A 900,594-nucleotide genomic window follows, 5' to 3' on the forward strand; every position below is an offset into this window, starting at 1 on the left:
TTGGGTTCAACGGAATAATCGTCGCCGACATTCGCATGCCAGGTATGGACGGAATGTCGCTGCTGCAGCGCGTTCACAAAATCGATCCCGACTTGCCGGTCATCTTGGTTACCGGCCACGGCGATGTGCAACTGGCGGTCAGGGCGATGCAGGAAGGGGCGTATGATTTCGCTGAAAAGCCGTTGTCGGTAGCGGCCCTGACCGCGGTCGTGGCACGCGCGATGAACTGGCGGCGTCTCGTCTTGGAAAACCGGCGCCTTCGCGGCGCCGGGCGAATCACCGAAGACGACCTAGAACTGCGTCTCGTCGGGCGCAGTCAGAAGATGGTTGACCGTCGTTACAAGATACGAGCCATTGCGCCCACCGATGCCGTCGCAATAGCGGACCGGGAATGGCCAGGCAATGTGCGCGAACTGCGCAATGCCGCGGAGCGCCACTTGCTCGGCTCAGGTTGGATCGATGACGAAGGGAGTGATCGGGAGCAAGCCGGTGCCACCCTGTCCGAGCGTATGGGCCGGTTTGAGCGCAACACCATTACCGCATCGCTGGCGGTTCATCCTGAAGGGCTCAAACCTGTTTATGAGTCACTCGGCATTTCGCGCGAAACGCTCTACGAGAAGATGCGGCGCTATGGCCTGCATAGCCACGAAAAAAGCAACGAAGAATAGCGGCAACCACTTAGATTCAGCGCAAATAATGGTTAGCTACCCGCACCGCCCTTACCCCTCGCGAGAATCCTGTTGCTAAGTAGATGCTCGGACCAGTAGGGCTGGGGCGCAGTTCTGCAACATTGAGGGATATCATGAAGAAGTTTTCGGCAGTCATCGCGTTGGCGATGCTGTGTGCCAGCGTTGTGACGGCGTCGGCGCTCGACCGCAAGGTCAAGATCAACAACAAGACGTCCTATGTGATCACCGAATTTTATGCCTCCAATACCGGTACCGAAAACTGGGAAGAGGATATTCTGGGCAGCGATGTGCTGGCTTCAGGCTCCAGCGTGATGATCAATATCGATGACGGCAGCGGTTACTGCAAATACGATTTCCTGGCCGTGTTCGATGATGGCGACCAGCTCGTCTCGGCCAACAACAATGTCTGCGAACTCGCCGAGTTCGATTTCACCGAATAATCCAGGCAAGGGAAAGCAGCCCGGGGGATCGCGGGCTGCTTTCTTTTTGGTTCGGCCTGTTCAACTTGCCGGCAAGGCAGCGCCCGGGAACCGGCGCCGCAGCCAGGGGCAAGCCCCTGCCCTACCCTCTAATGGGCGTGGTGATGCCCGCGCAAAAAGGCTTCTTCAAACGGCCGGCGGCTGACTTCCATTTCCTTGCCCGCCAGATAAACCGCCTCGGGCTGCAGCAGGGTCGAGCCTTGCCGGCGGGTGCCGACCACATCCTCGAACACATAATTGCTGTCGTACTCGCGCAGCACGGTGATATCGGCGGGCGCGCCAATACCGAGTTGCCCCAGTTCGGGCCGGCGGATCGCCAAGGCGGAGCGGCTGGTGGACATGCCGATCACCTCTGGCAGGCTCAGCCCGCAATTGAGCAGCTTGCTCATCGTATGGAGCATGTCATAGCCCGGCCCCTCGACGGCAATCACATGCACGTCCGAAGAGATCAGGTCCGGCTTGAAGCCGTCGCGCAGGGCCGCTTCCGCGGTATCATAGCCAAAGGCGCCCATGCCATGGGCGATATCGAACAGCACGCCGCGCTCCCGGGCGCGCCAGAGGGCATCGAGCACCTTGCCATCTTCGCCGATCGCTGAATTGGGATCGGGGCGATAGCAATGGGTGAGGATATCGCCGGGGCGCAGCATGTCGACGACGTCGGAATAGCTGGGCGGCGGGGTGCCGATATGGGTCATCAGCGGCAGGTCGACCGCTTCGGCCGCTTCCAGCGCCAACTCCAGCGCTGCCAGGCCCAGATCGCCGGTGACGATGCCGCCAATGCGCACCTTGACCCCAATGATGCGGTCGCGATTGCCTTCGATCTTTTCCACGCACCGGTGCACCGGCAGCATGGATCTTGCGGTGGCCTCGCCGATCGACACATCCTTGTCGAAGCCGAAAATGCCCGGGAAGGAAATGTTGAGAAAGGCGAGGATGCGATAGGGCGAGTGGTTCATCACATAATCGCGGAACCCGTCATAATTGCCGGCGCCGGCGCTGCCGGCATCCACCAGCGTGGTGCAGGCCGAGCGGCGGGCGATGAAGCCAGGATCGACGCTGAGCGACGTGGCCTTATGATAAACATGGGTGTGGATGTCGATGAGCCCGGGCGCGACGACGCACCCCGCCACATCGCGCACGGCGGCCGTGCCGGCCTCGATGGCCGGCGCCACGGCGGCAACCTTGCCGGCCTTGATGGCAAGATCGAACTGGCCATCGATGCCATTGCGTTCGTCGATGACGCGCCCGCCCTTGAGCACGAGGTCATAACTGGTTCCGGGCAAAGCCATCGGAAAGCTCCTTGAAGTGTGCCGCTCGCGGGGTGGCCCCAGGCGAGCGGCGATCGGGTGAACAGTGGTTGGTGGGGGTGGCGCCTTATTTCACCGCGCCCAGCGCCAGGCCGCGCACGAGATAGCGCTGCAGCCAGGCAAAAACGATGGCGATGGGAATGGTGGCGACGAAGGCTGCGGCCATCACATGGTGCCATTCCACCGTGTAGCGGCCCGCCACCAGCGAGAACACCTGGATGGGCAGGGTATAGCTCGCCTGGTTGCGCAGCATGGTCAGGGCAATGACGAACTCGTTCCAGGCATTGATGAAGGAGAAAATGGCGGTCACGGTGACTGCGGGCAGCGCCAGGGGCAGGAACACCTTGCGCAGCGCCTGCCAGGGGGTGGCGCCCTCCATCCAGGCGGCTTCCTCGAGGTCCTTGGGAATGGTCGAGAAATAGCTCTGCAGCATCCACACCGAAAAGGCGATGTTGAAGGTGGCGTAGACAAAGACCACGGCGTTCAGATTGTCGAGGAGCTTGAGTGCCACCAACAAGCGGAAGAGCCCGATCACCAGCACGATGGGCGAGAGCATCTGGCTGATCAGCAGGAACTGCTGCACAAAACCCTTACCGGTGAAGCGAAAGCGGCTCAGCGCATAGGCGGCCGGAATCGAAACGGCGATCGACAGCACGGTCGAGAGCACCGCGACATAGATGGAATTCCAGAGGGCCGCCCCAAAATTGGTGGCGTTCCACATGGTCACGAAATTGCTCCATTGCGGATTGCTGGGCCACCAGGTGGGGCGCAGCACTTCGCTGGCCGGCTTGATGGCGGTGATGAACATCACCGCAAAGGGAAACAGCACGGCAATGATCAGCGGCGACAGGATCAGCCAGGAGATGATCGAGCGGCGCAGCAGGCGCGAAGTCTTCATTCCCGCTCTCCCTGCATGGCCAGCCGGACATAGATGATGGTGAAGAACAGCAGCAGCGCAAACATCAGCAGCGACAGCGCCGAGGCCTCCCCGAGCTTGCCGAAATTAAAGCCCAACTTGTAGAGGTAGGTGACGAGGATATCGGTCGAATTGGCCGGCCCGCCCTGGGTGGTCGCCCAGATGATGGGGAACGAGTTGAACACGGTGATCGTGTTCATCACCACCGCGATATTGATGAAGGGCCGCAGCAGGGGCAGCGTGATGGTACGGAAAATCTGCCAGCTGCTGGCGCCTTCGAGCCGCGCCGCTTCATAAAGATCGTCGGGAATGGCCGACAGGCCACCGAGGAAAATGGTGGTGGTAAACGGGATCGACACCAGGATGCCGATGGCGATCTGCACGGGAAAGGCCGTGGCCGCCTGGGCCAGCCACTGGATGTTCTGATCGATCAGTCCGAGGCCCATCAGCGCGGAGTTGAGCATGCCGCTTTCCCCGCTCAGCGCCCAGCGCCAAACAATGGCGGTCATGGTCAGCGACACCGCCCAGGGCAGCATGATGATGACGCGGGCGAGGCCGCGGCCATAAAAATCCTCATTGAGGATCAGCGCCACCGGGATCGAGATCGCAATTGTGCCGGCAACAATGCCGACGGTCCAGATCACCGTGCGCCAGAGCGAGGCGAGGAACTGCGGATCGGCCAGCACGGCCATGAAGTTTTCGGGGCCGGCAAAACCGCGCAACTGCCCGAAGCGGTTGACATTGCTGATCGAGATTTCCCCGATCTGAAACAGCGGCCACAAGATGATGAAGGCGGCCAGCAGGAATGCGGGAGCGATCAGCACATAAGGATTGGTGAAGATCGACCGGTTCATGCGCTGGCTGGACCTTGTTGTTGGTAGCGAAAAAGACGGGGCGGCCGGTTCGGTCCGCCGCCCCGCACTGCAGATGCTAGTTGTTGGCTTCGATGATGCCGTTGATCTCGGCGGCGGCCTGGTCGAGTTCGGCCTTAATCTCGCCCTCGCCCAGATAGATGCGCTGCAGCGCATTGGAGGTGGCGGCAGCCATTTCTTCCCAGCCGGCGATCACCGGCGCGAACTGGGCGCTGGGCAGCAGGTCGGTGAAGGCCTTCAAGTCGGCGTTGTCAGCAAAGAGCGGCATGGCCGCTTCTTCGGCATTGACCGGCAGGAAGCCTTCGTTCTCGTCGAACTCGGCCCGCTTTTCGGTGGTGAAGAGGAAGTCCATGAACTTCCAGGCCGTGTCCTTGTTCTGGCTGTTCTCGAACATGATGATGGAGTCGGTGACGCCATAGGTGCCGCGATCGCCATTGGGGCCGGCGGGAATGGCGGCGACGCCATATTGCAGGTCGGGCGCTTCTTCCTTGATCTGGTTGGCAAGGAAAGGCGCCGTGATCATCATGCCGATGCGGCCCTGCTTGAAGAGGTTCTGCACGTCTTCGCGGTTGAGCGAGGTGACGCCCGGCTCGGTCAGGCCGCCATCGATCAGGTCCTTGTAGATCTGCGCGGCGGCATAGGCGGCTTCGGTGTCGAGCCCCGACGTGCCGTCTTCCTCCATCAGAGTGCCGCCCTGCGACCAGAGCGCATAATAGAAGTAGACGTCGGTCTCGATTTCCTTGCCCTGCAGGCCAAAGCCATAGGCATCGCCGCCGAGTGCCTTGATCTTTTCGGCGGCGGCCCTGAGCTCGTCCCAGGTGGCGGGCGGCTCGGCAATGCCGGCTTCCTCAAACAGCGCCTTGTTGTAGTACATGGCGCGCGCCGAGGCGGCGATCGGCAGGCCATAGGTCTGGCCGTCCATCACCGAGGGGCTGAGGAAGGTATCGATGAAGCGGGCACGGAAATCGTCGGTGATGTAGTCGTCAAGCGGGGCGGCAATGCCCTGGCTGACATAATCGATCAGCCAGCGGGTGCCGATGATGGCGAGATCGGCATTGGCGCCACCGGAAATATCGGTGGTCAGCTTTTGCTGCAGCACATCCCAGGGCACCACTTCGATCTGGATGTCGGTGCCTGGATTGGCGGCTTCGAATTCGGAGGCGGCCTTTTCAAAATAGGGGCCGGTCTTGGAGCTGTACTCGGCGACGGTCACCCGGACCGTCTGGGCATACGAGGCGCTTGCGAGCGCGATGGCAGCGACGCCGGTCGCAGCCGCGACTTTCAACCAGTGCAACGACATGAACATTCCCTTCCCATTGTGGCAGGCCTGGAAGGTTTCCCTCAGCGGACCTCCCCTTTCGCCTCGTGATAGATTTTTTCATATTCGAGGAAGTTTCAAGTGAATTGTGACGGCAATGTTGCTTTATTACATTGCCGGGGTAACCTGACGGGACAAACCCAAGGGTGAAGGGAGAGGTGAGATGGCTGAACTCAGCTTGCAGAACATTGAAAAGCGCTACGGCCCGACCCGGGTTCTGCATGGGGTCTCGCTCGACATCAATGATGGCGAGTTCATCGTGCTCGTCGGCCCCTCGGGCTGTGGAAAATCCACCTTGCTGCGCATGATCGCGGGCCTCGAGGAGATCAGCGGGGGCGACCTCTTCATCGCGGGTGCGCGCACCAATGACGTGCCGCCGCAAAAGCGCGACATCTCCATGGTGTTCCAGTCCTATGCCCTCTTCCCGCATATGAATGTGCGCGACAACATCACCTTTGGCCCGCGCATGCGCCGCGAACAATCCGAGGCCACCCAGCAGGCGCTGGGCCGCGCCGCCTCCATCCTCAATCTTGGCGATTATCTCGACCGCACCCCCGGCCAGCTTTCGGGCGGACAGCGCCAGCGCGTCGCCATGGGCCGCTCCATCGTGCGCGACCCCAAGGTGTTCCTGTTCGACGAGCCGCTTTCGAACCTCGATGCCAAGCTGCGCGTGCAGATGCGCACCGAGATCAAGGCGCTGCACCAAAAGCTCGGCACCACCATGGTCTATGTCACCCACGACCAGATCGAGGCCATGACCATGGCCGACCGGATCGTCGTCATGAATGGCGGCCGCATCGAGCAGATCGGCGCCCCGCTCGAGCTCTATGACCGCCCGGTCAACCGCTTTGTCGCCAGCTTCATCGGCTCGCCCGCCATGAGCTTTATTTCCGGCAACTATCGGCGCAACTCTCTCGGCGCGGCCATCGAGCTTGCCGATGGCGGCCTGCTGCCGGTCAACCCGGTGGATGCGCCCGATGGCACCGTGGTGGATGTCGGCATCCGCCCGGAAAACTATGTCCTCCTCGACAACGGCCCCCTGCAGTTCCAGACCGAAGTGGTGGAAACCACCGGCCCCGAAACCCATCTCTTCGGGCGCATTGCCGGCGCCGAAGTGCGCTGCGTGTTCCGCCTCAGGCTCGATCCCGCCCCCGGCACACTGCTGCGCCTCGGGGCCGAGCCCGGCCACATCCACATCTTTGACGCCACGACCGGCCTGCGCCTGCCCTCCACCGCCACGGTGCAGTGATGGCCGGCAAGCCGGGGGCCAAACCGCTTGCGCCCCAGCCGCGGATCGACATCATTGCCCGGCTCAAGGCGCGGCTCGAGGAGGGCAACCGGGCCGAAGTGCGGCTCGTCGAGGTGATCCTTGGTGACATGCACTTCGCCACCACCGCCCCCATTGCCGAGATCGCCGCCCGCGCCGGGGTCAGCGAGCCCACCGTGACCCGGCTCGCCCGCTCGCTCGGCTTTGCCTCCACCCGCGACATGAAAGTGCATATGGCCCAGGCCCTCGCCCTGGGTGGCGCCTATCTGCGCGCGGCCGAAAGCACCGAGGCCAACCACAATTCCCAACAGGTGGTCTCGACCATCTGCAGCCGCGCCCATTCCGCGCTCGACCTCATCAGCGTCGCCCTCGCCAATACTGATGTCACCGGCCTTGGCCAGCAAATCGCCGGCGCCAAGCGCATCATCGTTTATGGCACCGGCGGCAATTCCTCCATGGCCGCGGTGGAGCTGCAGAATCGCCTCTTTCGCCTCGGGCTCAACAGCACCGCCTATGCCGATCCCCAGCTGCAATCCATGAGCGCTTCGGTCTCGGACAAGCACACTGTGGTGGTGGCGTTTTCCACCTCCGGCCGGGTGCGCTCGATCCTCGATGCCGTGGCCGTCGCCCGCCAATATGACGCCACCTGCATTGCCATCACCAAGCCCGGCACCCCACTGGCTGGCGCCGTGCAGCACCTCGTCCCCTTCGTCTTTGAGGAAGACCAGACCCAGCTCTACAAGCCCTCGTCCTCGCGCTATGCCATGCTGGCCGTGGTCGACATTCTCGCCATGGCAACGGCTGAATCCATCGGCCCCAAAGTGCTGGAACTGTTGCGGCGGGTACGCCAAAGCCTCACCACCATCGAGGCGGGCGAGCCCATGCAGCCCATCGGCGACTGACCTCAGCCCAACAAAAAAGCCGGCCCGTCGGGACCGGCTTTCGCGTTTCTCTGTGCAGCGCTTAGCGCTTGGACTGCAGCAGCTTCCAGGCGCCGGTCACGGTCAGCGCAGCCAGGGCCATCTTGAGCCCGTCCCAAACGATGAACGGCTCGACAGCGCCCTTCCAGGCCGAAGCCAGCACATTGGACTGGTCGATCCAGCCCGCCTGACCCGATAGCACCAGCAGCCAGGCAAAGCCCAGCGCCAGCAGCACCGCTTCACCGGCGAGCATCGCGCCCAGCATCGGCGCGACCTTGCGCGAGGCACCGCGATCGGCAGCCCAGCCGATGATGGCAGCCATGGGCAGGAAGCCAAGGAGGAACCCACCGGTCGGACCTGCGAGATACAGCATGCCGCCGCCGGCAGCGAACACGGGCAGCCCCATCGCGCCCTGCAGCAGGTAAAGCGCCACGGTGGCAACGCCGATGCGCAGGCCAAAGGCACCGGCCAGAGCGGCCACGGCCATGCCCTGCAGGGTCACCGGCACGGGCCAGACCGGCACGTTGATCTTGGCCGCTGCCGTGATCAGCAGCGTGCCCAGCACGACGGTCGCCAGATTGGCGGCCAGCTTGGCCGTGCCTGTCTGTGGCTGGATCGCGCCGAGGAGCGTATTGGGCGTGGTCAAGGTCACGGCCATTTCATACCTTTCTGCAGATGATGCGGCTTCCGCTCGGGAAGCCATATGGTTGTCCAGTCTTAGTCTTTCGCCCTAGTGAGTGCAATGGCAACACCTCCCAAGCTCGTGTTCGAGCGCAGCTTCGATCCCCAGACCGGCAAGGCTGTTGCCGTGGCTCCAGGCTTGGTGCGCGTCACCGCGCCCAATGCCAGCCCCTATACCTTCACAGGCACCAACAGTTTCCTCGTCGGGCACGAGCAGCTCGCCCTCATCGATCCGGGTCCTGATGATTCGGCGCACCGCACCGCACTCGAGCAGGCCATCGCCGGGCGCCCGGTGAGCGCCATCATCCTCACCCACACCCATCGCGACCATAGCGCTGGCGCCGCCCAACTGGCAGCCGAACTCAACGCGCCGCTCTGGTTTGGTGGGGCGCATCGCCTGTCCCGCCCCTTGCGCCCAGGAGAAACCAACGCCCTGCGCCGCTCCTCCGATTGGGAGCTACAGCCCGACCGCGTGCTGCGGGACGGTGAAACCATCCTGGCCGGCGACCTCGAGCTCCTGGTGCATACGACGCCGGGCCATTGCGCCAATCACCTCGCCTTTGGACTTGCCGGCACCGGCACCGTGCTGACGGGCGATCACGTCATGGGCTGGAATTCCACTCTCGTCGCGAGCCCGGACGGTTCGATGGCCGATTATCTCCAGTCGCTGGAAAAGCTCATCGCTCTGCCCTATCGCCGCTATGTTCCCGCCCATGGCGGCCCCATCGAAGATGGTCCGAGCTATGCGCAGGCGCTCCTCGCCCACCGGCAGGAGCGCAACCGGCAGATCATTGCCGCGGTGGAGCAAGGGGCCCGCTCCATCCCCGCCATTGTGCGCGCGCTTTATCCCGACGTGTCCCTGCCGGTGCGCCGGGCCGCGGCCATGACCGTGGGCGCGCAACTGGAATATCTCGCCGATCTTGGCCGGTTACGGCTCCGATCCGGCCTCCTCGGCCTGCGCGTCAGTCTCTGACTCGCCGGTCTCCTCGGCCTCGGCATCCACCGGCTGGGTGGTGCTGGGATTGTCGCGCAACAGCACCGTGACCTCGTCATCGAGCGCGCTCAGGAAGCTCTCGATGCGCGTGCCATTGCTGCCAAAATCATGAAAGGCATGCAGCGAGGCCGACCGCATATCGACGCGCGAGCCTTCGGGCCCGACCTCGATGCGGAACACCGCTTCCTCGCGCCAGCCTGGCCAGGTCATGATCTGGGCATTGATGCGCCCGGGCTCGCTCCCCAGCGGCGGGCGCTGCAGGCGCAAATCCCAGCCCAGGCTCGTCACTTGGCGCAGCACCACTTCATAGGCCTGCTCGGGCGTCAGCGGATATTCGCGCGTTTCCACATTGGGAAACAGCGCCGCGATCTGCTCGCGCGTCAGCGTCCGCGGCGGCGGCATGGCGGCGGTGCCCGGCTCGAACACCAGGGGCATGGCGCCCCGCTCGATCGTGGCGATATCGGTCACGGGCGGATAGGTCAGCGCCAGATTGCCGTACCAGGCAAAGGGCGCCAGACACAGCAGCCCCATCACCAGCCCCCCAAGGGCGCGGTTCCAGCCCTGATCGCCGCTCTGCCACAAGCGAGCCAGCGCCACGATGGCCGTGCCGACCGCCAGCACGGCGATAATGCAGGCGAGCACCATGGCCACGAGGAACAGATCCCCCGTCAGCCAGCGCAGCCGGTGCATCACCACCGGGATCACCAGCACCGGCACGGCGAGCCCCCCAAGCCAGCGCGCCCAGATAGCGGTCTTTGAAGTTCTGATCAGAATGCGCACTTGGCCGCCGGTCTTGAATATGGTGCGAGCTGAGCGCGCATGTCTTGCGAAAGGATCAACTGGTTGGCAATGCTAGGGGTAAAGGCGCGTGCTGGTCCAGCCGGCATTGCGCTCCGGGCGCATAAACCGCACCCGGTCATGCAGGCGGAACTGCCCGTCCTTCCAGAATTCGATCTCGAGCGGCACGATGCGAAAGCCCGACCAGTGCGCGGGCCGCGGCACCGTGTTCTCACCCACTTTTTCCGTCAGCTCCGCCACCCGCTCGACGAGGGTTTCGCGGCTATCGAGCGGGCGCGACTGCAGGGAGGCCGATGACGCCAGTTGCGAGCCCTTGGGACGCGCTCCGAAATAGGCATCGGCTTCCTCGACCGACACCACTTCCACCGGACCGCGCACGCGCACCTGCCGCCGCAACGATTTCCAATGCATCAGCATGGCCGCCTTGGGATTTGCCAGCAGCTGGCGCCCCTTGGCACTTTCGAAATTGGTGAAGAACACAAAGCCCCGTTCGTCGCGCCCGTTCAGCAGCACCATGCGCACATCGGGCATGCCATCGGCATCGGCGGTCGCCAGCGCCATCGCATTGGGATCGTTGAGCTCGCCCTCCTTGGCCAGGGCAAACCATTCCTCGAACAGGGCGAAGGGATCAAGCTCGGAGCGGTCGCCGTCATCGAACAGCCGTTCGGTAAGTGTCTGCAACATCGACCTGTCCTTTTGCTTTTCCGCTACCCTTCGGGCCACCCAAACTAGACATTGGGAGGGGCGCTCGCCATATAGAGCTTGAACCAGAGGCTAAGCAACGCCTCGCAACCCTCAACTGATTGGAACCCATGCGCGATCCCTATACCGTACTTGGGGTGCCTCGCACGGCGAGCGAAAAGGACATCAAGTCCGCTTATCGCAAGCTGGCCAAGAAGTACCACCCCGATCAGAACCCAGACGATCCCAGCGCGCACAGCAAGTTTGCTGAGGCGACCAATGCCTATGACCTGCTCAACGACGCCGAAAAACGCGCGCAGTTCGACCGCGGCGAGATCGATGCCGATGGCAATCCGCGTCACCCCGGCTTCAACCCGGGCGCTTATGGCAGCGCCGGTGGCGCCCGCTCGGCGCAGGGCGGCTTTTCAGCCGAGGATATTCTCAAGGAATTCATGAACGGCTTTGGCGGCCAGCCGCGTGGCGCCAGCCGCAGCGCGGGTGCCGGCGGCGCCCAGTGGGATCCCTTTACCGGCACCGCCAGCACCAGTGCGGGCCTGCGCAGCAAGGGCGAGGACATCATCGTCACCGCTGCTGTGTCCCTCGAAGACGCGCACAAGGCGGCTTCCATCCCGGTGCGGATGCCCAGCGGCAAGGTGCTGTCGGTCAAGCTCCCCGAAAAGGTCGAGGAGAACCAGCAGATCCGCCTCAAGGGCCAGGGTCAGCCCAGCCCCTTTGGCGGGGAAAACGGCGATGCGTTGGTCACCGTGAAGTTCGAGAAGTCCAAGGCCTTCCGCCGCGACGGCAGCGATCTGCGCACCGATCTGCCCATCACGCTTTACGAGGCCGTGCTTGGGGTCAAGGTGCGCGTCCCCACGCTCGATGGCTCGGTCGAGCTCAACCTGCCGCCGGGCGTCGATACTTCCAAGTCCCTGCGTCTCAAGGGAAAGGGTCTTTATGGCGATGGCGACCTGTACGTGAACCTGCGGGTTGTGCTGCCCCCGGGCGGCGATCCGGACCTTGAAAGCCTGATGCGCTTCTGGCGCGACCAGAAACCCTACAAGGTTCGCGAGTAAGCTTTCGGCCCCTGCCCTAGCGCGGGGCCGCGGCGCGCTCCAGCCGGTCATTGATCGCTTCCCCCAGCCCCGTTGTGGGGATGGGCGCGACGGCAATGGTCGGCGCGCCCGTGGCGTCGAGTTCATGCAGCATGGAAAAGAGGTTCCGCGCCGCCTCATGCAAATCCCCGCTCGGGGACAGGTTGCGCATGGGCCCCGCAAAATCGGGGGCGTCGCCAAAGGCGAGATAGGCCTCGCCGTCTCTCGGAGTGGTGTTGAGCCGCATCAGCGCGCCCGGCGCGTAATGACTCTTGAGCATCCCGGGCGCCGCTACCGCCGCGTCGGCGCTGGCCTGCTCGACCTTGACCCCCAGCCGGTCCTCGATCTCGCTACGCGCCATCGCCCCCGCCCGCAGCTGCACAAGCCGCTCGCCATGGACGGCAATGATGGTGGATTCCACGCCAGCCTTGCACGGCCCGCCCTCGAGCACCGGCACCTTGCCCCCAAAACCGCGCCGCACCTGCTCGGCTGAGGTCGGCGACAACTTTCCCGAAGGATTGGCCGACGGCGCTGCCAGCGGCCGCCCCGCCGCACGGATCACTGCCAGCGCCAGCGGATGGTCGGGAATGCGGATCGCCACTGTGTCGAGCCCGGCCGTCGCTACATCGGCCAGCCCATTGCCAGCCCGCGCCGGCAGCACCAGCGTCAATGGCGCCGGCCACAACGCCGCGAGCCGCCGCGCCAGCGGCGAGAACTGCGCCAGTGCTTCGGCCATGCCAAGGTCAGCGCAATGGATGATCAGCGGATTGAACCGCGGCCGACCCTTGGTCTCATAGATCGCGAGCACCGCATCGGGGTTGGTCGCATCGGCGCCCAACCCATAGACCGTTTCGGTTGGAAAAGCGCAGAGTTGGCCGGCCCGCAGCAAGGCCGCCGCCTGTTGTGGGTCGGTGGGATCGGAAACCGTTAATCCGTCGTTCATCTTCATGGCGCTGGTTTGACAACCAAGCCCCAGCACGTCAAGACGATGCCTTCGCGGAGCCCCTCCCCTGTGACCACTCTTCTTGTCAGCCAGCCCAATTTTGCCGACCACGAGACCCCGCCCAAACATGCCGAGCGGGCCGACCGCATCGTGGCAGTGGAAGAAGCGCTGGCGCGGCCACGTTTTGATAAACTCTTGCGCCGCAACGCTGATTTCGCCGATCTGACCCTGGCCGAGCTCGTGCACAGCCCCGATTATCTCGCCGGCCTGCGCCACGCCCGCCCCCTCGAAGGTATCGGGCGGATCGATGCCGACACTTTTATCTCCCCCGGCTCCATGGACGCCGCCGCCACCGGGCTGGGCGGCGCCCTCACCGCCCTGCGCGCCGTTCTCCTCGGCGAAGTCGACAACGCCTTCTGCGCCATCCGCCCACCCGGGCACCATGCGGAAATCGCCCGCCCCATGGGCTTTTGCCTCATCAACACCGCCGCCATCGCGGCGCGTGAAGCGCAGCGCAAATACGGCGCCGAGCGCATAGCCATCATCGACTTCGACGTGCATCACGGCAACGGCACCCAGGATATCTTCAAGGACGACCCAACCGTTTTCTATGCGTCGAGCCACCAGATGCCGCTCTACCCCGGCACCGGCGCTGCCAGCGAAACCGGGGTCGGCAACGTCGTCAATGTGCCGCTCGATCCGCAAAGCGGCGGCGACGCCATGCGCGAAGCCTATCTCGAGCGCATCATCCCGGCGCTGATCGACTTTTCACCCGATCTGCTGCTGCTGTCGGCCGGCTTCGACGCCGACGCCCGCGACCCTCTCGCCCAGCTCAACTGGCAGTCCTCGGACTTCAGCTGGCTTACCGGCAAGCTCATGGATGTGGCGGAACGCCACTGTGCCAACCGGATTGTATCGCTGCTTGAAGGTGGGTATGACCTCAAGGGCCTGGCCGGGGGCGTTTCGCACCATGTCGCCATGCTGATGGACGGCGCTGTGGGCCGTCTCGAAGAATAGGATTTCCTATGGCCGAACCAACCCATGAAGACGTCAAATCCCTCAGCTTCGAGGCCGCCCTGGCCCAGTTGGAGGAAATCGTCGGCAAGCTGGAAAGCGGCAAGGCGCCGCTGGCGGAATCCATCGCCATCTACGAGCGCGGCGAAGCGCTGAAGGCCCATTGCGAAACCCTGCTGCGCACGGCCGAAGCGCGCATCGAAAAGATCACCCTGTCGCGCGATGGCCGCGCCACCGGCACCGAACCGCTGGACGCCTGAGCCATGTCACAATCGCCCAAATCCTTGCGCCGGTTCCGGATCGCTTTGTGGAGCCTTGTGGTCGTGGTCGCCTTTGGCGCCACCATGCTCTACCTGTTCCGTCCGCCGGCTCGCCCGCTGGGTCTGACCGGCCGCGAATTTGCGCTGGAATCCACCCTGGGCGGCAGCTTTACCCAGAATGATCTACGCGGCACGCCGAGCCTCGTGTTCTTTGGCTATACCTTCTGCCCCGATGTGTGCCCCACGACGCTCGCCGAAACCACGGCCTGGCGCCAGCAGCTCGGCCTTTCCCCCGAAGACCTGCGCATCATCTTTGTGACTGTCGATCCCGAGCGCGACACGCTCGAAACCGTCAAGGGCTATGTGGAAGGCTATGATCCGTCCATTATCGGGCTCGTCGGCAGCCCCGAGGCGACGGAAGATGCCAAGGCCGCCTTTGGCGTGTTTTCCGAAAAGAGTGGCGAGCCCAACGATCCCTATTATCTCGTGGACCACACCGCCTCGACCTTCCTGATCAATGCCGATGGGAGCTTTGAGGGCACGGTTGCCTATGGCGAGTCCGCCGAAACGGCTGTGGCCAAGGTCAAGCGACTGGTCGAAGATTGAGCGACCGTATCCGGCTCGACCTGGCGCTCGAGCAGCGCGGCCTGGTGCCGAGCCGCGCCCGGGCGCGGGACGCCATCCTGCGCGGCACCGTAACCATCAACGGCGTGGTCGCCCACAAGCAGAACCAGATGGTGGCTCGCGACGACAAGCTCGCCTTGAGCGATCCCGCCGCGAACTATGTCTCACGCGCCGCCCTCAAGCTCGTGGCCGGGCTGGATGCCGGGCAAATCGAGGTTTCGGGAAAAACCTGCATCGATGTGGGCGCCTCCACCGGCGGCTTCACACAGGTGCTGATGGAGCGCGGTGCCAGGCGCATTTACGCAGTGGATGTCGGACACGGGCAGCTCCATGAGCGGCTCACGGGCAGCGATCGCGTCGTCAGCATGGAGGGGGTCAATGCGCGCGACCTCACGCCTGAGCTGATCCCCGAGCCCATCGACGTCCTGGTGTCCGATGTGAGCTTTGTGTCGGTGATCAAGGTCCTGGCCGGCCCGCTAGCGCTCTGCACCCCCACGGCCGATGCCGTAGTGTTGTTCAAGCCGCAATTCGAGGTCGGGCGCCCCAATGTGGGCAAGGGCGGCATCGTCACCAATGAGCCCGCCATCGCTACGGCCTTGGAGGACGTGATCGCCTTCATGGCAGCCCAGGGCTTTGCCCATCGCCATTCCGTCACCTCCCCTATCGCAGGCGGCGATGGCAATGTGGAAACGGTGCTGATCTTTCGCCGCACGCCCTGACTTCATCCGGCCCAGGCCGGCCCAACCCGGAGCCCGGCATGGCCGCAGCTGACGACGACTATATCTATGACGAGCAGACCGGCGAATGGCGCCCGGCATCAGAAGTTGCTGCGGCACGTGCCACGGCAACGCTAAGCGTCGTGGACAGCGCCGGAACCCCGCTCGCTGATGGCGATGCCGTGGTGCTGATCAAGGACCTCAAGGTCAAGGGCGCCGGCCAAACCCTCAAGCAGGGCACGGTGATCAAGTCGATCCGGCTGACCGACAATCCCGACGAGATCGACTGCCGCTACGATGCCATTAAGGGCCTCGTGCTCCGCACTGAATTCGTGCGCAAGCGTTCGAACTAATTCCGCTCGAAGCCCAGCGCGCCATCACGCCCGGTTTGGCCGCGATGCCGCAGGAAGTGGTCGGCCAGCACGCAGGCCATCATCGCTTCGCCCACCGGCACGGCGCGGATCCCGACGCAGGGGTCGTGGCGGCCCTTGGTGATGATGTCCGTATCGGCATTGGCGGTCGTGACGGTTTGGCGCGGTTGCAGGATGGATGAAGTCGGCTTGACCGCAAAGCGGCACACCACCGGATCGCCATTGGATATCCCGCCCAGAATGCCGCCGGCATGGTTGGACAGGAAATAGGGCCGCTCGGCCCCTGCGCGCATCTGGTCGGCATTGTCGACGCCGGTCAGGCTCGCTGCATCAAAGCCGGCGCCGATTTCGACGCCCTTGACCGCATTGATGCTCATCATCGCCGAGGCGAGATCGGCACTGAGCTTCCCATAGATCGGGGCGCCCCAGCCCGCTGGTACGTTCTCGGCGACAACCTCGATCACGGCCCCGACCGAATTGCCGGCCTTGCGGATGCCATCGAGATAATCGGCCCACAGCAGTGCCGCCTCAGCATCGGCGCAGAAGAACAGGTTCTGGTCGACTTGGGACCAATCAAAGCGCGAATAGTCGATCTTGTGCGGCCCAACCTGGACGAGACTGGCTCGGATGGTGATGCCGCCCAGCACCTGCCGGGCCACGGCACCAGCGGCCACCCGCGCCGCTGTTTCACGGGCCGAAGTGCGCCCGCCACCGCGATAATCGCGGATGCCGTATTTCTGGTCATAGGTATAGTCGGCATGACCCGGCCGGTATTTGTCGCGGATTTCGGCATAGTCCTTGGAGCGCTGATCGGTGTTTTCGATCATCAGCGAAATGGGCGTGCCGGTGGTGCGCGGCCCATCGGTTCGCTCGTCCTCGAACACGCCAGAGAGGATGCGCACCTCGTCCGCCTCTCGCCGCTGCGTCGTATATTTGGATTGGCCGGGCTTGCGCCGGTCCAGGTCGCGCTGGATCATCTCAGGGGTCAGGAGCAGGCCGGGGGGGCAGCCATCCACCACCACGCCCAAGGCGGGCCCATGGCTTTCGCCCCAGGTGGTGAACCGGAACAGCTGGCCGAAGGTGTTGAACGACATGCAATAACTCCTGCTTGCCCCTGTCTGGATAGGAAAGGCCGGTCAGTCGGCCGGCGCGTTCCAGGTATCGAGCGCCGCATGCAGCGTCATGCGTCCGCCGCTGAAATGGGCGATCACCCCTTGCGGCGGTGGCCAGTTCAGCACTTCGGCGCGCTCGGTGCCTTCCACCAGGTGCCGCAACACCCGCAGCACGCCGCCATGGGCCACCACCACCGCGTTCTGCGTCAGGTCGCGGGCAAATTCGAGCAGGCGGACCGCCACATCGTCATAGTTCTCGCCGCGCTCGGGCCGGAAGCTCCAATAGGAAGCATCGCGCATGCCGGGGGCCAGCGCCTGTTCGCGGTTGATCTCCGAGTGGAGCCGCCCTTCAAGCGCCCCAAACGAGATCTCCACCAGCCGTCGGTCGTGGATCACGGGCGGAAGCGGCACGTCGAAGGCCGCGCGCATCCGGTCCATGGTCTCAGAGGCGCGGCTGAGGGGCGAGGCGAACCAGTTGAGCGAAGCGGGGTCTTTGCCGTCTCGTTCGAGCAGCTCGCGCAACAGCACTCCATTGGCGTCGGCCTGCAGCTGGCCAACCCGGTTGAGCGGAATGTCACGCGTGCCCTGGTAGCGCTGTTCGCGGTTCCAGTCGGTTTCACCATGGCGCGCGAAATAGAAGTCAGGCCATTGAAACGCATCACTCATGGGAAACTCGAAACCTTGAAGATTATTCGCTGGACGCTGGCGTGTCGTTGTCGAGCAGCTTCATGCCGACAACATTGAAGCCTGCATCCACATAGTGGATTTCACCGGTGACGCCACCCGCGAGGTCTGACAGGAGATAGGTGGCCGCGCCACCCACATCATCGATCGAGACATTCTTGCGCAGCGCCGAATTGGCTTCCTGCCAGTGCAGCATGTCGCGCAGGCCCGAAATGCCCGAAGCCGCCAGCGTCTTGATCGCCCCGGCCGAGATGGCGTTGACGCGGATGCCGTTCTTGCCCAGGTCAACCGCGAGATAGCGCACCGAAGCCTCGAGCGCGGCCTTGGCTACACCCATGACGTTGTAGTTGGGGACGTATTTGACCGCACCGTAATAGGTCAGCGTCAGCAGCGAGCCGCCCGGGTTCATCAGCGGCTCGGCGCGCTTGGCGACGGCCGTAAAGGAATACACCGAGATATCCATGGTCAGCGCGAAGTTGTCGCGGCTGGTATCGAGATAGCGACCCTCAAGCTCGTCCTTGTTGGAAAAGCCGATGGCATGCACGACGAAGTCGAGGCTGCCCCACTTTTCCTTGATCTGGCGGAAGGTCTCGTCCATCGCCGCCTCGTCGGAGACGTCGCACTCAACGAGGAAGTCGGAGCCCACTTCGGCCGCCAGCGGCTCGACGCGGCGCTTGAGCGCTTCGCCCTGATAGGAAAACGCCATTTCGGCGCCCTGGGCATGCAGCTGCTTGGCGATGCCCCAGGCAATCGAGCGGTTGTTGGCCAGGCCCATGATCAGGCCACGCTTGCCGGCCATCAATCCAGTGCTCATTATTGTTATCCCTTGCTGGAGTCGTTGGCAGGGTTGTGGCACATCGGGGGGCAAAGGGGCAAGTTCGCTGCCCCGCAATTGCACTGCACCAGCCGGGGTTTTCCATGCCACTCAGCCCAGCCGAGACCATCGCCCAGCTTCAATCCCTGCTGGGTTCCGATCAGGTGATCGCTTCCCCTGAGCGGATGGGGTCGTTTCTGCATGAGCCGCGCAAGCGCTTCCACACCCCGGCAACAGCGGTAGCCCTGCCCGGTTCGGTTGAGCAGGTGCAGGCTTTAGCCCGCTGGGCCAATGAGCATGGCGTGGGCATTATCCCGCAGGGCGGCAATACCGGCCTCGTTGGCGCACAGGTACCCCTGCGCGGCGACGAGGTAATCGTGAGCCTCGCGCGGCTTGATCGGGTGCGCACAATCGATGCCGGGGCGGGCACCATGGTTGCCGAAGCCGGCGTCGTGCTCGAAAACGCCCACCGCGCTGCCGAAGCCAAAGGGGCCATGTACCCGCTCTGGCTGGCCTCGCAAGGCTCGGCCCGGATCGGGGGCGTCCTCTCCTCCAATGCCGGCGGGGTCAATGTGCTGGCCTATGGCAATGCGCGCGAATTGTGCATGGGGGTCGAGGCGGTGCTGGCCGATGGCCGGCTCTACCAGGGTCTCAATGGGCTCAAAAAGGACAATACCGGCTATGATCTCAAGGATCTGCTGGTGGGCGCCGAAGGCACGCTCGGCATCATCACGGCCGCCACCCTCAAGATCTTCCCCCAGCCCGAGGAATATGAAACCGCCCTCGTCAATATCGCCTCGCCCGACGCGGCCTTTACCCTCTTCCAGCTGATGCGGGATCGCGCGGGGGCGCAGCTCAATGCCTTTGAGCTGATCCCGCTGATTGGCCTGCAGATCCAGTTGCGGCACGGCATGCTCGATCGCGATCCCACGGCCGGTTCCTCCCCCTGGTATGCGTTGATCGAGGTGCTACGGCCCAAAGGCGGCCGGCCGGGCCTCCTGCAGGAAGCATTGGAAGCTGCGTTCTCCCAAGGGCTGGTGGACAATGCCGTGGTCGCCGAATCTCTTGAGGACCGCACCCGCATGTGGGCCTTTCGCGAACAGATGAGCGAGTGCCAGTCGCGCGAAGGCCCCTCGATCAAGCACGACGTCTCAGTGCCCCTCGCCGCCGTGCCCCGGCTGATCGAAGAAGGTTCGGCTGCCGCCGCGCAGGTGGTGCCCGGCATCCGCCCGGTGCCGTTCGGCCATATGGGCGATGGCAATATCCACTTCAATTTCAGTCCCCCGCCCGGCGCCGACAACGGGCAGTTCATGGCGGGAGCCGAGCCGGTCCACGCCGCCATCTATGAGATCGTGCTCAAGCTCGGGGGTTCGGTTTCGGCCGAGCATGGCATCGGCCAGCTCAAGGTCGACCTCCTGCGCCAGGTCAAGGACCCGGTGGCCCTGCAGATGATGCGCGCGATCAAGGATGCGCTCGATCCCAAGGGCATTCTCAATCCCGGCAAGATGCTGGGCTGACCGGGCCCAGTCACCTGCGCGTGCCTACTTGATCGCATCTCCCCCTTGCCCCATTTCGGGGCAACCACAGGGGACCTGCCCATGCTCGATTACATTGCCTTTCTTGACGATGCCACTCGCCCGCCGCTGCAAAAGCTCGAGGGGCTGACGCCAGACCAGCGCCTACCCGGCAAGCATCTTAAGATGATCCACGATCATCTGCGCCAGAACATGGAAGTGCTCGGACGCCTGATCGAGCGCGCCTCCACAGGCGCCGTCTCGCCCGAAGAGGTGGAGAGCGAAACTTCTGGCCTCCTGATGGTCAGCAATTTCCGCCGTTTCGGCAATTTGTGCGGGCAATACTGCCAGTTCGTCGACACCCATCATTCGATCGAGGACTACGCGATCTTCCCCGCGCTGGCCGAACAGGGCGCCGCGTTCAAGGCGATTGCCGAGCGGCTGCGCGCCGAGCATGTGGTGGTCCATGAACTGCTGCTGCGGCTTGTCGATGCACTTAACGCACTGGCGAGCGAGCCCACGCCGGAGCACTTCGAGGACGCCAAGACAGTCTACCGCACGCTTGAGCGCATCCTGCTCTCTCACCTCGGCTATGAGGAAGACGCGATGGGCGATGCGTTGGGCTATTTCGGCATCGGCGTTTAGGCGGGACCATCGTCCTCAAAGCGGCTGGCATGGTTGCGGCCGCGCTCGTAATGGTGGCTAAGCGGAAAGGGTGGCAGCCAGGCTTCACGCCGAATCGTCCAGCATTCGTAGCTCGGCACCAGCTGGTTGGGGCTGTCGAGGGAGCCGAGATGCACCTCGATCTCGTCCTCCGATCGGGCAAAAACCGATGAGCCGCAAGTCGGGCAAAAACACCGCCCTGCGAATTCTCCGACCTCCCCGCTGACCGCCACAGCGTCCTGCGGAAACACTGCCGCCGCATAAAACAGCGCGCCATGATGCTTGCGGCAGTCAAGGCAATGGCAGATCCCGACCCGATAGGGCCGACCGGACGCCACCAGCCGGACCTTCCCGCACAAACAGCCGCCGGTAAACTGCTCCATTCCCTTGCTCCCCCCTAAAACAGATCGAGTTGGGCTCCCGCACCAGCGGCCTTGCGCCGTACTGGCGCGGTGGGTTCCGCCAGTTCGGGCGTTACTTCCTCGATGAGGCTCGGGTCATCAACCGCAGCCGAGTTCACCCGGGTCGAGACCGGCCGATAGCTCAGCACATTGTCGGGCAGCGGCAGCGCCAATTGCCGGGCTTCCTCGGCCCGCACATCGCGCACATCCAGCCAGCGCTCCATCGCTTCGCCATCGAGAATGGCGGGCATGCGATCATGGATCACCGAGAGCTGGTTGTTGGTGGGCACGGTGATGGTCGCGACGCTGTCGATCTCCTCGCCTTCGGGGCCCACCCAGGTGGCGTAAAGCCCGGCCAGCGCCATCGGGCGGCCATCGGCATAGGTGATGTAATAGGGCTGCTTTTTCTTGTCGGGCCCGGTGTGCCATTCATAATAACCGCTGGCCGGAATGATGCAGCGGCCATGCTTGAGCGCATCGCGAAAAGCCGGCTTTTCGGCCATGGTCTCGACCCGGGCATTGACCAGCAGCGGGAACTCGCGCGGATCCTTGACCCAGCGCGGCACGAGGCCCCAGCGGGCAAAATGCGCCTCGCGCCGCCCTGCTTCTTCCCAGATCGCCACGACCGGCTGGGTGGGCGCAATGTTGAAGCGCGGCACCATCTCCATCCGGTTGAGCAGGCGAAACAGTTCCGCCATCTGCTCGGGCGGCAGCGTTGCCGCATAGCGACCACACATATTTGCTTCTCCCTGATGCTCGCCCCAAAATAGGGGGTGCAGTGTTGAATCGCAAATGGAGCCGAGATGACGGACCTTCCAAACGCCGCCAGCGTGGCGTTGGTACGCAACGGCAAGGTGCTGTTGATCAAGCGCGCCTTTCCCCCCTATCAGCATTTGTGGACGTTCCCGGGAGGCCGTCTCGAGCCCGGCGAAACCATCGAGCAATGCGTCATCCGGGAGGTCAAGGAGGAGCTGGGGCTGGCCGTGCGCAATCCGCAGCCCGTGCTGGTCCAGCAGCTGGGCGGCGGTGGCACCTACCAGTTGGCCGTGTTCGTTTCCTCCGATTTCAGCGGCACCATCATGCCCGCCAGTGAAATCGCCGATCACAAATGGGTCGATCCCGCAGCGCTGCCCGCCTTTCGCACGACGAGCCGGCTCGACGACGTGATCCGGCAATGCCTCGCCGTTCTGTCCGGGTAATGCTAAGAGCGCCCTGCATCAGGAGAACAGGATCCAAGTGAAGCTGCGTTTCGCCCCCATTGCGGCGGCCCTTTGTTTGACCGTCGTCACGCCGGCGCTGGCGATCGACCCGCCCTATCAGCCCCGCATGGAGCGGCTCGCCGAGATCATGGGGAGCCTTTATTTCCTCCAGCCCCTCTGCCAGGCAGGCACCGAGGATTGGCGCGCAGAGATGGCCGAGTTGATCGAACTCGACGAGCCCGACGATGATCAGCGCCAGCGCCTCGCCGGGGCGTTCAACACCGGCTACACCGCCTATGCGCGCTTTCACCGCGCCTGCACGCCCAGCGCCCGCGAAGCACTCACGCGCCTGCTGACCGAAGCGGAGAAAACGGCCCGCGAGATCCACACCCGCTACGCTGAATAGGCCTGCCGCCCCGCATTAACGAAACTTGCGCAGGTTGCGTTAACCGTTCACTCATTTGTGGTGCGCCAGCCCTGTTCATCCATGTTAACCCGCTCGGCATGGCGACCAGAAAATCTCTCTTCATCACCGCGACCGAAATCGAGCTCCCCAGCAGCGAGCAGAGTGAGCGTCAGCTTGCGCTTGAATACCTGGCTGAAGCCTGGAACGGCGCGGAGGACGATGGCGTCGAATGCGCGTCCCTGGCCCATGCTTCGCTTTTTGCTGCACTCGCCACTCTGGTGAAACTGCACGGCGATGATGCGGCTGCCGAAATGGTGGCGCTGCTGCCCGACCGCATCCGCGCGGGCGAATACAATCTGGACCGCACGCTGCAATAAATTGCTCTGAACCAGGCCGTCGTGCTGCCCACGTCATAGGCGGGCGGTTGACCTTCGCCGCGTTCTTGAAAATGCTAGCGCTTCGCGCCATGTCCGAAAGCCCCGCAGCAGTCGCTGCGGGCGGACAGTCTGGGGAAGCAAGACGATCATGACCACCTATCTGCGCGCCGACCGAGCAGTGTTCCGGTTTTCGGGCGTTGACGCCCACAAGCTGCTCAACGATGTCGTCACGGGCCATATCCCCGCGCAGGGCGATGGCACGGGCGAAGCCGGAGTGGCCTGGGCGCTGCTCTCCCCTCAAGGCAAGATCCTCGCCGAAGGTCTGGCCGGTTACGCAGGCGACGCGATCTGGCTCGATGTGCACCAGTCCGTGGCCGATGATTTCTTCAAGCGCATGAAGATGTATCGCCTCCGTGCCCAGGTGGTGATCGATGATCTCCGGGAAACCCACCGCGTCGGCTTTGCCACCGAGCAGGACCCCGCCGCGATCAGCCATCTCGATCGGCTGGGGCCCGTCAGGCTTGGTTGGCGCCAGATCGCGCCGCTGGAGGCGATCAACGGCTGGGTTGCGGATGACACGGCTTATCACGAGCAGCGCATTGCTGCTGGCATCCTGCACCAGGGCAATGACTTTCCCGCCAACGACGCCTTTGCCCATGATATCGGGCTCGACCTGCTCGAGGGCATTGATTTTGCCAAGGGCTGCTATGTCGGCCAGGAAGTGGTCAGCCGCATGAAGCATCGGGGCACGGCACGCCGTCGACCCGTGATCGTTGATGGTGTGGACGCACCCTCCGGCAGCGCCGTGCTGGCGGGCGAACGCGAAGCGGGGCGGCTGGGCCAAGTGGTAAACGGCCAGGCGGTTGCCATCCTGCGGCTCGACCGGATCAGCGATCCCTCCGCCGCGACCGTCGAGGGCAAGCCTGTCCGCCTTTCCCTACCGCCTTACGCAAGCTATGCGTTTGGCGAATCAACGCCCGATGAGTAGCGTTCGGCCACCACTCTTTTAGCTTTGGGGAATCATGGCGCGCGGCAAAGACCGAGCCTGGCAACGGATGTTGTCGGGCCGACGGCTCGATATTCTCGACCCCTCCCCGCTCGATGTCGAGCTTTCCGATATCGCGCATGGCCTCGCCCGCGTCGCCCGCTGGAACGGGCAAACCCTGGGCGACTACGCCTTTTCGGTCGCGCAGCATTCGGTGCTCGTGCTCGAATTGTTTCGCGCCCACAACCCCGAGGCCGACAACACCGCCCAGCTGCAGGCGCTGCTGCATGACGCCCCTGAATATGTGATGGGCGACATCATCTCGCCCTTCAAGGCGGCGATGGGCGGCAACTACAAAACGGTGGAAGACCGGCTGCTGGGCGCGATCTATCTGCGGTTTTCGCTCCCTGCTACCGCAGGTGCAGCCTTGGGAAAACTTATCAAGAAAGCCGATCGCGAGGCCGCTTATTTCGAAGCCGTGCATCTGGCCGGCTTTTCGGCTGTTGAAGCCCAACGTTTTTTCGGCGCACCGAGCTTGCCTACCTTTGACGTTGATCAGTTCGACCGGCTGATCCGGCCCTGGCCGACCCGCGAAGCGCAGGATCGCTTCATCGCTGCGTGCGAGGCGATCCTGCCCTCCGTCTAGAGGCCCAGTCGTTAACCCTAATATTGTTTGAACTTTGCTGCGGCTGCGGCAAAAAGGTTACTGCTTTGTTAACAAGCAGCATCAAACCGCCTCAATTCGGGACGCAGCCATGAACCTACCCACGCGCCATATGCTAGTCGGAATGTGTCTGGGCGCCGTTTGCGCCACCGCCTTGGCGGCGATTGGACCTGGCATAGTCGTTGATGCAATCGCCGGGGAACGCGGAGTTGGCATCGATACGGCCAGCCTCGTGCGCTTTGATGATCGCGAGTATCAGGTGCAATATGAGGAAGGGGTGGACACCAACCCGCTCCAAACCGTCCGGGTCAAGAAGATCGAGGCGGGCCGGGTGAGTTGGGTGGATATCGCCGTCACCGCGACTGGCACCTACTCCACTGACGCGCTGGTTTCAGAGCACATCCAGTATCCGGGCATTAGCGTCTCGCCGGTTGGGCAGCCCGGTCCGGGCAACCGCTTCTCGTTCTGGGACGGCCAGAGCTGGACCTCTTTCACTCCGACCGCTGGCATGTCGATGATCTTTGCCAATGCAGCAACCGCGGTGCGGATCGGCAGAGATTTTACCTGCGTATATAGCAAAAGCTATCGCGTCTGCTGATCGGTTCTAGCCGAACAGCCAGCCGCGCTTGAACTTGTAGAACACGTGCAGCCCAACCTGCGTCAACTTTTGCATGCGGGGTGCCCAAGCGGGGCGCACATAGGTGGCGTGATAGTGGGTGGAGTCGGCAACCTCGGTCAGGTACAATTCGCCGTCCACAAAGCGCGCCGCAATGTCTTCCGCCTGCGCCCATGACTTCTTGTCCGAAATCCGCTCAGGGATGCCATCGCAGGCAAAGGAGAACTGACAGGCATTGCGCTTGTGCTGGTTTTGGAACACGACGCCACAGATCGTGCTGGGATAGCGGTGATCCTTGACGCGGTTGAGCACGACCTGAGCAACAGCGACCTGACCGCGATAGCTTTCGCCCCGCGCCTCGAAATAGATTGCCGTGGCCAGGCACCACAACTCCTTGTCGGAAACCTCGACCGCCTTGCCAGTGTCAAAGGCACCAAGAACCGGCGCATTCGCGCGGGCATAGGCGAGTTGCTCGGAGGCAACCGCCGGCATGGGCTGGCCCAAAGTCCCAGCAGTGCTGGTCGGGGCAATCCCGGCGATGGCGTCAAGGGCGGAGGAGCCGATTTCGGGATTAATGGAAGCCACCGACATGCGCGGACCCGGATCGGTCTCGGCCGGCGCTTCGATGGCTGCATCGGCGATTTGGCTTTGGCCCAAGGCTTCGGGCTGGCCGGGGGCGACACGCAGCGCCGCGAGCCGGGTGCGCACTTCCTCGAAGCTACGAGAAATTGCCAGTGCATCCTGCTTCGGACGAAGCCGATCGGTCTTTTCCGCTCGGTTGGGACCGGTAAAGCTAGCGCTCTCGAACAGGTGATCGAACGATTGTGGCGTTTGCACCGTTGTTGTACCGCCAAGACTGCCCTGGACGACAACAGGCGGTGCCGCTAACTCGCCGCTCGCATCTGCGGGACTGAAGGCGACGCTGGTGAGCCCCGCATAACTCAGTACGCCCACGAGTCCGAACGCCATAAGCTTGGCATGGGGACGGTGGCGACGAGCCGACTTGGTCGCGTGCACAGGCACGACGGACCGATTTGATAGGGCCATCTCAGCTACTCAACAAAACGCAACATAACTACTGATCGGCAAAAGTGACGCTAAGAGGCCGACAGTGAAATGATGTCTTATTAGGGTTAGCGTGGAGTAAACGCCCAATCAGGCAGTGACGTGGATGAAGAATGGCGAGAACCGGGCAAGAGGCCTTCGGGCTGATTTGTCGCAGTACTTAGCTGCAACCATCCCTCACAGCCTGCGCCTCGTCTACGAAGCTATCCACCCGAAACCGGACCGAAAGAGAACGCGAGTTCACCGGCGTGACCCGCGCCGTGATATTGGTCGCGCCCGCGAGGCTATCGACAAAGGCGGCGGCTTCCGCCTGATCCCCGATGATGATGGCGGTATTGGTCGGGTCCACCGGCAAGGTACGACTGCGGTCGGTTTGCAGATCATATTGCAGGGTCAGGCCGGCATCATTGCCCAAGGCCGATAGCGTATTGCCCGCAAAGCCAAACCAGATGCTCAACTGCCCCGCCTCACAGCGCACGGCAAGGGTTGCAGGACCGCGGCCGCTGGGGCGAGCCGGGATCAGCTGGGTGGATTCCAGCACGGCTTCCAGCGCTGCAGTGGGAGCAGTACCGGGTCTGAACAAGGCATCATAGCAGGCCAGACGCTCAACCCCATTTTGGATGCTGGCGCATTGCGCGCCATCTGACTGCCCGAACGCTGGCGCTGAAACAAAAAGAAGCGGGATGAGCGCCAGCATTGGCAGTTTGTTCACGAGCAAAATGTCCCTTCCGCCATCGGTGGCCCTGCGCTCCAACATAGGCACTCCGAGCCCGAATTTTAAGACGCTGCCTGTGCCAAGGTCAGTCGCGCCACCGGCACCCGATAGGGCGAGCAGGAGACATAATCGATCCCGAGCCCCGCAAAGTACCGCAAGGATGCTGGATCGCCCGCATGTTCGCCGCAGATGCCGATCTTGAGCGAGGGATTGGCAGCGCGCCCGCGGGCAATGGCGATGGAAATCATCTCGCCCACCCCCTTTTCGTCGATGGTGACAAAGGGATCACGCTCATAAATGCCTTTGCGCTGGTAGACGGTCAGGAAAGTGGGCGCGTCGTCGCGTGAAATGCCAAAGGTCGTTTGCGTCAGATCATTGGTGCCAAAGGATATGAAGTCCACGAGATGGGCGATATCGCCGGCCCGCAGGCAAGCCCGGGGCAGCTCGATCATGGTGCCAAAGGAAAACCGCACCCGGTCGGAGCGCAAGAGCCCGGAATTGGCCGCAATGGCATTCACCCGGTCCCGCACAAAGGCCACTTCGGTCGCGGTAGAGACAAAGGGCACCATGACCTCGATCACCACCGGCTCGTCCTGTCTTTCGCTAGCCTGACGCGCGCCGGCCATCAGCGCCTGAGTCTGCATCTGCAGCAGTTCGGGATAAGTGATGGCGAGGCGTACGCCGCGATGGCCCAGCATCGGGTTGATCTCGGCGATACGATCCAGCTGCAGCCGCAACGCCCTGACAGCCAGGCCAAGCGAAGCCGCCGTGTCCTCGATTTCTTCCTCCGTCCGCGGCAGGAATTCGTGCAGCGGCGGATCAAACAGGCGCACCGTCACCGGCAGCCCGCGCATGGTGGAAAACAGCGCCTCGTAGTCCCCGGTCTGGTAACCGATCAGCCCGTTCACCGCTCGATTGCGATCGTCGCCGTCCTCGGACAGGATCACGCGGCGCAGCGCCAGCATGCGCTCGGGCGAAAAGAACATGTGCTCGGAACGCGCCAGCCCAATACCCTCGGCACCAAAGCTGAGCGCCGTGCGGGCGGATTCCACCGTTTCCACATTGGTACGCACCGCAATGGTGCGGCTGCGATCGGACCAACCCAGCAGCGTGCCGATCGCGCCCCCGATATGGGGCTGGCTCAGCGGCAACATTCCGGCATAGACCTGCCCATCGGTGCCATCGATGGTCACCCGGTCGCCAGTGCGATAATCGCGCTCGCCGATGCGGCACACCATTTCTGTCGCGTTTACCGACATGGTCCGCACGCCCGCCACACAGGGCTTGCCGGTGATGCGGGCGATCACGCCGGCATGGCTCGACATGCCGCCACGAGCGGTGAGAATGCCGGTCGCGGCCTTCAGGCCTTCGATATCTGCGGGGCCGGTTTCGTTGACCACAAGAATGCAATGCTTGCCCCGAGCGCGCAGGCGCGCTGCGTCTTCGGCGTTAAAGACGATGGGACCGCTGGCCGCTCCCGGTGACACGCCGAGGCCGGTGGCAATGGGAATGGCGGCAGCAGATGCCTTGAGGCGCGGATGCAGCAACTGCGCCAGGCGGGCAGGCTCCACCCGTGACACGGCGTTCTGCGGTGACCAGACGCCGCGGCTCACCCGGTCCACCGCCGCTTCAAGCTCGGCCGCGGGGCTGGCCTGGACTGGCCGTGCGGACAAGAATTGTGCCTCGTTCCCGCTCACCGCGACCGAACAGCACATATGCCGCCCCGCCTTGGCATCGAGCAGGGTCACAAGGGCGGTTATGCTGTCCGGCAACGCTGGCAGCATATTGCCGTCGGTGGGAGCTGGCCCGAGCGCCCCGGTTGCCGCGTTGCGGGTAAGAAAGGACACGATGTCCCCGCCTGCCGAGCTTTGCACCAGAACGATCTGGCGCGCGCGTTCGTCATCCGGGCGCGCTTCACCCCAACCCGGCCGCGCAAAGCCATAGCTGTCGAACGCGTTCTTGATCGCACGTCCGAGGGGCCGGTTGGGATCAACGGCATCGGCCGCGCTCAGGGGGGGCGCAATGCCAGTTTTGGCAGGGAGCAGGCCCGCATTATGGGACGCCGCTGAAGTGCGCACCGCCAGATAGGGCGTTTGCCCATCATCGCCGACCAGCTTGAACAGGCACGCGATCCAGTGGGTGCGCAGTTTGGCGTCCCGGCGCGTGCGCTCGGCCTGCAGGGCCTCCCATGCCGCCCGGGTGATGCAGATCGTGGGAATGGTGGGAAAACCGGCATCGCTGACGCGGAAAATCCAGCGGGCCTTGCCCGAAAGCAATTTGAGCTGCGAGGCCGATAGGTTCGCCTTGCCCACCGCAGGGGCAATCGCAAAAATTTCCTGGGCCAAACTCACCTTGCTATCCCTGCCATGCCGCGCGGCGCATAATGCCTATGAGCTAGCCTGCCTGCAACAAGGCTTGACTTGGCCGGCTCGCGAAAGCATCTGATCTGGGATGGAAAAGCGGCCACAACTAGACATCCTGCTGTGCGCCCCTCGCGGTTTTTGCGCGGGGGTCGACCGAGCCATTCAGATCGTCGAACTCGCCCTGCAGAAATATGGCGCGCCCGTTTATGTGCGCCACGCCATTGTTCACAACAAATATGTGGTGGATGGGCTGCGCGAAAAAGGCGCGGTTTTCGTGGAAGAACTGAGCGAGATTCCGCCGGGCGATGCGCCAGTGGTGTTCTCGGCCCATGGTGTGCCCAAGAGCGTTCCGGCCGATGCGCGTAGCCGCAACATGATGTTTCTGGATGCGACTTGCCCGCTGGTGTCCAAGGTGCATGTGGAAGCACAGCGCCATTTCGAGGAAGGTCACGAAATCGTGCTGATCGGGCACCATGGCCATCCCGAGGTCGTGGGCACGATGGGGCAGTTGCCCCCCGGCGCCATTACGCTCGTGGAAGATGTGGCCGGTGCCATGGCCATTACACCCCGCGATCCGGCAGCACTCGCTTATGTGACGCAAACCACGCTTTCCGTGGATGACACCAGCGAGATCGTGGCGGCCCTGCAGTCGCGCTTCCCACTAATCCATGGCCCGCACAAGGAAGACATCTGCTACGCCACGACAAACCGGCAGCAGGCTGTCAAGGCGGTAGCTCCGCTGGTCGACGCCATGGTCGTGGTTGGCTCGCCCAACTCCTCCAACTCGCTTCGCCTCGTCGAGGTAGCCGAACGGGCCGGGTGTCGCGTCGCCATGCTGGTGGACCGCGCCAGCGAAATCGACTGGAGCCGCCTCCAAGGCATTCGCACCCTGGGTGTTTCGGCTGGCGCCTCGGCGCCTGAAAAGCTCGTTGATGAAGTCATCGAAGCCTTTGCGCAGCGTTACGACATCAAGGTCGAGGCGAAGGTCACGGCGGTCGAGAACATTGCCTTCAACGTGCCGCGGCAGCTGCGCCCCGTCGAGGTCACCGTCGCCCCATGAGTGAAGCCGTTGTGATCCATACGGACGGGGCCTGCTCGGGCAATCCCGGTCCGGGCGGCTGGGGCGCCATTCTCCAATATGGCGACAAGCGCAAGGAATTGTGCGGCGGGGAACCGCTGACGACCAACAACAAGATGGAGCTGACCGCCGCCATCGAGGCGCTTAACGCGCTTACCCGACCCTGCACGGTCGAACTGCATACCGACAGCCAGTACGTCAAAAACGGCGTGCAAAGCTGGATGAAGGGCTGGAAGCGCAACGGCTGGAAGACCGCCGACAAGAAGCCGGTAAAAAACCTCGAGCTCTGGCAGGCACTGGACGAAGCCACCAAGCGTCACACCATCTCCTGGCATTGGGTCAAGGGCCACGCCGGACACGATCTTAACGAGCGCGCCGACCAGCTCGCCAATGAAGGCATGGCACCCTACAAGACCAAGCGGGCTGCATTTACGCCACCGGTTTAGCGGCGCGCTTGGGCAGCATCCGCTTGATCACACCCCAGAGCGGGGAGACCACATAGCCCGCCACCGGAATCAGCAGCGTGCCCAGCAGCAGGCCGAAGAAAAAGTCCACAAAGGCGGTCGCCAACCATCCGGCAATGCTCGCAAACGAGCTGAAGGTGTGCTCGGCCCAGTGAGCGGCCCCTTCAATGATGTGTTCAGGCAGGTCCCAACCGAACTCGTAAAGGCCATGCGCGACAATGCTGCCGCCGACCCAGGTCATGGCGGCAGTGCCCACAAGGCTCAGCACGCGCATAAAGCCTGGCATGCCGGTCACCAGCCCGCGGCCGAAGGCGCGTCCGGCACCCGTGCGGCCCTTTTTGGCCAGCAGCAACCCAAAATCATCGGCTTTGACGATCAGCGCAACCGCACCGTAAACCAAGGCCGTGATGCCGATGCCGACCAAGGCCAGCACCATCGCTTGAGTGATGACGTTCTCGACCGGAATATTGGCCAGCGCGATGGTCATGATCTCGGCGGAAAGAATGAAATCGGTCTTGATGGCGCCAGCGACCTTCTGGTCCTCAAGGGTCTGGGCGGTGATCGCCGCCGGCACCAGTGCGGCCTCATGCGCCTCGGCTTGATGCGGCAGGAGCGCATGGAAAACCTTTTCGGCTCCCTCGTAGCAAAGATACGCCCCACCGATCATCAGCAAGGGCGTGATCACCCAGGGTGCGAAAAATGAGAGCAGCAGTGCCGCGGGCAACAGGAAGACCAGCTTGTTCTTGACCGAACCCAGCGCGATCTTGCCGATAATGGGAACTTCGCGATCAGCGGTAAAACCGTGCACATAGTTAGGTGTGACAGCGGCATCGTCGATCACCGCCCCAGCGGCTTTGGCGCCTGCTTTGGCGGCTTGCCCCGCGACGTCATCGAGCGACGCCGCGGCAACTTTCACCAGGCCCGCGACGTCGTCGAGCAACGCCAATAGTCCAACGCTCATATCTTCATTCCTGCCGCAGCTTAGATGTGGCAGGGGAAACGAGCGGGGCTACCCCCGGGGTTCCATCCGCAGCTAGCCCGAAATCTTGGAGAAATCGGCCACCAGATGCATGGTCTGGCGCAGGCGCCCCAAAAGGTTGAGCCGATTGATGCGCGTGGCCGGATCGGGATCGTTGACCAGCACCGCTTCAAAGAACGCATCCACCGGGGCGCGCAGGGCCGCCAGATCGCCCATGGCGCCGGTAAAATCATCCTCTGCCACTCGGGCCGCCACTGCCGGCTGCACCGTCGTCACGGCCGCAGCCAGCGCGGTTTCCTCGGGCAACTGCAACAGTTCGGGCTTGACCTCGCCATCATAGGTCAAGGAGAACTTCTTTTCCTCGGCGGCAAGGATATTGGCGGCGCGGCGATAGCCGGCCAGCAGATTGGTCCCGTCGGGCGAGGACAGCAGCGACGACAGCGCTTCGGCACGCTGGGTGATCTGCAGCATGTCATTGCTTTCGGGAGAGAGCACCGCATCGATCAGATCGTGACGGGCGCCTGCATCGCGCAGCGACACCTTGAGCCGGTCATGGAAGAAGGCCAGCAGGTCCGGCTCCACCAACAGCGGAAAGCGTAGGTTGTTTTCAGTGATGATCCGGATCACGCCCAAGGCGGCACGGCGCAGCGCAAAAGGATCACGCGAGCCGGTGGGCTTTTCGTTGATGCGCCAGAATTCGGTCAGCAGATCGAGTTTGTCGGCCAGCGCCACGGCGATCGCGACTGGATCATTGGGGACCTCGTCGGTAGGACCAAGCGGCTTGTAGTGCTGTTCGATGGCATTGGCGATGTCAGCAGGCTCGCCCTGCGCCAGGGCGTAATAGCGCCCCATCAATCCCTGCAGTTCAGGAAACTCACCGACCATGCCGGTGGTGAGGTCAGCCTTGGCCAGCATGGCGGCGCGCTTGGCGCGTTCGGGATCGGCCCCCACCTGCGGCGCGATCTCGCCTGCCATTTTCACCAGGCGCTCGACGCGAGCAAACTGGGTTCCGAGCTTGGCGTGGAACACGGTGTCTTCGAGCTTGGGCAGACCGTGCTCGAGCGGAGTTGCCAGATCCCCTTCGTAGAAGAACTTGGCGTCGGACAGGCGAGCGCGAATGACGCGCTCATTGCCGGCGATGATCGCGGCGCCACCGTCGATCGCGACCGTATTGGCGGTGATGATGAAATAGGGGGCCAGGCGCCCTGCCCCGTCGCGCAGGCAGAAGCATTTCTGGTTGGCGCGGATGGTGGCGATGATCACCTCTTCGGGCAATTCCAGGAACGCGGGATCGAACGCGCCCATCATCACCACGGGCCATTCCACCAGCCCCGCGACTTCCTCGAGCAGGCCTTCGTCGCCAATCACCGACAAGCCGCGCGCAAAGGCGAGGTGTTCGGCATCGCTGCGGATGATGTCCTTGCGGCGGTCGAGGTCGAGCACGACCTTGGCGCGCTCGAGCCCCATCAGATAGTCTTCAAAGCGCCGGACCCGGATGGCGCCAGGTGCAAGGAACCGGTGGCCATAAGTGGTCTGACCCGACCCAACCCCTGCAGCCTCGAAGGGGATGATGATTGGCTCGTCATTCTCGGTGCCAAAGGTCGCGGTGATGGCGCGCAGAGGGCGCACCCAGCTGGTGCTGCCCGAGCCCCAGCGCATCGACTTGGCCCAGGGAAAATCGGCGATCACGCGCGGCAGCAGGCCCGACAGAATCGTTGCGGCCTCGGCGCCGGGCTTGTGGATATGGGCCACGTAGAACTCGCCCTTCTTCGGATCGCTTTCAACCTTGGCCTGCTCGATCGAGCTCAACCCGGCCGAGCGCAAAAAGCCATCGATTGCCGGCTGGGGCGCGCCAACCTTGGGGCCCTTCTTGTCTTCATGCGTGTCGGGCGAGCGCGGCGGAATGCCCGAAACCGTCAGCGCCAACCGGCGCGGCGTCACAAACGCCTTGGCGCCTTCGTAAATGAGACCCGCATCCACCAGCGCTGTGGTCACCGCCTTGCGCAAGTCTTCGGCAGCGCGGCGCTGAAGACGGGCAGGGATTTCCTCGGAAAACAGTTCGAGCAGCAGATCGGGCATGGTTTAAACCGGGCGTTCGAGCGTGTGGGGTGTGCCTAGCAAGGGGACGAAGCCTTGTCCATTGCAGCGGCGTGCGGGGTCTGGCGCCTCAGGCGCCACCGCCCGCGGTGTGCAGCCAGGCTTCGCCACAGGCCTTGGCCAGTTCGCGAATGCGCAGAATATAGCTCTGCCGCTCAGTCACCGAGATAACGCCACGAGCGTCGAGCAGGTTGAAGTTGTGCGAAGCCTTGATCACCTGCTCATAGGCCGGCACGGCCATGGTGTGGCGGTCGCCCTCGCGGCCGGCCTCCAGAATAGCCCGGCATTCCTTTTCCGCATCGGCGAAATGACGGAACAGGATCTCGGTATCGGCCGCCTCGAAATTGTACTTGGATTGCTCCTGCTCGTTCTGCAGGAACACATCGCCATAGGTGACCTTGGAGTTGCCGCCGCCACCATTGAAGTTGAGGTCGTAAACGTTCTCGACCCCCTGCACATACATGGCGAGGCGCTCGAGCCCATAGGTGATTTCACCCGGCACCGGCGAGCACTCAAAGCCCGCCACCTGCTGGAAATAGGTGAACTGGCTGACTTCCATGCCATCGCACCAGCATTCCCAGCCCAGGCCCCAGGCGCCCAGCGTCGGGCTTTCCCAGTCATCCTCGACAAAGCGGATGTCGTGCAGGGCGCTATCAAGACCGATCGCCGCCAGCGACTTGAGGTAAAGCTCCTGAATGTCGGGTGGCGACGGCTTCAGGATAACCTGGAACTGATAATAGTGCTGCAGGCGGTTGGGATTTTCGCCATAGCGCCCGTCCTTGGGCCGGCGGGAAGGCTGCACATAAGCGGCGTTCCAGGGCTTGGGGCCCAGCGCGCGCAAGGTGGTCGCGGTATGGAAGGTGCCGGCGCCCATCTGCATGTCATAGGGCTGCAAAATCACGCAGCCCTGCTCGGCCCAGAAATTCTGAAGCGTCAGGATCATGCCCTGGAACGAGTTCTTGGGGTCCATATGGGCGGGGCGGTCAGTCATGGGCGTGGTCCCTTTGTGCGGGTCCATCCTCTATTGAGGCTGCCGGGAGCGGTCAACGGCGATTGTTCTCGTCGCCGGATCCGCCCGGCCGGTAGGTGCCGTCCGCGTCGCGCTTGAGATCGATCACACCCGGCTTGGCGCGCTCGGCCTGGTCGCGCTCGCGGCGCAGGCGCCGGGCTTCCTCATCCTGGCTCTTGAACTGGCCCTGCCAGTCGCGCCAGATCTTGCGAACACCCAGATAGATGGCCGCAGCGATGACGAGATAGACGGCGAGGCGAAGCAGAACTGCGGTCATTGGCTATAGTCCCAGCCGGGACCACAAGGCGCGGTCCTCCAGCGTAGCGGTCATGGCGGCGGGCAGTTCAGCGGCAAAGCTGAGGCGTGGCACGCCAAACCAGGACCGCTTGGGCGCAATGAACTTGAGCACGACATCGGCGCCGTACCGGGTGCGCAGCGTTGCATGCAGGTCGCCAATCGCATCCACCAGCCCCAGTTCAACGCCGCGAAGCCCGGGCCACCATTCGCCCGTGAACAGCACATCGTCGGGGGCGCGTAGCCGGTCGCCCCGCCGCGCTTTCACATGCTCGATAAACACCGAATGGATATCGAGCTCCACCGCCTTGATGCGCTCAACATCGCCCGGATTTTCCGGCAAGAAGGGGTCCAGCGTGGATTTGTTGCGGCCTGCCGTGTGCACCCGCCGCTCGATGCCGAGCTTTTCCAGTGCGCCCACAAACCCGAAGCCGGCCATGATCACGCCGATAGAGCCCACGATCGAAGAGGGATCAGCGATGATTTCGTCACCCGCCACGGCAATGAAATAGCCCCCGGACGCCGCCGCATCCTCCACGAAGACGAGAACCGGCTTGCCATGCTCGTCGGCCAGGTCGCGAATGCGCTTGGAGATCAGGCGCGATTGCACCGGCGAGCCGCCGGGAGAATTGACCACGATGGCGATGGCTGGCGCTGACTTGATGGCGAAGGCGCGCTGCAGCAAGGGCTCCACCGAAGCAATGCTCAGCCGCCCTTGGCGCTGTTCAGCGGCGATCACGCCGTGAAGCCGAACCACGGGGATAACCGTCTTGTTGCCGCCCAGGCGACGCCAGATCCGGCCCATCCAGGCGGGGGTTTGAACAGCCATCAGGTTCCTTTCACGCTCGCCGCCCCATTTAGGGTGCATCTAGGGGGATTACCAGACAAGCCGCGCCTCGCCGCGGAAGATTGCTTCAAACTCGGGCCGGAACGCCCGGCCATCTGCCTCATGGAGCGCCCGCGCGCCAAGCAGCGTCAACGGCGCCCGCGATCCCTTGATGCCGCGCAGCAGCACTCGGGTGGCAGGACCATCGGGCCGCGGGCAGAGCGGCAGGATGGTCAGCGCCCCGAACCGTCGGCCAAACGCGGCTAGCAAGGCTTGCAGCCCCTGCGCGGGATAGATGAAAATGGCCTCGCCCCCGCCCGCCGCAGCACCCGCGGCTGATTTGACCCAGAGCTCCAGTTGTTCATTTTGCATGTGCCGGGCTCCCGCCCGACCCTGTACGCGCGCCAGCGTGCCCCGGGCAGCATCGAAAAACGGCGGATTGGCGATAACCGTCTCGTAAGCATTCTCCTCGATTCCCGCCCCCTGACGCGCACTGCCCGGGCCGGCCACATCGGCATGCGCATAGCTCACCCGGTCGGCAAAGCCGTTCGCGGCCGCATTATCCTGTGCGAGCGTCAGCATGGCTTCGTCCCGCTCGGCAAGCGTGGCGCGCAGGCCCGGAGCATGCGCGAGGGCCACGAGTGCCGCGGTCCCCACGCCACTGCCCAGATCCAGTAGTGTTTGCGCGCTAGGGGGTACCGAAGCCCCTAAAAGCACGCTGTCGAGCCCCGCCCGGAAGCCCCGGGCCGGTTGGCGCACAGTGATGCGGCCGCCCAGAAAGGCGTCTGACGTCGTGGTTTGCTGTTGGACAAAGTCGCTGGTCTGGTCTAGGGACATCGCACCCAATTGGCCGGTTTTTACGCGAGCTTAAGTGGCAAGCGCATCAGGCTCAACCAGATTTGCCAGTAGGGGCAAACGAGGACCGTACCGCGTGTCTGTTGTTACGCAATCCAAACCGGCATTCAGTGCCAATGCAGTTGATCGGCTGATCGATGCTACTGCCGCTGACATGGCCAAGGTCAATGCGCTGATCCTGGCGCGGGCAGATTCGCATGTCGAGATGGTGCCCGAGCTGGCCCGCTACCTCATCGAAAGCGGTGGCAAGCGCCTGCGCCCGATGCTCACGGTGGCTGCCGCGGCCCTGTTTGGTAAGGGCACCGGCTCGGCCATCAACTTCGCCGCCGCCGTCGAGTTCATGCACAACGCCACGCTGCTGCATGACGATGTGGTCGATGAAAGCGATATGCGCCGCGGCAAGCCCGCTGCCCGCATAGTCTGGGGTAATAAGGCCTCGATCCTTGTTGGCGATTTCCTGCTTGGTCAGGCCTTCATGATGATGGTCGAGACCGGCGACATTGCCGCTCTGGGCGTGCTGTCGGCGGCTTCCGCGGCCATGGCCGAAGGCGAAGTGTTCCAGCTCGCCAAGACCGGGGACCTCACCACCACCCCCCAGGACTACGCCGAAGTGATCCGCGCCAAAACCGCGGTGCTGTTCCAGGCCGCCTGCGAAGTGGGCGCTATGTCGGGCGGCGCCGATGCGCAGGGTCGCAAGGCTCTGGCGCGCTACGGCCTTGAGCTGGGCACCGCGTTCCAGCTCGTTGACGATGTGCTCGATTATCGCGGCGAGACCGATACGCTGGGCAAGAACAGCGGCGATGACCTGCGCGAGGGCAAGATGACGCTGCCCGTTATTCTGGCGCTGGCCGATGCCAGCGAGGCCGAGCGCGCAGTGATCACCGGCGCGCTGGGCGATGCCGAGGCGAGCGACGATCAGGTGCGCAGCGTTGTTGCCATCATGGAGCGGCACGATACCCTTGGGCGCACCATAAGGCAGGCCCATGCCCATGCAGGTGCCGCCCGCGACGCGCTCAACGCCGCTCCCGCTGGCGCGATGAACGCGCTCTTGGCCGATGTGGTCGAATTCAGCGTGATGCGCCTGTTCTAGGGCCCGAGTACCGGCGCCGCGGCAATCCAATGGTCTGGCGTCGCCCGACGCAGTTCATGGGCCGCCTGATGCGCCTGCGCCCCCGAGCCGAACAGCCCGAACACCGTTGCCCCCGATCCCGACATCCGCGCCAGCATGCAGCCTGGCGCCGCTGCAAGCCGAGCAATGATGCGGCCGATCTCGGGCACCAGTTCCACTGCCGGCGCCTGCAGGTCATTGCGGGTTTCCGCCAGCCAGATGCCCAGTTGCGCGGGCCGGGTCATCGGCTCGGGCAAGGCTGGCATTGCCGGATTGTCCTTTTTGAGCAGGCGCCGGAACACTTCGGGCGTCGAGACCGGCACCAGCGGATTGACCAGCACCAGATAGCATTCGGGGAAGGCTGGCAGCGGCGAAAGGATCTCCCCTACCCCGCGCGCCACCAGAGGGGCGGATACGAGGCAGGCGGGAACATCCGCGCCCAGCCTTGCCCCCAGCTCAGCCAGTTCCGGGACAGGGATCGGCGTGGCCGACAGATCGGCGAGCAGGCGCAGCGCCGCTGCCGCATCGGCGGAGCCCCCGCCAATGCCCGCGGCCACCGGCAAGTTCTTGCGCAGCCGCATGGCGAGGCCCCGCGGCACGGCCTCAGGCCAGCGGGCGCGAAAGGCGGCCACGGCACGCGACACCAGATTGGTATCGCCCCCGCTCAGGCCACGCGCAAAAGGGCCAATGATCGCAAGACTGTCGCTGGCCGCTGGCGCCGCTTCCAGTTCGTCGGCCAAGTCGGCGAACACCACCAAGCTTTGCAGGTCGTGGTAGCCATCGTCACGCCGACGGGTGACATGCAGCGCCAGATTGACCTTGGCTGGCGCCGACTGCGTCCAATACTGCCCCATGCCCCGAACTACTGGGCGGCCGTTTGTTCGTCCAGACCATTGGCCAGCTTGGGCTGCACACGCTCCCTGACGACGCCGATATCGTCCACGGAGGCCGCCACATTCCACTGGAACTTGGCCTCGAGCCGCCGCCCCGCGCGCCAATAAGCGTCGCCCAGATGGTCATTGATCTCGGGGTCGTTGGGCTGCAACTGCACGGCCTGTTCGAGGGTCTTGACCGCTTCTTCCATGCGGCCAAGCTTGTAGAAGGCCCAGCCCAGCGAATCGACGATATAGCCATCCTGGGGCATGGCAGCGACGGCCTTTTCGATCATGGCTAGCGCCTCTACGAGGTGCATGTCCTTGTCGATCCAGCTATAGCCCAGATAGTTGAGCACCTGCGGCTGGTCGGGGCGCAGTTCAAGCGCCTTGAGGAAATCGCGCTCGGCCTCGGGCCACTGCTTGTTGCGCTCATAGGAGATGCCGCGCACATAATAGAAGCGCCAATCCGATGCATTCTCGCCGCCGGTGAGGTCCAGCGCGGTGGAATAGGCCTCGATGGATTTGGCATATTGCTCGTCGGTACGCAGGATGTCCCCATAAACCGACACCGCATCGAGGTCATCGGGCTGGGTCGCCACGATATTGCCCAGCCGGCGCAGCGCCTCGGGACGATCACCCATATTGTCGAGGTTCTGGGCGACCCGAACCACCGCGGTTGGCTTCATCGCCGAATTGGCCGGAACGCTTTCATAGATGCGGTTGGCCGCGTCATGCTGGTCGGCCGCATCAAGCACTTGGCCGAGGGCCAGCGCCACCACATCGGCAGACGGATCAAGATAAAGCGCTAGGCGCAGGAACATTACCGAGACGTCCATGCTGCTGTCGCGCGCGAGCGCCACGCCGATGCCGTGGAACATTTCGGCCGCGCCGACCTGCACATTGGCGGCAAAGATCCCAGGGCGTTGCCCGGCATCGACCGCTTCCTTGACGATGGTTACAACGGGATGGCTCAGCCCCGCATCCTGGAACTTGGCGATGGCGGCCTTGGCCTGGTCGAACTCGCCGGCATTGGCGAGCACGCGAGCATAAACCTCGACGATCCGGGCTACACCGGGCTCGGCATCGAAGGCTTGTCCCGCATAGCGAATGGCGCGCTGGTTGTCCCCGGCCGCTTCCGCCATCAGAGCGCGATGAAACACAAGGAAATCCTCAAGCCCACCCTGCCCCAGGCCATCGAGCAGCTTGTCGGCTTCCTTGACCCGATTGTCGCCAATCATCGCCCAGGCCCGCAAAATTCCCGCCGTGATGCCAACAAAACTGTCCTGGCCCACCGAGGCCAGCATGCGGTCGGCAGCGCCGTAGCGGCGCTCCTTGAGCGCTTCGGTCGCCAGCACCAGTTCGGCAAGCTGGTTGCCGGGGTCGAGCTCAAGCAGGTGCCGCGCCGTGGAGGCCGCTTCCCCGATCTGCCCATCGGCGGCAAGGCCAATAAAGGCGCGTTCCACCATGACCGGGTTGTCCCAGTCGGCCTTGGCTGCATCGCTGAAATAGCGTGCGGCTTCCTCGGTGCGCAGATCCTTGAGCGCCCCTTGCCCGGCCAGATAGGAGCCGGTCACGCTGGGGCGGAACAGCGACAGCATGTCGAGCGTGGACGTGGGGGCCGTTTGGGCCGCCAGGGGAACCACGAGGCCGGTCAGCATCAGGGCAACAAAGGCGGGTCGCGCCAGACGATTGGATAGCATTGACACGAGGCTTGGATCTCCCTTGGCCGAACCGACCCAGTTCTGGGCGGCAAGATTGGCGGTTTTGGGACCGCGCCGCAAGTGCGGCCGGTCGGCGGGTCAGTCACATTCCGCTGTAGTTAGGACCACTGCCACCTTCGGGCGGAACCCAGGTGATGTTTTGCGCGGGATCCTTGATGTCGCAGGTCTTGCAGTGCACGCAATTGGCCGGATGGATGCGAAACACCGGTTCGGCCCCTGAGCGATCCAGCTCATAAACCCCCGCCGGGCAATATAGCGGCGCCGGCTCGCCATAGCGCGGCAGGTTCACCCGCACGGGCACGCTCGGATCGGTCAATCGCAAATGATTGGGCTGGTCCTCGCCATGGGCGAGATTGGCCAGAAAAACCGAAGCGGCCCGGTCAAACACCTTTTGCCCGTCTGGGCGCGGATAGGTCTTGGGCGTCACTTCGCTCAGGGGGCGGGTGGCGGCAAAATCCGCACCCTTGTGGCGCAGCGTGCCGAGCAGCGAACGGCCCAGGATGGCGCTGCTCCACATTTCAGCGCCCGCCGCAGCAACGCCCATAGCGGTGCCAAGGCGCGACCACAGGGGTTTGACATTGCGCACGGCGCGCAACTCGTCCTCGATCCCGGTGGCCATGATGCGGCCGGCAAAATCCTCGATTGCGTCGTGCTGGCGCCCCGCTGCAATGGCGGCGCCCACCGCTTCGGCCGCCCCCATCCCCGACAGAATCGCATTGTGGATGGCCTTGAGGCGCGGCGCGTTCATAAACCCTGCCGCGCAACCAATCAGCCCGCCACCGGGAAAGACCAGCGTCGGCACCGATTGCCAGCCGCCTGTCGCCAGCGCGCGCGCCCCATAGCTGAGGCGCGTCGCCCCTTCGAGCAGCGCTGCGATCTTGGGATGGGTCTTGAACCGCCCGAACTCGTCAAAGGGCGACAGCGTCGGGTTGGCGTAATCAAGATGCACCACCAGCCCGAGGTAAAGCTTGCGGTCCGCCGCATGATAAGCAAAGCCGCCACCCGAAGTGCTGTTGTCGAGCGGAAAGCCCAGAAAGTGATCCACCCGCCCCGGCTCGTGCCGGTCGGCGGCAATTTCCCAGACTTCCTTGATCCCGAGCCCATATTTCTGTGGATCGTTCGCGAGGGAAAAATCCCCGATCACCGCCTTGGCGAGCGAGCCGCGTGCCCCCTCCGCCAGCAGGGTATATTTGGCTTCAAGCGCAATGCCTTCGGCAAAGCCCGGCTTGGGATGGCCCGCATGATCGCGCCCCAGATCGCCGGTGATGATGCCCCGCACCGGCCCATCGGGGCTGCGCAGCACATCGACAGCTGCGGTCATGGGGAAAATATCGACGCCCAGCGCCTGCGCCTGTTCGCCCAGCCAGCGCACGAGATCCCCAAGGCTGACGATCACTCCTCCTGGCGTCTGCGTTTGCGGCGGCATCAGCCAATGGGGAAAGCTCACCCCGCCGTTGGCGGTGAGGAAATGGTAGGTGTCGCGCGTGACCGCCGGGCCCACCGGCGGGCCCATTTGGCGCCAATCGGGCAAAAGGGCATCGAGGCCCCTGGGGTCCATCACCGCGCCCGAAATGATGTGGCCGCCGATCTCGGCGGATTTTTCCACCACGGTGACGCCCAGATCGGGATGGAGTTGCTTGAGGCGAATAGCCGCTGCCAGCCCCGCAGGACCAGCGCCAACGATCACGACATCGGTGGAAAGGCTTTCGCGCTCGCCCGCTTCTGCCATGAAATCTCCGTCGCCTCTTTCCACGCGCGGCTGGCCGCGGCAAACGCGGTGTGCCATAACAGAGAACATGGCCGAGATGCGACCGCTAAATCACGCCGAGATGGTCTCGGTGCTCGAATGGTATCGGGCTGCCGGTGTGGACCTGGCCCTTGGCGAAGAGCCGGTGGACCGCTTCAACCAGCGCCCGCCTGCCCGTGTTGCCCCCAGCCCCGCCGTCCCCAATCCCGCCGCCTCGCCCGCGCCGAGCGCACCCATGCCTGCACTCGGGGGCGATCCGGCCGAAGCGCGCAGCCTTGCGGCCAAGGCGCAGAACCTGGTTGAACTCGAAGAGATCCTGCGCGCCTATGATGGCTGCGGGCTCAAGCTCCGTGCCACCCAGCTGGTGTTTGCCGATGGCAATCCCCAAGCTCAGATCATGGTGATCGGGGAAGCCCCCGGCGCCGAAGAGGACCGGCAGGGGCGCCCCTTTGTGGGTCGCGCCGGCCAGTTGCTTGACAAGATGCTCGGCGCCATCGGGCTCGATCGCACCAAGGTTTATATCGCCAATACCGTGCCATGGCGTCCGCCCGGCAATCGGGTGCCCACGCCCGAGGAGCTGGCCCTATGCCTGCCCTTCCTGCAACGGCAGGTGGAGCTGGTGGCGCCCCGTCTTGTGCTCACCGTCGGCGGCCCGGCCATGCAGACGGTGTTCTCCACCAGTACGGGCATCATCAAGATGCGCGGCAAATGGAGCCCGGTGAGCATCGGCAACCATCAAACCGAGGCCATCGCCACGCTCCATCCCGCCTATTTGCTGCGCAATCCTGCGGCAAAGCAGCAGGCCTGGCGCGACCTGCTCAGCCTCAAGGCCAAAATGGACCAATTGGGCATCGGCTGACATTGGAGCTTGGGCTGGGGGATTTTGCCCCCTTAATGTCACCGTTGCGTGATCCAACCACACTCAGTCGAATCAACTCCGTTCCCCCGAAAGCGTCATGGCCTCCGTTGTAAAGATTTACGCCCTCTTCCTTGGCTCTGCCCTGCTGATGTTCGGGGGTGGCCTGCAGGGTCTCTTGCTCTCGGTTCGCGGCGCAGAAGAAGGCTTCTCGCTGCTCTCGCTCGGCCTGATCGGCACTGGCTGGTCGGTAGGCTTTGTTTCGGGCTCGCTCGTCGTGCCGCTGATTGTGCGCAATGTCGGCCATATCCGCGCGTTTTCCGTGATGGCGGCGATTGGCACGGTCACGATCCTCCTTAACCTGCTGATGGTCAACGACATCAGTTGGATTGTCTTGCGCGCGCTATCGGGCTTCTGCTTTGCCGGCGCCGCGATGATCGTTGAAAGCTGGCTCAATGAGGTGACCGATAACCGCAGCCGCGGCACGACCTTTTCGATCTATGTCACGGTCAATATGTGCTCGTCGGTGCTCGGCCAGTTCGCCATGTCCATGACCGGCACCGCCGGCTATGTGCCCTTCGTGCTGGGCGCGATCAGCTTTATTTGCGCAGTGCTGCCGACCGCCCTCACCTCGACGCCCCAGCCGCGCCCCCTATCCTCGGCGCGGCTTGATCTGCGCCTCCTTTACCGCACCTCTCCCATTGCCGCGATTGCCGCATTCTGCTGCGGCATGGCCAATGGCACTTTTGGCACCCTGGCGCCTGTCTACGGCTATGCCCAGGGGCTCGATGCGGGCGGCATCGCTTTTCTTTTTGCCCTTGCCGCCATTCTGGGGGCCTCCGCGCAAATTCCCTTTGGCCGTCTTTCTGACCGGATCGATCGCCGCCTGGTGATGATCGGGCTGTCCACCTTTGCTGCCCTCGTGGCCCTGACCCTGGTGCTGCTCAACCCCGCCGCCGGTTGGCCGATGTATGTGCTGTTCGCCGCTTATGGCTTTGCCGCCAATCCGCTTTATGCGGTGGCGGTGGCCCATGCCAATGATTTCGCCAAGGAAGGCGAGTTCGCCAAGATCGCTGGCGGCATGCTGCTGACCCTGGGTGTTGGCCTCGCCATCGGCCCCGCCGTCGCTTCCATGATCATGGGTGCATTCCAGCCGGTTGGGCTTTTTGTCGTCACGGGTATCTTCCACGCCATCCTGGCCGTCGCGGCCATTCTGCGCATGCGCATCCGCAACGCGCCCGATGCAGCTACGCGCACCCCGTTCCAGCCCATGGCCTCGGACGAGCAGGTGACGCCAGAAACGGTGGCGCTTGATCCTCGGGCCGATTTCGAGGAAACCGAACTCGACGAACAGCAGGCTGCAGCGGAGCAAAGCGATGTTTATCACGGCAAGATTTGACGACCGCGAGTTCCGGCCCCTGTCCATCGCCGTGCTCGCCGTATCGGACACCCGCACGCTCGAGACCGACACCTCCGGCGCCCTGCTTGTTTCCATGCTGGAAGCCGATGGTCATCGTTCCGCTGGCCGCAGCGTCGTGTCTGACGATGTGCAGGCGATCCGGGCGGCAGTTCAGGCCTGGGTTGCGGACCCGCAAGTGGACGTGGTGCTGACCACGGGCGGCACTGGCTTTTCCGGCCGCGACGTCACGCCTGAAGCCATCGAGCCGCTGTTCAACAAGCGCATGGACGGCTTTTCGGTGCTGTTCCACCAATACTCGGCCACCAAGATCGGCACGTCCTCAATTCAGTCGCGCGCCACGGCTGGGCTGATCGGGGAAACCTTTGTGTTCTCCCTGCCCGGCTCGCGCGGCGCCTGCCGGGACGCCTGGGAGGGCATTTTGCGCGACCAGCTCGATTATCGGCACAAACCCTGCAATTTCGTGGAAGTGATGCCACGCCTCGCCGAGCGCTGAAACGCAAAACGGCGGCCCCGAAGGCCGCCGTTCTGAAGTTCCACCAGCCTTGAGAAGCTTAGTGCCCGTGCACCATGCCCGGCGTGCCGCCCTTGGGCTTGCGCACAAAGAATGCGGCCACGATCGCGAACAGCGAGATAATCGCCCCCACGAAGAACGCCGAGCGGATGCCGCCCGCCGCTGCCGCCAATGGCTCGGCACCACCGGCCAGCAGATTGGCCGACTGCAGGGTCATCAGCGCCACAAACAACGCCGTGCCGGCTGCCCCGGCCACCTGCTGCACCGTGCCGATCACGGCGCTGCCATGCGAATACAGCTTGGGCTGGAGCGAACCGAGGCTCGCCGAAAACAGGGGCGTGAACATCAGCGACAAACCGACGCTGAAGGCCAGATGGGCGGCCAGCAGCCAGCCAAAGGGCGTGCTTTCCGTAACCATGGTCAGGCTCCACAAGACGAGGCTCACAATGGTCGCGCCGGGCACGAGCAGCACGGTGGGGCCATGTTTGTCATAGAGCCGACCTACCACTGGCGCGCAGAGCCCCATAACGAGGCCGCCCGGCAGCAGCATCAAGCCGGTCTGCAGCGTCGACAGCCCCAGCACGTTCTGCAGATAGATCGGCAGCAGGATCAACATACCGAACATCGCCATCATCATCACCGCCATCAGCACCACCGAGATGCTGAAGGTCGGCGTTTGCAGGGTGCGCAGATCAAGCAGGGCACGGTCGCGCTTCTGTAGGGAAAGCTGGCGCAGCACGAAGAGCCCGATCACCACGACGCCAAGCACCAGCGGCGCCCAGGCCGGCACGGGACCGGGATGGCTCGCAGCTTCCCCCAGCCCGCTCAGCCCATAAACCAGGCTGCCAAAACCCACCACCGACATACCGACCGAAATCACATCGATCGGCACGGATTTGGGCGTCGAAACATTGCGGATGCGCGCAAATCCCAGCGCGAGGCTCCCCAGCGCAATCGGCAAAACGAGGATAAACATCCAGCGCCAATCCAACTGCGACAGGATCAGGCCCGAAATGGTCGGGCCGATCGCTGGCGCCACCGAGATCACGGTCGAGATATTGCCCATGGTCTTGCCCCGCGTTGCGGGCGGAACCAGGTTCATCACCGTGGTCATCAGCAGCGGCATCATGATCGCCGTGCCGATGGCCTGCACCACCCGACCCGCAATCAGCAGTTCAATGCCAGGCGCGGTGGCGCAGATCAGGGTGCCGAGCGAAAACGTGCTCATGGCAGCAACAAACACCGGCCGCGTATGAAAGCGCTGCAGCAAGAAGCCGGTGATGGGAATCACCACCGCCATGGTCAGCAGAAACGCCGTGGTCAGCCACTGGCCGGCGCTTGCGGTGATCCCCAGATCGGTCATCAGGTGCGGCAGCGCCACGCCCATGATGGTTTCGTTCAGGATCACCACAAAGGCCGAAACCAGCAGCAGGTTGATTACCAGCCGATTGCGCGCGCCCAGGCCCGGCTCGGCTGCGGCGGCGGATGGGGGCACAGCATCTAAAACAGAAGCATCGCTGGACATGGTGTGCCTTTCGCAGAATTGAATTTGTTCGGTCCCGGGCAGCTGGAACACAGCCGTGACGATCGGGCCAACCCGATTTCGACATCGCCTAAGCGAGTGGGGTTCAGCGCCCTTGGCCGGGTCGGGTGGTTTAGTGGGTGCAAGCGCGCCCGTCCACCCGCCAGAACGCAGGGCAGTCTTGCATCCGGCGTTCCCCACGCCCATTTGATGGGTCTAGGCAGCTCAGCCGTTCACCCTTGTTCTTGTTTTGTTCTCGTGCGTGCGCTATGTGAATCCCACGCTGCGAGCCGTCGCGATTCGACCGGCAAGCGCAAGGAGATCGCCTCATGGCCCTTTATCAAGCGCCGTCCTTTGAAGCCCTGGAAAAGCTCAGCCGCAGCCGCGACGCCGATCTGGCGCGGCGCGAACTGGTCGATCCCAGCCGCAATCGCGGCCGGGGCGCGCAATCCAATCGCAGCGGCCGCTTCGAGCGCCAGGCCCGGGAAAGCTTTGATGACGGCTGGAACAGCGTCGAAACACTGCCCCAGTTCGAAACCATCGAGCATATCGAGCGCGCCAAGACCATCATCACCAGCAATGACAGCCCCGATATCGGCTTTGATCGCTCGATCAATGCTTATCGCGGCTGCGAGCATGGCTGTTCCTATTGCTTTGCCCGCCCCAGCCACGCGTTCCTCGGCCATTCCGCCGGCATCGAGTTCGAGCGCGACATCTATGTCAAGACCAATGCGGTGGAAGCGCTGCGCGCGGAACTCGGCGCCAAGAACTATCGCGTCAAGCCGGTGGCAATGGGCACCAATACGGACCCTTATCAGCCCGCCGAGCGCAAGCATAAGCTGACGCGCGGCATCCTCGAAGTGATGCTGGAAACGCGCCACCCCGTTACCATCACCACCAAGTCGGCGCTCCTGATCCGCGACCTCGACCTTCTGACTGAGTTGGCCAAGCTCCGGCTCGTCAAGGTCGGCATTTCCATGACCTCGATGGACCACAAGCTCAGCCGCAAGATGGAGCCGCGCGCCTCCTCCCCTGCCCGGCGGCTGGAAGCCATTCGCCTCTTGTCGGAAGCGGGCATTCTGGTTTCGGTGCTGGCTTCGCCAATGATCCCGGCGATCAATGACATGGAGCTCGAGCGCATTCTGGATGCCGCCGCGGCGCAAGGCGCCAAGGGTGCGGCTATGATCCTTCTCCGCCTGCCTGGCGAAGTGCGCGACATCTTCCGCGAATGGCTGCTGCGCCATTTCCCCGACCGCGTCCGTCATGTCCTGTCGCTGGTGCGCGATACCCGTGGTGGCAAGGATTATGACTCGCGCTGGGGCACCCGCATGACCGGCGTAGGCCCGTATGCGACCCTCCTGGCCCAGCGCTTTGAAAAAGCGCGCGAGCGCTATGGGCTCGACGCCAAGCTTCCGGGCCTGCGCAGCGACCTTTTCGTCGCCCCCAAGCTCGAAGACCGGCAGATGAGCCTCTTCTGATTTGTGATCCCGGCGCGACCTGGCGCCGGGTTGACGGCACCGGCCCTCGCCGCAATGCTGCGGCATGCTGATCGAATCACCCATCCAGCTTGAGCCCGATTACTCCCACGAGCTTGCCGCGCAGGCCCGTGGGGCGCGCGTGGTCGCGGGCGTCGATGAAGCTGGCCGCGGCCCTCTTGCGGGCCCCGTGGTCGTTGCCGCGGTGATCCTTGATCCCACCTGCATTCCACTTGGCCTCAACGATTCCAAAAAGCTGACCGAAGAGGTGCGCGAGGCGCTGTTCGCCCAGATCGTGGGCACCGCCCGGGTTTCGGTGGTGATCGCGCCCCCCTCCATCATTGCCACCCGCAATATTCGCGGCGCGACGCTCTGGGCCATGACCCAGGCCGTACACGGCCTTTGCGTTACGCCGGACCGTGTCCTTGTGGATGGGCGCGATGTGCCGATGGGGCTGCCCTGCGAAGGCCTGGCGCTGGTGGGCGGCGACGGTCGCAGCGTTTCGATTGCTGCCGCTTCCATCGTTGCGAAAGTCACGCGCGACCGGATGTGCCGGATCATGGATTGCGATGCACCCCATTTCGGCTTTTCCAGCCACAAGGGCTATTCGACGCCCCAGCATATGCGCGCCCTCAAGGACCATGGTCCCTGCCGCCATCACCGCGCCGATTTTGCCCCTGTTGCTGAAGCGCGCGAGCGGCTGGCGCTGGCGGCTGTCCCGGTCCTGCTCGCCTCTTAACTCCACGCTAACCCATTGCACACGCTCCCTTAACCCTGAGGCGCTACAACAGGAGCGTTAGTGTTGCGTTAGGGTTAAGTGTATGTTGCGTACCGCGCGTCGGGCCGAACCGGCCTTTGCGGAGGAGCCAAGGCGTCTCCCCATCGACACCATTCTTGTGGGCGATTGTATCGACCATATGAACAGCCTGCCCGCTGGCTCGGTGGACCTGGTGTTTGCCGATCCACCCTATAATCTGCAGCTGGAATCGGGCCTGACCCGTCCCGATCAAAGCCGCGTCGATGCGGTGGACGATGATTGGGACAAGTTCGACAGCTTTGCCCATTACGACCGTTTCACCCGCGCCTGGCTGGCGGCGGCGCGCCGCGTGCTCAAGCCCGATGGCGCCCTGTGGGTCATCGGCTCCTACCACAACATTTTCCGCGTTGGCGCGGCACTCCAGGATCTCGACTTCTGGATGCTCAACGACGTGATCTGGCGCAAGGCCAATCCGATGCCCAATTTCCGGGGTACAAGGTTCACCAATGCCCATGAAACGCTGATCTGGGCGGCCAAGAACCAGAAAAGCCGCGTCACCTTCAATTATGAAGCGCTCAAGCTCGCCAATGACGACACGCAGATGCGCTCCGATTGGCTGTTTCCGCTGTGCACCGGCAATGAGCGCCTCAAGGGCGAGGACGACGGCAAGGTGCATCCCACACAAAAGCCCGAAGCCCTCCTGTTCCGCATTCTCAATGCCACCACCAAGCCCGGCGACATCGTGCTTGACCCATTCTTCGGCACTGGCACGACGGGGGCTGTCGCGCGCAAGCTCGGGCGCCATTTCATCGGCATCGAGCGCGAGCAGATCTATGTGGATGCCGCGCGCAACCGCATCGCGACCATCCGGCCGGGTGTCTTTGAAGCCCTGCAATCGGTCACGCCCAAGCGCAAGGAAACCCGCATTCCCTTTGGCTCGCTGGTCGAGCAGGGAATGATTGAACCGGGCACGCAACTTTTCGACTTAACCAAACGTTACTTCGCCATGGTTCGTGCAGACGGCTCGCTCGTCTCGGGTTCCCATCAGGGCTCCATCCACAAAGTGGGTGCGCTGGTGCAGGGCGCCGAGGCATGCAACGGGTGGACTTTCTGGCATTACGAACAAGGGGGCCATATCGCTCCCATCGACGACCTTCGGGCGGATATCCGCGCGAAACTTGATTTGCTTTCTGCCTGATCCTGACCTCCAATCATTCAGGCTCTACTTCAAGGCCGCTGGTTCCAAACCGGCGGCCTTTTTCTTTGCCCGGGGTTCTCGGAGGGGCCTTTCCCAGTTGTGCTCACCGGAGCGCTCATGGCTGATGCTGGGATAAACCCTGCATAGACCCCTTCCTGGGGATCGCCATAGAGAACAACACACGCAAGGCGACGGTCCGTGCCCTTGATGCAGCTTCGTTCACGCCGTCGTCCGCTGACATGTGTCAGGCGAAGGACCCGGCATCTTTCGGCCACGGCGCTGGCAGCCAGTCACGCAGACTTTATCAATCCAACGACTGCGAGGCCCCGTCATGAAGACGCTGCGCCGCCTCAACCTCCGGCAGCCTGGTTTCTGCCCAATCGATCATCATGCGCAATGCGGTCAGCAGTTCACGGCCAAGGGGCGTAATCGCATAGGTGACCGTTACCGGCGTAGTAGGTTCAACCTCGCGGGTGATGAGCCCGTCCCGTCTAAGCGATTGAAGGGTTTGGCTTAGCATCTTCTGCGAAATGCCGCCGATTTGCCGCCTCAGTTCGTTGAACCGGGCTTCTGAATCTCCCAGCACAAGCAGGATCAGGACGCTCCATTTGTCACCGATGCGGTCGAGCAGCTTTCGTGTCGAACAGTCACTGGCAAAGACGGTTCCGCGTGCCGTTCGGGTTTCCCCGGCGTAACCTGATGTGGTGAAAGTGCCGTCTTGCATGTGTCGTTTCTACCTATAACTAAGTTTCCAATGGTTACTACCACAGGAGACGACAAATGAAAATCGCAGTACTCGGAGCAAGCGGACGCGCCGGTTCGGAAATCACCAAGGAGCTTGCACGCCGGGGGCACGCGGTGCTCGCAGTCGACCAGAACCCGGATGCCGTGCCCCGTGCTCCGGAAGTAACCGCAGTCAGTGCTGACGCATTCGATCCTGCAGCGCTTTCTAAGGTCATCGCTGGAAGTGACGCCGTCATCAGCGCCTTGCGCTTCGACGTGCCTGCCGCAACTCTATTGTCTGCCGTCAAGCAGGCCGGAATAGGCAGGGTACTGTTCACCGGGGGCGCAGGCAGTCTGGAAGTTGCACCAGGTGTACGGCTTATCGATGCGCCCGACTTTCCCGATGAAGCGAAACCCTTTGTGCAGGGTGGCATCACCTTCCTTGAAGACCTTCGTGCCGAGAAAGATGTCGACTGGATCTTCTTCTCTCCGGCCGCTGACTTTTTTGCTGGCCCGCGTCTAGATCACTACCGCCTGGGCGATGACAAGCTGGTTGTTGATGAGGCTGGTGTCAGCAAAATCAGCTTTGCGGATTATGCAATCGCCATGGTCGACGAACTTGAACAACATCGGCATAGTCGCGTGCGGTTCACTGCCGCCTACTGATTTCGCTGTAGCAATTGCCGCGGGCCGCCTGCTGCTCACTGGTAATCGTGCCACCCATGCTCCCACAATGGAGCGGAACCTGCAGGTCAGCTAGGTCACCGGCTGAGCAACCGGAAACGGGAGGACGACGGGATGCAGCTTTATGGAGTGCGCGGCTGGGGTTCGGGCATTGCGGAGGCGATGCTTACGCTCGCCGGCATGCAGTATGAACTTATCGATGTCATCGGGTTCGATCAGCCCGGTGCGTCGCGCGATGCGCTTACCGCAGCCAATCCCTTGGCGCAGATACCCACCCTGGTCCTCGCAACCGGGCAGGTCATCACCGAAAGCGCAGCTATCGCGCTTATGGTGATTGATCAGGCACCGCAGCCGGCACCGCCCCAAGACACGCCGGAGCGCCTTCGCTTTTATCGCCTGCTGATCTGGCTGGTCGCCAATGTCTACCCGACATTCACCTATGGCGATTACCCCGAACGCTGGGCACCTTCCGCCCCGTCCGAGTTGCGCGCCTCCAGTGATGCTCAACGTCAGCACCTGTATCAGTGGCTGGAAGGCGAAGTTGTCGGCCCCTTTGTCATGGGCGAGAACGTCTCGGTTCTCGATGCTTATCTAGCGGCCATGGTCTCGTGGAGACCGGGACAGGACTGGTTCAAGGCGAATTGCCCGAAGATCGCAGCGGCTGCCGAGCGCACCCGGAACCTCGATCTGCTTGCACCGATCATGAAAGCCAATGGATGGCTGTGAAGTGCAGGGCTCCGGCCTAGGCGAACTATCCATGGCCGCCGCTTAAGCCCCCTCCATCGCCGCCGCGAGCACTTTGCGGAACAGCGTTGGCAGCGCTTCCCCGTGCAGATCAGCCGGTGAACTCCACCAGCCGCTGTCAAGCCCGTCGGACTCCACTGTTGCCGACCACACTTCCAGTTCCAGCCGGAAATGGGTGAACACATGCACTACCTGGCCATGGTGGCGCCAGTCGCCGGGGGCGGGGTAGCTGGGTTCGGCCAACGCCTCGCCCCAAGGGGAGCCCGGCACTTCGCTCATTTTGGCCAGCAGCCCCTTGTCGGGCCGGGTTTGCAGATACACATCCCCCGCCCCGTCCCGCATCACAAAAGCATGCCCCCGCCGCACCGGCCGCTCCGGTTTTTCTGCCTTGACCGGAAAGCTCAGCGGATGGGCGGTGCGCAGCGCGGCGCACCCCTCCTGCAGCGGGCACAGCATGCAGAGCACCGCGCGCGGCGCACAAATAGTGGCGCCCAGATCCATCATCGCTTGGGCAAAATCCCCGGCCCGTGCCGGCACCGCTGTGCCAAGCGCCGCCCGCAATTCCTCCTTGGCCTCGCGCACCGGCACCGGCAGCGCGTAGAACCGCGCCAGCACCCGGTCGAGATTGCCATCGAGCACCGGCACCCGCTCATCCCAGCAGATCGCGGCGATCGCGGCGCTGGTATAGGCGCCGATGCCGGGCAGTTGCTGCAGGGCCGCGGCGCTGGGGGGAAAGACGCCCCCATGCTCGCGCACCACCGCCTGGGCGCAGGCATGCAGGTTGCGCGCCCGCGCATAATACCCGAGGCCCGCCCATTCCTTGAGCACGCTGTCGAGCGGCGCGTCGGCCATGTCGAAGACGGTGGGCCACAGGCTCGTGAACCGCAGGAAAAAGCTCTTCACCGCCGCCACGGTGGTTTGCTGCAGCATCACTTCGCTCAGCCAAACCCGATAAGGGTCCGGCCGCACCCCACGCGCCCGCTCGGCCGGGCTGACGCGCCAGGGCAGGTCGCGCGCATTGCGGTCATACCAGGACAGAACCGCGGCGGCATCGACGGGGCGGGAATGGGAAAGCTGCATGCCTTCCGTTTGCCCTGCCGCGGCGCCTGCGACAAGGCCGCCTTGGTCACATCGGCGCCAGCAATCGCCGGAAGGTGGCCTTGCCGCTGCCTTGTCGGGAAGCTAGTTTGCCGGCATGGTCAAGCCCCCTACCGAACCCAAGCGCCGCAACCGCGCCGTCAGCGTTGCCGATGCGATCTCGGGGGCGCTCGATCCCGTGCTCAAGAAACGCGGCTTTGCCAGCCGCGATATTCTCGAGCATTGGCGCGCCATGGCGCCCGCCCCCTACAACACCGTGGCGATCCCCGACAAGCTCAGCTGGCCGCGCGGCGAGCGCAGTGCCGACGGGGCCACGCTGTACCTGCGCTGCCAGCCCGGCCATGCGCTGATGCTGGCCCATGAAGCCCCCGCCATTGCTGCGGCGGTTAATCGTTATTTCGGCTATGTGCTGGTGGGCCAGGTCAGGCTGTCGGCCGAGCCCTTCAGCTCCGGTTCAGCTGGAAAGGCGCCTCCTCCCCCTCCGCCAGACCCGGTTGTCGAGGCGCGCATTGGCGCCGCGGTGGCGGGGGTTGAAGATGAAGGCGTGCGTGAAGCATTGCGGATGCTGGGCCTGCAACTGGCCGTGCAAGCGGAGCCGAAACGCAAATAGTGTGTTCACCCCCAGTTGATAGCTATGCCCACTTGCCGACACGTCCCGCCCGTATAGTGTCGCCCAAACAAAAACAGGAGCGTTCGCCGTGAAGTTAAACCGCCGTGACACCATTGTTCTCGCCGCCGCTGCCACCGCGCTCAGCGTATGTGGCATTTCGAGCGCCGGCGCGGCGGAAGGCGAAATGGTCGATACCGCCAAGCTGCTCGCTCCGGCCGGCGGCATCGCTGATAAGGTGCTAGGCAATCCCGACGCACCAGTTACCGTAATCGAATATGCCTCGCCCACCTGCCCGCACTGCGCTACCTTCCACAACACGGTTTATGGCCCGTTCAAGGAAGCCTATATCGACACGGGCAAGGTGCGCTTCATCCTGCGTCCATTTGTGCGCAACGTGCTCGACGCCGCCATTTTCATGCTCGCCGAAGCCTCGGGTGATGAGAATTACCACAATGTCATCGGCACCTATTTCCGTACCCAGCAGGACTGGGGCACTTCGGAAACCCCGCGCGACGCGATCCTCGAAATCGCCACCCAGCTCGGCTTTACCCAGGAAAGCTTTGATGCTGCCTTGACGAATCAAGCCCTGTTCACCGGGATGGAAGCCATTCGTGAGCAGGCGCTCAACGAGTTTGGACTCGAAGGCACACCAACCTTTTATGTTAACGGCAAGACGCTCACCGGCGACAAAACGCTTGAACAGCTGGCCGCTGAAGTCGACGCGCTGGTGCCCGCCGGTTTCACGCCAAGCAACGGCGCAGCTCCTGCCCAGCCCGCTGCAGCACCTGCGGCTCAGCCCGCTCCTGCGGCAGCTCCTGCTGCTACGCCGGCAGCACCGGCCGCAACCCCCGTTGCTCCTCCAGCGGCTCCGACCGCGGCACCTGCGGCTCCAGCTGCCACGCCCGTGGCGCCTGCCGCTCCCGCCGCGCCCTGATTGCTTGCCCACGGCTTCCCTTTCCCTAGGTGGGATCGGGAAGCCTGGGCGCAGTCTACTGCCAAGCTTCCTCAATGACCGCGGCCGGCGCGTCCTGGTGTGCCTGCCATGAAGTTCTCCCAACTTCGCCTGCATGGCTTTAAAAGCTTTGCCGAGGAAACGGTGCTTGCCATGGAGCCGGGGCTCACCGGCATTGTCGGCCCCAATGGCTGCGGCAAATCCAATCTCGTGGAAGCCATGCGCTGGGCCATGGGCGAAAGCTCCTATCGGGCCATGCGCGCTTCGGGCATGGATGATGTGATCTTTTCGGGCTCGGGGAGCCGGCCCGGCCGCAATTCGGCGGAAGTGACGCTGGTGCTCGACAACTCCGATCGCACCGCCCCTGCCGCCCTCAACACCGCCGACGAGCTCCAGGTCAGCCGCCGAATCGAGCGCGAGGCCGGCTCGGTTTATCGCGTTAATGGCCGCGAAGTGCGCGCGCGCGACGTGCAGCTGCTCTTTGCCGATGCCTCCACGGGCGCGCATTCCCCCGCCATGGTGCGCCAGGGCCAGATTGGCGAGCTGATCTCGGCCAAGCCCACCGCCCGGCGCGCCCTGCTCGAGGAAGCCGCTGGCATTTCGGGGCTCCATTCGCGCCGTCACGAGGCCGAGCTGCGCCTGCGCGCCGCCGAGCAGAACCTTGAGCGGGTCGATGACATCACCGCCCAGGTGGAAACTCAGCTCGACGTGCTCAAGCGCCAGTCGCGTCTTGCCATCCGCTATCGCGGCCTTTCCGGCGATATCCGCCGCGCCGAAGCCACGCTGTTCCATCTGCGCTGGGTCGCAGCGGTGTTTGCCGAAAAGGAATCGGAAGCCAACCAGGCGGTGCTGATCCGCCGCTTGGGTGACGCGACCAGCAAGGAACGGCAGGCCCAGGAATTGCGCGACGAGGCGGAAGCCGCACTCGAGCCCCTGCGCGAGCACGATTCGGTCGCCGCGGCCGTCTTGCAGCGCTACACCATCCTGGCCGAGCAACTGGCCGAGCAGGAACAGCGCAGCCACGAACGACGCTCCGAACTGGAACGGCGTCTGGAACAACTCGCCGCCGACCGCACGCGCGAAGAACAACAGCTGCGCGACAGCGAGACAGCGCTCGAGGCGAGCCAGGCTGAAACCGAGCGCCTCGAAAGCGAAGCCGAAGCCGCTGCTGAGGCCTTGGCCGAAGCCCAAGATGCTGCCGAGGCTGTTCGCGCCGAGGTCATCGAAGCGGAAGCACAAGCGCGTGTGGCCGAGCAGGCCCTGGCCGAAGAACAAGCCCGCCGCGCCGCCGCCCAGCGCTATCTAGAAGACGCTGCTCGTCGGGTCGCCAAGCTGCAGGCACAAGCCGCCGATTTGGCCCGCGACGCCGCCGCACTCCATGCGCGTGGAGAGGCCGACCAGACCCTGCTTGAGCAACGCAATGCCCTGCGGGCCGCACAGCAGGCCCTCGGGCAAGCTGAACGGACGACCCTTGCCGCCGAACAGGCCACCCTTGCCGCCCAGGCCCGGATCGACGTCGCCCGGCCGCGCCTTCAGGCCATTGAAGCAGCGCTGATTGCGCTCGATGCGGAAGCCTCGACCCTCCTCAAAATGCTCGATCTCACCGATCGCATGTGGCGCGCCGTGGTCGACGACCTGCAGGTCGAGCCCGGCTTTGAAACCGCCCTTGGCGCCGCGCTCGGCGATGATCTGGAAGCCTCCACCGATCCCGAAGCGCCCCTCCATTGGGGTGAGGCGCTCGATGGCTCCGATGATCCTGCCCTTCCCCAGGGCGCCGAGCCGCTCTCGCGCTATGTCGCGGGCAGCCCCGCGCTCAAGCGCCGGCTCGACCAGATCGGGGTGGTCCATGCCGCCGATGGCGCCGATCTGCAGCAGGCGCTGCGGCCAGGCCAGCGCCTCGTCACCCTTGATGGGGCCCTGTGGCGCTGGGACGGCTTTGTCGCCGCCGCCGATGCCCCGAGCCCCGCGGCGCAGCGCCTCGCGCAGCGCAATCGCCTGGCCGAACTCGATGCCGACATCACCCGCACCAAGGGCGAGCGCAACAGCTGGAAGCGCGAGGTGGAAACCCTCAATGCCGCGCTCGATCTGGCGCGCACCAATGAGCGCGATGGCCGCGAAGGCTGGCGCCGAGCCCAGCGCGCGGTCACCCAGGCGCAGGATGGCGTCAACGCTGCCGAACGGGCCCTGGCGGATCTGGCCGCCCAGCGCAGCGCGCTCGAAGCAGCGCGCAACCAGCTCGCCACCGCTATCATCGAGGCCGAGCGCAGTCGCGAGGACGCGGACGACGCGCTGGCCGAACTGGACGAAGACACCGACAGGGCGGCGCTGGCGCAAAGCCGGCAGCGCCGTCTGCGCGAGCTGCGCGACAGCGCCGAAACCGCCCGCAACCGCCTCGTCAGCCTCGAAGCCGATGCCCGCCTGCGCGACAGCCGGCTCGCCCAGTTGCAAGGGGAAGCCGCCAACTGGGCGCGCCGGCGCGATGCGGCGCTGGCCCAACTGCAAACCCTCGAGGGGCGCCGCGCCGAAGCGCAGGCGCAGCTCGACGGCAGCGACGAAACCCCGGATGGCTTTGCCGAACAGCGCAGCAAGCTTGAACGCCAGATTGAGGACGCCCGCCGCGATCACGAGGCGGCCCGGCACGAGGTTGAACTCGCCCAAACCCGCTGGCGCGAAGCCGATGCGGCCCACAAGAGCGCCGCCGCCGCCCTGGCCGAGGTGCGCATCGAGCTCACCCGCGTCGAGGAGCGCCTCAATGGCCACATGGCGAGCCTGCGCGCCGTCGAGCGGCAGGTGCAGGAAACCCTCGGCATCCCCGCCAGCCGCACCCTTGAAGCTTCGGGCATCAAGCCGCACCAGGCCCTACCCGCCGAAGCCGATACCGAAAGTAAGCTCGAACGCCTGCGCGCCGAGCGCGACCGGCTGGGCGGGGTCAATCTTTCGGCGGAAGCCGAAGCGGTCGAAACCCAGGCTCGGCTCGACGCCATGGTCAAGGATCGCAATGACCTGATCGAGGCCATCGCCAAGCTGCGCACCGGCATTGGCGTGCTCAATCGCGAGGGCCGCGCCCGGCTCACCGAAGCCTTTGAGCGCGTCAACGGCTACTTCCGCGAGCTATTCACCACCCTGTTTGGCGGTGGCACCGCCGAGTTGCAATTTGTGGAAAGCGACGATCCGCTCCAGGCTGGCCTTGAGATCATCGCCTGCCCGCCCGGCAAGAAGCCCGCGACCATGACGCTGCTATCAGGCGGCGAGCAGGCGCTGACCGCGCTGTCGCTGATCTTTGCGGTGTTCTTGTCCAACCCCGCGCCCATCTGCGTGCTCGACGAAGTGGACGCCCCGCTCGACGACGCCAATGTGGAGCGCTTCTGCAACCTGCTCGATTCCATGCGCGAACGCACCGAAACGCGGTTCTTGTGTATCACGCACAACCCAATCACCATGAGCCGCATGGATCGCCTGTTCGGCGTCACCATGGCCGAGCGCGGCGTCAGCCAGCTCGTCTCGGTCGACCTGCGCACCGCCGAAAGCTTCCTCGAAGCCGTCTAGCGCTCGCCGTGAACCCGTGCGAGGCCCCAGGGGTTGTCCCTGCGGCGAAGTGCATGAGATAGTGCGAGATGGATAAGTTGAGGCGGGTTGAGGTCAGTGCGGACGATGTCTGGGGCCAGTTCGACTGGGCCCAGCGTCCAGTCTGCTCATGCGGGGAATTGGCCCAGGCCGTGGAAGACCAACTGATCTTTGTGAGCACTGCGCTCGTGGGCGAAGGCGAGCAGGCGAGCAATCTCTTTTATCTCCTCCCCGTCGGCGGCGACGGGTTCTTCGCGCTCAACGAAGGGGTCTCCATTGCCTGCTGCCCCTGGTGCGGTGATCCAATCCGGGGCCGGCGCGGGCCCGCCTAGGACGCCTTGAGCGCCACCGCCACGGCGCGGCACTGCTCCAGATCGCCAGCGATCAGCTCGTCCACCGCCGGCGTTCCCGCCTTGATGTTCTCGACTACGCGATCGGTATAAGCGGCGAGGATCGGCTCGATTTCCCCGGCCACCTGCGCCACCGCCGCCGTAATGCTCGGGATCTGCGCTTGCTGGCTCGCCACCTGAAGGAACAAAGCACCATCTTCGGGCGCATAGATCGTCGGATCATCCGTGGCGCCCTGCCCCTGCTGCTGCAAGGCATAATGCAGCCGATAAACAGCTATGCAGCGCTTGAGGGCGGGCGAGAGATCATCCAGCCCGGATTGCTCCGCCGCCTCCGATGGGTAAGGCGGCAAACTCTGCGGATTGATCATGCCGACAAGCGGCGCCAGTTCCGCCGCCCTGCTCACCAGCACGAGGCTTGCGATCAACGTCACGGCTAGTGCAACAGGACCAAGGCTTTGCATCGGTGATCTCCCCAAGCTCGCCGCACCCTAGCGCCCGCGTAGCGTGCTGGCAAAACCCGTTGCCTGTAGCGCTGGCTCCATCACCGCTCTGCGATGGCCGGGACCAACACAAGGAGTCGATTGACGGCTCCGAGAATCTCCAGCATGTTGCCGCCACTGCGGGAGAGACTGGGTTTCTCCAGCGCCGAAGGAGCAACCGCCCCGGAAACTCTCAGGCAAAAGGACCGCAGTTTACGCGATAACTCTGGAAAGCGGACCGCACGCTGCGGTCCCACCGAAGGAGCAACCGGCGCTCAGCCGGGAAATCTCTCAGGTGTCGAGGACAGAGGGGGCACGCCATTCGCCGCAGGGCGGATGCAGTCGTGTCGCCTTGTTCATTTTCCGGGATGCGTTTATGGCCCAACTCGCCGCCGAAGCTCTCAAGACCACGCCGCTTTATGAGCGCCACCTCGCTGCCGGTGGGCGCATGGTGCCCTTTGGCGGCTATAATCTCCCCGTCCAGTACCCGCTCGGCATCATGGCCGAACACAAATGGACGCGCGACCATGCCGGCCTCTTCGATGTCAGCCATATGGGCCCGAGCTTTTTGCGGCTTAACCATCCCAGTGGCGATGCCGAGGCGGATCATGCCGCCATTGCGGCGATCATCGAGCCCCTGATCTGCGGCGACATCCTCGGCCTCAAGCCGGGCCAGATTCGCTACACCCTGCTGCTCAACGAGCAAGGCGGCGCGCTCGATGACCTGATGGTCGCCCGCTCGTCCCAGGCGGGCGGCGAACTCTATATCGTCGTCAATGCCGGCACCAAGGACGCCGATTTCGCCCGCATCGAAGCGGCCGCCGGTGATCGCGCGACCCTCGTGCGCGCCGATGCCGATCATGCGCTGCTGGCGCTGCAGGGGCCCGAAGCCGTTGCCGTACTCGGCGCGCTCGTCCCGGGCGCCGCGGAGCTGGGCTTCATGACCTTTGCCGCCTTCCCTTGGGCACACGGGCAGCTCCTTGTCGCGCGCTCCGGCTATACCGGCGAAGATGGCTTTGAAATCCTCGTACCCGCCGCTGACGCGCCCGCCCTGTGGGACCAGTTGGTGGCCGACGAGCGCGTCAATCCGATTGGCCTTGGCGCCCGCGACAGCCTGCGCCTCGAAGCGGGGCTCCCGCTTTACGGGCATGACCTCAACCCCACCATTTCCCCCATTGAAGCGGGGCTCGGCTTTGCCGTCAGCAAGCGACGCCGCGAAGCGGCTGATTTCCCCGGCGCCGCGCGCATCCTCGCTGAACGCGAGGGGCAGTTGAGCCGCATGCGTGTGGGGCTCCTCGTTGAAGGGGCCCCGGCACGCGAAGGGGCCGAAATCCTTGACGCCGCCGGCGCCCCCATCGGGGTTGTCACCAGCGGCGGATTTGCGCCATCGCTGGGCAAGGCCATCGCCCTTGGCTTTGTGCCGCCCGCCCATGCCGAACCCGGCACGAGGCTCCTTGTTGCCGTGCGCGGCCGCAACCAGCCCGCCGAGGTCGTCCCGACCCCCTTCGTTCCCCACCGCTATTTCCGCAAAGCCATAGCCAGCTGAGAGGCCTTCTCCCATGACCACCAAATTCACTCCCGAGCATGAATATATCCGCGTTGAAGGCACCACCGGCATCGTCGGCATCACGCCTTATGCGCAGGATCAGCTGGGCGATATCGTCTTTGTCGAGCTGCCCGAAGTCGGCAAGCAGCTGACCAAGGGCGCCGAAGCCGCCGTCGTGGAATCGGTTAAGGCCGCGTCCGAGATCTATGCTCCGGTGTCGGGCACCGTCACCGAGGTCAATCCGGCCCTTTCCGGCCAGCCCGGCCTCATCAACAGCGATCCTGAAGCCGAAGGCTGGTTGTTCAAAATCGCTATCGCCAATGCCGCCGAGCTCGACACCCTGCTCGACGCCGACGGCTATGCCGAACTGACGCTCTAGGCGGACTCCCTCATGCGCTACCTTCCCCATTCGGCGGCCGAACGGTCCGCCATGCTCAATGTAATCGGCGCCACGAGCGTCGAGGCGCTGTTCAGCGCCGTGCCCGCAGGTGCCCTAAAATCCTTTGATCTCGACCTGCCCGCGCACAGCCCCGAATATCTGGTCGAGGCGCATATGCGCCGGCTTGCCGGCATGAACCATGCCGCGGGGGATGGCCCGTTCTTTCTCGGCGCCGGCGCTTATCGCCATCATGTGCCCGCCACGGTCGATCACCTGATCCAGCGCTCGGAATGGCTCACCGCCTATACGCCCTATCAGCCCGAAATCTCGCAGGGCACCCTGCAGATGTTGTTCGAGTTCCAGACCCAGGTCGCCAAGCTCACCGGCATGGATGTGGCCAATGCCTCGCTTTACGATGGCTCCACCGCCACGGCTGAAGCCGTGCTGATGGCCCGCCGCCTCACCCGCCGGCGCAAGATCGTGCTGTCGGGGGGCCTCCATCCCCAATATCGCGACGTGGTCCGCTCCTATCTCAAGGACGATCCCGATCTCCTTTGCCTGTCCCCCTCCCCCGAGGGCCAGGGCGACCTGCTCGACCATATCGATGGGCAAACCGCCGCCATCGTCGTGCAGACCCCCGACTTCTACGGTCATCTGCGTGATCTGCAGGCGGCCGCCGATGCCGCCCATGCCCAGGGCGCGCTGCTGATCGTCGTCATCACGGAAATCGTGTCACTGGGGCTCATCGAAGCGCCCGGCGCCCTGGGTGCTGATATCGTCGTTGGCGAAGGCCAGTCGATCGGCAATGCCCTCAACTATGGCGGCCCCTATCTTGGGCTCATGGCGACCAAGAAGGAATTCATTCGCCAGATGCCGGGTCGTCTTTGCGGCGAAACCGTTGACGCCGACGGGAATCGCGGCTTCGTGCTGACGCTGTCCACCCGCGAGCAGCACATCCGCCGCGAGAAAGCCACGTCCAACATCTGCACCAATTCCGGACTTTGCGCCCTGGCCTTCTCCATCCATATGGCGCTCCTGGGCGAGGCGGGCTTTGTGCGCCTGGCCCGCCTCAACCATGCCAATGCGATGCGGCTGGCCGATGCACTGGCCGGGATTGCAGGCATAGAGGTGCTCAATGCGACCTTCTTTAATGAGATGACCATCCGGGTCACCCAGCCGGCTGCTGGCCTTGTCGAGCGGCTCGCCGATCGGGGAATCCTGGCTGGGGTGCCCGCGAGCCGCCTACTGCCGGGTGATCCCGAGGTGGAGAATCTCATCATTGTGGCCGCGACCGAACTCACCACCGAGTCCGATATCGCCGCCATCACCGCGGCTCTGACGGAGGAACTGGCATGAGCATGAACAATCAGGGTCGGCCCTCCGGTATCGGCACCGGCGGCAGCACCAGCGCCTCTGGCTCGGCACTCATCCCCGATGAACCGCTGCTGTTCGAGATCGGCGATACCGAGCATTCAGGGGTCGATCTGCCCGAGGTGGAGCTTGCCAGTGATCGCTTGGGCGGTTTTGGCCGCAAGGCCAAGCTTGACCTTGCCGGGCTCACCGAGCCCGAAGCCATGCGCCACTATGTGCGCCTCTCGCGCATGAACCACTCCATCGACAGCGGCATGTATCCCTTGGGCTCGTGCACCATGAAGCACAATCCGCGCCTCAACGAGAAGATGGCGCGGCTGCCCGGTTTTGCCGACATCCACCCGCTCCAGCCGGTTTCCACCGTCCAGGGCGCGCTCGAGCTGATGAACCAGCTCAGCCATTGGCTGATGACCCTCACCAATACCGCCGCTGTGGCCCTCTCCCCCAAGGCTGGCGCGCACGGTGAGCTCTTGGGCATGATGGCGATCAAGGCCGCTCAGGAAGCTGCCGGTCAGGCGCACCGCACTGTCGTGCTTGTGCCCGAAAGCGCCCATGGCACCAATCCGGCCACCGCCGCCTTCCTCGGCTATTCGGTCAAGGCCGTGCCCGCTCGCGCCGATGGCACGGTGGATGTGGAGGCCGTCAAGGCGGCATTGTCGCCCGAAGTCGCGGCCATCATGCTGACCAATCCCAACACCTGCGGCCTCTTTGAGCCCGAAGTGATCGAGATCGCCCAGGCCGTGCACGATGCCGGGGCGTTCTTTTACTGCGATGGCGCCAATTTCAACGCCATCATGGGGGTGGTCCGCCCAGGCGATCTTGGTATCGATGCCATGCACATCAATTTGCACAAGACCTTCTCGACACCCCATGGCGGCGGCGGGCCCGGTGCCGGTCCGGTGGTGTTGTCGGAGGCGCTGGCGCCCTTTGCGCCGGTCCCCTTCGTGCGCAACAGCGGTGATGGGCTGGAACTGGTGGAACATGTGCAGGACCAGGCCCTTGGCCGCGTCACGGCTTTTCACGGCCAGATGGGCATGTATGTCCGCGCCCTCACCTATATGCTCAGCCACGGCGCCGATGGCCTCGCCCAAGCCGCCGAAGATGCGGTGCTCAACGCCAACTACATCAAGGCGCGCCTGCAGCATCTGTTCTCGGTGCCGTTCCCCGATCATCCCACCATGCACGAGGCGCTGTTTGACGACAGCTTCCTCAAGGATACCGGGGTTTCGACTCTCGATTTCGCCAAGGCGCTGATCGACGAGGGTTTCCACCCCATGACCATGTATTTCCCGCTGGTCGTGCACGGCGCCATGCTGATCGAGCCCACCGAAAGCGAAAGCAAGCAGACGCTCGACCAGTTCTGCGATGTGATGGTGGAACTGGCGACCGAAGCCAAGGCCGGCAATAGCGAGCGCTTCACCGCCGCCCCCACCAAGGCCCCTCGGCGTCGGCTCGACGAAACCCGCGCCGCCCGCAGTCCCATCCTGCGCTGGGAGCCCACCGAGCTGGCGCAAGCGGCGGAATAAGCCGCTGCTGGCTTCGGCGGCGTGAATGCAGCCCCCGGCACCAGCCGGGGGCTTTTTTGTGGGCGTGCGGGACAGACCCTGAGTCGACACCCTCCCCCTTGTGGGGCTTCGCGCCGTCCGCACCGCGGCCGATCGCTCCAGTGGAGCGATGGGAGGCAAGAAGGCCATGAGGGCTATGCCCGAATGGCTGAAAGGGTGGCGGTTCTGCGTGGGTGCAGCACCGGCCCGTCGCTAGACCGCCATTTGATGAACCGCCTTTTCAGTCGACACCCTCCCCCTTGTGGGGAGGGATCAAGGGTGGGGGTTCAGGCCTATCCAAGAACTCGATGCCGGGACTCTTAGACCGACTTATCCCGGCCTGACAATCGAGCCTGCGGCACCGTCTTCAAACGCGCTTTGTGGGGCAACTCGCAAGTTGATGATGGCCGCCCCCGTGGTTCGAGGCTACGCTTCGCTGCGCACCTCACCATGAGGGCTCCGGAAAGCTCCCTGCTCTTTCCAACCTTAACTCCCACTCACCAGCCCCTCCCAGCCCTCACCCTGAGGTGCCGCGCAGCGGCCTCGAAGGGCGAGGGCGCCAGCACCAGCCCCGCAACAAAATTATCCCCGCCCCCGAAAACCTCAGGCACAATCGCTCCTGTTCCCGCACAAGCTGCGCGGTCGCGACGAACGGTCGGTGCGGGAATGCCGGGTCAGGTGGAGGTCGCTCCATCTCCTGCGGTGACGGATGATCTGGCCCGACCTCACCCCGGGCACCGGGCACATCGTGCCCTAGTCGGCGCGGGTCCAAGCCGAGGACGGTCTTTCACCACAGAGTCCCTGGGAAACATGGAGCGAGGTGAGTTCCACCTCTATCCTGCAACGCTGGACGACCGGCACCCGGACGAATCTCGCCCCATGACGCAGCGGCAACCGCAGGGTTTAAAAACCCGGGCGGCGCTTTGGCACGCCCGGTGATAGCTTGGCCTGGCTTAGCCGCGGGTATCGAAGCCGACCCAGATGGTGATCTCTTCGCCCCCGAGATAGGGAATGGCGACGTTTTCGACCACTTTGACGAACTCGGCCGACTGCGCTGGCGGCGTGATCACCACGGGAATGGAGTATTTCTCCGAGAACACGGCCTGCCCGTCGCGTTCCACCGCAAAGCGGATCGGCGCCGTCACCGATTTCTGGTCGCCCGCCGGGCCCAGCAGCACGCGGCCGACCACACCCATCTGCACCGTGATGAGACCATTGGAAACCACGCAATTGCGCGAGCTTTCCTCGATCACGCCCTGATATTGCAGTGAGCGCGGATCGCCGGTGCGGCCACTGCCGTAATAATACATGGCTTCCCCGCCCGGCCGCACCTTGATGGGCGGGCATTCGGTGGCAATCGCCGGCAGGGCATTGGTTTGCGCCTCGGCCATGGCGGCCGGGCTCGCGGTGGCGTTCTGCAGGTTCTGCTGGGCCGCCGGCGTGCCGTTGCCGCCCATCAACCCGCCCATGGAACAACCCGCCAGCAGCGCCGCAACGACGCCCGCGCTACCGGCGCGCATACCGAATTTGCCCGCCGCTCGAAGCGAAATCTTGCGCATACCGGCCTCCTAGAGCGTCGAAGGGGTGTTGGCCGCTTCCAGCGCCATCAGAATGGCTGGCGCGCCGCTGGCCGTGATCCCGGGGCCCTCCTCGGGCGCGACGATCTGTACCACCCCATCGCGGATCACCAGCGCCGAGCGCATGAAGCGCTTGCCCATGCCGGCAACGCTGAGGTCCTTGCTCAGGCCCATGGCGTCGGCAAGCTCGCCATTGCCGTCGGCCAGGAACTCGATCTTGCCCACCGCGCCCGAGGCTTCGGCCCAGGCTTTCATCACATGGTGGTCGTTGACGGCGGCGCAAACAATGCGATCCACGCCTTGGGCGCGCAGCTTGGCCTCGTTGGCGATAAAGCCAGGCAGATGATTGACGTGGCAGCCCGGGGTAAACGCACCGGGAACGGTAAACAACACCACCGTGCCTGTGCCCAGCACGGCATCGCTGGTGGTGTCAGTGCTCCCCTCGGCCCCAACAAGTTTCACCGGCACGGACGGAAGCGCATCGCCACTCTTGATCATTGCTGTTTTTGCTCCATTGCAGGCCGTCTGTGCGGCCGATACCGCCACCTTCCTGACCGGGATATGCGGCTTTGGTTAGGCATACAAGGGCGAACCCCGATTTCCTCAATCCTTGGGCGTTTGCGGCCCCTCGACCGTGCGAACCACCACATAGGGCCCGCGGCTGGTCATGAAGGTCAACTCGATCGTTTCGTTGTGCAGATCGGCCGCGCCATCTTCGCCCCGCACGGGCACCAGCACCAGGCCGGGCTCTGCCCCGCGTTGCGGGCTGCCAAACAGCGGCTCGCCTGAAGCGGTCGCGGCAATCAGCGAATCCGGCTCCACCGCCGGATCGGCAATCCGGACATCGAGGCTTTCTCCATCGGCCCCCAGTTGCACTCCGGAAATGGGCTCGCCCGACCCGTCCCAGGGAACGGGTATGGCAGCCAGCGCTTGCCGGATGCGCAATCCATTGGTCCGGTCCGGCGCATCGAGCTTCAGCGGCAGGCTGAACCGGGCCTGGGCCGGCATGCAGATATCGGAGCAGATGCCCAACAGGGCCGAGAGCTCGACCACCGGCTCGGCGCCATCGACGATCACCTCGATGGGCAGCACCGTTGGCCCGAAATAGACATAGTCGAGATAGTCCGCGGTCTCAGAGCGAGAGGGATAGGGCCAATGGATCTGCCCGCCCATTATGCCCACCGATCCGGTCCAATCGAGCTTGGTCGGCAAGCCCGTATCGCCCGGCACCCGCCAATAGGTCTTGGTGGTTGCCGGCATATCGATCTCGAGGCCCAGCATGGCTGAGCCATCGGCCCGCACTTCGCCGGTGCTGATCAGCCGGAGCTTCACCCCCGGCGCCACTTCCTGCCACGGCGTTTCGCCAGCCCAGGCGGGCGAGACGAGCACAAAAAGAGCGGCGATGAGCGGAGCGCACTGCATGGGCGGGCATTAACGCAGGATGAGGTGAAGAAAAAGCTGACGCCTCATCAGGGCTTCGTGATGCCCCCGATATGCCAACCTGACGCAGCCCAACTTGGCAGTGCCGCGGCGAATGCCTATTATAGCGCTATGACGACACTTGAAGGACAGATGCTGGTCGCGATGCCTGATATGGCAGATGAACGCTTTGCCAAAAGCGTGATCCTGCTCGTTGGCCATAACGACGACGGCGCCATGGGACTGGTCGTGAACCAGCGCATCACCGAGATGCGGTTCGCCGATATCCTCGACGAGCTCGACCTGGGCGACCCCGACGCCGTGATCCGGCTGCCCGACACCATCCGCGAACGCCCGGTAATGCGCGGCGGCCCGGTGGAAAAGGGCCGCGGCTTCGTGCTGCATTCGGCCGACTACAAGAGCGGCAATACCTATGCCGTTGCCGATGGGGTGTGCCTGACGGCAACGCTCGACATCCTGCGCGCCATGGCCTTTGGTCCTGCGCCCAAGTCAGCGCTATTCGCCCTTGGCTGCTGCGGCTGGGGCGCCGGCCAGCTCGAAAGCGAGATCAGCAATAATGGCTGGCTCACCGTCCCCTTTACCCATGACCTGGTGTTCGAAACGCCGGTGGAACAGCGCTACGAGGCGGCGCTGGCCAGCATGCATGCGAGCCTGGCCAATCTGAGCACCGAAGCCGGCCACGCCTAGCCCTGAGGGCTAGCGCGCCAGCTGGGCGCTCAGATGCTTGGTGAATTCACTGGCGCTCATCGCCGCGCCAAACACGAAACCTTGCGCCAGGCGACAATTATGCTCGCGCAGGCGCTCCAATTCCGGCTGGGTTTCCACGCCTTCCGCGATCACGGCGAGATCGAGATCGTTGGCTAGCGCAATGATGGCGCGCATGATCGGCCCCTGCGTATGTCCAGCACCATTGACGGCACTGATCTGCACGAAGTCGGGCGGAATTTTGATGGTGTCGAACGGGAAGCGGTGAAGGTAACCGAGCGAGGAGTGCCCGGTGCCAAAATCATCGAGCGCGAGCCCGATCCCCAGCTTATGCAAGGCATCGAGCACAAAGGCTGAGTGCTCGGGATTGGTCATCACCTGTGACTCCGTCAGCTCAAGCTTGAGGTGGCTGGCAATGCCGGCATTCTGGCCGAGGATCGTCCGAATGTCGTTGAGCAACGCCTCCGTCGCCAACTGCGTCGGTGACAGATTGACCGAAACGAAGAACTCCTCGGACAGGTTGGGCAATGAACTCACCCAGTCCCGTGTGTGGTAGGCCGCCTGCTCAAAGGCAATGCGGCCCAGCCGCTCGATCTGCCCCGAGCGCTCGGCCAGGGTAATGAACTCCTCGGGTGCCACCACCCCGCGCGTTGGATGGTTCCAGCGCATCAGCGCCTCCGCACCGGCGATCTTGCCGGACTGGATATCCATGATCGGCTGGAACTGCACCTGTAGCTCGCCATTCTTCATGCCGCGCTCGAGGTCCTCCTCGCTGGTGCGGTTGTAGGCCGAGATGGAGCGGGCCGAAGCGCGGTAAGCCTCGATCCGGTCGCCACCCAGTCGCTTGGCGTAGTACATCGCCAGCTCGGCATCGCGCAGCACTTCGGTGGCCGTAGCCGGCTCGCTGTCATAGATGGTAATGCCAATGGACGCTGTTAGCGTCAGGTCGCGGTCGCCGAAATTGAACGGCGCCTTGAGCGATTTGCGGATCTGCTCGGCCGTTTCGGCAATGCGCCCGGCGGTTTGCTCCGCGGCCAGCACCACGGCGAACTGGTCGCCGGTAATGCGGGCCACCGTATCGAGTGGACGCATGATGCGGGCGATGCGCCGTGAAATGGCCAGCAGCACTGAATCGGCGGCCGAATGCCCGATGCGTTCTTCGAGCTCCATGAACCGATCGATGTCGATCAGGAACACGGCCGGTTTGACTCCATTAGGCGTCCGGCCCCGCTCAAGGGCGCGGTCCAGCCGGTCAAGGAACAACTGCCGATTAGGCAGCCCAGTCAGGCTATCATGCACGGCGTCATGCAGCAGCCGCTCACGAGCCGCACGATCCTCGGTGACATCCTGGAGCGTGCCGACAATGCGGTTGACCTGCCCGTCGCCACCAAGCACCGGCTTCACCCGCATCCGGAAGGCCCGGTAATTGCCGTCATGGCCGGCAATGCGCATATCCGCCGAAACCTTGCCGCGCCGCAGCTCCACCAGGGTGTCGAATGCCGTGCGGAAGCGGTCACGATCTTCGGGATGAACGCGGTCGAGCCAGCGCTTGATCGAGCCACGCAAGGCGCCGCGCTTCTCGCCCAGGCGGGTCGCCAGTTCATCCGATACCGAAACGCGGTCGCGCTCGATGTTCCAGTCGAAAACAAAGTCGCCGGAGCCCGTCAGTGCCAGCGCCCGGCGCTCGACCTCCGACAATGTGCCAATCGACACCTGCCCTTCCGAGAAAGCGTGCTGCACGGCGGTAAAGCCGAGCAGCATGACGGCGAGCACCAGCCCCCCGCCCACCGCCGGCTGGGCCACGTCATTGGAGACCTGCCCGGAAATCACCAGCCAACTGAAAAACAGCCAGGCAATGATGATGATCCAGGTCGGCACCAGCAGCACCGCCCGGTCATAGCCGCGCAGGGCAAGCAGAAGGATCAGGAAAAAGCCCGACACGCCAAGGAGCACGAGGACGAGACGCGCAATCGTCGCGGCGATGGCCGGCTGGAAAAACGCGAAAGCAAACAGCGCCAGGAACAATGCCGCCAGGCCGAGCGCCAAATGCACGAAGCGCAGATGCCAGCGATGCAGGTTGAGATAGATAAAAAGAAAGCCCGCCAGTGTCGTGGCGATGCCAGCCTCCGAAGCTGCCCGGATGGGTTGCATTGCCCCTGCGGGCAGGCCCAGCAATCGGCCCAGCACGCCAAAATCGATCAGCAGGTAAATCAGCACCGCCCAGGCAAAGGCGGCCGTTGCAGGAAACACCCCGCGGCCCTTGACCACGAACATGATGGTCAGGAACACGGCCGCCAAGGAGGCGACGCCCAGCACCACCCCTCGGAACAGCGTGAAGGAGTTCACATAGTCGCGGTAGGCGTTGGGCTCCCAGAGATAAAGCTCGGGCAGCTCGCCGGTAGCCAGTTCAGCCACGAGCGTTACGGTCGCACCCGGATCGAGCGTAATCTCGAAAACATCGGCCTCGCTGTCGGTCAGCCGCACCGGGCGAATGCCGGCGCTTGGCGTCAGCGCGGTGATCCGCTCATTACCCAGGTCCGGCTGAAACACGCCCGAGCCTGGCAAACGGAAGAACGGGGCCACGAGGAGCCGCTCGATCTGCTGGTCGCTATCATTGCGCAGCGCAAACAGGGCCCAGTTGGGATTGGTGCCCTGCTGGCTGGCCAACACCTCGATGCGGCGGATAATCCCGTCCTCGCCGGGCGCGGTAGACAGTTGTACCCGCCCTTCGCTTCCTTGCTGGAGCTGAACCACGTCCGAAAGGTTAACGGCGTTTACGTCCTGGGGGACGGTAATAACCTCAAGGGCGGCGACGGGCGCGAGGCCCAACAGCGCGAGTGCAAGGCAGGTCGCGAGAGCAATAAGGTGACGCATCAGGGGCGATTATATCCTGCGCTAGGCTGCATTAAGGCAGTGGTCCGGCGCGTTCAGAAGCGAAGGGCGACGGCTTGGCGTGGCGACATTGCGCTGTGGTAGCCGGGAAAGCTGAATCGAACAAGCTTTGCCCAGTGTTGCTGATGCGCAACGGTGGATATCAGCGCTGTCCGTAGTGCAGCCGCTGGTAGCGTTCCTTGACCAAGCCAAACAGCACGTGGTCTTCCCAACGCCCATCAATCTGCAGGTATTTTTCGGCAAAGCCCTCCTCGACAAAGCCGTTCTTCTCAAGCACCCGCCTCGACGCCATGTTGCCGGGAAGGAATGCGGCATGGATGCGATGGAGGTCCAGCGTGTCGAAGACAAAAGGCAGGGTCACGCCCACCGCCTCGGTCATCAACCCCTGCCCGGCCCATTGCTGGCCCATCCAGTAGCCCAGGGTAACGAACTGCGCCGCGCGGCGGCGAATATTGGAAAGGGTAATTCCCCCTACCAGGACTTGGCGGTCGCCCTGGGGGTGGAAGATGAACAGGGAATAATCACTGCCCTGCTCGGCCTCTTCCCGGGCCCGCTTGACGCGGCTGGCAAATACCCGCCGCGCCAGATCGGCTTCGGTCCAACGGGGCTCGAAGGGCTTCAGGAAATCGCGGCTGGAGCGGCGCAGTTGATGCCAGGCGTCGTAATCACCATGCTGGGGCAGGCGCAGCATCACCCTTGGGCCACGCAGTGCCAGGGGCGATGTCGGAGGTGACCAAGGCCAGAGCATGGTGCCGGCTCAACGCTTCAGCAGGTCGCCGATAGCGTCGACTTCCGCCAGCTTGCCGACCGGACCGATGCCGGCAAGGGTTGGTGCCCCTGTGGTGAACAACTGCTCGGCGACCTCCTGCACGCGCTGGGCGGTGATGCGATTGATGCGCTCAACGGTTTCCTGCATCGGAATCGGACGGCCCCACAAAATCTGCTGGCGCGCCAGCTGGCCGGCGCGAGCCGAAGGGCTTTCCAGGGACATCAGCAGGCCGGCACGAATCTGGTTGCGGACGCGGATAACCTCATCATCGGTGATGGTCTCGGTCGCGCGACGCAGTTCGTCCAGCACCACGGGCACCAAATCCTCGACCTCGTCTTCCCCAGTGGCGGCAGCAACACCGAACACGCCACTATCGGCAAAGGCCCAATGGAAGGCGTAAACGGAATAGCACAGCCCACGCTTTTCGCGCACCTCCTGGAACAGGCGCGAGCTCATCCCGCCACCCAGTATGGAGGCCAGCACCTGGGCGGCGTAGAAGCCGTCGGAATTATAGGCGCGCCCTTCAAAACCCAGAACGATGTGAGCCTGCTCGTGATCGGACAGGAGGCGCTCCTCGCCGCCATGATATTCAGCACGTTGGGGCGCCGGTGCCCCATTGGGCTTGAGATCACCAAAGCGCTGGCGCGCCACGTCAACCAGGCCCTCGTGATCCACATTGCCCGCGGCGGCGATGACCATGTGGTCGCCCACGTAGTTGCGGCTCATGTATTTGCGGATTGTGTCAGGGGTGAATTCGCGAACCGAGTCAACGGTACCCAGAATGGTGCGGCCAATGGGCTGGCTGGGATACGCAGCCTGCTGGAACAGGTCGAACACATGATCGTCCGGATTGTCGCGGGCCGCGCCAATCTCCTGGACGATCACCTGCTTTTCGCGCGTCAGCTCGTCGTCATCGAATTGCGAGTTCTGGAGGATGTCGGCGAGAATGTCGGCTGCCAGTACCACATCATCCTTGAGCACCCGGGCGAAATAGCCGGTATGTTCGATCGAGGTCGCAGCGTTGAGGTCGCCCCCAACATTCTCGATTGCCTCGGCGATCTGCAGCGCCGTCCGACCCTTGGTGCCCTTGAACGCCATATGCTCGAGCAGATGGGAGATCCCGTGCTCGGCCTTGCGCTCACTGCGTGCCCCCGCCTTCACCCAGACCCCGAGCGAGGCGCTTTCCAGATGCGGCATGTCGTCGGTGAGCACCACCATGCCATTGTCGAGGGTCGTCGATTGTACGCTCAAGCAATCCTCCCGGCCGCCGCGATCTGCGAGCGCCTGTTCAGCGTTCTGTTGTGGCGGCGCGCGTTCGCGCGGCAATAAAGGCTTCCACCTGGTCCTGGTCGTTGGGCAGCACCTCGAGGCGCTCCTCGCGGCTGTGCAGATCAACCAGCCAGGTTGGGAGGGCTGGATCGATACCCGAAGCCGCAGCTACGGCCGCCGGGAACTTGGCCGGATGGGCTGTGGCCAGGGTGATCATCGGTGTGCTGGACGGCAAGTGTTCGCGTGCCACATGGACACCCACAGCGGTATGAGGATCCAGCAAGTAAGCCGCGGACTTCATGGTCTGGGCGATGGTGGCGCTGGTCTGGGCCTCATCAGTGGTGCCGGCCGCGAAGTCCCGGCGGATCTTGGCCAAAGCAGTTTCGGGCAAGCTGAAGCCACCCGACTGCTTGAGCCCATCCATCATCCGCACCACAGCGCTTGGGTCACGATCCACAGCCTCGAACAGCAGGCGTTCGAAGTTCGACGAAATCTGGATGTCCATTGAGGGGCTGACCGTGGGCACCACACCGTCTGTTTGATAGCGCCCCGTCTCGATCGCCCGGCGCAGGATATCGTTGCTGTTGGTCGCAACGACGAGCTTATCTATGGGAAGGCCCATGGCCCGTGCGCAATAGCCGGCGAAGATGTCGCCAAAATTGCCCGTTGGCACGGTGAAGCTAACCGGGCGATGCGGGCTGCCCAGGGACACGGCCGCGGTGAAGTAATAAACGATCTGCGCGACGATCCGCCCCCAATTGATGGAGTTGACGCCGGAGAGATGCACCGTGTCACGGAAGCGCGCGTGGTTGAACATGGCTTTGACGCTGTTCTGACAGTCGTCAAAAGTGCCCTCGAGCGCAATGTTGTGCACATTGGCATCGAGCACCGTGGTCATCTGCAAGCGCTGCACCGGCGAGGTCCGACCGCGCGGGTGCAAAATGAAGATGTCGGTGGTGTCACGGCCGCGGAAGGCTTCAATCGCAGCAGAGCCGGTGTCGCCCGAGGTCGCGCCAACAATGGTGGCCCTAAGCCCCCGCTGCTGCAGGATGTAATCCATCACGCGGCTGAGGAACTGCATGGCCACGTCCTTGAAGGCGAGCGTGGGGCCATGAAACAGTTCGAGCACGAAATGATTGGGCTCGAGTTCCACCAGCGGCGCCACCGAGGGGTGGCGGAACACCGCATAGGCATCATCGATAATGGTTTTGAGCGTGGCCGCGGGGATATCATCGCCAACAAAACGGCTGATAATGTCGTAAGCGACTTCCCGATAGGGCCTGCCCGCAAAGCCCGCAATTTCAGCGGCAGAAACCTGCGGCCATTCGCGCGGCACGTAAAGCCCGCCATCAGACGCTAGGCCAGCCAGCACGGCATCGGCGAAACCCAGCACGGGGGCCTGGCCGCGCGTAGAAACAAACTGCATCGAACGCAAGTGCCTTTCGAGATTTGGTGCAACCTAGTCAAAGCAGGCGCGAACCGCAAGGCAGCATCGGCCTGCTTAGCCCTGAGGCTCCTTGCGGCGGCGCTGCGCCCACAGCCAGGCCACCAGCATTACGGGCGCGACAATGGCAAAGCCAAACCAGGTATACGCGTAGCCCAGATGGTTGTTGGGGAACTCCACTATGGTCTCGCCACCCTGTGGCAGGGTTCCCGGTTCGCCCGCCACCATGTCCACATAGAAGGGGGCGAACGGCGCGAGCGCGGGATCGACCATATCGGCCAAGCGCTCGGGATCGCGGACCCATTCAACCCGATTCGAAGTGTCAGGCTCGGGCACCAGCCAACCGGCTTTTTCGCCCGGACGCAAAAGGCCCGTAATGGTCATGGGCACCCCCGCCCCCTCCCGGTCGGCCTGGGCGGCTTCGCGAAACTGCTCGGGCACAAAGCCGCGGTTCACAAACACGGTGCCACCGCCATCCAGCACGAAAGGGGTAACTACCCAATACCCCGGTCCCCCAGCGGGCCCGCGAGGATTGGTGAGACTGGTGAAGACGGCAACGGTTTGATCGGGCTGAAACGCCCCGGTCAGCGTGACGGGCTGGAAATTCCACGCCTCCAGGTCAAGCGCAGGCCACTCCCCAGCAGGAGGAGCCGGAACCGGCGGCGAATGAAGCCTGGCCTCGACCGCCGCCACCAACGCTTCCTTTTCCCCCAGCCGCTGAAGTTGCCAATTGCCCAGCCACAAGCAAACAGCGGTCAGCGCCAGCATCAGCAGCACGAAAATGCCGGTCATGGCGCGGCCGGGTCTGCGCTCACTTGCCGAAGTCATTGATGGCTCCCATGGGGGTCAAGGCCTTGATGGTTCCAGGGGAAGCCAAGCCGGGCCAGACAGAAAGAATTGCGCCGGGCGCAGGTGGGGCGGCTGCAACGGACAGAACCAGATGGTCGGCTCGACGCTGCATCAGAAAAGCTTGAGGCGCAGCTTTTGGCTGCGCCTCGCTAGAATATTGTCGATGGCGCGATCAGTGATTGATCGCCACGCCCCAGCTGCCCCACACATAAATTGAGGCGAACAGGAACAGCCAGACCACGTCCACGAAGTGCCAGTACCAGGCGGCGAACTCGAAGCCCAGATGGCGCTCTGGGGTGAAATCGCCCCGCATGGCACGGATCAGGCAGACCAGCAGGAAGATCGTACCCACCAAGACGTGGAAGCCATGCAGGCCCGTCGCCATGAAGAAGGTGGCGCCATACATGTTGCCGCTGAACGAGAAGCCAGCTTCGGAATATTCGATGGCCTGCACGACGGTGAATACCGCACCCAGCAGTACCGTCAGGATGAGACCCCACTTCAGTCCCTGGCGATCGTTCTGCAACAGCGCATGGTGCGCCCAGGTGACAGTCGTGCCCGAGGTCAGGAGCAGCAGCGTGTTGAACAGCGGCAGGTGGAAGGGATCGAACAGCTCGATGCCAGCCGGTGGCCAACTGCCTTCTGTCGCGGCCATGCGAGCATACTGCTCCACATCGTCGAGGCGGAAGAAGCCGTCGAAATAGGCCCAGAAGAAGGCTACGAACAGCATCACTTCGGAGGCGATGAACAGGATCATGCCATAGCGATGGTGCATCTGCACCACCGGGGTATGATCAACGCCGTTATTGGCTTCGCGAACGACGTCGGACCACCACGCGTACATGGTGTAAAGCACGCCTACCAGACCGATCACGAAGATCCAGGGCGTCCACTGATGCATCCAGAAAATCAACCCGACCGCGAAAACAAACACGGAAACGGACATAACGAACGGCCAAGGGCTGGGCGGTACGAGATGGTAGTCATGGTTCTTGGCAATCTCGGCCATGTTCAGCTTCCCTCGTTGTCTGAAGCATAGAAAGTGTAGGAAAGGGTGATTTCCTTGATGGTCGCAAGCTCGTGGTTATCATCGAGTTCGGGATCAACAAAGAACACGATCGGCATCTCCACCGTTTCCCCCGGCTGCAAAGTCTGCTCGGTGAAACAGAAACACTCGATCTTGTTGAAGTAGACGCCCGCCCGATCGGGCGAGACGTTGAAAATCGCCATGCCGGTAACCGGCTTGTCGGACCGATTGGTCGCCACATAGTTCACGGTATCGACCCGGCCGATCTGATCGGTGATCGAAGCGGCCGGCGTTACGGTCCAGGGCAAGGAAGATTCGACATTGGAGTCGAAGCGCACCGTCATCTCGCGAGCAATGACGCCCTTGGGGTTGTCGGCCGCAACTTGCGTCGTGCCGCCATAGCCGGTGACCTGGCAAAACAACTGGTAAAGCGGCACCGAAGCGTAAGCCAGGCCGGCCATCGACAGGACGATCGCGCCTAGCGAGATGGCGATGCGCTTGTTACGCCGGCCCGGATCGGCTTTGTGATCATGCTCAATGGTCGCCATCACAGTGCCCGATCCAAAATACCGGGCCCCATCTTGATAACGGTGAGCACGTAAAAGATCACCGCGAACAGGGCCAGGGCGGCGCCAAGTGCGATGGAGCGACGCCGGCGGGTGCGCAGGCGCGCAGCTTCGGCGGCAGGGTCCAAAGGCTGAACTTTGTGTGGCTCCTCGGGAGAACTCATGAGCCGAACACTCCAATACGCCCGACGAAACTATCGAGCAGGACTGCGAAGAAAACGACGAATAGGTAGCTCAGCGAATAGGTGAAAAGCTTGCGCGCCGCCTTGCGCATCGGCACGCCATCGGGGGCGCGGAACAGCTGCCAGGCAAAGTACAAAAAGCAAGCGCCGGTCACCACGGCCACCACGGTATAAAGCGGGCCCGCAAAGCCCAGCGCGGTCGGCAGCAGGGCCGCAACGGCGAGCAGAACGGAATAAGCGAGGATTTGCCGCTTGGTGGAGGCTTCACCCACCACATTGGGCATCATCGGAATGCCGGCCGCGCCGTAATCGCCCTGCTTGTAAAGAGCCAGGGCCCAGAAATGCGGCGGCGTCCAAAGGAAAGTAATGAGGAAAAGCGCACAACTTTCGAGCGTGATCGAGCCCGTGACCGCGGCCCAGCCGACCATTGGGGGGAAGGCGCCGGCGGCACCGCCGATGACGATGTTCTGTGGCGTCGAGCGCTTGAGCCACACGGTGTAGATCACCGAATAAAAGAAAATCGTGAAAGCGAGCAGAGCGGCGGCGACCCAGTTGGTCGCGAGGCCAAGCAGCGCTACGGAGAACACCGACAGCACAACGCCGAACACCAGGGTTTCACCACGGCTGATGCGCCCGGCCGGAATGGGGCGATTGGCCGTCCGGCTCATGACTGCATCGATATCGGCATCGTACCACATGTTGAGAGCGCCCGAGGCGCCCGCCCCAATGGCGATGCACAACACAGCGATCAGCCCGATCACCGGGTTGATGCCGCCCGGGGCAACTGCGAGGCCGACAAGGGCGGTGAACACCACGAGCGACATCACACGAGGCTTGAGCAACGCGAAGTAGTCTTCTACCCGCGCCTCGCTCGCCCCCGAGGAGATCATTGTGCTGTTGTCAACTAGTGCCACACGCCTTGCCTTAAGTTTTCCGGACCGCACTTGGGCGGTCCGGCTTGATGCTGCGCTTAGTGCGCCTTGGAGGTGTCCATATTGGGAAGGGTCGAGAACTGGTGGAATGGCGGAGGCGAGCTCAGCGTCCATTCCAGTGTCGTCGCACCCTCACCCCAGGGGTTGTCACCCGCGGGCCGCTTCTTCCGGGCGGCTTCCCACATGGCGTAGAAGAAGATCAGCATGCCGACGAACATGATGTAATAGCCGATGGAAGAGATCCGGTTCCAGAAACCATAGGCGTCGGGGTAGTCGATATAGCGCCGCGGCATGCCCGCGAGACCCAGGAAGTGCTGCGGGAAGAAGATCAGGTTCACGCCAACAAACATGACCCAGAAGTGCAGCTTGCCCAGGAACTCGTTGTACATGTGCCCGGTCATCTTGGGGTACCAGTAATACCAGCCAGCAAAGATCGAGAACACGGCGCCCAGTGACAGCACGTAGTGGAAGTGTGCGACCACATAGTAGGTGTCGTGCAGGTAACGGTCGGCACCGGCATTGGCGAGCACCACGCCCGTCACACCACCAACGGTGAACAGGAAGATGAAGCCGACAGCCCAGAGCATCGGGGTGCGGAAGGTGATCGAGCCACCCCACATCGTGGCGATCCACGAGAAGATCTTCACGCCGGTGGGCACCGCGATGACCATGGTTGCGGCCACGAAGTAGCGCTGAACATCAAGGCTGAGGCCGGTCGTGTACATGTGGTGAGCCCACACGACGAAGCCGACGAAGCCAATGGCCACCATGGCGTAGGCCATGGCCATGTAGCCGAAGATGGGCTTGCGCGAGAAGGTCGAGACGATGTGGCTGACAATGCCGAAGCCCGGCAGGATCATGATGTACACTTCGGGGTGACCGAAGAACCAGAACAGGTGCTGGTAAAGGATCGGATCGCCGCCACCTTCAGGCGAAAAGAAGGTGGTCCCAAAATTGCGGTCGGTCAGCAGCATGGTGATGGCGCCGGCAAGCACTGGCAGGGCCAGAAGCAGCAGGAACCCAGTGACCAGTACTGCCCAGGCAAACAGCGGCATCTTGTGCAACGTCATGCCAGGAGCACGCATGTTGAAGATGGTAGTGATCAGGTTGATCGCACCAAGGATGGAGCTGATACCGGCCACATGCAGCGCGAGGATCGCGAAGTCGAGCGCAGGGCCAGGGTGACCGGCGGTCGAAAGCGGTGGGTAAACGGTCCAGCCGCCACCAAAGCCCAAGCCATAGGTGCCCGTGCCTTCAAAGAACAGCGACATCAGCAGCAGGATGAACGCGGGCGGTAGCAGCCAGAACGCGATGTTGTTGATGCGCGGGAACGCCGTATCGGGCGCACCAATCATGAGGGGCGCGAAATAGTTGGCAAAGCCACCCATGGTCGCCGGCATCACGAGGAAGAACACCATGATCAGCGCGTGGGCGGTGGTGAACACATTGTACATGTGCTTGCCAGCATCGAGCGCTTCACCGCCCTCGATGCCGTAGGCCATCGCTGCCAGACCGTGGAAGATCTGGATGCCGGGTTCTTGCAGTTCCAGGCGCATCACGCCCGAAAGCAGGCCACCGATGATCCCCGCCACAATGGCGAAGATCAGGTACATGATACCAATGTCTTTGTGGTTGGTCGAATATACCCAGCGGCGCCAGCCAGTCGGCTGATGCGGATCATGCGCCACAGGAGCATGACCGGTGGCTTGGGCTTCGAGGTGAGCAATATCGGCCATTTGGAAAGGATCCCCTAACCCGTGTTCTTACTGGACTGCCGCGAGCGTTGCACTGGCGGCAGCATAGTCGCCGCCTTCAAGAGCAGCCATGAAAGTTGCAAATTCCTGCTCGGTCACCACGCGTACAGCGATAGGCATGTAGGCATGGTCCTTGCCGCACAGCTCCGAGCACTGACCGTAGTAGATGCCGGTCTCGCGAGCGTTGAACCAGGTTTCGTTCAGCCGGCCCGGCACGGCATCCATCTTGACGCCAAAGGACGGCAGCGCAAAGGCGTGGATCACACCCGCAGGATCAGCCGTCACCTGTAGGCGCACAGTGGCATTGACCGGCACGATCAACTCGTTGTCGACAGCCAGAAGACGCGGCTGGTTGGGCTTTACCGTAGGACGATCCGTGCCGTCGGTGCTTTCTTCGGCCAGCAGGAGCTGGGTGAAGCCAACCCCCTGATCGACATATTCATAATCCCAGTACCACTGCTGCCCTGTCGCCTTGATGGTCAGCGAGGGCGCGGGAACTTCCACCTCACCAAATGAGAAGACGTGCGAGCCGAGATATTTGCGCTCCCCGTCGGGGGTGATCAACTGATCAGCCAGAACACCAAAAGAGGGAATGGCAATGATGATCAGCACCACCACCGGGACCACGGTCCAGATCACCTCAACAAGAGTGTTGTGAGTGAAGCGTGCGGGGATGGGATTGGCCTTGGCATTGAACTTAACGATCACAACGATCAGCAGCACGAGCACCAGCAGCACGATCAGCGAGATCGTCCACAACAGGATGCCGTCATGGAACGCCGTGATGGAGTCCATGATCGGGGTCACCGAATCCATCAGATGGATCTGGCCCGGGGCAGCATAACCCTGGTTAGCTTGTTCCTGACTCATGGCCGCAGCCGGGAGCAGTGCGAGCGCAGCTGCCGCAGCAGCACTCAATCTTCCAAAGACTTGCCTGGTCACACAAACCCCCTATCGGCATCAACTGGTGCATCCACACCGGGATTGAGGAGGCAATGCGGCATAGCTAACGCCGCCCCGACTCAACCTCGGAGCGCAGAACTCTGGCCTGACCTAAATCACATCAAACCAAGTGAGTCCATCGCACCCGCACTGTCTAACTCTGCGTCAAAATGTGCCTGTTGCGGCATTGGTGCCTCACCCTTGCCGCAGTTGAACGCTCATGTCAGGTTACAAGGCACAGCTTTGGTTGATGGCGGGTTCACCGCTGTCCGGAAATACACGGCCATCCTGCGCGCGCGGAAGATCGGCTGGAGACAGGAAAAGTGATGCACAATATCAAGCACCATCTCGCCTTTGCAGGCGTTGTGCTCTTGGCCACGCTTGGCTGGGGCGTAGCCGCCAATGCACAAGGAACGGTGCGCGAACAGTTCGGCGATTGGCAAATGAGCTGCGATACGCCGCCCGGCGCAAGCTTTGAGCAATGCGCCATCATCCAGAATGTGATGGCCGAGGATCAGCCCAATGTCGGCCTGTCCGTGATCGTGCTCAAGACCGCCGATCGTGAAGCGCGGCTGCTGCGGGTGCTGGCGCCACTTGGCGTGTTGCTGCCCAATGGCCTCGGGCTCAATGTCGATGGCAAGGATATGGGACGCGTCGCTTTTGTGCGCTGCCTGCCCAATGGCTGCGTGGCCGAAGTGATGCTCGATGATGCGCTGATCGAAACGCTCTCGACCGGCACGGACGCGATCTTCGTGGTGTTCAAGACCCCCGAGGAAGGCATCGGCATTCCCGTGTCGCTCAACGGCTTTGCCGACGGCTTTGCCAAGCTGCCCTGATCGGGCGAAACATCCCAGAAAAAGCCGGACGAGTGCCCCGGGGCACTGTCCGGCAAGTCATCAGGAAAAGGGTCGGTGGCAAAAACCGGCCCGGGAGATGGCGGGAGCAGTTCATGAACCGCTCAGGCCAACGTAAAGGCACCGGCCGGTCTGCCGGTGCGAACTGGTTTAGCGCCGGGCGTTGCGAGCCCGCGCTGCCGAGAGGCGCATGCCGGGAGACTGGCTTGCGTGCCGAGCGGCCTCAAGAATATCGTTGCGGCCAATCCCCAGATCCTCGAGGCGGGCATCCTCGAGCTCGAGCAAGGTGCGCAGCGCAGTACGACGGACTCGCGCGGCTTGTGCCTGCGCCCAGAAACGCCGCAGGGCGAGCAGGGGACGAGGTGAAGCGGAAGCGGCCGTGACAGACCGCTCGCCGAGAAGCGAGTGCGCCATGATTGATCCTCAGAAAACACGCCAAAAACGTGGGCGAAACCGGCGACATCGGGCTGCCGGTAGGTAAGGAGTATGGGCTGGACATCTATTCGTCTAACAAATAGATTTCATCCTTCCCATCAAATACCGTGATGCACACTATGGCCGTTCCGCTGGACCTCGATCAGTTGCAGAGCTTTTGCGCCATTGCCGATTGCGGCAGCTTCACCGAGGCCGCGCGACGGGTGAACAAGACGCAGTCCGCCGTATCGATGCAGATCAAGCGGCTCGAAGAGCGCCTCGGACACCAATTGCTGACGCGCGACGGTCGCAGCGTCGCGCTGACCAATCATGGCGAGGCGCTCTACTCACGCGCCCGCAAGATGCTGCGCACCAATGCCGAGATCATCGATCATTTCTCCGAAGGGGATCTGGCCGGCTCGATCCGCTTCGGCGTGCCCGATGACTATGCGGTCAGGCTGCTGCCGGTCATCCTCTCGAACTTCCAGCGGACCCACCCCAAGATCGTGGTCGATGTCGCCTGCATGGCTTCCGAGCAATTGCTCGAGGGCATGAAAGCGGGGCGCTATGATCTGATCGTCTTCACCCAGGGGACCGGCAACACGTTCGGCGAACTCTTCCGCACCGAAAAGATGTTCTGGGTCGCCTCGCACGGCGGGCTAGCCCTGGGCAGCGACCCGCTGCCGATCGCCTGCGGGCCGCAATGCTGCATCTGGCGGGCCGATGCCGTGGAGGCGCTCAACCGGGTCAGCAAGGATTATCGCATCGCCTACACCTCCTCCAACGCTCTTGCGATCTCGAGCGCGGTGCTGTCGGACTTGGCCGTCGGGTTCCTGCCCGAGAGCGCGCTGCAGCCGGGCATGCGCGTAGTGAGCGATGACCAGAACCTGCCGCGCCTCGGCGATGCTCAACTGGCGCTGCTGCGCGCGAGCCACGCCTATGGCAGCATCTATGATGCGCTCGCCAATCATATTGTCAGCTCAATGGGCAATCTGCACGTGCAGCCCGCTACAAACGCTGTGGCCGCCGAATAGGCCGCGCACTTGACTGAGCTGCCCCTTCGGAGCACCACAATCCCATGCCCCAGCTATTGACCAATGCCGCCGAATTCACCGTGTCCGAGATCGCTCAGGCGGTGAAACGGACGGTGGAAGATGAATTCGGCTCGGTGCGAGTGCGCGGCGAGATTTCGGGCTTTCGCGGCCAGCACGCCTCTGGCCATTGCTACTTCACGCTCAAGGACGAGAACGCGGCGATAGATGCCGTGGTGTGGAAAACGAGCTACCCGCGCCTCAGCTTCAAGCCCGAAGAAGGGATGGAAGTGATTGCGAGCGGCCGGCTCACCACCTTCCCGCGTTCCTCCAAATACCAGATCGTCATCGACAATATCGAGCCCGCCGGTGCCGGAGCGCTGATGGCGCTGCTGGAAGAGCGGCGCAAGAAGCTGCTGGCCGAGGGCCTGTTTGCCCGCGAGCGCAAGCGCCCCCTGCCCTACTTGCCCCGGGTGATCGGCGTCATTACCTCACCAACCGGCGCCGTGATCCGCGACATCCTCCATCGCCTTGAGGATCGCTTCCCCAGCCACGTGCTGGTCTGGCCCGTGCGCGTGCAGGGCGACACCTGCGCGCCGGAAGTGGTCGCCGCGCTCGAGGGCTTCAACGGTCTGGCGGTCGGTGGCGCGATCCCTCGCCCGGACCTGCTGATCCTGGCCCGCGGCGGTGGCTCCATCGAGGATCTTTGGGGCTTCAACGAGGAAGCGGTGGTGCGCGCCGTCGCCAACAGCGCCATTCCGGTGATCTCGGCGGTGGGACACGAGACCGACACGACGCTCGTCGATTATGCGTCCGACATGCGGGCCCCGACCCCAACTGCTGCTGCCGAAGCGGCAGTGCCGGTGCGCGCCGAATTGATCGGCTATGTCGATGACCTCGGCGCCCGCCAGCGCGGCGCCAGCCGGCGTCTCGTCAACAACGCGCGCGATCGCTATAGAGCGGTAGCCGCCGGCCTGCCGCGCGCTTCCGATCTCGTGGCGACGCAGCGCCAACGGCTCGACCATGCTTCAAGCAATCTGTTCTCGTGCCTGCGCCACTCGGTGCAGGAGCAGCGCATGCGGCTGTCGCGCGTCGAGCCCAAGCTGCGCCCGCAGCTGCTCGAGCAGCGACACCGCGACGGCGCGGAACGTCTGCGCAACCTGAGCCATCGCGCCAATAGCGGGCTCTGCCTCAATGTGGAGCGGGCCCGCTTTACCTATGATCCTCGTGCGGGGCGGCTGGATGCAGTGGCCAGCCGGTTGCTCGAGCGCAAGCGCGCCTTGTTCGAGGCGGTGGCACCAAAGCTCTCCCCGCGCAGCTTGCAGGCCGAACTGCGGCAGGGGCGGAGCCAGCTGGCCCCACTGGCAGCACGGCTGCGCTCAAGCGTAGCCCTCGGCCTGGCTGACCGGCGAGCCGCCCTCAATCAGGAGGGGAAACTACTGGTTTCCCTCAGCTACAAGAGCGTTCTGGCGCGCGGGTTTGCGGTGATCAAGGACGAGGCGGGCAATTTGGTGCGCGAACGCGCAGAACTTCAGCCCGGGCAGACCGTGGGCATTGAGTTAACTGATGGGCAGACTTCGGCCACCATCACTGGCGCCCCGGCGACACCCCGCCGCAAGCCGCGTCCAGCCGATCCTGAGCCTCAAGCTCAGGAGAGCCTCTTTTGATCGAGGCTCGGGAGCGCTATATCGGGCCCGACTGTAAGGAGCCGCCGCATGAACATATTTGACAAAGGCTTTTCCGCCAGCGAGGCAGTTGTCCGCTATCTCGACGGCGACTATGTCGTGCTCAAGCCAGGCACCTTTGTGCGTTGCGCCATTACCGGCAAGGCCATTCCGCTCGACGAGTTGAGCTACTGGAATGTTGATCGGCAAGAGGCTTATGTCGATGCCGCCGCTGCGCATGAGGCCTATGAGCGGTACGGCCTGGGATCCTGAGCGTGGTGCCAGCCTCACCCCGCCGGCCCTTGCTGTTCATTTCGAACGGGCATGGGGAAGACGGCATCGCTGCCGCGATTATTGCCCGCTTGCCAGACGGCATGCGCGCCGAGGCCTATCCGATGATCGGGGCGGGCAATGCTTACGCCGGCATTTGCCCGATCGTTGGTCCCCGGGCGACCCTCGCCTCAGAGGGCTGGCGTAACGTCAAGGGCTCGCTGCGGCGCGACGTTGCCAGCGGCGGACTGGCAATCATCCCCCCGGCCCTGCGGTTCATGCGCCAGTGCGTCGGCCAGTATGAGCGGGTTGTGGTTGTAGGTGACATGGTCGGCGTGCTCGCAGGGCTGGTGACCGGCCATCGCGACCTGTTTTACCTCGACGTCTACAAGACCGGTGCTGCACGCCTTTATTCCGTGGCGGAGCGTTGGGCCATCAAGCGCACCTGCCGCATCGTTTTTTCTCGCAGCCCCAAATTGTCAAAAAACCTCCAGGCGCTCGATATCGACGCGCGCTGCGCCGGCAATATCATGATGGATACGGTGCCAGATGGCGCCTATGACGCTGCTGCTCGTCGCACGCGTCCGCTGGCGGTCACCCTGCTGCCCGGCAGCCGCCAACTTACCCCTGAAAGCTTTGCGCTGCAGGTTGCCGCGCTGCGCACCCTGCCTGAGGCGTTGCGCCCCGACGTCTTTCTGGCGGTTGCCGGCAGCGTCAATATCGATGAACTGGCGCGCGCGGCTGATCTGGGCCGGATTGGCCTTCACAGTCACGAAGCCAATGATCTGGGAACGCTGGGCCAAGAGGGCCTTACCATCCACCTGGCACGGGGCGCGGCCTTGGGGAGCTTGCTGGAGAATTCAGACTTGGTGCTGTCCCAGGCAGGCACGGCAACGGTTCAAGCCTTGGGAATGGGCAAGCCCGTTATCACCTTCATCAAGGCACGCGATCGCCGCTCGCGCTTTAATGACGAACAAAATCTCTTTGGAGAAGCGCGAACGGTCGTGGCGCCGCAGGCGGGCGCAATCGGGGATGCGTTGCGGGATCTGCTCGAAGATTCCGACAAGCGTGCGCAGCTTGGCGCGCTCGGCCGTGAGCGCATCGGCCCGCCCGGCGCTATCGCAGCGGTGCTCGCTGCCCTTGCCGAGGATTAGCTTGGGCGCGGGTCGAGCAAGCGGTGCAGATGCACGATGAAATAGCGGGTCTGCGCGCTGTCGACCGTCATCTGCGCCTTTTGCTTCCAGGCGGCATAAGCGGTGGCATAGTTTGGGAACACGCCAACGATGTCGACCTTGTCGAGGTCCGCAAAGGTGACGCCTTCCAGGCTGGATAATTCCCCGCCAATCACGAGGTGAAGCAACTGCTTTTCGGGCTCTGGTTTGGTGCTTGGCATAACGGGGTTTCCATCACGAAGGCTGGGGAGAATCGAGCGCCGGCTCGGCGGCGGATGGGCATCCATAGACCTTGATCAGCGCTGCATGAACAAGCGGTTTTAGGCTCATGTCACTCAGGGCCGCAAGCGCGCCGTGGCGAACATCGCGCTTGTTGAACACTGGTTGCCCCACACAGACATCGGCAAGCGGAATGCCGGCTTCTTCGAGGATCAGGGCGGCGGCTGCGATGTCCCAATCCTGCGCACCCCGACGCGAGACGGCAGCGTCGAGCTTACCCGTAGCGACCTGTACGAGGCGATATGCCAGCGAAGGCAATGAGGGACCCCTGGTGTAATCCAACCCCCCGGCGGCCAGTTCCTGATGAACCGCGGTGGGCGCCGGAATCAAAGGCAAAGCTCCGGCGCGGCGACGACGGCGCAATGGCGCTCCATTGAGGCGAGCACCTGTGCCCCGGCAAGCATCATACATTTCGTTGCGCACCGGCGCATAAACCACGCCGGCAATCGGCACCCCGTCCTCAACGACGGCCAGGGAAACGGTCCAACTATCTTCGCCGCGCAAGAACCCCTTGGTTCCATCGATTGGGTCGACCACAAACACGCGCCGACAGGTCAGGCGCGACGGATTGTCCGCCGTTTCCTCGCTAAGCCAGCCATAATCGGGGCGCGCGGCGAGCAATGAGGCCGCAAGGTAGCGATCAACCAGAATATCGGCTTCACTGACGGGCGAAGCATTGTCCTTGGTCCAGGCCTTAACCGGTGCTCGGAAAAAGCCGCAGGCAATGATGCCTGCCGAGACGGCGCTCGAGCGCAACAGTTCAAGATCTTCTTGGGCGCTGGTGGGGGCTGCATGCATGGGCCCGGTTCTAGGCCGGTGCCCGGCTTTGGACAAGGTGCAAGCTGGCCTGGGACATTTCGCCCCCATTCCTTGCGTAATGCGCACAAACCAGCAGCCGATTGGTTGGGGTTAACCGGCTCCTACACCGGGTCACATCCTGCTAACCCTGCAGGAAAACAAGATAAACTTAACCGAGCGGATTAAGGCGACAGGTAAGGGGACGCGCTAGATTGGCCGCACAAAAGAGAGCACGCAATAAGCTCTCGGGGTTAGCAGGAAGGCAGATCAAATGGGTGAAGGCTTAGCCATAGAAGGCGGTTCAGTGGTGCTGGCATTTGGCCGACCGAACGTAATCGATCGCCGCTTTGTTGCAGCAAACGATAATGGCCCCAAGGAACCGGTAAAGACCGTGACCGTGCGCAAGCAGCTCGAGCAGAGCGGCATTGTGATCAAGATCAAGGTTCCAGTGCATGAATTCATCGGCGTCGCGGTGGCGACGTCCATTTCCATCGAAGGTGCTTTGACGAGCGCGATCGAGCTGGTCCATGCGGACGAAAACCTGAACTACCGGGTGTTCGAGGAAGAGGGTAACCAGAACGTCGTCGCCGAATGGCAGAACTGGGGTCGCAAACTTCGCCTGCCGCTGTTTATCAAGGCGGGCGATGGCACCTATCTGCCCTATTCGCAGCAGGTGGACGGGGTAATGCTCGGGCAAGGGGTTGCTCGGCGCCGCCTTGCTGCCGATGCCGCTCGCCGCCCCCGCTTCCTTAATCGCCGCAAGCCCGGCCAGGGCGAAGCGAACTAGATTCCGAGTTGCCTCCAAGCACGTTGAAGGGACCAGTCGGTGGTGCGGCTGGTCCCTTTGGCGTTTTGCGCTCCCTTACCAGACCCACTCGGCAAGGAGAGCCAGGGTCAAGACAACCCCGACATAATGATTGCTCTTGAAGCGCAGCAGCGCATTGCCGGGGGCCCCCGCATCAAGGGTTTGCACCTGCCAGAACAAGAGCCCCAAGGCGATCAGCGAAAGCACGGCAAACAGCACCCCGGCGCCCACCAGCACCGCCGCCGCCAGCCACAAGACGAAGGCCGCGACATAAAAGCCGGTCACAATGGCTCTGGCGCGCTTTCCAAACAGCAGAGCGGTGGATTTGACCCCGATCAGGGCATCGTCTTCCACGTCCTGCAAGGCGTAGATCGTGTCGTAGCCGATGGTCCACAGGATACAGCCGAAATAAAGCAGCAGCGGCGCCACCGACAGCCCGCCCGTCTGGCTCGACCACCCCATCAGCGCGCCCCAGGAGAAGGCGAGGCCCAGAAAGGCCTGCGGCCACCAGGTCACGCGCTTCATGAAGGGGTAGATGGCGACCAGCACCAGCGAGGCCACACCGAGAACAATGGTGAAGGGATTAAACTGCAGCAGAATCAGCAGTCCCAGCAGCCCCTGCACCACCAGAAATACCAGCGCTTTTTTTGCCGAAACCTGCCCGGAAGGGATCGGCCGCGAGCGGGTGCGTGCGACTTTGGTGTCGATGTCGCGATCCACAAAGTCGTTGAACGTGCAGCCGGCGCCCCGCATCAGCACGGCGCCAACAAACATCAGGACGGCCGCCCGCCAATCAAAGCCGCGAAGCGGCTCGGCTACAGCAGCAAGTCCCAGGCCCCAGGCACAGGGCCAGAACAGCAGCCAAAAGCCGATCGGTCGGTCCCAGCGCGCCAATCGCGCATAGGGCTTGAGCCATGCGGGCGCGAAACGGTCAACCCAATTGCCCTGTGCGGCATCAGCCACACCCGTTCCGATCTGAGCGTCCAATGGGCTCGCCATGCTATCCTCGTTTAATTGCGCGGGCGCGGATCATTCGCCTCGTGCTGCTGCTCTACTGCGTTTGCGCGAATTAGAGTAGAGCTGACCGCGCCACGCCCCGCTGGCTGGCTTTCTGCGCTCACCGGACCTTCTCATGCCCCGCTCCCACGCCACCCTGCCCCGCCTTTATATCGAGCCCGATCTTGGGCCCGGCTCACCAATTGCGCTGAGCAAGGAGCAGTCCCTTTATCTAGCCGCGGTGCTGCGCAAGAGCGTGGGGGATGAAGTGGTGTTGTTCAACGGCCGCCACGGCGCTTGGCGTTGCCGGATGGTAGTGGATGCAAAAAAGGCCGTGGTGCTTGAGACCCTCGAGCAGATTGCCCCCCAAACGCCGCCATCGCCGCTCTGGTATGGCTTTGCGCCGCTCAAGACCGAGCGGCTCGATTATGTGATCCAGAAGGCCACCGAGATGGGAGCTGGAACCATCCAGCCGGTGCTGACCCAGTTCACCCAGGTGAGCCGGCTCAAGCATGAACGGCTCGTCGCCAATGCCGTGGAGGCGGCCGAACAATGCGAAGTGTTGACTGTCCCCGGCATTGAGCGCGAGATCACGCTTGGGTCATTGCTGGACGGCTGGAGCGAAGCTCAAGGCGAGCGGCGCTTGGTTGTTGCCGACGAGTCCGAGGCATCGGGCTCAACGCTGGATCGGCTTTTTGAGCTGCGCGACACGCCCGTCGGCCTGCTGATCGGCCCGGAAGGCGGCTTTTCGCCCGAAGAGCGCGCCCGTCTGCATGGCTCTCCGTTTGTGGTGCCGATCAGCCTCGGTCCCCGCATTCTCAGGGCTGATACGGCGGCTGTCGCAGCGTTAGCGGTGATTCAGGCTAGCATCGGTGATTGGCGATAAGCTGATTGCTTTGTCGCGGTGCAACGCTATGTTCGCGCCATACTCGACCTTCTCATTGCAAGAGCATCCCATGGCCGGCGCCGACACCCACTCGTCCCCCATCGAATCGCGCACCGACCTGATCGAGGCCATGGCGCGCGGCTGCAAACCGCAAAGCGAGTGGCGGGTCGGCACCGAGCACGAAAAGCACGTGTTCCACACCAATCCGCTCCGCCCCGTCACCTATGAAGGCCCGCAGGGCATTCGCGCCTTGCTGGAAAGGGTCCAACAACTCACCGGCTGGGAGCCCTTTTTCGATGGGGACAATCCCATCGGCCTGCGTAACAACGAGGTCGCGGGCGGCATCTCGCTCGAGCCAGGCGGGCAGTTCGAACTCTCGGGCGCCCCGCAGGAGGACCTGCATGGCACCGCGGCCGAGTTGGCCGAGCATATGCGCGTCGCCAAGGCCGCAGCCGCGCCGCTCGACATCCACTTCCTTGGGCTGGGCGTGACGCCGACCTGGTCGGTCGCCGAGATCCCCTCCATGCCCAAGTCGCGCTATGGCATCATGGCGCCCTATATGGAGCAGGTGGGCACACTCGGCACCTCGATGATGTTCCGCTCCTGCACAGTGCAGGCCAATCTCGATTTTTCGAGCGAAGCAGACATGGTGCGCAAACTGCGAGTGGCCCTCGCCCTCCAACCCATCGCCACCGCCCTCTTTGCCAATTCGCCCTTTGTGGATGGCCGCGATTCGGGTTTCCTGAGCTTCCGCTCCCATATCTGGCTCAACACCGATGCAGCCCGCACCGGCATGCTCCCCTTCGCCTTCGAAGAGGGCTTCGGCTTTGAGCAATACGCGGATTACGCGCTCGACGTGCCGATGTATTTCGTTATTCGCAACGGCCAATACGTCAATGTCGCGGGCGAAAGCTTCCGCGCTTTCCTCAAGGGCGAGTTGCCCCAATTGCCCGGCGAAAAGCCCACCATCAAGGATTGGGAAGACCACCTCTCCACCATTTTCCCCGAAGTGCGGCTCAAGCAATTCCTTGAAATGCGCGGCGCCGATATGGGCGACGAGAAATCGGTGACTGCCCTCTCGGCGTTCTGGGTTGGTCTGCTTTACGACGATATCTCCCTCGAAGCCGCCTATGAGATGATCCAGCCCTGGACCGAGGGGGATCGCGAGCACCTGCGCCGCGAAGTGCCGCGCCTGGGCCTCGACACGCCGCTCGGGCGCACCAATGTGTATGATTTCGCCGCCCAGGCCGTCGGGATTGCCGAAGCCGGGCTTGTGCGCCGCGATCGCCGCAATGCCGCCGGCAAGGACGAAACCATCCATCTGGCCCCGCTGGAAGAAACCATTCGCCTGTCCCAGTCCCCGGCTGAACGGTGGCTCGCCAAGTTCAACGGCGAGTGGAACGAGGACGTGACGCCGATTTTCCGCGAAGCCGAAATGTAGTTCCGCCTTGCTCCGGCCCACCCTCTGGTGCATCACCGCCCCAGACAGTGACGGAGGGGCGCATGCGGGTTCTGGTGATTGGTTCGGGCGGACGTGAACATGCGCTCGCCTGGAAACTGGCGCAGTCGCCACGGCTGACCCAGCTTTTTGTCGCGCCCGGCAATGGTGGCACGAGCGAGATCGCCGAAAACGTCGCCATCGACATCACCGACCACCAAGCCGTAATCGACTTCTGCAGGCTGATGGCCATCGACTTGGTGGTGGTCGGCCCTGACGCCCAGGTGGTCGCTGGGCTAGGCGACGATCTGCGGGCGGCTGGAATCGCCTGCTTTTGCCCCTCAAGGGCCGCTGGGCAGCTTGAAGGCTCCAAAAGCTTCACCAAGGCGCTCTGCGACGAGATGGGCATCCCGACGGCCGCCTATCGCCGCTTTGAGAGCCAAGGTCCGGCGCTCGATTATCTGGCCACCCAGACGGTCCCCATCGTCGTCAAAGCCGATGGCCTTGCGGCGGGTAAAGGCGTGACGGTCGCCGAAACCCTGGAGGATGCGCGCGCTGCGGTCGTGGATTGCTTCAGCGGCACATTCGGTGCCGCCGGGGCATCGGTGGTGATCGAAGAATTCATGACGGGCGAGGAAGTGAGCCTTTTCGTTCTGTGCGACGGTCAGACCATTCTGCCGCTCACCACTGCGCAGGACCACAAGCGCGCCTTTGACGGCGATACCGGCCCCAATACGGGCGGCATGGGCGCTTACAGTCCCGCCGACATTCTAACACCCGATCTCGAAGCGCGCGTTCTGCGCGAAATCATTGAGCCCACGGTGCGCGGCCTTGCTGCGCGCGGCACGCCTTACCAGGGGGTGCTCTATGCCGGGCTGATGCTCACCGATGAGGGCCCCAGGCTTGTTGAATATAATGCCCGCTTCGGTGACCCGGAAACGCAGGTGCTGATGCTGCGGCTGCAGTCGGACCTGCTGGAGCTGCTTTATGCCACGGCCACTGGCGCTCTCGCCGGGCACGAGGTGCGCTGGAGCCCCGAGACAGCCATTACGGTGATCCTCGCCAGCCAAGGCTATCCCGGTTCCTACACGACCGGGTCAGAGATCAAGGGGTTGGACGGGCTTAACCACGACGGTGTTCAAATCTTCCATGCCGGAACGCGGCGCGAGGGCGGGCGTTTACTGGCAGCAGGGGGACGGGTTCTCAACGTTTCGGCGCTTGGGGCTGATATAGCAGAGGCGCAGCGTCGTGTTTACCGATGCGTGGACCAGATTGATTGGCCAGAGGGCTTTTGCCGCCGAGATATTGGCTGGCGGGCCATCGAGCGTAACCGCGCCTAAGCCCCACACCAACGGCACGGATTTACCATCCCCGCCGCCCACCTTTGACGGCGTTCCACCCAGGCGTAAGCTGACGGCTCTGCAGCTGCGCGGCAAGGCTCTTGGGGATCATTTGCGCGGCTTACGGGCGGAGCGGAGCGGGGTGAGCACATCTGCCGGACTCAAGATCGGGGTAGCACTGGGTGGCGGATCGGCCCGCGGGCTCACCCATATTCCTTACATCGAGGCCATGGATGAGCTTGGCTTGCGGCCTTCGGTTATCGCCGGAACCTCGATCGGTGCCTTGATCGGCGCTGGCTGGGCTGCCGGTATGACGGGCAAGGAGTTGCGCGAGCACTCGACTGAAGTGCTCGGCACGATGCGGATCATAGCCGGCAAGCTTTGGGCGACCCATATCCGGCTTGGGGGCATTCTCAGAAACGGTATTCCGACCCAGCTCGATGCCACCAGCATCGTTGATGCCTTCACCCCCCTCGGGTTCCCGGAAACGTTCAAGGAGCTATCGGTGCCGCTTTATGTGGTGGCAACCGATTACCAGTCCTGGCATCAGGTCGTGTTCAACACCGGCCTGTTGCGGCCAGCCATTGCCGGCTCCATTGCCATTCCAACCTTTTTCAAGCCGGTGAGCTATGCCAATCACGTCCTGGTCGATGGGGGCGTCGTTAACCCGCTGCCGCTCGACCAAGCCGATATTGGCACCGACTTCTTGATCGGGATTGATGTAAATGGCGACCCTTCGCTGGGGCTCAACAAGACCGACCATAGGCCGATCGATATGTGGTTCGGCTCGGCCCAGATCATGATGCACTCGCTGACAGCGCATATGATGGCGGCCTATCCACCCGACATCTATATACGCCCCCATGTCTCGTCCTTCGGCATGCTTGAGTTCTGGCGGGTGCGCGAAATTTTCGCCCATGTTGATGCAGACAAAGACCGGTTCAAGCGGATGCTGTCGCAGCGCATGGAAGATTATATGCGAGGGCGGATACCGGTGATCGACAGCTCGCCGGACGTGGTGCGCTAGCGCAGCTTGGCAAAGAAGCGCTTGAGCAAGACTTCAGACCGGGCAGCTCCTAACCCTGCGATGATTTCCGGGCGATGGTGGCAACTCGGTTGGGCGAAGAGGCGAATGCCGTTCTCCACCGCACCCGCCTTGGGGTCCTCAGCACCGAAATAAACTCGACGTAGTCGCGTATGGGCGATGGCGCCGGCGCACATGGCGCATGGCTCGAGCGTCACATAAAGATCGCAGCCATCCAGCCGACCGGTGCCCCGGCGGGCGAGCGCCGCGCGGATGGCCAGCATTTCGGCATGCGCTGTGGGATCGTTGAGCACACGCATCTGGTTGCGCTCGGCCGCCAGAATCTGCACCCCTTCCACGACAACCGCCCCAACGGGAGCCTCGCCATCGGCTGCGGCTTCTTCGGCCAGCTCAAGGGCCAGATCCATAGCGGCTTGGGGCATGCATTGGTTCTCCGGGCGCATTCGTCCCGGAGGATTAGACTTAATCGGCTGGGCTGCGCAATCCGCCCACGCTGTTGCCCGAAGGGGCGCCTCCCCCGAACCATTGAATTCCGCATTAGCTTCGTGGTTGGCTTTGGTCACGTCGTCGTTGGCCTCGGGCAGTTTGGCGCCAGGGGCCGGCTTGTCGCCGTTAAACTGCCGATTGGCCGCTTCATTGGCAGCCTTGGCCTCGTCTGCCGGGCTGCCGGGCTTAGTGATTACGCTCATGGTGCGCGCTCCTTGCTGCCCCGATACAATGCAGTACGGGCCGTCATGGTTCGCTAATGTCGCCGCGCAGCACAAAAGCAGGGTCGGCATAACAGCCGGCTTGGCTTATGCTGGCTGCAAGGAGAATCGCCCATGCCGATCCGGCAACTGCCCGAAAATCTCGTCAACCGCATCGCGGCGGGCGAAGTGGTGGAACGGCCCGCGAGCGTGGTCAAGGAGCTGGTGGAGAACGCTATCGATGCCGGAGCGAGCCGCATCACAGTCACCACAGCCGGCGGCGGCAAAAGCCTGATCCGCATCGAGGATGACGGCTGCGGCATGGATGGCGACGATCTCGTGCTGTCGGTGGAACGTCACGCTACATCCAAGCTTTCGGCTGACGATCTCGACGAGATCCGCACGCTGGGGTTTCGTGGGGAAGCCTTGGCTTCGATCGGCTCGGTCGCCGAACTTTCTATCGCCTCGCGTCCGGCGGGGGCGCAAAGCGGGTTGCGCCTGTCCGTCAGGGATGGCGTGCGACACGGTCCGATCCCGCACCCGCTCAACCGCGGCACCGTGGTTGAGGTCAAGGACCTCTTCCGCAATGTGCCGGCGCGGCTCAAATTCCTCAAGTCGGACCGGGCAGAAGCCGGGGCGATCACCGAAGTGGTCAAGCGGCTCGCCATGGCCAATCCCGGCGTGCATTTCGTGCTGGGTGGAACAGATCGTTCACCCGCCAATTGGCCCGCGGTGCATGGGTCGGGTGCGCTCGAAGGTCGGCTCGCTCAGATCATGGGTGATGATTTCGCCCGCAACGCCGTGGCCCTTGCCACGCAACGCCATGGCGTCGTGGTTGCGGGGCTCGCCGGTTTGCCGACCTTTACCCGCGCCAATTCGCTGTCCCAGTTCTATTTCGTCAATGGCCGCTCGGTGCGCGACAAGGTGCTGATCGGCGCCATCCGGGCGGCCTATGCGGATTACACCTTCCGCGACCGCTTTCCGGTGGTGGCGCTGTATCTGGCGATCGATCCGGGCGAAGTGGATGTCAATGTTCATCCCGCCAAGGCTGAGTTACGGTTCCGCGATGCGGGAGCGGTGCGCAGTGCAGTGATCCGCGCGGTGGGTGAAGCGCTGACGGCAGCGGGCTGGAAGGCTTCATCCAGCGTTGCCGATGACGTGCTTGGTGCCTTCTCAGCCCCACCTCCCGCATCGGCCCCTGAGTTGGCAGAAAGCCCGGGGCTTGGCTATTCCGCCCCGCCCTATGCAGCCGCAGCGTCCTTAAATAGCAGGCAGCTTGTGGACACCCCGAGGTCGCTGCCCCGGAGCCTCGCCGGCCTTGCCGAGCCCAGCGCCAGGGTAGAAACCTTGCCAGAGGCCAGGGATCAACACGACTTTCCGCTGGGTACCGCCCGGGCACAGATGTTTGACAATTTCATCATCGCCCAGAACGGTGATGGCCTGCTGCTGATAGATCAGCATGCCGCTCATGAGCGGCTGGTCTACGAACGTTTTAAGCAGCAAATGGCGGCGGGCCCGATACAAAGCCAGGCCCACCTGATCCCGGTGGTGGTGGAACTGCCCGAGGAGGATTGCACCCGGCTCGAGGAAGCGGCCCCCGAACTGGAGCGGTTCGGACTTTATCTCGAGCGCTTCGGCCCGCGAGCGGTGGCGGTGCGGGAGACCCCTGCCTTGTTAGGCCAAACGGACGTCGCAGGACTGGTACAGGACATTGCCGATGGCTTGGCGGAGTGGGAAACCAGCTCGGCCTTGGCTGATCGGATGGAAGCGATCATCGCGCGCATGGCGTGTCACGGCTCGGTTCGCTCAGGCCGGCGGTTGCGGGTGGAGGAAATGAACGCGCTGCTGCGCGACATGGAACGTACGCCCCATTCCGGCCAGTGCATCCATGGGCGTCCAACCTATGTGGAGCTTAAACAGCGCGACATTGAGCGCCTGTTCGGCCGTACCCGCTAACCAGGTTAAGGCTGCAGCGATCACCCGGGCAGGACGTTAACCTCCTGCAGGAGGTCGAGATGAGCGTTGTTGATGAGAGGCCGGAAGCAGCCGCCCGGATCGTCCGCAAGCTACAACAGGCGATCAAGCCACTACCCCATCCGGCCGATGCGATCGAGTTCGGTAACTGCTTCGATGCATTCGGCGACGCCAAAGTCGTCCTCCTGGGTGAAGCGAGCCATGGCAGCTCGGAATTTTATGCTGCGCGCGCGGCCATCACCCGCCACCTGATCGTCAACCATGGCTTTTCCATCGTGGCGGTGGAGGCGGACTGGCCCGACGCGAACCGGATTGATCACCATGTCCGCCAGCGGCAAGGCCCTGGCTATGATGAAACCTCCTTTGCCCGCTTTCCCACCTGGATGTGGCGCAACGAGGATGTGGCCAACTTTGTTGGCTGGCTGCATACCCATAATTCAGCACTGCCATTGAGCCGGCGCGTCGAGTTCCGCGGGCTTGACGTTTATTCGCTGCGTGGATCGATCAGTGCAGTGCTGGGCTATCTCGACCGTGTGGATCCGGCGGAAGCGCGAAAGGCACGACGGCGGTATGGCTGCCTCACGCCCTGGCAAGCCGAGCCCGAATGGTATGGCCGCTCCGTCATCACCGGCGAGATCGACCCGTGCGAAGAAAAGGTGGTGGAGCAACTTACCGAGCTAATGGGTCACCAATTCAGCTACGCAGGTGAGGACAGCGCCGATTTCTTCGATGCGACCCAAAATGCCCGAGTGGTGCTCGCCGCCGAGCAATATTATCGGGTCATGTATCAGGGCTCCAACGAGTCCTGGAATTTGCGCGACCGGCATATGTTCGAGACGCTCGAGGCAGTGCTGGAGCATCGGGGTCCCGACGCCAAGGCAATTGTTTGGGCGCACAACTCGCATGTGGGCCGGGCGGCGGCTACCGAAATGGGCTGGCAGGGGCAGCTTAATATCGGCGATCACGCCAAATCGGCCTGGGGCGAGCGTGCAGTTGCAATTGGCTTTGGCACCGATCGCGGAACGGTGGCTGCGGCCGATGATTGGGACGAGCCGATGCGGATCAAGACGGTCCGTCCGGCCCGCCCCGATTCACATGAGCGGATATTCCGCGACACCGGGGTCGAGCGCGGTCTGGTCGATTGGCGCAGCGACGCTCAGCTGCGGTCGGCGTTGTCAGAACCCCGGCTGGAGCGAGCGATCGGGGTGATCTACCGCCCCGAAACGGAGCGGCAGAGCCATTACTTCAATGCCGTGCTGCCAGAGCAATTCGACGCTTTTGTCTGGTTCAATGAGACAAAGGCAGTTACGCCGCTCCCAACCGAGCGGCCCCGTGGGGTCCCCGAAACCTACCCGTTCGGGGTCTAGCGGGGCTCAGCTGAATACGCTGGCACCCCGGTCGGCTACGCCCACAAGGCTGCGCATGCCGGCGAACAGTTCGCGGCCCATACCCCATTGCTGGTTGCTCAAGTCTTCGGTGGCGGCCGGGCGGGCATGGAGTTCGGCCTCATCGCCCATGAACTGCAAGGTTCCCGCATTGGCATCGAGCCGGATCATGTCGCCGTCCCGCAGCTTGCTGATAGGGCCGCCATCGACCGCCTCCGGGGTCATATGAATTGCCGCCGGGACCTTGCCCGAAGCGCCCGACATTCGCCCGTCTGTCAACAAAGCGACCTTGAAGCCGCGATCCTGCAACACGCCGAGGGCGGGAGTGAGCTTGTGCAGTTCGGGCATGCCGATGGCCCGCGGACCCGAGAAGCGGACAACCGCGATCATGTCGCCGTTCAACTCGCCCGCCTTGAACGCCGCCTGCATTTCTTCCTGGCCGTTGAACACCCGTGCCGGAGCCTCGACGACCCGGTGCTCGGGCTTGACTGCGGAAACCTTGATCACCGAGCGCCCGAGATTGCCGGTCAGGAGCTTGAGGCCGCCAGTCTGCTGGAAGGGTGCGGCCGTGCCCGTTAGTACCTTTGGCAGGTGCGAGTGCTTGGGAGCGGGCTCGAAGCTGAGCTTGTCCTCGATTAACTTGGCTTCAACCGTGTAGTTGGAGAGGCCCTCGCCCCAGACGGTCTTCACATCTTCATGCAGATGACCCGATGCCAGCAATTCCTGGATCAGGAAGCCCATGCCGCCAGCCGCGTGGAAGTGGTTCACGTCGGCAACGCCATTGGGATAAACGCGCGCCAGCAGCGGGGTGGCGTCGGAGAGATCGGACATGTCGTCCCAGGTCACCTGCAGCCCCGCGGCCGCCGCAATGGCGATCAGGTGCATGGTATGGTTGGTGGAGCCGCCGGTGGCATGCAGGCCAACGAGCCCGTTGACGATGGCCTTTTCGTCGATCACGTGCCCCACTGGGGTCCAGTTGTTGCCTTGGGCAGTCAAGGACAGTGCTCGCACGGTAGCTTCCCGGGTCAGCGCATCGCGCAAGGGCGTGCCGGGGTTGACGAAGCTGGCGCCGGGCAGGTGCAGGCCCATGATTTCCATAAGCATCTGATTTGAGTTCGCGGTGCCGTAAAAGGTGCAGGTTCCCGGTGAGTGGTAGGACTTGGCCTCGGCTTCCAGCAGTTCGGCGCGTCCCACCTTGCCTTCCATATAAAGCTGGCGCACGCGGCTCTTCTCGTCATTGGGCAGGCCCGAGGGCATGGGCCCAGCGGGAATGAACACGGCCGGCAGATGCCCGAAGGTTAGCGCCCCGATCAGCAGGCCCGGAACGATCTTGTCGCAAATACCCAGGTAAACGGCGGCGTCGAACATGTTGTGCGACAGCGCGATAGCCGTCGCCATGGCAATCACATCGCGCGAGAACAGGCTCAAATCCATGCCAGGCTGGCCTTGCGTCACGCCATCGCACATCGCCGGCACCCCGCCGGCCACCTGGGCGGTGGCACCGATCGCAGCAGCCGCTTGCTTGATGATTTCGGGGTAGAACTGGTAGGGCTGGTGCGCCGAGAGCATGTCATTATACGAGGTGACAATGCCCAGATTGAGCGTTTTGGTGCCAGCCAGCGCCGCTTTTTCGGCAGGCGAGCAGGCGGCAAAGCCGTGGGCGAGATTGCCGCAGGACAAGCTCGAGCGATAAACCCCGGCTTGCCGCTGGGCGTCGAGACGGCGCAGATATTGGGCGCGACTGTCGCGGCTACGGGCCGCTATGCGGTCGGTGACATCCTGGATGGCTTGCTGAACAGGCATTGGAGCTCCTTGGTGGAGCCGCAAGTGGCCAAAGCGGTCAATTGGGGAGCGCTTCGGGGACTATGGGCACCAATAGACAGTTAAAGGATGGCCGGAGCGCAGCACGGCGCGAATGGGCATGTCCTCAACGGGACCTTCGCCCAACGCCGCGTCCAAAACGGCGGCCTTTTCTTCCCCCTCGATATGGAGGTAGAGCCCATCCGTTTCCAGAAGACGCGGAAGGGTAAACGTGATGCGTGGCTCGCCCGCACCAGGCGCCCGGATGGCGATGGTTGGTCCCGGCGCGCTCAGCGCCTCGGCCAGGGTATCGCCCCCGGGAAAGAAGGACGCGGTATGCCCGTCGCTGCCCATGCCGAGGACCACGGCGGCAAAGGGGCGCGGCAGCGCTTCCAGTTGAGCGTTGGTGCGCTCTACAGCTTCATCGTCGGGTGCATCGCCACCGGAATAAAGGGGCAAGAACCGCGCTACCGCGGCCGGGCCCTGCAGCATGCGCTCGTTGACCAGCAGCGCATTGGAGCGATCGTTGGTTTCATCGACCCACCGCTCATCAACAAGGGTGACCACCACCTTTTCCCAGTCGAGGTCCTTGAACTTGCCCAGGGCCTGGAAAAAGCGCGCGGGCGTCGAGCCGCCGCTCACGGCAATGGCTGCATTGCCCCGCTCGGCGATGGCTGCGCGGATACGGTCGGCAACGGCTTCGGCCAATTCCTTGGCGAGGGTGGGCTTGTCGGCAAAGGTGCGGCGGTCGAGCATGGTCTTAGTGATCTTCCTCATACCAGGTGCGGCCGTCGCGCTCGATCAGCGCAATGGCACCCGATGGGCCCCAGGTTCCGGCGGTGTAAGGCTGGGGCGGCTCACTCGAATTGTCCCAGGCCTCGCGGATCGGATCGACCCATTTCCAGGCCGCTTCCAGCTCGTCGCGGCGCATGAACAAGGTCTGGTTGCCGCGGATCACGTCCAGCAGCAGCCGCTCATAGGCCTCCGGCGTGCGCTCGGTGAAGGTCTGGGCAAAGCTCAGATTGAGCGGGACTTCGCGCAGGCGCATGCCGCCCGGCCCGGGATCCTTGATCATCATCATCAGCTTGACGCCCTCATCGGGCTGCAGGCGGATTATTAGCTTGTTGGCCTTGGGCGCGCCTTCGGCGTGATCGAAGATAGAGTGCGGGATGGCGCGGAACTGAATGCAGATTTCCGAGACGCGCTGGGCCATGCGCTTGCCCGTGCGCAGATAGAACGGCACGCCCGACCAACGCCAATTACCAATTTCGGCCTTGAGCGCCACAAAGGTTTCGGTGCGCGAACCCTTCTTTTCGCCCGGAAGTTCTTCCTGGTAGCCCTTGACCGAAGTGCCTTCCGAAGACACCGCGCGATATTGCCCGCGCACGGTCATGCGCGCTACATCCCCCGCAGTAATCGGCTTGAGCGAGCGCAGCACTTTAAGCTTTTCATCGCGCAGCGCATTGGCGTCGTCCGAGGCTGGCGGCTCCATCGCCACAAGACAGAGCAGTTGCAGCATGTGGTTCTGAATCATGTCGCGCAGGGCGCCACTCTCGTCGTAATAGCCGCGCGTTCCTGCGCCGACCGATTCCGAAACGGTAAGCTGGACATGGTCGATATGGGCCGAGTTCCAGACCGGCTCAAACAAGGTGTTGGCAAAGCGCAGCGCCAGCAGGTTCTGCACCGTTTCTTTGCCCAGATAATGGTCGATGCGATAAACCTGATCTTCTTCGAAGATCTTGGCCACGCCATCATTGATTTCCATAGAGGATGCGAGATCGTGGCCAAGCGGCTTTTCGATCACGACGCGGGCGTCGCGCCGGTAATAGCCCTTCTTCGACAAATATTCGGCTATCGGCTCGAACAGGTCGGGTGCCACCGCCAGGTAGAAGGCGCGCACGATCTCGGGATCGTCCCGCAACGCGCCGTCCAGGTCGGCCCAGTTCGCCGGGTCGCTCACATCATTGGCGACGTAGGAGAAGATCGACACAAAGCGGTCGATCGTTGCCTCATCGTGATATTCCTGCTCGACAAACTCCGTGACCGCATTCCGGGCAAGGGTCTGGAACTCGGCATCGGACAAGGGAGAGCGTGAAACGCCGATGATGCGAGACCGCTCGTCGAACTGCCCATCCTTGAACCGATGATAAAGGGCCGGGATCAACTTGCGCTTGGTCAGGTCACCAGTAGCCCCAAAAACCACGTAGTCGAACGGTTGGACCGGAATAATGCGACTGGACACGAGCTATAGTCCCTTGTTGGCGGCAGAAGCGAAGTTTTGCTTGGCGAGGATAACTGCGCCATGCAGCGGTTCAAACTGCGGCAGCGCGACGAAATTGCCATAACGTTCACGCAGGATGGGGAAGATGCGCTGCCCAAAGCCACCTACCACCGCCATCACCTTGGCGTTGCGGGCCTGGAACCAGCGAACATAGGCGTCCACATAGCCCAGTTGTACGGTCATCATCTTTTGGGCAACCGGGTCGCCAGCATCAAAGTATTCCATCAGCAGCGGGATCAGCTTGCCAAATTCTGCCGGAGCTCGCCCGATCAAGGCATCATCGCACCCTTCCGATCCGTCGCGGCTGATGATCTTGACGTCGAGATCGACCGCAAAGGACCAGCTCATGACCGCCTGGTTGTCGCCGCCCAAGGCGGCAAGCACAGCTTCGGTCAGCGGCGAGGCTTCGACCAGCCCGTCACTGGCTTCAACGGCATAGCGCACCAGTTCGCGCCCGAGGATCGCGCCCGACATCTGGTCGCCGATCTGGAAGCCCCAGCCGCCGCATTGGAAGCGCTGCCCCTCGACTACGGCCAGGGCCGCAGACCCGGTGCCGACAATGATCACCCCGCCATCATTGCCCGCCAGGGCGCCGGCATGGGCAATGTCGATATCGTCATAGACCTGCACCCCGGCAAAGGGCCAGGGCCGCGCGGCAAAAGCGGCACGGGCCGTATCCATGCGCCCACCCGCCATGCCAAAGCACGCGTAAGTATCAGCCGTGAGTGCGTGGTCGAGCCCGGCGGCGGCAAACACATCGCGGGTGCCGTCGAGGATGGCCTTGTAAGCGGGATCCGCGCCATCGATCTGTAGGTTGGAGCGCCCGTTCTTGACCTCGGCAAGCGTTTGCAGATTTTCGTCAGCCAAGCGGATGCGGCAATTGGTGCCGCCGCCGTCAACGCCAAGATAAAACCGGGGCACGCGGGTCAACTCCGTTGGAAAATCCGGGATGGTAAAGGCTTGTTTCGGCGCGGACCATAGTGCGAAAGACGCTAAGACGAAAGTAGAATAAGCGTCGGATCGTCCAGTGTGGGGCAAGCTCGCTTGCACAGCCAAATTGGCCTAATACTAGGGATCAAAGTGCGGCCGACGTTGAACCGGCCCTCATGGCTAAAAACACAAAGGTGCGATGATGCAGCGGCATGTGCTGGTTCTGGGAGGGGCGCGCTCTGGCAAAACGGCATTTGCCGAGCGGCTGGCGATTCGCTCAGGCGGCAGCCCCGCCTATCTCGCCACGGCGCAAGCGCTGGACAGCGAGATGCGCCAGCGCGTCGCCACCCACCAGCGCGGCCGCGGTGGCCGCTTCACCACCATCGAGGAACCACTGGCGCTCAGCCAGACGCTGCTGCGCGCTGGCAACAGCCATGATGTGGTGCTGGTGGATTGCCTAACACTCTGGATCACCAATCTGCTCGTCGCCAATTCCGATGTGGCCGCGGCGGTAGAGGAACTCGTCGACGGACTGGCGAAAATGGAGAAGACCCGCGTCATCCTCGTGAGCAACGAGGTGGGCTTGGGGATCGTGCCGGACAATGCGATGGCCCGAACATTCCGGGACCTCGCGGGCGCCGCCCATCAGCGCCTCGCCGATATCTGCGAGGATGTGTATTTCGTGGTTGCCGGATTGCCGATAACGCTTAAGGGCGCCACGGACGACTGATCTGCGGCTAGTCGACCAGCCATCCCAGGAGCAGCAGGACAAGGCAGGCCGCCAGCAGCACGTTAAGTGTCGCCCGGTAGAGCGCCAGCGCCTGTGCAATGTCGTTGGCTTCGAGGTCGCGCTTGCCCGACCCGAGTAGCGGCAGATCCACCACTTCGCCGCCATAGGCGCGCGGCCCACCAAGGGCAAAACCCAGCGCACCGGCAAAGGCGGTTTCGGGCCAGCCGGAATTGGGCGAGGCATGTTTGCGGGCATCGCGGCGGGTCGTTGCCGAGGCCTGCGCCGCCGAGGCACCGGGCACGAACCGGCAGGCGAGGACAATCAGCACGGCGGTGAGGCGGGCGGGGATCCAGTTGACGAGATCGTCCAGCCGGGCAGCGGCCCAGCCATAGTAGCGGTGGCGCTCGTTAAGGTGACCGATCATCGAATCTGCCGTGTTGATCGCCTTGTAGAGCGCGATGCCGGGCAGGCCCGCGATGAGCAGCCAGAACAAGGGCGCGACGACGCCGTCTGAAGTGCTTTCCCCCAGGGTTTCTACCGCTGCCCGCGCGACCCCAGCCTCATCGAGTTGTTCGGGGTCACGACCCACGATGTGGCTGACGGCTTCGCGGCCCTCGGCCAGTGAGCGGTCGAGGGCGAGAGCAACGGCGTTGACGGCGCGCCCGAGTTCCTTTTGCGCGAGAAATGGCGTCGCCAGCAGGGCTTCCGCTAGCCAGCCAAAAGGCAGCGCGCGCAAAAATAGCTGCAGGGGCAAGGTGATGGCGAGAGTTACAAAGAGCAACACGCCCAGGCCCAGCACCCCTACCCGGCGCTGCGCCTCGGGGGAAAGCCGGTCGCGGTCCGCGCGATTGTCGAGCCAGGCGATGAGGCGACCGAACCACATGACGGGGTGACCGAGTGCGCGGAGCAAAAGGTCGGGGTAGCCGAGCCAGCGTTCGAGCAGCAGCGCGATGGGGGCGATGAGGAGGTTGGTCACAGCCGGGCGGTCCGGGACAGGGCGAGGATGGCGTCGAGGTCGAGGTGGTGCTCGAGATGGGCGGCGAGGTCGTCGAGGGTTTGCTCGACGCCGGCTTCGTAGTCGAGATCGGGGGTAGCGACGGCGCCGAGAAAGGCGCGGCGGAAGGGATCGGCGGCGAAAAGGCCGTGCAGATAGGTGCCGATGATTCGCCCATCGGGGCTGATGGCGCCTTCCGGCTGGCCGGCAACTTCTGCGAAAGGGCGAGCCGTATCAAGGCCTTGGGTGACGCCCATATGCATGTGGTAGCCGCTGATGGGTTGGCCGCTTGCGGGGTGGATGGCTTGCTCGAGACGCAGTTGTTTGGTGGGGGATAAAATTGTGGTGACCTCGAGCAGGCCCAGGCCTTCGGTGGTGCCGGGGGCGCCCTCGATGCCGTCGGGATCGGCGATGGATTGGCCCAGCATCTGGTAGCCGCCGCAGATGCCGAGGATGCGGCCGCCGGCGCGGTGATGGGCTTTTATGTCGATGTCCCAGCCATTTAGCTTGAGGGCAGCGAGGTCGGAACGGGTGGCTTTGGAGCCGGGGAGGATCACCAGGTCGGCGTGGCGCGGAATGGGCTGGCCGGTCTGGACGAGGATGAGCTCGACGCCGGGCTCGGCGCGCAAGGGATCGAGGTCATCGAAGTTGGCGATGCGCGGCAGGCGGGGGACGGCGATGGTGAATCTGCCTGTACTGGCAACGGGTTGGCCGACTTCGAGCGCCAGCACGTCTTCGGCGGGAAGGCGGTGGGCGGCGGGGAAATGGGGGATGGGGCCGAGGCAGGGGACACCGGTTTTCTCAGCGAGAAAGTGCTTCGCGCCGTCGAAAAGGGTGGGATCGCCGTGGAATTTGTTGATCATGGTGGCGGCGATCAGGGCGCGGTCTTCCGGTTCGATTACGGCAAAGGTGCCGATCAGTGCCGCAATTACGCCACCACGATGAACGTCACCTAACAGAATTGTCAGGATGGATGTGGCGCGGGCAAAACCCCAATTGGCGATGTCGTTGGCCCGCAGGTTGACTTCGGAGGCACTCCCCGCCCCTTCCACCAAAACGAGGTCCACGTCGGCGGCCAATTCGCGATAGGCGGCGAGCACTTCTGGGAGGAGTTCGGCGCGGCGGGCAAAATATTCGCGCGCGGCCATGGACTGGCGGCGCTGGCCACGCACCACGAGCTGGGCGCCGGTTTCGCCTTCGGGCTTGAGCAGCACCGGGTTCATCGCGGTGAGCGGATCGCGGCGGCAGGCGCGGGCCTGCAGCGCCTGGGCGCGCCCGATCTCGCCGCCATCAGCAGTGACCGCGGCGTTGTTGGACATGTTTTGCGGCTTGAAGGGCGCGACACGCAGCCCGCGATTGGTGAAGGCGCGGCAGAGGCCGGCGACGATCAGCGACTTGCCGACATCGGAGCCGGTGCCCATGACCATGAGGGCGCGGGCGCTCATGGGGCGGCATCCACGACATGGGCATAGGAGCCCATCACCGAGCCGATCACCGCACCCATAGGCGGCAAGTTATCCCCGCGCGCGTCAGCTGCGATAAAAAGGGGCGGCAGGCGCGACTGCTTGGCGGAGGAATAGTGAAATTCGTGACCGTGCAGATTGGGGGGAAAGGGCAAGGCGCCGGTGTGGCGCAGGCGCCGATAGCCGAGAATGCGCTTGGGGCGATCGATGCGGGTGGTGACGGGCAAGAGGCCGGCCATGGCGTGTTCAGTGCCCGCTTTGTCCACCAAAGCGTCGCCCAGAACCATGAAGCCCCCGCATTCGCCATAGATCAGCGCATTGCGGTCGCGAGCGGCAAGGAGACCCGCCTTGAAGATGGATGCGGCGGCGAGGGTTGCGCCATGGAGTTCGGGATAACCGCCGGGCAAGAACACGGCGTCAGCCCCCGGCGCGGGCGGCTCGTTGGCCAGCGGGGAAAAGAACAGCAGCTCGGCCCCCTGCTCGCGCCAGCCATCCAGCAGGTGCGGATAAAGAAAGGCGAACGCCGCGTCCCGCGCAATGGCGATGCGCTGACCCAGCGGGGGCAGCGGAGTGCTCCCAGCATCGGCTGCGGCGAGGGGCGCGCCGAGTGCCTGGAGCCGATCGAGATCGAGATAGTCGCCCATGCTGGTGGCGGCCGTCTGGAGGAAATCGGCAAAACCATCGATCTCGCCGGGCAGGACAAGCCCGAGATGGCGCTCGGGGAGCGCCAGTTCGGTGTTGCGCGGAATGGCGCCAAGACAGGGGATGCCGGTGGGCAGCAGCGCTTCAAGCAGCATGCGCTCATGCTTGGCGGAAGCCACGCGATTGAGAATGATGCCGGCGATGCGCACGCCGGAACGCCAATGGGCAAAGCCGGCGACCAGGGGCGCAACGGACTGGCTTTGCTTGTCGGCATCGACCACCAGCACCACGGGCAGGTCCAACATCTGGGCAAGATCGGCAGTGGAGCCCCAGCCATCAGCGCCGGCGTCAAACAAGCCCATGACCCCTTCAACGATTAGGAGGTCGGCGCCGGTGGATTGAACGCCCGCGAGATGGCGCAGGCGACCCGGCGTCATGGACCAGGGATCGAGATTGACCGCGTCGCGGCCGGCGGCGCGACCAAGAAAAGTGGGGTCGATATAATCGGGGCCAACCTTGGCGGGGGCCACGACCGTGCCACGCGCCCGAAAGGCGGCGAGCAGGCCAAGGGTGATGACCGTCTTGCCAGAACCCGAGCGGGGGGCCGCAACCACAAAGCCCCGGCTCACGCCGCACCACCTTGCCGCAGGGCTGCGGCGGAAAAGCGGCAGGGATTGCCTTGAGGCGCGCGGGCGGAGCCGCCACAATGGCGGGGAGCGAACAAGCAGATGGCGAACAGATGAATATCCTGGTGCTGGGCGGAACGGGGGAGGCACGCAAGCTGGCCGAGCGGCTGGTGGCGCTCGGGCACCAAGTGACGACTTCGTTGGCTGGACGTACGCAGGAGCCGATGGTTCCGGCGGGACAATTGCGGATTGGCTCGTTGGGCGGGGCTGAGGGCCTCGCGGCCTTTCTCCAGGCGAGCGGGTTTGATTGGCTGATCGATGCGACCCATCCCTATGCTGCCGGAATGTCGGCCAATGCGGTTGCCGCGGCAAACGGCGCTGGCGTCCCGCTGTTGCGGCTGGTGCGGCCAGCCTGGCGCGAGCCGCCCGAGGCGCCCTGGACCCATGTGCCCGACCTGGCCGCCGCGGCCGCGGCCATCCCTGCGGGCGCCAAAGTGCTGCTGACCACCGGACATGGTGGGCTCGAGGCCTTTCTCCGTCGCCAGGATTGCCGGTTTGTGGTGCGCTTGATCGAGCCGCCGGCAAAGCCACTGCCGCCGCATGCCGAAATAATTCTGTCGCGACCACCCTACCGTCTGGAAGGGGAACTGGCGCTGCTGGAGCGGGAAGCAATCACACATCTGGTCAGCAAGAACTCCGGCGGCGCACAAACCGCCGACAAGCTCGAGGCGGCGCGCCAGCGCAGGACTAATGTGATCATGGTCGCGCGTCCAGCTTATCCGCCGGCGCGCGAGGTCGCGGATGTGGAGGCGTGCGTGGCGGCGCTGGTCGCCTGACCGGCGGGCTGGCCAAATCGATCAAGCTGCCAGTTGGGGCGGCAAAGCGCCAGGGCGCAGGTGACGCGGGCGGTTTGGCGCTTGGGCAGCAGCAGCGTGCCGGCGGCAAGGGCACAGGCTTCGGCAATGGAGGGGAGCCCGGTATGGCGCTCAACCACGCTTGATGGAGTGGGGACGGCTGCCCGTAGGGCGTGACCATCAAGCAGGCGGAGGGGAACGCCGAGCCCGTCTGCAGCAGCAAGCAGCGCCGGATCCCCGGCCTTGCGGGCATGGCTGGCAAGGGCCACCAATGTAGCCAATGGCATGCCGGCTTCCTCGAGGCATTGCCCGACAAGGGCGATGATCTCCTGTGGATCGGTTAGGCGGCGCGAGCCAATTCCGGCCAATACCCGGGCCGGCTCGGCTGGAATGGTATGCACAGTGCCCTGCCCCATGGCGATGTGGTTGCTCCCGTGTGCAGCATGAGGCTCGATGCCGCTTGCCCTGCGGCTTGTAAGCGCCCGAGCCGATAGGGGCAATCAATGCGGCGGAATGCGGCGCCGATACGACCGGGCGAATAGCTCTTAGAGGTGAGATGCCAAGCCCAGGGCGCCCCTTGCGGCGGCTCTGAAGGGGGTTGCTAGGCCAGTTGGATTAGGTACTCGGCCGGAGCGGTTATACGCGCCATGACGGGTAGATCGTCTGGCAGCCGGGGTCAATTATGACAGTTCAATGACACTGGGCCGGGGGCGACGCGGTGACCGACATAACAGAGGAGCACGCCCGCAGGCTGGACGCCGCGCCGCCGGTTGGCCGCCCTCTCCTCGTGCCGCTGCTGATCTGGGCGGTGCCGATCGGTGCTGCCGTGGTGCAGCATGGCTTGGGGACTGGACGGGGAGGATAGGATCTGGCTGCTCGACCTTGATGTGGAGCGCAGCGTTTACACCTGTCCCAACTCCTGCTGGCGGGCGTAAGCCTGATGCTGCTGGATACCGGGGCCAGGGTTTATCGCCGGGAGCGGCTGATCGGGGCGCAGTGGACGCTGCTGGGTGTGGTGTTTTTCGGGCTATCCGCCGACGAGGCGCTGAGCGTTCATGAGCTGCTGTCGGCGCCGGTAGGTTCGAGCCTTGGCACATCGGGGTTCCTGACCTTCGCCTGGGTGCTACCGGTGGCGGCGCTGTGCCTCCTGGGGTTCGTGGCCTTTATTCCCTTTTTGCGGGCGCTGCCGGGACGCGTGCGCGCGACCATGCTGCTGGCGGCAGCGTTGTTTATCGGCGGCGCCATCGGCATGGAGCTGATCGGGGGCAAGCTTTATTCGGATGCCACGGGGGATGTGACCGCCGCCTCCTATCGCCTCGTGGCGATCATCGAGGAAGCACTGGAGGGCTTGGGGGTGCTGGTGTTTATCCACAGCATCGGGCTTTACCGCGCCGACCGGTGGATCGGTCCGCCAGTGGAATGAGCCTGGGGGCGTGGCGCCCGCAGCCTGACGGCCCATTGCTGTAGCTGCTGCCACTTCGGGATGGATCCCGGCTCAAGGTCGGGACGACACTTGTGGGTAGGGCGGCTCTTGAGGCCAGTGCGAGCGTTGCGCTCGCGGGCGATGAGCCTGGACGTGCCGGTCCTGCAGGCAAAAACAGCCGCTTTCCCACAGGGGCCTTGCAGATGAAAAGCAGTTGCAAAGACAATCATTGTTGCGCTGGCCGGAACGGGCTATCAGGCCGCCCTCCCCGTTTGCCGCAGGCGCAACAAGGAGGCCGGACGGATCGAGGCCATGCAAAGAACCCTTCACATCGCTGCTGCAAGCCTGCTGGTTGGGCTGGTGGTGCTTGGCATCAAGTTCCTCGCCTGGTGGCTCACCGGATCGGTGGCGCTGTTTTCCGACGCGCTGGAATCGATCGTCAATGTGGTGACGGCCCTCACCGCATTGATCGCGGTACGGCTGGCGCAACGGCCGGCCGATGCCGCCCTGCCCTATGGCTATGGCAAGGCCGAGTATTTTTCGGCGGTGATCGTAGGCGTGATGATTATCGTGGCCGCGATCCTGATCCTGCGCGAGGCATGGGTCGGGTTTTTCCACCCCCGGCTGCCCGATGCGCCCTGGCAGGGATTGCTGCTGGCGGCGGTGGCCACGGTGATCAACCTCGTTTGGGCGGGCGTATTGCTGCGCCATGGCCGCGCGGAAGGCTCGCCGGCGCTTGAAGCCGATGGCAAGCATCTGTTGACCGATGTCGTGTCCACAATCGGGGTGCTGGTGGGGCTGGGCCTGGCGGTGATGACCGGCTGGGCGCTGCTCGACCCGATCCTCGCGGCGCTGGTCGCGGTCAACATCCTGTGGTCGGGCTGGGGCGTGGTGCGCGCGAGCGTGGGGGGCCTCATGGATGTCGCCGTGCCGGCCGAAACGCAGAAAACCATTCGCGAGGTGATCGCGACCAATGCCACCGGCGCCATCGAGGCCCATGATATCCGCACGCGGCAGGCCGGGCGCATGGTGTTTATAGATTTTCACCTGGTGGTGCCCGGCGCGCTCAGCGTCGATGAAGCGCACCGGATTTGCGACGGGATCGAAAGCAAGCTGCGCGAAGCGGTCAAGGATGCGCAGATCACGATTCACGTGGAGCCGGAAAACAAGGCCAAGCATGCCGGGATCGTGGTGCTGTGATGCGGGCCGCGGCAGTGTTGGGCCTGATGCTGCTGACGGTGCCCGCTTGGGGGCAAGAGGCGCTGCGTTACGAGAACACGCGGTTCGGCTTTGCACTGGAGGTGCCGGCCGGGTTTGTCGCGGGCGAAGGCGATGAGGCGGGGCAGAGTTTCGAGTTGGCGGGGGAAGCGGTGAGCTTGCACGCCTGGGGCGAACCGATGCGCGGCCCGTTTGCGGGAACGGTGGCGCGGATCGGGCGTGAGCTGGAACGCAGCGGCTGGCGGGCGGGGGAGCAAATGGTGACGCCGGACTGGGCGAGTTTTTCGGCCGTGAAGGGCTCGCGGATGCGGTTTGGCCGCACCATCCTCTTGTGCGACCGGCAAAGCACCGCAAGCTGGCAGATCGAAATCTCGGCGGCGCAATTTAGCGAATTGCGCCCGGTGCTGGATCGGCTCGAGCGCGCGCTGCGGCCGCTGGGTTGCTAGAACTCGATGCCGGCCTGGGCTTTCACTCCGGCGCGGAAATGGTGCTTGATCTCGGTCATCTCGGTGACGAGATCGGCAATTTCGATCAGTTCATCCTTGGCATTGCGGCCGGTGACGATGACGTGCTTGTCGGCGGGCTTGTTGCGCAGGAACTCGACCACCTCCTCGATCGGGAGATAGTCGTAGCGCAGGCAGATATTGAGCTCGTCGAGGAGGACCAGCTTGTAGCTGGGGTCAAGGATCAGCGCCTTGGCCTGCTCCCAGGCCTTGCGGGCGGCAGCAAGGTCGCGCTGGCGGTCGGCGACATCCCAGGTAAAGCCCTCGCCCATGGCATTGATGGTCACCTGATCGGGGAATTTGTCGAGCACGGTGCGCTCGCCGGTGTTCCAGACGCCCTTGACGAACTGCACGACGCCCACGCGCATGCCATTGCCCAGCGCGCGGAACACCATGCCGAAAGCGGCAGTGGATTTGCCCTTGCCCTTGCCGGTGTGGACGATGAGGAGGCCCTTTTCCGCGGTCTTGGTGGCAAGGATCTTGTTGCGGGCCTCCTTTTTCTTGCGCATTTTTTCAGCGTGGTAGGCGTCGTGCTCGGCCTCGCTCATCAGGTCGGTCTTCTTGAGCGGCTTGGCGGGCTGGTCGGTCATGGCGCGGTCTCCAGATAGGCAAAGGCCGAGTTGGAGCGCGGGGTCCAAAAACCGCGCTCGCGGGCCTCGTTGAATTTCTTGAGCAGTTCGGCATAGCCGAAGGGATTGGCGGTGGCGAGGAAGTCGCGCGTGGCGTCGTCCTCGATGAAGGCCTCGAAGGCGAGGTCGAAATGGTGGGTCTGCACGGCGCCGGAGGTGGCGGCGAAGGCGAACATGAAATCCACGGTGGCGATGATCTCGAAGGCGCCGCGATAGCCGTGGCGCTTGACCCCGGCGATCCATTTCGGATTGACGACGCGCGAGCGCATGACGTGGCTGATTTCCTCGCCGAGGGTCCGGATCAGCGGGCGTTCGGGGCGGGAATGATCGTTGTGGTAGGCGGCGGGCCGGTGGCCACTCAGCGTTTCGGCGGCGGCGGCAAGGCCACCCTCGAACTGGTAGTAGTTGTCGGAATCGAGGAGGTCGTGCTCGCGATTGTCCTGGTTGTGGATCACCGCATCCACGGCAGCGAGGCGCGCAGCGAAACCGTCGCGCTGCGGGGTGCCGACTGATTTGGCGCCATAGGCATATTGGCCCCAATCAAGGACGCGGGCGGCGAGCTCGGCCTTATTTTGCCAGGTGCCGGCATCGATGAGAGCGCCAAGCCCCGCGCCATAGGTGCCGGGGCGCGAGCCGAAGATGCGGTGGCCGGCGGCAAGGAACGCCTCGGCCTCGCTTTGTCCCTGCGCCATCAGCCCCAGCGCTTCGGCCCGCATGCGCGCGGCGAGGGGGTTGTCCTCGGTGGGTTCATCGAGGGCTCCCACAGCGCGGACCGCCCGATCAAAAAGGGTGATCTGGGCGGGGAAAGCATCGCGGAAAAAGCCCGAGATGCGCAGGGTGACATCGACGCGTGGGCGACCGAGCTTGGCGAGCGGGATGATCTCGTAACCCGAAACGCGCAGCGAGCCGGGATCCCAGACCGGTTTGACGCCGATGAGCGCCATGGCTTGGGCCAGGTCATCGCCGCCGGTGCGCATATTGGCGGTGCCCCAAACGGAGATGGCGGCCGATTGCAGATAGGTGCCGGTGTCCTGGAAGTGCCTCAGGATCAGGTTTTCCGCCGATTTGCGGCCCAGTTCCCAGGCGGTGGGGGTGGGCACGGCGCGGGTATCGACGGAAAAGAAATTGCGCCCGGTGGGCAGCACGTCGAGCCGGCCGCGCGAAGGCGCGCCGGAAGGGCCGGGGCGGACCGACTTGCCATCCAGCCCATCGAGCAGTGCGGCCATTTCGGCGGGGCCGGAGGCTTGCAGGCGCGGGCGGATGACGGTTTCGACGGTTTCGAGCACCGCGGCGGTTTGGGTCCAGCCGGGCTCGGGCGCGCGGCCGGAGACGAGTTCTGCGGCGAGGTGTTCGAGTTGTTCGACGATGTCGCCGACGGTGCGGTGACGGAGCGGAGGGACCCCCTCCCCGGCCCTCCCCTCAAGGGGGAGGCAGGCCAATGCAGATAGATCCGGGCCGGCCCAGGGCTCGCCCAGTTTGGCGGTCAGGGGGTCGAGACCGAGCTTGAGATCATCGGCGAGGGCGCGGATCAGGGAGTGCTCGGCGGGACCTTCGCCGCGGGGGACGCGGGCCAGGGCGACGATGAGGTCGCGCTCCAGTTCAGCCGCGGGCGACTGGCCAAAGACGTGCAGGCCATCGCGGATCTGGGCTTCCTTGAGGTCGCAAAGGAAATTGTCGATCTTGAGCAGGGCCGCGGTTTCGTCCTCGGGCAGGCCGATATCGCGGTCGAGCCGGCTGTCGCGGGTGAAATCAAGGATGCGGCGGCGCAGATCGGCAAGGCGGCGCCGGTCCATGCCCGAGGCGGCATAATATTCATCGAGCAGCGCTTCAAGGTCCTTGAGCGGCCCATAGGTTTCCGCGCGCGTGAGCGGGGGAATGAGGTGATCGATGATGACCGCCCCGGTGCGCCGCTTGGCCTGGGTCCCCTCGCCGGGATCGTTGACGATGAAGGGGTAGAGATGGGGCAGCTGGCCCCAAAGCGCATCGGGATAGCTCGCCGCGTCAAGCGCGGTGGATTTGCCGGGCAGCCATTCCAGCGTGCCATGCTTGCCGTTGTGGACCAGCGCCTGCGCGCCCCAGTCATGCCGCAGCCAGAGATAGGCGGCGAGATAGGCATGGGGCGGAGGCAGATAAGGGTCGTGATAGCTCTGGGTTTCGTCGAGCCCGTAACCGCGACCGGGCTGCAGCAGGATTGTGATATTACCGTAGATAAGGGCCGGCAGGTGGAAGGTGTCGTCGCGCACGAAGGGGTCGGTGGCGGGGTCACCCCAGCGGGCCGTGACCTCGGTTTGGATGGTTTGGGGCAGCGCGGCGAAGAGTTCGCGATAGCGGGCGAGCGGCAGTGTGGCTGGAGATGAGCCGCGTTGGGGGTTGGCGTTGGTGGGGCCGGATTGGAGGGCGGCGATGAGGTCGGCTGAGGAATTTGGGTAGGTTGATGGGCCTGAACCCCCACCCTCAATCCCTCCCCTCAAGGGGGAGGGAGGCGATGGAGCGGCGAGGCTGGAGTGGCGTCCCCCTCCCCCTTGAGGGGAGGGGTCAGGGGTGGGGGTTCGGGCGGCGGTGATCGCTTCCGAAATCGCGGGCCAGACGCCGTCCAGATTGCTGCCAATATCCGTGTTGGTGAAGCGGATGACCCTATAGCCCATCGCGTTCAATTCAGCGGTCCGCGCTGCATCATAGACAGCAGCGTCGGGGCTGGCGTGGGTATCACCATCGGCCTCAATGACGAGCTTGATCTCATGGGAGGCAAAATCAGCAAAGAACCGCCCAAGCGGCACCTGGCGGCGAAAGTGGTGACCCTGTTCGTTGAACTGGCGCAGCATGGCCCAGAGCTTGCGTTCAGGGGGCGAGGACTTGGTGCGCAGCTGACGCGCGCGCGCGATGTTGTGCGCGCGGGTGAGGCGGGCGTTGGTGTGGCCCACGGTCGGTCCGGACCAAAAGGATGGGCCTGAACCCCCTCCCTCGGTCCCTCCCCTCAAGGGGGAGGGAAGGGCTAGAGCCGAGGGATCGGGCGCGTTGGAAAGCGTGTACCCTGCCCCATCCAGCGCTTTGAGGATTTCTACGGTCGACTCCGGGGCGTCGTAGCCGACGCCGTTGGCGAGGCGGCCGTCGCGGAGGGGGTAGTTGGCGAGGATGAGGGCGAGTTTACGGTCCGGCCGGGGGGTGGCGCGGAGCCGGGCCCAATTGCGGGCGAGCTGGACGGCGCGCCCGATGCCGGAATGGTCGGGAGCATAGGCGCTGAGCGGGCATTGGGTGCTGGTGTGCCAGACGGCATCGGCTTTGTGGCCGACGAGAATGCCGCCGATGCGGCCATCGAGTTCGGGCATGACGAGGAACATCGCCATGTCCTTGGAGGACAGGCCCTGGGGGTCGGCCTGCCATTGCGTTGCCGAGCGGCCGGACTGGATCAACTGGATGACGGGGGCATCGGTGCCGCTGAAGGGGTCAGACTTGGTGTCGTCGGGGTCCAGCGCGAGGGCGAAGCCGGTCAGGTTGAAGATGGCGGCGGGTGGGAAGCTTTGGAGGACGTTCTGCACGAAGCGGACGCAGGCGGCTTCCTTGAGGGAAGACACGAGAATGGGGACCGGCAGGAGGCCCTGTGCTTCGATTTCGTCGACAAGGGCCTGCAGGGTGGCGGTGCCGGCGCCTTCGAGCGCGGCGCGGTAAAAGAGGATGGGGATGTATGTCTCAGCAGACCTCATCCTGAGCTTGTCGAAGGACGAGGTGGTGGCGAGATCGAGTGCCCGACCTCGTGGTTCGACGGGCTCACCATGAGGTCTTCCGTGCAGGACGCGCAGGCCGGCTTCGTCGGTGATGCCGGTGGCGGGGTGCCAGAGGGCGAAGCGGGCGAAGGGTTGGGGCGGGAGGTCGGAGAGGCGAGGCTCCGGTTCGGGCTGAGGGCCCCCCTCCCCGCCAGCCACTCGGGCATAGCCCTCTTTGCCTTCTTGTTCTGCAGCGCTCGACCGAAGCTCCTGGTTCGGCTGGACGGCCTGCACCCCCACCCTAGCCCTCCCCTCAAGGGGGAGGGAACGACCCGGAGCCTGCGGAAGCGCAAGAGCATGGAAGGCTTCAAGGATCGCGTCAGCATTGGCGGGGCCACCGGCGATGAGGAGGGCGTGGAGGCGGGTCCAGTCTTCGGGGTGGAGCGTGGAGCGCGCTTGCAGGATGGGGTCGGGATTGGCGTCGCCGGGCAGCAGGGCAAGGGGGATCTTGCCGTTGGCGCAGAGGGCGGTGATCTCATCGACGCCGTACTGGAAATAGGCGGCGCCGCCGATGAGGCGCAGGACGACGAGGCGGGCGTGACGGACGGTCTGCTCGAGCCAGAGATCAACGGACAGATTGTTGGACAGGCGCAGCGTGTTGGCGAGGCGCAGCTCGGTTTCGCCCGCGCGGTCGGCGGCGGCGGCGAGCATGGCGAGTTCGCTATCGGCCGAGGAGGCGAAGATGAAGGCGCCAGGGGTTTGGGCGAGATCGATCGCCTCGCCTTCCTGCTGGATGGCACCGGCTTGAGCGGAAAGGAGGTGCATTTTAGGCTCCCACGAAGTGCGAATTTGCGGAAGCGCCTGCACCCCCACCCCAACCCCTCCCCTCAAGGGGGAGGGGCTTCAGGCCGGTGGGTTGGGCTAGATCGTGCCCAAGGCACAATGCGGCCCCCTCCCCCTTGGGGGGAGGGCTGGGGCGGGGGTGCAGACCTGTCCCGGTGCGTGGAGCCATTCTCTTGGAACTTATGCCGCCACGGGTTCGGCGCGGCGCAGGCTTTGGGTGATGGCGGCGCGGTCCAGCGGGGATTGGCCGATGACGACGAGTGCGGTTTGCCTGGTTTCGCCAGGTGCCCAGGGGCGGTCGAAATAGGCGGTGATGCGAGGGCCGACGGCCTGGATGGCGAGGCGCGCAGCGGCGCCCGGCACGGCGGCAAAGCCCTTGAGGCGCAGCACGTCATGGGTGCGGATCGTGTCCTCGATGATGGCGAGCAGCTCGTCCTTGCCGGCGATGGCGGGGAGCCGGAGCGAAAAGCTGTCGAAATCGTCGTGCTCGTGCCCTTCGCCCTCGTGCTCGAGTTCGTGGTGGCTGGGGCGGTTGGCGATGTCGGCTTCGGAAGCCATGCCAAGGCCCAGAAGCGCCGCGATATCGACATGGCCATTGGCGGCGCGAACAATGCCGACGCCGGGGCGCAGCTCGGCGCGGATGTTCTGCTCGACTTTTTCGAGGGTGGCGGGATCCACCAGATCGGTCTTGTTGATGATGACCATATCTGCAGCCGCCAGCTGATCCTCGAAGAGCTCGCCCAAGGGCGTTTCGTGATCGAGCATTTCGTCGAGGCGGCGCTGCCGGTCGACGGCGGCTTCATCGGCGGCAAAGCGGCCCTCGGCAAGGGCGGCGGCATCGGCGACGGTCACGACGCCATCAACGGTCACCTGCGCCTTGATCTCGGGCCAGTTGAAGGCGCGGATCAGGGGCTGGGGCAAAGCCAGGCCCGAGGTTTCGATGACGATGTGATCGAATTTTTCGGGGCGGTTGAGCAGCGCCTGCATGGTGGGAATGAATTCGTCGGCCACGGTGCAGCAGATGCAGCCATTGGAGAGTTCGACCATGTCCTCTTCACGGCAGGTCTCGTCGCCGCAGCCGGCGAGGATGTCCTTGTCGACGCCGAGATCGCCGAATTCATTGATGATGAGGGCAATGCGCTTGCCCTTGGGGGCATGGGCGAGGAGGTGACGCACGAGGGTGGTTTTGCCCGCGCCCAGAAAGCCGGTGATGACGGTGGTGGGGATCTTGGTGGTCATGCGGGAGCTCCGATGGGGTGGGAAGCCTCGCGGCGGGCGAGGCGATCATTGACGAGGCCGAAGACGACACCCAGCACCAGCCAGAACACGGCTGAAGTGCCGATGGTGGCGGCGGCAAAGGCGGTGGCGAGATGGGCGGGAACGGCGCTTGGCTCTTCGGGAGCCGCGGGGGCGCCCACGATGTGCGGCGCGAGGACGAGTGCGAGCGCCACGGCAATGGCCCAGCCCGCCCGGGTCTTGGCCAGCAGCAGGCAGGCGGCGCCGGTGGCAAGGGCCGTCGCGACCCACCAGAGCTGGCGGGCGCCCAGATCGGCGGCGGGCATGCCGGGCAGTTCGGGCGGCAGGCCAAAGGCGGGCGCGAGGGTGAAGCTGGCAAAGCCGGCCAGGCTCCACAGCAGAGCATTACCGGCCGTGATGGGAATATTGGCCAGGAGGCCCACGGCGCCGATCACGAGGGCAAAGCCAGCGGCGGCGAGCAGATTGGCGAGCACGGTATAGAGGGTGCGCTCAAGACCATCCTGGGGCGCCCATTCGTCAGCGCCATAATCATGGGCCGGGGTGCCGGGGGCGTGGGTATGCTCGGCAGGCGGCTCCTCACCATGGGAATGGCCACCCTCCCCTTCGAAGCTTTCGGCATGCAGGATCAGCGGGGTGACGCGGAAATGCTGGATCGTGGATGCCACAAGGCCAGCACAAAGGGCTGCGACCAGCGCAGCAAAAAACAGATTGCGGAACATTTTTGGTCGTCTCTCGTGCCCGCCCTAGTGGCAGGGAAAGCCCATGGCGTGGCGGGTGTCGTGGGCGCCGTTGTGCAGGCGATAATCGCCGGCAAAGCCGGTGCCGACCAGGAGGGTCAGCCCAAGCAGGAGCGCAAGCGAGCCCGCGACAAGACGCTGGGACAGCGAAAGAGACTGAAGGCCAGTCGAAACAGTGGTGGTATTCATGCGGCACCCTCCGTGCGCGAAACGAAAAAGAGCTTACAAGCTCGTTGCAGTGCCGGCAGGTCTCCTGGCTTGCGGTGAATAGAGCGCCTCTCGCCTTCCCGGCAGCTTGGCTGCCAGTGGCATAAGGAGAGGAGCGCACCGCTTACAGTTGCGGGGGCAGCCACGGTTTTGGCCCCTGATGGGTAATCCGCACCGTGTTCCCTTTTGATCCCCGCGCCACAACGGGCTTGGGGAACCGACACAGGCTGTGTTCTCGCATGGCGGGCCGGAGGGGTCAATCGCGGCGTGGCGCTTGCCGGACGGGCGACTGCGGCATTATCGTGCCGCCGATTCTGGAGCCCTGCCCGCAATGAAGCCGATCAAGTTCAGCCGCGACGAAACCAAAGCCATGGTGGCGGAGATCCAGGATTATTTCCGGCTGGAGCTGGACCAGACCATCGGGCCGATGCCGGCCGAGATGCTGATGACTTTCTTTGCCGAAAAGATGGGCGCTTATTACTATAATCGCGGGCTGCATGACGCCCAGGAGCTGCTGCGCAAGAAGGTCGAGTCGATCAGCGATGCGCTGTATGCGCTCGAGCAGCCCACCAAGGGCGCGCGGTAGTCGCGATGGGCTGGAACTTTGCCACGCTGGCCCCGATCGGGCTCTTGATCGCGTCCAACCTCTTCATGACCTTTGCCTGGTATGGGCACCTCAAATTCCCCGGCACGGCGCTGTGGGTGGTGGTGCTGGCCAGCTGGGGCATCGCGTTTTTCGAGTATTGGCTGGCGGTGCCCGCCAATCGCATCGGCTACGGGGTTTATAGCGGCGCCGAACTCAAGACCATTCAGGAGGTGATTTCCCTCTCGGTCTTTGTGCTGTTCAGCGCCACTTATCTGGGCGAGCAGTTCACCTGGAACCACGGGATCGGGTTCGGGCTCATTGCGCTGGGGGCGTTCTTTATCTTCAAGGGGCCGCTGGGTTAGTTAGCCCAGGCAGTCCAGGAGCCCATTGGCGAGGCCGCGCAGCAGTTCGGGGTAAAGGTTTGGGCCTTCGGTGAGGGCCCCGCCTTCGGGGTCGAGCACACCGGCTTTGGCCGTGCTGCCCTCGGTGATGGCGGCGATGATGGTCGGCTCGAAATTGGGTTCGGCAAAAACGCAGGTGGCCCCGAGTTCGGCCACGCGGGCGCGCAGGGCGTCGATCCGCTGGGCGCCGGGCATGACGTCAGGGGTGACGGTGACGGAGCCCGCGACGGTGAGGCCGAAGCGGTTCTCGAAATACTGGTAAGCGTCGTGAAAGACGAGGAAGGGCTTGTCGGCGACGGGTGCGAGGGTCGCGGTCAGTTCGGCTTCGAGCGCGGCCAGGTCGGCTTTTTCGCGCTCGGCATTGGTGGCGTAGGCGGTGGCGTTTTCCGGGTCCGCTTGGCTGAGCGCCGCGGCGATGGCATCGACCATGTGCATGGCGTTTTGCGGATCGAGCCAGAAATGCATGTCGCCGCCGGCATGATCATGGTCGTGCTCTTCGTGGTCATGCTCGTCGTGATCATGCCCTTCGTGGTCATGGCCTTCGTGGTCATGGCCTTCGTGGTCGTGCTCATGGTCATGACCCTCGCCCTCGTGGCTGTGGGCTTCGAACGTGCCGCCTTCGCGGACCGGCAGGAGGGTGATGCCAGGGGCTTGGCTCAGCTCCACCACCTCGGCCTCGCCCGACAGCGTGGTCAGTGCATCGGCGAGAAACAGCTCCATGCCAGCGCCGGTCCAGAACACGAGATCAGCATCCTGCAGCGCGCCGGCATCGGACGGGCGCAGGGCATAGGTGTGGGGCGAAGCGGCGCCGCGAACGATGAGGGTCGGCTCCCCTACCCCCTCCATTACTGCAGCGACAAGGGAGTGCACCGGCTTGATCGAGGCGACCACATTGGGCGCGGCCATGGCCGTGCTGCCCAGCAGCAGGCTCGAAACCAAGGCAAGGGGGAGCAGCTTCATCGGCGCAATCCTGTTATGTTATTACGTTCTTGCTGCGTTATGCTATAACGTTTAGAACGCTGTCAAGCGACGTGACGGAGCTGATATGGACGGGCAGGCAGGACGCGAAACATTGATCAGCATGAGCGGCGCCGGGGTGCTCCGGGGCGCGCGCGTGCTGGTGGAAGGGGTCGACCTGGCCATCCGGCGCGGCGAGATCGTGACGCTGATCGGGCCCAATGGTTCGGGCAAATCCACCACGGCCAAGATGGCGACGGGCGTGCTCAAGCCGACAACGGGCACGGTGACGCGCCTGCCGGGGCTGCGCATCGGCTATGTGCCGCAAAAGCTGACCATCGACTGGACGCTGCCGCTGACGGTGGAGCGGCTGATGACGCTGACCGGCCGCTTCAGCCGCAGCGAAATCGAGGCGGCGCTCGATCTGGTCGGGGCGCGGCGGCTCCTCGGAGCGGCGGTGCAGGAATTGTCGGGCGGGGAATTCCAGCGCGTGTTGTTTGCCCGCGCCACCATCCGCAAGCCGGACCTTCTGGTGCTGGACGAGCCGGTGCAGGGCGTCGATTTTGCCGGCGAAGTGGCGCTCTATGAATTGGTGCGCCAGATCCGCGACAGCTCGCGCGCCGGTATCCTGATGATCAGCCATGATTTGCATGTGGTGATGGCGGAAACCGACACGGTGATCTGCCTCAATGGGCATGTGTGCTGCACGGGCACGCCAGCGGCGGTCAAGCGCAGCCCGGAATATCTCAAGCTGTTCGGACCGCGCGCGGCGGAAACGCTGGCGATTTATGAGCACCACCACGACCATGAGCACCACGACGACGGCTGCGTGGTGGCGGCTGGGGCGGTGCATGAGCATGCTCATTCGCACGGGCATGGGGGGCACCGGCATGGGCCATAGGGGCATGAAACCCGAGTATGTTGGAGGCGCCCGAACCCCCACCCTAGCCCTCCCCTCAAGGGGGAGGGAACGGGACCGCGCGTTTGGCGGGATGGGGGCGGTTCCGACGACCCCCTCCCCCGACCGCCATTCGAGCACAGCTCTCATGGCCTTGGTCGCTCAAATCGCTCCACTGGAGCGATTCGTCCCTTTGGGCCGCTCGCAAGCCCCTCAAGGGGGCGGGGAGGACAAGAGCACCGGGGGCAGTGATCTGGAGTTCTTTCCCTCTGACCGAAAATCATGCCGAGCTGTACGAGCTTGGGCCTCCCTCCCCCTTGACGGGATGGTTGGGGTGGGGGTCGTTGGAGAGGCGCAAGTATCCGGTGACTTCATCTCCCGCCCATCGATTATCGAGGAACACACACATGCTGGGTGACTTTTTCTCGCGCTCCCTCATCGCCGGGATTGGGCTGGCGCTGGTGGCGGGGCCGCTGGGGTGTTTCGTCGTGTGGCGGCGCATGGCCTATTTCGGCGACACCATGGCGCATTCGGCGCTGCTCGGCGTGGCGCTGTCGATCATCTTGTCACTCAACATGACGCTGGGCGTCTTTGCCGTTGCTGCCCTCGTCGCCGGAGCGCTGCTGCTGTTGCAGCGCCAGGCGACGCTCTCGACCGATGCGCTGCTGGGCATTCTGAGCCATTCCACGCTGGCCGTGGGACTGGTGCTGGTGGGCTTTTTGACCACGGTGCGGATCGACCTGATGGGCTTTTTGTTTGGCGATATTCTTGCCGTTTCGGTCGAGGATATCATGGTGATCTATGGCGGGGGGGCGGCAATCCTCGTCGTGCTGGCGCTGGCCTGGCGGCCGCTGCTGGCCTCGACCGTCAGCACCGAACTGGCGGAAGCCGAAGGGCTGCGCCCGGAAGCCAGCCGGATCATCCTCATGATCCTGATGGCCAGCGTCATTGCCATTGCCATGAAACTGGTGGGCGTCCTGCTGATTACCTCCTTGCTGATCATTCCGGCGGCAACCGCGCGGCGCCTAAGCGCAACGCCTGAAGGCATGGCCGCGGTGGCGGCAGGGCTCGGGGTCATTGCCGTGGTGGGAGGGCTGTTCGGCTCGCGCAACTGGGATACGGCCTCCGGGCCCTCCATCGTCGTGGCGGCCCTGTTGGTGTTTCTGGTTTCGCTCGCCGTGCCGGTCCACAAATTGTTCGGGAGGAAAATTCATGGCGCATAGCCACGCCGCACCCACTGACCTGACGCGCAACCAGGGGCTGGTGCTGGGCGCGCTGACCGGGTCCTCGGCTCCCCTCAGCGCCTATGACATTCTCGACCGGCTGCGCGAGGACGGTTTGCGGGCGCCGCTGCAGGTATATCGAGCGCTCGACAAGCTGGTGGAACGGGGCCTCGCCCACCGGCTGGAATCGCTCAATGCGTTCGTTGCTTGTGCGGACGAGCACTGCCATCGCAAGGGGCTGATCGCGTTTGCCATTTGCGAAGGGTGCGGCAAGGTCGATGAATTTGCTGACCCCGTGATCGAAAGCCGGCTGGGGGAATGGGCAGGGAAAACGGGCTTCAAGGTCGAGCGCACGACGATGGAAATTCGCGGGCGGTGCGAGGCTTGTGTGGGGGTGTAGGGGCTAGGCTCGATGCCACCCCCTCCCCCTTGAGGGGAGGGCTGGGGTGGGGGTTCGGGCGGTAGGTCTTCCCCCGTTAAGAGTTTTCCCGACGGCCTGAACCCCCACCCTCGATCCCTCCCCTCAAGGGGGAGGGAGGCGATGGGACCTCGCCGTTGGCGTAAGCGGGAAGATCTCAAGATGGGCCCCGGCTCAGGGCCGGGGTGACAGCTGGGGGGTGGGGGAGATTGGACCTCCCACGCTAAGTCCTCCTGACCGTCCAAATGCGCGATGTGCCCCCTCCCCCTTGAGGGGAGGGCTCGGGTGGGGGTTCGAGCCGTGGGTCTCCCCCGTTTCGAGTGTATCCCACGGCCGGCCCCCACCCTCGATCCCTCCCCTTAAGGGGGAGGGAGGCGATAGGGCCCGGCCGTTGGGGCAAGCGAAGAGGTATCGTGATGGCCGCGAGTCGGGGTGACGGCTGGTGGGCGGCGGGATGGTGTGCCTAAGCTTCGCCCGCTTCTTCCGGCTCGCCAAAGACCAAAAAGTGGATGGCGGCGGCGCCGTATTCGCGGCGGTCGGTGAGGGTGAAGCCGGCGGGGATGTCGAGGGTGGCGTCGCGGCTTTCTTCCCAGACGATGGTGGCCCCGGGGGCGAGCCAGTTGTTGTCGCGGAGGCCCGCAAGCGCCTGTTCGCCCAGGTTCTGCCCATAGGGCGGATCGAGAAAGACGAGGTTGAAGGGCTTCATCGAGCCGGGCACGCCCAGATCGGTGGCGTCGCGGCGCAAGAGCTTGGTGATGCCCCCGGCGCCAAAAGCCTCGATATGGTCGCGGATCAGGCCACGGGCTTCAGCGCCGGTATCGACAAAGGTGACGTGACTGGCGCCGCGCGACAGGGCTTCGAGCCCCAGCGCGCCGGTGCCGGCAAACAAATCAAGCACGCGAACACCATCCAACACCGGCCCAAGGCGGGACGCGAGGATGTTGAACATGGATTCGCGAACCCGATCGGCGGTGGGCCGGATCGAGAGATCGGAGGGCGAATTGAGCCCCTTGCCGCGAAAGCGGCCGGCAACGATGCGCATCTAGCTCAAACCCCTTTCGGCACGCTTGCGGTCAGGGTTTTGGCCGGCGGGGGCCCGATGGGCGCCCTGCCCCCCCGGCGGGACGTGGGCCACCCGCTGGCCGACCAGCACCGGCCGGACGACCGCCGCCACCGGGGCGGGCGCCACCGGAAGCACCGGGGCGGGCGCCACCGGGCTTGCCGAAGCCGCCGGGACGAGGACCGCGGGCCGGGGCCGCGCCGTCGCGCTTGGGATGGGGCTTGCCGTCGGGGCGAACCTTGGGCTTGCCATAGGTCTTGGCTTCCGAGCCGAACTCGTCGCGGCCCGGACGTGGACCACCGGGGCGAGCACCAGCGGGGCGTTGCGGCCGATCACCAGCAGGGCGAGGACCGCGCTGTGGGCGATCGCCATCGGGGCGATTGCCGCGCGGTTTGTCGGAGAAATTGCGGCCAGGGCGCGAGGGCGCACGATCGGCGTCGGAGCGCGGGGTGTAAGCGCGGGGCGCGCCCGCGGCCTCGGCGTCGGCGCGCGTGCGCGGCTGGAAATCACGCTGCGGGCGTTCGGCGTCACCGCGGCGCGGACCACGGGGCGTGCCGGTGAACTCGCGCGATGGGCGCTCGGCGCCACCTTCGGGGCGTGGCGTACGGGGCCGATCGCCAAAGGACTTGTTGCCACCAGGACGCCCACCAAAGGACTTGCCGCCGGCGCGATCGCCAAAGGACTTGCCGCCGGGGCGGTCACCGAAGGATTTGCCGCCAGGACGATCGCCGAAGGAGCGCTTGGGCTTGTCGCCAAAAGATTTTGGACCGCTGCGGTCACCATCCTCGCGGCGAGGGCCGCGGGGCTTGTCGAAGGCGGGCTTGGCGGGACGCTCGGGGGCCTTGCCAAAGCTGCGGGCGGGCTGGTCGTCCTTGTCGCGGAAGGCGGGGGCGCGGGTGGAACGCTTGGCCACGAATTCTTCTTCACGGCCATCATCAAAGATCACGCGGCGCGGTGGCGCCTCGTATTCCTCGCGCTCCTCGACGCGGCGCGGGCCGGGCTTGCGGTTGTCAAACCGACCCGGACGATCCTGGCGCGGGCGTTCGGCGCGCAGTTCTTCCTCGGTTTTTTCGGCGTGGTCAGTGAAGCGGAAGCGCTGGCGGGCGATCTCGACCGTGTTGGTGCCGCGGCCGGTCAGGCGGTCCCGCGTGGGCTTGCCGATCAGCGCATTGGCTTCAGGCATTTCGCTGTCGAAATCCACATCGGCCGCTTCGGCGAGTTTTTTGCCGAGCTGGTCGCGCAGGGTGGCCGCCCGCACGGTTTCAATGGCGCCGACGGGAATGTCGCCGAGCTGGAAGGGGCCATAGGAGACGCGGATCAGGCGATTAACCTCAAGGCCGAGCGCGCCCAGTACGTTCTTGACCTCGCGGTTCTTGCCTTCGCGCAGTGCCATGACGAGCCAGACATTGGAGCCCTGCTCGCGCTCGAGGGTGGCTTCGATGGAGCCGTATTTGACGCCATCGATCTCGGTGCCGTCCTTGAGGCGATCAAGGGCGGCCTGGGTCACGGTGCCATGGGCGCGCACGCGATAGCGGCGCAGCCAGCCGGTAGCGGGAAGTTCGAGCACGCGCTTGAGGCCGCCATCATTGGTGAGGAGCAGCAGGCCTTCGGTGTTGATGTCGAGCCGGCCGACCGACACGACGCGTGGCAGGCCGTGGGTTTCGAGCGCTTCAAAGATGGTGGGGCGCCCTTCGGGGTCTTTCTCGGTGACCACGAGGCCAGCGGGCTTGTGATAAAGCCAGACGCGGGTGCCCTGGCGGGCGGCGAGCGGAGCGCCATCGACGGTGACCCTGTCGCGGTCGGTGACGTTGAAGGCGGGGGTGATGACCTTCTTGCCGTTGACGGCGACGCGCCCCTCGGTGATCCACACTTCGGCATCACGGCGCGAGCAAAGCCCGGAGCGGGCGATGACCTTGGCGAGGCGATCGCCGGTATCGGGGGAGGCTGGTTGGTCGGCCATGAGTTCGGTGCCTTTCATGCGGGACCCAAAGGGGCGGCGCGGAAACAAGAAGCCCCGCCGCAATGGGCGGGGCTGAAATAACGGTGCGGGCTGAGCCTATCTGCTGGTCATGCTCTTCATGCTGGCATTGGGGCCGGCGCCCAAAGTGCCGGGGCTCGTGACCTGGGGCTGCTGGGCCTCGATGGCGCGGCGCACATCGGCCGGGCAGCGGCGGTCGCGCAGCGAGACCACTTCCCCGCTCGGGGTGCGGCACAGCAGATCGGCATCACCCACGCGGGTAAAATAGTCGTCAGGCGGCAGATAAAGCGGGCGCTTGCCGGTGGTGCTGACCTCCATATTGGCGCCCTGCATGCGGGCGGTCAGCGCCGAGGTTTCCTGCTCGGTCAGGGGGCGACCGGCGATGGTGCGGGTATCGACGACACGGGCATTGCGCAGGCGCTTGATCTCGGCTTCGCTCATGCCGGCGGTGTTGAGCTGGACGCGGTCGCTGTTGACGGGCAACTGGGCGGCGGCCGACTGGGTCGGAGCCGGAAGCGAGGCGGCATCGCGCGGCAGCACCAGCGGGGCGCGGGCCTGGGTCAAATCTTCCTTGGGGTCGGCGCGGTTGAGCAGGCCGACGCCGCGGGCGGTCGAAGTCATCACCTCGCGCTCGAAAGTGCCGACATCGGTCAAGGCATTGGTGCCTTCCACGGTGGTGCAGGCCGCCAAAGTCAGGGTCAGCAGCAGAGCCAAACCGGCTTTGCCCCAAAGGGAAGCTCGCTTTGCAGCAGTCTGTGGCCCGGTGGATCCCATGCGCATGAAACGTCCTTCAGAATGTCGGGAGTGCTTATAAACTAGTTCCGCGCCTAAAACCAGATTGGGGCGCGAGCATGTTCAAGCAGTGGGCGTAGCGGGGCGTGGACGGCCAACGCCCAGCATGTCGAGCAACAGCAAGACGACCCCGGCGGTGATCGCCACATCGGCCAGGTTGAAGATGTAGAACGACATCGTGCCCCAGTGGAAATGAAAGAAATCGGCAACGGCGCCGTAGATCAACCGGTCAACGCCATTGGACAGCGCGCCGCCAATGCACAGGCCCAGCCCGAGACGCAGCAGAGCACTATCGGCGCGCACCCACCAGATGGCGAGGGCGACCACGGCCACGAACATGATCAGCCCCAGGGTCCAGACCGGCAGACCATCGAGCAGGCCATAGGAAATGCCGGTGTTCCAGACGAGGACATAATCGAAAAAGGGGGTGACGCGCACCACTTCGCCCCCGCTCCAGCCGCTCATGGAAAAGGGGATGAAGGCTTCGTAGTGGTCGATGCAGGCAGCGGCAAAGAGCGAGATGCAGTTGGCCGACACCTGCATGGTCTTGTGCGCCCGATCGAGCCCGAAGACGAGCACGGCTGCGGCGAGCGAGACGTAAACGGAGGGGTCGGCAAGGGCGCGCAGGTTCATCGGGAGGCGTCCAACCAATCGAGGGGTGTCGCAGTGTTGCCCGAGGATCGAGGCTCGTTCACCCCCACCCGGCCTCCCCCACAGAGGGGGAGGTGAAGGGGCGCGCGGAGCTGAGATCGAAGCTCGGGCACCAGGCTAGAGACCGGCGTCGGCGCGTTCGCGCAGGGCCTGGGCGTCGCGCAGGGTGACGTCGGGGAAGTCGGGATCACTGCCCACTTCGGGCAGGATCTTCCAGGAGCGGGCGCAGCGCTTGCCCTCGGCCAGACCCGGCACCACCGCAACACCGGCCACGTCATCGAGGCGGAAGGCATCGGCGGGGCCTTCGCCCTCGACCAGTTCAATCGCCGAGGTGATGGCGATATCGGCCAGGTCTTCACCCTGCACTGCGGCGAGCAAAGCGGGGTCGCTGATGAACACTTCGGGGGCCGCTTCGAGCGAGGAGCCGATGCGCTTTTCGCGGCGTTCGATCTCGAGCGCGCCGGTGACGACGCGGCGCACATTGCGGATCAGCTGCCATTTGGCGGCTAGTTCGTCGTTGAGCCAGGTCGTCGGCACTTCGGGGAACAAGCGCAGATGCACCGAGGCATCGGCTTCCTTGTGCCGTTCGAGCCAAACCTCTTCCATGGTGAAAACGAGGATGGGCGCGAGCCAGGCCGTGAGGCAATCGAAAAGCCCATTGAGCACGGTGAGCGCGGAGCGGCGGCGCACCGAGGAGATCGGGTCGCAATAGAGCGCATCCTTGCGGATATCGAAATAGAACGCCGACAGCTCGATATTCATGAAATTGGTGAGCAGCGTCACCACACGGCGATAGTCATATTCCTTGTAGGCGGCGCGCACCTGCCCATCGAGCTGGGCAAGGCGATGCAGGATCAGCTGCTCGAGCTCGGGCATGTCGGCGGGCTCGGTCGCATCGGCAGGCTGGTAATGGGCAAGATTGCCCAGGAGCCAGCGCAGGGTGTTGCGCAGCTTGCGGTACGCATCCACCGTGGTCTGGACGATCTCCTTGCCCAGGCGCAGATCCTCGGAATAATCCGAGGACGCCACCCAGAGGCGCAGGATATCGGCGCCGTATTGCTTGATGATGTCCTGCGGGGCAACGGTGTTGCCCAGGGACTTGCTCATCTTGCGCCCTTCCCCATCCATGGTGAAGCCGTGCGTCAGCACGCTTTCATAGGGGGCAAAGCCGTTGGTGGCGCAGCTCTCGAGCAGCGAGGAATGGAACCAGCCGCGATGCTGGTCCGAGCCTTCCAGATACATGGAAGCGGGGAATTTGAGGTAGGGCCATTTCTGCTTGTTGCGCAGCACAAAAGCGTGGGTCGAGCCACTGTCGAACCACACATCGAGCACGTCGCGGACCATCTCGTAGTCCGCCGCGTCATAGCTGTCGCCGAGGAAGCGCTGGGCGGCGCCTTCGGCGTACCAGGCATCGGCGCCTTCGGCCTCAAAGGCCTGGGCGATGCGATGGTTGACCGCTTCGTCCTTGAGGATTTCGTTGGTCTGGCGATGCACGAAGACGGTGATCGGCACGCCCCAGGCGCGCTGGCGCGACAGCACCCAATCGGGGCGGTCTTCCATCATCGAGCGCAGGCGGTTCTGCCCCGCAGGCGGATAGAATTTGGTGGCGTCGATCGCGTTGAGCGCACGGTGGCGCAAGGTATCGCCGGCAACGCCCTCGATGGCGCGGTCCATGTAAACGAACCACTGGGGCGTGTTGCGGAAGATCACCGGCTTCTTGGAACGCCAGGAGTGGGGATAGGAGTGCTTGACGCGACCGCGGGCGACCATCATGCCGCGCTCGGCGAGCGCGGCGATCACGCGGTTATTGGCGTCGCCCTTCTTGCCGTTGTCATCGATGACTCGGGCGCCTTCGAAGCCGGGAGCCTCGGCGGTGTAAAAACCGGCATCGTCCACGGCAAAGGGGATGGAGGTGTCGATGCCGCGCTCGGCGAGGAGCCGGCCCGAGTTCATCCAGATTTCAAAGTCATCGAGGCCGTGGCTGGGTGCGGTATGCACAAAGCCGGTGCCCGCATCATCGGTGACGTGTTCGCCATCGAGCAGGGGCACATCGAAATCGTAGCCGCCGGCAAGGCCGCGCAGCGGATGGTGGCAGGCGGTGATCTGGCCGGGATCGACATCGCCAAGGCGCGTGAAGCTTTCCACCTTGGCCTTGGCAAAGACTTCGGCGGCGAGCTTGTCGGCGATGACGTATTTTTCGCCAGTCTTGGCCCAATTGCCCTCGGGGGCCGCGGTGATCTCGTAGAGGCCGTAAGCGACCTTGGAGGAATAGGAGATCGCCCGATTAGCGGGGATGGTCCAGGGGGTGGTCGTCCAGATCAGCACAAAGGCCGAACCGAGGTCGCGCACCTGGCGGGCGGTGGCGGCAAAATCAGCGCCGGCTTCGGCTGAAGCGCCATGCACGGGGAATTTCACCCAGATCGTGTCACTTTCATAATCCTGATATTCGATCTCGGCCTCGGCCAAGGCGGTGCGCTCCACGACCGACCACATCACGGGCTTGGAGCCGCGATAAAGCTGGCCGGAAGCGGCAACCTTCATCAGCTCGCGCGCGATCTGGGCTTCGGCGTCAAAGCTCATGGTCAGATAGGGATTGTCCCATTCACCGAGCACGCCCAGACGCTTGAACTCGTCGCGTTGGATATCGACCCATTGCTCGGCAAAGGCGCGGCATTCCTGGCGAAATTCGATGATCGGCACTTCGTTCTTGTCGCGGCCCTTGGCGCGATACTGCTCCTCGATCTTCCATTCGATGGGCAGGCCGTGGCAGTCCCAACCCGGCACATAGGCCGAGTTGAAACCGAGCATCTGCATGGAGCGGCTGACCATGTCCTTGAGCGTCTTGTTGAGCGCGTGGCCGATATGGATGTTGCCATTGGCATAGGGAGGGCCGTCATGGAGCGTAAACAGCGGACGATCGGCCGCTTGTTCGCGCTGGCGGGCATAAAGATCCATCTCTTCCCAGCGCTTGAGCCAGAGCGGCTCGCGATCGGGGAGCCCGGCGCGCATGGGAAACTCGGTCTGCGGCAAAAACAGCGTCGACGAATAATCGGTTTCGGTGGCGCTTGCAGCGGTATCGGTCATGGAGGCGGCAATCTTTGGGGGAGGTTGGCGGCCTTTTAGCAAGGTGAGGCGCGAGGGGCAAAGGTTGATTTGCGGTGGGCGGGGGTGATGGGGGGCCGTCAGTTCCGCGTGAATGCCGGCGGACGCGGAGGCACGGTGGGTTCTGACCATTGAGCGGAGGGTTAGAGGCAGGGGTTGATCAGTGGCCCACATAACCACCCCCTCCCCGGCCCTCCCCTCAAGGGGGAGGGAGGGCACGAGCCTAGAGGTTTGGGGTTTGAGACTCATGCCGGGTCGCACCTAAGCTCCACTGGATGGAAGGGCCGGCACCCCCACCCTCGATCCCTCCCCTCAAGGGGGAGGGAGGCGATGGCTGCGGGATTTGGCTTGCGAGGAGATATTTAAGCGCAGTGGACCCGCTTGCTGAACTCCCGCTTACGCAGAGCTTGGTGGAAGGCCTCCCCTCCGCCTTGAGGGGAGGGGTTGGGGGTGGGGGTCCATCAGTGGCCCACCGAACCACCCCCTCCCCGGCCCTCCCCTCAAGGGGGAGGGAGGGCAGGAGCCGAGAGCAAGGAGTTGGGCACGATAGGTCCCCTCCCCCTTGAGGGGAGGGCTAGGGTGGGGGTGCAGGCGGCTGAGCTTGAGTGGAGGAGCGAAGGGGAACCGTACCCAGGCCCCACTCGGAGGCAAAGCCGGAACCCCCACCCTCGGTCCCTCCCCTCAAGGGGGAGGGGAGGCGATGGCTCATGGGGCCGAGTTCTTGGGCTAGCCGACGAAACCCAGCTGTTCGTCGAGCGGGCTGAGGGGGGTGGCTTGGGTGAGGAGGGTGCGGGCTTTGCCCGAGTCGCGGTCCATGGCGGCGATCAGTTCATCGAGGCCGCTGAACACTTCCTGGCCGCGGATATGGCCGACCAGGGCGACGGTGATGGTTTGACCATAAATGTCCTCGTCGAAGTCGAAGAGGTGGGTTTCAAAGGGCGGGCGCTGGTTGTCGAACATGGGCTTGCCATAGGCGGCAACGCCGCCAAAAAGGCGATTGCCCAGGCGGGCGCGCACGGCATAGACGCCCTGGGCAAGCTGGAAGCCGTTGGGGGTCATGGTGTTTGCCGTGGGGTAGCCCAGTTCGCGGCCGCGCTGGTCCCCGCGCACAACGCAACCATCAAAGAACCAGTGGTAGCCCAAAAGCCGATTGGCCGCGGTGACCGCCCCTTCCGACAGGGCGGCGCGGATGCGCGAGGAGGAGATGGGCTCGTCGCCCTCGTCCATGAGGTCGAGGGTCTGGACGGCAAAGCCCGCCGCCTCCCCCGCCGCCTTGAGGAAAGTGGGGGTACCGCGCCGGCCCCGGCCAAAGTGGAAGTCGGAGCCGACAATGACGCCGGCGACGTTCATGGCATCGACGAGAAAGCGCGACACGAAGTCTTCCGCCTCGATCTGGGAAAAGGCGCGATCGAAGGGGAGGATGACGATGCCATCGAGCCCGAGGGCTTCCGCCAGCCGCGCCTTGGCGTCGCCATCGGTGAGGCGGAACATGAAGGGCGATGGCGCAAACACATCGCGCGGATGCGGCTCGAAGGTCAGCAGCACCGCGGGCGCCTTGGCCCGCGCCGCTTCGGTCTTGAGGGCGGCCAGGATCGACTGGTGGCCGCGATGAAAGCCATCGAAATTGCCGATGGCGACATAGGCGCCCCGCAGGGCGGCGGGGACGTCATCGAGGCCTGATAGTCGAATAAAGGCCACGCGCGCCTACCAGGTCAGGCGCGGCAGGAAGCCGGCAAGGCGGGCGCCACTGGGGGCAACGAGATCGGCGATCAGCTGCGGATCGGGGCTGCCGAAGGCATCGAGTTCGGCCGCGTGGATCGAGCCGGTGATGAACAGCAGGTCGAGCCCGAACTGGGCGGCGCCGGTGGCATCGGTGCGCACGCTGTCGCCAATGGCGAGCACGCGGCTTTTGTCGAGGGGCTTGCCAGCGGCCTGTTCGGCGAGGCGGAAGGCTTCCTCATAGATGGGGCGATAGGGTTTGCCGGCCATGTGCACGATCCCGCCCATGGCTTCGTAGAGGTCGCCCAGCGCGCCGCCGCAATAGATCAGGCGGTCGCCATGTTCCACGACGCGGTCGGGATTGGCGCAGATCATGGGGAGCTTGCGCGCGAGCCAGTGCTCGGCGCGTTCCCGATACATTTCGGGGGTGTGGGTGTCGTCATCGAGATCGGTGACCACAATCACTTCGGCTTCATCGGCCGTGGTGCGGCGCACATCGAGGCCCTCGTAGAGCGCATCGTCTTCGGTGGCGGGGCCGACATGGTGGATCGCGCGGCCGGAATATTTAGCGATCATGGTGCGGGTGGCATCGCCCGAGGAAACGATCGCGTCATAGGCGGTGCGGGGCACGCCCAGGCGATCGAGCATCTCGACGATGGGGCCCGAAGGGCGCGGGGCATTGGTGATCAGCACCGCCGTGCCGCCGGCCTCGCGATACTTGATCAGCGCGTCGACGGCGCTGGGGAAGGCGGAGACGCCATTGTGGATCACACCCCACACATCGCTCAGCACCGCATCATAGCGACCGGCAAGATCGGACAGGCCGGAAATGGAGGCGGGATGAGACGTCATGGGGAACTCCGAAATAAACTGCTGCGTGCTATGTGGCAGCTTGGGGGCGCCGATCAAGCCCAAACAGCATTGGAGTGGTGGAGTTAGCCCTCGACCCGACGCAAGGCGGGCGCGGGCTGGCGGCCGCCATCGAGCAGCAGATCGCCGCGTAGCGGGGCGGCAGCGCCGAGATGGGGGCCTTGCACGAGGGTGATGCGGTGATCGATCAGCTCGGGGATCTGTGCTTCGGCTGAAACCCCGGTGGCAAGCAGCGTCACGCCAAAGCGGGCCAGGTAATCGGCGATATCGGCGGCGTGGAAATCGGTCAGGGATTGCGGCGCTTCGAGGAAGCGCGCGGCATCGATACGCAGCGAGCGCACGCCGCGCGCGGCCAGTTCACCCACATCGAGCCGCAGCGATTGCACGGCCAGGATGCTGTAGCCTGAGCCCTTCTTGTGGACGGCGTCGGCCACGGCGCGCTCGGCGGTGGTCAGGGACAGCCATTCTGCTTCTTCGATCGCAAAGATCAGGCTGGGCGCGACGGGGCGATTGGCTTCGAGCGAAGCGATCAACCCTTCGGCGGCCTGACCGTCGCCCAGGGTCGCCCGCGACAGCGGCACAAAGAGATTGGGCCTTTGCCCGGCAGTGCGGGCCCGGCGAGCCAGGGTGATGGCTTCGAGCAAACCGATGCTTTCGAGCTGGCGCAGCACATCGGCGCCGCCCTGGCGGGGCAGGAAATCGGCCGGTTCAGCCAATGCGCCCGCTTCAAGGGCGAGGCGCGGCACCAGATCAAAGCCGGTGGGGCGGCGCTGGGGCAAGGTCACGACGGGCTGGACGTGAAAGAGCAGCCGCCCTTCGCCAAAGGCGCGCCGCACGGTTTCGAGCGGAATCGCAGGTTCGCGTGGTGGCGGCACGATGGTCGCGGCTGGGGCAGGTCGCAGCGCCGCGGGTGCGGTCTGAGGTTGGGCCGCCCTTTCCTCGATATCGGCGACGGCTTCGGCGACCTGGCGGATCACGGTGCCCAGAACGGAAATATCGGCTTCAACAGCCCCTAGGCGCGGGCCGGCATTGAGGTCGGCCATGGCGTTGATGCGCTGGCCGAGCACGGCGCCGGCCTTGGCATCGGTGGACAGGAGGCGCGACAATTCCTCGATGGCGCGCTCGAGCCGCTGCTCGGCGCGCTGGCGCAGGACACGCTCATGGGCGGTAACGGCGATGCAGCCGAAAACCAACGCGGCGAGAATCGCCTGAGCGGGCGTAAAGGCGAGCCCGAAATACGCCGCAGCTCCCGCTGCCGCCGCTGAAACCGCGATAAAGGTATAAACCAGGCCCTGCACAGCGCGATGCGATCCCCTAACGGGCGCCGGGATTCGGCCCCAATGTTCTTAGCATCGCCCCGGCCCGGGCTGGAACGGAATATTTACCCTGTTGGAGAACAATCGGCGCGCGTCGAACTATACCAAAGGCAAAGCCGCAATGGCGACAAACACTGGGGGACCCCTGGCAGTGCCGGGCCGGCTGCTCCTGATCGAGCGTGATCAGCGATCGGTGCGGCATCTCAAAGAAGCTCTCTCGGGGCAATTGCAGCCAGCGCCACAGCTTGCCCTGGCGGCCTGCGGCCGGACCGGGGCGGAAACCTTGCGGCGCGAAGCCTTTGACCTGGTGCTGGTGGATCTCGGAAGCCTTGAAGATCCCGGCACTGACGAGGCGATGGCGCGACTGGTCAAACTGGCCGATGGCGCGCTGGTGATTGCCCTGTCGGATGGTGGTTCGGTGTCGGCATCGCTGGTGGCGATGCGGGCCGGGGCGCATGATTGCCTCACCAAGCCGGTTGACGGAGCAACGCTGTTGACGCGAATCGGCGAGCTGGCACAGCGCCACGGCAAGGCCAGTGCCCTTTTGGGTGAGCCCGCCCTGCCCCCGCCCTCGGCCGATTTTGCCGGCTTTGTGGGTGGCTCAGGGGCGATGCAGGCCGTTTACGAGCAGATCATGCGGATCGCGCCTTCCCCTGCCCCGGTGTTCATCACCGGGGAAAGCGGCACCGGCAAGAATTTGTGCGCCGAGGCGCTGCATGGCAGCAGCCCGCGCGCTGGCCGCCCCATGGTCGTAGTGAACTGCGCGGCAGCCGACGCTGATTCCCTGGCACGCGAATTGTTCGGCGCCGGCTCGGATGGCGTGGGCGCGGCGCGGCGGGCGGATGGCGGCACGCTGTTTCTTGACGAAGTTGCGCAACTCGACCCCGAACTGCAGGCCAAGCTGCTGCACCTGTTGCAGACCGGCCGGATCACTGGCGAGGGCGAGGCGCCAACCAACGCCCTCGATATACGAGTGGTTTGCGCCACCAAGGAGCCGCTGACGCAGCTGATCGAAACCCGGCAATTGCGCGAAGACCTGTTTTACCGGCTGCATGTGCTGCCGATCCACCTGCCGCCGCTGCGGCAGAGGCCAAGCGACGTGTTGCCCCTTGCCCGCCATTTCCTTGAGCGGTTCGGGCGCGAGCAGGGCAAGCAGTTCTCCGGGTTTTCGCCCGAGGCGGTTGCGGTCCTGGGCGGATCGGAATGGCCCGGCAATGTGCGGCAATTGGAGAATCTGATGCGGCGCATCGCCGTGCTCGCCGATGGCGGCGAGGTCAGTGCGGCCATGGTGGCTTCGAGCGCTGCAGCGGGCGAACTGGGCCCCGGCGGCAATCGCGCCGAGCGCCGTTCGCCGGTGCGGCCAATGTGGGAGCAGGAACAGCGCATCATCGAGGATGCCATTGCCAGCTTTGGCGGCAATATCTCGCTGGCGGCAGCGGCCCTGGAGATCAGCCCCTCGACCATCTACCGCAAGCGCCAGGGCTGGGCTGGGCTGGAGGTGGCCAGCTAGCCTGCTGCCAGGGGTTGACAGGGCACGGATTTAGATCAAGCCCGGTTCAGCAATGGAGGTGAGTTGTGACCACTGGTCATGTGTTTATCGGCACCAGCCTGGATGGCTTTATCGCGCGCAAGAATGACGACATCGCCTGGCTGACGGATTACCCGACGCTTGGCGAGGATCACGGTTTCAACGCCCATATGGAACGAGTGGATGGGGTGATCATGGGGCGCGGCACCTATGAGGTGATCAAGCATTTCCGGCCGTGGTTTTATTCCAAGCCCGTGCTGGTGCTGAGCGGCAGCATCACCCAGACCGATGTGCCCGAGGAGATTGCCGACAAGGTCGAGATTGTGGATGCAACGCCCGAGGAGGCGATGCAACTGGTCGCGGGCCGAGGCTGGCGCGCGGCTTATGTGGACGGCGGCAAACTGATCCAGGCGTTTTTGCGCGCCGGGCTGATCGAGGATCTGGTGATCAGCCGCATTCCGGTGTTGATCGGCGAGGGCATTCCCCTGTTCGGGCCGCTTGGGGCCGACCTGGTGCTCGAGCATGTGGAAACCCAGGCCTTTCCATCGGGCCTGGTGCAATCGCGCTATCGCGTCCCCGGGGATGCGGCCTAAAGGCTGCTGGCCTGGCGGGCCTTGTTCCGATCGAGCCCCAGGCGGTGCTCGCGGAAGATGATGAAGATGCCCGAAGCGATCACGATCGCAGCGCCGCCCAGCATGGGCAGCGTCGGGATGTCGCCGAAAGCGAAGTAACCCACCGCCAGGCCGAGCAGCAGCGAGGTATATTCGAACGGAGCGATCACCGACATTTCGGCATGGCGATAGCTGGCAGTGAGGAGGATTTGCCCAACGCCGCCGGCAATGCCCGCCAGGACGAGGATCACGGTCTGCTCGAGCGTCGGCCAGACCCAGCCGAACGGCAGGGTCAACAGCGACAGCACCGAGCCGGTGATGAAGAAATACAGCACGATGGTTTCGGTGCGCTCGGTTTGCACGAGGCGGCGCACCTGCATCATGGCAAAGGCCGAAAAGATGGCAGCAAGCAGCGCGGCGAGCGCGCCCAGGGTTTCGCCGGTGCCCATGGCGGTTTGCCCGCTCAGGATGGTGAGCCGCGGCCAAAGCATGATGATCACGCCGACCAGGCCCACGATCACCGCCGTCCAGCGGTAAAGCTGCACCCGTTCCTTGAGCAGCACGGCGCCCAGCACCACCACGACCAACGGCGCGGCATAGCCAATAGCAATGGCCTCGGGCAGCGGCAGCATGGTGAGCCCGTAAAAGCTCAGGCCCATGGAGGCGATGCCGATAAGGCCACGCAGCACATGGCCGAACGGATTGTTGGTGTGCAGGCCGAAACGAAGATTGCCCTGCCAGGCGAGATAAACCAGCACCGGCACGATGGCGAAAAAGCAGCGGTAGAACACGAGTTCGCCCGCGGGGATGTTCTCGGCCGCCTTGATCAGGGCCGACATCGCCACGAAAACGCAGACCGAAGCAACCTTGAGGGTGATGCCGCGTAGCGGAGCAACCGTGGCAGGTGGAGAAAAAGCCGGGTTGGCCCCGCCGGAAAGTGTCACTTGCGTCTCGTTTGCGCTGGCTTAGTTGGCAGCGGCTTTTTCGAGTTTTTCCTTGGCCTGGCGGGCGGTGGCGAAGGCCTTGTGCTCGGGGCCCATGGCGCTGCCGGATTTGACAACGGCGCCGGCGGCATCGAGCAGTTCCCATTGCCAATTGGCGTTCTGGCCACTGCCGCCCTTGAGGCGCAGGCGGATCTGGAGGGGTTGAGCTGGTGTGTTCATGGCTTCCCTTATGCCCCAAGCCCTGGGGCGATGAAAGCCCCAAGGCAACCCGCAATGGCGGTTAAACCGCTGTGCGGCGATATTCGATCTTGTCGCCCCAGAAGGCGATCATATCGCGGATGGGCTCCACCAGTGGACAAGGATCGGGATAATACCAGGCAGCATCCTCGGCAGTCGCCGTCAGGGTCTTGATGGTGTAGTAGGAGGCCTCGCCCTTATAGGGGCAGGTGGTGTGGGTATCGGTTGCTTCGAGAATGCCGGGCTGGATGTCCTCGCGCGGCAGGTAAATGCGCAGCGGGGAGCCGGGCTCATCGACTTCCAGCGCCCGGATGGAATCGGCAATTTCCGCATCATCGAAGATGACATGGACGCGGCCTTCGGCCGGCCGGATCTTGATGTCCTTATCAAGACATTGAACGGGCATGATCTCGTGCCTTTCTAGCTGTGCGTATCGGTGCTCAACGCATCATCCCCGCCCGGGGTTCACCCTGCCCCGGCTTGACTCGGATGCGCCCCCTGCATATATCAGCGACACCCTGTTAGCACTCTCACTCGGTGAGTGCCAAAGGGCGCGAATTTGCAGTCCCGATGATGCTATAGGAGCAATCATGAGCTTCCGTCCCCTCCACGACCGCGTGGTCGTCCGCCGTCTCGACAGCGAGGAAAAGACTAAAGGCGGGATCATCATTCCCGACACCGCCAAGGAAAAGCCCTCCGAAGGCGTTATTGTTGCAGTTGGCCCAGGTGCCCGCGATGACAGCGGCAAGGTTGTGGCGCTGGACGTCAAGGCCGGCGACCGCGTGCTGTTTGGCAAGTGGAGCGGCACCGAAGTCAAGGTCGACGGTGAAGACCTGCTGATCATGAAAGAATCCGACATCATGGGCATCGTCGAAGCGTAAGGCTATTTGCTCGGTCAAATAGCCCGCTTCCCCTGCCCTTTTCCCTGTCTGCACTTTAAGGAGCGCCTCACATGGCAGCTAAAGAAGTAAAGTTCTCCACCGACGCGCGCGACAAGATGCTGCGTGGCGTCAACATCCTGGCCAATGCGGTCAAGGTGACCCTGGGCCCCAAGGGTCGTAACGTCGTTATCGAAAAGTCGTTCGGTGCTCCGCGCATCACCAAGGACGGCGTGACCGTTGCCAAGGAAATCGAACTGGAAGACAAGTTCGAGAACCTGGGCGCGCAGCTGCTGCGTTCGGTCGCCTCCAAGACCAACGATATCGCCGGCGACGGCACCACCACCGCGACCGTTTTGGGTCAGGCCATTGTTGTTGAAGGCGTCAAGGCTGTTGCCGCCGGCTTCAACCCAATGGATCTGAAGCGCGGCATCGACATGGCCGTGGAAGAAGTCGTGGCTTCGCTCAAGGCCGCTTCGTCCAAGATCAAGTCGTCGTCCGAAGTCGCCCAGGTCGGCACCATTTCCGCCAATGGCGAATCGTCCATCGGCGACATGATTGCCGAAGCCATGCAGAAGGTCGGCAACGAGGGTGTGATCACTGTCGAGGAAGCCAAGACTGCCGAGACCGAGCTCGATGTCGTTGAAGGCATGCAGTTCGACCGCGGCTATCTCAGCCCCTATTTTGTGACCAATGCCGAGAAGATGACTGCCGTTCTGGAAGATCCCGTGATCCTCCTGCACGAAAAGAAGCTCTCGAACCTGCAGGCTATCCTGCCGATCCTCGAGTCGGTTGTGCAGAGCCAGCGCCCGCTGCTGATCATTGCCGAAGACATTGAAGGTGAGGCTCTCGCGACCCTCGTCGTCAACCGTCTGCGCGGTGGCCTCAAGGTTGCTGCCGTCAAGGCTCCTGGCTTTGGCGACCGCCGCAAGGCCATGCTGGAAGACATCGCCATCCTGACCGGTGGCCAGGTGATCTCCGAAGATCTCGGCATCAAGCTCGAGAATGTGACTATCGACATGCTGGGCACTGCCAAGCGCGTTGAGATCACCAAGGAAAACACCACGATCGTTGACGGTGCCGGCACCCAGGAAGACATCCAGGGCCGCGTTGGCCAGATCAAGGCGCAGATCGAGGAAACCACTTCGGACTACGACAAGGAAAAGCTGCAGGAACGCCTGGCCAAGCTCGCTGGCGGTGTCGCCGTGATCCGCGTCGGCGGCTCCACGGAAGTGGAAGTCAAGGAGCGCAAGGACCGCGTCGATGACGCTCTCAACGCTACCCGCGCTGCCGTTGAAGAAGGCATTGTTGCTGGTGGTGGCGTGGCACTGCTGCGCGCTTCCAACGCAATGACCGTCAAGGGCATCAACGCCGACCAGGACGCTGGTATCGCCATCGTCAAGCGCGCTCTGCAGGAGCCCGTACGCACCATTGCCAATAACGCCGGTGCCGAAGGCTCCGTGGTTGTGGGCAAGATCCTCGAGAACTCCTCGCTCACCTTCGGCTACAACGCCGCAACCGGCGAGTATGGCGATCTGGTGCAGCTGGGCGTTATCGACCCGGTCAAGGTGGTTCGCACCGCCCTGCAGGACGCAGCTTCGGTTGCTTCGCTGCTGATCACCACCGAAGCCCTCATCGTCGAGGCTCCCAAGGACGCAGCACCGGCAATGCCGGGCGGCGGCGGCATGGGCGGCATGGGCGGCATGGACTTCTAGTCCAGCCATTCAGGCAAAAAATTCAGGATCGTTTCTTCCCAGTCACGATCTTGGTTGGAAAGGCGCAGTGGAAACACTGCGCCTTTTTCTTGCGCCGATCCCGCGCTAGAGTGAGGGCTCTCAACCCACGAGGATTGCATGCGGACGCCACGACGCGGAAGCGCTTACGACCAGGCGGAAGCCGCCTTCAAGAGCGCCACGAGCAAACCAGCTGCACCTGCGGCACCCGCCAAGGCGGCAACGCCACCGGCTGGCAAGGAACTGGTGTCGCTGCGGCTCGACCGGGCGGTGCTGGAGCATTTCCAGGAGGATGGGCCGGGCTGGCAGGAGCGCATCAACGCGGCGCTGCGCCAGGCCGCCGGGCTGGAGCCCGAGGACTAGGTTTTTTAGCGGAAGATCAGCAGGCGCAAGGCGAGGATGATCGAGACGACGACCACCAGCGGGCGGATGATCTTGGCCCCGAACCGGATGCCGATGCGCGCGCCGGCATAGCCGCCCACGACCTGGCCAACCGACATGGCGATGGCGGCTGGCCAGACCACGTCCCCGGCGATGATGAAGATGATCAGGGCCGAAAGGTTGGACGTGAGGTTGAGGATCTTGGTGTTGCCGGCGGCGCGGGTGATGCCAAGCCCGAACAGCATCACAAAGCCGATGGTGAAGAACGAGCCGGTGCCGGGGCCGAACACGCCATCGTAAAAGCCCAGCACAAAGCCCATCAGGGGCACGAAGAGCTCGAAGCGCAGCCGCGGCGCGCGATCGAGGTCGGACAAGTTGGGGGCGAAAAGGAAATACAGCGCCACCCCGATCAGCGCCACCGGCACCGCGACATCGAGCAGGGTCACGTCTATCTGCTTGACCACGAGAGCGCCAACAAGGCTGCCGGCGTAAGTAGTAAAGAGCGCGGGCACGAGCTTGCGCAGGGTGACAAAGCCGCGCCGCCAATAGGTCAGTGCCGCAAGGCTTGTTCCCACCACGCCCTGCAGCTTGTTGGTCGCGAGCGCGGCCACGGGCGGCACGCCGGCCGAAAGCAGCGCGGGCAGCGAAATCATGCCCCCTCCCCCGGCGATGGCGTCAACAAAGCCGGCCAGCATGCCAGCGCCAGCGAGCGCCAGCAGCACAAGGGGATCGAGCAGCATATCAGGGTCCGGGGGTTAGGCGGCGGGCGGAAGAGTCGGCACTTGGCTTAGCCGCCAATGGGGAGGGCTGGCAATGGGGCGCAGCGCTAGAAGTCGGCGGCGGCCCCTAACGTGCCCAATATGTTCTCGAGCGCCGCGCGACGCTCTGGCGTCCAATCGGCGCCACGCGACACAAACAAGCAGGCCTGGCTGCGCAGCATCACGCCGTCTTCCAATACGCGCAGGCCGTTGGCGGCAAGGGTCGAGCCGGTGCTGGTGATATCGACGATGATATCGGCTACGCCCGACGCGGGCGCGGCTTCAGTGGCCCCGAGGCTTTCGACCGTCCGGTATTCGGCAATGCCGGCGCGGGCGAAATGCTGGCGGGTGACGGTGATATATTTGGTAGCAATGCGCAGCCAACGGCCGTGGCGGGAGCGGAAGTCGGAAGCGACATCGGCCAGATCATGGAGATGGGTGACATCGATCCAGCTATCGGGCACGGCGACCACCACATCGGCATTGCCAAAACCCAGCTCGGCCGCAACCGCAACGGCGGCCGGCCCGACTTCGCTGGTTTCGTGGATCAGGTCGAGCCCGGTGACGCCCAGATCGATGGTGCCGCGGATCAATTCGCGCGCAATCTCGGCCGCGGGGTAAAAGCGCACGGTGATCTCAGGGTGTCCGTCCACTGCGCCCAGATAAGAGCGCGCGCCGCCGGGGCGGGTGATCTCGAGGCCACGGGCGGCGAACCAGTCACGGGTTTGCTCTTCAAGGCGCCCTTTGGAGGGCACGGCAAGGGTAAGGCCGGTCATTGCGCTAACTCGGCCTCCAAACGATCAACCCACACGGCGCAGCCGGAGGCGGCGATGGGCGCCGTAGCGCCGAGGCGCTCGAGCAGCCGATCATATTGCCCGCCCGACACCAGGACGGCGCCGCCGGGACCGCGCATCTCGAAAACAATGCCCGTATAATAATCGAGCCGGGGCGAGAAGCTGGCGTCAAAGCTCACATGCGCTTCGCCCAGATTGTCGAGATGCCGGCGAATGGTACGAATGGGGGCGCCCAGCATCAGCCGGTGCCGCGCCGCCAGGGCTTCGAGCCGGGTCAGCGCCTGCAATACGGGGCCGGAAATGGCGAGATAGTCCCGCAGCAGCGCCAGGGTTGCGGGGGGCACATGGGCGGCATCAAGCGCCTGCTGCTCGAGATAGCGGTCGGCGATTTCGGTGGGGGTGCGTCCTTCCGACAGGCTGAGGCCCGCCGCCACCATGTTTTCGGTAATCTCGCCGATCAGCGCTTCGCGCGTGGGCTGCTCGGCGCGGGGAGCGTCGGGGGCGGCCTCCAGCCGGCTGAGCAGCCGAGCCATGGCCTCGGTGTGGCCGAAGCGGTGGCGGATGCGGGGGCGCCAGGGCGCGGGCATATCGGCCTGGGCCAACAGGGCCTCGAACAAGCCAACGCCACCCAGCCGGATATGCGGGCGCACGCCATAAAGGTCGAGCGCGGCGCGGGCAAAGGTCAGCACCTGATCGAGGGCCACATCGCCATTGGGCTGCGCGACGAGTTCAAGCCCCGCCTGGTCGAATTCGGCGGGAAGGCCCTCGCGCTGGCGAAAGATCGGACCCAGATATGAAAAAGCGGCCGGCTCACCGGCGCCATTGGCGATGTAATCGGCCACGATGGGCAGGGTGAAATCGGGGCGCAGGCAGTATTCCGCGCTACTGGCACCCGAGGTCAGCAACAAGCGCCGCCCGAATTCCTCGCCGGCCAGGTCGAAATAAGGATCGGCCGGCAGCAGCAGGGGCGGCGCGGCCCGGGTGGCGCCCTGAGCCTCCACCAGGGATTCGAGCTGGGCGCGACGGTAAGCGGCGTGCGTCATGCGACCGCTCCGGATTGAGGATAAGCCTGGCTGGGTAACTCACTGAATGACCCCCTCCCCGGCCCTCCCCTCAAGGGGGAGGGAGGGCAGGAGCCTTGAGCTCCTGGTGTGCTTTCCGATCCGATCAGGGCCCCGGTCATTGCTCGCTCAGCAGCTGCTGGATGGCCGATACCAGGTCTTCGCGCTTGATCTCGAACTGGCCGGGGCGGGCGGCTTTCCATTCGGCATTGTCGGTGATGGCGGCAGCGGCCTGCTTGCCGGCTACCAGATCTTTGACCTGCAAAATGCCCCCTTCGCGCTCAAGCGAGCCTTCGATGATCACGGCAGGAGAATTGCGCTTGTCGGCATAGGCGACCTGCTTGCCGAAATTCTTGCTGTTGCCGAGGAACATCTCGGCGCGGATGCCGGCAGCGCGCAGCTCGGACACCATCGCGGCGTAGCCGGCGGTCTGGTCCTTATCCATCACCAGCACGACAACCGGGCCGACCGGTTCGGCTGACTTGAGATTGCCGGTGAGCTTGAGCGCATTGGCCAGGCGCGACACGCCAACGGAGAAGCCGGTGGCTGGGACAGGTTCGCGCCGGAAGCGGGACACGAGGCCATCATAGCGCCCGCCACCGCCCACCGAGCCGAACACCACGTCCTGACCCTTTTCGTTTTGCACCTTGAAGGTGAGTTCGATCTCGAAAACTGGACCGGTGTAATATTCGAGGCCGCGCACGACGGAGGGGTCGAGCACGACGCGGCCGCCAAAACCAGCGGCGCTGACCAAGCCAAAGATCGATGCCAATTCCTGCACGCCCTCAAGCCCGGTTGCCGAGCCGCCGATCAGGCCGGCAAGATTGTTGATGGTGGCGATGACATGGGCATTGCTGCCCTTTTCCACGCCCGGCGCGGGAGTGCCGCTTTCGAGATAGCCCAAGATGGGCTCGATCTGTTCGGCCGACAGGCCAGCGCCCTTGGTGAAGTCGCCGCTTTCGTCCTTGCGGCCGGCGCCCAGCAGCAGCTTGACGCCGTCGATGCCGAACTTGTCGAGCTTGTCGATGGCACGCAGCACGATAAGCTTTTGCTCTTCAGTGCCGACGCCGGCGGTCGCCAGCACGCCATCGAGCACCTTGCGATTGTTGACGCGCACCACATACTGGTTCTGCAGGCCGAGTGCATCCATGACATCGGCCATCATCATGCACATTTCGGCGTCCGCCTCGGGGCCGGCGGCCCCAACGGTATCGGCATCGAACTGCATGAACTGGCGGAAGCGGCCGGGGCCTGGCTTTTCGTTGCGGAACACATAACCCTGCCGATAGGAGCGATAGGGCTTGGGCAGGGTTTCGAAATTCTCGGCGAAGTGGCGGGCGAGCGGCGCAGTCAGGTCATAACGCAGGCTCAGCCACTGCTCGTCATCGTCCTGGAGCGAAAACACGCCGGCATTGGGCCGGTCGGTATCGGGCAGGAATTTGCCGAGGGTTTCGGTGTATTCAAACAGCGGCGTTTCCACCGGATCAAAGCCATAGCGCTCATAGACCTGGCGGATGGTTTGCACCATGGCATCAACGGCCGCGATCTCGCCGGACGTGCGGTCTTCAAAGCCGCGCGGCAGGCGCGGAGCGATCAGCTTGGCTTTTTGGGTCATTGGGCGGTCCTGGGGCACGCGTCGTCCTTAGCGGATCGGCCAAGGGGTGACAACAGGGGTGGGCCGGGTCAATCCAGCCCACCCCTGCCCTCACAAGGGCGGTGGCGGCGCGGGACCGCCGCCATGAGGATTGATCGGCACGTCAAGCCAGTGCGCGGGCTCCGACACGGGTCCTAGGCCGATATCGGCCCGCAGATAGGCGGGCAGGTCCGGAGGCAGGCGTGGCCGGCTCCAATAAGCGCGCAGCGCCGCGATGAGCACGGGGATGAGCCCGCGCTGCTGCACGGCATCGGCGATGGAATATTCAACGCGCAGCACAATGCTGCGCCCGTCAAACTGATGTGACATGGCTGTTCCGGACGCGATTAGGCGCCGGCCTTCTGTTGGATGGTGGTGATGAGCGGAATCCTGGCCGCAAACGACCCGATTTACGCGCATCACCGATGTGGAGGCTGGATGATGTCCAGTGGCACGAGTGCCGGCAGGGCAGAAACGGAGGGTTTAGCCTCGGTGTCGGAGCTGCATGGAATTCATTCGGCGGCGTACGCGAATGCAAACTGTCATTGCTGGTGCCTCCCGAATGGCGTTGCTGGACCCCGCTCGTTTAGCTCACGAACTTGCGAGGAGCAAGCGGGAATGCGGCAGGTTGTCGCAGAAGGTCAGGGCTGTTGCGCCCGAGCAACAACTAAGCTGGGGCGCACCAGGCTTGCCCGCGCGGCCTCGACTTCGGCACGGCAAAAGCAAGTGTGAACGTGATCATTGACCAGACCCATTGCCTGCATGAAGGCGTAGCAGGTGGTCGGGCCGACAAAGTTGAAGCCGCGCTTGCGGAGGTCCTTGGACAAGGCACGCGAGGCATCGGTTTGCGCGACGAGACGCAAGGCGTCCCAACTCAGGTCGGTGGGACGCTGGTCGGGGGCTGGCTCGAAGCGCCAGAAATAGGCGGCAAGCGAGCCGAACTCCTCGATCAGTTGCAAGGCGCAGCGGGCATTGTTAATCGTGGCGTTGATCTTGCCACGGTGGCGGATGATGCCGGGGTCAAGCAGCAGGGTTTCCACATCTTCGGGCGTCATCGCCGCAACGCGGGCGATGTCGAAATCATGGAACACCGCGCGAAAACGCTCGCGTTTGCGCAGGATGGTGATCCAGGACAGGCCGGACTGGAAGCCCTCCAGGCAGATCTTTTCAAACAAGCGCCGGTCATCGGTAACGGGGCGGCCCCACTCGGCATCGTGGTAATGCTGATAAATCGGGTCGGCGCCCGCCCATGGACACCGGTTACTCTCCGGCAATGCTTCAGGCATGGTCGTCACAACACGGGTCTTGGTTCAGTTTTAGCCAAAGCGAATTGTGGCAGCTTGGTGGCCATTAACGTTCTGGGTTTATCAGGCTTTGGGTATTTAACGCCATATTGGCCGGCAATAAACGGATTGGAGCTGTTGCTATGGGTTTACCTTACCTCAAAAGCGCCCTGGCGCTGATGCTTTGCCTTTCAGTGTCGCTGCCGGCGCAGGCCCTGCCTCCGGGTTGGCGGTTCCTGCCCCCTCCGGGCGTGACGGGCGGCTACAGCCCACCGCCGGAAGTCGTGATGGTGCGATCCAGCAATCGCATTCCCGCGCAGTTTCAACGCACCGTGGTGCAGGTCACGACCAAGGAGCGCGCCGGGACCATCATCATCGATACGTCCGAGCACTTCCTGTATTACATCCTCGGCGATGGCCAGGCGCTGCGCTACGGCATCGGCGTTGCCAAGAGCGGCTTTGAGTGGCGCGGCACGCACCGGGTGAGCCGCAAGGCGGAATGGCCAAGCTGGACGCCGCCAGCCGCCATGCTCAAGCGCCGGCCGGATCTGCCCCGCCACATGGAAGGGGGCATCAACAACCCGCTGGGCGCCCGCGCCCTTTACCTGGGCTCGACCCTGTATCGCATCCACGGCACCAATGAGCCCTGGACCATCGGGCAGAACGTCTCCTCGGGCTGTATCCGCATGACCAATGACGATGTGGTTGACCTGTATGAGCGGGTGCAGCTGCGCACCAAGGTGATTGTGCTTTAGTAAGGGTTTGTCACGCAAAATGGCGGGGCCTCGCCACCGGGGCCTCTAGCCATGGGTGCGCCCGCCATGCCTCGCTTGCTTTGCCTGCTCCGCAATTTCGGCTCCGACGAGCGCGGGGTCTTTGCCGTGATCTTTGGCTTGATGGCCATTGTGCTGGTGGCCATGGGCGGGGCCGTGGTGGATTATGTGACGCTGGAGCAGACCCGCAACCGCGGCCAGCTGGCCCTCGATGCGGCGGCACTCGCGCTGCAAGGCGAGATCTTCAAGGTTCCGATCAACAGGGCGGATATCGAGACCAAGGCCGAGGCGCTGCTGCTAGAACGCATTGGCGATGCCCGGGTGGAAGCAAGCATCGAGACGGTTCGGACTGATCCGGCGAGCGGCACCCTGTTCTTGCAAGCGCATATCAAAGTGCCCACCGCCTTTGTGCAGCTCGTGGGGGTTCCCTCACTGGAAGCGCGGATCGTTTCGGAAGCTACAAGGCAGATGCTTGAGCTGGAAGTGGCGATGGTGCTGGATAACTCCGGCTCCATGGGGCAGAGCCGGCGCATGGAATATCTCAAGGAGGCGGCCGCGTGCGCCACCAATATCCTGTTTTATGACAAGGTAAACGACGCCTGCGCACCGCTCGATACGCGCAACCCCGCGCCGAACGTGGCCATCAGCATTGTGCCCTTCACCATCATGGTCAATGTGGGCCCGCAGTTCAGCAATGCGGCCTGGCTCGACTGGGCTGGGGCATCAGCGATCGCCAAGGCGAATTTCGATAGTGACGACAATGACAGCAATGTCTTTGATGGCATCGTCGATCGCAAAAAGCTGTTCGAGCAAACCAAAGTGCCATGGCGCGGCTGCGTGGAGGCCCGGCGGGCTCCGCATGACACCACGGATGCGGCGCCGAACACACCGCAGCTCAAGTTCCTGCCGATGTTCTCGCCTGACACCAACCGGAACGGCGGTAATGATTATCTGTCCGACCTGGGCAACCTGAACATCACTGCGGGACGCTGCGCTATCGACCACTGCGTCCGCACTGTGAAACAAACCGACTGTCGCAGCATCTTTGGTTATGCCTATTGCACCGGACCGACGACGACGACTTACAGTCACCGCGTGGGCAACTCGACGACGAATTCTACGTCGAGTTGCATCGGCACCAACTGGACCAATGCGGAGGAAACACAGAGTTCCATCTCCAATGGGGTATTGACCACCACTTCGACTTTCAGCCCGCTCAGCGCGCGCGAGTTGCAGGAGCGGGTGTGCAAATACAACGGCACCACGGTCGCTGACGCGGCCGGTAGCGGCCCCAATGCCGACTGCCCGAGCGTTCCCCTGCTGCCGCTGACCCATTCGGTTACAGACGTTCTTGCGCGTATTCGGGCGATGACACCTGACGGCCAGACCAACATCCAGCAAGGGGCAATGTGGGGCGTGCATGCGCTTTCCCCCACCGAGCCGTTAACCGAGGCTCTAGTGAACACCAACGCCGCTGTGTCCAAGAACCTGATCATCATGACCGATGGGTATAACCAACCTCCCGGAAGCGACAGCTACTTTTCGTGGGGGTTTCCCAAAGACGGTCGGCTGGCGGACACCGACGGCATTCCCAACAACGAGAACGAACGCAACATTCTAAGCACGGCTGCCATGACAGCTGCCATGGATGCTAAAACCGTAACCACCTGCGCCACGGCCAAGGCGGCGGACATGAAGGTGTTCACGATTGGGCTGAGTTCCCCCAATGCGCAGGCGACCAAAGTGCTGACTGATTGTTCGTCGGGAGAAGGCTATGCCTATTTCCCAAAAACCCCGGCCGAGCTCAAGGACGTGTTCCGGCGCATTGCTGGGCAGCTGGCGCAGTTGCGGCTGGCTAAGTAACTCGGCAGCGTCGTGCCCGATGCAACAATGCCTCGCCGGGAAAGCGAGGCATTGGATGCAAGAAAAGGAGAGTTACGGGGGGCGAGCGGACTAGAACCGATAGGCAAAGCCGAAGGCGGCGAGGTGGCGGGCATCGTCCGACGAGAGATCGGTGCGGTACTCATACTGCCCACGCAGCGAAAAATTGGCGGACAGCGCCAGTTCGGCGCCGGCGCCCAGACCGGCAAAGGCATCCGTGTCCGAGTTGGTGCCGAGGTCAGCAAGGGCAAAGATCATCAGGGTTTCGCTTGGGAGAAAGCCGGCGCGGGCCAGGGCGGAGAGATCGACGCTGCCGTCGCCAAACCGGGCTACGCCCGCTTCACCGCTCAGGATCAGTTCACCAGCGGCCCAGCTATAGCCGAGAGCGGCGGCGATGCCGCCAGTGGAGTCCGGGCTGACCACGGCCTGACCCAGAACGCCGGCGTAAAAGCCGCTCCAGTCGACAGCCACTTCGTACTCGGTCGGCAGCGCCGGCACATCGAGCTGCGCAAAGGCCTCGGCGCCCTGCGCGACGGTTGGAACAGCCGCCAGCGAGATGCAGGCAAGCAGGGCAAGGGTCTTGGGATTCATGCGAAGCGCTCCGGTGATCGACGCACTTGGCACCAAACGTGGTTAACATTGCCTTAAAATATCGCGCGCAGCTAGCCGCCACTTTGCCGAACATCTTAAGGGTTTACTGGTACTCCACTGGCATTATTACCATGAATTCTGGAGTGTTTTCATGCGTTCCCCAAGTTTATCCCGCCGGTTCATGCGTACCGGCCTCCTGACTGTTGCCGCCTTTGCTTTGGCCACAAGTGTAAGCTTGGCGGACGATTGGGTCGCCGAGCGGCTGCGCGGCGGGGTGTTCGCGCTTGAAAACGGCCAATGGGTGCAGTTGCAACGCGGCGACGTGGTGCCCGACAACCGACCCATCCAGACCGCTACCGATGGGCGGGTTACCTTTACGCGTGGCAAAGAGCGGCTTGATCTAAGCCCGGGCACCCAGGTTCAGATCTTTGACGCGGCTGCCGGCGCGTTGCCCTATACTACTGTGCGCCAGTATTTCGGCGAAGTTGGCGTGGAAGCCGAAGTGCGCAATGTCGAGCACTTCGCGGTGGAAACACCTTACCTCGCAGCCGTAGTCAAGGGCACCCGCTTTTCCGTGCAAACCAGCGACACCGCATCGCGCGTCGATGTGGAGCGCGGCGAGGTTTCGGTCAGCGACAATGATAGCGGGCAGGTTGCCAGCGTTGCAGCCGGCGAGTCCGCCTCGGTCGGCCCCGAGGTCGGCGAGATCGTCACCCAGCCGACCGCCACTCCATCCAGCGCTCCCGCAGAGCCGCCCAGCATCTCCACAACAGCGAGCGAGTCGAACCCCCAACCAGACGGCGGCACCCAACCCGATCCAGGACGGCCCGGCACGACGCCATCCGACAATAACGGGGGCAGCACCGGCAATGGTGGCGGGAACAACGGGAACAACGGTGCGGGGAACGGCGGCAATGGTGCCGGCAACGGCGGGAACGGAAACGGAAACGGAAACGGAAACGGCGGAGCCGGGAACGGCAACAATGGCAATGGCAATGGCAATGGCCAGGGTTACGGCAACGGCAACGGCGGAAACAACGGCGGGGGCCAAGGCAACGGTAATGGCGGCCCCGGCAATGGCGGTCCCGGACCAGGCAATAACGGGAACGGCCATGGGAATGGCCCCGACAAGCCTGACAAGGATGATCACGGCAACGACAAGGGCAATAACGGCAACGGCAACGGCAATGGCGGCAATCCAGGCGGCGGGCCGGGTCACAACCACGATCAAGACGACAAGGGGCCTGGCAGAGGCGACAGCGGCCCTGGCTCCAACAACGGCAACGGGCCCGGTGCCAACAACGGCAAGAAGGATTAATCGCCAGCAAGCAAAAAGCTGCCGGCATCGACAGCTTTTGCCCGCCTTGCCCGGCGGGGAGCGCTTTAGCTATGCCGGGACTTGCCCCCGCTCCCTTGCAGGGCGCTGAGAACCACCGCGCCCACCAACCCGGCGATCAGCGTGGCAGCCAGGGGATGCTTTTGCGCCGCGAGCAAAGTGCTGTGGCGGCGCACATGGAAGTTTTGGTTGCCCTCGCGCTTGCCGTCCGGACGAGGCTGATAGAGATTGTCGCGCAGGCTTGGGTCGCCCGGCTCCCGGGGCGCAATCTGCAGCGGCCGCCCTACACCCTCCAGCAAACGATCCGTCAAACGCGGTGCCAGCCGTCCGGCCAGCGTAATCAGGAAACCGGCCCCCCCGACATACAACTGGCGCCGCGGATGCTCGGCGGCAAACAGGATCGCGTCCGCGACGAGCTCGGGATCGTAAAGCACGGGCGGCAGGCGCGGGGGCGCATCGAGATAATTGCGGGCATGTTCGGGGAACGGCGTATGAATGGCGCCGGGCTTGATCAGGGTGACCGAAATGGGCGCCCCCTCCTCCTCCAGTTCCATGCGCAGGGCATCCGTCGCCGCCTGCACGGCGTGTTTGGAGGCTGAATAAGGGCCCTGCAAGATCATGGTGCGGTCCGACAGCACTGAGCCCAGATTGATGATCGCGCCTCCCTTAGCGCGCAGATGGCGCGCGGCGACCAGCGAGCCCATCAGCACGCCGAAATAATTCACCTCAAATACCCGGCGATGATCCGCGAGCGTCACCTGTTGCATGGTTCCATAAGTGGCCGCCGCCGCATTGTTGACCCAGGTGTTAAAGCCACCAAAGCTGTCTATGGCCGCTTGCGCGATGCGCTCAGCCGCAGCATTGTCGGCCATATCGGCCGGGCAGATCGCGACCTCCCCTCCCCCAGCTCGCAGGCGGACCGCCACCCGCTCCAGGTCATCGGCACTGCGGGCAGCAAGCACGACTTTGGCGCCGCGGCGCACCGCCTGCTCGGCCGTAGCCAGGCCATTGCCGCTGGTCGCGCCGGTGATCACAATCACCTGCTGGCTGAGAGGTTTGAGCTTGGCAGGCATTGTGCACCTTTGAATGGAATGCCAGCTAACGCCCGCGTCCAACCCTGGTTCAGTCAAGAAGCCGCACAAGACGGTGAGCTGGCGGTTTGCGGCCAGGCGCGTTTTGAGCTAAAACTTTCGAGTCGAAAAAATTGTGAGGCCGGTGTGGTTATTCCGGCCCCTGCGCAAGCGGGATACAGTCGCTCCAGCGAACCCACGGCATCAACCCATATCGGGATGGTGCCTGGCGGAAGCGAACTTTCGTCATGTGCCGTCCTCCTTTGAGAGAACCGCAATGACCGACAAGAAGACCCTCCTCGTAGCCCAGCTCTGCATCACCTTCATGATGGCCCTTTCCATGTCCGGCATCATGGGCTTGCTGGTGATGGGGCCGACCACCGAGTGGCTGCAGGCCTGGCCACGCCAGTTCATCACCGCCTGGCCCATCGCCTTTGTGCTGACGCTGTTCACCGGCCGCATCGGCTTTGCCATTGCCCATCGCCTGGTTCGCCCTACCGCCTGATTGGTTTTTCCTCGAAAAGCCATTCGCTGAGGCAAACAAGGGCGGCGTCAGCCTTGGCTGGCGTCACCCGGCCCTGCCCCGGCAAAGCTTGCCGCTGCCGTGTCGGAATCACCGCCCGGTCAACGTCCTGTGCTTCATAGGGTGGCGGGCCAGACGAGAAAGGGAGAAGCCGGCAATGAAGGGGATAAACGAGATCGGGTGTCGCTGCGGCCAGGTGCGCCTTGTGCTGAGCGGCGCACCCATCATCAGCACCGAATGCTGCTGCAGAAGTTGCCGGCAAGCCGGGGCCCGGCTCGAACAACTGAAGGGCGCAGCGCCGATCCTTGGCGAACACGGCACCACCAGGTTCGTTCTTTACCGCAAGGACCGGGTCACGTTCCTGGGCGGGCTCGATGGTTTACGCGAATTCCGCCTGTCGCCCGAAGCAGGCACGCGGCGCGTCGTGGCAACATGCTGCAACACGCCGGTGTTTCTGGATTTCAAGGGCGGGCACTGGTTCAGCCTTTACGCTGGCCTGTGGCCCCAAGAGGCGCTGCCGCCGGTGGAGATGCGCACCATGACCTCCGACCTGCCCGATCCCTCGGTGCTTCCCGGCGACGTGCCCAATCGCAAGCATCAGTCCGTGTCGTTCTTTGCCAAGCTGTTGGGAGCATGGATGGCCATGGGTTTTCGCAGCCCCTATCTACCGGTGGGTGGCAAGCTCGAAGCCTAACGACTTGCGCCTAAGCCGAGGTGCGGCGCACGGGTGCGGTGGTGCGCACCGAATCCTGGTCGGCAGTGATCCTCTGGCCCCGCTCGGTGAGATGATAGCCGACCGCCTCGATGTCGTTCAGGCAAGCCTCGGTATCCACGGAAGGCCGCTGGGTTTCCCCCGCCACCATGTCGAGTGCACGGGTCATGGCCCATGGCCCAAACCGTTCAGGCAGATTGGCCCCGGACAGATCGGGGGAATAGCCGATGATCGATCCCTGGCCGCTGAAAACATAGACGTGCATCGCCACTCCTCTTGCTGGCCTCCATCTGCCATGAATGGCACAAAGTGTCGAGGAAGGTGCCCCGACGTACTCTGCCGGATAGCAGGAGCATCACATAGACCCACGTCCTTTAGGCGCTAGGTTTGTATGAGCTGGATTGGAGATCGCACCCCGTATGAGGAACGTTCCCAGATTCCCTACAGAAACAAACGCATACCAATCAGGAAAGCGCTCTTAAAGAAGCGCGACATAGCACCAATTTTGATGGTCGTGCCTGCGTCATTCGGCCCGCATTAAGCGTCTACGCGCCGACCCCATGACATTAAATCTCGCGAAATGCACAAAACTGCCTTCAGTCGCTAGTGCTATTCATCGGTGGTCAGCGGCGAACTCTCGTAGTCGCCTAGCACTCAGAGCCGCTGGAAACCGAGCCTGCAGAAGGAACCATCACCGCCGCTAATACTGGATCGTGTTGTGAGGAACGGCGCAGTTGACTATCGACTTCAGCAACGCGCTACTCCACAAGAAGCATTAGCTACTTGCCGATGGCTGCACGTACGGCCAAGTCAATCGTGGCACAGTTTATTCAGGCAGACTAGACCTTCTGACAGGAGGCTCAAGCGCCGCAGGGAAACGCCGATGGGGTTTGACCTCCCGGCAGTTTGATCTCCCGCCAGCAGAGACTGTTTCAATCTGCTCTGCTTGCAGGCTCAATCTGCGGACCCTCTACACTGCGGAGGTCTTCTCCATCGATCGCGTTATTGCAGCGCTGTCTTCAACAAGCCGGCCCTTGTCAAGCCGCAGTTTGCGATCCGTCATCTCGCTTAGCAGCCGATCGTTGTGGGAGGCGAAAATGAATGCCTCGTTGCTTTTGATGTAGCTAACGAGTCTATCATGAGCTTTGTGCTGGAAGTCCCGATCTGCAACGCCCATCCATTCATCAAGCAGCAGGATATCTGCGGGTTCGACTGTGCTCATAGCGAACTGCAATCGGCTCTGCATGCCTGGTGAATACGTGCCCAGAGGTAAATCAAAAAACGCCCCAAGTTCTGCAAATGATGAAACGTTATGAACATACTCTTCAAGATTCATCGTCCTGATGCCTAAGAGGGCGTACCGAAGGTGAACATTTTGCCGGCCAGTCAACGCCAGGGCCGTGCCTGCGCCAATCGTCAGCAACGACCTAATAGAGCCACTGACCTCCAGAGCACCCGAAGCTGCCGGTAACATGCCACCAATTAACTTCAACAATGTGGTCTTGCCGTTACCATTGCCACCAACGATCCCAATCCTCTCCCCGCGACGAACTTCAAGCGACACGTCATTCAGCGCGCGCAAGAACAGTTTACCAGTCCGCTTACGAATAATTCGGGGGTCATCAGCTAAGTCCCGGCTCCTGACTCCGCGCAGCGGAATATCAACCGTGACGTTCGAGATCTTGACCACGATGTCGGATGAAGGCGTAGTCATGCCACCCACCGGTATATGACCAACTCACGATTGGCAGAATAGCAGGCCCGAGAAATAAGAACTCCAGCAGCAGAGAGCGCCATTACCACCGCGACGCTAGCAAACGGCAACACACCGGACAGCAGAGGAGCGCGTACCACCTCAATGACGTGATATACTGGGTTAAAATCTACAACCCAGCGATGACTCTGTATGCGTGAAGGATTCCACAGTATGGGGGTAATCAGATAAACAGCGAATAATAATTGGGGAAGAAAACCTCGAAGCAGCCTAAGCCGATCGAAAATAAATGCGAACGGCAATGCCCACGACAACAGGAGCAAGCACAGAAGCGCGACCCCAATCAAAAAGCCAAGAACATTGCTGTTCTCAAGGGCGCTAGGATTCACGAACATGATCACGATGAAAGATGCAACCAACTTCAGCACCAGCGAAGTAGCGAACTCATAACAGGTGACGAGATAAACTATGTAGCCTGACACGGTTGGAAAGGACAGATAGCGGCTAACCTTCTCATTGGCATGAGATGCCTCTGAGATGTAGGTGGAGATCGCTTGCCACAAAGAGAACGAGACTGCAAAAAAAGGGATGAACGTATCCACCGGCTCGTTAAATACCAGAGCCATCACCATCCCTAATAACGCAACGTGAACAAGCACCGATATAAAGGGCGCGAACAATCCTATTCCCGAACTCCTGCGGTGCTCGGCGATTTCCGCGAGATACAACTGCCAAGCGAGTCCACGTTGAGTTGATAGGACCGCAAGATCTCCCAGGAAGGTCCGCTCCACCCATCGCCAGTCATTGCGAACTGGTGTCATGGGAGAACCTTAGCCAACTGTAACGCGGCATTCACATATATCTGAGAGCGTTTTTCTACGTTGTGGTTGTCAAGATATTCCTGCTGCGCGAACCTGCGACTCGCAATTTCTCCATCTCGTCGAGACAGCTTCTGCGCAAGTTCGATGTGGTTACCGATCTCGAAGAAGCTAATCATGCCGGGCTGGAAACGATCCAACTCTTTGAAGCAGTGCGTGCGTGAGCAGTACACCGGCCTTTGCATATCAAGCGCCAACGCAGCTGGGCCAGAGGAAGTTTGTCCAACCTCCGCATAAGGCAGCACCACTGCGTCACAAGCGGCCATAACTTCGTTGAACTCAGCGTTGCCCAGCGAGCCGCAGAAGTGCACTCTGTGCGCCAAGGATCCGCGAATTCTACTTGCGCCCTTACCACCCTTCTCGTCGCCTCGACGTTCCAGCGCCGTAACGAGTTTCTGCACGTATGGCTGCGCTACAGTATGGCGGGCGATGCCCTCTGGGTGAAGTCCGCCTACGACCATCAAACTGTAATTCTCAGGCAAGTGACGCATGGCACCAATCGCCACTTCGATCCCCTTATAGGGCGACAGAAAACCAAAGCAGCCGATCACAAACTTGCCTTGAACGCCGTACCGCTCCTCTAATGCGCCGCGAGCTATCTCGGAGTTCGTCAACTGCGCTCTCGTTTCCTGATCAATGAAAGAGAGCGGCTCTGCAATTATAGTGTCGGAAGGAATACCCAGCAGGGCGAAATTACTTGCTTCCCTGCGAGTCTGCACCAAGTGTCGGAACTTCTGCGGGTTTCGTCTAACCGACCGGAAAAGCCTGTCGAAGACGAAGTTGCCGCGCGAAGATCGAACAATGTTTTTGAGGCCCTGGAGGCTGAACTCAAGCTTAGCCCCCCCCATTGGAGGCACGGTGTGATAGGTGATAACAACCTTTTTGCTTGCCTCAATAATATCGTTAAGCCGCTGCCAGATTTTCAAAGGCGTTAACCCTAATAAGCCAGGCTCGAACTGCAGGCTAACCACGTCAGCGTCTCGCGCCTTATCCAGAATATCAGCAAAGAGCTTCCGCGAAGCAGCCCTAGCGTAAGGACCTTGAGCGCGGAACAAATCAACTGGCAGCGCAGCAATCTCAATGTCGAACTCATTCTGGTTACGCAGTGGCGTCTCCAGGAATTCAACGTACTGGGCGATACCACAAGGCCTGCGGTAGCTGGAGATCATAAGAAGCTTCCGCTTGCCCTGGACGGCCGCGGCTGGGTCCCGTATAATATGAGTGTGTTTCATTGAACTCTCAACATGCCAGCTACTTTGTGCAGGACCGAACACCTACTACGGAAAGCAAAATGCTAAGCCGTGCCGCATTTGGTACGACAGGCTCTTTACCATGCTATCCCACTTTTCGCCATAACATCTACGCAACACCCTTCATCCTCAGGACGCATGGCTAAGACGCCAAAAAGCTGATGACGAACATTCCTGATCCCGTTTCGCAGTCGGAGAGCAGGCCGAACTTTCCACGAAACTGAGTTATCGCGGTTTGGCGCGCCCTTGCTATTCATAATAGCTGCGCTGCACGTAAATAGCACACACTAGGCGCCCCCACCCCCACCAAAGCATTTGGGTTAGTGGTGCCCGGGACCGGAATCGAACCAGTGACACGCGGATTTTCAATCCGCTGCTCTACCAACTGAGCTACCCGGGCAGTGGCGGGGTGAACCGCCTTGGCTGAAGCCGAGGGCCTTATAGGAGATCGGTTTTGCCGGTGCAAGAGCCAAAGCAGCGTGTGGAAAACCAAATCGTGTCTTGGGCTTAGAACTCGTCGTCTTCCTCGCTGCCGTCGGGCACGCCAGCGCCCACTTCCCCATCGCCAATGGGCTCGGCCGGGATGGCGTAAGCGCCGGTAAACCAGCGGTTGAGATCCACGTCGGCGCAGCGCGCCGAGCAGAAGGGGCGGAATTTTTCCACCGGCGGCTTGCCGCAGATGGGACAGGGCTTGGTTGTGGGTAACCGGGCCATCACACGCCTGAATGGCTGGATTTGTTGAGCCAGTTGAAGTGCACGGGATAGCCCTCGCCAGCCAGCAGCGCGGCGGTCTCCGTCAGGGGCAGCCCGACAACCCCGGAATAGGAGCCCGAGAGCTTAATCACGAAAGCTCCCGCGATGCCCTGGATGGCGTAGCCGCCGGCCTTGCCCTGCCATTCGGCACTGGCGAGATAGGCTTCCATTTCGCGCACCGACAGGCGCTTGAAGCGCAGGCGCGTTTCCACAATGCGCTGGCGCTTGGCCCCGCCGGGGGTGAGCACGGTGATCGCGGTGAAGACGCGATGCGAGCGGCCCGACAAGAGGCTGAGGCAATTGGCAGCCTCTTCCATGGTTTCGGCCTTGGGCAGGACGCGCCGGCCCACCGCCACCACCGTATCGGCGGCCAGCACCAAGGCTTCGCCGCCAAAGCCGGCCGTGCGGGCCTTGTGCTGGGCAGTCAGTGCCTTGAGATCAGCCAAACGGGCTGCCAGCTTGCGCGGCAACTCGGCCTTCTCGGGGGTTTCATCGACATGGGTGGGCACCAGGTGCTCAGGCTCGATGCCGATTTGATTGAGCAGAGCCAAACGCCGGGGCGAGGCAGATGCCAGAATGAGTTCCGGACGGGTGGCCATCAAATGGCCTTACCGGAAGCGGAAAGTCAGGCGGCCTTTGGTGAGGTCATAAGGGGTCATTTCACACAACACCTTGTCCCCGGTGAGCACGCGAATGCGGTTCTTGCGCATACGACCCGAAGTGTGCGCAATGATCTCGTGATCGTTTTCCAGCTTGACCCGGAAGGTCGCGTTGGGAAGCAGCTCTACTACGGTGCCTTGAAACTCAAGGACTTCTTCTTTCGCCATGAAAACTCCTGAAAAGAAACCCAGCGGGCAGGTTCTGCCGGCCGGGGTCCTGAAATTGCGCGCAACCTAACGGAATTCAAGGGACTTGTGAACCACCGGAAACCAGTGGCTCCAATTGCTCGCGCACGCGCCGGCGCAGGCTGTCGCGAAGCTCGCGATAGGCCCCAAGAACTGTCTCGCGATTGCCTTCCACACTGGAGGGATCAGCCAGGGGCCAATGTTGGACCTCATTGGCCTCAAGGCCCTTGCGCTCCACGGCCCCGGGGGCGTCATCCGAAAGGGTGACAACGAGGTCGAAGCGGTTGGCGACGAGTTCATCCAGGATATGGGGCGTGTGCACCGACATATCAATGCCGATTTCGGCCATGACCTCATGGACGAACTGGTCGGCCACCCCGCCATTCACCCCCACCGAGCGGGCGAGCAGGCGCCCGGGGAATAGCTGGCGCGCGAGCGCAGCGGCAATGGGTGAGCGTACCGAGTTCATCGAGCACACGAATAAAACGCTCGGCAGCTCGCTTTTGCGCTGGTCGATCCGGCTGGCATAGGGCTGGACGGCGCACACAAGGGTAAAAAGGCGCCGCGCGGTGGGCAGATCGAGAATCAGCTTGTTGCGGAGCCGGGTGCGCAGCAGTTCGGCGGCCTCGTCATGCATGCCGCGACGCGCCATGTCGACGGTTTCGATCTGGAAGGGCTGGGCCGAGCGGATCGCCTCGTAATAGCTGTCGCGAATACGGAAATAATCGCGAATCAGGCTGCGGAACGGGGTCAGCGACAGGTAATGGGCCGCAATGGGCTGGAAGGTTTCGGGGTGGCGCACATCGAGCACGATATAGTTGCCGATGATCGACATATGCAGCGCAAAGGGGCCAACAGCATCCACTCGGGCGGGGCGGAAGCTGTTGTCTTCCAGGAGGTCATAGATGGCAATGCGCCATTCATGCACCTCGTCGGGATTGATCGAGGTGATGGTGTTGGGATCGAGCGTGACCGTCACGAGGCGGTCCGTTTCCGCGCTTGCCGATCGTAGCTCCATCGAAATGCTCAACGGTTTAGCCGAATAGCGATGGAGCGCCCGTGTCCTTCGAGTGCTTCCACATTGGCAATGGTTATGGCGGGCTCAGCAAGCGCCGCGAGCGAACCCGGCGTGCAGCCCAGGATCGAGGTGCGCTTCATGAAGTCGAGCACCCCCAGCCCCGAGGCAAAGCGCGCCGAGCGGGCGGTGGGCAGCACATGGTTGGAGCCCCCGACATAATCGCCGATAGCCTCGGGTGTATGATGGCCCAGGAACAGCGCGCCGGCATGGCGGATGCGGGGCACCAGCGCCTGCGGATCGTCGACGGCCAGTTCCACATGCTCGGAAGCGATGCGGTTGGCCAGTTCCACGGCTTCGCCGAGCGAACGCACGACGATGATGGCGCCAAATTCGTCCCAGCCTTCACGCGCCAGGCCCTCTTTGGGCAGCAAGGAAAGCTGGCGATCCACTTCGCTCGCAACCGTGTCGGCCAGGTCCGGCTCGGTGGTGACGAGAATGGATTGGGCACCGCCGCCATGCTCGGCCTGGGCAATAAGATCGGCCGCTACCCAGGCGGGATTGGCAGAGCCGTCGGCGATCACCAGCACTTCGGAGGGGCCGGCGATCATGTCGATGCCGACCTGCCCGAAAACCTGGCGCTTGGCCGCCGCGACATAAGCATTGCCGGGACCCACGACCTTGTCGACCCGGGCGATGGTTGGCGTGCCATAGGCCAAAGCGGCCACGGCCTGGGCACCGCCAACACGATAAATCTCGGACACCCCGGCAATGCGCGCTGCCGCCAGAATGGAGGGGCTCAGCTGCCCGTTGGGCGTGGGCACCACCATGGCGATGCGCTCGACGCCCGCCACCCGCGCCGGTACGGCGTTCATCAGCACCGAGGAAGGATAGGAGGCCAGGCCACCCGGCACATAGATGCCCACGGCGTCTACGGCCGTCCAGCGGCTGCCGAGCGTTACGCCCAGTGCGTCGGTGTAGACATGATCCTGCGGCAACTGCTTTTCGTGATGCGAGCGAATGCGGTCATGGGCGGTTTGCAGCGCCGCCACCACATCGGCGCTCACCTGGGCCGCGGCAGCGTCTATTTCTTCGGGGGTGACGCGCAGGGTCTGGGCGGTTACGCCCGCCTTGTCGAAGCGATTGGTCAGCTCCACCACGGCCGCATCGCCTGAAGTGCGCACATCGCGAATGATGCCGGCAACAACATCGCCCACCTCGACCGAGGCTTCGCGCTTCCCGCCCAGCAGGGCGGCAAACTGCGCTTCAAAATCCAAATGGGCAGTGTTTAGGCGAAGGGGCATCAGGCGGCCTTATGGTTACTCGAGACTGTGGGCTGGCTTGGCAGCGGCCGCCCAGGCGGCGCCGAGATCAGCCAGCCGGGCCTCAAGGCACTCCACCGTCAGTCGCACCGTGCCACCGCCGGCAAAGCTGAGTTCGACAATGCCAGCGGGATCGTCGGTAACCGAAAAGGTGACGGCGAGCAATTCCAGGACGCCATCGCGCGCATTGGGATCAAAACCGGCAATCGCCACATGGCTGACCCTATCGAAGTGCAGGCCGGCCCGCTTGCGCAAGCCCTTGCCGCGGGCATCGGCACTTTCCCAATCGAAGCGGTTCATCAGCAGGGCGAAGCGGCGATCGGCGCGGGCATAGCCCATGTCGCTGACCCGCACCACGGCATCCTGCACATGGGCGGAAATCACTTCCAGATCTTCGCTATCAAGCGCGAGGAGCTTCAGATCGGTCATGGGGCAAGCCTTGTATGGGTGGGAATACGCCTATCTGGGCACCCTTTAGCTGATCTACAAGCTTGCCCCCTCGCGGGCAATGTCACCACCCTCAGAAAAGCTGTGCTGGCCCGGAGCATTGCCGGGGCGCGGCAGAGCTCTTGCGTCACGTTATTGTCACAAATACAAATCGACTATGACTCAAACGCTGCTCCGACCTCCCGAGCTGACCGCCGCAGATTACCGGGAGCAGTTTCCCGAGATCACGGTTGGGCTGAACTGGGAGCGATTCGCCGCCGAACGCTGGCCCATTGAGCGTCGGATTCTGACCAATCGCCAGGAGCTGCTCGGCTTTCATACATTTTTCCGCAAGAGCCTCGGGCGGATCATGCCGCATTTCCTGCACTGGCTGGCCTCGCAGCAGATGCGGATGGGCGATGTGGTGGAGAACTTCGCCCGCATACCGGCCGAGCACCGGGCGAGCGTCGAGTATTTCGTGGCGCAGTGGGCAAGCAGCCCGGGGCCACTCCAGCTTGACCTGCCGACCTACCGGTTCGCGCCAAGCGAGCACTTCATCCTCGACGGCAATCACCGCGCCACGGCAATTGCCTTATCTGGCAAGCCATTCCGGATCGAGCTCGTGAGCGTTGTTGGCCCGCGCGAGCGGGACGCCCTGGTGGATGTGGCCTCCTGCCGCTGAGGCACTTGCCAAGAAATAGGGCCGATTCACAACAGAACCGGCCCCCGTCAGTTAGCCCGCGATGCGCTCGATCTCGGCGCCGCAGCGGCTGAGCTTGTCTTCGAGGCGTTCGAAACCCCGGTCCAGATGGTAAATGCGGTTCACCACCGTTTCCCCGCGCGCAGCGAGCCCGGCGATCACCAGCGACACCGAAGCGCGCAGATCGGTCGCCATGACCTGGGCACCCTTGAGCTGGGATTTGCCGGTGATGGTCGCCACCTGCCCATCGACATGGATATCGGCGCCGAAGCGGGCGAGCTCGGCCACATGCATGTAGCGATTCTCAAAGATGGTTTCGCGGATCTTGGATACGCCGGTAGACATGGTCATCAGCGCCATGAACTGGGCCTGCAGATCGGTCGGAAAACCCGGGAAAGGATCGGTTTCCACATCCACGGGCTGAATGCCGTTGCCGTTGCGGCGCACGCGAATGCCCTTGTCCTCGATGATGATCTCCGAGCCGGTCTGGCCCAGAATGCCCAAGGCTGACTGCAGGTGCTCGGCGCGCGCGCCGCGCAGCAGCACATCGCCGCCCGTCATTGCGGTGGCCATGGCAAAGGTGCCGGTTTCGATGCGGTCGGGAATCACATCCACGGTGGCGCCATGGAGCTTGTCGACGCCGACCACGGTCAGCGTACGGGTGCCGATGCCGGTGATGTCAGCGCCCATGGCGACGAGGCACTCGGCGACATTGGTGATCTCGGGTTCCTGGGCGGCATTTTCGATCACCGTCGTGCCCTTGGCGAGCGTGGCTGCCATCAGGATGGTGTGGGTGGCGCCAACCGAAACCTTGGGAAAAACGATATGCGCACCGCGTAGGCCACCCTTGGGGGCGCGGGCGACCACATAGCCGTCGTCGATATCGATGCTGGCGCCAAGCTGCTTGAGCCCGAACAGGAACAAATCCACGGGGCGCGTGCCGATGGCGCAGCCGCCGGGCAGTGAAACCCGCGCTTCGTGGCAGCGAGCCAGCAAGGGGCCGATCACCCAGAAGCTGGCGCGCATCTTGCTGACGAGGTCGTAGGGGGCCGTGGTGTCGACGATATCTGCCGCGAGGAACGTCATGCGCTGGCCAACAGCGTCTTCCTCGCCGCGGCGGCGGCCATGCACGGCAATATCGACGCCGTGATTCTCGAGAATACGCTCGAGCTGCTTGACGTCGGCAAGGCGCGGCACATTTTGCAGCACCAGCGGCTCATCGGTCAGCAGCGAGGCGATCATCAGCGGCAAGGCGGCGTTTTTCGCGCCCGAGATGGGGATTTCGCCCCGCAGTTCATTGCCGCCGACCAGACGAATGCGATCCATTTGGGAGAAATCCTGGGTGTGGGGCGCAAACCCCGGGAAGCGAGCGTGGTGCCTGCCCGGGCCTCGAAGCGAGAGCCTGTGGGCCGGCACCGGTGGAAACAGGCAAGATAGTTCGCCTGAAAATGGTTTACGGATCCTTGACCGGCGGTGTTGCCGGCGCAGAAGGGGGCGCCTGCGTGTCCGCATCGGCCCGAGCCTTGGCCTGACCTTTGCGGCGCTTGAGATTCTCACGCAGCTTTGCGGCCAATCTTTGCTCACGTTGGAGGGCTTGGGTGGATTTGGTCATGGTGATCAACACGAGTGAAGCTTGCCTATAAAAGCTTTTTAGCCTTGCGTCGAGCCAAGGCCTATGGCAGTAGAGCCGCGGTCGCCGGGCACTGCCCCGCAACCACCCAATGCTGCCGTAGCTCAGTGGTAGAGCACCCCCTTGGTAAGGGGGAGGCCGACAGTTCAATCCTGTCCGGCAGCACCAGTTTTCTTCCCCTACATCACGTATCTTCGCCGTGACCCGGGCTCCTGCCGGATCAGGGGCGGACCAAGTCCAGTTCCTTGCCCAGGCTTTCCATGGCGGCTGCGAGCCGGTCATGGGCCGGGATGGCGCCGGCGGCCGTCGTGAGCATCAGCTGCTGGATGTGATTGTCGTTGTAAAGGCTGATCATGAAGTCCTCGACGGGGAGCGCTTCGGCCGGCACGGCGACCGGGAGCAGTTCGAGGCGTGGGCCGTCCGGCTGTAGCGCCACCAGAGCGAAAATATCGGCCAAGGCCGGCGCGCTGGAGCGCAGCCAGGCGCGATAAGAGGGAAAATCGGGGGCGCCATGCGGCAATGGCGCGCCCGCCTCGACGCAGGCCTCCCATATCCGGTCGGGCACATGATCGAGCAGCACCGCGACGAGCCAGGCCTTGCGCAGCGACAGACGTGCGCATTGGCTTGCGGCAAAGTCGCGCTGCAGCAGGTGCCAGTGGGCGGCGAGCTGCTCCCGCGCTCCACCGGGCGCGGGTATGGCTTCCCCGTTGCTCACTGCAGATGCTGCGCGAAAAAGTCCAGCGTCCGCTGCCACGCCGTTGCGGCGCTCGCCGCGTCATAGCTGGACTGCCGCTCATCGTTGAAAAAGCCGTGCCCCGCTGGATACAAATATACCGGCACCTGCGGATAGCGGGCGCGCAACTGCTCGATTTGCTCGAGAGGAATGCCGGTGTCGCGATCGCCAAAATGCATTTCGATGGGGATGGTGGGCGCCAGATCAATGTAATTGGGGATGCCGCCGCCATAAAAACCGGAGGCCGCGGCAAGCGCGAGCCCCGCATGCGCGGCGCGCCAGGTCACCATGCCGCCAAAGCAATAGCCGGTGATGCCGACCTTGCCCGCTTCCTTTGCCACCTCAACGGCGGCGGCCACATCGGCAAGACCCTGCTCCGGGCGGAAGCTGCCAAAGAAGGCCCGCGACTTGGCGAATTGCTCGGGGCCGTAATCGTTGACCTCGAAGCCGGGGGCCCAGCGATCCTGCATGGCCGGTGCCACGGCAAGGTAACCCTGCGCCGCAAAGCGGTCGCACACGGCGCGGATATGATGGTTGAGGCCAAAGATCTCCTGGATCACTACGACGCCGCCTTTGGCGGGCCCTTCGGGATCAGCCCGGTAACCCGCAATGCGCGCGCCGTCGCTCGCCGTCAGTTCAATGGTTTGGCCCACAATATCACTCCCTTGCCTCGCCCGTGGCGCAATGTCGGCCAGATGCAGCCGGCGGCGCCATTGCACTCAACGCGTGAGCCGGCGATTGGAGCCCTTCGTTGCTGGCGTGGAAACATGGGGCCACCCCTCGCGTTAGGAGGGTTAACGGAGCAAGGAGACTGCAATGTCAAACCAACACACCGCGCGTGGGCGCGCCCAGGACCGGGCACGCGTTGCTGGCGGGCAGGACCATGAGGTTCGTTATGAAGCCCGCAAGGAAGGCGTATCCCAGGAGGAAGTGAAGGAAGCCGTTCAGGAAGTCGGCAATAGCCGCAAAAAGGTCGAGCAGAAGCTCGAACAGGGCAACTAGCCCGGCTAGAAGGGCCGCACCAGGGGCAAGGACCCGACCTCCCGCGCCACTATTCGGAGCACTCCCTAAGCGTTTGAACGCTTGTGCGGAGCGCTGCCTGCAATAGTGCTGCTGCGGGAGACCGCGCCATGCCGAGCATCGTTTATCTCGTTCCCAACCTGGCCGATCCGGCGGTGGCACGCCGCATTGCCATGTTGCGCGCGGGCGGCGCAACGGTTTCCGTTGCCGGCTTTCTGCGCGGCGGCGCGGTAGTGCCCGAGCTCGATGTGCAGCATTGCGTTTGCCTCGGACACACTTTCGACGCCCGGTTTACGCAACGCCTCGCAGTTGTCTTCCGCGGCTTGCTGCGCATCACCAGCCGCTTGGCGAACTGGCCCAGGCCGGACCTTATCATTGCCCGCAATCTCGAAATGCTGCCCCTGGCGGGGCGGCTGCAAAACCGATGGGCCCGGCAGCCCCAGCTGGTTTATGAATGCCTCGACATCCATCGTTTGCTGCTGCGCCAGGATTGGCTCGGGCGCAGCTTGCGCGCAGCGGAGCGGCACTGGTCGAGCACTGCAGCGCTGCTGATCACGAGTTCTCCCGGCTTTCTGCGCCATTATTTTGATGCGCAGAGCAGTCTTCCCACCCTGCTCCTCGAAAACAAGGTGCTGCTGACCCAGGGCACCATCCCCCCAGCCCCGCGCCCAATGCGCCCGAACGGGGTGATCAGGATCGGCTGGTTCGGGGCGCTACGCTGCCAGCGCTCCCTGGATGCGCTCGCCGCCCTAAGCGATCGCTGCGACGGCAGGGTGGAGGTCGTGCTTCGCGGCCAGCCCGCGCTGAGGGAATTTCGCGATTTCTTCGCGCAGATTGCCGAGCACCCCCATCTGCGCTTTCTCGGGCCCTACAGTGCCGCCGAACTGCCCCAGATTTATGCCGAGGTGGCTGCAAGCTGGGCGATCGATTTCTTCGAGGAAGGCCAGAACTCGGCCTGGCTGCTGCCCAACCGGCTTTATGAAGGCTGCCTGTTTGGCGCCATTCCCATCGCCGTGGCCGGCACGGAAACGGCCGGTTATCTCCAGCGCCACGGCCTCGGCGTCGTTGTGCCCGATATTGCAGCCGCGACCCTCGACAATATGGTGGCCCAACTGACGCCCGAGCGGATGGAGAGGCTGGCGGCTGCTGTTGCGCAGGCGGAGCCGACCCAGTTCGCCCATGGAGCCGAAGACTGCCGCGCGCTGGTAGCGAGGCTGGCGAGCCTTGGCAGCGCCGAGACGCAGGCAGCGGGGGCGTTGGCGTGAGCGAGGCTGTTGCACAAGTCCCCGCTGTCGACAGCCCGCCGGCTGCTTCAACAAGTGTCGATATTTGTGTTTGCACCTTCCGGCGACCGCACCTTGCCCTAACACTGGGTTCGATCGCCGCGATCGATGCTACCGGCGCCCAGATCCGCGTGCTGGTCGCCGACAATGATGCGGTCGCATCGGCAGCGTCCCTGGTGGAGGCGCAGCGCGCCGATTTTCCCTTTTCCCTGCTCTACCTTCATGTCCCCTCGGCCAATATCTCGCTGGCGCGCAATGCCTGCCTCGAGCACGCCGATGCCGATTTCGTCGCCTTTGTGGATGATGATGAACTGGTCTCGCCGAGCTGGTTGAAAGCGCTTCTGGAAACTGCCCGGCAGACCCAGGCCGATGTGGTGCTAGGCCCGGTGCGAGCGCTTTACGAGCCTTCGGTGCCCGCCTGGCAGCGCGTGGGTGATTTTCATTCCACCCTGCCGGTTCAAACCGGGGGCGGGATCCGCACCGGCTATACTTGCAATGTCCTGCTGCGCTGCACCGCTGCCGTCAAGTCGATGCGCTTTGACCTGGGCTTGGGGCAAACGGGTGGCGAAGATACCGAGTTCTTTTACCGCCTCACCGACGCGGGCGGCCACATTGCCTTTGCGCCCGAGGCCTGGGTTTATGAGCCCGTTCCGGCAAGCCGCACCGGCCTAGGCTGGCTCGTCGGGCGCCGCTTTCGCTCCGGGCAGACCTATGGAGCGCGGCTGCTCGCAACCGGCGAGAACCGGTTGCGAGCGGTAGCGCTCGCCAGCGCCAAGGCGGCGTTGTGCTTGGGACTTACCCTCGCAACAGCGTGGTCGCCCATAGCTTGGCGCAAGAACCTGCTACGGGGCGTGCTGCATCTGGGCGTCGTGGGAGGCCTTTTCGGCACCAGACAGGCCCGTCACTACGGCGCCTGAGAAGGCTAATGCGAGACCCTCTTCTCACCCGCTCGCCTTTACTCAGTTCAAGTATCCGCAACTTCACCAATACTATACGTAGTTGTACTATTCATATGCAGAAAACAACGTAATGAACTTGGTTGACCAGAATTACGCATAGACCATATGCGTTCTGGGCATTGTTTATCTTCCTCATTCATGTTTTGTTAACTCGCGGCTTGGGACGCATATTACCCTGTCTTCGAGGATTACTTTCTGCCTGGTGCCAACAGCGCGTTCATTCCGCCTTGGGCGAGACGGGCCGCCGGTGGAGCACGCCACGGAAGCAATCCGGACTGGGGTCGCGTCGATATGGTTGAGGCAAGGCACGAATGTCGCTGGTCAATTCTGATGTTTCCCGAATTCCGTCGTTCTCGGAACTGCCGCGCGGGGGCAAGCTGAAGCGCAGTTTCGATATAGGCGCCGCCGCCATCCTGCTGTTCCTGGCGCTGCCGGCCATGCTCATCATTGCAATGATGATCGCCACCTGGGATCCTGGTCCCGTGTTGTTCGCCCATGAGCGGATCGGCTATAAGGGGCGGCGCTTCCGCTGTCTCAAATTCCGCTCCATGGTGGTCAACTCCTCCGAGGTGCTTGCCCGCCATCTGGAGGCCTCGCCGGGGGCCCGAGCCGAATGGAACGCCAGCCAAAAGCTTTGCGCTGACCCCCGCATCACGCCGCTCGGTCAATTCCTGCGGATCACCAGCCTCGATGAGCTGCCGCAACTGATCAATGTGCTCAAGGGCGAGATGAGCCTTGTCGGGCCGCGGCCGATCGTTCAGGCCGAAGTGCCCCGTTATGCCGACGCGATCTCGGCCTATTGGAGCGCCAGGCCGGGGATCACCGGGCTTTGGCAGGTCAGCGGCCGCAGCGATCTGGACTATAACAGCCGCGTGGCGCTCGACGAGCACTATGTCCACACCTGGTCGATGCACAACGATCTCAGCATTTTGCTGCGCACGCTCGTCGTCGTGCTCGTGCGCAAGGGCAGCCGGTGAGTTTCGGTAGTGGTCTCCGGCCCATGGGGCGGGACCTCCGGTGACCGGGCACCTTGTGCAATCGGGGTGTGAGCCGCTGGTCAGCGTCGTCATGGCCAATCACTGTGGCGCACCCTTTCTGGCCGCCGCTATCCAATCGGTGCTCGACCAGAGTCATGCCAAGCTGGAACTAATCGTGGTGGATGATGCCTCGCGTGACAACAGCGTCGAGATCATCCGCTCCCTTGCCGCGAGCGATGCTCGCCTCAGGCTGCTTGCCCTGGCACAGAATTGCGGGCCGGCAGCCGCACGCAATGCGGGTCTCGACGCAGCACGGGGCGAATGGGTTTCCGTTGTGGATGCCGATGACCTGATCGAGCCCGACCGACTGGCGCAATTGCTGCACTTGGCCGGTGCCTTTCAGGCCGACATTGTCGCCGACGACCTGGCGTTCTTTATGGAGGGAGCAGCGCCGCATCACCGCTTGCTCGGCGGCCTGGAACTGTCGGAACCAACCAGCATCACGCCCGAAATGCTGATCACGGAACGCGCGGCGGCGCGCGGAGCCGGCGTCCAGTTCGGCTATCTCAAGCCGATGATACGGCGCCAGTTCGCCAAGACCGCGCGCTACAACGAACAGCTGCGCATTGGGGAGGACTACGAACTGCTGCTGCGCCTGGTGCTGGAGGGGGCAAGGCTTTGCGTCACGCCGCAGAGCTTTTATCATTACCGGCGGCATAGCGCGTCCCTCTCCCATCGGCTGTCGATCGATACTGCGCGCGCCATGCTGCAGAGCCATGATGACCTTGCGCGAGTTTACGCTGCAACATCTCCCGGCATCCGGGCTGCCTTCGAGCACCGGCGCCAGATCTTGAGCGAGCAACTGGCCTATGAACACCTGGTCGAGGCACTCAAGCAGCGCCGGTTCGCCCCCGCCGCCAGTGCGGTGCTGCGCCAACCGGCTCTCATCCGCCGCCTGGCTGTTTCTGCGCGCGAACGGCTCGCCCGAGGGGGACACCGTTCGTCCAATTCGGTTGAGCTGTCGCCATGACGCTCGCAGTCCATTCCCCTCGCGCTCTCAGCCCTGGCTGGCAGATGCGCCTCAATCTCGCCGCCCTGTTGAGCGCGATCTGCCTCGGCGCTCTGCAACTCGATCCGCTGCTGGGTAGCCGGGCCATCCTCCTGTTCCTGGGCTGCGGCGGCGTGTTGGTGCTTAGCAATGTGCAGCACAACATCCAGGGCCTCCTGCGCTTCTGGCTTATTCTGCTGCTGCCGCTTTATTGCTCGGCATCGACCTTGTGGTCCGAAGCGCCCCCTGACTCCTTTCGCGGTGCCATCCAGCTTTGGTTGACGGTCATCATTGCCATCACCATTGCCGTTCGGGTGCCGCCGCGCTCTGCCCTGCGTGCAATCTTTGTCGTGATGTTCCTCACCATGATCGCCAGCGTGTTGTTTGGCCGCGTACGCGCCGATATCGGCGCCTGGGTCGGCATTTTTGGCAGCAAGAATGCCTTTGCCGCTGCGGTGTCCGTCTTCCTCCTGGCGTCTCTCGCCACCCTTGGCGACCGGGCCGGCTCGGCGCTGGAACGCTGCCGGGCTGCTGCTCGCTTTGCCGCTGATCGTGCTGGCCCAATCGGCCGGGGCCATCATCGTGGTTTTGCCGGGAGCAGCCTTGATCATGATTGTGCAGCTCATGCGCTGGTTCGCTCCGACGCACCGGGTGGTGCTTGCCGCCGCCCTCCTCATGCTCGCTGCCGCCATGTCCCTGCTGATCGCCGCATACTGGAACGAGATCATGCAGCTCGTGCTCGAGAGTTCGGGCAAGGACGTTACCCTGACCGGCCGCACCGAGCTTTGGGCGGTTGCGCTCGATTTCATCAGCCAACGGCCATGGTTCGGTATGGGTTTTCGGGCCTTCTGGCTGCATGGCTTTGCGCCTGCCGAAGCCTTGTGGGCCCAGTTCGGCATCGGCAGCCGCAGTGGCTTCAATTTCCACAACACCTACCTGTCCAATGCCGTCGAGATCGGCATCGTCGGCGTCGCTCTCCAGGTGGTGCTGCTGGCAACGGCCTTCATCCTCACCCTGCGCTGGAGCCTGCGCGCGCCCTCTGCCGCCAACGCGTTCTTTGCCGGTTACCTGACCATGATCCTTTGCACCTCCATGGTTGAGGTGCAGGTGTTTTACCAGTTCAGCTTCCAAACCGTGGTGGTGCTGCTGGCCCTGGTTTACGCCATCCGCGCCGCGTCTCAAATTCCCCGCCGCAGCCCTCTGCGTTACAGCAGGTAACGCACCCCCTGCCTCACCGGCTCACGCGGCCGTTGCCCGGCGGCAAGTTTGTGGCGAACAATGCCGCCGGCCACCGCAGCCCAAGCGGGTCCCCTCAACCCCAGCTGGCGGCAAGCTGCCGCAAGGCCCTGCTGCCGCCGGGTATCGAGAAAGCAGCGGAGCTCGAACTTGGCCCGCGTTTCGCGAAGATGCACGAGCAGGGCGCTGCGGGCCGCTGGCGGCAGGTTTAGATCGCGCAGCAGCGCCGCGTCCACCTCAACCAATTGTTGCAGATCAACGGTGCGATGGCGCCCACTCAAGCTATCGGGCCGCACCAGCGCCCGATACCCGCAAGAACGCACCACCGCAAAGCGGGCGCCGCGGGCCAGCAAACGAGCATAAAGGTCATAATCTTCACCCAGCCGCAACGCGGGGTTGTAGAGGCAGCCGGTGCGCAGCAGCGTTTCGCGCCGCAGCACAGGCTTGAGGAACCCATACTCTCCCCGGTCCACCCCCGCCCGCGCCAGATTGCCGGCCACGAACGCCGCCAGACCTAGATAGAACGGCTCCCCGATCGAACGTTCGGGGAGGACGACCTCAGGATCGGCCACAAAGGCGATGTCATCGGCCAGCAGATCCCACGCCCCTTTGAACTGCGCCGGGCGCTCGAAGCGGCCGGGCAAAAAGGCGTCATCGGCATCAAGAATGGCAATGAACGGCTCGTCGCTGCTCTGGATGGCGAGGTTGCGGGCATAAGCCGGCCCCCGGTTCTGCTCGAGCCGCAATACCGTAACCCGATCCGTCCCCGCCCCTTCCCGCCGGGCGAGTTCACCAGTGGCATCGCGTGAGCCATCATTCACCACAACGACGCGCCGCACTTCCGGCTCTGCCAGCGCTGAGCGCACCGCCCGCCCGATGGTTGCGGCAGCATCCTTGGCCGCAATGATCACGCAGACGCCGCCGGCCAGGCCCCCGCCCCGCTGGCTCGCATTGGCCTCAGGCGTGCTGTCGCTCACGGGCAAGCACCTTAGCAGGTGATCGATTGGGGGAACAAGCAGCGCTCCCCAGGGGCCGTATAGCCAACCCAGTCCACGTCCATGGTCAGGGGCGCGCCTGGGTCCTGGAACTTGCCCATCCAGTCGCTCAGCGTTTCGGTGGACCACAGGCTGAAATAAAGCTTTTGCTGATGCTCGGGGGTCGGCGCCGGCTCCCCCAATTCATGCACCAGCGCCCCATTGACGAAATAGCGCACCCGCCCTGGCTCCCAGACAAAGGCATAATCGATAAACGCCTTGTCGCCCGGCTGCGGCAGCAGCGGGGTGGCCAGTTCCACGCCCTTGCCACCGACATAGCCACCGGCCTGCACCCGCGCGGGGTCCTTGAGCAGGATCTCGAAGTCGATCTCGTCATGCACCTCGCCGACGGGCGGGCCGCCATAGGTAAAAAAGGCCGCGTTCAGCCCCGGCGCCTCCGGCGGGGTCTTGAGCCGGGCTTCATATGTGCCATAGCTGAACCGGGCATGGCTTTGCAGTTCCCCGCAGCGATAGAGCCGGTTGGCGGCCGGATTGCGGGAAAACCCCACCTGCAGCACGCCCCCGGTTACCGCGATCTCGTTCTTGGACCAGCCGCAGCTTTGGTGATTGCCATTGCTCCAGCCATCGGAGGCGAACCAGCGCTCAGGGTCCAGCCTGTCGAAATCATCGAAAAAGCTCCCGCCCAGCTCGCGCTCCTCGGCGTGAACGCCGCCAAGGGCAAAACAGGAGGCCAGCAACATCACCGTCAGCGTTTGGGCAAGCATGGTGCCACCTCCGAATTGATGCGTCATGGGCTCGCAACCCTGATGGAGCGGGTGACCCGGATCACGTCGCCGGGCTGCAGTTCACTGGTTTCGGTGCCCGCGGTTTCGCTGCCGGCCCGAACAATGGAATAGCTATAAGCGACCAGCTCATCCCCTTCGGCCTGCAGCGCGGCGCCCAAAATTATGGCGTCCGTGATCAGCGCTTGCTGGGTATTAAGCTGCACATTGAGCTCGTCGATTTGCCCATCCACCTGCTGCAGCTCAGCCGTGAGCTCGGCCGTGCGATCATTGTCAAGCGCGGCAAGGTTTCGGTCGGTATCGCTGATGCTTTGCTGGGCGCGCAGAATGGCGGTGCCAATATCGAGCAGCCGGGTTTCGAGTTCCGCCACATTCTGCTCAATGGCGGACACCCGCGTATTGGCGGCAAGGCCATCACTGGCCAGCGACTTGATATTGCCCAGCTCACGGCGGGCAATCTCGAGTTGCCGCTCCACCGTCGCCTGCTTTTGCGCCAGCGTTGTCAGCTCGCGATTGAGCAGGTTGATCAACTCGCGCAGCGATGCCGCCTGCGCTTGCGCCCGGCTGGCATTGGCGCGTAGGATCGCCTGCTCTACCGCCACCACGGCGGCCCCATCCGCCACCGCGCTCAGTTCGGACGGGACCGGCACCTGGCTTTCCCCATCCAGTTCGGCGGTGAGGCGCGCGCGCCGCGCCAGCAGGCGCTGCAGCTTACCGCGGGCCACTTCCGCGCTGCCACTGGCGCTGATCAGGTCCCGTTCACCCCGCAGCAGGGCGTCGGTAGAAATGCGCTCGCCGCCTGCCAGGCTTACCGCCTTGATGACATTGAGCCCTGGGGTGAAGGGAAACTGCCCCGGCGCCTGCACATCGCCGGTCACAAAGACCGGGGCATAGGCGATGATCCCGACGGTGACATCGGGCGCGATATTGAGCCCGAAAACCTGCTGCAGCCCCTTGCTGATCTCCCCGCCCAGTTCGGCCGGCGACTTTCCCGCCGCCGCAGCCTCGCCCAGAAACGGCACCGGCACCGAGCCATTGGGGCCGATGGACGCTTCTCCGGCGAGCGCGGTCCATTCCCGGAATTCGCCGGCGCTGGGCAACCACTCCACCACCTTGATGGCAATGCGATCCGAGACACTAAGCCGATAATCGCCGGCCTTGGCCTGCACCGAGCTCGTCAGCGCCAAAACAGCGGCAAGCAGCGCCGTTCGAGCAAAGCTGCGGCTGTTCAGCGGCATGGTCGTCACCGGAATAATTTCCTTGTCGCCACAGCAGCGCGCCTCATTGTTGCAACACCAATCTGGCCTATCAGAAGCACCGATGGAGCACAGCACCGGGCTTATACTTACATCGCGCCAATATTAGCGCGCAGCTCACCCCCAGGTCTAAGATACAGATCATGCTCCAGTGCAGCAATTGCTTGCCCGATGCGCTGCACGCCCTCGGGAACCTGCAGCATGCGCACCTTGCCAGCGCTGGCGAGGGCGGCAGCGCGCCCGAAATAGGACGCCATGCTGGGACCAAACCCTGCTTCGCCAAAGCGCGCCATGTAAGCGTAGCGCAGCAGCGCCGCGAGCCCTTCGCCGGGCTCCACCATCGTCACCCCCGCCGTGTCACCGCGCCCGAGCACATAAAGGCGGCTGAGCGGCGCTGCTTCGGCCGAGAATCCTGTCGCAAGGCCATATTGCGACTTGGCAATCGCCGGGTGTAGCTGGCCCCCCTCACGCAAGGGTAGTGGTGCCAGGCCTGCAACGGCTTCATCCCAAAGCTTGAGTTGGCCGTAGGCTGGCAGGATTTCGATCCGGTTGCCGCCGGTAAAGGCCAGCGCCACCACATCATCGGAAAGCAGCGCATAGCCGGCGGCGACCAGGGCTGCGGCGGTGGTTGACTTGCCGGCGCCCTTGTCGCCCAGCAAGGCAATGCCGTACCCACCGAGCGTGGCGGCGCTGGCATGCAGCACCAGCAGGCCGCGCCGATGCAGCAGCGTTGCCATCACCGAACCCAAAAGCGGCAATGCCACCAGGGCATCGCTTACCCCCGCATTGGGATCGACCTCGATCAGGTCGGCCCTGCGGATGCGAAACGCACCGACCGTTTCCCAAGCCAGGTACTGCATTGCCGGCCCGAACTCGGCCACCACACCGGGCTCGCGACGCCTCGGATGATCTATCGCGGTCCGGCTGATCGTGAGGTCGACCCTGCCGACCGGCGCAGCGGGCAGTTGCGGCATCTCGATCTCGGACAACACCGTCAGTCCAAACAGGCGATAGCGAAAGCCCGGCTCGAGAGCAGATCCGCTCATGAGGTAGCCGCCCGGTTCTGCAGCCAAAGCGAAAGGAACAATGCGCGCCACAGCCCGAAAAGCTCACCAGCGTCGAGCCGAAGCGGGTCGGCACGGAGGCGCGCAATAGTCGACCGCACTTGGTCCATGTTCAGGAACAGGCTAACCCCGAAGCTGTCGCCGTCCAACGCGTCGAGCTCCCCTCCATGATGCTTGACGAGGCCAAGCCGCAGTTCGGAGCTGAAATCGGTCTTGTCACGCCGCCACTGCACCTGCGGCGGCAGGATGTCCTGCATGGCGCGGCGCAGCACGCTGCGCGACCACCCATCGCGCAGGATTTCGCTCGATGGCAGGCTCAGCGCGTAGCACACTAGGCTGCGGTCAAAGAAGGGAAAGCGCAGTTCCACCCCGGCAAGCGTGGCGGCGCGATCCAGCGCCTCAAAACTTTGCCCCACCGCAGGCGACGACACGTTCCAGCGGTGCAGGCTGTCCTCATCCGCATGGGCGGTCCGCAGCGCCTGCCGCCACTCGGCATAGCGATCGGCAAGGCAGCTGCGCTTCGCCAAGTCGGCCGCGACAAAGGCGGTGGGCCCCACGGCGCCGGTCTCGGGCGGCCGCAATGCCGACCAAAGCCTCTGCGCCCTCCCCGCCAGCCGGCGCCCCGGCCCATAAGCCGCAAAATAGCGCAGGAACACGCGACTGGGACTATCGTTGAACGTCGCCGCAACGCCACGCAACTCACCATAGAGTGCACCCCACCGACCCGCCTGCGCCAGTTCCGCCAGCCGGCCATAACCATGGGAGATCACCTCGTCGCCACCATGGCCGTCCAGCAGCACGGTGGCGCCCAGTTCCTTTGCGGTTTTGAACAAGCGCAGCATCTTGCCCGTGCCTGGGGCAAACAGCAGATCCGCATCACGAAGCGCCAGTTGGGAAACCCCCTGCAAGGGCGCCAGATCGTCGAAGGGAACAAAACTGGGCTGGAGCGGATAAGCGGCGAGCACGGCATCGACGTAGCGGCGCTCGCTGAGCTCGGGCGTGGCGGGATAGTCGAACGACAGGGTGTGCAGGCTGGCGCCCGGGCGCAGGCGTGCCGCAGTCGCCACGACCGAAGATGAATCGAGGCCGCCGCTCAACATGGCCCCGATCGCCGGCGCGCCGCGCAGCCGAGCCCGGACGGCTTGCTGCAACAGGTCGCGGACCGCTTCAGGAGGTGAAAGACTTGCGTCGGGAGCTGCCTGCGCTCTCCAATAGCGCCGCGTCACCAGTTCGCCGTCCTTGAGCTGCAGCCAATGGCCGGGCAGCAGGCGCCGGACCTGGCTCAAGGCGGTGGCGGCGGGATCATCCACAAAACCGGCAATGAAGCTGGCGACGCGATGCTCGTTGACCCCGTCGTCGTCGCAAATCAGGGCTCCAGGATCAGAACCGAAGGAAAGCCCGGCGCCACTTTGCGCGTAAAACAGCGGCTTCACACCCCACTGGTCTCGCGCACAGAACAGGGTCTGTGACCCCTCGTCCCAAAGGGCGAAGGCGAAATCCCCAAGCAGGCGGCTGCAGCAATCGGGGCCCCAGCGCAGATAAGCCAGGGTAACCAGCGCAATATCGCTGGCGCTGCGCTCATCGGCACCAAGCAGGTCAGCAAGTTCCGCCCGGTTGTCGAGCCGGATATCGGCAAGCCCGACGATCCCCGTCTCGGCCGCCGCGAAGTTGCTTTCAACAAAGCCCGTGCTGTGGCGATGTGCGTGCCTTAGATAAACCCGACCCCCGCTCCAACTCCCCTGCCCGTCGGGCCCGCGCATATGCAAGGCTCGGCTTTGGCGATCCAGCCACTCGGGACGTGCTACCCGGCTATGCTCGGCCAGCAGGAGGCCAGCAATGCCGCTCATTTTCTGCCAGCACCGAATTGTGCGATTGGGACGAAAGCGGCGACTTGCTGCCGCGAACCCCCGAGCTGCACCTGCCCGGCGACGCTGACCCAGGCATGGGCGGCAAATTCGCCCCGCTCGTTGTGCCGGACGCCGATCTTGAGTTCGGAAGGAACGCCGCGCCGGTGCAGCAGGATCTGGTAGGCCAGCCCTTGGGTGAGGCAACTGGCTCCGGGAACGAGTCGCGCCGCGTTGCGAACGACCCGGGCGATGCGCGGCACATCCGCCCCCGCCGCTGACCCTTGCCGATCAAGCCCAAGAAACTGGTGCTGCAACTGTTGCAACGAGGAAAAGCTGAGACCAAGGCGAACTTGGACCAGCAGGATAATGGCCTCCGCCAGCAGACGGTAGTCCGCAGCGCGCAACCGTCGCAAGCGGAACAGCAGTGATCTAGCGAACATCCACAAGCTTGGCTGCAATCAGGTCATCCAACATCAGATCGACATCCCCGGCACAGCTCGCCGCATCGACGTCGTATTCGGCCTGCACCGCCTGGATCAGTTCAGCCTTGCTTTGCGGCGCCTGCAACCGGCGCCACAGCAGCGCTCCCACGCCGTTGAGCGTGAAATATTCGTTGGCTCTCAGATCCAGCAGCGCAAGGCCGTCCCCCAGTGCCGTGGTCAGCACAGCATCGCCGTTAACGGCACGGAAGGTCAGGGTGCCGCTGGCGGCCTGGTTCAGCTCTTGGGTCAAACCCCGCTCCTGCCAAGGGCAATGTTCGCTGCCGAATGCGACGACCCAGCAGCGAATACGCGTTTACGAGAAGGTAAGGTCGCCAAAAGGGGTGCCTGTGGGAAAAGTCGCGTCCAGTGCGCTACCCGTAGATGCACCCTTGGTCACGGCTTCAACAGACCCGTGGCGGACCAGCCGCGGCACAGTATAAGTGAGTTTCGTCATGTCAATCTCCAGCCAGAACAGTTGAACTTTGTGCGCGCTTGCTGCAACACAACTGATCCTGCTCATTTGGGTCACAACAAGTCAACGCGTTATTAACTACTAGGTAGAGACACGTATATGGAAGATTGGCGTTGATTCGAGTTCTCTCGCGGGCAAACAACAGTTATCTACTTGCTGTCAGCTATCCAGCGGGGCCCGCCAATTCGCGCCGAGCTACAAACCGTGGTCCACGCGCTGCGCCAGCACTTTGCCCCTGGCGCACCAGATGGTCCCGCGCCCGGTCATGCCGGCGATTGCAGCGGAGTCTTGCGCATCGCCATCGCCAACAAGATCCTGCTTTACATCAGCGAGCCGCTCCGCCACCGATTGAGCCCGAGCGAGCAGGCCGCCGTTGCCGCCTACAAGTTCAGGACCTTCCAGATCAACTCGACGCTGCTACGCGAAAGCCTAGCGGTTTTTGCCACGCTCGAAGCCGTTCAGACTCCGTTCATCTACATGAAGGGGCCGCTGCAGCAGCGCCTGGTTCACGGTGATTTTTTCACCCGCCCGGTTGCGGATATCGACGTGCTGCTCCCCCGCCGCCATCATCGCGCCGCAGCCAAGTCATTGGAAGCATTAAACTATAGATCAGCTTCCACCTCGCTCTGGTGGCGCCTGTTCCTTGGCGAAGAGCATCTGGTCAAGACCGGAGCCTTTCCCACTACCATCGACCTGCACTACCGCCTCCAACAACCCGGCTCCCCCGCCCCTCGACGCACCAGTCAATATCTTGAAATGATTGATCAAATCGAGTTCTCAGGAACGCAGCTCCCCTGCCTTTCCCGGCACAAGATTCCTCTGATCTCAGCCATCAGCATCGCCAAGGGGCTTTACAACCGCGAAGCCACCGCCGCTCATGTATGCGATCTTTTCGTGCTGTTGCAGGACGATCTAGCGGCCCCTGCCCGGTTCCTCGCCACGGCCGCCGACCAGGGTCTGGGCGGCACGGCGCTCCTAGCGCTACGCGCCGTAACGGCGCTTTTTGCCAATGATAATCAACCACTTGACCGAGGACCACCCGTCCTGGCGAACGTCTCCGACAAGACGCTGACCCGCATGATCCTTACCCCGGATGACCCTGAGCTGGTCTGGCCCATGCGCCGGGACGTGCTGTGGGAGCTGTGCCTCGGTCAGCGGACGCAATACGCCAAGGAGGTGGCCAGGGCTCTCGCATCGGAAGCGGCATTGCGCCTGTTTGAAGGTCGGCGTCTGCCGGAGCAGAACTAACGCTTTGGCAGCATTGGCCAAACCGGCCTACGCTTTACCCCGCGCTGGCTCACGGTAATAGTTCTTGAAGGTGCTGAGATACCGTTCCGACCCATCTGGCGCACTGAAGCTGGGTAGATCTGCAAAGTTGACCTTGTTGAGTAGCGCGCCCTGAATATGGGCGGCCAGCACCGGGTCCTTCTCGAGCAACGAACGCACCAGTCGGCGCGGGGTCTTGCCCCACTGCACCACCAGCAGGAAGGCATCGGTCCAGGGCAGGACGACGTTGGCGTCAACCACCGGCGCCAAGGGCGGCAGGTCGATGACCACATAATCAAACTCCCGCCGTAGCTCACTTATGAGTTCCTGCATGGCGGTTGAACCTAAGAAATCCCGGTTCTTGGCATTAGCACCGACGCCCCCTGCTGGAAGCACCGTCAGGCCAGTTGCGTCCTCGATGCAGGTCAGACTACGCCAGTCCGCGCCTTCAGCGATCTGGAGCAAGCCTGGACGTGCTCCTGGCGCGAGGAGCCTGCTCGCGCCCTGATGCCGAAGGTCGGCGTCCAGCAGCATGACCCTTGCGCCGCCGACGGCGAGCATTTCAGCAAAGGCTATCGCGACCGTGGTTTTCCCTTCCCCCGGGAGCGCGGAAACAATGCCGACGACCCTGCTATCCTCGTTGTTCGGGGCTGCCGCATCCAGCGCCAGCTTGCCCGAACGCAGAGTTTCGGCAAAGGCGGAAGTAGGTGCGGACGGCTTCTGGCGGAGGATCAATTGGTGAGCGGTGCGGTAAACAGAGGCCCCCTTGAACCTCGTGCCCGCCTGGCCCTTACCCGCCTTGCTGCGCCGCCCACGCAGACAGGGCAGATAGCCAACAAACCTTAGCCCGAGTTCGCTGGTGATTTGTTCGCCGATGCGGAAGGAGCGGTCCCGGATTTCGCGCAGAAAGGCGAGCAGCGCGCCGATGAACAGGCCCCCCATGGTCGCGCCGACCAGCGAGAACAGCAGGTTGGGACTGGAGGCAGCTAATGGCACTTCGGCAGGGCTGATGATGCGGGCCGTCGGAATCGGAAATGACTGGCGCTGCAGAAGTTCTTCGTAGCGGGACAGGAAAGAATTATACAAGAGATTGAGAGCTTCGGCGCGTTGCTGCAATTCGTTGAGCTGCACGCGATCCTGGTTGGACTGCGAAGCCAGCGCGCTTTCCGCCGCCAGATTGTTACGCAGCTCCGCCTCGCGTCGTTCGGCAACCGCGACCTGGTCACGATAATAGTCGAGCCTGTCACGCAGCCGATTAAAAATCTCGTTCCTCACCGAATTGAGCTCAGTCTCGAGGGCAGCGATCTGGGGATGATCGAGTCCGAAATTGCTGGTGATCTCGGCGATCCGGGCCGTGATAGTGTTCTGGCGGCTGAGCAGCTCTGCGACATTGCCGGCATCATGGCTGCCGTCGGATAGCACTCGCGACTGGCCGGCCAGCCCTTCAGGACCACCTGCCAGAGTTACTTGCAGTTGCTCTGCCTGGGCCCGCATCTGCGCGGTATTGGCCTGAGCCAAGACCAGTTGTTGGGTTAGCGTTTCGGAGCGCTGGGTGACGAGATTGTCGCTATCGGCGAGGGAAAGGTCGGCGCTGCGACGAAACTCCTCGACGGTGCGGCTCGCTTCCTGCTGGCTGACGCTCAACTCCGTCAGGCGCTGCTGCAGCCAGTCGGCGGCCGTTTGCGAAGCATCGAGATTGGTGTTGAGCTGGTCCTGCACGAAAGCCTGGGCATAAGCGGTGGCGATCCGGTACGCCAAGTCCGGATCGGGGGAGCGATAGCCCAGGCCGATCACATAGCTGCGGCCCAGCCGCTCCACGAGGACATTGCGGCGCAAGAGGGCCGCGACCGTGTCGTCGGGCAATTCGGTGAGCCGCTCCGGTTCCACCGGTGGCCGGTTGAGCAGCATGCCAACGAGATCGCTGATCATGCCGCGGACGCGGCCGGTAAAAGACGGGGGCGGGTTGAGGAAGGTTTCGTCGGAGCCCAGATTTTCGCTGCGGGCCACTTCCCCGGCGAGCCGGGTGGATCGCAGCACTTCGAGCTGGTTGAGGATGTCGGTTTCGCCGCTAGCCAAGGAGAAGGCGGTTTCTTCGTCATTGATGACGGCACCGACCCGTGGATCGATCAGGATTTGGCCAAAGGAAACATAGCTGCGCGGCGCGAGCAGCAGATAGCCAATGCCGAAGCAAGCGCCGAGCAGCGCCCCGGCCAGCAAGACTGGCAATTGGCGACGCAGAGCGGTGAGGATCTTGCCGACATCGATCAAGCGGATATCGGAGGCCAGTTCGTCGTCGAGGCCAGCGCGGCGGCTCATACTGAGCGGTTCATGATGCCGGTGGCGCATGGATCCGGCAGACCAGTAGCTACTGGGTTCAGTATCCTTCAAAATGGCCGGGCTCCTGCGCTGGTGATCTCGAGCAGGACTGTTGTAGCGCCAATGGCGGGCGCGGTCTGTTGCGGCAGAATTAGGTAGATTACTTAGAAGCCCTGCCGCCGGGCGCCGAGCTTCACGCCACTTCCACGCTGAACTGCAGGCGCGCGAGGTCAGCGTAGGCGCCGTTTCGGCGCATCAGCTCGTCATGGGATCCTTGTTCGACAATGCGGCCCCGATTGATGACGAGGATGGTGTCGGCCTTGCGGATAGTGGCGAGCCGATGCGCAATGACCAGGGTCGTGCGACCGCTACGCAGCCGCGCGAGAGCGGTCTGCACCAGCCGCTCGCTGGTGGAATCGAGGGCGCTGGTGGCTTCATCGAGCAAGAGGATAGGCGCGTTCTTCAGAATAGCGCGGGCAATGGCGAGGCGCTGGCGCTGCCCGCCCGAGAGGGTCACGCCACGCTCGCCGATCCGGGTCGCATAACCCAGCGGCATCTGGGCGATGAATTCGTCGGCCAGCGCCATTTCGCAAGCCGCCACCACGGCGTCGCGACTGGCCTGCGTGTCGCCAAAGCGGACATTATCCTCGACGGTGCCGGAGAAGATCGTGGGTTCCTGCTCTACCACCGCAATGCGGCGGCGCAACTGCTGCAGGTCCGCCCGGCGCACATCCACTCCATCCACGAGAATGGCGCCGCTTTCCACGTCATAGAACCGCTGCAGCAGCGAAAAGATCGTTGATTTGCCCGCCCCCGAGGAGCCGATTAGGGCCAGGGTCTTGCCGCTTGCTGCCTCAAAGCTCAGGCGATCAAGAACTGGTTCGGGATCGGCTGGATCATAGCGGAAAGTGACACTGCGAAAGGCCAGCACGCTGGCGCCGTTGGCCGGGAACGCCTCGGGCGCCGGTGGAGACGCGATCGTTGCGGGCGTATCGAGAATTTCAACGACGCGCTCAGTTGAGCCGGCAACCACATGCAGCGAGCCCAGAACTTCCGAGAGGGTCGCCAAGGACCCCGCGCTTATCCAGGCATAAAGCAAGAACTGGGTCAGCTCGCCCGTGCTTGCCCAGCCATGAAACACGGCCTGGGCGCCCCACCAGATCACGAAGATCATCGCGGTGCTGGAGAGCAGCATCAGCAGCGATATCATCATCGCGCGTGATTTGAGGCGACCGATCTCGGAGCGGAAGCTGCCTTCGCCGATCGCCTCGTAGCGGGAGACCTCTTCGGGCTCACGGGTAAAGGATTTTACCGTTCGGGCGGCGCTCAGCACTTCGGTGGAGCGGGCCGCGAGCTCTGCCAGTGCGTCCTGGCTACGGCGAGACATGCTCCGCAGGCGCCGCGCCATAAGCAGCAGCGGCAGCATGATGAAGGGCGCCGCGAGGATCACCGCCAAGGTCAGGATAACGTTGGTCGTCACCATGAAGACGAAGGCGCCGGCCATGGTGACCAGGGCCCGCAGCGCCGTCGAGAGTGTGGCAGTGATCGCGGCCTTGATGGTGGACACATCGCCATTGAGCCGGGAAGCCAGGTCACCGACGCGGTGGCGGTCGAAGAACGCGGGATCGAGGCTCAGCAGATGGGCGAAAACGGAGCGGCGGATATCGGCGACGATGCGCTCGCCGATAAAGGCGATGTGGTAAAAGCGGACGCCGTTGGCGAGCGCGGCGGCGGCTCCGAACAGACCGATCAGCCAGGCATGCTGGCCGATCGTGCCGAGGTCGCCAGCGACAAAGCCGCTGTCGATCATGCGCCCGAACAACAGGGGGATGAACAAGGACGATACTGTCGACAGAACCAGAAAGCCGAGCGTCAGCGCCAGACGAACTGGATAGCGCAGCAGATAGGGGAGCAGGCGGCGCAGCGGTTGCAGCTTTGCCACGGCAGCCTTGCTGCGACTGCGCTTCACACCTTGCCCCCACCCGTTCCTGATCATGGACCTGCGCCGACCTCCAGGAGGCTGCAGGCATTGAGATAGCGGAGGCAGTAAGGGGTCAAGCCGGGACTAATACTGGCTGCGGGACATCACGACTGGATGGACGTTCACCGGGCCTTAACCCTGCTTGGCCAGTCTGAGCCGACAGCATCTTGCAAGGAGCAATCTATGCACAATCAGATCCAGGATCGGGCTTACGCACTCTGGGAAGCGGCCGGGCGGCCGCAGGGTCAGGACCAAAGGTTCTGGTTTGCCGCAGCCGAAGAGCTGGCGCGCACGGTCAAGCCCGCCCCGACATCCAAGTCGTCGGCGGCCAAGAAGGCGGCTGCAGCCAAGCCACGCACGGCACGGGCCAAAAAGGCCGCCTGAGGTTCAGGCTGGCAGCGCTTGCTTGCCGGCCTTTCATTCAGATCCAGTAGGGCGGCACCCCGTAATATTCGTAGAGCCGCAAGCCGTTGTCGGCGCTCCAATAAGCGTCATCGTCGCGGTCGTAGCGGGGCGCCCCTTCCATCTGCTCGCGCGTGATATCCACGCGATAGCCACCCAGCGCTTCATCATAGTCGAGCTTGGACCAGGGCAGTGGGTAGTGCTCGTCGCCGATCCCGAGAAAGCCGCCGAACTTGAGCACGGCATAGCTGACCTTGCCGCTGCGCTTTTCCAGCATGACCCGCTCGATCGAGCCAATATGCTCGCCGGACCGATCAAACACCTTGGTGCCTTCGACCTTGTCTGAACCGATCAGGTCGTGGGTTTCCTTGACATAGACGTCCTGTCCGGAAGCTTGTTCATAAGCCATTGCCTGCTCCCCTATCGCGACTGGCAGGTACAACGGCTCCTGCCCTGCCGCCGTTCCGACGGGGCGAGGTGGAGGAACCGCCGCCGCTTCCCCGCATTGCTTCTGGCAGACAAGGGCGCCTCTGCCCGGATCAAGGGAGAAAAGCTATGGCGACTGTTCCCAACCCGCCAACCCCCACCGTGGCCGAGGTGGACACGCTGATCGATGAAAATGGCTCGCCCATCGTGGTGCCCGAAGATTCGGCGCTCAAGGTCGCCGCGCCAGGAGAAGCGACGGTGGGCGCCACTGGGCCGACCAATTGGTGGCTTTACGGGCTGATCGGGCTTGCAGTGGTGATTGCGATGCTGCTGCTGATGCAGTTGTTCAATGGGGCGCCAGGAACTGATGTGCAGCCGGGCTCGCCGGTGTCCGAGCCGGTGGTGGAACCGGTCGCGCCGACGCCATAGTCGAGCAAAGGGGCAAGCGCACCTAAGCGCGCTCGCCCCAGAGAAGATCAGCGATTTATCGGGGAAATCTGGATTTCCACGCGGCGGTTCTGGGCGCGACCGGATTCGGTAGCGTTGGAAGCGATCGGGCTGGACTCGCCCTTGCCTTCGATGAAGAAGCGCCGCTGGTCGATGCCCTGATTGGCCAGGATGGTGGCAACCGCTACGGCACGGCGCTGCGACAGGCTCAGATTGTAGTTGTCGTCACCCTGCGAGTCCGTGTGGCCATAGACGTCGACGATGGTCTGGTCGAACTTCTTGAGCACCAGCGCGACAGAAACCAGGGTCTGGTTGAACTGGGGCTGCACGCTCGCCTGGTCGGTGGCGAAGGTGATGTTGGAAGGCATGTTGAGGATGATCTGCTGGCCAACGCGGGTCACGGAAACCCCGGTGCCCTGCAGCTGGGCGCGCAGTTCGGCTTCCTGGTCGTCCATGTAATCGCCAATGGCAGCGCCGGCGAGACCGCCCACGCCGGCGCCGATCAGGGCGCCCACGCGTGGGTCCCCGCCCACGGCAGCGCCGACAAGAGCGCCGGTGATGGCGCCACCGCCCGTGCCCAGAAGGGCGCCGCCGGCGGTGTTGGAGAGCTGGGATTCGCCAGTATATGGATTGATGCTGGAGCAGGCGCTGAGCGCCAGGGCGGCAAGGCCGGCAACGAGTAGCTTGGACTTCATCGAGTCACCCCTGATGGATTTGGCCGTCGGTGCGCCCTGATTATGTCATCATGGTGAACGGGTAATGAACAAAGCCTGTCAGGTATTGGCCCAGCCGCCATCGACCAGGAATTGTTGCGCCGAGATCATGGCGCTGTCCTCGCTGGCGAGAAACAAAACCATGCGAGCGATGTCTTCGGGATACACCCGGCCGGCAAGGGCCTGGCTGGCATCGATCAGTTGTTCGGCCGCCGGGTCGATCCAGTGGGTGAGCTGGCGCTCGGTCATCACCCAGCCGGGCACAACGGTATTGACGCGGATGCCGGACTTGCCCAGTTCGCGCGCCATGGCGCGGGTGAGGCCATGGGTGGCGGCCTTGGCGGTTTCGTAGACGGGAATGTTGGGCGACATGATCATCCAGCTGATCGAGCCGGTGTTGATGATCGAGCCGCGACCGGCCGCCTGCATGCCGGGGGCGACGGCCTGGATGGCAAAGAAGCTGTGCTTGAGATTGACCGCCATCCGATCGTCCCAATATTGCGGGGTCACTTCGCTCCAGTTGTGTCGCTGATCATGGGCGGCGTTGTTGACCAGCACCAAGGCATCGCCATGCGCTTCGGCAAAGCCCGCAATGGCGGCCTGGTAGGCGGCGGTATCGGTGACGTCGCAAGGGGTGAAGCGCACCTGATGGCCGGCCGCCACGAGTTCGGCAGCAAGGCTGTTGCCGGCGGTTTGTGCAATATCGACAAAGCCGACTTTGGCGCCTTGGGCGGCAAAACTGCGCACGAGGCTTTCGCCGATGCCCGAGGCACCGCCAGAGATCACGACGGGAGTGCCGGCAAGGCTTGGATAGCGGCTATATTCAGTCAAGGCTGGTATGGCTTTCTGCAGGAATTGGGGCCGGGTGAATTGAGCGGGCCTCGGTGGTCTCGAGAAGCGTCACGATATCATCAACCCGGTCGATATAGCGCTGCTCCATGGCGAAGTTCAGCGTGATATATTGGCGATTGGGCACAAAGGTGCAGAGATTGGCGCTCGGGTGGAACGAGCCGACATAAACGGGCTCCACCAGATCACGAGTCATGTTGCCATACATGCGGTGCGGCGGCACCAAGGTCAGCACCACGTCGGTGGTGCGGCTGAAGCGGAAGAACTTGTCGCCGTACAAAAAGGGCAGCAAACGAGAAATGCGCCGATGCAGCGCGAACATGCCCATCAGGATGAATTGGTAGGTCGTTGTATCGCGCGCTTCGATTTCACTCAGGGTCGCATCGATCCCACGGACATAGTCGATGAAATCAGGTTTTACGGCAAAGCCGGCCATGAGGGCGCGGACGCGGAACTGGTCGTCATCGACCTCGCTGCGTTCGGAGTTGTCCAGCATGGTATAGGCGGCGGTGATGACCTTGGCCTCGGGACCCTTTTCGGCGACATTGAGGGCCTGGGTGATCAGCCCGAACATCAGCGCGCGCTGGCGTACGCCGATGCGGTTGGCAAGGGCGCGGATGCGGCTACGGGTCATAGCCAACGAGCGGAACTGGATGTTCTTGACTGGCACATCGCTCTTGTTGGCGTAATAAAGCTGCAGCGTGGCACCCATCACCGAACCCACGGCCAGACCCATCCGGCGCTTGAAGGGCAGCTTCTGCTTTGGCTTGGCCGCTTCGGGGGTGCGGGCAATGGATTGGGAACGCGTCAACAGGGACGAATCATGTCCCTCCAGCAGCGCATGGCTCGATCGCACCAGGACCATGGAAGCATGGCCCTGCCCATCAGGGCCCCCGCGCAACGTGGCAGCATAAACGCGAAACAGCGGCAGGTCCTGCCGCTCGAAAATATCGAGCCCCTTGCCCAGCCATTTGTCGGGATAGCCCTCGAAGCTGTCGACCTCGATCACCGAAGTAATGGCGTCCAACAGGTGCTGGGGAAAAGGCTGGCCGGGCAAGGCACCCTTGAAGCCATGGGTCAGCTGGGGTGCCAGTGACACCATTTCGGCAACAAAGTTGGCCAGGCTTTCCTTGGTAAAGGCCGTTTTGGAGTAGGCCGTGAAATAAACAGTGTTCTTGGAGTTGTATAAGAACCACTGGAAATTGGTGAACAGCGCCTGCGGATCCTTGCGCACCGCTGCCGCTGCCCAATCGAGCATTGCCGGGCCTTTGCCAGCGGCGCTCGTTTCTGGAAAGTCGCTCACCCCTGTTCCCCCCCAATACCCGTTCGGGTGCTGTTGCTGTTGTTGTAAACGCTCGCAAGGCAGGCTTCAACTGCACTGCTGTTGCGCAGTTAACCCCCGATAAGTTGTCGGGATTATTGGGGGACCAAGCTCATATTTGGTCAAGCAAAGTGCGCTGGCGCATTGGCAGATGGACCGCGCTTAGTTTAGAATAGGTCTTATCTTGGCACCCGGACTCGTGGCGTTGGAACGAGTTAGCGGTCGGGTGCGCGTCGAATTGGCTCATACCCATGGTCGCGGCGTGCTCCTAAATCTATCGGGCAGCAGCGGATCGGCCTGCCGGCATAATGCAGAAGGACAGTGGGATGGACTATCGCGGAATCTTCGAAGATGCGGTGGACTCGTTGCGAGCGGAAAAGCGCTACCGAGTGTTTGCCGATCTCGAGCGGATTGCCGGGCGCTTTCCCAAGGCGATCTTTCGCGATGAAGCCGACAACGCCCGCGAAATTACCATCTGGTGCTCCAACGACTATCTGGGGATGGGCCAGCATGAGGCCGTGATCGGCGCCATGCAGGAAACGGCCGGCCGGCTGGGCGTCGGCGCGGGCGGTACGCGCAATATTTCGGGCACCAACCGGCCGCTGGTTGAGCTTGAGCGTTCGCTCGCCGACCTGCATCGCAAGGAAGGCGCGCTGGTCTTTACCTCGGGCTTTGTGTCCAACGAAGCGGCGATTTCGACCATTGCGCGCCTCTTGCCGGACTGCGTGATTTTTTCGGACCAGCTCAACCATGCCTCGATGATCCAGGGCGTGCGCCAATCAGGGATGCAAAAGCATATCTTCCGGCACAATGATGTCGCTCACTTGCGCGAATTGCTGGCCGCGACCGACCGCAAGCGCCCCAAGCTCATCTGCTTTGAGTCGGTTTATTCGATGGATGGCGACATCGCGCCCATCGAGGCGATCTGCGACCTGGCCGAGGAATTCGGCGCGCTGACCTATATCGACGAAGTGCATGCCGTCGGCATGTATGGCGCGCGCGGCGGCGGCATCGCCGAGCGCGACGGGCTCATGGATCGGATCGACATCATCGAGGGCACCCTGGCCAAGGGCTTTGGCGTGATGGGCGGCTATATCGCCGCCAACAAGTCGATCATCGATGCGGTGCGCTCCTATGCACCCGAATTCATCTTCACCACCGCCCTGCCCCCAGCCCTTTGTGCCGCAGCGCGGGCCTCGATCGAACACCTAAAGGCGTCCCAGACCGAGCGCGCCATGCAGCAGCGCCAGGCGCGGCTGCTCAAGGCAATGCTCAGCGATGCGGGCCTGCCGGTGATGGAAACCGAAACCCATATCGTGCCGGTGATGGTGGGCGATGCACGCCAGTGCAAGGCGGCCAGCGACATGCTGCTCGACAAACATAATATCTATATCCAGCCCATCAACTACCCCACCGTCCCCAAAGGGACCGAGCGGCTGCGGATCACCCCGACCCCGCTCCATACCGACGAGATGATCTTTGCACTGCGCCACGCGCTGGTCAGCGTCTGGACGAGCCTCGAGCTACCGCGCGAGCCGGCCGATGCCGCCATCACGGCGAGCAAGCTGACCTCGGGCAATCTAACGCTGCCGACCAGCGGCGGCTAAGGGGCCCAAGCGTATCCAGGCAATCTTTGATAACGTGCCCCGGCGACCGCGCCGGGGCATTGTCGTTTAAAGCCGACTACAAGGCGGGTCCTTGTGACAGCCGGCAGCGCTCCCCAAGTGAGGGGGCCTCGAGCTGGAGCACCCATCATGAAAATCGGCATTATCGGTATTGGCCATATCGGCAGCACGCTGGCGCGCAAGCTTGCCCAAAATGGCCACGAGGTTCGGGTGGCAAACTCAAAAGGTGCGGACGCGGTGAAGGCATTCGCCGACGAGATTGGCGCCATTGCCGCCGATGCAGCTGGGGCTGTTGCCGACGCTGAGGTGGTGATCCTTTCGGTCCCCTTTCCTGCCGTAACCAAGCTTGCCGCAGAGATTGCGGGCGTGCCTGCCTCGGTGCCGGTGATCGACACCGGCAACTACTATCCTGACATGCGTGACCCTCACATTGCGGCGATCGACAACGGCATGACGGAAAGCGTTTGGGTTTCCCAACAGCTTGGGCGGCCGGTGATCAAGGCGTTCAACAACATCCTGGCGGATTCATTGAAAGATCTGGGTCGGCCACGGGGGGCACCCGACAGGCTGGCGATAGCCGTGGCCGGCGACGACGATGCCCAAAAGCGCATCGCCATGAGCATTGTGGACGAAGTGGGCTTTGATCCGGTCGATGCCGGCTCACTTGACGATAGCTGGCGGCAGCAGCCGTCCACCCCTGCTTATTGCTGTGACTGGAATGCAGAAGAGACCATCCGCGCATTGGCGGCCGCCAAAAAGGGTGCCGCAACGGCCAAGCGCGACCGGCTGCCGGAACAATTTGCCAAGCTGGGCGCCAACCCCACCCATGCGCAAGTCATTGCGGCCAACCGGGAGGCCAACGCTCCATGATCAGGGCCGCAACGAAGGCCTGGTCCCCATTGTGGCAAAGGCTGATGGCGCTGGTGCCCTCACGAATGAGCCAGGACCGGAACCCCGGCTCTCCATTGCTGTTGACCCCGCAACAGCAGAAATGGAGAACGATATGCGCTTGCCCTTTGCCCTTGTTGCAGCATTGATCGCAGCGGCTCCTGCCACGACCCAGGAAGCTGGCACCACAACAGCGCTGGAAATCAACCCGCAGTCTTATACCGGCGTTTGGTACGAGATTGCGCGCACGCCCACGCCCTATCAGGAGGACTGCGAGGGCGGGGTGACGGCCACCTACAATCTGCTTGATGAAACCAGCGTGGAGGTAATCAACCGCTGCGATCGTGCTTCAGGCGATGAGCAGGGCGTGGTTGGTACGGCTGAAGTGGTCAATGGCAACTTCAACACGTTCTCGGTGGAGTTTGGCGAAGACAGCGGCGCTCCAGGCGTCAACTATGTCGTGGCGGCAGTTGGGGAGGAAGAAGGCGGGCAATATCCCTGGGCGGCCGTTTATTCGCCAGAGGGCAATACCGGCTGGATCCTGGCGCGCGAGCCCGAATTGAGTGCGAAAGAGCGCAAGGAAGCCGAGGCAGCCCTAAGCGAGGTCGGCGTAGACCTCGCGCAGCTTTCGGATACCGCTCAGCCACCACAAAGCTATGATCCGGCAGCCGAATAAGTTCGCCCCCGGGGCATTGAAAACCCGCATCGGTGGTGGGTTCGCTCACCATGGCCCGGCGGGGGACCGGATGTCCCACGAGGCGGACTGTGGTCCGCTCCACACCGCGGGGCTGGAGCGGGATGTCACGCTCCGGCTTAAGCAAAATTGCTCGCTCAGCTCGTGAGCACGATGCGCATGAGGTCGGCCGTGTTGCGGGCGCCCAACTTTTCCATCACCCGGGCGCGATGCACTTCGATGGTGCGCGGCGAAATTCCGAGCTGGCGGCCGGCTTCCTTGTTGGAGCGGCCATTGGAAATCAGCTGCAGCACTTCGCGCTCGCGCGGCGTCAGCTGGGAAAAGCCGCGCACTTCCACCGGGCGGCCCGACTGCTGGCCGCCGCCAAGATGAGCTTCGTGGCGCATGGCCGCCCGCACGGCACTAAGCAGATAATCGCTGTTGATGGGCTTGGTGACCACATCGGAGGCGCCAAGCTTCATTGCCGTGACAATGGCATCGACCTGCGAGGTTTGGGCGAGCATGAACACCGGCGTGCTGTGGCGTGCCGCCTTGATGCGCTGCAGCAGGCCCAGGCCGCTTTGGTCGCCGAGTTCGAAATTGAGCACCACGGCATCGGGACGCCGGCGCTCCATGGCGGCGGCGAAATGGGCGGCGTCCAGCGAGAAAGTTGTTTGAAAACCTTCCAGCCGGAACAGCACGCTCAGTGCTTCGCACACGGCCGGGTCGGCATCAACAATATGGATCAGTCGGTCACGGTTCAAAAAGGAATGGTAATAAGGGTGTTCGCTCATCCTGCCTCGTCCTTGATAGGCTGCGTCGCACGATCGATGCTCTCCGACACGAGGGCGACTTAATCTTAGCCTGAACTTTGGCCTTGACTGAAGATGCTGCTCGGTCATCACCCGGGTAATTTGAACTAAGTGTAGATGCAGTCCGATAAGGGGAACACGTAGGAAGAACTACCTAGGCCGATATAGGTTTATCGGCCTAGGTGAGGTCGAGTCAATGGTTTTTATTCCTATTTTCCCATGGGCTGGACCGGGCTTTGCCGAAGGGCGTCCCGGATTTCGGTGAGCAGAACTTCTTGCCGCGTCGGCTCGGCCGGGCCGGGGTCGGTAGCCTCCTCACGCTTGAGGCGGTTGATCACCTTGACCACGAGAAACAGCGCGAAAGCGATGATGAGGAACTTGACCACGGCATTGATGAAGAGGCCGATATTGAGGGTTGCAACTCCAGCGGCGCGGGCAGCTTCAATTGAGGGAACAGGAACGCCGTCGGGATTGGAAAGAACAATAAACAAATTGGAGAAATCGATGCCGCCGATCAACAATCCGATGATCGGCATAAAGATATCGTCAACTATAGACGAGACAATGGCCCCGAAAGCGGCGCCGATGATCACACCGACGGCGAGATCGATCATATTACCCCGCATGGCGAAGTCGCGAAATTCCTTGAGCATTTGAGTATCCTCTTGGCTGATCGAGTGCATCATTCATCCTCCAAGCAGCCGGGCAAAGCAATGGCCCAAGAGTTGAGCTTGCGAGGCAGACCGCAGAGGTCGATAGTCCAGCCGGTCACCAGGATTTTCAGATGCAATCGAGCCTTTTCACCGCTGAAGCGAGCCTCAGACAGGCGCTGGATTTCGTGCCCCAGGGCATTGCGGTGTTCAACAATGCGTTGCGGCTGGTGTTTTCCAACCAGCGCTACAGCACGCTTTTGATGCTGCCCGAGGAGTTGATGCGACCGGGCACGCCATTGTTCGACCTCGCGATCTGGCAGGGTGATCGGGGGGATTTCGGGCCGGGGGACGCCGCGCGCCTTGCCATCGAGCGCATCAATGCGTTGACGGCAGCACCCACGACAGTGAGCCAGCGCACCGGGATCGGCGGGCAGATGCTGGAATTCCAGTCGAGCCGGCTGCCCGATGGAGGCCTCGTGATCAGCGTGGCCGATGTGACGGCGCGCGAGGACACCGAAGGTTCGCTCGAGCGCATGAACCAATCGCTGGAAGCGCGCGTGGAGGAGCGCACGGCGGCGCTGACGCGGGTCAATGCCGAACTCGAAATTGCCCGCGCCAAAGCAGATGCGGCCAATCACGACAAGACGCGGTTCCTGGCCGCCGCGAGCCACGATCTGTTGCAGCCGCTCAATGCGGCGCGGCTTTATACCGCCACGCTGATGGAGCGCGCCAAGCTGACTGGGCTGGCCGATCTCGCCAACTCGATCGAGGCATCGCTGACAGCGGTGGAAGACATCATGGGGGCGCTGCTCGATATTTCGCGGATCGATAGCGGCGTGCTGCGGCCAGCGCCCATGCCGGTGAACGGCAATGATTTGCTCAAGCGGCTCGAGGTCGAGTTCGGGCCGATGGCGCGGGAGCGCTCGATTTCGCTGCGTATCCTGCCCACCAAGAGCGCGGTGCTGGTGGATCGCACGCTGGTGGGGCGCATTGTGCAGAACCTCGTTTCCAACGCGATCAAATATACCCCGCCTGGGGGCAAGGTGCTCGTGGGGCTGCGGCGGCGGGGGCAAAGAATGCGGCTCGATGTGGTGGATACCGGGATCGGCTTTGCCCGGGATCAGCACCGGCTGGTGTTTGCCGAGTTCTCGCGGCTGGAACGCGGCGCGCGCATGGCGCAGGGGTTGGGGCTGGGATTATCAATCGTGCAGAGGCTGGTGGCGGCCATGGGCTTGACGCTGGAGCTGGATAGCCAGATCGGGCGCGGCTCGCGCTTTTCGCTGTTTTTGCCCACGGCAAGGGCAGTTACGCCGGCCAAGGGCAATGACCTGGCGCCGGCGGAACCCGCCTTTGGCGTGCTCAACCTCAAAGTGCTATGCGTCGACAATGAGCGCTCGATCCTTGAGGCAATGGAGGGCCTGCTCACCCATTGGGGCTGCGATGTGCGCTCGGCCTTGTCACTCAAGCAGATCGACCGGGAGCGGCTGCTGGAAGGCTGGTATCCCGACCTGGTGCTGATGGATTACCATCTGGACCAGACTTCGGGGCTCGATGCCATCGAGTGGCTGCGCCACAATCTGGGCGGGCACCTGCCGGCGGCGCTGGTAACTGCCGACCGGAGCCCGGCAGTGCGCACGCTGGCCGAGGAGCGCGGGGTGGCCGTGGTTACCAAGCCGGTCAAGCCCGCGGCCTTGCGGGCGGCGATCACGGGGCTGGCCAGCCAGACCGGCCGGCCGGTCAAACGCACCGGCTGAGCGCTGCTTAGGCCTTTTCTGCGCCGGTGGCGAACAAGGCTTCGAACTGGCCGTCCTCGATCCGCGAAGCGGCGATCACCGCCTGGGTGCGGCTGTCCACGTCCAGCTTTTGCAGGATGGCCGAAACATGGGCCTTCACCGTGGCTTCGGAAATGGAGAGTTCATAGGCGATCTGCTTGTTCATCAGCCCGTCGCTGAGCATCATCAACACGCGCACCTGCTGGGGTGTGAGGGTCGCGAGGCGCCGCATCAGGGCGGAGTTGGCGTCCTCCACTCCAAGGCTTACCCCTTCCGGCACGAACACTTCGCCCGACAAGACGGTTTCGATGGCGCGGCGGATTTCCGTGGGGCCCACCGACTTGTGCAGATAGCCCGCGGCCCCCAGCTCAAAGGCGCGGCGCACGACCACCGCGTCTTCCACGGCGGAAATGATCATCACGGGAATCTCGGGATATTGCGCCCGCAACAGCAGCAGGCCGGAAAAACCGCGAACACCGGGCATGTTGAGGTCAAGAAGCACGAGGTCGCAATCCCGATCGGCATCGAGCGCGGCGCTGAGGCTGGCAAGGTCACCCGCTTCCTCGACGCTGACCGTGGCATCTCCCCCGGACAGCGTCTGCCGCAATGCGGCGCGAAACAGCGGGTGGTCATCAACAATGATGATGCGGCGGCGCGTCATGAATGGTGGTCCTCCTGGAGCTTGCCGGCAAGCACTCACCGGCACTTAGCCGCACCAGAGCTCGCCGGCATCGGCAAAATGCAACAATGCTTAACGGGATGTTTACCATGTTTTCGGCAAATGAGGGTCCCTACCTTCGTGTTGCATCGCGAGGGCTCCGCCGACACCCATCAGGGGACACCAATGGCCCGCGCCTCTTCCAAATCCGTACCGGCCGAGACAGCATCGCCATCCAAACCGGGCGAGTGGCAGGCGCTGCGCGGAGAACTGGTGGCCCTGCTCGATCAGGTGGAAGGCCGCTATGTGCAAGCAGAGCAGGCCGATCCCGCCCTCGACGGATTGGCCGAACGCGTACGGAGCCTGCGTGGCCAGGTGGAAGTACCTCAGCCGGCGATCCGCCGCAGCGAGGCGCTCAAGACCGTCAAGCGGGCTGTTGATCGCTTCACCGATCGTGAGGACGACCAGGCCGCCGAGGCTACCGATGCGCTGACGCTGGCTATCGCCGAGATTCGCGGCCGGCAGATGTCGGCGCCCGCAGCAGCCCTGCGTCGCCAAGCCAATGACATGCCTGAATTCCGCGAACTGAGCGGGCTGGTGGGCGGTCTATCAAACCGGCTGGCGCGGCTGGAAGGCGAACTCAAAGCGCAGCGCGACGGCCATGGCAATGTGCGCGAAGTTGCCAGCCAGGTCGAACAACTCACCCATGTAGTGGAACTGCTGGCTGGCGCCGTCGGGGAAACCGGGCAGGTCAAGCGGCTCGAAGCCCAGATCGGGAGCCTGGCGCGCCTGATCGGGGAAGCGCCCCAGGTTGATCTTTCCGCCATCAACACCAGGCTCGACGATGTGTCCGCGACGGTGGGCAAGCTTGCCCAGTTGCAGGCCGAGCAGATGGAGCGGGAAATTGTGCGCGAGGATCGACGCGCGCAGCAACCCCGTCCCGCCGGCGTCGAAGCGCTGGCGCCCACGATGGACGCGATCGAAAACAGCGTCCGCAATGTTTATGACCGCATCGACGCGATCGAAAAGAACGTGGCGCTGGGATCGGGCGACTTTGAACGGCTGACCGCCGAAATGGCCGCCTTCACCAAGGCAATCAAGGAGCGGGAAGCTCAGCCCGGCAAGCTCGTCGCCAAGGTTGATGCCCTTGCGGCCCGGATTGGGGCGTTTGATGCGCGCAACGACGATATCGATGGGCTCAAGGATGATATCTCGACGCTGCGCCAGGCGGTGATTGCCGGCATGGAGCCACGGTTCTCGCGCATCGAGAGCCAGCTCGAAGTGCTGACGGACCTTGCTGCCAACCCCGCCCCGGTGCCGGACAATTCGCAGGTCGAGAACCAGCTCAAGCTGTTGATGGAGCGCATGGACGAGACCGGCGCCCAGCTCAATAGCCTGGCGAGCCTTTACTCGGCCAAGGAAGCCGATGCGCCCGATCTGGAGGCGCTGGCGAACCTGGTTGCTGAGCGCACCAGCGATGCGGTGACCCGCAAGGCTCCGGCACCTGTGGCCATGTTCGGCCCTGAGAGCCTCAAGAGCATTGAGGACCGTATCGGGGGCCTGATCAAGCGGGCTGGACGCGAACCCGATATCGAAGCCCTCGCCAATCTGGTCGCAGAAAAGACCTCGCAGGCTGTGGCCGGCGTTGCCCCAACAGCCGCCCCGGGCCTGAGCGAGGAGAATCTTTCGGCCCTTGAAGGGCGCATGACGGCCTTGTTCAACACCGCCGGCAAGGACACGGCCGAACGCTTGGCGCGGCTTGAAGCCACGTTGCGGGAGCGGGAAGCGGCCCAGACCGACGCCACGGCCACTCCGGCGCGAGAAGCCAGCAAGCCCACCAAGGCTGCCGCCGAGATGGCGGGCCTTGAAGCCATGCTGACCGCACTTGCCCAATCCAAGGGCGACTCCATGCCGGCAAACCCGGCCGATGAAGCGCCACTGCTTGATCCGGGCTTCAAGGATTTCGGCCCGATCACCCGGCCAGTCGGCCGCCCGCCCCAGCCTGGCGCCACGGCGGCAATGGCTGATGCACGCCCCAGCTTTGACCCAAGCACGGTGGAGCCGCCACCGCGGCCCCAGTCGAGCTTTGGCAGCGACACGGTGGATCCGTTTGAAGCGCCTCCGGCGCCCCAACCGGCAGCCCCGTCGGTGCAGGCGACCCCCAGCCAGAGCAGCACCAGCACGTTTGTGGCGGCCGCTCGCCGCGCCCAGCGGGCCAAGGTGGAACAGCCCACCGGCATTGCTGCTGGCGGCTCGCTGATTGGCCGGGCACTTGCCCGCGTCCGGCCCGCTGCTACCGATGCAACAGCACTTGCGCCCGACACCAAAGCTGCACCCGATGAGGTTGCGGTAGCCGAAAAGCCAATCAAGCGCGAAAAGCCCAAGAAGGAGCGCAAGACGCGCCTTGCAGCGGATCCCGCACCAGAGCCCGTGCTTGATCTTGATGCGGACGGTTCCGAAGCCGAGCCGGCGCGGCAAAGCTTCCTGCTGCGTCATCGCCGCCCCATTCTACTGGCCGCCACACTGGCAGCCGTATCGATGCTGGCGCTCAACCTGGTGATGCAGCGCATGGAAGAGGCAGCGCCGCCTGCCGCCGCGGCCATGGTGCAAAGCACTCCGGAAGAGCCCGTGGCCGAGCCTGCAGTTCCACCTACGGCCGAGCCTGCGCCCGCAGCGGACGGGATCGACGTTTCCACCGGTCCGCGCGTGATCGACATGATCGACGACACCGCCACGGGCTCCATCAACCCCGGGGCCACGACCAGCTTCAGCAAGTCGAGCGACGCTGCCGCCCTGCCCGAGGCCCTGACCGAAGACGCCGTTGCGGCAGCCATGGCTTACCTGCCGCTTGATCCTGCCGCAGGCGAGCCGGCCGGGCTGGTGACGGGAAGCACTCCCGATACCAGCGCGCCGGTGCAGAGCTTTGGCTTGCCACCCGAGGCGATCGGTCCGATCGAGTTGCGCCAGGCGGCTGCCGATGGCGATGCCAAGGCCCAATTCGAAGTGGCTGCGATCTATACCGAAGGCCAGGCAATTGCCCAGGACTATGCCGAAGCTGCCATCTGGTATGAGCGCTCGGCAGCGCAGGGTTTTGGCCCCGCGCAGTATCGGCTGGGCAATCTTTATGAGGCCGGCAACGGGGTCGACAAGGACCTCGAAGTCGCCAAGCTCTGGTATCAGCGCGGCGCCGAGGCCGGCAATCGCATGGCCATGCACAATCTGGCGGCGCTTTATGCTGGCGGGCAAATGGGCGAGCAGCAGTTCGAGCTAGCTGCCGAATGGTTCGAAAAAGCCGCAATGCTGGGCATGACCGACAGCCAGTTTAACCTCGGCATGCTTTATGCCCGTGGCCTGGGCGTCGAGCAGAATCTCGAGCAGTCGTTCAAGTGGTTCTCGCTGGCGGCGCGCAGTGGCGATGCGGATGCCACCAAAGCGCGCGATGACGTGGCCAAGTCTTTGACGGCCGACGCCGTCCAGACCGTGGGTGACGAGATTGCGGCTTGGCGGGCCCAGCCCATCGATCTGGCGGCGAACTATGCTCCGATCGGGACCTGGCTGGCCAACTTCGAAGCGGGCGAAACCATCACCAAGACCGATGTTGTGGCCAAGGTGCAGCAGGCCCTCGCGAAACTCGGCTTTGATGTGGGCACGCCCGACGGGATGGCTGGCCCCAAGACAGCCGAAGCCATCAAGGCCTTCGAGCGCGGCACGGGCATGAGCGAAAGCGGCGCCATCAATCCGCGGCTGCTCGCGGTGCTGGGCAGCCAGCCGGCCTGACCCGAGCCGTTTGACACGAGCGGGATGGGCACGTAAGCCCATCAAGCATTGCGGGTTCCGGGGGTGCAAAACACTGCCGGGACCCTGCCGCGTTTTTTGGCAGGCCTGCCAGCGGGCGGCCGCCCTGGATGGATTTGGATCTTGCAGGTTTATCTGCCGATCGCCGAACTTTCCATGAACCTCTTCTTTCTCGTGGGGATCGGAGGGGCGGTCGGCTTTCTGTCGGGCATGTTCGGCGTGGGCGGCGGATTTCTCCTCACCCCGCTCCTGATCTTTTCGGGCGTGCCGGCGCCTGTTGCCGTAGCCTCGGTAACCGGCCAGGTGGTGGCCGCGTCCACCTCGGGAGCCCTCAGTCATTATCGACGGGGCGGGATCGATTTGCATCTGGCGATGTATCTCATCTTGTCGAGCGTGCTCGGCGCCTTTGCGGGCGTAGCGATGTTCTCGTTCTTGAGCGCGGCGGGGCAGCTGGACCTCGTGATCTCGCTGGGCTTTCTGGTGCTGCTTGGCTCGATCGGGATCATGATGCTGATCGAATCGAGCCGGGCCATCCTGCGGCGGCGGTCGGGCGTGGTGGTGCGGGAGCGGCAGGCCAACCAACATAATTGGATGCACGGCCTGCCCTGGCGCGTGCGGTTCAAGAAGTCGCGCCTTTATATCAGCGTGCTGCCGGTGCTGGTGATCGGACTGTTTATCGGCTTTGTCGGCTCGCTGCTCGGTATTGGTGGCGGCTTTATCATGGTTCCGGCGCTGGTTTATCTGCTGCGGGTGCCGGGCAATGTGGTGATCGGCACCTCCTCGTTGCAGGTGGTGGCGATGATGTCGGTGACGACGGTGCTGCATGCCGTGCAGAGCCAGAGCGTCGATATTCTCCTCGCCTTCTGCCTGATGGTGGGGGGCGTGGTGGGGGCGCAGTTCGGCGCTTCGGCCGGCAAGCAGTTGCGGGGCGAACAGCTGCGCGGACTGCTGGCGCTCTTGGTGCTTGCTGTCGCAATCCGCTTTGGCCTGTCGTTGGTGCTGACCCCGGCCGATCCGTTCAGCATGGCCGTGATTGGGTCACTGCAATGATCCGGCTGGTGCTCTGGCTCGTCGCCGCTTTGCTTCTCGCCGTACCGGCGCAGGGCGCGCGGCTGGTGTCCCAGCTCTCCAGCGATACGGTGGATATCACCTCGAGCTTTTCGGGCGAGCGGATGACGTTTTTTGGCACCATCGCGCCTGATGTGGGCTCGAGCCAGTTGACGGTGCCTGGGCCGTTCCATGTGGTGGTGGTGGTGGTCGGGCCGACCCAGAACCGGGTGGCGCGGCAGAAAACGCATAATCTGGGGATCTGGCTCAACACCGACCAGGTGGTGTTTCCCAACTTCCCCAGCTACTTCCATGTGCTTTCGAGCGGGCGGCTGCGCGACATCACCAATCTGACGACGCTGACGGCCGAAAAGATCCTACCCGAAGCCTATACGCTCACGCCCAATGATGCGGGCTGGTGGAAAACCGCGGTGTTCGGGCGCGAACTGGTGCGCCTGATGACCGAGCAGGGCTTGTTTGGGGTGGATGAGAACGCCATCAACTTTCCGACCGAGAACTTCTATTCCGCGCGGCTGACCCTGCCCAGCAATGCGCCGCCCGGACCTTACCTGGCGCTCACTTATGTGTTCCAGAATGGCGAGGTGATCGCACGCAAATCCGAGGGCTTTGCCGTGCGCAAGATCGGGTTCGAGCGATTTCTGGCGATCACCTCCAAGCAGTATCCGTTGGCTTACGGGCTGATCTGCGTCGTGCTGGCTCTGTTCACCGGCTGGGCGGGTGGGGTGATCTTCCGGCGCTAGCTTAGCCGCGCACCAAGCGCCTGGGACTGACCGGATACAGCCGGTCCTTGCCCAGCATGGTGACTTCGAGCGCTGGCCAATGGAAGAGGCCGACAAAGGCGGGCGAGAGGATATTGAGCGACCCCGTAGCTGCGCCATAGGCGGGCAGGATCAGCAGCCGGTTGTCGTGCACAAAGCACGGGCGACGCGTGGTCCGGCCGGCCATGTGCAGATGCGCGCCCGGGTGGAGATGGCCGGCAATGAGGCCGGGCCGGTCGCGACGTGGCTCGTGCGTCAGGTGCAGGCCGGCAAGGTCAAGATGGGGCAGGCAGCGACCGCCCAGAGCGTGGGGCGCGGGATCGTGGTTGCCGGAAAGCCAGAGCCATTCGGCCATGTCGGTCATGCCATCGAGCCGAGCACGATCGCCGTCGTTGAGGGTGCGCGAGCCTTCGTCGCGGTGAAAGCTGTCGCCCAGGGCAATAAGGCGGATCGCGCCCGTGCGGCGCAGGTCCCGTTCCAACTTGGCGAGCGTGACCCCCGTGTCATAGGGCGGCAGCATCTGGCCATGGCGGGCATAGGAGCTGAGTTTTTCCAGATGCAGGTCAGCGACCAAAAGCGTCCTTTGGGCGTGCCAATAAAGGGCGCCTGAAGGGAGCGGCTCAAACAAGTGTCCGGCAAAGCGCAAGACCGGGGTCTCCGTGATCTCGGCTGTAGATAAGACTTGGCTCAAAGCTTGTCCTTGCCCTTGGAGCGCAACTCTCCGGGCCGTCTGTATTAAACTGCTTCGCCGGAGCGCTGTTGTCCTTCGGGGCCACTCATGGCCTCGCGCATCAACTCATCGGCGGCATCTGCCATAGCTGATTCGCGCCCTTCCCCATAAATCGGCTCACGGCCGATATCGAGGAGAATTGGAACGGCCAGCGGGGAAACGCGATGGAGCGGCTTGTGGACGATGTGCTGGCGGATGCGGCGCAGCATCTGACCAAGGCGCTCGATATCGAGCAGGCCGCGGGCGGCATCGCGGCGGGTGGCTTGGATCAGGATGTGGTCTGGCTCGTGCTGGTAAAGCACGTCATAGATGAGATCGGAGGACATGGTGAGCTGCCGCCCGGTTTTCTCCTTGCCGGGATGGCGGCGTTCGATCAGCCCGGCAATGATGGCGCAGTTGCGGAAGGTGCGCTTCATCAAAGCGGATTCATCGAGCCAATCCTCGAGGTCTTCGCCCAGCATGTCTTCGGCAAAGAGTTCGTCGAGCGAAAGTCGATCGGTGCGGATCAGCGCGGAGAGATCACCGAGACCCCAGATCGCCAGCGCATATTCGGAGGCGACAAAACCAAGCGGTCGCGCACGGGCGCGTTCCAGCCGGCGCGTCAGCAGCATGCCCAAGGTCTGGTGGGCGAGCCGGCCTTCAAAGGGGTAGCAGACCATGAAGTTCTGGCTGCCGCGCGCGAAGGTTTCAACCAAGAGACTATCCGAGCGGGGCAGCACCGAGACTTCCTCCTGCAGGCGCAGCCAGTCGCTGACCTGATCGGGGAGCTTGGACCATTCATGGGGATCATCGAGCAAGCGGCGCACCCGATCGGCGAGGTAGGTAGAGAGGGGAAAGCGGCCGCCCATATAGGAGGGGATCTTGGGATCGGTGGACTGGGCCCGGCTCACATAGGCCTCGTTGTCCTTCATGCCCTCGAAGGCGACGATTTCACCGCCGAACATGAAGGTGTCTCCGAGGAGCAGGGTGCCAAAAAAGTATTCCTCCATTTCCCCCAGCACGCGGCCGCCATAGCCGATTGGGCCAGTTGTGGCGCCGCGCTTGAAGCCGCGGCCCCGCACGAGACGCACCTTGACCATGGGCTCTTCAACAATGGTGCCGATATTGAGCCGATATTGCTGGGCGACCTGGGGATGGGCGATGCGCCAGCGCCCGTCGGGCATGAGCTTCAACCGGGCATAGCGCTCATAGGCGCGCAGCGCATAGCCGCCGGTGGCGACAAAGTCGAGAATGCGATCGAACTGAGAGCGCGCCAGATCGCGATAAGGCCAAGCGCGACAAATCTCGGCAAAGAGCTCATCGGGGTGGAAGGGCTCGGCACAGGCCATGCCCAGGATGTGCTGGGCGAGAACATCATAGGCGCCCGAGGTCGGGTCCTCACTATCCTGATGGTTCTCCGAGACAGCTTCCACCGCCGCTTCGCATTCCAGCACTTCAAAGCGGTTGGAGGGGACCAGCAGAGCCTTGGACGGGTCATCGAGCCGGTGATTGGCGCGGCCGATGCGCTGGAGCATGCGCGACGAGCCTTTGGGCGCGCCAACCTGCACGACGAGATCCACATCGCCCCAGTCGATGCCGAGATCAAGCGTCGAGGTGCAGACCACGGCCTTAAGGACACCTGCAGACATAGCCGCTTCCACCTTGCGGCGCTGCTCGACCGAAAGCGAGCCGTGGTGGAGGGCGATGGGCAGCAGGTCCTCGTTCTGCGCCCAGAGGCCTTGGAATAAGGCCTCGGCCTGGGAGCGGGTATTAACGAAAAGGAGCGTAGTGCGGTGCTGTTTGATGGTCTCGTAGAGTTCACGATGGGCATAGGCCGCTGAGTGCCCGGCCCAGGGCAGCCGTTCTTCGGTCTGAAGGATCGCCAGCTCGGGCGGGGCGCCACCGCCAGCCGTCAGCAGATGCGTAGGCGCTTCTGGGAGTGGCAAGGCGATCCAGTCGCGCAAGAGATCGGGTCGCGCAACCGTTGCGCTGAGTGCGGTGATACGCATATCCGGCGCCATCCGCGCCAGCCGGGCAATGGCCAGCGACAGCAATTCGCCGCGCTTGGAGGTGACCAGGGCATGGAGCTCATCGAGCACGATACGACGCACCGAGCCAAACAGCAGCTCGGCCTGAGGGTGGCTGAGCAGCAGGGCGATCTGTTCGGGGGTGGTGAGCAGGATTTGGGGCGGATTGGTGCGCTGGCGGGCGCGGCGCGACGCGGGCGTGTCGCCGGTCCGGGTCTCAACCCTGATCGGCAGGCCCATTTCCGCAATCGGGGTTTCCAGATTGCGAGCGACGTCCACCGCGAGGGCCTTGAGCGGGGAAATATAGAGCGTGTGCAAGCCCGGGCGAGGCTCGGCAATCAGGTCGGCAAGCGTGGGGAGAAAACCGGCCAGCGTCTTGCCGGCCCCGGTCGGCGCAATCAGCAGCGCCGAGGCACTGGCATTCCAGCTCTCGAGCACCGCCAGCTGATGGGCGCGCGGGGCCCAGCCTTTGCTGGCGAACCAATCGGTGATCACGGGGGGCAGATGCGGGTGGAGTTCGGTCACAGAGGCGCCAAGGTCTTGGGCAAGATGCAAACAGCCTATATGGTGGCGGGGCGAGGCAGAAGCGAGGTAGCCGGCATGATCGAAGATCGCGAAGAGTATGTGGATCGCCGCTCCTGGCTGGAGCGCTTCATGGGCGGCCGGCCCGGGGGCGTCGTCGTACGGTTGATCCTGCTATCGCTGGTGGCAGGCTTTTTCATGTCGGTATTCGGGGTTGATGCCACCGAGATCTTCCGGGGTGCCGTTGAACTCGTACGCGAAACGCTGCGCGATAGCGCCGGGGTTGCACGCACGACGCTCAATTATGTGCTGACGGGGGCGGCGCTGGTGGTGCCGATCTGGCTGTTGCTGCGCCTCACGGCCAAGCGCCGATGACCCAGGAACTGCATCTCACCCCCGGGGAAGCGCTGGGGCGGCTGGTGCCCCATATCCTTGAGCTGATGAGCCAGAACCATGGGCGGATTGCCGTGGGCATTGCCGGGGGGCCGGGCGTGGGCAAATCGACGCTGGCGGCAGAACTCGTGACCATGATCAACGCGACCCATCCCGGGATTGCGGCCCTTGTGCCCATGGACGGGTTTCACATGCGCCATGCCAAGCTCGAAGCGCTGGGGCAGACCGATCGCAAGGGCGCGCCCCACACCTTCGAGGGCGAGGCCTTCGTCGATTTTCTGCATCAGCTGAAACGGGCAACGCAAACCATCACTGGCCCGGGCTATTCGCGCAAGATCGAGGATGTGGTGGAGGATGCCTTTGCCGTTGGCCCCGAAGTGCGGGTGCTGATCGTTGAGGGCAACTATCTGTTGTTGACGCAGGGGCCCTGGGCCGGGGTCAAGTCCCTGCTGGATTATGCCGTGTTCATCAATGTGCCGCGTGAACGGGTGGAACAGCGTTTGCTGCGGCGCCACGCAGCCGAAGGGCTGTTCACCGAGGAGCGCAATCGCGCCCACATCGCGCGCAATGACCTGCCCAATTATGACCTGGTTTGGGAGTCGCGCGACCGCGCCGATGTGATCATCGAACTCGATACCGAAAGCTGAAACTGTGCTGAACAGCCACTGGCAGCGCTGCGAAATGCCGTTATAAGCTGGGTGCTGTTGCCCCTCCCCTGCTTTTCCCCCGAGTTGATCGATGACCACGACCACGCCGCTGCGGCCGCAATATCCATTCGTGGTGCGGCATGGTGATGTGTGGAAAATCGCCCTGCCCGCGAGCCTGGCCTTTATCACCGAGCCCATTGTGGGGCTGGTTGATATCACGGTAATCGGGCGGCTGGGCGATGCGAGCCTGCTGGGCGGGCTGGTTCTGGCCGCACTGCTGTTCGATGTGCTGTTTTCCTTGGCTTATTTCCTGCGCATCGGCACGGCCGGGTTGACCGCCCAGGCGGTTGGCGCGCGTGAGGCCAATGGTGGGCTGGTGCATGCCAGCCGGGCCATCGTGCTCGCGGTGCTGATCGGCATCGCGATGATCGCCTTCGCCGGACCAATCTTGTGGCTGAGCAATCGCTTGCTTGCCCCCGAAGTGGGAGTATCCGCTGCAATGGGCGAGTATTTTGCCGTTCGCATCTGGGCGGCGCCCTTTGCGCTGTTGAACTATGCGCTGCTGGGGTGGTTTTACGGCCGGGCGCAGGCCACCACCGGCATGATGCTGCAAATGCTGCTCCATGGCATCGATATCGTACTCAGCATCTGGTTCGTGCATGGCTTGGGTTGGGGCGTGCCGGGGGCGGCCTGGGCCACGGTGATCGGCCAAGCGGTCGCGGCCCTGCTTGGGCTGGGGCTGCTGGTGCGCCATTTCGGCGGCTTGGGCCGGATCGCTCACCTTGTGCCACTGGCCGAGCTGCTCGATCCGAAGGGCCTCAAGCGCATGTTCGGCCTGAGCCGGGATCTGATGATCCGGTCCATGGCGCTGATGGGCGCCTATGCGTGGTTTGCGGCGCAGGGCACGCGCATGGGCGAGGTGGCGCTATCGGGCAATGCCTTGTTGCTGAACCTCCTCATGGTGGCCGGGTATTTTCTGGATGGCATCGCGCAGGCGGCCGAGCAATTGAGCGGCAAAGCACTGGGCGCCAATTGGCGGCCGGCCTTTGATCAGGCTTATCGGCTCAGCTTTGCCTGGGGTTTCATGCTCGCGGCAGGGCTGGGCCTGGCCTGGTTCGCCGGCGGGCCCTGGATCATTGGCCTCATGACGACCAATGCGGAAGTGCAGCAGCATGCCCTGCTCTACCTGCCCGTGGCGGCGCTCTGCGCCGTCACCTTCATGCCGGCCGTGGTGTTTGACGGCATTCTGGTGGGCACGACGCTCAATGTGCTGATGCGCAATGGCATGGTAGCGTCGCTGGTGGTGTTTTTGGCCGCAGTCGCCGTGCTGCAGCCCTTGTGGGGCAATTTGGGATTGTGGGCCGCGCTCCATTGCTGGTTTTTGGCGCGCGGAGCGATTTACTGGTGGGCGCTGGAGCGCCGCAAGGCCAGCTTGTTCGCCGCCTAGGGGGTGGTGGCGTCGCTAGCCCAGTGCTCGACACGGGTGCCGACGAGCTCGCTGATATTGGTTTTGCCCTGGGCCCGCACGGCAGCGAGGAGGCCCTGCTTGATCTGATTGAGCAGATCAAGGCCGCCGAACACCAGGGCGGAATAAAGCTGGACGGCGTTGGCGCCCGCTTCGAACTTGGCGAGCGCGGTTTGCGGCGAATGAATGCCGCCGACCCCGATGATGGGCAAATCGCCGACACGCTGGCGCGTTTGGGCCAGGCGTTGCGTAGCGCGGTTGAACAAGGGCTTGCCCGAAAGCCCGCCCGCCTCGGTGGCGTTGGCTTGGCCCTGCACAGTGTCGCGGCTGAGCGTGGTGTTGGAGACAATGAGGCCATCGAGATCGGTGGCCAGCACCACTTTGGCGATGGCGTCGAGCGCAGCCTCGTCGAGATCGGGGGCGATCTTGAGGAAAACGGGAACCCGGACGCGGCTTTTGGCGCGGGCCTGCAGCACTTCACCCAGGAGGCGGCGCAGGGCCTCGTCGCTTTGTAGATCACGCAGGCCAGGGGTGTTGGGCGAGGAGATATTGACGGTCAGGTAATCGGCGAGATCGGCGAAGCGCTGCACACCCAAGACGTAATCGGCGACGAAATCGGCGCTGTCCTTGTTGGCGCCGATATTGATGCCGAGGGCCGCGGGGACGCGAGCGTCCTTGAGGCGGGCGAAGACCGCTTCGTGGCCCTCATTGTTGAAGCCCATGCGGTTGATGACGCCCTCGCCCTCGGGCAGGCGGAACAGACGCGGCTTGGGATTGCCCGCTTGCGGACGCGGGGTGACGGTGCCGATCTCGACCATGCCAAAACCCATCAGGGCCAGGGGACGTGCCACTTCGGCATTCTTGTCAAAGCCGGCCGCCATGCCCACGGGATTGCTTAACTCAAGCCCGCACAAAGTGGTGCATAGCTCGGGCGGATCAGCCTGGGCCTGTTCGGGGCCGAGGCCCAGCCGCAGCGCCTTGATCGTGGCGAGGTGGGCGGTTTCCGCATCGAGCTTGAGCAAGGCGTCGCGCGTCAGCTCCTGAACCGGGGCGAGACGCAGCAAAGGTGAAAGGGCAGAGAAGATCATTGCACCGCCTCGGGCAGTCGGCAGGAGCCATCGGCCGCCACGGCCAAAGGAGCTTCCCAGACAATGGCTGTCGTGGGCAGGTCGGCGTAAAGATGGGGGAATAGTTGCCCACCACGCGAGGGCTCCCAAACCAGGAGTTGCGCGAGATCGGCGGTGCGCACAGCCAGCAACACCAGGTCCGACTGTCCGGCGAAGTGGAGGCGCAGGGTTTCGGGCAGTTGCGCGGCGGTGGAAAAATGCATGTAACCATCGGCAGCATCAACCGGCATGCCGGGAAAAGCCGGCGCATTCCGGTAAGGCGCGAATGCGGCCTCGGTGGCAATCTTGTAGATGAGAACGGGCGTGGTCATGGCGCGACCCTAATCACCACTTCGGCAAAGGGGCAAGCGGGTCTGACTTTACAGGCGGTGGGAAGATGTGTAGGAAATAGGACTTATTGCCTAAGAGAGACAAATTTCCTGCCGCAGTGAGTTGCCACCCATGTTGTCACACCGAGCCGTTTGGGATGGGATCGACGCCCTAGCGCGCCGGCAGCGCCTGTCCGTTTCAGCGCTAGCCAAGCTTGCGGGGCTTGATGCCACGGCGTTCAACGTGTCCAAGCGCGTGAGCAAGGATGGGCGGGAGCGGTGGCCATCCACCGAAAGCCTAGCCAAGATTCTTGAAGCGACGGGAGAGGGCTTTGATACTTTCCTGGCGGGAACCGGGGCCTTCATGCAGATGCCCGAGCGTGGATCAGTCCCCACTGTGCCACTGCTGGGTCTAGCGCAAGCAGGTTCAGGCGGGTTTTTCGACAGCGCGGGTTTCCCGGCCGGTCAGGGCTGGGAGGAGATCGCCCTCCCTACCCCGGGAGAAGCCGGGATCTATGCGCTTGAGGTGCAGGGCGACTCCATGGAGCCGCTTTACCGCGAAGGCGACCGGATCGTGGTCTCGCCCACGGAGCAGGTGCGGCGGGGCGACCGGGTCGTGGTCAAGACGCGCGATGGCGAGGTGATGGCCAAGATCCTCGCGCGGCAAACGGCCAAGCAGATCGAACTGCATTCGGTCAATCCGGCCTATGGGCCGCGCTTGATCAATACCGCCGACATTGAATGGATCGCGCGGATCATCTGGGCCAGCCAATAAGGCGGGCCGGTATGGGGGTTGGACCCCCGGCTCAGGGCCGGGGTGAGAGCGGGATGTGGCGGACGAATTTTGCCCGTGCGGGTCAGGCGGCGGTTGAGTTCAGCAGCTTGCCTTCTAGGGCGTCCTCGATGAGCCTGCGCGTTTCCCCCACGCCGTAAAGGGCGATGAAGGAGCCGAAGCGCGGGCCCTGATCCTCGCCGAGCAGCACCTGGTAGATAGCCTTGAACCAGTCGCGCAGCGGCTCGAACTTGTGGGCCTTGCCGATTTCGTAGACCAGGTTCTGCAGCGCCTCGGCATCGGTCGAGCCGGCATAGGCCTCGAGCTGGGTGCGCAGGTCCTCAAGCGCGGCGCGCTCGTGGTCGGTTGGCGCGCGGTAGATCTTGAACGGCTTAACGCGATCGTTGAAGTAGCGCACCGCATAGCCGGCGAGCTTGTCGAGCTCGGGATGGGTCACGGGGCTCGCGCCGGGGATGTAGCGCGAGATAAAGCCCCACATCACCTTGGTATCCTGGGCATTGGCAGTAGCGACCAGGTTGAGCAGCAGCGCAAAGCTGAGCGGCACGTCGGGGTTCGGGACGGCGCCGTAGTGGACGTGGAAGGCCGGATTCTCGAGCCGGGCAGCGGCGTCCTGCTCCTGGTAGGCCGCAACATGGGAGTAATAGTCGTCGACCTGGCGCGGGATGACGTCGAAGTGCAAGCGCTTGGCAACACGCGGCTTGAGGAACATGTAGAGCCCCAGACTCTCAGTTGACGCATAGGTCAGCCATTCATCGATGGTGAGCCCGTTGCCCTTGGACTTGGAGATCTTCTGGCCCTCGGAATCGAGAAAGAGCTCGTAGACATAGTGCTCGGGCGGGGTGCCGCCGAGAATGGCGCAGATCTTGTCGTAGATGTGCTGGTTGGTTTGGTGGTCCTTGCCGAACATTTCGAAATCGACGCCCAGGGCGGCCCAGCGCATGCCGAAATCGGGCTTCCACTGCAGCTTTACGTGGCCCCCGGTGACCGGGACCGTGGTGTCGCGTCCATCTTCGTCGGTGAAGGTGACAGTGCCGTCCTTGGCATTGACCTCCTTCATCGGCACGTAGAGCACGCGGCCGGAGATGGGCGAGATGGGCAGAAAGGGCGAGTAGGTTGCCTGCCGCTCGGCACCCAGAGAGGGCAGCATCACCGCCATGATGTCGTCATAGCGTTCGGCGGCGAGGCGCAGGACCGTGTCGAAGCGGCCGGACTTGTAGTAGTCGGTAGCGCTGGCGAACTCGTAGTCGAAGCCGAACGTGTCGAGGAAACGCCGGAGCATGGCGTTGTTGTGGTCGCCGAAGCTGTTGTGCTCGTTGGTCCAGGGGTCCGGCACGGAGGTCAGCGGCTTTTGCAGATGCGGCTCCATCGCCTCCTTGGAGGGCACGGTTTCCGGGATCTTGCGCATGCCGTCCATGTCATCGGAGAAGCAGAGGAGCCGGGTGGGCACCTGGTCGCGGGTGAGCAAGCGAAAGGCCGTCCGCACCATGGTGGTACGGGCCACTTCGCCGAACGTGCCGATATGGGGCAGGCCCGAGGGACCATAGCCGGTTTCGAACAGGGCTTCCTTTTTCCCGGTTTTTTCGAGCCGCGCGACGAGCTTGCGGGCTTCCTCAAACGGCCAGGCGCGGGCGGTTTGGGCAGCGTCAAAAAACGCAGGATCGAGTTCGGGCAGCGGAGCGGGCGACAATGCAACAAGCCTTTCGGAGGAGGTTTGAGCGTGTGTTGCATCCCCTGCCCCTTGCGTCAATTGCGCGGCGCTTGCCGGGCGCCGACCAACTGCCTAGGGTCGCGGGCTCAGAGACAAGGAAAAAGGCCGCTTCGTTAATGATTTCCAATCAGGCAACAACACGGCCCGATGCTCTTGCGGGCTTTGCCGAGCGGTTTCCCGGCATTCAGTTGCGCCTGCATTACGAGCGGATTGCGCCGGGAACAGCGACAGTCGGGGTGCAAGAGATCACCGACCGCGCGGCTCTTGGCGACGTTTTCACCGCCTACCGCGCCACGCAGCGGCAGGTGGAGGTGTCGATGAAGAACCCGTTCGCGCGGCCGATGCGCATCGGCGATATTGCCGCGCGGCTGGGTGAGTTTCCGGCAGCCAACCAGCAAGCCTTCATTGCCTACCGCGATCGATTTGCCCAAAACGCCGAGCCAATCACCGTTGACGTGCCAGCTTATGATCTGGGTGCGGGGCTCCTGCTGCTGCTGGACGGCAATCATCGCGCGACGGCCCTGTTCATGGGCGAGGTGCCGTTCGTGTTGCGCCTGCATGTGCTGAGCGCGCCGGTTAGCCGGCGCGTGCTCATCGACCTCAAATACTGGGATGGCGGCTGGCGCCGCTTCTTCAATAAAAGCCGACCGGGAACCAGCGCAGATAAAGCTCGTCCAGCGCACCGCTTTCCTTGAGCTCCACCAGCGCCCAATCGATGGCGTGACGGATGGCATCATTGCCGGCCGGCACGGCAATAGCCAAGCCTTCGCCGAAGAGGGCCGGCCGGAAATAGGCCGGGCCGGCAAAGCCGCAGCAGCTCAGATTTTCGTTGAGCCAGAAGGATGCGCGCATGCCGTCGCCGAAATAGGCGTCGACGGTGCCCTCGGCTACCGCGGCAAGGGCAGCCGCTTCGCTGTCAAAGCCCTGGATGGTGGCGCCCGGCAGGTAGCGGGTCATGAAGGTTTCGTGGGCGCTGCCGCGGCGCACCGCCACCGTCTTGCCCGCAAGCTGGGCCGGATCGAACTGCTCGATATCGGCGGCTCCGGTCACAAAGCGCCCTGGCAGGGCCAAGTAAGTGGTGGAATAATCAAAACGCTGGCCGTTCTCGGGCGAAAGCGCGAGGCCTGCGATCAAGGCGTCGCCCTGATTGTCGGCCAAGGCATTGGCAGCCTGATCCCAGGGCCAAGCCTGGATGGTGCAGGCGGTATCGACCTGGGTGCAGATGCGCCGAGCCAGATCGATGTTGAAGCCGATCAGTTCGCCGCTGGCGTCACGGAAGTTGAACGGCGGGAAGTCCGCCGTGGTGAGAAAGCGGATTGCCGGCACCTGCGCGAGGCTAGGCGCGATTTCCCGTGCGCTGGGATCGGCGTGATAAGGCAAGGGCTGCGCCTGTGCCAACGCTACGCCACCCAGCGCACTCGCCAACAGGACGATCAGGCGCAGAAACGCGGGGGCGCGCATCTAGACCTGATCCAGTCCGTAAAGCAGATCGGCCAGCAGATCCTCAGTTGCTTCTAGCCCCACGGAAAGACGCAGCAGGCCGGGGGTGATCCCCGATTCAAGCTTGACCTCTTCGGACAAGCGCTGGTGAGTGGTGGTGCGCGGATGGGTAATGATCGACTTGGCGTCACCCAGATTGTTGGAAATCAGGATCACCGCCAATGCATCGGCCATGCGGAATGCCGCTTCCTGGCCGCCCTCGACTTCGAAGGCGACAAGGGTGGAGCCAGCGCGCATCTGACGCATGCCGAGTTCGTATTGGGGATGATCGGGATGGTGCGGATAAAGCACCCGGCTGATCTTGGGGTGATCGCTCAGCGCATTGGCAATGGCCGCAGCCGAGGCATTGGACTGGCGCACCCGGATCGGCAGGGTTTCCAGTCCTTTAAGCAGCGTCCAGGCGTTGAACGGGCTCATGGATGGGCCGGTCTGGCGGATAAAAGTATGGATATCGCCCCCGATCCGCTCTTGGCTGCCCAGAATGGCGCCACCCATAACGCGGCCCTGGCCATCGATATGCTTGGTGGCGGAATAAACGACGAGGTCGGCACCCAGGGCCAGGGGCGACTGGTTGATGGGGGTGGCAAAGACATTGTCGACGATCAGCACGGCGCCATGGGCGTGCGCAATATCGGCAACGGCGGCAATGTCGACCAGCTCGAGCGTGGGGTTGGTGGGCGTTTCGAGAAACACCGCTTTGGTATTGGGCTGCATGGCGGCGGCAAAATTGTTGGGGTCGCGGCCATCAACCAAGGTGGAGCTGACGCCCCAGCGCGGCAAATAGTCTTCCACGACATAGCGGCAGGAGCCGAACAGGGCGCGCGCCGATACGACGTGATCGCCCGCGCGCAGCTGGCTCATTAGCGCCAAGGTCACGGCAGCCATGCCCGTTGCCGTGCCGCGCGCCGCCTCGGCTCCTTCCAGCAGCGCGATACGGTTCTGGAACATTTCGACGGTGGGATTGGAAAAGCGCGAATAAATATAGCCGGGATCGTCACCCTTGAAGCGCGCTTCGGCTGCGCCCGAACTGGGATAAACATAGCCCGAGTTCAAATATAGGGCCTCGGAGGTTTCGCCCGCCGGCGAGCGTTCAGTGCCACCATGGACCAGCTGCGTTTCGGGGGCCCTACGCGCAGGATCGAATAGCGGATTTTCGGTCTTGGACATGGTGATCTCAACAAAAAACCGGCGCGCAGGAAAGCGGCCGGTGTGAAACGGTCCTTTAGCGACTTATTTTAAGTGGCTGCAATCGGCCGGCCAAATCACCACTTCGCGCATCTAAAGGCAATTGCTCGCCGCCGTCAATTGTTGCTAGGGGTTGCGGCGAACTTGGAGAAGCGCATGGACAAGCAGGGCGACTGGCCATCGGGGGTGTTTCCAGCCCGGCTGATCGAGGCCTTGCATGCGCAAGGCGCCATCAGGACCGAGCGGGCATTCGATGCCGACCAGGTGCAGCCGGCAAGCCTTGATCTGCGGTTGGGCGCGGTGGCTTATCGGGTGCGCTCAAGCTTTTTGCCGGGCCCGGATCATTCGGTGGCCGAGCGGATCGATGCGCTCAAGCTGCATGAGATTGACCTTTCGGGCGGGGCGGTGCTGGAGCGCGGCTGCGTTTATCTCGTGCCGCTGCAGGAAAGCCTGGCCTTGCCGCCAAGCGTAAGCGCTTCAACCAACCCCAAGAGCTCGACCGGACGGCTCGATGTTTTTACCCGGGTGATCGGGGACCGCGCGCGCGGCTTTGACCAGATGCCGGCAGGCTATCACGGCCCGCTCTATCTGGAAGTGAGCCCGCGCACCTTCCCCATTCTGGTGCGCAGCGGCTCGCGGTTGTCGCAGATGCGTTTTCGGGTGGGTGACTCGCGGCTGTCCCAGGCCGAGCATGTGCAACTGCACGGCCTTGAAAAGTTGGTGTTTGGCGGCGATCATCCGGTGGGTGACGGGGTGGCGTTGTCCATCGACCTCAAGGGCGAGGGGCGCAACGGGCTGGTTGGGTTCCGGTCCAAACGGCATACGGCAGTGGTGGATGTGGATCGCAAGGGCGCGCTCGACGTGCTCGATTTTTGGGACCCGCTCTACAATCGCGGCAGCGATGAGCTGATCCTTGATCCCGACGAATTCTATATCCTGGTCAGCGACGAAGCCGTGCATGTTCCGCCCACCCATGCAGCCGAAATGGTGCCGTTTGATCCGCTGGTGGGGGAATTCCGTGTGCACTATGCGGGATTCTTCGACCCCGGCTTTGGCCATTCGCCCGCAGGTGGAACCGGCAGCCGCGCCGTACTTGAAGTGCGCAGCCGGGAAGTGCCATTTCTCTTGGGCCATCGGCAGACCATTGGCCGGCTGGTTTATGAACGCCTGGCGGAGCGCCCTGAGCGCCTGTACGGCACCGAGCTCAACTCGAACTACCAGGCGCAGACGCTCAAGCTGTCAAAACACTTCAAGCCCTATCCGTAACCGGAAAGGGCTTGAAGTGCAGACCTGTGGCTAAGTTGCCTCAGGTGATCAGGCGCGCAGCCTCTTCCTCGGTGGGAATGTGGCCGTCAGGCGTGAAGTGGTTGACGGCTTCAGGCAGGGTCTGGCTCAGGCGCTGCAGCAATTCGGTGCGGGAAAGCCCGGTTTGCTGGGTGAGTGAGGTGATTGTGTCCTCGCCCAGCGTTTCTTCCAGATCGCTGGTGTCGAGCGGCTCGTTGTTGCCGGGTCCAACCCAGCTTTGAGCCTTGTTGCCCCGTCCCGACTGGTTGAAGCTATCCATCAGATCGCCGAGACCGCCGCTCAGCATGCCACCCAGACCGCCTGCCGCGCCGCCCCCACCCAGGAGGCCACCGAGCATGCCGCCCAAATTGCCCAGGCCGCCTTGGGCGCCGGTTTGGCCGGGTTCGCCAAGACCACCCTGACCGCCCTGGCCCCCTAGCCCTCCCTGCCGACCGGCGTTGCCGAGCAGTTCGCCGAGTTTATCGCGGTTTTGATAGCCGGCTACCGCCAGCAAGCCCAACAGGGCCATCATGGAAGGGCCACGTTTCATTTTGCTTCTCCTTCAGGTGCCGCTTAGCGGCGACGGGCGATAAAGCCCCAGATTGCCAGCACGATCACTGCGCCGACGATTGCGCCAATAAAGCCTGCACCTTCATCGGCGCTGTACCAGCCGAGCGCCTGACCAAGGAAGGTCGCGACAAAGGCACCAACAATGCCGAGGATCGTGGTGAGGATAAAGCCCGAAGGCTCATTGTTGCCCGGCATGATAAACTTGGCGATGATGCCGGCAACGAAACCGATGATGATGGTCCAGATAATACCCATGACGCTGTGCTCCAAAGAGATGGTGCTCAAGCAACGCCGCCACTGCCGCGCGGTTCCCCCGCCGGGAGGTTTGACGGTTAAGGCGGGCGGAATCGCTTGACGGCTGGGGAGGTTTCGCGCATCTAGAAACCCGTGCGGGTGTAGCTCAATGGTAGAGCAGAAGCTTCCCAAGCTTACGACGAGGGTTCGATTCCCTTCACCCGCTCCAACTTTTCCATTCAGCTTGTTTGTTTGCCGGGGCCCGAGAACATGACTCAGCCGCGATTCATCATGCTTGAAGCCGCTTGTTGCGGCCATTTTTCAGCCCTTTTACAAGAACATAGCTCCCATGCAGCTTTCGGGGGGCGAAGGCGCGCTTTCATTGCTTCACATTATCGATGACCAATGAAGGGAACGCGCACGGGCTTTCTCTGGTTTCGGGTGGGGTTCGGCCCTTCTTCCCAAGCAGGTGATACGTGAGTGAACTTGAACAGCATGCAACAGAAGTCTTGAAGTTCTCGGCACGCAATGCCCGGCACAAGCGGCCAGCCTATCTGCGGGACGCCACGGTGGATTCCGATGGGAATATCGCCGTTCTCAAGCAAAGCGAGCATCTTCGGCCCTTGGTCGTTGATCTCGATGGCACCCTGTTGCGCTCTGACCTGTTGATCGAGACGGCGTTCGCCGAGCTGTCCCGGCGCCCGCTTGCGCTGCTCGAACTGATAGCCGCGCTCAAGCAGGGCAAGGCGGCGCTGAAGCATCGCCTGGCGGCGACGGCTGTATTTGACCCGGCCGTTTTGCCCTATGACGAGGAAGTGCTGCGTTGCATTCGCCAGGCGCGCGCCGAAGGGCGTCCGGTTTATCTGGCCTCAGCCAGCCATGAAGTGCTGGTTGGCGCCGTAGCAGATCACCTCGAGCTGTTCGATGGCTGGTTCGCAACCGATGAGTTGACCAATTGCGCGGGCAAGGTGAAGGCGCACAAGCTGGTGGAGGCTTTTGGGGAGAAGGGCTTCGATTACATCGGCAATGATGCGGCCGACCTGCATGTCTGGCCACACGCCGCCAAGGCCTTGGCAATCCGAGCCCCAGCGCGGGTTGGGCGGGCGCTGGCAAGTTCCAGCGACGATGTTGAGCACTTGACCCATGAGCGGGCGGGCTGGAAAGCCTGGGCCAAGCTGATGCGGGTGCATCAATATGCCAAGAACGGCCTCGTCTTTGTGCCTCTGATCACCAGCCAGATGTTTGAGCTGGCGGCATTCATGCACGTCCTCGTGGCAGCAATTGCCTTTTCGCTTTGCGCCTCCAGCGTTTACATCCTCAACGACCTGATCGACCTGCAGGACGACCGCGGCCACCGCAGCAAGCGGCATCGCCCGCTCGCCAATGGCTCCGTTCCGCTTTCGGAAGCCATGCTGGCTATCCCGGTTCTGCTCGGCATCTCCCTGGCGCTGGGCGCCTGGGTTTCCCTGCCCTTCCTTGGGGTCCTGCTGGGCTATTTTGCTCTCACCAGCGCTTATACCTTCCTGCTCAAGCGCAAGATGATTGCCGATGTGATCACGCTCGCTGGCCTTTATTCCGTGCGCGTCGTCGGCGGTGCCGTGGCTTTGTCCGTGGTGCTCTCGCCCTGGTTGCTGGCGTTCACCATGTCCTGGTTCCTGTCGCTCGCACTGATCAAGCGCTATGTAGAACTTCAGGCCCGGCGCGAAGCGAACCTGCCCGACGCCACCAGCCGCGACTATCGCAACGACGACATCCACATGGTTGGGGCGCTCGCCGCAGCAGCTTCGCTCAACGCCATCACACTGTTCCTGCTTTACGCCTCGAGCGAAAGCGTGGTCACCACCTTCAGCCGCCCGGAAATCTTGTGGTTCGTGGCGCCCATTCTGGCTTATTGGATTGGCCGGGCCTTGCTGGTTGCGCGCCGTGGGGAAATGCATGATGACCCGGTGGTGTTCGCTCTCAAGGATCGACTCAGCGTGGCAACGCTGGCGACCGCCGGCGTTCTTTTCGTGGCAGCCTTCTAGAACAAGCAGGACCTGAACCATTTGCTACCCTGTTCCCTATCCGCGTTCGCGTGAGGCAAGGCCCGCATGAGCATTGCCTTTCGCTATGTCCTGTTCGCCATTCTTTCGAGCTTGATCAATTTTGGCGTCCAGGAACTGGTCGTCACCGGGCTGCCCTGGGCGCCGCTGATGCTATCCATTCTGGCCGGAACTGCGGCGGGCTTTGCCGCCAAATATGTGCTGGACAAGAACTGGATCTTTTTTGACAGCTCAAGCTCCCACGGGGAGGAGGCGCGCAAGGTGGGACTTTACGGCCTGTTCAGCGTCTTCACCACTATCGTTTTCTGGAGCTTTGAAATCGCCGCCTGGTCCATCTGGCAGACCGACGTGGCCAAATACTCCGGCGGCGCGCTCGGCCTTGCTATCGGCTATGTCGCCAAATACTGGCTCGACCGGCGCTTTGTGTTCCGGACGGAGGCATCTTGATGCGCCTGGACGGCTGGGGACGCTATCCAAGCCTGGATGGCCGGGTTGTCGCTGCCGCGAACCCGGACGACCTCGCGCGACTCATGCGCGATGGCTCCGGTCTGGTGGCTCGGGGCAATGGCCGCGCCTATGGAGACGCCGCCATGGGCGAAGCCCTGACGGTGCTCGGCCGCAGTCTCAATCGCATGAAAGAATTTGATCCGGTCAGCGGCAATCTTACGGTCGAGGCCGGAGTGCTGCTATCCGATATTCTCGACACCTTTGTGCCACGCGGGTTTTTCCCACCGGTAGTGCCGGGCACCAAGCTCGTGACCGTGGGCGGCATGATTGCCTCCGATATTCACGGCAAGAACCATCATCGCGATGGTGGCTTTGGCGCTTATTTGCAGAGCCTTGATCTCGTGGTGCCAGGCGGCGAAACCGTTCATTGTTCGCGCGAGAACAATAGTGAGCTGTTCTTCGCTACGATCGGCGGCATGGGGCTTACGGGCATCATTGCGCAAGCGACAATGACACTGCGCACCATCGAAACAGCCTGGATCGACCAGCGCACCGTGGTTGCCCCTGATCTTGGCGCCGCGCTGCAGGCCCTCGATGACTCGAGCGAGGCGACATACTCGGTAGCCTGGATCGACTGCATTGCTGGCGGCGCAGCGCTGGGCCGCTCGCTGGTTTATGTGGGTGAACATGCTACCCGGGATCAACTTGCCGCCGCGCAATCCGAACGTGGTGTGCTGGCCCCAGCCCCTCGGGCAAAATTGGGCGTGCCGCTGGAATTGCCCAGCTGGACGCTGAACCGGGCTTCGGTCCGGGCCTTTAACGAGGTTTACTTCCGCGCGGGGTCCCGCACCGAGCAGGCTTTGGTGCACTTCAATCCGTATTTCTTTCCGCTGGACGGCGTGGACCAGTGGAACCGCATCTATGGGCGGCGCGGCTTCCTGCAGCATCAATGCGTGGTGCCGCCCGACAATGCCCATGCCGTGCTGAGCGAAATTCTCGAGCGGTTTTCGCGTTCGGGCAAGGCATCGTTCCTTGCCGTGCTCAAAAAGCTCGGGGATGGCACCGGCCCGCTGTCCTTCCCGATGCCGGGCTATACGCTGGCGCTGGATGTGCGGGTCACCGACGAGATCTTCGCGCTTCTTGATGAGATCGATGCTATCGTGGTGCGCGCCGGCGGTCGGCTTTATCTCACCAAGGATGCGCGCCAGTCACGGGATACCTTCGAGGCGGGTTATCCGCGCCTGGACGAGTTCCGGCAGGTGCGGCGCGCGGTGGGAGCCGAGGGCCGGTTGCAATCCCGTCTTTCCAGCAGGCTAGGTATATAGGCGAATGTCCAAGACGCTTCTTTTGATCGGCGCAACTTCCGATATCGGCCATGCTACGGCGGGCGCCTATGCCGCGCAGGGCTGGACCGTGCTGCTGACCGCCCGCAATGTGGCTGGTGCAGAGCGCAACCGCGCCGACCTCGCGGCACGAAGCGGCGGCGCGGTTTCGCTCCATATGCTGGATGTGACCGACAGTTCGAGCTTTGAGAGCTTCATCACCGGCCTGCCGGCCCTGCCCGACACCGTTGTGTGCGTGGTCGGCGAAATGGGTGAGCAGGAGCGCGCCCAAAGCGACCTCGACCATGCCGCCGTGGTGTTGCGGACCAATTTCGAGGGGCCAGCGCTCCTGCTCGGGTTGCTCGCCGAAAAGTTCGAAGCGCGCGGCTCGGGCACGATCGTGGGCGTGAGCTCGGTAGCGGGCGACCGCGGACGCGGGTCCAACTATGTTTATGGCGCGGCAAAAGCCGGGTTCACCGCCTTCCTGTCGGGGCTGCGCAACCGGCTGTCACAGACCGGGGTACGGGTCGTTACGGTCAAGCCCGGTTTTGTGCGCACCCGCATGACTGCCGGCATGAAACTGCCGCCAGCGCTGACGGCCGAGCCGCAAGAGGTGGGCAATGCCATCCTTGCTGCCGCGGACGGCAGCCGCCCGCGCGACGTGATCTATGTGCGCTGGATTTGGCGCTACGTGATGATGATCATCACCGCCATTCCCGAGCCGGTATTCAAGAAGCTCCGGCTCTAGCATGGTGTCGGCCGCAAGCCATTCGCGGGGTGTGCTCGAACGGGAGCGCAGCCGCTGGCGTGCGCCGGCGCTGCTGATTTTCGGGCTGGGCGTTGTGCTGGCGCTTGTTCTCGCCTTGCCGGGGGAAACGATCGCGACGAGGGGGCTGGAGGACCTGTTTTCGATCCTCGACGGCGCTCATCGCATTGCCTGGGGCCAGGTGCCGAACCGGGATTTCGATTCCGCTTTGGGGCCGCTCGTTTATTACCTGCCCGCTCTTGGGCTTGGCCTGAGCGGAAGCTATGGCGCCGCCCTGCCAATCGGCATGGGGTTGCTGCTGGTGGTGGTCGCTGCGATCGCGGCGCATGTACTGAGCTCGCGGCTGCATCTGGCGCTGGCCCTGCCCTTTGCCGCTTTTCTGTTCCTGGTCCTGGCCGTGCCCATGCATTTGGGCGAAGGCGTTACCGCGCTGTCGTTCCTGTTCTTTTATAACCGCATCGGCTGGATGTGCCTGGCGCTGCTGCTGGTGATGTATGTCGAGCCCAAGGAAGCCGTTGGTCGTGGCGTGGCGCTCGATATTGCCTGCGCCACGATCCTCGTCTTGGTGATGGTTTATACCCGCGCCACCTATGGCATGGTCGGTGGTGCGTTCCTGCTGCTGATGCTAATCACCGGCCGTTGGCGTTGGGCGGGTGGGGCGCTGCTCGCTACGCTGCTCGTTGCTGGCGGAATCGAGCTGGTGTGGCACGGCTCGGCCAGCTATGCCAGCGACGTGCTGATGGCGTTGCAGACCGGGGGCTGGTGGCGCGGAACGCAGGGTAGCATCATTGATCTGCTGCTCGGCAATTTCGCCGATTATCTGCTGTTTGGGCTGCTGGTGGCCCTGTTGTTCTGGCGGCGGTTCAACTGGCGCGACCTGTTGTTCTTTTTGTTCTGCGCCGTCGCCGGCTACTGGCTCATCAACCAGAACGAGCAGCGCTGGGGCATCCTCACCCTCCATGCGGGGGCAGCGGTGGCGGCCGAATATCTGTTGCGCAACATGGCCGCGCGCGCTGGTCGCCCGGCCGAGGCCGTGGTGAACCCGCCCGGGGTCACGCTCTACTTTGCGGCCTTGCTGCTGCCCACCATCGTGCATTGCTCGATCGCCCTGCTGCTGCATGCCGGCACGGCCTTGGTCAATGGCGGGCAGGCCCTGGCCATTCCGCGCCTCGAAGGCGTGCGGCTGGCCAATCTCTGGACCAATGGCGATTTCAATGGCAGCACCTGGTATCTCGGCACCATCACCGATGGGCTGGCCGCGCTGGAAAACCTGCCGGAGCCACCGCAAACCGTTCAGGTCCTCAACACACCCAACCCCTTCTCGCTGGCGCTGAACTTGCCACCACCGGCGGGCGACAAGCTCGATCTGCGCTGGAATGCAACGCTGAACGAAACCTTCCACCCGGCCCCGGAAGACCTCTTTGCCGATGCGGCCGTGGTGATGGAGCGGACCAGCGCGGGCGGGAGCGGACCTGTCGGCCAGCTCTACCTGCCCTATGTAACTGAAAACTATTCCCAGGTGGCGCAAACGCCCAACTGGCGCCTGTTCCGCCGCAACCCGGCGGATACCGGCATGCCGGCAGCTGCCGACCCTGCCCCGCTCGCGCCGTGATGAGCGCCCGGGCCACTGCGGCTGTGCTTGCCGGCTTGTCGCTGGTTTGCGCGCTGTTGCTGGCGCTGCCCGCCCGTACGGTCACATCGGCCTATGTGAACGACCTGCTTCTGTTTCTTGATGGGGCACATCGGGTCGCCTGGGGGCAAGTGCCCAATCGCGATTTTCACACCGCGCTTGGGCTGCTGGCCTATTATATCCCGGCGGCAGGGCTGTGGGTTTCGGGGCAAATGGGCGGCGCCCTCCCCGTAGGGATGGCGCTGCTGATCGTGCTGTTTGTGCCGCTGCTGGTGCATGTGCTGGCTGGCCGCTTGCGTCCGGTGCTGGCCCTAGCGCTTGGCGCCTTCCTTGTCCTCGTGCTGGCGGCGCCAATCAATCTGGGGGACTCGCTCTCCTCGATCACCTTTGCGATGTATTACAACCGCATCGGCTGGGTTGCCCTGGCGCTGCTCGCGGTGATGTATCTGCGGCCGCGACGGCAAACCCGTCTCGGCATCTGGCTCGATGCCGCCACGGCCGCGATCCTTGTCGTGCTGCTGATCTATCTCAAGATCACCTATGCCCCCGTAGCTCTCGCCTTCGCGATTTTCATGCTGCTTGACCGCCATCAATGGCACTGGGCGGCGCTAGCACTGCTGCTGATTGCAGTGGCCATGGCGGTGGTGGAGCTGTTCTGGCGGGGCAGCTGGCTTTACCTCCAGGACCTGCTGGAAACCGCCCGGGTGAGCGGACAGCGCGATCCCATGGGCTATGTTTATGCGCTGCTGCGCAATTTGTCCGACCTGCTGGTGTTTGGGATTTTCGCGGGGCTAGCCCTCACTCAGACGCGCAGCTGGCGCGACCTGCTGTTTTACATCTTCTGCTCGGTCGCCGGGCTGCTGATCCTGATGCAGAATGCGCATAACTGGGGCATCATCACCTTGTTTGCCGGCGCGGCGGTGGCGGCCGAAACCCTGTTGCGCGGCCTCGAGCAGCGGGGCCGCAGGCTGGCACTGAGCCCAGGCGCACCGCTGCTTTTCCTGTTCATGGTGCTGCCGGGCCTTGGCAGCCACACAGTCGCCTTGATGTCTCACTTCACCATGGCCGTTTCCGGGTGGGGAGAACCGCTGGGCCTGCCGGGTCTGGAGCAGGTGCGGTTCGGTCGCTTGTGGTCGCGCGGCGATCAGGGCTTCACCGAAAAATACATCGGCACCTTTGGCGCGGGAGCAGATGCGCTGGCGCAAGCAGGCGTTGTGCCCGAACGCGTGCTGGTGCTGGATTTCGCCAATCCGTTCTCGGCCGGGCTCAACCTCGCGCCGCCCAAGGGCGATCTTTCCTGGATGCATTGGGGGCGCAATATCAACGCGGCGGTCTTCGTGCCGCCTGAACAACTCTTCGCCGATGTGATGGTGGTGATGGTGCCTACAGTCGGCATTAATGTGGGGCAACTTGAGGGGCTCTACGGTGCTTATATAGGCGATAATTTCGTCCTGGCCGCGCAAACCGAGCTTTGGCGAGTTTATGTCCGCCCGCCCCAGCCAGGAGCACCCGCATGACGCTTGCGTCCACCAGCACCCAAGCACTTTCGCGGTGGCCCGGCACCATGACAACGGCGCGCCGGCTGGGCTGGGCGGTGCTCGCCGTGGGCGTGTTGTTTGCGGCCATGCTCGCCCTGCCGGGGCAAACGGCCACAAATAAATACGTCAACGACCTCTACATTTTCCTGGATGGCGCGCATCGGATTGTCTTGGGGCAAGTGCCCAATGTGGACTTCCACACCTCTCTCGGGCCGCTGGCCTTTTATCTGCCGGCGGCAGGACTGGCGCTGAGCGGCAGTTTGGGGGCAGCCATGCCAGTTGGCATGGCGCTGGTCGTGCTGATGTTGGCCTGCATCGGCGCACCGCTCATCGCCAGCCGCATGCACCCCATCACCGGCATGGCCGCCGCCGTCTTCCTGCTCGCCGTAGCTGCCGTGCCGGTCAATCCGGGCGAGGCAGTCTCGGACCTGTCCTTTGCCATGTTCTACAACCGGATCGGCTGGTCGGCGCTCGGATTGTTGCTGGTGATGTATCTGCGACCATTCAACGATAGCCGGCAGCAGGCGATCGTGGATGCCGCTTGTGCGGCGCTGCTGGTGTTGCTGATGCTTTACACCAAGGCGAGCTACGGGCTCGTGGGCCTCGCATTTTTGGTGTTCATGTTGCTCGATCGGCAGCAACGAGGGCGCATGGCGTTATCCCTTGGGCTTTGCGCCGTCTCTATCGGTGCGATCGCCCTGCTCTGGGGCGGCACTCTCAATCATGTCGCTGATCTGCAGCTCGCCCAGGAGGTCAGTGGTGGCTTGCCAGAGCTACAGCGTCTGGCCGAAACCATGATGGGCAATCTGGCAGATCTGGTGGTGTTTGCGCTGTTCGCCGCCCTGCTGCTGTTGGCGCGCCGCCGTTTTCGCGACCTGCTGTTTGTCGGCTTTTGCGCCTCGACGGGCATTTTGATCATCGAGCAAAACTTCCAGATCGTCGGCATTCTGACGCTCGGGGCCGGTGCGGCGGTGATTGCCGAACTGCTGCTGCGCGAGCCCAATTCGCAACGCTACCCCGCCGCGCTGAGCGGCGCCGGCGTACCGTTGCTGCTCGCGACGCTGCTGCTTCCGGTGGCTGTGCAAAATGTCTTTTCGCTTGGCGTCCATGCCGCCATGGCGAGCAGTCGTGCCGGCGAGCCTTCCCCCCTGCCTCAGTTTGGCGGCGTCCGGCTGGTTCGCCTCTGGTCGGAGGGCGCCTACCGCAACTTCGTGCGTTACCATGAAACTCTGCTGGATGGGGCCTTGGCGTTGGAGAGCCTCGACCGGCCGCTGCAGAATGTCCTGGTGTTTGACTTCGTCAGCCCGTTTGCAGCGGGACTGGATCTACCGGTGAGCCAAGGCGACAGCCCCTGGTTCCACTGGGGCCGAACGCTTGACCATGACCATTTTCCACCGGCCGCGGAGATCATGGCGGACGTCGAGATCATCATGGATCCAAAGACGCCGATCGAGCACTGGACCGCGGACGGCATGCGCGAGATCTATGCCGACTATATCGCGCAGAACTTCGAACTGGCGAACGAGACCCGCCACTGGCGCGTTTATGTGCGGCGCGGAGCAGACTTGGTTTCTGTGCTGCCATCCGAAAACAGCAGCACTATCAAGCAAAGCACCAGTGCCCAGCCATAGGCCGAGCCCAGCGTGAATTGCAGCCATGGCTCGGCGCCGAAATAGCTAAGGATCTTGGGAACCGGAACGACCAGGAGCGCGGCCACGATCCACATCGCCCAATGCTGGCGATAAGCAACGATCACGGGCAGCAAGAACAGGGTGTAGTGGATCCAACCCAAAGGCGAGGCCAGAACTGCGGCGAGGAGCCCGAGGGCACTGACCTGCATGATGCCGGGCCGGCGGAACCACGCCCAGGCTGCGAGCGCGAGCAGCAGTGCGGCGCTGAGCGCTGTCCCCAGGAAGGGCACGCCGGCACGGGCGGCAAGCCCGGAGATCGAAGCATTGGTGAGGAAAAACGCCCGTTCCCCATCAGAAACCACCAACTCAAGCCATTGGCGGTAAATTTCAGGCCCATAGATGGCGAGAGGAATGGCGCTGATAAGAGCGGCTGTAAAGACCGATACCAGGCTGGGCAGGCGCTGCCCCGACAGGAACAGCAGCACCGGCCAAACGAGGAAGTTGGGCTTCATGGCAATTACGAGCCCGATCAGCACACCGGCCCAGATGGGTTGGTCACGATCCAGCAGCAGCCAGGCGCCAACCGCAGCCAGGACCAGCGGCATATAGATCTGCCCAAGGTAAAGCGTGTCCCAAAATCCAGCGAGCCCGAAGGCCCAGGCAACGAGGACGATAGCGCGCCAGTCCGGCGCATAGCGTTGCGCCAGCAGCAACACGGCGGCGGCATAAAGCGCAACTGAAATCCAGGACCAGACCCAGAGCGAGTGCTCGGGCGGGGCCAGATCGAACAGCTGGAACAGCAGCGCGGAAATGGGGGGATTCAAGTTCGGGTTCCAGGCTTCAAAGCCCGGAAAAACCACATGAGGGGTCAGCGGCGGATAAACGCCATAAGGATTGAGGCCCTCGGCTGCCGCGCGTCCGGACGCAACAAAGGCACCGAAATCCCAGAGCCCGTGGGGCGGAAGCACGCGGCGAAGTTCGCCCGAGATCGCCCACAAGGAAAACGCGACCAAACATAGTGCCGCTGCCAAGGCCAGCAGACGGTAGGGAAACGCGGTGGACGTGCGCGCCTGCACCGGGATCAACGGAACACCTGCATAATCCTAACCCGAATAGATATACCGACGCGAACGAACCGCTTCAGGGCACAAGCCCGAAGCGGTCCTTGCTTGAGTCAGCCGCGTGCCATTATGGCGTGGCGGGAGCGGCAGGGGTAGTTGCTGGTGCAGCCGGGGTCGTGGTCGTGGGTGCTGCAGGGGTAGTGGTCGTTGCCGGTGCGGCAGGTGCCGTGGTTTCGGCCGGAGTGGTCGTCGTTCCGGTATTGGTGCCGGAATTATTCATCAGGAAGAGCGCGATGATAACCACCACGACTACGACGATGATGCCGATTATTACGTTCCTGTTCACAAGTAACCTCCATTTTGGCGCAGACTCAACTCGCCAGAGCCACATTGGCTCCCGGCTATAACCGGAATCAATTCCCCGCGATCAGCGAAGCGTTGAGCCGAGTTGTCCTTGGTCGCGAACATGCTCTTGATACGCATTTACCGCGGGGAACGGAAGGCGCTCTGTGGCGTCGGTGAGGATAGATCAACCTCACGCGGCATAAAAACCACCATGCACCTGGTCTTGCTTGGCGACTCGATCCTTGACAACGGCGCTTATGTGGAACCCGGGGGCTCCGTGCTGGAGCAGCTGCAACAGGAAGTGGGCTCGAGCGCGCAAGTCAGTCTTCTGGCCCGCGATGGGGCACTGATCGCGGGCACAATTGAGCAACTTGCCCGCGTTCCCCGTGGTGCCACGCATCTGGTGGTCAGCGCGGGCGGCAATGGTGCGCTGCGCCATACGGGCGTGCTGCTGGAGCGGGCCACATCGGTTGCACAGGCCTTGAGCAAGATCGAGCCGGTGCGGGATGGCTTTGCGAAGGGCTATCGAGCAATGCTCGACACCGCGGCCGGCCTGAAGCTGCCGATCGCGCTGTGTACCATCTACGATGTTCAGTTTGATGACCCCGTGCAGCGTCGCATGTCCAATCTGGCGCTGGGCCTCCTCAACGACGTCATCACGCGCGAAGCGGTTCGACGCCGCTGGCCCGTGATCGACCTACGTGTGCTCTTCGATGCTCGCGGCGATTATGCCAATGCCATCGAGCCCTCGGCGGCGGGCGCCGGCAAGATTGCGTTGACCACGGCACAGATCGTGCGCAACCACGATTTTGCCGGACCGTCGGCATTTTATGGAGACGCACGCTAGCGCGGGTTGGAAGCGGCCTTCTCGCTCAGAATGGCAATTGCGCGCGAGGCCCGAAAATGCGCTATTGGAGGCACGCCGGCAACTGTCCGGCACCGGAACGCGGCATCATGCAGGCATGAGGCAAGGACGTTCCGATTTTCTGTTTTGGAGGACTTATGAACAAACTGGTTTTTGCTGCGCTGATCACCGGCGCACTTGCGGTGCCAGCTTTTGCTGCCGATTACACCATCATGGCGCCCGCGGCCCCAGGCGGTGGCTGGGACCAGACCGCGCGCGCCATGCAGGAAGCGCTGCAGTCCGACGGGATTTCGGGCAATGTGCAGGTCACCAATGTTCCCGGCGCCGGTGGCACGATCGGGCTGGCGCAGTTTGTCAACCAGTCGACCGGCAATCCCAACGCCCTGATCGTGGGCGGCTATGTGATGGTCGGCGCCATTCTCACCAATGCATCTCCTGTGACCTTGGAACAGGTGACGCCCATTGCCCGCCTTACCGGCGAGGCCGTCGTGGTGGTGGTACCGGCAGCATCGGACTTGCAAACCATGGATGACCTGGTTGCCAAGCTCAAGGCCGATCCGGGCTCGGTGTCCTGGGCCGGCGGCTCGGCGGGCGGTGCCGATCACATCACGGCAGGGCTGATCGCCAAGACCGTGGGCGTGGATCCGACTGCCGTCAACTACATCGCTTATTCCGGCGGTGGCGAGGCTCTCGCAGCCCTCCTCGGCGGACAGGTCACGGTCGGCATTTCGGGCTACAGCGAATTTGCTTCGCAGATCGCGGCTGGCGAATTGCGGCTGCTGGCTGTATCGAGCGACGAACGCATCCCGGGCGTAGATGCGCCAACCCTGCGCGAAGCCGGTATCGACATGGCGCTGCAGAACTGGCGCATGGTTGCTGCCGCTCCCGGTATCACCGACGAGCAGAAGGCCTCCATCACCGCCGACATCGAAAAGATGGTGAACTCGCAAAGCTGGAAGACCACGCTTGAAACTAAGGGCTGGGTCGACACCTATCTCGCCGGTGACGAGTTCGCAGCCCAGCTTGCCGCCGATACGGCAGCGACCGAGGCCATCCTGAAAGACATCGGCCTGGTGCAATGACCTCTGGCGAACCCAATCTCTCGCGCCGCCCCGATGGGGCGGCGCTTGTCATAGCGGCGGTCCTTGCGGCGATTGCGGCGGTGATCATCTGGCAGACCAGCCAGATGCGCGTCCCGCCCATTCAGGCCAAGGTCGGACCGACCGTGTTCCCTTATGTAATTGCCGGTGGACTGCTGCTGCTTTCAGCCGGGACACTGGTTGAGGCCATGCGGGGCAAGTTTCCTGCGCGCGACCGCGACAATTACGTGCCGATCCTTTGGATCGTTGGCGGCCTTGTGGCGCAGCTGCTGTTGCTGACCACCGTGGGTTTCTCCATCGCCACCGGCGTGCTGTTTGCCTTCACCGCCCAGGCATTCGGGCGCGGCCCACTCTGGAAGACCATCCCGATCGGCATCGTCTTTGCCTTTATCGTCTGGTTCATCTTTGCCAAAGGCTTGCAGTTGTCGCTGCCTGCCGGGCCGCTGGAACGCCTTATCCCCTGATCGAGAGCTGATGTAATGGATACTTTTGGTCTTTTGGGTGAGGGCCTGCTGGCCGCATTGCAGTGGCAGAACCTGCTTTATGCACTGATTGGCGTGACGCTGGGCACCGCTGTGGGCGTGTTGCCAGGGATTGGCCCCGCGCTGACCGTCGCACTGCTGCTGCCGGTGACCTACAAGCTCGATCCTGCGGGATCGCTGATCATGTTTGCCGGCATTTATTATGGCGGCATGTATGGCGGCTCGACCACGTCGATCCTCCTCAACACCCCTGGCGAAAGTGCCTCGATCGTCACCGCGCTCGAGGGCAACAAGATGGCGCGCAAGGGGCGCGGCGGGCCGGCGCTGGCAACGGCCGCCATCGGCTCGTTTGTGGCGGGGCTGATCGCGACATTGGCGCTGGCCTTTGTCGCCCCCTGGGTGGTGAAATTTGCGCTGGCTTTCGGCCCAGCGGAGTATTTCGCGCTGATGGTGCTGGCCTTCATCACTGTCTCAGCGGCCTTTGGCGACAGCGCGCTGCGGGGGCTGACGGCGCTGTTTATCGGCCTGGGGCTCGGGGTGATCGGCATTGACCTGCAGACCGGGCAATCGCGTCTCGCCTTCGGCATCCCCGACCTCCTGGACGGCATTGAGGTGACCACGCTCGCCGTGGCTTTGTTCGCCATTGGCGAAACCCTCAAGATCGCATCGGATCGCTCGCAGGTGAACGAAGAGGTGCTCGCGGTCAAAGGTTCGGTCTGGATGACCAAGGAGGACTGGAAGCGCAGCTGGATCCCGTGGCTGCGCGGCACCGCAATCGGCTTTCCCATAGGCGCCATGCCGGCCGGCGGGGCGGATGTCGCGAGCTTTTTGTCCTATAGCGCGGAAAAGAGCTTTGCCAAGCGGCCCGAAGAGTTCGGCCAAGGCGCGATCGAAGGCGTGGCCGGGCCAGAAGCGGCGAACAACGCCTCGGCCGCGGGCACACTCGTTCCCCTGCTGACGCTCGGGTTGCCGACCACCGCGACGGCCGCGATCATGCTGGCTGGTTTTCAGCAGTTCGGGCTGCAGCCAGGGCCCCTCCTGTTCACCAACAATGCGTCGCTGGTATGGGCGCTGATCGCGAGCCTCCTCGTCGCCAATTTCATGTTGATCGTGCTGAACCTGCCGCTGATCGGCGTGTGGGTGCGGCTGCTGACCATTCCCAAGCCCTGGCTCTATGGTGGAATTTTGGTATTTGCGACGCTCGGAACGCTCGGCGCCAATGGCGGCATTTCCGGGCGGCTAGGGCCAATCAGCTATTCATTCGAGTTGCTGCTGTTATTGGCGTTCGGGATCCTCGGCTATCTGCTGCGGCGTTTTGGCTATCCGATCGCACCCGTGGTGGTCGGGCTCATCTTGGGGCCGATGGCGGAACAGCAATTGCGGCGCGCATTGGCAATCAGCCAAGGGGATCCCCTGGTGCTGTTCCACTCCCCCATCGCGATAACGCTTTATGTCGTGGCCTTGTTGGCAGTCGCCCTGCCCTTTTATCTGCGCTGGCGCGGGCGCGGGCAGATGCTGAGCCAGCTAGCGAGCGACGAGGACTAACCGGCACAGAGTGCCAAACAAAAAAGCCCGGACAACCAAAGGTCGTCCGGGCTTTTCAACGTTCTCAGGCAATTCATCGGGTCGCGGGAGGGAGGCGCGCCCCTGACCCTTGCGGGTTAGAACTTGCCGACAGAACGGAAAGCGGCCTCATCGATGCCGAGCGTACGAAGGTGCCGGGCCTTGGGCTGACGTCCTGCCTCGACTGCCGCCGCTGCGGCAGCAGCGCTGCCAAAGACGTCGGCGATGGTGCCAAGGGTCGCAAACAAATTCTTGCTGCGCAGGGTGCTCATGATCGGGTCCTCGTTCAAGCCCGACACATCGCCGGGCCGCTTTCATGACCTCAAGATGGTCCCGAGGGGCCCGATGTACCAGAGCCAAAGGGGCATTCCAGCCATGCGCGAGGATCAGCCCTACCAGCTCTTTCCCAGCTAAACCGCCGTATTTGGCACCCCTTCAACCCGAGATATGCGCCAGGCGCATTGCTCCATTACCGACCCGCGAACAACTGCCAACCGGTTCGTGCCGGCGCCGGGAGCCGCAACCGGTTACGGGAGACCGGGCGATGCCTGGTCTTACTCCAATGGAATGGCCTATTGGTTAGTTCGTGCAGAGCGCGCAAGGTCGCGGCGGCCGACAAGAGCCAGTAGAACGGCAACAAGAGTTGGACCAGCACCAGGTCGTCGCGCTCGAGGCGGCGCAAGCCCGCCCAAGTGGTCGCGACCGCACTGCCATAACCGAGCGCGAAGATCCCCAGATAAAGCAGGGACCAAAAATCCCAGCCGCTCGCCCAAGGCGAAACCCCCAGCAGCCGACGCGCGAGGAGGGTTGCGAGCAGGCCCACATGCAGGAGGGGCGCGATGATCATGCTCAGGATCATGAGCTCGAAGGCGAGCGTTCGGCCAAGGCCGGCATGGCGCAGCAAGAGTCTCGGATCGCGATTGTGGACGATGAAGGTCTGCATCCAGCCTTTCATCCAACGCGAGCGCTGAGCCATCCAGGTGCCCAACTGTGTGGGAGCTTCTTCAACGGTGCCGATATCGATGGTTTCCACCGCGTGATGCAGTCGCGCCAGCCGCATGCCGAGATCGGCATCCTCCGTGACATTGAACGCGTCCCAGCCGCCCATGCTTCGGAGGGTATCAACTCGAAAGTGGTTGGAGGTGCCACCCAGTGGCATCGGCAGACCCCAGCGCGAGAGCGCCGGCAACACAACGGTAAATAGTCCCGCATACTCGCCGGCAAACAGTGCCGTCAGCCAGTTCTCGGTGCCATTGTCGATCACCAGCCGCGCTTGCACGCATTGCAGCTGCGGTGCATCGCGGAAGCGGTGGGCGACGCGCCAGAGCTGGTCGGGATGAGGCGTATCCTCGGCGTCAAAGATCACCACAAACTCCCCCCGGCACAGGGGGAGGGCGAAATCGAGCGCCTTTGGCTTGGTCCGCGGCGCCGCGTCAGGCACGGCAACGAGGGAAAACTGGGGGTGGTGCAGTTGGGCCTGCACTGCCTCCACAGTTGTGGTCGAACTGGCCTCCACGACGAAGATGATATCGAGCTTGTCGGGTGGATAGTTGAGCGCAGTCATCGCCTCGGCAAGTTGCGGCACCATTGCGGCCTCATCGCGGAGCGGGATCAGCACGGAATAAACCGGCAGATCGGCGTCATTGCCTCGTTCGCTTGATTGGGGTGCCTCGTGGGGCGTTACTGCAAGGGCAGCGATCCGCACCAGGCGGGAACCACCAGCATCAGGATGGCGAACGGCAACAAGTAGAGCTGACTGACATAGGGCGCCATCAGCACTAAGGCCACCAGCATCACGACACCCAGCACGAAGGCAGAGCGCGCACCGGCGGTCAGCTCCAGCTGGGCTGCCGCACGCGGCCAGCGCCGGCTCAGGTTCTGCCGCGCGCTGTCGATCAGCGCCCTGCCCGCACCACGCACGAGGTAGCTGCGCAAGCTACGCTCAGGGACGAGACATAAATAACGGGCTAGTTCGGGATGCTGCCGCAGCGCGGCTTTGAGGCGTAAAAGCCCCAGGAAATCGGGGGCGCAGAACGCCACATCTCGGTCCAGCACCTTGAGGCGTACCAGCCGGACGTCCCGGAGAGCCTCCAGGCGCAACGGTTGCAACTGACCTTCAAGATGGCTTGGCACCTTGGGGTAAAAGGCCAGCCCTATCCACGCGGCGGCACGCTCCATAAGCGCGGCGTCGCTGACGCCCAGCACCGTGGCGCAATAATGCAGCGGATCAACCTCTCGCTCCAGCGCCGTTTCGAGAATGGCCCGGGCCATGCTCGCATCTAAACAGGCATTGCCGAGCACCTGCCCGATCAGTTCCACAGCATCGGACATCTCGGTCGCCGCCCCAGCCCCTAGGGGTTTATACTGGCACAGGAGCAAAGCAACGCAAGCTGCATCTGCGTAAAAAGGTTTACGCAGCAAAATGCCGCCACCCCTCGAGGGGCGACGGCAATAGCCAAATACTTCAAGGATACTTAGTGCTTGGCGTCAAACTGGTGCGGATTGAAGCGATAGGCGGTCGAGCAGAACTCACAAACCACTTCGATCTCACCGTCTACTGCCATCTCCTGACGCTCCTCGGAGGAGAAACTATTGGCCAGCATGTCCTCGATGCGATCGGCAGAACAGGTGCAGCGCTCGACCATGGGCAGCGGGGAGAACACCCGCACTCCGGTTTCATGGTAAAGTCGGAACAGCAGCCGCTCGGGCGAAAGATCAGGATCAGCCAGCTCCACGTCTTCAAGGGTCGTCAGCAACGTCTTGGCTTCGTTCCAGCCGTCCGGCTCCTCGAAGTCAGGATCGGCAGTCTCTGGATTGTCCCAATTGCCATCGCCCGGCAGGTCAGCCATCACCGACATGCCGGTTTCGGGCAGATGCTGGATCAGCATGCCGCCGGCGCGCCAATGTGGGCGGTGATCGCCCTTGCGCGTGAATTCAGCCACCGCCAGGCGCACCATGGTGGGGATCTGCTCGGATTGCATGAAGTAGGTATGCGCCACTTCCTCGAGCGAGTTGCCGTCGAGTGCAACAATGCCCTGATAGCGCTCGGTATGCGGGCCCTGGTCGATGGTCATGGCAAGATGGCCGTGACCCAGCAACTGGCCGGGCTGAAGCTTGCCTTCTTCGGCGGCCTTGGTGAGGGCCTCGCGGTCAAAGCGCGCATAGCCACGCAGGCCGTCAGGCGCATCGAAATCGACAACAATCAGGTTCACCGGGCCATCGGTTTGGGTCTGCATGATGAAGCGACCCTCGAACTTCAGCGAGGAGCCAATCAGTGCTGCCAGCACCACCGCTTCACCCAGGAGGCGGGCGACCGGGGCCGGATAGGCGTGGCGCGACAAGATAGTGTCGAGAGCATCCCCCAGGCGCACGGATCGACCACGGGTGTCGAGCTTGTCGAGCGTAAATGGCACCACGGCGTCGTCCCCGGTTTCGGGCCGGTCCAGCCCCAGGGATGACATCAGGTTCTCAGTGGCAGCAGTGTCCGTCATTGGCTTAAACTTTCGCATGGCTGGAAACCCAGGACAGTCAACCCGAACCGGTCACTGTTGTCACCGCCACCAACCCTCCGGGTCGGCAACTCAGTTCTCAATGGAGAACCGGAACAGTGCTTTGCGCATAATCCGGCCCGGCCGGCAGCACGATTTCAGTTCGTTTCGACCCCGAAGGCCCAGCACAGAATGGCTTTTTGCGCGTGGAGGCGATTTTCAGCCTCGTCCCACACAACTGACTGCGGACCGTCGATCACGTCGTCGGTCACTTCGTCGCCGCGGTGGGCAGGCAGGCAGTGCATGAACAAGGCGTTCTTGTCTGCCTGCGCCATCAAATTGGTGTCCACGCGGTAAGGTTTCAAGACCCGGCGGCGCTCGGCAGCATCGGTATCGCCCATGGAAACCCAGGTATCGGTGATCACCAGATCGGCGCCTGCTACGGCCTCGCGGGGATCCTCGATGAGATTGACCCAGGAACCGGCCTTCTTGATGTCTTCCATCAAGTCTTTTTCGGGCCAATACTCGTCGGGCACCGCGATGGTCAGCTCGCATTCAAACAGTTCGGCGGCGTTGACCCATGAATGGAGCACATTGTTGCTGTCGCCCACCCAGGCGATCTTGGCGCCCTTGATGGGACCGCGATGCTCTTCAAAGGTCATGAGGTCAGCCATGATCTGGCAGGGGTGAGCGCGGCGCGTCAGACCGTTGATCACGGGTACGCTCGAGCCTTCGGCCAGTTCCACCAGATCGGCATGGGACAGGATGCGGATCATGATGGCGTCGACATAGCGGCTCATCACCCGCGCAGTGTCCTGTAGCGTTTCTTCGCGCGACAGCTGCATTTCCTGGCCCGAAAGCATCAGGGTTTCGCCCCCGAGTTGGCGCATGCCGACATCGAAGGACACGCGGGTGCGGGTAGATTGGCGCTCGAAGATCATGGCCAGCACCTTGTCCTTGAGGAGCTGGGGGCGATCGCCCTGCTTGAGTCGGTCCTTAAGGGAAACGGCGGCGTTGAGCATGCCGCGCAGCTCGCCATAGGTGAAGTCGTCGATATTGAGAAAGTGTCTAGTGTCGCCGGTCATGTTAGCTGGGTCCGGTTGTTCTTGGCTGCGATGCAGCGATCAGTTCGTTTCTGCCTGGATGGCCTCGAGGGCGGCAGCGATCTTGCCCACCGCTTCTTCGATATCGGCCTCGGTCACGATCAGAGGCGGCAGGAGGCGCAGCACATTCTCGCCGGCGCCGATGGCTAGCAACTGGTGATCGCTCCGGAGGCGCTCGACGAAGTCGCGCACCGGGGGGGTGATCTTGATGCCGGCGAGGAGGCCCTTGCCGCGCAGTTCCAGGACCTGGTCGGGAAAGCGTTGCGCCAGTTGCTGCAGATGCCAGGCGAGGCGCTGGCCCATCTGGTCGACATTCTCGATGAAGCCGGGCTCAAGGATACGGTCGAGCACGGCATTGCCCACCGCCGTGGCGAGGGGATTGCCGCCATAGGTGGAGCCATGGGTGCCAGGCACCATGGAAGCCGCGACATCACCCTTGGCAAGACAAGCGCCGAGCGGAAAGCCGCCGCCAATTGCCTTGGCTACGGCCACGATGTCGGGCGTAATGTTGCTCCACTCAAAGGCAAAGAACCGGCCGGTGCGGCCATAGCCGCACTGCACTTCGTCGAGCACGAGCAGCATACCGTGCTCATCGCACAGCCGGCGCAGGCCCTGCATGAACTCGGGGGTCATGGCAGACACGCCGCCTTCGCCTTGAACCGTCTCGATGAGAATGGCGCAGGTCTGCGGCGTGATCAGCGCTTCCACCGCCGCCAGATCACCGGGAGCGGTGTGCTTGAAGCCAGGGACCGGCGGGCCGAAGCCTTCGAGATAGTTGGGATTGCCGCCAGCGGCGATGGTGCCCAGGGTCCGGCCGTGGAAAGAGCCGGTAAAGGCGATGATCTCATAGCGATCGGTTTCGCCCTTGGCCCAGAAGTAATGCCGCGCGGTCTTGATCGCGCATTCGAGGGCCTCGGCGCCCGAATTGGTGAAGAACACTGAGTCCGCGAATGTGGCCTCAACCAGCCGTTGACCCAGCCGCTCCTGCTCGGGAATAGTGAACACATTGGAGGTGTGCCACACCTTCTCTGCCGCTGACTTGAGCGTTTCCACTAGATGGGGATCGCCATAGCCCAGCGCATTGACCGCGATGCCGGAATGGAAATCAAGATAGGCCACGCCGTTCTGGTCATACAGGCGCATGCCTTCGCCTCGCTCAAAGGCGAGACCGGAGCGGGCATAGGTGCCGTAGAGCGCAGACATGGTGTTTGAATCCTTCTTGGTCGGCGAGCAATGGGCGGGAGCGCAGCAATTCTGCAACTACGTCCCCGAAAAATCAAAAACGCGCCATAATCTGCAGCGCGTCGCGCGGGCAATTGAGCCGTTTCGCGCGCCAAAGTCAATGTGGCCGCCGGCAAGTGCCTGATTTGACTCAAGCTTTCTTTACCCCTTCTTAACCATTCATTTTCCGGGGAAAGTGGCTGGGGACTCTTGATCCCGATTCCGCCGATAGCGTACTCTCTGACCTATCGGGAGCACGATATCTCGTGTGGCGGACCCGCTAGACATACGAAGTGTAGACGACCACGACTGCCGGAGCTTCTGGCGGGACAATGAAGGATTCTGCTTTGACAATGGTTTCGGAGACACAGCCACAAGGCTGGACAGACGACCGCGTGGAGCTCTTGAAGAAGCTTTGGATGGAAGGTTTGAGCGCCAGCCAGATCGCTGGCGAACTGGGTGAAGGGGTCACCCGCAATGCGGTGATCGGTAAGGTGCACCGGCTCAAGCTGTCGGCCCGCGCCAAGCCCACCAACACGGCGGCCCGCTCACGGCCAGCCCCCCGCCCGGCACCGCGCCGAATGTCTTCCCCTTCCACTGGATCGTCGAGCCCGATGACGGCCGCGGCAGCTTCCTCCAAGCCGCGCCAGATGGCGACCCGGCCCCAGTCCATCGGCGCTACCGCATTGGCGGTGAGCCCGGAAATGGAAAGCCAGCTTTATGTGGCGCCCGCGGCGGCTGAAATCTTCATCCCCGAAGACAAGCGCCTCAGCCTGCTGCAGTTGAGCGAGCAGACCTGCAAGTGGCCAATCGGCGACCCACTGGCCAAGGATTTCTACTTCTGCGGCGGCCACGCCCAGGAAAGCGGCCCCTATTGCGAGTTCCATTCTCGCCGCGCCTACCACCAGATCGACAAGAAGCGCCGCTGAACAGCGTCGCGACGGCGGGCGCAACGGCGCCCGCGCCCGGTGATAAGGATTGGGCGCGCGGTTGAGGCTGTTAACCCGCAGCCTCTCAGGGGCCCAGCCCCAATCCTTCTTTGCCAGAACCTAGCCCCTGCCCCGATTTCAGGCGGATAGACCTCACACCATGCCAGGTGTCAGGGCAGCAGCACGTCTACCCGCATGCCTTGGCCCAATTCGCTGCGGATGCTGAGTTGTCCGCGATGGCGGCTGACGATGTGCTTGACGATCGCCAGGCCAAGCCCGGTGCCCTTCCGCTTGCGGCTGGTTTCGGCATCGATGCGATAAAAGCGCTCGGTCAGGCGCGGCACATGCTCGGGCGGGACGCCGGGCCCATGATCCACAACGCTGACCATATGGGCAAAGCCAAGCTTGTTGGCGGGCTGCAGCACGACCTCCACCGTTTTACCGCCCGAGCCGTATTTCAGCGCATTATCGATGAGGTTCTCGAACACTTCGTAGAGCTGACCGCGATCGCCAATGGTTTGGGCCGGTCCTTCGGGCAGGCTGAGGACGATGTCGAGCCCGGCCGCTTCGGCCTGGGTTTGCAGTCCATCGCGGACTTCGCGCAGGAGGCCGGCAAGCTCGATCGTCGCCGTGGGCCGTATATGCTGGTGCATCTCGATGCGCGACAGCGACAAGAGATCATCGACCAGCTTGCTCATGCGATCGGCCTGGCCGCGCATGATGCCAAGGAACCGCTCGCGCGCAGCCGGATCATTGGCCGCCGGGCCAAGCAGGGTGTCGATGAAGCCCAGCAGCGATGCCAGGGGCGTGCGCAATTCATGGCTGGCATTGGCAATGAAGTCGCTGCGCATGGCATCGACGCGCTTGAGTTCAGTCAGGCTCTGCACCGTCATGATCAGTTGCTGGGAGTGCTCGCCGGCGCGCAGCAGGGGCGCAATCACCACTTTGTCCCAGGTCTCGGAGGGCAACGTCTCGTGAATCTCGACGGTTTGAGCACGGCCGGTCCGTTGCGCCGCTTCAACCGCCTGCACCAGTTCGGGGTTACGCAGGGCCAGGGTCAATCGCTTGCCCACGGAAATCGCTGGAAAGCGGCGCTGCGCAGCGCCATTGGCGTGAACCAAGGTCGCGCGTGCATCGAGAACCAGGCAGGGGTCGACCAGCGCATCGGCAAAGGCGGCTACAGCAGCGTCGTCTTCCGCGGCTTGCGCAGCCAATGCAACGCTTGGGGCTGTTATCAAATCCGTCGGTCGCGCCGCGATGGGGAGACAAAGAATGGTTGCCGCCAGCACGGCAAAACCTAAACAGGCGCCCCACCAGGTCAACCCGCACCAGGTTACCAGGGCCAGCAGCACGCCCGCCACGACCACCAGCAGAATAGCGGGCACAGGTAATTTCGGCGCGGCCACTGTGCCAGCTGAAAGAACAGTTTGAGGAATGTTGGCGTCGTCCATTGGCTTTGGAGTACCGACCGCCCAAGTTTGGCGGCTCTTGCGTGCTAAATAATCTCTATAACACGGTCCACGTGACAGCGGAGCGACAAGATTGAGCGATCCATTCGACGACTTCGATATCGACAATCCCAAACTGCCAGAAGCGATCAAGAAGAACGCGATGCGCTCGGGTGGTTACCCTTATGCCGACAAGCTCGACCTCGAGATCTACGAGGCGGAGATGTATGAACTCCAAAAGCAATTGGTGCTGCTGCAGGCTCATCTGCTGACCACGGCCGAGCGCGTCATGCTGGTGTTCGAGGGACGCGACGCGGCGGGCAAAGGCGGCACGATCAAGACTTATCTTTCCAATCTCAACCCCCGACACAATCTGATTGCGGCACTGCCCAAGCCCAATGATCGGGAAAGGACGCAGTGGTACTTCCAGCGTTATGTGGAATGGATGCCAGCGGGTGGCGAAACCGTGCTGTTCGACCGCTCCTGGTACAACCGGGCGGGGGTCGAACGGGTAATGGGCTATGCCACGCCCAAGCAAGTGGAGCACTTCCTCCAGGAAGCCCCCGAATTTGAGCGCCGCATCACCGATGACGGCATCCATCTGTTCAAGTTCTGGCTCTCGATCGGCCGGGAAATGCAGCTCAAGCGCTTTCACGACCGGCGTCACGATCCGCTCAAGGTCTGGAAGCTCTCGCCGATCGACATCGAAGCTTTGGGACGCTGGGAAGCCTATAGCGGGGCGCGAGACGCTATGTTCGAGCATACCGATGTGCCCCACGCCCCTTGGATGGTGGTGCGCTCCAATGACAAGCGCCGGGGACGGCTCAACCTCATCCGCACGGTGCTGCATCGGCTTGACTACGCCGGCAAGAATGTCGATGCGATCGGCCCGATCGATCCCCTGCTCGTGATGGACACCAAGTCCTTCATGGCCCTGGTGGACCAGCATTGATGGTTCAGAGGAATTCGGCGGTCGCTGCGTTGACAGCTTGCCCGAGGCTGGGGTTAGTGCGGCTCGCGAGCGGACCTGTTCGGGGGCAAAGTAGTGGTATCGTCCGATAAGGCCGTGGTGGTCACCAATGCGCGGGGCACATCGCCCTTCGTGATCGTGTGCGACCACGCTTCCAACCGCATTCCCGAACGCTATGGCGATCTTGGTTTGTCGCAGGTCCAACGGCTGAGCCATATCGCCTGGGATCCGGGGGCACTTGCCGTCAGCCGGGCCTTGTCCGACGCGCTCGACGCGCCCCTCGTGCAATCAACGGTGTCCCGGCTGGTGATCGACTGCAATCGCGCGCTCGATGCACCCGATTTGATCTGGACCTTGTCGGAAGCAACGCCGATCCTGGCCAATGAGAATTTGGATGAAGCCGAGCGGCAATTCCGCATCAGCCACTTCCACCAGCCCTACCACGCCTCCATCCACACCTTGCTGGAAGCGCGACGCCATGCCGGACGGGAAGCGGTTCTGGTTTGCGTGCATTCCTTTACCCCCGTTTACCACGGGGTAGCGCGACCTTGGCCCATCGGGTTGATCCATGGCAGTGACCAGCGCTTCACCCGGGCGCTCTATGACGCGCTCAAGGCCGAGGATCCCGAACTCAATGTCGGCTGGAACCTGCCTTATGCCGCCCAGAGCGGTGTGACCCTGACGCTGGAACAGCATGGCGACGGCCGGGGGCTTGAGGCCACGATGATCGAAATCCGCCACGACGAGATCCTCGAAGTGGATGGCGTGCAGTTCTGGTCAGAGCGGCTGGCCCGCTGCTTGGTGGCAGCGCGCCAGCGGCGCAAAGGTGCGGTGCGCGGCTAGGCTAGCGGCTCAGACTCGTACCACCTCGGCGACTGTCTGGGCAGCGCCGATTTCGTAGAGGCTATCGAGATGAGCGAGCACTGCCGCACGGAACGCGGCATTGTCCGGCAGGTCGGTGCCGAACACCTCGCTGAGAGCGACCAGACCATCGAACAGCGCTTCGGGATCATCACCGGCATCAGCCGCGATCGCCATCATTCGCATGGCGAGCGGATCGCGCACATCGATGCTTTCGCCGCTTTCATCCACACCTGTGACATAGCGCATCCAAGCCGCAACCCCGAGCGCGAGCCGGGTGAATGGCTGGTCGGCCGCCAAGCGGTCGCGGATAGTGCCAAGCAGGCGCTGGGGCAGTTTCTGGCTGCCATCCATGGCAATCTGCCAGGTCCGGTGCTGGAGGGCCGGATTGCTGAACCGCTCGAGCAACTGGTCGCGATAGGCGCCCAGATCCACGCCCGGCATGTCGAGCGTGGGCATGACTTCCTCGGTCATCAAACCACGGATCAGCGCGGCGAAAGCCGGATCGCCGACGGCGTTTGCGACATATTGGTGGCCCGCCAGAAAGCCCAGATAAGCCAAGGTAGAGTGGGAGCCGTTGAGCATGCGCAGCTTCATGCGCTCGAAGGGCTCGACGTCCTCGGCAATGGTAGCACCCGCCCGCTCAAACTGGGGCCGGCCAGCCGAGAAGCTGTCCTCGATCACCCATTGGGTGAAGGGTTCGGTCATGATCGGCCAGGCATCGGCAACGCCGGTCGCCGCCTCGATCATGGCGCGATCGGCGTCAGTCGTCGCGGGCACGATGCGGTCGACCATGGTGCTGGGGAAGCGAACATTGTCCTCGATCCAGCGGGCCAGTTCGGCCTCTCGCAACGCCGCAAAGCGGGTCACGATGCGGGCGGTGGTGTGGCCGTTGGATGGGAGATTGTCGCAGCTCATCACCGTGAATGGGGGCAGTTGTGCCGAGCGGCGGCGGGCCAGGGCTTCCACGATGATGCCGGGAGCCGAGCGGGGTTCGCTGGGATGGGCCAGATCGTAGGTGATATCGGGATGGTTTTCGTCGAGCTCGCCGGTGGCCGGGTCGTGGCAATAGCCTTTCTCGGTCACTGTCAGCGAAACGATGCGGATGGCAGGAGAGGCCAGGAGCGCCAGCAATTCCTCACGCTGGGTATTGGCATCCATGACGCTGAGGATCGAGCCGATGATGCGCGTGCTGGTGCCCGCAGCGTCGCGCACGGCAACCGTATACAGCCCATCCTGCGGCTCAAGCGCATCCTTGGTGTCAGGGCGGCGCAGGCTCGCGCCCACAATGCCCCAGCTCGGGTCCTGGGCCAGCAGATCGTCGACATAGACCGCCATGTGAGCCCGGTGGAACGCGCCGATGCCCAGATGGACAATCCCGGGTGTCACCGCACCTCGATCGTAATCGGGCACACGGACGCCTTGTGGCGGATTGGCGAGCAAGGAAGCGTTCAAACGCGGCATCGGCAAGTAAACTCCTGTAAGCGGGCGCACCATAAGCAGCTTCGCGCTTGTATGGAAGATCAACTTGGCCGCTTTCCAGCGGTGAAGCTGTCGCACCCGGTCTTGCAGCAGAGCGGCATTTGCGCTCATAAGCGGAGCCACAACAGGAGGGTTCAGTCTTGAGCAAGCGCTTCGTGAGCATCGGAGAATGCATGATCGAGATGAGCGGGGGCGAGGACCGGCAATACCGGCTCGGTTATGCCGGCGATACGCTCAATACGGCCTGGTATATGCGCGCTCTCCTTGAGCCTGAGTGGTCGGTGGACTACTTCACGGCGCTCGGCGAAGACCGCTATTCCGCCGATATCCGGGCGTTCCTTGAGCAGCACCGGATCGGCACCCAGCATATCGGCACGATCAAGAACCGCCGCCCTGGACTGTACCTGATCCATCAGGAAGGGGGGGACCGGCACTTCACCTATTGGCGCGACCAATCGGCAGCGCGACTGTTGGCCGAGGACAAGGGTGCTCTCCACGCCGCGCTCGAGGGCGCCAGCATGGTGTATTTCTCCGGTATCACGCTGGCCATCCTGCAGCCGCGGGCGCGGGGCCGCCTGCTGGGGGCTGTAGTGGCGGCACGTGAGGCGGGGGCGACTGTCGTGTTCGACACCAATCTGCGCCCGGCGCTGTGGACCAGCCAGCGCGTGATGGCGTCAATGCTGACGGCGGCCGCGAGCCTTTGCGACATCGTCCTGCCCACCCATGGCGACGAAGCGCCGGTGTTTGGCGACCGCAGTGTCGAGGAAACAGCCGAGCGTTATCTGGAGCTTGGCGTCGGGGAAGTGGTGGTCAAGGATGGTGGCAATCCCGCCCTGGTGGCGACTGCTACCGAGCGGGTTAAAGTCGCGCCACCGCCGGCCGGGAGCGTCGTCGATGCGACGGGCGCAGGGGATTCGTTCAACGGCGCTTATCTCAGCGCCCGGCTGGCCGGCAAGGGCCTGCAGGAGGCGGCAGAGGCGGCGCACCGGGTCGCTGGCATTGTGATCGGGCAGAAGGGGGCCCTGGTGGACCCGGCGCTCCTTAGCTAGGTGCGGTCGCGGTCTTCGGCCTGGTAGGTTGCGCGGGTTGCGGCTTCCGTGACGGCCTTTTCCCCGGGGGTGCGATTGCGGTTGCGCATGATGCCGAACACCACGGCGAGCGCGAGGGCGATGACGCCGATGGTGAGCAGGATCAGCCAGATGGATGGGCCGGATTGAACTTCCATTATCGATCTCCTTTTGCGCTCAACGGAGCGAGGGAGAGCATGGTTGCGCTAAAACCTGCGATCACCCGCTTCGGCCATGTAGTGCTCTTCCTCGGGGGTGCTGGTGCGGCCTAAGGCCTTGTTGCGGAAGGGAAAGCGGCCGAAGCGCTCGATGGCGTGCAGGTGATCGAGCATGAACTGCAGCTGCTCGGGATCGCCCAGCGCCTGATAGAGGCGAACCCCTTCATGCTGGATGATGATGGATTCCGAATGCATGAAGGGCAGGTAGAAAAACGGCCGCCGGATGGCTTCCACGGCATGGTCGGCATCGAGCGCCAGGGCTTCTTGTGCCAGAGCTAAGGCCATGGAATCCCAGGCGAAAGCCTGGCCGGTGCCACGATGAAGCTGGCGCGAGAACTGGTCGAGCACGATGATCTCGGCGAGGCGCCCGGCGGGGCTGTGCCGCCAGGTCCAGGCTTCTGCCTTGCCGACCCGGGCGTGGGTTTCGGCAAAGCCCTCGCTTAGGGCAGCATCGAAGTCGGGCTTGCCGCCAAACCAGTCGTCCGGGCCATGGTCGACGAACCAGAATTGCAGCACGTCATCAGCGTTTTTCATGGTTCTGCCACCTTGATGAACGGGTTCTGAACGCCTGTTCACCAGGGCTCAGCCAACCACAATATGCACGCGGTTGCCGAATGGGTCACGCGTTTCGATGCCACTCTCGATCGGGGCAATTGGAGCGCCCGAATTTTGCAGCCGCCCTTCGACAGCCGCGAGGGTCGCCGCATCGGGCACGGTGATGGTGAACCAGCGCAGGCCGGCCGAGCCGGGCGGCGGCAGCACGGCATCGGGACCCGACCAGATGTTGTAGGCCAGGGTATGGGGCATGTAGTCGAGCCCGACATCGCCCATGCCAAAGGAATGGATCAAAAGGAACCCGGCAAAGCCGATGACGTCCCGGTAAAATGTGGTGGCAAGGTTGAGGTCGGTTACATGCAGATGGATATGGCCGATCCGGGTGCCGGCCGGCATCGTTTGCTGGGGCAGCGGGTTGGGGCCGAGTTCAGCCAGCAGGCCGCGCAGGTCGATGGGGTCGCGGCCCGAATGAGGCTGACCATCGGCGGTGACCGCATAATGACCCTGGTCGGGATGGCCGAGCGTGCCGCGCCAGGGCGTCTCGAAGGTGATCTCGATGCCATTGCCGTCGAGGTCCCAGAGATAGATGGCTTCGGACACCAGATGGTCGGTGGGCGCGATGCGCACATTATGGGCGAGCGCGCGCAGCGCCAGTTGCGCGAGGTCGGCGCGGCTGGGGACGTGGATGGCCACATGATAAAGCCCGATCGTGCGCGCCACGGATGGGCGCAGGGCGCCGGTTTCGAGCACGATGAGGGGCTGATCCCCTGCCCCCAACACCAGCGCATTGCCGGTTTCCGACAGCAGGCGCAGGCCAACAACGTCGCGCCAGATGGTGAGGGCTTGGGCACGGTCGGTGACCGCAAGATGGACGGGACCCAGCCGCGTCGTCAGCGGCAGGAGGGGCTGGGAGCGGATATCGGTTTGAACGCTGGCGTCGATCATGGTCGGGCCTTTCGGAGACGGGGGTGGCTGAATGTCCAGTTGGATATAGTGCCCCTGCATTGTTCCAACCATCGGGCGCGAGGCGAAGGCATTGTTCGCTGGAGCGCCCCCAATAGTACGGCGGCGAGGAAGCGCCGGTGCAAGAACACCGCGACCCCCTCCCTCGGTCCCTCCCCTCAAGGGGGAGGGAAGGCAAGGCCTCAGCAATGGTGCAGGTAGCTTTGGCCGGTTGAGGCCTTCCTGCCGCCGATGCGACCATATTAGCGATCGAGGCGTTCAATGAGACGTAACCAAGCCGGTCAAAAGCCTTGCAACGGCAAGCACTGGACAGACTAAGCTTGGGGCTCGACCCAGCAAAGGATCAAAAGCAATGACGAAGATCATGTACACCGCACGCGCCACTTCCACCGGTGGCCGCTCCGGCCACGGCGCGACCGATGATGGCGTGCTCGATGTGACGCTGACCACGCCCAAGGAGCTGGGCGGCGACGGCGCGCGCGGCACCAATCCCGAGCAGTTGTTTGCCGTGGGTTATTCGGCCTGCTTTCTGGGTGCGATAAAGGGTGCGGCGCGCAAGACCAAGACCCCGATCAGCGAGGATTCGACGGTGACGGCTGAAGTGAGCTTCCGGGACCGCGAAGACGGCGAGGGTTTCTGGATCCAGGCGGCGCTCAAAGTGCACCTGCCGGGGCTCGACAAGGCCACCGCCGAGGATGTGGTGCAGCGCGCCCATGTGATCTGCCCCTATAGCGAAGTGTCGCGCAAGGGTTTTGAGGTGACGCTCGAAGTCGAGTAGTTTTGGGTTTTGAAGGGGTGGGGGGGCGATGAGGTTTGGGCCTCTCGTTCCCCCCCCCCGTCCCTCCCCCCGAGGGGAGGGTGACGCTCCCGATCAGCGGTGATCGACCGCTTGGAGCTGGGTGATTGCCCGCGCTTTCCTCAGGCGATCTTGAGGCCTTTGGTGAGTTCGAGGGCCTGGCGCTCGAAAAGGCGGCGGTAGATGCCGGCTTTGAGGGCGATCAGCTGGTCATGGGTGCCTTCCTCGACGATGCGGCCCTTGTCGAAGACGAGGAGGCGATCGAGGGCGCGTACGGTTGAGAGGCGGTGCGCGATGACAAGGGTGGTGCGGCCGACCATCAGGCGTTCCATGGCCTGCTGGATCAGCACTTCGCTTTCGCTGTCCAGACTCGAGGTCGCTTCATCCAGGATCAAGATACGCGCATCGGCGAGGAACGCGCGGGCGATGGCGACGCGCTGGCGCTCGCCGCCCGAGAGTTTGACGCCCCGTTCGCCCACCATGGTCTCGTAGCCCTTGGGCAGGTTCATGATGAAATCATGGGCGCTGGCCTGGCGGGCGGCCTGCTCAATCTGGGCGCGGCTGGCACCGGGGCGGGCATAGGCGATGTTTTCGGCCAGGGTGCGGTGAAACAGGATTGGCTCCTGTTGCACAATGGCGATCTGGCCGCGCAGCGAGGATTGCTGCACGTCGGCGATGTTTTGCCCATCGATGCGAATGGCGCCCGAATTGACGTCATAAAGGCGCTGGATCAGCTTGACGAAAGTGGTCTTGCCCGAGCCGGAATGACCCACGAGACCCACCCGTTCGCCCGGCGCGATCTCGACCGAGAAATCGCGGTAGAGCGCAGTCTGGTGCGAACCGTACTGGAAGGTGATGTGGTCGAACTCAATCGCACCCGCAGTGATGCGGATGGGTCTGGCGCCCGGCTTGTCGTCGATACCGAGCGGCTCATGGTTGAGGCGCACCAGTTCTTCCATGTCGTTGACCGAGCGCTGCAGGTTGCGGATGTGCTGGCCAACGTCCCGCAGATGCCCCTGCAGCACAAAGAACATGGTGAGGACAAAGGTGATGTCGCCCGGCGAAGCGGCGCCCTGGCGCCAGAGCAGCAGGGCCGTGCCGAGGACTGCGGCCTGCATCAGCGCCATCATCGCGCCCTGCACGCCGCTATTGATCGTGCCACGGGTCCAGACCCGGCGGGTGCGCGAGCGCCATTTGGCGACGACACTTTCGAGCCGGCGCTCCTCACGCTCCTCGGCGCCGAACGCCTTGACCACGGAATTGCAGCTGACGGCATCGGCCAGAGCGCCGCCCATGCGGGTATCCCAGGCATTGGCGAGGGCGCCGGCGGGGGCGACGAAATTGACCGACATCAGCACGGTGACGGTGACAAAGATGATCGAGCCGATGCCGACGACAAGGCCCATGACCGGCCAGGCCAGCCCGAGGATCACCGTGGCGCCGATCAGCATCAGCAGCGAGGGCCAAAGGGCGACCAGCAGCGTATCGTTGAGCAAATCGATGGCGCCATTGCCGCGCGTGATCTTGCGCACGGTGGAGCCGGCAAAGCTGTTGGCGTGCCAATCGGTCGAGAAGCGCTGCACCCGATGAAAAGCGGTGTTCACCACATTGCTCATGATGCGCAGGGTGAAGGGAATGATGTTGAAGTAAACGAGCTGGCGCAGCACGACCGAGCTCAGATAGAGCCCGACCATGGTCCAAAAGGCGATCACCGCCGACCACCAGAAGCTCTCGTCCTGCCCCGAACCGGAGGCCACGGCATCAACGAGGCGCCCGGCAAAAATGGGGGTTAGCGCTTCGGCCAGCGTTGCCAGCAGCACGAGGGTCGCGATGGTGGCGATGCGCCAGGGCTGGCCCCGCCAATGGGCAAAGGTGAAGCCGAGCACGTCGCGAAAGGCATCGGCGCGGAAAGGAAGCTTGTTTGACGACATTGGGGGTTTCCGGCGGCGTTGGCGCACCGGTCCTCGATGGCAATGGGAGAAACGCACAACCGGAAGGGCTTAAAGGCCCCGGAGCAAGACATCAGGTTGTGGCGGAATAAGCGGCGCCGCGAGGGGCAGCCCGGGCAACGCCTAGACTAGCGTCGACCCGATGGGGAAACGGTGATCGATACTGTCATGCAACGCCTCCCTGGCTCGGAACAGGGGATGGTTCTTAGAGGAAGAGCCGCGTTTTGCCAAGAGCCAAAACTCACGCCGATGTGAGGGGTGGTAAGGTGAGGGGCAAAAAAGCAACGGCGCAGCTTCCGGGAAGGGAAGCCGCGCCGCTGGTCGGGTTGGAGTGCCGGGGGCTCGATACAGAGTGCCCAGCCGAGAAAATCAGATCGTGTCGGTGGTGTATTCGCCATAAGCCAGGGCTGCCATGAAGGCTGCGAACATGGCAACAATTGCAGCGACGATGAGAATGGTCATTTCCGGCTCTCCGTTGTTTCTGGAGAGGGTTCTAGCCCCGGCGGGAGATGCGCTTCTTGATCTAGATCAAATGGAGTAGCGTTTTGGCTGGCCGGGCGCGGTGGGAGCGGGTAGTTTGGCCGCAGTTGTTCACTGCTTCGGTTTTATTCCATGACCACCAATGGCCCCATCGATCCCGTCAAGCTCGACAAACTGGCGCAAGTTGCCATCAAGGTGGGCCTGCAGCTGCAGCCCGGCCAGGATCTGGTGATGACCGCGCCCTTGAGCGCGGTGCCGCTGGTGCGCCGGATCACCGAGCATGCCTATAAGGCAGGCGCCGGGCTCGTGACCACGATCTATGCCGATGAGGAAGCAACGCTCGCGCGCTACAAATACGGCAGTGAGGCGAGCTTTGACCGCGCCGCGGGCTGGCTCTACCAGGGCATGGCCGATGCCTTCAAGAACAACGCAGCGCGGCTGGCGATCTCGGGCGACAATCCGATGATGCTGGCCGGCCAGGATCCCGACAAGGTGGGCCGGGCCAATCGCGCCAATTCGGCGGCCTACAAGCCGGCGCTGCAGCTGATCACCGGGTTCGACATCAACTGGAACATCGTCTCCTATCCGGGCGCGGCCTGGGCCAAGCTGGTGTTTCCCAATGACAGCGAGGAAGTGGCAGTGGGCAAGCTCGCCGACGCCATTTTTGCCGCGAGCCGCGTCGACCAGCCCGATCCGATCGCCGCCTGGGCCGAGCACAATGCCAATCTCAAGCGCCGCTGGACCTGGCTGAACGGCAAGGCGTTTTCGGCCCTGCATTATACCGGGCCGGGCACCGATTTGACGGTGGGCCTTGCCGATGGGCATCGCTGGAAGGGCGGCGCTTCGGAAGCCAAGAACGGCATCACCTGCAATCCCAATATCCCCACCGAAGAAGTGTTCACGACGCCGCACCGCATGCGCGTGGATGGTTATGTGGCGGCGACCAAGCCGCTGTCGCATAATGGCGCGCTGATCGAGGAGATGCAGGGCCGGTTCGAGGGCGGGCGGCTGGTGGAGCTCAAGGCTTCCAAGGGGCAGGATATCTTCAACAAGGTGCTCGACACCGATGAGGGCGCTCGTCGCTTGGGTGAAGTGGCGCTGGTGCCCCATTCCTCGCCGATTTCGGCGTCGGGGATCCTGTTCTTCAACACGCTTTATGACGAAAACGCCTCCTGCCACATCGCGCAGGGCCAGTGCTATTCGGATTGCTTTGTGGGCGGCAAGGATTTGAGCCAGGAGCAGATCAATGCCCAGGGCGGCAACAGCTCCAATATCCATATCGACTGGATGATCGGCTCGGACAAGATCGACATTGATGGCGTGCATGCCGACGGCTCGCGCGAGCCGGTGATGCGCGGGGGCGAATGGGCCTAGCGCGGCGCGTTTACCGCGCCATCATCGCCGCAAGTTTCTTGCTGGTGCTGGTGTGCGGCGGCATGGCCTTCGATATCTGGCGCTATGGCGAAGCGAGCTCAGCCGAGCCCGCTGACGCCGCCTTGGTGCTGGGGGCAGCGGTGATCGGGGAGCGGCCGACGCCGGTGCTCGAGGAGCGGCTGCGCCATGCCCAGGAGTTGCATGATCGCGGCCAGGTCAGGCGCATTGTCGTCACCGGAGGCCTCAGCCCCGAGGATGATTTGACCGAGGCCGAGGCCAGCCGGCGCTGGCTCGTGTCGCGCGGCGTGCCCGCGGGCGATGTTGTGCTCGAGGATCAATCGCGCACGACGATCGAGAACCTCGCCTTTGGCAAGGCGGTGCTGGAAGCGCATGGGATCGGCAGCGTGTTGATCGTGTCGGACCCCATCCATATGCGCCGCGCAATCATGATCGCGGACCGGCTGGGCGTTATCGCCAGACCCTCGCCGACGCCCACGACGCGCTATCGCAGCTGGCAAACCCAGGTGCCGTTTTTGGCCAAGGAAGTGTGGTTCATGGCGCAGTATCTCGTGACGGGGATGTAGCGGGGCTAATCCAGTGGCTTGAGGCCGGCAAGGAGCGTGGGGAGCAGCTCAGTGACGGTGGGGTGGATGTGCATCGTCTGCGTCATCGAGGTGTAGGGCAGATCGCCGGTCATCAGCTGCAGCAGCGATTGCACCACCTCGTCGCCGCGGATGCCAAGGATCGCGGCACCGAGGATGCGCTGGGTTTGCGCATCGACAAAGACCTTCATCAGCCCCTCGGTTTCGCCCCGCTCGCGGGCGCGGGCGACCTTGCTCATGGGCATGGTGGCACTGAGCACCGGGCGGCCGAGCTTACGGGCTTCGCTTTCGCCGATGCCGATGCGTCCAAGGGGCGGGTCGATGAAGAGGCCGTAGACGGTGGTGCGGCCGGCAATGGAACGGGTGCCGCCATCGATGAGGTTGTCGGCGACGATCTCGAACTCGTTGTAGGAGGTATGGGTCCAGGCGCCGCGGCCATTGATGTCGCCCATGGCCCAGATGCCGGGTACCGCCGTGCGCAGGTGATCGTCGACGGGAATATAGCCGTGCTTGTCGGCTTGGAGGCCGGCAGCGGGGAGGTCGAGGTCCTCGCTGTTGGGGGTGCGGCCGAGCGCGAGGAGGAGATGGCTGCCCGAGAGCGTGTGCTCGCCGTCGGGGCCGCGCAGGGCAAGGGCGATGCCGGGGCCGTCAGGACGGACGGACTGGACTTCCGTGTCCAGGAGGAACTGGACGCCGTCGCGCTCGAGGATCTGCCGGATGGCGGCGGAGATGTCGGGGTCTTCGCGGCTGGCGGGGCGGTCGCCGCGGGCGATGATCGTGACCTTGGCGCCAAAGCGGGCATAGATCTGGGCAAATTCCAGCGCCACATAGCTGGCGCCGGCAATCACCAGATGCTCGGGGAGCGTATCGAGTTCGAGGATGGTGGTGTTGGTGAGATAGGGGACATCAGTGATGCCCGGCCAATCGGGGATGCTGGGGCGGGCGCCGGTGTTGATGAAGAGGCGCGGGGCGGTGAGGCGGCGGTTGTTGACCTCGACTTCAGTGGGCGAGACGAAGCGGGCGGAGCCGGTGATGAGTTCGAGCCCCTCCGTGGTGCCGAGCCAGTCGGTCAGGCTTTGCACGGAAGCATTGACGACCTTGTCCTTGCGCGCCTTGACCGCCCGCATGTCGACGCGGACCTGGCCATCGAGCAGGACCCCGTAATCGGCGGCATGGCGGGCCATCCAGGCGGCGCGGGCGCTGGCGACGAGGGTCTTGGTCGGGGTGCAGCCATCATTGACGCAGGTGCCACCGAGATGGGTGCGCTCGACCAGGGCCGTCTTGTGCCCGGCCTCGGCGAGCCGCGCGGCCAGGAACGGTCCGGACTGGCCGGCCCCGATGATGATGGCATCAAACTGCTCGGCCATGGGAACCCCCTTGCTGCCCATCAGCTTAGTGCGGGATGGGCGGAGCCGCCAGCCCCGAGCGGGATGGTTAAGCGGGCGATAGCCAGTCACCCTGATCCGTCTTGCACCCGTTGTCCCCGCGGGTCAGTGTTCGGGGACCCGAAGAGGAGTGTTGTTGCATGACCCCCGAAGAGCGAATTGCCGTTTCGAGCTGGTCGCTGCACCGGCTGCTGGGCAGCACCTATCCCCATGATTTGACCAGCAATGAAGTGGGGAGGGAGGAGCTGACCTATGGCGAGGGCAGCGAAACCCTGCTCGACCTGCCTTCGGCGCTGAAACGACATGGCTATCACCGGCTCGAGCTGGTGTCGTTTCACCTGCGCAGCCGTGATCCGATTTATCTGGAAGAACTGCGGGCGAGCCTTGCGGCCTCGGATGTGCGGCTGCAGACCCTGTTGATCGATGCGGGCGACATCACCGATCCCGTGCATGGCGAGCGCGACCGGGACTGGATTGCCGGCTGGATCGAAGTCGCCAATACACTGGGCGCAGACAATGCCCGGGTGATTGCCGGCAAGCAAAAGCCGACCATGGCGGCGCTGGATCGCTCGGTGGCGGCGCTGCGCATCCTCGCTGACCGCAATGCAGGCTCATCGGTGCGGCTCGTGACCGAGAACTGGTTTGACCTGTTGTCGACGCCGCAGCAGGTGCATTGGCTGCTCGATCAACTGGAGGGACGCGTTGGATTGCTGATGGATTTTGGTAATTGGTCGGGGCCAGACAAATACGAGGCGCTGGCATCCATCGCGGGACGGGCGGAGCTCTGCCATGCCAAGGCGCATTTTTCAGATATTGGGGTTCTCGATGAGGCAGATTACTCCGCCTGCATCGTTGCGGCCGAAAATGCCGGTTACCGCGGGCCCTATACGCTGATCTACGACAATGACGTGCTGCGCGAATGGGACGGGCTGCGCCATGAGCGGGACTTCGTGATCGGCTGGTCCGAGCACGAAGAAGAGGTCTAGGGCAAGGCGGCCGCGAGCGGGGTGGTCTGGCGCGGCATGCGGTTCCAGGCGTCGAGCGCGGCGATCTTGTAGGCTTCGGCCAAGGTCGGGTAATTGAAGGCATTCTCGACAAAATAATCGAGCGTGCCGCCCAGATTGAGCACGGCCTGGCCGATATGAATGAGCTCGGTCGCGCCCTCCCCCACGATGTGGACGCCCAGCAATTTGCGGTCCTCGAGCGAGAACATCATCTTCATCATGCCCGACTGCAGGCCCATGATGTGGCCGCGCGAGGTTTCGCGGAAGCGCGCCACGCCGCTTTCATAGGGAATGCCTTGCGTGCGCACCTGCTGCTCGGTGAGCCCAACAGTTGAAATTTCGGGCACGGCATAGATACCGTAGGGGAAGAACTCGGGAGCGGGGTGCATGGCCGCGCCGCAGGCATGAAGGGCCGCAATCCGCCCCTGCTCCATGGACGTAGAGGCGAGCGAGGGAAAGCCGATTACGTCGCCGGCGGCATAGATGTTGCGCACATTGGTTTGGAACGTCGCAGGGTCGACCTTGAGGCGGCCGCGATCCTGCGGGGTGATGCCAGCGTTTTCGAGCCCCAGATTGGCGGTCGCGCCAGAGCGGCCGGCCGCATAAAGCAGCATGTCGGAGCGAATGCGGCGCCCGTCGGCGAGGATCGCGATCGGCCAGCCCACGGAATCGAGCTCGACCTGATCGACCTTGGCTCCGAGACGCAGGGTGACGCCGCGCTGGCGCAGTTCGTGGGTGAACTCCTCGATGATCTCGCGATCGATGAAATCGAGAATGGTGTCCTTGGGCTCGATGATGGTGACGGGCACATCGAGCGCCGAAAAGATGGTGGCGTATTCGATGCCGATCACGCCGGCCCCGACCACGGTCAGGCTCTTGGGTACGCGCGGCTCGAACACGAGGCTATCGCTATCCACTACGGAGCGGTCGTTGAAGGGGATATTGGCGGGGCGATAAGGGGTGGTGCCTACGGCGATCACGGCGTAATCAAAGGAAAAGACGTGCTCTTCGCCATCGGGGTCGGTGACGCTGATCCGGTTGGTATCAAGGAAGCGCGCCATGCCGCCAAAGGTGCGCACGCCATTGCGGGCGAACTGATGCTCGAGCACTTCGATCTCGTAATCGAGCGTCTTGCGCAGGCGCGAGCCGAGATCCTTGCCCTCGATCTCCTTTTTCACCCGATAGGCGAGACCATAAAAGCCGCGCTCGCGCCAACCCGAAAGGTTGAGCACGGTTTCGCGTAGGGTTTTCGAAGGGATAGTGCCGGTATGGACCGAAACGCCACCGAGGCGCAGCCGGTTTTCCACCACCAGCACCGAGCGGCCAAGCTTGGCTGCCTGCACGGCGGCACGGCGGCCGGCGGGGCCGCTGCCGATCACCACGATATCATAATGGTCCATGAAGACTCCTTGAGGTGCCGGTGACGGGAGGCGATTTCACCCTTCCAGGGCAGGACGGGCAAGACGAAGCGGCGCGAGAACGTTAAGAGTGCGGGCTAGGCGGGCGGCGCTCCGGTCAGAGCGCCGCAACCGGGGCGGGCAGGTCATAAAACTTTTGCACCACGTCCCAGCCCTCCTGGGCGGTGTCGACCACGTTGAACAGTTCAAGATCATTGGGCGAGATGGTTCCGGCTTCCGCCAGCGCCTCGAAATTGATGACCTTGCTCCAAAAGCTCGCGCCAAACAGCAAGAGCGGCACCCGGGCCATGCGGCCGGTCTGGATCAGGGTCAGCGCCTCGAAGAATTCATCAAGCGTGCCAAAGCCGCCGGGGAACACCGCGACTGCCTTAGCGCGCAGGAGAAAATGGATCTTGCGCGTGGCAAAATAATGAAAGTTAAACGAAAATTCCGGCGTGACGAAGAGATTGGGCGCCTGCTCATGGGGCAGAACGATGTTGAGCCCAATGGACGGCGCGCCGACATCGGCCGCACCCCGATTGCCCGCTTCCATGACGCCCGGGCCGCCCCCGGTCACCACCACGAATTCCTTGAAATCAAGGCTGCGCGAGGTTTCCGAAGCAAGGCGCGCGAAATCGCGCGCCACATCATAGTAGCGCGAGGCGGCTTCCAGATTGGTTTTCTGGGTCTGGTTCTTGGCGGCCCAGGCCGGCTTGCCGGGCTCGGGAATGCGCGCACCACCAAACAGGACCACGGTTGAATTGATCCCCGCTTCGCGCAGGCGGAACTCGGGTTTCAGATATTCCAGCTGGAAGCGGACGCCCCGGATGTCCTCGGAGGTGAGAAAGTCGTCATCGGCGAAAGCCAGGCGGAATGCGGATGACCGGGTCTGGGGCGTATTGGGAGCGCGCTGGGAAGCGTCAATATCCTCCTGGGAGGTACGCAACGGGGTGGGACGGCGTCTGGCCAAGAAAAGCTCCGATACGGGCAGTTGGGTTTTGTGGTGAGTTAAGCGGGCGGGGAACGCGGGGTAAAGGGTCGCACCCCACAAAGGGCTGCGCCCTTATCATATAGGTATTTGGACCCGATCTTGAAGACGATGGCCGCGGCGGCGGGCAGATTGGTCGCCTTCGAGCCGCGCGCGAGCGCGGATCAAGGGCGCGCTGCACCGGTCTTGCCCCTTGCCTTTGCGGCCATTTATTCGCATATAGCGCCTCGGGAGGTTGGCGCGGACGTGTTCCTCGCCAACCGGGTCAGGTCCGGAAGGAAGCAGCCCCAACGAGACCTGCACGGGTCGTTGCCAGCCTCCTATTTATTCCCGAGCTGAGCCAGCGGCTCCCCGGTTTTTTCCTTTTTCACCATGCATTGGAGGGCAGGATGGCGGACGCTCAAACCTCGCCTTATCTGGTGCTGGCCCGCAAATATCGCCCGCGCGACTTCTCGACCCTCGTGGGGCAGGACGCGATGGTGCAGACGCTGGGCAATGCGTTCAAGCAGAACCGCATCCACCACGCCTTTATCCTGACCGGCGTGCGCGGCGTGGGCAAGACCACGACAGCACGGATTCTCGCGCGCGCCTTCAACTATGAGGATGCGAGCGGGCGGCACCCCACGCTTGACCTCTCGGTCGAGGGCGAGCATTGCCGCGCCATCATCGAGGGGCGTCATGTCGATGTGGTGGAGATGGATGCCGCGTCCAATACCGGCATCAACGACATCCGCGAAATCATCGATTCGGTGAAATACGGGCCGGTTTCGGCACCGTTCAAAGTCTATGTGATCGACGAGGTGCATATGCTCTCGACGGCGGCCTTTAATGGGCTGCTAAAGACTCTCGAAGAGCCGCCGCCCTATGTGAAGTTCATTTTCGCGACCACCGAAATCCGCAAGGTGCCGGTGACCATCCTGAGCCGCTGCATGCGGTTCGACCTCAGGCGGATCACGCCCGAGGTGATGACGGATTATCTGCAATCGATCCTCGAGCAGGAAGGGATCGGGTTCGAGCCCGAGGCCCTAGCGATGATAGTGCGGGCCGGTGAAGGCTCGGCGCGCGACAATCTGAGCCTGCTCGACCAGGCGATCGCCCATGGCGATGGCGCGGTGACGGCCGCGACGGTCAAGGCCATGCTGGGCCTGGGGGACCGGTCGCGGATCATCGACCTCTTTGAAGAAGTGATGGCCGGGCGGATCGGGGACGCGCTGCAAACGCTGCGCGCGCTTTATGACCTCGGTGCCGATCCGCAAACGCTGATGGCCGATCTTGCCGATTTCACCCATCTCGTAACGCGCATCAAAGTGGTGCCGGCCGCGGGCGAGGATTTGTCGCTGACCCCCGACGAGCGCGTGCGGGGCGCTGAATATGCCGGGCGGCTGCCGATGCGGGCGCTGTCGCGGGCCTGGCAGATCCTCTTCAAGGGCCACGAAGAAGTGGGGCGGGCCAACAATGCCCTGCAGGCCGCCGAAATGGTGCTGGTGCGCCTGGCTTATGCGGCCGATCTGCCCACGCCCGATGAGCTGATCGCCAAGCTCGCCAACCAGCCGGCACCGGCGCCGGCGTTGCCGCCCGGAGCGCCGATGGGCCGTGGTCCGTCCGGCGGCGGGGGCGGCGGGCAGGCGATGCGCGTCGAGGCGCCGCCAGCCTTCCAGAACGAGCCGGCCGTATCGCGCCCCCTGCCCTCCCCTGAGGATGCGCCCCAGGCTTTGGCGCAGCCGGTGCTGGTGGCGACGCAGCCATCGGAAACGGTGCAACCCGCGCCGCCTCCGCTGCCAGCCATGGCCAAAGTGGGGAGCTATCGCGAACTGATTGCGCTGGCGGGCGCCAAGCGCGACGTGTTGCTTAAGCTCGCACTGGAATCGCAGATGCGGCCGGTGTCGTTCAGCGAAGGGCAGATCGAGGTGGCGCTGGCCGAAGGCGCCGATCCCGGCATCATCGCCATGCTGTCGGCGCGCCTGCAGCAATGGACGGGCTCGCGCTGGCTGGTGACCGTATCGAGCAAGCCGCCCGAGGGTCTCACGTTCCGGCAGGAGCAGCAGGAGCGGCAAAAGGCGGCGCATGCGGCGGCCCACGAGGACCCGCTGGTGCAGGCCATACTTGAGACCTTTCCGGGTGCGAAGGTTGTGAATGTGAAATTGCGTGACGATGCCGTTGCGCCCGAGGCCGATGCGGCCCCCCCGCCAGCAGAAGAGGACGAGGAATGAAAGACATCATGGGCATGATGAAGGCCGCCACCGAGATGAAGAGCAAGATGGAGGCCATGCAGGCCGAGCTCGGCGACCTCGTGGTGGAAGGCCAGGCGGGCGCGGGCATGGTGACCGTCTCGCTCAACGGCAAGGGCGAGATGCGCGGCGTGCGGATCGATCCGAGCCTGTTCAAGGACGACGATGTGGAAGTGCTCGAAGACCTGATCGTGGCCGCCCACAACGACGCCAAGAGCAAGGCGGAAGCCGAAATGCAGCGCAAGATGGCCGAAGTCACCTCCGGCCTGCCGCTGCCACCGGGCATGAAGCTGCCGTTCTAGGTTTGTTGGACTGATGTGAAGGCGCGGGGCATTCCCGCGCCCATCCCGTTGCGGCGCGTGGCGCCACCTCCTCGCCATCGGCGTCGAGGCAGGAATGATGTTGATGGCGAGCGGCGGACCCGAGATTGAACAGCTGATCCAGCTGATGGCGCGCTTGCCGGGCCTGGGGCCGCGTTCGGCGCGACGGGCGGTGCTGCAGCTGATCAAGAAAAAGGATCAGCTGATGATCCCGCTATCGGCCGCGCTTGACCGGGCGGTCGTGGCGGTGCGCACCTGCGAAGTGTGCGGCAATGTCGATACGCAAAGCCCCTGCGCCATCTGCGCCGATCCGCGGCGGGGCGCAAGCGGCATGCTGCTGGTGGTGGAGGATGTGGCCGACCTTTGGGCGCTCGAGCGCGCCGGGGTCGGTGCGGTGAAGTACCATGTGCTCGGAGGCGTGTTGTCGCCGCTCGATGGCGTTGGACCCGATGATCTGTCGATCGACAAGCTGCTGGCGCGGGCGCCCGAGTTCAGCGAGATCGTGCTCGCGATCAATGCGACGGTCGAGGGGCAGACCACCGCCCATTACATCACCGACCGGCTGGGGCATGGCACCACCAAGGTGACGCGCCTCGCCCACGGGGTGCCCGTGGGCGGGGAGCTCGATTATCTCGATGAAGGCACGTTGAGCCAGGCGCTCAAGGCGCGCACGCTGGTTTAGCGGACGCCCTTGTCGGGATCAAAGCCGTCGCCTTCTTCCCATTCGGTTTCATCGAGCGGCTCGGGCTCGTCTTCGTCATCATCGAAGGGAGCGCTGTCGGCGGCTTCCCCGGTGATGGCGGCGCGGCCATCCACATCATCGGGCGAGAGGGCATCGAGGTGGTCCTCGGGGTCCTGCGCCAGAACGCCGGTGGCATTGCCATAATCGAACTCGTCGTCGGCGTCGGATAGCGAGCCCGAGAGCTCGGCAATGGCGCGGTCGATTTCATCGAGCAGCGGATCGGTATCGGGATTGGTGGCGAGATCGCCGGCCTGGCGGGCGCGGATCTGGTCGGCCAGTTCGCGCAGGCGATCAACGCGTTCGCCGGCCGGGCGGTCCTCGCCATAAAGCAGGTCGTCCACCTCATCCTGGCTGATCGGTTGGCCGACAATGACTTCGTCGACGGCATCGGCCGGTGCGGTGTCCTGCGGCAGGATAGAGCCGGGATGGTTTGTGGGCATGGCTTGCTTCCTTGAGCGAGAGTGTTCGAAGCACACAACGCGCCGGAGCGAGCGCGGGTTCACTGCACCGATCAACTGCTTGGGGGACTGCAACGGGGCGCCGGCCGGCTCGTTGCTGGATCAACGCAAGGAGCGATTGATGAGCAAGGCACTGCAGAAGGGAACGAAGGTGACGTGGAACTGGGCCGGCAGCACGGCCGAGGGCACGATCGTGGAGCGGTTCACCGACAAGGTCACCCGCACCATCAAGGGCGCCGAGGTAACGCGCAATGCCAGCCAGGAGGAACCGGCCTTTTTGATCCGGCAGGAGGATGGCGACGAGGTGCTCAAAAGCGCCAGCGAGCTTGAGGCGAAATAGGCAGGCCTATTCGCCGGGGCAAAGTAAGCTACGGGCTCACTCGCCGGCCAGACGCGGTTGTTCCTCGAAATCCATGGCGTCGATGCGCTCGCCGCGCTTGTTGATCTTGCCGGTGGAGGTGAGGATATCGCCGATATCGCGGCTGGCCTGGTTGAAATGGGTCTGCAGCTTGTTCACCCGCTCGTCGAGACGCCCCAGATCGGCCAGCAATTCGCGCACTTCCCCCTGGATCAGGTGGGCCTGTTCGCGCATGCGCACATCGCGCAACAGGGCCTGGATCACCTGCACCGAGAGCATCAGGAGGGCGGGCGAGACGATGACGACGCGGGCGCGGGCGGCCTTTTGCACCACATCGGGAAAATGCTCGTGAATATCGGCGAAGATGGATTCGGAGGGCACGAACATGAAGGCGGTGTCCTGGGTTTCCCCCGCGATGAGGTATTTTTCGGCAATTGCCTTCACATGCACGCCGATATCACCGCGAAACTGGGTTTGCGCGGCGCGCAAGGTTTCGGGTGAGTCAGCCATGCCCAGGCGCTGCCAGCTTTCAAGCGGAAACTTGGCATCGATGACGAGGCTTGGCGCGCCATTGGGCATGAGAACCAGGCAATCGGGGCGGCTGTTGTTGGACAGCGTTGACTGGAAGGAATAGCTGTTGGGCGCGAGCCCATCGGCAATGATCGCTTCCATGCGCCCCTGCCCGAAGGCGCCGCGCGTCTGCTTGTTGGCCAGGATGGATTGCAGCGAGACGATTTCGCTCGAGAGCGAGGTCATGGTGGATTGGGCGCGATCGATGACCGCGAGGCGCTCATGCAGCTTGCTCAGGCCTTCATCGGTCTTGGCGCGGGTTTCCTGCAGGGCCTGGCCGACGCGTTGAGAGGTGGAATCGAGCCGTTCATTGACCAGCCGGGCCAGATCGGAGGTGCGCGAGCCAAAGATCTCGGACATGGTTTGCATGCGGCCCGTCATCTCCGACTGCACCTGCATAAGCCCGGCGAGATGGCGCTCCATGGCTTCCGAGCGCGCCAGCACCGCCGCAGTTTCCGCCGCCCGCGCTTGCCCGGTGCGCAGCGCCGCCAGCACGAGCACCAGCAGCAGCAGGACGATGAGCCCGCCACCCGCCGCGAGCGCCTGGAGCGGAGTGACTGCGAATTGGCCGAAAACAAGAAGCGGGCTGTCCATGCTGCTGGTTTAGGACGATTCGGGCGTTCCTCCTATGTTCTTGTGCGGCGCGGCGCCAACTGGCGACCAGTTGCGGGGGGAGTGACCCGGATTTTATAGGGCAACAACACAGGTTTAGGGAATGCCTACTCCCACCCCCCCGGCGCGTTGCGGGTGGAGCCAGGAGAGAGCCATGCCACTATATTTCTTTGATACCGATGATGGTGACGTCTTGTTCAGGGACGAGATCGGCTCTGACCTGGCTAGTGACCACGCCGCGCGCGACGAAGCCTCAAGCGCCCTGGCGGAACTGGCCAAGGACCATATTCCCGGGGCCTACCCGCAAAAGAACATCACCATGTGGGTGCGCAATGAAGAGGGTGAGCCGATCCTGCAACTGGCGCTGAGCTTTGCCATCCGGCCCCTGAAATAGCGGCGTGGGCGCTGCCGACCAGTTCGCGCAATTCAGTCGAGCTCCCCGGCGTAAGCGGCCAACTGATCAATGGTGGTGCCCCAACCTTCATCAAAGCCCAGTTCGGCGTGCTTGTGGCTATCGGCGGCGTTTTTGTGGAGGACACGAGCGGAATAGCGAGTGCCCGGCCCTTCGGGCGTAAAGGTGATGATCGCCGTCAGCGCCAGCCATGGCTCGGTGGGACGCCAGCCTTCGGCCAGGGCCGTGGTCCAGACCAGGCGCTGCTCGGGCAAAACCTCGAGAAAGCAGGCTTCCACATGGGGTTGGAATGGCCCCTCCCCTTCGCGCATGCGGGTTTCAAAGCCGCCGCCGGGGCGCAGATCGAGCTTAACCACCTCGCACTCGATGGGCGCCGGGATCCACCAGCGCGCGAGATGCTCCGGCCGGCTCCAAGCGGTCCAGACCTTGGCGGGCGCTGCGTTGATGAAGCGAGTAATGGTGAGTTCGTGGTCGCAAACAGTCATGGATTTGGCTCCTCGGACAGATGGTTTTCGACATAAGCCGCGAGCCGATCCGCCCCGGCGCTCCAGAATGCGCGTTGCTCGGCCAGCCAGCTTTCGGCTTGCAGCAGCCGCTCAGGCTCGATGCGGCAGGTGCGAATACGGCCGGTTTTTTCCGTCGCTATCAAACCGGTCTCCTCAAGCACCCGCAAATGCTTGAGAAAGGCGGGCAGGCCCATGGCGAAGGGCTCGGCTAGTTGCTTGACCGGCTTGGGGCCAGCCAGCAGCTGGCGGAGCACCGCCCGCCGTGTCGGGTCGGCAAGGGCGTGAAAGGCTCCGTCGAGGGCTGGGTCATAGTTCTCCATGTGGTGAACTATAGACATCAGTTCACCACTTGGCAAACTAAACCTGTTGCGCGTTGGTAAGGGGCGCTCAGGCGGCGTGCGGTGGGTCCTGCTCGAACTGACCGGCGCCCTTCACCGGTGTGAGCCAGGGTTCGCGGCGCTTGATCCAGCCTTCGCGGGTGGGCACGAAGGCGGCCGGGACCTGATCGAGCGAACCCAGCACGATTTCAGCGCCGGTTTCGTCGAGGTGGAAGAGCGGCGCGCCGCATTGGGGGCAAAAGCTGCGCCCCTCAAAAGTGGCGTAAGTGCCGGTGATCGAGAAGCGGTCGACCGGCCAGTCGGCATAATACAAAAAGGTGCTGCCGGTTTCGCGCCGGCAGTCGGTGCAATGGCAAAGGCCCACTTTGAGCGGTTCGCCCGTCACTTGGTAGCGCACCGCGCCACAGCGGCAACCACCCTGATAGGTTGTTGGCATGGCGTTATTCCTCCCTGTTGCGGCAACGGAACGGCCTTGGCCGGGTTCCAGCGCAGTTGACCGGAAGCGCCGAAAATACCATATCGGGAACAATTCCCTTTTTGCCTGGACGAATTAACATGGCTATCCGCCCCATTCTTGTGTTGCCCGACCAGCGGCTGCGTGCCGTCGCCGATGCCATCCCCGAGGTGGACGAGGAGATCAAGACGCTGGCCAAGGACATGCTGGATACCATGTATGACGCGCCCGGCATTGGTCTTGCCGCCCCCCAGATCGGGGTGATGAAGCGCATCGTGGTCATGGACCTGGCGGGCGAAGGCGAAACGCCCGATCCGCTGGTGATGATCAATCCCGAGATTACCAAGGTTTCCGACCAGATCCAGGTGACTGAAGAAGGGTGCCTGTCGATCCCCGAGCTTTACTATGAAGTGGAGCGGCCTGACGCGGTGACGGTGAAGTACACCGATCTGGATGGCAATGAAGTGGTTCGCGATGCCGATGGCAAGTTGGCCGTTTGCATCCAGCACGAGATCGATCATCTCGATGGCGTGCTTTACATCGACTATCTCAGCCGCCTCAAGCGCGACCGGGTGATCAAGAAGTTCGACAAGGCCGCCAAGCGCGCTGCGGGGTAGCCGCGCCACGACCACGTGGTTCGAGGCTGCGCTGCGCTGCGCACCTCACCATGAGGTCTACTGCAGGAGCGCAGTAGACCGATGATCTAAAAGTCTACCGAACTGTAGGCGTGCCCCAGGAGTTTGCCGATGCGCGTTGTTTTCATGGGCACGCCCGAATTTGCCGTGCCGACCCTGTCCGAGATCGTTTCGAGCGGGCATGAGGTGGTGGCAGTTTATACGCGCGCCCCAAAGCCAGCCGGGCGCGGGCAGGCGGAACGCAAGTCGCCGGTGCATCTGGCGGCTGAAGCGATGGGCATTCCCGTGTTGACGCCGCGCTCACTCAAGGGCCCTGACGAGCAGGGCGTATTTGCGCTCCATGATGCCGATCTCGCGGTGGTGGTGGCCTATGGGCTCATTCTGCCCAAGCCCATTCTGGAAGCGCCGCGTGAGGGGTGCCTTAACCTCCATGGCTCCTTGCTGCCGCGCTGGCGGGGCGCCGCGCCGATGCAGCGCGCGATCATGGCCGGGGACACGCAAACCGGCGTCATGGTGATGCGCATGGAAGAAGGGCTCGACACCGGCCCGGTAGCGCTGGGCGAAGTGATCCCGATCGGCCCCGATACCACGGCGGGCGAATTGCACGACACGATGATGCGCGTGGGGGCCGATTTGATGGGCCGGGCGCTGGCGGCACTCGAGCGCGGGAGCCTCGACTTCACCCCGCAGCCCGAAGCTGGCGTGACCTATGCCAAAAAAATCGAAAAAGGCGAAACCCGGATCGACTGGTCGCGGCCGGCGGCTGAGGTGCACAACCATATTCGTGGGCTGTCGCCCTTTCCGGGCGCGTGGTTCGAGATCGAGCTCGGGGGCAAGCCGGTGCGCGTCAAGGCTTTGCGCTCGAGCCTTGCTGAGGGCTCAGGGGCGCCCGGCACGGTATTGCCGGAATTGACCATTGCCTGCGGAACGGGCGCCGTGCGGCTCGTGCAGGTGCAGCGCGAAGGCAAGACCGCGATGGATGCCGCGACGTTTCTGCGCGGGGCTGGGGCCCTGCCAGCCGCCGTTGCCTGAGCCATGGCGCGGTTCAAGCTCGTTCTTGAATATGACGGAACCCCGTTTTCGGGCTGGCAGGTGCAGCCCACGCGGCTGAGCGTGCAGGGCGTGCTCGAAGACGCCATCGAGCGGTTTTCGGGCGAGCGGGTGGTGACGCAAGCGGCCGGGCGCACCGATGCGGGGGTGCATGCGTTGGGCCAGGTGGCGCATTTCGACCTTTCCCGCGCATGGGACCCGTTCCGGGTGCGCGAGGCGCTCAACTATCATTTGCGGCCCCATCCGGTGGCGGTGATATCGGCCGAAGCGGTGGACGAGAGCTTTGAAGCGCGGTTTTCCGCCACCGCGCGCCACTATGAGTACCGCATCCTCAATCGACGGGCGCCCGCGGTGATCCAGCGCAACCATGTGTGGCACCTGCCCCTGCCGCTCGCGGCCGAACCGATGCACGAAGCGGCGCAGGGCATTTTGGGGCTGCATGATTTCACCACTTTCCGGGCGGCGGAGTGCCAGGCCAAGTCGCCGCTGCGCACGCTCGACCGGCTCGATGTGCGGCGCGAGGGCGAACATATCGTCGTGGTGGCGAGCGCGAGGAGCTTCTTGCATCACCAGGTGCGCTCGCTGGTGGGCTCACTCAAGCTCGTGGGTGAGGGCAAATGGGCGCCGGAACGCTTGCGCCAGGTGCTCGATGCGCGCGACCGGCGGCAATGCGGGGCGATGGCGCCGTCAGCCGGGCTGTATCTGACCGGCGTCGACTACTAGACGGGCGGCGGCGGCACTGTCGGCATCAGCATGCCGTAGAACAGCAGCAGCCCGATGCTGGCGCCCACCAGCTGGGCGACAATGAACATCGCCACCTGCATGGGCGAGAGCGTCACGATCAGGCGGGCAATGTTGATGTCGATGATGATCACGACGATGATCACGCCGAAAAAGGCAATGCCGCCGCCATCGCCCACCAGCAGCAGGAGCAGCGACAGGAAGGCGGTGAAGAACGTGGTCCAGTTATCGGCGACCAGGAAGGGCACGAAGCCATCGGTGCGCCCGAGCTGGCGCAGCACCACATAGGCGAGAGCCGCCTGAAGCAGGAACAACACGCCATTCATCAGCAGGCCACGGGTGGCCAGGCCCGGCTCAAGCCCCAGGCCGAACAATTGCGGCACAAAGGCCGAGATCGCGTTGGCCAGGAGGAAGGCGATAAAGGAGCCGATCAGCCCGCGCTGGCTGAAATCGAAAAAGCTTGCTGCCTGCCGGTTGCCGGTCAGGAGCGCAAAGCAGCCGCGTGCCGCACTGGCCAGTTCATCGCGAAAACTCGTGGTCGGCTGGGCCAATGGTTACTCGGCAATCATAGGGGGGACGCGGCGGGGTTCAGGAGCATGTAAAGGCTCACCGGCATGCCGACAAGCAGCGCGATCGTTAAAACTGCAAATGCGACCGAAACGCCTCGGCTCCAGCCGGCCGCAACACGGCCGAGGCGATAAAGCAAATAGCCCAGCGCGAGCCAGACCAGCAGCAGCGCGGGGCCGCCGATGAGGGAAACCACCGTCCCGGCAACGAGATAGGCCACCAGCGCATAAATGCCGGGGACCAGCAAAGTGCGCAGCGGGGCCGGGCTGGCCAGAACGCGCTTGGTGATCTGGATGGCCAGCAGCAGCGCCAGGATGGACAGCGCCTGCACCACCAGCGCCGAAGCGATGCCCATCATGCTGGGCATGCCAACGCCCATGGAGGCGAAGGCGACGGACAGAAAGGCGAAAAACAGGAAGATGGACAGCGCGGCCGCGAGGCCTGGATTGGTCAGCGTGAAGTGCTGCGACCAGGCGGGGTCACCGCGCAGCAGCAGCATCCAGCCGCGCCAGGCCCGGGTGAGCGCCGCCCAAAGCTTCACGTAACCGCACCGGCAAAAAAGCGGCGCATGAATTGCGTGTAGATCTCGGTCAGCCCAGTGAGATCGGAGATGGCGATGTGCTCGTCGATCTTGTGCATACTGGGGCCCACAAGACCACATTCCACCACCGGACCATAGGGGGCAATGAAGCGGGCGTCCGAAGTGCCGCCGCCGGTGGAATATTGCGGGCGCTGCCCGGTGCAGTCCGCGATGGTGTCCGACAGCAATGCAACATGCTCGCCGAGGGAGGACAGGAAGGACAGCGAGGGGCGGCCGGTGATCTCGAACCGCACGGTGGTGCCGGCGGGATCCACCTCGGCGATGCGCTCGCGCACCCATCGTGCAAGGGTGTCGGGGGTCCAGCCATCGTTGAAGCGGATATTGAAGCGCAGCGTCCCGGCGGCGGGGATCAGATTGGCAGTGGGATTGCCCACATCGATCGAGGTGAGCTCGAGATTGCTGGCGGGGAAATGCTCGGTCGGGGTGTCGAGACGCGTTTCGCTTAAGGCGAGAGCAATGCGGGACAGTACGGGGAGCGGGTTGTTGGCTTTTTCCGGATAGGCGACATGGCCCTGGGTGCCCTCGACGGTGACGAGGCCGGAGAACGAGCCGCGCCGGCCGATCTTGATGCTATCGCCCAGGGTGGCGGCGGAACTCGGCTCGCCCACCAGGGCGAAGTCGAAACGGTGGCCTTGCGCGTCGGCCCAGGCCATGAGCTTGCCGGTGCCGTTGACCGCGTCGGCCTCCTCGTCATTGGTGATGGCGAGCATGATCGTGCCGGCGTCAGCGGGAATGGCGGCGGCAGCGGCGACAAAGGCTGCAATGCCCGACTTCATGTCGGCGGCGCCACGGCCATAAAGCTTGTCCTCGCTGGGGCGGGCGGTGAAGGGGTCACTGGTCCAGAGGGCTGGATCGCCAGGGGGCACCACATCGGTGTGGCCGGCGAACAGGAGCCGCCGACCGCCCTGCCCCCGGATCGCGAAGAGATTGTCCACCGGGTAGGAGCCGTCGCCCTCAAAGCGCAGGCGGTGGATTGCGAAGCCCAGCTTTTGCAGTTCGGTTTCGAGCAGGTCGAGCGCGCCGGCCTCATCGGGGGTCACCGAGGGGCAGGCGATCAGGCGGGTGAGGAGGTCAACGGGGTCGGTCATATCGGGATGGTTCCGGGAGCGTGGCCCCACCCCACCCTGCCTCCCCCATCGAGGGGGAGGGTAAGGAGGAGCCTGCGCTGGCGTTTTAATCGCGGAGGAGTTCGTTGATGCCGGTCTTGGAGCGGGTTTGGGCGTCCACGGTCTTGACGATCACGGCGCAGTAAAGGTTGGGGCCGGGCTGGCCATTGGGAAGGGGCTTGCCGGGGAGCGAGCCCGAAACCACTACGGAATAAGGTGGCACCTTGCCGATATGGATTTCGCCGGTGGCGCGATCGACGATCTTGGTGGAAGCGCCGATGAAGACGCCCATGGAGATCACCGAGCCTTCGCCCACGACAACGCCTTCAACGATTTCCGAACGGGCGCCAATGAAGCAATTGTCCTCGATGATGGTAGGAGCCGCCTGCAGGGGCTCGAGCACGCCGCCAATGCCGACGCCGCCGGAGAGGTGGACGTTCTTGCCGATCTGCGCGCAGGAGCCGACCGTGACCCAGGTGTCCACCATGGTGCCTTCATCGACATAGGCACCTAAATTGACGAAGCTCGGCATCAAGATGACGTTCTTGGCGATGAAGGCCGACTTGCGGGCAATGGCGCCGGGCACGGCGCGGAAGCCGGCATCGCGCCACTGATTGTCGCCCCAGCCTTCGAACTTGGTCGGCACCTTATCCCACCAGGTCGAACCTTCAGCGCCACCGGTCATGGCCTTGTTGTCATTGAGACGGAAGGACAGGAGCACGGCGCGCTTGAGCCACTGATTGACCTGCCACTCACCATCGATCTTTTCGGCAACGCGGGCCTGGCCGCTATCGAGCAGGTTCAGGGCCGTTTCAACGGCGTCACGCACTTCGCCCGTGGTTCCGGGATTGATCTCGGCGCGGTTGTCAAAGGCGGTGTCGATGATGCGGGCAAGATCGGCATGGGACATGGGGGAACTCTCGAAAGATAGGGGGTGTGAAGGGAAGGCGGGGCTCTCAGGCCGGGGCGCTCTCATGATTGCTGGCGGGATAAACGCCCAGAATGCGGAACTGGTCAGTGAAAAAGCCGAGCTCCTCAAAGGCCAGCTGCACCGACCGGTCGGTGGGATGGCCCTCGATATCGGCATAGAACTGGGTGGCGGTGAAGGCGCCGCCGACCATGTAGCTTTCGAGCTTGGTCATGTTGACGCCATTGGTGGCAAAGCCGCCAAGCGCCTTGTAAAGCGCCGCGGGGACGTTGCGCACGCGGAACACGAAAGCGGTCTTGGTGTTGCCCGGAGCGGCGCGGCGTTCCTCACGCGACAGCACCAGGAACCGCGTCGTGTTGTGGTCGGCGTCCTCGATATTGGAGGCCAGAACGTCGAGGCCGTAGATCTCGCCGGCAAAACGCGATGCGATCGCGGCAAGCGTCGGGTCGCCTTTTTGCGCCACTTCGCGGGCCGAGCCCGCGGTGTCGACCGCATTGATGGTGCGAAAGCCGTTATCGGCGATGAATTTGCGGCACTGTCCAAGCGCCACCGACAGGGACTGGACGGCGCGAATATCGGACAGTTGCGTGCCAGGAAGGCCTAGCAGGTTCATTTCCACCCGGAGATAGGTTTCCCCGATGATGAAGAGCCCGCTCTGGGGCAGCAGATGGTGGATATCGGTGATGCGGCCATACAGGGAGTTTTCCACCGGCACGACGGCGAAATCGGCGCGCCCGCTTTGCACCGCGGCCAGGGTTTCCTCGAAGGTCACGCAACCCATGACCTCGTCGAGAGGAAACACATTGCGTGCCGCCGCATGGCTGAAGGCGCCATTTTCGCCCTGAAACGCAATCTTCCTGCTCATCGATACACTCCGCTCGGCTGTGGGTGCAGCTTTTGAACCCGAGCCCGGCGGGTGTCAATTCGGCCAAGGCCCCGGCAATGAGCCGGGGCGGGGGAAATGTCGCACCACCGGATTGGGCAGTTGCGCCTTGATGGGCTTTGCGACTATCTTCCGCGCGCGGCGAACCGGGTGGTTGAGGGCAGCTTCTTTAGGCAGTCGCAAGTTGAACCCGCTTGGACTATCGTTCGTTCGGGGATGGACTGGTAGAGAGTTTCACATGGATTCGTTTGAGATTAACAAGATCATGGGCGCCGTACTCGGCACCCTGGTGTTTGTCATGGGTGCCAGCTTTGTGGCTGAAGCCATCTACCACCCCATTGAAGGGCGTGGCCCCGGCTATGCGCTTCCCGAACCCGAAGCGACCGAACTGGTGGCCGATGCAGGGCCGGCCGAAGCCGCAGCGCCCCTGGGCGTGCTGCTGGCGAGCGCCGATCCCGCGCGTGGCGCAACGGCCGTCCGCAAGTGCCAGTCCTGCCACAATTTCGGCGAGGGCGAAGGCAACAAGCAGGGCCCCCATCTTTATGCCGTTGTCGGCCGCCCCGAAGGCGCGGTGGAAGACTTTGCTTATTCCGACGCCCTGATCGCCCACAACGCCGCGGGCGATGTGTGGAGCTACGAGAATCTCGACGCCTTCCTGACCAGCCCGCGCGATTATGCGCCGGGCACCAAGATGGCGTTTGCCGGCGTGCGCAGCCCCGAAGAGCGTGCCGATATCCTGGCTTACCTGCAGACCCTGTCGCCCGATCCGGTGCCGTTCCCGGCAGCGGATGTGCCCGCGACCGAAACCGAGGCAGGCGCCGAGCCCCAGGCTGAAGAGCCGGCCGGCGAAGAAGCCGATGTTGCGCCGGCAGATCCGGTTGCGCCCAGCAATCCGGCCAGCACCGCGCCCGAAAACATCACCGTGCCAGTGGCGCCCGATGCGGCGGTGGAAACACCCGAGGAAACCATGACCGAATCACCGGTGGTGGGCACCCCGACGGGCAGCGGCACCCCCGCAGCGAACCAGGCCCCGGCCAATCCGATGGCGCCGACCCAGGCCCCTTCGCCAGCGCTGCCGAACGATCCGGGCACGCCCCCAGCCGCACAGTAAGCGGTTCAAGCCTTCATCAAGCCGCGCCCTAAAGCGCGGCTTTCTTTTTGTCTAAACCCAGGACCTTCTCATGCTGCTGCTGCACCTTTCCGATCTGGACGAGGCCGGCTGGGCCGAGCGCCTGCGGGCAGCGCTGGGCGATTACCCGGTGGTGCGGCGCGGCGACCGGTTCGATCCGGCCGCCATACGCTACCTGCTGGTGTGGAAGCCCAAGCCCGATGCATTCGAGGGGCTCGACAATTTGGAACTGGTGCTTTCCATCGGGGCGGGCGTTGATGCGCTGCTCAAGCATCCCGGCCTGCCCGATGTGCCATTGATCCGGTTCGTGGACGAGGATCTGACGCAGCGCATGACCGATTATGTGGTGGCGCAGGTGACCATGCATCACCGGCTCCATAGCCGCTTCCAGGCCGACCAGAAGGCGCGGCGCTGGAGCCAGCTTTACCCGCCCGCCGCCAGCGAAACCTGCGTCGGCATTATGGGGCTGGGCGTGCTCGGGCAGGATGCGGCGCGGCGCCTGGTGCCGCTGGGCTTTGCGGTGCGCGCCTGGAGCCGCACGCCCAAAACGGTGGACGGGGTTGAGGCATTCGTGGGCGCCGAGCAGTTCGACGATTTTCTTGCCGGCACCGATATCCTGGTGAACCTCTTGCCGCTGACGCCTGAAACTGCGGGCATCCTCAATATGGCAACCTTCCGCAAGCTGCGGCGCGGCAAGCTCGATGGTGGGCCGGCGATTGTCAATGCAGCGCGAGGCGGGCACCAGCGCGAGGCCGACATCGTCACTGCACTAGGCGACGGTACGCTGGGCGCCGCGAGCCTGGATGTGTTCGAGACCGAGCCGCTTCCGGTTGACAGTCCGCTCTGGGACATAGCCAACTGCTACCTTACGCCCCATATCGCAGCGATTTCCAACCCACAGACCGGCGCCATCTATTTTGCGCAGGTGATTGCCGATCACGAGGCCGGCAAGCCGCTGCGCAATGTGGTGGACCGCGGGCGAGGGTATTAGGAGCGGGCTTAACGGGACGCGACAGCCTCTACGAGGCTGCGCGGGGGACCGCGAGGGCGCGACAGCCTCTACGAGGCTGCGCAGGGGACCGCGAGGGCGCGACAGCCTCTACGAGGCTGCGCAGGGCTGAACGCGACAACCCTGCGGGTTGCGGCGGCCTCTACGAGGCTGCGCGGGGGTACCGCGCCTTGAGCACACCGTAGACCGCGCGGATGCCGTGGTCGGTGGCGCCGAAGGGGCGGCCGGCGCGCGCTTCAGGGGCCCAGGCCATGATGTCGAGATGCACCCAGGCGCCGGCATTGGCGACAAAGCGGCGCATGAACAAGGCGGCGGTGATGGAGCCGGCAAAGCCCCCTTGCCCGGCATTGTTCACATCGGCGATCTTGCTGTTCATCATGGCATCGTAGGGCGACCACAGCGGCATTTGCCAGAGCGGATCGTCCAGGGCGAGGCCGGCGGTCATAAGCTCGCGCGCCAGCGCATCATCGGTGGAAAACAGCGCGGGCAGTTCGGGGCCGAGCGCAACGCGGGCAGCACCAGTGAGCGTTGCCATGTCGAGCAGCAGTTCGGGGCTTTCCTCATCGGCCAGCGCCAGCGCATCGGCCAGGATCAGCCGGCCCTCGGCATCGGTGTTGCCGATCTCGACCGTCAGGCCCTTGCGCGATGGGAGCACGTCGCCCGGCCGGAAGGCGGCGCTGGCGATGGCGTTTTCCACAATGGGGATGAGGACGCGCAGGCGCAGGCCGAGCTTGGCCGACACGATGGCATGGGTGAGGCCCAAAATATTGGCGGCGCCGCCCATGTCCTTTTTCATCAACAGCATGCCGGCCGCGTTCTTGATGTCGAGCCCGCCAGTATCAAAGGTCACGCCTTTGCCCACCAGCGTCACCTTGGGATGGCTGGGATCGCCCCAGGAAAGGTCGAGCAGCCGCGGCGGCTGGTGCCCGGCCCGCCCCACGGCATGGATCAGGGGAAAGCCGGCGGCGAGCAGATCCTCGCCGACAGTGGCGGCAACACTCATGCCCCGCTCCTGGGCAAAGGCGCGGATCTGGCGCTCGAATTCTTCGGGGCCGAAATCATTGGCCGGGGTGTTGATCCAGTCACGCGCCAGGGTCGCCGCTTCCACGAGGCGCTCGACTTCGGCGGGATCGGCGCCTTCGGGCAGCGCGAGCTGCGGGGCGGGCTTGCCTTTTTTGTAGCGGGTGAAGCGATAGGCGCCGAGGCGGAACGCCACTGCCGCGAGCGTCGGATCGCCGAAGGCTCCGGCCAGGCGGTAATCGCCGGGCGCAAGCTTGGCGCCCGCCAGGCCCAGCACCATGGGGGAACGATCGCCCGCCTCGCCAAGCCCGAACAGATAAGCGCCAAGCGCCCCGTTTTCGCCTGGGACCGGCAGCAAGCGGCCGCGCTCGCCATCAAACGCATTGGCCTGCGCCCAGGCCAGCATGGTGGGGTCGAGGCCGGCCCCATCGAGCCCGCCGGGTGCAAGGCAGATGATGGCAATGGGCTGGGTCGTGGTCATGGCTTGGTCCCTGAGATCGTGCACTTTCTTAGCGCGCGTCGCGGTCCACCGGCAATCGTCAAAGCCCGACTTAACGGCGCGTTAGGGTTAATGTTCTACTAAAGCGCAGGCTTTCCTGGTTCGAGGTGTTTGCCGTGCTTGCCCTGCCCTGCCTACCCCCATTGCTGCGCTGTGCCGTGTTGGCGGGGATGACGACACTGCTGCTGGCCGGTTGTGCGTCGAACCGATCGCTGACGGGAGTGGAAACGCCCGCAGTGCAGAGTCAACAGGGGCTGGGCGAACTGACCGAGCGCTACAAGCGCCAGCCCAAGGACAAGAACCTCATCATCCAATATGCCGCCGCCCTGCGCGATGCGGGCCAAAGCGGGCAGGCCGTGGCCGTGCTGGAAGCGGGGATGACGCATCACCCCACCGATACCGAAATCACCATCGCCTATGCCAAGGCGCTGACGGCCGATGGGCGCTTTACCCAGTCGCTGGCAGTGATCGACAAGGCCATCCGCCCCGATGCGCCGGACTGGAATGCACTGCTGGTCAAGGGCGCAACGCTGGACCAGCTGGGACGCAATGAGGAGGCGCGCCGGCTTTATACGCAAGCCCTGGCCCTCGCCCCCGGGGAAGCCCCGATCGAGGCCAATCTGGGCCTGTCCTATGCCATGACCAATGAACTGCCCCGGGCCGAGCAGCACCTGCGCCGCGCCGTAACCATGCGCGGTGCCAATACCCGCGTGCGGCAGAACCTGGCGCTGGTTGTGGGCCTGCAGGGCCGGTTCGACGAAGCGCGTGCGCTTTATGCCGCCGAATTGCCGCCTGAGCAGGTGGAAAGCAACATGACCTATGTGCGCTCGCTGCTGACCCAGCAGAACCGCTGGGAACAGGTCGGGCGGGGCTGAAGCTGGAGCCGGGCTGGCGCTCGCGGGGCGCTACAAGCTGCGATCGAGCGGGAGCGACGAGCTGCGCTCGCGCTGGAGCGACGGGCTGCGCTCGCGCTGGCGCGACAAGCCATGCTTGCGCTTACATCCCCGTGTTCATTGGGGTGGCAAAAACCTTGATCATGGCGGGGGCCAGGATGACGACGAACAGCACGGGCAGGAAAAACAGGATCAGCGGCACGGTGAGCTTGGGGGGCAGCGATGCCGCCTTTTTCTCGGCTTCCGACATGCGCGATTCGCGGCCTTCCTCGGCCATGACGCGCAGGGCCTGACCCACCGAGGTGCCGTAGCGATCAGCCTGGATCAGCGCGGTCATCACCGAACGCACATTGTCGAGCCCGGTGCGGCGCCCCAGATTTTCATAGGCGCGGCCGCGATCTTCGAGAAACGACAATTCAGCGGTGGTGAGGGTCAGCTCTTCAGCAAGCTCGACGCTTTGCTGGCCGATTTCCTTGGCCACGCGCTTGAAAGCATGTTCCATCGACATGCCCGCTTCCACGCAGAGCAGCAGCAGATCGAGGCAATCGGGCCATGCCTTGCGGATGGAGGCCTGGCGCTTCGAGATGGCGTTCTGCAGCAGCAGCTTGGGCAGGTAGGAGCCCGCCAGCCCCGCGCCGATGCTGTAAAGCAGGCTTAGATAAACCGGCCGTTCGGGCGAGGGGGCCATGACAAAGAAGTAAAAACCCACCAGCACGAAAATGCCGATCGGCGTGGCAAAGCGCATGAACAAATGGGTGGTCAGGTGCCCCTGCCCGCGATAACCGCCCATGGCGAGCTTGTCGACGGTGGCATCGTCCTGGAACGCCTTTTTGAGGTCGAACCGCTCCACCACCTTTTTCATATAGGTCTTGGTTTCGGCATTACGGCGAATGGAGGAGCGGCCATCGCTTCCCAGAGCGCTGCCGCGCAGCCGCGCCATCTCCTCGGCGCGCATCTTGTCGCGTTCCAGCGCCACGCGCTTGATGCGGGTCTTCATCTCCGTCTTGACGATCAGGCTCGAGCCAAAGGTGAACACCACGGCAGCCGCGGAAACCGCGGCCAGCACGGCAATCAGGAATTCGCGCTGGGTCAAAAGCTCGACAATGTTCACAACAGCACGTCCTTGCCCAGGAGTTTAGAAATCGAACTGGATCATCCGGTTCATCACGAAGACGCCGAATGAGAGCATCACAAAGGCGACGCCCAGCCACATATTGCCAAGCGGCGTGGTAAAAAGCGGCGCCAGATAAGCGGGCGACACGACGCTGACCAGCGTGGCCACGACGAAGGGGAGCGAGCCGATGATCCCCGCCGAAGCCTTGGCTTCGGACGACATCGCCTTGACCTTTTGCTTCATCTTCTTGCGGTTGCGCAAAACGCGGGCGAGGTTCCCCAGCGCTTCGCTCAGATTGCCGCCCGCCTGTTGCTGGACGCTGATCACCACCACAAAGAAGTTGACCTCGGCCAGGGGCACGCGCTCGAGCAGCACCTGCACCGCATCGGTCATCGACATGCCAAAGCTTTGCTGGTCGAGCACGCGCTGGAATTCCGATTTCACCGGCTCCTTGGCGTCCTTGGCGACGACGCGGATGGAATCGTTGAGCGGCAGGCCGGTCTTGACGCCACGCACAATGGCTTCCACCGCGTTGGGCAGTTCGTCGAGGAACTTGTCCTGGTATTTGCGCCGCTTGCGGCTGACATACATGCGCGGGCCGAGATAAGCGCCCGCCACGGCAAAGATCGCGGCGAAATAAAACGGCACCTGCACCAGAACCAGCAGCAGGAAAATGATCACGCCGGCGATGATGCTGTTGCGGATAAAGGTCGCTGGCTTGATGGTCATGCCGGCCTGAAACAGCAGTTGCGGCAGGTGCACGCGCTTTTTGGCGTTGAGGGCATCGGTCTGGCTCTTGAGCGCGTCCTGCACGCTTTTGCGGCGCTGGTCCCGCACGCGGGCGCTGTCGGTCGCAAGGCGCGTACCCCGGTCGACCTTGAATGCGGCGCGGCGCTTGGCGGCCCTGCGGCTGCTGCCCAGGGCCGAAGGCACCAAGGCAAAGCCTGCGGCGCCGACCGCGACCATAGCCAGAAGAGCAAGCAGGAGCGCGTTCACCGGCTATGCCCCCAACAGCTCGTTCTGCTCGACATTGGCGTTTTCCAGCGCCTCGATCAGATTGGCTTCTTCGTTGAAATAGCGGGCGCGCTCGCTGAACTGGGGCTTGGTGATGCCGGTGGAGCGATGGCGCCCCAGCAGCATGCCGTTCTGGTCTTCGCCCATGATGTCGTAAAGGAAGATGTCCTGGGTCACGATCACATCGCCTTCCATCCCCAGCACTTCGGAAATATGGGTGATGCGGCGCGAACCATCGCGCAGGCGCGCGGCCTGCACGACCACGTCGATGGACGACACGATCATTTCGCGGATGGTGCGGCTGGGCAGCGAATAGCCGCCCATGGTGATCATGGATTCAAGACGCGACAGCGCTTCCCGAGGGCTGTTGGCGTGCAGCGTGCCCATGGAGCCGTCATGGCCGGTGTTCATGGCCTGGAGTAGATCGAAGCTTTCGGGGCCACGCACTTCGCCCACGATGATGCGTTCGGGGCGCATACGCAGGCAGTTCTTGATGAGATCGCGCATGGTGATCTCCCCTTCCCCCTCCAGATTGGGCGGGCGGGTTTCAAGGCGCACCACATGGGGCTGCTGCAGCTGCAGTTCGGCGGAGTCCTCGCAGGTGATGACCCGCTCGTCCTTTTCGATGAAAGCGGTGAGGCAATTGAGGAGCGTGGTCTTGCCCGAGCCGGTACCGCCCGAGATCAGCACATTGGCGCGCACGCGGCCCAGGATGCGCAGCACTTCGGCGCCTTCAGGCGAGATCGAACCATATTTCACCAGCTGCTGAAGGGTCAGCTTGTCTTTTTTGAACTTACGGATGGTGAGCGCAGCGCCATCAATGGCGAGCGGGGGCGCAATGACGTTGACGCGCGAGCCATCGGGCAAGCGGGCGTCGCAGATGGGGGAGCTTTCATCAACGCGGCGGCCAACCTGGCTCACGATACGCTGACACACATTCATCAGGTGAGCGTCGTCGCGGAAACGCACATTGGTGAGCCGCACCCGGCCGCCTACTTCGATATAGCATTTCTGGGACCCGTTCACCATGATGTCGGCGATGTCGTCGCGCGCCAGCAAGGGCTCGAGCGGGCCATAACCCAGCACGTCGTTGCAGATATCCTCGAGCAGGTCCTCCTGCTCGGAAATCGACATGATGATGGATTTGAGCGCGATGATTTCGGCGACGATGTCGCGAATTTCCTCTCGCGCCGCGTCCTGGTCCATGGTGGCCAGTTGCGACAGGTCGATGGAATCGATCAGGGCGTTGAAGATGGCCGACTTGGTGGCGAAATATTCCTTGTCGCGCTGCGCATCGACCGGGGTGCGCACATCAACCACCTCCTCGCCGCGAAGGCGCATTGCGGCAGCCTCGTCGCTGGCCCGGCGCACCGGATCGGAACGGACGGGCGCACGCTCGGGCGGCCGGGCCGGCGGGGCTACATTGACGCCGGGAGTATTGCCGCCAAAGGATGTACGCTTACCAAACATGCTCGTTGTACCGTTCTGGCCAGCGCTTGCCAAAGCGCCTCAGGCTCGCTTTTTCAGGAATGAAGGCATTTTGAGGCCGGAGGACTTGCCCGCCCCGCCCGGTGCCTGCCGGCCAGTGACGTGCAGGCCGACGGCGCGGAACACTTCGTTGATCTTGTTGTTGGCCGAGACCTCGGCGATCATCTGCCCATTATTGGCGGCCGTGCCGAAGAGAGCCGCATCAAACGGCACCTGGCCCAGTAGCTGGCATTCGATGGAATTGGCAAATTCGCTGGCGCTGATCTCGGGCCGGCGCGGCAGGCCGACCTTGTTAAGCACAAGGCTCGGGGCACTTTCGGTGGGGCGCAGCGCCTTGATGGTGTCGGACAGGTTCTTGGCGTTGCGCAGATTGGCAAGATCGGGCTCGGCGACGATCACCACCTCGTCGATGGTTGCGAGCGTGTGGCGCACCCAGGCGCTCCAGCTATGGGGAATATCGAGCACCACCACCGGCATGGACGCCTGGCACATCTCGATGATGCCTTCGAACTCGCGTTCCTCGAAATCATAGGTCTGGTCGAGGGTGACCGGTGCGGTCAGCAAGTTGATGTGGTTGGCCGCCTTGCTCATCAGGCGATCCAGCATGGTCTGGTCGACCTTCTGGTTGGCCAGCAGCGCATCGGCGAGCCCATGGGGCGGATCCTGGTTGAAGTTGAGCCCGGCGGTGCCAAAGGCCAGGTCCATGTCAACGATCAAGGAATCCTGGCGCAGCGTCTGGGACACCATCCAGGCGACGTTATGGGCGATGGTGGAACCGCCGGCGCCACCCTTGGCCGACACAAAGCCCACAGTGCGCCCGATCGGGGCGGCGCCATCGGAGGCAAAGAGTTCGGTGATGGCGCCGACAATGGTCTGGGAGGTGGCGGGCAGGACGATATATTCCGATACGCCGGAGCGGATCAGCTCGCGATAAAGCATCACGTCGTTGACATGGCCCAGAACGACTAGCCGGGTGGAGGCATCGCACACTTCGGCCAGGCGCTCCAGTTCGCGCGAAATCTCGGCGGGCTGGAGGGTGGTTTCGATGATGACCAGATTGGGCGTAGGGTTGGATTTATAGGTTTCCACTGCCCCATCGAGCCCACCATTGTGAGTGGTGAGCGCCACCTTGGACATGCGCCGGTCGTGAATGGCGCTTTCCACCAATTGGGCGGTCTGGCTGTTTTCGCAAAAGGCCTGGATGGTGATGCGCGGAATGAGGCGAGCGCCCGAGGCGATCTCGGCCGCACCTTCTTCGGTCTTGCGGGGCTCGGGGGTCAGAAAACTCATAACACTATTCTCCATTGGCGCCTGCTGCCGCATCAATCGAGCATGAAGCCGACCGAGCCGCTAAAGCCGCCCCGCATTTCGGCGCGACCGCCGACGCCATACATCTTTTCCATCTTGCCCAGGAATACCGCCTCGGCATCGCTGGCCGGTTCGCTGAAATCGGTGGGCACGGCGATGGTGCCGTGGGTGGGCTGCACCAGATATGGCGTGACCAGGATCACGAGTTCGGTTTCCTGGCTTTGGTACTGACGCGAGCGGAACAGCGCACCGAGGATCGGGATATTTCCCAAACCGGGCATCTGGTTGATGCCCTGGCTGACCCGCTCCTGCAGTAGCCCGCCGATCGCGAGCGTCGTGCCGGCTGGCAGTTCGATGGAAGTCGAGGCGCCACGCTTGCTCAGCGAGCCGTCGGTCTGCGGCTCGGACACGCTGGTTTCGACCTTGAGGCCAATCTGACCGTTGGACTTAACAATGGGGGTGAAATCAAGCTCGACGCCGTAGGGCTTGTAGTTGGTGATGCGGCGGCCGTCATCGTCGAGATCGTAATAGGGCAGTTCGCCACCGGCGAGGAAATTGGCAGTTTGGCCCGATATGGCGGTCAAGGTTGGCTGAGCCAGAATCCGCAGGGCACCGCGGGTTTCAAGGGCACGGATTTCGGCATCGATATTCACATTGGCGATGGGGAAGTTGCCCGTCGCCCCATTGGTGGTGAAGTTGGTGCCAGCAGTGGTGTTGTTGAAGCCGAGATTGACCCCCCCAATCACCGCCGTGCCGGCCAGATTGATCCCTAATTCCTTGGCGGTGTTGCGGTTGATCTCGGACACGGTGACCTGCAGCATGACCTGCTGGGCGCCCGCCACATCGATGATGTTGGCGACGTTTTTGGGATCACCCGCGAACTGAATTGCCACTTCCAGCGCACGATCCCGGTCTTCGGCGGATTGCACCGTGCCGGTCAGCACGACGCGGTTGATCTCGTCACCTGCGGCGCCCAGGGTGACGGACTCCACCTGGATATTGGAGCCTGGGATGACGCGAGCCAAGGCGCCTTCCAAGGCATTGCCGACTTGGGAAGGTTCTTCGAGCACCTTGATGTCGAGCACGCTGATGGTGCGGCCTTGGTCATCGAGAAAGAAGATGTTGGTATCGCCACCACCGATGCCCTGGACGATGGCGCGGGTGCGGGTGCGCATGATCGCTGCGGCCACGGTGGGCTGGGAGACGATCACTTCGGCTACGCCAGCCGGTAGGTCGACGATCAGCGATTTGTTGAGCGCCACGGTGGTGGAGCGAACCGCGCCATAAGCGGCAGCGGAGATGCTGAGTTGAGCGTCCTGGGCCTGCACCGGAGCGGTTGCGGCCGAAGGGATCAGCAGCGCCGCGCAAAGCGTGGGCAAGAGGCAGCGGTGAAGGGCAGAGCGGGAAAAACGGGCGGCGGGGCTGATCATGGTTTTCACCGCTTACTGGAGCACGACCGCGGCGGGCGCGGGGGGTGCAGGCTCTGGTTGGCTGACGGAGGCCGGCACGACAGCCGGGAGAGCCGCATTGGATTCAGGCACACCGACGCTGGGCTGCGCCTGAGTGTTGCCCGACATCACGCTTTGCTCGCGGCCAAAGCGGATCAAGCGCACGGTCTGGCTGCTGCCCACCGAAGTCGCGGCTTCGTTGAAATCGGCCATGGAGCGCAAGGTCAGCGACAGCTCGCCCTGACCGGTAGAATTGACGAGGGTTTCGGCCTGGGAAGGATCAAGCTCGAGCGTGGCGATGGTGGCGTTCTCGAAGGCCTGGCCCTGGATGCCCGATCCCGAGCCGGATTGGGCCGGATCGCTCTGCGTGCCGGCGCCGGTGGCGCCCACTTCGCCAAGGCGGGTGCCGATAGCGAGGACGCGCACATTGGGCAGCACCACTTCGGAGACCTGCCCCATTTCGGTGGAGCGGGTCAGGAGCACATCGACATGGTCATTGGGCACAATGAAGCCCCCCGCGGCAGTGGCGGGTGCGACCGGCACCGACACGCCGCGCTTGCCGGATGCCAGAACGGCCGAGAGATAGCCCTGCCCCGTGGTGACCAACTTTTCCTGCCGGATGGGTTCACCCGGGAAGAACTCGAACCGCGCGACGGCGCCGGTCAGCTCTTCGGGCGCCTGCGGCATGGCGGAAATGGTGACATATTCGGGCCGGATGGCGCTTTCGGGCCAGTCCTGCCATTGCACGGCCGCGCTGGACAAGCGCTCGCCGACACCAATGGGAGCGGCGGCCACCAGGATTTGCGTTTTGGTTTCAGCCGGCGCTGCCTGGGTAACCACCTGGGGGCCGGGCTGTTCGCCGCCCCGCATGACCAGGAATGCTGCAAGACCACCGGCGATCAACGCTACCAGCAACAGAATCAGACGCGCCGGCCTCATTGCCTACTCCGCTTGGTGGAGGGACACGGTTGGTCCCTTGATCCACCAAACAATGAGGCCAAAGGGTCAAAGTTTGGTTAAAGGAAGCTTGGCAATCGGAGTTAACGGGCTGCTAAGACTTGCATAATGCAACCACGAGCAGTGTTGAGCGACGTGCTCAACTGAAGACTCAGGATGCGAGGCGCTCGAATATAGCCGAATTGGAATAAACCAAGAGACCCGCCATGGCCAATGCGACGCCATAGGGGATGCCGCACTTGCGGTCATGCAGCCGCTCGAGCCAGACGAAACGGGCCAGAAATGGCGTGAGCGGCAGTTGGCGCAGTGCCAGGATGGCTAGGGTGAGCGCGCCCCCGAGCAGGGCCGCATGAACGAGGTAGGGCAGCGCCAGGCCAAATCCCAGCCACAGCGTCGTCGCAGCCGCCAGCTTAGCGTCGCCGCCCCCAATCCAGCGCATTGCGAAAAAAGCGAAGCCCACCACCAGCACCGCGAGGGCACAGGCGATATGCATCGCCACGAGTTCAGGAGGAAGGCCAATGGCCAGCGCCGTCAGCCCAAAGCCGGCCACCAGCAGCAGCACCAGCTTGTTGGAGATGCGCATGGTCAGCAGGTCCGACGAGGCTGCGAATGCCATGGCGAATGGAAAGAACAGCAGGGCAATTGTGGACAAGAGGGAACTCCACCAACGGCAATGCGGCCGGGAATGCGAGCATGGCCACCTGTGGTTAATTGATCGTCAAAAAAGCGCCAATCTGCCGGTAATCCGGAAGGCTTACCAGCATATGGAAAGAAGGCTTGCCGCAATCGCGTGCTGGCAAAAACAAGGGAAGGGCAGCATGCTGCCCTTCCTGCACCTAGCTTACAGCAAGGAAGTCGTTAAGAACCGGTAGTACCGCCGGTCGGCACGGTGACATTCAGCCGGTTGCCAATGCCGGTAAACAGGCTGCTCAGATTGCCACCCATCGTGGTGATTGCAGCGATGATCGCAACCGAGATCAGTGCGGCGATCAGGCCGTATTCAATAGCCGTCGCGCCGGACTCGTCCTGTGCGAAACGTGCGAAAATGTTCATTCCCAAGCTCCTTGCTCTCGTCATCGGGGTGACGCCATCGAGTGACAGGCCACGCATCGAACATGGCCCTAAACTATTCGGCAGCTGTTGAAATTGAGTTAAACGAAAGAGAACCCAAGTCGCGGGTTTGCTTATGATGATCAAGACCCTAACGGAAAGACTTGCACTTGAAGCAAGCAACAAGTCGCAAGTAGAGCTTGAATTTTGCTTTATTGCCTAGGTCCGCCGGCAGTAAGTTGGGTCAGGTGCAAGAACGCAGGCCTCGAGTGGCGCAAGAACAGGTTCGTTCTCCCTTTATTTACCAATCTCGGTAACTCTAGCGGCATTGTACCCGAGTCCGGACCTGCCCATGCGCTCCCGTGTCGCCGCCTGCCTGGCTGCCTTGTTCGCCCTTGCCCCCCTGCCCGCTCTCCAGGCGGCGGAAACGGGGCCGATCAGCGTCAGCGTCAACATGGCCCGGGTGCTGCGCATCAGTGCGCCGGCGGCCACGGTGATCGTGGGTAATCCCGGCATTGCCGATGTGACCATTCAGGATTCCAAGACGCTGGTGTTGACCGGCAAGAGCTATGGCCAGACCAACCTGATCATCCTCGACAATCTCGGCAACCCGATCGCGGACACACTGATCGATGTGGTGCAGATGAGCTCGGGCGTGGTGACGGTGTATCAGGGCCTGCAGCGCACGAGCCTTGCCTGCGCGCCGATCTGCCAGCCCACTATAATGCTGGGCGACCAGAATGAGTATACCGCCAATACGCTGGCCTCCTCGCAGCTGGTCGGCACCGGTACCGGCAACTAAGCCAGTTTAGCCCCGCTTAACCATCCGGGCGAAGCTTCGTTGCCGAACCCTCGATCCTAACCATGGCTTAGGGGTACAGGCTTATTGTCTCGTTGCTAAAGCGAGCACCGCGATGATCCCAACCCTTTTTGCGCCCATTGCACGAGCCAGGCGCCTGCGCGCAGGCCGTCGCTTTGCCGGCGACAGCCGGGGCGCCGTCGCGGTGGAGTTCGCCCTCCTGGCCCTACCCTTTTTTGCAATCATCGCGGCCATTCTGCAGACCTCGCTGGTGTTCCTGTCCACCCAGGTGCTGGAAAGCGCGGTGCAGGATGCGTCCCGTTTGATCCGCACCGGTCAAGCCAAGACTGCCGGTTTTGACACGGCGCGGTTTCGTACCGAGGTGTGCAGCCGGCTGTACGGGCTGTTCCCCGATTGCGCCGGGCTGCATATCCGCGTGTCAACGGTAACAAATTTCACATCGGCGACAACGACGTCCCCGGTTGACCCCAACTGTACCACCGACTGCGAATGGACTGTCCCCTCCGGCTACAATGGCGGCAACCGATCAGACGTGGTGATGGTGCAAGTTTATTACAAATACCCTATCGTGGTGGATATTGGTGGGCTGGGCCTCGCCAACCTGCCGCAGAGCCAGCGCTTGCTGGGTAGCACGACAGTGTTCAAGAACGAGCCGTTCTGATGAAGGCTTGGCAAAATCTCTCGCAACTGATCATCCGCTGGCGTCAGGACAATCGCGGAGCCGCGGTGGTGGAATTTGCCCTCATTCTGCCAATCATGCTGGTCCTATATGCTGGCTCGATCGAAGCCAGTACGCTCATCACCATGGATCGAAAGGTACAGTCGACCGCCGGCGCCGTTGGCGACCTCGTGGCCCGCTCAGATGACGTGATCAGCACCACTCAGATCAACGACTATTTTCAGGCTGCTTCGAGGATACTTGCCCCATATTCAGCAGCTAACCTCAAGCAGGTAGTAACCTCGGTGCAGATCCGGGCCGACGGAACGACGCGGGTAGATTGGTCCCTCGGTTTTAACGGAGGAACCCCGCACGCCGTCAACGCCAGCATCGAGTTGCCAAACGCCATAAAGGACATCGTGCGCAACAAATATATCATCGTTGCCGAGGCATCTGCCCCGTTTGTGCCCATGTTCGACCTAGTCTTCCAGCAGGATATTCCCCTTTACCGCCAGAGCTTTTTCATGCCCCGGTTCCAGGGCGATCGCATCCAGTGTCAGGGCTGCTAGCTCGCTTGCACGACCCCCGCCGTCGTGCCACAAGCCGGCATCTGTCCACAGCCGGAAATTGCCATGACTGATACCCTCATCCCCGTGTTCGACATTGGCGGGGTCTTTGTGGACTGGAACCCCATGTATCTGTTCCGCAAGCTCTTTGAGAGCGAGGAAGATGCATTGTGGTTTCACCAGAATATCTGCACGCCCGACTGGAACTTGGAATTCGATGCCGGCACGCTTTACTCCGAAGGCGTCGCCAAGCTCGTGAGCCGGTTCCCCCGCTATTGGCGCGAGATCCAGGCGTTCGATCACCGCTGGACCGAAACCTTTGGGCCGATGATCCAGGGCACGATCGACATCCATGACGAGTTGATCGAGCAGGAGATCCCGACCTTCGCCATCACCAACTTTTCCTGGGAAAAGTGGATGACGCGGCTGGGGGAATGGCCGTTCCTCGAAAAGTTCGACGGGGTGATTGTTTCGGGGCTCGAAGGCCTCGTAAAACCCGATCCACGCATTTACCGCGTGTTCTGCGAACGCTATGGAATGGCGCCGGAAAGCTGCGTCTTTATCGATGACAGCGAGCCCAATGTGGTGGCGGCGCGCAAGTTCGGCATGCAGGCCATTCATTTCCAGTCGGCCGAAGACACGCGCCGCGAACTCATTGCGCTTGGCCTGCCGCTGCGCGAGCGCTGAGCGGCAGACCCGAAGCGGGGCTAGCCGAAGCGGCGGCCCCGCTCGATCACCTCGATCTTGTAGCCATCGGGGTCGGTGGCAAAAAAGAAACGCGCCACGAGCGTGTCGCCGTTCTTGAAATCGACGAGCTTGCCGACCGTAATGCCCTCCGCCTGGAAGCGCTGGTGCTCGGCATCGAGATCGTCCACCACGACGGCGAGATGACCGTAGCCATCGCCCAGCTGATACGGCTCGGTGCGCCCTTTGTTGATGGTCAGTTCCAGCTCGAAGGCAACATCATCGCCGCGCAGGTAAACCAGGGTGAAATCGGGAAAATCGATCCGCTCGGCGATGTCGAGCCCAAAGGCACGGCGGTAAAACTCTACCGAGCGCTCCTCGTCGAGAACGCGGATCATGGTGTGAACGAGCTTGGCCATTTATTTGGTCCCGTACATGCGATCGCCGGCGTCGCCAAGGCCGGGCACGATATAGCCCTTGTCGTCGAGATGGCTGTCGATTGAGGCGGTGAACACCGGCACATCGGGATGGGCCGCGGTGAACCGCTTGATGCCCTCGGGCGCCGCGAGCAGGCACAAAAAGCGGATATTGTTGGCGCCGCGCTCCTTGAGCTTGTCGATGGCGGCCGTCGCCGAATTGGCGGTGGCCAGCATGGGATCAACCACGATCACCAGGCGATCGGCCAGGTTCGATGGTGCCTTGAAGTAATATTCGACGGGCTCGAGCGTTTCATGGTTGCGATAAAGCCCGATATGGGCGACGCGAGCAGCTGGGACCAGGTCGAGCATGCCTTCGAGCAGGCCATTGCCGGCGCGCAGGATCGAGGCGAAAACCAGCTTCTTGCCCTTGATGGTGGGCGCATCGATCCTTTGCATCGGGGTTTCGATCGAGACCATTTCAAGCTCGAGATCGCGCGTGACCTCATAGCAGAGCAGCAGCGAAATCTCCCGCAGCAGCCGCCGGAAACTGGCCGTCGAGGTTTCCTTGTCGCGCATGATCGTGAGCTTGTGCTGGATCAGCGGGTGATCAACCACGGTGACGTTGCTGGGCAGGACATCGGTCATGGGATCACCTGAAATTGGGGGAAAGAAAGCTGTTGCCGTGTCGCCCTGGCGGCAGGGAAAGCCACTGGGCAAGGCTTTCGCCAATATCGGCGAAGCTGGGGCGGATGCCAATCTCGCCTGGCGAGAGCGCTGGGGAAAACACCAGAATGGGGACTTGCTCGCGGGTATGGTCGGTGCCCGGCCAGGTGGGGTCATTGCCGTGATCGGCGGTGAGGACCAGGAGGTCATCGTGGCGCAGGGCCGCGATCAGCTCGGGCAGGCGCGCATCGAAATATTCGAGCGCCGCGGCATAGCCTGCGACATCGCGGCGGTGCCCGTATTCGCTGTCGAAATCAACGAAATTGGCGATGACCAGCGCGCCCTCGGGCGCCATTTCCATTGCTTCGAGCGTGCGGTTGAACAATTGCGGCAGCCCGGTCCCCTTGAGTTTGTGGGTGACCCCATGGCCGGCATAGATGTCGGAGATCTTGCCGATGGCGTAAACCGCGTTGCCGGCCTCGGCATTGCGGTCGAGCAGGGTTGGTTCGGGCGGGGCGATGGCGAAGTCGCGCCGGTTGCCGGTGCGCTTGAAGCTGCCGCGATCCTCCCCGACAAAGGGGCGGGCGATCACCCGGCCGATCTGGAGCGGCGCGGTCAGCGCAAAGGCGGTCTGGCACAGCTGGTAGAGCCGATCGAGGCCGAAATGGGTTTCGTGCGCGGCGATCTGGAACACCGAGTCCACCGAGGTGTAGCAGATGGGCATGCCGGTTCGGATCGACTCTTCGCCCAGTTCAGCAATGATTTCGGTGCCCGAGGCGTGCTTGTTGCCCAAGATGCCGGGCAGGCCCGCCTGCTCGATGAGGGCAGCCGTCAGTTCGGGCGGAAAACAGGGCTGGGTCGCGGGAAAATAGCCCCAGTCAAAGGGCACGGGCACCCCGGCGATTTCCCAATGCCCCGATGGCGTGTCCTTGCCTTTGGAGACTTCCCGGCCCACGCCGAATCGACCGCCGCGCGGTGTCGCGGACAATCCGGGCGGCACGGTGCCGGTGGAGAGCCGGACGGCGGCCCCCAGGCCCATGGCGTCGAGATTGGGCAGGTACAGCGGGCCGCTGCGAAGGGCCGGGCGGTCGGCTTTGCCAGCGGCGGCATATTCGGCGATATGGCCCAGCGTATTGGCGCCCTCGTCGCCATAGGCCGCCGCATCGGGCGCGCCGCCGATGCCGACGCTGTCGAGAATGCAGAGAATGGCGCGGGGCATGGGCGTCAGGTCCTTGGGGAAGCGGGCGGCGGCAGCACGGCGGCAATCAGCGGCTGCTCGGGCGCAGTTTCGCCCAGGCGGTAGGCAGCAACAAGGCGGCGTTCGGCCTCATCAGCACTGGCGGCGTCGCGGGCATGCAGGCGGGCGATGGGGGTGCGGTTATCCACCCTGGCGCCAAGCGGCAGCAGGTGGTCAAAGCCGACGCGATGATCGATCGTTTCCCCCGGCGATGTACGCCCGCCGCCTAATGCCACCACGGCCATGCCGACGCCTCGGGTATCGATGCTGGCCACAACACCCTCTTCCGGCGCAAACACGTCGCGCACCAGCGGTGCCGGAGCGAGATGGCGGTCCATTTGCTCGACGAAGTCCGTCGGTCCGCCCAGCGCCGCCACCATGCGGCTGAAGCGCTCGGTGGCACGGTCGCTGGTGAGCGCCCCCTCGGCCAGTTCGAGGCCCGCTGCCCGGTCGGGAACAATGCCGGCCAGCTCCGCCAGGCTGGCGGCTAAGGCCAGCGTCACCTCGCGCAGGCGAAGGTCCTGGTGCTTGCCGGTGAGGAAATCGACAGCATTGCGCATTTCGAGCCCATTGCCGGCCGCGCTGGCGAGGGGCTGGTTCATGTCGGTGATCAGCGCTGATGTGCGCAGCCCTGCCCCATTGGCGACATCGACGAGGCTTTGCGCCAGTTCGCGCGATTGTTCGAGCGTCGGCATGAAGGCGCCCGAGCCGGTCTTGACGTCCAGGATCAGCGATCCCAACCCGGCCGCGAGCTTTTTGGACAGGATCGAGGCGGTGATCAGGGGCACCGACTCCACCGTGCCGGTGACGTCGCGAATGGCGTAAAGCGTCTTGTCGGCAGGGGCGAGATCGGCGGTCTGCCCGATCACCGCGCAGCCCACCTCGCGCACCACAAGGCGGAAAAGGGCATTGTCGGGGCTGGTGGAATAGCCCGGAATGGCATCGAACTTGTCGAGCGTGCCCCCGGTATGGCCAAGGCCGCGCCCCGAAATCATCGGCACGAACATGCCCATGGCCGCAAGCATAGGCGCCAGCATCAGGGACACATTGTCCCCCACTCCGCCGGTGGAATGCTTGTCGGCCACCGGCCCCTCGAGATCGGACCAGTCGAGCACGGTGCCGCTGTCGCGCATGGCGAGGGTCAGCGCCACCCGCTCAGGCATGTCCATGCCGCGGAAATACACAGCCATTGCGAAGGCAGCGGCCTGAGCATGACTGACCGAGCCATCCCCCAGGCCGGCAATGAAGCGGGCAATGTCAGCGGGCGGCAGAGCCCGGCCGTCGCGCTTGCTGACGATGACTTCCTGGGGGAGGAAGCTCATCTACGAACCCTCCCCGCTCACGCCCCGTATGGGATCCAGACATTTTTGATCTGGGTGGCTTTGGCGAGGAAGTAGTCGCCGGCGAATTTTTCCCTGTCGGCGAAGTCGAGTTGGCGGCCCCTGGTGGTCCAGGTTTGCTTGAGATTGCCGGCCGAAACCTTTTCGAGGAGGGCAGAGGCTTCCGCCGAGCCGCAGAACCAGAGGGCGTCGACCCCGTGGTGTTCGGCCAGCGTTTTGCCCAGCGCCTCGGGATTGCCGGTGACGATGTTGACGACGCCCGCGGGGACATCGGAAGTTTCAAGCACCTGATAAAGATCGGTGACGCTGAGCGGGGCCCCCGCCGATGGCACCAGCACCACGGTGTTACCCATGGCAATGGCCGGGGCAAGCAAGCTGATCACCCCCAGCAGCGGTTGCTCGGCCGGCGCGACGATCCCCAATACGCCAATGGGCTCGACCATGGCGGCAGCGACGGCCCGCGTGGGCGGATTGTGGATGGCGCCATCATATTTGTCGGCCCAGCCGGCAAAGGCAAAGAGCCGCTCGATGCTGGCGGCCACTTCGGCTTCACCATCCCCGCCGGTTTGCGCCGCGATGCGGCGGGCAAATTCGGCGCGGCGGTAATCAAGACTTTCAGCGAGGAAATAAAGGATCTGCGCGCGATTATGGGCGGTCGTATTGCTCCAGCCCAGCGCCTTGCGCGCTGCTTCCACGGCGTTGCGGATGTCCTTGCGGTTGCCTTCGCCCACTTCCCCGATCAGGCTGCCATTGGCGCCATGCACGGGCAGCGAGTAGCCGCTATCAGGGCGGACCTGCTTGCCGCCGATATAGAGCTTGGCGGTCTGGTCGAGGCTGTCGAGTGGATTGGCCGCTGGACGCGCCGGTGCTTCGAGCGGCTCGGCAGCCGGGGCGGTGGCGAGGGGCAGGTCGTGCTCCCAGGCGGGGCGCAGATAGCTTGCCATGCCTTCGCGCCCGCCTTCGCGGCCAAAGCCGCTCTCGCGCACGCCGCCAAAGCCCACGGCGGCGTCGAACTGGTTGGTGCCGTTGATCCACACCACGCCGGCCTTGAGTTTTGGGGCAATATCGAGCGCGAGATTGATGTTCTCGCTCCAGATCGTGGCGGCGAGGCCATATTGGGTGTTGTTGGCCAGCGCCACCGCTTCCTCGGGCGTCCGGAAGCTCATCGCCACCAGCACCGGCCCGAAGATTTCTTCGGCCACCAGCGCATTGGCGGGCGAAACATTGGTGACCAAGGCGGGTTTGAGGTACGCGCCTTTGGCGGGCAGGTCGCCCTCGGCCTCAAAGACTTCGGCCCCTTGGGCAATGCCCTTGGCCATCAGTTTGCGGACGCGCTCCACCTGCACCGGGTCGATCATGGCGCCCACATCGATGGATTTATCGAGGGGATCGCCGAGGCGCAGCGTGGCCATGCGCGTCTTGAGCTTCTTGATGAAGTGCTCGGCGATGGATTCCTGCACCAACAGGCGCGAGCCGGCACAACAGACCTGGCCCTGGTTGAACCAGATCGCGTCCACCAGCCCTTCGGCTGCGCTGTCGAGATCGGCATCGTCGAACACAATGTAGGGGCTTTTGCCCCCGAGCTCGAGCGAGAGGCCCTTGCCCGAACCGGCAGTGGCGGCGCGAATGGCCTTGCCCACTTCAGTCGAGCCGGTAAAGGCGATCTTGTCGATGCCGGGATGGGCGACGATCGCCTGGCCCGTGTCGCCGGCGCCAGTGACGATGTTGACCACGCCCGGCGGCAGGGCGACCCGCTCGCAGATTTCGGCAAATAAAAGTGCGGTCAGCGAGGTGAATTCGGCCGGCTTGAGCACCACAGTATTGCCGGCGGCGAGAGCCGGCGCGATCTTCCAGGCCAGCATCAGCAGCGGAAAATTCCACGGGATGATCTGCCCGCAAACGCCATAGGGCACCTGGCCTGGAAAGCTGCGCGCGGCATGCTGGGCCCAGCCGGCATGATGGTAGAAATGGCGCGCCACCAGGGGAATATCGATGTCGCGCGATTCCCGGATCGGCTTGCCATTGTCGAGGGTTTCGAGCACGGCAAACAAGCGCGCATGCTTTTGCACCGCGCGCGCCAGCGCATAGAGATATTTGGCGCGCTCAAAGCCTGAAAGCGCGCTCCAGCCGGGGAAAGCGGCGCGGGCGGCGCCCACGGCGGCGTCCACATCTTGAGCGGTGCCGGGGGTGATCAGCGCAAGGGGTTCGCCCGTCGCCGGATTATGGGTGGGGAAGGTCGTCCCCGGCGCGGTCCACTGCCCAGCGATGAAGTGACCAAAGCGTCTGTTGTGCCTATCGAGCCAGGTGATCGCGGCATCGGCGGCTTCGGGAGCAGGGCCGTAGTCGAGGGTTTCGAAGATTTGCGCGATCTTGTTCATAACTGGCGTCCCCTTCTGGCTAGCCGCCGCGTTGTACGTCTTGCGAAAGTGCCTTGCGTCGTTCCGGATCAGAAATGCTTTCGGCACAGAACATTGCAACGAGGCGCCCTGCACTGTCCGGGCCGAACCACATTTGGTATTGATCGAACCAAACGGGTACCATTTCCACTTTGCTACACCCAAAGTCCACCCAGCAAAAATAGGCGCCTTTGAACTGAAAGCCGGCTTGTTCTTCCATGAGTTCAAGGCGACAGGTCGTGACTGCTACCTTGTCCGCGATGGTGGGAGCAGGCACGGCCTCGAACTGCTCTCCCAGGAAGCTGGCCACCGCGTTTGGTGCCGGATGGAAAGCACCGTCATCCGGAAGCAGTATGGGCTGTTGAACGCTTGCAGCTACCAGCGGCCACAGCGATACCAACTTTGGAAGGAACGGGAACATCTCACACCATCGGCTGGCGATAATCGGCGGCGTAGTGCCCGGTTACCCCATGCTCGAGCTGGCGTTCGATATCGGTGAGCAAGCTGGAAGCGCCGAAGCGGAACAGGTGCGGCTGCAACCAGTGGGCTCCCAACTCTTCTTTCATCAACGCCATATAGGAGAGCGCGTCCTTGGCTTGGGAAATGCCGCCGGCCGGCTTGTAGCCGATCTCGATGCCGGTTTCCTCGGCAAACCAGCGGATCATGCGGATCATGGCCAGCGAGGTCACGAGATTGGCGTTGGTTTTTTCCTTGCCGGTCGAGGTCTTGATGAAATCGGCGCCGGCCAGCATGCAGACCAGCGACGCCTTGGCAATATTGGTGAGGGTTGCCAATTCCCCGGTGCCCAGAATGGTCTTGATGTGGGCGTCGCCGCAAGCCTCGCGGTAGGCGCGGATCTGGTCGTACAGCCCCTGCCAGTCGCCCCTGAGCACGGTGCCACGCTCGATGACGATGTCGATTTCCCGTGCGCCATCGGCCACTGAAAGCTCGATTTCGCGCAGCTTGGTTTCAAGGGGCGCGAGGCCATGGGGAAAGGCGGTCGATACTGCCGCCACGGGAATGCCGCTGCCTTCGAGCGCATGCACGGCCGTAGCAACAAAGCTATGATAAACGCAGACCGCGCCGGGCACGATGCGCAGCTTTTCCGCGCCCAGGCGCTTGAGAATTTCGGGGCGAACCGGCTGGCGCGCCTTGGCGCAAAGCCGCTCGACCCGCGCTGGCGTGTCATCGGCATTGAGCGTCGTCAGATCGAGCAGGGTGATGGCCTTGAGCAACCAGGCGAGCTGATAATCCTTTTTCACCGTCCGGCGGGCGCCGATCGTGCCGGCCCGGCGCTCCAGCGCCGAACGGTTCATCACGGTGCGCTCGACCCAATCGAGATCAAGGGTGAAGCCGGGATTGCGGCGATGCACCGGGGCGGTTGGTTGCTGGTTGACGACCCTCAGGCTCATAATTCCTCCACCAGCGCCGGGATCAGCTGCTTGAGCTTGTCCGCGCCCGCAACGGCCATGGTCTTGGTGTGCTCATGGCTGATGTTCTCGCTCGACAGGCCCGCGCCCATATTGGTGATCGAGGAGCAGGCCCACACCTTCATCCCAAGGAAACGCGCGAGGATCACTTCTGGTGCCGTGGACATGCCGACGGCCTGGGCGCCCAGGCGGATTGCCATCTGGATTTCGGCTACAGTTTCAAAGCTCGGGCCGGAATACCAGAGATAAATGCCCTCGCCCAAATGCAGCCCCCGCCGCTCGGCAATGTCCATGGCCTTGGCGCGCAGCTCGGGGGCATAGCAATCCACCATATTGGTGAAGCGCCGGTCGGTGGCCTCCCCGATCAGCGGGTTCATCCCGGCATAGTTGATGTGATCGGAAATCATCATCAAATCGCCCGGGCGCAGCCGCTCATCAACCGAGCCGGCCGAATTGGTCAGCAGCAGGGTTTGCGCGCCCAGCTCCGCCATTGTTTCCAGCGCCGGCCGCATGGCGGCGGCATTGCCATGCTCATAATAATGCTCGCGCCCGGTCAGCACCGCGATGCGCTTGCCGCCCATCGTGCCGATCAGCAGGTCGCGGCCATGCCCCGACACCCCGCCACCGGGAAAGCCCTTGAGCTCGGCATAAGGAATGGTGATGCAATCCGCGAGCCCCTCGCCAATCGCCGACAAGCCCGAGCCCAGCACCAGGGCCGCAGTGATGGGCTCCTTGCCCGCGATCTGGCGAATGGTCTTGGCGGCTTTGGTCATATGTTTGGTCTCGTTTTTGGTTTTTTAGATGTGGCGGGTTTGGTGCGGGACCCAGACCCTTCCTGGCCCTACTTAAGGGAAGGGATACAATGCTTGGCTTAGCGAAGCGGAACGGAACACAAGGGCGGGCGGCTCCTTGCCCTCCGTCCCCCTTGAGGGGACGGTCGGGGTGGGGGTCGTTGCAGCCTTTGTGCCGGACGGGTGGCCCCCCTCCCTGGCCCTCCCCTCCAGGGGGAGGGGACGCAGGCAACCAGACCCTGCCTTCCCGAAAAACTCACTTCGGCAGGTATTCTGGCCCGAAACTGTGCGGCAGCAATTGTTCGAGCGTCGTCAGCAGCGGCTCGCCCTCGACGCCATGCGAGATCACCGTGACATCGAGATCGGCAAATTCGCGGATGCGCTGGCGACAGCCGCCGCAAGGGGTGACCGGCGCTGCCCCAGGGCCCGTCACATAGATGCGGGCAATGCGCTTGCCACCCCCCGCAATCATCGCGGCGATGGCCGAGGCTTCGGCGCAATTGCCGACGGGGTAAGCTGCGTTCTCGATATTGCAGCCGCTATAGATCTGCCCGTCATCGGCAAGGATCGCCGCGCCCACCGTGAAGCGGGAATAAGGGGCATAGGCCTTGGCGCGGATGGCTTCGGCGGCCTGGAACAGCGCCTCGTCGGTGGCATCGCTCAGCATGGCAGGGATCCTTTCGGGGGCAAGAAAGCTAGCGCTCCTTGGTATAGGCCACGCCGCCCGCCTTGGGGCCCACGGCCTTGCCGATAAAGCCTGCCAGCAGCACCACGGTCAGCACATAAGGCAGCGCCTGGATGGCCTGCACCGGCACGACGCCGATGATCGGCAGCTCGAAATTCTGCAGGCGGATCTGCAGCGCATCAAGGAAGCCGAAGAGGAGGCAGGTGAACATGGCCGGCACCGGCTTCCATTTGGCAAAGATCAGCGCGGCGAGCGCGATATAGCCCTTGCCCGCGGTCATGTTGTTGCCAAAGCCCGAGCCCTGGGCGATGGAGAAATAGGCCCCGGCCAGCCCGCAGAGCACGCCGGTGATCAGCACGGCCTGGAAGCGCAGCTTGTTGACTGAAATGCCGGCGGTATCGACCGCCTTGGGGTTTTCGCCGACCGCCCGCAGGCGCAGGCCAAAGCGGGTGCGATACAGCACATAGGCGGTGACGGCCACCATGGCGAAGGCAACATAAACCAGGATGTAGTGGCCCGAGATCAGGTCGGCATAGATGGGGCCGATGATCGGCACCCCGGACAATTCGCGCGCGAAAGGCAGCTCGATCGTGCCGAAGCGCCCGCTCGGCGGCAAGGCCGGGGTGCGCCCGCCCTGGCGGAACCATTGCTGCCCGAGAAAGGTCGTCAGCCCCGCCGCCAGCATGTTGATGGCGACGCCCGCGATCAACTGGTTGCCCTTGAGGGTGATGGCGGCCACGCCCTGCAACAGAGCGGTCGATACCGAAACCAACGTGCCGGCGAGCAAGCCCAGCCAGACCGAGCCGCTGACGGCCGCGACGGCGGCGGCGGCAAAGGCCGCAGCCAGCATCTTGCCTTCCAGCCCGATATCGAAAATGCCGGCCCGCTCGGAATAGAGACCGGCAAGGCAGGCCAGCAGCAGCGGGGTCGAGAGGCGCAGCGTCGCATCGAGAATGGACAGAACGGCCGAGATATCCATGGCTCAGCTCTCGCTCGAAACGGTGGAGCGCGCGGCCGCTTCGGCGCGCGATTCCGGGCTGATGAGGAGAAAGCTGCGCTGCAGGGCGGGCCGGAAGAGGCCTTCCATGGCACCGGTAAAGAGGATCACGAGGGCCTGGATGATCACCACCACGGTGCGATCGAGCCCCGAAATCACGTATTGCAGCTCGTTGCCGCCCTGGTAGAGCGCCCCGAACAGGAGCGCGGCCAGCGCAATGCCCAGCGGATGGTTGCGTCCCATCAGCGCCACGGCAATGCCAACAAAGCCGGCATCGGCGACGAAATCGAGCACCAGCCGGTTCTGCACGCCCAGCACTTCGTTGAACGCCACCATGCCCGCCAGCGCGCCCGACAGGGTCATGGTGATGATGATCATCTTGCTGTTGGAAATGCCGGCATAGCGCGCGGCGGTGGGGTTCTGCCCCATGGTGCGCAGGGCATAGCCAAAACGGGTATGCCAGATCAGCACGTAAACGGCGACGAGCGCCAGCAGCGCGATGACAATGGAGAGATTGACGGGCGTATAGTTGAAGGGCTCGAAGAACTGCCCCAGCTTGGGCATGCGCCCGGCTTCGGCGATCATGCGCGATTCCGGGCCCGAGACATTGGCGGGCTTGAGGACGCGGTTGAGCATGTAGATCATCAGCGCCGAGGCGATGAAATTGAACATGATGGTGGTGATCACCACATGGCTGCCGCGCTTGGCCTGCAGATAGCCCGGAATAAACGCCCAGGCCCCGCCAAACAGCGCCGCTGCCAAGAGCGCCACGGGCGCCACGATGAGCCAATGGGTGGTATCGAGCGCGGTCGCGGCCAGGATCACGCCGAGCCCGGCGACATAGGCCTGCCCATTGGCGCCGATATTAAAGAGCCCGCCATGCGCGGCGAGCGCCACGGCCAGCCCCGTGAAGATGAAGTTGGTGGTGTAATAAAGCGTATAGCCGATATTGTAGCCATTGCCGAAGGCGCCGGTCACAATGGCCCAGAGCGCCACGAACGGGTTCTGCCCGATCAGCAGCAGCACGATGCCCGACACGATGAAAGCCAGCACGAGATTGAGCACCGGCAGCAGGGCAATATCGGCCCAGCGCGGCAATGGCCGAAGCGCACTCATTGGGCGGCCTTTCTGTCGGTGACGCCGGCCATCATCAGCCCAAGTTCGCCCTCGGTCGCGGTGGCGGGATCGGCTTCGCCCACGATCTGGCCGTCAAACATCACGAGGATGCGGTCCGACAGCGAGCGGATTTCGTCGAGCTCGACGGAAACGACGAGGATCGCCTTGCCGGCATCGCGCATCCTGATGATCTGGTTGTGGATGAATTCAATGGCGCCGATATCGACGCCGCGCGTGGGCTGGCCCACCACCAGCACATCGGGATTGCGCTCCATTTCGCGCGCCAGCACGATCTTTTGCTGGTTGCCGCCCGAAAACAGCGCTGTCTTGAGGTTGATGTCGGGGGGGCGCACGTCGAAAGTGGCGATGCGCTCGGCCGCGTCGCGCTTGGCGGCGGCAATATCGAGCAAGGGTCCGCGCCCATAGGCGGGATCGTCCTGGTAGCCGAGAATGGCGTTTTCCCATTCGGCAAAGCTGGTGACGAGACCCATGCGCTGCCGGTCCTCGGGCACATGGGCGAGGCCCGCGGCCCGGGCGCGCGCCGCGCCATCATCGCCGCGCAGCGACAGCGGCTTGCCATTGAGGATCACCTCGCCTGCCCGCTGGTCGCGCATGCCGGTGACGGCTTCGAGCAGTTCGGTCTGCCCATTGCCCGACACGCCGGCAATGCCGACGATCTCGCCGGCGCGAACGGAAAAGCTGACATCCTTGACCCGCACAATTCCCAGATCGTCGGCAACCACGAGGTTGCGTACCTCAAGCAGGGTCTTGCCGGGATGGGCGGGGCCTTTTTCGATGCGCAGCAAGACGCGGCGGCCAACCATCAGTTCGGCGAGCTGTTCGGGATTGGTGTTCTTGGTGGGGAGCGTCGCCACCATTTCGCCGCCGCGCATCACCGAAACATTGTCGGTGATGGCCATGATCTCGCGCAGCTTGTGGGTGATGATGATTACCGTCTTGCCCTGGTCGCGCAGGGTTTGCAGCACCCGGAACAGGTCGTCGGCTTCCTTGGGCGTCAAAACGCCGGTGGGTTCATCGAGAATGAGCGTTTCGGCGCCGCGATACAGCGCCTTGAGGATTTCCACCCGCTGCTGCTGGCCAACCGAGATATCCTCGATCACCGCGTCGGGGTCGACCTCAAGGTCATATTCGGCTTCGAGCCGCGCCAGTTCCTTGCGCGCCCGCGCCAGGCTTGGGCGCAAAAACCCGGAATCCTCGGCGCCCAGCACCACATTTTCGAGCACGGTGAAGTTTTCCACCAGCATGAAGTGCTGGTGCACCATGCCGATGCCGAGCTGGAGGGCATGGCGGCTATCGGTGATGGCCTGCACCTGCCCGTTGACGCGGATCGTGCCGCTGTCGGCGGTGTAAAAGCCATAGAGGATGGACATCAGGGTCGATTTGCCAGCGCCGTTTTCCCCCACAATGCCGTGGATGGTGCCGCGGGCGACCTTGAGGTCAATGTCCTTGTTGGCATGGACCGGGCCGAAGCGCTTGTTGATCCCCTCAAGCTCGATGGCCCAGCCCGCTGCCGGGACAGGAACAGCGGCCGGGTCCGGCCGCTGTGGATTGGTGGGATCAATACCGCTCATTAGCGCAGGGCTTTACAGCGGGCAGTTGTTGTCGGTGGTGTAGTCATGCACCTCGATCTCGCCTGAAGCGATCTTGCCCTTGAGCTCATCGAGCTTGGCCTGGTCTTCGGGGGTGATGAGGCTCTGGTTGTTCTCGTCCACGGCGTAATCGACGAAATCGCCCTCCAGACCCAGAATGGTGAGGCCCGGCTTGAAGGTGGCGTCATCGGCGCCATTGGTGAAGGCTTCCACCACGGCATTGTCGACGCGCTTGAGCATCGAGGTCAGCACCGAGCCGGGGTGCAGATAGTTCTGGTTGCTGTCGACGCCGATCGAATACTTGCCCTGGTCGGCCATGGTCTGCAGCACGCCGAGACCCGAGCCACCGGCAGCGGCAAAGATCACGTCGGCGCCGGCGTCGGAAGCGGCGGTCGCCAGTTCACCGGCGGTCACCGGATCGTTCCAGGCAGCCGGGGTGGTGCCGGTATAGTTTTCGATCAGCTTGATGTCGGGGTTCACCGCCTTGGCGCCCTGGGCATAGCCGCAATAGAATTTGTGGATCAGGGGCACATCCATACCACCCACAAAGCCGATCGTGCCGGTTTCGGACTTCATCGCCGCGAGCGCACCGACAAGGAACGAGCCGGTATGCTCGTCAAACAGGATCGACTGGACATTGGGAGCATCCACCACGGCGTCGATCACGACGAAATTGGTGTCGGGAAATTCGGCGGCGAGCGGGGCCAGCACCGATTCCCACATGAAGCTCATCACGACGATTGGGTTGGCGCCTTGGCTGGCGAAGCGGCGCAGGGCCTGTTCGCGCTGGGCGTCGTTTTGCAGTTCCAGTTCGAGATAGTTGCCGCCGGTGTCTGCCTTCCACTTCTCGGCGCCGTTATAGGCGGCCTCGTTGAAGGACTTGTCGAACTTGCCGCCCAGATCATAGATCAGTGCGGGATCAGCAAAGGCGGCACCCGAAAGCAGTGCGCTCAGCGCGATGCCGCCGGCCAGTGCCTTGATGGAGCTTGCAAACTTCATGAGGTCGTCTCCCTGTCTCGCAATGGAGCGTTGGCGCCACGCCCAACGGTGAATTCTCCCTGCGCTCTGGGGGGATACAATCGTGCAATCCCCTTGTCCGCAAGCAAAAAAGCAGCGCCTTCAATGATCTGAACAAAGATTGACCATGCCGCCGCTCCGGTAGGCGCGGCCGGCGGCTAACCCGCCTGCTCTGGCGGTGGCAGCGGAGTCACCGCGGCGCCCATCGCATCACCGAAGCGGGCGAAAAAGCCATCGATGATCTTTTGCGCGGAGTTGCCAATAATCGCCTGTCCCAGGCGCATGAGCTGGCCCGAGGCGCCGCCGGTGGCGGTGAACACGAGTTCAGTCTGTTCGCCCCGGTCGGTCAGCACGATATCGGCCGCCCCTTCGGCGAGCCCTAACAGACCGCCCTTGCCGCGGCCCGTCAGCGTATAGCGCTCGGCCGGAACGATATTGGACAGGTTGAGCCCGCCTTTGAACACGGGATGCACCACGCCCAGATTGACCTTGATCTCGAGGTCGAGCGCTGTCGGCCCCGACCATTCGATGCGATGGCAGCCGGGAATGGCGGCTTGCAGCACCGCGGCGTCATTAAGGGCGAGCCAAACCACGGGACGGGGCGCAGCGATGAGATAACGGCCACCGAACTGCATCAGCGCACGCCCAGGGCGACGGGCGAAAAAATGGCAGCGCTGTGGCGAAAATACCGTGGTTTGCAAATGCTTTGCACTGTTTTTGCCCCTGCCCTTTACGTGCGGCTTTTTCGCACCAATATGGCCTAAATAGTCGGCCTGTGGCGCAGATGCAATTGTCACGCGTTAGGCCAGCAGCAATCTATAGCGCAACCAGGCGATCTCGCCGGTGCCGCGCAGAATCAGGAGCGAACATGGCCAGCCAAGTCACCACTGCTACGCCCACCGCCAATTCGGTGCCTTCCGCCGTTGCCGAGCAGCCGCTGCAGTATCTGGACAAGGCCGTCAACGCGATCCGAAATCTGGGGATCTGGCCAGAACAGCAGGGCGAACAGCCCATCACGGGCCTCTTGCAACAGATCACCGACCTGGATGAAACCCGGGTGATCCTGATCGGGCGCACGCTGTCCCAAGCCAGCGCCTTCAACGAGGTGGTGCGCGAGCAGGTCGCGGCCGTCAAGATCGGCGAGCGCTACGAGGACATCACCAAGGGCTTTGACTCCATCCGCGACGACGCCAAGGCGATGGTCGATCAGCTCGCGGACAACAAGATCAACCTGGTGGAACGCGTCAGCAATGTGTGGATGAAGGTCAGCCGCGGCGACATTGCCACGCGCTTCAATTCCATTCGCGACACCTATCTCGCGGTCACCGCCGACACCAAGGACCAGATCGAGCGCGAGCACACCATTCTCGAGGCCTATCGCGATTTCCGCGGGGCGCTGAAGCAAGCCGAGGTGATGGCGCTCGAAGTGCTGGCCACCGCCGAGCAGCGGCTGGAAGAAAAGAAGAATATCTTGCAGGCTGCGGCCGAGGAACTGGCCGGCTATACCGGCACTGTTCCCGCGGATCGCGCCCGCCTCGAAATGGCGCGCGACGAGCGCCTGCGCGAAATGCAGAACGAGGAAAAGCGCTACCAGATCGCCAAGGACCTCTCGGACAATTTGACCATCTCCTACAACACCTCCGAAGTGGTGATGGCGCGACTGATGCAGACCACCAATGCCAAGGAGCGGGTGTATCAGCAGTCGATCTCGTTCTTTTCCACCAATGAAACCGTTTTGACGGCCCTGTCGGCCTCGTTCACCGGCATGTTCGGGCTCAACGAATCCACCGCCACGCTCAACGCGATGAAGGAAGGGATGAGCAAGAGCCTCGAGACCCTCTCGGAAATCGGCGACCGGGTGGGCGAGGAAGCGGTGCGCGCCGGGTATGGCCCGACCGTGCGTGCCGATGCAGTCAAGAAGCTCGTCGACAGCGTCATCAACTTTCAGGAAAAGTCGCGCACCATCATCAACGAGATGCGCGTGGCCTCGACCAAGAATTCGGCCGAGATCCGCGATGCAGTTGAAGACGGCAAGCGGCGCCTCGCGACCCTCGCGACCGAAGGCAATGCCTTGCTGCTTGAATCTGGCCGCTGAGTAGGACGAGCGCGGATGCAGGCCCGACCATGAGCGATGTTCAGGCGAAGGCCCCTGCCCCTGCCCCGCTCGACGAGGTCATGCTGGCGATGGACGTGGTCGACACGCTCCGTCACCGGCAGGACCTTGCCGTGCGTGAACTCGAAGGGGTGACCCGCGAGCAGCAGCTGATCGACAAGCTGCGCGAGGTGTATCGCCACCAGGGCATCGAAGTGCCCGACCATATCCTGCGGGAAGGCGTGGCGGCGCTGGCTGAAAGCCGGTTCGTTTATGACCCGCCCACTCCGGGCTGGCGCACCACTTTGGCGCGGCTTTATGTCGGGCGCAAAAGCTGGGGCAAGCCGGTGGGCGCGCTGCTGCTGGTGCTGCTTGTGTGTGCCGTCGGCTATTTCGGCGCCTGGCGGCCTTATCAGTCGAGCCAGGCTGAGCAAGCGCGCATCGAGCTCAGCGAAGGCCTGCCCGCGCAGATGGACATGCTCTACCAGACCATTTTCGAGGAAACCAAGGTGCAGCAGGCCGTGGTGGAGGCCGAAGTGCTGCGCTCACGCGGCAAGGCCTTTGCCGCCGAAGGCAATCGCGCGGGCGCGGAAGACGCGGTCAAGCGCCTGACCGATCTGCGCGACCTGCTACGCCAGCAATATACCCTGCGCGTGATCAACCGGCCCGATCAGCAATCGGGCTTCTGGACCTTCCCCGAGATCAACACCGCCGCGACCAATTACTACATCGTGGTGGAAGCGGTGGGGCCCGATGGGGACGTGTTGTCGCTGCCGGTGCTCAACGAGGAAACCATGGAAACCGAGACCGTTTCGGTCTGGGCCATTCGCGTGCCCGAGGCGGTCTACAACGCCGTCGCCGCCGACAAGCGCGACAACGGCATCATCGAAGCCAATGAAGTGGGCCGTAAATCGGACGGGTTCATGCAGGTCGAATATCTGATGCCGGTTCTCGGCGGGGCACTGACGCGGTGGTAAAGCAATGAGCATCCGCGGACCCCAGGCCCTGGCCAGCCTCGACGAGGCCATGCGCGACATCCGGCGCGAAGAGGACGAGATATCCCGTCGCCTCGCCCGTTCGGCCGAACGGCTGAGCAAGATGCGCGAAAGCGAAGCCGAGCTGTTCCGGCAGCTGGCGCAATTACGCCTCGATCCGGGCGTGCAGGGCGAACTCGACGGGCGCATTTCGCTCGCCGAAAGCAAGGCGCGCGAAATGCTCAAGGACCATGCGCGCCATCTGAGCCAGGCCGAGGAAGGGCTCGCCGCCGCCGATGCGGAACTGGCGGGCCTTACCGAGCAGCGCGCCCAGGCGCTGGCGGAACTCGAAACAAGGCAAAGCGAGCTCAAGGCACTGGGCGCGCGCCTCCAGGCGCAGATCAGCACCGACCCTGCCTGGATCGCCAAGCGGCAGGAGGCCGAGGAACTCGCCGAGATTGCCGCCCAATCCATGCGCAAGACCGAGCAGGCGGAAGCCGACCAGGCGCAAAAGGGCAGCCCCTATCGCAGCGATCCGCTGTTCATGTATTTGTGGGAAGCCGGCTACGGCACCTCGCGCTATCGCGCCAACAATCTGGTGCGCTTCCTTGATGGCTGGGTCGCGGGGATCGTCGGCTTCAACAAGGCGCGGCCCAATTTTGCCATGCTCAACGAATTGCCGATGCGCCTGCGCGAACATGCCGAGCGCCAGATCGCCAATGCGGAAGCGGCGCAGGCCGAGCTCGACCGGCTCGAACAGGTCGCCATCGACGAAGCGGGCGGTCGCCCCTTGCGCGAAGCGCTCGCGGCCATGCAGGCCCGCATCGAGGCGATCGACGCCGAGATCGTCGCCGCCGAAGATCGCCGCGACGGCGCCGCCCAGGCGCTCGGAGCCATGGCGCAGGGGCGCGATCCCTCCTTTGCCGAAGCGCTCGATACGCTCGCGACCGAGCTGGGGCGCGAGGATATCCAGACGCTGCTGGCCGAAGCGCGGCTGACCCGCACCGGGCGCGACGACACCATCGTCGCCCAGATCGACGATGCCCGGGCGCGCATGAAGGAAGAAGACGCCGAGGTGCGCGAGCAAAAGGCGCGCCTCAAGACCCTCGCCGCGCGCCGGCGCGAGCTCGAGGACATCCAGTGGGAGTTCAAAAAGCAGCGGTTCGACGATCCCCGCTCGAGCTTTGGCGAAGACCGGCTCGTGGGCGACATGCTCAACGATTTCCTGCGCGGGGGCATTTCCGCCGCCTCCTACTGGGAGCATTGGCGGCGCTCGCAGAACTGGAACCCCGGCACCAGTGATTGGGGTGGCGGCGAAGGCCTGCCCAATAATGGGCGCAGCGCCAATCCCTGGCCGCAAGGCGGGGGCGGCTTCCAATGGCCCGAAGGCAGCTTTGGCGGCGGCAGCAGGCGCGATGGCGGCGGCGCTGGGCGCCCGCCCGCAGGCGGTGGCGGCTTTTCGCGCCCGCGCACCGGCTCGAGCGGCACCCGCAAGCATGGCGGGTTCAAGACGGGCGGCGGGTTCTAGCAACCGCCACCCGACGGTGGCCTCAGGCCGGGTTGATGAAGCCGAACACCGCAGCGGCATTGCCGCTCTGCTCGGCAAAGCGCTGGCGATGCACCCGCTGCACCAGCACCTCGCCATTCTCGGGTCCTGCCGCCAGCAGTTGCATGGTTTCGCTGATATAGTCGGCCAGTGGCATGGCGTTGGGGTCATTGGCCTGCTTTTCGCCCTGCAGCGTGGTTTGCACATAGGGCGGCGCCAGCTCGATCACCTCCACACCCGTGTGGCGCAGCTGATGGCGGAGCGACTGGGAATAGCTGTGGATCGCCGCCTTGGTGGCGCTGTAGGTCGGCGTCGAGGCCTTGGGAACAAAGGCGAGGCCCGATGACACAGTCAGCACCGCCGCCCGAGGTTGCGCCAGCAGATGGGGCAGCAAGGCCGCGGTCAGGCGGATCGGCCCCAGCAGATTGGTCGCGACCGTTGCCTCGGCAACAGCGAGGTAATCGCCCGCGACCAAATCTTCATCGACCATGATGCCGGCATTGTTGATCACGGCGTTGAGCGCGGGAAAGGCCGCGATCACCCGCTGGGCAAAGGCGCGGATCGCTTCGGGGTCGGTCATGTCCACGGTGAATGCCGCCATGCCGGGATTGGCGGCGGTGACCGCATCGAGCGCGTCCTGGCGCCGCCCGCTGATGATCACCTGATTGCCCGCGCGGTGAAAGGCTTCGGCCAAGCCGCGGCCGATGCCGGAGCCGCCGCCGGTAATGAGAATGGTGTTGCCGCTCATGCGCATGAAAACTCCCCTTGGCTTGTGTCGCCCAGAGTTAAGCCGCATACTCTCCATCGGGAAGTAGGCACCCAAAAGATCCATACGCACCCAACGGAGAGTGTCGATGCCGCAAGAAGTTTCAGCCCCCTCGATCTACCAGTGGAGCGAGCGCGCTGGCGGCAAGCCGCTCGACCCCGAACTCGATCGCCTGGTGCGCGACATCATCGGCAAGGTCGCCGACAAATGGACCATGCTGATCCTCGAGGCCCTCAATGATCACGGCACGCTGCGCTTCACCGATGTGGGACGCAAGGTCGGCGAGATCAGCCAGAAGATGCTGACCAAGACCTTGCGGCAGATGGAAGCCGATGGCCTCGTGCAACGAACCGTGCATCCGGTGATCCCACCCCATGTGGAATACAGCCTCACCCCGATGGGCCGCAGCCTGGGGGGCGCGTTTTGCGGCGTCTGGCTATGGGCAGAAGAGCATCACGCGGCTATCGAGGCCAGCCGCAAGGCCTTCGCCGAACGCAACGGGTCGGCTTAATTGGCGGTTGGGGTTGCCATCAGTTCCCAGATATTGCCTTCGCTGTCGGCGAAGTAAGCCGAGTAGCCCCATTCGGACGAGGTGCCGGGGGTAATGATCGAGCCGCCCGCCACCAGCACCTGATCGAGAACGGCATCGACTTCGGCCGCATCGGCGGCCCGGTGGCTGAGCACAAAGCCGGGCGAGCCGGCGACGGGGGCTTCGAGCCCGGCGGTCTCGGCGATCTGGGTGCGCGGGAACAGCACAAAGCTCAGTCGGTCATCGAGGAAAAACGCCACATGATCGTCCCCTGCCCCGATCTGGTCGTCGCCCAGCTCGAACAGCGCGCGGTAAAAGGCAAAGGCGCGCGGCAGATCATCGACGCCGATGGTGATGATGCTGATGGTTGGCTTCATGGGCGGCGCGCTCCTCGGGCGATCTGAATAGGCGTTATTCGTAGTAAACGCTGATGCGCTGGCCGCCGATCTCATGGACCTTGATGTCCATCTCGTAAATGCCCGACAGCACTTCGGGGCGGATCATTTCGTCGGCCGGGCCTTGGGCTGCGACCTTGCCATGCTTCATGGCGATGATGAAATCGGAATACCACGAGGCAAAATTGATGTCGTGCAGCACCAGCACGACCGTCTTGCCCAACTCGTTGGCCGCCTTGCGCAAGAGCTTCATCATGCCCATGGCATGCTTCATGTCGAGATTGTTGAGCGGCTCGTCGAGCAGCACATAGTCGGTATCCTGGCACAGCACCATCGCCACAAACGCACGCTGGCGCTGCCCGCCCGAAAGCTCGTCGAGGAACCGGTCCGACAGCTCGCCCAGATTGAGATAGCCAATGGCATCGTCGATGCGCTTTTCGTCGTCCCGCGTCAGCCGGCCGCGCGAATAGGGGAAGCGGCCAAAGGAAACGAGGTCGCGCACGGTCAGGCGCGCGGTCATGTGGTTGTCCTGGCGCAGGATGGACAAGCGCCGTGCCAAAACTTCGCTGCCGGTCTTGCTGACATCGAGCCCATCGACGGTGACGGTGCCCTTGTCCATGCTCATGAGGCGGCTGACCATGGACAGCAGGGTCGACTTGCCCGCCCCATTGGGCCCGATAATGGAGGTGATGCCGCCAGCCGGAATGGACAGCGTCACGCCATCCACCACGCAGCTGGCACCATAATGTTTGGTGACGTTGGTGGTGATGATCATCGCCCCGCCCTCCGCAAAACCAGGAAAATAAAGACGATACCACCGAGAAACTCGATGATGATCGAGAGCGCCGTATCGAACTCAAATATGCGCTCGAGCACGGTTTGCCCACCCACAAGGCAGATCACGGCCAGCAGGACGGCCGTCGGCAGCACATATTTATGCTTGCTGTTGCCCACCAGCGAATGGGCGAGGCTCGCTACCAGGAGCCCAAAAAAGGTCACCGGGCCCACGAGTGCCGTCGACACCGCCACCAGCACCGACACCATGATCAGCATGGCGGTGATGGTGCGCTTGTAATTGACCCCAAGATTGATCGCATTGGCGCGCCCGAGGGTCAGCACATCAAACACCGGGATCATCCGGATCACGGCAATGGTCACGACCGCCAGGACCGCGTAGGCGAAGAGGAGATGGTCGGTATCGACGCGCGAAAAGCTGGCGAAGAAGCTGTCCTGCAGCACGTTGAAGGCATTGGGATCCATCAGGCGCTGCATGAAGGAAATCACGCTGCGGAACATGATGCCAAAGACAATGCCCACCAGCACCAACAAGTGCAGGCTGCGCTCCTGCCACACAAAGAGCCAGGAAAAGAGCGCGCTGGCAAAGCCGATCATTACCACCATTTCGAGGAGGAAATGCAGGTCGGGATTGAGGCTGATAAGGCTGCCAATGCCGAAAAAGAACACCAGCGAGGTTTGCAGCAGCACGTAGAGGCTATCAAAGCCCATGATCGAGGGTGTGAGGATGCGGTTATTGGTGGCGGTCTGGAACAGCACGGTCGATAGCGCGACCGAATAGCCAACAAGGATCAGCCCGAGGAGCTTGCGACCGCGGAACGGGATCACGAAGCTCCAGCTGCCCTTGGCGCCCAGCGTCATGAAGCAGACGATGGAGACGAGTGCCAGCAGCGACAGGACGACGATCACCAGCACCGGCCGGGTCCAGGTGCGGCGCGAAATGCCCAGAAACGGGGCATGAGCCGTGGAGAGATCAGGCGGCACTGCGACGGGTCCTGAGCAACAGATAAAGGAAAATGACACTGCCGATGACGCCGACAACCACCCCGATCGGGATCTCATAGGGGTAGCGGATCACCCGCCCCAGAATATCGCAGGCCACCACGAAGGCCGCGCCCGACACGGCCACCCAGGGCACGGTGCGCCGCATATTGTCGCCGACCAAGAGGCTGATGACATTGGGCACGACGAGGCCGAGGAACGGGATGATGCCGACGGAGACCAGCACCACCGCGCTCGAGATCGAGACGATGATGAGCCCCAGGGTCATGGTCTGGTTGTAGTTGAGCCCCAGATTGGTGGTGAAATCCTCGCCCATCCCCGCGACGGTGAAGCGGTCGGCGGCCCAATAAGCGGCGACGGCACAAACCAGCCCAATCCACAGCAGTTCATAGCGCCCGCGCAGCACGCCGGAAAAATCGCCGAGCTCCCAGGCGAGGAGCGACGGCAGCAGGCCAAAGCGATAAGCAAAAAAGCTCGTCACCGCCCCGATAATGCCCGACAGCATGATGCCGATCAGGGGCACGAGCAGCACATCGCGGGGCGGCACGCTGCGGATTACGCGCAGGAAGAGGAAAGTGCCGGCCAGTGCGAACAGCGCCGCCACCATCATCTTGGCCATGATTGGCCAGCCCGGCGCCAGCAGCGTCACCAGCAAGAAGCCCAGCAGCGCCGATTCCGTGGTGCCCACCGTGCCCGGCTCGACAAAGCGGTTGCGCACGACGATCTGCATGACGAGGCCGGCAATGGCCATGGAGGAGCCAGCGAGCAGCAGCGACAGGGTGCGCGGCACGCGGCTGATCAGCAGCACCTGCATCGGCCGCCCCTCGGGACCACCCGAAAACAGACCCGCCAGCGTCACATCGGTGACCCCGATAAACAGGCTCGCAATCGCCAGCAGAAGCGTAGCCACACCAGCGATGATCAGCAGCGGCAAGGCCCGCATGGCACCTCGTTCTCAAATGGCAGAACCCGGCGGAAGGATCCGCCGGGCTGAATGGATTGATCGCTCTGCGCCGGTGTTAGCCGTTGAGGCCTTCCAGCACCTGATCGAGCATCAGCATCAGGCCGTTATAGCCATGCATGGTGACATAAGCGGCTTGGGGGTCGAGGTAAACAATATGACCCTCCTTGGCGGCGGTGGTCTGGTTCACCAATTCGTTGTCGAGCAGGGCGGCAGCAGCCCCGGTGTTTTCGCCAACGCCGGCATCACGGTCGACCACGAACAGCCAATCGGGGTTGGTTTCGAGGATGAACTCGAAGGAAACGCTGTCGCCACCGTGATCGCCGTCTTCAACATCGGCCATGGCCGAGGGCATGCCGAGTTCATTGTAGATCCAGGCGACGCGCGAGCCGGGTCCGTAAACGCCGACATTGCCGGCATTGGTCACGAGCACGAGCGCGGTGCCCTTGCCTTCGGCCGCAGCTTTGACTTCGGCGATCTTGGCTTCGAGATTGGCGTTGAGTTCGGCGGCCTTTTCTTCGAGCCCAAAGATCTCGCCGAGCTTGGTGATGTTGGCTTCCACGCCCTCGACCAGATCGGCATTGTCGACGGTCAGGTCGATGGTGGGCAGGATTTCGGCGGCGGTCGGGTACGCGGTGCGCGAGCGGGCGGCGACAATATAAAGATCAGCGTCGGCGGCAGCGATGCCTTCGAAATCGGGCTCCTGGAGCGAGCCGATCTTGATCGCGTCGGCGGGAACGGAGTCAGCGAGGTAAGCGGGCACATTGGACGAGGGAATGCCAGCGACCGGAACGCCGAGCGCGGTCAGGTTGTCAAAGGCTGCCCAATCGGACACCAGCACTTTTTCGGGTACGCCGGTGATGGTGGTTTCACCCTGGGGATGGGTGACGGTGACTTCCTGAGCCTGGGTGCCCAGGCTGGTAAAGGCCAGCGCGCCAGCGACGAGCGCGGCGAGCAAGGAGGGGGTGCGGGTGATGGTGTTCACGAGACTTCCAATCCAGGGTTTGGGCAAACAGCTCAGCACTGCCAGTTTAAGCTGACGTTGCTTGTCGGGTTACCTATCCGGGCGGAAGCGCCGAGTCAAAAGATAGTTGAGACAACCACTCACCTATACCGGGCGAGTGGCGCCGGGGTTTTAGTCCCTAGTGGCTGTGCTCGCCTTCGGGGGCGTCATGAGCGTGCTCACCCGCGCCATGGGCTGCGGTCGCATCGGCGGCCTGCACGGGGAGCTCGATTTCGACCTGGCCGGCATGCTCGAACACCAGGGTCACCGGCACGCTCTCGCCTTCAACGAAAGGCTGGGTCAGGCCGAGGAACATGATGTGCAGCCCGCCGGGCTCGAGCGCGACGGTTTGGCCCGCTTCGATGGTGATGCCGTCAGCCAGGGGGCTCATCTTCATGACGTCCCCGTCCATTTTCATCTGGTGCAGTTGCACCGTGCCGGCAGCGGGGGAAGTGGCGGAAACCAGCCGGTCGGCCGCATCGCCCGTGTTCTCGATGGTCAGATACCCGCCCGCGACGGGAGCATTGGGCAGGGTCGCGCGGGTAAAGGGCACCGAAATGTTGAGAGGGCCGTGATGCACCACCCCGTTATGAGCAAGGGCAGGCGCTACGAGCAGCAGGGCAGAAACGATGGCGGCGGCACGGAAACGGCGGAACATCGGAGTGATCCTGGGGTGAGCGAATGAACGGGCGCCAGCATAACGCGCCACTAGGGCGTAGGTGCATAGGTTTCGCTGACCAGCGACAAAAAGCCCTTCACCGGCGCTGAAAGGGGTGTCGAGCGGCGGCGCGCCACCAGCAATTGGCGCATGGCCCAGCCATCGGCAAGCGGCGCACAGGCGAGGTCGGTGCCGGCCAGCAGATGCAGGCTCGTCGAGCGCAAAAAGCCGATGCCAAAGCCCGCTTCCACCATGCGCACCAACGCAGGGAAACTCTCCACCCGCAGGCTTTCGGTCAGTTTGCGCCCGTCGCGCCGGGCGGCTTCGGCGAGCAAGCGATCGAGTGCGCCGGCATGGTGGATGCCCACAATGGCGTGCTCGACCACCTCGGCAAAGGCAATGCCGCTGCGGGGCTCGAGCCGGGGCGCCAGCGGATGCTCGGGCGGCGCCAGCACCCAGACGCGGTCATCCTCGAAGGGGCGGGTTTCAAAGCGGGCGAAATCGTAATTGTCCGAAACAATGGCGACATCGGCGCGGCCTTCATCGAGCGCCAGCAGCGCCCGGGCGGCGCCCATTTCCATGATGTCGAGGCCGATCCCGGCATGGTTCTGGCTATAGCGGGCCAGCAGTTCGGGCAGCCGGCCGGTCAGCGCCGAACCGGTGCAGGCGAGGCGCAGGCTGCCGCGCTGGCCGGTGGAAAAATCCACCATGGTGGCGTCGAGATCGGCGATGGCACGCAGCACGGTGCGACAGCCCTCGGCATAGGCGCTGCCGGCAGCGGTCAGGCGCACGCCATGGGCAGAGCGATCAAACAGCGCCGTGCCCAGCCGGTTCTCGAGATCCGATACACGGCGGCTGACGGCGGAGGAGGCAATGCCCTCGCGCTCGGCGGCGCGCCCAATCGAGCCGGTATCGGCCAGCAGCAAAATCAGGCGTGCGGTGACGCTGTCGAACGGTGCCATCCCATCTCCCTGGCTGAGCCCACTGATAGGGGGTTCAGAGCACCAGGGAAAGGCCGCGCGCAAGATAGAAAATGCCAATGGCCGAGACGATCCAGCGCGTCCAGCTGCGGAAATTGGCGTCGGTCACGCGCTGCAAGATCCAGTAGCCGGCGCTGGTGCCGGCCACCGCGAAAGGCGCGGCGAGCGCCACGCCCAGCCATTCTCCGGCACTCAGCACCATGGTGGCGTTCCAGTAGAACACCACTTTGGCGCCATGCGAGAGCACCTGCACGGCCGCCTTGGTCGCGACGATCCGCCGCCGGTCCATGGCGGTGCGGATGAAAAAGATATCGACGGTCGGCCCCGACACCCCGACCGCGAGGTTGAGCCCGCCCCCGAGCATGCCGCAGAGCACGGCATGATGGGGCTTGCTGGCATCGAGCCGCAGCAAATCGGCGGGAATCCACACAAGGACCGGCAAGAGGCCAATGGCGATGCAGACGGCTGCGAGGTCGGGCGTATAGCGCACAATGAAGAGGATCGTGGCCGACACCAGCAGCCCCAGCGTGATCCAGCCCATGATGCGCCAATCAATAAAGGCGCGCGACAGCCAGGCCCGCGAGCCATTGGCGATGATCTGGATGGCGCCCTGCACCGCAATGGCGGTGCCCACCGGCAGCAGCGCCAGCAGGATGCCGAGGAGGATCAACCCGCCCGCCATCCCAAAGACGCCCGACAGGGTCGAGGTCAAAAACACCGCCCCCAACAGGGCAAGCACCGCTCCAAGGCTCAGCATCAGGGCTCCCCCCTTTCAGCCGGGTTCATGCCCGGCAGGGCAGCCGCGCGCCAGCACGGATCGGGCATGGCCCGGTGCTTTCCCGGCAAAGCTGGCGCGGTCAGGTGGAGGCGGCCTTGGGGCCGGCGGCGATCACCTCTTCGGGGATGTCGTCAAAGGAGGCGTAGTTCATGTTGTAGAGCCGGGCATAAAGCCCGTTCTTGGCCATGAGCTGGTCGTGATTGCCGTTCTCGATCAGCTCGCCGTTCTGCAGCACGATGATGCGGTCGGCCCCGCGAATAGTGGCGAGCCGGTGCGCGATCACGAGCCCGGTGCGCCCTTCGAGCACAGTCAGGAGCGCCTTCTGGATCTGCCGCTCGGTATAGGAGTCGATATTGGCGGTGGCCTCATCGAGCACGAGGATCTTGGCATCGGCCACCAGCGCCCGGGCAAAGCTCAGCAGCTGGCGCTGCCCCAGGGACAGATTGGAGCCGCGCTGCTCGAGCATGGCGTCATAGCCATTGGGCAGCCGCTCGATGAACTCATGGGCGCCCACCGCCTTGGCCGCGGCAACCACCTGTTCGCGCGTGGCATCGGCCTTGTTGTAGCGGATATTGTCCAGAACGCTGCCGGTAAAGAGGAAGGGCTCCTGGAGCACCATGGCCACCTGCTCGCCCAGCGATTCCTGCGTCACATCGCGCACATCATGGCCGCCCACCAACACCGCGCCGCCCTGCACTTCATAAAAGCGGTGCACAAGGGCCATGGCGCTGGTCTTGCCCGAGCCGGTGGGGCCGACCAGGGCGACGGTTTCGCCGGGATTGACGCGGAAGCTGACATTCTTGAGCACGGGATGATCAGCGCGATAGCCAAAGGTGACGCTGCGGAACTCGACGGAGCCATCCATGTCCCCGGTCAGCGCGACCGCGCCGGGCTTGTCGGCGATGTCGACGGGGACGTCGAGCACTTCGGTGATGCGCTGGCCCGAGCTCATGGCGCGCTGCATCACCGAATACTGCATGGTGAGCGAGCGGATGGGATCGAAAAAGCGCTGGATGTAAAAGAGGAACGTGACGATCACGCCTACCTGCAGCCCGCCATTGAGCACCATAGAGCCGCCCACCACGATCACGACAGCCATGGCGATGCCGGTGAGGCTATCAACGATCGGCACCATGACCTGGGCATATTTGGATGCCGTCAGCTGGGTCTTGAGGTTGCCGAAAGCCTTGTCGTCATAAAGGTCGAAATTGACCCGCTGGCGATCGAGGTTCTGCACTGTGCGCACGCCATGAATGCCTTCGGCCAGGGCGCCGGCGGTCGAGGAATTGGTTTCGTGCGCGGCCATGAAGGCGGCACGCGCCCGCGGCAGCCAGAAAATGCGCACGACGAACAGCACCGGCATGGTGGCGAGCGTCAACAGTCCCAGGCGGAAGTCGAGGCTCAGCAGCACGACGACAATGCCGACCAGCAGCACGATGTCGCCCACCGAGATCACCGAGGTTTCCAAAAACTCCTGCATGGAATTGACGTCACCCTGCAGGCGGCTCATCAGGCGCCCGACTTCGGTCTTGTCCATGAAGGACAGCGACACGCGCTGGAGCTGGCTGAACATGGCGCGGCGCATGTCGAACAGCACGTTTTCGGCGACTTCGCCGACCACGGTTTCCTGCACATAGCTGGCGCCGAAATTGAGCAGCACCACGACGCCGAAAGCCACCACGGCCCCGATTAGGTTGGCGTGATCGCCGCCTGCGGTCATGCCGCGGTCGATGGCAAAGCCGATGATCAGCGGAATGGCCAGCTGGGTGAGGGTAAAAACGATAACCGCCGCCACCGCCAGCAGCATGCGCCGGCGATAGGGATGCACAAAGGCCCAGATCCGGCGGATGGTCTTGGGATCATAGGCCTTGCCGAAGATTTCTTCTTCGATCCGGTGCGAGCCGACGGTGGCGCGCGGCGGGCGCTGGCCGCGATCGACCGGATGGTCGTCGTCATGCTCGATAACGCTCATTGGGCCGCACTCCCCACGGCAAAGTCATCGGCATCGACCGGCTTGACCTGCAGGTCGTAGAGCGCGCGATAGCGACCATTCTGGGCCAGCAATTGCTCATGGCTGCCGCGCTCGACGATCTTGCCGCCGTCAAGAAACAGGATCTGGTCGGCATGCATCAGTGAACTCAGGCGGTGGGAGATGATGAGGGTGACGCGATCCTGCGCATAGCGCTTGATGGCGCTGCGGATGCGGTGCTCGGTGCCCGCATCAATGGCGGCGGTGGAATCGTCGAACACCATGACGGCAGGCTTGAGCACAAGGCTGCGGGCAATCGACAGGCGCTGGCGCTGCCCACCCGAGAGCGACACACCCCGCTCACCCACCACCGTGCCATATTGGGCGGGCAGGCCCATGATGTAGTTATGCAGCTGGGCGCTTTCGGCCGCCCCGGCAATGGAGCGCTCCTTGGCCCAGGGATCACCATAGGCAATGTTGTTTTCGATCGTGGTGGTGAACAGGAACGAGTCCTGCTGCACCACGGCCACGGCGCGCCGGAGCGAGGCCAGGGTCACGTCATTGACGTTCTGCCCGTCAATGGTCACCGCCCCGCCGCTCACTTCGTAAAAGCGCGAGATCAGATGGGCCAGCGTTGACTTGCCGCTGCCGGGGGCGCCGACAATGCCGATGGTCTGGCCGCGCTTGGCTTCAAAGCTCACCCCGTCAAGGGTGGGATACAGCGCGCCGGGATAGGTGAAGTGCACATCCTCAAAGCGCAGCACGCCTTCGCCTAACTTGAGCGGCTTGGCCTCGGGCTTGTCGTCGATTTCGAGCGGCTGGTCGAGAAAGTCGAACAGGCGCCCGCCACAGGTGGCAGCGCGGGCAAAGCTGTTGACCATCATGCCGAGCTGGCGCACCGGCATCTGCAGAATGGTCATGAAGGTCAAGAACGAAGCGAGGGTGCCCACGGTCATGGTGCCGTCGATGACCTTGTTGCCCCCGAACCAGAGCACCAGCCCCATGGCGGCGAAAAACGAAAAGGTCATGGCGCTGGTGTTGCGCACGCGAATGCCGACGCGGGTATGGGCGAGCTCCAGGGCTTCTGCCGAAGCGCGGTCGAACTTGGCGAGTTCGAACTTCTGGCCCGAAAAGGCGCGCACGACACGAATGCCGCCCAGATTCTCTTCCATCACGCGGGTGACGGCGGACAGCTTGTCCTGCAGCATCAGCCAGGTCTTGCGCAGGGTCAGTTGCGCGACCGAGGAGCGCCAGGCGACAAAGGGCACAAAGCTCAGGCTCAAGATGCCCAGCAGCGGATCGGTCGAGATTAGCAGATAGGCGCCCAGCCCGATCAGCACGGACAGCAGCACCATGCGCACGAGCCCTGTCGAAAAGAACATGCGCACGCCGTCGAGGTCGAGCAGACCGATGGTGATGAGATCGCCGGTATGGATGCGGTCGTGGAAGGAAAAGCTCAGGCGCTGCACCTTTTCATAGAAGGCCAGGCGCAGTTCGTAGCCGATGGTGTGGCCCACCGATTCACTGAAATAGTTCTGCGCCAGGGTAAAGAGCCCGCGGGCCACAGACACGGCTAGCAGGAGCAGCGCCGTGGTCCAGAGCGCCCGCTCGCCGGCATCGCCCGCCACCAGAATGCCCTGCGCCTCGTCCACTGCGCGGCCCAGCAGACGCGGAATGGTCAGCTGCAGGCCCGCCGCGATCACCGTCGAGCCGATGGCAATGGTGACCTGCCAGGGATGGCGCAGCGTGAGCTTGGTGATGCGCCACAAGACGCCGGTGCCTTTACCGGCATGGACAGAGGCCAGGTGAGCGCGGGGGTCAGCGCGCCCACGGACGCGGCCAGCCGAGGGGGTGGTCACAGCAGATCCAGACTTCAAAAAGGGTGCTCCGGTGGGGCGCAGGGCAGCCACCGGGTGCGACAAATCAACTCGTGGAATTATTCAACGCCCATCGTCCGTACCATTCAAGAGGCAATTTGCGCAAAAAAGCGCCACGCCCGGCGCTTTGTGACGGAACTGTCACTTAGGTTGATTGAGCTCGGGATAGATTACGGCCGAGCAGCGCCGGTTGCCGGCATCGAGCAGGGCTTGCTGCTCGGGGGAAATGGTGCCGGAAAACACCGGGTCCCACAAATCATTGGCTTTCACGGTCTCGAGCCCGCACTGGCAATAGGTGGTGCAAAGGCCGGGGGTCGTGCCGCCCTCGACGCAGGTGCGCTGGCAGGCATTGAGGAAATCGGTTTGCCGCATGGCGATCTGGGGCTGCAGCCAGCCGGCCAGCGGAAACAGCACGGCGAGCAGCAGTGGCTGATGCACGAGATAGATCAGCAGGCTCCAGCGCCCCATGACCTGCAGCACCCGCGCCAGGGCGTTGGTGGGAGCGATGGCGGCAAGGCGCGCGCTCCAGCGCGAGCCAATCAACCAGCGCCCGGCCAGAAGCCCCAGCAGCACCACGCCAAAGGAGGGAAACACCGGCACGAGATCATTGGTGGGTGGCGCCACCGTCCAGAACCCCAGCCAGGACCAGGCCTTCGCGTTGAAGAGTTCGTTGGAGAAGACGGCGGGCAGCGCCAGCACCACAACCGCGATGAGCCCGATCACCCAGGACGGCGCCCGGCGCAGCGGCAGCGCCAGGAGGGTAAAGAGCGCAATGGCGTGCAGCACGCCGAAGTAAACGAAGGTGTCGGGGAAGGCGATGAGGGTCGCGACCGTAATCGCCAGCGCTCCCAGCACCAACAACCCCCAGCGGCGCCAGAACCGGCGCCAATCGGTAGGGCCCCGGCTCCCAAGGGCGATCCCGACGCCCACAAGGAACAGGAAGCTATACAAAATGCTGCGGGCAAACAGCACCCAGCCGGGGTCATAGCCGACATCGGCGGGGATGAAGCGGAAATAGGCCAGGTCCCAGCACAGGTGATAAATGATCATCGCCAGAATGGCGACGCCACGAGCAATGTCGATTACCGGAAAGCGGGTGCGCACCGGTGGGTTGGTGAGCTCGCTCACCGCGCCCCATCCAAAATGGCAAGGAACGCCGCGCCATAGCGCTCGAGCTTGGCCTGCCCGACCCCGGGGATATTGAGCAGGTCATGCAGCTTGGCCGGCCGGGTTTGCGCCATGGCCCGCAGGGTCGCGTCGCCGAACACCACATAGGGCGGCACGCCCTGGGCCTTGGCGATGCGCAGCCGTTCGGCGCGTAGGGCATTGAAGACGCCCATATCGGCTTCGTCGAGCTCCACCGCGCCCGCCAGTTGCCGGCGCACTTCGGCCGCCTTTTTCGGCCGGTCCTGGCGCAGGGTCACCGTGCGTTCCTTGCGGAACACGGCGCGCGCCCCCTCCCCCAGCGTTAGGGCGCCATGGGCGGCATGATCGACCCGCACCAGGCCCGACGCCGTCAGCTGGCGCAGCACCGATTGCCAGGTGCGGCTGTCATGTTCCTGGCCCTGGCCGAATACCGGCTGCTGATCGTGGCCGAACCGCTCGACCTTTTCGGTTTTTTTGCCCAGCAGCACATCGATGATGTGGCCTGACCCGAACCGTTGCCCGGTGCGATAGATCGCGGCCATGGCCTTGATCGCCGCTTCCGTGCCGTCCCAGCTGGCGACGGGCGAGCGGCAGGTATCGCAATTGCCGCAAGGGCCCTCATAGACTTCGCCGAAATGGGCGAGGATCGCCTGGCGCCGGCATTCGGCAGTTTCGCAGACGCCCAGGAGCGCGTTGAGCTTGGCGTGTTCGACGCGCTTGATCTCGTCGGGCGCCCCGCCCTCGTCGATCATGCGCCGGCGCTGCACGGCATCGGCCATGCCATAGCTCATCCAGGCATCAGCGGGCTGGCCGTCACGACCGGCGCGGCCGGTTTCCTGGTAATAAGCTTCGATGGAGGCGGGGAGATCGAGATGGGCGACATAGCGCACATCGGGCTTGTCGATGCCCATGCCAAAAGCCACGGTCGCCACGAGGCACACATCCTCCTCGCGCAGGAAGATGTCCTGGTGAGCCGAGCGGATGCTGGCATCCATGCCGGCATGATAGGGCAGCGCGCGAACGCCCTTACCCTCCAGCCATTGCGCGGTGTCCTCCACCTTGGCCCGCGACAGGCAATACACAATGCCGCTTTCGCCCTTGTGCCCCTCAAGGAAGCGCAAGAGCTGAGCGCGGGCATTGTCGCGCTCGATGATGGAATAGGAGATATTGGGGCGATCGAAACTGGTCTCAAATACGCGCGCCCCACCCAGGCCCAACCGCTCGATGATATCGGCGCGGGTGGTGGGGTCGGCCGTCGCCGTCAGCGCAATGCGCGGCACGCCGGGAAAGAGTTCGGTCAGCTGCGCGAGTTCGCGATATTCGGGCCGGAAATCATGGCCCCATTGGCTGACGCAATGGGCTTCATCGATGGCAAAGAGCGCGATATCGAGCCCATCCACCATGTTGCGGAAGCCGGGCGTCGCCACCCGCTCGGGCGCCACATAAAGCAAGTCCAACTCGCCGCGGCGCAGCTGCCCGCGCACCTGGGCAGACTCTTCGGGCGACAGCGAGGAATTGAGCGCCGCCGCCGCGACCCCGGCCTGGCGCAGCGCCTCGACCTGGTCGCGCATCAGCGCAATCAGCGGCGAGACCACAATGCCCACGCCATGCCGGCAGAGGGCCGGGATCTGGTAGCAGGCCGATTTGCCCGCGCCCGTCGGAAACAGCACCACCGCATCGCCGCCATCGGCGACATGGCGCACCACTTCTTCCTGCTGGCCGCGGAAGCTCTTGTGGCCAAACACATCGCGCAGCACCGCCAGGGGATCGGGGCGAAGATCAAGCGAGGTGGTTTGGCTCAAGGCTGCTGCCATGTGATGGAGGGGCTCCGAAGCGGCGAATCCCGCCGCACCGTGCTTCGAGCATAGCTGAGCGTGACGGGCAACTCACAGCTGATTCAACAGCTAGACATAGCCCAGCGCGGTGAACTGGCTGTCGAACCACCACCAGCCCATTGCGGTCAGCGCCACCACGACGGCAAAGGCGATCCAGCCTGCCGCGGTCAGGTTCTTGTGGTCGGCCGTGCGATATTGGAAGCGCTCGCCCCCGAGCAGAAGCACCAGCCCGAAGACGAGGCATAGCGGCACCAGCGCAAAGGCGCGCAGCTGATAGTGCACCTCGGGCGCGCCGCTTTGCGCCTGCCCCAGCGGCACCAGCAAAAAGAAATACAACACCGCGGCGCCAATGGCGATCGCCGCTAATCCGCCCAGCCGCACCAAAGCACTGCGCCCCATGCCTCACCCCCGCTGCATCGCGCAACAAGGAGCGGCATGGGGCGCTCAAGAGATCAATCTGCCGCCGGCTTAGCCCCCGACGATCTCGCCGCCATTGGGGTGGAGCACCTGACCCGAGATGTAGGAGCTCTCGTCGCAAGCCAGGAACAGGTGGCAGGTCGCCACTTCATTGGGCTGGCCGGGGCGCTTCATCGGCTGGGAGGCGCCGAATTCGGCCACCTTGTCCTCGGGGAAGGTGGCGGGGATCAGTGGCGTCCAGATCGGGCCGGGCGCCACGGCATTTACGCGAATGCCCTTTTCGGCAAGGCTGCCCGAAAGCGAGCGGGTAAAGGCCAGGATCGCGCCCTTGGTCGAGGCATAATCGAGCAGCGTCGGCGAGCCGCGATAGGCGGTGACCGAGGTGGTGTTGACGATGGATGCGCCCGACTGAAGATGCGGCATTGCCGCCTGGGTCATGAAGAAGTAGCCAAAGATATTGGTGCGGAAGGTTTTTTCCAGCTGTTCTTCGGAGATATCGGTGATCTCGTCCTGCGGATGCTGCTCGGCCGCATTGTTGACGAGGACGTCGATCTTGCCAAATTCCTCGATCACCTTGCCCACGACATTGTCGCAAAAGGCCTTTTCGCCCACATCGCCGCGCAGCAGCAGGACATTCTTGCCCTCGGCCTTGATCGCGTCGGCGGTGATCTTGGCGTCCTCGGTTTCCTCGAGATAAACGATCGCGACCTCGGCGCCTTCGCGGGCAAACAGCACCGCGCAGGCTCGGCCAATGCCGCTATCGCCGCCGGTGATGATCGCGACCTTGCCGGCAAGCCGCCCGTTGCCGGGGAATTTGGGGGCAAAATCGGGTGCCGGGGTCATTTCGGTTTCCCGGCCGGGCTGGTGGTCCTGGTGCTGGGGCGGATTGATCTGATCGTCGGACATGGGGGAACCTTCTGGGTTGGGTGGGGAACTAGTGCTTGCGGCCGGAGCCGGATTGCTTGCCCCCGCCATCCTGCTTGTTGACGGTGGCCCAGGCCCGGCGCTCGGCCTCGTCTTCAGGCAGGCCACGCTTTTCGTAGCCTTCCTCGATATGCTCGGCCTTGCGCTTTTGCTTGTCGGTGTAAGCGGATTTGTCGCCTTGAGGCATGGTGGATCTTCCTCTTGCGGATCGGCAAAGGTGGACCAGCGCTGACGGGAAGGACCCGCGCGCTGCCGTCACTCCCAAGCCGTCGATAAAGGGAAAAAGATCGGGCGCCGGGGATCGTTCCCCGGCCCGCACGAAGATTAGCCCAGGGGCAGCGGCCGGCTCAAAAAGGGCGAACCCTGCTCGGCAAAGCGCCAGGGCGTATCGGCGCCCTTGGTGATGCCGATGCGCGGCCCGGTGCCGACGCGCGCCTCACCAGTTGCCGCCAGCACGGCAAAAGGCGGCTCGTCGAGCGGCAGGCCATTGTGCCTGCCATCAATCCCCAGTGCCTGGCACAGCTTGCCCGGCCCCGAACAGAGCTGGCGATCGGGCAATCCGCCCCGCCGCTCGCGCATTTGCGCGACGCCGGTGGTGGGCTCGAGCGCGCGGATCAACACCGCGCTGCCGGGCTCGCAAACGAAATTGAGGCACCAATGGATGCCGTAGATCTTGTAAACATAGGATTGGCCGGGCGGCCCGAACATCGCGGCGTTCCGCGGCGTCGGGCCCCGAAAGCTGTGCGAGGCCGGGTCGGCCCCGTCATAGGCTTCCACCTCGACCAGCCGTCCGCCGACCCCGTCGACGAGCAGGGTCGCGCCGATCAGCTCGGCCGCGACCTGCGTCACCGGACGGTTGAAAAACGCTGCGCTCAGCAACGTTTGCGCCACTCAGGGATCCTTGAAGGCGACGCAGTCGATCTCGACCTTGCAATCCACCATCATGTGCGACTGCACGGCCGAGCGTGCCGGCGGATGTTCGCCGAAATAGCTTTTGTAGACGGCGTTGAAGCTCCAGAAATCGCGGGGATCATCGAGCCACACGCCGCAGCGCACCACATGTTCGAGCCCGTAGCCGGCTTCCTCAAGGATCGCGATCAGGTTCTGGATGGTCAAATGGGTTTGCTCGACGATGCCGGTGCCAACGATCTCGCCGTCCTTCATCGCGACCTGGCCCGAGACATATAAAAAGCCGCCGGCTTCCACCGCGCGCGCAAATGGCAGGTTCTGCCCGCCCGCACCGCTTTTCTCCGCCCCATAGCGCTTGATCGGCATGTATCCGGCTCCTTTTCGATTTTGTCCTTCTGGCCAAAACCTAGCCGCTTTCGCGCCCCCTTGCGCCCCGCGACCTCCAAAAGCCTGTGCAAAATCTTTGCGGACCGCCCGCGCAGAACCCGAGCGCCGCCGCCAACTCGATCAGTCCCCTCCCCCTTGAGGGGAGGGCTAGGGTGGAGGTCCATCGGCGGGTCACCAAACCCACCCCCTCCCCAAGGAGGAGGGAGGGCAAATCACCCACATCTGGGATGAATGATCGGCCTGTTGGCCACTGATCGAAGTTAGTGCTTACCGCCGCTGCGATTGCCCTTGCCCAGGTCGCGTTCGGCCCGGACATCCTTGTCGAGCTTTTCAAAGCTTTCGATCAAACCATCGGTTTCGCCCTTGGCGCCGGCTTGCGCCTGGCGCTGGTTGACCACATTGGTCTGGTTGTCGCCTTGCAGGCTGTTCTTGCCCTGGATATCGGCGGCAAGGTCGAACTCGTCGAGGGTGGCGCCGGGCTCGCCCTGGCCGGCAGTTTTGGCGCCCTGCTGGCCGCCGCTGCGATTGCCGGTATTGCTGGAAGGATTGGCCATGTTGGTTCTCCTTTGGGTTGCACCAAAACCAACGTGTCCTTTCCCCAGATGTTCCCCCGCCATCGACTCACAGTCGCGCCAGCAAGCTTGCTGCAGTGGCGCTTTACGCCACCTGGGAGTGCACATAAGGTGGCAGCGCCGAGGGGCATGAGGGTGGGACCAATGCGCGTGATGATGCGGAGTGTCGCGGTGCTTGGCGCCACGCTGGTTGCCATGCTGGCCAGCGGGGCGCTGGCCCAGCCAAGCCGCACCGAGCTGTTGCCCGGCATCGACCTGCCCGGCTTTGATTATGCCGTGCAACAGAACACCACCATCGGGGCCTGTCAGGCCGCCTGCGAAGACGACAATCTTTGCCGCGCCTTCACCTTCAACACCGAAGCGAACTGGTGCTTTCTCAAATCGGGCAGCGCCGATGAGGTCCCCTTCGCCGCCGCCAGTTCCGGCCGCGTCAGCCATGGCGCTTCCCCCGAAGAGATCACCGCGGCCCGCCAAACCGAACTGCCCTTTCCCGCCGCCGACCTGATCGATGCAGCCCGACGCTTTGCCGCCGAGCTCGAACAAACCGATCCACCCCCGCCCAATGCCAGCTATGCCGATCTCGTGGCGGAGGGGCGTGCTGCCGCCGCCGAAGCCAATCCAGCCGCCGCCATGTTGAACCTGCGCCAGGCGCTGGCGATCAACGGAAATGACCCCGCCGTTTGGCTGGAGCTGGCAGAGCTCGCCCTCACGCAAGCTGACGCGGTGGCCGGCCAATCTGAGGGCGACAACAGCTATGATCTGGGCGTTGTCGGCACCTCGGCCGCGCTCAACGGCTTTCTGGCGTCCGAAGGGGAAGCCGAGCGCGCTTATGCCCTGTCCCTCCTCGGCCGCGGCCTCGCGCGCCGGGAAATGTGGCGCGAAGCCATTGCTACCTATCGCGCCAGCATTGCCCTTGCGAATGATCCCGCCACCGCCGAGCGGCTCGAACAAGCCGTGGCCGAACACGGCTTTCGCGTTGTCTCGCATGAGGTGGATGCGGAAGCCGTATCGCCGCGCATCTGCGTTGTGTTTTCCGATCCCCTGCCCGCTGGCAATACCGACCTGACCCCGTTCGTCATGGTCGAAAACGCCCCGACGCTGGCGGTGGAAACCGAAACCAGCCAGATTTGCCTTGATGGCGCCGAACATGGCCGCCGCTATGAGATCCGCCTGCGCGCCGGCCTGCCTTCGGCCGACAACGAGACCCTGCGCAAGGATGTGGCGCTGAGCGTTTACGTGCCCGACCGTTCGCCCTTTGTGGGCTTTGCCAACAATGCCTATGTGCTGCCCGCGGGTCTCGGTGGCGGGCTGCCGATCTCCTCGATCAATGCCGAAACCGCAGAAGCGGTGATCTACCGCATTGGCGACCGCTCCATTGCCGCCGCCGTGCGCAATAATGTGTTTCGTGGCACCCTGACCGGCTATTCCGCCGAAACCGTCGCCAATGACTATGGCGAAAAGCTCTGGGAAGGCGAGGTCGACCTTGCCACTGGCGCACGCAACGCCATGACCACCACCGCCCTTCCCGTGGCGGACGTCCTGGCCGGGGTCGCACCCGGCGCCTATGTGATCACCGCCCGGGTCAAGGACAGCAAGAGCGAATATTGGGACGAGATCGCCACCCAATGGTTCATCGTCACCGATCTGGGCCTCACCACTATTGCCGGTGAAGATGGCGTGCATGCCTTTGTGCGCTCGCTGACATCGGCCGAGCCGGTGGCCGATGCCAGCCTGCGCCTCGTTGCCGTCAACAACGAAATCCTGGGTGAAGGGCGCACGGACGCGCAGGGGCGCTTTGACTTTGCGCCGGGCCTTGCCCGTGGCACCGGCGGCCGCGCGCCCCAGTTGCTCGTCGCCGAAACCTCGGCCGGCGATTATGCCTTTCTCGACGTGTCCCAGCCCGCCTTCGATCTGACCGACCGCGGCGTCGAGGGGCGCCCCTCGCCCGGTCCGCTCGATCTGTTTGCCACCACCGAGCGCGGTGTCTACCGCCCCGGGGAAACCGTCTTTCTCACCGCGCTCCTGCGCGACAACCATGCCGAGGCGGTCAAGGACCTGCCCTTGACCCTCGAGGTCGAGCGCCCCGATGGCGTGATCGCGTCGCGCCAATTGCTGTCCGATGGGGGCAGTGGCAGCTATCACCAGGCCCTGCCCTTGGCCGCCGAAGCCATGCGCGGCTCCTGGCATCTGCGCCTTCTCGCCGATCCCAAGGCCGAGCCGCTGGCCAATATCGCTTTCCTCGTGGAAGACTTCGAGCCCGAGCGGCTGGCCTTCGAGGTCACCGCCCCCGAGGGTCCCGTTGCGCCCGGCGCAACGGCAGCCATCGATGTTGCCGCCCGCTATCTTTATGGCGCCACCGCGCCCGATCTCAAGCTTGAGGCCGATCTGGTGCTGCGCCCGCGCACCACGCTCCCGGCTTTCCCCGGCTATCAGTTCGGCCGTCTGGATGATGCCATCGAAACCGACCGCCGCCCCCTCGGCGTTGTTGCTACCACCGGTCGCGATGGCACTGCCGCCGCCGAACTCGCCATCCCCGAGTTGCCCGTCACCACCAAGCCGCTCGAAGCGCAGCTCCTGTTCCGGCTCGTCGACACCAATGGTCGCCCCGTCGAGCGCAGCCTTACGCGCCCCGTACGCGCCGCCACCAACCTCATCGGCATCAAGCCCCTGTTTGGCACCGGCGACCTGCCCGAAGGTAGCGAAGCCCGGTTCGACATTCTCGTGGTCGGCCCCGATGGCGAGCCCGTCGCCGTTACGGACCTGCAGTGGACGCTGTCGCGCATCGAAACCAGCTACCAATGGTATCGCGACGGCAGCACCTGGAAGTGGGAGGCGATCAGCACCAGCCGCGAAGTCGCCAATGGCGAGCTCGACACCACGGCCGCTGGTCCCGCCACCATCGCCGCACCCGTCGCCTCGGGCCGCTATCAACTCGACGTCGATAGCCGCGGCCCCGGTGCTACCGCCAGCAGCTACGGCTTTTATGCCGGCTACTATTATGCCGAAGCGGGCTCGGACACGCCCGACACGCTCCAGGTGGCGCTCGACAAGCCGGCCTATCGCGCCGGCGACACCGCCACGCTGCGCCTTGAGCCGCAATTTGCCGGCACGGCGCTCGTCATGGTGGTCGATCAGGGCATCATCGACATGCTGGCCGTCCCCGTCCCGGCCGAAGGCACTTCGGTCTCGCTCCCCGTCACCGAGGCTTGGGGGCCGGGCGCCTATGTCACCGCCATTCTGTATCGCCCCTCCGACGCCGCCGAAAAGCGCATGCCCGCCCGCGCGCTCGGCCTTGCCTATGCCGATGTCGATCCCGGCGATCGCGTGCTCGATGTCAGCATCGAAGCGCCCGAGGTCACCCTGCCACGCCAGCCGGTGACCGCGCGCATCAAGCTCGGCAATGTCGCGCCGGGCAGCACCGCCTATGTGGCGGTCGCCGCCGTTGATCTGGGCATCCTCAATCTGACGAATTTTGCCACCCCCGATCCCGATGGCTGGTATTTCGGCCAGCGCCAGCTCGGCGTCGCCTTCCGCGATCTTTATGGCCAGCTGATCGATCCCATGCAGGGCTTGCCCGGCGCCATGCGATCCGGGGGCGATGGTGCGGGCGTCCGGCTGGGTACGCCGCCGCCCACTTCGGTGCTCGTCGCGCTTCATTCAGGAACCGTTCAGGTTGATGGCGATGGTGTGGCCGAGGTCACGTTTGACCTGCCCGATTTCGCCGGCACCGTGCGCCTCATGGCGATGGCCTGGACCGATAACGCGCTAGGCCATGTCCAGGCTGATGTCGTGGTCCGCGACCCGGTGGTCACAACCCTCAGCCCACCCCGCTTCCTGCGGGTAGGCGACACCTCGCGCCTCCTGCTCGAAATCAACAATATCGAAGGCGCAGCAGGCACTTACGCCCTGGCCATCAGCACCGGCGAAGGCCTTGTGGCGCAGCTGCCGCAGCCCGATGTGACCCTCGCGACCGGCGAACGGGTGGCGCTTGAGGTCGCGCTTTCGGGCACGAAAATCGGCGATTTCCCGCTCGAGCTCACCATCACCGCCCCCGATGGCACCACCCAAACCAAGCTCCTGACCCTGGGCGTGCGCGCCACCAGCAATCCCGCCACCACGCGCAACCTCCTGCCGCTCGAAGCCGGCGCCACCCTTGTGCTCGACGCCAGCGATTTCAATGGCTTGCTGCCCGGCACCGGTGAGTTGACCCTGGCGGTCGGCCCCATCGCGCGGCTCGATGTCCCCTCGCTCCTCGCCCAGCTCGACCGCTATCCCTATGGCTGCTCCGAGCAGGTCACGAGCCGGGCCATGCCCTTGTTGTACCTCAACAATACCGCATCCATGCTCGGTCTGGGCACCGATACCGAGCTTGATGAGCGCATCCGCGGCGCCATCAGGAGCCTCCTCGCCAACCAGAACTCGGGTGGCGCCTTCGGCCTTTGGGGCGCCTATGACACCACGGATCTCTGGCTCGACGCCTATGTCACCGACTTCCTGCTGCGCGCCAAGGCTCAAGGCTTTGAAGTTCCTGAGCAATCTCTGGAGATGGCGCTGGATAACCTTGCCAACCAGGTCGCCTTTGCCAGCGAATTCACCGATGGCGGGGAAGGCATTGCTTATGCCCTCCATGACCTCGCCCGCGCCGGCCGCGCCGCCATCGGCGATCTGCGCTACTACGCGGAAGCCCGCCTCGACGCTTTCGCGACGCCCCTGGCCAAGGCGCAACTGGGCGCCGCGCTCGCGCTTTATGGCGATCAAACCCGCGCAGCTGCTGCGTTTTTGGCTGCGACCGACGCGCTCGCAGGGGGCGATGACCGCACCGGCTACCGCCCCGATTACGGCAGCCAGTTGCGCGACACCGCCGCCGTGCTGGCCCTGGTTGCGGAGTTCGCCCCCACCGGAATCGATCCGTCCACTCTAGCCGCTCGCCTCAGCAAGCAGCGCAATACCGCCCAATACACCTCCACCCAGGAGGATGCCTGGACTCTCCTCGCCGCAGCAGCACTGGCCGACCAGACAGCCGCCAGCAGCATCACCCTTGCGGGCGAACCCCTCGCCGGGGATATCTTCCGGCGCTGGAGTCAGCAGGAACTCAGCAACACGCCGGTCGAACTTAGCAACACCGGCACCACGCCGACCGAAGCCATGGTGGCGGTGACCGGCATCGCGGTCGTTGCGCCGCCCGCGAGCGAAAACGGCTTCAGTCTCAACCGGCAATATTTCCGCCCCGATGGCACCCCGGTCGATCCCACCGCCACCCCGATTGCCCAGAACGAGCAATTGGTGGTCGTGCTGACGGTCACCCCGACCACACTCGGCTCCGGGCAATATCTGGTGGTCGATCCCCTGCCCGCCGGCTTTGAGATCGAGAACCCGCGCCTGACGGGCGGTGAAGGCGTTGCCGGTTTTGCCTGGCTGGAAGTCGCCACCCCCGCCCATGTGGAAGCGCGCACCGATCAATATGTCGCCGCCTTCCGCTACTGGTCCGAAGCGCCCGAGTTCTCGACGGCCTATCTCGTTCGCGCGGTCACCCCCGGCCAATTCGCCCTGCCTGGGGCTACGGTGGAGGACATGTACCGGCCAGAACTGCGCGCCAATGGGGGAGCCGGGAGCCTTGAGGTTGTCCCGGCCGGGCCATGAGCCCGGCCCTTCGTCGGCGGTGGGGCGCCCGGCGCCTCCTCGCGATCGGCCTCGTGTTGCTGGTTGTGCTGGGATCGGGCGGCGCCCTTTACCTGCGCGCGACCATCGAGGAAATCCGCGCCACTCTGCCGCCCCTGCCCGATCTGGCCACCATGCCGGTCTCGAGCGTCGTGGTGGACCGCGACGGCGCGCTGCTGCGCCCCTTCACCATCGCCGGGCGCTGGCGCTTGCCAACCACTTCCGATGCCGTCGACCGGCAATTCCTGCGCATGCTGCTGGCCTATGAAGACCGCGATTTTCCCAGCCACCATGGCATCAACTGGTGGTCGATGCTGCGCGCAGCGGGGCAGTTCGTTGGCGCGGGGGGGCGGATCGTTTCAGGCGGCTCGACCCTTTCCATGCAGGTCGCGCGGCTACTGGAGGGAGAGCCGACGCGCAATGGCTGGGGCAAGCTGCGCCAGATGGTGCATGCCGATGCTCTCGAGCGCGCGCTCAGCAAGGAGCAGATCCTCGCCCTTTATCTGACCCTTGCGCCCTATGGCGGCAATCTTGAGGGCATTCGCGCCGCGAGCCTGGCCTATTTCGGCAAGGAGCCGGTCCGCCTCACCCCCGCAGAAGCTGCCCTGCTGGTGGCCCTGCCGCAATCGCCCGAAGCGCGCCGGCCCGATCGCGACCCGCAGGCGGCGCTGGCCAGCCGCAATCTGGTGCTGGAGCGAATGGTGAGCCGCGGCATTCTGACCGCCGACGATGCGGCAGCAGGCATGAGCGAACCCATCCCCACGGCCCGCCATCCATTCCCCTTGCTGGCGCCCCATCTCGCCCAGGCTGCGCTCGTGGCAGCACCCGGCCAACGCGAAATCCGGCTGACGCTCAAGCGCCCGCTCCAGGCCGCACTCGAGCGGCTGGGGGCGGTGCGAGCCGCCCAGTTGGGACCCGGCGTTTCGGTGGCGATCCTCGTTGCCGACCAGAGCAGTGGTGCCATTCTGGCTTCCGTGGGCTCGGCGGGCCTTTTTGCCGAGGACAGCGCCGGCTTTGTGGATATGACCAAGGCGGTTCGCTCGCCAGGCTCGACCCTCAAGCCGCTAATCTATGGGCTGGCCTTCGAACTGGGGCTCGCCCATCCCGAAAGCCTGATTGAAGACCGGCCCACCGCCTTTGGCAGCTATGTGCCGGTCAATTTCGGTGGCTATAGTCGCGGGACGGTCAGCATCCGCCAGGCTTTGACGGAGTCGCTGAACATCCCTGCCGTGGTGGTGCTCGACGCCGTAGGCACTGCGCGGCTGGTGTCGCGGCTGCGGCGGGCGGGCGCCGTCCCGCTCCTGCCCAAGGGCGCCGCGCCGGGGCTGGCGATGGGTCTGGGCGGCGTCGGGTTGACCTTGCGCGATCTGGTTGGGGTTTATGCTGCGCTTGGCCGCGGCGGCACTCCGGTCCGCCTGCATGAAACACTGACCCAGGCCGACGAACCACCACTGGCAGCCCCGGTGCTGGATGCCACCGCAGCCTGGTATGTCGCCGACATCCTGGGTGACGTGCCGCCGCCGCTCAATGGCTCCCCCGGCCGTATCGCCTACAAGACTGGGACCTCCTATGGCTACCGCGACGGCTGGGCGATCGGGTTCGATGGTCAGACTGTGATCGGTGTCTGGGTTGGCCGCCCCGATGGCGCGCCAGTTCCGGGCCTTTCGGGGGTGTCGAGTGCTGCGCCGATCCTGTTCGAGAGCTTTGATCGGCTCGGGGCACCCGCCGTGCCTCTGCGCCAGCCGCCTCCGGGCGTGCTGCACGTGGCGAATTCGGAACTGCCTCACCCACTGCGCCGCTTTCGGCATCCTGATGAAACAAGGGTAGCCCAGCAGAGCGGGCCAGAGATTGCCTTTCCCCTCGACGGGGTCGACCTTGATCTGGGGCTCGCAGGGGGATCCGACAGCCCCTTGACGGTCAAGATCCGCAACGGCGCCCCACCCTTTACCTTTTTCGCCAACGGCGCGCCGATCGGGAGTTCGGCCTTTGCCCGCCAGAACAGCTGGCATCCCGATGGACCTGGCTTTGTTGAACTGGCCGTGGTCGATGCCCAAGGGCGCGCAGATTCGGCCACGGTGTTTGTTCAATAACGGCCATGACTTATGTATGCTCATTTGTGATGCAACCGAACTGGTTAGCCGTTTATTTACCGTGTTAGAAATCAGTCGGGGATTGCGTGTTGATCAAACTTGAGCGCCTGTTACCCAAAACTCGGGTGCCCTGGGACGCAGTGGTGGTGACCGTGCGGGAGTCTCTGGGGCGAACTGTGGCCGATGTTGCCGCAGTGGATGTAATCGCCGACTTTCCCCTGCCGGTGCCGGCGGCCCTGGCCGCCGCCGAGGAGCTACGGCGCAAGACGGGTCTCAACCGCATCGTCGTAATGGTGGAAGACGAGCGGCTTTGGCGCAATGACTGGGGCGAACTGGCCTGAAGTCACCGAAGTTCGCCGGCCGATACCTGATAAGCTGCCGCGGGCTTTACTTTCCCACCGCGAGCGCTTATTTGTGCAGCATACGCGTTTCCAGCCCAAGCGGCTGCGGATTTTCGGCGCGGCTTCCTTCGTTTTATTGCGCAGGTTTATCAACCGCAGGCTCATGGCCGAGCGGTTATTGAGCTCGACCTGATAGGTTTGGGAAGCGCTGCCATCGCCACGATGCTCACCATCATGGTCGATTTGCCGGAGAGCTGAAACCAAAGCGCGTTGTTCGCCCTCACTCGTCGAGGGGCAGGCTTAGCGGCCAGGTTCAATGTGAACCGACCGCCGAGGCGGCGCCGGATTGGTGCCAGCCAGCCCTCCCCTTGCCGAACCATCAACCCTGCGCCCGCCCAACTCTTTTTGGCCCGCAGGAACTCGCCCCAAAGCGCCACAGGCGCTCAGCGAGTTAGCATAGCCCCCGCTCCAGTGGGGCTCCTTGAACGAGACCGAATGACACATACCGACTACACTGCCCCCGCCGAGCTTTTCCTTGGCCGTGATCACCAGACTGCCTTTGAACAGGGGGCCAAGCGGTTCCCGACCGCTGCCCAGGCCATCCGCTTTGCCGTTGAGGAAGCTGCACCCGTGAGCCTGCATGGGGCACTGCTCCAGGTGGGCACCAAGGCTTATCGTAAGCATGAACTCACTCAGCTTTACCGCAGCGCCGATTTCCCGCTGCCGCGCAAGCACTGATCAGCTTGGCGGCAACGCGCCGCACAACCTAGCTGCAAAGATCAACAGAACGGCGCCATAAGTGATCTGGCGCCGGTCTTTTGTGTCGGGGCGTGGTTTGCGGGTCGTCCGGCTCAAGCGGCAAGCTTTATTGGATCTTGACGCCCGCCTCGGCAATCACTGGCGCCCAGCGCTGCACTTCGGCCTGCACATATTCCCCCAGTTCCCCGGGTGTGGAGCCGACGACAACAGCCCCTACTTCTGCCAAACGGGCCGTCACAGCGGGATCCTTGACCGCGGCGACCGCTGCCTCATTAAGCTTGGCGATCACTTCGGGCGGCGTCCCAGCTGGCGCAAAAAGCGCATTCCAGGTGTTGGTTTCGTAACCGGGAACTCCAGATTCATCCATGGTCGGCAGGTCGGGGAAGCTGGGCGAGCGCTCGAGCGTCGTAACCGCCAGCGCCCGCAGCGTACCGCCCTTCATGTGCTCGCTCGCGGAAGGCAGATTGTCGAAGATGATCGGCACGGCGCCGCTGATGGCGTCCACCAGTGCAGGGCCCGAACCCTGATAGGGAACGTGAACCATTTCTACCCCGGCCATGGATTTGAACACTTCGCCTGAAAGGTGGAGGGGCGTGCCATTCCCTGAAGAGGCATAGGCATATTCTTCGGGCTTGCTCTTGAGCTCGGCAATCAGCTCCTCGACATTGTTGGCTGGGAAATCAGGATTGACCAAAAGCACATTGGGCACCGTCACCAGCAGGGAGATCGGCGTGAAATCGGCCACCGGATCAAAGGGCGGCGTGGTGTAGAGCGAGGCGCTGAGGGCATGGGTGGCGATGGTGCCCATCAGGATCGTGTAGCCGTCTGGAGCTGCGTCGGCCACCGCAGTGGCGCCGAGCACGCCCCCGGCACCGGCCTGGTTGACCACCAGCACCTGCTGGCCAAGTTGCTGGCTCATGGCTTCGGCAACAACGCGCCCCACCAGATCGGTGGAGCCGCCGGGTGCAAAGGGCACAACGAGGTTGATGGACTTGGTGGGGAAATTGTCTTGCGCCAAGGCTGGAGTGACCAGGGCTGAGGCGAGTGACAAGGCGGCGACAAGCAAAGACGTTGGTTGCATTTATTCCTCCCGATGAATGGGCGAAGCCGCTCTGCGGCGGACATTCGCCCGTTTGATGTAGCTTGAAAAAGCGGTCTCAGTCCTCCTCGACAAAAACCTCCTGCCGTTTCTTGCGGATATTGGGCAGCACCGCAATCACCACCGCCAGAACCGCCAGGGCGAGCAGGGTTGCCGAGATGGGCCGGGTGACAAAGATCATCGGATCGCCCCGCGAGATGATCATGGCGCGGCGCAGATGCTCTTCGAGCAGCGGCCCCAGCACAAAGCCCAGCAGCAGCGGCGCCGGCTCGCAACCGAACCGGATCAGCACATAACCGACAATGCCGAAGAACCCGATGGCATAGATGTCGTAGATGTTCTGGTTTATCGAGAAGCAGCCGATACAGGCAAAAAGCACGATGGCGGGAAACAGCGCCCGGTAGGGAATGGAGAGCAGTTTCACCCACAGCCCGATCAGCGGCAGGTTAAGCAGCACCAGCAGCACATTGCCGATCCACATCGAGGCGATGATGCCCCAGAACAGCGCCGGCTGGTCATTGATGACGTTGGGGCCGGGGGTGATGCCCTGCAGAATAAAGGCACCCACCATCAGCGCCATCACGGGATGGGCGGGGATACCCAGCGTCATCAGCGGAATGAAGCTGGTTTGCGCCGCGGCATTGTTGGCCGATTCTGGCCCGGCGACACCCTCGATGGCGCCGTGTCCGAATTCCTGCGGGTTCTTGCTCAGCCGCTTTTCGGCAGAATAGGACGCGAAGGACGCCAGGATATGCCCGCCACCGGGCAGGATGCCGAGCACGGAACCCAGCGCCGTGCCGCGCAGCACCGGCCCGGTCGAGCGGCGAAAATCCTCCTTGGTCAGCCACAGGTTCTTGACCGCCTTGATCATGACCTCGCGGCCCTTTTCGACCTCGAGATTGCGCAGGATTTCGGCGACACCGAAAATACCCACGGCAACGGACACAAAGTTGAGCCCGGAATAAAGCTCGCGAATGCCGAAGGTGAAGCGTGGCTGGCCGGTATAGATGTCCTGCCCAACCATGCCCAGCAGCAGGCCCAGCACGATCATGGCGAGGGCCTTGAGGATTGAGCCATGCGCCAGCGCGATGGAGACCAGCAGGCCCAGCACGATCAGCGCGAAATATTCGGGCGCACCGAAATTGAGCGCCGCTCGCGCCAAGGGCGGCGCGAAAAAGGCCAGCAACAGCGTGCCCACGGTCCCGGCAAAGAACGAGCCCAGGGCGGCGGTGGCAAGGGCGGGACCAGCACGGCCCTGCTTGGCCATTTGGTAGCCATCGATCGCGGTTACGGCCGAGGAGGATTCCCCGGGCAGGTTGATCAGGATCGCGGTGGTGGAGCCGCCATATTGGGCGCCGTAATAAATGCCGGCGAGCATGATCAAGGCGGTGGCCGGCGAGAGCGAAAAGGTAATCGGCAGGAGCATGGCGATGGTGGCGGTAGGCCCGATGCCGGGCAATACGCCCACCAGGGTGCCCAGCAGGACGCCGATGAAACAATAAAAGATGTTGATCGGATCGAGCGCGACGGAAAACCCAAGTCCAAGCGAAGCAATGATATCCATGGCTGTCTCCTATCGCCCGAGCCAAGGGCCGACGAGCGGCACGGAAAAGCCAAGTCCGATCACAAAGATCAGCGCGCACATCACCGTCAGTCCCACCGCCAAGATCGCGGCAAAGATGGGCGAATTGTTGCGGCTGGCCATCGCGGTGGCGAACGCAGAAATGAAGACCACGGGCACAAAGCCGAGGCCCCGGATCGTTGCGGCAAAAAAGATGATCGTGCCGAGTATCAGCACGATCGCCCGCCAGGACGGCGGCGAACGTGTTTCCTTGTCGGGCTTGCCCAGCCCGCTGATGGCCACTGCAGCGCCAAGGGCGACGAGTACACCCCCCAGCATCAGCGGCATGAAGCCCGGGCCCATGCGAAAGGCCGTGCCCACTTCATAGTGCAGGGCTTCGGTGGCGAAATAGGTGCCGAAGGCCACAAACAGCCCGCCGGAAACGAGCTCTTTAGTCGATGCATTGACCGCCATCAGCCGGTCACTCCTTTTCTGCGCTTAGATGCAGTGTCGATTCGCGAGGGCCAGGTCGCGGCGCATCGCGCCACGACCTCGACACTCGACAGCACGGGGTCCTTAGACCTCGCGCGCCTTACTCGGCGAAGACGCCGGCGGCTTCGATCACGCCTTTCCACAGTGCAATCTGGCTGGTCAGGGTCTCGGTCAGTGCTGCGGGGGTCGCTTCATCGGCAGAAACCGGGACGGTGCCTAGTTCGGCAAAGCGGCTCACCACGGTTTCGTTCGCCAAAGCGGCCTGGAGCGCGGCTTCGAGCCGGGCAATGATCGCTGCATCGGTGCCGGCAGGCGCATAAAGACCGTGCCAGACGCCGATTTCCAGTTCCAGCCCGCCTTCGACGGTGGTTGGCAGGTCAGGCAAATTGCCCAACCGCTCGGGCGTCGTGACCGCATAAGCCTTCACTTCGCCGGCCTGGATTTGGCTGGTCGTATTGGTGGTCTGGTCGCAGATCATGTCGATCTGGCCCCCGATAATGTCGGTCATGGCCGGGCCGGCGCCCTGATAGGGCACGGTGGTCATCTGCGTATCGAGCGAGTCCATCAGCAGCATGCCGCACAACTGGCTCGCCGAACCAATGCCGGCATGGGCATAGGTGATGTCCTCGCCATTGGCCTTGATGTATTCGAGCAGTTCAGCAAGCGTCGTCGGCTCGAAATCCTTGCGTGCCACCAACGTCATCGGCACCGAGGTGATCAAGCCTATCGGCTCGAAATCGGTGGTCGGATCATAGGGCAGGCTACGGTAGAGGGTCGGCGCCGTGGACATGCCGATATGGTGCAGCAGCAGCGTGTAGCCGTCATTTGGCGCGGTTGCGACCTGCCCGGCCCCCAACGTGCCGCCAGCGCCGCCCACGTTTTGCACCACGACCTGCTGGCCAAGATCCTCGCTCATCACTTCGGCGACGAGCCGTGCCACCGTGTCAGTCGGACCGCCGGCGGAGAATGGGACCACAACCGTGATGGGCTTGGTGGGATAGTCCTGCGCAAAGGCGGTGCCAGTCAGGCTGAACCCGGCAACCAGTGCGCCGGCGACGAGGGTAGTTAGAGTCTTTTTCATTATTGATCCTCCCGGGATAGCAAAGGGCAGCGAATTGCGGCCACCCCGATGCACACATCATTGCAATCGCCGTGCCAAGCGGCAGACGCAAGGCAGATATGCGGCGCGCTTCTGGCGTGCTAGCTATTCTGGCAAGAACTTGCCGCGTGGCCGCCAAGTTCAGGCAAAAACCTGCCAGGAGGATCATTGGCAAGCTGGTTTACCGCATCGGGTTTCATCAGCCGCACCCAGCTTATCTGTGCCACCGGTGCATTGGTGCTGGTGGCGGCGGTCGGCTGGGCCAGCTTTGAGCTGGCGCTGGCGGGAGCGATCAACAATGCGGGGCACGAGGCCGAGCGGCGCCTCGCCTTGTTTGATCGCACGCTCGAAGCGATCATCGAGCGCTTTCATTATCTCCCCGCCTCAGTGGCCCTCGCGGCCGAAGCGCGCGATGTCCTGCTCAGCCCGGGCGACGAGGAACTGCGCGAGCGCGCCAATGGATTCTTGTCCAAGCTCAACGACGCTGCCGGCGGCAGCGAGCTTTTTGTCATGGCTACGGATGGGCAGGTGGTGGCCGCCTCCAACTGGTGGGCCTATGACAGTTTCGTCGGCGAGAATCTGGGTTACCGGCCTTATTTCGAAGAGGCCATGTTGGACGGCGACGCCAAGTTCTACGCCGTGGGCAACGTCACGGGCGTCGCGGGATACTTTCTGGCACGCCGGATCGATGGACCCGATGGGCCATTGGGGGTTGCGGTCACCAAGATCAATCTTGGGGAGATCGAGGCCACCTGGTGGCGTTCGGGCGAGTTGATCGCCATTGTTGACGTCAACACTGTCGCGATCCTTTCCACTCGACCCGATTGGCGCTATCGCCCGCTCCTGGCGCCATCACCTGCGGAGTTGACCCGTATTACCGAACAGCGCCGCTATGGCGACGCGGGCTGGGTCGAAACCCCCATTGCTGCCGATATCTGGCCGTCGCGGCGAGCCCAGCTTGCCTACCTGACCGGCCAGGACAGTGAGACCTGGGGCCTGTTCCTGGTTGATGAAATGCGGTTGCCGACCCATCAATGGCGCCTGGTTTCGTTTACGCCGACGGCACCGCTGTTCCGGGCAGCGTGGACCGCGGCAGCCGCCGCTGCGCTCGGCGCCTCGGCCCTCCTCCTGATCCTGGCCCTTCTGTGGCAGCGGCAACGCATCGTGGCCGAACGTTTAGCCGATCACGAGCAGCTCGAGCAGCGCGTTGCCGAACGCACCGAAGCGGTCCATGTCGCCAATGAAGCGCTTCGTGCCGAGATCGCTGAGCGCATCTATGCCGAACGGGCTCAGGCCGAGGCGCAGGCGGGATTGGTGCAGGCAGCCAAGCTCGCCAGCCTCGGCCAGGCGCTGGCCGGGGTCGCCCATGAGGTGAGCCAACCCGTCGCGGCCCTCACCACCCATCTGGCCAGCGCCAAGCTCATCGCCGCCCGTTCTCCTGGTTCCGAGATCACACCGATCCTGACGACCATGGACAAGGTGGTGGATCGGCTCGCGGCCCTGACGAGCCATCTCAAAACCTTCGCGCGCAAGGACACGCGGATTGAACAACAGGCTGAGCTGGGCGCTGTGATCAGCAATGCGCTTGACCTCGTGGACCACAAGTTGCGCGCCTTTGGCATTGATGTGGAATACCAGCGCCATGGCAGCAAGCTCCTCGTGCCCGGCAACCCCGTTCACCTCGAACAGGTGGTGATCAACCTGTTGTCCAATGCGGCTGATGCCATGGAGCACAGCGCCGCCCGGGTGCTGTCCATCGGTGTGCACCAGCATGGGCGTAGCGCCGAGATTGTCGTCGCCGACACCGGCTCGGGCATCGCGCCATCAGACATCGGCAATCTCTTCGATCCGTTTTACACAACCAAAGAGGTCGGCCGGGGGCTCGGGCTCGGCCTGGCTATTTCCTATGGGCTGGTCCGAGACCTCGGTGGCGCGATCAGCGTGCGCAGCTCCCCCAAGCAAGGCTCCACCTTCACCGTTCGCCTCCCCCTCGCCCACTCTACCGTCGCGGAGAAAATTCCTGCATGAGCAATCCCCTGGTGTTGATCGTTGATGACGAGGAGATGGTGCGCACGGCGCTGGCGCAATGGCTGCGCCTGTCCGGGTTTGCCGTGCAGGTCGCGGGCAATGCCGACGAGGCCTTGCTCGCGCTCGATGACGTGCACCCCGATGTGGTGCTGACGGATGTGCGCATGCCTGGCCTTTCCGGCATGAACCTGTTGCGCACTGTTCGTGACCGCGCGCTGCCCACCGAGGTCATCCTCATCACCGGTCATGGTGACGTGCCAATGGCGGTTGAAGCCATGCGCGCGGGCGCCTTTGATTTTCTGCAAAAGCCCTATGTGCCCGACGAACTGGTCGCCAGCCTGCATCGCGCCGTGTCGCAGGCCGCGCTCAAGCGCGAAATCGCCCAGCTGCGGCGGCGCCTCGATGGGGGCGAAAATGAACTCGCCGCCCGCCTGGTCGGCGCCTCAGGGATCATGGAAGAGCTGCGCCATGCCATCCGTGAGCTCGCCCCCATTCCAACCGACGTCGTGGTGCTGGGGGAAACCGGCACGGGCAAGGAAGTGGTCGCCCGGTGCCTTCATGATTTCTCCCCCCGCGCCAAGGGCCCGTTCGTCGCCGTCAACTGCGCCGCGATCCCGGCCGAGCTCATCGAGTCCGAGCTCTTTGGCCATGAAGGGGGCGCCTTCACCGGCGCCAAGGGCCAGCGGATCGGCAAGTTCGAGTTCGCCAATAGCGGCACGCTGCTGCTCGACGAGATCGAATCCATGCCGCTCCTCGCGCAGGCCAAGGTGCTGCGGGTGATCCAGGAGCGAACGGTTGAGCGTCTGGGCTCCAATCGGCAGATCCCGCTCGATCTGCGCATTGTTGCCGCGTCCAAAGTGGATCTGCGCGCCGAGTCAGAGGCCGGGCGATTCCGCGCGGACCTGTTTTATCGCCTCAACATGGCGACGCTCCAGCTGCCCCCGATGCGTGAGCGCGGAGATGATTGCGTGGTGCTGTTCCACCATTTCCTCGCCCAAGCCGCCCACCGCTTTGGCCGGCCGGTGCCTCCGCTCCACCCCGCCGACATCAATGCCCTGGTGATGCATTCCTGGCCGGGCAATGTGCGCGAGTTGCGCGCCGCCGCCGAACGCTTTGCGCTAGGTCTTCACCCCTCGGGCCATTCGCTCCAGGCGATCCTTGATCCGCGCATCAAGGCGGTGCCAGTTTCGGGCCTGAGCCTGGCCGATCGTGTCGCGAGCTATGAACGGCACGTCATCGAGGCCGAACTGTCTCTCCACGCCGGCTCGGTCGCGGCCGTTGCCGAAACCCTCCAGGTCCCCCGGCGAACGCTTAGCGAGAAAATGACCCGCCTCGCGGTCCGAAGAAGCCTGCAGGAGACGTAAACGCATCTGGTTGCCAGCCGGCGCGGCCGCCGGCTGGCAACCGTCCCCCAAGGGAAAGCTCGCCCACTCACAACCGACCTCGCCGAGCACTGCGGCAAAGGCGGGTGGAATAATCTAAGTCATGGAAAAGGAATGGCGCGCCCTAAGAGATTCGAACTCCTGACCCCCAGATTCGTAGTCTGGTGCTCTATCCAGCTGAGCTAAGGGCGCGCAGGCCATGTCTGGCCGCTTGGTGTGGGAGGCGGTCGGAACCGCTCTCTGCAGCAAGCGCGGCAACCCATACATGGGTGATCCGGGGTTGGCAAGGCCGTGCCGGGAAAATCCACAGGGCCTCACGACAAGCGCAGCGATAAGGGCAAGATCAGCTCGAAGCGGGTTCCCTGGTCCTGTTGGGCCAGCACCAGCCGCCCGCCATGGGCCTCGGCGATTTCGCGCGCGATTGCCAGACCAAGTCCGGTCCCGCCCGCGCGGGCGGAGCCTTCAAAGGCGACGAACAAATTGTCGCGGGCGCGCGGGGGGAGTCCTGGCCCATTGTCGCTCACCGCAATAACAAGGCCATCGTCCCGCTCCCCGGCGGATACGCTGACCTGGGGCGACTCCACCTTGACGCCAGCAGCCTCGAGCGCCTCACGGGCATTCTTCAGCAGATTCACCAGCAATCGGCCGAGCTGGGTTTGGTCGACATTGAGGCGCAGCTCCTGAGGCGTTTCATTGTGGAAGCTGATCGTTGGGTGCCCCACAAGGCGGGCATCAAAGGCTGCGTCCTCCACCAGGGCACGCAACGCCACCGGCGCCAGTACCGGCAGCGCAGCGCTTTCACGGCCGTAATCCAGCACCGATTGGGCAAAGCCGATTGCCTTGTCGAGGGTGGTCACGAGACGGGGCGCGAGGCGCTGCACCTTGGGATCGTCAAGGGTGGCCACCTGGTCGGACAGCAATTGGGCCGAGGTCAGGGTGTTGCGCAAATCATGATTGATCTTGGCGACGGCGAGCCCGAGATCGGCCAGATGCTGGCGCTGACGCAGCATCGAGAACAGATCGGCCTCCATGGCGGCCAGTTCCCGCTCGGCAATGCCGATCTCGTCGCGGCGGCCGGACGGGGCCAGGATCAGGCTCGCATTTTCCGGCGCCTGCCGGAAGGCCAGCATATTGGCGGTGAGCCGGCGCACTGGATAGATGAACAGCCGGCTGACCATCAGGTAAAGAGCCACGGCAGTCAGCGCGGCGATGATGAAGGACACCAGCACAATATCGCGGGAATAATCCAGCAGGTCTTGGCGCAATGGGCGTTCGGGCATCAGCACTTCAAGCAGGCTTTCGTCGACATCCCCCTCCCCCACAATACGCAGGGTCCGTCCCGGGCCGGCAAACAGCGTATCCATGGCACCCATGATCAAGGCAAAGGGATTGGATTCGCGGATATCGGCCGTAACCACGCGGTCGGGTGTGATCGGCTCGGTCAGCTCGATCATCTGACTTTGCCCTTCGCGCCGATACACAATGGCGTTGGCACCCGCCGAGGTCAAAAGCCGATCGGTGAGGCTGCGCGGCAGGGCCGGCACATCGGGCACGGCATCGAGCACGCGGGCTGCCACCATGCCGACGCGCATGCGGTCATTGAGCCAATTGGCGCGGAAGCTGGCGACGGACGGCAGATACACCACCACCTCCACCGTCAGGATCACGGCGATGATGGTGACAATGAGTTTGATGGACAGGCCGGAGAACCGGCCCGGCATAACATTGCGCGCGGCTGTCATCCCAGCCATTATAGTCAATTGAGGCGCGCTGGTAAGCCCCGCTCAGCCTAGCAAGCGCGGCAGCTTGAGACGGCGCCGTGTGGCGGGCGCAGATGCAGTTTTGCCCTCGAACTGCTCGGCCGCGCTACGCAGCACTTCGGCAAAACTAGGATGGGGCAGCACCAATTGCGCCAACTCGACCACAGGCAGGCGCCGCTCCATCGCAAGGACGATGATGGCCAGCATTTCGGCCGCCCCAATCCCGACCAGCGCCGCACCGGCAAGGGTGCCGTCATTGTTGACCACGAGCTTGGCGGCTCCATGCGCAGCACCCGAGGCGCGGGCCTTCGGGTTCTCGCTCCAGTTGGCCCGCAAGATCTGCTGCCCGGATGCACCGTCGCGCGGCTCCGTGAGGCCGATCTGGGCCAGTTCAGGCGATGTCATCACCAGGGTGGGAGCAAGCTTTGAATTCGAGGTCTTCTTGCCCAGCAGCAGCCGGCCCAACAGCGCTTCGCCAGCGCGGCGCGCGGCATGGGGATGATTCTCGTTGGCAGCGCCGCCCACCGCGCTGACGCGATTATTGGTCGTACGACCGACCGCGCTCACCTTGATCTGCTCTGGCTGCTGGTCTGGGGGGGCGATGCCGGCCTTAGCAAGGTCCAACCCTTCGAGATCAGGGATGCGGCCCGTGGTCACCAGCAGGTGGGAGGCATCCAGCAAGGTGGTTTCGCTTCCGAAGTGCTGCAACTGCACCCCGATGCCCAGCTTGCGCGGCAAAACCGTAATTTCCACATTCTCGTGGAAGGCGATCCCCTCTTCCGCCAAGGCGCGCAGGAGAATGGCTCGGCTCTCCGCATCCGCTTCTGACAGGATCGCCCCGGGCGAGGTCAGCGTCACCTGCGAGCCCAGCAGGGCATGGACCTGTGCCAGTTCGAGAGCTGCGGCATCGCCGCCAATCACCACAAGATGGGTCAGCTTTCGCGTGTTGGCGACAATGGTGTCGGGGGTGAAAAACGGCACATCCTCCAGCCCAGGGATCGCCGGTATCTTCGGGGTGGCCCCCGTTGCAAGAATGAAGTGTTCGGCCCGGATGGTGGTCTGGCCGACAACCAGCGTTTGCTTGTCTGCAAATGCCGGGGCGCCGGTGAGGATAACAATGCCAAGCGCCTGCAAACGCTCGGTCGAGCGCTCGGGGGCTAGTTCCGCCACGACGCGACTCACCTGCTCGCTGACGGCGCGGTAGTTGATCTTGGGCGGATCGCCGGCAAGACCGACCGCAGCGCCAGTTCGCCAGCTGTGGGCGCGCGCAGCGATACCGGCCAGGGCAGCCAAGGCCACTGTCTGGGCCACTCCGTCGCCCGCCTCGGGGTGACCGCGATCCACCAGCACTACGCTCGCGCCATAGCGGCGGGCGCGACACGCCAGTTCCACGCCCAGCGATCCGGCGCCAATGATGCAGAGATCAGGTTTGCTCAGTTCCGCCATTGCCGCTGGCCAAGGTAAAGATAGCGCGTTATGGGGCGATCCGCGGTTGAAAACAACAGCGCTCCGCTCTCCCCAGCCGATCTTGCGCAAGGGTGTGGTGGCGCGTTGACTTGCCGCCCCGTTTTGCCTATAGACGCCACCAACCGGCACCGTCCGAGCCCCGCGCTTGACCTGTGCCCCCATTTTCTTGCGCAAGCAGAGCCAATAAGAGGAACCGGGCGCAGGCGCGGTTTGATGTTATGAAGCGTACATATCAGCCCAGCAAGCTCGTGCGTGCCCGTCGCCACGGTTTCCGCGCCCGCATGGCAACCAAGGATGGTCGTGCGATCATCAACAAGCGTCGCCGCGACGGTCGCAAGAAGCTCACGGCCTGAGTGCTGCTGGCCGGATGACGGCCGTGGATGAAGCCGTAAGTTCCTTGCGTCGGCTGCGTAAGCGATCGCAGTTTTTGCGGGCCGCCCGGGGCAATCGCGCCGGGCGTTCCGCCTTTTCGCTGCAGGCCATCGCCGCGGCGGATCCGGATGCGGGCATCGGCTTTACAGTTACCAAAAAAACGGGCAACTCGCCCCAGCGCAACCGCATCAAGCGCAGGCTTCGTGCGGCTGCGACCGAATGCGCGCCTTTTTTTCGGCCCGGCCATGATTATGTAATGGTCGGCAGGCCCGAAGCGCTCAGCGAGCCTTTCACTAAGCTGGTCAAGGACCTCGGCATCGCCATTGGGCGGGTGCACCAGGAGCGCTCACCAGACCAGCGCAACCCTTCGGGCCGCAGTGGCCACCGGAATCCCCGACCATGACAGACAACCGCAACGTGATCATCGCCATCATCTTGAGCATGGTGGTGCTGTTCGGCTGGCAGTTCTTTGTGGCAGGGCCGCAGCTGGAGCGCGCCCAGCAGCAGGCGCAGATCGCGGCGGAACAGGCCCAGAGCGAAGCGGCGCTCGCGACACCCGCGACCACCGAAGCGGGCACATCAGTTGCACCTGGAGCCATTGGTGCGGATGGCAACCCTTCTTATCCCGATCGCGAAACCGCTGTCGCGGCAACGCAGCGCATCACGATCGACACGCCTGACCTGCTCGGCTCGATCAACCTGACCGGCGCGCGGATCGACGATCTCGAACTCAAGCAATATCGTGAAACGGTTGAGCCGGATTCACCCATCATCACGCTGCTGACTCCGGCCGGCGCGCCCAATGCTTACTTCATCGAGCAAGGCTGGGTGGCCGCTGGCGGCGCCAATGTCCCGCTGCCCACCGCGCAAAGCGTATGGACGCTCGAAGGCGACAATACCGTTCTGACGCCCGAAACGCCGGTCACGCTGCGCTTTGACAATGGCGCGGGCCTTATTTTCCGGCGCACCTTTGCGGTGGACGAGCATTACCTGTTCACCGTCACCCAGAACGTGGAAAATCTCAGCCCCACTCAGGTGTCGCTGTTCCCCTATTCGCGGGTTGTTCGGTATGGAACGCCCAAGGTGCAGAACTTCTTCATCCAGCATGAAGGCCCGCACGGCGTCCTTGGCTCGAACAATCTCGTTTCGCTGAAATATAGCGATCTGCAGAAGGATCAGCGCCGCCAGATCGACAACACGCAGGGCTGGCTCGGCTTTTCGGACAAGTATTGGGCAACCGCCGTGCTGCCCAACCCGCAGGCCAGCATCAACGCGCTGTTCTCCTGGAAGAACAATGCCGGCTATGACGATTACCAGACCAGTTTCGTGGAAACGACGCCGGTTGTAGTGCCACCAGGCGGCAGCGCCACGCACGAGACCTATGTCTTTGCCGGCGCCAAGGAAGAAGCCGTTATTGCCTCCTACGAGCAGCAATATGGCTTTGACCGGCTGGAGCTGTTGATCGACTGGGGCTGGCTGCACTTCATCACCAAACCCATGTTCCACCTGCTGACCTTCCTGCATGGTGTTCTGGGCAATTTCGGCCTCGCGGTCCTCGCGGTGACCGTGATCGTCAAGGCGATCTTCTTTCCGCTGGCGAGCCGTTCCTATGCCTCCATGGCGGCAATGCGACGCGTGCAGCCAGAGATGAAAGCCATCCAGGAGCGCCTCAAGGACGACCGTCCCGCCCAGCAACAGGCGATGATGGAGCTCTACAAGAAGGAAAAGATCAATCCGCTGTCTGGATGCTGGCCGATCCTGATCCAGATCCCGGTGTTCTTCGCCCTTTACACCGTTATCTTCATTAGCCTTGAAATGCGGCATGCGCCATTCTTTGGCTGGATCCGCGATCTGGCTGCGCCCGATCCCACCAATATCTTCACCCTGTTCGGCCTGATCCCCTGGGATCCGACCGCCCTGCCCCTGATCGGTGGTTTCCTGCATCTCGGCGTATGGCCCGTGATCATGGGCATCACAATGTGGGTGCAGATGAAGCTCAATCCGCCGCCGCCAGATCCGACTCAGGCGATGATCTTCAACTGGATGCCAGTGATCTTCACCTTCATGCTCGGCACCTTCCCCGCAGGTCTCGTGATCTACTGGGCCTGGAACAATACGCTCTCGATCACGCAGCAGTGGTTCATCATGAAGCGGCACGGCGCCGAGGTGAACCTCCTGGGTAACATCCTCGACAGCTTCAAGCGCAAGCCCAAGGCCGCCGAGCCGCCCAAGGCGTAATCGCCAAACACCACTATCCATGCTAGAGCCCGCCGGAGCCACACCGGCGGGCTCTGCCTTTTGAATGACGAGACCCCATGAGCGCACCAGACTATTCGCCCGACATCATCGAAAAAGGACGCCTGCTCTTCGCGCGCCCCTTTGTGTTCGTGAAAGGCTGCGTACGCATCGCCGACCTGCCGCCCATGGACAAGGTCGAGATCGCCTTTGCCGGGCGGTCCAATGTGGGCAAATCCTCGCTGATCAATGCCCTCTGCGGCACTTCGGGGCTCGCCCGCACGTCCAACACGCCCGGACGGACGCAGGAGCTCAACATCTTTGAGAGCACCAGCGCAGAGCTGCGCATCGTTGATATGCCGGGTTATGGCTACGCCAAGGCGCCCGAAGACAAGGTGCGCGCCTGGACCAAGCTTATTCACCAGTATCTGACCGGGCGGGCGACGCTGCGCCGGGTTTATGTGCTGGTTGATGGCCGCCACGGCCCAAAGGACAACGACCTGACCGTGATGAACGAGCTCGACAAGTCGGCCGTTAGTTACCAGATCATCCTCACCAAAGCCGACAAGCCTTCGGCGGAAGAACTTAAAAAGGTCATCGCGGCGACCCAGGCGGCCATCGCCAAGCGCCCGGCGGCTCACCCGCAGGTGATCCTCACTTCGAGCGCCAAAGGCGATGGCCTGCGCGAACTGCGCACCGAAATAGCAATGCTGCTCGAGAGCTGAGCCCCCGCTCAGCGGCTGGCAAGGAAGCTGGCGAGATAGCCCGCCACTGCCCGGCTGTCCGATGGCGTCGTGAAGGATGCACGCGCGGCCGCAACGACATTGTCGGCCGCAACGCCCTGACGCAGTTCAGCCAAAGCCAAAGCGTAGTCGTCGGTGAATTCGGGATGAGGCTGCAGGCTGAGCGCGGCCCCGTTGCGATAGATCAGGCCGGCATTGGGCGTGAAAGGTGACGCGAGCAGTATCTGGGCTTCGGCGGGGCCGTGATCACCTGATCCTGGTGCGAACAGCTGATCGCAAAGCTTGCTGGCGCCGAGCCCATGAAGGCGGGTTTGGCCACAACATCATAGCGGTGACGCCCGATACCCCAGCCTTTCTCGGATTTGCGCACCGTGCCGCGCAGTGCATCGGCCATAATCTGGTGACCAAAGCAGACCCCGACCATGGGTGTGCTCCGCGCATAGGCCCGGCGGATGAAGTCGCGCAGCGGATCGAGCCAGGGCAGATCGTCATACACCCCGGCCGATGAGCCGGTAATCAGGATGGCTTCCACCCTATCGAGGTCGGGCGGAACGGCACCTGCTCCCACAGGCACCACATCATAGCTGAAATCGGCGCCGACTTCCTCGAACATGCGCCGGAACATCGATGATAAGGCCCGAAGCGCGAACGCAGTTCGTCGGGGACTTCGCCGGTCTGCAGGATTGTGAGTTTCATGAGGATGCCGATCGGATGAACCGTCGATCCTTATCGGACAAGCAGTTGAGCCTGCAAGACCGAGCTACGCCGTGGCGGGGACAAACCGCATGGCAACCCCATTGATGCAATAGCGCAAGCCGGTCGGGGCGGGACCATCCTCGAACACATGGCCCTGGTGGCCGCCGCAATTGGCGCAGTGCACCTCGGTTCGGGTCATGAACAAAGAATCATCCACTGAAGTGCCGACACCCCCTTCAATGAAGGTGTAAAAGCTGGGCCAGCCGGTGCCGCTATCGAACTTGGTGGCGGAGTCGAACAAGGCCTCGTCGCAGCCGGCGCAGTGGAAAATTCCGGTGCGATGCTCGTCATTGAGCGGGGAGGTGAAAGCGCGCTCGGTGCCTTCGTGGCGCAGCACATCATAGACGGCGGGCTCGAGCTTGGCCTGCCATTCGGCATCGGTGAGCTTGAACGGAAACTTGCCTTCAGCGGCGATGCTGCCGGCGGGGCGCAGCATCGAGAAGGCGCCGAGGGCTGCAACAGCACTGCCACCAAGCAAAATGGTTCGACGGGAAACGGCCACGGCATGCTCCTCAAAAACCAAAACCGCCTATGCGGGGCGCTGTTGTGCAGTCTAGGTAGCGCTTGAATGGTGCGCATCACAATATTTGGTGAGGGTCCGCCCGAAGGCGAACCCCCTCAGCGCAAGGCGGGTGCGGCCGCCCCTTGCTGATTACATGTCCGACTTGGGCGTCAGCACGGCGTCGATCACGTGAATCACGCCATTGGACTGGATCACGTCGGCAATCGTGACATTGGCGACGGTGCCGTTCTCGTCGGTAACGGTCACGCCGCCATCAGCGGCGGCGAGGGTCAGCGTGCAACCGCCAACGGTCTCAACTTCGTGCTCGCCGCCATCTTCCTCGACCATGGAGACGATGTCAGTGGACAGCGCCTTGGCCGGGATCACGTGGCAGGCAAGGATAGTGGAGAGCATTTCCTTGTTTTCGGGCTTGAGCAGGTTTTCGACAGTCCCTTCGGGCAGCGCCTCGAAGGCTTCGTTGGTCGGGGCCAGAACGGTGAACGGGCCCTCGCCCGAAAGCGTATCCACGAGGCCGGCGGCCTTTACGGCAGCAACCAGGGTGGTGTGATCAGCTGAATTGCTGGCGTTCTCGACGATGTTCTTGTCGGCAGACATGGCTGCGCCGCCGACTTCAGGATTATCCTGGGCAAAGGCGACGCCGCCAAAGGCGGTAACCGAGAGCATGGCGGTAACAGCAAGTGTGGAGAGCTTCATTGTAGAGTTCCTTCCTCGTGATTGTTTGCCCGTTATTGGCTCGGACATGGGAAGGTACGGAGGCCTGCCGTGGGCAGTTTCGGCGATTTCAGCACCGAAACCGGGAAAAGCGCTGAAACTTTTTGCCGCTCGGGTTCGTACGCCGGCAGCGCTCATTGCTTGAGAGACGACGTAGAAAAGGGCGCGAACCAGGTCGCGCCCCTGAACCGCCCGAGCTAAGCAGAGGCCTCTGCTAGATGCGAGTAACCTGGCCCTGCGCCACGATCGGGCCGGTGGCCACGCCGGTGGGCGAGCCACCCTTGGGCTCAAGCGTCAGCGCAAGGCTTGAGCCTTCGCCCCAATGTTCGAGGATTTCGGGAGAAACCTTGACCTCGATCGCCTCGCCAATGGGCACAACGCCCATGGAGATCACGCTGTCATCCTCGATGGCCCAGAGTTCGAGGTCCTGGTCGGCCGCGGTTGCCCCCGAAAGAGCCGTCAACCGCAACGTGCCCGCGCCGTCGTAAAAGGCGAGGAAGCGCACATCGCTGCCTTCGGCCTCGAGCGCCGCCACGAGTTGGGTCGCCAAAGCTTCAGACCCCAGTTCGGGGCGCAGGAGGTTGGCGCCAATGGCGATCACCGCCACCGCCGCCGCTCCGGCCGCCACAGCGCGCCAGAACGCCAGACTATCCCAGAAACTGCCCCAGCCCCGGGCTGGCTCTGGCTGGCCGAACAGGCGCCCCTCGATCCGCGCCAGCAATCGCGCCGGCACCGGCGCTTCGGCGAACTCGGCATCCAGAGCGGCGAAGCTGGAGGTCCAGAAGTGCTCTTCTTCCTGCAGTGTCCGATCATCGGCGATCATCTCTGCCACGCGACGATGCTCATCCGGCCCGAGCAGCCCGAGCACATATTCGGCAACAAGCGCGCGTCGCCCGCTGGCATCTCCGCCGCTCTGTTCACCCATGCTCATGCCGAAAGACACTCTCTTAATCTGAGCAAACTGCGCCGCAGCCAGGTTCGCATCGTGTTCAAGGGGATGCTGTGCCGCTGGGCCAGCTCCTCATAACTAAAGCCATCCAGATAGGCGCCGCGAACCGCTTCGGCCCGGTCGGGCTCGAGGGTTTGCAGGCAACTATCGATCTGCCCGCGGACCTGGCGATCAGCGGCCGCCTGTTCGGGGTTGGGTGCGTCGTCCGCAATATCGAGCGCCGTGTCGATGTCGTCGGCAACGGGGCGGCGCGCCCGGAGAATATCGAGCGAATGGTTGCGCGCCACGGCCACCAGCCAGCTGATCGGGCTAGTATGGCCAGGAACATAGCGATCGGCGCGCTGCCAGATCTTTACATACACCTCCTGGATGGCCTCTTCGGCTTCCGAGCGGTCCTTCAAGATACGCAGCACGACGCCGAATAGTTTCGCGCTAGTGCGCTCGTAAAGGCTGCGGAACGCCGCGCGATCGCGCAAGGCACAGCGGGAAATCAGCTCGGCGATCTCGGGGCTCGGTGTCTGCATAACCTGTGTTGTAGCGGGCGGCGGCAAATCCGCAAGGGCTCAGCGCATCGAGGCGCTGGCAAATGGCCGATAGCGTCTTTTCCTTTGCCGCGTCATGCTCTAGACCCTCAACCGTCTTTTGGCCCGCTTCGGGGAGAAATGGTCTGTCCATGACGCAGGAAAACAACACAGTCGACCGGTTCTCCCATGATGCGGGGATCCTGGCTCAGGCGCTGCCCTATATGCAGCGCTATGAAGGCAAGACCGTCGTGGTCAAGTATGGTGGCCACGCCATGGGCGACCAGGCCCTCGGCCAGGCCTTTGCGCGCGACATCGCGCTGCTCAAGCAATCCAAGGTCAATCCGATCGTGGTGCATGGGGGCGGGCCGCAGATTGCGTCCATGCTCAAAAATCTCGGCATCGAATCCAAGTTTGAGGGTGGCCTGCGCGTCACCGACCAGCGCACCATGGATGTGGTGGAAATGGTGCTGGCCGGCTCCATCAACAAGGAAATCGTCGCCCTCATCAATGCCGAAGGCGAATGGGCGATTGGCCTCTGCGGCAAGGACGGCAACATGGTCTTTGCTCGCAAGGCCGAAAAGAAGGTGCGCGATCCCGGCTCCCATATCGAGCGCGTGCTCGATCTGGGTTTTGTCGGTGAGCCGGTGGAAGTGGACCGCACCCTCCTTGACCTGCTCGCCCGCTCCGAGATGATCCCGGTGATCGCGCCGGTCGCTCCCGGGCGCGATGGCATGACCTACAACATCAATGCGGACACCTTTGCCGGGGCCATTGCCGGCTCGCTCGGCGCCAAGCGCCTCCTGTTCCTGACCGACGTGCCGGGGGTGCTCGACGCCAATGGCAAGCTGATCCCGGAACTGTCGGTGCGCGAGGCCAAGGCGCTGATCGCCGACGGCACGATTTCGGGTGGCATGATCCCCAAGGTCGAAACCTGCCTTGAAGCGCTCGACAATGGCGTCGAGGGCGTGGTGATCCTCAACGGCAAGACCCCGCATGTCGTGCTGGTCGAGCTCTTCACCGAGCACGGCGCCGGCACGCTGATCGTGCGCTGAGCCCCAACGCATCTCTGCTGGAATAAAAAAGGCCGCCTTTTGGGGCGGCCTTTGTGTTTGCTGCTAGTGTTCCACCACCACCTGCGCGGCCGGAGCCCCCTGCCCTTGTCCCTGCCCACTGCCGCGCTTAAACAGCGGCACTGCCAGGAGCACCAGGAAAAAGCTCGCCACCTGATACCACAGGGCAAAGCTTGCTGCATCGGCAAAGGCGATCTGGGGCGTGGTGCCTGCAGCCAGTCCCGAACCTAGGCGCCCGAAGAACAGCTCGCCCACTAGCGCAATGCCCAGGGCCCCACCTACCTGCTGGAAGGCCTGCAGCGCGCCCGAACCGGCTCCGGCATCGCGGGGCGGCACATAGCGCAGCACCAGCTGGAACAAGGACGAGAAGCCCAAACCTAGTCCAATACCGGCAATCAGCAGGGGCGCAAGAAAGCTCCAGTGATCGATGCTGTCGCGGGCAGCGGCAATGATGAAATGGAGCCACAAGATCCCCGATGACAACAGCACGCCCGAGGCCGCCAGCCGCCCCCGCAGCTGGCGCGAACCGAGGCGCCCGGCGATGAGCGACGCCAGCAGCACGCCCACGGAGAATGGCGTGTTGGTCAGGCCGGACTCCAGTGGGGTAAAGCCGAAGCCCGACTGGAGCAGCAGCGATATCACCATGAACATGCCGGGAATGCCGGAAGCAAACACGGTGATCACCAAGGCACCAAACATGAAGTCCTTGTTGGTGATGAGGTCGAAGTTGAGCAGCTGTGGCTCGCCGAGGCGCGCCCGGTTGCGCGTCCAAAGCGTAAAGAGGACGAGCCCGACCACCCCAGCCACAATCATCGCAAAGCACCAGGCCGGCCAGCCATAGGCACGTCCTTCGATGATGGGAAACACCAGCAGCACGATGCTGGCGCCGAACAGCACGATGCCGACATAGTCATTCTTGAGCCCGGCATGGCCTGGCAATCGGGGGATCAGCAGATAGCCTGCAACAATGGCGGCAATGCCCACCGGGATGTTGACGAGAAAAATCGGCTGCCATTCCAGACCGAACAGATTGGCGGAAATCAGCAAGCCACCCAGGATGGGTCCGCACACCGAAGCGAGGCCCGCCGACAAGCCGAATAGGGAAAAGGCCTGGCCTCGTTCATGGGGCGGAAAGGTCACCGTCGCGATGGCCAGCACCTGCGGCGTCATCATGGCGCCGGCAAGACCCTGGATCACGCGGGCGATGATCAGGAATTCGATATTAGGCGCCATGCCGCAAAGCGCTGAAGCGGCAGTAAAGGCGCCGACGCCCCACAGGAACATGTGGGTGCGGCCTCGCCCAGCCGCCCGAACGGCAGCAGGCCTAGGGCGAAAGCCAGCACAAAGGCGGCAACCACCCATTCGATCTGGCTGTCGGTCGCCCCCAGCCCCTCGCGCATGCTGGGCAGGGCCACATTGACGATGGTCACATCGATCAGATTCATGAAGTTGGCGATCAACAGCACGAACAGCGCCGGCCAGCGCCGGGGATCGGCCGTGTCGGGCATGGCCGCCGATGCGGGATTAGCTGTGGACATGGTCTTGCTTTCCTTGGACAGTTTGGGGGGCGCCAAAGGCGCGCTCGAGTTCGGCAAAGACGCGCTCGAGCGAAGTGCGGTGTGCGGTCCAGAGCCGCCAGTGATCGCTGAGGGCACCCGTGGCAATGAGCGCGGCCGCCAGCGGGTCGAGATCGGGGCGGAACGAGCCATCGCCGATGCCCAGCTCGAACAGCTCGACGAATTGGCTGCGCCACAAATCGTGCAGCGGCGCCATGATGGCGGCGATCGCCGGATCACGGCGACCGCGCTCCATCATTTCGGTCAAAACGATAATGAGCTCCGGCGTGTCTTCCACGATCTCGCGAAATTCCTCGAATTCGAGGCGCAATTGCTCGAGCCCGTTCTTGCCGGTGCGGGGACGCCGCTCGGCCTGGGCGCGAAAATCGGCGCGCAGGCTTTCCGCCACTAGCGCGATCAGGGCTTCCTTGCTGGGCACGTGGTAATGGAGTGTCGCGATATTGATGCCGACGCGGGCGGCAATGTCGCGCGTGCGCAAGCCCTCGAGCCCTCGCTCGACAATGATGGCGCGCGCCGCCAGCGCGACGGCACGCCGACGATCATCGCCACTGCAACGTTTGGGTAGGGGCTCGCTCGGCATGGCGCTCAACTCTGGGGAGCGGCGTCCTAGCGCACCTGCGCCAGCCAATCAATCATTTGATTGGGAGGCCCGGCTGAATTTTGCCCGTGCGTCCATCGCTGTTGACATCTGCGCCGGGGAGGCCGAGTTCCCCTTTCTGTTCGTCACCGGAGCCCGCCATGCAGGATTATGTCCGCCGGATCTTGACCTCCGCGGTTTATGAAGTTGCCCAGGAAACGCCGCTCGAGCGCTTGCCGCTGCTGTCGGCGCGCCTGGGGGCCGATGTGCTGCTCAAGCGCGAAGACCTGCAGCCGGTGTTTTCCTTCAAGATCCGCGGCGCTCATAACCGCATCGCCCAGCTCACCGCCGCCGAGCGCGTGCGCGGCGTCATCTGCGCCTCGGCGGGCAACCATGCCCAGGGCGTCGCCATGTCGGCCACGCGGCTCGGCATCCGCGCTATTGTGGTGATGCCCACCACCACGCCCACCATCAAGATCGGCGCGGTGCGGCGGCTGGGCGGCGAAGTGGTGCTGCATGGCGACGGGTTCGATGCCGCGCGTGCCCATGCCGCCGAGCTGGCCGCAACCCATGGCTATGTCGTCGTGCACCCGTTCGACGATCCCGATGTGATCGCCGGGCAGGGCACGATCGGGCTCGAACTCATGCGCCAGCAGCCCGGCTCGATCGGCGCCATCTATGTCCCAATCGGCGGGGGCGGGCTGGCAGCCGGCATTGCCGCCATCGTCAAGTTCCTGCGCCCCGATATCCGCGTCATCGGGGTCGAACCGGAGGAAGCTGCCAGCATGAAGGCGGCCATTGCCGCTGGCCATCCCGTGCCGCTCGACGAGGTGGGGCTGTTTGCCGATGGCGTTGCCGTGCGCCAAGTGGGCGACGAAACCTTCCGGCTCTGCCGCGAACTGCTCGACGACATCGTGCTGGTTTCCGCCGACGAGATCTGCGCGGCAATCAAGGACATTTTCGACGATACGCGCGCCATCGCCGAACCCGCCGGCGCCCTGGCCCTGGCCGGCTTGCGGCGCCAGGTCGAACTGGGCACGGCCCCGAAGGGCCCGCTGATCGCCATCAATTCGGGCGCCAATGTCAATTTCGACCGCCTGCGCTATGTGGCCGAACGTGCCGAGATCGGCGAGCGCGCCGAAGCGCTCCTGGCCGTCACCATTCCCGAGCGTCCCGGCAGCTATCGCGATTTCATCCGGCTGATCGGCCAGCGCTCCATCACCGAGTTCAACTACCGCTTTGCCCATGGCGAAGCCGCGCGCATCTTTGTGGGCGTCAAGCTCAGCCGAGGCGATGCGGAAAAGGCCGAGATCCTGTCCCTCCTCGCCAATGCGGGCCTCTCGGTCATCGACATGACCGACAACGAGGTCGCCAAGCTCCATGTGCGCCACATGGTGGGCGGGCGCGTCGCCAATCTGGCCGATGAGGTGATCTACCGCTTCCAGTTCCCCGAACGCCCCGGCGCCTTGCTGCGCTTCCTTGAGGGGCTGACTGAAGCCTGGAACATTTCGCTGTTCCACTACCGCAACCACGGTGCCGATTATGGGCGCGTGCTGGTGGGCATCCAGGTGCCGCCCGAAACCCGGACTGCCTTTGAAGCCCATCTGAACGCCATCGGATTTCCGTTCTGGGACGAAACGGGCAACCCAGCCTATAAACTTTTCCTTGGAACCTGAGATCGGCGGAACCAGCAGGCGCTCCGGGGCGTCATGCTGTTGCCACCAACAGCCAGCATAGTCACCCTTCACCCCACTCCAAAAAGCGGAGCCGCCATGACGCCGACCAGAAACAAGCACCTTTTTGCCCTGGCCGGGATGGCCACCCTGGCCATGCTCCAGCCCGCCATGGCCTTGGATGCGCAGAGCTTTGTTGATCGGGTGGAGGCCATCTACGAGCCGCTTGGCTATGAGCTGAGCTTTGGCGAGGCAACGCTTGAAGGCGACACCATCGTGGCCAAGGCTGTTCGCATCGGCGTTGGCGCGACGGCCGGCGAGCCGGCGCCCTACACCGTGACGACCGACATTACCTTTAGCGGCGTTACCGAGCTGGCCGACGGCGCCTATATGGCTGAAACGGTTACGGTTCCCGATATCGACACCGACTTTGCCACCGATCCGGTGGGGCACCTCACCCTCAAGGATGTGCGGCTCGAGGGCTTCTACCTGCCGGCCGGCGAGACGATCTCGGCCGATGCCGTGTTGCAGCTGGTGCGAGCGATCAAGACGGGGCCGATGACGGTGACCCGTGATGGCGCGCAGGTGGCGAGTGTCGCCTCCATGGAAGCGGTTTCGACCTTCAATCCCGAGCCTGGGACCGGGCCACTAGTGGATTTGACCTCGACGCTGGCGATCAATGACATCGATCTGGACCTGTCGACCATGAAGGACGACGACCCCGAAGCCGCCGCTGACATCGAGGCGCTGGGGCTGACGCAGGTGCAGGGCGATGTCAGCCAGTCCATGAGCTGGTCCATGGCCGACGGGCATCTGGTGGTCGATAAGTTCCTGTTCGACTTCAACGATGTGGGCGCGCTCGACCTCCGGTTCGACCTGCTCGGCGTCACGCCGGCGCTGATGGACAAGCTCGGCAAGGCGCAGGCCGCGACCGAGGCGCAGGGCTATGATCCCGAGAGCAAGGAAGCCCAGGCCGCCCAGATGATGATGGGCATGGAATTGCTGCAGGGCGTGACCCTGGTCGGCGCCTCGATCGCTTATGACGACGCATCGCTGGCCGACAAGGCGCTGGATTTGTATTCGGCAAAACAAGGAGTTGAGCGGGCTGAGCTGGTTGAAGGCCTCAAGGCCAGCTTGCCGCAGATGCTGGCGGGTACCGGCGTTCCGGCGCTGGCCGATCTCGTGACCGGGCCGGTTTCGGCGTTCCTTGATGACCCGCAGAGCCTTGAAATTGCTGTTCAACCGGCGAGCCCGACGACGCTCCTGGTGTTGACGGCTGCAGCGGCAAACCCCGCGGGATTGCTGTCGATGCTGGGGCTGGCGGTTACCGCCAACGAGTAAGCCCAGCTGCCAAAAAGGCCGGTTCGCCGGCCTTTTTCTTCCCCTGATGGTGGTGAATTCATTTAGATGAACGTGTTATGAACGGCTTATGAACGAGCTTTTGCCGCCGCGGATTGCAAGCTTATCGCATGTGCAGGATTGGGTGTTCGATCTCGACAACACCCTTTATCCGCGCACCTGCAATTTGTTTGCGCAAATCGATATCCGCATCACCAATTACGTGATGGACCTCACCCGCCTCGACTTCGAGGCGGCCCGGGCATTGCAGAAAACCTATTACCGCGATTTCGGCACGACGCTGAACGGGCTGATGCATGGCCACAAGGTCGACCCCGACCATTTCCTTGATACTGTGCACGCGATCGATTATTCGCCCGTCGCCCCCCATCCCGAACTGGTGGAGGCCATTCGCGCCCTGCCCGGGCGCAAGTTCATTCTGACCAATGGCGATGTCAGCCATGCCCGCTCGGTGCTGCGCCAACTGGGTGGCGGGGATTTGTTCGAGCATGTGCACGACATCCGCGCCATGACCTTCGTGCCCAAGCCGCACCGGCAGGCCTATGAGGGTTTTCTCAAGGCCCACGACATCGATCCCAACCGGGCGGTGATGTTCGACGATCTCGAAAAGAATTTGCTGGCGCCCCATGAGCTGGGGATGTCCACCGTGCATGTGGTGGCCGGCGAGGACTTCGTGCATGACCAGGTGGAAGCCTGGGAACTCGGTCGTGGCGCCGGCGCGCATGTGCACCATATCACCGACGATCTGGCGCGGTTCCTGCGCGAGCTGCCCTAGGGGCTGCACCGCTACATAGTGTTGAGGTGCAGGATATTGCCGTCGGGGTCCTTGAACCAGACCATGCCGAAATCGCCGGCATGGTGGATGTCGCCCCGCAGCTCCATGCCCGGATAATGTTCGAACACCACACCTTTGGCAGCAAGATCGGCGGTAATCGCCTCAAGCTCGTCGCCGACGCCCCAGACCACGGCATTGGCCTGGTTGGTGCCGGCATAATCGGAGCGGTAGACGACAAGCCGAGTGCCGCCGGTACGAAAGGTCAGCACATCGTCGTCACCCCCTTCGAGCTCCAGCCCCAAAATGGTGCCATAGAAATGCTGCGCCCGCGCGATATCGCTCACGGCAACAATCGCCGAAGAGTCTTTCTGCTTGAGCATCCCATCCTCCCTGCAGGCTTATCCTGACCATGGCTGAGATCGGCCTTATTGTGCGCCCAGTGGGGGCGATGAAACAAGCCAGCACTGCTGACCTGCGCTGCTCGTGCGGTCCCCTTCGCGCTAGGCTGAAGCCATGAGCCAATTTGCTTCCCGCCGTCTACCACCGGTTCCCGAGGAAGCCGCCAGCTTTCGCGAACGCATGCGCAATCTGCGCCATCTCGGGCGGCTCCTGGCGCAGATCTGGCGAACCAGCCGGTTCCTGACCGCTGCGAGCATTGGATTGCGGCTGGTGGCGGCGGTGCAGCCGGTCGCCATGCTTTATGTGGGCAAGCTAATCATCGATGAAGTGGTGCGGCTTTCCGGCTCGCCAGCGCCTGGCTCAACCCTGGCGGAATGGTGGGCGAGCGGGTCGCTCAACACGATCGCGGTGCTGCTGCTGATCGAGCTGGGGCTGGTGATCGGCTCGGACCTGCTGTCGCGCCTGACGGGGCTGGCGGATTCGGTGCTGGGAGAATTGCACTCCAATACGGTCAGCGTCGAGTTGATGGCCCATGCCGCCAGGCTCGATTTGCGCCACTTTGAATCGGCGGAATACCAGGATCGGCTGGAGCGAGCGCGGCGGCAGGCCGCGGGGCGCAATGCGCTCCTGAGCCAGATCTTCGGGCAGGCCCAGGATATCATCACCGTCATCACGCTGGGCGCAGGCCTGTTTGTGTATGCGCCCTGGCTGATTGCGCTGCTGCCCCTGTCCTTTGTGCCGGCGATCTGGGGCGAAACGCGGTTCAATACCCTCGCCTATTACCTTTCGCGCGGGCGCACTCCCGAGCGGCGCGAGCTGGAATATATCCGCCATGTCGGCGCCAGCGCCGAAACTGCCAAGGAGATCAAGCTTTTCGGCTTGGGCGGCTTCCTTATCAACCGGTTCCGCACCCTCGCGCAGACCATTTTTGTCGAGAACCGGCGCATCGCGATCCAGCGGGCGGGCTGGGGCGCGTTGTTCGCCGCCATCGCCACCCTCACCTATTACGGCGCCTATGGCTATATCGTTTGGCGCACCATCACCGGGGCTTTTTCCATCGGCGATCTCGCCTTTCTGTCGGGCTCGTTCCTGCGCCTCAATGGCTTGTTCCAGCGCATCCTGCTGGGCTTCACCAGCATTGCCGGCCAGTCGCTTTATCTCGACGATCTGTTCTCATTTTTCGAGATCGAGCCCACCATCGTGCCGCCAGCCCATCCCAAACCCTTTCCTCAGCCGATCCGGCGGGGCGTGCAGTTCGAGAATGTCGGGTTCCGCTATCCCGATACGGATACCTGGGCGATCCGGAACCTGAGCTTTACCCTTGCCGCCGGGGAAACCCTGGCGCTGGTGGGCGAGAATGGGGCTGGCAAGACCACGATCGTCAAGCTGATGACCCGGCTCTACGACCCCGATGAAGGGCGGATCACCGTCGATGGCGTGGATCTGCGTGACATGCTGATCGAAGATATCCACGCCCATATCGGGGTGATCTTCCAGGACTTCATCCGCTATAGCCTCACCGCACGCGAAAATATCGGCGTGGGGCGCATCGAGCTGCAAGACGACATGGACCGGATCAAGGCCGCGGCCGAGCAAAGCCTCGCCGATGGGGTGATCGCCAAGCTGCCCCTTGGCTATGAGCAGCCGCTGGGGCGCCTGTTCAACAAGGGCCGCGACCTCTCAGGCGGGGAATGGCAAAAGATCGCCATTGCCCGCGCCTATATGCGCGATGCCGAACTCATCATTCTCGATGAACCCACCGCCGCGCTCGATGCCAAGGCGGAAGCCGAGGTGTTTGCGCGCTTCAAGAGCCTTGCCGCCGGCAAAACCGCGGTGATCATCTCGCATCGGTTTTCAACCGTGCGCATGGCCGACCGTATCCTCGTGCTGGAAAACGGGGCGATCCTGGAATCCGGCTCGCACCAGGACCTGGTGGCGCTAGGTGGGCGCTATGCCGAACTGTTCGAGTTACAGGCCGCCGGTTACCGCTAGGAATGGGCATCTGAGCCCGTCCCCGCCTGGGAGCGCCGGTTTGGCCTTGGCAAGCTGCACAGAACAGCCTTAGCTCTGCCCGAGGTCCACAAGAGGTTGCATGATCACCCCGAACGACAGCCAGATCACCCTAATCGCCGAAACCTATCGTCTCCTGGGCGATCCGACGCGGTTGCGGGTAATGCTGGCTTGCCTGGCGGGCCCGATCGCCGTGGGGGACATTGCCCACACGCTCGGCGTGTCGCCTTCCCTCGTCAGTCACCATCTGCGCTTGCTGCGCTCGGCGCGCCTGGTGCGCGGCACGCGGCGTAACAAGCAGGTGTTCTACGAGGCAGAAGACGATCACATCGCCCATATGCTGACCGATATGATCGAGCATGTTGGCGAGGAACAAGGCGGCGACGCCGGGTCTTGATCACACCGGCGTGTGAGCCTTGCATCCGACATATGAACAGCTATTCATATGATAGAGGATGAGGTGAGGTCGATGAACGCAGATGGCCATGAGGGGGATGCCAACGCGGCGGCCGGTGCGAGCGCAACTGTGGCCGGGCAGGTCCACGATCACCACGAGCATGATCACGCCTCCCACAGCCATGAGCACGACGATCATGGCCATCACCATGATCATGGCGGACACAGCCACGCCCCCAAGGTCGGGGCCAATAATGAACGCGTGGTGCTGATCGGCTTTGCGTTGACGGCTGGCTTCATGCTGGTGGAAGTGGTGGCGGGATGGCTGTCGGGCTCGCTGGCGCTGATCGCCGATGCCGGCCACATGCTGACCGATGCGGCCGCCCTGCTGCTGGCCTGGGCCGCGTTCCGCTTTGGGCGGCGGGCTTCCGACGCCACGCACACCTTTGGCTTCATGCGGCTCGAAGTGGTCGCCGGGCTGGTCAATGCACTAACCCTGTTTGCCCTGGCTGGCTGGATCCTGTTCGAGGCAGTGCAGCGGGTGATGTCGCCCCAGCCGGTGCTGGCGGGGCCGATGCTGGTGGTGGCGATCCTCGGGCTGGGGGTGAACCTCCTCGTTTTCCGAACGCTTCAAGGCGGGGACAAGGACCACGTCAATATTCGAGGCGCCGCGCTCCATGTGCTGGGCGACATGCTGGGTTCTGCCGCGGCGATCGTTGCCGCCATCGCGATCTGGCTTACGGGCTGGATGCCGATCGATCCGATCCTGTCCTCCCTTGTGTCGCTGCTGATCCTGCGCAGCGCCTGGAGCTTGCTGCGCAATTCGCTGCAGATCCTGATGGAAGGAGCGCCCGGCAATGTGGTGGTGGAGGAAATCGGCCCCTATCTGACCAAGACCGTCCCAGGGCTGAGGGCGGTGCGGCATATCCATGTCTGGTCCATCACCTCCAACAAGCCCTTGGCGACGCTGGAAATCGCCCTTGCTCCCGGAGGCGACCCGGCCGCCGTAACCCGCGCCACCAAGGCGGCGCTGCTGGAAGCCTATGGCATTGCCCATTCCACGGTGGAAATCGACTGGAGCCAAAGCCCGACCCATTGTGCCCTGGGTGACGCAGCGGCACCGGCCTGAGCCCCTCCCAATTGCCCACCGCGCGCTCCCTTGGCGCCGCCCACATCCGGTTCCATCGGGCGGGCGAAAAATACCCCTTGGTCTGTTGTCGCAAACCCGTGTTCTCGGGGGGAACCAATTGGGGGTCGTTCCGATTGAGTCCCCGAACGCCACAAGGCAAATTAACCGAGGAAATCAACATGGCTGAAGAAAAGAATCTTAACGATTTGTTTCTCGATACGCTCAAGGACATCTACTACGCCGAAAAGCAGATCGTAAAAACTCTGCCTAAGATGGCCAAGGCTGCCCAGTCGCCCGAACTTGCTGCCGGCTTCGAACAGCACCGCGATGAAACCGACGTGCATATCGAACGCCTCGAGCAGATCTTCGAATTGCTCGGCAAGCCCGCGCGCGGCAAGACCTGCGACGCCATTCTCGGGATCATCGAGGAAGGCAAGTCCATCATGGACGAGTTCAAGGGCACGCAGGCGCTCGATGCCGGCCTGATCGCGGCGGCACAGGCCGTCGAGCACTATGAAATGGCCCGTTACGGCACGCTGCGCACCTGGGCCCAGCAGTTGGGGATGACCGACGCGGCCAAGCTGCTCGAGACCACGCTGGGCGAAGAAGAAGCGACCGACAAGAAGCTGACGACGCTCGCCACCGGCGAAGCCAACGCCAAGGCCGCCTGAGCCCTAGCAGGGGACTAAGATCAAGCCGGCAGGCCGCCCAAGCGGCGGGGCTGCCGGCTTGCGCATGTTGCAATAACCTACTGTAATTTCAAGACAATTAAGGGAACTTCCGTCCGCTCGCGGCATTGTGTGCTCACTTGACGTCGGCCACGGAGCGGCCAAGGCGACGTTCTCTAGAACCTAAAGGAGTCGGAGCGATGAGCCCCCAAGATCCTAGTCAATTCTCAGCAGACCAGACATCGAGCACCGGCGGCGCCGCGGGGATCGTCCCCGATCAGGCCAAGCAGGACCTGAGCGCAGCTCAAGAACAGGCCAAGCACGATTTTGCTGCGGTCAAGGAAACCGCCAAGAGCGAACTTGACGCGGTTGCCCAGCGCGCGGCCGAAGAAGTGCGCAACCTCAAGGGCCAGGCGCAGGAACAGCTTGGCGCCGCGACCGAAAAGGCCCGCTCCTTTGCCAGCGAGCAAAAGGACATGGCCGCGGGCCAGCTCAGCGGCATTGCCTCGGCCGTGACGCGGGTTGCCGATGAACTCGACAACGACCAGCAGAGCACCATTTCGGGCTATGTCCGCGACCTGGCCAATGGCCTTAATCGCGCATCCGAAACGGTCCAGAACAAGAATGTCGACGACCTCGTGGGCATGGCCCAGGACTTCGGCCGCCGCCAGCCGCTGGCCTTCCTGGGCGTTGCAGCCCTGGCCGGCTTTGTGGCCAGCCGCTTTGTGCTGGCTTCCGCCAACCGCCGCAGCGGTACGGGCGGGCAGACTTCGGGTGAAACCGGCTATACCGGCAATTCCTCCAGCTATGCCAGCTCGGGCGGTTTTGCCACCGGCGGCAGCGGTTCGGGCACCGGTTCGAGCGGTTATGGCACGGGCAGCAGCGGCTATGGCTCGACCGGTAGCACCGGTTCGACCGGCAGCACCGGCTCCAGCTATGGCTCGACCGGCGGCACGGGTTCGGGCACCGGCTCCAGCTATGGTTCCACCCCCGGCACCGGCAGTTCCTATGGATCGACCGGCGGCAGCACTTCGGGCTCGGGCTCGGGCCTAGGCTCGGGCAGCGGCTACGGCTCGGGTTCCACGGGTGGCTCGACCACCCAGAATGGGGAGAAGGATAATGTCTAACGTCAATGACAGCCGGCCACTATCCGAGCTGATCGGCGGCCTTGCCGGCGACATCTCGAACCTGTTCCACAAGGAAATCCAGCTGGCCAAGGCCGAGGCCTCGGAAAAGTTCTCCCAGACCATGGGCGGGGTCGTGTTCCTCCTCGCCGGTGCCGTTCTGGCACTGGGCGCGCTGGGCGTGTTCCTCTCGTTCCTCGTGTCGCTGATTGCAGCGTTCTTCGAGGCGCAGGGCATGGACGAGACCATGGCCACTTCCATCGGGGCGATCATCGTCACCGTGGTGGTCGGCATCATCGCTTATGTGCTGGTGAACCGTGGGCTGAGTGCCCTCAAGGCCAGCAACCTCAAAATGGAGCGCACGGCCTCTTCGCTTGGCCGTGACGCCGATGTGGTCAAGGAGAGACTCTAATGGCTTACGATGACGACAACAAAAGCTCGGCCGAACTCCAGCGCGAAATCGATATGCAGCGCAACCAGGTCGAAAACCGCATCGACCAGATCGCCGATCGCCTTTCGCCCGGCCAGTTGGTCGACGAGTTCATGGCTTACACCAAAGGCGGCGGTGGCGAGTTCATCGGCTCGCTGCAGCGCAGCGTGACCGCCAATCCCCTGCCGGTGGCCTTGCTGGGCGTGAGCCTGGCCTGGCTGATGGCCAAGCCCGGCGGTTCGTCCAAATCGGAGCGGACAACGACCACCCGCGCCTATGGCGACGATGCCTGGGATGACAGCATCAATGCGCGTCGCGGCTATGGCGCCACGGACTACGACACCGAAAGCGTTTATATCGACGAAGAGTTCTATGACGACGAAGACTATCCCGTCGCCACGATCTCGGGCTCGAGCATGCAGCGGCTGGGCAGCGTCAGCGATGATGCTGGCCGCAACTACAGCGAGTTCACCGACGATTCCGGCAAGAAGTTCCGCGCCCTGACCGACAAGACGGGCCAGCGCGCCGGCCACTTCATGGATGAGGCGGGCAATCGCTTCAAGGGCTTCGCCGATGCCGGCGGCCAGCAGGTGCAGCATTTCCGTGACGAAGCGGGCAATCTGCTCGATGCGGCCACGGGCTGGGCCTCCCATACCTGGCGCCAGGCTCGTCGCAAGCTCCATGATGCCCGCGACGCACTGAGCTCGGGTGCAAGCCATGCCGGCAGTGCCGCCAGCGGGCTGCGCAGCCAGGCAGGACATGCGGGCAGTGCCATCCGCAGCCAGGCCGGTCATGCCGGTTCGGCGATCCGCCACCAGGCGGGCTCGCTCAACCACACGCTGATGGACCAGTTCCGTGAGCAGCCCCTGGTTGCCGGCGCCCTGGCTTTTGCCGCCGGTGCCGCCCTTGCCGCCACCCTGCCTCATACCGAGCAGGAAGACGCGCTGTTGGGTGAAAGTGCCGACCAGCTCAAGGCCATGGCCGGCGAGCAGGCCAGCCAGGTTTATGAGCAGGGCCGCGAAAAAGCGACCGAGCTTTATGAAACCGCGACCGGCAAGGCTGGCGAAATCTACCAGCAGGCCAAGGAAGGCGTTTCCAACGTGGCTGGGACCGCTTCCACCTCTTCGACCGGGCAGTCCTCGACCGGCCAGGGCTCGACCGGAGAGTCGACGACCTGAGCGAAAGAAAAACAAGAGGAAGGCGGGTAACCGCCTTCCTCTTTTGGGGGGAAGAATGCAAGACACGTCATCGCTTTACGCCGGTCAACAAGGTCGGGGGCGAGACGCTGCTGCGCCCACCGAAATCCCAGCCGCGGGCTGGAAAGACATTCTCTACCGCCTGTTCCGGTCCATCAATAATGACCGGATCCTGCTCACCTCCGCCGGCGTGACCTTTTACATGCTGCTGGCGCTGGTGCCGACGCTGACCTCCGTGGTCGCGATCTATGGCCTGTTCAACAGCACCACCGATGTTGCCAACCAGGTCGATCTGCTGGTGGGGCTGGTGCCCCCGGGCGGGCTCGAAATCATCCGGGACCAGCTGACGCGTCTCACCACGGAAAGCAGCCGCACCCTCAGTTTTACCCTTGTGATCTCCACCGCCATTGCGCTTTGGAGCGCGAGCGCTGGCGTCAAGGCCATGTTCGAGGCAATGAACATTGCTTATCACGAGCAGGAGCGCCGCCCTTTCCTCAAGCTCCAACTGATTGCCCTGTTGTTCACCCTGGGTGGCGCCGTGGCAGCGATCATGGTGCTGGCGACGGTGGTGATCCTGCCCGCCATTATTGCCCTGTTGCCGACTACCGGCGGGTTTGAATGGGTGGTGCGGGTCGCTTCTTATGCCGTGATGCTCCTGGTGGTCTGGCTGAGCATCGCAGCCATTTATCGCTGGGGACCCAGCCGCGAGGAAGCCAAATGGCGCTGGATCACCCCGGGCGCCGTTCTGGCCGTGGTGTTGCTCGGAGCGACCTCTATCGCCTTTTCCTGGTATGTCACCAATTTCAGCGACTACAACCGCACCTATGGCTCGCTTGGCGCCCTGATCGCGCTTTTGACCTGGCTGTGGATTTCGGTGACCCTCGTGATCCTCGGGGCCGAGCTCAACTCGGAAGTGGAGCACCAGACCGCGCGCGACTCCACCACCGGCCCCGAAAAGCCGCTCGGCGAACGCGGTGCCCATATGGCCGACCATGTGGGGCGGGTCTGGCCGTGGGACCGCAAGAAGCTGGAAAAACCACCCAAGCCGCCGGCCGAGCGCCGGCCCCTGCCGTGGAGCAGCCTCGCCTTTTCGGCTCCGGCAGCCTGGCTGCTCGGGCGAGCCCGCAAGCGCGGCAGGAGCTGACCCATATCTAGTGCAAGCCAAACGGGAGCCTGATCCGTGATCCCAACACATGCCGGCCTGCCCGGCAAAGAACCACGGTGAAACGCGATGCCGCGCTTCTTTTTCGATATTCACGATAGCGACGGCTTGTTTCGCGACGATGCCGGGCTGGAACTAGAAAACATGGATGTGGCGGTGGGCATGGCTCGCCGCACCCTGTCCGACATGGTGCGCGACGCGTTTCGCGACTCCCAAACCACCGAGCTTTCCGTACAGATCCGCGATGGCAGCCAGGGTCCGGTAGTGCTGACCGTCAAGCTCGAAACGCGCGATGAAGCGGAGGATCAATCTAGGTGAGTGACATCAGCCAATTGGGCTCCTCAGACGTTGCTGGCAAAAGAGGATTCCCGATGAACCAAATGGCCGTCCCCGCCCACAAGACCATCCGCCGCGAACAGGAAATGAAGTTCGGCACCCAGATCACCGGATCGGGCGTGCGCTTCCGGCTGTGGGCACCCCAGGCGCAACGCGTCGAGCTCAGGCTGATCGGCGGGAAAACCCTGCCCATGGTGGCGAGCGAGCGCGGCTGGTTCGAGCTCGAAGTGCCTGGCGTGGGCCCCGGCACGCGCTACATGTTTGCCATTGACGGCGCGCTCGAAGTGCCCGACCCGGCATCGCGCTACCAGCCCGAGGATGTGGACGGACCCAGCGAAGTGGTCGATCCGCTTTCCTACGAATGGCGCGACCTAGGATGGCGCGGCCGCCCTTGGGAAGAAGCCGTCTTTTACCAGCTCCATATCGGCACCTTCACCGAGCAAGGCACCTTCCGGGCCGCAATCGACAAACTCGATTATCTGGTGGAGCTGGGCGTGACAGCGATCCAGCTGCTGCCGCTGGCCGAATTCAAGGGCGATTGGAACTGGGGCTATGACGGGGCGATGCTGTTCGCGCCCGATGCCAGCTATGGCCACCCCGATGATCTCAAGGCTCTGGTGGATGCCGCCCATGAACGCGGCCTGATGATGTTTGCCGACGTCATCTACAACCATTTCGGGCCCAAGGGGAATTACCTGCCCGCCTATGCCCCGGTGATGACCGAAAAGCACAAGACCCCCTGGGGCGCCGCCCTCAACTATGACGATGAAGGCGCCCATACCGTGCGCGACATCGTGTTTGCCAATGCCCGGTTCTGGATCAACGAATATCGCTTTGACGGACTGCGCTTCGATGCGGTGCATGCCATCCAGGATACCGGCCCTAAGCACATGCTGCAGGACCTGGCCGAGCAGACCCGGGCCGCAACCGATGGGCGCTATATCCATCTGGTGCAGGAAAACTCCAAGAACCAGGCCGGCTGGTTCAAGCGCGGCTGGCATGGCGGACCGTGGCTCTATGATGCGCAATGGAATGACGACGTGCATCATTGCCTCCATGTCGCGGCGACGGGCGAAAAGTTCTGGTATTACGAAAATTATGAAGGCCGCACCGACCTGCTCGGCCGCTCGCTGGCGGAAGGCTATGCCTATCAGGGCGAGATAACTCCGCATGAAGGCGAGCCCAAGGGCGAGCCCAGCGCTTTTCTGCCCAGCACCGCCTTTGTCGCCTTTATCCAGAACCATGACCAGATCGGCAATCGCCCCTTTGGCGAGCGAATTGGTCAATTGGTGCCGGCAGCGGTGACGCGGGTGCTGGCCACGATCTATCTGTTGTCGCCCCAGATCCCGATGGTGTTCATGGGCGAGGAATGGGACAGCAAGCGCCCCTTCCTGTTCTTTACCGATGTGGGCGAGGATCTGGCCGAGGCCATCCGCAAGGGCCGCCGCGAAGAAATGCGCCACATGATCGGGGACAGCGAGCCCGACCGGCTGCCGCCCGACCCGATGGCCGAGGCAACGTTCCGGGCCTGCAAGCTCGATTGGGAAGAGACCGACGAGGCCGGGCCCACCAGCCATTTGTCGCTTTATCGAACCCTGCTGGCGTTGCGGCGCGAGGAAATCGTGCCCCGGCTTCGCGGCATGCAAGGCTATGCCGGGCGCTACCAAATCCTGGGCGACAAGGCGGTGCGCGTGAGCTGGACCCTGGGCGATGGCTCGACGCTGGTGTTGAGCGCCAATCTAGGCTCCGAGCCCGTCAGCGGGGTCGATCTCTCCCATCCCCATCTCTGGGTCGAGGGCACTGTGAGTGGCGATACGCTCCAGCCCTGGAGTGCCGTTTATGACCTGCACCTCGCCCCCGCGCAGGGAACAACTGGGGTCCAGGACAGTTAAATCGGCACAAGAACCGGAGGCTCGAACAGTGCAACTTCACGTTTATCGTCTGGTGCCGGTGGCAAGGGAAGGCGACCCCAATTGGGGTCGCGCCGTCCCCCAGGGCGAAGTTGTGGTGCGGGCGCGCTCCTCGGGCGATGCCCGGGTGGTGGCCTCGCATGCGGAGGCGGCGGCGATTACCCTGCGCGAGCCATTGGCGACCACCCAGGTGGAAGCCAGCGCGCTACGCGACCCAAAACTTTACCATGTGGTGCAGGATGATAGCGGGCTTTACCCAAGCGACGGGCCGCGCACGGTGCTGAAGGCGATGTTCCAGGTGCCCGACGACTATATCGTGAGTTCAGACTAGGGGCTCACCCCCTAGTCGCTGCCCACATCGGCTTCGCCACCCTGCGGATCGGGCAATGAGCCGGTGCCGGGGGTTTTTTCGTTGTCGATCAGGTCTGGGCGCGCATGCGGGCCGGCGGGCGGCATGGTGGAGGGCGCATCCTTGCCGGGCTTGTGGTCGGGCTCGTCAGGCTTGGCGTCCGGGTGCTGGCTCATGGACTTAACTCCTTGTTGCCGAGGGAGAACGCGGCGTCCGAACGCCTGTTCCCTGCGCAGGGACGGGCTGCGTTATTGCCGGTTTGAAGACCTGGGCGCTCGGTGCTAGGGGTTCGCCGCGCCACCACAGCCAAAGGACGCGGATGTGAGCTCGACCGACGACATGGGCAAGGCCCCAACCCCGCTCAAGCGGCCCACCCGGCTGGGGGACGAGGTTTACAACGCCATTTACGGGCAGCTGATGTCGCGCCAGATTCCGCCAGGCGGGCGGGTATCGGTTGACCGGATGGCGCGTGAACTGGGCGTGTCGCAAACCCCAATCCGCGAGGCACTATCGCGGCTCGAGGCGCAGGGGCTGGTGGTCAAGACCCATCTCGTAGGCTATAGCGCCGCCGAGCAGCTCGATCGTGCCCGGCTCGAGCAGCTGTATGAATTGCGCTTGTTGCTGGAGCCGTTTGCCGCGGGACGCGCGGCCAAGGCGATGAGCGCGGAAGCGCGGGCCGGATTGAACAAGCTGGCCGAGGAGATGCGCGAAACCGAACAGGATCCGCCGGCGGAGGCTTATCGGCGCTTTGCGCGGCTCGACAGCGATTTCCACGATGCCATTGCCCAGGGCAGCGGCAATGAGCTGGTGCATGAAACGCTGACCAATCTGCACACCCATGTGCATCTGTTCCGCTTGTTCTACCATGCACGCGCCACCAGCGACGCGCTCGAGGAGCACCAAGGGATCATCGATGCGCTGACCGCCGGCGATGCCAAGGCTGCGGAAGCGGCGATGCGCCACCATCTGGAGCGCTCGCGCGAGCGCTTCATTGGCGCGTTCGAGCGCTAAGGCGCATGGCTCTCGCGCACCCGATGGCGCACGAGAGCTGAAAAACGGGCCGGCTTAGGCCTTGGCGGCTTCCACCTGGATTTCCACCAGCACGTCGGGAGCAGCAAGGCGCGCTTCCACCGTAGCGCGCACCGGGGTGTGGCCAGCCACGACCCACTTGTCCCACACTGCGTTCATTTCATCGAAGGCCGCAATGTCGCGCAGCCAGATCGTGGCCTTGTAGACCTGTTCCTTGCTGGTGCCGGCATCGGCCAGCAGCGCGTCGATGCGCTCGAGGATCTCGGTGGTCTGCTCGGCGACCGAAGTGCCGCCGCGCTTGTCGGCGGTGATGCCGGCGAGGAAAACCGTATTGCCGTGGATGGCAACCAGGCTCATGCGGGGGCCGACATGCTTGCGTTCGATAGTCATGGCTCTTCCTTGTTGTTCTTGGGCGCCGCGCGGAGCGGCACGCAGCCTTTCTAGGCTGGGTCGCGCCCAGGAGCCAGCCCGCAGCGCCGCTATTGTGCTGAGGGAACAAGAGGAATGGGGTCGCTGCAATTGTTCGGCACCCCCATCCTGCCCAGCAGCGTGAACCGGGGCAATGGAGGACGTGCGCACCCGGATGGAGAGGCTCGGACCCGCCAACAACCGCCAGTTTACCCTGCGCATTTACTTGGCCGTAATTTGGCGCTTGCTATGCAGGTTGCTGGCCTCGTGGCGGAGCGACACGCGGGGGATTGCAACTCCTCACATCCTTGGTTCAACTCCAGGGCGAGGCCTCCAGCATTTCGGCAGGTCCGGGGACGGCTTGGCTGCGACACGTGCGCTCCTCGGCAAGATAGTCTCTGGCAAGTGGGGGACGCGCTCCCCATCTGAGGGGTTTAGCGCGCAGGAGACGCCCATGAAGTGCCCCATCGATAACACCGAACTGGTGATGAGCGAACGCCAGGGGATCGAGATTGATTATTGCCCGCAATGCCGGGGTGTGTGGCTCGACCGCGGTGAACTCGACAAGATCATCGAGCGCGCAGCGCCACAACCCGTGGTGCCAACGCCGCAGCAGCCCTATGACGCGCCGCGCGGCCAGCAGCACCGTTATGGCGATGATGACCGTCGCGAGCAGCAGCAGCGTTATAGCGACGATGACCGCGGCTACCGCCCCAAGAAAAAGCGCGAGGGCTTTTTGGGCGAGATCTTTGATTTCTAAGGCCGCGGCAAGGCGCTAATCCGCCAGGCGCAAGATCCGGACGGGTGAGCCGGGGCGACGAGCCCCGGTGGGGCGGTCAGCTCGCCAAGCGTTCGGCGTCCAGGCTGATGGTCACGATGATGCCTTCCTCGGACCAGTCGATATGGATGGCGCCGCCAAGCTGGCCCGCAACACTGCGCCGGATCAGCTGGCTGCCATAGCCTTCGCGGCTGGGCGGGCTGACGGGTGGGCCGCCGCGCTCGGTCCAAGCAAGGGTGACTTCCTTGTCGGTGGAGCTGCCCGAAATGTCGAGCATGCCGGCTTCAACCGAAAGGGCGCCGTATTTGAGGGAGTTGGTGGCCAGCTCATGCACCACCAGCGCCAGGGTGGTGGCGGATTGTTCGCCGATCCCCATGCGCGGCACCGCGACGCGAATGCGCCCGCTAAAGGCGCCGGAATCGTCATAGGGCGCCAGCAGCACTGCGATCAGATCGCCCAGCAGGGCAGCCCGGCCCTGGTTGCCCGGCAGCGGGCGAACCACGTCATGGGCGCGCCCGAGCGCAGACAAGCGTTGGGTGAGCTCGCGCGCCATATCGGCGACGGTGGTGGTGGAGCGCGAGGTCAGATGCGTAAGCCCCGCCGCAATGGCAAGCAGGTTCTTGACCCGGTGGCTCATCTCGCCGGCCAGCAACTCATGGCCCTCCTCGGCCTGCTTGCGCCCGGTGACATCGAGAAACACACCCGACATGAAGTCGCCATGCATGCCTTCGTCATTGCCGAGGCCACGGGCCGAGACCCAGCGGATCTCCTGGCCCAGCAAGATGCGGAAGTCGATTTCATAGGCGCCGACCATCGCCCTTGTCGCGGTGAAGGCGGCGCGGACGCGATCGCGATCTGCCGGATGGATGCGCGAGGATAGATCCTCAAAGCTCACCTTGCTGGTGGGCGGCAGCCCCCACAGGACAAAGGCTTGCTCATCCATGGCGAAGGCGTCGCTGGTGACATTCCAGGACCACAAAGCGACGCCCGCGGCATGCAGCGCTCGTTTGAGGTTGTTCACCTCCCAAAGGGGGTGGCTGTGGTCGCTAAATGGCATGTCGCCTCCGTTCCCATCGGTTTGATCAGATTGCACCTGCCCGCGCCAGCTTTGTGGCGGGCAAGTGCCGCTGAAGTTCCCTTATTGTGCGGTATTGTCACGCAGGGGCAACCATTGCGGTCCCCGAGGGTTGAACCTAAAGCCCGTAGTGCACGCATTCGTGCCGCTTCCGGCAGGAACACTCCCCATGCAGCATTATCCAGCTGACGACCAGGTCGTCTCGCAGATCGAGACCGTTCGTACTGCCTTGCCAGAATGGGTCATCAGCACCGTCGAACTGGTTGAGCTGGCCGAAAATGCCGAGCGAGCCGCGGTGCAGACCAATCCCGAAACCGAGGAGCGCGCGCGCAAGCTGATCGTCGAAGTTGCCGAATGGCAGCAGAAGCTGAGCGAATGGCAGGGGCTGAACCTGTCGCCGCGTTTGAAGGCTGAACTGCGCATTCTCAAGGCAACGCTGGACGCCTCCATGGACGAGGCCAATGCCGCAGCGGCCGAACTGCACCTGCTGAACTAGCGCCCACGCCGTTGCCTTACCAAGCTGTCTGCATCGTAATCTGGATTGCCGAACCTTAACTGGCGAGCCAGGCCCAGCAGGAATCTACTTCTCCACCACCCTATGCTGGAGACAGGAAAATGCAGCGCAGAGAGGCGATGAAGCTTGGGCTTGGAGCCGGGCTGGCGGTGAGCATGGCGGCCCTTTCCGGCCGCTCCTGGGCGCAGGAGGGGGATGCGAACCTGCAGTTCGATCCCGAGGCGTTCACCGAGCTGACGACCACGATCACCACCGCCGCGGGCGACCGCGAGGTGGTGTACCATTTCTACAAGGCCATTCCCTATGTGGCCCGGCCCGTGGACGTCACCTATCAATGCCTCAATGTCTCGGTGCCGATCCGCATTGATGGGCAGGCGGTGGATGCGTCCCAGGCGCCGATCCTCTTTGCCAACAGCGTGGGTGGCTACATGCCCTCCTCGGTGGCCAATGCCAATGGCATCGATGACAGCCCGCCCATGGGCCTGCCTCCCGGCGCGGCACCAGGCGGCATTCCGGGTGGTACTCCCGGCGGCGCGCAGGTGGAAAGCGGTGGCAATGCCATGCTCGACCGCGGCCAACGCGTCAGCAATGCCAAGCTGGCACTTGCCGCGGGCTATGTGGTGGTGGAGCCGGGCGCGCGTGGGCGCACCCTGACCAACAGCAATAGCGATTACATCGGCGTCGCACCCGCCCCCATTGTCGATCTCAAGGCCGCGGCGCGCTATATCAGCGCCAATGCCGGCCGGGTGCCGGGCAACACCAAATTGATGGTGTCCTCGGGCGTCAGCGCCGGCGGGGCGCTTTCCGCGCTGCTCGGCGCTTCGGGCGATAACGCCATTTATGCCGATGCGCTGGCGGAACTGGGGGCCGCCGAGGGGAGCGACGTGATGTTTGCCTCAGGCGCCTGGTGCCCCATCACCGATCTCGAACATGCCGATATGGCCTATGAGTGGAACTGGGGTCAAAACCCCCTGCCCTCGGGGTCGCTGGTGGACGGCAAGCTGTCGAGTGCGCTGGCGGGCTTGTTCGAGGGTTACCAGGCCTCGCTCGGGCTGCAAGGTTTGGGCGATTTCGGGCCGCTCACCACGCGCACCTATGGCGATTACCTGGTGCAGACTTACCTGGCCCCGGCGGCCACGGCTTATCTCGCCGGTCTCTCGCCTACGGACCGGGAAAGCTATCTCGCCGCCAATCCGAACATCGCCTGGTCGGGCGGCAAGGCTGATTTCACCTGGGAAGAGTTCCTCGAACATGTCGGCGCCCGCCGCAAGGGCGTGCCGGCCTTTGATGCGCTCGATCTCTCCACCCCCGAAAACAACCTGTTCGGGATCGATCAGACCGAGGCGCGCCATTTCACCGCCTTTAGCCTGCGCCAAGCCATGAGCGACCCCAATGCCGAACTGGCGCTCGATATTCCCGGCAAGGTCGTCCAGATGAACCCGATGCCGTTTTTGCGCGAGGCCAATCCGACCCGCGCGAAATTCTGGTGGTACCGCGTGGGCGCCAAGGATACCGACACCGCCCTCACTGTGGTCGGCAATCTCACTGCCGCCGCGCAAAAGCTGGGCGATGATGTCGATACGGCGTTTTACTGGGATGCCGGGCATGGCGCCAATGAGGACGCCGACGCCTTTATCGACTGGATCGGGGTGATCACCGGCTATCCCCCGTTCAGCCCGCCAGCCAAGCCGCCCGGCGGGGGCACCCAGGCTTCGGCGATCGGCGTGGCTTAGGCCACGTCGAGGGCGGAAAACAGCTCCACTTCGGAGTCGTAATTGGCGAGTTCCGAAGCGGCGGTTTCCAGCAGCGACAGCCGGTGCAGCGCCGCGCGGTGCGCACCGAGCTTGGTCTTGATCTGCTCGTTGAGCCGATCCACAAACAGATTAGCCGCCCCGTCGCGCCGCTTGATGCGCGAGCGCAGGTCTTCGAGCGCCTTGATCTCGGCGTCGGCGCTTTTGCGCTTCTGCTCGGCTTCCCCCATCTGCGCCTTGACCACCGAGGTCATCTGCTCGATGAAATCCACCCGGTTGAGCGGCAGCGCCAGCCCGAGCGCGGTGCTGACGGCCGAATCAAACATATCGGCCAGGATCACCACCACTTCCTGCCGATAATCGCGAACACCGGCCTCGTCGATCTCGCCGGTTTCATCAAACAAGCGCTTGGCCACAGGATTGGACAAGATGCCAAAGGCCTGCACCACGGCGATGAAATGGGCAGCATCGCCACCCCGATCGGGATGGGCGACGCGCACGCTTTGCCGGTAAGCAGCCTTGATCGCCTTGGCGTCGGCGGCGCGCGGCACACCCAGGGTGGCGTATGGATCGGTTAGTTTCATGGAGCCAAGAATACCAGACTGTGCCCGCCCGCAGCAATCCATGCGGCGCGCTGCGGCACCTTGCCCTCCGGCAAGCTCAAAGCTGGGCCTGGGCCACCGCCACCAAGGGCGAGCGGGCGCGCGCCAGATGCTGGCCGGCGGGCGCGGCGCCCGTGGGCTCGCCATCGGCCATCACCACCACCCCGCGCAGCATGGACAGCACCGGCCAGCCATTGATGTGCAGGCCCTCATAGGGCGTGTAATCGGCGCCATGGTGGAGCCGCGCCTGCTCGATCGGGGCGCTCTTGTCTGCGTCCCAGATGACGATATCGGCGTCCGACCCCACGGCGATCACGCCCTTTTGGGGATAAAGCCCATAGAGTTTGGCATGGTTGGTGGAGCTCAGCGCCACGAAGCGCTCGAGATCGATCCGCCCTTTGGCGACGCCTTCGGAAAAAAGGATCGGCAGCCGCGTTTCCACGCCCGGAATGCCGTTGGGAATATAGCGAAAGCTCTGCTGGCCGGCAGCGCTCAGCTTGCCATTGGGATCGTCATAGCGGAACGGGCAGTGATCGGACGAGAAGATGTCGAACACCCCGGTTTCGATGCCTTCCCAGCAATCGGCCTGGCTCTGCGTATCGCGCGGCGGCGGCGAGCAGACGAATTTGGCGCCTTCCCAATCGGCGAGATCGAGATCGTCGGCCGTCAGCACCAGATATTGAGGGCAGGTTTCGCCCACCACCGCCCGGCCACGGTCCTTGGCCGCGCGAATTTCGCGCATCGCCGGGCCATTGGAGACATGGACGATCACCACCGGAACATCCACCACCTCGGCCAACGAAATGGCGCGGTGCGTGGCTTCGCGCTCCACCACCTGCGGGCGGGTGGTGGCGTGGTATTTGGGCTCGAACTTGGCCTGCGCCTCGTGCTTGCCGATAAGGTAGCGGATGGCATCCTCGTTTTCGCAATGCACCATCATCAAGGCGCCCGTTTCGCGCGCGCAATCCATGGTGGCGAGCACTTCGTCGTCATAAAGGCGCATGCCTTCATAGGTCAAAAACACCTTGAACGATGTATAGCCTTCCTCCACCAGCGCCGGCAGTTCCTGGCCCAGTACATTGGGCGTGGGGTCGGTGATGATGAGGTGAAAGCTCACATCGGCGTGGCAATTGCCCGCCGCCTGCGCATGGTAGTCCTTGAGCACTTCGCGCAGGGACTGGCCCTTTTGCTGCAGGCAGAAGGGCAGCACCGTCGTTGTGCCCCCGCACACAGCCGACAGCGTGCCGCTGGCAAAATCATCGGCCATGACCGAGCCATCGCCCGAGGGCTGGGCGATATGGACATGGCTGTCGATACCGCCGGGCACGACGATCTTGCCGGTGGCATCGATCTGCTCGCTCGCGGTACCCAGATCGGTGCCGAGCGCCGCGATCACCCCGTCGCGAATGCCGATATCGCAGCGCTGCTGCCCATCGGCGTTCACCACGAGGCCGCCATGGATGATCAGGTCGAAATGGGTCATGTCGGTTTCTTTCGGCGCAGTTAGCTCGAGGGATCGGGGGTCGGCAAAGGCGTCAGCATGATGTCCGCCGCGGCTGCGGTATTGCGGATATGGCGCTGCATCAGGCCTGCGGCCCGGTTGCCGTCATGGCGCGCCAGCGCATCCACAAGGGCGAAGTGTTCATTGGCGGATTCGGCAAAGCGCTGCGGGCGCGTCGCCGGCAGCGGATAGCTGCGGGTGGCGGCAAATTCGTCGGCCGCGCTCATACACATGTCGAGCAGCAATTTATTGGGGCACGCCGCCCAGATCGCGTGGTGGAAATCGCGGTCATGGTCGACCACGCCCACGAGGTCATTGCGGTCCCAGGCCGCGCACATCAGCGTCGTATGCTCGTTGAGGCGGGCCACCGTGGCCTGGGTGATGCCCGGCGCGACGAGATTGACCACGAGGCTCTCGAGATAAAGCCGGGTCTGGTAGATATCCTGCTTGTCATGGCGTCCACTTAAACCCCGGGGGGCGAGTTGGCCGCTGCCGCTCGGGGTCGTGCTGGCAATAAAGGTGCCCCGCCCGGGCTCGATGCGCAAAAACCCCAGGGTCTCGAGCATGGAGATGGTTTCCCGCAGGGAGGCACGCGAAATGCCGAGCTGGCGCGACAGCTCCAGCTGCGAGGGCAGTTGCTGATCGGGCTGCAACTGACCCGTCTGGATCATCTCCTGCAGCTTTTGGGCCGCAGCGCTGGTGACATTTGACCGAGCCATACTCCCCCGAACCTATTGGGCACTCGCTGGTGGATCAACCGTTAGCGCGCGGGTCGGGCCCCGTCACCAGCAATGATCACCGAATAAGCACAGATTCAATCTTGCCCAAAAATCGACGCCAAGTTAGACCGGTCAGACCGGCCAGACCAGCATGCGAGTGGGCATGGCCTGCCGTACACTAGTGGATCGTGACTGCAACACATGCCAGCGCCATCGGCGCCTTAGAAGGGGATACACGATGAGATTAAAGAGTTTTCTCGCCTCCGCTACACTGCTCGCAACCCTGGCCTTTGGCGGCCTGACCGGAGCCAGCCAGGCGGCTGACCTGACGGTTGGCGCCAATATCGGCAATGTGCCGTGGGAATTTCAGGATGCCTCCGGCACCGTTGTCGGCTTTGAAATCGACCTGATCACCGAAGTCGCCAACCGCCTCGGCAAGACCGTTGCCTTTGAGAACATCCCGTTCAACGGGCTGTTCCCCGCCGTGCAGTCGGGTCGCATCAACATGGCGGTCTCCTCGATCACCATCACCGACAAGCGCCTGGAATCGGTGAGCTTCGCCCAGCCCTATTACGACAGCGACCAGTCCCTGACCGTGCTCGCGGCTTCCGGCATCACCGGCACGGCCGACCTCAAGGGCAAGACCATCGGGGTTGATACCGCCTCGACCGGCGACATCTATGCCACCGAGAACACCGAAAAGCTCGGGCTGGCCGGCATCAGCCGCTATGAGGGCCTGACCCCCGCCATGCTCGACCTGCAGGCAGGCCGCATCGATGGCTATGTCAGCGATATTCCGGCGCTGCTTTACTACACCAAGGACAAGCCCGAGTTCAAAGTGGTCGAGCGCATCGTCACCGGCGAGAAATACTCGGTGATGTTCAACAAGGACGATCCGCTGGCTAGCGAAGTCAACGAGGTGCTGACCACGCTCAAGGGCGAGGGCTTCATTGCCGAGCTGCACGAAAAATGGTTCGGCGCTGCCCCCGAGGACACCACCTCGACGGTCGCCGTCCTCGACATGCCTGCGGCCCCCTGATCGGGCGAGCCCTTCTCAAGCGATGCGGTTCGCGCCGCATCGCCCTTCTTCTTAGCTAGGGTTGCCCGTTGGATATCGTCAAAACCTTCTTCAACTGGTCCGTCTTCGTGGACAGCCTGCCCCTGCTCCTGGCCGGGCTTTGGGTTACGGTGCAGCTGGGCGCCGCCAGCATCATTGCCGGGCTGATCCTGGGGCTCGCTGTCGCCCTGTTGCGCCTTTATGGCCCGAGCTTGGTGGCGCTGATTGCCAAGATCTATATCGACATCTTTCGCTCGATCCCGATCCTGGTCCTCTTGATCCTCGTTTATTACGCCCTGCCCTTTGTCGGCATTCGCCTCAGCTCGTTTTGGGCGGCCTGGACGGCGCTGACCTTGGTGTCGGGCGCTTATACCGCCGAGATCTTTCGCGCCGGCATCGAGGCCATTCCCAAGGGGCAGTTCGAAGCCTCCCAGGCGCTCGGGCTCAACTACCGCTACACCATGGTCGACGTGGTGCTGCCTCAGGCGGTGCGCATCGTCATTCCGCCACTGACCAATAACTGCATCAATGTGATCAAGGACACCGCGCTCGCTTCGGTCGTGGCCATGCCCGACCTCCTCAAACAAGCCACCCAGGCCCAGGCGCTTGCCGCCAATCCCACCCCGCTGATCGGCGCGGCGGTCATCTACCTGGCCCTCCTGTGGCCCATGGTCGTGGCTGTGTCCCAGCTCGAAAAGCGTTTCAAGGCAGGAACACGCTGATGGCGCCGTTTATCTCGATCAAGGGCGTCTCGAAGTCCTATGACAAGTTCCTCGCGCTCGACAATGTCAGCCTCGATATCGCGGCGGGCGAGGTCGTGTGCATCATCGGCCCGTCCGGGTCGGGCAAATCCACTCTCGTGCGCTGCGTCAACCTGCTCGAACAGTTCGGGCCCGGCGAGATCAGCGTCGGCGGGGTGCCGGTGCGCGCCGGCAAGGAACTGGCCGCGGTGCGCGCCGATGTGGGCATGGTGTTCCAGTCGTTCAATCTGTTCCCGCATCTGACGGTCAAGCGCAACGTCATGCTGGCGCCGATGCGCACCCGCAAGCTCGATGAAGCCACCGCGAGCGAACGCGCACTCACCCTCCTCAAGCGCGTCGGGATTGCCGAGCAGGCCGACAAATATCCTGGCCAGCTCTCGGGGGGCCAGCAGCAGCGCGTCGCCATCGCCCGGGCGCTCGCCATGGAGCCCAAGGCGCTCCTCTTTGACGAGCCCACTTCCGCGCTCGACCCCGAAATGGTGGGCGAAGTGCTCGATGTGATGCGTGGGCTCGCCCATACCGGGGTCACCATGATCGTCGTCACCCACGAAATGGGCTTTGCCCGCCAGGTCGCCGACCGGGTCATCGTCATGGAAGGCGGGCGCATCATCGAAGCGGGCACCCCAGCCGAAGTGTTCGACCACCCCAAGCAGCAACGCACGCAAGATTTTCTCAAGGCCGTGCTGGCCCACTAACGCCACCCGCCCCAACCAGAGACTTGATAGATGAGCCTAGATCTCGATTTCGTTCGCAACCAGTTTCCGGCCGTGGGCAAGGAATGGGCGTTCTTCGACAATGCCGGTGGATCGCAGATCCTCGGGCGCTCAGTGGAGCGGATCACCGATTTCCTCCTGACCCGCAATGTGCAGACCGGCGGGTCCTATGACGTTTCGATCAAGGCCAAGGAAGCGGTGGAAGCCAGCCGCCGCGCCATTGCGACCCTGGTCAATGCCAGCCGCCCCGAAGAAATCGTCATGGGCCCCTCGACCACCGTTTTGCTGCAGAACCTGGCCCGCGCCATGGCCAGCCAGCTCAATGCCGGCGACGAGATCATCGTCACCAATGCCGACCACGAGTCCAATATCGGGCCCTGGATGAGCCTCAAGGAACGGGGCGTCGTCATCCGCACCTGGGAGGTCAATCGCGAAACCTTCGAGCTCGAGATCGAAGACCTGCTGCCTCTCTTTGGGCCGCGCACCAAGCTCGTTGCCGTCACCCATGTGTCGAACCTTTTGGGCACGATCAATCCCGTGGCCGAGATTGCCCGCATCACCCATGAGCATGGCGCGCGCATTTGCGTCGACGCCGTGGCCTATGCGCCCCATGGCGCGGTCGATGTCACCGGCTGGGACATCGACTACTACGCCTTCAGCTTTTACAAGGTGTTCGGACCCCACCATGCCGTGCTCTACGGCAAGTATGAGCATCTGCTCGAGCTCGACGGCCTCTACCATTATTTCTATGGCAAGGACAAAGTCCCCCACAAGCTCGAGCCGGGCAATGTCAATTACGAGCTCAGCTGCGGCGCGGCAGGGATCGTCGATTACCTCGTGGAACTCGGTGGCAAGTCGAACAGCACGGGCGACGACCGGTCCAAGGTGGTGGCCGCATTCGGTCAGATCGTCGAGCATGAGCGCGTCATCGGCGAGCAGTTGCTTAGCTATCTGCGCGAGCGCAACGACACCCGCATCATCGGGCGCACCCATGCTGTGGCCGGCGCCCGGGTGCCCACGATCAGCTTTGTGGTGGATGGCAAGGATAGCGGCGAGATCGCCAAAGGGATCGACCCCTACAAGATCGCCGTGCGCTTTGGCGATTTCCACGCCCGCCGGCTGGCTGAATATCTCGACCTCATGGGCAGCAGCGGCGTCGTGCGCGTGTCGATGGCGCATTACAACAGCCCGGCCGAAGTCGATGGCCTGATCAAGGCACTCGACGCCACGCTCTAGTTTTTCCTCCAGGCGAGAACAAAGGCGGCGAGCACGGGCTTGCCGCCCTTTTTTGTTTGGCTACGGCCGTCTTTGCTATCTCCTTGTCAGCACTGGCAAAGCGTCTTGTGACAAGCCGCGTAAGATTGTTGACGGTGATGATCATGTTTCGTAGAAGCCGAAAACTGGTCAAGGAGAGTCAACAATGAAGCGCACTGCGGCAGCCCCCTTCGGACTGGCCATGGCCATGGCATGGTGTCTCGGCGCCGGCTTGGCGCTCGCCCAGGACGCAGCTCCCCCAAGCCCGCCGCCCGCAGCGGTTGCGCCAACGACCAGCACACCCGCAGCACCGGCTGCTGTGCCGACGGCGCCGGCGCCCGCTGCAGATGCCGCAACGCCGCTGCCGCCTCCCGCCACTGCTCCGGCCGACCTGCTGGCGCCCGAAGAGCCCCAAGCTGGCGTCAATGCCGACCTGCCACATGACCTTTCCCCCTGGGGCATGTTCATGGCTGCCGACTGGGTGGTCAAAGGCGTGATGATCGGCCTGCTCCTGGCGTCCGTCGTCACCTGGACGGTCTGGCTGGCCAAGACCCTTGAACTGGTTGGCGCCAAGGCCCGGCTGCGCCGCACCCTGCGCGCGGTTCAGGCCTCCACCACGCTGGCCGACGCAGCCACGGCCCTCACCGGCCGGCGCGGCGCCGGCGTGCGCCTCGTGCAGGCTGCCCAGCAGGAAGTGGCGCGCGCCCACCAGGTCATCGATTTTGCCGCCAATAGCGGGATCAAGGAGCGGGTTGCCTCGCGCCTCAACCGCATCGAAATCGGCGCCGGCCGGCGCTTGATGCTTGGCACTGGCGTTTTGGCCAGCATCGGTTCGGTGTCGCCCTTTGTGGGCCTCTTCGGCACCGTCTGGGGCATCATGAATTCGTTTATCGGCATTTCGCAGGCGCAATCGAGCAGCCTTGCCGTCGTGGCGCCCGGCATTGCCGAGGCCCTGCTCGCCACCGCCATGGGGCTCGTCGCCGCCATTCCCGCCGTCATTTTCTACAATATCTTTGCTCGCGCCATCACCGGCTATCGCCAGCAGCTGGGCGATATTTCGGCGGCCGTTGAGCGCCTCGTCAGCAGCGATCTCGACCATCGCTATGTTGCGCGCCACCATCCTGCGGTGCTCCACCCCGCAGCGGCGGAGTAAGCCCGCATGGCCGGCGGTATCCGCGAAAATTCAGGCGACGAGCTCGCCGAAACCCACGAGATCAACGTCACGCCGTTTATCGACGTGATCCTTGTCCTCCTGATCATCTTCATGGTCGCGGCGCCCCTCGCTACCGTCGACATCAATGTCGATCTGCCCGCCTCGAGCGCCGCCCAGGCCCCACGCCCCGACGAGCCGGTCTATGTCACCTTGCGGCAGGATCTGAGCCTGTCGTTGGGCAACGACCCGGTGAACCGCGAAACGCTCGGCACCGCGCTCGACGCGCTGACGCAGAGTGATCGGGAAACCCGCATTTTCCTGCGCGCCGACCAGAGCGTCGATTATGGCGAGCTCATGGGCCTCATGAACCTGCTGCGCGCCGCCGGCTATCTCAAGATCGCGCTGGTCGGGCTCGAAACCGCCCCGCCGGTCGCTGCCGCTGCACCCGCGCCATGACCGCAGCCGCCGGTTCTACCCCCATCGATGATGACGGCCGCGCCGGTTGGCGCGGCGTCCTCCTTTGGGCCGGCGCCTTTCTTGTCGTCCTGGGCACGCAAGGGGCCGGCGCCTATTGGCTCCTCAACCGCCCGCCCGAAGATTTCGCGCTCGCGGGCAACGCGCCCGAGGCCATCATGCTCGAACTGGCGCCGCTGCCAGCCCCGCCCGAGACCGCACCGGCCGAACTCCCGTCACAAGAGCCCGATCTCGCCCCCACGCCAGAGCCGGTCGAGGAAGCCGTCGAGCCCCCGCCGCCCGTACCCGAACCGATCATCGAGGAAACGCCACCCGAGCCGGCCATCGAGCCACCGTCTCCTGAGCCCGAACCAGAGCCCCTGCCGGAACCCGAGCCTGAGCCCTTGCCCGAGCCAGAGCCCCTGCCCGAGCCCGTGCCGGAGCCAGAGCCGCTGCCCGAACCCGAGCCCGTGGTGGAAGAGATCATTCCCGAGTCCGTGGAAGCACCCGAGCCCGCCGTGGTGGCGCCGTTGCCGGTGCAGCAATCGGCCCGGCTGCTGGAGCGCCGCCAGCGCCCTCGGACCACCACTCCGCGCCCGCCTGCCCAAACCGCGCCGGCCCGCACCGCTGCGCCCGCTGCCAGTGCTGCCGCCAAGCCGGCGCCCGCCGCCAGCGCCCAGCCCGCCGCGCGCCCATCGACACCCAGCGTGTCGCCGGCGCGCTGGCAGTCGCAGCTGGTGAGCTATCTCAACCAGCGCAAGCGCTATCCTCGTGCCGCGCAGAACCGGCGGGAAGAAGGGCTGGTGCAGCTCGAATTTTCCATCGATCCGCGCGGCAATGTGCTCTCGGCCCGCATCGCGCGTTCTTCGGGCTATCCCGATCTCGACGAAGCGGTGATGAGCATGATCCAGCGCGCTTCGCCCGTGCCCGCCCCCCCGGCCGAGCTCGCCCAGTCCCGCATGACCCTCACCATCCCCATCCAGTTCGAGCTGTGAGCGGTTTGGCCTGCCTCAGCCAAAACTGGTGAGGAAGGCCCCCGTCACCGTGTGGTCGGGCGCGAGATTGTAGATGATCGCGTGCCGGTCGATGCAGGTGCAGGGATGGGAAATGCCGAACTCGATCACGTCCCCCAGCTGCAGCACCACGCCTTCGGGCAGCGCCACAAACGCATGCTGGTCGTTAAGCCGCAGCACCGAGGCACCACCCAGGTCCACCTGCGCCGGCGCGCCATCGCGATACAGCGCGAGCGGGCGCGGCAGCCCCTGGTCCATCGCCACATCGCGCAGGCCCATGCCGCAGATCGCGAGCCCCGCCTCGGGCAGCGACAGCACTTCGGCCCACAGCCGCAGCGCCGGCCTGAACCCGCTCGAGGCCGAGCGCACCTGGCCGCCAATGCGGAAACCCTCACGCGCATCGAGCCCGGCAATGCCGCGCTCATAGGTGCCATGGTCATGGAAAAAGATCGCGCCGCTGCGCAGCACGAGGAGGCAATCTGGGTCGGCCGCTACCGCCGCTTCCAGCCCCTTGACCACCAGATCGAAAAACACCGAACCGCCGGCGGTCACGATCAGCGGCCGGCTGTCGCCCACCCGCGCCCGCACCAGCGGCAGGAAAGCCGCCGTCATCGCCGTCAGCGCCTCGATGCGCTGTAAGGTTTCGTTGGCATCGGCGGTCGCGGCCGCCCCTTCATAGGTCGCAATGCCCGACAGGCGGAAAGTGTCGGTTTCCGCCGCAAGGATCGCGTCGAGCATCGTGCCCGCCCCATCGGCGCTGCGCAGCCCGGCCCGGCCGGTGCCGAACTCCACCAGCAGCCCCAGCGCGGGCAGGTCGTCCCGCTCGCTCCAGGCGGCGCGAAGCGCCTCGAGCAGCGCCAGGCTATCGACGAACACGTGGATTTCCGCATCCGGGTAGCCCGCCAGCATCGCCGCAAGGCGCCGCGCCGCCGCGGGACCACCCACTTCATTGGCGAGGATCAGCCGGCGCTGACCGGCCGCCAGCAGCACCGCCGCTTGCCGAATATCGGCGACGGTCGAGCCCCAGGCCCCCGCCGCCAGCAGCGCCGCCGAGAGCGCGGTCGACATCGGCGTCTTGGCATGGGGCGCGATGGCCACGCCATGGTCGTTCACATAAGCCAGCATCTGGGCGACATTGCCCGCGAACGCCGCTTGATCGAGCGAGATCAGCGGCAGCGCCATCTTGCCATCGAACGGCTTCCAGCCCTGCGCCCCGATCTGGGCCAGCGGCAAGGGCGCGTTGCCCGGCGGGAAGCCGCGGATGCGCTCGTCGATCACCGGATTGTCGCTGTTGGCCAGGTGCAGGTCAGACATGGAAAGGCTCCGCCGGCCGTGGCCGGATTGGTTATCTTGGGGTCGCACCGGCGGTGCTAGCGTGCCCGAGGGGGGCAGGCAAGCCCACCCGCCCCTCCCGCCGTTTCAATAGGCTTTCATCGCCTGCGCCAATGGCCGCCTTTGCAAGTGCCAGGCCGGCAACAGGGCAATCACCAGTCCCAGCACCCAGATCGCCCCGGCCAGCAGCAGTTCGTCGCGCCCGATCGAGGGGCGCAGGGCAATGCCGATCTGCTGCTCGATGATCGCACTCAGCCCCAGCGACAGCAGATAGCCAAAGCCCAGCCCCAGGCTGACGCCGACGGTAAACAGCACGGCAATGAAGCCCCAGGCGATGGCGAAGATATAAAGTTTTGGCGCCCCGATGGCCCGCAGTGTCACAAATTGTGGCATCAGCAGGCGGAACAGGATCAACACGCTCGCCACGATCGAGAGCATCACCAACGCTTGGGTGACCAGGGCCATCAGCGTCATCAGTTCGCGCACATCGCCCAGCGTCTGGTAGAGTTGGATCAGCACTTCCGCGGGAAAAAACGCCATGGACTCGTCGGTGTTGTATTCCTGGCGCAGCCGGTAAGCGTCGGCGACCGAAGCGGCCTTGAGCACCGCGGCGGGCACGCCCGGCGTTTCCCCTGCAAGATACGGCCCGCCAATGGCGTGCTCGTTGTGCTCGTGGCCATGCTCTTCATGGGCATGGTCGTGCCCCTCGTGGTCGGCTTCGGCGGTTGCTCCCCCGACTTCTTCCCCCTCGCTGTGCAGCAGGCCATGCAGGTCCCACACCAGTTCCACCGGCACGACGATGGCGCGGTCCCAGGGCGAGCCGGTCGCTGCCATCCGGCCCACCACCGTGATCTCGACATCATGGCCTTCGGCATGGTCGAGATCGGCCCCCTCGTGGGTGCCATGGGCGGGGGTGAAGCTGGTGCCGATTTGCAGCGGCACCGAGGCCCCCACCACCGCTTCGTTGATGGCCTCGAACACGCGCCCATCGAGCAGCGCGTCGTTGGACAAATGAGTAACCAGCGGCGCCGTCGCGCCCACCAGCGGGGCGCGCTGATAGCTGTCGCCGAAGGCCAGCGGCGAAGTGAAGGCGGCGCGCTCGTCATTGAGCACCCGCGCGGTCATTTCGGGGGACAGCAGCCGGGAGGAACCGGGCTGCAGGTAAACCGAGGTCAGCAGCGCATCGGTGCGGCTGCTGACCGGGGCAACCACCACATCGAATTTTTCCGCCGCCTGGGCGCTGCCTGATTTCAGCGCCCGCTCCTGGGACACGATGGCCACCGAAAGCGCGGTGCCCGCCACGATCAACACGATAAAAGCCAGCACCGTCATGCGATAGCGCAGCAGCGCGGCCAGAACGATGGGCCAGGGGTTCATAGCTGCACCTCGACGCTATGGGCGGCGGGATAAGCCCGCGGTCCAGCCAGCAACTGGCCATCCTCGATCTCGAACACCTGATCGGCGCGTCGCGCCACCCGCTCGTCATGGCTGACGCAGATCACGGTTTTGCCCTGGCGGGCCAGGCGATGCAGTTCCTCGATGATGAGTTCGGCATTGGCCTTGTCGACGCTCGCGGTCGGCTCGTCGGCCAGCACAATGCCGGGCTCGAGCAACAAGGCGCGCGCCATGGCGACGCGCTGTTGCTGGCCGCGCGACAAGGCCGCCACCGGGCCCGAGCGCACCGGCACGTTGAAATGGGCCAGCAAGGCTTCGGCGCGTTCGCGCAATGCCGCTGGCGTCTTGAGATGGGTGAACCAGGCGGGCACCAGCACATTGTCGAGCGGGCCCAATTCGTCGATCAGCCGGAAATCCTGGAAGATCAGGCCGCAATTGTGCCGCCGCCAGGCGTCGCGCTTGCCTTCGCTCATCGTGTTCAGCGCCAGATCGCCCACCCGGATCGTCCCACCGCTGGGCTGCAGGATCGCCGCGATGATGTGCAGCAGCGTGGTCTTGCCCGACCCGGACGGGCCGATAATGGCGTAGAACCTGGCGGGCGCGAACTGTAGCGACACCGATTGCAGGGCCTCGATTTCCCCGCCGGTGCGATCGGCAAACCGCGCCGAAATATTGTCCAGCATGATCATTGCAGCAAGGTGCTCCTCCGCCCACCCCCGGGTGAGCCACCATCCTCGAAAGGTTGGCAATCGCTGCTGCGCCTGGCCGGTGCGCTCAGCGTGTGACGCTTCAGGGAACACCCGCCCGGGCCAGCAATCTGGGCAGTTGTTCATCGACGAATTTGCGGCTGATCGGTCCGGGATGGCTCAGCAATAGCCGGCCCTGCGGATCGATGACGAAACTATGGGGCAGCCCCACCATGCCGAGCCGATTGGCCACCAACTTGTCGGTGTCGGCGCCCGCCAGGGCATAGGGATTGCCGAGCTCGGCGAGAAAATCGGTGGCGTTTTCCGGCAGGTCGGTGACGTTCATGCCGGCGAGCACCACGCCCTCGCCGGCGGCAAGCTCCACCAGCAGCGGATGCTCGGCCCGGCAGGGCACGCACCAGCTGGCAAAGGCATTGAGCAGCGTGACCTGGCCCTGCAGCGCGCCCGCGTCAAACCCCGACCCCGCCAGTCCGTCGATGGGCTTGAGGGTAAAGGGGGGCAGCGGCGCGCCGAGCGCGAGCGCCGGGGCATTGTCCCGTTGCGCGCCAAACCACCAGAGTCCGGTGCCAATGGTGACCAGCAAGGCCAGGGCAATAACTTGACGCTTGCGCCAATGTGTCTGCCCGCTTGCTGCCGGACCCATCCCGTCGGCCCTTGCCTGTGCTAGGCCTCGTAGAAATCGGCATTGAGCAGGCGCACGCGGCTGACAAACCCGGTGGCCTCATCGGTTGCCGGGCCGATATCGAGAGTGCCCCGGGTCCAGATCAGTGTACCCGGATTGATGGCTTCCTGGCGTTCGCGCATCACCACGAAGATGATGGTGTCGATCCAGTCATCCTCGCTTTCGCAGAAGGGGCAGGATTCAACGGGCTGGTTGGACAGGACGAAAAAGTCGGAATCGACCTTGAGATGGGGCGCCATGAAGCCCTGGATCTCGACTTCGGTGCCGGCCAGTTCCTCCGCCCGGTCGGAAAAGGCCATGTCGTTGTCGTAGTCATAAAGCGAGCCCATGCGAATGCGGGTCGGCGCGGCAAAGCTCGGCAGGGTCAGGAGCGGCAGCGCAGCGAGGCCAACAAGGCCGGTGGTAAAATCGCGACGGGTGATCATTGCAGTTGTCTCCTCGAAATCGGGTGGGAGGCGGTGCAAAACCGCCTCCCACAAGAGCAAAAAACCCGCCGGCGGGGCCCGCGGGCGATTAGGACTTACTCTGCAGCCATGCCGGCATTGGCCAGCACGACAGCCAGAGTGGCCTTCATGTTGGGCAGGGTCTTGTCCTTGGCGGTTTCCAGCCATTCGTCGAGCGAATGGCCACGCCCGCCAATGCCGCTATTGGCGCCAATGGTGAGCGCAGGAATCCCCAGGCTCATGGGCATGTTGGAGTCGGTGGAGCCAAAGCCTTCGCCCTTGAAGTCACCGATCGTGGCTTCGAAGGCCGCCTTGGTCAGCTGGAAGATCTCGGTGTCCTCGGCGGTCTTGCCGGCAGGACGCAGGCCGATCTGCTCGAGTTCAACCGTGATCGGGCCTTCGGCCACGGAACGGCGGGCGTTCTCATTGGCGGCAGCCTGTTCGGCGATGACCTTCATGCGCTCATGCACCTTGTCGAGTTCGGCGGGCTCATTGGAGCGCATGTCGATATCGGCGGAAACGCTGAAGGGGATCGAGTTGACCGAAGTACCACCAGTAAGAATGCCGACGCTGTGCGTGGTCTTGGGCTCGGTCGGAACCTGGATCTGGGAGAAGGAGGTCATGAAGTCAGCCAGGGCATAGGCCGGGTTGACGAGGCCAAAGGCACCAAAGCTGTGGCCGCCGGGGCCCTTGAAGTGCACGCGATAGCGCACCGAGCCCGTACCACCCACGGTGGCGCTGCCGGCCGAGCCGCCTTCAACCGAAAAGAAGCCCTTGATCTTGTCGGCATATTCGCCCTCGTTGAAGAGGTAGCGCACGCCGCGCAGGTCGCCCGGGCCTTCTTCGCCCACGGTGCCGACAAACAGGATATCGTCCTTGGTCTGGATCCCGGCATCCTTCATGGCGCGGGCATAGGCCAGGATAATGGCTGTGCTCATCTTGTCGTCACGCACGCCGGGGGCATGGGCTTCGGTGCCCTTCCACTCGATGGTGACATCGGTGCCTTCGGGGAACACGGTATCAAGGTGCGCCGAGACGACGAGGAACTTGCCGTCGCTTTCGGTGCCCTTCCACACGCCGATGGCATTGCCTTCTTCGTCGACCTTGACCTCGGTCAGGCCCGACGCTTCAAGCAGTTCGGCATAGCGGGCGGAAATGGCTTCTTCCATGAACGGGCCGGAAGGAATCTCGGTCAGCTCTTCGAATTCGGTGATCATCTGGTCGTAATTGGCGTCGAGATACTGCACGGCAGCATCGAACTTGGGGTCGGCCAGGATGGAGTCAACAGCCTCGCCATAGGCTGCGGTATCGATGGGAGCGGCAGCTTCTGGTGCTGCCTCCTGCGCAAAGCTGGCGCCGCTCGCCAACATCGCTGCGGCCAGCGCGGCCGCCGATACAAACTTTGTACTGATGAAATTCACAGTCTTTATTCTCCCTACCTTAACCAAGCCCCAAGATCCGGCCGGGCAGAGTGGAAGAGGGATAACAAGCCCGTATTCGCCGAACCAAAGGAACTTCTCATTCCCCCATCAAACTTGGGGATTTTAAAGCTGGCAAGCCGTACTTTCAGGAAATTACGTATCTTCGCCGTAGTTCAAGGCCAACAAAGGAATTAATGTCCCCGCTTGTGGGGAGAAAGAAGTACTGCCCCGCCCCTCCGCGTGAAATGGTCTGTTCCAGCCGGCTCCGCCACTGCGCGAATGCAGCGCGATAGCGCTCCAGCACTGCGGGATTGAGCGACAAGTCGAGCGCTTCCCCGGTTTCGGCATCGCTGAGCCGCACCGGCCCGCTGCCCAGCGCTGCTGGGTCGATCTCCTGGGGCGAAGCGAGGTGGATGGCCACGATGTCGTGCCGCGCCCCCGCCAACAGCTTGAACTGGGCGTCCACCCCCTCATCCATGAAATCGCCCACCAGCACCACCATGGCGCGCGGCTTCATCTCGCTGCGCGCCTGTGCCAGCGCTTGGGAAAAGGGCGTGCGCCCGCCGGTGGGGCGTTTGCCGAGCCAGTCAAACAGCATTTCGGCCCGGCTCTGCCCCTGCAACTGGGGCGACCAATCCACCCGTTTGCCGCCAGTCACGCCCAGTTGCACCCGGTCGCCCGAAGCCAGCGCGATGAAGCCCAGGACTTGCGCCAGAACAGCGCCGAATCGGTATTTCTGCGGCTCGCCCGTGAGCATGGAGGCCGAGCCATCGAGCAGCACATAAACCGGCAATTGCCGGTCCACGAAATATTCGCGCACAAAGGGCTGGCCCAGTCGCGCCAGCAGCCGCGGATCGAGTTTGCGCACATCGTCGCCCTCCCGGTAGGGCCGATGGGCGGCAAATTCCATCCCCGCGCCCTTGTTCTGCGAGCGCCGCTCACCCACTCCCACCGAAGCCTGCGCCCGGTTGAGCCGGTAGCGCGCCACCACCAATTGCTCGAGCAGGCGCGAATCGGGTCTCACGCGACCGCCCGCACGCTTTGCTCAAAAAGCTTGCCCACCAGCGCCTCCAGCGACACGTTCTCGGCACTCCCTTCGAAATTGAGTTGCACCCGGTGCCGTAGCGCTGGCAGCAGCACGGCGCGCAGATCATCAAAGGCCACGTTGAAGCGCCCTGCCAGCAAGGCATGCGCCTTGGCCGCCAGCACCAGCGCCTGCGCGCCGCGCGGGCTCAGCCCAAAGCGGATAAAGCGCTGCACTTCGGCGCTTGCCCCCGGCGCCGAAGGCTGGGTCGCCAGCGCAAACAGCGCCACCGACCGGCGCACATGTTCGGCAATGGGCACGGTGCGCACACTTGCCTGCAGCGCCAGGATCTGCTCGGGGGTCAGCACCTGTCGCGCCACCGGCTGCTCGGCGCCCGTGGTGGCCTGCAAAATCGCGGCCAGCGTTTCGGCGCTGGGATAGCCCACATCGATGCGGAACATGAAGCGGTCGATCTGCGCTTCGGGCAGCGCATAGGTGCCTTCCATTTCAATCGGGTTCTGCGTTGCCAGCACGCAAAAGGGCTGCGGCAAGGCCATGCTGGTGCCCGCGGCGCTGACCGTGCGCTCCTGCATGGCTTCGAGCAGCGCCGATTGGGTGCGCGGGGTGGCGCGGTTGATTTCGTCGGCCAGCAGCAGCTGGGTAAAGATCGGCCCCGGCTGGAATTTGAGCACATTGCGCCCGTCCGCTTCGGGCGTCAGCACCAGCGATCCCGTGATATCGGCCGGCATCAGGTCGGGCGTGAACTGCACCCGCGAAAAACTCAGACCCGTGACCTCGGCCAGCGTCTTGACCAGCAGCGTCTTGCCCGCGCCGGGCGGGCCTTCCAGCAGCACATGCCCGCCCGCGATGAGCCCGATCAGCAATTGCTCGACAATTGCTTCCTGGCCCAGCACGGAATGACCGATCTCGCTGCGCGCCGCCCGCAGCGCCGCCAGCAGCGCGTCGAGCCCGTCGCGGTCGGCCGGCATCGGAGCGGGGCGCGTGGGGGAAAGAACTGTCATATCGGCTCCTCTGCGGCAGCCCGCCGGGGGCGGACCAGACGGGTGAAAAGATCGGAATAGCGAACCACCAGGTCCGCAATGAACACGAGGAGCGCCAGCCCCAGCCAAAGCGGCCCGGCCGGATCGAGCGACCAGCGCCCAGCCGGGGGCAATTCGAGCGCCGCGCCAGCAGCGTAGTGCCGCCCGCCTGTCGCGGCAACCAGCGCCGCCGCGCCGTCGGGGCGCCGCAGCGGATCGAGTCGGGCGGGATAATCGAGATAAACCGCGGTTTGTGCCTCCGCCTCCGCGGCATGGGCGACAAACTGGTAGGCGCCGGGCCCGCTGGCCACGAAACTGCCGCCGAACAAACCTTCCCCGGCGCGGTGCAATGGCACCACGGTTCTGCCGCCATCGGGCGCCACAGCTTCAAGCACCGGCTCTGCTGCATTGCCCGCCTCAGTCAGCCGCAAATGCACTACATCGCCCTGCCGGCTTGCGCTCAAGCGCAGCCCCGGGGGCTCGGTAGCGGGCAAAAAGCTGCGCAGCGCCTGGGTGAAGAGGCGGGGATAGTCACTGCTTCCTTGCCAGGTCCGGGTCCAGTCGCCCGCCGCATCGGTGGTCATGGCCAGCACCTGCCCGGCGCCATATTGCCAGGAGGCCAGCAGCGGCACCGGCTCGCCGAATTGATCCTCAACCATCGCGTGGGTTGTTGCCTCCGGCTTGGGCGTGGCCAGCACAAAGCCTTCGATGGGCGGGAAGTCCTCGTCCATCCCCAGGAGGAACTGCGCGTCCCGGTCTAGCCAATAGGGTTGTGCCGGCCGTTCCTCGAGCGGCTCGCCGGCCAGCAACATGGCTTCCTGCGACAGGATGGAGGGGAGCGCGGCAAAATCGGTTGTGGCGTGGAACAGCCCGCCCCCTTCGCGCGCCAGCATTTCGATCAGCTCGCGCTCCGAGCCCGCGCCGATCGCCACCGAAGAAACGGTAATATCGGCCTCCCCAATCGCCTCCATCAGCGTATCGTAATCGGCCGGCTGGCTTTCCCCGTCGGTCATCACCACGATGTGGCGGGCCGAAGCGGTCACATCGCGCAATTGCTGGTAAGCGGTGACCAGCCCGCGATACAGCGCCGTGCCGCCCCCCAAGCTCACCTGATTGACCGAGCGGGCGATGAACTCCTTGTCCGTTACAGCGGTCATCGGCACGGTCAGGCGGGCGCCCGAGTCAAAGGTCACCACCGCCACCTGGCTTTCCGGGCTCAGCAGCTCGATTGCCGCCAGCGTGGCTTGCTTGGCGACATCGAGCCGGGTCACCGGCCCCACCGGCTGCTTCATGCTGCTGGAGCGGTCGAGCACGAACACCATGGCGACGCCCGGCTTGTCGCGCGGCACCCGCGCGGAAATCGGCGAGATCGCATCGAGCGGGGTTTCCAGATAGCCGCCCGGCCCAAAGCTGTTGGGCCCGCCCAGGATCAGCAGCCCTCGCCCATGATCGGCAACCGCGGTCTGGATCAGTTCCTGCCGGGCGATGGTCAAGTGGATCGCCGGCAGGTTCATGAGGACAATCCCGGCATAATCGAGCCAGCCATCCAGCGTTTCGGGCGCCTCCGCGGCCGGCACGAGTTCGGCGTCAAAGCCCTGGTCCGCGAGCATGGCAGCAAACGCGGCGCCCTGCCCTGCTTGCCCCGCCAGCACGGCAATTCGCCCGGGCGGCAGCGCCGAAACAACGGTGCCCGCCACATTGTTGCGCGGCTCGGGGTCACCTGCCGCTACAACCTCCATCTGATAGGGCGTCAACCCCGCCGCCCGCACCGAAACCGGCACGGTGACGCGGTTGCTCCCGGTGGTGAGGGCAACATTGTCCCGCCAGATCTCGCCCCCGTTATCTCTGACCACGATCTCGGCCTCAGCCGGTGCCGGCGCCTGCACCAGCCCCACAAGCTCGATCCGGTCGCCGGCAAAAACCGGCGCGGGTGCACGCAAACTGACCGCAAGATCGCCTTGCCGGCTTTCCCCTCCCGCCACTGCATCAATGGGGATGCCGCGCTCCAGCAGACCCGCTGCGCGGCCCGGTTCAGGCCCCACATCCGCGCCCAGCACGATTCCACCCGGCCGGTCCGGCGGCAACAGTGCCGCCGCCAGTTGCAGCGCTGCGGTCCCGGAGCCGCTAAAGCCTCCCCTTGGCGGCATCTCCCCGCTCGATAGTCGCGGCTGCTCGGCCAGCACGAGAGTTTCGGCCCCAGCCACCGGTGCGGCTTCCGGGCCGACAATGGCCATCACAGCTTGGTCGGCTCGATAGATCCAGAGCGGCAGGTTGAACCAGGCCCCGAGCGCGAGGGCCAGCGTCAGCAGGCGCATGCCCAGTACGAGACGGCGGCGCCGGCCGGTCGCGCCGCGGCTCAAGAGCTCCCGGGTGGCAAAGCGCTCCTCGCCGCGCCCCGCCAGAACCGCCTCGATCAGCAACACGGCCAGGGCCGCGCCGATCAGCCAGGGCCACAGCACCACGGGGCGACCCGGCACGGCAGTGGCTGCGCCAGCGGTGGCGATCAGGCTTTCGGCGCCCAAAGGCGGGGGCACCGCCACAAGGGCGCTCCGACCCTCCCGCTCCAGCTGATACAGCCCCGCCCGGTCCGGCACAAAAGCCTCCGCCAGCGCAGTGGCCGCGCCCGTTCCCTCGTCTAGCCGCCGCATTGTTCCCCCGGCGAGGCGCACATCGAGCGGGCACGTCACCCCAATCTCGCAATGCGGCTCCACCACGGCTCCCGGCAGCGGCCCGAGCAGTTCCATCAGATTGACCGCGAGAACCGCCAGCGCCGGCTGGCCGGCCCAGCTGCTCGCCGCCGGATCAAAGCCCAGCCGGAGGTCATAGCCTTCGGGCCGCCGGGCCAGCGTCACCAGCGGCGCGTCCCCGGCCCAGGCGATGATTTCCGCATCGGTCGGCGCCGGCTGGCGATAAGCCGCCGCGAAAACGAGGCTTTGCCACCCCATGGCGCGCGACAGGGGGTGATCATCGCGCCAGCCCGTCACCGCTGCGGCAGGCAGGGCCTTCGTCATTTCCCCCGCCTGATGCGCCGCACCGATCCACACCAGATTGGTGGCGGGCGCTTCCTCGACCGCCACCCCATCGATCAACACCAGGTCAAAACGGTCGGCATCAGCGGGCAGGCTCGCCGCTTCGGTTACCGTGACGCCATCGATCGCCGCGAGCGCCTGCGCCAAGGGTTGCTCGCCCGGTCCCACATACAGAACGGCTCGCTCGGAGGGGGCAGCATTGACCACAAAATGCACCCGATCGTCGAAGCCCGCTGCATCCGGCGCCAGTTGCACCGAAACAATGCCGGCGCCCGGCACGGCCAGGCTCTGGGTAAACGCCCCCGCCGCGCCCTGCTCGAAACTCAAAAGGGTTTGCCGCTCGCCACCCTGCGGCTGGAACTCGACGCTGACGACCGTTCCGGCCATGCGATCAGAGAAGGTCACTTCACCGGCAAGGCTCCAGTCCTCCTGCCCGCCCGACGGTGGGACCAGCGCCGCCCGCACACCGGCATTGGCCGCAGGCGCTCCGACCGGCACCAGGGCCAGCCGCAAGCTGTCGTTGGGGACCAGGAAATCGGCGGGCGGCGCATCGGACACCACGATCACCTGGGTGATCTCGTCGGGGCGATGAAGTGTTTCCACCAGGGCGCGCGCGCCGGGCCAATCCGCCGCGCCGTCCTCGGGCCCAACCCGCGCCAGGGTATCGGCGAGGAGGTCGGGCAACATGGCCTGCCGCGCCAGTTCGGGGCGGGCGCTGTTGCCGGCAATGATCAGCGAATAGCGCGCCAGGTCGCCATCCCCCTCGGCATGCGCGCGGACCAGCGCTTCGGCCTCCTCGCGGCGCGTTGCAGTGCCGTTGCTCGCGCCCATGCTGGCGGAATTGTCGAGCACATAGATCCAATGCCTGATCTCGCGGTTGGCGCCCCAGAATGGCTGGCTGAGCGCCAGCACGATCAGCACCAGTGCCAGCAATTGCAGCAGCAGCAGGAGGCTTGGGCGCGGCCATTGCCACAGCGCCCGCATGCCGGTCGGCGCCATGTCGATCTGCTTCCAGATCATCAGTCCCGGCACCGTCACCGGACGACGGCGGCGCACATGCAACAGCGCGATCAGGATACCCAATGCCAGCAGACCCAACATGAATGGGGCCAGCAAACTCATGGCGCGATCTGCTCGTCGCGGCTGAACAAGCGCTTCACGGCCGGCGCGGCGCTTGGGGGAACGGCTTGCCGCACCACGGGCATGGCGTCCTGGCGCGGCCATTGCCGCTGCGCGACAGTGTCGTTGACCCGGCTTTGGCGTGCCTCGGTGGTTTCGCTGCTGCGCACCCGTTCGGCATCAATGGTTGTTCGCGCGGCCAGCGTCTGGCTTTCGGCAAACCCGGCCGGCGGCGGCAGGCTTGGCGCCGAGGCATTGGCAGCCGGACCCTCACCGGTGCCGGCCATGTTGCTTTCGGCTTCCCCCGCCCCCTCTGCAGCGCCCTCGGCCGAGGGCTGGGGAGCACTGTCATCAAAGCCCTCCTCCTCGCCCATGCCCGAGCTTTGCTGCTGGTTGGATGGCGGGGCAATGCCGAGACCCTCGCCTTCGTCTCCTGATGCCGGCAGCGTACTGGGCTTGACCTGCGCCACATCGCCCTCGGGCGCCGCGGTTTCGCCCCCAGGCTGCCCTGCGCCGCCATTGCCGCCCGCGCCCGGGCCGGGATTGCCGGCATTGTTGTCGGCGCCGGCAGAGCGGGCGGCTGCGATGCGGTCAGCCAAGCCGGTTTGGTCGCCCTCAAAGGGCGGCCAATCATGGAGCGGATTGCCATAACGATTGCCGGCCCGGTCCAACTGCTTGGCGAGTTCACCGATCTCGGCCGCGTCGGGCCCGGCCTCGTCGAGCCCATCAGCAAGGGCCTGCATCTCCGCAGCGACCGCGGCCAGTTCGGGATCGTCGCGCCGTTCGGCATCGGCCGCGATCAACTCGGCGGCGGCGGCAATGTCGCTGCCACTCACCTGGGCTTGCGCCGGAACGCTCAACCGCTCGCTGTCCCCTGCCACCGGCACGGCACCGACCCAGTGGGCGGCAATGGCCAAGGTCACGGCGAGCAGCGGCGCTGCCATGGCCCAACCCATCCGTTTCGTGAACCACGGGGCCACTTGCGCCGGGTCGGCCCGCTCGGCCGCCTGCCCGGCATCGAGCAACAAGGCCTCACGCACTGGTCCGGCTTGTGGCCCGGGCACCACTTCAAGCGCACTGGCGAGCTTTTCGGCCAGCGCATAGCGATCATCGGTTACCATCGCCAACCGCACTGGCGCGGGCGCCTTCGCGGTGATCATGGCGGCAAGAATGGCAAAACCCAGCAGCCCCGCACCCAGCCCCAGCCCGATTGCGGCACCAGGATTGCCGGCAGCCAGCGTCCAGGCAGAACAGGTAAATACGGCAATGCCGAATGCCAGCGCATAAAGCCCCGCCTCGACCAAGCGCAGCAGGCGCCAGCGATGGCGCAATTGTTCCAGCAATCGGGCCATGCTGGCCGAAGCGGACACAGGCTGTAGGTCAGAGTTCAGCCGCGACAAACTCAAGAACTGGGCAAACCACGCTTGGGCCGGTGCACATCCCCGACCTTGCCGGTGATCCGATCAACTGCACGCCCAGCCGCATATACGACTTTAGTCGCACTTGGCTGATCCAAGCAGCCGCTACCTCCATTCAGGACCCGTTCAGAACCCGTTCATCTTTGTGGCTAAAAGGCGGAACGGGCCCAGCACGACGGCAAAAGGCGCGGAAACAGGGGCGCTCGTCACACGCTTCCACTGCTATCCCGCGCCAGTATTAGCAAGTAAACGCCAGTAATTCAGCCGGTCGACCCAATCGGAAATCCATTGAACTGATCGGAGTCAACGGCCGCGACCACGGTGGTTCCGGCCACGAAACTGGCGCCCCCGCCAAGCAGAACGCTCCGGACGATTTCCCGGAAAACTTCGCGGGACCGGAATGATCCTTCCACGATCAATGCAGCCAAGTCTTCAACGCTGACAATCTGCCCGTTGAAGGCAATGTCGGTCACGCCAATGGCCTGCAGCCGCACCAATAGCCTCAGTGCATCCTGGTCGTCTCCGGCCTCGACAAAATTTTGCACCGCCTGCAGATACAGCCCTGGCTCCACGTCATAGGCAATCGCAGGCGCGGCAACGCTGGCCATCATCGTCGCCGACGCGATGGCGATGGTCAGTTTCCGAAGATCAGATCGTTTCATTTCAGGCTCCTTTGAAGTCCCGAACTCAATGTGCCGCCCCGAGCTTGGTTCAAAGATACGCCCGCAGTAGTGGCCCGCCCGTTAGTTGTTTCGTAACAATCTTAGACACGCAAACGCGATTTGGACTGTCGCCTCTCGGCGCTTCTCCTTTTCACGCAGTATGATTTTGCGCGCGTTTTGCAGTAAATAGACCTGAGTGTGCCATTTTGGGACACTCAAGCAAGGTCCAGCAGGCACAAGTCCACTGCCACTGTTGCAAGCGCTGCCCTAATCCCACCGAGCTCGCCAACACCATCCTCGGCCGGTCCTTCCACGTAAAGATTGCGGACCCGGTCACGGCCGTACAGCAGGCCGAGCGCTATCGATACCCGGGTCTGGTCGGCGAAAAACTCTGCATTGGTATGGACTTGGCCAAAGGCATGCAGCGCAGAGCTGCGGGTTTCAGGGAAAACGAAATCGCCCGACCAGTCCAGCCGCGTCAAAGGAACCGTGTCGGGTAAGCGCGGCACGACGGGCGTGCCCCGGTCGCCCCGAGCCTTCTCGCAAACAACATCGACCTCTCCGGTGGATATGGTGCGGAAATGACCATCCACATTGTTGATGTTGGCCCCCTCGCGCAACACCATCCGGATCGCGTCCGCATAGTCCACACCGATCTTTGTGCCAGCAAACTCGAAGACTTCACCGCAATAGCGTGCCGTTAATATTGCTACCGCCAGAGGTAGGCTCTGGGATTTGAGGTCAATGTCCTGCTGCCGAAAGATGATCACCGGCAACATAGGCAAAGCATCAGTATAGCAGTTGCTCGCAAGCTCCACGCGGGTTTCACCGAGAACGGGATCGTAGCTGGCCTCGAACTTCATGATCAGTGCCCCTTGGACCCAAGCGTAAGCTCGCTGAGTTCCCCGTTGGAGGCAATCTGATGGAAAAGGAGGCCGGTTTGCTGCTCAAGGCCGAACTTGAACTGGCGGATTTCATCATAGCCTTTGATCGGCGGCGAAACGAGGCAGTAGACTTGCCCCCGCTCGTTGTAGTCGGAAACGATCCGCAGGGTTTGCCCCATCGCCGAGCGCCCATTCACCATATTGAGGCAGGCCATGAGGGTGGAAAGATCGTTGAACTCTTCGGACCTGAGCACTCGCTCGCCCGCCTTGACCGCCAGGTCCTTCCAGTTGAAGGGGACCTCACGGTCCAGCTCCCCTTGCCGAACGGAAGTAAGACGGCAGGGAAGATGCAGTAACGTCTCCATCTCGCCCTTGAGCTTTCTCGCTCGTTTAAGCCCCCGCACCGGTGCTGAGCGAAAGTAGATGGGCTGGTTAAGGCCCGCTCGTCTGGTACACAGATCACCCGCAGACACGGCAAAGACCGCTTCAAGCAAGCCGCCATTGACCTTGAAGCGCCCACTGGACGGCTGATCCTCCCCGGCCCCACCCGCAGCGTCCGGCACGGCCTTTGCCGAAGCTCCGGCTGGGCCAAGCGTCGCCGCGGCGGTTGCGCCCTCACCGGTGAAGGCAGAGATCGGGACGTAGATTTGCCACTGCCCGACATAGCCTGGAATCAGCTCGGCCAGAGTATCGATCGACAGCTGGTTGCGACAGTAAACTTCGTTGTCGCTTTCTTTGGCTTTCTGCGCCAGACCTTCATTTTTGTTCCAGCCGTAAGTATTTTTCACCCTCGTGCGCGCAGTTTGCCCATTTGATGCTTGCCGCGCCGTGCCCGTTATCGTGACGTTGCTTGAATGATAACGCCGCAGGGTCACGAAGCTGCCGGTATGGCCGATCTCAAAGCCCATCACCGCCATGCGCAGGGCAAGATCGAGATCGGAGCCCAAAGAGAAAGCCTCGTCATAGGGAAGCGCCTGCAGCACATCCCGGCGATAGAAGCTGGCGGGATGGGCGGTGATCTTGCCGGTGCCCCGCAACAAGGTCGCCGCAGTACGCTGCTTGCCGCTGTTGCGCTCGATCACGCCCGTGCTCTCGTCGAAGTCGATCCAGCCCCCGTGCGAGCCATGGAGTTGCCCATTGCGCTCGAAATTGCGCAGGTGATCGCCCAGGCGGTTGGGCAGGGCAATGTCGTCATCATCGACAACGCAAATATAACGGCCGCGGGCGCCTTGGGTGATGAGGTTGCGCGCGCCGGGAATCGAGGCGATCTCCGTGGATTCGAGGCGAAGTAGCCCCCCGGCCCAAGCGATCTTGTCCAAGGACCTGCGCAGTTCCTCCACTGCCTCTGGACTGGAGCCATTGTCGATCACGAGGATTTCGAAGTCTTCGTCGATCTGGCCGCGGAAGCTGTCGATGGCTTCCCGGATCATGCGCAAATGGTTGGGGCGCTCGGTGGTGGCGATACCGAGAGTCACCAAAGGCGTACTGCCCTTGAGGACCTCTGGAGCCGCGAGTTCGGCGAAGTTGGAATGGGGAAACAGCATCGAGCGCAGCACGCTCTTATCGGTATGAGCGATTTTCTGGTTGGTTTGACGCAGCTTGAGGATGCCGTTCATGCCCGTCGAGGGTGCGTGCCAGACGTGGAAGATTTGCAGCGCTTGTGGATCGGCCCAGTGCAGGGTGCGGCCGGAACGGCGCACTCGTTCGGCGAAATCGTTGTCCTCATTGCCCCAGCCCGTGAAGCGGGAATCGACGCCGCCGATCTCCTGCCAGGTGGAACGGGAGAAGACGACGAGGCCACCCTGCCCCCATTTGGCGCGCAAGCGGCCGTTCGGGCGTCTGCCCTCGAGTACCAGTGCCAAGGCATCGCTGACGGAATAGCTTTGGTGCAAGTCGGTCGCCTGGGCGATACCGACCCCCAGCCGCCCCGCGGCAGCTTCGATGACCAGGCGCTCGAGTTCCCCCTTGCTGCTCGCCGAGATCAGCATGTCGGAATCCGCCTTGGCGATCACGTCGTTGACCGCGAGCAGAACGCCGGCATTGATGGCTTCGCCACAACTCCACACCGCGGCCTCGAGCCGAACCACGCTGGCTAGCGGCGCGATGTCGTCCCGGAGAACAATCGGCTCATCCGAGCCGAAATCGATCACCAAAATTTCGGTCAAAAAGGGCGCATCAAGCGCGGCAAAGCTGTCGATGCAGGCCTCTATCCGTTCGGTGGGCCAGTTGCGGACAGGAAGAACCAGCGAGAGCATGGGTGATATCCTTGCCGTCGAACCACCGGCGGCTCGCCGAACTCCTCAGGGATATCTTGTCTCAAGCACGGCGCCACAACGGACCTCTAAGATGACCGCGGCGCTTTGAGTTAATCACCAATCAGCAATGGTGCGATTGCAACGGCTAGTTTGTGGCAATATTTCACATCTGCCACCTGCAGCGGCCGCGAGGATGCGCGCAGCGCATCCTCGATCCGGCATGGCTTGGGCCCACCGAGGACAGGGTTGCCGGGCTGGTCCCATCACGTGGGCCCCACCCAATTGCCCCCTAGCGACTTACCGCTGGCGGGCCTTGCGCGCAGCATAACGCCGATCCCGCTCAGCTTTGCGTTCAGCCGCTTCGGCTTCCTTCGCCGCCGCAGTCGCGGCCGCGTCAGCCTCGGTATTCAGGCTCGCTTCGGCTTGGGATTGGGCGGCAGCTGCCTGTTCAGCCGCTTTGCGCTCCGCTTCGGCCAGCTTGAGGCGCAGCTTTTCGGCCTCCCGGGCCTCACGGGCCACTGCGGCGGCTTCCTTTTCCGCACGCTTGCGATCGAGCTCGGCCTGATCGGGCTTGGGGGCAGATTTCACCCGCTCAAGGAGCTGCTTCTTGGCTTCTAATGCGGTCTCCCGGCGCTTGGCAAAATTCTCTCTTTCATTCTTCACGGGCTTTCCTAACAAGGTCGTTGGCGATAATGGCGCCTTGATAAACGAAAAGCGGGCGATGTGGTGCAATTTGCCCGGTGCACAGTGTCGCTTTTTTCGAGTGCAAACGGGTCAGCGCCAAACCGGGGTTCGGAAAGCCGCCTAGCCCCAGCGTTGCCCGACCGGCACTCAGTGCTTCAGACTGCTTCCAAGGCCACCGCAATCCCCTGGCCAACCCCGATGCACATTGTAGCGAGAGCCCGCTTTTTGCCGCCGCGCGAAAGTTCTAGAGCCGCGGTTCCCGCGATGCGCGCCCCGCTCATGCCTAGCGGATGTCCAAGCGCAATCGCGCCACCATTGGCATTTACCTGCGGGGCGTCCTCGGGAATGCCCAACTGCCGCAGCACTGCGATGGCTTGACTGGCAAAGGCTTCGTTCAGCTCGATATGGTCGAAATCGGCGGGGGCCAGTCCCAAGCGGGCGCAGAGCTTTTGGGTCGCCGGCACCGGACCCATGCCCATGATGCGGGGTGGCACGCCAGCCGTGGCTCCACCCAAAATCCGCGCAATCGGGGTCAAGCCGTGCCGAGCGGCGGCCGCTTCGCTGGCGATGATCAGCGCCGCGGCGCCGTCATTAACGCCCGAGGCATTGCCGGCCGTCACGGTGCCGGCGGCAAACAGCGGGCGCAGCTTGCCCAGCGTTTCGAGGCTGGAGCCGGCGCGGGGATGCTCGTCAGTGGCAACGCTGAGGGGCTCCCCCTTTTTTTGCGCGATGGCGACTGGCACAATTTCGAGCGCCAGGCGGCCATTGGCTTGGGCGCGCAAGGCGTTTTCCTGGCTGCGCAAGGCAAAGGCGTCCTGCGCCTCGCGCGTGATTGCATAGTCACGCGCGACATTCTCGCCGGTCTGGGGCATGGAATCGACCCCATAAAGCGCTTCCATCTCGGGGTTGACGAAGCGCCAGCCGATCGTGGTGTCGTGGATCTCGGCATGACGCGAAAACGCTGTCTCGGCCTTTGGCATGACGAAAGGCGCGCGGCTCATCGATTCGGTTCCGCCCGCGATCAGCAACTCCGCCTCTCCCGCCCGGATAGCGCGGGCGGCGGTGATCACCGCATCCATCCCCGAGCCGCACAAGCGGTTGATGGTCGTGCCGGTGATGCCCACTGGCAGACCGGCCAATAAAAGGCTCATGCGCGCCACATTGCGATTGTCTTCGCCGGCCTGGTTGGCATTGCCGAAGATCACGTCGTCAACCGCTTCCCAATCGAGTTGCGAAAACTGGGCCATGAATGCCCGGAGCGGCACCGCTCCCAGATCGTCCGGGCGTACGGACGACAAGGCGCCGCCGAAGCGTCCAATTGGGGTGCGCTTATAGGCGCAGATCAAAGCGTCGGTCATTTCAGGTCCTCCGGAGCGGTGAGGTCGGAGATGTCGCCCTCGATGATCAGTTCGGCCCCGGTGAGCTCCTGCAGTTCCTCAAGGCTTACCCCGGCAAGCTTTTCGCGCAGCACAAAGCCGCGCGCGTCGATGTCGATCACGGCCAGGCTCGAGTAGACCCGGGTAACGCAGCCCACCCCGGTCAGCGGCAGGCTGCAGCGCTTGACCAGCTTGGGACGGCCATCCCGGGTGACATGGTCGGTAATCACCGCAACCCGTTTGGCGCCGTGCACCAGATCCATTGCCCCGCCCACTGCCGGCACGCCCTTGGGACCGGTGCTCCAATTGGCAAGATCGCCATTTTCGGCAACTTCGTAGGCGCCCAGGATCGCAACATCCAAATGCCCGCCGCGCACCATGGCGAAGCTGTCGGCGTGGTGGAAAAACGCAGCTCCGGGCTTGAGCGTCACAGCTTTCTTGCCGGCATTGATCAGGTCCCAGTCTTCTTCGCCCGCGGCGGGGCTCTCACCGAAGTTCAAAATGCCGTTCTCGGTGTGGAAGATGGCCTGCCGCCCCGGTGGCTGGAACTTGGCAACCATTTCGGGAAAACCGATACCCAGATTGACATAGGAGGCGTCCTGGATGTCCTGCGCGGCGCGCCAGGCGATCTGGGCGTTGGAGAGCTTGGGGGTCATGCGTAGGCTACTCCGGCGCGCATCAGCGCTTCTTCCTGTTGTGCATCTGCGATTTCAATGACCCGGTCGACAAAGAGGCCCGGGGTAATCACCTGCTCGGGATCGATCTCACCGGGCTCGACTACACGCCTGGCCTGCACGATGGTGAGTGCCGCGGCAGAGGCCATCAACGGCGAGAAATTGCGCCCCGCTTTGCGGTAGGTCAGATTGCCGTGGCGATCCGCCAGCTCCGCCTTGATCAGCGCTGCGTCGGCCTTGAGCCAACGTTCCTGCACATAACTGCGGCCATCGAACTCCCCGATCGGCTTGCCCGCGGCAAGGTCGGTGCCAAAACTGGTCGGGGTGTAAAAGGCCGGGATACCAGCGCCGCCGGCTCGGATGCGCTCGGCCAGCGTGCCTTGCGGCACCAATTCCAGCTCGATCTCGCCGGCCAGGTATTTCTCGGTGAAGGCGCGCGGATCGGCGGAGCGGGGGAACGAGCACACCATCTTGGCGACCATGCCGGCGTCGATCATTGCGGCGATGCCGATGCGGCCATTGCCCGCATTGTTGTTGACCACCGTCAGGTTGTTCGGGCTACCCGTCTGCCCGAACTGATCGATCAGCGCATGGATGAGCTCTATTGGAGCGCCCGAGCCACCAAAACCGCCGATCATCAGTGTCATGCCCGATTGGATGCCTGCCAATGCAGCAGGCAGATCGGCGACCGTCTTGTCCATGAGCAACCCCTTTGCTGTTGCGCTGGGATACCCAAATGGTGGGTTGGCCGGCAATGTGAATTGTGCGATATCTGGTCTTTGTTGACATATCGCACAACGGGCAGGTGACGGTGGCTGTATTGCAGCGCGACATGATGGGCGGGTTGGCCAAAGGGCTGGCCGCGATCGAAACCTTCACCGCCGAGCGTCCCCGCCAGTCCATTGCCGAGGTCTCCGCCGCTTCGGGGCTCGATCGCGCCACCGCGCGGCGATGCCTCCTGACCCTGGCGCAGCTGGGCTATGCCGATTACGATGGAAAATACTTCACCCTGACCCCGCGGGTGCTGCGTCTGGGAACGGCCTGTCTCGCGACAATGCCGCTGCCACAGCTGGTGCAGCCGCTGCTCGACCAGCTGTCCGAGCAACTGGGGGAAAGCTCTTCGGCCTCGATCCTTGATGGTGACGAGATCGTTTACGTGGCGCGGGCAGCGCAGCGGAAAGTGATGTCGATTGCCTTGATGCCGGGCTCCCGCTTACCCGCCTTTTGCACCTCGATGGGGCGCGTCATGCTCGCAGCCCTGCCGGAAAGCCAAGCGGCGGCCCGCTTGGCTGGACCACTGCCGCCGCGCACGCGTTACACCCGGACCCGGAGCCAGGATATCCTGGCAGAACTGGGCCGGGTGCGGGCCCAGGGATTTGCCTTGATCGACCAGGAGGTTGAGCTCGGCTTGCGCTCGATCGCCGTTCCGGTGATTACCTCGCGAGGGCAGACAGTGGCGGCCATCAATGTGGGCGTTTCGGCCAGCCAAGCTTCAATCGAGGCCCTGCCTGAGCTCTATCTCGCGGGCATGCAGTCCGTTCAGGCGGAGCTCAGGACAATGTTGCGCTGACCTATTCCCCTTAGGCGCGCCCCGGAACGTCTCGGGCCTGTTCCTCGTCCAGGGACAAAACTACCTTTCCCAACTGCTCGTTGGCATCCAGCACCGCGTGAGCCTGCTGGACCTGGGTAAGCGGGAACACCGAATGAATTCGGGTGGTCATACGGCCGGTTTCAAGAAGCGGCCAGACCTGGGCGACAAGTGCCTGCGCGATCTTTCCCTTATAAGCTGGCGGGCGCGGGCGAAGGGTGGATCCTGTGAGCGTCAGCCGACGCCGCACCAGATCGCGGATATTGACCTCGGCGGTGGGACCCTGGTGACTGGCGATGAAGACCAGCCGCCCGTCAGGGGCCATGAGATCGAGTTGCACTTGCACATTGGGGCCGGCCTGAGCGTCAAGCGCAACATCGACGCAATGTTCGCCAGCATGGCGGCGAATGGCGCCGGCCCAATCCTCGCGATAGTCGAACACGGCATCGGCCCCCAGTTGGGTGCAGGCATCCCGCTTTTCAGCGGTGCTGGCGGTTGCAAATACCCTGGCCTGCCGCAGCAGCTTGGCGATTTGAATACCCGCCATCCCAACGCCGCTGGAGCCGCCCTGAACCAGCAGCGTTTCTGCTTCGCCCAGCCGGCCCAACCGGATGATGTTGTTCCAGGCGGTGAACAGAGCTTCGGGCAGCGAAGCCGCCTCGATGAAGCTGAAGCCCGCAGGAACCGGCATACATTGCACAGCCGGCACGACAACCTGATCGGCATAAGCCCCACCATTGGTGAGGGCGCAAACTGCGTCGCCAATCGCAAGGCCCGAGACGCCCTCGCCCACCGCCGCGATCCGACCTGCAGCGTCGAGGCCGGGAATATTGGTGACACCCGGCGGCGGGGGATAAAGCCCACGGCGCTGCTGGATGTCGGGGCGGTTGACGCTCGCGGCAAGCACCTGCAAGAGGACTTCACCCCGCCCAGGCACCGGCACCGGACCTTCAACGATCTGCAGCACTTCGGGCCCGCCAGGACGGGTAATTTCAACAATGCGCAAGCTGGCTTGCTCCTGTACTGGTGGAAGGGATCACCCGCCCGCGGGCTCATGGCGGAGCGCCGGGCAAAACGCCGCCGAACCGCACTGATCAAGGGACCGACCGATGCCGGCAATGACCCCGCCGGCTTGTATACGGTTTTTTGTCGTTGCCGGTGGACAGTTATCCGGCTAATCGCGGCCACCTATCCACCCTTGCGCGGCAGCGACAAATCCGCTTTGAGTGAGTTCCGGCAGGCGGAACGGAGGGGTGGATGCGGGAGCGTGACGACGAGGTGCGGGCGGCAAGCCGGGTGCTGGCCATTCTGCAGGCCATGAACCGGGAGCCGCACTCCACCATTCTGTCGCTGCATCAAACCACCGGGCTGCCGAAGCCAACCTTGGTGCGCCTGCTCAAGACCCTTGTGGGCAATGGCTTTGTCAGTAATGACCGTCGCCAGGCAGGCTACCAGATCACCTCCCTCGTTACCTCGCTCAGCAGCGGCTTTCACGGCGACCCGCTGGTGGTAGAGGCCGGGCGCGCCTGGGCAATGGAGCTCAGCGCGCGCTTCAAATGGCCGGTTGCCATTGCGGTGTTTGACCGTAACGCCGTGATCGTGCGCTATTCTACGGTGCATGACAGCCCGATCTCGCCCTTTCACGCCACCATCAATATGCGGCTGAGCCTCTTTACCCGCGCCCTGGGCCGCGCTTTCCTCGCCGCCTGCAGCGACGCCAGGATCGAGGAACTGCTGGCCGAGACATCCGCGGCGCCGGAGTTGGAGACCCCTTCGGATCGGGATCCCGACAAGGTTCGGCGCATGGTTCGCACCATCCGTGATCGCGGATATGCCATGCGCGATCCCGGAGCCGAACCGCGCACCTCCGACACGGTGGCGGTGCCGATCATGGGACGGGGTGGGGTGCAGGCGAGCATCGGCCTGACCTATTTCCGCACAGCGACCAATGCATTTGGCTCACGCGATGATTCCGTCGCCGCGCTCAAGCGCGCTGCCGAAGGCATCAATGCCGAGGTGGAACGGCTCACCGTGCATCGTGGCTAACCGTTCCGCGCAGCGGAATCTGCGCGGGGCAGCATTGTTCGATCGACATGCTCTAGCAAGGGTCGCTGCGTTGACTCGGTCGGTGCTCGCGCGCCGTTCCTGACTTTCCTGCCATTTGGACTTCCCACCATGACAATACATGCCGACCTTCTTGCCGCACTGATCTTCCTGGTCTTTGGCGCGATCGCCACGGTGGTGGGATGGGGCTATGGCTTTGGCACCTTCTCGGCCCTGGGGTCGGGCGCCATGCCGGTGCTTGCCGGGTGCGGCCTGTTGATCATGGGGGTGGCCCAACTGGTGCAAACGGCGGCAGCACGGCGGGCTGGACAGGCCTTTGTTTCCGCCTTCCCCCCCTCCGAGATGCGCCCACTGCTGGTGATCCTGGCGGCAGTGTTGGCCTTTGGTCTGCTGGTGGGTCCCCTTGGATTGCTGCCGGCGCTCACGGCGCTGGTATGCATCAGCTGGTTCGCCGAAAGTGGCGGACGGCGGCTTGAGATGCTCGCCGTTCTGGCTGTCGTGGCAGTGCTAATCGTCGCCATCTTCTATTATGGCCTTGGCATCCCGTTCCGCCTCGTGGCCTGGAGGTTCTGAGCATGGATCTCTTTGCTTCGCTGGCCCTTGGGCTCCAGGTCGCCGTAACCCCGATCAACCTGATGTATTGCCTCCTGGGGGTGACCCTTGGAACCGCTATCGGCGTGCTGCCCGGTGTTGGACCGATCATCACCATCTCGCTGCTATTGCCGCTTACCTTCGGGCTCACGCCGGAAGCCTCGATCATCATGCTGGCCGGCATCTTTTATGGTGCGGCCTATGGTGGCTCCACCACGTCCATCCTTGTTAACTTGCCGGGGGAAGCGTCTTCGGCGGTGACCTGCATCGACGGCCACCAGATGGCGCGACAGGGCCGTGCCGGGGCGGCTTTAGCGGTAGCGGCGCTGGGCTCGTTTTTTGCCGGCACCATCGGCACCTTGCTGATCGCGCTCGCCGGGCCGCCATTGGCCCTCATCGCCATGCGCTTTGGCGCGGCAGAATATGCGGCCCTGGTTTTCGTCGCCCTGCTCAGCACCGCGGCGATGACGCGGGGTGGCGTGGTCAAGGGCGTCGGCGTGGCCCTGCTGGGGATGGCCTTCGGTTCGGTTGGCTCGGACGTGTCGACCGGCATGTTCCGGTTCACCTTTGGCATTCCCGAACTGCGCGATGGCATAGATTTCGCTGTGCTGGCAGTGGGACTGTTCGCCGTTGCCGAGATCATCGGCAATATCGGCGCGCCGCAGGGCGACGCAGTGTCCTCGCGGAATATTGGCCGGCTTTGGCCGAGCCGTGAGGACTTCCGGCGTTCCTGGCCAGCGGCGCTGCGCGGCACCGGCATGGGCGCGCTGCTGGGCGTGCTGCCGGGGGCTGGCTTGGCCATGAGCTCGTTCACCGCCTATATGGTCGAGCGCAGTGTTTCCAAGCATCCCGAGCAGTTCGGCAAAGGCGCCGTCGAGGGCGTTGCCGGGCCCGAATCGGCCAACAATGCGGCCTCCCAGACTGCCTTTATTCCCACGCTGCTGCTTGGCATTCCGGGCAGCCCGACCATGGCGCTGATGCTGGGGGCCTTCATGATCCATGGCGTGCAGCCAGGCCCGCGCATGATGGGTGACCATCCCCAGCTGTTCTGGGGGCTGATCGTTTCGATGTGGGTCGGCAATCTGCTTCTCGTGATCCTCAACCTGCCCCTGATCGGGCTCTGGGTGCGGCTGCTGCGTGTGCCCTATCACTGGCTTTATGTGTTCGTGCTCGCCTTTGCCTGCGTGGGCGTGTTCACCATGGGCTCATCGAGCTTTGACATCTATTCGCTCGTGTTCTTTGGTGCCCTTGGCTACCTGCTCAAGGCGGCAGGGTGCAACCCGGCCCTTTTCATCCTCGGCTTCATTCTGGGGCCCATGTTCGAGGAGAATTTCCGGCGCGCCATGACCTTGTCGCGCGGCGATCCAATGGTGTTCCTTGAGCGCCCGATCAGCCTGGCCTTCGTCTTGATCGGCATTGCGGTGCTGCTGGCGACCACGACTTCCTTTGTGCGGCGTGGGCGGGCGGAGGTCACCGAGTGATGGGGACGGTCGAGCAAACGGCCGGTTGCCCGAGCTTCGGGAAGCCGGCCTAGGCGACGGCGCCCGGATCGGTGTGCATGGCTTGGGATCGCTAGGGGCTGGCAGGCACGGTGGTGCCTGCCCTGCGGGATGTGTTGCCCGGCCGGTCCAGTTCTCGCGCCCCCGCGAAGTCGCCTGGGGCACGAGAACCGGTCATCACGCTTTGAGCTTGGCAAACAGGTCGTTGATGTCGTCGGCGCGCTCGAGCCGCAACAGCGATGCCAGGAGGGCGTTCGCCCGATCCGCGCCGATAACGTCATCGACATTGGCGTGGAACTTGGCGAAGTAAACACTGTCAGGCGCAGGGTTGCGGCGTGTGCCGACCATGTCCTCCACCGTATGGGTGAGGCTCCTGCCATCGGCCATCACCAGGGTCACCACTGCACGCGAGCGTGAAGTGTCGGCATCGGCCAGTGGATCTGCCACATGCACAACCTTGTCGGCGAGTGCATTGATGACCGGATTGCCCAGGCTTTCCGTGCTGTAGGAAGACTTGTTGAACCGCCCCAAAGCCAGCGCTTCCGCCACCGTATGCTGCAGGCTGATGCGGCCGTGCCAGGAGGTGCGCGGACGCCGCTTGTCCTCAACCGGCTCGCAAACGGTGCGGAAGGAGCGCCGCATGATCTCGCAGCGGATTTCGGCGATGTCCTCAAGGGCGAAGTCGTGCTGCGCCCGCAATTCAAGCGCGGCCGTAATGAAGGGCATCATCGTATAGGCGCATGGGTATAGCTTGGGCGCGATATTGAGCACTTCCCAGCGCGAACCCAGCCCCTCAACAAGGGTGTCAAAGCGGAATTGCACATCGGACTGAACATGGCTTTTGTACCAGCCAAAATTACCCTCGAACACGGCCGATGGCCCCGTCAGACCCTGCTGCGCAAGGGCAACGGCGCGGATGCCTGCGGCGGCGGCAAAGCCGACATGGAGGGTTTTGCTGTCGGCACCGTCCTGAAAGGCGCTGATCGAGCCCGCTGACAGACTGGCGGCTGTTCCAACCGCATCGGCCATGACGCCGACCGGAAGGCCACGGAGCCGGGCTACTGCATAAGCGGCGCCAAAAACGCCATAAACGCTGGTCGGGTGGAAACCCACTTCATGCATGCGCACCGGGGAAACCAGGCCCAGGCGGCACAGAATTTCGGAGCCAACCAGAACCGCTTCAAGCAGCTGCCGGCCGGTCTGCGGGGTCTTGTGCGCTTCGGCCAGTGCCGCAGCCAGAATGACGCCGGTGGGATGGATATTGCTCGCGATATGGGTGTCGTCGAACTCGAGTACCGCCGAAGCCACGCCATTGATGAAGGCGGCGCCGGCCAGCGAGGTTTCCGTAGCATCGCCAAGGGTCTGCGCGCCCCGGCCACCCCCATCGGCATCCTGCTGGGCGCGGCGGGCTGCTTCCACCGGGCGCAGCCGATGGGAGGCCAACATCACCCCAACCAGGTCAACTATGCGCAGCTTGGTGTTGTGAACCACCTCGGCGGGCGCATCATCGAGGGAAAAGCCAACGGCCCACTCGGCCAGCTGGGAACTCAAATTCGGCATGGGTGAGCCTTGATCGCAAAGAAAAAATGGCCGCAAGGCCGTTGTAAAGTACAGAGCAGTTGCAGCGCGGCGCGGGTGGAATGCAGCAGCCGCCTCGCGCCCGCGGCTAAAAATAGCCGGCAGCAGATTGCCGCCGGCTACGGGGAGTCTCGCTTATTTTGCGAGGCCGATTTCGGTCAGCACTTCATCAAACCGGTCGTACTCGGCCTGCAATGCGGCACCGAGTTCCGAGCCGGGCATGAAGCGCGGCGACACGCCGGCCTTTACCAGCTTGTCGGCAAATTCGGGCGTGTCATTGGCGGCCTTGAGGGCGTCCTCGATCATGGCAACCACTTCGGCTGGCATGTTGGCCGGGCCCATCACCATCTGCCAGCCCGTGCCGCTGATGCTGTCAATCCCCTGCTCTGCAAGGGCAGGCACATCGGGGAACTCGGCCAGGCGATCAGGACCGGGAACGGCTAGGGGGGTCAGCGCGTCCTGGCGGACCTGGGGAATGGCGGCAGCATCCATCATGAACTGCACATCCCCCGCCAACACCGCCTGCACCACCTGGGCGGCACCGGTATAGGGGATGTGCGTCGCCTCGATCCCCATCGCATCAAGCATATCGACCGTGGCCACATGCCCGGTCGAGCCAACGCCGACCGAGCCGTAGTTCAGCTCGCCTGGGTGTTCTTTGCCATAGGCGATGAACTCTTCCAGCGTGGCCACAGGCAGGGTCTTGGACGAGACCAGCATGCGCACGGCTTCGCTGACATTGGCGATCGGGGTGAAATCGTCAAAGGGGTCAAAACCCACTTCGGCCATATGCGGCGCCGTGGTGAAAATGGCATTGCCGCCCAGCAACAGCGTGGAGCCGTCGGCAGCTGCGCGCGAGACCTGTTCTGCTCCAATGGTGCCGCTGGCGCCGCCAACATTTTCCACCACGAAGTTGACGCCCAGTCGCCGGCTGAGTTCGTCAGCGACAATGCGCCCCACAATATCCCCGGCGCCACCGGCCGCATAGGGCACCACCATGGTGACGGTGTCGACGGGATAAGCCTCCTGCGTCAGGCCAGGGGCAGTTGTGGCGGCGCTCAGCAGCACTGCCAGTGCTGCGCTGCATGCGATCTTGGATTGTTTTGTCATGTTTCCTCCCGTTGGCCCTTTTGGCGCTCAGGTCCATGTTTCTGCCATGACCTTGCCGCGCCCGATAAATGCCTTGGCCGCATTTCGCATATCGGAATAGCCGCTCAAGCTCGCGCTGCATATTCCTCGCGCCGACCCGTCCTGGCCCTTTTTGGGCTTGCCGCAACTCAGTGTCCCTGCCCCTGACTTGCGGTGAGCTAATACGGACATTCTCTTACAATCGCCGTGCGTCAGCCCAAGCAAAGTTGGACCGTTCCGCAAGGAGAAACTCAGGGGTTATCTTAAGCCCTGCGGACTTCCAGAGGTGCCCACGCATTCCCCGCCCACGGGGCATGCAGTTTGTTGTCGCTTTTGTTGGCAGCGTGTCGGAACCTCGGGGTCCAGATCGTCGCTGGAGTGAGCCATGCTCGCGCCACCGATATTGAGGAGTCCAAAGATGATCCGAGCCACCATAGCTGCAGCCTTGCTGTTGACGAGTGCCATGGTTCATGCCCAGGAAGCGCCCAAGGGCGACTATGCCGAGGTGAACGGCATGCGCATGTATTACGAGGTGTCGGGCCAGGGCGAGCCGCTGGTGGTGCTGCACGGCGCTTATATGAACATCCCCGCCATGGGGCAGATCATCCCCATGCTGGCCCAAACCCACACGGTTTATGCGGTGGAGCTGCAGGGCCATGGGCGCACCAACGACATCGATCGCCCGATCACCTATCCCAACCTGGCCGACGATGTCGCCGCCTTCATGGACGCCGTTGAGCTCGAAAAGGCCGATGTGTTCGGCTATTCCATGGGCTCGGCCGCGGCCCTGCAATTGGCCATTCGCCATCCGCAAAAGGTGGACCAGCTGGTTGCTGCCTCGGTTTCCTATGACATGGCAGGCGCGCAGCCCGAATACCACGCCATGATCCCCACGATGACGCCCGAAATGTTTGTGGGCACTCCCATGGAGGACGAGTGGAAAAAACTCGCGCCTAACCCCGAGGCCTTCCGCCCCTTTGTGGAGCGCTTGATCGCGCTCGAGCATGAACCCATGGCCTGGGAGGAGGATGTGAAGGCACTCAAGCACCCGGTGCTGATCATCACGGGCGATGCAGATGTGGTGACGCTTGAGCATTCGGTAGCCATGTTCCGCCTCCTCGGTGGCGGGGCCATGGGCGATCTGGGCAATCCCCTGCCCGCCTCGCGGCTTGCGGTTTTGCCCGCGACCTCCCACACCGCGGTGATCGGGCAGGCCAACTTGCTCCATGCATTCATCGAGCCCTTTCTTCAAGGTGAAGCGCCCAAGGGCATGTTCGACAACTAAGGTTCTTTCTAGCCCTTGCCCGTCTCGGGCGGGGGCTGCCCGTTCTTGAAGCTGGCTGCGGCAGCACCTAATAAGAAGTTATGCCCAAGCCCAAAGCCGAGATGAACACTGACAACTGGCTGCGCCAGGAATGGCCGCTGCCCAGTGCCGCCACTTTGGGCTCCTTTGTGCGCGCCAAGGGGATTGTGCTGGAAATCCGGGCGCGCCTGCCGGGGCCGGTGAAAAAGTCGCTCGACCTCGAGGCGGGCCGGCTGGTTCTGAAGCTGCCCCCCACCGCCGGGGCTGAGTTTACGGCGGCGTCGACGATTGTTACCAAAGCCCTTGAAGGTATTGAAAGCCTGCCGGTGATCCCGCGCGAGATCGAGGATATCCTGACGATCTCCACCACTGAGCGCCACCGCTGGCTCAAGGATGGTCGCCTGCCTAGTGCTGGCACCCGCACAGTCAAGCTGGCCGGCCGCGCCAAGAAGATCACCTTCCACGTGTTCGATCCGCGCAAGGTCGAGGACATCCTTGATCGCGATATGGTGGTGAACTGGCGTGAAGAGGATGCGGCAACCAGAGCCGACAACCGGCGGCAGGCGGCCTGGAAGGCCAAGGTGAAGCGGGCGCAACAGAGTGGCACCGCAACTGCTCCTGCCCAAGAGAGCAGCCCTGACGAGGCCCGGCCGCAGCTGATTGGCTGGGAAGAGTTCGAGCGGGATGGTCCGCTGCGCTGATCTAGCGCTTTGTCCGGGTGGGAATATGCACCCCACCCGGAGCCAGGACGGGGCTAAGCCTTACTTGGCCGCAAAATAGTTGCCGAGCGCCTCGAAGGCCGGCAGGCTCGTCGGATCATTGGCCGAGTTGGTTGCTTGCGGATGGGAGCTGAACCGTGCGATCACCATCCGGGCTTCGGGATCGACATAGATGGACTGGCCGTGCACGCCCCGGGCCATGAAGGCGCCATGGGGGTTGTTGGTGATCCACCACATCGCCCGATAGCTCCAGCCCTTGAGCAGGTCATAGCCGGCCTTGGCAAAGGCTTCCGGGCTGCCGCCCGCACGGATACTGGTAATAGCTTCTTCGGGCACCAGTTGCTTGCCGTTGATGGAGCCGTTGTCGAGCATCAACTGGCCAATGCGGGCCAGATCGGTCAACCCCGCATTCAGGCCACCGCCTGCATAGGGCGTGCCGATCGAGTCCACCGTGTAGTACCCGGACTGATCCGCGCCCATCTGGCTCCAGATGCGTTCCGAAAGCACCTCGTTGATCGGCTTGCCGGTGACGCGGGAGATGATCCACCCCATCACGTCGGAATTAATGGTTCGATAGCCAAAGGCTTCCCCGTGTTCCCCGGATTTCTTGACGGTTTCCAGATACTGGAAATAGGTCCGGGGCCCCTTGTAGTCAGCGGGCTTGGGCAGAGGATTGCCCGCCGCCGAATAGGTCCAGATATCGGAATTAGGGTCGTTATAGTCTTCGGAATAGTCGAGCGCGGTGGTCATATCGAGCACCTGCCGCACCGTTGCATCGCCAAAACCGCTGTTCTCCAGCTCCGGGATGATCGAGCCGACGGTCGCATTCTCGTCGAGCTTGCCCTCCACCACCAGCGTTTCACCCAGGAGGCCCGTAACCGACTTGGTCACCGACATCAGGGCATGCTGGCCCAAATCGGTCAGGCAGCCTGAATAGCGCTTATAGACCACCACACCGTCATGCATGACGATGACGCCGTCCGAGTAGTTCGCCTGCAGCGACTCCGCCCATGTCATCGTGGTGTCGCCCCCGAGAGGGGTGAAGGTGATCGCATCAATGGCGGGATCGAGCACTTCCTCGAGCGGAACGGGGTCGCCGAGGCCCCGGCTCACATTGACGGTCGGCATGAGCTGGCGGAAATGGCAGACCGTCCAGCGCAGTTTGGGAAAGGCATAGGCGTCGGGATCATCGACGCGGATGATCTTGTCTTCAGGCGGCGGGGAACCAACCATCCAGCCCATCTTGTTGGGGTCAGATTCGGCGGCGTTGAGCACCGGTGCATCTTGGGCCAGCGCCGGAACCGCCAGCAGGGCGCAGAACAGGCCCGTCTTCAGGCTCAGCCTAGAAATTGACCACGACATTGACAAATCCTCCTGACCAAATCGTGTCCTTCTGGGTGATCTCGCGAATGCCTTCACCCGGGATGGACACGCTGAACCCGGCCGTCAAAAAGGCATTGGGGCTCAGAACGCGGTTGTACTCGATGAAAAAATCGTCGCTCAGATGGGCGTTGGTGACGCCCGAGATCTGGTAGGCTTCGCCGCCCACATCGATGGTCCTTGCGCCCTGTCCGAACTGAATTGGGCTGCCCAACTCATTGGCCCGAATATGGGCGTAACGCAGCGTGATCGTATCCACCTGGGTCGGCTTGACTGAAAGCGCCAGTTGGTGCGCGTTGACATTGGAATTGTTGAAGACCAGGGATGACTTGGAGCCGGTGGCCCAGGCATCGGGACTGCCTTCGTAATACAGCGGATCGAAGCGTTCGAAGCGCGAGGTCGTGGGATCGTCGCCCGAAAAGGTCTGGAAGGTGTAGGACAGCGATGGTGTCCAGGGCGCATCGGCAAAGGTGTAGCCGACCTGCGCTCGCCCGCCCCAGGCCGACATGTCGATCCGCGGATTCCATTCATAAGCGATGTCGCCGGACAGGAAGAAGTTCTCGTTGTCGGGATTGAACGGATTGCCGCGGCCATAAAGGTTGATGAAGCTGAGCCCCTTGCGTCCATCCGGGATCAATTCGGGGGCGCCGATGCCGTCGGGTGCCGCTTTGGGATAGGGCGACGTGGACTCCGGCACATGGCCAAGCGTGCCACCGACAAAAGTTTGCGTCGTCTTGTCATAGCGCAGATCGACGCCGACGATCTTGGTGCCGGTTTCGTTGTCGGGCTGCTCGTTTGGTTCAAGGTAAAATGCCGTTCCCTTGACGTCATCGAGCCCGATCGTGCCCAGGGCTGCCATGCCCCACGCCTTGTGCGGTCCGAGCTTGAGGGCGCCGCGCTCAAAGCCGTTCGAGCCGCCATTGGCCAGGAGCATGCCACTGCCGGCAACGAAATCCCTCGGCCCCAGCGACAGATCGATGGTCGGGCCGTTCTGGTTGGTGGTGCGGAGCGCCAGATAGCCTTCTTCGAGGGTGATCGCCCCGGTATTGCCGGTATCGAACGCGTCAATGCCCAAGGTGCCAGAGGCAATGGCGGACACCTTGCCGTAAAGGACCACCGAATTGTCGAGATCAAGAGTAAAGCTCAGCCCCGGCTCGATATAGCCCTCCAACCATTGCGCGTCGGTATCGACGCCGGGGGCAACCAGATCGGCCAGATCCCAGAATAGATTGTGCTCGACGACCCCGTTCACACCGGCTTGCAGATGTCCGCGCAGCATGAAGCCATTTTGGTCGATCAGCAGCAGCGGGTCCTTGCCGCCTTGGCTTTGAGTAATTTGTTCCTGGCTAGCTTCATCCTGGCTGGATCGGTCCTGCCCCAAGGCAGCCGGAACAAAAACGAGACTGGCGCAGAACAGGATCGTGGTGGCGCCTTGGGCGCAAAGATGAGGCATAACCGATACCCACCTGATGTAACACTCCGGCTTGATGCCGGGCACGGCCAGTATTCGGCTGGCTCAAGCCAACTACAATCGGGGATTCCCTGAGAGACTTAGCTTCGCGTTGCTGGCGGGGAGCTAGAGTGGGCTGAGGTTATGGCGGATGGCGTAGCGCACCAAATCCACCGCCGAGCGTGCTCCGATCTTGCGCATGATGGTGGCGCGGTGGGTCTCGACGGTTTTGATGCTGATGCCCAGCAGCTGGGCCACCTCCTTATTGCCGAGGCCTTCGGCGAGGTGGCGCACAACCTCGAGCTGGCGCGGCGTCATGGCATCGCCGCCACCTCCATCAGCCCGGCACAACGCGAGTTGCAGGCAGGCCTGTAGGTCCGCTTCGGCCAGCGCGGGCGAGAAAAATGGGCGGCCAAAATGGAGGGCACGAATGGCGCTGATGACGATCTCGGGTGGGTCGTTCTTGAACACGCACCCCTTGGCGCCGGCAAGGATCAGCTCACGAAGTTCGCTTTCCTCCCTTGGCAGTGAGAAGATAAGAACCTGGGACTCGGGACAGTCGATGCGCAACAGGTCCAGTATCCCGGTGCCCGCCAGATCCTGCATGGCGGGGTCGAGCAGCACGAGATCGGGGCGCAGCTGAAGGGCAAGCTGTACGGCATCGTGCCCGCTGCCTGCCTCGCCGCACACTTCAAGGCCAGGCTCGGCACCGATGAAGCGATGCAGGCCACTCCGGACCACCGGATATGCATCAGCCACCAATATTCTGATCAGAGGCCAGTCCATAGACTATCTCCGCCGACGACATGCCATGCCCACTACAACCTGTTGATCAAAGCAAACCATACGCCGCGCCACCCCTAATCGGTTTAGGGGTATTCATGTACTAAAGCCTGCAGAAACAGCCTAAAACTTGCCGGAGAGTCGCCGCAATCTGGGCAAGCGGGAAAGTATGGCAGCGCCAAGATGTTTAACATCACGGCGCTGGCAGGCGGTCCCACCGAGCCTGTCAGTCGGGTAGGGCGCCAGAGCGAAACCGCTATTCAGCCGCGGTTGCGGCCACGCTTTCTGCGGGCTCTAGGGCGGCGGCAACGGCTTGGTCGATGTTCTCGAGCCAGACAAATTCAAGCCGCTCGCGCACATCTTGGGGAATGTCTTCATAGTCGCGGCGGTTGCGGGCTGGCAGCAGCACCCGCTTGATCCCGGCAGCCGCCGCGGCAACCACCTTTTCCTTGATGCCGCCCACCGGCAGCACAAGACCCCGCAGCGATATCTCGCCGGTCATTGCCGTATCGCTGCGCACGCGGCGGTCGAGCAGCAGCGAAACCAGCGCCGTCGTCATCGCCACCCCGGCGCTGGGTCCATCCTTTGGCGTAGCGCCCGCGGGCACATGCACATGGATGTCGCTTTTCTCAAACAGCAAAGGATCGATCCCCAGCACGCCCGCACGGCTCTTGACCAGGCTCATCGCCGCCTGCGCGCTTTCGCGCATCACATCGCCAAGCTGGCCAGTGAGGATCAGCGCCCCCTTGCCCGGGACGCGCGTGGCTTCGATGAAGAGGATGTCGCCGCCCACCGGCGTCCAGGCAAGGCCGGTCGCTACTCCGGCAACCCCGGTGCGCATCGCCACTTCATTTTCGAAATGGGCGGGACCCAGCAGTTCCTCAAGGTCGGCGGCCTTGATGCTGACCTTTTCGGCCGTGCCTTCGGCTACCCGCATGGCGGCCCCGCGCAGGACGCGACCGATTTCGCGTTCAAGGCCGCGCACACCGGCTTCACGGGTGTAGCTGTGGATGATGGCCTTGAGCGCCTCATCATCGATCTCGGCCTGGTCGGGGCGCAGCCCGTTGGCCTCCAGCTGCCGCTGCACCAGATAGCGCCGGGCGATCTGCAGCTTTTCGGGCTCGCTGTAGCTGGCGAGGCTGATGATTTCCATGCGGTCGCGCAACGGCCCGGGAATGGTGTCGAGCATATTGGCCGTGGCGATGAAGACCACGCGCGAAAGATCGAAGGGTACGGCAAGATAATTGTCGCGGAAGGTCCGGTTCTGCTCAGGATCGAGCACTTCGAGCATGGCGGCGGAGGGATCGCCCTGGACGCCTCGGCCCATCTTGTCGATTTCATCGAGCATCATCACGCAATTGCGCGCACCTGCCTTGCGGATGCCCTGGATGATGTTGCCGGGCAGCGCGCCGATATAGGTGCGGCGGTGACCGCGGATTTCCGCCTCGTCATGCACACCGCCAAGACTGACGCGCACGAAGGGGCGGTTCATTGCCCGGGCAATGGATTGACCCAGCGAGGTCTTGCCGACGCCGGGAGGGCCGACAAAGCACAGGATCGGCGCCTTGCCATCGGGGTTGAGCTTGCGAACGGACAGATACTCGATGATCCGGGTCTTGATCTTTTCCAGACCGAAATGGTCCTCGTCAAGGATGCGCCGGGCGGCGGCGATGTCGATCGGGCTTTCCTCTGGCAGCTTCCAGGGCAGCTCGATCAGCCAATCGATATAGGTGCGGATCATGCCCGCTTCGCCGGCCGCCTCGGGCATTCTCTCATAGCGCCGCAATTCCTTGCGGCACTGGTTTTCCACCTCTTCGGGCATGCCGGCCTTGGCAATCGCCTCATTGAGATCGGCGATTTCCTGGGACTTGCCTTCGTCCTCGCCCAATTGGCGCTGGATGGCTGCCATCTGCTCGCGCAGCAGGGTTTCGCGCTGGCGCTCGTTGAGTGCGGTTCGCGTTTGCTGGCTGATTTCCTGGGAAAGCCGCAGCACCTCGACACGCTGCGCCAGGACCCGCGAAACCTTATCCATCCGCGCCGTGACGTCGAGGGTTTCGAGGATCTCCTGCTTTTCCTCGGGTTTCATGTCCATATAGGCGGCTGCCAAATCCGCCAGTTGGGACGGCGAGGTTGTGCCCTGGATGGCGGCCAGCAATTCCTGGGGCACCTGGGGCAGCAACTGCACGGCTTCAACCGCGAGGTGCTGGAGGTTGAGGAAACGTGCCTCGATTTCAGGCGAGCGCGTATCCACCTCGGGCAAATCAAGCACGCGTGCAACGGGGAACGGTGTTCCAGGGAAGTAATCGAGCACCCGGAACCGGTGCACGCCCTGGCACACCAGATGGTGCGACCCGTCGGGGGCCGTGATGTAGCGCACGATATTGGCCATAGTGCCGGTGCGGTGCAGGTCGTCGGGACCGGGATCGGCTTGCTGGGGATCGCGCTGCAGCACGATGCCGATCTGGCGTTCCTGCTTGACCGCCTGCTGGGCCGCGGCAATCGATTTGGGGCGCCCCAGCGTCAGGGGCACAACAATTCCGGGAAACAGCACCATGTCCCGGACCGCAACGATGATCAGGGAATCGCTGGGCAGTTCCAGGGGCTTGTCGTCGCTTGCGGCGCCTTGGGCATTCTGGGTATCGGTCACGGCACGATCTCCTCACCCGAGCTTGGTCAGGCTGAACACGACGCAGCCATTGGTGGCAAAGCGGCGCACGGAATAACGCCCAGGCGGCAGCGCAATGCGCCGTTCAAAGCGCCCTTGCGGCAGTTCCAGCCGATGGATCACCGCCGCACGCAGTTCGGGCGGCAAGGTCCGGCGGCCTGCCACTACCAGCGATCCATCTTCGATACCGGCTTCCACCTGTTCAGGATCGACACCCGGCAAGGCCACAAAGACCAGAACTTCGCGCTCGGTTTCCAGCACATCGATGGGCGGTTCCCAGCGCGGCTCGCGCGCGGCCGTCGCTGTCGAGATGCGAAAGAACTGGGATTGGATGCGTTCGGCGCGGGCCAGCGCCTCAAGCGCTTCGGAAAGCATCCAGTTGGGAGAGTCTGTTCTTGCCATTCGTGCTCTCCACGCGCTTGGCTTTGCCGGCACATCTAGGCTTGATGTCTGTCGGTGCGGCGGGAAGGCTTTGCCGGGTTCTTGGCGTGCCGCCGTCACACCGGACGGAGCGGGCCCACCCCATTGGGGTAGGCGGGCATTATTGCGGGCAATGCGCTCGTGCCCGGTCTGGTTCCGATCCTCGCTCGCCGCGCAGCACGCTGCCGGGCCCGCCAAAGTGCAGGAAAGAAGGGGTGCCCAAGGGGGTGGCCCCGGGCGTTCCCCCTACATGTTGGGTTCAGGGCTGCGCTTCGCCGCCCTCGATTTCACTGCGATCATGGTAAACATGATCTACCAGTCCCCAGTCGCGGGCTTGTTCGGGGGTCATGAAATTGTCGCGTTCGAGGGCCTTCTCCACTTCCTCATAGGTGCGGCCGCAATGCTTGGCATAAAGATTATGCATCCGCCGCTTAAGGCGCATGCTTTCCTCGGCATGCAGGAGAATGTCGGTGACCTTGCCCTGAAAGCCGCCGCTCGGCTGGTGCAGCATGATCGACGCATTGGGCAGGCAGATGCGGCTGCCCGGCGCGCCCGCCATCAAGAGGAACGATCCCGCGGACATCGCCATGCCCATGCAAAGCGTTCCCACCGGCGCCTTGATGAACTGCATCGTGTCATACATCGCCATGGCCGAGGTCACCGCCCCACCGGGCGAGTTGATGTAGAGGTAGATCTCCTTTTTGGGGTTTTCCGCCTCAAGAAAGAGCAGCTGCGCGCAGACCAGCGAAGCCATGTTGTCCTCGACTTCGCCATTGACGAAGATGATCCGCTCGCGCAGCAGGCGCGAGTAAATATCAAATGATCTTTCGCCCCGGCTTGATTGTTCCACGACCATAGGGACGAGCTGCATCATGTCGCGCATGGGCGATCTCCATTCAAAGCTGCTGTTTGGCTTGGGTCAGGCGGCCAGCATCAGGGGGCCGCGCCGATTGTCGTTGGCGCTGGCTGGGGCAAGCGCCGGTGCGTGGGTCAGCGTCAGCCAGGTGCCCCCTTCATCGGTTGGGGTGAGCTCGAAGGTCACGAGGCTTTCCTCTGCCCCGACGACGGCCCCCTGCCCCTGCTCGCGCCAGCGATAGGTGAGAGTATGGTTTTCCTCGGCGTTGACCACTGAAAGCTCCAGGCCCGGCGCAGGGCGCAGCCACCGCTCCAGCAACACCGGGATGGTCAGCGCCCGCCAGACCTTTTCGGGAGCAGCTTCAAGAGCGCATTCGAACACCAAGGCATCTGCATCGATCTTCACTGGTCCATCTCCTTGAGCACATCCTTGAGGGACTCGATGCGATCGGGCCAGAAGGCGCGATATCGAGCCAGCCATTGATGCAGTGGCGCCAAACCATCGGGTTCAACGCGGTAGTTGACGAAACGGCCTTCGCGCCGCTCGCTGATCAAACCCGCCTGACGCAGCACTGCCAGGTGCTGCGACATGGCGGGTTGGGATATCGCGAGGCCCTGTCGCAGTTCAGTCGCCGTCATCTCGGCGGCAGCAAGCCGCTCGAGCACACCACGACGGGTCGGATCAGCCAGGACCTTGAAGATATCCACGTCACTCATGTCCGACACATAAGCACAGACTTATGTGTCGTGGCAAGGTAGTTTTGTGGAGGGAGTTGATGAAACTGCCATCCGGGTAGGCCGCCACGCCATACCCGGCAATTTCAGCGCAGCCAGCCCAACCGGCTTTCCACCCGGCGAGCGCTGTCGCGCACCAGGGCGATGAGATCGGGGTCTTTTTGCTGCACTTTGTGTTCGGGCACCACGATGGACATGGTGGCGTGACAGTGACCGCTCCGATCCAATACGGGCGCGGCGATGCAGGCTACGGCATAATCGGACTCGCCGGCCTGGATGGAGAGGCCCTGCGCCAGCGCCTCATGGGCATTGTCGGCGAGCACCGCAGGGTCGGTTTCGGCCCGGCCGGTCGGGGACACGCGGGCGGAGCGCGCGAAGATGCCCAGCAGTTCCTCGCGTGGCAGGTGGCCGACCAGCAGCCTGCCCGAAGCAGTCCAGTTGAGCGGGCTGCGCGAGCCCACTCGAGAGCTGACATTGAACTGGCCAGTGCCATCTTCCATGGCCAGCACCACCATCATGTCCTGGTCGCGGCCGCAGATCTGCACCGTCTCGCCCGACAGCCGCGCCAGTTCGTGCATCTCCTGGGTCGCCGCGCTCAGCAAATCGAGGCTGCGCGCATAGCTCAAGCCATAATGATACATCCGCGGGCCAAACCAGATCAGCCCGTTGCTGTCGCGGTCCAGCAGATCCTTGTCGACGAGATCGTCGATGATTGCATAAATGGTCGAGAGCGGCGCACCGACCGCTCTCGCAATTTCGTAGGCAGTGGCGGATCGTTCGAGCTGCTGCAGATGATCAAAGATCTGCAGCGCCCGATCGATGCCGCTGGTGCGCGTACGGCGAACCGGCTCAGTTGCACTAAGGATGTCGCTCACTACTCTGTCCCGTCGTTCAACCGATGTGCCGCCCGTCTAGGCGTTTAGTCGAGCCACTTCAATATAGCAGCCTCTTGCGCACGCCAATGTTCATGGATTGGCGTGGCAATGATTTCATTGGAGCCGCGGGCCGCTTCGAGCTCTTCGACCAGCCGTTCGGCCACGACGGTTTCTTCATTGGGGTGCAGATTGCACGGGTCGAGGAAGAAGTGCCCATGCTCGGCTTCGTGGTCGCGCACGATGATGGGGCGCGGCCCGGTTGCTAGGGCGCGGGCAAGGTCCCAGGCGGTGATGCGTGCCAGTTCTGGATTGATCGTCACCTTCAGCCGGTCCAGCGGATTGTCGGTGGGATCGGGCACGATGATGGCGGTTACGCCCGCCTTGTCGGCCAGGGTTTCAAGCCAGAGATCGAGTGCGGCCTGTTCGCGCGCGCGGATGCCGTCGTGGTCGCGCACTTTCCAGGCTTCCAGAGCCGCGATGACGCCGGCAATGCCTTCCTTGCCCACCTTCATGCCCCGGCCGATGCCGCGGTTCTGCAGGTAGATGTTGCGGATGAATTCCTTGTCGCCGGCGCAGATACCCGAGGTCGGCCCACCCAGGAACTTGTGACCCGAGTACAGCACCACATCGGCGCCATCGGCCAGGAACTTGCGCAGGTCGTATTCGGATGCCGCATCGACGATCACCTTGACGCCGCGGGCATGGCAAATCTCGGCGAAGGTCTTGAGCGGGATCTGCGCGTAATCGACCACGTGGTGCGACACAACAAACACCGCAGCAACAGTCCGCTCGGTGATGGCGCCTTCAAGCTGATAGCCGTGGGCGCTGGTGGCCTGGCCGACCGGCACCACCTTGCCGCCGGCGATGCGAATGGCCTGTTCCACCGGCGCGCCATAGCTGACCATATGGCCGGTCTGGATCAGGACTTCATTCTTGAGGCTGCCCGCATCGGGAAGCTGCTCGATCGCCCAGAGATTGTCGCCCGTAATCGCGGCCGCTACAGCGAGACTGATCGCCGCCGAGCATGAAGCGGTGACAAAGCCGGCCTCGGCACCCGTCAGATCGGCGATGGCGTCGCTGGCGCGCCGATGCAGGGCGCCCATTTCCACGAACTCGGTGAGGACGCGCGTAATGGCATCCACGGCTTGGGGAACCACGATCGAGGCGCCCAGGGAGGTCATGGTGCCCGAAACGTTGATCACCGGACGAAGTCCCAGCTGGCTGCGAATATCCTGTGTCATGCAAATAACTCTCGATTGATGGGCTGCCCGGTTGATGCGGCAGCGATTGGGTTGGGCCGGATCGGCTCAGTCAAAGGCGACGATGGCTTCGATTTCCACGGTGATCTGGTTGGGCAGCGAGCCAAAGCCCACGGCGGAGCGCGCATGCACTCCTTGCTCGCCGAATACTTCGATCATCAGATCCGAGCAGCCATTGATGACAGCGGGATGGGCCTCGAAATCGGGCGTCGCATTGACCATGCCGAGCAGCTTGACGATGCGGCGCACGCGCCCCAGATCGCCCAGGGCCGCCTGCATCACGGCAATCAGATTGATGCCGGTAAGGCGGGCATGGGCATAGGCCGCATCAACCGAAACATCGGCGCCCACCTTGCCGGTGTGGAGCGTTCCGTCGGTCTCGGTTGGCCCCTGCCCTGACAGGAACAACAGCTTGCCATCGATCACATGGGTCACGAAATTGGCGATCGGAGAGGGCGCTGCGGGCAAGACGATCCCCAGCGCCTTGAGCCGCTCATAGGGGGACGCATCCGGGCGCGTGGCCAGCTCGGAAATGCTCATAAATGGAACTCCAACAAATACTATAGCTCGCCGTGGCGAATGCAGGCGACGTGATGATTGGCGCCGATATGCTCGACGGGCGGAACGACCCGCGCGCAAGCCTCGATGGCCATGGGGCAACGCGTGCGGAACACACAGCCCGAGGGTGGGTTGATCGGCGAAGGAATATCGCCCTGCAAGGGCACATGGGTGCGCTTGCGGGTTGGATCGGGCACGGGAGCGGTCGCGAGCAAGGCCCGCGTATAGGGATGGCGCGGATGGGCGTAAACCTGGCGCGAGGGGCCGCGCTCCATCACCCGGCCGAGATACATCACCACGACTTCATCGCAGAGATATTCAACGACGCTTAGATCATGGGCAATGAACAGCATGGTCAGACCAAGCCGCTGCTGCAACTCGCTGAGCAGGTTCAGCACTTGCGCCTGCACCGAAACGTCGAGCGCGGAAACCGGCTCGTCGGCAACGATGAAATCGGGCTCAACTGCCAGGGCGCGGGCAATGCCGATGCGCTGGCGCTGGCCGCCTGAAAATTCATGGGGAAAGCGCCGGGAATAATCGGCTGGTAGGCCAACCAGGGTCAACAATTCGGCAATGCGTTCACGCCGCTTGGTCCCGCGCGGATAACCGCGGGCATCAAGGGCTTCCCCGATGATGGCATCGATGCGCAACCGCGGATTGAGGCTCGAATAGGGGTCTTGGAAGACGATCTGCAGGCGCTTGCGCCAGTGTTTCATCTCGCGGGGCTTGAGCGCAAAGATATCGGTGCCATCAAAGATCGCCTGCCCGCTGGTGGGCTCCACCAGCCGCAGGATCGAGCGGCCGGCGGTGGTCTTCCCGGAGCCGCTTTCACCGACAAGACCCACGGTGGTGCCGCGCGCGATGTCAAAGCTCACATCTTCGACGGCATGGACGATCTGGCCGTTGCGGCCGCCAAAATGCTTGGTCAGCCCGCGCAGGCTCAGAAGGGGCTTGGTATCGACTGCCTCAATCATAGCTCATGGATCCTGATGCAGCGCGAGAAGGTGTCTGGTCCTGCCGGGATCAAGGGCGGCAGGGCCGCTCGGCAGGCTGGGATGGCCATGGGGCAGCGCGGCTCGAAGGCACAGCCTGGCGGCAGATTGGTGATGGGGGGAACCGAGCCGGGAATGGAATACAGCGCCCGGCGCTCGCCGTCCTGCCCCAGGTCGCGTGTCGCATCGGGCGTGCAGGCCAGCAGTCCCTTGGTGTAGGGGTGCTTTTGGTGGGCGAACAGCGCATTGACTGGCGCTTGTTCCACCACGCGCCCGCCATACATGACCACGACGTCATGGGCGATCTCGGCTACCACACCAAGATTGTGGGTGATGAAGAGGATCGACATGCCGAACTGCGCCTGCAGGCGCTGCAGGAGATCGAGGATCTGCGCCTGGATGGTCACGTCGAGCGCGGTGGTCGGCTCGTCGGCGATCAGCAGCGAGGGGTCGCAGCTGAGCGCCATGGCGATCATCACGCGCTGGCGCATGCCGCCCGACATCTGGTGCGGGTAGTCATCCAGGCGCCGCGCCGCATCGGGGATCTCCACATGCTGGAGCATTTCGAGCGCCTTGGCCCGCGCCTCGCTGCGGCTCAGACGGGTATGGAGCGAGATCATCTCGCCGATCTGGTCGCCCACCGTATAAAGCGGGTTGAGCGAGGTCATCGGCTCCTGGAAGATCATCGCGATTTCGCTGCCCCGCATGGCGCGAAACTGGCTGGGTGCGAAACGCGCCAGATCGTGCACCTGCTCCTTGCGATCGCGGAACAGGATCTCGCCACCGGCAATGCGTCCCGGCTTGGCCAGCAAGCCCATGATCGACAGGCTTGTGACCGATTTGCCCGAGCCCGATTCCCCGACCACGGCGAGCGTCTTGCCGCGCTTGAGATCGAAGGTCACGCCATCCACCGCCTTGGCGGTGGCGCGCTTGCTCTCGAACCAGGTCCGAAGGTCACGAACCGACAGGATGGTGTCTGCTGGCAGCGTTCCCGTCATGCAGTCCACCCGCAGCTGGGGCATTTGTGGCCCGGCGCCCCGGCGGGAATCGGGTGGTGGCGATGTGCAACCACGGCCTCGGCGCCCAGAATGGCGTAACGTGGCTCAAAGGTCTGATGCAGAGTGCTCTTGGCGCCCTGGCTGTCAGTGACCACCAGATCACCGTCCACTAGATCAAACAGGGTGAATTCGGCGGGCTTGCCCTTGACCAGCAGATTGTCCGCGGGCTTGCGGATCGCCCGCTTGGGTGCGGTGGAAGAGGCGACAACGACGTCCTCCATTCCCATGCCCAGCGACAGCAGCTTGCTCATTGTGGTGGCGAGATCCCAGACCGAGGTATCGAGCGAGCGATTGTGCAGGTCCGTCGAGATGGTGTTGGGCAAAAGACCCCGCTCGAGCGCGGCCTTACCGACATCAAACGAGAACGACGCGCCGCCATGGCCGACATCGAGGATGATGCCGCGCTTGGCGGCGTCTTCGGCCAGCCGGAACAGATCATCGTCCTCGATGATCGAGCCGCCCTGCTTGCCGTTAAAGCAGTGGGTGACGATGTCGCCCTCGCTCAACAGGCCCAGCACGTCATCATAAAGCGGAGGGGGCTCGCCGACATGCACCATTACCGGCAGATCAAGCACGCGGCTCAGTTTTTTGGCCAGCTTGAGCGGCACCAGGTCCCAGCCGCCCGAGATCACCGCGCTGGCGCGAACCTTGATGCCAATGATGACATCACGGTTTTCCCGGATCACGGCGATGGTGCGATCGAGATCGATCGAGCGCATGTCCTGCAGCTCGGTCACGCGGTTGCAGGCGACGAGGCCGATCGAGCCGAGATTGAGAAAGGCGTAGATGTTCTCGCGCGCCGGCTCGATGATGAATTCGCGAAGGCCATGGAAATTGGCTTCGCCGGCCGATCCCGCATCGACGATGGTGGTGACGCCACGCGCCGCGCCGCCCTGTTCGGGGCGAATGGAGATATCGGTGCCGCCATACCAGACATGGGCATGCAGATCGGTCCAGCCAGGTGAAATGAAGGCGCCGTTCGCGGCAACGGTCTTGGCGTTGTCGGCGGTCAGGCTCGCGCCGATATCGAGAATGGCCCCATCGGCGCCAACCAGCACATCGAGCACCGGCGGCAGTTCCGGCTGGGCGAAGCCGACGGGCTTGGCACCCTTGATCAAAAGGTTCTGCGCTTGCGGTTTGAAACGGTTATCGAACATCAGACATCCTTGGCGAGGCGCGGATCAAGAAAATCGCGCAGACCGTCGCCCACGAGTTGCAGTGAAAGTACGGTGAGGATGATGGCGCCGCCCGGGAACCACATGATCCAGGGGGCCTGTTCCAGATATTGGCGGCCCACGGAGATCATCGTGCCCCAGGTGGGGATATCGGGTGAAATACCGACGCCCAGGAACGACAGCCCGGCTTCGGCAAGGATCGCATTGGCAAAGATGAAGGTGGCCTGCACCAGCAGGGGCGAGGTGACGTTGCGCAGGACGTGGCGCACGAGGGTAACATGCGTTGGCACGCCAAGTGCCCGCGCCGCTTCCACATAGGGCAGTTCGCGGATCACGAGAGTCGAGGCACGCACGACGCGAGCAAGCCGGGGGGCATAAACCACGCCGAGCGCGATCACCACATTGGTCGCCGACGCCCCCAGCGCCGCCACCAGGGCAATGGCGAGCAGGATGTCGGGAAAGGCCATCATAGCGTCGATCAGGCGCGATACTGGCGTATCGAGCCTGCGGAAAAAGCCCGACATCAGCCCCAGGAACACCCCGATCACCGAGGCGAAAATCACCACGGCAAAGCCAACCGCGATCGAGGTGCGACCCGAATACAGCACGCGGGTAAGGATGTCGCGACCCAGATCGTCGGTGCCGAACAGATGAAGCCAGCTCGGTGGCTGCAGCCGGTTGCGCACTGACAATTGCGCGGGGTCATAGGGCGAAATAACCGGCGCCAGCAAAGCCAGCAGGATCATGGTGACGATAATCACCAAGCCCGCCAACGCCGTGGGGCGGCTGGCAATCTTCATCAGCAGATTGGGTTCGCGAAACCCGCTTTGTGCAACAGCAGCCATCAGTAACGCACCCGAGGGTCGACGAGGAGGTAGAGCATGTCGATGATGAAATTGACGAGGACATAAAGCCCGGCCACCACCAGAAGGGCACCCTGGATCAAGGGATAGTCACGGCGCAGCACGGCCGAAACAATGAGGCTGCCCACGCCGGGCAGGCCGAACACGGTTTCAGTAACGATAGCGCCCGAGATCAGCAGGGCTGCGGTCAGGCCAATCACGGTCAGGATCGGGATCAGGGCGTTCTTGAGCGCATGCTTGACCACGACACGCCACTCGCTCATGCCCTTGGAGCGGGCGGTGCGCACATAATCATCGTTTAGGACATCGAGCATCGAGGCGCGGGTGAACCGGGTGATCAGCGCCGAGCTGATCAGGCCAAGGGTCGTCGCGGGCAGCACCAGGTGATGCATCCGTTCGCCAAAGCTGGCGCCAGGGCCGCCATAGCCGGAGGTATCGAACCACCCCAGCTGTACGGCAAAAACCTGCATGAAGATCAACCCGAGCCAGAAGCTGGGGACCGAGGCCGCAAACATGGCAAGTGCGGTTGCTGCCTGGTCAAACACCGAGCCACGCCAATAGGCTGACAGCACGCCAACGGGCAAGGCGATCAGGGTCGCGATCAGCAGGGCAAATATCGTCAGGAAAAAGGTCGGTTCCGCGCGCTGCATCAGCGCTGTGGTCACCGGCATGTTGAGGAAGATGGACTGTCCGAAATCGCCGCGCAGTACGCCCCCGACATAGCTGATGAATTGCTGCGGAATGGAAGCATCAAGGCCAAGGCGCTGGCGCAAGCTGGCAATATCGGCTGCGGTTGCGTCGGGGCCGAGCATGACGGCTGCGGGATCGCCGGGCGTCACGCGCACAATGACAAACACGATGGTAACCACCAGCGCCATTACGACCAACATGCCGAATATGCGATTGAGTGCGGAGCGGATCATGATGCTCTGGAAAATCCCCGTCGAAGCTGATGGACAAAAGGCCTGCCGCGACCGAAGACGCGACAGGCGGCACGAAGCCGGATGGGGACCTATTCGGTCAGATAGGCATTCCAGAAATAGGGCCATGGGGCGGGTGTTACGCCGTCGAGAGCCGGGTTCTGTGCGGCCAGGGCATTGAAGTTGCCGACCTTGTAGCCGGGTACTTCGTCATAGATGACCTTCTGGACCTCGACGAACAGCTCGGCTCGCTTGGCCGGATCGCTTTCGGCATTGAAGGCTTCCAGAACCTTGTGCTTGGCGTCGCTCACCCACCAGCCAGGGCCAGTATCGGACATGATGCCCATCAGCGAAGGCTCGGGCAGGAACGGGCTGTGGGTGATGTAGACATCCCAAAGGGCCGGATCGGCGCGATTGGTGGTAAGCGTCGCCCACTCGACTACATCCATTTGCACCTTGAAGCCGGCAGCTTCCAGGTAAGACTGGGCAACCAGTGCCATCTTGTAGTGGAACTCATACTGGCGGCTGGTCAGGATGCGCAGCGGCTTGGAGCCATCATAGCCGGCTTCCGCCAGCAGGGCCTTGGCTGTTTCGGTGTCGCCCATGGGCTTGTAGGCTTCGGTGCCAACATCGGAATGCCAGGCATAGCCTTCGGGATACCAGGCACCCTCGGCGGTGAAGAACTCGTCCGAACCAAAGGCGGCAAACAACATGTCCTCGGGCGCGAGCGCCGCCTGGATTGCCTTGCGCACCCGGATGTCGGAGGCGAGGCCTTCGGAATGGTTCATCATGAACACGGGCCAGCCGAATGGCGCAAAAACGACCGGTTCGGTGGCGCCACCGCTGATCTGGTCGAAAGCCTCGACCGGCAGCTGATCGACATAGTCGTACTGGCCAGCCACTGCCGCGCCGATGCGCGTGTTGGGATCGGGGACCGGCACGAAGCGGATTTCGTCGAGATACTGGTGCCGCGCACCGCCATAGCCATTGCCCTCGCCTTCAAGCGACTGGTAGCCGTCGAAGCGCACGAGCTGGATATACTGGTCAGGAACGCGCTGCTCGAGCTTGTAGGGGCCGGTGCCGATGAAGCTTTCGAGCGGGTCCTGGCTGGCATTGGCCGCCGGAATGATGATTGCGGCCGCGTTGTTGAACGCAAGGAGCGGCAGCAGTGGAGCGTAAGGCTTGCTTAGCGTGATAGTAACCGTGGCGTCGTCGGTTGCGGCGATGTCGGTGATGACTTCGGCCGCCTGCTTGCCGCGGGTGGCAATCTTCATCCAGCGCTCAAGCGATGCGACCACATCGGCCGAGGTCATGACGCTGTCGTCGTGGAACTTGATGCCGGTGCGCAGGGGGATGGTATAAACGGTGCCGTCTTCCGAAATTTCGGGCATTGCTGCGGCGAGCAATGGGGTGGTGCCCCACTGGGCATCGAAGGTGTAGAGCGTTTCGAACATATGCTGGCTGACAATGCCGACCAAGTCGGCTGTCGAAGCCATCGGATCGAGCGTTGGCGGCTCCCCGATGGTTGCCACATCCACGATCCCGCCAGCCGTCTGGGCATAGGCCAGACCGTTGGCGGAACACAGGGCAACCAGGCTGGTCGCCAATGCTAGAGCAAAATGCCTCATTCCAATCCCTCCATGTTCCACAACAGCGGAACATATGTTGTTCTTACGGACTGATGGTTTCACTTCGAGCTAATTTGGTCAAGCGTCCGCGCAAAAAGAGGCTGGGCCGCTCCTGGGGGGTGGACCAAGGCTGCGTTCTTGCCTTGCTCGGTCCGAGGGCCTGCTGCTAAGCGCCGCGGGTGGCAACGTATCGCGCGGTTGAGCTTTGTAGTTGGCCAGCAAGAGATGGCATCAAGCCACTACGCAAAAGGAGCCGCATGCAATGAGCGTTGGTTTAATCGGTCTGCTCGACGATATCGCCGGCATCGCCAAAGTGGCGGCGGCGTCACTCGATGATGTCGCGGGCATGGCGATGAAGGCCGGACTCAAGGCCAGCGGCGCCGTGATCGACGATGCGGCAGTCACTCCCAAATATTTAACCGGGTTTACCGCGGATCGCGAATTGCCGATCGTGGGCAAGATCGCGGGCGGCTCGATCAAGAACAAGCTGATCTTCCTGCTGCCGGCGGCCCTGATCCTGGGGACCTTCCTGCCCTGGGCCATCACGCCCCTGCTGATGCTGGGCGGCGCCTATCTTTGCTATGAAGGCGCCGAAAAAATCTGGCATTTGATGGCCCCCAAAGCCGCCCATGCCCACGAAACCGGGCTGGAACCGGTGGCCCTTAGCCCCACCACAATGGAAGACACCAAGGTCGGCAGCGCCATCAAGACCGATTTCATCTTGTCCGCTGAGATCATGGCGATTGCCCTGGCCGAACTGCCAGGCGAAAGCTTTGTCACCCAGGCCATCGTGCTTTTCCTGGTGGCCGTCGGGATCACGGCTGCCGTTTATGGTGCGGTCGCGCTGATCGTGAAAGCCGACGATGCTGGCCTCTGGATGGCCCAGCGCGGCGGCAGCTTCACTCGGGCTATCGGGCGCGCAATCGTCAAGGGCATGCCCTATTTCATGACCGGCCTGACCATTGTCGGCACTGCTGCCATGATCTGGGTGGGCGGCAGCATCATCGTGCATGGGGTGCACGATTTCGGGCTGCACGGAGTGGGCGACCTGATCCACGACGCAGCGGTGGGCGCGGCCGCGTCCCTTGGCGGCGTGGTCGGCTGGGTGGTGGAAACACTTGGCTATGCCATTGCCGGCCTGGTTGTGGGTGCAGTCGCGATCCCGGTCGTGGGCTATGTGATTTCCCCGCTCTGGACCCAGATCAAGAAGCTGCTCCCCGGCGCCAGGGCCGTGCGAGCCTAGTTCACGGGGATTACTTGCACCTGCTTGCGGCACACTCCTCATGTGCTAGGAAAGGAAGCAACGCCGTCTGTCTATTCAGCATTTCAGTCGCAGGGAGAAGATCTGCATGCACCCTGCGACTGCTGACTTGAACCGCCGGAGACTTCCCTCAGCACCCAAGAAGAGCATTGATCATGGAACGCGTCGGCATCGGCATCATTGGCACGGGCAAGATTTCCTCGGCCTATATCGAGGCCAGCAAGCACTTCCCCATCCTCGACATCGCCGCAGTGGCCGACCTCAATCCCGTGGTGGCCCAGGCCAAGGCGGATGAATATGGGCTGCGGGCCACGACGCTCGATGCCATTTTCACCGACCCCGCGGTCGACATCATCCTCAACCTCACCATCCCCAAAGCCCATCTGGAAGTGGGCTTGCGGGCGCTGGGCGCGGGCAAGCATGTGTATTCGGAAAAGCCCCTGGGCATTTCCTTTGCCGAGGGCCAGCAGCTGGTTGCCGCCGCCCGCTCCAACAATCTGCGCCTTGGCTGCGCCCCCGACACCTTCCTTGGCGGTTCACACCAGACCGCCCGCGCCCTGGTCGACCAAGGCGTGCTCGGCACGCCAGTAGGCGGCACCGCATATTTCATGTGCCCGGGCCATGAGCGCTGGCACCCTAACCCGGCCTTTTATTATGAGGTTGGCGGCGGCCCCATGCTCGATATGGGGCCTTACTACATCACCGATCTGGTCAATCTCCTCGGCCCGGTAGCGCGCGTAGCCGGCGCTACCGCCACCCCCGTCAGCACCCGCACCATCACCGCCAAGGAGCGCGCCGGCGAGGTGATCCCCGTGCATGTGCCCACCCATGTGAGCGGCACGCTGATCTTCCAAAATGGGGCGGTGGTGCAGATCACCATGAGCTTTGACGTGGCTGGCCACCGCCATGTGCCGCTCGAGCTTTATGGCACCAATGCCACCCTGCTGGTGCCCGATCCCAATCATTTTGGCGGCCAGGTCGAGCTGTTGCGCAAGGGCGGGGAATGGGAGAACGTCGAGACCTCTCTGCCCTATGGCGAGGGCACCAATTACCGCTCCATTGGCCTGGCTGACATGGCGCATGCACTGCGCAGCAATCGGCCGCATCGCGCCAGTGGCGAATTGGCCCTGCATGTGCTCGAAGTGATGGAAGCCTTCGGCACTTCCATGGAGACCGGCCGGCATGTAGAAATGACCACCAGCGTGGAGCGACCGGCACCGATCAGCACTTCGCTCGCCGAGGGTCGCCTGGCTTAGCACACAAGCCTCGAGGAGGATGCCGCTCCCCTAGCGCTGCTGCGCCAGACGCCGCCTAGGCGTAGCCGGCGAGCATTTGCGCTATGCGTTTGCGGATCCATGGCGATTGGCCCGCTACGGCAAGGAGGCGATCGCGCAGCCATCGGGGGGCTGGCGCTTGCAGGGTCGCCAGCTTCGTCAACCGATCCGTGCGGTTCAGGACCTGTTGTGCCATTGCCCGTCGTTGCCGAGCAAAATCGTCAAGCCCGGTGCCGCCCTGATGCAGGAAACCGGCCAAGGCGGAGGCCAGCGCTTCCGCATCGCGAAGTCCCAAGTTCATGCCCTGCCCGCCGGCCGGGCTATGGACATGGGCGGCATCGCCAACCAAGAGGAACGGGCCGGCGCGGAAACGATCGGCGAGCTTGTGGTGGACCTGGAAGCGCGAGCCCCAGATCACCTCATGAACCTTCACGCCGCGGCTCGGACCGCGCAGCTCGAGCACACGCGTCACATCCGCGATGGTTGGCTGGGACGGCGCGTTTGCCAGTTGCGCGACCACCCGGAAGCGGGACCGGGACATGGGGGCAACAACCAGCGTGCCGCCTTGGGCAAAAAACAAGCTGACTTCGCTCGTCGCGATGGGCCAGTCCATGTGGACATCGGCCAGCAGGAACGAACCATAGGTCTCCCCCGGAAATTCAATGCCCGCCGCTGCGCGGACGAGGCTTTTCTCGCCATCGGCCCCGACGACGAACCGCGCCACGACGTCCGCCTGACCGGCTTTATCGTTGAAGGTGGCGAGGACCCTGTCCCCATCACGCACCAACTGGGTGACCTCCGCCGGTCGGCGCACGCGGTGGCCCAATTGTTCGAGCCGCGCGGTCAGGATCGCTTCGGTTTCGTCCTGCGGGATCATCAGTGCAAAGGGCGTCGGGCTGTCCAGCACCGAGAACTCGGCCTCGAGCAGCACCTTGTCGCGGTCGCGAACCTTGAACTTGGGCGCCTTGATGCCCTGGGCAATCAGCGGTTCGGCCACCCCGAGCCGCCCCAGGGTTTCCAGCGTTGCGGCGTGGATAACCGCGGCCCTGGAGGTGTTTTGCGCCTGCGGCAAAGCATCGACAATACGGAACTCCACGCCGGCTTGCGCCAGGCCGATGGCAGTGGCGAGGCCCGCCGGGCCGGCGCCGACGATCAGGGTGTTTATTGCTGTGCTCATAGCATTTCTCCCGTATGTAAACGCTTGCTTACATATGGATCACGCGCTATGTCAACACCTGTTTACATGAGAAGGCATGATGGTCAGGAATTCTGAAGCCACTCAGGAGCGGCTGATCGATGCGGCAAGGCGGCACTTTGCGGTGAACGGCTTTGAACGGACCACGGTCAGGGATATCGCAGCCGAAGCGGGAGTGAACGTGGCGCTGATCAGCCGCTATTTTGGGGGCAAGGACGAGTTGTTCGCCCGAGCCGTCGCCATCGATCTTGCACTGCCTGACCTCAGCGGGGTGCCAAAGGCCGAGATCGGCCGGCACTTGATCGAACACTTCTTCAAGCGCTGGGAAGGGCGAGAGGCGGACGACCTGCTCCGCGTGCTGGTCCGAACCGCTGCTACCAATAGCAGGGCCGCAGAAAAGATCCTTGCCATACTGCACGGCCAGATCCTGCCTCTGGTGGCGCGGCTTGCCGGCGAAAAGGGCGCGCAGCACCGCGCCAGCCTCATCGCTACGCAAATCCTCGGCTTGGCTTATTGCCGTTACGTGCTGAACCTGGGCGATGATCAGCTCGACCCGGCGCAAGCGGTCGCAGCCATTGGCGCTACATTGCAGCGCTACCTTTTCGAGGTTTTCTAGCAGCGGCGACTGCTCGCCCTTGCCGCGCCAACCGGGAACCCGTTCGGGCGGTTACCGGATGATGCGACTTCCCGTACCGCCGTCAAACAGGTGCAGAAGGCTGCTGTCAAAGGCAATGCCGATCCGATCGCCGGGTTGTGCGCGGATCCGCTCGCGGAACACGCCAACGAGATCGTGCCCGCCCAGGTTAAGCGTCACCTGGGTTTCCGAGCCGGTCGGTTCGACCACAACCACCTCCGCCATGGTTCCAGCCGGATCGAGACGCAAATGCTCGGGACGCACGCCAAGGGTCATCGGGCCATCCTCTACCCCCTCCGGTAGCGCTCCCAAGTCGATTGTCGTTCCATCGGCAAAGCGAAAGGCGGAGCCGGCAAGCGAGCCGGCGATGATGTTCATTGCCGGAGAACCAATAAAGCCGGCGACGAACAGATTGGCGGGATAATCATAGAGCTCCAGCGGCGTGCCGATCTGTTCGATATTGCCGGCATGCATGACCACGATGCGATCGGCCATGGTCATGGCTTCGATCTGGTCATGGGTGACATAAACGGTCGTCGTCTTGAGACGCTGGTGGTTCAGCTTGATCTCGCTGCGCATCTGCACGCGCAGCTTGGCGTCGAGATTGCTCAATGGCTCATCGAACAGGAAAAGCTGGGGACTGCGCACAATGGCCCGCCCCATCGCCACGCGCTGCCGCTGCCCGCCCGACAAATGGCGCGGATAGCGTTGCAGGTAGGGATCGAGGCCGAGCACGGTTGCAGCACTGGCCACCCGCTGCTTGATCTCGTCCCTCGGAACACGGCCGAGCTTGAGCGAGAAGGCCATGTTCTCCTCGACGGTCATATGCGGGTAAAGCGCATAGGACTGGAAAACCATCGCGATATCGCGGTCCTTGGGCGCCAGGTCATTGACCACATTGCCGGCAATGGCGATCTCGCCCCCGGTGATGTCCTCGAGCCCGGCAATCATGCGCAACAGGGTGGATTTCCCGCATCCCGACGGGCCGACGAGAATTACGAACTCCCCGTCATTGATGTCGATGTTGACGCCATGGAGCACTTCGAGGCTGCCATAGTTTTTGCGAACGTCCCGGATCGTCACGGCGCCCATCTGTTCCTCCCAGATCGATGGTCAACGGTCACGAGCCAGCAGTTTCAAGACAGCTGGCCAAGGGCTGGCGCGTGTGGACACGCGTTCCGCCCTCCTCGACGAAACAGTGTCTGCACGCCTTGCCTGCAATCCTGTCTAGAACCAAGGGGCAGCCGGTTCAAGTATATTGTGGGACAAAAGATTGACACCGCCGCAATATCTGTCCTAACTCTAGAGTATTCGCCGTCAATGATGGGACAAAAGCCCGCTTTGACTGTGATGGGAGCTAGAGCCAAAGAGCTCAGCCCCAAGGAGGATAATACAGCTTGCGATGATTGCTGACCCATAGGCTTGCTTCGCGAGCGCTTGGCCATGTTCCAACAGGAGGAAACGGAAACATGACGTCGGACAAGTTCAATCGCCGTGACATATTGAGAAGGGGCGGCGCGGCTGGCGTTGGCCTTTGGGCCGCAAGCCAGGGCCTGCCGGTTTTTGCCCAGGAGAAGCCAGAGGCCGAGCTGCCCCAAGGGAGCGCCGGCAAGCTGACGGTGATCCATCGCACCGAATATTTCGAGGCGGCACAGAACCTGTTCCGCGATGCCGTGGCCAAGTTCGCTGCCGCCAACAACGCCCAACTCGATATCTCCACCACCAATCCCGAGGCCTTTGGCGATTTCCTGGGCAAGATGTCGGCAGCCGTGCGGGCCGGCAATCCGCCCGATCTGGCCTATACCAGCACCGTTTCCATTCCCCAGATGCACCTGCTGGGCCTGCTCGAAGACGTCAATGACGTGGTCGAGGACGCCATAAGCCGCTATGGCAATGTCATGCAGGGCATCAATGCCGAAAGTATCGGCAAGATCGATGGTCGCTGGGTTGCGGTTCCCTTTATAGCCAACACCACGGGCGCCTTCTTCCGCAAGGACAAGCTGGCCGAAAAGGGTATCGACCCGGCAACCTTGCAGACCTGGGAGCAGCGCCGTGAGGCCGCTCTGGCCATCTCCGATCCCGCCAACGGCTTTTACGGCTGGGGCCTGACTGTCAACCAGTCCGGCGATGGCTGGGGGGTGGCAACCTCGATCCTCAACGCTTTTGGCGGCCACTTTACCGACGAAACCGGCATCAAGGTTGAGTTCGACTCGCCTGAAACCGTGGCAGCCTTTGAGTTCGTCCGCGAAACCTATGATCGCAACGGCAAATACGCCGCCATGTTGCCGCCGGGCGTGGAAAGCTGGGGTGACATCTCCAACAACGAAGCCTGGCTCGCTGGCAGCACCGGCTATACCCACAATCAATACTCGCTTTACGCTGCGGCCAAGCGCGACAACAACCCGGTCTTTGCCAACACCGTCATGCTGCCCCAGCCCATCGCCAATAATGGTGATCACCGCAATGGTGGCGCCGTGGGCGGTTGGCTCACCATCTTCAAGGGCGCTCCCAATGTGGAGCTTTCCAAGAAACTGGCGCTCGAACTGCTCGATCCCGTTAACTTCACGCCCATGTCCACGGTCGCCGGCGGGCTCTTCATGCCAGCCTATCAAAGCCTGTGGACCGAGGAACTCCTCGCCGCCGATCCAAACTACGCGATCATCAAGGAGCAGGTGGACACCCAGGATCCCTTTATCGGGGCCTCCTGGCCAGCACCACCGGCCGCGCAGATCGACGCCATTCGCGCTCAGGGCGTGCTGGAGCAATCCATGGGCAATGTGATCTCGGGCCGCATGACCTCGCAGGAAGCAGTGACCGACGCGCACAACAAGATCGTCCAGATCTTCGAAGAAGGCGGCATTCTCTAGCCGGCCCCCGGCGACGGGTGTCCAACAATGCCCGTCGCACCAACGCTACCAATGCTGGACATTCCGGACATCGGCGGCCACCCGCAGGTGGGAGCGTCCGGCCCGATGGAGGTGCGCATGGACGACCGCATGAGTGTAACGATGGCACCTGTTTCCCGCCGGCTCGGCCTGCGGAAGCGGCTCGATGGCATCCTGGGGATGGACTGGAAGGTCGGCTATCTCTTTGTTCTGCCCATGGTGCTGATCATGGCGCTGCTGATCTTTTGGCCCTTTGTCAGTGCCATCTTCATCAGCATGACCTCGCTCAATTTCCTGACCGGCGAAACCACCAATGTCGGTCTGCGCAATTACCAGCGGCTTTGGGCCAGCAGCGACTTCCTGCAGGCCATGCAGAACACCATCCAATTCACCTTCTGGTCGCTGAGCCTCAAATTCGTTATCGGCATGACCGTGGCGCTGATCCTCAATAGCCGCCTGCCGTTCCGGAGCCTGCTCAGCGGCATCATGCTCCTGCCCTGGATCGTCCCGGAAATCGTTACGGCTCTGGCCTGGAAGAGCATCTACGATCCCTTGTTTGGCGGGCTCAATCCGATCCTGCAGGGCGTTGGTGTCATCGACCGGCCGCTGGGCTGGCTGTCCGATCCCAATATGGCGATGGGCAGCGTCATCTCGGTCAATGTGTGGAAAGGCATTCCGTTTTTCGTCCTGCTGTTGCTGGCGGGCCTCAAGGCCGTCGATCGCGAACAGATCGAAGCGGCGCAGGTCGATGGCGCCAATGCGGTGCAGCGCTTCCGCAATGTGACCCTGCCCAGCCTGCGCTATGTGATCGTCGTCACCCTGCTGCTGTCGTTCATTTCCACCTTCAACCAGTTCGGCCTGCCCTTCCTGATGACCGGCGGTGGTCCGAGCGGGGCGACCAAGCTTTATTCCATTCTCGCCTATGAAAAGGCCCTGGGCTCGCTGCAATATGGTCCTGGCATTGCCGTCGCCTTCAGCGTCGCGCCGCTGATGGCGATCCTGATCTGGCTCCTGGCTCGCTTCATGCGCCAGGACGACCGGCGCGACGGCAGTGCCGAGCGGGGCCCCGGCTTGACCGACCGGCTGCTGGCTGGCGCGGCGCGGCTCGTCAACATCATCCTCGATCTGGTTTTCCTCCCCATCGAGCTGATCTTCGCCGGGCTCGAATGGATGGTCCGCCGCATTCGCGTTGCCACCGGGCGCCCTGCCGCCCAGCCGATCCTCCGGCGCACCGCACGGTCCAATGCCGGCCCGCTCACCCGCTTGCTGGTCCTGGTGCCGTTCCTCGCCTTCGTGATCTTCCCTTTCTACTGGATCATCACGACCTCGCTCAAATCCACGCCGCAGATCAGTGAGCGTCGATCGATCTTCTGGCCCGATCCACCTACGCTGGAGCAATATTCCTCGCTGCTGCAGGATACGCCGTTCCTCACCTGGCTGATGAACTCGGCCTTTGTCGCCGCCCTCAGCACGCTGGTGTCCGTTGCCCTGGCGTCGCTGGCGGCCTATGCGCTGACGCGGCTGCGCTTTCGTGGCGCGGGCTTGCTGACAACGTTGCTGCTCATCACCTATCTGCTGCCGGGCACGCTGCTGTTTATTCCCCTCTACCAGACCCTGACCAATCTTGGCGTCATCAACAGCCACGCCGCGCTGATCATCACCTATCCGACCTTCCTGTTGCCCTTCGCCACCTGGGTGCTGATGGGCTATTTCCGCTCCATTCCGGTGGAGCTGGAAGAGGCCGCGCGGATCGATGGCGCCAGCCGGCTTTATATCTTCTGGCGCATCACCCTGCCCTTGGCGGCGCCCGCAATCCTGTCGGTGACGCTGTTTGCCTTCACCAATGCCTGGAACGAGTTCCTGTTTGCCTTTGTGTTCATCACCAGCGAGTCGCTGCGCACGCTGCCTATCGGCCTGCAATCCATGGTGGTTGGCGATATTCTGCCCTGGGGCAAGCTGATGGCAGCCTCGCTCCTGACCGCCATTCCTGTTGCCGTGCTTTATATCTATGCGCAGCGCTTCCTGTCGGAGGGCCTGACAGTGGGGGCGGTAAAGGGGTGAACGACGCATCGCGGGTCGGAGGGGCAATTGGAGCGCTGAACGCCTCGGTGGTGCGCAGCTCCATCCCCTCCGCGGTGGACGGCATGGTCCTCAAGATCCGCGGCCTCATCTCCGATGGCGGATTGGGCGTGGGCGACAGCCTGCCGACGGAGCGGGAGTTGTGCGAGCGGTTCCAGGCCAGCCGCAACACAGTGCGCGAAGCCATGCGTATCCTCAAGGCCTATGGGGTGGTCTCGGTGCGTCCCAAGGTCGGCGCCACCATTATCGATGACCGGATGGAGCGGGCACTCGATCTGTTCTCGTTCAACACGCTCGACATCTCGCGGCGCACCTTCAACGACATCCAGGGCTTCCGCCGGCTCATCGAAGTGGGCTCGGTGGACACCATCTTCGATCAGATGCAGCCCGAGGACATCCTCGAGATGCGCAAGGTCAACGATCAGCTTCGCGCCGCCGGCTCGATCGTGGAAGCGTCCGAGTTGGATTTCCGCTTTCACCTGCGCCTGGTATCGATCCTCACCAATCGTGCAGTCACCGACGTTTATCGCATCATGAAGCCGATCATCATCCGCATCATGGAGCGCGCCAAGCAATTGCATAACTTCACCGGCGAAACCTTCGAGCAGCACGCCGCCGTGGTGGATGCCTTGGAGCAGCGGGACCGGATCCGCTACCAATATGCTCTGCAATCACACCTGCATATCGGCATCACAGCCTTCCAGGATTTTTCGGAGGAACCCTGAGGACGGGCGACGCACAGTTCAGTCTGGCCGCAGCAGCAGACCCGAGGCCAGGGAGCGGAACGCATCGACGGCCTTGGGCAGGACATGCTGAGGATTGTCGGAGGCGGCGATCCAGAGCGCCGCATTGAGGGCAGCGCCACTCAACAGCCGGGCGGCCGCTTCGGGATCAACGGGCTTGAGAACCCCGGCGGCCATGAGGTTTTCCACCGCGCGCTTGGTCACCTGCATGCAGTTGTTCTGGCTGGGCCATTGCGAGGGATCCCCCAGCACGGCCGGGCCGTCAAGCAGCACAATGCGCTGAACCTCTGGGTCGAGCGCCATCTCGATATAGGCTTCTCCCTCCGCCAGCAGCGCCGACCATTCGTCACCCGCGCGCGCGCCGATGGCTTGCGCCTTCCCGGCCATCTCGCTGTCGATCTGGTCGACCACGGCCGCCAGCAGGCCCCGCTTGTCGCCGAAATTATGGTAGAGCGCGCCCCGCGTCAGGCCAGCATCGGCGGTCAGATCATCCATGGAGGCAGCGCTATAGCCTTTGTGCGCAAAGGCCTTGCGGGCTGCGGCAACAAGCTTGCTGCGCGTTTCTTCCATCGCGTCAGCGCGGGTTTTCGCCATTTCTCGTCATCTCTTTTGTATACGCGGCGTATATCGTTTGACATACGGAATGTATGTGGGATGTTAGTGCATACGCACCGTATATCAAATCAGCATCCGGCGAAACCGCTGTTGCCGCGCCAAGTGCCGAACGGCCCACACGAAAGAGACCAAGATGAGTGAACGCCAAGCAATTTTCCCGGCCAGCCGGCACGCCCTTTACGAGCAGCATGGCTATTCCGCAGCAATCCTCTCGGGTGACCTGCTGTTTGTGTCGGGACAAGTGGGCAGCCGGCCCGACGGCAGCCCGGAGCCGGACTTTGAGCGTCAGGTCCAACTCGCCTTTGACAATCTCAAGGCGATCCTCGCAGCCGCGGGTGGCGGTTTGGACGATATCATTGACGTGACGACGTTCCACACCGATCCGGAACAGCAGTTCCCGACCGTCATGGCGGTGAAGCAACGAAATTTCACCACCACCCCCTACGCCAACTGGACTGCCGTTGGGGTGAACTGGTTGGCCGGCTTTGATTTCGAAATCAAGGTTATCGCCCGCATCCCGGCCGCGGCCGCCTAGCGAGCACCGAGCACGGGGTCTCCGTGGCCCGCCCGGCGTTCCCTTGGTCGGCCCTCGCCGCCGCTGCCGGCCCCTTCCGCGCCTCGCTGGCCGCCCGTTATTGGCGATGATGTCAGCGGCCTTACCAGGGGAGTGGCGGCAGGCTTTTTTCTCCCGCTGTCGAAGAACTCGACTGTGATCCGTCCTAGGACCGAGCGGCAAAAGGAGAACCGGTTCTGATGAAACTGCATTTTAGTCGCAACCCCAATCCGAGACTGGCAGTGGCCGTCGCCAAATATCTGGGCGCGGATATCGAGTTCCACTTCGCTGCACCCCGGGATCCAAGCCGAGCCGGGGACTATCTGCACCTCAACCCGAACTTGCTTTTGCCCATTCTCGAGGTTTCCCCGAGGCCGATTTGGGAAACGGATGCAGTTGCCTGCTTTTTGTCGCGACAGGTCGGATCGCAGTTTTGGCGCACCGATGCCGACGAACCCGAGATGATCCGCTGGATCAGCTGGGGCAAGGACAACTTCGTCAAAGCTTGTGACACCGTACATTGGGAGCGCGGCACCAAGCTCCGTTACGGCCTCGGGCCCTACGATGCCGCTGCAGTTGCGGAGGGGCTCGAGCGGTTTCACACCGCAGCGCAGCTGCTCGAAGCTGAGCTGGCGGATCGCACCTGGCTCGTCGGGGACGCTGTGTCTTACGCCGATTTCCGCATGGGCACATTCCTGCCCTTCAACGATATCGCGCGACTGCCCATCAAGGATTACCCGGCCGTGAGCCGCTGGTACCGGCGGATGGACGCCATCGAGGCATGGCGAGATCCCTTCGCGGGAACCACTGCCCCCGAGCTTCCTCCCGTGCCAAGCTGATCATCGAGCCGACACCACGCGCGCAAACCTGGCTGCGGGGTGTAGACATCCAAGGATCGGCAGCACATGAATTTGGTGCTGCCACAACTGACCTCAGAGGCCATGGCTGAGTCGCTCTCCATTCTGTTGATTGACGACAACGCCATTCGGGCCTCGATCATCGAGGCCGGTTTGCGCGAAGCGGGACACGCAACGGTGCAGATCGTCACCGACATGGAAGATGTGGCTGGCCGAATTCGCGCGTTTGCGCCCGATGTCGTCATTGTCGATCTCGAAAATCCCAATCGCGATGTGCTCGAGCATTTCTTTGCCCTCAGCCGCACGATCGAGCGGCCCATCGCCATGTTCGTCGACAAATCCGACCCCGCCGAAATCGAGGCTGCTGTGGAGGCCGGGGTTTCGGCCTATGTGGTTGATGGATTGCGCAAGGAGCGCATCAAGCCGATCCTCGACATGGCCATTGTGCGGTTCCGTGCCTATTCCCGGTTGCGCAACGAACTCGAAGCCGCCCGTTCGGAACTTCAGGGGCGAAAGATAATCGAGCGCGCCAAGGGTATCCTGATGCGGACGCGTGGCTTTTCCGAAGAAGAGGCCTATGGGCTGCTGCGCTCCACCGCCATGAACCAGAACCGCAAGATCCTCGAGATCGCGCAGGCGCTGGTGACGGCTTCCGAGCTCCTGGGACCATGAAGAGGGACACAGCATGGGCCTGACCCAAATTGTTGCCGGCTATGTGCCGCTGCTCGACAGCGCCGTGCTGCTGGCGGCGGAAGAATTCGGCTTTGCCGAAAGCGAAGGGCTGCACCTGCATCTGGTGCGCGAAACCTCCTGGGCCAATATCCGCGATCGCGTCGCCATCGGACATCTGGACGTCGCCCATATGCTGGGGCCGATGCCGATCAGCGCCAATCTGGGGCTAACGCCACTCGATGCCGCCGTGATTGCACCCATGGCGCTGGGCTTGGGCGGCGCCGCAATCACCATGTCCATGGCGGTGTGGGCCGCCATGGCCGCGGCCGGCGCGCCCGAAGATGGCTCGCCGGGCCCCGTCGGTGCGGCATTGCGCGAAGTTGTCTTGCGGCGGCACCGCGCGGGCGAGCCGCGCTTGCGCCTGGCGGTGGTGCATCCGGAAAGCGCCCACAACTATGCGCTGCGCTATTGGCTGGCCGCTTCCGGTATTGACCCCGATCGTCAGGTCGACATTGTCATCGTGCCCCCGCCCCTCCAGGCCGATGCCCTCGCCGCCAAGCGCACCGATGGTTTTTGCGTCGGGGAGCCCTATGGCTCAGTGGCTGTCGCGCGCGGGGTCGGACGCATTGTCACCACCAAGGGGCAGATCTGGCAGATGAGTCCCGACAAGGTTCTGGGCACAAGGCTGCAATGGGCGCAGCGCTACCCCGAACAGCTCGCCGCATTGCTGCGCGCCGCGACGCGAGCGGCACGCTGGTGCGAGGATCCGGCCAACCACTCGGCGCTCGCAAGCATGCTGGCGCGCGATGACCGGCTGGGTGTGGAGGGGGACCTGCTGTTGCGGGCCATCACGGGCCGGCTCGAATTCGAAGCGGGCAAGGAACATGCAATGTCCGAATTCTTCGTGCCCTATTCCCGCGCGGCCAACTTCCCCTGGGTCAGCCACGCTCTGTGGTTCTACTCGCAGATGGTGCGTTGGGGTCAGGTCGCCCATAAGCCAGAGCATGCGGCGCGTGCCGCAGCGAGCTACCGGCCCGACCTCTACCGGGCCGCGCTTTCGGGTATAAACATGCCCGTGCCTGGCGCGAGCAGCAAGATCGAAGGCGCCCTCGCCGAGCCGACCGAAATGGGCGCGATCGGCGGTCGCCTGACGCTGGGTCCAGATATGTTTTTCGATGCGGCGCAGTTCGATCCGGACCGGCTGGACGATTACATTGCCGCCCAACAAAGTTGACCAAGAAAGATGCAGCTTGCTGAACTGCCGGGCAAAGGCGCGGCTGTGCTTGGATTATCGCAAACCGGCGGAGTTCAGCTAAGCACCTGATCCAGCGTTCGTCTTGTGCAGCCCGACTGTTTGGCACGTTTCCTGCACTACCATTTGCGAGCGCTCCGGCGCACTGACTTCGGCGTCCAATGAAGGGCGCCACATCTTTGGCAACGCCGCCAACCTTCAGAAGCCTCGTCTTGCGACGGGGGTCCTGCTGGTTGGCGGCGTTTTCGTTTTTGGTTTCCGGGTCCGATCACGACCCAAGCTTGATGGGAAGAACATGGCCGAAAAACTCGTCATCATAGGCGCCGGCATGGCCTCTGGCCGGATGCTGGAACATTTGTTCGAGGCGGCGCCTGGCCGGTTCGATGTCACCCTGTTCGGCGCCGAGCCGCGGGGCAATTACAATCGCATCATGCTTTCGCCGGTGCTGGCCGGCGAGAAGCGCTATGAAGATATCGTGACCCACGCTCCAGACTGGTACGCCAGCCATGGCGTTCAATGCCGCTTCGGCCAGGCGGTCACCAGGATCGACCGCCAAGCCAGGACCGTGTGGGCCGAAGGCGTCGAGACCCGCTACGACCGTCTGGTTATCGCCACGGGCTCAGCCCCCTTCATCCTTCCCATTGCGGGCCGAGACCTGCCGGGCGTCCGCGCCTTCCGCGACCTCGATGATGTAGACGCCATGGTGGCGATCGCCGGGCAACCCCGCGCCAAGGCCGTGGTCATCGGCGGGGGCCTGCTAGGGCTTGAAGCGGCGGCGGCGTTGCGCGGGCGCGGCATGGATGTGGTGGTGCTGCACCTGGCGGCCCATCTCATGGACCGGCAGCTCGATGCAGCCGCTGGCTATCTTTTGCAGCGCGAGCTGGAAGGACGCAGCATCAAGGTCCACTGCAAGGCGCAAACCAAGGCCATTCTGGGCAATGGCCGGGCGGAAGCCGTGTTGCTGGAGGACGGCACGGTTTACCCGGCAGACCTTGTGGTCATGGCGGCCGGCATTCGACCCGAAACCCGGCTGGCGACCGATGCGGGCATCGAGGTCGCCCGGGGCATTGTCGTCAACGATGCAATGGCCACTTCCGACCCCGACATTCTCGCGGTGGGCGAATGCGTTGAGCACCAGCAGACCGTCTACGGGCTGGTCGCGCCGCTTTATGAGATGGCCAGGGTCGCGGCCAGTTCTCTCCTCGGCGTGCCGGCCCGGTTCAGCCCGGTCAAAACCGCCACGCAGCTCAAGGTAACCGGGGTGAACCTTTATTCGGCCGGCGACTTCGCCGAGGCCGACGACCGCCAGGAGATCGTGCTGCGCGATGCTGCGGCTGGCGTCTACAGACGGGTGGTGCTCAGGGACAATCGGGTGCTGGGCGCGGTGCTTTACGGCGATACGGCCGACGGCAACTGGTTCTTCGACCTCCTCAAGCGCGGCACCGATATCGCCCCGATGCGCGATACGCTGATCTATGGCCAAAGCTATGGTGGCGGCGCTGCCGCCGATCCCTTGGCTGCGGTTGCGAGCCTCCCTGCTGACGCCGAAATCTGCGGCTGCAACGGCGTGTGCAAGGGCGCCATCACCGGTGCCATCGCCGCCCGGGGCCTGACCTCGCTCGATGAGGTCCGCGCCCACACCAAGGCCTCCGCCTCCTGTGGCTCCTGCACGGGGCTGGTGGAAAAGCTGCTGATGTCGACCCTGGGCGACCGCTACAATCCGGCGGCGATCCAGCCCATGTGCCCCTGCACCGAGCTTGGCCATGACGAAGTGCGCCGCTTGATCATCGCGCAAGAGCTCAAATCCATCCCCGCGGTGATGCAGGAATTGGGCTGGAAAACCTCCTGCGGCTGCGCCAAGTGCCGTCCCGCGCTCAACTACTATCTCGTTGCCAATTGGCCGGGGGAATACGAGGACGATGCCCAGTCGCGCTTCATCAACGAGCGCGTGCATGCCAACATCCAGAAGGACGGCACCTATTCTGTGGTGCCCCGCATGTTCGGGGGCATCACCAACGCAGCCGAACTGCGCGCCATTGCCGACGTGGCCGACAAGTTCAACGTGCCCACGGTCAAGGTTACCGGCGGCCAGCGCATCGATCTGCTCGGCATCAAGAAGGAGGACCTGCCCGCCGTCTGGGCGGATCTCAACAAGGCCGGCATGGTGTCCGGCGCCGCTTATGCCAAGGGGCTGCGGACGGTCAAGACCTGCGTCGGCTCGGACTGGTGCCGCTTTGGCACCCAGGATTCCACCGGCCTTGGCGTCAGGATCGAAAAGTTCATGTGGGGCTCCTGGACCCCGGCCAAGCTCAAGCTGGCGGTCTCGGGGTGTCCGCGCAACTGCGCCGAGGCCACTTGCAAGGACATCGGCGTCATCTGCGTGGACTCCGGCTACGAGATCCATTTCGGCGGCGCCGCAGGTCTCGACATCAAGGGCACCGAAATCCTCTGCCACGCCAAGACCGAAGACGAGACTGTCGAAATCATCGCTGCCCTGACCCAGCTTTATCGCGAGCAGGGCCGCTATCTCGAGCGCATCTACAAATGGGCCAGGCGCGTCGGCTCGGCTTCCATCAAGGCCCATGTGGTGGAGGACCTTTCCAGGCGGCGGCAGCTGTTCGAGCGCTTCGTTTATTCGCAAAAATTCGCCCAGATCGATCCCTGGGAAGAGCGGGTCAACGGCAAGGATGCCCATGAATTTGCGGCATTGGCCGATTTCCAGATGCTGCAGGCAGCGGAGTGAGCGCCATGACCGACTGGATCGATATTGGCGGCCTCGGCGACATTCCCGCGCGGGGCGCCCGGTGCCTCAACACCGCCTTGGGCAAGATCGCCGTTTTCCGCACCGCCGAAGACGAGGTCTTCGCCATCGATGACCAGTGCCCGCACAAGGGCGGACCGCTGAGCCAGGGCATCGTCCACGGCGCGCAGGTCACCTGCCCGCTGCACAATTGGGTTTTTTCCCTCGAAACCGGCATCGCCCAGGGCGCCGACGCGGGCGCCGTCCGCACCTATCCGCTGCGCCTCCACAACGGCCGCATCCTTATTGACGCGCATTGTTTGCGCACTGCCACCGCAGCCTGACCGCCGCCAATCTCACCAGCACCCTTCAGGAGAACATCATGGACTATGTTGCCCCCAAAGACTTCATCAAGAAGATGATCGACGCCGGCGAGATGAAGGTCTTCATGTCGACGCGCGACACGTTGATCCGCGCCTTCATGGCCGGCGCCATTCTGGCGCTTGCCGCGTCCTTTGCCATCACCATCACCGTGCAGACCGGCCAGCCGCTAGCGGGTGCCATTCTCTTCCCCGTCGGCTTTTGCCTGCTTTACCTCATGGGATTTGATCTCCTGACCGGCGTGTTCACGCTGGTGCCGCTGGCCCTGATCGACAAGCGCGCCGGGGTTACAATGCGCGGCGTGTTGCGAAATTGGGGGCTGGTGTTCACCGGCAATTTTGCTGGCGCCCTCACCGTGGCGCTGATGATGGCCGTGGTCGTCACCTTCGGCTTTTCCCAGGCACCCGATGCGGTGGGCGAACGCATTGGCCATATCGGGGAAGGCCGCACCCTTGGTTATGCCGAACACGGCGCTGCGGGCATGCTGACGCTTTTCATCCGCGGCGTTCTTTGCAACTGGATGGTTTCAACAGGCGTCGTGGCGGCCATGATGTCCAACTCGGTGACCGGCAAGGTGCTCGGCATGTGGATGCCCATCATGCTGTTCTTTTACATGGGCTTTGAGCATTCCATCGTGAACATGTTCCTGTTCCCTTCGGGCATTCTTCTGGGCGGCCAGTTCTCCTTTTGGGATTACATGGTCTGGAACGAGATCCCCACCGTTGTCGGCAATCTGGTGGGCGGGCTGACCTTTGTGGGCCTTACCCTATACGCCACCCATAGCCGCACCGCCCCATCGCGCAAGCAGCCCGAAGCAGTGCTGCGCGAGATCGACGTCAATGCCATCGCGGCCGAGTAAAGGGGAGGCGCAGATGCACATCGTTCCACGCCAACCCAGCCCTGCTCCCCGCCCGCGACTGGCTCCGCTCGCTGTTCTCCCAGTCTTTTACCGTCTCGCCGGCAAGCGCATCCTGCTTGCCGGTGGTTCGGAGGCTGCCGCCTGGAAAGCCGAACTCCTGGCCGCAACTGGCGCTGCCGTCGAGGTTCATGCACTGCCAGCCGAACTCTGCGAGGAAATGGCCAGCTTGGCCGGGACCGGTCAGGTCAGACTTGTCCCAGGCCATTGGGGCGCCGCCGATTGGCAGGGCTATGCCATGGCCGTGGGCGATTGCGAGGACGAGGCGGAAGCCGCCGCTTTCGCTGCTGCCGCACGCCGCCTGGGCGTGCCGGTCAATGTCATCGACAAACCCGATTTCTGCGACTTCCAGTTTGGGTCCGTGGTCAATCGCTCACCGCTGGTGGTCGGTATCTCGACGAGCGGTGCTGCCCCGATCCTCGGTCAAGCAGTGCGTCAGCGCATCGAAACCATGCTGCCGGCCACGCTGAGCGAGTGGGCGGGGCTGGCTCGGCGGGTGCGCCAACGCGCCACCGACCTGCTCCAGCCCGGAGCCGAACGGCGCTGGTTCTGGCAGCGTCTGGCTGACGAGGCTTTCCGCACCAGCCCGGAACACGCCAAGATCGACGACTGGATCAACCAGGCTCGGGGCGCACAAGGCGGGGGCGTAACGCTGGTCGGGGCGGGCCCGGGCGATGCCGAATATCTCACAATCAAAGCCTTGCGGGCGCTCCAGGCCGCCGACGTCATCCTTTTTGATGATCTCGTTTCCGACGAGGTGCTGGAACTGGCCCGCCGGGAAGCCAAGCGCATCCTCGTGGGCAAGCGCGGTGGCCGGGAAAGCTGCCGGCAGGAAGACATCAACCGCACCATGATTGCCCTCGCCAAGGCTGGGCGTCACGTGGTGCGGCTCAAGTCAGGCGACCCGATGATCTTCGGTCGGGCTGGCGAAGAGATAGCCGAGCTTGAGGCTGCGGGCGTAGCCGTGAACGTGGTTCCTGGCATCACCACCGCGCTGGCGCTTGCGTCCGAACTCAAGCTCTCGCTCACGCACCGCGATTGCGCCCAGTCGGTGCGCTTCGTCACCGGTCATGCCCGCAACGGGCAGCTGCCGGAGAACTTTGACTGGCCGGCACTCTCGGATCCATCGACCACCCATATCTACTACATGGCCGGACGCACCTGCTCGACACTCGTCCATGGCTTGCTGCGCCACGGCATGCCGGCGCAAACGCCCATGGTCCTGGCGAGCAATATCAGCCGACCGGGGCAAGTCATCGTGCACTCGTCCCTTGCCGACGCCCCTTCGGACATGGCGCAGTTGGATCTGAGCCAGCCCATCATCATCGCGATCGGCGCGGCGATGGGGCTTCGCCCGTCGCTTGAAGTGGAGAGGGCCGTGGCGCTTTAAACCGGGTAGCAGGACCGGGCCGTGCCTATGCAGAAAGCTGCAGTGAGCGGCGTTCAGGTAGCTGGAGGGCAGCAACCAGCGCGCGGTATTCGTGGCGAGCATTGACATGCGATATCGACGGTGCCGCGCCGAGGAGGCCTGCATCGAGCGGATCGAACACCGTCATGCCGCTTAAAAACAGCGAACGGAAAATGACGCGCTCGGCGATGCCATCGGCGACGCGGCAGCCCAGACCCTGCGCCAGGCGCTCCACTGTGTCCTGCACCCGGCTGGCATTGTGTGAACTTAGATTGGAGACGCGGTTGCGCACCAAAACCCAGTCTATGCTCCGGCCCGAGCGTTGCTGGCGTTCCGCCCGCGCCTTCTGCACATTGCGCGAATAAGGGCTGGCCTCGAGCGGCTCGCCCGTTTTGGGATCGATGCGGGCGAGAACGTCGAGATCGATCATGCTGTCATTGATGGGCGTCACCAGCGTATCGGCGGCGCCATGGGCAAGGCGCGCGAGATTGCCGTCAAATCCGGGCGTGTCGATAACCACGAAATCGACCTCACCGCGCAGTCCATCCATGGCCCGGTTGAAGATGTCTAGCTCCACCCGCTGGTTCTCGCTGACGGAATCGCCCCAAGCGGTGGGAAGATGGACATGCTTGGGCATGAGGATGTCACGGCCGCTGGTGTCAGCCGTGTTGCGCCGGTTACGCATATAGCGCGTCAGCGTTTGCTGGCGGCTATCCACATCGATGGTGGCGACGCGATGGCCCTGATGCAGCAGGTAAACAGCCAAGTGCAGGGCCGTGGTCGATTTGCCCGAGCCACCCTTTTCATTCCCAACCGCAATGATGTGCGCGCCGCCCTCGGCCATTCGTCGACTCCAATTCGGGGTTGAGCTTCCCCGGCATGAAGGGATTTCATGGTTAACAAAACGCTAATGCCGGGCAGTCTCCAGCACTTTGCAGTGGACAAGTTTAGGTGAGAACCGCGTCGCGGGTTTCGGCATCAACGAACAAGGCTGCTACCGCGCCAAGCATGAGGAGGCCCGCGAACAGCGCGATTGCCAGGGAGAAATCCTGCGCGATCACAACAGCCAGAGCCGATGGTGCTAGCAAGCCGCCAAACCGCGCAACCGACCCCGCGGCCCCCATGCCCGTAGCGCGGAGCGCCGTGGGAAACAGCTCGGGCGTGAAGGCATAAAGCGCGCCCCAGGTGCCCAGCAGCGCAAAGCTCATGAGCAGGATGGCGCCCCCGATCAGCACCGGATTGCCGGCAAGGAAGAACAAGGCGCAGCCCGCGGCGCTGAGCAGGAGGAAGCCGATCAGCGTCGGCTTGCGGCCGATCGCTTCCACGCCATAGGCGGCCAAGGCATAGCCGGGCAACTGCGCCAAGGCGACGATGACCAGGAAACCATAGCCGCGCACATAGCCAAAGCCCTCTTCGGCAAGGCGACCGGGAAGCCAGGTGAACACGCCATAATAAGAGATCGACACCAGAAACCAGACGCTCAGAATGGCCAATGTGCGTCGGCGCAGCGTGGGCGAGAACAAACTGCCGCCGGTCGCCACCACATGGGGCGCCAAGGTCTGGTCTTGCCTCAGCTCCGGCTTGCCATTGGTGCGCAGCACGCAGTTGAGGGTCCGGCGCAATTGCGCATCCTGGCCGGTGCGTTGCAGGTGCAGCGGGGATTCGGGCACCCAAAAGCGCAGGAAGATGCCGATCAGGGCCGGAACTGCGGTGGCGGCAAAAATCCAGCGCCAGGCATCGCTCGTTACAAAGATGCTGGCGGCCCAGGCCGCTACCGCCACCGCGACGGTCCCCACGGCCCAAAACCCTTCCAGCATCACCAGCCAGCGACCACGGTTCTTGGCCGGCAGGAACTCGGCCATCATGGCATAGTCCACCGGCAGCGTTCCACCCACGGCCATGCCGGTCAGGAACCGCAGCAGGAACAGCACGGCAAGGTTGGGTGCGAATACCGACAGAAGGCCAAACACGGCATCGCAGATCACCGTGACCAGCAGCACCCGGCGGCGGCCAAAGCGGTCGGCGAGCCGTCCGAACAGGCTTGCGCCAATCAGCATGCCCAGGAAAAATAGCGTTCCGATCTGGAGCGCTTCGGGTATGGACACGCCGAAGGTCGCGGCGATGGACGCGCTGGTGAACCCGACAGCGAGGACCTGCATGGCATCGGCCGCCCAGACCAGCCCAAAAATGCCGAGCAGGTGCCACTGAAAACGACCCGCACCCGCACGCTCCAAGGCGCTTTCTACAGTCTGCTGCATGGTCATATTCTCACTCGCGACTAGTCTGCCGAACAACGACTTAGCCCAAATCGGCGGTGTTGCCGACCTGTTCGGGCAGTGCTCGATGTCGCCAGGCAGGCTGTTAGCGCTGCGCCTGCAGGTTGGGTTGCACAAAGACGCCGGCGGTCCCCAACTGCACCCGACGACGCGCCATTTCCTCAGTATCCCCATAGCGATCAATCGCCCAGGACAAGGCGAGAACCAATTCGAACACCTCTTCGGCGGCAACATCGGCGACCGCTCGGTGCTCCGCCCGGGCGGCCTGCAACAAGCGCCCGGTTTCCTCGATGATGGGCTGACAAGAGTCGTTCAACGAACCGGAGGGATCTGCATGGGCCGCAGCCAGACAATAAGGCAGATCGTGCCAGATATGCAGCCGCCACGCCAGTCCGACCAGCCATTCCGCCAGCGCCTGGGCAGGCTCGAGCCTGTCGGAGAGCGACTTTCCATAGTTGAGAGCGTCAACAAAGCTTGATTGCATCACCGCGGCGAGCAGGTCGTCGCGCGTGGGAAAGTTGCGGTACAGCGTGGCATTGCCAACCCCGGCGAGCACGGCAATGCCGTCCAGCGGCGCCAACACCCCTTCAGCTTCAAAAATTTGGCGCGCTGCATCAAGGATCGCCTGACGGTTGCGCAGGGCATCGGTGCGCGGACGGCGCAGCCGCCGCTCGTTTTCCACGCCCTCGTTTTTTCCTGTCACATGCGCCATCGGCCCTCCCTGCCAAAGTGGGGACGGTCCCCATATAACTTTTGTGGGGAACATCCCCACTTACATAGAGAATAATTCACATGGAAAAGTCACTCGATGGCCGTACAATCCTGGCTACAGGCGCCAATGGGGGTCTGGGCGAGCAGTTCGTGATCCAGGCGTTGGACCGGGGCGCCCGTAAGGTTTATGCCGCAGCGCGAACCCCGCGCCAGTGGGACAACCCCCGCGTCACCCCGGTTTCGCTCGATATCACCAATGCGGCGGCAATTGCTGCCACCGCAGCCATGGCCAGCGATGTCGATCTGCTCATCAACAATGCCGCCATTGCACCCGCAAATGACTCCCTCGCGGGCCCAGAAGACGCGCTGCGGCGTATCTTTGAAACGAACTTCTTTGGGACCCTGGCCACCGCCAATGCTTTCGCGCCCGTGCTGGCGCAACACGGTGGCGGAACAATTCTCAACATCCTCTCGGCTGCCGCCTGGAGCGGCCTGTCGACGGGCTACGCCGTTTCCAAGACGGCGATGTGGGCAGCCACCAATGGCCTGCGCTCGCAGTTGCAGGGACAAAATACGCAAGTGGTTGGATTGCTGGTGGGCATGATCGACACCCCCATGTCATCGCGCTGGGATGTCCCCAAGGTGACCGCCGCAAGCGTCGTCGCCCAAGCCTACGACGGTATTGCTGCCGGCGCGCTCGAAATTTTGGCCGATGAACCGACCCGAGGCCTTAAATCCATGCTGAACATGAAAGGTGAGCAGCTGTATCCCATGCTCCAGGAGCAACTGGCCTCCTTCATCCCGTAACCTGCAAAGCCCCCCAGGCGCTCGCCCGGGAGTTCACGGGTCTCAACCAGCCTCGCGCCCTATCAATGGGCAGCAGGATGCCCGCCACGGCTACGGGGGGCTAGTTCCAGTTGAAGGTGGCATGAGGCTCGCACCCAACTCTCGATCACCATCAGCGCCAGTGGCGCCTGGGGGCACAGGGCTTACCGCTAAGGCGCTACTGACGGGTACCGCGATAACCTGCGCCGGTCGCCTGAAACCCGCTCAGCCTAGGAACCAAGCCTTGGTGGCGCCCGAACAGCGACGCAGACGCAGGTAACGGATAGACGACACTCTCTTTTACCAGCCTAAACGATCCAAAAAGGATGCAATGCCCGGCTGCCGCGGGTGCCAACGCCAGCGCTTTACCAGTCGCGCACGCAGGAAAGCTCGTCCTTGCTCACCTGCTCGTGCACCTTTTCGGCGAGGCAGTCGCACTGCGCCTTGAAGGCCTCAGCCTCGTCCGACGTCAACTTCCCACCTGAGATTAAGAGCTCCAGCTGCGACTTGCACAGCTCGAAGTCAGGCGCGGCTTCGCCAGCCGCCTGAGCAGGCCCTGCCCACAAGAGCGCGGTACAGATTGCGGCTGCGATAAACGTGGTCGGCGTGCGTCGTGACATTGGTGTTCTGCTATGCAAAGGGCGGCTAGTCCGTGCCTCATGCATGCCGCGGTGTCACACGCAGGTTGATCCCCGTGTCGGGACGAACGGTCATCAGCATGGTCGGGGAAGGCAGCGCACGCGGGCCCGGGCCGAAGTGGAAACGAGACAGTAGGGTCCCCAAAATGATCTGCGCTTGCATCGTGGCAAAATTGGCGCCGACACAAACGCGCGGGCCTGCACCAAAGGGTAGATAGGCATAGCGATCACGGGCCTTGACCTGTTCGGGCAGGAAGCGGTCCGGGTTGAAAACGTTAGGATTTTCCCACAGCATGGCATGGCGATGCAGCGCATAGAGCGGCAGGAAAATCACGTCATTGGCGTAAATATCGCGGCCCGCCAAACGGTCGCTGGCGAGCACTTCGCGGGCCAGCAATCCTACGGGTGGATAAAGCCGCATGGACTCCTCCAGAATGCGGCGGCCGAGCGGCATGGCTTCAAGATGATCAAGCCTTGCAGGCTGATCGCCAAGAACGCTCCGTGCCTCCGCGCTGGCTTCTTCTTGGATCTGAGGGGAGATTGCCAGGAGCTGCAAGGCCCAGCTGAGCGCGAGCGCGGTGGTTTCGTGGCCCGCGACGATGAAGAACTGCATGTTGTGCAGCACATCCTGAGGCGACATTGTGCGCCCGGTTTCCGGATCACTGGCCTTGAGCATGAAATCGAGTAGATCATCAGCCTGACCGGTGGCTTGCTCGCGGCGAGCCTCGATGGCTTTGGCGACCATGTCGTGCATGGTGTGGACGGCGCTATAGCCCAGCAGTTCTCCTGGTCGCGGAAACCAGCTGGGGACGCGCAGAAAGTCCAGAAGCGATGCCCGCCCAGCGGTCTCGAAATACCGAATGATGGCCGCGCCATAGGCCCGTGCATCGAAATGCTCACGGCCCGACAAGGCGACCTCGCAGATGACGTCGAAGGTAGCGGTCAGCATTTCTCCCAGCATCTCGGCGTGCGGCCCTGCCGTGTGCAGCCGCTGTGCGGCGCGTTCGGCAGTTGCCGTCATCACTGGCGCGAGTGCTGTAACATTGCGCTGCGCAAAAACCGGCGCGACGGCGCGGCGTTGCCAACGCCAGTCGGCGCCTTCGGCGGTGAACAGACTATTGCCGATGGCCGGGCGAAGCATGCGCAGCATGACTTCGGACTTTGGGTAGTTGGCCGCATTGTCGAGATAGATCCGCCGCAGGGACGCCGGATCCTGCACCATGTGCCAGCGCGCCGCGCCCATTCGCCCCGACACTATAGGTTGCTGATAAGCAATGGCGGGAATGATCTCGAGCACGTTGCGGCGTGCAGCCCGCACCGACTGGAGGATAGATAAGGGCTTGCGATGGGGCTCAACATGGGGCGGCAGGATAGGCCGGTCGGTCGCGGGCAAGGCCGTGCTCCTCGTTCGAGGTGAGCCACTCCTACTGCATCACCTCCCTAGTCCAAAGCCACACATGGGTGATTGCTGCGCCGGATGCGGCTCCCACAGGCGGCCGTACCTGGCTTAGTTCTCGGAGCGGCGGTAAAGCACCATTCCGCCATGATGGAGAACACCATCGAGGAAATCGCCATCGGCGGTGAAACCGGTATCGTCCCAATACTCGATATGATCGCCCTCGATCTCATAGCGACCCTGATAGGCACTTTCACGGTTTCCCCGGGCTTCGTCATATCGGCCATCAGGCAGCAGTTGGTGACGGACATATCCATCTTTCGTGACCCACATGCCGACATAGGGGTGAGCCTGCATAGCGTCTGCTCCGTCTTGAGGAAATGTCGGGGTACTGGCCAGAACGAGAGTCATAGCCAGGCAAGTTGGCGCCAATCTCATGATCGTCGCCTTTCTCAGTGCGCCGCCGCAGTGGGCCGAATGGTGATCTCATTGGTGTCGACATTGTCCGGCGCTTCGATGATGTGCCGGACCGCCCGGGCGATGGCCTCTGGCTGGAGGCTGATCCTCCGCCATTCGGTCATCGCTTCTGCCGTGGCTGGGTCGGTTATCGAGGATGCAAGTTCGGATTCCACGACTCCAGGATTGACGCAGGTCACCCGGATTGTGTCGCTCTCCTGCCTGAGACCATCCGAGATGGCGCGGACCGCGAACTTGGTTGCGCAATAAACCGCAGCGGTCGGAGTGACGGCGAGCGCGCCAATCGAGCCGACATTGATGATCTGACCCGATGCTTGCGCCTTCATCGCGGGCAGCACCGCCGCAATACCCCAAAGCACACCTTTGATGTTGACGTCGATCATGCGCTCCCACTCATCGAGCTTGAGAGCATCGAGCGGTGAAAGGGGCATCACGCCAGCATTATTGACGAGCACATCGATACGCCCCCACTTGCCCAGCGCAGTCTGGGCAAAGTGCGCCATGCCCTCGCGGTCGGTGACGTCGAGTTCAGCGAACTCGGCTTGACCGCCATTCGCCCTGACTTCCTCTGCTAAGGCCTTGAGCCGGTCCGTTCGGCGGGCGCCGAGCATAAGCTTGGCCCCACTTGCTCCCAGTTCTCGGGCGATACCGGCGCCGATGCCACTGCTGGCCCCGGTGATCAGAATGACTTTGCCTTCGCGACCCATGGTGTTCTCCTTCTTCCCGCTTGTGGTGCCAACGGCAAGTCCCCGACCGGTCTGTCCACGCTGCCGTCGGCCTGAAGAATGGCAATTTAGTCCGCAAACACAATTTGCCTTCTGCCCTATGCTGAGGTTAGCTTTGCTAACCAATGGCCATTGATCTGAACCTTTTGCGTGTCTTTGTGGCCGTCGCCGAGGGCGGCACGTTCCGGGCCGCTGCCGACCGGCTCGGCGTCACGCGCTCTGCCGTGAGCCAGGGCATTCAGCGGCTCGAAGACATCTTGTCTCAGCCCTTGTTTCAGCGTTCGACACGAAGCGTCCGCTTGACGGAATTTGGAGAAAAGCTGCTTGAGGGAGTTGCCCCTCACCTGGCCGAGATCACAGCCACCCTAGAGACTGCGATGGACGCGGTTGGAGCGCCCAAGGGCCTTTTGCGGATCACCGCCACCTCCATCGCCGAGCGGTTCCTCTCGGGCCCTCTCATCGCTTCATTCGCGGAAGCTTATCCGAACATCACGTTGGACGTGACGGTCTCGGACGATGAATTCGACATCGTTGCCGCAGGATACGACGCTGGTGTCCGTCTCGGTGAGGTGATCGAAAAGGACATGGTCGCCATTCCAGTGACCGGACAGCAACGGCAAGTGGCCGTAGCATCGCCGAAGTATTTCGAGAAATACGGTTGGCCCCGGCATCCCAAAGAACTCACCAATCATCGATGCGTCGGCTGGAGGCCGCATCCACAATCTGCGCCCTATCGGTGGGAATTCGAGCGGGACGGTCAGGCCTTCGACGTTGCCGTGCAACCTCAGGTGACGACCAATGACATGTTGTTGATGGTTCGCACGGCGTTGGCGGGCGGCGGCATCACCTTCGGCATCGAAGAAACCTTCCAACCCTACTTGGAGAGAGGGGAGTTGGTTTCGGTGCTGGACGATTGGCTGCCGCCCTTCGCAGGTTTCTTCATCTACTTCCCTAGCAGACGCACGGTCTCTCCAAAATTGCGGGCGCTTCTCGATCACATTCGTGATCTGCGGATTAAAGAGTGGCCCTCGCAAACCGACGGGGATCTTAGCTGCCTGCATCGGCGATAGCAGCACCTCCAAGCTTGAACCGCAATGGAGCCACGGCTTGCCCGACAGCATCAGAGCGACAGTCGAGCCTGCAAATCCTTGAGTAGCCACTGCCCGGCCGGGCCGGGCACTTTGTCCACCATCCGCGCGGCATAGATGGTCAACGCGTCTCCGGGCGCCTGGGCATCTTCGGCCAGATCCAGGCGAACCAAATCTCCTGCTGCGACATGGTCGGCAATCAGATGTTCGGGCATTCGGCACCAGCCGAACCCGGCCAGTAGGAAGTCGAGTCTGCGACCCAGATCGACAAAACGCCATGGTGTAGCGCCCGTCAGGCCGTAGTTGTTTGCATCGCGCTCAACCGGATCGGAAAGGACGAGCTGGATGTGGCTTTCCAGGTCGGCACGAGTTGCCGGCCGATCGAGCTTGGCTAACGGATGCTCGGCCCCGACGACCGGCGTAAGGGCGACGCGAAACAAAGATGAAGCCACGACGTCAGGAGGCACAATCGGCAGCAGAAGGCAGAACGCCAGCGCAACGTCGCCGTTGCGCAAACGGCGTAGGGCCCCGCCAAGGCCTTCGGTGGAGAAACTGATGGGGAGATGCGGATAAGCCTGATGTAGGGCGCGCAAACTTTTGATGAGCGGGCCAGTGGGCACAAGTGGGTCGATAGCCAGAGCCAGCTCGGGCTCGATCCCGCCTCGGGCGCCAGCGGCTACGGCTTCGAAGCGTGCTGCGCTCGACAACACCATCCTCGCCTGACTGACCAACACCCGGCCGGTTTCCGTCAAGCGCGGGCGATGGCCGCTGCGGTCGAATAGCACTACCCCCTGCGCCGCTTCCAAAGTCGCCACAGATTGGCTGATAGCCGATTGCGCACGGCTTAATTGCCGCCCAGCGGCGGAAAAGCTGCCGGCATCCGCGATGGTAACCAGGATACGTAGCTGGTCGAGACTAAGATTGCCGATCAAAGTCCATCTCTCCAGCCGATGGTTTGTATCAGTTTATTATCGCTCCTGCTGTGAGGGCAAGGGCACTAAACCTGCCTCGAATTTTCCGGCTGTCTCAGCCAAACTCGAGGACCAACTTCAATGCCCAAAATTCTCGTTGTCGAAACCAGCCCGCGCGGCGAGGCGTCGATTTCCCGCCAGCTTACGAAACGCGTTGTCTCTAACTGGCGGCTCTTGAACCAAGATGGGGAAGTCATAACGCGCAACTTGGCAGTAGCTGCGCTGCCCCATGTTACCATGCCGTGGCTATCGGCCTATTTCACCCCACCGAATACCCATACGCCGGACATGGCAGCGCAGCTTCGTCTCTCAGATGCTCTGGTTGAGGAACTGCTTGCGGCCAACGAGTTGGTCATTGCCACGCCAGTCTACAATTACAATATCCCCGCCAGTCTCAAGGCCTGGATCGACCATATCGTGCGCAAGGGGTTGACGCTCGGATTTGATGGCAAGGGTCTGCTGACCGGCAAAAAGGCCACTGTGATCATCGCGTCCGGCGGAATCTATGGAGCAGCCTCACCAATCGAGCACCTCAACTTTGCGCCGCGATATCTTGAGTCCATACTCAACGTTCTCGGCATCACGGACGTGACGATCATCCATGGCGAAGGCGCAAAGGCCGTGGATCTTGGAGAAGCAACGATGGACAAGTTCGTTGACGCCGTGGTTCCCGAAATAAAGCGCTCTGCGGCAGCCTGATTGCTCAGGAGTATGTGGGCTTCTAGCGGGGCCTGCCTACGCTCCTACTCCGGTCTCAATTGGCCCAGGACCTTTCCGCCCTCGCCGCGAAAAAGGTCCGCCGTGGCGGACCTTCAAGCAGTGGTGTCTAACGACAGAAAGGAAAGCCCGGGGCACCTATCGCACAGGGCTTTTGTCCGTTAGATGCGCCGGGGCCGGGGCCAGTGTTCGGGCCGGGCCTGCTGTTGCCGCGGCCATCCTTGTTGCCATGTCCTGCGGGCCCATCTTTACCCGGGCCTGCGTTCCCAGGACCGTTGTTGCTACCGGGACGGCCGGGACCATCGTCGCCGGGCCTGTGGGGACCAGGACGGCTTGCGCCTGGCCGGACCGGGTCATGGCGGCGGGGCGCCTCAAATCGGGGCGGGCTGCCGAAGTCGGATTTAAACGTCGGCGAAGGACGTGTCGGGCGGCTCGACTCTGCCAGGTATTGCCAGGAGACCCAGCCAGCCGGCCCTCTTTTGCTGACATAGCACCAGCCAGCGCGACAACCTTCAACATTGACGCGTTCGCCGCGCTTGAGCGTGGCGGCAACTGCGTAGCCGGTGCCGGGGCCTGTTCTGACGTTGACGTTTGTCGTCGCTACTGCCGGTGCGGCGAGCGCCGCAGCTGCCGTTCCAAAAAGGATTGCGCCAGCCAGCACGGCACCGAGAATGGGTTGAGTAATTCGCATCTATATTCCTAGTTCGCGGACGATAACGCCCTAAGCGCCAAGAGCGCCCTCGTTCCTGAAGATTGTATGAACGCCGCAAGCCTGCGCTGCTTGAACTCACGGGAGCGAGTGGCCTTTGCCCGTTATTCATCGGGTATCACTCGGCTGGCAACGATCACCGGCATCAAGCGTTGCGGTCATCCCGTGCAGGCCTTGCCTGCCGCCGTCCGGCGCTCGGCGCCGGACCGCATGCTAACACCCAGATCGGCCCACACTTGCGCAAATACCAAGCCGTCCTGCTCGCCGTGATGCTTTGCGGCCTGCCCTCATCCGTTTGGGCGCAAGCACCGCAGCCCGTGGGTTCAGCCAAAGTACACGGGGTAACCCTGCCGGAGGAGGCCCGCACCGAAACGCAGCCGCCCGAACAAGGCGGTCAAGCCCAGCAGCTGATGAAGGAGGCCCGGATCCAACTCGAGCGCGCGGCCCACAAGCTGGACCTCGAGGACGAAACCGGGCTTGAGGACGCGCTCCGGTCCGCCAGGAACGCCCTTGAGGAGTTCGACGTCAGCCTCGAGCAGCTGGACCAGTCATTACCCGGCTATGTTCCGCTGGAGCTGGCGACCAGTCTGTCCAAGCAGGTCGATACCGCTCGCCTGCTGTTGGATACCGATCGGCAGGCAGCCGCGTCCAATATGCACGAGCTGGTCTTGCGCGTAACGGACCTGACGGCGGAGGCCGATCTGCTCATCGGCAGGCCATTGCTCGGCAAATCCGGCCAGGCGCTCGGCGACATTTCCAATGTGCTGATAACCGCTGACGGTCGGGTGCAAGCCCTTGTCGTAGATCGACAGGGTGCAGGCACCGACCGGCAGTTCACCGTGGAGTGGAGAACCATATCCATCTCCGGAGCGAACCTGACGGCCGACCTTGCAGAGGACGATCTGCTCCAGTTGCCGGACTATGTCGCCCAGTGACCGCATCCGGTTTGGGTCAAGTTCACTTCATCAGTCGAGCGCTTGCGGGCTTGAGTCCGACTGTCTGTTTCTTGCGTTCTACGGAGATAAGCAGAACCAGCGGCGCCTCGAACATCCGTTTGGGTGCCGAAACACTGCCCGCAAGCAATGTGCCCCATTAGGGTGACGCCCCCTGCCGCACGCCCCTAGATCCATGACCGCTCCTGGGAAACCTTCGCCAAAATTGACGGCCATCAAGCTCCTGCCCCCCGTCCACGCTATTCTGGCAGACCACAAGGGGAGAAGTGCCATGGACGATGATGTCGCTGCCAGCTCAAGCCCATCCACGGTCGCCGCGCCGGCGCGCAAGACTCAGGTCCCCCAAATGAAGGCGGCGGTGTTCGTTGAGCCGGGACGGATCGAGCTCGAGTCCAAACCCGTTCCAGATGTGGGCCCGCTCGACGCCCTGATCCGCATCACCATGACCACAATCTGCGGCACGGACGTGCACATCCTCAAGGGGGAATATCCCGTCGCCAAAGGGCTGACCATCGGCCATGAGCCGGTCGGCATCATCGAAAAGCTTGGTTCGGCCGTGCAGGGTTTCAGTGAGGGCCAGCGCGTGATTGCCGGTGCCATCACCCCTTCGGGCCACTCCATGGCCTGTCTTTGCGGCTGCCTTTCGCAGGATGGGCCCGACACCAAGCACGGTTTCAAGGCGATGGGCGGGTGGCGCTTCGGCAATACGATCGATGGCGCCCAGGCCGAATATCTGCTGGTGCCCGACGCCATGGTCAACCTGGCGCCCATTCCCGATCATCTCAGCGACGAACAGGTGCTGATGTGCCCCGACATCATGTCAACGGGCTTTTCGGGCGCCGAAAGCGGCAAAGTGCGTATCGGTGACACCGTCGCCGTTTTTGCCCAGGGGCCGATCGGTCTTTGTGCAACTGTCGGCGCCAAGCTGATGGGAGCAACCCGCATCATCGCGGTGGAAAGCGTGCCGGCACGGCAGGAGATTGCCCGCCAGCTTGGTGCCGACGACATCGTCGACTTCAGCAAGGTCAATCCCGCCGAAGAAATCATGCGGCTCACCGATGGCCGCGGGGTCGATGTCGCGATCGAGGCGCTGGGTCGGCAGCAAACCTTCGAAGGGGCGCTGCGCAGCCTGCGCCCCGGCGGGACCTTGTCTTCGCTCGGGGTTTATTCCACCGATCTGACCATACCGCTCGATGCCTTTGCGGCTGGGCTCGGCAATCAAAGCATCGTCACTACGCTTTGCCCCGGCGGCAAGGAGCGGATGGCCAGGCTCATGGATGTCATCGCCTTCAAGCGCGCCGACCTCACGCCACTCGTCACCCACCGCTTCCGGCTCGATGATATCGTGGGGGCCTACGACCTCTTCAGCCATCAGCGCGACGGCGTCCTCAAGGTAGCCATCACGCCGTAAGCGGCGGTATGGTTCTGTTTATTCACGGCAAGTACAGAGGCCTAACCTTTTCCTGCAGACCAAAGGCGGCAGCAACTGCCACCATTGCCGATATGTCGGCCGGCGGCGAACCATAACGGGGTGCCAGGAGCTTTATCCGCTGCAATGCGCTAGAATTTTCCCGATTTGAGATCAGGGAGCTTTGGCCCCGTCAACTGCCGCTTCGCAAGTGCCCAGAACCGTTCCGCGCTCGAGCGTAGCCTGGCCTTAGGCCGGAACAGCTTTATCTCGATCGGGATATCGAAACGGCTATCGCCAGCGCGAACAAGGCGGCCCGCATCAAGGTCATGCTCTACCAGCACCATCGGCGCCCAAGTCATGCCAAGCCCGTCCCGTGCCATCTCAACCAGCAGCGTCGCTGGGCCGACAAAAGCCTGAGTTAGTTGAGGGGGCTCGGGCAAGGTCGCAAGGTGATGACTCTCAATCCGGCCGAGACCAGATCCGGGGTGATAGGTTAGGTGGGCCACAGGGGTCTCAGTCGAGCCCGGGAGTTGGTGCCGCGGCTGCCTCGCTCCAATCTCAACCGGGGCACTGACCGGTACAACCACCTCGTACCCCAAAGTGAGGGACTGGAATCGGTTGGTCAGGGTCCGCTCGGCCATGCCGGGGTGGCTATAGGCCAGAAGAAAATGCGCGCCCCCATCCACCAGCATGCGCTCGCAAATTGCCAGGTTCGCGGCAAACAACTGCACCACGATCCCTTCTTCCTCTGACTGAACTCGCTTGATCCATTTGGGAAAGAACGTCTGCGACAACGCGTGCGTGCTGGCAAACTGGACCGATTCAGTCGTTGAGAAGGCAGTGTCGAGCGCAACTTGGCGGCCCATCTCGATCCGCTGCAGGATGTCTTCGGCAACTGGTTTGAACGCGAGGCCGGCAGGGGTCGGGGTGACTGAATGGGTGCTGCGCTCAAACAGCTTTGTGCCGATCCAAGTTTCCAGTGCGAGGATGTGCCTGCTAATCGCCGGCTGGGTGACGTGGCGCCGTTCAGCGGCCCTAGAGAAACCGCCGAACTCCATGACCGCAATGAAGTCCATCAGCCAGCTGATTTGTACGTTCATACCGAAATTGCATCACCTTATGAGGAGAACAGTGTCTCACGACTCCAGGCGCCCGTCTATAAAACGGCAAAGGAACGCGCTTTGACCCTCCGCCAGAGGTGCAGCGGACACCTTCGCAGCGCCAGTACTGGAGGACCACCACGTGCCAAATACTCTCCCTATCATTGCTCTGGTTGCCGGCGACTGCACTGGCATTGGCCCTGAAATCACAGCCAAAGTGCTGGCAGAAGGCGCCATTCAACAGGTTGCTCGCATTGTTCTCGTCGGCGATGCCCGCGTCATCGAGTTGGGTATGACGCAAGCTGGTGTCAGCTTCCCCCTCGTCAAGATAGCCGACTTAGCGGAAGCCGATTGGTCAAAGGCTGCAGTGCCGTTGATCGATCTCGGTAATACCGATCCTGCACAACTGCCCCCCGGTATTGCGAGCCCGCTCAGCGGCAAGCTGACTGGTGATACGCTGGCTGCCGCCATCGAGTTGGCAAAGGCAGGCAAGGTCGATGGCATCACCTTCGCGCCGCTCAACAAACGCGCCATGTTCGATGGCGGCTGGAAGTTTGCCGACGAGCACAAGATGTTTGCACACCTGCTTGGCCACACCACGTATTTTTCCGAGATGAACGTGCTGGACAACCAGTGGATGAGCCGGGTAACGGGTCATTCCTCGCTGCGCGAAGCGCTGGACCAGATCAATGAAGAGAGCATCACCGACGCCATTACCCTGGTCGACACCATGCTGCGCCGCGCAGGCTTTGCCAGCCCTCGCATCGCCGTAGCTGCACTGAACCCACATGCGGGCGAGAACGGTCTATTCGGGCGCGACGAGATCGAATTGATCCGCCCTACCGTGGAAAAGGTGAAGGCGGGCGGCATCAACGCCTCGGGGCCATTCCCCGCCGACACAGTTTACGTGCGCGCCTTCGCTGGCGAATTCGACAGCGTCGTGGCGATGTATCATGACCAGGGCCAGATCGCGACGAAGCTGAAAGGCTTTAATCGCGGGGTCACCGTGACGGCAGGGCTGGAGACGGTGTTCACAACGCCGTCGCACGGCACTGCCTTCGATATTGTCGGACAAGGCGTTGCCCGGCCGGGTGCGCTTGCAAGTGCCGTCCTGCTGGCTGCAAAGCTGGCCGAGGAAAAGACCCGTATGGCAGCCCTCGCTTGATCCCACTGACGGCTGCGGGGAGGACCGCCGCCGTCCGAAGCCTATCTAAACCGGAGGAAAAATAATGAAGAGACTTTTCGTTGCCATGCTAACCGCGGGCGCTCTCGCGCTCTCCGCGGGCCCCGTTTTTGCCCAGCTCGAACGGTTGGAAATTATCGCCCCGGCCGGCGCTGGCGGCGGTTATGACCAGAACGCCCGCATCACCCAGTCTATTTTCCAGCAATACGAGCTTGCCACCCGTATTCAGGTCGAAAACCAGCCCGGCGCGGGCGGCACGATTGGTCTGGCCAACTACGTCAACGGCAACAAGCGCAATCCAAGCATTCTGATGATCGGCCTCTCGCTTGTCGGTGCCGTACTGACCAACAAGTCTCAGGTCACCCTGGATGACACCTATCCGCTAGCAATGCTGAGCGGCGAATATCAGCCTATCGTGGTCAAGGCGGACTCCCCCTTCAAGACGCTGGATGACCTAATTGCCCAGTTCAAGGCCGATCCGGGTTCGATCTCCTGGGGTGGCTCGGGCCCCGGAGGCTCGGATCACTTGATGTATGGCCTGCTGGCCAAGGCGGCCGGCATGGATCCCAAGCAGATCAACTATATCGTGCTAACCTCAGGCGGCGAAATGCTCTCAGGAGTGATGGGCGGCCACGTGACAGTCGGCACCGGCGGCTACAGCGAACTGGCATCCCAAATCGAGAGCGGCGAGTTGCGTGCGCTTGCCATCGGTGCACCCGAGCCGATCGAAGGCATCGATATCCCGACTTTTGTTGAGCAGGGATATGACGTGCAGTTGGTCAACTGGCGCGCGGTCGTGTCCAACAAGGATCCCAGGGGCGAAGAACGCGCTGCCCTTGAGGCTGCAGTCGCCAAGATGGTGACAACTCCTGAATGGCAAGCGGCCCTCGATCAGCGTGGCTGGCAGGATATCTACATGCCGCCCGAAGAGTTCGCAGAATTCCTCAAGACCGAAGAGGCCCGTGTGGAACTGCTGTTCAAGGAACTCGGTCTGCTCTGACCCAATGGACCGCAGGCGCAAGTGCTGCGGTCCATTCTCCCGCACCATCGGCCGGATGACTGCCGTGCCCCCGTTATACGGGGCGCGCTAACGGCACCTGAATGATACCAATGGGGATTTCACGCGATGCAAGCTATCAGCAAGCTGCGCATGGGTCACGCGTTGTTGGGGGCGTTCCTGATGCTGCTGGCTTTGGCCATTTGCATCGAGACGCTGCAGCACGAGCCGATCCAGCAGCAAGCCGTTCTGGGGCCGACTTTCTTTCCCCTCCTGATCTCCGCTGCCTTGGCACTCAATGGCATTGCCCTTGTCTTCAAGGCATTTCGCGGCGCGATCGATGAGAGTGGATGGCTCGAGCTGCAATTCTTGCCGGTATTGATCGTTCTTGGTGGCCTCATGGTCAGTTTCTTCCTGCTCGAAACGGCGGGCTGGGTCATCTGCAGCGCCATCACCTTCACGGCGGCCGCCGCAGCCTTTGGCGAGCGGCGTCAGTGGATCAACGTTCCCGTAGGGCTGATCATCGGCGTGCTCTCGTTTTTCATCTTCAACAACCTGCTCGGTCTCTCGCTTCCAGGAGGGTGGATCATTGACAACTATTTCAGCTACTGAGTTCGCCGCCATCGCCAGCCAGCACAATCAAGAAGCTTGACCGATGGATACCCTTCAATTCCTGCTGGATGGCTTTCTGGTGGCGCTGGCTCCCGGCAACCTGATCTGGGCCGCCATCGGCGTGCTCGTCGGCACCGCTATTGGGGTGCTGCCCGGTATTGGCCCGGCCTTAACGGTTGCTCTGCTCCTGCCGGTTACGGCCGGCCTCGAGCCGACCGCGGCATTCATCATGTTCGGGGGCATTTACTACGGCGCCATGTATGGCGGCTCCACCACTTCAATCCTGCTCAACACTCCCGGCGAGTCGGGCTCCATCGTCACCGCAATCGACGGCCATGCCATGGCTCGCCAGGGCCGTGGCGCACAGGCTCTCGCCACTGCGGCGATTGGCTCGTTTATCGCTGGCACCATCGCGACCCTGCTGCTTACCTTTGTGGCGCCACTCATGGTTCGTTTCTCGCTGATGTTCGGACCTGCCGAGTATTTTGCATTGATGGTCGTAGCCTTCATCACGGTGACGGCCGTGCTGGGCCAGTCAGCCGTGCTGGGCTTTGCCAGCCTTCTGGCTGGGTTGGCGCTCGGCCTGATTGGAACGGACCGCCAGACCGGTGTCGCCCGGCTGACGATGAATTTCCCCGAACTGCTCGATGGTGTGGGGGTGGTAATAGTCGCGGTGGGCCTTTTTGCCGTCGGCGAAACCCTGTTCCAGGCGTCGCGTCACCGCTTCCAAAAGGAAGAGATCTACAAGATTCACGGATCGGTCTGGATGTCGCGGGAAGATTGGAAGCGCTCCTGGCGGCCCTGGCTGCGTGGAACTTTCATCGGCTTCCCGATCGGCGCACTGCCCGCCGGTGGCAGCGAAATCCCAACCTTCCTGTCCTATGCCGTTGAAAAGCGGCTGTCCAAAAATCCAGAGCAGTTTGGCCACGGAGCTATTGAAGCCGTTGCCGGTCCGGAAGCTGCCAACAATGCCTCTGCAGCAGGCGTATTGGCACCATTGCTGGCATTGGGGCTACCCACCTCGGCCACTGCCGCCATCATGCTGGCCGCGTTCCAGCAATACGGCCTCCAGCCAGGACCACTCCTGTTCGCGTCCAATCCCCAATTGGTGTGGGGACTGATCGCCAGCCTCTATATCGGCAACTTGTTTTTGCTGCTGATCAACCTGCCGCTGGCGGGCCTCTGGGTGAAACTGCTGCTTATTCCGCGGCCCTGGCTTTATGCGGGCATCCTAATCTTCGCGACGCTGGGCGTTTATAGCGTCAACAACAGCGTGTTCGACCTCGCCTTGCTCTGGCTCATCGGCCTCGCAGGCTTTGGCATGCGGATTCTGAATATACCGGTCGCCCCCTGCATTGTCGGGCTTATCCTCGGGCCTATGGCCGAGCAGCACCTGCGCCGGGCCCTGGCGATCAGCCAGGGTGATCTGTCCGTCTTCTACAACCCCACGACCCATCCCATTGCCGTCACGCTCATGATCATCGCTCTGGGCGCCGTGCTCGTGCCGATGGCCCTGCGCTTCCGCAGCGCCCGACAAGCCTAGCCTGGACAGGCAGCCATTGCCCCCAATCCTTTACGACAGAGGTCTTCCATGACGTCCAAACTCACCATTGCGGTGCTCCCTGGCGACCATATCGGTCCCGAAATCAGCCAGGCTGCCGTGCAGGCTTTGACAGCCGCCAGCGATGTCTTTCAGCTTGGGCTTGACTTCAAAACCTATGAGGTTGGCCACGAGAGCCTGCGTCTGCACGGCACCACGCTGCGCGACGAGGTTTTTCAGGCGGCCATTGCTGCCGATGGCATTCTGCTGGGGCCGTGCGACAATGGCGGCTATCCTCCGCTGGCCGAAGGCGGCATCAATGTGCCGGGCAAGTTCCGCCACGAGCTCGACCTCTACGCCAATCTGCGCCCCTCCAAATCCCACGACAGCGTGCCCAATTCGCGCGCCGGTCTGGATGTCCTTGTGGTTCGGGAAAACTCGGAAGGCTTCTATCCGGATCGCAACATGTTCCAGGGCTATGGCGAGATGATGCCCGTCGAAGGCGTGGCCCTTTCGGTGCGGAAAATCACCGCGCATGCCTCGAACCGCATCGCCCATTCAGCGTTCCAGTGGGCCCGCCGCCGCCGTAACCTCGTTACCATCGTTAGCAAGAAGCACATCTTCAAGATGACCGACGGGCTGTTCTACGACGAGTGTATGAAGGTCGCCGCTGAGTATCCCGACGTGACCTGCAACTCGATGATCGTGGACGCCCTCAATGCTGACGTCTACCAGCGCCCCGAGCGCTACGACGTTCTGGTGATGACCAACCTGTTTGGCGACGTCATCTCCAACCTCTGCTCCGCTTTGGCCGGTGGTTTAGGTCTGGGCGGTGGTGTTAATGCCGGCGAGAACCACGCCATGGCCAATGCCTCGCATGGCTCGGCGCCTGACATTGTGGGGCAGGACAAGGCCAATCCCATTTCCATGGTCCGCTCCGGCGCGATGCTGGTCGGCTGGCTTGGCGCCAAACACGGCCGTTCCGATCTCCTGCAGGCGGAAGCTGCCATGGAAGCCGCGGTCAACGAAGTGCTCTCCAGCGCCGACACCCGAACCAGCGACGTTGGCGGTACGGCTTCCGGGAGCCGAGCCTCGCAAGCCATTGTTGACGCCATTCTGCGCAACGGCCGCGCCGCCTAGCAGGCGCAGGTGTTGCCCGCGGGAGCCTGTGTGGCCCACAGGCCTCGATAACTTCGCAGGAGCATGAACTGGTACGGTTTCCCAGCCTGGTGATACTGCTGACCGCCGCATGTTGCGGATTGCTCCTGCAATATCTCGAAGTTCCGCTCGGTGCCCTTATTGGGGCCATTTTCGGCGCGGCTATCGCCACGCTGATCCAGGGCGGCGGCGGCCTTCATCTCGCACTCAGATGCACTGGCCAGGTCATTGCCGGCATTGCCATCGGCCTCAATTTTGTTCCGGCGGCAGTCGACCAGATGGTGGCCTACTCCGCCCTGATCCTGGCCGCGGCGGTGATGTCGGTGGCCAGTGGCTTGGCCATGATGGCCTTGGTTACCCGGCTTGGCAAAGTGGACCGAACCACGGCGTTCTTTTCCACCACGCCCGGGGGCGTCGCCGAAATGTCGGTGCTCGCTGAACGGTATGGAGGGGACAGTGCCCTGGTCGGTCTCGCCCAAACCTTGCGGGTTCTGCTGGTTGTTTTCCTGGTCCCCGCAGGGCTTGGCCTGATGGGCTGGCATGGCACCGTGCCGGTGGCCGCAGCACCTGTTCCCTTCGCACCTCATGCCTTAGCGGCGGTGACGGTCGCGGCCATGCTGGCATCGCTGCTCTTGGGGCGGCTCCATATCCCCAATGCCTGGCTGCTGGGTGGCTTGGTTGCCGGCATCTTCGTGGCTTATTCGGGCATCGCCGAAGTTGCGGTTCCCGGTTGGGCATTCACCCTCAGCCAGCTTCTTATCGGGGGCAGCCTCGGGGCTCGGTTCCAACGTGACAAATTGCTGGCGGCCCGTCGGTTCTTGCCGGCAACGATCGCCGGCACACTGGCCGTTATTGTCGTCATGAGCCTGTTCGCCTCACTGCTCAGCAGTTGGACCTGGACGGATCTTCCCACGCTCGTCCTGTCACTGGCGCCCGGTGGCATTGCCGAAATGAGCATCACGGCCAAGTCGCTGGGGCTGGGCGTCGTTACGGTGACGTGCTTCCACTTGGTCCGCATAGTGTTCATCTTGTTGGTAACGGTGCCGCTCTATCGCCTGTTGACCAGAATCAGCCGACACGGCCAGCCACTAGTTTAGCGGAGCGCCTAAAGGCAGGATCGCTGCGTCCGGGGTGAAACTGGGTTCAGGGATTGTGGCGACGCCGCTCCGCAGGCCGCCAGCAAGACATAGCTGCAGTTGCCAGTGGGCTTCAGAGGTGCGTGCTCCTGTTAGTGTGACCAGTTAGTGACCGGCTGCAAACCAGGATGCATTTGTTGGCTCGCCTCGCTCAGAGGCGTTGAAATGCCAAGGGAAAGGTTGGCGCGCCGGCCAGATCGAAACTGCGAACACCTATTGCATTGAACTACAACGGAAACCTAAATCGAACGCTAGTAAACCCGTGTGATCCGCTTGCCCGCCATGCAGCCAATGCAGTAGCGCTACCTCTGCATAGAGAGGCGGTTGAGCGGCTCAACAATGCCGAGGGGCGGGAAAAAGACCCTGCCGCCAAAACTGTCGCTGCCTGTGCGGCCCAGATCATTGCTGGGCACCGGACCGGCAAGCACTGGATTCCGCTGATCGAGCATGTTGCCGATTCCGTGCCCGCAGTTGGGGTAGTGCTCAATCCTGACCTGCGTGCCCGGATGACAAGGATCAAGGCCTCGCCCGAAATGCTCCACCCGTTCCATGCTTATCACCGGCAGATGATCGCAGCCCTGCATCCTTGGCTCGCCTATTGGCTCCTGGCCAGGGCACCAGCAGGTACCGCGCCGCACCAGCGCCTGCCCTAAGCTTCCTGGCCTTATCCTCACACAGCAAGTGTTCTGCTTCTGGCTCATCCGAGAGCCAGAAGCAGATCGTGTCGGTTACTCCGCTCGACCAGGGTCTCGGGGTAACCGCCCCGATGCGGCCGGCAAGCCGGCCTTCCCAACGACTGAAGGGATCGGAGATTCCTTCAAGATGCCGTTCCGGCAGCCACAAGCCAAAAGAAAGAAGAACCGAGCCAGAGGTTGACGCCGGAGAGGTCCGCCCACATTTTCCCACCCCAGCTTCATCGAAGCTGGGGTAAGCGCCGCAGGCCAGCGGACAAATCCGGGGTCAAGTCGGCCTCCGGGCCCCATCCTCAAAATGTGCGCGCCAGCGCAAGCGAATGCCACATCACCCTTCTGGTCCAGCACTAGCGGACCAGATCAAATCGAGCAGCATTATGAGGAAGGGTGAGGCTGACGACCTTTGGCGCAGTTGACCTTTGGATTCGATAATGCGGGAAGTAGATCTCACCAGTAGAAGAACGGTTTGCAGCCTTCGATATGAGCTTGACAGATCCAGGGAGCAACCGGTGATTTACAGGCGGTTTCACCCTTAAGCAGGGACAAGAAGTACCGGGATTTTTCGTGTATGACGGGGTACTATCCGACCAAATTGAAGTTACGTCCGGACGTTGATGCGAACCTTGAGGGGTTCCAGCGCTGACCCAGAAGTACTCTACATAGCGCACCGTTTCTTCGGACAATGCAGTCTCACATGGGCAGTGGCATTACGCTGGTATCGCCCTTTCGGACGAAAGGTTACTCAATGAGTCATTGCATCACCCAGAGCGTTGTGGACCCTGAGCCAGCCTCACCAGCTGAGGTGATGGATCTCGCCACAGGGAATCAAAGCATCGCTCATTACGAACCTGATGAAGAAACATCAGAGCAAATGGTTTCTCGTTTTCTCTCAGAGGAAGTGCTCTCTGCATTTGATGCAGCACTCTCGCCAAACAGCCAACGGCGGTATAGTACTGTTCTGACCCATTTTAGCTTGTGGTGTGATGCCAACCACACATCCGCTATACCGGCCCTTCCAGAAGCTGTAGCTTCATATTTGGTGAGTTTGCATAAGGGCGGGCTAAAGGCGAGTACGATTAAGAACGCTATGTATGGCATTCAGTACGCGCATCATGCCGGTGGATTCGTAAGTCCAACTGACACATTCTTGGTGCGCTCGGTGCTGCGCGGAATCATGCGCAAGGATACCAGACGAACTGACCGGAAGAACGCAGCAACGGTTGAGAGAATCGTTGCGATGCTCTCGCATGTGCCGGGGGGAGTAAGCGGGGTTAGAACCAGTGCACTCATACTCACTGGATTTGCTGGAGCCTTGCGCCGAAGTGAACTTGTTGGATTGTAGGTTGAACACATCCGCTTTGTGCCTCTCGGTGCCGAGCTATTTCTTCCGCACTCCAAGGCAGACGCTTTCAACCGAGGAACAACTGTAGCTATACCGCATGGTTCGATCTTGAAACCCGTTGTGGCACTACAACGATCGCTAGATGTAGCGGAGATCAAGACCGGTCCCGTGTTTCGAGGTGTCTATGGATCCACTATAAAGTAGAGACAAATAACTGATGTGACAGTCACGCGCATTGCCTACTCGACCACGGGTCCGAAGCTCAGAAAGCATCGCCTGGCAAGTTGGTTCGCCTTCATCTTCGCCTCTTCCTCTCACTATATGGCGTATTGCCCGGAACTCTGTGAGTTTTTCTAAGTGCTTGATGAGCTTGTCTCACTTGGAGTGAACGACGGGCCCGCATCAGCACTAGAACTCATGGCGATCGGGCCATCGGCGGGCGAGCCACTCGGAGATAGGACATCACTGATATCGGTCCGCCGTTCCGAATGGTGGCGAGGAGGAAGCTATACCGACCGGAGCTGAAAATTTCTAATGTGAAGCTGTTGAGATTCAGCAGTTCAAGCAAGCAGCCGCTGGCTCGCTTCGCCAGAGCGGCCTTGCGCTCCGCCGGCGATGTCGTTGTAGAGCTCCGGTGTATCTTATGCCTACAATCAAAGGCTCGTGCCCTCACGTTAGATACCTGGAGCGCACCCATTTTAACCGGACACGCGGCATAGCCGATAAGGCACAGGCATGCGCCTATGAGTACGACTATGTCCAAGAGTTCCCACGAGCCGTTTCGAAAGGTCGAAGTTATCACCTCCGGGCAGCGCCGGCGGCGCTGGTCCGTAGCAGAGAAGGTTAGGCTGCTGGAGGAAGCCATGCAGCCTTGCGTGAGCGTTTCCTATGTGGCGCGCCAGAACTGCTTTTGTTTTGTATGCCGCTGCCTCGAAAGGGCAGGTTTCAGCCTTCATCCTTGGAGACAGCGGCTAATTGTACCGGGCGCCATGCCTTCCACTATCTTCAAAAGTCCAGCCTCTCGACAATTCTTCAGTGTCTGCGGTGCTGTAAGGATGAATTCGACCGCCGACACTACCTTTGAAACACACAGCTCCAAGACCATGCCATACAACAGTGCCCCGTCTTCCCATTTTGGATGAAGGAGCTCCTCGCCTTCTCGGTTGGCAACCCCTTCCTCTATATGCTACCGCTCCGGAAGCCACAGCAGAGTTTCACATGGGTCTTACAGCCGACCTGAGCAGGGGAATAGATGAGCCGGCTTAGGAGTTATCTGAAGCGGCAGAGGGTTTACTATTTTCTTGCCGCCCTTCGTTACTACGCGGTGAATAAAGTCTCTCGATCCGTGCCGTTTTGGTTTGTACGCAAATTTATGTTCGGCCTGCTTCCAGGAATGGTGATCGGTCGTGATACTCATCTTGGAATGAGGGTCTTTGTCTCAGGATTCCACAACTATTGTGGGATCATCATCGGCGACAACTGCGTCCTGAATCGGGACATTTATCTTGACGGTCGGACGGGCCTCACGGTCGGGCGGAATGTGAACATCTCTTTTGGTGTTACTATCCTCACGCTTCAGCATGATCACCAGCACCCCAAGTTCGTTGCGGTAGGTGCCCCTGTGACGATCGGCGACGATGCGTGGATCGGTGCCAACGCGACGATCCTCCCAGGAGTCAAGGTGGGTCGAGGCGCTGTTGTGGCTGCGGGGGCAGTGGTGACCAAATCAGTTGCTGAATTTTCGGTGGTCGGCGGGGTACCTGCAAAGATCATCGGCGAGCGGAACCGAGAGATCGACTATCTGACCAGGTTTTCTCCCTACTTCGACTCGGATGTATTTGATGAATCCAAACCCTAGTGCGAAGCCTAGAATTAGTGGCGGCCGCAATCTCCCGATTGATCTCTGAAACGAGATCATTGATTTCAAAGTGGAGCTGGTTTCCATAACGCTTTAAGAAATCCATATAGACACTCATGACGGGCATCGTAGTTACTAGCGGCCTAGACTGCACGACCGCCCGAACGGCGCGACGCAATTCATCGACCCTTCTTACGGTTGCCAGTTCGAATTGTGGTTGTGTCTCAGTCAGCAGAACCAGCGGACGTGGGTGCTCGAAGAACTCGCCTAGTTCGATGGCGCTCCGAAACTCAATTTCAAATGTGACGACCAATGAGCTCGCATAAGTTGTTGTACCTCCGTCAAGGGGCCTAAGCGCGTACTTTTCTTCCTCTACGTCCCATATTCCGACGGAGCTTCCGTAGGCCATCGATTGTAAGACGGTGTAGTTCTTCGAGTTTGATCCACCTTTCAACGCTGCGGCAACGCTGTCAGGATCCGTTACGAAGCCGTAGTTGATTGTCACGTTTACAAAGAAAGGGTTAGCCGCCCCGACGCCCATCCCCTCCTGAACGATCATCGACACACCAGGCTGCCCGTCGCTGTGTATTCGCAGCGACTTTGGTATCAACGTCAATGCGTCGCCCGCAGAGAGTGCTACGAATTGGCTGTCAACTCCACCGAGAAGCCGAAAGGACGCATGTTGAGCAGAGCAGACCATTCCGCAACTAAACCATGTGAGGGAAACTAAGAGAGTGAAAGTGAGTAAGGACCTCATGACCCGCACTCCGTGCGCATCTTTTTCAACAGCTCCTGATAGTAGTCCTCGCCGATCTCCCTCGCCGTTCGAAGCTTAGGGCCGTAGTCTTCTACGCATGTGTCCACGCGCGTAATAACGGCTGCAATGTCTGCAGCACCTGGACATGGCTTGTTCGGTTCCGATAAATTGACGAACTGATCCGGATAAACCGAGCACAAAGGACCAAAGTCTGCGCCAATGGCAAATGACCGATGCTGGACGTTTTGCTTATCAATGATAAAATCCTGATTGACCTCCTCAGATAAACTCTGAAAGAACGAGTTCGAGTTAAAGCTCCATCCAAACATGGAGCCCCCAGCCTCACCGTCACCTACAGCGGCAGGGCGAAGTTGCGGAGCGAACATCCCGGTGCCGTTTATTCTCGCGTTAACAAGCGTTTCAAATATAGTATTGATGAGCGTCTCGTTGTTGTCGTCGACTGCACCTGAGGTAACCTGCAGCTCTATTGAGCCATCCTGTTTCATCGATTGAACGTCGACGACGTGGCTTGAGCGCCAGAACCAACCCCCACCACCTACACGGGCATGGAAGTGCTCGAACGTCTTTTTCCAGTGAACCCGCAGTGCGGCGCGGAACTTTGGTGTGACGCCTTTCACCAAAAATCTATAACGGACGACCATGTTGGCGGCATCACCGCCAAGCCTGTTAGGTGTCTCAACAGATGGACGGCCGCCTAGTGCATTAAGTGGAATGGTAAATGCCTGAGGTGAAGTTCCACCTGACCCAGAGACAGATTCAAGCACGTACTTAGCCTGGTCTTGCCCGACGTCGGCGGTGACGTCGATTCCAAGATCCCGCAGTGCTTGTGAGTACTTGATTGTATAGTCATCAAAGATCCCGCAGTGCTTGTGAGTACTTGATTGTATAGTCATCAAGTATGCTCGATGGCATGATGTATGTGGGGTCGGTCACAAAGTTATTCGACATTACTACATCGAAGTAACTCTTCTCAATTGGCACCACCGCCAGTGACGCTTGCGGATTCTGCGCCTTTATTGCCTCTGTCGCCTTAGCGACGAGATCCTCATCCCAAGCTGGGCGCACCATAATCGTGAAGTTGCCGCCCACACCTGCAGGATCTTTCTGCGTGATGCCCCAATGCTGAAATCCGATCCGCGGATTTCCCCTGTCATCCGTCGACAGTTCTAGATCATCGGGCAGGAAATAGAAGGCATTAGGATCTTCACTGTCTGGCATGTACTGAAGCAATTTTCCGTCTACCGATACCGACTTAACCACATCAAGCTCAGGAAGTGCGATAGCCCCTACTACGAATATTGGCGCACAAAACGATATGGCAGAAGCAATAATCATAGAACGCACAATTGGGATCATGGCCTATTTTACCTTCAGCAGCAAAACTGTCTCAGAATATCCATGCAAGTTTCAGACGCAACTAGTGCATATGGGCTAGATTTAGCTATCGATTTCCAGTTGGTCTTCAATACCGCGATATGTCTGGATACATATTGGCTTTAGGGTGCCATGAGCAGCTCAGTATCTGAACGGCAGATCTTCATCCGAATTCGGCGTGGCTTTGATTGTAGCACTGGCGTGCGGCAAACCCGTAATTGCCTGAGACAGTTATGTTACATGCACGGCTCAGGCCGTGGCCGACCCTCTGCAAATGTTGTGACCCATACCGGGCACAACGATTTCAATGAATTAGCTACCGAGCCGAATGGGCTGCTTGGGTCGCGCAATCAACCCTTCTCAGTCGTTTGGAGATCACTGCCGATGTCCCGACAACCGCCGTTAGTGGCAAGCCTAACTTTCGGCTGGTCAGGAAGCGTTTGTGGAAAGTCCGGTTGTGGGAGCACTCAACCGCACCCTGCTGGTTCTGAGCACGACTTGCCGCCTCCCAACTATTGGATTACCGATTAGCGCGGAACAGCAGTAGAGGTGGCTCGGGAAAACTGGACAGTGGGATAAGTGGATTTTGTGCCTGATGGCGGCCAGTATGGCCGCGAACAGGAGCGAGCATGACGAGACGACCCCGCCGCAATCACACGCCGGCATTCAAGGCGAAGGTGGCGCTTGCCGCCATCAAGGGTGAAAAGACCCTGGCGGAACTTGCCCAGCAGTTTGACGTACATGCCAATCAGATCACGCAGTGGCGCAGCCAGCTTCTGGAAGGCGCTGCCGATGTATTTGGTGGCGAGGCCCGCCCAGAGCCGACCACGCCAACGGTGGACATCAAGACGCTGCACGCCAAGATCGGTCAGTTGACGCTGGAGAACGATTTTTTGGAAGGAGCGCTCAGCAAAGCCGGCCTGCTGAGCGCAAAGCGATGATTGATCGGGACCATGAACTATCGATGACCCGGCAAGCTCAGATGCTCGATATCAGCCGGAGCAGCGTCTATTATCTGCCACGTCCGGCATCGCCCGGCGATCTGGCCCTGATGCGCCGGATCGATGAACTGCATCTGGATTACCCATTCGCCGGCGCGCGTATGCTGCGCGATCTGCTGAGTCGAGAAGGGTTTGCTGTTGGTCGGCTGCATGTGACCACGCTGATGAAACGGATGGGCATCGAGGCGATTCATCGCCGACCCAATACCAGCAAGCCTGCGCCGGGCCACAAGGTCTATCCCTACCTGCTGCGCAGGCTGGCGGTGACCCGGCCAAATCAGGTCTGGGCAATCGACATTACCTACATTCCCATGGCACGCGGCTTCGTCTACCTGGCGGCCGTCGTGGACTGGTTCAGCCGGCGGGTATTGGCCTGGCGGCTCTCGATCAGCATGGACGTGAGCTTCTGCATCGAGGCAGTTGAAGAGGCTCTGGGCAAATACGGCGCCCCGAAATCTTCAACAGCGACCAGGGCTCACAATTTACCAGCATGGCCTTCACTAGCCTGCTACGCGACAACGGCATCGCCATCAGTATGGACGGCAGAGGGGCATGGCGGGACAATGTCTTCGTCGAGCGGCTCTGGCGGTCCATCAAATACGAGGAGGTTTATCTGCGTGCCTATGACACCGTCTCGGACGCACGATCCTCGATTGGCAAATATCTGGCCTTCTACAACGGCCGGCGCCCGCACTCGAGCCTTGACCGCATGACACCGGACGAGGCCTACTTCAATGCGCTGATGCCAATCCCGGCAGCGGCATAAACAAGGCAGAAATCCACTTAGCGAACACCAGCTGCCTGTCCAGACAAACCGAGCCACCTCTAGTAGCGGTGCTGAAGATGACGGACGTGCGTGAGATAATCCAGCCATCCATCGAGCGTCTTCTCGAACTTGGCGTAAATTTCCGACTGCACCGATATTTAATTGATAAGCATGCGGCAGACTGGCGCGACCTCTCAGCAGAACTCCACGAAGATTACCCAATTAGGTCCCTAGGCATCATCGCAACGCCTACGAACATAGAAAAATACCATTTTCTGCATGATGAGGAGTTGGTTGCGCCGGAGGACATCGTTCATATGGTAGGCGACCAGGTCTACGACGCCGCAATGGCTGCCTATGCTTTTACGATCGTCGAGATGTGCGGCGACGAGGTTGCAAATCTCGTGAAGCAGGCGCCTACGAAACAGCGGGCGTGGCATACTGAGATTAAGCAGAACGATGAACTCTCGATCAGCGAGGCACTAAGCCAGAGGGCAAAGTTCGCCCAGCCTTTTGATGGTGATGTCAATCTGGTGACTGCAAAGTCGGTTGTTCGATTGGCGAGAATCAAGGCCGCCCGCAATGAGTTCGCCCATCGAGGCGATACGATGGTGAATTTTACGCGGTTCTTAGAAGACGCACTGGCCGTCCTTTGCCAGATCTATTTCTTGTGTCTGCCTGGGGAAACTCACCTGAAGCTTTATCCGTGGGAGGTCCTCACCGATAAATGGGATGATGGGAATTTTGAGCATACGGAAGAACCAGACTAAGGGAAGCAGCGTGTGGGCCACGGCGTTATTTCACCGAAGCGCAGGTGCGGTGACAGCCTCGTTGCCACGGGACAGGGCCGGCCTTACTAAGTCTGCACACCGTCCTAGAATGCACTTAAGCAGAAGCATAGCGAGGTTCCAGGTGCCTGGCCGGACCCGCATGAGCCGCTGCAACCCGCTGCCGTGGACCAAACCTAACGGCTGCCACGCTGGTCGGACAAGTTTGCGGGCTCTCGCCAAGTTGGAGAAGCCGCAGCGCACACCGAGTGTTATCAGGTCAGCGAGGGCTACAATATCCTCCATTGCCCTGCCGGGATGCAGCAGCAGCTGGAGACCCGCAAAAACCCTCGCGCCTTTGCTGGTGTCATGATTCACTGATGTCGCCCGATCATGGAGCGTCATCTTGGACCCGCATTCCCTTTTCAGCCTGAACGACCACCTCGAAGTTTTAAGCCAGCACGGTGATCCGCTCGAGGTTTTGGAACGGTCGGTGGATTTCGAGTATTTCCGGTCCTGGCTAGTTGAGGGGTTAGGATACAGCGATGGCAGCAAGGGCAGCAAGGGTGGGCGGCCGCCGTTTGATCCGGTGGCCATGTTCAAAATCCTGATCCTGCAAGCCCAGCACAATTTGTCCGACGCCCGCACGGAGTTCATGATCCACGATCGGCTCGGTTGGATGCGGTTCCTGGGGTTCTCGCTTGGCGATTGCACGCCCGATGAGAACACCATCCGCCATTTCCGCAACCGGATGACCGAGACCGGCACGCTCAAGCGGGCGATGAAAGCCTTCGACTGGCAACTGCACAAGAAGGGCTACATCCCCATGTCAGGGCAGATCGTGGATGCCTCGCTGGTACCGGCGCCCAAGCAGCGCAACACGGACGGTAAGGGGTGTTTTACTGGTTCTCTTACTGGTTAGTGTCTCAAAGCTGTGAGACACGGCTTTCTGCCTTTTTGAGACACGGCTTCCGAGTCTCGTTTTGAGACACCGACCCCCTACATCTTGGGTGACGGAGTTGAGCAAGACGTGCTTCGCTGGCTGCTGCATTCCCTACGACCGCTTCCCGAATGACCTGTAAAGGGCGCGCAAGTAGTGGTCAGATGAGAACAGTAAAGACTTTATTGTCTGAGCGGGGTCGTGGCAATTTGAGCATCATGGAAATCGGCCGGACCTATTTCGTCACCCCAGCCGCGCTTCGGGAGATGATGAACAAATGCCGCGCCCCTCAAAACCTCCCCGGCTCTACCTCAACCCCAAAGAGCGCATCTGGCTCATCAGAGACGGTTCGCACACTGAGCGCACAGGCTGCAGCGAAGGCGACCGCGCAGGAGCTGAAAAGGCTCTCGCGGCATACCTCGGCAGGAAGTTCGCCCCAACCGTCCGCGAGCATTCACCAGCTCGGCTCACAGTTGCGGAGATCCTGACCGCCTATGGCCGCGAACACGCTCCCCACGTCAAGGATCCAGCGCGCATTGCCTATGCCATCGACGCTCTCAATGAGTGGTGGGGAGGGCGCACGCTGATGGACGTTCGTGGATCCACTTGCCGGGCCTATGCTGACCACCGCCGCAAGACGGTCAAGGATGGCGCCATCCGACGCGAGCTCGGCGTGTTGTCGGCCGCTATCGGGCACTGGCATTCCGAGCATGGTCCGCTCGACTCGGTGCCGGTGGTTTCGCGGCCCAAAATGCCCGAGCCGAAGCCTGACTGGCTCACGCGCCGTGATGCCGCACTGCTCATTGCTGGGGCACTGGGCTGGTATCGCGTGTCCTATTCGGACATTCACACCCGCAAGCAAACCACCGCATGGCGCCGGGACCGGGAGGCGACCAACCGGCACACCGCCCGCTTCCTTCTCATTGGGATTTACACCGGCACTCGGCCGGGCGCGATCATGTCGGCGCAATGGGTGCCCAACCTGCAGGGTGGCTGGTTTGACCTTGAACGGGGCGTCATGCACCGCATGGGCGCCGGCGAAACCGTCTCCAACAAGCGCAAGCCACCAACGCGGCTGGGCCAGCGCCTCCTGACGCATCTGCGCCGGTGGCACCGGCTGGACCAAGAGGCTCGCCGGATCGTGGAAGCGGCCGAGGGCCCGGGCACGGTTACGCACCTTCATGTGGTCAACTGGGGCGGCGGCAAGATCTCGGACGTGGGCCGTTCGTTCAGCCGCGCCTTGTCGTTCGCCGGCCTTCCCTCGTCTTACACCCCTCACATTCTGCGGCACACGCGCGCCACCTGGCTCATGCAGGCGGGCATCGACGTGTGGGAGGCTTCGGGCTCCATCGGCATGTCTGCCGAGACGCTGCAGAAGGTGTACGGGCACCATCACCCCGATTTTCAACGCAAAGCCGCCGAGGTCTAAAATGAGGTTTCTGTACGGTATCTGTACAACTGGGGAGGGCCGCCGCCGTAACCCCTTGAATTTGTGGCGCACCCGACACGATTCGAACGTGTGGCCTCTGCCTTCGGAGAACAGTGAACTTGGTCGAGAATCCCGGAAGTCCGGGCTTTTTTGTCGCTCATAGTGCATGAACGTTCACAGAACTCATCAGGATTCTGTTGCCATTCTGTGCCCGACATCAGGACAAGGCCTCCAAGACATCGGCCTGATAGTCCGGGCTAAATTTCGCATACACCTTCAAAAGCGTCTCCACCGACATGGAGAGATAGCCGGCCGCCGAAAAAGGCGTCACGCCCTTTTGCATTAGCCAGGTGGCTGTGGTGTGCCTCAAAATGTGGGGGGTCACGTCATCACCAAGGCCTGCAGCTTCGACAGCTGAGGTGAACGACCGCTTGATGTCTCCCATGCGATGGTTGTTCCAGCTAACAACGAACTCGCCTTTGTTGCGCCTGCGAGCCCGCCGAAGGTGGCCCAAAAGGCGGTTGGGGATCTTCACAACGCCTCGGCGTTTCGTAGAAATTTCCGAGCCCGGCGCACGGAAGTCCACCATCCCGGATTCAAGATCAACCTGCGACCACTTCAAACTCAAGATCGCCTCTTTCCTGCGGCCCGTCCAAAGTCCGATGACTATGAAGAGCGACAGATGCTCCCGCGCGATGGAGAGCCGCCGAGCTGCCCGAAGAAGGGCTGCCGCTTCGTTTCGGCGCAACCACCTAGGCCGTGGGTCCGGAACACGGGGCAGCCAGAAAGTCGCCCCATGTCCAGGACAGCCGGCGTTGACGGCAGCCCGCAAGGTCGTGAGCTCACGCCTCACTGTTCCATCGCTGATCTGCACAGTGCGGCTGGACTTTCCGCCTTTCCCGGCAGGGACTTTACGCGGCCGCTGGCGCCATGCTGCGTAGTCCTTGCAGAACGCTGTGTTGATATCACTCACCCTGCGATGCCCGCAAAATTCGATAATCGGCGTTAGCGCGTAGCCGATGCGCTCTGGTGCGGCGATCTCTGCATTGTCCTCTACCGACAAGGCGTAAGAAGTGAGGACTTCTGTGATCAACCCGTTGCTATCGGGAGCTACCGAACCCTGCTTGATGTCAAACTTCGCTTTGACGAGCTCAGCCTCTTTGAGATCATTAGTGCCTGTGCTGCGCTGACGTGTGCAGCCTTTCGCGTCGGTGTAGTAAATGTAGTAGGCGTTGCGGTCCTCACGATATTTGAGGCGTGCGCCGTTTCCACGACGACCCATTTGGCTTTCTCCTGTTTTAAGAATTTTGCCCACGCCGTGGTGGGAATAAGGTAGCGTTTGCCGGAAGGAACCGCGTCAAGCAGCCCGTTCTCGATCCACTCATCGACCCGTTTTCGAGTCTGCCGAAAGCGGCGGCAGAAGGCCGCTACGGTTAAAAGCTCTTCATCGTCAGGCGGTGAGCCCGAGTTGAATTCACGACTTTTGGAAAGTATACTCACGCGCATCATCGGACTCGTGGAGCCCGTCCCTACGGCTCCTTTTTCCCCTGGTCGCCAAACTTTCGGAAAAAGGCCCGGTGATTAGAACCCTAGCTTCGGCTGGGGTTCTTTCGTTTACGGGCTAAGGGTGTGCGCGACCTCTGCCTGTTGTCAACCCGAGGCAAAATGCTAACGCGTTATAACATCAGAGGAATTCGACCTCGAAGAGTCGGCCGAAGGCTTCAATAATTGCCGAATCTGCAAAAATGCTCGGCTTGAATCTGGTTTTTTGCAAATTCGGGAAAAATCGATGGCTGTTTCAGCTGAGAGCTGGCTGCCTTTGCATAAAACTGTACCGAAACTTTTTTTGTGCAGGCGAGGGAATTCCACAGGAACGTAGTGCGAGAGCGTCTTGGCTTTCGAACCGCGCGCACCCAAAAGCCAGAAAGGCGCGCTACCATCTAACTACGCAACACCATCATTCGACAGGTGCGAGTGCGCTTTGAACGCCCGCTGGCCGGTCAGAATATCTTAATTGGGCCATCGATCGGCTTCGCAAAATTACTCCCTCCCCTTGGGAGGATCGGGGTAATTTTCCGAAGGACACGGCAAGCCGTGTTTTTCGTTGACGGACGGATCGTTCGATCCGTCAAGATTCCCAAGGAGGGCGCCTCGGTGGAAATAAGAAAGAGATAGGACGGAGCATTCTCAACATCAGGCGCTGGGTGGAGCCGACAGAGCCGGCTAAGCCCGATCGTCTCGCGATGAAATGCCTTGAAGCTTAACCTCTCGGTCAGAGCTCGTCGTCTTCGGTACAGCCCCCTCTCCCAGTGTCGATTTCCATCGAGAAGCTGCGCTAGGGTTGGGTACAGGCGGCAGGGCGCAATACGCCTCCCTGCTGCCTGCACCCAAACCAAGCTTCACTAGCTCTCTGAAAATAGACAGTGGAGCCTGAGGGTGCTTTGACTCACAAAGGCCCGCCCATTAGCCTTTGGCTTGCCCTCCCAGCCAGGCTGGGAGGGTGTGAAATGATGGGGCGTCCTCTGTGCGTCAACCGTCGACTGGAGTGGCGTGATGGTCCGTATCTGGGTGGTGTCAGACCTGCACACCAATGCTTCTCCCTGGTCCCCTCACTTACCGCCACATGACCTCCTGGTGGTCGCAGGTGACGTTTCCGACGGCCCCAGCAAGGCGGCAGAGGAGCTAGTCCGCCTCCATGGCCTCACTGGAAAACCCGTCCTATTCGTCCCGGGAAATCACGATTTCTTGGGAGGCCGCTTACGAACCGGCGAGTTTAGCCATATTCCCAAAGGCGTCGCCGTCCTAGAGGCCGGCCAATCCGTCATTCTTGATGGCATCCGCTTCATCGGCGCGACGCTGTGGACAGATTTTTGGCTCACAGACACCGAGTTTGCATCTCAGAAGTGGGCCATTGGTGCCATGCCCGAATATACTCGGGTTCGTCACAGTGTAGCGGATCGGCTCATCCGGCCACTCGATGCATCTGCGGAGCACGACCGTGACCGCGAAGCGCTGCGTCAAGCGCTGGAAACGCCACATGACGGGACAACAGTGGTTGTTACCCATCACGCACCGTCAATTCGATCCTTGCCGAAAGACGCCCGCCACGACATCAGCAGCGCCGCGTTCGCGTCAGACCTGGAGGCGATAATAGAGCAATATCAGCCGGAATTGTGGATACACGGCCATGTTCACGAGCCTGCAGACTACAGAATTGGCCGCACCCGCATCCTCTCAAACCCGAGAGGGTACCCAGACGAATTGGGAAGAACGACGCCATGGCGAGAGCAGCTTGTCGTGGACGTGCTTTAGGTTAGAGGCGCTGATCGGCTCGCGGTCTGCCGTGGGCAGGTCCCTCGAACGCTCTCATCACCAGGCATCGAGTTCCTGAGGCCAGCGGACGCTGCATAGTCTACGAGGTCGGCGCATCTAGCGTCCCGGGCCACAGTCCTGCCGAATGCCCCATTGCCACCGCTTCTCTTGGCTTCCAGAGTTGCCCACGTAATTTCGGGGGCCAAGCATGAGTGCTCGTCTGACCACTGCCGTTAGGATTAAAGACACTGCAAGGGCGGTATTGCGAAAAACCCAGAGCTTTCCGGACCGCGAGGTGGCGGGCAGTGAAGCTTGGCACGACATGACAGATCTAGGTGTTGAACCTATGCTTTTGGCGCTATCGATGGAGTTGGCACTCAAGGCTTGGTTTGTTTTTGACTTTGATGATCCGAAAGTCCCCAAATCACACGACCTCTCAAAGCTGTTCGACAAGCTTAAGCCCAACAGCCAGGAGAAGCTTGACGCTGAGTTTAAGCGATCTGTTGTTCCATATTATCCCAGCGGTTTTCACGTCGACTACAGCATTCGTCACGTGCTGTATCAGCACAAGGACGCGTTCACCGACTGGCGCTACATTCACGAGATCAAATCCACCACGTTCGACCGCGGCGCTTTCCAAGCAACACTGGAAATGGTGCTTACGGAATTCGAGAGAAGATATCGAACTGAATGGGTGCGGCCGCTTTGGTCATAGTGCGCTCGCTTGCTTTCGACACATCTCTTCATTCCAAGGTCAACAACGGCTTCCTGAAAGCCGAATTGGAAGCTACCTTTCGATGCTTTGATAGTTAGGAAGCAGGCAGCTCAAAGGCTCTTGAGCAGCGCGGCCGAGGAGCCGACCACCGTGTCAAAGGCATTCTCGAACTGACACCGGTTGATCTCGTCCACCTCTTGCTGGGTAGCCAGTCGTCGGGTCATCGGCGACCTTGTAAATCCGGCTGGAGTGGCAATCACTGAAAGCGATTTGGACAAAGGCACCGAGAACCCGCGGCTGAGATCTGTTTGGGGTAGTGGGGTGTCTCCCAAGACGAACGCCGATGGCGGCGTGGCATCTAAAAGGGACAGCTGCATGCACGAAATGGCCGCCTCGACATGGGGGGCAGCCCGGATCGCATCTTGTACCGGCAGCTGTGGCGACTGGGGAGAGAGTTGCAGCAGGTCGGCCAACTCCTCGGCCAGTTGCTCTTTTGTGCGGGCTTTCAGCGTGAAGTAGTAGTCTTTCGCATCGACGGGGTTCATCCCTTGGCGGGTGGTGAGATCCTGAAAGGATTCAAGAGAATGATCGTGGACGCTCGCGAGAAGCTCACCGAACTCACGGCTGAGGTTATGCCCTCGGTTAAGCACATCGGGGTGGCGGCTGGCTTGCAGTCCAAGAAGGGCGCACAATTGCGCTTCGTCGTGCTCAGTCGGGATATAGCCTGAAGCATTTAAGCGCTGCAGCAACTGGGCGTCGTGCCCCTCGATGACCGAAAAGAGGTCTTCCAACGCATCTGATGGGCGCCACTGACCATCGAAAACCGTGTAAAGCCAATCAACCTGCATAATTGTCTTGGGCGACACGATTGAGACGTCGCCTCCAGTGCGAGCATACAACTGATCGTTGCTGTCTCGAAAACCCCTTTGCCAGAATTGGGGTACGTAGTGATGGTTCTTCTTCTCGAATTTCGGGGCCGGCATATAGAATTGTCACTCTCTTGGCGCGCAGAAATCGGAAGGTTAATGATTGTCGCATATAAACAACGAGGGAGCGATGGACGGCTTCGCGATAAAACCAATTTCATTGACCCGCTTTAACGCGTTGGGCGGGTATGCGCGCCAGCCGGGGTCATTCATTTTCTTCGACGAGCTCGGATTTTTCGAGACCCAGAACGGCGATGTGCTGGGTATCGCGACCCTCGACACCACCGACAAGGATTTTGGCGGCATAGTGCTTGCTCGGGACAGCAAGCTGCGCTTCCGCGGCGTCGATGTCACTGAATTCTGTAAAAACCCCGAGGATGCACAGGAAGCCTTGTTCGCGGGGATGGCTAAGGCTGCCCTGGCAAATGCCAATCAACACCATCAGGGCGACGAACTAGGCGCGCCGGTCGATTTCTTCACCCATCTACATGACGAGAAGCGGCTGAATCCGGCATTTGTCCAACTGACCACGAATGAGGGATATTCTCCGGCACGGGAGATCACCGAGCCGATGATGCGCTGGTACGAAGATGCCGACGGCAACTTCGTCGAGCAGTTCCAAACTACCGGTTTCGACCAGCGGATCTGGGAGCTCTATCTGTTCGCCACGCTGATCGAGGCAAGCTTTGATCTCTCACGCGAACGCAACGTACCTGATTTCTGCTGTTCCGGCATGCTTGGGGAGCTCTACATTGAGGCAGTGACAGTTGGGCCTTCCGTCAAGGACGGCGAGATCGTCTCTCCACCGCCGATCAACACACCGGAGGATCTGGAACCTTACGTAAAGGAGTACATGCCGATCAAATTCGGCAGCGCCCTCTTCTCCAAGCTCAAAAAGCAATACTGGAAACAGCCGCACGTAGCGGGAAAGCCATTCGTCTTTGCCATCGCTGACTTCTCGGCACCGATGTCGATGGTGCACTCGCAGCCGGCGCTGGAGCGCTACCTGTTTGGCTATGAGCACATCGGCGAGCTTGACGAGCGGGGCAAGCTAGTAATCACCCCGGTTCGGATCGACACGCACCAATGGGGAGACAAGGCGCCAATTCCGTCGGGCTTTTTCCGTTTGCCGGAGGCCGCGCACGTGAGCGCGGTGATTTCTAGCAACAGCGGCACGATCGCCAAATTCAACCGCATGGGCATTTTAGGCAAATTCGGATCAAAGCAGGTGCTGATCATACGCGAGGGCCTGATGGTCGATCACGATCCCAATGCGCTCGAGCCAAAAATGTTTAAGGTGATCGTCAATTCAGCGGGCTACGAAGAAGACTGGATTGAAGGGCTGAATGTCTATCACAATCCGAACGCAGCGATTCCGTTGCCGATCGAAATGTTTCCTGGCGCGGCTCACCACTTCTGCGACGAGACGGGACAGGTCACGAGCCATACGCCTGAATTTCACCCGATATCGTCTGTCACGAAACACTATCTTCCAGTCGATGTGGACGAAGTATTGGCCGCAGCTGGCGACAAAACGCATGCGGTGTGGACGCTGAAGACTGGACAAGCGAAGTGAGCTTACTCTTCACCGGGCTTATCCAGTCGGGCCGTGAATAACGGCCTGATGCATCTCCTGCAGTCGACATTCAAATGAACCGGTGCGATCATCCAAGGTCTGAACGGCTCGGAGAGCAACGATTGTAATTGTGGGAAAGCATTCGAAGGTACCGTGCCATTGACGCTCGTTGACGAGGTGAAGGCAGCCTGCCCCACGTAATTGCCCGCAACACGCCAGCAATTTTCCACCCACTTCAGTCAGTGACTATCGTCTCAGTCCGCACCAAAGCAACCGTAGGAATTCGGGCAGGAGGTGGCGTTTGCGAACTGGCCGGCTACGGTCTGCACCGCCTGCTTGGTTTATGTGGTCTCAAGAGGCGCAAGAAGTACGACGCTGCCAATGCTTAGGTGTTCAAAAAGCCAGTCGCTGGCGGCTCGCTCACCTACTTGGCCTCATGATGGAGCAGATAGCCCAGCTCTGACATAAACTTTGAACAGAAGAATATTGGCCACGCCCCGTCACCGGCGGGGGCTATGCGCCTCTGGCTCGATTTCGCTATCTTCTCGACTATCGACCTGTATTCCTCGTACGGCAGCGGTCACGTTGCCACGTTCCGACAAGGTGTAGCTGCCTTCGTAGGCGTTCTCGACGACGATTGTTCCGTTGTCGAGACGCCTTGTACGCAGAGGAGATCCGGAATTTCTTCTGATGCCGCTTGGGATCATATTGGGTTACCTCAATTTAGCAGACGCCCGACTACGTCGGCCCAATTCTGCAATATGGTGACGATCCTCTCGTCTTGCGAGTCGCCGCCCTGCCATCCAGCTTCACTCGCTGTCTTGTCGCTGTCCAATGATAGCGCACCGAGCAACGACAATCCACTCATTAGGCCATTCTCGAGCACTGCAGCTCGCCGCAGGTCGAAAACGGGAACACAAACGACTGCAGAACGGTCCTTGGGTATCCGATTTACTTCGTTGATCGACATCCCGACCTTTTCGGGGTCTTCCCGGATGCTGCGCCAGTCTTGAAAAATCGGACTGGCGTGGCGGATGGTCATGCCTGTGGGACCAGTAGTTCTCGCCAGAACAAGATCAGCGTCAGGATCCGAGTCCATACCAACGCGGTAAACAACGGTGAGACGCTCCCCATCTTCGAAGGGCAACATGACGCTCGCTCTGAGTCTGCCCGCATTGGGAAAGGTTTGAGAGACTTCCTGCAAAAGGCCCTGAAGTGCTGTGAGGAACACGGTCTTGTCCCCGTAATTAACCTCGAGCTGGGCGGCGGGATCCGACAGAACCGCGGGGCTGACGAACCGTTTGACAAAAAACTCCAATGAGACTCGCTCACCATCGTTGTAAAGCTCGCGGCGCCGCGCGGAGGTTATCGAAAAGTCAAGGGTTCGCACGTCTGAACCGATGGGCACTTCGATGTGCATCAATCGATGATGGCCGGTTCTAATTAAGGCGTCTCCACTCTCCAGAACGGTCTCCAACATATCGGAAAGGAACCCGGGAAATCCGGTTTGTGTGATTGTCCGGCCTTCCAGTTTTGACGTCAGGTCGAAGGCAATGACAGGGTAGCCCGTCCGGCCACGCTCATCGTCGAACAGCCAAACCGGCAAATTACTGGCGAGACCGCCATCAGCGAACGCGGCCTTGTGCACCATGACTGGACGGAACAGCAGCGGGTAAGAGCACGACGCTCTTACCGCCGTCGGCACATCGCTAATGGGGCTGTTTGGAATGTTCCCCAAAATAACACCACGGCGCGTCATCAAATTGGCAGCGACAATACGAAGTGGCTTGCCGCCAAGTGCCTCAAGATCGGCAAACGTAATTTCCGGCTTGTTTTCAAGCGAACGGTGCTTGCGGACAATGAATTCGCGCAGCTTCTTCTGGAAACGGTCGCCAGAGTACAATCCTTTGTCCGTCGTAAGACGGCCAATTTCGCCACTCATCGACATCATCCCGCTCAATAGGGACAACTTGCCTGTCATGCGGTCAATGTCGGCGAACTTGCCCATGAACGACTCCCAAGCCGGGAGCGCTGCTCCCGCGTCGTCCAGAAGCTCATTGAAATTCAGTTCATCGCACATCACCGCAAGCAACTCATCAGGCGTGTAGCCGATGCTCGCCAACATGGCGACAATGCTGCCCGCAGATGTGCCACCGTAACCAACGAATTCTACATTCGAGGTGTGGGCTCCCTTAAGGCATCCTGCCAGAGCAGATCCCTTCACACCGCCCCCATCAAGAATTGCATACGCTTTCATTATGCGGTCACCTCCAGTTCCTGGTCGATGACCGCACTGCTAACGCGGTTGCCCATCTGCCTTACGAAGCTATCGAACGTTGCCGCATTGCCATTGGTGTCGCTCATCGTCAATACGAAGGCAGCCCTGTGCAGACGTTCTTCTGGCCATGCCCTTGCGTCTGGCGTGAAGGCATCACGCTCGAAAACACGCGCATGCACCCGCAATGTCTCGGAACCAAGCGCTTGCGATCGAAGCCCATCTTTATGAACACGTGCGCTTTTGGGAACGAACCTGCCGTTATAGCTGCGAGTGGGCTGCCACTTCGCATCTTCTGCTCGCGCATAGCCTTCGCGGGTTTCAACTGGAAGGGCGCCGATCAGTTTGTCCCATTTGCCCGTGTTTGGGTTTCGGTATTGTAGCCCGACCTCGATGCGACTTGAAAAGTAGTTACCCGATCCGCTGCCATTAACGGCAGGGTCCAAGATTGCCGTAAGCTTTAGGCTGCCATGTAGATAGCCATTTTCAATCATGGTGTGCGGAACGACGATGTCCTGCCAGTAGTATCGGAACCCCGTATGCAGCTCTGCCTGCCATGCAAGCGCGATCGAGCCTGGCTCGCTTTCCCAAGGCATAGCTTGTGAAGAGGGTGAGCCGTACCCCAAAGCGTGGCTGAAGACAGGCAAGTCTCCATTTCCCAAGAGTACTGCCTTCACCAAATCTGGCTCGGCGTTCTTGAGGTGCCGGAAGGCGTGAGCTGCCACTCTCGACACAAGTGGCGCGGCAAAGCTGGTGCCAATAAGCATCTGCCCATCGGGTGAGAGATGGGACGAAAACCAGCTCATGTCTGGCTTAAGCATACCGTCGGGACCTAACCCTACACGGCTATTCTCGCAAGGTCCCGCTACGCTTCCCCGTTCGTCATGTGCACGTCCGGCGACCACGATCCCGGCCTCGCAGTCGCCAGGCGGCGCCAGTTTCAATGCTGCACCGGCATCACAGTTTCCAGCCGTCAAGATCAGCAGATTGCCATGACGCCGAGAAATAGCCGATAGGGCGTTACCCAGCGAACTGACGGAAAAGTCGTCACACTCATCGTCCAGGTTGGCGGATATATTCCAAACCTTGGTATCCTTGTGCGCGCCCATGGCGGCGTCTATGGCGGCGAGGAACCTCTCGGCGTCGAATGGTGCGGTAGATGGCCTAGCCACGGCTTGAACTATGCCGAGCCGACAAGGCAAACGCGGAATCGTCAAGCCATTGCCCCACGTTTCCGCCTCCACAATAAGCGAGCACACGTGCTTTCCGTGGTCGTAAGCGGCATGGCCGTCGCTAACAAGTGCAGGCTGCTCCCAAGCCACGGCGTCGCGGTAGCGTTTTGAGTTCAACCCTCCATCGATCACTCCCACTATCGGCGCACCGGCAAGATCGGGCAGCGCCGAACTCAACACCTTCAGCTTACCAACATCTTTGGGGGCAAGCGAACGGACCGGTTCCCACCTGACGATCGTTCCGGACGCGGTCAAGCTGCGCAGCTCATCAGGGGTACCTACCTCAATGATGACCGGGAGAGGCCGCCTGGGCAGAGTCGGAGCTTCTGACTCGCGCGTGGCTAGGGGCCTAGTTTCGAATGCTATCTGAAATGTTGGCGGATCATCGACAGGGCCTGCCATCCGCGGCAACGGCCGCGATCCAGACCCAAACAACAGGGTGCCGCCCGCTCCGGCAACTTCGTTATCGACATCCTGACCCGCCGCTTCGGATTTGAAAGGCGCAGGTGTGGCATAAAACAAGCGCCCTTTATCGCCTTCCTGAGCCCTAGACCATAGTTGAGGGAAATCCAGGTCTGCGAGATGTTCGGCCAGGACGGTCACCTTAACGATGCGTGACACATCCACTTGCATGGCAACTGTAAGCATCTGGTCCAAGAGGCGGCTAAGCAGCCTACCGATTGATCTCGCATCCACCTCCGCCAGGTATCCCTGTCGCCAGGGGGCGACGAGCCCCGCGTCCATCGCGTCGGAAAATAGGTCCCGAGGCGCAAGACTGGGTGCTAAAGTGTCCTTATCCATCTCCACCAACAGCAAGGTCTTGCCCGAGCGCGCACTTGCAACGAATGCTGGGTTTTCGGGGAGGCTGCTTAGTGTCCTGATAAGGTTCTTGCGGCGTTTCTCAAACTTGTCTGCACGGATGTCTTTGCGGCTCTTGCCACCACCCTGACCGGGCCGGGGCTGCGGCGCCGACTGGAGGGTAAGCATTGGATTGAGGATTGGCTTACGCGCCATCGCCGATCTCTCCACCATTCAACAATTTGGGCTCGTTAATGGACTTCACAAGTTCATCCACTCGCTGGCGCGATATGCCGATTAGTCGAGCTATTTGAGAGCGTGTCATAGCGAAACTTGCGAGTTTCTCTACCATGGCTTTGCGCTCGACGCTGTCGGCTGGGCGTCCGACAGGGACCTTCAGATAGCCGCCTCGACTGTCAAGAACACTGCGCGTTAAGTCATCAAGAAGAACACCACGGGCCCCGATCAGGGCAGAGCGCCTGCTCGCCATTGCGAGCTCTCGGATATCGGCTGGCGAAAGACCAGCTGAAATCAGACCAAGCGAGCGAGCTTCCTCTACTTCTACCTCTGTGCCGAGGTATTGAACCCACAGTTCAGATCGCAATTCTGGACCGGGAAGGTTCATGTCAATTCTATAGGGGAAGCGTCGCCAGACTGCGGGATCTAGCAAAGACGGGTGATTGGTCGCCGCGATAACGACGGTTTCATTGCCCAACTCATCCAACCCTTGCAGCAGCGTGTTAACTACGCGCTTCAACTCTCCGAGTTCGTGCCGGTCATCACGCATTTTGGCAATCGCGTCTATCTCGTCCAGAAATAGGAAGCCTGAACGCTCGGCGACATGGTCGAAGATGCTTCTGATGTTCTTGGCCGTATCACCAAGTAACGAGGATATTGTCGCGTCCAGCCGAGCGACGTGAAACGGCTTTCCGAGTCGAGCCGCAATGTGCCCCGCCATCATGGTCTTTCCGGTGCCGGGAGGACCGCACAACATTAGGCGCAAGCCCGATCCGAGACCAGCTGAGGACAAGCGATGGGCATGAGTGACATCCTCGATAAAGCGCTCAACAACCGCAGCGATTTCCGCTTCCAGTAGCAACGGAGCATCCGGTGGAGGCACCTCATCAATCAGCGCGAGCCTGCTTTTGCCGTCAACAGGAAGTTCCTGCGTGTAGCCCGATACGCGCAAAGGGGCGGATCTTCTGCGGAGCAGCGCTCGCAAATGAGCGGCAAGCTCCATCTGCCCGCCCTCTGTTAGGCGCCGAACCAGAATGGATCCTTGCCGCCGAAGTCCGGTCAGGTCAGCAGACATAGCCGCGTCAACTAGATTGATCATGGCGTCGGCATCTTCAACGGTCATTCCGACTGGAGGGTTGATCACGGGGGCTTTAACCCTCGGCTTTTTCATCAGTTGGCACCACCTGCAGCATCGCCCGACTATGGGGCCGAGGCACGGGGAATGCAAGTAAAATAAACATTTGAGCAACTCTCAGGCGGAGTTAGGCCAGCGTGACCCGCATTTGCGCAACGGATATCGGAATTATCGCTGATCCCAAGTGCCCTGATTCAGTAGAGACATGCCTTATGGACGAGGTCTCGGTACTGGCCGAGCTCTCGCTTCACTCCCAGCGGCCGCAGCCGCTCCACCAGAGCGACGCCATTGGCAGGGCCGCGGCTTGCTCAATGGGGCCCAAGGCGCACGACGAGGTTTAGGTTATTGCCGTCCACACCGAACCACGGAGTTCAAGGCCCGATGTGAAAGGCTCACGCTGACTGGCTGCCGGCCGAAATCCGGATAATAGGGGAGGCAGGGCACTCATCTGCCTGCGTGGTCGACACCGATCAGTGATGCGTCTGCGCTTCTTTCACGAGGTCGTCGTAGGTCGGGCGGGGTGTAGGCAAATGTCGGACCCGCATATCGAGGCCAACACTATGCAAAACGCGGAGTAGCTGTTCGAAGGTAATGGGCGTTGGGATCCCGGCTTCAAGTTTGGCTATGCGGCTCAGCGGTGTCTCTGCGAGGGCAGCGAGTTGCGCCTGAGACATGGATAGGTCTTCACGCGCGGTGAAGATCATTGGGCCGAGATCGTCGTACTGGAACATGATGGCACCTCCTACGGCAGACGAGCTTAGCAGTCCGACCCATCGACAGGAACATGCTCGCGGGTTGACCCTGACAAAGTGACCAAAAACTCACCCCAACCAGCAGCCATGGCTGCGGGGGTGAGGCCGAAGGCCATGGTCATTTTGTCGGGGTCAAGCTGAGCTCAAGGTTCCAAGAGATCGCTCGCGATCTTTTGGAAGCTCAGCGACCCCGAGCTTGTTCGTACTGATAGTCGCCGAAGGATGGCGATGTCGATATCGCATCGGGCCCACCGCGCGCGGTGGAATATTGATACGAGCCGCAGGCTTCACCGCCCCGCCCTTTGGGCGAGGGGCGGTCGTATCATCCCGTCTTTTGGGAGAGGAGCGAAGCGAGTTTAGCGCCCTGCCGAAGGCTAGGGGCGCTCTCCCAAAAAAGCGGTTCGAATGGAGAGGTCCAGGAGAGGCGGAGCCTCTGCCTGGTCGGTTTCGAAAGGGGTGAAGCCCCTTCGCCGGATAGCCTCAAACGTAGTTGAGGCTAGTAGGTTATGCCCTGCCGGCAGCTGTTTCGCATTTTCATCCACCTGTCGGATGATCAATTATGAAAACCATTCCTAAAAAACGCGAAGTCGCTCCCGACAAATCCAAGGGTAACAAGAAGGCGATCCTGGGCCGTCTTAAGCACCGCAACCACGTACAAGCAAACGGGCAAAATCGACACGATGTTCGTGCCGGCCGCCAACCCAACTATGTCGATCCGAAGCGGAGGGAGCTCAATGACGTATTGATCGAGCCACTCAGCGGCGCGAAACTAAAGGAGATATGCAGTTCACGCCGCGCTCAACGCGACCTTCAGAAGCGAGCGAAAAGGGACGGCAAAGTTGCCACAACCGGCTTAATAGCCTTTGGAACCGACGCGCAGGTCTGGTTCGAAGCGCTCGATAGAGACACCCAAAATCTTGCTTTCAGGACAATCGCCCAGGCCATCTGCAGCCGGTGCAACACGACGTTGACGGGCCTCATAGTTCACCGGGATGAGAGTGCCGTCCACGCACATTTTCAGATGCCATCCTATGACCTAGACGGCAACCCATTGACGAAAACCATGACCTGGAGCGACTACGGTCGACTGCAGGATCTGGTCGCCGAAACCATCGTTGAATTCGAACCCAGGATCGAACGCGGCAATCGCAAATGGGATCGCATCGCCGCCGGCGCCCTCCCCTCCGACACGATTAATCTTTCGGTGAAAAGGCTTCACGGAAGCCTGCTGACTGAGCTTGATGAAGGCGAGCTGGAGCTTGAGGGCTTGCATGCCGACCGTGATGAGGCACAGGCGGAACTCGACACTCTGCGAGCGTCTGTTGCGGCACTTTTTGCTCAACACGAAAAGGTCAAGGAGCGCATCCTCAAGCTTCGGGAGCAGGAAACACTAACCGAACAGAAGGCAAAAAACCTTCGACTTTACGAAGGACGTCTGGCCAAGCACGCTACGGAACACGAGGAAGCTTCGGCGAAGCTTCGTCTGGCCGAAGCTGCAATCGAGGCCCAGTTGGCTGCGGCAGATCGCGTTCGCGAGGATGCGGAGAACCAAGCATCGGAGACGATTGCCGATGCGATAGAGCAGCAGGAGACACTCCTAAAGGGGGTGCAGATGATCGCGGATGGCGAGTTATCGATCGACAAAGGTCGCTGGACAGCGCCAGGAATCCCGGCCGAATTCGGTGCTCGTCTAAAACCACTGCTCAAATATCTTCGGCCGCTTTACGACAAATTGGCCGAGCTGATCACGAAGCTCACGCGCGAACGCGAAGCGTTGGCCCAAGAGCGAAGCCTCGTCGCGTCAAAACGCGCGCGAGCAGGTGAAATGCTTACCGAGCTTGAGACTATTCGGGAACAACTTAATACCGAACAAGCCGCTAGGGTGGAACAGGTGCGGGATGAGCTGAACCTCTCACCCTGATCCCCGAGAGGGATATCACTGAACTTGTCAGGTGAGCGCAGGCGAGAGGTCGTACCCTTTAAGATTCCCACGCACCTCGAGATTTAGCTAGCTCTCATCATCAAGCATCTCTTGATGCCAGATCGGCTTAACGTGTCGGCGCAATTCTTCGATGAGCTCCGCTAGAGTCCCAAGGCGGTTGTAGAGCTCAGTCGCTGGCGCGCCATATATCTCCTCCATCCACTCGAGTGATCCTGACAACAGTCCTTCGATTGCAGGCATCTTATACCTGACATCGTCATCGGGAGTTCCATCCGCTATCTCATGCAACACTCGGGCGAGCATTTTGTAGTAGCGGGGCTCATTTGCAATATGCAGCTCGTCCAACCGCTCCAATATGCCCGTGCTCAATCCTATTTTCTTAGGCTTTGTCATCACCGTTCTCCTTCAACAGCACTGAGCCTGACCGATTGAGCTTTCAGTGCAAAGCGCGGTGGTGAATTTTGCATTTTTGCGAAAAAAGCTGGGCCGGATTGATAAAACGCAAGTAGGCCGGCTCAGACAACTTGGATGCGCTGATGCGAAATTTGATACTGGCTAGGCAAATCCACAGATAAGTTTGTCTCTCGGGGCCAAGTGACTGCCCCAGGCGCCGCTCCGCTTGCAAGCTAGCTAGCTAGCAAGCTCTGACAGACCGCCTCGACGTTCCGGACAGATACTTATCCTGCTCGATCGCGCCGCAATTGCGCGAGGTAAACATCTCGGACGACATCCGCTCCATGACCATGGACAGGAGCTTCTTGACGTTCGGCCTTAGCGCTACGCCACATTGCAGATGGAAAGGCTCGCGGTTGATCTAAAGAAGAGCCCGGACCGCGGCGACGAACTTCTTTTCCTCGGCCGCCACGTTCTCAACACCTAAATCGATCATTCCCAAGAAGAGAGAATAGGCACCCACGGAACCGCATCGCTCGACATTTGCGCGGGGGGCGGGACGTTCCGAATGGAGGACCATCACCTTATCGGTCTCATACTTCGCCCCGTACAGGATGACCTGGTTGATATCGTTGCGGTCCGGAAGTCGCGGGGGAGCCGGCTTGTATTTGGCATCGATCACCAGCACCGTCTTAGCGCCGTTTGCGATCACGATATCAGGCGTAACCCTCGAGTTGTCCGTGCCATCCGGTACGTCATCGAACAGCAGCGTCCTGGCGCCAGTCTGCCCGCCAATGTTGCCGTCCTTGACCGAGAACCTCGCATCGTCGCTGAAGCCCTCGGCGAGCACGCGCCTGATGTAGTTTTCGAACACCTTGGCCATATCTATCAGGATGGACGGCAGGATCGCTACCTTGCCAGTCCCGCGCACTGCTATGCCCGCGTCATAGATGATGAGCTGGGCTGCCATCAGGGCATCGGCATAATGTTCGTGCATGCTCGGAAGGTCACGCACGTACCGCGCAATGGCCGCTGGAGACATCTCTGCGTGCGATGGGCGGGTCACGTCTTCCAGCCGATGCAACGCGTTCCTGAGACGCCTGATCCGTATGCGGTGGCGGTCCTGCCTGATGCCTACGTAATGGACAAGCAGCTTCTCGAAGGCGATGTAGAGCACGCGGTTCGGACCGAAGTCGGCGGTCCTGACGAAAGCACTGGATACCGCCACCGTCCTGCCGAGCTTCGCGCTTTTCCATTCGCTCTTGAAGGGCAGGATGCGGCCGGCAGGGTTCGTGCCGGTGCGTTCTGCCCGGACGTAGGTCTTCACCAAGCCGAATTCCCAGACGTGCTCGAAGGCATCCAGGATTTTGTCGGCCAGTATCTCGAAGAACGATTCCGGCCGCTCCTCGGTCAGGCCGAACTGTCGGTTGAACTGGATGATCGTCGGCGGCTGCCCTTGAGCGATGGCGATCAGTCGCTCCAGGTTGCCGACAGGCACTCGCGTGCCAACCTCGAGGGCATACCTGTCGTTCAGCGGAATATGGCCGATGAGCCCGGAGCACCGGATGATCGGCTTATTGTTCTGATAGGTGGGAGTGAAAAAGGTCGCCACCTCAGGGTAGAAGTCCAGCGTTCCGTCCTGCCTAATCATCTCGGGCGGGAGGGTTACGTAACCATGCTCGATCGCCACCAGCGGCGTTCGCTCGAGCCGCTCCAGGGTGGAGAACCCTCGACCGTCCAGGATGTCCGCTAAGACAGGCAGGCTCACGTGGGCTGGGCTTCCGCAGCCGGCGCGGTGCCATCCGCGATCAGGTCACTGGTCGTGGTGTTCTCCGTAACCGGCGCTGCGGGATCGGCAGCCGGCGCCGCGGCCGCCTGCGCCACGGGTGGCACCACCCGGTTCCAGAGCTGCTCGATCTGCCTCAGCATATCGCGATCGAGCCTGCAGGCCTTCTTGAAGAACGGGTGCAACCTGAACCGCCAGAGCCGTGCCGCCGCTTCTTCGCTGACGCAGTTCTTGAAATAGGCGTGCCCCAGGTGGACGAGATCGTCCTGTATCCTCTGGATTGCCTCGAAGAACGTGACCACCCGAACGGCGAACGCGGCCGGTGTGCCGGCATCATCGAGCATCTGGCGAAGCGCGACGGGATCGGGGGGCATATCGATCTGGGCGAAACGGCGCTCCAGCGCGACGTCCAGGTCGTCCACGCCCTTGTCCCAGGGGTTCATGGTGGCGAGGATGGTCAGATTGCCCGGTACGACCAGCGGGTCTCCGGACGCCAGGGTGAACTTCTTGCCCCGCTTGTCCGGTTCCATGTAGGTCAGCGCTTCACCGAACACGCGTGCGACGTCGCAACGGCTGATCTCGTCAATCACGATGACATGGCGGCCCTCGCGGGCAATGGCAGCCTTACAGGCCAGCGCGAACACTTTGTCCACCAGGCTGAAGCCACCGCCTTCGGCGGGAGCGAACCCCTGCATGAAATCCTCGTATTGGTAGCTGGCGTGAAACTGGACGACGGTCACGGCATCTGCGTCGACGGCAAGGGTGTGGGCTATCCTCTCGGCGAAATAGCTTTTGCCGGTTCCCGGTGGACCCGAAAGGATTACGCCGGCGAAGCCCATGGCAAGGGCGGCTTCGACGTCCATAAGGTGGGGGTTCGTGGCGGGTAGCTTCGGCACCTCAGGAGGGGTGTCGATAGTTTCCACTGTCGCCTCCGCTTCTGCCGCCGCCGCCACCTCGGGCTGGTCCACGTCTATGCCCAGATCCGTTACGCTGAGCATCCGCAAGGGGTTCGGTAAGAGCTCATCCATTGAACAGACCCTGGTACTGGACGATGTCGTCGTTGGTGAACTTCTCGGAGTCGTCTACGAAAAGGGTCTGGAACGCCTGCTGCTCGCTCTTCCACTGATCGCCCAGGCCGAACTCGCGTCGGAAGATCTGGACGGCCGCCTGGACCGTGGGCACCTCGAGACGGAAGCCATAGTCTCGGTACATAAAGGCGGTCAGCGCAGTGATGGGGAGCTTGAACCCCTTCAGCAGGTGCTTGAGCGCTTTCGTGGCATGATCGGGAGGCAGGTTATACTCGGTATCGCGACGGTCGCCGGTTACGTCTACCACTTCGAAGAACGGCCCGCCCGCCCGTCGATTGCTGATCGCATAGGAGCCGGCCACGTTCTCGTTCGAGAGCTTCACCCCGGTGCCGCGCGACTTGAAGACGCGGACGTACGGGAATTTCTCCGGAGCGTCGCCCACCCTCAGGTAGCGGTCGTACACCTCGGTGATGTCAGAAGACCTGCCCGGCAACCCGTTGCCGTCTGCCTTGGCGCGCATGATAGCCAGGTAGCCCGGCACGTGTTCGTGGTTCGGGTTTGCCTGCAGCGCGGCTATCGATCGCTGGACCGCATCTTTGGTGAAGACGAAAGTAAAAGGCGGGCTAAGATAATCCACCACGTGACGCAGACCTTTTTGAATCAGGTTTCAGCGCCAGATCTATACCAATTGCGCTGCGTCCGACATCCCTGGCTGCGCGCAACGTGGTACCGGTACCCATGAACGGGTCGAGCACGATGCCGGGACGGAACGGACCGTCGCATCCGCAGTCCGTCCAGCCGACGGACTTGCGCTTGGCGAACGTGAATTCCCGGAAGTAACCGCCCAACGCCTGCTTGGCTTCGGCAGCCAGGACCTTCACCGCCGCAGAATTCCTGCCGGTGCCGCTCTGCACACGCAAGGCCTTGCCGGCGTCGGAAATGCCGGTGGCCTGTATCGCCGCGATGTGGGCATCCGTCAGGCCATGCATCTTCGCCAGCTCCACGGCGCGCTTAGCCTGCGGCCGGGTCTCGTCCAGCTCGCCGGTGCGTTCCACGATCCGACGCCGGGGCTTGCCACAGCACGTGCAGACCTGTTCCGGGCAGGCGAGCGTGATCAGGCGGTCGACCAGCTCGACGGGGTACGGCGCCAGGTGCGCGCTGGTATCCCGCTTCAGGCCGATCTGCCAGACGTCGCTCGGACCGGTGCCGTTGCCGTACTTTTCTGCGTATCCGAACTGGTCGTAATAGTAGTCGCGGCGCTGCATCGTGAAGTGGATGATATATTCGTGCCGGCTCTTCAGGCGATCCTTCGCCGGATCCGGCATGCCCGCATCCTTGATCCAGATGATCCTGTTGCGGACTGTCCACCCATGCGCCACGGCTGCCAGCTCCAGCCTGCCGGGCGTGTTGGCCAGCGAGCCGTTATGGTAGGTGTCGCCGATGTTGATGAAGACGGAGCCCCACTTCGGCAGCACGGCCTTCCAGTTTTCCATGCAGTCCAGCAGGCTGCCCACGAATCCTTCGGCGGTGGCTTCCTGGCCGATCTGGCCCTCGACGCCATAGTCGCGCTTCAACCAGTACGGGGGCGAGGTGATGACCATGTCGGCATCGCCCGCCTTGAGCGGCACGTGACGGGCATCGCCGTGTACCTTCTTCGAGAAGGGGGCAGTGACTTCGCGTGCGGGCATGCCTGCCCCGCCGGCCTGAGCCGGCCCGCGTTCGTCGCTGTCTTCTGATACGGACACGTGGATATTCATTGGAAACCTCGGTGCTGGCATTACTGCAGAACAGCGGCGGGGACGATAGCCTCGCTCCCGGTTCTCCACTTATTCACGGCGATCACCGTCGATTGCAGCCACTAATCCACACACTGCATGATTCGTCGAGGCGTGTGAACAAAACGTGAACTTCTACTGTGGTCCAGCAAGCGGCGTCGCCCAGACTGCGCTGACCCGATTGATACATGAATTTGGAGGCAATGCCAAAGCAGCTCCCGCTTTGCAGCGCATTCGGCATTTCGAGCGGCACGGACATGGCAAGCCAGTTCGGTTTCGGCCGTTTTCTTGTAAATCCGCAATTATCGCGTGTTCGATGCGACAAGCCTTAAAGCGCTTTGACCGATAGCTCCTTCGCAGACTTCAAAATTCTTGCGAGGTCGCGGACAGTTGGCCTACGCGTGTGAACTTTATAATAGAAGGGTGCGCCGGGGTCGCTGACAGTAATCTGAGCTGCCACTTTGCGGCAATCAGTGCACCGCCATCCGATTGTCCCATGTTTTGCGATGCATAACCCCGGCAAAGATCGAGACACAGAAACAGGAATTACGCCGGCAGGGCGGCAAAGCCCTGCGGCGCAGTGAAGATCGGCAATCCAATTCGGGTTAAGCTCGCTTTGCCTCGGGCATCACTGGGATGATAACCGAGTCAGCCAAGCGTACTGGGGTATGAGAGGTAGCCCTCACTCGACTTCGCCTGCGATTTGGCCGCCGAGAACGAGGTTTTTTTGATTTTTTCGATTTTTCGCACGTCGAACGCTCAAATTCGAGGCGGGCGACGGCGAGTTCGCTCTGCACCGTGGCAAGTGCCGGGGCTCCATTATCCACCCAGTGGGCAAGCGCCTGCTCGCGCAGCACCGCAAATTTTGGCTCCGCCTCCAGGTCATCCAGGCACGTGAACCCGGCCACCAAAACTGCTGGAGTTGAATAGTGGATAAACCTGCAGGCGGGCGGCAGCACCGCGACAATCATGTTTGGCGTTGAGCACGGTGTGTTCAGCGCGGCCAGATCTTCCTGACAGGCACGCAGACGCCCCATCCACTCGACAACCGCCTCTTCGTTCTCCTCGCGTTCAAGACGGGCAATGAGGTCGTGCTCTGCAGCCTCCAGCTCTGCCCGCAACTCGGCCTTTATCGACGGCGACCGTGTGTCCTTCTTCACGAGTACGGTCTCACGTTCGCCCGAGCTAAGGGTGATCGACTTCGTCTTCAGGCCTGCTTCTTTCAGTTCCCGGCGGAATTCCGCGAACGGACCGAGGGCCTGCATGAACTTCAGTTTTTCAGTTGCTTCGAAAAGCCAGACCAGCTCCTCTCCCGGAGCATCTGCAAGATCGGTCGGTTTGACCATATACTTTACGATTTCGCGGACGTTCTGAACCAGACCAGCGTCGGTCCAATGCGACTTAAAGAACCGACGAGTCCATGACAGAAAGGTCAGGAATACCAAGCGATTATAGCGCTTCGGACGGTACACGACATTCGCGTGAAAATGGTAAGAAGGCTCCTTGCCGATCAGCCCTCGCTGTTCCAACGTCTCTCGTGTCGACTCGGTGCAACGAACGATGACCTCGATCCCGAACCTATTCTCCGCGACAGAGGCCCAACGGCTGAGCTGGCGATGGAAAGCCTGAAGAGAATAGCGCAGGCTTGGGTCCATGGCGACGACAGGCGCCCCAGCGGTGATGACGCCGTATCGCGCGTATTTCATCTCATCCGCAGACATGAAGGCTTCGAGCGAGCTCAGGTATTCGCTGCGCTCGCGCTTGGCAACCGCCGGCAAAAAGCGGCACATGCGGCTGCCCTGCAGCTGCTTGGTTTCACCGGTGATCAGATCGACAATGACGTTGTCAGACGGGCGCCGCAGGTCTAGGCCGGCGACCAGCATTTTCTCGATCATCGCCGACTGCTGCTCTGACAGCAATTCGTCAGCCGCCTTCCGGCGCAGATGGAGTTTAGGGTCGGTTTTGAGCCCTGTTGTCTGTTCTCGGACATCGTCAGAACTCAGAACGCGACGCTTCCCATGAACCCCATGGGGCCGCTTTTCCCTGGTGGTAGCCGGGTTCGCAGAGGCATTCTGTTGCCATTCTGTTGCCAAGCCATCATCAGGCAGAGGACTATTACCCAGCGCGCGACTGGCTAACTTATTGTTATCGCTTGGGAAGTCGTTGGTGCACCCGACAGAATTCGAATCTGTGACCTCTGCCTTCGGAGGGCAGCGCTCTATCCAGCTGAGCTACGGGTGCATCCGTGGAGCGGGACTCAGGAGCCCCGGCTGAACAGGGCGCAACCTAGCCAATGCCGGCAGGCGGCGCAACGGGGTGTCGCAACAATTCTGCCGGGCCGGAACCCCGCCCCCCATCCCAGTCGCCCATCTCCTTGATCCCCTTTGCCTGCATAGGCCGAGCGAAACTGCTAGCGTGAATCCCCTTTGCCTGCCTGGGCTGAGCCAAGCTGCTTGCTGGTTTCCAAATCTAGGTGCAGATGGCGTTCGCGATCAGCCCGCTCCACCTGCCTCTGCCGCCGCGCCGCATAACGGCTGCTGCTCGCCTTTGGACCAACCACGCCGGGGTTACACGCCTCGGCAACGCTGCCGCTTGGGCGTAGCATGCCGCATCAGCACTAACTCCCACCCTCTCCGCCCAAAAACGGCCATGAAGCTGCCCTTTTCGGGCCCTATGGCCAATTTGAGCAAAAACAGTAAGATGGCGCCATGATCGACCTTTCCGCTCCCCGACAGGCCAGTTCGCGCGCCCGCGCCGCTTCAGCCGGCGCTGCCCTCATGCTGGCGCTGCTGCTGGCGGGCTGTTCCATGGGCTCCATCAAACCGGCCCCCGCCACCGCGGCCATTGCGGCGCTCGCGCCGACCAAGGCCGGCCATGTGCCCCGGGCCGATGCCATTCCCCCCGCCCCCGCCGCCTTGGCTTATGCCGGCAGTGGCAGCGGGCTCAATGGCATGATCGGCTATTATGCCAAGGCCTATGATGTGCCCGAACGCCTCGTGCACCGGGTGATCGTGCGCGAAAGCAAATATAACCCGGCCGCCCGCAACGGGCCCTATATGGGCCTGATGCAGATCAGCCACGCCACGGCGCGCGGCATGGGTTATCGGGGCTCGGCCGCGGGTCTGCTCGATGCCGAAACCAATCTGCGCTATGCAGTGAAATATCTGGCCGGCGCCTATATCACCGCCGGGCGCAGCGAAGACCGCGCCATGCGCTTTTATGCCAGCGGCTATTATTACGACGCCAAGCGGCAGGGCCTGCTCGAAGAAGCGGGCTTGCGCTAACGCCCAACGCCGCGCCGGCGCGGCGTTACTTCCCCACCTTTAGCCCACCGCCACCCGTGCGACGGCGATCCGCGCTCGGCACACAACGCCCGTGGGTGCATAGATCAATTCCGCCCGGCCCAGATTGCTGGCCAAGCCCCGCTCGATCAGGCGCGAGCCAAAGCCCTTTTGCGTGGGTTCCTGCACCGGCGGGCCACCCCATTCACGCCATTCCCAATCAACAAACGCAGCCCCGGTTTCCGCGTCCTCGCGCCGCTCGCTCCAGGTGATCTCCACCCCGCCGCCCGGCAGGCTCAATGCGCCATATTTGAGCGCATTGGTGGCAAGTTCATGCAGCATCAGCCCAAGCGCCAGGACGGCCTTGGGCGAAAGCTCTAGATTGGGCCCTTGCGCGCGGAAGCGCCCAAAGGTTTCGCTGTGCAATTGGGTAGAGGCCGCCACCACATCGGCGATGCCGGCGGCGACGCTGCCATGGGTCAACAGGTCCTGCGCCTGGCCCAGCGCTACGAGCCGCGCGCCAATGGCGTCACGCGCCTCCGGCAGGGATGGCGATGTCCGCAGCGTTTGGGTGGTGATGGCATGCACCATGGCCAGCATGTTCTTGATCCGGTGCGCTGACTCTTGGGCGATCAGCGACAACTGCAGTTCGGCATCCTTGCGCTCGGTCAGGTCGAAGGCTGCACCCAGCACACGCTCGGGCTCGCCCTCCTTGTTGCGGACCACCACAGCCTGGCGGGCGATCCAGCGGATCCCTGAAGGGGTGATCACCCGGTACTCGGTGCGCCGGAAGCCTTCGTCCATGCTCGGCGATGGGGCAATCACCAACAGGCCGCGATCCTCGGGGTGCACCATCTCGGCGAACTCGGTGATGGGTAGGTCGCCCCGCTCCGGATCAATGCCGTACAGGCGCAAAAAGGTCGGTGAGCCGCTGACGAGATTGGTCGCGAGATCCCATTCAAAAGTGCCGACGCCGCCTGCTTCCTGGGCCAGGCTCAAAAACTGGGTTTGGCGCTCCAACGCCTTTTCCACCCGCTTTTGCTCGGTGATGTCGTGCCCTTGGGCGAAAATGCCCACAACCTCCCCATCAGCGCCGCGAATGGGCTGGTAGACGAAATCGAGAAAGGCTTCGGTGAGCGGTGCGCCCGGGGTTTTTTGCAGCCAAATCGGCACGCCCCGGCCCACAAAGGGCTCGCCGGTGCGGCGCACGGTGTCGAGCAGGTCCAGAAAGCCCTGGCCCACCACTTCAGGCAGCGCATCGGCAACGCGCAGACCAACAAGTTGCCGGTGGCCCACCACTTGCTGGTAAGCGGCATTGGCCAGCTCGAACACATGCTCGGGCCCGCCGACCACCGCCATGAAGCTGGGGGCCTGTTCAAACAGGCGCCGGACATGGCTGGCCTGGGCCGCCAATTCGTCATTCTGCGCCTGCACCGCGGCGGCTCGGTCCAACAGGCCCGCCTGCCACTGATTGCCCGCGCTGTCCCCCTGGCGCAGCCGCTCCAGTTCGGTCACATCGGTGGTGTGCTGCAGGATAAAGGCCATGCGCCCGTCTTCACCCATGATGGGTGTATGGGTGGCGCTCCAATAGCGGACCTGCGCAGGCTCGCCGGGGCGGCTGGTATCATAGGGCACCAGCGCCATGTGATCGGGCTGCCCGTCAGCGAGAACCTTGTTGAGCGAAGCGCGCAGCAGGCGCCCGCCTGGGGAAGCGGGATCGGAGGGGAAAGCGTCAAACAGCTGCTTGCCGGTGATTTCCTCGCGGGTGCGGCCGGTGACGCGCAGATAGGCCTCATTGGCCCCGACAATGGTCAGGTCGAGGTCGAGAACAACATAGGGGTTGGGGGCGGCATTGAACAATGCCGCCAGGTCGATCCCAGCAAAACTTGATGCGCGAAACACACGGCCTCCGGCCAATTCGTGCTGTCGCCGAGCCCCGCGACATCAACAACAGCATCTTGGCGCGGCTATAATGATCAGCCCAGCCGATTTGGCAAGCTCTGCCCGCTAGGCGAGCAGGCGCGCCAGGTGTGAAGCGAGGTCCGACTGCTGATAGGGCTTGGCGAGGCGCGGCAGGTCCACCGGGGTGCCATTGGGCAGGTCCGCATAGCCAGTGGCCAACAGGATAGGCAGGTCCGGGCGCAGTTCGCGCGCCTTGGTGGCCAGCTCAACCCCGGTCATGCCGGGCATGGCAAAGTCGGTGATGAGGGCGTCGATCTGGCGGCCGCTGGCGATGATCTCCAGCGCCTGCTTGCCCGAATAAGCCTCAAGCGCGGTATGGCCGAGATCCTCGATCATATCGACAGTGTTCATGTTGATGAGCGCGTCGTCATCAACCACGAGAATGGTGGATGCGGGGGTTTCGAAGCTAGCAGGCTCCAAGGGGAGAACCTCCGTGACGGGTGCAGAAGAAACAGGCAGCCACAGCGCGGCCGTGGTGCCTTGATTGGGCTGGCTGGCAAGGTGCAGGGCGCCGCCAAGCTGAACGGCCAAACCGTGCACCATCGACAAGCCCAGTCCAGTACCTTTGCCGAGTTGTTTAGTCGAGAAAAATGGCTCAATTGCGCTCTTGAGCGTCTGCGCGTCCATTCCGGTGCCGGTATCGTGCACGCAAAGGCGCAAAAACGAGCCGCGCAGCCCCATTGTGCCCGAAGCGCCATCGCGTTCGGTCAGGGTGATGGTAAGGGTGCCCCCCTCGGGCATGGCGTCGCGCGCATTGACGGTCAGGTTCAAAATCGCCAGTTCGAGCTGGTTGGCGTCGACCTTTGCGGGCGGCAGATTGGGCGTGATGTCCATGTCGAGCGTGATCAGCGGTCCAACCGAGCGCTCGATCAGCCCGCGCATATTCTCGAGCAGCGCTGAAAGATCGGTGGGCTCGGGCCGCAGGTCTTGCCGGCGGGCAAAGGCCAGGAGGCGCGAGGTCAGCGAAGCGCCGCGCTGGGCGCCCTGCATGGCGCCATCAACGAAGCGCTGCAGCTGCGGGTCGGGCGGCAGGCGCTTGCGCAGGAGTTCGAGATTGCCCTGCACGGCTGCAAGCAGATTGTTGAAGTCGTGGGCGACGCCGCCGGTGAGCTGTCCGATGGTTTCCATTTTCTGGGCTTGGCGCAATTGCTCCTCGGCCCGGCGGCGGTCGGTGATGTCGCGGAAAAACGCCGCCCCGCCCACCACGCTGCCATCGCCCCCACGCAGCGGCGCGTGCTGGCTTTCCAGCACCACCGTGCCGGCCTGGGCGGTGGCGAGTTCCACTTCTTCCACCGGCCCGGCAATTCCGGCCAGGGCCTCGCGCAGCCGGGCTTCGATGCTGTCATCATCGGCCCCGCCAATGGCGTCCACCAGTGGCCGGCCCAGCACAGCAGCCGCTTCGCGGCCAAACAAGCGCTCCATCACCGGGTTCCAGATGGTCACCTGCAGCGCCGTGTCGTAAGCGACGATCCCCGCCGGAACCCCGGTCATCAGCAATTCGGACAGCGCCCGTTCGCCGCGCAGGGCCTCCTGGGTGCGCTCGCGTTCCGAGGCCAGGGCAAAGAGCAGCTTTTCGCGCTCGGTTTCGGCCGACTTGCGCTCGGTGATCTCGGTGGACACCCCGACCACGGTTTGCGGCTTGCCCCAGCGGTCATTGAGCACCCGCGCCTGGGCTTCCACCCAATGCTCGGAGCCATCCGGCCAGGCCACGCGATATTCGATCACGAGGTCAGCGCCGGTGCGGATCGTGTCCTCGAGCGCGCGCTGCACCCGGCGCTGGTCAGGCAGCGACACCGCTTCCACCAGATCGGCGAAAAGAAAGGTCTGCTCGGGCCGCCGGCCGTAATTGGCCTTGAACTGATCCGAGCCCGTCAGCACCAGGTCCTCGATATCGAGCTCCCAGGAGCCCATGCGACCCGCCAGCAGCGCGGTTTGCAGCCGCTGCTCGCTTTGCCGGACATCGTCGAGATAGCGTCTTGCCAGATATTGGCGGCGCCGGCCGCGCAGCGCATTGCTGACCACATTGACCAGCGCGCGGGGATGAAACGGGCGATCCAGGAAAATGACGTTGGCGAGCGAAGCCTGGAGGCTATTGTGAAACGGGCTGTCGGCCGGCAAGGCCGTCAGTTGGGTCAGCACCACAAAGGGGAAATCGGACCAGGAGGGTTGGTTGGCGACCCAGACCAGCAGCGGGTCCAGATCCTCGTCGCGCAGCATTTCATCGGCCACAAGGGCGACGCCCGCACCTTCATGCAAGCCGGCAACCAGTTGGTCGAGCGTATCCACCGGCGTTGCCGCCCAGCCGGCCTCATCGAGCAGGTCGACCGCCAGCAAGCGGTCAGGACCGCGCGGCACCAACACCAGGGCGCGTTCGGAGTTGATCACGCCGACCTGCCTTGCGCAGCCGCGCCAGTGACAAATTTCTGCACCCAAACCTGGGTGCGCCGACAGCTTGACGTCGCCAGCACTAGTTCTGCGGAACGCACGAGGTTACCGAATGCATACTTCCCCCTGATTGGCCTCGAACGCACTGCGCCCCATTTGGTTGCAACATTGTGCGGCAACTTGGAGCGCTTGGTCCCCCGCCCTATCTGCTTTAAGGTTGAGGCTCACTTCGTTCGGAATCGCTTTTCATGCATCTGCTGCTCGTCGACGGCTCGGCCTATATTTTTCGCGCCTTCCACGCCCTGCCCCAGCTCAACCGCAAATCCGATGGCCTGCCCGTCGGCTGCGTGCAGGGGTTTTGCAACATGCTGTTCAAGCTCACCGAGGATCTCAAGGGCGAGGACGAGCCCACCCATATGGCGGTGATCTTTGATCATTCCGCCAAGACCTTCCGCGACGATCTCTACAGCGAATACAAGGCGCACCGCCCCTCTGCGCCCGAAGAGCTGGTGCCCCAGTTCCCCCTCACCCGCGCCGCCACCCGCGCCTTTGGCATTGCCTGCATTGAGCAGGAAGGCTGGGAAGCCGATGACATCATCGCCACCTATGCCTGCAAGATGCGCGCGGCCGGCGGCAAGGTCACCATCGTGTCCTCCGACAAGGATTTGATGCAGTTGGTCGAGCCCGATGGCTCCATCCGCATGCTCGACACCATCCCCCGCCCCGGCCAGCCGCCGCTGCGCTGGATCGGCGCCGAGGAAGTCTTTGCCAAGTTCGGGGTCGGCCCCGACAAGGTGATCGAGGTGCAGGCGCTATGCGGCGACAGCGTCGACAATGTCCCCGGCGTGCCGGGCATTGGCGTGAAAACCGCGGCCGAGCTCATCAATACCTTTGGCGATGTGGAAACCCTACTGTCGCGCCTCGACGAGATCAAGCAGCCCGCCCGCCGGCAAAAGCTCGCCGACAATGCCGAGCTTGCCCGCATCTCGCGCCAGCTCGTGACCCTCTCCCAGGACGTTCCCGTCGAGCTGCCCATCGAGGCGCTCGAGCGCACGCCCATCGATCCGGCGACCCTTTTCCCCTTCCTCAAGGCGATGGAATTTTACACCATCACCAAGCGCCTTGGCGGCCTCCTCGATGCCGACCCGGATGCCTATGAGCCCGATCCGGAGCTGCGCGCCGGCGGCCCGCAGGGCGTAAAGTCGACCGACCTCAGCGTCGCCCGCGCCAAGCTCAAGGCCCCGCAGGTCCCTGGCACCGGCCCGGCCCTGCATGCCCGCGCTGTCCACGACGCCATCAAGGCGATCCCGGTCGATTACGACGCCTATGAGATCGTCTCCACCCATGAGCAGCTGGCCGAGTGGATCAACCGCATCGCCCAGACCGGCTATGTCTCGATCGACACCGAAACGACGGGGCTTGATCCGCAAGCCGCCGATCTTGTGGGCATTTGCCTGTCCACTGCGCCGGGCAATGGCTGCTACATCCCCTTCGGCCACCGCAAGGCCGGCGACCTCCTTGACCAGGGGGGCCTCCTCGAAGGCCAGCTCCCGGCCCGCGAAGTGCTGGAAGCACTGAAACCCATGCTCGAGCACCCTTCCGTGCTCAAGATCGGCCAGAACATCAAATACGAGATCACGATGTTCGCCCGCCATGGCATCACGCTTGGGCCGGTCGACGACACCATGCTCATCTCCTATGCCCTCGATGGCGCCCGCTACAATGGCATGGATGTGCTGGCCGATGCGTGGCTCGGGCACAAATGCATTTCCTTTGGCGAGCTGGCCGGCACTGGTCGCAACCAGAAAACCTTCGACCAGCTCGAGATCGCCCCCGCTGCCCGCTATGCCGGCGAGGATGCCGATGTCACCCTGCGCCTCTGGCATATCCTCAAGCCCCGCCTCGTCGCGGAAAACGCCACCACGCTCTACGAAACCCTCGAGCGCCCGCTCGCCCCGGTGCTCTCGCGCATGGAATCGCGCGGCATTGCCGTTGATCGAGGCATGCTGTCGCGACTTTCCGGCGAGTTCGCCCAGCGCGCCGCCGCCTTTGAGGCCGAAGCTCATGAACTGGCCGGCGAAAATTTTAATCTCGGCTCCCCCAAGCAGCTGGGCGATATCCTCTTTGGCAAGATGAACCTGCCCGGCGGCTCCAAGACCAAGACCGGTGCCTGGTCCACCGGCGCCGATGTGCTCGAAGATCTCGCGCTAAAGGGCGTGCCGCTGGCGCGCACCATCGTCGAATGGCGCCAGCTGACCAAGCTGCGTGGCACCTATACCGACGCGCTCCAGACCTATATCAACCCGCGCACGGGGCGCCTCCACACCTCCTATAATCAGGCCTCCGTCCTCACCGGGCGCCTCTCCTCCAATGATCCCAATTTGCAGAACATCCCGGTGCGCACCGAGGATGGCCGCAAGATCCGCTCGGCTTTCGTCGCCGCGCCCGGCAAGAAGCTGATTTCCGCCGACTACAGCCAGATCGAGCTGCGCGTCCTCGCCCACATCGCCGATATCCAGGCGCTCAAGGATGCGTTCGAGGAAGGGCTCGACATTCACGCCATGACCGCCTCGGAAATGTTCGGCGTGCCGGTGGAAGGCATGCCCGCCGATGTCCGGCGCCGCGCCAAGGCGATCAATTTCGGCATCATCTATGGCATTTCGGCCTTTGGCCTGGCCAACCAGCTCGGCATCGGTCGCGGTGAAGCGGGCGATTACATCAAGACCTATTTCGAGCGTTTTCCGGGCATCAAGGACTATATGGACGAGCAGCGCCGCCGCGTGAAAGTGGATGGCTTTGTCACCACGCTCTTTGGCCGGAAAATCCAGTTCCCCAACGCCAATTCGCACAATCCGAGCGAACGCGCCTTTGTGGAACGCGCCTCCATCAACGCCCCCATCCAGGGTTCCGCCGCCGACATCATCCGCCGCGCCATGATCCGCATGGAACCGGCCCTGGCGGAAGCCGGCATCGAAGCCGACATGCTCCTCCAGGTACATGACGAACTGATCTTCGAAGTCCCCGAAGGTACCGAAGCCGCCGCCATGCCGGCGATCAAGGCCGTCATGGAAGGCGCCGCCGAACCCGCCGTGCGCTTGTCAGTGCCGATCCAGGTCGACGCGCATGCGGCGGATAACTGGGACGAGGCGCACTGACACACCAGCAGCCTCTGCACCCCTCACCCACTCCCGATGTCACCCCGGCCTTGAGCCGGGGCCGCCCATCTCAAGATCTCTCCACCCGCCGCCGGCACCCGGAAGCACCCCACCACCTCAAAATGGATCCCGGCTCCAGGTCGGGATGACAATCGGGGGTTGGCACCATCAACCCCCCTGACCCGACCCTCGCGCCCATAGCCGCGCATTGGTCGCCACCAGTTGCGCCAGGTAGATCACTACAGCGCAGCCGAGCGGCGAGCCCAGTTCGGTGACGGCCATGGTGCCCAGGGCGAGCCAGTTGCGGCCGCTGCCGTCGAGGCCCTGGAGCATGAAGGTCAGGAACAGGAGCGCGCCGCCGAACAGCACCGCGACGCACCCGCCTGCCAAGGCATAAGGCCAAAGCCGCCGCTCCTGGCGCTGGGCGAGCCAGGCCAGGACCCAGGCGAGAATGCCGTATTCGAGCGCGCGCACGACGCCGATCGTGGTGAGGGAAATCAGCCCCGGCTGCTCGACCGCATCGAGCACGCTCAGCATCACCTTTTGCACCGATTTGGCCGCCGCCAGCGCGAGGGGCGCAAACACCGCTCCGATGAAGCCCGCCAGTGCCCCGCGCGCCTTGCCCAGCGCCGTGCCCAGCGCCACCCCGGTGCAGACCAGCACCGACCAGGTCACGGTTTGCGCCAGCTCGGCCAGGGTCAGCAGCCCCGGCGCGGCCCCGGCGCCCACCAGGCGCAGGAGGATGATCAGCCCCTGCATCAGGAGCCCCAACCCGATGCCGAGCGCGGCTACAACGGCGATACGGCGCATGGCCTGCTGCGCCTCGCGGGCGCGGCGGCTGGGCTGGCGAGGGGTAGCGGCTGGAGTGGTCATGGCATCGACTCCGGACGTTGGCCGCAAGAATAATGCCGCGGGCAGCCGGTGTCGAGCAGTGCGGCTGCTGCACCAGCGCCACCTTCACCGCGCGGGGGACGTGCGCCTCCCTCCCCCTTGAGGGGAGGGATCGAGGGTGGGGGTTCGGACCTTGCCCCTGGCGTGATGCGGGTTGGGTGCTTGGGTATTCGCCCTTTGGCACAGTGTGTGTTGAAGCGCCGGAACCCCCCACCCCGGCCCTCCCCTTAAGGGGGAGGGGGAAGGTCAGTGCCTGCCCGCAGAACGGGGCAAGTGCGTCTTCAAAATGCAAAATAGCAAAAACTAATCCCCGGCCCCTGCGCCCTGCCCCATACTCCACCCATTCCCACGCATGGAGCGGCGCTGCAGCGACCGGATGGCAGTGGGGACCGCCGGGACGGGGAAGGTCGTGCTCCCCGTGGGTTCGAGCGGCGTCGGACAGTTCAGCCCCTGCCGACTTGGGGGCTGCGCGACGCCAGCTGAATCGGTAAATCCCGGCTGCCCCGAGGCGGTTGTCGCCTCCTTTTCCACCCCTCCAGAGGCGATCATCGCCTCGGGGCCCGCTCTACCCACGCCAACACCGACGGGCCCGCCCGGCGGCGCCTTCGCACGCACAAAAAAGCCGGGTCCCCAAGGACCCGGCACTTAAAATCCTTCACGGACCAAAAAACCAAATTATTTGTTGGTGCGCCCGGTATGCTCGGTGCTGACGCTGCCATCGGGCTCGACATCGTTCATCACGTCGCCCTCGACCGTGTTGTCGGCTTCGGTGTCCTCGAACACGGTGTCGGTCTGGTCGATCCCGCGCGTGGTTTGCCCGATGCCGGGATTGCGCTTGAGGTCGAGATCGCTCGGGGTCTGGGTTTTGGGATGCTGGCTCATGGGACTGCTCCTTGTTGCCGTCAGCAAACCAATCCCCCGGCCCCGCCACAGGTTCCCCCTTATCGGTCACGAAAGGGAAACCTCGCCGCTCCGCCTGCGTTGGATTTTGTCACCTCAAGCCAAGGATGCTCCACGATGTTCACCCATTTCCTCGAGGCCCAGAACCTGGTGTATCCGCAGGTGCTGACCGAGCTGCGGGCAGGGCAGAAACGCACGCATTGGATGTGGTTTATCTTCCCCCAGATCGCGGGCCTTGGACGCAGCGAGATGGCGCAGCGCTTTGCCATCAAGGATCTGGAGGAAGCGCGGCTTTACCTCGCCGATCCGGTGCTGGGAACGCGTCTGCGCGAATGCACCCGCGCCGTGCTGCTGCACGCCCCCGACAGCGCCGCCCCGCGCAGCCTCGATCACATCTTTGGCTCGCCCGACAACATGAAGTTTCATTCCTCCATGACCCTTTTCGCCCGCGCCGCCCCGCAGGATCCGCTATTTCGCGAAGCGCTCACCGCCTTTTTCGGTGGCCGGGAAGATCCGGGCACGGTGAGCCGGCTTGAGGCCACAGGCGCTAGTCATCCCCCAGTTTGACGGTGCGCCAGGTCTGGATGGTGCGCACTTCGCCCGGCCGGCGGATGCTGAGATGACCATAGTCGCCCGGCAGCGCCGAGGTCAGCCTCACCGTGACATAGTCGCTTTTGCCGCAAACCGAGCAGTTGAACGGGGGCTGCAGGGCGTCCCGGTCGGGGCCAAATAATTCCACCAGGTCAGTCGCAAGGTAGCGCACCAGCCGCCGGCACAGGCTGCAGCGGCAAATGATGATCTGGTTGTTGGCCGCGGCGTGGCGCAGCTGATAGCGGGTGCCGGGATAAGGATGGGCCGGCGGATTGGTCTGGGGCATGCGACTCGGGTCTCCATTCTCCCCATAGCCCCAGAACGAATGGAGAACAAATAACATTGCCGATGCTTTCCACCGTGCCTCGCTCCCCGTCAGGGCAATGCATCCCTTCCCCGTCCCCAAGCGTTGGACAGGCTCAGCAACAGGAGAAACCACATGTCTGATCTCAGCGGCATTCACGAGCATATGGAAGTGATTGGGGCCGATGGCGTGCATGTCGGCACGGTGGACAAGGTCGAAGACGGGCGCATCAAGTTGACCAAGGCCGATTCGGGCGAAGGCAGCCATGCCGGCCACCACCATTATGTTGAAGGCTCGCTCGTGGCTGAAATCGAGGGCGACAAGGTGCGCCTGTCGGCCAACGCAGCCGTAGCGGTGCTTTTTGAGGAAGAAGAAGACGGCGGGCAGGCGTAAGCCGGCCAAGAGGAGCGGTTTGAGCCTGCGGCTCGCCGCTCCCGTCCTTCAGGCCCTCGGTCGGAAGTGCTGCACTTCGACCTGGCGGCCGGCCCCGCCGAGCGGGATCTGCAGCATGATGCGCCAGTTCGCCAGCGCCAGGACATGGGGCGCCCGTTCGGCCCATTCCACCAGCACCACGCCGTCGGTGGTATCGAGCAGGCCGAGTTCGTCGGCTTCCGCGGCATCGCCCAGCCGATAAAGATCGGCATGCAGTACGGGGCCGCTCGCGGTGTCATAGGGCTGCACCAGTGCAAAGGTGGGCGACGGCACCTCCAGTCCGGGATCGCCCGCCAGCGCCCGGGTAATCGCCCGCGCCAGCGCAGTTTTCCCCGCCCCCAGTCCTCCCTCTATACTGACTATATCGCCGGGCTTGAGCCTTTGGGCCAGTTCGGCACCAAAGGCGGCGGTGGCGGCATCGTCGGGGAGGAAGCGGTCCATGTTAGCTTGCGATACCCGCCATGGCGCTGTCACGTGGCAGGTTGACGGTGATGCGGCTGCCCCGCGGCTCGCGGCTTTCCGCCGAGATCGTGCCGCCATGCAGGTTCACGAAGGTCTTGACGATGGCGAGCCCTAGCCCCGCCCCACGTTGCCGGCCGGTGCTTTGCCCATCGATCCGCGTCAGGATTGCGGCCTTCATCTCGTCGGTCAGGCCCGGCCCCTCGTCCTCGATCACGAACAACATGCGCTCGCCTCGGCTCATCACCCGAAGCCGGATTTCCCCGCCCGGCGGCGAGAAGCGGGCCGCATTGCTCAAGAGGTTATAGATCACCTGCACGATGCGCGTGCCATCGGCCACAAAGGGCGGCAGGTCATCGGCGATATCGATTACGAGATTGATCGGCTTTTCCCCCGAAACTTCGGGGAAGGTCGCCGACAGGCCAGCCCGGGCCTTGTCCACAATGGCGGCGACATCAAGCCGCTCGGGTTTGAGTTCGGCAATGCCGGCATCCACGGACGCCAAGTCGAGAATATTGTCGATCAGCACGCCCAGGGTGACGCTCGAGGCGCGGATATAGTCGATATAAGCGCGCTGCCGCTCGTTCATGTTGCCGCCATCAGTGCCGGCCAAGAGGTCGGCAAAGCCGATGATATTGGTCAGCGGCGAGCGCAGTTCATAGGAAACATTCTCGACGAACGCATCCTTGAGCAGGTCAGCCGCCACCAGCGCATCGTTGCGTTCCTTGAGCACCTGCGAATAGCTGGCGCTTTCGGTGACATCGAGAAAGGTCATCATGGTTTGACCGTCCGACAACCGGGTAATGGCGTAGTCCAGCAGCCGGCCATCCGAGCGCTTGATGCGACCGGTCTGGTCGCCGCGCGTCGGGTTGAGGTCAATAATACCCCGCTTCAAATCCCGCCATATACTGGCGCCATCCATGGGAATGGCCTGCCCACTGGCTTCGGCGATCTGGTCGATGTGGGGGTTTTGCCCCAACTCGTTCATCGGCAGCTTCCAAAGGGCCGACAGCTGGGGATTGGAAAGGGTCAGCCGGCCATTGGTGCCGAACACCGCAACCGCCTCGGAAAGCGCGTTGATGGTTTCGCGCTGCACATTGGAATAGGCCTTGTTGGAGGATTCAAGCTGGAGGCGCTCGGTCAGGTCTTCAAAGACATAGATGACACCGCCATTGGGCCCGGCCGGCGCGGAAATAACCTTGATGCTGCGCCCGTCCGGCAGGTGCCATGGTTCGTTCTCGCGCGGCACCTTGAGCTGGTAGGAAGTCAGGTGCTGGGCCCGCCAGGTCTTGTAGTCGACCTCGTTGGGCAGCATGCCTTCGGTGCGCAGCTTGTCAAGGATTGCCGGCTCGTCGATCCCCAGCACCAGGAACTTGGGATCGAGGTTCCACAGATCGGCATAGGCCTGGTTGAACTGCACGAGTTCGCGCTTGGCATTGAACACCGCAATGGGCGTCGCCAAGGCATTGATGATGCTGCCCATATAAGAGACTGCAGGCTCCGGGGGCTTGGCAGCCGTTTCGAGCGGGCGCAGATAGCCCGCATTGCCCCCGGCAATAGCAAACTCAGTCAGTTCATACTTGCCACGTGCACCCAGGTCGAGCCGCAAAACAGCGGGCTTGCCATCAGGGGTGCAGGCATCGAGATGGCGCTGGCGCTGGGTGCCTTCGAGCAATTCAGGGGGCTCGGCATCGGTGCCGGTCTTGCCGAGGGCTCGCGCGAGTTCGAGATAGGCATTATTGGCGAACACCAGCCGCTTGTTAGCGTCGCGCAGGAAAGCGGGCTTGCTCAACAGCCCCAGAATGGCGCGGGCACTGGAAAGATCACCCTGCGCGGCTGCATCCTCGAGGCGATGCTGGGGATGGGCTTGCAGAAAGGCGGGCCGCAAACGCATCGCCGCGCCGCCGCCCAGCACCCAGCCATGCGCGCGGATCAGCCGTCCATCGAGCGCATTGACACTGGTGGTGAAGGAGTGCCCGCCAAGGCGCAACTGCTCGAGCAGTTCAGCAAGACGGTCGGCATCGCCCGGCTGCAGCCAGCTTTGGAACTTGAGGACGCTTTCGGGCTGCCGTCCTGCTGGCAGCACCGCCGCTACCTGCCCCAGGAACTTGGCCGCGCCGCCGCTATTTTGCGTCCACAGCACCGTGAGTTCGCGAGTGCCCGAAAGCAGGGCCTCATATTCGTCCACCAGCGCCCGCAGGCCAGCGATTTGCCCGGAGGCCTTATGCCGTTCGACCTTGCTATCGCGCAGCATAGTTCGAACGATTGCCATGGCCGTTACGGCAAAGGCGCCAGCGCCGATAGCGATTGCCAGCGGCGCGGCGGCGGCAAGCGAACCAGCATCCGGCGTCTGGGAAAGGGCGGGTGCGGCAGTCAGAAGGGTCATGGGGGCCGCTGTCAGCGTGACAAATCCCCAGTGCTTCCGGAATCGATCCGGCGCCATGCATAGCCCTCGTGTCTTGTTGCGTTTGGGTCGGCCCGAACGGACCGCTACGCTTGCACTCGAAAGAGGCCCGATACACACCGGATCGATGACGATCCTGGCTGGCCCCGAGCGGCTGCCTGTCCCGGGCAGCCGATTCGCCTAACCATAGCGAGGCGCGATTCTGGCTAAAAGACTCTTAATGGTTGTGCATTCCGGGCAAAGACCGCTTTGTCCCACTTGACCATGAACGAAGCAGGAACTTACCTGCTGGCAGGAGGCAGTACTCAACGCCTCCTGCCAGCGCATTACGAACCGCGGATTACCCACGTCCTAGTAGCGATACTCACCGGATTTGAATGGGCCAGAGGGGGAAACCCCAATGTATTCAGCCTGTGCCGGCGAGAGCCTGGTCAGCTTGGCACCCAGCTTCGCCAGGTGCAGTTCGGCAACTTTCTCGTCGAGGTGCTTGGGCAGCACATGCACCTTTTTTTCCATAGTGGTGCCATTGGTCCACAGTTCGATCTGGGCCAAGGTCTGGTTGGCAAAGGATGCGCTCATCACAAAGCTCGGGTGACCCGTCGCATTGCCCAGATTGACCAGCCGACCCTCGGAAAGCAGGATCAGGCGCTTGCCGCTAGGCTGCTCGATGAGGTCGACCTGCGGCTTGACATTGGTCCACTTGAAGTTGCGCAGGCCGGCCACGTCGATCTCATTGTCGAAATGGCCGATATTGCAGACAATGGCCATATCCTTGAGCTTGCGCATGTCATCGACCATCAGCACATCGCGATTGCCCGTGGCGGTCACAACAATGTCGGCGCGCGGGGCGGCCTCCTCAAGCGTAACCACCTCAAAGCCTTCCATGGCCGCCTGCAGCGCACAGATCGGGTCGACTTCAGTCACCAGCACGCGCGCACCGGCACCGCGCAGGGACTCAGCCGAGCCCTTGCCGACGTCGCCATATCCGCAGACGATGGCGACCTTGCCCGCCAGCATGACGTCGGTGCCGCGCCGGATGGCGTCGACCAGCGATTCACGGGTGCCGTATTTGTTGTCGAATTTCGACTTGGTGACGGAGTCATTGACGTTGATGGCCGGGAACGGCAGCTCGCCCTTGGCATGGAGCTGATACAGCCGCATCACGCCCGTCGTGGTCTCCTCCGATACGCCGCGGATATTGTCGCGGATGGTCGAGAAGAAGCCGGGGCTTTGTGCAAGCCGCCGCTTGATGGTGGCAAAGAAGATTTCCTCTTCCTCATTCCCCGGCTTGTCGAGAATGGAGGCGTCCTTCTCGGCCTTGGCGCCGTTGAGGACATACATGGTAGCGTCGCCGCCATCATCGAGGATCATGTTGGGGGTGAGCCCATTGCCCCAGTCCATCATGCGGTCGGTGAATGCCCAATAATCTTCCAGCGTTTCGCCCTTATGGGCAAAGACCGGGATACCGGCGGCAGCAATGGCGGCGGCGGCATGGTCCTGGGTCGAGAAGATATTGCAGCTGACCCAACGCACCTCCGCGCCGAGCGCCACCAGCGTCTCGATCAACACAGCCGTCTGGATGGTCATGTGCAGTGAGCCAGCAATGCGCGCGCCGCGCAGGGGCTGGGCCCCAGCATATTCATCGCGAATGGCCATGAGGCCGGGCATCTCGATCTCAGCGATCTGGATTTCCTTGCGACCGTAGTCGGCGAGAGAAATATCTTTGACCGAGTAGTCGGTGTTCTGGGTGGGCATGGCGCGCTCCGCGTGGATGATTGCCCTCCCTATACGGCAGGCCAAAGCCGCGAGCAATCGGGGATATAAAGATCTGCTTATATCCCGCGGGCTGCGAGTCGATGTCGGTGCCAGCGCCAGGGCAGAGCCAGCAGCCGATAAACGGCCGACATTAGCGCAAAGCCCAGCAGGAAGCCGGCACCAGCATAAAGCAACCCCTCAAGCGTCAGCGGCACTGCTGGCTTGTAATGCTCGATGGTCCGGCGACCGATATCGGTGTCCACATAGGCAGGCAACAGCTGCAGCCGCTCGATTGGTCCGGCACCCGCAACACGGTTCAGGGTGGCCTGCAGTTGCTCATAGCGCGTGAAAGTGGCGACCATGCTGATGCCGCGGCCGGCGAGAAACTCATCATTGGATGCCGTATAGCGGGCAATTGCCGCTTGACGGTCCAGCCCAGCCGTTGAAGCGGCGCGATCAAAATCTTCGACGATGATGCGCAACTCGTCCACGGCGCCGCCCAGCCGCTGCGTGTACTGCTGCGCGTATTCAGGAAACTGACTCATAAGGGCGGCCAAAGCGAGCCCGCCCACTCCGGCTATCAAGTGCCGCATGCCGGTTCCTCCTCAGGTTCTCCCGCATCAGGGAGCGCCGTCACTATCCTCGTCAAAGCCGTTGTTGACCAGTTCCACAATGGCTTCCAACGCTTCGCGGGCCTGCTTGCCGCTAGCCTGAACCAGAATGGTCGAACCCGGTCCTGCGCCCAGCATCATGAGGCCCATGATCGAATTCCCTGCGACCGTAACGCCGTCCTTGACGACGCTGATGGCCGCGTCGAAACACTCCGCGGTCCGCACGAAGCGCGCCGAGGCTCGCGCATGCAGGCCCTTGCGGTTCACGATGGTGAGTTGCTGAGCTACAGCGCGCCCACCCGTTGCTGCAGAATCCATCAGGTTAGCTCGCACCCAGAATGCTGGTCGCTACATTGATATATTTACGCCCGGCTTCCTGGGCGAGATTGACGGCCTGGTTGAGTGGCATATCCGCCCGCACCCGAGCGATTTTGACCAGCATCGGCAGATTAACGCCAGCGATCACCTCCACCGGCCGCACCTGCATTACGGAAATGGCTAGGTTTGATGGCGTGCCCCCGAACATGTCGGTGAAGATGATGACGCCCGAGCCGTTATCGGCCTTGTCCACGGCGGCGAGAATATCGTTGCGCCGCGTCTCCATGTTATCCTCAGGACCGATCGCGATCGTCTGGCAGAACTCCTGCGGCCCGACAACATGCTCCAGGGCCGACTTGAACTCATTGGCAAGCGCGCCATGCGTTACCAGAACCATACCGATCATGCAGTCATCCCCAGGCCGCCGAAATGCGCCAGCAGACGCCGGCAGCCGTTTTCGTCCTTGATGCCCCTGCCACCAGTCTACTCCGACAGAGTTGCGAAGCCGTATACCGTAGGCTGACCAAGGCAGGCCTCACCTTTGTCCCAAGGGCGACAGGATTCAAGTGGTATTTTGCCCACTAGGCTGACCGAGGGTGTTGACGGCCTCCATCACCAACAGAACCTGATGCCCCAGATCAAGCAACGAGCCCTGCGGGACAGGCGCCCTCGCGACGGGCACTCCAAGCAGATCGGTGCAGAATGCGTCGGCCTCCGGCATCCGCACCGGGTCGGGGACAAGATCGACAATGAGGTGCAAGTCGATGGGGCTTTGATAGGCGCGGCTGACGATCCCCCGGAAGCGAAGCTCGATGAGGCCGGCGAGCAACTCTGGCGCCGCCATGCTTAAGCTTTCGCCTATCCTGCTCAATCGAACCTGATCATCGGCGACCAGCGCCGCGCCCACTCCCAGGCTCTGGCAATAATCCAATAGGGCCAAGGCCAGCAGCGACTTGCCCGACCCCGAGGCTCCGCGGATCAGGACACCGACCTGCCCCAGCAGCACGGCCGTGGCGTGCACATGAACCGGAGCGTCATTCATCCGGCATCTATCTGCGGGCTCGGGGCAGGACAATGGTGAACACGGCCCCGGTCCGGTCTTTCCGATTTTCAGCCCGGATCGTCCCTTTGTGCGCGTCGATAATCTGCTTGGAAATCGAAAGCCCAAGCCCCGAATGGTTGCCAAAGCCGTCACTGTCCGGACGATCGGTGTAGAACCGCTGGAAGATTCGCGCGACATCGCCGGTGATGCCGCTGCCCTCGTCGGTGACAGTCACCGTAACGTCGTCGGGACTTGTGGCGAGGGCAACAGTAACTGTTCCGCCCGCAGGCGAGAACGAAACCGCGTTGTCGATCAAATTGGCAAAGACCTGGGCCAAACGACTTTCATGGCCATTGACCACCGCCGAGCCACGACCGGTGCGCTTACCGAGAACGACAGACACGTTCCGGGCAGCGGCAATGTCCTTCTGGATGCTCACCATGGTTTGGGCGAGCTTGTCCACATCCACCAGTTGGGCGCTTTCGCGGGCCAGTTCTGCATCAAGGCGGCTGGCATTGGAGATATCGGAGATCAAGCGGTCCAGTCGGCGCACATCGTGCTGGATGATTGCGTTGAGGCGCTCCCGATCCTCGGCCCGCTTGGCCAGCGGCAGGGTCTCGACCGCAGAGCGCAACGAGGTCAGGGGGTTCTTCAACTCATGGGCCACATCGGCAGCGAAACGCTCGATGGCTTCGATCCGGTTGTAAAGCGCATCCGTCATGCGGCGCAGCGCGCCCGACAGATGGCCAATCTCGTCGGGGCGATCGGTAAAGTCGGGGATCTCTGCCCGCGCGTCACCAGCAGTCTGCACGCGTTCGGCCGCGGCCGACAGGCGCCGCATGGGCCCCGCAATGGTGCCGGCCAACAGCAACGACAAGCCGATCTGCACCACCGCCGCAATCATGGCGATGCGCAAAATACTCCAGCGTTCCTGGGAAACGATGGAGTCGATGTCCCCTGGCGCCGTGGACAGGAGAAGCACGCCAACGATGGCCCGCAGGCGCTGCACAGGCACGGCGACAGACACAACCAGGCGGTTCTGATCGTCCACCCGCACGAAATCGGCGGGCGCGCCTTGCAGTGCGGAGGCAACCTCCGGGTACCGGCGGCCCTCATCGATCCCGTATTCCTGATATTGGGGAAAGCTGTCGCCTGGCGCCCAGGAGAGAATTGCGTTCCACCAGTCCCAAAGGAAAAAAGATGGACTGTCCTCTCCGGGCGGTCGGATCACTTCGCCGCGAGCGTAGATATTGTCGCTGTCCAGGATCAATAGGCCGCCCTGATCGTAGATCCGGGCCCGGGTGCCCGTTGGCGTAATCAAGTTGCGCAACAAGGGCGCGACCCGTTCGGGGCTGATTGGAAATTCCAGCGTCGGATCGAAATAAGAAAGGGGCGATACCCCACCGCTCTGCAGCTCAAGCAGTCGGTCGGGATTCACGGAAATAACGTCGCTATCCACAGTGGCAGAGGCGGCAATGGCAGCGGAGATGATTTCACCCTGAACACGCAGTGATTGCACCCGGGCGTCGATCAGGCCGGCGCGCCACTGGTTCAGGTAAAGAATGCCAACCACCAAAACCAGCAGCCCTGCCAGATTCAGCGCGATGATGCGTCGCGTCAGGCTTGAGAAGATAGTTAGATCAAGGAGGTGGCCAAAGCCTCGGGCGAGTTTGGCGAGTGGCGTCAGGAGCAAGCGCCGCCAGTTCCGGCGGGGTCGGCGCACCTTGTCTGTGCGCCCCACGGTCGCGGACGAACGCGGCCCAGTATCTGCCTTCTCCCCTAGCTCGGGGTCAATGATGGCCACTTGGTACTATTGTTCCTTGAAGCGATAGCCGACGCCGTAAAGCGTCTCGATCATCTCGAAGTCGTCGTCGACCATCTTGAACTTCTTGCGCAGGCGCTTGATGTGGCTGTCGATGGTGCGGTCGTCCACATAAACCTGGTCGTCATAGGCGGCATCCATCAGCGCGTTGCGGGACTTGACTACCCCTGGCCGCAGAGCGAGCGCCTGCAGGATCAGGAACTCCGTTACCGTAAGGGTGACCCGCTGGCCCTTCCAGGTGCAGGTATGGCGCTCCTCATCCATGACCAGCGAGCCGCGCTCGATGAGTTGCTTGCTCGGCGCCGCTTCCCCAGGAGCGCCGGCAGGCGCTGATGGATCGCGAGGGGCCGAGCGGCGCAGGATTGCTTTGACGCGCTCAACCAGCAACCGCTGCGAGAACGGCTTGGTGATGAAATCGTCGGCGCCCATCTTGAGCCCGAACAACTCGTCGATCTCCTCATCCTTGGAGGTCAGAAAAATAACCGGCACATCCGACTTCTGGCGCAGTCGGCGCAGCAACTCCATCCCGTCCATACGCGGCATCTTGATGTCGAGGATCGCCAGATCGGGCTTGTCGGTGGTTAGACCCTCCAGCCCCGAGGCGCCGTCTGTGTAGGTTGCAACCTGATAGCCCTCCGCTTCCAGGGTCAGGGACACAGAAGTGAGAATGTTGCGGTCGTCATCCACAAGGGCGATCTTGGGCATAAGCTGCCTTTCTATTGTTCTTACATTGTCCGCGTGGCGCGGCCGTTGCAGGGGATGAGTAGTGTTATATAAGGCACGGTCAAGGCAGGCGCCACCTCAGCAGGCAGCTGCAGGCCCATTCAACTTCAGTCTTAAGACCGATTTGGGGATGGCTCCCCACCTCTAGGCTCACCTAGACTCCCCTTGAAGCACGCAGGCCCGCTGCACGCGACGCCCCCAGGGAGACCCCCGATGCCTCTTATTGACCATGGACCCATCCGCAACCAAATTGCGGAGCAAGCGGCGTCGTTGTCGCTGAACGAAGACGTGCCCGAGCTAGTTGCATCCGCCCTAAGGCAGGGGGAAGCAGTGCTGTCTGCCGATGGCGCTCTTTGTGTGCGCACCGGCAAGTTCACCGGCCGCTCCCCCAAGGACAAGTTCATTGTTCGCGACGCACTCACCCAAGAGCGCGTCTGGTGGGAAAACTGCGCCGCCATGACCCCGACGCACTTCGAAGCGCTGCTCGCAGACGCCGTTGCGTCCCTGGCGGGTAAGGACCTCTACCAGCAGGACCTGCTGGCCGGAGCCGACCCGACTTACCAGTATGGCGTCACTGTGCTCACACCCAGTGCCTGGCACGCGCTCTTTATCCGCAATCTGCTGATACGCACGGGCGAAACGGTGCCCGTAGCTCCGGTGCCAACGCCGGTCACTATCGTGCATGCCCCACGGTTCCAGGCAGACCCGGCGCGGCATGGCAGCCACAGCGAAACAGTGATCGCGCTGGATCTCAGCCGCAACATCGTAGTCATCGCCGGAACGCTGTATGCCGGGGAAATCAAGAAAAGCGTCTTCTCGCTGTTCAATTTCCATGCGCCCGACCGCGGCGTACTGCCGATGCATTGCTCGGCCAATCAGGGACCAGATGGCGAAACGGCGCTGTTCTTTGGCCTTTCCGGCACGGGCAAGACGACACTCAGCAACGATGCCAATCGCCCCCTGATCGGGGATGACGAGCATGGCTGGAGTGAGGAAGGTATCTTCAATCTAGAGGGTGGTTGCTACGCCAAGACGATCCGGTTGAGCCCGGAAGCGGAGCCGGAAATCTTTGCCGCCAGTCGTCGCTTCGGCACCGTTCTCGAAAATGTCCTGCTTGACCCTGCCAGCAAGCTGCCGGATTTCAACGACGTCTCCCTCACCGAAAACACGCGGGCGGCCTACCCGCTCACCGTTCTGCCGCGAGTGGCGGAGGGAAGCATCGGACGCACTCCGCGCACCGTAGTCTTTCTGACCGCAGACGCCTTTGGAGTGCTGCCCCCAATTGCTCGCTTGAGCCCCGAGCAGGCGGTTTATCACTTTCTCTCCGGCTATACCGCCAAGGTCGCTGGTACCGAGCGCGGCATCACCGAGCCACAGGCAACGTTCTCGGCCTGCTTTGGCGCCCCCTTCATTGCACTTCATCCAACCGTCTATGGAGCCATGCTGGCCGACAAACTCCGGGACAGCGGCGCTTCAACCTGGTTGATCAACACGGGCTGGACCGGCGGCGGCTATGGCGTTGGCCAACGGATCGACATTGCCTCTACCCGGCGCCTGCTGAACGCGGCGCTCCAGGGCGAACTCGACGGCACCCCAACGCGGATCGATGAGTTGTTCGGTTTCGCTGTGCCGCTTGAGGTGCCGGGCGTAGAGAGCAAGCTGCTGACCCCGCGCCTGACCTGGGCGGACGCGCAAGCCTATGATCGTCAGGCCACCCATCTTGCAGGATTGTTCAGCGCCAACTTCGAGAAGTTCGGCGCTTTGGCCAGCGCCTCGGCAGGACCGGTCGTCGCACAGGCGGCCGAATAAGCCAGAGCGGATAAAAAGAAGGGCGCCTCGAGGGGCGCCCTTTTTGTTCGGCTTGGGATAGCTCTCAGTTGGGCGAATAGAAAATGTGCGACCCGATTTGGGCGACCTGGCTGAAAGTGTGCGACCAGGACGGGCTCACAGCGGTGGTGTGGTAGAACAGCGCCGAACGCGGCAGCGAGCCGAGCTTTTCGCCCTTGGCATATTCCGCATAAACTGTTTCGGCCAGGGCGGCCGAGCGAGCCCAGGCACGCCGCTCACCGGGCGTATCGGCGCGGCCATCGCAGGCGAAAGTGAACTGGCAGCGATAACGGCCCTTGTCGGCGTTTTGGTAGATAACGCCGCAAAGGGTGGAAGGAAACTTGCCCGAGCGGGCCCGGTTCACGATCACATTTGCGACAGCCATTTGCCCGGCTTCGCTTTCGCCCCGCGCCTCATGGTAGATGGCTTGGGCTAGGCATTCACGCTCGGTATTGGCCTGCTCGATGCGCTTCCCCGTCGGCAGGAAGCCTTCATCGATATATTTGGCCAGGATTTCGGAGTTGAGCCCGGAAGCCTGCTTCGGTCCCGCCGGAGCCAAGCTGTCAATCGCGGACAGCGCACCATTGCTGCCGCCAAAGGAACCACGAGCGATGTAACCCATTAATACTTGAGAGTTCAGCTCTCCGGGCTGCTGGACTGCGCTGACGTCAAACGAACGCAAGGCCTTTTGACGTTCTACGTAATTGGCCAGCAGGGCTGGGCTGAGCTTGCGCTGGTCGGACGCCCAAGGCGCCGAGGTCGGCCCAAGCGCGGACTGTTGCCGGACCTTTTGAACCGAAGGAGGAATTTCGAGCGGAGAGACGTTGGCAGGGTCCACTGATTCAGCATGGGTCGGCACGAGAGTAACGAAGAGCACCAGGGCCACTGCGCAGAGCGCGAGTAGGTGAGAGAACGCACGTCTCGTTGTTGCTTGCCAGCTTTTCGTCAATGTCCCGTCCTTGCCCTTGGGCTCCGGCAGCCATATCCGCCGGGCCTTCGTCGGTATGCCCCCGAAGGGACGCTCGTCACGCCGGCGGCACCCTAGCCGAGGCTTGATGAACTGCAAACCGAAATTTACGCTGTATTAACCATAGCGCTTAGGAACTTACGACAGGGTTAACGCACGCAGCGGCGCTTGAAAAGCGTGATATTTGAATGAATTGCGGGCTGCCTAGCGCCGGTTTAACGCAACCGATAAAGCTTTAGGGGCTTTACGTCGAACTGATGCGATTGCCTGCGCAGTGTTGCGGCGAGACACTGGCCTCCCTCCGTGGCGCAGAGATTCGCTCTTAAGTAGCTGGAAAAGCAGCCCTTCGAACGTGGTGCAAGCTTTCGTGAATCGCGATTCCGAGTTCGCGAATTTCGTCGCTGGGATGAACCAGATCCGGAACCATCACGGTCTGCATCCCGGCCGCATGCGCAGCCCGCACCCCGGTATGGCTGTCTTCGAGCGCCAAACAATGTTGCGGCTCGATCCCGAGCCGCTTGGCGGCCAAAAGATATGGCTCAGGAGCGGGCTTGGGATTCACCACATCGTCGCGGGTGACAATGGTGTCGAATAGATCCAACAGGCCAGCATTGCCCAGATGGGTCCAGGCATGCGCACGACGCGAGGATGTGGCGATCGCCGTCGGGATATTGCGCTCGCGCAAATCGGTGATCAACTCGCGGGCACCGGGCTTGACCGGAATCTCCGTATGCATGCGGTCCCGCATGATCACCCGGCAACGGTCGTCAAAGATCGTGTAGGGGAAAGCAACGCCATATGCTTCCATCAACATCTGGCTCGTGTGCTCATGGCTCGCCCCGACCATGTTCATGTGCACGGCATCGGTCATCTCAAAGCCAAGCTCGGTGCACACTTCAAAGACGATAGTCTTGAACACGCTTTCGGTGTCAAGGATCGTGCCGTCCATGTCGAAAATGGCGGCTTGGAAAGGAGCCAGGTGCAGATGATGCGGTTCGCGTGTCATCTGTTCGCATATAGGGCGATTTGATTCCGGGCGCTAGGCACCCGGGACGCCCTTCTGCCATGCAACCGCATCAATGCAGGGGAGCCAAGGCCAAGCGTGAGCGTTGTTGATTCATGAGCCAGTTTCAACCCGCCAAGAACCATCAAAGCCTAGGTGACGCATTCTTCGATCGCGTAGCGCCGGCGGCCTTTCCCAAAACCATCCTGCGCCATCGCGATCAACGCTGGGCCGCCCGCCTGGGGCTCGAGAACCTGTCGGACGAGCAATGGATTGCTCACTTCGGCCGCTTCGAGCCGTTGACGGGCTCACTCGAGACTCCGCTGGCGCTTCGCTATCACGGCCACCAGTTCCGCTCCTACAATCCCGACTTGGGCGACGGGCGCGGGTTCCTGTTCGCCCAGGCTGTTGACCTTGAGGATGGCCGCTTGTTGGATTTGGCGACCAAAGGGTCCGGACGCACGCCATGGTCGCGCGGCGCCGATGGCAGGCTCACGCTCAAAGGCGGCGTGCGCGAAATTCTCGCTACCGAAATGCTGGAAGCTCTGGGGGTCAATACCTCAAAGAGTCTGTCGCTGGTGGAAACCGGCGAGGAACTTGAGCGCGGCGACGAGCCGTCCCCTACCCGAGGCTCGATTTTGGTGCGGCTTAGCCATAGCCATATCCGCATCGGCACCTTCCAGCGCCTCGCCTATCTTGAGGAAACCGAGAACATTGCCCGACTGCTCGATTACGCCATCGAGCACTACTATCCAGAACTTGCCGGCGCGCCGGATAAGCCAGCCGCATTTCTCGAAGCCGTGGTCGCACGCGTTGCCGAAATGGGCGCACAATGGATCGCGGCAGGCTTTGTACACGGCGTGCTCAACACCGATAACATCAACATCACGGGCGAAAGCTTTGATTATGGCCCATGGCGGTTCCTGCCGCGCTATGATCCGAACTTCACGGCGGCCTATTTCGATGAAACCGGACTTTACAGCTTTGGCCGGCAGCCCGAAGCGCTGGCCTGGAACCTGACGCGTTTGGCCGAGTGCCTCGTACCCTTGTCGAGCGTCGAAGCCCTTGAGCCGGCGCTCAACACCGTCTGGCCCCAGTTCAGGGCCGCCCTGCCGGCGGCATTGCTGCGGCGTCTAGGACTGCAACCGCTAGGAGCCGAGCCGGACACCGCTTTTGTGAACGCACTCTTCACCTTCATGCTGGCGAGCCAAACACCTTACGAGCAGTTCTTTTTTGATTGGCGTGGGGGCGCAGTCGGTGCGGAGCGAGCCGCGCGCAGCGCTTCGGCCAGCCACTATGCCAGCGAAGCCTTCAGGCCCGTCGCTGACGCATTGGAGGCTTATAGTCCGGTCGGGAACCTCAATCTTGATCACCCCTACTTCGCCCGGGAGCGGCCGCGCACCATGTTGATCGAAGAGGTGGAGGCGATCTGGGCGCCAATCGCCGCGACCGATGACTGGTCGGCCCTGCATTTGGCACTGGCCGAAATCGCCGAGATGCGCGAGGCTTATGGCATCAAGCCATAAGGAGTAACCATGCCCATTTACACCCTGGATGGTGTCGCCCCGCAGATCGACAATGATGCCGCCTGGATTGCCCCCGATGCTGTGCTGGTGGGACGGATTATGGTTGCCGCCGATGTGGGCATCTGGTTTGGCGCCGTCGCGCGGGGCGACAACGAGCCCATCACGATCGGGGCGCGTTCCAACATTCAGGAGCATGTCGTCCTGCATACCGATATGGGCTTTCCGCTCTCGATCGGCGAGGGCTGCACCATCGGCCACAAGGCGATGCTGCATGGCTGCACAGTAGGCAACAACACGCTGATCGGCATGGGTGCCACAGTGCTCAATGGCGCCGTTATCGGGGCTAATTGCCTGATTGGCGCCGGAGCCCTCGTGACCGAAGGAAAAGCTATTCCGGATGGGTCCCTCGTCGTGGGTGCGCCGGGCAAAGTGGTGCGCCAGCTCACGCCCGACGATATCGAGCGCCTGCGGCGGTCCGCGGCGAGCTATATCCGCAATGCGCGCCGTTTTGCCGCCGGCCTTGCCGTCTCCGCTCCCGTGGCTGTTGAGTTTGACCCGGCATGATCGGTCGGCTCAACCATGTTGCCATTGCCGTGCCAGATCTGGCTGCAGCGTCCGAGCGCTATCGCACCCTGTTGGGCGCCAGCGTTTCATCACCCCAGACTTTGCCTGAGCATGGGGTTCGCCTTGTTTTTGTTGACACCGGCAACAGCAAGATCGAGCTGATGGAGCCGCTCGATGAGACTTCGCCCATCGCAGCCTTTATGGCAAGAACGCCGGCCGGCGGCCTGCATCATGTCTGTTTTGAAGTAGCTGATCTGGCCTCGGCCGCTGCCAAATTGGCCGCCGGGGGTGCCCGCGTTCTGGGTGATGGTAACCCGCGCATTGGCGCCCACGGCAACCCAGTGCTGTTCCTTCACCCCAAAGACTTCGACGGCGCCCTTATTGAACTGGAACAGATTTGACCTGCGCCTGTTGTCAGGCCCTTTACCATTCCATTTGCTTGTTCTGCTTGTGCAGCCAATTTTAAAACTTGGCACGCTAGCTTTGCGCCATGGAGGGGCGGAAGACAGCTGTGGGGGCGCAACACAATTTGCAGAGCAGAGCGATCACTTGGCTTCGGCCAATGCTGCTGCCGGCCATTCTCGCGCTGGTTGTCATTGCCACGGCGGGGGTGTGGCTTGATCGGCAGAACACCACGATTGAGCAAGGCCGGATCCGCAGCTCTGTAGCGAGCCAGGCATCCTTGATCCGGGCGAGGCTTGAAGGAAACATCAACGCCAATCTGCAGCTGGTGCGGGGGATGGTCGCGGCGATCGCCAGCGAGCCCGATATGACCCAGACCCGCTTTCAGGAGCTTGCCGGCATCCTGTTCGAGCAGCCCACCCAACTGCGCTCCTTGGCGGCCGCACCTGACTTCGTGGTCCGCATGGTTTATCCGCTTGCCGGTAACGAGCGGGCCATGGGGCTCGATTACCGCATTAATGAGGTGCAGCGCGATGCTGCCATGCGCAGCCGGGACAGCCACAACCTCGTAATCGCGGGGCCCGTTGACCTGGTACAAGGGGGCCAGGGGATCATCGGTCGCTTTCCCATCTACACCAAGACGGCGCAAGGGGAGCGTTTCTGGGGCATCTTGTCGGCCATTGTAGATGTTGACCGGCTTTACGCCGAAAGCGGGTTGCTGGATCGTGGCCTGCCGATCGAAGTCTCCATTGCGGGCAAGGACGCGCAAGGCAGCGATGGCGAGCTTTTCTTTGGCCGCGATCTGGCTGCCCAGAACCCAATCCGAGCGACGGTTCAGCTGCCCTCAGGCTCTTGGGAACTCACCGCCATACCAAAGGGCGGTTGGCCCGCGGCCTCGTCATCCTGGATATTCCGGCTGGTTCTGGTGGGGGCTGGCGCCCTGGTGCTGCTGCCCATTCTCGTGACTGCACGGATGCTCAACGAACGGCATGTGCATTTTCAACGCCTCAAGCAAAGCGAGCAGGACCTCGCACGCTTGTCGCGACGGCTGGGCCTCGCCCTGGCCACCTCCCAGGTTGGGGTTTGGGAGATGGACATCCACACCCAGGAATTGCTCTGGGATGACCGGATGAACGAACTTTATGGCCTCCCCGCTGATGGCGGGCGGCGCTCCTATCGAGACTGGCAGAAGGCCTTGCACCCCGACGATCGGTACAAGGCAGAGCACGACTTTGCCGAAGCCATGCTGCGGGGCCACTACCATTCGGATTTCCGCGTTCAGCGCGCGGACGGCGCGGTCCGGCACCTGCGCGGAATGGGCGCCGTGTTTACCGATCCCGGCAGCAATCCTAAGATCGTGGGCGTGAACTGGGACGTCACGGCCGATGTGTCCCTCAACGAGGACCTGCAGCGGGCCCAGCGCCTCACGGCGGCCCGCAATATCGAACTGGAAGCGGCCCGGGTCAGGATCGAGCATAATGCGCTGCACGACAGCCTCACGGGTCTGCCTAATCGGCGCTTCCTCGACGATATCCTCAAGGCGCTCTCCAGCAACTCCGAGAACCCGGGGCGCCACATAGCGCTGCTCCATCTCGACCTTGATCGCTTCAAGCAGATCAATGACACGATGGGTCATGCTGCAGGCGACGCCATGCTGGTCCATGTCAGCCGCGTTCTGCGCGATAGTTGCGAGCCGGGAAGCTTTGTTGCCCGGGTGGGCGGCGACGAGTTCGTCGTGGTGCTTACCGACAGAACTGGCGATGCCGAACTGACCGAGCTCGCTGAGCGCATCATCTCGCGGATGCAGCAGCCGATCAGCTTTGAGGCCCATGAATGCCGCTGCGGTGTCAGCATTGGCATAGCCGTGGACGACAACTCGCCCGCTGCGGCCGAGCAGTTGTTGATCAATGCCGATATCGCGCTGTACCGGGCCAAGAAGCGCGGCCGCAACCGCCATGAGTTCTTCAGCGCAGCATTGCAAGCCGAGGTGGTCAACACCAAGCGGATCGCCGACGATATTCTGAGCGGGCTGGAGCGGAACGAGTTCATCGCCTTTTACCAGCCGCAGTTCGACGCCCGCACCCACAACTTGGTCAGCGTCGAGGCCCTTGCCCGCTGGCAACATCCACGGCTGGGATTGCTGACCCCGGATGCCTTCCTGGCCGTCGCCGAGGACCTCAACGTCCTATCAAGCATCGACCGAATTCTGCTGGACCAGACCCTGAACGATCTGCGCCATTGGGATGGGCTGGGCCTGCAGGTACCGCGCGCCTCGGTCAATGTTTCCCTGCGGCGACTGCATGACGAGAACCTGATCCAGGGCCTGAAACAACGGGACATCGAGCCCGGCCGCCTCGCCTTCGAGCTCGTGGAGTCCATCTATCTCGACGAGCAGGATCCGGTGGTCGCTTGGAATATCGACCAGCTCAAGGAGCTGGGCATCGACGTCGAAATCGATGACTTCGGTACTGGCTACGCGTCCATTGTTTCGCTGCAGCGGCTGCGCCCGCGGCGCCTCAAGATCGACCGGCAGTTGGTGCGCCCCATCACTGTTGACCCTGCCCAGCGGCAGTTGCTCGCTTCCATCGTCGATATCGGCAAGTCCATGGGCATCCAGGTGGTTGCCGAGGGCGTGGAAACCCTCGAACAAGCCTCGCTGTTGCGCGATCTGGGCTGCGATATTCTCCAGGGCTATGCCTTCGCTCGACCGATGAGCCGGGATAATCTGGATACTTTCCTGCAGGTCCAGGCCTGGCGGCACGCCTCCTAGGACTACCTGACGGTTTTAGCTGGCCGCCTCCAATGCCGCCTTGCGCGCGAGCCGCTCCCTGATGCTGGCGATGTCCGTTCGGGGCGTCGCGGCAAACAGGGTCTTGGTGTAGCCGTGCTGCGGATCGCTGAACACCGCGTCGCGGGTGCCGTGCTCCACCACATCGCCGAAATACATCACCATCACCTCATCGGCGATATAGCGCACCACCGACAGATCGTGGCTGATGAACACATAGGTCAGGCCGAACTCTTCCTGAAGGTCTTTGAGCTGGTTGAGGATCTGCGCCTGCACCGATAGGTCCAGCGCCGAAACCGGCTCGTCGAGCACCAGGAACGAGGGATTGAGCATCAGCGCCCGGGCAATGGCGATGCGCTGGCGCTGCCCGCCCGAGAACATATGCGGATAGCGATTGAAGTGCTCGGGCCCAAGGCCAACCTTGAGCAGCATGGACATGGCCTTGTCCGCCCGCTCGGCCGCGCCCATCGAAGTGTTGAGCAGCAGCGGCTCGGCGAGCACGTCGCCGATCTTCTGGCGTGGATTGAGCGAGCCATAGGGATTTTGGAACACGATCTGCACCTTCTGGCGCATTTCGCGGGTCAGGGCATGGCTGGCATCCACCTTGGCGCCATCGATCAGAATCTCACCCGAGGTCGGGGGATCGATCAAGGTGATCATGCGCGCCAGGGTTGATTTGCCGCAGCCACTCTCGCCGACCACGGCAAGGGTGCGGCCTTTCTGGAGCGAGAAATTGACGCCCTTGACCGCATGGACGACCTTGGCCGGGCGGAATAGTCCGCCCGCCGTAACATAGTCGCGCGTCAGGTTCTTGACTTCCAGAACGGGGGTGCTCATCGGGCTGCCCCCGTTTCGGGATCAAAGGCGAAGTCCGCCACGGTGGGCAGCCGATCCCCGACAGCGTTTTCCGGCAAGGCCGACAGCAGCGCCTTGGTATAGTTGGACTGAGGGTTTTCGAACAAGGATAGCACGTCGGCTTCCTCCATCTTGTGGCCCTTGTACTGAACGATGACGCGGTCCGCCGTTTCGGCGACCACACCCATGTCGTGGGTAATCATGATCAGGGCCATGCCATGCTCGGCCTGTAGGCGCACCAGCAGGTCGAGGATTTGTTTTTGAATGGTGACGTCGAGTGCCGTGGTCGGCTCATCGGCGATCAGGAGCTTGGGGTTGCAGGCGATGGCCATGGCGATCATCACGCGCTGGCATTGGCCACCCGACATCTGGTGCGGAAAGGCGCCGAGGCGTTCGGCACCGTCGCGGATGCCAACCAGATGGAGCAGTTCCACCGCGCGAGCGCGCGCGGCCCGGCCATGCAGGTCCAGATGCTCGCCGAGCACTTCCTCGAGCTGAAAGCCAATGGTGAAACAGGGATTAAGGCTGGCGACCGGCTCCTGGAAGATCATGGCAATGTCCTTGCCGATGATCTTGCGCTTGGCCTGGGCGCTCATCCCGAGCAGGTCAAGGCCCTCGAACTCCATCTTGTCGGCGGTCACGGTAGCGGTAGGGGGCAGGAGGCCCATAACTGCCAACATGGCCACGGATTTGCCCGAGCCGCTCTCGCCCACAATGGCGAGCACTTCGCGGCTGTCGACGGAGACGTCGATCCCGTCCACGGCCTTGAACAGACCCGCGGAGGTGTCAAACGAGACGGTAAGATTACGAATGTCCAGCAGAGGCATGGGTCAGCTCCGCTTCAGCTTGGGATCAAGGGCGTCGCGCATGCCATCACCGATGAGGTTGATGGCCAGCACAGTGACGAGGATGGCGAGACCCGGGAATGTCACCACCCAGGGTGCGCGCAGGATGAACTCGCGCGCGGTGGCGAGCATGGTGCCCCATTCGGGCGTAGGCGGCTGGGCCCCCATCCCCAGGAAGCCCAGTGCCGCCGCATCGAGGATAGCGTTGGAAAAGCTCAGCGTGGCCTGCACGATCAGCGGCCCCAGGCAGTTGGGCAGGATGGTAACGATCATCAGGCGCAGGTGGCCGGCGCCCGACATCTTGGCGGCGGTGACATATTCGCGGTTCTTTTCCGCCATCACCGCTGCGCGCACCAGCCGGGCGAAGTGCGGCTGCAGCACCACCGCGATCGCGACCATGGCATTGAAAAGCCCCGGCCCGAGAATGGCGACCAGAACCAGCGCCAGCAGCAGCGAGGGAAACGCCAGGATAATATCCATGAGGCGCATGATCAGCGCATCGACCCAGCCGCCGAAATAGCCGGCCAACACGCCCAGGACCACGCCCACGACCAGCGCGCCGACCACGACAAAGAGGCCGATAAACAGCGAATAACGGGCGCCATGGATTAGTCGGCTGAGGATATCTCGGCCCACGGGGTCGGTGCCCAGCAGGAACCGTGGATCACCCATTGCGTCCCAAACCGGTGGCTTGAGGAGAGCGTCGCGAAATTGCTGGTCAGGCGAATGAGGTGCGATCAAGGGGGCAAAGATCGCCACCAGCACCAGGAGGGTGAACACGACGAGGCCGATAACGGCGCCGCGGTTGACGGAAAAATAATGCCAGAATTCGCGAAGACTGGCGCCCAGGTCGGCCTTGTCGGCGACGGGAGTGGCTTGCAACTGGCTCATCTACTTCACCCTGATGCGCGGATTGATGACGGCATAGAGCACATCGACGGCCAAGTTCACGGCCATGACGATCAGGGCAATCAGCAACAGGCCGGACTGCACCACGACATAGTCGCGCTTGGAGATGGAATCGATCATCCACTTGCCGATACCGGGCCAGGAGAAGATCGTTTCGGTGAGAATGGCGCCGCCCAGCAGCAGACCGACCTGGAGACCGATCGTGGTGATCACCGGAATCAGCGCGTTGCGCAGGGCATGGACATTAATGACGCGGCGTTGCGAGAGGCCCTTGGCGCGCGCGGTGCGGACATAGTCCTCGCCCAGCACTTCAAGCATAGCCGAGCGGGTTTGCCGGGCAATCACCGCAAGCGGGATAGTGCCCAGCACCACGGCCGGCAAGATCAGGTGGCGCAGGGCGGACACGAAGGCGGGCCAGTTGCCGTAAAGCAGCGTATCGATCAGCATGAAGCCGGTGATCGGGCGCAAAAAGAAGGTCAGCGCGATGCGTCCGGACACCGGGGTCCAGCCCAGATAGCCCGAAAAGAAGATGATCAACAGCAGGCCCCACCAGAAGATGGGCATGGAATAGCCGGTCAGCGCGATCCCCATGGTGAGCTGGTCGAACCACGAGCCGCGCTTGACGGCGGCAAAGATACCGGCCGGAATGCCTACGATCACCGCAAAGAGCATGGCCACGAGGGCCAGCTCGATCGTGGCTGGGAACAAGGTCATGAACTCAGTGAGCACCGGGCGCTTGGTGGCTAGCGACACACCGAAATTGCCCTGCAGCACGTTGCCCAGGTAATTGAAGTACTGCTGCCAGAGCGGCAGGTTGTAGCCAAACTGCTCGCGCAGGATCTCGTAGCGCTCAGGGGTTACGCCATGCTGGCCGGCCATGGCGAGAATTGGATCGCCCGGCAGAACACGCACAAAAAAGAACGCGCAAAGGGTGATGCCGATCATTGTCGGCACAATCAGCGCCAGTCGGCGCAGGATAAAGTTGAGCATGGGTTGGGTTCGGGGCCCCTTGTATATGGAAAACCTCGGTCCAGCCTGGACCGAGGTTCCATCTTGGACGGGCCGGCGCGCGGGGCGCCGGCGATGATCCTTATTCCTCGATGTCCACGCCTTTGAAGGAGTGGTTGCCCAGCGGGCTCATCTTGTAATTCAGGACGGTCTTTTTCATGGGCATGAACACCCGGCTATGAGCCAGAGTCATGGCGGGTTCTTCGGCCTTGAAGATTTCCTGGGCCTGGCGGTAGAGTGCGGCCCGCTCTTCCTGGTCAGAAGTGGTCTTGGCCTTCTGGATCAGGTCTTCGAATTCCTGGTTGCACCAGCTCGAATAATTGGACACGCCAATGGCCGAGCAGGAGAACAGGGTGGCAAAGAAGTTGTCCGGATCACCATTGTCCCCGGTCCAGCCGATCTGGAATGGACCCTTGCGGTCCTCGGCCTTGCCGCGCTCGCGATACTCGGTCCATTCATAGGTGACGATATTGGCCTTGACGCCAATAGCGGCCCAGTCCGACTGGATGAGTTCGGCAACGCGCTGAGCGTTTGGATTATAGGGACGCGAGACCGGCATGGCCCAAAGGTCAGTGGTCAGCTCGGTGATGCCGGCTTCGGCAAGCAAGGCCTTCGCCTTTTCCGGGTCATAGGTGTCGGCTGGAATTTCTTCGTTATAGGACCACATAGTGGGCGGGATCAGGTTCTTGGCGTCCTCGCCAGCGCCCTGATACACCGCCTCGATGATGGCAGCCTTGTCGATTGCCATGCTCAACGCCTTGCGCACATTGACATTGTCAAACGGCGCTTCGGTGACGTTGTAGGACATGTAGCCGATATTGAGGCCTTCCTGCTCCATCACGTTCAGGTTCTGGTCAGCCTGCAGCTGCGAGATGTCGGCAGGCGCCGGATAGGACATGATATCGCATTCGCCCGCGAGGAGACGCTGCGCGCGCACCGAAGGATCGGTGGTGATGGCGAATACCAGGTCATCGATCGGCTGCTTGCCATCCCAGTAGTCGGGGAAAGCCTGGTAGCGGATCACGGTATCGAGCTGATAATCCACCAGCATGAATGGGCCGGTGCCGACTGGCTGGGTGGAGAAGCTCGCCAGCTCGCCGGATGCTTCGAGCTGGTCGGCATATTCCTTGGAGACAATGGCTGCAAAGTCCATGGCCAGGTTGGCGATCATGGGCGCATTGGGTTCGGTCAGAACAAAGGTCACCGTCAGGTCGTCATCCTTGCGGATTTCCTGCAGGTAGCGGGCCATGTCCATGCCCTGGAAGTAATCCCAAGTCATCCCCTCGAGGTAAGCATACCACGGGCTGTCTTCCTTCCACTGGCGCTCAAACGAGAAGATCACGTCATCGGCGTTGAGGTCGCGCGTGGGGGTGAAATAGGACGTGGTGTGGAACTTGACGCCCGGACGCAGGTGGAAGGTGATCTCCTTGCCGTCCTCGGAGATGTCCCAGCTTTCGGCCAGGCCGGGAATGGTCGCCGTGCCGCCGGGCTCGAACTGCACCAGGCGGTCATAGATGGTGTGCGAGCTGGCGTCGAAATCGTTGCCACCGGTCAGCGGACCGGGATCGAAGTGAGCCGGCGAAGCTTCGGAACAATAGACCAGCTGCTTGGCCTGGGCCGCGCCGGCAGTCAGTGCGAGCACGGCGGTCGCCGCCAGCAGGCTCTTCATCAATGTCATATTTGGTGTCTCCCGGGACAGTTTTTTTGCGCCCGGTTTGCCGGCCGGGCTTAACGGTCAACAAAGCGTAGAAAACAAAGGAGCGCAATGGGGGAGTTTTACCGTTTGGTCAATGCTGTGACCCTGCGGCCTTTTTTCACAATGAAGGCGCCATCCAGCTCTTTGCTGGGCCCGCTCTTGACCGCTGCTTTGTAGCAGTGCTCCATCACGGCATGGCCCGATCGATTACAACAGTTACCCTGGTGGTCCGCGAATACGATGCGGCCATCGCCTATTACTGTGACCTGCTGGACTTCACGCTTCTTGAGGATACCCCGCTGGGCGGCAAGCGCTGGGTGGTGGTCGCCCCTAGGGAAAGCCGGGGCGTGCGGCTGCTCCTGGCCCGGGCAGATGGGCCCGAGCAGGAAGCCGCCATTGGCCGCCAAGCCGGCGGCCGCGTCATGTTGTTTCTCCAAACCGACGACTTCGCCGCTGACTTCGCCGCGATGACGGCAAAGGGCGTTCAGTTCCTTGAAGCACCCCGGCATGAGCCTTATGGAAGTGTCGCGGTGTTCGCTGATCTCTACGGCAATCGCTGGGATTTGATCGAAGCGAGGCCCCTATGATCCTGTTGCGTATAGTCTTGGCGAGCCTGCTGCTGCTCCTGCCCGCCCAGGGACAGGAAGAGGGCTGGCATTATTCTCCTCTTCCGGGCGAAGGCGACCGGGCGACCCTGGGCTGCGCGCTGCGCTCAACAGCCGAGGAGTTCAACTGCATCGCCGTGCGCTGCGAAGACGACTTCTCGATCGGCATCTATGCCCATACCAGCCGCACCGAGCCCCATGCCGGCGAGTGGCTGATCACCATCGACAGGGTCAACCGCCCGTTCCTTGCCGAAAAGGGCGAAGCACCTTATGGCGCCAGGCTCCCCGACCCTGAAGGGTGGCTGCTCCACAATCTCCAGAACGGGGCGGTGGCTTATCTGCATCCGCTCGCCGGCCCGCCCGCCCCGCTCAACTTCATTCCCCTGTCCGGCTCGCTCTACGAGATCAATCGTGCCCTGGCTTATTGCGTTGCCCCTGCCCCGGCCGAACCGAATGAGCCGCCGGGCGTTACCCCAGCGAACCCCTGAAGGAGAGCCCCATGGATCGTCGCCCGCTTGGCCGCAGTGAACTTGTGATCGAACCCCTGGTGCTGGGCGGCAATGTGTTCGGTTGGACCGTTGACCAGAACACCGGCTTTGAGGTGCTGGACGCCTTTGTGGACGAAGGCTTTACCGCCATCGACACTGCCGAAGGCTATCCCAACTGGGTGCCGGGCAACCCGCCGGGCCAGAGCGAAACCATTATTGGCGAGTGGCTCAAGGCGCGCGGCAACCGCGACAGCGTGCATATCTTCACCAAGGTCAACTCGGCCAAGAACCCCGGCGGCCTGGGCGCCGAGGCCATCAAGAGCGCCGTCGAAGACTCCCTGCGCCGGTTGCAGACCGATTATATCGACCTCTACCAGAGCCATTGGCCCGATCCGGATACCCCGCATGAGGAAACCCTCGCGGCCTATGATGTGCTGATCCGCTCGGGCAAGGTGCGCGTGATCGGTGCCTCGAACTACACCGCGGCCATGATGCGCGAGGCCCATGAGATTTCCGTCATCAAGTCCCTGCCCCGCTACGATGTGCTCCAGCCCCGCTTCAACCTTTACGACCGCGACGAGGTTGAGGGCGAAGTGCAGGAGATGGCGGAAAAGGGAGAATTCGGCATCATCTGCTATTATAGCCTGGCTGCCGGGTTCCTCACCGGCAAGTACCGCTCGGAAGCCGATTTCGGCAAAAGCCCACGCGGCGGCGGGGCCAAGAACTACCTTAACCCCAAGGGCGAAGCGATCCTCAAGGCGCTCGATGAGGTTTCAGCGGAGGTCGACGCTACCCCGGCCGAAGTGGCCCTCGCCTGGATCGTTGCCCAGCCAGGCATTTCAGCGCCCATCGCCTCGGCGACGTCCGTTGAGCAGGTCAAGAGCCTTGCCAAGGGCGTGCGGATCAAGCTCAGCGACGAGCAGGTGGAAGCCCTGACCGCCGCCGGACGCTAGCACCTACCACTCGAATGCCGGGCCGTTTTCCCGCGCGCCCAGCAGGAATACATCGGCCATCAAGCGCAAGGGAGCGGCGTCCACGTCGCTCTCGCCACGCTCCAAGAGCGCTGCGAACCGCTCATAGATCCCCTCATATTCTTCCGAGGGGTTCTGCACCACGATCTCGTCATCGACGCGCAGCACCGTGCCGCCCTTTTCCAGCTTGAGCACGTCGCCCCTTTGCGTCTCAAAACGGATCGTCCAGATCTCCCCGCTTTCCTCGAGCCAATTGAAGCCGGCGCTCATCTGGGGCTGATGCGGCTCGCCTGACTTGAAGGCGATCTCGACATCCACCGGCGTTTGCCGGTTGGAGGGGAAAGTCAGCTTGGCGCTTTGCACAAAGACCGGAAACGGCATCACCTTGGTGAAGATGGAAAGGGCATTGATCCCGGGGTCGCATACGCCGAACCCACCGGGCTCCCAGACCCAGTCCTGACCGGGATGCCATTTGCGCACGCTTTCGCGCCAGTCGATCCGCGCCGATGCCACGCCCTGCTCGGCCAGCAGCTCGCGCGTCCGGTCGACCGCGGCGTTGTATTGGGAATGCCACGTCTGGAACAGCACGCGATCGAGGCGCTTGGCCTGCGCCACTAGGTCATCGAGCTCGGAAATCGTGGTGGTGGGGGGCTTTTCCATCATCACGTCCTTGCCGGCCTCTAGAGCCTCGCGGACATATTGGTGACGAATGCCAGGGGGCGTGCAAACCGAGACGAGATCGACTTCCGGCATGGCGGCGTAGAGCTCGCCCGGCGTCTTGAACACCGGAACCCCGTTATGGCCAATGCCGCGCGTCGACACCGTCGCCGCAAGTTCGAAATGCTTGGACTTATCGATCACCGGCAGGTGCTGGTCCTGGGCGATCTTGCCCACCCCGATAACGGCAATCTTGCGCTTGGCCATGGTTCGGCTCCTCCATGAGCGGTTTAGAGCAGAGCCTTGACGATCTGCCAAGCCCGGCAGGCGGACCATCAGGGGCGAGGTGTGGCCGGCTCCCAAAGCTCGATCGCATTACCCTCTGGATCCTCGATGCGGGCGAACCGGCCGGTCTCGGGATGATCCCATTCGTCGGGCCGGGTTTCCACCGCGATGCCGGCGCTGGTCAGTTGCGCGATCATGGCGTCGAGGTCATCGACGCGGAAATTGAGCATCCACTGCTTGGCTGCCGGAAAATGATCGGTGTCCGCCGCAAAGGGCGCAAATACCGTCAGGCCCGCCTCCTGGTTCCACAAACCGGTCACGCCAAGATGCTGCTCATACCAGCTCGCGAGTGCCGCCTTGTCGCTCGCGCGAAAAAACACGCCGCCAATACCCACAACGCCTGCCATTCGCGTGCCCCTCAACGGATCAGGATTGCCCGGAAATCATTGACATTGGTGCCCGTCGGCCCGGTGACCAACAGGTCGCCAACGGCGGCAAAGGCACCATAGGCGTCATTGCTGGCGAGGGCCGCCAGCGGGTCGATGCCGGCATGGCGCATTCTTGTGGCCGAACTGCCATCACAGAACGCCCCGGCATTGTCCTCTGAGCCATCAATGCCATCCGTATCCGCCGCCAGCGCCGAAATCCCATTCACCCCATCCAGTGCAATGGCGAGCGCCAGCAGGAACTCGGCATTGCGCCCGCCCCGGCCATTGCCGCGCAAAGTCACCGTGGTCTCGCCGCCCGAAAGCAGCACAACCGGCTTGGCGAACGGGCGGTTGCGCTGGGCAATTTCACGAGCCAAAGCGGCATGAACCAGAGCCACGTCGCGCGCTTCTCCTTCCACCGAGTCCGAAAGGATTGCCGCTTCAACCCCCCGGCTCCGGGCGAGTTCGGCGACCTTTTCCAGCGACACCGCCGCCGACGCAATGGTGCGCACGGTGTGAGTTGCGAAGATGGGATCGCCGGGTAGCGGCGCGAGGTTTTCGTCACCCGCCAGCAGCAACGCCGCGGCGGGCGGCAATTGCAGGTCATAAAGCGTGGCATACTTCCGCGCCAGTTCGCGCGTCCCAGCCAGAGCGACCGTCGGGCCTGAAGCTACAATGGCTGGATCGTCTCCCGGCACATCGGACACGACGAGTGTCGCCACACGCGCAGGCGCCGCCAGTGCAGCCAGCCGCCCACCCTTGAGGGTCGAGAACTGGTTGCGGATCAGGTTCATCACCCCGATCGGGGCGCCTGAAGCCAGCAAAACGCGGTTGATGGCCTGCTCGTCATCCAGCGTCAGGCCCGGCGCAGGCGCCGGCAGCAGCGCCGAGCCGCCGCCCGAGATCAGCGCCACGACCAGATCGTCAGGGCCAAGCCCCGAAATTGTTTCGGCAATCCGCCGGGCTGCCAGAAAGCCCGCTTCGTCGGGCACCGGATGGGCGGCTTCCACGATCTCGATGCGCTCGCAGGGCGCGCCATAGCCATAGCGCGTGACGACCAGCCCCTTGAGCGGTCCGTCCCAAGCCGCTTCAAAAGCCTGCGCCATCTGGGCAGAAGCTTTGCCGGCCCCGACCACGACGGTGCGCCCCCGAGGCTTGGGCGGCAAGTTATCGCGAACCGCTAGAGCGGGTTGGGCCTGGGCAACGGCGTGCCCGAACCAGGCTTGGAGCAGGTCTCGATCCATAAGTGTGGCTTGTCATTCCTTGGGACGCTCGATAGCCACAACTTGGCGAAGCCCATCGTTACTGTCCAGCAGGCGCTACGCCCGCAGGCAGATATTCTATTCCCCGCGAGGATCTTATGGCTCCACGATATGCAATCTACTATGCGCCTGATGTGTCGGACCCGCTTTGGGCAAGAGCCAATCAGTGGCTTGGGCGCGATCCCGTCACCGGGAGCATGGTGCGCGAGCCCATCCCGCCGCTTGGCCGCGAGGAGCTCGACGGCCTCACCGTCTCGGCCCGCCGCTACGGCTTTCACGCCACCATCAAGGCGCCCATGGCGCTGGCCAGTGATGTCAGCGAAGCCGAGTTGCAGGATGCGCTGGCTCGCTTTGCGGCCGAGCACGCGCCGGTATACTTAGGGCGGCTCGAACTCGTTTCCTTGCACGGCTTCCTTGCGCTGATCCCGCAGGCAAACGAGGCTTTGCAGGATCTTGCGGCCCATGTGGTGGAAAGTTTCGAGCCCTTTCGCGCGCCGCTGTCGCTCAAGGATCAGGCCCGCCGCGCAGCGGCTGGGTTGACGCCACGGCAGCAGGAACTGCTCGGCGCCTATGGCTACCCTTATGTGTTTGAGGAATTTCAGTTTCACATGACCTTGACCGATCGGCTAGGTAAGGCCGATCACGACCGGGTCCTGGCTGCCGCCGAGGCGTGGTTTGCGCCCGTGCTGGCAACCTCAGTGCGGCTAGACCGGATTTGTCTTTTTGTTGAGCCCTCTCCAGGAGAGCCGTTCCGGCGAGCCACGGAATATCGGCTCCTCGACGGCGCGCTGGGCGTTTAACTCCGCGTATTGAACCGATCTTCGCTTATCGCGTTGGAAGTTGTTGGAGCCGGGTTTCAGGAGCTTTTCGTGTCCAAAAACGGACTTTACGTCGTGATCGGCATTCTGCTGGTCGCAGTTCTTGCCTTCGGCATCTACATCTATCAGCAACAGACACGCCCCGGCATCGAGGTCAGGGTGGACGAACAAGGGATATCGATCGATGGCAACGGATAATCCGGGTGCTGGCGAGGATCGCCGCGAAACCATAGCAGAGGTGATTGCCAGCGAGCTTGACCGGCAGGCGCATGACGGTGCCATTCGCGTCGATGTGCCGGCGCTGGCGGAAGCCATCGACGTCGCCATTGCCGCTGAACTCGATCCAACTCACGCCGCCGGAGCCGAACCAGCGCCGCTGGACGAGGGCAAGCGCCCCGAAGAGCTCAATTCCACCAATGATGGCTAAGACGGAGCTGGCGTCGCCAGCCCCTTGATCCCGTCAGTGGCCGTTGCCTTTATCAGCGCGCAAGGCCACTGACGCCGCGCGGCGTGCTGCTTCTATGGTTTCGAAATGCTGGCCATCGATGGCGAAGGCGGGCAGCCTGACCGCAACAAAGCGAAAGCCGCCGTTCTCAGGCACGACAATGCCCTGCGGCTCCCCGCCAACCTCGACAATGATGGGCCTGACGGTCTTGGCCCGGCCTAGATTCTTTTCCTGCATGGGTGGATGCTCCACTTGCGCGTCCGGTCAGCCCTTGGCTGGACCACAAACCCGCCGAGAGGCGGGGACGCTGGGCTTCTATCGGTCTTGTGAGACAAACGAGTGACGGGTGGTCACATTCGTTTGGAGCGACAGATTCCTTGCCAACGTTTGGCGCGGCGGAGCAGTTTGGCTACGGTCATGGAACCAGCATGGATGGTGAAGGTCGTCGATGATGTCATCTTCATTCCTCTCCTGCGGCGTTGACCCGAAGCAGTTTGGCTGCAACACCAAAATAACGCAGCCGAGCCGGAAAAGCCAGCTACAGTGACCCTGCACAAGCTGGTTTAGGCGAAAAAGCCTGCTCAACTTTCGTCTTGGTCCGGGACGCCACGCGCGACGGACTTCCCTTAACCGGCTATCGGCGCTAAGGCGTTGAAAGGTCCGACGCGATCTGATGGGTGTCGGACGATAACAGCGCAGCCGGGAGCCCGCCCGGCTCGGAGGAAGTTGCAAGTGTCCGAGCACAACCTGCCTGCCCCTGTGCAGCCCAAGCGGGGCGTCAAGCCGTCCGGCAAGCCCACCCTCAAAACCATCGCACAAATGACCGGGCTGGCGGTCACCACCATCTCGCGCGCCCTCAACAATGCCCCCGAGTTGGCCCAGGACACCCGCGAGCGCGTGCAAAAGATCGCAGCCGATATCGGCTACCTGCCTGATCGAGCGGCCCTACGCCTCAAGACCGGGCGCACCAATGTTCTTTCCTTGGTGCTCGAACCCGACGAGCAGATCTATGGCTTTGGCTCGTCGATCGTTGCCGGGCTAACTGAAGCGATGCGCAACACGCCCTTCCATCTCATCATCACGCCATTGTTTCGCAATGTGCCCTCGATCGAGCCGATCCGGCATATCGTTCGCAATGGCATGGCCGATGGGGTGGTGTTTTCCAAGGTGGAAACCTTCGACGACCGCATCCTCTTCTTGCTGGATAACGATTTCCCCTTTGTCAGTCACGGCCGCTGCCTGTGGCCCGAAGCGCATCCCTACGCCGATTTCGACAATGAGGCCTACGCCTATGGCGCGGTCAAGCGCCTGGTGCAGAAGGGGTGCCGCAAGGTTTCCATCGTGCTGCCCGACAGTGCGCTGACCTATACCGAACACCTCAAGACGGGAATGCTCCGCGCTGCCGGTGAGGCCGGCATCGAGTGCGAATTCGCCGCTGATGTCACCCTGGCCAGCCCGACCGACGCCATCCGCACTTATGTGATCAAGCGCGCCAAGCGGCCTAATCCTCCCGACGGCTATGTCGGAGCCTCTGAGCTCTCAGCCCTCGCCATAATCGGCGGTCTCAACGACAGCGGCCCCGTCGTGGGCCAAAGCGTGCATGTGGTGACCAAGCAAGCCTCTCCCCTCTTCGCCCAGTTTCAGCCCGGGGCCGAAACCGTGTTCGAGGACTTCAACAAAGCCGGCTTCAATCTGGGCTCGCTGCTGCTGCGGCGGATTGCGGGCGAGCCCGTCGAAGACCTGCACGCCCTCGACACACCCGTTTTCCCCTGGGCCGACGGCGCCTAGCCCTCGAGCGTTTCGCGCAGTTCCTCGAGTTCAAGCCATTGCTGCTCGGCGGTGTCGCGCCGGCTTTGGGCTGCGACCAGGGCCTTGGACTTTTCAGCAAATGCCGCGGGGTCGCGCGCATAAAGCTTGGGATCGTTCAGCGCCTGGTTGATCGCCTTGATCTCGGCCTCGAGCTTTTCGATGTCCTTGGGCAGGCTCTCGAGCGCATGCCGCTCCTTGAAGGAAAGCTTGCGCTTGCCGGTTGCCGCAGTCACCGGCGCCAGCGAGGTCTTGCCGGGGCGGTGGGTCGCCTTGGTTATGGGCGCGCGGGCATTAACCCCAGCGCCGCGCTGGATCACCATATCCGAATAGCCACCGGCATATTCGGTCCATATGCCATCCCCTTCGGCAATGATGATGGAGGTGGCGACGCGATCGAGGAAGTCACGATCGTGGCTCACCACCACAACGGTGCCGGCATAGTCCGAAACCATTTCCTCGAGCAGATCGAGGGTTTCGAGGTCGAGATCGTTGGTCGGCTCGTCGAGCACGAGGAAGTTGGATGGCAGCGACAAGGCGCGCGCCAGCGCCACGCGGGCCCGCTCGCCACCGGACAGCTTGCCGATAGGCGTATTTGCCTGTTCGGGCGTGAAGAGGAAATCCTTCATATAGCCCACCACATGGCGCGGCTCGCCATTGATGTGGATGGTGTCGCTGCCCCCGCCGGTCAGGGCATCCTTGAGGCGCGTTTCGGGCTGCAGCTTGGCGCGGCCCTGATCGAGCATTGCCATTTCCAGCGCCGCGCCCAGCTTGACGGTACCGCTATCGGGCGGCAGCAGGCCGGTTAGCATCTTGATCAGCGTGGTCTTGCCCGCGCCGTTCGGCCCGACAATGCCAATCCGGTCGCCGCGCAAAACACGGGTGGAGAAATCGGCGACAATCACCCGGTCGCCATAGGTCTTGCTGATGTTCTCGGCTTCGGTCACCAGCGCGCCCGAAGTGCGACCCTCGGACACTTGCATGTTGACCGAACCCGTGACCCGCCGCTGCTCGCGCCGGTTCTGGCGCAGTCCGGACAGGCGCTCGAGGCGCCCCACATTGCGCTTGCGGCGCGCCGTCACGCCATAGCGCAGCCAATGTTCTTCGCGCACGATCTGGCGGTCGAGCTTGTGGCGGTCGCGCTCTTCTTCCTCGAGCACTTCGTCGCGCCAGGCTTCAAACGCCGAGAAGCCCTTGTCCAGCCGCCGCGTCACCCCGCGATCGAGCCACACCGTGGCGCGGGTCAGGTCGGACAGGAAGCGACGGTCGTGGCTGATCAGCACCATGGCGGAGCGCATGGAGTTGAGTTCCTGCTGCAGCCATTCAATGGCGGGCAGATCAAGATGGTTGGTGGGCTCGTCAAGCAGCAGGATATCGGGCTTTGGCGCCAAAACTCGCGCCAGCGCCGCCCGGCGTCCCTCGCCGCCAGAAAGGTTTTTCGGATTTTCCGTGCCGGTCAGCCCCAGCGATTCCAGCAGATACTGGGCGCGATAAAGATCATCGCCCGGCCCAAGGCCCCCCTCGACATATTCGAGCGTGGTGGCAAAGGCGGACAGATCAGGCTCTTGCGGCAGGTAGCGCAAGGTGGCGCTGGGCTCCACGAAGCGAACGCCCCCATCATGCTGCACGTCGCCGGCCGCGATCTTGAGCAAGGTGGATTTGCCCGAGCCATTGCGCCCCACCAGCGCAATGCGCTGGCCCGGGGAAACAATCAGTTCGGCGCCCTCGAGGAGGCGCGTGCCGCCAAAGGTCAGTTGGATATTTTGTAGGGAAAGAAGCGGGGCAGCAGCCATAAGTCGTCCAAGCGTTTGGGCGCGATAAATTAAGAAGATGGGGGCGGATCAATGCGAGACAAGCGCAAAGGGCCGGTCGGGACGCGATGGTCCCAACCAGCCTAGATAAGGCAGCAGCGGACCTGTTGCTAGGCTGGGCTGGCTTCCGGCTCGATTTCCTCGATCTCGTCGGCTTGACCGACTTCCTCGAGCATCTGCAAGCCAAGCCGCTCGCGGATCGAGCGCTTCTTGTGCGCGAGATCGGCGATGGTGTAGCCTTCCAGCACGGTGAAGAACGCACCCAGTGCTTCGCGCAGGGCTCCGTTCAGGTCGCATTCGCCGATCAGGGGACAATCGGCCCCTTCTTCAAAGCACTCTGCCAGGGCGAAATTTTCTTCCGTCAGCCGGATCGTTTCAAGCAGCGTGATCTGGTCAGCAGGTTTGCCCAGCGTAATGCCCCCCTTGCGCCCGCGCACGGTGCGCAGCAGGCCATTTTCGACCAGGGGCTTGATCAGCTTGAACAAAAACAGCTCGGAAATGGCATAAGCGCGGGCGATGTCGGCAACGCGGCTCAGACCCGGCTCGTTAACTGCACAGTAAACCAGTGTGCGGATGGCGTAGTTGGATTGGCGCGTCAGTCTCAAGATCGACCTTTCTGTCCGCTCCTCTCGCGGAGCGCGGAGCGGCTGCATCGTTTGAACGCTGCACCTTATAACCATTCTAAAATGTGTCAACCAAACATGATGTCGCTATTCAACTTAGTTCACCGCCGCCATGCGCTGTCCTGCGCGATCCCCCTCATGCTGGGCAGGCGGAGCCACTTGCCCCGTTGCGCATTGAAGCGCTGAGGAGGACGGGGATGGCGCAGGTTTATCTGGATTGCGATGGCGTTCTGGCCGATTTCGACAAGGGGGCGGAGGCCATTTTCGGCATGTCGACGCGCGACTATGAACGCCGCCATGGCTTGGGCAAGTTCTGGAAGGCCCTAGCAACCGCGCCAGAGTTCTTCGCGCGGCTCGAACCCCTGCCTGACGCCATGGAGTTGTTCGACGCCGTCAAGCATCTCAACCCCATCATCCTCACCGGCCTGCCTCGGGGCAATTGGGCCGAGCCGCAAAAGCGGCGCTGGGCCGAGCAGCATTTCCCCGGCGTGCCGGTGATCACCACCAGCGCTGCCCTCAAGCGCGAACATGCCCATCCCGGCGATGTGCTGGTGGACGACCGCGACAAGTACCGGCATCTCTGGGAAGAAGCCGGCGGCATTTTCGTGCATCACCGCAGTGCCGCCCAGTCGATTGCCGAACTGCGCGAGCGCGGCTTTATCTGAGCTAGAACCGGCCGGGCAGCAATCGCACGCAAACCGGCTCGATGTCGGTCCAGCCCAGGCGAGCCAGGACTTCGTTGCTGTCGACTGGCTTGCGCCCGGCGCCTCGATCCAGCGACCAGGTGATGTGGTAGGTCCCGCCACCCGGCCGATCGCTCGTGCCGCCGATCCGCAGCACCAGGGCTTCCAAACCCACGCCGTCATCGACCCGGCCGATGATGTCGCCAGTTCGGTCCACGGGGAGCGCTGCCCAGGCGGGCGCCCCAAATTGCAGCGTCACATGGTGGGCAACCACATCAGGATAAACCGGCACGAAGCGGGCCAGCAGCGCCATGCGCTCGGACGGCACCAGCGTCCAGCCAATCACCAAAGGTTTCTTGCGCATCAGTGCGACTACTCCGGTTTTTCCTGCCCTTGTCCGATTGTAGAAAAAAGCGAACGACTTGCGCTTCTGTAAGTTATGTCTGCAGCCACTCTTTTCCCCTCTAGAAACGAGCCCCCGTGCCCAAATCGCGCCAGCCCTTGATGGGCAATTATTTGCTACGGACCATGCCAGCAGACAGCTTTGCTGCGCTTTATCCTCATCTCAAATTTTTGCGCCTGCCCACCAACACGGTTCTGGCCGGAGCAGGACAGGCTGTGCAGTGCCACGTCTTTCTGGAAGCCGGGCTCGCTTCGGCTGTGGCGCGCAGCGGGGACAACCAGATGGTCGAAGCCGCCCATCTTGGCCGCGAGGCGATGATTGGCCATCAGGCCTTGCTTTCCGTGGGCACCAGTCCCTATGAAATTTCCATGCAGATCGAGGGCAGCGGCTGGCAGATCAGCGGCGAAGCGCTGCGCCGGACCATTGGCGGGCACCATGCCACCATGCAATTGCTGCTCCGCTTCGTGCACGCGCTTGAATTGCAGATCATCCATTCGGTGGTCGCCAATGCCCGCTACAGCGTGCACCAGCGCCTTGCGCGCTGGCTGTTGATGACCCATGACCGGCTCGATCGCAACGATCTGCCCCTCACCCATGAATTGCTGGCCACGCGGCTCGGCGTGCGCCGCGCCGGGATCACCGACGCATTGCACACTATCGAGGGGCTCGGCGCCATCCGGGCCACGCGCGGCAATGTGCAGGTGGTCTCCCGTGCGACGCTTGAAGCAGTGGCCCAGGGCAGCTACGGCGTCCCGGAAGCCGAATATGAGCGCCTGATCGGGGTGCCGCTGCGGCGCGGCCAGCTCGCTCAAGTTAGTGCCGATCGGTAGGGAACGCCCCCGCCCCACGAGGGTTGTTCTCCCATGACCACCCAACAGTCGAGTTAATCGATGACCATCATGTTGATCGCTGTGACCACTGCCGTTCTTGCAACCCTGACTGTTGCTGTCGACGGCGATTAGGGAGTTCAGTCATGCCCAACCAAAATCCGCGCGGACCCGCTCAACCCATCGGCAAGGCGGTCGATGATGAGGATCCCAACTACAGCCCGGTTGCCGATCGTGCCCCCAAGCCGGCGGGGCCCCGTGGTGCCGCCGAACAGGCCGACAAGGACAATGAGCGCGCACAAAAAGGCGCACCATAAGGAACCGTTTGCGCGCCTGTGACGTTGAGATGCAGCAGTGGCCAACTGCGACCTCCAAAGAATAGCAAGACCCAGAGCCATGCACACAGCTCTGGGTCTTTTTTGCGCGCGGTTTGGCGCCCGGCAGCTAGGACGCCGCGCGCAATACCGCTCAAGCGGGCTCACTGGCCTTTTCGCGCGTCTTCCAGGTTTCACCCGCCCATTCGCGCACGGTGATGACGATCATGCCGTCCTTGAAATCAATGAGGTTGTAGGCATTAGGCTCACCGCGCAGCCGCGTGGAAATGGTGGAAGACGCCTGTGCCACCAAAATCGGCGCCACGGCGGATTTGCGCAGCCCTGTAGGCGCCCCTGCCTTGACCGCACCAACCGCCTCGTGCTTGCGCACGTAAGAGAGGTGGAAATGGCCCGATAGCACCAGCCGCACGCCCAGACGCGAAAAGGTCTCGAGCGCCTCGTCGGCTCGCTTGACGATCCGGGCCTCGGTTTGCTGCATGGGCTGGGTGGGATAAAGCAGTGGATGGTGGGCAACGACCACTCGGATCGCATCGGGAGAGGCCTTGCTGAACCGCTCCTCAAGATGCTCCAGCTGATCGCGCGAAATGGTGCCATGGCCCCAGTTCCATTCCAGCCGCATGCGGCGAGACGTGCGCATACCCACAAAGGCGACGCCATTGAGCTCCAGGAACGGCTCCAGCTCCTCAGCGATATAGCGGCGGTAAAGACCATAAGGGTTGAGGAACCGGCGTACCAGATTGATCGCCGGGACGTCGTGATTGCCGGGAACTGCAAAATAGGGCGCGCTCAGGGAATCGAGAAAAGCTCGCGCCGTAACGAACTCTTCCCGGCTGCCGACCTGAGCAAAATCGCCGCTCACCACTACCAGATCGGGCTGTTGCAATTCGATATCGGCCGCCAACCCTGCGGATATGCGTGTGTCATGCTTGCCGAAATGCAAGTCGGAGAGATGGACGACCTTCATGGAGCCAGCCCCTCCTCCAAGGGGAGGGGCGCATCGGCGGGCGCTTCGGGGGCAGCCGGCGCCAGCACCGAAAGCGCCAGGGGCAGGATCTTGAAATGCAAGGGCGTCGAGAAGGTCTCGACCTCTCCGTCCAACATCACCTTGAGCGCCTTCTTGCGAGTTTCAATAGTCAATTCGTCAACGCTTTCAATGGTGAGAGCCTCGTCGTCACGCCACCGTCCGAGCAACATGCGCGCTGTCAGCCGCGCCACGTCACCCAGATTGAGGTGCTTGATCACATAAAGCGTCAGGCTCCCGCGATCCAGCCGGTTACGGGCAAAGAACTTGCCGAACCCCTCCTCATAGGCATTGCTCGACACGGCAATGGACTGCACCCGCTCCACCCGCGCCTCGCCCGAGCGCGGCACGATGCGCACGGCCATGCGCCGTGCCCGCGCCAGGCGGCGAGTGAAATAGCGGAAAAAGGCGATCTTGGTGCCGATGCTCATGGTGCCGCGAATATGCTCGCGCCCGGCTGCTACCCCGGGAATGGTGCCGATGACGACCTTATGCAGGAAGGTTTGCCCGTTGATCTGCCCCACATCGATGCGGCGAAGCTCGGCGGTTTGCAGCTGCTTGACCGCGTCGGGCACGGTGAGGGGCAGATGCAGGTCCCGCGCCAGCAGGTTGACGGTCCCGAGCGGCAGGATGGCGAGGTTCTTGTCCGTCCCGACCAGCGCATGGGCGAGCGCCGTGATCGTGCCATCACCACCGGCGGCCACTATGGTATCGGCGGGGCTTTGCAGCGCCCGCTCGATGCGTTCCTTGAAGGGCGCGTCGCCGTCGGCGTCGATAGTGGCCTCCAGCCCCGCCTCGGCGAACATGGCCGCCAGCGTCTCACCCGTCGTGCCGGTTGCATGGGCCGTGCCGGCATTGGTGTTAAGGATCACGTGGAAATGTCGTTCGACCATCAGTGTCGCCCGCTGAAAGAAGGGGAATCGCTGTCACACAACGGTGAGAGCGCGCTATGGTTCAATGCAGCGGCGTCGCACCACAAGGCTCACCTGCGATTGTGGAACATCGCGACCTCCGGCGGCGTTGCTCGCCCACCAATAGAGGCAAACATGGCAAGATCGCTTTCCCAATTGTTGAACCTGCGCAGCGTCATCAACTTCGCTCGTGGGGAAGCGAGTGTGCTGGCTGGCATCGCCGTGGTGAGCGGGCTTGTGCTGGCGTTTCTGTCACTGGCCGACCAGGTCAGCGAAGGCGATACCGAGGCTTTCGACACCGCCCTCCTGATGTTGTTCCGCACGCCCGACCCGAGCCATCAGTTGATCGGGCCGCTGTGGGTGCAGGAGATGATGCGCGACGTCACCGCGCTGGGCAGCTTCGCCTGCCTCGGGCTCCTTGTCGTGGGCGTGGCGATCTATCTGGTGCTGGCAGGCCTGCGCCATGCGGCCCTTCTCATGGTGGTGTGCGTGCTGAGCGGCACGGCGCTCAGTACCTTGCTCAAGATGGGTTACGACCGTCCCCGCCCCGATCTTGAATCCTTTACCCACCAGTTCACCTCGAGCTTTCCCAGCGGGCACTCGATGCTCTCGGCGGTGACCTATCTTTCGATCGGCGCGCTGCTGGCGCGGCTGGCACCAACACTGGCGCTCAAGATCTATGCCCTGAGCGCTGCGGTTTTCCTAACCCTCTTGGTCGGGTTCAGCCGGCTTTATCTTGGGGTGCATTTCCCCAGCGATATTCTGGCCGGCTGGTGCATTGGCGCCGCTTGGGCGCTGCTCTGGAGCGTTATTGCCATCTGGCTGCAAAAGCGGGGGCATGTCGAGCAACCCCCCGCTGAAACGTTGAGCGACCGGACGGCCTAGGGGCCGCCGGCCACCGAGCCGAGCACGGCCATCACCAGATCATCGAGATTGACGTCGCCTTCGACGCGCAGCCGATCGTCCTGGGCGGTGACTTTGAGCTTGTCAGGCTGGTTGCTGGCTTGGCGCTGCAATTCGCCAATAATGGTTTCGCGCAATTTGTCTTCAATCATCTCTGCCTCCTGGTTGTGCACCATTAAGCCGAGGCAAAGGGTGGGGTTCCCTCGCCGTCTCAGTTAAAGACGCGTCGCGGCTGGAACTGGCCGAACTGCACCGAGCCAGTGGCAATGGCCCTACCGGCATGGCTGGCCCAGGCTTCATCCAGCGTGACCGGGGCGCGTGCGCCGGTCAGCAGCACCGCATTGCCGTGGCGCACCGCATTGGCCTGCAGCGCATCGAGCCGCAGCTCGGGCAGCTCCACCAGTCCCGCCGCAACCGGCAGGAGCATGGCGTCGCGCGCCTCCAGCTCAACCGCTTCGAGCTGCTCGATGGTGATGGCGTCAGCATCGGTGAAGGGCCCGACGGCCGCGCGGTGCAGCATACCCACATGGCCCCGCGTGCCCAGAGCTTCGGCGATGTCACGCGCGAGCGAGCGTACATAGGTCCCCTTGCCGCAGGTTACCTCCAGCACCGAGCGTTCCGCGCCATGCTCCATCAGCTCGATAGTATCGATCTGCACAGGGCGAGGCGCCAGTTCCACCGCTTCGCCAGCACGCGCAAGGTCATAGGCGCGCTCGCCATCGATCTTGAGCGCCGAAAAAATTGGCGGGCGCTGCAGCAATTCGCCGGTGAACCGGGGCAGCACCGCACTCAGCTCGGCCTCGGACGGCCGATGCTCCGACTGGGCCACGACCGTGCCTTCGGCATCGTCCGTGGTTGTCGCCGTGCCCCACTGAATGGCAAAGCGATAGCGCTTGGTGCCGTCCTGCACCTGCGGCACCGCCTTGGTGGCTTCCCCTAAGGCGATAGGCAAGATGCCGGTCGCGAGGGGATCAAGCGTGCCGGCATGGCCAGCCTTGGCCGCGCTGAACAGCCAGCGCACCTTGCCGACGGCCTGGGTGGAGGTCATGTCGAATGGCTTGTTGAGCACCACCCAACCCGAAACGGGGCGCTTGACGCGCTTGGGGGCACTCACGCTTGCGTATCGTCCTCGTCGTCCTCGCCGGCCTGCAGGTCGCGCTGCACGCGATCCGAGCGCAGCAGCGCATCGATCCGGCTGGCTTCCTCGAAGGTTTCGTCGACGAAAAAGCGCAGCTCGGGCGCAAATTTCATGTTGATCTGCGGCGCCACCTGGCCGCGGATGAACTTGCGATGCCGGTTCAGCGCCGCCACGATCTCCTCGGCATGCTCGCCGCCCAGCGGCATCACATAAGCATTGGCGATCTTGAGATCATTGCTCATGCGCACTTCGGGCACGGTAATCACGGCGCCATGCAGCGCATCGTCTTCGACGTCGCCGCGCGCGAAAATGGCGGCCAGCGCGTGCCGCACCAGTTCGCCGACGCGCAACATGCGCTGGGTTGGCCCGAGGGGTTTTTGGTCTCTGCTCATTGCGGCCCCATAGGCCCTCGCCGGTTGCTAGTCAACGCCCCAGCGCCTGCCGCCTGCTCACGCGCTGGCGAGGCGAGCGGGTTTGGGCACGCCATCGGGCAGCACGCGATGGGGCGGCTGGTGGCCATCCATGAAGGCGCGAATATTGACGATCACCGTTTCTCCCATCTCCACCCGCGCTTCGATCGTCGCGGAGGCCATGTGGGCGGTTAGAACGACTTTGTTGTTTTCCGCCAGCGCCAGGAGCTTGGGATTGATGCCCTGGCGATGCTCGAACACATCAAGCGCAGCCCCGCTCAAATGGCCCGCTTCGATCGCCGCCACCAGCGCTGCTTCGTCCACAAGTTCAGGTCGCGACACATTGACCACGAAACTGCCCGCGCGCATCCGCCCGAGCCGCTCGGCGCCCAGGATCTGGAGCGTTTCGCGCGTCAGCGGCGTATGGAGCGAAACAATATCGACCGCCCCGAGCATGGCATCGAGATCTGGCCAGAAGGTTGCCCCCAGCGGCGTTTCGAGGCCCGGCGGGCGCCGGTTGCGCGACCAGTAATGGATATTGAGCCCAAAGGCGCGGGCGCGCTGCGCCACCGCGGTGCCGATCCGCCCCATCCCGACGATCCCCAGCGCCTTGCCGCGCAGGCGGTGCCCCAGCATGGAGGTCGGCGACCAGCCCGCCCAGGCGCGATCGCGCATCAGCATCTGGGTGCCTTCCACCAGCCGGCGCGGCAGCGCCAGCATCAGCGCCATGGCCATGTCAGCGGTGTCATCGGTCAGGACGCTGGGGGTATTGGTGACGGTGAGCCCGGCGGCCCAGGCTGCTTCCACGTCGATATTATCCACGCCATTGCCGAACTGGGCGATCATGCGCACCGAAGGGGGCAGTGCGGCAATCAGCGACGCATCGATCCGGTCGGTGATGGAGCATACCAGCACATCCTTGCCGATGCAGCCTTCGGCGATGTCGGCGGGCGCGAGAATGCCATCAGCCTCGTTGACGTCGGTCTCGAACAATGTCGCCATACGCGCCTCGATCGCTTCGGGCAGGCGGCGGGTAACGAGGACTTTGGGTTTCGTGCCGGTCATGCAGTCCCGATGCGTGGCGGAGGACAAGGCCTTCCGTTTTCAGCGACCATTAAGGATCATGCCTTAGTGATAGGACAAATGTATTCCTTGTGCAAAGTCATGTTTAGCGTGTTCCGCAGCGCAATGCGGTCCCGTGCCCGTTTGGCACTTGTTCCAATTCTGGCAGCGCTGCTGGCGCTGCCGGGCCCCCTCACGCCGGTCCAGGCCTGGGCGCAGGCCGACAATCCCAGCGGTTTGCCCCTGCCCCGCTTTGCCAGCACGCGCTCGACGCCCATCAATGTGCGCGTCGGCCCCGGCACCAAATACGACATCGCCTGGATCTACCGGCAGTCCGGCATTCCCGTGGAAATCGTGCAGGAGTTCGATACCTGGCGCAAGATCCGCGACCAGGATGGCGACGAGGGCTGGGTGCACCAGAACCTGCTGTCAGGCAATCGCGCCGGTTATGTCGCGCCGGTCGTCGCCAATGGCGAGATCGCGCTGCGCTCGGGCATGAACGACGATTCGGGCGTGCGCGCTCGACTTGGCGCGGGCCTGCGCGTCCAGATCAAGGAATGCGATGGCACCTGGTGCGAAGTCAGCGCCGCCGGTGGCGACGGGCAGCGCACCGCGACCTATTCGGGCTTCTTGCACCAGGAGGAAATCTGGGGCGTCTACCCCGACGAAGTGTTCAACTAGCCCGCTTCGGCCTCGAGCTCGGCGCATTGGCGGGCCAGCCGGACCGCCCTGGTTTGCTTGGGGCAGGACGCACAAAGCCGGTCCGGCCACACCAGGTAATCAAGGCAACAGCCCTTGCGCGCCAGCACCAGCTTTTGGCGCCCATCCGTCAGCACCACGGGCTCCAGCGCTCCCTGCCCGACCAGATCCAGTGCCGCAAGCCAGCTCTGTGCATGGCGGCTGATCTCGTCGGGCGAAATCCCCGGCCGCATCCGTTCCAGTAGCGCCACGACCCCCAGCACCCGCGCGGCGAGCAAACGTTGCGCCGGCACGGGCTTGAAGCGCACGATCGCGTTGATCTCCTCGAGGAGTGTTTCGGCCGTGGCTCTCAGGTCCGCCGCGGCCCAGCCGATCATCGCCTCGACCTCGCCCTGCCGCTGCGGCCCGGGTGGCAGGCGAAAGCCGTTGATGTCGAGCATCTGCCGGCATTGCGACATCGCGCGGAGATCGGGGACGCCGCCATGGGCATGCACGGCGATCACCGCCAGGTAAGCCGGCTGCCACAACAGATTGGTCCACAGCCGCACCGCCCAAAAGGCGGGTCCGCCCGCCGGATAGGCTTGCGCCAGCGCGTCGTAGAGGTCGCGCAGCATGGGGCCGTTATCGAGCCCGTGCCGGTACCAACCCGGCTTGTGGCTCCCGGGCGCACCCTTGAGAAAGCCGGTGACCTCGGCCGCCCTGGCCAGGAGCCGGATTAGCGCGATATCGGCATCATTGGGCGGAAACAAAAACGAACGGGCGGTCACTGGGAAGGTCCGGAACAAGCAGGGCTTAACCTATCGCGCTCCGCGGCCCGCTGCAAAGTCGGCGCGCGGCGCAGATTGACCCACCCCCTCAGCGTCCTATCTATTCCTGACGCGAGGAGCTCCGCCGTGATCGATTCAGCGCGCAACAATTGCCGTCAGGACCAAAGGTCGCGGATCGCACGGCCCATCCGGGCGTTGCCCCTCAGTGCGCGCCCCTTGCCGCAATCGGCCCCCTTTCTCCGAGCCGGGATCCAACGATGACTGAGCCCTCCGCCCGCATCGAGCCGATCGTCACCGCGCGTGGCCTGCGCAAGAAGTTCGGCCGCAAGGAAATCCTGCATGGACTCGACTTCGACATTCCGGCGGGCCGGATCTATGGGCTGATCGGCCATAATGGGGCGGGCAAGACCACGACGCTCAATGCCATGCTGGGCCTCACCGACTGCCGTGGCACCATCCGCGTGCTTGGGCTCGATCCCTTTGCCCACCGCGCCCGCCTCATGCGCGATGTCGCCTTCATCTCCGATGTGGCCAGCCTGCCGCGCTTCTTGCGGGTGCGCGAACTGTTTTCGCTCGTTGCCAGCATCCACCCCAATTTCTCACCCGACAAGGCGCAAAGCTTTCTTCAAGGCACCGATCTTAAGCCCGAGCTCAAGATCAAGAACCTCTCCAAGGGCATGCTGGCGCAGCTGCATCTGGCGGTCGTCATGGCCATCGACGCCAAGCTCCTCGTCCTCGACGAGCCCACCCTTGGCCTCGACATCACCTATCGCAAGCGCTTCTACCGCCGACTGCTCGACGATTACATGACGGGCGAGCGCACGCTCATCATCACCACCCACCAGGTCGATGAGATCGAGTTCATGCTCACCGACGTGATGTTTATCCGCGATGGCGCCCTGATCCTGCATCAGCCCATGGCTGATGTGGCGCAGAATTTCATCCAGCTGGTCAGCAATGATCCCGAGAACCAGGCCGTCGCCCGCGGCCTTGGCCCGGTCTACGAGGAAACCCGCTTCGGCCAAACGGTGATGATCTTTGACCATGTGCCGCGCGAGCAGCTCGAGGGCTTGGGCGTGCTGTCGACCCCGACATTGTCCGATCTCTTCGTCGCCCTGATGCAGCGACCCACCGCCAATGCGGAGCCAGTCCCATGAAGGCCTTTGCTGCCCTGATCTGGCGCGAGTTCCTCGAACATCGCGGGGCGTTCCTCTATGGGCCCCTGCTGCTGGTGGCGGTCCTGCTCGGCTCGACCATTCTCGCCTTCACCGTTGGGCGCATCGACATGCGCTATTCGGGCGCCCTGTTCACCGCGGCGCCCATGCGCATCTATGAATGGGGCTTTTTGGGCTTTGCCTTTGCCTGGCTGCTGTATCTTCTGGCGACACTGTTCTTTTACTGCGCCGACAGCTTTGCCGCCGACAAGCGCAACAATGCCATGCTGTTCTGGAAGTCGATGCCGGTGAGCGATTTCACGGTGCTGCTGTCCAAGCTCGTCGCCGCCATCACCATCTTCCCCGCCATCATCTACCTCATTGCCCTCCTCAGCGGCCTGCTGCTGTTTGGCGTTGCCGTATCCACCTCTGCCATGAATGGCGGTGGCGGCTATGCCTTGCTTGGCAATGTGGCCGGGGTTTATGGCCAGATCGCCGCCAGCCTTCTCGTCGTTCTGGTGGTGGGCCTCTTGTGGTACCTGCCCTTCATGGCCTTTGTCGGCGCCCTGGCTGCCGTGGTCGGGCGCTGGGCCATTCCCCTGTCGCTGCTGTTCCCCTCCATTCTCTCCACCCTCGAATGGGTGGTGTTTGGCGGTGGCTGGCAGCCGCTCAGCACCCGCACCTGGGAATATCTGCAATACCGCGCCGACTTCCCGTTGACGCAAGGCTATATCGAGGCCTGGACCACCACCGCCGCGACCTTCAGCTTTGTCGACTTCGCCACTGACCTCGTCGCACGCATCAGCTGGACCCAGATCGGGATCGGCGTCGTGCTCGCCCTCGTCTTGGTGTTTTTTGCCAGCCAGTATCGCCGCCGCGGCATTGGCGAGTAGCGCTCGGCGCACAGCATGGCGGAACCGGCGCCCGCGACCGGGGTTACCTTGTGCAACCCCAAGCGGAGGCGACCATCATGCTGGATCCCAAGGACTTGCTGGGCGGTGCCGAGCGAGGCCGCCTGTCTGTCGACCTGCCCCATGAAGTGGCGGCCTTTGCCAGCCGGCATGGCCTGTCCATCGATGAGGCGCGCGAAATTCTGGCGCGCACCGGGGATCGCGAAGATCCCGACGCCGCCGCCGAACGCCACAAGCGCCCCCTTTGATCCCCACGAGTGTGCCCATGCAGCCCCATCCCGACCTCAGCCCCATCCCCGATCTTGATGCCGACCTGCTGCCGGGCATTGACCGCTTCGTAGCCGATCACAGCCAGACCTCGGCCGGCCAGCTCAGCCGCAATGATGCGATCAACCGCATCCTGCGCGATTGGCTGCAGCGCGAGGGCTATATCGAGCCTGACAACGAGTCCCAGGATTTCGACGATCCCAGCCACTAGAGCCGGGTGGCGCGCCGTGCCATGCTAGCCCCAAAGCTTGGTGGGGAGGCTGCGCAATGAGCCCGTCCGAACAACTCGACCACTTGATTGCCGAACTCGGCGACTGGCGGGGTGACCTCCTCGCCCGCGCGCGGCGCGCCATTCTCGCCGCCGATCCCGCGATCATCGAGGAATGGAAATACCGGGGCAGCCCCGTCTGGTCCGCCAATGGGCAGCTGGTGGTGGGCAATGCCCACAAGGACAAGGTCAAGCTCACCTTCTCGCATGGCGCCAAGCTCGAGGATACCCACCGCCTGTTTAATGCAGGGCTCGAAGGCAATCTCTGGCGCGCCATCGATCTGTTTGCCGACAGCCCGTTCGACGAATCCGCCCTCACGCATCTGGTCGCCAGGGCCGTCGCCTATAATCGCGCCCGGCAAGCGCCCAAGCCGCGACGCGGCAAAACTGCGCCTCCCACCCCCTAAACCCTGCCGATCAGGGGCGTGGCGCCGGATCGCTGGGGCTGGTGAGACCCGGATCGGCGGCGACCGGGTCGGGCTGGTTTGACCCTTGGCTGAACACCAGCAGGCCCACGACCACAATGGCAGCAACGATCAGTCCGGCAATCCATTTACGATCCAAGGCAGGCTCCTCCACTCGCGCTGCACCCCAACGGACGGCCGGGCATTTGGCTCCGCTCCTCACGCGTATTGCAAATGATTTGCAATTGCACTAACTTCCGAAGGGTCAACTGAAACATGCCTGGGATGCCTATGCCTCGCTATCTTCTTTCCGCGCTGCTTGCCGTTGCCACGCTTTGTTCCACCATGCCCGCCCAGGCGCAGGATCGGTTCAAGGCCGTCACCTCCTTCACCATCATTGCCGATATGGCGCGCAATGTTGCGGGCGACGCTGCCGAAGTGGTGTCCATCACCAAGCCCGGCGCCGAGATCCACAACTACCAGCCGACCCCCGGCGACCTCGTGGGCGCGCAGGACGCCGACCTCATCTTGTGGAACGGGCTTAATCTCGAGCAATGGTTCGAGCAGTTCCTGGGCAACCTACCCGATGTTCCGAGCGTCGTGGTCAGCGAAGGCATCGAGCCCATCGGCATTGGCCAGGGCCCCTATCAGGGCAAGCCCAATCCCCATGCCTGGATGTCGCCCACCGATGCACTGACCTATGTTGCCAATATCCGGGACGCCTTTGTCGAGTACGATCCGGCCAATGCCGAAACCTACAAGGCCAATGCGGAGGCTTATTCCGCCAAGATCGAAGCCGCCATCGCCCCCCTGCGCACCCAGATCGAGGCCATTCCGCCCGAGCGCCGCTGGCTCGTCTCCTCGGAAGGCGCCTTCTCCTATCTCGCCCGCGACCTTGGCCTACAGGAGCTCTATCTCTGGCCCATCAATGCCGATCAGCAGGGCACGCCCCAGCAGGTGCGCCGCGTGATCGACACTGTGCGCGCCAACAACATCCCCGCAGTGTTCTCTGAATCCACCGTCTCGCCCCGGCCGGCCGAGCAGGTGGCGCGCGAAACTGGCGCCCATTATGGGGGCGTGCTTTATGTGGACTCGCTGTCGGACCCCGATGGCCCCGTGCCGACCTTTCTTGATCTTCTTGCCGTAACCACATCCACCATCGTTGCGGGGTTGCGCCCTTGAATGCCCTTGTCGAACCCGGCCTCGAGGTCGCCGATGTAACCGTTGCTTATCGCAACGGCCATACCGCCCTGCGCCATGCCAGCTTTGCCATTCCGCGCGGCACCATCACCGCGCTTGTGGGTGTCAACGGCTCGGGCAAATCCACCCTGTTCAAGGCCATTATGGGCTTTGTGCCCCTCAGCACCGGTTCGGTCAGCATTCTGGGCCTGTCTGGCAAGGCAGCGCTCAAGCGCAACCTCGTCGCCTATGTGCCCCAAAGCGAGGATGTGGACTGGAACTTCCCGGTGCTGGTGGAGGACGTGGTGATGATGGGGCGCTTCGGGCATATGAACATGCTCCGCATCCCCCGCGCCGTTGACCACCAGATGGTCACCTCCGCCCTTGAGCGCGTCGACATGCTTCCCTTCCGCAAGCGCCAGATCGGCGAGCTATCGGGCGGCCAGCGCAAGCGCGTCTTCCTCGCCCGGGCCCTCGCGCAAGAGTCGGCGGTGATCCTGCTCGACGAGCCGTTCACCGGCGTGGACGTCAAGACCGAGGACGCCATCATCGCCCTGCTCAGCGCGCTCCGGGACGAAGGCAAGGTGATGCTGGTCTCCACCCACAATCTGGGCTCGGTGCCTGAATTCTGCGACCGCACTGTGCTGGTCAAGGGCACCGTCCTCGCCCATGGCCCCACTCCCGAGATCTTCACGCGCGAAAATCTCGAACTCACCTTTGGCGGCGCCCTGCGCCATTTCGTGCTCGCCGGGCAGGGCCTGCATGCCGATGACGATCCGCGCCAGGTCTCGGTGCTCACCGACGATGAGCGGCCACTCGTCATGTATGGCGAAAAGGGCAAGATGACCACGCAGCAATCGGGTGCCGAGCCATGATCGAAGCGCTGCTGCAGCCCTTTACCTACAACTACATGATCAACGCTATGTGGGTGTCGGCGCTGGTCGGCGGCGTTTGCGCTTTTCTGTCGGCCTATCTGATGCTCAAGGGCTGGAGTCTCATCGGCGACGCCCTGTCGCACTCCATCGTCCCGGGCGTCGCTGGCGCCTATATGCTGGGCCTGCCCTTTTCACTCGGGGCGTTCCTGTCGGGCGGTCTGGCGGCCGGCGCCATGCTGTTTCTCACCCAGCGCACCAAGCTCAAGGAAGATGCGGTGATCGGGCTGATCTTCACCGGCTTTTTCGGGCTGGGGCTCTTCATGATTTCGCTCTCGCCCACCTCGGTCAATATCCAGACCATCGTCATGGGCAATATCCTGGCCGTCACGCCCAACGAAACCCTGCAGTTGGTGATCATTTCCTTGGTGACGCTGGGCGTCATGCTCCTCCTCTGGAAGGATCTGATGGTTACGTTCTTCGATGAATCCCATGCCCGCTCCATCGGGCTCAACCCGCCGCTGCTCAAGGTCATCTTTTTTACCGTGCTCAGTGCCTCCACGGTCGCGGCCATGCAAACCGTGGGCGCCTTCCTCGTCATCGCCATGGTCGTCACCCCCGGCGCCACTGCCTATCTCCTGGCCGACCGGTTCGGGCGCGTCATCACCATCGCGGTGCTGGTGGGCACCCTTTCAAGTCTTGTCGGCGCCTATCTCTCGTTCTTCCTCGATGGCGCCACCGGCGGCGTGATCGTGTGCCTCCAGACCATCGTCTTCCTGCTTGCCTTTGTGTTCGCCCCCAAGCACGGCATTCTCGCCAATCGCCGTCGCGCGGCGCGGGAGATCGCGCAATGAGCGAGTTCTGGCTCTACGCTCTCTGGCCCTTCAGCTTTCCCTTCATGACCAATGCCATGCTGATTGCGGTGCTGGTTGCCGTGCCCACGGCGCTCCTGTCCTGTTTTCTGGTGCTCAAGGGCTGGTCGCTGATGGGCGATGCCATTTCCCACGCCGTGCTCCCCGGCGTCGTGCTCGCCTATATCATTGGCCTGCCCTTTGGCGTCGGTGCCTTTATCGCCGGCATGGGCTGCGCCCTTTCGGTCGGCTTTCTGACTGAGCATAGCCGCATCAAGGAAGACACCGTGATGGGCGTGGTCTTTGCCGGTCTCTTTGGCCTCGGCATCGTGCTCTATACCGCGATCCAGACCGATGTACATCTCGACCACATCCTCTTCGGCGATATCTTGGGTGTCGATGGTGGCGATCTGGCGCTGTCGGGGATCATCGCGCTCCTGGTCTGCGGCGTGCTCGCCGCCAAATGGCGCGACTTTCTCCTGTTCACCTTCGATCCCCAGCAGGCCGGCGCTATCGGCTTGCCCGTGCGCGCCTTGCATTACGGGCTGCTGGTGCTGCTTTCCCTCACCATCGTCGCCGCCCTTTCGGCAGTGGGCATCGTGCTGGTGGTCGCCATGCTGGTGGGCCCCGGTGCCATCGCCTTCCTGTTGTCCAAGCGCTTTGGTCCAATGATGCTGCTGGCCACGGCTATTTCCGTGAGTTGTTCGCTCCTGGGCATCTATCTCAGCTTCTTCATCGACTCCGCCCCCGCTCCCACGATCGTGCTGCTGCTCAGCGGCGTCTTTGTAGCAACCTTCATCTGGACCACGCATCGCCCCGCGCCGCTGCCGGTTTGACCCCGGGGCATATCCCCGCGCCGATCACCTGTGATGGCGTGGGGCCCTTTCGCAACGCCTGTCCCCCTCTCCCGTTAACCTACCGGCAAACAGCCCAAGGGAAGAGGAGAAACATTCATGTTCAAGCGCACCACCGCATTGGTTTTGTTGACGGCGGGCCTCTGCAGCCCCGCTTTGGCGCAGGCCCAGCAGATCAACGGCGTCGACGTTCCCGCCGATCAGTTGGGTGCGGTGCAGGCCCGTTGCGACGAGCTGTCCAACAACAATGCTCCCGCGGGCACCGGCCAGGCGAGCGCCGCCACATCAGCGGCCACCCCCGACGCTACGGCGGGCACCAACCCCTCGGCCCCTTCGATCGGCGGCACCTCGCCCCTGGGCGGCAATGACGGAGCGACCGACGCCTCCAACAGCAATGCTGCAGGCTCGGTTGCTGATCCAGCCACCCCCGCTGCCCCGGCGACCAGCATTGACCTTGCTAGCATCGATATTGAAGCGTGTCAGGCTGGCGGCTTCACCACTGGCGCGGCTTCCAATTCGGCGGCTCCGGAAACGCCCGCTGCAACAACCACCAATTCCGGCGCGTCCGCTGCCCCCACGACCAATTAGCCTTTGCTGGCGCGCGGCAGGTCCGCGCGCCAGTTCGTTTCCCCGTTTAACCACCCACAATGCTGGCGGGGCGTCACCCAAAGCGCTAGCTTGCGCCCGATTCTGGGGACCAACGCATGAGCGCCGCACGACTTGCCACCAACCATTCGCCTTGCCGGTATGAGCGCTGAAGCCTCGTGAGTGCGCCACCCATTGTCTCGTTTTGGCATGGCCCCATTGGCTGGCTCGAGCGATTGTCGATCACCTCGTTTTTGCGGCACGGCCATTCCGTCGCCGTTTACAGCTTTGATCCGCTGGAGCTGCCTCCGGGCGCCGAGCGGCGCGACGCCGCCGAAATCCTCGGGCGTGAAGCGCTGGTGTTCTACAAGGACCGCGGCACACCGGCGGTATTTTCCGACCGCTTCCGGCTCGAACTTCTGCGCGCCGGGCGCGGCATCTATGCCGATCTGGACGTTTATTGCGTGCGCCCCTTTCCGGAGAACCCCGACTACCTGATGGGGTGGGAGCGCCCCGGCTCGATCAACAATGCCGTGCTGCATATTCCCGCCGACGCCCCGCTCCTGGGGGATCTTCTGGGCATATTCGAGCCGCATGATCGGCCGCTACTCGAGCCCCACCTACCCTTGGGCCGGCGAGTCGAAGTAGCGGCGCGGCGCCTGCTCGGGCAAAAAGTGCTGCCCCACCAGATGCAGTTCGGCGCCACGGGACCTTTTGCGCTTACCCATTTCATGGCCAAGCGCGATCTGCTCGACCGGGTGCAGCCCCAGCCGGTGTTTTATCCTCTCGCTTATGAGCAGATCCCGGCCCTGATGCAGCCCGGCAGCAGCGTCGGCCCGGCGCTCCGTCCCGAAACCCTCAGCATCCACCTCTGGCGTTCGCAGCTGACCAATCGCGGCCGCGCCGCCCTGCCCGCACCGCCTCCCGGGAGCGCCATGCGCCAACTCTGCGACCGCGAAGGCATCACGCTGGACTAAGAGAAGGCCGCTGTCGCTCCCCGGAACTCGCTGTCAATCCGGCCTCGAGCCGGGATCCGTCCTGAGCTGTCGTCCTGGGCAGTTCGCCTCGCCCTAACGCCCCAGTTTCTTCATCCACCAGCGCTTCCAGCGGTGCCGGGCGAAGCGGTAAAACAGCTCATTGCCCATCACATGCCGGTAGAGCCGCCCAAAGGCCACCCAGTGGAACATGCCGGCAAAGATGCCCCAGGGTTTGGCTTCCCCGGTATAGTGCAGAATGGCGGGGTCGAGCCCTTCATGGGCGTGGCGGGCATCGATCGTGTTCCAGCGCCAGGGCAGTTGCAGCCAGCGCCGCTTGAACACCAGGTTCAAGAAATCCTGGTCATAATAGATGCGCTCCATCACGCCTTCGCGCAGCGCCACTTCGAGCTGACCCAGGATGTCGGCGTCGCGCCATTGGGCGACATCGATCAGCACCAGCCCCGCATTGAAATAGGGATCGGCGGGATCGAGAATATCGCGATTGGCCTTGAGGTCACGGCCCCCGGTGATGAAGGCGCCCATCGTGTCGCGCACCGCCGCGATGGGATGGCCCAGCATGTCCATCTCCACCAGCTTTTCAATGGCGTCGCGCACCAGCATGTCGCAATCGAGATACAGCACCCGCTCCACCCCCGCCGGCAGCAGGCGATCGATCATCAGCCGGGCATAAACAATGTTACTCAGCCGCTTGTTGAGCGGCATCCGCGCCGCCACATCGGCGAACAAGGGGGAAGCGTCGAGGTCATACCATTCGAGCCGCGCCCCGAACTCGCTTTCAATGGCGAGCAGGTCCTCCTCGTGCTCCACCGTGAGCGTGCGATGAAACAGGTGAAACACCAGGTCGCTGCGCCGATGGGTGAACAGGCACACCGAGCGCATCGTGGCATAGGCCGGCGCCCAGAAATTGTCGTCAAAGGTCAGCGCGATATGGATGGGGCGGTCGCTCAAGGGAAACTCTCTTTAGGCCGGCCAGCGAGCACCGCAATCAGCGACAGCAGCACGGTGTAAACCAGCGTTTGGGCCAACACGCCGAACATTGCGTTGGTCAGCCCCATGCCCGCATAGCCGACGCTGGCGACCAGCGCCAGATAGAGCGCTGGTGCGCGATGCGACCCTTGGGCGCGCCAGGCGCCGGCAAACGGCGCGATGAGGATCAAGCCATAGGCGAGCAAGCCCAAAAGGCCCCCCGAAACCGCAAAGTCGGCGATGTCATTGTGCAGATGGTCGTATTTGGGAAACCGCTCCCCTGGAGGAGCAAACTGCGCTGCGGCCTCCATGAAGTGCCCCAGCCCGTGCCCCCAGACCGGCGAGGCCATGAAGGCCGCCAAAGCGCTGCGATACATGATGAGGCGCTGGCTGGTGGAATCGTCGCCAGGCTCGCCCGAACGGAACAGCGACACGATCTCGCCAAAGGGCCCCGTGCGCTCGATCCAGCCGGTGCCGATCAGCACGGCAAACACCAGCAGCGCGGCAACTGCACCGCACCCGATCAGCAGCCAGGCGCGCCGGCGCGGCAGATAATGCAGCGCGGCACCGGCAAGCGCGGCCATGCTCATGGGCACAAAGGCCACCAGCGGCCCGCGCGAGCCGGAAAACCAGATCGCCAGCAGCGCCGCGACCGGGCCGAGCAGGAACACTGCCCGCCAACGCCATCGGCTCAACACCCCCACTGCCGCGACAAAGCCCAAAGTCAGCGCCAGGTCGGCCAGGTGGATGGGGTTGTTGACCAGCACCCCCCCGCGCGGCTCGCCCATGACAAAGACGTCGAATCCCGCGACCACCGCTCCTGCGATAGCGCCCAGCAACGCCAGCGTCCCGACCGCCGTTAGGGTCAGGCGCGCGCCCAATTGCTCAACCAGGGCAGCATGCGGCGCGGCCAGAAACAGGGGCACAAGAAAAATGATGGCACCAAACGACATCGGCTCGCGTGCGGAACCCGCAATGGCCAGCAGCATCAAGGCGCCGGCGACCAGCGGCAGCCAGGTCGCTGGCTGCCCAAGCGCCCCGCGCCCTTCAGCCGTGGGCAGCAGGGTCAAGCCCACCCCGATCAGCACCAGGGTGAGCATATTGGCGGCCCCCGGCGCCAGCGTCGGCAGGGTCAGCCCGCAAACCAGGGCGCACCATGCCAGCATGGTAAGGGTTGATCGAAGCAAGCGCAGGTCCTGGGCTGAGTGGCTGGGGCGACCATGGTCGCTGCCGCCCCGGCCGTCAACCGGCGCTCACCCCCTGACCACATGAGTGTGGCTTTCGCGCCCCGCTTGACGCGCGGCAATTCCGCAACTAAAGAAGTTACATGAAAAGATCCAGTCGCCTTTCCGTTGCCCTTCATGCCCTTGTGCATCTGCACGCCCAGCCCGAGGACGCGCTGACCTCGGGGGTTCTGGCGGTGTGCCTGCAAACCAATCCGGTGGTCGTCCGCCGTGTGCTCGGCAGCCTGCGCGAAGCGGGTTTGGTGGGCTCCAGCAAGGGCCATGGCGGGGGCTGGCAGTTGGCGCGCCCCGCCCCCGAGATCAGCGTCTTTGATGTGTACCATGCCTTGGGGGAAACCCTTCTCGTGCGCACCGAAAGCGAGCCGGGCGATCCCGGCTGCGCCATTGTGCGCACCGTTGACGGGGTGATGAACGAGGTGCTGGCCGATGCCGAAGCCCTGCTCGCCAACCGGCTGCGCCGCCTGAGCATTGCCCAACTCGCGGCGGGCGCAACGGCGCTTCCCGCTCTTTCACATTCTTCCGAAAGCCATTTTCATGGATGACGTACTTGTTGTCGGCGGCTCGTTCGCCGGCCTTTCCGCAGCCCTCCAGCTCGGGCGCGCGCGCCGCAAGGTGAGCGTGCTCGATACCGGGCTCAACCGGAACCGCTATGCCGACAGTGCCCACAATGTGCTGGGTCATGACGGGGTAGCGCCCGGCGATATCCTCGCTGCCGCCCGCCGCCAGCTCGAGGCTTATCCCACGGTCAGGCTGATCGAGGGCCGCGCCAGCACCGTTTCAGGCGAGCCCGACGATTTCACGATCACCACCGAGACCGGGGACAGCTTTGCCGCTCGCCGATTGATCCTGAGCTATGGCATCACCGATGAAATGCCCCCCATCCCCGGCTTTGCCGAGGCATGGGGCAAATCGGTGATCCATTGCCCATTCTGCCACGGCTATGAAGCGGGCCCGCGCTGGGGGCTGCTTTACAGCACCCCCATGTCGCTGCATGCCCCGGCCCTTTATGGCGATTGGACCGAGGACATCACGCTGATCCTGGATGGCAATGCCATCCCCGACGCGGAGCGCAACAAGCTGCAGCGACGGGGCGTCAAGATCCATGATGGCAAGCTGGCCGCGGTCCACCAGGACAACGGCCAGATGTCGGGCGTGAGCCTCGAAGATGGCACCGAGGTTGAACTCGATGCGCTTTACGCCCATCCCCGCAATCATCCATCCGCCGACCTGCACGAGCAGCTGGGGCTCGAGACCGACACCACGCCCACCGGCACCATGGTGGTGGTGGGCGAGCGCCAGGCCACCTCGCGTGAGGGGGTCTTCGCGGCGGGCGACCTCACCACCCCGATGCACAGTGTCACCAGCGCCGCCTATGCCGGCTCGATGGCCGCCATGGGCGCGCAGCAGTCCATGCTCGATTAACGCAGCCAGCCCTTGGGGCTGGGGTGCAGTTCCATCTGCCCCCCGGCCGTGGCCGCGTCGATCGCCGCGATCTCCTCGGCGCTGAGCGCAAGATTGTTGAGCACGCCCAGATTGTCCTTGAGCTGGTCGAGATTGCGCACCCCGATCAGCGCCGAAGTCATTTCCGGGCGCCGCAACACCCAGCTCAGCGCCAGCTGCACCAGGCTCTGCCCGCGCGCCTTGGCAATTTCGCCGAGCTTGTCGACCGCCTCGAGCACGCGCGGCTCGATATGGCTGGCGCGCAACGAGCCATTGGGGTTCTCCCCGCGCGTGCCTTCCTTTTTGCCATTGTTGTATTTGCCCGACAGCACGCCCTGCGCCAGGGGCGAAAAGGCGATCATGCCGATCCCTAATTCCCCACAGGCGTCGATGGTGTGATCGTTCTCGATCCAGCGATTGAGCACGGAATAGCTGGGCTGGTGAATGGTGGTCTGCACCCCCATTTCCTTGAGGATCCGGTAGGCCTCGCGCGTTTGCGCCTCTGGATAGGACGAGATGCCGACATAAAGCGCCTTGCCGACCCGCACCGCATGGGCCAGCGCCCCCATGGTCTCCTCGAGCGGCGTGTTGGGATCAAAGCGGTGGGAGTAAAAGATATCGACATAGTCGAGCCCCATCCGCCCCAGGCTCTGGTCAAGGCTCGCCAGCAGATATTTGCGGCTGCCGAACTCGCCATAGGGGCCCGGCCACATATTGTAGCCCGCCTTGGTGGAAATGATCAGCTCGTCCCGATAGGGGCGAAAATCGCGCGCCATCACCTGGCCGAACAGCTCTTCGGCCGAGCCAGCCGGAGGCCCGTAATTGTTGGCGAGGTCGAAATGAGTGACACCGGCATCAAAGGCGTGGCCCAGGATTTCCATGGCGCTGGGGTAGTCGCGCGTGCCCCCGAAATTCTGCCACAGCCCGAGGCTCACCACCGGCAGCTGCAGGCCCGAACGGCCGGAATGGCGATATTGCATTGCGTCGTAGCGCGCCGTATCAGCCCGATAAGTCATGGTTCTTGCCTCCCAGAAATGTGCGATTGCGCGACGGCGCGCTGCTTGGCGCAGGGCGTGACGCGATGATAGAGAGCCAGACGCCATTCAGCGTCTGCCGGAATCCCGATGCCCGATAACTTGCCGCAAGCCGCCCTGCCATACAAGGTCATGGCCGTTTATAAGTTCGCTGATCTGCCCGATGCCGCGGCCATTCAGCCGGTGCTGGCGCAGTTCTGCTGCGCGCGCGCGATCAAGGGCACGCTGATCCTCGCGCCTGAAGGCATCAATGGCACGGTTGCCGGCACCCCCGAGGCCATCGACGCCCTGCACGCCTTTTTGCTCGAAGATCGGCTATGGGCGGGCCGGCTCAATGGTGCCGAGATCAAGTTCTCCGGCGCTGCCGAAATGCCCTTCCTGCGCATGAAGGTTCGCCTCAAGCACGAGATCGTCACCCTGCGCGCCCCCGAAGCCAATCCGTCCCAAACCGTGGGCACCTATGTGGCACCCGCCGACTGGAACAGCCTGATCGAGCGCGATGATGTGGTGCTGGTCGATACCCGCAACGACTACGAAGTGGGGCTGGGCACCTTCAAGGGCGCGCTCGATCCAGCGACCGCGACCTTCACCGAGTTCAAGGACTATGTGGCGACCCATCTTGATCCCGCGCGCGACAAGAAAGTCGCCATGTTTTGCACCGGCGGCATCCGCTGTGAAAAGGCGTCTTCGTACTTGCTGAACCAGGGTTTTGCCGAAGTCTATCACCTCAAGGGCGGCATTCTGGCTTATCTGGAAACCGTGCCCGAACCCGAAAGCCGCTTTGAGGGCGAATGCTTTGTGTTCGATGATCGCGTCGCGGTCGGCCATGGCCTCGCACAAGGTGAAGCCACCCTCTGCCGCGCCTGTCGCCACCCGCTCACCCCCGCCGATCGCGCCGATCCGCGCTTTAGCGAAGGGGTCGCCTGCCCGCATTGCGCTGACGACACCGCCAAGCATGCCGCCGCCGCCGAGCGGCAAAAACAGATCGAACTCGCCCGCCAACGCGGCACCGCCCATCTCGGCGACGAAGCCGCCGAAGCCGCCCGCCGCGCCAAGCAACGCAAACGCGACCAAGCCGAACAATCCCGTCTGCGGAACAGCCAGGGTTAATGCGCCGGCGCACCTTACCGGCAGGCGCGCACGCTCTCTCCGACCCACCAGCTGTCATCCCGGCCCTGAGCCGGGATCCATCCTGAGATGCGGGTAAGGGGCCTTTACCCCTTGACCCGATACCGCAGCACCACGCCGCCGGTTTGCAGGGCGCGGGCTTCCAGCAAGGTCCAGTTCTGCGGCTGCTCGGCGGGCTTGAAGAGAGGCGTGCCGCGCCCCTGCACCACTGGCGCCAGGCACAGCCGGTATTCGTCCACCAACCCTGCCGCGAGCAGGCTGCCCAGCAGCTGCGCGCTGCCAAACACATAAAGATCGCCGCCATCCTCGCGCTTGAGCGCGGCGATGGTTTGGGCCGCATCGCCCGCGAGCACCCGCGTATTGTTCCACTCGGCGGTTGTGAGTGTGTTGGACACCACGATCTTGGGAATGGTGTTCATGCGCTCGGCGATCAAGCCTTCATCGGTCGCTGTGGGCCAGTAGGCCGCCATGCCCTCATAGGTCTTGCGCCCGAAGATCAGGGTTTTGTCGCCCTCCATCTGTTCGCGCGACTGCGCCTCGAGTTCGGGGCCCCAGACCACATTGTGAAAGCTTAAATCCCAGGGCTGGGCGCCTTCGAAGTAGCCATCCAGCGTCATGACGTTCCAGGCCAGCAATGAACGCATACAAACCTCCTATTGGTTGCCGGGCGCGATCCATTGGCTGACAAAGCCGGGGATCGCCCCGCTTACGGATCAAAGAGCGGGCATTAATTGGCGAGCGCGAGCGCCAGGGCGTCCATCAGCTGGCGCGTGCCTTCTTCGCGCTGGCGCGAATTGTCGAGCCCGTCGAGGAACGCGCCTTGTTCGGTGACGATCATCCGCGTGCCCTCGCCTTCGGACACCAGCTCGACCGTCGCGACCGATACCGAAATGCGCCGGCCGTCCATCAGCATCTCATAGGCGTAGACGATGCGCTGATTGGGGACGATGTCGTGATAGCGCACATCGAACACGAACTGGGCGCCGTTTGGCCCGTTATCGGCCTGGTATTCCCGGCCTCCGACCTTGAACTCGAAAATCTCGCCCACGGGAAACCACTTCGCCTTTTGTTCCCGGTCCGACCAGGCGCGAAACACACGCTCTGGCTTGGCGGGAAGAACCCGGTCAATGGTGAAGCTGCCATGGGAAACGGAACGATCGGTCATGAATCTCTTCCTTTGGATGGTGTTGGTGGTGAAGGCTCGTCATCCTCGGCCAGCAAGGCGCCCAGTCGATCAAAGCGCTGCGCCCATGCCTGGCGGCGCTGGTTGATCCAGCGTTCGGCGCTCCCCAAAACCTCGAGGTCGAGCGTGCAGGTGCGCACCCGGCCCACTTTTTCGGTTCGCACCAGCCCGGCGTCTTCAAGCACCCGCAGGTGCTGTGTCAGGCCGGGCAGCGACATGGCGAACGGCTCGGCAAGCTCGCTCACCGTTGCCGATCCGGCGGTCAGCCGCTCCACCACCGCCCGACGGGTCGGATCGGCAAGGGCGCGGTAGATCTGGTCGAGTTGGTCGTCTTGGTTAAGCATGCACTTAAGTATCGCAGTCCAGCCGGGGCGTCAATGCTTAAGTTTTCGCTTAAGTATCTGAATGCCCAATTGCCTGGCGGGCTTAGCCGCGCGACTGGTGCACATAGCCCCGCGCCGAGGCGGGTATTTCGGCGGCCAGCCATTCGCGAAAGCGGCGTAGCTTCGTCGTTTCGCGTCGCCCTTTGGCCGTCGCCAGCCAATACTGATGGGGTCCGCTCACTGGACCGGTAAAGGGGCGCACCAGCCGGCCATCGCTGACCGCATCGGCGCTCATCATGTCCACCGCCATCAGCACGCCTTGTTCGGAAATCGCCGCATCAAAGGCGAGCGAGGGATCGGAATAGGTGGGCCCATGCAGGCGCCGCTCTGCGTCCAACCCCACCGATTGCAGCCACAGATCCCAGGACAGCATGGTAGTTTCATCGCGGATCACGGGCACCCCATACAGATCGCTGGGATGCTTGAGGGCCCGAGCAATGGGCGGCGCACACACGGGCTGGAACTCGGCACCCCCGATCGGTGTCGCGATCACGCCCGGCCAGTTGCCGGCGCCAAAGCGAATGCCGCAGTCGATATCGGGGCGCTGCAGATCGAGCATGGCACCAGTCACTGTCAGCCGTACCTCGATCTCGGGATGAAGCGTCGTGAACTTGTTGATCCGCCAGATCAGCCAGCGCGAAGCGAAAACGCTCCCCACCGTCAGGTTGAGAATGGCCTCGTCGCTGCCGCTCAGTTCCGCCAGCCCGTCCTGGAGCGCGGCAAAGCCGGCACTGAGCTGGGGCAAGGCAGCGCGCAAGGCTGCGGTGGGCACCAGCCCCTGCCCCGTACGCTCGAACAGCTCCATCCCCAGCCGCGCCTCGGCCCGGCGCAAATGCTGGCTGACGGCGCCAAGGGTCACGCCCAGCTCCTCGGCCGCTGGCGCCAGTGCACCGCGACGCGCCACGATTTCGATCGCGCGCACCGCGTTGAGGGGAATGGGAAAGCCCTTGCTCATGGAGATTTTCTATAATGGCGCCGCAACCCTGTCGATTGCCCGAGCTCCGACCCGCGCGCATTCTGGGCCCCATCTCACACCTTGCCCCGGAAAGGAGCCGACAAAATGTTTGTTCTTGCCCGTCTCCGTCAATGGCTGTTGCCCTGGTTCAGCCTGCCCGCCGCGCCACCGCCCGAGCCGGAAGCGCCGGGGCTGCGCGACTGGGCCGATCTGCCCCCGCACCACCCGGTTTGCGAGGGAGCGCCGTAGACAAGCCACATTCGCGCGTTCCAAGGGGAGCAACCCCCGACGGGCCCTGCCCGCCGCCCCAAAGGAGCTGATCCATGTTGCGCCCACTCGTTCTTGCTGCCGTCCTGATCTTGCCGCTCACCGCCGCCCAGGCGCAGCAAGCCGCGCCGACCACGACCCCCGCGCCAGCCGAAATCAGCATCGATCCGGCCGCCCCGGTTAATGCCACGCCCAAGCAGGCCAATCTGCTCACCGGGCTTTATGCCACCAAGGCCATCATCGAGATCTGCGCCATCACCGTGGATGAAAATGCCACCTCGCGCATGAACAACGACCAGAAGCGCTTCGAGGCGGGCCTGGGCATGGATGACGCTGCCGCGACCGAGGCCTATGCCAAGATCAAGGCCGATGTGGAGCGCACCACGCCCGATTGCGCCGAAGGTGGCGCTGACCGGCAAAATGCCGAAGCGGTGGTGAACATCTATGCCGGGATGAAAAGCGGCAGTTAACGCGCGCTAAACCATCTTTGCGGTCCCCCGCGGTTCTGCTAGACGCTTGCCCATGACAACGCCGCAGAACCGCATCCGCAATTTTTCCATCGTCGCCCATATCGACCATGGCAAGTCCACCCTGGCCGACCGGCTGATCCAGCTCACCGGTGGGCTGGAGCTGCGCGAGATGAAGGAGCAGGTGCTCGACTCGATGGATATCGAGCGCGAGCGCGGCATCACCATCAAGGCGCAAACCGTGCGCCTCAAATACCACGCGGCAGATGGCGAGGATTATATCCTCAACCTCATCGACACGCCCGGACACGTCGACTTCGCCTATGAAGTCAGCCGGAGCATGGCCGCCGTCGAGGGCTCGCTCCTTGTAGTCGACGCTTCCCAGGGCGTTGAGGCGCAGACCTTGGCCAATGTGTACCATGCCCTCGACGCCGGCCACGAAATCGTGCCCGTGCTCAACAAGGTCGACCTGCCCGCCGCCGATATTCCGCGCGTCAAACAGCAGATCGAGGACGTGATCGGCATTGATGCGTCCGATGCGCTCGAGATCTCAGCCAAGACCGGGCTCGGCATCGACACCGTGCTCGAAGCCATCGTCACCCGCCTGCCCCCGCCCAAGGGCATTCTCGACGCCCCGCTCAAGGCGCTCTTGGTTGATTCGTGGTACGACACTTATCTCGGCGTCGTGGTGCTGATCCGCGTTGTCGATGGCACGGTCAAAAAGGGCCAGCGCATCCGCATGATGGCGTCTGGCGCCGTGTATGAGCTCGACCGCGTCGGCGTGTTCACCCCCAAGCTTGTCGATGTCGGCGAACTCGGCCCAGGCGAGCTCGGCTTTTTCACCGCTTCCATCAAGGAAGTGGCCGATACCAATGTGGGCGACACCATCACCGATGATCGCAAGCCCACCAGCGAAGCCCTCCCAGGCTTCCGCCCGGCCCAGCCTGTGGTGTTCTGCGGCCTCTTTCCCGTCGATGCCAGTGATTTCGACGAGCTGCGCGCCGCCATGGGCAAGCTGCGGCTCAACGACGCCAGCTTTTCGTTCGAGATGGAAACCTCGGCCGCGCTCGGCTTTGGCTTCCGCTGCGGCTTTTTGGGCCTGTTGCACCTCGAAATCATCCAGGAGCGCCTTTCCCGCGAGTTCAACCTCGATCTGATCGCCACCGCCCCTTCGGTGGTCTACGAGGTCGAGATGACCAACGGCGAGGTGGTGATGCTCCACAACCCCGCCGATCTGCCCGATGTGATGAAGATCGCCGAGATCCGCGAGCCCTGGATCAAGGCCACCATTCTCACCCCCGACGAATATCTCGGCTCGATCCTCAAGCTTTGCCAGGACCGCCGCGGCATCCAGCGCAATCTCTCCTATGTCGGCAATCGCGCCATGGTGGAATATGATCTGCCGCTCAACGAGGTGGTGTTCGATTTCTATGATCGGCTGAAATCCATCTCCAAGGGCTATGCCAGCTTTGATTACCAGCTGGCCGAGCATCGCCCCGGCGATCTCGTGAAGCTTTCGGTGCTGGTCAACAGCGAGCCGGTGGATGCCCTTTCGATGCTGGTGCACCGCACCGTCGCCGAATCGCGCGGCCGCATCATGTGCGAAAAGCTCAAGGACCTCATTCCGCCCCACCTGTTCGTCATTCCGATCCAGGCGGCGATTGGCGGCAAGATCATCGCCCGCGAAACCGTGCGCGCCATGCGCAAGGACGTGACGGCCAAGTGCTATGGCGGCGACGCCACCCGCAAGCGCAAGCTGCTGGAAAAGCAAAAAGCCGGCAAGAAGCGCATGCGCCAGTTCGGCTCGGTGGAAATCCCGCAAGAAGCCTTCATCAAGGCGCTCAAGATGGGTGACGACTAACCGGTTCGCGCCTTACGCTCCGCTAAGGGCGGATCAAAAGGGCGAACGAGCCGCGTCAAGGCTGGGCTCGGTGTCACCCCGGCCTTGAGCCGGGGCCATCCTGAGATGCTTGGAGGTTCGCTACTGCTTGAAGCAGTTCTCCCGGTGCCACTGCAAGAAGGCAGGATGTGGCCGGTCGCGCTTCGAAACGGGCCCAATCAAACGCCCTGTCTTGTTGATTAGGCTTGCCGCTCCATCGCGATCATTCACATGCCGAGACACGATGATCTCAAGATCATCGTTGATCCCGATTAGGCCCCGATCAAACATCCAGTGCGCGGTGCCCGAGAGCGCCAGCCCATTATTGATGCTGTCGGGCCCGTTATGCTCCACCGGACGGATATGGGCAGCCGCCACTTCAGCGCGCCCACCTCCATTGATGAGCTTCAGCCCCGTCACTGCACAGCGCTCGTTATAGGCCTGCAGCACCACCCTCCGAAACACACGATCCCGCACAACGCGGGAGGTCAGTGTAGCAACACGCTCCCGCTCCTGCTCGTAAACAAATGCAGACTGTCCTTCCTCGAACTGGAAGGCGAGGGGCTCGTCGATGACCTGAGCCCCCACTCTAGGCAGCAAAGGATGATCTTCGACCAATCCCCGCGACAGAATGCGGTCGAAATCCTGGGGTGTGATCGGGCGCACCGCTGCCTGAGCGCGCCCTGACATCTTGCCGAGTTCGTTCAGCAGCCCCCTCTCCGCTAAACCGTCCTCCAAAATAAACGGGACTGGCGTAGCGAAAGACATATAGCTACCCGGCTCAATCAGGGCCAAATACATGTTGTCTGCGCTTGGATCGGGCACCACCTTTTGTACCCGGGCGACGGCATTATAACCTTTGCTGCCAGGTACCTTTCGAGGCTCATAATAGACAATCCAGTCGCCAATGCAGGCCGACACTCGTGACAGATACTGCTTGGGGAACTGGTACTGCGTTGCTGGGCTGTCCTCGTATTCGGAGTCCTCACGATGTATGAATACTCCGAAACCCATCGCCTTCCCTCGTCCACTAGATTGATCACACTGGCGGGATACTAGGCTAAAGCGCGTAAGTACAAGTGTCTATATCGTGGGTTATGCCGCAGCTTTGTCTATGTCGAAGCTGAGCTTGATTCGGAAAAAACTTCTCCCTGCAGATTTCGCTAGCCTATCCTCTGATGTCGTCTGGTCGGGAATTCAGCAGAAAGCCTGCATCAATGGCCTGAAGGTGCGTGGCGATTAGTGCGATTACACTCTTCTTAGTAAAGGCTGCTGCCGCCCCGTATGCACAACCTCTACATTCCTGCACTCGACACACCTGAGCACCCGCTTGTCACTCCGCCTTAGCTGGGGCCCGTCCCTAGATTGTTGTCACTGGCGCGCCCCACGTCTTCGCGCAAAGGACCCCCAACGTGCCGCCAAGCGCATGTCAGGCAATCTCAAGATGGTAAATGAGATGCGTGACTGTATAAGAGTCTGTCTGGTTTGCCACTTCGGCAGATTTAGGTACGGTTCGATGAGCCCTCAATTAAATCGTGGGCTCCTCGAGGGGGCACATGCAGGATATCAAAGAAGGGCAGCTTCTAGCTATCCATTTCGACTTGCCTAGGCATGTCATACCGCTTCAGACTTTCATAGAGACTGCTGAAAACGCAGGCCGCATAGCAGAGGTGATTAACCAAGAACTGTTCGGCGGCAGTTTCACGCTCGAGGTCGTCATCGTTCCTCCGGAGGAAGGGTCATTCCTCAGCCAACTCGGAATTGTCGTGACTGCCGTTAGTGTCTTCGTTGCCGGTGCGATCGTTTCTGGCCCGTTGGGTGACTTCGGGTCAGGGATATTCGAGGAAATTGTCTCCAAGGACGCTTCCGATGTGGGGAAGGAACTGGTGAAAAACGTCCGCGCTGCTTTTGAGGAGCTTACGTCGTCTGCGGAGGACAGGGAGGCGAAGTGTGTTGCAGCGTCAATTGTGACCGTTGCTGCCGTGAAATGGATACTGCAGGAGGACAACGAGGAGTTGGAAGTGCTCCCCATTGCGCCGGCTCTAAGGGTCGCCTTCGTCGCTAAGCGCCGCTTCTACGACGCCTGTAAAGATGTACCGGATCTCCAGGCTATTGGCTTTAGCCGACAGCCAACGTTTCCGATTAAGAGGCGCGACTTCCAGCGTATCAGTGAAATTCCCGAAGGTGCCGACGACGACGAGTGGCGGGTCTCAATCGAAAACATCACTGGGACATCCCCCAACTGGAACCGCAAGGACACGGCGAGAAACTGGAAGGGTGCTGACCCGGACGGGCACGCTCGTTTCTTCGTCATCCGCGACGAGCGCTTTTGGGATATGGTATTCAGGGGCGATCTTAACCCGCGCATTGCTGATAGCATGAGGGTTCAGTGGGCCTACAAGCAAGGACCGAAACGTCGCAAGAACCACATCGTTCTTCGAGTGTTGGAATTCAACGGCGTCAAGGTGTCCGACCAGATGACCGACCGCGAGCTCCGTCCGTTTCTCGATAGCTTCCGGCGAGTCGAGAATGACGAGCCGTCCTTGTTCGACGATCCGCGCTAGGGTTTGAAGCTGCTCCGCCCCAGCTAGTCAGGATTTCATCGCAGCTTCGTTGGATGTCTGCTTTCCGGCACGCCCAACGTAGTCTCCGTGACCCCGATGGGGTCGCTAGTCGACATCGGCCGCTTCAGCGGGAATGCCAGCTTTGCCGATCAGGGGCCCTGCCGCTGCCGTGGGCCAACTGGTTTGCCGATTTTTATCCCCGCCCCTTCACCGAGCCGTATCGTCTCCTGCCCCCACAGGAGAAAGTCCCAAAAAACCATGGCAAAAATCCTTCGCATCACCCCGGCGCTGGCGGAGCGGCATGAGGCATTGTGGTTGCGCCTGACGGCGCTGCAGGAACAGGCGCGCAGCGTGGCGGCGAAAAAGCCCGAGGCGCTGTTGCCTGACGAGGTGCGGATGGCGGCCGAGGCCGTGTTGCATGATGCGCCGATGTTTGGGCCCAAGCGGCGGGCACGGGAAAAGCTGCCGCCGGCAGCGCCCAGCTGGGGCGGGCTTTCTGTGCAGCTGGGGCAGGCGCTGGCGCTCTTGGCGGCCTATGAGGCCAGCCATACCGGCTGGAGCGAAGAAGATCGCTTTCGGGTGTGGCTGACGCGGCCGCTGCCGATGCCGGTGCGGCGCTTGTTGCCGGCCGAACAGTTTTCGCCCCAGGGGCGCGACGAGATGCGCTCGATGCGCCAGAAACTGGCCTTGCGGATGGACCGGGCCTTTCGCGATCACTTCAGCCGCGGCTACCAGGCCGGGATTGCCGCCGCCCGGCGGGCGGAGCCGCTGTGGGAAGCGGTGCCGCCGGCGCGGCTCGATCCGGGGTTTCCCGCCATTCGCCAGCTCTAGCGCGCAGAAAGAGGCGGGCAGTTATCCCCGCCCCCTTTTTGGGGGTGTATGGTGCTGGCCATTCCCCCGCAGGAGCGGCGCTGCAGCGACCAGATGGCGGATGGAACAGCCGGGACGGGGTGCGTCGCTGCACGCCGTGGGTCCGAGCCGCATTGGACAGTTCGCCCCCTGCCGACTTGGGGGGCGCGCTTTGCGCGCTGGATCGGTAAATCCCGGCCGCCCCGAGGCGATGTCGTCTCACTCCAACCATCCCAAGAGGCGCCATCGCCTCGGGGTCTGCTCCCCCGCGTCGCCGCAGGCGATCGCGACCTAGCTCCGCGCGTCCGCAGGACGTCGCGCACAACCGCCTAGCCGTCAGGCTATGGCGAGCCTCCCTGCGTCGCTCTTGCGATCGCGCCGACCCGCGGCCCCGGCCAGCGGGCGCTTGTGCACGCCCCTTGCACCCGGCCCCGGCACGGGCCATCTATGCCCGGCCGCCGAAAAACCCCCGGGAGATGTTTGCCCCATGCGCCGTATTGCTCGCCTTGCCGCCCTTGTTCTCCCGGTGCTGGCGCTCGCCGCCTGCGGCGATTCCCGTGAAGTGGGGAGCGTGGGGGTCGACTGGACCGGCAATGACATTGCCATCGATGCCGTGCCCGATCCGGAAGTGGCCGGTGTCGTCTGCCACCTCGCCTATTTCAACCGCGGCTTTATCGATCGCATCTCGCAGGGCAACTGGTTCGAGGACCCCTCCTATTCGGCGCTGGATTGCTCGGCCGTCGGCCCCATCACCGTGGGCGATATTTCCACCCGCCCCGGGGGCGAGGAAATCTTTCGCGAAAACCGCTCGCTGATCTGGAAGTCGTTGCGCGTCACCCGGATCTATGACGCGGCCAATGATGCGCTGGTGTATCTCGGCCATGCCCGCCAGATCCAGCAGGGCTCGGGCAAGATGAGCCTGTCGGTCGTGCCGCTGCGCGGCGAGAATGTCACCTGGCTCAACGCCCCGCCCGCCGCCGCGGCCGCCCCTGGCCCCGCAGCGGCCGCGCAATAGCATGGGCTCGCGCGCCGAGTGCTCCACGCACAAAATCATTCCGCCGCGCCCGGCTTCAAACGGCGCGGCGGAGTACGATATTGTTCCCGACAACCAAACGCGAACGAGCCCAAGGATTTCACCATGGCCATTCTGATCGGCGACACCGCCCCCGATTTCACCCTCGAAAGCACCGAGGGCACCATCCATTTCCACGATTACATCGATGGCTCCTGGGCGGTCCTCTTCTCCCACCCCAAGAACTTCACCCCCGTCTGCACGACCGAACTGGGCTATACCGCCAAGCTCAAGCCCGAGTTCGAAAAGCGCGGCGTCAAGGTGTTGGGTCTTTCGGTCGACAAGCTCGAGGACCATGCCGGCTGGGCCGCCGATATCGAGGAAACGCAGGGCTCCGCCCTCAACTTCCCGCTGCTGGCCGATACCGATGGCACCGTGGCGCGCCAATATGACATGATCCATCCCAATGCCGACAATACGCTCACCGTGCGGTCGGTGTTCGTGATCGGGCCGGACAAGAAGGTCAAGCTCAAGATCGAGTATCCCGCCTCCACCGGCCGGAACTTCGACGAAGTGCTGCGGGTGATCGATTCCCTGCAGCTAACCGCCAAGCACCAGGTGGCGACCCCGGTCAACTGGCAGAACGGGGATGACGTGATCATCGTGCCGGCCGTGTCCAATGAACAGGCCAAGGCAAAGTTTCCCGAGGGCTGGACGGAACTGAAGCCCTATCTGCGGATTGTTCCTCAACCCCGCGCCTAGTGGCGCGACTGTCTTCTCCCTGACCACTCGGGCGGCAGCAATGCCGCCCTTTTCTTGTGGTGCGTGTGGCGCCCTATTCGGCCGCCACCCCGGTGCCGATCGCGCAGGCGACCCCGGTCCCCTGCAGCCCGCAATAGCCGTTCGGGTTCTTGGCCAGATATTGCTGGTGATAAGGCTCGGCATAAAAGAACGGCCCCGCCGGGGCGATCTCCGTCGTGATCGGGCCAAAGCCACGTGCCTTGAGCTGCGCTGCATAAGCATCGCGGCTGGCGCGCACGATCTCCGCCTGCTCGGGCGTCGTGGTATAAATGGCCGAGCGATACTGGGTCCCCACATCATTGCCCTGCCGCATGCCCTGGGTGGGGTCATGCTCCTCCCAGAACGTCTTGAGCAGCTGCTCAAGGCTGATGCGGGCGGGGTCGAACACCACCTTGACCGCCTCGGTATGCCCGGTGCGGCCGGAACACACTTCCTCATAAGTGGGATTGGGGGTGATCCCGCCCTGATACCCCACCGCCGTCACGGTGACGCCCGGGAGTTGCCAGAACAGGCGCTCTGCACCCCAAAAGCACCCGAGCCCCAGATAAATGGTCTGGGCGCCGGCAGGGTGAGGACCTGCGAGCTTTTCGCCGCTGACATAATGATTTTCAGAGGTCACGAGGGGCTGCTCGCGGCCAGGCAGGGCGTCGGCAGCAGTGGGCAGGCTCGTCGGCTTGGTTTTGAAGAACATGGATTTTCCTTTGTGCTCTGGAGAGCGTCAGATCTGGCTCTGGCGAACAAAGCGCTCCGTTCTGGGGGTGCGGCCCATCAGCGCGAGAACAATGCCCGGTACGCCAATCACCGCAAACGCCGGATAGGTCAGCAACACCGAAAGCGCTGTGCCCAGGAGATCGGCAAAGAAGCGGCTGGCAAAGAACTCCTGCACCGCCAGCAGGCTTGGCAGGTGCCAGCTGCTCCACGCATTGGCGAGGCTCGTGAACTCCAGGGCATTGGCTGCCAGCGACCTTGTTCCATCGACGACAAGCAGAACCAGGGCTAAACCGATCAACCAGGTGCCCGCGATCCGCAGAAAAAGTCGCATTTCAACCTCTATGGCGTTGCGGAAGCCGGTTTGGGGCTGACCATACAGCCTTTGCTCCTGCACACGCTTCTTGTGACATGGTGATTGTCGTGCTCACAAGATGGGGATAGGCAGGCCGGAAAACAATTGGGTTTACCGCACTGTGATCCCTTGCGTCGGCAAAACCTATGGGTATATTGCGCCTCGCTCGCACCGGCATTCCAGGCCGGCCCCGATGGTGATCACCATCGGAACAGGCGATGCGGAGAGATGGCCGAGTGGTCGAAGGCGCACGCCTGGAAAGTGTGTAGGCGGGGAACCGTCTCGAGGGTTCGAATCCCTCTCTCTCCGCCATAAACTTGGAAAAGTAGCAAAAACTCCAGTGGCTTAAAGCTCAACAATAATCCGGGTATGCACCCATGTGTGCACTTGTCGCGGCCGATTGGCCCAGCAATGTCGGCGCATGGGCGCTCCAGTTTTCCCACCCGCGCTCACGCCGGTCGTCTTCGGCATCCTCCAGACAATCGGCCAGAGACAGTGAGACCAGCAGGCGATCGATGCGCAGGTCAGCATTGGGACCGAGGCTGTGTGAAAACCCCTGATGATGCTATGATCTGGCACTGCTTCGGGGGTGCCATATGGGACGTTTCGTTGAAGCTGTTGACCGTGACCAGGCGAGCTTTTTGCCGGCCTGTCTTGAAGACTATGTTGACCCTGACAACCCGGTCCGCATCATCGATGCCTTTGTCGATGAACTCGATCTTGCCGGACTCGGCTTTGCCCGCGTGCAGCCGGCAGCGACTGGCAGGCCCGGCTACGCCCCCGGCACAATGCTCAAGCTCTATGTCTATGGCTATCTGCATCAGTTGACCTCTAGCCGGAAACTCGAGCGCGAGGCTATCCGCAATATCGAGCTGATGTGGCTAACCGGCAAGCTGGTGCCGGACTTCAAGACCATTGCCGATTTCCGCCGCGACAATGCCAGCGCGATCCAGATCGCATATCAGCGCTTTGTTGCCATCTGCCGCGCTCTTGGTCTGGTCGGCGGCGGTATGGTCGCAATCGATGGTTCACGCTTGCGGGCAGTGAACACGCACGAAAAGAATTACACCAAGGGCAAGCTGCCACGTCGCAAAGCCCATGTCGAGGAGAGCATCACCCGCTATCTCGCCGAGCTAGAGGAAGCCGATAATGCGGAGACCAACTGCGACCATGACCGCTCGCATCTGCTGGAGATGGCCAAGGCTGCACAGGCCGAGACGGGCGCTGCCGGGATGATCGCCCTGGCCGATCGAGGATACTATGAGGGCGAGCAAATCCGCTCCTGCGCCGAAGCTGGCATCATCCCGATGGTGCCCAAGCCCAATACCTCACCGGCTCAGGCGCGAGGTCTTTGGGGCAAGGCCATGTTCGTGCATGAGCCTGAGACCGACACCTATCGGTGCCCCGCCGGCCAGAAGTTGCAGAAGCGCTTCGCCCGAGTGGAGGGCGGCAAGCTCATCAGCGTCTACTTCAACCAGAAGGCCTGCAGCGCATGCCCCTCGCGTCCCCTGTGCACGGCCGGCAAGGAGAAGCGCATCCGGCGATGGGAGCATGAGGCGGTGCTCGATGCGATGGAGCGCAGGTTCGAAGCGATGCCCGAGGCGATGGCGGTCCGCCGCTGTACTGTCGAGCACGTCTTCGGCACCATCAAGGGCTGGATGGGTGCCACCCACTTTCGAACGCGCGGGCTCAAGAACGTCGCCACCGAAGCTAGCCTGACAATCCTGGCCTACAACATCAAGCGCGCTATCGCCGTTGCTGGCGTTGCCTCGATACTCAAAGCGATAGCCGAGTGAGCGGAGTCAACGCTCCCCACAGCAAGGCAACCTGAACAATCAGCTGCCACGGGTTCTCACACAGCCTCGGGCCGGTACCAGTCAGGCAGCTACTGGCTGAAGCCTTTTAGTTGCGGACATAGTTATGTGGCTAGATCAAGGGTCTACCCACAAGAGGCGGCGTGGGCCGGGCCAGGATCGGGTCCGCGCGGAAATACGCTTCGATCGCATGGGCAATGGCCAGCAGCTCGCGATCGCGATGGATCTTTCCCACGAGCTGGATGCCGAACGGCGTGCCATATTCGTCGAGCCCGCACGGGATCGCCAACACCGGATTGCCGGTGACGGTGAGCGATGAGGTCATCGCGGCCCAATGCACATAGTTTTCCATCTGCTCACCATCGATTTCCGTCGGATAGAGGTCCTCGAAGGCGAACGGGGTGACTGTGACGGCAGGACAGATGAGGATGTCGACCGTTTCCATATAGGCCGTGAAGTCCTGCATCAGGCGATATTGCTCGCGCGCGGCCCAGCCGATTTTGCGGGGTTCCATCTTGAGCGCAGCAGCCACGTTGGACCGGACATTGGGGTTCACGTCGTCGGTATAGGTCTCGTAGATATGCTCGTGCTTGGCCAGCATGTAGACGCCGCGCAGATACCAGAAGACGTCGAGCACACCGCTAAAGTCCGGATCGCGGTGCTGCACCTCGCTGAAAACGCCCGCAAATCGACTGACCCGATCCTGGAAGGCCTTCCGCACGGCACGCGCCACCGGGGCAATCCCGAGGTCCTCGCTGATCGCCACCTTGAGGCCGGACAGATCCACCTCCGGGAGGGTGAGGAACTGGTTGGGGTCCAGCGGATAGGCCATCGGGTCGATGGCATAACGTTCGGCCATTGCGGCCAGCAGCAGGGCCGCGTCGGCGACGGTGCGGGCCATCGGGCCCTGGCTCTGGTAGGTCGAGAAGGCCTGCGAGCGCCGCTCGAAGGGGACGATGCCGGGTGAAGGACGGTGCGCCACCACCCCGTTAAACGCTGCTGGGAGGCGCAAGCTGCCGCCGGTATCGGAGCCCGTGGCGAGCGGCATCATGTTTGCGGCCAGCACCACGCCGGACCCGCCCGAGGAGCCGCCGCAGGTCTTGCTGAGATCGAAGGGATTGCGGGTCGGGCCATAGAGCTTGTTGTTCGTATTGCCGCCGGCGCCGAATTCCGGCGTGTTGGTCTTACCCAGGATAATACCGCCGGCGCGCCGGACTGCGGCCACCATATGCTCGTCCTTATCGGGCACGTGATCGCGGTACATCAACGAGCCATAGGCGGAGGTGATGCCCTCGGTTTCATTGAGGTCCTTGATGCCAACCGGCAGGCCATGCAGCGGCGGCAGCTTGTCTCCGGCCATCACGGCGCGTTCGGCTTCCCTGGCCTCGACCCGCGCGCGATCGTAGGACTTCACCACCAAGGCATTGACGCTTCTGTTGGTCGCTTCGATCTGGCTGATGCAGGACTCCAGCAGTTCGACCGGCGAAAGCTGCTTCAAGCCGATCAGGCGGCGGGCTTCTACGGCATCGAGGTCGCAGGGGCGGGCCATCAAGGGACTCCTCTTGTGTGGTCAGGCGATGGTACGGCGGATGGGTTCAGGGCCGCGGCAGCGTTGTCGCGAGCGCGGGGAAGACCCGGACGCCGGTGCGGATGCCGTTAAAAAAGCCAGCCACGTCCATGCTCTCGTCGGGGGCATGATTGGCTTGGTCATGGGTGGCATGCGGCACCACGAAGCAGGGCTGCTCCAGGATGTCAGTGAAGACATAGTTGGGGCCGGCGCCACCGATGCCGGGGAAGACCAGGGGCTCGAGGCCATAGGCGTCGCTCAGTGCCTCGACGATGACCGGCAGGGCCGGATGGTCGATGGGACTGCGCGAGGGCGTCAGGAAATTGAAGCCCTCGACCTCGATATCACCGAAGCCGTGATGGACCAGATGGCGCTTGAGTTTTTCAAGGATGTCGGCCGGCTTCTGGCCGGGCACCAAGCGCATGTCGACCTTGGCCTTAGCCGTCGACGGCAGCACGGTCTTGGAGCCCTCCCCGGTATAGCCCGAGACGATTCCGGCAATGTTGCAGGTCGGCTCGGAGATAAGGTTATAGTAATAGCCGTCCTCGATCCGGCCGGGTAGCAGGGTGTCGATGCCGTAGAAGTCGAGCAGCCCCTGCTCATCAACCGGAATGCGGGCGATCGTGTCGCGCTCGAGGTTGGTGAGCGGTCGGACGTCATCATAAAAGCCGTCGATCGCCACCTTGTTGTCGGGGCCCTTGAGCGTGTTGAGGGCCCAGACCAGGCGCCAGGCCGGGTTGGGCACGCCGGTCGCGCGCATCGAGTGCTGGTCGATCCGCGCACCGCGTGCCGTCAGCTCGACATAGACCATGCCCTTGAGCCCCAGGATGATCATCGGCCGCCCGGATTCGTGGATATGGCTGTCGGAGAAATAGGTGATGTCAGCCCTGAGCAGGTCGCGGTTCTGCTGCACGAAGGGCTCGAGGCTCGGGCTGCCGATCTCTTCTTCGCCTTCATAGAGGAACTTAAACGACAGCGGCACGTCGCCGGCCACCGCGCGCAAGGCCTCAATGGTCTTGATATAGATAAAGATCTGCGCCTTGTTGTCCGACGTCCCCCGGCCATAGATCTTGCCATTGCGGACCTCGGGTTCGAAGGGCGGCGACGTCCACAGCTCCAGCGGCTCGGGCGGCTGCACATCATAGTGCCCATAAACAAGGACGGTGGGCGCGCCCTCCTTGATGATCTCGCCATATACCACCGGATGGCGCGGTGTCTGCATGATGGTGGTGTCGATGCCCACGTCGCGCATCAGCCCGGCCAGCAGTTCTGCACAGTCCTGCATGCCGATATTCTGGGTCGAGATCGAGGGCTGGCGAAGGAAGACGAACAGCTCCTCCAAAAACCGCTCCCGGTTGTCCTCGATATAGGCGTCGAGGCGCGCCTGTAGTTCGTTGTCGGTCATCAGCGTTCCGCCATTTTGGGATCGAGCGCCAGTCGCAGCCCGTCCTGGAAAAGGTTGATCCCGAGCACGAGCAGCACGATCGCCAGCCCGGGAAAGATCACCGTGTGGGGGGCGATCAGCATGTAGTTGCGGCCGGTGGCCAGCATGGCACCCCATTCCGGGGACGGTGCCTGCGCACCGAGCCCGAGAAACGACAGGCTGGCGGCGGTCAGGATGGCCAGCGCCACGCGCAGGGTGGCCATTACCCAGAGCGTATTGGAGATGTTGGGAAAGACGTGTTTGACCAGGATGCGGACATGGCTCATCCCGGCCGCGTGGCAGGCCTCGATATAGGGCTCTTCCTTGGCTGAGAGGGTCGAGCCGCGCGCCAGGCGAGCGAAGATGGGGATGGTGTAGATCGCCACGGCGATCATCGCATTGATCAGGCTGGGGCCCAGGATGGACACGATGACGATGGCCAGCAGCACCCCGGGAAACGCCAGCATAATGTCGATGAAGCGCATGATGAAGCTGTCGACCCGGCCGCCTGCATAGCCCGAGATCATGCCGATCGGCACGCCGATGGACATGGCGAGCGCCACCGAGAACAGGCCTTCGAAGATCGACAGCTGCGCGCCGTGCAGGATGCGCGAGAGGATGTCGCGGCCCAGCTCGTCGGTGCCGAACGGATGCGTCCAACTCGGCGGCATCAGCATCACCATCAGGTCATTGCTGTAGGGGTCGTGGGGTGCGATCCACGGCGCCAGCACGGCTAGGATGCAGAAGAGCAGCACTATGCCGCCGCCCGGCAGGGCGAGCTTGGACTTGCGCATCTGGCTGATCACCCGCTTCCAGCGGGCGCGGCGCACCGGCACTTCGTCGTCGACGATCTCGGGCGGCAATGGCAGCGGGCCGGACTGGGCGGCGGTAAGGTCGGTCATTTCAGTTTGATCCGTGGGTCGAGCAGTCGGTAGAGCAGGTCGGTGAAGAGGTTGATGAGCACGAAGGTCACCGCCAGCAGCAGCACGGCGGCCTGCACGACGGGAAAATCGCGCGCCGAAATCGACTGCACGATGAGCCGACCAATCCCGGGCCAGGCGAAAACCGTCTCGGTCACCACCGCCCCGCCCAGCAGGTAGCCCATCTGCAGCCCGGCCACGGTGACCACCGGGATCAGCGCGTTGCGCACCGCGTGGCGATTGATGACGATGCCCTCCGACATGCCCTTGGCGCGCGCGGTCCGGACATAATCCTGGTTGAGCACCTCGACGAGGCTCGACCGTGTGATGCGCGAGATGATGGCGGCGTTTGGAATACCGAGCGTCAGCGTGGGCAGGATGAAATGCTGCCACGACCCCATGCCGGTCAGCGGCAGCCAGCCCAGAAAAACCGAGAAGAACAGCATCAGCAGGATGCCGAGAAAAAATGGCGGCATGGAAATGCCGAGCAGCGAAACCGTGAGCACCGAGCTGTCGAACCAGCCGTTGCGGAACACGGCCGTCAGGATGCCGGTGAAGATGCCTAGCGCCGTGCCGAAAGTGACAGCGGCCAGGCCGAGTGACAGGGTGTTCCAGTAGCGGAAGCCGATTTCGTCGATGACGTCCCGGCCGGTGCGGAAGCTTTCACCGAAATCGCCGATCAGCGCGCGCCCGATGAACTGGACATATTGCAGCGGCAGCGGCTTATCGAGACCCAGCGCCTCGCGGATCCGGACCACATCGGCCTCGCGGGCATCGAAGCCCGCGATCAGCACCGCGGGGTCCCCCGGGATGAGGTGAATCATGAGAAAGACCAGCACCGACACCCCGAACAGCACCGGGATCAGTTGCAGAAGTCGTCTTGCCAGAAACGTGACCATGGCACCACTCGAACGGCGGGAAAGGGAGGACCGGGCGGGGGCGCCGCCCGGTCGAGAGGCAGACCGGGACTATTCGACCCGCGCGTTGGCGAAGAGCACGTTCTCGTTGGGCAGTATTTCGACGCCGGTGACCGTGTCGCGCTGGCCAAAGATCTGGTTCTCGTAAAACAGCACCACCCACGGCACATCGTCATAGGCCTGCTGCAGGATATCGCCGAGCAGGGCATGGCGCTCTTCGATATCGACCGTGGCGCGCTGCTCCTCAAGCAGGGTATCGACGACGTCCGAGCTGTAATTGCCGTAATTGCCGCTACCGTCGCTGTGGACGTTGATAGTCAGCGTGAAGTCGGGATCGCCGGTCGGGCTGCCCTTGCCGAGCAGGAAGAAGGGGATGCGGTTCTTCTCGCGCAGCATGGCGGTGTAGGACCCGAATTCAGGCGACTGGAGGTTCACGTTGATGCCGACCTCCGCCAATTGTGCCTGAATCGCCTCGCCGAGCTGGCGGTCATTGATGTAGCGGCCGGTGGGGACATAGAAGTCAACGTCAAGGCCGTCGGGGTAGCCCGCTTCGGCCAGCAGTTCGCGGGCACGTTCGGGGTTGAATTCGTAGGGCGGAATCTCCGCTGCGCCGGGGATGACGGCGGATTCAAGACCACCGCCCGCGGTACCGATGCCGCCCATGACGCCCTGCAGCAGGCCCTGCGTGTCGATGGCATGGGCGACGGCCTGGCGAACCCTTATATCGTCGAACGGCTCCATTTCGAGATTCATGGCGACATAGATGGTGCGATAGCCGGTGACTTCGGCGATCTTGACGCCGGGCGCACCCTGCAGGCGCTCGACCATGACCGGTGGCACGTTGGAAACCACGTCTGCCTCGCCCGACATCAGCATCAGCACGCGCGCGCTGTCCTCAGGCACGACGATGAATTCGACGGCTTCGGAGGCGGTCTGCTCGCCCCAGTAGTCTTCATTGCGGAGCAGGGTCAGGCGCTCGCCGGGCTGCCAGGCGCCGAGCTTGAACGGGCCCGTGCCAGCCGGCGCATCGCCATAGTCGCTGTTGATGGCCTCGCCGGCAGTCGGGCTGATGATGGCGAGGTTGTAGGCGGTGAGCTGCGCCAGCAGCGGAGCGTAGGGTGTCTCGGTCGTGATCACGACGGTAAAGTCATCGACGACTTCGACCGAGGCGATGGCTTCGGCGGAACTGGCCCGCGGCGAAGCGACTGCGGGGTCGATGATGCGGTCGAACGTGTATTTCACCGCCTCGGCGGTGAACGGGGTGCCGTCGTGGAAGGTCACGCCTTGGCGCAGGTGGAAGGTCCAGGCCAGATTGTCTTCGCTGACGTCCCAGCTTTCGGCCAGCACGCCGACCACTTCGCCAACGGCATTGGGATAGACCAGCGTTTCATGCAACTGGGTGACGACACGCGCCGTCGGAATATCGGTGACGAACTGGGGGTCGAGGGTCTGTGCGTCGGTGCCAGTGGCATAACGGAGGGTACTCTCCTGGGCCAGGGCCGACATGGTCAGAACTGTTCCGACCAGCAGGCTGGTGGTCATCGTCTTGAGCAAGCGCGGCAGCCTAAGGTAGCTTAGCATGTTCAGTTCCTTGCTTGGTTTTGAAAAAGAGCAGGTTCGGCCTCGGTTTCTCCGAACAGATGGCAGGCGACACGTCCGCCGTCGGGCAGGATCTGCAGCGCAGGAACCTTCTGGTTGCACACCTCCATGCGATGCGGGCAGCGCGTGTGAAACGGGCAGCCGCTGGGCGGATTCATCGGGCTGGGGATTTCGCCCTTGATCCGGCTCCAGTTGCGCGGCGCGCGCGGGTCGAGCGAGGGGACCGAGGACAGCAGCAGTTGCGTGTAGGGGTGCTTGGGGTCGCTGTAAATCTGCGCCGCGCTGGCCAGTTCGACCACACGCCCAAGATACATCACCGCCACCTTTTCACTCAGGTGCTCGACCGCCGCGAGGTCATGGGCAATGAGAATGAAGGAAATCCCGAACTGGTTCTGGATGTCCTCCATCAGGTTCATCACGCTGGCTTGGACCGACACATCTAGGGCCGAAAGCGGCTCGTCGGCGACGATCAGCTTGGGCTCCAGCACCAGGGCGCGCGCGATGCCGACGCGCTGGCGCTGGCCGCCGGAGAATTCGTGCGGATAGCGGTCGGCCATTTCCGGACGCAGGCCGACGGCCCGCAGCGTCGCCATGATGCGATCGAGGCGCTCCTTGGCATCGCCCAGCTTGTGGACGATCAGCGCCTCCTCGATGATCTGCCGGATGGTCATCCGCGGATTGAGCGAGGCATAAGGGTCCTGGAAGATCATCTGCATGTCGCGCCGCAGCGCACGCATCTCGGATGGCGTGGATTTCTGCAGCGATGTGCCGTCAAAATCGACCTCGCCGGCATCAGGCGTGATCAGGTTGAGAATGAGCCGGCCCGCCGTCGACTTGCCGCAGCCGCTTTCGCCGACCAGGCCCAGCGTCTGTCCGCGCGCGACATCGAGGTCGATATTCTCGACCGCTCGGACACGGCCTTGTTCGCGCTCGAAGACGCCGCCCCGGATGACAAAATGCTTGGTAAGGCCCCGAACCTTGAGCAGGGGCTGTCGCTGTGGCGCTTGCATCAGGCGGGCGCTTCCATTTTCCATTGGCTGGTTCCTTGCCGCGCCTGCTGGGCGTAGCACCTGACATTGTGCTGCTCCCCGACCGGGGTCGTTGCCGGCTGTTCGGCAAAGCATGGCTCGAAGCGCCGCTCGCACCGTGCGGCAAAGCTGCAATAGTGGCGCGTCTCGGTCAGCCGCGGCACGATCCCTGGAATTTCCACCAGCCGCTGGTGCTTGGCATTGGCCTTGGAGCCGATCCGCGGCATGGCCCGCAGCAGGCCCTTCGTATAGGGATGGCTGGGGGCGTCGAATAGTTCGGTCGTGGGTGCCTGCTCGACGATACGACCGGCATACATCACAGCGGTCCGGTCTGCGGTCTGCGCGACCACCCCGAAATTGTGCGTGATGAGCAGAACGGCCATGTTCAGCTCGCGCTTGAGGTCGTCGATGAGCTCGAGAATCTGGGCTTGGATGGTGACGTCGAGTGCCGTGGTCGGCTCGTCGGCGATCAGCAAGGCAGGCTCGCAGGCGATGGCGAGTGCGATCATGGCCCGCTGCCGCATGCCGCCCGAGAGCTGGTGCGGATACTCCCCGGCGCGGTGCTTCGGCGATGGTATACCAACTTTGTACAGCAAATTGACGGCAGCCGCCTCGGCCGCCTTGCGCGACAGCTGCTGGTGCTTGATCAGCGTCTCGGCAATCTGGAAGCCGATCTTGAGCACCGGATTCAGCGACGTCATCGGCTCCTGGAAGATCATGGCGATGGATTTGCCGCGCACTGCCTGCATCTGGCGCGGTGTCTTGCTCAGCAGGTCTTCGCCGCGAAACAGGACTTTTCCCCTCATGTTGCTGATGTTTTTCCGCGGAATCAGAGCCATCAGCGACATCGCCGTGATGGATTTGCCACTGCCCGATTCCCCCACCAGCCCCAGGGTCTCGCCAGGGTGAATGTCGAAGCTGAGGCCATCGACCGCGCGCACGGCGCCGTCACCGCTGCGCAGATGCACCAAGAGATCTTGTACAGACAGGATGGGTTCGCCCGTAGCCGTCATGTTTCAGTCATCCCCTTATTGACCGTAGGAGAAAGATTGCATACCAAATTGGGCGAGCGCAATCCAAAAAATGTGCACAGTCAGAAACGCGCTAAATTCTGTGCATCAAACCGGTATGCCAAAGAGGGATGAGATGAGCCTGTCCATCGCAGCAAATCCGCACTGGTCGCAGATCACGCCCGAGGAGGCTGGTTTCGATGCCGGCGAGCTGGCCGAGGCAGTCGTCATGGCCGAGGCCAGCGAAACCAAGTGGCCGCGCGACATGTATATCGACGGCATATTTGTCGGATCGGCGCATGTGGACGACAAGCCGCCCTACAACCAGCCGATGGGGCCCGTTTTCGCACGAGGTGGTGCCAATGGCCTGGTGCTGCGCGCCGGCAAGCTGGTGGCCTCGTGGGGCGACACCGAACGCTGCGACATGACCTTCTCGATTGCCAAGAGCTACCTGGCGATCCTGACCGGCATTGCCATCGACCAGGGCCTGCTCGGGTCGATCGACGAGCGCGTTGGCGAGCGGGTCAAAGACGGCGGCTTCGACGATGCGCACAATGCTTCGATCACCTGGCGACATCTGCTCGAACAGACCAGCGAATGGCATGGCGAATTGTTCGAGCGTCCCGATTCGGTGGATTGGCATCGCCAGGTCGGGCCGGCTACCGTGTCGGGGGCCAGCAATGCCAAGGGCTCAAGCCGCGACCTCAAGCAGCCGGGCGAGCATTTCGAATACAACGATGTCCGGGTCAACCGCCTGGGGTTGAGCCTGCTGCGACTGTTCGGGAAGCCGCTGCCCGAGGTGCTCAAGCAGACCATCATGGACCCGATCGGCTGCTCAGATACGTGGCGGTGGAACGGCTACCACACCAGTTGGGTCGATATCGATGGAACCCCGATGCAGTCGGTGCCCGGTGGCGGCCATTGGGGTGGCGGCATCCTGATCAACAGCCGCGACCATGCCAGGCTGGGCGAGCTGATCGGCCGTCGCGGCCAGTGGAATGGCAGGCAATTGCTGTCGGAAGAGTGGGTAAAAGCAATGCTCTCCCCTTCTCGGCATAATCACAATTATGGACTGTTATGGTGGCTCAATACCGGGCGCACGCTCTATCCATCGGTTCCGGAGAGCAGTGTCTTCGCGCTAGGGGGGGGCTCGAACATTATCTGGATCGATGAACCGCGCGATCTGGTGGTCGTCATCCGGTGGCTGGACAAGCCCGTCACCCAGACGTTGCTGGGCAAGATTGCCGGTGCGCTGATTGACTGAGCCATATCGGCGCGCCCGGGGGAACGAGACCATGACCGTGCAGGACAATGCTGGGGCGATGCAGCCGGCGCTGTCGGAAGTCTCCGACGGCGCCAAGGTGGCGCGCGTGCAAAAGCAATTGCGCGAAATGATCCTGCGCGGCGAGCTCAAGCCGGGCCAGCCCATCCGGGAGCGCCAGCTCTCCGATCAGCTCGGTGTGTCGCGCACGCCGATGCGCGAGGCGCTGAAGGTCCTGGCTGGCGAATATCTCGTCGACCTGCATCCCCATCGCGGCGCCACGGTGGCGATCCTGTCCCGGCGCGAAGTCTTCGAGGTTGTCCAGGTGCTCTCCGCGCTCGAGGGCTATGCGGCGGAACTGGCCTGCGAAAGCATGACCGATGCCGATATCGGCGAGCTATGGGCGCTGCACTATGAAATGCTGGCCCACCGGGCCCGCAAGGATCGCCTCAGCTACTTCGAGAACAACCAGGCGATCCATCGGGGCATCGTCCGGGCCACCCGCAATGAGGTGCTGATCGAACACCACCGTATCCTCAATGCCCGCGTCTACCGGTTGCGGTTCGTTGCCCACCAGGCAGCCCAGAGCTGGGATACGGCGGTGCGCGAGCATGGGGAGATCATCCGCATGCTCGAAGCGCGCGATCCGGCCCGCGCTGCAACAGAACTGCGCGCGCACGTGTTTTCCGTGTGGACCCGGCTCAGCGACATTCTTGCCGAAGACGGCACCCTTACCGAGCAGGTTCCCGTAACATGAGTCTTATAGCCCGGCTTCGGCCGGATCCGTTGATCATCGGCCTCGTGCTGGCAGCGATCATTGCTTCCCTTTTGCCGGTTTCCGGCGTTGCTTCGGATGGACTGCAGATCTTCACCCAGGCCAGCGTGGCGCTGCTGTTCTTTCTGCACGGCGCCAAGCTGCTGCCGCAGACGGTGCTGTCGGGCCTCGCAAACTGGCGGCTGCATCTGACCATACTCGCCTGCTCGTTCATCATGTTTCCGCTGATGGCGCTCCCCATTAGCCTGCTGGTGCCAAGCCTGCTCTCTGCGGATCTGTTCCTGGGATTTGTCTTCCTGTGCATCCTGCCCTCGACGATCCAGTCGTCGATCGCCTTCACGTCCATCGCAGGTGGCAATGTCTCGGCAGCCGTCGTGGCGGCCTCGGCCTCAAACATGCTGGGCGTGTTCATCACGCCGCTGCTGGCGACCTTGCTGCTGCACAGCGAAGGAGGGGTTAATATCGAGGCGGTCGAGGGCGTGGCGCTGCAGCTTCTGGCGCCGTTCATCCTAGGACAGTTGCTGCAGAAGTGGGTGGGCGGCTGGGTGCGGGCGCATCCGCGCGTGGTCCGCTTCGTCGAGCGCGGCTCCATCATTTGTGTGGCCTACCTCGCCTTTTCCGACGCCATGGCGGCCAATGCCTGGCAGCAGGTGGGGGGGCTCGACCTGGTCGTGATGCTGGTTGTGGTCGTCGCCTTGCTGGCCGCCGTCCTGCTCGCCACGCGGACCATCTCGCGAAAGCTGGGCTTTTCCCGCGAGGACGAGATTGCGGTGGTATTTTGCGGCTCCAAGAAATCCATGGGCAGCGGCCTGCCGATGGCCAATATCATCTTTGCCGGCCAAACCCTGGGCCTGCTCATCCTGCCCATGATGATCTACCACCAGATACAGCTCATTGTCTGCGCGTTCCTGGCTCGAGCCTACGCGGCGGATCAGCCAGCAAAGACCGAAGACCGACAAACTCATTCGGCATAGTGCAGCAAACCCAATATGGACGCTTGCCACTCCCGGAACATAGTGCACACGGTGAGGCGGGATGAGGGCCAAGTGTCCGTCTGGCTTTCGGTGTAGCCAACAACCGTAAACACGCTCGAAGTCACTCTCAGTACACTTCGATCCCAGTACTCAACCCACCCCGCTCCCCAGTTACAGGCCTGAGTGCGTGGCAGCTTTCGGGTAATCGCAAGGGCGTTAGGGGCGGCCGAATGGGGCGCCGAGCTGCCCATCACCCAGCGTTCGCCTGACTGCCAGTTTGCGCATTCGTAATCCCCGGTGAAACAAAGCGTTACCGAAGCGTACTTACAGCGCGGCCAGTAGTCTTGCGGACGACGAGGCGGGTGTCGAGCACATGGCGAACATCTCGGCTGGCTTGGTTCTCGAGCATTTCCATCAGCAGGTGAAGGGCTGTCTTGCCCGCTTCGACCGAGCGGTTGGATACCGTGGTCAGTGCGGGAAACGTCGCCGCGCCGAGCACGTCGTCGCAACCGACCAGGGAGAAATCGTCGGGCACTGCCACGCCCTGCTCGGCCAGTTCGGCCAACATGCCTTGGGCTGTCAGATCGTCAAAGGCGATGGCCGCCGTTGCCCCCGTTGCCAGGACGCTTGGGGTAACCTTGCGGCCCAATTCAAAGGCTGGGAACTTGTTGGAGATCACGGCCACGTCGAGCCCGAGCTTTCTAGCGGCCCGTCGTACGGCGCTGCGCCGCTGCTTGTTGGACCACGAGCCGTGCGGGCCGCCGACATAAACCAGTTTCTGGTGCCCAAGCTCGGCGAGATGGGCCACGGCTTCCGCGACCCCTGTCTCGCTGTCGATCAAAACTCGCGGAATACCCGCCACGTCGCGATTGATCAGAACCAAGGGTGCGCGCCCGGCGTGCTCTATAATCTGCGCATCGCTCAGTCGTGAGGAGACTAGCACAAAGCCTTCCACCTGCCCGCCAAATCTGCCGATCAGCTTGTCTTCCTGCATGGGCTTCTCGTCGGAGTTTCCCAGGAACACGCAATAATCGGAACGGTCGGCTTCAGCTTGGGCAGCCCGGATCAACGGGGGAAAGAACGGATTGGCCACATCGGGCACGATCAGCGCGATATTGCCATGCCGGCCGGTGCTCAGCGCCCGCGCCGTATGGTTGGGGACATAGCCAAGCTCTTCGGCGGCCGCAAAGATCTTGCGGACCGTCTCGCCGCTAAGCATTTCGGGGCGCGTGAATGCCCGCGACACGCTGGACTTAGTCACACCAGCCGCCTCGGCGACCTGGTTGATCGTGGGTCTGTTCTGGCGAGGCGGCATCGGCGAGGTCTCTGGCTGAACCGGAGTGTCATGGCACGCCCCGGCCCAGCAAAGATAGTCAAAGCCGCTTGACATGCAACCGGTTGCATTAAATAGTTGAGGTGAAGCCGGGTATCCGCATGTCTCGCGCGCCCCGCGCAGGAGGTTTTCCCTTGACGCTTGCCGCTGCTCCCAGCCCCGCCACACCCCGCCTCGCAGGCCTGATGAATGTCCGGAGCTTTTCGAGCCGAGCGGCCATGGGCGATGCAGCGGCCGAGGACATCGCCTCGGCGCTGCGCCGCGCCCTCGGCGAACAAGCGCAGGTGCGCATGATCTTTGCGGCGGCCCCCAGCCAGTCGCAGATGCTGGCGGCGCTTGGCGCGGCCGAAGGCATCGATTGGACGCGGGTTACCGGCTTCCACATGGACGAGTATATCGGGCTGGCACCCGACGCGCCCGAGCGCTTTGCCCATTGGCTCGACACCCATCTCTTTGCCCGCCTGCCTTTTGCCCAGCTGCATCGCATCATTCCCGGCGCCGAGCCCCAGGCCGTCGCATCGGCTTATGAGCAACTGCTGGCGCAGGCCCCGATAGATTTTGTCTGCCTCGGCATCGGCGTGAACGGCCATATCGCCTTCAATGATCCGCCGGCGGCCGATTTCGCCGATCCGCTTGACGTCAAGATCGTCACCCTCGACGAGCAATGCCGCCAGCAGCAGGTGGACGACAAGTGCTTCCCAAGCTTTGATGCCGTGCCTAAAATGGCCATTACCTTGACGGTGCCGCGTCTCCTGCGCGCCCGCCAGCTGTTCTGCGTCGTGCCAGGTCAGCTCAAGCGGCCCGCCGTTGAGGCGACGCTGTATGGCCCGATCAGCACCGCCTGTCCTGCCAGCATCTTGCGCCAGCACCCCGATTGCACCCTTTATCTTGATGCGGAGTCAGACCCCGGTGTCTAATGATTGCTCCATCGATGCCGATGCCCTGTGCGGGGGCTATCTGGCGGATGTAACCGCGCTGATGCAGACGATCCTCTTGGAGGAGCGCGATGCGCTCGACCGCGCCGCGGCCCGCGTTGCCGACCAAGTCGCCGCCGACCGGCTGGTCTATGTTTATGGCCCCGGCGGGCACTCCAATCTTGCGGCCCAGGAGATCTTCTTTCGCGCCGGCGGGCTCATGCATGTCAGCGCCATTCTCGATGAAGGCACGCTGCTTTCCAACGGCGCGCTACGTTCCATGGCCATCGAGCGCACGCCCGGCTATGGCAAGGTGGTCATCGACGACCAGCGCCTGGGCGAGGGCGACTTGCTGCTGCTCACCAACGCCTATGGCATCAACTCGGCCCTGATCGATGCCGCCATCACCGCCCGGGCGCGGGGCGCATTCCTAATCGGGTTCAATTCCCACGCCCATGCCATTGGGAGTGCGCCGACGCATCCGGCCCGCCACCCCAGCAAGCAGAACCTGCACGACATCGTCGATATCGCCATCGATACCAAGGTGCCGATTGGCGATGCGCTGGTGAGCGTCGATGGCGTCGGCGAAAACATCGCCGCCGTCTCGACCTTTGCAAATGCCTTTGCTCTCAACTGCCTCGTGATCCGCACGGTCGCCAAGCTGGCCGAACGCGGCGTCGAGCCGCCGATTTGGCGCAGCGGCAATGCGCCGGGCGGCGACGAAGCCAATGGCCGGTTCCTCGCCCGCTTCCGCGATCGCGTGCGCTGGCTGTGAGCAGCGAAGCCCGCATTGTTGGACGCGATCCGGCAAGCCGGCAAGGCATGGCCCTGCTGTGCCGCGACGGGCTGATCGCGGGCATCGAGCCGGGAGAAGCGGCGCCGGACGCCCCTTTCCTCTCCGCCGGCTTTGTGGACCTGCAGGTCAATGGCTATGGCGGGCACGACCTCAATTCCGGCCCGCCCAGCCTTGCAACACTCGAGCAGCTCGCGCGTCACCTGTTGGCGGCCGGGGTCACCGCCTTTGCCCCTACCCTCATCACCGCGAGCGAGCCCGATCTGTGCGCCGCCTTGGCCGGCATCGCCGCCGCTCGGCGGGCCAGCCCGCTGCTCGCGCAGATGATCGGCTTTGTGCATGTCGAAGGTCCCTCGATCGACCCTGCCGACGGCCCCCGCGGCGCCCATCCGCTCAAGCATGTGCGGCCGCCGAGCCTTGAGGAATTTGCCCGCTGGCAAAGCGCGGTCGACGGCCTGATTGGGCTGGTGACCCTGTCGCCTCACTATCCCGAAGCCCCCGCCTATATCGCCGCCCTGGTCGCCCAGGGTGTGCTGGTATCGCTGGGCCATACCGGCGCCACGCCCGAGCAGATCACCGCAGCAGTCGACGCGGGCGCCAGTCTTTCCACCCATTTGGGCAATGGCGCTGCCAGCACGCTCCCACGTCACCCCAATTTTATCTGGGCGCAGATGGCCGATGATCGGTTGACCGCCAGCTTCATCGCCGATGGGCATCACCTCCCCGCTGCCACGCTCAAATCCATGCTGCGCGCCAAGACGCTCGAGCATGCCATCCTGGTTTCCGACGCCGCCGCCCTGGGTGGCTTGCCACCGGGCCGCTACCAGAGCCCGATCGGCGGCGCCGTTGATGTTTCGAGCGAAGGCCGGCTTAGCGTTGCCGGCACGCCCTATCTGGCCGGCGCCGGCCATCTGCTCGACCGCAACATCGCCTTTGCCATCGCGGTCAGCGGAATCCCCCTTGCCGAGATCCTGCCCCTTGCCACCCGCAATCCCGGGCGGCTGATGGGCGGGCGCGGCCTGCTCGCGCCGGGCCAACGGGCCGATGTGACGCGGTTCTTCTGGCAACCGGGCGCAGCAACGTTGACCATCACAGACGTATTTTTGGCGGGCGAAAGGGTTGTGGGATGATCGAGGCAGGTGCGGCGGTTGTGGACATCACCCCGACAGCCGGGCTGCATTTGGCAGGCTTTGTGGCCCGCACCCTACCCGCGACCGGCACCCATGACCCGCTGACCGTCCGCGCCGTCGCGGTCAACGACACGGCCCTTGTCGTGCTCGACGTCATTGGCCTGCATGAAAACATGGCCGCCCGCATCCGCCAGCGCGCCCCCGTGCCTGCTGACAACATCATCGTTGCCGCCACCCACACCCATGGCGCACCCGTTTCCATGCAAGGCCGCCTCGGCCGCGACGCCGAGCCCGCCTTCCTGCAACGCATCGAAGACGGCGCTGTCAAAGCGCTCCGACTGGCGCATGCCAACCGCCGAGCGGCCACGATCACCGCCGGTATGGGTGGGGATCCCGGCGTTGCCTGGAACCGCCGCCACCCCGATGGGCCGCTCGATCGCTCGGTGCCCGTGATCCGCATCCACGACGAGGCCGGCCATTGCCTTGCCGTCATCACTTCCTATGCCTGCCACCCCGTCGTGCTCGGGGCCGATAACCGGGAGATGACGGCGGATTACCCCTTCTATGTCCGCCAACCGCTCGAAGCCGCTCATCCCGGCGCCGTAGCGCTGTTCCTCACGGGGTGCGCGGGGGACGTGAACACGGGCCATACCGCCCAAGCGTCCTGGACGCTGGCCGCCAATAGCGAGCGCAGCTTTGCCACCGCGCAGCGCCTGGGCGAGCGCATCGGCGCTGCCGCCCTGGCGGCCGGCGGAGAGCTTTTCACCGGGCCTGTCGGCGCCGCGCACCGGGAGCTTGATCTGGCCCTCACCCGGCTGGAAACGACGCCCCTGCCTGAACTTGCGGGCCGCTGGCGCGCGGAGCGCCTAGGGGCTGAGCCGGTACGGGCCGCTCTTCTTGATACCTGGATCGAATGGGCCGAGCGTAATCACCACGTTGAGCCCGGCAAGTGGCGCGCCCGGGTGGGCCTGCTGGATTGGGGCGGCATTCCCATCATTGCCATGCCCGGCGAGGTCTTTACCGAAACCGGCCTTGCCGTGCGCGCGGCCTGCGGAGGCCGACCAGCCCTGGTGCTGGCCTATGCTGAAGGCAATCCCGGCTATATCCCCCCGCGCTCCGAATTCGGCTTTGGCGGCTATGAAGTGGAAGAAGCCCATCGCTTCATCGGCATGCCGGGCACTTTTGCGCCCGGCTCGGCCGAAGCTTTGGCCGATGCCGCCGCTGCGCTGCTCGGCGAACGCCACTTGACAGCGCAACCGGTTGCATAACAGACTTCGATTATCGTGTGTAAAGGGAACGCGCGAACAAAGGGGAACTCACATGGCTTGTGTGTCGAAGCTACGCCGTCATTCACTGCCCGGCTCATACCGGCTGGCCTTGCTGGGCTCAGCACTGGGCTTGGCCGCAATCGCTATGGCGCCCGCCGTCAGAGCGCAGGAAATCCGCGTTTGGAGCGGCTATCCGGAACTGGCCCCGTTCTATGAGCATGTCGCCGAGAGCATGAAGGCGCATTATCCCGATCTCAGCGTCCGCGTCGAGGCCATTGCCCTGCGCGAGCACGAAAAGCGGCTGGCCCTGGGGCTGACCTCCGGGGAAGCGGCTGAAGTGATCGAGCTCGGCACCTCCACGGCCACGCGCTATCTCGAAAACGGCCTCTTCAACGAAGCGCCCGCCGAGGTCACCGCCTTTGTGCAGGACCCCGCCAATTTCAACGATTTCTTCCGCGACTCCGCCAGCTATGACGGCACCGTTTACGGCTTGCCTCTCTTCCGCGGCCAGAGCGCGCTCTACTACAATACCGAGATGTTCGAGGCCGCAGGCCTCACCGAGCCGCCGGCTGAGATGGCGGACTACACCAAATATGCCGAGGCCCTGACCAAGCGCGACGCCAATGGCGCCCCCACTGTCTCGGGCTGGAGCCTGCGCCTGTCCGGTGGCGGCCAGGGCATTGCCGAAAAGTTCTGGATCAATATGTTCCAGTATGGCGAGAGCTTGGTAGAGCAGGACGCCGATGGCATTTGGAAGGCCGATTTTGCCAATGAGCAGGGTCGAGCCGCGCTCAAGCAATATCTTGAAAACGTCCACACTCTCAAAACTGTCACCATCGAAATGCCCGCCGATGCCGAAGCTTTCGAGCGTGAGCAGACCGCCATGTTCATCCGCGAGTCCTGGGTGATCGGGGACATCGCCGCCAAGGCCCCCGACCTGCCGTATGCGACCGCCACCTTGCCGCGCGGCTCGATTGTGGCGCCCGTTTCGCTCTGGATCAGCGGCGAAGGTGCCGAGGCCGAGGCCGCATGGGCGTTTGCCCAGGCCGCCAACGACCCCGAGAACCTGCTTTGGCTGCTCGACAATGTGGGCTGGCTGCCCAACCGGTCGGGCCTTGACTACAGCGCGATCCTCGAAGCTAAGCCCGCACTCGCCGCCTTTGTGGATTACCCTGAAAGCTACGAGTTCTTCTCGCTGCCCAATATCGGACCCGTCGAGGAAATCCTCACCCGCACCGCTGCGCGGCTGACCGAGGCTTTCGCCAATCCGGCGCTCGCCACGGACGACGCGGGGATCGATGCGGTCCTCACCGCCACGCAGGACGAGATCAACGGCCTGCTCGAGCGCGAAGGCCTGCTGGCTCAGTAAGCCAGTTTCCAGATACCGGCTGGCCTGGGAAAGCTCGTTTTCCCAGGCCGTTTCGAGCGGAGAATGCAATGCTGCGGCGCAAGAGATGGCTCTTTGCGATACTCGCCATCCTGCCAACACTGGCCTTGTTCGCCTGGCTGCGCATGTATCCCATTTTCGAGACCTTGCGGCTTAGCCTGCACAGATGGGACATTCTCTCCAAGAACAAGCCCTTTATCGGCTTGGCCAATTTCCGGGAACTGATGGGCGACCGGCTGTTCCATGAAGCGCTGCTGAACACCACCATCATCGCCTTTGGCGTTCTGATCATCACCATCCCCACCGCGATGATCCTGGCTGCGATGATCCACTACCGGACGCGCTCGCGCCTTTCCGGCTTTTACGAAACCGCGATCTTCCTGCCCCATGTGGTCTCACTCGTGCCCGCCGCCATGGCCTGGAAATGGATCTTCGATGCTCGGCTCGGGCCGCTCAACGCCCTTCTGACCGCGCTCGGCTTTGAGCCGCAGGCCTGGCTGTTCGACCCCACCCTGTCGGTCATCAGCGTCATCGTGCTCTGCTCCTGGCAGGCGCTGGGCTATGCGGTGCTGATCTACCTCGTGGGCTTCAAGAGCCTGCCCGTTTCGCTGTTCGAGGCGGCCAAGCTCGATGGTGCCTCGGGACCGCAATCCTTCTGGTTCCTGTCCATCCCCATGCTTAAGCCGATCACCCTTTATGTTTCGGTGGTGACGCTGGTTTCGGGCTTCAATGTCTATGCTCAGGCCTTCGTGCTGGCCTCCGACGCCCAGGGCGCCCCGGGGCGCCAGGTGCGGGTGCTGGTGCTCGACATGCTAGAAAACAGCTTCCGCAATTATCGCGTCGGCTATGCGGCATCCGAAGCGGTGGTGCTGCTGCTGATCGTCCTCGTTCTGACCCTGATCCAGTTCTCGTTGCTGCGTGAAAGGGGCCGCGCATGAGCTCCACCCGTTCCACCGCCAGCGGTAAGAGCCGGCGCCTGCGCAAGACGCTGGTTGATCGCGGCATCGACCTGGTGCTGCTGGTCTTCAGCCTCCTGATGCTGCTGCCCCTCGTGTTCCTGGTTTCCAACGGCTTCAAGACGCCCCAGGAAATGCTGGCCTGGCCGCCCACCATCATTCCGGCCAACCCCACCGTCGACAATTTCGCCGCGGTGCTGCAGGACACGCCGCTGTTGCGCTGGATCTTCAACAGCATCCTGTTTGCGGTGCTCTCGACCCTGGCGATCCTCGCGACTTCCTCCATTGCGGGCTATGTGCTGGCCAAGTTCCGCTACACCTCTCTCAATGTCATCTTCGCGCTGGTCCTTGCGACCGCCATCGTGCCGTTCGAAGTTTACATGATCCCGCTTTATTTCCAGGCGCAAAGCCTTGGCATCCTCAATTCCATCTGGGGACTGCTGCTGGGCTATCTGGTGATGAGTTTTGGCATCTTCCTGATCCGCCAGAACGTCATCCATTCCATCCCCGATGAACTGCTCGAAGCGGCGCGGATCGATGGCGCGGGAGAACTCTGGATCTTTTTTCGCATCGTGCTGCCGCTGCTGCGGGGGGCGCTGGGTGCCCTTGGCGTGCTGGCGTTCTTCCAGGCCTGGACTGCCTTTGCCTGGCCAATGATCGTGGCCACCAATCGCGAGGCCTACACGATCGAAGTAGGACTGGCGCTGTTTCAGACCGGCTTTACCGTGGATCTCGGGCGCCTCAGTGCCGCCTCGGCTCTGGTGCTCATCCCCTCGATTACGCTCTTTGTCCTCCTGCGCCGCAATTTCGTGCAGGGCGTCGCCAGCACGGGGCTCAAGGAATGAGCCAGCCCACGCCATTCATCGGGGAAGCGGCCGGCATCTACACCGACGCCAACGCGGCAAGCCTGCGCTGGCTGCTGGCCCGGCCGCTGCTTGGCCCGGGCTTTCTCAACAGCAAGCAGAACAGCATTACCCTGGCCGACTACGGCCCGGCCGATGGGCTGCGCGGCCCCGGCTTTACCTATGGCTGGATCCAGGGCCGCGGACTCGAAGCCCTCGTCACCCATGCTGCATTCTTTGCCCTAACCGATCCGGGCCTCACCGCCGCCGTAGACGCAGTGGCGCGCCCGCTCTACGCGACCCTGCAATCATTGTGGGCGCGCGATGGCCATGCTTACTTCTGCTATAACGAGCACCTTCAGCCGGTGATTGCGGCTGCAGACGGCAGCACGGCTCCACAAGCGCAACCGCCCGAGATCTACACCTATTCCGACATTTTCGTGCTCAAGGGCCTTATTGCCGCCGCCGCGCGCTTTGACCGCTCAAGCCTCGACGATTATCTCGCGCAGCTGCCGGCCCTCGTAGATGCCATCGAAACCGGCCGCTTCCAGATGGATGAGCGCCAGCCCCTTGCCGCTTCCGGGGCGGCCGGCCAGCCGGATGATTTCGGCCCGCGCATGATCCTCTTGGGCGCAGCGGGCATGCTCAAGCGGTTCGGCCGGATTGAGGCCGCCTCCTTTGCTGACCGCTTTATCGCCCATGTCCTCGAAAGCCATCTCGATCCCGCCTCCGGCTTGCTGCGCAATGCGCCGGATGCCGATACCTGCAATGTCGGGCATGGGATCGAACTGGTGGGTTTTGCCCTCGACTATCTCCCGCCCGATGCTGACCCGGCCCTCGTCGTGCAGTTGCAGGACATCTTGCTGGCCTCCTTTGCCGCCGGTTTCCAGCCGCCCGGCGTGCGGCTGGCAGTGTCAGTTGCCACGGGGGAGCCGATCAGCCCTTATTGCCCTTGGTGGTCGCTGCCCGAAACCATCCGCAGCGCCGCTCTTTGCCTGGAACGTACCGGCGTTGAACGGGTGCTCGAGGTCTGGCGCCGCGCCCATGCGGCGTTTTTTGCCAATTATTGGCGCGGCGAGCCGGCCATTGCCTACCAGACCATGACGAGCGACGGCGCCGTCGATTTCGTCCCCGCCACCCCCGATCTTGATCCGGGCTACCATACGGGCCTGAGCCTGCTTGCCGCTATCGAAGCGGCGGAGCGCATGGGCGTGGCCAGCCCCCTCCCCCACAATGCAGGTGCATGAATGGCTGCCGTAGAAATCCGCAATGTTGCCAAGTCATTTGGGCCCACCGATATCATCCGCAACATCAATGTGCAGGTGCCCGATGGGGCCTTTGTGGTGCTGGTGGGCCCATCGGGCTGTGGTAAATCAACCCTGCTGCGCATGATTGCGGGGCTCGAGGACATCGACAAGGGCGAGATCTCGATCGGGGACCGGGTCATCAACGATGTCGAGCCCAAGCACCGCGACATCGCCATGGTGTTCCAGAACTATGCGCTCTACCCGCATATGACCATCGCGGAAAACATGGGCTTTTCGCTGCGGCTGGCCAAGCAGTCCAAGACCGAGATCGAGCAGCGCGTCGGGGAAGCCGCGCGGATCCTCGGGCTCAGCGAATATCTCGATCGCTATCCCAAGCAGCTTTCGGGTGGGCAGCGCCAGCGTGTTGCCATGGGACGCGCCATTGTGCGCCAGCCGCAGGTGTTCCTCTTTGACGAGCCGCTCTCCAACCTCGATGCCAAGCTGCGCGTGCAAATGCGCGGCGAACTCAAGGACATGCATGCGCGCTTCAAGACCACCACGATCTATGTGACGCACGACCAGATCGAAGCCATGACCATGGCAGATCTCATCGTCGTCATGCGCGCCGGCGTGGTCGAGCAGACCGGGACGCCGCTCGATCTCTATGATTTTCCCGCCAATATGTTCGTAGCGAGCTTTATCGGCTCGCCGGCGATGAACTTTCTTGCCGGCACGGTGCGCCTGCTCGAGGGCCAGCAGGTGTTTGAAACCGCCAGCGGTTATCGCCTGCCGGTGCAGGCGGGCTCTGGCGCCCCCGACGGCCTTGCCGCAACGCTGGGGATCCGGCCCGAGCATCTTTCCCTCGCGCCCGCCGGCCAGGGCCTTGGCGGCAGGATCGTCACGGCCGAGCCCACCGGCTCGGAAACCTTTGTCGTGCTGCAGCTGGGCGAGGACCGCATCTCGGCTCTCCTGCGCCAGCGGCTGAGCGCCAGCATTGGCGACGAGCTCTGGCTAGCGCCGCAGCCCGAGACGACGCATTTGTTTGACAGCGCCACCAGCAATCGGCTGACTCGCGCCTGAAGGGGACTGCAGCGATGACGCAAAAGCTTGGGGTTGGCTTGATCGGGCTGGGCATGGCGTCGCTTCCCCATGCCCGCGCGCTCCTGAACCTGCGCAAGCGCATCGAGGTGCTCCACGCCTTCAGCCCCTCGCCCGAGCGCCGCGCGGCATTTGCCCAGGCGCATGGACTGCCCACCACAGACACGCTCGATGCTGTTCTTGCCGATCCGCGCGTGGATGCCGTTCTAGTGCTGACCCCACCCAACACCCATCTTGAAATCGTCGAGCGCGCCGCCGCGGCCGGCAAGCATGTGCTGCTGGAAAAGCCGCTCGAAATCACCCTGGCGCGCGCCCAGCGCCTCGTGGACACGGCGGAAACTGCCGGCGTAACCCTGGCCCTTGAGCTGCAGCGCTTGCTGGCCGCCGGACGCCTTGGGCGGCTGGTGCATGTCGCCGCCCGCACCAGCTATTGGCGCCCGCAAAGCTATTACGACGAGCCCGGGCGCGGCACCTTTGCTCGCGACGGCGGCGGCGTGCTGCTGACCCAAGCGATCCACAATCTGGATCTGATGATTTCGCTGCTTGGTCTGCCCCAAACCGTCACCGGCTTTGTTGCCACAAGTCCGATCCACACCATGGAGGGCGAGGACATTGCTGCGGCAAGCCTGCGCTTTGCAGATGGCGCGCTGGGCAGCATCAGCGCCACCACCTGCGCCTTTCCCGGGTATCCCGATATTCTGGAACTCATCGGCTCGCACGGCACTGCCCGCCTCGGCGGCTCCCAGCTCACCGTGCGATTGCATGACGGCACCAATCTAGATTTTGCCGGCGATGACGCCGGCAGCGGCTCAGGCCCCGATCCGATGGGGTTTTCTGCCGATGCCCATCAAGCCCTGATCCTCGACTTCGCCGACGCTATCGCCAGAGACGGGAAACCGGCCGCCTCCGGCCGTGATGTTCTGGAGGTGCACTCTTTGATTGACGCTATTCTCCAATCCCGAGGGCAACCGATTGGACTCTAGGAGAGATGGCTGAAACCAGCCGCTTTGGCTGCCTGTTTACCGCTTCAACTTGACGGCGATCGGAATGACCGCTTCGTCGCGGTTTCTCCTTCTAAAAACCCGAGGGGGATAACGTGCCGGAAGATGGCCGATAAGAACTCACGGTGGCAGGCTTGGGGCCTGTAACCTACCGGCAGTTTCCTACTGCCTAATACCGACATCGGACTACCAAAGTGCGTGGCAACGCGCCGCCGTTCCTCGGCTAAAGTACTCTACCTCGGCTAGAGCTCGGTGGCGTCCCTCTCGGTTGTTTTTGCGCAAGGTTTAATACCAGTTGCAGCAAGTGGCATATTCAACAAGAATGTTTCGGCGCTAACCGGCACGGAGCGAGAGCCATGGATGCGGATGCATTTTTGAGCCAACTGAAAGCCGACACGGCGGCGGCAGACCCCAAGCTGCCAATATTCAAGCGACTTCGCATTGCACTTAAAGCCGCCATTCACCGCAATGGGGTCAGGCCCGGCGCGGCGCTGCCGGGCGAACGCACGCTGTCCGAAGGGCTCGGCGTTTCCCGAGTGACCGTGCGCAAGGCGATCGAGTTGCTTGTCGAGGATGGGCTGGTGCATCGCCGCCACGGGGCGCGTACGGTGATCGGCTCGCGGGTTGAAAAATCCTTATCCACCCTTACCAGCTTCTCCGAGGACATGAGTGCTCGAGGCCTGCAGCCCGGATGTATCTGGATTTCCAAAGAAATCAGCCGACCCTCCCCGGCCGAAATGATGGCCTTGGGAATCTCCACGGCAAGCTCGATCATTCGCATGAAGCGCATCCGCACAGCCGACGGGATCCCGATGGCCGTTGAGACTTCGGCGGTGCCCACGCGCTTTCTGGCTTCGCCCGACGCGGTCGGCCAGTCGCTCTACGAAGCCCTGGAAAAATCCGGCGCCATGCCGCAGCGCGCCATTCAGCGCATGCGTTCTCGCCCGGCTTCGCCAGGGGATGCGCAGCACCTCCAGTGTGAGCCTGGCCTACCACTGCTCGTTATGGAGCGCCGCTGCTTTTTGGCCGACGACCAGATCGTCGAGTTCACCGAGTCCCGCTACAAGGGCGACGTTTATGATTTCGTCCTAGAGCTCAAGCGCTAATACCAGTGATAAACTGGTTGTAATCCGGTATGCTCAAGCTATCGTCACCCTTGAACTCGGGGGTAGTCGGTGCAGCGCGAAGATATGAAAAACGCACTTATCGTTTCATGTCAGCCGGTGCCCGGCGGCCCGATGGACAGTGCCGAAATGGTGGTGGGCTTCGCGCTGGCTGCACTCGCCTCGGGCGCAACGGCGCTGCGCATCGAATCCTTGCCCTATCTGCGCGCTGTTCGCGCGGCGACCGAAGCCCCCATCGTCGGCATTATCAAGCGCGATCTCGATGATAGCCCTGTGCGCATCACCCCCTTTATCAAGGATGCCGAAGCACTAGCTGATGCAGGCGCCAACATCGTTGCCTTTGACGCCACCGATCGCATCCGGCCAGCGAGTGTCGCGGACCTGCTTGCTGCCATTAGAGCCAAGGGCAAGCTATCCATGGCAGATTGCTCGAGCCTTGCCGATGCCGAAAGGGCGCTGGCGGCGGGGGTGGATTTCGTCGGCACAACGCTGTCCGGCTATGTCGGCGGGCCCGAGCCGGTTGATCCTGACCTCGAGCTGATCACGGCCATGCGCCAACTGACGCCCTTTGTGATCGCCGAAGGACGCATCCGGTCCACCGAGCAAGCAGCGGCCGCGGCGCAGGCCGGCGCCTATTCAGTGGTGGTCGGCTCCGCGATCACCCGTACCGAACACGCCACTTCCTGGTTCAAGGCTGCCGTCGTCAAGGCCTTTGCCGCCCGCGAACGGGTTAGGAAGCCGGTCCTCGCCATTGATCTGGGCGGCACCAAGATCATGGCGGCACTGGTTGAAAACGACCGGGTCCTTGAAGAACTCACCCTCCCCACAGCGCGCGAAGCGGGACCCGATAGCTGGATCGCCGCAGTGGTGGAGCAAACCCAGGGCTGGCGCGGCCTTATCGGCGGCGTCAGCATCGCCGTCACCGGCATGGTCAACAATGGCTTGTGGTCCCCGCTCAATACGGCAACCCTTGATATCCCTGTTGACTATCCGCTAGTCGCAAAGCTGCATGACGCGTTCAAGTTGCCGGTTTTTGCCGCCAATGATGCACAGGCAGCCGCTTGGGGCGAGCACCGGTTCGGCGCCGGCGAAGGGCAGAACCTCGCCTTTTTGACCATTTCCACCGGCATCGGCGGGGGGCTCGTGCTCAACGGCAAGCCGCTCCTTGGCATTGCGGGCCATTTTGGCCTGCTTCGCTCGCCCAGCAATGGGCTGGAGCCGCTGGAGAACACCGTCTCAGGCCGCTGGATTGCGGCGGAGGCGCGCAAGGCTGGCCATGACTTGGAAGCACCCGCTGTCTTTGCCGCGGCGAATGGCGGGCAAAGCTGGGCCGAGGACATTGTCGAGCATTCGGCCGCCCGCGTCGCTCTCCTGTGCCGCGATATCCAGCTGATGTTTGATCCAGCCTGCATTGTTGTTGGCGGCGGCATCGGACTGGCCGCCGGCTATCTTGACCGCGTGCGCGCCAAAATACCGGCAGAACCCGCGCGGCTCAAACCCAGAATCGTGGCTGCCGAGCTCGGCCGCCACGCCGGAGTGATCGGCATCGCCGATCTCGCCCGAATATCGAGCTGAGCCGCAGAAGGTGGCAGGAGGCCACCTTCACCCACGGAAAAAATGAGAGGATGCGAAAATGAGAACAACAAGCAAAACCACGGTTTCGGTCGCAGCGCTGCTTGCTGCGACACTGTCCCTGGCCGGCACGGCCGAGGCCGCAGTGACCGTGCTTGGCTGGCCTGGCGGCTCCGAGGAAACCGCCCTGCGCGCCACTGCCGAAGCCTATAACGCCCAGGAGGGCCTTGCGGAGGAAGACAAGGTCGAGCTGCTGTTCTTCAACCGCGAGGGCTTTTACGACAAGCTGCAGGCCGACATGGCAGCCGGCTCGAACGCCTTCGACATCAACCTTCTCGCCACCTATACGATCGGCCGTTACGCCCCTTACATGGAGCCGATCGATCTGGGGGAAGCGGCTGCCACCACCTTTGGTGAATCGATCCTGTCGACCATGCAGTTCGAAGGGCAGCAATATGGCGTGCCAACCGACCTTTCGGCGCACTTCATGTACTATCGCAAGGACCTGATGGACGAACTGTTGGCCGATGATGCGGCCAAGGCCCGCTATGCCGAAATCGCGCAGGAACATCTGGGCCAGGCGCTCGAGCCCAAGGATCCCGACAGCTGGACCTGGGACGACTGGGCGGCCACGGCGCTCTACTTCACCCAGTCCATCAATCCCGACAGCCCCGTGCGCTATGGCACCGTGCTGCAGCTCAAGAACCTCTTGTTCAACATGATGGTGTTCCAGTCGCTGCCGCGCTCCTATGGTGCCGATTGGCGCGACGAAACCGGCGCGATCACCGTGGACTCCGAAGCCTACCGCGCCGGCCTTGAGCTCTACAAAAAGCTCCTAGATGCGGGCGCCAGCCCTCGCGACTCGCTGAGCTACGAATATCCCGAAACCAATGCCGCTTTTGGTGCCGGCCAGGCTGCGACCGCCCTGCAGTGGAATGCTGCGGCCGGCGAGTTGACCGATCCGGAAGTCTCCCCTGCAGTTGCCGATGTGGTGGGAATCGTTGCGCCTCCAACCGGCCCCGAAGGGCGGGCCGACCATATCCACGGTCTTGGTCTTGGCCTCAACAAGAATGCCCAGAACAAAGAAGGGGCGGTCAAGTTCCTCCAGTGGCTGACCACAGAGGACGCGGCCCTGACCTATGCCCGCGCCGGCGGCTCGCCGGCGCTAGCGCCCGAGGTGGTGGCCAAGGTTGCCGAAGAGCGTCCCGACCTCGTCCAGCTCGGGGAATTTGCAAGCGCCTATGGCTATGTCATGAATGGCGGGACCTCGGCCAACGCCTTCCCGGTTTACGAGCTGCAAGCCAAGGAATTCACCGCCTACTGGTCGGGCCAGCAGGATCTCGACACCACCCTCGCCAACACCAAGGCTGGCATGGAAGAGCTGTTGAAGTAAGCCGAGGCGCCTAGAGGGCGCGGTGGCCCTGCCCGCCGCGCCCGCATCACCCCGAGGGACCATGGACCGGACCAGCCAATATCAGTGGGCGATCCTCACCGCACCGCTCGTGGTGTTCTTGTTGCTGTTCCTGGGCTTTCCGGCCCTGGTGAACTTGGTTTATTCCCTGTCCGATGTGCGTTTCGAAACGCTGCGCAGCCCTACTCTTTCGGGCATCGGCAATTATGCCGAAGTGCTCGCCGACCCAGCCTTTTGGCGAGCCACCTGGTTCTCGCTGCGCTTTGGCGTCGTCACTGCCCTAGCCGAATGCCTGCTCGGGCTGTTCCTCGCCATTTTTCTCGCGCCGCTATTTCGCAAGCGCGCCTGGCTGATCGCCCCGATCATGCTGCCGCTGATGGTGGCACCGGCCATGATCGGGCTGATGTATCGGCTGGTGCTGCACGAATTTGTCGGGCCGGTGCCGTTCTTTTTGTATGAATGGTTTCGCTGGAGCCCGGCCTTTCTGGATGTGAACACCGCTTTTTGGACGCTCTGCGTTGTCGAGACGCTGCAATGGACTCCCTTTGCCTTTCTGCTCTTTCACATGGCCTATCAGGCCATCCCTGAGGATGCGCGCGAAGCGGCCATGATCGACGGCGCCACCCCCTGGCAGATGCTGACCCGCATCGAACTGCCCTTGATGCTGCCCACCATCGTCTTGGCCGGTTTCATCCGCTTTATCGACGGCTTTCGGGTGTTCGACAATGTCTACACCCTGACCGGAACCGGGCCGGGCGGCTCGACCATGTCGCTCTCGATCTATGTCTATGAGGCCTTCTTCAAACAGGGCGCCATCGGCAAGGCCGTCGCCGCCTCGATGATCCTCTTTGTCGCCTCGTTCGGGGTGTTGTGGTCCCTCAACCGGCTCGCCGCCCGCAGGAGAAGCTCGTGATCACCAATGCACTGCGCTGGCTGGTTCTGGTCGTCGCCATTCTTGCCATGAATTTTCCCGTGCTGGTCACCCTCGTCACCTCGTTCAAGAGTGCGCGCGAGCTTTCCACCAACCCCGGCTTCTGGATCAACGCGCCCACGCTCGAAAACTATGCCCGCGTGCTGCAGGTCAGTGACCGGCTCAACATCTTTGCCTATCTCGCCAACAGCTTTGCCGCGGCAATGATCGGCACCACCCTCGCCATCCTGCTCGCCTTTCCCGCGGCCTATGCGGTGGCGCGCGGCAATTTCGGGCGCCGCACCATGATGCCGGTGATCATCAATCTGCGCGCGGTGCCGCTGATCATCTTCGCCATTCCGCTCTATATGATGTTCCAGTGGCTCAACCTGCTCGACACCCAGTTGGGGCTTGGGCTGATCCTTGCTATCGTCAACCTGCCCCTAGCGCTGGTGATCCTTGTCAATGCCATCGCTGACGTGCCGATCGAGCTCGATGAAGCCGCCAAGATCGACGGCGCAACCACGCTCCAAATCATGTGGCGGGTAATCCGTCCCGTGGTGCGTCCCGCCTTGGTCACCACCTTCATCTTTGGTTTCATCACCGCCTGGAACGAGTTCCTGTTCGGGCTGATGCTGACCACCAACAAGGCCGTGCCAATTACGGTGGGCGCCTCGTTCTTCTTTTCGGCCAGCGGCGGCGGCATTCAGTGGGGCATGGCCTCGGCTGTGATGATCATCGGCGCACTGCCCCCAATGGTGCTGGGGCTTCTCATGTATCGCCAGATCTCGGGCTCGATGACCGCCGGCGCCGTCAAGGGTTGACTCCGGTGCGCTATACTTGGATCTCCCGTCTCTCAGTGGTTGCACGGTGCACGGCTTCGATGATTGCAACAATGCCCCGCGCATAGGCGCCGGTCACCGGCACTGGAGTGCCCCCAACAACGGCCGCGTGCATCGCCTTCCATTCGCGGGCAACAGCGTGGTGCATCCAATTGCTCTCTTGAGATTCAGGCACCGGAGTCCAGACACCGTCGCGCCCGATGGAAACACCGTGATCGAAATCGATCCGTAAGGTACCCTGCTCGCAAACCAGATCCATGGCAAACCCAACCGCACCATTGCGATACCCTACACTTTGCACCTGACCAATGCCGCCTTGGGCAAAACGCACACCAATTAGGGCGCTGTCGTCAGCTTCCTGATCGTGGAAAAAGGTGCCTGACAGCGCGTTCACGCCGACCACGTCTTGGTCCATCAGCCAAACCAGCCGGTCCAGCGCGTGAATGCCGGCCGTCATTAGCATGCCGCCACCCGAAGCACTGTTCTTGTGCCAATCGCGCCGGTTACTCTCCATCCACAGTTTGATCATCCAGCTCGAGCCAAGCACCGGCTTGCCGATAACGCCAGAATCGATGATCTCACGCGCTTTAAGGCAAGGTAGAGCGAAATGCATGACATGCCCGACCATTAGATGAACGCCAGCCTGAGCTACTGCTGCGTTGATGGCGTCGCAGGCTCGTGTGGTGGGGGCCATCGGCTTTTCGAGGAGGATGTGCTTGCCGGCCCTGGCGGCATCGATCGCGATTTCCTCGTGCAGGTGATGGGGCGTGGCGATCACAACCGCCTCAACCTCCGGATCCGCCAAAAGGGTGCGCCAATCGCCATAGGATCGGCCGCCATGCTCGGCCGCAAACTTAGCCGCGGCTTGGGCGTCTTCTCGGCAACTGGCAACCAGTTTAATCCCCTCAACCTCAGCCATCGCGCGGGCATGCACCGCACCAAAGTGACCTGCGCCAATGATGCCAATTCCTGTCATGATCTTGCCTTTGCATAAGCGGCGTCGATGAGGCTCATCGCTGCCTGATAGTCGTCTAGCGTGATGACCGGATCCCTACCTTCGCGCAGCCGCTTCAAGGTATCAGCGGTGAACAAGCGGTAGCGCGTGGCCGTAGGTTCGGGTGGCAGTGAGCGGGTAGTCCCATCATCCAACGTTGTGCAGGTGGCGGATTTGCCAAGATCGCACAGGCTCGCATTGGCGCTGGACAAGCGCCATTCGAACTCGCCGCCAGGTGCCATTGAAGCAAACGTGTAGCCGGCTTCCACCGTAAACAATGTACCAGCCGCGTCCGTCATCACGACCAAGGCATGGTCCTCAACCGTTTCCTGACGCAAGCGATTGCAGACTTCGGCCGTCACAATGGTTAGTGGGCCATCCGCGAGCGCCAAGGCACAATCAATGCCGTGAATACCCAGATTGCGGAGGGCCCCGCCGCCCGCTATGGCCGGGTCCAACAGCCAGCCCACACCCTCATCGCGATAGCGTTGGGGCGGGCCGTTCACCAGCCGGAAGCTGGCATGGCCAAGCCGCCCGGCGCGCCCCTGTCGGACAAGGGCCTCGTGATGCACCATGACAGGCCCGAGCCGATTAGGCAGAGGCACACCTACAAAACCGCGGTTCTCGCGGGCGAGTTGAGCCAAGACGCCGATCGCCCTCGTATCGCTGGCCGCTGGTTTCTCCAGGATCAGCGGCACACCTGCGCTAATTAGGGCTGCTGCTCGGTTTGGAAGTGTAGAGGGGTGCCCCATAAGAACCACGAGGTCGGGGCACAGCGCCAGCCCCTCAGCGAGAGTGGAAGCCAAATGCAGCTCGTGTTTGGATGCAAATTCATGGGCCTGCGCGAGATTGTCGTCCCATACGCAGACAACCTCCGCGCCTGCGGCAAGCGCGGCGTCGAGGTGCATTTCGGCATGCCAGTGGGTAGTGCCAAACAGCGCGACCTTCATAGCTTCACGTCACTCCTACACATCGACTTGCAGGATATCCCATATGTTGCTACACAACAAGCAGTCAGCAGGCTGGGTTGGCCCTGTTGCGCGAACCCTCAGACGAGGATCATCATGGCCGGTCTGAAATCGATGACGCCGCTGCCTCGTGCGCCCCTCCTGCACGTAACTGTGCAGGAAAGCCTAAAAAGCTACATCGAGGCAAACCACCTCAAGGCAGGCGACCCTCTGCCGCCGGAGACCTTTTTGGCCCAGCAACTGGGCGTAGGGCGCAATTCAATGCGCGAGGCAATCAAGGCGCTTGAGTCCTTGGGCATTCTCGAAACGCGCCGCGGTATCGGCGTGTTCGTCAAGGAATTCTCGTTCCAGCCGCTGCTCGACAACCTAGCATATGGGCTGCAGGACTCACTGCGTGACGTAGAGGAGTTGCGCGAGATACGGCGCGTGCTCGAGACCGGACTGATCGGCAAGACAATTGAAGTTATAGAAGAAGCTGACTTGGCCGCCCTGCGCGAGGTAACCGCGCTGATGAAGGTGCGGGCCGAGCAGCAGGAAAGTTTCGCCCGGGAGGACCAGCAATTTCATCAGCTGCTCTTCCGTTGCCAAAATAACCACATGCTCAGTTCGCTTATCGACATCTTCTGGATGGCCTTCAACAAGGCGTCGAATTTCAACGACCTCGATAACCCGGCCCCCCTCGACACGTGGCGGGACCATCACGAAATCGTCGAGGCTATCGCGCGTAAAGACGTGGAGCAGGCGCGCAGGCGCTTGGATGATCACTACCGCGGAATTCAGCAAGTTATCGCCAGAAACCGCGCCGAGTTGTCGAAACTCTGACTTTTCCAGGGAGGAAAAACCATGCCTATCAAGACCATTACTCGAGCCCTGGCCGTCGCCGGCCTGCTGCTTGGGGCAACCGCCCTCACCGCTCCTGCCTTCGCGCAGGAGCCCAAGACCATCACCGGCGGCTTCGATGTCGGGCCGGGTGGCTTCCCCAAGAACTTCAATCCGATGGCCGCGACCGGCGGCTTCACCTGGCTCAACACTTATTTCGAGCCGCTGGTGATCTATAATGCCGAACTGAGCGCCATACAGGGTGACTTGGCAACGGACTACACCGTCAGTGACGACCAACTCACCTATACCTTCACCCTAGCCGAGGAAACCTGGCACGATGGCGAGGCTTTCACCTCCGCCGACGTCAAGTTTACGCTCGACCTGATCCGCAGTGCTGCTTCGGGGAGCGTGTTCACCGGTCGCCTGGGCAAGGTGGAAAGCGTCGAGGCGCCTGACGATCGCACCGTCGTCGTCAAGCTGTCGGAAGCCGATGGCGGTTTGCTGTCGGTGCTGGCGCAAGTGATGATCCTGCCCGAGCACGCCTTGGGCTCCATTGCGCCGGAAAGCCTGGCAACCAGTACCTGGTGGTCAACCACTCCCATCGGAACTGGCCCGTTCAAGTTCACCCAGTATGTCACCGATCAATATGTTGAGCTCGCGGCTGATCCAGATTATCGGCGCGGCACGCCCAAGATGGACCGGCTAATCAACCGCTACTTCGAAAATCCAGCCGCAGCCGTGGCTGCCCTACGCGCCGGGGAAATCCAGTTCACCTATGTGGAACCGGAAGACGCCGCGACCTTTGCCGGCAATAGCGACTTCAACGTGATCGAAGGCGCCTCCTATGTGGTCAACTATGTTGGCTTCAACCAGAAGGTTGAGCTGTGGAAGGACGTGCGGGTCCGTCAGGCCTTCATGCATGCCATCGACCGCGCGGCGATCGTTGAAACACTTTATGGCGGTGCAGCGACGTTGGCCAATTGCGGCTATGTGGCCCCGCAAGTGGTGCCCGCGGGGCTGAACGAGTACCCCTATGACACGGAAAAGGCCAAGGCACTGCTCGATGAAGCCGGATGGGCCGAGATCAATGGCGACAAGCCGATTACCTGGCTGACTTATTACGGTTCGCCGCAGGCCGCTAATGTGATGGCCGCAGTCCAGGCCATGCTGTCCCAGGTGGGGATCAATGTGGTGCCGCGCGTGGTTGACGTACCCACTTATAACGGCACCGTCTACCAGGAGACCAACCCGGACTGGAACCAGTTCCCGCTGATTTATGCCGGCCTGCAGAACGGGCCCAACCCGGCCGGCATCAATGTGGGGCTCAACAAGTCACAACTGCCGCCTGCGGGCGCCAACATCATGCGCATTGAGTTCGACGACCTGAGCGCGGCCTTCGATGCCGCCATTGGCGAAACGGATCCAGCGCAGGTGGATGCCCGCTGGCAGGACGTCTGCAAGGTGATGAACGAAGAGCTGCCCTGGGCTACGATGTGGGTTGCCAACCGCTATGGCGTGGCCTCGGCCAATCTGGTGGACTTTGTTTGGACCCCGGCCCCCGCTGGTGGCCCCTTTGCGGCTCACCCCGAGCTCTGGGACATCAACTAAAGCGTTCATTCCGCACCCCGAGGGCGCTGCAACGCTGCGCCCTCTTCCACCCTGCCACGCGGTGGCGGCTCCGTGATCGCTCACCCCCGGATAAGGCCATGCTGACCTATATCGTTCGCCGTATCGGTATTGGACTGCTGATGCTGATTGCCCTCAGTATCCTCATCTTCGTGCTGCTGCGCCTAGCCCCGGGCGATCCGATCGACGCGTATATAAATCCATCAGCTCCGCTTTCCATGGACGAGCTGGCGGCGCTTCGCGCCCGGCTCGGACTGGACCTGCCGCTGCCCGCGCAATACTTCGCCTGGTTGCGCGCAGCGCTGACCGGGGATTTCGGTTTCTCCACGCAGCGCGCCGGCGTAGCAGTGCTGCCCCTCGTTCTCGAGCGAATAGGCCCAACCGTCCTGCTGATGGCCACCGGCTTGGTGCTCGCCATCGTCATCGGAATTACAGCCGGCATCATCAGCGCCGTGCGCCGCAATTCGGTGACCGATGTCGCACTCTCCGTAACATCCTCCATCGGCATTTCCAGCCCAGCCTTCTTAACAGCTTTGCTGGGGCTCTATTTCTTTTCGGTTCAATTGCGCTGGGCTCCCTCGGGCGGAATGCTGACGCCGGGAGCTGACTTTTCCGTCACGGATCTCCTGGCGCATCTAATCCTGCCCGCCATTTTGCTGTCTATCGGCCACGCGGCACTGATCATGCGCTATATGCGCTCCTCGCTGCTGGAAGTGCTCAACCAAGACTATGTGCGTACCGCCCGCGCCAAGGGCGTGCGCGAGTTTTGGGTTATCATCAAGCACGCGACCCGCAACGCCCTGCTGCCGGTAATCACGCTAATCGGCTCCACCATCGGGATCGCAATCGGCGGCGCCATTTTCCTCGAGAGCGTTTTCAATTGGCCGGGGATGGGGCTGTTACTCGTGAATGCCGTCAATACTCGCGATTATCCGGTGATCATGTGCGCCACGCTGATCGTGGGGGTTTGCGTAATCATGGTGAACCTGTTGACCGACATGACCTATGCGGCAGTCGATCCGCGCATTCAGGTGGCCTAGCCATGAGCACTACAACCATCCCATTGGAGCGCACCAAGGGCCCGACTCGACGCTCAATCGAGCGATTCCTGTCAAATCGCGCGGCGCTGGTTGGACTGGCGATCTTCCTGCCAGTTCTCCTTGCTATCGTCACCTATGACTGGTGGTGGCCGCTCGGTCCGAATGCCATCGACTTGCGCGCCCTCAACAAAGGACCATCAGCTGCACACTGGATGGGCAGCGATGGCGTGGGACGTGATGTGATGGCGCGGCTCCTGCAGGGCGGGCGCGTATCGTTGATCGTGGCTGTGGTCTCGGTGGCCATCTCCATTGTAATCGGCTTCCTCGTCGGGGCATTTTCCAGCTTCGGCGGCCGCATTGTCGATGCGTCCCTGATGCGTTTAGTGGACTTAGCAATGACGCTGCCGCCGGTGATCTTCCTGCTGGTGCTCGCTTCCATCGCCGGCACCGGCATTACGCCGACCATTTTGGTAATTTCGCTGCTGTCCTGGCCCACCCTGTCGCGCATGGTGCGAGCCCGACTGCTCGAGCTGCGCGAGCGCGACTTCGTGGTGGCTGCACGCGGCATGGGGGCGAGCGTGCCGCACCTGCTGTTCAGGCACGGATTGCCGAACTGCATCGACATCCTCGTGGTTTACGCCACCCTCCAGGTTGCCAATGCCATCCTGCTGGAGGCCGGCCTTTCGTTTCTCGGCCTCGGCATCGCTCCGCCTGAGGCGAGCTGGGGCAATATGCTCAATCTCGCCCGATCCACAGTCGTGCTCGAACAATATCCCTGGCAGTGGATGTTCCCCGGCGGCGCACTGGTTCTGACCGTGCTGGCCATCAACTTCATCGGCGATGGTCTGCGCGACGCGTTTGACCCTCGCTCTGCTCTCAACTGACCTGAAAGAGTCTTCAATGCCTATGTTTACCGGCGTCGTGCCACCTGTCGTAACGCCCCTCAATGCCGATTTCACCGTAGACTACGCGTCATTTACCCGCGTGCTCGAACACCTGCTGGATGGAGGCGTGCATGGGTTATTCGTACTTGGTTCAACCAGCGAAGTGGTTTTTCACGATGCCCAAACGCGGCAAGCCATCATTGAGCACGCCATCAAGATCGCCAATGGCCGGGTTCCGGTGCTGGTGGGGGTGATCGACCCAACCACCGACCGCGTCATCAGCCATTCGCGCGTCGCCAAGTCTGCGGGCGCTGACGCCGTGGTTGTAACGGCGCCTTTCTATACGCGTACCAATCAGGCCGAAACGATTGACCATTTCCGCTATATCAAGGACGCCGTTGATCTGCCGATCATCGCCTATGACATTCCGGTTTGCGTCGGGCTCAAGCTGGACCGCAAAACCACGGTAAGCCTTGCACGCGAAGGCGCCATTGTCGGCCTCAAGGATTCCAGCGGCGATGACGGCAATCTGCGCTACGTCTTGGCCGATATGAAAGGCGACGCCAACTTCTTTGGCATGACCGGATCGGAAATCGTTGTTGATAGCGTCTTGGCCATGGGCGCTCACGGTGTGGTACCAGGGCTCGCGAACGTGGATCCGCATGGCTATGTGAAGCTGTGGAACCTCGTACAGGCAGGTGACCTGGCAGGGGCCCGTACCGAGCAGGAGCGGCTGTGTCAGCTGTTTGAGATTGTCTGGATCTCGACTGGCCGAACCAGCCCCGGTTCAGCCGGGGTTGGTGCATTCAAGACGGCCATGCGCCAACTCGGCATTATTGCCACCAACACCATGGCGCGTCCGCAGCGAAACCTCAACGATGAGGAAACCGCTAGGATCGACGCCATCCTCAAAACCACAAGATTGCTTGGCTGATCATGGACGCGCCGATCCTGGAGATATCCGGCCTGAGCACGGTGTTCCGCATCGGCGGCAAGGACATTGCCGCGGTGCAGGACATGGAACTGAGCATCGCTGCGGGCGAAACCGTGGCTCTGGTCGGCGAATCGGGGTCGGGCAAGTCCGTCACCAGTCTTTCCGTGATGGGTCTGCTGCCAAAGCGGGTTGGACACATCGCCCAAGGCCGCGTCATGCTGGCGCGAAAATCCGGCGAGGTGATCGACCTTGCCAGTCTTGGTGACGAGGCGATGCGCCAGATCCGCGGCAACGACATTGGCATGATATTCCAAGAGCCGATGACCAGCCTCAACCCGGTTTATACCGTGGGCGAACAGATTGCCGAGCCAGTCCGCATCCACTTGGGCAAGTCGCACCGCGACGCTGCGGCTGCCGCCGTGCGGCTGCTTGCCGATGTCGGCATACCTGATCCTGACCGCCGTGCCCGTCAATATCCGCACGAGCTCTCCGGCGGCATGCGCCAGCGCGCCACCATCGCCATGGCGCTGGCCTGCAATCCACGCCTGCTCATTGCCGACGAACCAACCACAGCGCTGGACGTCACCATTCAGGCCCAGATTCTTGATCTGCTACAAAAGCTGCAGCGCGAGCGGGGTATGGGCATCCTGTTTGTCACCCACAATCTCGGCGTCGTGGCCGAAATCGCGCACCGCGTGGTGGTGATGTATGCAGGGCGCATTGTTGAATCGGGGCCGGTCGCAGAGGTCTTCGGCCATCCGCGCCATCCTTATACCAAGGGGCTACTGCGATCGGTGCCCCGGCTCGGCCAAGCCGTGCAGCTCAAACGTGAAGGTACACCACTGCCCACGATCCGGGGCAACGTACCCTCGCTGCGCAATCTGCCCCAGGGATGCGCCTTTTCCAATCGCTGCGACTATGCCCTGCCGGCGTGCAATGCCGCGGTGCCGCCGCTTCTCCCAGCCACTCCCACTCAGAATAGCCGCTGCATTCGGTGGCAGGAACTCTGATGACTCAGCAGCCCTATCTTTCTGTCCGCAATCTATCCAAGCACTTCCCTCCCGCGGCTTTTACGCGCGGCGCAGTGGTCAAGGCGCTGCAGGATGTTTCATTTGATATTCCGCGCGGACAGGTGGTTGGCCTTGTCGGGGAGTCGGGATCGGGCAAAACCACCATCGGTCGGTCAGTGTTGCGTTTGATCGAGCCGACCAGTGGCGAGGTGCGGCTGGATGGGGTGGACGTCACCACCTTGTCGCGAGCGCAATTGCGGCATTATCGGCGCAGGATGCAGTATATATTTCAGGACCCGTTTGCGAGCCTGTCGCCACGCATGACCATCGGCCAGATACTGACGGAGGGCCTTGACATTCAGGGCATCGGCACTCGCGCTGAGCGTCGGGCTCGCGCCGAACAGGCCCTTGTGGCCGTGGAACTGCCGCTAGATGCCTTTGATCGATATGCCCATGAATTCTCGGGTGGCCAGCGCCAGCGCATTGGCATCGCGCGTGCCCTGACGCTTGAGCCTGACTTCATCGTGGCCGACGAGCCCGTATCGGCGCTTGACGTGTCAATCCAGGCTCAGGTTATCAATCTACTGCGCGATCTGCAGCTGCGACTTGGCCTAACCATGCTGTTCATCTCTCACGATTTGGCCGTAGTGGAGTATATCTGCGATACGGTCATCGTGCTCTATCTGGGGCGCATCATGGAAATAGCGCCCGCCGCCGAGCTCTATGCCAATCCAAGTCACCCTTATACGAGGGCGTTGCTGTCCGCTATTCCCTCCCCTGATCCTGGCCGCCGAACGCAGCGCCAGATACTAGCCGGCGATATCCCCAGTCCTGCTAACCCGCCATCCGGCTGCGTGTTCCGCACCCGCTGCCCTTACGCTTTGCCCGCCTGCGCCGATGTCGTGCCGGCTTTGACCGAAATAGCGCCGCACCACCTACGCGCCTGCATTCGTGACGACATCCTTTGATCCCCCTTTGACGCGGGGCTTCCTTTGTATCGCAGCCGGCTCTTGCAGTGCACATTAACGTCTGCTTTGGCGGCCCCACGCAGGCATTAACATCTTGGCCGAGGCGGGATAGCTATTGTCAGAGTGGGGGGCCGAAAGCGGAATGGCCGCTATGGAGTGGTGGAGTAAGGTAGCAGACATTCGAGGTGCGAGTGTGCCAATGCATCGAGAGATGAAGACGGCTCGGTCGGTTCGCGCGGGCGGAGACCGGATAGCCGACGGGGAGGTGGGGTTACTGCCTCAGCGGGTGGAGAATTGGCACATGGTGTCATCCAGTACGCGAGCGGAGGATGCGAGGGACGACGACGCTGGGATAGTGCGTCGGTCTGCCATTGCATCCTTCAAGATGCGCGGAATCGATTAGCGGCTGGGGCGACATCGCTGCCTTATGTAGGGGCAAGGGGCGGCTGATCGCCGCCCCGATGCACGGTTCAGTTGGGTACTGCTGCGTGCCCACGAGTGCTCTGGATCGTCAGCCATATGGCTGAGAGCAGGAAGTAGAAGGCGCCAAACGCAGCATAGGGAACAATTGCAGTGATGTCCGGCGGGGTGTCAGCACGCGCCATGACGACGAAGGCCACGCCTGCCAGTGCAGACTGCGCGCCGCTCAGGATCATCACCCACTGGGCCCCTGCCGTTCTCCACCGCCGAGCAGCGGTAACGAGTTGGAACACCCCTGAAAGCGCTGCCCAAATCCCGAAGACAACGAGCACAGTGTTCATGCTCATGCCCAAGGCAAATGCAACAGCAGCGGCCGTAAATACGCTAACGGCGAGGTTCAGGGTCTGGCTCAGATTGGATCCGAGGCCGCCATTTTTTTGTGCATCGAGATAGTTCGCCAGGGCATCCCATGCCGGGTAGGCGACAAGCAAAATGGCAGCCACGGCAGCGTTGCTTCGGCCAATGATCAGTGCCGCCGCGATCCAGCCGATCGAAACTGCTGCGCGGGTGAAGTAATAACTCCGCAGCCAATCGCTGGGGGCGGGGGCCTGGGACTTGGCGGTGGAAAGATCAGTCATGATATGTCTCGATTGTTGTTGGTGTTTGCTGAAAGGTGGGTCGCAAGGTGAGTTGGTCTCGAGGAGGCTTTCGGGTGAACGGATGGCGTTCTTTGCCGAGCCTCGAGGCCCAGCGAGGGTGGCCGGGACCTGGGATGCAGGCTGACGGACGCAGAACTTATTTGCGCCAGCGCCGCAGAAGCTGGTTCCTTTGGGGATCGCCATGCCTGGACGCGAGTAGCGCTGCCCACACGTCAACTGGGTCAGCTTTGGGCCAATCTGTTCCACGGTGGGAGTGAAGGCCTGTCCGGGGTGGCCAGCAATGATCAGCTAGCGAACTGAACGCGGGGCAAATACGATCCCGGGTGTCAGGCAATGATAGGGATAAGGAAGAAAAGAATACTTCATCTTGGATGTTCCTTGCTGTTGAACATCATCACCTTGCGTCCCAACGATTGCCCCAACATTGTGGAACTAGATGGGGTAAGGTTTCGCGTCTTGTTTTTCTAACTTTGATTAGCCCTGCGCCAGTTGATGATTTCTGGCGTGCAGTGGTGCGGGCCTCTGGCTGCAACAAGGGTGTCCGGGTCGCGGCAGCCTGGGTCAGGCTCGTGTGCTTCGGCGAGGGGCCTGTATCGTTGGGCGAAGGCTGATCGATAACCAAACCCCAAGGGGTTCAACCCGGCCCGATGGTGCCCCGCCACCTGTGCGTCGTCGTTCAAGGACCGGCAGACCCGCTCGACTGTCCGGGAGTGAACAGATCTTCCGCTTGGGAAATGTTGCGGGGCACCAGATCCGCGTTGATCAGGCGCTCTGTGCAACCTGAGTGGGGATAACGGGAAGCGATATTTCGAACAGCGCACCGCCTCCAGGGGCGTCACCTACGGTGATTTTCCCTTTGTGCCTTAGCACAATATCCTTGACGAGGTTCAGGCCAAGTCCCGCACCTTGGTCCAGCGGAACGACGCGGCAGAACGGCTCGAAAATTGCCTCCCTGTTTTCAACCGCTATGCCCGGTCCTGTGTCAGCGACCGTCAGCGAACCTTTGCGGCATACCGCTACCCGGATGTTCGTTTTCCGACCGCCATGGATCACGGCATTCTGGATTAGATTGATCAGGGCCCGCGAGAGCGAGGCCGCATCCGCGGCAACAGTGACGCTCTCGACCTCGGCATCAAAGGAGATCTCATCGCCTGCTGCAATGGCGAGAGGGGCCATGTCGGCCGTGACTTGCGCCGCCAGGTCAACGAGATCCACCGGCTGCAAGATTGTAAGGTCAGCATCGAAACGCTCCAGATCAAGCAATTGATTGGCCAGATTGGCCAGGCGCGCCACATCCAGCATCAGTCGGCTGCGCTGCTCGTCGTGCGGCAGTAATTCGATACGGGTCTGCAAGATCGCCACTGGCGTTCGCAGTTCATGTGCCGCATCGGCCAGAAACCGTTGCCGGCGCTCAATGCCGTCATCAAGGCGCTGCAAGGCAGCATTCACAGCACGAACCAGCGAATGCAATTCATCGGGCACATGTTGGAAAGAGAGACGCATGCCGCGCTGGGCAATGTCGATCTGTTCAGCTTCTGCTGCCGCCTTGTTTACACCCCGGAACTGCAGCCTTACGATTAGGGGAATGACCAGAAAGGACACTGCAGTTAGCAGTGCCAGCAGTTGCAAGTACATCGGGCCGCCGGCGGCTGCAAACACTGCCCGGAGCGGTGTATCCGGTCCCCCGGCGGTTGCCACCCAAAGCAAACCTGCGGGGCTGTCCTGGCGCCGCACGATCGTGGCGGGCTGCCCTGGAACATCCATGTCGCCGATGTCAGCCGAATGCAACCGGGTGAGACCGGCAATCAATGGCGCCATCCATTCAGGGATGTCGCCCATCTGGACCGAGGTGCCGTTTGCATCGGCAGCGTAAAACCACATTCCAGGGTGTTCAGCCGTCAATCGGATAAGATCCTCGCTGGGGACCAGATACAGTTGACCGGGGCCCCGGCGCTGGACAGACTCAGCAAAGGACTGGATGACACTGTCATCCAGCCCTTGCTCTGAACTCATCAAGTTCGTCATCGGGATCGATGCAGCAAAGATGAATGCGACCAACGCAATGGCTTGCACCAGGACCAGGTAAATGGTCAGCCTTGCGCGCAGGGAACCCAGTCGCCAGTTCATCAAGATATCGCCCTCAAAAGATATCCCAGTCCGCGGATCGCGTGAATCTCAACTCCGGCGCCGCTGATTTTGTTACGCAAGCGCGAGATGTGGGAGTCGAGGGTATTGGACGAGATCTCGTCATCATAGCCATAGACCGCTTCTTCAAGCGCGCTGCGAGACACGGTTCGTCCCGAGCGCCGAACAAGGATCTCCAGAGCCAGCAGTTCACGACGGGTAAGGTCAAGCGGCTGCCCCGCGACTTCCGCCTGACGGTCCGTCAAGTTGAATCTGAGCAGACCGACATTGATCGCAGTCTCACCGAACTGAGCTGGGCGTCGCATCACCGCACGCAATCTGGCCATCAACTCGTCGATCAAGAACGGCTTGGGTAAATAGTCATCGGCCCCCGTATCAAGTCCGGCAACCCGTTGCTCTGCCGATCCCATGGCCGACAGGACAATGACCGGCAAGCCCGGGCGCTCGCGCCTGATCAGAGGGATCAATTTCAATCCCTCCCCATCGGGCAGCTTGCGGTCCAGCAACACGGCGTCATGTACTCCGCTGCGGCATGCTTCCTCTGCAATCTCCAGAGTGGAGGCGTGATCCACTACAATGTCATGCCGGCTCAGCGCGGCGGACAGTGCTGTGGCCATGTCCAGTTCATCTTCGACCAGCAGGATGCGCATGAATTTACTCTTTTGTTTGTACGCTCAACTGTCAATCCTGCGGCTGCGTGATCCGGTGCAGGGTGGGCACTGGGCAGGTCAGTGGAGACAGGAACGAAGCAATGGCGCCGGCACGCGGGATGCCAAGGTTTTCGCTGTCCCCGTCCTTGGACATCCCTATCTGGCGATCCAACCATTGCCCGAACATTGCGGCGCGCACTCTCTTGAACTGTTCGTGGTGACTTGCTGCATCTGGTGGCGCACCGATTTCGCGCCCTGGCCACCCCATCGGAGATGACCTCCGCTGTGAGTTGAACGGCGAAGTCACGCATACGACGCCGTGGGCCTGTCGCAAGCACAGCGACGTGGAAGCGAATAGTTTCGGGAAAGAAATCTCGACAATGTTCGCGCAATGAACAGAGATCAAGTTCGGGGTGTTCAAAACGAAAGGAACACCGAAATGAAATCTCTCTCCTCCGCCGAAGTTATTGCACTTACCCTCGCCTTTCTTGTTGCGTCCCCAACTGCATTTGCAGCGGAAAGCCTGATCTCGGATCGCGCGCTGGACGGCCGGCCCATCTCCGAGATCACCGCCACACTGGCCTCCCGGGGAATTATTGCCACCGAGATCGAAAAATGGGGCAGCGACATCCGCGTTTATGCCCAAGGGCCTGACGGGTCCGGACGTGTGTTGATCCTCGACAAGGACACGCTCCGCCCGCTCAACGCCCCCACTGAGGTTGGTACGAACCTGGATGTAGGCCAGACGCGACCCGCTGCCCGACCGGCCAGCAACGCGTATCATGTGCCACAGTCGCTATCGGAAAATACCGAAGAGTGAATACCCATCCGATCCGGGGCGCCACAAGCCCCGGATCCTATGTGCTTTGCACCCGAAAGCGTCCGCCATTCATCCCGGCAACGTCGCCACTCCCGCGCGGCGCTCCTAAAGAGAACTATCATGTCAATTGATTACTCAAGGGCCGATGTTGTGCGCCCGTTCGATGCCATCATCATTGGTGCTGGCCAGGCTGGGCCCTCGCTGGCGTCCCGGCTGGCTGCAGCGGGCATGACCGTTGCGATCATTGAGCGCGACCAAGTGGGTGGAACCTGCGTGAACACCGGTTGCAAGCCGACCAAGACCCTTGTTGCCAGCGCCTATGCAATCCACATGGCAAGGCGGGGCGCCGACTACGGGTTCTCCCGGTCCGACGTCGTCGTCGACATGGCTGCCGTGGCGGCACGCGCCCGCAAGGTCATCCTGGACTCGCGGCAAGGAAACGAAGACTGGCTTGCCAGCATGCCCAATGTCGAGTTGATCCGCGGCCACGCGCGCTTCGAAGCAACCAACATCGTCGTGGTGAACGGAGCCAGGCTCACCGCCCCGCGCATCTTCATCAATGTCGGCGGACGGGCGGTTATTCCAGATTTGCCCGGGCTCCATGATGTGCCGTTTCTAACCAATAGCGAGATCGTCGCCCTCGAAACCGTTCCTCAGCACCTAATCGTGGTCGGGGGCAGCTATATCGGACTGGAGTTTGCGCAGATGTATCGCCGCTTCGGTGCGCAGGTCACGATCATCGAACGATCGGATCGCCTGATACCGCGCGAAGACCGGGACATTTCCCAAGCTGTCGAGGAGATTCTTCAAGCCGAAGGCATTTCCGTGCGGACCGGTGCCAATTGCATCGGCTTTCAACGGCATGGCAATGGCGTCGCGGTGTCGGTGGATTGCGAGGCTGACGCCTCTCCGGTGATCGGCAGTCACGTGCTGATCGCGGCTGGGCGCCGGCCCAATACCGATGACCTCGGGCTCGAGGCAGCGGGCGTGCTCACCGACGAACGCGGTTACATCACAGTCGACGACCACCTCCAGACCAGTGTGCCCGGAATATGGGCGCTGGGGGACTGCAACGGGCGGGGCGCCTTCACCCATACCGCCTACAACGACTTCGAGATCGTTGCCGCCAATCTGCTTGACGGAGATGACCGGAGGGTCAGCAGCCGGGTGCCCGGTTATGCCCTCTATATAGATCCTCCATTGGCGCGGGTGGGGATGAGTGAGGCTGAGGCGGCCCGGACCGGCAGACGGCTCCTCTTCTCCAAGCGCGCAATGACCCGCGTTGGCCGCGCCGTGGAAAAAGGGGAAACCCAAGGCTTCATGAAGATCGTCGCCGACGCCGACACACAGCGCATCCTGGGCGCGGCAATCCTGGGCACAGGCGGCGACGAGGCCATCCATGGCATTCTCGACATGATGAACGCCGACCAGCCTCTCGATAGCTTGCGGTGGGCGGTGCCTATTCATCCCACCGTTTCAGAACTGATCCCGACTCTGCTGCTCGACCTGGCAGAGCCCTGAATTCGTCTCGCCAGCTGCGAAACGATGCCGACACGCACAGTGTCGAAGTGAGCGCCCACGAGATGTGGGCCACAAACACCCCCAAAAGGAGACTATGATGTCTGTTGATGTAAAGTATAAGACCACCGCAACTGCGACCGGTGGACGCGATGGCAAGGCCCGCACCGAGGACGGCCGGGTCGACGTTTTGTTGAGCACACCCAGGGAACTGGGCGGACCGGGCGGTGAAGGCACCAACCCGGAGCAATTATTCGCCACCGGCTATTCGGCTTGCTTCCTGGGGGCCCTGAAAGTGGCGGCCCAGCAACTCAAGGTAAAAGTGCCGGCCGAGGCCAGCGTAACGGCCACAGTCGGGATCGGTCCCCGCTCGGAGGGCGGTTTCGGCATCACTGCCGATCTGGTGGTGGCTTTGCCAGGTCTTGATCGTGACGTGGCATCCACGCTCGTGCAGACGGCGCACCAGATCTGCCCCTACTCCAACGCCACCCGCAACAACATCGATGTGGGCCTCTCGGTGGCTTGAGCAAGGGCTTAGGAGGGTCTGCTGATCCTTTTGCTTGTCGGCAGTCCGGTGCAAAGGGAAGTCCTTCTTGCCGGTTTCCCCAACAGGGAGACCGGCAAGTCGGTTTCAATCCATGATGAGGGCAGTTCGGCGATGGTCAAACCAGAATTAGGACCTCGGTCTCGAACCTGTACATGGTTGGCCTCCTCTTTAGATGAAGGCGGTAGCGGTCTGGGCGGCCATGTAAATGGCGACGGCCACGATCAGACCGGCGAAAGCGGTGTTCAGCAGCCCCTTCTTGCTGGCCATTAAACCAGCAAGCCGTGCGCCAGCCAGTCCACCGACCACCCCGCCACCGATAAACACGGCAGCCAGTGGCCAATCGACCAGGCCTGAAAAGGCGTAGCTCAAGGCAGTGGTGAGCCCGAAGGCGGTGACGGCGACGAGCGAGGATCCGATGGCATTGAGGATCGGCATGCCGGTCGAGGCCACAAGACCCGGAACGATCAGGAAGCCGCCGCCGATACCGAAGAAGCCGGAAAAGGCGCCGGTGAGACCGCCATAGCCCAGCACCTTGGGTGCCTTCTCTCGATTGCAGGTGGCGCCAGGTATCCCAGGATCACCCCGCCCGCGGAACATCAGCACGCCTACCACCAGCATGAGGATGGCGAACAGGAACAGCAGCTTGTCGCCGTCCATGGCCTTGCCCAGCGTGGAGCCAAGGAAGGCCCCGGCAATGCCAGCGACGGTGTACATGAGGGCGCAGCGCCAGATCACGTTGCCCTTGCGGGCATGGGTGACAAGGTTGGTGGCAGCGTTGGTGGCGACCGCAAAAGCACTCGTTCCGATGGCCACGTGTGCGACAGGAACCCCCACGACATAGACCATGAGCGGCACAGCCAGAATGGAGCCACCGCCGCCGAACAGGCCAAGAGTGAAACCCACAAGGCTGCCCGATAGGGCACCAAGCAGGTATTGCAGGGGTTCGAGAAACATCGTCGTCTTTCAGTTACAAAGTGGCAGCGTAGAGGCTGCCGGCGCGCCCACCGGAGCGGCAGTAGCCCAGGATGGGCCCGTCGGTTTCGGCCTTGGCCTGTTCAAAGCGGATGAGCTGACCTTCGGTGAGTTGACCTGACACGGGGATGTGGAATGCCTTGACACCGAACCGCTCGGCGACCTCAGCGATCTGCGCAAAGGATGGCTGATCAGGGTCTTCGTTATCCGGGCGGGCGCAGACGATGGCTTTGTAGCCCGCCTCGGCGATGAGCCTGACATCATCAGGCTGGATCTGGGGGGACTGGGCGAACTGGTCGTCGATCTTGTTGATTGCCATGGTGTTACTCCTTGGAGGTGGAGAGCCCATTGATGGGCACTTTGAGGTAAGTCTTGCCGTCATCATCGGCTGGGGGAAGCTGTCCCGCCCGCATGTTGACTTGCAGGGATGGGATGATCAGCTTGGGCATGGACAGGGTGCTGTCGCGATCCTCCCGCATCTTGACGAATTCGTCTTCGGACGTGCCGTGGCCGACATGGATGTTGTGATCACGTTGCTCCGCAACGGTGGTTTCCCACTGGATGTCGCGACCGTTCGGCCCATAGTCGTGGCACATGAAGAGCCGCATCTCGCCTGGCAAGGTCAGCAGCCGCTGTATTGACTGGTAGAGTGTACGGGCGTCACCACCGGGAAAGTCGGCACGGGCCGAGCCGCCATCAGGCATGAACAGGGTGTCGCCAACGAATACTGCGTTGCCGATCACATGCACCATGTCTGCCGGGGTGTGGCCTGGCGTGAACAGGGTGTGGGCGGTCATGGTGCCGATCTGATAGCTATCCCCATCCTTGAACAGGCGGTCGAACTGCGAACCATCTCGCTGGAATTCAGTGCCTTCGTTGAAGATCTTGCTGAAAGTGTCCTGGACCACGCGGATCTGCTCACCGATGCCCAGCTTGCCGCCCAGTTTAGACTGGATATAGGGCGCCGCCGAAAGATGGTCGGCATGGACGTGGGTCTCGATCAGCCATTCAAGCTTCCAGCCCTTGTCCTGGATGTGCGCGATGATCTTGTCGGCGCCCTCATAGGCAATGTTCCCAGAGGCGTAGTCGAAGTCCATGACGGAATCGATCACGGCGCAGGCGTCGGAATGAGGATCCTTGACGATGTAGCTGATGGTGTTGGTCGGCTTGTCGAAGAACGCGACAACTTCCGGTTTAACGGTCAGGTCGGGTGTAAATGGAACAGTTTCGGTGGACATGGAAATCTCCTTTCCAGATCAGGCCAGGACTGGGCGGCGAGCGAAGGCCGCCTTGATCCCACTGGCCAAGAAGATGCCGCTGATCATAGCGGCAACGAAGATGAGTGGGGTTGGCTCGCCCGAGCCAAGAGCCGGGATGGCGCCCCCAGGGCAGAACCCGGCAATGCCCCAGCCGACGCCGAACAAGGCCGAGCCAGCAATGAGCGGCATGTCGAGATCGCGCCTGGTGGGCAGGTGGAACTTGCGGCCAAATACCGGAGCAGGACGACGCAGAACAAACCGATAGCCGACAAAGGTCACGACCAAGGCCGACCCCATGACCAGCAACAGGCTGGGGTCCCAGGCGCCCAAGACGTCAAAGAAGTTGAGAACCTTGGCTGGATTGGCCATGCCTGAAACGACGATGCCAGTGCCAAAGACAAGGCCGATAGCTGCAGCGGAGAGAACTCGGAGCATCAGAAGCCCCCCAGGACATGACGGACGATAAAGACGGTCATGAAGGTCGTCACCATAAAGGTCAGGGTGGCGACAACGGAGCGGACCGAGAGCCGGGCTATGCCGCAGACGCCGTGGCCCGACGTGCAGCCGCCTCCGAAGGTCACGCCGACGCCGACCAGAAGGCCACCAAGAATGATGGCCAAGGAAGGAAGCTCAGCCTGCAGCGGCAAGGACGTGCCCGTGAGCAGTAGGATAAGAACGGGTGCCACAATTGCACCCAGCAAAAAGGCGAGGCGCCAGTCCCAGTCACCTTTTGGCAAGATCACGCCGGTCAGGATACCGGTCATCCCGGCAATCCTGCCGTGGAATGCCATTAGGGCAACGGCGGCAATTCCAATCAAGGAGCCGCCGAGAAGTGCTTGGGTGGGTGTGAATGATGTTTCCATATGCCTATATGCGGTTCGCTGCGGCGCGTCAGGAATGAACACCTGATCGCCGAAATGTATTTGCCGTATATATTAGAATGTTCTAATATGTCAACCATGCAAACCAATGAAGCTCTTGTGATGCAGATCACCGACCTTGAACCCAAGGCAGAAGAAGCTGCTCAGTTGCTGACTGCCATGGCCAATCCGAAGCGACTGCTGGTCTTGTGCAACCTCCTTGAGCAGGAGCGCAGCGTAGGCGAGCTGATCAAGATTGTAGGGCTGGAGCAGTCGCCGCTATCCCAGCATCTGTCGAAGCTGCGAGCGTTAGGGCTGGTCAAGACGCGTCGGGACGGTCAGACCATTTTCTACCGTTTGGCCTCGGAACCGGTCACGCGGGTGCTGACGACGCTCTACGACATTTATTGCCGGTCAAGCGAACCAGCGGGTGATTGAGCTAGATGCTCTGGGGTTATGTACAGTCAGCTTTGGGAATAGTTATTCGAGAAGCCGCCCGTCCTCTTTCCACCCCCAGGATGCCGTTCCGGAGCGCCGAACCAGAACGGCTGCTTTCAGGAGCTTGATCGGACTGGTTGAACGGCCGGAATGGGCGCATAGCTGCCTTGCAGCTGCGGCGGCGGCAGCCGACCGACCGCTTCTGGACTGAAGCAAAATTCAGCCCGCTCGAGGATCGCGGCCGCCTAGGTGGCTTCCTAACGATGTCAAATGCCGAGACCTTGCTCCTTGATCACGGCTGACGGCGCAAATGATGAGTTGCGGGGATCAGCCTTATAGGCGCCTCCTCGGTATCAATAATCAGTTTGACGCGCTGGCCGCTTTTCTCACCCACCTTGATCTCTACGTTGGCGCCGATCTGCAGAACCTGCCCCACTTTGACGTCAATTACTAGCACGGTCACGCTCCTAGACGCTCTGGTCCCCAAGGTCACGATGCCCGTCCTAAACGGTGCGGGCTAACTGCGTGTCATGATACACCATTATGCTCGCATCACGAGAATGCGACGGGTAATCCGACCCGCCCTCGGTCATCAGCAAGGGGCTGCTTGGATCAACAGCTCACACAGGCTGGACGCTCGTGCTCCGGCCGCTGAGGCGACGCGTGGAAGTCGAGCGGGGGAAGACCACCGGTTCAGGGACGACACAGGTTTGCTGTGATCGCCCTACTGGCTAACAACTGGGCGAAATGCATGCACCACTATCCAAATCAATTTCCTCCCAACGCGCTCCCAAGACTTCACCAGATCGAGCCGCTGTCAGGATCAAGAACTCTAAGGCTCGTGCAGCCATTGAGGCTCGTGCTCTCAGCGCGATGATGAAGTTGGGGAGGTCTGCATAGGGAAGTGCAGCATGATGGCCGCGAGTGAGTTTTTGTCGAGCAGGCAAGATGCTCTTCAGGTGCCCCCTCCAAGCTGCGGGGTTCTCTCCCGTCCGCCAGCCGCGCGCACGCGCAAAATCGAGTACGCGTTCAATTCTCCCTCTTAACCGGGAAGCCGTTTCAGCTTTTGTGTTCCAGATAGGGGTGAGAACCTGGAGGACGTCATCAGTGCCGATCGGACCAACCTTCTTCCGAAGTATGGCATCGCAGTATGATGGGCCCAGGGTCATGCGCCACTGCGCACGGTGTTTCTCGTTTCTCCACTGGCTTTCAATGGACTCAAGGTATTGATCCACGCAGTCGGCGAATGTCGGCTCTTGTTTGACAGATGTTGCGGATCTTGGGTCACCACCATCGGCTCGAACTTTGCGGAGCTCGCTTGCTTTCTTTCGAGCATTGGCAAGGGTTACGTCCGGATAGGGGCCAAGACCAATTGCCCTGCGGGTGCCGTCAGTTGTGAACAGGAACAACCAGCTGCGTGCACCTGTGTCTTTGACGTTAAGGTAGAGCCCTCCGCCATCGGCGTGACGGCCCGCCTTTAGCTGGGAAGATCGAGCGAGAGTGTCGGACAATCGGTGCAGTGTTCGCGGCACAGTGTGCACTCCAGTGTGCACCATCGGACGTTGCTTTCAAGGAATGTAGGCAAACGATGGCGTATGGTAATTGCATAAGTTGCTACCATGACGTTGTTTTCCGAGGCAATCAAATACAGCTGCGCACCCACGCAAACTAAGGTACTCCGGACTCTCTCTCCGCCATAAAATTCAAACTTCCGAAATCATCTGCCCCCGACAAATATGGTCCAGCATTTGGTCCAACGAGAACACCGACGGATTGCTCGAGGGCTGGGCCTAATGACCACAGCCATGAACAGGCGCCTGCTGCCAGCAAGGGGTCTGTTTTGCTGCGTAAGCTGACTTCAACGACGGAACAGGCCGCTAAGCGGCAACGCCATCCACAATGACATGGTCGAACTGGCGCGAGCATTTCTCGATCCGCGCATCAACGCCATAGACACGGCGCAGCATGTCGGCGTTGATGACGTCGAGAGGCGAGCCGCAAGCCTGCATCTTGCCATTGGCAATCAGCAAGACCTTGTCGGCAAAGCGCAGCGCCTGGTTGAGATCGTGGATCGCGATCAACACGATCATGCCCTTTTGCCGTGCTTGTGCCTGCATGAAGCTGAGCACTTCCACCTGCCGGTGCAAGTCCAGGGCGCTGGTGGGCTCGTCCATCAACATCACGTCGGGCTCGCGCACGAGGGTCTGGGCGATGGATACCAGTTGCCGTTGCCCCCGCTGAGCGCCCCAAGGTCGCGAAAGGCGATCGGCTCGATGTTGAGAGCCGCCATCACCTGGTCGATGAAGCGCAGATCGGCATCGTCCACCGACCAGCGGCTGCCTTGCTTGCGGGCCAAGAGGATCGACTCGTAGACCGTCAGCACCGCATTGGCCGACGTGTCCTGCGGCATATAGCTGATCGCCTTCTTGCCCTTGCTGGTATGGGCAAGGCTGACCTCGCCGGGCCCGTTGAGCAGCCCGGCAATGCGCTTGAACAGCGTCGACTTCCCCGCCGCATTGGGGCCAATCACCGCAACGATTTCGCCGGAGTGGAATTCGGGCGTGCTGACGGCAGCGATGGTGAGCTTCTTGCCGTAAGACGCACCGAGATCCCGGAGCTGAAGGCTTACCATGAGCGCCTCACATTGGAGAGGATCAGCGAAATAAAGAACGGCACGCCAACCAATGCGGTGATGATGCCGATGGGGAAAACGACACCGGGAATGATCGACTTGGAGACAATCGAGGTGAGCGACAAGAGCAAGGCTCCGGCGAGCACCGAGCCCGGCAGGAAGAAGCGCTGATCCTCGCCCAGGATCATGCGGGTAATATGGGGGCCAACCAGACCAACAAAGCCGATCGTGCCGACAAAGCTCACCGGCACCGACGCCAGGAGCGAAATGATCAGCATGGTCTCGAGCCGGATATAGCGCACATTGACGCCAAAGCTCGCCGCCTTGTCTTCGCCCAGCCGGATGGCCGTCAGGGCCCAGGCGTTGCGGGCAAACAGCGGCAGCGCCACCAGCAACACGGCCAGCGTGATCCAGATCTTGGGCCAGGTCGCCTTGGTCAGGCTGCCCATGGTCCAGAACACCACCTGCGACAGCGCCTGTTCGGACGCCAAATATTGCACAAACGCAAGGAGCGCATTGAAGGTGAAAACGAGGGCGATGCCCAGCAGCACCACGGTTTGCACGGTGACGCCGCGCATTTGCGACACGAAATGGATGAACAGCGTGGCGAGCAGCGCCATGACAAAGGCGTTGACCGGAACGATCAGCCCGGCAGCAACCGGGATGAGTGGCACGGTCGTGACAATGCCCAGTGCGGCGCCAAAGCTCGCCGCGGCCGAAATCCCCAGCGTAAACGGGCTGGCGAGCGGATTGGCGAGAATGGTCTGCATCTGTGCGCCGGCCACCGATAGCGCTGCGCCGACGACGATCGCCATGACGGCCACGGGCATACGGATGTCCCAGACCACGGTGCGTACTTGCGCCGACACCGCATCCGGATTGAACAGCGCCAGCACCACCTGATCGAGACCATAGCGTGCCGGCCCCCAAGCGAGGTCGACCGCAAAGGAAAAGCAAAGCGCCAGGCTCAGCCCCCCCAAGATAAGCAACTTGCGACGGATGCGGGCGCGATATTCACCGCGCCCTTCAGCCACCGCTTCCGTCAGCAGAGAGCTATCCGCGGCGGCCATGATTTACTCGTCGGCCTTGAGCGACAGCCAGGAGCCGGGCTCGTATGCAATGGGCAGGAACCGATCATAAAAGGCCTTGAAGGTGGCGTCAGGATTGGTATCGGCGAAAAGGTCGGGGTGGAACCACTTGGCCATCTCGGCAATCGCCACGAACTGGTAGGGGCTCGTATAGAACTGGTGCCAGATGGCGTGCACATTGCCCTCGGCGACCGCCGTGGAGCCGGTAAAGGCCGGCGCCTCGACCAGCGACGCGAGGATCGCGCGGCTCGCTTCGGCATCATCGGCAGTGCCCGGGCCGACGCTGACAAAGCCAGTGGCATCGGGAGAATTGGTCCAGTCCGAGCCGGTCACCACGATGATGTCGGGGTCCGAGGCGATGACCTGTTCGGGATTGATCGAGCCGGTATAGCCGGGCAGGAAATCGGAACCGAGATTGTTGCCGCCCGCTAGCTCCACCATGAGCCCGAAATTGTCGGGACCAAAGGTGCCGCAGCATTCAACCAAACCGGCAGCGCGATACATGAAAACGTCGGGCCGCTCGGGATTGTTCGCCGCCAGCACGGCCGCAATCTTGTCCATTTCGGTCTGCCAGAAGTCGGCGACTTCCTGGGCGCGCTCTTCCTTGCCAAACAGCTGCCCCAGGATGTGCAGGCTGGGCACGGTGTTGTCGATGATGTGCTCGCGGAAGTCGACATAAACGATCTTGACCCCGATGCCCTCGAGCATCTCCTCGAGCTTGACCTCGTCGGCTGCGGTCTTGTTGCCGATGGGCAGGATCAGGACGTCTGGATCCAGCGTCACCACGGTTTCGGTCTGCAGCGTGCCATCGGTCAGATTACCCAGGAATGGCAGGTCCTTGGCCTCCGGGAACTTGGCCGCATAGGCATCGAAGGACTTCTGGTCGGTGGTCCACAGATCATTGCGCCAACCCACGACCTTGGCGAAGGGGTTCTCGGTTTCGATCGTGGCCAGCGAATAGAGCATGCGCCCTTCGCCCAGGATGACACGCTCGACGGGCGCATCAAAGGCGACTTCGCGCCCGGCGACATCAGTAATCGTGAACGCCTGGGCCCACGCAGGCAGAGAGAACGACGTCAACAGGGCCAGCGCTGGCACGAGCATCAGACGCGACATTTTCATTTTGCTGTCTCTCGGAAAACTTGATACGCAGACTCAGCTATTAAAGATGAACTCCAAGATCAAGAATTATCTTTTAGAGCAATTATAAGGTGTTAGGCAGAAACATGAGTGGCTTCGGCGCAAACTATTCTATCCGCGATGAAATCCGGGAATTCTGGTCCGAACGCGCAGCGACCTTCGACCAGAGCGTCGGCCATGAAATCTTCTCGGAAGCCGAGCGCCGCGGCTGGCACCAGCTGATCCGCAAGCATCTGGGCGATGGCGCGGGAAGAAAGGCGCTCGATCTGGCGAGCGGCACTGGCGTTATTTCCCACCTGCTGCACGACATGGGCTTTGCAGTGACCGGTGCTGATTGGTCCGAAGCCATGCTGGCCCAGGCGCGCACCAAGTCGCTCCAGCGCGGCTCCAATATTCGCTTCATCATGCGCGACGCGGAAAATACGCAGGAGCCGCGCGCCAGCTACGATGTCATTACCAATCGCCACCTGGTCTGGACGCTGGTCGATGCGCCGGCCGCCTTCGAGGAGTGGTTCGAGCTGCTCAAGCCGGGCGGCAAGCTGTTGATCGTCGATGGCAATATGGGCCGCAAGAGCTGGGTCACCCGGCTCCGGCTACGCTTTGGCGGCAAGCCCGGCCACGGCAACCTCGCTCCGGGCATGGCCGAGCGGCTGCAGCGCATCCGGGAACAGGTCCACTTCTCCGGCGAAATGCCCGCTGAAGCGGTGGTCGCCGAACTGCTCAAAGTCGGCTTTGTCGATCCAGTCATTGACCGCCAGCTCATCGCCATCCACTGGCCCCAAGCCCGGAAGATGAGCTTCTGGCGCGGGCTGGAGCGGCTTACCCAGGACCGCTTTGCGATCTGCGTTCGCAAGCCGTGATATTTGCTCCGGCTCTTCTGATCCAAAGCGCGCTACCTTTTAAGCCAAGGTTATGCCTTTGCCCTCCACCGGCGGGGATGCACCCCCGCTTGGTGGACGGCATTCCAGCGGGTGTGGTGAAACTTCGGTAGTATCCTGCCCTTCCACGATGGCGTGACTAGTCGGTCCGGCACTTGCGGGCGCTCTCTGACACACACATATTCGGAGAATGGCAGGAAAAGACCCATCAGGGCGTAAAGCCGACGGCACCGCTCTCCAACCAGGAGTGAGCGGTGAGGTTGCTGCATTCGTCAGGAACGTGAGGGAGTTAGCGAGGCCAAGCGCCCGCCATGACGGACGTCTGCTCTTCGCGCTTGACGCGACGCTCAGCCGCCAGCCAACCTGGGATCTCGCCTGTTCGCTGCAGGCGGAGATGTTTGAGGCGATCCCGAGGGCCAGCGCACTTCAGGTCCAACTGCTCTACTTTCGCGGCTTTGGCGAATGCCGCGCCAGCAAATGGGTGGTCGATGGAAGCAGCCTGGCCAAGCTCATGAGCGGGATTCAGTGCCAGGGAGGGCGGACGCAGATCTCCAAGGCCTTCGCCCATGCCCGTGCGGAGCACGCCAGGCGCCGCATCAATGCCGTGATCTATGTGGGGGACGCGGTGGAGGAGAGTGTGGACGAGCTGGCGGAGACCGCCGGACAACTAGGCCTTCTCGGTCTGCCCCTGTTCATCTTTCAAGAGGGGCGGTATGCGCAGGTGGAGCGGGCTTTCCGAGAGTTTGCCCGACTAAGCAAGGGCGCATATGCACGTTTCGACTCGTCGGCGCCCCAAGAGATCGCAGCGCTGCTCAAGGCGGTGGCAGCTTACGCGAGGGGCGGTAGCGACATGCTGAGGCTGCAAGCCAGTCCACAGGCCCAAGCGCTGCTCTCGCAACTGCGTCCATGACCTATATCCTTTTGGGCAGCCTGGCGCTGCTCGCCACACTGGCCATCTTCAACCAGATCAAAAGATACGATCCTCAACTGCTCAGACGTGGACTTCGCTGGCTGGTGGGCGGTCTGGGCGTTGCAATCGCCACCCTTTTGCTCGTGGCCCGGCGCTTGGATCTTGCATTGTTTGTCGGGGCGGCGGCATTTGCAGTGCTGCGTACAGGCCGGCTTGGCCCCTTTTCCCTCCAAGGACCACTCGGGCCAGCCCACAACATCTCCAAAGTGCGCAGTTACCGCTTCGCGATGGAGCTGGATCACGACACCGGGGCCGTTACCGGCAGAATTCTTAACGGTGAGTTCGCTGGGATGGACCTGCTTGATCTCGGCGAGGCTGACACACGCACCCTTCTGGCCGAGGTAGCGGGGGATGCCGACAGCCTCAGCCTGCTGGAGAGCTGGCTTGACGCCAACCGCAGCGGCTGGCGCGAGTACTTCGCCCAACAGGACAGCGGTGGAACCGGGGAAGCTGCCCCTGAACGCGATCCACTGGAGGAAGCTTACGCCATTCTGGGTCTCGAGGCTGACGCGACCGAAGAGCAAATCCGCACCGCTCATCGCGAGTTGATGAAGGCGGTGCATCCGGACCATGGCGGCTCGAGCTATTTGGCAGCCAAGATCAACCAGGCGCGTGACCTGCTACTCAAGCACGCCAAGTAGGGCGGGCTGTCTGCGGCGATCACCTGGCCGTCTTCCTTGGTAAACCCGCCACTACCAGGATCGATTGAACTGTCCAGGACCACTTCTGACGGTCCGCCCGGGCGGGCCACGGGTGGCGTCTTCGCCTAGGGCCGGTTCGGAACCTCTGCCTTGTCGACGCTTTACACCCTGGACATCACCACCGCAGCTGACAGCGTTTGGGCTCGGTTATGCGCTGACACGACGCTCAAGGACATGGCGGCATGTTAAAGCCCTTCATCATCAACAAGCCGGTATTCTTCGGGTCCCTTCTCGTCATAGGGGCCTTTGTCGCCATCGGCGTTTTCTTCCCGACCCAAGCTGACGACATTTTCGGCTCGATGCAGGCCGGTATTTTGCAAAGCTTCGGCTGGTTCTACCTGCTGGCCGTCGGAATTTTCCTTATCACCGTCGTGCTCCTTTGCTTTGGCCGTTATGGGCGCCTCAAGCTCGGCCCCGATGATTCCACGCCCGATTTCCGGTTCACCTCGTGGATCGCGATGCTTTTTGCCGCCGGCATGGGGATTGGCCTGATGTTCTATGCGGTGGGCGAACCGATGACCCACTTTATGGCGCCCCCGACAGCCGAGCCCCGCTCTATTGCGGCGATGCGCGAAGCTATGACCGTCACCTTCTTTCACTGGGGCATCCATGCTTGGGCGATCTACGCGGTGGTCGGCTTGTCGCTGGCCTATTTCGGCTACCGCTACAACCTGCCGTTAACTATTCGCTCGGGTCTTTATCCACTGCTCAAGGAGCGTATCAATGGTCCCATCGGCCATGCGGTCGACATCTTTGCGATTGTCGGCACCATGTTCGGCATAGCGACCTCCCTCGGCGTGGGTGTTTCCCAGATCAATGCAGGGCTGGCTTACCTGCTGGGTGTTCCCATCGGTCCTGTTGTTCAACTGCCGCTTATCGCGCTGGTGACGGCGCTGGCGACCGTCTCGGTCGCCACTGGACTGGACCGAGGCGTGCGCATCTTGTCGGAAACCAACCTGGTAGTGGCGATTCTGCTGATGCTGTTTGTGCTAGTCGTCGGGCCAACCACACAGTTGTTTCGTGATCTGGTACAGAACCTGGGGCTTTATCTCGATACCCTGGTACTGCGTACCTTCAATATCTACGCCTACCAGCCGACACCCTGGATCGACGAGTGGACATTGTTCTACTGGGCCTGGTGGATTTCCTGGTCTCCCTTTGTCGGGATGTTTATCGCCCGTATCTCCCGCGGTCGCACCGTTCGGGAGTTTGTGACTGCGGTGCTTTTCATTCCCGCCGGCTTCACTTTCATCTGGATGACTGTTTTCGGCAACACGGCAATCTTCATAGACACGGGTATAGCAGCAGGCGCGGTGGGACAGGCTATTGCGGCGGACGTTTCAACTGGCCTCTTCCACTTCTTCCAATACCTTCCGTTCAGCAACATCACCTCAATTTTGGCAATACTGCTCGTCGCCATTTTCTTCGTTACTTCAGCAGACTCAGGTTCATTGGTCATCGATTCCATCGCCGCAGGTGGCGAGACCCAGACCACCACCGGCCAGCGGGTTTTCTGGTGCTTCATGGAAGGAATTGTAGCCGCAGCGCTCCTCGTGGCCGGAGGCTTGGGCGCATTGCAATCGGCAACGATTGCCACCGCCCTGCCCTTCACCTTCGTCATGCTGGGCTTGGTTTGGTCGTTGTACCTCGGAATGCGCGCCGACCTGGCACAGCTATATCCCCAAGGTGGCGCTGCTGCCGTGCCCGCCCATGCGGCCGTGGGGCTAACCTGGCAACGCCGCTTAGCCTTGATGATGCGGGCTCCCAGCAAGCAAGAAGTTGAAAGCTTCATCACCACAGAGGTTCGACCCGCGCTCGAACAGGTCGCACGTGAATTGGCCGCACGTGGTCGGCCCGCCTGGGTTGAAGCGGACGAAGCTGGCGCTGTTGCCTTGCGTTCTCCTGCCCAAGGGGTGCGCGATTTTGTTTATGGCGTCAGCGTTGCATCCCAGCCAGTCGCCAATTTTGCCCCTCTCGCGACCGGCCAACCAGAACCGCGCTATGAGGCGCGCACCTATTTCTCCAGTGGAGGGCGCGGCTATGATGTCATGGGCTTACATCGCGATCAGTTGATTGCCGACGTGCTGGCACAGTTCGAACGCTACCTTCATCTTACACAAGCCCCGGAGTCCCAGCTCCTCCATGGGGCTCCGGAACACACGCTGGATAGCTGACATGCCGGCGATGTTTGCCGGCTGGGACGCTGTTGGAGCTGAAATATACCATCGCAACGCGAAGGCAGAGTGGGAGTGCCCCCTGGCGGCAAGCGGCTCATTCCGGCCATGCGGAACGAATTTTCAATTCTGAAAGCTTCCATCAAGCTCATCCTCGATCCGATGCGGACCTAAACGGTCGGCATCGGACTTCTCGAAGCTCCGACTAGTCAGCGAGCGCAAGCGCATCGGCGCCGGCCGGAATACGCACTGGTGCTGCCGGGTTGGTTGCCGCGTACCACACGGCCTCCGCCACGTCGGAGGATCGGGTTTTAGGAGCGCCAGGCGCCCTCATGGCCGTAAACACCGTTTCCGCAAAATCGGCGTAGGCGTCGGGGAAGCCACCATGGTCCTCCAGGCGGGAAAGAGCCGCGGTGCCAAAGCTGGTGTCAGGTGCGGCACCAGGAACAACGATCTTCACCGCAATGCCGAAGGGCGCAAGCTCGATGGCGAGGGATTCGGTAAATGCGTTCACGGCGGCCTTGCTTGCGGTGTAGACGGACAGCAGAGGCAGTGGCTTCATCGTGACGCTCGAGGTCACGTTGATGATGAGCCCCGCCTTCCTGGCCCGGAACTGAGGCAGCACGGCCTGCACCATCCGCATCGTTCCGAAGGTGTTGGTCTCGAAGACGGACCGCACTACATCTATCGGCGTGCCCTCCAGAGCGTTTAGCCAGCCGATACCGGCATTGTTGACGAGAACATCGATCGGACCTGCGGCCTCGATCGCGCGGGCTACGCTGTCGTCCTTGGTCACGTCGAGCGGCAGCAGCACCAGGTTCTCCGAGGTCGGGAACAGATCCAGGCGCGGGGACCGCATTGTGGCAATGACCTTCCAGCCATGGCCCAGAAAGTGTTTGGCGATGTCGAGACCAAAGCCCGACGAGCAGCCTGTGATGAGAACGGTATTCATGGAAAGATCCCTTGGCGGAGTTCGAAGTTGCTTATGTGGACCTGCCAAGGAGGACGCGCTATGATAGAGCGTCGTGTTTGCATCAGCGAGCGTCCGATTGATCGATCCCCTCGCCGAAATCGTCACCATGCTGCAGCCGAGCATGCCCTTCTCGAAGGCCGCCAGTGGTTCAGGCAGTTGGCGCGTGGAGGGCGCAGCTGAAGGCAGCCCGTTCTTCGCCGTCATTCTGGACGGCTCTTCGAGGCTCAGCGTCGATGGGGAACCGGAAGCAGAGTTGAAAGCAAATGACTTCGTGCTCGTTCCGGCATCCTGTCGCTTCACCATGTCGAGCAGTGAAGCCGACGTGGAGGAAGGTGTTGATCCCCTGCGGGTGACCCGGCTTGGGGAGGAGACCCGGCACGGCGACCCAAGTGGGCATCCGAATATGCGGGTGTTGGTGGGTCGGCTGTCTTTCGGCTCTCCAGACTCAACCCTCATTGTGGCCTTGCTGCCGCGCGTGCTTCTTGTCAGGGGCCAGGCTCGCCTTACCGATCTGGTCCGGATGCTCCGCAACGAAGCCCAAGACACCCGACCAGCGAAAGACATCGTGCTCGAGCGCCTGTTGCAATTGCTGTTGATCGAAGCCTTGCGATCGAACTCCGCGAGCCCGGAAACGCCTGGTATTATGCGTGGCCTGGCGGACCGCCATCTGGGCCCAGCTATTCGCCTCATGCACGGAACGCCCGCCAGGGCGTGGACGATCGATGAATTGGCGAAGGCGGCCATGTTGTCTCGATCGGTGTTCTTTGATCGCTTTCAAAAGCAAACCGGCATGGCGCCGATGGAATACCTCCTCTCCTGGCGCATGGCCCTCGCCAAGGACATGCTGCGGCGTAGGAATGGGGTCATGAAAGAAATCGCCAGCCGCATCGGCTATGGCTCCGCAAGTGCATTCAGCGTCGCGTTTTCCCGGTTCGTTGGCGTGCCGCCGAGCCAGTATGCAGGCCTGACCGAACTGGACCACGCATCGGCGCGTACAACCGTTCCTACGGCTTCTTAGCGGCCCTATCAATGTCGAACCGCCGATCTGCTGACCCGCGGAACGCATGAGGGAAAAGCCCATTGATTGAACGGCCCCCTCATTCTTAGGACCAGCCATGGAGCCTTTCGAACTCAAACGCCTTGGCCGTTCAGACCTCATGCTGCCCAGGCTGGGGTTCGGTGCAGCCGGGCTGGGCAGTACTGAAGTGTCGGAGACCCAAGCGTCCTCTACAGTTGAAACGGCCTGGGAGACCGGGGTTCGCTTCTACGATACCTCCCCGTGGTATGGACGCGGGCTGAGCGAACGCCGGATTGGGACGGTGCTGGCGAGCAAGCCGCGCGACGAGCTGATCCTGTCGACCAAGGTCGGTCGCATCTTCGTCGCGCCCGCCAATATCCGCGCCTTCCGGAGCTCGGATCGGTTTGCCCCAACTGCCCTGCCGTTCGATTATTACCACGACTACTCCTATGAGGGCGTCATGCGGTCCTATGAGGATAGCCTCCAGCGGCTGGGCATGAACCGGGTCGACATGCTGATCATCCACGATCTCGATCGCACCAGCTTTGGCACCGATGCCCTGGTGCAGGCCCACCTTGCCCAACTCGCCACCGGGGGCATCAGAGCGCTTAAGGAGCTGAAGCAAACTGGGCGAGTTCAAGCGATTGGAGCGGGGGTCAACCGGATCGGCACCATCCCCTTGTTCCTCGAATGCCTAGAGCTCGACTTTTTCCTTGTCGCGCTTCCTTACACCTTGGCAGAGCAGCCTGCACTCGATCGGGAATTCCCCCTGTGCGAGGAAAAAGCGGTCGGTATCATTGTCGGCGCCCCGCTTGCATCAGGCATTCTGGCCACGGGCCCTGTTCCTGGAGCTCGATACAACTATCACGAGCCGACCTCCGAGGAGAGCGAGCGAGTACGCCGGATGGAAGAGGTTTGCCGGGATCACGAGATTTCTCTAGCCGCCGCAGCGCTGCAATTCCCCCTGCACCATCCGCTTGTGGCTTCAGTTATTCCGGGGGGAATAGAACCCGCCCACCTCTTTCGGAACCACAGCGATATGTTGCGGGACATACCTGTTGCCTTCTGGGCTGAATTGAAAGCGCGCGGCCTTCTGCGAGCTGATGCTCCTGTTCCCTCGAGATGAGGTGAAGAAATCCGGGATGCCGCCGCTGATCCAAATGGTTGACTTGAAACGCTGCCGCCGCCCGGACCTGTCAAAAAGCGACCCTTTGGACACCAACCTCGTGCCGACAAGGATCGATCCTACAGGTCCTGCGTTGCCCTCCACCCAGTGCATCGAGGAAGCCATGACCAGCAAGATCACCGTCCTCGTCGTGGAGGATGAAGCCCTGCTCCGAATGAACACTGTCGAGGAGCTGACGGATCAAGGGCTTGAGGTGGTAGAAGCGGCAAACGCCAGGGAAGCCATTGCCATTTTCCAATCCGGCAAGCGCTTTGAATGCCTGTTTACCGATGTCGACATGCCCGGTGATGTGGATGGTCTGGAGCTGGCGACAATGGTCAAGGACGCCTGGCCGCCGATCGAGGTCATAGTGACATCCGGGCACCGCAACGTAACGCATGACGACCTGCCGCCTCGCGGGGTTTTCGTAGGCAAGCCATATAGCTTGGACACGGTCGGAGACTTGATCCGTCGTCTGACTGCCGCGAGTGAGCAGTTTCACGCATAGCCGCCAAGCTTGTTGCCTCTGCGTCTGGCCCAGCATTCCCGCAGTTGCCAGTATCGCCAAAAAAAACGATAGGCGCGCCAAGACGGCTGGACGAACAACACCGCGGTTGTTCCACTTTGTCTCATTGCGGACTACTAAGATGGTGAACCCTGCCGAGTCATCGCTTTCAGTATCCGCAAAGTTGCGCAGGCTTTGACGCGTCGGACCGATCCACGCAGTCGTGAGGAGCTGCCATGTTCAAGGGCATCAACGTTGTCTCCATCACAGTGCCTGACCTTGACCTTGCACGCGATTTCTACCGGGACATATTTGGGCTCGGTGAGCCCGTTTATGATCTTCCCGAGATCGCCTGGGTTGAATTCTCGACTGGCGGGAGCGGCGGAAACCTTGCGATCACCTTGCCCGAGACTGGTGAATTCCTTGCCTCGCATCACACCACCTTAGTCCTGAACGTCGAGAACTGTGCTGAAGCGGTCTCAGCGCTCCGGGCCAGAGGCGTCGAATGCGGAGACCCGGTTCCCGTACCGGGCATGGTCACCCATGCCCATGTCTTTGATCCCTTCGGCAACCGACTGCAGATCGTGTCGGATCTGCCAGCGTGGGGCTCAGTCCCTCATCAGTGCGGTCAATGCGATTAGAACAAAAGGAACGAGCATGGCGTGGATACTGCGAGGAACGTTCCTGTTGTTGTTGCTGCTGCTGTCGTCTCAACGCGCGCAGGCACAACATTGCGCATCGCAGCAATTTGCAGGCAACGGATACCTTGTTTGCACCGTGGACCCGGCGAGCGATGATTTGCGCCTGTACTGGCGGTCCCCAGATGGGCGTCCCTTCCGGCATTTTCGCGAACTCGCTGACGCCGTGGAGAGTCAAGGAGAGAAGCTGGGTTTCGCGATGAACGCCGGGATGTACTTGCCCGATTTCACCCCCTCGGGGCTTTACGTTGAAGACGGTAAGGAATTGCGGCCGCTGAACACCAACTCCGTCAACGCGGAACCTGGCCGAGTGCCCAATTTCTACAAGAAGCCGAACGGAGTATTTTTCCTCAGCGAGGAAGGCGCGGGCGTTCTAACCACCGAAGCCTTCCAAGCAGGGCGCCCCCCTGCCCGCTTCGCCACCCAGTCCGGCCCCATGCTGGTGATCGAGGGCGAGATCCATCCGCTCCTGATCCCCGGCTCTTCCGATCGAACCCGCCGAAGCGGCATCGGTGTGTGCGAAGAGGGCGAAGTGCACCTCGCCATCAGCGCCGGCAATGTCAACTTCCATGACTTTGCCGAACTGTTCCGGGATCATCTTCAGTGTCCCAATGCGCTCTTCCTTGATGGGGGGCGAGGCACGGGCATCTACGATCCAGCCTCGGGTCGGCGTGACTACTCATGGCATGGTGGCTTTGGACCGATGTTTGGTCTGGTGAAATAACCGCTCCCAGAGCGTTGTTGAAGAGATTGCCTGCCGGGCAGGAGAGCCCCAGGAAGAGAACACGTCGAGCTAGACCTTGCGGAACACGGTGTCGATCTCGGCCTGCGGCTGGACCTGAACTCAGCAACATCATCGGCAATGCCGGCGTCGATCAGCTTCCCTGCTCTAGCGACTGTGAACAACAGTGTGTTGAGTTGGGCGATCGGCAAGCGCATCATCGTTCCCGCTAAGGTCGAGCACGAAGTGAGGAGGTTGCGATGCAAAAGAATGTGCGCGCTCCGTCAGCGAGCAAGGATCAGGCCACGGCTCCAAAGAAGCGGCAAGGCGGCGGATTGTTGGCCGGCCTCGCCGTAATCGCGTGGGCACTGGTGTCAGCAGTATCGGCAGAAATCTAAGGCGAGTACGGGACGAGGAGCGGTTCCCTGGCTCCCTTCTTGTAAATAGAAAACGCTCGGCGTTGGTGCCGCTGCAGAAATGACGACCAGGCTGCAGCCTGGAGAGCGTTGGCGACTAGAACCGCTAGGCACTACCCAGTCCAGGATTGAGCAAGGTGAGGAGGTCAGGAGACCTCCTCACCTTGCAATTTGCCTATTGGGCGGCGAGAAAGTCGGCGACGTCCAGGAGGATGTACTCATTGTCATCGGCGCGGCCGGCTTCACGACCGGTGGAGCCGGGATAGTTGTTATCGTTGGCGACGATGATGGTGGTGGAATCGACCAAGTCGACGTCTTCGATGGTCACGAATGGGAACGTGAAGACCCCGTCCTTGCTGCCGCGCGGGGCAATGCCATCGGGATCCTGAATGGCCATCAGGTCGATATAGGCGATCTTTTCAAGCACGCCGTTCTCGTCTGCACGGGCGAGATCAACCAGATAGATGCGCTTGAAGGCGGCGGCCTTTTCGCGACCATCGTCACCTTCATTATTGTCACGCTCAATGATCAGGCCACGGGTGCCTTCAAATAGGTTGAAGTCTCCGATGGCGTGGCCGGCATCATCGAGCGGATAGCGGCGAACCGTATCCCTCCAGGATTCGCCAGCGACATCAAATTCCAGCATGCGAATAACCGGCTGCCCGTCTACGGTCTCCAGCGCCCCCGCCTCTTCATCGTAGAACTGCTTTTCGAGCAGTGGATACAGCGTTTTCCCGTCCATTGACTGCGCCATGCCTTCGTAGCCACCGGAGCGGCCGGTGTTGATGCCGGAGACGGTCGCGCCGGCCGCAGGCTGCGAGGTGAACTGGTTGTCCGGAGACTTGTAGTCGATGCCACCAGGATTGGTCTTGATGACCTGCAACACGACGCCCTTGCCGTCAACTTCGATCAACCAAGGACCGAACTCGTCGCCGATCCAGTAGTTTTCGCCCACAGGCTGAATCGACTCGGGGTCGAAGTCAGCCCCGGTAAGATACCGGCTCTCGCTATGTTCGGTGACGATCGGGAACGGCACGACCCGATTGGGGTCCTTGAGGAAGATCGTTTCCTCGATACGAACCTTGCCGGTGGTCCAGTCCATTTTGAGGATGTTGAACATCAGCATCGCGTCGGCGGAGTTGGCCTTGTTGCCAAAGCCATTATCCGTCAGGAACAGGAAGCGGTCATTGCCGAGCGAACGCACGCCGCTCATGCCCTGGAGGGGCTGACCCGGAAAAGGCATAGCAATACCCGAAGCCGCATTGTCCCAGCCGTAAGGCGTCTCGACCCGCGTGCCAGAGGTAAAACGGCCCGAAAGCTGAAGGCCGTGAGGCGCGTCGGCCGGGGCCGGGAGGAATGTCTGGGCGGGCAATTGCGCATGAGCCTTGAGCACAGCGTCGAACTTTGCCGGACCTTCGGCGCCGTCCTGAGCCAGGGCGAGAGCGGAAAGGCAACTGAGGCTGACGCCAAGCGCGAGAGCTTTGAGCATTGTATTCTCCAGGAGAAACTGACGCTTCTTCCTAGTCACCTCGCATGTCGCAACCATCACAACGGCATGAAAGCCCTGTCATAAACCACGCGAGCCGCTGCCGCTGTATGCTGGGTTCGAGTGATGCAATTGGGCACGCGGCAGGGCTGCTCTCAAGATTGGCGGCAGCCTGAGCCGCCGAATTCGCCTCATATGCGGGATCGGCCCGACCGTCGTTTAAACGGCAGCTGTTCCCGTCTGTGGTGGGGCACACGTCCGACGCATGATGCAATGATCTCGTCGGCTGCTCCCCATTCCTGAGCCTGGCATGGGCAGAGCGCGCGCACGCGCGATGCTCATTGAGCAACAGTGGGCCCGCTTGCCGAGGCAGGCGGGCCCAAATCGGTGTTGAGCTAGCTCCGGTTAAGCGGCCTGCTGGTTCGCGGAGCTTTCTGCAAGTTCAGTGAGCAACTGGTCTGCGTTCTTTTCTTCGTTGAGGGTCTGCTCCAGCAAGTCCGCAGCATCCTTCAGTCCCAGCTGCTGCGCCCATGACTTCAGCATGCCATAACGAGCAATCTCGTAGTGCTCCATTGCCTGGGCACTCCCGATAAGAACGGCATCCGAGGCTTCACTGTCCTTGAAGTCCTCCAGATGCTCTTCCATTTCAGCCATCAAACCTTGGATAGCCTCGCAGGTCTTGCCTCGCGCCGCCTTTCCGAAGATTTCGAACACCTGCTGAAGGCGCTCGACTTGTTCCGCGCTTTCTTCGCCATGCTGTTCCAGGGCTTGCTTGAGCTCGGGCTGCTTGGCGGCTTTCGCGGCCTTCTTGAGTGCCCGCACCGAGGTGCGCTCGGCGAAGTAAACATCCTTGAGAGCTTCGTAGAAAGCGTCGCTGAGTGTCTTTTCCGTTGCCATTTTCATGTCCCAGATTGAACCGATAGGGGTGTTGGTCAACTGGACAGGTGCGGAAACGTTGCTTGGGCTTGCACTTAGATCATAGCGGGCAGTGACTGCAGCGCTGCCAACTCAGGGCTGATGCTCTCCGGCGCTCGCGCAGACCAGATTGTAAGCACACGCGTCAACGCTTGCATGCCTGCGATGGACACGCATGCCCTTAACTACTCGCCTGCAGTGGAATAGCTGCTCAAGTTGGCTCCGCTCCGAATTGCCAGGCTGCTCGAGCCGTAGGTTCAACCGGCGCGTGATAACCAAACACATCTTAGTGGAGCAGCGTCTGGAGAGACGCCCACAATAGACGGCTAAAGGCACTGTGTCGTTCGTTGATTAATCGTTGATGGCGAATGATACGTTTTGGGGCACTACTTCAGTATTATTTTGGCAGCGCACTTCCTGTCATGCTCATAACAGTCTGGTTATCGTTTTGTCAGGCTACACACGGACAGACAATTAACTAATACACGCAACCACTGCGAGTTTGCTTCGTTTTTCCGTTAGGTCTGGATAAAACTAGGCTTCGTCCTTCTTGGTCAGGCCGATCCTTATTCGCAAGCGAGCACTCTCATGGTCACCGCATTTATGATCCTTTGCTGTTTGTCCCTTGGCTGCCTTGCTGCGGCAGGGCTCATCATCAGCGCCCAATTGGGGCAAGCGCCCGCAGCTGACGTAGCGGCCAATCAAAACCAGAACGCCTACACTCCAGACGAAGCAGTCGCGGCCGCTTAAGGTCCTGCGCGGCGTCGAGCTAGCGAAAGCGGCATTCGTAGTGTGACGCAAAGCCCACCTGCATCGGCGCGGCCGAACTGCATTGAGCCGCCATTCAGGTCCAGAATCTGTGCAGCCATGGCAAGGCCGAGGCCAGTTCCTGGCCGGCTCTCGTCCAGTCGGCGGCCCCGAATGCCAAGCTGGGCAATCTGCTCGGGGGGTATGCCCGGGCCATCATCGCCAATTTCGAGCACCGCGAAACCACCATCCCTTCGGCTGTGCACCGAAACCCTGCTATGGGCCCACTTCGCCGCGTTCTCGAGGGTAATGCCAACCAGCTCCAGCAGATCCTGGCGGTGCATGTCGACGTCACAATCATCGCCCAGTTGCGCCACCCAGTGCAGATGTTCGCCGTGGCCGGTTTTCTTGAGCACTGTCATTGTGCGGATCACCGCGGTGTTCAGGGACGCGCTGGCGGCATGGGCGGCGGTTCGCACGCGCAGGGAGGCGAGCCGCAATTGATAATCCATGCGTTCGGCCATTTCCTCCGTCAGGCTTTCGATCATGTCCGCGTCGGCGGGATTACCCCTGTTGCGCAGCCGTTCGGCCACTCCGGTAAGGGCTGCAAGGGGGGTTTTCAGTCCGTGCGCGAGGTCGGAAGCCCGCGAGCGGGCCTTTTCTGTAGCGGCATCGCGCGTGGCGAGGAGTTCATTGACTTCATCGATCAGCGGCTCAAGCTCGCTGGGATAGGGCCCTTCCAGCCGCTCCACCTCGCCGCGGCGGATCGCCTCCACTCCGCGGCGCACTGACTGAACCGGGGCGAGGCCCAGCTTGATATGGACCCAGGCCGCCAGCACGATAATGGCGCCCAGCATGGCCAGCACCTTGGCTGCGTCCCAGGCGAATTCCACTTTGGCGGCATCAAGGGCGGATCGGTCCGCCCCAATCGTGACTAGGAAGGGTCGCTCACCGGTCGAGGTCTCCAGCTCCAGTCTGCGGGTCAGCAGGATTAGCGGCTGCTGTTCTGGGCCTTCGGCATGATGCAGTAGCTCGCCACCAGTGGCGACCGGCGGTGTGGGCAGTACGAAGTCCCAAAGTGACTTGGACCGGGTGACCCCGCCATTATCGAGCGCCTCGATCTGCCAATATCGGCCGCTAAATGGGGTTGAGTAAAGCGGGTCCGGCAGGGGCGTTCCAATTGCGGGCGTCGCCACTTCCGGCACGATTTCTGCCGCCAGCCGGTTCAATGCTGCCGCCATTTCGGCGCGCGCGGTGCGCTCGATATTGACAGTAAAGAGGAATTGCAGAGCCAGCGCTGCGCCCAGAAGGGACAGAACCACCCAGATCAGGGCCAGTCCCATCATGCGCAGGCGAAGTGATCTGGGTCTCACCCGTCGTCACCCAGCACATAGCCGAAGCCACGCCTGGTCTTGATCACGTTGGGGCCCAAACGCTTGCGTACGCGCCCGACAAGAACTTCGATGGCATTGGAGTCCCGCTCGAAATCCTGGTTATAGATGTGCTCGGTGATCTCGAGTTGCGACACAACCCGTCCGCGCTGGTGCACGAGGTAGGCAACCAGCTTGAATTCCTGCGGCGTCAGATCAACGGGAGTGCCATTATTGGTGACCTGCATGGTGCGCGTGTCGAGCAGATATTGCCCAAAGGCAATGCGCGAGGAGGCAAGGCCCGCGGACCTTCGGACGAGGGAGCGGATCCGGGCGATGATCTCCATCATGTGGAAGGGCTTGACCACGTAATCATCAGCTCCCGCCTCGATGCCGTCAACGCGTTCTTCCCACTGGCCCCTCGCCGTCAGGATCAGTACCGGCGTCAGGCGCCCGGCGTTTCGCCAGCGCTTGAGTATTGTCAACCCATCCATTTGCGGCAAGCCGAGATCAAGAATGATGGCGTCGAACGCCTCGGAGTCCCCGCGGAACCAGGCCGATTCACCATCGCTTTCGCGCTCTACGGCAAAGCCGGCGCGGCTCAACGCCGCAACGAGCGTCTCGGCGATCCGATCGTCATCTTCGGCAATCAGCACCCGCATCAGCGGTCCCTCACGGGTCGGCCCGAGTTGGCGTAATAATATTGAACGCTGACGCGGCCAGCCGGCGTCAGTACCTTGATGCCGTATAGCAGGAAGCCGTCCACGGTTAGCAACTCAGCGTCGATAACCTCGCCGCCCGTATTGGCCCTCACATCGGGGAGCAAGTTTTCGAGTGGAACTGCCTTGCCGGAGCGCACTGCTTCTAGAGCTGATCGTTCTGGGCTTTCCCCAACCGGCTCTTCCCTGGATCGCGACTGACCCGGCGCTCCAGCGTTGGCGCGCCCGTTGCTGCCAATCCCTCCTCCCTCATGGCCCGAACTGTTGCCAGGCCCAGCGTTTTCGTTGCCCGGATTGGACGGACCTGCTTCCCCGGCACTACCCGAATTGCCATTGCCGTTCCCCTTGCCGCCGCCATTATTGCCGCCGCCATTATTGCCGCCGCCGTTATTACCGCCGCCGTTATTACCGCCGCCATTATTGCCGTTGCCGTCCCGGTCACCAGCATTTCCGTTTCCGTTCCCTCCATTGGAGTTCCCGCCAGTCCCGCTGTCGCTGCCCCGGCTTTCCCCTCCACTATTCCCATTCCCATTCCCATTCCCATTTCCATTTCCATTGCCTTGCGCCCAGCTTGGCTGGCCAAGCAGGGCGAAAAGAGCAAGCGCAGCAATGAGGGTGCGAACTGGCATAACGAAATTGTACCCCTTGTTGCCTGACAAACACCTGACAAAGCCTATCACCAATGGGTCACGGCAGGTGGGTTATGGTGGTGGCGTTGACTTCCAAGGTCCCATGCCTTCTTGGATTGCCCACTCTTGGAGCGTCAGCTAGAAAACGGCGCCAGAAGTATCCCCCCGCGCTTCTGGTGCCGTTTTACTGACCAATCAGCTGACCATTGGCAGGTCGCCGATCCGCCTCAGCGAGGGCATGCCGGGTTCATCGTGGGAAGACACTTACGTCTCAACGCGCTCGCGGGTCGGCCCTGCTCTGAAGTTGGAGAGCAAAGCCGCAGGCAAGTTCGGACCGGGCCGCGAAACCCGCATGGTCTCGCCTGCCGCATCTGAAATTCGCGGGACCAGGAACCGCGCGGCCCCTGGGTTTTCAACCCGCACGAGTTGTAGCGCGTGAGCCGCCTTACCCGCAGTCAGGGACGGCCCCGAGCAGTTCAGCACACCGCCAAAGGTGAACGAGAGGCAGCGCAGTCGAGAGCAAGCCGGCTGGTTATCTGAACCAGCCGGCGCGTGATCAGCGAACGACGTAGACGATCTGCCGGGTGGCGGGGTCAACCAGAACGGGCTGGCCGTTGATGTAGACGTACTGGTATTCCGTGTATTCAGGGATAGCCTGCAGGGTCACCGTCTCAGGAACACCGGCGCCGATCACGACCTCCCCATCCAGATAAACTGACTCCTGGGGGTTGGAGGTGATGTAGGTGCGAGCGACTTCCGGCGGATCGATCACTGCACCGGCGGTGGCGCCGCTTGCCGCACCGACAACACCACCAATGGCCGCGCCGATGGGGCCGCCGATAAGGGCGCCAACGATAGCACCGCTGGTTGCACCAGCTGCCGCGCCGCCGGGAGCAGCACCTTCATCCTCATAGGTGACGGTCGCAAGCCCCACATCGGAGTAACGCTCCGTCAGCACCACAGCTTCGCCCGAAAGATCGGCCGTAAGATAATCCGAATAGGACCAGCCGGTGGCACCATCATAGCTGACCTGGCACCACTTGCTGCCCTGCAGACAACCACCCACCGTCGCGCTCTCCCCAGCGGCAATGAAGCCTACTGACGCATATTGCGGCCCGGGACCGGAGCGGATGGTGAGATCCGTTGCAGCTGTGGCTGTGGTCGTGGCTGTTGATGTCGGGCTCTGCGCCGAAGCGATGCCAGCAAAGGCGGTGGTCGCCAGAGTGGCAGCGGTCATGAAAGTGAGGAGCTTGTTCATTGTGGTTCTCTTGTTTGCACAACCCAACCCTTGCACAGCCCGATCGTTCCACTAAGTGCTTGAAAGATTTCTGAAAATCTCTCCGGTTGCGTGTAAGGGTATTGTCATCCAACCAGCGCCACCAGTGCGGCTGAAGCTGCCACTCGGGCCAGCGACCGGCCCCCATTCTGCCGCTACCTGCGGCGCACATCGGCTTGAGCTTCCGATTGCTTAGCTTGAGGCGAAGCAATTACGCTAAAATTTCTATCCACGGTCGAGCAATTCTGCCGGACACAAACACTACCCCTGTTCACCCGCTTTGAAGCCACTCATTGACCGGCCGCAGCTGGCCAATCACATCTGGACTGCAAGGAACAATCCATCAGGAACCATGAGCGGGGTCGCAAGTGGAGGGATGACGCCATGGAAAAAGCCCTGCGGGCGACCTCGCTGCTGCCCCTGATCGATCGCAATCTGTCCCGAGCAGGTCTTGTGGTTGGGGTAATCCTGTTCTGCTTGTCGCTCACCCCTTCGCTGCTGCCCAGAACACCCCCAATTCAAGGCCTACTTTCGGGCACCACCTTTGCCTTCGGCTATGCCATTGGCGCGACGCTGCAGTGGCTGTGGGACTATATCGAGCTCGGCCGCCCTTTTGGCGCCTATACGCGCCTTGTCAGCTTCCTTGTCGCCGTGCTTTGCGCCGCACTGGTCCTTTACAGCCTGGTGCAGATCGTGCCCTGGCAAAACTCGGTTCGCGCAGCCATGGGCGAGCCACCCGTGCATCGCGGCCACCCGCTTCAGGTGGTGCTGGTAGCGCTGCTGCCCGCCGTTGTGCTGGTTACCCTGGGCACCCTCCTTGTCCACAGTGTCCAGGCCGTGGCGCGGCGGATGAAGCGCTATGTGCCACGTCGGGTGGCGCTCCTCTTGGGTATCACCTTTGTAGGCGTGGTCACCGCCGTGCTGTTCAATGGCGTGCTGCTGCGCTTTTCCCTCGCTTCGGCGGACCGCTTCTTTGAGCAGCTTGACCAGGTCGCGGGCCAGTTTGGCGAACCACCCGCCAATCCGCTCCAGTCAGGCAGCGCCGCTTCGCTCGTGGCCTGGAACACGATCGGGCGGGATGGCCGGGTTTATGTGCAGTCGGGCCCCAGCCAGTCTGCTATCGCCGCCATGATCAGGCGGCCTGCCGAACAGCCACTGCGTGTCTATGTCGGCCTGCGCTCGGCTGCGACCCTTGAAGAGCGCGCCCGCCTCGCTTTGGAGGAAATGCTTCGAGTGGGCGCGTTCGACCGGTCCGTGCTCGTTGTCATCATGCCGGTCGGCACGGGCTGGGTGGATCCGCCCAGCATTGATAGCCTCGAATATCTGATGGCGGGGGACGTCGCCAGCGTTGCGCTGCAATATTCCTATCTCACCAGCCCGCTTTCCCTGGTGGTTCAACCTGAATACGGCACAGAGGCGGCCCAGGCCCTTTTTTCCATCGTTTATCAATACTGGACCAAGCTACCCCGCGATACTCGGCCAAGGCTTTATCTCAATGGCCTCAGCCTTGGGGCCAATAGCTCCCAGGCCTCGGCGCAGATCCTTGACCTCTTTGCCGACCCCTATAATGGTGCACTTTGGGCAGGCCCGCCTTTCACCAGTTCCATCTGGGGCTATGCCACCGCCAATCGTGATCCCGGCTCCCCCGAATGGCGGCCCCGCTTTGGCAATGAATCGACGGTCCGCTTTGCCAATCGCGGCGCAGAATTGGCCCACCCTGGCACCCCTTGGGGACCGCTGCGGATCGCCTTTCTGCAATATCCAAGCGACCCCATCGTCTTTTTCGAATGGTCGAGCTATCGCACCGAACCGGCCTGGATGATCGGCCAGCGCGGCCCGGGGGTGTCCTCGGCCCTGACCTGGTATCCCCTGGTCACCTGGCTGCAACTGGGGATGGATATGGCTCTCGCCCAGACCTCCCCGATCGGCTATGGCCACAACTACGCCATCGATGATTACATCGATGCCTGGCGCGCCCTCGTCGACCCGCCCGGCTGGAACGATGCCAGCATTGCCGAACTCAAGGAACGAATGGCCTCCTATCCGGCAGGCAAGCCATGAGCACGGGCGTGGAAAAGAATTCTGCCCGCCCTTTGGCGGCACAGCGCTGGCTCTGGAGCCTCCTTGCTGGCCTCGCCTTTGCTGTAACCGCCTTGCTCGCGAGCGCCTCCGCCCAGTTGCGGATTAACCCGGCAGCCTTGGGTAATAGCGGTGAAATCACCGTCGCCAATATTCTCCTCGGTGTCTTCCTTTGTGGCTCCGTAGTCTGGTGGCTGCTTGTTATCCGGCCGGGCCAGGTCAGTTTGGTCAGGGGCGCTGTCGCGGGCGTGCTGGTGGCCTGCTTCTCCTATCCCGCCGTGCTGTTGTTGGCCGAGTTCCTCCATTCGGACGCGCGCGTGGCCGCAGACCTTGCGTCCCTGCTCCGCCAACTCGGCTATGTTCTGGTTCAATCCGCGTTGGGCTTGGTCACCACCGGTTTCGCTTCTACCATCGCGCTGGCACTGACAGGCATGCTGATCGCCCTCCTGCAGCGCCGCTTCGCCGTTGACCTCGCGCCGTCGGCGCGCGGAACGAAGCGGGAAGTGGGCCTGTTGCGGCGGATGTTTCGAGGCCTGGTCTTCTGCGCCGCCTTCGCAGTGGTCACACTGGTCGCCGTGTTTGTCGGGCTGACCGTCCTGCCCACCCCTCAGCTCGCCGCAAGCACGCCCCCTCGCCAGGCTGAAAGCTATGCGCAAGCCCTGGCCGGCTTTGCCGTCATCCAGGCGCAGGAAGCCACTCTGCCGCTACGGCCGGAATGCCGCTCGCAGTTGCAAACGCATGGGGACAAGGTCGCGGGGGTCGTGATCTATTTCCACGGCTTGACCAGTTGCCCGGCCCAAGGCGACGAACTGGCTTCCTGGCTCTTCGGCCTTGGCTATAACGTCCTCGTGCCCCGCCTGCCGGGACATGGCGAAGCCGATCCGCTCACCTTGGCATTGGCCAGTGTCACCGCCGAAGACTTCGTCGATACAGCCGAGTTTGCCATTGCTCTCGCGCAGGGCCTGGGCGACGAGGTGATCATCACCGGCCTTTCGGCGGGGGGAACGATCACCACCTTCGAGACACAGAACGACAGCACCCTGGCGGGTGCGATCTCGGTGGCGCCCTTTCTTGGGCCGGCCTTCTTGCCGCCCTGGGCAACGCAGGCCGCAACGAACCTTCTCCTACTCTTGCCCAATATGATGCTCTGGTGGAACCCCGAAACGCCCTATAGCTCCCCCGGCATGCCCTATGTTTATCCACGCTTTGCTACCCGCGCCGTGGCCGAATTGATGCGCCTGGGGCGGATCACTGCGGCCCAGGCGGCGTGGGAAGCCCCCGCTGCGCAGGGCATCGGTGTTCTCCTCAACGAGGCAGATCACTCGGTCAATAACGCACTGGCCCGGCAGTTGGTGGCGCAGTGGCACGAGGATGGGCGAACAGTCGACTTGCGATTCCTCCCCCACGCGGACGGCTTGCCCCATGATGTGATCGACCCGCGCGAACCGCATGGCGCGGTGAGCATTGTCTACCCAATCCTGCTCGACATGATCGCGGTCGATAGCAAATGAGCTTGGGCGTGGGCACCATAGCAGCACTGTTCAGGGTGCGCCGTGCCTTGCCTGCCTGCATCGGGTGGGGAACCAATTAATGCCAACAGACGCTCCTCAACGCCGCGCCGCTTGGTACCTCCCCTGGACCCTTGCCGCCGGACTGCTTTTCGCCCTTTTAGCCTTAGGGCTGGCGCCCTTGCTCGGGCTCAACATGGGGGGAGCCGTTCCCAACAGTGCGGGGAGCGTGCCCTGGCCGGTGCTGTTTGCCGGGGTGTTCCTATGCGGCTGGTTGGTTTGGTGGCTATTGATGCCCAACTGGCCCAGGGTTTCCCCGCTAGCCGGCGCTGCAGCGGGGATACTGGCGGCAACGCTGTCCTATCCGGTCGTTCTCGGCCTCAACGAAATGGTAGTCTCCGACACTCCGGCCACTGGCGGCATCCAATGGGTGGTTTGGGTTGCGGGCCTTGGCCTGATGACCACGGGCTTTGCCGCCGCGATGGCGCTGGGGCTGGCGGGCGGGATTTTGGCCTGGGCGCTGATTGCCTTCATCAGGCCGCACGACGCGGCGCGAAATCGCCCGTCCCGGTCTGTTAGGACGCTTTCCCGGAATCTTCGTCGGGCAGCCCGGGTCGGCGCCCTGATCCTTGCTGTCGGCCTGACCGGCTCCTTTGTCATTCTCTCCCTCACCCCTGTGCCGGTGCAGGGATTAGGCGCAAGGCCATCAGCCACCGCGCCGGCGCAAAGCTATGAAGAGGCATTCGCGGCCTTTTACGCGGTGCGGGGGGCGGAAGGCGAACTGGCGCTTCATAAGCGCTGCTCCTCCCAACTCCTCACCCATGGCCGCAAGACCACCATTGCCGTGGTCTTTTTCCATGGCCTTACCAGTTGCCCCGCCCAGGGCGAGGCGCTGGCGCGCTCGGTCTTTGCATTGGGCTACAATGTGTATCTGCCCCGCATGTTCGGCCATGGCGAGGCCGATCCCGACACCGTTTCCCTGGCCGCTCTCACCGCCGAGCACCTGGTGGATCTGGCTAATAGCTCAACCGATCTGGCGCAGGGGCTGGGTGATAACGTGGTGGTTGTCGGTCTATCCGCCGGAGGTACGATCGTCACCTGGGCGGCACAGCACCGATCCGACATTCGCCTGGCCGTCCCGGTATCGCCCTTTCTTGGCCCCTATATCGTGCCGCCCTGGGCCAACACGGCGGCGACCAACCTCCTCCTGTTGTTGCCCAACATGATGTTCTGGATCAATCCGCTGGCGCCGGTGACCGCCCCACAGACCGACTATGTGTTCCCTCGTCCATCGACCCACACCTTGGCCCAGGTGATGCGGCTGGGCGAGGCGGTGATGCATGATGCCGCGCGGGAGCCACCCGCAGTCGCGCGCATCTCGGTTGTGCTCAACGAGGCCGATGTTGCCGTCAACAACCAGTTGACCGACCAATTGGTCAATCTGTGGCGCGCGCGGGACCCGGACGTCTCAACCGAACGGCTGGAGTTCTCCAACCACCTGCCGCACGACCTGATTAATCCGCAGGAGATCTTTGGCAATACCGACCTCATTTATTCTTTGCTCGCGGACATGATCCAAGAGGCGCAAGAATGAATGAGCGCGAGTGGTCCGGGCGGGCGACGTAACCTAGGAACTGACCAGTTTGCCCGAAATTGGCCGACTGCCCATCCCGACGTCCAGCCAATACGTATCTGGCGGGCCAAGTAACCAGCAGGGCTGAGAGCTAGGGTGGGCGTCCCGGTGGACGACAGATTCGATTTCAGCCATTCGCCTTCCTGAAGCTCCGGCCCAAACCTGTCCACCTGGCGCCCCGCCAGCTATCTGACCTTGCCCATATCGGGCAGGAACACCGTCAGCAAACCGGCGAGTGGCAGGAAGGAGCAGAGCCAGAAGACGTGCTGGATGCTGGTGAAATCGGCGACGGCACCCAGCGCCGCCGCGGCGATCCCGCCTGCGCCGAACGCGAAGCCAAAAAAGATGCCCGCGATCAACCCAACGCGGCCCGGCATCAACTCCTGCGCAAAGACCACAATGGCGGAAAAGGCCGAGGAAAACACCAGCCCGATGATGATGGTGAGGATCACGGTCCAGGTCATGTCGGCATAGGGCAGTGCAAGCGTGAACGGCAGCACCCCCAGTATCGAAAACCAGATTACGAACTTGGCCCCGAACCGGTCCCCTATCGGTCCGCCGAGGAATACGCCGACAGCCGAAGCACCGAGATAAACGAACAGCAGCAACTGCGCGTCCTGCACCCCGACCTGGAATTTGTCCATGAGAAAGAAGGTGTAATAGCTCGATAGGCTGGCGGTGTAGGCATTCTTGGTCAGGGTCAGAACCGTCAGCACGGTCAGCGCAATCATGGTGGTGCGGTGATCGAACATCAACGACTTGCTTGCGGGCGCCTTGCCAGCATTGCTGCGCTGGTGCTCGGCATACCAATTGCCCACCCGCCACAAGATGAATATGCCCACCAGGGCGCCGGCAGCGAACATGCTGATGCTCCATTGCCCGCGCGGCAGCACGATGAAAGCGGCCAGCAATGGCCCGATGGCCGAGCCGGCATTGCCACCAACTTGGAACATCGATTGGGCCAAACCATGCCGGCCGCCCGAAGCCAGGCGGGCGACGCGGCTGGATTCAGGATGAAAGATCGCCGAGCCTAGTCCCACGAATGCGGCACCGATCAGCAACAACCAGTATGTCTGTGCCATGCCGAGGATGATCAGACCCAATAGGCTCGCCGCCATCCCGACGGGCAGGGAATAGGGCAACGGGCGTTTGTCGGTATACATGCCGATTGCCGGCTGCAGCAGCGACGCTACGCATTGAAAGGTCAGCGTCAGCAACCCGATCTGGATGTAGTCCAGTTGATAGTTGACCTTGAGCAATGGATAGATCGCCGACAGCAGGGACTGCATGACATCGTTGATGAGGTGGCAAACGCTTACAGCAATGATGATGGGCAGCGTGGTCTTGCCGGCGAGATGGGTCACTGACGAGCTGGCGGTAAGATTCACTTTGGAAGGTCCGGGCGGCGGGAGGATGCTCTTTTCCTCGTAACATGTTAGCCCGTGCCTGTCCTTGCCTGTGTTCAGTCAGGGCGTTTCGAGCTGCTGCTGAAAGCAGCATCTCACGAAGGAGCGCTGGCAATATCCCTCCTGTTGGCATCAACTTCGGCAACAAAAGCCAGCATCGCCTGGGCCAACCGCTCCGGCGCTTCAAGAGCCGGGTAGTGCCCTACTCCAGCGAGAAGAACTGATCGCACGGTGCCCGCGCTGACCTTGGCCATGGTCGTGGCCGTGAACTCGCCACCACCCGCGCCCACTGCGAGCACGGGCATTGTCAAAGCCTTATCTTGGGCAATGGCGCGAATATCTGCCCCTTCGCGCAGCATGGATCGGTACAGTTTGGCGGCACCTTCCCAGGCGCCCGGACGGGAATAGCTGCGGGCGAATTCGGCAAGGTCAGCGTCCGGCACGGCCTCGGCGGTAGCGGACATCGAGCTGAACATGAACCGGAGGAATGCCTCTTCTCGCCCAGCCAGCAACAGCTGGGGAATTTGGGGAGCGGCCAGCACGCCGATATGCCAGGAGCCGGGGTGTAGGGTAACATCAGCAAGCGCTTCAAGGCCAAATCCAGCCAAGCCCATTTCAATGCCGGTGAAACTCGCGACTTGCTCCGGATAGGTCGCAGCAAGCCGGAAAACGCCGGCGCCAGCAATGTCTTGCCCGCTCAGATGCACGGGGCCAACATCGAGGTGAGCCACCAGCCGGTGTAGATCCTCGGCCACCGCTCTGCTGTCGTAATCCTGCATCGCCCCGCGGGAGCCGCCAAAACCGCGCAGGTCGACGGCAAAGACCCGATGATGCTCGGCGAGGAGAGGCAAGAGCTTGTGGAACGCCCACCAGGTTTCCGGAAAACCGTGAACCAGCAGGATTGGCGATCCCGCCGTACCTGCTGACACATAATGGATGTCGGTGCCGTCAAATCTCACCAGTTGGTGGCTGAATGCGGCATTGGTTGAGCTCACGGGAGAAAAGTCCATGTCGACCTCTGGTAGACAACCTTGTTGTCTTTCCTCGCCAACATAGACAACCGAGTTGTCGTTATCTAGGGTTCGGCAACCTGGTTGTCATCGTCCGCGCCTACTTGTAGGTTCCGGCTATGGCACGGACCGGCGCTGATCTTGCACTTCTGCTTCTTGGCGGCTTTCGCTTCCTGGCCGATGCGGCCACTGCGGAACTGGCGCGACGCGGCTACGAGGATGTGCGTCCGGCCCATGACTTTGCCATGCGCGCCATTGCGGCTGGCGCTTCCAACGCTTCAGATCTGGGCCGCCGACTAGGGGTGAGCAAGCAGGCAGCGGCAAAGACCATTGCCCTGCTGGAGGAGCGCGGCTATCTCACCCGGGCCGACGATCCTGCGGACGCGCGGCGCAAACTCGTGCAAGTCACCCCAGCGGGATACGGCGTGATGCGTGAAGGCGAGGCGATCTTTGAAGAACTGCGCGCAAGATGGGCAAGCCAGATCGGCGCCGATGAACTGTCGAGGCTGGAAGGCAGCCTCGTTGCCCTTCTGGGCCCCCAACCGATCGATCTCGCTGCCCCGGGGCAGATTGTCTCTGACATCGGCGAAGCTTGACCAGAGAAGCTGCCGGCCGCTAAGCGGCGCTTGATTCAGCAAAATGGGGCGCCTCTGAAGCGCCCCACAATCTTGAGACTGCTTCGGAAAATCAGAACGGGCTGTCGGGGAAGTAGAACTGCTCGGCATTGTCCTGGGTCACGAGCGGCGCGCTCAGGATATATTGCCCCTGCACCGGTGCGTTGGACATGAAATTGGCGACGGTCACGTCCATGGCGGTGGCGATCATGGCGGGTGGATAAAGCACATCGACCGGGATCAACTCGTCCCCATCCATGATGCCCTTGATCACGTCCTTCATCCCGGCGCCGCCGACGATGAACATATCGCCCTCCCGGCCCGCCTGGCGCACGGCTTCCACCACGCCCATGGCAATGTCGTCGTCCTGCGCCCAGACGCCATCGATATCGGGGAAGCGCGACAGGAAGTCCTGCATCACTTCAAAGCCGTCATCGCGGTTCCAGTTGGCAAACTCGTTGTCGAGCACAGTGATGCCCGAGCCTTCGATGCCGGCCATGAAGGCGTCGAAGCGCTCGGTATCGATCACGGTCGGGATGCCGCGCAGGATGACGATGTTGTCGCCCTCGCCGAGCCGGGTCTTGAAATATTCGGCCGAAGTGGCGCCCAGCTCGGTGTTGTTGCCCGCGACATAAACGTCCTGGATGGTTTCGTCGGGCAGGCCACGGTCGACCACGGTGATGAAGGCACCCGCTTCCTTGGCCTGACGCACCGGCTCGACCAACGGATCGGATTCAAAGGGCAGCACGACTAGGGCATCGATCTGCTGCACCGAGGTCATGTCCTCAATATCGCCGGCCTGGTCGGCGGGGCTGTCAGCGGTCACGATGGTGATGTCGAGATTGGGATACAGCGCTTCGAGGCGCTTTTCGGCTTCGTTGGCGTGGTAGTTGAGCCCCCCGGTCCAGCCATGGGTGGCCGCCGGAATGGAAACGCCGATCTTGACCTGGTCTTGGGCGAGCGCCGGGGCCGCGAGGGCCGTGGTCGCGGCCAGAGCCAGGGTCAATGCCTTGATAGACATGGGTAGTCCTCCCTTGTGTGGCGCGTTGTGCGCCGGTTTTGCCCCGCCCACTTGGGCCGGGAAATTTCGCTATTCGGCCTTTTTGCGGATGGCGCGCTTGAAGCTGCCGCGCTGCAGGTAGACGGCGGCGACGATGATCACCCCCTGCACGGCCCCATTGAGGTAGTTGGAGATGATATCGGTGAGGTTGAGGATATTGCCGATGGCGGTGAGGATCAGCGCGCCGATCACCGTGCCTCCAATCCGTCCGTAACCGCCCTTGAGCATGGTGCCGCCGATGATCACGGCCGCGATGGCTTCGAGCTCCCACAGAACGCCCGTGGCCGAGGAGGCCGAGCCGAGGCGTGGCACATAGATGATGGTGGCGAGCGATACGCAAAGGCCCTGCAGCACATAGGTCCAGGTGCGGACGCGATCGACCTTGATGGCGGAATAGCGCGCCACCTGCTCGTTGGAGCCGATGGCCATGCAATAGCGGCCAAAGGCGGTGCGGTTCATCAGGATCCAGCCGACGACGGCGACGATAATGAACACCCAGACTGGATAGGGAATGCGCAGGAAGCTATCGTAATAGACCGGCCGGTAGATTTCGCGCGCGCCGCTGTTGAGCGAGAGCGTGCCGCCATCGGCGAAATAGGTCACCAGCGAGCGGTAGATGCCCATCGTGCCCAGGGTGACGATGAAGGCTTCGATCTTGGCCTTGGTGGTCAAAAAGCCGTTGATGAAGCCGGCGCCCAAGCCCAGGATCAGCGAACAGCCCACGCCCAGCAGCACGGTCCAGATCGAAGCGCCCATGCTGTCGACGGCCGAGTTCATGATGATGATCATCATGCCGGCAATGAAGGCGGCCATGGAGCCGACCGACAGATCGATGCCGCCGGCCGTGATCACAAAGGTCGCGCCCACCGCGATGATGCCGATAAAGGCCGAGCGCGTCAGCAGATTGGTGACATTGCCCTCGCCCAAAAACAGCGGGTTGAGGCTGTAGCCGAGAATGATCAGCAGGATCAGCGCCAGCAGCGGCCCCAGGATCTTGAGATCGATCTTGAAGCTCTTGGCCGGCTTGCTTGCGGTTTCAGGCACTGACACGCTCATTTTCCACCCCCAGCTTGATGCCGGCCGCGCAACGCATGATCTCGGCCTCGGTGATCTCAGCGCCTTCCAGCACCCCGGCCATGCGCCCGTTGCGCATGACGACGACACGGTGTGAAAGGCCGATAACTTCCTGCATTTCCGAGGAGATGACGATGATCGCCTTGCCCTCGGCGGCCAGCGCCGCGATGATGTGATAAATCTGCTGCTTGGTGCCCACATCGATGCCGCGCGTGGGCTCATCCATGATGATGATGTCGGGCTCGCTTTCCATGGTCTTGCCCAGCATCAGCTTTTGCTGATTGCCGCCCGACAGCTTGCCCACCGGCACCGACGGATCGCGCGCGCGCACATCAAAGCGCCGCACCGCGCGCTCGAGCGCCTGCGCTTCGCTGCGCCCGTCAAGAAAGCCATGGCGCAGGTGCTTTTTCAGCGTCAGCAAGGTGAGATTGGGCTGCAGGCCCGCATTGAGCAGCAGCCCCCGCCCCTTGCGGTCCTTGGTCATATAGGCCAGCCCGGCATCGAGCGAGCTCGCGAGATCCGGGAAATCGGCGGGAGTGCCATGCACCTCCAGAGCCCCGGCAGTTTTACGCGTGAGCCCGACAATGGCTTCGGCCACCGCGGTGCGGCCCGAACCGATCAGCCCGGCAAAGCCGAGGATTTCTCCGCGCCGCAGCTCGAAGGAGATGCCCGAGACCCCGGGCGCGGCGAGATCGCGCACGGAAAGCACGACTTCGCCATCCACATCAGGCTCGTGCTTGGGCGGATAAAGATTGGAGAGTTCGCGCCCCACCATCATCTGGGCAATGGAATCGGGCGTCAGGTTCTCGGTACCGACCGTCGCGATCAGCTGCCCGTCACGCAGCACCGTTACGCGGTCGGCGAGCTCCATGATTTCCTCGAGCTTGTGGGAGATGAAGATCACCGCCACACCCTTGGCCGTCAGCCTGCGGATCTGCTCGAAAAAGGTCTGGGTTTCCCCGACCGACAGCACGGCGGTCGGCTCGTCCATGATGATGACGCGCGCATCGCGGCTGATCGCCTTGGCGATTTCCACCATCTGCTTGTCGGCGACCGAGAGCGTGTTGATGCGCGCATCGGGGTCGATATGGACATGGAGCGTGTCGAGGATGGCCCGGGTCTGCTCGCGCATCTGCTTGAGCTGCAAGAATGGGCCGCGGCGCAATTCGCGCCCGAGGAAAATGGAGTCGGCGACACTCAGATGTTCGGCCAGCAGCAATTCCTGGTGGATTACGACGATGCCCATGGCCGCCGCCTGCCCATCGGGCGGCAAGACCACGGTTTGCCCCTGATAGGTGATGGTGCCCGAGGTCGGCTGCTCGATACCGGAGAGAATCTTGATCAGCGTCGACTTGCCGGCGCCATTCTCGCCGATAATGGCGTGAACCTCGCCGGGCTTGATGTCGAAATCGATGCTGAACAGCACCGGGATATCGCCAAAGGACTTGGAAATGCGGTGGGCCGACAAGATCGGGGACGCATTTGCGTCTTGCGCATCGATCATGCTGCCGCCCTCCCCCAAGCATGGCGCACTTGCTGTGCGGCTCTCTGCTTGAGTGCCGGTGTAAAGGTTTTCAGGATTGATGTAAAGGTTTACACAGGTGCATAACTGCTATGGGGGAGTGGTAGAGCGTGCCGCCTGGATCGACCTCTGCTAAGGGGCACAGGCGCACTGTTGATCGCGCAAATGACACTTGTCTGGGCGTAAGCCGGTTGCAGCGCAACCGAGCGGCGCGGGGGGCGGAGCGGGGCCGAGTGCAGCAGCAAAAGCTGGCGACCATTGAAGATGTTGCGGCCATGGCCGGGGTGTCGATCGCCACCGTCAGCCGCGCCATCAACGAGCCGACCAAAGTCGCCGACGCGACCCGCCGCAAGGTCGCCGAAGCCGTTGCCCGCACCGGCTACACCACGAATGCCCTGGCGCGCTCGCTGCGCATGCGGCGCTCCAACATGATCCTGATCCTTGCCCCCGATGTGGGCGACCCCAATTTCTCCAACATCCTCGTGGGTCTCGAGACTGAAGCCAGCAAGCGCGGCTATGGGGTACTGATCGGCAATACCCAGAACGATCCGAGCCGGGAAACCGATTATCTCCGGTTCATCAGCTCCAACCAGGCGGATGGATTGATCCTCTTTACCGGCCACCTGCCGTTCGGCTTCGGGCAGGATCGCGGCGAAACCCGCCTGCCCCCGACCGTCGCCGTCAACGAGCCGGTGACGGGGCAAAGCATTCCCTTTGTCGGGGTCGACAATGTCGAGGGTGCCCGCGTTGCCACCGAGCACCTGATCTCGCAGGGACACCGGCGCATCGCCTTTATCGGCCATTCCAGCAGCCGGGAGATCAACCGCTTGCGCGAAGCGGGCTATCGCGCGGCCCTTGAAGGGGCCGGCATCCGTATCGATCCGCGGCTGATCCTTGATGGCGATGGCACGACCGAAAGCGGACGCGCCGCCGCCGAGCTGATGTTTGTGCGCGATGCGCTGCCCAGCGCCTTTTTCTGCGTCAATGATGCCACCGCTCTTGGGGTCATCATCGCGCTTAATACGCGCCGCTATGAGCTGCCCCGCCAGTTTTCGGTGATGGGCTTTGACGATATTTCCTTTGCCAGCTTTGTCAGCCCGTCGCTGACCACGATGAAGCAGCCCCGGCACCGGATCGGGGAAGCGGCGATGGAATTGCTGCTGACGCTATTGGCCGACGAGCAGCCCAAATCCACCAATATCCTGTTGCGCGCGGAGCTCGTGGTGCGCAGCTCGGTGGCCCGGCTGGCGAGCAATTGACTGCGACACCCCTCCGCCACTTCCCCCTTGCCCAGGGTCCGGCCCGCCGCTAATACGGCGGGGTCACGGTTCCGCCATCGAGCGCGGATGAAAAGGGAATACGGTGCGGATTACCCATCAGGGGCCAAAACCGAAGCTGCCCTCGCAACTGTAAGCGGCAAGTTCACCGTCCAAGCCACTGGTCAAGCGACCGGGAAGGGGACGAGGAGCGCCAGAGCCGCGAGCCAGGAGACCTGCCGGGACAACGACCAGCAAACCGAACGAGGTGTTTCGGTGGGGTGCGGACCGGCTTTTGGCTCGTCCGATCGTTGCCGTGGCGCCCCCTTCGGGGTAGCGGGAGCATGACCTCAACTTCCCCCTCGTGTCTGGCTGATCGTTTGGCTTGAACAGCATCACGAGAGGTTTCGATGCGTCTTTTCTCCCTTCTGGCCAGCGGCATTTTTGTTGCCACCGCCAGCGCGGCCTTGGCCCAACAGGCAACCCAATACCCCCTGCGGCTCGAAAATTGCGGGGTCGAACTCACCTTTACCGAGGCACCGCAGCGGGCCGTTGGCATCGGCCAGAACAGCTCGGAAATCCTGCTGCTGCTGGGTCTGGCCGACCGCATGGTGGGCACGGCCACCTGGGTGTCGCCGGTGCTCGCCGAGGTTGCCGCCGACAACGAGAAAGTGCCGCGCCTTGCCGACAGCACCGCGAGCTATGAAGCAATCCTTGGCACCGAGCCCGATTTCATTGCCGCCCAGTTCGGGATGCGCGATGAAGCGGGCAGTCGCGAGCAATATGCCGATCTCGGCATCCCGAGCTATATCTCGCCGACCACCTGCGCCATGAAGGACGCCAGCAATGGCGATGGCGTGCGCCTCGAGCCCTGGACCAGCGAACTGCTCTACCAGGAGATCAGCGAACTGGCGGCAATCTTTGACGTCAATGAGCGGGGCGCCGAACTGGTGAGCGCGCTGCGCAGCCGCGAAGCGGCCGTGCGCGCGCAACTGGGGAAACGCGCGGCGGGCGTTTCCATGGTGTTCTGGTTTTCGAGCCCCGAAATTGCCGGGGATGCCTGGGTAGCGGGCCGCAATGGCGCTTCGGCCTATATGATGGAGGTGCTGGGCGCCCGTAACATCGTCGACAGCGATGAAGACTGGCCTTTGGTGAGCTGGGAAGCGATTGCCGCGGCCGACCCCACCGTCATCGTCGTCGGCACGATGGACCGGCGCAATCGGCCGGCCGATGACCCTGCCGTCAAAGTGGAGTTTCTCCAAACCGACCCCATGGTGAGCCAGCTCAGCGCCGTCGAGGCGGGCCATCTGGTGCTGCTCGACGCGCAGGCGATGAACCCGACCCTGCGCACGATTGGCGGGCTCGAAACCCTGGCCCAAGCGCTGCAGAGCCAAGGCCTGCTGCAATGAGCATGGCAATGACCCAGCGGCGCCGCGCGCGGCTGGGGGGATCGGTGATCGGCGGGGCAGCCTTGCTGCTGCCCCTTGCCGTGGCGCTGGGCGTGGGGATTGGCGAAATGCCCATTTCGCTCCACACCACGCTCCAGGCCATCACCAATCGCCTGGGCTGGACGCAGTTCGAGATCAGCCGCATCCAGGAAAGCGTAATCTGGGACTATCGGCTCAGCCGCTCGCTGGTGGCGGCCGCCTGCGGGGCGGGGCTGGCGCTGTGTGGCGCGATCCTGCAATCGCTGCTGCGCAACCCGCTGGCCGAACCCTATGTGCTGGGCGTTTCGGCGGGCGCCTCGACCGGGGCGGTTTGCGTTATCGTGCTCGGCATGGGGGCGGGTAGCGCCGCGATTCCGCTGGGCGCCTTTGCCGGAGCCCTGGCCGCCTTTGCCTTTGTCATTCTCCTCGCGCGAGGCGCGGCGGGCAGCGCCGAGCGCACGATCCTGGCCGGTGTCGCCGCTTCGCAATTGTTCAATGCGCTGACCTCCTATGTCGTCAGCACTTCGGCCGATGCCGAACAGGCGCGCAGCGTCATGTTCTGGCTGCTGGGCAGTTTTGCCGGCGTACGCTGGAGCGATGTGGGCCTTGCGGCAGGCGTGGTTGGCGCGGGGCTCATCGTCTGCCTGCGCTATGCCCGAGCGCTCGATGCCTTCACCTTCGGGGACGATGCGGCCCGTTCGCTCGGCGTGCCCGTGGCGCAGGTGCGGGTGGTGCTGTTTGCGCTCACCGCCCTCATGGCCGCGACCATGGTGTCGATGGTGGGCTCGATCGGTTTTGTGGGCCTCGTCATTCCCCATGTCGCCCGCTTCATCGTGGGCCCGCAGCACTTGCGGCTGCTGCCCGCCTGCGTGGTGGTGGGAGCGGTGTTCATGGTGCTGGCCGACATCGTTTCGCGCATCATCCTGCCCCAGCAGGTGCTGCCGATCGGGGTGGTCACCGCGTTGGTCGGCGTGCCGTTTTTCGCCGTCATTCTGTATCGTGGGCGCGGTGGGCGATGACCATTGCCGCCCATGACGTCAGCTGGAAAGCCGGCAGCAAGATCATCGTCGATGGCGTGACCCTCGAGGCGCAGCCCGGCATGACGCTGGGCCTGCTCGGGCCCAATGGCTCGGGCAAGTCGTCGCTGATCCGGCTCCTTGCGGGTTTGCGCACGCCCGCTGATGGCGAGGTCACAATCGATGCCGTCCCGCTGGGCCGCTTCGGCCGGCGCCAGCTGGCCCAGCGCGTAGCGGTGGTCGAGCAACATGCCACGACCGAAGCCAATGTGACGGTGCTCGATGTGGTGCGGCTGGGGCGCACGCCGCATCGCTCGGCCCTGTCGCCCTGGACGCAAGCGGACGACGCCATTGTCGAGCAATCCCTGCAGCGGGTGGAGCTCGCCGACCGGCGCCACCAGCCCTGGCATACGCTTTCGGGCGGCGAGCGGCAGCGCGTGCAGCTGGCGCGGGCGCTGGCGCAAGAGCCGACCGATCTGATCCTCGATGAGCCCACCAACCACCTCGATATCCAGCACCAGCTCGATATCCTGCGCCTCGTCGCCGGGCTGCCGCTCACCACGATCGTGGCGCTGCACGACCTCAACCTCGCCGCCATGTTCTGCGACCGGATCGCAGTGATGCGCGAGGGGCGGCTGGTGGCCGCGGGCACGCCACATGCAGTCTTGACCGAGGCGCTGATCGCCGAGGTGTTCAAGGTGCGCGCCCAGGTGGCCCCCTCGACGCTGCACCGTGGGCTGCAGATCCAGTATCTGCCGTGACGCGGACCGAGCCGAGAAGCAGCAATCGAGCCGATCAGATCGGCCCAGCGCGCCAGGCATCCACAGGACAGCACCCGCCCCGCCAATACCAGCCCGGGCCTGACCGATATCAAGGCCTTAAAGGTGGGACGGCATAGGCTCGGGCACAGGACGAGGGGAGCACAGCATGTTAACCCGGACAAGTTTCGCCTTGATGGCAAAGTGGCGGTGGTGACCGGCGCCGGTGCCGGGATCGGGCTCGGCATTGCGCGCCTCTTCGCGGGTGCGGGGGCCGCCATTGTGGTCAGCGACCGCAAGCCCGTGGCGGCCCAGGCGGCTGCCGCCGAAATCAACACAACAGGGGGCAAGGCGGTCGCGGTGGCTTGTGATGTCACCCGGGAAGATGACCTTGAGCTTTTGGTGCACACCGCGCTGGACCAGTTCGGCAAGCTCGCCATCCTCGTCAACAATGCCGGAGGCGGCGGCCCCCAGCCCTTCGACATGCCGATGGAGGATTTTCGCCGGGCCTATGAACTCAACGTCTTTTCGGCGTTCCGGCTCACGCAGCTGGCCGCGCCGCATCTGGCGGCAGCAGGGGGTGGCGCAGTGCTCAATATCTCGTCCATGGCCGGCGAGAACCGCAACCAGCGCATGGCCTCCTATGCTTCTTCCAAGGCCGCGCTCAACCATTTGACCCGCAATATCGCCTTTGATCTTGGGTCAATGGGCGTGCGGATCAACGCCATTGCGCCCGGCGCGACAAGGACCGCGGCCCTGGCGAGCGTGCTGACGCCCGAGATCGAACAGAGCATGCTGCAGCACACCCCGATCCGGCGGCTCGGGGAGGTCGATGACATCGCCTATGCGGCGCTGTTTCTGTGTTCGCCCGCGGCGTCATGGATCAGCGGGCAGGTGCTGACCGTCTCGGGGGGTGGGGTGCAGGAGCTGGACTGACCGGCTCGCTCCTCTATTCTCGTGGCGCGAAAGCGCTGAGTTCGCCCTTGTAGGGCTTGGGCAGGGGCGGGGCATAGCTGCAGCGTTTGCTGGTGCGCAGGCCCAGCGCGATTAGCGCTTCGGCCTGTTTGACCGCGGCGCCCACGCCATCGATCACCGGCAGCCCGAGTTCCTCCTGCAGCGCCCGCGCCAGGTCGGCCATCCCCGCGCAGCCCAGCACGATGGCCTCGGCCTTGTCCTCGCTGATGGCACGATCAATTTCCGCCCGTAGCCGCTCGCGCGCGCCCGAGGCTGGATCCTCGAGCGCCAGGACCGGAATGTCGGCGGCGCGGATACGGGCGCGCCAGGACATGCCATAGCGCTGCGCCAGCTCCTCGATGGGCACGCGCGAGCGCTCGGTGGTGGTCACGACCGTGAAGCGCTTGGCGAGGAAGGCCGCGGTGGCGAGCGCCGCTTCGCAAATGCCGAGCACCGGAATGGTGGCCATGGCTCGGGCGGCATCGAGCCCGGTATCATCGAAACAGGCGATCACTGCGGCCCGGGCCCCCTCCCCCTCCGCCTGGCCGATCTCGCGCAGCAATCCAGGCAAGGCAAAGGCTTCGTCGTAATAGCCTTCGATGGAGACCGGCCCCATGGAAGAGGTGAGCGGCACGATCTCGGTCGTGGGCGCGGCCACCAGCCGGGCCGCTGCGGCAATGGTCGCGGTCATGCTGGCGGTGGTGTTGGGATTGATGACGGCGATGCGGTTCATGCCCGCACCCGCCGGCGGTTGATCCAGAGGATGGTGCTCAGGGTCACGAGGATCACGAGGAACGAGAACAGTGTCGTGACCGTCCCTAGCGCATAGAGCACCGGGGTCGTCACGTTGGTGGTCATGCCGTAGATTTCGAGCGGCAAAGTGTTGGCGCTGCCCGAGGTCATCAGCGTGCGGGCAAACTCGTCATAGCTCAGCGAGAAACCGAAAAGCCCCACGCCGATCAGGCTGGGTGCGATCATGGGCAAGACGACATGGCGAAAGGCCTGCCAGTTGCTGGCCCCCAGATCGCGCGCGGCTTCCTCGTAGCTGGGGGAAAAGCGGTTGAACACCGCAAACATGATCAGCACGCCAAAAGGCAGCGTCCAGGTCAGATGCGCGCCAAATCCGGAGCTGAACCAGTTGGGGCGCCAGCCGATCTGCTGGAACAACACGCCGATGCCGAGCGAAACGATGATGGAGGGCACAACGAGGCTCGCGACCGTCAGGTAGAAGAGGGGCGTTGCGCCAAGAAACCGGCGGCGAAAGGCCAACCCTGCCAGCAACGAGACCAGCACGGTGCCCGCCATCACCATCAGCCCAAGCGCAAAGGAGCGCCCGAAGCTGGCGCCGAAATCGCCCACCGCCTGGGTCTCGAACAGGTTCTGGAACCAGCGCAGTGACACGCCATTGAGCGGAAAGGTCAGCCCGCCCTGCGGCCCCTGAAAGCTGAGGATAAACACGGCCGACAAAGGGCCGTAGAGAAACAGCACAAAGAGGCCGAAAAAGCCGGCCAGCAGGTAAAAGCCGGGGCTGCGCTTTTCGCGTTCCATCCTAGAGCTCCTTGCGAATATCAACGATGCGCAGCATGCCCGCGACCATGAGCAGCACCAGCACCAGCAGCACGATCGCGTTGGCGGCGGCCGCCGGATATTGCAGCAGGCTCATCTGGTTGCGCATCATCAGCGCTACCGACGCGCTTTGGCCCCCGCTCATCACCTGCACGGTGGAAAAATCGGCCATCACCAGGGTGACGACAAAGATGGTGCCGATGGCGATGCCGGGCTTGGCCAGCGGCAGCACCACGTTCCAGATCACCTGCCAGTCCTTGGCGCCGGCATCGCGCGCCGCTTCAACGAGAGATTTGTCGATCCGCATCATGGCGTTGAAGATCGGGGTGACCATGAAGAGCGTATAAAGATGGACCATGGCGAGCACGACGGCGAAGTCGGAATACAACAGCCACTCGATAGGCTGTTCGATGATCCCCGCTCCTGTCAGCCCCGAATTGATCAGCCCGTTGCGCCCCAGCACGGGGATCCAGGAAATCATGCGGATGATGTTGGAGGTGAGGAACGGCACGGTGCAGATGAGGAACAGCACCATCTGCATGGTCGCGGTGCGCACATGAAAAGCGAGGAAATAGGCGACCCAGAAGCCCACAAAAGCGGTGATCGCCCAGACGATGACGGCATATTTGAGCGTATTGACATAGATGCGCCAGGTGACCCAGGAGCCCAGCGCTTCGGCATAGTTGAGGGTGAGGAAATCGGGATAGATGCCGGCAAAGTCATAATCCCAGAAGCTGACCACCAGCAGCAGCAGGATCGGGAGGGCAAGGAAAAAGCCGAGGATCAACAACAGCGGCGTCGCCTGCAGATAAGGCGTGGCGCGGGCGAGCAAAGCGTTCATTGGAATGCTCCTGCAGTTGCAGTCGACACCCTCCCCCTCGCGGGGAGGGATCAAGGGTGGGGGTGGAAAGCCCGGAAATCGAGGCTCCCGCCACTCCCACCCAACCTCCCCCGTCAAGGGGGAGGTGCCGCATCGGTGAATGTGGCAAGAGCCTGCCAGACAGGCTGAGGCATCAGGCGGCGATGAACTCGTTCCAGCGGCGGACCATATAGCGGTCCTCGTCCATTACCGAGTTCCAGCAGGCGACCTTGCCCATGCGCTCTTCGAACGAGCCGCCATCGCGCACCGCGCCGGCCTTTTCCATCACGGTGCCATCGGGCGCAAGGATGTCGCCCTGGGCGGGCTTGCCTTCGATCCAGAAGCCCCATTCGTCGGGGGTCATGTGCTGCTTGGCCGTCTCCATATTGGCCGAATAATAGCCCTGCCGGTTGAGATAGCCGCCGACCCAGCCCGAGGTGTACCAGTTGATATATTCATAGGCCGCGTCGAGCTGGGCGCCCGACAGGTGCGCCGCCAGCCCCATGCCGCCGCCCCATGAGCGATAGCCTTCCTTGAGGGGCTGGTAGGTGCAGGCAATGCCCTTGGAGCGCACTGCGGCGACGGCGGGCGACCACATGGACTGGATCACCACTTCGCCCGAGCTCATCAGGTTGACGCTTTCGTCAAAGCTCTTCCAGAAGGCGCGGAACTGGCCGTCCTGCTTGGCCTTGATCAGAAAATCGATGGTGGCATCGATCTCCTCGGTGGTCATGTTGCCCTTGTCGCCATAGGTGATGAGCCCCATGGCTTCCATGATCATGGCCGCATCCATGATGCCGATCGAGGGCACGTTGATGATGGCCGACTTGCCCTTGAAGGCGGGGTCCATGATATCGGCCCAGGAGGAAATCTCGCGGCCCACCAGATCGGGCCGGATGCCCAGCGTATCGGCATTGTAGATGGTGGGGACCATGGTGAACCAGTCCGTTTCGCCCTTGGCGAAGTCGCGGCTGTCGGGGCCTTCCACAAAGCCAACCGTATGGGGCGCTGTGCCCTGGGCGATGACGCTGTCGGGCAGCAGCTTGCCGGTCTTAAACAGCGGCACGATCTGGTCGTAATGCGTCAGCCGGCTGATATCCATGGGCTGGATGACGCCGGCCGGAAAGACCTTTTTGAGGATCCAGTATTCCACATCGGCGATGTCGTAGCTGTCGGGCTGGGTCACGGCGCGCTGGGCGGCCGCATCGCTGTCGGTGGCCGTCATCTGGATGGTGATGCCGAGGTCTTCCTTGCACTTTTCGGCAATGGCGTTGAGGTTGCTCACGCCGGTGCCGAACTGGCGCAGGGTAATGGGGTTTTGCGCCCAGATAGTGGGAAAGCCTGTAATTGCCCCCGAACCCAGGCTGGCGCCGACCGCGGCGGCAGCGCTGGTCTTGAGAAAGTTGCGGCGGCTGACACCGGACTTGATGTCACTCTTGGCGGTCATGGCACGTCTCCCTGTTGGTTTGATGGACGGTTAGGCATCGGGTCGGGCGAGGACGATGGCGTCCGCGGCATCCCAATGAAGGGGCACCGCATCGCCCACCGCGACCGGGGTCGCGTAAAAGGCGGTGTCGGTGATGATGGCGGTGAATTCGCTGATCCCGGCGCCCTCCACGGTGAGCTTCACCGTGGCGCCGCGATATTCGATGTTGGAGATGAGCCCGGTGAACCCCAGGCCCGGCTGCGGGCTGTCCCCGATCCGCACATGGTCGGTGCGCACGGCGACATCCATATCGGCGCCCACCGGCAGGGGTGCGCCGGTGGCGGAAAAGCTGCCGCCGCCGACCACGGTGTAATCCACCAGGCCGTCGCCGGCGCCGGTGACCTTGCCCGAAATCACATTATGATCGCCCATGAAGCGGGCAACAAAGGCAGTCGCCGGGCGCTCGAACACCTCGCGCGGGGTGGCGGCCTGCTCGATCCGCCCATTGCTCATCACCACGACAAGGTCGGCCAGCGCCATGGCTTCTTCCTGGCTGTGAGTGACATGGACAAAGGTGATGCCGAGCTGCTTTTGCAGTTTCTTGAGCTCGGCGCGCATGCGGATCTTGAGGAAGGGATCGAGCGCCGAAAGCGGCTCGTCGAGCAGCAGCGCTTCGGGATCGGTGATCAGCGCGCGCGCCAGCGCCACGCGCTGCTGCTGGCCGCCCGAAAGCTGGCCGGGACGGCGGTCTGCATAGGCATCCATCTGCATGAGCTTGAGCAGCTCGAACGCTCGCGCGCGCCGGGTCGGCTTGTCCACCCCCGCCATTTTGAGGCTGAAGGCGACATTGTCGACGAGATCGAGATGGGGAAACAGCGCATAGGATTGGAACATCATCGCCGTGCCGCGCTTGGCCGGCGGCAGGTCGGTCACCACCTGCTTGCCCAGAACAATGTCCCCGATTGAAACGGTTTCGTGCCCGGCAATCATGCGCAGGGTGGAGGTCTTGCCACAGCCCGAAGGGCCGAGCAGACAGCAGTAACTGCCGCCGGGAATCTTGAGGCTGATGCTGTCGACGGCCGTGGTCTTGCCGTAGATCTTGGAGACAGAAGCAAGATCGATCTCGGCAGACTTGGACATTGCGCAGCTCCCTTTGTCGGGAACTGTCATGCATCAGTTGTGCCAATCCTTGTTTGGACGGGTAAGTCCTTGCACTTGATCGCCAATTTAGCCGCGCAAATCTGCACAACAGAACGGCAGCATCTGCTTGTGCCTAATTTGGGCGCAATTGAGCTCAAAGCCTATGCACTAGCTGCTTCCTCTTGGCAGTCTTGGTGCACGGGCCCATTAATGCATGAGCAACTAACCTTGAAGTGCAACAGCAATGGCAAAACTCAGCATCGATCCCAGCGCCGCAGTGCCGGACGGGCGCGCCCCGGCCAAGCAGCAGCTGTTCGACCCGACCCAGCCCGGCCCCTGGCGCGGTCACCTTCCGGGCGAGGCCCTGGGCACCACGACCACGATCCTCGCCTATGGCAATGAGGCGGTGGGCACGGGGCCGGCCCTGCATGTCCACCCCTATGACGAGCTCTTCGTCGTGGTGGAAGGGCGCGGGCGCTTTTACGTGGGCGATGCGGTGATCGACGCGGAAGCTGGCGAGGTCGTGCTCGGCCCCAAGGGGCTGCCGCACCGGTTCGAGAATCTGGGGCCGGGCCGGCTGCAAACCATCGACATCCATCTCGGACCCCAATGGCTGCAGGCCGACCTCTAGCGCGATCCTAGTCGGTCACGCGCTCGGGCGGCACATGGCCGTGCCGCCAGTCCAGCATGCGCTCGGCCTTGGCCGAGTTGAAAAAGCTCTGGTGCCCGCCCCAGCCATCGCGCAGCGGAATTTGCGGAAAATACTGGCGCGCCAGCTCCCGGCTGGGGGTATCCGAAATCGTGTCTGCTGCCACGATATAGAAGGCCTCGTGACCCTCGATGGAAGCTTCGAGGCTCAAGAGGCACGCATCGGCCGCCGCATCGCGCCTGGTATAGGCCCAGAGATGCTTGGCGATCTCGGGATTGGGGTCATAGAGCGCCTTGGCGATGGAGCGATCGTCGCAGACATAATGAAAGCGCATGGAGGCGATTACCATCTCCGGATAGCGTCGGATAAAGGCGTCGGCCTGCTGCTCGCAGATCCATTTGGAGAGGCTATAGGGGTCCTCGGCGTAATTGGGATGGCTCTCATCGATGGGGAAATAATCATAGCGCGGGGCGCGGCTGAAGGAATGGCCGATGGCATTGACGCTCGAGGCCTGGCAGACACGCCGGATACCGTTCTCGACGGCGGCCTGGAGCGCATTATAGCTGCCCACCACATTGTTGTTGTGCACGATGTGATCGGGGTGGCGGCCGGGGGAGGGAATGGCGGCCATGTGGATCACCGCATCGCAGCCGGCAAAGGCATCGAGCAGGGCATCGTAATTGTCCATGTCGGCCAGAACGAAGCGGCGCTCGCCGCTCGCCACGACATCGGGGTGCTCGACCCGATCGATGCCGACCACCGTGTGGCCGCGGGCCTCGGCCTCTTTAACAATGGCGCGGCCAATGCCGCCGCTGGCGCCGGTAACTGCAATTCTCATGGATCTGACCTATTGCGCATAAACGGCCTCGTGCAGGCCGCGGATGTAACCAATGGCGTAAAGCCGCCCAAAGGCGGAATAGCCGGCATTATCGTTGCTGTCGCCCGCAACGGTGGGCACGTGATCGGGTCGCAGCACGCCGCTGAACCCGATATCGCGATAGGCCTGCATGCAGGCGAGCATGTCGGTCTTGCCGTCGTCGTGCCAGGTTTCCTCGAACCGCGTGGGCACGCCCCGCACATCGCGGAAATGCACAAAGGAGATCTTGTCGCCAAAGCGCCTGATCTCGCGGGGGAGGTTATCGGTCATCAGGGTGAAATTGCCCTGGCACAGGGTAATGGTGTTCATCGGGCTGGGCGCCGTGGCCAAGAGGCGCTGGTAGTTTTCGATGCTGCGCATGATGCGGCTGACGCCACGAATTGGGGTGATCGGCGGATCGTCGGGGTGCATGGAGAGCTTGACCCCGGCTTGTTCGGCGACCGGCAGCACCCGCTTGAGGAAATAATCGAGGTTCTCCCAAAGCGCTTCCTCGCCGATGGGCGGGTTGCTCGTCAGGTCCTCGGGGACATCATCGAGATTGAAGCTCGTGACCACCGAGCCGCCGCGCGAGGGCGTCGCCATATTGGTGCGCACCCAGTTGAAATCGGTCATCCATTCATAGCACCAGACCCCGATGCCAAGCTTGCCCATGCTGGTGAGGAGTTCGCAGACGACATCGATCTCTTTGTCCCGCCCCGGCAAGCCGCGCTTGGCCAGATTAAGCGGCGGGCGTGCCTCGATGACGCGCAGCTCAAAGCCGGCATCCCCGTAGCTTTGCTGCATGCGGCTGAGCGGGGCGAGGTCCCCCAGCCTTTCCCCCGGGCGCAAGCTGTCAAAGGGCAGCCCGCCCACGGCAAGATTGACCCCGGCCTGCCGGGCAAGCTGCCAGACCGGCGATGGCGTGGGGCTGATGAATTCGGCGATCTCGAGCATAGGGTTCTCAGGCAGGCAGGAGTTCGGAGAGCTTTTCAGCCACGAGTTGGGGCTGCCGCTCATGCAGGTAGCAAGCGGCCGCCTGGTGCGGATTGATCTGGAACAGCGGCGGGCGGCTGGCGCATATCGGCATGGCCTTGGGACAGCGCGGCATGAAGGGGCAAGCGCCGGGCGGGGGCGCGGTGCTTTCGCGCGCCATGATCGATTGCTCGCCCCAGCGCTGCTCGAGATTGGGCCAGGGAATGGAATCGACCAGCAGCTGGGTATAGGGATGCTGGGGCGACTTGATCACCCGATCGACATCCCCCGCCTCCATCACCCCGCCCCGGTACAGGACGATGATCGACTTGGCGATGTGGTAGGCGGTGGTCAGATCATGGGTGATGTAGATGATCGAGACGCCATAATCGCGCTGCAGGTTGCGCAGGGTTTCGAGGATCGTGGCGCGCAGCGAGGCATCCACCATGGACACCGGCTCGTCGGCGATCAGCAGGCGCGGCTTCAGCAACAAGGCGCGGGCGACATTGATGCGCTGGCGCTGCCCGCCCGAAAGCTGGTGGGGAAAGCGCCCGAGTACGTCTTCGGGGCGCAACCCCACGGCATTGAGCGCTTCTTCCATGCGCGCCCGCGCCTCAGCCCTTGTGCTTGCCAGCTTGAAGCGCTTGATGGGCACGCTCAGCAGGTGATCGACGGTATAGAAGGGATTAAAGACCGCGAAAGGATCCTGGAACACCGCCTGCACTTCCCGCCGATAGGCCAGCCGTTCGGGGCCGGTCAGCGTCGTGATGTTGCGCCCCTTGTAGAGGATTTCCCCCATTGTGGGGCTGATGAAGCCCAGCAGCAACATGGCGAGCGTCGTCTTGCCGCTGCCGCTTTCGCCAGCAACGGTGAGGATGGTGGGCTCGTCCTCCTTGAGGGTGAGCGAGATTTCGCGCAGCGCCACGGTAGGATGGGAATGGGTCAGCCCGCGGGTATAGACTTTCGAGACCCCGCGCAGCTCGAGCAATTCAGCCATGGCGGGCCTCCGCGTCAAACAGGTGGCAGGCGACGCGGCGGCCACCTTCCAGTTCCAGCACTTCGGGCCGCACCGTGGTGCAGACGTCCATGGCAAAGGGGCAGCGCGGGTGAAAGGCGCAGCCGCTGGGAATGCGCAGCAGCGAAGGGGCAAGGCCCGGAATGCCCTGGAACACGCCGCGATTGTCGAGATTGGGCAGGCTCGAGATCAGGGCGCGGGCATAGGGGTGCTTGGGATCGGTGAACATCTCGCGTACGCTCGAGATTTCCACCAGCCGGCCCGCATACATCACCGCCACCCGATCGACGAACTGGGCCATGAGCCCCATGTCGTGGCCGATCAGGATCACGGCGGCGCCGATCTGGTCTTGCACCCGGTCGATGGTTTCCATCACCTGGCGTTGGGTGACCACATCGAGCGCGCTGGTGGGCTCATCGGCGATGATGACGCTGGGCTCGAGCAGCACGCCAATGGCGATGCACACCCGCTGCTTCATGCCGCCCGACAGCTCATGGGCATACATGTTGAAGACGCCTGGATCGAGATCGACCGAGCGCAGCGCCTGACGGCAGCGATCCTGGATAGCCGAGCGGCTTTCCCCCGGCAGATGCGCCTTGATGGCATCGACCATCTGCGCGCCGATGCGGATCACGGGGTTGAGCGAGTTCATCGCCCCCTGCGGGATATAGGCGATTTTGCTCAGGCGCGCGCGGCGCATGGCTTCTTCGCTCAAGCCCATGAGTTCGGTGTCGCCCACAAAGACTTCACCCCCCTCGATGCGTCCGGGGGGCTTGATCATGCGCATCATGGCCAGCGCCAAGGTGCTCTTGCCCGAGCCCGACTCTCCGACCATGCCCAGCTTCTGGCCGGCATTGAGGGTGAAGCTGACATCGTCGAGCGCGCGGGCCCGGCCAAGATCGGTGTAATAGGTGACGGCCAACTGGTTGACGCGCAGCACCGGGCAGGGCGCGGGCTGCGCCAAGACCCCGGCATGGGGCATTGGCGCGCTTAGGGGGTCGAGGGTCACGGCAGCCATTTCGCTACTCCGTCCTTCTGACGCGGGGATTGGCCAACTCGTCCAGCCCCATATTGACCAGGGCCAGCGCCCCCAGGATCAGGATCATGGCGAAGGCCGGCTCGAGCGGCCACCACCACCAGCCATTGAAGAACGCGCCCTGGCTCTGGGCGGCCCAGATGATGTTGCCCAACAGCGGCTCGCGCAGGGGCCCGAGGCCGAGAACGGCGAGATAAAAGGAGGCGAACACGGCGGCAAAGACCTGGCCGACAAAGGCGGCGGCGATGAAGGGCAGGAGATTGGGCAGGATTTCCTTGAAGATGATGCCCATGTCCGAAACGCCCGAAAGCTTGGCGACGGCCACGAACTGGCGCTCCTTCATGGTCAGCACTTGCGCCCGGATCACGAGGGTTGGGCCCATCCAGGCCAGCATGGCGACAATGATCGCCATGGTGACGATGGTGACGTCGCGCTTGTCGAGCGAGCCGGCCGCCACGACCTGGATCAGCAGCACCGGAATGGGCGTCAGGATCTGGCAGACCGTGCGCACCGTGCCATCGATCCAGCCGCCGAAATAGGCGGCGGTGAAGCCCAGCACCACGCCCACCAGCGTACCGATGCCGCCGGCGAGAAGGCCGATAAAGGCGGTCTGCCAGGTGCCCACCACCATGGCCGCGAGCAGGTCGCGGCCAAAGAAATCGGTCCCGAAGGGATATTTGAGGCTGGGGGGCTGCTTGAGCGCAGCCGACAGCGGATAGGCCTTTTTGGGATCGATGAGGATGAGCCCGATAATGGTGAAAAGGGCCAGCGCCAGGAGGATGGCGGCGCCGAGCGCCAGCCCCTTGTTGCGCCGGAGATAGCGGAGCGTCAGGCGCACGCGCGAGGGCTGGGTCGGCAGGGTTGGGCTCACCGGCACGCCCGTAGCATTGACGAGGGTCATGGCGGGCTCCTAGCTGTTGCGAATGCGCGGATCGAGCAGCGGATAAACGAATTCGAGCAGCGTCATCAGCAGTGCGATGGCAATGGTGATGAACAGCACGATCCCGTAGATCACCGGGAAATCGTTGGCGCGGATGGCAAGGTTGAGCGCCGTGCCGATGCCGGGCAGGCCGAACAGCCCTTCGACGATCACCGCCGAGGTGACCACCGTGCCCAGCGCCAGGGCCAGGCCCGTGACCTGGGGCAACAGCGCGTTGCGCAGATAATAATCGCGGAAGATGCGTGGCCCGCTCAGCCCCTTGTGTTCGGCGAAATTAACGTAATCCTCCCCCTGGATGGTGACGCCCATGCCGCGCATGGAGAGCACCCAACCGCCTACGGAGCCCAGGATCAGGGACAGAGCGGGCAGGATCTGGTGCGCCATGAGATCGGTAAAAAACGCCCAGGACCAGTTGGGCACCAGCCCCACCGAATAGGCCCCGCCGAGCGGCAGCCATTTCAGACGGAAGCCGATGAAGAACAGCAGCAGGATGCCCATGATCACCGGGGGCACGCCGGTGAGGAGAATGAAGGGCGTTGCCGTCGAGCGTAGCCAGCCCGGCGCCCTCGGCCAGGCCGCCACTGCGCCGAGAAGTGTGCCAATGATGAAGCTCAGCACCGTCGTGACCAGCAGCAGCCCGATGGTCCAGGGCAATGACTGGGCGATCACATCTGTGACGGTCATGGGATAGCGGCTGAGCGAATAGCCGAAATCGAGCCGCAGGATATTGCCCAGATACTGCCAGTATTGCTCGAGCAGCGGCCGGTCGAGGCCGAATTGCTGCTGCATGGAGCCGATCAGCTTTTCGATATCGGCGGGCGAAAAGCCGCCGGTGCGCGCCAGTTCGCCAAAGCGCTCGCGAATGGCGTTACGCGGCGACAGGCGCGGAATGAAAAACACGATGGTCGAGGCAGCCCAGACGATCAACACAAAATACAGCAGGCGCCGGGCAACGATCCGAATGTTCACTGCACTGATCCCGATACACTTGGGGGAAAGGGTGCGCGCGTGCCGCGCACCCCGGGTGCCGGAAGTCTTAGTTGCCCGAAGGCTGCAGCCCCGCGATCACGAGGAGGCCGGTATGGGCCCAAAAGGCGCCATTGGTGCCCAGGCCCACATTCTCGGCGCTGGGCCAGTTGGTCCAATAATGGTTGTTGTAGGGAATGCGGTGCAGCCACTGGATCACGGGCACATCGATCACATCCCGCCAGTAGATTCCCAGCGCCTTGGCGGCGCCCTCGATAAAGGCGGGATCCTGGGAATCAAGGGGCGCAATGGCATCCACCAGTGCATCGTATTCGGGGTTGGAATAGCGCGAGAAGCGGTTGTTGCCGGCCGAGGAGCCGATCACATTGGAATAGCGGCCATGGAAGAGGTTGAGCGCCTCGAAGGGATCAAACAGGCTCGCGCCGTGGCCGAACATGTAGAACCCGGCCTTGCCGTCCACCATGTTCTGGTAGGCATCGGTGCCGAAATTGACATTGGAGTCAAAGCCGGCCTGGCGCAGCATTTCGGCCAGCACCGGGGCCACATCGCCATGGATCGTTTCAAAGGCCTGGATGGTGGCGTCGAGCGTTTGCCCGTCCTTTTCCCACAGCCCATCGCCATTGCGGGTAAAGCCCGCTTCTTCCATCAGCGCCGCGCTCTGATCGGGGTCGAAGGTCCAGGGGCTGTATTTTTCTTCCTCGGCCTTCACTTCGGGCGAGTCGGCGAAGGTTTGCAGGTTGGGGTACAGCGGGAAGGGATAGATAGTGGCGATCTCGGCCCCTTCGTAAAGCACCTCGTTGATGAGGTCGCGATTGATGGCGAGGCTCACCGCCTTGCGCACCCGCACATCGTTGTAGGGCTCGAGCTGGGTGTTCATCCACAGCGAATTGGGCCACCAGTCGAGATAGCCATAGGGGCTTTCCGTGCCCGTCCAGGACTGGATGTCGGGGTTCTGCTGCAAGATATTGCCGATGATCTGGGCGCGCATATCGACCGAGGAGTCGAACTCGTTGTTGACGAGGCGCTGGGCCACCGTGTCGATGGGCTGGTTGAGGATGTTGACCACCACCACCCGCTTGACCGCCGGCGTCTCGACGCGCCCGGCCTTGACCGCCCACCAGTCGTCGCGCAGGTCGAGGATCTTCTGGTTGGCGTTCCAGGCGACGACGTCATAGGGACCCGAATGGGGCATTTCCGCCAGGCCCGGCACCTTGGTCGGATCCTCCTGCTGGGACAGCCAGTGTTCGGGCACGATGGGGATGCCGGTATCGAACTTCTCGGTCAGCACCTCGAACTTGAAGCGCGGTGCCGGCTGCTTGAACGTCACCTCGACGGTCAGCTCGTCCTTGGCGGTGATGGTATCGACAAGGTCGGCGAACTGGGCGTGATAGGGGAGCGTTTCGTAATCGCGCTGGCCTTCAAAGGTATAAACGACGTCATCGGCCGTCACCGGCTCGCCATCGGACCATTCGGCATTTTCGTTGAGCTTGATCTCGAGCGCGGTGAAATCCTCATTGGTGTATTCCATGCTGTCGGCCAGCCAGGGAATGAACTCGTTGGTGTAGATGCCGAAATACATCAGCGGCTCGAACAGCAGGTTGTTGCCTTCCTGATGGGTATAGCCGGGCAGCACCCATGGATTGGTGGTGCCGATCGAGGAGGATGCCGAAACGCCCCAGGCCAGGTTCAGCGTCTGGTTGCGCGGCACTTCGGGCAGGGGGCCGCTGGGGGTGATTTCGGTCGCGGGCGGCGCGCCGGTCTGGGCCAGGCTGGCCACCGGCACCGCCACCAGCCCCAGCGCGATCACCGAGGCAGCAACTGCATGAAATTTGAACATCAAACGCTCTCTCCCTTGTTGGCTCCAGCCGGCTGGCGGCATGCCGGAGGGCATGGCTGCGCCGGGCACCTGCGCGCACCTCAAGCCGGCGGGGCCGGCATTGCTGTGATCCGGCAGGGCCCCGGTCTCCTCAAACCAGCCGGGCCCTGCACCTCCTTGTGTTTGCCTCCATCCTGATCTGACGCCAGTGATTGGAGGACCAACATAACTATTGTGCGCCCGCTTGCCAGAATTGGCAATGCTGTTACTCGCTTTATCGCAGAGAAGGCGCAGACTACACAAAGCCAGCTGTCAAGCAAATCAGATGATTTACTTTGCACCAGGCAGAGCAATGCGGCTGAAGGGAACAATAACTAGGGTGCGATCAACCTCCGCCTGCGGCTGTGCTTCCGGTGGCGAAAGCGGAAACCGTGTGAGAAAGAGTGAGCGGGGTGTCGGCCTGCAGCTGGACTGCCGTCGCGACGCCGCGCCGGCTGATAGGGTTAGGCCGCTCGGAAAGCCGGGTGTTGAGATCGAAGGCGGAAGCAATGGGCTCGAGTCCGATGCCGCGATAGCGCCCTTGCCAGGGCTCGCCTTCGATGCCGCGATCGGTGCACCAGATCTGCAGCGAGGGGAGCAGGTCGCGGTCCCAATCGATCTCGACCCCTGCGCCTTCCTCGAGGAACACGGCGCGCAACGGTCCGCGCATGCCGCAGAGCTGGACGCTGAAATTGGGCTCGCCCAGGGGCACATGGCTCAGATCGATGTGCCCGCCCCGATGCGGCACCGCAGCGAGCGCGGAAAATTCCTGCGCCTCCCCTGCCCCCACCCGCCGGGGATGCACCAGGCCGAACTCAAACTCGGCTTCGAGTTGCAATTGCCCGCGCGCTTCAGGCAGCCGCATAATGGGATGCAGGCCCACCGAAACGGCGCCGGAGCGGCGGGGGTAAATAGTGAGGCTCGAGTCGAGAACCGGCGCTCCCGGCCGTCCGGCGACCCGGCGCTCGAGCCGGCGCACCAAGGAGTCCGCGGGGTAATCGAGCCCGAGGGTAACGCTGTGCTCGGTTCGCGCAACCAGCTCCCATTCCGCGTCACCGGCCGGGCCGTGAATGGGCACAAGGGGCGGCTCGCCCATGAGTTCGGCCCATTCGGGTGGCCCGATCGGCTGTGGGGGCCCGGCGCCAAAGGGCAGGCAAACAAAATCGCCGCCCAGTTCGCGCAGATGCCCGATGATGGCGGGATCGCTCACCTGCCCCATCCAGGGGGCGCGGGCAAAGGGGCGGAAATCTCTGCCGCCAAGATCAAAGCGGCACTCGGCCAGCATGGCAGCGGTGCTCAGCACCAGCGCATCGCCATGGCTCCAACCGAGTGCGAACTGTTTCACCCCAGCCTCACCAATTGGTCACCGAATCATCGGGGCGGCGCAGATGGGGCGCTTCCCAAAAACGGAAGCTTTGCGCCGCGAGCCTTCCTTCATCCACCTCGACACCAAGGCCCGGTCCGTCCGGCACCCGGTACACCACGCCTTCGAGGCGCGGCTGCTGGGTGAAGATCTCATTGCCCGCTTCCCCGCTATAAAGATCGCCCACCGCCACCCGGGTTTCGAGCCAGGAGAAATTGGGGACGGCGGCGGAGAAATGGATGGTGGCGGCGGTGCAGATCGGCCCCAAGGGGTTATGGGGCATCATGTCGACATAATGGGCCTCGCTCCAGCCGGCCACTTTCATGGCTTCGGTGAAGCCGCCAACATTACAGAGATCAAGCCGGTTGAACTGGTGGATGTCGCGCTCGATAAAGGGCAGGAACTGCCACTTGCTGGCAAATTCCTCGCCGATGGCAAAGGGTACATCGGTCAGCCGACGCAGCGCCTCATAAGCCTCGGGCGTCTCGTCGCGAATGGGTTCCTCAAGGAAGTCGAGCGTGCCGGCCGGCATGCGCTGGCAGAAGCTCGCCGCTTCCGCCACGCTCAGCCGATGGTGGTAATCCACCCCGATCACCACCTCCTCGCCCAGTGCTTCGCGCGCGGCAACCAGCGCCTTTGCCGTTCGACCGATCGACACGCGCGGCTCGAAGATGTTGTCGGCATTGCTCCAGGCGGCGGGAAAGAAGCGCACCACGTTCCAGCCACGCGCAACCAGCGCCTGCGCGGCCGCGATGCCTTCGGGTCCCTCGACATTGGCGACGGAGGGAAAGGTCGGGATCACGTCGCGCTGCTTGCCCCCTAGCAGCTCGTAAACCGGCACGCCCAGCGCCTTGGCCTTGAGGTCATGGAGCGCAATATCGATCGCCGATTGGGCAGCGAGCAACACGCGCCCGCCTTCGAAATACTGGCTGCGATACAGCTCCTGCCAGATGGCGCCGATGCGCATCGGGTCGCGCCCAAGCAGAAATTCGCGGAAATGCTCGATCGCGCCGATCACCGCCTTTTCGCGGCCCGACAGCCCGCTTTCGCCCCAGCCATAGAACCCCTCGTCGGTTTCGATCTTGAGGATCAGCTGGTTGCGGTGCCCGACCCAGACGGGAAAGGGCTTGATGGCAGTGATCTTCATGCCGCTCCCTTAAGCTCGGGGTGAAAGGCAACCACGGTGGGTGAACCCACATCGATGGGGGCGTCGAGCGGCTCGAGCCCGCCGCTCTGCGGCTCGTAGCGGAACAGCGACACCCGGTCGCTTTCCTGATTGGCAACGGCCAGGAGCGTACCGGAGGGATCGAGCGCCAGGTCGCGCGGAATGTGTCCGCCTGCCGGCGTGGTGCCCAACAGCGTCGGCAGTCCGGTTTGGGTATCGAGAACAAAGCGAGCGACACTGTCATGGCCGCGATTGCCGACGAAGATGTGTTGCCCGCTGGGGTGCACTGCGATGGCGGAGCAGGAATTGCCGGGGTGCCCGCCCACCGGCAGGGTGGACACGGCACCCAGCAGTTCGAGCTGCCCCGCCTCGGGGTCGAAGCGCAAGGTGGCAAGGGTGCTGTCGAGTTCGTTGACGCAATAGACCAGCGGCAGGCTCGGGTGGAATTGCAGGTGCCGCGGCCCGGCACCCGGCGCCAACTCGGCCGCGCCATGCGCCAAAACGGCGCCGCTTTGCGCGTCGAAGCGATAGATCAGCAGCCGGTCAATCCCGAGATCGGCCACGAGGACAAAGCGGTTGTCAGGGCTCCAGCGCAGGCAATGAGCATGGGGCCGCCCCTGCCGGTCGGGATCCTTGCCCTGCCCGGTATGGGTGATTTCGGCACAAGGGGCGCCGAGGCTCCCATCGACGCGCACAGGGAAAATGGCAAAGGAGCGGTTGGGCTCTTCGGTGATCGGCACGCCGCCATAATTGGCAATGCCGGCCCAGCGGCCCGAGCGATCAAAGCCGGCAAAGCAGGTGTAATCGCCCCGGGTGGGCTGCTTGTTGCGATAGCGCAGGGCGCCGGTCGCCCGATCCAGTCCATAGGCGGTGATCAAGCCTTCATGCCAGCCATCCACTTCGCTGACGGCGACCAGGCTTTGCCCATCGGGCGCCACGGCCACAAAGGTCGGGTTGTCGATGCCCTTGGTGATGGCCAGCGGCTCTGCCACCCCGCTCACCAGGTCCAGCCGGAAGGCTGCAATCCCTTCCCCGGCAGGCTTGGCGACATAGCCGATCCCGCGATTGACACCACCAACGAACACCAGGGCAGAAGGCATGTAACCAGGTCCTCAAACTTTTGCAGCGCAGGGCTGGCCGAGGGAACGCCGGCCGGCAAGGGTTTCAGAACAGGTCGCAATAATCGGCCATGCGCAGCAAACCTTGCATATAGCCAATGGCATGGGCGCGGCCGCGATGGTTCCAGTCGCTGTCGCCATCCAGTTTGGGAACATGATCGTCGAGCAGGAAGCCATCGAAGCGATGCTTGGCCAAGAGCGCAATCACTTCAGCCGGATCGTAATTGCCATCGCCGATGAAGCATTCGGTGAAATTGGGAACGGCGCCCTGCACGTCGCGGAAATGGATATAGGCGATGGTGCCGCGCGGGGCGAAGAACTCGATCATCTCAATCACCGCTGCCTTGCCGCCCGGCATTTCCGAGCAACAGCCGAGGCACAGATCAAGCGCCCAGGCCGGTGACTGGCCGGCGAGCTCATAGGCGCGGCGGAAGTTTTCGGGCTGGTAGAAGAGGCGGGCCACCCCGCCCAACATCGGCACGGGCGGATCGTCGGGATGGAGCGCCAGCCGCAGCCCTTCTTCTTCGGCCACGGGCAGCACCGCTTCGATGAAATAGCGGTAATTGCTCCACATCGCTTCTTCGGTGATCACCGGGCCGTCCTTGCCAAAGAGCGGCATGGAACTCGCCCGCCCGAGCGTTGTGGGCATGAAGCTGCGCAGGGTTTCGAGATCGTCGGCATGGGCCTCGACAACGCTCATGTCGAACTGGCGCGCCAGCGCCCCGCCCCGGGTCTGCGCGGTTCGATTGGTGGTCCAGACCGAATTGGGCATGAAATGATAGCCCAGCACCGGCACCCCGGCCCGCGCGACCGCGCGGATCGTCTGCTGGTAATTCTCGATCTGCTCGTCCCGGCCCTCAAGCCCGAGCATGGCCTTGTGGTAGAAATGGGTGGGCACATTCTCGATGGCCTCGAACACCAGCCCCGCCGCCTCGACCTCTTCCACCAGCGCGCGCACATCCGCTTCTTCCCAGCGCGCGTCGCCGGGAAGGGTGGGGTTGTTCATCTGGATTCCGGTGGCCCCGATCTGCGCGGCAAAGCGCAGGCGCTCCTGGCTGAGCTCGTGGAATTGCCCGACAGCGATTCTGATCGCCACGACGTCCCCCTTGCACTGGCCAGCTCGTGCCTCTTGGCGGGCTGAAGCGGCCGTGATGCAAATGAGACTAGGCCAGCCGCCCGCCGCTGCCAACTAACAACCGAAGAAAGTTTTGCGCCCGTGGCACTTGGCACAACAAAAGATGTCAGCGCCCAGCAAGCGGAGCATGGGAGCACTCTGCGCGGCGCCTGGGAGAAAACATCCATTCAACTAGTTGAAACCGGGCGGGCTTGGGCGCAGTTTGCCTGACCAAATCCGGGCCTCAGCAGGAACCGGACAGCCAGGAGAAGAAGATGAAGCTAGCTAAAGTGCTTGTTGCTGTCGGTTTGATGGCCGTGGCCACGCCGGTATGGGCGCAGACGGACCTCGATGCGGTCAAGCAGTCGGGTGCGCTGCGCATCGGCACCGAAGGCACCTATGCCCCCTTCACCTTCCATGACGCTAGCGGGGAACTGGTGGGCTTTGATGTCGAGATCGGCCGTGCCATCGCCGAGCATATTGGGGTCGAGCCGCAATTTGTGGAAGGTCCCTGGGACGGCCTCATCGCCGGCATCGACGCCAATCGCTATGACGTCGTCATCAACCAGGTCGGCATTAATGCCGAGCGGCAGGCCAAATACGACTTCTCCGAGCCCTATATCGCCTCCAAGGCCGTGCTGGTGGTGCGCGAGGACAATACCGACATCACGAGCTTCGAGGATCTCTCCGGCAAGCGCTCGGCCCAGACGCTGACCAGCAATTTCGGCAAGCTGGCGCAGCAATATGGCGCTGAGCTGGTGCCCACCGAAGGGTTCGACCAGTCGATCGCGCTCGTCACCCAGGGCCGTGCCGATGCCACCATCAATGATAGCCTCTCCTTTTACGACTTCAAAAAGCAGCAGCCCGGTGCCGAAGTGAAGATCGTCGCCGAAGCCGAAGATGCCGATTTCTCTGGCGTGCTGCTGGCCAAGAACCGGCCCGAGCTGCTGGCCGCCATCAATGCGGCCCTGGAGGAGATCAAGGCCGACGGCACCTATGCTGAAATTTCCCAGAAGTATTTCGGCGAAGACGTTTCCCAGTAAACTTTCTCCGATATTGTGTGAAAGGATCGGCCCGGTTCGGCCGGTCCTTTTTTGTTGACGGAAACCCCGCGATGCCGCCCTGGCTTTCTTTGATGCTGGACTCCCTGCCCTCGCTGCTTTGGGCATGCCTGCTGTTCACCATCCCGCTGACGCTGCTGTCGTTTATCTTGGGCCTGAGCCTGGGTTTTCTTGCCGCCATCGCCCGGCTGTTCGGGCCGCGCCCGCTGGTCGCACTGGTCAAATTCTATGTGTGGATCATCCGCGGCACGCCGTTGCTGGTGCAGCTGTTCCTGATCTTTTACGGCCTGCCCAGCATCGGCATCGTGCTTGATGCGTTTCCCGCCGCCCTGATCGGCTTCACCCTCAATGTCGGCGCCTATACGTCCGAGATCATCCGCGCCGTCCTGCTGTCAGTGCCCAAGGGGCAGTGGGAAGCCGCCTATTCGATTGGCATGACCTGGCCCCAGGCCATGCGCCGCGCCATCCTGCCCCAGGCAACGCGGGTAGCCATTCCCCCATTGTCCAACACCTTTATCTCGCTGGTGAAGGACACATCGCTGGCGGCCGCCATCACCGTGCCCGAGCTGTTCCGCGCCGGCCAGCGTATCGTCGCGACTAGCTACGAGCCGCTCATTCTTTATGTTGAGGTCGCCCTGATCTATCTTGTTGTCAGCTCGGTATTGTCGAGCCTGCAGGCCAGAGTGGAGCGACGCTTTTCCCGCTATGGCGGTTTCATCGAGGCTGGCGCGTGATCACGCTCGAAAACATCCACAAGAGCTTTGGCGATGCTGAGGTGCTCAAGGGCGTCAGCGTGGCCGTTCCCGAGGGGAGCGTAACAGCGCTGATCGGCCCGTCGGGCAGTGGCAAGAGCACATTGTTGCGCTGCGTCAATCTGCTGGAAATGCCGCAAGCGGGCGATGTCCGCATCGATGATGCCGTCATCCATTTTGGGCCTGGGATCAAGGTGGACCGCAAAGCCGTCCTGGCTCTACGGCGCAAGACTGGCATGGTGTTCCAGAACTTCCAGCTGTTTCCCCATTTCACCGCGCTGGGAAATGTGATGGAGGGACTGCTGACCGTGCTGAAATGGCCCCCCGACCAAGCGCGCCAACGCGGTCTCGAACTGCTCGAAAAAGTGGGGATGGCGGCCAAGGCCGATGCCTGGCCATCGAGCCTTTCGGGCGGGCAGCAGCAACGCGTCGCCATTGCCCGTGCCCTGGCGCCGACGCCCAAGGTCTTGTTGTGCGACGAGCCCACTTCCGCGCTCGATCCGCAGCTGGCTGGCGAAGTGGTGGAAGTTCTGGCGCAACTGGCCCGCGAAGGCACGACCATGCTGATGGCCACCCATGACCTGCGCCTTGCCGCCACCATAGCCTCCAATGTGGTGTTCATCGAGGCCGGGGAAGTCGTCGAGGCAGGCCCGGCGCAACAGGTGTTCGGCAGTCCCGCCTCTGAACGGACCAAGCGCTTTGTCTCGACGCTGACGGCGCAGGCTGCGCCCATCCAGATGGTGTGACTCCCGCCGGCTCTTATGCCGGCGGATCGTTCGGCGTCAGCAGGATGGCGGCGAGCGGTGGCAAGGTGAGCCGCAGGGACGCCGGCCGGCCGTGCCAGCTGACGTCTTCAGCATTGATATGGCCGCCATTGCCGACATTGGAGCCGCCATAGACTTCTGAATCCGAGTTCAAAATCTCGCCCCAGCTTCCACCTTGCGGCACCCCCACCCGATAATCGGAGCGCACTGCCGGCGTCATGTTACAGGCGATAACCACCGGGGGCACGCCATCGCGGCCCTTACGCAGATAGATAAAGACGCTGCCCTCGGCATCGCTGGCGTCGATCCATTCAAACCCCTCCGGGTCCGCGTCGAGCTGGTGCAGCGCCGGATGGTTGCGATAGGTATGATTGAGGTCCCGCACCAGCGACTGCACGCCCTTGTGCATGGGATCTTCGAGCAGATGCCAGTCGAGCGACTGGTCGTGGTTCCATTCCCGCTCCTGGCCGAACTCGCCGCCCATGAACAGGAGCTTCTTGCCCGGGTGGGTCCACATAAAGGCAAGATAGGCGCGCAGATTGGCAAATTTCTGCCAGCGGTCGCCCGGCATTTTGCCCAGGAGTGACCCCTTGCCGTAAACGACCTCGTCGTGGCTCAACGGCAGCACGAAGTTCTCGGTATAGGCGTAGTGCAGCCCGAAGGTCATCTCACCCTGGTGATGCCGGCGATAGATGGGGTCGAGCTGCATATAGTGGAGCGTATCGTGCATCCACCCCATGTTCCATTTGTAGCCAAAGCCGAGGCCACCGTCATAAATGGGGCGGCTGACCTTGGGAAAAGCGGTGGATTCCTCGGCAATGGTCTGCGAGCCCGGATTGAGCTCATAGGCGCGGGTATTGGTTTCCTTGAGAAAAGCGATCGCTTCGAGATTTTCGTTGCCGCCGAACTTGTTGGGGATCCATTCGCCCGCCTCACGGGAATAATCGAGGTAAAGCATGGAGGCCACGGCATCCACGCGCAGGCCATCGATATGGTAGCGGTCGAGCCAGAACAAAGCACTGGCCTCAAGGAAATTGGCCACTTCATTGCGCCCGAAATTGTAGATCAGCGTATTCCAGTCGCGATGAAAGCCCAGCCGGGGATCTTCATGCTCGTAAAGCGCGGTGCCGTCGAACCGAACGAGGCCATGGGCGTCGGACGGGAAATGTGCGGGTACCCAATCCATCAAGACGCCAATGCGGGACGCATGCAAACGGTCCACGAAGCGCGCAAAACCTTCCGGCGTGCCAAAGCGGCTAGTGGGGGCAAACAGGCCCACCGGTTGGTACCCCCAGGATCCGCCAAATGGATGCTCGGTGACCGGCATGAGTTCAACATGGGTAAAGCCCATATCGGTCAGGTAATCAGCGAGCTGGTCGGCAATGGCGTCGTAGTCGAGCGCCTCGCCGTCCCCTCCTGTTAGCCAGGAGCCCAGATGCATCTCGTAGATCGACATCGGGGCCGATAAATCCTGCCGCCCCGCGCGGTTGCGCATCCACTCGCTGTCCTGCCAGTCATGTTCGGGCAGGCCGTGCACGACCGAAGCGGTTGCGGGTGGATGTTCCTGGTAAAAGGACAGCGGGTCGGCCTTGAGCGGCAGCCGCTCGCCATGGGCGCCAATGATCTCGTATTTGTAGACGGCGCCCTTCTCTAGACCCGGGATAAACAGTTCCCAGATTCCGACACCTATGCGCTTGCGCATGGGGTGGCGGCGCCCGTCCCAGGCGTTGAACTCGCCCACAACGCTGACGCGCGAGGCATTGGGCGCCCAAACGGCGAAGGCAACCCCGTCTATCCCTTCCAGAACTGTTGGATGGGCCCCCAGTCTTTCGTAGAGGCGGAAATGGCGCCCTTCCCCCAGCAGGTATTCGTCCATCTCACCCAGAATGGGCGGGAAGCGATAGGGGTCTTCGGCTTCCCAGGCAAATTCGCCGGCCGACATGGCGAGCCGATAAGCAAAACGTTCGTTGCGGTCCGTGATGAACCCCGAAAAGAACCCTTCAGGGTGGATGCGTTCGAGCTTGGCGACCTTCTCGCCAGTGGCGCTGTCCACCACCTCAACTTGCCCCGCCTGCGGAGCAAAGACATTGACGGCAAGGGGCTCGCCATCGCCTCCCTGCATGCCCAGCGTGGCAAAGGGATTACCATGCCGCCCCCGCACGATCGCTTCGACATCGCCAGGATAGGCTGACGGCCGCGCAGTGTCTTGGTTCATTGGATTGTCCACGGGTTCAGCCTTCACTCAGGAGGTCTTTGATGCCACTGAGGGGAATTTCCACCCAGGCGGGCCGGTTCGCCAACTCGTAGCCAACCTCGTAGATAGCCTTTTGCAGCAGGAACATCTCAGTCAAGGCCTTGGCCAGGGCTGGGTCGGGCGGAAAGCTCGAGGCATCAGCCACGCTGGTTTCGTATGCCGCGACGAAGTCAGCGCTGATGCCGCGGCGCCAATCCTCGACCCGTGTCCGCACCCCATCAGGCAGGCTGCCCGTTTCGGCTTGGTAGCGGCTGAGGGCAGTCCAGGCGGCGTAATGGAACGAGCGCAGCATGCCGGCGACATCACGCAGGGGGGATGACTTTGCCCGGCGCTCGGGCAGGCTGCGCTTGGGCTCGCCTTCAAAATCGATGATCATCACGTCGCGCCCGGTCACCAGGACCTGGCCGAGATGGTAATCGCCGTGAATGCGCGAGCGCCCACCCGAGGGTGCCATCTCTGAGCCAGCCTCGATGCGCTCGATCAGCAGTTCGCGCTTGCTGAGAATCTCCTCGGCTATCGCACGGGCCGCCCCCGGCAGGCTGGGCAGGTTCTGCTCGAGACGGTCGAGAAGATCGTGAGCTTCGGCGACCGCTTCAGCGGCCCAGCCGGTAATGTCAGATCCGGCCAACTGCTCGACACGGAAAGCGGCCTCGTTTGTATCCACGGCGAATGCCTTGTGCATTTCCGCCGTGCGCTGCCCCAGGATAGCGCCGATCCAGTTGCCGTCGTCAGCCGCGCCGTCCAACAGGCTCTCGGTCAAGGCATTGGTTACCGCCGCCCAGGCGTCACCCTGGTTGGGCACATAGGCAAACACGGCGGCGAGCGTCGTTGCCTCACCCGAAGTCGGACGATGTTGGATTTCGCCCAGGAATTCAGGCGTATTGGCAAACTGTCCGACAGCGGTCAGGAACCGCGCCACTTCAACATCGGGCTGCTCACCCGAGCGCAACCGGCGGTAGAGCTTGAGGATGATGGTGTTACCAAACGCGATCGACACATTGCTTTGCTCCGCGCCGAGCGGACGTGGCTCGCCGACATCGCCGCTGGCCTGTAAGGCTTCGCTTGCGGAAAACACGACCTCCCCAGTTGCCGTGCTCATGATGTTCTGCTCGCGCAAGGCTTGCAGCAATGCCTTGGCAAAGCCGCCGTCAAGGGCACCATCGATCAGCACACCGGACCTGGAGTCGCTGTTGATATTAGCGAGCACCGGGGGTGCGGCCGAGCCGGCACTGCCTCGGCCCATATCGCTCCACACTGCTGAAAGCGGCAGCAGGTAGCGCTGCGTTTCTCCCCCGACGGCAACATCGGCGGCAATGAGGGCGTGAGCGCCGGGCTCGAGTTCCCCCAGCGGGGAAAGGCTGACGCCAGTGATCGTGCTGTCCTTGGCGCCGAACCAACGCTGGAACGGCAGGAATGCCGGCAGGGTCACGGATTCAAGCTGTGTCTTGCCCTCCCCGGTGATGGCCGAAACCAGCTGCCCATCGGGGGAAAAGAGCGTGGGAATGGGCGAAGCCATCGGCGCTGTCGGGGCGTTCATCGCGGTGCCCCCGGCGCAATCAGACGCCAGATGGCGTATGGCTTGTAGAATGGATCAAGATGGATGTGCTGGTACTTGCCGTGCCAGGTGAAGTGATGCCCCGTTACCATGTCCTCGACCTCGATCGAGGCATCGTCGGGAAGGCCGAATTCCCATAGCGGCAACTCGAAATCGGCGCCCTGCTGGTTGTGCGGGTCAAGGCACACATGGAACAGCAGGAAGTCCGAACGGTCCGCGGTGCGCTTGCCGTAACACAGGATGTTGTCGTTCCAGGCGTTATAGAAAGCCAGGCTCGTAAACTCCTGGAGCGCCTTGTGCTCGCGGCGCAGCCGGTTGATGAAGGCGATGTCCCATTTGATGTTGTCGGGCTTGTCGAAGTCCCAGGCCCGGATCTCGTATTTCTCCGAGTTGAGATACTCCTCCTTGCCCGGAACCGGCTCGGACTCGCAGATTTCAAAGCCGTTATAAACGCCGTAGCTGGCCCCCAGCGTCGCGCCCAGGATCAGCCGCGTCTGGAACCCGGGCCGGCCGCTTCCCTGCAAGTAGCGGGGGTTGATGTCGTGAGTGGTGGTGAAGAAGTTGGGCCGCATATAATGGCGGCACTCCTCCTGGGTTAGCTCGGTCAGATATTGCTCGAGCTCCCACTTCACATTGCGCCAGGTGAAATATGAATAGCTCTGGCTGAAGCCGACCTTGGCCAGCCGCTTCATCACCTTGGGGCGGGTGAAAGCTTCCGAAAGGAAGATGACGCCTGGATCCTTGGCGCGCACCTCGGCGATAAGCCATTCCCAGAACGGGAAGGGCTTGGTGTGGGGATTGTCGACGCGAAAGATGCGGACGCCATGATCCACCCAAAGCAGCACGATGTCGCGCAGCTCATGCCAGAGGCTTGGAATCGCATCGCGATAGAAGTGGACGTTGACGATGTCCTCGTACTTCTTGGGCGGGTTCTCGGCATATTTGATCGAGCCGTTCGGACGCCAGTCGAACCATTCGGGATGCGACTTGATCCAGGGGTGATCGGGGGAACACTGGATGGCGAAATCGAGCGCGATCTCAAGATCATACTCGGCGGCAGCTGCAACCAGCCGGTCGAAATCCTCGAACGTGCCAAGCTTGGGCTCGATTGCCTCATGACCGCCATCCGCCGATCCAATGGCATAGGGGCTGCCGGGGTCCTCGACGGTCGCACTCAGGCTATTGTTCTTGCCCTTCTTGTTGGTTTGCCCGATCGGGTGGATGGGCGGGAAGTACAGCACGTCAAAGCCCAGATCGCGGATATAGGGTAGCCGCGCGATCACATCGTCAAAGGTACCGTGCCGGTCCGGACTGCCCGACTGCGAGCGCGGAAAGAGCTCATACCAAGCGCCGAACGCAGCGACCTTGCGATCAACGAAGATCTCGAGCACGCGCTCATACTGGCTGAAATTGGTTCGCGCAGCGGCGCGCTGCATCACGTCGGCCACAGCATCGGAACTCAATAGCGCCAGGCGCTCGGGATTGTTCTGCAGCGCTGTGTATGCCGCCAACACGCCGGACAGTTCCCGCCTGTCAGCATCATTGGCCCGGTCTGAGCGCTGTGCGACATCGAGCAGGCGACGCCCCTCCTCGAGTTCCAGGCTGACATCAATGCCCGCAGCGTGCTTTTTGGCGATCTCCTTGCGCCAGCTGCCATAAAGGTCCCGCCAGCCGGCAAGGGTGAACTCGTACAACCGGTTCTCAGGAAAGGCGATCGTCGTGCGCCAGCGGTCGTTCTCGACGAACTCCATGGGCTGTTCAAACCAGGCTTCGGTTCCCGCCGGGCGATACAACAGGGCCGCGTCTATCGTGTCATGACCATCGCTGAAAATGTCAGCCTCGATCACCACCTCTTCGCCCACCACGCTCTTGGCGGGGAAGCGGCCGCCATCAATCTCGGGCATTATCCCCTCGATGGCTACCCGGTTGGCAGCCAGCCGGAACAATTCCTGATCGCCGGCATCCACCTGTCGGGGAGCGCTCACCGGCTGAGCGGTTGCCACTCGAGCCTTGCTGGGCTTAGCCTTTTTATTGTCGAGCAGCATGATGTCCCCACTTCCGGCATGATTGCGGACCAAATGCTTCAATCTGTGGTTTAGTTTCGCTTTCTTGTCAGAAGTTTAGTGACGCCTACGGCAAAACCCGCTGACCGCTTGTGGACCCGGACCTAACCACTGCAGGTGGTCGGTGAGGAACAAACGCGCCGCTGGCAGATTGCCGTAGCCGTAGAGGACGCTAGGTAGTTTGTTGCTGCCCGACGTCCTGTACGTCGATGAGGAGAACCGATGTCCAACGACCATCACGAAGCGCGGCCTGCGCTGAAACAACTCGCACAGCGTTACGGCATCGGGGTGCAATTCGAGGACGCGCTAGGGCGCCACATATCGGTATCCGCGGCAACAATTCAGCTTCTGCTCGCGAGCATGGGCGTTTCAGTCGCCGATGAGGCTGAAGCCCAGACCGCACTTGAGCAATTCGATTACGAAGCCGCCGCACGCCCCCTCCCCGCCAGCATTGTCGTAACGCCGCAAGACGGCGTGTGCGCGCTCGAGGTCAAGCTCCCGGCCGGCACTGACCAGCTCGCTTGGCAAGTCGTGCTGGAGGACGGGAAGGAGATCAGCGGCGTCGCCGATTCCTTCGCTGCTTCGCGCCAGGGCAAGGTCAGCTTGCGCATTCCCGACCTGCCATTCGGATACCACCGCTTGCAACTTCCAGAAATAAGTGCGGAGGCAAACCTCATCGTCAGCCCCGGTCGCTGCTGGTTGCCCCCAAAAACGGCAACGGGTTATTGGGGTATTGCTGTGCAGCTTTATCTGCTGCGTTCAGCCGCAAACTGGGGCATCGGCGATTTTTCAGACTTGCAAGAGCTGATCAAGGTCGCTGGACCTCGCGGTTGTGCCGTGATCGGGCTTAACCCCCTGCACCAGATGTTCTTGGACGATCCTGAAGCTGCAAGCCCTTATTCACCCGCAACGCGGCTTTATCTGAACCCCCTTTATATCGACGTGCTGGCGGTGCCTGAGTTCGGCCAGTCCGAAGCGGCGCAAACCTTGGTGGAATCGGCCGATTTCCAGCGGCGCCTTGGCGACTGCCGCGCCACAAAGCTGGTCGATTACACTGCAGTAACCGCGCTCAAGCTTGAGGCACTGCAGCTCGTCTTTGAGAGCTTCACGAAAGCAGGCAGTGCCGAGCGCAAAAACGCGATGGCCGCCTTCCGCGCAGAAAAGGGCGAAAGCCTTGAACGCGCAGCCTTGTTTCAGGTCATGCGACAACATTTTGCCAGCGAGAATCCGTCGCAAGCCAGCTGGCAGGACTGGCCGAGCGACATGCAGACCGCCGGCTCGCCAGCACAAATGCAGTTCGCACGCGAGCACGAGGCTGAATTGGACTTCCAGATCTATCTCCAGTTCCTCGCCGATGAACAGCTAGCGAGGGCAGCCGAGGAAGCCCCCCGGCAGAGCATGGCTATCGGCCTTTATCGAGACCTGGCGGTGGGATGTGATCGCTCCGGTGCGGAAACCTGGGCAAATCCGCCCGCCTTCCTGCAGAGCACCCTGGTGGGTGCCCCGCCCGATATCTTCAATCCCGCTGGGCAGAATTGGGGCCTTCCGCCATTTGATCCAATTGCGCTCAAGCGCGAAGGCTATAAAAGCTTTGCCGAGTTGATCCGCTCCAACATGGCCCATGCCGGCGGCCTTCGGATCGACCATGTGATGGGCCTTGCCCGTCTTTATTGCATCCCCGAGGGCAAGAGTTCAGCGGAAGGCGCTTATGTGAGCTTTCCCCTCGATGAGCTGATTGGGGTTTTGGCGCTGGAATCCCAGCGGCAGCAATGCCTGGTTGTCGGGGAAGATCTCGGCACCGTGCCGCCCGGCTTCCGCGAACAGCTCGCCGCTGCCAACATCTTGTCGTACCGCGTGCTGTTTTTTGAACAGGATTTCCAAACCGGCAAGTTTGTGCCGCCGGACCAATACCCCGAACTGGCGCTAGCGGTGACCGGCAGTCACGATCTGCCGACGCTTGAGGCGTGGTGGGAAGGCGACGACATCACTTTGAAGGACAGCTTGGGGCTTTATGGAACCGAGGAGGAAACCCGCAGCCAGCAAGAAAGGCGCGACCGGGAGCGGTTAAACATCCTCGAGGCATTCACGCAGGCTGGATTGTTCAGCCCTGCGCCGGGGATAGCTGATGTCTCAGCTGAGCTCTTTGCCCGGGAGGCGCACCGCTTTCTTGGCATGACCCGGTCCACGCTGCTGGTCACGCAACTTGATGACATGACTGGTGACATCGCCCCGGTCAATGTGCCCGGCACCTCCACCGAGCACCCCAACTGGCGCCGAAAGTACGCGATGACCATTGAGGAACTTGCCGAGGACCCCGATGCCTGGAGCCTTGTCGAGCCGCTGAGAAGGGCAGGCTAGTGGCTTTCTGCCAGATCAAGGCAACGACGGCTTAATCGAAGCGTTCAGGCTCAGCCGACATACAGCATAACCCGCACTAGATCATTGCCCGACCAGCGAACAGGCCAGATATGGACAAACCGGATCCGCAATACATCGACTGGCTCTTAGAACAGTCCATGCTCAACAATGCCCGCAAGCTTGCCAGCCGCTATGCTGGTCAAGGGCGGTTCTGGCGCAATCCGTATGCAGAAGCGCGGCCACGCGCGGCTTCGGCGTTGGCCTCGGTCTGGTTCACCGCCTATCCCGCCGCGATCGTCACCCGCGAAGGCGAGAGCGTATTGGCGACGCTCGGCGATCCCGAGCTGTGGCGGTCGCTCGCAGCCATCGGCGTGCAAGGCGTACATACCGGCCCGATGAAGGAAGCCGGCGGCATTCGGGACGGCGTCAAGACGCCAACCGTCGACGGTAATTTCGACCGCATCAGCTTCGAGATCGATCCGCAATTTGGTACGCTCGACGAATTCGTAGCCATGAGCCGGGTGGCAGCCGCCTACAATTCCATCGTTATCGATGACATCATCCCCGCCCATACTGGCAAGGGCGCCGATTTCCGCTTGGCCGAAATGTTCTATGGGGATTATCCCGGCCTCTACCACATGGTGGAAATTCCCCAGGAAGACTGGAACCTGCTCCCCGATATTCCAGAGGGACGCCGGGCCGCCAATATGTCGCCGTCTTGCGTCGATGCGCTCAAGAGCAAAGGCTATATCGTTGGCCAGCTCAGGCGCGTGATCTTCTTTGAGCCGGGCGTCAAGGAAACCGACTGGAGCGCCACCGACGTTATCTTGGGCGTGGATGGCGTAGCGCGGCGCTGGGTTTATCTGCACTATTTCAAGGAAGGCCAGCCTTCGCTCAACTGGCTCGATCCAACCTTTGCTGCCCCACAAATGATTGTCGGGGACGCGCTGCATTCACTCGATATCCTGGGCGCGCGCGGCTTGCGGCTCGATGCGAACGGCTTTCTCGGTGTGGAGGTTCAGCAGAACGAGACGGCTTGGTCCGAGGGCCATCCGCTTTCCCTTGTTGGCAACCAACTCATTGCCGGCATGGTGCGCAAAGCAGGTGGCTTTTCCTTTCAGGAGCTCAACCTGACCGTCGATGACATCGCCGAAATGTCAAAGGGGGGCGCTGATCTCAGCTACGACTTCATCACCCGCCCCGCCTACCACCACGCCGTCCTGACCGGCAGCACGGAATTTCTGCGGCTGATGCTGCGCACGGTCCATGAATTTGGCATTGACCCAGCTTCGCTGATCCACGCGCTGCAAAACCATGACGAGTTGACGCTTGAACTGGTGCATTTCTGGACCAAGCACGCCAACGATACTTACGTGTTTGAAGGCCAGACCTGGCCAGGGTCCTTGCTGCGCGAGCATCTGCGCGACACCCTTTACCTCAAGCTTACGGGCGAAGCCGCACCCTATAATCTGCGCTTTGTGGCCAATGGCGTCGCCTGCACCACCATTAGCGTGATCACCGCTGCGCTCGGTATCCGCGATCTCGATGCGATAACGCCCGAGCAAAAGGAGCTGATCAAGCGCATCCACCTGCTGCTGGTCATGTACAACGCCTACCAGCCGGGCGTTTTCGCCCTGTCGGGATGGGATTTAGTCGGCGCCCTGCCGCTTCCGGTGGAATCGGTTAGTGAGCTCACCAGCGAAGGCGACACCCGTTGGATCGAGCGCGGCGCCTATGATCTGATCGACGTCAATCCGGGCGCCGAGCACTCCAGCGCGGGCCTGCCCAGAGCGCGTATGCTCTATGGTCCACTTAATCAGCAGCTAGACGATCCAAAGTCCTTCGCCAACGAGCTCAAGCACCTGCTGGCTGTGCGCCAGGCGCATGGTCTCTTCGCGGCCAAGCAGATTGCCATTCCAGACGTGCAGAACAACAGCCTGCTCGTGATGGTGCATGAACTGCCCGATCAACGCGGGCTGCAGGTGACTGCGCTCAATTTTGGGCCAGATCGGGTCGAGGAAACCATCACCCTGGAGCATGCCCAGACCGGACCCGTGATCGACATGTTACATGGCACGATCTTTGGGGATTTGCCGGAATCGGGCGAACTCTTCATCGGCCTTGATGGCTATGAAGGCCAGTCCCTCCGCATCGTGGGAGCTGTCCCCTCGATCTAGGCACACGATTGAGTGAAAGGTGCCGACCAAGGGGAACCGGCACCTAGGTTAGCGGGTCCCTGGGAAAGGGGAACGCCGCAGGCATCCTCAGCATTCAACCCAAGCTATTGCAAGGAGATGCGCATGCTGGCGATGGATTATCGAGGGCCCTATCGGGTGCGGGCCGAGCAAAAGCCGATGCCCGAGATCCTCCATCCGGAAGATGCGATCGTGCGGGTGACGCGCTCATGCATCTGCGGCTCGGACCTGCATCTTTACCACGGCATGGTGCCCGACACCCGGATCGGCATGACCTTCGGGCATGAGTTTACCGGCATTGTTGTCGAGGTCGGCTCGGAGGTTCGCAACCTCGCCGTGGGCGACCATGTGATCGTGCCCTTCAATATTGCCTGCGGCAAATGCCACTTCTGCCAACAGGGTCTGTTTGGCAATTGCCACGAGTCCAACAGCCAGGCGACTGCCGTGGGCGGCATCTTCGGCTATTCCCACACCGCTGGTGGCTATGATGGCGGGCAGGCCGAATATGTGCGCGTTCCCTATGCCGATGTGGGGCCAACCAAGATCCCGGCCGGCATGGATCTCGATGATGCGGTGCTGCTGACCGATGTGGTGCCCACCGGCTATCAAGCCGCCGAAATGGGCGGCATCCAGCGCGGTGACACGGTGGTGGTGTTCGGGGCCGGCCCGGTTGGCATCATGGCCGCCCGGTGCGCGTGGCTGTTTGGGGCCGGACGTGTGATCGTCATTGACCATCTCGAATACCGGCTTGATTTCGCGCGCCAGTACGGTCCGGCCGAGGTCTACAATTTCCGCTCCATCGAAGATCCGGTTTATTTCCTCAAGAAGATCACCGACTCCCTGGGCGCTGACGTCTGCATCGATGCGGTGGGCGGAGACGCAGCAGGAAGTGCATTGCACACCCTGCTCGGCACCAAGCTCAAGCTGGAAGCGGGTGCCGCGACCGCGCTGCACTGGGCGATCAACTCGGTCAAAAAGGGCGGGATCGTTTCAATTGTCGGAGTTTATGGCCCAACCGGGAATTTGGTGCCGATCGGCAATGTCGTCAACAAAGGCATCACCATTCGCGCCAACCAGGCTTCGGTGAAGCGCCTCCTGCCGCGGCTGATCGAGCATGTGCAGGCCGGCCGCATCAACCCCAAAGCCCTTATCACCCACAAAGTGCCGCTCGAGGAGGTCTCCGATGCCTACCACATCTTCTCTGCCAAGCTCGATGGTTGCATCAAGCCCGTCCTCGTCCCTTCCTCAATCAATGTCGCCTGAAGCCCTGGCGGCCCAGCAGCGGATTGATCCGACCCAGGTGGTCGGCTGGGGTGTGGATGCCGACCCGGCCAACAATCCAACCTACCCGATGCGCGACATTTCCAAGGACAGCAAGGGTGGGCTGGATTGGCTACGACCAGCCTTGCAGCCAGAAACTGTCGAGGTGCTCCGTTCAACCGAGCATAATCGGCGCACCGCCGTATTTGGCACCTCTACTCCGCCCAGAGGCGTCAGTGGGGCGCTCCGCCGGCAGGCGTTCAAGAGCAGCGAAGGTAAATGGAGCCATTGGCTGATCCTGTTGGCAGCGGACCGCATCAACGTGGTTGAAGGCGTAGCGGCCGACCTGCTGGCCGGCCGAGTGCCCAATATCCCGGCCGAAATGGGTATCAAATCTGAAGTCGCCCACAACATGCCCGGCTTGATCCGCAAAGTCGCGGTTACCGGTGCGGTGTTGACCTTGGCTTATGCCTTGGTGCGATCCCGCCAAGGTGATGGTCGCCGGCATCCTGCCCGGCCCACCCCTCGCTAATCCCCCGAGAGCAAGGTGATTGCGGCGCAGATGCGCCACAGTCACCGCAAATACAGCTCTCTCCAGTCAGCTCTCTGCTTTGCGGGTGCTGTGCCACTTGCGGCAGGATGCGCTTATCGCTCAAACTGCGCACATATGAAGGTCTGCCTTCGGCTGCAGCGCTTTGAACCGCGTGACTTGCTGCTAAAGTGGATTGCACCCCGTCCGCGCCACACATGCCCTGGCGCAGCAAGCGGAAGCGGTAGGAGACTGACCGGTTGGCCGACACTAGCCTGCGCAGCGCACTGCGATTGCATACTCAAGCCGTGCATACGCGCCTCGACAATGTTGTGGGCCAATTCGAAAGCTTGGACGATTATCGGGCCTTTGTTCTCCGCTCCTACCGATTCCGCGCCGCGGTGGAGCCGACCGTCCGAGACCGGCCAGAATGGTCGGTGCAGGACTTGGCGGGTCCTCTCCGCGCCGACCTGAAGGATCTCAGGCAAGCTGATCTTCCAAGCGCCCCCATCCTCGAGCTTCCCTTGGGGTTTGCTTCGGCCCTCGGGGCACTTTATGTGCTGGAGGGCTCGGGCGTGGGTGCGCGCATCCTTTTTGCGCGGGCACAACAGCTTGGACTAAGCGAGCATTTCGGAGCACGGCATCTGGCGGCGCAAACGGACGATCCGGGGCGCTGGAGGCGGTTCGTGGCCTTGCTCGGAACTGCTGAGCTTGACCATTCCGCAGCATTGCATGCCGCACGGGCCGTGTTTGAACTGGCTCTGTCGATCCATTCGGAGCCTGTCTTTGCCAGAGCCTAAGACCGTTGACCTGACCAATTGCGACCTGGAGCCGATCCATATTCCCGGATCCATCCAGCCCTATGGCACAATGCTGATTGCTGATGCCGATAGCGGCATTGTTGAAGGCTTTGCCGGACCCGACGGTTCTGCTCCAATCCTTGGGCTTCCGTTGGCTGAGCTCACGGGGCTCAACGTGCAAGCGCTTGCCGGCAAGATCCCGACTTCCGGCTTGCTGGTGCTTGGCCGCGTGCAGTTTGGTGGGCGAGCGCGTGATGGCGTCGCTTATCGCAGTGGTGGGCATCTGGTGGTTGAACTCACCGACCCCGACGAAAACGCCGATCTCGACGCACAATTCTTGGCGCAGCTGGAGACACTGGGCGCCACCTTGGAGCGCTCGACCACCCTGGCTGACCTGTCCAATCGAGCGGCGGGCATTTTCCAGCGGCTCACCGGCTATAGCCGGGTAATGGTTTACCGCTTCATCGATGACGAGGCGGGCGTGGTGCTGGGCGAAAGCATCAGCGATCGCTCTTCTAGCTTCATGAACCATCATTTCCCCGCCACGGACATCCCGCGCCAGGCGCGGGCGCTTTATGTGCGCAACAAGGTTCGCGTCATCGCCGATGTGCAGTACGAGCCGGCGCCGATCGTCAGCGCGAGCCGCGACCTGACCTCGATTGATCTCAGTGACTCGACGCTGCGCAGTGTGTCGCCGATCCATATCCAGTACCTCAAGAACATGGAGGTGGGCGCTTCGGCCTCCATGTCCATCGTGGTCGATGGCGTTCTGTGGGGCCTCATCGCCTGCCATCACCACCAACCGCGCGAATTATCGCTGACCACAAGGCTCGCATGTCAGGCCATGGCAACCGGTCTCGCCCGGCAGGTCAAGGCGCGTGACGAGGGCGAGTTGTATCGCGAGCGGATTGCGCTGCGCGCGCAGGAAGACGCCATCCTCGCCCGCCTCGGCACGGACAGCTCCCTCGTAGAGTTCTTTGCGCGATCGGGCGAAGAACTCGCCGCTTTGTTGCAAGCCGATGGCTTTGCCGCCGTTCAGGGGGGCGAGCTGTTTCGCGCCGGCAATTGTCCCTACCCAACAGATGTGCGCCAATTGGCGGAACATGTGCGCCATCCCGGATCCCTCAAGCCGGTCGCCAGCCGTGAACTGAGCAAGGACTATCCCGCAGCCGCGGCGTTTCAGGAGAGTGCCAGCGGGCTCCTCGCCGTCACGATGTCAACCGAGGTACCCACAATTCTGATGTGGTTCCGGGCCGAACAGTTGCAGACTGTCAAATGGGCCGGCAACCCGCACAAGGACGTGCCGCACGAGCCGGGGGCGGTGCTTAAGCCGCGCGCTTCATTCGAAGCATGGTCCGAAAGCGTGCGCGGCCGCTCACGGCCCTGGACATTGGCGCAGACGGAGTCCGCGTCCCGCGTTGTTCGCTTGATGACCGAGGCGCGCAACAACAGTCGCATCAAGCAGCTTAACCGCGAGCTGACGACCACCCTCAACGAGAATGAAAGCCTGATCCGCCAGAAGGATTTCTTGTTGCGCGAGGTCAATCACCGCGTCCAGAACAGTTTGGCGCTTGTGGGCGCCTTCCTGCGCATGCAGGGGCGCAATGCTGGCGAAGAAGTGCGCGCACATCTGGCGCAGGCGGAGAGCCGCTTATCGGCGGTCGGGCTGGCGCACCGGCGCCTTTACCAGGATGACAGTGTCGAGATTATCGACTTGTCGCGCTATCTTACCGAGCTGGTCGATGAGTTGCTGAAATCCATGGACGAGCGCTGGCGCCGACAGGTGACTTTGGATCTTGTCCCCATGCTGATCAGCACCGATCGGGCGGTTAGCGTCGGCCTCATCGTGAACGAGCTCGTGACCAATGTCACCAAATATGCCTATGGGGGTGAACCCGGCCCGCTGCTCATCAGCCTGCAGCAGCACCGTGACATGCTTCGCCTGATCGTTGCCGATAGCGGACGCGGTTATAGCGGGGTGACGGAAGGCACGGGGTTCGGCTCGCGCATGTTGGCGAGCTTGGTGCAGCGCCTCGGTGGATCCATGGAAATCGCCGACAATTCCCCGGGCGCCCGCGTGATTGTGGCGGCGGCCATCCAGGCCTGAGTCTTTTCCGCTTTGCAGACAACACAAAAATGGGCGGGGATTGCTCCCCGCCCATTTCTGTTAGTTCAAGAAGAGTACGATGATGATGATCAGCCAGATCGGCACACCGAGGAGCCAGAGACCCAAACCACGCAACATGATGTTTTCCTTTCCAGTGACGCTTAGAAGCGGCGGAACACTTCAGCAAACACGCTGTTCTCGTCCCGGTGATTGCCACCCTTCTGGGCGGCCCAGAAGGCGCCGATAGCCGAAATCAGCAGCGATGCAGCCAAAAGGAATGCACCAAGGATGCCGGTATTGCGCGCGGTACGCGCGGTTTCCAGCGCATCCTGACGGGCCTGCTCGATATTGCCGATCACCTGATCAACACGGGCATTGGCTTCTTCTGGTGTCAGCCCGGTATTGGCGGCAACGACATTGGCCAGGTAGGTGCGGTCCTCTTCCTCCACGGTACCATCGCCCAAAGCGGCCTGCGCGAAGATGCGGCCCGCTTCGGCTCGTGCGGCTTCGGGATTGGTTGGCTGCTGCGAGCGGAACAGAGTGTCGATGAAGTATGCGTTTGGATCAACTGCTTCAGCTGCGCCGCCCGCCACATTGGCGGTAGCCTGGGTTGCAGTGGAAAGTGCGGCACCCGCTGTATTTACAGCAGCGCCAATGCCGCTCACGGCTAGAACAGTGCCAACCACAACGGCGCCGGCCCAAACCAGCAGGCCATGGGCACCATCGCGCACATCACTCTCGTGCTCGGTGGCGTCGTGATAGCGGCGGCGCAAACGACCGGTGAGGTACCCGCCAGCCATGAAGCTCGACACCTGTACCCACAAGAACCAGCTGGCCGCCACGATGGCGATGAAGATCGGCGAGGCGCCTTCGCGTGCATTGAAGTCGAGGAAGTTCAGCCCAATTGCCGATCCGAAGCTGATGAAGACGACGGAAATTGCCGAAGCGAGCACAATACCTGCAATGATGGCGGGCCAGTCAACATAGGAGGACTGGTCGCCATCCGAAGCGGTTGTGGCTACGCGGGTTACACCCAGAGTAGATTCTATGGTCATGATGAGCCTTTCGCGGGGGGAAACGGAAGAAAGCTGCCGCTTCCCTTAGCTGAGGCCAAGAAAAGACAGGATGGCCAGGACGACCACAACAAGACCGACGAGATAAATGATAGAGTTCATGATGGAGTCCTCAGGCGTTTGACGCGATGATCACTCAACCGTGAGCTACTGCTTTTCGTTCCAGATAGTGCCCAGATTTTGTACAAAAGCGCACAAAAGAGCGGCATATCCGGGCATGAAAAAGGGCGGGATTGCTCCCGCCCGTCTCAATCGATCTGGCGAAGGGACTACAAGCCCTCGGTGACGACGTGGCTGAATGCGCCTTCGGGGGCCTTGGTGATGGCCGGGTTGTCAGGCGACACGGCCGAAAGCAGCGTATCGACGGTCTGCTGGTAGGCGGCTTCATCGAGCGCGCCGGTTGAGCCTTCCGTCAGCTTGTTGACCTCGGTGACCTGGTAGAGCTGGTCTTCCACGGTCATCGACCCCGTCATGTCGTTGTCGACCACGATCTGGGCGGCTTCTTCGGGGTTGGCGCGGGCATATTCCCAGCCCTTCATCGAGGCGCGCACGAACTTGGTCATCTTCTCGACGAAAGCGGGATCCGCGAGGTTTTCCTCGAGCACATACAGCCCGTCCTCGAGCATGCCGACGCCTTCGTCGCGATAATTGAAGACCGTCAGGTCGTCCTCAGTCAGCCCCGCCCGGAGCACCTGGCCAAATTCGTTATAGGTCATGGTGGAGATGCAAGCGGCCTGGTTCTGGATCAGGGGATCGACATTGAAGGCCTGGCGGAGCACTTCGACGCCCCCTTCGCTGCCGTCGGTGGCGAGGCCCAGCTTGGCCATCCAGGCATAGAAGGGATATTCATTGCCAAAGAACCAGACGCCCAGCGTCTTGCCGGGAAAGTCCTCGGTGGTCTCGACCCCCGCATCCTTGCGGCAGGTGAGCAGCAGACCCGAGGAAGCAAAGGGCTGGGCGATATTGACCAGTGGCACGCCGCGTTCGCGCGCTGCGAGCCCCGCCGCCATCCAGGTGGTGATCACGTCCGCGCCGCCGCCGGCAATCACCTGCTCGGGGGCGATGTCGGGGCCGCCGGGCTTGATCTCCACATCAAGCCCTTCTTCCTCGTAAAACCCCTTTGCCGCCGCAACATAATAGCCGGCGAACTGACCCTGGGTGACCCATTTGAGCTGGAGGGTCACGCTGTTGTCCTGCGCATATCCCGCATGTGCGGAGGCGAGCGAAATGGCCCCTGCCAAAGCCCCGACCAAGAACTTGTTCATGCTGCTTTCCCCTGTTGTGCCGCCTCACGCACGACGCATGGACGGATGCCAAAACGTGATCCCCCGCTCGACCAGCGCGACCACCCCATAAAAAACCGAGCCGGCGAACGCCGCCATGGCGATCTCGGCCCAGACCATGTCGACATTCATGCGCCCGATCTCGGCCGAAATCCGGAACCCCATCCCTGCGACAGGCGAGCCGAAGAATTCGGCGACGATGGCGCCGATCAGCGCGAGCGTCGAACAGATCTTGAGCGCATTGAAGATGAAGGGGCCCGCTGCGGGCAGGCGCAGCTTGAGCAGGGTTTGACTGTAGCTTGCGGCATAGGTGCGCATCAGGTCGCGCTCGATGGCCGAAGCGGCGTTGAGCCCGGCAATGGTGTTCACCAGCATGGGAAAGAAGGTCATGATCACGACCACGGCCGCCTTGCTCTGCCAGTCAAAGCCGAACCACATCACCATGATGGGCGCGACCCCCACGATGGGGAGCGCCGAAACGAAACTGCCCAGCGGCAACAACCCGGATTTGAGGAACGGCGAGCGATCAATGAGGATGGCCACCAAGAAGCCCAGCCCACAGCCGATGGCATAACCAGCCAGCACCGCCTTGAGAAAGGTTTGCTGGAAATCGGTCCAGAGCGTCGGCAGGCTTGCGGCGATGCGGCTGCCAATCTGGGAGGGAGGCGGCAGGATCACCTGCGGCACGCCAGCGCCGCGCGTGATCGCTTCCCAGGTCACGAGAATGGCGAGGCCAAAGGTCAGCGGGATCAACAAGCCCAGGCCGCCATTCTGCCCCAGACCCGGTGCCGTCAGGTCCGACAGGCGCTCGACAAACACCCAGCTCCACAGCCAGGTCGCGACCAGCGCCAACCACAAGAAAGCGGGCGGACCGGAGTAAAGCTGCAGGCTCGCAAGCACCGCGACAGCGCCGAGGACCGCGAGCGCACCATCGAGCCACAGCCCCGGTTGCAGCCAGAGCCGCAACAGCGACAGGGCGCCCAACACCAGGAACCCGTGCAGCAGCAGCGTCGGCTCGGCCCCGCTCAGAAGCGTCAGGCCCAGCGCTGCCGCGCAAAGCCCGCTCGCAAGGATGGCGAGGTACAGCTGGAACTGGCTCATGGCGCGCGCACCCCCATGCGACGGGCGACCAGCGCCTCGACCCAGCCGACAAGGAGGATCAACAGCGCCGCGAGGATCGAGGCGGCCACCAGCGCCGCCCAGATCTGGACGGTCTGGCTGTAATAGGATCCGGCGAGAAGGCGTGCCCCGAGCCCCGCAACGGCACCGGTCGGCAATTCGCCCACGATGGCCCCGACAAGGCTCGCGGCCACGCCCACCTTGAGCGAAGCAAACAGAAACGGCACCGCCGCCGGCCAGCGCAACTTCCAGAAGGTCTGCGCGCGCGAGGCATGGTAGGTGCGCATCAGGTCGAGCTGGATGGCTTCAGGGGAGCGTAGCCCTTTGACCATGCCTACGGTCACGGGGAAAAAGCTGAGATAGGCCGAGATGATCGCCTTGGACAGCAGCCGCGCCGGATCGGTCGGCAGACCCAGGCTGCCGGTGAAGATGTTGAAGCCAATCACCACGATCAGCGGCGCCAGCGCCAGAATGGGAATGGTCTGGCTTGCCACGATCCAGGGCATCAGCGAACGGCTGGTCGCCTCGCTATGGACAATGGCGATGGCCAGCGCGATTCCAAGCAGGCTCCCCATCACAAAGCCCAGTGCCGTCGCCGAAAAGGTGACCCAGGCATGAAACAGCAGGCTGCGCGGCTTGTTGGGCGCCACGAGAGCGGTCGAGTTCCACAATTCGCCCACCACCTGATGGGGCGTAGGCAGAACCGGCTTTTCCTGGTTCCAGGTGGCCAAGACGAAGTCGGTTGCCGGCACGGTCTCGATGCCGGCGCGCCGGTTCACATCATTTTGCCAGGCGGCATTCATTACGATGGCAGCGCCATACCAGGCGAGGACCAGCATCAGCAGCACAGCCAGAACGGGCAAAGCTTGCTGCAGGCGCCCCATCAGACCATGACCTCGTCATAGGAATGGCCCGCGCGCAGCCCGTCGCGCACCCGCGCGGCGATCTGGAGAAACTCGGGGCTTTCGCGGATATCGAGCGGACGCTCGCGGGGGAGCGTCGAGTCGATCACCTCAGTCACCCGCCCAGGGCGGGGCGACATCACGACGATCCGGGTCGATAGGTACACGGCCTCGGGAATGGAGTGAGTCACAAAGCAGATGGTCTTGCCGGTGCGTTGCCAAAGCTTGAGCAGTTCGGAATTGAGGTGGTCGCGCACGATTTCGTCGAGCGCGCCGAAGGGCTCGTCCATCAGCAAGAGGTCAGCGTCGAACGCCAGTGCCCGGGCGATCGAAGCGCGCTGCTGCATGCCGCCCGACAACTGCCAGGGGAATTTGCCGGCAAAGCCGGTCAGGTTCACGAGCTCGAGCGTGCGGGTGATGCGTTCGCGCTGCTGGGCCGCGGAATAGCCCATGATCTCGAGCGGCAGGGCGACGTTCTTTTCGATCGTGCGCCAGGGGTAAAGCGCGGGGGCCTGGAACACATAGCCATAGGCGCGGCTCTTACGCGCCTGTTCGGGGGTTTGCCCATTGATGGTGAGCGTACCCGAGGTGGGCTGTTCCAGATCGGCAATGGTGCGCAAAAACGTCGTCTTGCCGCAGCCCGACGGGCCGATAAAGGAAACGAAATCGCCCTTGCCGATATCGAGATCGACATTGGACAGGGCATGGACCGGACCATCATTGGTCTTGAACATTAGCCCCAATCCGCGCGCGGAAACAACGGGTGCCGACTGCAAAGCCGTGGGGGAAGAAATGGCGGGTGCAGCAGACAACACGGACAAGAGTTGGCCCTCTAATGCTTGGAGCGAATAGGTTTGAAGAGCATTGTCGCCATGGCTAGACGCCGCTCGCGGGAATGCCGGAGCGCTCGACGCGGCGTGGCGCCACGAGATCCTTCCATTGCGACAGGGCGCGGCTGATCGGGTTTTTGGCCTCGCGCGGCACGAACTTGCCGTGGCCGGGCTCGGCTCGCACCTCGTCTTCGCTGATCGACACCTTGCCCCGGCTCAAGACAAAGCGCGGCAGACCGGTGACTTCAAAGCCCTCGAACACATTGTAGTCGATCACCGATTGCTGGCGCTGGGCTGAAATGGTCTTGCTTCGCTTTGGGTCCCAGACGACTAGGTCCGCATCGGCGCCGGGCAGCACCGCGCCCTTTTTGGGATACATGTTGAGGATCTTGGCGATGTTGGTCGAGGTCACCGCGACAAATTCGTTCATGGTCAGGCGTCCAGTATTGACCCCGGCCGTCCACAATACCGGCAGCCGATCTTCGAGGCCTCCCGTGCCATTGGGGATCTTGCTGAAATTGCCGATGCCGGTGCGCTTCTGGGCCGTGGTGAAGGCGCAGTGATCGGTCGCCACGGCCGACAGCGAGCCCGATTGCAGGCCAGCCCAAAGGGAATCCTGGTGCTGCTTGTTGCGGAACGGAGGCGACATCACCCGGCGCGCGGCATGGTCCCAATCGGGGTTGGCGTATTCGCTTTCATCGAGCGTCAGGTGCTGCACCAGCGGCTCGCCATAAACCCGCATACCCTTTTGGCGCGCGCGGCGGATGGCTTCATGGGCCTGCTCGCACGAGACATGGACCACATACAGCGGCACGCCCGCCATATCGGCCAGCATGATGGCCCGGTTGGTCGCTTCCCCCTCCACTTCGGGGGGGCGCGAATAGGCATGGGCCTCGGGGCCGTTATTGCCGGCATCGAGTAGCTTTTGCGTCATGGCGGCGACGACGTCACCGTTTTCGGCATGGACCAGCGGCAAGGCGCCGAGCTCGGCGCAGCGGCTGAACGAGGAGAACATCTCATCGTCATTGACCATCAGCGAGCCCTTATAGGCCATGAAGTGCTTGAAGGAGGTGATGCCGCGATCCACCACCTCGGCCATTTCGCGCCAGACCTGCTCGTCCCACCAGGTGATGGCCATGTGAAAGGCGAAGTCGGTCGAGGCCTTGCCGGTCTTGTTGTCCCACATCTGCAGGGCTTCCAGCAGGGATTGGCCGGGGCTGGGCAGGCAAAAGTCCACCACGGTGGTTGTCCCACCGGCAAGGGCGGCGCGCGTGCCGCTTTCAAAATCGTCGGCGGAATAGGTGCCCATGAAGGGCATTTCGAGGTGGGTATGTGGATCGATGCCGCCCGGCATCACATAGCAGCCATTGGCGTCGAGTACTTCGTCGCCATCGAGATCGGCGCCGATCTCGATGATGCGCTCGCCCTCGATCAGCACATCGGCCTTGTAGGTCAGGTCAGCGGTAACCACCGTCCCGTTCTTGATGACTATGCTGTTCATTTCGTAGTCACTCTCCCCTGATCCTACTCTCGCCGGAGTTTCACTACGGCGTGCACTGCAATTTTGGTGCCAGCCCTCGCTGGCGGTTTAGTCCTTCGGTCCGAAGTGAAAGTCCCTGGCAACACCGTCCTCGGTGATGATGTCGAGGTTCTCGACGCCGATACTCACCGGGAGCGTACGAAACGGATCGGGACAAGGCTCGAGATTGCGCGCGATGAATGCGGTGAGTGTGCGCACCGCGCCCATGGTATCCACCACATCGGGTGGAGCATGGACGATGACTTCCACGCCCCATTTCGTGCGGGTGGCTGTTGCCGTCAGGCCCTTACCTGTAGGGGTAAAGTCAAGAAATGCATCGATGGGAAATGCACTCCCCGTTGCGGGTGCACCGTCGACGATGCCGCTTGGAACGCTGCACAGCACGTCTGGCCCCACCTCTGTGGTTGTGCCGATAGCGACATCGTCCTCTGGGGAAGGCGCATCCTGGTTCACGGCAAAAGCGGGCAGGCAGATCGACGCATAGCCAAGCGCGGCAGTGCCGATCAGAAGTGACGCTGAGGGTGCCAGCATCATCACTCAGTGATCTCCGCGGTTTCGAGCACGGCGTGGAACAACACATCGGCGCCAGCAGCGGCCCAGTCCCGGCTGATTTCCTCGGCTTCGTTGTGGCTGATGCCATCAACACAAGGGCACATGATCATGGTCGTGGGCGCCAGTTTGGCGGCCCAGCAAGCGTCGTGGCCGGCGCCAGAAATGATGGGCATGTGCGAATAGCCCAATTTTTCGGCAGCACTGCGCACGCGATCCACCAGTTCGGGCGCGAAGGTGACGGGATCGAAGTGGCCGACATCCTCGACACTGCAACTCACGCCGAGCGCGGCGGCAATGCTGGCGGCCTCATCCTCGATCCGGCGCCGCATGGCGTCGAGCTTGCCCTGGTCGGGCGAGCGCAGATCGACCGTGAATACAACCTTGCCGGGCAGGACATTGCGCGAATTGGGGAAGAACCGGGCCTGGCCGACGCCGGCCACCGCGCCGGGCTGGTTGTCCATGGCAACGGCCTGCACCATCTCGATGATCCGCGCCATGGCCAGCCCGGCATTGACGCGCATATTCATCGGAGTCGAGCCGGTATGGGCTTCCCGACCCGTCAGCGTGAATTCGAGCCACCAAAGGCCCTGGCAATGGGTGACGACGCCGATCTGCTTGTTCTGCGCCTCAAGGATCGGGCCCTGTTCGATGTGGTATTCGAAATAGGCGTGCATGGGGCGCGCACCCACCTCTTCGTCGCCCAGCCAGCCAATGCGCTTGAGCTCCTCGCCATAGCTTCTGCCCTCGCCATCCCGACGCGCATAGGCGTAATCGAGCGTGTGAATGCCGGCAAAAACGCCGGAGCCCAGCATGGCGGGAGCAAAGCGGGCCCCTTCCTCATTGGCCCAATTGGTCACGACGATCGGGTGGCGGGTGGCGATGTTGAGGTCGTTGAGCGAGCGCACCACTTCGAGCCCGGCCAGAACACCGAGAACGCCATCGAATTTGCCGCCCGTGGGCTGGGTATCGAGGTGCGAGCCGATATAAACCGGCAGCGCATCGGGATCGGTGCCGGGGCGGGTGGCGAACATATTGCCCATCTGGTCGACGCCCATGCGCAAGCCCGCCGCTTCGCACCAGCGCGCGAAGAGGTGCCGCGCTTCCCCGTCTTCGTCGGTCAGGGTTTGCCGGTTATTGCCACCGGCGACGCCCGGGCCGATCTTGGCCATCTCCATCAGGCTGTCCCAAAGCCGGTCACCATTGATGCGCAGGTTTTCTCCGGGGGACGGCATGCGGTTATGTTCCTTATTTGACGCTGGGGAAGGAGAACTCGGCGCCACCCTTGATGCCGGCGGGCCAGCGGGTGGTGACGGTCTTGAGGCGGGTATAGAAGTGAACGCCTTCTGGACCGTAAATGGCGTGGTCGCCAAAGAGCGAGCGCTTCCAGCCGCCAAAGGAATGATAGGCGACCGGCACCGGGATCGGCACATTGACCCCGACCATGCCCACTTCGATCTTGTCGGCAAATTCACGCGCCGCATCGCCATCGCGGGTGAAGATCGCCGTGCCATTACCAAATTCGTGGCTGTTGATCAGATCGACAGCCTCGGCATAGTCCGCCGCCCGCACCACCGAGAGCACCGGCCCGAAAATCTCTTCCTTGTAGATGGTCATGTCGCGGGTGACATTGTCGAACAAGGTCCCCCCGACATAATAGCCGCCTTCATAGCCCTGGAGCGAGAAGTTGCGCCCATCGACCACGAGCTCGGCCCCCTGCTCGACGCCCGAGTCGATATAGCCGATGATCTTGTCGCGATGAGCTTTGGTCACCACCGGGCCCATTTGCGCATCGGGGTCGGTTGCCGGGCCAATCTTGAGCGCTTCGACGCGCGGCTTGAGCTTGGCAATGAGCGCGTCGCCGGTTTCCTTGCCCACGGGCACCGCCACCGAAACGGCCATGCAGCGCTCGCCGGCCGAGCCGTAACCGGCGCCCATCAGCGCGTCGGCCGCCTGGTCGAGATCGGCATCGGGCATCACCACCATGTGGTTCTTGGCCCCGCCCAGCGCCTGCATGCGCTTGCCCGCGGCCGTACCGCGGCGATACACATATTCGGCGATCGGGGTGGAGCCGACAAAGCTCACCGCCTTGATGTCGGGATGATCGAGAATGGCGTCGACAATTTCCTTGTCGCCATGAACGATGTTGAACACCCCTTCGGGCAGACCCGCATCCATGAAGAGGTTCCAGGCCAGCATCGAGGCTGAAGGATCGCGCTCGGAGGGCTTGAGGATAAAGGTGTTGCCGCAGGCAATGGCCGCTGGGTACATCCACATCGGCACCATGGCGGGGAAGTTGAACGGGGTGATGCCCGCCACGACGCCCAGCGGCTGGCGCTCGGAATAGGAGTCGATCGCCGGGCCCACATTGCGCGAGAACTCGCCCTTGAGCAGTTGGGGAATGCCGCAGGCAAATTCGACGCAATCAATGCCGCGCGCCACTTCCCCCAGCGCATCGTCATGCACCTTGCCGTGCTCACGCGAGATCTCGCGCGCCAGCTCATCGGCATGCTGGTCGAGCAGGGCCTTGTAGCGGAACATGATGCGCGCCCGCTTCATGGGCGGGGTATTGCCCCAAACGGGCTGCGCGGCCTTGGCAGCCTGCACCGCGGCATCGAGCTCGTTGGGGGTCGACAGCGGCAGTTCGGCCGATTGTTCGCCCGTGGCCGGATTGAACACCGGCACACGCCGGCCGCTGGAAATGTAGCGCTTGCCTGCTACGGCGTTTTCGATCAGCCGCATTATTCGATGCTCCGCAAAACTGTGCGCAATCCATCCACCAGTTCGTCGATCTGGTCGCGCGAAATGATGAGGGGTGGGCTCAGCGCAATGATGTCCCCCGTGGTGCGGATCAGATAGCCGCTTTCGAATGCCTTGATAAAGGCCGAGAAGGCCCGCTTGGTCGGGCTGCCGGCGATGGGATCGAGCTCGACCGCGCCAACCAGCCCGATATTGCGGATATCGATCACATGCGGCTCGCCGCGCAGCGAATGCAGCGCCTCGGCGAAATAAGGGGCCAGTTCCGCCCCGCGCGTCAGCAGCCCTTCTTCCCGGTAAGTTTCCAGCGTGGCGAGCGCGGCGGCGCAGGCGATGGGGTTGCCGGAATAGGTGTAGCCGTGGAACAGCTCGATGGCGTTTTCCGGCCCGGTCATGAAGGCGTCGTGGATTTCGGCCGACACCAGCACCGCACCCATCGGAATGACGCCATTGGTGAGGCCCTTGGCTGTGACCATGATATCGGGCGTTACGCCGAAATAATCGGCCGCGAAGGGCGTGCCGAGGCGCCCATAGCCGGTGATCACCTCGTCAAAGATCAGCAGGATGCCATACTTCTTCGTAATCTCGCGCAGGCGCTGCAGATAGCCGGCGGGCGGGATCAAGACGCCGGTCGAGCCCGCCACCGGCTCGACGATCACCGCCGCAATGGTGGAGGCATCATGGAGCGCCACGATGCGCTCGAGCTCGTCGGCCAGTTCCATGCCATGCTGGGGCAAGCCGTTGCTGAAGGCGTTTTTCTGCAGGTTGTGGGTGTGCGGCAGGTGGTCCACCCCCGCCAGCAGCGTGCCGAACATCTTGCGGTTCGTGACGATGCCGCCCACCGAAATGCCGCCGAAATTGACGCCGTGATAGCCGCGCTCGCGCCCGATCAGGCGGGTGCGGCTGCCTTCGCCGCGCACCCGGTGGTAGGCCAGCGCCACTTTGAGCGCGGTTTCCACCGATTCAGACCCTGAATTGGTGTAGAGCACATGATCGAGCCCTTCGGGCGCGAGGTCAACGAGCCGGCTCGCCAGTTCGAACGCCTTGGGGTGCCCCATCTGGAAGGCGGGCGCATAGTCGAGCTCGGCGGCCTGGTTGCCGATCGCTTCCACGATGCGCGGGCGCGCATGGCCGGCATTGACGCACCAGAGCCCGGCCGTGCCATCCAGAATCTGGCGGTCATCGGCGGTGGTGTAGTGCATGTCCTTGGCCCCGACGAGCATCCGGGGCGCTTTCTTGAATTGCCGGTTGGCGGTAAACGGCATCCAGAACGCACTCAGATCATTGGGCGCTCTGCTGCTGGACGTTGACGCCACGGCTAACTCCTCCAAGAACCAACTCGGTGCGCGCTTTTGGCTCTTGACGTGGCCCGGCGAACCCAAGAATTTTGACCATATGGAAAAACGTTAGCACTCCCAGAACTTCCCGCAAGGCCAAAATGCCGCCCCCCGACGCGAAAAATCTTGCGCCCGCCGCTGGTACCGATGGGCAGATCGCGGCAGCCGGCCCAGGCGCCAAGCCCAGCCGGCCGCTGACGCGGATCCAGCGCGAAAAGCACGACATTATCCTGGAAGCAGCGCTGGATGTGTTTTCGCTGCATGGCTTTCGCGGGGCCACGATCGACCAGATCGCCGAGGTTGCGGGGATGAGCAAGCCCAACCTGCTGTATTACTTTCCGCGCAAGGAAGAGATCCACCGCCGCCTGATTGCGGCGCTGTTGCAGACTTGGCTCGCGCCCCTGCGCGAGATGGATGCGGCGGGCGATCCCTTCCCCGAGATCCGCTCCTATATCCGGCGCAAGCTCGAAATGGCGCGTGACTTCCCGCGCGAAAGCCGGCTCTTTGCCAATGAGATGCTGCAGGGCGCGCCGCGGATCATCGAGATGATCGAGGTCGATCTCAAGAACCTCGTCGACGAAAAAGCCCAGGTGCTGCTGAGCTGGATGGAGCAGGGCAAGCTCGCGCGCACCGACCCCTATCACCTGATCTTTTCGATTTGGGCGACCACCCAGCATTACGCCGATTTCGACGTGCAGGTGCGCGCCGTCCTCGGGCCCGCCCGCGGTGGCGAAGGGCGCTTCGAGGATGCCGCGCGCTTTCTCGAGCACCTGTTCATGCATGGCCTCACCCCCCGCCGCTCCGGCGCCTGATCCGCGCAATTGCAGGCAATTTGGAGAGGCTCTGGAGAGAGCCCCTGCGCTAGCCTGCGGCCGGGGCTGGGGGGACGATTATGCGGCAGATCGCTGTGCTGTTTGATGCGGAAAACATCGGCGCAGGCTGCATTGAGCCAGTGCTCTCGCAACTGGCGCAGCGCGGCCAGGTGACCACTGCCAAGGCCGTGGGTGATTTCGCCGAGCCGACGCTGGGGCCCTGGCGGGCTGAAGCCAGCAGGCACGGCTTGATGCTGGTGCTGCAACCAAGCCTGGGCAAGGGCAAGAACTCCGCCGATATCCGCCTTGCCATCGAGGCCATGAACCTGGCGCATCGTGGGCAAGTCGACACCATCGCTCTCGTCAGCAATGACCGCGATTTCACCCCCTTGGCGCTGCATCTGCGCGACATGGGACTGGACGTATTGGGCTTTGGGACGGCTAAGGCGCCGCAAGCCTTTCGCGCCGGCTGCACTGGGTTCACCTGTTTACCCGAAGAGGATTGCGCAAGTGCCCCGGTGGCTAGGGGGGCCGTCACCCCCTTAGCGCCTGCCGCTACCAAGTCCGCTCCCGCGCCCCAGAAACCGGCAGCTCCTCCCCGTGCCAAGGGGCTGACCGCGCTTTCTGCAACAGACCGTGACGAGCTGACCAATCTTGTGCGGGCGCTGAGCGATAACGCCACGGGCCGGGCCGATCCGGGCCAGATCGGCTCGAGGCTCGCCCAGGCTAACCCGCAACTCTTCAAGCGCCTAAGCGGCGGCAAGGGGCTGATGCGGCGCCTACTGGCCCACGGCATTGTCGAGCAAGTGAGCGCTAATCCTGCCAGGGTCCGGCTGATGCCTCTGCACGTCGTCGGCTGACATAAAGAAATGGGGCTGGCACAAGCCAACCCCACCGGAATCGTGCAAGCCGCTTGGCTTACATCTGTTCTTTTTGAGCGCCGCCTTTGGGACGGGCTGGCCCGAGATTGGGGACCTGGCCCAGGGGCTCGCTGACCACAATGCTGAATTCGCCCTTGCCGTCGATGGACGGACCCTTGGACCAGCGGCCTTCAGGGGGCTGCTTGTCGAGCGTATGGCTAAAGAAGCCATAGGCGAATTCGGTCTTTTCCTCGGCCTGCGGATGGCTGTTGGGGATCGGGAACACGCCCTTGTCGCCGCCCAGTTCCTCGATTGCGGCCATCCACTGGTTCTGGTGCATGGTATCGCGGGCGATCAGGAACTGGAGCATGTCCTTCATGCCTGGATCGCTGGTCATGTTGTAGAGCCGGACGGCCAGTACGCGGCCGGTGGACTCGGCCATGACATTGGCGGTCATGTCGGCAGCGATGTTGCCGCTGGCATAGATGTGGGACATGTCGAACGGGACGCCGTCGGAATCGACCGGCATGGCCGAAAGCCCGGCGGATAAAAAGTTCTTGAGGTTCATGCCACCCAGCACGGCGCTGGCGATCGGGTCCTTGGCCACTTCGTCCTTGATGCCGACTGGTGCGCCCTCAAGATTCATGGCCACCGCCGTGGCGAGCATCTCGATATGGCCCAGTTCTTCCGTGGCGGTGTTGAGCAACAGGTCACGGAATTTCGGGTTGCCGCGGGCACCCATGGCCTGGAAGAAATACTGCATGCAAACGCGGATTTCGCCTTCCACGCCGCCGATTGCCTGCTGCAGCGCACGGGCGAATAGTGGATCTGGCGTTTCAACGCGGACCGGATATTGCAGCTTTCCGTCAGTGTAGAACATGGTTGATCTCCGTTAGGGTTCGGCGGGGGAAAGGCTCGGACGCTCATCCCGTTGCCCGCCGCTAACCTGAGGCAGTCTGAGCCTTCCGCAGGTTTAAACGTTCTTGCGAGTTGGATTTGGTGTCAGCGCACGCGCCTGCCGCCCGCCAGACGAGCATCATCAGCGCCTAACCGCCAGCGAGTGCCGTGCTGCGGGGCGCTGACCAGTGCGTGGCTGAAGGGCGGAGCTATTGTGCCGGCTCAACCACCGAGATGTCGCCCATCGGCGTTTGCGCCGCGCTGGGATTGTTGGGGTGGGTGGTCCAGTTGGCATAACGCCCGGTGACGACGCGGCCGGTGCGCTCATCCACCGAGCCGACCGGCAGGGCTTCCATCGTGATGCAGTCTTCCACCGGGCAGACATTGACGCACAGATTGCAGCCCACGCATTCCTCGTTCTTGACCTCGAAATAGCGCCGACCATCCTTTTCCTTGGTGATGGCCTGGTGCGAGGTGTCCTCGCAGGCGATGTGGCAGCGCCCGCATTTGATGCACAGATCCTGGTCGATCTTGGCCTTGGCGATGTATTCGAGATCCAGATACTGCCAATCGGTGACATTGCGCACGGCGCGGCCGGTAAAGGCTTCGAGATCGGCATGGCCCTTCTCGTCCATCCACTGGCTGAGCCCCGAGATCATTTCCTCGACGATCTTGAAGCCATAGGTCATGGCGGCGGTGCAGACCTGCACATTGCCCGCGCCCAGCGCCATGAACTCGGCAGCGTCGCGCCAGGTGGTCACTCCCCCAATGCCGGAGATGGGCAGGCCATAGGTTTCGGGATCGCGGGCAATATCGGCGACCATATGGAGGGCGATGGGTTTGACCGCCGGGCCGCAATAGCCGCCATGGGTGCCCTTGCCGCCCACGGTCGGGGTCGGTGCGAAGAGGTCGAGATCAACCGAAACAATGGAGTTGATGGTGTTGATGAGCGACACCGCATCAGTGCCGCCCGCCTTGGCGGCGCGGGCGGGTTTGCGGATATCGGTGACATTGGGGGTGAGCTTGGTGATCACCGGCATGCGGGTATATTGCTTGCACCAGCGCACAACCATTTCGATATATTCAGGCACCTGCCCGACGGCGGCGCCCATGCCGCGCTCGCTCATGCCATGAGGACAGCCGAAATTGAGCTCGATGCCGTCGGCGCCGGTTTCCTCCACCAGCGGCAGGATGGCTTTCCAGGCGTCCTCGACGCAGGGCACCATGATGGAGGCCACCAGCGCCCGGTCGGGCCAGGCCATCTTGATCTGCTTCATTTCCTGTAGATTGATCTGCAGCTGCCGGTCGGTGATGAGCTCGATATTGTTGAGCCCCAGGAGCCGCCGGTCGGCCCCCCAGATGGCGCCATAACGGGGCCCGTTGACATTGACCACGGGAGGGCCCTCTTCGCCCAGCGTCTTCCACACCACGCCGCCCCAGCCGGCACGAAAGGCGCGCTCCACATTATAGGCCTTGTCGGTGGGCGGCGCGGACGCGAGCCAGAACGGGTTGGGCGACTTGATGCCAACGAAATTGTTGCGCAGGTCAGCCATTGCTGCCTCCCATGAGGAAGATGTGCATGCTTTCGGCGGCATCGCGCCCTTCGGCCACGGCCGTCACCGTCAGATCATCGCCGCCTGCAGCGCAATCGCCCCCCGCCCAGACCTTGGGCATGGAGGTGCGCCCCTCGGCATCCACCTCGATCTTGCCGCCCGCCAGGATCGGCCCGCCGCCTTCGATGGCGAGGGTTTGCCCGATGGCCTTGAAGATCTGGTCGCAGGCAATCGTGGTGGTCTCGCCGGTTTCCGTCAGCCGGCCATCCACCAGCGCGGTATAAGCCAGTTCCAGGCCCGTGGCCTTGGCTCCATCGGTCAGCACCCGCTTGGGCGCCAGCCAGTGCCGGATAGTAACCCCCTTGGAGGCGGCGAGGTCCTGCTCCCATTCAGAAGCGTTCATGTGCTCCTTGCCACGGCGATACACCATCGTGACCTCTTCGGCGCCCAGGAGCTTGGCCTGCACCGCCGCATCGATCGCCGTCATGCCGCCGCCGATTACGACCACCCGCCGCCCGATGGGCAGGCGGGACAAATCCTCGGCCTGGCGCAGATCGGCGATAAAATCCACCGCATCGCTGACACCGGCCACATTCTCGTTTTCGGCCCGCAGCGCATTGACGCCCCCTAGGCCGATGCCGAGAAACACTGCATCATAGGTCTCGCATAGCCGCTCCAGCGTCAGGTCGCGCCCAAGCACCTGGCCATTGACGATCTCGATGCCGCCAATGGCGGTCACGTAATCCACCTCGGCCTGGGCAAAGCTGTCGGTCGCCTTATAGGAAGCGATGCCATATTCGTTGAGCCCGCCAGGCTTGGGGCGGGCATCAAACATCACCACGGCATGGCCCTTGGTGGCGAGCCGATGCGCGGCTGCCAGTCCCGCGGGCCCCGCGCCAATCACCGCCACACTCTTGCCCGTGGCGGGCGCGCGGGTGAAGAACTGCCGGTTCTCGGTCATCGCGATATCGGTGGCATAGCGCTGCAGCAGCCCAATCCGCACCGGCTTGCCCTCGGCCTCCTCGCGAACGCAGGCTTCTTCGCAAAGCTGCTCCGTGGGGCAGACCCGGGCGCACATGCCCCCCAAGATATTCTGCTCGAAGATCGTCTTGGCCGCGCCCAGCGGATTGTCGGTGGCGATCTCGCGAATAAACAGCGGAATATCGATGCTTGTCGGGCAAGCATTCATGCAGGGCGCATCAAAGCAGAAGTAGCAGCGATCGGCTTCCACAAAGGCCTCGTGCTTGTCCAGCGGGGGATGCAATTCGGCGAAATTGGCGCGGTACTGCGCCGGTTCGAGCCGTGCGGGCGCAATGCCCTCCGTGAGAACACCGTCCGGCATGGTTTCTCCTCCCCTGCTGCAGTCTTCTTGAGGAGGCTAGCGCGACCCCAATCTTTTATCAATTGGTCAAATATCAGAATACGAGCGCCACAAAGCCGTCGCATTGTCGGCAACATCGCCGCAATTTCCTGTGGTTTTCCCCGGAACTAACAGCCCGTTGCGGCGTTTAATGCCCTTGCGGGCTCGGTGTGGCCTATGTGCAGCACCACGCAAACACAATTCCGCGTTTGCGCGATTCAGCTGCATCCGCGGCGACCATGCGCTTTGAACTAGAACCTCATTCTAGCTGCGCCAAGGAACTTACCGCGACATTCCAGCAAATCGGGGCGGTTCAACGCCCCTTGCCGGCATTGGTTCCGCCCGAAAACGCATTTTGGTGAATTAGTCCACATTCTGGCCCCGGCCCGCCGGGTATCGTCAGCTCACATCAATTGAAGTGAGACTGGACGCTTGTTTAAAAAGACTCTGTTAACCCTGGCCGTTGCTGCTTCCGCCCTGTGTTTTTCCTCGGCCGCCTACGCCCAATGTGGCGGCGCCTCCTGGTACGGTCCGGGCTTTAACGGCAAGCGCGCGGCATCGGGACAAATCTTCAACCAAGATGCCATGACCGCGGCGCACCGCTCGCTCCCCTTCGGCACCAAATTGCGGGTGACCGACCAGCGCACGGGCAAGACCATCCAGGTAACGATCAATGATCGCGGTCCATTCCACGGCAAGCGGATCATCGATCTTTCCAAGGGCGCTGCCAACAAGCTGGGTTTCCGCAACCGCGGCACAACCTCCGTGTGCATCGAAAAGCTCTAGTTGCTCCAACGAAAAAGGCTGCCCCGTTGGGGCGCCTTTTCTTCTTTTCCGAGCACGCACCTTGCGGCCCGCTCTTTCCCTTTGGGCAGAAACCCACTAGCTTTCGGCCGGCTTTCATCCCTTGCTCAGCCCGATTGGCGCTGGCTCCCCCTTGCGGGCAGGCCGGCAGCGCCATTCTCGCGCTGAATTGCCGGGCATTCCGAGTTAGTTCACGCCATGTCGATTGCACCACAGCACCGTATCTATGCCTGTTTTTTCCTGTTTGCCCTGACCACGGGGGCGCTGCTGTCCCGCTTGCCGGACCTGCAGCACGCGCTGGGCGTCACGGAAAGCCAGTTGGGGCTGACGCTGATCGGGATGTCCATTGGCTCGCTGCTGTCGCTGACCCTGTCGGCGCCGCTGATCGACCGGCTGGGCGCCCGGACCACCGCATTCATCACCGTTTTGGGCCCGGCGCTTCTTTTCGCCTGCGTGCCCTGGCTGGGCGTCGCGCCGGCCGTGTTTGCGGTGTTCTTTTGCACGGGGCTGCTGTCGGGCGCACTCGAGATCAATCTCAATGTCGAGATCGACCGGCTCGAGGCGCAATATGGCAAGCGGTTCATGAACCGCGCCCATGGGTTCTGGAGCGCCGGCTTTTTCGTCACTGCCCTCTTCGGCGCCGTGGTGCGCCAGTCCCAGCTCTCGATGCAGCTGCATCTGGCGCTGATCGCGCTCGTCGTGCTGGGCGTTGGCGGCTCCATGATCGCGGGCATGCGCAGTGCGCCACGCCGCGCCGACGGGCACCAGGGCGACACGCCGCGCATCGCCTTCCCCACCCTTGGGCTGCTGCCGCTTTGCATCATCGGCATCGCCGCCTTCCTCATCGAAGGGGCGGGGATCGATTGGTCCGCCATCTATATGCGCGATGTGTTTGCGGTGGAGCCCTTTATCGGCGGGCTCAGCCTCACGCTCTTTTCCTTCTTCATGGCCGTTACGCGCCTCACCGTCGATCCCGTGGTCGAGCGGCTGGGGCCGAGGCTGGTTGCGACCATCCTGCTTGGTCTTGCCGCCTGCGGGACCCTGCTGGTTGGCCTTGCGCCCTCGCCGGGGTTGGCCCTGACGGGCTTTGCACTGATGGGCATTGGCTGCAGCGCCGTTTATCCGCTGGCCGTTTCGGCCGCCGCGCAGCGCACCGACCGCCCCTCGGCAGTCAACGTCGCAGCCCTCGGGCAGATCAGCTTTGTGGTGTTCTTCCTCGCCCCGCCCCTTTTGGGCTTCGTGGCTGAATATCTGGGCATCCGCAATTCCTACCTGATTTGCCTGCCCGTGCTCGCCGCGGGCCTGCTGGCCGTGCGCGCCCTTTCCACTCGCAATGCGGTGCTGCCCGTGACGGGCGCGCCGGTGCCCGCGCCCCATGGCTGAGCTGCCCCCCATTGTCGATGGGCGCCAATCGCCCACGGCCCTGCGGGTGCAGCGCGGCGTGATGCGCCTGCTGCGCGACGTTTACAACATGGCCCCTTATGCCGAAGTGCCATTGAGCAATGGCCGGCGCGCCGATGTGCTGGCGGTCGGCCCCAAGGGCGAGATCTGGATCGTCGAGATCAAATCGAGCCTGCAGGATTTTCAGGTGGATACGAAATGGCCGGAGTACCGGGCCTTTTCCGACCGCTTCTTTTTTGCCAAACCGCCGGAACTGGCTGCGGAGATCTTCCCTGAAAGCGAAGGGCTGATCGTGGCCGATGGGCATGAAGGGGCGGTGCTGCGTCCGAGCCCCGACACGCCGCTCCCCCCGGCGCGGCGGCGGGCGCTGTTGCTGCAATTGGCGCGACTGGGCGCCGAGCGGATCCATGGCTTGATGGATCCGGCCCTCAGGAGCGAGCGCGGCCTCGGCCGGCTCGACTAGAGATCAGCGTGGGGCGCGCTTGGCGAGGATGCGCTGCAGCGTGCGGCGGTGCATGTTGAGACGCCGCGCGGTTTCCGAAACGTTACGGTCGCATAGTTCATAGACGCGCTGGATATGCTCCCAGCGCACCCGGTCGGCCGACATCGGGTTTTCCGGCGGCTCGGGCTTGTCTTCCCCGGTGGCCAGCAGCGCATTGATGACATCGTCGGCGTCGGCGGGCTTGGAGAGGTAGTCCACAGCACCGAGCTTGACCGCCGTCACCGCCGTCGCGATATTGCCATAGCCGGTCAGCACCACGGCCCGGGCATCTGGACGCTGCTGGTGGAGAGCCGAGACCACTTCAAGGCCATTGCCATCTTCGAGCCGCAAGTCGACCACCGCATAGGCCGGGGCGCGTTCGGCCACTGCGGCAAGCCCTTCGGCAACCGAGCCAGCGGAGCGGACGTCAAAGCCGCGCCGGGCCATGGCGCGCTCGAGGCGCTGCAGGAATGCGGCATCGTCGTCCACCAGCAACAAGCTGGAATCGGCGGCCAAAAGTTCTTCAATCGTGCTCATGCGCCTTATTTAGGTATTGCAGGCGCAAAAAGCAAAAGCCCGGCGGCCGTTTCAGCCCTCCACGGCTGAACGTGGCCAAACAATGGTTACTTGGGCGTGCCCTTCTGGGTCAGCATTTGCAAATTCGAGCCGTGCGCCCGTGCGCTCCAGCAGCGTCTTGGCAATGAAAATGCCGAGCCCAAGTCCCCCTGGCTGATGGGCATCGCTGCCTTGAGGATCGCGCGGCCGCGTCGTGAGATAAGGCTCGCCCAGTCGGGCGATCAGCTCGGGGGCAAAACCGGGCCCATCATCGGCAATGGTCACGCACACGCTGTCAGCATCCCAGCGAACGCCGACGCGAACAGTGCTGCGGGCGAAATCGGTGGCATTCTCAATGAGATTGCCCAGGCCATAAAGCAGACCGACGCTGCGCTGGAACACCGGAGGCTCACCACCCGCTCCGTCTACGTCAAACAGGATGGTCTTGCCGAGCGCCTCATGCGGGCGTGCGACTTCGGACAACAGATCGGTCAGGGGCGCCGCCGCAAAGGGATCGCCGCCTTCGCTGCCCAGATTGCGCAATTTCGATAGAATGGCGCGACAGCGCGCGGCCTGACTGATGATCAATTCCACGTCACTGGCCAGATCACTCCCGGGCGGGACTTCGGCCCGCATCTCCTTGGCGGCGAGAGCGATGGTGGAAAGAGGGGTCCCCAATTCATGGGCAGCGGCGGCAGCAAGCCCATCAAGGGCGGAAAGTTGCTCTCGTCGTGACAGCGCCAACTCGGTTGCTGCCAGGGCGTCCCCGATCTGGCGGGCTTCATGGGCGACGCGGTTGATATAAAAGGTAATGAAGGTCAGGCCGCAGATAATGGCGACCCAGATGCCAACCACATAGATGCGATTGAAAACAATGCGCTCATTGGGGCTCCAGGGCAGCGGCAGGTGCCAGACCGCTAGTATGGAGGCGATTAAGGCGGCGAGAAGCGCGATGAGAAGCGTGTCGCGGCGCGGCAAAGTGGTTGCCGAGACCGATACAGGGGCCAGCAGCAGCACCGAAAAGGGATTATGCAGCCCCCCGGTCAGCGCCAGCAGGCCGCCAAGCTGCAGGCAGTCATAGGCGATCTGGCTCGCGATAAAGAGTGAGGTGGGCCGGTGGGCGGGACCAAAGCGCAAGACGAGCCAGATATTGAGCGCGGCGGAAAGCCCGATCAACACAGCGCATTCCATTAGCGGCACCGGATAGCCCAGCCCGAACGCCACGAACAACACGCCAATGGTTTGGCCGGCAAGGGCCAGCCAGCGCAGCAAGACCAGAGTTTCAAGCCGGAGCCGGCGCCAGGTGGAAGGCCGCAGCAGCCCGTCGGCCATTTCAACTGAACTCATGGCGCGCGCCTCCCGGGGAAACCCCTCCATAGCGCATGGGAATGGCGGGCGAACGATTCAAGACGAAATTTTTGGTCCTTCATGCTTGATCCTGCGCCCGAGGGGACCACGTATTCCCTGTTGTGACTGGGAGAATGCGAAACATGAACACTGCCCTTATCAAACCGGCTTGGTCCCCCCTGACCATCGCCCTGATGGTTCTAGGCTTTATCATCTTCTGGCCCCTGGGTCTGGCCGTTCTTGGCTATATCCTGTGGGGTGAAAAATTTGGCGGCTCGCCTGAAAAGGCCCAAGCCTATTGGAACAAGGCTCGCTCCTTTGTTTCCTCCAACAAGCCGGCTGGCTTTAGCGGTGGCTTTGCAGCGTCCTCGAGCGGCAATGCCGCCTTTGACGAGTATCGCAGCGAGCAGTTGCGCCGGCTTGAGGAAGAGCGCCGCCGGCTCGACGAAGAGATCGACGCGTTTCGCGAATACATGGCCAATCTGCACAAGGCCAAGGACCGCGAAGAGTTCGACCGCTTCATGAGCGAGCGTAACGGCACCCGCCAGGGTTATGGCGACAACAACACGGCCAACTGGGGCAGCTAAGCCCTGCCCGGGACCGCATTAGCAAAGGCGTCTTCCGCAAGGAAGGCGCCTTTTTCTTGGGGTGTGGCTGGCGGGCGCGCTAGTCTGGGCGTGGCTGATTCGATGCGGACCACTGCCCTGTTCTTTAAAAGCAAAATCCCTCCCTCGACCGAGATCCGGATTGCCGATCGCACCGTGAGCGTTGCCGTGCGCACCCATGCCCGCGCGCGCTCCTATCGCCTCTCCATTCCCCATGACGGCACGCCGGTGCTGACCCTGCCGCCCGGCGGGCGGTGGAGCGATGCGCAGGCCTTTCTGCAGCGCCAGACGGGCTGGCTCGCCGAGCGGCTCGATGGCGCTACCGGGCCCGTCAGTTTTGCCGATGGCGTGCTCGTGCCGCTCCGGGGCGTCCCGCACCGGATCATTGCCACGGGCAAGCTGCGCGGCCGGGTCGAGATCGGCGAGCAGGATGGGGAGAAAGTGTTGTTTGTGCCAGGAGAGCCGGCGCACCGCGCTCGACGGCTCGTTGATTGGCTCAAGGAAGAGGCGGCGGTCGAGCTCAAGCTGTGCAGCGCCCACCATGCCGCCCGGCTCGGGGTCAGCGTGCGCTCGATTACCATGCGCGACCAGGCCAGCCGCTGGGGCTCCTGCTCCTCGAGCGGCAGCCTCAACTATAACTGGCGGCTGATCCTCGCGCCGCCCTTCGTGCTCGATTATGTGGCTGCCCATGAGGTCGCTCACCTGGTGGAGATGAACCATTCCGCCGCCTTTTGGGCCACGGTCAAGCGCACCCTGCCCGAGATGGATCGCGGCCGGGCCTGGCTCAAGAGCCATGGCCGCGAGCTGATGGCGTTTCGCGCCAATTAGCCCCGAAGAACCAGTTCAACCACCAAAGATCATGTCCATCAGCGTGCGCGGCTTGCGCTCGCCACTGGGCGCGGGCTGGGTTTGCACCGGCTGGGGCGCGACGAAGTCGCCCGGCGGCTGGATGCCCTGGGGCTGCTGTTGTTGCCATTGCGGCTGGGCCTGCTGCGCGGGCTGGCTCGGGACCCAAACCTCCTGGCCGGTTGCCGGATCCACCACCCGCTGCATGGGCATGCCGGTGTCAGGATCAATCGGGGTGTTGTCAAAGCCTGGAGCTGCCTCGCCCACGGGATAGCCCGTGGCAGGATCGATCTGCTGGCCCGAGGCGTCAACGATGGTCCCGGCGGGGTAGCCGGTAGCCGGATCGATCGCCGGAGCCGATTGGCTAGCATCGACCGGCAGGCCCGTAGTGGGATCGATCTGCGCTGCGGGAGCAGAAGCTGCTTCAGCAAAGCCGTCCACCGGCTCGCCGGTCGCCGGATCCACATATTGCACCATGGGCTGACCGGTCGTCGGGTCGACGGCTTGCTGACCGGTTTGGGGATCATAAACCGGCTGGGCAACCGGCTGGCTGGAGGCCGTGCCCCCGGCGCCGCTGGCCTCACCGGAACCGGCTGGTATCTGCGCCACTTCTAGCCCTTCATGGGCCTTGGTCATGAACTGGCTCCAGATCGCTGCCGGCACATTGCCGCCGGACAGCGTGGTCTTGGTGTTGTCGTCATTGCCCAGCCACACGCCAGTGACCATGCGTGCGGTATAGCCGACAAACAGCGCATCCTTGGATTCCTGGCTGGTACCGGTCTTGCCGCCAAAGGGCCAGCCATTGAGGTTGGCGCCCTTGCCGGTGCCCACTTCCACGGCGGTTTTGAGCATGTCGTTCATTTCAGCAAGGATATTAGGGGCAATAACGCGGCCCGGGCCGGCAGTGCTGGCCTCGTAAAGCACCTCGCCGTCCTTGCTTTCGATGCGGGTGATCACATTAGGGATCACGCCCATGCCGCCATTGGCAAAGGGTGCATAGGCGGAAGTGAGCTCAAGCAAGTTCACCTCCTGGGTTCCGAGCGCAATCGAGGGCACCGCCGTCAGTGGCGAGGAAATGCCCATCCGCATGGCGGTATCGATCACCGCCTGGGGCGTGACATCAATGGCGAGCCGTGCGGCGATGGTGTTGAGCGAATAAGCCAGGCCCTGGCGCAGCGTTACCGTGCCGGCATACTTGCCCGAAGCATTGCGCGGGCTCCAGCCCTGATATTCGAACTGCGCGTCCTCGGCGAGGGTATCAGGGGTGTAGCCCTTTTCCATGGCCGCGAGATACACGAATGGCTTGAAGGTCGAACCGGGCTGGCGCTTGGCCGTGACGGCGCGGTTGTATTGGCTGGCCTGGTAATCCACGCCACCCACCATGGCGCGAACGGTACCATCCACATCCATGGCCACGAGCGCACCTTGGGTGAAGCCGCGCTTGGGGCCTTCATTGGCCACCGCCTCACGCACGATGAACTCGGCCTGCTTCTGCAGGTCCCAGTCGACCGTGGTAGAGACCACCACATCGCCTTCGATCTCACCGATATAGGCGGTCATCAGTGACTCCACCCAATCGGCGACATAGGATTCCGAGCCGGCCACCTTGGTGCGGATGGTCTGATCGGGATCGATCTGGGCGGCCTGGGCCTCCTCGCGGGTGATATAACCCTCTTCGGCCATGGCACTGAGGACGAGCTTTTGTCGCGCCGAGGTGGCGGCAGGATCAGACTTGGGATTGAGGCGAGATGGCGCCTGGAGCGAACCGGCCAGCATGGCCGCTTCCCCCAGGGACAGATTGCGGGCGGATTTGCCAAAATAGGTCTGCGCCGCCGCCTCGATGCCGTAGGAATTGTGGCCGAAGAACACGCGGTTGAGATAAAGCTCGAGGATTTCGTCCTTGGAATAGTTCTGCTCGAGCCACACGGCGAGCAGCGCTTCCTGCACCTTGCGCCCAATTGTCTGGTCGGGGGTGAGAAAGAGGTTCTTGGCCAGCTGCTGGGTAATGGTCGAGGCGCCACGGGTGACGCGTCCAGCCTGCAGGCTTTCCACCGCCACGGCGGCAAGGCCGACAATATCGACGCCGAAGTGGTCGTAAAAGCGCCGATCCTCGATGGCGAGCAGCGCCGCGGGCACATATTGCGGCAGCTCACGTAGCACGGTGGCTTCGCCGCCGGTTTGGCCGCGATTGGAAATCAGTTGCCCGTCAGCGGCAAGGATGCGGATATTGGGCGGCCGATCCGGCACAGCCCAGGTGTCAGAGGATGGCAGTTGCGCGCCGTAGTAAACCACGACGCCGGCGATGGCGATGCCGACCCAAAGGCATAAGACAAAGCCCCAATGGAGCACGCCGATCAGAAAGCCGCCCGCGCCCGAACGACGGCGCTTGGGCTTGCCGGGGCGACGGGGTGGCGTTGCCTTGCCGCGTTTTTGCGCCGGGCGCTTGGCGCCCTTGGGCCCGGGTGAGGCCCCGCCCGTGCGTTCATCGTCCACAAACACCCCAACGGAGCGGCCCATTGAAGGCTCGACGCGTTCCCGGCTCTTGGCTGAGGCGGAACGCGGCGCGGGTTTGGCTTTCCTGCCAGGCTGAGCCCCGACACGGTCATCGGCGGTGATGCGGAAATCCATCAAATCTGAACCCTGAACGGTGTCCCGGCCCGGTATCGCGCAATGCGCTTGCCTGGCAAAGAGATGCTGGTCTGGCCGCTCACCTGGCGCCCGCCCAATAGGGGTGCTGCCGCGCGTCCACACGACTTTGCTTGTCCCGGCAAAATGTGGCCGGTTTATGTGATAACAGCCGATTTCCCGGCGCTGTGGCGGGGTTGCGACACCCCGCCATCAGCCAGGTCAAACGTCCAGATTGGAGACGCTGAGCGCGTTGTCCTGGATGAAGTCGCGGCGCGGCTCCACCAGATCGCCCATCAGGGCGGTGAACACGCTGTCGGCCTCGTCGGACTTGTCGATTTCCACCTTGAGCAGGGTGCGGGCATTGGGATCAAGCGTGGTTTCCCAGAGCTGCTCGGCGTTCATCTCGCCCAGGCCTTTATAGCGCTGCAGCGACACGCCCTTGCGGCCGGCATCGGTAACGGCATTGAACAGCGAGGACGGCCCGAAGATCGGGATCGTTTCGCCCTTGCGCGTCAGAGTGGGCACGCCGGCATAGAGTTCATCGAGCCGCTCGGCCAGTTGCCGCAGGCGCCGCGCATCGGCGCTCCCCAGCAGTGCCGGATCGAGCCGGTGGGTTTCAGTAACGCCGCGCACGGTACGCGAGAAGGTCAGGCCATCGTCATCGGCCAGTTCACCGATCCAGCCGCGTTCGAGCTCATCGGAGATGCGATCAAGGCGCCCCGCAATGCGCTTGGCGGTCGCGGCGGCGCGCTCGGGATCGGCGAGACCCTCAGGGTCCATGCCACCAACGATAGCGGCCTGCTCAACAAGGCTACGGTTGTAGCGGGTGTTGAGATTGGCGATGGCGTGCACGATGTCGCGCGACTGCCCAAGGATCGAGAGCAGATCATGCCCGCCATGCTCGACGCCTGCGCTGGTGGTGAACACGGCATCGTCCAGGCCGGCCGCCAGGAGATAGTCCTCGAGCGCCCGCTCGTCCTTGAGATACTGCTCGGACTGACCGCGCTTGGCCTTATAAAGCGGGGGCTGGGCGATATAGATGTGGCCGCGTTCCAGCAGTTCGGGCGTTTGCCGATAAAAGAAGGTCAGCAACAGCGTGCGAATATGGGCGCCGTCCACGTCAGCGTCGGTCATGATGATGATCTTGTGGTAGCGCAGCTTGTCGGCGTTGAACTCTTCGCGCCCAATGCCGGTGCCCAGCGCCGTGATCAGCGTGCCGACCTGGTCGGACGAGATCATGCGATCAAAGCGCGCGCGCTCCACATTGAGGATCTTGCCACGCAGCGGCAGCACCGCCTGGTTGGAGCGGTCGCGCCCCTGCTTGGCCGAGCCACCGGCCGAGTCACCTTCGACGATGAAGATTTCGGATTTTGCCGGATCGCGTTCCTGGCAGTCGGCAAGCTTGCCGGGGAGCGAGGAGATTTCGAGCGCACCCTTGCGGCGCGTCAATTCGCGCGCCTTGCGGGCGGCTTCACGTGCAGCGGCAGCTTCGGCGACCTTGCCAACGATGATCTTGGCTTCGTTGGGATGCTCCTCGAACCACTGGCCGAGCTTTTCATTCACGATGTTCTCGACCACCGGGCGCACCTCGGAGGACACAAGCTTGTCCTTGGTCTGGGAGGAGAACTTGGGATCGGGCACCTTGACCGAGAGCACGCAGGTCAGCCCTTCGCGCGTATCGTCGCCGGTGACGGTCACCTTTTCCTTTTTGCTGATGCCCGAGCTTTCGGCATAGCTCGTGACCTGGCGCGTCAGCGCCCCGCGCAGGCCGGCCAGGTGGGTGCCGCCGTCGCGCTGGGGGATGTTGTTGGTGAAGCACAGCACGTTTTCGTGGTAGCTGTCGTTCCACTGCAGCGCCACTTCGACAGTGATGCCGTCCTTTTCGCTGATCATGGTGATGGGGTGGTCGATCGCCGGCGTTTTGGCCTTGTCGAGATAGCGCACAAAGGCCTCGAGGCCGCCTTCATAAAACAACTCGACCTTGACCGGCTCGGGATGCCGGAGGTCATTGAGCAGGATGCGCACGCCCGAATTGAGGAAGGCCAGTTCGCGCAAGCGGTGCTCGAGCGTCTTGAAGTCGAACTCCACCATGGTGAAGGTTTGGTCCGACGGGAAAAAGGTGATGGCGCTGCCTGAGCGGCCTTCATAGGTGCCAGGCTGCTTGTCGGGCACATAGGTGCCGGTCTGCTGGAGCGGACCATCGGCATCGCCATGGGTGAAGCTCATCTCGAAGATCTTGCCGTCGCGACGGATCTTGAGCTTGAGCCATTGGCTGAGGGCATTCACCACCGACACGCCCACGCCATGCAGGCCGCCCGAAACCTTGTAGCTGTTCTGGTCGAACTTGCCGCCGGCATGGAGCTGGGTCATGATGACCTCGGCCGCCGAAACGCCTTCTTCCTTGTGGATGTCGGTCGGGATGCCGCGACCATTGTCGATCACCGTCACCGAGCCATCGGCGTTCAGCGTGACCGTCACGAGGTCGGCATGGCCGGCCAGTGCCTCGTCGATGGCGTTATCGACCACTTCATAGACCATGTGATGCAGGCCCGAGCCGTCATCCGTGTCCCCGATATACATGCCCGGGCGCTTGCGCACCGCGTCGAGGCCTTTGAGCACCCTGATGCTATCGGCGCCGTATTCGTTGGGAACGGAATTTTCGCTGTCGGTCATGGGGTCCGAATCAAGTCGTTAGGGAGTGAAACTGTTGTATCCAACTGGGGCGTCAACCCCAAGTCGAATGGGTCTATATAGCGCAAATCGGCAGGTGAGTCCGGGCTTTAGCGCTCCGCGAGGAGCCGCCCGTCGCGCACCGTTACCGCCTGGGCCCGCTCGCCCAGATCGGCGAACAGCAAACTGTCCGTGCCGGTGAGAAAACACTGCGTGCCCAGACCGTCCAGAGCGCCAAACAGCGCACGGCGGCGATCTGGATCCAGATGCGCGGCAATCTCGTCCAGCAACAGGAATGGCGTGATGCCGGTGCGGTGATGCACCAGGCGGGCATGCGCCAGAATGAGGCCGATCAGCAGCGCTTTCTGCTCGCCAGTCGAGCCCAACGCGGCCGGCATGCCCTTCTGGCGATAGGTCACTTCGAGATCCAGACGGTGTGGACCATATATGGTGCGCCCGGCCGCCCGATCAAGGCCGCGCGAGCCCAGCCAGAGCTCACCCAAGGACGTTTCGAGCTCGCTTGAAACGGTGGGTGCCGGCCCGTCTTCCCAGAGCGGGGTCAGCGCCAGATCGGCCGCCGGAAAGCTCTCGTCCTCAAGGCTACGGGCGATGAGGGTTTGCAGATGCTCGAGGCTATCGACTCGGGCGAGGTGAATGGAGGCGCCCAACTCCGCCATCTGCGCCTCGATGGCGCCGAGCCAGCGAACATCGCCACCTTCTTCAAGCAGCCGGTTGCGTTGGCGCATCGCCTTGTCGTAGTCCGACACCGCCGCCCCGTGGGAGGGGATCAGCGTGGTCACGAGGCGATCCAGAAAGCGGCGGCGGTCACTGGCGGGGCCCGAGAACAGCCCGTCCATAGCAGGGGTGAGCCACAAGACGCGCAGATACTCGCTCATCGCCTCCACCGAGCGGGCATTGGCGCCATTGATGCGCACCCGGCGTCCGGAATCGCCGAGGGACGCGCCGGTGCCAATGTCGGTGGGTCCGGCTTCGGTTTCCACCGTCGCGGCCACTGCCCAACCCGTGTCGGAGCCTTGCTCACCCACGGCGTCGAACGTCGCCCGGCGCAGCCCGCGCCCGGGCGACAGCAGGGAAATGGCCTCAAGCAGATTGGTCTTGCCTGCGCCATTGGAGCCGGTCAGAACCAGATGGCGACCATCCAGATCGAGCGCAGCGGCAGTGTAGTTGCGAAAGGCCGTCAGGCGCAGGCGCGACAGGTGGCGGATCATCGATGACCCCGCAGGAGCAATGGAGCCATCGGCTCCGCATCAATGCTCAACTTGTGAATGCCGCTCAGACCCGCATGGGCATCAGCACGTAAAGCGCGCTGGCCTCGCCCTCTTCCTTGACCAGGGTCGGCGAGCCCGCATCATTGAACATGAAGACGGCGCTTTCCGAGCGGATCTGCCCGACAATGTCCAAGAGGTAACGGGCATTAAAGCCGATCTCGAAGCCATCGGTGTCGAATTCCACCGCGAGTTCTTCGCTGGCTGTGCCGTGATCGGGATTGGTGACGGACAATTCCAAAAGGCCATCCTTGGCCGAAAGCTTGACCGCCTTGCCGCCGCGGTCCGAGGCAATGGTGGAAACGCGATCCACCGCAATGGCAAAGGAAGCGCGATCGACATTCATCTGCTTGTCGTTGTTCTTGGGCGTGACCCGATCATAATCGGGGAAGGTGCCCTCGATCAGCTTGGACAGCAGCACGACCGGACCCACGGTGAAGCGGATCTTGGTGTCGGACACCTCGACCTTGACATCGCCATCAACGCCGTCGAGTAGCTTTTGCACTTCGCCAACGGTCTTTTTAGGTACGATGATGCCCGGCATACCCTGGGCGCCCTCGGGAGCGGGCATTTCGGCACGGGCCAGGCGGTGCCCATCGGTTGCCACTGCGCGCAGCAGCGGCCCATTGGCGCTCGATTCCACCGCATGCAGATAGATGCCGTTCAGATAGTAGCGGGTTTCCTCGTTGGAAATGGCGAACTGGGTGCGCTCGATCAACTCGCGCAAGCCGCTCGCCGGCATGGAAAACTCGTGGCCAAAGGCGCCCGATTTGAGATCGGGAAAGCTGTCGGGCGAGAGGCATGCCAGGTGAAAGCGCGAGCGCCCGGAGGTCAGCAGCATCTGCTCGCCACCTTCGGTTTCAAGCCGCACTTCGGCGCCATCGGCGAGCTTGCGCACGATTTCATAAAGCGTATGGGCGGGCACCGTGGTGGTGCCCGGGGTCGAGACCATCGCGGGCACGCTTTCGGTGACCTCGATATCAAGGTCGGTGGCGCGCAGTTCCACCGCGTCCTCGGCGGCCTTGAACACCACATTGGCCAGGATTGGATAGGTGTTGCGCCGTTCAACCACCCGATGCACATGGCTCAGCGACTTGAGCAGATGATTGCGTTCGAGGGTAATCTTCATGGCAACAACTTCCAAAGCACTACGCGGCTGATCGGGCCAGCCAACACCCCGGCGAGGCGGGTTTGGACATTTACAATTTGTGAACCGATTGGCAAGGCCCGGGAGCGCGACACGCTGGCCCATTGCCCCAAAACAAGTACGGCGAGACCTCAAAGGCTCGCCGCAACTCACTTCACGCCAGGCCCGCCCTATTCCTCGAGCATGCGCTTGAGCAGTTCGATTTCCTGGGCGAGTTCCACATCGTCCTTGATCATCTGCTCGACCTTGCGCACCGAATGGAGCACGGTGGTGTGGTCGCGCCCGCCAAAGCGGCGGCCGATCTCGGGCAGCGAGCGCGAGGTCAGGGCCTTGGCAAGGAACATCGCGATCTGGCGCGGCCGCACCACATCGCGCGAGCGGCGCGCGGACAGCAACTCGTTGCGCGGCACCTTGTAGTGGCGCGACACCATTTTGAGAATGTCCTCGATGCGCACGCGCTTGGCGTCATGGGTGCGGATGAGGTCGCCCAAGGTCTTTTCGGCCAGCGGCACGGTGATGAGTTCGCCGGTCAACTGGTTGGCGGCCACCAGACGGTTGACGGCGCCATCCAGATCGCGGCCATGGCTGACCACGGCACGGGCGACATAATCGAGCACGGGCGCGGGGAAATGCATGCCAAAGCGCGCGGTCGCCTGATCGGCGCGGCGCTGTACGATGGAGCGGCGCAGTTCCACGTCAAAGCCCGAGATGGGCACAACCAGCCCGCCAGAAAGGCGCGAGCGCACGCGCTCGTCGAGCATTTCGAGATCGCGCGGCGGCGCATCGCCGGCCACGACGACCTGCTTGGCGCCCGTCAGGAGCGTACCCAGCGTATGGCCGAATTCGGTAGCCGACTTGCCCTGCAGGAACTGCATGTCATCGATCAGCAGCAGATCGACCCGGCGCAACCATTCCTTGAAGCCGAGCGCGGACTGGCGCTGCACGGCGGTGATGAAATGGTACATGAAGTGGTCGGCGGTCAGATAGACGATGTTCTTGGTGGCATCGGCCTGCTGGGTGGCATGGGCGATGGCATTGAGCAGGTGCGACTTACCCAAGCCCACGGTGGAATGAATGTAAACCGGGTTGAAGGTCACGGTGTCATTGGCGGCGGCCTGCGCGATCTGGCGGGCAACGCCCAGTGCCATTTCGTTGGCGGCGCCGGCGACAAATGTATCGAAGGTCATGCGCGGATCGATGCCGCTGCCCGAAAGGGCATCGCCCTTGGGGGCGGGAGCTTCGCGGCCAATCCGCGTCACGGTCGCCGAGGGCTGTGGCGACTGCGCGGGCGCAGCGGCGGCGCTTTCGGCGGGCGCCGATTCAGCCACTAGGGTCGGGCGCTGGCGGGGCTGGCCATTGACGCGCAACGTGACCTGGAGCCGGGTGATCGCTTCATCATCCAGGCGGAACGCTTCCACAATGCGATCGGCATAATTTGACTGAACCCAGGAACACAGAAACCGGGTGGGGGCAGACAGATGCACCACTTCGCCGGCGATTTCCTCGAGTTCGAGGCGGGCGAACCAGGAGGTGAACACATCCTCGCCAACCGCAGTTTTGAGGCGGGCACGGACCCGGCTCCAGAGCTGACGCTGATCGGCTGAGGGAAACTCGGCTTCGTTCACGGCAGACACCTCGCCCATGCTGGTCGACGAAAAGGAAGAAGCGTTGGATCGGTCCCAATCTGCTCTTCCGGCGGCAATCTGCTGCTTCATATTCTGGTGCCCCATTCGTGTTGCCGCCCCGTCCGCAAGATCGGGCCGGCCTGGTTTGTTATGGCGGCGGAGGGTCTCCGCAGCCAAAGCTTCGCCATTGCGTCCCAAAGCTGTGGACGCAAAGAAGTATCGTTGGCGGCGCAAGCCACCATTGGCTATTTACGTTCTTGTCGCTGAACCCAACCGGAGTCGGTTAGTGGGCTTTTGTTCTTGATGCAGGTCCGGACCGGACCGGATGAACCAATTTCACCGCTGCCATCGTCACCGCACTTCGCCTCGCCATTGCTGCCAAAGCGACCCAATCCATAAGCCTATTCGACCCGTCAACTCGGTTCGGATGGCGCTTTTCGCGTCCCGTCCTGAGCTGACGAGAGGCATTCTAGAGTGTGGGTTTTGGGCTCGCAACACGTGAATTTTTCAAAATGGGGGTTGACTCGCCCGGCCTCCGTTAACCTCCAGCAAGGGCTCTGTGCCCCCCTCGCTCAAAGCTCTGTGACTCCACGATGAATCGCGTAGCAAGCGCTTTGTGAAGGCGAAAAAAATATTTCGACCGGCCGGCAAATTCGACGGTCTCTGGGAAATTGGAAGCTGCGGCCGACAACGCAGAATCAAGGCAAGCCTTTGATTGTGCCGCGCTTTTTGTCGCAGCGCTTTGTCACACCCTTTGGCGTGCCGCATTCACGCAGCTGACACAATCTGCCGCCAAAGGCAAAAAAGCACCCCGCGATCGGGCAATAAAAAAGGGCCCCTTGCGGGGCCCGTTCAATGCTTGGCTCGTTCCTGCAAAGGCAGGGATCAGACGCTCAAAGCCTTAACGCGGTTGTTGAGGCGAGACACCTTGCGAGCAGCCAGATTGGCATGGACGATGCCCTTGGTGGCAGCCCGGTTGATCTCGGGCTCAGCGGCACGGAGCGCCTGCATGGCAGTGGCGTGATCGCCGGCAACAATGGCTTCCTCAACCTTGCGGATGAAGGTGCGAACGCGCGAGCGGCGCGACTTGTTGACCGCGGTGCGGGCTTCAATCTTTCGGGTAGCCTTTTTGGCTGAAGGCGTATTGGCCATAACGGTCCTCTTGCGGTCCATCCGGACGAGATGCGCAAAATGCGCAGCAGGGTACGGGGCGAAATGAAAGCGGCGGCACAGGAGCCGCCAGGTCGTGGGCTCTATAGGGGATAGGCCGGCAGGCGTCAACTGGATTCACCCGCGCTCCGCTCAGGGCTGCCCCTGGCAAACCGGACAAAAGAAGGTGGACCGGCCGGACTGCACGATGCGCTCGATTGTACCCGTACAGCCCGGGGTGGGGCAAGGCTGCCCTTCCCGGTCGTAAACGGCAAACCGATGCTGGAAATAACCCGATCCCCCCTCCGCATTGCGGAAGTCGCGCAGGGTCGAGCCCCCCACTTCGATGGCCTCGATCAGCACCTGCCGCGTGGCATTGACCAGCGCTTCGAGCGCCGGCTTGGGCGCGCCATCCTTGTGGAGCAGCGTTCCGGCCAAAACGGTCGGGTGAATATGGGCACGATGCAGCGCTTCGGCGACATAGATATTACCCAGCCCCGCCACCACGCGCTGATCGAGCAGCGCGGCCTTGATCGGGCTCTTCTTGCCCTTGAGCGCCGCGCTCAGGCTTTCCACATTGAATTGGTTGCCCAGCGGCTCGGGCCCCAGGCCCGCCAGGTACGGGCTTTGGGTGATGTCTTCGTAGTAATCGACAAAGCCGAAGCGGCGCGGATCAGCATAGATCAGGTGCGAGCGGCCATGAACGGGATGAGAAATCTCCCAAACCATATGGTCGTGCTTGGGCACGGGCTCGAGCTCATAATAGCGCGGCGGCTTGTCGATGGGGTGCTCGGCAAAGCGATACGCCCCCGTCATCCCGAGATGGCTCAACAGCGTTGCGCCACTCGAGAGCTCCATCAGCAGGTATTTGGCCCGCCGCCCGACATGGCGCACGCTCTGGCCTTCCAGCTTTTCCTTCAAACCCGGCGGAAAGGGAAAGCGCAGGTTTTCGCGGTGCAAAGTCACCTTGTCGATGCGCGCGCCCTCGAGCCATGGCGCGAGGCCCCGGCGCACCGTTTCGACCTCGGGCAGTTCTGGCATCCTCGGCTCCTGGCGCTTGTGCTGCTTTGCGCCATGGCAAAGCGAGGCGGGCTTCGCTATGGTGCGGCGCAAACCAAGGCCCCCAGCGTTCAAGAGTTCCATGCCATGACCGACACGCGCGAGACCACCCATTTCGGCGAGCAAACTGTCGCGCTCGAAGACAAGCAGGGCATGGTCAATGCCGTGTTTCACGGCGTCGCCGATCGTTATGACCTGATGAACGACCTGATGAGCGGGGGCGTGCACCGCATCTGGAAGGATGCGATGGTCACCGAGCTGAGCCCGCCCAAATCGGGCACAAGGCCTTATCGCGTCCTCGATATGGCGGGCGGCACCGGCGACATTGCCGAGCGCATCATCAATCGCTCGGTGGGTTATGCCGAGGTCGTCGTTTCCGACATTAATTCGGACATGCTGCGCGTCGGCGCCCAGCGGGCGCGCGAATGGCGCTACCCCGACCAGGTGAGCTTTGTCGAGGCCAATGCCGAGGCCCTCCCCTTCCCCGACAACAGCTTTGACGCCTATACGATCGCCTTTGGCATCCGCAATGTGCCGCGCATCCCCCTCGCACTTTCGGAGGCCCACCGGGTGCTCAAGCGCGGCGGGCGCATTCTCGTGCTCGAATTTTCCCAGGTGGATGTGCCCGGGCTCGATGCGCTTTACCGCCAGTTCTCCGACCGGGTGATCCCGCCTATGGGACGGCTCGTCACCGGCGACGCCCAGCCTTATCAGTATCTGGTGGAATCGATCCGCAAATTCCCCTCCCCGCCCGCCTTTTCGGCCATGTTGACCCAGGCGGGCTTCAAGCGGGTCAAGCATACCGCCATGACCGGCAATATCGCGGCGCTGTTCAGCGGCTGGAAGCTCTAGCCCATGTGGTTGTCGCCCTATTTTCGCCTGGCGCGAGCCGGCTTTGTGCTGGCGCGCGAAGGCGCCCTGTCGATCATCCCCAGGGAAAGCCTGCCGCCGGCGCTGCGCGCCCCCATTGCGCTGGGGCGCCTTGTGGAGCGGCCCCAAGTGCGCCGCACCGGCCATGTGGAGCGGCTCAACCGCGCCCTGCGGCTCCTCGGCCCGACCTATGTGAAATTCGGCCAAACGCTGGCGACCCGGCCCGACGTCGTGGGGCCCGAGGTTGCCGCCGACCTGCAGGGCCTGCAGGACCGGATGGAGCCGTTCGACCCCAAGCTCGTCCCCGATATTCTGTCGCAGGCGCTCGGCCCCAAGGCCGAACAGTTGCGCGACATCTCGGCGCCGGTCGCGGCCGCCTCCATTGCCCAGGTGCACAAGGCGCGGCTCGTGCCCACCGGCGCCGCCCCGACCACCGTTGCGGTCAAGATCCTGCGCCCCGGGATCGTGCAAAGCTTTGCCGCCGATATCGAGAGCTTTTATGCCGGCGCGCGCCTGTTCGAACGGCTCGCGCGCAAGCTGCGGCGCCTGCGTCCGCTCCAGGTGGTGGAAACGCTCGACCGCTCGGCCCGGCTCGAACTCGATCTGCGCCTGGAAGCGGCGGCCATCTCAGAAATGGCCGAGAACATCAAGAGTGACACGGGCTTTGTGATCCCCACTGTCAGCTGGGATCACACCGCGCAAAATGTTCTGACGACGACCTGGGTCGAGGGCATTCCCGTCCGCGACCTCGCGGCACTCGATGCGGCGGGGATCGATCGCAAGGTTCTGGCCGCCAATATCCTGCAGAGCTTTTTGAAGCACGCCATCCGTGACGGCTTTTTCCATGCCGACATGCATCCAGGCAATCTCTTTGCCGCGCCCGGCAGCAATGACGTGATCGCCGTCGATTTCGGCATCATGGGCCGGATCGGGCGCTCCGAGCGCCGGTTCCTGGCCGATATTCTTTACGGTTTCATCACCCGCGATTATCGCCTAGTGGCCGAGCGGCATTTCGAGATCGGCTATGTGCCCGCCAACCAGTCGGTGGACGATTTCGCCCTCGCCATCCGCTCCATTGGCGAGCCGCTGCATGGCCGCACCGCCGCCGATATCTCCATGGCGCGGGTGCTGGGGCAGCTTTTTGCCGTCACCGACCTGTTTTCCATGCAAACCCAGCCGCAACTGGTGCTGCTGCAAAAATCCATGGTGCTGGTGGAAGGGGTCGCGCGGGCCCTCGATCCCGATCTCGATATCTGGTCGCTGGCCGAGCCGGTCGTCGGCGATTGGCTGCGCCGGGAAGCCGGGCCCATGGGCCGGATCGATGATCTCAAGCGCGGCTTTGAGGTCTTTACCGATGCGAGCAAGCGCGTGCCCACCATCCTGGCGGAAGCCGAACTCGTTCTGGCGCAAACCCGGCTCGAGCAACAGGCGCGGCTGCGCGATGCCGGCAATCGCCTTCCTCTCGCCCTTGGAGCAGGGGCGCTGCTGCTGCTTGGCATCCTCATTGGCGCGGTGCTCTAGCCCATGAGCCCGCTTTCCATCCCCCTCCGCTGGCTGCCCCATGGCGAGGGCCTCCCCCTGCCCGCCGCCCAAACCAGCGGCGCCGCCGGCATGGACCTGCAGGCCGCCATCCCGGCGGGCGAAGTTCTCGTGCTCGCGCCCGGCCGGCGGGCGCTGGTGCCCTGCGGCTTTGCCATGGCGCTCCCCGCCGGCTTTGAAGCGCAGGTGCGGCCCCGCTCGGGCCTGGCGCTCCGACACGGGGTCACCGTCCTCAACGCGCCGGGCACGATCGACTGCGATTATCGCGGCGAGATCTGCGCCCTCCTCATCAATCTGGGGCAGGAGCCGTTCGATATCCGCCGCGGCGAGCGCATCGCCCAGCTTCTCGTGGCGCCCGTCACCCCGGCACAGTTCGGCGTACAGAGCGTTCTTGATGACACCGGCCGCGGCGCCAATGGGTTTGGCTCCACCGGCGTGATCACGCCATAACTGAGGGGGTGCCGCTTGCCCGCTGACCCCACCCCACTCTCACCCGAGGAAACGCGGCGCTATGGGCGCCACCTCGTGCTCAAGGGCATGGGCGGGGCCGGGCAACAAGCGCTCAAGCGCGCCCGGGTGCTGGTGGTGGGTGCGGGCGGGCTGGGCAGCCCCGTTATCGCCTATCTCGCCGGCGCCGGCATTGGCACGCTCGGCATTGTCGATCACGACACGGTGTCGCTGTCCAATTTGCATCGGCAGGTGATCCATACGGGCGCTGGCATCGGCACCAACAAGGCCCAAAGCGCCGCTGACTTTGCTGAATCGCTCAACCCGCATGTGCAACTGGTGCCCCATGCCGCCGCCGTCACCGCGGGCAATGCGGAAGCGCTCCTCGCCCAATACGATCTGGTGCTGGATGGCACCGACAATCTCGCCACGCGCCGCATCACCGCCGCCGCCGCCGCCAAGCTTGGCCTGCCGCTGGTTTCGGGTGCTGTCTCGATGTTTGCGGGCCAGGTAACGGTGTTTGCCCCGGGGGGCCCGCCCTTTGCGGCGCTTTACCCGGCGGCAGCTGACGATGCCGATCTGCCCTCCTGCGAGGCCACGGGCATTATCGGCCCGCTCACCGGGGTGATCGGCACGCTGATGGCGATGGAAGCGGTCAAGCTCATCACCGGCATCGGCACCCCCCTCGTCGGGCGGGTGCTGGTTTATGACGGCAAGGACGCCCGGTTTTCCGAGTTCGCCCTCTAACAACCTCAGGCGTCGGGGTGCTTGAAGACGAGCGCCGCATTGGTGCCGCCAAAGCCAAAGCTGTTGGACAGCACCACGCCCAGATCCACATTGTCGCGCCGTTCGCGCAAAATGGGCATGTCCTCGAAGGCCGGGTCGAGATTGGCGATATTGGCGCTCTGGGCAATGAAGCGGTGCTTCATCATCAGGATCGAATAGATCGCCTCATGCACGCCAGTCGCACCCTGCGAATGGCCGGTCAGCGACTTGGTCGCGGCGATCGGCGGGCAATTGTCCTCGTTGCCGAACACGGCGCGCAGGGCCTCGATCTCCTTGAGATCGCCCACTGGCGTCGAAGTGGCATGGGGATTGATGTAGTCGACCTTCTGCTTCACGTCGCGCAGCGCCAGGCGCATGCAGCGCTCGGCGCCTTCGCCGGAAGGAGCCACCATATCGACGCCATCGGATGTTGCGCCATAGCCGATCAGCTCGGCATGGATGGTGGCGCCGCGGGCAATGGCGTGGTCGCGCTCTTCGAGCACCAGAACGCCCGCGCCGCCCGAGATCACGAAGCCATCGCGGTCGCGGTCATAGCAGCGCGAAGCGCGTTCCGGCGTCGCGTTATAGCTCGAGGACATGGCGCCCATGGCGTCGAACAGGTTCGACAGCGTCCAGTCGAGATCCTCGTGCCCGCCGGCAAACATGATGTTTTGCTGGCCGAGCATGATCTGCTGGGCGGCATTGCCGATGCAGTGCTTGGAGGTCGCGCAGGCGGCGGTGATGGAATAATTGATGCCCTTGATGCCAAACGCCGTCGCCAGGGTTGCCGAAGCGGTCGAACCCATCGCCTTGGGCACGGCCAGCGGCCCGATGCGCTTGGGCCCTTTTTCGCGGGTGATGTCGGCGGCCTCGACGATGGTGCGGGTGGAGCTGCCGCCCGAGCCCATCACGATGCCGGTCATCTCGTTGGAAATATCGGCGGCGTCCAGCCCGGCATCGGCGATGGCCTGTTGCATGGCTAGATAGTTCCAGGCGGCGCCGCGCCCCATGAAGCGCGTGGTGCGCCGATCAAGCTCGGCAAAGGGATCCAGCATCGGATCGCCCTTGACCTGGCTGCGGAAGTTCAGATCGGCATAATCCTGGGCAAAGGAAATGCCGGGCCGGGCGGTACGCAGGCTTTCGGTCACATCGGCAACCGAATTGCCGATGGAAGAAATAATGCCCATGCCGGTCACGACGACGCGTTTCATCTGTTTCCGCTCCTAGGTGTGGGTGCCCGTTGAACCGGACCCCTCGGCTTGTTGGGTAAAAGGGGCTCAGGCGACCTTTTGTTCGCCCATTTGGCTGTCGGTGAACAGGCCTACCCGCAGGTCCTTGGCCTCATAGATCACCTTGCCGTCAGCCTTGACCCAGCCATCGGCAATGCCCAGCGTCAGTCGCCCGCGCATCACGCGCTTGAGGTCGATGGCATATTCCACCAGCTTGACGTCATTGGTGACCTGGCCGGTGAACTTGATTTCCCCGCCCAGCGCACGGCCGCGACCGGGCTGGCCGATCCAGCTGAGGAAAAACCCGGTCATCTGCCAGATGGCATCGAGCCCCAGGCAACCCGGCATCACCGGATCGCCGACGAAATGGCACTGGAAGAACCACAGGCTTGGATCGACATCGAGTTCGGCCCGCACCTGGCCCTTGCCGAAGGCGCCACCGGTATCATCGATATGGGTGATGCGATGGAACATCAGCATGGGCGGAGCGGGCAGGCGCGCATCGCCTTGCCCGGGCAATTCACCCCGGCCGTGAGCCAGGAGTTCTTCGTATCCAAAAGCGTGCTGGCGCTCGGCCATGGCCTGGCTCCTTATGTTTAAATCGTCTCGTATAGGCGCGCAGGGGGAGGGTCAAGGGATCGGGGGCATCCCGTTAGCCCTCCCAGGCGCTCTAGCTTGTCCTAAACGCCCGCCAAAGCTATAAGGTCCGGACTATTGATCCCGATCTTGCGTTTCAAGGACCCCATGTCAGAGCGATCCCAGACCCTCCGACCTGTTCCTTCCCGTAAACCGTGTCTCACGGCCGTGCTGCGCATGGCGGGATTGCGCCCGACCCGGCAGCGCGTGGCCCTGGCCGAACTGTTGTTTGGCGGCCCGCATCGCCATGTCAGTGCCGAGCAGCTGCACGGCGAAGCCAGCTTGGCACGGGTCAATGTGTCGCTGGCAACAATCTACAATACCCTCCACCAGTTCCACCAGGCGGGCTTGCTGCGCGAAGTGGCGGTGGATGCATCGCGCTCTTATTTCGATACCGATACCTCCGACCACCACCATTTCTATGTCGAGGACGAGCAGCGCATGATCGACATTCCGGCCTCTTCGGTGGAGTTCCGGACCCTGCCTGAAGCTCCCCATGGCATGCAGGTGAGCCATGTGGATGTGGTGATCCGGGTGCGCAAGCAGGCCCAGTAAAGGGCTAGAAAACTGCAGCTTTGGCGTGCCCTCCACCTCGGAGTGCAGGCCTGGTGCGGGGCTCCGGTCAGCCCCTCCGGGTGCTTGGCGGGTGACAAAAGCGTGACCCACCGGCATATTGCGCCGCAACGGAAACAGCAAAACGGGTGGCTGATGCGGCCAAAGGTCAATCTGAATGCCTATTTCGAGCGAATCGGCTTTGCCGGCTCCATCGCTCCAACTCTTGGCACGCTCGACCAGCTGGTGCAGCTGCATCCAGCCAGCATTCCCTTTGAAAATCTCGATCCCCTGCTGGGCGAACCGGTGCTGCTCGATCAGGCGAGCCTTGAGCGCAAGCTCCTGGCCGACAATCGCGGCGGCAACGCCTTTGAGCACAACAGCCTCTTGCTGAGCATGCTGGGCGAGCTCGACTATACCGCCCGCCCTCTGCTGGCCTCGGTGCTCTGGCCCAGCCCGCAGACCGAAATCGATCCGGATCTGCATCTGATCGTGCTGGTCGAGCTTGCCGGGCAGACCTATCTCGCCGATGCCGGCTTTGGCGCCATGACCCCCACCGCGCCGCTCAAGCTGCGCGCCGATGTGGAGCAGACCACTCCCCATGGCGATTATCGCCTCCTGGGCGGGGATCCGCGCTGGGAGCTGCAGGCCAAGCTCGGCGAGGACTGGGTGCCGCTCTATAGCTTTGACGCCAACGCCGAAGGCGATATCGCAGCGTCCAACCAGTATGTCTGGAGCGATCCCGCCTCCTCGCAGCGCCGTACGCTGACCGCGGCCCTCTCCCCCAAGGGCAGCCGGATCGTGCTTACTGGCAACCAGCTAAGCCTGCCCGGTCCCGAAGGCGAGCCCGAGCAGCGGACCCTCACCAACGAGGCCGAACTGCGCGAAGCCCTGATGGCCAATTTCGGCATCACCTTGCCCGAAAGCGAGTTGCTCGACGCCAAGCTCCTCGCGATCCTTGCCGGCGCCAATCCGCTCACCACCTGATGGCCCCGGTGGTGCCCCGCCCCGACCGGATCCGCGCCTTTCCCAACGCGGCCGCCTGGGAAGCGTGGCTCGCCGAACACCACGGGAGCGAGCCCGAATTGTGGCTGCGCATTTTCAAGAAGGGCAATGGCACCCCCACGGTTACCTATGCCGAGGCGCTCGACGTCGCCTTGTGCTGGGGCTGGATTGACGGCATCCGCAAATCCTGGGACGAGGCCTCGTTTCTGCAGCGCTTCACGCCCCGGCAGCCCCGCAGCATCTGGAGCCAGGTCAATCGCGATCATGTCTCGAGACTGATTGCCCAGGGGCGCATGACCGAGCACGGCCTGCGCCAGGTCGAGGCTGCCAAGGCCGATGGCCGTTGGGACGCCGCCTATGCGTCCCCCAGCAAGATGGACATACCGGCCGACTTGATGGCGGCGATTGCCGCCGATCCTGCCGCTCTCGCGACCTTTGAGGGGCTGAGCAAGACCAACCGCTTTGCCCTGGCGTTTCGCCTCGCCAATTTGCGCACCCCTGCCGGTCGCGCTCGCAAGATCGCCGAGTTCGTCGCCATGCTGGCCCGCGGTGAGGCCATTTACCCCCAGACCAGGGACACGCCCAAATGAGTGTGCCGGGCATGGACAAGCTCGGGCACATGCAGGACAAGGCGGGTCTTGCCACCACGCGCAACTGGAACACCATACTTAAGGCGGCCTGCCCCACATGATCACCATTTTTGGCTCCACCAATCTCGACCAGATCGGCACTGTCACCCGCTTGCCCAGCCCAGGTGAAACGGTGGCCGGCGGCACGTTTTCGGTTTCCCCCGGGGGCAAGGGGGCCAATCAGGCTCTGGCTGCCCGCCGCGCCGGGGCGGAAGTGCGCCATGTATCGGCCGTAGGCAACGACGTCTTCGCCCAGGCAGCGCTCGAGCTGCTCAAGGCCGATGGGGTTGATCTCAACGAGGTCAAGATTGCCGCCGAGCCCACCGGCATTGCCATGATCCTGGTGGACGCCCAGGGCGAAAACGTCATTGCGGTGCTGCCGGGCGCCAATGGCACTTTGAGCCCGGCTGATGCCGATGCCGCCGTTTCGGGGCTCCAGGCGGGTTCGGTGCTGCTGCTGCAGCAGGAGATCCCGCAGGACGCCACGCAACGCGCGCTGGAGCTCGCCCGCGAGCGCGGGGCGATCTCGATCCTCAACACCGCCCCTTTCCTGCCCACCACCGCCGCGATCGCGACGCAGGCGAACATCCTCGTCGCCAATGAAAGCGAGTTTGCGCTGCTCTGCGGTGAAAGCCATGCCGACATCATGGTGGCAATGCAGGATTGGGCCATCCAGCACAACCAGACCGTGATCGTGACCCTCGGCGGCGATGGCGCGCGGGCCGCGACCCCGGAAGGCGTCATCAGCGTGCCAGCCCTGCCGATCACCCCTGTCGACACGGTTGGCGCGGGCGATACGTTCTGCGGCTATCTCGCTGCCGGGCTCGATGCTGGGCTGTCGCTTGAGGCCGCAGTGCGGCGCGCAACGGCGGCGGCGAGCCTGGCTTGCCTCAAACCCGGAGCCCAGCCCGCCATCCCCCGCGCCGCCGAGCTTGAGCCCTACGGGCAGTAGGGCCCAAAAGCAAAAAGGCAGGCCACTGGCCTGCCTTTGCATACCTTTGAAGCGCCAGCGCTTACTTGGGCGCCAGCACCATCACCATCTGGCGGCCTTCCGAGCGCGGCTGCGACTCGACCTTGGCCAGGGCTTCCATCTGGTCCTTGACCTTGATGAGCAGTTGCATGCCGATTTCCTGGTGCGCCATTTCGCGGCCACGGAAACGCATTGTCACCTTGACCCGGTCACCCTCGTCGAGGAAGCGCTGAACGGCCTTCATCTTGGTCTCGTAGTCGTGCGTATCGATATTGGGACGCAGCTGGACTTCCTTGACCTCGATCACCTTCTGCTTCTTGCGCGCTTCGGCCGCCTTTTTCTGGGCAGCATATTTGAAGCGGCCGAGATCGAGCATCTTGGCAACCGGCGGCTGGGCGTTAGGCGAGATCAGCACCAGATCAAGGCCTGCTTCCTGGGCTTCAGTCAGCGCCTCGCGCGTTCGGACAATGCCGCGGTTCTCACCTTCGGCATCGATCAACTGAACATCAGGGCTGGTGATATCCTCATTGGAGAGCGGCCCATCTTTCTGGGGCGTAACGGGTCTCATGGGACGGCGAATGGCGGGCGTTCCTTGTGTAGTTAAACAAAGTGGTGAAAACAGGCGTAAAATCGTGGTAGCGGCACCGGAAGTCAACTGCACAAGCAGGGATTTCTTGCCTGCTGGGCGTTCGGGGCCACACTAAAGCGCTCTTGAGCCGCTTTGCGTTCCCAACTGGATAATGATTGGTGCATTTCATGGTTGAGCCATCCTTGCTTTCCGTTGGCACAGGCGACGCTGCCCGGCCCATTGCCGTGGCGCGGCGGGAGGGTGCAAAGCCCGGCATTTTCTGGCTCGGCGGTTTTCGCTCGGACATGAATGGCAGCAAGGCGCTGGCGCTTGATGCCCTGGGCGCCGAACAGGGTCTTGCCGTCACCCGCTTCGATTATTCCGGCCATGGCGCTTCGGGGGGCGATTTCAATGAGGGCACGATCAGCCGCTGGCTCGAGGAAGCCCAGTCGGTGTTTGCCACCACGACCGGGCCGCAGATCATCGTCGGCTCCTCCATGGGCGGCTGGCTCGCCCTCCTGTTGGTACGCGCCATGCTCGCGCAAGGCGATCATCGGGTCGCCGGTCTGGTATTGATCGCCCCAGCCGTGGACATGACGCAGGACCTGATGCTGGCGCAGTTCACCCCGGCCGAGCACGACGCCCTGAGCAACCAAGGCTATGTCGAGCAGCCCTCTGATTATTCACCCGAGCCCTATCGCCTGACCCGCGGCCTCCTCGAGGACGGGGAACAGCACCTCCTGTTTGGCGCGGTGATCGAAACCGGCTGCCCGGTGCATATCCTCCAGGGCGGGCAGGATACCGACGTGCCCCAGGCCCATGCCATCAAGCTCGTCACCCACCTGCTGCATGACCCCGTCACCCTGACGCTGATCCCCGATGGCGACCATCGCCTCAGCCGACCCGAGGATCTGGAGCGGCTGCGCGCGGCGGTGCTGGCGCTGGCCTAGAACGCCAAGACCGCCTAGCGGCGCGCGTTCAGCCGGCTCTTTTGCGTGCCATCGGGGGCAAAATTGTCCGGGCTCAGCCAGCGCTCGAACTCGGCGCGCAGATCGGGCCATTCGCTGTCGATGATGGAAAACCACGCCGTATCGCGGCTTTCGCCCTTGACGATCCGGTCCTGCCGGAACAGCCCCTCATAGGCAAAGCCGAAGCGCCTCGCCGCGGCCTTGGACGGCTCGTTGCGATTATTGCACTTCCACTCAAAGCGCCGGTAACCCAGATCGTCAAAGGCGTGGCGGGCAAACAGATACAGCGCCTCGGTCGCCAGGGGCGTGCGCGCCATGTTCGGCCCCCAATAAACGCCACCGATTTCGATCGAGGCATGTTCGGGAAAGATGCGCATCCAGGCCTGCCGCCCAAGGGCGCGACCTGTGCGCTGGTCAACCACGGCAACAAAGCGATCGGCTCCGGCATTGACCGCAGCGATCCAGCTTTCGAGCTCCCCGACGCTTTGGGGGGGATATTCCCCCAGCCAGCGATAGCGCTCGTCCATATCCGGCCCTTGCGATGCCGCGAGGAGATCGGGCGCATGCCTGGCTTCCAGCGGCTCGAGCCGCACCAGGCGCCCTTCGAGCACCTGCCGTTCGGGCGCCGATTTGGCTGGCGCCACGCTCACTTGCCTTCACCCGCCAAGATACCGGCCAGCCCTTCGCGATAGGTCGGGTAAAGCAGCTCGATCCCGAGCGCCTCCTTGATGGCGCGGTTGGCAACGCGCTTGTTGTCGGCATAAAACGAGTGCTGCATCGGCGTCAGCTCCGCATCGGCATAGGCAATCTCGGGGGGCGGCGTGACCCCAAGGAGGTCAGCGGCATGGGTCACGAGGTCCTGCGGCGGCGCCGGCTCGTCATCGCTCAGATTAAAGGTCCCCGCCAGCCGCTGCTGCGCCGCGAGCGCGGTGATCCGGCCAATATCCTCAACATGAATGCGGTTGAACACCTGCTCGGGCTTGACCAGCCGCCGCGCCGTGCCGTCGCGCAGCTTGTCGAAGGTCGAGCGCCCCGGCCCATAGATACCGGCCAGCCGCAAAATCGCCAGCCCCACCCCGCGCTCCCCGGCATAATCACGCCAGGCGGCTTCCGCCGCCACCCGCCGGTCCGAGCGCTCGTTGCGCGGCACCAGCGGCACGGTTTCATCGATCCAGGCGCCGCCGAAATCGCCGTAAACGCCCACGGTGGAATAATAGCACAGCCATTGCAAATCGGGCGCGGCATCGAGATCGGCCCGGTGCTGGCTGAGCGCCGGATCGCCCGCGGCATCAGGGGCGATGGACAACACGACATGGGTGGCAGCCTGCAAATCCGCGCTCAACGCTTCGCTCGGCGCATCCCCCGAAAATAGGTGGGCGGCAATGCCGTTGTCGCGCAGCAACGCCGCCTTTTCAAGTGACCGCACCGTGCCGGCAATGCTGGCCGCCGGATCGAGGGCCCGCACCTGCTCGACGGCGGCCAGGGACGAAAAGCCGAGGCCGAAAAAGAAGAATTTCATTGCAGCACTGCCGTCCATTCCTCGCGCACCTGCGCGTCGGTTTCATCAGGCGCATACTGCGCGCGATAAGCGGCGCCGTCATCATCAACCGCCAGCCGCCGCGTGGCCCACACCGCCGCGCCGCGCACCAGCGGCTCGGGATCGGCCAGGCGGGCCGCGGCCAGCGGCAGCAGGGCGACATCCCCACTATTGCCCACGGCAATCAGCACATTGCGCAAGAAGCGGGCATGTCCAATGCGCTTGATTGGGGAGCCGGCAAAGAGCGCCCGGAACCCGGCATCATCGAGTTGCACCAGACCGGACAGCGCCGGGCGGTCCAGCTCCTCGCGCGCCTGCAGCCGCGCTTCTTGGCTTTGCTTGGCAAATTTGTTCCAGGGGCAGACGGCGAGGCAATCATCGCAGCCATAGATGCGGTTGCCCATTGGGACACGAAATTCGAGCGGAATGGGCCCCTTGTGCTCGATATTGAGGTAAGCCAGGCACCGCCGGGCATCGAGGCGATAAGGGGCGGGAAAGGCATTGGTCGGGCAGACATCAAGGCAGCGCGTGCAGGTGCCGCAGCTTGAGCGATGCGGCTGGTCAGCCGGCAGTTCGGCCGAAGTAAAGATCGCGCCCAAGAACTGCCAGCCCCCCCAGTCGCGGCTGACCAAAACGCTGTGCTTGCCCTGCCAGCCCAGGCCCGCGGCTTCCGCCAGCGGCTTTTCCATCACCGGGGCGGTGTCGACGAACACCTTGACATCGGCGCCTGCGCGCCGCGCCAGCAGGCCCGCCAGTTCCTTGAGCTTGCCCTTGATGATCTCGTGATAATCGCGATTGCGCGCATAAACCGAAATGGCGCCATGGGAGGGATGTCCCAGCGCTTCGAGCGGATCGCTTTCCGGGCCATAATTGAAGCCGAGGAGAATGATCGAGCGCGCTTCGGGCCACAGACCCTGGGGGCTCGCGCGCCGTTCGGGCGTTTCGGCCATCCAGTCCATGTCGCCATGCCAGCCCGCTTCGAGCGCCGCCTCGAGCTTGGCGGGCAGGTCCGGGCGCGCATCGGCGCGGGTAATGCCAAAGCTCGAAAACCCCAGCGCCCTCGCGCGCTCGCGCAGCTCGGTCACGAGCTTTTCGGGTGCGGTTGCAGCACCGGCGCTCGCCTTCCCCTCAGCGGGGGTCGACAAACCCTCCAGCAGTTGGGGAAGGTGCAGTTGCATGGTCGCTAAAAATCCAGATCGGCATAGCCGGCATGGGGCGGCATCGCCACCACGCGGTCATTGAGCAGGGTGCGGAAGGCCGGGCGCGACTTGATGCGCGAATACCAGTCGCGCGTTTCACCCGCCTTGTTCCAGTCCATGTCACCGAGGTAATCGAGGGTGGAAAAATGCGCCGCCAGCGCAAAATCGGCCAGGGTCATGCTGTCGCCACCCAGCCAGGAGCGCGTCGCCAGCAGCCAGTTGAAATAGAGCATATGCTCGGTCAGGTTCGCCTTGGCCACCCGCAGCACCGATGGGTCGGGGGTGGCGCCGCGCTGGTCGCGCTTGACGATCTTTTCCTCGAGAATATAGCGCGTCACTTCCTCGTTGAGCTTGGTCAGGATCCATTCCAGCAGCCGCCACATCTCGGCGCGCGGTCCCGGATCGGCCGGCACGAGGCCCGAGACCACATTGGGCGACCAGAGGTCCTCGACCATATGAATTGCCGCCAGAATGCCGACAATGGGCGTGTCGCTGTCATCGAGCAGGATGGGCAGGGTCGCGGCAGGGTTGATCTCGAGCAGCGTGGGTTCGCGCAGCCACGGCTTGATCTCCTCCATGTCGAGCGGCACGCCGTATTCCGCGCACATCAGGCGAATAATTCGGGAGGACGGATCAAGGGGATGGTGCAGCAGACTTGGCATGCGGGATGCTCTTGTTAAGTTCAGGCTGGTGTTCAGATCAGGCTGGTGTTCGGGCCGGTTGCTCGCCCGCCTTGGCGCTCGGAGCGAAGCAGTTTAAGACCCCCCGGCGCTGCCACGCGGCTAGCTAGTGGAGTTAGGGGATCAGATGAACGCCGATCAAGGTCTTTTTGTGCCGCTGGTCCTTGGAATACTCGAAGGGCTTACCGAATTCCTGCCAGTTAGCTCCACCGGGCACCTGCTCCTGGCCGGCCACTTCTTCGGTTTGACCCAGCCCGCGACCTTTATCGTGCTGATCCAGCTGGGGGCGATCCTGGCTGTCCTCACGGTTTATTTCGCCAAATTGGGCCTGCTGATCCGCGATGCGCTGACCGGCAAGCCCTATGCCTGGCACTTTGCTGTAACCGTTATCCTCGCCTGTTTGCCTGCCGTGGTCGCCGGCGTCTTGCTGCGCGATTTCATCCAGGGGGATTTGTGGGACTCGGCGCAGCTGATCTGCTGGACCCTCTTGATCGGCGGGATCGTTCTCCTCATCGTCGACCGGCTGCCGCTCCAGCCCAAATATGACGATATCTACCAGTTCCCCTGGCATCTGGCGGTAATTGTCGGCCTGTTCCAGATGCTCAGCCTTGTGCCCGGCGTTTCGCGCTCGGGCTCGACCGTGGTGGGGGGCATGCTGTTTGGCGCCAGCAAGCGCGCGGCGGCGGAATTCACCTTCTTTATCGCCCTCCCCATCATGGTGGGCGCCTTTGGCTACGACCTTTACAAGAGCCGCGACCTGATCGACGCCTCCATCGCGCTCAATGTTGCAATCGGCTTTGCCGCCGCCTTCGTGGTGGGAGCGCTCGTCGTGCGCTACCTGCTGACTTTCGTCAGCCGCTATGGCTTTGCGCCCTTTGCCTGGTGGCGCATCCTGGTGGGTGGCGCGGGGCTCATTGCGCTTATGGTCATGCGCTAAAGCCCCGCCCGAAGGTTATTTCGGCTGCGCGGCCGAATAGGTCGATGGAATGGAGAAATAGGCGCGCGGGATCTCGACGTTCTTTTCCACGTCATAGAGCGAAAAGGTCAGCTCCGCCCCGCTGGGCTCGACCAGGCTCCATTGGCTCAGATCCAGCGTCGAGGTGTCAAAGATCAGCGAAACCTGCACCGTGCCCGCCACGGTTTCATCGATCACGGTGATCGACATATAGCCATCCGAGGTGGTCACATCGACCACATTGGCATTGAGCAGGTCGATCTTGTCGCCCAGGAACTGGCGCAAGGGGATCGTGTCCTGCGGATAGGCGTAATAGGTCTCTTCCTTGCGGTTGAGCACGTAAAAGCCCCGGCCCACCGAAACGATCTCTTCGCGGCTGGGGGGATTGTAGCGGAAGCGCACCTTGTCGGGGCGCTCAAGGAAGAACGTGCCTTCGCTGCGCCCGCCATTGGTGTCGATCTGCAGGAACCGGCCCGCCATGGAGCGGATTGCCGAATTATGGGCGCCGATATCGGCGATCAACTGCTGCTCTTCGGCCGAAAGGGCCCGGTCCAGCGCCAGGCTGGGCAGCGTGGTGGCGAGAACGGCCGAAAGGCCAAGCAGCAGAGCGTCGCGGCGTAACATGGAGGAGTTCCCTGGGGCTTTGGTGTTCGAGATCAGCCTAGACAGCAATTGCGGCAGGAGCGGGAAGGTTCCCCGCGTGCTGCCGCTGCCTGACCAAAGCCTTAATAGCCGTCAGCGTTGTTGCCGACGAGGATTTCGCGCTTGCCGGCATGGTTGGCCTGCGAGATCACCCCTTCGCGCTCCATGCGCTCAATCAGGGTCGCCGCCTTGTTGTAGCCGATGGCCAAGCGCCGCTGCACATAGGAGGTCGAGGCCTTCTTGTCGGTGAGCACGATCTGGACGGCCTTGTCATAAAGCTCGTCGCCCGAGCCGCCGCTGTCATCGGCACCGCCGAAATCAGCGGCCGAGCCACCATCCTCGTCTTCATCGGCGGTGATGGAGTCGAGATAATCGGGCGCACCCTGCGCCTTGAGGTGCTTGACCACTGCCTCGACCTCGGAGTCCGCCACAAAGGGGCCGTGCAGGCGCTTGGTGCGGCCACCCGAGGCCATATAGAGCATGTCGCCATTGCCCAGCAGTTGCTCGGCGCCCTGCTCGCCCAGAATGGTACGGGAGTCGATTTTGGACGTCACCATGAACGAGATACGGGTTGGGAAGTTGGCCTTGATCGTGCCGGTGATCACGTCCACCGACGGGCGCTGGGTGGCGGTGATGATGTGGATGCCGGCAGCACGCGCCATTTGCGCCAGGCGCTGGATGGCGCCTTCGATGTCCTTGCCCGCCACCATCATCAGGTCAGCCATTTCGTCGACGATGACGACGATATAGGGCAAGGGCTCGAGATCGAACTCTTCGCTCTCAAAGATCGCTTCGCCCGTCTCGCGGTCAAACCCGGTCTGCACGGTGCGGGTGATCACTTCGCCACGCGCCTTGGATTCGGTGACGCGCTGGTTAAAGCCATCGATATTGCGCACGCCGATCTTGCTCATCTTGCGATAGCGATCTTCCATCTCGCGCACCGCCCATTTGAGCGCCACCACGGCCTTGTTGGGGTCGGTGACCACGGGGGTCAGCAGATGGGGAATGCCGTCATAGATGCTCAATTCGAGCATCTTGGGATCGATCATGATCATGCGGCACTGCTCGGGCGTCATCTGGTAGAGCAGCGACAGGATGAAGGTGTTGATACCCACCGATTTGCCCGAGCCGGTGGTGCCGGCGATCAGAAGGTGCGGCATGCGCGCGAGATCGGCGATCACGGGCTCGCCGCCAATGGTCTTGCCCAGGCAAATGGGCAGCTTGCCCTTCATCTTCTCGAAGTCCGAGGAAGCCAGCATTTCGCGGAAGTAAACGGTTTCGCGCATCTGGTTGGGCAGCTCGATGCCGATGGCATTGCGGCCGGGCACCACGGCAACGCGGGCTGATATGGCCGACATAGAGCGGGCAATGTCGTCGGCCAGCGAGATCACGCGGCTCGACTTGATGCCGGGCGCCGGCTCGAGCTCAAACAAGGTGACGACGGGGCCGGGGCGGACATTGATGATGTCGCCCTTGACGCCGAAATCTTCCAGCACGCCTTCGAGCTGGCGCGCCATTTCCTCGAGCCGCTCGGGGGCATGCTCGGGCGAAGGGCCCTTGTGCTTGGGTTCGGCCAGAAGGCTCAGCGGCGGCAGCTCAAACGCGCCGGGCTCGTCGAGGAACGAGGGCTGGGCCTCGCGCGCGACACGGGTGCCCTGCACCGGGGCAGGCGCTGGCGCCGCGACGCGGGGTGCCGCGGGATTGACCGGATGGAAGCGGGAATCGCCCTGCTGGCGGTGATTGACCACGGCGGGGGCCGCGGGCTCGGGCACAAAGGGGATGTCGTCGTCTTCGGCATCATCGGGATAATCGAGCTCGCTTTCGTCATAGCTCGGGCGGGCATTGATGCGCGCGGACACCGGCGCTTCGGGCGCAAAGCTCGGCTCAGGCATGGTGCGCGAATGGATGCGGCGCGGCTCGGCCACAACAGCGGGCTCGAGGCGCTCCAACTGGGGCGCGCCACGACCATCCAGGCTGGGCTCGAATTCGTCATCGCGATAGGGCGCGTTGTCGGCAGCGCGTTTTTCGGCGTGGCTGGCGCGGGCGCGGCGGAAGGCGGTGCGCAGGGAATAGCCCAAATGCACCATGGCGCCGAGCGCCACGTCCACCAGCGGATTGGTTTCGCGTTCCTCGTCAGGGTCACGGGCGTCGCGCGGCTCGGGCTCGGCCCGGCCAGCGACCTTGGCCGGCTTGCCCGGGGCCGTTGAACGGGCGGTACCCAACCCCATGCCGATCCAAAAAAGGGCAATCGCGGGAGCCGCGAGGATAACGGCAAACAGCGCTGCGGTCAGTGGCTGCGGCTGGGCGCCCCCGACCAGGGTCGCGAGCACGGTAAAGCCGGTGCCGACAATGCCGCCAAGCCCGGTCGGCAGCGGCCAGGTGGCGGGCATGGGCACAAAGGCCAGCACGCCGGCCACAAGAATGGTCGCCCCGATCCAGCTCGTGGCGCGAAGGCCAAAGCGGGTGGGCAGGCGCCGGCGCGACATGGCCCAGAACCACAGGGCCGGCGGCACCAGCAGCACGGGCCCGGCCAGGCCCAGCATCTGAAACAGCGTATCGGCAATCACCGCACCGGGAAAACCCAGCCAATTGGCGGCGGGCTTGGTCGTGGCATAGGTGAAGCTTGGGTCATCCACAGACCAGGAGGCCATGGCGACAAGGCACACCGCTACCAAAACCAGGCCCAGCAATCCCACAAGGCGCACCGGGATGCGAATGGCAATGGCGCTCACGGCAGCAGGCGCTGGCTTGGCTGCGGCCCGGGTGCCGCGTTGTGGCACCGAGCGAATCTCGTCGAGCATTGGCGTGGGGTGTGATGGCATGGGGCACTATGGTTTAGGTGGCGCCCGGGAGAATCCAGGCCGCATGCCGCCGATGCTAGAGCCGTGTGGTTAATCGCAGGCTAACCATCCCCACTGCGGCAAGAAAAAGGGCCCGTTGCAGGCAACGGGCCCAGGCAGAGTGCCGCGAACAGCGGGGGGAAGGCGGCACTAGGGAGGATTGATCGAGGAGTGCGGCCCATGCGGTTTGCGAGTGGGAAGCCTCTGGGCGGGCCAAGAGGAACACGAGCCGCACGCCACGATCAATGCAGGCAAAGAATGGGATCCGGGCGACGCGAGGGACGCCGCCCGGAAGGGAGGAATGCTAGTTGTAGGCGCGCTCGCCGTGGCTGGAGAGGTCCAGCCCGTCGACCTCGGCCGATTCGGGGACGCGGGCCCCACCGAAGATCGCCTTGACGATCATCATGGCCACGAAGGCCACGACGCCCGACCACAGGATGGCGACAACCACCGCCATGACCTGGGTGACCAGCTGGCCGCCCATGGCATAGCCCTCGGCGCCAAAGCCACCCAGGGCCGGATCGGCAACAACAGCGGTGCCGATGGCGCCGACAATGCCGCCGACGCCGTGAATGCCGAACACATCGAGGCTGTCGTCGTATTTCAGCATGGGCTTGAGGGTCACAACCGCCCACAGGCACACAAAGCCGGTCACCGCACCCAGAACGATTGAGCCAAAGGTGCCGGCAAAACCGGCAGCCGGGGTGATGGCAACAAGGCCCGCAACGGCACCCGACACAAAGCCCAGGGCCGAGGCATGGCCGCGGGTGATCTTTTCGCCCACAGCCCAGGCAATGCCGGCTGCGGCGGGAGCGGTGATGGTGTTGAGGAAGGCCTGGGCGGCAACGCCGTTGGCGCCGAGAGCCGAGCCGGCATTGAAGCCGAACCAGCCAACCCAGAGCAGGCAGGCGCCGATATAGGTGAAGACGAGGTTATGGGGCGCAATCGGCTCCTTCATATAGCCAAGGCGCGGCCCCAGCACGATGGCAGCCACGAGTGCGGCAACGCCCGAATTGATGTGCACGACAGTGCCGCCGGCAAAATCGAGCGCGCCCATCTGGAAAAAGAGGCCCGCGGCCGACCACACCATATGCGCGATCGGCAGATAGGCGAAGGTGAACCAGATCGCGAGGAAGGCCATCACCGCGCCGAACTTCATGCGCTCGGCAATGCCGCCCACGACGAGGGTCGCAGTGATGCAGGCAAAGGTGAGCTGGAACACCACAAAGATCAGCTCGGGAATGGTGCCTGAAACCGAGTCGGGGTTCACATTGGCGAGGAAGAAGTTGGAGAAATCGCCGATAAAGGCGGACAATCCGCCTTCGCTCGGCCCGGAAAAGGCCAGCGAATAACCATAAGCGACCCAGAGCAGCGCGATCATGGAAAACGCGCCGAACACCTGGGTGACGACCGACAGGATGTTCTTGGAGCGCACGAGGCCGCCATAAAACAGCGCCACGCCCGGAATGGTCATGAGGATGACCAGGAGGGTCGAAACGATCAACCAGGCCGTGTCACCGGTGTCGATCGTGGCAGCGGCCTCTTCAACGACTTCGACGGCTGGTGCCGCCGCATCCTGGGCGAAGGCCGGCAGGGCCAGCAGCAGGGAGGCAAGTGCGGCGCTCCCCAAGATTTTGGACGTCTTCATCTTCTTGTTTCTCCCGAGGACGCTTAAAGGGCAGAGGCGCCGGTTTCACCGGTGCGGATACGGGTGACGGCCAGCAGGTCGAGCACGAAAATCTTGCCGTCGCCGATGCGACCGGTCTGGGCGCTGTCGCGGATGGCCGCCGAAACGGCATCGGCAAGCGCGTCGTCGACCGCGATCTCGACCTTGAGCTTGGGCAGGAAATGGACGGCATATTCGGTGCCGCGATAGATTTCCGAATGTCCCTTTTGGCGGCCATAGCCCTTCACTTCGGTCACAGTCATGCCGTGAACATCGAGTGAATTGAGTGCCTGGCGAACCTCTTCGAGGCGGGATGGCTTGATAATAGCGATCACCAGTTTCATGCGAGCCCCTTTGCATCTTGCGCTGGTCTTGATGCCAAGCAAGACTCAAGTGCCGTGCCAACTCGATAGCTGCTCAGAAACAACAAACATTTCAGGCACTTGCCAGATCGTGCGTGAATTTCACCCGTATGCTTGAGCGCAAGTGCTCAATTAATGAGCAGGTCTGGAGGGTTTTGAGCAAATTTGCGGCGGCCTGGCGCGACCCTTGGCACTCTTGCGTTGAGGAGCCCGGCGCGTTCAATAGCCGCAATGGAGGCGTTCCCGATGAGCAAGGCTGAACAGTTCGATGTGGTGATCGTGGGCGGCGGTCCGGCGGGCTTGACCCTGGCGCTGGCCCTGTCGCGCTTTGCCCGCGGCATCCGCATCGCCCTGGTCGACCGCCGCCCGCTTGAAGTGCCGCGCGACAACCGCGCTTCGGCCATTGCCGCGAGCGTGCGCCGCGCCTGGACGGCGCTCGGCGTCTGGGCGCCCATGGCAGAGCAGGCCCAGGCGATCACCGCCATGCGCATCACCGATTCGGGTCCGGGCGATCTGTCCCGCCCCCTGTTCCTGAGCTTTGAAGGGGACGTGGCTCCGGGCGAGCCCTTTGCCCATATGGTGCCCAACCGGGTCAGCGGGCAGGCGCTGCTGGATGCGGTAGCGAGCAAGATTACCGTCGTGGCGCCGGCCAGTGTTGCCGGCCTGCAGACCAGCGCCAACTCGGCCGATCTGGTGCTCGCCGATGGGCGGATCTTGCGCGCGCCGCTGGTGGTTGCGGCCGATGGTGCGCAATCAAGCCTGCGCCAGATGAGCGGGATCGGCGTTTTTTCCCATGATTACCGCCAGACCGGGCTCGTCACCACCATCACCCATGAACTCCCCCATGACGGGGTGGCGTATGAACATTTCCGTCCCGCCGGCCCCTTTGCCAGCCTGCCGCTGCCCGGCAACCGCTCGTCGCTCGTGTGGACCGAGAAATCAGCCGATGCCCCCCGGTTCCTCGCCATGGGCAAAGAGGAGCTCGCCCGCGAAATCGAAGCGGTGATGGGCTCGACCCTGGGGACCGTCGGTGTGGACGAGGATCTGATGGGCTTCCCCCTGCGCCTGCAGCTGGCCCGCCAATTTGTCGGCCCGCGCCTGGCGCTTGTGGGCGACGCCGCCCATGTGGTGCATCCCGTCGCGGGACAGGGCCTGCATCTCGGGCTCAAGGATGTGGCGGCGCTAGCCGAAGCCGTGGTCGAAGCGATGCGGCTCGGGCTTGATCATGGCAGTCCCGCCGTGCTCGAGCGTTACCAGAGCTGGCGGCGGCTCGACACCACCGGCATGGCCCTTGTCACCGATGGCATGAACCGGCTCTTTTCGACGGACGCCCCGCCGGTGCGGGCGCTGCGCGATTTTGGCCTGGGGCTGGTGGATCGCGCCGGCCCGGTCAAGGCGATGATGATCCGCGGTGCCGCGGGCCTTTCGGCCCACGGGCCGCGCCTCCTCTCGGGCCTGCCGATCTAAGGCGCCGGCGGGCGCGTCAACGCCTTGATCTCCTCGGGCTCGATGCTGCGCGCTTCATCAAGGGCGAGCAGCGGCACGCCCTTGCGAATGGGAAAGGCCAAGCGCGCGGCCACCGAAATCAGCTCGCTCTTGTCGGCGGACAGCCTCATGCGCGTCTTGGTCAGTGGGCACACCAGCAGTTCGAGCGTGCGGCGGTCCACCACATGCCGGGGATTGACCTCGGGAACACTCAATTGAGCGGGGGCGCCGAACCGCCGGCGCCGCCGCGCGCGATCTCGTATTCGGTCATCGCGATCAAGGTTTCAGCGCGCTGCTCGAGCGTGGGGGCTTCCAGCAGCACCTGTTTTTCAGCCGCGCCATAGGGCGACACCATGCAGCAGAAATTAACGAGGTCGGCGGTGCCGGTATTGTCGATTTCCTGCCAGTTGAGCTCAATATCGGCGAAATCGGCATAATCGCGCATCATCTTGAGGAAGCGCTCGCGGTCGACCGCCCCTTCCCCCCATTGCCGGTTGAAATCGGTGGCGAATTCCTCGGCTGAAATCGTGCACTGGCGATAAGGCGTCATCACCGTCAGCTCATGGACCAGCCGGAACCGGGTGATGCCCTCAAGGATGATGAAGTAACGCCCTTCCCCGCTTTCCTCGAAATGGGTGATTCGCCCCAGGCACCCGATTGATTGCAGCGGGCTGCGACCCTTGGGGCTTTCCTCCTCGCTGTCTTCGGGCTGGATGAGGCCGATCAGGCGGTCGCCGCGCAGGGCCGCGTCCACCATTTCCAGATAGCGCGGCTCGAATACATTGAGCGGGCGGTGCGAAAAGGGCAGCAGCAGCGCGCCGCTGAGGGGAAACAGCGGCACGCTTTTGGGCAGGTCGGCGGGAGAAGCGGGGCGCTTGAGCACGAGTGCTTTCCTTTGCGTTACGAGAACAGCGCCGCCGAGAGCAGACGGCGGCCCTTGACGGTGGCGGGATCCTTGGGACCCCAGGCTTCAAAGAATTCGAGCAGCTTTTTGCGCGCGCCATCCTCGTTCCAGCTGCGGTCGCGCCGGAGCAGCGTCACCAGCGCCTCGGCCGCTTCAAGGCGCCGCCCCTCGGCATTGAGCACGACGGCGAGATCGAACCGGGCTTGGTGGTTGTCCGGATCGGCAGCGATCGCCGCTTCCAGCGTCGCCGTTTCCGACAACTCGGCCGCTTCGGCCAGGAGGCGCAGCGAATTGGCGAGCGCCGTATAGGCCTCGCCCGTGCGCGCTTCCTCGGGCACCATGTCGAGGGTGGCGCGGGCCTGGTCGGGCTCGCCCGCTGCCAGATATACCCGTGCCAGGCCAATCAGCGCGGGGGCATTGTCGGGCGCGTGCTGCACCACCATGCCAAAGATCTGCGCGGCGCGCGGCAGGTCGCCCGCTCCAAGCGCCTCTTCGGCGGCAGCGACCGCTTCGGCGATCTGGGCTTCCATCGAATCGGGAGCGGGACCGGGCGCCGGGGCCGCGGCAATCACCCGGTCGGCAAAGCGGCGCACTTCGCTTTCGGGCATCGCGCCCATGAACCCGTCCACCGGACGACCGCCGGCAAAGGCAAACACCGCCGGGATGGACTGCACGCCCAGCTGGCCGGCAATGGCGGGATGCTCGTCGATATTGATTTTGACCAGCCGGATCTTGCCGGCCTTTTCATTGACCACTTTTTCGAGCGCCGGGGTCAGCTGGCGGCAGGGGCCGCACCAGGGCGCCCAGAAATCCACCAGCACCGGCGCCTCGAGCGAGGCGTCGATCACATCGGCCTTGAACGCGGCGTCGCTGGAATTTTTTACCAGCGCTCCATTGGGAGGGACGGGCTGGCTGGCGGGGGAAGCTGTGAACGGCTGGGACATGGGAGCAAGCCTTCGGGTGCGGCAAAAAAGCAGATTGGTGTCTTCATGCCCCCGCAAACCGGCTTCTGACAAGTGTGCCGGGATATCCCGGAACACGAACTTGGCAACAAGGCCCATTTTTGCGGTTGCAAAGCGGAATGCGATTAGGCATATAGGCCGCCGTCGACCCGATGCCAAGGCAGCGTGGATGACAACGGAGCGCGGGTGTAGCTCAGGGGTAGAGCATAACCTTGCCAAGGTTAGGGTCGTGGGTTCGAATCCCATCGCCCGCTCCAAATTCTCAAGGCCGGCAAGCCTTGAGAAACAAAGGGTCCTTCGGGACCCTTTTTGTTTTTCCGGCGGTGGCAAATGGGGCGTGGTTGGAGTCCGCGGTTCCAATTCGGTTCCACAATCGGTCGGAATGGATAGGTATGACGGCAGTTGCCCAGCAGCGTGTAGCGCGTCAAACTGGATGTGGGACACTGACCGTCTACATTCTGGTTCGGATCCAGATTCCCAAGTCGAAACGTTTTCTACAATGAATTCTGCGGCTTCGAGGAATTCGTAGGAGGGTTCGTCAGCGCCTAACGGAAGCGGTTGCCCCCCGAATTTTCCCGTGTAGAGTTTGGTGCGCGTGGGGGACAATCATGCGACTAATGGCGATAGCTGCAATTTTCACGATGACGTTGCCCGTTTCGGCTCAAGAAACGCCAACTCCAGCACCGCAGGAGCCGCGCTGCTGGCTCGGCTCAACAACGTATTCGCCCGGGGTCACCATGCGAGCCTCCAATCAACGTATGCATTGTTCAGAAGACGGCATTTGGGTCGCGACTGAAGAATGGGCAGCCGGTTGCATCCGTGATGGAAAGTTCTTCGGAGTTGGCGCCGTCGAGAATGTGACCAACAACGATATGACCTTGATCTGTGATCAAGCAGGAACGTGGGCCGAGCGACGAAGGACGGATTGAGCGCGCCGATGAAAATCGTAAGGTTGCTCGTCGTCACAGCGATTGTAGTGGCCGTTGGAGGATGCCAAGTCGCTACCTCACAGGCGCAGCGCATCCAGTATGTGGAACCCACGCAAGCGCAGCAGCATGAGCTTCAAACGTTTGTTGAAGCCTATCTTTCATGCGGCAGGCGTGTCGGCGAAGAGTTAGCTGTTGAAGAACCCGATCTAGCCGCCGAGGATATAGTCCTGGTAGCCAGTGGGCGATGCAAAGCTGAGCGGGAACTGCTCGACGAAAAAGTGCTTGAGCTCGAAGGGCCTGAAATGGGGCCGAGGATGAGTAGCTTCGATACCACAAACTTCCACATCACGGTTACAAGCTCGGCTGAACGAACGCGCCGAGATATGGGCCTTTAGCTATACTGAGGCTCTGGTGATAGCTCGGGAATAGTTCGAGGCCTAGTGGATTGAGTTCCCCGCCTGTAGGCAGACTCATGAAGTCTTCCGCGTTTTCGCAAAACTGCATGCCACACCGAAGCCGACCCACGTGACGCGTCCAAGCTGGCGAAGGTCTGGCGACCGCAGTGGCCTCTGGTCGGTATTCTGCCCTAATAGTTCTCGGCAAAGCGGCGTAGGCTCGTCGAAACGAACGTGATCTTGCTGGTCCCGAGGACTTCGAATGTGGGCTACACTCGACGAAGCGATGCAAGCCCATCGTGCGCGACTATGAGCTAACCGGTTTTGTCGCAGAGGCCGGAATAAAACGCCTTTCCATTGGTCATAACAAAGCGGATCGGATCGTTCCAGACTTCGATCCGCATCATATTGAACGAGGTATCTAATCCGGGGAGGTGCGCAACTAGGTCCCAGGAACTGTCCCCAGCCCGGAGAACCACCCATTCCAGCGTCTGGCCGTTCGAAATGAAGCTGCCAGTTTCGGCATTAAATTCAAACGAGCTGTAGTCCTTGATGAACCCGTCCGCCCACCAATCTCGGACTAGCTTGCCGTTAGCGTTTACCGAACGGCCATCCGTCATTTCGCAACGGTAAGTGCCCTGGGCCTTCAAGCCACCTGGATGTGGCACCATATCAAACGTATCGGAAAAGGCTGGCGATGAAGCTGAGCACAGCAGCAATACCGAAGTTAGAATCCTGAAGTCCATGCTCACCTCCACCCCACATAATGAGCATTATAGTACGTCGCAGTAACGAGCACAATTTTGCTCGTTATGCCGCATGGATGTGCGGCGCGTCATCGGGGCGAATGTTAGGCGATACCGGCTGAAGGCTGACCTGACGCAGGCTCGCGTTGCTGAGTTGATGGGCGTAGATCGAGCTTACATAAGCGCCTTAGAACGGGGCGAGCGAAATCCCACAGCCATCAGCCTGTGGCACACAGCCGAGGCGCTTGGGGTAAGAGTCGCCAGCTTGTTCGATGAGAGCACTGAGGTTGATCTTCCTGGGCCCTCTAAACGGGCGTCCAAAAAGCTGATGTAACTCCGTACGTGTGTTCGCCTCAATGACGTCGCATCCCAGGATATCTTCCCTGAAGCCGTAAACATTGGATGTCGGAATGAAGTACGAACCTTTGGGAGACTTCCTCCGAGCCCAGCGGCCTAACACGGTCGAACTGTCGTTTTCCGACCTAGAGCGTCTTGTTGGAGCGCTCCCGAAATCGGCGTTTGCACCTCAGTTTTGGGCGAACGCTGGGGGCTTCCACCTCCAGCGTAGGACGAACTGGTTGGGCGTTGGCTATTCAGCCTTCTACCGGCCCGCCACCAGCAGCGTTCTCTTTGAGTTTGCATCGAATGCGCCCGCCGCGGCGATCGAAGCGGCAGTGCCCGAAGGCTGGTCCTTGGACGAACTCCGCACTTGCGTGGTGGCTTACTCCCACATGTTGGACGCGCAGCGGCGAGGGGAGCAGTTGAACAAGGCGGCGCTTCGACGAAGTGTTCTTCCCAATCTACGCGGACGCAGTGAGGCGTCATACGAGTTCCGCATGAGAAACATCTCTGCTGTCATGGAGGAACTAGGGCTTCCCACAGTATCGGGTTATCTGCCGGCGAAAAACCTCGGTGGCGTCAAACAGGACGTGGTTGAACTCATTGCCGAGTTGTTCGGAAAAGACTTCGACCTTGCACGGCCAACAGCTGATCCTGAGGAGTTCGAGGCGCGGGTGCTGGCCGAGAGGGTGTTACGGGCAGAGACACGCGTCGCGCTTTCTCCGCAAGGGCAACGCGAAGTGCGCCGGCGACAGATTACAACAGACCAGTTCGTGCGCGATCCAAAAGTTGTTGCGTGGGTGTTGGACGAGGCGCGCGGTGTATGTGAGGTCTGCTGCGACCCTGCTCCCTTTCAAACGCCCAGTGGGGAGCCGTATCTAGAAGTCCACCACGTAAGGCCGCTGTCGGACGGAGGACCCGACGTCATTGAGAATGCTGTGGCTTGCTGCCCTAATTGTCACCGGCGCATGCACCACGCTCATGATTCTTCGGACGCTACCCAGGAGCTTGTTAGCAGAGTCGAAAGGTTGCGAGCCTTTCCGGTACGGCGAAGCTAGTCAGCAGCCCGCGTTACTACAACGATCCCCGGATATTTCGCAGGGACGAAGCGGGTCCCCCCTCAATGGTGCTGACGTTTGCAGGGGGTGGGGGGTGCGCAAAATGCGCGCCGGGAAGGCCGCATGCACCGCTGGCCCGGAAGGCTACACCCGCCGGCAGCGCTGCACGGAGCTGCAGCGGGCGCGGCGCCATGCCTGCAGCCATGGCGTGGCCCGCCGCGTGGCAGCGGCGGGCACCGGCAGCGGCGGCTAGGGTGCAGGCGGGTGCTGCGCAGCGACGATGTTGTCAAGGGCCTTGGCGTAGCTGAAGTCAGTAGCTTCGTTCTCACCTTCGAATACCGCCCAGAAACAGCGCGTCCACCTCTCCTTGCCGTTGCGATAACGTCGCTCAAAACGAACAACACGCTTGCCGGCGAACTCGGCAAGCTTGTCTGGGCGGTTCAGCCAGAGCTCCTCAACAAATTCGCTGTCTGCGCCAATAATCGTGGTCCCTATCGCACCATCGTTCAAAATCCGGCTGCATTCGGCATCCGCCTGCCCACGCGACGGAAAGACGGTTCCAGCAATTCGAATGGCGAGTGCCTTACCCATGACGAGCCTCCGGTGCTTTTGAGGTGAAGGCCTGTTCGAGGCCCGACATTGCCAGTTCACCACCGCGTACCGCCTGGGTGTAGTGACCGAGGGTGACGTTGGCATTGGCGTGCCCCGCTAGCTTGGCAACGAGACCCACCTCGACGCCCTGCGCCTGCAAGGTCGAGATGAAGCTGTGGCGAGCAGCGTGCGGAGTTACATAGGGCAGCTTGAGCTCCTCGAAGGCGGGCACCCAGAACCGCTTGCGGTAGTTCTGGTACAGCAACGGACCACCGCCATCCTTGCGCGGCAGTGGCCAGGGTTGCAGCCGTCCCAGACCAGGGAAGACGCGATAGAGCTTGCCTTCCGTGCGAGGGCACAACAAACGCCAAGCGAGCAGCATTTCCCGCAGGCTTTGCGTCATCGGGACCTCGCGTACGCCGGCCTCGGTCTTGGTGGTTTCGGTGAGGCTGCCGTCGCGTTCCTGGATGCGCCGGATTTTGAGCACATTGCGCTCGAAGTCGACGTCCTCCCACAGGAGGCCAAGCTGTTCGCTGATGCGGGTGCCAGCCAAGAACGGGAAAGCGTAGTAGATGCCGCGATGCGGGTCGGCCTTCGCGGCCGCAATCAACTGTCCCACTTGGGCGGACGTCAGAATGCCTTTCTTTGGCTTGGAGCGGCGGCGCACGACGTTGGTGGGCAGCGACGGCGCTCGGACACGATAGTCCTCCTCGCACAAAGCCAGGATGGACTTGAGCATCGAGAGCGCCCGGTTCGCGGTATAGCGGCCAACCTGCTCCTGCACCGTCTTGTGCCAGAGGCGGATTTGCGCCGTGGTGAGTTCGTTGGCGCGCACATGGCCCAACATCTGCAGCAGCCGCGCGTCCTTGCGCGGAAGCTTACCGCAGATGGCGTATTCGGCGCGCTCCTGTGTCGTGCCTTCGAGCAGCGGGCCGGTAATTGCTTTACCTACGACGCGGTACCCGTACAGGGTCGACGCCTTCACTTGCGACGCGCGGTCGGCGAGGTAGTGTTCCGTAGCCTCGGCTACCGTGGGAGCACGGGACGGATCGACATAGGTTCCGGAGTGGACCTCGCTCATCAGCTCGGTGCGGAACGCCTCGGCTTCGCGCTTGGTCACGAACGAAGGAAGTTTGCGCTGACCCGTATGGGGATCAAGGTAGTTAGTGAACCAGCGAACTTGTTCGACTAGGCGCCCGTCCGACAGCTTACGCTTTCGGGTGCGCTTGGTAATAGTGGGATCGAATTTTTCCATGATCTAAGTACCTCTGATTGCAACTAAACTAGGAAAACACGGGCGGAATATTGGGCACAATTTTCCACGTGTCGGCGCGGGAACCACGAAGGAACCGAGCAAACTCGAAAGGCCCAGGAGCCAGTGTCAGTGAGGGTCAGAAGCCCCGTACGACGGGACCTCAGGAGTTCGACGGGCTAGCGCGGATTCCACGCCCAGCGGGGTTGAAGTCCCCGGTGGCGGGGTGGCGGCGGTGGCGTGGCGGCAGGGGGTGCCGGGGCGTGGGCACATAGCCCGACGTAACCAATACCCCCGCACCCCCGCACGCCGGCAGCGCCCACGTGACGTGCCACCGCCGCCACCCCGCCACCTAGAACGGTTGGCGAGAGTTCAACGGGCGGTCCTCTACGTAGACTTCTGGCTTGGAGCGGCTAAAACCCCGGACAGTTCGCCCCGCGACCTTGTACTTATCGGGCTTCCAACCAAGGCTCCGCATTAGGCTCGCAAGGCGCTTGGTGTGGCCGTTGTGTTGGCGCTCCACCTCAATTTTTAACACCTGTCCCAGAAGCTCGCTGGTGGACACGCGTACTTCTGCCTCAAATGCGTGTCCCTGAACCTCGGCAAGAGCTTCTAGCCACGGATCCTCCTCCAGCCGTTCTTCCTGTTCGGCAGCGGCGAGTTCCCACAGCTCAGGCGGCAAGGCGATGCTTTCCCCTTGACGCTCACGGTGAGCAGCTTCTGCCCACAATTGATCCCGATCGCGCTGCAACGCCTCGCGGTCGATTTCGGCTGTTTTGACTGGTAGGAAGCGGCGGTTACCGGTGCGGTCTTTGAGGTACTTGGATTCATTTGTGGTGCCCACGAAAATGGCTTGGCGACCGCGACGCTCCGAAAACCGGCCGTAGGACATTCGTGCTCGATCAAACTGGCGAGATGCAAACGCCTTTGTTTTCTCGGCCTCGCTCTTGCTGAGGCCCGACATTTCGCTCAACTCGTAGATCCAGACCCCCTCCATTGCCTCCATTTGCTCTTTGGAATTCAACGACAGGAGCTCATTGTCGGCATGGTTGCCTGAGCCCGCTAGGATTTGAAGTGCCGTGGACTTGCCGGTCCCCTGCTTCCCCTCGAATATCACGATGGTGTCAAACTTGACCCCTGGCTCCCGGACCCGCCGCACTGCGGCAACCAACATGATGGTCCCGATGCCCGAGTTTAGCGTCGTGTCTTCGGCGCCCAGATAAGTTGTTAGCCAGCGGTCAATGCGAGGGATGCCGTCCCAGATAAGGACATCCAGCATTTGGCGGATGGGGTGAAACGTATGCTCCAAGCAGAGTTGTGTAGCAGCATCGCGGACATGTTCCCCCCTTGGATCGAAATTGAAGTTGTCGATGATTAGCCCTCGAAGGACTGCGCAAGCGTCGTCACTGATATCGCCCTGATGTTCATCCAGTACATTTCCATTGACGACCTTGCGATGGCTGAACAAGTTATGTGCGAAGCTAAGACCAAGACGTTGGAGGGCCACGTAGGCATTTCGCATCGTTGGTTTTGGGAGGCCGGTCTTGTCGTGATCCGGCCACCCGTTCTGTACCGTTGCAAGCGCTGACCGTGCCTGCCTAAGGGCGTAGCGTTCGGGGCTCGTCTTCTCCAAAATTGACCGCGAAATGCCAAGTTTTGGGTTAGTGAGAACACCGGTGATGATGTTTTCGTCGCAGCCTGCACGAGCTAGGTCGCAGGCTGCGCGAAACACTGCCTCACTTCTCGAGCGGAAGTGCGGCGCGTCGCTATTAAACGGACGTTCCGGGTCGTCGCCATACTCGATGAGCGTTCGAGTGAATGCCGAAACCGAGGAACCCAGGCTGTCGAGATCGACGGCAGCAACGGATAACTTTTGCGCAACAAAGCCCTTTGGGCCAGCAGGAGGGGGAAACTGGCCAGACGGAAAGTCGTCGAGGGAATATTTCAGATCCAGGTTCATGCTAGACGATCCCAGCAAGCGTGGGAACACGACCGGCAGCCCGCTTCTTCGCGTTGGGCATGTTGATGGTGCCCGGCAACCGGAGCAGACGATCGATATTGTGACAGTTGTCACCACCGAGGATGGCGGCAATGTCCTTGTTGATCCGCTCGACGCGGTCGAATTCGTTCGAGGGCTCATGCAATGCCCAAATGGGCTGGTAGCCACCGCCTGAGAAAACGATCACAGTGGGCCTGGGTACAAATGCGCGAATCCTCCGAAGAGTGACCTGGTCCGCAATATCCACATCAGCGTGAAGGTAACGCACTTTGGCGATGTCCGACTTGGCGGCTTTTTTGTTGAGCAGGCCCTGACGCGGTTCGTTGATGTGGTAGTGGATGTTCGAAGTCCCTTGGCGATCATCGATCCACGTGTAGGCGTCGTTCTCCTCTGCCGGCCGGAATGTGCAGAATTCTGGGCGACCGCCATCCGGAGGGATAGCAGCCAGGTCCCAACGCTCTGGGAACATCGCCTTGAGGAACTCTATGGCCTCGTCGGTTCGCGGCTCTGGCAAGTGAAGAGCTGTGGTCATCACTCGCCTCCCTGGCGGCAGGAGTTGATGTATGCAATCACCTCTGACAAGCGAACCAGTTTGCGCTTGTTGAAGGGCGTGTAGCTGGGGATGTCGCCACGCCCCACCGCGCGCCGAAGCGCCCAACGATACACCCCAAGGGTATCGGCGGCCTCGTGTATGGAAAGTAGTTTTTCAATGCTTTGCATCATCTCTTCCTTAGAGGCGGAGATGACGGAGCCGGAAAAGAGGCTGCACAGCACATCCCCGCCCTATTGTTAAACAGGGTGGAAATGCAACCGGCCGCGCTCTGCAGATCGTTTCAACTCTGTGGAAGGGCTATCAGCCAGCTTGCACGTTAGTTGTATTGTCTGTGCACTGCAAATGAAGGCAGATCTTAACTGCGCGTCAGCATTTCTTCATCAGCTACGCCGTCAAGATTACTCAGTTTGGTCACTCGTACAAGCTGAAAGTGCGTGTTCTTGTTTTGTGGTCAGTCGGTGTTCCATTGATAGGTACACAATCGTTGCCTTGCTGGGATCGTCCAAGCGCAGGATATCTTGTCTTCGCATTGCCACCCCCGACAGCCAGGGTCGGAACTCGTTAGGCGCTCGCGCTACCACACTCTGAAAGGATACCTCTCCAATTCCCCTCGCTGTGGCGCAGGTCAACCCACTCCGGAGCGCCGTCACCTACGTCACCGCCGTCACATTGCTTCCGCGCCTGCGCGCACGTAGCCGCGGCGCCCCCTCAAACTGTTGTAGTGGGGAAATAGGTATGTAGGGTACGTATGGCGCAAGGACTTGAACAAAGCCGTGCTCTTATAGGAGTATGGCACGCCTCATCCTTGCGCTGCTTCCGCGCGCTCGCGCACGTAGTGCGCCGCGCACCAAAAAATGGAAAATGTTGAGTATAGGCGTAGCTGCTGTACGGCTAGCGCGAGGCCGTCAGCGGTCAGTCATGAGCGACGGCCTGATCGGAAGCAGCCACTCGGTTCAATTTAGATCGGCGTCGGTGCTTACTTTGAGTTTCGCAGGGTGGTGACAAGGGCTCGTTTGCCGTCTGGCCCGGTGTAGTACCAGTTGTTCCATGCGTTCTCCGTATCCGTGCCAACCCCCTTGTTCGAAAGCTGGTTGAGTGAGGGGTATCCGCCCCATGGCATTCACGGGCTCCGGTATCCGCCTCGTGGCATTCGCGGGCTGAGAGACGATGGCCTGGTTGTTTCCATGGTTGGCATATCGCATGAGTTGCTGACTTTGTTTGGTCGTTTTAGAATGAGCAACTTATGACGACTGATCTACCGGACGTTCCGATTTGGGCAAAGAAAGCTCTCCAAGGAATTACCTTTTGGATCGGGCACAGACGCTGCCTCTATGACCAATATCCGCTCGGCGAATCTGCGTTCGTGGCCGAACTCTGCAACCTCATCTATGCACACCTTGACTCCACACAGCTGCTAAGGTGCGAAGTCGCCTACAGCGAACTGGCAGGTGGGGACGACATTCTTCCCGCTGAGATATTCGGCAGAAGAGCGCGTGCGGACATCGTTATCGCGCAGAAGCCAACACGCAAAGACGGTACATCTGTGCCGCAGTTCATCATCGAAGTTAAGCGCGGCTCAGCAGCTCGACGTGAGATCGACAACGACCTTAAGAGGCTTGCTACGATCGGTGCTCACGCCCCAAACTGTCGCACCATGCTTTTCGTCATCAGCGAAGCTCGCCGACTTAATCGCTTCACTACTGATAAGGGGGTGAGCGTCCGGGGACCACATTCTATACCAGGCGAAGTCGACGGGCACTATCGCGTGAGAAAGACAGCGAAGGCCGTCCATGCGCTCTCCGTGATCGAGAGAGCTCAATATGCCTCACTGCTTGAGGTGTACCCGCAAAACTACATCAAGCCGAAGCCAGTTCGGCTAAAGAAAAAGCTAGTGAAAGCATGACAAAAAGCTACGTCGGCTGTCCAACTCTGCGTCCCGTGCCATCGATCAATTCAAGGGTGCGGCCTTCTTGGCCTTATGCCAGTAGCTATAGCTCCGAGCGAGCGGCCTCTGCTAGAGCCCTCGAGCTCATCGACCATCCATTCGTCAAGTGCCGCCGTCCTTAAGTGCCGCCATAGCCAGCGAAACATGATATCGGACGACTAGTGGAGTACGGTTCATCTAGACCTGCCCGCCAACGCCCTTAAATTTCTCCACAAAGGCGGCAATTTTCTGGAAAACGCCTTGCTTTTTGCTCAGGTATTGAGGGTTAAGCGGACTCATTTTAGGGAGAACTGCATTGAGTTCGGTGCCATTGTCGGTGGCGAACTCCCGCCTGAGCGAGGTGGTGATATAGCGGCGGGCCGCTTCAGCATTTAGGCTCTCTGAGCTGATTAGCTCCTGCGCCTCACGTCGCTGTTCAGCCTGGGCAAACGTGAAGAAGGCCTCAATTACGCTAGCCTTTTCGCCGATCTGATCAAGATCAGTTTGATTGATGAAATCCACCACCAAGCTCTCCTTGGCGCGGTTACCCAGGCTAGCACGGATCACGCGGCGCACTTCGTCCACCAAGTCAGCTTTGCTCTTGGTCTTCTTATTGTGTTCGAAGATCAGCTCTAGGATGTAATCAAGGTTGATTTCTTGCGATCGCAGCAGGTCCACCTCGAACACCACGTCGCCCCAGTCGAGGGTGGATTTTTCCTTTTCAGCGGCGACCTTTTCTTTACGCAGCCAATCGCGGATGTCGTTGTAGGTCGAGCGGTAGTCCTGCAGCTTTCGCTCGGCCGGCAACTTGATTGTTTGCAGTGCTGCCAAGTCGTCATCGCTCAAATAGCGGTTAACCTTGAACGCCTCCACCGCCGCCGGATCCTTCATGTCCACGTCTTGCATGGCCTTCAGGCTGGCAAACTCATCGAAGTTCTGCAGAACGTTCTCAACTCGAAGGTATTCGCCGAACAATTTGGCGAAGGCTTTCTTGTCAGCTTCCTTCTCGATGGCGGCGGGGTCAGGAAAGCGGCCCTCTAACTCGTCCACCACCTCCACGAAGCCGCGTCGCGCCTCACCGGTGAGTACGTCGGTGAAGCCTCCCATGTATTCCTTGTAGCCCTTCTCGAGCACCACGTTTTTCGTGTTTTTGTCACCAAATAGCGTGATGGCGTCGACAGTCGCGTGTTCAAGGTCACGGAAGGTGACGATATTGCCGAAGGTCTTAGTGGCATCAAAGATGCGATTGGTGCGTGAGTACGCCTGTATCAGGCCGTGGTAGCGAAGGTTTTTGTCCACGAACATCGTATTGAGCGTGGGAGCATCGAAGCCGGTGAGGAACATGCCCACCACAATCAGGAGATCGACTTCCCCCGCCTTTACCTGCCTCGCTAGATCACGATAGTAATTCTGGAAGCCGTTGCTATCAACGCTGAAGTTGGTCTTGAACAATGTGTTATAGTCGGCAACAGCGGCGCTCAAAAATTCTTTAGCGCTGCTGTTCATGGCCGACACATCAAAACTTTCGTCCTGGATGTCGCCGATTGCATCCTGCTCTTCGTTGGCGGCGAAAGAGAAGATCGTGGCCACTCGCAAAGGTCTCTCTTTGCCTTTCTGCAACTCCCTAAAGGACTCGTAGTACAACTTGGCCGCGTCAACGCTGCTCACCGCAAACATTGCGTTGAAACCCTTATTGCCCGGTTGCAGGCGATGCGTCTTCTGACGGAAGTGGTCCAGGATGTACTGGCTGATTTCGTGAATGCGGTCCGGGTGCAACAGAACCTGTTTGTTTTCCGCCGCGCTTAGCTTCTTCTCGTCCTGCTCGGATTCGACGGCCTTGAACTGCGGACGCACATCGTTGTAGTCCACCTTGAACTTCAGCACTTTCTCGTCGCGGATTGCGTCGGTGATCACATAGGAGTGCAACTCGCGGCCAAAGACGCTGGCGGTGGTGTCCGCACCCAGCGCGTTCTGAGGGAAGATCGGCGTGCCGGTGAAGCCGAACTGGTAGTATTTCTTGAACTTCTTCTTGAGGTTCTTCTGGGCCTCGCCAAACTGGCTGCGGTGGCACTCGTCAAAGATGAACACGACCTGCTTGTTGTAGATGGGCAGGTCGCCCTCGCTCTTCATCAGGTTGTTGAGCTTCTGTATGGTCGTGACGATGATCTTGTTGTCGTCTTTTTCCAGATTGCGCTTGAGGCCGGCGGTGGAGTCCGAACCGTTCACGCTGTCCGGGGAGAAGCGCTGGTATTCCCTCATAGTCTGGTAGTCCAGATCCTTGCGGTCGACCACGAAGAACACCTTGTCGATGAAGTCCAACTCGGTGGCCAGACGCGCCGCCTTGAAGCTGGTCAGGGTCTTGCCTGAACCTGTGGTGTGCCAGATGTACCCGCCGCCTTCTGGCTGGCTCCAGCTCTTAGCGGCATGGGCGCTCTTGATCTTCCAGAGGACGCGTTCGGTAGCGGCGATCTGGTAAGGCCGCATCACCAGCAGTGTGTCGCTGACGTCGAACACCGAGTAATGCAGCAGCACGTTGATCAACGTATGCTTCTGGAAGAAGGTGGCGGTGAAGTCCTTTAGATCCTTGATCAGACTGTTGTCTGCCTTCGCCCAATTCATGGTGAAGTCGAAGCTGTTCTTGTCGCGCCGAGTCGTGTTGGCGAAGTAGCGGCTGTCGGTGCCGTTAGAGATCACAAATAGCTGCAGGTATTTGTACAGAGAATTCTCGCTGTTGAAACTCTCCTTGCTGTAGCGATGCACTTGGTTGAAAGCCTCGTGGATTGCTACGCCGCGCTTCTTCAGCTCCACCTGTACCAGCGGCAGACCATTGACCAGCACCGTCACATCGTAGCGATTGGCATGGCTACCACTTTGCTCGAACTGCTTAATCACCTGCACCTTGTTGCGGGCGATAGTCTTCTTGTCCAGCAGGTAGATGTTCTGGATGTGTCCGTCGTCGAACACGAAGTCGTGGATGTAATCATCGTGGATCTTGCGGGTTTTCTCAATGATCCCGTCGCTGGGCTTGTCCAGGTAGGTCTCCACGAAGCGCAGCCACTCGCCGTTGGAGAATTGCACGGCGTTTAGCTCCTGAAGCTGCACACGGACATTGGCCAGGAGAGCCTCGGGCGTGTTTAGGCTGGGCAGGAACTCATAGCCCTGATTGACGAGATCCTGGATGAATTCCTGCTCCAGCGCGCTCTCGCTCTGGTAGCCCTCCGCGGCATTCAACTCGCGGGCGTACTTGTCGAGCACGATGAAGTTGTTAGACTCCGCGATGGCTTTCGTCTGCTCAATCAATCCCTGGGCCCTATTTCCAATAACCGTAATTGTTAATCAGGTTCTCTAGTAACAACTTTACGGTCTGTTTTTCCTGCGGCGTCGGGTCGCGTACTTGGTCGATTGAAATTGATGAATGGCTAAAGGTGTTGATCGTCCGAACATAGGCCTCTTTACTACCTGTGGCTGAGCTCAATAGATCACCCCACTGATTGTGCCCTAGAAAACCTGCGGTTTTCTCATATAGATTGCGCAGCAAAGTGAAGTGATATCGCTCGACCTTATCTTCGGCGATCGCCTGTTCCAGAACCCTCCGCAAGTGCAGATGATAGGAAAAGCTCTTGTTTGAATCGCCGTATTTCGTGTTGAGATTAAATGTTCCATCCACCAGCCGTTCAAGCAGGTAACACCCTTCATTGGCTGGGTTTTTCTTCATACCCAATTCGTTGTGCAGCACGTTGTAGAACAGTGGGCTGTGCGTCGTGATGGCGAACTTGAGTTGAGAAGGGGCTCGCGTAATCAGCTCCGCCAGATCGACAGCCATTTGGATGAGATGGTTCTCATCTAGAGAGCTGACAGGGTCGTCGATGAACACATATTCCAGCTGATCGAACTCATTGGTTTCACGATCGCCACGTTCTGGCACGTTCAAAACCCCGATCACCTGCTCGAGCAGCGTATAGAAAATGCTCCAGATGAAGTTGCTTTCTTCACCCTTGGAGATTTTCAGATTCCCCGAATGTGTATCGTCACCGCGCTCGATCGAGAAGGTGACCTCCGAGAAGGCTTTCACGATGACCTCCCCGAATATATCGTCCTTGCGCTCTTCATTGAAGCGCGGTGTGAGCTTGTCATTGGTGTAACGCTGAAACGTCGCAATGATGTTCATGTCCTGACCTTGATCCTTCAGCACCCAATCCGTGAAGGTGTTGGGCTGGATCTTCAGTCTTGGCTCGGCATCGCCCACTAAATCATTATCCCAATAGAACAGGTCTTCGGTAAAGGCGTTGTAGTAGAGGATCTTGTTGCGCGACAGCTCTGGCTGCTCGGCCTCGACATCGCCTTCGTTGCCGTTGGGCGCAATCAAGCGCTTGAACTCTCGCGAAAGACGCGTCTTGCCCGAGCCGTTGAAGGCATAGATCAGTTGCACCTTCTTGTTGGCGTCTTTCAGCTGCTGGGCGATCTCGGTCAGCGTTTTGCCCATGTCAGATCGCCACTTCTTACGGTTTGGGGAAGCTCAGCAGGCGATCGCGGTAGTACGCGTATTGCTGCTGGCGCATCGCGATCTCGCGCGGCAGGCCTTCGCTGAGGGAACTCGTCAAAGCATCGAATTTGTCCAAGATGCCTGCAATGCGCTCCTGTTCTCTCAATTTGGGGAACGGGACTTTTAAGCTTTTTAGAAGGCCACCTGTAACCAGCGGTTGCCCCCCGCCCACTGCGTACTGATTCAAATTCATGTGTGTTAGCTGATGGAAGGCGAAGCGGATATTCCACTTATCAGTGGGACGAAGTACGAGTGTGTTGTCAGATACGTCAAATTCGCCCGTAACAGCATTCACCAGCCCGGCATTGGCGCCAACGCGAGCAACCAGAATTACATCTCCGGAGTACGCTGCATCATTAGTATAGCCAATAGGTCCCGTCGATCCGTAGACCGGAATGACACCCTCTGAAGACCGAATTTTGTTGCGCCCCGACGCAATACTTTTGGTTGCCTCGCCCAGCGTCCTCCACTCCACTTTGCGGTCTTCAAACCGCAGCAGTTGGTCACGATAGTAGGCGTATTGCTTTTTGCGGGCGGTAAGCTCGGCGGTAAGCTCGGCGGTAAGCTCGGCGGTAAGCTCGGTGAAAGTGTCCAGTATGCGGACGATTTCGGCCTGGATGGCCAGCGATTTTTGCGGGTTGTCTGGGCAGGGGATGGGGATTGCGAACTTGTCGGTATCCGGAGTTGCAATCTGTGGCATTTGCATTTTGCCACCAATGTTCTGAAAGTGTGGTTCATTCAACTTCAGAAAATGGTAAGCATATTTTATGTTAATTGCTGTATTTTTCGAGTAATATGACCACATTTCATTCTTGTGTGAGAACGGTTTGCTGTAATACTCAAACTCAATAATCCCACGAGACTTGACGATAATTGAAGGTTCTCGATTTACATCTTTTTTCGGTATGTCATCAAAATCAACGAAGGCAACGGTTTTCCCGCCCGCAAAGATTTTTACTGGCGCTCCATCTTTGTGAAGCTCCTTCATTTGTCCAGCGGTGATCTTTGTTCCTTTGGTCCTAACAAGTACGTCCCCCAGCGCCTTCCACTCCACCGCCACCCCATCCAGCAGTCGGTCTAGGTAGTCCATCCCGCTCATGCCTGCGGCTCCACGCCCTCGATCTCGGCGACGATGGCGTCGATCTCCCTACGCAGTTGGTCGATGCGGGCAACGGTGGTTTCCAGTTCAGCGTTGAGCGCGGCGATGTCCACCACTTCGCGGGTGTCCCTGGCTTCCACATAGCTGGAGACCGACAAGTTGTAGTCGTTGCCGGCGATACGCTCCAGCGGCACCGAGCGAGCGAAGTGGTCCACGTCGGCCTTGCTGTCGAAGGCCTGCATGATCTGCTCGATGTGCTTCTCCAGCAGCACGTTGTTGTTGGTTTCCTTCTTAAACAGACCGCTGGCATCGATGAACTGCGTGTGGGTGTCGGTCTTGTTCTTGGCCAGCACCAGGATGTTGACGGCGATGGTGGTGCCGTAGAACAGGTTGGGCGCCAGCGCGATCACCGTTTCCACGTAGTTGTTGTCGATCAGATACTGGCGGATCTTCTGCTCGGCGCCGCCGCGATAGAAGATTCCGGGGAAGCAGACAATGGCGGCGCGGCCCTTGCTGGAGAGATAGCTGAGCGCGTGCAGTACGAAGGCAAAGTCAGCCTTGGACTTGGGCGCCAGAACACCGGCCGGCGCGAAACGATCATCGTTGATCAGGGTGGGGTCGTCGCTGCCGATCCACTTTACCGAATACGGTGGGTTGGAGACGATGGCATCGAACGGTTTGTCGCCGCCGAAATGTGGCTCGATTAGAGTGTTCCCAAGTTGCACATTGAACTTGTCATAGTTGATGTTGTGCAGAAACATGTTCATGCGCGCCAGGTTATAGGTTGTGTGGTTAATCTCCTGGCCGAAAAACCCGTCCTCGATTACATGGGCGTCAAAATGCTTTTTGGCTTGCAGCAGCAGCGAGCCGGAACCGCATGCCGGGTCGTAGATCTTATTGACGCTGGTCTGCTTGTGCATTGCCAGTTGAGCGATCAGCTTGGACACATGCTGCGGGGTGAAGAACTCGCCGCCAGACTTGCCGGCATTGGCGGCGTAATTGGAAATTAGGAACTCGTAGGCATCCCCAAACAGGTCGATATGGGCGGCATCGAAGTGGCCGAAGTCCAGTCCTGCCACGCCCTTCAGTACGGCAGCCAAGCGGGCGTTCTTATCCTTGACCGTATTGCCCAGGCGGTTGCTGGTGGTGTCGAAATCGGCGAATAGGCCCCTAATGTCGTGTTCGGAGGGGTAACCGTTGGCCGAGGCTTCAATTGCGACGAAGATGCCTGCTAGATCGGTGTTCAGTTTCTCATTGCTATGGGCCTTGGCGACGACATTGGCGAACAACTGGCTGGGATAGATGAAGTAACCCTTGGTCTTGATCGCATCGTCCTTGATCTCCGCCGTGATTACACTGTCGGCCAGCTCGGCATAGTTGATGCTCTCGTCGCCGCCTTCGATGTAGCTGGCGAAATTTTCACTGATGAACCGGTAGAATAAGGCGCCGAGCACGTACTGTTTAAAATCCCAGCCGTCGACCGCACCACGCACCTCATTGGCGATTTGCCAAATCTGACGTTGCAGGGCGGCGCGTTGTTGGGTGCTGGTCATCATTAGATCCGGATTCGATTCGTTAGATTGGGCTCTGTCGGGAGCTTAGTAGAATTGGCCGTTGCGGCGCCACCGCCAGCAATCAGATGAAGGGCGCATACGATAGTGGGATTACGGGCCCATTGCCGATTTCACGGAGCGCACGGTCATCGATTCAACTCCAAATTCGCAACTCGTAGTCCGAAACGGGCTGCCCTGCTTCACTTACTAGAGCGGCTAGCCGAGCGCGGTGACGGGAGTGCGCATCCCCCTGTCAACTGTTTGCTCCTGTTGAATTGATCCAGGAAAACGCAGACACCGCAGAACCAGTTTGCTCGTTGAGCTCGGCAACAACGGCATCGGCCCATTCAAACCAGTCCTTTACGGTCTTGTCCCCCACCACCGCATCCATCGGCGGTTGCGCAGAAGCCAATTTCGTCAGGTAACTCTTCAGGCGCTGGGCAGTCTCCCAGCGCTCTGCAAGCTTCATCAGTTCTGCCTTACGTGCTTCGTCGAGCACCCGTTGGCGTTCGATCTCTGCACGCGTTTCTCGTTCGAGGCGCCAACGCTCGGCCTCAGCATCTCGCTCCTTCTGCCAAGCCTTGAGGATTTCTGCCCCCTCAAACAAGCGATCCACGATCTGCGGAATTTGAGCTTCGAGGGGGCGTCGCTCCGTCTCTCTCCACTCCTCATTGTAAGGTCCTCGGAGGTATGTGCGAAGTGCGAATACAAGCGATCCGGTACCAACCAGCTCCATCGAAAGGTAGGAACTTCGCTTGTCATCCCTCGGGATCTTGACCTGCCGGGACTTCTCTCGAATCTGAAAATCGATCTTTTCACCCGAGATGGTTGCCCGTAGCAGCCCTTTGGGGCCCTCCGTAATCTCACCGCCGTCAGCTTCAACCGCTTTGAATATGGCGTCGAGAATTCGGTGTCGACGGCGATCCAAAGCAGTCCAGGAAGCTGGTGCCAAACGCATCTGCCAAGGGTCGCGTGACTTTGCCGCGTTTCGTGTGCGGTCTTCGTGATCCTGCAACCACTTGGAGATTAGTGAGTGGGGTTTTGCTAGGCGCTCATTGACGTGGACCAGTCGATCAGCAATTGGTGCTGGCAACTTCTCTTGTTCAACAACCACAGGCCGCTGTAAGCCCTTCCGCGTGCGGTCCTGGGCTTTGAGGGCGCTAAATCGATACGGTCTCCGCCCTCTCCTGTGGAGGGGAGTGGGATTGTTTCTACCGGCAAGCCCATCGCCTTCTTGGTCCAGTAGCCAGAGCCTGGATAAGGAATTTGGTTCGATTTGCAGAGTTGAGCTAAGAGGGTAGGCGAAGTGCCGAGATCTGGAGCCACCTTGCTCAGCGGTTTCAAAGAAACGAGCCGGTAGAGTTCAGAGCGACTTATCTGCATGTGGTCCGTTCACAAGAGCAAAAGGCAGCCGGTTGCGAGCGGGTTACTGTCGCGGCATTCTGTCCAAATTCAACAGGGTTCGTCGTGGTTACACAGAATACAAAGTCTGAACGGTGTGGACAGCGTTCTCAGCGTTGAACGAACGGGCACTGGATTGAATTCGAGCGCATGCTAAGCGGCTGCACGAACAGAGCAATTCCTGCCTTGCCAAACTGAGGGTATAATCAACCCGTCACTCCAGTTCACCGCAGTTCAGCTAAGTGCTGGCCCGTGCTGGGAATCCCAAGGTGCAGAAGGCGTAGCCAGCTACACATTGCTGTAACCGGATTTGAATTTCCTCCTATCGCTGAACAGGTTTTGGCTCTCCGCGTTGCGCGGCCGCAGCGCCCCGCTTGCTTGCGCCTGCAGTTCATCGAAAATCATGACAAAACTTTTGAACGTTCGGGGGACCCCAAACATTCTTGCGAGAGGCTGGAGCATTTGGCAGGGAGTTCGTCGCCTTGGCGTTTCCACTCTTCTGAAGAGGTCAACGATGAGAACCATACGACTGGGCCGAACAGGTCTTGAAGTTAGCCGTATATGCTTCGGCTGCATGTCGTTCGGCAAGGTGACCGAAGAGCGACCATGGGTCTTGGGGATCGAGGACGCTCGCCCGATGTTTCGCCGTGCCTGGGAAGCCGGCATCAATTTCTTCGATACAGCCAATGTTTATGCTCAGGGCACGAGCGAGGAGATCACTGGACAAGTCATCCAGGAACTTGCTCCGCGTGAGGAGATCGTGCTCGCCACCAAAGTTTTCGGCCGAATGCGGCCGGGGCCAAACGGCCAAGGCCTATCTCGCAAGGCCATCCTTGCCGAAATCGACAACAGCCTTAAGCGCCTCCGGACCGACTATGTCGATCTCTACCAAATCCACCGGTTCGACCCGTTCACACCGGCAGAGGAAACCATGGAGGCGCTCCATGATGTCGTTCGGGCTGGGAAGGCTCGCTACATCGGCGCCTCGTCGATGTGGGCTTGGCAATTCGCGAAGCTTCAACATGCCGCCGAACTGCACGGCTGGACCAAGTTCGTCTCGATGCAAAATCAGGTGAGCCTGACCTACCGTGAAGAAGAGCGCGAGATGATCCCGCTATGCATCGACCAGGGTGTCGCACTGCTACCCTGGAGCCCTCTTGGCGGTGGCAAGCTTACAAGACCGTGGGGTACAGAGACAAAGCGCGCCACAACCGACCGCTACAATAAGACGATGTATGAACAAACCCAAGGCAACTCTCGCGGGGTTGTGGAGGCGGTGGAGGAGGTAGCCAAGGCGCGCGGTTTGCCCATGGCGCAAGTGGCCATGGCGTGGGTTCTCCGAAAGCGGGGCGTCACTTCACCCATCGTTGGGGCAAGCAAGCTGTCTCATGTCGAAGATGCTATTGCCGCCGAAGAGCTGACGCTGAGCGATGAAGAGATCGCGCTGCTCGAAGCGCCTTACCAGCCGATTACGGTCAACGGTTTCTGACGGGAATGTGCCCTGCTCAGGAACGCCTTAACTCAACGGCTTCTCGGAAACGAGGATTACGCTTCCTCACGAGGTATCTGCATGAACTTCGTTGGGCACGTGCTGAGGACGCTAGGCATCCGGCTGCCAGTGGGTTCCTGTAGGGCAGTTCTCCGGATTTCAAAAGGCTTTGTAGTGGCTACGTGGCGTTCAAAAACAAATCGGTTCAGACTACGTTTCTGCCGCGAACCGACGGGCACTCGGGCGAAGCTTGATGCCAGCTACGGCGATGCTCGGACGCAGGTCTGCCCTGGCCACGATGAGGATAGTCCATGAAGTCGTTAGCCTAGAAAGCGCTAACGGAGATCGGAGTGTAGGGCGCTTCCAGCCGCTTGCACTCCTCTTCAGAGAGCGTCAGGCCGACGGATTCAATGGCATCATCCAGATGCCGCATCTTAGTCGCACCTACGATGGGTGCCGTGACACCAGGTCGCGACAGTACCCAAGCCAGGGCCAATATTGCCATGGAGACTCCGCGTTCCCGGGCGACAACTTCCAAAGCTCCGACGATGTCACGGCTGACATCCCGGTCTAGCGTCGCGCGGTGAAAGTTGTCGGTCTCGGAACGACTGGTTTCAGTGCCCCATGGCCGGGTGAGGCGCCCCCGCCCTTGAGGGCTCCAAGGGATGACGCCCACGCCCTGGTCACGACAGAGCGGCAGCATCTCTCGTTCTTCCTCGCGATAAAGCAGGCTCAGCTGGTTCTGCATCGAAACGAACCTGCTCCAACTGTGCCGGTCGGCAGTGTGCTGCATTTTGGCGAATTGCCATGCGAACATTGACGAGGCGCCGATGTAGCGAACCTTACCCCAGCGAACGAGGTCGTTCAGGGCCTCCATGGTCTCCTCTACCGGCGTAAGCGGATCGAAGCGGTGGATCTGATAGAGGTCAATGTAGTCTGTGCCCAGCCGCCGGAGACTGTTGTCGATCTCTGACAGAATTGCAGCGCGGGACAGTCCCTGGCCGTTCGGGCCTGGTCGCATCCGTCCGTTCACCTTGCTCGCCAGCACATACTGTTCGCGCGGCGCGAGCTCGCGCAGCAGTGTGCCGGTGATCTCTTCGCTGGTGCCATGGGAATAAACATTGGCGGTGTCGAAGAAGGTGATGCCGGCTTCCCACGCGCGCCGGAAGATCGGCCGAGCGTCATCAACATCAAGAACCCAGGGACGCTGGTCATTTGGCTTCCCAAACGACATGCATCCAAGGCAAATGCGACTGACCTCGAGGCCGGTGGTGCCAAGCCGGGCATATTCCATGCTGCAATCCTATGCGTGTGTGACGAGCTCGAGAGCGGGAGGGGCACTGCCCAAGAGAGATTTACACCATAGCTAAAGGGCAGTGGCAAACTTCCCAGGATTGATCTTTGGCAACCGTAACATATCGTCTCGAGGCTCTCTGCGCAGGCTGGTGGGGGGTGACGGCCGAGGACCCTACCCTACCCTTGTTTGAGGACGTCCTGCATGCGGCGGGTGAGCGTCTGTGAGAGCTCAAAGTAACCCTCCCACGCATCCGGACCCTGAGCCCGCTCGGCCGCTGCGAAGATGCCAAAGGCGTTGGCGCGATCTAGGCTGGCCAGTTCATCCCAGGTGACCGGCACAGCAACCGTGCCACCGGCGCGAGCCCGGGTCGACCACGGACACACCGCGGTACTGCCCTGACCATTACGGAGATAGTCGAGGAACATGCGACCTTTCCGCCGGGCTTTGCTCATATTAGCGACAAAGCGTTGCGGCTCGGTGCGGGCCAGCAGCTCGGCCAAGTTCTGGCAGAACGACTTGACCTCGTCCCAGTTAGCCTGCGGGATGAGTGGCACCACCACGTGCACGCCCTTACCACCCGAGAGCAGAGGCCAGGATTGCAGACCAATAGCTTCCAGCACGCCCTTGATATCTACCGCCGCTTGCTTGACGTGCTCAAAGCCAAGCCCCTCATCGGGGTCGATGTCAAATACCATGCGTTCAGGCAGATCAGGCTGCTGCCGGCGGGAGCCCCAGACATGGAACTCGAGGGTGTTCATCTGAACGCCACCAAGAAGACCCGCCAAATCCTCGATCCAAAGAATGCGGCTGTCCTTGCCCGACAGCTTGGTCAGCTCCCCTGCCCTGATGAAGCTTGGCATGCCTGGCAGCTGGTGCTTCTGGAAGAAGGTCTTGGTGAGGTCACCATCGGTATCCCGAACTAGGGATAGGGGCCGGTCTACGATATGGGGCAGCATGCAACCGGCAACCGCAGCATAGTACGCAGCCAAGTGCGCCTTGGTGATGGTGGTGCCCGGATACATGAGCTTGTCGGGATGGGAGAGCTTGATGCCTAGCGCCGTGGCTGTTCCGCTCCCCACCTCAGGATCCAAACTCGCAGCGGTTGCGACTGACAGTGTCGCTATTGATCGTTCCAACACAACCTGATCGGCACGCTTGTCTTCGCGCATCCCTTTAAAGCTTGGGTGCCGCAGTGACCCATCGGGGGTAATCTCGGCATAGGTGACTTCGGCAACCAGCTCCGGAGTAACCCAATGGGCCTTGCGGGCGATGTCGCGGGGCACCGACGCGAATGCCGGCTTGTCCAAGCGCCGCCTTTGCAGCTGCGCCAGGATCTTCTCGCGCATCTTGTCGGTAAAGCCAGTCCCGACCCGACCGCGGTACACCAGCTTGCCGTTCTCGTAGGTGCCCAAGATCAACGAGGCCATGCCTTTGCCGGTGTCGCTGGGTCGCCAGCCACCAACCACGAACTCCTGCCGCTTGGTGCACTTGATCTTGAGCCAGCCCGAGGTGCGGTCACCGACATAGGGACGATCTGCCCGTTTGGCGATAACGCCCTCATGCCCGCCCGCGCACATGGCGTCGAACACAGATTGTCCATTGTCGGCGATGTCCTCGGAGAACTGCAGGATGTCCTCGGGGCCGCGATCCCCAACAAGCTCGGCAAGCATGGCCTTGCGCTCGATCAGGGGCAATCCGGTGAGGTCACGGCCATCCACCTCGAACAGATCGAAAGCGTAGAACTTGAGCGGAATGCCCGCCGCAATGCCGGTCTTGAGCATGGAGAAGTTGGTGCGCCCTTGCCCGTCAATGGCAACAATCTCCCCGTCGATCAGCGCCGATCCCTCGGTGAGTTTCTGCAGCGGCTCAAGGATAACCTTGAACTGCTCGGTCCAGTCGTGCCCGTTCCTCGTATAGACCCGCACATCGGAGCCGGAGATGGCTATCTGCGCGCGATAACCGTCGAACTTCATCTCGAACAGCCAGTCCGGGCCTACAGGGATAGCCTCGGTCAAGGTGCAGAGCTGGAATGGGCGGAAGCTGGGGAGTGGGAGGGTAGATTCTGAGTCCCTGCGGGGTGACCGCTTCTTGCGGGGTGCGGCCTCTACGGCCTGCATGGGGCACTCAGGTACATCGGCGGATTTAATACAGCCGGACCGAATCCGTTCCGGCTGCCCAGCGTAGTAGTGATCGTTTCCGGCCCGCGCTGTTGCTGGCGGGACCAATGCGGGGCGGAGAACTGCGCACGGGAACAGCAAAACTCCAACGCTGCTTGACATATCATAATCTTGTCATACAAACGTTGAGCGAAACGAGCTTGGGTGTCAAAGTGCGTACGGCCATTGTCAATCTGGGATGCATTGTAAGTGGCGATTGGCGTAAGCCACTGATCAACGCCGATAGCATTGTGATGAACGATGGCTTGATCGAGAAAGTCGGCACTGTCGACGCCTCGGTGCTTGCCTCTTGCGATGTGGTGGTGGATGCGGGCGGCGCCACGGCCATGCCGGGCCTAATCGATTCCCATGTCCACATCACCTTCGGCGATTACACGCCCCGGCAGAAAACCGTGGGCTATCTCGAAAGCTATGTGCATGGCGGTGTCACTACCTCCATCAGCGCGTCGGAAGTTCATGTACCTGGCCGTCCTACCGATCCGGTGGGGGTAAAGGCGCTCGCAATTGCCGCTCAGCGCTGCTTTGCCAATTATCGTCCTGGAGGTATGCGCGTTTGGGCCGGATCGGTGATCCTTGAGCCGGGACTGACCGAGGCAGACTTCGCCGAGCTATCTGACGCCGGCGTCTGGCTCGCAAAGGCCGGCTTTGGGGCCTTTGCGGATCCAATGGAATATAAGCCGCTTGTCGACATGGCGCGCGACCATGGCATGATCACAACCATGCACACCGGTGGCGCCTCAATTCCGGGCTCCTCTCCTATCAATGGCGAGCATGTGCTGGCGATCAATCCGCACGTATCTTTTCATATCAATGGTGGCCCCGTCGCCATGCCGGATTCTCACTTCGAGCGCGTGGTGACTGAAAGCGAAGTTGCGCTTCAGCTCTGCACCGCCGGCAACCTCAGAACGGCCCTGTTGTGCACCCGTCAGGCGCTTGCGCACGACCAGTTTGACCGCCTGCTGATCGCAACCGACACTCCAACCGGCTCGGGCATCATGCCACTGGGTATGTTCTATACCATCACCCATCTCTCGAGCCTTTTGGACCTGCCGCCTGAAATGGTGATTGGCGCGGCGACGGGCAACAATGCCCGCGTCTATGGCCGCAATTCCGGCTTCCTCGCGCCCGGAAAGGATGCCGATTTGGTGCTGGTCGATGCGCCGCTTGGTGGCACCCAGGACACCGCGCTAGCCGCGCTGCGTCACGGCGATCCGGTGGCAGTGGGAGCCGTGTTTAGCGATGGCGTACCGCGCTTTATCGGGCGCAGCCGCAATACACCCGCGCCCACGCGTGCCATCCGTGTTGCCGAGAACCGCCTGCCACGCGATTTCAGCGGCACCGCGCACTAAGTCACCTCAAGGAGAAAGCCTGTGTCCGACAAAAATCGCGTGATCATCAGCGGCGGTGGGCCGGTGGGGCTGATCTGTGCACTAAGCTTGGCGCGAGCGGGGGTGCCGGTTACCGTGCTGGAGCGCTTTTCGAGGCTGCAGGAAGATCCCCGTGCGGCCACCACGCACCCCGCAACGCTTGAACTGCTTGGTGAACTGGGGCTCGAGGAAGAGATGCGCGTTGCGGGTCTCGTGGCGCCGATCTTCCAATTTTGGGACCGCCCGAGCGGGGATCTGGTCGCCGAGTTCGACCATGCCCTGATCGCCGACGAAACGGCCTACCCCTATGTCGTGCAATGCGAGCAGTTCAAGACGGCTCAGATCGTGCTCAAGCATCTTCAGGCCGAGCCTTCGGCAGAAGTGCTGTTCGAGCACGAAGTGGAAAGTTTCGTGGCGCACGATGATTGGGTAGACGTTACGGTGAAGACGCCGGAGGGGCACCGCCAGTTCGGGGGGCGATATCTCGTCGGTGCTGATGGTGGCCGGTCCACGGTGCGCAAGGGCGCCAATATCGAGTTTGGGGGCTTTACCTGGGACGAACAGTTTTTGGTACTCACCACCCCCTTCGATTTTCAGGCTAATCGCGGCTACTGCTTCCGCAGCTATTTTGCCGACCCGGACGAATGGTGCAATTGCTTCAAGGTGGCGGCGGACGGCCCGCCCGGACTGTGGCGTACGGTGTTTCCCACTTCACCGGACCAAACCGAAGCCGAGCTCATGTCTGATGAGGCGGTGCATGCCCGTCTCAAGCGCTTCTTCCCTAAGGAAGGCAACTACGAGATTGTGCATCGCAACCTTTATCGGGTGCACCAGCGGGTAGCTAAGACTTTCCGACAGGGGAGGATCCTTCTCGCCGGCGACGCGTCGCACGTCAACAACCCCATCGGCGGCATGGGTCTTAACGGCGGAATCCAGGATGCGGTCAATCTGGGTGAAAAACTCGCGCAGGTCTGGCACGGCGCATCCCATACGCTGCTCGATCTCTACGATCTGCAGCGCCGCAGCCTGACGGTCGACTTCGTGCAGGCGCAAACCATCCAGAACAAGAAGCGCCTCGAAGCCAAAGATCCAGAAACTCGCAAGGCCAATCTGGATGAACTGCGGCGTATCGCGGCCGATCCAGTTAGCGCCAAGGCGTATCTCATGCGGGCATCAATGCTGGAAGCCAACCGCAAGGTTGCCGACCTGCGAGCCGCTTGATCGGCCTCCCAGCAAAGGAGATGAACGTGCCGCAAGACCTCCGCGACAGCCCACTATTCCGCCAGCAGCTTTATATCGCGGGCTCCTGGTGCGATGCCCAGTCCGGTAACAGGCTGGAGGTCGAAGATCCCGCGACTGGCGCTGTCATTGGCACCATTTCAAATGCCGGCGCCGCTGAGACCCGTCGCGCCATCGAAGCGGCGCATGAAGCCTTTAAGAGCTTCAGCCGCATAACTGCCGCGGAACGCGCGGAGATGCTGCGGCGGCTTCATCAACTCATCCTAGACAATCGAGACGAGCTTGCGCGCATATTGACGCTTGAACAGGGTAAGCCGCTAGCAGAGGCGAAGGGCGAGGTCGGCATGAGCGCCGCTTACGTGCTGTGGTTTGCCGAAGAAGCTCGCCGGGTTTATGGCGAGATCATTCCCTCGCCCTGGCGCGAACGACGGCTGCTGGCCACGCGCCAGCCGGTCGGCGTCGTGGGCGCTATCACGCCTTGGAATTTTCCGTCCTCGATGCTGGCGCGCAAGATTGCCCCGGCGCTGGCGGCGGGCTGCACCATCGTATGCAAACCGGCGACGCAAACGCCTTATTCGGGTCTCGCTTGGGGCGAGCTCTGCGCCCAGGCCGGGTTTCCACCCGGCGTCGTTAATGTGGTCACCGGCTCGGCGCGTGAGATCGGTGGTGAACTCACTTCCAATCCGCTGGTCCGCAAAATCACCTTCACCGGCTCGACCGAGGTCGGCAAAGTCCTGCTGACCCAGGCGGCCGGCACCGTCAAGAAGGTGTCAATGGAGCTAGGCGGCAATGCCCCGTTTATTGTCTTCGACGACGCCGATATTGATCGCGCGGTGGACGGCGGAGTCAATGCCAAATTCCGCAATACCGGCCAGACCTGCGTGTGCACGAACCGCTTCTATGTCCAAGCCGGTGTTTATGACGCCTTCGTCGAAAAGCTCTCGGCCGCCGCCGAGCGGCTGCGAGTCGGAGCCGGAGTCGAGGACGGCGTGGAGCTCGGACCGCTAATCGACGCCAATTCCGTCGACAGGGTAGAAGAGCTCTTGACCGACGCCGTCGGCAAGGGCGGGCGCGTAGTGACTGGCGGCCAGCGCCACCACCTGGGCGGGAATTTCTTCGAACCCACCGTCATTGCCAACGCCACTGCTGGCATGCGCTTTTCGCGCGAGGAAATCTTCGGGCCACTAGCGCCGGTGTTCCGCTTTGAGACCGAGGAGGAGGCTATCCAGCTCGCCAATGACACCGAATATGGGCTCGCCTGCTACTTCTACACGCGCGATCTGGGCCGAGCCTTCCGTGTATCGGAAGCGCTTGAGTATGGCATCGTCGGCGTCAACGAGGGGCTCATCACCACCGAGGTCGCGCCCTTTGGTGGGGTCAAGGAATCCGGCATAGGCCGCGAAGGAGCGCGCCACGGCATCGAGGACTATCTCGAGGTCAAATATGTCTGCATGGGCGGCCTCGGCTTTCCAGCCGCCTAAAGGCCGAGCCGAGGAGAGTAGCTCTTGTCCGTCTTCGAATTGGCCGTAATCTTTGTATGCCTGGCTTGCGGCGGGATCCTAAAAGGCGCGACCGGCGCCGGGGCGCCGATCCTCGCCATCCCCGCCATGGCGGCGTTTCATGACGTGCGCTTCGCCATCGTCGTCATGACGGTACCAAACCTCGTCACCAATCTCATGCAAGCCTGGCAGAACCGGAAGCATCATTTGCGGGCCAGCTTCCTCGTCCCGTTTCTCGCTTCGGCCGCGATCGGCGTGGTGCTGGGCACCTGGGCCTTGGTGGGGTTGGACTCCAGGACCCTATCGCTGGTGGTGGCACTAGCCGTCCTGCTCTATCTTGTCTTGAGGGTCACGAAGGCAAATTGGCAGTTGAGCGCGCCGATGGCCGCCCGGTTGGCCGCGCCCTTCGGCTTCATGAGCGGAGTGGTGCAAGGGTCGGCGGGCATTTCGGCGCCAGTTTCACTGAGCTTCCTCAATGCCATGCAGCTAGACCGGCTCACCTTCATGAACACGGTATCTATGCTCTTCGTGACGTTCGTCGCGGTGCAGCTGCCGGCTCTTGCATTCACTGGCGTGCTGACCTTCAGCGGTTTTCTGCTCAGTTGCGCGGCGCTGCTGCCGATGCTCCTAGGCATGTCGTTCGGCGCCTTCCTCGGCCGAACGGTGTCGCGCGAGGCATTCGACCGGCTGATTCTGCTGCTCCTAGCGGGGCTTGCCGCCAAAATGCTCTGGGAAACCCTTGTGTCACCTTCGTAATATTGACTGTCATATTATTGTATGACAATAATCGGCATCTTTTCTGGAGCAGTCATATGGATCTCAATATCCGCCGCACCTTCACACTGATAGACGACAAGCGGGTCGAGGCCGGGCGGCGCGCTGAGACGCCGCTGCGCAAGGTCGCGGTAATCTATTTGCTCGAAAACCCTTATATCGGCCGCTATGTGGAAGACCTGTCGCCGCTGATCGAAGCCAGCGAGGGGCTGGGCAGGCAGATGGCGCACACGGCGCTGAGGGCACTCGATGGCATGCCAGTGCAAAGCTACGGCAAGGGCGGCGTCGTAGGCCTGGCGGGTGAGCAGGAACACGCTAATGCCCTCCTCACCACCACTTTCGCTAATCCATTCCGCGAGGCTATCGGCGGGGCTCAAGCTTGGATTTCGTCAATGACCAAGGTCGCGGCTCCAGGCGCGGTGATCGACGTGCCGATGAACTGCAAGGACGACGTCTATGTGCGCTCGCACTATGACGGCATGACGCTGCTCATTCCCGAGGGTCCGATGCCCGACGAAGTAGCAATAATCTTCTGCATGGGCACGGGCGGCCGGATCAATGCTCGCGTTGGCGGGCTGCGCTATGAAGACTTGCCGGCCTCCGCATGAGCCAGGCTGCCGCGCCGCACCCGCTCCTGGAAGAACCCGGCGCCCGTTATAGGGCGGGCGGGGTAACGCCGGCCGAGGTGCTAAACCTCTATCTCACCGCTATCGCGGCGCGCGAGGGGGAGGTCAAGGCGTTCACGGCGCTCAATCCCGACGGGGCTACCGCAGCAGCTGCTGCCTCGACCCGGCGTTGGGCGGAAGGCAAGCCGCTCTCAGCGATCGACGGAATGGTGATCGGCATCAAGGACGTGATCGAAACCGCCGACATGCCTACAGGGCAGGGCTCCCCGATTTGGGAAGGGTTTCAGACGAAGCGCGACGCGGCCTCGGTGCAGGCACTGCGTGAGGCAGGCGCCGTGGTCCTGGGGAAGACTACCACCACCGAATTTGCGACACGCCACAGCTTTGCCGATACGCGCAATCCGCATGACACCGCCCGAACGCCAGGCGGCTCCAGCAGCGGCTCAGCGGCAGCGGTGGGAGGCGGCATGCTGGATGCGGGGCTAGGGACGCAGGTCGTTGGGTCAATCCTCCGGCCGTCGAGCTATTGCGGCGCTGTCGGCTTCAAGCCCAGTTTCGGTGCGCTTAACCGGGGCGGCGCCAACGACCAGCTGAGCCAGAGTTGCCTAGGAACGATCGCTAAGACGCTGACCGGCGCCTGGGCCCTGGCGACGGAGATTGCCAAGCGCGTCGGCGGCGATCCGGGGCAGCCGGCGTTGCGCGGTGATGTGGCGGTGCCAGAGGCACGGCCGCCGAGCCGGATAGCCTTGCTGAGAACCGCCGGCTGGTCGCAGTTGACATCGGGGGCACGGGCGGCTCTGGACTCGGAACTGCGTCTCTTGCAGCGTGCAGGGGTGGAGGTCATCAGCGACACGGAAAACGCTGAACTCGCGATGCTGGAAACGGCGCTCGCCGAGGCCTGGCCGCTGACGGAACGGATTCTCTCCTGGGAATTCTCTTGGCCGCTGCGCAGCTATCCTTATGATCAGCTCAGCAAAACCATGCAGACGCGCCTAGTCGCAGGGCTGAAAATGAGCCTCGAGGACTACAAGGAGGCACTGGGGCGTCGCGAGGCAATTCGACAGCTCTTCGAGGGTGTCGCGGAGCGGGTGGACGGTTTCGTCACCTTGGCGGCCACCGGCGCGGCGCCGCGGCTCGATGACACTACCGGCAGCCCAGCAATGAACGTGCCGGCCTCGATCCTGGGCGCACCCGCCATCTCTCTGCCGATCCTCACGGATGGCGGCCTGCCGTTGGGAGTGCAACTGATCGGCAGATCGGGCAGAGACGCCGATCTCATAGGTCTCGCGCACTGGCGGCTCAACGGAGTTCAATGATGTACAAGCTGATGGTCGCCGACGTGGATTCCCCGTCCTATTTCGTCGCTACGGCGGCAGTGACGCTGGGGTTCTTTAAGGCCGAGGGCCTCACGGTCGAGTTCGTGCCCGAATACGGCGCCCAAAGGGGGCCCGAGATGCTGCGCGACGGCACCATCCACTTTTTTGGTGGACCTGCATTTGCTGCCACCCGTGCCTTTCCGATGTGGCAGGGGGCGAAGCTTCTCTGTGCTTTGTCCCAATACTCCTATTGGTTCATGGGTATCCGCAAGGATATCGACATCCCCCGCGGCGATATCGCAGCGCTTAAGGGTCTTCGTGTTTCGTCCTCGTTCAAGTTTCCGCGGACCGCATTGCGGCACATGTTTGCCGAGGCGGGGCTTGGTCACGACGATGTGCAGATCGTCGAGAGCCTCGCCACGGAGTCGGAATGGCACAGTCTTGATGGCGTTCGGGCCATTGAGCAGAACCATGCAGATGCCTTCTGGGGAAATGGAATGCGCTTGGCGCTGGCGGAAAAGGCGGGCCTAGCCAAGCTGCACCTGGACTTGAGGCGTGGCGATGGGCCGGTGGGCGCGCGGTACTACAATTTCGCTGCACTGACTGCGACCGATGCGCTGGTAAAAAACGAGCCGGAAGTCGCCGCTGCCGCGGTGCGCGCCATCCGGGCGACGCAGGTGGCGCTGCGGGCTGACCCATCCCTAGCGCGGCAGGTAGGCGACGCCCTCTTCCCTCAGGAGCAGGCCGGGCTTATTCCGGTGCTAGTAGAGCGGGATAGCCCATTTTACGATGCAAGCATCGGGCCCGAGGCTCTTAAGGGATTGAACCGCTTTGCCATGGCCAATCGCCTAAGCGACCGCGTGCTGGCAGATGATGAGATCGTGGCGACGCAGTTCAGTCCTTTCTGGACCAGCTAATCAGCTAGCGCCGCGTAGACTTTCGTCGATGTTTTCAAGCGAGATCTGCCGCACCGCGGCCTCCCGAGCCATGGCGACGTGGTTGGCTGCGGCCTTTTCAGCGCGCTGAGTGTCGCGAGCCATGATCGCGTCCGACAGTTCCTGGATCTCGGCAACGCTGAACTTGAGACGCCCCGGCACGCTTAACGACTTGCTGCGCAAAAAGGCTACTCGGGCCATCAGTTGGCGAACGACGCTCTGCAATACCGGATTGCCGGCGCCGCGTAGCAGGATTTCATAAAAGAGGCTCATGCTTGTGAGGAGCTTGTGGTGGTCCTCGGCCAGCGCGCCCTCGCCGAACTCGCGCGCAGCCACCATTAGCTTGTGGAACTCAATATCAGGGGCGCGCTCGATGAACGCGCGGACTACGGCCGTTTCGAAGATCGACCGGGTCTCGTAGATGGCCTCGGCCTCGGCGACGCTGATAAAGGCTACGATGGGCCCGCGGCGCGCCTCCACCGTGATCAGCTGTTCGCTTTCCAGCTGACGCAAGACTTCGCGCACAGAGGTGCGGCTAACGCCCAGAGCCTCGCACAGCTCGCGCTCAATCAGGCGCGTACCGGGCGGATACCAGCCCTCGATGATCGCATTGCGCAGTTTATCAAGGACCTGTTCGCGTAGCAGGGAGCGAGGCTGAACAATGCGTAGATCTGGCATGACCGGCGCCACCAACTCTTCTCCCTTGCGCAACCGATCTGCGGACCCGACTACCTTATTCATGTTCGATCTCCGAGATCTAGGCCGCAGGTTGGGCCAGGAATCGCTGCCGGCGCTTCGTAAATATCATGTACGTGCCGCGAAACCAGCTTTCCGTCGCGAGCCGGTCGCGCCAGGGCGTGGCGCGGGCCGCAGCGCGGGCTGGGCTTTCCAGCGCAGCGACGGAGGAGAGGTGATGCAGGGCCATATGGGTATAGCTTTCCGGCGCACCATCGACAATCTGGTAGCGGCGCACCCCAAGCCAAAGGGGTTCCTCCAGTAGCTTGGGCACGTGGTCTTGGGTGTACCAATCGTTAAAGTCCGCCTGACGATCTTGGGGAACCGTAAAGAACACCGAATAAAGCACTTCGCTTTCCAGCATCTCGGCTTCGTTGATCGTCTCCTGTTGCTGCCAGCTGAGAAGCTGGCCGGTATACCGGGTAAAGCCGGAAACCTCCCGCAGCATGCGTGCTGTGCGTTCGCTGGGCTCGCCCTTGATGTGCTTGTAGCGTTCCGTCTGGAGCGCTTCTGGCGCATCCATGTCGTAGACCGCGAGAAATCCTGGGCCGTCATTGCGGCTATAGCGCTGCGCGCCCAGAAATCCTGGAGCCGCCATGCGGATCGGGATGTGCTCAGTATCGTACCAGTCGTGGAAGTCTCCTTCCCAGCTGGGATCCGGAGTCATCTCGGAAAACAGCACACCGCCTGGTCGCATGATACCTCTCTTGACGTCCATAATCTTGTATGACGATACTATGTCATCTCATATTTGGGTTGTCTAGCTAGAGGCTGGAACGACGATGTGAAAGACGTTCCAACGTCTCATCGCACAAAATTTGTGCGGCCTGCCAGATCGTACAACAAATAACCAAATGGTAGACATTACTTGTATTACGTAATACCGTCTTTCAGATCCGAGGAAACGAGGGGTGTTCATCTCGGATGTGGGCATTGAGAGCTTGCCGCAGTGATGCGGCACAGGCGAGCCGGTAGGCCGAATGGGTGGCCTCTGGTTCGAATTGAAGAAAAGCGCGCCGGTTCAGGGACCGCCGCCATCATCAAAGGACGCGAACCACATGAAAATGCTTGCTAGCCTGACCGCTACGGCGCTTCTCGTCACAACTGCCTTTGCGCAGGCACAATCGCTCGAGCCGTTCCGCTACGGAACAGTGGCAACCAAAGGTGACGCCGGCTTCGTCTATATGGCAGCCGAGGATGGCTTCGACGACAGCTTCGGGGTTGATATTGACGTCCAGTCCTTCAAGGGCGACTCCATCCTGCTGCGTGGCCTTCTAGCCGGTGAGCTCGACGCCTACATCGGCAATCCCGGTGGACCGATGATCGCGGCCAGCAAGGGCGCTGACATCAAGATCATTGGTTGCCCATGGCCTGGTCTGACCTATGCACTCTTCACTAAGCCAGAAGTAACATCGGTGGAACAGCTGGCTGGCGGCACGATCGGCGTTTCAGCTCCCGGTTCGCTGCCGGATCTCTTCTCGCGTGCCGTAATCAAGGCGGCCGGCATCTCGCTCGAGGACGTCAACTTCACCGTCGCGGGCAGCGACGCCGAGCGTATGGCGGCCGTTTCAGCCGATCTTATCACCGCAGCGCCGAGCTCCAGCGAGTTCAACGCAAAGGCGCCGGAACTCGGCCTTCACATGCTGGTACATGCCCGCGATGTGGTGCCCCAGTATGTGCGCTTCTGCATTATGACTCGGGGGGACATAGTGCGCGATCGCCCGGAATACATTGCAAACTTCCTGGCCGCGCAGATGAAGGGCTTCAGTTATGCCCTCGAGAACAAGGATGCGACACTCGCCCTTTCTTATCAAAAGGCGGAACTGCCAGAAACCGACCAGGCACCTGTGCTGATCTACAACGAAGTTGTTGAGCATAGCGCCGTCAATCCGGAGATGACTGTTGAGATCGACAAGCTCGAATGGCTGAGCAGCCTTCTAGCGGAAACCGGCAATATGGATGCAGGCTACGATCCGACGGCAATCGTTGACACAACCGTCCTCGAGAAAGCTAAGGCGCTTCTCGCCGCCCAATAACGCCAGCAAAGGAGACCCGCAATGGCGCTGGTCGAAATCCAGAACGTCACTAAGACGTTTAAAACCAAGGTGGCCGGCGCCAAAGGCGAAGTGCACGCGCTGAGCGGGGTCTCCTTTTCTCTCGAACGGGGCGAGATCGTCGCCATCACTGGAGCGAGCGGCTGCGGCAAGACCACCATGCTGCGCATCATTATGGGCCTCGAACAGGCCAGCGGTGGCTCGGTGGTGGTCAACGGCAAGAAGGTTAGTGCCTGCGGTTATGACCGCGGCATGGTGTTTCAGCACTCCGAACTGCTGCCCTGGCGCAATGCCGTTGACAACGTGGCCTTCGGGCTCGAACTCAAGGGCATGGACAAGCCGACCCGGGTAGTAGAAGCCCGGCGCTACCTGGACTTAGTCGGCCTAGGTCACGCCGCCGAGCGCTTGCCGCACCAGCTGTCTGGCGGCATGAAGCAGCGCGTCGGCATTGCCCGGGCACTGGCGATCGGCCCCGACGTGCTCCTGATGGATGAGCCGTTCGGCGCGCTGGACGCCCAAACCCGCGAGGGTCTGCAGAACGAGCTTCTGACCATCCAAGCTAAGACGCAGCAGACCATTATCCTCGTCACCCATGATCTCGACGAAGCCGTGCTCTTGGCCGACCGGGTTGTGGTCATGAGTCGCGGACGTGTTGCCGAGACCCTCGATGTGCACCTGCCCCGGCCCCGTCCCAGCCTTGCCGCACTGCGTGGTAATCCCGAGTTCGGCGACAAGCGTCTGCGCTTGTGGGAGTTATTGAAAACCGAAATGGACGCCGACGCGAGAAAGGCCGCCTAATGAACACCGAAGCCACAACCGCGCCAGCCAGCATGCACATGGACCTTGCGACTATTCTGATGAGCCGCCGGGTCATCACTGTCGCGTCGGTCGCCATCGCGCTGCTGCTTTGGGAGATTTTCGGTCGCCAAGTCAATCCGCTGTTCGGCTCATATCCGTCCGCCATTGCGGCCAAGATAGTCGAACTCACTCTCAGCGGCCGTCTCCCCCGGGCCTTCTTCCAGAGCCTGCAGCCCTTTGTGGTCGGCTTCGGCATCGCCGCCATCTTGGGCATCCCCATCGGCATGCTGCTCGGTAGGTTCCGCTTCATGGAAGCGGCCTTCGGCATCTATGTCACGGCGGGCAATGCCATGCCGCTGATCGCCATCACACCACTTTTTATGCTCTGGTTCGGGCTGGGCTTCACCGTCAAGGTCGCAATCATCGCTACCTTGTCTTTCTTTCCCATTTGCATGAGCACATGGTCGGGCGTTAAATCCATCCCCAAGTCGCTGATAGAGGTGGGCGAATCGTTTGTCGGCTCACGACGGGACATCCTGCAAAAGATCGTCCTACCCGCCTCCGTGCCCCATATCATGGCCGGTATACGGCTGGCGGTTGGCAAGGGCATCATTGCCATGATCGTGGCAGAGTTCTTCACGGCGCTCTCTGGATTAGGTGGCATCATCCTAACGGCTGCCAACAATTTCGAGACGGCCGAAATGTTCGCACCTATCATCGTGCTCTTGACCTTTGCCATCGTGCTCAATGCATTCGTGCAATGGCTCGAGCATGTAATTGCACCCTGGCATATTCAAGTAACCGGTCAGGGGGAATAAAAATGAACCTCTTCGCCGGTACCAAAGAAAAGTTGCTGCATGTGAACGGCACTGCGACGACAGAGCCTAAAACAATCAACTCGGACCGGTCACGCGAAGGGCAGGCAACCCGAAGGCTTTTAATTCGGGATGCCGGTTGCTCAGCGGTTCCCGTTACGGCATTCCACAGCGGTGCAAGGAATTTCACCGTGATTGCATCCGCTACGAGTTAAAGGCATTCAGCGGAGCTAATCGGAACCCGTAAACACGGGCACTCGGGCGTATTCACGTGCACGCTAATGCACTGCTCGAACGGGGCAATTCCTAGCTTGCCAAGGTTAGGGTCGTGGGTTCGAATCCCATCGCCCGCTCCAATTCTCAAGGCCGGCAAGCCTTGAGAAACAAAGGGTCCTTCGGGACCCTTTTTGTTTTTCCGGGGTTGGCGCCGCGTGGGTCTGTGACCGCGAGCCGAATCAGCGTTCCACCCGATCATATTCCTCCCCGACAGCGCGTCAGAACCCGTCGCACCTTTTGCCCGGTTGCGGCGTTGATGCACGAACCGTCGAAAACAGGAGAGCGAATTGCCTGATTATCAACTCACCACGAGCGATGGCACCAAGATCGGCTTCACCGATGAGCGCGAGCTCGATGACATCATCGAGGAAGTGCTCGGCGAAGGCTATCTGCGCATCAGCGGCGAACGCACGCTGGTCAGTGACGGCACGCGGATCGAGGGCGACTTTGTTGCCTTTGAAAGCCATATTCTGAGCATCTCGACCTAAGGGTCAAACCAATTTCCGGCGGGCCGGGCGGAATGCTCGACCCGCCCTCCAGGCGCCCAAAACGGTCTTGGCCGGCGCCGCTTGAGCCCAGTCGCCAACCCCCTCCCCGCCGCGCTAGACTATCGCGCAAGGCAGCAGCAAGGGGCAGCTATGGACCAGGGCAAATCTTCACCAATTGGCGCGGCGACGGGTGGAGTGCGCAGCGTGCTGCGACTTGAAGCGCTGGCGGTGCTCGCCGGGGCGACCGCCGCTTATTTCGCCAGCGGCGGCAATCCCTGGCTGTTCGTGCTGTTGTTTTTCGTGCCCGATCTGAGCTTTGCCGGCTATGCCCTCAATGCCAGGGCCGGCGCCGCCGTATACAACACGGCCCACAGCTATGTGCTGGCGGCACTCCTTGGCGGCCTTGGCTGGGCGCTTGGCGTTGAGCTCATCTGGCAATTTGCCTTGATCCTTGCCGCCCATATCGGTTTTGACCGCGCCCTTGGCTATGGGCTCAAATATGCCTCGGCCTTCAACCACACCCATCTAGGCGCGATCGGCAAGGCGAGCACCGCCCCTGAAGCCTAGAACTCCTCGGCCCTATCCAGCGCCAGCCACGGCGGCGTTGCGGCGATAGGGGGAGCGACATAGCCAGCCGCGCTCGCCTGCAGCGCTTCCAGCATTGCCGCATAAGGCTCGACCCGCCGGTACTGCGAAGGCACCAGCGCCACGATGCGCCGGGGCGGCGCCTGCACCCGATACAGCGTCACATCGCTCGGCACGCCATCGATCCCCACAGAGGCCAGCGCCGGCGCGAGGCACACCCCGGCCCCCGCCCGCACCAGTCCGATCGCGGTTTCAAACGAGCGGCACTGCGCCACCACCCGGTGCTCGGGCAGGAGGCGCGCATACCAATCGGCTACCCGGCTCGCGTGGCGGCTGCCAAAGCTGAACTGGATGGCCTGGTTAAGCAGCCGCCACCCCTCGGCTGGCAACTGGGCCTGCGGATCGCTCACTCCATCGAGTTCGAGCCCCTTGGGCACGACCAGCACATAGGGGTCTTCAAGCAGCGGCACCTGCACAAAGCCCACGCCGGCCTGCGCCACCGAATTGGCGGCCAAAAGCCCGATCGTCACCCGCCGGCTATACAGCAGATCAAGGATCTCGCCGGGTGCACTTTCCAAGAGGTCGAATTCGAGTTCGGGAAACTGCCCCTGCAGCGCCCCGACCGCGCGGGGCAGCACCACGCGGAGCACAGAATTGATCCCCGCCAGCCGCAGCGTCAGCCGCTGCCCGGCCCCGAACTGGCCCAGCCCGTCCTCGAGTTCGGTGATCGAGCGCAGCACCTGCTCGGCCTTGGGCAACAGATATTGCCCGGCCTCGGTCAGTTCCATCTCGTTGGAGCGGCGATGAAACAATAGCGTGCCGACATTGGCCTCGAGCTTGGCCAATTGCTGGGACAGCGACGGCTGGGTCAGCCCTAATTGCTTGGCCGCATTGGTGAGGGTCGTCGAGCGGGCCACCGCCCAGAAAATGCGCAACTGGTGGAGGGTCAGATCCCCGGTTCGCGGCTGCGCCGCGCTCGTGACCCGCGCGCGACCCCGCGCCTTGCTCCCTGTCTTGGCTCCCGGCTTTATCGCCTGCTTGTCATCCATTCCGGATCAAACTTTCTTTTGGCCCGGCCCCTGGCACCAGGGGCCCAGATCTAGCCCAAACCCGCCTCCGCCGCACGGGCAAAGCGCCGCGGGGCGCCCGGTCCCCTCGTCCAGTGCGGCTTGAATAGTTCAACCGCTTGGTCCAACTATCGCCAGCAGCGGCCATCCGGACCGCGGTCTGCCCGCTCTGAATTGCATCGGGTGCCACGCCTTGTGCAGCCTAAAGAGGGGGATAGCGGCATGATCGGAGAAGGGCAACCGCCACAGCCGCCGGCCCGCTCAACCGCGCCCGCCCCATCATCGAGCCTGTCGAGCACAGACCTTGCCAGCCGCGCGCAAAACCGCCGCCGGCGCACCAGCACGCTGGTGCTCGCGATCCAGATCGGCCTCGTGCTCCTCCTGATCCTGGGCATGTTCGCGCTCAACGCCAGCGCGGGCAATCTGATCATGCCCAAGCCCACCGACATTCTCGATGAAAGCATCAAGCTCTGGTCCGACGGCACCATGTTACGCGCCTTGGGCGAATCGCTGACCGTGATCGGGCTGGGGTTCCTCCTTTCGGCTAGCACCGGCATTTTGCTGGGCATTGTGCTCGGGGGCTTTCCCCTCGTCGGGCGCATTCTCGACCCGTTCGTTAATGCGATGAACTCGACCCCCGGCGCGGCCTTTATCCCGCTGATCATTGTCTGGTTCGGGCTTTATACCGAAGCCAAGATCGTCGTCGTCTGGAACGCGGCGCTGTTTCCCATTCTCATCAACACCGCTGCCGGCATTGCCAATGCCGACAAGGACCTTGTGGAAATGGCCCGCGCCTTTGGCGCCAAGCGGCTGACCCTGTTTTGGCGGGTGATGGTGCCCGATGCCCTGCCCTCCATCCTGAGTGGCTTGCGGATCGGCGCTGCCATCAGCACCGTGGGCACCGTCATTGCCGAGCTGACCATGGCCCAGTCCGGCCTTGGCGGCTTGTTGGCCGCCGCCGGCAATCGCTTCCAGATGGATCGCTATTTTGCCGTGGTCATCGTCCTCATGGCCCTGGGCACCGCCCTCACCGCCCTCCTGCGCTGGGCCGAACGGCGCTTCGGGCGCTGGCGCGTGGCGCAAAGGAACGCCCAATGACCCAAGCCCCCACACCCACCCCCCTGATCTCGCTGCGCGGTGTCGGCAAGAGCTTTCGCGATGGGCAGATCCGCGCGATCGAGAACATCTCGCTCGATATCGCCCCGGGCGAGTTTGTCAGCCTCGTGGGCCCCAGCGGCTGCGGCAAGACCACGCTGCTGCGCATCATCAATGGCCTTACCCCCGCCGATGAGGGGGAGGTCAGCGTGCTTGGTGCCCCGCCCGAGCCGGGGCCGGACCTGGCCATGGTGTTTCAGTCCGCCCGCCTCCTCCCCTGGCTGTCGGTCGCGGGCAATATCGAATTTGTGCTCTCGCTGCGGGGCATGAGCCGGCGCGAGCGGGCGCAGCGCGCCTCGGCCCTGCTGGGCGCCGTCGGACTGCGCGATTTTGCCGGCGCCTTTCCCCATGAGCTCTCGGGCGGCATGCAACAGCGCGTGGGCCTCGCCCGCGCGCTTGCCGTCGAGCCCAAAGTGCTGCTGATGGACGAGCCCTTTGCCGCCCTTGATGCCATGACGCGCGAAGTGCTGCGGCGCGAGCTTTGGCAGATGTGGTCGCGGCGCGGCATTGCCATCGTTTTCGTCACCCACGACATCGATGAAGCGATCCTCTTGTCGCAGCGCATCGTGCTCCTGCGCCCGCGCCCCGGCCGGGTCGACGAGATCGTCGATGTGCGCTTGCCCGAGGCGCGCTGGGACACCGATCCGCGCACCCTGCCCCAATTCGCCGACATGCGCGCCCATCTCTGGGGCCGCATTCACGACATGGTGCGCGATGGCGCCCAGCTCGAGGAACTGGCCGGCGCCTTTCCCCTCGACGATCCGGCGCCGACCACCACCGCCGGATAGGAATTTCCTATAGGTCTCATAGAGTGTTAGCGCGTCCCGATCGGTGATCTTATGGGGCGGGCAACCTCCCGGTTGTTCCGCGCGCGCCCGCGCGCCAAGCGGGGTGCCAAAGGTACCGGACCACATTGAGCCTGCCACGCGCTGAAAACCTGTCGCCACTTTCCGACGCCGCCTGGAGCTATGAGCTGGCGGCGCATTTGCTGGAGCGCGCCGGTTTTGGTGGAACGCCCCAGGAGATCGAGCAATTGGCCGCGGTGACACCGGCCGCTGCCGTCGCCAGCCTCGTGCACTACCGGCAGCACGACAACAGCCATTTGCCGCCCTTCGAGGAATCTGGATTTTGGGACCCCACGCTCAAGGATTTTCCGGTCAGCCGGCCCGCGGCCACCACCCTTGCCGCACAAACCGGCGAGGCGATGGGCGTGCGCGCCAAGCCCAGCGGCCCCCGCCCCCTGCAGGCCGTCACCAATCGCTTCTTTTACTGGGCCCGCGCGACGACGCTCGAAACCCGGCGCATCGGCTATTGGTGGCTCGATCGCATGGTGCGCACCAACCGTCCGCTCGAAGAAAAGCTGACCCTGTTCTGGCACGGCCATTTTGCCACCAGCGAAGAAAAGCTGCGCGATTACCGCAAGGCGCTCCTTCAACTCGGCACTTTGCGCGCTGGCGCCAGCGGCAATTTCGGCGCCCTGCTGGAAGCCGTGGCCAAGGATCCGGCCATGCTGGTTTATCTTGATGCCGCCCAGAATGTGAAAGGCGCGCCCAACGAGAATTTCGGCCGCGAGGTCATGGAATTGTTCACCATGGGCGTGGGCAATTACACCGAGGACGATATCCGCGAAGCCGCCCGCGCCTTTACCGGCTGGGGCAATGACGATCTCACCTTCGTGGTTGATCCCGACAAGCACGATACCGGGATCAAGAATTTCCTTGGCCGCATCGGCGCCTTTGCCGGCGAAGATATCCTCCACATCATCCTCGAGCAGCCGCAAACCGCCAATTACATTGCCGCCAAGCTCTACCGCTTTTTTGTGCGCGAGCAGATTTCGCCGGACTTCGCCCAAACTCTCGGCGACCTGCTGCGCGCGGGCAATTACGAGATCGCCCCGTTCCTCGAGACCATTTTCCTGTCCGAGGATTTTTATGCCGAGCCCTCGATCGCGGCCCATATCAAGTCCCCGACCGAGCTGATCGTCTCGACCTATCGCAAGCTCGGGATTGGGGAACTGCCCGGCATTCCCGACCCCTGGAGCGTCGGCAAGACCCTGGGCCAGGTGTTGCTCTATCCGCCCACCGTCGCCGGCTGGGGCGAAGGTCGCGCCTGGATCACGCCGGGGCTCTTGTTCGAGCGCGCCAATTTCGCCCGCGAAGTGATGTTCCCCAATGTGATCGACTTCACCGATCCCCTGTTCAACCCAGGGCGGGTGGTCAAGCGGGTCAATGCCAATATCCTTTCGGGCATGGAGATCACCGCGGCCACCCTCGAGGAAGGCGCCTCGCCCAGCATGGCCGCCGGCATCCAGGAAAGCTTCAATACCCGCTACGGGAGCCTCGTGGGCTATCAGGAGGCGCTGCGCAAGCTCAAGCCGACGCCCCGCGCCCCCGCCCAGTTCAGCCTGTCCGACATGCTGCGCACCGAAGGCGCCGCGACAACGGGCGAGGCGGTCGACCTGCTCGCTCGGCGCTTGCTGCGCGTGCCCCTCGCCCCGCCCGCCCGCGCTGTCCTCATCGAAACGCTCGACGGAGAGCTGGGTACGACGAGCCTTTTGGAAGCCGACACCTATATGGAGCACGGCCTGCGCATGGCCGCCCATCTCATCATGAGCGCACCGCAATATCAGCTGGCCTGACCGGCGGAGACCTTTTCATGGCAAAACCACCCAAACTCAGCGGCACCGACAAGCAAGGCCTTCTGCAAAGCGGCTTTGGCAGCATGGTGCTGGGCGGCGCGGGCGGCATCAGCAGCTCGCCGGTCTGGTCCAGGGTCGCCCAAGCGCAGGCCGATGCCAATGAGCGCATCCTCGTTATCGTCGAGCTGTCGGGCGGCAATGATGGGCTCAACACCGTCATCCCCTATGGCGATGACGCCTATTACAATGCCCGCCCGCATCTCGGGATCCGCCCCGACAAGCTGCTCAAGATCGACGACCAGTTCGGCTTCCAGAAAACCATGAGCGGCTTTGAGCGGCTCTACAAGGACGGCATGATGGGGATCGTGCATGGCGTGGGCTATGACCAGCCCTCGTTCTCGCATTTTTCCTCCATGGCCTTCTGGCAGACCGGCGCGCCCAATAGCGGCGAGGCCTATGGCTGGCTCGGGCGCATGGCCGATGCCATCGATCCGCTCGGCCACACCACCAATTTCCTCGTCAATATCGACGACAACCAGTCCCTGGCCGTGCGCTCGATGAACCATGTGCCGCTGGTCTTCAACAACCCCGACAACTTCACCCGCCGGGTGCTGCACGAGGAAAAGCCGGCCCTGGGCGTGCTCGACGCCCGCTTCGGCAATGGCGGGCGCAATCCCGCCGAGGATTTCCTCTTTGACGTGGCGGCCAGCGCCAACAGCTCCGAGCATCTGGTGCGCGAGGCCTGGAACACCTATTCCAGCCCCATCGATTATGGCCTCGTGCCCTTCGGCCTCGAACGCGTTGCCGCCCTTATTGCCGCCGAGTTCCCCACCAAGGTCTACTACGTCCCTTATCGCAACAATGCCTTTGATACCCATGTCTATCAGGGCGACACCCATGCCCGGCTCTGGGCCTATACCTCCGACCACATCGCCGCCTTTGTGCGCGACATGGAGCGGGTCGGGCGCGGCGATGACGTGGTTGTCATGGTGTTCAGCGAGTTCGGCCGCCGCGTCGCCGAAAACACCAGCCTTGGCACCGATCACGGCACCGCGGGCCCCGCCTTTGTGATCGGCAAGCCGGTCCTGGGCGGCCACTATGGCGGCGTGCCCAGCCTCACCGATCTCGACGACGGCAATCTCAAATTCACCACCGATTACCGCCGCATCTACTCGACCCTCATCGAGGGCTGGATGGGCCATGAGCATCCCTCGGGCATCCTCAAAAGCGAGTTCAGCTCCATCCCCCTCTTTGCCCCCAAACACTAACCCGGACCCAACAGTCCAACCCGTCACCAGAAAGTAGTGCCATGTCCGCTCACCCCACCCGCCCCCTTGCCGCCGCCCTTGCCACCGGTTTGACCCTTGCCAGCCTGCTCGGCAGCACCGCCCTCGCCCAATCCACCGATCTGCCCGAGATCAACCTCGCCTTGGCCAGCACCGACGCCAATTTCAACCCGACCACCGGCTCGATTTTCCGCATCGCGCAGGATATGGGCTTTTACGAAAAGCACGGGGTCAAGGTGAATGTCGTCACCCTCGATGGCACGCCCCAGGCCGTCGCTGCCCTCAATTCGGGTGCCGTTGATGTGGCCGATATCACCATCGAATCGGCCATCCGCCTGCGCGCCGAAAACGACGTGCCGATCCGCGGCATCACCGCGGTGTCTTCCGGCAGCGCCTTTCTCATGGCCGCCAAGGACGATATCGAAACGGTCGAGGACCTCGCCGGGCGCTCCTTTGCCATCGCCGATAGCGGCAGCCTTGATCACAACCTGACCGTGGCGGTCCTCAACAGCTACGACATCCCGACCGACGCGCCCAATTTCGTCGCCATCGGCGCGCCCGATATCCGCGTCCAGGCGCTGGCCGCCGGCCAGGTCGATGCCACCACCGTCTCGTTCGGCACCTATCAGTCAATTGCCGACGTGGAAGGCATCCATGTGCTGGTGGACGCCGATGACTTCGCCGAGCGCTCGCCCGGCCAGGCCAAGTTCGTCGCCGCGCTCGAGCCCACGATCGAAGCCAAGCGCGACGCGCTGCAGCGCTTCACCGATGCCCTGGCCGATGCCGCCCGCGCCATGCAGAACGATCCCGCCACCTGGGAAGCCGCCATTGCCGCTGCCCGCGATGACCTTTCCCCCGAAGCCATCTCCGCCACCGCCGCGCTTAACACCTCGCGCTGGTGCGTCAATGGCTGCATGAACCCGGACAATCTGGCCGCTGCGGTCGAGTTCGCCTATGCCAATCCGGAATTTGCCGAAATCGCTCCCGTTCCGCTCGACGATCTGGTTGACCTCAGTTTCAACGAAAAGATGCTGGAAAACCTTGGCGTGTTTGAAGGCGACGTGCTCGACAAGCGCTAAGCCAACCCAGCGCAGCCGCGTTTCCCGCCCCGAGCCGGAGCCGCGGCTGCCACGACCCGACGGAGCCAGCCGATCCCGACCGATACCACTACCCTGATTATCCTGGGCCTTGTTGGCCTTGTCGTGGTCTGGCTCGTTTTCACCGTCCTGCGCAAAATCTTCGGCGTCTTGCTGGTGGTGGCGCTGGGTGCCGGCGGCCTCGTGGTGTGGAACAATCCGGCCCTGCTTGCCAGCTTGACTGATACGCTCGCCGCCTTTGCCGGCGGGCGCTGAAAAGCTCCAATATCGGTTGCAGTTGATCCCCCCGGGTAACACCGCATTAACTGTGCTCAGCAGCTGCAATCTTGCGCTTAAACCTTTTTCATCTTCCCGCCGTAACTTTGAGCTACGCAACAACGGACGATAAAGGCAAAGCGTGATGCAGCAGGATGAAGGCGAGCGGCTCCGGGCGCTCAATGATTTGGGTCTGCTCAACACAGCACCCAGCGAAAGCTTTGATCGCATCACGCGCATGGCCAGCCAGATTTTTGGTGCCCCCATCGCCGCGGTCTCACTGACCGACAAGGACCGGCAATGGTTCAAGTCGCGCGTAGGCTGCGGCACCGAGATTCCGCGCGACCGCGCCCCCTGCGCCGAAGTCACGCGCCTGGGCGATGTGCTGGTGGTTTCCGACCTTTCCCAGGATCCGCGCTTCAAGGGCAATGTGCTCGACCAGAGCGGCGTGCGCTTTTATGCCGGCGCGCCCCTGACCACGCGTGACGGGTTCACCCTGGGCGCCATGTGCGTTCTTGATACCAAGCCGCGCACCATCACCCCCGAACAAGCGCGCATCCTCACCGATCTGGCCGCCATGGTCATGGCGCAGGTCGAACTGCAGCATGCCCTGGGGCGCATCGATCCGGCCAGTGGCCTGCCCAATCGCAACCAGTTTGCCGAAGACCTCGAGGATCTCAGCCGCGACCATGCCGGGCAGGAGCGCATCGCCATGCTGGTGGATCTGGTCGAGCCCGTTCAGCTCAACCAGTGCATGCGCATTCTTGGCCCCGCCTATCTCGACACCATGATCAAGACCGCCGCCGGCGCCATCAAGGAGCGCCTCAAAGGCGAAGCCACCCTTTATCAGGTCGGCGTCACCCAGTTCGCGACGGTCCTCGTCGGCCACAATCCCCAGGTGCTGTTCGATCAGGTCCAAGCCCATTTCGCGGAAGTGGCCGAAACAGCCCTTGGGCGCGACCGCGCCGCTTCGGCGCCGGTGGTGGGCCTGATGCCCTTCCGCCTCAGCGAAGTCTCGCCCGCCCAGGTCCTGCGCGCCGCGCTTGGGGCCGCCCAGGATGCACGCGACGCCGGCAAAAGCGTCGGGCTGTATTCGGTGGCGCTCGATGATGCCCATCAGCGGCGCTATGCCCTGCTCGATGGCCTCCATGATGCCCTGCTTGCCCCCGACCAGTTGAGCCTTCACTTCCAGCCGCGCATCGATCTGCGCACCGGGCGGTGCGATGGCGTTGAAGCGCTGCTGCGCTGGCAGCATCCCGCGCTGGGCAATGTTGCCCCCGGCGAGTTCATTCCGCTCGCCGAAGCCACTGAACTGGCGCGTCCCCTGACCCAATGGGTGATCGAGGCGGCGCTCCAACAGGCCGCCGTTTGGCGCGCCGCCGGGCTCGAGCTCAAGATTTCGGTCAATGTATCGCCGGCCAATCTCGAGGAAGCCGATTTTGCCGAGCGGATGGGCGAGGCCCTTGCCCGCTACGCCGTGCCCGCCCAGGCGCTCGAAATCGAATTCACCGAAAGTGGGCTGATCCGCAACCAGGGGCGGATCCTCATCAATCTCGCTGCTATCCGCGCGCTTGGCATTGCCTGCGCCATTGATGATTTCGGCACGGGTTACAGCAGCTTTTCCTATCTCAAGGACATTCCTGCCGAGATCATCAAGATCGACCAGAGCTTTATCCGGACCCTCGTGCCCGGTGGTGCCGACAGTGCGCTGGTCAGGGGCATGATCACCATGGCCCAGGAGCTTGGTTTGCGCGTCGTGGCCGAAGGGGTGGAAACCCAGCTTGCCTATGATTTCCTGTGCGAGGCCGGGTGCGATGAAGCCCAGGGCTACCTGATCTCGCGGCCGGTGCCCGCCCAAGCCTTCACCGCCTGGTTGCACGCCCGCGACCCCGGCACCAAGCACCACGTCGCGGCATGAGCAAGCGCGTGGCCATGCAGTTCGATTTTTCCGCCACCGGACGCCTTCGCGTTTGGCTGGTTACCCTTGCCGGGATGATCTTCTGCGCGGGCGCGGCGCTGTTCGTGGACTCCTTCAATTTCCCCACCATGACCCTTGACGAGTTCCGGCGGGCCATAGCAGTCGACCTGTTGCTGCCCAGTGCGCTGGCAGGCCCGCTGCTGTTCTTGCTGATGAGCAAGATCCGGCAATTGGCCATCGCCCAGCGCGACCTTGCCAAGCTGGCGTCTACCGATAGCCTGACCGCCGTGCTCAATCGGGGCGCCTTCACCATGATGGTGGACGCTTATCTCGAGCAATCGCGCGCCCATGCCAATCTGCGCTCGGGTGCGCTGCTGGTGATCGATGCCGATCATTTCAAGAACATCAATGATCGCTTCGGCCACCAACTGGGCGATGAGGCGCTCAAGCTGATTGCCGGCACCATCAAGGGCATGCTGCGCGGGGCCGATATTGTCGGGCGCGTCGGGGGCGAGGAATTTGGCGTATTCCTGCCCGGTGCAACCCCCGAGGAAGCGCGAACAGTTGCCGAGCGCATCCGCCAGGCGGTTGGCAGTCTCAAGCTCCCCTTGCCGGCCATATCAGACGAAATCACCGTCAGCATTGGGGGCGTGACTTATAACGGGCTCGCCACCTATGACCATCTGTTCTCGCTGGCAGACGAGCGGCTTTATGGTGCCAAGGCCACCGGGCGCAACCGGGTGCTGTTCCGCCACTTCACCGATCCGCCACTGGCCGCTTGACCCCGGGGCTGGTCACCTGGCATCACGACGCGCGTGCGCAGTTGCGCACCACAGCTGCGGCAATCTCGGGCATGTCCATTTCGAGCAGTTCGTGGCCGCGCTCGGGCAGGATGATCAGTTCCGCGCCGGGCACAGCGGCGGCGCTGGTGCGTGCTGCCGCGAGGGAAATTACCGGGTCTTGGCTGCCATGCACCACCAGGAGCGGCAGCCGTAAATCAGCCACGCTCAAGCCCGGATCAAGTTCGCCCCCGACCGAGCCGTGATTAAAGGCACTGGCCATGCTTTGCGTTCGGCTCAGCTCCTGTTCGATCCGGGCGCTCGCAGCATCGGTGTCGAACGGCACGGCAGTACCAGCGCAGAGTTCGGCATCGCGCAGCATAAAGCGTCGAACCGCGGCAGCGTCGCTCCAGTCGACCGAGCCGAAAGTGCCGAAATGCTCGAGCAGTGCCGGCGCAATCCCCTCGCCTTGGTAGTTCATGCCCAGCGGTTCGGCCGAAAGCAGGGCCAGCGTCGCGACGCGCTCGGGATGCTGCAGCGCCACGATCTGGGCGAGATACCCGCCCAGCGACATGCCCACCAGATGGGCTCGACGCACCCCATAAGCGTCCAGGATAGCGACCAGATCATCGGCAAGCTCCTGGATGGTGTAGCGGATATCTCCGGGCGGGTTGGTCGTGGAGGCGCCAGTATCGCGATGATCGAACCGGATCACCTGAAACCCCGCACCAGCCAGCGCCTGCACCAGCGATTGGGGCCACCACACCATGGATGCCGTGGCGCCCATGACAAGGAGGATCGTCCCTTCCAGCCGCTCCCCTTCCGCCACACTTGCCAGTTGCGCTCCACCACTGCTTGCTATCATGCGCATTTCAGCTCTCCTCTTGGCCCAAAAAGCCGCGTTGGCGCGGCGGCTCCACTGAGCCGCCAGGGATCTCTAGCGGCCGCCGACCTCCGCGGGATCAAGGAAACCGCCCGATTGCCGCTGCCAGAGTTGGGCATAGGTCTTGCCATGCGCCAAGAGCTCGGCATGGGTGCCCTGCTCGATGATGCGGCCCTTTTCCAGCACCACCAGCCGATCCATCGCGGCAATGGTGGAAAGGCGATGGGCAATGGCGATCACGGTTTTGCCAGCCATCAATCGTTCCAGCTGGCTTTGGATCGCCGCTTCCACCTCGCTGTCCAGCGCCGAAGTCGCCTCGTCCAGCACCAGGATGGGCGCGTTTTTCAGCAGCACCCGGGCAATCGCCACCCGCTGGCGCTGCCCACCCGATAGCTTGACGCCGCGCTCGCCGACCTGCGCGTCGTAACCGGTGCGCCCACGGTGATCGACCAGGGTTTCGATGAACTCGTCGGCCTCGGCCATTTCGGCGGCGCTGACCATTTCGGCGTCGCTCGCCTCGGGTCGGCCAAAGACGATATTGGCGCGCACTGAGCGGTGCAGCAGCGCGGTATCCTGCGTAACGACGCCGATATTGGCGCGCAGCGAGGCCTGGGTCACCCCGGCAATGTCCTGCCCGTCAATGGTGATCCGGCCGCCCTCGAGGTCGTAAAAGCGCAGCAATAAATTGACCAGCGTCGACTTGCCCGCTCCCGAGCGCCCGATCAGCCCAATCCGTTCGCCCGGCGCAATATCGAGATTGAGCCCCTCGATCACCCCCTGCGTTTGGCCATAGTGAAACGAAATGTTCTCGAACCTGATCGCGCCTTGCGTCACCACCAGCGGCTTGGCATCGGGCGCATCAACCAGCGCCAGCGGCCGGGCGATCAGTTCGGCCGAGTTCTGTGCCGTGCCATAATTGCGCATCAGCCCGTTGAGCTGGTTCATCATGCGCCCAAGAAGATTATAAAGCCGCAGCACCAGCCCCAGCGTAAAGGCTACTCCGCCCACCGAGATCAGCCCCTGCGTCCACAAATGCACGGAAAGGGCACCGATCCCGGCAATGGCGATGCCCGACAGCATGCCCATGGCCGCGCGCACCCCCACCAGCGTACGCGCGAGGCGCCGCATGGCTTCGATGAAGCCGTCAAAGCCGCGGCGCACAAAGCGGTCGTCTTCATCGCTCGAGCCAAAGAGTTTCAGCGTCTGGATATTGGCAAAGCTGTCAACGATCCGGCCATTGAGCGCCGAGGCCGCTTCCGCCGCCTGCGCCGAGCGCTGGCGCATGCGCGGCACATAATACCAGGCGAGGAGCGCAAAGGCGAAGATCCAGAGCGCCACCGCCGCCCCTAGCCGCCAATCGAGCTGGCCCACCAGCACCAGCGTTGTCAGCGCATAAACGGCGATGAACCACACGACCTGGAGCAGCGCGACCATGAAATCGCCCACCGCTCCGCCGCTTTGCCAGACCTTGCTGGCAATGGCGCCGGAAAAATCGTTCTGAAAGAACGACAGGCTCTGCCGGATCACATGCGAATAGGCCTGCCAGCGCACAAGGTTGTAAAACCCGAGATTGACCGTCTGCTCTTCCACCGCCGCCGAGAGCCAGGTGACGATAAAGCGCACGACGAGCACCACCACCAGCATGATGCCAAGCTCGGTACCCGCGCTGGCGAGGAGGCCATTCCAGCCCGCCGCCTGATTGGCGGCGTCCAGAATATCGACCAGCCGCCCGACATAGTAAAACAGCGCCGCTTCCACCAGCGCCACCGCCCCGCCCAGCACCAAAAGCGCAAGGAACGGCAGCTTGGCCTGGCGCACATAATGCCAGAAAAACTGCGGCCCCGTGCCGGGAGGCTGCAGCGTCGGGGGCGCCCGAAACGGGTCGATCCAGGATTCGAACAGGCGATGAAGGGGCGTCAACACACTCATGGCCCCACCCTAGTCCCCGCCGCCATGCGCAACAACGCCCGCAAAGAAGAGCCGCCCGCGGCAGGCCGGGGCGGCAAGTTGGCTTGGAGGTTCAACAAAACCAGCCCGCGGACGATGGGCGCCAGATCTTAAGATTGTGTTGCACCCGATCCCCCACTCCACCGCCACACCCGACGCAGCGGAAAAGCGGGCGCTAAAAGGCGTGGCCGTCCTTGTCGAACAAATGCACCCGCGCGGGGTCGATGAAGGTTTCGATATCCGACCCCAACGCAAACTGCCGCTGCCCCTCCAGCACGATGGTCAGCGCCTGCCCGTCGGCGGTGGTGGCATAAACCACGGTCTGGCCGCCAAGGCTTTCCACCAGATCCACCCGCACGCTCGCCAGCCGCGTGCCGGCGCCCGGGGTCACGCTGATATGCTCGGGCCGGATGCCGAGCGTCGTTGCCCCGGTTGCCGCGCGATTGAGGCTCATCCGGTCGCCCGCGACCTGCAGCTCATTGGCATTGCCCTGCGCCTGGGCGGGCAAAAAGTTCATCTTGGGCGAGCCGATAAAGCCCGCCACAAAGAGGTTGCGCGGATTGTTGTAGAGCTCGAGCGGCGCGCCCGCCTGCTCGATCACCCCGGCGCGCAGCACCACGATCTTGTCGGCCATGGTCATGGCCTCGACCTGGTCATGGGTCACGTAGATCATGGTATTGCCCAGGTCATTGTGCAGCTTGGCGATCTCGACGCGCATCTGCACGCGCAACTCGGCATCCAGATTGGACAGCGGCTCGTCGAACAAGAAGATCTTGGGCTCGCGCACGATCGCCCGCCCAATGGCGACGCGCTGGCGTTGTCCGCCCGAGAGCTGCTTGGGCTTGCGCTTGAGCAGCGGCTCGATGCGCAAAATCTCGGCGGCCCGCGCCACCCGCTGCTCGATCTCGGCTTTTGGCGCCCGCGCGGTTTCGAGCCCAAACGCCAGGTTCTGGTAGACCGTCATATGCGGATAAAGCGCATAGCTCTGGAACACCATGGCAATGCCGCGACGGGCGGCGGGCACTTCGTTCATGCGCTGCCCATCGAGCAGCAGATCGCCCCCGGTGATGGGCTCGAGCCCCGCAATCATGCGCAAGAGCGTGGATTTCCCGCACCCCGAGGGCCCCACAAACACGGTGAATTCCCCCGGCTCGATGCGCAAATCCACCCCATGGATCACCTCGATATCGCCATAGGCCTTGCGGATATTGTCGAGCACGACACTGGTGGCCATGAAACGCTCCTTAAGCCGGCTGGAACTGGGGCGGCACCCAGCTGGAATAGCGGGGATGCTCGGCCCGAAGGGGCAGCTCCACATCCTCGTGGGTGGTGGAGGAATGATAAAACGCGGTGACGAGCTCAAGCGCCCGGCGCGAATCGGCCGAGGTCACCGGCAGCGGCGCCGTGCCCATCAGCGCCGCATGAAACCGCGCCATCTGCGTCTGGAACCGCGACGGCACATGCTGCCAATCGGCTAGCAGCGCCTCAATCTTTTCGCGCGTTTCCGCGTTGCGCGGCAAAATGGTCCAGGGCTTGTTGCCCGGATTATAGGGCTCGTGATCGCTTTCGAAGGTGACATTCTCGAAGGCCAGTCGCAGCCGCGTGATCTCCTGGGCCGAGCCCAGCGTCGCCGTAAAGCTCCCCAGCGCCCCGTTCTCGAGCTCGAGCGAAGCGGTGACGCAATCTTCCACTTCGATGTCGTTGACCCGCGTCGCCACCCGCCCGAACAGGCGCTTGATGTCGCCCATCAGATACGTGAAGAGGTCATGCTGGTGGATGGCGTGGGTCATCAGCACGCCCCCGAGCTCGGTCGCCCATTTGCCCCGCCAGGGCACGGCATAATAATCAGGCCCGCGCGTCCACAGCGTTTCCACCGTGCCCACATAAGGCTTGCCCGCGATCCCGGCATCGATGATGGCCTTGGCCTGCTCGATTCCATCCCCAAACCGGTACTGGAACACCGGCATCAGCATGCCCTTGGACTTCTTTTCCTCGGCGATCACCTCGTCGACCTGAGCGAGCGAGCCCACCAGCGGCTTTTCGCAGATCACATGCTTGCCCGCGCGCAGCGCCGCCACCACCATGGGGTAATGCAGCATGGGCGGGGTGCAGATATCGATGATGTCGATATCGTCCATCGCCAGCACGGCGTCGAACTCGGTTTCGCGCCGCGGCACGCCGAATTCATCGGCAATGGGGTTCATGCGCTCGGGGTTGAGATCGCACAGCGCAAGGACGCGGAACTTGTCGGCATTGGGCGCATAACCCTCCACGATATGGGAGCGGCCGATGCCACAGCCGATAATGGCGACGTTGAAGATCTCTTTCACTGCTGCCACTCCGTGCCGCGTTCGGCCAGTTGCTGGGCGGTCAGCGCCAGCTGCATGGCATTAAAGCACCGCTCCTGGGGCATCGCCGTTTGCGTTCTGTTGCGCACATCCTCGAGGAACTGCCGCCCGAAGGGCAGTTCGGTCGCCGAGCAATCCACATGCTGCACCCCGGACTTGTCGACGAGGAACAGGTGATCGGTGCCGGGCCGGCCGGCAATATCGATATATTTTCTGAGCTCGATATAGCCCTCGGTGCCCAAAATGGTCAGCCGGCCATCGCCCCAGGTGGGCAGGCCCTCGGGAGTAAACCAGTCGACGCGGATATAGCCGGTGGTGCGAGGCGTGCGCAGATGCGTGTCGCCCACATCCTGCAGCCCGGGCCGGTCGGGATGGGCGCGATTGGCGACGCTCGCCGAGATGATTTCGGCATCCAGGCTATTGGAAAAGAACAGGAACTGCTCAAACTGGTGGCTGGCGATATCGCACAAAATGCCGCCATAGCGGCTGCGGTCGAAGAACCAGTCGGGCCGCTGGTTGTTGCGGATGGCATGGGGTCCGAGCCCCACCGTGTTGATCACTTCGCCAATGGCGCCCGCGGCAATCAGATTGCCGGCTTCGACCGTGGCGCGCACCTCGAAATGCTCGGAATACAGCACCCCATAAATGCGCCCGGTCTCCCGCTGCACGCGCTTGATTTCCTCGAGCTGGGCAAAGCTCGTCATGCCCGGTTTGTCGGACAGCACGTCCTTGCCATGCTGCATGGCGGCGATGGAAATGGCGGCGCGCTCGGCAGGAATGGCCGAGGTCAGGATCACCGCGATGCTCTCGTCCTCAAGGATCGCCTTGGGATCGGCAACCCGCCGCGCCTGCGGGTATTTTCCCGCGAACTGGCCCGCCAGATCGTCCTCGGGCGCATGAAACGCCACGAGTTCGGCACCGGCATCGAGCAGGCAATTAACCTGCCCATAGATATGGCTGTGATTGATGCCGATCGCGGCAATCTTGATGGTCATGGTCTACTCAGTTCTTTTGGACCGGGAGTGTCGGGCTGTTCTTCCCCTCCCCCTTGAGGGGAGGGGTCAGGGGTGGGGGTGCCGGCCGTTCCCCCCGAGTGGAGCGCAGGCCGGGTCCGCACCCCCAAGGGGAGGGAACCGGGCCGGTGTTCCCCTCAGTCATCACCGCTTCATCCCCGTGGTCGCGATGCCCTCGATCAGCAGCCGCTGGAAGAACAGGAAAAACACAAAGATCGGGATCAGCGAGAGCACCGACATGGCAAAGAGCGCGCCGTAATCGCTTTCGCCGGTGGAGTCGGTGAAGGTGCGCAGGCCCAGCATCACCGTGTATTGCCGCATCTCGTTGAGATAGATCAGCGGCCCGAAGAAATCGTCCCAGGTCCAGATAAAGGTGAAGATCGCGGCCGTCGCCAGCACCGGCGTCGACAGCGGCAGGATGATCTTCCAATAGATGCGCCAGGGGGAGCAGCCATCCATTTGCGCGGCTTCATCGAGCTCGCGTGGCAGGCCACGGAAGAACTGCACCATGAGGAAGATGAAGAACGCATCGGCCGCGAGAAATTTGGGCACGACCAGCGGCAGGATGGTGTCGATCCACCCCAGCTGCCGGAACAGCACATATTGGGGAATGAGCGTGACCTGATAGGGCAGCATCAGCGTCATCAGCATCAGCGCGAACCAGAAATTGCGCCCGCGGAACTTGAGCCGGGCAAAGGCATAGGCGGCCAGCGAACAGGCCATCACATTGCCCAGCACCGACAGGATCGAGATCAGGAAGCTGTTGGAAAAGAAGGTGCCAAAGCTCACCCGCAACCCGTTCCAGCCGCGCCGATAGGCATCGAGGCTCCATTCGCTGGGCCAAAGGCTCGTGGCGTTGAAAATCTCGTTTTCCGGCCGCACCGAGGCCGACAGCATCCAGAGCAGCGGATAGAGCATGGCGATCGAGGCGCCGATCAGCAGCACATGGATGAGAATGGTGGTCAGGCGCCGGCGCAGCGGCGAAGGCGTATGGGCCGTCACGACCTCGAGGCGGGGCGCGTCAGTCGTCATAATGCACCCAGTACTTGCTGGTCAAAAACGAGAACGCGGTGAACGCCGCTACCAGCGCCAGCAGCACCCAGGCCAGCGCCGAGGCATAGCCCATGCGGAAGAAGCCGAAGGCCTCCTGGTAGAGGTAGAGCGTATAGAACAGCGTCGAATTGATCGGATTGCCGGTGCCGCCCGAAATGATGAAGGCGGGGGTGAAGCTCTTGAACGCGTCGATGGTCTGGATGATGGCGTTGAAGAACACCACCGGGGTCAGGAGCGGCAGGGTGATCTTGACGAACTGGCGCCAGCGGCTGGCGCCATCAAGGCTCGCGGCCTCATACATGTCGGTTGGGATCTGGCGCAGTCCGGCGAGGAAAATGATCATGGGCGAGCCGAACTGCCAGATCGATAGGATCACCAGCGTCCAAAGCGAATAGCGCGGATTGGAAATCCAGCTCGGGCCGACAATGCCGAGTGGCGCGAGCAGCTGGTTGACGAGGCCGTCGCCGGCAAAGATCTGCCGCCACAGAATGGCGATGGCGACCGAAGCACCCAGGAGCGATGGCAGATAAAACAGCGCGCGGTAGAGGGGCAGCCCCTTGATGCCACGATTGAGCAGCATGGCGACGCCCAGCGCAAAGGCCAGCTTCAGCGGCACCGAAAACAGCACGAAAAACAGCGTCACCCGCATGGAGGCGGCAAATTTCGGATCATTGGTGAACATGCGGACATAGTTGTCCGCGCCAACCCAGTCAGGGGCAGTCAGCAGGTCGAAATCGGTGAAGCTGAGATAAAGCGAGGAAATGATCGGCCCGATGGTCAGGCCGAAAAAGCCGATGAACCAGGGCAGCAAAAACAGATAGCCCGGCGCATCATTGTGCCAGATGCGGGACAGGAAGGAGGGAGAATGCGCGCGCTCCCGTGCAGGAGCGTCGGGTGCAAGGGAGCGCGCAGTCATGGATTAGCCTGCCCGGGTCAGGATGGCGGTCGCTTCGCCAACAAAGTACTGGGCGCCGTCTTCAGGCGAGCGGGCGCCAAAGCCCACTTCCTGGCCGACGGTCCGCAGCAGCGAGATGTCGATCTCGCCCGCGGCGGCCGGTGGTGGCGGGGGCAGCGGCCCCAACAGGTCACCCAGGTTCGCCACGAAATTGAGGGCGATCTGGTTGGCTTCGTCCAGCGTCGGCGCCACAGCTTCGCGCACGGCCACTGCTGGCGGGATGCCGCGTTCTACGCCCAGGATCTTGCCCGCTTCCACATCATTGATGAAGAAATCGAGGAATTTGGCGGCCGCCTCCTTGTTCTGCGAATTGGCGCCAACCGAGAAGAACATCGAAGGCTTGCGGTAATGCCCGCCGCCCTGCCCGGCAGCGATGCGCGGCTGGCCGCACATATCGAGCTTGTCTTCCATCAGCGCCTGGTAGCCCACCAGCTGGTTGGAGTTGGACGGCATCAGCGCCGCCTTTTGCTGCACCAGCATCGTGGTTTCGAGCGGGCCGGTATCAAGCGCTTGTTCTTCGGCGGCAACGCAGACGCCCGCTTCGCGCAGACCCTGCCAAAGGGTGAACCACTCGGTCATGTCCTCGACGCCAAAGCCCAGCTGGCCTTCGGCGGTATAAAGGGCCTTGCCGCGCTGGCGCAGCCAGTTGTCGAGCGCCGGCTCGGTATAGGAGGCATCCATGATGGCCTTCATGCCGCCACGGATATTGGCCGACTTGAAGGCCTCGCCCATGGCCATCAGGTCATCATAGGTCCAGGCATTGGTGGGCGGGGTGACGCCCGCTTCCTCGAATGCGGTGGTGTTGATCAGGGTGCAAACCGAATTGGCGCCAAGGCTGACGCCGTAAAGCTTGCCCCCAACCTTGCCGCCCTCGAGCTGGTCGGCATCGTAATTGTCAAGCTTGAGCGTAGTGCCCACGAATTCGTCGAGCGGCGCGATGGCGTTGCGGTTCGCGTATTCAACGATATAGCGATAATCCATCTGGATGATGTCAGGCGCATTGCCGCCAGCGGTTTGTGTGGCGAGCTTGGGCCAGTAATCGTTCCAGGCCAGGAACTCGCCCTGGATCTCACCGCCATTGGCTGCGGTGAACAGATCCGTCACCCCATAGGTGCGGTCGGCGCGCGCCTGGCCGCCCCAGAAGATCAGGCGCAGATTGGCGCCTTCCTGGGCAAAGCCCGGGCGAATGCCGGTGACGGCTCCCGCCATCAGGGCCGTACTGCCGAGCAGAAAGCCGCGGCGGTCGATACGAATTGTCATGATGTCCTCCCATGAACAGCTGCCCGCCCTGGTCAGGGACGGATACGAGCGCGGCCTCCCCCGCCGCTAACTCACCAACTGGTTACAACACTGTGTCAGACTTTGGTCGATGTCAAGCACCGCCAAGCCCTTCTTGTATGGAAGACGAAAAACGGCACGAACGCAAGCTGTTCAGCAGCCGTTCATAATCTGTTCATCTATGTGGCTCAACTCGGGCGCGTGCGCAGGTAATCTAGCACCATCTGCACCGCTTGCGCCTCCCGCTCCTGCACCATGGCCACGCTAGCAAGGTCACGGTCAAAGATCACCGACAGGGTCGCCATGTTGGAAACATAGAAGAATCCGAGTGCCGCGATCGAGATATAAAGCTGCACCGCATCCACATCGCCGCGGAAAATGCCGGCCTGATTGCCGCGCCGCACGATCTCGGTGATCTGCCCGACGAGCGGCGAATGGAGCGCCCGGATATCCGGCATGGTCTTGAGAAAGCGGGCATTCTCCAGATTTTCGGTCCCCAAAAGCCTTGGGAACCAAGGGTTTGCCAGGAAGTGGCGGAAGGTGAACCGCACCAGCCGGTCCATGGCTTCCACCGGGCCATATTGGTCCAGACTCAGCGCCCGCTCACCCTTGCGGATCTCGCCATAGGCGTCGAGCAGCACCGCGCGGTAGAGATCTTCCTTGTTGCCGAAGTAGTGATAGAGCAGCCGTTTGTTGGCGCCCGCCCGCTCGGCAATGGCATCCACCCGCGCACCCTCAAAGCCCCGTTCGGCAAATTCAGCCCGCGCCGCCACCAGGATCGCCGCCTTGGTCTTGCCGGAGTTGCGGGCCCGCTTGACCCCATTCTCCACTCCACTCGGCGCCTGATCCATCTGCCTCCTCCAAACCGAGCTGCCGCGCCGCCCTACCCCCGACGGATACCAGCCGCACCAGCGGGGGTAAAGTGTTTCAAAGATGAACTGGGAAGTGCATTGCTTGAGGCCGCCGGGGAGCGGCCCCTTGACTGCATTGCCTTTCCGCGTGTACGCAAGTAACTAAACAGTTACGCCGAAAGTGGCGCGGGGGAGAAAACAGCATGGCGCAGCAGCGACTTGGCCTGATCATGCATGGCGTGACAGGTCGCATGGGGTACAATCAACACTTGGTCCGCTCGATCCTGGCGATCCGCGATCAGGGTGGCGTGGCGCTGAGCAACGGCGACCGCCTGGTGCTCGACCCCATTATCGTGGGACGGGATCGCGAGAAAATCCAAGCACTTGCCGAGAAGCACGGTATTGCACGCTGGACAACAGACCTCGACGCCGCCCTCGCCAACCCGGAAGACACGGTGTTCTTTGATGCCGGGACCACCCTGATGCGCGCCGAGTTGCTGGAAAAAGCCCTCGACGCCGGCAAGCATGTTTATTGCGAAAAGCCGATCTCCGACGATCTCGACGTTGCCGTTCGCCTCGCGAAAACCGCCCGCGCCTCGGGCCTCAAACATGGCGTCGTGCAGGACAAGCTATTCCTTCCGGGCCTTCTGAAGCTCAAAATGCTCCGCGACAGCGGCTTTTTCGGCAAAATCCTCTCGGTGCGCGGTGAGTTTGGTTACTGGGTATTCGAGGGCGATTGGCAACCAGCGCAGCGCCCGTCCTGGAACTACCGCAAGGCGGATGGCGGTGGCATCATCCTCGATATGCTCTGCCATTGGCGCTATGTGCTCGACAATTTGTTCGGGGAAGTGCAGGCCGTGTCCTGCCTAGGCGCTACCCATATTCCGGAGCGCGTCGACGAAAAAGGTCAACGCTTCAAAGCAGATACGGACGATGCGGCTTATGCTACCTTCGAACTCGAAGGCGGCGTCGTGGCCCAGATCAACTCCAGTTGGACCACTCGTGTGCGCCGCGATGACCTTGTCACCTTCCATGTCGATGGCACGCTTGGCTCTGCCGTGGCCGGGCTGCACAAGTGTTGGACCCAGCATCGCGTCAATACGCCAAAGCCCGTGTGGAACCCCGACCAGCCGCAAACCATGGACTTCTTTGGCGATTGGGAAGAAGTGCCGGACAACTGGCCCGCCCAAAACGGCTTTAAAGCCCAGTGGGAAATGTTCCTGCGCCATGTTGCCGAGGATGCGCCTTGGCCCTATGGGCTCGAAGCGGGTGCCAAGGGGGTGCAGTTGGCCGAACTGGGTCTCAAGAGCTGGGCCGAACGGCGCTGGCTGGATGTCCCCAAGCTGGAGTTTTGAGGCATGAGCGAGGTCCTCACCCAGCCCACCATCCGGCTGCTCAATCCCGACCGGTCAATCACGCCCTACCGGCTCACCGGAGACCCCATTCCTTTCGTCAAGTTCAAGGCGCAGGATTTCCCGCGCGTTGCCTATGCTGCGGCCCATGTGGTCGCCGATCCCCTTGCCAGCAACGATCCGTGGCTTGCGCCCGCTATCGACTGGGACACGACGCTCCAGTTCCGACATCGGCTGTGGGATCTCGGACTAGGTGTCGCTGAAGCCATGGACACCGCCCAGCGCGGCATGGGCCTAACCTGGACCGAGGCGCAGGAGTTGATCCGGCGTTCGCAAGCCGAGGCACGAACGCGCAGTGACGCATTGATCGCCTATGGCGCCGGCACTGACCATCTGGCGCCGGCGCCCGATGTCACGATCGACGACATCATCAAGGCCTATGAGGAGCAGGTCGGCTTCGTGGAGAAAGAGGGTGGTCGGGTTATCCTGATGGCCAGCCGCGCCCTTGCCGTTGCCGCCAAGTCACCCGACGACTATGCGCGCGTTTATGGGCACATTCTCGGGCAGGTGCAGCAGCCGGTGATCATGCACTGGCTAGGGGAGATGTTTGATCCGGCGCTGCAGGGTTACTGGGGCAGCATAGATCATGATGCGGCGATGGATGTGTGCCTTGATGTGATCGCGGCCAATGCCAACAAAGTCGATGGCATCAAGATTTCGCTCCTGTCAGCGCAAAAAGAGATTGCGATGCGCCGACGCCTGCCCGCATCCGTCAAGATGTATACCGGCGACGACTTCAACTATGCCGAACTTATTGCCGGAGACGAGCATGCTTATTCCCACGCCCTGCTCGGGATTTTCGACGCTATCGCCCCGGCCGCATCGGCAGGCCTGGCTGCGCTTGGCCGTGGCAATACCAATGAATTCTTCGATCTGCTCGAACCTACAGTGCCGCTGAGCCGCCATATCTTTGCGGCTCCAACGCGGTTCTACAAAACGGGCGTAGTGTTCCTGGCCTATCTTAATGGCCTGCAGGACCATTTCACCATGATCGGTGGTCAGCAGTCGGCCCGTTCGCTCCAGCACCTCTGCGAATTGTTCCGCCTTGCTGACCGCGCTCGCGTGCTTGCCGATCCTGATTTGGCCACGAATCGGATGCGCGCTGTACTTGAGGTCCACGGAGTGGAGGCATGAACGGAGGGATTTCGCTGAACCTCGCCACAACGCGGCAGCAATGGGGCTTTGAGGAAGCGGTGGATGGTTGCTTGCGCCACGGCATCACGGCCATTTCGCCCTGGCGCGACCAGATCGAGGCCATCGGGATCGAGGAAGCCGCCAACATCGTGCGCAGCAATGGCCTGCGGGTCACCGGCGTGTGCCGCGGGGGCATGTTTCCCGCTGAAACAGCACTAGGCCGGCAGGCTAATATCGACGACAATCTGCGCGCCATCGACCAAGCTGCCGCCCTCGACGCCGACTGCCTCGTGCTCGTGGTAGGGGGCCTTCCGGGTTCTTCCAAGGACTTGCCGGGCGCGCGGGGAATGGTGGCAGAGGGGATTGCTGCCATGCTGCCCCATGCCCGTGCGTCGGGAGTTCGCATTGCCATCGAACCGTTGCATCCGATGTATGCCGCAGACCGCGCCTGCGTGAACACGATCGACCAAGCGCTCGATATTTGTGCATCGCTGGACGAGAGCGTTGGCGTTGCCATCGACGTTTACCATGTCTGGTGGGATCCCCACCTAGCAGAGGCAATCGCGCGGGCGGGGCGGATGAACCGCATCTTTGCCCACCATATCTGTGATTGGCTGGTGCCCACGACCGATATGCTGCTCGACCGCGGCATGATGGGCGATGGGGTGATCGACCTGCCCGCCATTCGGGCAATGATCGAAACTGCAGGCTACCATGGTCCACAGGAAGTGGAGATTTTTTCGCGTGACAACTGGTGGCAGCGGCCTGGAGACGAAGTGCTGGACGTGATCAAGGAGCGCGTGGCAACGGTCTGCTGAAAACGCAAAAAGCCCCCGAACCAAGCGGTCCGGGGGCTAGACTAAGCAGCCCTACATACGGGTGTAGGTCAGGGTCTGGCAGAGAATGGCTGCGCGGCAGCCCTGGATGTCGATGGTATCAGGGCTCGTCTGGGTGACGGTGGCCTCAGCGCTGATTCCACCCGCGGAAAGCGCGCCCTTCCATTCGTTTGGACCGGTCTGGGGCGCCTGCATCACCATCTTGCCTACGAAAGCCAGGTTCTCTTCGGTAGCGGACTCACCTTCGAGATTGGTCAGCACGCCGCAAAGATCGGTGCCGCTGTCGCCGCAAAGCGAGAACTGGAACGAGGTACCGTATTTATCCACGAAGTTGCCTTCCGGGGATGCGGTGTTAGCGGTGGAGGCGGCCTCTTGGGCAAAACTTGGGGCAACAAAAGCAGCACACAAGACGCCAAGGCTCAGAGCGTATTTCAAAGATTGCATGAGTTTCTCCGTGGACAACAACGCCCGCCCCACGCAGTCGTCCTTGTTAATCGATGGGTGGGTAACGCGCCTTGTCTCAGGCGGTTGCTTGATAGACCCCTATTGGCGCCGGAAAGTGGCAGCAATCTCGATATGGGTGGATTGGGTGAACTGATCCACCGCAACAAGGTCGCTCATAGTAAATCCGGCGCCGATCAGCAGCGCTGCGTCCCGAGCGAAACTGCGCGCGTCACAAGAGACCATCACCACCACTCTGAGCTTGGAGTTACTGAGCTCGCGCACCTGCGCCTCGGCCCCGGCGCGGGGCGGATCAAGCACCACCGCATCGAACTCGTTGAGTTCGAACTGCGTCAGGGGATCGCGGAACAGGTCGCGAGCCTTGGCAGTGACCTCCCGCAGACCTTTGGCGTAGCGGCGCGCCTTGTCGAGTGCTGCGATACCGGCCTTGTCGGTGTCGGCGGCGTAGAGGGGCCTTGCCTCAGCCAGCCGCAACGCGAACGGGCCGACACCGCAAAATAGATCGGCCACCTTTTTGGCCTTGCCCACCGCGCCGAGCACATAATCCGCCAGCGCTGACTCGGCGGCTTCAGTGGCCTGCAGAAACGATCCGATCGGTAGCTCAACCGTAGCTCGACCCATGGACACCAGCGGCGCTTGGGCTTGCAGTACCAGTTCGCCATTGAGCGCTAGGCGAGCCAAGCCGAACTGGTTGACGAGTGGCTCGATCCGCTTGGCGCGCGCCTGTTTTTTTTCTGTCCGAACGGCCACATCGAGCCCCGTTAGCGTGGCGGTGAAAGCCACATCGGCCTCACCCAGGGTTGCCATCACCGCCGCGGCGATCCGCGGGGCGCGAGAGAGCGCGGGCACCAGGATAGGACAGGCATCGATGGGGTAAACCTCGTGGCTACGCAGGCGCATATACCCAGGGCCTTCGCGCCGCGCATGCAAGGTAGCCCGGCGGCGTCCCTGCCCAGCCGCATCGATGAAGCGCTCAACCTTGGCATCCAAGCCGGCATAGCGTAGCTGCGTTTCGATGATGCCGGTCTTGAACGCTTCGTAAGCGGCGCGTTCGAGATGCTGGAGTTGACAGCCGCCACAAAAGCCGAAGTGCGGGCAAAAAGGCGTGATCCGCTCAGGTGCGGGCGCTAGCACCTCAAGCAGGGTGCCTCGCTCGCCGTCCGCCTCGATCACCACTGTTTCGCCGGGCAGCGCCAATGGCACGAAGACCTTGCGGCCATCAATCTCGGTGACGCCCTCGCCCTTGTGGCCGAGGCTTAGAATAGTGGCGGTGAGGGTCATAATCATCCAATGGCTTGCCCGCCGTGCAGTATCCAAGGGGAAGGCGGCGGGCAAGCAAAGCTTATCAGGGTAGCCGGTACGGAGGGCCGCGTGGCGCCTTTAGTCGCCCGGGCGACTTACATATTCGAGCAGGCTAGCCAGCCCCACAAAGGGAATACCGGCATGCTCGGAGAGTCCAGAGGCACAAGTGGAGACCGTCGAAACACCCAGCGTGCAGCCTGGCGGAATATCGTTCTTGGCAAATCGGCTGGCAAAGCGGTTGAGTTCGGGGATGAACAAGCCCTTGTCGCCGGCGTAACCGCAGCAGGTGACGGACGACAATACCGCGATCTGGCTGGCGCAGGCGCGGGCGATCGCCTCCGTAGCCCCCTGCTCACCCAATCGCTGGGCCGAACAGTTATGATGCACAGCCACGACCGGCAGATGCCGCGTGACGGTCAGCTGCGGCAGGATATGGGTGACGATGAACTCGCTGGAATCCAGCACCGGCGCGCCTTCGGGAGCGCCGCGCAGGTGCTTGGCGCAAGTGGAAGCGTCGGTGACGGTCAGGTCCCCTTGCAAAGCCGAGAGTTCGTCCAGGAGCGCGGCGCCTACTTGCACGGCTTGTTCGGGAAAGCCCTTGGAGTGGAATGGCTGGCCGCAGCATTGGCCATTCAGGTGGTCGGGCATAACAACATCGAACCCGACACGATCCAGCAGCGCCAGCATGGCGTCAGGTACGGCAAGAAGATCAAACTCGGTCTTGGGCGCGCCGAACATGCGGGTGGCGCAGGACGGGAAATAAGCCACGCGCTGGCGCCCGCCTTGCACGATGGGCACGGGAAAACCGGTGCGGCGAGGACCGTCGCGGGAACTGACGGGCGGGGCCTTTGGGGCTCCAGGGCCAGGTTTAAGGGTCCGCGAAACTCGCGGCACATGCTTGTCGGTCAGCCGGCGGGCGGTTTCGGTCACCGTTTCAATCAACGGCGCCGAGACAACGGCCTTAGCCGCGTCCGCAAGCGCCACACCCCCACGCATGAAGCTTTCAATAGCGCCGGTATGATCGGCGGCAAAGCCGGCTACCGAACGGGCAAAATCGGTACGGCGCTCACCGCGTTCCTTGATGATCCTTGTGCCCGTTTCGATACCCACGGGGCACCGAAGGGAACAAAGATTACAGGCGGCACAGGTGTCAATGCCGGCGTAGCGGAAGTCATCGTCGAGACGAGCCAGGAGTGCCGGATTTTCCCCGCTGGCCCGTAGCCGAGCCCGCTCTCGCGTCACAGCAATGCGCTGGCGTGGCGACAAGGTCATCTGGTGGCTGGGACAAGCAGGTTCGCAAAAACCGCATTCGATGCACATGTCGATGAGCTCATCGGCCAGCGGCATCACCTTCAAGTGCTTCACGTGAATCTTTGCGTCGTCGTTGAGCAAGACGCCGGGGTTGAGCAGGTTCTCCGGATCAAAAAGGGTCTTGATCCGGCGCATTACGCCGTATGCGCGCGAACCCCATTCAGCTTCCACAAAGGGCGCGATGGCGCGGCCTGTGCCGTGCTCCGCCTTGAGCGAGCCGCCATAGCGGATCGAGACAAGCTGCGACAATGCGACAGAAAACGCATCGAACCTCTCGGCCGAGCCTGGCTGGGAAAAGTTGTCACTCATCTGGAAATGGAGGTTTCCCGCCAGGGCGTGGCCGAAGATGATGGCATCTTCGTAGCCGTGGTCATCGAGCAGCTGGCGCATGTCGATGACAAAATCGGCGAGTTGGTCGATCGGAGCCGCCACGTCTTCGGTGAGCATCGAGGTGCCCTTCGGCCGCGCCGCGCCGCCGGAAGTGAAGAACCCCTTGCGGATATCCCAAAGCGCGTGTGACCGGGCCTCGTCAGTGGAAAAATCGATATGAGTGGCGTTTTCTTCAGCTAGGATCGCTACGGCCTTTTCGACTTCGCGCTCGAGCGTTTCCGCGTCTGGAGCCGTGACATCGATCAACACGGCAGGCGAGTGATCCGTCAGCCAGGGCAGGAGCGGCGCCATGGGAGCCAGATGCTCCACCGTCGCCAAGGCCCGCCGTTCCATATATTCGGCTGCAGTGACGCCAGTAGTCACATGTACGCCGCCATTAGCGAGCCGGATAATGGCGCGTGAGGCGGCGTAGGGATCGGGGAACGGCACCAGCGCCGTCGACTTAAAGGGATGCTCGGGCACAGTGTTGTAGGTGACTTCGGACACAAAGCCCAAAGTGCCTTCCGAGCCCACGATCAGATGCACAAGGATGTCGAGCGGGTCGTGGTAGTCGACCAACGCATTGAGTGAGTACCCGACAGTATTCTTGATCGCGTATTTCTTGCGGATGAGGGCAACAAGTTCCGCGTCGGCCATGACTTGGGCGTGAAGCGCGGCAATGCCGTCGAGCAGATCAGCGCGGTTCTGGCGGAACGATTCACGTGAAACGGGATCGCCGGAGTCGAGAACTGTGCCATCGGTGAGCACGATTCGCAGGCGCGCCATGGTGTGATAGGTGTTCTGGGCAACGCCGCAGCACATTCCGGACGAGTTGTTGTTGACCACGCCGCCGATCTTGCAGGTGGCCTGACTGGCTGGGTCGGGACCAAGCTTCTTGTTGAAGGGCTTGAGAGCACGGTTGGCGTGCGCGACGATGATCGCGGGCCCTAGCGTCACTTGCTCGGCGCCGGGATGGATGTCGAGCTTGCGCCAGCCGTCGCCGAGAACTGCAAGCACCCCATCGGTCACGGCCTGACCCGACAAGGACGTGCCGGCGGCCCTGAAGGTTAGCGGCAGGCCCTCCGCACGGCAGGCTTGCATTACTGCCTGCACATCGGCCTCGGAATTGATGAAGACAACGGCAGCCGGGATAAGCCGATAAGAAGACGCGTCGCCGGACCACGCATAGGTCATCAGCGGGTCGGTCATCATCTTTTCGGATGGGATCACGCCCTTGAGGCGCGCGACGAGCCGTTCGCCCGCGGCCTGACGATCAAGCGGGGGCTGGGTGACAGGGGTAATGAGAGCTTGCTGCATCTCAATCCACTAACATGTTAGTAGCTGCGTCGGAAGCGGCTCACATCCTTGTTGGGCAAAAAACTGCCCGGCTCATGCCGGGCAGCCAGGCTTAGCACTCAGATGTCGACGTCGTCATCAGGGTGCGTCCCGAGAGCCGTCAAATCAGCTGCGGCACGGTGAAGGATAGTCGCGGCTTCTGTTTGCCGCTGGCGCGAGTAGTGGCGGGCCGCCTTGATGGCAGCCTTGAGCGCTTTACGGGCTTCATTCAGGTCGGGAACGACGCCTTTCATGTCGGTGTCGGATGCGTGTTCAGCAGCCGCCCCCTGTTCGCCGCTGGAGGACGCGCCGCTGGCAGCGTCAGACCCCTCGGGCCGATCGCCGCCAAACGGCCAATCGGTACGGGCGAAATCGCGGAACCGGTGCACCTGTTCGCCTGCTTTGGCGAGAAAGGCCAACGTGCCCTCGATCGCCTCGCGATTGTCTGCCAAGTGGGCACGGCCGGCATCGGTGATGGTATAAAGCTTCTTGTTACCATCGGCAGCGGAGGTCACATAGCCCGCTTCCTCAAGGAAGGTCAGAGCGGGGTAAACCACGCCAGGACTTGGAGCGTAAAAGCCGCTAGAGCGCTCTTCCACGGCCTTGATCAGATCATAACCGTGCCGGGGCTGCTGTTCGATCAGATACAGGGCCACCAGCCGCAGATCGCCCGAAGCTAGCATGCGGCCGATGCGGAAATTTCCGCCGACATTGCCCAGAAGGCTCGCATCGGCTTGGTAGGCCAGACGGCCCCAGCGCCGCGCCATCTGTTCTAGTCGCCGCCAGTTCAGTTCGCCGTCACGTCCAGAAGGTGCCATGATGTGTCTCCGATATATCTCAATTCCCCGGCTGCTTACATTGGGTCCGCAAAAGAGCATTCAAGATATATCTCGAACAAAATGCTGAGCACGAAAAAGCCGCCCCCTCAGGTGAGAAGGCGGCCAAGATATTTTAGGGTGCTAAGTGGCTAGAGCGTTGCGCCTTCGTTGGCGCCTTCGATGAGGTTGCGATCGAACTGGCCGTTGCGGCGGAAGCGCCACATGTAAGTGGGCAGGATAGTATCCATCGAGGTCGGCACGATGCCGAGCCCTTCCAATGTTCGCTTCTCGCGGATAGCCGCTTCGGACACGACATTGTCGACCCCAAGCAGTTCCACTTGATCCTTGGTCAGCAACGGCTGGCCGGGGAGGATCGACAGTGGCAGAGCCAGGAGCTTGGCCATCCCCGGGGAGAGCGGCACCAGCGGGCGTTTGCGGGCTGTCTCGCGCAGTATGCGGGTCAGAAGCTCCCGATGGGTTTCAACCTGCGGCCCACCCAGTTCGTAGATGCGACCGCCTTTGACCTTGCCGCTCGCGGCAAGCGTCACTGCATCGGCAACATCGCCAACATAAACCGGCTGGAAGCGGGTGTCGCCACAAACCAGAGGCATGGCCGGGAACATGCGGGCCAGCGAACCCATGAGGTTAAAGAAGCCATCGTCCGCGCCGAACATCAGCGAAGGGCGCAGGATGACCGCTTGGGGGAAGGCGGCCAGCACGGCGGCCTCGCCGGCCAACTTGCTGCGGGCATAGGCGCTTCGTTCCGCCCGATCCACCCCGAGGGCCGACAGATGCACGAGCACCGAAGCCCTCGCAGCCTTGGCAGCGGCCGCGACGGTCTGAGCGCCTTGAGTATGAACGGCATTGAAGGTCTGCGCCCCGCGTTCGCCGCCAATACCAACAAGGTTGATCACCACATCCGCACCGGCGACCGCTCGCGCCACCGAAGCTGCATGGCGCAGATTGGCCTGAATTGGCTGGATCTGCCCGACATTGCCATAGATCGTAACATGGCCCGCCAGGTCAGGACGCCGCACGGCCACCCGGATGCGATACCCAGCCCGAGACAGCGCCTGGACCACTTGGGTGCCTAGGAACCCCGAGCCTCCGAAGATCGTCACCAGTTTTTCGTTGAGGGGGTCCATGGCAGGCTCCGGCAGCAATGGAAGGGCAAACTAGCCGTGCTCTTAGCCTAAGGCGCGGGATTGGTCGAGAGGCGGTGGATGCACGCTCTTGACACAAGAATTATGATGTTCCCTATTTGTTTCAGGGAGGCGAACATGACTGACATGAACATTTATTCGGGCGGATGCCATTGCGGCGCCGTCCGTTACACGGCCCAGACCGAGTTGGACAGCCTGATGACCTGCAACTGTTCCCGGTGCAAAAGGCTGGGCTGGGTGATGCAGCCCGTCCCCGCGGTCCGGTTCAATCTGCTCCGCGGCGCGGACAATCTCACCCTCTATCACTTCAACACCAACACCATTGATCATCTGTTCTGCAAAACATGCGGCATCGAATCGTTCGGGCGGGGCCGGGACGAAAACGGCACCGAAACGGTGATGATCAACGTCAACTGCCTCGATGATGCACCGCCAGTTAACACTGGTGCCGTGACGCATTGGGATGGGGCTAATATGTGAATTGAAACAATAGGCGTTGACATCGGTCGGCGCCGGCCCTAACAACGCCCCGCCTGCCCAGATGGCGGAATTGGTAGACGCGCACGGTTCAGGTCCGTGTACCGCAAGGTGTGGAAGTTCGAGTCTTCTTCTGGGCACCATTTTTCAAGAAGGCCGGCCGCTGTGAAGCGGGCGGCCTTCTGGTTTTTGGTCTTGCCTTTTCAATGCCCTGATGCTGTGCCAAGAGGAACGCTGCATCCGTTTGTTGAGATGAATATGACCCCCAGACTGCATCGCGGCGACCTGCCCGACCTTTCGCGCTATGGCCGCGAGGTGGCGATTGACACTGAAACTTTGGGCCTGCATCCGCATCGCGACCGCTTATGCGTAGTGCAGCTGTCGCCCGGTGATGGCAGTGCCGATGTGGTGCAGATTCCGGCCGACAGCAACGAGGCGCCCAATCTCGTTCGACTGCTCGCCGATCCTGAGCGGACCAAGATCTTCCATTATGCCCGTTTTGACGTGGCAGTGCTCAAGCACCGCTTTGGCGTGGTGGCCGGTCCGGTCTACTGCACGAAAATCGCGTCCAAACTGGTACGCACCTATACGGATCGCCATGGGCTCAAGGACCTGGTCCGTGAGTTGCTCAATATCGATCTCTCCAAGCAGCAGCAAAGCTCGGACTGGGGGGCCGAAAAGCTCAGCGACGCACAACTCGATTATGCCGCTTCGGACGTGCTTTACTTGCACGACCTCAAGCGTCATCTCGATCGGATGCTCCGGCGCGAAAACCGAACCGAACTGGCCCGGGCTTGCTTTGACTTCCTTGCCACCCGATGCGAATTGGATTTGCTGGGGTGGGATGAGACCGACATCTTTGCCCACAGTTAAGGCGTGGGCCTGTCCTTGACGGAGCAGCACGCCACGAGCACTGACCGCCCTGCCACCTACCGACGCTTGCAGGGCCGCAACCGCATAGTGGGCGTGTTACGCGTTGCGGTTCCCGCTCTCGGGGCGGTGACCCTGCTGCTGCTGGTAGGGCAGATCTACCTGTCCAGCCTGCTGGATCAATTCAGTATCGGCGAAGTCAGCATGGATCGTGAGAGCATCCGGGTGGAAGCACCCGAATATGCCGGAGTCTTGTCCGACGGCTCCTCTTATCGGGTGCGGGCGAGCGACGCGCAGGCGATGCTCAATTCGACCGAGCAGATCGCCTTGCGCGACGCCGCCCTCAACGTTGTGCGCCCCGATGGGGTAGTGTTCGATGCGAGCGCTGATAGCGCGGTTCTGGACACAGCTCAAAGAGTGGTTCGGATCGAGGGCGCGTCCGACATCAGTGACAGCACCGGCACCAGCGGCACGATCGAGCAGTCGGTATTTGATTGGAGTGCGCAGACGCTGACCGGCGGTGGCCCGGTCGTTATCCACTATGCCGACGGCACGGAGTTGACCGCTGCGGGAATGCAGTTCGACGCGGAGGCGAGCGTCTGGACATTTAGTGGCGCCACCGTCACCCTGCCCCACACGCCTGGAGCCCAGCCCCGATGATGATGCGATCGCTGTTGTCGATTTTGTTGCTGCTTTGCCTGTCTGGGCTGGCCGCAGCGCAGGACCGCGTCGCCATTACGGCGGACCTGTTCACCCTCAACGAGGCAGAGCGGGAGGCGGTGTTTACCGGCAATGTCGTGGTGACCCATCCAACGGTGAAGGTCTGGGCCACCAAGGTCGTTGCCACCTATGGCGCTGGGGGCACTACCGATATCGAGACCTTTGAGGCCACGGGGGACGTGAAGCTCGAAACACCCGACCAGACCGCAACGGGAGAGCGGGCCGTGTTTACCCCGGGCGATCAACTGCTGCGCCTCACCGGCAATGTGAAGGTGACCAATTCGGGCGGCACGGTGGATGCCGGCGAACTCGTCGTCAATCTTGCAACCAATGTGTCTACCTTCACCGGTGGCAAAGGCGGACGCGTCACCGGCGTGTTTACCTCCCAATGAACGAGACGCGCGCCCAAGGCCGAATTGACCAGACCGGATGGCTGGTTGCGCATAGCTTGGCCAAGAGCTTCGGCAAGCGCGTCGTCGTGCGCGATGTTTCCATTGCCGTGCGGCGGGGCGAGGCTGTGGGCCTGCTGGGTCCCAACGGAGCGGGCAAGACTACGGTTTTCACCATGATCATGGGGCTGGTCAAACCCGATGCAGGCGATATCCGGCTCGATGGGCGACCAATTACCCACCTGCCGCTGTTCCAGCGCGGCCAGTTAGGCATTGGCTATTTGCCGCAGGAGCCATCGATATTCCGCGGCCTATCGGTGCGCGGCAACATCATGGCCGTTTTGGAGAACCATGTTCGGGGGCGCAAGGCACGCCAAGCGCGCCTGGAAGCCCTGCTCGACGAGTTTTCGATCTCGCACCTCGCCAAGGCCAACGCCTTGTCCCTTTCGGGCGGCGAACGCCGGCGGGTGGAACTGGCGCGCGCCTTGGCGGCCGACCCCGTGTTCATGCTTCTTGACGAACCCTTTGCCGGCGTCGATCCGATCGCGGTGGCCGAGGTCAAGGGCCTGGTTAAGCAATTGACGCAACGCGGCATCGGCGTGCTCATCACCGATCACGCGGTGCGCGAAACCCTGGGTCTGGTGGATCGTGCTTATGTGATTCATGGGGGCAAGGTGATGATCCAGGGCAAGCCCGAAACGATCAGCACCGACCCTGATGCCCGGCGCGTTTACCTCGGCGAGAATTTCGCCATCTGAACCGCAACCGCCTTCTTGGCATGGAACTTGCCCTGGAACTGCAACTGAGTCATGTTGCACGCGGGAAGCGCGGCAGAAGTGCCGCAAATGGGCGTGAGGACAGTTATGGCATTAGGGCCGCGGCTGGAGTTTCGGCAGGCGCAAAGCCTGACGCTGACGCCGCAATTGATGCAGTCGATCCGGCTGTTGCAGTTGAGCCATCTCGAACTCAATGAGTTCGTCGACGCCGAATTACTGCGCAATCCGCTACTGGAGCGCGCTGAAGGCGACGGCGCGTTAGTGACGGGGGATATGACTGAGGCCGCTGACCAGCCAGAGACCGGCAGCGGTTTTGCTGACACACTGGACAGCGCGGTGCATTTGCCCACGGCCGAGGCCATTGCGGAGCACCTCGACACGGCCGTGGAAGATGTTTTCCCCGAACAGCACAGATCGGAGGGCCAAGTCTCGAGCGGTCGCGAGCGCGACAGTGTGGATTGGAGCGAGGCACCCGATCTGGACCAGTTCCTTTCGGCTCGCCCGAGGCTTTCGGAGCACCTGGAACGCCAGGCCAATCTGATCTTACGGACGGCTTCGGACCGCCTGATCGCCGGCGCCCTGATCGGGCAACTGGATGAGGCGGGTTATCTGAGTGCGCCGCTGGACACGACGGCTGAGCAACTCGGCGCTGAGTTGGCGGACGTGGAGGCTGTGCTCGGAGCGCTTCAAGGGTGTGAACCGGTCGGAGTGTTCGCGCGGGACCTTGCTGAGTGCCTTGCTATTCAGCTCAGGGAAGCCAATCGGTTGGACCCACTGATGCAGGGCCTGCTCGCTCATCTTCCGATGCTGGCCGAGCACAACCTTTCCGGTTTGCAAAGAGCCATCGGCTGCGATCGGGAAGATCTGCTCGACATGCTCGCTGAACTGCGCCGGCTTGATCCCCGTCCGGGCCTGGCCTTCGACTCTGGCCCGGCTGAAACAGTGGTGCCCGACGTGTTTGTGCGCCTTGCTCCTGATGGTGGCTGGGGCATCGAGCTCAACAGCGAGGTGCTGCCCCGAGTTTTAGTTGACCGGGTGTACTACGCCACCGTGTCCAAGCGGACGCGCGAGCCAGGCGACAAAGCCTTTCTGTCAGATTGCCTCGCCAGCGCCAATTGGCTGACTAAGAGCCTTGACCAGCGGGCCCAAACCATCATCAAGACGGCCGCGGAAATCGTGCGCCAGCAGGACGGTTTTTTGCGCCATGGCATCGCTTATCTGCGGCCGATGACCCTCAAAATGGTGGCCGACGCTATTGATATGCACGAATCAACCGTCAGCCGCGTCACCTCCAACAAATACTTGGCCACGCCGCGCGGGCTGTTCGAGATGAAATACTTCTTCACGACCGCCATTGCCGCTTCTGACGGCGGCGGTGACCATTCGGCCGAGGCGGTACGCCATCGTATCCGCCAGTTGATCGAAAGCGAATCGCTTAGCGATGTGCTGTCCGATGATACGATCGCGGCCATGCTCAAGCGCGAGCAGGGTATCGAATTGGCCCGGCGGACGGTCGCCAAGTATCGGGAAGGTATGAACATCCCCTCCTCGGTGATCCGCCGGCGCCAAAAACGAGATCTGGCGACAATGGCCTGAGACCGGCGCCTGTCCGCTTGCAACCGGCCGGTACGACCATGTTGCATAGGGCAGGTTCGAACCGAGGGGGCAAGTTACGCGTTGGGTGCGTGATGGCTGCAACCAGCTTGCCCAGGGAGTGGCACATTTAGTCGGCCCACCAAGGGTTACTCTGGCTACGGCGCATCAAGCGAGAACAAAAAGAAAGAGGATGCCATGAGCTTACGCGTTTCGGGAAAGAACATGGATGTCGGCGATGCCCTGCGCGGTCGTGCGGAGGAGCATATCGACGCAGCAGTGGGGAAGTATTTCGACGGCAATTATGACGGCCACCTCACCCTTACTCCCGACGGAACTGGCTTCCTGGCCGATTGTGTAGTGCATCTTGACACCGGAGCCGTGTTGCAGGCGAGCGCCCAGGGTGGCGACGCTATCGCCGCCTTCGAGCTGATGACGCAACACATCGAAAAGCGGTTGCGCCGGTATAACCGGAAGCTCAAGTCGCATCGGCGCGGTGGATTCGGCGTCGGCGACACCCAGGTGCCCGACGCCGACGGAACCGCGCAATACACGGTATTTGGTGCAGGCGATCAGCTTGAGGAACTTCCAGAAGATTATGCGCCACCTGTGATCGCGGAGACCACAAAAAACCTGCGCTCGCTGAGCGTGGAAGAGGCCGTCATGGAACTGGATATGACCAGCGCCGGGGCTGTGATGTTCCGCCACGCTGGACATGGCGGGCTGAATGTGGTTTACCGCCGCTCCGACGGCAATATTGGCTGGATCGATCCGGCATTGGGCGCAAATTAGACCCGAGTAATTGCTGCACCAAGAATAATCTAGATTAAGGCTATAGTGATGGAGTTGGCCGACATTCTGGCTGAACGCGCGGTGCTTGCTTGTACGGGAGTGCAATCCAAGCAGCAGCTATTCCAAGAGCTTGCCCAACGGGCCGCCGAACTGACGGGACTCGAGCGCAACGACATCCTTGATGCCATTTCCAATCGCGAAGCCCTGGGCTCGACGGGCCTGGGCAACGGGATCGCGATTCCACACGGAAAAACCGCCGGCATCAAACAGGTGACGGCGGTGTTTGCCCGGCTTGACCAGCCGATCGAGTTCGATGCAGTCGACGATCAGCCCGTAGACCTCGTCATGATGCTGCTGGCACCAGCCGGCGCGGGGGCGGATCACCTCAAGGCGCTGTCGCGGGTGGCCCGCTTGTTGCGCACCGAAAGCGTGGTCGAGGAGTTGCGCCGCGCCGGCGATGAAGCTCAACTTTACGCCATTCTAAGCAGCCCATCGGACACCAACTACGCCGCCTGAGCCGCCGTTGGCGGCCGGCCTTCCAGTTGGATTCGCTTTAATGGACGGTAGCCAGCCCCAGATTGCGGGTGCCGAGCCATTCGCTAACGGCATCCTCGGTATCGGTTACCAGCAAGGGTGTGCCATCGGCAGACATGACGAGTTGATAAACCTCGTCAGTGTTGAACTCGGCTTCCTCGATCATGGCCGACAGCACATCGCCGCCCACGGGCCGTACATAGGCCACCGCGCTGCCGCCAAGTGCGGCAAACTGGGCCCGCGTGAGAGACTTTAGCGGATTGGCCAAGGTCTCAGTGTAATTTTCAGTGTTACGCTTTTCGTACATAACTGGCCCTTTCCTCAAACTGAGCGAATTTCAATGCGCCGGGCTATCTTAGGCGCTTGGGGGCGCTCGATGGTAACAACGAGCAAACCGTGGCTTAAAGTTGCATCCCTAACGATCATGCCGTCGGCGAGCAGGAAGGAACGCTGGAACTGGCGGGCGGCAATGCCGCGATGCAGGAACTGACGCGCACCATCTTCCTTTTGCCGACCCCGCACGAGGACCTGCCCATCTTCGGCAGTCACTTCCAGATCGTCGGGTGAGAACCCGGCGACGGCAATCGATACCAGGAACTGTTCAGTCCCATCCGGAGCGGTGCTACGCTCTATGTTATAGGGCGGGTAGCCTTCGGCAGCCTTGGCCAGGCGGTCTACCCGCTCTTCCAGATTGTCGAAGCCCAACAAAAAGGGCGCAGAAAACACCGAGACACGCGACATGCAGCCGTCCTTGATCACAAGCAACGCATTGGCGCGGACCCAGAAAGAACGGCATCACGCGCCTTGCCAACATATGGTGGGCGCCCGGCGCTGTTCAAGGCGGCCCAATTTGCTCGCTGGTGACGGCTAGGCTCTTGCCTTGTGCCGCCTTTGGCCCTATAGAGCCGGCTTCTGCTGACCGCCCGGCCTCAGGCATGCCGTGGCGGTCTTTGAATGCGATAGGCCCTCTGTCTATCCTCGTAACACCAAGGACCCGCAAAATGCCCAAGATGAAGACTAAATCGGGCGCCAAGAAGCGTTTCAGCTTCACGGCAACCGGTCGCGTCAAGGCCGGCGTCGCCGGCAAGCGCCACCGCCTGATCAACCACTCGGCCAAGTATATTCGCACCAATCGTGGGACCAAAATCCTGCAGAAGGGCGATGAATCGCTGGTCAAGTGGTACATGCCGTACAACCGCTAACGCTCTCGAAAGGACCCTGACACATGTCACGCGTTAAAAGAGGCGTTACCAATCACGCCCGTCACAAGAAGGTCTTGAAGGCTGCCGAGGGTTATTACGGCCGTCGCAAGTCTACGATCCGCATTGCCAAGCAGGCAGTGGAAAAGGCCGGCCAGTACGCCTACCGCGACCGCCGCGTCAAGAAGCGCAACTTCCGCGCTCTCTGGATCCAGCGCATCAACGCTGCCGTGCGCGATCACGGATTGACCTATGGCCGATTTATCGACGGCCTCAGCAAGGCTGAGATTGCCGTTGACCGCAAGGTGCTCTCCGATCTCGCGATCACCGAGCCCGCAGCGTTCGGCGCACTGGTCGAAAAGGCCAAGGCAGCCCTGGCGTATCTGGAAGGCGTTGAAGCCACCACCCACGCCCGCGTTTCTGCCTAAGACTCTCCTTCGCTGAGGTCATCATTGCGCCTTGTGCCACCCGGAAGGGCTGGTGCAAGGCGCTTTGTTTTGGTCTAACCGCGTTCACTCAATCCGGATCTCCCCATGTCTCTTGATCAGCAGATCGATCTTCTCCGCGCCGAGCTTACCGACGCCATTGCCGCTGCCGCCGATGCCGGCGCGCTGGATGCGGTTCGCGTTGCCGCGCTGGGCAAGAAGGGCAGTGTTTCGGCGCTGCTAGCCTCCCTGGGCAGCATGGCCCCTGAAGAACGTAAATCGGCGGGTCCAGCGATCAACGGGCTCAAGAGTGAAATTGCCGGCCTGATCGAAGCTCGGGGGGCAGCGCTCGAGGCCGAAGCGCTCGCAGCACGTCTAGCAGCCGAAACGGTCGACATTACCCTGCCCCTGCAGCCGGCACCGACCGCCCGGGGCCGCATCCACCCCATCAGCCAGACGCTCGATGAGATCACCGCGATCTTTTCGGATATGGGCTTTTCCATCGCCGAAGGTCCCGATATCGAGACGGACTACTACAACTTCACCGCGCTCAATTTCCCCGAAGGCCATCCGGCCCGGGAAATGCATGACACCTTTTTCATGAAGCCCGGCCCTGACGGGGTCAAAAAGCTGCTGCGCACCCACACCTCGCCGGTCCAGGTCCGGGTGATGCAGAGAACCAATGAAAAGCCGGCCGCGAGCTATATCACGCCGTCCATGGATCCGCCGATCCGGGTGGTGATTCCTGGGCGCACCTATCGCAACGACTCCGACCAGACCCACACGCCCATGTTCCATCAGGTGGAGGGGCTGGTGATCGATAAGTCCAGCCATATCGGCCAGCTGCGCTGGGTGCTCGAGGAGTTCCTCAAGGCCTATTTCGAAGTGCCCAACGTGACGCTGCGCTTCCGGCCGAGCTTTTTTCCCTTCACCGAACCCAGCATGGAAGTGGATGTGCGTTGCGACCGCTCGGGCAATGAGGTCAAGATCGGCGAAGGCAATGATTGGCTCGAGATCCTGGGCTGCGGCATGGTGCATCCAAATGTGATCCGCAATGCCGGGCTCGATCCGGACGTTTATCAGGGCTTTGCCTGGGGTATGGGGATCGACCGCATCGCCATGCTTAAGTACGGCATGCCCGATCTGCGCCAGTTCTTTGACGCCGACCAGCGCTGGCTCGACCATTATGGGTTCCGCCCGCTGGACCTGCCAACCTTGTTTGGCGGGCTGTCGAGCTAACAGTATGGCTGACCTGCCGCCCCCTTACCGCAATGCCATCCAGTTCAGCTTCGGCGACTCGCCCGAGCTGGCAGACGAGCTGCTCGCCCTCGTGCTTGCCGGCAAGAAGACGGCAACCTGCGGCGCCTTGCGTGATTTCGGGCCATACAAGGAACCCCTATCCCAGGCCGGGCGGCGCGATGTCGTGCTGAACGGAGCGGGAGAAGCGGCGGCGGTGATCGAAACCCTCTCGGTCGAGGTCAAGCGGTTCGATGAGATCGGTCCGGAGTTCAGCGACCTTGAAGGCGAAGGCCCCTATGCCGAGTGGCGCGCCGGCCATGAGCGTTATTTCGCTCGCAACGGTGGCTTTGCTCCCGACATGCCGGTGGTCTGCGAGCAGTTTCGGCTGGTTGAGGTACTGCCTGCCGGGCGCCCGGTCTATAATCAGGTGGCGCGGCCGATCTTTATCGTCACCGATATTGAGGCGGACGGCCCGACCCCGCTGCACAATTCTATGCTGAGCTTTGCCGCCGTCGCGATCGAGGCCGATGGGAGGCGACATGGCGAGTTCGAGGCCGTGCTGCAGCCGCGCCCGGATCGGCAGGCCAACGAAACCACCATGGCCTGGTGGCAAACCCAGCCCGAAGCCTGGGCAGCGGCAACCACGGGAGCCGAGCCGGCCGAAACGGTGATGCCGCGCTTTGCCGATTGGGTGGAAAACTTGCCCGGCCCCAAGGTCTTTGCCGCCGCGCCGCTGATGTTCGACGGGCTTTGGATGGACCATTATCTCGACCAGTTTGCCGGCACGCGAGTGCTGAGCGGTCCCTTCAAGGGCCGGCAGATCTTTCGTGGCGGCGGGGTGTGCCTTTACACCATGGCCGGAACGTTGCGTGGCGCGCCCTATCTCGATTGGGGGATGAGCAAGCTGCCCGCCGAGTTCTACGGCCATATCGCCCACACCCATCATGCGATCGACGATGCCCGCGGCTTTGCCCGAGTCCTTGTCGAATTGTTCAAGATTTCCCGCGCACTGCCGCCGATCACCGGTAGCCAGAGCGACTTCCGTTAAGGTATGCGATCATGAAGTTCACCCTTGAATGGCTCCGCGAGCATCTCGACACCACAGCCTCCGTGGATGAGATCAGCAAATCGCTGACCATGATTGGCCTCGAAGTGGAAGGCGTGGAGGATCAGGGCGAAGCGCTGAAGAGCTTTGTGGTGGCCCATGTCGTATCGGCCGAGCAGCACCCCAATGCCGACCGGCTGCGCGTGTGCAAGGTCGATGCAGGCAGCGGCGAGCTGATCGACGTCGTGTGCGGTGCGCCCAATGCCCGAACCGGGCTCAAGACCGTGTTCGCGTTCCCCGGGACCTATATCCCGGGCAAGGACATGACTATCGGGGTGGGCAATATTCGCGGCGCCGCCTCCAATGGAATGCTGTGCTCGGCGGCCGAGCTCGACCTGTCGAGCGACCATGACGGCATCATCGAGCTACCCGAAGATGCACCCGTCGGTCAGCGCTATGTCGATTATGAGGGCATCAATGGTGTCGTCTTTGACATTTCGATCACGCCCAATCGCGGCGACGCCACCGGCGTTTATGGAATCGCCCGGGATCTGGCAGCCTTTGGCGTTGGCACATTGAAGCGCACCGACATGTCGCCCGTGGCCTCGAAGAGCCCGAGCCCATTGGCGCCCCTGCCGCACCAATTCGCCGAAGGCGAGCCCAAGGCCATCCGCAAATTCGCTGGCCGGGTCATTCGCAACATCAAGAATGGCCCCTCCCCTGAGTGGCTGCAAAGCCGCCTGCGCGCGGTGGGTCTGCGCCCAATCAATGCGGTGGTGGATATCACCAATCTGGTGTCGCTGGGCTGGGGGCGTCCCCTCCATGCGTATGATGCTGACAAGATTGTGGGCCAGCCCGTGCTGCGCAATGCGCGCGCCGGGGAGAGCCTTGATGGTCTCGACAACAAGCTCCACCCACTCGACGAAACCATGACGGTGATCGCCGACGAGCAGGGGCCGCTCTGCCTTGGCGGCGTCATGGGCGGCGAACGCTCGGGTTGCACTGATGATACCACCACAATCCTGATGGAATGCGCCAGCTGGGATCCTGACCTGATTGCCCGGAGCGGACGCAAGACCGGCATTGTCTCGGATGCGCGTTATCGGCTCGAGCGTGGCGTTGACCCGGCGCTGACCGAACCCGGCCTCGAGCTGGCCACCCGGCTGGTGCTGGAGCTCTGCGGCGGCGAGGCGGCTGAGCCGGTGATCTCGGGCGAAGACGTGTTCCCCAATACGCGAGTGGAATTCCCGCTTTCCGAGGTCAAGCGGCTGACCGGCCTTACGGTTGAACCCAGCCAAATCGAGGCTATCCTCGAAGGTCTCGGTTTTGCTGTGAGCGGCAGTGGTGAAACGCGCGATGTCGCGGTGCCCAGCTGGCGGCCCGACATCACGCAAAAGGCCGATATCGTTGAAGAAGTGATGCGCATGGTTGGCGTTGATGCCGTGCCTGTCGAGCCGCTGCCGCGCCTGCACCATGTGGCCCCGCGCGTGTTGACGACCATGCAGAACCGGCGGCGTATTGCGCGGCGCCTGCTGGCCGCCCGCGGTTTGGACGAGGCCGTCACCTGGTCGTTCATCTCGCACAAGGAAGCCCTGCGCTTCGGCGGAGGCGGAGAGACCCTGCAGCTGGCCAATGCCATTGCTTCGGATATGACCGATATGCGCCCTTCTCTGCTGCCGGGCCTGCTGGCTGCAGCGCGTCGCAATTCCAATCGCGGCATTGAGGATCTGGCCCTATTCGAGGTCGGGCAGGTGTTCCTGTCCGATGCTCCCGAAGGCCAGCACACCTATGCCACTGGCATCCGCACCGGCACGGCCAAGCTGACCGGCAGCGGTCGCCGCTGGGACGGCAAGGCGGAACCCGTTGGCGTGTTCGACGCCAAGGCAGATCTCGCGGCCGTGCTCGACGCCCTTGGGGTTGATATCGACAAGGTGCAGGTGCTGCCCGAAGCCGCCTCCTGGAGCCATCCCGGTCGTGGCGGGCGCCTGGCGCTCGGACCCAAGGTGACGCTGGGCTGGTTTGGCGAGCTGCACCCGGCCCTCAGTGCCGAGCTTGACCTTTTGGGGCCCATCGCCGCCTTCGAGATTGATCTGGATGCCTTGCCCGAGCCGCGCCGCAAGCCGATGCGCACCAAGCCGGCGTTGCCGCTTTCCAGCCTCATGCCCCTGAGCCGCGATTTCGCCTTTGTGGTCGACAAGTCTGTGTCCGCCGGGACGATCATCAAGGCAGCCCGTGGTGCCGACAAGGCACTGATTACCGGCGTCGAGGTGTTCGATGTGTATGAAGGCACCCATGTTGGCGAGGGCAAGAAGTCAGTGGCGATCGCGGTAACGCTGCAGCCTACCGACAAGACGCTGACCGACGAGCAGATCGAGAAGGTTTCGGCCGCTGTGGTCAATGCCGTCAGCAAAGCCAGCGGCGGCGTGCTCCGAACCTAGGAGCCTAGCTTGCGCCGCCGGGGCCGCTCGGCGCGCCAGGCTAGCACCGAGATCAGCAGGCCCAGCGCCAGAACGGCGAGCAAGGGCCAATGGCGCCATTGGGCAAACGGGGTGCTGGCCAGCCGTTCGGACGGGCGCACATCGAGCGCGGCCATCTCCAGGGGCGCCAGCTGCCCGGTGATGCGGCCCAGCGGATCAGTGGCAAAGGTAATGCCAGTATTGGCCGCCCGGATCAGGCTCATCCCCTCTTCCACTGCCCGCACCCGAGCATGGTGGGCATGTTGGGCCGGACCGATTGAGCCGTCGAACCAGGCATCATTGGTGATGTTGAACAGGAACTGGGCTTCGGCCGTGTCGCCCAGATCACCGGAAAACAGGATTTCGTAGCAGATCAGCGCCAATAGAGCCGGCGTCCCCGGCAGGTTCAGCAAGCGCCGGCGCGCGTCGCCATGGCCCCAGCCCTCCGCCCCGGGCACGAATTGCTTGATACCAAGCTGGGCAAAGAAGTCCTGAAAGGGCAGGAACTCGCCAAAGGGCACCAGATGAGCCTTGTCGTAGCTCTCGATCACCTCACCATCGCTGTTGATCGCCAGAATGGCGTTGAAGGGCGGACCCGATGGGCTGGTCGCGCCCGGAGCAAACTGCTGGCGCGGCGCTCCGGTGAGGAGGATGGTGCCGTCCGGCAGCATGCGAGCAATTCGCGCCAGCGCATCGGGATAGGACGCCAGAAAGAAGGGCAGACTGGATTCGGGCCACACCAGATGGGTGATATCGGCAAGACCCTGGTCCTGCGGATCCATCCGGATTTCCGACAGCATCAGCAGCCGATCGATGAGGCCAGCCGGATCGACCTGGGCCCAGTTGGCATGTTCATAAACGAGGGGCTGCACCAGCCGCATGGCGATATCGGTACGCTCGCCGACAGGGGTGCCTGCCAGCCGGTTGAAGCCGTAGCCTAGCTGGCCAGCCAGGACCGCCAGCGACAGGAAGAACGGAAGCAGCCGCCGCGACAGCGGGCGCCCGTCAGCGGGCCAGATCAGGGCCGGCGTCATTGCCAGGAGGGCCGCAACAAAGGTGAGGCCATAAACGCCCACAAGGGCCGTCGCCTGCATCATCTCCGTTGTCGGGGTTAGGGTATAGCCAAGCAGGTCGAAGGGAAAGCCGGTCAGCACATGGCCGCGCGCCCATTCGGCGGCGGTCACAAAGGTCGCGAGCGTCACAATGCGCCAAGGTCCGGTGGACCAGAGTAGGTGCGCGCCAGCGCTGCCCAACCCCCAAAACAAGGCGATCAAAGCGGCAAGGGCCAAGATGGCAAAGGGCATCAGCACCAGCATGACGCCGCCCTCTACAAAGAAAGCCGCGCCCAACCAGTGAAACGCGACTGTGAAATAGCCCCAGCCGAAGGCAAAACCAATGGTGAAGGCTGGTCCGAACAATCTCCGCCAGCCGCGGCCATGCTCGGCACCATCGAGGCACCAGACCCAGACGGGAAATGCCAGGAACAGCGTCGGCAACACGAACAAGGGGGGCACAGCGAGCCCGGCCACCGCCCCAGCCAGCAAGAGCAGCAGGAAGCGCCGCCAACCATGGCTCAGCATGGCAGTCTCGGCCAGCCAGGTCATTGCAGAACACTGCGCGAATCGGGGTGCATGGGCGCAAGCTGGCTGCGCAAAGCCCCAGCGTCAAGGCGCTGCCCGAGGCACATTGGCGAGTTGATCGGTCTCGACACCGAAGGACGACGCCGCTAGAGCGATAGCTATGCAGACCCTGCCCATCACCCTCGCCATTGATACTGCTGCGCCCCGGCTGCAGCTCGCTCTGCTGCTCGCGGATGGAAGCGTGGATGTGCTGGTCGACGAGATCGCCACCGGCCATGCCGAATTGATCTTCGGGCGGCTCACGGCGCTGCTGGAGCGCAATGGGTTGAGTTATGCCGATCTCGGGCGGGTGGCCGTCTCGACCGGGCCTGGCTCCTTTACCGGCTTGCGCATCGGGCTTTCCGCTGCGCGAGGCATAGCGTTGGCCCGGGGCATCCCGGTGGTGGGTGCCCCGACCCTTTTGGCCCTGTCCCTCTCCGCTCCAAGCGAGGGGCCGATAGCGGTGCTGCTCGATGCGCGGCGGGGTGAGGCCTATTCCCAGACTTTCAGCACTAGAGGCGTTCCGGCCGGTGCAGCGCAATTGCTGCCCATGGCGCAAGCGGAAGCTGCGGTGCCAGCAGGGGCAACTCTGCTGCGCGGCCCCTTCATCGATGTCAGCTTGCTGGCCCGCTTTGGGGCTACCGCTGATCCGGCCGACTATCCCCCGGAAGCTGCCTATGTGCGCGAAGCAGATGCCAGGCCCCAGGCTGCCGCCCGCATACCCCGGCTCGCCCCGTGAGAAAGCTGTGGCTGGGGCCGCATGGCCTGCATGTGGAGCCCGCCCAGGTAGGCGATGCCGAGGTCTTGGCCGCTATTCACGCCCAGGGCTTCTTTCGTGGCTGGTCTCGCGAGGAGTTTGCCGACTTCCTCCAGGAAACGGAATGCACTACCCTGGTCGCCTGTGACCCACGGCGCCAAGTTGCCGGTTTCATCCTGGTGCGACTGATTGGTGATGAGGCGGAATTGCTCAGCATTGCCGTTGAGCCTAAATGGCGGGGCAAGCGGGTGGGCCAGGCTCTGCTGCGAGCGGCTCTGGATGATCTGCTGTTTACCAATGCCCGCCGCATGTTCCTGGAAGTGGATGAGCGCAACAGTGCAGCGCTGCGACTTTATCGCAGTCATGGCTTTGTGGAAGTGGGTAGGCGCAAGGGCTATTATCCCCGCCCGGATGGTTCGGCAGCCACCGCGCTTGTCATGGCCGCCGATCTTGGCTAACTCCTTCCCATAGCCTTGGCAGGACCCGCTTGTGAGCAAGACCAGCAGCGAACCGACCCTGGAAGAGGCCTGTGTGGCGCAGGGCATGCGCATGACCGACCAGCGCCGGATCATCGCCCGCGTGATCCAGGACAGTGCTGACCATCCCGTCGTCGAGGAATTGCACCGGCGCGCAGCGGCGATCGACGCCGGCATCTCACTATCCACGGTCTACCGGACGCTCAACCTGTTTGAGGAAGCCGGCCTTGTCACCAAGCACGATTTCAAGGATGGACGCGCCCGGTTCGAACTGATTCCCGACGAGCACCACGACCACCTCATCGATGTTCGAAGCGGAAGGGTAATCGAGTTCCGCAACGAGGAAATCGAGGCGATCCAGGAAGTGATTGCCAAGCGGCTGGGATACCGGCTGGTGGATCATCGCCTCGAGCTTTATGCCGTGCCGATCGAAACCGGATCCAAGCCCGCCAAGGGCGAGCCGCAGTAGCACTGCCGTCCCAAGTTAACACTAACCGCCGAGCCTTCTAGCGTTAACGAGCCTTCGACGAGTACAGCATCCTTGCTGGCGCTGCAGGGAGGTTGGCGTGGCTTGGCAATTGATCGCGATCTGGACGCTAGTGGTGCCCCGCCGTGCTGTGGTTTGCAGTGGATGAGCGCCAAGAGCATCGTCGCCGGCGGAGGGCGGCCCGGCTCTACCCTTCCCCTGCCCCACGAGCTGCGGCAGAGGCTCAAAACGCTCAGACTTTTCCCGGCCTTTCGCCCGCCTACCGCGCCTTCCTGCAGAACGCAGGCAATCAGCCCTATACCTGATCGAGCGTCGATTTCAGCCGCGCCAAAATGTCGGCGGCTTTCACCAGCAAGGCCATCTCGATATCTTCTTCGCTCATGGTTTCGGACGTGTTGGCCCAAACCGGGATCTCCAGATCGTGGCGCTGTTCGCGCCCATCGCGTATTTCGGTCAGCACGGCGCGCACCTTGCCGGTTACGCGGTTAGGCAAGCGGGGATGGGCGCTTTTATGCGCTACGGCAATGTCGATAAGTTGGTAAGTCAAACGGTTCCGGCCCTGTGGACAGGCAACGATGCTGGACGTTTAGCGTTCCAGCCCCGTTAACCGCCTCGAACTAAAGGCGGTTCTCCACAGCGTGCGGGCGGGTCAAACGCGCACGGCGTGTTCTACCCGGCCAGCATCACCAAAAACGCGCAGATAACGCTCGATTTCGCTTTTCTCGCCCGTCGCCTTGGCCGGATTATCGGACAGCTTGACCGCGGGCCGCCCATTGGCCTCGCTGACCTTGATGACGATCGAAATTGGGTCCAGTCCCGGATTGGGCTCTGGCGCGCAGCCTTCAAAATCATTGGTCAGGTTGGTGCCCCAGCCAAAGGCCATGCGCACGCGCCCGTCGAAGTGCAAATAGGCCTCTTCGATCATGTCGACATCGAGCCCATCGGAAAAGATCAGCAATTTGTCACGCGGGTCGCGCCCCCGCTCCTGCCACCAACGGATGATGCGTTCGCCGCCAGCGATAGCGGGGGCACTATCTGGGCGGAAGCCAGTCCAGTCGGCAACCCAATCGGGGGCATGCTTGAGAAAGGAATCAGTGCCAAAGGCATCGGGCAGCACGATCTTGAGATTGCCGCCATAATAGCTTTCCCAGTCCTGCAGCACGCCATAGGGGGCCTCGCGCAGGGCGTCATCGGTCTTGGCCAGCGCCGCGAGGACCATTGGGAGCTCATGCGCATTGGTGCCGAGAGCCTCGAGATCGGTATCCATGGCCAGCATGACATTGGAGGTACCGGTAAAAGCTTCCCCGATCCCTTCCTTGAGCGCCTCGACGCACCAGCGCTGCCAGAGGAAAGAATGGCGACGGCGTGTACCAAAATCGGAAATGCGCAATTCCGGCAGCTTTTGCAGCCGTTCCACCTTTTCCCACATCTTGGCCTTGGCCCGGGCGTAGAGCACATCGAGCGTGAAGGGCCCGTAGCGCTTCATCGCGGCGCGGCTGCGCAACTCGTTGATGATCGAAAGGGCGGGAATCTCCCACATCGAGGTTTCCAACCACTTGCCTGGAAATTCCAGCACGAACTGACCGTCGCGCTGCTCCAGATGGTATTCCGGCAGCCGGAAGTCCTCGAGCCATTGCAGAAAGGCTGGCTCGAAAATCTGGCGCGAGCCGTAAAAGGTATTGCCGGCCAGCCAGATCATCTCCTTTTTGGAGAAGCGCAGAGTGCGCGCGTGATCAAGCTGGGCGCGCAACTCGGTGATGTCGATCTCATGGGCAAGCTGAACCGAGCGGGTGCGGTTGATCAGCGAGAAGGTGACGTCGATCTTGGGGTACAAGCCCCAGATCATCTGAAGCATCAACAGCTTATAGAAGTCGGTGTCCAGCAGGCTCCGGATGATCGGGTCGAGCTTCCAGGTATGATCATAGACCCGCCGAGCGATATCTGTTGTGGGCACGCGGTTCACCTCCAGCTGACGCGGCCGCCTTGTAGCGCGGCGGGCGGTGGATGGAAAGCGGCTGCAGCGGGTTGGGTCGCCGAGTGATTGAGAACCCTCGAGCGGGGCTCAACCCCGAGACAAGTCTCGTCAGGGAAGTTATCGAAGGATTGGTGGAGCCAAGCGGGATCGAACCGCTGACCTCTTGCATGCCATGCAAGCGCTCTCCCAGCTGAGCTATGGCCCCATCTTTTCGGGTTCGTCCGGGTCATTCCCGTCCGAAGCGAGGCGGAACCTATTGGATGCTCCGTCCCCTTGCAAGTGCCTAAATGACACTTTTTTATTTCGCCGGCCGAAAGCTTGGCCGGCGAAAAAATTCAAGCGAAATCAACGATCCTCGTCGCCGCCAACATCGAATGCCAGGCTGTCGTCCTCGTCGTCTTCCTCTTCCAGGAACACGTCTTCGTCGTCGCCGAGTTCCTCGTCGACCTCGACATCCTCGACATCAGGGATCTCGTCCTCGCCGGCTTCTTCAGCATCGGCGTCCTCGAGCGAAACGATCTCGGGCGCTGCCGCGTCCACGACCTCGTCTTCTTCTTCCGTCTCGTCTTCTTCCTCAACTTTCCGGGCGGTTGCCGGGGAAGCCTTGCCGATCAGCACCTGCTCGAAGTAGGACCGCGGATAGCTCTTGCCGGTATAAGGCGAAACGATCGGGTCCATGTTGAGGTCGTAGAACTTCTTGCCGGTGTCGGGATCGGTCCGCTTGGTGCCGCGTTCGGAACTGGCCATGGGTGGTCCTCGTCGATGGGAGAGCGCGGGGCAAGCCCCGCATTGGCTCGTCCGGTTATGGGCAAACCTTGCCCCTGTCAAACCGAAAATGCTAAGCCCGCCCCGCCGTTCCAGCCGCCCGGAGAAAGCCATGATCATCGCCGTCGACGGACCCGCTGCTTCGGGCAAGGGCACGCTCGCGAGCGGCCTCGCCCGCCATTACGGGCTGCCGCATCTGGATACGGGCCTGTTGTACCGCGCTGTCGGGCAGGCGGTGGACGGCTTTGAGGACGCCCCGGATTTTCAGAACCGCGCCATCGCAGCGGCCCGGAAGCTTGATGAGGCGGACTTGCAGTCCGAACTACTGCTTTCGGCGCGGGCGGGCCAGCTGGCGTCCAAAGTCGCCGTGATTGGAGAAGTCCGTCAGGCACTCTTTGACTATCAGCGCCAGTTTGCCCTGCAGGAGGGCGGTGCCGTACTCGATGGTCGCGACATCGGTACCGTGATCTGCCCCGAGGCGGATGCTAAGCTCTTTATCCAGGCTGATTCCAAGGCGCGCATGGAAAGGCGAGCCCGCCAGCTAGAAATGCGCGGCCAGGTGGTTGATCGCTACGCCCTTTATCACCAAATAGAAGAGCGGGATGCCCGGGACATGGCCAATCCCCATGGCGGTTTTTACAAGGCAGCGGACGCGCACTTGCTCGACACCACGCTTCTCGATATAGAAGCCGCACTCCGCGCAGCCATCGCTATTGTCGATGGAGCCATCAGGCGCAAGGCAGGGCTCGTGCCCTAATTCAATCCTTGTGCATGCAGGCTTCGGCTGCCGGGCAGAATACCCAACATTGCCGTTCCGATCGGGCGCCCGCGCGCCGGCATCTGACCAACAGATGGCGAGCCCCCATTGCGACAATGCCAACCCCCAACCGCCGGCGCATCTGGAGATGAATTTGGCACAGCAAACTGTGACTAAAGAAGATTTTGAATCACTGTTGATGGACTCGTTCATCGACAACGAGCCTTTGGAAGGCACCGTCGTTAAGGGAACCGTGGTCGCGATCGAAAAGGATCTGGCGATCATCGATGTCGGTCTAAAGACCGAAGGGCGCATTGCGCTCAAGGAATTCGGCCAGGCTGGCCGTGACGGCACCATCACCGTCGGCTCGGTAGTGGAAGTCTATGTCGATCGCGTCGAGAACGCGATGGGCGAAGCGGTGCTGAGCCGCGAGAAGGCCCGCCGTGAAGAGAGCTGGGTCAAGCTCGAAGAAATGTACAACAATAACGAGCGCGTTGAAGGCACGATCTTCAACCAGGTCAAGGGCGGCTTCACGGTCGACCTCGAAGGCGCCATCGCCTTCCTGCCGCGCTCGCAGGTCGATATCCGCCCAATCCGCGATATCGCTCCCCTGATGAACGTTCCCCAGCCCTTCCAGATCCTCAAGATGGACAAGCGCCGCGGCAATATCGTCGTGTCGCGTCGCGCCATTCTGGAAGAATCCCGCGCTGAACAGCGTTCGGAAATCGTCCAGCAGCTGGAAGAAGGTCAGGTTGTCGACGGCGTGGTCAAGAACATCACCGATTACGGTGCGTTCGTGGACCTCGGCGGTATCGATGGTCTGCTCCACGTCACCGACATCGCTTGGCGCCGGGTCAATCACCCGTCCGAAGTGCTCACGATCGGCGAGACCATCAAGGTCCAGATCGTGCGCATCAACCACGAATCGCACCGCATCAGCCTGGGCATGAAGCAGTTGCAGGCCGATCCGTGGGAAGGCATCGAAGCCAAGTACCCGATCAACGCCAAGTTCTCCGGTCGCGTCACCAACATCACCGACTACGGTGCGTTTGTGGAGCTGGAGCCAGGCATTGAAGGCCTGATCCACGTCTCAGAAATGAGCTGGACCAAGAAGAACGTCCACCCCGGCAAGATCGTCTCCACCTCTCAGGAAGTGGAAGTGGTGGTGCTCGAGGTCGATCCCGACAAGCGCCGTATCTCGCTTGGCCTCAAGCAGACCCTGGCCAATCCGTGGGAATCGTTTGCTGACAAGTTCCCCGTGGGTTCGGTCATCGAAGGCGAAGTCAAGAACAAGACCGAATTTGGTTTGTTCATCGGCCTCGAAGGCGATGTGGACGGCATGGTGCACCTCAGCGACCTCGATTGGCAGAAGTCCGGCGAAATCGCGCTCGACGACTACAACCGCGGCGACATGGTTCAGGCCAAGGTGCTCGACGTCGATGTCGAGAAGGAACGCATCTCCCTGGGTATCAAGCAGCTAGCCACCGGCGAGACTGCATCCTCGGCTGAGGGCGAGACCGGCGGCATCCGCAAGGGCGCTGTGGTCACCGGCACCGTGATCGACGTCAACGATGGCGGCATTGAAGTCAAGCTGGCCGACAGCGACATGACGGCCTTCATCCGCCGCGCCGACTTGTCGCGCGATCGCAACGACCAGCGTCCCGAGCGTTTCAGCAAGGGCGAAAAGGTCGACGCACGCGTCACCCAGTACGATCGCAAGACCTCGCGCATCCAGCTCTCGATCAAGGCGCTGGAAATTGCCGAGGAAAAGGAAGCCGTGGCCAATTACGGTTCCTCCGATTCGGGCGCTTCGCTCGGCGACATCCTGGGCGCTGCGCTCAAGGGTCGCGACAACAACTAAGATTGGCTTCATGCCATCGGGACCCGCGCTTTCTAGCGCGGGTCCTTTCTTTTGTGGGTATGCCATGACAAGCAAGGGTATTCACTGGCGGGGCATGACGACGCTGGACCTGCCGGCGGTGCAAGCTATTGCCGCTTGCGTGCATCCCAGCTTTCCCGAGGATCTTGCGGTGTTTGCCGAGCGCCGCGCCTTGTACCCAGATGGCGCCTGGCTGCTGGACATCAACGGCACACCCAGCGGTTATTTCCTCACCCACCCTTGGACTGCCGGCACCATGCCGAAGCTCAATCAGCTTTACGGCACCCTGCCGAGCGGGCCGCGAACCTATTATCTGCACGATCTGGCACTTCTGCCCCAGGCTCGCGGCCATGGAGCCGCTGGAGTGATCGTCGAGCAGGTGCTGGACCATGCCAGGCGCGCCGGCTGCGCCACGGCTAGCCTTGCCGCCGTCAATGGCTCGGCGCCGTTCTGGAGCCGGCACGGCTTCGTCCCTGTTGATGTGCCCGAGTTGCGCGAAGCGCTGCTGAGCTATGAAGACGCCGCGCAATATATGGTGCGGCAACTGAGCTGACCCGCCGCGTGCTTGCTTTCCCGGGCGCGCCTCGCTACCGCTTGGCGGGCAAAGAGTGAGCCGATCATGACCGAGCAGCCTTCTCCCGAGCCTACCCGCCCGTTCGATCCGCATGGGGCGCTTGCTGCCGTCCACTTCCGCCGATCACGCGGTTGGTGGCGCATTGTTGCCGGGGTTGCCATTGTCGTGGCCATCCTGGCGCTGCTGGGTCGGTTCACCGGTGGCGATGGTGTGGTCGGCGACCACATTGCCCGGGTTGTGATCGATGGCGCGATCAGCACCAATCGTGATCGGCTGGAAGCGTTGAAAGAGCTCGCCGAGGACGACAGCGTGACCGCTGTCATCGTGGCCATCAACTCACCTGGCGGCACGACCGCGGGGGGCGAGGAACTCTATGAAGCGCTGAGCCGACTGCGCCAAACCAAACCTGTTGTCGCGGTGGTCCAGGAACTGGGCGCATCGGCCGCCTATATGACCGCCATCGCCGCAGATCGCGTTTTGGCGCGACGACTGTCCATCGTTGGCTCCATTGGCGTGCTGTACCAGCATGTGAATGCCGGCAAGCTGATGGATATAATTGGCGTCAATCTCGACAAGGTTGCTTCAGGCCCGCTCAAGGCTGAACCCGACTTTGATGAACCTTTGGTGGGCCCAGCGCGCGAATCCATCGCGGCACTCGTCAACGACAGTTTTGAGTGGTTCGTAGACGTAGTGGCCGAGCGACGGGGCTTGTCGCGCCCCGAAGCGCTGGCACTAGCGGACGGGCGTATTGTCACAGGGCGAATGGCTGTTGCAAGCAAACTGATCGACGGTATCGGGTCCGAGCGTGAGGCCGTCGAGTGGCTAGTGGCAGAGCGCGGCATTGCCGAGAATCTGGAGCTTGTGACCGCTTGGCCCAAACCTGATCAGGGTCTGGGCTGGATTGGCGCCATGATCTCCGGCCAAGCCCGGGCGGCACTCGGGCTGCCTCCTGCCGGTGCCATCGCGCTTGACGGGTTGGTTTCGCTTTGGCAGGTTGACCCCGCCTCGTGAGTGGGGACGGATTAGGGCACCTTCGGAGCCAAACATGATCAAGTCGGAACTCGTCGAGAAACTTGCGGCCGAAAATCCGCACCTGTTCCAGCGCGATATAGAAAACATCGTCAATGCTATCCTGGATGAGATCGGCGATGCGATGGCGCGGGGCGACCGCGTTGAGCTACGCGGCTTTGGCGCCTTTTCGGTCAAGAACCGGCCGGCGCGCCTCGGGCGCAATCCGCGTACTGGCGAGCAGGTGGATGTGGGGGAGAAATACGTTCCCCAGTTCAAGGCTGGCAAAGAAATCCGCGAGCGGCTAAACCGTTCGTAACGGGCACACAGCCCAAGGCAGCGCTTTTATGGTCAAGAAAATCGTCGGCTGGCTGGTTCTGGTGCCGCTATGCGCCCTTTTGATCGTGTTCGCGCTGGCCAACCGCCATTTCGTGCTGATCAACTTCAACCCGTTCGTGCCGGTCGAATCCATGGCGACACCCGGTTATGGCGTGCCGTTGTTCGTCGTACTGTATGTCGTGTTGCTGGTGGGCGTGCTCCTGGGGGGTATTGCCACCTGGTTCGCCCAGGCTCGCCATCGCAGTGGCGAGCGGCATTGGCGGCGTGAAGCCTATGCCTTTCAAAGCGAGCTTGAAAGCTTGCGCAAAACCCCGGCAGCGGGCGCAAACGCTCCCCTTGCTGAAGTCGACGATCTTCTGGAACTGCGCTGATGCGCAGCTTGCCCCCCAATTCGTGACAGGCGATGGCAGACCCCCTCATCATCAAGATTTGCGGCATCAAAACCACCGACATGCTCGAAACCGTCATTGCGGCGGGCGCCGACATGGTGGGCTTCGTGCATTTCGTGCGCTCGCCGCGCCACTGCACCATCGAGGATATTGCCGGGCTGATTTCCACGGCTCGCGGCCGGATCGAGAGCAGCGTGTTGCTGGTCAATCCAGACAATTCCTGCGTTGCCGAAGTAGCGGCGCTCGGCCCAGACTGGATCCAGTTGCATGGGCCCGAAAGCCCGCACCGCGTCGCGGCGATCCGCGCTGAAGCGGGCGTTGAGATTATCAAGGCGGTGCCGATCGGGACTGCCGAGGACGTCGCCAATGTGGCTGGTTTCTCTGAAGTGGCCGACCGTATTCTGCTTGATGCCAAGCCGCCCAAGGGCGCCGACCGGCCGGGCGGTCTCGGCGAGACCTTTGACTGGTCGCTGCTCGAGACGCTGGACCCGGCGGTTCCCTTCATGCTGTCTGGGGGTCTGACGCCCGCGACTGTCGCTGATGCCATCCGTACCGTGCGCCCGATGGGCGTCGATGTGTCCTCGGGTGTGGAATCAGCGCCTGGCGTAAAAGACAAACGCCTGGTCGAAGCCTTTATCCGGAACGCCCGCGCCGCGCTTTGAGTTTGCAATTGGGACGTTGCAGGGCCTATTGAAGCGGCAAGCTCCGGCTTCCTTTCTGCTCCGCGATCGATTGGCGAGACCCCATGGACGGCATCAACTCTTTACGCAATGGCCCTGATGAAGCGGGCCGCTTTGGCCCATATGGCGGCCGGTTCGTTGCCGAAACGCTGATGCCGCTGATTTTGGATCTGGAGGCTGCCTATCGCGCAGCGCAAAAAGATCCCGCCTTTGCCGCCGAACTGAACGACCTGTCGACCCATTACGCCGGCCGGCCCAGCCCGCTTTATTTTGCCGAGCGGCTGACTGAGCATCTTGGCGGAGCCAAGGTATGGTTCAAGCGCGAAGAGCTCAATCATACCGGATCGCACAAGATCAATAATTGCCTCGGGCAGATCCTGCTCGCACGCCGCATGGGCAAGACGCGGGTGATCGCCGAGACTGGCGCGGGCCAGCACGGTGTGGCGACCGCTACCGTTTGCGCCAAGTTCAATCTGCCCTGCACTATCTTCATGGGTGCGACCGATGTCGAGCGGCAGATGCCGAACGTGTTGCGCATGAAGATGCTGGGCGCCGAAGTGCGCCCCGTCACCGCCGGCGCCGGAACGCTCAAGGACGCTATGAATGAGGCGCTGCGCGACTGGGTGACCAATGTTGAATCCACATATTACCTGATCGGCACCGCCGCGGGCCCCCATCCCTATCCCGAGATGGTGCGCGATTTTCAGTCGGTAATCGGCACCGAACTTAAGGAGCAGTTCCGGCAAGCCGAGGGCAAGCTGCCCGAAGCGATCGTGGCCTGCGTCGGTGGTGGCTCCAATGCCATCGGCACCTTCCACGCCTTTCTTGATGATCCGGAAGTCGCCATCTACGGCGCCGAGGCAGGCGGCCATGGCATCGAGGTGGAGAACGGCCATGCGGCCTCGATGACCGGCGGCCGCCCCGGCGTGCTGCACGGCAACCGCACCTATTTGCTGCAGGACCGCGACGGGCAGATCCTTGAAGGTCACTCGATTTCGGCCGGCCTCGATTATCCCGGCGTCGGACCCGAGCACTCTTTCCTGCACGACACCCAGCGCGTCACCTATGTGCCCATCACGGACACCGAAGCCGTCGAAGCCTTCCAGCTGTGTACCCGGCTAGAGGGCATCATCCCGGCGCTGGAATCGGCCCATGGCCTGGCGCAGGTGATCAAGCTCGCCCCCACGATGTCGAAGGACCAGTCGGTGGTGCTATGCCTCTCGGGCCGGGGTGACAAGGATGTGGAGAGCGTTGGCCGACGCCTGGGTCTGCTCTGACGCGACAGCGGCTGTCGTTGACAGCTGCCCGCTTCTGCTCCTAAACCGCCCAGCTGCTCCCATCGGAACCATTCATGTTTCAGTCCCGTATCGACAAGCGTTTTGCCCAGCTCAAGACCGAGGGCCGCCCGGCGCTCGTGACCTTTGTGATGGCGGGGGATCCTGATCTCGCCACGGGCCAGGCCATTTTCGAAGCCTTGCCGCAAGCGGGCGCCGATGTGATCGAGCTGGGCATGCCGTTTTCCGACCCCATGGCCGATGGCGTTGCCATTCAGTTGGCGGGTCAGCGAGCGCTGGCTTCGGGCCAGACCTTGCGCGGCGTGCTCGGCATGGTGGAAGATTTCCGCCGTAAGGATGAAACCACGCCGGTTGTGCTGATGGGCTACTACAATCCCATCTTCTCGTTTGGGGTTGAGCGTTTTGTCGCCGCCGCCAAGGAAGCAGGCGTTGACGGGCTGATTATTGTCGACCTGCCCCCCGAGGAGGATGAGGAGCTGTGCCTGCCTGCGCTCGCGGCTGGCATCAACTTCATTCGCCTGACCACGCCGACGACGGACGACAAACGCCTGCCCAAGGTGCTGCAGAACACGTCCGGCTTTGTGTATTACGTATCTATGACCGGCGTGACAGGATCGGCGATCAAGTCGCGCGGCGCTGTCGGCGAGGCGGTTGACCGGATCAAGGCCCATACCAATCTGCCGGTCGCCGTTGGCTTTGGCATCAAGACCGCAGAAGACGCCGCCGAGATCGGGCGCCATGCCGATGGCATCGTGGTTGGCTCGGTTCTGGTGGACGCGGTGCGCAATTCGCTGCAAGACGGCAAGGCCACCGGCGCAACCGTTGGGGCAGTGCGCGACTTGGTGGCGACCCTTGCCGGCGGCGTGCGGCGCGCCCGCGCGTGAAACCTCGCCACATTGGCGATTGTGGTCGCCGCTGATAACAATGCCACAATCGTCTCCTAAGCCATCCTTTCGCGACCAATCCGCCGAGGCTTTCGCATGAACTGGATCGATAATTTCGTCCGCCCGAAAATCCGCTCGTTCCTCAACACGAAGCGCGACACGCCGGAAAATCTCTGGGTCAAGGACCCTGAGTCGGGCGAGATGGTGTTCTATCGCGATCTGGAAGCCAACCAGTGGGTGGTGCCCAATTCCGGCTACCACATGAAGATCAAGCCGGCCGATCGGCTCGCCACCTTCATGGACGAAGGCCGCTATGACCTGGTGCCTGTTCCGGCCGTGCCGCAGGACCCGCTGAAATTCCGCGATCAGAAGCGCTACACCGATCGCCTCAAGGAAAATCGCACCAAGACGGGTCACGAAGATGCGGTGATCGTGGCCACCGGCACGCTTTATGGCCATCCAATCACGGTGACGGTGCAGGACTTCGACTTCATGGGCGGCTCGCTCGGCATGGCGGCCGGCCAGGGCATCATCACTGGGCTTGAAACCGCGCTCGAGCGCAAGACCCCGCTGGTGTTGTTTGTGGCCTCAGGCGGCGCGCGCATGCAGGAAGGCATCCTGTCGTTGATGCAGATGCCGCGCACCACGGTTGCCGTGCTGCGGCTGCGCGAAGCGGGGCTGCCCTTCTTTGTCGTGTTCACCAATCCCACCACCGGCGGCGTTACCGCCTCCTATGCGATGCTGGGTGATGTGCATATTGCCGAACCGGGCGCCTTAATCTGCTTTGCCGGGCCGCGCGTTATCGAGCAGACCATTCGCGAAAAGCTGCCCGAGGGCTTCCAGCGCTCGGAATATCTCTATGAGCACGGCATGGTCGACATGGTAGTGCACCGCCACAATCTGCGCTCCACCATCGGCTCGCTTGCCGGCATCTTCACCAAGACCGAGCCGGTAGCGGAACTCGCCTCGTCCTCACCGCTGCTGCAGCAGGTAACGCTGCGTGAAGTGGCGGTGGCGGCAGAAGCGGATGACGAGGCGCGGCCGCAGCCCCCGGCCTATGCCGAATAGCGCCGGCCGCTGATTGCGACTGATCAGCCGATCTCGCGCTGCTCGCTTGAGCGGCGGCAAGATCGGGGCTAGGGAGTGCCGTCCAGTCAGGGGGCCCCATGTCGCGTACCGACCTCATTTTACAACGCCTTTCGGGGCTTCATCCCAAATTGATCGATTTGGGGCTGGAGCGTATCGAACGGCTGCTTGAGGCGCTGGGGCGGCCACAGGATCGGCTGCCGCCGGTGATCCATGTCGCGGGCACCAATGGCAAGGGCTCGACCATCGCCTTCATGCGCGCCTTTCTGGAGGCCGCGGGGCAATCGGTGCATGTCTACAGCTCCCCTCACCTCGTGCGCTTCAACGAGCGCATCCGGCTTGGTGGGCAGCTCGTGCCGACGCGCCGCCTCAACGAGGCCTTGGAGCGGGTGGAGCGGGTCAATGGGGGCGAAAACATCACCCTCTTCGAGGTGACCACCGCCGCCGCGTTCCTGCTATTCAGCGAAACACCGGCTGATTTCCTGCTGCTCGAAGTGGGCATGGGCGGCATCTATGACACCACCAATGTCGTGGCCCAGCCCCGAGGCGTCGTTATCACACCCGTGGACCTCGATCACCAGGTATTCCTTGGCAACACCATTGCCGAAATCGCCGTCAGCAAGGCCGGCATTCTCAAGCGCGGCAGCCCGGCCGTCGTCGGCTATCAACAGCCTGAAGGTCGCGATGTGATCGAGCGGGCGGCACGCCGACTTGGCGTTCACCCCGCGTTTCAAGGCGAGGTTTTTCACGGGCATCTGGAAGATGGGCGTCTGGTGTTCCAGGATGGCGATGGCCTCCTCGATCTGCCTCCGCCAGCCCTTTTTGGCGATCACCAGGTGGACAATGCCAGCCTCGCCATTGCCGCCGTACGGCGCTTCGGTTTGCCGGTCGACAAGCAGGCACTGGAGAGGGGGCTGAGGACGGTTTCCTGGCCCGCGCGCATGACCCCGCTCACGGGCAAGTTGCGCGATGCCTTGCCCCCCGATGCAGAACTCTGGCTCGATGGTGGCCATAATGCCCATGGCGCTGCCGCACTGGCCCGCGCGCTGGCGGCTCTCCAGGGCCAGCGCCCAGCCCCGCTGGTGCTGATCATGGGTATGATGAACAACCGCTCGCCTGCGATCTTCCTTGAGCCCCTCAGGCAATTCAATCCGCAGGTTGTGGGTTTGACCATTCCCGGCGAAACCAATGCCCACGAGGCTTCCGCTATCGCGCAAGCCGCCCAGGCACTTGGCCTTGAGGCCAGGCCCCAGCGCTCGCTTGGCGCCGCGATCCGCAAGGCCGCGGGTGTTCCGAGCGCGCGGGTCGTGATTTGCGGCTCGCTATATCTTGCCGGGCACGCGCTGGCGCTCAATGGCACGCCGCCCCACTGAGCAGCGTCACCGCACACAAAAACACCGCCGGATCGCTCCGGCGGTGTCAGCTAATCTCGTGATCGGTCGATCAGCTTAGGCGGCGTGCGAGGACAGCCACTTGCTGAGGCCGGCCTTGGGCGTGCCGGCGCCGATCTTCATGTCGGCCGCTTCACCGTCCTTGAACAAGATCATGGTCGGGATGGAGCGAACGCCGTATTTGACGGTGGTGGAGGGGTTTTCGTCGATGTTGAGCTTGACGATCTTGACCTTACCAGCCAACTCGGTCGACAGCTCATCGAGCACGGGTGCGATCGCCCGGCAGGGCCCGCACCATTCGGCCCAGAAATCGACCAGAACGGGCTCTTTGGAATTCAGAACTTCCTCGCCGAAATTGGCGTCGGAAACGTGTTTGGTCATCAAAATTGCCTTTTGGTTGAAAGCGGTGCTTTGTTTGCTCCCAAAGCTGGGAAGAGTCTAGCGTTTCAGCAAGCAGACTCACCGGATGGTGAAACCCTCGCGCGCCTCGTGCAAGAGGTGGGGTGGAAGATACATCAATGATTCCAGCGTCGTCCACAGGATGGCGGCCCGCACCCGCAGTCCAGGGAAGAGCTGTTCTGCAACCAGTGCATACAACCCCAGCTGGGTCAGGTAGTTCCGCGCCACTCGTTCAGGTGCATCAGGAACGATGGCGTCGGATTTGAAGTCGATCACCAGAACGCCGTCGGCATCGACGACGATACGGTCCATGCGCCCCGCCAGCCGAATTGGCTCGCCGTTTTGGGCGGCATCAAACAGAAACGGCACCTCCGCGCGGCTCGAGGCGCCGAAGAGCCCCGCCAGCTCGGGCCGGGTCAGGATGGAGATAGCCTTGGTGCCCACGACCGTCTGTCGTTCGGGCGCCTCGGGCAAGAGCGCTGCGACCGCCTTAGGCACGACCTGGGGCCAAAGCGCGGGCTCCACCCTGCCGAGATGCTGCAGCAGCGCATGGAGCGCAATACCCTCGCGCCGCGAAGCCTCGGCGTCGCGCACCCCTTCAAGCGCGGTGCTAAAGGGGGTACGTGGCGCGCCCTGCGTGCCCGCTCCAGCGGGCGTGACGGTGGGAATGGCGCGGAATGTTGGCAGAGGCTCAAGCGCAAGCGTGCCGCCGCTCTGGGCCTCCTGGGCAGTCCTGCCGGACAAGGCGGCCGGTTGCTCGCGATCGCGTGGAAAGACCAGCGCGGTTTCTACGCCATCGCTATCCGTGGTGCTTTGGCTTAGCGGGCGAAGCGCGGCTTCCACGGCTGCATACCAACTGCCCTCGAGCTGCTTTCCGGCGTCGGTCCCGGGAGTGAGCGCGCCCGTCAGGTAAAGCTCGTCTTCGGCCCGGGTCATGCCGACATAAAGCTTGCGCCAATATTCATTCAGCAGATTGGCATCGATCCGCTGCTTGAGGGGCGAGGTTTCGGGCAAGTGCCCGTTCGCCCCGCTCGCATGGATCAGGAGCGGGCCGGGATAGTCCGGCACAAGGTAGATCGGCCGACCCACCTGTTGCGGGCGTGGTTTGTTGACGGCATCGGCAAGGATCACGATCGGGGCCTCGAGCCCCTTGGCGCCATGCACAGTCATGATGCGCACCCCTGCCCCCGATTCCGGCAGTTCCCGCTTGACGGTACCGCCAAGCCCCCGCATCGCCGCGACAAACCCTAGCAGCGAAGGTTGTTCGGTCTGCTCGTGGGCGAGAGCCAGTTCCAGTAACGCGGCCAGCACGTCGTCCACTTCGCTGCCGAGCCGGGCGTGAAAGCGCGCAAGCCCGTTTTCGGCATAAAGCACCTGCGCGAGAAACTCGAACGGGCGCTCGAAATCGAGCTCGCCGCGCCAGCGATGGAGCCGTTCGTAAGCCTCGGCGCAAGGGGCAATCGCACATCGGCTGAGGGCCTGCCACAGGCTTTGCCCCCGCGCCCGCCCATGACTGAGGCCGAACAGATCATCCTCGGTGATGTCGAACAAGGGCGAGCGCAGCAAGGCGGCCAGTTGCAGATCGTCGGCGGGGTTAAGCAGCACGTCGCAGAGCGCCAAGAGGTCCATGACCGCGATGTGGCTCGTGACGCCCAACCGGTCGGCGCCCGGGGTGGGCAGGTCCCATTTGCGGAGCGCCCGGATGATCTCGGCAAAAAGCGGCCCCCGCGATTGCACGAGAATGAGAACGTCATCGGCGCGCACGGGGCGGCCGCGGCCGGTGAGGGGGCGGCTCCCCTTGATCCAGCCGCTGATCTCGGCGGCGATGCGTTCGGCGACCTGCCGCGGCGCGGTCTGCTCGGTGGGTGGGACGCTGGTGGGCCATTCATCGCCCCCCTTGCCGCCCGCCGGCTGCTGCAGCGGTGGCCACAGGGTCACCGTACCCCCGCGCATGGTGCGGGCGGCCTGGTGCTCCACCGGCTCGTTTTCCAGCAGGGCTTCACGCATCTCGGGGCTGTTAGTGACGAGGTCCACCGCCTGCAAGATTTCTGGCAGGGTGCGGAAGCTCGTGCGCAGGGGCACCGGCAGGAAGGGAGCATCGGCTTCAGCGGCCAGCCGGCGGTAGAGCTGGCCGGTTTCGCCAAAGAGTTCAGGTTGGGCGCCCTGAAACGAATAGATGGATTGCTTCTGATCGCCCACAGCAAAGAGCGAACGCGGCCGCGTCACCGCCCCTTCGCCGGCAAAAAACTCGGCGGTGATCGCCTTGACCACCCGCCATTGCTCGCCATTAGTATCCTGGGACTCATCGACGAGGATGTGATCGATCCCGGCATCGAGCTTGTAGCGCACCCATTCGCCCGCTTCGCGCTCGAAGAGGTCGGCAAGCCGCTCCACCAGGTCGTCGAAATCGAGCTTGGACTGCCGGCGCTTGGCATCCTCATAGCGTTGGTGGATGGCGCCCAGGATCTGAAAAAAGGCCTCGCTACGCTCCACCAGTTCGAGCTTGCTCAATTCCGCATCGAGCCGAACCACGCGCTCCTGCTCGCGGGTCAGCAGATCGAAGAGATCGGGGCGCTTGGCCTGCTGGGCGGCCGTGAGCAGGCGCGAACGCGGCCCCTTGTCTGTCAGGAACAGGCGCCGCAACTCACCCTGGGTGATCAGATCGGGATTGCAGCGCGCGAGCATGTCAACAAAGCGCGCACCTACCCCCTTAAGGGGATCGCCGGCAAATATCGTTACGAGATCACGGCAGCTAAGCGCGTTGAGCAGTGTATCGTTCTGGAGCTCGGCTTCCACTTCGGCGCTGGAGCGGTTGCCGGCATCCACCAGACGCCGGAGATTCGCATTGGCCCGATCGGGATGCTGCAGCACAGTCTTGAGCTTGCGCCCATCAGCCAGGGCATCGGCAATGGCCTTGCGGATTTGGTCATCCGAAAGGGCGCGAAAGAGGGTTTCGACGGCCCCTTCGACGCCAATGCCCTCGGCCAGCACCGCTTCGCGGGCGCCGAGCAGCATATCTTCGCGCGTGTCATCTTCCACTACGGAGAAGTCGAAGGGCACCCGCGCTTCGAGTGGAAACCGATGCAGCACGCTTTCGCAGAAAGCGTGAATGGTGTTGATGCGCAGACCCCCCGGGGTTTCCAGCGCGCGGGCAAACAAGGTGCGGGCGCGTTCGCGCATGGCGGGGCGAAAGCTTGCGCCCTCAAGCTCGCGCAGGTCCTCTTCGAGCGCCGGCTCTTCCATGGTTGCCCAGCGCGCCAATTCGCGCGCCACCCGGCGCCGCATCTCGGCGGCCGCGGCCTTGGTATAGGTCAGGCACAAAATTGCCTGTGGATCGACGCCGGCCAGCAGGAGGCGCAGGACGCGGCGCGTGAGCACGAAGGTCTTGCCCGAGCCGGCATTGGCCGACACCCAGATTGAGAGGCCCGGATCGGCTGCCTGGGCCTGATTGGCGCGGGTATTGAACGGGACCTGAAGTTCGCCGCGATCGCTCACTGGTCGCCCTCCGTGCCATCCATGGCGCTCCATTCGGCAACCCGGGCGAGATGATCATAGGCGCCGGCAAAGCGCTGGCCGGCCATGGGCAAGAGCCGGGACGGCATGGGCGTTTGGCGCAACAGAAAATACTCCATATGGGCCTGGGCCCGACGCGCCAGTTCGTCCGCTGCCGACATCAGGTCATGCCCTTCGGGGGGAACAAAGGACTTGGGCACAAAGGCGTCAGGACCCAAGCCAACCTTCACATAGGTCAGGGCAGCCGTATCGGCGGGCGCCACACCCTCCAGCGCGCCGACGCGCGCCATTTGCGCTTCGAGCAGCAACTGGGGCACCTGGAAGTTCTGCATCGCGGCCTTGTTGGGCGGAGTGCCGGTCTTGAAGTCGATGATCTCGAGCGTGCCATCGACACGCTCGTCAACCCGGTCCGCGCGGCCGGTGATGCGCATGGGTTCCTTGAGCTTGAGCGCCCAGTCGCCATCGATCTCGGCATGCCGGCGCCGAATCTCGGCATCCCGGCTGCGCTCCCAGTCAAGGAACTGCCGGGCAGCGGTATCGAAGCGGCGCAGCCAGATGTCGCGCCGCTCGGAAATGGCGTCGAGCCCGGCGAATTTGACGCGCGCAATGGCATTGAGGATGTCGATGGCGTCCGCGGCCATCGCATCATGACCATCGATCACGAACTGGGCAAAGATGTCGTGGATGATGGTGCCGCGTTCGCGGGCATCGGGCGGGCTGCCCAAGGCATCGATCGGGCGCAGGCCCAGCACGTGCTTGGCATAGAGATCATAGGGCGAGCGCATCAGGGTTTCGATCTCAGTGACCGAAAGGCGCCGTGGGCGCACTTCCACCGGCGGATTGGGTGCGGGACGGGTCGCCGGTAGCACGGCCGCTACCGCGTCAAGCGCCCGCGCCTCTACGCACCAGCGGCTGCCGCGCGAACGCAACGCCTTGATGCACACGTCCCCTGCAAAGGCTTCGAGGCGTTGCACGAGGCGCGAGGCAATGGCGGGGCTCGTGCCGATGCGTTCGGAAAAGGCGAGCAGCACTTCGCCATTACCCAGCGCCTGGGCAAAGTCGTGCGCGGCGAGGCCCTGCCGCCGCTCGGGCGGCTCGAGCCCGGCGGAAAGACGCATGCCGCGGCTGAGCCAGGGGCCGGGATCGGCCGGTTCGGGCCATTTGTCTTCGTTGAGCGCGGCGAGGATCAGCAGATCGGGGTTTTGCAGGCGCCCTTCGAGCTGTCCCCAGATGGTGATGTCAGTGCGCCGGGTTTCAAGCGTGCGCACCTGGAACCCGGCCATGAGGGCACGCAGCACCGCGTCAAGGCCGCGTGGGGCAAAGCGAAGGCCCTGCTCGCCGTGACCATCGAGTTCATTGGCCCAGGCCTCGAGTTCCCGGCGCGCCGGGATATCGGCGCCATCGGCGACACCGACAAAGCCGGCCAGCAAGGCCGAGGCGAGACCCGCCGCCGTGATCTCGGGCGCCGCCAGCAGCGCCTGCAAGGGCGCGAGGGCCGCCTCCACCATGTCGAGCAAGCCCGATATGTCGGCGCCCGCCCGCGGGTCCAGTCGTAAGGCCGGGAAGGCGGTGGTGCCATCGATGTTGGCCGTCAGCAGGGTGCGAATGCCGTCAAGGCCGGGGCTGGAGCGCTGCCCACGCAAAAGGCCCAGCTCGATCATGTCAGCGACCCGGGCGATCTCGCCACGGGAGCGGCCAAAAAGGGCGGCGCGGTTGCGCAGCAATGCCATGAGGTCAACGGCCGCACAGCCATTGGTGGCGAGCGCAAGGATTTCACGCACCAGCCGTCCCGCGGCAGATTGATAAAGGGGAGCGCCGGCGGCGTCATCCACCCGAACGTCCCAACGGGCCAGTTCCGCAGCAATCCGGCGCGCGAGGTTACGATCAGGCGTGACGATGCCCACGGTCTTGCGCTCTGCAAGCGCCGCTCGGGCCGCCAGGGCAATGGCGCGTGCTTCCTCGTCTTCGGTGCGCGCGGCAAGAATGCTCATGCCTGAAGTGGCGAGCGCAAGGGTTTCCTCGCTCATGCGCTGCTCGGACCAAATAGCGGTTTGGGGCGTTGGCGCGAGCGCGAGACGGACCAGGTCGGTACGGGCGGCGGGGGTATCCTCAAGCTCGATCACCTCACCGATCCCCGCTCCAAGCCCGCGCAGCAGCTTACTCAACCCATATTGCGGGTGGCCATGGGGATTGTTGGCATAATCAAGCAAAGCGGCATGATCAGCCTCGCTCATCGTCGTATCGAAGCCGGGCAGCACCAGCGCACCGCGAGGGAGCCGTTGAATGGCATCCAGAAGCCGCGCCGTTGCGGGAATGGAGCCCGTGGATCCGGCCGCAATTACCGGCCGGCCACCATAAAGCAAGGGCGCGGCGGCCGCCTGCCGGTCGAGGCGCAATGAGCGCAATGCGGCCGGATCGGCACGGCCCCGCTCGCGCAGGTGCTCGGGCCAGAACTGCAGGGCGATATCGAGAAAGCGCAGGGTTTGCTGCCAATAAGCACCGAGATTGCTTTCCACCCCGGCGGCGATGGCGCGCAGGTCGCCAGCGGTGCGCTCCTCGGTGGTCAGGTCGTCGATCAGCTCTCCCAGCGACTCGGCCATGGAGAGGATTTCGCCGGCCGTGGGCGGGGTAGAAAATGCTGCGCGCCCTTCGCTGGTATCGGCCCAGGCGCCAACCAGGCGCGAGAGCACCAGGCGCCGCTCCAGCCCGGACGCGGCCGGCGGCAGCAAGGGCGCATCGAAGGGCGGCAGGAACGGCTCTTCATCCTCCACTTCGCCACCAAAGGTCCGAATATCGGGCAATAGACCACCGCCACGCTGCCGAAAGGCCTCAGCAAGCCCTAGACGGGCGCGCTGCGTCGGGACAATCACGGTGACGTCGCTCAACCAGAAGGGCTGGCTGCGGTCCCAATCGCCCAACAGCGTGCCATCAAGAATTCGATCTGCCAGCCTGGGCAGGAAGGGCGCATGGGGCGCAATGGAAAAGATTGTCACGCCAGTTCCTGCTCCGCCGCCGCCAGTGCCTCGGGGTCGCCGACGTGAAACCAGTGTGCGTTCAACGCTACGCCGGCAAGGGTTTCCCGCTCCATTGCCCGGTCGAACAATTTGGTGAGGGAAAATGCCCCATCCGGGGTATCGGCAAAGGCCGCTTTGCCGAGGAGAGCGACGCCGGCATAGATTACCGGCGCGCCATAGTCCGGCGTGACCCTGCCGAAGGGATCAAGACAGAAATCGTGACTGCGCCCGAACCCCGTTGCCCGGCTGGGATGGACACAAAGCAGCACAGTTTCGGCTTCTCCTCCTTCCCAGCGCTCGAGCATGCGGGCGAGCGGCGTGTCAGCGCCGGGGAGCCAGAAGGCATCGGTGTTCATGACGAGGATCGGGTCGGAATGAAGCATGGGCAGCGCTGCCTTAACCCCGCCACCGGTGCCCAGCAGCGTGTCTTCCCGCGACACCTTGAGCAGGCCGCCGAAATGGGCGAGCAGCTGGTCGGCCCGATAATGGGCGTTGGCAACAAAGCGCTTGGCCCCTTCAGCGCGCGCACTTGCCATGACGCGCTCGATCAGCGGGGTGCCACTCACCGGTACAAGCGGCTTAGGCAAGGTTTGGGTGATGGGCCGAAGCCGGGTGCCAAGGCCGGCGGCCAGCAGCATGACGTCAGGGAATCGAGCGATTTCGGTCATGGGCCGATATGAAGGGCTGGACTCGACCCTGTCCAGACCTAGAGTTCTCGCTGTTGGTCCCCTGAACGCCGCCAGCCATGGGCAGGCTTTGCCCACCTTCACGCCAACGAGATATCAAGCTTTCTTTATATCCGCCTTGACCGCTACGGCCCCCGGTGCCAAAACCACCCCTGAAGAGGGGAAATGCTGCCCTTCTGACGGTAGCGGAGAACAAGGCGTGGCACGCTCTTCTTATCTTTTCACCTCTGAGTCGGTTTCGGAAGGCCATCCGGACAAGGTCTGCGACCGCATTTCCGATGAAATCGTGGATCTCGTCTTTCGCGAAGCCAAAAAAACCGGCATGGACCCGGCCAAGGTCCGCATTGCCTGCGAAACGCTGGCGACCACAAACCGCGTGGTGATCGCGGGTGAAGTGCGCGTGCCCGAAACATTGCTGAAAAAGGACAAGGACGGTAATGTCGTGCTCGACGGTGCCGGCCAGCCACGCGTCAATCCGGCTAAGTTCAAGGCCGCGGCCCGCAAGGCGATCCGTGCCATCGGTTATGAGCAGGCAGGCTTTCACTGGAAAACCTGCAAGATCGACGTGCTGCTGCATGGGCAATCCGCCGATATCGCAGCTGGTGTGGATGAGGCGGGCAACAAGGATGTCGGCGCGGGAGACCAGGGGATCATGTTCGGCTATGCCAGCCGCGAAACCCCCGAACTGCTGCCAGCACCGATCTTTTATGCCCACAAGATTCTCGATGTGCTGACCCAGGCGCGCAAGTCGGGAGTGGGTCCGGCGGCCGTGCTGGGGCCCGATGCGAAATCGCAGGTGACGGTGCGCTATGAGAACGGCAAGCCGGTTGGTGTTACCCAGATCGTGCTCTCGACGCAGCACCTTGATGAAGACCTGACCTCGGCCGATGTGCGAACGATTGTCGAACCCTTCGTGCGCGAGGCCCTGCCCGACGGCTGGATCGATGACGCGACGGTGTGGCACGTCAATCCAACCGGCAAGTTCGTGGTTGGTGGCCCCGATGGCGATGCCGGACTGACCGGCCGCAAGATCATTGTCGATACTTATGGCGGGGCTGCCCCCCATGGTGGTGGCGCCTTTTCAGGCAAGGATCCGACCAAGGTGGATCGGTCGGCCGCTTATGCAGCACGCTATCTCGCCAAGAATGTCGTAGCAGCAGGTCTGGCCGATCGCGCGACCATTCAGCTGTCCTATGCCATTGGCGTGGCACAGCCACTCTCGATCTATGTGGACCTGCATGGCACCGGCAAGGTCGAGGAAGAAGCCGTGGAGCTGGCTCTGGGCCAGGTGATGGATCTGACCCCGCGCGGTATCCGCACCCATCTCGATCTCAACAAGCCCATCTATGCCAAGACCTCCGCCTATGGCCATTTCGGCCGCAAGGCCGGACGGGATGGTTCGTTTTCGTGGGAAAAAACCGACCTCGTAGGGGCGCTCAAGGCGGCGGTAAAGTAGGAGCCCTTGGCGTAACGGGCAGCGGCCTGCTATAGCCGCGAACCTGATGACCAAGACCGCTCACCAACTTCCGCAAACGCGCGCGGGTGAACCGCGCGCTTTTTTTGGCCGCCGTTCCGGCAAGAAGCTGCATGGCGGGCAGCAGGCGGTGTTCGACGCCACCCTGCCCGCGCTTGAGATCGAGCTCGAAGGATCACTCGATCCCCGCTCGCTGTTTCCCGACGCCAACGAGATCATCGTTGAGATCGGCTATGGTGGGGGCGAGCATCTTGCCCTTGAGGCCGGCCGGCATCCGCAAACCGGCTTTATCGGCTGCGAAGTGTTTACCGGCGGCATCGGCAAGATGGTGCAGACCATCGCCGCGCAGAGGCTGCGCAATATCAGGCTCTTTACCGATGATGCCCTCAAGCTGCTGATGGCGCTGCCGGACGCCAGCCTAGATGGCGTTTACCTGCTTTATCCCGATCCCTGGCCCAAAACGCGACACCACAAGCGGCGCTTTGTGTCGCCGACAACACTGGGGGAACTCGCGCGAGTGATCCGCCCCGGTGGGAAGTTCTATTTCGCCACCGACATTGAGGATTACGCCAATTGGTGCCTCGCTCATATCCTGCGCAGCCCCGATTTCGCGTTCAATCCCGGTGGTGGGGGCGAGTGGCACGAGCCTTATCCTGGCTGGGAAGCGACGCGGTACGAGACCAAGGCGCGCCGGGAAGGCCGGATGGTGTCGTTCTACTTCAGTTTCGAGCGTCGCTGATGGAAGCCTTGCAGCGCTGGCAATACAGCGCTATATAAGGGTTCAACATCTCTGGCAGTTTGCAGAGTGGGCGCCTTCCCGGCCCCGCTCTTTTTTATTACCTGAAGGTTCAATGCCAATCGATCTTACTGAAAAACGCTTCATCAAGGAAACCGGACTCGAGCAACGGCTGGCAGCCATTATCGAGCCGGTCGCCAACAGCCTTGGTTATGCCCTGGTGCGGGTGAAGGTCACCCAGGAAAATGGCATGACCTTGCAGATCATGGCCGAGGACGAGAACGGCCGCTTTGCAATCACCGATTGCGAAACCCTGTCCAAGGATCTCTCCCCGGTGCTGGATGTCGAGGACCCGATCGACCGCGAATATCACCTGGAAGTGTCGTCGCCAGGCATTGATCGCCCGCTGGTGCGCCGCCGCGACTTCGAGACCTATATCGGTCATGAAGCCAAGGTGGAACTGGCCGATGCCCTTAATGGCCGCAAGCGCTTCCGCGGCATCATTAAGGCCGTCGAGGATGATGCCTTCGTCATTACCATTCCCGATGCGCCGGGCGGCACCGATCCCGATTTCCGCCTGCCCTTTACGGCTCTTGCCGAAGCCAAGCTGGTTATGACCGATGCCTTGATGGAAAAGGCGCGGATCGACCAGGAAGCTCATCCCATCGATGACGACGAAACGGAAACGGTTGAGTTCACCGATCCCGGCGACGACGATCAAGACGACCAAATCGTTCAGGAGACCCACTAAATGGCCGTTAGCGCGAACAGACTCGAGCTCTTGCAGATTGCAGATGCCGTCGCCCGCGAGAAATCGATCGACCGCATGGTTGTGATCGAAGCCATGCAGGACGCCATGGAAAAGGCCGCCAAGGGCCGCTATGGCGCGGAAACCGAGATCAAGGTCGAGATCAATCCCCGCTCGGGTGAGACCCGGATGTGGCGCCTGCTGGAAATTGTTGACGAGGTTGAAGAGCCCAGCCGTCAGGTTGACCTGAAGACCGCCCAGATCAAATCGCCTACCGCCAAGATCGGCGACTTCCTGACCGAACCCCTGCCCCCAATGGAATTTGGGCGCATTGCCGCTCAGTCGGCCAAGCAGGTTATCGTGCAAAAGGTGCGCGATGCCGAGCGCGAGCGCATGTATGACGAATACTTCAACCGCATTGGCGAAATCGTCAACGGCACCGTCAAGCGCGTTGAATACGGCAATGTGATCGTGGATCTGGGCCGGGGCGAAGCCATTATCCGGCGCGACGAGCTGATTCCGCGCGAAATGTTCCGCTATGGCGATCGCGTGCGCGCCTATGTCTATGACGTGCGCCGCGAACAGCGTGGGCCGCAGATTTTCCTGTCGCGCACCCATCCGCAGTTCATGGCCAAGCTGTTCATGCAGGAAGTGCCCGAGATTTATGATGGCATCATCACCATCCGCTCGATTGCCCGTGACCCCGGCTCGCGCGCCAAGATCGCGGTAACCTCCTCGGACTCTTCCATCGACCCCGTGGGCGCTTGCGTTGGTATGCGCGGCTCGCGCGTGCAGGCTGTTGTGGGCGAACTGCAGGGCGAAAAGATCGACATCATCCCATGGACCGACTCCATTGCCGATCTGGTGGTTTCGGCGCTGCAGCCGGCAGATGTTGCCAAGGTTGTGCTCGATGAGCAGGCCGAGCGTATCGAAGTGGTGGTACCCGATGAGCAGCTGAGCCTTGCCATTGGCCGCCGTGGCCAGAATGTCCGTCTTGCCAGCCAGCTCATTGGCTGGGATATCGATATCCTGACCGAGCAGGAAGAAAGCGAGCGGCGTCAGAAAGAATTCACCGAACGCTCGACCCTGTTCATGGATGCCCTTGACGTGGACGAGATGGTTGCCCAACTACTGGCTTCTGAAGGCTTCTCGTCGGTTGAAGAACTCGCCTATATCGAACTCGATGAAATCGCCTCGATTGAGGGTTTTGACGAAGAAACCGCCGCAGAAATCCAGAACCGCGCGACCGAATATCTGGCCGCCATTGATCGGGCTCACGACGAGGAGCGCCAGACACTCGGTGTTGAGGACGATCTTTACGAGATCCCGGGCCTGACTGCCGCCATGCTGGTTGCTCTGGGCAAGGATGACATCAAGACCGTCGAAGACTTCGCGGGCTGCGCCGCCGACGACCTCGTGGGCTGGAGTGAGCGCAAGGACGGCGAAACCAAGCGGTTCGAAGGCACGTTGAAGGACTTCCCGGTCAGCCGCGAGGAAGCTGAAGACATGATCATGCAGGCGCGGGTGCGGGCCGGCTGGATCAACGAAGACGAACTGCCTGGCGCGCAGGCTGAAGAAGGCGAAGACACTCAAGCAGAGGCGGCGGTTTAAGCCGCCTCAAGGCAAGGGAGCTCCGTTTGGGCCGGCGCGAAGAAACAACGCGGATGTGCGCGCTGACTCGGCAAGAAAAGCCGGTCGCCGAGCTGATCCGTTTTGTGCTCGGCCCCGACGGGGTCCTGGCCCCTGACACAGAGGCGAAGGCGGATGGGCGGGGCGTCTGGATCAGCCTCAACCAGCAGGCCGTTGCCGAGGCGGTGAAAAAGAAGGTGTTCGGGCGCAGCCTCAAAAGCGAGGTTGTGGTCCCCGAAGACCTGCCCGAGCTGGTGCGAACCCGGCTTGAGCAGCGCTTGTTGCAGGCCCTGAGCATGACGCGCAAGGCGGGGCAGCTGGTGACCGGGGCGACCAAAGTTCGCGGTCTGCTTGCCGCGGGCGAGTTGGTTGCGCTGATCACCGCGTCCGACGCCTCGGCGGATGGACGCAGCAAGATGGTAGGACCCCTCAAGGCCCTTCATCACGCCGCACGCGAAGAAGGCGTGGACGACTTTGAAGTGCCTCATCTCGAATTGCTCTCTTCGGAGCAATTGGGTTTGGCACTTGGCCAGGAAAATGTGATACATGCTGCCCTAACGAAAGGGGCGGCAGCCCAATCGGCAGTGGAAAAGGCCCGCAGACTGGCCCTTTACACCGCCCAAGCGATGGCCGACAGCACCGACCGCCCTGCGGTTGACGGTGCTGTTTTGCCAGACGAACGAGTTTGAGAGACGCGAGATACATGGCTGATAACGACGACAAGCGCATCGACGACACTTCTGGCGGGGGCAAGAAGACGTTGACATTGAAGGGGGGTCCGGGTGCCGGAAACCGCCCCGGCATGTCGCGTCCACAGTCGCGTACCGTGGTGGTCGAGAAGCGCACGCGCCGCGTGCCGACGCCGGGCGCCCCGAGTGGTGCACCGCAGCGGCCCCAGTCAGCGGCTCCGGCCCCTGCCGCCGCGGCGAGCCAGCGGCCAGCGCAAAGCCAGCGCCCTCCCCAGAGCCAGCGTCCGCCGCAAGGTCGCCCGGCCGGGCAGAGCCGTGCCCCCTTGGGCCTGTCAGCTGCTGAAGCTGAAGCCCGGCGCAACGCCCTGTTGCAGGCCGGCGCGCGCCAGGCGGAGGAGCAACAGCGCTTTGCCGCCGAGGAAGCCCGCCGCGTTGAGGAAGATGCCCGCCGCCGCCAGGTGCGTGAAGAGGCGGCCCGGCTCGAAGAAGAGCGCCGTCGCGCCAGCGAAGCGGCATCAGAGACACCTGAGCCATCCAGCCCTGCCCCTCAGGCTGAAGCAGCTCCAGTTGCAGCTCCGGCCGAGACATCGGCTCCCACTCCTGCCCCGGCAGAAGCTGCTGCACCCGTTGTTCCAGCGTCTCAGCGCAATCCCGGGCCGAGCAGCGTTCGTGTGGTTGCCGGCCGCCCAGGCCAGCCGCCTCGGCCAACGCGCCCGGCAGGCGACCGCCCCAACCCCAATCTGCGCCCCGCAAGCGAGCGCGGCGCAGGCGCTGCACTGCGCCCCGGTGCTGCCACGGCCCGTCCGTCGGGCACTGCCACTCGTCCCGCGGAGGCTCGTCGTCCAGCGGGCGCTGGCATGGCACCGATCGGCAATGTGCCGCCAGCACCGCCCAGCGAAGCCGATGGTCGCAAGATCCGCACCAGCGCGCCCACCAATCGTGGCCCGATCAGTGAAGCTGAACTGGAAAATGCCCGCCGCGCATCGCGCGCCACGCCGGAGCGTCCGACGCGCCGCGTTGGTGAGGATGCCAATGCTCGCGGCCGGTTGACGGTTACCAATGCCGGCGCCGAAAGCGACCGTGATCGCGGTCCCTCGCTGGCTGCAATGCGCCGTCGTCGCGACAAGAAGATGGGCCGCAACCAGCAGGTGGCGCCCAAGCTTAGCCGTGAAGTGACCATTCCCGAGGCGATCACCGTCCAGGAACTGGCCAACCGCATGGCCGAGCGCGCCGTTGACGTCATCAAGCTGTTGATGGCCCAGGGCCAGATGATGAAGATCAACGACATCCTCGATGCCGATACGGCCGAGCTGATTGCGACCGAACTCGGTCACACCGTCAAGCGCGTGTCGGAAGCCGATGTTGAAGAAGGGCTTTATGATCTGCCCACCGATGACCGGGCTGAGGATCTGACTAATCGTGCGCCCGTCGTGACCATCATGGGTCACGTGGACCACGGCAAGACCTCCCTGCTCGACGCCATCCGCGAAGCCAATGTGGTGAGCGGGGAAGCCGGTGGCATCACCCAGCATATCGGCGCCTATCAGGTGGAAAAGAACGGTGCACGGATCACCTTCCTCGACACCCCGGGCCACGAAGCCTTTACCGCCATGCGTGCCCGTGGTGCGCAGGCGACCGACATTGCCGTTTTGGTTGTGGCAGCCGATGACGGCGTGATGCCTCAGACCATTGAATCCATCAAGCACGCCAAGGCGGCCGGTGTTCCGATCATCGTGGCCATCAACAAGATGGACAAGCCCGATGCCAACCCGACCCGGGTTCGCACCGAGTTGCTGCAGCACGAGGTGTTTGTTGAAACCATGGGCGGCGACGTGCTCGACGTCGAGGTTTCCGCCAAGACGCGCGATGGCCTCGACAAGTTGCTCGAAACCATCCTGCTGCAGGCCGAAGTGCTTGAGCTACGCGTGGCGCGCGACGGCCGTGCCGAAGGCCTTGTGATTGAAGCCAAGCTCGACCGCGGTCGCGGTGCCGTTGCGACGGTGCTGGTGCAGCGCGGCACGCTGGCGATCGGCGACATCGTGGTGGCTGGTACCGAATTTGCACGCGTTCGTGCGCTGATCAACGATCAGGGCGAACAAGTCAAAGAGGCCGGTCCCTCGGTCCCTGTTGAGGTGCTGGGCTTTACCGGCGTGCCAAGCGCTGGTGATCGGTTCTCGGTGGTTGAAAGCGAAGCACGGGCTCGTGAGGTTACCGAGTACCGACAGCGCGTTATCCGCGAGAAGACTGCTGGTGGCGGCGCGACCAGCCTTGAGCAGATGATGAACCAGCTCAAGGCCTCGGGCATTGCCAAGTTCCCCTTGATTATCAAGGGCGACGTGCAGGGTTCGGTGGAAGCGATCGTGGCTTCGCTCAACAAGCTCTCAACCGATGAAGTGTCGGCGCAGATCCTGATGAGCGCCGTGGGCGGGATCACTGAATCGGACGTGACCCTGGCTTCGGCCTCGAACGCGATCGTTATCGGTTTCAACGTGCGTGCCAACAAGCAGGCCACGGATCTTGCGACCCGCGACGGGATCGAAATTCGCTACTACAACATCATCTATGATCTTGTGGATGATGTGAAAAATGCGATGAGCGGGTTGCTCAAGCCTGAGCGCCGCGAGACCTTCATTGGTAATGCGGAGATCCTTGAGGTCTTCCAGATCACCAAGGTCGGCAAGGTCGCCGGTTGCCGCATTACCGAAGGCATGGTGGAGCGTGGCTCGGGCGTGCGTTTGATCCGCGACAACGTCGTGATCCACGAAGGAAAGCTCAAGACTCTCAAGCGCTTCAAGGATGAAGTGAAGGAAGTCCAGACCGGCCAGGAATGCGGTATGGCCTTCGAGAACTACGAGGACATGCGTCCCGGCGACGTCATCGAATGCTTCCGCGTCGAGACGGTGCAGCGCACGCTGTAGGCTTAAAAAACACAGAAATTGAAAGGGGCGCGGATCGGATCCGCGCCCTTTTTTGTTGCCTTGGCCACAAAGGGGCCATGTAGCTGAACGGGTTCTGAACAGCCGCTGAGGACTTGTTCATGCGCGAAGCGGCACACCTAGCCGCGCCCCTGCCGATCGCCGCCCAAGCGCAGATATGAGGCGCACAAAAAACTGCACGTGGACCGGGAATCAAATGGCGGCAAACAAAAAGCCCGCTCTCAAGGAGAGCGGGCTTTTGATGCTGGACCGGGTCATTGCCGCGACAGCGGCGTTCTTTGGTTCGGTGACTACGGGATCCGAAAAAAGGAGCCCCGCTGCCGCGGCAATGACCCAATCCGTTTAGTTGTAAACGACCACGCGAGTGCCGGTGGGAACGCGCGAATACAGGTCGATGATGTCCTGGTTCATCAGGCGAATGCAGCCAGAGGAGACATTGGTGCCGATGGTGTAGGGCTCGGTCGTGCCGTGCAGGCGGAACAGGGTGTCCTGCCCGTTCTTGTAGAGGTAGAGCGCGCGCGGACCAAGCGGGTTGGTCGGGCCGCCTTCAAGACCGCCGGCATACTGGCCATAGCGGTCGGGTTCGCGATTGATCATGGACCGGGTCGGGGTCCAACGGGGCCAGGCAGCCTTGCGGCCGACCGTGGCATTGCCGCGGAACTCAAGAGCTTCGTCCTTGCCCACACCAATGCCGTAACGCATGGCGCGGCCGTTTTCCTGCACAAGGTAAAGGAAGCGGTTTGGAGTATCGACGATGATGGTGCCCGGGCGCTCGTCGGTGACATATTCCACTTCCTGGCGCCACCACTTGGGGTCGACACGGCGCAGGTCCATGGCGGCGACGGGATGAGGTTCATCGAGCACGGGTCCGTACATGGACACGTAGAACGGATCAATGGTCGGCTCTGACATCGTCGGCGCACGACGCGACGTGGTACAGGCAGCCAGGGCGAGGGGAAGTCCAATCATAAACAGGCGGCGGTTGAGCACAGTAGTTCCCTGGTGGAGCGGCTGAACGAAAAAATGGTGATTCGACAATGACCTAAGCCCCGTGACAGCCATTGTCGAGTGCAGGAAAGCATCACTACGCCAACGCTACGTTAACGCGTGGGTTGCCTCGCACAGATGTGAAATGTGGTGTTGCAGAGGCGCAACTAAGGCAAAGGGGCCCGGTTTGATACCGAGCCCCCTTGGGAGATGTTTTTCGGCTTATTCGGCCGGTTCACTCTTTTCGACTTCCTTGCCGGTTGCCTGATCGACAACCTTCATGGAGAGGCGGACCTTGCCGCGCTCGTCAAAGCCCAGGAGCTTGACCCAGACCTTGTCGCCTTCCTTGACCACGTCGGTGGTCTTGGCAACGCGAGCCTCGGCCAGCTGCGAGATGTGCACGAGGCCATCCTTGGCGCCAAAGAAGTTCACGAAGGCACCAAAGTCAGCTGTCTTGACGACCGTGCCCTGATAGATGGCACCAACTTCGGCTTCGTCGGTGATCGAGCGGATCCACTTAATGGCCGCTTCGATCTGAGCGCCGTCCGAGGACGAGATCTTGATCGTACCGTCATCATCGATGTTGATCTTGGCGCCGGTCTTTTCGACGATCTCGCGGATCACCTTGCCGCCGGTGCCGATCACTTCACGGATCTTTTCGGTCGGGATCTTCATGGTTTCGATGCGCGGAGCGAATTCGCCCACTTCGCTGCGCGAAGCGGTGATCGCCTTGGCCATTTCGCCCAGGATGTGGATACGACCGCCCTTGGCCTGTTCGAGGGCGATCTTCATGATCTCCTCGGTGATGCCGGCGATCTTGATGTCCATCTGGAGCGAGGTGATGCCTTCTTCGGTACCCGCCACCTTGAAGTCCATGTCGCCCAGGTGATCTTCGTCACCGAGAATGTCGCTGAGCACAGCAAACTTCTCGCCTTCGAGGATCAGGCCCATGGCAATGCCGGCCACGGGACGGGCCAGCGGCACGCCAGCATCCATCAGCGCCAGCGAAGTGCCGCAAACGGTGGCCATCGAGGAGGAGCCGTTGGACTCGGTGATCTCGGACACGACGCGGATCGTATAAGGGAACTCTTCAACCGAAGGGCGGATCGGGTTGATCGCGCGCCAAGCGAGCTTGCCATGGCCGATTTCGCGACGCCCTGGCGAACCCATGCGGCCAGCTTCACCCACGGAATATGGAGGGAAGTTGTAGTGCAGCAGGAAGTTCTGCTTCTGGGTGCCTTCGAGCGAGTCGATGAACTGCTCGTCTTCACCGGTGCCGAGGGTCGCAACCACCAGCGCCTGGGTTTCGCCGCGGGTGAACAGCGCCGAACCATGGGTGCGGGGCAGAACGCCAACTTCCGAAACGATCGGGCGAACGGTTTGCAGGTCACGACCATCGATGCGGTAGCCGGTGTCGAGCACGTTCCAGCGCACAACCTTGGCCTGGAGCGACTTGAACACGGCGCCAACATCTTCGGCCGAGATCTCGCCGGCATCTACGCGGGCAGCAAAATGCGCCTTGGCCGTTGCCTTGACCTTGTCGACCGCGTCGTAGCGATCTTCCTTCTTGGTGATCTTGTAGGCAGCGCGCAGATCGGCTTCGATCACGCCGAGCATTTCGGTTTCGATGGCCGAGAAATCCTCGGGCTCGAAATCGCGGGCGTCCTTGGCGGCCAGCTCGGCCAGCTTGATGATGGCGTCGATGACCTTGCGCGATTCGGCGTGGCCGAACATCACGGCGCCCAGCATCACTTCTTCGCTGAGTTCCTTGGCTTCCGATTCAACCATCAGCACGGCATCCGCAGTGCCCGCCATGACGAGATCGAGCTTGGAGTCGGCGCGACGGTCAACCGGCAGGTTGAGGACGTATTCGCCATTAACGTAACCAACGCGCGCAGCGCCGATCGGGCCCATGAAGGGCACGCCCGAAATGGTGAGGGCGGCGGAAGCGGCAACCATGGCCAGAACGTCAGGATTGTTTTCCATGTCGTGCTGGAGAACGGTAACGATCACCTGGGTTTCGTTCTTGTACCCATCGGGGAACAGGGGACGGATGGGGCGATCGATCAGGCGCGAAGTCAGCGTTTCAGCTTCGGTCGGGCGACCTTCGCGCTTGAAATAGCCACCGGGGATCTTGCCGGCGGCAAAGTATTTTTCCTGGTAGTTGACGGTCAGCGGGAAGAAGTCGATGCCCGGCTTGGGGGACTTGGCGCTGACGACGGTGGCCAGAAGCACGGTTTCGCCCAGGGTGGCGAGAACGGCACCATCGGCCTGGCGCGCAATCTTGCCGGTCTCGAGGGTGAGGGGCTGGCCGCCCCAGTTGAGCTCTACCTTGTGGTGATCAAACATGTGTTTGTCTTTCATCTCTGCCCAATGACCCGGAGCGCGGCGCATAGCGACCGCGAAGTCATCGAGTGTGTCCGCACCGAGCGCCGCACCCCATGTGCCGCGCCGGCTCAAAACCAGACACTGTTTCGGTTCGGCGGGCTGAAACATGGGCAAGACAACAAGACGCTCCCCGAATGGTGGGGCGCCTCACGGATTCAAAACCAAGGGAATGATTTTGCAGTGCGTGAGGCGGGGAGCGGCTAATAATCCTGCCATGCTCCGGCGAACGCCGGTCTACGCTTCCGACCCCTTGATCTTCGCGTGAGGGCGGCCTGCAAGTCCGTTTTTGCGGTTCCGGTGCTGAGGTACCGATGTACGCTCCGCTCCGGTTCTCGAAAACCGAACTTTCGGCTCGCCCTGACGCAATCTCAAGGCGCCGGCGACAGATGCGGAACCGGGTCCCGCATCCGCAAATCATCTGACGTCGCTTAGCGACGAAGGCCGAGACGTTCGATCAAGGTCTTGTAGCGATCCTCGTCGATCTTCTTGACATAGTCCAGAAGGCTGCGACGGGTCGAAACCAGCTTGAGCAGGCCGCGGCGGGAATGGTTGTCCTTGGCGTGACCCTTGAAGTGCTCGGTCAAGTTGGCAATGCGCTCGGACAGAATGGCGACCTGCACTTCCGGCGAACCGGTATCGTTTGGCTTGGTCGCATATTCCTGGATCAGGGCGGTCTTGCGCTCAGGAGTAATCGACATCGGGCATATCCTTTCAATTGGGAGGATGGGTCGCCCCGGCCGGGATGTCGTCCAGGCGGGGCCGAATAAACTGACGGGGCAAAGCCCGCCAGTTGCCCTGCCCTATACTGCATTGGAGCGTGCAAAGCCAGATTTTATTGGATTGCCAAACAGGCGATAGCCGCCACACCCGGGGTGCAGCGGCCATCAACCGGGTCCTGCAGGCGCTCAGTACTTGGCGATGGGGTCGCTGGCCGGGAAGCTTTCGTCCACGGCCTCATCCACTTCATCCCAATCCTCGGGTTTGTCGGCCTGGGACTCGCCGCCGGCTGGACGGATCTGCACCGGGGAATCCTTGGGGCCGGGCTTTTCGCCGTCCTTGAGTGCCGCTGCGCCTGGCGTGGTCGGATCGGTCATGGTGACCTCCTTGAAAAAGTTAGCTCACGTTAAACGGCGCGAGGGGCCGGAAGTTGCAGGGAGCGCTTGGGTCTGGCGGCAGGCTCTGGTAAAGGAGCGCCATGACCCAGACGCGTGCCAACACCAAAAAGCTGTTCATCAAGACCTATGGTTGCCAGATGAACGTTTATGACAGCGACCGCATGGCCGATGCGCTGGCGCCGCACGGCTATGAGGCGACAACCGAGATCGGCAATGCTGACCTCGTGCTGCTCAACACCTGCCATATCCGCGAAAAGGCGGCCGAAAAGGTATTTTCCGAACTCGGGCGCCTCAAGGAATTGCAGGCGGAGCGCCGGGCTGATGGCGCCGATCTGATGATCGGGGTGGCCGGTTGCGTGGCGCAGGCCGAGGGCGAGGAAATTGCCCGCCGCGCGCCGGTGGTCGACATGGTGGTGGGCCCGCAGGCCTATCACAAGCTGCCCCAGATGCTGGCCGAAGCGCAGGCGCGGCGCGCCGTGCATCCCTCGCTGCGGCGCACCATTGTGGACACCGAGTTCCCCGAGGAAGACAAGTTCGACCACCTGCCCGCGCCCCAGCGCGAGGTGACGATCAAGCGCGGGCTGACGGCCTTTTTGACGGTCCAGGAAGGCTGCGACAAGTTCTGCTCGTTCTGCGTCGTGCCCTATACCCGCGGCGCCGAGGTCAGCCGGCCGGTGCGCCAGGTGCTGGCCGAAGCGCGGGGCCTCGTGGAAGCGGGGGTGCGCGAAATCACCCTCCTCGGGCAAAACGTCAATGCCTACCACGGTTTGGCCGATGACGGCCGGGTGGTTGGGCTGGGGGAGCTGGCTTACCTGCTGGCAGAAATCGACGGGCTGGAGCGGCTGCGCTACACGACGAGCCATCCGCGCGACATGGACGACGCGCTGCTCGCCGCCCATCGCGACCTGCCCATCCTGATGCCTTATCTGCACCTGCCGGTGCAGTCCGGGTCGGACCGGATTTTGAAGGCGATGAACCGGCGTCATACGGCGGCGGAGTATTTGGCCCTGATCGAGCAGATCAAGCTGGCGCGCCCGGACATGGCGCTGTCGGGTGATTTCATTGTCGGCTTTCCCGGGGAAACCGAGGCCGATTTCGAGGACACGCTCGCGATCATTCGCGCGGTGGGCTACGCCTCGGCTTATTCGTTCAAATATTCGACGCGACCGGGTACGCCCGGCGCCAATCTGCCCGACCAGGTGCCCGAAGAGGTCAAGACCGAGCGGCTTTATCGGCTGCAGGAACTGGTCAATGCCCAGACCACAGCCTTCCACCAGAGCTGCGTCGGCCAGACCTTGCCGGTACTGATCGAGCGCGTCGGGCGCATGCCGGGGCAGGTCGGCGGGCGCTCGCCTTACCTACAGGCCGTGCATCTGGAGGGCGGGACCGAGCTGATCGGGTCGATCCACCAGGTGGAAATCATCGGCACTTCGACCAATTCGCTGGTCGGGCGGCTCGTCAGCCATGCGCATCTGCCGCAGTTTCGGCGCAGCGATGAGCCGGTTATGCACGTGGGTTAAGCCGGCGGTCGCCTGCCGATGCGCCTGGCGCGAGGGAGCGGCTTGCGCGCGGGCCTGGGCGTCACAATATTACTGCTGACGCGGGGACAAAATCGTCCTAGCCTCGTTTACCCGTTGCTGGCAGCGCCAGTTTTCCGTTCCCTTGAGGAGCCCCAGTTTTTTTGAGCAGGCATTTGGCACCCACCGCAGACAACGCACTGGCATCCCAACTCGAACTCGCATTTGAAGACAATCGCCTGGCGGCGCAGCTTTATGGTGATTTCGACCAGAACCTGGCGCTGATCGAGCAAAGGCTCAAAGTGGCCGCGGCGCCGCGTGGCAATCACGTGCTGCTCAAGGGCGCGGCAGCGGCCGTAGACCAGGCGCGGCGCGTGCTGGAATCGCTTTATGCCTCGCTCGAGGAAGGTCGGGCGCTCGGAATTTCGGATGTGGATGGCGTGATCCGCATGATCGAAACCGAGGACAGCCAGCTGACCCTGCCGACGCTCGAGCGCAAGGGCAAGGTGCGCATGGCCCAGATCGCCACGCGCAAATCCACGATTCTGGCGCGCACCCCGGCGCAGGACGCCTATATGCGGGCCATGGACCGGGCCGAGCTGGTGTTCGGGGTGGGTCCGGCCGGCACCGGCAAGACTTATCTCGCGGTCGCGCATGCCGCGTCGCTGCTCGAGCGCGGGGATATCAACCGCATCATCCTGTCGCGTCCGGCAGTGGAAGCGGGCGAGCGGCTGGGATTTTTGCCCGGCGACATGAAGGAAAAGGTCGATCCCTATCTGCGCCCGCTTTACGATGCGCTTTACGACATGATGAAGAGCGAAAATGTCGAGCGCTGCATCACTTCGGGGATCATCGAAGTGGCCCCGCTCGCCTTTATGCGCGGGCGCACGCTGGCCAATGCGGTGGTGATCCTCGATGAGGCGCAGAACACTACCTCCATGCAGATGAAGATGTTTTTGACCCGTTTGGGTGAAAATTCCAAGATGATCGTGACGGGCGATCCGACGCAGGTCGACCTGCCGCGGGGCGAAAAGTCGGGGCTGGTGGAGGCCGTGGGGCTGCTCGACGGGATCGAGGGCGTCCATGTCTCGCGCTTTGGCGACAAGGATGTGGTGCGCCATGCCCTGGTGGGGCGGATCGTGCGGGCCTATGAGGCCGACACCACCCGCAAGGCGCAGGAAAAGCTTGCCGAAGGGGTGGCCCGCTGAGCGCTTCCCCCCTCGAGATCGCGGTGATCCGCAACAGCGACGCCTGGCCCGAAGATCTCGATCCGCTGGCGGAGCGGGCGGTGCTGGCCGCGCTTGCTCACAGCAAGGCGCGGATCGCCGGCGCTGCCGAGATCTCCATCCTCCTCACCGATGATGCCGAACAGCGCGAGCTCAATGCGCAGTGGCGGGGCAAGGACAGCGCGACCAATGTGCTGAGTTTTCCCCAGATCGAGCCCTTTGGCCCGGTGGTCGGGATCCTTGGCGATATTACGCTCGCCCACGAGACCCTGACGCGCGAAGCCGAAGAGTTGGGCAAGAGTTTTACCGATCACTTTACCCATCTGGTGGTGCATGGATTTCTCCATATCCTGGGTTATGATCATATTGTTGAAGACGAGGCCCTTCAAATGGAGGGGCTCGAAACGCAGATATTGGCAAGTCTTGGGGTTGAAGACCCTTATGCCGATTAGCGCCCGCAGGGCCCACACCCCTTCCCACAGCAGAAGAGCCGCCGTTTGCGGCATGAAACAATGACCGACAGTGACAGTTTGGGCCACCGACCCGAAAATGCCGAGCCTCCTTCTTCCCCCGCCCCCGCGCCGGTAGCCGCCCGGGGGCTTTCGATCCTGAACCGCATCCGCTCCATGCTGGTGCGCGGCACGGCGTCGCTGCGCGAAGACCTGCAGGAAGCTCTGGACGAGCCGGGAAGCGCCGAAACCGGCGATTTCTCCGAAAGCGAGCGGACGATCCTGCAGAACGTGCTCAAGCTGGGCAATGTGACGGTGGGCGACGTGATGGTGGAGCGCTCGGACATCCAGGCCATCGAGGCCGATGTCAATCTGGGCACGCTCCTGGCTAAATTTCGCGATGTCGGCCATTCCCGCCTGCCCGTCTACGAGGACGGGCTCGACAACATTTTGGGCTTCATTCACGTCAAGGACGCGCTGCGGCGCATCACCGACAGCGTCAACGATCCCGAAAAGGATGTGCCGGTCAAGCTGGTGTCGCCGGCGCTGCGCTCCAAGATCGGCAAGCTTGATCTCGTGCGCACGGCGATGTTCGTGCCCACTTTCATGCCGGTCGGGGACCTCTTGCAATCCATGCGCGCCAGCCGCGTCCATATGGCCATCGTCATCGACGAATATGGCGGCACGGATGGGCTCGTCACCATTGAGGACCTGCTCGAAGCGGTGGTCGGCGAGATCGAAGACGAGCATGACGAATTCACCGCTGCCCTCATCCGCAAAGTGGGCGAAGACACCTATATCGCCAATGCCCGGGCGGAGTTGGCCGATGTGCAGGCGCTGATCGGGCCCGATTTCGATCCCGGCACTTATGCCGAGGAAGTCGATACGGTGGGCGGGCTGGTGTTCGACCTGGCCGGACACGTGCCAAAACGCGGCGAAAAGGTTGGCGGACTAAAGGGGTTCGAGTTCGAGGTGCTGGCTGCCGATAGCCGCCGTATCAAGCGCTTGCGCATTCGCCGGGTGCCCGAGGGTGGCGCTCCCGAAGAGCCGCTGGCGATCACCGATCAGCGCAGCGAAGGCGAAAAAGCCGCCTCCTGATGAAAAAAAAGCCCGGATCGCTCCGGGCTTTTTTTGTAAGTGATGAAGGAGAGCCTAGACCTGCTGGACGGCTTCGACGCCGGGCACGAAATGGCGCAGCAGGTTTTCGATGCCATTCTTGAGCGTTGCGGTCGAGGAGGGGCAACCCGAGCAGGCGCCCTGCATGTGCAGGAACACGGTGCCTTCCTTGTAGCCCTTGAAGATGATGTCGCCACCATCCATCGCCACGGCCGGACGCACGCGGGTGGAGAGCAGCTCCTTGATCACCTCGACGGTTTCGCTGTCTTCGGCCTCGAAGAATTCTTCGCCATCATCGGCAAAGTCGGAAGCGCCTTCGCCTTCGGGCGCCAGCACCGGCTTGCCGGACAGGAAATGATCCATGATCACGCCCAGAATGGCGGGCTTGATATGGGCCCAGTTGGTGTCGTCCTTGGTGACCGAAATGAAATCGGAGCCCAGGAACACGCCGGTAACGCCGGAAATGGCAAACAGGCCCGTCGCCAGCGGGGACGCTGCGGCGGCATCGGGATTGCGGAAATCGCGCGGCTCGCCCACCAGCACATCGCGCCCCGGCAGGAACTTGAGGGTCGCCGGATTGGGCGTGGCTTCGGTCTGGATGAACATGGCGCTTCCTTGCCGTGGACGTGTTTAGAACGCTTCTAAAATAAGCTTTTCGCCGCGCCGTGCAAGAGGCTTTACGCGACCTCGCGCCGCGTGGCTCCCATGCGCTGCGGGCGGTACAACGCTGGCATGATCCAATGGTTTCGACGACTGGCCCTCCTCGAGGGCATCACCACACTGGCGCTGTTCGGCATCGCCATGCCGATGAAGTATGTTTTGGGCAATCCCAGCCTCGTGCCGCCCGTCGGGGCCGCGCATGGGGCGGCGTTTGTACTTCACCTGTTGGCCATGCTGGTGTGCCTGCCCGGCAAGGGTTTTACGCCAGGGGAGTGGGTGCGCACGGCACTGGCGGCCTTTGTGCCGTTGGGGACGTTTGTTAATGATGGGTTGTTGCGGCGCAAGCAGATGGCCGTGGCGGCGCGGGACTGAACGGGCGAGGCTGAGCGACCTGCTGGCTTGGTGGCTTGACCATCGACCCCCTCCCCGGCCCTCCCCTCAAGGGGGAGGGAGGGCAGGAGCCTTGGGGTTTGGTGGCTCCCTGCCACTTAAGAGGCGGGTGCAGGCGGCTTTACGTCATCCCAGTTTGTGGAGAGGCTCGAACCCCCACCCTGGCCCTCCCCTCAAGGGGGAGGGGACGAAGGGGCGGATTGGCTCGGTGCCAGGCCTGGCCGTAGATTGGCCGACTTGCTGCCAGAACTGATGGACCCCCTCCCCGGCCCTCCCCGCAAGGGGGAGGGTGGGCGGGAGCCGTGAGGCTGGTGCCGGTTGCGGTTCGGCCGCCGGTGACAAAAATCAGCAGATGGCGATGATTTCTTCGTCGGTCATGTGGCCGGGGACGATGGTGAGGGGGATGGGGAGGGCGTTGGCGCGGTTGGCGAAGTGGAGGACCAGGGGGCCGGGGCCTTCCGGGGAGATGGAGGCGGCAAGGACGAGGATGGCGACGCCCTTGTCCTTGTCGATGACGCGCTCGATCTGTTCGGGGCCGCTGCCTTCGCGGATCACCGATTCCACCTTGATGTCGCCGATGGAGCGCAGGCGGGCCAGCCGCGTGTCGAGATTGCGCTCGGCTTGTTCCACGGCTTCGGCGCGCAGCACTTCTTCGACGCCAAGGCCGATGAATTCGGGCGGCTCGACCACGCTCATCAGCACGACGGCGCCGCCGGTGCGCTTGACGCGGTAGGCGGCAAAAAGGAGGGCGCGGTCGCATTCCTCGGTTTCATCGATGACGACGAGGAATTTGCGCTTGTATTCGTTGGCGGGAACCATGCGGGCCTCCGTTAGCGGATAAAGCCGACGATCTGGCGCACATCGGCCATGACCGGCGCGGCAATGGCGCGGGCGCGATCGGCACCATCGCGCAGGATGCGGTCCATTTCGCCGCGATCGGCGACGAGGCGCTGCATTTCGTTGGCGATGGGGGAGAGCACGCTGACGGCCAGCTCGGCGAGGGCCGGCTTGAAGGCGCCCCAACCCTTGCCGCCATATTCGGCCAGCACCGCATCGACGCTTTGATTGGAAAGCGCGGCATAGATGCCAACGAGGTTTTCTGCCTCGGGGCGGCTTTCGAGACCCGCGGCTTCACTGGGCAGGGGTTCGGGATCGGTGGTGGCGCGCTTGATCTTCTTGGCCACGGCATCGGCATCATCGAGCAGGTAGATGGTGGCGAGGTCCGACGTCGACTCGGACTTGCTCATCTTCTTGGAGCCGTCTTTCAGCGACTTGACGCGCATGGCCGGACCGGTGGCGAGGGTTTCGGTGATGGGGAAGAAGTCTTCCTCAAAGCCAAGCTCGGCGATTTGCTTCCTGAAATCGTGGTTGAATTTCTTGGCGATGTCGCGGGTCAGCTCCAGATGCTGGCGCTGGTCCTCGCCTACCGGCACGGCCGTGCTCTTGTAAAGGAGGATATCGGCGGCCATCAGCGAGGGATAGGCAAAGAGGCCGAGCGAAACGTTTTCGCTGTTTTCGCCGGCCTTGTCCTTGAACTGGGTCATGCGGGCCATCCAGCCCATGCGCGCCACGCAGTTGAAGATCCAGCTCAGCTCGGCGTGTTCCATCACCTGGGACTGGTTGAAGATGATGGAGCGCTTGGGATCGAGGCCGGCGGCAATGTAGGCGGCGGCGATCTCATAGGTGCGGCGCTTGAGATCCTCGGGTTCCTGCCAGACCGTGATCGCGTGCATGTCGACCACGCAATAGATGGTCTCGTGGGTGTCCTGCAGGGGTACGAACTGGCGGATGGCGCCGAGATAATTGCCCAGATGCAGATCGCCCGAAGGCTTGATGCCCGAAAAAATGCGCGGGGTGAAGGTCATGGAACGCCTGGTCGAACGGAATGGGATCAGAGGGGAAGCATTATAGGGCAAATGCCCGGTATGGAACCTTGGAGTTGGTCAAGAGCCGGCAGGAGTTTGGCTTTTGGGCCGGCGACGGCGGAGGCGCGACACGAGGCCGCCAAGCGACTGAGCACCGCTGAAATGGGCGAGGGTGAAATAGGTCAGCGCGCCAAAGAGGCAAATGGCGCCCAGCGCGGTGATCTGCACCAAGAGCGAGTGGCCGGGGGCAAAAATCGCCCCGGCGCGCGCGGCAAGGAGATAGAGCACCGCCCCCATGACCATGGCGACCAGGAGAATGGTGGCGAGGCGCCGCCATTCCGAGAGGCTCATGCGGAAATGGCCGCGACGGCGCAGGAAAACGGCAAGGAGGAGGACATTGAGCCAGGCGGAAGCGGAGGTGGCGAGCGCAATGCCCAGATGCTGGAGGGTCGGGAACAGCCAGAGGGAAATGGCAATATTGGCCGCGACCGAGACGCCGGCAAAGACGGTGGGGGTGCGGGTATCCTGGCGTGAAAAGAAGCCGGGCTGGAGCACGCGCACCAGAACGAAAGCGGGCAGTCCCACGGCGTAGCCGACCAGGGCCTGGGCGGTAAGCAGGGTATCGGAGGGGCCGAACTGGCCGCGCTCGAAGAGGACGCGGATGATGGGGACGGGAATGGTGGCGAGCGCCACGGCAGCGGGGAGCGAAAGCAGCATGGCCAGCAGCAGGGACTGGCTTTGGCTGGCGCGCGCTTCGGCATCGCGGCCGGCGCCAATATGGCGGGAGAGTTCGGGCAGGAGCACGGTGCCGATGGCGATGCCGACAATGCCAAGGGGCAATTGGTAGAGGCGATCGGCATAGGCGAGGATGGAAATGACATTGTCGCTGGTCGAGGCGATGATGGTGCCAACGAAAATGTTGATCTGGGTGATGCCGCCGGCGAGGATCGCAGGGATGGCGAGGACCCAGAAGCGGCGCACATCGGGGTCAAAGCGCGGCAGCCGCAGGCGGGGCACAAAGCCGGCCCGGCGAATGGCGCCATAAACCAGCGCCAGCTGGGCAATGCCGCCGAGCATGGTGGCGATGGCGATCCAGAAGGCGGTATCGGCCTGATCGGGCAGGTTGAGGAAGGCCAGCGGCACAAGGGCGGCGATGTTGACGATGTTGAGCACGACCGGCGCGAAGGCGGAGGCGAAATACCGCCCCAGAGAATTGAGGATCGCCGCATAGGCCGACATCAGCGACATGCAGGCGAGATACGGGAACATCACCCGGGTGAGGAAGACGGTCAGCTCGAGCTTTTGCGGATCATCGGCAAAGCCGGGCACGAACCAGACCATGATCTGGGGCATGAAAATTTCGGCGAGGATGGTCACCACGGCGATGGCGGCGACGAGCCAGCTCATGATGCGCGAGGCGAGTTCCTTGGCCGCGTCGTGGCCCTGTTGCTCGAGCGCGGTCGAGAACATGGGCACAAAGGCGGTGTTGAAGGCGCCTTCGGCAAAGAGGCGCCGGAACAGGTTGGGAAAGCGGAAGGCGGCGTTGAAGGCATCGGCGACGGGGCTGATGCCGAGAACCGCCGCCATCAGTGCATCGCGGGCAAAGCCGGCCACGCGCGACACGAGGGTGAGCCCGCCCACGGACAGGAAATTGCGGTATAGGCTCATGGGCGCGCGCGCCGGGGCTGGGCCTCAGCCATTGGCCACCTTGGCTTCGGCGGCGCGGGGGTGGAAGACGGCAAGGAGCGCATCGCGGATGCGGCGCTGGCGGGGCTTGCTCGAAATCTTGCCGCCGGTGAGATCGGTGACATAGAAAACGTCGACGGCCTTTTCGCCATAGGTGCCGATATGGGCCGAGCCGATGGAGAGGTTGAGATCGGAGATCTCGCGGGTCAGGGCATGGAGCAGACCCATGCGATCAAGGCCCGAGACCTCGATGACGGTGAATTTTTCCGAGAGCGAGTTGGAGACCATCACTTCGGCCGGCAGCGCGAAGGGTTTCAGGCGCCGGTTGTGGCGCGATTCCTTGCCGAGATCGATGAGGATGGTGCGGCGGCCCTGCAGCAATTGCTTGACGGTATCAATGATGCGGGTGGCGCGCACCTTTTCGTCTTCGTCATTGGTGAAGGTGCGGCGCAGGCGGAAGGTGTCGATGGCGCGGCCGTCGCGGGTGGAAAAGATCTGCGCGCCGATGATGGAGGCATCCTGCATGGTGCAGGCGCCGGCGATCAGCGAGAGGAGGCGCGGATGGTCGGGGGTATAGAAGCTGACTTCGGTGATGCCCTCGAAGGCCTTGACGCGGATGGAGCCGGCAAAGGCTTCCCCGTTCTGGTCGGCCTGGCGGATCATGCGGGCGTGCTCGATCTGCAATTCGGGCTCGGCGCGCAGCCAGTAATGGTCATAGTGGCGGGCGGTATAGGCGGCCACTTCCTCGGCGGGCCAGCTTGAGAGGGCCTCGGTGAGGGTGGCGCGGACATCGGCGATGCGGGCGGACTGGGTGACCTGGGAATGGCCGCCCGAGAGCAGCGGTTCGGTGGCATAATAAAGGGCGCGCAGCAGCGAGCCCTTCCATCCCGTCCAGACGCCGGGGCCGACGGCGCGGATATCGCAGGCGGTGAGGATCATCAGGAGCGCAAGGCGCTGGGGCGACTGGACGATATCGGCAAAGGCCTTGGCGGTTTCGGGGTCCTGGATGTCGCGGGCCTGGGCGACCTCGCTCATCAGCAGGTGATACTGGATCAGCCAGGCGACGGTGTCCGTTTCGGCGGGCGAGAGGCCGAAGCGCGGACAGAGGCGCCGTGCGATGCGGGCGCCGGCTTCGGAATGGTCTTCCTGGCCACCCTTGGCAATGTCGTGGAGGAACAGCGCGACATAGAGGAGACGGGTGTCGTTGAGCTGGGGCAGCAGTTCGTGGGTGAGGGGCAGTTCCTGGCGCAGGCCGCCATTGGCGATCTCGGCCATGACGCCCACGGCGCGGATCAGATGCTCGTCCACCGTATAGTGGTGGTACATGTTGAACTGCATCAGGGCGACGATCTTTCCGAATTCCGGCACGAACCGGCCGAGCACGCCGCTTTCGTTCATCTGGCGCAGCATGCGCTCGACCGATTGCGGTGAGGTCAGGATGGTCAGGAAATAGCTGTTGGCCTTGGGATCGGTGCGCAGCTTGTTGTTGATGAGATGCAGCGAGCGGGTGATTTCCTTGATCGCATCGGGGTGGAACAGCAGCTGCTGGCGCCCGGCAACGAGGAACATCTTGATGAGGTTGACGGGATCCCTGGTGAAGACATCGGGGCGGGCGATGTTGAGCCGGCCGGTATCGAGGATGAAATCGGTTTCGCCCTTGATCTTGGACTTGCCGGAGCGGAAAGGCGCGAGAACGCGGCCCACCAGGTCCATGTCCTTGGCGTGGTTGAATTCGAGCGAAGCACAGAAGATGCGGGTGAGATCGCCCACATCCTTGGCGACAAGGAAATAGCGCTTCATGAAGCGCTCGACGCCCAGCATGCCGGCGCGCTTGGCATAGCCCATGCGCTGCGCGAGTTCGGGCTGCACGTCAAAGGTCAGCTTCTCCTCGGCGCGGCCGGTGAGGAAATGCAGGTGACAGCGCACGGCCCAGAGGAAATCCTCGGCGCGCTGGAACAGGCGGTATTCGGCCGGCGCGAGCACGCCCTTGTCGACGAGTTCGGCCGAGGTCTTGACCTGGTAGAAGTATTTGCCGATCCAAAAGAGGGTGTTGAGGTCGCGCAGGCCCCCCTTGCCATCCTTGACATTGGGCTCCACGACATAGCGCGTATTGCCCATGATGCGGTGGCGCTCGTCGCGCTCGGCCATCTTGGCGGCGATGAACTCGGGCCCGGTATGGGGCACGATCTCGGTTTCAAAGCGGTGGACGAGATTGTCAAAGAGCGCCTTGTCGCCGGTGAGGAAGCGCGCTTCGAGGGTCGCGGTGCGCACCGTCATGTCGGCGCGGGCCATGCGGATACATTCGTCCACCGAGCGGACAGCATGGCCGACCTTCTGGCCGAGATCCCAGAGCATATAAAGGATGTATTCAGTGACCTGTTCGCCCCAAGGGGTTTGGCGATAGGGGAGAATGAACAGCAGGTCGATGTCGGAGCCGGGGGCGAGGGTGCCGCGGCCATAGCCGCCAACGGCCGAGAGGGCAATGGCTTCGGCGCCGGAGGGATTATCGACGGGGTAAACGCGGCGGGTGGCAAAGAGGTGGACGGCGGTGATGATCTCGTCCTGCGCCGCCGACAAATTCTGGGCGCAGCGCGTGCCCTTGCCACTGGCGATCAGTTCGGCTTCGGCACCCTGGCGCGCTTCGGCAAGGCACTGCCTGACATGGGCGAGGACCGCAGCGCGTGCCGCCGCGCTCTTGGGTGGCTCGGTGCCAATGGCAGCATCGAGTTCTTCCAGGATGACTTGGGCAGGTCGGGTCGCAAACAGCGGCTTTCGCGGTTTGGCGTCAACTTCGGCGAGCGGCATCGCGGGTTTTCTTCAACTCGTAGATCAGCTCGAGCGCCTCTTTAGGCGTAATTTCATCGGGGCGGATAGCGTCGAGCTTTTCATCAACTGGGTTGGCGACGGCGGGCGCCGGCGCTGGCTGGTGGGAAAACAGCGGAAGATCGTCTAGCACGCTGGTGACGCGGCCGGAAGGGGCCGCACCTGCCGCGCGCTCCTCCAGCACGGTCAAGACTTGGCGAGCACGGCGCAGAACCGGCTCGGGCAGGCCGGCGAGACGCGCAACCTGAATGCCATAGGAGCGGTCGGCCGCGCCCTGCCCCACTTCATGGAGGAACACCACCTCGCCCTCCCATTCGCGCACCTTCATGGTGTGGTTGGACACACGCGTGAGGGTCTTGGCGAGGCTGGTCAGCTCATGGAAGTGAGTGGCAAAGAGCGCGCGGCAGCCGGTGGTTTCGTGCAGCGCCTCGACAGCCGCCCAGGCAATGGACAGACCATCGAAAGTGGCGGTGCCACGGCCAATCTCGTCGAGCACGACAAGGGAGCGGCGCGTGGCGCGGTTGAGGATCGCGGCGGTTTCCACCATTTCCACCATGAAGGTGGATCGGCCATGGGCGATGTCGTCCGAAGCACCGACGCGCGAGAACAGGCGATCGACCACCCCAATATGGGCGCGATCGGCGGGCACGAAACTGCCCATTTGCGCGAGAATGGCAAGAAGGGCGTTCTGGCGGAGGAAGGTGGACTTACCGCCCATATTGGGGCCGGTGACCAGCCAGAGATGCCCGCCGCCCGAAGCCTCGTCACCGGAGAGATCGGCATCATTGGCGACAAAAGACTTGCCGTCAGCGCGTACCATCTCCTCGACCACCGGATGGCGGCCGGCGGTGATGGCAAAGGCGAGGGAAGTGTCGATCTCGGGGCGCACATAATTGCGGGTGGCGGCGAGATGGGCGAGCGCGGCGGTGACGTCGAGTTCGGCCAGCGCATCGGCCAGGGCACGCAGGGTTGGTGTGTGGTCGAGCACGCCAGTGCGGAGGCGCGCGAAGATTGCGGTTTCAAGCTCGAGTGCGGCGTCGCCGGCGCGGGCGATGCGGCCTTCGAGTTCGGCCAGCTCGGTCGTCGTGAACCGCATGGCATTGACCATGGTCTGGCGGTGAATGAAGCTTTGGCGCAGCGGCTCTTCAAGGAGCTTGGAGCCTTGGGCGGCGGGGACTTCAACGAAAAAGCCCAGCATGCCGTTGTGCCGGATTTTCAAGGCGCGAATATCGGTTTGCGCCACGAGATCGGCCTGGAGCGCAGCGACGACGGCGCGGGTTTCGCGACCGAGGAGGCGCTCGGCGTCGAGCTTGGGTTCATAGCCTTCGCGCACAAAGCCGCCATCTCGGGCCAGCAGCGGCAGCTCGTCGGCGAGAGCGTTGCCCAGCACCGTGGCGAGATCGAGCGGAGCGCCGGAGAGGATGGCGTGCAGCCGCGACAGGGTGGTCGAGCCCTCGATGCCGGCCAGATGGTGGCCGAGCGCGGCGGCGGCGGCGATGGCGCGACCGATGGCAGCCAGATCACGGGGGCCACCGCGCTCGAGCGCCAGGCGGGTCAGCGCACGGGCGAGATCGGGCACCGATTTGAGCTCGGTGCGCAGACGGCCGGTGAGGGTTGGGTCCTGCGCCAGGGCCGCGACGGCGTCGAGGCGCTCATTGATGGCTCGGGCATCGTTGAGGGGGGCGGCGAGACGGGCGGCCAAGAGGCGCGAGCCGGGGGCGGTGACGGTGAGGTCAATGGCGTGGCGAAGCGAGCCGCGCGCTTCACCGCGCTGGGTCTGGTGCAGTTCGAGGGAAGCGCGGGTGGCGCTGTCGATGGCCATGAACTTGCCGGGCGCTTCGCTGGCCGGCGCGCGCAGGGGAACGGCCGCGCCCTTCTGACTATCTTCCGCATAGGCGAGCAGCGCACCCAGCGCCGCGCGGGCGGGACGGGACAGCGAGGTCGGATCGAAGCCTTCGCCGCCCAAAGCCGAACGGATGCGCGCGGTGCCCGCTTCGCTGTCAAAAACGGCCGGGTCGGCTTCGTGGGTGAGCTTGTCCCAGGCAGGGGCCCAAAGATGCTGCTCGCGCAGCAGGAGGCGCGTCGGGGCGCTGACGAGGAGTTCAGCCGGATCGATGCGCGCGAGTTCGTCGGCGAGCTCGGTGGCGGCCAGCTCGAGGGTAAAAGTTTCGCCGGTCGAGATATCGGCCCAGGCGAGAGCGAAATCGGTTTGGCCGTGGCGGACGGCGGCAAGCGCAACGAGAAAATTGGAGCGGCGGGCGTCGAGGTGATCGTCTTCGGTGAGGGTGCCGGCGGTGATAAGGCGCACCACTTCGCGGCGGACCACCGATTTGGCGCCGCGCTTTTTGGCTTCGGCGGGATCTTCCACCTGCTCGCAAATGGCCACGCGGTGGCCAAGCTTGATGAGCTTGTTGAGATAATCATTTGCGGCATGGATGGGCACGCCGCACATGCCGATATCCTGCCCCAGATGCTTGCCGCGCTTGGTGAGGACAATGTTCAAGGCGGCGCTGGCGATCTCGGCGTCCTCGAAGAACAGCTCGTAGAAATCGCCCATGCGATAAAACAGCAAATAGCCGGGATGGTTCGCCTTGATCTCGAAGAACTGAGCCATCATCGGCGTCAGCGCAGGGGCTGGGCCGGTCGGGGCGGGAGAAGTGGGCGATCCGTGCATCAAGCGCTCAAAGGTCCGGGCTCGAAAGCGCGGACCTTAGGGGCTTAGCGGGGCAATGCCAACTGCGGCAGTTTGGATATGCCCGCAAGATTGCCGCTGGGGCGTCAGGCACCCCGGATCAAGGAGGCGGAATCCACCAGCTTGCGATAGAGGTGCCAGGTGGCGTGGCCGAAAATGGGGATCACCAGCGCAAGCCCGACAAAGATGGGGAGCGAGCCCAGGAACAGCCCGGCCCCCACCATGACGCCCCAGGCCAGCATGGGCACCGGGTTGTGCAGCACGGCGCGGAACGAGGTTTCCATTGCCACATAGGCGCCCACGTCCCGATCGAGCAGCAGCGGGAAGGCGATGACGGTGGTGCAAAGGGTGACGAGGGCAAAGCCGGCGCCAAGCAGCGTGCCGGCGACCAGCAGCGTGCGGCCGGCGGGTTCGCCCATGATCTGGGCAAGGAAAGCGTCGAAGGTGCGCGGCGGGGAGGCGCCCAAGAGGGCTTCGTAAAGACCCTGGGCGGCGGTAAGCCAGAGCGTGAACAGCACAAAGAGCATGAGCCCGAGCACGGCAATGGCGCCAATGGCGGGCGAGCGCAGCACGCTCATGGCTTCGCCCCAGGATATCTCCTCGCTCATCTCGAGGCGGCGGCTGACTTCGTAAAGGGGGAGCGCGGCGATAGGGCCGATAAGGGCGAAGCCCCCGATCAGCGGATAAAGCAGCGGCCAGGTGTGAAAGCCGCTCATCCAAACGGTGAGCACGACGCCCACGATCGGGTAGATTACGGCGAGCAGCAGATAATGGCTCGGCTTGGCCCAGAAATCGCTGGCGCCGGCGCGAAGGGCATCAAACAGATCGGCGATGGTGATGGTGCGGATAACCGGCAGGTCGAGCTTGGTGCCCGCGCCGGTCAGAATGTGGAAATTGGCCATGGTGAGGTATCCTCCAATGGAGGCCACATGGCCCGGTGAGAATACCAGCGATGCGTTCAGCGGACCCGCAGCCGCAATAGGATGAGCATAGGGCAGCTGCGACGCGGTGTCGCCCCCATCCGCAAGATGTGAAGGGGCAGGCGGGCGGGGCCACGATGGCGCCCTGCCCTCCCGTCGTTGTGGCGGCTAGACCTCGTAGCGGTCGCTGGCGTGGTGCTCGGGACGATAGATGAAATAATCGAAATCGGCCGGGCGGGCGGTGCCGTTGAGATCCTGGGCGGCGACGCCGACAAAGGCGCCAGTAAAAGAGCCATGGGCCTGGTGACCGCCGCATTCATCCGAAAGGATCGAGGCATCGAGCACGGGGCCGATGGGCTGCAGGGCTTCGCCTTCGAGGGCGTAGTAGAACTGCAAGGCGGCGCCACGGATCGAGAGGGCGAGCTTGACCTTGCCGGTCTGGGGGATCTGCACGGGTTCGGCGGGGAAGCGCAGATTGCCGTCGGGCCAGCTCATTTCCGAGCTCATCAAGAGCAGTTCGCGCTGGCCATCGGAATGGGCGGTGACGGCCAGGTAGAAGAAATTGTAGCGGCTGTAATAGGCGGTGAGGCCCGCCATGGTGCGCTCGTCCACGGGATCGAAGCTGAGCGTGGTTTCGGCATCGTAGGAGAAATGGGTCTGGCGGCGGGCGACGAGAGATTGCTCGAACCAGGAGCCGATGGATTCGCGGCCAAAGAGGCGCAGCTTGCCATCCTCAAGGGCAAAGATGCGCTCAGGCTCGGGGGTGCGCAGCCACTGGAAGTCCTGGTGCAGCTGGCCATCGGCAAAGCTATAGCGCTGCTCGCTCCAATAGGGGGTTTCGTTGCGGGTGCCGGGCACGTCGACGTGGAGAGAGGGCACGGGACCCTGTTTCACGTGAATCCAGTCGTCATCGCCCCAATAGGCTTGCTGGATCGAGGTTTCGCGGCCCAGCACGCAGCGGCGGTTCTGGGTGGTGGGGCGGCCGCCGAGATGAACGAGATAGGTTTTGCCATCCGGAGTGTCGACGAGATCGCCATGGCCGGCGCGCTGGATGGCGGCAAAGGGCGCATCCTTGGAGGTGAGGATATGCTTGTCCGGGTGGGTTTCGTATTGCCCGTCAATGGTGCGCGAACGGGCAAAAGTGCAGGCATGCTCATAGGCGGTGCCGCCTTCGGCGGTCAGCAGGTAGTACCAGCCATTGCGCTTATAGAGATGGGGGCCTTCGACGAGCTTAAGGTCGGTGCCCTGGTAGATATTGGTGACGCGGCCGACGAGCTTGCCGGCGGCGGGGTCGAATTCCTGGAGCGCAATGCCGGCGAATTTGAGCGGGCGGGTGCGGTGGTCCCAGAGCATGTTGACGAAGTATTTGCGGCCGTCATCGTCGTGGAACAGCGAGGGGTCAAAGCCCGAGGAATTGATGTAGATCGGGTCGGACCAGGGCCCCTCGATCGAGGGGGCGGTGACGATGTAGTTATGCGCGTCCTTGAAGGAGCCGTCCTTGCGCTTGACGTCGGTATAGACGAGCCAGAACAAGCCATCGGCATAGGAAATGTCGGGCGCCCAGACGCCGCAGCTATCGGGATCGCCGCGCATGTCGAGCTGGGTCTTGCGGGTCAGCGGGCGGCAGACCAGGTCCCAGTTGGCGAGGTCGCGGGAATGGTGGATCTGCACGCCGGGGAACCACTCGAAGGTGGAGGTGGCGATGTAATAATCCTCGCCGACGCGGCAGATCGAGGGATCGGGGTTGAAGCCGGGCAGAATGGGATTGGTGATGGTGGGCATGGGTCTTGAGACTCCTGCGCTTCCCGGCCGCTAGGGCGGGATCGAGGCTGCGGGTTTGTCGAGCGACGAAGTCGAAGCGGGAGAGAGGCCGGAACCCCCACCCCCGTTTCCCTCCCCTCAAGGGGGAGGGGAAGGAGAGATCGGGGGCGGGGATGGGTAAGCGAGTTTACTGATGGACCCCCTCCCCCGGCCCCTCCCCTCAAGGGGGAGGGGTGGGATGGCGCCGAGGCTTTGTGCCTCAACTGCCTTAGATGAAGCGGTTGATCAGGTTTTCGAGATATTCCTGGCGGCCCGAGACGGGTTGGGGGTTGAGGTTCTCGGTTTCCACTTTCTGGGCGAGGTCGGCGAGCGACAACTTGCCCGAAAGGATGTCCTGGCCAAGGCCTTCGGTCCAGCCGGCATAGCGCTGGTCGACAGCCTGGTCATAGGTGCCGTCGGCAATGATGGCGGCAGCAGCCTTGAGGCCGCGGGCGAGGACGTCGAGACCGCCGATATGGCCGATCAGCAGATCCTGGGGATCAAGCGACTGGCGGCGGACACGGGCGTCGAAGTTGAAGCCGCCTGACCCAAGGCCACCATTCTTGAGGATCTGCAGGAAGGCCAGGGTCATTTCGCGCGGGTCATTGGGGAACTGGTCGGTATCCCAGCCCGACTGCAGATCGTTGCGATTGGCATCGACCGAACCCAGCATGCCCAGCGACGCGGCCAGCGCCAGTTCGTGCTCGAAGGAATGGTTGGCAAGGAAGGCGTGCCCGACTTCGATGTTGCACTTCACACGGGTTTCGAGACCGTACTTCTTGAGTAAGCCGTAAACGGTGGCGACGTCGAAGTCGTACTGGTGCTTGGATGGCTCCTGCGGCTTGGGCTCGATCAGGATCTGGCCCGTAAAGCCGATCTTGTCGGCATGATCAATCACGAGATGGAGGAACCGGGCCATCTGGTCCTGCTCCTGGCCGATCTTGGTGTTGAGGAGGGTTTCATAGCCCTCGCGACCGCCCCAGAGCACATAATTGGCGCCACCCAGTTCATGGGTGAGTTCGAGCACGTTCTTCACCTGGCCGGCGGCATAGGCAAAGATCTCGGGATCGGGATTGGTGGCGGCGCCCGCCATGTAGCGGCGGTTCGAGAAGAGGTTGGCCGTGCCCCAAAGGAGCTTGGTGCGGCTCGTTTCCATCTTCCTGGCAAAGATCTCGCCGATGGCGCGCACATTGCGGTTGGATTCGGCGAGGGTTTCCCCTTCGGGGGCGATATCGGCATCGTGGAAGCAGAAGAAGGGCGCGTCGAGCAATTCGAAGAGCTCGAAGGCCACGTCCGCCTTCATCTTGGCGCCGTCCATGCCGCGATCGAACCAGGGGCGATCATAGGTGCGGCCGCCAAAGGGGTCGCCGCCTTCATAGGCAAAGGTGTGCCAATAAGCGATGGCGGGACGGATATGGTCTTCCATCCGCTTGCCGGCGACCATCTCGTCCTTGTTGTAATGGGTATAGGCGAGCGGATTGGTGCTCGACGGGCCTTCATATTTGACGGGCGAAATGCCCTTGAAGAAATCAGTCACGTACGTGCCTCCTCGATGGCGGGATAAAGCGCGCGGTAGCGCTGGTATTGCTCGGTATAGGCAGCCGACAAACGGGCGTCGGGTGCAATGACGGTCTTGATGGCGGGCATGGTCATCACCTCGGCGGGGTTGGCGCCGGTGGCCGCGCAGAGCCCGAGACGGGCGGCGCCCAACGCACCGCCGAAATCGCCATCTTCAGGCAGGGCGATCTCGGTGTTGAGATTGGTGGCGATCATCTTGAGCCAGAGCGCGGAGCGGCTGCCGCCGCCAACGGCGATCAGCCGGTTGATCTGGGTGCCGGCATCCTCAAGGACGCGCTGGCAGTCGCGCACGGCAAAGCTGACCCCTTCCATCACCGCCTGGGCGAGCCGGGCCGGATCGGAGCGATGGGAAAGGCCAACAAAGGAGCCGCGGGCGCCGGCATTGTTGTGCGGCGTGCGTTCGCCCGAGAGATAGGGCAGGAAGATCTCCTCGCCCGGGCCCGTGAAACCGGCTTCGGCAGCGCCGGCCAGGGCGGCGGGCTTTTGGCCGGTGATGTGCCCGAGCCAGTTGAGCGAGTCGGTCGCCGAAAGGATCACGCCCATCTGGTGCCAGGTGTCGGGAACGGCATGGCAAAAGGCATGCACGGCGCCCGAGGTGTTGGGGCGGAACTTGTCGTTAGATACGAACAGGACGCCCGAGGTGCCGAGCGACACAAAGCCCTCGCCCGGGCGGATGGCGCCGATACCGCAGGCCGCGGCGGCATTGTCGCCAGCGCCGCCAGCCACCACCACATCGCCCGACATGCCCCAGCGGGCAGCGAGCTCGCGCTTGAGGATGGCGGAGGGGGCGGAGCCTTCAACGAGGCGCGGCATGTGGGAACGATCAAGGCCGGTGACGGCCAGCAGCTCGTCGGACCAGTCGCGCCGGCCGACATCGAGCCAGAGCGTGCCCGAGGCATCGCTCATGTCTTCGATATAGTCGCCGGTCAGCAAGAGGCGCACATAGGCCTTGGGGAGCAGCACCTTGCGGATACGCGCATAGACCTCGGGCTCATGCTTGCGGACCCAGGCGATCTTGGGCGCGGTGAAACCGGGCATGGCG

General features: G+C 62.8%; 852 protein-coding genes, 9 tRNA genes, 1 other RNA gene, 11 pseudogenes and 4 riboswitches (1 of these 877 only partly in view). Of the genes and pseudogenes, 405 read left to right on the top strand and 468 right to left on the bottom strand.

The genetic code is table 11. The features are described from left to right. Both AC3YOG_RS00005 and AC3YOG_RS00010 read left to right on the top strand, forming a co-directional pair. Positions 1-371 (top strand): annotated as a pseudogene (locus AC3YOG_RS00005) (response regulator); the annotation flags it as partial. Between the two features lie 431 nt (positions 372-802). After that, the gene (locus tag AC3YOG_RS00010; RefSeq protein WP_489933594.1) at positions 803-1,129 is read left to right on the top strand and encodes a hypothetical protein; all 327 of its coding nucleotides are present in this window, start codon (positions 803-805) and stop codon (positions 1,127-1,129) included. A 128-nt stretch (positions 1,130-1,257) separates the two neighbouring features. Here the strand turns inward: AC3YOG_RS00010 and AC3YOG_RS00015 are convergent, their stop codons facing one another. From AC3YOG_RS00015 to AC3YOG_RS00030, 4 genes are all read right to left on the bottom strand, one after another. Then, the gene (locus tag AC3YOG_RS00015; protein ID WP_489933595.1) at positions 1,258-2,457 is read right to left on the bottom strand and encodes an amidohydrolase/deacetylase family metallohydrolase; all 1,200 of its coding nucleotides are present in this window, start codon (positions 2,455-2,457) and stop codon (positions 1,258-1,260) included. Between the two features lie 85 nt (positions 2,458-2,542). Continuing rightward, positions 2,543-3,373, bottom strand: coding sequence for a carbohydrate ABC transporter permease (locus AC3YOG_RS00020; protein WP_127752249.1), 831 nt, complete (start codon positions 3,371-3,373; stop codon positions 2,543-2,545). Next, on the bottom strand, positions 3,370-4,245 hold the full coding sequence (locus AC3YOG_RS00025) for a carbohydrate ABC transporter permease (RefSeq protein WP_489933596.1): 876 nt from the start codon (positions 4,243-4,245) through the stop codon (positions 3,370-3,372). Before AC3YOG_RS00025 ends, AC3YOG_RS00020 begins: the two co-directional genes overlap by 4 nt. A 76-nt stretch (positions 4,246-4,321) precedes the next feature. Beyond that, positions 4,322-5,563, bottom strand: a complete 1,242-nt coding sequence (locus AC3YOG_RS00030; RefSeq protein WP_489933597.1) for an ABC transporter substrate-binding protein — start codon at positions 5,561-5,563, stop codon at positions 4,322-4,324. Positions 5,564-5,744: 181 nt separating this feature from the next. On the opposite strand from AC3YOG_RS00030, the gene AC3YOG_RS00035 reads away from it, so the two are divergent. Both AC3YOG_RS00035 and AC3YOG_RS00040 read left to right on the top strand, forming a co-directional pair. Continuing rightward, a complete protein-coding gene (locus tag AC3YOG_RS00035; RefSeq protein ID WP_489933598.1) occupies positions 5,745-6,830 on the top strand; it encodes an ABC transporter ATP-binding protein in 1,086 nt (361 codons plus the stop codon). Then, a complete protein-coding gene (locus AC3YOG_RS00040; protein ID WP_489933599.1) occupies positions 6,830-7,750 on the top strand; it encodes a MurR/RpiR family transcriptional regulator in 921 nt (306 codons plus the stop codon). Before AC3YOG_RS00035 ends, AC3YOG_RS00040 begins: the two co-directional genes overlap by 1 nt. 61 nt (positions 7,751-7,811) lie before the next feature. Here the strand turns inward: AC3YOG_RS00040 and AC3YOG_RS00045 are convergent, their stop codons facing one another. Further along, on the bottom strand, positions 7,812-8,426 hold the full coding sequence (locus AC3YOG_RS00045; RefSeq protein WP_489933600.1) for a biotin transporter BioY: 615 nt from the start codon (positions 8,424-8,426) through the stop codon (positions 7,812-7,814). Between the two features lie 84 nt (positions 8,427-8,510). On the opposite strand from AC3YOG_RS00045, the gene AC3YOG_RS00050 reads away from it, so the two are divergent. Continuing rightward, positions 8,511-9,422, top strand: coding sequence for an MBL fold metallo-hydrolase (locus AC3YOG_RS00050; protein ID WP_489933601.1), 912 nt, complete (start codon positions 8,511-8,513; stop codon positions 9,420-9,422). Here AC3YOG_RS00050 and AC3YOG_RS00055 read toward each other — a convergent pair. Next, positions 9,378-10,223, bottom strand: coding sequence for a DUF1499 domain-containing protein (locus AC3YOG_RS00055; RefSeq protein WP_489933602.1), 846 nt, complete (start codon positions 10,221-10,223; stop codon positions 9,378-9,380). The two genes, AC3YOG_RS00050 and AC3YOG_RS00055, sit on opposite strands and share 45 nt — an antisense overlap. Before the next feature lie 72 nt (positions 10,224-10,295). Continuing rightward, positions 10,296-10,925 carry a pyridoxamine 5'-phosphate oxidase gene (gene pdxH / locus AC3YOG_RS00060; RefSeq protein ID WP_489933603.1) on the bottom strand — a complete coding sequence of 210 codons (630 nt, stop codon included), beginning with the start codon at positions 10,923-10,925 and terminating at the stop codon, positions 10,296-10,298. Positions 10,926-11,053: 128 nt separating this feature from the next. On the opposite strand from pdxH, the gene AC3YOG_RS00065 reads away from it, so the two are divergent. After that, positions 11,054-11,995, top strand: a complete 942-nt coding sequence (locus AC3YOG_RS00065; RefSeq protein WP_489933604.1) for a DnaJ C-terminal domain-containing protein — start codon at positions 11,054-11,056, stop codon at positions 11,993-11,995. Between the two features lie 16 nt (positions 11,996-12,011). On the opposite strand, the gene AC3YOG_RS00070 is transcribed toward AC3YOG_RS00065, so the two are convergent. Beyond that, positions 12,012-12,956: an L-threonylcarbamoyladenylate synthase gene (locus tag AC3YOG_RS00070; RefSeq protein WP_489933605.1), complete on the bottom strand. Its 945-nt coding sequence runs from the start codon at positions 12,954-12,956 to the stop codon at positions 12,012-12,014. Positions 12,957-13,025: 69 nt separating this feature from the next. Here AC3YOG_RS00070 and AC3YOG_RS00075 point away from each other — a divergent pair, with 69 nt between their 5' ends. Genes AC3YOG_RS00075 through AC3YOG_RS00095 form a run of 5 tightly spaced genes read left to right on the top strand, consistent with a single transcriptional unit; the run spans position 13,026 to position 15,923 of the window. After that, on the top strand, positions 13,026-13,973 hold the full coding sequence (locus AC3YOG_RS00075) for a histone deacetylase family protein (RefSeq protein WP_489933606.1): 948 nt from the start codon (positions 13,026-13,028) through the stop codon (positions 13,971-13,973). Between the two features lie 8 nt (positions 13,974-13,981). Next, positions 13,982-14,230: an exodeoxyribonuclease VII small subunit gene (locus tag AC3YOG_RS00080; RefSeq protein WP_127752237.1), complete on the top strand. Its 249-nt coding sequence runs from the start codon at positions 13,982-13,984 to the stop codon at positions 14,228-14,230. 3 nt (positions 14,231-14,233) lie between these two features. Further along, positions 14,234-14,836 carry an SCO family protein gene (locus tag AC3YOG_RS00085; protein WP_489933607.1) on the top strand — a complete coding sequence of 201 codons (603 nt, stop codon included), beginning with the start codon at positions 14,234-14,236 and terminating at the stop codon, positions 14,834-14,836. Beyond that, the gene (locus tag AC3YOG_RS00090; RefSeq protein WP_489933608.1) at positions 14,833-15,573 is read left to right on the top strand and encodes a TlyA family RNA methyltransferase; all 741 of its coding nucleotides are present in this window, start codon (positions 14,833-14,835) and stop codon (positions 15,571-15,573) included. The genes AC3YOG_RS00085 and AC3YOG_RS00090 overlap by 4 nt, the downstream gene beginning before the upstream one ends. Positions 15,574-15,611: 38 nt before the next feature. Then, the gene (locus AC3YOG_RS00095) at positions 15,612-15,923 is read left to right on the top strand and encodes an alkylphosphonate utilization protein (protein WP_489933609.1); all 312 of its coding nucleotides are present in this window, start codon (positions 15,612-15,614) and stop codon (positions 15,921-15,923) included. On the opposite strand, the gene aroC is transcribed toward AC3YOG_RS00095, so the two are convergent. Genes aroC through fabI form a run of 3 tightly spaced genes read right to left on the bottom strand, consistent with a single transcriptional unit; the run spans position 15,920 to position 18,551 of the window. Then, positions 15,920-17,035: a chorismate synthase gene (aroC, locus tag AC3YOG_RS00100; RefSeq protein WP_489933610.1), complete on the bottom strand. Its 1,116-nt coding sequence runs from the start codon at positions 17,033-17,035 to the stop codon at positions 15,920-15,922. The two genes, AC3YOG_RS00095 and aroC, sit on opposite strands and share 4 nt — an antisense overlap. A 42-nt stretch (positions 17,036-17,077) precedes the next feature. Then, the gene (locus AC3YOG_RS00105) at positions 17,078-17,719 is read right to left on the bottom strand and encodes a histidine phosphatase family protein (protein WP_489933611.1); all 642 of its coding nucleotides are present in this window, start codon (positions 17,717-17,719) and stop codon (positions 17,078-17,080) included. Between the two features lie 22 nt (positions 17,720-17,741). Then, on the bottom strand, positions 17,742-18,551 hold the full coding sequence (gene fabI, locus AC3YOG_RS00110; protein ID WP_172122627.1) for an enoyl-ACP reductase FabI: 810 nt from the start codon (positions 18,549-18,551) through the stop codon (positions 17,742-17,744). A 104-nt stretch (positions 18,552-18,655) separates the two neighbouring features. Here fabI and AC3YOG_RS00115 point away from each other — a divergent pair, with 104 nt between their 5' ends. Then, positions 18,656-20,068 carry an FAD-binding oxidoreductase gene (locus AC3YOG_RS00115; protein WP_489933612.1) on the top strand — a complete coding sequence of 471 codons (1,413 nt, stop codon included), beginning with the start codon at positions 18,656-18,658 and terminating at the stop codon, positions 20,066-20,068. An 81-nt stretch (positions 20,069-20,149) separates the two neighbouring features. After that, a complete protein-coding gene (locus AC3YOG_RS00120) occupies positions 20,150-20,710 on the top strand; it encodes a hemerythrin domain-containing protein (RefSeq protein ID WP_489933613.1) in 561 nt (186 codons plus the stop codon). Here the strand turns inward: AC3YOG_RS00120 and AC3YOG_RS00125 are convergent. Both AC3YOG_RS00125 and AC3YOG_RS00130 read right to left on the bottom strand, forming a co-directional pair. Beyond that, positions 20,707-21,111: a GFA family protein gene (locus tag AC3YOG_RS00125; RefSeq protein ID WP_489933614.1), complete on the bottom strand. Its 405-nt coding sequence runs from the start codon at positions 21,109-21,111 to the stop codon at positions 20,707-20,709. The two genes, AC3YOG_RS00120 and AC3YOG_RS00125, sit on opposite strands and share 4 nt — an antisense overlap. Positions 21,112-21,125: 14 nt before the next feature. Further along, the gene (locus AC3YOG_RS00130) at positions 21,126-21,866 is read right to left on the bottom strand and encodes an SOS response-associated peptidase (protein WP_489933615.1); all 741 of its coding nucleotides are present in this window, start codon (positions 21,864-21,866) and stop codon (positions 21,126-21,128) included. Between the two features lie 66 nt (positions 21,867-21,932). Between AC3YOG_RS00130 and AC3YOG_RS00135 the strand changes: the two genes are divergently transcribed. From AC3YOG_RS00135 to AC3YOG_RS00160, 6 genes are all read left to right on the top strand, one after another. Continuing rightward, complete coding sequence (locus AC3YOG_RS00135) at positions 21,933-22,328, top strand: NUDIX hydrolase (RefSeq protein ID WP_489933616.1); 396 nt, start codon at positions 21,933-21,935, stop codon at positions 22,326-22,328. A gap of 37 nt (positions 22,329-22,365) precedes the next feature. Further along, on the top strand, positions 22,366-22,734 hold the full coding sequence (locus AC3YOG_RS00140) for a TIGR02301 family protein (protein ID WP_489933617.1): 369 nt from the start codon (positions 22,366-22,368) through the stop codon (positions 22,732-22,734). A 98-nt stretch (positions 22,735-22,832) separates the two neighbouring features. Next, a complete protein-coding gene (locus AC3YOG_RS00145) occupies positions 22,833-23,111 on the top strand; it encodes a hypothetical protein (RefSeq protein WP_489933618.1) in 279 nt (92 codons plus the stop codon). Between the two features lie 148 nt (positions 23,112-23,259). Beyond that, a complete protein-coding gene (gene ygfZ / locus AC3YOG_RS00150; RefSeq protein ID WP_489933619.1) occupies positions 23,260-24,099 on the top strand; it encodes a CAF17-like 4Fe-4S cluster assembly/insertion protein YgfZ in 840 nt (279 codons plus the stop codon). Between the two features lie 34 nt (positions 24,100-24,133). After that, entirely contained in the window at positions 24,134-24,742 is a 609-nt protein-coding gene (locus AC3YOG_RS00155; protein WP_489933620.1) for an HD domain-containing protein, read from the top strand. Positions 24,743-24,851: 109 nt separating this feature from the next. After that, positions 24,852-25,358 (top strand): hypothetical protein, encoded by a 507-nt coding sequence (locus AC3YOG_RS00160; RefSeq protein ID WP_489933621.1) that lies wholly within the window; start codon positions 24,852-24,854, stop codon positions 25,356-25,358. A gap of 6 nt (positions 25,359-25,364) precedes the next feature. On the opposite strand, the gene AC3YOG_RS00165 is transcribed toward AC3YOG_RS00160, so the two are convergent. The 3 genes from AC3YOG_RS00165 to AC3YOG_RS00175 all read right to left on the bottom strand — a co-directional run bounded on the left by AC3YOG_RS00165 (position 25,365) and on the right by AC3YOG_RS00175 (position 29,507). Continuing rightward, the gene (locus AC3YOG_RS00165) at positions 25,365-26,423 is read right to left on the bottom strand and encodes a cell wall hydrolase (RefSeq protein ID WP_489933622.1); all 1,059 of its coding nucleotides are present in this window, start codon (positions 26,421-26,423) and stop codon (positions 25,365-25,367) included. Positions 26,424-26,601: 178 nt separating this feature from the next. Then, the gene (locus AC3YOG_RS00170) at positions 26,602-27,153 is read right to left on the bottom strand and encodes a hypothetical protein (RefSeq protein WP_489933623.1); all 552 of its coding nucleotides are present in this window, start codon (positions 27,151-27,153) and stop codon (positions 26,602-26,604) included. A 65-nt stretch (positions 27,154-27,218) separates the two neighbouring features. Beyond that, positions 27,219-29,507, bottom strand: coding sequence for a putative PEP-binding protein (locus AC3YOG_RS00175; RefSeq protein WP_489933624.1), 2,289 nt, complete (start codon positions 29,505-29,507; stop codon positions 27,219-27,221). Between the two features lie 100 nt (positions 29,508-29,607). Here AC3YOG_RS00175 and ispH point away from each other — a divergent pair, with 100 nt between their 5' ends. Both ispH and rnhA read left to right on the top strand, forming a co-directional pair. Continuing rightward, positions 29,608-30,579, top strand: coding sequence for a 4-hydroxy-3-methylbut-2-enyl diphosphate reductase (ispH, locus tag AC3YOG_RS00180; protein ID WP_489933625.1), 972 nt, complete (start codon positions 29,608-29,610; stop codon positions 30,577-30,579). Further along, on the top strand, positions 30,576-31,043 hold the full coding sequence (gene rnhA, locus AC3YOG_RS00185; RefSeq protein ID WP_489933626.1) for a ribonuclease HI: 468 nt from the start codon (positions 30,576-30,578) through the stop codon (positions 31,041-31,043). The genes ispH and rnhA overlap by 4 nt, the downstream gene beginning before the upstream one ends. Here the strand turns inward: rnhA and AC3YOG_RS00190 are convergent. The 6 genes from AC3YOG_RS00190 to AC3YOG_RS00215 all read right to left on the bottom strand — a co-directional run bounded on the left by AC3YOG_RS00190 (position 31,027) and on the right by AC3YOG_RS00215 (position 37,103). Further along, positions 31,027-32,022 carry a DUF808 domain-containing protein gene (locus tag AC3YOG_RS00190; protein WP_489933627.1) on the bottom strand — a complete coding sequence of 332 codons (996 nt, stop codon included), beginning with the start codon at positions 32,020-32,022 and terminating at the stop codon, positions 31,027-31,029. The genes rnhA and AC3YOG_RS00190 overlap by 17 nt on opposite strands. A gap of 72 nt (positions 32,023-32,094) precedes the next feature. After that, the gene (glyS, locus tag AC3YOG_RS00195) at positions 32,095-34,119 is read right to left on the bottom strand and encodes a glycine--tRNA ligase subunit beta (RefSeq protein ID WP_489933628.1); all 2,025 of its coding nucleotides are present in this window, start codon (positions 34,117-34,119) and stop codon (positions 32,095-32,097) included. A gap of 88 nt (positions 34,120-34,207) precedes the next feature. Beyond that, a complete protein-coding gene (locus tag AC3YOG_RS00200) occupies positions 34,208-35,128 on the bottom strand; it encodes a glycine--tRNA ligase subunit alpha (RefSeq protein WP_127752213.1) in 921 nt (306 codons plus the stop codon). A gap of 52 nt (positions 35,129-35,180) precedes the next feature. Further along, positions 35,181-35,423, bottom strand: a complete 243-nt coding sequence (locus tag AC3YOG_RS00205; RefSeq protein ID WP_489933629.1) for a hypothetical protein — start codon at positions 35,421-35,423, stop codon at positions 35,181-35,183. Between the two features lie 3 nt (positions 35,424-35,426). Further along, the gene (locus tag AC3YOG_RS00210; RefSeq protein ID WP_489933630.1) at positions 35,427-36,269 is read right to left on the bottom strand and encodes a S49 family peptidase; all 843 of its coding nucleotides are present in this window, start codon (positions 36,267-36,269) and stop codon (positions 35,427-35,429) included. A 48-nt stretch (positions 36,270-36,317) separates the two neighbouring features. Then, positions 36,318-37,103: a tRNA1(Val) (adenine(37)-N6)-methyltransferase gene (locus AC3YOG_RS00215; RefSeq protein ID WP_489933631.1), complete on the bottom strand. Its 786-nt coding sequence runs from the start codon at positions 37,101-37,103 to the stop codon at positions 36,318-36,320. A 94-nt stretch (positions 37,104-37,197) separates the two neighbouring features. Here AC3YOG_RS00215 and AC3YOG_RS00220 point away from each other — a divergent pair, with 94 nt between their 5' ends. After that, complete coding sequence (locus tag AC3YOG_RS00220; protein ID WP_489933632.1) at positions 37,198-38,211, top strand: polyprenyl synthetase family protein; 1,014 nt, start codon at positions 37,198-37,200, stop codon at positions 38,209-38,211. Here AC3YOG_RS00220 and AC3YOG_RS00225 read toward each other — a convergent pair. The 3 genes from AC3YOG_RS00225 to AC3YOG_RS00235 all read right to left on the bottom strand — a co-directional run bounded on the left by AC3YOG_RS00225 (position 38,208) and on the right by AC3YOG_RS00235 (position 42,554). Beyond that, positions 38,208-39,083 carry a 4-(cytidine 5'-diphospho)-2-C-methyl-D-erythritol kinase gene (locus AC3YOG_RS00225; RefSeq protein ID WP_489933633.1) on the bottom strand — a complete coding sequence of 292 codons (876 nt, stop codon included), beginning with the start codon at positions 39,081-39,083 and terminating at the stop codon, positions 38,208-38,210. The genes AC3YOG_RS00220 and AC3YOG_RS00225 overlap by 4 nt on opposite strands. A gap of 8 nt (positions 39,084-39,091) precedes the next feature. Further along, positions 39,092-40,804, bottom strand: coding sequence for a tetratricopeptide repeat protein (locus tag AC3YOG_RS00230; protein WP_489934530.1), 1,713 nt, complete (start codon positions 40,802-40,804; stop codon positions 39,092-39,094). A 103-nt stretch (positions 40,805-40,907) separates the two neighbouring features. Beyond that, positions 40,908-42,554 carry an electron transfer flavoprotein-ubiquinone oxidoreductase gene (locus tag AC3YOG_RS00235; protein ID WP_489933634.1) on the bottom strand — a complete coding sequence of 549 codons (1,647 nt, stop codon included), beginning with the start codon at positions 42,552-42,554 and terminating at the stop codon, positions 40,908-40,910. Between the two features lie 67 nt (positions 42,555-42,621). Between AC3YOG_RS00235 and AC3YOG_RS00240 the strand changes: the two genes are divergently transcribed. The 3 genes from AC3YOG_RS00240 (at position 42,622) to moaB (ending at position 45,341) form a co-directional block, all read left to right on the top strand. Then, positions 42,622-43,431 carry a uracil-DNA glycosylase gene (locus AC3YOG_RS00240; RefSeq protein ID WP_489933635.1) on the top strand — a complete coding sequence of 270 codons (810 nt, stop codon included), beginning with the start codon at positions 42,622-42,624 and terminating at the stop codon, positions 43,429-43,431. A gap of 97 nt (positions 43,432-43,528) precedes the next feature. Next, positions 43,529-44,827, top strand: coding sequence for an MFS transporter (locus AC3YOG_RS00245; RefSeq protein ID WP_489933636.1), 1,299 nt, complete (start codon positions 43,529-43,531; stop codon positions 44,825-44,827). After that, entirely contained in the window at positions 44,805-45,341 is a 537-nt protein-coding gene (gene moaB / locus AC3YOG_RS00250) for a molybdenum cofactor biosynthesis protein B (protein WP_489933637.1), read from the top strand. Before AC3YOG_RS00245 ends, moaB begins: the two co-directional genes overlap by 23 nt. A 58-nt stretch (positions 45,342-45,399) precedes the next feature. On the opposite strand, the gene AC3YOG_RS00255 is transcribed toward moaB, so the two are convergent. Continuing rightward, complete coding sequence (locus tag AC3YOG_RS00255; RefSeq protein WP_489933638.1) at positions 45,400-46,884, bottom strand: MDR family MFS transporter; 1,485 nt, start codon at positions 46,882-46,884, stop codon at positions 45,400-45,402. Positions 46,885-47,210: 326 nt separating this feature from the next. Between AC3YOG_RS00255 and AC3YOG_RS00260 the strand changes: the two genes are divergently transcribed. From AC3YOG_RS00260 to AC3YOG_RS00270, 3 genes are all read left to right on the top strand, one after another. Beyond that, positions 47,211-48,359, top strand: a complete 1,149-nt coding sequence (locus AC3YOG_RS00260) for a PA0069 family radical SAM protein (RefSeq protein WP_489933639.1) — start codon at positions 47,211-47,213, stop codon at positions 48,357-48,359. A 64-nt stretch (positions 48,360-48,423) separates the two neighbouring features. Then, positions 48,424-49,095 carry a ribonuclease HII gene (gene rnhB, locus AC3YOG_RS00265; RefSeq protein ID WP_172122603.1) on the top strand — a complete coding sequence of 224 codons (672 nt, stop codon included), beginning with the start codon at positions 48,424-48,426 and terminating at the stop codon, positions 49,093-49,095. Between the two features lie 82 nt (positions 49,096-49,177). Continuing rightward, the gene (locus AC3YOG_RS00270) at positions 49,178-50,311 is read left to right on the top strand and encodes a site-specific DNA-methyltransferase (RefSeq protein ID WP_172122602.1); all 1,134 of its coding nucleotides are present in this window, start codon (positions 49,178-49,180) and stop codon (positions 50,309-50,311) included. 304 nt (positions 50,312-50,615) lie between these two features. On the opposite strand, the gene AC3YOG_RS00275 is transcribed toward AC3YOG_RS00270, so the two are convergent. Further along, positions 50,616-51,035 carry a winged helix-turn-helix transcriptional regulator gene (locus AC3YOG_RS00275; protein WP_489933640.1) on the bottom strand — a complete coding sequence of 140 codons (420 nt, stop codon included), beginning with the start codon at positions 51,033-51,035 and terminating at the stop codon, positions 50,616-50,618. Between the two features lie 56 nt (positions 51,036-51,091). On the opposite strand from AC3YOG_RS00275, the gene AC3YOG_RS00280 reads away from it, so the two are divergent. After that, positions 51,092-51,700 carry an NAD(P)-dependent oxidoreductase gene (locus AC3YOG_RS00280; protein WP_489933641.1) on the top strand — a complete coding sequence of 203 codons (609 nt, stop codon included), beginning with the start codon at positions 51,092-51,094 and terminating at the stop codon, positions 51,698-51,700. A gap of 132 nt (positions 51,701-51,832) precedes the next feature. Continuing rightward, the gene (locus AC3YOG_RS00285; protein WP_489933642.1) at positions 51,833-52,444 is read left to right on the top strand and encodes a glutathione S-transferase family protein; all 612 of its coding nucleotides are present in this window, start codon (positions 51,833-51,835) and stop codon (positions 52,442-52,444) included. Positions 52,445-52,486: 42 nt separating this feature from the next. Here the strand turns inward: AC3YOG_RS00285 and AC3YOG_RS00290 are convergent, their stop codons facing one another. Next, entirely contained in the window at positions 52,487-53,542 is a 1,056-nt protein-coding gene (locus tag AC3YOG_RS00290; protein ID WP_489933643.1) for an A/G-specific adenine glycosylase, read from the bottom strand. A gap of 115 nt (positions 53,543-53,657) precedes the next feature. Between AC3YOG_RS00290 and AC3YOG_RS00295 the strand changes: the two genes are divergently transcribed. From AC3YOG_RS00295 to AC3YOG_RS00310, 4 genes are all read left to right on the top strand, one after another. Then, a complete protein-coding gene (locus AC3YOG_RS00295; RefSeq protein WP_489933644.1) occupies positions 53,658-54,170 on the top strand; it encodes a DUF721 domain-containing protein in 513 nt (170 codons plus the stop codon). Between the two features lie 88 nt (positions 54,171-54,258). Beyond that, the gene (locus tag AC3YOG_RS00300) at positions 54,259-55,104 is read left to right on the top strand and encodes a DsbA family protein (RefSeq protein ID WP_489933645.1); all 846 of its coding nucleotides are present in this window, start codon (positions 54,259-54,261) and stop codon (positions 55,102-55,104) included. Positions 55,105-55,212: 108 nt separating this feature from the next. Beyond that, positions 55,213-58,668 carry an AAA family ATPase gene (locus AC3YOG_RS00305; protein WP_489933646.1) on the top strand — a complete coding sequence of 1,152 codons (3,456 nt, stop codon included), beginning with the start codon at positions 55,213-55,215 and terminating at the stop codon, positions 58,666-58,668. A 68-nt stretch (positions 58,669-58,736) separates the two neighbouring features. Next, the gene (locus tag AC3YOG_RS00310) at positions 58,737-59,018 is read left to right on the top strand and encodes a hypothetical protein (protein ID WP_489933647.1); all 282 of its coding nucleotides are present in this window, start codon (positions 58,737-58,739) and stop codon (positions 59,016-59,018) included. On the opposite strand, the gene AC3YOG_RS00315 is transcribed toward AC3YOG_RS00310, so the two are convergent. Beyond that, positions 59,015-59,497: a hypothetical protein gene (locus tag AC3YOG_RS00315; RefSeq protein ID WP_489933648.1), complete on the bottom strand. Its 483-nt coding sequence runs from the start codon at positions 59,495-59,497 to the stop codon at positions 59,015-59,017. The genes AC3YOG_RS00310 and AC3YOG_RS00315 overlap by 4 nt on opposite strands. A gap of 149 nt (positions 59,498-59,646) precedes the next feature. Then, positions 59,647-59,734: riboswitch (glycine riboswitch) on the top strand. A gap of 157 nt (positions 59,735-59,891) precedes the next feature. Between AC3YOG_RS00315 and gcvT the strand changes: the two genes are divergently transcribed. Genes gcvT through gcvPB form a run of 4 tightly spaced genes read left to right on the top strand, consistent with a single transcriptional unit; the run spans position 59,892 to position 64,337 of the window. Next, positions 59,892-61,061, top strand: a complete 1,170-nt coding sequence (gene gcvT / locus AC3YOG_RS00320; RefSeq protein WP_489933649.1) for a glycine cleavage system aminomethyltransferase GcvT — start codon at positions 59,892-59,894, stop codon at positions 61,059-61,061. A gap of 13 nt (positions 61,062-61,074) precedes the next feature. Further along, positions 61,075-61,440, top strand: a complete 366-nt coding sequence (gene gcvH, locus AC3YOG_RS00325) for a glycine cleavage system protein GcvH (protein WP_489933650.1) — start codon at positions 61,075-61,077, stop codon at positions 61,438-61,440. A 12-nt stretch (positions 61,441-61,452) separates the two neighbouring features. Continuing rightward, the gene (gene gcvPA, locus AC3YOG_RS00330) at positions 61,453-62,796 is read left to right on the top strand and encodes an aminomethyl-transferring glycine dehydrogenase subunit GcvPA (RefSeq protein ID WP_489933651.1); all 1,344 of its coding nucleotides are present in this window, start codon (positions 61,453-61,455) and stop codon (positions 62,794-62,796) included. Then, positions 62,793-64,337, top strand: coding sequence for an aminomethyl-transferring glycine dehydrogenase subunit GcvPB (gene gcvPB, locus AC3YOG_RS00335; RefSeq protein WP_489933652.1), 1,545 nt, complete (start codon positions 62,793-62,795; stop codon positions 64,335-64,337). Before gcvPA ends, gcvPB begins: the two co-directional genes overlap by 4 nt. 971 nt (positions 64,338-65,308) lie before the next feature. Here the strand turns inward: gcvPB and AC3YOG_RS00340 are convergent. From AC3YOG_RS00340 to AC3YOG_RS00350, 3 genes are all read right to left on the bottom strand, one after another. Then, positions 65,309-65,914: a hypothetical protein gene (locus AC3YOG_RS00340; RefSeq protein ID WP_489933653.1), complete on the bottom strand. Its 606-nt coding sequence runs from the start codon at positions 65,912-65,914 to the stop codon at positions 65,309-65,311. A gap of 9 nt (positions 65,915-65,923) precedes the next feature. Beyond that, positions 65,924-66,430 carry a peroxiredoxin gene (locus AC3YOG_RS00345; RefSeq protein WP_127752186.1) on the bottom strand — a complete coding sequence of 169 codons (507 nt, stop codon included), beginning with the start codon at positions 66,428-66,430 and terminating at the stop codon, positions 65,924-65,926. A gap of 105 nt (positions 66,431-66,535) precedes the next feature. Then, complete coding sequence (locus tag AC3YOG_RS00350) at positions 66,536-67,354, bottom strand: protein-disulfide reductase DsbD domain-containing protein (protein ID WP_489933654.1); 819 nt, start codon at positions 67,352-67,354, stop codon at positions 66,536-66,538. Between the two features lie 129 nt (positions 67,355-67,483). On the opposite strand from AC3YOG_RS00350, the gene AC3YOG_RS00355 reads away from it, so the two are divergent. Then, positions 67,484-68,059 (top strand): YqgE/AlgH family protein, encoded by a 576-nt coding sequence (locus tag AC3YOG_RS00355; RefSeq protein ID WP_172122582.1) that lies wholly within the window; start codon positions 67,484-67,486, stop codon positions 68,057-68,059. A 9-nt stretch (positions 68,060-68,068) separates the two neighbouring features. Here the strand turns inward: AC3YOG_RS00355 and AC3YOG_RS00360 are convergent, their stop codons facing one another. The 11 genes from AC3YOG_RS00360 to coxB all read right to left on the bottom strand — a co-directional run bounded on the left by AC3YOG_RS00360 (position 68,069) and on the right by coxB (position 80,631). Further along, positions 68,069-70,951 carry an EAL domain-containing protein gene (locus tag AC3YOG_RS00360; RefSeq protein WP_489933655.1) on the bottom strand — a complete coding sequence of 961 codons (2,883 nt, stop codon included), beginning with the start codon at positions 70,949-70,951 and terminating at the stop codon, positions 68,069-68,071. A gap of 160 nt (positions 70,952-71,111) precedes the next feature. Further along, a complete protein-coding gene (locus tag AC3YOG_RS00365) occupies positions 71,112-71,660 on the bottom strand; it encodes a GNAT family N-acetyltransferase (protein WP_248305237.1) in 549 nt (182 codons plus the stop codon). 66 nt (positions 71,661-71,726) lie between these two features. Further along, positions 71,727-72,989, bottom strand: coding sequence for a M16 family metallopeptidase (locus AC3YOG_RS00370; protein WP_127752181.1), 1,263 nt, complete (start codon positions 72,987-72,989; stop codon positions 71,727-71,729). A 37-nt stretch (positions 72,990-73,026) separates the two neighbouring features. Continuing rightward, positions 73,027-74,433, bottom strand: a complete 1,407-nt coding sequence (gene thrC, locus AC3YOG_RS00375) for a threonine synthase (protein WP_489933656.1) — start codon at positions 74,431-74,433, stop codon at positions 73,027-73,029. A gap of 75 nt (positions 74,434-74,508) precedes the next feature. Continuing rightward, positions 74,509-75,279, bottom strand: a complete 771-nt coding sequence (locus AC3YOG_RS00380) for an SURF1 family protein (RefSeq protein ID WP_489933657.1) — start codon at positions 75,277-75,279, stop codon at positions 74,509-74,511. A gap of 193 nt (positions 75,280-75,472) precedes the next feature. Beyond that, complete coding sequence (locus AC3YOG_RS00385; RefSeq protein WP_172122579.1) at positions 75,473-76,309, bottom strand: cytochrome c oxidase subunit 3; 837 nt, start codon at positions 76,307-76,309, stop codon at positions 75,473-75,475. A gap of 2 nt (positions 76,310-76,311) precedes the next feature. Further along, a complete protein-coding gene (locus tag AC3YOG_RS00390; protein WP_127752177.1) occupies positions 76,312-76,875 on the bottom strand; it encodes a cytochrome c oxidase assembly protein in 564 nt (187 codons plus the stop codon). After that, positions 76,875-77,057 carry a cytochrome c oxidase system small membrane protein gene (locus tag AC3YOG_RS00395; protein ID WP_127752176.1) on the bottom strand — a complete coding sequence of 61 codons (183 nt, stop codon included), beginning with the start codon at positions 77,055-77,057 and terminating at the stop codon, positions 76,875-76,877. Before AC3YOG_RS00395 ends, AC3YOG_RS00390 begins: the two co-directional genes overlap by 1 nt. Next, complete coding sequence (locus tag AC3YOG_RS00400; RefSeq protein ID WP_248305236.1) at positions 77,054-77,989, bottom strand: heme o synthase; 936 nt, start codon at positions 77,987-77,989, stop codon at positions 77,054-77,056. The genes AC3YOG_RS00395 and AC3YOG_RS00400 overlap by 4 nt, the downstream gene beginning before the upstream one ends. A 56-nt stretch (positions 77,990-78,045) precedes the next feature. Further along, on the bottom strand, positions 78,046-79,743 hold the full coding sequence (gene ctaD, locus AC3YOG_RS00405; protein WP_127752175.1) for a cytochrome c oxidase subunit I: 1,698 nt from the start codon (positions 79,741-79,743) through the stop codon (positions 78,046-78,048). A 27-nt stretch (positions 79,744-79,770) separates the two neighbouring features. Beyond that, on the bottom strand, positions 79,771-80,631 hold the full coding sequence (coxB, locus tag AC3YOG_RS00410; protein ID WP_127752174.1) for a cytochrome c oxidase subunit II: 861 nt from the start codon (positions 80,629-80,631) through the stop codon (positions 79,771-79,773). Positions 80,632-81,029: 398 nt separating this feature from the next. Here coxB and AC3YOG_RS00415 point away from each other — a divergent pair, with 398 nt between their 5' ends. Beyond that, on the top strand, positions 81,030-81,539 hold the full coding sequence (locus tag AC3YOG_RS00415; RefSeq protein WP_127752173.1) for an invasion associated locus B family protein: 510 nt from the start codon (positions 81,030-81,032) through the stop codon (positions 81,537-81,539). A 168-nt stretch (positions 81,540-81,707) separates the two neighbouring features. On the opposite strand, the gene AC3YOG_RS00420 is transcribed toward AC3YOG_RS00415, so the two are convergent. Next, the gene (locus AC3YOG_RS00420) at positions 81,708-81,971 is read right to left on the bottom strand and encodes a YjiS-like domain-containing protein (RefSeq protein WP_489933658.1); all 264 of its coding nucleotides are present in this window, start codon (positions 81,969-81,971) and stop codon (positions 81,708-81,710) included. A 140-nt stretch (positions 81,972-82,111) separates the two neighbouring features. Here AC3YOG_RS00420 and AC3YOG_RS00425 point away from each other — a divergent pair, with 140 nt between their 5' ends. The 4 genes from AC3YOG_RS00425 to AC3YOG_RS00440 are packed head-to-tail and all read left to right on the top strand — an operon-like array spanning position 82,112 to position 86,090. Continuing rightward, positions 82,112-83,005: a LysR family transcriptional regulator gene (locus AC3YOG_RS00425; protein ID WP_489933659.1), complete on the top strand. Its 894-nt coding sequence runs from the start codon at positions 82,112-82,114 to the stop codon at positions 83,003-83,005. A gap of 44 nt (positions 83,006-83,049) precedes the next feature. Then, entirely contained in the window at positions 83,050-84,669 is a 1,620-nt protein-coding gene (xseA, locus tag AC3YOG_RS00430) for an exodeoxyribonuclease VII large subunit (protein ID WP_489933660.1), read from the top strand. Positions 84,670-84,717: 48 nt separating this feature from the next. Beyond that, entirely contained in the window at positions 84,718-84,939 is a 222-nt protein-coding gene (locus AC3YOG_RS00435) for a DUF2093 domain-containing protein (protein WP_127752169.1), read from the top strand. Positions 84,940-84,944: 5 nt separating this feature from the next. After that, on the top strand, positions 84,945-86,090 hold the full coding sequence (locus AC3YOG_RS00440; protein WP_489933661.1) for a hypothetical protein: 1,146 nt from the start codon (positions 84,945-84,947) through the stop codon (positions 86,088-86,090). On the opposite strand, the gene AC3YOG_RS00445 is transcribed toward AC3YOG_RS00440, so the two are convergent. Both AC3YOG_RS00445 and AC3YOG_RS00450 read right to left on the bottom strand, forming a co-directional pair. Then, positions 86,087-86,329 carry a DUF4170 domain-containing protein gene (locus tag AC3YOG_RS00445; RefSeq protein ID WP_127752167.1) on the bottom strand — a complete coding sequence of 81 codons (243 nt, stop codon included), beginning with the start codon at positions 86,327-86,329 and terminating at the stop codon, positions 86,087-86,089. The two genes, AC3YOG_RS00440 and AC3YOG_RS00445, sit on opposite strands and share 4 nt — an antisense overlap. Positions 86,330-86,342: 13 nt before the next feature. Continuing rightward, complete coding sequence (locus tag AC3YOG_RS00450; RefSeq protein ID WP_489890619.1) at positions 86,343-87,185, bottom strand: 3'(2'),5'-bisphosphate nucleotidase CysQ; 843 nt, start codon at positions 87,183-87,185, stop codon at positions 86,343-86,345. 271 nt (positions 87,186-87,456) lie between these two features. On the opposite strand from AC3YOG_RS00450, the gene AC3YOG_RS00455 reads away from it, so the two are divergent. Continuing rightward, entirely contained in the window at positions 87,457-87,972 is a 516-nt protein-coding gene (locus AC3YOG_RS00455; protein ID WP_127752165.1) for a DUF6101 family protein, read from the top strand. 75 nt (positions 87,973-88,047) lie between these two features. On the opposite strand, the gene ubiA is transcribed toward AC3YOG_RS00455, so the two are convergent. Further along, positions 88,048-88,989, bottom strand: a complete 942-nt coding sequence (gene ubiA / locus AC3YOG_RS00460) for a 4-hydroxybenzoate octaprenyltransferase (RefSeq protein ID WP_489933662.1) — start codon at positions 88,987-88,989, stop codon at positions 88,048-88,050. 133 nt (positions 88,990-89,122) lie between these two features. Between ubiA and AC3YOG_RS00465 the strand changes: the two genes are divergently transcribed. From AC3YOG_RS00465 to AC3YOG_RS00480, 4 genes are all read left to right on the top strand, one after another. Continuing rightward, a complete protein-coding gene (locus AC3YOG_RS00465) occupies positions 89,123-89,872 on the top strand; it encodes a 16S rRNA (uracil(1498)-N(3))-methyltransferase (RefSeq protein ID WP_489933663.1) in 750 nt (249 codons plus the stop codon). A 70-nt stretch (positions 89,873-89,942) separates the two neighbouring features. After that, a complete protein-coding gene (locus AC3YOG_RS00470; RefSeq protein ID WP_489933664.1) occupies positions 89,943-91,313 on the top strand; it encodes a glutamate--cysteine ligase in 1,371 nt (456 codons plus the stop codon). A 62-nt stretch (positions 91,314-91,375) separates the two neighbouring features. Continuing rightward, the gene (gene purD, locus AC3YOG_RS00475; RefSeq protein ID WP_489933665.1) at positions 91,376-92,650 is read left to right on the top strand and encodes a phosphoribosylamine--glycine ligase; all 1,275 of its coding nucleotides are present in this window, start codon (positions 91,376-91,378) and stop codon (positions 92,648-92,650) included. 142 nt (positions 92,651-92,792) lie between these two features. Continuing rightward, the gene (locus AC3YOG_RS00480; protein WP_489933666.1) at positions 92,793-93,677 is read left to right on the top strand and encodes a patatin-like phospholipase family protein; all 885 of its coding nucleotides are present in this window, start codon (positions 92,793-92,795) and stop codon (positions 93,675-93,677) included. Here the strand turns inward: AC3YOG_RS00480 and AC3YOG_RS00485 are convergent. After that, complete coding sequence (locus AC3YOG_RS00485; RefSeq protein WP_489933667.1) at positions 93,674-94,384, bottom strand: nucleoside deaminase; 711 nt, start codon at positions 94,382-94,384, stop codon at positions 93,674-93,676. The genes AC3YOG_RS00480 and AC3YOG_RS00485 overlap by 4 nt on opposite strands. Positions 94,385-94,516: 132 nt before the next feature. Between AC3YOG_RS00485 and mutL the strand changes: the two genes are divergently transcribed. Both mutL and AC3YOG_RS00495 read left to right on the top strand, forming a co-directional pair. Further along, the gene (mutL, locus tag AC3YOG_RS00490; RefSeq protein WP_489933668.1) at positions 94,517-96,337 is read left to right on the top strand and encodes a DNA mismatch repair endonuclease MutL; all 1,821 of its coding nucleotides are present in this window, start codon (positions 94,517-94,519) and stop codon (positions 96,335-96,337) included. A gap of 59 nt (positions 96,338-96,396) precedes the next feature. Then, the gene (locus AC3YOG_RS00495; RefSeq protein WP_489933669.1) at positions 96,397-97,722 is read left to right on the top strand and encodes an erythromycin esterase family protein; all 1,326 of its coding nucleotides are present in this window, start codon (positions 96,397-96,399) and stop codon (positions 97,720-97,722) included. A 6-nt stretch (positions 97,723-97,728) separates the two neighbouring features. On the opposite strand, the gene edd is transcribed toward AC3YOG_RS00495, so the two are convergent. From edd to AC3YOG_RS00515, 4 genes are read right to left on the bottom strand one after another with little or no spacing between them, the layout of a single operon-like run. Beyond that, positions 97,729-99,543, bottom strand: a complete 1,815-nt coding sequence (gene edd, locus AC3YOG_RS00500; protein WP_489933670.1) for a phosphogluconate dehydratase — start codon at positions 99,541-99,543, stop codon at positions 97,729-97,731. A gap of 60 nt (positions 99,544-99,603) precedes the next feature. Beyond that, positions 99,604-100,317 carry a 6-phosphogluconolactonase gene (gene pgl, locus AC3YOG_RS00505; RefSeq protein WP_210258513.1) on the bottom strand — a complete coding sequence of 238 codons (714 nt, stop codon included), beginning with the start codon at positions 100,315-100,317 and terminating at the stop codon, positions 99,604-99,606. Then, a complete protein-coding gene (gene zwf, locus AC3YOG_RS00510; protein WP_127752155.1) occupies positions 100,301-101,782 on the bottom strand; it encodes a glucose-6-phosphate dehydrogenase in 1,482 nt (493 codons plus the stop codon). Before zwf ends, pgl begins: the two co-directional genes overlap by 17 nt. A gap of 3 nt (positions 101,783-101,785) precedes the next feature. Further along, a complete protein-coding gene (locus tag AC3YOG_RS00515; RefSeq protein ID WP_164854733.1) occupies positions 101,786-102,742 on the bottom strand; it encodes a glucosamine kinase nucleotide-binding domain-containing protein in 957 nt (318 codons plus the stop codon). Between the two features lie 211 nt (positions 102,743-102,953). Between AC3YOG_RS00515 and cobU the strand changes: the two genes are divergently transcribed. After that, positions 102,954-103,481: a bifunctional adenosylcobinamide kinase/adenosylcobinamide-phosphate guanylyltransferase gene (gene cobU / locus AC3YOG_RS00520; RefSeq protein ID WP_489933671.1), complete on the top strand. Its 528-nt coding sequence runs from the start codon at positions 102,954-102,956 to the stop codon at positions 103,479-103,481. 7 nt (positions 103,482-103,488) lie between these two features. On the opposite strand, the gene cbiB is transcribed toward cobU, so the two are convergent. From cbiB to AC3YOG_RS00535, 3 genes are read right to left on the bottom strand one after another with little or no spacing between them, the layout of a single operon-like run. Then, complete coding sequence (cbiB, locus tag AC3YOG_RS00525; protein WP_489933672.1) at positions 103,489-104,457, bottom strand: adenosylcobinamide-phosphate synthase CbiB; 969 nt, start codon at positions 104,455-104,457, stop codon at positions 103,489-103,491. After that, positions 104,454-105,920, bottom strand: a complete 1,467-nt coding sequence (locus tag AC3YOG_RS00530; RefSeq protein WP_489933673.1) for a cobyric acid synthase — start codon at positions 105,918-105,920, stop codon at positions 104,454-104,456. Before AC3YOG_RS00530 ends, cbiB begins: the two co-directional genes overlap by 4 nt. Next, complete coding sequence (locus AC3YOG_RS00535; RefSeq protein WP_489933674.1) at positions 105,917-107,209, bottom strand: cobyrinic acid a,c-diamide synthase CobB; 1,293 nt, start codon at positions 107,207-107,209, stop codon at positions 105,917-105,919. Before AC3YOG_RS00535 ends, AC3YOG_RS00530 begins: the two co-directional genes overlap by 4 nt. A gap of 77 nt (positions 107,210-107,286) precedes the next feature. Here AC3YOG_RS00535 and AC3YOG_RS00540 point away from each other — a divergent pair, with 77 nt between their 5' ends. Further along, positions 107,287-108,042: a cobalt-precorrin-6A reductase gene (locus AC3YOG_RS00540; RefSeq protein WP_489933675.1), complete on the top strand. Its 756-nt coding sequence runs from the start codon at positions 107,287-107,289 to the stop codon at positions 108,040-108,042. Here the strand turns inward: AC3YOG_RS00540 and AC3YOG_RS00545 are convergent. Further along, a complete protein-coding gene (locus AC3YOG_RS00545) occupies positions 107,982-108,476 on the bottom strand; it encodes a cobalamin biosynthesis protein (protein WP_489933676.1) in 495 nt (164 codons plus the stop codon). The two genes, AC3YOG_RS00540 and AC3YOG_RS00545, sit on opposite strands and share 61 nt — an antisense overlap. A 302-nt stretch (positions 108,477-108,778) precedes the next feature. Between AC3YOG_RS00545 and AC3YOG_RS00550 the strand changes: the two genes are divergently transcribed. The 4 genes from AC3YOG_RS00550 to AC3YOG_RS00565 all read left to right on the top strand — a co-directional run bounded on the left by AC3YOG_RS00550 (position 108,779) and on the right by AC3YOG_RS00565 (position 111,147). Beyond that, positions 108,779-108,925, top strand: a complete 147-nt coding sequence (locus AC3YOG_RS00550; RefSeq protein WP_489933677.1) for a hypothetical protein — start codon at positions 108,779-108,781, stop codon at positions 108,923-108,925. Positions 108,926-108,982: 57 nt separating this feature from the next. Further along, positions 108,983-109,483 carry a DUF8692 domain-containing protein gene (locus AC3YOG_RS00555; protein WP_489934531.1) on the top strand — a complete coding sequence of 167 codons (501 nt, stop codon included), beginning with the start codon at positions 108,983-108,985 and terminating at the stop codon, positions 109,481-109,483. 312 nt (positions 109,484-109,795) lie between these two features. Continuing rightward, complete coding sequence (locus AC3YOG_RS00560; RefSeq protein WP_489890638.1) at positions 109,796-110,683, top strand: cation diffusion facilitator family transporter; 888 nt, start codon at positions 109,796-109,798, stop codon at positions 110,681-110,683. Beyond that, entirely contained in the window at positions 110,683-111,147 is a 465-nt protein-coding gene (locus AC3YOG_RS00565; protein ID WP_489933678.1) for a hypothetical protein, read from the top strand. The genes AC3YOG_RS00560 and AC3YOG_RS00565 overlap by 1 nt, the downstream gene beginning before the upstream one ends. On the opposite strand, the gene cobO is transcribed toward AC3YOG_RS00565, so the two are convergent. The 5 genes from cobO to AC3YOG_RS00590 all read right to left on the bottom strand — a co-directional run bounded on the left by cobO (position 111,144) and on the right by AC3YOG_RS00590 (position 118,560). Next, positions 111,144-111,752: a cob(I)yrinic acid a,c-diamide adenosyltransferase gene (gene cobO / locus AC3YOG_RS00570; protein ID WP_489934532.1), complete on the bottom strand. Its 609-nt coding sequence runs from the start codon at positions 111,750-111,752 to the stop codon at positions 111,144-111,146. The genes AC3YOG_RS00565 and cobO overlap by 4 nt on opposite strands. Positions 111,753-111,790: 38 nt before the next feature. Then, complete coding sequence (gene cobN, locus AC3YOG_RS00575) at positions 111,791-116,359, bottom strand: cobaltochelatase subunit CobN (protein WP_489933679.1); 4,569 nt, start codon at positions 116,357-116,359, stop codon at positions 111,791-111,793. Positions 116,360-116,557: 198 nt separating this feature from the next. Next, a complete protein-coding gene (gene cobW / locus AC3YOG_RS00580; protein WP_489933680.1) occupies positions 116,558-117,616 on the bottom strand; it encodes a cobalamin biosynthesis protein CobW in 1,059 nt (352 codons plus the stop codon). Then, positions 117,613-118,353, bottom strand: a complete 741-nt coding sequence (locus AC3YOG_RS00585; protein ID WP_489933681.1) for a CbtA family protein — start codon at positions 118,351-118,353, stop codon at positions 117,613-117,615. The genes cobW and AC3YOG_RS00585 overlap by 4 nt, the downstream gene beginning before the upstream one ends. A 24-nt stretch (positions 118,354-118,377) precedes the next feature. After that, entirely contained in the window at positions 118,378-118,560 is a 183-nt protein-coding gene (locus AC3YOG_RS00590; RefSeq protein WP_172122555.1) for a CbtB domain-containing protein, read from the bottom strand. Between the two features lie 37 nt (positions 118,561-118,597). After that, positions 118,598-118,815, bottom strand: a riboswitch (cobalamin riboswitch). A gap of 94 nt (positions 118,816-118,909) precedes the next feature. Between AC3YOG_RS00590 and AC3YOG_RS00595 the strand changes: the two genes are divergently transcribed. Further along, the gene (locus tag AC3YOG_RS00595; protein ID WP_172122554.1) at positions 118,910-119,164 is read left to right on the top strand and encodes a DUF2164 domain-containing protein; all 255 of its coding nucleotides are present in this window, start codon (positions 118,910-118,912) and stop codon (positions 119,162-119,164) included. Positions 119,165-119,169: 5 nt separating this feature from the next. Continuing rightward, positions 119,170-119,526 carry a DMT family protein gene (locus tag AC3YOG_RS00600; RefSeq protein ID WP_172122553.1) on the top strand — a complete coding sequence of 119 codons (357 nt, stop codon included), beginning with the start codon at positions 119,170-119,172 and terminating at the stop codon, positions 119,524-119,526. Here the strand turns inward: AC3YOG_RS00600 and znuA are convergent, their stop codons facing one another. Continuing rightward, positions 119,527-120,525 (bottom strand): zinc ABC transporter substrate-binding protein ZnuA, encoded by a 999-nt coding sequence (gene znuA, locus AC3YOG_RS00605; RefSeq protein ID WP_489933682.1) that lies wholly within the window; start codon positions 120,523-120,525, stop codon positions 119,527-119,529. It lies immediately after the preceding gene. Positions 120,526-120,610: 85 nt separating this feature from the next. Between znuA and AC3YOG_RS00610 the strand changes: the two genes are divergently transcribed. The 3 genes from AC3YOG_RS00610 (at position 120,611) to AC3YOG_RS00620 (ending at position 123,043) form a co-directional block, all read left to right on the top strand. Further along, positions 120,611-121,423, top strand: coding sequence for an ATP-binding cassette domain-containing protein (locus AC3YOG_RS00610; RefSeq protein ID WP_489933683.1), 813 nt, complete (start codon positions 120,611-120,613; stop codon positions 121,421-121,423). Positions 121,424-121,827: 404 nt separating this feature from the next. Continuing rightward, the gene (locus AC3YOG_RS00615; protein ID WP_489933684.1) at positions 121,828-122,643 is read left to right on the top strand and encodes a metal ABC transporter permease; all 816 of its coding nucleotides are present in this window, start codon (positions 121,828-121,830) and stop codon (positions 122,641-122,643) included. After that, a complete protein-coding gene (locus tag AC3YOG_RS00620; protein WP_489890646.1) occupies positions 122,633-123,043 on the top strand; it encodes a Fur family transcriptional regulator in 411 nt (136 codons plus the stop codon). The genes AC3YOG_RS00615 and AC3YOG_RS00620 overlap by 11 nt, the downstream gene beginning before the upstream one ends. 481 nt (positions 123,044-123,524) lie before the next feature. Here AC3YOG_RS00620 and rsmD read toward each other — a convergent pair whose 3' ends face one another. From rsmD to AC3YOG_RS00660, 8 genes are all read right to left on the bottom strand, one after another. After that, positions 123,525-124,103 (bottom strand): 16S rRNA (guanine(966)-N(2))-methyltransferase RsmD, encoded by a 579-nt coding sequence (gene rsmD, locus AC3YOG_RS00625; RefSeq protein WP_489933685.1) that lies wholly within the window; start codon positions 124,101-124,103, stop codon positions 123,525-123,527. Between the two features lie 31 nt (positions 124,104-124,134). After that, entirely contained in the window at positions 124,135-126,081 is a 1,947-nt protein-coding gene (locus AC3YOG_RS00630) for a pseudouridine synthase (protein ID WP_489933686.1), read from the bottom strand. A gap of 96 nt (positions 126,082-126,177) precedes the next feature. Further along, positions 126,178-126,879 carry a hypothetical protein gene (locus AC3YOG_RS00635; protein ID WP_172122546.1) on the bottom strand — a complete coding sequence of 234 codons (702 nt, stop codon included), beginning with the start codon at positions 126,877-126,879 and terminating at the stop codon, positions 126,178-126,180. Between the two features lie 75 nt (positions 126,880-126,954). After that, complete coding sequence (gene lspA, locus AC3YOG_RS00640) at positions 126,955-127,524, bottom strand: signal peptidase II (protein ID WP_489933687.1); 570 nt, start codon at positions 127,522-127,524, stop codon at positions 126,955-126,957. Positions 127,525-127,659: 135 nt separating this feature from the next. Next, positions 127,660-130,626 (bottom strand): isoleucine--tRNA ligase, encoded by a 2,967-nt coding sequence (gene ileS / locus AC3YOG_RS00645; protein ID WP_489933688.1) that lies wholly within the window; start codon positions 130,624-130,626, stop codon positions 127,660-127,662. 744 nt (positions 130,627-131,370) lie between these two features. After that, entirely contained in the window at positions 131,371-132,342 is a 972-nt protein-coding gene (locus AC3YOG_RS00650; RefSeq protein WP_489933689.1) for a bifunctional riboflavin kinase/FAD synthetase, read from the bottom strand. Positions 132,343-132,348: 6 nt separating this feature from the next. Next, a complete protein-coding gene (locus AC3YOG_RS00655; protein ID WP_489933690.1) occupies positions 132,349-133,215 on the bottom strand; it encodes a TIGR01459 family HAD-type hydrolase in 867 nt (288 codons plus the stop codon). 83 nt (positions 133,216-133,298) lie between these two features. Then, a complete protein-coding gene (locus tag AC3YOG_RS00660) occupies positions 133,299-134,531 on the bottom strand; it encodes an EAL domain-containing protein (RefSeq protein ID WP_489933691.1) in 1,233 nt (410 codons plus the stop codon). A 139-nt stretch (positions 134,532-134,670) separates the two neighbouring features. On the opposite strand from AC3YOG_RS00660, the gene AC3YOG_RS00665 reads away from it, so the two are divergent. Both AC3YOG_RS00665 and AC3YOG_RS00670 read left to right on the top strand, forming a co-directional pair. Then, the gene (locus AC3YOG_RS00665; protein WP_489933692.1) at positions 134,671-136,059 is read left to right on the top strand and encodes a sigma-54-dependent transcriptional regulator; all 1,389 of its coding nucleotides are present in this window, start codon (positions 134,671-134,673) and stop codon (positions 136,057-136,059) included. A 65-nt stretch (positions 136,060-136,124) separates the two neighbouring features. Further along, positions 136,125-136,670, top strand: coding sequence for a dihydrofolate reductase family protein (locus AC3YOG_RS00670; RefSeq protein WP_489933693.1), 546 nt, complete (start codon positions 136,125-136,127; stop codon positions 136,668-136,670). Here AC3YOG_RS00670 and AC3YOG_RS00675 read toward each other — a convergent pair. From AC3YOG_RS00675 to AC3YOG_RS00685, 3 genes are all read right to left on the bottom strand, one after another. Then, complete coding sequence (locus AC3YOG_RS00675; RefSeq protein WP_349236674.1) at positions 136,667-137,632, bottom strand: DMT family transporter; 966 nt, start codon at positions 137,630-137,632, stop codon at positions 136,667-136,669. The two genes, AC3YOG_RS00670 and AC3YOG_RS00675, sit on opposite strands and share 4 nt — an antisense overlap. 21 nt (positions 137,633-137,653) lie before the next feature. Then, positions 137,654-137,851, bottom strand: a complete 198-nt coding sequence (locus AC3YOG_RS00680; RefSeq protein ID WP_127752126.1) for a hypothetical protein — start codon at positions 137,849-137,851, stop codon at positions 137,654-137,656. Between the two features lie 61 nt (positions 137,852-137,912). Continuing rightward, the gene (locus AC3YOG_RS00685) at positions 137,913-138,275 is read right to left on the bottom strand and encodes a DUF427 domain-containing protein (RefSeq protein ID WP_489933694.1); all 363 of its coding nucleotides are present in this window, start codon (positions 138,273-138,275) and stop codon (positions 137,913-137,915) included. 184 nt (positions 138,276-138,459) lie between these two features. On the opposite strand from AC3YOG_RS00685, the gene groES reads away from it, so the two are divergent. The 3 genes from groES (at position 138,460) to AC3YOG_RS00700 (ending at position 140,843) form a co-directional block, all read left to right on the top strand. Continuing rightward, the gene (groES, locus tag AC3YOG_RS00690; protein WP_127752124.1) at positions 138,460-138,750 is read left to right on the top strand and encodes a co-chaperone GroES; all 291 of its coding nucleotides are present in this window, start codon (positions 138,460-138,462) and stop codon (positions 138,748-138,750) included. A 71-nt stretch (positions 138,751-138,821) separates the two neighbouring features. Beyond that, complete coding sequence (groL, locus tag AC3YOG_RS00695; RefSeq protein ID WP_127752123.1) at positions 138,822-140,462, top strand: chaperonin GroEL; 1,641 nt, start codon at positions 138,822-138,824, stop codon at positions 140,460-140,462. 138 nt (positions 140,463-140,600) lie between these two features. Then, on the top strand, positions 140,601-140,843 hold the full coding sequence (locus tag AC3YOG_RS00700) for a BrnA antitoxin family protein (RefSeq protein WP_127752122.1): 243 nt from the start codon (positions 140,601-140,603) through the stop codon (positions 140,841-140,843). 5 nt (positions 140,844-140,848) lie between these two features. Here the strand turns inward: AC3YOG_RS00700 and AC3YOG_RS00705 are convergent, their stop codons facing one another. The 6 genes from AC3YOG_RS00705 to AC3YOG_RS00730 all read right to left on the bottom strand — a co-directional run bounded on the left by AC3YOG_RS00705 (position 140,849) and on the right by AC3YOG_RS00730 (position 146,393). Then, positions 140,849-141,601, bottom strand: coding sequence for a TSUP family transporter (locus AC3YOG_RS00705; protein ID WP_172122538.1), 753 nt, complete (start codon positions 141,599-141,601; stop codon positions 140,849-140,851). 86 nt (positions 141,602-141,687) lie between these two features. Beyond that, positions 141,688-142,395 (bottom strand): ATP phosphoribosyltransferase, encoded by a 708-nt coding sequence (gene hisG, locus AC3YOG_RS00710; protein ID WP_172122537.1) that lies wholly within the window; start codon positions 142,393-142,395, stop codon positions 141,688-141,690. Beyond that, positions 142,392-143,456 carry an ATP phosphoribosyltransferase regulatory subunit gene (locus AC3YOG_RS00715; protein WP_489933695.1) on the bottom strand — a complete coding sequence of 355 codons (1,065 nt, stop codon included), beginning with the start codon at positions 143,454-143,456 and terminating at the stop codon, positions 142,392-142,394. The genes hisG and AC3YOG_RS00715 overlap by 4 nt, the downstream gene beginning before the upstream one ends. Positions 143,457-143,592: 136 nt before the next feature. Beyond that, positions 143,593-145,089, bottom strand: coding sequence for a histidine--tRNA ligase (gene hisS / locus AC3YOG_RS00720; RefSeq protein ID WP_489933696.1), 1,497 nt, complete (start codon positions 145,087-145,089; stop codon positions 143,593-143,595). Between the two features lie 90 nt (positions 145,090-145,179). Beyond that, positions 145,180-145,437: a hypothetical protein gene (locus AC3YOG_RS00725; RefSeq protein ID WP_489933697.1), complete on the bottom strand. Its 258-nt coding sequence runs from the start codon at positions 145,435-145,437 to the stop codon at positions 145,180-145,182. 311 nt (positions 145,438-145,748) lie between these two features. Next, positions 145,749-146,393, bottom strand: coding sequence for a DNA-3-methyladenine glycosylase I (locus tag AC3YOG_RS00730; RefSeq protein ID WP_489934533.1), 645 nt, complete (start codon positions 146,391-146,393; stop codon positions 145,749-145,751). A gap of 140 nt (positions 146,394-146,533) precedes the next feature. On the opposite strand from AC3YOG_RS00730, the gene AC3YOG_RS00735 reads away from it, so the two are divergent. Together AC3YOG_RS00735 and AC3YOG_RS00740 are read left to right on the top strand one after the other, a co-directional pair. Beyond that, the gene (locus tag AC3YOG_RS00735) at positions 146,534-147,145 is read left to right on the top strand and encodes a L,D-transpeptidase (protein ID WP_489933698.1); all 612 of its coding nucleotides are present in this window, start codon (positions 146,534-146,536) and stop codon (positions 147,143-147,145) included. Positions 147,146-147,211: 66 nt separating this feature from the next. Further along, positions 147,212-149,026 carry a TadE/TadG family type IV pilus assembly protein gene (locus tag AC3YOG_RS00740; RefSeq protein WP_489933699.1) on the top strand — a complete coding sequence of 605 codons (1,815 nt, stop codon included), beginning with the start codon at positions 147,212-147,214 and terminating at the stop codon, positions 149,024-149,026. Between the two features lie 90 nt (positions 149,027-149,116). Here AC3YOG_RS00740 and AC3YOG_RS00745 read toward each other — a convergent pair whose 3' ends face one another. After that, a complete protein-coding gene (locus tag AC3YOG_RS00745; protein WP_489933700.1) occupies positions 149,117-149,635 on the bottom strand; it encodes an outer membrane protein in 519 nt (172 codons plus the stop codon). A gap of 151 nt (positions 149,636-149,786) precedes the next feature. Between AC3YOG_RS00745 and AC3YOG_RS00750 the strand changes: the two genes are divergently transcribed. Beyond that, positions 149,787-150,953, top strand: a complete 1,167-nt coding sequence (locus tag AC3YOG_RS00750) for a FecR domain-containing protein (RefSeq protein WP_489933701.1) — start codon at positions 149,787-149,789, stop codon at positions 150,951-150,953. A 65-nt stretch (positions 150,954-151,018) separates the two neighbouring features. Here AC3YOG_RS00750 and AC3YOG_RS00755 read toward each other — a convergent pair whose 3' ends face one another. Beyond that, on the bottom strand, positions 151,019-152,044 hold the full coding sequence (locus AC3YOG_RS00755; protein WP_489933702.1) for an SDR family oxidoreductase: 1,026 nt from the start codon (positions 152,042-152,044) through the stop codon (positions 151,019-151,021). Positions 152,045-152,318: 274 nt separating this feature from the next. Here AC3YOG_RS00755 and AC3YOG_RS00760 point away from each other — a divergent pair, with 274 nt between their 5' ends. Together AC3YOG_RS00760 and AC3YOG_RS00765 are read left to right on the top strand one after the other, a co-directional pair. Then, on the top strand, positions 152,319-152,546 hold the full coding sequence (locus AC3YOG_RS00760; RefSeq protein ID WP_489890663.1) for a DUF2798 domain-containing protein: 228 nt from the start codon (positions 152,319-152,321) through the stop codon (positions 152,544-152,546). Positions 152,547-152,721: 175 nt separating this feature from the next. Beyond that, positions 152,722-153,258 carry a GFA family protein gene (locus AC3YOG_RS00765; RefSeq protein ID WP_489933703.1) on the top strand — a complete coding sequence of 179 codons (537 nt, stop codon included), beginning with the start codon at positions 152,722-152,724 and terminating at the stop codon, positions 153,256-153,258. A gap of 10 nt (positions 153,259-153,268) precedes the next feature. Here AC3YOG_RS00765 and AC3YOG_RS00770 read toward each other — a convergent pair whose 3' ends face one another. From AC3YOG_RS00770 to AC3YOG_RS00825, 12 genes and pseudogenes are all read right to left on the bottom strand, one after another. Beyond that, positions 153,269-153,541 carry a hypothetical protein gene (locus tag AC3YOG_RS00770; RefSeq protein WP_489933704.1) on the bottom strand — a complete coding sequence of 91 codons (273 nt, stop codon included), beginning with the start codon at positions 153,539-153,541 and terminating at the stop codon, positions 153,269-153,271. Positions 153,542-154,246: 705 nt separating this feature from the next. After that, positions 154,247-154,990: an ABC transporter ATP-binding protein gene (locus tag AC3YOG_RS00775; protein ID WP_489933705.1), complete on the bottom strand. Its 744-nt coding sequence runs from the start codon at positions 154,988-154,990 to the stop codon at positions 154,247-154,249. Beyond that, on the bottom strand, positions 154,987-155,811 hold the full coding sequence (locus AC3YOG_RS00780) for an ABC transporter permease (protein WP_489933706.1): 825 nt from the start codon (positions 155,809-155,811) through the stop codon (positions 154,987-154,989). Before AC3YOG_RS00780 ends, AC3YOG_RS00775 begins: the two co-directional genes overlap by 4 nt. Further along, positions 155,808-157,037 (bottom strand): glycosyltransferase family protein, encoded by a 1,230-nt coding sequence (locus AC3YOG_RS00785; protein ID WP_489933707.1) that lies wholly within the window; start codon positions 157,035-157,037, stop codon positions 155,808-155,810. Before AC3YOG_RS00785 ends, AC3YOG_RS00780 begins: the two co-directional genes overlap by 4 nt. A gap of 405 nt (positions 157,038-157,442) precedes the next feature. After that, a tRNA-Phe gene (locus AC3YOG_RS00790) sits at positions 157,443-157,518 on the bottom strand. Between the two features lie 107 nt (positions 157,519-157,625). After that, entirely contained in the window at positions 157,626-157,832 is a 207-nt protein-coding gene (yacG, locus tag AC3YOG_RS00795) for a DNA gyrase inhibitor YacG (RefSeq protein WP_489933708.1), read from the bottom strand. Continuing rightward, positions 157,832-158,470, bottom strand: coding sequence for a Maf family nucleotide pyrophosphatase (locus tag AC3YOG_RS00800; protein WP_172122516.1), 639 nt, complete (start codon positions 158,468-158,470; stop codon positions 157,832-157,834). Before AC3YOG_RS00800 ends, yacG begins: the two co-directional genes overlap by 1 nt. 9 nt (positions 158,471-158,479) lie before the next feature. Further along, positions 158,480-158,698 (bottom strand): translation initiation factor IF-1, encoded by a 219-nt coding sequence (infA, locus tag AC3YOG_RS00805; protein WP_127752095.1) that lies wholly within the window; start codon positions 158,696-158,698, stop codon positions 158,480-158,482. Positions 158,699-158,774: 76 nt separating this feature from the next. Further along, positions 158,775-159,263, bottom strand: a complete 489-nt coding sequence (locus AC3YOG_RS00810) for an arsenate reductase ArsC (RefSeq protein WP_282567579.1) — start codon at positions 159,261-159,263, stop codon at positions 158,775-158,777. After that, positions 159,261-159,734: pseudogene (locus tag AC3YOG_RS00815) on the bottom strand (UPF0262 family protein); the annotation flags it as partial. The gene AC3YOG_RS00810 and the pseudogene AC3YOG_RS00815, both read right to left, overlap by 3 nt. Before the next feature lie 8 nt (positions 159,735-159,742). Beyond that, the gene (gene hisD, locus AC3YOG_RS00820; RefSeq protein ID WP_489933709.1) at positions 159,743-161,035 is read right to left on the bottom strand and encodes a histidinol dehydrogenase; all 1,293 of its coding nucleotides are present in this window, start codon (positions 161,033-161,035) and stop codon (positions 159,743-159,745) included. Positions 161,036-161,050: 15 nt separating this feature from the next. After that, positions 161,051-161,482: a DUF2948 family protein gene (locus tag AC3YOG_RS00825; protein ID WP_172122514.1), complete on the bottom strand. Its 432-nt coding sequence runs from the start codon at positions 161,480-161,482 to the stop codon at positions 161,051-161,053. A gap of 175 nt (positions 161,483-161,657) precedes the next feature. On the opposite strand from AC3YOG_RS00825, the gene AC3YOG_RS00830 reads away from it, so the two are divergent. Then, the gene (locus tag AC3YOG_RS00830) at positions 161,658-162,161 is read left to right on the top strand and encodes a hypothetical protein (protein WP_489933710.1); all 504 of its coding nucleotides are present in this window, start codon (positions 161,658-161,660) and stop codon (positions 162,159-162,161) included. 51 nt (positions 162,162-162,212) lie between these two features. On the opposite strand, the gene murA is transcribed toward AC3YOG_RS00830, so the two are convergent. Further along, positions 162,213-163,505: a UDP-N-acetylglucosamine 1-carboxyvinyltransferase gene (murA, locus tag AC3YOG_RS00835; protein ID WP_127752091.1), complete on the bottom strand. Its 1,293-nt coding sequence runs from the start codon at positions 163,503-163,505 to the stop codon at positions 162,213-162,215. A gap of 397 nt (positions 163,506-163,902) precedes the next feature. On the opposite strand from murA, the gene AC3YOG_RS00840 reads away from it, so the two are divergent. Then, positions 163,903-163,977 (top strand) — tRNA-Thr (locus AC3YOG_RS00840). 52 nt (positions 163,978-164,029) lie between these two features. Here the strand turns inward: AC3YOG_RS00840 and AC3YOG_RS00845 are convergent. Beyond that, positions 164,030-164,524, bottom strand: coding sequence for a hypothetical protein (locus tag AC3YOG_RS00845; RefSeq protein WP_489933711.1), 495 nt, complete (start codon positions 164,522-164,524; stop codon positions 164,030-164,032). Beyond that, positions 164,521-165,195, bottom strand: a complete 675-nt coding sequence (locus AC3YOG_RS00850; RefSeq protein WP_489933712.1) for a dienelactone hydrolase family protein — start codon at positions 165,193-165,195, stop codon at positions 164,521-164,523. Before AC3YOG_RS00850 ends, AC3YOG_RS00845 begins: the two co-directional genes overlap by 4 nt. A 163-nt stretch (positions 165,196-165,358) precedes the next feature. On the opposite strand from AC3YOG_RS00850, the gene AC3YOG_RS00855 reads away from it, so the two are divergent. The 6 genes from AC3YOG_RS00855 (at position 165,359) to AC3YOG_RS00880 (ending at position 171,047) form a co-directional block, all read left to right on the top strand. After that, the gene (locus tag AC3YOG_RS00855; RefSeq protein WP_489890671.1) at positions 165,359-165,544 is read left to right on the top strand and encodes a DUF3606 domain-containing protein; all 186 of its coding nucleotides are present in this window, start codon (positions 165,359-165,361) and stop codon (positions 165,542-165,544) included. Positions 165,545-165,672: 128 nt separating this feature from the next. Further along, on the top strand, positions 165,673-166,827 hold the full coding sequence (locus AC3YOG_RS00860) for a glycosyltransferase family protein (RefSeq protein WP_489933713.1): 1,155 nt from the start codon (positions 165,673-165,675) through the stop codon (positions 166,825-166,827). Then, the gene (locus tag AC3YOG_RS00865; RefSeq protein WP_489933714.1) at positions 166,824-167,762 is read left to right on the top strand and encodes a glycosyltransferase family 2 protein; all 939 of its coding nucleotides are present in this window, start codon (positions 166,824-166,826) and stop codon (positions 167,760-167,762) included. Before AC3YOG_RS00860 ends, AC3YOG_RS00865 begins: the two co-directional genes overlap by 4 nt. 353 nt (positions 167,763-168,115) lie before the next feature. Continuing rightward, positions 168,116-168,781, top strand: a complete 666-nt coding sequence (locus tag AC3YOG_RS00870; RefSeq protein ID WP_489933715.1) for a sugar transferase — start codon at positions 168,116-168,118, stop codon at positions 168,779-168,781. A 40-nt stretch (positions 168,782-168,821) separates the two neighbouring features. Beyond that, positions 168,822-169,811: a glycosyltransferase family 2 protein gene (locus AC3YOG_RS00875; protein WP_489933716.1), complete on the top strand. Its 990-nt coding sequence runs from the start codon at positions 168,822-168,824 to the stop codon at positions 169,809-169,811. Between the two features lie 456 nt (positions 169,812-170,267). After that, positions 170,268-171,047 carry an O-antigen ligase family protein gene (locus AC3YOG_RS00880; RefSeq protein WP_489933717.1) on the top strand — a complete coding sequence of 260 codons (780 nt, stop codon included), beginning with the start codon at positions 170,268-170,270 and terminating at the stop codon, positions 171,045-171,047. Here AC3YOG_RS00880 and AC3YOG_RS00885 read toward each other — a convergent pair. The 8 genes from AC3YOG_RS00885 to AC3YOG_RS00920 all read right to left on the bottom strand — a co-directional run bounded on the left by AC3YOG_RS00885 (position 171,035) and on the right by AC3YOG_RS00920 (position 178,011). Beyond that, complete coding sequence (locus AC3YOG_RS00885) at positions 171,035-172,042, bottom strand: glycosyltransferase family 2 protein (protein ID WP_489933718.1); 1,008 nt, start codon at positions 172,040-172,042, stop codon at positions 171,035-171,037. The genes AC3YOG_RS00880 and AC3YOG_RS00885 overlap by 13 nt on opposite strands. 11 nt (positions 172,043-172,053) lie before the next feature. Then, positions 172,054-172,851: a family 16 glycosylhydrolase gene (locus tag AC3YOG_RS00890; protein ID WP_489933719.1), complete on the bottom strand. Its 798-nt coding sequence runs from the start codon at positions 172,849-172,851 to the stop codon at positions 172,054-172,056. Continuing rightward, positions 172,848-174,080: a polysaccharide biosynthesis/export family protein gene (locus AC3YOG_RS00895; protein ID WP_489934534.1), complete on the bottom strand. Its 1,233-nt coding sequence runs from the start codon at positions 174,078-174,080 to the stop codon at positions 172,848-172,850. Before AC3YOG_RS00895 ends, AC3YOG_RS00890 begins: the two co-directional genes overlap by 4 nt. 107 nt (positions 174,081-174,187) lie before the next feature. Further along, positions 174,188-175,144, bottom strand: coding sequence for a phosphoenolpyruvate carboxykinase (ATP) (locus AC3YOG_RS00900; protein WP_489933720.1), 957 nt, complete (start codon positions 175,142-175,144; stop codon positions 174,188-174,190). Further along, on the bottom strand, positions 175,141-177,009 hold the full coding sequence (locus AC3YOG_RS00905) for an asparagine synthase-related protein (RefSeq protein ID WP_489933721.1): 1,869 nt from the start codon (positions 177,007-177,009) through the stop codon (positions 175,141-175,143). Before AC3YOG_RS00905 ends, AC3YOG_RS00900 begins: the two co-directional genes overlap by 4 nt. Next, entirely contained in the window at positions 177,006-177,449 is a 444-nt protein-coding gene (locus AC3YOG_RS00910; RefSeq protein ID WP_489933722.1) for a lasso peptide biosynthesis B2 protein, read from the bottom strand. The genes AC3YOG_RS00905 and AC3YOG_RS00910 overlap by 4 nt, the downstream gene beginning before the upstream one ends. Then, on the bottom strand, positions 177,439-177,741 hold the full coding sequence (locus AC3YOG_RS00915; protein ID WP_489890681.1) for a PqqD family protein: 303 nt from the start codon (positions 177,739-177,741) through the stop codon (positions 177,439-177,441). The genes AC3YOG_RS00910 and AC3YOG_RS00915 overlap by 11 nt, the downstream gene beginning before the upstream one ends. Before the next feature lie 63 nt (positions 177,742-177,804). After that, positions 177,805-178,011, bottom strand: coding sequence for a lasso RiPP family leader peptide-containing protein (locus tag AC3YOG_RS00920; protein ID WP_489933723.1), 207 nt, complete (start codon positions 178,009-178,011; stop codon positions 177,805-177,807). 105 nt (positions 178,012-178,116) lie between these two features. Here AC3YOG_RS00920 and AC3YOG_RS00925 point away from each other — a divergent pair, with 105 nt between their 5' ends. After that, positions 178,117-179,211 (top strand): nucleotidyltransferase family protein, encoded by a 1,095-nt coding sequence (locus AC3YOG_RS00925; protein ID WP_489933724.1) that lies wholly within the window; start codon positions 178,117-178,119, stop codon positions 179,209-179,211. A gap of 27 nt (positions 179,212-179,238) precedes the next feature. Here AC3YOG_RS00925 and AC3YOG_RS00930 read toward each other — a convergent pair whose 3' ends face one another. Then, entirely contained in the window at positions 179,239-181,545 is a 2,307-nt protein-coding gene (locus tag AC3YOG_RS00930; RefSeq protein WP_489933725.1) for an AAA family ATPase, read from the bottom strand. 193 nt (positions 181,546-181,738) lie between these two features. Further along, a complete protein-coding gene (locus tag AC3YOG_RS00935) occupies positions 181,739-183,487 on the bottom strand; it encodes an ABC transporter ATP-binding protein (protein ID WP_489933726.1) in 1,749 nt (582 codons plus the stop codon). A gap of 222 nt (positions 183,488-183,709) precedes the next feature. On the opposite strand from AC3YOG_RS00935, the gene AC3YOG_RS00940 reads away from it, so the two are divergent. Beyond that, positions 183,710-183,910 carry a DUF2934 domain-containing protein gene (locus AC3YOG_RS00940; RefSeq protein ID WP_489933727.1) on the top strand — a complete coding sequence of 67 codons (201 nt, stop codon included), beginning with the start codon at positions 183,710-183,712 and terminating at the stop codon, positions 183,908-183,910. Between the two features lie 37 nt (positions 183,911-183,947). On the opposite strand, the gene AC3YOG_RS00945 is transcribed toward AC3YOG_RS00940, so the two are convergent. Further along, on the bottom strand, positions 183,948-184,337 hold the full coding sequence (locus AC3YOG_RS00945) for a PRC-barrel domain-containing protein (protein WP_489933728.1): 390 nt from the start codon (positions 184,335-184,337) through the stop codon (positions 183,948-183,950). A 146-nt stretch (positions 184,338-184,483) separates the two neighbouring features. On the opposite strand from AC3YOG_RS00945, the gene AC3YOG_RS00950 reads away from it, so the two are divergent. Beyond that, entirely contained in the window at positions 184,484-184,783 is a 300-nt protein-coding gene (locus tag AC3YOG_RS00950; protein WP_489933729.1) for a hypothetical protein, read from the top strand. 47 nt (positions 184,784-184,830) lie between these two features. On the opposite strand, the gene AC3YOG_RS00955 is transcribed toward AC3YOG_RS00950, so the two are convergent. From AC3YOG_RS00955 to AC3YOG_RS00965, 3 genes are all read right to left on the bottom strand, one after another. After that, positions 184,831-185,496 carry a YiaD family glycine zipper/OmpA-like lipoprotein gene (locus AC3YOG_RS00955; protein ID WP_489933730.1) on the bottom strand — a complete coding sequence of 222 codons (666 nt, stop codon included), beginning with the start codon at positions 185,494-185,496 and terminating at the stop codon, positions 184,831-184,833. A gap of 78 nt (positions 185,497-185,574) precedes the next feature. Next, on the bottom strand, positions 185,575-186,345 hold the full coding sequence (locus tag AC3YOG_RS00960) for an SDR family NAD(P)-dependent oxidoreductase (RefSeq protein ID WP_489933731.1): 771 nt from the start codon (positions 186,343-186,345) through the stop codon (positions 185,575-185,577). Continuing rightward, the gene (locus tag AC3YOG_RS00965) at positions 186,338-187,666 is read right to left on the bottom strand and encodes a hypothetical protein (protein WP_489933732.1); all 1,329 of its coding nucleotides are present in this window, start codon (positions 187,664-187,666) and stop codon (positions 186,338-186,340) included. The genes AC3YOG_RS00960 and AC3YOG_RS00965 overlap by 8 nt, the downstream gene beginning before the upstream one ends. Positions 187,667-188,010: 344 nt before the next feature. On the opposite strand from AC3YOG_RS00965, the gene hemA reads away from it, so the two are divergent. From hemA to AC3YOG_RS00980, 3 genes are all read left to right on the top strand, one after another. Continuing rightward, positions 188,011-189,291, top strand: a complete 1,281-nt coding sequence (gene hemA, locus AC3YOG_RS00970) for a 5-aminolevulinate synthase (protein WP_127752059.1) — start codon at positions 188,011-188,013, stop codon at positions 189,289-189,291. 147 nt (positions 189,292-189,438) lie between these two features. Continuing rightward, the gene (locus tag AC3YOG_RS00975; RefSeq protein WP_489890689.1) at positions 189,439-190,179 is read left to right on the top strand and encodes an NADPH-dependent F420 reductase; all 741 of its coding nucleotides are present in this window, start codon (positions 189,439-189,441) and stop codon (positions 190,177-190,179) included. A gap of 133 nt (positions 190,180-190,312) precedes the next feature. Further along, on the top strand, positions 190,313-190,873 hold the full coding sequence (locus AC3YOG_RS00980; RefSeq protein ID WP_489933733.1) for a lipocalin family protein: 561 nt from the start codon (positions 190,313-190,315) through the stop codon (positions 190,871-190,873). Between the two features lie 155 nt (positions 190,874-191,028). Here the strand turns inward: AC3YOG_RS00980 and AC3YOG_RS00985 are convergent, their stop codons facing one another. Together AC3YOG_RS00985 and mscL are read right to left on the bottom strand one after the other, a co-directional pair. Beyond that, the gene (locus AC3YOG_RS00985) at positions 191,029-191,664 is read right to left on the bottom strand and encodes a response regulator transcription factor (protein WP_127752056.1); all 636 of its coding nucleotides are present in this window, start codon (positions 191,662-191,664) and stop codon (positions 191,029-191,031) included. Between the two features lie 227 nt (positions 191,665-191,891). Then, positions 191,892-192,335 carry a large conductance mechanosensitive channel protein MscL gene (mscL, locus tag AC3YOG_RS00990; RefSeq protein WP_489933734.1) on the bottom strand — a complete coding sequence of 148 codons (444 nt, stop codon included), beginning with the start codon at positions 192,333-192,335 and terminating at the stop codon, positions 191,892-191,894. A 131-nt stretch (positions 192,336-192,466) separates the two neighbouring features. Here mscL and AC3YOG_RS00995 point away from each other — a divergent pair, with 131 nt between their 5' ends. Further along, entirely contained in the window at positions 192,467-194,089 is a 1,623-nt protein-coding gene (locus tag AC3YOG_RS00995; RefSeq protein ID WP_127752055.1) for an ATP-binding response regulator, read from the top strand. Between the two features lie 7 nt (positions 194,090-194,096). On the opposite strand, the gene AC3YOG_RS01000 is transcribed toward AC3YOG_RS00995, so the two are convergent. Beyond that, positions 194,097-194,768 carry a response regulator gene (locus tag AC3YOG_RS01000; protein WP_127752054.1) on the bottom strand — a complete coding sequence of 224 codons (672 nt, stop codon included), beginning with the start codon at positions 194,766-194,768 and terminating at the stop codon, positions 194,097-194,099. A gap of 183 nt (positions 194,769-194,951) precedes the next feature. Here AC3YOG_RS01000 and AC3YOG_RS01005 point away from each other — a divergent pair, with 183 nt between their 5' ends. The 3 genes from AC3YOG_RS01005 (at position 194,952) to AC3YOG_RS01015 (ending at position 200,368) form a co-directional block, all read left to right on the top strand. Further along, complete coding sequence (locus AC3YOG_RS01005) at positions 194,952-198,542, top strand: peptidoglycan-binding protein (RefSeq protein WP_489933735.1); 3,591 nt, start codon at positions 194,952-194,954, stop codon at positions 198,540-198,542. A 141-nt stretch (positions 198,543-198,683) separates the two neighbouring features. Next, positions 198,684-199,610, top strand: a complete 927-nt coding sequence (locus AC3YOG_RS01010; RefSeq protein ID WP_127752052.1) for a sulfite exporter TauE/SafE family protein — start codon at positions 198,684-198,686, stop codon at positions 199,608-199,610. After that, the gene (locus tag AC3YOG_RS01015) at positions 199,607-200,368 is read left to right on the top strand and encodes a TIGR02186 family protein (RefSeq protein ID WP_489933736.1); all 762 of its coding nucleotides are present in this window, start codon (positions 199,607-199,609) and stop codon (positions 200,366-200,368) included. The genes AC3YOG_RS01010 and AC3YOG_RS01015 overlap by 4 nt, the downstream gene beginning before the upstream one ends. Before the next feature lies 1 nt (position 200,369). Here the strand turns inward: AC3YOG_RS01015 and pdeM are convergent, their stop codons facing one another. Both pdeM and AC3YOG_RS01025 read right to left on the bottom strand, forming a co-directional pair. Next, positions 200,370-201,077 carry a ligase-associated DNA damage response endonuclease PdeM gene (gene pdeM / locus AC3YOG_RS01020; protein WP_489933737.1) on the bottom strand — a complete coding sequence of 236 codons (708 nt, stop codon included), beginning with the start codon at positions 201,075-201,077 and terminating at the stop codon, positions 200,370-200,372. 44 nt (positions 201,078-201,121) lie between these two features. Then, positions 201,122-203,647 carry a ligase-associated DNA damage response DEXH box helicase gene (locus AC3YOG_RS01025; RefSeq protein WP_489933738.1) on the bottom strand — a complete coding sequence of 842 codons (2,526 nt, stop codon included), beginning with the start codon at positions 203,645-203,647 and terminating at the stop codon, positions 201,122-201,124. Positions 203,648-203,722: 75 nt separating this feature from the next. On the opposite strand from AC3YOG_RS01025, the gene AC3YOG_RS01030 reads away from it, so the two are divergent. From AC3YOG_RS01030 to AC3YOG_RS01040, 3 genes are all read left to right on the top strand, one after another. Beyond that, the gene (locus tag AC3YOG_RS01030) at positions 203,723-204,019 is read left to right on the top strand and encodes a DUF6460 domain-containing protein (protein WP_489933739.1); all 297 of its coding nucleotides are present in this window, start codon (positions 203,723-203,725) and stop codon (positions 204,017-204,019) included. Then, positions 204,016-204,684 carry a nucleoside/nucleotide kinase family protein gene (locus AC3YOG_RS01035; protein WP_489933740.1) on the top strand — a complete coding sequence of 223 codons (669 nt, stop codon included), beginning with the start codon at positions 204,016-204,018 and terminating at the stop codon, positions 204,682-204,684. The genes AC3YOG_RS01030 and AC3YOG_RS01035 overlap by 4 nt, the downstream gene beginning before the upstream one ends. A gap of 91 nt (positions 204,685-204,775) precedes the next feature. Beyond that, complete coding sequence (locus tag AC3YOG_RS01040) at positions 204,776-206,131, top strand: MATE family efflux transporter (protein WP_489933741.1); 1,356 nt, start codon at positions 204,776-204,778, stop codon at positions 206,129-206,131. Here the strand turns inward: AC3YOG_RS01040 and AC3YOG_RS01045 are convergent. Together AC3YOG_RS01045 and AC3YOG_RS01050 are read right to left on the bottom strand one after the other, a co-directional pair. Then, on the bottom strand, positions 206,128-207,237 hold the full coding sequence (locus AC3YOG_RS01045; protein ID WP_489933742.1) for a quinone-dependent dihydroorotate dehydrogenase: 1,110 nt from the start codon (positions 207,235-207,237) through the stop codon (positions 206,128-206,130). The two genes, AC3YOG_RS01040 and AC3YOG_RS01045, sit on opposite strands and share 4 nt — an antisense overlap. Continuing rightward, a complete protein-coding gene (locus AC3YOG_RS01050) occupies positions 207,234-207,587 on the bottom strand; it encodes a DUF952 domain-containing protein (protein ID WP_489933743.1) in 354 nt (117 codons plus the stop codon). Before AC3YOG_RS01050 ends, AC3YOG_RS01045 begins: the two co-directional genes overlap by 4 nt. Before the next feature lie 130 nt (positions 207,588-207,717). Here AC3YOG_RS01050 and AC3YOG_RS01055 point away from each other — a divergent pair, with 130 nt between their 5' ends. Further along, a complete protein-coding gene (locus tag AC3YOG_RS01055; RefSeq protein ID WP_489933744.1) occupies positions 207,718-208,359 on the top strand; it encodes a S24 family peptidase in 642 nt (213 codons plus the stop codon). 82 nt (positions 208,360-208,441) lie between these two features. Here AC3YOG_RS01055 and AC3YOG_RS01060 read toward each other — a convergent pair whose 3' ends face one another. Further along, the gene (locus AC3YOG_RS01060; RefSeq protein ID WP_489933745.1) at positions 208,442-210,064 is read right to left on the bottom strand and encodes a lysine--tRNA ligase; all 1,623 of its coding nucleotides are present in this window, start codon (positions 210,062-210,064) and stop codon (positions 208,442-208,444) included. Between the two features lie 71 nt (positions 210,065-210,135). Between AC3YOG_RS01060 and AC3YOG_RS01065 the strand changes: the two genes are divergently transcribed. Continuing rightward, a complete protein-coding gene (locus AC3YOG_RS01065) occupies positions 210,136-210,780 on the top strand; it encodes a hypothetical protein (protein ID WP_489933746.1) in 645 nt (214 codons plus the stop codon). On the opposite strand, the gene AC3YOG_RS01070 is transcribed toward AC3YOG_RS01065, so the two are convergent. Both AC3YOG_RS01070 and metZ read right to left on the bottom strand, forming a co-directional pair. Then, positions 210,719-211,546 (bottom strand): transporter substrate-binding domain-containing protein, encoded by an 828-nt coding sequence (locus tag AC3YOG_RS01070; RefSeq protein WP_489933747.1) that lies wholly within the window; start codon positions 211,544-211,546, stop codon positions 210,719-210,721. The two genes, AC3YOG_RS01065 and AC3YOG_RS01070, sit on opposite strands and share 62 nt — an antisense overlap. Further along, a complete protein-coding gene (gene metZ, locus AC3YOG_RS01075) occupies positions 211,547-212,752 on the bottom strand; it encodes an O-succinylhomoserine sulfhydrylase (RefSeq protein WP_489890702.1) in 1,206 nt (401 codons plus the stop codon). Positions 212,753-212,787: 35 nt separating this feature from the next. Beyond that, a riboswitch (SAM riboswitch) is annotated at positions 212,788-212,864 on the bottom strand. A 62-nt stretch (positions 212,865-212,926) separates the two neighbouring features. Here metZ and AC3YOG_RS01080 point away from each other — a divergent pair. Then, positions 212,927-214,036, top strand: a complete 1,110-nt coding sequence (locus tag AC3YOG_RS01080; RefSeq protein ID WP_127752038.1) for a 2'-deoxycytidine 5'-triphosphate deaminase — start codon at positions 212,927-212,929, stop codon at positions 214,034-214,036. A 40-nt stretch (positions 214,037-214,076) separates the two neighbouring features. On the opposite strand, the gene AC3YOG_RS01085 is transcribed toward AC3YOG_RS01080, so the two are convergent. Then, positions 214,077-214,604 carry a YidB family protein gene (locus AC3YOG_RS01085; protein ID WP_489933748.1) on the bottom strand — a complete coding sequence of 176 codons (528 nt, stop codon included), beginning with the start codon at positions 214,602-214,604 and terminating at the stop codon, positions 214,077-214,079. A 23-nt stretch (positions 214,605-214,627) separates the two neighbouring features. Beyond that, positions 214,628-214,879, bottom strand: coding sequence for a GlsB/YeaQ/YmgE family stress response membrane protein (locus AC3YOG_RS01090; protein ID WP_172122452.1), 252 nt, complete (start codon positions 214,877-214,879; stop codon positions 214,628-214,630). Positions 214,880-215,013: 134 nt separating this feature from the next. Between AC3YOG_RS01090 and AC3YOG_RS01095 the strand changes: the two genes are divergently transcribed. The 8 genes from AC3YOG_RS01095 (at position 215,014) to AC3YOG_RS01130 (ending at position 224,234) form a co-directional block, all read left to right on the top strand. Further along, positions 215,014-215,087 (top strand) — tRNA-Gly (locus AC3YOG_RS01095). Between the two features lie 247 nt (positions 215,088-215,334). Continuing rightward, the gene (locus AC3YOG_RS01100; protein WP_489933749.1) at positions 215,335-216,882 is read left to right on the top strand and encodes a UbiA family prenyltransferase; all 1,548 of its coding nucleotides are present in this window, start codon (positions 215,335-215,337) and stop codon (positions 216,880-216,882) included. Positions 216,883-216,948: 66 nt separating this feature from the next. After that, positions 216,949-217,347 (top strand): GtrA family protein, encoded by a 399-nt coding sequence (locus AC3YOG_RS01105; protein ID WP_172122451.1) that lies wholly within the window; start codon positions 216,949-216,951, stop codon positions 217,345-217,347. Next, positions 217,347-218,672 carry an FAD-binding oxidoreductase gene (locus AC3YOG_RS01110; protein WP_489933750.1) on the top strand — a complete coding sequence of 442 codons (1,326 nt, stop codon included), beginning with the start codon at positions 217,347-217,349 and terminating at the stop codon, positions 218,670-218,672. Before AC3YOG_RS01105 ends, AC3YOG_RS01110 begins: the two co-directional genes overlap by 1 nt. A gap of 4 nt (positions 218,673-218,676) precedes the next feature. After that, positions 218,677-219,417 (top strand): SDR family oxidoreductase, encoded by a 741-nt coding sequence (locus AC3YOG_RS01115; RefSeq protein WP_489933751.1) that lies wholly within the window; start codon positions 218,677-218,679, stop codon positions 219,415-219,417. Between the two features lies 1 nt (position 219,418). Next, entirely contained in the window at positions 219,419-221,047 is a 1,629-nt protein-coding gene (locus tag AC3YOG_RS01120; RefSeq protein ID WP_489933752.1) for a hypothetical protein, read from the top strand. Beyond that, positions 221,047-222,582, top strand: coding sequence for a hypothetical protein (locus tag AC3YOG_RS01125; RefSeq protein ID WP_489933753.1), 1,536 nt, complete (start codon positions 221,047-221,049; stop codon positions 222,580-222,582). Before AC3YOG_RS01120 ends, AC3YOG_RS01125 begins: the two co-directional genes overlap by 1 nt. Then, positions 222,579-224,234 carry a hypothetical protein gene (locus AC3YOG_RS01130; protein WP_489933754.1) on the top strand — a complete coding sequence of 552 codons (1,656 nt, stop codon included), beginning with the start codon at positions 222,579-222,581 and terminating at the stop codon, positions 224,232-224,234. Before AC3YOG_RS01125 ends, AC3YOG_RS01130 begins: the two co-directional genes overlap by 4 nt. Here AC3YOG_RS01130 and AC3YOG_RS01135 read toward each other — a convergent pair. Continuing rightward, entirely contained in the window at positions 224,147-225,310 is a 1,164-nt protein-coding gene (locus AC3YOG_RS01135) for a glycosyltransferase family 87 protein (RefSeq protein WP_489934535.1), read from the bottom strand. The two genes, AC3YOG_RS01130 and AC3YOG_RS01135, sit on opposite strands and share 88 nt — an antisense overlap. A 112-nt stretch (positions 225,311-225,422) precedes the next feature. Further along, entirely contained in the window at positions 225,423-225,641 is a 219-nt protein-coding gene (locus AC3YOG_RS01140; protein WP_127752029.1) for a hypothetical protein, read from the bottom strand. A 210-nt stretch (positions 225,642-225,851) separates the two neighbouring features. On the opposite strand from AC3YOG_RS01140, the gene AC3YOG_RS01145 reads away from it, so the two are divergent. The 4 genes from AC3YOG_RS01145 to AC3YOG_RS01160 all read left to right on the top strand — a co-directional run bounded on the left by AC3YOG_RS01145 (position 225,852) and on the right by AC3YOG_RS01160 (position 229,632). After that, positions 225,852-226,487 carry an SGNH/GDSL hydrolase family protein gene (locus tag AC3YOG_RS01145; protein ID WP_489933755.1) on the top strand — a complete coding sequence of 212 codons (636 nt, stop codon included), beginning with the start codon at positions 225,852-225,854 and terminating at the stop codon, positions 226,485-226,487. A gap of 155 nt (positions 226,488-226,642) precedes the next feature. Next, positions 226,643-227,587 (top strand): Bug family tripartite tricarboxylate transporter substrate binding protein, encoded by a 945-nt coding sequence (locus AC3YOG_RS01150; protein WP_172122444.1) that lies wholly within the window; start codon positions 226,643-226,645, stop codon positions 227,585-227,587. Continuing rightward, a complete protein-coding gene (locus AC3YOG_RS01155; protein ID WP_489933756.1) occupies positions 227,584-228,069 on the top strand; it encodes a tripartite tricarboxylate transporter TctB family protein in 486 nt (161 codons plus the stop codon). The genes AC3YOG_RS01150 and AC3YOG_RS01155 overlap by 4 nt, the downstream gene beginning before the upstream one ends. Before the next feature lie 15 nt (positions 228,070-228,084). Continuing rightward, entirely contained in the window at positions 228,085-229,632 is a 1,548-nt protein-coding gene (locus tag AC3YOG_RS01160) for a tripartite tricarboxylate transporter permease (RefSeq protein ID WP_489933757.1), read from the top strand. Between the two features lie 116 nt (positions 229,633-229,748). On the opposite strand, the gene AC3YOG_RS01165 is transcribed toward AC3YOG_RS01160, so the two are convergent. From AC3YOG_RS01165 to AC3YOG_RS01190, 6 genes are all read right to left on the bottom strand, one after another. Continuing rightward, the gene (locus AC3YOG_RS01165) at positions 229,749-229,922 is read right to left on the bottom strand and encodes a hypothetical protein (RefSeq protein ID WP_164854717.1); all 174 of its coding nucleotides are present in this window, start codon (positions 229,920-229,922) and stop codon (positions 229,749-229,751) included. Positions 229,923-230,119: 197 nt separating this feature from the next. Further along, positions 230,120-231,355 carry a glycosyltransferase family 2 protein gene (locus AC3YOG_RS01170; protein ID WP_489933758.1) on the bottom strand — a complete coding sequence of 412 codons (1,236 nt, stop codon included), beginning with the start codon at positions 231,353-231,355 and terminating at the stop codon, positions 230,120-230,122. Continuing rightward, the gene (locus AC3YOG_RS01175; protein WP_489933759.1) at positions 231,331-231,981 is read right to left on the bottom strand and encodes a hypothetical protein; all 651 of its coding nucleotides are present in this window, start codon (positions 231,979-231,981) and stop codon (positions 231,331-231,333) included. Before AC3YOG_RS01175 ends, AC3YOG_RS01170 begins: the two co-directional genes overlap by 25 nt. A 143-nt stretch (positions 231,982-232,124) precedes the next feature. After that, positions 232,125-233,111: an Hsp33 family molecular chaperone gene (locus AC3YOG_RS01180; RefSeq protein WP_248305311.1), complete on the bottom strand. Its 987-nt coding sequence runs from the start codon at positions 233,109-233,111 to the stop codon at positions 232,125-232,127. Positions 233,112-233,296: 185 nt separating this feature from the next. After that, positions 233,297-234,223, bottom strand: a complete 927-nt coding sequence (gene argF, locus AC3YOG_RS01185) for an ornithine carbamoyltransferase (RefSeq protein WP_172122440.1) — start codon at positions 234,221-234,223, stop codon at positions 233,297-233,299. 39 nt (positions 234,224-234,262) lie between these two features. Continuing rightward, the gene (locus AC3YOG_RS01190; protein ID WP_489933760.1) at positions 234,263-235,444 is read right to left on the bottom strand and encodes an aspartate aminotransferase family protein; all 1,182 of its coding nucleotides are present in this window, start codon (positions 235,442-235,444) and stop codon (positions 234,263-234,265) included. Here AC3YOG_RS01190 and AC3YOG_RS01195 point away from each other — a divergent pair. Next, entirely contained in the window at positions 235,443-235,607 is a 165-nt protein-coding gene (locus tag AC3YOG_RS01195; protein ID WP_489933761.1) for a hypothetical protein, read from the top strand. The genes AC3YOG_RS01190 and AC3YOG_RS01195 overlap by 2 nt on opposite strands. Positions 235,608-235,815: 208 nt before the next feature. Continuing rightward, entirely contained in the window at positions 235,816-236,391 is a 576-nt protein-coding gene (locus AC3YOG_RS01200; protein ID WP_489933762.1) for a GcrA family cell cycle regulator, read from the top strand. Between the two features lie 170 nt (positions 236,392-236,561). Here the strand turns inward: AC3YOG_RS01200 and AC3YOG_RS01205 are convergent, their stop codons facing one another. Next, positions 236,562-237,776 carry an ATP-binding protein gene (locus AC3YOG_RS01205; protein WP_489933763.1) on the bottom strand — a complete coding sequence of 405 codons (1,215 nt, stop codon included), beginning with the start codon at positions 237,774-237,776 and terminating at the stop codon, positions 236,562-236,564. A 157-nt stretch (positions 237,777-237,933) separates the two neighbouring features. Here AC3YOG_RS01205 and ppk2 point away from each other — a divergent pair, with 157 nt between their 5' ends. Both ppk2 and AC3YOG_RS01215 read left to right on the top strand, forming a co-directional pair. After that, on the top strand, positions 237,934-238,791 hold the full coding sequence (gene ppk2, locus AC3YOG_RS01210; RefSeq protein WP_489933764.1) for a polyphosphate kinase 2: 858 nt from the start codon (positions 237,934-237,936) through the stop codon (positions 238,789-238,791). A gap of 93 nt (positions 238,792-238,884) precedes the next feature. Further along, the gene (locus AC3YOG_RS01215) at positions 238,885-239,652 is read left to right on the top strand and encodes an N-formylglutamate amidohydrolase (RefSeq protein ID WP_489933765.1); all 768 of its coding nucleotides are present in this window, start codon (positions 238,885-238,887) and stop codon (positions 239,650-239,652) included. A gap of 9 nt (positions 239,653-239,661) precedes the next feature. Here AC3YOG_RS01215 and AC3YOG_RS01220 read toward each other — a convergent pair whose 3' ends face one another. After that, positions 239,662-241,134 (bottom strand): mannitol dehydrogenase family protein, encoded by a 1,473-nt coding sequence (locus tag AC3YOG_RS01220; RefSeq protein WP_489933766.1) that lies wholly within the window; start codon positions 241,132-241,134, stop codon positions 239,662-239,664. A gap of 158 nt (positions 241,135-241,292) precedes the next feature. Between AC3YOG_RS01220 and AC3YOG_RS01225 the strand changes: the two genes are divergently transcribed. Then, entirely contained in the window at positions 241,293-242,201 is a 909-nt protein-coding gene (locus AC3YOG_RS01225; RefSeq protein WP_489933767.1) for a sugar kinase, read from the top strand. On the opposite strand, the gene AC3YOG_RS01230 is transcribed toward AC3YOG_RS01225, so the two are convergent. From AC3YOG_RS01230 to AC3YOG_RS01240, 3 genes are read right to left on the bottom strand one after another with little or no spacing between them, the layout of a single operon-like run. Then, complete coding sequence (locus AC3YOG_RS01230; protein WP_127752015.1) at positions 242,198-242,377, bottom strand: hypothetical protein; 180 nt, start codon at positions 242,375-242,377, stop codon at positions 242,198-242,200. The two genes, AC3YOG_RS01225 and AC3YOG_RS01230, sit on opposite strands and share 4 nt — an antisense overlap. A 48-nt stretch (positions 242,378-242,425) precedes the next feature. After that, a complete protein-coding gene (locus AC3YOG_RS01235) occupies positions 242,426-242,971 on the bottom strand; it encodes a DUF924 family protein (protein WP_489933768.1) in 546 nt (181 codons plus the stop codon). A 48-nt stretch (positions 242,972-243,019) separates the two neighbouring features. After that, the gene (locus AC3YOG_RS01240; protein WP_489933769.1) at positions 243,020-243,937 is read right to left on the bottom strand and encodes a VOC family protein; all 918 of its coding nucleotides are present in this window, start codon (positions 243,935-243,937) and stop codon (positions 243,020-243,022) included. A gap of 370 nt (positions 243,938-244,307) precedes the next feature. On the opposite strand from AC3YOG_RS01240, the gene AC3YOG_RS01245 reads away from it, so the two are divergent. Then, positions 244,308-244,733 (top strand): organic hydroperoxide resistance protein, encoded by a 426-nt coding sequence (locus AC3YOG_RS01245; protein WP_489933770.1) that lies wholly within the window; start codon positions 244,308-244,310, stop codon positions 244,731-244,733. Positions 244,734-244,873: 140 nt separating this feature from the next. Here the strand turns inward: AC3YOG_RS01245 and AC3YOG_RS01250 are convergent, their stop codons facing one another. Next, positions 244,874-246,682, bottom strand: coding sequence for an ABC transporter ATP-binding protein (locus AC3YOG_RS01250; protein ID WP_489933771.1), 1,809 nt, complete (start codon positions 246,680-246,682; stop codon positions 244,874-244,876). Between the two features lie 630 nt (positions 246,683-247,312). Here AC3YOG_RS01250 and AC3YOG_RS01255 point away from each other — a divergent pair. Continuing rightward, complete coding sequence (locus AC3YOG_RS01255) at positions 247,313-248,554, top strand: aminopeptidase (protein ID WP_489933772.1); 1,242 nt, start codon at positions 247,313-247,315, stop codon at positions 248,552-248,554. Further along, positions 248,545-249,138 (top strand): YdcF family protein, encoded by a 594-nt coding sequence (locus tag AC3YOG_RS01260; protein ID WP_127752009.1) that lies wholly within the window; start codon positions 248,545-248,547, stop codon positions 249,136-249,138. The genes AC3YOG_RS01255 and AC3YOG_RS01260 overlap by 10 nt, the downstream gene beginning before the upstream one ends. A gap of 5 nt (positions 249,139-249,143) precedes the next feature. Here the strand turns inward: AC3YOG_RS01260 and AC3YOG_RS01265 are convergent, their stop codons facing one another. After that, complete coding sequence (locus AC3YOG_RS01265; RefSeq protein ID WP_489933773.1) at positions 249,144-250,523, bottom strand: FAD-containing oxidoreductase; 1,380 nt, start codon at positions 250,521-250,523, stop codon at positions 249,144-249,146. A 158-nt stretch (positions 250,524-250,681) separates the two neighbouring features. On the opposite strand from AC3YOG_RS01265, the gene AC3YOG_RS01270 reads away from it, so the two are divergent. Continuing rightward, entirely contained in the window at positions 250,682-251,527 is an 846-nt protein-coding gene (locus tag AC3YOG_RS01270) for a sugar phosphate isomerase/epimerase family protein (RefSeq protein ID WP_489933774.1), read from the top strand. Here the strand turns inward: AC3YOG_RS01270 and sthA are convergent. After that, a complete protein-coding gene (sthA, locus tag AC3YOG_RS01275) occupies positions 251,524-252,945 on the bottom strand; it encodes a Si-specific NAD(P)(+) transhydrogenase (RefSeq protein WP_173088814.1) in 1,422 nt (473 codons plus the stop codon). The genes AC3YOG_RS01270 and sthA overlap by 4 nt on opposite strands. Before the next feature lie 115 nt (positions 252,946-253,060). Next, positions 253,061-253,912, bottom strand: coding sequence for an LOG family protein (locus AC3YOG_RS01280; RefSeq protein WP_489933775.1), 852 nt, complete (start codon positions 253,910-253,912; stop codon positions 253,061-253,063). 247 nt (positions 253,913-254,159) lie between these two features. On the opposite strand from AC3YOG_RS01280, the gene ffs reads away from it, so the two are divergent. The 4 genes from ffs to recR all read left to right on the top strand — a co-directional run bounded on the left by ffs (position 254,160) and on the right by recR (position 257,160). Further along, positions 254,160-254,255, top strand: an RNA gene (gene ffs, locus AC3YOG_RS01285) — signal recognition particle sRNA small type. A 64-nt stretch (positions 254,256-254,319) separates the two neighbouring features. Then, positions 254,320-256,140, top strand: a complete 1,821-nt coding sequence (locus AC3YOG_RS01290) for a DNA polymerase III subunit gamma/tau (RefSeq protein WP_489933776.1) — start codon at positions 254,320-254,322, stop codon at positions 256,138-256,140. Next, positions 256,137-256,460 (top strand): YbaB/EbfC family nucleoid-associated protein, encoded by a 324-nt coding sequence (locus AC3YOG_RS01295; protein ID WP_127752004.1) that lies wholly within the window; start codon positions 256,137-256,139, stop codon positions 256,458-256,460. The genes AC3YOG_RS01290 and AC3YOG_RS01295 overlap by 4 nt, the downstream gene beginning before the upstream one ends. A gap of 97 nt (positions 256,461-256,557) precedes the next feature. Next, positions 256,558-257,160, top strand: coding sequence for a recombination mediator RecR (recR, locus tag AC3YOG_RS01300; RefSeq protein WP_489934536.1), 603 nt, complete (start codon positions 256,558-256,560; stop codon positions 257,158-257,160). On the opposite strand, the gene AC3YOG_RS01305 is transcribed toward recR, so the two are convergent. Then, complete coding sequence (locus tag AC3YOG_RS01305) at positions 257,157-257,660, bottom strand: hypothetical protein (RefSeq protein ID WP_489933777.1); 504 nt, start codon at positions 257,658-257,660, stop codon at positions 257,157-257,159. The two genes, recR and AC3YOG_RS01305, sit on opposite strands and share 4 nt — an antisense overlap. Before the next feature lie 139 nt (positions 257,661-257,799). Between AC3YOG_RS01305 and AC3YOG_RS01310 the strand changes: the two genes are divergently transcribed. Beyond that, a complete protein-coding gene (locus AC3YOG_RS01310; RefSeq protein WP_489933778.1) occupies positions 257,800-258,018 on the top strand; it encodes a hypervirulence associated TUDOR domain-containing protein in 219 nt (72 codons plus the stop codon). Between the two features lie 36 nt (positions 258,019-258,054). On the opposite strand, the gene AC3YOG_RS01315 is transcribed toward AC3YOG_RS01310, so the two are convergent. After that, entirely contained in the window at positions 258,055-259,200 is a 1,146-nt protein-coding gene (locus AC3YOG_RS01315; RefSeq protein ID WP_489933779.1) for a DNA recombination protein RmuC, read from the bottom strand. A 172-nt stretch (positions 259,201-259,372) separates the two neighbouring features. Between AC3YOG_RS01315 and AC3YOG_RS01320 the strand changes: the two genes are divergently transcribed. After that, on the top strand, positions 259,373-259,612 hold the full coding sequence (locus AC3YOG_RS01320; RefSeq protein WP_172122419.1) for a DUF6894 family protein: 240 nt from the start codon (positions 259,373-259,375) through the stop codon (positions 259,610-259,612). 32 nt (positions 259,613-259,644) lie between these two features. On the opposite strand, the gene AC3YOG_RS01325 is transcribed toward AC3YOG_RS01320, so the two are convergent. Genes AC3YOG_RS01325 through AC3YOG_RS01335 form a run of 3 tightly spaced genes read right to left on the bottom strand, consistent with a single transcriptional unit; the run spans position 259,645 to position 260,910 of the window. Beyond that, positions 259,645-260,115: an SRPBCC family protein gene (locus tag AC3YOG_RS01325; protein WP_489933780.1), complete on the bottom strand. Its 471-nt coding sequence runs from the start codon at positions 260,113-260,115 to the stop codon at positions 259,645-259,647. Next, positions 260,112-260,474, bottom strand: a complete 363-nt coding sequence (locus tag AC3YOG_RS01330; RefSeq protein WP_489933781.1) for an ArsR/SmtB family transcription factor — start codon at positions 260,472-260,474, stop codon at positions 260,112-260,114. The genes AC3YOG_RS01325 and AC3YOG_RS01330 overlap by 4 nt, the downstream gene beginning before the upstream one ends. A gap of 49 nt (positions 260,475-260,523) precedes the next feature. Further along, on the bottom strand, positions 260,524-260,910 hold the full coding sequence (locus tag AC3YOG_RS01335; RefSeq protein WP_489933782.1) for a GFA family protein: 387 nt from the start codon (positions 260,908-260,910) through the stop codon (positions 260,524-260,526). Between the two features lie 119 nt (positions 260,911-261,029). Here AC3YOG_RS01335 and def point away from each other — a divergent pair, with 119 nt between their 5' ends. The 3 genes from def to truA all read left to right on the top strand — a co-directional run bounded on the left by def (position 261,030) and on the right by truA (position 263,336). After that, positions 261,030-261,545 (top strand): peptide deformylase, encoded by a 516-nt coding sequence (def, locus tag AC3YOG_RS01340; RefSeq protein ID WP_127751996.1) that lies wholly within the window; start codon positions 261,030-261,032, stop codon positions 261,543-261,545. A gap of 129 nt (positions 261,546-261,674) precedes the next feature. Then, entirely contained in the window at positions 261,675-262,595 is a 921-nt protein-coding gene (fmt, locus tag AC3YOG_RS01345) for a methionyl-tRNA formyltransferase (protein ID WP_489933783.1), read from the top strand. A gap of 3 nt (positions 262,596-262,598) precedes the next feature. Beyond that, positions 262,599-263,336, top strand: coding sequence for a tRNA pseudouridine(38-40) synthase TruA (truA, locus tag AC3YOG_RS01350; protein ID WP_489933784.1), 738 nt, complete (start codon positions 262,599-262,601; stop codon positions 263,334-263,336). On the opposite strand, the gene AC3YOG_RS01355 is transcribed toward truA, so the two are convergent. From AC3YOG_RS01355 to AC3YOG_RS01375, 5 genes are all read right to left on the bottom strand, one after another. Continuing rightward, positions 263,333-263,905 carry a hypothetical protein gene (locus AC3YOG_RS01355; RefSeq protein WP_489933785.1) on the bottom strand — a complete coding sequence of 191 codons (573 nt, stop codon included), beginning with the start codon at positions 263,903-263,905 and terminating at the stop codon, positions 263,333-263,335. The genes truA and AC3YOG_RS01355 overlap by 4 nt on opposite strands. Before the next feature lie 14 nt (positions 263,906-263,919). After that, positions 263,920-264,462 carry a hypothetical protein gene (locus tag AC3YOG_RS01360; protein WP_127751992.1) on the bottom strand — a complete coding sequence of 181 codons (543 nt, stop codon included), beginning with the start codon at positions 264,460-264,462 and terminating at the stop codon, positions 263,920-263,922. Further along, complete coding sequence (gene dapE / locus AC3YOG_RS01365; protein ID WP_489933786.1) at positions 264,459-265,610, bottom strand: succinyl-diaminopimelate desuccinylase; 1,152 nt, start codon at positions 265,608-265,610, stop codon at positions 264,459-264,461. The genes AC3YOG_RS01360 and dapE overlap by 4 nt, the downstream gene beginning before the upstream one ends. 85 nt (positions 265,611-265,695) lie before the next feature. Continuing rightward, positions 265,696-266,538: a 2,3,4,5-tetrahydropyridine-2,6-dicarboxylate N-succinyltransferase gene (dapD, locus tag AC3YOG_RS01370; protein ID WP_172122411.1), complete on the bottom strand. Its 843-nt coding sequence runs from the start codon at positions 266,536-266,538 to the stop codon at positions 265,696-265,698. A 46-nt stretch (positions 266,539-266,584) separates the two neighbouring features. Next, positions 266,585-267,421: a prephenate dehydratase gene (locus tag AC3YOG_RS01375; RefSeq protein WP_489933787.1), complete on the bottom strand. Its 837-nt coding sequence runs from the start codon at positions 267,419-267,421 to the stop codon at positions 266,585-266,587. A 256-nt stretch (positions 267,422-267,677) separates the two neighbouring features. Between AC3YOG_RS01375 and AC3YOG_RS01380 the strand changes: the two genes are divergently transcribed. After that, entirely contained in the window at positions 267,678-268,550 is an 873-nt protein-coding gene (locus AC3YOG_RS01380; RefSeq protein ID WP_489933788.1) for a c-type cytochrome, read from the top strand. 70 nt (positions 268,551-268,620) lie between these two features. Next, complete coding sequence (locus AC3YOG_RS01385; protein ID WP_489933789.1) at positions 268,621-269,559, top strand: 2-hydroxyacid dehydrogenase; 939 nt, start codon at positions 268,621-268,623, stop codon at positions 269,557-269,559. A 160-nt stretch (positions 269,560-269,719) separates the two neighbouring features. Here the strand turns inward: AC3YOG_RS01385 and AC3YOG_RS01390 are convergent, their stop codons facing one another. Continuing rightward, positions 269,720-271,078 carry a leucyl aminopeptidase family protein gene (locus AC3YOG_RS01390; protein ID WP_489933790.1) on the bottom strand — a complete coding sequence of 453 codons (1,359 nt, stop codon included), beginning with the start codon at positions 271,076-271,078 and terminating at the stop codon, positions 269,720-269,722. A 134-nt stretch (positions 271,079-271,212) separates the two neighbouring features. Between AC3YOG_RS01390 and AC3YOG_RS01395 the strand changes: the two genes are divergently transcribed. Beyond that, the gene (locus tag AC3YOG_RS01395) at positions 271,213-271,971 is read left to right on the top strand and encodes a tetratricopeptide repeat protein (RefSeq protein WP_489933791.1); all 759 of its coding nucleotides are present in this window, start codon (positions 271,213-271,215) and stop codon (positions 271,969-271,971) included. 121 nt (positions 271,972-272,092) lie between these two features. Here the strand turns inward: AC3YOG_RS01395 and AC3YOG_RS01400 are convergent, their stop codons facing one another. The 8 genes from AC3YOG_RS01400 to AC3YOG_RS01435 form a co-directional block, all read right to left on the bottom strand. Then, positions 272,093-273,100, bottom strand: coding sequence for a type II secretion system F family protein (locus AC3YOG_RS01400; RefSeq protein WP_127751984.1), 1,008 nt, complete (start codon positions 273,098-273,100; stop codon positions 272,093-272,095). A gap of 24 nt (positions 273,101-273,124) precedes the next feature. After that, positions 273,125-274,099, bottom strand: a complete 975-nt coding sequence (locus AC3YOG_RS01405) for a type II secretion system F family protein (RefSeq protein WP_127751983.1) — start codon at positions 274,097-274,099, stop codon at positions 273,125-273,127. A 3-nt stretch (positions 274,100-274,102) separates the two neighbouring features. Then, positions 274,103-275,587: a TadA family conjugal transfer-associated ATPase gene (locus tag AC3YOG_RS01410; RefSeq protein ID WP_489933792.1), complete on the bottom strand. Its 1,485-nt coding sequence runs from the start codon at positions 275,585-275,587 to the stop codon at positions 274,103-274,105. Between the two features lie 39 nt (positions 275,588-275,626). Then, on the bottom strand, positions 275,627-276,895 hold the full coding sequence (locus AC3YOG_RS01415) for a CpaE/TadZ family protein (protein WP_489891046.1): 1,269 nt from the start codon (positions 276,893-276,895) through the stop codon (positions 275,627-275,629). A 32-nt stretch (positions 276,896-276,927) separates the two neighbouring features. Further along, positions 276,928-278,343, bottom strand: coding sequence for a type II and III secretion system protein family protein (locus AC3YOG_RS01420; RefSeq protein ID WP_489891045.1), 1,416 nt, complete (start codon positions 278,341-278,343; stop codon positions 276,928-276,930). A gap of 12 nt (positions 278,344-278,355) precedes the next feature. Further along, positions 278,356-279,300, bottom strand: a complete 945-nt coding sequence (cpaB, locus tag AC3YOG_RS01425; RefSeq protein ID WP_489933793.1) for a Flp pilus assembly protein CpaB — start codon at positions 279,298-279,300, stop codon at positions 278,356-278,358. A gap of 169 nt (positions 279,301-279,469) precedes the next feature. Continuing rightward, on the bottom strand, positions 279,470-279,970 hold the full coding sequence (locus tag AC3YOG_RS01430; protein WP_489933794.1) for an A24 family peptidase: 501 nt from the start codon (positions 279,968-279,970) through the stop codon (positions 279,470-279,472). A 206-nt stretch (positions 279,971-280,176) separates the two neighbouring features. Then, positions 280,177-280,371, bottom strand: a complete 195-nt coding sequence (locus tag AC3YOG_RS01435; protein ID WP_489933795.1) for a Flp family type IVb pilin — start codon at positions 280,369-280,371, stop codon at positions 280,177-280,179. Between the two features lie 349 nt (positions 280,372-280,720). Between AC3YOG_RS01435 and AC3YOG_RS01440 the strand changes: the two genes are divergently transcribed. From AC3YOG_RS01440 to AC3YOG_RS01455, 4 genes are all read left to right on the top strand, one after another. Next, positions 280,721-281,170 carry a pilus assembly protein N-terminal domain-containing protein gene (locus AC3YOG_RS01440; RefSeq protein WP_489933796.1) on the top strand — a complete coding sequence of 150 codons (450 nt, stop codon included), beginning with the start codon at positions 280,721-280,723 and terminating at the stop codon, positions 281,168-281,170. Between the two features lie 112 nt (positions 281,171-281,282). Further along, positions 281,283-281,849, top strand: coding sequence for a TadE/TadG family type IV pilus assembly protein (locus AC3YOG_RS01445; RefSeq protein ID WP_489933797.1), 567 nt, complete (start codon positions 281,283-281,285; stop codon positions 281,847-281,849). Next, on the top strand, positions 281,849-282,415 hold the full coding sequence (locus AC3YOG_RS01450; RefSeq protein ID WP_172122401.1) for a TadE/TadG family type IV pilus assembly protein: 567 nt from the start codon (positions 281,849-281,851) through the stop codon (positions 282,413-282,415). The genes AC3YOG_RS01445 and AC3YOG_RS01450 overlap by 1 nt, the downstream gene beginning before the upstream one ends. Positions 282,416-282,478: 63 nt before the next feature. After that, on the top strand, positions 282,479-283,099 hold the full coding sequence (locus tag AC3YOG_RS01455) for an HAD family hydrolase (protein WP_489933798.1): 621 nt from the start codon (positions 282,479-282,481) through the stop codon (positions 283,097-283,099). A 20-nt stretch (positions 283,100-283,119) separates the two neighbouring features. Here the strand turns inward: AC3YOG_RS01455 and AC3YOG_RS01460 are convergent, their stop codons facing one another. From AC3YOG_RS01460 to AC3YOG_RS01525, 14 genes are all read right to left on the bottom strand, one after another. After that, the gene (locus AC3YOG_RS01460; protein WP_489933799.1) at positions 283,120-283,515 is read right to left on the bottom strand and encodes a VOC family protein; all 396 of its coding nucleotides are present in this window, start codon (positions 283,513-283,515) and stop codon (positions 283,120-283,122) included. Next, positions 283,516-284,160 carry a uracil phosphoribosyltransferase gene (gene upp, locus AC3YOG_RS01465; protein ID WP_127751972.1) on the bottom strand — a complete coding sequence of 215 codons (645 nt, stop codon included), beginning with the start codon at positions 284,158-284,160 and terminating at the stop codon, positions 283,516-283,518. Between the two features lie 4 nt (positions 284,161-284,164). Further along, positions 284,165-285,397, bottom strand: coding sequence for a phosphopentomutase (locus AC3YOG_RS01470; protein WP_489933800.1), 1,233 nt, complete (start codon positions 285,395-285,397; stop codon positions 284,165-284,167). 5 nt (positions 285,398-285,402) lie between these two features. Beyond that, a complete protein-coding gene (gene deoA, locus AC3YOG_RS01475) occupies positions 285,403-286,737 on the bottom strand; it encodes a thymidine phosphorylase (protein WP_489933801.1) in 1,335 nt (444 codons plus the stop codon). 17 nt (positions 286,738-286,754) lie between these two features. Next, entirely contained in the window at positions 286,755-289,133 is a 2,379-nt protein-coding gene (locus AC3YOG_RS01480) for an aldehyde dehydrogenase family protein (protein WP_489933802.1), read from the bottom strand. Positions 289,134-289,152: 19 nt separating this feature from the next. Beyond that, on the bottom strand, positions 289,153-289,572 hold the full coding sequence (locus AC3YOG_RS01485) for a hypothetical protein (protein ID WP_489933803.1): 420 nt from the start codon (positions 289,570-289,572) through the stop codon (positions 289,153-289,155). Position 289,573: 1 nt separating this feature from the next. Next, on the bottom strand, positions 289,574-290,563 hold the full coding sequence (deoC, locus tag AC3YOG_RS01490) for a deoxyribose-phosphate aldolase (RefSeq protein ID WP_489933804.1): 990 nt from the start codon (positions 290,561-290,563) through the stop codon (positions 289,574-289,576). Further along, on the bottom strand, positions 290,560-291,354 hold the full coding sequence (locus tag AC3YOG_RS01495) for a purine-nucleoside phosphorylase (RefSeq protein WP_127751967.1): 795 nt from the start codon (positions 291,352-291,354) through the stop codon (positions 290,560-290,562). Before AC3YOG_RS01495 ends, deoC begins: the two co-directional genes overlap by 4 nt. A 274-nt stretch (positions 291,355-291,628) precedes the next feature. Then, the gene (locus AC3YOG_RS01500; protein ID WP_127751966.1) at positions 291,629-292,039 is read right to left on the bottom strand and encodes a cytidine deaminase; all 411 of its coding nucleotides are present in this window, start codon (positions 292,037-292,039) and stop codon (positions 291,629-291,631) included. A gap of 28 nt (positions 292,040-292,067) precedes the next feature. Continuing rightward, positions 292,068-293,036 carry an ABC transporter permease gene (locus tag AC3YOG_RS01505; RefSeq protein ID WP_172122393.1) on the bottom strand — a complete coding sequence of 323 codons (969 nt, stop codon included), beginning with the start codon at positions 293,034-293,036 and terminating at the stop codon, positions 292,068-292,070. Positions 293,037-293,039: 3 nt separating this feature from the next. Further along, positions 293,040-294,170, bottom strand: a complete 1,131-nt coding sequence (locus AC3YOG_RS01510; protein WP_489891034.1) for an ABC transporter permease — start codon at positions 294,168-294,170, stop codon at positions 293,040-293,042. Then, on the bottom strand, positions 294,167-295,762 hold the full coding sequence (locus AC3YOG_RS01515; RefSeq protein WP_489933805.1) for an ABC transporter ATP-binding protein: 1,596 nt from the start codon (positions 295,760-295,762) through the stop codon (positions 294,167-294,169). The genes AC3YOG_RS01510 and AC3YOG_RS01515 overlap by 4 nt, the downstream gene beginning before the upstream one ends. A gap of 12 nt (positions 295,763-295,774) precedes the next feature. Further along, positions 295,775-296,779, bottom strand: coding sequence for a BMP family lipoprotein (locus AC3YOG_RS01520; RefSeq protein ID WP_489933806.1), 1,005 nt, complete (start codon positions 296,777-296,779; stop codon positions 295,775-295,777). Positions 296,780-296,955: 176 nt separating this feature from the next. Continuing rightward, positions 296,956-297,432 (bottom strand): SRPBCC family protein, encoded by a 477-nt coding sequence (locus AC3YOG_RS01525; protein ID WP_172122390.1) that lies wholly within the window; start codon positions 297,430-297,432, stop codon positions 296,956-296,958. Positions 297,433-297,665: 233 nt separating this feature from the next. On the opposite strand from AC3YOG_RS01525, the gene AC3YOG_RS01530 reads away from it, so the two are divergent. The 3 genes from AC3YOG_RS01530 to AC3YOG_RS01540 are packed head-to-tail and all read left to right on the top strand — an operon-like array spanning position 297,666 to position 301,391. Next, complete coding sequence (locus AC3YOG_RS01530) at positions 297,666-298,892, top strand: cell surface protein (RefSeq protein WP_489933807.1); 1,227 nt, start codon at positions 297,666-297,668, stop codon at positions 298,890-298,892. Positions 298,893-298,921: 29 nt separating this feature from the next. Next, positions 298,922-299,866: a DUF6384 family protein gene (locus AC3YOG_RS01535; RefSeq protein WP_127751960.1), complete on the top strand. Its 945-nt coding sequence runs from the start codon at positions 298,922-298,924 to the stop codon at positions 299,864-299,866. A gap of 4 nt (positions 299,867-299,870) precedes the next feature. After that, positions 299,871-301,391: a hypothetical protein gene (locus AC3YOG_RS01540; protein ID WP_489933808.1), complete on the top strand. Its 1,521-nt coding sequence runs from the start codon at positions 299,871-299,873 to the stop codon at positions 301,389-301,391. A 22-nt stretch (positions 301,392-301,413) separates the two neighbouring features. Here AC3YOG_RS01540 and AC3YOG_RS01545 read toward each other — a convergent pair whose 3' ends face one another. Then, complete coding sequence (locus AC3YOG_RS01545; RefSeq protein WP_489933809.1) at positions 301,414-302,163, bottom strand: SDR family oxidoreductase; 750 nt, start codon at positions 302,161-302,163, stop codon at positions 301,414-301,416. Between the two features lie 100 nt (positions 302,164-302,263). Here AC3YOG_RS01545 and AC3YOG_RS01550 point away from each other — a divergent pair, with 100 nt between their 5' ends. After that, entirely contained in the window at positions 302,264-302,686 is a 423-nt protein-coding gene (locus AC3YOG_RS01550; protein WP_489933810.1) for a winged helix-turn-helix transcriptional regulator, read from the top strand. On the opposite strand, the gene AC3YOG_RS01555 is transcribed toward AC3YOG_RS01550, so the two are convergent. From AC3YOG_RS01555 to AC3YOG_RS01640, 18 genes and pseudogenes are all read right to left on the bottom strand, one after another. Further along, entirely contained in the window at positions 302,683-303,081 is a 399-nt protein-coding gene (locus AC3YOG_RS01555) for a VOC family protein (protein ID WP_489933811.1), read from the bottom strand. The two genes, AC3YOG_RS01550 and AC3YOG_RS01555, sit on opposite strands and share 4 nt — an antisense overlap. 34 nt (positions 303,082-303,115) lie before the next feature. Further along, positions 303,116-303,874 (bottom strand): iron ABC transporter ATP-binding protein, encoded by a 759-nt coding sequence (locus tag AC3YOG_RS01560; RefSeq protein WP_172122386.1) that lies wholly within the window; start codon positions 303,872-303,874, stop codon positions 303,116-303,118. Beyond that, positions 303,871-304,836, bottom strand: coding sequence for an iron chelate uptake ABC transporter family permease subunit (locus tag AC3YOG_RS01565; RefSeq protein ID WP_349236878.1), 966 nt, complete (start codon positions 304,834-304,836; stop codon positions 303,871-303,873). The genes AC3YOG_RS01560 and AC3YOG_RS01565 overlap by 4 nt, the downstream gene beginning before the upstream one ends. A 31-nt stretch (positions 304,837-304,867) precedes the next feature. Continuing rightward, the gene (locus AC3YOG_RS01570) at positions 304,868-305,839 is read right to left on the bottom strand and encodes an ABC transporter permease (protein WP_489891029.1); all 972 of its coding nucleotides are present in this window, start codon (positions 305,837-305,839) and stop codon (positions 304,868-304,870) included. 76 nt (positions 305,840-305,915) lie between these two features. Next, positions 305,916-306,842, bottom strand: coding sequence for a siderophore ABC transporter substrate-binding protein (locus tag AC3YOG_RS01575; protein ID WP_489933812.1), 927 nt, complete (start codon positions 306,840-306,842; stop codon positions 305,916-305,918). Positions 306,843-306,999: 157 nt separating this feature from the next. Next, entirely contained in the window at positions 307,000-307,518 is a 519-nt protein-coding gene (locus AC3YOG_RS01580; protein ID WP_489933813.1) for a copper chaperone PCu(A)C, read from the bottom strand. 50 nt (positions 307,519-307,568) lie between these two features. Next, positions 307,569-308,480, bottom strand: coding sequence for a LysR family transcriptional regulator (locus AC3YOG_RS01585; protein ID WP_489933814.1), 912 nt, complete (start codon positions 308,478-308,480; stop codon positions 307,569-307,571). A 34-nt stretch (positions 308,481-308,514) separates the two neighbouring features. Continuing rightward, positions 308,515-309,255 (bottom strand): TSUP family transporter, encoded by a 741-nt coding sequence (locus AC3YOG_RS01590; RefSeq protein ID WP_489933815.1) that lies wholly within the window; start codon positions 309,253-309,255, stop codon positions 308,515-308,517. 100 nt (positions 309,256-309,355) lie between these two features. After that, positions 309,356-311,248: an ABC transporter ATP-binding protein gene (locus AC3YOG_RS01595; protein WP_489933816.1), complete on the bottom strand. Its 1,893-nt coding sequence runs from the start codon at positions 311,246-311,248 to the stop codon at positions 309,356-309,358. Continuing rightward, on the bottom strand, positions 311,245-313,050 hold the full coding sequence (locus AC3YOG_RS01600) for an ABC transporter ATP-binding protein (RefSeq protein WP_489934537.1): 1,806 nt from the start codon (positions 313,048-313,050) through the stop codon (positions 311,245-311,247). Before AC3YOG_RS01600 ends, AC3YOG_RS01595 begins: the two co-directional genes overlap by 4 nt. Before the next feature lie 213 nt (positions 313,051-313,263). Then, a complete protein-coding gene (locus AC3YOG_RS01605; protein ID WP_489933817.1) occupies positions 313,264-314,250 on the bottom strand; it encodes a heparan-alpha-glucosaminide N-acetyltransferase in 987 nt (328 codons plus the stop codon). Then, positions 314,247-316,082 carry a DNA helicase RecQ gene (recQ, locus tag AC3YOG_RS01610; protein ID WP_489933818.1) on the bottom strand — a complete coding sequence of 612 codons (1,836 nt, stop codon included), beginning with the start codon at positions 316,080-316,082 and terminating at the stop codon, positions 314,247-314,249. The genes AC3YOG_RS01605 and recQ overlap by 4 nt, the downstream gene beginning before the upstream one ends. 90 nt (positions 316,083-316,172) lie before the next feature. Further along, positions 316,173-316,502, bottom strand: a complete 330-nt coding sequence (locus tag AC3YOG_RS01615) for a hypothetical protein (protein ID WP_489933819.1) — start codon at positions 316,500-316,502, stop codon at positions 316,173-316,175. 69 nt (positions 316,503-316,571) lie between these two features. Further along, a complete protein-coding gene (locus AC3YOG_RS01620) occupies positions 316,572-317,426 on the bottom strand; it encodes an SDR family oxidoreductase (RefSeq protein WP_489933820.1) in 855 nt (284 codons plus the stop codon). Positions 317,427-317,457: 31 nt separating this feature from the next. Next, positions 317,458-317,631 (bottom strand): annotated as a pseudogene (locus tag AC3YOG_RS01625) (plasmid stabilization protein); the annotation flags it as partial. A 137-nt stretch (positions 317,632-317,768) separates the two neighbouring features. Beyond that, on the bottom strand, positions 317,769-318,335 hold the full coding sequence (locus AC3YOG_RS01630; protein WP_489933821.1) for a DNA-3-methyladenine glycosylase: 567 nt from the start codon (positions 318,333-318,335) through the stop codon (positions 317,769-317,771). Further along, the gene (locus tag AC3YOG_RS01635) at positions 318,336-318,719 is read right to left on the bottom strand and encodes a RidA family protein (RefSeq protein WP_489891019.1); all 384 of its coding nucleotides are present in this window, start codon (positions 318,717-318,719) and stop codon (positions 318,336-318,338) included. A 281-nt stretch (positions 318,720-319,000) separates the two neighbouring features. Next, complete coding sequence (locus tag AC3YOG_RS01640; RefSeq protein ID WP_127751943.1) at positions 319,001-319,294, bottom strand: hypothetical protein; 294 nt, start codon at positions 319,292-319,294, stop codon at positions 319,001-319,003. A 171-nt stretch (positions 319,295-319,465) separates the two neighbouring features. Between AC3YOG_RS01640 and AC3YOG_RS01645 the strand changes: the two genes are divergently transcribed. The 4 genes from AC3YOG_RS01645 to AC3YOG_RS01660 all read left to right on the top strand — a co-directional run bounded on the left by AC3YOG_RS01645 (position 319,466) and on the right by AC3YOG_RS01660 (position 328,139). Next, entirely contained in the window at positions 319,466-324,952 is a 5,487-nt protein-coding gene (locus tag AC3YOG_RS01645; protein WP_489934538.1) for an MG2 domain-containing protein, read from the top strand. Further along, positions 324,949-327,060 carry a penicillin-binding protein 1C gene (gene pbpC / locus AC3YOG_RS01650; RefSeq protein ID WP_489933822.1) on the top strand — a complete coding sequence of 704 codons (2,112 nt, stop codon included), beginning with the start codon at positions 324,949-324,951 and terminating at the stop codon, positions 327,058-327,060. The genes AC3YOG_RS01645 and pbpC overlap by 4 nt, the downstream gene beginning before the upstream one ends. A gap of 89 nt (positions 327,061-327,149) precedes the next feature. Beyond that, positions 327,150-327,401, top strand: a complete 252-nt coding sequence (locus tag AC3YOG_RS01655) for a hypothetical protein (protein ID WP_164854712.1) — start codon at positions 327,150-327,152, stop codon at positions 327,399-327,401. A gap of 495 nt (positions 327,402-327,896) precedes the next feature. Beyond that, positions 327,897-328,139 (top strand): hypothetical protein, encoded by a 243-nt coding sequence (locus AC3YOG_RS01660; RefSeq protein WP_172122369.1) that lies wholly within the window; start codon positions 327,897-327,899, stop codon positions 328,137-328,139. A gap of 127 nt (positions 328,140-328,266) precedes the next feature. Here the strand turns inward: AC3YOG_RS01660 and AC3YOG_RS01665 are convergent, their stop codons facing one another. The 4 genes from AC3YOG_RS01665 to AC3YOG_RS01680 all read right to left on the bottom strand — a co-directional run bounded on the left by AC3YOG_RS01665 (position 328,267) and on the right by AC3YOG_RS01680 (position 332,393). Further along, positions 328,267-329,241 carry a Bug family tripartite tricarboxylate transporter substrate binding protein gene (locus tag AC3YOG_RS01665; RefSeq protein ID WP_489933823.1) on the bottom strand — a complete coding sequence of 325 codons (975 nt, stop codon included), beginning with the start codon at positions 329,239-329,241 and terminating at the stop codon, positions 328,267-328,269. A gap of 76 nt (positions 329,242-329,317) precedes the next feature. Continuing rightward, positions 329,318-330,823, bottom strand: a complete 1,506-nt coding sequence (locus tag AC3YOG_RS01670) for a tripartite tricarboxylate transporter permease (protein ID WP_489933824.1) — start codon at positions 330,821-330,823, stop codon at positions 329,318-329,320. A 9-nt stretch (positions 330,824-330,832) separates the two neighbouring features. Continuing rightward, complete coding sequence (locus tag AC3YOG_RS01675) at positions 330,833-331,294, bottom strand: tripartite tricarboxylate transporter TctB family protein (RefSeq protein WP_489933825.1); 462 nt, start codon at positions 331,292-331,294, stop codon at positions 330,833-330,835. A gap of 118 nt (positions 331,295-331,412) precedes the next feature. After that, complete coding sequence (locus AC3YOG_RS01680) at positions 331,413-332,393, bottom strand: tripartite tricarboxylate transporter substrate-binding protein (protein ID WP_489933826.1); 981 nt, start codon at positions 332,391-332,393, stop codon at positions 331,413-331,415. 186 nt (positions 332,394-332,579) lie between these two features. On the opposite strand from AC3YOG_RS01680, the gene AC3YOG_RS01685 reads away from it, so the two are divergent. Next, entirely contained in the window at positions 332,580-334,439 is a 1,860-nt protein-coding gene (locus AC3YOG_RS01685; protein ID WP_489933827.1) for an ATP-binding protein, read from the top strand. Next, positions 334,436-335,803, top strand: a complete 1,368-nt coding sequence (locus AC3YOG_RS01690) for a sigma-54-dependent transcriptional regulator (RefSeq protein WP_489933828.1) — start codon at positions 334,436-334,438, stop codon at positions 335,801-335,803. Before AC3YOG_RS01685 ends, AC3YOG_RS01690 begins: the two co-directional genes overlap by 4 nt. 133 nt (positions 335,804-335,936) lie before the next feature. Here AC3YOG_RS01690 and AC3YOG_RS01695 read toward each other — a convergent pair. The 3 genes from AC3YOG_RS01695 to AC3YOG_RS01705 all read right to left on the bottom strand — a co-directional run bounded on the left by AC3YOG_RS01695 (position 335,937) and on the right by AC3YOG_RS01705 (position 339,027). Continuing rightward, positions 335,937-336,013: transfer RNA gene (locus AC3YOG_RS01695), tRNA-Arg, on the bottom strand. A 122-nt stretch (positions 336,014-336,135) separates the two neighbouring features. Further along, positions 336,136-337,572, bottom strand: a complete 1,437-nt coding sequence (locus AC3YOG_RS01700; RefSeq protein WP_172122362.1) for a sensor histidine kinase — start codon at positions 337,570-337,572, stop codon at positions 336,136-336,138. Between the two features lie 33 nt (positions 337,573-337,605). After that, positions 337,606-339,027, bottom strand: a complete 1,422-nt coding sequence (locus AC3YOG_RS01705) for an FAD-dependent oxidoreductase (protein ID WP_489933829.1) — start codon at positions 339,025-339,027, stop codon at positions 337,606-337,608. A 239-nt stretch (positions 339,028-339,266) separates the two neighbouring features. Here AC3YOG_RS01705 and rpmH point away from each other — a divergent pair, with 239 nt between their 5' ends. From rpmH to yihA, 4 genes are all read left to right on the top strand, one after another. Then, the gene (rpmH, locus tag AC3YOG_RS01710) at positions 339,267-339,401 is read left to right on the top strand and encodes a 50S ribosomal protein L34 (protein WP_127751898.1); all 135 of its coding nucleotides are present in this window, start codon (positions 339,267-339,269) and stop codon (positions 339,399-339,401) included. Between the two features lie 14 nt (positions 339,402-339,415). Next, positions 339,416-339,823, top strand: a complete 408-nt coding sequence (gene rnpA, locus AC3YOG_RS01715; RefSeq protein WP_489933830.1) for a ribonuclease P protein component — start codon at positions 339,416-339,418, stop codon at positions 339,821-339,823. Beyond that, on the top strand, positions 339,820-341,658 hold the full coding sequence (yidC, locus tag AC3YOG_RS01720) for a membrane protein insertase YidC (RefSeq protein WP_173088790.1): 1,839 nt from the start codon (positions 339,820-339,822) through the stop codon (positions 341,656-341,658). The genes rnpA and yidC overlap by 4 nt, the downstream gene beginning before the upstream one ends. A gap of 77 nt (positions 341,659-341,735) precedes the next feature. Continuing rightward, positions 341,736-342,380: a ribosome biogenesis GTP-binding protein YihA/YsxC gene (gene yihA, locus AC3YOG_RS01725; protein ID WP_172122359.1), complete on the top strand. Its 645-nt coding sequence runs from the start codon at positions 341,736-341,738 to the stop codon at positions 342,378-342,380. An 8-nt stretch (positions 342,381-342,388) separates the two neighbouring features. On the opposite strand, the gene AC3YOG_RS01730 is transcribed toward yihA, so the two are convergent. The 6 genes from AC3YOG_RS01730 to AC3YOG_RS01755 all read right to left on the bottom strand — a co-directional run bounded on the left by AC3YOG_RS01730 (position 342,389) and on the right by AC3YOG_RS01755 (position 345,861). Beyond that, a complete protein-coding gene (locus AC3YOG_RS01730) occupies positions 342,389-342,520 on the bottom strand; it encodes a hypothetical protein (RefSeq protein ID WP_489933831.1) in 132 nt (43 codons plus the stop codon). Between the two features lie 62 nt (positions 342,521-342,582). Continuing rightward, on the bottom strand, positions 342,583-343,011 hold the full coding sequence (locus AC3YOG_RS01735) for a type 1 glutamine amidotransferase (protein WP_489933832.1): 429 nt from the start codon (positions 343,009-343,011) through the stop codon (positions 342,583-342,585). A gap of 147 nt (positions 343,012-343,158) precedes the next feature. Beyond that, positions 343,159-343,590, bottom strand: coding sequence for a peptide-methionine (R)-S-oxide reductase MsrB (gene msrB / locus AC3YOG_RS01740; protein ID WP_489934539.1), 432 nt, complete (start codon positions 343,588-343,590; stop codon positions 343,159-343,161). A 216-nt stretch (positions 343,591-343,806) separates the two neighbouring features. Next, on the bottom strand, positions 343,807-344,370 hold the full coding sequence (locus AC3YOG_RS01745; RefSeq protein ID WP_489933833.1) for a fasciclin domain-containing protein: 564 nt from the start codon (positions 344,368-344,370) through the stop codon (positions 343,807-343,809). Positions 344,371-344,602: 232 nt separating this feature from the next. Beyond that, the gene (locus AC3YOG_RS01750) at positions 344,603-345,319 is read right to left on the bottom strand and encodes an anti-sigma factor (RefSeq protein WP_489933834.1); all 717 of its coding nucleotides are present in this window, start codon (positions 345,317-345,319) and stop codon (positions 344,603-344,605) included. Continuing rightward, positions 345,316-345,861, bottom strand: a complete 546-nt coding sequence (locus tag AC3YOG_RS01755) for a sigma-70 family RNA polymerase sigma factor (protein WP_489933835.1) — start codon at positions 345,859-345,861, stop codon at positions 345,316-345,318. Before AC3YOG_RS01755 ends, AC3YOG_RS01750 begins: the two co-directional genes overlap by 4 nt. A gap of 149 nt (positions 345,862-346,010) precedes the next feature. Between AC3YOG_RS01755 and argB the strand changes: the two genes are divergently transcribed. Beyond that, on the top strand, positions 346,011-346,913 hold the full coding sequence (argB, locus tag AC3YOG_RS01760; RefSeq protein ID WP_127751890.1) for an acetylglutamate kinase: 903 nt from the start codon (positions 346,011-346,013) through the stop codon (positions 346,911-346,913). A gap of 63 nt (positions 346,914-346,976) precedes the next feature. Here argB and AC3YOG_RS01765 read toward each other — a convergent pair whose 3' ends face one another. The 3 genes and pseudogenes from AC3YOG_RS01765 to AC3YOG_RS01775 form a co-directional block, all read right to left on the bottom strand. Further along, positions 346,977-347,744, bottom strand: a complete 768-nt coding sequence (locus tag AC3YOG_RS01765) for an MFS transporter (protein ID WP_489934540.1) — start codon at positions 347,742-347,744, stop codon at positions 346,977-346,979. 168 nt (positions 347,745-347,912) lie between these two features. Next, positions 347,913-348,469, bottom strand: a pseudogene (locus AC3YOG_RS01770) (MFS transporter); the annotation flags it as partial. After that, on the bottom strand, positions 348,456-349,088 hold the full coding sequence (locus tag AC3YOG_RS01775; protein ID WP_489933836.1) for a TetR/AcrR family transcriptional regulator: 633 nt from the start codon (positions 349,086-349,088) through the stop codon (positions 348,456-348,458). The gene AC3YOG_RS01775 and the pseudogene AC3YOG_RS01770, both read right to left, overlap by 14 nt. A gap of 158 nt (positions 349,089-349,246) precedes the next feature. Between AC3YOG_RS01775 and ilvA the strand changes: the two genes are divergently transcribed. From ilvA to AC3YOG_RS01790, 3 genes are all read left to right on the top strand, one after another. Then, positions 349,247-350,761 carry a threonine ammonia-lyase, biosynthetic gene (ilvA, locus tag AC3YOG_RS01780; protein WP_489933837.1) on the top strand — a complete coding sequence of 505 codons (1,515 nt, stop codon included), beginning with the start codon at positions 349,247-349,249 and terminating at the stop codon, positions 350,759-350,761. 96 nt (positions 350,762-350,857) lie between these two features. Continuing rightward, the gene (locus tag AC3YOG_RS01785) at positions 350,858-352,099 is read left to right on the top strand and encodes a hypothetical protein (RefSeq protein ID WP_489933838.1); all 1,242 of its coding nucleotides are present in this window, start codon (positions 350,858-350,860) and stop codon (positions 352,097-352,099) included. 88 nt (positions 352,100-352,187) lie between these two features. Further along, positions 352,188-352,892: a pyrimidine 5'-nucleotidase gene (locus tag AC3YOG_RS01790; protein ID WP_172122350.1), complete on the top strand. Its 705-nt coding sequence runs from the start codon at positions 352,188-352,190 to the stop codon at positions 352,890-352,892. Positions 352,893-352,903: 11 nt separating this feature from the next. Here the strand turns inward: AC3YOG_RS01790 and AC3YOG_RS01795 are convergent, their stop codons facing one another. Beyond that, positions 352,904-353,272, bottom strand: a complete 369-nt coding sequence (locus tag AC3YOG_RS01795) for a VOC family protein (protein ID WP_127751884.1) — start codon at positions 353,270-353,272, stop codon at positions 352,904-352,906. Between the two features lie 133 nt (positions 353,273-353,405). Between AC3YOG_RS01795 and AC3YOG_RS01800 the strand changes: the two genes are divergently transcribed. The 11 genes from AC3YOG_RS01800 to AC3YOG_RS01850 all read left to right on the top strand — a co-directional run bounded on the left by AC3YOG_RS01800 (position 353,406) and on the right by AC3YOG_RS01850 (position 363,983). Continuing rightward, entirely contained in the window at positions 353,406-355,283 is a 1,878-nt protein-coding gene (locus AC3YOG_RS01800; RefSeq protein WP_489890963.1) for an ABC transporter ATP-binding protein, read from the top strand. A 100-nt stretch (positions 355,284-355,383) separates the two neighbouring features. Continuing rightward, complete coding sequence (locus tag AC3YOG_RS01805) at positions 355,384-355,698, top strand: ArsR/SmtB family transcription factor (RefSeq protein WP_172122348.1); 315 nt, start codon at positions 355,384-355,386, stop codon at positions 355,696-355,698. Between the two features lie 72 nt (positions 355,699-355,770). After that, positions 355,771-356,826 (top strand): cation diffusion facilitator family transporter, encoded by a 1,056-nt coding sequence (locus tag AC3YOG_RS01810; protein ID WP_489933839.1) that lies wholly within the window; start codon positions 355,771-355,773, stop codon positions 356,824-356,826. Between the two features lie 179 nt (positions 356,827-357,005). After that, the gene (locus AC3YOG_RS01815; RefSeq protein WP_127751880.1) at positions 357,006-357,497 is read left to right on the top strand and encodes a YciE/YciF ferroxidase family protein; all 492 of its coding nucleotides are present in this window, start codon (positions 357,006-357,008) and stop codon (positions 357,495-357,497) included. Positions 357,498-357,694: 197 nt separating this feature from the next. Further along, entirely contained in the window at positions 357,695-358,621 is a 927-nt protein-coding gene (locus AC3YOG_RS01820) for a hypothetical protein (protein WP_489933840.1), read from the top strand. After that, positions 358,614-359,030, top strand: coding sequence for a phage holin family protein (locus tag AC3YOG_RS01825; protein ID WP_489890966.1), 417 nt, complete (start codon positions 358,614-358,616; stop codon positions 359,028-359,030). The genes AC3YOG_RS01820 and AC3YOG_RS01825 overlap by 8 nt, the downstream gene beginning before the upstream one ends. Next, complete coding sequence (locus AC3YOG_RS01830) at positions 359,030-360,226, top strand: DUF3618 domain-containing protein (protein ID WP_489933841.1); 1,197 nt, start codon at positions 359,030-359,032, stop codon at positions 360,224-360,226. The genes AC3YOG_RS01825 and AC3YOG_RS01830 overlap by 1 nt, the downstream gene beginning before the upstream one ends. Before the next feature lie 55 nt (positions 360,227-360,281). Beyond that, positions 360,282-361,388 carry a YihY/virulence factor BrkB family protein gene (locus AC3YOG_RS01835; RefSeq protein WP_172122344.1) on the top strand — a complete coding sequence of 369 codons (1,107 nt, stop codon included), beginning with the start codon at positions 360,282-360,284 and terminating at the stop codon, positions 361,386-361,388. An 87-nt stretch (positions 361,389-361,475) separates the two neighbouring features. Continuing rightward, positions 361,476-361,724: a DUF6894 family protein gene (locus AC3YOG_RS01840; protein ID WP_172122343.1), complete on the top strand. Its 249-nt coding sequence runs from the start codon at positions 361,476-361,478 to the stop codon at positions 361,722-361,724. 53 nt (positions 361,725-361,777) lie between these two features. Next, complete coding sequence (gene treZ, locus AC3YOG_RS01845; protein WP_489933842.1) at positions 361,778-363,634, top strand: malto-oligosyltrehalose trehalohydrolase; 1,857 nt, start codon at positions 361,778-361,780, stop codon at positions 363,632-363,634. A 28-nt stretch (positions 363,635-363,662) separates the two neighbouring features. Continuing rightward, a complete protein-coding gene (locus AC3YOG_RS01850; RefSeq protein WP_489933843.1) occupies positions 363,663-363,983 on the top strand; it encodes a hypothetical protein in 321 nt (106 codons plus the stop codon). A gap of 11 nt (positions 363,984-363,994) precedes the next feature. Here AC3YOG_RS01850 and AC3YOG_RS01855 read toward each other — a convergent pair whose 3' ends face one another. Continuing rightward, on the bottom strand, positions 363,995-364,177 hold the full coding sequence (locus AC3YOG_RS01855; RefSeq protein ID WP_489933844.1) for a hypothetical protein: 183 nt from the start codon (positions 364,175-364,177) through the stop codon (positions 363,995-363,997). Positions 364,178-364,322: 145 nt separating this feature from the next. Between AC3YOG_RS01855 and AC3YOG_RS01860 the strand changes: the two genes are divergently transcribed. Beyond that, a complete protein-coding gene (locus AC3YOG_RS01860; protein ID WP_349236667.1) occupies positions 364,323-365,012 on the top strand; it encodes a GntR family transcriptional regulator in 690 nt (229 codons plus the stop codon). 54 nt (positions 365,013-365,066) lie between these two features. Here the strand turns inward: AC3YOG_RS01860 and AC3YOG_RS01865 are convergent, their stop codons facing one another. After that, positions 365,067-365,420 carry a RidA family protein gene (locus AC3YOG_RS01865; protein WP_172122340.1) on the bottom strand — a complete coding sequence of 118 codons (354 nt, stop codon included), beginning with the start codon at positions 365,418-365,420 and terminating at the stop codon, positions 365,067-365,069. 472 nt (positions 365,421-365,892) lie between these two features. On the opposite strand from AC3YOG_RS01865, the gene AC3YOG_RS01870 reads away from it, so the two are divergent. After that, complete coding sequence (locus tag AC3YOG_RS01870; RefSeq protein WP_127751870.1) at positions 365,893-366,198, top strand: TFIIB-type zinc ribbon-containing protein; 306 nt, start codon at positions 365,893-365,895, stop codon at positions 366,196-366,198. A gap of 76 nt (positions 366,199-366,274) precedes the next feature. On the opposite strand, the gene AC3YOG_RS01875 is transcribed toward AC3YOG_RS01870, so the two are convergent. Next, positions 366,275-367,273 carry a sensor histidine kinase gene (locus tag AC3YOG_RS01875; RefSeq protein ID WP_489933845.1) on the bottom strand — a complete coding sequence of 333 codons (999 nt, stop codon included), beginning with the start codon at positions 367,271-367,273 and terminating at the stop codon, positions 366,275-366,277. Positions 367,274-367,460: 187 nt separating this feature from the next. Here AC3YOG_RS01875 and AC3YOG_RS01880 point away from each other — a divergent pair, with 187 nt between their 5' ends. Together AC3YOG_RS01880 and AC3YOG_RS01885 are read left to right on the top strand one after the other, a co-directional pair. Next, the gene (locus AC3YOG_RS01880; protein ID WP_489933846.1) at positions 367,461-367,787 is read left to right on the top strand and encodes a hypothetical protein; all 327 of its coding nucleotides are present in this window, start codon (positions 367,461-367,463) and stop codon (positions 367,785-367,787) included. Positions 367,788-367,906: 119 nt separating this feature from the next. Beyond that, a complete protein-coding gene (locus tag AC3YOG_RS01885; RefSeq protein ID WP_489933847.1) occupies positions 367,907-369,538 on the top strand; it encodes a subtype B tannase in 1,632 nt (543 codons plus the stop codon). Here AC3YOG_RS01885 and AC3YOG_RS01890 read toward each other — a convergent pair. The 3 genes from AC3YOG_RS01890 to AC3YOG_RS01900 form a co-directional block, all read right to left on the bottom strand. Next, entirely contained in the window at positions 369,535-370,140 is a 606-nt protein-coding gene (locus AC3YOG_RS01890) for a DnaJ domain-containing protein (RefSeq protein ID WP_489933848.1), read from the bottom strand. The two genes, AC3YOG_RS01885 and AC3YOG_RS01890, sit on opposite strands and share 4 nt — an antisense overlap. Positions 370,141-370,216: 76 nt before the next feature. After that, complete coding sequence (hydA, locus tag AC3YOG_RS01895) at positions 370,217-371,641, bottom strand: dihydropyrimidinase (protein ID WP_489933849.1); 1,425 nt, start codon at positions 371,639-371,641, stop codon at positions 370,217-370,219. A 20-nt stretch (positions 371,642-371,661) separates the two neighbouring features. Next, on the bottom strand, positions 371,662-372,378 hold the full coding sequence (locus tag AC3YOG_RS01900) for a FadR/GntR family transcriptional regulator (RefSeq protein ID WP_489933850.1): 717 nt from the start codon (positions 372,376-372,378) through the stop codon (positions 371,662-371,664). A gap of 238 nt (positions 372,379-372,616) precedes the next feature. Between AC3YOG_RS01900 and AC3YOG_RS01905 the strand changes: the two genes are divergently transcribed. From AC3YOG_RS01905 to AC3YOG_RS01935, 7 genes are all read left to right on the top strand, one after another. After that, the gene (locus tag AC3YOG_RS01905; RefSeq protein ID WP_489933851.1) at positions 372,617-373,417 is read left to right on the top strand and encodes a transporter substrate-binding domain-containing protein; all 801 of its coding nucleotides are present in this window, start codon (positions 372,617-372,619) and stop codon (positions 373,415-373,417) included. 68 nt (positions 373,418-373,485) lie between these two features. Further along, positions 373,486-374,157: an amino acid ABC transporter permease gene (locus AC3YOG_RS01910; RefSeq protein WP_489933852.1), complete on the top strand. Its 672-nt coding sequence runs from the start codon at positions 373,486-373,488 to the stop codon at positions 374,155-374,157. After that, a complete protein-coding gene (locus tag AC3YOG_RS01915; RefSeq protein WP_489890980.1) occupies positions 374,157-374,891 on the top strand; it encodes an amino acid ABC transporter ATP-binding protein in 735 nt (244 codons plus the stop codon). Before AC3YOG_RS01910 ends, AC3YOG_RS01915 begins: the two co-directional genes overlap by 1 nt. A gap of 30 nt (positions 374,892-374,921) precedes the next feature. Next, complete coding sequence (locus tag AC3YOG_RS01920) at positions 374,922-376,145, top strand: cysteine desulfurase-like protein (RefSeq protein ID WP_489933853.1); 1,224 nt, start codon at positions 374,922-374,924, stop codon at positions 376,143-376,145. A gap of 184 nt (positions 376,146-376,329) precedes the next feature. Beyond that, the gene (exbB, locus tag AC3YOG_RS01925; RefSeq protein ID WP_489933854.1) at positions 376,330-377,316 is read left to right on the top strand and encodes a tonB-system energizer ExbB; all 987 of its coding nucleotides are present in this window, start codon (positions 376,330-376,332) and stop codon (positions 377,314-377,316) included. Between the two features lie 6 nt (positions 377,317-377,322). Further along, a complete protein-coding gene (exbD, locus tag AC3YOG_RS01930; protein ID WP_489933855.1) occupies positions 377,323-377,772 on the top strand; it encodes a TonB system transport protein ExbD in 450 nt (149 codons plus the stop codon). Then, on the top strand, positions 377,769-378,764 hold the full coding sequence (locus tag AC3YOG_RS01935) for an energy transducer TonB family protein (protein ID WP_489933856.1): 996 nt from the start codon (positions 377,769-377,771) through the stop codon (positions 378,762-378,764). Before exbD ends, AC3YOG_RS01935 begins: the two co-directional genes overlap by 4 nt. 15 nt (positions 378,765-378,779) lie before the next feature. Here the strand turns inward: AC3YOG_RS01935 and AC3YOG_RS01940 are convergent, their stop codons facing one another. The 17 genes from AC3YOG_RS01940 to AC3YOG_RS02020 form a co-directional block, all read right to left on the bottom strand. Beyond that, positions 378,780-380,096, bottom strand: coding sequence for an alanine racemase (locus AC3YOG_RS01940; RefSeq protein ID WP_489933857.1), 1,317 nt, complete (start codon positions 380,094-380,096; stop codon positions 378,780-378,782). Positions 380,097-380,201: 105 nt separating this feature from the next. After that, on the bottom strand, positions 380,202-381,491 hold the full coding sequence (locus tag AC3YOG_RS01945) for an FtsX-like permease family protein (protein ID WP_489933858.1): 1,290 nt from the start codon (positions 381,489-381,491) through the stop codon (positions 380,202-380,204). Beyond that, positions 381,488-382,198: an ABC transporter ATP-binding protein gene (locus AC3YOG_RS01950; RefSeq protein ID WP_489933859.1), complete on the bottom strand. Its 711-nt coding sequence runs from the start codon at positions 382,196-382,198 to the stop codon at positions 381,488-381,490. Before AC3YOG_RS01950 ends, AC3YOG_RS01945 begins: the two co-directional genes overlap by 4 nt. A gap of 100 nt (positions 382,199-382,298) precedes the next feature. Continuing rightward, positions 382,299-382,859: a redoxin family protein gene (locus AC3YOG_RS01955; protein ID WP_489933860.1), complete on the bottom strand. Its 561-nt coding sequence runs from the start codon at positions 382,857-382,859 to the stop codon at positions 382,299-382,301. Between the two features lie 20 nt (positions 382,860-382,879). After that, positions 382,880-383,323, bottom strand: a complete 444-nt coding sequence (locus AC3YOG_RS01960; protein ID WP_127751854.1) for a hypothetical protein — start codon at positions 383,321-383,323, stop codon at positions 382,880-382,882. Positions 383,324-383,418: 95 nt separating this feature from the next. After that, positions 383,419-384,762, bottom strand: coding sequence for a M20/M25/M40 family metallo-hydrolase (locus AC3YOG_RS01965; RefSeq protein ID WP_489890988.1), 1,344 nt, complete (start codon positions 384,760-384,762; stop codon positions 383,419-383,421). A 145-nt stretch (positions 384,763-384,907) separates the two neighbouring features. Beyond that, a complete protein-coding gene (locus AC3YOG_RS01970) occupies positions 384,908-385,786 on the bottom strand; it encodes a DUF58 domain-containing protein (RefSeq protein WP_489933861.1) in 879 nt (292 codons plus the stop codon). Beyond that, positions 385,783-386,808 (bottom strand): AAA family ATPase, encoded by a 1,026-nt coding sequence (locus AC3YOG_RS01975; protein ID WP_489933862.1) that lies wholly within the window; start codon positions 386,806-386,808, stop codon positions 385,783-385,785. The genes AC3YOG_RS01970 and AC3YOG_RS01975 overlap by 4 nt, the downstream gene beginning before the upstream one ends. After that, positions 386,805-390,977 carry a VWA domain-containing protein gene (locus AC3YOG_RS01980; RefSeq protein ID WP_489933863.1) on the bottom strand — a complete coding sequence of 1,391 codons (4,173 nt, stop codon included), beginning with the start codon at positions 390,975-390,977 and terminating at the stop codon, positions 386,805-386,807. The genes AC3YOG_RS01975 and AC3YOG_RS01980 overlap by 4 nt, the downstream gene beginning before the upstream one ends. Next, a complete protein-coding gene (locus tag AC3YOG_RS01985; protein WP_489933864.1) occupies positions 390,974-392,326 on the bottom strand; it encodes a hypothetical protein in 1,353 nt (450 codons plus the stop codon). Before AC3YOG_RS01985 ends, AC3YOG_RS01980 begins: the two co-directional genes overlap by 4 nt. Positions 392,327-392,652: 326 nt before the next feature. Next, positions 392,653-393,054 (bottom strand): hypothetical protein, encoded by a 402-nt coding sequence (locus AC3YOG_RS01990; RefSeq protein WP_127751850.1) that lies wholly within the window; start codon positions 393,052-393,054, stop codon positions 392,653-392,655. Positions 393,055-393,269: 215 nt separating this feature from the next. Then, positions 393,270-393,917, bottom strand: coding sequence for a hypothetical protein (locus tag AC3YOG_RS01995; RefSeq protein WP_489933865.1), 648 nt, complete (start codon positions 393,915-393,917; stop codon positions 393,270-393,272). Between the two features lie 2 nt (positions 393,918-393,919). Further along, a complete protein-coding gene (locus AC3YOG_RS02000) occupies positions 393,920-396,193 on the bottom strand; it encodes a glycosyltransferase (RefSeq protein WP_489933866.1) in 2,274 nt (757 codons plus the stop codon). A gap of 297 nt (positions 396,194-396,490) precedes the next feature. Further along, entirely contained in the window at positions 396,491-396,856 is a 366-nt protein-coding gene (locus AC3YOG_RS02005; RefSeq protein ID WP_489934541.1) for a DUF6481 family protein, read from the bottom strand. A 176-nt stretch (positions 396,857-397,032) separates the two neighbouring features. Beyond that, positions 397,033-398,235 carry a 3-oxoadipyl-CoA thiolase gene (gene pcaF, locus AC3YOG_RS02010; protein WP_489933867.1) on the bottom strand — a complete coding sequence of 401 codons (1,203 nt, stop codon included), beginning with the start codon at positions 398,233-398,235 and terminating at the stop codon, positions 397,033-397,035. Then, positions 398,232-398,909 (bottom strand): 3-oxoacid CoA-transferase subunit B, encoded by a 678-nt coding sequence (locus tag AC3YOG_RS02015; RefSeq protein WP_489933868.1) that lies wholly within the window; start codon positions 398,907-398,909, stop codon positions 398,232-398,234. The genes pcaF and AC3YOG_RS02015 overlap by 4 nt, the downstream gene beginning before the upstream one ends. Further along, positions 398,906-399,628: a 3-oxoacid CoA-transferase subunit A gene (locus AC3YOG_RS02020; RefSeq protein WP_127751845.1), complete on the bottom strand. Its 723-nt coding sequence runs from the start codon at positions 399,626-399,628 to the stop codon at positions 398,906-398,908. The genes AC3YOG_RS02015 and AC3YOG_RS02020 overlap by 4 nt, the downstream gene beginning before the upstream one ends. A 110-nt stretch (positions 399,629-399,738) precedes the next feature. On the opposite strand from AC3YOG_RS02020, the gene AC3YOG_RS02025 reads away from it, so the two are divergent. Next, positions 399,739-400,497 (top strand): IclR family transcriptional regulator domain-containing protein, encoded by a 759-nt coding sequence (locus tag AC3YOG_RS02025; protein WP_172122299.1) that lies wholly within the window; start codon positions 399,739-399,741, stop codon positions 400,495-400,497. A 10-nt stretch (positions 400,498-400,507) separates the two neighbouring features. On the opposite strand, the gene AC3YOG_RS02030 is transcribed toward AC3YOG_RS02025, so the two are convergent. Next, positions 400,508-401,521 (bottom strand): NAD(P)H-quinone oxidoreductase, encoded by a 1,014-nt coding sequence (locus AC3YOG_RS02030; protein ID WP_489933869.1) that lies wholly within the window; start codon positions 401,519-401,521, stop codon positions 400,508-400,510. A 251-nt stretch (positions 401,522-401,772) separates the two neighbouring features. Here AC3YOG_RS02030 and AC3YOG_RS02035 point away from each other — a divergent pair, with 251 nt between their 5' ends. The 3 genes from AC3YOG_RS02035 (at position 401,773) to AC3YOG_RS02045 (ending at position 404,651) form a co-directional block, all read left to right on the top strand. Further along, positions 401,773-402,561 carry a helix-turn-helix domain-containing protein gene (locus tag AC3YOG_RS02035; RefSeq protein WP_489891000.1) on the top strand — a complete coding sequence of 263 codons (789 nt, stop codon included), beginning with the start codon at positions 401,773-401,775 and terminating at the stop codon, positions 402,559-402,561. Positions 402,562-402,690: 129 nt separating this feature from the next. Then, on the top strand, positions 402,691-403,152 hold the full coding sequence (locus AC3YOG_RS02040) for a tripartite tricarboxylate transporter TctB family protein (protein WP_489933870.1): 462 nt from the start codon (positions 402,691-402,693) through the stop codon (positions 403,150-403,152). A 2-nt stretch (positions 403,153-403,154) separates the two neighbouring features. Continuing rightward, a complete protein-coding gene (locus AC3YOG_RS02045; RefSeq protein ID WP_489933871.1) occupies positions 403,155-404,651 on the top strand; it encodes a tripartite tricarboxylate transporter permease in 1,497 nt (498 codons plus the stop codon). Positions 404,652-404,846: 195 nt separating this feature from the next. Here AC3YOG_RS02045 and AC3YOG_RS02050 read toward each other — a convergent pair whose 3' ends face one another. Together AC3YOG_RS02050 and AC3YOG_RS02055 are read right to left on the bottom strand one after the other, a co-directional pair. Continuing rightward, positions 404,847-406,229, bottom strand: coding sequence for an MmgE/PrpD family protein (locus AC3YOG_RS02050; protein WP_489933872.1), 1,383 nt, complete (start codon positions 406,227-406,229; stop codon positions 404,847-404,849). Positions 406,230-406,382: 153 nt separating this feature from the next. Next, positions 406,383-407,357, bottom strand: coding sequence for a Bug family tripartite tricarboxylate transporter substrate binding protein (locus AC3YOG_RS02055; protein WP_489933873.1), 975 nt, complete (start codon positions 407,355-407,357; stop codon positions 406,383-406,385). A gap of 436 nt (positions 407,358-407,793) precedes the next feature. Here AC3YOG_RS02055 and AC3YOG_RS02060 point away from each other — a divergent pair, with 436 nt between their 5' ends. Both AC3YOG_RS02060 and AC3YOG_RS02065 read left to right on the top strand, forming a co-directional pair. Next, positions 407,794-408,660, top strand: coding sequence for an alpha/beta fold hydrolase (locus AC3YOG_RS02060; RefSeq protein WP_489933874.1), 867 nt, complete (start codon positions 407,794-407,796; stop codon positions 408,658-408,660). A gap of 80 nt (positions 408,661-408,740) precedes the next feature. After that, entirely contained in the window at positions 408,741-409,379 is a 639-nt protein-coding gene (locus AC3YOG_RS02065; protein WP_489933875.1) for a hypothetical protein, read from the top strand. A 60-nt stretch (positions 409,380-409,439) separates the two neighbouring features. On the opposite strand, the gene AC3YOG_RS02070 is transcribed toward AC3YOG_RS02065, so the two are convergent. From AC3YOG_RS02070 to AC3YOG_RS02150, 17 genes are all read right to left on the bottom strand, one after another. Beyond that, a complete protein-coding gene (locus AC3YOG_RS02070; RefSeq protein ID WP_489933876.1) occupies positions 409,440-410,759 on the bottom strand; it encodes a serine hydrolase domain-containing protein in 1,320 nt (439 codons plus the stop codon). Further along, on the bottom strand, positions 410,740-412,230 hold the full coding sequence (locus AC3YOG_RS02075; protein ID WP_489933877.1) for an alginate export family protein: 1,491 nt from the start codon (positions 412,228-412,230) through the stop codon (positions 410,740-410,742). The genes AC3YOG_RS02070 and AC3YOG_RS02075 overlap by 20 nt, the downstream gene beginning before the upstream one ends. Before the next feature lie 123 nt (positions 412,231-412,353). After that, a complete protein-coding gene (locus tag AC3YOG_RS02080) occupies positions 412,354-413,013 on the bottom strand; it encodes a LuxR C-terminal-related transcriptional regulator (RefSeq protein WP_127751834.1) in 660 nt (219 codons plus the stop codon). Between the two features lie 253 nt (positions 413,014-413,266). Further along, positions 413,267-415,657, bottom strand: coding sequence for an endopeptidase La (gene lon, locus AC3YOG_RS02085; protein WP_489933878.1), 2,391 nt, complete (start codon positions 415,655-415,657; stop codon positions 413,267-413,269). Between the two features lie 12 nt (positions 415,658-415,669). Beyond that, positions 415,670-416,077 carry an Hsp20/alpha crystallin family protein gene (locus tag AC3YOG_RS02090; RefSeq protein WP_248305214.1) on the bottom strand — a complete coding sequence of 136 codons (408 nt, stop codon included), beginning with the start codon at positions 416,075-416,077 and terminating at the stop codon, positions 415,670-415,672. Between the two features lie 277 nt (positions 416,078-416,354). After that, complete coding sequence (locus AC3YOG_RS02095; protein ID WP_127751833.1) at positions 416,355-416,978, bottom strand: ATP-dependent Clp protease proteolytic subunit; 624 nt, start codon at positions 416,976-416,978, stop codon at positions 416,355-416,357. Positions 416,979-417,014: 36 nt separating this feature from the next. Further along, complete coding sequence (locus AC3YOG_RS02100; RefSeq protein ID WP_164854704.1) at positions 417,015-417,356, bottom strand: SRPBCC family protein; 342 nt, start codon at positions 417,354-417,356, stop codon at positions 417,015-417,017. Further along, the gene (locus tag AC3YOG_RS02105; RefSeq protein WP_127751831.1) at positions 417,353-417,667 is read right to left on the bottom strand and encodes an ArsR/SmtB family transcription factor; all 315 of its coding nucleotides are present in this window, start codon (positions 417,665-417,667) and stop codon (positions 417,353-417,355) included. The genes AC3YOG_RS02100 and AC3YOG_RS02105 overlap by 4 nt, the downstream gene beginning before the upstream one ends. A gap of 104 nt (positions 417,668-417,771) precedes the next feature. Further along, complete coding sequence (locus AC3YOG_RS02110) at positions 417,772-418,560, bottom strand: IclR family transcriptional regulator (RefSeq protein ID WP_127751830.1); 789 nt, start codon at positions 418,558-418,560, stop codon at positions 417,772-417,774. 44 nt (positions 418,561-418,604) lie between these two features. Continuing rightward, positions 418,605-419,801, bottom strand: a complete 1,197-nt coding sequence (locus tag AC3YOG_RS02115) for an aminotransferase class V-fold PLP-dependent enzyme (protein ID WP_489933879.1) — start codon at positions 419,799-419,801, stop codon at positions 418,605-418,607. 66 nt (positions 419,802-419,867) lie between these two features. After that, complete coding sequence (locus AC3YOG_RS02120) at positions 419,868-420,359, bottom strand: RidA family protein (RefSeq protein ID WP_127751828.1); 492 nt, start codon at positions 420,357-420,359, stop codon at positions 419,868-419,870. 20 nt (positions 420,360-420,379) lie between these two features. Further along, positions 420,380-421,351, bottom strand: a complete 972-nt coding sequence (locus AC3YOG_RS02125; protein WP_489933880.1) for an ABC transporter ATP-binding protein — start codon at positions 421,349-421,351, stop codon at positions 420,380-420,382. Then, the gene (locus tag AC3YOG_RS02130) at positions 421,348-422,367 is read right to left on the bottom strand and encodes an ABC transporter ATP-binding protein (protein ID WP_489933881.1); all 1,020 of its coding nucleotides are present in this window, start codon (positions 422,365-422,367) and stop codon (positions 421,348-421,350) included. Before AC3YOG_RS02130 ends, AC3YOG_RS02125 begins: the two co-directional genes overlap by 4 nt. After that, complete coding sequence (locus AC3YOG_RS02135; RefSeq protein WP_489933882.1) at positions 422,364-423,584, bottom strand: amidohydrolase/deacetylase family metallohydrolase; 1,221 nt, start codon at positions 423,582-423,584, stop codon at positions 422,364-422,366. The genes AC3YOG_RS02130 and AC3YOG_RS02135 overlap by 4 nt, the downstream gene beginning before the upstream one ends. Next, a complete protein-coding gene (locus AC3YOG_RS02140) occupies positions 423,584-424,447 on the bottom strand; it encodes an ABC transporter permease (protein ID WP_172122268.1) in 864 nt (287 codons plus the stop codon). The genes AC3YOG_RS02135 and AC3YOG_RS02140 overlap by 1 nt, the downstream gene beginning before the upstream one ends. Beyond that, the gene (locus AC3YOG_RS02145) at positions 424,447-425,388 is read right to left on the bottom strand and encodes an ABC transporter permease (protein WP_172122266.1); all 942 of its coding nucleotides are present in this window, start codon (positions 425,386-425,388) and stop codon (positions 424,447-424,449) included. Before AC3YOG_RS02145 ends, AC3YOG_RS02140 begins: the two co-directional genes overlap by 1 nt. Positions 425,389-425,477: 89 nt before the next feature. Then, complete coding sequence (locus AC3YOG_RS02150; RefSeq protein ID WP_127751823.1) at positions 425,478-427,013, bottom strand: ABC transporter substrate-binding protein; 1,536 nt, start codon at positions 427,011-427,013, stop codon at positions 425,478-425,480. A gap of 262 nt (positions 427,014-427,275) precedes the next feature. Between AC3YOG_RS02150 and AC3YOG_RS02155 the strand changes: the two genes are divergently transcribed. Continuing rightward, on the top strand, positions 427,276-428,256 hold the full coding sequence (locus AC3YOG_RS02155) for a DUF808 domain-containing protein (RefSeq protein ID WP_489933883.1): 981 nt from the start codon (positions 427,276-427,278) through the stop codon (positions 428,254-428,256). Between the two features lie 173 nt (positions 428,257-428,429). Beyond that, positions 428,430-429,530, top strand: a complete 1,101-nt coding sequence (locus tag AC3YOG_RS02160; RefSeq protein ID WP_489933884.1) for a Gfo/Idh/MocA family protein — start codon at positions 428,430-428,432, stop codon at positions 429,528-429,530. Positions 429,531-429,585: 55 nt separating this feature from the next. Here AC3YOG_RS02160 and AC3YOG_RS02165 read toward each other — a convergent pair whose 3' ends face one another. Further along, positions 429,586-430,725: an FAD-dependent monooxygenase gene (locus AC3YOG_RS02165; RefSeq protein ID WP_489889225.1), complete on the bottom strand. Its 1,140-nt coding sequence runs from the start codon at positions 430,723-430,725 to the stop codon at positions 429,586-429,588. A 76-nt stretch (positions 430,726-430,801) separates the two neighbouring features. Between AC3YOG_RS02165 and AC3YOG_RS02170 the strand changes: the two genes are divergently transcribed. Further along, a complete protein-coding gene (locus tag AC3YOG_RS02170) occupies positions 430,802-431,359 on the top strand; it encodes a TetR/AcrR family transcriptional regulator (RefSeq protein WP_489933885.1) in 558 nt (185 codons plus the stop codon). A 51-nt stretch (positions 431,360-431,410) separates the two neighbouring features. On the opposite strand, the gene AC3YOG_RS02175 is transcribed toward AC3YOG_RS02170, so the two are convergent. Further along, complete coding sequence (locus AC3YOG_RS02175; protein ID WP_489933886.1) at positions 431,411-432,469, bottom strand: ABC transporter ATP-binding protein; 1,059 nt, start codon at positions 432,467-432,469, stop codon at positions 431,411-431,413. A gap of 377 nt (positions 432,470-432,846) precedes the next feature. Between AC3YOG_RS02175 and AC3YOG_RS02180 the strand changes: the two genes are divergently transcribed. Genes AC3YOG_RS02180 through AC3YOG_RS02190 form a run of 3 tightly spaced genes read left to right on the top strand, consistent with a single transcriptional unit; the run spans position 432,847 to position 437,066 of the window. Next, complete coding sequence (locus AC3YOG_RS02180; protein WP_489933887.1) at positions 432,847-434,244, top strand: ABC transporter substrate-binding protein; 1,398 nt, start codon at positions 432,847-432,849, stop codon at positions 434,242-434,244. 27 nt (positions 434,245-434,271) lie between these two features. Next, a complete protein-coding gene (locus AC3YOG_RS02185; protein ID WP_172122253.1) occupies positions 434,272-436,323 on the top strand; it encodes an ABC transporter permease in 2,052 nt (683 codons plus the stop codon). After that, a complete protein-coding gene (locus AC3YOG_RS02190; RefSeq protein ID WP_489933888.1) occupies positions 436,320-437,066 on the top strand; it encodes a FadR/GntR family transcriptional regulator in 747 nt (248 codons plus the stop codon). The genes AC3YOG_RS02185 and AC3YOG_RS02190 overlap by 4 nt, the downstream gene beginning before the upstream one ends. Positions 437,067-437,084: 18 nt before the next feature. Here AC3YOG_RS02190 and AC3YOG_RS02195 read toward each other — a convergent pair whose 3' ends face one another. Continuing rightward, the gene (locus AC3YOG_RS02195; protein WP_489933889.1) at positions 437,085-437,678 is read right to left on the bottom strand and encodes a TetR/AcrR family transcriptional regulator; all 594 of its coding nucleotides are present in this window, start codon (positions 437,676-437,678) and stop codon (positions 437,085-437,087) included. A gap of 154 nt (positions 437,679-437,832) precedes the next feature. Here AC3YOG_RS02195 and AC3YOG_RS02200 point away from each other — a divergent pair, with 154 nt between their 5' ends. The 8 genes from AC3YOG_RS02200 to cysG all read left to right on the top strand — a co-directional run bounded on the left by AC3YOG_RS02200 (position 437,833) and on the right by cysG (position 446,460). Beyond that, a complete protein-coding gene (locus AC3YOG_RS02200; protein ID WP_489933890.1) occupies positions 437,833-438,234 on the top strand; it encodes a RidA family protein in 402 nt (133 codons plus the stop codon). A 218-nt stretch (positions 438,235-438,452) separates the two neighbouring features. After that, positions 438,453-439,091 (top strand): glutathione S-transferase family protein, encoded by a 639-nt coding sequence (locus AC3YOG_RS02205; protein ID WP_489933891.1) that lies wholly within the window; start codon positions 438,453-438,455, stop codon positions 439,089-439,091. Positions 439,092-439,157: 66 nt separating this feature from the next. Beyond that, positions 439,158-439,781, top strand: a complete 624-nt coding sequence (locus tag AC3YOG_RS02210) for an ANTAR domain-containing response regulator (RefSeq protein WP_248307213.1) — start codon at positions 439,158-439,160, stop codon at positions 439,779-439,781. Positions 439,782-439,794: 13 nt separating this feature from the next. Then, positions 439,795-441,015, top strand: a complete 1,221-nt coding sequence (locus AC3YOG_RS02215; RefSeq protein ID WP_489933892.1) for a CmpA/NrtA family ABC transporter substrate-binding protein — start codon at positions 439,795-439,797, stop codon at positions 441,013-441,015. A gap of 313 nt (positions 441,016-441,328) precedes the next feature. Next, a complete protein-coding gene (nirB, locus tag AC3YOG_RS02220; RefSeq protein WP_489933893.1) occupies positions 441,329-443,776 on the top strand; it encodes a nitrite reductase large subunit NirB in 2,448 nt (815 codons plus the stop codon). A gap of 5 nt (positions 443,777-443,781) precedes the next feature. Continuing rightward, positions 443,782-444,117 carry a nitrite reductase small subunit NirD gene (gene nirD / locus AC3YOG_RS02225; RefSeq protein WP_489933894.1) on the top strand — a complete coding sequence of 112 codons (336 nt, stop codon included), beginning with the start codon at positions 443,782-443,784 and terminating at the stop codon, positions 444,115-444,117. A gap of 38 nt (positions 444,118-444,155) precedes the next feature. Then, a complete protein-coding gene (locus AC3YOG_RS02230) occupies positions 444,156-445,013 on the top strand; it encodes a formate/nitrite transporter family protein (RefSeq protein ID WP_489933895.1) in 858 nt (285 codons plus the stop codon). A gap of 13 nt (positions 445,014-445,026) precedes the next feature. Further along, a complete protein-coding gene (gene cysG, locus AC3YOG_RS02235; protein ID WP_489933896.1) occupies positions 445,027-446,460 on the top strand; it encodes a siroheme synthase CysG in 1,434 nt (477 codons plus the stop codon). Between the two features lie 25 nt (positions 446,461-446,485). Here cysG and AC3YOG_RS02240 read toward each other — a convergent pair whose 3' ends face one another. From AC3YOG_RS02240 to AC3YOG_RS02250, 3 genes are all read right to left on the bottom strand, one after another. Then, positions 446,486-447,322 carry a division plane positioning ATPase MipZ gene (locus tag AC3YOG_RS02240; RefSeq protein ID WP_489933897.1) on the bottom strand — a complete coding sequence of 279 codons (837 nt, stop codon included), beginning with the start codon at positions 447,320-447,322 and terminating at the stop codon, positions 446,486-446,488. Between the two features lie 103 nt (positions 447,323-447,425). After that, complete coding sequence (locus AC3YOG_RS02245) at positions 447,426-448,736, bottom strand: MFS transporter (protein ID WP_489933898.1); 1,311 nt, start codon at positions 448,734-448,736, stop codon at positions 447,426-447,428. Positions 448,737-448,839: 103 nt separating this feature from the next. Then, positions 448,840-449,466 carry a TetR/AcrR family transcriptional regulator gene (locus tag AC3YOG_RS02250; RefSeq protein ID WP_489933899.1) on the bottom strand — a complete coding sequence of 209 codons (627 nt, stop codon included), beginning with the start codon at positions 449,464-449,466 and terminating at the stop codon, positions 448,840-448,842. A gap of 80 nt (positions 449,467-449,546) precedes the next feature. Between AC3YOG_RS02250 and AC3YOG_RS02255 the strand changes: the two genes are divergently transcribed. After that, positions 449,547-450,272, top strand: a complete 726-nt coding sequence (locus AC3YOG_RS02255) for an SDR family oxidoreductase (RefSeq protein ID WP_489933900.1) — start codon at positions 449,547-449,549, stop codon at positions 450,270-450,272. Positions 450,273-450,947: 675 nt separating this feature from the next. On the opposite strand, the gene AC3YOG_RS02260 is transcribed toward AC3YOG_RS02255, so the two are convergent. From AC3YOG_RS02260 to AC3YOG_RS02270, 3 genes are all read right to left on the bottom strand, one after another. Further along, on the bottom strand, positions 450,948-452,321 hold the full coding sequence (locus AC3YOG_RS02260; RefSeq protein ID WP_489933901.1) for a cytochrome P450: 1,374 nt from the start codon (positions 452,319-452,321) through the stop codon (positions 450,948-450,950). Between the two features lie 114 nt (positions 452,322-452,435). Then, a complete protein-coding gene (locus AC3YOG_RS02265; RefSeq protein ID WP_489889795.1) occupies positions 452,436-452,735 on the bottom strand; it encodes an Atu4866 domain-containing protein in 300 nt (99 codons plus the stop codon). Between the two features lie 41 nt (positions 452,736-452,776). After that, positions 452,777-453,508, bottom strand: a complete 732-nt coding sequence (locus tag AC3YOG_RS02270; protein ID WP_489933902.1) for an SDR family oxidoreductase — start codon at positions 453,506-453,508, stop codon at positions 452,777-452,779. Between the two features lie 143 nt (positions 453,509-453,651). On the opposite strand from AC3YOG_RS02270, the gene AC3YOG_RS02275 reads away from it, so the two are divergent. Continuing rightward, a complete protein-coding gene (locus AC3YOG_RS02275; RefSeq protein WP_489933903.1) occupies positions 453,652-454,596 on the top strand; it encodes a LysR family transcriptional regulator in 945 nt (314 codons plus the stop codon). Positions 454,597-454,646: 50 nt separating this feature from the next. Here the strand turns inward: AC3YOG_RS02275 and AC3YOG_RS02280 are convergent, their stop codons facing one another. After that, on the bottom strand, positions 454,647-455,546 hold the full coding sequence (locus tag AC3YOG_RS02280; protein WP_489933904.1) for a LysR family transcriptional regulator: 900 nt from the start codon (positions 455,544-455,546) through the stop codon (positions 454,647-454,649). 120 nt (positions 455,547-455,666) lie between these two features. Between AC3YOG_RS02280 and AC3YOG_RS02285 the strand changes: the two genes are divergently transcribed. Beyond that, the gene (locus AC3YOG_RS02285; RefSeq protein WP_489933905.1) at positions 455,667-456,284 is read left to right on the top strand and encodes an FMN-dependent NADH-azoreductase; all 618 of its coding nucleotides are present in this window, start codon (positions 455,667-455,669) and stop codon (positions 456,282-456,284) included. A gap of 127 nt (positions 456,285-456,411) precedes the next feature. Here AC3YOG_RS02285 and AC3YOG_RS02290 read toward each other — a convergent pair whose 3' ends face one another. Continuing rightward, entirely contained in the window at positions 456,412-456,993 is a 582-nt protein-coding gene (locus AC3YOG_RS02290; protein ID WP_489933906.1) for an SH3 domain-containing protein, read from the bottom strand. A 254-nt stretch (positions 456,994-457,247) separates the two neighbouring features. On the opposite strand from AC3YOG_RS02290, the gene AC3YOG_RS02295 reads away from it, so the two are divergent. After that, positions 457,248-457,946 carry a PRC-barrel domain-containing protein gene (locus AC3YOG_RS02295; RefSeq protein WP_489933907.1) on the top strand — a complete coding sequence of 233 codons (699 nt, stop codon included), beginning with the start codon at positions 457,248-457,250 and terminating at the stop codon, positions 457,944-457,946. Positions 457,947-458,310: 364 nt separating this feature from the next. Continuing rightward, complete coding sequence (locus AC3YOG_RS02300; RefSeq protein ID WP_489934542.1) at positions 458,311-459,375, top strand: NAD(P)-dependent alcohol dehydrogenase; 1,065 nt, start codon at positions 458,311-458,313, stop codon at positions 459,373-459,375. A 149-nt stretch (positions 459,376-459,524) separates the two neighbouring features. Here AC3YOG_RS02300 and AC3YOG_RS02305 read toward each other — a convergent pair whose 3' ends face one another. Beyond that, a complete protein-coding gene (locus AC3YOG_RS02305) occupies positions 459,525-460,475 on the bottom strand; it encodes a LysR family transcriptional regulator (protein WP_489933908.1) in 951 nt (316 codons plus the stop codon). A 142-nt stretch (positions 460,476-460,617) separates the two neighbouring features. Between AC3YOG_RS02305 and AC3YOG_RS02310 the strand changes: the two genes are divergently transcribed. The 10 genes and pseudogenes from AC3YOG_RS02310 to AC3YOG_RS02355 form a co-directional block, all read left to right on the top strand. After that, a complete protein-coding gene (locus AC3YOG_RS02310) occupies positions 460,618-461,640 on the top strand; it encodes a PdxA family dehydrogenase (RefSeq protein ID WP_127751794.1) in 1,023 nt (340 codons plus the stop codon). A gap of 64 nt (positions 461,641-461,704) precedes the next feature. After that, positions 461,705-462,658 carry a Bug family tripartite tricarboxylate transporter substrate binding protein gene (locus AC3YOG_RS02315; RefSeq protein ID WP_489933909.1) on the top strand — a complete coding sequence of 318 codons (954 nt, stop codon included), beginning with the start codon at positions 461,705-461,707 and terminating at the stop codon, positions 462,656-462,658. A gap of 126 nt (positions 462,659-462,784) precedes the next feature. Beyond that, positions 462,785-463,267 carry a tripartite tricarboxylate transporter TctB family protein gene (locus tag AC3YOG_RS02320; protein ID WP_489933910.1) on the top strand — a complete coding sequence of 161 codons (483 nt, stop codon included), beginning with the start codon at positions 462,785-462,787 and terminating at the stop codon, positions 463,265-463,267. Positions 463,268-463,310: 43 nt separating this feature from the next. Next, positions 463,311-464,810: a tripartite tricarboxylate transporter permease gene (locus AC3YOG_RS02325; protein WP_489933911.1), complete on the top strand. Its 1,500-nt coding sequence runs from the start codon at positions 463,311-463,313 to the stop codon at positions 464,808-464,810. 48 nt (positions 464,811-464,858) lie between these two features. Further along, positions 464,859-465,947 carry an isocitrate/isopropylmalate dehydrogenase family protein gene (locus AC3YOG_RS02330; RefSeq protein WP_489933912.1) on the top strand — a complete coding sequence of 363 codons (1,089 nt, stop codon included), beginning with the start codon at positions 464,859-464,861 and terminating at the stop codon, positions 465,945-465,947. Between the two features lie 89 nt (positions 465,948-466,036). After that, entirely contained in the window at positions 466,037-467,062 is a 1,026-nt protein-coding gene (locus tag AC3YOG_RS02335; RefSeq protein WP_489933913.1) for an AbrB family transcriptional regulator, read from the top strand. Positions 467,063-467,322: 260 nt separating this feature from the next. Further along, positions 467,323-467,754: a hypothetical protein gene (locus AC3YOG_RS02340; protein WP_489933914.1), complete on the top strand. Its 432-nt coding sequence runs from the start codon at positions 467,323-467,325 to the stop codon at positions 467,752-467,754. Between the two features lie 733 nt (positions 467,755-468,487). Then, positions 468,488-469,135, top strand: a complete 648-nt coding sequence (locus AC3YOG_RS02345) for a hypothetical protein (RefSeq protein WP_489933915.1) — start codon at positions 468,488-468,490, stop codon at positions 469,133-469,135. Positions 469,136-470,528: 1,393 nt separating this feature from the next. Further along, positions 470,529-470,615, top strand: a pseudogene (locus AC3YOG_RS02350) (hypothetical protein); the annotation flags it as partial. Positions 470,616-470,762: 147 nt separating this feature from the next. After that, positions 470,763-470,918: pseudogene (locus AC3YOG_RS02355) on the top strand (DapH/DapD/GlmU-related protein); the annotation flags it as partial. A gap of 828 nt (positions 470,919-471,746) precedes the next feature. Here AC3YOG_RS02355 and AC3YOG_RS02360 read toward each other — a convergent pair. Further along, positions 471,747-472,664 carry a hypothetical protein gene (locus AC3YOG_RS02360; protein ID WP_489933916.1) on the bottom strand — a complete coding sequence of 306 codons (918 nt, stop codon included), beginning with the start codon at positions 472,662-472,664 and terminating at the stop codon, positions 471,747-471,749. Then, positions 472,621-473,127, bottom strand: coding sequence for a hypothetical protein (locus AC3YOG_RS02365; RefSeq protein ID WP_489933917.1), 507 nt, complete (start codon positions 473,125-473,127; stop codon positions 472,621-472,623). The genes AC3YOG_RS02360 and AC3YOG_RS02365 overlap by 44 nt, the downstream gene beginning before the upstream one ends. Before the next feature lie 647 nt (positions 473,128-473,774). On the opposite strand from AC3YOG_RS02365, the pseudogene AC3YOG_RS02370 reads away from it, so the two are divergent. The 4 genes and pseudogenes from AC3YOG_RS02370 to AC3YOG_RS02385 all read left to right on the top strand — a co-directional run bounded on the left by AC3YOG_RS02370 (position 473,775) and on the right by AC3YOG_RS02385 (position 478,048). Further along, positions 473,775-474,912: pseudogene (locus AC3YOG_RS02370) on the top strand (IS3 family transposase). A 77-nt stretch (positions 474,913-474,989) separates the two neighbouring features. Then, a complete protein-coding gene (locus tag AC3YOG_RS02375; protein WP_489933918.1) occupies positions 474,990-475,682 on the top strand; it encodes a hypothetical protein in 693 nt (230 codons plus the stop codon). Positions 475,683-476,085: 403 nt separating this feature from the next. Continuing rightward, entirely contained in the window at positions 476,086-476,601 is a 516-nt protein-coding gene (locus tag AC3YOG_RS02380; protein ID WP_489933919.1) for a transposase, read from the top strand. 295 nt (positions 476,602-476,896) lie between these two features. Next, complete coding sequence (locus tag AC3YOG_RS02385) at positions 476,897-478,048, top strand: tyrosine-type recombinase/integrase (protein ID WP_489933920.1); 1,152 nt, start codon at positions 476,897-476,899, stop codon at positions 478,046-478,048. Positions 478,049-478,265: 217 nt separating this feature from the next. On the opposite strand, the gene AC3YOG_RS02390 is transcribed toward AC3YOG_RS02385, so the two are convergent. Then, entirely contained in the window at positions 478,266-479,330 is a 1,065-nt protein-coding gene (locus tag AC3YOG_RS02390; RefSeq protein WP_489933921.1) for a tyrosine-type recombinase/integrase, read from the bottom strand. 1,271 nt (positions 479,331-480,601) lie between these two features. Here AC3YOG_RS02390 and AC3YOG_RS02395 point away from each other — a divergent pair. Together AC3YOG_RS02395 and AC3YOG_RS02400 are read left to right on the top strand one after the other, a co-directional pair. Further along, positions 480,602-481,360 (top strand): metallophosphoesterase, encoded by a 759-nt coding sequence (locus AC3YOG_RS02395; RefSeq protein WP_489933922.1) that lies wholly within the window; start codon positions 480,602-480,604, stop codon positions 481,358-481,360. A 208-nt stretch (positions 481,361-481,568) separates the two neighbouring features. Continuing rightward, positions 481,569-482,075: a hypothetical protein gene (locus AC3YOG_RS02400; RefSeq protein WP_489933923.1), complete on the top strand. Its 507-nt coding sequence runs from the start codon at positions 481,569-481,571 to the stop codon at positions 482,073-482,075. 110 nt (positions 482,076-482,185) lie between these two features. Here the strand turns inward: AC3YOG_RS02400 and AC3YOG_RS02405 are convergent, their stop codons facing one another. Then, on the bottom strand, positions 482,186-483,058 hold the full coding sequence (locus AC3YOG_RS02405) for a DUF4238 domain-containing protein (RefSeq protein WP_489933924.1): 873 nt from the start codon (positions 483,056-483,058) through the stop codon (positions 482,186-482,188). 73 nt (positions 483,059-483,131) lie between these two features. Between AC3YOG_RS02405 and AC3YOG_RS02410 the strand changes: the two genes are divergently transcribed. Further along, positions 483,132-484,577 (top strand): hypothetical protein, encoded by a 1,446-nt coding sequence (locus tag AC3YOG_RS02410; RefSeq protein WP_489933925.1) that lies wholly within the window; start codon positions 483,132-483,134, stop codon positions 484,575-484,577. Between the two features lie 718 nt (positions 484,578-485,295). Here the strand turns inward: AC3YOG_RS02410 and AC3YOG_RS02415 are convergent. The 4 genes from AC3YOG_RS02415 to AC3YOG_RS02430 form a co-directional block, all read right to left on the bottom strand. Beyond that, a complete protein-coding gene (locus tag AC3YOG_RS02415) occupies positions 485,296-486,834 on the bottom strand; it encodes a patatin-like phospholipase family protein (RefSeq protein WP_489933926.1) in 1,539 nt (512 codons plus the stop codon). Then, the gene (locus AC3YOG_RS02420; protein WP_489933927.1) at positions 486,834-489,098 is read right to left on the bottom strand and encodes a S8 family serine peptidase; all 2,265 of its coding nucleotides are present in this window, start codon (positions 489,096-489,098) and stop codon (positions 486,834-486,836) included. The genes AC3YOG_RS02415 and AC3YOG_RS02420 overlap by 1 nt, the downstream gene beginning before the upstream one ends. Beyond that, positions 489,088-490,290, bottom strand: a complete 1,203-nt coding sequence (locus AC3YOG_RS02425) for an AAA family ATPase (protein ID WP_489933928.1) — start codon at positions 490,288-490,290, stop codon at positions 489,088-489,090. The genes AC3YOG_RS02420 and AC3YOG_RS02425 overlap by 11 nt, the downstream gene beginning before the upstream one ends. A 434-nt stretch (positions 490,291-490,724) precedes the next feature. Continuing rightward, positions 490,725-490,985: a helix-turn-helix domain-containing protein gene (locus AC3YOG_RS02430; RefSeq protein WP_489933929.1), complete on the bottom strand. Its 261-nt coding sequence runs from the start codon at positions 490,983-490,985 to the stop codon at positions 490,725-490,727. A gap of 580 nt (positions 490,986-491,565) precedes the next feature. Here AC3YOG_RS02430 and AC3YOG_RS02435 point away from each other — a divergent pair. Next, complete coding sequence (locus AC3YOG_RS02435; RefSeq protein WP_489933930.1) at positions 491,566-492,927, top strand: plasmid recombination protein; 1,362 nt, start codon at positions 491,566-491,568, stop codon at positions 492,925-492,927. Between the two features lie 87 nt (positions 492,928-493,014). Here the strand turns inward: AC3YOG_RS02435 and AC3YOG_RS02440 are convergent, their stop codons facing one another. From AC3YOG_RS02440 to AC3YOG_RS02470, 7 genes are all read right to left on the bottom strand, one after another. Next, positions 493,015-493,341 carry a hypothetical protein gene (locus AC3YOG_RS02440; protein WP_489933931.1) on the bottom strand — a complete coding sequence of 109 codons (327 nt, stop codon included), beginning with the start codon at positions 493,339-493,341 and terminating at the stop codon, positions 493,015-493,017. A 421-nt stretch (positions 493,342-493,762) separates the two neighbouring features. Beyond that, positions 493,763-495,109 (bottom strand): 5-methylcytosine restriction system specificity protein McrC, encoded by a 1,347-nt coding sequence (locus tag AC3YOG_RS02445; RefSeq protein WP_489933932.1) that lies wholly within the window; start codon positions 495,107-495,109, stop codon positions 493,763-493,765. Next, positions 495,106-496,155 (bottom strand): McrB family protein, encoded by a 1,050-nt coding sequence (locus tag AC3YOG_RS02450; protein WP_489933933.1) that lies wholly within the window; start codon positions 496,153-496,155, stop codon positions 495,106-495,108. The genes AC3YOG_RS02445 and AC3YOG_RS02450 overlap by 4 nt, the downstream gene beginning before the upstream one ends. Then, positions 496,148-496,795, bottom strand: a complete 648-nt coding sequence (locus tag AC3YOG_RS02455; RefSeq protein WP_489933934.1) for a hypothetical protein — start codon at positions 496,793-496,795, stop codon at positions 496,148-496,150. Before AC3YOG_RS02455 ends, AC3YOG_RS02450 begins: the two co-directional genes overlap by 8 nt. Then, positions 496,779-497,912, bottom strand: a complete 1,134-nt coding sequence (locus tag AC3YOG_RS02460) for a DNA-methyltransferase (protein ID WP_489933935.1) — start codon at positions 497,910-497,912, stop codon at positions 496,779-496,781. Before AC3YOG_RS02460 ends, AC3YOG_RS02455 begins: the two co-directional genes overlap by 17 nt. 623 nt (positions 497,913-498,535) lie before the next feature. Continuing rightward, entirely contained in the window at positions 498,536-499,825 is a 1,290-nt protein-coding gene (locus AC3YOG_RS02465; protein ID WP_489933936.1) for a rep family protein, read from the bottom strand. Positions 499,826-500,094: 269 nt separating this feature from the next. Then, positions 500,095-500,171 (bottom strand) — tRNA-Arg (locus AC3YOG_RS02470). Between the two features lie 467 nt (positions 500,172-500,638). Between AC3YOG_RS02470 and AC3YOG_RS02475 the strand changes: the two genes are divergently transcribed. Next, entirely contained in the window at positions 500,639-501,214 is a 576-nt protein-coding gene (locus tag AC3YOG_RS02475) for a lytic transglycosylase domain-containing protein (RefSeq protein WP_127751788.1), read from the top strand. A 39-nt stretch (positions 501,215-501,253) separates the two neighbouring features. Here AC3YOG_RS02475 and AC3YOG_RS02480 read toward each other — a convergent pair whose 3' ends face one another. Together AC3YOG_RS02480 and AC3YOG_RS02485 are read right to left on the bottom strand one after the other, a co-directional pair. Next, the gene (locus tag AC3YOG_RS02480) at positions 501,254-503,113 is read right to left on the bottom strand and encodes a PAS domain-containing protein (RefSeq protein ID WP_489933937.1); all 1,860 of its coding nucleotides are present in this window, start codon (positions 503,111-503,113) and stop codon (positions 501,254-501,256) included. 105 nt (positions 503,114-503,218) lie between these two features. Then, positions 503,219-505,558 carry a hybrid sensor histidine kinase/response regulator gene (locus tag AC3YOG_RS02485; protein WP_489933938.1) on the bottom strand — a complete coding sequence of 780 codons (2,340 nt, stop codon included), beginning with the start codon at positions 505,556-505,558 and terminating at the stop codon, positions 503,219-503,221. 248 nt (positions 505,559-505,806) lie between these two features. On the opposite strand from AC3YOG_RS02485, the gene polA reads away from it, so the two are divergent. Further along, complete coding sequence (gene polA, locus AC3YOG_RS02490) at positions 505,807-508,713, top strand: DNA polymerase I (RefSeq protein ID WP_489933939.1); 2,907 nt, start codon at positions 505,807-505,809, stop codon at positions 508,711-508,713. Positions 508,714-508,881: 168 nt separating this feature from the next. On the opposite strand, the gene AC3YOG_RS02495 is transcribed toward polA, so the two are convergent. Both AC3YOG_RS02495 and AC3YOG_RS02500 read right to left on the bottom strand, forming a co-directional pair. Continuing rightward, entirely contained in the window at positions 508,882-509,586 is a 705-nt protein-coding gene (locus AC3YOG_RS02495; RefSeq protein WP_489933940.1) for a hypothetical protein, read from the bottom strand. A 693-nt stretch (positions 509,587-510,279) separates the two neighbouring features. Next, on the bottom strand, positions 510,280-510,486 hold the full coding sequence (locus AC3YOG_RS02500) for a hypothetical protein (protein WP_127751782.1): 207 nt from the start codon (positions 510,484-510,486) through the stop codon (positions 510,280-510,282). A 135-nt stretch (positions 510,487-510,621) separates the two neighbouring features. On the opposite strand from AC3YOG_RS02500, the gene AC3YOG_RS02505 reads away from it, so the two are divergent. Further along, on the top strand, positions 510,622-511,071 hold the full coding sequence (locus AC3YOG_RS02505; RefSeq protein ID WP_489933941.1) for a DUF1810 domain-containing protein: 450 nt from the start codon (positions 510,622-510,624) through the stop codon (positions 511,069-511,071). Here the strand turns inward: AC3YOG_RS02505 and AC3YOG_RS02510 are convergent. Next, a complete protein-coding gene (locus tag AC3YOG_RS02510) occupies positions 511,052-511,381 on the bottom strand; it encodes a hypothetical protein (RefSeq protein WP_127751780.1) in 330 nt (109 codons plus the stop codon). The two genes, AC3YOG_RS02505 and AC3YOG_RS02510, sit on opposite strands and share 20 nt — an antisense overlap. Before the next feature lie 153 nt (positions 511,382-511,534). Here AC3YOG_RS02510 and AC3YOG_RS02515 point away from each other — a divergent pair, with 153 nt between their 5' ends. After that, positions 511,535-511,792, top strand: a complete 258-nt coding sequence (locus tag AC3YOG_RS02515; protein WP_489933942.1) for a DUF2171 domain-containing protein — start codon at positions 511,535-511,537, stop codon at positions 511,790-511,792. Between the two features lie 48 nt (positions 511,793-511,840). Here AC3YOG_RS02515 and tsaE read toward each other — a convergent pair whose 3' ends face one another. The 9 genes from tsaE to AC3YOG_RS02560 all read right to left on the bottom strand — a co-directional run bounded on the left by tsaE (position 511,841) and on the right by AC3YOG_RS02560 (position 520,947). Continuing rightward, positions 511,841-512,272 (bottom strand): tRNA (adenosine(37)-N6)-threonylcarbamoyltransferase complex ATPase subunit type 1 TsaE, encoded by a 432-nt coding sequence (gene tsaE / locus AC3YOG_RS02520; RefSeq protein WP_489933943.1) that lies wholly within the window; start codon positions 512,270-512,272, stop codon positions 511,841-511,843. 1 nt (position 512,273) lies between these two features. Continuing rightward, complete coding sequence (locus AC3YOG_RS02525; RefSeq protein ID WP_489933944.1) at positions 512,274-514,676, bottom strand: sensor histidine kinase; 2,403 nt, start codon at positions 514,674-514,676, stop codon at positions 512,274-512,276. A gap of 369 nt (positions 514,677-515,045) precedes the next feature. Then, positions 515,046-516,449 carry an adenosylhomocysteinase gene (gene ahcY / locus AC3YOG_RS02530; RefSeq protein ID WP_489933945.1) on the bottom strand — a complete coding sequence of 468 codons (1,404 nt, stop codon included), beginning with the start codon at positions 516,447-516,449 and terminating at the stop codon, positions 515,046-515,048. Between the two features lie 77 nt (positions 516,450-516,526). After that, entirely contained in the window at positions 516,527-517,042 is a 516-nt protein-coding gene (locus AC3YOG_RS02535) for a DUF2937 family protein (protein WP_489933946.1), read from the bottom strand. Between the two features lie 27 nt (positions 517,043-517,069). Further along, entirely contained in the window at positions 517,070-517,378 is a 309-nt protein-coding gene (locus tag AC3YOG_RS02540; protein ID WP_127751774.1) for an HPr family phosphocarrier protein, read from the bottom strand. Between the two features lie 4 nt (positions 517,379-517,382). Then, positions 517,383-517,784, bottom strand: coding sequence for a PTS sugar transporter subunit IIA (locus AC3YOG_RS02545; protein WP_127751773.1), 402 nt, complete (start codon positions 517,782-517,784; stop codon positions 517,383-517,385). Between the two features lie 156 nt (positions 517,785-517,940). After that, positions 517,941-518,420 carry an HPr kinase/phosphorylase gene (locus AC3YOG_RS02550; protein ID WP_489933947.1) on the bottom strand — a complete coding sequence of 160 codons (480 nt, stop codon included), beginning with the start codon at positions 518,418-518,420 and terminating at the stop codon, positions 517,941-517,943. 7 nt (positions 518,421-518,427) lie between these two features. Then, entirely contained in the window at positions 518,428-520,113 is a 1,686-nt protein-coding gene (locus AC3YOG_RS02555; protein ID WP_210258491.1) for a sensor histidine kinase, read from the bottom strand. A gap of 117 nt (positions 520,114-520,230) precedes the next feature. Then, complete coding sequence (locus AC3YOG_RS02560; protein WP_127751771.1) at positions 520,231-520,947, bottom strand: response regulator transcription factor; 717 nt, start codon at positions 520,945-520,947, stop codon at positions 520,231-520,233. A gap of 231 nt (positions 520,948-521,178) precedes the next feature. Here AC3YOG_RS02560 and pckA point away from each other — a divergent pair, with 231 nt between their 5' ends. Next, positions 521,179-522,774, top strand: coding sequence for a phosphoenolpyruvate carboxykinase (ATP) (pckA, locus tag AC3YOG_RS02565; protein ID WP_489933948.1), 1,596 nt, complete (start codon positions 521,179-521,181; stop codon positions 522,772-522,774). A 64-nt stretch (positions 522,775-522,838) separates the two neighbouring features. On the opposite strand, the gene AC3YOG_RS02570 is transcribed toward pckA, so the two are convergent. Both AC3YOG_RS02570 and AC3YOG_RS02575 read right to left on the bottom strand, forming a co-directional pair. Continuing rightward, the gene (locus AC3YOG_RS02570) at positions 522,839-523,414 is read right to left on the bottom strand and encodes a cell wall hydrolase (protein WP_489933949.1); all 576 of its coding nucleotides are present in this window, start codon (positions 523,412-523,414) and stop codon (positions 522,839-522,841) included. Between the two features lie 667 nt (positions 523,415-524,081). After that, entirely contained in the window at positions 524,082-524,765 is a 684-nt protein-coding gene (locus AC3YOG_RS02575) for an HAD family hydrolase (protein WP_489933950.1), read from the bottom strand. 113 nt (positions 524,766-524,878) lie between these two features. Here AC3YOG_RS02575 and AC3YOG_RS02580 point away from each other — a divergent pair, with 113 nt between their 5' ends. From AC3YOG_RS02580 to AC3YOG_RS02595, 4 genes are all read left to right on the top strand, one after another. Further along, entirely contained in the window at positions 524,879-526,288 is a 1,410-nt protein-coding gene (locus tag AC3YOG_RS02580) for a protein adenylyltransferase SelO (RefSeq protein WP_489933951.1), read from the top strand. A 9-nt stretch (positions 526,289-526,297) separates the two neighbouring features. After that, the gene (locus AC3YOG_RS02585; RefSeq protein ID WP_489933952.1) at positions 526,298-526,852 is read left to right on the top strand and encodes a gamma carbonic anhydrase family protein; all 555 of its coding nucleotides are present in this window, start codon (positions 526,298-526,300) and stop codon (positions 526,850-526,852) included. Beyond that, positions 526,849-527,253, top strand: a complete 405-nt coding sequence (gene mce, locus AC3YOG_RS02590) for a methylmalonyl-CoA epimerase (protein ID WP_489933953.1) — start codon at positions 526,849-526,851, stop codon at positions 527,251-527,253. Before AC3YOG_RS02585 ends, mce begins: the two co-directional genes overlap by 4 nt. A gap of 161 nt (positions 527,254-527,414) precedes the next feature. Then, the gene (locus AC3YOG_RS02595; RefSeq protein WP_489933954.1) at positions 527,415-530,024 is read left to right on the top strand and encodes a bifunctional diguanylate cyclase/phosphodiesterase; all 2,610 of its coding nucleotides are present in this window, start codon (positions 527,415-527,417) and stop codon (positions 530,022-530,024) included. A 15-nt stretch (positions 530,025-530,039) separates the two neighbouring features. Here the strand turns inward: AC3YOG_RS02595 and AC3YOG_RS02600 are convergent, their stop codons facing one another. From AC3YOG_RS02600 to AC3YOG_RS02620, 5 genes are all read right to left on the bottom strand, one after another. Continuing rightward, entirely contained in the window at positions 530,040-530,879 is an 840-nt protein-coding gene (locus tag AC3YOG_RS02600) for an ABC transporter ATP-binding protein (RefSeq protein WP_489933955.1), read from the bottom strand. Further along, positions 530,876-531,724: an ABC transporter ATP-binding protein gene (locus tag AC3YOG_RS02605; protein WP_127751762.1), complete on the bottom strand. Its 849-nt coding sequence runs from the start codon at positions 531,722-531,724 to the stop codon at positions 530,876-530,878. The genes AC3YOG_RS02600 and AC3YOG_RS02605 overlap by 4 nt, the downstream gene beginning before the upstream one ends. A gap of 3 nt (positions 531,725-531,727) precedes the next feature. Further along, positions 531,728-532,633, bottom strand: a complete 906-nt coding sequence (locus AC3YOG_RS02610; RefSeq protein ID WP_127751761.1) for an ABC transporter permease subunit — start codon at positions 532,631-532,633, stop codon at positions 531,728-531,730. Further along, positions 532,634-533,641 carry an ABC transporter permease subunit gene (locus tag AC3YOG_RS02615; protein ID WP_127751760.1) on the bottom strand — a complete coding sequence of 336 codons (1,008 nt, stop codon included), beginning with the start codon at positions 533,639-533,641 and terminating at the stop codon, positions 532,634-532,636. Between the two features lie 100 nt (positions 533,642-533,741). Continuing rightward, on the bottom strand, positions 533,742-535,337 hold the full coding sequence (locus tag AC3YOG_RS02620; RefSeq protein WP_489933956.1) for an ABC transporter substrate-binding protein: 1,596 nt from the start codon (positions 535,335-535,337) through the stop codon (positions 533,742-533,744). Positions 535,338-535,549: 212 nt separating this feature from the next. On the opposite strand from AC3YOG_RS02620, the gene AC3YOG_RS02625 reads away from it, so the two are divergent. Genes AC3YOG_RS02625 through AC3YOG_RS02635 form a run of 3 tightly spaced genes read left to right on the top strand, consistent with a single transcriptional unit; the run spans position 535,550 to position 537,401 of the window. After that, positions 535,550-535,942, top strand: a complete 393-nt coding sequence (locus tag AC3YOG_RS02625; RefSeq protein WP_127751759.1) for a VOC family protein — start codon at positions 535,550-535,552, stop codon at positions 535,940-535,942. Next, the gene (locus AC3YOG_RS02630) at positions 535,939-536,448 is read left to right on the top strand and encodes a hypothetical protein (protein ID WP_489933957.1); all 510 of its coding nucleotides are present in this window, start codon (positions 535,939-535,941) and stop codon (positions 536,446-536,448) included. Before AC3YOG_RS02625 ends, AC3YOG_RS02630 begins: the two co-directional genes overlap by 4 nt. 11 nt (positions 536,449-536,459) lie before the next feature. Further along, entirely contained in the window at positions 536,460-537,401 is a 942-nt protein-coding gene (locus tag AC3YOG_RS02635; RefSeq protein WP_489933958.1) for an aldo/keto reductase, read from the top strand. 3 nt (positions 537,402-537,404) lie between these two features. On the opposite strand, the gene AC3YOG_RS02640 is transcribed toward AC3YOG_RS02635, so the two are convergent. The 3 genes from AC3YOG_RS02640 to AC3YOG_RS02650 all read right to left on the bottom strand — a co-directional run bounded on the left by AC3YOG_RS02640 (position 537,405) and on the right by AC3YOG_RS02650 (position 540,033). Continuing rightward, positions 537,405-538,343, bottom strand: a complete 939-nt coding sequence (locus tag AC3YOG_RS02640) for a Gfo/Idh/MocA family protein (protein ID WP_489933959.1) — start codon at positions 538,341-538,343, stop codon at positions 537,405-537,407. Between the two features lie 68 nt (positions 538,344-538,411). Next, positions 538,412-538,768 (bottom strand): VOC family protein, encoded by a 357-nt coding sequence (locus AC3YOG_RS02645; RefSeq protein WP_489933960.1) that lies wholly within the window; start codon positions 538,766-538,768, stop codon positions 538,412-538,414. 11 nt (positions 538,769-538,779) lie between these two features. Beyond that, complete coding sequence (locus AC3YOG_RS02650; protein WP_489933961.1) at positions 538,780-540,033, bottom strand: glycerate kinase type-2 family protein; 1,254 nt, start codon at positions 540,031-540,033, stop codon at positions 538,780-538,782. A 116-nt stretch (positions 540,034-540,149) separates the two neighbouring features. Between AC3YOG_RS02650 and AC3YOG_RS02655 the strand changes: the two genes are divergently transcribed. The 3 genes from AC3YOG_RS02655 (at position 540,150) to AC3YOG_RS02665 (ending at position 541,296) form a co-directional block, all read left to right on the top strand. Further along, on the top strand, positions 540,150-540,851 hold the full coding sequence (locus AC3YOG_RS02655; RefSeq protein ID WP_489933962.1) for a DUF1045 domain-containing protein: 702 nt from the start codon (positions 540,150-540,152) through the stop codon (positions 540,849-540,851). A gap of 69 nt (positions 540,852-540,920) precedes the next feature. Continuing rightward, the gene (locus tag AC3YOG_RS02660; protein ID WP_164854696.1) at positions 540,921-541,067 is read left to right on the top strand and encodes a hypothetical protein; all 147 of its coding nucleotides are present in this window, start codon (positions 540,921-540,923) and stop codon (positions 541,065-541,067) included. Beyond that, complete coding sequence (locus AC3YOG_RS02665; RefSeq protein WP_172121958.1) at positions 541,054-541,296, top strand: hypothetical protein; 243 nt, start codon at positions 541,054-541,056, stop codon at positions 541,294-541,296. The genes AC3YOG_RS02660 and AC3YOG_RS02665 overlap by 14 nt, the downstream gene beginning before the upstream one ends. Positions 541,297-541,329: 33 nt before the next feature. Here AC3YOG_RS02665 and AC3YOG_RS02670 read toward each other — a convergent pair whose 3' ends face one another. Then, entirely contained in the window at positions 541,330-541,551 is a 222-nt protein-coding gene (locus AC3YOG_RS02670; protein ID WP_127751751.1) for a hypothetical protein, read from the bottom strand. 495 nt (positions 541,552-542,046) lie between these two features. On the opposite strand from AC3YOG_RS02670, the gene AC3YOG_RS02675 reads away from it, so the two are divergent. Then, positions 542,047-543,102 (top strand): LacI family transcriptional regulator, encoded by a 1,056-nt coding sequence (locus AC3YOG_RS02675; RefSeq protein ID WP_489933963.1) that lies wholly within the window; start codon positions 542,047-542,049, stop codon positions 543,100-543,102. Here AC3YOG_RS02675 and AC3YOG_RS02680 read toward each other — a convergent pair. Then, the gene (locus AC3YOG_RS02680) at positions 543,099-544,913 is read right to left on the bottom strand and encodes an ABC-F family ATP-binding cassette domain-containing protein (RefSeq protein ID WP_489933964.1); all 1,815 of its coding nucleotides are present in this window, start codon (positions 544,911-544,913) and stop codon (positions 543,099-543,101) included. The two genes, AC3YOG_RS02675 and AC3YOG_RS02680, sit on opposite strands and share 4 nt — an antisense overlap. 128 nt (positions 544,914-545,041) lie before the next feature. Then, positions 545,042-545,536 (bottom strand): iron-responsive transcriptional regulator RirA, encoded by a 495-nt coding sequence (rirA, locus tag AC3YOG_RS02685; RefSeq protein ID WP_127751748.1) that lies wholly within the window; start codon positions 545,534-545,536, stop codon positions 545,042-545,044. 215 nt (positions 545,537-545,751) lie between these two features. Between rirA and AC3YOG_RS02690 the strand changes: the two genes are divergently transcribed. After that, positions 545,752-546,219, top strand: coding sequence for a 5' nucleotidase, NT5C type (locus AC3YOG_RS02690; protein ID WP_127751747.1), 468 nt, complete (start codon positions 545,752-545,754; stop codon positions 546,217-546,219). Position 546,220: 1 nt separating this feature from the next. On the opposite strand, the gene AC3YOG_RS02695 is transcribed toward AC3YOG_RS02690, so the two are convergent. Beyond that, positions 546,221-546,601 (bottom strand): hypothetical protein, encoded by a 381-nt coding sequence (locus AC3YOG_RS02695; RefSeq protein WP_489933965.1) that lies wholly within the window; start codon positions 546,599-546,601, stop codon positions 546,221-546,223. Between the two features lie 116 nt (positions 546,602-546,717). Between AC3YOG_RS02695 and AC3YOG_RS02700 the strand changes: the two genes are divergently transcribed. Both AC3YOG_RS02700 and AC3YOG_RS02705 read left to right on the top strand, forming a co-directional pair. After that, the gene (locus AC3YOG_RS02700) at positions 546,718-547,470 is read left to right on the top strand and encodes a Crp/Fnr family transcriptional regulator (protein ID WP_489889285.1); all 753 of its coding nucleotides are present in this window, start codon (positions 546,718-546,720) and stop codon (positions 547,468-547,470) included. Positions 547,471-547,613: 143 nt separating this feature from the next. After that, positions 547,614-547,784: a hypothetical protein gene (locus AC3YOG_RS02705; RefSeq protein WP_172121954.1), complete on the top strand. Its 171-nt coding sequence runs from the start codon at positions 547,614-547,616 to the stop codon at positions 547,782-547,784. A gap of 151 nt (positions 547,785-547,935) precedes the next feature. On the opposite strand, the gene AC3YOG_RS02710 is transcribed toward AC3YOG_RS02705, so the two are convergent. Together AC3YOG_RS02710 and AC3YOG_RS02715 are read right to left on the bottom strand one after the other, a co-directional pair. Then, the gene (locus AC3YOG_RS02710) at positions 547,936-548,766 is read right to left on the bottom strand and encodes a metallophosphoesterase family protein (protein ID WP_127751745.1); all 831 of its coding nucleotides are present in this window, start codon (positions 548,764-548,766) and stop codon (positions 547,936-547,938) included. Next, entirely contained in the window at positions 548,763-549,716 is a 954-nt protein-coding gene (locus tag AC3YOG_RS02715; protein WP_489933966.1) for a diacylglycerol/lipid kinase family protein, read from the bottom strand. The genes AC3YOG_RS02710 and AC3YOG_RS02715 overlap by 4 nt, the downstream gene beginning before the upstream one ends. A 153-nt stretch (positions 549,717-549,869) precedes the next feature. Here AC3YOG_RS02715 and AC3YOG_RS02720 point away from each other — a divergent pair, with 153 nt between their 5' ends. Then, a complete protein-coding gene (locus AC3YOG_RS02720) occupies positions 549,870-550,619 on the top strand; it encodes a phosphatase PAP2 family protein (RefSeq protein ID WP_489889287.1) in 750 nt (249 codons plus the stop codon). Here the strand turns inward: AC3YOG_RS02720 and AC3YOG_RS02725 are convergent. From AC3YOG_RS02725 to AC3YOG_RS02740, 4 genes are read right to left on the bottom strand one after another with little or no spacing between them, the layout of a single operon-like run. Continuing rightward, on the bottom strand, positions 550,616-550,789 hold the full coding sequence (locus AC3YOG_RS02725; protein ID WP_164854694.1) for a hypothetical protein: 174 nt from the start codon (positions 550,787-550,789) through the stop codon (positions 550,616-550,618). The two genes, AC3YOG_RS02720 and AC3YOG_RS02725, sit on opposite strands and share 4 nt — an antisense overlap. A gap of 59 nt (positions 550,790-550,848) precedes the next feature. Beyond that, on the bottom strand, positions 550,849-551,751 hold the full coding sequence (truB, locus tag AC3YOG_RS02730) for a tRNA pseudouridine(55) synthase TruB (protein ID WP_489933967.1): 903 nt from the start codon (positions 551,749-551,751) through the stop codon (positions 550,849-550,851). After that, the gene (gene rbfA, locus AC3YOG_RS02735) at positions 551,748-552,167 is read right to left on the bottom strand and encodes a 30S ribosome-binding factor RbfA (RefSeq protein ID WP_172121950.1); all 420 of its coding nucleotides are present in this window, start codon (positions 552,165-552,167) and stop codon (positions 551,748-551,750) included. Before rbfA ends, truB begins: the two co-directional genes overlap by 4 nt. 57 nt (positions 552,168-552,224) lie before the next feature. Beyond that, complete coding sequence (locus tag AC3YOG_RS02740) at positions 552,225-553,250, bottom strand: 2-hydroxyacid dehydrogenase (RefSeq protein WP_489933968.1); 1,026 nt, start codon at positions 553,248-553,250, stop codon at positions 552,225-552,227. 141 nt (positions 553,251-553,391) lie between these two features. Here AC3YOG_RS02740 and AC3YOG_RS02745 point away from each other — a divergent pair, with 141 nt between their 5' ends. After that, on the top strand, positions 553,392-553,928 hold the full coding sequence (locus AC3YOG_RS02745) for an SH3 domain-containing protein (protein WP_172121948.1): 537 nt from the start codon (positions 553,392-553,394) through the stop codon (positions 553,926-553,928). On the opposite strand, the gene AC3YOG_RS02750 is transcribed toward AC3YOG_RS02745, so the two are convergent. Further along, positions 553,925-554,713: a siderophore ferric iron reductase gene (locus tag AC3YOG_RS02750; RefSeq protein ID WP_489933969.1), complete on the bottom strand. Its 789-nt coding sequence runs from the start codon at positions 554,711-554,713 to the stop codon at positions 553,925-553,927. The genes AC3YOG_RS02745 and AC3YOG_RS02750 overlap by 4 nt on opposite strands. Positions 554,714-554,970: 257 nt before the next feature. Here AC3YOG_RS02750 and AC3YOG_RS02755 point away from each other — a divergent pair, with 257 nt between their 5' ends. The 5 genes from AC3YOG_RS02755 (at position 554,971) to AC3YOG_RS02775 (ending at position 557,720) form a co-directional block, all read left to right on the top strand. After that, a complete protein-coding gene (locus AC3YOG_RS02755; RefSeq protein WP_489933970.1) occupies positions 554,971-555,870 on the top strand; it encodes an ABC transporter ATP-binding protein in 900 nt (299 codons plus the stop codon). After that, positions 555,867-556,760 (top strand): hypothetical protein, encoded by an 894-nt coding sequence (locus AC3YOG_RS02760; RefSeq protein WP_489933971.1) that lies wholly within the window; start codon positions 555,867-555,869, stop codon positions 556,758-556,760. Before AC3YOG_RS02755 ends, AC3YOG_RS02760 begins: the two co-directional genes overlap by 4 nt. A 77-nt stretch (positions 556,761-556,837) precedes the next feature. Continuing rightward, positions 556,838-557,026, top strand: coding sequence for a DUF3606 domain-containing protein (locus AC3YOG_RS02765; RefSeq protein ID WP_127751735.1), 189 nt, complete (start codon positions 556,838-556,840; stop codon positions 557,024-557,026). Between the two features lie 17 nt (positions 557,027-557,043). Then, the gene (locus AC3YOG_RS02770) at positions 557,044-557,256 is read left to right on the top strand and encodes a hypothetical protein (RefSeq protein ID WP_489933972.1); all 213 of its coding nucleotides are present in this window, start codon (positions 557,044-557,046) and stop codon (positions 557,254-557,256) included. Between the two features lie 56 nt (positions 557,257-557,312). After that, positions 557,313-557,720, top strand: a complete 408-nt coding sequence (locus tag AC3YOG_RS02775) for a DUF1801 domain-containing protein (RefSeq protein WP_489933973.1) — start codon at positions 557,313-557,315, stop codon at positions 557,718-557,720. A 10-nt stretch (positions 557,721-557,730) separates the two neighbouring features. On the opposite strand, the gene AC3YOG_RS02780 is transcribed toward AC3YOG_RS02775, so the two are convergent. Then, complete coding sequence (locus tag AC3YOG_RS02780) at positions 557,731-557,877, bottom strand: hypothetical protein (protein ID WP_489933974.1); 147 nt, start codon at positions 557,875-557,877, stop codon at positions 557,731-557,733. A 125-nt stretch (positions 557,878-558,002) separates the two neighbouring features. Here AC3YOG_RS02780 and AC3YOG_RS02785 point away from each other — a divergent pair, with 125 nt between their 5' ends. From AC3YOG_RS02785 to AC3YOG_RS02810, 6 genes are all read left to right on the top strand, one after another. Beyond that, a complete protein-coding gene (locus tag AC3YOG_RS02785; RefSeq protein WP_489934543.1) occupies positions 558,003-558,899 on the top strand; it encodes a metal ABC transporter substrate-binding protein in 897 nt (298 codons plus the stop codon). Next, positions 558,896-559,771 (top strand): manganese/iron ABC transporter ATP-binding protein, encoded by an 876-nt coding sequence (locus tag AC3YOG_RS02790; RefSeq protein WP_127751731.1) that lies wholly within the window; start codon positions 558,896-558,898, stop codon positions 559,769-559,771. Before AC3YOG_RS02785 ends, AC3YOG_RS02790 begins: the two co-directional genes overlap by 4 nt. Further along, complete coding sequence (locus AC3YOG_RS02795) at positions 559,768-560,622, top strand: metal ABC transporter permease (protein WP_172121938.1); 855 nt, start codon at positions 559,768-559,770, stop codon at positions 560,620-560,622. Before AC3YOG_RS02790 ends, AC3YOG_RS02795 begins: the two co-directional genes overlap by 4 nt. Beyond that, a complete protein-coding gene (locus tag AC3YOG_RS02800) occupies positions 560,619-561,455 on the top strand; it encodes a metal ABC transporter permease (protein ID WP_489933975.1) in 837 nt (278 codons plus the stop codon). The genes AC3YOG_RS02795 and AC3YOG_RS02800 overlap by 4 nt, the downstream gene beginning before the upstream one ends. A gap of 117 nt (positions 561,456-561,572) precedes the next feature. After that, positions 561,573-562,061 (top strand): hypothetical protein, encoded by a 489-nt coding sequence (locus AC3YOG_RS02805; protein ID WP_172121936.1) that lies wholly within the window; start codon positions 561,573-561,575, stop codon positions 562,059-562,061. Between the two features lie 176 nt (positions 562,062-562,237). Beyond that, positions 562,238-563,035 (top strand): glycosyltransferase family 32 protein, encoded by a 798-nt coding sequence (locus AC3YOG_RS02810; RefSeq protein ID WP_489933976.1) that lies wholly within the window; start codon positions 562,238-562,240, stop codon positions 563,033-563,035. A 93-nt stretch (positions 563,036-563,128) separates the two neighbouring features. On the opposite strand, the gene AC3YOG_RS02815 is transcribed toward AC3YOG_RS02810, so the two are convergent. After that, positions 563,129-564,004: a glycosyltransferase family 8 protein gene (locus AC3YOG_RS02815; RefSeq protein WP_172121934.1), complete on the bottom strand. Its 876-nt coding sequence runs from the start codon at positions 564,002-564,004 to the stop codon at positions 563,129-563,131. Next, positions 564,001-565,209 (bottom strand): O-antigen ligase family protein, encoded by a 1,209-nt coding sequence (locus tag AC3YOG_RS02820; RefSeq protein ID WP_489933977.1) that lies wholly within the window; start codon positions 565,207-565,209, stop codon positions 564,001-564,003. The genes AC3YOG_RS02815 and AC3YOG_RS02820 overlap by 4 nt, the downstream gene beginning before the upstream one ends. Before the next feature lie 140 nt (positions 565,210-565,349). Between AC3YOG_RS02820 and AC3YOG_RS02825 the strand changes: the two genes are divergently transcribed. Together AC3YOG_RS02825 and AC3YOG_RS02830 are read left to right on the top strand one after the other, a co-directional pair. Further along, on the top strand, positions 565,350-565,808 hold the full coding sequence (locus AC3YOG_RS02825) for an Rrf2 family transcriptional regulator (protein WP_127751725.1): 459 nt from the start codon (positions 565,350-565,352) through the stop codon (positions 565,806-565,808). Further along, entirely contained in the window at positions 565,801-566,688 is an 888-nt protein-coding gene (locus AC3YOG_RS02830; RefSeq protein ID WP_489933978.1) for an NAD(P)/FAD-dependent oxidoreductase, read from the top strand. Before AC3YOG_RS02825 ends, AC3YOG_RS02830 begins: the two co-directional genes overlap by 8 nt. Here AC3YOG_RS02830 and AC3YOG_RS02835 read toward each other — a convergent pair. Next, positions 566,685-567,722, bottom strand: a complete 1,038-nt coding sequence (locus AC3YOG_RS02835) for an aldo/keto reductase (protein ID WP_489933979.1) — start codon at positions 567,720-567,722, stop codon at positions 566,685-566,687. The genes AC3YOG_RS02830 and AC3YOG_RS02835 overlap by 4 nt on opposite strands. Positions 567,723-567,830: 108 nt before the next feature. Between AC3YOG_RS02835 and trhO the strand changes: the two genes are divergently transcribed. Further along, positions 567,831-568,850 (top strand): oxygen-dependent tRNA uridine(34) hydroxylase TrhO, encoded by a 1,020-nt coding sequence (gene trhO, locus AC3YOG_RS02840; protein ID WP_489933980.1) that lies wholly within the window; start codon positions 567,831-567,833, stop codon positions 568,848-568,850. Between the two features lie 104 nt (positions 568,851-568,954). Here trhO and AC3YOG_RS02845 read toward each other — a convergent pair whose 3' ends face one another. The 4 genes from AC3YOG_RS02845 to AC3YOG_RS02860 form a co-directional block, all read right to left on the bottom strand. Next, the gene (locus AC3YOG_RS02845; protein WP_489933981.1) at positions 568,955-569,512 is read right to left on the bottom strand and encodes a dihydrofolate reductase family protein; all 558 of its coding nucleotides are present in this window, start codon (positions 569,510-569,512) and stop codon (positions 568,955-568,957) included. An 83-nt stretch (positions 569,513-569,595) separates the two neighbouring features. Further along, on the bottom strand, positions 569,596-570,033 hold the full coding sequence (locus AC3YOG_RS02850; RefSeq protein WP_489933982.1) for an SRPBCC family protein: 438 nt from the start codon (positions 570,031-570,033) through the stop codon (positions 569,596-569,598). After that, positions 570,030-570,395, bottom strand: a complete 366-nt coding sequence (locus tag AC3YOG_RS02855; protein ID WP_489933983.1) for an ArsR/SmtB family transcription factor — start codon at positions 570,393-570,395, stop codon at positions 570,030-570,032. Before AC3YOG_RS02855 ends, AC3YOG_RS02850 begins: the two co-directional genes overlap by 4 nt. An 82-nt stretch (positions 570,396-570,477) precedes the next feature. Continuing rightward, positions 570,478-571,389 carry a LysR substrate-binding domain-containing protein gene (locus AC3YOG_RS02860; protein WP_489933984.1) on the bottom strand — a complete coding sequence of 304 codons (912 nt, stop codon included), beginning with the start codon at positions 571,387-571,389 and terminating at the stop codon, positions 570,478-570,480. Between the two features lie 105 nt (positions 571,390-571,494). Here AC3YOG_RS02860 and AC3YOG_RS02865 point away from each other — a divergent pair, with 105 nt between their 5' ends. The 3 genes from AC3YOG_RS02865 (at position 571,495) to lepA (ending at position 573,984) form a co-directional block, all read left to right on the top strand. Then, positions 571,495-571,638 carry a hypothetical protein gene (locus AC3YOG_RS02865; RefSeq protein WP_489933985.1) on the top strand — a complete coding sequence of 48 codons (144 nt, stop codon included), beginning with the start codon at positions 571,495-571,497 and terminating at the stop codon, positions 571,636-571,638. Between the two features lie 74 nt (positions 571,639-571,712). Next, positions 571,713-572,126, top strand: coding sequence for a hypothetical protein (locus tag AC3YOG_RS02870; RefSeq protein WP_172121924.1), 414 nt, complete (start codon positions 571,713-571,715; stop codon positions 572,124-572,126). Between the two features lie 52 nt (positions 572,127-572,178). Next, complete coding sequence (gene lepA, locus AC3YOG_RS02875; RefSeq protein ID WP_127751716.1) at positions 572,179-573,984, top strand: translation elongation factor 4; 1,806 nt, start codon at positions 572,179-572,181, stop codon at positions 573,982-573,984. A gap of 120 nt (positions 573,985-574,104) precedes the next feature. On the opposite strand, the gene AC3YOG_RS02880 is transcribed toward lepA, so the two are convergent. Beyond that, a complete protein-coding gene (locus AC3YOG_RS02880; RefSeq protein ID WP_489933986.1) occupies positions 574,105-575,016 on the bottom strand; it encodes an HNH endonuclease in 912 nt (303 codons plus the stop codon). 542 nt (positions 575,017-575,558) lie between these two features. Here AC3YOG_RS02880 and AC3YOG_RS02885 point away from each other — a divergent pair. From AC3YOG_RS02885 to AC3YOG_RS02900, 4 genes are all read left to right on the top strand, one after another. Beyond that, complete coding sequence (locus tag AC3YOG_RS02885) at positions 575,559-576,566, top strand: hypothetical protein (protein ID WP_489933987.1); 1,008 nt, start codon at positions 575,559-575,561, stop codon at positions 576,564-576,566. Positions 576,567-576,824: 258 nt separating this feature from the next. Next, positions 576,825-577,397 (top strand): hypothetical protein, encoded by a 573-nt coding sequence (locus AC3YOG_RS02890; RefSeq protein ID WP_489933988.1) that lies wholly within the window; start codon positions 576,825-576,827, stop codon positions 577,395-577,397. Positions 577,398-577,902: 505 nt separating this feature from the next. Further along, on the top strand, positions 577,903-578,430 hold the full coding sequence (locus AC3YOG_RS02895) for a CreA family protein (protein ID WP_489933989.1): 528 nt from the start codon (positions 577,903-577,905) through the stop codon (positions 578,428-578,430). Between the two features lie 123 nt (positions 578,431-578,553). Continuing rightward, on the top strand, positions 578,554-579,189 hold the full coding sequence (locus tag AC3YOG_RS02900) for a peroxiredoxin (protein ID WP_489933990.1): 636 nt from the start codon (positions 578,554-578,556) through the stop codon (positions 579,187-579,189). Between the two features lie 73 nt (positions 579,190-579,262). Here AC3YOG_RS02900 and msrA read toward each other — a convergent pair whose 3' ends face one another. Together msrA and AC3YOG_RS02910 are read right to left on the bottom strand one after the other, a co-directional pair. Then, positions 579,263-579,919 (bottom strand): peptide-methionine (S)-S-oxide reductase MsrA, encoded by a 657-nt coding sequence (gene msrA / locus AC3YOG_RS02905; RefSeq protein WP_489933991.1) that lies wholly within the window; start codon positions 579,917-579,919, stop codon positions 579,263-579,265. Between the two features lie 27 nt (positions 579,920-579,946). Continuing rightward, positions 579,947-580,270 (bottom strand): hypothetical protein, encoded by a 324-nt coding sequence (locus AC3YOG_RS02910; protein WP_489933992.1) that lies wholly within the window; start codon positions 580,268-580,270, stop codon positions 579,947-579,949. Between the two features lie 243 nt (positions 580,271-580,513). Here AC3YOG_RS02910 and AC3YOG_RS02915 point away from each other — a divergent pair. From AC3YOG_RS02915 to AC3YOG_RS02925, 3 genes and pseudogenes are all read left to right on the top strand, one after another. Then, positions 580,514-580,603: transfer RNA gene (locus AC3YOG_RS02915), tRNA-Ser, on the top strand. A gap of 284 nt (positions 580,604-580,887) precedes the next feature. Further along, positions 580,888-581,469, top strand: a pseudogene (locus AC3YOG_RS02920) (transposase); the annotation flags it as partial. Beyond that, positions 581,470-582,087 (top strand): annotated as a pseudogene (locus AC3YOG_RS02925) (transposase); the annotation flags it as partial. A gap of 130 nt (positions 582,088-582,217) precedes the next feature. On the opposite strand, the gene AC3YOG_RS02930 reads toward AC3YOG_RS02925, so the two are convergent. From AC3YOG_RS02930 to AC3YOG_RS02960, 7 genes are all read right to left on the bottom strand, one after another. After that, the gene (locus AC3YOG_RS02930; RefSeq protein WP_489933993.1) at positions 582,218-583,654 is read right to left on the bottom strand and encodes an amidase; all 1,437 of its coding nucleotides are present in this window, start codon (positions 583,652-583,654) and stop codon (positions 582,218-582,220) included. Positions 583,655-583,700: 46 nt separating this feature from the next. Beyond that, a complete protein-coding gene (locus tag AC3YOG_RS02935; RefSeq protein ID WP_489933994.1) occupies positions 583,701-585,077 on the bottom strand; it encodes a M20/M25/M40 family metallo-hydrolase in 1,377 nt (458 codons plus the stop codon). Continuing rightward, positions 585,077-585,997: an ABC transporter permease gene (locus AC3YOG_RS02940; protein WP_489933995.1), complete on the bottom strand. Its 921-nt coding sequence runs from the start codon at positions 585,995-585,997 to the stop codon at positions 585,077-585,079. Before AC3YOG_RS02940 ends, AC3YOG_RS02935 begins: the two co-directional genes overlap by 1 nt. Next, positions 585,994-586,914, bottom strand: a complete 921-nt coding sequence (locus AC3YOG_RS02945; RefSeq protein WP_489933996.1) for an ABC transporter permease — start codon at positions 586,912-586,914, stop codon at positions 585,994-585,996. The genes AC3YOG_RS02940 and AC3YOG_RS02945 overlap by 4 nt, the downstream gene beginning before the upstream one ends. A gap of 69 nt (positions 586,915-586,983) precedes the next feature. Further along, positions 586,984-588,513: an ABC transporter substrate-binding protein gene (locus tag AC3YOG_RS02950; protein ID WP_489933997.1), complete on the bottom strand. Its 1,530-nt coding sequence runs from the start codon at positions 588,511-588,513 to the stop codon at positions 586,984-586,986. A gap of 2 nt (positions 588,514-588,515) precedes the next feature. Continuing rightward, the gene (locus AC3YOG_RS02955) at positions 588,516-589,565 is read right to left on the bottom strand and encodes an ABC transporter ATP-binding protein (RefSeq protein WP_489933998.1); all 1,050 of its coding nucleotides are present in this window, start codon (positions 589,563-589,565) and stop codon (positions 588,516-588,518) included. After that, positions 589,541-590,572, bottom strand: coding sequence for an ABC transporter ATP-binding protein (locus AC3YOG_RS02960; RefSeq protein WP_489933999.1), 1,032 nt, complete (start codon positions 590,570-590,572; stop codon positions 589,541-589,543). Before AC3YOG_RS02960 ends, AC3YOG_RS02955 begins: the two co-directional genes overlap by 25 nt. 133 nt (positions 590,573-590,705) lie before the next feature. On the opposite strand from AC3YOG_RS02960, the gene AC3YOG_RS02965 reads away from it, so the two are divergent. The 3 genes from AC3YOG_RS02965 to AC3YOG_RS02975 are packed head-to-tail and all read left to right on the top strand — an operon-like array spanning position 590,706 to position 593,579. Beyond that, a complete protein-coding gene (locus AC3YOG_RS02965; protein WP_489934000.1) occupies positions 590,706-591,833 on the top strand; it encodes a serine hydrolase domain-containing protein in 1,128 nt (375 codons plus the stop codon). A gap of 31 nt (positions 591,834-591,864) precedes the next feature. Further along, complete coding sequence (locus AC3YOG_RS02970) at positions 591,865-592,587, top strand: GntR family transcriptional regulator (protein WP_489934001.1); 723 nt, start codon at positions 591,865-591,867, stop codon at positions 592,585-592,587. Next, a complete protein-coding gene (locus AC3YOG_RS02975) occupies positions 592,584-593,579 on the top strand; it encodes a bile acid:sodium symporter family protein (RefSeq protein ID WP_489934002.1) in 996 nt (331 codons plus the stop codon). Before AC3YOG_RS02970 ends, AC3YOG_RS02975 begins: the two co-directional genes overlap by 4 nt. Positions 593,580-593,889: 310 nt before the next feature. Here AC3YOG_RS02975 and AC3YOG_RS02980 read toward each other — a convergent pair whose 3' ends face one another. Next, the gene (locus AC3YOG_RS02980) at positions 593,890-594,894 is read right to left on the bottom strand and encodes a LacI family DNA-binding transcriptional regulator (RefSeq protein WP_489934003.1); all 1,005 of its coding nucleotides are present in this window, start codon (positions 594,892-594,894) and stop codon (positions 593,890-593,892) included. A gap of 152 nt (positions 594,895-595,046) precedes the next feature. Between AC3YOG_RS02980 and AC3YOG_RS02985 the strand changes: the two genes are divergently transcribed. The 15 genes from AC3YOG_RS02985 to AC3YOG_RS03055 all read left to right on the top strand — a co-directional run bounded on the left by AC3YOG_RS02985 (position 595,047) and on the right by AC3YOG_RS03055 (position 611,389). Then, the gene (locus AC3YOG_RS02985; RefSeq protein WP_489934004.1) at positions 595,047-595,829 is read left to right on the top strand and encodes a glucosamine-6-phosphate deaminase; all 783 of its coding nucleotides are present in this window, start codon (positions 595,047-595,049) and stop codon (positions 595,827-595,829) included. After that, positions 595,822-596,601, top strand: a complete 780-nt coding sequence (locus tag AC3YOG_RS02990; protein ID WP_489934005.1) for a sugar isomerase domain-containing protein — start codon at positions 595,822-595,824, stop codon at positions 596,599-596,601. The genes AC3YOG_RS02985 and AC3YOG_RS02990 overlap by 8 nt, the downstream gene beginning before the upstream one ends. Continuing rightward, positions 596,598-597,749 (top strand): N-acetylglucosamine-6-phosphate deacetylase, encoded by a 1,152-nt coding sequence (locus AC3YOG_RS02995; protein ID WP_489934006.1) that lies wholly within the window; start codon positions 596,598-596,600, stop codon positions 597,747-597,749. Before AC3YOG_RS02990 ends, AC3YOG_RS02995 begins: the two co-directional genes overlap by 4 nt. Beyond that, complete coding sequence (locus AC3YOG_RS03000) at positions 597,746-599,017, top strand: alkaline ceramidase (protein WP_489934007.1); 1,272 nt, start codon at positions 597,746-597,748, stop codon at positions 599,015-599,017. The genes AC3YOG_RS02995 and AC3YOG_RS03000 overlap by 4 nt, the downstream gene beginning before the upstream one ends. A gap of 52 nt (positions 599,018-599,069) precedes the next feature. Beyond that, positions 599,070-600,386 (top strand): ABC transporter substrate-binding protein, encoded by a 1,317-nt coding sequence (locus AC3YOG_RS03005; RefSeq protein WP_489934008.1) that lies wholly within the window; start codon positions 599,070-599,072, stop codon positions 600,384-600,386. Between the two features lie 68 nt (positions 600,387-600,454). Then, a complete protein-coding gene (locus AC3YOG_RS03010) occupies positions 600,455-601,342 on the top strand; it encodes a carbohydrate ABC transporter permease (RefSeq protein ID WP_489934009.1) in 888 nt (295 codons plus the stop codon). Next, positions 601,339-602,205 (top strand): carbohydrate ABC transporter permease, encoded by an 867-nt coding sequence (locus AC3YOG_RS03015; protein ID WP_489934010.1) that lies wholly within the window; start codon positions 601,339-601,341, stop codon positions 602,203-602,205. The genes AC3YOG_RS03010 and AC3YOG_RS03015 overlap by 4 nt, the downstream gene beginning before the upstream one ends. Continuing rightward, positions 602,202-603,449: an AGE family epimerase/isomerase gene (locus AC3YOG_RS03020; RefSeq protein WP_489934011.1), complete on the top strand. Its 1,248-nt coding sequence runs from the start codon at positions 602,202-602,204 to the stop codon at positions 603,447-603,449. The genes AC3YOG_RS03015 and AC3YOG_RS03020 overlap by 4 nt, the downstream gene beginning before the upstream one ends. Then, entirely contained in the window at positions 603,450-604,529 is a 1,080-nt protein-coding gene (locus AC3YOG_RS03025) for an ABC transporter ATP-binding protein (RefSeq protein WP_489934012.1), read from the top strand. A 14-nt stretch (positions 604,530-604,543) separates the two neighbouring features. After that, positions 604,544-605,530 carry a Gfo/Idh/MocA family protein gene (locus AC3YOG_RS03030; RefSeq protein ID WP_489934013.1) on the top strand — a complete coding sequence of 329 codons (987 nt, stop codon included), beginning with the start codon at positions 604,544-604,546 and terminating at the stop codon, positions 605,528-605,530. Between the two features lie 374 nt (positions 605,531-605,904). After that, on the top strand, positions 605,905-606,654 hold the full coding sequence (locus AC3YOG_RS03035; RefSeq protein WP_489934014.1) for a GntR family transcriptional regulator: 750 nt from the start codon (positions 605,905-605,907) through the stop codon (positions 606,652-606,654). Positions 606,655-606,738: 84 nt separating this feature from the next. Then, complete coding sequence (locus AC3YOG_RS03040) at positions 606,739-608,247, top strand: putative N-acetylmannosamine-6-phosphate 2-epimerase (protein ID WP_489934015.1); 1,509 nt, start codon at positions 606,739-606,741, stop codon at positions 608,245-608,247. A gap of 58 nt (positions 608,248-608,305) precedes the next feature. Further along, positions 608,306-609,637 (top strand): extracellular solute-binding protein, encoded by a 1,332-nt coding sequence (locus AC3YOG_RS03045; RefSeq protein ID WP_489934016.1) that lies wholly within the window; start codon positions 608,306-608,308, stop codon positions 609,635-609,637. A 61-nt stretch (positions 609,638-609,698) separates the two neighbouring features. Next, positions 609,699-610,568, top strand: coding sequence for a carbohydrate ABC transporter permease (locus AC3YOG_RS03050; protein ID WP_489934017.1), 870 nt, complete (start codon positions 609,699-609,701; stop codon positions 610,566-610,568). Beyond that, positions 610,568-611,389 carry a carbohydrate ABC transporter permease gene (locus AC3YOG_RS03055; RefSeq protein WP_489934544.1) on the top strand — a complete coding sequence of 274 codons (822 nt, stop codon included), beginning with the start codon at positions 610,568-610,570 and terminating at the stop codon, positions 611,387-611,389. The genes AC3YOG_RS03050 and AC3YOG_RS03055 overlap by 1 nt, the downstream gene beginning before the upstream one ends. 10 nt (positions 611,390-611,399) lie before the next feature. Here AC3YOG_RS03055 and AC3YOG_RS03060 read toward each other — a convergent pair whose 3' ends face one another. Both AC3YOG_RS03060 and AC3YOG_RS03065 read right to left on the bottom strand, forming a co-directional pair. Continuing rightward, complete coding sequence (locus tag AC3YOG_RS03060) at positions 611,400-612,383, bottom strand: Gfo/Idh/MocA family protein (protein ID WP_489934018.1); 984 nt, start codon at positions 612,381-612,383, stop codon at positions 611,400-611,402. Next, a complete protein-coding gene (locus tag AC3YOG_RS03065; RefSeq protein WP_489934019.1) occupies positions 612,380-613,351 on the bottom strand; it encodes a Gfo/Idh/MocA family protein in 972 nt (323 codons plus the stop codon). Before AC3YOG_RS03065 ends, AC3YOG_RS03060 begins: the two co-directional genes overlap by 4 nt. A gap of 114 nt (positions 613,352-613,465) precedes the next feature. On the opposite strand from AC3YOG_RS03065, the gene AC3YOG_RS03070 reads away from it, so the two are divergent. The 7 genes from AC3YOG_RS03070 to AC3YOG_RS03100 all read left to right on the top strand — a co-directional run bounded on the left by AC3YOG_RS03070 (position 613,466) and on the right by AC3YOG_RS03100 (position 620,653). Next, positions 613,466-614,191: a FadR/GntR family transcriptional regulator gene (locus tag AC3YOG_RS03070; RefSeq protein ID WP_489934020.1), complete on the top strand. Its 726-nt coding sequence runs from the start codon at positions 613,466-613,468 to the stop codon at positions 614,189-614,191. A gap of 21 nt (positions 614,192-614,212) precedes the next feature. Then, complete coding sequence (locus tag AC3YOG_RS03075) at positions 614,213-615,799, top strand: ABC transporter substrate-binding protein (RefSeq protein WP_489934021.1); 1,587 nt, start codon at positions 614,213-614,215, stop codon at positions 615,797-615,799. A gap of 98 nt (positions 615,800-615,897) precedes the next feature. Beyond that, positions 615,898-616,857 (top strand): ABC transporter permease, encoded by a 960-nt coding sequence (locus tag AC3YOG_RS03080; protein ID WP_489934022.1) that lies wholly within the window; start codon positions 615,898-615,900, stop codon positions 616,855-616,857. Positions 616,858-616,859: 2 nt separating this feature from the next. Then, positions 616,860-617,741 (top strand): ABC transporter permease, encoded by an 882-nt coding sequence (locus tag AC3YOG_RS03085; RefSeq protein ID WP_489934023.1) that lies wholly within the window; start codon positions 616,860-616,862, stop codon positions 617,739-617,741. A gap of 16 nt (positions 617,742-617,757) precedes the next feature. Continuing rightward, positions 617,758-618,675: a dihydrodipicolinate synthase family protein gene (locus AC3YOG_RS03090; protein WP_489934024.1), complete on the top strand. Its 918-nt coding sequence runs from the start codon at positions 617,758-617,760 to the stop codon at positions 618,673-618,675. Next, positions 618,675-619,685 carry an ABC transporter ATP-binding protein gene (locus AC3YOG_RS03095; protein WP_489934545.1) on the top strand — a complete coding sequence of 337 codons (1,011 nt, stop codon included), beginning with the start codon at positions 618,675-618,677 and terminating at the stop codon, positions 619,683-619,685. The genes AC3YOG_RS03090 and AC3YOG_RS03095 overlap by 1 nt, the downstream gene beginning before the upstream one ends. After that, the gene (locus tag AC3YOG_RS03100) at positions 619,685-620,653 is read left to right on the top strand and encodes an ABC transporter ATP-binding protein (RefSeq protein ID WP_489934025.1); all 969 of its coding nucleotides are present in this window, start codon (positions 619,685-619,687) and stop codon (positions 620,651-620,653) included. Before AC3YOG_RS03095 ends, AC3YOG_RS03100 begins: the two co-directional genes overlap by 1 nt. Positions 620,654-621,123: 470 nt before the next feature. On the opposite strand, the gene AC3YOG_RS03105 is transcribed toward AC3YOG_RS03100, so the two are convergent. From AC3YOG_RS03105 to AC3YOG_RS03115, 3 genes are all read right to left on the bottom strand, one after another. Beyond that, on the bottom strand, positions 621,124-621,711 hold the full coding sequence (locus AC3YOG_RS03105; RefSeq protein ID WP_489934026.1) for a DUF308 domain-containing protein: 588 nt from the start codon (positions 621,709-621,711) through the stop codon (positions 621,124-621,126). Between the two features lie 783 nt (positions 621,712-622,494). Then, positions 622,495-623,859, bottom strand: a complete 1,365-nt coding sequence (locus tag AC3YOG_RS03110) for a sensor histidine kinase (RefSeq protein WP_489934027.1) — start codon at positions 623,857-623,859, stop codon at positions 622,495-622,497. Then, positions 623,859-624,527 (bottom strand): response regulator transcription factor, encoded by a 669-nt coding sequence (locus tag AC3YOG_RS03115; RefSeq protein WP_172122519.1) that lies wholly within the window; start codon positions 624,525-624,527, stop codon positions 623,859-623,861. Before AC3YOG_RS03115 ends, AC3YOG_RS03110 begins: the two co-directional genes overlap by 1 nt. 439 nt (positions 624,528-624,966) lie before the next feature. Between AC3YOG_RS03115 and AC3YOG_RS03120 the strand changes: the two genes are divergently transcribed. From AC3YOG_RS03120 to AC3YOG_RS03130, 3 genes are all read left to right on the top strand, one after another. Next, the gene (locus tag AC3YOG_RS03120; protein WP_489934028.1) at positions 624,967-625,347 is read left to right on the top strand and encodes a hypothetical protein; all 381 of its coding nucleotides are present in this window, start codon (positions 624,967-624,969) and stop codon (positions 625,345-625,347) included. A 120-nt stretch (positions 625,348-625,467) separates the two neighbouring features. Further along, positions 625,468-626,868: an FAD-containing oxidoreductase gene (locus AC3YOG_RS03125; protein WP_489934029.1), complete on the top strand. Its 1,401-nt coding sequence runs from the start codon at positions 625,468-625,470 to the stop codon at positions 626,866-626,868. 97 nt (positions 626,869-626,965) lie between these two features. Further along, positions 626,966-627,391 (top strand): organic hydroperoxide resistance protein, encoded by a 426-nt coding sequence (locus AC3YOG_RS03130; RefSeq protein WP_489934030.1) that lies wholly within the window; start codon positions 626,966-626,968, stop codon positions 627,389-627,391. A gap of 189 nt (positions 627,392-627,580) precedes the next feature. Here AC3YOG_RS03130 and AC3YOG_RS03135 read toward each other — a convergent pair whose 3' ends face one another. From AC3YOG_RS03135 to AC3YOG_RS03155, 5 genes are read right to left on the bottom strand one after another with little or no spacing between them, the layout of a single operon-like run. Continuing rightward, positions 627,581-628,366 carry a sulfite exporter TauE/SafE family protein gene (locus AC3YOG_RS03135; protein WP_489934031.1) on the bottom strand — a complete coding sequence of 262 codons (786 nt, stop codon included), beginning with the start codon at positions 628,364-628,366 and terminating at the stop codon, positions 627,581-627,583. Positions 628,367-628,379: 13 nt separating this feature from the next. After that, positions 628,380-628,703 (bottom strand): protein tyrosine phosphatase family protein, encoded by a 324-nt coding sequence (locus tag AC3YOG_RS03140; protein WP_127752105.1) that lies wholly within the window; start codon positions 628,701-628,703, stop codon positions 628,380-628,382. 4 nt (positions 628,704-628,707) lie between these two features. Beyond that, positions 628,708-629,622, bottom strand: coding sequence for an MBL fold metallo-hydrolase (locus AC3YOG_RS03145; protein ID WP_489934032.1), 915 nt, complete (start codon positions 629,620-629,622; stop codon positions 628,708-628,710). An 18-nt stretch (positions 629,623-629,640) separates the two neighbouring features. Continuing rightward, on the bottom strand, positions 629,641-630,078 hold the full coding sequence (locus tag AC3YOG_RS03150) for a DUF6691 family protein (RefSeq protein WP_489934033.1): 438 nt from the start codon (positions 630,076-630,078) through the stop codon (positions 629,641-629,643). After that, a complete protein-coding gene (locus tag AC3YOG_RS03155) occupies positions 630,078-630,506 on the bottom strand; it encodes a YeeE/YedE family protein (protein WP_489934546.1) in 429 nt (142 codons plus the stop codon). The genes AC3YOG_RS03150 and AC3YOG_RS03155 overlap by 1 nt, the downstream gene beginning before the upstream one ends. Before the next feature lie 120 nt (positions 630,507-630,626). Here AC3YOG_RS03155 and AC3YOG_RS03160 point away from each other — a divergent pair, with 120 nt between their 5' ends. Next, positions 630,627-630,941, top strand: coding sequence for an ArsR/SmtB family transcription factor (locus AC3YOG_RS03160; protein WP_172124849.1), 315 nt, complete (start codon positions 630,627-630,629; stop codon positions 630,939-630,941). 292 nt (positions 630,942-631,233) lie between these two features. On the opposite strand, the gene AC3YOG_RS03165 is transcribed toward AC3YOG_RS03160, so the two are convergent. The 5 genes and pseudogenes from AC3YOG_RS03165 to AC3YOG_RS03185 all read right to left on the bottom strand — a co-directional run bounded on the left by AC3YOG_RS03165 (position 631,234) and on the right by AC3YOG_RS03185 (position 635,783). Beyond that, a complete protein-coding gene (locus AC3YOG_RS03165; protein ID WP_489934034.1) occupies positions 631,234-631,398 on the bottom strand; it encodes a carbon storage regulator in 165 nt (54 codons plus the stop codon). A 274-nt stretch (positions 631,399-631,672) separates the two neighbouring features. Continuing rightward, positions 631,673-632,497: a tyrosine-type recombinase/integrase gene (locus AC3YOG_RS03170; RefSeq protein ID WP_489934035.1), complete on the bottom strand. Its 825-nt coding sequence runs from the start codon at positions 632,495-632,497 to the stop codon at positions 631,673-631,675. A gap of 321 nt (positions 632,498-632,818) precedes the next feature. Further along, positions 632,819-633,573 (bottom strand): annotated as a pseudogene (locus AC3YOG_RS03175) (ABC transporter ATP-binding protein). Then, positions 633,567-634,643 carry a FecCD family ABC transporter permease gene (locus tag AC3YOG_RS03180; RefSeq protein ID WP_489934036.1) on the bottom strand — a complete coding sequence of 359 codons (1,077 nt, stop codon included), beginning with the start codon at positions 634,641-634,643 and terminating at the stop codon, positions 633,567-633,569. Before AC3YOG_RS03180 ends, AC3YOG_RS03175 begins: the two are co-directional and overlap by 7 nt. Positions 634,644-634,646: 3 nt before the next feature. Beyond that, the gene (locus AC3YOG_RS03185) at positions 634,647-635,783 is read right to left on the bottom strand and encodes an ABC transporter substrate-binding protein (protein WP_489934037.1); all 1,137 of its coding nucleotides are present in this window, start codon (positions 635,781-635,783) and stop codon (positions 634,647-634,649) included. Between the two features lie 104 nt (positions 635,784-635,887). On the opposite strand from AC3YOG_RS03185, the gene AC3YOG_RS03190 reads away from it, so the two are divergent. From AC3YOG_RS03190 to AC3YOG_RS03205, 4 genes are all read left to right on the top strand, one after another. Next, the gene (locus tag AC3YOG_RS03190) at positions 635,888-636,661 is read left to right on the top strand and encodes a class I SAM-dependent methyltransferase (protein ID WP_489934038.1); all 774 of its coding nucleotides are present in this window, start codon (positions 635,888-635,890) and stop codon (positions 636,659-636,661) included. Between the two features lie 412 nt (positions 636,662-637,073). Continuing rightward, positions 637,074-637,589: a VWA domain-containing protein gene (locus AC3YOG_RS03195; protein ID WP_489934039.1), complete on the top strand. Its 516-nt coding sequence runs from the start codon at positions 637,074-637,076 to the stop codon at positions 637,587-637,589. Further along, positions 637,586-638,290: a DnaJ domain-containing protein gene (locus AC3YOG_RS03200; RefSeq protein ID WP_489934040.1), complete on the top strand. Its 705-nt coding sequence runs from the start codon at positions 637,586-637,588 to the stop codon at positions 638,288-638,290. Before AC3YOG_RS03195 ends, AC3YOG_RS03200 begins: the two co-directional genes overlap by 4 nt. 242 nt (positions 638,291-638,532) lie before the next feature. Then, positions 638,533-640,524: a BCCT family transporter gene (locus tag AC3YOG_RS03205; protein WP_489934041.1), complete on the top strand. Its 1,992-nt coding sequence runs from the start codon at positions 638,533-638,535 to the stop codon at positions 640,522-640,524. Between the two features lie 205 nt (positions 640,525-640,729). On the opposite strand, the gene AC3YOG_RS03210 is transcribed toward AC3YOG_RS03205, so the two are convergent. Further along, positions 640,730-641,476 (bottom strand): SDR family oxidoreductase, encoded by a 747-nt coding sequence (locus tag AC3YOG_RS03210; protein WP_489934042.1) that lies wholly within the window; start codon positions 641,474-641,476, stop codon positions 640,730-640,732. Between the two features lie 97 nt (positions 641,477-641,573). Here AC3YOG_RS03210 and AC3YOG_RS03215 point away from each other — a divergent pair, with 97 nt between their 5' ends. From AC3YOG_RS03215 to AC3YOG_RS03235, 5 genes are all read left to right on the top strand, one after another. Then, positions 641,574-642,515: an AraC family transcriptional regulator gene (locus AC3YOG_RS03215; protein ID WP_489934043.1), complete on the top strand. Its 942-nt coding sequence runs from the start codon at positions 641,574-641,576 to the stop codon at positions 642,513-642,515. Between the two features lie 97 nt (positions 642,516-642,612). Further along, complete coding sequence (locus tag AC3YOG_RS03220) at positions 642,613-643,641, top strand: aldo/keto reductase (RefSeq protein ID WP_489934044.1); 1,029 nt, start codon at positions 642,613-642,615, stop codon at positions 643,639-643,641. Positions 643,642-643,657: 16 nt separating this feature from the next. After that, complete coding sequence (locus AC3YOG_RS03225) at positions 643,658-644,188, top strand: response regulator (protein ID WP_489934045.1); 531 nt, start codon at positions 643,658-643,660, stop codon at positions 644,186-644,188. Positions 644,189-644,421: 233 nt separating this feature from the next. Then, a complete protein-coding gene (locus AC3YOG_RS03230) occupies positions 644,422-644,826 on the top strand; it encodes a VOC family protein (protein WP_489934046.1) in 405 nt (134 codons plus the stop codon). A gap of 16 nt (positions 644,827-644,842) precedes the next feature. Further along, positions 644,843-645,607 carry a phosphodiester glycosidase family protein gene (locus tag AC3YOG_RS03235; RefSeq protein WP_489934047.1) on the top strand — a complete coding sequence of 255 codons (765 nt, stop codon included), beginning with the start codon at positions 644,843-644,845 and terminating at the stop codon, positions 645,605-645,607. Between the two features lie 588 nt (positions 645,608-646,195). Here the strand turns inward: AC3YOG_RS03235 and AC3YOG_RS03240 are convergent. From AC3YOG_RS03240 to AC3YOG_RS03255, 4 genes are all read right to left on the bottom strand, one after another. Further along, complete coding sequence (locus AC3YOG_RS03240) at positions 646,196-647,509, bottom strand: esterase-like activity of phytase family protein (RefSeq protein WP_489934048.1); 1,314 nt, start codon at positions 647,507-647,509, stop codon at positions 646,196-646,198. A gap of 402 nt (positions 647,510-647,911) precedes the next feature. Beyond that, the gene (locus AC3YOG_RS03245; protein ID WP_489934049.1) at positions 647,912-648,403 is read right to left on the bottom strand and encodes a YciE/YciF ferroxidase family protein; all 492 of its coding nucleotides are present in this window, start codon (positions 648,401-648,403) and stop codon (positions 647,912-647,914) included. A gap of 764 nt (positions 648,404-649,167) precedes the next feature. Then, the gene (locus AC3YOG_RS03250; RefSeq protein WP_489934050.1) at positions 649,168-650,541 is read right to left on the bottom strand and encodes a sensor histidine kinase; all 1,374 of its coding nucleotides are present in this window, start codon (positions 650,539-650,541) and stop codon (positions 649,168-649,170) included. Next, on the bottom strand, positions 650,538-651,200 hold the full coding sequence (locus AC3YOG_RS03255; RefSeq protein WP_489934051.1) for a response regulator transcription factor: 663 nt from the start codon (positions 651,198-651,200) through the stop codon (positions 650,538-650,540). Before AC3YOG_RS03255 ends, AC3YOG_RS03250 begins: the two co-directional genes overlap by 4 nt. A 308-nt stretch (positions 651,201-651,508) precedes the next feature. On the opposite strand from AC3YOG_RS03255, the gene AC3YOG_RS03260 reads away from it, so the two are divergent. Next, a complete protein-coding gene (locus AC3YOG_RS03260) occupies positions 651,509-651,913 on the top strand; it encodes a hypothetical protein (protein WP_489934052.1) in 405 nt (134 codons plus the stop codon). 529 nt (positions 651,914-652,442) lie between these two features. Here AC3YOG_RS03260 and AC3YOG_RS03265 read toward each other — a convergent pair. Next, positions 652,443-653,144: a DUF1236 domain-containing protein gene (locus AC3YOG_RS03265; protein ID WP_248305203.1), complete on the bottom strand. Its 702-nt coding sequence runs from the start codon at positions 653,142-653,144 to the stop codon at positions 652,443-652,445. A 402-nt stretch (positions 653,145-653,546) separates the two neighbouring features. On the opposite strand from AC3YOG_RS03265, the gene AC3YOG_RS03270 reads away from it, so the two are divergent. The 3 genes from AC3YOG_RS03270 (at position 653,547) to AC3YOG_RS03280 (ending at position 658,343) form a co-directional block, all read left to right on the top strand. After that, positions 653,547-655,223, top strand: coding sequence for an alpha/beta hydrolase (locus AC3YOG_RS03270; RefSeq protein WP_489934053.1), 1,677 nt, complete (start codon positions 653,547-653,549; stop codon positions 655,221-655,223). 8 nt (positions 655,224-655,231) lie between these two features. Continuing rightward, positions 655,232-656,752 carry an alpha/beta hydrolase gene (locus tag AC3YOG_RS03275; protein ID WP_489934054.1) on the top strand — a complete coding sequence of 507 codons (1,521 nt, stop codon included), beginning with the start codon at positions 655,232-655,234 and terminating at the stop codon, positions 656,750-656,752. Between the two features lie 79 nt (positions 656,753-656,831). Continuing rightward, complete coding sequence (locus AC3YOG_RS03280) at positions 656,832-658,343, top strand: alpha/beta hydrolase (RefSeq protein WP_489934055.1); 1,512 nt, start codon at positions 656,832-656,834, stop codon at positions 658,341-658,343. A 224-nt stretch (positions 658,344-658,567) separates the two neighbouring features. On the opposite strand, the gene AC3YOG_RS03285 is transcribed toward AC3YOG_RS03280, so the two are convergent. Further along, positions 658,568-659,770, bottom strand: a complete 1,203-nt coding sequence (locus AC3YOG_RS03285; RefSeq protein ID WP_489934056.1) for an MFS transporter — start codon at positions 659,768-659,770, stop codon at positions 658,568-658,570. 113 nt (positions 659,771-659,883) lie between these two features. Next, a complete protein-coding gene (locus tag AC3YOG_RS03290) occupies positions 659,884-660,798 on the bottom strand; it encodes an alpha/beta fold hydrolase (RefSeq protein WP_489934057.1) in 915 nt (304 codons plus the stop codon). A gap of 119 nt (positions 660,799-660,917) precedes the next feature. Here AC3YOG_RS03290 and AC3YOG_RS03295 point away from each other — a divergent pair, with 119 nt between their 5' ends. Beyond that, a complete protein-coding gene (locus AC3YOG_RS03295) occupies positions 660,918-661,394 on the top strand; it encodes a MarR family winged helix-turn-helix transcriptional regulator (RefSeq protein ID WP_127751640.1) in 477 nt (158 codons plus the stop codon). Positions 661,395-661,485: 91 nt separating this feature from the next. On the opposite strand, the gene AC3YOG_RS03300 is transcribed toward AC3YOG_RS03295, so the two are convergent. The 3 genes from AC3YOG_RS03300 to AC3YOG_RS03310 all read right to left on the bottom strand — a co-directional run bounded on the left by AC3YOG_RS03300 (position 661,486) and on the right by AC3YOG_RS03310 (position 665,050). Continuing rightward, positions 661,486-662,433, bottom strand: coding sequence for a substrate-binding domain-containing protein (locus AC3YOG_RS03300; RefSeq protein ID WP_172121883.1), 948 nt, complete (start codon positions 662,431-662,433; stop codon positions 661,486-661,488). Between the two features lie 69 nt (positions 662,434-662,502). Further along, positions 662,503-663,528, bottom strand: a complete 1,026-nt coding sequence (locus AC3YOG_RS03305) for an ABC transporter permease (RefSeq protein ID WP_172121882.1) — start codon at positions 663,526-663,528, stop codon at positions 662,503-662,505. After that, a complete protein-coding gene (locus AC3YOG_RS03310; protein WP_489934058.1) occupies positions 663,509-665,050 on the bottom strand; it encodes a sugar ABC transporter ATP-binding protein in 1,542 nt (513 codons plus the stop codon). Before AC3YOG_RS03310 ends, AC3YOG_RS03305 begins: the two co-directional genes overlap by 20 nt. A gap of 251 nt (positions 665,051-665,301) precedes the next feature. Here AC3YOG_RS03310 and AC3YOG_RS03315 point away from each other — a divergent pair, with 251 nt between their 5' ends. From AC3YOG_RS03315 to hdhA, 5 genes are all read left to right on the top strand, one after another. Beyond that, entirely contained in the window at positions 665,302-666,327 is a 1,026-nt protein-coding gene (locus AC3YOG_RS03315; RefSeq protein WP_489889347.1) for a LacI family DNA-binding transcriptional regulator, read from the top strand. A 49-nt stretch (positions 666,328-666,376) separates the two neighbouring features. Then, positions 666,377-666,582: riboswitch (cobalamin riboswitch) on the top strand. Between the two features lie 152 nt (positions 666,583-666,734). Beyond that, positions 666,735-667,733, top strand: coding sequence for an ABC transporter substrate-binding protein (locus AC3YOG_RS03320; protein ID WP_489934059.1), 999 nt, complete (start codon positions 666,735-666,737; stop codon positions 667,731-667,733). An 8-nt stretch (positions 667,734-667,741) separates the two neighbouring features. Next, a complete protein-coding gene (locus AC3YOG_RS03325; RefSeq protein ID WP_489934060.1) occupies positions 667,742-668,770 on the top strand; it encodes a FecCD family ABC transporter permease in 1,029 nt (342 codons plus the stop codon). Further along, complete coding sequence (locus AC3YOG_RS03330; protein ID WP_489934061.1) at positions 668,767-669,528, top strand: ABC transporter ATP-binding protein; 762 nt, start codon at positions 668,767-668,769, stop codon at positions 669,526-669,528. The genes AC3YOG_RS03325 and AC3YOG_RS03330 overlap by 4 nt, the downstream gene beginning before the upstream one ends. 210 nt (positions 669,529-669,738) lie before the next feature. Then, positions 669,739-670,461 (top strand): 7-alpha-hydroxysteroid dehydrogenase, encoded by a 723-nt coding sequence (hdhA, locus tag AC3YOG_RS03335; RefSeq protein ID WP_489934062.1) that lies wholly within the window; start codon positions 669,739-669,741, stop codon positions 670,459-670,461. A gap of 13 nt (positions 670,462-670,474) precedes the next feature. On the opposite strand, the gene AC3YOG_RS03340 is transcribed toward hdhA, so the two are convergent. The 5 genes from AC3YOG_RS03340 to AC3YOG_RS03360 all read right to left on the bottom strand — a co-directional run bounded on the left by AC3YOG_RS03340 (position 670,475) and on the right by AC3YOG_RS03360 (position 675,470). Next, positions 670,475-671,212, bottom strand: a complete 738-nt coding sequence (locus tag AC3YOG_RS03340; protein ID WP_489934063.1) for an aspartate/glutamate racemase family protein — start codon at positions 671,210-671,212, stop codon at positions 670,475-670,477. Next, positions 671,209-672,027: an ABC transporter permease gene (locus AC3YOG_RS03345; RefSeq protein WP_489934064.1), complete on the bottom strand. Its 819-nt coding sequence runs from the start codon at positions 672,025-672,027 to the stop codon at positions 671,209-671,211. Before AC3YOG_RS03345 ends, AC3YOG_RS03340 begins: the two co-directional genes overlap by 4 nt. A gap of 1 nt (position 672,028) precedes the next feature. Continuing rightward, complete coding sequence (locus AC3YOG_RS03350; protein WP_489934065.1) at positions 672,029-672,886, bottom strand: ABC transporter permease; 858 nt, start codon at positions 672,884-672,886, stop codon at positions 672,029-672,031. Positions 672,887-673,058: 172 nt separating this feature from the next. Beyond that, on the bottom strand, positions 673,059-674,351 hold the full coding sequence (locus tag AC3YOG_RS03355; RefSeq protein WP_489934066.1) for an ABC transporter substrate-binding protein: 1,293 nt from the start codon (positions 674,349-674,351) through the stop codon (positions 673,059-673,061). A gap of 30 nt (positions 674,352-674,381) precedes the next feature. Next, complete coding sequence (locus AC3YOG_RS03360) at positions 674,382-675,470, bottom strand: ABC transporter ATP-binding protein (RefSeq protein ID WP_489934067.1); 1,089 nt, start codon at positions 675,468-675,470, stop codon at positions 674,382-674,384. A 244-nt stretch (positions 675,471-675,714) separates the two neighbouring features. On the opposite strand from AC3YOG_RS03360, the gene AC3YOG_RS03365 reads away from it, so the two are divergent. Further along, a complete protein-coding gene (locus AC3YOG_RS03365; protein WP_172121871.1) occupies positions 675,715-676,101 on the top strand; it encodes a cupin domain-containing protein in 387 nt (128 codons plus the stop codon). A 7-nt stretch (positions 676,102-676,108) separates the two neighbouring features. Here AC3YOG_RS03365 and AC3YOG_RS03370 read toward each other — a convergent pair whose 3' ends face one another. From AC3YOG_RS03370 to AC3YOG_RS03420, 11 genes are all read right to left on the bottom strand, one after another. Then, entirely contained in the window at positions 676,109-676,957 is an 849-nt protein-coding gene (locus AC3YOG_RS03370) for an NAD-dependent epimerase/dehydratase family protein (RefSeq protein WP_489934068.1), read from the bottom strand. A 9-nt stretch (positions 676,958-676,966) separates the two neighbouring features. Further along, the gene (locus tag AC3YOG_RS03375) at positions 676,967-677,929 is read right to left on the bottom strand and encodes a mannonate dehydratase (RefSeq protein WP_489934069.1); all 963 of its coding nucleotides are present in this window, start codon (positions 677,927-677,929) and stop codon (positions 676,967-676,969) included. Positions 677,930-677,936: 7 nt separating this feature from the next. Beyond that, on the bottom strand, positions 677,937-678,944 hold the full coding sequence (locus AC3YOG_RS03380; RefSeq protein ID WP_173088463.1) for an ABC transporter ATP-binding protein: 1,008 nt from the start codon (positions 678,942-678,944) through the stop codon (positions 677,937-677,939). Continuing rightward, complete coding sequence (locus AC3YOG_RS03385; protein ID WP_489934070.1) at positions 678,937-679,980, bottom strand: ABC transporter ATP-binding protein; 1,044 nt, start codon at positions 679,978-679,980, stop codon at positions 678,937-678,939. The genes AC3YOG_RS03380 and AC3YOG_RS03385 overlap by 8 nt, the downstream gene beginning before the upstream one ends. A gap of 4 nt (positions 679,981-679,984) precedes the next feature. After that, on the bottom strand, positions 679,985-680,899 hold the full coding sequence (locus AC3YOG_RS03390; RefSeq protein ID WP_489934071.1) for an ABC transporter permease: 915 nt from the start codon (positions 680,897-680,899) through the stop codon (positions 679,985-679,987). A gap of 9 nt (positions 680,900-680,908) precedes the next feature. Further along, the gene (locus AC3YOG_RS03395; RefSeq protein WP_489889362.1) at positions 680,909-681,907 is read right to left on the bottom strand and encodes an ABC transporter permease; all 999 of its coding nucleotides are present in this window, start codon (positions 681,905-681,907) and stop codon (positions 680,909-680,911) included. A 67-nt stretch (positions 681,908-681,974) separates the two neighbouring features. Further along, complete coding sequence (locus AC3YOG_RS03400; RefSeq protein ID WP_489934072.1) at positions 681,975-683,762, bottom strand: ABC transporter substrate-binding protein; 1,788 nt, start codon at positions 683,760-683,762, stop codon at positions 681,975-681,977. Positions 683,763-684,126: 364 nt separating this feature from the next. Further along, positions 684,127-685,125 carry a hypothetical protein gene (locus tag AC3YOG_RS03405; protein WP_489934073.1) on the bottom strand — a complete coding sequence of 333 codons (999 nt, stop codon included), beginning with the start codon at positions 685,123-685,125 and terminating at the stop codon, positions 684,127-684,129. A 7-nt stretch (positions 685,126-685,132) separates the two neighbouring features. After that, positions 685,133-686,290: a mandelate racemase/muconate lactonizing enzyme family protein gene (locus AC3YOG_RS03410; protein WP_489934074.1), complete on the bottom strand. Its 1,158-nt coding sequence runs from the start codon at positions 686,288-686,290 to the stop codon at positions 685,133-685,135. Next, positions 686,287-687,408: a lactonase family protein gene (locus AC3YOG_RS03415; protein WP_489934075.1), complete on the bottom strand. Its 1,122-nt coding sequence runs from the start codon at positions 687,406-687,408 to the stop codon at positions 686,287-686,289. Before AC3YOG_RS03415 ends, AC3YOG_RS03410 begins: the two co-directional genes overlap by 4 nt. Before the next feature lie 64 nt (positions 687,409-687,472). Beyond that, on the bottom strand, positions 687,473-688,522 hold the full coding sequence (locus tag AC3YOG_RS03420) for a mannonate dehydratase (protein ID WP_489934076.1): 1,050 nt from the start codon (positions 688,520-688,522) through the stop codon (positions 687,473-687,475). Between the two features lie 293 nt (positions 688,523-688,815). Here AC3YOG_RS03420 and AC3YOG_RS03425 point away from each other — a divergent pair, with 293 nt between their 5' ends. The 3 genes from AC3YOG_RS03425 to AC3YOG_RS03435 all read left to right on the top strand — a co-directional run bounded on the left by AC3YOG_RS03425 (position 688,816) and on the right by AC3YOG_RS03435 (position 691,099). Continuing rightward, positions 688,816-689,583, top strand: coding sequence for an amino acid ABC transporter substrate-binding protein (locus tag AC3YOG_RS03425; protein WP_489889368.1), 768 nt, complete (start codon positions 688,816-688,818; stop codon positions 689,581-689,583). Between the two features lie 71 nt (positions 689,584-689,654). Next, the gene (locus AC3YOG_RS03430; RefSeq protein WP_489889369.1) at positions 689,655-690,335 is read left to right on the top strand and encodes an amino acid ABC transporter permease; all 681 of its coding nucleotides are present in this window, start codon (positions 689,655-689,657) and stop codon (positions 690,333-690,335) included. Beyond that, positions 690,332-691,099, top strand: coding sequence for an amino acid ABC transporter ATP-binding protein (locus AC3YOG_RS03435; protein ID WP_127751614.1), 768 nt, complete (start codon positions 690,332-690,334; stop codon positions 691,097-691,099). Before AC3YOG_RS03430 ends, AC3YOG_RS03435 begins: the two co-directional genes overlap by 4 nt. Positions 691,100-691,112: 13 nt before the next feature. Here the strand turns inward: AC3YOG_RS03435 and glgB are convergent, their stop codons facing one another. From glgB to AC3YOG_RS03450, 3 genes are read right to left on the bottom strand one after another with little or no spacing between them, the layout of a single operon-like run. Then, the gene (gene glgB / locus AC3YOG_RS03440; protein WP_489934077.1) at positions 691,113-693,332 is read right to left on the bottom strand and encodes a 1,4-alpha-glucan branching protein GlgB; all 2,220 of its coding nucleotides are present in this window, start codon (positions 693,330-693,332) and stop codon (positions 691,113-691,115) included. Between the two features lie 16 nt (positions 693,333-693,348). After that, positions 693,349-694,908, bottom strand: a complete 1,560-nt coding sequence (locus AC3YOG_RS03445) for a putative maltokinase (protein ID WP_489934078.1) — start codon at positions 694,906-694,908, stop codon at positions 693,349-693,351. After that, positions 694,905-696,971: an alpha-1,4-glucan--maltose-1-phosphate maltosyltransferase gene (locus tag AC3YOG_RS03450; RefSeq protein WP_489934079.1), complete on the bottom strand. Its 2,067-nt coding sequence runs from the start codon at positions 696,969-696,971 to the stop codon at positions 694,905-694,907. Before AC3YOG_RS03450 ends, AC3YOG_RS03445 begins: the two co-directional genes overlap by 4 nt. Before the next feature lie 240 nt (positions 696,972-697,211). Between AC3YOG_RS03450 and malQ the strand changes: the two genes are divergently transcribed. From malQ to AC3YOG_RS03480, 6 genes are all read left to right on the top strand, one after another. Continuing rightward, complete coding sequence (gene malQ, locus AC3YOG_RS03455; RefSeq protein WP_489934080.1) at positions 697,212-699,347, top strand: 4-alpha-glucanotransferase; 2,136 nt, start codon at positions 697,212-697,214, stop codon at positions 699,345-699,347. A gap of 110 nt (positions 699,348-699,457) precedes the next feature. Next, positions 699,458-701,524 (top strand): maltose alpha-D-glucosyltransferase, encoded by a 2,067-nt coding sequence (gene treS, locus AC3YOG_RS03460; protein ID WP_489934081.1) that lies wholly within the window; start codon positions 699,458-699,460, stop codon positions 701,522-701,524. Positions 701,525-701,647: 123 nt separating this feature from the next. Further along, positions 701,648-702,805 (top strand): zinc-dependent alcohol dehydrogenase, encoded by a 1,158-nt coding sequence (locus AC3YOG_RS03465; protein WP_127751608.1) that lies wholly within the window; start codon positions 701,648-701,650, stop codon positions 702,803-702,805. After that, positions 702,795-703,334: a hypothetical protein gene (locus AC3YOG_RS03470; protein ID WP_489934082.1), complete on the top strand. Its 540-nt coding sequence runs from the start codon at positions 702,795-702,797 to the stop codon at positions 703,332-703,334. The genes AC3YOG_RS03465 and AC3YOG_RS03470 overlap by 11 nt, the downstream gene beginning before the upstream one ends. Before the next feature lie 257 nt (positions 703,335-703,591). Continuing rightward, complete coding sequence (locus AC3YOG_RS03475) at positions 703,592-704,131, top strand: biliverdin-producing heme oxygenase (RefSeq protein WP_489934083.1); 540 nt, start codon at positions 703,592-703,594, stop codon at positions 704,129-704,131. Beyond that, the gene (locus tag AC3YOG_RS03480) at positions 704,118-706,238 is read left to right on the top strand and encodes a histidine kinase dimerization/phosphoacceptor domain -containing protein (RefSeq protein WP_489934084.1); all 2,121 of its coding nucleotides are present in this window, start codon (positions 704,118-704,120) and stop codon (positions 706,236-706,238) included. Before AC3YOG_RS03475 ends, AC3YOG_RS03480 begins: the two co-directional genes overlap by 14 nt. 161 nt (positions 706,239-706,399) lie before the next feature. Here AC3YOG_RS03480 and AC3YOG_RS03485 read toward each other — a convergent pair whose 3' ends face one another. From AC3YOG_RS03485 to aptA, 10 genes are all read right to left on the bottom strand, one after another. Beyond that, positions 706,400-707,293: a hypothetical protein gene (locus tag AC3YOG_RS03485; RefSeq protein WP_489934085.1), complete on the bottom strand. Its 894-nt coding sequence runs from the start codon at positions 707,291-707,293 to the stop codon at positions 706,400-706,402. A 287-nt stretch (positions 707,294-707,580) separates the two neighbouring features. Further along, positions 707,581-708,576, bottom strand: coding sequence for an ABC transporter substrate-binding protein (locus AC3YOG_RS03490; protein WP_489934086.1), 996 nt, complete (start codon positions 708,574-708,576; stop codon positions 707,581-707,583). A 24-nt stretch (positions 708,577-708,600) separates the two neighbouring features. Beyond that, positions 708,601-709,695: an ABC transporter permease gene (locus AC3YOG_RS03495; RefSeq protein ID WP_489934087.1), complete on the bottom strand. Its 1,095-nt coding sequence runs from the start codon at positions 709,693-709,695 to the stop codon at positions 708,601-708,603. Further along, entirely contained in the window at positions 709,692-710,597 is a 906-nt protein-coding gene (locus AC3YOG_RS03500) for an ABC transporter permease (protein ID WP_489934088.1), read from the bottom strand. The genes AC3YOG_RS03495 and AC3YOG_RS03500 overlap by 4 nt, the downstream gene beginning before the upstream one ends. Beyond that, positions 710,597-711,349, bottom strand: coding sequence for an ABC transporter ATP-binding protein (locus AC3YOG_RS03505; RefSeq protein ID WP_172121822.1), 753 nt, complete (start codon positions 711,347-711,349; stop codon positions 710,597-710,599). Before AC3YOG_RS03505 ends, AC3YOG_RS03500 begins: the two co-directional genes overlap by 1 nt. 142 nt (positions 711,350-711,491) lie before the next feature. Continuing rightward, on the bottom strand, positions 711,492-712,946 hold the full coding sequence (gene hydA / locus AC3YOG_RS03510; RefSeq protein WP_489934089.1) for a dihydropyrimidinase: 1,455 nt from the start codon (positions 712,944-712,946) through the stop codon (positions 711,492-711,494). 87 nt (positions 712,947-713,033) lie between these two features. After that, on the bottom strand, positions 713,034-713,519 hold the full coding sequence (locus AC3YOG_RS03515) for a hypothetical protein (RefSeq protein WP_489934090.1): 486 nt from the start codon (positions 713,517-713,519) through the stop codon (positions 713,034-713,036). Further along, complete coding sequence (locus AC3YOG_RS03520) at positions 713,519-714,769, bottom strand: Zn-dependent hydrolase (RefSeq protein ID WP_489934091.1); 1,251 nt, start codon at positions 714,767-714,769, stop codon at positions 713,519-713,521. Before AC3YOG_RS03520 ends, AC3YOG_RS03515 begins: the two co-directional genes overlap by 1 nt. A 13-nt stretch (positions 714,770-714,782) precedes the next feature. Beyond that, a complete protein-coding gene (locus tag AC3YOG_RS03525) occupies positions 714,783-716,276 on the bottom strand; it encodes a CoA-acylating methylmalonate-semialdehyde dehydrogenase (protein ID WP_489934092.1) in 1,494 nt (497 codons plus the stop codon). After that, positions 716,276-717,607 carry an omega-aminotransferase AptA gene (aptA, locus tag AC3YOG_RS03530; RefSeq protein WP_489934093.1) on the bottom strand — a complete coding sequence of 444 codons (1,332 nt, stop codon included), beginning with the start codon at positions 717,605-717,607 and terminating at the stop codon, positions 716,276-716,278. Before aptA ends, AC3YOG_RS03525 begins: the two co-directional genes overlap by 1 nt. A 122-nt stretch (positions 717,608-717,729) precedes the next feature. Here aptA and AC3YOG_RS03535 point away from each other — a divergent pair, with 122 nt between their 5' ends. Further along, on the top strand, positions 717,730-718,440 hold the full coding sequence (locus AC3YOG_RS03535) for a TetR family transcriptional regulator C-terminal domain-containing protein (protein ID WP_489934094.1): 711 nt from the start codon (positions 717,730-717,732) through the stop codon (positions 718,438-718,440). A gap of 80 nt (positions 718,441-718,520) precedes the next feature. After that, entirely contained in the window at positions 718,521-719,300 is a 780-nt protein-coding gene (locus tag AC3YOG_RS03540) for an NYN domain-containing protein (RefSeq protein ID WP_127751595.1), read from the top strand. Between the two features lie 58 nt (positions 719,301-719,358). On the opposite strand, the gene AC3YOG_RS03545 is transcribed toward AC3YOG_RS03540, so the two are convergent. From AC3YOG_RS03545 to AC3YOG_RS03555, 3 genes are all read right to left on the bottom strand, one after another. Then, a complete protein-coding gene (locus AC3YOG_RS03545; RefSeq protein WP_127751594.1) occupies positions 719,359-720,180 on the bottom strand; it encodes a manganese catalase family protein in 822 nt (273 codons plus the stop codon). Between the two features lie 226 nt (positions 720,181-720,406). Continuing rightward, positions 720,407-721,750: an NAD-dependent dihydropyrimidine dehydrogenase subunit PreA gene (preA, locus tag AC3YOG_RS03550; RefSeq protein WP_489934095.1), complete on the bottom strand. Its 1,344-nt coding sequence runs from the start codon at positions 721,748-721,750 to the stop codon at positions 720,407-720,409. After that, complete coding sequence (locus AC3YOG_RS03555) at positions 721,743-723,092, bottom strand: NAD(P)-dependent oxidoreductase (protein ID WP_489934096.1); 1,350 nt, start codon at positions 723,090-723,092, stop codon at positions 721,743-721,745. Before AC3YOG_RS03555 ends, preA begins: the two co-directional genes overlap by 8 nt. A 450-nt stretch (positions 723,093-723,542) precedes the next feature. On the opposite strand from AC3YOG_RS03555, the gene AC3YOG_RS03560 reads away from it, so the two are divergent. The 3 genes from AC3YOG_RS03560 to AC3YOG_RS03570 all read left to right on the top strand — a co-directional run bounded on the left by AC3YOG_RS03560 (position 723,543) and on the right by AC3YOG_RS03570 (position 725,778). Continuing rightward, a complete protein-coding gene (locus tag AC3YOG_RS03560; RefSeq protein ID WP_127751591.1) occupies positions 723,543-723,896 on the top strand; it encodes a septal ring lytic transglycosylase RlpA family protein in 354 nt (117 codons plus the stop codon). A gap of 216 nt (positions 723,897-724,112) precedes the next feature. Then, positions 724,113-725,297 (top strand): MFS transporter, encoded by a 1,185-nt coding sequence (locus AC3YOG_RS03565; RefSeq protein WP_489934097.1) that lies wholly within the window; start codon positions 724,113-724,115, stop codon positions 725,295-725,297. Next, positions 725,290-725,778, top strand: a complete 489-nt coding sequence (locus AC3YOG_RS03570; protein ID WP_489934098.1) for an MmcB family DNA repair protein — start codon at positions 725,290-725,292, stop codon at positions 725,776-725,778. The genes AC3YOG_RS03565 and AC3YOG_RS03570 overlap by 8 nt, the downstream gene beginning before the upstream one ends. 3 nt (positions 725,779-725,781) lie before the next feature. Here the strand turns inward: AC3YOG_RS03570 and AC3YOG_RS03575 are convergent, their stop codons facing one another. Both AC3YOG_RS03575 and AC3YOG_RS03580 read right to left on the bottom strand, forming a co-directional pair. Beyond that, positions 725,782-726,333 carry an ActR/PrrA/RegA family redox response regulator transcription factor gene (locus AC3YOG_RS03575; protein WP_127751588.1) on the bottom strand — a complete coding sequence of 184 codons (552 nt, stop codon included), beginning with the start codon at positions 726,331-726,333 and terminating at the stop codon, positions 725,782-725,784. A gap of 51 nt (positions 726,334-726,384) precedes the next feature. Further along, positions 726,385-727,698 (bottom strand): ActS/PrrB/RegB family redox-sensitive histidine kinase, encoded by a 1,314-nt coding sequence (locus tag AC3YOG_RS03580; RefSeq protein ID WP_489934099.1) that lies wholly within the window; start codon positions 727,696-727,698, stop codon positions 726,385-726,387. A 143-nt stretch (positions 727,699-727,841) separates the two neighbouring features. On the opposite strand from AC3YOG_RS03580, the gene AC3YOG_RS03585 reads away from it, so the two are divergent. Further along, positions 727,842-728,285 (top strand): DUF2852 domain-containing protein, encoded by a 444-nt coding sequence (locus AC3YOG_RS03585; protein WP_489934100.1) that lies wholly within the window; start codon positions 727,842-727,844, stop codon positions 728,283-728,285. Positions 728,286-728,387: 102 nt separating this feature from the next. Then, positions 728,388-729,131 (top strand): M48 family metallopeptidase, encoded by a 744-nt coding sequence (locus AC3YOG_RS03590; RefSeq protein ID WP_489934101.1) that lies wholly within the window; start codon positions 728,388-728,390, stop codon positions 729,129-729,131. Between the two features lie 15 nt (positions 729,132-729,146). Here AC3YOG_RS03590 and AC3YOG_RS03595 read toward each other — a convergent pair whose 3' ends face one another. From AC3YOG_RS03595 to mutM, 7 genes are all read right to left on the bottom strand, one after another. Beyond that, the gene (locus AC3YOG_RS03595; RefSeq protein WP_489934102.1) at positions 729,147-731,666 is read right to left on the bottom strand and encodes a transglycosylase domain-containing protein; all 2,520 of its coding nucleotides are present in this window, start codon (positions 731,664-731,666) and stop codon (positions 729,147-729,149) included. A 330-nt stretch (positions 731,667-731,996) separates the two neighbouring features. Beyond that, positions 731,997-734,450, bottom strand: a complete 2,454-nt coding sequence (gyrB, locus tag AC3YOG_RS03600; RefSeq protein WP_172121808.1) for a DNA topoisomerase (ATP-hydrolyzing) subunit B — start codon at positions 734,448-734,450, stop codon at positions 731,997-731,999. A gap of 107 nt (positions 734,451-734,557) precedes the next feature. After that, entirely contained in the window at positions 734,558-735,676 is a 1,119-nt protein-coding gene (recF, locus tag AC3YOG_RS03605; RefSeq protein WP_489934103.1) for a DNA replication/repair protein RecF, read from the bottom strand. Between the two features lie 64 nt (positions 735,677-735,740). Further along, positions 735,741-736,862: a DNA polymerase III subunit beta gene (dnaN, locus tag AC3YOG_RS03610; RefSeq protein ID WP_172121806.1), complete on the bottom strand. Its 1,122-nt coding sequence runs from the start codon at positions 736,860-736,862 to the stop codon at positions 735,741-735,743. Positions 736,863-737,050: 188 nt separating this feature from the next. Next, positions 737,051-738,523 carry a chromosomal replication initiator protein DnaA gene (gene dnaA, locus AC3YOG_RS03615; RefSeq protein WP_489934547.1) on the bottom strand — a complete coding sequence of 491 codons (1,473 nt, stop codon included), beginning with the start codon at positions 738,521-738,523 and terminating at the stop codon, positions 737,051-737,053. A gap of 867 nt (positions 738,524-739,390) precedes the next feature. Beyond that, positions 739,391-739,657: a 30S ribosomal protein S20 gene (rpsT, locus tag AC3YOG_RS03620; RefSeq protein ID WP_127755115.1), complete on the bottom strand. Its 267-nt coding sequence runs from the start codon at positions 739,655-739,657 to the stop codon at positions 739,391-739,393. Between the two features lie 150 nt (positions 739,658-739,807). After that, entirely contained in the window at positions 739,808-740,695 is an 888-nt protein-coding gene (mutM, locus tag AC3YOG_RS03625) for a bifunctional DNA-formamidopyrimidine glycosylase/DNA-(apurinic or apyrimidinic site) lyase (protein WP_489934104.1), read from the bottom strand. Between the two features lie 105 nt (positions 740,696-740,800). Between mutM and ubiE the strand changes: the two genes are divergently transcribed. From ubiE to AC3YOG_RS03645, 4 genes are read left to right on the top strand one after another with little or no spacing between them, the layout of a single operon-like run. After that, positions 740,801-741,565 (top strand): bifunctional demethylmenaquinone methyltransferase/2-methoxy-6-polyprenyl-1,4-benzoquinol methylase UbiE, encoded by a 765-nt coding sequence (ubiE, locus tag AC3YOG_RS03630; protein ID WP_489934105.1) that lies wholly within the window; start codon positions 740,801-740,803, stop codon positions 741,563-741,565. A gap of 3 nt (positions 741,566-741,568) precedes the next feature. Continuing rightward, positions 741,569-743,104: a 2-polyprenylphenol 6-hydroxylase gene (gene ubiB, locus AC3YOG_RS03635; RefSeq protein WP_489934106.1), complete on the top strand. Its 1,536-nt coding sequence runs from the start codon at positions 741,569-741,571 to the stop codon at positions 743,102-743,104. A gap of 3 nt (positions 743,105-743,107) precedes the next feature. Next, positions 743,108-743,572 carry a dUTP diphosphatase gene (gene dut / locus AC3YOG_RS03640; RefSeq protein WP_489934107.1) on the top strand — a complete coding sequence of 155 codons (465 nt, stop codon included), beginning with the start codon at positions 743,108-743,110 and terminating at the stop codon, positions 743,570-743,572. A 15-nt stretch (positions 743,573-743,587) separates the two neighbouring features. Beyond that, complete coding sequence (locus tag AC3YOG_RS03645) at positions 743,588-744,316, top strand: HesA/MoeB/ThiF family protein (protein WP_489934108.1); 729 nt, start codon at positions 743,588-743,590, stop codon at positions 744,314-744,316. Between the two features lie 5 nt (positions 744,317-744,321). Here AC3YOG_RS03645 and fabB read toward each other — a convergent pair whose 3' ends face one another. Beyond that, positions 744,322-745,545, bottom strand: coding sequence for a beta-ketoacyl-ACP synthase I (gene fabB, locus AC3YOG_RS03650; RefSeq protein WP_489934109.1), 1,224 nt, complete (start codon positions 745,543-745,545; stop codon positions 744,322-744,324). Positions 745,546-745,611: 66 nt separating this feature from the next. Next, complete coding sequence (gene fabA, locus AC3YOG_RS03655) at positions 745,612-746,142, bottom strand: 3-hydroxyacyl-[acyl-carrier-protein] dehydratase FabA (RefSeq protein ID WP_127755108.1); 531 nt, start codon at positions 746,140-746,142, stop codon at positions 745,612-745,614. Between the two features lie 165 nt (positions 746,143-746,307). On the opposite strand from fabA, the gene irrA reads away from it, so the two are divergent. From irrA to AC3YOG_RS03675, 4 genes are all read left to right on the top strand, one after another. Beyond that, positions 746,308-746,754, top strand: coding sequence for an iron response transcriptional regulator IrrA (gene irrA / locus AC3YOG_RS03660; RefSeq protein ID WP_127755107.1), 447 nt, complete (start codon positions 746,308-746,310; stop codon positions 746,752-746,754). A 153-nt stretch (positions 746,755-746,907) separates the two neighbouring features. Next, on the top strand, positions 746,908-747,738 hold the full coding sequence (locus tag AC3YOG_RS03665) for an arylamine N-acetyltransferase family protein (protein WP_489934110.1): 831 nt from the start codon (positions 746,908-746,910) through the stop codon (positions 747,736-747,738). Beyond that, the gene (locus tag AC3YOG_RS03670) at positions 747,738-748,346 is read left to right on the top strand and encodes a YdeI/OmpD-associated family protein (RefSeq protein ID WP_127755105.1); all 609 of its coding nucleotides are present in this window, start codon (positions 747,738-747,740) and stop codon (positions 748,344-748,346) included. Before AC3YOG_RS03665 ends, AC3YOG_RS03670 begins: the two co-directional genes overlap by 1 nt. 97 nt (positions 748,347-748,443) lie before the next feature. Then, a complete protein-coding gene (locus tag AC3YOG_RS03675) occupies positions 748,444-749,337 on the top strand; it encodes a ribokinase (protein ID WP_489934111.1) in 894 nt (297 codons plus the stop codon). A 61-nt stretch (positions 749,338-749,398) separates the two neighbouring features. Here the strand turns inward: AC3YOG_RS03675 and infC are convergent, their stop codons facing one another. Then, a complete protein-coding gene (infC, locus tag AC3YOG_RS03680; RefSeq protein ID WP_172124743.1) occupies positions 749,399-749,935 on the bottom strand; it encodes a translation initiation factor IF-3 in 537 nt (178 codons plus the stop codon). Positions 749,936-750,111: 176 nt separating this feature from the next. Here infC and AC3YOG_RS03685 point away from each other — a divergent pair, with 176 nt between their 5' ends. Next, on the top strand, positions 750,112-750,873 hold the full coding sequence (locus AC3YOG_RS03685; protein WP_489934112.1) for an alpha/beta hydrolase: 762 nt from the start codon (positions 750,112-750,114) through the stop codon (positions 750,871-750,873). A 14-nt stretch (positions 750,874-750,887) separates the two neighbouring features. Here AC3YOG_RS03685 and AC3YOG_RS03690 read toward each other — a convergent pair whose 3' ends face one another. Genes AC3YOG_RS03690 through AC3YOG_RS03705 form a run of 4 tightly spaced genes read right to left on the bottom strand, consistent with a single transcriptional unit; the run spans position 750,888 to position 754,289 of the window. Further along, complete coding sequence (locus AC3YOG_RS03690) at positions 750,888-751,541, bottom strand: GNAT family N-acetyltransferase (RefSeq protein WP_489934113.1); 654 nt, start codon at positions 751,539-751,541, stop codon at positions 750,888-750,890. Further along, complete coding sequence (locus AC3YOG_RS03695) at positions 751,538-752,428, bottom strand: NAD-dependent epimerase/dehydratase family protein (protein WP_489934114.1); 891 nt, start codon at positions 752,426-752,428, stop codon at positions 751,538-751,540. Before AC3YOG_RS03695 ends, AC3YOG_RS03690 begins: the two co-directional genes overlap by 4 nt. Beyond that, positions 752,407-753,606, bottom strand: coding sequence for a tRNA epoxyqueuosine(34) reductase QueG (gene queG / locus AC3YOG_RS03700; protein WP_489934115.1), 1,200 nt, complete (start codon positions 753,604-753,606; stop codon positions 752,407-752,409). The genes AC3YOG_RS03695 and queG overlap by 22 nt, the downstream gene beginning before the upstream one ends. A 5-nt stretch (positions 753,607-753,611) precedes the next feature. Next, positions 753,612-754,289 carry a glutathione S-transferase family protein gene (locus AC3YOG_RS03705; RefSeq protein WP_127755098.1) on the bottom strand — a complete coding sequence of 226 codons (678 nt, stop codon included), beginning with the start codon at positions 754,287-754,289 and terminating at the stop codon, positions 753,612-753,614. 145 nt (positions 754,290-754,434) lie between these two features. On the opposite strand from AC3YOG_RS03705, the gene AC3YOG_RS03710 reads away from it, so the two are divergent. Continuing rightward, complete coding sequence (locus tag AC3YOG_RS03710) at positions 754,435-755,244, top strand: undecaprenyl-diphosphate phosphatase (protein ID WP_489934116.1); 810 nt, start codon at positions 754,435-754,437, stop codon at positions 755,242-755,244. 15 nt (positions 755,245-755,259) lie between these two features. Here AC3YOG_RS03710 and AC3YOG_RS03715 read toward each other — a convergent pair whose 3' ends face one another. From AC3YOG_RS03715 to AC3YOG_RS03730, 4 genes are all read right to left on the bottom strand, one after another. Then, positions 755,260-755,886, bottom strand: coding sequence for a LolA family protein (locus AC3YOG_RS03715; protein WP_172121793.1), 627 nt, complete (start codon positions 755,884-755,886; stop codon positions 755,260-755,262). Between the two features lie 101 nt (positions 755,887-755,987). Then, positions 755,988-758,726, bottom strand: coding sequence for an FtsK/SpoIIIE family DNA translocase (locus tag AC3YOG_RS03720; RefSeq protein WP_489934117.1), 2,739 nt, complete (start codon positions 758,724-758,726; stop codon positions 755,988-755,990). Between the two features lie 322 nt (positions 758,727-759,048). Beyond that, positions 759,049-760,392 carry an ammonium transporter gene (locus AC3YOG_RS03725; protein WP_172121792.1) on the bottom strand — a complete coding sequence of 448 codons (1,344 nt, stop codon included), beginning with the start codon at positions 760,390-760,392 and terminating at the stop codon, positions 759,049-759,051. Between the two features lie 23 nt (positions 760,393-760,415). After that, entirely contained in the window at positions 760,416-760,754 is a 339-nt protein-coding gene (locus tag AC3YOG_RS03730; RefSeq protein WP_127755093.1) for a P-II family nitrogen regulator, read from the bottom strand. Between the two features lie 264 nt (positions 760,755-761,018). Here AC3YOG_RS03730 and AC3YOG_RS03735 point away from each other — a divergent pair, with 264 nt between their 5' ends. Beyond that, complete coding sequence (locus AC3YOG_RS03735) at positions 761,019-762,239, top strand: FAD-dependent monooxygenase (RefSeq protein WP_489934118.1); 1,221 nt, start codon at positions 761,019-761,021, stop codon at positions 762,237-762,239. On the opposite strand, the gene AC3YOG_RS03740 is transcribed toward AC3YOG_RS03735, so the two are convergent. From AC3YOG_RS03740 to AC3YOG_RS03750, 3 genes are read right to left on the bottom strand one after another with little or no spacing between them, the layout of a single operon-like run. Next, complete coding sequence (locus AC3YOG_RS03740; protein WP_489934548.1) at positions 762,236-762,442, bottom strand: Trm112 family protein; 207 nt, start codon at positions 762,440-762,442, stop codon at positions 762,236-762,238. The two genes, AC3YOG_RS03735 and AC3YOG_RS03740, sit on opposite strands and share 4 nt — an antisense overlap. A gap of 26 nt (positions 762,443-762,468) precedes the next feature. Then, a complete protein-coding gene (locus tag AC3YOG_RS03745; protein WP_489934119.1) occupies positions 762,469-763,140 on the bottom strand; it encodes an LON peptidase substrate-binding domain-containing protein in 672 nt (223 codons plus the stop codon). 17 nt (positions 763,141-763,157) lie between these two features. Beyond that, entirely contained in the window at positions 763,158-764,105 is a 948-nt protein-coding gene (locus AC3YOG_RS03750) for a tetratricopeptide repeat protein (RefSeq protein WP_489934120.1), read from the bottom strand. A gap of 200 nt (positions 764,106-764,305) precedes the next feature. Between AC3YOG_RS03750 and AC3YOG_RS03755 the strand changes: the two genes are divergently transcribed. Both AC3YOG_RS03755 and AC3YOG_RS03760 read left to right on the top strand, forming a co-directional pair. Further along, positions 764,306-764,380 (top strand) — tRNA-Gly (locus tag AC3YOG_RS03755). Between the two features lie 680 nt (positions 764,381-765,060). Next, complete coding sequence (locus AC3YOG_RS03760; protein ID WP_489934121.1) at positions 765,061-765,447, top strand: hypothetical protein; 387 nt, start codon at positions 765,061-765,063, stop codon at positions 765,445-765,447. 314 nt (positions 765,448-765,761) lie between these two features. Here AC3YOG_RS03760 and AC3YOG_RS03765 read toward each other — a convergent pair whose 3' ends face one another. After that, entirely contained in the window at positions 765,762-766,193 is a 432-nt protein-coding gene (locus tag AC3YOG_RS03765) for a hypothetical protein (RefSeq protein WP_489934122.1), read from the bottom strand. Positions 766,194-766,266: 73 nt separating this feature from the next. Between AC3YOG_RS03765 and AC3YOG_RS03770 the strand changes: the two genes are divergently transcribed. Both AC3YOG_RS03770 and AC3YOG_RS03775 read left to right on the top strand, forming a co-directional pair. Then, positions 766,267-766,527: a helix-turn-helix domain-containing protein gene (locus AC3YOG_RS03770; protein WP_489934123.1), complete on the top strand. Its 261-nt coding sequence runs from the start codon at positions 766,267-766,269 to the stop codon at positions 766,525-766,527. A 76-nt stretch (positions 766,528-766,603) separates the two neighbouring features. Continuing rightward, on the top strand, positions 766,604-767,590 hold the full coding sequence (locus tag AC3YOG_RS03775) for an HNH endonuclease (protein ID WP_489934124.1): 987 nt from the start codon (positions 766,604-766,606) through the stop codon (positions 767,588-767,590). 249 nt (positions 767,591-767,839) lie between these two features. On the opposite strand, the gene AC3YOG_RS03780 is transcribed toward AC3YOG_RS03775, so the two are convergent. The 5 genes from AC3YOG_RS03780 to AC3YOG_RS03800 form a co-directional block, all read right to left on the bottom strand. Beyond that, positions 767,840-768,181, bottom strand: a complete 342-nt coding sequence (locus tag AC3YOG_RS03780) for a DUF3223 domain-containing protein (protein WP_489934125.1) — start codon at positions 768,179-768,181, stop codon at positions 767,840-767,842. Next, a complete protein-coding gene (locus AC3YOG_RS03785) occupies positions 768,174-769,436 on the bottom strand; it encodes a tyrosine-type recombinase/integrase (RefSeq protein ID WP_489934126.1) in 1,263 nt (420 codons plus the stop codon). The genes AC3YOG_RS03780 and AC3YOG_RS03785 overlap by 8 nt, the downstream gene beginning before the upstream one ends. A 349-nt stretch (positions 769,437-769,785) precedes the next feature. Beyond that, on the bottom strand, positions 769,786-771,393 hold the full coding sequence (locus AC3YOG_RS03790) for a virulence-associated E family protein (RefSeq protein WP_489934127.1): 1,608 nt from the start codon (positions 771,391-771,393) through the stop codon (positions 769,786-769,788). Position 771,394: 1 nt separating this feature from the next. Beyond that, positions 771,395-771,964 carry a DNA-primase RepB domain-containing protein gene (locus AC3YOG_RS03795; protein WP_489934128.1) on the bottom strand — a complete coding sequence of 190 codons (570 nt, stop codon included), beginning with the start codon at positions 771,962-771,964 and terminating at the stop codon, positions 771,395-771,397. After that, positions 771,964-772,152 carry a hypothetical protein gene (locus AC3YOG_RS03800; protein WP_489934129.1) on the bottom strand — a complete coding sequence of 63 codons (189 nt, stop codon included), beginning with the start codon at positions 772,150-772,152 and terminating at the stop codon, positions 771,964-771,966. The genes AC3YOG_RS03795 and AC3YOG_RS03800 overlap by 1 nt, the downstream gene beginning before the upstream one ends. 1,076 nt (positions 772,153-773,228) lie before the next feature. Between AC3YOG_RS03800 and AC3YOG_RS03805 the strand changes: the two genes are divergently transcribed. Continuing rightward, positions 773,229-773,888 carry a hypothetical protein gene (locus AC3YOG_RS03805; RefSeq protein ID WP_489934130.1) on the top strand — a complete coding sequence of 220 codons (660 nt, stop codon included), beginning with the start codon at positions 773,229-773,231 and terminating at the stop codon, positions 773,886-773,888. A 219-nt stretch (positions 773,889-774,107) separates the two neighbouring features. Here the strand turns inward: AC3YOG_RS03805 and AC3YOG_RS03810 are convergent, their stop codons facing one another. The 5 genes from AC3YOG_RS03810 to AC3YOG_RS03830 all read right to left on the bottom strand — a co-directional run bounded on the left by AC3YOG_RS03810 (position 774,108) and on the right by AC3YOG_RS03830 (position 782,218). Beyond that, entirely contained in the window at positions 774,108-777,209 is a 3,102-nt protein-coding gene (locus AC3YOG_RS03810; protein ID WP_489934131.1) for an HsdR family type I site-specific deoxyribonuclease, read from the bottom strand. 10 nt (positions 777,210-777,219) lie between these two features. Next, on the bottom strand, positions 777,220-778,392 hold the full coding sequence (locus tag AC3YOG_RS03815; protein ID WP_489934132.1) for an AAA family ATPase: 1,173 nt from the start codon (positions 778,390-778,392) through the stop codon (positions 777,220-777,222). Between the two features lie 16 nt (positions 778,393-778,408). Further along, on the bottom strand, positions 778,409-779,551 hold the full coding sequence (locus AC3YOG_RS03820) for a restriction endonuclease subunit S (RefSeq protein ID WP_489934133.1): 1,143 nt from the start codon (positions 779,549-779,551) through the stop codon (positions 778,409-778,411). Next, on the bottom strand, positions 779,548-781,104 hold the full coding sequence (locus tag AC3YOG_RS03825) for a type I restriction-modification system subunit M (RefSeq protein WP_489934134.1): 1,557 nt from the start codon (positions 781,102-781,104) through the stop codon (positions 779,548-779,550). Before AC3YOG_RS03825 ends, AC3YOG_RS03820 begins: the two co-directional genes overlap by 4 nt. A 253-nt stretch (positions 781,105-781,357) precedes the next feature. Then, complete coding sequence (locus AC3YOG_RS03830; RefSeq protein ID WP_489934135.1) at positions 781,358-782,218, bottom strand: hypothetical protein; 861 nt, start codon at positions 782,216-782,218, stop codon at positions 781,358-781,360. A gap of 801 nt (positions 782,219-783,019) precedes the next feature. On the opposite strand from AC3YOG_RS03830, the gene AC3YOG_RS03835 reads away from it, so the two are divergent. After that, positions 783,020-783,994 (top strand): aldo/keto reductase, encoded by a 975-nt coding sequence (locus tag AC3YOG_RS03835; protein ID WP_489934136.1) that lies wholly within the window; start codon positions 783,020-783,022, stop codon positions 783,992-783,994. 325 nt (positions 783,995-784,319) lie between these two features. On the opposite strand, the gene AC3YOG_RS03840 is transcribed toward AC3YOG_RS03835, so the two are convergent. Together AC3YOG_RS03840 and ligD are read right to left on the bottom strand one after the other, a co-directional pair. Continuing rightward, a complete protein-coding gene (locus AC3YOG_RS03840) occupies positions 784,320-785,288 on the bottom strand; it encodes an aldo/keto reductase (RefSeq protein WP_489934137.1) in 969 nt (322 codons plus the stop codon). A 179-nt stretch (positions 785,289-785,467) separates the two neighbouring features. Continuing rightward, positions 785,468-787,306 (bottom strand): DNA ligase D, encoded by a 1,839-nt coding sequence (gene ligD, locus AC3YOG_RS03845; RefSeq protein ID WP_489934138.1) that lies wholly within the window; start codon positions 787,304-787,306, stop codon positions 785,468-785,470. A 314-nt stretch (positions 787,307-787,620) separates the two neighbouring features. On the opposite strand from ligD, the gene AC3YOG_RS03850 reads away from it, so the two are divergent. Genes AC3YOG_RS03850 through AC3YOG_RS03880 form a run of 7 tightly spaced genes read left to right on the top strand, consistent with a single transcriptional unit; the run spans position 787,621 to position 795,206 of the window. After that, positions 787,621-788,817, top strand: a complete 1,197-nt coding sequence (locus tag AC3YOG_RS03850; protein WP_489934139.1) for an amidohydrolase family protein — start codon at positions 787,621-787,623, stop codon at positions 788,815-788,817. A gap of 21 nt (positions 788,818-788,838) precedes the next feature. After that, a complete protein-coding gene (locus AC3YOG_RS03855) occupies positions 788,839-790,056 on the top strand; it encodes an FAD-dependent oxidoreductase (RefSeq protein WP_489934140.1) in 1,218 nt (405 codons plus the stop codon). Between the two features lie 20 nt (positions 790,057-790,076). Beyond that, entirely contained in the window at positions 790,077-791,555 is a 1,479-nt protein-coding gene (locus tag AC3YOG_RS03860) for an NAD-dependent succinate-semialdehyde dehydrogenase (protein WP_489934141.1), read from the top strand. Positions 791,556-791,594: 39 nt separating this feature from the next. Continuing rightward, positions 791,595-792,329: a TSUP family transporter gene (locus AC3YOG_RS03865; RefSeq protein WP_489934549.1), complete on the top strand. Its 735-nt coding sequence runs from the start codon at positions 791,595-791,597 to the stop codon at positions 792,327-792,329. 56 nt (positions 792,330-792,385) lie between these two features. Next, positions 792,386-792,955 carry an amino acid synthesis family protein gene (locus AC3YOG_RS03870; RefSeq protein ID WP_489934142.1) on the top strand — a complete coding sequence of 190 codons (570 nt, stop codon included), beginning with the start codon at positions 792,386-792,388 and terminating at the stop codon, positions 792,953-792,955. Continuing rightward, positions 792,952-794,289: an amidase gene (locus AC3YOG_RS03875; protein WP_489934143.1), complete on the top strand. Its 1,338-nt coding sequence runs from the start codon at positions 792,952-792,954 to the stop codon at positions 794,287-794,289. Before AC3YOG_RS03870 ends, AC3YOG_RS03875 begins: the two co-directional genes overlap by 4 nt. Next, positions 794,289-795,206 carry an ABC transporter substrate-binding protein gene (locus tag AC3YOG_RS03880; RefSeq protein ID WP_489934144.1) on the top strand — a complete coding sequence of 306 codons (918 nt, stop codon included), beginning with the start codon at positions 794,289-794,291 and terminating at the stop codon, positions 795,204-795,206. Before AC3YOG_RS03875 ends, AC3YOG_RS03880 begins: the two co-directional genes overlap by 1 nt. On the opposite strand, the gene AC3YOG_RS03885 is transcribed toward AC3YOG_RS03880, so the two are convergent. Both AC3YOG_RS03885 and AC3YOG_RS03890 read right to left on the bottom strand, forming a co-directional pair. Further along, positions 795,207-795,965 (bottom strand): GntR family transcriptional regulator, encoded by a 759-nt coding sequence (locus AC3YOG_RS03885; protein WP_489934145.1) that lies wholly within the window; start codon positions 795,963-795,965, stop codon positions 795,207-795,209. A gap of 16 nt (positions 795,966-795,981) precedes the next feature. Next, positions 795,982-796,656, bottom strand: a complete 675-nt coding sequence (locus AC3YOG_RS03890; protein WP_489934146.1) for a hypothetical protein — start codon at positions 796,654-796,656, stop codon at positions 795,982-795,984. Between the two features lie 361 nt (positions 796,657-797,017). Between AC3YOG_RS03890 and AC3YOG_RS03895 the strand changes: the two genes are divergently transcribed. The 5 genes from AC3YOG_RS03895 (at position 797,018) to AC3YOG_RS03915 (ending at position 800,957) form a co-directional block, all read left to right on the top strand. Further along, a complete protein-coding gene (locus AC3YOG_RS03895) occupies positions 797,018-797,995 on the top strand; it encodes an ABC transporter substrate-binding protein (RefSeq protein WP_489934147.1) in 978 nt (325 codons plus the stop codon). A 21-nt stretch (positions 797,996-798,016) separates the two neighbouring features. Next, positions 798,017-798,811 carry an ABC transporter ATP-binding protein gene (locus AC3YOG_RS03900; protein ID WP_489934148.1) on the top strand — a complete coding sequence of 265 codons (795 nt, stop codon included), beginning with the start codon at positions 798,017-798,019 and terminating at the stop codon, positions 798,809-798,811. Next, a complete protein-coding gene (locus AC3YOG_RS03905; protein ID WP_489934149.1) occupies positions 798,811-799,629 on the top strand; it encodes an ABC transporter permease in 819 nt (272 codons plus the stop codon). The genes AC3YOG_RS03900 and AC3YOG_RS03905 overlap by 1 nt, the downstream gene beginning before the upstream one ends. Positions 799,630-800,189: 560 nt before the next feature. Then, the gene (locus AC3YOG_RS03910; protein ID WP_127755089.1) at positions 800,190-800,390 is read left to right on the top strand and encodes a hypothetical protein; all 201 of its coding nucleotides are present in this window, start codon (positions 800,190-800,192) and stop codon (positions 800,388-800,390) included. Between the two features lie 150 nt (positions 800,391-800,540). Then, complete coding sequence (locus AC3YOG_RS03915; protein ID WP_489934150.1) at positions 800,541-800,957, top strand: DUF4260 domain-containing protein; 417 nt, start codon at positions 800,541-800,543, stop codon at positions 800,955-800,957. On the opposite strand, the gene AC3YOG_RS03920 is transcribed toward AC3YOG_RS03915, so the two are convergent. Beyond that, a complete protein-coding gene (locus tag AC3YOG_RS03920) occupies positions 800,954-802,024 on the bottom strand; it encodes a LysR family transcriptional regulator (protein WP_489934151.1) in 1,071 nt (356 codons plus the stop codon). The genes AC3YOG_RS03915 and AC3YOG_RS03920 overlap by 4 nt on opposite strands. A gap of 240 nt (positions 802,025-802,264) precedes the next feature. Between AC3YOG_RS03920 and AC3YOG_RS03925 the strand changes: the two genes are divergently transcribed. The 8 genes from AC3YOG_RS03925 to AC3YOG_RS03960 all read left to right on the top strand — a co-directional run bounded on the left by AC3YOG_RS03925 (position 802,265) and on the right by AC3YOG_RS03960 (position 811,173). Then, positions 802,265-803,140 carry an ABC transporter permease gene (locus tag AC3YOG_RS03925; protein ID WP_489934152.1) on the top strand — a complete coding sequence of 292 codons (876 nt, stop codon included), beginning with the start codon at positions 802,265-802,267 and terminating at the stop codon, positions 803,138-803,140. Continuing rightward, entirely contained in the window at positions 803,137-803,985 is an 849-nt protein-coding gene (locus tag AC3YOG_RS03930; protein WP_489934153.1) for an ABC transporter ATP-binding protein, read from the top strand. Before AC3YOG_RS03925 ends, AC3YOG_RS03930 begins: the two co-directional genes overlap by 4 nt. Before the next feature lie 125 nt (positions 803,986-804,110). Continuing rightward, positions 804,111-805,835, top strand: coding sequence for a DUF1800 domain-containing protein (locus AC3YOG_RS03935; protein ID WP_489934154.1), 1,725 nt, complete (start codon positions 804,111-804,113; stop codon positions 805,833-805,835). A gap of 17 nt (positions 805,836-805,852) precedes the next feature. After that, positions 805,853-807,103, top strand: a complete 1,251-nt coding sequence (locus tag AC3YOG_RS03940; protein WP_489934155.1) for a DUF1501 domain-containing protein — start codon at positions 805,853-805,855, stop codon at positions 807,101-807,103. 41 nt (positions 807,104-807,144) lie between these two features. Beyond that, entirely contained in the window at positions 807,145-808,200 is a 1,056-nt protein-coding gene (locus tag AC3YOG_RS03945) for an ABC transporter substrate-binding protein (protein ID WP_489934156.1), read from the top strand. A gap of 123 nt (positions 808,201-808,323) precedes the next feature. After that, on the top strand, positions 808,324-808,473 hold the full coding sequence (locus AC3YOG_RS03950; protein WP_489934157.1) for a hypothetical protein: 150 nt from the start codon (positions 808,324-808,326) through the stop codon (positions 808,471-808,473). Between the two features lie 145 nt (positions 808,474-808,618). Then, the gene (locus tag AC3YOG_RS03955; protein WP_489934158.1) at positions 808,619-810,391 is read left to right on the top strand and encodes a sensor domain-containing phosphodiesterase; all 1,773 of its coding nucleotides are present in this window, start codon (positions 808,619-808,621) and stop codon (positions 810,389-810,391) included. Continuing rightward, positions 810,388-811,173 carry a GGDEF domain-containing protein gene (locus AC3YOG_RS03960; protein WP_489934159.1) on the top strand — a complete coding sequence of 262 codons (786 nt, stop codon included), beginning with the start codon at positions 810,388-810,390 and terminating at the stop codon, positions 811,171-811,173. The genes AC3YOG_RS03955 and AC3YOG_RS03960 overlap by 4 nt, the downstream gene beginning before the upstream one ends. 22 nt (positions 811,174-811,195) lie before the next feature. On the opposite strand, the gene AC3YOG_RS03965 is transcribed toward AC3YOG_RS03960, so the two are convergent. The 9 genes from AC3YOG_RS03965 to AC3YOG_RS04005 form a co-directional block, all read right to left on the bottom strand. Then, the gene (locus AC3YOG_RS03965) at positions 811,196-812,041 is read right to left on the bottom strand and encodes an alpha/beta fold hydrolase (protein WP_489934160.1); all 846 of its coding nucleotides are present in this window, start codon (positions 812,039-812,041) and stop codon (positions 811,196-811,198) included. A gap of 66 nt (positions 812,042-812,107) precedes the next feature. Further along, a complete protein-coding gene (locus AC3YOG_RS03970) occupies positions 812,108-813,982 on the bottom strand; it encodes an ABC transporter ATP-binding protein (protein WP_489934161.1) in 1,875 nt (624 codons plus the stop codon). Positions 813,983-814,175: 193 nt separating this feature from the next. Beyond that, the gene (locus AC3YOG_RS03975; protein ID WP_489934162.1) at positions 814,176-815,234 is read right to left on the bottom strand and encodes an ABC transporter ATP-binding protein; all 1,059 of its coding nucleotides are present in this window, start codon (positions 815,232-815,234) and stop codon (positions 814,176-814,178) included. A 10-nt stretch (positions 815,235-815,244) separates the two neighbouring features. Continuing rightward, positions 815,245-816,330, bottom strand: a complete 1,086-nt coding sequence (locus tag AC3YOG_RS03980) for a Gfo/Idh/MocA family protein (RefSeq protein WP_489934163.1) — start codon at positions 816,328-816,330, stop codon at positions 815,245-815,247. After that, positions 816,327-817,343 (bottom strand): Gfo/Idh/MocA family protein, encoded by a 1,017-nt coding sequence (locus tag AC3YOG_RS03985; protein WP_489934164.1) that lies wholly within the window; start codon positions 817,341-817,343, stop codon positions 816,327-816,329. The genes AC3YOG_RS03980 and AC3YOG_RS03985 overlap by 4 nt, the downstream gene beginning before the upstream one ends. Positions 817,344-817,505: 162 nt before the next feature. Beyond that, positions 817,506-818,393, bottom strand: coding sequence for a carbohydrate ABC transporter permease (locus AC3YOG_RS03990; RefSeq protein ID WP_489934165.1), 888 nt, complete (start codon positions 818,391-818,393; stop codon positions 817,506-817,508). Further along, entirely contained in the window at positions 818,383-819,330 is a 948-nt protein-coding gene (locus AC3YOG_RS03995; protein WP_489934166.1) for a carbohydrate ABC transporter permease, read from the bottom strand. Before AC3YOG_RS03995 ends, AC3YOG_RS03990 begins: the two co-directional genes overlap by 11 nt. 3 nt (positions 819,331-819,333) lie before the next feature. Then, a complete protein-coding gene (locus tag AC3YOG_RS04000; RefSeq protein WP_489934167.1) occupies positions 819,334-820,629 on the bottom strand; it encodes an ABC transporter substrate-binding protein in 1,296 nt (431 codons plus the stop codon). 206 nt (positions 820,630-820,835) lie between these two features. After that, complete coding sequence (locus AC3YOG_RS04005; protein WP_127755073.1) at positions 820,836-821,498, bottom strand: TetR/AcrR family transcriptional regulator; 663 nt, start codon at positions 821,496-821,498, stop codon at positions 820,836-820,838. A 203-nt stretch (positions 821,499-821,701) separates the two neighbouring features. Between AC3YOG_RS04005 and AC3YOG_RS04010 the strand changes: the two genes are divergently transcribed. Genes AC3YOG_RS04010 through AC3YOG_RS04020 form a run of 3 tightly spaced genes read left to right on the top strand, consistent with a single transcriptional unit; the run spans position 821,702 to position 824,862 of the window. Beyond that, positions 821,702-822,853, top strand: a complete 1,152-nt coding sequence (locus AC3YOG_RS04010; RefSeq protein ID WP_489934168.1) for a Gfo/Idh/MocA family protein — start codon at positions 821,702-821,704, stop codon at positions 822,851-822,853. A 3-nt stretch (positions 822,854-822,856) separates the two neighbouring features. After that, positions 822,857-824,044, top strand: coding sequence for a dihydrodipicolinate synthase family protein (locus AC3YOG_RS04015; RefSeq protein ID WP_489934169.1), 1,188 nt, complete (start codon positions 822,857-822,859; stop codon positions 824,042-824,044). Next, the gene (locus AC3YOG_RS04020) at positions 824,041-824,862 is read left to right on the top strand and encodes a sugar phosphate isomerase/epimerase family protein (protein ID WP_489934170.1); all 822 of its coding nucleotides are present in this window, start codon (positions 824,041-824,043) and stop codon (positions 824,860-824,862) included. Before AC3YOG_RS04015 ends, AC3YOG_RS04020 begins: the two co-directional genes overlap by 4 nt. A gap of 51 nt (positions 824,863-824,913) precedes the next feature. Here the strand turns inward: AC3YOG_RS04020 and AC3YOG_RS04025 are convergent, their stop codons facing one another. The 5 genes from AC3YOG_RS04025 to AC3YOG_RS04045 all read right to left on the bottom strand — a co-directional run bounded on the left by AC3YOG_RS04025 (position 824,914) and on the right by AC3YOG_RS04045 (position 831,622). Continuing rightward, complete coding sequence (locus AC3YOG_RS04025; RefSeq protein WP_489934171.1) at positions 824,914-825,324, bottom strand: hypothetical protein; 411 nt, start codon at positions 825,322-825,324, stop codon at positions 824,914-824,916. Positions 825,325-825,423: 99 nt separating this feature from the next. Further along, a complete protein-coding gene (locus tag AC3YOG_RS04030; protein ID WP_489934172.1) occupies positions 825,424-826,623 on the bottom strand; it encodes a class I SAM-dependent RNA methyltransferase in 1,200 nt (399 codons plus the stop codon). 99 nt (positions 826,624-826,722) lie between these two features. Beyond that, a complete protein-coding gene (locus AC3YOG_RS04035) occupies positions 826,723-829,641 on the bottom strand; it encodes an FAD-binding and (Fe-S)-binding domain-containing protein (RefSeq protein ID WP_489934173.1) in 2,919 nt (972 codons plus the stop codon). Positions 829,642-829,739: 98 nt separating this feature from the next. Beyond that, a complete protein-coding gene (locus AC3YOG_RS04040) occupies positions 829,740-830,477 on the bottom strand; it encodes a PadR family transcriptional regulator (RefSeq protein ID WP_489934174.1) in 738 nt (245 codons plus the stop codon). 149 nt (positions 830,478-830,626) lie between these two features. Next, entirely contained in the window at positions 830,627-831,622 is a 996-nt protein-coding gene (locus AC3YOG_RS04045; protein ID WP_489934175.1) for a complex I NDUFA9 subunit family protein, read from the bottom strand. A 144-nt stretch (positions 831,623-831,766) separates the two neighbouring features. Between AC3YOG_RS04045 and AC3YOG_RS04050 the strand changes: the two genes are divergently transcribed. From AC3YOG_RS04050 to ptsN, 9 genes are all read left to right on the top strand, one after another. Beyond that, entirely contained in the window at positions 831,767-832,120 is a 354-nt protein-coding gene (locus AC3YOG_RS04050) for a GFA family protein (RefSeq protein ID WP_489934176.1), read from the top strand. Between the two features lie 55 nt (positions 832,121-832,175). Next, positions 832,176-832,260, top strand: a tRNA-Leu gene (locus tag AC3YOG_RS04055). 115 nt (positions 832,261-832,375) lie between these two features. Then, positions 832,376-832,990, top strand: coding sequence for a ribonuclease D (locus AC3YOG_RS04060; RefSeq protein WP_489934177.1), 615 nt, complete (start codon positions 832,376-832,378; stop codon positions 832,988-832,990). Between the two features lie 15 nt (positions 832,991-833,005). Continuing rightward, on the top strand, positions 833,006-833,647 hold the full coding sequence (locus AC3YOG_RS04065) for a hypothetical protein (protein ID WP_489934178.1): 642 nt from the start codon (positions 833,006-833,008) through the stop codon (positions 833,645-833,647). Beyond that, the gene (locus AC3YOG_RS04070) at positions 833,644-834,099 is read left to right on the top strand and encodes an LptA/OstA family protein (protein ID WP_127755062.1); all 456 of its coding nucleotides are present in this window, start codon (positions 833,644-833,646) and stop codon (positions 834,097-834,099) included. Before AC3YOG_RS04065 ends, AC3YOG_RS04070 begins: the two co-directional genes overlap by 4 nt. Then, positions 834,096-834,854 (top strand): LPS export ABC transporter ATP-binding protein, encoded by a 759-nt coding sequence (lptB, locus tag AC3YOG_RS04075; protein ID WP_489934179.1) that lies wholly within the window; start codon positions 834,096-834,098, stop codon positions 834,852-834,854. The genes AC3YOG_RS04070 and lptB overlap by 4 nt, the downstream gene beginning before the upstream one ends. 87 nt (positions 834,855-834,941) lie before the next feature. Continuing rightward, a complete protein-coding gene (gene rpoN, locus AC3YOG_RS04080) occupies positions 834,942-836,468 on the top strand; it encodes an RNA polymerase factor sigma-54 (RefSeq protein ID WP_489934550.1) in 1,527 nt (508 codons plus the stop codon). A gap of 195 nt (positions 836,469-836,663) precedes the next feature. Next, a complete protein-coding gene (gene hpf / locus AC3YOG_RS04085; protein ID WP_127755059.1) occupies positions 836,664-837,257 on the top strand; it encodes a ribosome hibernation-promoting factor, HPF/YfiA family in 594 nt (197 codons plus the stop codon). 48 nt (positions 837,258-837,305) lie between these two features. Then, positions 837,306-837,773 carry a PTS IIA-like nitrogen regulatory protein PtsN gene (gene ptsN / locus AC3YOG_RS04090; RefSeq protein ID WP_489934180.1) on the top strand — a complete coding sequence of 156 codons (468 nt, stop codon included), beginning with the start codon at positions 837,306-837,308 and terminating at the stop codon, positions 837,771-837,773. 37 nt (positions 837,774-837,810) lie between these two features. Here the strand turns inward: ptsN and AC3YOG_RS04095 are convergent, their stop codons facing one another. Together AC3YOG_RS04095 and AC3YOG_RS04100 are read right to left on the bottom strand one after the other, a co-directional pair. Next, the gene (locus tag AC3YOG_RS04095; RefSeq protein ID WP_127755057.1) at positions 837,811-838,098 is read right to left on the bottom strand and encodes a DUF1150 family protein; all 288 of its coding nucleotides are present in this window, start codon (positions 838,096-838,098) and stop codon (positions 837,811-837,813) included. A 14-nt stretch (positions 838,099-838,112) separates the two neighbouring features. Beyond that, positions 838,113-838,532: an Hsp20 family protein gene (locus tag AC3YOG_RS04100; RefSeq protein WP_489934181.1), complete on the bottom strand. Its 420-nt coding sequence runs from the start codon at positions 838,530-838,532 to the stop codon at positions 838,113-838,115. Between the two features lie 260 nt (positions 838,533-838,792). Here AC3YOG_RS04100 and rpmI point away from each other — a divergent pair, with 260 nt between their 5' ends. From rpmI to pheT, 5 genes are all read left to right on the top strand, one after another. Then, positions 838,793-838,993, top strand: a complete 201-nt coding sequence (rpmI, locus tag AC3YOG_RS04105) for a 50S ribosomal protein L35 (protein WP_127755056.1) — start codon at positions 838,793-838,795, stop codon at positions 838,991-838,993. Positions 838,994-839,016: 23 nt separating this feature from the next. Next, positions 839,017-839,418 carry a 50S ribosomal protein L20 gene (rplT, locus tag AC3YOG_RS04110; RefSeq protein ID WP_127755055.1) on the top strand — a complete coding sequence of 134 codons (402 nt, stop codon included), beginning with the start codon at positions 839,017-839,019 and terminating at the stop codon, positions 839,416-839,418. A 105-nt stretch (positions 839,419-839,523) separates the two neighbouring features. Then, positions 839,524-840,654, top strand: a complete 1,131-nt coding sequence (gene pheS / locus AC3YOG_RS04115; RefSeq protein WP_172121765.1) for a phenylalanine--tRNA ligase subunit alpha — start codon at positions 839,524-839,526, stop codon at positions 840,652-840,654. A 4-nt stretch (positions 840,655-840,658) separates the two neighbouring features. Continuing rightward, positions 840,659-841,702, top strand: a complete 1,044-nt coding sequence (locus AC3YOG_RS04120; RefSeq protein WP_489934182.1) for a 3'-5' exoribonuclease domain-containing protein — start codon at positions 840,659-840,661, stop codon at positions 841,700-841,702. Positions 841,703-841,713: 11 nt separating this feature from the next. Further along, entirely contained in the window at positions 841,714-844,137 is a 2,424-nt protein-coding gene (pheT, locus tag AC3YOG_RS04125) for a phenylalanine--tRNA ligase subunit beta (protein ID WP_489934183.1), read from the top strand. Here the strand turns inward: pheT and lnt are convergent. Next, positions 844,134-845,759 (bottom strand): apolipoprotein N-acyltransferase, encoded by a 1,626-nt coding sequence (gene lnt, locus AC3YOG_RS04130; protein WP_489934184.1) that lies wholly within the window; start codon positions 845,757-845,759, stop codon positions 844,134-844,136. The two genes, pheT and lnt, sit on opposite strands and share 4 nt — an antisense overlap. 136 nt (positions 845,760-845,895) lie before the next feature. Here lnt and tsaB point away from each other — a divergent pair, with 136 nt between their 5' ends. The 3 genes from tsaB (at position 845,896) to AC3YOG_RS04145 (ending at position 847,476) form a co-directional block, all read left to right on the top strand. Further along, positions 845,896-846,513, top strand: coding sequence for a tRNA (adenosine(37)-N6)-threonylcarbamoyltransferase complex dimerization subunit type 1 TsaB (gene tsaB / locus AC3YOG_RS04135; protein ID WP_489934185.1), 618 nt, complete (start codon positions 845,896-845,898; stop codon positions 846,511-846,513). Beyond that, a complete protein-coding gene (rimI, locus tag AC3YOG_RS04140; protein ID WP_127755050.1) occupies positions 846,510-846,989 on the top strand; it encodes a ribosomal protein S18-alanine N-acetyltransferase in 480 nt (159 codons plus the stop codon). The genes tsaB and rimI overlap by 4 nt, the downstream gene beginning before the upstream one ends. 85 nt (positions 846,990-847,074) lie before the next feature. After that, complete coding sequence (locus AC3YOG_RS04145) at positions 847,075-847,476, top strand: Fur family transcriptional regulator (protein WP_127755392.1); 402 nt, start codon at positions 847,075-847,077, stop codon at positions 847,474-847,476. A gap of 313 nt (positions 847,477-847,789) precedes the next feature. Here the strand turns inward: AC3YOG_RS04145 and AC3YOG_RS04150 are convergent, their stop codons facing one another. The 4 genes from AC3YOG_RS04150 to AC3YOG_RS04165 form a co-directional block, all read right to left on the bottom strand. Beyond that, positions 847,790-848,041: a hypothetical protein gene (locus AC3YOG_RS04150; protein WP_489934186.1), complete on the bottom strand. Its 252-nt coding sequence runs from the start codon at positions 848,039-848,041 to the stop codon at positions 847,790-847,792. A gap of 102 nt (positions 848,042-848,143) precedes the next feature. Then, on the bottom strand, positions 848,144-849,448 hold the full coding sequence (gene pncB, locus AC3YOG_RS04155; RefSeq protein ID WP_127755048.1) for a nicotinate phosphoribosyltransferase: 1,305 nt from the start codon (positions 849,446-849,448) through the stop codon (positions 848,144-848,146). A 150-nt stretch (positions 849,449-849,598) separates the two neighbouring features. Further along, a tRNA-Ala gene (locus AC3YOG_RS04160) sits at positions 849,599-849,674 on the bottom strand. 140 nt (positions 849,675-849,814) lie between these two features. After that, entirely contained in the window at positions 849,815-850,216 is a 402-nt protein-coding gene (locus tag AC3YOG_RS04165) for a TIGR02300 family protein (RefSeq protein WP_489934187.1), read from the bottom strand. Positions 850,217-850,346: 130 nt separating this feature from the next. On the opposite strand from AC3YOG_RS04165, the gene AC3YOG_RS04170 reads away from it, so the two are divergent. The 11 genes from AC3YOG_RS04170 to AC3YOG_RS04220 all read left to right on the top strand — a co-directional run bounded on the left by AC3YOG_RS04170 (position 850,347) and on the right by AC3YOG_RS04220 (position 860,498). Continuing rightward, the gene (locus tag AC3YOG_RS04170) at positions 850,347-850,991 is read left to right on the top strand and encodes a (d)CMP kinase (RefSeq protein ID WP_489934188.1); all 645 of its coding nucleotides are present in this window, start codon (positions 850,347-850,349) and stop codon (positions 850,989-850,991) included. A 148-nt stretch (positions 850,992-851,139) separates the two neighbouring features. Then, positions 851,140-852,852, top strand: coding sequence for a 30S ribosomal protein S1 (rpsA, locus tag AC3YOG_RS04175; protein WP_127755045.1), 1,713 nt, complete (start codon positions 851,140-851,142; stop codon positions 852,850-852,852). Positions 852,853-852,916: 64 nt separating this feature from the next. Then, positions 852,917-853,423: a GNAT family N-acetyltransferase gene (locus AC3YOG_RS04180; RefSeq protein ID WP_489934189.1), complete on the top strand. Its 507-nt coding sequence runs from the start codon at positions 852,917-852,919 to the stop codon at positions 853,421-853,423. 66 nt (positions 853,424-853,489) lie between these two features. Next, on the top strand, positions 853,490-854,455 hold the full coding sequence (gene sppA / locus AC3YOG_RS04185; RefSeq protein WP_489934190.1) for a signal peptide peptidase SppA: 966 nt from the start codon (positions 853,490-853,492) through the stop codon (positions 854,453-854,455). A 34-nt stretch (positions 854,456-854,489) separates the two neighbouring features. Continuing rightward, positions 854,490-854,771, top strand: a complete 282-nt coding sequence (locus tag AC3YOG_RS04190) for an integration host factor subunit beta (protein ID WP_127755043.1) — start codon at positions 854,490-854,492, stop codon at positions 854,769-854,771. Positions 854,772-854,799: 28 nt separating this feature from the next. Further along, positions 854,800-855,162 (top strand): lipopolysaccharide assembly protein LapA domain-containing protein, encoded by a 363-nt coding sequence (locus tag AC3YOG_RS04195; protein ID WP_127755042.1) that lies wholly within the window; start codon positions 854,800-854,802, stop codon positions 855,160-855,162. 32 nt (positions 855,163-855,194) lie between these two features. Further along, positions 855,195-855,842, top strand: a complete 648-nt coding sequence (locus AC3YOG_RS04200; RefSeq protein WP_489934191.1) for a phosphoribosylanthranilate isomerase — start codon at positions 855,195-855,197, stop codon at positions 855,840-855,842. Positions 855,843-855,925: 83 nt separating this feature from the next. After that, the gene (gene trpB, locus AC3YOG_RS04205) at positions 855,926-857,137 is read left to right on the top strand and encodes a tryptophan synthase subunit beta (RefSeq protein ID WP_172121754.1); all 1,212 of its coding nucleotides are present in this window, start codon (positions 855,926-855,928) and stop codon (positions 857,135-857,137) included. Positions 857,138-857,211: 74 nt separating this feature from the next. Then, complete coding sequence (gene trpA / locus AC3YOG_RS04210) at positions 857,212-858,039, top strand: tryptophan synthase subunit alpha (protein ID WP_127755039.1); 828 nt, start codon at positions 857,212-857,214, stop codon at positions 858,037-858,039. A gap of 96 nt (positions 858,040-858,135) precedes the next feature. After that, positions 858,136-859,107, top strand: coding sequence for an acetyl-CoA carboxylase, carboxyltransferase subunit beta (gene accD / locus AC3YOG_RS04215; RefSeq protein WP_489889455.1), 972 nt, complete (start codon positions 858,136-858,138; stop codon positions 859,105-859,107). A gap of 98 nt (positions 859,108-859,205) precedes the next feature. Beyond that, positions 859,206-860,498: a bifunctional folylpolyglutamate synthase/dihydrofolate synthase gene (locus AC3YOG_RS04220; RefSeq protein WP_489934192.1), complete on the top strand. Its 1,293-nt coding sequence runs from the start codon at positions 859,206-859,208 to the stop codon at positions 860,496-860,498. A 75-nt stretch (positions 860,499-860,573) separates the two neighbouring features. Here AC3YOG_RS04220 and trxA read toward each other — a convergent pair whose 3' ends face one another. The 4 genes from trxA to AC3YOG_RS04240 form a co-directional block, all read right to left on the bottom strand. Beyond that, a complete protein-coding gene (gene trxA, locus AC3YOG_RS04225; RefSeq protein WP_489889457.1) occupies positions 860,574-860,900 on the bottom strand; it encodes a thioredoxin in 327 nt (108 codons plus the stop codon). Positions 860,901-860,975: 75 nt separating this feature from the next. After that, a complete protein-coding gene (addA, locus tag AC3YOG_RS04230; RefSeq protein ID WP_489934193.1) occupies positions 860,976-864,410 on the bottom strand; it encodes a double-strand break repair helicase AddA in 3,435 nt (1,144 codons plus the stop codon). Further along, positions 864,407-867,421, bottom strand: a complete 3,015-nt coding sequence (gene addB / locus AC3YOG_RS04235) for a double-strand break repair protein AddB (RefSeq protein WP_489934194.1) — start codon at positions 867,419-867,421, stop codon at positions 864,407-864,409. Before addB ends, addA begins: the two co-directional genes overlap by 4 nt. Next, positions 867,418-868,110, bottom strand: a complete 693-nt coding sequence (locus tag AC3YOG_RS04240) for a nucleotidyltransferase family protein (RefSeq protein WP_127755033.1) — start codon at positions 868,108-868,110, stop codon at positions 867,418-867,420. Before AC3YOG_RS04240 ends, addB begins: the two co-directional genes overlap by 4 nt. Positions 868,111-868,327: 217 nt before the next feature. Here AC3YOG_RS04240 and metK point away from each other — a divergent pair, with 217 nt between their 5' ends. From metK to infB, 6 genes and pseudogenes are all read left to right on the top strand, one after another. After that, positions 868,328-869,584, top strand: a complete 1,257-nt coding sequence (metK, locus tag AC3YOG_RS04245; RefSeq protein ID WP_127755032.1) for a methionine adenosyltransferase — start codon at positions 868,328-868,330, stop codon at positions 869,582-869,584. 46 nt (positions 869,585-869,630) lie between these two features. Next, positions 869,631-870,341: a tRNA (guanosine(46)-N7)-methyltransferase TrmB gene (gene trmB / locus AC3YOG_RS04250; protein ID WP_127755031.1), complete on the top strand. Its 711-nt coding sequence runs from the start codon at positions 869,631-869,633 to the stop codon at positions 870,339-870,341. Positions 870,342-870,453: 112 nt separating this feature from the next. Beyond that, positions 870,454-871,089, top strand: coding sequence for a ribosome maturation factor RimP (gene rimP, locus AC3YOG_RS04255; protein ID WP_489934195.1), 636 nt, complete (start codon positions 870,454-870,456; stop codon positions 871,087-871,089). After that, positions 871,090-872,697, top strand: coding sequence for a transcription termination factor NusA (nusA, locus tag AC3YOG_RS04260; RefSeq protein WP_489934196.1), 1,608 nt, complete (start codon positions 871,090-871,092; stop codon positions 872,695-872,697). A 26-nt stretch (positions 872,698-872,723) separates the two neighbouring features. Continuing rightward, positions 872,724-873,404, top strand: coding sequence for an RNA-binding protein (locus tag AC3YOG_RS04265; protein WP_489934197.1), 681 nt, complete (start codon positions 872,724-872,726; stop codon positions 873,402-873,404). A gap of 539 nt (positions 873,405-873,943) precedes the next feature. Next, a pseudogene (gene infB / locus AC3YOG_RS04270) lies at positions 873,944-876,322 on the top strand (translation initiation factor IF-2); the annotation flags it as partial. A 360-nt stretch (positions 876,323-876,682) separates the two neighbouring features. Here infB and AC3YOG_RS04275 read toward each other — a convergent pair. The 4 genes from AC3YOG_RS04275 to AC3YOG_RS04290 all read right to left on the bottom strand — a co-directional run bounded on the left by AC3YOG_RS04275 (position 876,683) and on the right by AC3YOG_RS04290 (position 880,809). After that, on the bottom strand, positions 876,683-877,252 hold the full coding sequence (locus AC3YOG_RS04275) for a L,D-transpeptidase (RefSeq protein WP_489934198.1): 570 nt from the start codon (positions 877,250-877,252) through the stop codon (positions 876,683-876,685). 297 nt (positions 877,253-877,549) lie between these two features. Further along, complete coding sequence (gene pnp / locus AC3YOG_RS04280; protein WP_127755025.1) at positions 877,550-879,676, bottom strand: polyribonucleotide nucleotidyltransferase; 2,127 nt, start codon at positions 879,674-879,676, stop codon at positions 877,550-877,552. Positions 879,677-880,143: 467 nt separating this feature from the next. Next, the gene (gene rpsO, locus AC3YOG_RS04285; protein WP_349236728.1) at positions 880,144-880,440 is read right to left on the bottom strand and encodes a 30S ribosomal protein S15; all 297 of its coding nucleotides are present in this window, start codon (positions 880,438-880,440) and stop codon (positions 880,144-880,146) included. Between the two features lie 180 nt (positions 880,441-880,620). After that, entirely contained in the window at positions 880,621-880,809 is a 189-nt protein-coding gene (locus AC3YOG_RS04290) for a hypothetical protein (RefSeq protein ID WP_127755023.1), read from the bottom strand. Positions 880,810-880,910: 101 nt separating this feature from the next. Between AC3YOG_RS04290 and miaB the strand changes: the two genes are divergently transcribed. The 4 genes from miaB to AC3YOG_RS04310 all read left to right on the top strand — a co-directional run bounded on the left by miaB (position 880,911) and on the right by AC3YOG_RS04310 (position 885,120). Further along, positions 880,911-882,350, top strand: coding sequence for a tRNA (N6-isopentenyl adenosine(37)-C2)-methylthiotransferase MiaB (gene miaB / locus AC3YOG_RS04295; RefSeq protein WP_489934199.1), 1,440 nt, complete (start codon positions 880,911-880,913; stop codon positions 882,348-882,350). A gap of 173 nt (positions 882,351-882,523) precedes the next feature. After that, entirely contained in the window at positions 882,524-883,555 is a 1,032-nt protein-coding gene (locus AC3YOG_RS04300) for a PhoH family protein (RefSeq protein WP_248307150.1), read from the top strand. A 23-nt stretch (positions 883,556-883,578) separates the two neighbouring features. Beyond that, positions 883,579-884,025, top strand: a complete 447-nt coding sequence (gene ybeY, locus AC3YOG_RS04305) for an rRNA maturation RNase YbeY (RefSeq protein ID WP_282567567.1) — start codon at positions 883,579-883,581, stop codon at positions 884,023-884,025. A 60-nt stretch (positions 884,026-884,085) separates the two neighbouring features. Then, positions 884,086-885,120 (top strand): hemolysin family protein, encoded by a 1,035-nt coding sequence (locus AC3YOG_RS04310; protein ID WP_248305194.1) that lies wholly within the window; start codon positions 884,086-884,088, stop codon positions 885,118-885,120. Positions 885,121-885,174: 54 nt separating this feature from the next. On the opposite strand, the gene AC3YOG_RS04315 is transcribed toward AC3YOG_RS04310, so the two are convergent. Continuing rightward, positions 885,175-885,744 carry a NifU family protein gene (locus tag AC3YOG_RS04315; RefSeq protein WP_489934200.1) on the bottom strand — a complete coding sequence of 190 codons (570 nt, stop codon included), beginning with the start codon at positions 885,742-885,744 and terminating at the stop codon, positions 885,175-885,177. A 126-nt stretch (positions 885,745-885,870) separates the two neighbouring features. Here AC3YOG_RS04315 and AC3YOG_RS04320 point away from each other — a divergent pair, with 126 nt between their 5' ends. After that, a complete protein-coding gene (locus AC3YOG_RS04320) occupies positions 885,871-886,170 on the top strand; it encodes a DUF3817 domain-containing protein (protein WP_489934201.1) in 300 nt (99 codons plus the stop codon). Between the two features lie 363 nt (positions 886,171-886,533). On the opposite strand, the gene AC3YOG_RS04325 is transcribed toward AC3YOG_RS04320, so the two are convergent. From AC3YOG_RS04325 to xylB, 9 genes are all read right to left on the bottom strand, one after another. Further along, a complete protein-coding gene (locus AC3YOG_RS04325) occupies positions 886,534-887,007 on the bottom strand; it encodes a universal stress protein (RefSeq protein WP_127755017.1) in 474 nt (157 codons plus the stop codon). Between the two features lie 11 nt (positions 887,008-887,018). Next, on the bottom strand, positions 887,019-888,053 hold the full coding sequence (trpS, locus tag AC3YOG_RS04330; RefSeq protein ID WP_489934202.1) for a tryptophan--tRNA ligase: 1,035 nt from the start codon (positions 888,051-888,053) through the stop codon (positions 887,019-887,021). Positions 888,054-888,131: 78 nt separating this feature from the next. Continuing rightward, positions 888,132-889,721: a murein biosynthesis integral membrane protein MurJ gene (murJ, locus tag AC3YOG_RS04335; RefSeq protein ID WP_489934203.1), complete on the bottom strand. Its 1,590-nt coding sequence runs from the start codon at positions 889,719-889,721 to the stop codon at positions 888,132-888,134. 24 nt (positions 889,722-889,745) lie between these two features. Further along, on the bottom strand, positions 889,746-892,544 hold the full coding sequence (locus tag AC3YOG_RS04340) for a [protein-PII] uridylyltransferase (RefSeq protein WP_489934204.1): 2,799 nt from the start codon (positions 892,542-892,544) through the stop codon (positions 889,746-889,748). Continuing rightward, on the bottom strand, positions 892,525-895,236 hold the full coding sequence (gene mutS, locus AC3YOG_RS04345; RefSeq protein ID WP_489934205.1) for a DNA mismatch repair protein MutS: 2,712 nt from the start codon (positions 895,234-895,236) through the stop codon (positions 892,525-892,527). Before mutS ends, AC3YOG_RS04340 begins: the two co-directional genes overlap by 20 nt. Positions 895,237-895,340: 104 nt before the next feature. Further along, positions 895,341-896,156, bottom strand: coding sequence for a DUF2189 domain-containing protein (locus AC3YOG_RS04350; RefSeq protein WP_489934206.1), 816 nt, complete (start codon positions 896,154-896,156; stop codon positions 895,341-895,343). Between the two features lie 186 nt (positions 896,157-896,342). After that, positions 896,343-897,956 carry a glycoside hydrolase family 43 protein gene (locus AC3YOG_RS04355; RefSeq protein WP_489934207.1) on the bottom strand — a complete coding sequence of 538 codons (1,614 nt, stop codon included), beginning with the start codon at positions 897,954-897,956 and terminating at the stop codon, positions 896,343-896,345. Positions 897,957-898,203: 247 nt separating this feature from the next. Beyond that, complete coding sequence (gene xylA / locus AC3YOG_RS04360) at positions 898,204-899,511, bottom strand: xylose isomerase (protein WP_489934208.1); 1,308 nt, start codon at positions 899,509-899,511, stop codon at positions 898,204-898,206. Further along, positions 899,508-900,594, bottom strand: partial view of a xylulokinase gene (gene xylB, locus AC3YOG_RS04365; protein WP_489934209.1) — the 3' portion only. Its footprint extends 380 nt past the window's final position; the window shows 1,087 of its 1,467 coding nt (coding positions 381-1,467); its start codon lies off the right edge, out of view; its stop codon occupies positions 899,508-899,510. The genes xylA and xylB overlap by 4 nt, the downstream gene beginning before the upstream one ends.

The sequence above is a fragment of the Devosia sp. Z6_126 genome (assembly GCF_058133495.1).

Excerpts from the sequence above, each read along its gene's own strand:
- deoA (WP_489933801.1), bottom strand. The coding sequence starts at position 286,737 with ATGAGCTTCCTCCCCCAGGAAGTCATCGTCAGCAAGCGCGACGGCCGG.
- AC3YOG_RS01960 (WP_127751854.1), bottom strand. The coding sequence starts at position 383,323 with ATGATCACCCGTCGCGATTTTACCACCGGCCTTGTTGGCCTCGCTGCG.
- AC3YOG_RS01870 (WP_127751870.1), top strand. The coding sequence starts at position 365,893 with ATGAAGTGCCCCATCGATAACACCGAACTGGTGATGAGCGAACGCCAG.
- AC3YOG_RS00665 (WP_489933692.1), top strand. The coding sequence starts at position 134,671 with ATGGCGACAAACACTGGGGGACCCCTGGCAGTGCCGGGCCGGCTGCTC.
- AC3YOG_RS02720 (WP_489889287.1), top strand. The coding sequence starts at position 549,870 with ATGGCAAGATCGCTTTCCCAATTGTTGAACCTGCGCAGCGTCATCAAC.
- AC3YOG_RS00760 (WP_489890663.1), top strand. The coding sequence starts at position 152,319 with ATGACCGACAAGAAGACCCTCCTCGTAGCCCAGCTCTGCATCACCTTC.
- AC3YOG_RS02710 (WP_127751745.1), bottom strand. The coding sequence starts at position 548,766 with ATGAAGGTCGTCCATCTCTCCGACTTGCATTTCGGCAAGCATGACACA.
- AC3YOG_RS01840 (WP_172122343.1), top strand. The coding sequence starts at position 361,476 with ATGCCGCGCTTCTTTTTCGATATTCACGATAGCGACGGCTTGTTTCGC.
- AC3YOG_RS02040 (WP_489933870.1), top strand. The coding sequence starts at position 402,691 with ATGACAATACATGCCGACCTTCTTGCCGCACTGATCTTCCTGGTCTTT.
- AC3YOG_RS03885 (WP_489934145.1), bottom strand. The coding sequence starts at position 795,965 with ATGAATAAGGTAGTCGGGTCCGCAGATCGGTTGCGCAAGGGAGAAGAG.
- AC3YOG_RS04010 (WP_489934168.1), top strand. The coding sequence starts at position 821,702 with ATGGCGCAGCAGCGACTTGGCCTGATCATGCATGGCGTGACAGGTCGC.
- AC3YOG_RS02760 (WP_489933971.1), top strand. The coding sequence starts at position 555,867 with ATGAAGGCCTTTGCTGCCCTGATCTGGCGCGAGTTCCTCGAACATCGC.
- AC3YOG_RS00940 (WP_489933727.1), top strand. The coding sequence starts at position 183,710 with ATGCACAATCAGATCCAGGATCGGGCTTACGCACTCTGGGAAGCGGCC.
- AC3YOG_RS03710 (WP_489934116.1), top strand. The coding sequence starts at position 754,435 with ATGAACGCCGATCAAGGTCTTTTTGTGCCGCTGGTCCTTGGAATACTC.
- AC3YOG_RS00380 (WP_489933657.1), bottom strand. The coding sequence starts at position 75,279 with ATGACTTCGGCAAGTGAGCGCAGACCCGGCCGCGCCATGACCGGCATT.
- AC3YOG_RS01195 (WP_489933761.1), top strand. The coding sequence starts at position 235,443 with ATGGTGTTTGAATCCTTCTTGGTCGGCGAGCAATGGGCGGGAGCGCAG.
- AC3YOG_RS02640 (WP_489933959.1), bottom strand. The coding sequence starts at position 538,343 with ATGGCCAAGCGCAAGATTGCCGTTATCGGGGTGGGCAAGATCGCCCAG.
- AC3YOG_RS04040 (WP_489934174.1), bottom strand. The coding sequence starts at position 830,477 with ATGGCACCTTCTGGACGTGACGGCGAACTGAACTGGCGGCGACTAGAA.
- AC3YOG_RS02965 (WP_489934000.1), top strand. The coding sequence starts at position 590,706 with ATGAGCCTGTCCATCGCAGCAAATCCGCACTGGTCGCAGATCACGCCC.
- AC3YOG_RS00155 (WP_489933620.1), top strand. The coding sequence starts at position 24,134 with ATGGCGCGCGGCAAAGACCGAGCCTGGCAACGGATGTTGTCGGGCCGA.
- AC3YOG_RS02105 (WP_127751831.1), bottom strand. The coding sequence starts at position 417,667 with ATGAGTGACGTGGATATCTTCAAGGTCCTGGCTGATCCGACCCGTCGT.
- AC3YOG_RS02115 (WP_489933879.1), bottom strand. The coding sequence starts at position 419,801 with ATGACACAGGATATTCGCAGCCAGCTGGGACTTCGTCCGGTGATCAAC.
- AC3YOG_RS02835 (WP_489933979.1), bottom strand. The coding sequence starts at position 567,722 with ATGACTTATCGGGCTGATACGGCGCGCTACGACGCAATGCAATATCGC.
- AC3YOG_RS00295 (WP_489933644.1), top strand. The coding sequence starts at position 53,658 with ATGGTCAAGCCCCCTACCGAACCCAAGCGCCGCAACCGCGCCGTCAGC.
- AC3YOG_RS01155 (WP_489933756.1), top strand. The coding sequence starts at position 227,584 with ATGACCTCTGGCGAACCCAATCTCTCGCGCCGCCCCGATGGGGCGGCG.
- AC3YOG_RS00585 (WP_489933681.1), bottom strand. The coding sequence starts at position 118,353 with ATGTTCCGCAATCTGTTTTTTGCTGCGCTGGTCGCAGCCCTTTGTGCT.
- AC3YOG_RS03750 (WP_489934120.1), bottom strand. The coding sequence starts at position 764,105 with ATGTCCCAGCCGTTCACAGCTTCCCCCGCCAGCCAGCCCGTCCCTCCC.
- AC3YOG_RS00095 (WP_489933609.1), top strand. The coding sequence starts at position 15,612 with ATGGCCGCAGCTGACGACGACTATATCTATGACGAGCAGACCGGCGAA.
- AC3YOG_RS01505 (WP_172122393.1), bottom strand. The coding sequence starts at position 293,036 with ATGGATATCTCGGCCGTTCTGTCCATTCTCGATGCGACGCTGCGCCTC.
- AC3YOG_RS02570 (WP_489933949.1), bottom strand. The coding sequence starts at position 523,414 with ATGGGTTACATCGCTCGTGGTTCCTTTGGCGGCAGCAATGGTGCGCTG.
- AC3YOG_RS02185 (WP_172122253.1), top strand. The coding sequence starts at position 434,272 with ATGCCCGTCGCACCAACGCTACCAATGCTGGACATTCCGGACATCGGC.
- rnhA (WP_489933626.1), top strand. The coding sequence starts at position 30,576 with ATGAGTGAAGCCGTTGTGATCCATACGGACGGGGCCTGCTCGGGCAAT.
- AC3YOG_RS02125 (WP_489933880.1), bottom strand. The coding sequence starts at position 421,351 with ATGATTGAGGCAGTCGATACCAAGCCCCTTCTGAGCCTGCGCGGGCTG.
- AC3YOG_RS02595 (WP_489933954.1), top strand. The coding sequence starts at position 527,415 with ATGCTGCTGCCGGCCATTCTCGCGCTGGTTGTCATTGCCACGGCGGGG.
- AC3YOG_RS01635 (WP_489891019.1), bottom strand. The coding sequence starts at position 318,719 with ATGCCGATCAAGCGCTATGGGGCGGAGAAAAGCGGTGCGGGCGGGCAG.
- hisD (WP_489933709.1), bottom strand. The coding sequence starts at position 161,035 with ATGCCCCTTCGCCTAAACACTGCCCATTTGGATTTTGAAGCGCAGTTT.
- AC3YOG_RS02540 (WP_127751774.1), bottom strand. The coding sequence starts at position 517,378 with ATGGATTCTGCAGCAACGGGTGGGCGCGCTGTAGCTCAGCAACTCACC.
- AC3YOG_RS00685 (WP_489933694.1), bottom strand. The coding sequence starts at position 138,275 with ATGCCCGTTCAATGTCTTGATAAGGACATCAAGATCCGGCCGGCCGAA.
- coxB (WP_127752174.1), bottom strand. The coding sequence starts at position 80,631 with ATGAGTCAGGAACAAGCTAACCAGGGTTATGCTGCCCCGGGCCAGATC.
- AC3YOG_RS04050 (WP_489934176.1), top strand. The coding sequence starts at position 831,767 with ATGAACATTTATTCGGGCGGATGCCATTGCGGCGCCGTCCGTTACACG.
- AC3YOG_RS01530 (WP_489933807.1), top strand. The coding sequence starts at position 297,666 with ATGGCCAGCCAAGTCACCACTGCTACGCCCACCGCCAATTCGGTGCCT.
- cobU (WP_489933671.1), top strand. The coding sequence starts at position 102,954 with ATGCAGCGGCATGTGCTGGTTCTGGGAGGGGCGCGCTCTGGCAAAACG.
- AC3YOG_RS01670 (WP_489933824.1), bottom strand. The coding sequence starts at position 330,823 with ATGGATATCATTGCTTCGCTTGGACTTGGGTTTTCCGTCGCGCTCGAT.
- AC3YOG_RS00415 (WP_127752173.1), top strand. The coding sequence starts at position 81,030 with ATGCACAATATCAAGCACCATCTCGCCTTTGCAGGCGTTGTGCTCTTG.
- AC3YOG_RS04275 (WP_489934198.1), bottom strand. The coding sequence starts at position 877,252 with ATGTCAGAGCCGACCATTGATCCGTTCTACGTGTCCATGTACGGACCC.
- gcvT (WP_489933649.1), top strand. The coding sequence starts at position 59,892 with ATGGCCCAACTCGCCGCCGAAGCTCTCAAGACCACGCCGCTTTATGAG.
- AC3YOG_RS00070 (WP_489933605.1), bottom strand. The coding sequence starts at position 12,956 with ATGAACGACGGATTAACGGTTTCCGATCCCACCGACCCACAACAGGCG.
- AC3YOG_RS01315 (WP_489933779.1), bottom strand. The coding sequence starts at position 259,200 with ATGGACAGCCCGCTTCTTGTTTTCGGCCAATTCGCAGTCACTCCGCTC.
- AC3YOG_RS02095 (WP_127751833.1), bottom strand. The coding sequence starts at position 416,978 with ATGCGCGACATGATGCAGCTCGTCCCTATGGTCGTGGAACAATCAAGC.
- AC3YOG_RS02385 (WP_489933920.1), top strand. The coding sequence starts at position 476,897 with ATGCCGCGCCCCTCAAAACCTCCCCGGCTCTACCTCAACCCCAAAGAG.
- AC3YOG_RS02980 (WP_489934003.1), bottom strand. The coding sequence starts at position 594,894 with ATGCCGCCTCGCCAGAACAGACCCACGATCAACCAGGTCGCCGAGGCG.
- AC3YOG_RS01515 (WP_489933805.1), bottom strand. The coding sequence starts at position 295,762 with ATGAGCGGTATTGATCCCACCAATCCACAGCGGCCGGACCCGGCCGCT.
- AC3YOG_RS01920 (WP_489933853.1), top strand. The coding sequence starts at position 374,922 with ATGAGCCTAGATCTCGATTTCGTTCGCAACCAGTTTCCGGCCGTGGGC.
- AC3YOG_RS01790 (WP_172122350.1), top strand. The coding sequence starts at position 352,188 with ATGAACGAGCTTTTGCCGCCGCGGATTGCAAGCTTATCGCATGTGCAG.
- AC3YOG_RS01500 (WP_127751966.1), bottom strand. The coding sequence starts at position 292,039 with ATGCTGAGCGATGCCACCGACGAGGCGCTGTTCCAGGCCGCCGAAGCC.
- AC3YOG_RS01485 (WP_489933803.1), bottom strand. The coding sequence starts at position 289,572 with ATGTTCCCGTTCCTTCCAAAGTTGGTATCGCTGTGGCCGCTGGTAGCT.
- AC3YOG_RS02045 (WP_489933871.1), top strand. The coding sequence starts at position 403,155 with ATGGATCTCTTTGCTTCGCTGGCCCTTGGGCTCCAGGTCGCCGTAACC.
- AC3YOG_RS00745 (WP_489933700.1), bottom strand. The coding sequence starts at position 149,635 with ATGAATCCCAAGACCCTTGCCCTGCTTGCCTGCATCTCGCTGGCGGCT.
- AC3YOG_RS02135 (WP_489933882.1), bottom strand. The coding sequence starts at position 423,584 with ATGTTCGATAACCGTTTCAAACCGCAAGCGCAGAACCTTTTGATCAAG.
- AC3YOG_RS02200 (WP_489933890.1), top strand. The coding sequence starts at position 437,833 with ATGAGTGAACGCCAAGCAATTTTCCCGGCCAGCCGGCACGCCCTTTAC.
- AC3YOG_RS00050 (WP_489933601.1), top strand. The coding sequence starts at position 8,511 with ATGGCAACACCTCCCAAGCTCGTGTTCGAGCGCAGCTTCGATCCCCAG.
- yihA (WP_172122359.1), top strand. The coding sequence starts at position 341,736 with ATGAGCGCACCAGACTATTCGCCCGACATCATCGAAAAAGGACGCCTG.
- AC3YOG_RS02290 (WP_489933906.1), bottom strand. The coding sequence starts at position 456,993 with ATGCGAATTACTCAACCCATTCTCGGTGCCGTGCTGGCTGGCGCAATC.
- AC3YOG_RS00975 (WP_489890689.1), top strand. The coding sequence starts at position 189,439 with ATGAAAATCGGCATTATCGGTATTGGCCATATCGGCAGCACGCTGGCG.
- AC3YOG_RS03105 (WP_489934026.1), bottom strand. The coding sequence starts at position 621,711 with ATGACTGATCTTTCCACCGCCAAGTCCCAGGCCCCCGCCCCCAGCGAT.
- AC3YOG_RS03665 (WP_489934110.1), top strand. The coding sequence starts at position 746,908 with ATGCGGCCAAAGGTCAATCTGAATGCCTATTTCGAGCGAATCGGCTTT.
- AC3YOG_RS03170 (WP_489934035.1), bottom strand. The coding sequence starts at position 632,497 with ATGGTGCACACTGGAGTGCACACTGTGCCGCGAACACTGCACCGATTG.
- AC3YOG_RS01950 (WP_489933859.1), bottom strand. The coding sequence starts at position 382,198 with ATGATCATGCTGGACAATATTTCGGCGCGGTTTGCCGATCGCACCGGC.
- nirB (WP_489933893.1), top strand. The coding sequence starts at position 441,329 with ATGGCCGAAAAACTCGTCATCATAGGCGCCGGCATGGCCTCTGGCCGG.
- AC3YOG_RS02065 (WP_489933875.1), top strand. The coding sequence starts at position 408,741 with ATGCCCAAGCCCAAAGCCGAGATGAACACTGACAACTGGCTGCGCCAG.
- AC3YOG_RS02545 (WP_127751773.1), bottom strand. The coding sequence starts at position 517,784 with ATGATCGGTATGGTTCTGGTAACGCATGGCGCGCTTGCCAATGAGTTC.
- AC3YOG_RS03025 (WP_489934012.1), top strand. The coding sequence starts at position 603,450 with ATGGCTGCCGTAGAAATCCGCAATGTTGCCAAGTCATTTGGGCCCACC.
- AC3YOG_RS03015 (WP_489934010.1), top strand. The coding sequence starts at position 601,339 with ATGAGCTCCACCCGTTCCACCGCCAGCGGTAAGAGCCGGCGCCTGCGC.
- cobN (WP_489933679.1), bottom strand. The coding sequence starts at position 116,359 with ATGCACCTCCTTTCCGCTCAAGCCGGTGCCATCCAGCAGGAAGGCGAG.
- AC3YOG_RS03970 (WP_489934161.1), bottom strand. The coding sequence starts at position 813,982 with ATGAGTGTGTTGACGCCCCTTCATCGCCTGTTCGAATCCTGGATCGAC.
- AC3YOG_RS03430 (WP_489889369.1), top strand. The coding sequence starts at position 689,655 with ATGCCGCCCTGGCTTTCTTTGATGCTGGACTCCCTGCCCTCGCTGCTT.
- AC3YOG_RS00310 (WP_489933647.1), top strand. The coding sequence starts at position 58,737 with ATGGATAAGTTGAGGCGGGTTGAGGTCAGTGCGGACGATGTCTGGGGC.
- AC3YOG_RS04170 (WP_489934188.1), top strand. The coding sequence starts at position 850,347 with ATGATCATCGCCGTCGACGGACCCGCTGCTTCGGGCAAGGGCACGCTC.
- AC3YOG_RS02550 (WP_489933947.1), bottom strand. The coding sequence starts at position 518,420 with ATGAATGACGCTCCGGTTCATGTGCACGCCACGGCCGTGCTGCTGGGG.
- AC3YOG_RS00130 (WP_489933615.1), bottom strand. The coding sequence starts at position 21,866 with ATGTGTGGTCGCTATGCGGCAACGCTGCCGCCCGAGCAGATGGCGGAA.
- upp (WP_127751972.1), bottom strand. The coding sequence starts at position 284,160 with ATGACCGATGTCCTGCCCAGCAACGTCACCGTGGTTGATCACCCGCTG.
- AC3YOG_RS01595 (WP_489933816.1), bottom strand. The coding sequence starts at position 311,248 with ATGAGCGTTATCGAGCATGACGACGACCATCCGGTCGATCGCGGCCAG.
- AC3YOG_RS02230 (WP_489933895.1), top strand. The coding sequence starts at position 444,156 with ATGGACTATGTTGCCCCCAAAGACTTCATCAAGAAGATGATCGACGCC.
- AC3YOG_RS00890 (WP_489933719.1), bottom strand. The coding sequence starts at position 172,851 with ATGACGCATCAATTCGGAGGTGGCACCATGCTTGCCCAAACGCTGACG.
- AC3YOG_RS02475 (WP_127751788.1), top strand. The coding sequence starts at position 500,639 with ATGATCGACCTTTCCGCTCCCCGACAGGCCAGTTCGCGCGCCCGCGCC.
- AC3YOG_RS03320 (WP_489934059.1), top strand. The coding sequence starts at position 666,735 with ATGCGTCTTTTCTCCCTTCTGGCCAGCGGCATTTTTGTTGCCACCGCC.
- AC3YOG_RS01640 (WP_127751943.1), bottom strand. The coding sequence starts at position 319,294 with ATGGCCAATCCTTCCAGCAATACCGGCAATCGCAGCGGCGGCCAGCAG.
- AC3YOG_RS01660 (WP_172122369.1), top strand. The coding sequence starts at position 327,897 with ATGACACATACCGACTACACTGCCCCCGCCGAGCTTTTCCTTGGCCGT.
- AC3YOG_RS03975 (WP_489934162.1), bottom strand. The coding sequence starts at position 815,234 with ATGGCCACCAGTGTCGTGCTCGACAATATCCGCAAGGCCTATGGCGAT.
- AC3YOG_RS01940 (WP_489933857.1), bottom strand. The coding sequence starts at position 380,096 with ATGTCTGACCTGCACCTGGCCAACAGCGACAATCCGGTGATCGACGAG.
- fabI (WP_172122627.1), bottom strand. The coding sequence starts at position 18,551 with ATGAGCACTGGATTGATGGCCGGCAAGCGTGGCCTGATCATGGGCCTG.
- AC3YOG_RS01455 (WP_489933798.1), top strand. The coding sequence starts at position 282,479 with ATGACTGATACCCTCATCCCCGTGTTCGACATTGGCGGGGTCTTTGTG.
- AC3YOG_RS01825 (WP_489890966.1), top strand. The coding sequence starts at position 358,614 with ATGTCTAACGTCAATGACAGCCGGCCACTATCCGAGCTGATCGGCGGC.
- AC3YOG_RS04005 (WP_127755073.1), bottom strand. The coding sequence starts at position 821,498 with ATGGATCAGGCGCCGAGTGGAGTGGAGAATGGGGTCAAGCGGGCCCGC.
- AC3YOG_RS01865 (WP_172122340.1), bottom strand. The coding sequence starts at position 365,420 with ATGACTATCGAACGCAAGCATGTCGGCCCCCGCATGAGCCTGGTTGCC.
- AC3YOG_RS01855 (WP_489933844.1), bottom strand. The coding sequence starts at position 364,177 with ATGAGCCAGCACCCGGACGCCAAGCCTGACGAGCCCGACCACAAGCCC.
- tsaE (WP_489933943.1), bottom strand. The coding sequence starts at position 512,272 with ATGGACCGCTTCCTCCCCGACGATGCCGCCACCGCCGCCTTTGGTGCC.
- AC3YOG_RS01545 (WP_489933809.1), bottom strand. The coding sequence starts at position 302,163 with ATGCGCATGAGCGGCAACACCATTCTCATTACCGGCGGCGGCTCCGGC.
- AC3YOG_RS00910 (WP_489933722.1), bottom strand. The coding sequence starts at position 177,449 with ATGTTCGCTAGATCACTGCTGTTCCGCTTGCGACGGTTGCGCGCTGCG.
- AC3YOG_RS04340 (WP_489934204.1), bottom strand. The coding sequence starts at position 892,544 with ATGCCGCTCGCCGAAGTTGACGCCAAACCGCGAAAGCCGCTGTTTGCG.
- AC3YOG_RS02320 (WP_489933910.1), top strand. The coding sequence starts at position 462,785 with ATGCAAGCTATCAGCAAGCTGCGCATGGGTCACGCGTTGTTGGGGGCG.
- AC3YOG_RS01830 (WP_489933841.1), top strand. The coding sequence starts at position 359,030 with ATGGCTTACGATGACGACAACAAAAGCTCGGCCGAACTCCAGCGCGAA.
- exbB (WP_489933854.1), top strand. The coding sequence starts at position 376,330 with ATGAAGCGCACTGCGGCAGCCCCCTTCGGACTGGCCATGGCCATGGCA.
- AC3YOG_RS01015 (WP_489933736.1), top strand. The coding sequence starts at position 199,607 with ATGATCCGGCTGGTGCTCTGGCTCGTCGCCGCTTTGCTTCTCGCCGTA.
- AC3YOG_RS01735 (WP_489933832.1), bottom strand. The coding sequence starts at position 343,011 with ATGTTCGAGGAAGTCGGCGCCGATTTCAGCTATGATGTGGTGCCTGTG.
- AC3YOG_RS01815 (WP_127751880.1), top strand. The coding sequence starts at position 357,006 with ATGGCTGAAGAAAAGAATCTTAACGATTTGTTTCTCGATACGCTCAAG.
- AC3YOG_RS03525 (WP_489934092.1), bottom strand. The coding sequence starts at position 716,276 with ATGCGGCTGATCGAAAACGCCGTAGCAGGCAAGCGCTACATTTCCAGC.
- AC3YOG_RS01705 (WP_489933829.1), bottom strand. The coding sequence starts at position 339,027 with ATGGCGGAACTGAGCAAACCTGATCTCTGCATCATTGGCGCCGGATCG.
- AC3YOG_RS03485 (WP_489934085.1), bottom strand. The coding sequence starts at position 707,293 with ATGACCATAGAATCTACTCTGGGTGTAACCCGCGTAGCCACAACCGCT.
- AC3YOG_RS02690 (WP_127751747.1), top strand. The coding sequence starts at position 545,752 with ATGGCGCAGGTTTATCTGGATTGCGATGGCGTTCTGGCCGATTTCGAC.
- AC3YOG_RS02860 (WP_489933984.1), bottom strand. The coding sequence starts at position 571,389 with ATGAGCAAGGGCTTTCCCATTCCCCTCAACGCGGTGCGCGCGATCGAA.
- yidC (WP_173088790.1), top strand. The coding sequence starts at position 339,820 with ATGACAGACAACCGCAACGTGATCATCGCCATCATCTTGAGCATGGTG.
- AC3YOG_RS01440 (WP_489933796.1), top strand. The coding sequence starts at position 280,721 with ATGCGCTCCCGTGTCGCCGCCTGCCTGGCTGCCTTGTTCGCCCTTGCC.
- AC3YOG_RS01250 (WP_489933771.1), bottom strand. The coding sequence starts at position 246,682 with ATGTCGTCAAACAAGCTTCCTTTCCGCGCCGATGCCTTTCGCGACGTG.
- recF (WP_489934103.1), bottom strand. The coding sequence starts at position 735,676 with ATGATCCGCCACCTGTCGCGCCTGCGCCTGACGGCCTTTCGCAACTAC.
- AC3YOG_RS02405 (WP_489933924.1), bottom strand. The coding sequence starts at position 483,058 with ATGCCGGCCCCGAAATTCGAGAAGAAGAACCATCACTACGTACCCCAA.
- lptB (WP_489934179.1), top strand. The coding sequence starts at position 834,096 with ATGAACGAGACGCGCGCCCAAGGCCGAATTGACCAGACCGGATGGCTG.
- AC3YOG_RS02630 (WP_489933957.1), top strand. The coding sequence starts at position 535,939 with ATGATCCTGTTGCGTATAGTCTTGGCGAGCCTGCTGCTGCTCCTGCCC.
- AC3YOG_RS01510 (WP_489891034.1), bottom strand. The coding sequence starts at position 294,170 with ATGAGTGCGCTTCGGCCATTGCCGCGCTGGGCCGATATTGCCCTGCTG.
- AC3YOG_RS01750 (WP_489933834.1), bottom strand. The coding sequence starts at position 345,319 with ATGAGCATGGGTGAACAGAGCGGCGGAGATGCCAGCGGGCGACGCGCG.
- AC3YOG_RS02930 (WP_489933993.1), bottom strand. The coding sequence starts at position 583,654 with ATGGCCCGCCCCTGCGACCTCGATGCCGTAGAAGCCCGCCGCCTGATC.
- AC3YOG_RS02345 (WP_489933915.1), top strand. The coding sequence starts at position 468,488 with ATGGGCAGTGGCATTACGCTGGTATCGCCCTTTCGGACGAAAGGTTAC.
- AC3YOG_RS04045 (WP_489934175.1), bottom strand. The coding sequence starts at position 831,622 with ATGGACCCCCTCAACGAAAAACTGGTGACGATCTTCGGAGGCTCGGGG.
- AC3YOG_RS03000 (WP_489934007.1), top strand. The coding sequence starts at position 597,746 with ATGATCGAGGCAGGTGCGGCGGTTGTGGACATCACCCCGACAGCCGGG.
- AC3YOG_RS01835 (WP_172122344.1), top strand. The coding sequence starts at position 360,282 with ATGCAAGACACGTCATCGCTTTACGCCGGTCAACAAGGTCGGGGGCGA.
- dapE (WP_489933786.1), bottom strand. The coding sequence starts at position 265,610 with ATGACCGACCCCGTTGACCTCCTCACCCGCCTGATCGCCTGCCCCTCG.
- AC3YOG_RS01325 (WP_489933780.1), bottom strand. The coding sequence starts at position 260,115 with ATGACTGTTTGCGACCACGAACTCACCATTACTCGCTTCATCAACGCA.
- AC3YOG_RS01995 (WP_489933865.1), bottom strand. The coding sequence starts at position 393,917 with ATGAAGTTCGAGGCCAGCTACGATCCCGTTCTCGGTGAAACCCGCGTG.
- AC3YOG_RS00205 (WP_489933629.1), bottom strand. The coding sequence starts at position 35,423 with ATGACCGCAGTTCTGCTTCGCCTCGCCGTCTATCTCGTCATCGCTGCG.
- AC3YOG_RS04200 (WP_489934191.1), top strand. The coding sequence starts at position 855,195 with ATGGCAGACCCCCTCATCATCAAGATTTGCGGCATCAAAACCACCGAC.
- AC3YOG_RS03210 (WP_489934042.1), bottom strand. The coding sequence starts at position 641,476 with ATGAATACCGTTCTCATCACAGGCTGCTCGTCGGGCTTTGGTCTCGAC.
- pheT (WP_489934183.1), top strand. The coding sequence starts at position 841,714 with ATGAAGTTCACCCTTGAATGGCTCCGCGAGCATCTCGACACCACAGCC.
- ptsN (WP_489934180.1), top strand. The coding sequence starts at position 837,306 with ATGGAGTTGGCCGACATTCTGGCTGAACGCGCGGTGCTTGCTTGTACG.
- AC3YOG_RS02150 (WP_127751823.1), bottom strand. The coding sequence starts at position 427,013 with ATGAGGCATTTTGCTCTAGCATTGGCGACCAGCCTGGTTGCCCTGTGT.
- fmt (WP_489933783.1), top strand. The coding sequence starts at position 261,675 with ATGCGCGTTGTTTTCATGGGCACGCCCGAATTTGCCGTGCCGACCCTG.
- AC3YOG_RS00080 (WP_127752237.1), top strand. The coding sequence starts at position 13,982 with ATGGCCGAACCAACCCATGAAGACGTCAAATCCCTCAGCTTCGAGGCC.
- AC3YOG_RS00345 (WP_127752186.1), bottom strand. The coding sequence starts at position 66,430 with ATGATCAAGAGTGGCGATGCGCTTCCGTCCGTGCCGGTGAAACTTGTT.
- AC3YOG_RS01410 (WP_489933792.1), bottom strand. The coding sequence starts at position 275,587 with ATGTTTGGTAAGCGTACATCCTTTGGCGGCAATACTCCCGGCGTCAAT.
- AC3YOG_RS00230 (WP_489934530.1), bottom strand. The coding sequence starts at position 40,804 with ATGCTATCCAATCGTCTGGCGCGACCCGCCTTTGTTGCCCTGATGCTG.
- AC3YOG_RS03380 (WP_173088463.1), bottom strand. The coding sequence starts at position 678,944 with ATGGCTGAATTGCTCGAGCTGCGCGGGGTCTCGAAAGTCTATACCCGC.
- AC3YOG_RS04195 (WP_127755042.1), top strand. The coding sequence starts at position 854,800 with ATGGTCAAGAAAATCGTCGGCTGGCTGGTTCTGGTGCCGCTATGCGCC.
- AC3YOG_RS00610 (WP_489933683.1), top strand. The coding sequence starts at position 120,611 with ATGGACGGGCAGGCAGGACGCGAAACATTGATCAGCATGAGCGGCGCC.
- AC3YOG_RS03840 (WP_489934137.1), bottom strand. The coding sequence starts at position 785,288 with ATGGAATATGCCCGGCTTGGCACCACCGGCCTCGAGGTCAGTCGCATT.
- AC3YOG_RS00825 (WP_172122514.1), bottom strand. The coding sequence starts at position 161,482 with ATGACCGATCTGAAGCTCCTCGCGCTTGATAGCGAAGATCTGGAAGTG.
- AC3YOG_RS02650 (WP_489933961.1), bottom strand. The coding sequence starts at position 540,033 with ATGGATCGAGACCTGCTCCAAGCCTGGTTCGGGCACGCCGTTGCCCAG.
- AC3YOG_RS03995 (WP_489934166.1), bottom strand. The coding sequence starts at position 819,330 with ATGACTGCGCGCTCCCTTGCACCCGACGCTCCTGCACGGGAGCGCGCG.
- AC3YOG_RS01935 (WP_489933856.1), top strand. The coding sequence starts at position 377,769 with ATGACCGCAGCCGCCGGTTCTACCCCCATCGATGATGACGGCCGCGCC.
- mutL (WP_489933668.1), top strand. The coding sequence starts at position 94,517 with ATGCCGATCCGGCAACTGCCCGAAAATCTCGTCAACCGCATCGCGGCG.
- AC3YOG_RS03930 (WP_489934153.1), top strand. The coding sequence starts at position 803,137 with ATGACCCAAGCCCCCACACCCACCCCCCTGATCTCGCTGCGCGGTGTC.
- AC3YOG_RS03115 (WP_172122519.1), bottom strand. The coding sequence starts at position 624,527 with ATGCGCATCCTGCTGGTCGAAGATGAACTGGACATGGCCACAGCACTG.
- AC3YOG_RS03390 (WP_489934071.1), bottom strand. The coding sequence starts at position 680,899 with ATGACCCTCGTCAATGCTACGGGCGTGCCGGTGAGCCCAACCCTGCCG.
- AC3YOG_RS04020 (WP_489934170.1), top strand. The coding sequence starts at position 824,041 with ATGAACGGAGGGATTTCGCTGAACCTCGCCACAACGCGGCAGCAATGG.
- AC3YOG_RS00120 (WP_489933613.1), top strand. The coding sequence starts at position 20,150 with ATGCTCGATTACATTGCCTTTCTTGACGATGCCACTCGCCCGCCGCTG.
- AC3YOG_RS03735 (WP_489934118.1), top strand. The coding sequence starts at position 761,019 with ATGAGCAAGGCTGAACAGTTCGATGTGGTGATCGTGGGCGGCGGTCCG.
- AC3YOG_RS03685 (WP_489934112.1), top strand. The coding sequence starts at position 750,112 with ATGGTTGAGCCATCCTTGCTTTCCGTTGGCACAGGCGACGCTGCCCGG.
- AC3YOG_RS01310 (WP_489933778.1), top strand. The coding sequence starts at position 257,800 with ATGAGCAAGGCACTGCAGAAGGGAACGAAGGTGACGTGGAACTGGGCC.
- AC3YOG_RS00620 (WP_489890646.1), top strand. The coding sequence starts at position 122,633 with ATGGCGCATAGCCACGCCGCACCCACTGACCTGACGCGCAACCAGGGG.
- rnpA (WP_489933830.1), top strand. The coding sequence starts at position 339,416 with ATGACGGCCGTGGATGAAGCCGTAAGTTCCTTGCGTCGGCTGCGTAAG.
- AC3YOG_RS00425 (WP_489933659.1), top strand. The coding sequence starts at position 82,112 with ATGGCCGTTCCGCTGGACCTCGATCAGTTGCAGAGCTTTTGCGCCATT.
- AC3YOG_RS02645 (WP_489933960.1), bottom strand. The coding sequence starts at position 538,768 with ATGGCAGGCGTTGTGGGTATTGGCGGCGTGTTTTTTCGCGCGAGCGAC.
- AC3YOG_RS01540 (WP_489933808.1), top strand. The coding sequence starts at position 299,871 with ATGAGCATCCGCGGACCCCAGGCCCTGGCCAGCCTCGACGAGGCCATG.
- AC3YOG_RS03570 (WP_489934098.1), top strand. The coding sequence starts at position 725,290 with ATGGCTGAGCTGCCCCCCATTGTCGATGGGCGCCAATCGCCCACGGCC.
- AC3YOG_RS02575 (WP_489933950.1), bottom strand. The coding sequence starts at position 524,765 with ATGACACGCGAACCGCATCATCTGCACCTGGCTCCTTTCCAAGCCGCC.
- AC3YOG_RS02270 (WP_489933902.1), bottom strand. The coding sequence starts at position 453,508 with ATGGGTCGCGAAGGCAAAGTCATTCTGATCACCGGGGCCAGCAGTGGC.
- AC3YOG_RS01775 (WP_489933836.1), bottom strand. The coding sequence starts at position 349,088 with ATGCCGAGCGAGCCCCTACCCAAACGTTGCAGTGGCGATGATCGTCGG.
- AC3YOG_RS00785 (WP_489933707.1), bottom strand. The coding sequence starts at position 157,037 with ATGATCTCCAGCTACCGCAGGCCTTGTGGTATCGCCCAGTACGTTGAA.
- AC3YOG_RS01380 (WP_489933788.1), top strand. The coding sequence starts at position 267,678 with ATGGATTCGTTTGAGATTAACAAGATCATGGGCGCCGTACTCGGCACC.
- AC3YOG_RS02465 (WP_489933936.1), bottom strand. The coding sequence starts at position 499,825 with ATGATCGAGAAAATGCTGGTCGCCGGCCTAGACCTGCGGCGCCCGTCT.
- AC3YOG_RS01240 (WP_489933769.1), bottom strand. The coding sequence starts at position 243,937 with ATGATCGACGCCAGCGTTCAAACCGATATCCGCTCCCAGCCCCTCCTG.
- AC3YOG_RS03960 (WP_489934159.1), top strand. The coding sequence starts at position 810,388 with ATGAGCAAGCGCGTGGCCATGCAGTTCGATTTTTCCGCCACCGGACGC.
- AC3YOG_RS03255 (WP_489934051.1), bottom strand. The coding sequence starts at position 651,200 with ATGCGGGTGCTGATTGCCGAAGATGACGATCGGATCGCCGAGACGCTC.
- AC3YOG_RS00870 (WP_489933715.1), top strand. The coding sequence starts at position 168,116 with ATGTCGCTGGTCAATTCTGATGTTTCCCGAATTCCGTCGTTCTCGGAA.
- hisG (WP_172122537.1), bottom strand. The coding sequence starts at position 142,395 with ATGACCGGCCTTACCCTTGCCGTGCCCTCCAAAGGGCGCCTTGAAGAG.
- AC3YOG_RS02870 (WP_172121924.1), top strand. The coding sequence starts at position 571,713 with ATGTTGCGCCCACTCGTTCTTGCTGCCGTCCTGATCTTGCCGCTCACC.
- AC3YOG_RS01295 (WP_127752004.1), top strand. The coding sequence starts at position 256,137 with ATGAAAGACATCATGGGCATGATGAAGGCCGCCACCGAGATGAAGAGC.
- AC3YOG_RS01070 (WP_489933747.1), bottom strand. The coding sequence starts at position 211,546 with ATGCGCGCCCCCGCGTTTCTGCGCCTGATCGTCCTGTTGGCGAGTGCG.
- AC3YOG_RS00355 (WP_172122582.1), top strand. The coding sequence starts at position 67,484 with ATGACGACACTTGAAGGACAGATGCTGGTCGCGATGCCTGATATGGCA.
- AC3YOG_RS00085 (WP_489933607.1), top strand. The coding sequence starts at position 14,234 with ATGTCACAATCGCCCAAATCCTTGCGCCGGTTCCGGATCGCTTTGTGG.
- treS (WP_489934081.1), top strand. The coding sequence starts at position 699,458 with ATGGACAAACCGGATCCGCAATACATCGACTGGCTCTTAGAACAGTCC.
- AC3YOG_RS02500 (WP_127751782.1), bottom strand. The coding sequence starts at position 510,486 with ATGAGCCAGCATCCCAAAACCCAGACCCCGAGCGATCTCGACCTCAAG.
- AC3YOG_RS00950 (WP_489933729.1), top strand. The coding sequence starts at position 184,484 with ATGGCGACTGTTCCCAACCCGCCAACCCCCACCGTGGCCGAGGTGGAC.
- AC3YOG_RS04355 (WP_489934207.1), bottom strand. The coding sequence starts at position 897,956 with ATGCCCACCATCACCAATCCCATTCTGCCCGGCTTCAACCCCGATCCC.
- AC3YOG_RS03520 (WP_489934091.1), bottom strand. The coding sequence starts at position 714,769 with ATGCCGTCCCCCGGAGAAAACCTGCGCATCAATGGTGACCGGCTTTGG.
- hpf (WP_127755059.1), top strand. The coding sequence starts at position 836,664 with ATGAGCTTACGCGTTTCGGGAAAGAACATGGATGTCGGCGATGCCCTG.
- AC3YOG_RS01165 (WP_164854717.1), bottom strand. The coding sequence starts at position 229,922 with ATGAGCACCCTGCGCAGCAAGAATTTGTTTGCGACCCTTGGCACCATC.
- AC3YOG_RS00980 (WP_489933733.1), top strand. The coding sequence starts at position 190,313 with ATGCGCTTGCCCTTTGCCCTTGTTGCAGCATTGATCGCAGCGGCTCCT.
- AC3YOG_RS01880 (WP_489933846.1), top strand. The coding sequence starts at position 367,461 with ATGCAGCATTATCCAGCTGACGACCAGGTCGTCTCGCAGATCGAGACC.
- rpsA (WP_127755045.1), top strand. The coding sequence starts at position 851,140 with ATGAATTTGGCACAGCAAACTGTGACTAAAGAAGATTTTGAATCACTG.
- AC3YOG_RS01820 (WP_489933840.1), top strand. The coding sequence starts at position 357,695 with ATGAGCCCCCAAGATCCTAGTCAATTCTCAGCAGACCAGACATCGAGC.
- rpoN (WP_489934550.1), top strand. The coding sequence starts at position 834,942 with ATGGGCGTGAGGACAGTTATGGCATTAGGGCCGCGGCTGGAGTTTCGG.
- AC3YOG_RS03325 (WP_489934060.1), top strand. The coding sequence starts at position 667,742 with ATGACCCAGCGGCGCCGCGCGCGGCTGGGGGGATCGGTGATCGGCGGG.
- AC3YOG_RS02395 (WP_489933922.1), top strand. The coding sequence starts at position 480,602 with ATGGTCCGTATCTGGGTGGTGTCAGACCTGCACACCAATGCTTCTCCC.
- AC3YOG_RS04310 (WP_248305194.1), top strand. The coding sequence starts at position 884,086 with ATGACCGACAGTGACAGTTTGGGCCACCGACCCGAAAATGCCGAGCCT.
- AC3YOG_RS01990 (WP_127751850.1), bottom strand. The coding sequence starts at position 393,054 with ATGAAACGATCTGATCTTCGGAAACTGACCATCGCCATCGCGTCGGCG.
- AC3YOG_RS03415 (WP_489934075.1), bottom strand. The coding sequence starts at position 687,408 with ATGCCTTCTGCCCTGGTGTTCGTTGGTGGTGTCAATCGCGGGATCGGC.
- AC3YOG_RS01590 (WP_489933815.1), bottom strand. The coding sequence starts at position 309,255 with ATGCTGAGCCTTGGAGCGGTGCTTGCCCTGTTGGGGGCGGTGTTTTTG.
- AC3YOG_RS03965 (WP_489934160.1), bottom strand. The coding sequence starts at position 812,041 with ATGCGCATGATAGCAAGCAGTGGTGGAGCGCAACTGGCAAGTGTGGCG.
- AC3YOG_RS02845 (WP_489933981.1), bottom strand. The coding sequence starts at position 569,512 with ATGCGTTCATTGCTGGCCTGGAACGTCATGACGCTGGATGGCTACTTC.
- hemA (WP_127752059.1), top strand. The coding sequence starts at position 188,011 with ATGGACTATCGCGGAATCTTCGAAGATGCGGTGGACTCGTTGCGAGCG.
- AC3YOG_RS02250 (WP_489933899.1), bottom strand. The coding sequence starts at position 449,466 with ATGGCGCATGTGACAGGAAAAAACGAGGGCGTGGAAAACGAGCGGCGG.
- AC3YOG_RS01115 (WP_489933751.1), top strand. The coding sequence starts at position 218,677 with ATGTCCAAGACGCTTCTTTTGATCGGCGCAACTTCCGATATCGGCCAT.
- AC3YOG_RS01265 (WP_489933773.1), bottom strand. The coding sequence starts at position 250,523 with ATGGCCGAGCAGTTTGATGCCATCATCATCGGGGCCGGCCAGTCCGGA.
- AC3YOG_RS03985 (WP_489934164.1), bottom strand. The coding sequence starts at position 817,343 with ATGACCATCAAGATTGCCGCGATCGGCATCAATCACAGCCATATCTAT.
- AC3YOG_RS00305 (WP_489933646.1), top strand. The coding sequence starts at position 55,213 with ATGAAGTTCTCCCAACTTCGCCTGCATGGCTTTAAAAGCTTTGCCGAG.
- AC3YOG_RS01480 (WP_489933802.1), bottom strand. The coding sequence starts at position 289,133 with ATGAACAAGATCGCGCAAATCTTCGAAACCCTCGACTACGGCCCTGCT.
- AC3YOG_RS03545 (WP_127751594.1), bottom strand. The coding sequence starts at position 720,180 with ATGTTCTACACTGACGGAAAGCTGCAATATCCGGTCCGCGTTGAAACG.
- AC3YOG_RS00930 (WP_489933725.1), bottom strand. The coding sequence starts at position 181,545 with ATGAGCCGCCGCGCTGGCCTCGACGACGAACTGGCCTCCGATATCCGC.
- recR (WP_489934536.1), top strand. The coding sequence starts at position 256,558 with ATGTTGATGGCGAGCGGCGGACCCGAGATTGAACAGCTGATCCAGCTG.
- trhO (WP_489933980.1), top strand. The coding sequence starts at position 567,831 with ATGCCCGATAACTTGCCGCAAGCCGCCCTGCCATACAAGGTCATGGCC.
- AC3YOG_RS03990 (WP_489934165.1), bottom strand. The coding sequence starts at position 818,393 with ATGACGACTGACGCGCCCCGCCTCGAGGTCGTGACGGCCCATACGCCT.
- hydA (WP_489934089.1), bottom strand. The coding sequence starts at position 712,946 with ATGAACAGCATAGTCATCAAGAACGGGACGGTGGTTACCGCTGACCTG.
- AC3YOG_RS00255 (WP_489933638.1), bottom strand. The coding sequence starts at position 46,884 with ATGTCCAGCGATGCTTCTGTTTTAGATGCTGTGCCCCCATCCGCCGCC.
- groL (WP_127752123.1), top strand. The coding sequence starts at position 138,822 with ATGGCAGCTAAAGAAGTAAAGTTCTCCACCGACGCGCGCGACAAGATG.
- AC3YOG_RS02705 (WP_172121954.1), top strand. The coding sequence starts at position 547,614 with ATGCCCAACCAAAATCCGCGCGGACCCGCTCAACCCATCGGCAAGGCG.
- AC3YOG_RS02120 (WP_127751828.1), bottom strand. The coding sequence starts at position 420,359 with ATGAGCATTTCCGAGCTGGCCACGCGCCCGGATGCGTCCCCCTATGAG.
- AC3YOG_RS00215 (WP_489933631.1), bottom strand. The coding sequence starts at position 37,103 with ATGTCCCTAGACCAGACCAGCGACTTTGTCCAACAGCAAACCACGACG.
- AC3YOG_RS03805 (WP_489934130.1), top strand. The coding sequence starts at position 773,229 with ATGACGACTGATCTACCGGACGTTCCGATTTGGGCAAAGAAAGCTCTC.
- AC3YOG_RS00190 (WP_489933627.1), bottom strand. The coding sequence starts at position 32,022 with ATGAGCGTTGGACTATTGGCGTTGCTCGACGACGTCGCGGGCCTGGTG.
- AC3YOG_RS02170 (WP_489933885.1), top strand. The coding sequence starts at position 430,802 with ATGATGGTCAGGAATTCTGAAGCCACTCAGGAGCGGCTGATCGATGCG.
- AC3YOG_RS00800 (WP_172122516.1), bottom strand. The coding sequence starts at position 158,470 with ATGGCCACCCGTCCGGAACTCATTCTGGCATCTGCCTCGCCCCGGCGT.
- AC3YOG_RS02880 (WP_489933986.1), bottom strand. The coding sequence starts at position 575,016 with ATGGGTTTCGGAGTATTCATACATCGTGAGGACTCCGAATACGAGGAC.
- AC3YOG_RS02975 (WP_489934002.1), top strand. The coding sequence starts at position 592,584 with ATGAGTCTTATAGCCCGGCTTCGGCCGGATCCGTTGATCATCGGCCTC.
- AC3YOG_RS01460 (WP_489933799.1), bottom strand. The coding sequence starts at position 283,515 with ATGGCCAAGCTCGTTCACACCATGATCCGCGTTCTCGACGAGGAGCGC.
- AC3YOG_RS02615 (WP_127751760.1), bottom strand. The coding sequence starts at position 533,641 with ATGCTCAACTTTATCCTGCGCCGACTGGCGCTGATTGTGCCGACAATG.
- trpA (WP_127755039.1), top strand. The coding sequence starts at position 857,212 with ATGTTTCAGTCCCGTATCGACAAGCGTTTTGCCCAGCTCAAGACCGAG.
- AC3YOG_RS03375 (WP_489934069.1), bottom strand. The coding sequence starts at position 677,929 with ATGCTCGAGATCGCCGAATTCATCAGCCCCACGCCATCGCCGGTCTGG.
- pgl (WP_210258513.1), bottom strand. The coding sequence starts at position 100,317 with ATGAGGAAGATCACTAAGACCATGCTCGACCGCCGCACCTTTGCCGAC.
- AC3YOG_RS02495 (WP_489933940.1), bottom strand. The coding sequence starts at position 509,586 with ATGACCACTCCAGCCGCTACCCCTCGCCAGCCCAGCCGCCGCGCCCGC.
- AC3YOG_RS00280 (WP_489933641.1), top strand. The coding sequence starts at position 51,092 with ATGAAAATCGCAGTACTCGGAGCAAGCGGACGCGCCGGTTCGGAAATC.
- AC3YOG_RS04035 (WP_489934173.1), bottom strand. The coding sequence starts at position 829,641 with ATGCAGCAAGCTCTCATTACCCCTGTCACCCAGCCCCCGCTTGATCGT.
- AC3YOG_RS01560 (WP_172122386.1), bottom strand. The coding sequence starts at position 303,874 with ATGATCATCACCACCAACGTCACCAAACATTATGGTGCCAGCTGCGTG.
- AC3YOG_RS04025 (WP_489934171.1), bottom strand. The coding sequence starts at position 825,324 with ATGCAATCTTTGAAATACGCTCTGAGCCTTGGCGTCTTGTGTGCTGCT.
- AC3YOG_RS00705 (WP_172122538.1), bottom strand. The coding sequence starts at position 141,601 with ATGCTGCTCGATCCCCTTGTGCTGCTGGCGCTCGCTGGCGCTGGCATG.
- AC3YOG_RS03005 (WP_489934008.1), top strand. The coding sequence starts at position 599,070 with ATGGCTTGTGTGTCGAAGCTACGCCGTCATTCACTGCCCGGCTCATAC.
- preA (WP_489934095.1), bottom strand. The coding sequence starts at position 721,750 with ATGGCTGACCTGCGCAACAATTTCGTTGGCATCAAGTCGCCCAACCCG.
- AC3YOG_RS02255 (WP_489933900.1), top strand. The coding sequence starts at position 449,547 with ATGGAAAAGTCACTCGATGGCCGTACAATCCTGGCTACAGGCGCCAAT.
- AC3YOG_RS02935 (WP_489933994.1), bottom strand. The coding sequence starts at position 585,077 with ATGACCGACAACGAACTACAGGCGCGCCTCGACGCCTATATCGAGGAC.
- metZ (WP_489890702.1), bottom strand. The coding sequence starts at position 212,752 with ATGTCCAAGACCGAAAATCCGCTATTCGATCCTGCGCGTAGGGCCCCC.
- AC3YOG_RS03820 (WP_489934133.1), bottom strand. The coding sequence starts at position 779,551 with ATGAGCGGGATGGACTACCTAGACCGACTGCTGGATGGGGTGGCGGTG.
- AC3YOG_RS02620 (WP_489933956.1), bottom strand. The coding sequence starts at position 535,337 with ATGACATTGATGAAGAGCCTGCTGGCGGCGACCGCCGTGCTCGCACTG.
- AC3YOG_RS02195 (WP_489933889.1), bottom strand. The coding sequence starts at position 437,678 with ATGGCGAAAACCCGCGCTGACGCGATGGAAGAAACGCGCAGCAAGCTT.
- AC3YOG_RS03035 (WP_489934014.1), top strand. The coding sequence starts at position 605,905 with ATGGATGCGGATGCATTTTTGAGCCAACTGAAAGCCGACACGGCGGCG.
- AC3YOG_RS03720 (WP_489934117.1), bottom strand. The coding sequence starts at position 758,726 with ATGCCATCACACCCCACGCCAATGCTCGACGAGATTCGCTCGGTGCCA.
- AC3YOG_RS00595 (WP_172122554.1), top strand. The coding sequence starts at position 118,910 with ATGAAGCCGATCAAGTTCAGCCGCGACGAAACCAAAGCCATGGTGGCG.
- AC3YOG_RS02775 (WP_489933973.1), top strand. The coding sequence starts at position 557,313 with ATGAGCCCGTCCGAACAACTCGACCACTTGATTGCCGAACTCGGCGAC.
- AC3YOG_RS04000 (WP_489934167.1), bottom strand. The coding sequence starts at position 820,629 with ATGACAATTCGTATCGACCGCCGCGGCTTTCTGCTCGGCAGTACGGCC.
- AC3YOG_RS03350 (WP_489934065.1), bottom strand. The coding sequence starts at position 672,886 with ATGAACGCTTTGCTCGCCCGCGCCACGCCTTATCTGCAGGCGACGCCG.
- AC3YOG_RS01090 (WP_172122452.1), bottom strand. The coding sequence starts at position 214,879 with ATGGGTATTATCTGGACCATCATCATCGGTTTCGTTGCCGGCATCATC.
- AC3YOG_RS00725 (WP_489933697.1), bottom strand. The coding sequence starts at position 145,437 with ATGTCACATCAGTTTGACGGGCGCAGCATTGTGCTGCGCGTTGAATAT.
- AC3YOG_RS00780 (WP_489933706.1), bottom strand. The coding sequence starts at position 155,811 with ATGACACCAGTTCGCAATGACTGGCGATGGGTGGAGCGGACCTTCCTG.
- AC3YOG_RS00145 (WP_489933618.1), top strand. The coding sequence starts at position 22,833 with ATGGCGACCAGAAAATCTCTCTTCATCACCGCGACCGAAATCGAGCTC.
- AC3YOG_RS03310 (WP_489934058.1), bottom strand. The coding sequence starts at position 665,050 with ATGATCGATGCGCAAGACGCAAATGCGTCCCCGATCTTGTCGGCCCAC.
- AC3YOG_RS01255 (WP_489933772.1), top strand. The coding sequence starts at position 247,313 with ATGACCACCAATGGCCCCATCGATCCCGTCAAGCTCGACAAACTGGCG.
- AC3YOG_RS00260 (WP_489933639.1), top strand. The coding sequence starts at position 47,211 with ATGGCCCTTTATCAAGCGCCGTCCTTTGAAGCCCTGGAAAAGCTCAGC.
- AC3YOG_RS02950 (WP_489933997.1), bottom strand. The coding sequence starts at position 588,513 with ATGCTAAGCTACCTTAGGCTGCCGCGCTTGCTCAAGACGATGACCACC.
- aroC (WP_489933610.1), bottom strand. The coding sequence starts at position 17,035 with ATGTCGTTCAACACCTTCGGCCAGCTGTTCCGGTTCACCACCTGGGGC.
- AC3YOG_RS03110 (WP_489934027.1), bottom strand. The coding sequence starts at position 623,859 with ATGAACTGGCGACTGGGTTCCCTGCGCGCAAGGCTGACCATTTACCTG.
- AC3YOG_RS01810 (WP_489933839.1), top strand. The coding sequence starts at position 355,771 with ATGAACGCAGATGGCCATGAGGGGGATGCCAACGCGGCGGCCGGTGCG.
- AC3YOG_RS03365 (WP_172121871.1), top strand. The coding sequence starts at position 675,715 with ATGGCAAAACTCAGCATCGATCCCAGCGCCGCAGTGCCGGACGGGCGC.
- znuA (WP_489933682.1), bottom strand. The coding sequence starts at position 120,525 with ATGAAGCTGCTCCCCCTTGCCTTGGTTTCGAGCCTGCTGCTGGGCAGC.
- AC3YOG_RS03505 (WP_172121822.1), bottom strand. The coding sequence starts at position 711,349 with ATGTTCAAGACCAATGATGGTCCGGTCCATGCCCTGTCCAATGTCGAT.
- AC3YOG_RS04165 (WP_489934187.1), bottom strand. The coding sequence starts at position 850,216 with ATGGCCAGTTCCGAACGCGGCACCAAGCGGACCGATCCCGACACCGGC.
- sthA (WP_173088814.1), bottom strand. The coding sequence starts at position 252,945 with ATGGACCATTATGATATCGTGGTGATCGGCAGCGGCCCCGCCGGCCGC.
- AC3YOG_RS00160 (WP_489933621.1), top strand. The coding sequence starts at position 24,852 with ATGAACCTACCCACGCGCCATATGCTAGTCGGAATGTGTCTGGGCGCC.
- AC3YOG_RS02755 (WP_489933970.1), top strand. The coding sequence starts at position 554,971 with ATGACTGAGCCCTCCGCCCGCATCGAGCCGATCGTCACCGCGCGTGGC.
- AC3YOG_RS03470 (WP_489934082.1), top strand. The coding sequence starts at position 702,795 with ATGTCGCCTGAAGCCCTGGCGGCCCAGCAGCGGATTGATCCGACCCAG.
- AC3YOG_RS03515 (WP_489934090.1), bottom strand. The coding sequence starts at position 713,519 with ATGATGCTGGCACCCTCAGCGTCACTTCTGATCGGCACTGCCGCGCTT.
- dnaN (WP_172121806.1), bottom strand. The coding sequence starts at position 736,862 with ATGAAGATTACCCTCGAACGCAATCATCTGCTCAAGTCGCTGAGCCAT.
- cobO (WP_489934532.1), bottom strand. The coding sequence starts at position 111,752 with ATGAGCGAGGCCGAGCACGACGCCTACCACGCTGAAAAAATGCGCAAG.
- AC3YOG_RS00470 (WP_489933664.1), top strand. The coding sequence starts at position 89,943 with ATGGCCGGCGCCGACACCCACTCGTCCCCCATCGAATCGCGCACCGAC.
- AC3YOG_RS00315 (WP_489933648.1), bottom strand. The coding sequence starts at position 59,497 with ATGCAAAGCCTTGGTCCTGTTGCACTAGCCGTGACGTTGATCGCAAGC.
- AC3YOG_RS00290 (WP_489933643.1), bottom strand. The coding sequence starts at position 53,542 with ATGCAGCTTTCCCATTCCCGCCCCGTCGATGCCGCCGCGGTTCTGTCC.
- gcvPB (WP_489933652.1), top strand. The coding sequence starts at position 62,793 with ATGAGCATGAACAATCAGGGTCGGCCCTCCGGTATCGGCACCGGCGGC.
- thrC (WP_489933656.1), bottom strand. The coding sequence starts at position 74,433 with ATGCAGTTTGTTTCTACGCGCGGCCAGGCCCCCGTGCTGGGTTTCGCC.
- AC3YOG_RS02015 (WP_489933868.1), bottom strand. The coding sequence starts at position 398,909 with ATGACCCCCAAGCTCTCCAACGCCCAGATCGCCTGGCGCGCCGCGCAG.
- AC3YOG_RS01105 (WP_172122451.1), top strand. The coding sequence starts at position 216,949 with ATGAGCATTGCCTTTCGCTATGTCCTGTTCGCCATTCTTTCGAGCTTG.
- AC3YOG_RS03045 (WP_489934016.1), top strand. The coding sequence starts at position 608,306 with ATGAGAACAACAAGCAAAACCACGGTTTCGGTCGCAGCGCTGCTTGCT.
- AC3YOG_RS01145 (WP_489933755.1), top strand. The coding sequence starts at position 225,852 with ATGCACCTGGTCTTGCTTGGCGACTCGATCCTTGACAACGGCGCTTAT.
- AC3YOG_RS00630 (WP_489933686.1), bottom strand. The coding sequence starts at position 126,081 with ATGGCCGACCAACCAGCCTCCCCCGATACCGGCGATCGCCTCGCCAAG.
- AC3YOG_RS03495 (WP_489934087.1), bottom strand. The coding sequence starts at position 709,695 with ATGAGCCAGTTCCAGCTGTACCTCGCCATCCTTGCGAGCGGGCTTTGC.
- mce (WP_489933953.1), top strand. The coding sequence starts at position 526,849 with ATGATCGGTCGGCTCAACCATGTTGCCATTGCCGTGCCAGATCTGGCT.
- AC3YOG_RS01110 (WP_489933750.1), top strand. The coding sequence starts at position 217,347 with ATGCGCCTGGACGGCTGGGGACGCTATCCAAGCCTGGATGGCCGGGTT.
- AC3YOG_RS03945 (WP_489934156.1), top strand. The coding sequence starts at position 807,145 with ATGTCCGCTCACCCCACCCGCCCCCTTGCCGCCGCCCTTGCCACCGGT.
- AC3YOG_RS03900 (WP_489934148.1), top strand. The coding sequence starts at position 798,017 with ATGGCGCTGGTCGAAATCCAGAACGTCACTAAGACGTTTAAAACCAAG.
- AC3YOG_RS01450 (WP_172122401.1), top strand. The coding sequence starts at position 281,849 with ATGAAGGCTTGGCAAAATCTCTCGCAACTGATCATCCGCTGGCGTCAG.
- mutS (WP_489934205.1), bottom strand. The coding sequence starts at position 895,236 with ATGCACGGATCGCCCACTTCTCCCGCCCCGACCGGCCCAGCCCCTGCG.
- AC3YOG_RS00065 (WP_489933604.1), top strand. The coding sequence starts at position 11,054 with ATGCGCGATCCCTATACCGTACTTGGGGTGCCTCGCACGGCGAGCGAA.
- AC3YOG_RS02420 (WP_489933927.1), bottom strand. The coding sequence starts at position 489,098 with ATGGCGCGTAAGCCAATCCTCAATCCAATGCTTACCCTCCAGTCGGCG.
- AC3YOG_RS03060 (WP_489934018.1), bottom strand. The coding sequence starts at position 612,383 with ATGACAGGAATTGGCATCATTGGCGCAGGTCACTTTGGTGCGGTGCAT.
- AC3YOG_RS00545 (WP_489933676.1), bottom strand. The coding sequence starts at position 108,476 with ATGGGGCAGGGCACTGTGCATACCATTCCAGCCGAGCCGGCCCGGGTA.
- AC3YOG_RS03050 (WP_489934017.1), top strand. The coding sequence starts at position 609,699 with ATGGACCGGACCAGCCAATATCAGTGGGCGATCCTCACCGCACCGCTC.
- AC3YOG_RS01800 (WP_489890963.1), top strand. The coding sequence starts at position 353,406 with ATGAGCCAATTTGCTTCCCGCCGTCTACCACCGGTTCCCGAGGAAGCC.
- AC3YOG_RS02430 (WP_489933929.1), bottom strand. The coding sequence starts at position 490,985 with ATGTTCCAGTACGACGATCTCGGCCCAATGATCTTCACCGCGCGTGAA.
- AC3YOG_RS01085 (WP_489933748.1), bottom strand. The coding sequence starts at position 214,604 with ATGAAACGTGGCCCTTCCATGATGGCCCTGTTGGGCTTGCTGGCGGTA.
- AC3YOG_RS03290 (WP_489934057.1), bottom strand. The coding sequence starts at position 660,798 with ATGGACTTTTCTCCCGTGAGCTCAACCAATGCCGCATTCAGCCACCAA.
- AC3YOG_RS02180 (WP_489933887.1), top strand. The coding sequence starts at position 432,847 with ATGACGTCGGACAAGTTCAATCGCCGTGACATATTGAGAAGGGGCGGC.
- AC3YOG_RS00135 (WP_489933616.1), top strand. The coding sequence starts at position 21,933 with ATGACGGACCTTCCAAACGCCGCCAGCGTGGCGTTGGTACGCAACGGC.
- AC3YOG_RS00040 (WP_489933599.1), top strand. The coding sequence starts at position 6,830 with ATGGCCGGCAAGCCGGGGGCCAAACCGCTTGCGCCCCAGCCGCGGATC.
- AC3YOG_RS03065 (WP_489934019.1), bottom strand. The coding sequence starts at position 613,351 with ATGAAGGTCGCGCTGTTTGGCACTACCCACTGGCATGCCGAAATGCAC.
- AC3YOG_RS00700 (WP_127752122.1), top strand. The coding sequence starts at position 140,601 with ATGCGGACGCCACGACGCGGAAGCGCTTACGACCAGGCGGAAGCCGCC.
- malQ (WP_489934080.1), top strand. The coding sequence starts at position 697,212 with ATGTCCAACGACCATCACGAAGCGCGGCCTGCGCTGAAACAACTCGCA.
- AC3YOG_RS02360 (WP_489933916.1), bottom strand. The coding sequence starts at position 472,664 with ATGACTATACAATCAAGTACTCACAAGCACTGCGGGATCTTTGATGAC.
- irrA (WP_127755107.1), top strand. The coding sequence starts at position 746,308 with ATGTCAGAGCGATCCCAGACCCTCCGACCTGTTCCTTCCCGTAAACCG.
- AC3YOG_RS01550 (WP_489933810.1), top strand. The coding sequence starts at position 302,264 with ATGCCGCAAGAAGTTTCAGCCCCCTCGATCTACCAGTGGAGCGAGCGC.
- lspA (WP_489933687.1), bottom strand. The coding sequence starts at position 127,524 with ATGAACCTGCGCGCCCTTGCCGACCCCTCCGTTTACGTCTCGCTCGCC.
- accD (WP_489889455.1), top strand. The coding sequence starts at position 858,136 with ATGAACTGGATCGATAATTTCGTCCGCCCGAAAATCCGCTCGTTCCTC.
- AC3YOG_RS03090 (WP_489934024.1), top strand. The coding sequence starts at position 617,758 with ATGCCTATGTTTACCGGCGTCGTGCCACCTGTCGTAACGCCCCTCAAT.
- AC3YOG_RS03585 (WP_489934100.1), top strand. The coding sequence starts at position 727,842 with ATGAACACTGCCCTTATCAAACCGGCTTGGTCCCCCCTGACCATCGCC.
- AC3YOG_RS04320 (WP_489934201.1), top strand. The coding sequence starts at position 885,871 with ATGATCCAATGGTTTCGACGACTGGCCCTCCTCGAGGGCATCACCACA.
- AC3YOG_RS00900 (WP_489933720.1), bottom strand. The coding sequence starts at position 175,144 with ATGAGCGGATCTGCTCTCGAGCCGGGCTTTCGCTATCGCCTGTTTGGA.
- AC3YOG_RS00945 (WP_489933728.1), bottom strand. The coding sequence starts at position 184,337 with ATGGCTTATGAACAAGCTTCCGGACAGGACGTCTATGTCAAGGAAACC.
- AC3YOG_RS01980 (WP_489933863.1), bottom strand. The coding sequence starts at position 390,977 with ATGAGTTTGCTGGCCCCATTCATGTTGGGTCTGCTGGCATTGGGTATC.
- AC3YOG_RS03080 (WP_489934022.1), top strand. The coding sequence starts at position 615,898 with ATGCTGACCTATATCGTTCGCCGTATCGGTATTGGACTGCTGATGCTG.
- AC3YOG_RS00655 (WP_489933690.1), bottom strand. The coding sequence starts at position 133,215 with ATGACGTCTCATCCCGCCTCCATTTCCGGCCTGTCCGATCTTGCCGGT.
- AC3YOG_RS02300 (WP_489934542.1), top strand. The coding sequence starts at position 458,311 with ATGAAGGCGGCGGTGTTCGTTGAGCCGGGACGGATCGAGCTCGAGTCC.
- AC3YOG_RS00740 (WP_489933699.1), top strand. The coding sequence starts at position 147,212 with ATGCCTCGCTTGCTTTGCCTGCTCCGCAATTTCGGCTCCGACGAGCGC.
- AC3YOG_RS02610 (WP_127751761.1), bottom strand. The coding sequence starts at position 532,633 with ATGAGCCAGTTGCAAGCCACTCCCGTCGCCGACAAGGCCGACCTGGGC.
- AC3YOG_RS03860 (WP_489934141.1), top strand. The coding sequence starts at position 790,077 with ATGAACGTGCCGCAAGACCTCCGCGACAGCCCACTATTCCGCCAGCAG.
- mscL (WP_489933734.1), bottom strand. The coding sequence starts at position 192,335 with ATGCTCAAGGAATTTCGCGACTTCGCCATGCGGGGTAATATGATCGAT.
- AC3YOG_RS01795 (WP_127751884.1), bottom strand. The coding sequence starts at position 353,272 with ATGCTCAAGCAGAAAGACTCTTCGGCGATTGTTGCCGTGAGCGATATC.
- AC3YOG_RS00030 (WP_489933597.1), bottom strand. The coding sequence starts at position 5,563 with ATGTCGTTGCACTGGTTGAAAGTCGCGGCTGCGACCGGCGTCGCTGCC.
- AC3YOG_RS00615 (WP_489933684.1), top strand. The coding sequence starts at position 121,828 with ATGCTGGGTGACTTTTTCTCGCGCTCCCTCATCGCCGGGATTGGGCTG.
- AC3YOG_RS02060 (WP_489933874.1), top strand. The coding sequence starts at position 407,794 with ATGATCCGAGCCACCATAGCTGCAGCCTTGCTGTTGACGAGTGCCATG.
- AC3YOG_RS00995 (WP_127752055.1), top strand. The coding sequence starts at position 192,467 with ATGCAATCGAGCCTTTTCACCGCTGAAGCGAGCCTCAGACAGGCGCTG.
- AC3YOG_RS01435 (WP_489933795.1), bottom strand. The coding sequence starts at position 280,371 with ATGAACATTTTCGCACGTTTCGCACAGGACGAGTCCGGCGCGACGGCT.
- AC3YOG_RS01290 (WP_489933776.1), top strand. The coding sequence starts at position 254,320 with ATGGCGGACGCTCAAACCTCGCCTTATCTGGTGCTGGCCCGCAAATAT.
- AC3YOG_RS01875 (WP_489933845.1), bottom strand. The coding sequence starts at position 367,273 with ATGCCATTTAGCGACCACAGCCACCCCCTTTGGGAGGTGAACAACCTC.
- AC3YOG_RS02940 (WP_489933995.1), bottom strand. The coding sequence starts at position 585,997 with ATGACCGACCTTACCGCCGCCCAGTCCGGCCCGCTGCCATTGCCGCCC.
- AC3YOG_RS00285 (WP_489933642.1), top strand. The coding sequence starts at position 51,833 with ATGCAGCTTTATGGAGTGCGCGGCTGGGGTTCGGGCATTGCGGAGGCG.
- AC3YOG_RS02625 (WP_127751759.1), top strand. The coding sequence starts at position 535,550 with ATGGCCCGATCGATTACAACAGTTACCCTGGTGGTCCGCGAATACGAT.
- AC3YOG_RS00445 (WP_127752167.1), bottom strand. The coding sequence starts at position 86,329 with ATGCCAAGCACCAAACCAGAGCCCGAAAAGCAGTTGCTTCACCTCGTG.
- AC3YOG_RS03870 (WP_489934142.1), top strand. The coding sequence starts at position 792,386 with ATGGATCTCAATATCCGCCGCACCTTCACACTGATAGACGACAAGCGG.
- AC3YOG_RS04060 (WP_489934177.1), top strand. The coding sequence starts at position 832,376 with ATGACCCCCAGACTGCATCGCGGCGACCTGCCCGACCTTTCGCGCTAT.
- AC3YOG_RS04315 (WP_489934200.1), bottom strand. The coding sequence starts at position 885,744 with ATGTTCATCCAGACCGAAGCCACGCCCAATCCGGCGACCCTCAAGTTC.
- ispH (WP_489933625.1), top strand. The coding sequence starts at position 29,608 with ATGGAAAAGCGGCCACAACTAGACATCCTGCTGTGCGCCCCTCGCGGT.
- msrB (WP_489934539.1), bottom strand. The coding sequence starts at position 343,590 with ATGCTGCGCCCCGCCGGCAGCATCGCCGCTGAAGGCAAGTTTCCGTTC.
- AC3YOG_RS00955 (WP_489933730.1), bottom strand. The coding sequence starts at position 185,496 with ATGAAGTCCAAGCTACTCGTTGCCGGCCTTGCCGCCCTGGCGCTCAGC.
- AC3YOG_RS00225 (WP_489933633.1), bottom strand. The coding sequence starts at position 39,083 with ATGGGGCAGTATTGGACGCAGTCGGCGCCAGCCAAGGTCAATCTGGCG.
- AC3YOG_RS03085 (WP_489934023.1), top strand. The coding sequence starts at position 616,860 with ATGAGCACTACAACCATCCCATTGGAGCGCACCAAGGGCCCGACTCGA.
- AC3YOG_RS01040 (WP_489933741.1), top strand. The coding sequence starts at position 204,776 with ATGACCACGACCACGCCGCTGCGGCCGCAATATCCATTCGTGGTGCGG.
- ilvA (WP_489933837.1), top strand. The coding sequence starts at position 349,247 with ATGCAGGATTATGTCCGCCGGATCTTGACCTCCGCGGTTTATGAAGTT.
- AC3YOG_RS03190 (WP_489934038.1), top strand. The coding sequence starts at position 635,888 with ATGAGTGGCTTCGGCGCAAACTATTCTATCCGCGATGAAATCCGGGAA.
- fabB (WP_489934109.1), bottom strand. The coding sequence starts at position 745,545 with ATGAAACGCGTCGTCGTGACCGGCATGGGCATTATTTCTTCCATCGGC.
- AC3YOG_RS00385 (WP_172122579.1), bottom strand. The coding sequence starts at position 76,309 with ATGGCCGAGATTGCCAAGAACCATGACTACCATCTCGTACCGCCCAGC.
- moaB (WP_489933637.1), top strand. The coding sequence starts at position 44,805 with ATGTTTATCACGGCAAGATTTGACGACCGCGAGTTCCGGCCCCTGTCC.
- AC3YOG_RS02855 (WP_489933983.1), bottom strand. The coding sequence starts at position 570,395 with ATGCTTAACCAAGACGACCAACTCGACCAGATCTACCGCGCCCTTGCC.
- AC3YOG_RS02515 (WP_489933942.1), top strand. The coding sequence starts at position 511,535 with ATGTCTGATCTCAGCGGCATTCACGAGCATATGGAAGTGATTGGGGCC.
- AC3YOG_RS00755 (WP_489933702.1), bottom strand. The coding sequence starts at position 152,044 with ATGCCTGCCAAGCTCAAACCTCTCAGCCAGCAGGTGATTGTGATCACC.
- AC3YOG_RS02050 (WP_489933872.1), bottom strand. The coding sequence starts at position 406,229 with ATGCCGAATTTGAGTTCCCAGCTGGCCGAGTGGGCCGTTGGCTTTTCC.
- AC3YOG_RS03670 (WP_127755105.1), top strand. The coding sequence starts at position 747,738 with ATGGCCCCGGTGGTGCCCCGCCCCGACCGGATCCGCGCCTTTCCCAAC.
- AC3YOG_RS03540 (WP_127751595.1), top strand. The coding sequence starts at position 718,521 with ATGCGGCAGATCGCTGTGCTGTTTGATGCGGAAAACATCGGCGCAGGC.
- AC3YOG_RS03920 (WP_489934151.1), bottom strand. The coding sequence starts at position 802,024 with ATGGATGACAAGCAGGCGATAAAGCCGGGAGCCAAGACAGGGAGCAAG.
- AC3YOG_RS00495 (WP_489933669.1), top strand. The coding sequence starts at position 96,397 with ATGAGCGTTGTTGATGAGAGGCCGGAAGCAGCCGCCCGGATCGTCCGC.
- AC3YOG_RS01985 (WP_489933864.1), bottom strand. The coding sequence starts at position 392,326 with ATGGCCCGATTGCTGGAACAATTGCGCCATCGCTGGCGCCTGCTGCGC.
- AC3YOG_RS00010 (WP_489933594.1), top strand. The coding sequence starts at position 803 with ATGAAGAAGTTTTCGGCAGTCATCGCGTTGGCGATGCTGTGTGCCAGC.
- rbfA (WP_172121950.1), bottom strand. The coding sequence starts at position 552,167 with ATGAGCAGAGACCAAAAACCCCTCGGGCCAACCCAGCGCATGTTGCGC.
- AC3YOG_RS02865 (WP_489933985.1), top strand. The coding sequence starts at position 571,495 with ATGTTTGTTCTTGCCCGTCTCCGTCAATGGCTGTTGCCCTGGTTCAGC.
- AC3YOG_RS04240 (WP_127755033.1), bottom strand. The coding sequence starts at position 868,110 with ATGACCGAAATCGCTCGATTCCCTGACGTCATGCTGCTGGCCGCCGGC.
- AC3YOG_RS02785 (WP_489934543.1), top strand. The coding sequence starts at position 558,003 with ATGCCTATGCCTCGCTATCTTCTTTCCGCGCTGCTTGCCGTTGCCACG.
- ygfZ (WP_489933619.1), top strand. The coding sequence starts at position 23,260 with ATGACCACCTATCTGCGCGCCGACCGAGCAGTGTTCCGGTTTTCGGGC.
- AC3YOG_RS01700 (WP_172122362.1), bottom strand. The coding sequence starts at position 337,572 with ATGGCTGGGATGACAGCCGCGCGCAATGTTATGCCGGGCCGGTTCTCC.
- AC3YOG_RS02155 (WP_489933883.1), top strand. The coding sequence starts at position 427,276 with ATGAGCGTTGGTTTAATCGGTCTGCTCGACGATATCGCCGGCATCGCC.
- AC3YOG_RS03230 (WP_489934046.1), top strand. The coding sequence starts at position 644,422 with ATGTTCAAGGGCATCAACGTTGTCTCCATCACAGTGCCTGACCTTGAC.
- AC3YOG_RS03245 (WP_489934049.1), bottom strand. The coding sequence starts at position 648,403 with ATGGCAACGGAAAAGACACTCAGCGACGCTTTCTACGAAGCTCTCAAG.
- def (WP_127751996.1), top strand. The coding sequence starts at position 261,030 with ATGGCTATCCGCCCCATTCTTGTGTTGCCCGACCAGCGGCTGCGTGCC.
- AC3YOG_RS02020 (WP_127751845.1), bottom strand. The coding sequence starts at position 399,628 with ATGGACAAGACGGTCGCCGATCTGCCTGCTGCATTGGCAGGCATCCAA.
- AC3YOG_RS00360 (WP_489933655.1), bottom strand. The coding sequence starts at position 70,951 with ATGCGTCACCTTATTGCTCTCGCGACCTGCCTTGCACTCGCGCTGTTG.
- AC3YOG_RS02460 (WP_489933935.1), bottom strand. The coding sequence starts at position 497,912 with ATGAATATCCACGTGTCCGTATCAGAAGACAGCGACGAACGCGGGCCG.
- trpB (WP_172121754.1), top strand. The coding sequence starts at position 855,926 with ATGGACGGCATCAACTCTTTACGCAATGGCCCTGATGAAGCGGGCCGC.
- dut (WP_489934107.1), top strand. The coding sequence starts at position 743,108 with ATGAGCCCGCTTTCCATCCCCCTCCGCTGGCTGCCCCATGGCGAGGGC.
- AC3YOG_RS00105 (WP_489933611.1), bottom strand. The coding sequence starts at position 17,719 with ATGAGTGATGCGTTTCAATGGCCTGACTTCTATTTCGCGCGCCATGGT.
- AC3YOG_RS04070 (WP_127755062.1), top strand. The coding sequence starts at position 833,644 with ATGATGATGCGATCGCTGTTGTCGATTTTGTTGCTGCTTTGCCTGTCT.
- AC3YOG_RS02560 (WP_127751771.1), bottom strand. The coding sequence starts at position 520,947 with ATGCCCAAGATCGCCCTTGTGGATGACGACCGCAACATTCTCACTTCT.
- AC3YOG_RS02090 (WP_248305214.1), bottom strand. The coding sequence starts at position 416,077 with ATGGCAAGAACAGACTCTCCCAACTGGATGCTTTCCGAAGCGCTTGAG.
- AC3YOG_RS02505 (WP_489933941.1), top strand. The coding sequence starts at position 510,622 with ATGTTCACCCATTTCCTCGAGGCCCAGAACCTGGTGTATCCGCAGGTG.
- AC3YOG_RS00435 (WP_127752169.1), top strand. The coding sequence starts at position 84,718 with ATGAACATATTTGACAAAGGCTTTTCCGCCAGCGAGGCAGTTGTCCGC.
- AC3YOG_RS02695 (WP_489933965.1), bottom strand. The coding sequence starts at position 546,601 with ATGCGCAAGAAACCTTTGGTGATTGGCTGGACGCTGGTGCCGTCCGAG.
- pdxH (WP_489933603.1), bottom strand. The coding sequence starts at position 10,925 with ATGTTGCAGACACTTACCGAACGGCTGTTCGATGACGGCGACCGCTCC.
- AC3YOG_RS01915 (WP_489890980.1), top strand. The coding sequence starts at position 374,157 with ATGGCGCCGTTTATCTCGATCAAGGGCGTCTCGAAGTCCTATGACAAG.
- AC3YOG_RS00565 (WP_489933678.1), top strand. The coding sequence starts at position 110,683 with ATGCGGGCCGCGGCAGTGTTGGGCCTGATGCTGCTGACGGTGCCCGCT.
- AC3YOG_RS02765 (WP_127751735.1), top strand. The coding sequence starts at position 556,838 with ATGCTGGATCCCAAGGACTTGCTGGGCGGTGCCGAGCGAGGCCGCCTG.
- AC3YOG_RS03355 (WP_489934066.1), bottom strand. The coding sequence starts at position 674,351 with ATGACCGCCAAGAGTGACATCAAGTCCGGTGTCAGCCGCCGCAACTTT.
- AC3YOG_RS02890 (WP_489933988.1), top strand. The coding sequence starts at position 576,825 with ATGGCAAAAATCCTTCGCATCACCCCGGCGCTGGCGGAGCGGCATGAG.
- AC3YOG_RS03835 (WP_489934136.1), top strand. The coding sequence starts at position 783,020 with ATGAGAACCATACGACTGGGCCGAACAGGTCTTGAAGTTAGCCGTATA.
- AC3YOG_RS01375 (WP_489933787.1), bottom strand. The coding sequence starts at position 267,421 with ATGAGCAGGAAGATTGCGTTTCAGGGCGAAAATGGCGCCTTCAGCCAT.
- yacG (WP_489933708.1), bottom strand. The coding sequence starts at position 157,832 with ATGGCCCGGTTACCCACAACCAAGCCCTGTCCCATCTGCGGCAAGCCG.
- AC3YOG_RS01955 (WP_489933860.1), bottom strand. The coding sequence starts at position 382,859 with ATGGGTCCGGCAGCAAGCGGGCAGACACATTGGCGCAAGCGTCAAGTT.
- AC3YOG_RS02210 (WP_248307213.1), top strand. The coding sequence starts at position 439,158 with ATGAATTTGGTGCTGCCACAACTGACCTCAGAGGCCATGGCTGAGTCG.
- AC3YOG_RS03030 (WP_489934013.1), top strand. The coding sequence starts at position 604,544 with ATGACGCAAAAGCTTGGGGTTGGCTTGATCGGGCTGGGCATGGCGTCG.
- AC3YOG_RS01885 (WP_489933847.1), top strand. The coding sequence starts at position 367,907 with ATGCAGCGCAGAGAGGCGATGAAGCTTGGGCTTGGAGCCGGGCTGGCG.
- AC3YOG_RS01555 (WP_489933811.1), bottom strand. The coding sequence starts at position 303,081 with ATGAAGCCAACCATCAGCATCATCACCATCGGCGTCGATGATCTGCCG.
- lnt (WP_489934184.1), bottom strand. The coding sequence starts at position 845,759 with ATGACCTGGCTGGCCGAGACTGCCATGCTGAGCCATGGTTGGCGGCGC.
- AC3YOG_RS02070 (WP_489933876.1), bottom strand. The coding sequence starts at position 410,759 with ATGTCGTGGTCAATTTCTAGGCTGAGCCTGAAGACGGGCCTGTTCTGC.
- AC3YOG_RS00165 (WP_489933622.1), bottom strand. The coding sequence starts at position 26,423 with ATGGCCCTATCAAATCGGTCCGTCGTGCCTGTGCACGCGACCAAGTCG.
- AC3YOG_RS00395 (WP_127752176.1), bottom strand. The coding sequence starts at position 77,057 with ATGAGTTCTCCCGAGGAGCCACACAAAGTTCAGCCTTTGGACCCTGCC.
- AC3YOG_RS03180 (WP_489934036.1), bottom strand. The coding sequence starts at position 634,643 with ATGGCCGCCGCGGATAGCTCTCTGCTGACGGAAGCGGTGGCTGAAGGG.
- AC3YOG_RS03280 (WP_489934055.1), top strand. The coding sequence starts at position 656,832 with ATGCCAACAGACGCTCCTCAACGCCGCGCCGCTTGGTACCTCCCCTGG.
- AC3YOG_RS00340 (WP_489933653.1), bottom strand. The coding sequence starts at position 65,914 with ATGCGCAAGATTTCGCTTCGAGCGGCGGGCAAATTCGGTATGCGCGCC.
- deoC (WP_489933804.1), bottom strand. The coding sequence starts at position 290,563 with ATGAGCCTGAGGGTCGTCAACCAGCAACCAACCGCCCCGGTGCATCGC.
- AC3YOG_RS00015 (WP_489933595.1), bottom strand. The coding sequence starts at position 2,457 with ATGGCTTTGCCCGGAACCAGTTATGACCTCGTGCTCAAGGGCGGGCGC.
- AC3YOG_RS03445 (WP_489934078.1), bottom strand. The coding sequence starts at position 694,908 with ATGAACGCCCCGACAGCGCCGATGGCTTCGCCCATTCCCACGCTCTTT.
- AC3YOG_RS03795 (WP_489934128.1), bottom strand. The coding sequence starts at position 771,964 with ATGACCACAGCTCTTCACTTGCCAGAGCCGCGAACCGACGAGGCCATA.
- gcvH (WP_489933650.1), top strand. The coding sequence starts at position 61,075 with ATGACCACCAAATTCACTCCCGAGCATGAATATATCCGCGTTGAAGGC.
- AC3YOG_RS03580 (WP_489934099.1), bottom strand. The coding sequence starts at position 727,698 with ATGAGTTCAGTTGAAATGGCCGACGGGCTGCTGCGGCCTTCCACCTGG.
- queG (WP_489934115.1), bottom strand. The coding sequence starts at position 753,606 with ATGCAACTGCACCTTCCCCAACTGCTGGAGGGTTTGTCGACCCCCGCT.
- AC3YOG_RS01525 (WP_172122390.1), bottom strand. The coding sequence starts at position 297,432 with ATGCAGTTCGGTGGCCGTTATCTCATCGCTGCGCCCCGTCCCGTGGTT.
- AC3YOG_RS02795 (WP_172121938.1), top strand. The coding sequence starts at position 559,768 with ATGATCGAAGCGCTGCTGCAGCCCTTTACCTACAACTACATGATCAAC.
- AC3YOG_RS01330 (WP_489933781.1), bottom strand. The coding sequence starts at position 260,474 with ATGTCTATAGTTCACCACATGGAGAACTATGACCCAGCCCTCGACGGA.
- AC3YOG_RS00560 (WP_489890638.1), top strand. The coding sequence starts at position 109,796 with ATGCAAAGAACCCTTCACATCGCTGCTGCAAGCCTGCTGGTTGGGCTG.
- AC3YOG_RS02535 (WP_489933946.1), bottom strand. The coding sequence starts at position 517,042 with ATGCGGCACTTGATAGCCGGAGTGGGCGGGCTCGCTTTGGCCGCCCTT.
- rpmI (WP_127755056.1), top strand. The coding sequence starts at position 838,793 with ATGCCCAAGATGAAGACTAAATCGGGCGCCAAGAAGCGTTTCAGCTTC.
- AC3YOG_RS02390 (WP_489933921.1), bottom strand. The coding sequence starts at position 479,330 with ATGGGTCGTCGTGGAAACGGCGCACGCCTCAAATATCGTGAGGACCGC.
- AC3YOG_RS02410 (WP_489933925.1), top strand. The coding sequence starts at position 483,132 with ATGGACGGCTTCGCGATAAAACCAATTTCATTGACCCGCTTTAACGCG.
- AC3YOG_RS01520 (WP_489933806.1), bottom strand. The coding sequence starts at position 296,779 with ATGAAGTTTGCAAGCTCCATCAAGGCACTGGCCGGCGGCATCGCGCTG.
- AC3YOG_RS01120 (WP_489933752.1), top strand. The coding sequence starts at position 219,419 with ATGGTGTCGGCCGCAAGCCATTCGCGGGGTGTGCTCGAACGGGAGCGC.
- glyS (WP_489933628.1), bottom strand. The coding sequence starts at position 34,119 with ATGCCCGATCTGCTGCTCGAACTGTTTTCCGAGGAAATCCCTGCCCGT.
- nirD (WP_489933894.1), top strand. The coding sequence starts at position 443,782 with ATGACCGACTGGATCGATATTGGCGGCCTCGGCGACATTCCCGCGCGG.
- AC3YOG_RS03370 (WP_489934068.1), bottom strand. The coding sequence starts at position 676,957 with ATGAGAATTGCAGTTACCGGCGCCAGCGGCGGCATTGGCCGCGCCATT.
- AC3YOG_RS01390 (WP_489933790.1), bottom strand. The coding sequence starts at position 271,078 with ATGACCACGACCCAGCCCATTGCCATCATCTGCCTTGCACCCGGCGGG.
- AC3YOG_RS03125 (WP_489934029.1), top strand. The coding sequence starts at position 625,468 with ATGTCAATTGATTACTCAAGGGCCGATGTTGTGCGCCCGTTCGATGCC.
- AC3YOG_RS00275 (WP_489933640.1), bottom strand. The coding sequence starts at position 51,035 with ATGCAAGACGGCACTTTCACCACATCAGGTTACGCCGGGGAAACCCGA.
- AC3YOG_RS00590 (WP_172122555.1), bottom strand. The coding sequence starts at position 118,560 with ATGAATACCACCACTGTTTCGACTGGCCTTCAGTCTCTTTCGCTGTCC.
- AC3YOG_RS01495 (WP_127751967.1), bottom strand. The coding sequence starts at position 291,354 with ATGACCAAAGCCGCCAAGACCATTCGCCAGATCGCGGGCAAGGAGCCC.
- AC3YOG_RS03385 (WP_489934070.1), bottom strand. The coding sequence starts at position 679,980 with ATGGCTGCCGTGACCCTCGACCCCCTAAGCGCGCCAATGCCCCATGCC.
- AC3YOG_RS02830 (WP_489933978.1), top strand. The coding sequence starts at position 565,801 with ATGGATGACGTACTTGTTGTCGGCGGCTCGTTCGCCGGCCTTTCCGCA.
- AC3YOG_RS03145 (WP_489934032.1), bottom strand. The coding sequence starts at position 629,622 with ATGTCCACCGAAACTGTTCCATTTACACCCGACCTGACCGTTAAACCG.
- AC3YOG_RS03070 (WP_489934020.1), top strand. The coding sequence starts at position 613,466 with ATGGCCGGTCTGAAATCGATGACGCCGCTGCCTCGTGCGCCCCTCCTG.
- AC3YOG_RS03555 (WP_489934096.1), bottom strand. The coding sequence starts at position 723,092 with ATGCCGGACGGTGTTCTCACGGAGGGCATTGCGCCCGCACGGCTCGAA.
- AC3YOG_RS04290 (WP_127755023.1), bottom strand. The coding sequence starts at position 880,809 with ATGACCGATCCGACCACGCCAGGCGCAGCGGCACTCAAGGACGGCGAA.
- AC3YOG_RS02580 (WP_489933951.1), top strand. The coding sequence starts at position 524,879 with ATGAGCCAGTTTCAACCCGCCAAGAACCATCAAAGCCTAGGTGACGCA.
- recQ (WP_489933818.1), bottom strand. The coding sequence starts at position 316,082 with ATGGCAGCAGCCTTGAGCCAAACCACCTCGCTTGATCTTCGCCCCGAT.
- AC3YOG_RS00770 (WP_489933704.1), bottom strand. The coding sequence starts at position 153,541 with ATGCACGTCTATGTTTTCAGCGGCCAGGGATCGATCATCGGCTATTCC.
- AC3YOG_RS01200 (WP_489933762.1), top strand. The coding sequence starts at position 235,816 with ATGGTTTCGGAGACACAGCCACAAGGCTGGACAGACGACCGCGTGGAG.
- AC3YOG_RS03730 (WP_127755093.1), bottom strand. The coding sequence starts at position 760,754 with ATGAAACTGGTGATCGCTATTATCAAGCCATCCCGCCTCGAAGAGGTT.
- AC3YOG_RS03160 (WP_172124849.1), top strand. The coding sequence starts at position 630,627 with ATGCAGATCACCGACCTTGAACCCAAGGCAGAAGAAGCTGCTCAGTTG.
- AC3YOG_RS01030 (WP_489933739.1), top strand. The coding sequence starts at position 203,723 with ATGATCGAAGATCGCGAAGAGTATGTGGATCGCCGCTCCTGGCTGGAG.
- AC3YOG_RS02970 (WP_489934001.1), top strand. The coding sequence starts at position 591,865 with ATGACCGTGCAGGACAATGCTGGGGCGATGCAGCCGGCGCTGTCGGAA.
- msrA (WP_489933991.1), bottom strand. The coding sequence starts at position 579,919 with ATGTTCTTCAAAACCAAGCCGACGAGCCTGCCCACTGCTGCCGACGCC.
- rimP (WP_489934195.1), top strand. The coding sequence starts at position 870,454 with ATGCCAATCGATCTTACTGAAAAACGCTTCATCAAGGAAACCGGACTC.
- AC3YOG_RS03140 (WP_127752105.1), bottom strand. The coding sequence starts at position 628,703 with ATGGCAATCAACAAGATCGACGACCAGTTCGCCCAGTCCCCCCAGATC.
- AC3YOG_RS01580 (WP_489933813.1), bottom strand. The coding sequence starts at position 307,518 with ATGTTCCGCCGTTTCCGTGCCGCCGCCATCGTTTCTGCCCTGCTGCTC.
- AC3YOG_RS03150 (WP_489934033.1), bottom strand. The coding sequence starts at position 630,078 with ATGCTCCGAGTTCTCTCCGCTGCAGCTATCGGCCTTGTCTTTGGCACT.
- AC3YOG_RS03790 (WP_489934127.1), bottom strand. The coding sequence starts at position 771,393 with ATGAACCTGGATCTGAAATATTCCCTCGACGACTTTCCGTCTGGCCAG.
- murJ (WP_489934203.1), bottom strand. The coding sequence starts at position 889,721 with ATGAGCCTATACCGCAATTTCCTGTCCGTGGGCGGGCTCACCCTCGTG.
- AC3YOG_RS04100 (WP_489934181.1), bottom strand. The coding sequence starts at position 838,532 with ATGTCGCGTGTCTCGGTGTTTTCTGCGCCCTTTTTGTTGGGCTTCGAC.
- AC3YOG_RS02655 (WP_489933962.1), top strand. The coding sequence starts at position 540,150 with ATGGCTCCACGATATGCAATCTACTATGCGCCTGATGTGTCGGACCCG.
- AC3YOG_RS04030 (WP_489934172.1), bottom strand. The coding sequence starts at position 826,623 with ATGACCCTCACCGCCACTATTCTAAGCCTCGGCCACAAGGGCGAGGGC.
- AC3YOG_RS02715 (WP_489933966.1), bottom strand. The coding sequence starts at position 549,716 with ATGGTCGAACGACATTTCCACGTGATCCTTAACACCAATGCCGGCACG.
- AC3YOG_RS03815 (WP_489934132.1), bottom strand. The coding sequence starts at position 778,392 with ATGGGCAAAACGCTGACCGAGATCGCCCAGCAGCTGAAAGACGCCAAC.
- AC3YOG_RS03590 (WP_489934101.1), top strand. The coding sequence starts at position 728,388 with ATGCGGACCACTGCCCTGTTCTTTAAAAGCAAAATCCCTCCCTCGACC.
- treZ (WP_489933842.1), top strand. The coding sequence starts at position 361,778 with ATGAACCAAATGGCCGTCCCCGCCCACAAGACCATCCGCCGCGAACAG.
- AC3YOG_RS02510 (WP_127751780.1), bottom strand. The coding sequence starts at position 511,381 with ATGCCCCAGACCAATCCGCCGGCCCATCCTTATCCCGGCACCCGCTAT.
- AC3YOG_RS02035 (WP_489891000.1), top strand. The coding sequence starts at position 401,773 with ATGCGGGAGCGTGACGACGAGGTGCGGGCGGCAAGCCGGGTGCTGGCC.
- AC3YOG_RS01665 (WP_489933823.1), bottom strand. The coding sequence starts at position 329,241 with ATGCAACCAACGTCTTTGCTTGTCGCCGCCTTGTCACTCGCCTCAGCC.
- AC3YOG_RS01890 (WP_489933848.1), bottom strand. The coding sequence starts at position 370,140 with ATGAAACTAACCGATCCATACGCCACCCTGGGTGTGCCGCGCGCCGCC.
- AC3YOG_RS02680 (WP_489933964.1), bottom strand. The coding sequence starts at position 544,913 with ATGGCTGCTGCCCCGCTTCTTTCCCTACAAAATATCCAACTGACCTTT.
- AC3YOG_RS00390 (WP_127752177.1), bottom strand. The coding sequence starts at position 76,875 with ATGGCGACCATTGAGCATGATCACAAAGCCGATCCGGGCCGGCGTAAC.
- AC3YOG_RS01055 (WP_489933744.1), top strand. The coding sequence starts at position 207,718 with ATGTTGTCACACCGAGCCGTTTGGGATGGGATCGACGCCCTAGCGCGC.
- AC3YOG_RS01130 (WP_489933754.1), top strand. The coding sequence starts at position 222,579 with ATGACGCTTGCGTCCACCAGCACCCAAGCACTTTCGCGGTGGCCCGGC.
- AC3YOG_RS01245 (WP_489933770.1), top strand. The coding sequence starts at position 244,308 with ATGACGAAGATCATGTACACCGCACGCGCCACTTCCACCGGTGGCCGC.
- AC3YOG_RS03895 (WP_489934147.1), top strand. The coding sequence starts at position 797,018 with ATGAAAATGCTTGCTAGCCTGACCGCTACGGCGCTTCTCGTCACAACT.
- AC3YOG_RS03575 (WP_127751588.1), bottom strand. The coding sequence starts at position 726,333 with ATGAGCACGATTGAAGAACTTTTGGCCGCCGATTCCAGCTTGTTGCTG.
- AC3YOG_RS01675 (WP_489933825.1), bottom strand. The coding sequence starts at position 331,294 with ATGGCGGTCAATGCATCGACTAAAGAGCTCGTTTCCGGCGGGCTGTTT.
- AC3YOG_RS04350 (WP_489934206.1), bottom strand. The coding sequence starts at position 896,156 with ATGGCCAATTTCCACATTCTGACCGGCGCGGGCACCAAGCTCGACCTG.
- rplT (WP_127755055.1), top strand. The coding sequence starts at position 839,017 with ATGTCACGCGTTAAAAGAGGCGTTACCAATCACGCCCGTCACAAGAAG.
- AC3YOG_RS03940 (WP_489934155.1), top strand. The coding sequence starts at position 805,853 with ATGGCAAAACCACCCAAACTCAGCGGCACCGACAAGCAAGGCCTTCTG.
- AC3YOG_RS00715 (WP_489933695.1), bottom strand. The coding sequence starts at position 143,456 with ATGACGCACGCCGCTTACCGTCGCGCCCAGCTCGAATCCCTGGTGGAG.
- AC3YOG_RS03565 (WP_489934097.1), top strand. The coding sequence starts at position 724,113 with ATGTCGATTGCACCACAGCACCGTATCTATGCCTGTTTTTTCCTGTTT.
- AC3YOG_RS03340 (WP_489934063.1), bottom strand. The coding sequence starts at position 671,212 with ATGAACCGCATCGCCGTCATCAATCCCAACACCACCGCCAGCATGACC.
- AC3YOG_RS03800 (WP_489934129.1), bottom strand. The coding sequence starts at position 772,152 with ATGCAAAGCATTGAAAAACTACTTTCCATACACGAGGCCGCCGATACC.
- AC3YOG_RS03695 (WP_489934114.1), bottom strand. The coding sequence starts at position 752,428 with ATGGACGGCAGTGCTGCAATGAAATTCTTCTTTTTCGGCCTCGGCTTT.
- AC3YOG_RS02305 (WP_489933908.1), bottom strand. The coding sequence starts at position 460,475 with ATGAACGTACAAATCAGCTGGCTGATGGACTTCATTGCGGTCATGGAG.
- AC3YOG_RS02800 (WP_489933975.1), top strand. The coding sequence starts at position 560,619 with ATGAGCGAGTTCTGGCTCTACGCTCTCTGGCCCTTCAGCTTTCCCTTC.
- AC3YOG_RS00235 (WP_489933634.1), bottom strand. The coding sequence starts at position 42,554 with ATGGCAGAAGCGGGCGAGCGCGAAAGCCTTTCCACCGATGTCGTGATC.
- AC3YOG_RS00125 (WP_489933614.1), bottom strand. The coding sequence starts at position 21,111 with ATGGAGCAGTTTACCGGCGGCTGTTTGTGCGGGAAGGTCCGGCTGGTG.
- AC3YOG_RS00635 (WP_172122546.1), bottom strand. The coding sequence starts at position 126,879 with ATGCGCATGGGATCCACCGGGCCACAGACTGCTGCAAAGCGAGCTTCC.
- AC3YOG_RS00830 (WP_489933710.1), top strand. The coding sequence starts at position 161,658 with ATGACTCAAACGCTGCTCCGACCTCCCGAGCTGACCGCCGCAGATTAC.
- AC3YOG_RS02725 (WP_164854694.1), bottom strand. The coding sequence starts at position 550,789 with ATGATTGAAGACAAATTGCGCGAAACCATTATTGGCGAATTGCAGCGC.
- gcvPA (WP_489933651.1), top strand. The coding sequence starts at position 61,453 with ATGCGCTACCTTCCCCATTCGGCGGCCGAACGGTCCGCCATGCTCAAT.
- pheS (WP_172121765.1), top strand. The coding sequence starts at position 839,524 with ATGTCTCTTGATCAGCAGATCGATCTTCTCCGCGCCGAGCTTACCGAC.
- AC3YOG_RS03535 (WP_489934094.1), top strand. The coding sequence starts at position 717,730 with ATGCCGCCCCCCGACGCGAAAAATCTTGCGCCCGCCGCTGGTACCGAT.
- AC3YOG_RS00985 (WP_127752056.1), bottom strand. The coding sequence starts at position 191,664 with ATGAGCGAACACCCTTATTACCATTCCTTTTTGAACCGTGACCGACTG.
- AC3YOG_RS00350 (WP_489933654.1), bottom strand. The coding sequence starts at position 67,354 with ATGCAGTGCGCTCCGCTCATCGCCGCTCTTTTTGTGCTCGTCTCGCCC.
- AC3YOG_RS00730 (WP_489934533.1), bottom strand. The coding sequence starts at position 146,393 with ATGCCTGAAGCATTGCCGGAGAGTAACCGGTGTCCATGGGCGGGCGCC.
- AC3YOG_RS02205 (WP_489933891.1), top strand. The coding sequence starts at position 438,453 with ATGAAACTGCATTTTAGTCGCAACCCCAATCCGAGACTGGCAGTGGCC.
- AC3YOG_RS01570 (WP_489891029.1), bottom strand. The coding sequence starts at position 305,839 with ATGCGGGCCTTGCCGCTGCTGATCATCGCTGGTGTGGCTACGCTTCTG.
- AC3YOG_RS01900 (WP_489933850.1), bottom strand. The coding sequence starts at position 372,378 with ATGGCTCGGTCAAATGTCACCAGCGCTGCGGCCCAAAAGCTGCAGGAG.
- AC3YOG_RS04190 (WP_127755043.1), top strand. The coding sequence starts at position 854,490 with ATGATCAAGTCGGAACTCGTCGAGAAACTTGCGGCCGAAAATCCGCAC.
- AC3YOG_RS03595 (WP_489934102.1), bottom strand. The coding sequence starts at position 731,666 with ATGGGCCGCTCCGTTGGGGTGTTTGTGGACGATGAACGCACGGGCGGG.
- AC3YOG_RS02825 (WP_127751725.1), top strand. The coding sequence starts at position 565,350 with ATGAAAAGATCCAGTCGCCTTTCCGTTGCCCTTCATGCCCTTGTGCAT.
- AC3YOG_RS00210 (WP_489933630.1), bottom strand. The coding sequence starts at position 36,269 with ATGGCTGTTCAAACCCCCGCCTGGATGGGCCGGATCTGGCGTCGCCTG.
- AC3YOG_RS03775 (WP_489934124.1), top strand. The coding sequence starts at position 766,604 with ATGAAGTACGAACCTTTGGGAGACTTCCTCCGAGCCCAGCGGCCTAAC.
- AC3YOG_RS02365 (WP_489933917.1), bottom strand. The coding sequence starts at position 473,127 with ATGATCCCAATTGTGCGTTCTATGATTATTGCTTCTGCCATATCGTTT.
- mutM (WP_489934104.1), bottom strand. The coding sequence starts at position 740,695 with ATGCCAGAACTGCCCGAGGTCGAAACGGTGCGCCGGGGCCTCGCGCCA.
- AC3YOG_RS01150 (WP_172122444.1), top strand. The coding sequence starts at position 226,643 with ATGAACAAACTGGTTTTTGCTGCGCTGATCACCGGCGCACTTGCGGTG.
- AC3YOG_RS01680 (WP_489933826.1), bottom strand. The coding sequence starts at position 332,393 with ATGAAAAAGACTCTAACTACCCTCGTCGCCGGCGCACTGGTTGCCGGG.
- AC3YOG_RS01445 (WP_489933797.1), top strand. The coding sequence starts at position 281,283 with ATGATCCCAACCCTTTTTGCGCCCATTGCACGAGCCAGGCGCCTGCGC.
- AC3YOG_RS03765 (WP_489934122.1), bottom strand. The coding sequence starts at position 766,193 with ATGGACTTCAGGATTCTAACTTCGGTATTGCTGCTGTGCTCAGCTTCA.
- AC3YOG_RS00860 (WP_489933713.1), top strand. The coding sequence starts at position 165,673 with ATGCCGAGCATCGTTTATCTCGTTCCCAACCTGGCCGATCCGGCGGTG.
- AC3YOG_RS00025 (WP_489933596.1), bottom strand. The coding sequence starts at position 4,245 with ATGAACCGGTCGATCTTCACCAATCCTTATGTGCTGATCGCTCCCGCA.
- AC3YOG_RS01035 (WP_489933740.1), top strand. The coding sequence starts at position 204,016 with ATGACCCAGGAACTGCATCTCACCCCCGGGGAAGCGCTGGGGCGGCTG.
- AC3YOG_RS02245 (WP_489933898.1), bottom strand. The coding sequence starts at position 448,736 with ATGCAGCAGACTGTAGAAAGCGCCTTGGAGCGTGCGGGTGCGGGTCGT.
- glgB (WP_489934077.1), bottom strand. The coding sequence starts at position 693,332 with ATGAACCAAGACACTGCGCGGCCGTCAGCCTATCCTGGCGATGTCGAA.
- AC3YOG_RS01080 (WP_127752038.1), top strand. The coding sequence starts at position 212,927 with ATGGACAAGCAGGGCGACTGGCCATCGGGGGTGTTTCCAGCCCGGCTG.
- AC3YOG_RS03770 (WP_489934123.1), top strand. The coding sequence starts at position 766,267 with ATGGATGTGCGGCGCGTCATCGGGGCGAATGTTAGGCGATACCGGCTG.
- AC3YOG_RS00750 (WP_489933701.1), top strand. The coding sequence starts at position 149,787 with ATGCGTTCCCCAAGTTTATCCCGCCGGTTCATGCGTACCGGCCTCCTG.
- AC3YOG_RS03705 (WP_127755098.1), bottom strand. The coding sequence starts at position 754,289 with ATGCCAAGTCTGCTGCACCATCCCCTTGATCCGTCCTCCCGAATTATT.
- AC3YOG_RS00765 (WP_489933703.1), top strand. The coding sequence starts at position 152,722 with ATGAAGGGGATAAACGAGATCGGGTGTCGCTGCGGCCAGGTGCGCCTT.
- truA (WP_489933784.1), top strand. The coding sequence starts at position 262,599 with ATGGCGCGGTTCAAGCTCGTTCTTGAATATGACGGAACCCCGTTTTCG.
- AC3YOG_RS02945 (WP_489933996.1), bottom strand. The coding sequence starts at position 586,914 with ATGGTCACGTTTCTGGCAAGACGACTTCTGCAACTGATCCCGGTGCTG.
- AC3YOG_RS01420 (WP_489891045.1), bottom strand. The coding sequence starts at position 278,343 with ATGATCAGCCCCGCCGCCCGTTTTTCCCGCTCTGCCCTTCACCGCTGC.
- AC3YOG_RS02240 (WP_489933897.1), bottom strand. The coding sequence starts at position 447,322 with ATGGCCGAGGGCGGCGCGCACATCATTGCGGTTGGGAATGAAAAGGGT.
- AC3YOG_RS03260 (WP_489934052.1), top strand. The coding sequence starts at position 651,509 with ATGGCCCGAACTGTTGCCAGGCCCAGCGTTTTCGTTGCCCGGATTGGA.
- AC3YOG_RS03205 (WP_489934041.1), top strand. The coding sequence starts at position 638,533 with ATGTTAAAGCCCTTCATCATCAACAAGCCGGTATTCTTCGGGTCCCTT.
- AC3YOG_RS01385 (WP_489933789.1), top strand. The coding sequence starts at position 268,621 with ATGCTGCTGCTGCACCTTTCCGATCTGGACGAGGCCGGCTGGGCCGAG.
- AC3YOG_RS00045 (WP_489933600.1), bottom strand. The coding sequence starts at position 8,426 with ATGGCCGTGACCTTGACCACGCCCAATACGCTCCTCGGCGCGATCCAG.
- hisS (WP_489933696.1), bottom strand. The coding sequence starts at position 145,089 with ATGACCCAAAAAGCCAAGCTGATCGCTCCGCGCCTGCCGCGCGGCTTT.
- AC3YOG_RS01620 (WP_489933820.1), bottom strand. The coding sequence starts at position 317,426 with ATGTCCGACGATCAGATCAATCCGCCCCAGCACCAGGACCACCAGCCC.
- AC3YOG_RS04325 (WP_127755017.1), bottom strand. The coding sequence starts at position 887,007 with ATGGTTCCCGCCAACGAATACAAGCGCAAATTCCTCGTCGTCATCGAT.
- AC3YOG_RS02665 (WP_172121958.1), top strand. The coding sequence starts at position 541,054 with ATGGCAACGGATAATCCGGGTGCTGGCGAGGATCGCCGCGAAACCATA.
- AC3YOG_RS00200 (WP_127752213.1), bottom strand. The coding sequence starts at position 35,128 with ATGACTGACCGCCCCGCCCATATGGACCCCAAGAACTCGTTCCAGGGC.
- AC3YOG_RS04180 (WP_489934189.1), top strand. The coding sequence starts at position 852,917 with ATGACAAGCAAGGGTATTCACTGGCGGGGCATGACGACGCTGGACCTG.
- AC3YOG_RS01690 (WP_489933828.1), top strand. The coding sequence starts at position 334,436 with ATGAGCAATCCCCTGGTGTTGATCGTTGATGACGAGGAGATGGTGCGC.
- AC3YOG_RS03500 (WP_489934088.1), bottom strand. The coding sequence starts at position 710,597 with ATGGGGCGCCTGCAGCAAGCTTTGCCCGTTCTGGCTGTGCTGCTGATG.
- AC3YOG_RS02805 (WP_172121936.1), top strand. The coding sequence starts at position 561,573 with ATGTTCAAGCGCACCACCGCATTGGTTTTGTTGACGGCGGGCCTCTGC.
- AC3YOG_RS02600 (WP_489933955.1), bottom strand. The coding sequence starts at position 530,879 with ATGAGCACCCCCGTTCTGGAAGTCAAGAACCTGACGCGCGACTATGTT.
- AC3YOG_RS02315 (WP_489933909.1), top strand. The coding sequence starts at position 461,705 with ATGAAGAGACTTTTCGTTGCCATGCTAACCGCGGGCGCTCTCGCGCTC.
- AC3YOG_RS03040 (WP_489934015.1), top strand. The coding sequence starts at position 606,739 with ATGAAAAACGCACTTATCGTTTCATGTCAGCCGGTGCCCGGCGGCCCG.
- hydA (WP_489933849.1), bottom strand. The coding sequence starts at position 371,641 with ATGACCCATTTCGACCTGATCATCCATGGCGGCCTCGTGGTGAACGCC.
- infA (WP_127752095.1), bottom strand. The coding sequence starts at position 158,698 with ATGGCGAAAGAAGAAGTCCTTGAGTTTCAAGGCACCGTAGTAGAGCTG.
- tsaB (WP_489934185.1), top strand. The coding sequence starts at position 845,896 with ATGCAGACCCTGCCCATCACCCTCGCCATTGATACTGCTGCGCCCCGG.
- AC3YOG_RS01270 (WP_489933774.1), top strand. The coding sequence starts at position 250,682 with ATGACCCCCGAAGAGCGAATTGCCGTTTCGAGCTGGTCGCTGCACCGG.
- AC3YOG_RS02435 (WP_489933930.1), top strand. The coding sequence starts at position 491,566 with ATGAAAACCATTCCTAAAAAACGCGAAGTCGCTCCCGACAAATCCAAG.
- AC3YOG_RS00365 (WP_248305237.1), bottom strand. The coding sequence starts at position 71,660 with ATGCTGCGCCTGCCCCAGCATGGTGATTACGACGCCTGGCATCAACTG.
- miaB (WP_489934199.1), top strand. The coding sequence starts at position 880,911 with ATGACCCAGACGCGTGCCAACACCAAAAAGCTGTTCATCAAGACCTAT.
- dapD (WP_172122411.1), bottom strand. The coding sequence starts at position 266,538 with ATGTCCCATGCCGATCTTGCCCGCATCATCGACACCGCCTTTGACAAC.
- xseA (WP_489933660.1), top strand. The coding sequence starts at position 83,050 with ATGCCCCAGCTATTGACCAATGCCGCCGAATTCACCGTGTCCGAGATC.
- AC3YOG_RS03185 (WP_489934037.1), bottom strand. The coding sequence starts at position 635,783 with ATGAAAATGTCGCGTCTGATGCTCGTGCCAGCGCTGGCCCTGTTGACG.
- AC3YOG_RS03825 (WP_489934134.1), bottom strand. The coding sequence starts at position 781,104 with ATGACCAGCACCCAACAACGCGCCGCCCTGCAACGTCAGATTTGGCAA.
- AC3YOG_RS01305 (WP_489933777.1), bottom strand. The coding sequence starts at position 257,660 with ATGCCCACAAACCATCCCGGCTCTATCCTGCCGCAGGACACCGCACCG.
- AC3YOG_RS03100 (WP_489934025.1), top strand. The coding sequence starts at position 619,685 with ATGACTCAGCAGCCCTATCTTTCTGTCCGCAATCTATCCAAGCACTTC.
- lepA (WP_127751716.1), top strand. The coding sequence starts at position 572,179 with ATGACAACGCCGCAGAACCGCATCCGCAATTTTTCCATCGTCGCCCAT.
- AC3YOG_RS02910 (WP_489933992.1), bottom strand. The coding sequence starts at position 580,270 with ATGCGACTTTTTCTGCGGATCGCGGGCACCTGGTTGATCGGTTTAGCC.
- AC3YOG_RS00880 (WP_489933717.1), top strand. The coding sequence starts at position 170,268 with ATGCCTTTGCCGCTGCGGTGTCCGTCTTCCTCCTGGCGTCTCTCGCCA.
- cobW (WP_489933680.1), bottom strand. The coding sequence starts at position 117,616 with ATGACCACCAAGATCCCCACCACCGTCATCACCGGCTTTCTGGGCGCG.
- AC3YOG_RS01045 (WP_489933742.1), bottom strand. The coding sequence starts at position 207,237 with ATGATCTTCTCTGCCCTTTCACCTTTGCTGCGTCTCGCCCCGGTTCAG.
- AC3YOG_RS02075 (WP_489933877.1), bottom strand. The coding sequence starts at position 412,230 with ATGCCTCATCTTTGCGCCCAAGGCGCCACCACGATCCTGTTCTGCGCC.
- AC3YOG_RS03410 (WP_489934074.1), bottom strand. The coding sequence starts at position 686,290 with ATGAAGATCACTGCCATCAAGCCCTTTCCCGTCTGGGTCGGGCACCGC.
- ahcY (WP_489933945.1), bottom strand. The coding sequence starts at position 516,449 with ATGCCCACCCAGAACACCGACTACTCGGTCAAAGATATTTCTCTCGCC.
- gyrB (WP_172121808.1), bottom strand. The coding sequence starts at position 734,450 with ATGACCGACAGCGAAAATTCCGTTCCCAACGAATACGGCGCCGATAGC.
- AC3YOG_RS03925 (WP_489934152.1), top strand. The coding sequence starts at position 802,265 with ATGATCGGAGAAGGGCAACCGCCACAGCCGCCGGCCCGCTCAACCGCG.
- AC3YOG_RS02265 (WP_489889795.1), bottom strand. The coding sequence starts at position 452,735 with ATGACTCTCGTTCTGGCCAGTACCCCGACATTTCCTCAAGACGGAGCA.
- AC3YOG_RS01585 (WP_489933814.1), bottom strand. The coding sequence starts at position 308,480 with ATGGCACCGTTCGACAGCGTCACCGCACGCCTGATTTTGCTGCTGGCC.
- argB (WP_127751890.1), top strand. The coding sequence starts at position 346,011 with ATGACGCAGGAAAACAACACAGTCGACCGGTTCTCCCATGATGCGGGG.
- AC3YOG_RS02415 (WP_489933926.1), bottom strand. The coding sequence starts at position 486,834 with ATGAAAGCGTATGCAATTCTTGATGGGGGCGGTGTGAAGGGATCTGCT.
- AC3YOG_RS03400 (WP_489934072.1), bottom strand. The coding sequence starts at position 683,762 with ATGTTCAAATTTCATGCAGTTGCTGCCTCGGTGATCGCGCTGGGGCTG.
- AC3YOG_RS00020 (WP_127752249.1), bottom strand. The coding sequence starts at position 3,373 with ATGAAGACTTCGCGCCTGCTGCGCCGCTCGATCATCTCCTGGCTGATC.
- AC3YOG_RS01190 (WP_489933760.1), bottom strand. The coding sequence starts at position 235,444 with ATGTCTGCGCTCTACGGCACCTATGCCCGCTCCGGTCTCGCCTTTGAG.
- ileS (WP_489933688.1), bottom strand. The coding sequence starts at position 130,626 with ATGACCGATACCGCTGCAAGCGCCACCGAAACCGATTATTCGTCGACG.
- AC3YOG_RS01645 (WP_489934538.1), top strand. The coding sequence starts at position 319,466 with ATGATGCGGAGTGTCGCGGTGCTTGGCGCCACGCTGGTTGCCATGCTG.
- argF (WP_172122440.1), bottom strand. The coding sequence starts at position 234,223 with ATGACCGGCGACACTAGACACTTTCTCAATATCGACGACTTCACCTAT.
- AC3YOG_RS00485 (WP_489933667.1), bottom strand. The coding sequence starts at position 94,384 with ATGAGCGTAATCACTAAGCCCGGCAGCCCGGCAGACGAGGCCAAGGCT.
- AC3YOG_RS02145 (WP_172122266.1), bottom strand. The coding sequence starts at position 425,388 with ATGATCCGCTCCGCACTCAATCGCATATTCGGCATGTTGGTCGTAATG.
- AC3YOG_RS03265 (WP_248305203.1), bottom strand. The coding sequence starts at position 653,144 with ATGAACAAGCTCCTCACTTTCATGACCGCTGCCACTCTGGCGACCACC.
- AC3YOG_RS02605 (WP_127751762.1), bottom strand. The coding sequence starts at position 531,724 with ATGCCTCTGCTGGACATTCGTAATCTTACCGTCTCGTTTGACACCTCC.
- AC3YOG_RS02425 (WP_489933928.1), bottom strand. The coding sequence starts at position 490,290 with ATGAAAAAGCCGAGGGTTAAAGCCCCCGTGATCAACCCTCCAGTCGGA.
- AC3YOG_RS03330 (WP_489934061.1), top strand. The coding sequence starts at position 668,767 with ATGACCATTGCCGCCCATGACGTCAGCTGGAAAGCCGGCAGCAAGATC.
- AC3YOG_RS00540 (WP_489933675.1), top strand. The coding sequence starts at position 107,287 with ATGGCGGGGAGCGAACAAGCAGATGGCGAACAGATGAATATCCTGGTG.
- dnaA (WP_489934547.1), bottom strand. The coding sequence starts at position 738,523 with ATGGGCGAGGTGTCTGCCGTGAACGAAGCCGAGTTTCCCTCAGCCGAT.
- AC3YOG_RS03450 (WP_489934079.1), bottom strand. The coding sequence starts at position 696,971 with ATGCTGCTCGACAATAAAAAGGCTAAGCCCAGCAAGGCTCGAGTGGCA.
- AC3YOG_RS03135 (WP_489934031.1), bottom strand. The coding sequence starts at position 628,366 with ATGTTTCTCGAACCCCTGCAATACCTGCTTGGTGCCCTATCGGGCAGC.
- AC3YOG_RS03675 (WP_489934111.1), top strand. The coding sequence starts at position 748,444 with ATGATCACCATTTTTGGCTCCACCAATCTCGACCAGATCGGCACTGTC.
- exbD (WP_489933855.1), top strand. The coding sequence starts at position 377,323 with ATGGCCGGCGGTATCCGCGAAAATTCAGGCGACGAGCTCGCCGAAACC.
- AC3YOG_RS00920 (WP_489933723.1), bottom strand. The coding sequence starts at position 178,011 with ATGAGCAGGATCAGTTGTGTTGCAGCAAGCGCGCACAAAGTTCAACTG.
- AC3YOG_RS01975 (WP_489933862.1), bottom strand. The coding sequence starts at position 386,808 with ATGACAGTTCTTTCCCCCACGCGCCCCGCTCCGATGCCGGCCGACCGC.
- AC3YOG_RS01320 (WP_172122419.1), top strand. The coding sequence starts at position 259,373 with ATGCCACTATATTTCTTTGATACCGATGATGGTGACGTCTTGTTCAGG.
- AC3YOG_RS02175 (WP_489933886.1), bottom strand. The coding sequence starts at position 432,469 with ATGGGCGCCGTGACGATCCGGGACGTTCGCAAAAACTATGGCAGCCTC.
- AC3YOG_RS03955 (WP_489934158.1), top strand. The coding sequence starts at position 808,619 with ATGCAGCAGGATGAAGGCGAGCGGCTCCGGGCGCTCAATGATTTGGGT.
- pcaF (WP_489933867.1), bottom strand. The coding sequence starts at position 398,235 with ATGACCGACGCTTTGATCTGCGCCTATAAGCGCACCCCAATTGGACGC.
- AC3YOG_RS02670 (WP_127751751.1), bottom strand. The coding sequence starts at position 541,551 with ATGCAGGAAAAGAATCTAGGCCGGGCCAAGACCGTCAGGCCCATCATT.
- AC3YOG_RS02960 (WP_489933999.1), bottom strand. The coding sequence starts at position 590,572 with ATGACGGCTACGGGCGAACCCATCCTGTCTGTACAAGATCTCTTGGTG.
- AC3YOG_RS02325 (WP_489933911.1), top strand. The coding sequence starts at position 463,311 with ATGGATACCCTTCAATTCCTGCTGGATGGCTTTCTGGTGGCGCTGGCT.
- nusA (WP_489934196.1), top strand. The coding sequence starts at position 871,090 with ATGGCCGTTAGCGCGAACAGACTCGAGCTCTTGCAGATTGCAGATGCC.
- AC3YOG_RS02000 (WP_489933866.1), bottom strand. The coding sequence starts at position 396,193 with ATGCTCTCGCTGGTTCTTCCTGTCCGCAACTGGCCCACCGAACGGATA.
- pckA (WP_489933948.1), top strand. The coding sequence starts at position 521,179 with ATGCCTCTTATTGACCATGGACCCATCCGCAACCAAATTGCGGAGCAA.
- AC3YOG_RS03130 (WP_489934030.1), top strand. The coding sequence starts at position 626,966 with ATGTCTGTTGATGTAAAGTATAAGACCACCGCAACTGCGACCGGTGGA.
- AC3YOG_RS02635 (WP_489933958.1), top strand. The coding sequence starts at position 536,460 with ATGGATCGTCGCCCGCTTGGCCGCAGTGAACTTGTGATCGAACCCCTG.
- AC3YOG_RS03225 (WP_489934045.1), top strand. The coding sequence starts at position 643,658 with ATGCCGCCGCTGATCCAAATGGTTGACTTGAAACGCTGCCGCCGCCCG.
- AC3YOG_RS02955 (WP_489933998.1), bottom strand. The coding sequence starts at position 589,565 with ATGGAAAATGGAAGCGCCCGCCTGATGCAAGCGCCACAGCGACAGCCC.
- AC3YOG_RS02770 (WP_489933972.1), top strand. The coding sequence starts at position 557,044 with ATGCAGCCCCATCCCGACCTCAGCCCCATCCCCGATCTTGATGCCGAC.
- AC3YOG_RS02285 (WP_489933905.1), top strand. The coding sequence starts at position 455,667 with ATGCCCAAAATTCTCGTTGTCGAAACCAGCCCGCGCGGCGAGGCGTCG.
- AC3YOG_RS03305 (WP_172121882.1), bottom strand. The coding sequence starts at position 663,528 with ATGAGCGTGTCAGTGCCTGAAACCGCAAGCAAGCCGGCCAAGAGCTTC.
- AC3YOG_RS02275 (WP_489933903.1), top strand. The coding sequence starts at position 453,652 with ATGGCCATTGATCTGAACCTTTTGCGTGTCTTTGTGGCCGTCGCCGAG.
- trmB (WP_127755031.1), top strand. The coding sequence starts at position 869,631 with ATGACCAAGACCGCTCACCAACTTCCGCAAACGCGCGCGGGTGAACCG.
- AC3YOG_RS00245 (WP_489933636.1), top strand. The coding sequence starts at position 43,529 with ATGGCCTCCGTTGTAAAGATTTACGCCCTCTTCCTTGGCTCTGCCCTG.
- AC3YOG_RS01260 (WP_127752009.1), top strand. The coding sequence starts at position 248,545 with ATGGGCCTAGCGCGGCGCGTTTACCGCGCCATCATCGCCGCAAGTTTC.
- AC3YOG_RS03880 (WP_489934144.1), top strand. The coding sequence starts at position 794,289 with ATGTACAAGCTGATGGTCGCCGACGTGGATTCCCCGTCCTATTTCGTC.
- ctaD (WP_127752175.1), bottom strand. The coding sequence starts at position 79,743 with ATGGCCGATATTGCTCACCTCGAAGCCCAAGCCACCGGTCATGCTCCT.
- AC3YOG_RS02400 (WP_489933923.1), top strand. The coding sequence starts at position 481,569 with ATGAGTGCTCGTCTGACCACTGCCGTTAGGATTAAAGACACTGCAAGG.
- AC3YOG_RS03020 (WP_489934011.1), top strand. The coding sequence starts at position 602,202 with ATGAGCCAGCCCACGCCATTCATCGGGGAAGCGGCCGGCATCTACACC.
- AC3YOG_RS01220 (WP_489933766.1), bottom strand. The coding sequence starts at position 241,134 with ATGCCGCGTTTGAACGCTTCCTTGCTCGCCAATCCGCCACAAGGCGTC.
- polA (WP_489933939.1), top strand. The coding sequence starts at position 505,807 with ATGCATCTGCTGCTCGTCGACGGCTCGGCCTATATTTTTCGCGCCTTC.
- AC3YOG_RS03875 (WP_489934143.1), top strand. The coding sequence starts at position 792,952 with ATGAGCCAGGCTGCCGCGCCGCACCCGCTCCTGGAAGAACCCGGCGCC.
- AC3YOG_RS00240 (WP_489933635.1), top strand. The coding sequence starts at position 42,622 with ATGGCCGAGATGCGACCGCTAAATCACGCCGAGATGGTCTCGGTGCTC.
- AC3YOG_RS03425 (WP_489889368.1), top strand. The coding sequence starts at position 688,816 with ATGAAGCTAGCTAAAGTGCTTGTTGCTGTCGGTTTGATGGCCGTGGCC.
- AC3YOG_RS00530 (WP_489933673.1), bottom strand. The coding sequence starts at position 105,920 with ATGAGCGCCCGCGCCCTCATGGTCATGGGCACCGGCTCCGATGTCGGC.
- AC3YOG_RS03490 (WP_489934086.1), bottom strand. The coding sequence starts at position 708,576 with ATGAACAAGTTCTTGGTCGGGGCTTTGGCAGGGGCCATTTCGCTCGCC.
- AC3YOG_RS01175 (WP_489933759.1), bottom strand. The coding sequence starts at position 231,981 with ATGTCCGATGCTGTGGAACTGATCGGGCAGGTGCTCGGCAATGCCTGT.
- AC3YOG_RS02450 (WP_489933933.1), bottom strand. The coding sequence starts at position 496,155 with ATGGATGAGCTCTTACCGAACCCCTTGCGGATGCTCAGCGTAACGGAT.
- AC3YOG_RS03010 (WP_489934009.1), top strand. The coding sequence starts at position 600,455 with ATGCTGCGGCGCAAGAGATGGCTCTTTGCGATACTCGCCATCCTGCCA.
- AC3YOG_RS02585 (WP_489933952.1), top strand. The coding sequence starts at position 526,298 with ATGCCCATTTACACCCTGGATGGTGTCGCCCCGCAGATCGACAATGAT.
- AC3YOG_RS03915 (WP_489934150.1), top strand. The coding sequence starts at position 800,541 with ATGGACCAGGGCAAATCTTCACCAATTGGCGCGGCGACGGGTGGAGTG.
- AC3YOG_RS03360 (WP_489934067.1), bottom strand. The coding sequence starts at position 675,470 with ATGTCCAAGTCTGCCGAGATCGATCTTGCTTCTGTCTCCAAGATCTAC.
- AC3YOG_RS01180 (WP_248305311.1), bottom strand. The coding sequence starts at position 233,111 with ATGTCATCCCTGGGGCTGGACCGGCCCGAAACCGGGGACGACGCCGTG.
- AC3YOG_RS01235 (WP_489933768.1), bottom strand. The coding sequence starts at position 242,971 with ATGAAAAACGCTGATGACGTGCTGCAATTCTGGTTCGTCGACCATGGC.
- AC3YOG_RS01335 (WP_489933782.1), bottom strand. The coding sequence starts at position 260,910 with ATGCCAACAACCTATCAGGGTGGTTGCCGCTGTGGCGCGGTGCGCTAC.
- AC3YOG_RS03235 (WP_489934047.1), top strand. The coding sequence starts at position 644,843 with ATGGCGTGGATACTGCGAGGAACGTTCCTGTTGTTGTTGCTGCTGCTG.
- purD (WP_489933665.1), top strand. The coding sequence starts at position 91,376 with ATGCGGGTTCTGGTGATTGGTTCGGGCGGACGTGAACATGCGCTCGCC.
- rpmH (WP_127751898.1), top strand. The coding sequence starts at position 339,267 with ATGAAGCGTACATATCAGCCCAGCAAGCTCGTGCGTGCCCGTCGCCAC.
- sppA (WP_489934190.1), top strand. The coding sequence starts at position 853,490 with ATGACCGAGCAGCCTTCTCCCGAGCCTACCCGCCCGTTCGATCCGCAT.
- edd (WP_489933670.1), bottom strand. The coding sequence starts at position 99,543 with ATGCCTGTTCAGCAAGCCATCCAGGATGTCACCGACCGCATAGCGGCC.
- AC3YOG_RS03270 (WP_489934053.1), top strand. The coding sequence starts at position 653,547 with ATGGAAAAAGCCCTGCGGGCGACCTCGCTGCTGCCCCTGATCGATCGC.
- AC3YOG_RS03295 (WP_127751640.1), top strand. The coding sequence starts at position 660,918 with ATGGCACGGACCGGCGCTGATCTTGCACTTCTGCTTCTTGGCGGCTTT.
- AC3YOG_RS03155 (WP_489934546.1), bottom strand. The coding sequence starts at position 630,506 with ATGGAAACATCATTCACACCCACCCAAGCACTTCTCGGCGGCTCCTTG.
- cpaB (WP_489933793.1), bottom strand. The coding sequence starts at position 279,300 with ATGAGGCCGGCGCGTCTGATTCTGTTGCTGGTAGCGTTGATCGCCGGT.
- AC3YOG_RS03785 (WP_489934126.1), bottom strand. The coding sequence starts at position 769,436 with ATGGAAAAATTCGATCCCACTATTACCAAGCGCACCCGAAAGCGTAAG.
- AC3YOG_RS01765 (WP_489934540.1), bottom strand. The coding sequence starts at position 347,744 with ATGATTGTGGCTGGGGTGGTCGGGCTCGTCCTCTTTACGCTTTGGACG.
- murA (WP_127752091.1), bottom strand. The coding sequence starts at position 163,505 with ATGGATCGCATTCGTCTGGTCGGCGGCAATGAACTGCGGGGCGAAATC.
- AC3YOG_RS01535 (WP_127751960.1), top strand. The coding sequence starts at position 298,922 with ATGAGCGATGTTCAGGCGAAGGCCCCTGCCCCTGCCCCGCTCGACGAG.
- AC3YOG_RS02215 (WP_489933892.1), top strand. The coding sequence starts at position 439,795 with ATGGGCCTGACCCAAATTGTTGCCGGCTATGTGCCGCTGCTCGACAGC.
- AC3YOG_RS00455 (WP_127752165.1), top strand. The coding sequence starts at position 87,457 with ATGGGTGAAGGCTTAGCCATAGAAGGCGGTTCAGTGGTGCTGGCATTT.
- AC3YOG_RS00035 (WP_489933598.1), top strand. The coding sequence starts at position 5,745 with ATGGCTGAACTCAGCTTGCAGAACATTGAAAAGCGCTACGGCCCGACC.
- AC3YOG_RS02165 (WP_489889225.1), bottom strand. The coding sequence starts at position 430,725 with ATGAGCACAGCAATAAACACCCTGATCGTCGGCGCCGGCCCGGCGGGC.
- ubiE (WP_489934105.1), top strand. The coding sequence starts at position 740,801 with ATGACCGACACGCGCGAGACCACCCATTTCGGCGAGCAAACTGTCGCG.
- AC3YOG_RS00420 (WP_489933658.1), bottom strand. The coding sequence starts at position 81,971 with ATGGCGCACTCGCTTCTCGGCGAGCGGTCTGTCACGGCCGCTTCCGCT.
- AC3YOG_RS02160 (WP_489933884.1), top strand. The coding sequence starts at position 428,430 with ATGGAACGCGTCGGCATCGGCATCATTGGCACGGGCAAGATTTCCTCG.
- AC3YOG_RS04120 (WP_489934182.1), top strand. The coding sequence starts at position 840,659 with ATGGCTGACCTGCCGCCCCCTTACCGCAATGCCATCCAGTTCAGCTTC.
- AC3YOG_RS02850 (WP_489933982.1), bottom strand. The coding sequence starts at position 570,033 with ATGACCGATCGTTCCGTTTCCCATGGCAGCTTCACCATTGACCGGGTT.
- AC3YOG_RS02885 (WP_489933987.1), top strand. The coding sequence starts at position 575,559 with ATGCAGGATATCAAAGAAGGGCAGCTTCTAGCTATCCATTTCGACTTG.
- AC3YOG_RS01000 (WP_127752054.1), bottom strand. The coding sequence starts at position 194,768 with ATGACGCGCCGCCGCATCATCATTGTTGATGACCACCCGCTGTTTCGC.
- AC3YOG_RS02525 (WP_489933944.1), bottom strand. The coding sequence starts at position 514,676 with ATGACCCTTCTGACTGCCGCACCCGCCCTTTCCCAGACGCCGGATGCT.
- fabA (WP_127755108.1), bottom strand. The coding sequence starts at position 746,142 with ATGGCCGAGCGCCAGCACGCTTTTGGATACGAAGAACTCCTGGCTCAC.
- AC3YOG_RS03120 (WP_489934028.1), top strand. The coding sequence starts at position 624,967 with ATGAAATCTCTCTCCTCCGCCGAAGTTATTGCACTTACCCTCGCCTTT.
- AC3YOG_RS03760 (WP_489934121.1), top strand. The coding sequence starts at position 765,061 with ATGAAAATCGTAAGGTTGCTCGTCGTCACAGCGATTGTAGTGGCCGTT.
- AC3YOG_RS01050 (WP_489933743.1), bottom strand. The coding sequence starts at position 207,587 with ATGACCACGCCCGTTCTCATCTACAAGATTGCCACCGAGGCCGCATTC.
- cysG (WP_489933896.1), top strand. The coding sequence starts at position 445,027 with ATGCACATCGTTCCACGCCAACCCAGCCCTGCTCCCCGCCCGCGACTG.
- AC3YOG_RS02140 (WP_172122268.1), bottom strand. The coding sequence starts at position 424,447 with ATGGCTGCTGTTGCACAAAGCGGGTTTCGCGAACCCAATCTGCTGATG.
- AC3YOG_RS03725 (WP_172121792.1), bottom strand. The coding sequence starts at position 760,392 with ATGAAGACGTCCAAAATCTTGGGGAGCGCCGCACTTGCCTCCCTGCTG.
- ubiA (WP_489933662.1), bottom strand. The coding sequence starts at position 88,989 with ATGGCGAGCCCATTGGACGCTCAGATCGGAACGGGTGTGGCTGATGCC.
- AC3YOG_RS00600 (WP_172122553.1), top strand. The coding sequence starts at position 119,170 with ATGGGCTGGAACTTTGCCACGCTGGCCCCGATCGGGCTCTTGATCGCG.
- AC3YOG_RS00680 (WP_127752126.1), bottom strand. The coding sequence starts at position 137,851 with ATGAACACACCAGCTCAACCCCTCCAGATCCGCCTGCGCCTCAAGGGC.
- AC3YOG_RS02130 (WP_489933881.1), bottom strand. The coding sequence starts at position 422,367 with ATGACGGGAACGCTGCCAGCAGACACCATCCTGTCGGTTCGTGACCTT.
- AC3YOG_RS01785 (WP_489933838.1), top strand. The coding sequence starts at position 350,858 with ATGACGCCGACCAGAAACAAGCACCTTTTTGCCCTGGCCGGGATGGCC.
- AC3YOG_RS02440 (WP_489933931.1), bottom strand. The coding sequence starts at position 493,341 with ATGACAAAGCCTAAGAAAATAGGATTGAGCACGGGCATATTGGAGCGG.
- AC3YOG_RS00775 (WP_489933705.1), bottom strand. The coding sequence starts at position 154,990 with ATGACTACGCCTTCATCCGACATCGTGGTCAAGATCTCGAACGTCACG.
- AC3YOG_RS03465 (WP_127751608.1), top strand. The coding sequence starts at position 701,648 with ATGCTGGCGATGGATTATCGAGGGCCCTATCGGGTGCGGGCCGAGCAA.
- rpsT (WP_127755115.1), bottom strand. The coding sequence starts at position 739,657 with ATGGCCAATACGCCTTCAGCCAAAAAGGCTACCCGAAAGATTGAAGCC.
- AC3YOG_RS02055 (WP_489933873.1), bottom strand. The coding sequence starts at position 407,357 with ATGACAAAACAATCCAAGATCGCATGCAGCGCAGCACTGGCAGTGCTG.
- AC3YOG_RS01470 (WP_489933800.1), bottom strand. The coding sequence starts at position 285,397 with ATGCCCCGCGCCATTCTCTGCATTCTCGACAGCGTCGGCATCGGCGGC.
- AC3YOG_RS01230 (WP_127752015.1), bottom strand. The coding sequence starts at position 242,377 with ATGGAAGTTCAATCCGGCCCATCCATCTGGCTGATCCTGCTCACCATC.
- AC3YOG_RS02740 (WP_489933968.1), bottom strand. The coding sequence starts at position 553,250 with ATGACCGGCACGAAACCCAAAGTCCTCGTTACCCGCCGCCTGCCCGAA.
- AC3YOG_RS03200 (WP_489934040.1), top strand. The coding sequence starts at position 637,586 with ATGACCTATATCCTTTTGGGCAGCCTGGCGCTGCTCGCCACACTGGCC.
- AC3YOG_RS03195 (WP_489934039.1), top strand. The coding sequence starts at position 637,074 with ATGTTTGAGGCGATCCCGAGGGCCAGCGCACTTCAGGTCCAACTGCTC.
- AC3YOG_RS00855 (WP_489890671.1), top strand. The coding sequence starts at position 165,359 with ATGTCAAACCAACACACCGCGCGTGGGCGCGCCCAGGACCGGGCACGC.
- AC3YOG_RS00450 (WP_489890619.1), bottom strand. The coding sequence starts at position 87,185 with ATGCATGCAGCCCCCACCAGCGCCCAAGAAGATCTTGAACTGTTGCGC.
- AC3YOG_RS04095 (WP_127755057.1), bottom strand. The coding sequence starts at position 838,098 with ATGTACGAAAAGCGTAACACTGAAAATTACACTGAGACCTTGGCCAAT.
- AC3YOG_RS00735 (WP_489933698.1), top strand. The coding sequence starts at position 146,534 with ATGGGTTTACCTTACCTCAAAAGCGCCCTGGCGCTGATGCTTTGCCTT.
- AC3YOG_RS01005 (WP_489933735.1), top strand. The coding sequence starts at position 194,952 with ATGGCCCGCGCCTCTTCCAAATCCGTACCGGCCGAGACAGCATCGCCA.
- AC3YOG_RS03345 (WP_489934064.1), bottom strand. The coding sequence starts at position 672,027 with ATGGAACGCGAAAAGCGCAGCCCCGGCTTTTACCTGCTGGCCGGCTTT.
- AC3YOG_RS01805 (WP_172122348.1), top strand. The coding sequence starts at position 355,384 with ATGATCACCCCGAACGACAGCCAGATCACCCTAATCGCCGAAACCTAT.
- AC3YOG_RS02375 (WP_489933918.1), top strand. The coding sequence starts at position 474,990 with ATGACGGACGTGCGTGAGATAATCCAGCCATCCATCGAGCGTCTTCTC.
- AC3YOG_RS01615 (WP_489933819.1), bottom strand. The coding sequence starts at position 316,502 with ATGGGGCGCAGTGCTTTGGTGCGGCTGGGCGGATTAGCGGCGATCGCC.
- AC3YOG_RS03890 (WP_489934146.1), bottom strand. The coding sequence starts at position 796,656 with ATGCGACCAGGCGGTGTGCTGTTTTCCGAGATGACTCCGGATCCCAGC.
- trpS (WP_489934202.1), bottom strand. The coding sequence starts at position 888,053 with ATGACCTTCACCCCGCGCATTTTTTCGGGCATCAAGCCTTCGGGCGAT.
- AC3YOG_RS04145 (WP_127755392.1), top strand. The coding sequence starts at position 847,075 with ATGCGCATGACCGACCAGCGCCGGATCATCGCCCGCGTGATCCAGGAC.
- AC3YOG_RS03240 (WP_489934048.1), bottom strand. The coding sequence starts at position 647,509 with ATGCTCAAAGCTCTCGCGCTTGGCGTCAGCCTCAGTTGCCTTTCCGCT.
- AC3YOG_RS02080 (WP_127751834.1), bottom strand. The coding sequence starts at position 413,013 with ATGGACTGGCCTCTGATCAGAATATTGGTGGCTGATGCATATCCGGTG.
- AC3YOG_RS01945 (WP_489933858.1), bottom strand. The coding sequence starts at position 381,491 with ATGAACCCCTGGCCCATCGTTCTGGCCGCGCTGCTGCGCTATCGCATG.
- AC3YOG_RS01160 (WP_489933757.1), top strand. The coding sequence starts at position 228,085 with ATGGATACTTTTGGTCTTTTGGGTGAGGGCCTGCTGGCCGCATTGCAG.
- AC3YOG_RS03300 (WP_172121883.1), bottom strand. The coding sequence starts at position 662,433 with ATGTCTATCAAGGCATTGACCCTGGCTCTGGCCGCGACCACGGCCCTC.
- AC3YOG_RS00905 (WP_489933721.1), bottom strand. The coding sequence starts at position 177,009 with ATGAGCGGCATTGCTGGCCTCCTGCTGGCCGAGCATAGCCGGGTAGCA.
- AC3YOG_RS01905 (WP_489933851.1), top strand. The coding sequence starts at position 372,617 with ATGAGATTAAAGAGTTTTCTCGCCTCCGCTACACTGCTCGCAACCCTG.
- rnhB (WP_172122603.1), top strand. The coding sequence starts at position 48,424 with ATGCTGATCGAATCACCCATCCAGCTTGAGCCCGATTACTCCCACGAG.
- AC3YOG_RS02330 (WP_489933912.1), top strand. The coding sequence starts at position 464,859 with ATGACGTCCAAACTCACCATTGCGGTGCTCCCTGGCGACCATATCGGT.
- AC3YOG_RS01745 (WP_489933833.1), bottom strand. The coding sequence starts at position 344,370 with ATGAAGCTCTCCACACTTGCTGTTACCGCCATGCTCTCGGTTACCGCC.
- AC3YOG_RS01755 (WP_489933835.1), bottom strand. The coding sequence starts at position 345,861 with ATGCAGACACCGAGCCCCGAGATCGCCGAGCTGATTTCCCGCTGTGCC.
- rsmD (WP_489933685.1), bottom strand. The coding sequence starts at position 124,103 with ATGCGCATCGTTGCCGGCCGCTTTCGCGGCAAGGGGCTCAATTCGCCC.
- pnp (WP_127755025.1), bottom strand. The coding sequence starts at position 879,676 with ATGTTTGATCACCACAAGGTAGAGCTCAACTGGGGCGGCCAGCCCCTC.
- AC3YOG_RS04015 (WP_489934169.1), top strand. The coding sequence starts at position 822,857 with ATGAGCGAGGTCCTCACCCAGCCCACCATCCGGCTGCTCAATCCCGAC.
- AC3YOG_RS01125 (WP_489933753.1), top strand. The coding sequence starts at position 221,047 with ATGAGCGCCCGGGCCACTGCGGCTGTGCTTGCCGGCTTGTCGCTGGTT.
- AC3YOG_RS04220 (WP_489934192.1), top strand. The coding sequence starts at position 859,206 with ATGTCGCGTACCGACCTCATTTTACAACGCCTTTCGGGGCTTCATCCC.
- AC3YOG_RS03780 (WP_489934125.1), bottom strand. The coding sequence starts at position 768,181 with ATGGGTAAGGCACTCGCCATTCGAATTGCTGGAACCGTCTTTCCGTCG.
- AC3YOG_RS00895 (WP_489934534.1), bottom strand. The coding sequence starts at position 174,080 with ATGCCGCTGAACAGCCGCAGCTTTGCTCGAACGGCGCTGCTTGCCGCT.
- AC3YOG_RS01415 (WP_489891046.1), bottom strand. The coding sequence starts at position 276,895 with ATGAGTTTTCTGACCCCCGAGCCCCGCAAGACCGAAGAAGGTGCGGCC.
- AC3YOG_RS02900 (WP_489933990.1), top strand. The coding sequence starts at position 578,554 with ATGGCCATTCTGATCGGCGACACCGCCCCCGATTTCACCCTCGAAAGC.
- groES (WP_127752124.1), top strand. The coding sequence starts at position 138,460 with ATGAGCTTCCGTCCCCTCCACGACCGCGTGGTCGTCCGCCGTCTCGAC.
- AC3YOG_RS00270 (WP_172122602.1), top strand. The coding sequence starts at position 49,178 with ATGTTGCGTACCGCGCGTCGGGCCGAACCGGCCTTTGCGGAGGAGCCA.
- AC3YOG_RS02895 (WP_489933989.1), top strand. The coding sequence starts at position 577,903 with ATGCGCCGTATTGCTCGCCTTGCCGCCCTTGTTCTCCCGGTGCTGGCG.
- pbpC (WP_489933822.1), top strand. The coding sequence starts at position 324,949 with ATGAGCCCGGCCCTTCGTCGGCGGTGGGGCGCCCGGCGCCTCCTCGCG.
- AC3YOG_RS03715 (WP_172121793.1), bottom strand. The coding sequence starts at position 755,886 with ATGTTACGCCGCGACGCTCTGCTGCTTGGCCTTTCGGCCGTTCTCGCC.
- AC3YOG_RS03220 (WP_489934044.1), top strand. The coding sequence starts at position 642,613 with ATGGAGCCTTTCGAACTCAAACGCCTTGGCCGTTCAGACCTCATGCTG.
- AC3YOG_RS03905 (WP_489934149.1), top strand. The coding sequence starts at position 798,811 with ATGAACACCGAAGCCACAACCGCGCCAGCCAGCATGCACATGGACCTT.
- AC3YOG_RS00465 (WP_489933663.1), top strand. The coding sequence starts at position 89,123 with ATGCCCCGCTCCCACGCCACCCTGCCCCGCCTTTATATCGAGCCCGAT.
- AC3YOG_RS00115 (WP_489933612.1), top strand. The coding sequence starts at position 18,656 with ATGCCACTCAGCCCAGCCGAGACCATCGCCCAGCTTCAATCCCTGCTG.
- ubiB (WP_489934106.1), top strand. The coding sequence starts at position 741,569 with ATGTGGTTGTCGCCCTATTTTCGCCTGGCGCGAGCCGGCTTTGTGCTG.
- AC3YOG_RS03075 (WP_489934021.1), top strand. The coding sequence starts at position 614,213 with ATGCCTATCAAGACCATTACTCGAGCCCTGGCCGTCGCCGGCCTGCTG.